Here is a 922746-nt window from a genome sequence, read left to right on the forward strand (position 1 = left end):
TGACACTCAGCTTCAGGTTGACACAGATGGTTTAGGTGGCGGCACCAACTTTGCGGCGATCGCAACCCTGCGAAATACGTCTGTCAGTGCGATTACCTCACAAAACTTTGTGATTAGTTAAGCAGGTAGCCTGAGCTAATCGCGTCATAGCCACAGCAATGTAGAAACCGGGGCACTCTCCCCGGTTTTTTTGATCCAATGACGTGGAAGCCTGCAATCGCCCCGTCTCCTTAACTCGGTAAAGGCTCCTGCTGCTGTAGCTTAAGTTGACCCAACGTTTTTGGAAGCTGTGTGCCCAGGATAATGGCGATCGTGGTGACATAGGCTACCAGCGACAGCCAGAGCAAATGATTATTTTGCCAGTATCCCGCAGACAGGGCGATCGGTAGAAACCCTACCCCAAACGCAACCAGTACTGCATTCCTCAGCATCGCACCCTCTTTCAAGCCAATGAAGTAACCCTCCAGCATAAAGGCGATCGCAGTCAGTTCCAGCAAGGGTAACAACCAGAGGGTGTAGTTAGAGATGTGCGCATTGACCTCTGTGTGATTGGTGAGCAAGCCAAAAATAGTATCTGGAAATAGAATAGCCACAACTGCAAAACTGAGGGCGATCGGTAAAGTCGTAAAAATGGAAACCAGCAGCACAGGAACTAACTGTTCGGTTGCACCTTTGCTCTTGAAATTCCCAGTGAGCGTTTGGGTCGTCATACCCACCCCCTGAATCGTGAACTGGCTGAGCAGGGCAATTTGCAACAGTAAGCCGTTCTGGGCCAGGGTGGCGGTTCCGAAAGTTGAACTCAGGTTTGTAAAAATAGCGTAGGTGGAAATGAGTACCAGAAAACGGATGAGAATATTTCCTTTCAACGCAACTGCATCCTTCAGTGCATTCGGTTCAAATACCTCTCGCAGAGCTGGCGTAACTTGATTCCAGGGGATCGTGAACCCCACGCCGATCAATCCAATCAACAAAGCCAGGTACTGACTGGCAGCCGTGGCCAACCCTGCCCCTGCACTGGCCCATCCCCATTGATAAATCATCAAGTAATCCAGCAGCACATTCGAGCCATTGCCCACGATCGACATAAACAACACCAGTCCATTGCGTTCTCGCCCCAGGAACCAGCCAATCAGAACAAAATTCAGCAACACCGCTGGAGCACCCCAAATTCGGCCATAGAAGTATTCCACCCCAGAAGCCTCTACTGCCTGAGTCCCGCTCAGAATAGCAAACCCCAATTTTTGGAGGGGATACTGTAGTGCCAGGATCACTAAACTGATCGCCAGCGCAATCAACCCACTCCGTAACCCTGCCAGCAAAACGCCTTTCGGATCATCCTGCCCTACAGCCTGCGCCGTGATGGCATTGGTGCTGGAGCGTAAAAACTTCAGTACTCGATACAAGTAGTCAAATAAAATAGAACCTAAAATTACACCAGCCAGATGGCGGATGTCTGTCAGATGCCCTAGAAATGCTGTGTCCACCAAGCCTGCCAGCGGCACCATCATGTTAGACAGCACACTCACTGACGACAGCCGATAAAACCGAGACAGAAAATTGTACTGACCAGGAAGGGTAAAAGCCATGAGCGAATCTACCGTTGAGCTTAATCAGAATTAATCTACTTCTCGCTACTATACCTGTCTAGTCAGAAATCGGCGATCGGCGATCGGCTGGTTACTCAGGCAAACCGCTTCATAAACGACTCACATACCGTTACCAGCTGAATTGGAATTTCCATCATCGGATAATGCCCGGCATTGGACATCACCTGTAGCTCAGCTTGCTTAAACCACTGAAGAATTGTTGCCTGAACGAACTCCGTCGGCACCCCCGCATCATGCTCTCCGGTGACAGCCAGAAACGGCACATTGCATCCCTGAACCTCTAACGCAAAGTCTTCATCTGCCCACATATGGAAGTAGTCTCGATAAGCTGCAACCGTGGTGGTTCGCAAAGATTCATCAATCATGTGTTGCTCCCAGATGGAAGTATGGCGATTCCCGGTTGTTACCCTACAAATCATGCCGCGATTCGCTGGAACTTCCCAGGCATTGGCAAACAGAGGACGACCCTCACCCAGATCAATTTTCATGGCAGGAACCGGAGAAATTCCAACAGCAGATTTAAGCCGTTCACTAAAGTGCGCACAGAGATACTGAGCCACTTTACCCATCATCGAATGCCCGATGTAGTGAAATTGCTGCCATCCCAAACTATCCGCCAGGGTAATCACATCCCTTGCGACTTCCGCATTCGTATGTTGCCCCTCCAAATGACGGGATTCGCCATACCCACGCGGATCGACAAAGCAGTACGTAAAGGTAGCCCGATCGAGCCAGGGATGCATCGGCTGAAACACGCTGCGATCCCCCAACCAACCGCCCATCACAATGACTTTTTCCGCACCATGACCCTGTATCTCGTGAGACAAAACCATAGATGTATTCATCAGAAAATCTACCACCATAAAACCGCTTCAAATCTAGCACTGGTTTTAAAGTACGTGGTAGATGATCGAGGCTACAAGTCAGATCTGAAAAGAGGTTGAGCAAATTTTGGGAATCAGCGCAGGCAAGATGCTCCCGCCACGGTTGGCTCAACCCGTTGCATCAACTTTTACATCCTTTACGAAACAGCATTATTACGAAACAGCATTATCCGCCGCCTTCGCGGACAAATATCCCAGGCCCAAACACAGCAAGGCATTCACCACCAGGAAACTGCGAGCGACTAGCCCATCTCCCAACCACATCATCGCTGGATCGATCGCCGCACTAATCGCCAAACAGGAGGCAACCCCCAGGGACGACCCCACCGCAAACCACTTCCAGGAGGGATGACCCAGCAGCAGGGCAACTAAGCAGAAAGGAATCAGGACGCTGGCAAAGAGGGGATTGAGCAACGGACTACCCTGAATCGCTCCGCCCAGTTCGGGAATGGAGCTACCCAGAATCCGGAAGGGGAATTGGGGAATGTCAAATCGGTATAGACCGCGCAGGAAGAAGAGTCCTGAACTTCCCGTGACCAATCCACTGGCTAAAGAAAAACTCCAGAACGGCAGATAGTTTTTCAGGAACCAGGCCAGCAGGTACGACCCCAGCACCATCGCAATCTTCGGTAACAGGGCCACCGCTCCGCCATCAAACCAGAATCTCAGGTTGAGGTAGCCATTGTCCCGCAGCCACCGGAAGAAATCTTTCACATCCAGATTGCCCCGTTGAGCCTCTTTGACAGCTTCTCCAGCATTCAATACCCCCGCGCCAAAATGATTCAGGGCATCATCGGGAATGGTCAGGGCAGATTCCTTCAGAATTTTGGCAATGGCATCGGGTTCTTCCACGCCAACGGATTTGATCATCGCTGCTACGCCTGCCACATGGGGAGCTGCCATACTGGTGCCCTGGAAGGAGAGAAAAGCGGGATTTCCCGTTTGCGGATCGATCGTCTCCTGCACAATGCCCCCTCCATCCCCATTCGCCTTGGAGCCACCGGGAGCCGCAATATCCACCCCTGCGCCAAAGTTGGAATAGGGAGCTTTCGCACCGCTGGAGTCTGTGGCAGAAACGGCAATCACATTAGGATAGCGAGCTGGGAAAGAAGCGGAACTGGTATTGGCATTTCCTGCCGCCGCCACAATCACCACACCCTTACTGTGGGCATAGTCGATCGCCGATCGCAGGATGATGCTGTCTCCCATCCCGCCCAGACTCATGTTGATCACATCGGCTCCATGATCGGCGGCAAAGCGAATTGCCTCAGCAATGTCAGTAATTTCTCCAGTTCCCGACGCACTCAACACCTTCAGGGGCATCAGTTTGGCTTCGTAGGCAATGCCTGCTACCCCGTAGTTATTGTTCGTAGATTGGGCGATCGTCCCTGCTACGTGGGTGCCGTGGCCATTGTCATCGGTCGCTTCGGTGCGGTTATTGACGAAATCGTATCCCTCGACAAATTTTGTATTCTTCAGATCGGGTACAGGACTAATTCCCGTGTCAATCACGGCGATCGTCACCCCTTCTCCCTTCGTCTGATCCCAGGCAGACTCGACGTTGATGGTCTTCAGGTTCCACTGCTTGTAGTAGTCTGGATCGTTGGGAACATCCAAAGCCCGATAGATGTAGTTAGGGTCGATCGCCTTGGTATACTGCCGCAGTTCAGACCGGCGCAGATCCCGGAGTAGATTTGCATCTCCCTCCACGACATAAACCTGCTGCTGTTCTGAAAATTCGCTGTTGAGCCGGGGAGTCACCCCAAAGGTTTGACTCAAGCTAGATAACTCGCTTTCAATCTGAGCGATCGTCAATTCCGGCTGAAAATCTAAAACGATCGATTCATAATTCCCCCGGTTTGCAGCTCCCGGATAGCTGATCAGTGCCCACAGTACCCCAACCACAAACAGACTTGTCAGCAGCAGTCTCTTCATCGCCCCGGCCCAACGTAGTGTGTTCATCCAAGATAGCTTATGGGAGTGAGGAGTGAGGAGTGAGGAGTGAGGAGTGAGGAGTGAGGAGTGAGGAGTGAGGAGCGAGGAGTGAGGAGTGAGGAGTGTTCGCGGAGCGTGGGCGCAGCCCGTAGGAGTAGCGCAGGCATCTTGCCTGCCAGTCAGATTGAGGGAGTGGGGAGTAGGGAGTTAGGAAGTGGGGAGTGGGGAAGAAAGGAGGGCAGGGATCTTGTCTGCCCGGAGGATTTGCCAGGAAGAAGAATTCAAATACACTGAAACTCTTGTGGGGTGGGCATCTTGCCTGCCCAAACTCTTGTGGAGTGGGCATCTTGCCCGCCCAGTCCACCCAGGGAAGCGGGATTATGGGTTGAGCTTCTCCAGAACGCCTGGTTTCCTCAGATCGGATAGGGTCGGACTCCCCGTACAGAACAACACGATCGCCATCTCTGCGATCAGAGCTTCGGTGAGGGCAGTCAGGGCGGATTCCGATTCGGCGGCTGCCTGAAGGAAGGGAAAAGCCAGTCCGGCTAAGTCGGCTCCCAGGGCGATCGTTTTGGCCGCTTCCAGTCCGTTGCGGAGTCCTCCAGAGGCGATGAGGGGAATCGTGGCAGCCATCGATCGTACCGCTGTGATGCAGTCAGCCGTGGGAATGCCCCAGTTGGCAAAGGTTTCTCCCAGACGACGTTGGAGGGGGTCTTTAGCCCGTTCACTTTCGACCTTCGCCCAGGAAGTCCCTCCGGCTCCAGCCACATCGATCGCCCTGACTCCCGCCTCAACTAACCGCTGGGCTACCGGCGCTGAAATGCCGTTCCCGACTTCCTTAGCAATCACGGGGACGGGAAGCTGACGACAAATTTGCTCAATTTTAGTTAGCAATCCTCGAAAATTCGTATCCCCATTGGTTTGAACGCTTTCCTGGAGCGGGTTGAGATGCAGAATCAGGGCATCGGCTTCCAGGCTATCCACGACACGCTGGCATTCCTCCAGACCGTACTGATAGTTGAGTTGCACTGCTCCCAGGTTGGCAAACAGCAGAATATCTGGCGCAACCGATCGCACCGCAAACGTCGCCATCACCTCTGGCTTTTCGATCGCCACTCGCTGGGAACCGACTCCCATTGCCAGTCCGTACTGCTGGGCCACTGCCGCCAACCGAAAATTAATCGTGCGGGCAAACTCTGTTCCTCCCGTCATGGAGGAAATCAGCAGGGGAGCCTTCAGTGGTTTGCCCAGAAACGTTGTGGATAAATCAATCTCACGGCGATCGAGTTCGGGGAGACAACAGTGGGTAAAGCGATACCGTTCCAAGCCGCTGGTCGTCTGAAACTGCACATCGTCTTCCAGGCAAACGCGCAAATGATCCGCCTTACGAGTTTGAGTCGCAGCAGCCTGTTCTGCTAAAGTCTGCGAGGCAGGTTCACCGATGGATGGATGGGTTTCTCCAAATCGCTCTAATCCAGTGGATTCGCTCAAAGCATTCGTGGGTAAATTCACAGGATGTCCAACAACTAAACTGCATGATGATTACCTTAATCGATCGCAGTCCCCTGTCTCTAGAGGCACCCATCACATTTTGGTAGTCCTAATCGAATTTTTCTTCCTCCTTTACGAAGGAGCACGACCAAATAGGGAAAATCCTCACAAATTCCTCAACTTCTTTTTCTACTATTAAACCTAGGAGTATGAGAGTTTCGCATTCAAGCTGTCAGCGTTCGTTTTGGTAAAAGATAAGTAGAAAACTTTACGTGTTTTAATTCTTGGTTAGTTTGAGTCAACTGAGTTCGAACAATTTGCAAACAATTTGCAATTAATTTGCGATTAATTTGCGATTAATTTGAGGTTAGCCAGTAAAAACCTGTGGCTTCTAGACCTCACAAGATGACGATGTGCATCTCCGGCTTTTCAAATTAGGATGCACTTCAATCAGCTTGGAATAATTAAATAAATGCATTTGAGTGAGAGGTAAGCATGAAACGATTTACTCTCAGTACAACGCTGATGGGAACAGTTTTAGACATTAAGCCAGACAATAAATTGTTCCAGGTAAAGTGTCGTAGCGGTGATGAATTTACGATTTCAGTGGGTAAGGAAACTCGATTTGAGTTGGTCAAGAATTTAGATGGAGCCAACCGCGATCGTTATCCCACACCACCGAATTTTTCGGGTAGCCCTTCAGATTTGATTAAAAAGTACCTCAGCCCGAATCGGTTAGTTGCCGTGCGGGGCGTGTACCAAGAGGATGACGACAACATTCACTTCAATGCCCGCATCATCTATTTACTGCAATCCCAACATGGCGATTTCTTATTTGAATCTCAAAATTGGTGGTTGAAACAAATTTCTCGGTTGGCTGATACCTGGCTCGGCTACATCTTTGAGGATAAGCAAACTTACATCATCGACGATTTCCGGCTATATCAGACCAATCTGAATATTACAGGATCCCCTTTCCTGAATAATATTCAGGAATGTGCCACCCTTTCCCGGCTAATCTATGGCTTGTCCTCTGCCTATCTTCTAACCGGCAACGAACGATTCTTGTCTGCGGCCCATGCGGGGGTGGAGTATCAGCGGGAAATCTTTCGCTGCTTAAGTAACGACGGCAGACGGTGTTTTTGGGCATTTGGCAAGCAAAAAACAGATTATGGTTATCGAGTGATCAACCATTCTTTGAATGATGATGACAGAGATACCCTGCCTCTGTACGAACAAATTTACGCCCTAGCAGGACTCGCTCAGTACTACCGCATTACCCTGGACTGGGAAGTCCTGGAAGACATTGAACGAACCATTCGGGCATTCAACGATTTTTACCTCGATCGAGAATCTGAATATGGCGAGAATGCCTTCGGAGATTACTTCTCCCATCTAGATTATGTGACGATGGACTGGAACAGTGAAGCCTTGGGGGACAACAGAGCACGGAAAAATTGGAACTCAATTGGGGATCACATCCCGGCTTATCTGGTGAATTTGATCCTGGCGATCGAACCTTTACCCGTTCATGCCTATAGTTACGAAGATTTGCATACCTTCATCAGTATTTGCAAGAAAATTCTCCATACAACGAGCAGCATTGTGCTGCAAAAATTCCCTGATCCCAATCCATCCGTTCCCTTTGTGAATGAACGTTTCTTCCGTAACTGGAAGCCGGATCACCACTGGCGCTGGCAGCAAGATCGGGCAGTGATCGGCCATAACTTGAAAATCTCCTGGAACCTGACTCGCGTTGCCAATTACTACTATTGCATGGTAGAGCGGGCAGAGAGCCAGAAAGAGGCGGCTGAGTATCAGCAATTCGCCAATCGGTTGATGAAGCTGGCCGATCAGTTGGCCATTAATATGTCCGAAGTTGGACTGGATCTTTTCCGCAGCGGTGTATTTGATGCAGTTGAACGCCATCCTGAGGATAGTACATTTCTGGAATTTCCCTGGAGCAATACAAAAGACTTTTGGCAACAGGAACAGGGCATTCTGGCTTATTTGATTCTTTACGGCTGCACCCACACCGAGCGCGATCAAAGGCAAGATTATTTGCAGTTAGCCCGTGAGCTGGAAGCATTCTGGAATTTGTTTTTCCTGGATCAGGAGAACAAAGGGATCTTTTTCCGCGTGACTGATATTGGCGATCCAGTTATTCAGGGCGACTACAGCAAAAAGGGTTCCCATTCTATCTCCGGCTATCATGCCTTTGAACTGAACTACCTGGCCCACATTTACAACAGCGTTTATGTCACCCACCATCCCTTCTGTCTTTACTTCAAACCAGGGACAAACTGCCGCAGACGATCGCTCAATGTGCTGCCCGACTTCTTCAAGCCGGGTGTGCTGGAAGTCACCCGAATCACTGTGGACGGAATTGAACGTAGCACGCTGGATCGAAGCAACTTCCGCATTGAACTGAACGAAGATGAGTCCCAATTCGGCTCAGAGGTAGAAGTTGTTGTAGAGTTTACGCCAGTTGGGGCGAAGGACAAAAAACATGAACACAGCAAGAATTCTGGACGGTAAAAAGATTGCCGTACTTCTAGAAACTGAATATATTTCGGAGGAAATTGCTGCCTACCAAACCCGCTTTCCTGAACTCGGAGCAACTGTTCACCTGATGTCAAGATTATGGGGGAATCCAACCGTTCGTTTTGTCAGTGATGTAGACCAGCCTGGAGAATCACCTCAACAACTGGATGTGACGATCGACTTTCAAGATATAGATATTAACGAGTATGCGGCTGTGATTATGGCAGCAAATTACACCAGCGTTCGCCTGCGCTACTTCCAGCCCCCTGCTGGGCAACTCATTCATCCAGAACAGGTTCGGTCAGCGCCTGCCGTACAATTCTTCGCCAGGGTAATGGCCAATCCCAAAATTATTAAGGGTTTTCTCTGTCATGGATTGTGGATTTTGACCCCTATGCCTGAACTGCTGCAAGGGCGACGAGTCATCTGCCATGAGGTGGTACTGGCCGACATTGTGAATGCAGGCGCGATCTACGTTCCTACCTCTGAAAACATTGTGGTGGACGGAGATATGGTGACAGGACGATCGGGACAGGATGTGTATGCCTTTATTGCAGCGATCGCCCAGCAAATTGTCCGTTGCGATCAGGGGGTATCCCTCTTTGACGAACAATCCCTCAGCCCAATTCAATCTACACAATTACAGTCTTTGCATACTTGATGGAGGTTAAACAGATGACTAAAAAAATTCTCACAGTGCTCTCTGAGTGGGGCTATTGGGGCGAAGAACTGGTCGGGCCGCTGGAAACCTTTGATACAGCAGGTTATGCAGTAGACTTTGCCACACCGACTGGAAAACGCCCGGTAGCACTCACTCCCAGCATGGATCCCACCTATATTGATCCCCCCCTGGGGCGACCTGTGGTTTCCGATGAAATGGCTCAAAAAGTCAAAGCCCTGGATGATCCCCAGAATCCCCGTCTCGATCACCCCATCAGCCTGAAGGACTGGTTACCAGAACGCCCGTATTGGAGTTCTCCTAAATTCATTCGGGAAATGGAGGCATATTACAGAGCGTTGGATGAGGTGCGCGATCGAGATTTGCCGCAGTATGATGCGCTATTAATTGTCGGCGGAAGTGGCCCGATTGTTGATCTAGTCAACAATCAGCGGGTACATGATTTGATTCTTTGTTTTCGGCAATTAGGAAAACCGATCGCAGCAGAATGTTACGGGGTTGCCTGCCTTGCCTTTGCCAGAGATATCGGCGATCGCAAGAGCATTCTTTGGGGCAAGCATGTCACCGGGCATTGTCTGGAATATGACTATAAAGATGGCACAGGATTTGCAGTCCAAGATATCAATATCGGCCCGCCGCCATATCCATTGGAGTATATTCTGCGGGATGCCACTGGGCCCGAGGGGCAGTTTCACGGCAACGTCGGTAAAGAAACCTCGGTGATTGTGGACTATCCATTCATTACAGGTCGTTCCACACCAGATTCCTATTTGACAGGACACAAAATGGTCGAAGTTTTAGACAAAGGGCTAACGCGCTACGGTTGGTAATTGGATTGAGAATTGGATAACTGATTGTATTCGCTGTAGACCACAACCTGAAAACAAAACTTACTCCAGTTCTCAACCTGATCATTGCGAGGATAGAGACTATGGTTGGTAAACCTGGGCGTTGTGTCATCCTTGAGCAATTTCTAGTCGATGGCATGCATTATATGTTTGGCAATCCCGGTACATCAGAAGAGGGATTTCTGGATGCACTGCGGAATTACCCTGCGCTCCAGTACATTCTGACGTTGCAGGAGTCGGTTGCGGTGATGATGGCGGATGGCTATGCCAGGGCAACGCAAACCCCTGCTCTGGTGCAACTTCACAGCACTCCAGGATTAGGCAATGGCATCGGAGCATTGTACCAGGCGAAACGGGGTCATTCCCCCCTGGTGGTGATTGGTGGAGATGCCGGCATCAAATATCAGGCAATGGAAGCTCAGATGGCGGGGGATCTGGTCGCCATGGCCGAACCGGTTACGAAGTGGTTCACGATGGTGATGGAGCCATCTTCGCTGCTGCGAGTCCTGCGTCGCGCCATCAAAATTGCCATGACTCCGCCAAGGGGGCCGGTGTACGTTTGCTTGCCCCTGGATATCCTGGAGGCTCCCAGCCCTGAAATCGTGCAACCCACCTCACTGCTGGACACCCGAGCATTACCCGATGAGGAACGGCTGAAAGCGGCGGCTCAAATGCTGGCATCCGCCCACAAGCCCATGATTTTCGTGGGAGATGGCATTGCTTTTTCCCAGGCGCAAGCTGAACTGACTCGCGTTGCGGAACTGTTGGGAGCGGAAGTGTGGGAGGCGGATACGGGAGAATTCAACATGGATTATACCCATCCCCTCTACCAGGGAACGACGGGCCATATGTTTGGGCATTACAGCTTTCCCATAACTTCCAAGGGAGATGTGAATCTGGTTTGCGGTACCTATCTCTTACCAGAAGTGTTTCCCAGATTAGGGAATATTTTTGCTGCGAATGCGAAGGTGATTCACATTGATTTAGATACTGATGCGATCGCCAAAAATTATCCGGTTGATCTGGGGCTGCTGGGCGATCCCAAGGTGTCTCTAGCCAGGCTAGCAACGATTCTGGATGAGATTTTGACCTCAGAGCAGCGATCAAATGCGGAAATGCGATTCATGAGAATGACACTAGAAAAATCTGCCAAACAGGAATCTGAACGAAAGACCGACCAGCAGGTTTGGAATCAGGCACCGCTCCACTTTGCTCATGTGGCTGAAGTCCTGGCAGACTACCTGCCGGAAGATACCATCCTGTTTGACGAAGCATTGACCTGCTCCCCAGCACTGACCCGCTATCTTCCCCCGACTCAACCCGGACACTATTTTCTGACCCGTGGTGGTTCGCTGGGAATGGGGATTCCAGGGGCGATCGGCGCTAAACTGGCCCATCCCAATCAACCCGTTGTGTCCGTGACCGGAGACGGAGCAGCCATGTATACGATTCAAGCCCTCTGGACAGCGGCTCGTTATGACATCAATGCCAAGTTCATCATCTGCAATAACCGTTCCTATCGATTGCTGCAACAAAATCTTTTAGCCTATTGGCAAGAACGCAGTATGCCGGGGCACGACTTTCCGCTGAGCTTTGATCTATCCCAACCGGAACTCCATTTTGATCAAATGGCGCGATCGATGGGCGTTGCAGGGATTCGTGTAGAACAAGCCCGTGAGATTGCACCAGCGATTCAAAAAGCACTGGCTTACGAGGGGCCTTTTTTGATTGATATGGTGCTGGAGGGAGATATTCAGCCGGGTTTGATTGGGATGGAAGCGAGACCGTCAGATAGACCTTGAGCAACATGATTTTTCCCAGTAGGACTGAGGAGATAAATTATGAATTTTGAACAGACATTTGATTATGTGATTATTGGGGCAGGATCAACGGGTTGTGTGTTAGCCAACCGCCTGAGTGCCCATCGATCGATGAATATCCTCCTCCTGGAAGCGGGTGGCCCAGACAGTAATCCTGATATTCACACGCTCAATACCGTGGTCGGACTGTGGGGCACTGAAGTAGACTGGCTGTTTTTCACTGAACCACAGCCAGGCTTGAATCAACGCCGGATCACTTTAAACCAGGGAAAAGTTCTGGGGGGTGGCAGCTCTATTCACGCCATGATGTATATGCGCGGGAATCGAAAAAACTTCGATCTCTGGAATGCACTGGGGAACGAAGGCTGGAATTATAGTAGCGTCTTACCTTACTTCAAGAAATCTGAAGATTATGAATTGGGAGAAGATGAGTTTCATGGGGTGGGTGAGCCAATGCCCGTTCGCAAATGTCCCAACCCCAGTCCAGTGGCGATCGCCTTCTTGAATGCAGCGATGGAATTGGGTTATGCCGGGCCAGACTGGGATTTTAACGGGGCTTCGCAGGAAAATGGGGCAGGTCTGGTGCAGTTTAATATGACGAAAGATGATCGGCGGGCAAGCTGTGCAACGGCATTCTTAACGCCGATCCTCGATCGCCCCAATTTGACCGTAGAAACCCATGCCCTGGCCACCCGACTGCTGTTTGAGGGCAAGCGAGTTGTGGGGGTGGAATATGTTCAACAGGGCCAAACCCATCAGGTGAAAGCGTCCCAGGAAGTGATTCTGAGCGCAGGTACGATTCTGTCACCTAAGCTGCTGATGCTGTCTGGAATTGGCCCAGCGGCAGCCTTACAATCCTTTGGCATTCCCGTTGTAGTGGATCTGCCGGGGGTTGGACAAAATCTGCACGATCACCTGCGGCTGCAAGTCATCTATCAGTCGAAGCAGGAAATGCCAGTGCTGGATTTGTTAGCGGAGGTCGCCCTGTTTACCCACTCCCGTGATGCAATGCCGGCTGCCCCACCGGATATTCAAATCAACTTCAGTGCGGGCTTACCGCAACTCACCCCACCCGGATTTACCGCCACTGGCCCCGTTTCCATTTTCGTTCCCGTGCTCGTCCAGCCCCAAAGTCGGGGTGAAGTGCGGCTGCGCTCAGCAAACCCCCAGGATCCTCCCGTGATTGATCCCCACTATCTTGAGATGCCAACGGATTTAGCAGCCTACGTGCGGGCGATCGAACTGTGTCGAGAAATGGCCAGTACCCAGTCCTTTGCCGACTTTAATGATGGTGAGATTGTGCCGGGTTTGGATGCTGATCTGGAGCAGTACATCCGCAACTATGCCGAAACCATCTGGCATCCGGTGGGAACCTGCAAAATGGGACGTGATGCCATGGCGGTTGTTGATCCGCAACTCCGGGTGTATGGCGTGGCAGGATTGCGGGTCGCTGATGCCTCAATTATGCCAACGGTTTCCAGCGGCAACACGAATGCCAGCTGCGTCATGATTGGCGAGAAGGCGGCCGATCTGGTGCTGCAATCGAGCAAACGTGCCGTTGCGGCCTCGGTCTAATGTCCTATCCTACCTTGCCTCTAAACCACAAATTCATTCCACATCAGTGTTCTGCGGGAAGCGGAGCAATCAGGAGTGCGGGAGTAAAATTATTATGAAACGATTTCCTAAATTGATTCGTCTGGCGAGCTTAGGGCTGGCGGCCAGCCTCAGTATTACCAGTCTTTCCAGTATCAGTTGTTCCCAAGATGCTGCCGATACGGCCCCGATCGAAGCAGATCCACAACAGTTGGTCAATGACTATGGGGCGGCATTATTCAATCCCCTGCTGGTGGAAGGTTTTACGGAACAACTCACCCGCAACGTTGAATGGCGCATGGATGGGGATCCCGATCGCCTTGGGTATGCGGGTAATTATCGGGGCAGGGATGCGGTGCAGGAGTTTTTTACCAATATGGCCCGCACCTTTCTCTGGACAGGGTTTACGCCCCTGGACATTTTGACGGAGGAACAGGAAACGCTTTGGGGAGGGCAAGAAACCCGGGTGGCCGTTCGGGTGGCGCAAACGGGAAAGGGCACCTTCACCGGGCAAAACTTTGAAGGAGATTTTGTCTATCTGTTGACGCTGGGTGAAGATGGACGCATTTCTTCCTTTGAAGGATTTTATAATACCTACCCTGCTGCTGCTGCTGCAACGGGGGTCGTTGCTCCCAATATTCCTGATACTGATCCACTGACTGGACAATCCGTAACCGTGGATCAGACCATTGATCGGGAAATGGCGCGTCAGGTGGCGATCGATACCTGGGAAGCCTTAATTGAAAATAACTTAGAACAAGCAGCGGCATTAAATACGCCGGATACACAATGGAGTTTTGCGATCGGTGGGCCAACTTTTTACCCTATGTGCGATCGGCGCAGGGATTTACCTCAGATGGCCAGCCGCTGAATCCAGACTTCAGTAACGCGGGAGAGATTATTACCCAAATTATGCTGCCTCGGATGAATGTGGTTGCACCAGGTAATCTCACCATTCAAGAAACCTTTGCGGATGGCAATCGGGTCATGGTTCACCTGCGGGAAACGAATGCCGCTGCCCTGGAAACTGGCAACCGCTATGACCTGGATATTTTTAGCTGGATGACCGTCAATGCTGAGGGCAGAGTTACCTCAAACCAGGTGATTGTCGATACCTATTCCACCGTCGAAGCCCTGCGTCCTGATGCCCTGTTTCCGCTCCCTGGCTCTCCGCAGCAAGCCCGACACTATCCCCCCTTCTTTGTCACGGGTAGTCGGGTGAATGGACTGGTCGTGGGGTTTGATCAGCAAGGCAATTACATCGGCGTTGTCGGACAGGCGAATCCAAACGACAGTCAATTGGCCCAGCCGAGTGCGATTACCTATGGCCCGAATGGCGATCTCTATGTTACTTCCAGCGATGCAGTCGATCGGACTCGCGGTAATGAAATTCTGGTCTATGACGGGGTTTCGGGAACATTTAAGGGGGTATTTGGGCAGGCGACTAATGCCGAAAGCGGCTTGCTGAATCCGACAGGAATTAAATTTGGGCCAGACGGCAATCTTTATGTTGCCAGTGCCTATACCTCTCAAGTTTTGCAGTATGACGGCCAAACGGGAGATTTCATGGGGGTGTATGCCACCCGCAATAACGGCTACCCTGACAATATTGTTCCAGAGGAGATGCCCATTCCTGATTTCACGGTGCTGGTCTTTGGCCCCGATGGCAATCTCTATGTCACCAGCCTGCTGGAAGGGGCTGTCCTGAGCTACGCTGGCCCGAATGCAGCCAACCCGGGTGAGTTTTTGGGTGTGTATGGCCAGGCCAACCGTGACGATAGTGAACTAACGGAACCACGGGCGATCGTCTTTTGCCCCGATGGCAATCTCTATGTCACCAGTGCGGCAATGGGACGAATCTTGCGCTACGCGGGGCCGGCTCAGGACAATCCGGGTGCCTTCCTGGGCGTTTATGCGGATATTACCAGCGAAGTCAGCACGGAAATGAATGTGCCAGATCTGGACTTCAACCAGGATGGTCGGCCCGATCGCGTGATTCAAAACGGTTTGGGATTCGGTTCCGATGGCAATCTCTATGTCAGCAGTTCGATCGAGTTGGCGGCTGACCCCATCCCCATGCCTACTGGCGGTAGTCAGATCCGACGCTATGCTGGCCCACTCCAGGACAACGCAGGGGCGTTTCTCGGGGTATTTGGTCAGGCGGATACTCCGAATGCTCGTCTGTTCCTGCCCACCACGCCCGAATTTGCCCACAGCGAGAATTCGTTCCCCTTGGCCCAACGGTTTAACTCGATCGCTTTTGTGGTGGGAATTAACACCGATCGGGCTGCCGATGCCGCCGGAACACCCGGCTTCTTCCAGAGCGATGACACGGATGCCCTGGCGGCCTATGACTCCAACATGCAGTTTTTGGGGTTCTTGAACCAGAATTTGCTGGGCCCAGACAATCCCCTCGACGGGATTGGGGGAGTCACCCTGGCCCCGAATGGTCATTTGTTGGTGTCCAGCCAACTGTCCAGCCAGGTACTTCAGTTTAACAGTTTGACTGGGGAGTATATGGGAGTCTTTGGTGATGCCAGTCCTGAGGGCACAGGGGACGACCCAGATACCGATGAGAACGAAGGACTTAATTTTGCGGCTGGCATTACCGTCGGGCCCGACAATAACGTCTATGTCACCGATCTGGGAAACAAACGCATTCTCCGATTTGATGGCTATACTGGGCGGTTTTTAGATGATCCCAATACTCGTGAGAATGAAGGTGTCGTCGTACAACTGACGGATGAAGCAGAGGTCCGCTTCACTGATCTGGCGTTTGGGCCGGATGGTCGGATTTACATTGGCTTGAATCCACCGTTAGAACAACCCGCCCTGGGGACAGCAGAAGTACGGGTTTATCGTCCCGATGGCACGCTGGAAGCCCAGCTCGTTGGCACCGATCGACGGCTCGACTTTGTGGCAGCCTTAGATATTGGCACTGACGGTCGGCTTTATGTGGGGGATGATCCCGCTTCCCTGGTTGATCCAGCAGTGGGTCAACCCATTGATCCCGATCGCCAGAGTCGTATTCTGGTCTACGATCTGCCTAATGTTCATCCTCTGTTTGTGAATCCTGAAACGGGACAGGGAGATCCAGACGGTGTTCGCCAACTGCCGCAGCTTGTGAATGAATTTGAGATTGGCATTGGAAATGCAGGCGGACTGACGGTAGACACAGACGGCACAATTTACGTGAGTCAACCGTGGTTCGGACAAGTTGCCCGATACAACAGCAATGGTGAATCGCTGGGTACATTACCCAATCTGCGCCTGCCGGATGTTGCCCTGCTGGAAAATGGGGGTGTGGATGCAGACGGTCGGCCTCGCCCCACGGGTTCAATTTTTGTTAAACCCATGCAGTAGCAGCCTTTGAGTTCATAGCAATTCAGTTCATAGCAATTCAGTTCATACAGGAGCAAAATTGATGAATCCAAAACTATCAACGGCTGGAACAGCTCCGATCACCGAGGCGGAAGTCCGTGAACTGGTGGCCACCTGGTATCAAAACCTGGATGTCCACGCACCCCTGCCAGAACTAACCCCGATGTTGATTGAAGATGGGCTAACAATGGTGTTTCCAGAAATGACCGTGGAGGGACTGGCAGGTTTTCAACAATGGTATGAGCGAGTCGTGAATATTTTCTTTGATGAAGTCCATACAATCAAAGACATTCAGCTCATTCCTCAGGACGATCGCACACAGGTAAAAGTCGTCGTGAAATGGGAAGCGAGTCGTTGGTTTCCACCCTCTCCTTACAGTGAACGAATCATTGCAGATGCTTATCAAACTTGGGAAGTAATGCGATCGCCCGTGAGTCATTGTCCTGTCATTTTCACATACACAGTCGATTCTCTGGAATATGACGACAATTCCGTCAGGTTGTAGCAACGACGAGGTAAGAACAGATGAAATATAAACTATTGGGCAGAAGCGGTCTACGGGTATCAGAGATTTGTTTAGGCTGTAGCACCTTTGGCACGAACTGGGGCACCGTCGGGGTCGGGAAGGAGGAGAGCCGCAAAATCTTTGATGCTTTTACGGAAGCAGGCGGCAACTTTTTAGATACGTCTAATCGTTATCAGGAAAGTCAGTCTGAGGTGTTTTTAGGGGAGTTTATTCACCCCAACCGCGATCGACTGGTTATTGCCACGAAATATTCATTGTTTGATGGATTTGCCGATTTTGATGACCCTAATGGCTGCGGGAATCACCGGAAGAACCTGGTGCGATCGGTAGAAAACTCGCTCAAACGGTTGAAAACCGACTACATTGATCTGCTCTGGGTGCATATCGAAGATTACACCACGCCAGCAGAGGAGATGCTAAGAGCCTTGGATGATCTGGTGCGGCAGGGGAAGCTTCTTTACATAGGGGTCTCCAATTTTCCTGCCTGGTGGATTGCCCGCGCCAATACTCTGGCGGACGTTCACGGCTGGTCGCCGTTTGTGGCCACTCAAATTGAGTGGAGCGTGGTGGAGCGATCCTGTGAACCGGAATTTCTGCCTATGGTGGATGAACTGGATATGGCGATGGTGGCCTGGTCGCCCCTGGGGGGAGGAATCGCTAGTGGCAAATACAACCGGGGCGCACTGAATCCGAAGGAAATTTATCGGCTGGCTCCTCAACTCGACCCCGATAAGCCAGTGATGTGGACGGATGCCACAACCCGTAACCTGGCGATCATGGATAAGTTTGTCAAGTTCGCAGATGAGATGGGTAGACCTCCGGCTCAGGTCGCCCTACGCTGGCTGATGCAGCAACCTGTGGTCACGATCCCCATTTCAGCCGTCAGAAGTGTGGGACAAATTCAGGAAAACCTGGGGGCTTGCAATTTTACCCTCACCGATGCGGAAATGCAGCAGATTGATTCCATCACTCGTCCCGCGATCGCCTCGGTGATGCCAGAAGTGGGGCCCTATCCCTATCCAATGCTGGAGTATGGTAGCCCAGCCATTCCTGGTTTCTACTCGCGCGCCCTCCTCTTTGGCAATGTTGAATACAAGATCGAAAACCATCGCCGTAAATTCCCTTACAAATTCCAACCCAGTACCTGAGATCAGGAGGTGTTGATATGGGGAACGCACCAGATACTCCCCTCGGAAAAATGTACGAATCACATATTCAAATGATTCTAGACAAAGACATCGAAGGACTATTGAATCAGTATACTGACGATGTCCTGCTGATCAGTAGCTTTACGAAGGAACCTGCTTATTACAAAGGGCGGGAACAGCTCAAAGAACACTTCCAGGGCATTCTAGGGATACAGGGATTGGAGGTTGATTTGACCTTTTGGGCGGAAACCGATGATCCCCAAACGTTAATGATTGTGGAAGCCATTAAGACGCAAACCGAGGCAGGTGAAGCCACCATGAGATTTGCCGATAGCTGGGTATTGCGGGATGGCAAGATTGCTATTCACTTTGCGGGTATGGTGCAGTATCCCGATGGTTCGATCGCCTGATACCTTCCCTGTTTTATCTGATTAAGGAGCAAGCTGTTATGACCACACCATCTTTTGCTCATGTCAGCATTAATTGCCGGAATCTAAACGCCTCGGAAGCCTTTTATACACAACATTTCGGCTTTCAGCGAGCCAGGGTCGTTCCCCTAGGCGATCGGCAAATTGTTTTCCTGAAATCGGGGACGGTGTACCTGGAGCTGTTCCAGGCGGAAGGAGAATCTCTCTTACCCACACCAACCCACGATGGTCATTCCTACCCCGGTTGGCGACATATTGCCTTTCAGGTGGACAACGTCGATGCCAAACTGGCGGAAATGGGAAAAGCAGCCCCCATTACCCTCGGGCCCCTGAGCTTCGATGACTTTATTCCAGGCTGGCGATCGGTGTGGATTGCTGATCCAGATGGCAACATTATTGAAATCAGTCAGGGATATGTCGATCAGGAGCATCCTCCTGAATTTCAGGGCGATTCCTCCCAGCAACGGGCAGAAGTTGCGATCCCATGACGGATTGATGTTTTTGGTAGGGGCGAAGCACTAAGAATGCGATTTCTCAACTCCTATATCGCAAGTTCGATTACGCCCCTACTTTCCTCCCTTGACCATTCATCCAAAGCGGCACACTATGACTACTATCCCTGTGCAATTTACCTATTTCACCGGATTAAGCCAAAAAATTTTTGATCGCGTCCGCTTATCCGGCAGTTGGGATCAGAACGGTCGTTACTCTGAACAGTGGACTACGGTGCCAATGCAGCCGTTCACTGCGCCAGATGGATGCCCTGGATTCACGACAACGGTTCAGTTCGATCCATCCCAGATGGGGTATCTCTTCCGCTGGGGAATTGTATTAGACAGTCCCCAGGGAAAGGATTTGTGGGGCATTCCGACGGAAATCAAAGACCGGCATTCCCGCGATCGGTTTCGCAGTTTTACCCTCCAGTCGCCGAACCATTCTGGGCCTCAACAGGAACGCTATTACCTGACCCACTGCCGCTGGCTCGGTGCCCAAAAGTCTTATCTACCGGGTCAAGCAACCCCTGCCGTCCAGTTTGCAGTCTGGGCCCCTCATGCACGCTCCGTCGAGGTGGTGCTGGGGAATTTACAGAGTGGCTATATTGCGGATGATGGATGCGGAATGGATGCCCATTTAGGCCCTTCCCAATGGTTCGGACTGAGGCAGGAATCTGGCAAACGGATGTCACGCTTTCTCCAGAATTGGTCAACTTTACAGACTTTGACCACAAGCCCTATATGTTCAGAGTGGTGAAAGACGATGGTCAGGTTGCTTACCGCACCGATTTATATTCTCGCTGTCAGATCGGGCAGGGCAATTTTGATCCCAAGGGACAGCATTACAGCGATAAATACACTGAATTGGACGGAACTAAAAGCTGTTCGGTTGTCGTCGATCCCGATACCGTCACAACCCATTTTCAGGCAGCCCATTTTCCTGAACTGGAGTTTGTGCCCCAAGAACTGTTCTGGCAGGCAGAGTTCCATCCCGATCGCCCAGTTCCCCAGCGAGTTGAGGATCTGGTGATTTATGAACTGCATTTGGGCGCACTGGGCTATGGCAAGAACCGTCCGGGAAATTTCCAGGATGCCATGGAATTACTGCCCTATCTGGTTGAATTGGGGGTGAATGCGATCGAACTGCTGCCCCTGGCTGAATTTCGCGACAAGGTGAACTGGGGCTATGAAACCTCCCATTACTTTGCCCTGGAATACAGTGCAGGCGGCCGCGATCAGCTCAAACACTTTGTCCGAGAATGTCACCGCAACGGGATCGCTGTGATTCTTGATGTGGTGTATAACCATTACAATCCCGATGGAGAAAGGGCGGAATGGAACTATGACTCCAATGTACCGGAACGAAATATCTATTACTGGTATGAAGGGCGTGCCTCCGACTATCCTGATCCCAGTGGTGGCTATTTAGATAACTGGTCTACAGGATATGCACCACGTTTCCATGAAGAGATGGTGCGTAAGTTGTTTATTAGCAGTGCGGCGACGTTAATGACCGAATTCCATATTGATGGATTTCGAGTAGATCAAACCACGTCTATGCATTCATACAACGTCCTTCATGCCGATGGTCGTTCGATCGCGGATGCCAATCTCTTCGGGGCCAAGTTTCTGCGGGAATGGACCCGTACCATGAAGCTGATCCAGCCCCATGCCATGCTGATGGCAGAAGACCACTCCGATTGGGATCTGGTCACAGAACCAACCGATGCAGGCGGATTAGGATTTGATGCCACCTGGCACGCTGATTTCTATCACCACCTTATTGGCGACACGCGACCCGGAACCGATTATGCCAAGCTGATTCCGACTGCTGGCACAGGCACGGATGAGCCGTTAGCGATGGATCGCTTTGCCGGGGTTCTGGCTCGGTCAGGGCATCGGAAGGTAGTCTATCACGAATCCCATGATGAAGCTGGGAATTCCTACTATGAAGCCGGAGGACAAAAAATCTCCTCGCAACGCACGATCGTCTCTGCTGTGAATGGTGCCCCATTGGTGGGTAAAACTCGTCACGTTGCGGAAGCTCGGTGTCATTTTGCGGTGGGGATGGCGATGCTTTCGGCGGGAACCCCGATGTTCTTGATGAGGGAAGAGATTGGTGCCCAAAAACCTTACCGCTACGAGGATTTTTCTGAATATAAGGAAGATTTACTGGGTGAGAAGACTGGAGATGGCGCAAAGCTATTTCAGTTCTACCGAGATCTGATTCAATTCCGCCATGCCCATTCAGCCATCCGATCGCACAACATCGATATTGTTCATGTTCACAATGACAACCGCGTTATTGCTTTTAGACGATGGGATGAGCAGGAGGAATTACTGATTGTCGCCAGCCTCAACAATTATCCATTTACCCACGAATACGTGATCCAAAATCCTCGAATTGGCGATCATCAATGGCACGAGATTTTTAATAGTGACGCGATCGTCTACGGAGGGTCTGACATCGGTAATTTTGGCGAAACGATGGTTTCTATGAATGGCTATGTCCACCTGGAAATTCCTGCCAATGGATTTGTTGTGTTTCAAAGACTTTGAAGTGATTCTCTTTCCTGTATGAATTTCCGAGGATAGAAATATTCCTAAGTCGCTTTAACCCACAGTTCAAAATTTTGCAAATCCAAGATTTAATCTTCAGAGCCTCAATCAGAGAAAATCAAACCTTTTTCGGATGCTCACTATCATTGGGGTATCGACTATGAATAGTATTACACGCTGCAAAGCTTTTTACATTTTTGCTATTACTCTGTTCAGCATTTTACCATTCACTGCTGAAAGAAACAGTTGGACACAACCTGGTGATGTCCATAGGTCTCTCCTGTTGAGTCAGCTAAGTGATAGAGATGCAAATGAAGAGGAAGATTTTGGTAACTTTAATACGTTGAGCCAAATTGCTGCAACTGATCCAGCTCATAGTAACGAAGCAATTCGCATTTTAATAGATGCACTCAACGATCCAAGCCCAGAAATTCGCAGAAGTGCTGCGATCGCCTTAAGAAACATTGGTTCAGGGGCAGAAGCCGCAATTCCAGCACTGGCAAGAGCACTTCAAGATCCAAATACTGACGTACGTAGAAGTGCTATTTTAGCCTTGAGAAGTATTGATGCGACACCAGCCATTAATGATATCATTCTTGCCCTAAACGATACCGATAATATTGTTCGAGCAAGTGCAGCAGAAGCTCTAAGAAGTACAGGAGCACAAGCCCAAAATGCGCTTCCTAAAATGATTGAGATGCTGCAATCTGATCCAGATGGTGATGTCCGTAGCAGTGTGGCAGTTGCGATCGCTTTGATTAACGAAGACATCCGCAGTAGTGCCGATCCCACTTCACCAGAGATTGTCTCTAGCAATAGAACTATTGTTCGTGCCTTGAATCAGGCATTGAATGATCCGTCTTGGCTTGTCCGCCGTGCATCTGCTGAGGGCATTAACAGCATGGCTCAAGGTGGTGTAGCTGTACAAGAGACTATACCAAACCTCCGTAAGGTACTGCATGACCAAAATGGAACTTTACGCACTTATGCTGCTCTGGCTCTGGGAAGTATTGGAGCAGACGCTAATGCTGCTGTTCCTGACCTGAAACAACTTCTGACGAATGATGAAAATCCCTACGTTCGTGGTATTGCAGCAAGTGCCTTAGGTCGCATACTGGCTAGTCAGGATAAACTTGATGTGGAGGATCAAGCTGCGATTGAACAACTCATTAACGCTCTTGAAAATCATGAGTCTATTGTTCGTAGGAATGCCTTGGCCGCTCTGAATGAACTAGCTGAAAGCCTAGAGGGGAAAGTTGAGGAAAAGGGAATCGAGCTAGACTTAGCAATTGCATATGTCCAGCAATCAGCAGCGAAACTGAGAGATCCTGAATTGGGCTATGAAGAAGCAGATATTAGGAAGTGGGAACTTTACCTTAGGCGGTTGACCAATAGAAGAATCGAATATGAAATCGTCAACGCAACGATTAAAAATCCTTGGGTTTGGATTTTCGGTGCTTACTTCATCTCTCACCTAGGACTTTTTTTACTTCGCCCCCTCTGGTTATTAAAAATTGACCAGATGTTGAAACCCCTTGGGTTTGTGATTACTCCGATCGGAATGGAAATATCACCACGACATTTAATAATTGGGAAATATCACCCCAGAGTTTTAGATGCATGGGTAGCAGCTCACTTTAAATCAGTGCAAGAAGAATTTCAGCAAAAAGACACCGTTCATAACCGAGAGATATACATTCCTACCTCCGTTGTTTTGAATGGTCGAACGATTGCTCAACTTACCAGCAAAGACTTGCGCACAACCTTCAAGAAACATTTGTTAATTTGGGGCGAAGGCGGATCAGGCAAGACGAGCCTCGCCTGCCAAATTGCAAGATGGGCTATGTCAGACGATCCTACAGAACGTCTTTATGAACATCAAGTGTTACCCATTCTAGTGGAAGAGGATTTGGAACACAACTCTGAAGCAGAGGAAGAACCCCTATTCGCAGCAATTAGAGGGCAATTAGAGGACTTAACGGATGAATCAGAATCTATTTCCGTGGAGTTATTAGAGCATTTACTACGGAAACGACGCATCCTTGTCATTATTGATCACCTTTCTGAAATGAGTGAGGAAACCCATCAACTCATCCGCCCAGACTTACCTGATTTTCCAATCAACGCTTTGATTGTTACATCACGCAGCGAAGAGAAACTAGGTCACGTCACTAAGGCAATTATTAGACCGCTTCGTATTGAAGGAAACCGACTTTCATCCTTCATGGAGGCGTATTTGATGCAGCGGGGTAAACGCGACCTGTTCACAGATGCAGAATTTTTTACTGCTTGTAGTCGGTTATCTTTGATGGTTGGTCAACGTAACATCACGCCATTACTCGCCAAACTATATGCTGAACAGCTAATTACGGCAAAGATTGGGGTGATTCAAGATAATCCTTTACAACTGCCCGACAATATTCCTGATCTAATGCTGAGTTACCTCAACGAACTAAATCGACACGTCCAAGAAGAGGATAAGCTAGACGATCGAACAATACATCACGATGCCAAAGCTGTGGCTTGGGAATGCTTAAAGCAAAACTATCGACCTATATCAGCAAAGCGAGAAGATGCACTTAATGCAATAGGCGGGGAGGACGCAGAAAAACGTCTCCTTTACTTGGAGAAGCGATTGCATTTAATCCAAACCATTAGTCCATCAGAAGATCAGGTGCGTTTTGCACTCGATCCGCTCGCTGAATACCTTGCGGCTCTGAATTTAGTGGAATCCCATAAAAATGACAAAGAGTTCTGGTTGGCATTTTTAGAGCAGTTAGGTAGCAAGTTGGCAACCCCCAATGGTATGACCGGTTTCTTGATGGCACTACAGGATTGTTGTCTTGCCAAAGAGAAAGACCTGAATGTGCCTGACTTTTTGATTGAGCATTTGAATGGACTACAAAGCAAAGAAGATAGAGAACCAAATTTCCTGGTAAATACAATTAGCCGAACAGTATCAACAATTCAATCAGAGAAAAGTTGATTGTGCGATCAATCAGGGGGCAATGATGCTAGATTTACACAAATTCTTTCAGGTGACTAATCCTGCCAAAACCCTTGTTGTGGAGCGGGGAGAGGATCGGAAATATTACATTGATTTCTCTTCAGTGCGTGGGGAAACCACTGTTGAAACGATCAGAGACAACATCTCCCTCTTCTATCCCGATCAGGAAACCTACGATCTATTTACCGGACACATTGGCTGCGGTAAATCCACAGAATTGTTGCGATTGAAAGCAGAGCTACAACAACAAGGTTTTCACGTCATTTATTTTGAGTCAGACCAGGATTTAGAGATGGGAGATATTGATGTTAGTGATATTTTGCTAACGATCGCCTATCGGGTGAGTCAGAGCCTCGAAGAAGCAGGGTTAATCCTCCAGCCTCGCTACGTTCAATCCTTACTCAAAGAATTGCAGGAATTTTTGCAATCAGTAGAAATTTCTGCGGTCAGTTGCCCTTTCGGAATTGCAGAAATTACAACTCGCTCCAAATTTAACCCCAAATTGCGCGATCGTTTACGCGGCTATTTAGAACCCCGAACGAACCAAATTATCGAATCCATCAACCGGGAGTTATTAGAACCTGCCATCGAAAAGTTACGACACTTGAATCAGCGCGGATTGGTCGTAATTATAGACAATCTCGATCGCATCGACTTTTCTCCTAAACCCTGGGGACGACCCCAACCCGAATATCTATTTATCGATCGAGCGACTCAGTTACGCAGTTTGCACTGTCATGTCGTCTATACGATTCCCCTGGCGCTATTGAGATTCTCAGACGACTACAAAGTGATTTCAGAACGATTTGTAGCAGATCCGCTGGTATTGCCGATGGTGCCCATCCGCTGGCGAGATGGCAAAACCCACGAAGCAGGTATGTCAAAATTGCGGCAAATGGTTTTGGCAAGGGCTTTTCCCGATTTAGATGAAGCCGAACGATTGCAGAAAATTACGGAGGTATTTGACACACCTGAAACCCTCGATCGCCTCTGTCAGGCGAGTGGTGGCCATGTGCGTAACCTGCTGCGCTTCCTGAACAAGTGGATTAAGGCTGAAAGACGGTTGCCCCTATGCCGCGATCGCCTGGAGATGATCATTCGAGATGAGCTAAACCAGGCGATGTTAGGCATCGTCAAGGAAGATTGGGCCTTACTGCGTCAAATTGCTCAGGAAAAGAAGGGGATCAGCGTTAACGATGAACAAAGGTTGCGCTATCAAAAACTGCTCCGCAATTTACTGGTGCTGGAATACCGTGATCAGGATGGGGCCTGGTTTGATGTGAACCCAATTTTGGCAGAAGCTGAAGGGATGAAATGATGACTACGATGAACCTGTCGGGAGATATTCTGGGATACAATGACCAGGCTTTACAGGAATTAGCCTGGGCGATCGAAGCCTCCTTGGGAGAGTTTTCCCTCACATTTGCCCATTGCAACTACACTCGGTTACGCCAACAGTTGATCGATCGGTTGCAAAACCTGTGTCCTGTGGAACTTCGCACCATCGTACTGAAGTCAGACACCACAACCCTTTACACCGCGATTCAGGAATCCCTACTACAGCATGAAAAACCCGATGCCTTAATGGTTTTGGGCTTAGAGTTTGTGGCTGATCTGCCGCAGGTCTTGAGTTCTGCAAACAAAGTGCGGGAAGAATTTCGTAAAAACTTTTGCTTTCCTATTGTGATTTGGGCTAGCGATACCGTACTGGAGCAGCTAATTCAATGGGCCCCTGACTTTAAAAGCTGGGCAACAACCACAGAATTTGTTGCCGCAACGGATGCTCTGCTGCAAGGAATGCAAGAAGGAACCGATGAACTGTTTGCCAGGCTCCTGACTCCACGGCATAGCCAGTCCTTCCCGAAAGAACCCCCCGCTCACACCAACGTCTACCGCTGGGAAGCTCACATTGCCCTGCAAGACCTGGATCGACGCGGAGAAGTGCTGGAGCCTGCCTTGAGCGCAAGTATGGACTTTGTCCTGGGGCGAGAGGCAGACGCAGAGGCGAAGCGGGAGTTTGAGGCGGCGCAGAACCTGAGTGCCAATCGCTATATGGAAGCGGCCCGTCAATACTACCAGCAAAGTCTGGAATATTGGCAACAAGTCAATCATTTAGAACGTCAAGGCGTTTTGCTTCACCATCTAGGACAAAACTACTGCCGTCAAGCGGAATATTATGAGTCCCGCCAGAGAATCCGTGACACCTCAGATCCTCAAAAGCTAGATTTTTGCTGGGGAAGAGCCAAATATTACCTGCACCAAAGCCTGCTGGCATTTTCCCAGGCGCACCGGACGGATCTGGTTGCCGAGTTTATCAGTGAATTAGGTAAAGTCCTGGAACACCGGAAGCACTGGGAGATTTTGCAAAAGCTGGCCGAAAAGTCCCTGGTTTTGCATCAAACGGATAGAAATTTCTGCAAACTCGCTCAAGATTATGGTTTTTTAGCCAACGTGGCCCTCAAGCAATCCCGCTGGCAGGATGCCTACGACAATGCTCAGCAAATGCTGGACGTGATTCGTATGAAGGTTGCCAATCGACCTCGGCTGTACCAAACGGGATTGTTTTACCTCGCGCAAGCCCAGCACCAACTGGGGCAAACAGCTAAGGCGATCGCCACCCTGGAAGAAGCATGGAAAATCAGTGAGCGCAGCCAGAAAATTGGCGTGGCCAATCCTCAACTGGATTTGCAGGTATTGGAGCTATTGCACACCCTTTACCTGGAGCAACAGCGTTATCTGGAAGCCTTTCAAGTCAAACACGCGCAGTACTCCGTCGAGCAACAGTACGGACTACGCGCCTTTATTGGCCCAGGACGGCTGAAGTCGCAACGGCAGGTTTACTTCACCACCAGCGAAACGGAACAACCGGCAACGATCGCTCAGGAAATCTTAGTATCCGGTCGGCAAAAGCATGTTCAGGAACTGGTGAACCGGCTCAAAGAATATCGCTTTAAACTAACGGTGCTCTATGGCCCATCGGGAGTTGGCAAAAGTTCCGTCATTGAAGCGGGATTAATTCCAGCGTTAAAACAGGAAACCGTCCGAGGACTGGTTTTTCTACCCATTTTGCAGAGAAACTATACGCACTGGGTTGAGGAATTAGGAACCCGCCTGGCTGAGGCATTGAAAGAAACTGATACTCCCTGTAGCCCAGACCTGGACTCGATACCAGTTCTTCTGGAACAACTGAAGCGCAATGAACAGCACCATCTTCTCACTGTGTTGATCTTTGATCAATTTGAGGAATTTTTCTTCACTTGTCGAGACCCCTCTGAACACAAACAATTTGCGGAATTCCTCTGTCAATGCCTCAACTTGAGCGAGGTAAAAGTGATTGTCTCCTTGCGGGAAGATTATCTACATCGATTGTTGCGGTACAGTCATGATGTGCAGCATGGAGATATTTCCAATGGACTTCTGAGCAACATTTTGCATCAAGATAACCTCTGCTATATCGGTAATTTGACCCCCGAAGATACGCAATCTTTGATTCAGGCACTCAGCGAGCGTTCGCAGGCTTGTGAACCTGATCTGATTGAGGCATTGGTGAACGATCTGGCGACTAATTCAGGAGAGGTGCGGCCGATCGAACTGCAAATTGTAGGATTCCAGCTAGAAGAAGAACGTATTACGACGCTGACTCAGTATCTAGAGAACGGCAAGCAGGAAATGGTGCAGCGTTATCTGGATGCGGTTGTAGCAGATTGCGGGGCAGAAAATCACCGGGTTGCTGAATTGGTTTTATACTTATTAACCGATGAAAATAATACTCGTCCCATTAAAACCCAGGCCCAGCTAGAAACCGATCTCCAAGCCATTGCCCAGGAACTACTCGAAGAAGCGGCAAAGCTAAACCTGGTGCTGCAAATTTTCGTCGAAGCAGGAATTGTCTTGCTGATGCGCGAAAGTCCGGCTGATCGTTATCAATTGGTGCATGATTACCTGGTGACGATCATTCGCCATCAACAGGAGACACGACTGCCCCAACTGAAGCTGGAACTTGAAAAGGAGAAAGATCAACGACAACAGGCTGAAGCAGAACGCGATCGTGCCTTACAAAACTTGCACGAACAAAATGATGAATTGAGAGATCTCAACAAAACCTTAGCCAAGCAAAAAGTAGGTTTAGAAAAAACTCGGCAAAATTTGATCGCCGCCGCAGCAGGTTTAATTGTGTTAACGGGAGTCCTCGGAGCGTTTGCGCTTCAAATTCGGAAAGGTGAGGTTGCCATTACGGCATCTCACTCTGAATCACTACTGACTTCCAACCAGGAATTAGATGCATTAGAGACAAGCTTACAGGCATTGGAAAGCCACAAACGCCTGGCATGGGCAGCCCCACTCCTGGGAGGAGCGCATAGAGGCAAAAATTCCAGCCTTGAAGATATCCGAAATAATATCAAACAGGTCTTACAGGAAGCCGTGCATACCGTTCAGGAAGACCATCGTTTGAAGGCTCACCGAGGAGCGGTTCGCAGCCTTAGCTTTAGTCCCGATGGCCAAACGATCGCCACTGCAAGTGAAGATAACACCCTGCAACTTTGGGATCTGGAAAACCCTCAAATGCCAACATCAAGGCGTGATCATCAGGGCGCTATATATGCTGTCAGTTTTAGTCCCGATGGGCAGATGTTAGCGACGGCCAGCGGTGATCATACGGTGAAACTCTGGTGGCGAAAATGTGACTGGCAATGTCCCTATACGCTGGAAGCACATCAAGCTGCTGTTTATAGTGTCAGTTTTAGTTCTGATGGGCAGATGTTAGCGACGGCCAGTGCGGATCACACCGTCAAATTGTGGCAAAAAAATGGACAATTCATCCGTACCCTAGAGGCTCATCAGGCTCCCATCCGCGCTGCTATCTTTCATCCCAGTGGAGAAACGATCGTCACAGCCAGTGAAGACCAGACGGTGAAACTCTGGAGTCTTGATGGTGAATTGCTCCAAACGTTGAGCGGACATCTGGGCTCTGTGTATGGACTGAGCTACAGCCCTGATGGTCAATTTCTAGCCACCGCCAGTGCCGATCACACGGTTCGCCTGTGGCGGCAAGATGGGCAATTCCTCCATACCCTGAGCGGACACCAGGCACCTGTGCGCAGCGTCAGCTTTAGCCCCGATGGTCAAACGATCGCCACTGCCGGAGAGGACAATACCGTGAAACTCTGGGGACTGGATGGACAATATCTACAAACCTTGACGGGACATGAAGAACCGATTTATCAGGTCAGCTACGCTCCGAATGGCATGTTGGCCACTGCTAGTGCTGATACGACGGTCAAGCTTTGGCAACTCAATCCACAGCTGAGGGAACATGCCCGGCGCATTACTGCGATCGCTTTTAGTCCAGTCGAACCGCACATCATCACCGCAGCAGAAGATCATACAGTGAAACTCTGGCATCAGAAGGGCCAGTATCTTCGTTCTTTAGGAGAGCATCAGACTCCCATTCGCCTGATCAGGTTTAGCCCCGATGGCCAAACGATCGCCACGACAGCAGAAGAGCCGACCGTAGAGCTTTGGAGTCCTAACGGAGAACAACTTCGTTTATTAACGGGACATTTAGGAAGAATCTCCAATATCAGCTTTAGTACTGATGGCCGCTTCATTGCCACTGCCAGTGCCGATGGAACTGTTAAACTGTGGGATCAGCAAGGAACAGAGCTAAAAACGCTGACTTTTGATCAAGCTGTTCTTGATGTTGCATTCAGTTCAGAGGGGCAGACGATTACAGTGCTCAGCCAGGACTATACCATTCATCGCTGGAGCGGCGAGGATTGGACAGCGCAAACCATGACGGCAAGCAAGGTTCATGACTTGAGCGATCGGGATATTGACTTTGCCGAAATTAGCCCCGATGGCCAAATTCTGGCGATCGCCAATCAACTGGATCATACGGTAACGCTCTGGGACATTGAAACACAAGTCAAACTTGCCTCTTTAATCCATGCTAAACCGTTGAAGGATCTCAATTTTAGCCCAGATGGTCAGTGGGTTGCCACCGCCAGTAAAGATAAAACAGTCAGGCTGTGGAACCTGCAAGGAGCAGAACAGGCGAAGTTCACCTGGCATCACCAGCAATTTGTTGAGAATGTGTCCTTCAGTCCTGATTCAGCTTCGATCGCCCTGGGGGGAACCAGTGGACGGATCGTTTTGTGGGATTGGCAGCAGGATATTCATGAGCTGGAACAGTTAGGACTCGAACGGGTGGAGCGGTATCGCCAACGAGAGCGACTGCTTGAACGAGAGCGACTCCCCAAAGTCGTCCATCTTCCGCTTTATAGATAGTGCTTTGTCAAACAAGATCGGATGGATAATGGGGGTGTGGAGGCAGCGCCCCCACCCAGGAGTCTTACCCCTGCACCCCGCAAAACAAAAATGACAGCCTAATAGGTTAAAACCGTCGATAGAAATTCAGGCAAGCTCTGTGGTTCAATGAGTCAAGAATTCGTGAAAGGGGTGTATCCCAGTTTTGCATTTGCATGACAAATTGCTCACTAGCAGGCAGGATGCCTGCGCTACGGTTTTATCCTCCACCTCCTCACTCCTCACTTCCCACTCCTCACTCCTCACTTGCTACTCACAACCCGCTATGCGCTCCATCACAAAACGGCGGATTCTGCGTATGCTTACACAAGCACAACGCCACCTTCTGCTTTTCCTCGATCGTAAACTTCATGGGGGTGAAATCCGTTCCCTTATGGCCACCATCACAGAAGGGTTGATTCTGGGACTGTCCGCAGGTACACCACCAGTAATCACCTGCTTCCAATTCCATGACAGTCGGCTTCTTGTCTGCGATCGTTGGTTCAGTCATTATTATGTTCTCCTCTACTGGTTCTATTTTGTGTGTTCTACTTGGTGTTCTTCAGTGTTCAAACAGACAAATCCATCAACAGACTGCGTGATTAGACTGCTGTAGATTCATCCAGATCGGACAAAAGTTGAGTCAGGGCGCGATCGAAGGATCGGGGAAAGTGTCGTGTTTCCCCGATCGCATTCATCAGGCAGCCATGTCAAAGATCAGAACTTCGGAAGCATCGGCTGTGCTGCTGAGGGTGAGGGTGTCTTCCTGGGCGATCGCTGCACCGTCTCCGGCATAGAGCGGGCGATCGTTGAGTTGAACCGCACCCCTGGCGACTTGCACCCATAAAGCTCGGTCTGGAGCGATGGCATGGGTCACCGTTTCCCCTTCTGACAAGACAGTGGCGTACAGGTTGACATCTTGATGAATCGTGACAGACCCATCCCGTCCCTCTGGAGAGCCGATCAGTTTGAGCTTGCCTTGCTTTTCGGCAATTGGAAAATGGGTTTGCTCATAGCTGGGCTTTAAGCCGTTTTGACCTGGCAGAAGCCAGATTTGCAGGAGATGGACGGGATCGGCATCGGACGGGTTAAATTCACTGTGTAAAATGCCCGTGCCCGCTGTCATCCGCTGCACATCTCCCGGACGCATGATGGAACCATTGCCAATGCTGTCCTTATGTTCCAATGCACCCTCCAAAACATAGGTGACGATTTCCATGTTTCGGTGTCCGTGGGTGGGGAACCCATGCCCTGGCGCAACCTTATCTTCGTTGATCACCCGCAGGCTGGCAAATCCCATATGGTCCGGATCGTAGTAGTTCCCAAAGGAGAAAGTGTGTCTACTATCCAACCAACCGAAGTTTGCCGTTCCCCGGGCTGTGGAAGGACGAATTGTAATCATCTTGGATACCTCCTGGGATTTCAGGATAAACAGAGCGATCCATGCGACTCCTTTATTGTAGATTGGCTCTATAAAAAAGACAATAACCTGTTTTGGATACAGATTGTCTCTTGAAAGTCTACAATGGAACTTATTCAGGAGCAGGGATTCAATAATTTGTGCAGTGGCTTACTCTGCTGACTGGGCGGGCAAGATGCCCACCCCACAGGAGATCAGGATAAGTAGTGGGCACTGCCCACCATTCTTCAAGCGGTAACTTGACCAATGGACAAATTTGAACAACTCAAAGCCTTTACCAGAGTAGTAGACACAGGCGGATTTGCGGCAGCCGCACGGCAGATGGGACTGTCTCGATCGGCGGTGAATAAGCTCGTGATTCAACTCGAAAATGACTTGGGGGTACAACTCCTGCATCGCAGCACTCGGCGGGTGATTCCCAGCGAAACGGGGTTAGCCTTTTATGAACGCTGTCAGGCAATTCTGGCGGATTTGGCAGAGGCGGAGCAGTCCGTTTCTCAACTCCAGGAAGAACCGAAGGGAACCCTGCGAGTCAATGCGCCAATGTCCTTTGGCACCCTGCATCTGGCTCCGGCGATCGTCGATTTTATGCTGAAGTACCCCGATGTCCGGGTGCAGCTTACCTTAGACGATCGCCTGGTTGATCCGATTCAGGAAGGATTTGATCTGCTGGTGCGAATTGCCGAACCGCCCGACTCTGCGGCATTAATCGTGCATTCGATCGCCCCAGCCCGCCGCTTTCTCTGTGCATCGCCTGAGTACCTGAACCGCTACGGCACCCCCACCCACCCCAATGACCTCCAACAGCACCATTGTCTGCACTATGGCTATCTGGGGACACGCGAACAGTGGAAGCTGGTGGGGCAAGAAGGAGAGTTTTGGGCGGCAATCAACTCCGTTCTGTGTTCCAACAATGGTGAAGTGCTGCGTGATGCGGCGTTGAAAGGACTGGGCATTGCGATTTTGCCCACTTTCATCATTGGCAGCGATTTACAACAGAACTTATTGCAGGTGGTTTTACCCGACTATGCCCCTCCCAGCATTACCATTTGCATCATTTACCCCGCGAATCGCCATCTTTCTACCAAGATCCAATTGTTCACCCAATTTATCAAAGAGCGATTTGGAGAAAAACCCTACTGGGATGATAAAAGCGGGTGAGGGATGAAATGGGATACTAAGGAATGATCCTGATACTACAGAGTAAAAACCAGTGAATCGATCGATTTCAGAACAGGTTGTGATTGTAACGGGTGCAGCGCAGGGAATTGGAGAATGTATTGCTCGCCACCTTTTTCAACAGGGGGCAACCCTGGCGTTGGCGGATATTCAGGCGGAAAAGGTGCAGGCGGTGCAGATGGATTTGGATGGTGATGGCAAGAGGGTGAAATCCTACTCGGTAGACATTGCCAATACAGGATTAGTCAAGGCATTAATTGAGCAAGTGCTTCAAGATTTTGGTCGGATTGATGCCCTGGTCAATGTGGCTGGGCTGGATGCGCCCCACGGACTCGCCTGGGAAATTACTGAGGCAGACTGGCGCAGGGTAATTGAGGTTAACCTGAATGGACAGTGGTGGATGATTCAGGCGGTTCTGCCCCACATGATGGAGCGGCGATCGGGTAAGGTAGTCACGATTAGCTCGATCTCGGCCCATCATGCCTTTCCAGAACATACCCCTGCCTACTCTGCGGCAAAAGCAGGCTTGATTGGCATGACCACCAGTTTGGCCACACAACTGGAAGCCTACGGAATTCTGCTCAACTGTATTCTCCCTGGCATGATTGGTACGGGCACAGATATCAACATGACCCAGGCAGAAAAGGATGCCTACCAACAGGAATTTCCCCTCGGTATTGTCGGCCCAACGCCAGTCGCCCATGCTGTGAGTTATCTGCTGGCGGAATCAGGAGATTGGATCAGTGGTACGGCAATGAATGTGACAGGGGGATTGTGGAAGGGGCTTTGATTGAACAGGGGACGCATTGCTCTGTACACCCTCACGATCGAATCAGTGTCACCATGATCAACCCGATCGCCAGAATGTATCCTGCCAGGGTAGGCAACATGGTCAGAACCATACCTAAGGCTCGTCCTTGTGCACCCGTTTGATCCTGACGATAACCGTTCAAAAATAACACTCGACCCACTGCAAAAAACAGGACTGCAATCACAATCAGGGAAAGCCACGCACCACTGAGCAACGTTGCCAGGGACAGGTAAACGCCAACCGCCAGCACAGCCTGTTCAAGAGTATTCTGAAGAAACGCCACCTGTACGGCAATTTGGGGACTAGGTGGCCCAGATGCAGCACCGCCTACATCTGAAACCGATCGCCTGCGCCCGATGGAAACCATCGTGACTCCAATCAGCACCCAGATTAAAACAAATACACTGGACTGAATCGCAAAGGAGAGACGATCGACTAATTCCGTTGGAAACTCAAAAAAGCGGGGTAAGGTGAAGTATCCGATCGCAAATCCCAGGGTACAAATCAGTAGGGCAACAATCCCAGCACGGCGAATCGCAAGTTCTTCTTTTCTCAGGTCTACTTGCTCTCTGCTTCGTGGATTCATGTTGTCCTCCTTTCGCTCGGTACGGGAGTAAAGGCTTGTACAATCGATTGATTCATCCCTGTGCAAGATTGACTCATCGTCAGAGCGATCGCCAAAGCCTCCCCGAAATCTATTTCGATCGTAACAATTTTGACTTGATTTCCAAAATCATTAGTGCTACTCTCAGCAACAGTCATCTTTTGGGTTGTAAAGCCAGAGAGGTGACCGATCACCTAGAGACGACTTCTCTAGCGGAGGTCAAGCGTGCCGTGACAAGCTTACGCCCAACCTCCTCACCACAGACTACGCAGACTAGTCCGGGCTAGGGTGTATGATAACACCCGATGCTCATGGCTTGCCCTGTCTGAAAAGCTGGGAGCCAGTCTCTAGGGTTTCTTCAAACCCTGGAATCAAGGAGTTCAATCCATCATGTCCAATAAATTTGTGAATCGTTCGACGGGAAATGCTCGCCCCGCCACTTCTTCGCGTCGATCGGTCAAAATCCTGCTGATTGGTCAACCCGATGATGTGGAGCTGACGATCGCTCGTCTTTACCAATGTGGTTTTTGCCGAGTTGAAGATTGGTCAAGGGCTTTACCCTACACCCAGATTCAAGAGGCAACTGCAAAAAAGCCAGGAGAGGTGATGCGGATTTACAAGCGATCGATGACCCTCTGATCGATGACCCTCTGATCGATGACCCTCTGATCAACGACTGAGGCTTTACCCATCCCAGCCCCTCTCTCAGGAGGGGCATTTTGCTTCAAACCATCGCTCCACTGATTGATTCACCTCTGCCATAAATCGATCGGTAGAGAATAAATCCTTTTGCTTGGATAGACGGTTTCTTAATTGGGTAGTCAAGTCAGATTGGCTCAACACAGCAACGATTCGTTCGACGGCTTCCTCTGGATTATTGAAAAATAATTCTTGATTTTGATCGCCAACAATTTCAATCTGTCCACCCTGACTTCTAACAAAGGGAATGGCTCCTGCTTTTACCATTTCTGCGATCGAAATCCCAAAGGGTTCTTGCTTAAAGTGAATGCCATAGCGACATCGAGCGATCACCTGTGCATAATCTTCATAGTTCAGGTTCTCGTGCAATGTCACCCATTCCGCATTCTCCTGCACCATTTTTTTAACCATGTTTTGATATTTCCAGGCATAGGAACCCCCACCACCGCCGGTCAAATGCAGCTTGATATCAAACCCTCGATCGCGGACTTGCTTCAGAATAGAAATCACCTTATGGGGTTGTTTGGCTTCCGTTAAACGTCCACTACAAATGAAGGCATCTTCCTTTTGTTCCCAGGTCATATCTGGAATTTGAAGCACAACGGGTGGATAAATAACAGTCGATTCAAATCCGTATTCTTTCTGGGCAAAATCAGCCACAGTATAGGAGTTGGCAACGGAAGTGTTGCTTTGCATTTGGGGAATCGAAAAGTTGGAGATTCGATTGTAAAAGGGATTGCTTTCTAAAACTTTAATCCAGTGGATATATTGCAAACCAGGCTTACCAAAGTCGATCGCATTATACGCAGAAATTAGCAGATCGTAGCGATCGTTATGTTGCTTTAAGTAGCGAATTAGCAGATGAAACAGGGTCATCCGTATGGGTTTCAGGTTGGCAATGAGACTATTGACGATGGCATTCAATCGGCGCGGAAAGAGGGATTTGACGGTGATTCGATCGCGGGAAAGATGCGTGCCGTACAGTGCATTTAATCGATCAAAATTAACATCTACGATGGTGTAAAGCGTGACATTATAGTTTGATTGGAGGGCTTCGATCATCCATAACCCAACTGACTCTGCCCCACCCCCCAGAAATGCGGGATAGTATACTGCGATCGATTTTTTTGCTGCAACTGACATTCGGTTTGCCTATTTGCCTACGAAGTATGCCATTCTTCAGGACAGATGAGTCAATGCACTGGCATCAACCTGCCAATCTGCTCAGAAAATGGTTGTCACTCGTAGAATTCCCAAACCGTTCCTGAAAGCAACAGCAGGGGCGATGCTATTGCAAGATGTATCCTGCCCGATTGGGATCATAGGCTCCAAACCTTGTGCCTGCCGCATTGTATAGCTCTATGGGAACCTGGGCCGTTTCTCCGGCTGCTGCCAGCGATCGCAAGAGTTGATTCAACTGGGGCGACACATTCGCCTGAGCCATATTGCCCCCATTGAGTTGGGCAGTCGTAAAGGCTCGCTGTAATTCCAGATCGTAGCCTGGGGCAATTTGTACCTGAATGGCGTTGGCCCTCAGTGTGTAACCGCAAAGCCGACTACCATTGCAAGCGCGATCGAGTTGGGACGTGGTTGTTTGGAGCAGGGTTGAGCGTTTGGCGTTCTCCTCTGCCTGATTAAATGAGTCGGTATAGGAATCAATCAATGCTTGAGCTTGACTGTAATTGACCGTTCCTTCTTGAATTTGCCTCAAGTTGGTGACGGCTTCTTGCCAGGAGGTCGCTGCTTGGGGCCATTGTTCCCTTTGTTCTGCCAGACGGGCCTGTTCTGCGGCATCAGTAGCTTGCTGGTAGGCATCCGCTGATTGAGTTTCCCGTTCGCGTCGGCGTTCAATTTCCTGAATATTGAGTTGATAAACCCTGATCAAGCGTTGCGCTTCGCCATAGGCCATCGTCCCCTGGGGAATTCCCTCCAGGTTCGCAATCAGGGTTTGCCAGGAGTTGAGGGCTTGTTGCCAGCTATCGCCTGTAGTGATCACACTCGATCGAGCGTTGATCACCTCGGAGGCTTGTTGTACGGCCGCAATGCGCTCCTGCGTTTCCTGCTCAATCCGAATTCGATGATTAATACTTTCTAAGTTTGTTGCGTATTCGTTCCGTTTGTTTTGTGCCAGCGCATACACTGGACTTGTTTCAGGAACCTGCTCCAGGGAATTGATGCTCTCCCGCCAGAGCCACTGTACCTCTCGCCAGATTTGTACGGGATGGGGAGGATTCAGGCTCTTTCTGGCTGCCGTATTAGCTTGGTTTAAGGCCGTCACGACCAACCCCAACTCGTCCAACTCGCCATTATATTCTGAGAGTAAAGTTCGGGCACTGCCATGATATCTTGACCAGAAAGGAATCGGTTCTAATAACTGCTTGGCCTGATTCAGTTGATCGTATGCATCTACCACTTCCAGGGCTGAAGGATTATCCAGGATAATGCCCGATGCTCGTTGACTTAACCGTTGAGCTTCTTGTATGGGCTGACATTCATTGTCCAAAACGCAGGGCCGCGTCAGAACGTAAACTCCACCAATTACCACAAACAAACCTACTGCGCCCGTGACCAATCCTCCCAGCAGCGTTACTCTCGATCGCAACCCCCTGGATTCATCGCTGACTTCAATCGGAAGCCGATCGAAGCTGGAAGACGACTCAGAATCAGTGTTGATCAGTAAGACAGCGGGTGCAGTGGGGGGGACTGGCGCGTGAAGGGATTGCCCATGAGTCGATTGCTGGGCGATCGGTTCTTCTAAATGGTCCCTACTGACAACGAAATCTGCAACCCGTTCCGTCGTTTTAGCTTCACTTTGTATGTCCTCCGAAGTATCATCCCACAAATCCAATCCACTGTTGTCTTTATTGGATTCCAGTTCTTCTTCAGCTAAAATTCCGTGATCGATCGAGGTTTCATCATCCTGGAGATTGCCATGCTCCTCCAAAGTATTTTTTGCATCCTCTACCCATTCTTGGACGAATCCTTGAGTCGCTACGGTAGAGTCTGCATCCTCGATCGGCTCTTGAGATTCCGCTTCAGGTTCCGATACAATCTCACTATCTACAATTTCGCTATCTAAAATTTCGCCATCTACGGCTTCACTCTCTGCAACGTCTTCATCTACAACTTCTGCATTCTCCTCTACATTCTCCAATGGAGTTGGGGATTCAAATACATCAACCGATGAAAGGGCAACTTCATCAAACTGAATTTCGATGGGTTCAAAGGCAACCGGCGGATCGAGTTCGAGCGGATCATCCGGTTGGACAAATTCAGGCAGTTCAGGTAATGGATTCTGAAGTGCGATCGGTTCTTCTGCCGTCAGCAGCTCATGATATGGATACTCAAGTATTGTAGGAGCACCCTGATCCATCGCTTCAGTTTCAGTCAGATCAGGCAATGCTTCATCCTGGGATGCTGTCGCTTGAGCCGCTGTTCTCTCAAGTTCGATCACATCCTGTTCTGGTGAAGCTTCTGACCCTTCTGCATCAATACTTACTTCGATCGATTGAGGGGAATCAGCTACAAGTGCCTCTGAGGGAGATAAATCGGATCGATCGGTGTGAGCGATTCGTTCTGACTCAGAAACTGGGCGATCGAAGGCTTCGGGTTCTGTTTCTTCGGGTTCCGCAATTTCTGGTTCTGCAATTTCTGGTTCTGCAATTTCTGGTTCTGCGACTTCCACTTCAGATTCCAGATTTGCGGCGACTGATTCCGCCTGTAGCTCTGTACCTTCTGATTCTGCAACCTCTATCTCAGAAATTTCCGATTCCGCACCCTCCAGTTCCGTCTGTAGCTCTGCGGTTTCTGATTCTGTGATTTCCAGCTCTTCAACGCCTGGTTCTGCAGCTTCTGCTTCCGCAACCTCTGGTTCTGCCTCCGATCGTATGTCCGATGCAGAGATTTCCAGCTCTTCAACTTCCAGCTCTTCGACTGCCCGCTCCGTTGCGACTGCGGCTTCTGACTCAGAAATCTCCGATTCTGCACTTTCTAGTTCTGCGTCTGGTTCCCTGACTTCCAATTGCAAAATTTCTAGTTCAGAATTCGATCGCTCAATATCAGGTACTACAACATCAGGTACTACAACGTCCAGGAACTCAAGATTTGATTCTGGAGTCTCTCTATCTAATTCTGAAATCTCTACAGCAGAACCATCCGATCGCGCATCATCCAGTTCCGCCTGCAATTCCGCAACTTCTAGCTGAGTGTCTTCGTCCGGTGCGATCGCTGACGGTGCGACTTCTGCTTTTGCGACTTCTGCTGCCGCACTTGCTAACGCTGGAATTTCTGGTTGCGCAATTTCTAGCTCTGGAATTTCTAGTTCTGGAATTTCTGGTTCCGCCACTTCCGGTACAGCATTTTGTAGCTCAACCGCTTCCGGCTCCGCCTCTACTGCAACTTCCGGTTCCGCAATGTCCAACCTTAAAACTTCCAGTTCTGCACCATCCCGATCAGAAACCGCATCAGCTTCCACCGGGGCAACCTCTGGCTCAGAGAATGCCTCAGCTTGCGGTAGATGGGGATCTGCTGCTGCTATCTCCGGATCAGAAGGTTCTGGTTCTTCCGGCTCAGAGATTTTTATCTCAGGCTTCTCCTCAGTCGGCAATTCTGGTGACAGTGACGATAAGGGTTCCACCAGCAGCGAATCGTAGGACGGTTGTAAGCTCGCATCCGGCAGGGCAACATTACTTAACGAATTGAACTGAGGCGCAGTCGTTGGGAGGGTCGATCGCGGCTCGGTCGATCGCGGTTCGATGGTGAAAGCATGGAAAGCATAGGGCTGTTGGTATCCAGCGACTCGAATGTAAATTCGTGACGGCAACGGACGGGCGTAGGCGGTGGGACTACACTCTGGGTCAGATGCCATCAAGCCAGGAGACCGATCGGTAACGATACGCTCCAGAACTGTAAAGGTTTTTTGCGGATCAGGTTCAACATGCAGCAAATGTTCCACCAGGATGAGCAAAACGCCATCCCGCACCGCACACCGAATCTGGAGACGATTGGGTTGAGCAACCTGTTCTTGGAGGAGCTGCTGCAAATTTTGGCCAGTGAACCTACATTGATTTGCTGGGATGGCGATTCGCTCGGTGGAGGGGTGGTTCGTGGACTGCGGTTGAAGAAAAACTTCCTGACCATACAACTGCACTGGGTTAAAATTCGGCAAAGTAAGCGGCGATCGGACGGGTTTAGTTAGGCTTGATTTGTTCAGACGTTTTGTTTGAACGTTTCAGGTTTTGTTGTTCTACTGCACCTCAGACCAGTATGAACGACTCAAATTACATCCAGTCAGCCCACGGACAACTTTTAGAGCTGGCTACTGCTCATTCTAAATTCTAGATTCTGGAACTCTGTTTGTAACTTTCAGTACTCACCTTCTAGTGCTCACCTTCTAAGGAACCTGAGTTTCAGGGAACAGGGAATCTGCTTTATTGTTCAAAGTTCCCCAGTTTCACCAGGATTTTGCAGCAAAAAAGCTAAATGGCTGGATCTGAATCTGAATTTGAATCAAGTGTTTCCCAAAAATCACTGTAAGCTAAAAAATAAGGTTGCAAATTTTTCAAGGTGTACGCATAGGGTAGTCTGCCAGGGCCATGAATCGAAGTTGGTTAGCACTAGCGATCCTTCTGGGAACAGTGGGGCATACGATCGAGGTGGCAGCCCGTCCGGCTGAAGTTTTTATGCCTCATTTAGAGCAAATTCGCCTGGGAATTCCCCCGGATGATGTGTTGCGGTTGCCTGCTGAAATTCTGCTGGGTGGCCCGGGTGGATTGAATCCCAACGACCTTATCGTTAAAGTGTTTCCCTCCAGTGCTCCCTCCCGGCTCACCATCAGTTTATTTACCTGCGAAAGTGGGCCATTTCCCTGTCTGGTAGGGAGTTTCACTGCTGAAAGTGCTACCTCTGCCAACGCCCAGCGGGAGCTGTCCCGCCACCGAGCGATGAATACTCCAATTACCCTGGTGCAGGGAGTGCGCGGCTATTTGCAAGAAGGCCCCAGCCTGAATCCCCCCTCAGACTTTTCTTCTGTGATGTGGGAACAGGAAGACATGATCTATAGCGTCAGCTTCCTGGCATCGGAGCGGCAAAACATTCTCTTTATGGCTCGCTCAATGGCAATCGAGCCTCCCATCTTCTCGATGCAATTGCCCGCAGCGCGATCGGTAGAACCTTCTGAATCCTCCGTTGAGCTTCTACAGGACAACTCACCGAGTAGGTAGAATTTCTCAGTAAAGAATTTTTTAAGGTGCTGATTCAGTGATAAGCTTTAGGGTGGCAATTTACAAATATTTAGGCTTTTTTTAAGTCCTTAGGAAGCTGATCACAACGATAGGCGCAAGCATGGTCACCACAGCAGAAACAACCAACGTCGGTTACATTACACAAATTATTGGTCCCGTTGTAGACGTAAAATTTTCCTCTGGGAAAATGCCACGGATCTATAACGCTCTCCGAATTCAAGGCACAAACTCCGCTGGACAAGAAGTCGCCGTTACCTGCGAGGTACAGCAGCTTCTAGGAGATGATCAGGTTCGTTCCGTTGCCATGAGTTCTACAGATGGACTGGTGCGCGGCATGGAAGCGGTTGATACCGGTGCTCCCATTAGTGTTCCAGTCGGTAAGTCCACCCTGGGTCGAATTTTTAACGTCCTGGGCGAACCCGTGGACAACAAGGGTCCCGTCAACATGGATGAGACTCTGCCGATTCACCGTCCGGCTCCCAAACTGACCGATCTCGAAGTGAAGCCTTCGGTGTTTGAAACGGGCATCAAGGTGATTGACCTGCTGACTCCCTATCGTCGTGGCGGCAAAATTGGACTATTCGGCGGTGCAGGGGTTGGCAAAACCGTGATCATGATGGAATTGATCAACAATATTGCCACTCAGCACGGTGGAGTATCCGTTTTTGGTGGTGTGGGCGAACGCACCCGTGAAGGAAACGACCTCTACAACGAAATGATCGAGTCTGGGGTAATTGACAAGGATGAGCCCGCCAACTCGAAAATTGCTCTAGTTTATGGTCAGATGAACGAACCCCCTGGTGCTCGGATGCGGGTGGGTCTGTCGGCTCTGACGATGGCAGAATATTTCCGTGATGTCAACAAGCAAGACGTGCTGCTGTTCATCGATAACATTTTCCGCTTCGTTCAAGCCGGTTCTGAGGTGTCAGCTCTGCTGGGACGGATGCCTTCTGCGGTGGGATATCAGCCCACGCTCGGTACAGACGTAGGCGATTTGCAAGAGCGGATTACTTCCACCAAGGAAGGGTCAATCACTTCCATTCAGGCGGTATACGTGCCTGCGGATGACTTGACAGATCCCGCCCCGGCTACCACGTTTGCTCACCTGGATGGAACCACTGTACTGGCGCGTGGTTTGGCAGCGAAGGGAATTTATCCTGCGGTTGATCCGTTGGATTCTGCCTCTACCATGTTGCAGGCGGGTATTGTAGGCGAAGACCATTACAGCACAGCGCGATCGGTACAATCCACGCTCCAACGCTACAAAGAGCTTCAGGACATCATCGCCATTCTGGGTCTGGATGAATTGTCTGAAGAAGACCGTCTGACCGTAGCCCGGGCGCGCAAGATTGAGAAGTTCTTGTCTCAGCCCTTCTTTGTGGCAGAGGTCTTTACAGGTTCCCCTGGGAAGTACGTGAAGCTAGAGGAAACCATTAAGGGCTTCAAGATGATCCTGTCGGGTGAACTGGATGCGCTTCCAGAGCAAGCTTTCTACATGGTCGGTAGCATCGACGAAGCGATCGCCAAGGGTGAGAAGCTGAAAGCTGAAGCGAAATAGAAGTGGTAGGGATTCAGGGTTCAGGGATCAGAGATTGGGAGGGTAGTCTCAGAAGCGAACCATCGCAAATCTTGACGTGAGCCTTGGTTCTACTCCTGATCCTGACCCCGGCCCCGACTCCCCATTCCCGACTCCCTACTCCTTACTCTTTGAAATACAACTATGGCATTAACTGTACGAGTCATTGCTCCCGACAAAACGGTCTGGGATTCTCCGGCTGAGGAAGTGATTCTACCCAGCACCACTGGGCAACTCGGTATCTTAACGGGTCACGCACCGCTCCTCAGTGCATTAGACATTGGGGTGATGCGAGTCCGAACCAACAAGGACTGGTCTACGATCGTCCTGCTGGGTGGCTTCGCAGAGGTCGAAAACGATGAAGTCACGATTCTGGTCAATGGGGCAGAACGGGGTGATGGAATCGATCGTGAAAAGCTCGCACGGCCTTTTCTGAAGCTGAAACGCGCCTGAGTCAGGCCCGGAGTGGTGGCAGCCGTCAGGAACTAATTCAAGCTGAAAAAGCCTACCGTCGTGCCCGGGCCCGTTTTCAAGCCGCTGGTGGCATGGTGCAGGTTTAGGTCGAGCAGATTGGGCTTGGGCTAAAAACTGAGCCCGATCGTGAATCCTAAGGAATACAAATGTAATAACCTGAACTTCTTGTGAGGTGGGCATCTTGCCCGCCCAGTCAGACAGGCAGAATGATTAACAGGTTATTGAATCCCCGAGCCTCAGGGTCAGGAGTTGGAGAATGGGTCAAAGGGCTGGCGATCGACCGTCAGCAAAAACCCACTCCCTCCGACCCTCATTTTTATGTCTAATTCCCTACTTTTCCCTACTGAACCACCTGACTCCCATGACTCCGAGGATCATCAGGACGTGAGCCAGGATTTGCCGCTTCAAGCCCAGAAACACGGCCTCTTGCCTGGACATAGGGTAAAGATTCCCCCGCCGTTAGCGCATCAAGGTTGGCCGCCATGATAGTCCGGGGCTGTTCGCCAATGGTGCTGGACAGGGTTTCTCCAGTGCGATCGAGGAAAACAAAATGGGGAATGCCATCGACGCGATAATGCAGCATTTCAGGCAGCCACTTGGTGTTGTCCACATTCAGCATGACGAAATTGACCCGATCGCTGTATTCCGCTTTCAAGTCGGTCATATCCTGCGCCATTGCCTGACAGGACGTACACCAGTCAGCGTAGAACTCCATGAGCGTGGGCTTACCATTACTCAACGCTTCTTCTAATGGCGTTGCAGTTTCCGCCATTGCTGCCAGGGAAGCTGTACTGGTACCCGTTTGCAATCCCAGAAAAATGGCTGCACTCAGCAATACTGCAACCATAACGATGACGAAATTTCGCAGGCGGGTTGCGAAGGCGGATTTGGAGGCATCAGCCAGTGGATGTTCGGAAGCTGATTTGGATTGATTCTCATTCATAGCAAACAAGCATTGAAACCATCGAAAAAAATTTCTCTAGAGTCTAAAAGCAAGCATTCCTCACTCCAGATCTGGATTATATAGCAGGACAGATTGAGGCATGGCAGCAGCAGGAAAGGGTAGAACAGCCAAAATTACTGTGTCCGAACCATAGATTAAAGTGAGCCAGGATGAGTCTCGTCCCAAAGCTCTCGTCGATCGCCACCATCCCTCGTTCAAGGAATATTCACAATCCTGAACCATACCGCTCCGGTAAATCCTTAAGAAACGATCGCTACTCTCAGAATTCCTGCTTTAAGTCGATTATGATTCGCTCAAGCTGGGGCGATGAATTGCCCTGAAATCAGGTATCAATATCATCTCCTACGAAAAGCGATCGTGCCTCGGTGTATCTATTTCAAGCAATGCTTCTCTTCACTATTCCAAATCCTGAATGTAATGTCATGACCCTTATGGCAACTCCCGCTCCATCCATGCTTCCCTTAACCGATCCGGTTTACGTTTTCTGTGTTTTGCTTTTAATGATTGGGCTGGCTCCCCTCTTAGGTGTCCGACTGCATCTTCCCACTCTGGTGGTCTTAATCCTGCTGGGCACCCTTCTGGGGACAAATGTTTCAGGCGTTCTAGCCCGCGATCAGCAACTGCAACTGCTCGAAAAAATTGGCTTACTCTACATCATGCTGTTGGCTGGAATGCAGATGGATTTAAGTAATCTCCGGCAGTTAGGTGCCCGCGCTCTAGGATTCGGACTACTCACCTTTGGGATTCCCTTTAGCGTTGGCATCCTTGCTGCAAAGCTGCTGGGCTATCCGCTGATCACGGGGCTACTCCTTGGCATTATGTTCTCGCCCCATACCCTGGTTTCCTACCCAATCGTAGCGCGGCTGGGCATTGTTCGACGAGAGGCGATCGGCGTAGCAGTTGGGGGTACGGTCGTGACCTCAATCTTGACCTTAGTGGGACTGTCGATCGTACAGGCCGTCGCTAGCGGTGGGGTGGGGTGGCTGCTTTGGATCAAACTATTGATTGTGTTACCGGCTCTGGTAGGTATCGCATTTTGGGTAATTCCCCGCATTGGACGGTGGGTGATTCAACCTGAATCCGAAGGAACGCCTCTAGAATTTATTTTTGTTCTGACTTGCCTGTTTGTGATTGCCTCCGCCACCTTGCTCCTGGGCATTGATTCGATCGTTGGAGCCTTCATTGCTGGACTGGCCCTCAACGCTTCCGTATCATCTGCCAGTTCCTTAATGCGGCAGGTGGAGTTTGTCGGCAATAGTCTGTTCATTCCCTGCTTCTTAATTTCAGTCGGAGTACTTTGTAACCCTACTGTATTAATCCAGTATCCCGAAAACCTGGGATTGGCAGCCCTGGTGATTGTGATAGCCGTTGGTGCAAAGTTTCTAGCCGCCTGGATCGCTGGAACCGCTTTTAAATATTCCCTGCCTGAAATAATGGTCATGCTGGGGCTAACCATGTCTCGCGCTGCCCTGGTTTTGGTGGTTGCCCTCTATGGCATGAGCACCATTATTCCTAACGGTACAGACTTTCTCCTCAGCGAAGGACTTTTTAATGCCATCATTGCTTACATCATTATTACCTGCCTGGTCGGCCCCATGATTACCAGCACCTTTGGCAAAAAAATGGCCCAGCAGGCGATCGAAGCTTTGCCGTCGTATCCGGATGTGGGCTGAGGGAGGGTTGAGGAATGACGACTCCCGATTCACCACGGGTGTATCCCACTTTTGCATTCGCATGATGGATAGTTCACTGGCAGGCAAGATGCCTGCGCTACGGAAATCGATCAATTTGCATAAACGGGATGCTCCCTACTTCCCACTCCCTACTCCCTGCTCCCTACTTCCTACTTCCTACTTCGTCGGATCATGTCCCCAATTCATCAAAGAATACCGCCAGGGAGTTTCTACGATGCTGCCTGAAGGTTTTTGGGCCGAGTGGCGATGAATGTAGGAAATTACCTTTTTCATATGGGACAGATCGGCTTCTGTATACTCTGACTCCGATTTGCGAAGAATTTTGACAATTTTTCGCCCAGATTGATGTCCTTTGGATTCATCCTCCTCGCTTTCTTTTTGTCCAACACTTTGGGATTCTTCTGTTTTTAACCAGTCTTCAATTTCCTTAGCAGTCATATTCACGGCTGCTTCAAAGTTCAGTACCGTATCCTTTTCTTTCTGGGATAACTCTGCCATTATTAATCCTCTTTAATTCTCTATTTTTGTTAATGCCTCAGGTTTGTGAGCTGCCTCTTTGCCCGATTTTTCGCTTTTGACCAAATACTCTGGGTTATCCTCGGAAGCCTTGACATGATGACCTTTGATGTCCGTTGGTTCCGTTAGCTTTTTAACAACTACGCCCTCTGTTTTCCCCTGGGAAGTATTCCACTGTACCCGATCGCCTTTCTTAAAAGATGCCGCCATTTTTACCTGCCTTATTCCTTACTTTACTCCTGGGTTGTAGGGTTAATCTCTGCCAACCCAGAGCGGTTTGATTTGCTCTTTTATACCTTGAACAAATTTACAGGTTCTTTCATCTAGCCAGAGAAGCAGGTTCATTCCACTGGCTTTTTTATTTTTCTATGACTTCTGAAAGATTTAAGACAATTTGATGTTCAATGAACATAAAAAATCTGAAATTTGAACTTAGACTAAACAATGTTGTAGTTGTAATTGAATCGATCGGTTGGAAATGACTCCCGAAGAAATAATGCAAGTGGCGATCGAAGCAGCAGAAAAAAGTGAAACTCCCTATGGTGCCGTGATTGCCCAGGGGAGTCAAATCATTGAAGTGGCTGGAAACAGCGTTTTTCCGGATAACGATCCAACTGCCCATGCCGAAGTGAACGTCATCCGCAAACTGGCAATGCGATCGGGGACAAAATCCCTGGAGGGCTATACCCTCTACACCACCTACGAACCCTGCCCCATGTGTGCGGCAGCTTGCCTTTGGGCTAATCTCTCTGAGATTGTCTATGGCGCATGTGTTGATGACTTTGTAGATTACAATCCCAATCTGATTGACCTGCGCTGTCAGGATGTGATTGAAAAATCGCCCTTTTCAGTTCAGTTGAAAGGAGGACTGCTCCTGGAGCAATGCAAAAACCTGCACAAGCTCTACCCGATCGAATAAAGATCAGAGAGCCATCGTCAGGGATCATCGTCAGGGATCACAAAGATCACAGAGATCATAGAAAGCTTGAAATGCCGTTTTATTGCCGCTCCCTAAAACCAATCCTTGAGTCTATATATCCGTACCCGCTATGCCTGCTCCCATATCTGGCGAACTCGATCGGGCAACCACCTGGCAACTTCCTCAACCCGCTCCTCAGACAGCTCATCCTTCGTAGCTGAGAATACCGCCTGAATCACCCGCTCAGGATCAAGGTTCCTGGGTACACTCGCCTCGTTCGCAACGCGGAAAACAAAGCGATCGGCATCAAACCGCCAGAAGCCTGAACCGTGTAAGGGGGGACGAATGCGGCTCAAAAAGCTAACCAGAGGGTTTGTATCTTGCCAGAGATCATCTACACCGATCTGTAAGGACTTGGCTTCAGCAGATTTCAGAACCTCTGCATTGGGCAGTTCATCTGCCACGCGATCGGACGCTTCAGTGGTCATCAAATCTCGCATGCAGCGAAAAACGACTTCTGTAATGTCTCTAGCATCGTAGGGATCAATCAGTCCAGCTTGTCGCATCACTTTCTCTAGAAACGATCGATCATCAGATGATTCGTGGTTGGCGATCGGGGGTTGGGAGCCAGTGTTTGCTGCCGCCATCAATGCATCCTCCTTTCTCTTCGCTAGGAACTTCAGGCTGCTTTAGTTCGGTTTTACCCTCGCACAAAGGAACCTGCCCTGCCTCGGTCTATGGTTTGAGATTGCTTTTGTTAAGATGGACGCACGATCGGACAGGCGGGTGGAATCTCAGCCGAACCGAAAATGGGTGTTGGATCCAATCCAGCGATCTGCTGAAATTGCTCAGGTGTGATGGTGCTGACGATCGGCTGCGTATCCCAGAGTTTGAGTTTATTGTGAGCCTGGGTAAGAAATTCAATTCCTCGAATGAGCGGAACCGACAGCCAGTTATCAATCAACGTTTCAACCAAAGCCAGTTCAATCAGGGGGCAGGGATAACGGTTCAGCAAATCCTCTAGATAGGACTCAAACTGACTCGCTTCATTCCCAGCGAGTTGATAACTACTTACAATATGCTTAACGCGCTGTCGGCTGAGTTGTTGCCAGATCTCCATTGAAACCTCTGTCAAACATCATTTCTGATCCATACTTGGCTATCTAAGAACAGCTTATTCTGTTACTCAGCAATTGAGTCAATGATTCATTTCCTTCTTAAAAGGAACCCGTTAAGCTAACGTTGAAAGGACATATTCTTGTAAAGAAGAATGAAGCATCTCGATGGCGAGGGGCAATGACCGGAGAAGAACTACACCAATTGTTATTGAAAAAGTGGGGACGGTCTTACGATGTGCAGCTCCGCCGAGGCACAGGTAAGGTGTTCCTGCAAGTGATGTGGAAATATTTGGAACAAGCTTCCTTTCCCCTCAGTGAGGCAGAATACCTGGCCCATTTAGACGAAATTGCAGGTTACATTAACGCTTGGGGTGGAACCGCCCAAGTGCAGCACTTTATTGCTCAAACCCGCGATCGACCTCGTCTGGGCAAAGCGGTGAGCATTCCAATCGATTTGGGAGAACGCGCTTCAGAATGGTTACTAGAGTTTTAGCTGCCTTAGAGCACCTACCGGTTCACTATCCCCCCAGGGCTTACCACAATGCTGGCGGGGGTTGTTGAGGCGCAGGCGGTTGCACGCCGGGAACCGGAGCCGTAGTAGGCGGGCCGGGCACAATCCGAGGAATGGCTGGGGGAGGCAACGGTTCTTCGACAAACAGCGGTGTGGTTGCCAATGAACCAGTAAATGGGTTGGGAAAATCGGCAACTCGAATCAGGGTGAATGGCTCAATTTGCTGTTCGAGCAGCTCTCGGTATAGTTCGTTGATGCGACGGCCATCCCCACCAATATCATTTTCCACAATGCCAAAAATAGGCCATAGGGTGCGGGGAAACCGCTGGTTGCGGTAAAAGTCCTGACTGTTGGTGAAATAGGTATCTTCAACCTGTTCCTGCACAGTGGGAATTTCTATGATCTCTCCATCTTCAACTCGGAAGGGAACGGTGGTCACCTGCGCCATCGCCTCACGACCGAGCAGCCCAACTATCACAATAGAAACGGGAAGGATGCTGAATCGATACCCCCATCGCTTCCAGCTTTTAGTGCTTGACCTTATGCCCATATCTCTGCCCTCACAAACCTCAAAAGTCCAATTGACTCAAGCCAAAATTCACAAAAGGTTGCTGAATTCTTAGGCTATTCGTAATGGCTCATTTTTTAAGCCTTTAGTTCATCATACGGTCTATGATCGAAGTTGGCACAAAAATTCTTTTTTCAAAATTTAGTAGCTGTCGATTTTTTTAATCTGTCCATAAAACTACGGAGAATCATTGATGCGATCGAGGTTAAAGCCCGTGTTTGTTATTAGAAGAGATGGGGCGTTTCAGGATGGAAAATATTTTCCTCCATCGCTGAAAACAGCCTGACCTATAAAATCTATCTGTATTTTCTGTTGTTGTTGTTCTTGAAAGATCTCTACCTCCCATGCCTGAACTCATTCCCGCTTCCACTGCCTCTCCCTCACCGATCGTTGAGGCGGACTTACCAACGGTACGCCAGTATTTGCTCGATTTATTTTGTACGGTTGCTTACCGCGAAGGAGATTTTGTTTTATCTTCAGGGCAACGCAGCACTTACTACATCAATGGCAAGCAGGTGACGTTACATCCCTTAGGCGGAGTCGCTGTAGGGCGAGTTTTGCTGTCCCTCCTGCCTCCTGGCACGCAAGCCGTTGCTGGACTGACCCTCGGGGCAGATCCGATCGTCACTGCCACCAGCATTGTCGCAGCCTATGCCGGACAGGCGATAACTCCCCTGATTGTGCGGAAGGAAGCCAAGGGGCATGGCACCCAAGCCTACATTGAAGGGCCCACCCTGCCTCCCCAGAGTTCAGTTGTCGTCCTGGAGGATGTGGTGACGACTGGACAATCTGCCCTGAAAGCGGTCGATCGCTTACGTCAGGCTGGCTATACCGTGACTCAGATTCTCTCGCTGGTCGATCGGCTGCAAGGTGGTGCTGAACTCTATGCACAACAGGGGATTGAGTTTCAGGCAGTCTTTTCGATTCAGGAGATTCAGGGGAGAGCGAGGGAGTTGGGGAGTGAGGAGTGAGGAGTGGGGAGTGGGGAGTGAGGAGTGGGGAGTGGGGAGTGTGCGGAGAAATAACGTGTGGTAGGGGACGCACTGCTGTGCGCCCTTACGGTAGATTTTCCGGGTAACGGCTCCGAAGGAGAATCTCCTACTTCCGACCCCCAACCTCTCTTATCACGTCAAATAATCCCTATCACGTCAAATAATCATCCCTGGTTCCCTTGGCTTCGATCGCTTCGGATAGTCGCTTGAGGGCATGGACATAGGCGGCCGTTCGCATGGAGCAGCTCAGTTCTTGAGCGATCGACCAGACACGCTCAGTTTCTTCAATCATTTTTTCACTGAGACGACGATTGACTTCTTCCAGGCTCCAGTACAGTCCACTGCGGTTTTGAACCCACTCAAAATAGCTGACGGTGACTCCACCAGCATTGACTAAAATATCGGGAAAAACTTGAATCCCGTTACTTTCCAGAATCGGGTCGGCGGTGGAGGTGATGGGGCCATTGGCGACCTCAAAAATATACTGCGATCGAATATGGTGGGCATTCAGTTCAGTAATCTGATTTTCTAGAGCCGCAGGCACCAGAATATCGACATCCAGTTCTAAAAGCTCTTCGTTGGTGATGGGGGTATGAGCCACCAGATTGCACAGTTTTCCTTCACAGTAAACCGCCTTCACGCCGCGAGTGGCTTCTTTGACCTGCCGAATGCTGGGAATGTCTAAGCCCTGTTCAGCATACACCCCTCCCTGGGAATCGCTGACCGCAACCACTTTATAACCCGCATGAAATAGCAGTTCAGCAATGACGGCTCCAGCATTCCCAAAGCCCTGGACGGCAACAGTGGTTTCCGCTGGACGTTGACCTAATTTGGGCATAATTGCCTGGATGGTAAAGAAGGCTCCCATCGCAGTGGCCGTTTCTCGACCCAGGCTGCCGCCCATCGTAATCGGCTTACCCGTGACGATCGCTGGGGTAATTTGCCGCCGAATGATGTTGTATTGATCCATCATCCAACCCATGATCATGGAATTGGTATAAACATCCGGGGCAGGGATATCGGTATCCGGGCCAATAAAATCAGCAACGGCATCAATGTACCCCCGGCTGAGTCGCTCTAACTCAAACTTAGAGAGTTCCTTGGGGTTCACCGTTACCCCTCCCTTTGCCCCTCCAAACGGAATGCTGAGGGCTGCACACTTAAATGTCATCCAGAATGCTAGCGACTGCACTTCATCTAGAGTGACACTGGGATGAAACCGAATGCCGCCCTTAGTGGGGCCACGGCTATCATCATAACGAACTCGATAGCCTTGAAAGACCCGCAGCGAACCATCATCCATCCGGACTGGAATGGAAACCGCCAGGCTGGCTTTGGGGGACTTCAGACGCTCGGCAACATCGTCGTGAATGGAAACGAATCGCAGGGCTTTTTCTAATCTTCGATTCGCATCTGACAAAAGTGTACCCAGCATAAATCCGACCCCCCGTGATGTTTTGGACTTTGGATTTTAGATTTTGGATTTTGGCGAGATTAAACCGTTGCAGCCTTTGCCACGACGATCGGCCATAATGATCAGCCAGATAATCGGTCGAATAATCAACAAAGCGATCGGCTAAAATAATCGACCTTCAAATCAGTACAGGCGAAGCGTACAGGTGAATCAGTACGGATTCGTTTTACCCTGTGCGATCGGTTGCGGCGCGATCGGTTCTGCGATCGGTTCTGCGATCGACGTGAGATCTTCCGATCAGCGATCGTTAATCCCACCCTGCAAAAGCAGTAAAAATAAATGATGCCAACCCGTCTTTAACCGAAGTGAATAAAGACTTCCTGGATCTGACTTCTTTTATCTTTCCTCAAAAACTGTAACTTTTGCTACATTTTTACAAAATGTATTGGTTTAGAAGATGATTTCAGATTTAAACCTTGGAGTCCTCATCCCCTGACTTTTCCTGGAAGCCCCGGACAATCCGCGAGAGTTCATTTTTCTCATCTACCGCGATCCTGGAAGGCGAACCGCTAATGATGCCTTCAAAGTTGCGGAAGGAGTCTTTGATTTCAGGGCCTTGATCGCTGATGACGTATTCTCGAATCCCCTTATCGTGCCAGGAACCCCGCATCTTGAAGACGTTGATGGCACGGGCCATTTCACCCCGAATCTCCACGTATTGCAGCAGCAGGATAGTATCGGTAATGGTGGAAATGTGCGAGTCGGTGATGGAGTTCGACCCCATGAACTGATCCGTGGTGTTGGTGAAAAATCCAGTGATTTCTTCCTGTTTGGCAAAGCCCGTGACTCCAATCACAAACTGCCGGAAGGCGTTGTTGCTTACCCCTCGCGCCAGAGCCGATAGGGAGTCGATCGCAATTCGGGAGGGTTTGAACTCAGCAATTTCGGATTTGATAATCTGCAAGTGATCTTCCAGTCCGGCGGATTCCGGGTAGGCGCAGATAATTTTCAGGAGTCCCTTCTGCTCCATATCCTCAAAGTCAATGCCCCAGGAGTAGGCATTGCGGGAGAGTTGGGCGCGAGATTCTTCGTAGGCAAACAGTAGGGCCCGTTCCTCGATCATGCAGCCATCCTGTAAGAACTTGCTGACCAACAGGGTTTTTCCAGTTCCAGTCGCTCCCGTGGCCAAAATGATTGAATCTTTGAAAAAACCGCCGCCGCACATTTCATCCAGCGTTTTCACCCCAGAAGACACGCGCACGTTAGACGATCGCTGGGTCAGGCGCATCGCTCCCAATGGGAAGATACTCACGCCTTGATTGGTGATGGTGAAGGGATATTCCCCCTTCATGTGGGTGGTGCCGCGCAGTTTGAGGATTTCGACAGTACGCCGTCGCCGTTCTCCCTCCAGAACGTTCCGTACAATCACCACATTATCGGAGACAAATTCCTCCACTCCAAACCGGGCAACCTGTCCGTATTCCTCCACCCGCTCCGTGGTCATGATCGTTGTAGCACCGACCTGTTTCAGGCGAGCCACTAGCCGAAAAATTTCCCGCCGCACGACCGATGCCGCATCATACTGCTGAAAGACGGCCGTAACAGAGTCGATCGACACACGCCGGGCCTTGTATTTGCGGATGGCGTACTGAATTCGCTCAATCAGGGCCGATAGGTCGAAGTTCCCAATCACATCCTGCCCCTCTGGATCGGGGGATGCATCCAGGATGAACAGCTTGCCCTCGTCCAGCAACTTTTGCAAATCCCAGCCAAAGCTGTAGGCATTCTTGATAATGTCTGCGGGGGATTCCTCAAAAGTGACAAAAATCCCAGGCTCATCGAATTGGGTAATGCCGTTGTAGAGAAACTGCACAGCGAATAATGTTTTGCCTGTCCCAGACGTGCCGCTAACCAGGGTTGTTCTGCCGATGGGTAAGCCGCCATGACTGATATCATCAAACCCTTCAATCATCGTGCGGATTTTTTGAACGCCTACCATCGTCAGGCTACGCTGTTGTCCATCCTGGTTTGTTTGGGTCATAACAGTGTTGTAATCGTTCCTAGATGATTAAAAGCGCGTATCCAAATCTTTCATTATACGCGGACAGGGATACAGGAGGGAAGTTTTCTAAAAATTTGAGGCCGAATATTCCTTGCAAACTATATAAATTAAACCAATAAATTGAGCGGCTCAGTTACTCAATCCATCAGTCACTCCATCCAGACGATCGCATTTGCTCAGGAACCGTATCAACTGCTTACAGGTGACATTACTAACGTTACTGCTGATCTTGCAGTTCTTCCATCTCGTCTTCCTGCAATTCATCGTAGAGCAGATCCAACCCGATCAAAACCCTTTCTCGATCGGACAAATCACCAATGATTTTGCGCACAGGCGGAGGCAAAATTTTAGCCAGGGTCGGAGTTGCCAGGATTTTATCTTCTTCGGCAAGCTGGGGGTTTTTCAGAACATCAATCACCTTGAGGGCATAAACCCCCTGAAACTCTTTTTCTAAGATATTGTTCAGCGTTTTGAGTGCCCGAACAGAATTGGGCGTATTGCCAGCCACGTAAAGCTTAAGAATGTAGGTTTTCTTTAGGGGACTCATGGATTCAGCGGGCGACACCTTCAAGGGTTAGAGATGCGGAGGACTGGAGGCATCATAGTACTGTTTGATGGAGATAGTTCTATCCTCACACCTTTGTAATATCTGCTAAAGGGGGGCTTTAACCAGAAGTGCAGAGAGTTTTAAGATTCTGGGCTCAAGATTCTCTGGGGATAGAACGACGATACATTTCACACAGATGGGCGATCGTATCAATTAAGGTGAGTCGGTAGTCCTGAAGGATGTCATCGCTGCGTCCTTCCAGCTTCAACTGCTTGGAGAATTCGTCCATCAAATCCATATGTATTTCTACAATCTGCGCCACTGGGATATCCGCGAAGAAAGCAACATTGACAAAATCGTCAATTTTCTGGTTCAAGTTATTTGCTTCATCGGAAAAATAGGTGAGGATGATCTCACGATATTCTGCTTGCAGTTGCCGCAATAGGGTGTCTTGCTGAGTCGAAGACATATGCCGGAGAAAGTTCTGCGGATTTCTCTTGTAGTACACACCTAGATAGCCCAGCCGCTCCTTGAGTTTTTCAGCCAATCGCAACTGCTGCGCCTTTAGAGATAAGGATCGCGCAGTCGGAAATGGTACGGAATCCGAGGAAGCCTGGTCAGCCTCCTGGGCAGGTTGATGGGGCGCGATTTGAATGAACTTGCTGATCGCCTGATCGATCGCTGACCGAATCTCACTGAGTCGATCGGTCTCCAGGGATAGCACGGTTGAGAAATAATCCGGGGCAGACACATCACGCCCGAGATCATTGAGGGCAACCTGGGACTGATCGGAAGCTTCCCCCGTCTGGAGTAGGACGATCGGGAAAAAGATTTCCAACTGCTTGAGTTGCTCCAGTAAGTCCGGTAAGACGGGATCATCCTGCAAAACCAGACAATCTACGTGGTGAGTCCGTTGGACAACGAAGTTGAGAAACCCCTGAGCTTCATTAAACTGCGTGACCGTGTAGCGACCCCCCACCTGCTCACCGGGGGGAGTCCCTCTGAGATACTGCAGGAGCGATCGGGCCAACGCATCAGACTGATAGAAGATGCAAATCGAAAGAGGGGAGCGCAAAACCTTGACACACGAAATATAGACTACTTTCTTGCCACAACCTCGACTGCAAGGTGCAGTCCCTTAGAAAAATTAACAATTTTAGAATACTTAACAACTATTGTAGTTGAAAACCTACAGTTTTCCTGTCAGGGTCGCCATAATTAGAGTGAGCCGTTCGGAAGGAGTGCAATCCTGCCCCGCGATCGAACCTGACTTCTGCTCAGAACCTACAACCGCCTGATTGACCTGAACTGTAACCGTTTTCTAGATGGGTGCAATGTTCAATGCAGGGATTGGTTTTGGAAGATTGAAATTGCTGAATTCAGCTACCAGACGGGTCGATCGGTCACAATCAGGTGGGGCATTGAAATCCTCTGCCTCTTCGGTAAGAAATCGCCCCCTATCTGCGAGAGCCAAGCCACGAGTTGTTAGTATTTACCTGTGCTTGCCCTAACCTGTGAACAATAAACTCGCAGGGCAACAGAACTTTGAAGTCTCGATTACAGTATTACAGTCCCTCGGAAGGGTTTCTTGGCTATAGCAATGGACACTGTCACTCTGCGAGAATTTACGATTGCTGTTCCAACCTGCGTTGGGGCTGACTCGCTAGTGTTCGTCTGGCAGATGTTTCAGGCTGGCCATGAGCGGACAGTGATTGTAGACTCTAATCATATGCCTCTGGGCACGTTCAGCCTGCAGCAATTTATTGGGTTTCTCTCGGATCAGACAGAGCAGGAGCCGTCCATTGTATCTGATTTATCTTTGTCTGATTCATCTAACCTGCTTTATGCCCGACGTGGTGTGCCAAACCTGGAAATTGACCTGTCGGGGGTGCAGCCCTGTCTGGGGCCTTCAGTGCAGACGATCGTTTCTCATCACCGGGTTTCAGCTATTCTGCCCCGCTTAGAACCTCTGATTCCTTTGCCCCTGGACTGGAGCGTGGAACAGTTTCACGCCGCGCTTCAGGCAGGTTTCCCGCAGCAAACCCTCTCACCGCCGCGCTCACCTCAGACTATCGCGCACACCCACCAGGCGATTCCCCTCCAGCAGTGGGTTCTGGTAAACCGGGATGGGCAGTACGTGGGAATCCTCGATCGATTGCGTTTGCTGCAAGTCTTAGCCAGCCAAACGATCGCTGCTCCCATGGGGCATGGGGTTGGGGCTGCTCGTGAAGTTAGCACGGCTCGTGAGCCTGGGGTTGATCCTGCAATAGGAAGATCGCCCTCTCCCCCGGCAGGATCGACAACGGCTCTGGACGAGGGCCATTCTGAACCAACCCTACCCGTCGTTGATCCGCTGATTGATTTGCTAGAGCGGATTCCTGTGCCGCTGATGCTCCAAACGGGGGCAGGGCAGATCATCACGCAAAATTTAGTCTGGCGACAACAGGTCAGTGGACTACGGGATCCTGGGCAGATCGGTCAAGCCGCTGCTGCCATTTTGGAAGCTGGAAATTGGGAAACACCGGATGCTGGTTCGCTGGCAGGAGATGGACTGTTTGCGTCTGGAACTGCGACTAGTCTTCCCTACACAAATTCATGTCACATCAGTGCTGAACCAGGGGGCTGTGTATGTCTCTGTCCCATGAAGAGTGGGCAAGATCGGGTTTGGAAATTTTTAAAAATTCCCATGGGGATTACCTCCAACCAGTTACGGTTTGAACCCGATCGCATCCCTGCGTTTCCAGGAGAACCCCCCGATCAACGCTCTAGCCCACCGCCCTTTAAGCTGGCAAACCTTGGATTTAGCCCCGATCCAGACTGGCGATCGATCGCCCAAACTGAGTTTCTCTGGTTAGTACTGGCTCAGGATATTACGGAGCAGCATCAGATTGCCAAGGAACTGGCAGCCAAAAACGCCGATCTGGTACAGCTCAATCGCCTGAAGGATGAGTTTCTGGCCTGCATCAGCCACGAACTCAAGACTCCCCTGACAGCGGTACTGGGACTGTCCAGCCTGCTGAAAAATCGGATGTTGGGGGAGTTAAACGATCGCCAATCTCGCTATGCCCATTTGATCTATCAGAGCGGTCGGCAATTGATTCTGATTGTGAACGACATTCTTGATCTGACGCGGATTGAGACCGGGCAACTGGAACTTTCTCCAGAATCAGTACAGATTGAATCCGTCTGCCGTGATGCCTATCAGCAAGCGCAACAGCTTCATGCGAATGAGCAAACCAACGATGAGACGGACTCTGAGGTACCCTCCTTGGACTTTAGCCTGACCGTTCAACCTGAGGTGGAAAGCTTAATTGCCGATAAAATGCGTCTGCGGCAAATGCTGTCTAATTTGCTCTCCAATGCCATCAAGTTCACTGCGCCGGGAGGGGCGATCGGGCTAACCGTAGAATCCTGGGAAGGTTGGATTGCGTTCAACGTCTGGGATACTGGAATTGGTATTCCCACAGATAAGCAACACCTGATTTTTCAAAAGTTTCAGCAGTTAGAAAATCCCCTGACTCGGCAATTTGAGGGAACAGGGCTGGGATTAGTGTTGACCCAACGATTGGCGCGGCTGCATGGTGGTGATGTCACCTTTACTTCAGTGGAAGGTGAAGGCAGTCAATTTACGCTACTCCTGCCGCCCCATCCGCCCCATGTTGCCCAGGATTTTAACTCAGGTCAAACCGTTGCTCATCCCCCCTCTGCTTCCATTACAGCGAATAATCGCTTGATGTTACTGGTTGAGTCCGATACGGCATTGATTGAGGAATTGTCGCAACCGCTCGTTCGGTTCGGATATCGAGTGGCGATCGCTCGAGCGGGCACCGAGGCTCTGGAAAAAATTCGCCGCCTGCAACCGGGAATTATCTTTTTGAATCCCATGTTGCCGTTGCTATCGGGTTGGGATGTCCTAACCCTGCTGAAAACTGATGAAGAAACCCGCCATATTCCAGTGGTGATAACTGCACCACGAGTCGATCGAGAACAAGCATTTCAAAATGGGGCAAATGCCTTTTTGAACTTACCCGTTCAGGTAGAAGATTTACGACGATGTCTGGATCGCCTGGTTAACCAAACGTCAACCCCTGGCTCCCCACAAAACACCTCACCCCTGACGATTCTGTATCTGCACAACGCAGTTCCTTTTACCCATACTGATTCCAGCCACACCATCTTCCCTTCACCACCGATATTTGCCAACCTGCAAGATTTGCATAATCTCCTTCATTCCCATCGTTGTCGCATCCTGGAAGTTGATGACCTGGATCAGGCTAACTTGCTGGCGCAGGTTTGGAAGCCAAACGTTGTGCTGCTGGATGGAGGGTTTGAGGAACCATCAGACTATCTCAAGCAGTTGAGTCTATCCCCGTCCCTGGCTGCCCTGCCGCTGGTCACGCTGACCGCAGAAATCACCTACGCTGCCAACCTGATTCCAGGGCTAGCAGTCTTTCCCTGCCTGGATTTGTCCCATCGTTCTCCGGGAGACTTGAGCAATCAGGATTCCTCTGCCCTGTGGCAGTCCATTCAAATGGCAGCTGGCATCCACTGGACACCGCACGTTCTGGTGGCTGATATTGCCACCCTGGAAGCAGAATGGGCCCTGGCCGTTCCCTCCGATTTACATCAGCACATTTCTTCTGCGGACGACACCCCTAAACATCCCAGTGCAACCCAGGCTCTGGTTCACTATATGCAAATTGCTGGATTTCGCAGTTCTGTTGGTCATTCCTGGACAGAAATTGTTCAACAGTTAGAGCATCATAGTGTTGATTTACTGCTGTTTTGCGCCCCTGCCGCCAGGCAAATGCATCCGCTGTTTCTGGAGATGTTTCAAACCCTGGAAGGGCTTTCTCCTAAACCAGCTATCCTTGTCTGGAACTGCCATACCGAATCCGTTGTTCCCAGTCCAGAAGAGATTCAAGAATTCATGGAGCGGTGGAGTCCGATCGCCACTACCGTCCTACCGACTCCCCTCTCAATGCCAGAACTACTGGCTCGGATTAATCAGACCCTAGCTAACCGTTGATGCGGAAAGATTTGAGTCAGTCTGGATGACAAATTGCTGATTTTTGGTAAAAATAACTATAACCAGACGATCTACTTTCTGAGGGCAGTTGAGTTTACACCATGAACACAGCCCTGCTGCTTCAACCCCAAGACTACAGCCTCTTGACCGATCTTTATCAGTTGACTATGTCCGCCTGCTATGTGGGCGAAGAACTGGAGCAGCGATCGGCCAGTTTTGAGTTGTTTGCTCGCAAGTTGCCCAAGGATTTTGGCTATCTGGTGGCGATGGGTTTAGAGCAAGCATTGGACTATTTGGCACAGCTCCACTTTACCTCTGACCAGGTTACTGCCCTGCAATCGACTGGCATCTTTGCCGATGCCCCAGCGCGATTTTGGGAAATGCTGACCGAGGCTCGGTTTAGTGGCGAAGTTTGGGCAGTTCCAGAAGGGACGATCGTTTTTGCGAATGAACCCTTGCTGCGGATCGAAGCTCCCCTCTGGCAGGCGCAGATTGTGGAAACCTATTTGCTCAATGCCCTGAACTATCAAACCCTGATTGCCACCAGAGCCGCCCGATTGCGAGATGTGGCAGGGGAATCAGCCGTCTTACTGGAATTTGGTACTCGTCGCGCCTTTAGTCCCCAGGCTTCCCTCTGGGCAGCTCGTGCAGCCCTGGCGGCCGGATTGAACTCAACGTCCAACGTGTTAGCCGCTTTGCAACTGGGGCAGGTTCCCAGTGGGACGATGGCCCATTCGCTGGTGATGGCCCTCTCGGCCCTGGAAGGGAGCGAAGATCAAGCCTTTACCGCCTTTCACCGCTATTTCCCCGGAGCAGCTCTGCTGATTGACACCTACGATACGATCGCCGCTGCCCAAAACCTGGCCGATCGGGTGAAGGCGGGCGAAATTCAGGTAAATGCGATACGGCTGGATTCAGGGGATTTGGTTACACTGTCCCAACAGGTACGGCAACGGCTGCCAGGAGTGAAGATTTTCGCCAGTGGCGATCTGGATGAGTTTGAGATTGACCGCCTTAAAGCCGCAGGAGCAGCGATTGATGGGTATGGATTGGGAACCAAGTTAGTGACCGGATCACCCGTGAATGGAGTCTATAAGCTGGTTGAAATTGACGGCATCCCCGTTATGAAAACCTCCAGCGGCAAAGTCACCTACCCCGGTCGCAAGCAAATCTTTCGTCGCCATCACCCAGAGCACCCCGAACAATGGGAAGCCGATCGCCTCGCCCTGATTACCGAATCCTCCCAACCTAACGAAACGCCCCTCCTCCAACCCGTCGTCCAACAAGGTCAACGCCTCTATCCCTCCGAAGATCTGGAAACGATCGCCCACCGTACCCGAACCGCCATCCGCACCCTGCCCGATACCATCCGCCGTATCCAATCGCCCACCTCCTACCATCCCGACATTTCCCCTCCCCTCCAAACCCTCACCGAAACCACCCAAACCAAACTTCACATCCCCACTCCCACACCCGCCCCCTAACCACTCCTCTCTCCTCCCTCCTCCTTCCTCTCTCCTCTCTTCTCACTTGTCTCACCCTATGCTTCACATTGCTCTCTTTGGAACCAGTGCTGATCCCCCAACCGCCGGACATCAGGCAATTTTGAAATGGTTGGCCGATCACTACGATCAGGTGGCCGTCTGGGCTTCCGATAATCCCTTTAAGACTCACCAGACTCCCCTGGATCATCGCGCGGCAATGCTGCAATTGCTGATTGATGATATTTATCCGCCTCGGCATAATATTCATTTGCATCTGGAACTGAGCAACCCCAGAGCGTTGATCACGGTCGAACAGGCCCGGCAACAGTGGAAAGATGCGGAGTTTACCCTGGTGATTGGCTCCGATCTGGTTCACCAACTTCCCCGCTGGTATCGCGTGGAGGAGTTACTGCGACAGGTTAAACTATTGGTCGTTCCGCGATCGGGCTATGGGATGACCGAAGCTGATATTCGATCGCTGCGACAAATGGGAGCGACGGTGTCGATCGCAGACTTAACGGTACCCGGAGTGTCTTCAACGTCCTATCGTGAAGAATGTGATCCAGAGATTGTTACCCCTCCGATTGAGGCTTATATTCACCGGGAGCAACTGTACGAATGCCAGGACGCACCCAAAAACCTGTTGACTCATCCACAAAACGCATCCTAGCGGATTTCAAAGTGGGCGTGGATAACGTGATTTTTTCCGTCGATACTGCCCAGAATCAACTCATGGTACTGCTGGTCATGCGCCACGAAGAACCCTTTATGGATCATTGGAGTTTGCCAGGGACATTGGTACGGCAGGGAGAGTCGCTAGAAGATGCAGCCTATCGGGTGTTATCTGAAAAAATTCACGTCGAGAATCTCTATTTGGAACAGCTTTATACCTTTGGTGGGCCAAACCGCGACCCCCGCGAGGCAGCAACCAGCTATGGAACGCGCTACCTGTCGGTCAGTTACTTTGCCCTGGTGCGCTATGCCGAAGCCAAATTGATTGCCGATGGCGGCACGGATATTGCCTGGTATCCCATGAAAGATTTACCGAAACTCGCCTTTGATCATGGGCAAATTCTAGAGTATGGCTATCGTCGCCTGCGGAACAAGCTGGAATACAGTCCGGTGGCCTTTGAGGTATTGCCAGAACACTTTACCCTGAACGACCTGTACCAGCTTTATGCCACTGTTCTGGGGGAAAACTTTTCCGATTACTCCAATTTTCGATCGCGCCTGCTGAAGCTGGGATTTTTGACCGATACCGGAGCCAAAGTCTCACGGGGGCCGGACAACCGGCCAGTTTGTATCGGTTTGATGCCGAAGCCTTTGCTCCGTTTAAAGACAAACCCCTCGTCTTCATCTAAGAATGCATCCAGGCAGTGCCACTCTGTTGAGTCAATCCCATTAATCCTGATAACGATCCCATTTATGAAACTTGCGATCGCTCAACTCAACCCCACGATCGGTGATTTAACCGGTAATATCCAGCAGATTCTAGATGCGGCCCAGCAAGCCACCGCTCAGGGAGTCCGACTTCTGCTCACCCCAGAACTCTCCCTCTGTGGCTATCCCCCCCGTGATCTGCTGATGCAGCAGGCCTTTATTAAGCAGATGGAGCAGGCTCTTAAGCAATTGGCGATCAATCTTCCACCAGGTCTGGCAGTTCTCGTGGGGATCGCTACCCCCAATCCCTCGGCATTTCAAACCGGCGGCAAACCCTTGTTTAATAGCAGTGCCCTCCTGGAAGGGGGTGCAGTCCAGCAGATTTTTCACAAGCGATTGCTTCCCACCTACGATGTGTTTGACGAGGATCGTTACTTTGAACCTGGGAAATCCAAAGACCCCCTGATGTTGGATGGGGTGCGCATTGGGGTGACGATTTGCGAAGATCTGTGGAATGACGAAAACTTTTGGGGCAAACGCAATTACGCCGTGAATCCGATCGCTGAATTAGCTGAAATTGGTGTTGATCTAATCGTTAATCTCTCAGCCTCTCCCTACAGCGTGGGCAAGCAGAAGTTGCGAGAAGCGATGCTGCGTCACGCTGCCCAAACTTACCAGATTCCCATTCTCTACGCCAATCAGGTCGGCGGTAATGATGATCTGATTTTTGATGGCAACAGTGTGGGGTTCGATCGCCAGGGGGAGATGGTGTGTCGCGGGCAGGCATTCGCCACCGATCTAGTCATTGTGGACTATGACTCCGATCACCAGGATTTAAGGATTCACCCAGAAACAATTGCGCCGCAACCGGAACTGGAGGATGCCGAAATCTGGCAGGCCCTCGTCCTGGGGGTCGGGGATTACGTCCGTAAATGCGGATTTGCCAAAGTGGTTCTCGGTTTGAGTGGCGGGATCGACTCCTCCCTGGTGGCCGCGATCGCAGCGGCGGCAGTCGGCCCAGAAAACGTTCTGGGTATTCTCATGCCCTCTCCCTACAGCTCCGATCACTCCGTCAAAGATGCTCTGGAACTGGCTGCCAATCTGGGAATTCAAACGGAAACCCTACCCATTGGCGAATTGATGACCGCCTACGATCGCACCTTCGCAAACTTATTTGCCAACACTGAATTTGGCATTGCCGAGGAAAATATCCAATCTCGGATTCGCGGCAACCTGCTGATGGCCGTCTCTAACAAATTTGGCCATCTGCTGATTTCCACCGGCAACAAATCCGAAATGGCCGTCGGCTACTGCACCCTTTACGGCGATATGAACGGCGGACTGGCAGCCATTGCCGATGTGCCCAAAACCAGAGTCTATTCCATTTGTCGGTGGTTGAATCAAGGCAATTGGGAAGCAGAAGTTAGAAGCCGGAAGCCAGAATTTGGAGATGGTGCGGTGGAGACAGTTCAGCAAAACGTTACCCCACTCCCCACTCCCCACTCCCCACTCCCCACTCCCCACTCCTCATCTCTCACCCCACTCCCCACTCCCCACTCCTCATCTCTCACCCCTCACCCCTCACCCCTCAGTCCTCAGTCCTCAGTCCCCACTCCCCACTCCTCATCTCTCACCCCTCAGTCCTCAGTCCTCAGTCCTCAGTCCTCAGTCCTCAGTCCTCAGTCCCCCATTCCTCCCAACATCCTCGCCAAACCCCCCAGTGCTGAACTGAAGCCAGGACAAATGGATCAGGATTCTTTGCCTTCCTACGAAGTGCTGGATGATATTTTGGAACAGTTGATTCTGGAACATCAATCACCGATCGAGATTGTGGCATCAGGACACGATCGGGACATCGTGGAAAAGGTGGTGAAGCTGGTGAATCGGGCTGAATTTAAGCGCAAGCAGGCTCCCCCTGGATTAAAAGTCACCGATCGCGCCTTTGGAACAGGCTGGCGAATGCCGATTGCGAAAAGGTGGCAGCCGGACTGCCTATCATCCGGTTCGTCATAAATCGTTGGGTCGTAACTTTGCACAACTGGGATTTTTTATGAAATAATAGGGATTTGTGTCTAATTGTTGCCAACTCATAAATTGATAAAGTTATGGCTAAGGGCGTTCGAGTCATCATCACGTTAGAGTGTACGGAATGTCGTACCAATTCCAATAAGCGATCTCCTGGGGTCTCTCGGTATACGACGACCAAAAATCGTCGGAACACCACCAATCGTCTGGAACTGAAAAAGTTCTGTACCCACTGCAATACCCACACTGTGCATAAGGAAATCAAGTAGGCTTCGTGCCATTGATTCACCAAACTGCTGCCCATCCTTTTTTTGCCGTTCATTTCTGACATTAGAATCATGAGCTATTTTCGTCGTCGCGTTTCTCCAATCAAGCCTGGAGAACCTATTGATTACAAAGACGTGGATCTCCTCCGTAAATACATCACTGAGCGAGGAAAAATTCTGCCTCGGCGGATCACAGGTTTAACAGCTAAACAGCAACGAGATTTAACCCAGTCCATCAAACGGGCGCGGATTCTTGCCTTATTACCCTTTGTTAATCGGGAAGGTTGATGCTGGCTAGAGTTAAGGGATAGGGAACCCTTAATATAGATAGGTGCTTAGGTAAAATTGGACTGTTGGCGATCGGGCATCGAACAGTTTCCAGCCTTACACGCCGAGCCTGCCGAGTAGCAAGCTTCTGTCAGTACGGCAAGCCTGTTCAATGGCAATCCAGCAATTAGATCGGTGTACCCCGATCGTTGCCAGCCGTGTTGGCTTTTACCTACGCATTTGCTCCAGATGCCCTAACCCTTACTTAGCTGCGTAATCTCAATGGAGAAGGGAACTTTAGTTGAATTTCGACTGCAAGGTGACAATGCCTCAGACAAGCTGCGCCCACGTCGGCTGGCAGTGGTCGATCGCCCAGAGGGAAAAAAGCACTGGGTTGTGATTGACGAACGAGGACAGTCCTATGTCTTGCATCCTCGGCAGATTAGCTACACCGTCACCGGAGAACCCTATAAGCCAAAGGATATTGACAGCTTTTGGCAGTCGATTCAACCCTACCTTGACCCTTCCAGCCTGGAAGTCGCCTGGGAGTTACTCGTAGAAGACGGCGAGTCCGTTGATCCGTCTGGAATGGCAATGCTGCTATTTTCAGAGCAAAGTCCATCGCTCTGTTACGCTGCTTACTACTTATTATCGGAAGATAAGTTTTACTTTAAGCAGAAAGGTGATCGCTATGAGCCGCGTTCCGCCGCCCAGGTAACGGAATTAAAGCACCAATCTGAGGTAGAAGCACAGCGGGTACAAGAGTGGCAAGGCTTTCTGGAGCGCGTCCAGGCAAGTCTGGCAGGTGAATCAGTAGAATGGCAGAGTAGTGACCGCTCACGCCTCGAAGCCTTGGAACGGTATGCTGTGTTTGCGGAGGAAGCCAACCATCGAACCCCTGCGTTGGAAACATTGACGGCTTTGGGGCGGCAAACTACGGCTCAAGCTGCATTTGAACTTTTGGTGGATCTCCAGCTTTGGACCCCCCACGAAAACTTAATCTTGCGGCGCAGTCAGATTCCCACGCAGTTCAGCAATAAGGTAATTGAAATGGCTCAAGGCCGGATTTCGTCTCCTCCTCCCGATCGTGACCTGAACCGGATTGATTTGACGCATCTCAAGCTTTATACGATCGATGACGAAAGTACCCGCGAAATCGACGATGGTGTGAGCATTGAATTTCTGGAAGATGGCAAGCAACGTCTCTGGATTCACATTGCTGACCCAACCCGATGGGTTTCACCTGGGGATGAGCTAGATCTGGAAGCCCGTCGTCGTTGTACCACTGTGTACCTGCCCACAGGGATGATTCCGATGTTCCCCACGGAACTGGCCACCGGGCCCATGAGCTTGAACCAGGGCACTATCTGCACGTCCCTGAGTTTTGGAGTCGTTTTAGATGAATCGGGCAGCGTTGAGGACTATCAAATCCGTCCCAGTATTGTGAAGCCAACCTATCGGTTAACGTACGAAGATGTAGATGAGATGCTGGAGTTGGGGGTACAGGCAGAACCGGAGCTAGAGGCGATCGCATTCTGGGCAAAGCGTCGCAGTACATGGCGGCAAGCTCAGGGCGCGATTAGCATTCATATCCCGGAGTCCACCATCAAGGTGTGCGATGACGAAATTGTGATCGAGGTTTTGGATGACTCCCTCTCGCGGATGCTGGTGGCGGAGATGATGATTCTGGCAGGAGAGGTAGCTGGACGATACGGGGAAGCTCACAGTCTCGCCTTACCGTTCCGAGGTCAACCCCAGCCGGAACTCCCTTCCGATGAAGAACTTTTACAGTTACCCGCTGGCCCAGTGCGGGATTGTGCCATCCGTCGCTGTATGCCCCGCAGTGAAATTAGTACAACCCCCTTTCGCCACGCCAGCTTAGGGTTAGATAGCTACACTCAGGTGACTTCCCCCATCCGCCGCTATACGGATTTGCTCGCCCATTTTCAAATTAAGGCCCATCTGCGGGGTGAACCCCTCCCCTTTTCTGCCAGTACCACCCAGGAACTGATTCAGTCCGTCAGTTCTACCGCTTACGAAGCCATTTTGGTAGAGCGACAAACCAACCGCTATTGGGGTCTGGAATACTTGCGTCGGCATGCTGATATGGTGTGGCCCTCACTGATGCTGCGGTGGCTGCGAGACTACGAAAACCTGGGGTTAGTCTTAATCGAAGATTTGGGATTGGAAATGGCCATGCGCTTTGCCCGCCCGATCGAAGTTGGCGATCGTCTCCACATCAAAGTGGCCTACGTTGATCCGCGTCAAGATATTATTCAGTTCACAGAAGTCACCCCGTCTACGGCAGAAATGGCGATCGGGTAGGGGAGGAAGAGGGAAGAGGGAAGAGGGAAGAGGGAAATCAGAAAAATGAAAAATGAAGAGGGGCAGAGTATGTTTTGAAGTCTGCTCAATTGCAGGCAGGATACCTTTCAGTTGCAGGCAGGATGCCTGCGCTACAAACAATCAACCTTTTCTCCTCACTCCTCACTCCTCACTCCTCACTCCTCACTCCTCACTCCTCACTCCTCACTCCTCTACCCAGCCAACGACTCTAACCGCTCAAGGGCAGGATGGGTGTACACCTGACAGTGCTGATGGCTTTCTCGGAGTAGATAATCCAGGAATGTCTGAGCTGCGATCGGCAGAGCTTTGTCCTTAAGGAACACAGCATACCACTGATGATGAATCGGAAATCCTTCTACATCCAGCGTCACGAGTTCGGGAGCAGAGCTAACCCGCGACAAACTGTGTAAGGAGAGAACGGATAAACCCAGACCTTCTGCGATCGATTGCTTGATGGCCTCATTATTGTCCAACTCCAACCGCACCTGGGGCACCAGTTCCCGTTCGGCAAACAGAGTTTCGATCGCTTCACGGGTGGCCGAACCTCGCTCGCGCAAAATCAGCGGTTCTTTGACCAGGGTTTCCAGGGAAATATTGCTTTGTTTAGCGAGGGGATGAGCAGCTGGAGCGACCACAGCCAGGGGATTGCAGAGAAACGATCGCGCCTGAATATCACTTCGCTCCGGGAGTTGGCTCAGAATATACAAATCATCTTCATTATCGTTTAGCCGTTCCAATATATTTTTATGCTTATCGATTTCCAGGAAAATATCGACACCTGGATAGGTATGGCAAAAGGGAGCGAGCAGTTTTGGCACAATGTACTGCGCGGTGGTGGTTGCGCCAATCCGCAGTTTACCTGAATCCATGCCTTGCAAATCCAGCAGCGAAGATTCTAGTTGAGCCAGGCGATCGAAGACTGCCTGACAGGTTTCAAACACTGCCTGTCCAGCATCCGTCATGTAGAGCCGCTTGCCGACTTTCTCGAACAAAGGCATTCCCACCGACTTGGAAAGCTGCTTCACCTGCATGGAGACCGTCGGTTGGGTGAGAAACAACTCCTCTGCGGCCCTTGTGAAGTTACAGTGCCGAGCCGTTGCTTCAAAAACCTGTAACTGATGCAAAGTTATCGATTGCCAAAGCAGATTTTTTGAACGATTCGATTGCTTGCTCATACACGCTCCATAACTCGGCATCACTTTGCATCACGCCATTCCCACCAGTAACCAGGAATGTCAGACCGGATGACATTACATTTCATAAGATTACTTTAACAACATTTATATTGCTAAAGTCAACTATTTGTTAGGAAATTATGCTTAGGTGGGAGTGAAGGTAGGCGTGAACGGGGAGCGACGAACCAGTGGCGAAGGGGTGGGCGAGTAAGAGCCTAGAACCTTACCCTTTCCATAATCTGGTCATATTTTTGGGTTAGAAATTGTTCAATTGAAATTGGCTCTACCGAGCCGTTTGGCGGGTGCATCGCTGATTTGTGCAGTAAAGAGCCTGGATAGATGATGCAATCAGCATTAGTCTCACAAAAAAATGCGATCGCATATCGAGCTTTTTGCAGTTGTTGAACATGAGTAATGCGAACCCGATGCGGTGCGCCATACAGCGTGTCACCACTCCAGAGCTGCATCACTTCACTCACAATTACGCCAATATGTCCGGGCGGAATGTCTACAGCAACCCATTCCTGATCAGGCGTTAGAATCTCTAATCCGCCGGTTGTATCGTGCCAGAGTAGGGTGATGCCAGAATAATCCTGATGGGTGCCCAAACGGATGGAGCCAGGAGCTAAGTGAGGAGCTGGAGGGTAGTGTAGTAGCCTCAGGGTACTATTTTTGCCATGTTTGGCAATCAGGCTGTTACTCGGTTGTTGATAGGCCCGTTCGATCGCAGCTAAAACATGATTGGCTTGCCCTTGAAACAGATCAAACACCTGAAACAGCGGTTGAACAACTTGCAGCAAGGCGGCTTGATCTGTCTTATTGGCTTCAGCGGACTGATTGCACTGCCGTGCTTTACGACGGGTTGCCCAGCGGGCATAGACTCCCTGTACAGAATTCAGATCAAAGGCCTCTTTGTAGTCATCTTGACCATTTGCCAACTGTTCTTCCCCCAGCGGCAGAAACACGCCTTGCCAGGGAGAAGGGAGTTGGTGTGCCAGGGCACGCTTTTGTAACTCATTCAGGGCAAAAAAAGCTTTTAAGCAGTCAAGTAACCGTTGTTCCTCCAGCACGGAAACTGTGGGGATATAGGCTGCCCCTACCGTTGTCAGGGCCTTGTGAAGTTGCAGCGCGAACTCAGTTTGATGAAGTGTGGGATCAGGTAGTTCGGGGATGTAAGTTGGCGTTTTCATAACAGATTTCATGAGGGAGGACTATTCTCGATTCTCCAACGATCGCGGCACCTGAAGCCCTAAGGTCAATGCCCTGGCCAGCATAAACAGACTCAACGCCAGCCAGAGCAGCTGAGTACTGCGAGCTTGCCACGCCAGGATCGCCATCGGCGCAAATCCGACCAGAGAAGCAATCAGGCTCGATCGACGTAAAATTTGCCCCCGGGTCAGCCCTAAAAAATAACCGTCCAGCATGTAGGCGATCGAACCAAATCCAAGAATCGGCAACAGCCAGACGACATCCTGAGTCAGGCGATCGAGAATTGCAGCATGATGGGTCAATAAGCCAAAGAGCGAAGTGGGGAGCAGAATCGTGGTGGTGGCAAACAACAATCCTAATCCCAGACTGGCTCCTCCCGAAACCTGCACCAGTCGGGTTAACTGGTGGGTGGCGCGTTGTCCCTGAAACAGTCCCGCTAAACTCTCGGTGGCGAAGGCCAGCCCGTCAATAAAGTAGGCGGCAAAGGTGATCACTTGCAGCATGATCGTATTGGCACTGAGTACCACCGTTCCCAGGATGGAACTGAGATTGGTAAACACTGAGAAAGTTGTAACCAGGGCAAAGGTGCGAATCAAAATATCTCGATTCAGGCTGAAGGCTGCCCGGAGGGTGAGGGGATCATAGAGTTTCGGTGCAACGGCCTGCACCTGTGGCCAGCGGACTTCCCATGCCACCAGCCCCAAACCCACAAACCCCATGAGGTATTGGCTTGCAGCCGTGGCCCAACCCGCCCCCGCACTGCCCCAACCCCATCGCACAATCAACCAGTAGTTCAATAGCACATTGCTACTGCTGGCAATCAAAGAGAGGAGCAAGACCTTGCTACTCTGACTCCGTCCCAAAAACCAGCCAATCAGAACAAACCCCAGCAAATTGACCGGAGCACCCCAAATCAAGGCATCGTAGTATTCCTGTCCTGCTGCCCGTACATCTGGTGCTGCGCTGAGGAGGGTAAACCCCACCCACCGTAACGGGGATTGTAATAACAGGATCAGTAACCCGATCGCCACTGCCAGAATGCCATGCCGCAAGCCAATCAGCAGTACGGTATCCGGTTCCCCTCGTCCTACCGCCTGAGCCGTCATGCCGGTGGTGCTCATCCGCAGGAAGCCAAACGTCCAATACACATAGTTAAAAATAATTGTGGCCAGGGCAACGCCAGCGAGATGGCGAATGTCGGTGAGATGTCCCAGGAACGACACATCAATCAAACCCGCGAGGGGCACCATCAGGTTAGACAGGATATTAACCAGCGACAGGCGGACAAAAAGGGGCAGGAAGGAAGGCGCAGGAGAAGTAGCCAAGCCAGTGGAAGTGAGACATCATTCGTCAACCCTAGCGCGGATTCCCCAAATCCAGATCCTCAATTCAGCCGCAAAGATCAAAATTCAGGTTGCAAGTCATAGTCATAACGAGTATGATTTATATATGCGCAGGAAATGGATTGCGATCGAAACCTGGTTCAGTCCCAGTTGAGTGATCAACCAGAAAACTGCTTCTCCCCTTGCCGAATTTGAGAGCTAAGAACCATTTCAAGGACAGATCTCTCGTAATCTGATTTCAATCATTCTATTCCCACCAAGGAGTAAGAAGGAGACACTATGACAGCTACTTTAGAAACTAAACAAACCGCCGTAATTTCTGCTCTCAACCGTCAGCAAGCGAATACCCTTGTTGCGTACTTGAACTACAAGAAGTACCACTGGTCAACCTACGGACCCTTGTTCCGTGACTTGCATTTGCTGTTTGAAGAGCAGGGCAATGAGGTGTTCGCCACGCTGGACGAGTTGGCAGAGCGCAGCTTGATGATGGACGGCACTCCCGTTGCTGACCCAGCGGATTATCTACCCGCCGCTTCCGTTAAGCCTTCGTCAGGCAAGCTTGCAGTGGATGCCATGATCAAAGAGGCGATCGCCACTCACGAGCTAATCATTGACGAAATGCACAAGGATACAGAAGTTGCCGATGAAGCGGGCGATATCGGTACGGCAGACCTGTTCACGCGGATTGTGCAAATTCACCAGAAACATCGCTGGTTCCTGAAGGAGTTGCTGCGGAAGGGCGATAATTTAGTCTCGTAATTTCAGCGGGCCTGAGGGTTCAGCTTTTATCCAGTGTTGATCTGAACCCTGAAAAATGCTTGGGCTTTAGAACTTGAGATACTGCGGGGGGTAATCCCTCCGCCCTTTTTTGTCTTTTTATTTCTGAACTGCTTATTCAGCGGGGACAGAAAACTGCTCAGTTGGGATTACCGTTACATTCAGCGTAATGGCCCGCTGCATTCGAGTTTGCAGAAAGTCACGCACCAAACCAACCTGTCGCTCAGAAATGGCACCAGCGGCCGCAGACACTTCCAAATCCACCAATAACTTTCCCCGTTGACGCTCCACGGTAAGACTGCGGATATCTTTGTCAGAAAAGGTTAGCGTTTGTTGACGAATCAGTTGGTTGATTTGGGTTCGGGTCTGTTCTCGTATCAATACATCCTGGAAGGATAAGCCTAAGGGAATGCCTAAAATTACCAGGGTGGTCACTGCAACCAGCAGTCCTTTTTGGCCCGATCGATCGAACCATAGCGTTGCAGCAAAAGCACCAGACCACCGCTAAAAACAATTCCGGTCAAGTTGGTCAGAAACAGCAGGAGTGAACCAAACGTAACCGATTGGAGATTCAGGGCAATCCCGATCCCGACCACGCTCAGGGGGGGAACCAGGGCAACGGCGATCGCTACCCCTGGTAGAGCATCAGCAATATCCCGACGAGAGAAAGCAAACGCCCCAGCACTACCCGCCGCCAAAGCCACACCCAGGTCAAGGAGATTAGGACTGGTGCGAGCAATAATTTCAGGAGTGAGCGTTTGAATCCCCACCAATCGGCAAATCACCGCACCGATCGCAATGGACATCAAAGTGCCTGTGATTAAAGATAAGGTCGATCGCCGTAATAGCCGACGATTGGACATGACCACGGAAAACGCCATTCCTAAAATCGGCCCCATTAACGGAGCCACAATCATCGCCCCAATAATAGTCGCAGCACTGTTGGCCAGCAATCCTAATGTGGCAATCACCACTGATAAAGCCAGCAAAACATAGTAAGTCAGAGCAGGTTCAGCAACTTTCCAGAGCTTGCGATTCAGAACGGCTAACGGCATCGGTTTTACGGTTAACCATGCCCAATCGCCGCTATTGCCCTTGCGAATCTCTTCAATGCGACGATTACTCCAGCCCAAAATCCGCTTGAACTTCGTCCTAATCACACCCTTACCTCGAACCAGGACACAGTCGAATATAAGGCGATCGGTTGAGTAAGAGCAAGGTTTGGGCAAGAAGTCCTACCTGAATGCATAGATTCACTCTCTTGCCAAAATCAACTCTTAGTAGTCCTATGTCATAAAGGGTAGAGAAACGTAGGGCAATCATCTCGACTACCAGCCCATGCAGGCAAGATGCCTGCGCTACGGTTGTGCAATTTGCTGCATCGAATTTTTCTTCATCCTTTGCAAAATAATTCGACCGAGTAGAGTGCTAACCACGCAAGACCCTATATCCTCAGCTTTTCACGAATCACAGCTTCTTGATCTCGAAACCCCACCAAAACGGCTTCCCCATTTCGCACAAACAGCGGTCGTTTGAGCAGCATTGCATCATTCGCAAAGGCATCAACCCACTGCGCATCCTGCCAATCGGTTTTCGTATCACCCAACGCCCGGTAGGACTGTCCAGAGGTATTCCGCATGGGCTTAAATCCAAGCGCATTCACCCATTCCTGAATCTGTTGGCGATCGGGTGGATGCTCTTTAGTATTGATGAATTCATATTCTACGCTGTTATCATCCAGCCACTTAAGAGCCTTTTTGCATGTCCCGCAGTTTGGGATGCCATAAACCTGAATCGTCATTCCGGATCATCCTGAAGCAATTCTGACCAGAGCTTATTATTACTGAATGTAGAGTTCGTGTCTAATCATTTAAGAATCCCATGCTACTTTGGGGGTATTCCCCCAGAATTTTTCCATGAGCTACATTCTCAACAATCCTGGTATCGTTTGGGGTTTGCTGCTGGATCATCTCCAAATGACCCTGCTCACCCTGATCATTGCCACTTTGATTGCCCTACCGATCGCCCTTTTAGTCACCCGCTTCCAGTGGCTCAGTGTGCCCGTTTTAGGGTCCTCGGTGTGCTCTACACAGTTCCCAGTTTGGCGTTGATTATTTTACTAATTCCAATTTTTGGACTCAATGCCAATTCGGTGATCGTGGCGATGGTGATTTATACTCAGGTGATTCTGGTGCGAAGTTTAGCCGTTGGATTGCAGTCCATCAAACCGTCCGTCCTGGAAGCGGCAAAGGGCATGGGCATGAATCCCTGGCAGCGATGGTGGCAGATCCAGGTTCCCCTGGTGCTACCCGTCTTCTTAGCAGGCTTGCGAGTTGCAGCGATCGTCGCCGTTGCGATCGCCACGATTGGCGCGAAGTTTGGGGCAGGAGGGGTGGGCACCCTGCTGTTCGATGGTATTGCTCAAGGGCGGTTTGACAAAATTTGGGCGGGGGCGATCGTGGTTTCCCTGCTGGCTTTTGCGATCAATGGCGCGATTCTCACCCTGGAATGGGCTACCAGTCCAGCTCGTCGCATCCAGAGCACCATTAAACAAAAGCAAAAGCTCGATCGAATTTCTCAGGCTGGCTGATGTCAGTCAGGTCAAAGGAGCATGAATTCAATCACCTGTGCAGCGGTTTACTTCGCTGACTGGGCGGGCAAGATGCCCACCCCACAAGAGTTCCAGTTATTAAGTTCGCAATCCCAGGCTTAGGACAAACTAACGCAAAGGTTCAGAACCGCGTTTGTGCTCCTCTGGGAAAAGGGTATCCACATCACAGGGATCATCATCGACAATTTCCTGACGAAGCCAGAGCTGAAACGCTTGGTAAGACCGCATTAGAGTACGATCTAACCACGAAAGTAGGTCTTTGATATCTGTTTGCATGGGGAATCTTGGGGGAGAACTACAAAGCGAGCATGAAATCAGCTACAAACTATCAACTCACAACTCAGTTCACAATGCTAGAAGGCAACGAAACTCAAGACGATGCACCTGGACTAGAAAGTTCCATCCATCGCTATGTTTAGATCGCTAGTACCTCAAACATCCCTGATATTGCATACACAGCACTAGTCTAAACCGCTTGAGCCGGGCAAAGCTCTACCTAATTCATTATTTCCACTGAATCGTTAACTCACTGTGACATACCGCACAAATATTGGGGTAATTGACTAAACCCCTACAAGGTAATATAACAAATCAAAAAGTCGTCATTCCTGAAAACTCGAGCCACTAATTGGGAGGCTGGAGGAACCGCTGGAGAGTTCCTAAACTAATCTCAGCCATCAACGCCAGCAATGCCACTGGAATGGCTCCCACCAGCAGCACCGTATTGTCGTACAGGGCAAATCCCCTCACAATAAAAGTGCCCAGCCCGCCTGCACCAATGAATGCCGCCAGCGTCGCACTGGCAATCACTTCAACGGTTGCGGTTTTGATCCCTGCAATCACGATCGGCAGTGCTAAGGGAATTTCGACTTGCCGGAGGATTTGCCCCGCATCCATCCCCATACCTCGTGCCGCTTCTCGAATCATAGGATCAATGCTGCGGAAGGCAACATCAGTATTGATCAAAATGGGGGGCATGACCAGCAGGGTGAGAGCCAGGACAGCAGACTGAAAGCTCAGACCGAAGTAGGGGATAGCGACAAAGAGCACCGCAATGCTAGGAATGACTCGCAGGGCATTGAAGCTGTTGATCAGCAAGGTTGAAGCAGCCCGCGATCGAGCACTCCAAAGTCCCAGGGGTAAACCCAGCCCCAGACCAATTCCCAGAGGAACCAGCACCAGCAAAAGATGCTGCCAGAAGGCTGAGGTGAGGGCAGACCAGTTATCGGCAGCGTAGGCGAAGGCCTGGGTAAAGATGTTCATGGGGGGAATGTGAAGATGAGGAAATGAGATTGCCAGACCGGGCACTCAAATCTTAGACTAACCAGCCCGTTTCATCGTCGTCATGGCGATGACGGTGTTGCTCGGCCCGATACTGAAGCCGTTGCTTGGACTGCTGCTCACACCATTTTTGAACGGCAGACTCGATCGCCTGAATCCGGTATTGTTCGATCGCTTCCTGACTCAGGTTTGAATCTTCAGCATAGCCCAGCAGTTCATCCACCCAGGCGATCAGCTCGGCATCTAGATCAACGGCAATGCGGGAATTGGGAGACGGAGAATAGGATTGCATCACAAGGTCATAACGTACTAAAAACACCCTATCACTCCTGAGGGATTTGCAATGAAATGGCATCCCAATCCTGCAAGGAATCTTGCGCCCCTGCTGGGTACGTTATTTTTCCACATCCCCCACATCCCCCTTAGCTACCGCTACGGTGTACACACAAGTCATCTGCTCTAGCCACGACTGGGTTTGATCCTCCCTAACCCTCCTTAAAAAGATTTAAAGCCCCCCTTGTTAAGGGGGATTTAGGGGGATCTATCAGGGTTTGAGCCTCTCAGTCAAGATCTGTGTACACGGTAGCTTAGCTACCGCCATCCTCAAATCGATATCCCACCCCAATCACCGTCTTCACAAAGGAGGGATTCGCTGGATCCGGTTCAATCTTTTTGCGCAGCCGGGCCACATGGGTATCTACCACCCGCTCATCGCCGTAAAAGTCACTGCCCCACAGCCGTTCAATCAGCTGAGTTCGGCTCCAGACTCGTCCTGGATAACTCATAAACGTGCTGAGAAGATCAAATTCCAGCGCAGTCAACTCCAGAGGTTCCACCCGATCGTCATCCGAATGGCGATTGGCAGTGCGCTGATCCAGATCAACTGAAAAGTGTCCCGTTTGGTACGTTCGGCTTTGCCCCCCCTGCCTCAGCGTCCGCCGTAACAAAGCCCGAACCCGGGCCACCAGTTCCCGGGGGCTGAAGGGTTTCACCATGTAATCATCTGCCCCAGTGGATAAACCAATGATGCGATCGATTTCTTCTCCCTTGGCCGTCAGCATGAGGATGTAGGGATCCTTACTGCCCGGTTTCTGGCGAATTCGCGCGCAGACCTCCAGTCCATCCAACCCAGGCAGCATTAGATCCAGAATGATCAGATCGGGCTGTTGCTCCTGAAAAACCTGCAATGCCGACAATCCATCCTGACAACTCCGGCAGGAAAACCCTTCTTTTTCCAGGTAAATCTGGATCAATTCAGCAATATCAGCCTCATCCTCAACAATTAAAATATCCATTTTTTGAACTGAATTTCAGGTAAAGTTTTTGCCAGAAGCGGTCTACCGGGGGGCTTTACAACGGCAGGGTTTCGCTCAAGATTGCTCGGTAGAAAGCTTTTACAGATACAAATTCACTACAGATCTTTCAAGAGAGCTAAACTCTCAGCATCCAGGGGCACATGAATTTCCAACCGTTGGGTTTCATCCTGCAACACCAAAACTTGCTGTCCCTTAAGGGTTTGCGTTGACCATTTCGGTTGCTTCAGCGTCACACGCTGGTAGGTCACCTGGGGCAACCCAACCTGGATGACGATCGCTTGTTGGGCTTGAGGATAAATATAAAGCTGCTGCTGAAGATGATCCAGTTCGAGCTTATGAACAGTGGTGTTCCGTTCGTCCTGGGAGTTGGGCTTATGCCAGTACAGCGTGATCCCGCGTACGCTGGGCTGGCTGATTAAAAAGACTTCATCAAAGCGTTGAGGTTCCCAGTTTAGATCGGCAACCTGCCCCGAAGGAGGAAGTAATCGCTGCCGCCAGGTTACTTCCTTGCCGTTCAGCTCTGTCCACCATTGACTAATTCTGGCAAAGTTGCTGGCATTTTCAGGGTGATTGCTGCCCTGTTGCCAGGCGGTTCTTACATGCATAGCTGGACTCCAAGCGAGGGGAGCAAGAATGCGAGGAAACCGTACGCTTTTAACCCAGCACTCTTCTTCTATCTTCGCGCGTTCTTCAGTCTGTGAGTAGGGATATTTCTTTAAAGTTTAAACGGAAGTTTAATCGGAATTGAAGTGAACCAAAGATTAAGCGGGTGGCAAAGCGCGGAGAAACCCACTGGCCTCGCTGGATTGAATAAAATCAGCGGCAGAAAGTGCATTGGGCGCAACATTCTGTAATACGGCGATCGGATTATTGCCCACCCCAATCCAGGTTGAACTGCCCTGGGCGCGTAGGGTCAGATTCCTAAACCGGACGTTATCCAGCAACGCAATTTTGTCAGAATTTTTCCCAGGTCGCCGCACCTGAAACCGCCGAATCTCACTGAAACCAGCCGACTCACCAATCACAAATACATCAACCCCCTTAGCACCCACCAGCGTATCGCTACCCCGTCCACCCTCCAGCAGGTTATTACCCGCCGAAGCCTGCAACAGATCTTGTCCTGCTCCACCCCGCAGCGTATCGTTGCCTTTGCCACCAATCAGGGTGTCGTTCCCCGCACCGCCGACCAGCAGATCATTGCCCACTCCACCCTCCAGGCGATCGTCCCCTCTACCGCCGCGTAGGGTGTCATTCCCCTGCCGTCCCAGCAGTGTATCATTGCCATCTAATCCCAAAATCAGATCATTTCCCTTTGTGCCCCGAAGCTGGTTATCTCTGTTATCGCCTTCGATGCGGTTAGAAGGTGCGGTGGGGAAAGTGGGCCGACCGCTAATTTGATACTGCTGGGCAAAAATGGTCTGTCGCTGACTGGATGAGCCTCCCGAATCCTGGCTGGCCCAGGAGACAACAAAAGTCCCATTATTCTGAACCGCAATGGCAGGTGCATCTTGATTACTGCGCGTCGTGGTGTTGATGCGAATTTCATCGCCAATGCGATCGCCCTCTGCATCAAACTGCTGGGCAAACACACCAAACCCATCGCCATCCCCTCGTCCCCGGTCATCGCTGGCCCAGACCACCGTGAAGTTGCCCTCTGCATCCATGCCAACCGCCGGACTGATTTGATCCCCCCTGGTATTACTGTTCACCCGAAACTCTGAGCCACGCGGATTCCCATTGGGTGCGAACCGTTGGGCATAGATCCCGCTTTTGTCTCCATCCTGGCGATCGCTCTCCCAGGCAACTACAAATGCCCCCGTTATATCCATTGCAAGGGTCGGATTGCGCTGATCGCGGGAGGTAAACGTATTCACCTGAAACTCTGAGCCAACTGAACTCCCGTTACTGAGATACCGTTGGGCGAACACTCCCTTACCACTGCCATCCTGCTGCACACTGTCCCAGGCGATCACAAAATCACCGCTGCGGTTAGTGGCAACCACTGGATTGCTTTGATCGCGGTTCGTGGTAGTGTTGACGCGAAATGGATTTCGTTGAGGACCACCATTGCGGTTGAACCGCTGGGCATAGACTCCCAGTCCACTATTATCCGCGCCAAAGGGATTATTGCGCTGCTGCGTTGCTGCCCAGGTCACAATAAAGGAACCATTTGGCGTGATTGCCACCGAGGGTCTGGTGTGGCTTCCCGTCGTCAAGGCAGCATTAACCCGAAATTCTGAGCCGATCGATTGCCCCTGGGCATCAAACCGTTGGCCATAAACGTTGCGATTGGTGCGATCGCCCACCCAGATCACGACAAAATTGCCATTGCCATCCATCGCCACAGAGGGAGTGTCCTGATCTCCTGCTGTCGTCAGGTTGACCTGAAACTCCGAACCGATCGCTCTGCCATCGTCGCGGTAGAGCCGTCCAAAAATGCCGCTGCCGTCGCCATCTTGCCCCAGACTTTCCCAAACTGTTGCAAAGGTTCCAAAAGAACTGGTGGCGATCGACGGATTGTTTCGATCGCCACTGCCCGCAGCGTTCACTTGAAACTCGGAGCCAACCGGATTCGCTTTCATGACGGTCATCCTAAAAGTTTCTTGGTATATCAAGGGTACTCTATATGTAGCGTTTTATTCTCTTTTTAAAGTTTTTCTACCCTTTATATAGATCATACTTGTCACCAACGCCCGGCCACTGAAGCCAGCAATGAATGTTATAAGTAAAGATAAGTTTAGAATCTGTAGAAAAACAAAACGATTTACGGAGAGGATAGATCTGTGGCAGTCGAAACGCTTGAGAAACGTTCTACAGCCCCTAAACACGCTCCCCGATATAAGGTGTTGCTGCACAATGACGACTTCAATGCCATGGAGTACGTGGTGCAAACGCTTGTGGAAACTGTTTCCAGTTTGACGATTCCACAAGCCGTCAACATTATGATGGAAGCCCATACGAATGGCGTTGCTCTGGTGATTACCTGTGAGCAGGAACACGCTGAGTTTTACTGTGAACGCCTGAAGAATCGCGGGCTGACAAGTACGATCGAGCCGGATGAGTAGGCGGGCTGAGGGCTTGACTAAAAGATGGGGTAGGGTGGCTCGGTGGGCGGCTCCGGTGCGAATCCTGGTGTTTCTTGGTCTGCTGGGAATGTGCTGGTTGCCGTTGGCCGCGCCGATCGCGCTTTTGGTGCCCGATGACAACACAGTCACAATTATCACGATGTCACTGCTGTTTGTGGCATTTCTGGTATTTGTGCCGATTTGGGGCCGATCGGTGCATGGAGAGGCTCGACCGTTGCGGCGGTATGGGTTGGTTGGATCTAAACAGAATGGACTGGAATTGCTGGCGGGGCTGGTTCTGGGAACAGTCAGTCTGCTGGCTATGTTTGGTGTGCAGGCTGGGTTAGGCTGGCTGGAATGGCGATCGGCTGCTCCTTCCTTACCAGGAGTCATTCTGGAAGGGTTGCTGGTGTCCCTGGGGGTGGGGCTGGCGGAGGAGTTGGTGTTTCGGGGTTGGATTTTGGATGAACTCGATCGAGACTATTCCCCGCGCACTGCCCTCTGGAGCAATAGCCTGCTGTTTGCAGCGCTGCATTTCCTGAAGCCGATTCCCGAAATGATTCGCACCTTCCCCCAGTTTCCTGGACTGGTGCTGTTAGGACTGGCCCTCGTTTGGGCCAGGCGATCGACGGTTTCCGCTGCTTCCGCTTCCACCCACAAAACTGCTCAACCTCCGACTGCGGGCCGCCTTGGTTTGCCGATCGGGTTACATGCAGGGCTGGTTTGGGGTTATTACATCATGCAGGTGGGAGAACTGATTCAGTACACAAATCGGGTTCCCGTATGGCTGACGGGGATTGATGGGAATCCTCTGGCAGGGGCGATCGGGCTGCTTTTCCTGGCGGGTATTACGCTCCTGATATATCTGATGTATCGCCGTTCTCATTCCAGAATTCCTGGCTAACTTTTTCCAAATCTCGTAGTGGGTCGTCTTGTTTGTTGACTGGGCAGGCAAGATGCCTACCCTACAAGAATTTCAGTCACCATCATTTTGCAATCGTTCTACTCCCTACTCCTTCCCTTTCTTGCTAGGCTAGAGTAATTGAACTACCCTAACGACCCTCCGCTACGGGTACGCATCCCCAAACCCTCAAGACTATGGCAAACCGCGCAGATGTATCGATGCCTCCTACCGTTAAACGAGTTGCTGGGGCCCTTCGTTGGATTGGCTGGATTAGCTTCTGGACGCAAGTTGCGCTGGGGGTTGTGTCGGCTGTGGTGTTATTGTTTGCGGGTTCAAACCTGAGTGCGCCAACGCAGAATCCCCTGAATCCTGCTGCACCGGCGGCGGCAAATCCGGGGACGGGAGCGGGGCTATTCTTTGCGGTTTTGGGATTAATTAGCTTATTTATTGCGGCGTACTGGGCATTTCGCTACACCCGTCTGGCGCGCCAGTTGAAGACTTCCAGTTCCCAGGCTCGCCCGCGTCGGGGGGATGCGGTGCAGGTGTTGCGGTTTGGGTTGTTGATCAGTCTGGTGGGGTTGGGGCTGACGATTTTGGGAATGCAGGCGATCGCTGGTTCTCTGGTGCTGAAGTCGTTTGAGCAGGGGTTTGCGATTTTCTCTGGAAATCCGCTGCGGTTTATCACGCCGCTTGATTTGTTTGTGGTGCAGGCTGCTGCGAATACGCTGATGGCCCATTTTGTTGGGTTGGTGGCGACGCTCTGGCTGACCCGGACGGTAAATCGGCAGTAGAGTATTAATCAGCAGCATTAGAACAAAATGGTTTAGACTCTGATGACAGTTTGAAACCTGAAGGGAAAACGTTAGTCTATTAGTGACTGGCAACTCTTAGACTGGTATTGAGGATTGATCTGAAATCTGGGAACTGACTCATTCAGCGCAATCCAAAATCCAAACTCTAAAATCCCCCAAGCCTGTATCCTTCATCGTCGTCCAGTAAGATTCCCATGACTGCTCCTTCAGATTTAGAGACTCCATCCAAACAACCGTCATCCATCGCAGGTGCAACTCCAGATGATGAGGATTACCTTGATCAGGCTCCGGGCGATATGGAAATGTCGCTGTTTGACCATTTAGAAGAACTGCGGCTTCGGATTTTCCTGTCGCTGATTGCGGCCTTTATTGGGGTGGTCATTTGCTTTATCTTTGTCAATCCGATCGTTGAACTTTTGGAAGTTCCAGCCCAGGGAGCAACGTTCCTTCAGCTTTCGCCAGGGGAATACTTTTTTGTATCTCTGAAGGTGGCAGGCTATAGTGGATTACTGATCGCCAGCCCATTTGTGCTGTACCAGATCATTCAGTTTGTGCTGCCAGGGCTAACTCGCCGCGAGCGTCGCCTGTTGGGGCCGATCGTCCTGGGGTCTACGGTGCTGTTTGTGGCGGGTTTGGTGTTTGCCTATATTGCCCTGATTCCTGCTGCCCTGAATTTCTTCATCAGCTATGGAGAAGGGGTGGTTGAACAGGCCTGGTCGATCGATCGCTATTTTGAGTTTATTTTGCTGCTGCTGTTCAGTACGGGGTTGGCGTTCCAGATTCCTATTATTCAATTACTGTTGGGGGCACTGGGTATTGTTTCTTCAAAGCAAATGCTCTCTGGCTGGCGATATGTGGTGCTGGGAGCGGCGGTTTTGGGGGCAGTGTTAACTCCTTCAACGGATCCGGTGACGCAAAGCCTTTTGGGAGGAGCGGTGTTAACCCTCTACTTTGGTGGGATTGGGATGGTAATGCTGACGGGTAAGTGAGGGGGCGATCAGAAAGGCTCCCCCAGCAATTTTTGTAAGGTTGTGTAAATGTCTTTTTTATCTCCTTCCTTGCTCTACTTGGACAATGCTTTGGCGCAATTTGGTGACGAACTCGGTATCGGTGAGAATATCGAGGGTTTCGAGTAGTTCAGTCAGTTGGGTATAGCTAAGGGCAGCGATGACAGGAACGCCATCCTGGGTAATGATGATGGGTTCGTCGGTTAGTTCGTCGGGCAGATTGGGGAGTGGTTGTTGCGCCTGGGCGATCGTGAGTTTTTTGGGCATGGATGGGAAGCGATTAGGGTTAGATTTACTATAACCAGCAAAGGAGGTGGGTGGGCATAAAGACGATCGCACCCATTTCGGAATTTCCATGCACCGGGATCGTCCTTCTTCATTGATATTCATCCAGGTTGAATTCTCTGAAAAGGGTCGATCGCCACTCCTGTGCATCTAGAGGAATCGATCGGGTCAGAAGCACTGCCCACCTGCTCGAAGGCTGAGAAATCCGGAAAGATTATCTATGAGGGCTTTGCGTTGTCGTTGAGAATGTCGAGGGATTCAGGCTGCCATGCACTGCGCGACCTATGACATTCTGGAGGACGATCGCAGTTTCTATGGTGAAATTCCAGAGTTGCCAGGGGTGTATGCTACGGCTGAAACGTTGGAGCAGTGCCGCGATCGGCTTCAAGAGGTGTTGGAAGGTTGGATCTTATTGGGTTTACATTTGCAGCACCCGATTCCTGTGCTGGATGAGAATCTGACATTACCGGGAGATGATCCAAGGATTGCTGGGGGACAGAGCCTGAGAATTGTAAATTGAATCATTTGTTTGGTGCTTCTACCTGGTTGACTGGGCGGGCAAGATGCCCACCCCACAAGAGATTAGGAGAACAGGAAGAAGAGATGGGTGAATCTGGTTTTAGGGTGAGGCAGAGGCGGTTGCCGCATTGGGAGTTGGATGGAGCGATTGACTTCATTGCCTTTAATACCTGGGAGAAGTTGGAACTTAGCCCGGAAGCAAGACAGATTGTTTTGGATGCTTGTTTGTTTTTCAATGGCCAGCGATATCAAATATTTGTGCTGGTGGTGATGCCGGATCATGTTCATTTGTTGATTCAGCCTTTGCCAAAATCAGAGCAATCCTTCTGGACTTTGAGCAGCATTATGAACAGTATCAAGGGTTATAGTGCCAAGCAGATTCCTCCTGTCATGAAGCATATTGGTATTGTCTGGCAGGATGAGCGGTTCGATCGCATCATTCGCAGTGAGGCAGAGTTCCAGGACACCTGGGAATACATCGGAACTGTAAATTTCACTGTGCCTGTTGATCCGATAGACTGCCCGCGAATGAATTGCGGGCTATAAAAGCAAGTCCATTGAAATGGACTCAAACTCCCTCTCAGTCTGATTGATCAGACTTTTTTGGGTAGCCCGCGATTCATCGGCGGGCGATCGGGACAACGAAGCTAAGAGCGGAGTGACAAAATCTGGACAGGTTCAATACATCCGGCAAAACCCAGTCACAGCAGGCTTATCCTGCACCCCAGAGTCCTACCCTTTCCTCTGGCAAACCTCCAAGCTGTCTTGATAACTTTCCTCTAGCAAATCTCTTTGTTTCTTGTGGGGTAAGCATCTCTCCCTTTCCTCTCACTCTTATGGGGTGGGCATCTTGCCCGCCCAGTCAACTAAGCCTACTCACCCCTGCAAAAGCTACCAAATCCACAATCCACAAAGTTTACTTCTCATCCATCTCATCCAATCGATGCCGATCGATCGTCTCCTGCTGTTCTGGCTGGTTTAACCATAATTCGATCGCCTCATTGATCAGGGCATTAATCGAGGAATCCCTCATTGCCGCAAGGGTTTTAATCAGACGGTCAACGTCTTCCTCTAAATAAACTCTGACTTCCGGCTTCTTCTTTCGGGGACTCATTTTATTATTTTCGGATAATTTCAATCCTTCTTGCGGTATTGCGGTAAATGCCGTACACTCAATATAAAGTCAAAACACCCTGAACCTTGATGGAATCTGGGCTAACTTTTATTGGAGTTTTCCAACCATGATCACCCTCACCGATGACGAGGTGGCTTTACTGCGAGCCATCCTCACCGCTCTGCGATCGATCAAAGTCCGCGATATCGACAAAGCCCTGGTCATCCTCTCCAAAGGAGAACGCCAACCATGATTGTCCTCACCGACCAACAAGCCCTCACCCTCCATCACCTCCTCACCGCCATCCTGCTCAACGAAACCTACCGCATCTCTGAACTCGAAGATGCGATCGTCTGGACAGCCCCCGAAAACCGACAGATTCTCTGCCCCTTTGACTCCCTCTGGTCAAAAAACCTGGCGCAGGAAATTGTCAGACTGATGAACCAGCCAGGCTAGGAATGCAAATTGAATCATCTAAAACTCTTGTGGGATAGGCAGCGTTTCGACTGAGCTCAAGCCGAAGTCTTACCTGCCCATTCCTCTAAAACTCTTGTGGGGTGGGCAGCGTTTCGACTGAGCTCAAGCCGAAGTCTTGCCCGCCCAGTCATCACAGTCAGGCTACTCTTTTGAGGCGATCGAAGGAGTAGCTTTTGGAGACAGTCAGTAGATCTAAAATGGGTTCGTTTCACAGTGAACCCTGGGGTTGATCCCCCTAAATCCCCCTTAAAAAGGGGGACTTCAACCCTCTTCGGTTTGTGCTGCGCACACGCTCCGCGAACGGTTCCCCCTTTTCAAGGGGGGCTAGGGGAGATCTAAACAAGGCTTGTGATCTACTGACAGTGGCTGATTGAATGGGTGGATCTGGAACAAGCTCCCTATTCCTGCCCGTGCATAGGAACGAAAAAAAGGCTCAAGCATCATTACTTGAACCCTGGAAAATTAATTGATTAACGAATCCTCAAAGGACTGGTTAAGGATAGCAACTGACTGAATCTCACTGTTCATGGGATTCAGCCAAAAGCTTAGGATTAGTAGCTCCGAGAGAAACTATCTCTGCGATTGCCACCCCCAAAAGAACCTCTGTTGTTTTCACGAGGCTTGGCTTTATTGACCTTCAGATCACGTCCCATCCATTCTGCTCCATCTAAAGCATCAATGGCAGACTGCTCTTCAGCGTCATTCTCCATTTCCACAAAACCAAAACCACGCATCCGACCCGTCTCACGGTCAGTTGGCAACTGGACACGCTTAACAGAGCCATATTCTGCGAATACAGCCGTGATATCCTCTTCGCTCACCTGATAGGACAGGTTACCAATGTAAATTGACATGAACTAATCTCCAAGATTTAGAAATGTATCGAGAGTGAGATTTCGGAGAGAAGCCTGCCAATACCAAACGTAGAAAAACTTTCAATACTTGAAACAAAAGCTGCAACCGATTACTTATTCTCAACCACCATACTAGCACTAGAAAAAAATAATGGGAGAATATTTTTCTGAGTCAATCGCTTTGCTCACCGATCGCCCGCCAAAACCCAAAACCTGAACCCTAAAACCCACCGTGACCTCGATCGCCCCTCCCCAACGCCGAACCCGTCGCCAAACCGGGCTATACGCCACCCTGCTGCCGCCCCTGCTTTGGATGACCTTGCTCTACTTTGTGCCGATCGTCCTGCTGATTTCCTACAGCGTTTGGCGGCTAGAGTCATTTGATATCGTCAAAGAGTTTAGTTTGACCAACTTTCAGACGATCGCCACCAATTCTGCCTATCGCACGGTAATTCTCCGTACCGTATTCACTGCCCTCAGCGTCACCGCGATCGACATTTTGATTGCCCTGCCGATCGGCTACTTTATCGGCTGCTATGGGGGACGGTTTCGATCGCTCCTCACCCTGCTGGTGCTGCTGCCCCTGTGGTCGAGCTATCTGGTGCGGGTGTTTGCCTGGAAAATCATTCTGGGCTACAACGGCGTGATCAACACGGCTCTGATCTCGCTGGGCATTCTCCAGGAGCCAAGCTCTGTATTTTTGTACAACCAGTTTTCCACCACCTTAACCTTTGTCCATGTCTGGCTACCGTTCATGATTTTGCCCCTGATTACCGCCTTTGAACGATTGCCGAAAAGCTTATTGGAAGCCTCCGCCGACCTCAACGCCCCTCCCTGGACAACCTTTCGCCGCATTACCCTGCCCCTGGTGACTCCCGGCATTCTGGCAGGCTCCATCAGCACCTTTGCCCTGACCATGGGAGATTTCATTACGCCCAGTCTGGTCGGCGGCCCCAGCGGCATCATGTTGGGCAATGTCATCTCCTCCCAGTTTGGCGTGGCATATAACTGGCCCCTCGGTGCCGCATTTGCCCTGGTGGTGATGCTGATTGTATTTGCAGGTTTGGCGATCGTCCTGAAGCAGGGAGCTTTGGAAAATTTATGAATGGCATGGTGAACCCAACAGAATCATCAGAAAACCGATCGCCCCGATCGCAGCCCAAGCCCTGGTTTTTAGGAAGCTGGACGATTCTGGTCTACGCCTTCCTGTATTTGCCCCTTGGCGTGTTGGTGCTGATGAGCCTGAATGACTCGACGATTCTGTCCCTGCCCTTCAAAGGGGTAACGCTGGACTGGTATCGGCTCACCTTTGGCGATCGGGCGATTCAGCAAACCTTGATCAATTCCCTCAAGGTAGCAAGTTCCGCCACCCTGCTGGCAACTGGATTTGGGCTGTTATCCGCCTTCGCCATTTATCGCTACCAGTTCTTCGGCAAAAACACCTTTCGGATTGCCCTCAACCTGCCCATTTTGCTGCCTGGAATTGTGACGGGTGTGGCAATGCTGGCTTACTTTTCTGATCTAGGATTGGAACTATCGTTGCTCACGGTCATTTTGGGTCATGCCGTCTTCGGAATTCCGGTGGCATTGGGGCCAATTTTGACCCGCTTAACGCAGTTTCCCCGCAGTTTAGAAGAAGCCGCCTATGATTTAGGAGCCAGACCCGGTGAAGTGTTCCGCGATGTGATTTTCCCCTACATCCGCAGTGCCGTGATTTCGGGAGCCTTGCTGGCATTCACCCTATCCTTCGATGAAGTCGTCGTTACCATCTTTCTCACCGGACGGGACAACACCTTACCCATGGAAATTTGGGGCAGACTCCGCACCAACATCACCCCCGAAATTGCCGCCATCGCCACCCTGATTTCCGCCGCCAGTGGAGCGATCGTAGTCATGAGCCAATTCATCACCCAGGAAAGATCGTAGGGGCGATAACTCCTTCGGAGTCGCTGCGCGAACGCGAATCGCCCTTGTAGAGGCGATCGTAAGAGCAATTCATGAATCACCTTCGTCATAATCAACGCACAATCAGGAACAACGGATGAAGGACAGCATTGTTTACTTAGATCAGGTCAGCAAAATTTATCCGTCCGCCACCGGGGAAGTCTATGCCGTCCGAGATGTGACGATCGCCGTACAGCCTGGAGAATTTTTCTCCCTGCTGGGGTCAAGCGGTTCCGGCAAAACGACTACTCTCAGACTAATCGGCGGTTTTGAAATTCCAGAGTATGGCGAAGTGTCCATCGGCGGAGAAACCGTCACCACCCTACCTCCCTACCGGCGCAATGTCCATACCGTATTCCAGAACTACGCCCTCTTTCCCCATCTCACCGTCGCCCAAAACATCGCCTATCCTCTGACGATCGCCAAAGTCCCCCCAAAAGTCCCTAAGAGCGAAATTGCCGATCGGGTGCAGGAAGCATTACGCATGGTACGGATTGAAGCCTTCGCCGATCGCAAACCCGCCCAACTTTCCGGCGGCCAACAGCAGCGAGTCGCCCTGGCCCGCGCCCTGATCAGCCGTCCCAAAGTCCTGCTGTTAGATGAACCCCTTTCGGCACTGGATGCCAAAATTCGGGAAGAAGTCCGGCAAGAATTGCGGCAGTTGCAACAGCAAATTGATCTCACCTTTATCTACGTCACCCACGATCAGGAAGAAGCCCTGGCCCTGAGCGATCGCATTGCCGTCATGTCCAACGGTCGCGTCGAGCAAATTGGCACTCCCCAGGAAATCTACAGCCGTCCCACTTCCCCCTTCGTGGCCCAATTCATCGGCAAAGCCAACTTCCTGACCGGACAAGTGATCGAATCCAACCCCGAATTCACCTGGGTCAACGTCAACGACACGACCATAAAAGCGATCGCCCCCACCCACAAACCCGCGATCGGCGAAACCGTCACTCTGATGATCCGCCCAGAGCAGTTGAAACAGGTTGATACTGAACATTCAACCTACGACAATCAAATCCCTGGCAAGCTCGAAACCATCACTTATATCGGGCAACTATTAGAATTTCAATTCAACACAGCGATCGGACAATTAAAAGTAACGCAACTCGGCAATACCAGAACCAATTCTGAGCAGGCGATCGGCTGGAATGCGGAGGATTGTGTTGTTGTGCCAAATGTTAAGGGTAATGGCTCAATAATTCGTCCCAGCTCCTGACTTTCCCCTCCTCCCTCCTCACTCCTGCCTCCTCACTCCTGCCTCCTCACTCCTGCCTCCTCCCTCCTCACTCCCCACTCCCCACTCCCCACTCCCCACTCCTCACTCCTCACTCCCCACTCCCCACTCCCCTCCCCCCTGTATCCTATTCTTATCAGTTCACCAGGTTACTCTTTTCATGACAGAATCGATCGGCGTTGCAGTAGTTGGCACCGGATTTGGTCAGAAGGTTCACATTCCGGGGTTTCAGGCTCACCATCGGACAGAAGTGGTTGCGGTGTATCATCGGGATTTGGACAAGGCGAAGACGATCGCCACAAAGTACTCCATTCCCCATGCCTGCACGAGTTTGGCGGAAGTTTTAGCTTTGCCTGAGGTGGAAGCGGTGAGCATTTCTACCCCACCGTTTCTACACTACGAAATGGCCAAAGCGACATTACAGGCAGGCAAACATTTGATGTTGGAAAAGCCGACGACGTTGAATGTAGATGAGGCGATCAAACTCTACCAACTGTCCCAGGCAAATCAGCTCAGCACCTCTCTGGATTTTGAGTTTCGCTTTGTTCCGGCATGGCAGCGGCTGGCTGAACTGCTGGCAGAGGGCTATGTCGGTCAAACTCGCCTAGTTAAAGTGGATTGGCTCGTATCCAGTCGGGCAGATGTCAGTCGATCGTGGAACTGGTATGCCCGCAAAGCTCAGGGAGGTGGCGCGTTGGGGGCGATCGGTTCCCACCTGTTTGATTATTTGGCATGGCTATTCCCACCTGTGAAGCGGCTCTGCGGTCGGCTCAGTACCACCATTCCGACCCGTCCCGATCCCACAACGGGCGAAATGAAGCCTGTAGATGCCGATGACACCTGTACATTGATGCTGGAACTGGTGGACGGAACACCCTGTCAGGCTAGCTTGAGTGCAGTCACCTACCAGGGACGGGGGCACTGGGTCGAAATCTACGGCGATCGGGGCACGATCGTCTTGGGCAGCAGTAACCAGAAAGACTATGTGCATGGCTTCCAACTTTGGCCAGCCAGGGTGGGGAGCCACTGGGAGAAATCGAAATTCCCGATCGCCTTCAGTTCCCCAGAACCTACGAAGATGGGCGCATTGCCCCCTTTGTGCGTGTGATCGATCGCTGGGTGCAGAGTATGGCACAAAAAGTATCCCTTACCCCTGCCCTACGGGAAGGAGTTTATTCGCAGCTCTTAATGGACTTAACCCATCGATCAAATCAGTCGGGGGCATGGGTGGATGTACCAGACCTGAACACAATACTGGAGCAGCGATAGAGCAGTCCCGTTTCTGGGCATTGCAGTAGTATCCGCCGATAGTGGTTCAGCGCATACCTGTCCTTCAGCTCATACCAGCATTTCGAGTTGCCTGAGCGAAGCCTCCAGCCGGATAGCCAGGTTGCCTAACCCCTCTCCCTGCTGTTGTCGAGAACGCTGTTCAACTTCTTCAGCAATCCGCTGGATGGCATCTGCCCCAAGGTTGGCACTGGCTCCTTTGAGGTGATGGGCAATCTGTTCAATTTGCAGAAAGTCTTGGCTGATAATCGCTAACTGCAATTGGTGCAAGTGCTGATAGCTGTCACTGATAAAGAGTTGCAGGAGTTCAGCCGCAAATTCTGGGGAACCATCCGCCAGACGATGGAGATGATGAAGATGGGAACTCAGATGCCTGAAACGGGTTTCATCCAGGGCGATCGAACCATTTTGAATAGTCGAATGGGTGGAAGCAGGCAGGTTAGGGGAGGGGCTGGATAACGAGGGGCTGGATTGGCGAGAAGCAGGGCTGGATGAAACACTAGATAGTGCACTGGATCGAATCGCTGTACGGTGCAGCGCAACATGACCCCATCGCTCTAGCAGCCGCCGCAGCCCTTCCTGGCGTATTGGCTTCACCAGGTAATCATCCATGCCAACCTCGATCGCCCGTTGCTGATCTTGCCTCAGGTCACTTGCAGTCATGGCAACAATCACGATGGGATGGGACTGTAGCCCCCTGGAACGTTCCCAGTCTCGAATGGCTTGTGTTGCAGCAAATCCGTCCAGTTCAGGCATCTGGCAGTCCATCAATACCAGATCATAAGTGAAGTCACTGGTTGCATGGGTCACCGCATCAACGGCAGCTTGTCCATTTGCCACCACCTCTGCCCAGAACCCCAGTCCAGACAACTGGCGGACGGTTAGCTTCTGGTTGAGCACATTGTCTTCTGCCAACAGAATTCTCAGGTTAGACAATTCATTGCCTGAACCTGGAGGAGTAGATGGTTGCGAGTGACTGAATGCATTTTGCATGGGTTTGGTCTGACTCGATGCTGCGTGACTGAATCTCAGTGGAATTCCCGCCTCTCATCCTAGAGTGCCCTTCTCCACCTTAAAACAATCTTCAGCCCAACCCAATCCGCCCCCATTCCCTGATCGAACCGGCAGTTTCTCATCCCACAAGAATTTTGAATGTAGTTGCCCTACAGGCTACTTGTGCCGGATATATTCAAAAATCTCCAGGTAGCTCGTGCCCGGATGATTCCAGGAATAGTCGTACTCCATACCCTGAAGCTGGAGTTGCCGGAACTCCTTGGGATAGTGATACCACAGCCCGATCGCCCGATCCATCGCCGATTCGATCGCGGGGAAATCCATTTGGTGAAAAACGTAGCCGTTGCGTTCTGCTGGAGGATGATAGGTATCGTAATCTCGATCGAACACCGTATTCACCAGACCGCCAACCCCCCGGACGATCGGCACTGTGCCATACTTCAAGCCAATCATCTGCGTCAGCCCACAGGGTTCAAAATTACTGGGCACAATGATCAGATCGGCCCCAGCGTAGATCAAATGGGAGAGTTCTTCGTTAAAGCCCAGTTCAATATGCACATCCGGGTTGTCATTCAGGAAACCCTTTTCGTGCCAGAACCAACTGTTAATCCCCGGTTCCGTCGCAGACCCCAACAGCACAAACTGAGCATTGCGGTTCAGGGCATAGTAGATGGCATGGTGTACCAACGGCACGCCCTTCTGCTCGTCTAAGCGACCAATATAAGCCACGATCGGTTTGTTGGCTTGTTTGAGCCAGAGCCGTTCCTGTAAAGCTTTCTTGTTTTTCAGCTTGCCGCTCATATCATCGGCGCTGTACTGATAGGGAGTGTAGCGATCGATTTCGGGATTCCAGACCTCATAATCAATTCCATTGAGGACACCGCCAAACTTATGTTGATGCATATGCAGCGTGTGCCCCAACCCGTAGCCAAACTCGCCATAGTGCGCTTCCCAGGCGTGGTGAGGGGAAACCGTGGTGACAAAGTTGGAGTAAATAATTCCCCCCTTCATCAGATTCAGCGCGAACGGATTGAAATTATCCCGCAGGCGATCGTATTCAAAGTAGTAATCGGGTCGGTTCAGCCCTGTTGCCGCTAAAATATCTTGACCCGCAACCCCCTGATGCTTGAAGTTGTGGATGGTGTAGCAAACCCGCTGATGGGCCATGCCGCCATACTGATAAATTTCGTATAGCAATACTGGAACCAGCCCCGTCTGCCAGTCGTGACAGTGCAATATATCAGGACGCTTGTTACTACGAAGCAAGAACTCCAGGGCTGCCTTACTAAAAAAAGCAAAGCGCATCTGATCATCTGAACAGCCGTAGTAGACTCCCCGGTTAAAGAACTCATCCTGCGACTGAGGATCAATAAAGAAACACAGCCGCCCATGCACCCAACCACAGTCCACATGGCAACGAATGGCTGCCCCATACCAGGGAACCATCAAATCCCGGTATGCCTCATGCAAGCCCCAAACATGGTCATACCGCATACAGTCGTACTTGGGCAAAATGATTTCTACGGTGTGACCCCGGATCTCTAGCTCGCGGCTGAGACCATAGACCACATCACCCAAGCCACCTGCTTTGATGACCGGGGCACATTCGGAAGCAATTTGCACAATGTACATGGGACTTATATCTAAATCAAAAATGTTATTGCACGGTTGACAAATGAAGCATTTACACTACCTACCCGATGCAGCAAACTCGCCGAACGAACAGGTACGATTTGCCCCTCGCTAGGCAGAATATTATACTTTACGTTCCGTAACAAGGGGTGGGGCGATCGTTCTGTGAATCAGCAGAGGGATCGATCGAGGAATCATCCCGGTGTACGCTCAGTTGGATGAAAGACTATATCAGAGCTGTAGGATACTCGTCCTCCGGAAATCTGCTGACATCGCCAGGAAAATTTTGCAGATTTCTCATTCATTTTTTTATAGTTCTGCGCCTGAATATGAAGCTTCGTTGAACCTATAGATGGCTCAATTGCAAGAAGCGTTCTAAATAACTCATAGTAATTGGCATGATTTTCACGGTTTGCGAAAGACTGGCAACGCTGGTCAAGTAGTTGTAACCGAGTAGTTCATATCGATTGGTCGAAGTTCATCTGAATTAAAAATTGGACAAGACTCATATTTGAATCGAACCTGATATGCCATTGCCCCCAGTCAATATAGGGTCTATTCAGATTGGAGCAGATCCAGACTTTAGGTCTTTATTAGCTTAATTAGGGAAATTCATCATGGATAATAGCGTTCGTGATAACGGTGCAGTTGAGCATTCAAATCAACAGGCATCTAAACCGATCGTCAGCTTTGGCATACCCGTTCGGAATGGGGAAAAGTTTTTGCCCCGCCTGTTTGAGTCCTTCCTCGCCCAGGACTTTGAAAACTTTGAAGTTGTCATTGGCGATAATCTCTCAGACGATCGAACGGAAGAAATTTGTCGGGAATATGCTCGTCGAGATGCCAGAATCAAATACTTTAGACATCCCAAAAACCTGGGGCAAAGCGGCAACTTTAACCGCGTTTTTGAATTATCTCAAGGAAAATACTTTCGCTGGATTGGTGATGATGACTGGTTAGAGCCAGCATACACTCGCAAATGCGTAGAATTTCTGGATAGCCATCCCAACTTCATGGCAGTCACCACCGAGCAGGATCATGAACTCCCCGATGGAACCCTATACTACCGTGAGTTCAAGGGCAAACGGCTCGATTCCCCTCATACCTATGAGCGGTTCTGCCGCATGGTCTGGTTCATGACAGCGGACTATGGATTTATCGATCCGATCTATACGATGTATCGCCGCGAAGCAATACTGTCAACGAGCGGAATGCGCCTCGTAGCAGCCCAGGATCATGTGCTAGCAGCCGAGCTTTGTTTAGCAGGCCCCTTTGGTCATATTCCAGAATTACTCGCCCATCGCTATAGACCGCAACGCGATGTCGCTGCCTGGGAGAAGACGCATAAGCATTACGAAATGGATAACTCCAACGTTTTAGCCAAAATTAACACTGAAGCGACTTTTGACATGTGGGAGATTATCAATGCTGTGCCCATGCCCGTTTGGCAGAAGTGGCTCTGCGCCTTCGCAATCCTGCGCTATGTTCGTTGTGTCGTCCTGTCCCAGGTTTACGGTCGTTTGAGAGCACGAGTAAGAATGCGGACTCGCCTTCGCCTTGCTTTAGGGAAAGCTTAGTTCACCAGGCTCAAAATTCATTGCTCAAAATCTATTGAGGTTGAATTTTAACTGGCACGAATCGAGGGGGCAGCGGCCAGGGCTTCTGCTCCCTTTTGCATTTGCTCAATTTCCCAATCCGTCCAGGGATGGGCCGATCGACAGTGATGGGCAATCAGTAATCCCCACAGTCCGCTTGCGGTGAGCACCGGCACCACGAGATTAGCTTTAATCTGTAAGCTTTGCAGAAATGCTCGATGGCATTCATGGATGGGTTCCCGGTTCACATCTGCGATCGCCCGGATCCGTCCCGTCAAATATAAGTCCGCGTATTCATCGTTAAAACAGTCATCTGCCCCGGTAGAGCCCAAAATCGAATAACGCCCATCACTCAATGCTTCGTAGGTCACTTGCCCCTTCCAGGGCCGATAGAAGTGATACAACACAATGCGATCGACCTGAAGCGACGTTTGTAACGGGTAAACTGTTTGCCGAACCAGCATATCTTGTTGCAGAGATTCAGTTAGATGGCTAATCACCCGATGTAAACCGGATTGCCTTGAAAGGGATTGTCTGGATGGTAATGCGTTGCCGGACGAATGAGGAGTCAATGGCGAAGTCATCTTTATCGGTAAATTCTACAGAAATAGAATGAAATAGTTCCAAAGAAAAACATTGTTTCTCATTGTATATAGGATTGAGATATATAGGAGTGAGTGGGGAGGGAGCGTGGGCTGCTCTCCAATGAATAATCACTCAATTGGGGGCATGGGACGGCAAGTTAGGCATTGCGTTGACGAATATTGAACTTGATAAATATTGTTCCCATTTCATCCCCCAAGTGAGCCACTCTCGATTCCTCCTTTGGGTGTTTAGCTCCTATTCTTTTGGGCGATCGAATATTCAAATATTTTTTTACTTGGGTAAAGAGGAGTAAAGGATTTGAGCTGGAAGACTGGAGGAATAAAAGCGCGAATCAGATACTGCATTACTGACCCACACAGCCCTAAATCAAGCAAATTTTGCGGATTGAGCCAGACTGTCTTTGTAAAGATAAGTAAGTCTGGGTCAAGTCTTGCCACCCAGACCCAGTTAGTTTGGACAGAATGCAAAATAGGAGGCATGATAGGGGAATCGTGGTTCAGGCATGATTGAGTCTCCAGATTGTCGCTTGAGTTCAAGCAATATCTCTGCAAAAGTTTCCCTGTTGAGTCTTCAGTCAAGCCGCCATCACCCTGCCTCCGATCGCTCGTTCCCAGCCCCTCGGTTTTTCATCTCCCTGTTTCTGCCAGGCTATTCCCCATCGCCCCACTGCCGATCGCCTCATTCCCGTGTGTCGAGTATCGATTATCGATGACCCTGATTTTGGTCAAAGGCAATGAAAGTGAAGAACGTCGCCCTGTCCGAGCAAACGATCGCCAACGAGATTCCAGCATTCTGCCAGAAGTGGAAAATCTGTCAGTTTTCCCTGTTTTGCCCTGCCTTACCCGTCGCCTGGGAAGCAGGGAACAGTGGGGTGAGTCAGTCAGCGGGCAGCAGTATAGGGGTTCTGGTCAACTTTGAACCTGATATTCATCCGACATCTTGCGATCTGGTTCAAATGAGGGATGAATTAACGTCGATCCTGGGGCAAACGGTTTGCTTACTCCCCAAGGAAGCGATCGAGCAAAGCGAAAACTACATTCGCCGCCAGCAAATTCTGGATGCTGCGATCGTGGTTTATGATTCGGGCTGCTGCCATCTCTCTGAACCCCCTGAGCTAACCAATCCCCTTACCGCTGCCGAACAGGAGCAAGCCCTACTGCTGGATGTTCTAATTGCCTGCCAACGCATTCAACGATACACATCAGACATTTGCTGGGAACAGTTTCAAACGTGCGACTGTACGCTCCTGCAAGATGCGACGGTGCGGCAACTGGAGTTAATTGGTGAGGCAATCAAGCAGATTTCCCAAACTACCAAAACCCAGCATCCCGAAATTCCCTGGTCGGTGATTATTGATGTGTGTGACTGTTTGACCTGTGAAGAACATCAAGCAGAGGCGGAGACAATTTGGCAGGCAGTAGAGCAGGGAATTCCCCGGTTAATTCGCTATATTGAGCCGTTGGTGTGGCCAGGAGTGCCCATTCCTCCCAGCAGCGATTATGTATCCAGCTCCCTGATTTCAGAACCTGCTTGAAAAGATTCGATCTCCCAGGTTTCCGTTACTGATTCATCTTCTACAATCTCAGGTTTAGCCGCTGATTCCCTCCCTTGAGCCGTAGTTCGTTCGTCATCGGGTTTTACAGCTTCATCTGTCCACGCTTCAGTCAGAGAATCCCCTGCTTCATCTGGTTCAGTCGCTCTGCTGTCTGGGAAATTACTCTCCGCACCATTCTGCTCAAATGCCTCTACCCGATCGATCGGTTCAATGAGTTCAATGGTTTCAGTCACACTTTCTTCCTCATCTAACTGAGGCACAGCAATCTCTGCGGTGGGTGGATCAGGAGGGGAGGGGGGAAGGGATGGCTCGATCGCAGGTTTTGTATCGATCGCGGCTGTCTCCTCAACAGTTAGAGTCTCTTCAACTGGGAGAGTCTCTTCAACAGGCGGAGTGCCTTCAACAGTCAGCGTCTCTTCAACAGGCGGAGCTTCTTCAACAGGCGGAGTGCCTTCAACAGGGGCAATCTCCTCAACCGGAGGAACATCCGCCATCGGAGCCGATCCTTCAACCGCCGCCGGGGGGGTCATCACCTCCTCGATCGCCGCCTCAGTAGAGACATCCGCCTCAGTCAAGCCAGCCTCCTCTTCATCCGGCACAATCTCTTGAGTCTCAAACTCTGGTTCAGAACTAAACTCAAACTCTGCTTCCGCACTCAGTTCAACGGCATCAAATTGAGCTTCAGGAGCATTAGAGCCATCGGCGATCGATGAGTCTGGAATGCCTTCCACCTCTTCTGTCACCGCCTCTTCCTCAAAATCGTCAGGGATAGCTGCTGCCTCAGTGATTTCAACAGCAGTCACCCCTGGATCTTCGAGACTCTGAGCTGCGGGCGGACGGGCACTGGGAGCCTTCGGTTCAGAAATGAGGGGAGGGAGCAAATGTAAGACGCGAATGCCCGGTAGCGTAAAGTCCCTGGAGATTTGCCCAACGGCATAGGGTTCGGTGGTGGCAAACTGGGCTTCAGTCGTTCCTAAAACGGCCAGGACGCTAATGGGAATTTGCACAAATAAGTTGCAAATCAAAAATGCGATCGCCGCAACCAGCACCCCCAGCCCCCGTGGAGCCGGAGAAAGGTAGGGACTGGGGGAGGCTAACGGCGCAATTTGATACAGTTGCCACAGCACCCATGCCATGACGATCGCCACAACCACTGCCAACCCGCGATTAATTGGGGACTTAAAGCGGTTTAAGATGCGACGCTGATCGTCTGTCAGCCGAGTTGGTTTGAGGACAATCAACGGCAAACTGAAGATGGAAAAGGGACGCTGCCACTGCATCCAAAGAATAGGCAAGATGCCAACACTACCCACGAATAGTAACTCCAACCAAACGGGTAGGAGCGGCTCACCCACCGCCAGACCTACCAGGCAGAGTTCCAGGAAAATCGGCAATGCAGCGATGCCTGCCAGATGAACCCAAAGATATGGATCAGACCAGAACGAGCGCATAGAACTCAACGTGACCGATCGGACAACACTGCCATACTACTACCGCAGTGCAGCCCCCTTGGGAGACAGGATTTGATCTGAAGCAACTAAACATAATTTGTAATAATTTTTTGCAGCTTGATGCGATCGCCGTAATCAGCCGTAAGCTGAATTAACAAGCCTCTCCCTCCAGAATTACCCCAACTCTAGAATGACAGGGGTATGATCGCTAGGCTTCTCCCAACCTCTGGGAACCTTGTCGATCACGCAGTCCACCAGCCGATCGCCCAACTGGGGGGAAATGTAGTGATGGTCAATTCGCCAACCCGCATCCCGGCGAAAAGCAGCCGTCCGATAATCCCACCAGGTAAATTGCCCTGCCTCTGGATGTAGTTGCCGAAATGCATCAACGAGTCCCAGATCTAACACAGTGGTCTGCAACGCCTGCCGTTCTGCGGGGGAAGCCATGATGTGATTTTCTTTGCCTTCAGGCTTGTAAATATCTCGATCGTCCGGTGCAATATTGAAATCGCCGCAGACGACCAATCCCTGATCTTCTAACAGGAGCGACTTTAGGTAATCCCGTAATGTCGCCAACCATCGCAGCTTATACTCATACTTCTCACTGCCCACCGCCGAGCCATTAGGGACATACAGATTCACAATCCGCACATTCCCCAGCACTCCCGTAATCACCCGCTTCTGCTCATCCAAATCGGCGATCGTCTCTGCCAAAGGAGATCCCAACACAGACGTAAATCCCATACTGACCGACTCCAGCGGTTCCCGACTCAGCAAAGCCACCCCGTTATACGACTTCTGACCTGAGATATAGGCTGTATAACCGATCGCCTCCAGATCTGCCTTCGGGAAATCTGCGTCTACCACCTTGGTTTCCTGAACACACAGGACATCCACCGGCTGGTTCTCCAGCCACTCCACCACGTGAGCCAACCGAGAGCGGATCGAATTCACATTCCAGGTCGCAATTTTCATAGAGTCTCAAACATCAAGCGTTGCAAAATTCAGCTCAAAATTAACCATGCTAAAGCCTACCAATCATACCGAATCCCTCTCCTAAAACCGCTAAAACCGACCGAAATTCCCCATCCTCAACTCCAATCGCACTACCTCCGGCTGCCCCCCCAACCTCTCTAAATTTGCAGTATCGTATTCCTGAAGGCTGAAAGGAGACTTCTGAACCAATGCATCGTTGGCGATTCCTGCAACTGTTGGCTGGATGTTTGATCGGACTTTGCCTGAGCCTGCTGATTTATGGCTGTCAGGAGCAGGGCGCAATTCAATTCTCCCCGCAATCTCAAGCCCCTGAGTTGCAGGAAGTGGAAATAGTGCCATCACCCCTACCGCCCGAAACCCAGGCGATCGTTAGCCGCGCGAATCCTCAAACCTTTGTCAATCCGCCTCACGGAGATGTGCGAATTGTCGTGATTAGCGATCTGAACAGTGCCTATGGTTCAACGGAATACGAGCCGGAAGTAGACAAAGGTATTGCCCTGATTCCCTTTTGGAAGCCAGACCTGGTTCTGTGTGGGGGAGATATGATCGCGGGGCAAAAGCTGGATCTCAGCGATGAACAGATCCGCGCCATGTGGGCTGCCTTTGATCAGCACGTCGCCGCTCCCCTTCGCCAGCAAAATATGCCCTTTGGCTTTACGATCGGCAATCACGATGCCTCTGCAGCATTGGGGACAGACGGAAACTTCATCTTCCAGCGCGAACGGGATCTAGCCGTTGAATACTGGCATAATCCAGCTCATGATCCAGGATTACGATTCATCGATCGCTTTGAGTTTCCCTACTACTACACCTTCGAGAGGCGAGGCATTTTCTTCATGGCCTGGGATGGCTCCTCCCACCACATTCCACCCGACAAACTCGCCTGGGTGGAACAAGCCCTATCTAGCGCAGCCGCTCGATCGGCCAGGATGCGAATTTTAGTTAGCCATCTACCGCTCTATGCTGTCGCCACCGGACGGGATTCTGCCTTTGAGGTCATGGAAAATGCCGATGCCCTGCGAGAGCTACTGGAGCGGTATAACGTGCACACCTACATTAGTGGTCATCACCACGCTTACTATCCGGGACACAAGGGTAAGCTACAGTTACTTCACACAGGAATTTTAGGGTCAGGGGCACGTCAACTGATTGCCAGCCAAACTCCTCCCCGCAAGACCATTACTGTCATGGATATTGCTCTGGATACGTCAGCCAGCACTACCTACACCACCTACGATATGCAGACCTTAGAGCCAATTCGGACAGACGAATTACCCCGCTTTCTGACAGGACACAATGGGGTAGTGCTCCGTCGAGATGTGGAACCCGAAGAGCTAACGGCCTCTGAACGTTCAGAGTGTGAAAATCGGTTAAACGCAACCCTCTGCCGTGCCTAGGGGAACGGGATCAGGATACGCTAACGCCCCTGATTTGCGAAGGCCAACATGGGTTCAACCAACAGCGTAATGCCTTGATGCCCAATCACCTTGACCTCCTCCCCAGGCTCAATAGTGACATCTGCTTGACACCGAGCAAACCACCAGCTTCCCTGAAACCGCACTCGCCCAGAATGGTTGGGTCGGATGGTTTCTTCTACAGTGGCTCGTTGATCAGAGGATTTCTGAAAAGTGAACACAATCTACCTCCTTATGCAGAGACAAGATCCTACCAGAGGTACAACAAATCGTTTGATGTATTGAACCTGTATAAAACCGATATAACTAACGTGAGTTTCCTTGCCTTGATCCTACAATGCGATTAGTTTTTGTTCACGAAAGCGAATTACAATTAGTTGCGAATTGTTAACAGGCTTAGAATTAATAGATACTCCCTCTCACTTTTTGATGATGGCTGCTCTAGATAAAGCATGACCTCCAAATCCGATCGTCAAACAGGTATTGAGGAAAGTCTGTCCGGCTCCAAATATGCCGCTACGGTTATGTTATCCGGTGGAAAAGTCTCTTATCCCTGAGGAATTTCAGCAGTTTGAGCAGGTTCTCAATCTCATCTTCATGCTCTACTTAATCAGTCTCAGGATAGATCGCTAGTTGCGACCAGTCATTCGCTACAATAGAAATTAGTAATGAGCTTTTCTGAGGAAAAACTGTTCTTTTTACTTGATCCATTTGATCTTTACAGCAGTATTCGATCGCTCAGTCAGCAAAACATCATTTCAGTACCGTTACTGGATGAACCCTACCGCAAGGTACTTCAACAGGAAGCTGAGCAGTGTATCTATCAGCCCGATATCAAGGTCATTGGAACGGGCGATCGCATTGTCCAGACGGAGTATAGTGCCTGCGAGGTTTTTCCAGATACTTCCCTGTATGTTCAACTCCAAGCAAACTTACAATGCCTGGTGGATGAGGCGATCGGGTTATTCCCGGTCAGTCCTTTTCGCACACCCCTCCGTTTCAACTCGATCGTGCTGCAACGCTATGAACTGGGGCAACTGGGGATTACACCTCACCGCGATAGTCTTAGAGCCGTTAATCTGATTTGTATTATCAACATTAGCGGCCAGGCCGATCTTTATCACTGCGCCGATCGCCAGGGAACCCACTCCGTGCAGATTGATACTACGCCAGGTCATCTAGTTTTAATGCAAGCACCCGGATTCAGGAGAATGAATGGTGCAGCTACGAATTCACTCACTCTAGAATCACCAGAATCACCAGAACCAGAATTTATTGAGGCATCCGATCGCCCGTTTCACTATGTTACAAATGTGCGATCGACTCGTTACAGCCTGGGGTTGCGTCAATATATCGATCGATAGTTTCGGATGGTGGATGAAACCATCTGTGGAGTTTTCTGCTTTGCGGACTGGGCGGGCAAGATGCCCACCCCACAAGAAGATAAAGCAATCTGTGGAGTTTTCTGCTTTGCGGACTGGGCGGGCAAGATGCCCACCCCACAAGAATTTGGCTGAAGGTGACGATCGAAGTTCATTACAAACCGTACCATTCCTGTCGCCACTGTTCCATCTGTGCGATTTCCTGTTCCTGGGCATCAATAATTGCCTGAGCTAATTCTCGAATTTCTGGACGATCGCTATTTTCCAGGGCTTCCTGCGCCATCTCTACTGCACCCACATGATGGGGAATCATCGCGTTAATAAAGCGTAAATCAAATTCAGCATCGGCTTCCCCCAGGTCTCCTGACATCATCATCGCCTGACGCATTTCCTCCGTCATTGGCATCGTATGTCCCATTGCTTCGTGATACATAACGGGCGTTCCCCCTGCATCGGGATACCATGCCTGCCGCCATTCCTGAAGCTGCTGAATCTCTTGCTCCTGGGCAGTAATGATCTCCTGAGATAAAGTCTGGATTTCAGGGCGATCGCTCTTATCCAGAGCCTCCTCTGCCATTTCCACTGCCCCTTGATGGTGGGGAATCATGGCATCAATAAACCGCAGGTCAAACAGTTCATCCTGAGGGCCAAGACTCATGTGCATATCGCCATGATCCATTTCCTCCGACAGAGGCATTTCTGAGCCATGATTTGAACCATGTCCACCCCCATGTCCGGCTGCCACCTCAGAATCCGTAGCCTCAGAGGAAGATGGCTCATTACCCGTTGAAGCACCTGTGCAAGCCACCAATCCCAGGGACAGGACGATCAAACTACTACTAAGGGTCAACTGAGTCAAAAGATTCCTATTCATGGGGTTATTCATTTACTCTGCAAAATCACTATGTCTGCCTCTGTTTTAAAGTCTCCAGTCGAGGGGAAAGTCAAGGGGGTGGAGGTGGGGATTGTTCTTGAGAGGCGATGCGGTGAACCGGGTTCTGATGTTCGTTCAGAATTTGATCGAGTTGAAAGGTTTGATTGCCATGAAGCTTCCAGAGGGCAATGGACTGATCTTGGCTGGCGGAGGCGATCGTCTGTCCATCGGGACTAAAGGCAATATCAAGTACTCGATCGCGGTGATGGTTGAGGGTTTGGAGCAGTTGACCGTCTGTAATGCGCCAGAGTTTGATAGTGCCATCCTGACCTGCTGAAGCGATTGTTTGATCATCAGGACTAAAGGCAATTGCCAATACCGCTCCCTGTCCAGTTTCCAGGGTTTGGATGAGTTGAGGATCCGTTTCAGCCTTCAGGTGCCAAAGTTTGACGCTGCCATCCTGACTGGCAGAAGCGATCGTTTGATCATCAGAACTGAAGGCAACTCGCCAAACTGTGGTGGCATGATCCAGGGTGTGTTGGGCGATTCCGGTTGAGTCCCAAAGCCGGACGGTGCGATCGGCGCTGGCAGAAGCAATCCAGTCTCCCTGAGGATGAACGGCAACATCCAAAATTGTGTCTGTATGACCATTGAAAGTTCTTAAGAGTGTGCCATCGATCGCCCAGTGTTGAACCACGCGACCCCCAGCCGCAAGGAATCCCTGTCCTGAAGGATGAAAAACTACCGCATTGACAGTACTCTCTTGCTGGAGGCGATCGAATTCTGTAATGCCACGGATTTGTTGTAGCGCAGACTCTACCTGTGGTTGAAGCTCAGGGGCAATTTGATGGGTGCGGCTCAACTCTTGCAGGCGTTGTTCCGCCCAGATGGCGTTCATTAACGTATCCAAATTGGGCGAGGACGCTGTCGCCAGTTCCACCGTCTGAGTCATGGCCCGTACTTCATTGGCAATGGCTCTTCGATACTGAGAGAGCGTAGATAGCCACAGCCACAGAAAAAAGCCAAACTTGAGGGTGACTCCCACCAGCAGCAGGGAAAGAATTGTGTTGGCTTGTCGTTGTTGCTTGAGGCGACGCTGTTCACTAGCTAACCGTCCTGCCATTTCCTTAGCGCGGGCTGCCTCCAGGGTACGCTCCATTTCCTGACGATCGAAGGTTTGGCTGGCTGCTAAAAATTGGTAGTCCACCTCGCTGAGGCTTTTTCCCTGTAACCAGTGCTGGGCATCCTTGAGGGCTTGTCCCCTGAGTAGGCGAGACTCATCCTGGCGATCGGAGATCAGCCATGCCTCCAGGGATTGGGAATAGGGACGAAGGGCGGCTAGCTGTTGGTTCACCCAGTTCAGGTTGAAGACTGCCTGGTAAATCGGATTTTTTACCCGTAGTCGATCGCCCTGCTTCACCACCAATCCAGACAGCAACAGTTCAATGTGCTCTCGGCTATCATCTACCCTCACCGGATGATTATTAAGAATCTGTTGGTAAATGCCTAGAATTTTGCCCGCTCGCTGTTCATTGCGTAAGAGGCGATCGCGGATGGTTCGCAAGTGTTCTGGTTCATCCTGGGACTCCCACTGATGGATAATGTGGGTTTGCACCAAATTTTCTACCCAGAACGAAATGGTTCCAGGCGGAATGATCAAGACTTCATCCGATCGCTCCTGGCTGATCTGCATTACCATCTGGCAGAGCTTCTGGGTTAAAAAGGGCTGTCCGTTGGTCCAGTGCAGAATTGCCTTCAGCACATCCTGCGGATTTCCCTGGTGTAGTTGGAGTCCTGCGGCGAGTGGCTGGGCTTCGTGCAGTTGGAATCCTGCTAAATGAATCGCTCGACCAATATTAAAGGGAGTCCGGTTGCGGTCTTGAATCAGATCCGAAGGAGTGGCCGCGCCAAAGATGGCAAAGGTGATTCGCTGGTAAATCGGGTTGATGGCCCGCTGGTTATAGCAGTAGCGAATCAGGGCAAAAAAGTCATCAACGGAAAAGCCCAGGCTCAGAATGCTATCAATTTCATCCACAAAGACAAACAGCCGATCGTCTGGCCAGCGGTGCAGTAGCTCCAAAATTAACCGATTCAGCCGTTGCAGCAGGGAAACTTCCTCATGCTCTTGCCACCAGGCTTTCAAGCTAAAGGCTTCCATCAGCCCAAACCCTGACCATAGCTCTGCGGCAATGCCCTTATACCACTGAGTTGGAGTCACCTGCTCACTGCCCACATTGGTCATGTCGATCGCCATACAGCGAAACCCTTCTTGCTCCAGACGATTCTTAGTGCGTACCAGCAGTGAAGATTTGCCCATCTGCCGCGAATTGAGGACATAGCAAAATTCCCCTTGCTTTAAGGCATCGTATAAGCTGCGATCGGCTTGTCGCTCTACATAGCTGGGGGCATTGCTGGTAAGGGTTCCTCCGACGTGGTAACGGTAGTGGGGCATGGGATGGGGAGTGGGGAGTGGGGAAGTGGGGAGTAGGGAAGTGGGGAGTTATGCTTTATGCAGACTGGTGTTCTTAGAAGTGCAAACTTAATAATCTAGAATTCTATTCTTGTGGGGTGGGCATCTTGCCCGCCCAGTCAGCGAGGTAAAACGTTTCACAGGTTATTTAATCCATGATCCTTAGCTTACCCTTTACGGGCTTCAGCGATCGGCATGGGTTTAACCGTCTTTTGTAATTTTGGTTGAAGGTACGGTAAAGCTATGGCGGATGGCGTTCAATACACAATTGCTGGATGATTCGCTCGCCAAACGTCGCTAGCAGGATGAGCAGATGTGTCAACACATCCTGGTTCGGTTGCTGCAATGGTTAGATGACCAGGGATGGCAGTATGGCATCGATCGAGCTTACATTTTTGGTTCCTTGAGTCAAGATCTCGATCGCTTTCTACAATCTTTCAAACAATCTCACCCACTCACCCCACTCCCTCACTCCCTCACTCCTCACTCCTCACTCCTCACTCCCTCACTCCCCTCCGTCCCTCCTGAGAAAGAATAATCAAAGTTGAAATCGTACAGACTGCCAGAATCACCAGCGATGCAGCGGCCGCCTGAGAGAAAGCGGCATCTTCAGCCGTCGCTAACCACACCTGAATTGCCAGCGTCCGAAATCCGATCGGAGCCAGCAGCAGGGTTGCGGGTAATTCCTTAATTGCAGTGAGGAAAATCAGCATCGCGCCGCTAATCATTCCGGGTCGCACGAGGGGAACCACCACATCCCGAACTGCTTGCCAGGGCGTTCTGCCCAGGCAGCGAGCCGATTCTTCTAACGTTGGGCTAACCTGCAACAGGGAATTGCGGATCATGCCTACTGCCTGCGGTAAAAACAGGATTAGGTAGGCAAAGATCAACATCGGCAGCTTCTGGTAGATGAAGGGTAAATAATTGGCTCCAAAAAAGACCAGGGATAGAGCGACAACGATTCCTGGCATGCCAAATCCCAGATAGGAAGACACCTCTAGAGAACTGCTGAAGCGGCTAGGAAACCGGACGGCCAAAATGGCGATCGGCAAAGCAAACAGCACAGAAGCGATCGCAGCTAAACTTGCTGCATAAACGGAATTAAAGGCATAGGTGAGCATTCCTGAAAACGGAGATAGCCCCGCCCCACCCAAGACGACTCCCCGATAAAGCCAGAAGCCAATCACTCCCACGGGCAACACCAGGGTCATCAAAGCGACCAGCGTACAAAACCCGATCGCCAACCCTTTCCACTTGCCCAGGGGGATAAGCCGTTGCTTTTGCTGAGAACCCGATCCTCGACTGTAATACTTAGCCTGAGTTCGAGCACGGTGCTCCAAAATCAAAATCACCAGAATCAGCAGCACTAGCATTAACGACAAAGCGGCTGCCAGGTGACGGTTAAAGCTGGCTCGATACTGCAAAAAAATCGCCCAGGTGAACGAGTCAAACCGCATCAATGCGGGCGTACCAAAATCTTGCAGGGTATAGAGGGCGACTAATAATCCTCCTGCGGCGATCGCCGGACGCAGATGGGGTAAAGTGACCCGAAAAAAAGTAGAAACAGGACTATGCCCCAAACTGCGCGAAGCTTCCTCTAAGGCAGGATCCATGCCTTGCAGGGCACTCCGGACGCTGAGTAATAAGTAGGGATAGGTGAACAGCGTAATGGCCAGGGTTGCCCCAACCCAACCGTGAATGGAGGGGAGTTGGGTGACCCCAAGGGGGCGAAGCCAAAGCTGCAAAATGCTCCCCCTTGGGCCGAAGGCTGCTAAAAGAGCAAAACTCCCCACATAGGTTGGAATTGCTAAAGGTAACGTGGTGGCGATCGTCCAAAACCGTCGCCAGGGTAAATCAGTTCGGACGGTTAAAAACGCCAGGGGAATAGCAATTAACGCTGATAGAGTGGTGGTGGCCAGGGCAAGACCAATACTATTCAGCGCAATTTCCGCTGTGCGCGGACGAGTGATGTATCGCCACAGGTCTTCCAGTCCTACCCCTGCCGTTCGAATTACCAGGTATGTCAATGGCAACAAAATCAGAATTGCTGCGAAGATACCGATCAACTGCAACATCCAGGGAGGGCGCACTTGGGGACGACTCCGGCTTTGTAGCCAACGCGATGATGCCGATCCAGGGGAAGTATTTTCAGCCACTAAAATCGTCCAAACATACTAAACAGGGAGGTGAACGGCGCGGAGGAGATACGATGAAGAGCGAACCAATTTATTAACCTACAAAACGCCCGCTTGTTCAAGTAGTTGCAGAGTTCCTTCTAGATCTGCCAGGTCGCTGAGGTCAATGCGCGGGGGATTGATCTCGTCGATCGGCAGCTGATCTTCGGGGGGTTCAATACCCACCACCAGAGGATACTCTTTGGTTTCCTGCGCGAAAAATTCCTGACCTTCCGGCGTGAGCAGATAGCGGACGAAGGCTTCCACCTCTTCCTGCTGATCAGTGGTGTTAATGATGGCCACCCCTGCGACGTTGATCATGGAACCCGCATCGTTGCGAGTGTAGTGCTGCGCCACAGGGAAGTTGGGATCTTCCGCCAGGAAGCGATAGAGGTAGTAATTGTTGGTTAAACCCAGATCAATCTCGCCGCGTCCCAGGGCTTCTACAATCGCCGTGTTGTTGTTGTAAACCACTGCCCCGTTATCCCGCATGGCTTCAAGCCACTCCAGAGCGCGATCGTCTCCTTCCGTTAAACGTAATGCTGTCACAAAGGACTGGAAGGAACCATTCGTGGGGGCCCAGGCCACCCGCCCCTGCCATTGGGGTTCCGTCAGTTCCCAGATGGAGTTGGGCAGTTCCGATGCCTCAACTAAATCGGTGTTGTAGTTGATCACCCGACTGCGGCCGAAATTCCAACCCACTGACCATCTGGAGAACGAAATCGCTCATCGACCAGAGCTAATAGATCTTCGGGAATATCGGCGGTACGGCCTTCCCGCGCCAAAGCTCCCAATGCTCCAGCATCCTGACCAAAAAACAAATCCGCAGGGCTGTTCCGGCCTTCCTCCAGAATGGTGGCCGCCAGTTCAGCGGTGTCTCCATAACGGACTTCGATCTCAATTCCCAGATCCTGTTCTGCCTGTTCAATCAGAGGCCCAATCAGGGCTTCATTTCGACCAGAGTAAATGGTGATCGTTTGGGCCAGGGCCTCACCGACTAACCCAATTCCCCAGGTCGTGAGCAGGGCAACTGCACCGATCGAAATTCGAGCAAGGTTGAACATCGCCAAGGTCAAGCTCCTTTTAGTTGAGAGTAGTTTGCAATTTCAAGGACAATATATAGCATTAACGCTAGTCACAAAACAAGAATTATTCTCAACTATTTTGGCGATCGGCACAGGCAACTGAGCTAAATGCCAGAGTTTCTGGCAAGCTATGTAGAATTCAGGGAGCTGTGAACGCCTGATCAGATCAGGATTTGACTGAATTGTCAACAGGGCAAGTATTTTGTTTGGTAATGACCAGAATCCCAATTGGCAAGATTGCCCAATGCGTATAGGATGGTCAAATAAGAATGGATCTACAATCCTAAAGGAATAAGCAGAAATCAGAATCTTTGGAGATAGTGTGCAACGTCGATTAGTCCGACCTACCGCAATGAAGTTTCCCAAGCGATCGCAAGAACGTACTAAGCCCAGCCTGACCAGAGCCGAATTGCAATCGCTAGACCGAGAAACCCTCGTCGATCTGGTTTTGCAGCAGCAAGTCCCGCAGCAGCAAGATGAGCTGAATTCGGTCGTTCAACCATCGCCCCACTCTTCCACTGCCCTTTCTCCCCAGCCCAGTGATTCTGTAGCTGATTCTGATCGATCGCCTCAGCCTGTCCCTTCAAAGTTATTCAACGCTGCAAAACCGAACGATTCAAAATCCTCTGTTTCATTGCTGGCCCTGATCGGAGCCTTGATTTTGCATGGATTGGTGTTGCTCTTTCCAATCGCCTCTCCTACGCCTGAGGTGGAAGCCGAAGCCGACGAGGAACTGATCATTCCGATGGCGGAGTTACCCCTGCGATCGCCTGAACCCCTGCCCCAGACCCCTGAGCCACCCGCCGCCGATCTCCCTCCAGAACCACCTCCACCGCAGCCCCAACCTCAACCCGAACCGCCGATCGTCGTAGTGCAACCGCCCCTGGAACCGGAACCGTCCCCACCCGCGCCTTCCCCCACTCCAGCTCCTTCCCCCTCCCCAGAACCGCAAGCCCAGGAGCCAGAGCCAGAAGAGCCAGAAGTACCGGAAGCACCCGAAGAACCGGAAACCACTACACCTTCTGATATTGCTGGCGTACCCTTAGGAGCAGCCTGGCAGGTGCTAGAACAACCCGTTACCCAGGGAGTTAATGATGCGGCATGGTATTCTGGCTCCGATGGACAAATGCGGGAAGGAATATTGGGACTGGTGGAAGTGCCGGAGTCCAACTTCGCTGAGTTTTTTGCAGGCTATCAACAGCAGTTAATCGATGCAGGGTTCACGATTCGGCCGGAAGGGGCGCATCGGGGAACGTCGATTTATCGCTTAACCTCTCCAGCGGTTGAGGGAAGGTTGTATATGACGTTGGAACCCCTGGAAGAGAACGACAGTATTCTGCTGGGAATTTGGAATCAATACCCCTGGTAGTTTTCATTGCAGACTCTTTTCACCGGGTTTGTTGGGATATAGCCCATGATGCAGGTGCAGGTGGTAACTCATAGCTTTGGCGATCGGGTGATTCTGAATCAAATTACCCTTACCCTGTCCGAGCAGCGGATTGGCATTGTCGGCAGTAATGGTTCTGGTAAAAGTACCTTTGCGCGGTTGCTGAATGGATTATTAATTCCTGATCAGGGTAATGTCTGGGTTGATCATCTGAATACGCGCCACCATACCAAAGCCGTTCGGCGTAAAGTCGGATTTGTGTTCCAGAATCCAGACAATCAGATTGTCTTTCCGATCGTAGAGGAAGATCTGGCCTTTGGTTTAAAAAATCTCAAACTGAGTCAGAGAGAAATCACCGATCGAATTCACACTATCCTTCAGCGGTATGATCTGGAGCATCTGCGCCATCAACCAACCCATCTCCTTAGCGGGGGAGAAAAACAACTGCTGGCGATCGCTTCAGTGTTGGTGATGTATCCGCAGTACATTATTTTTGATGAACCCACAACGTTACTCGATCTACGCAACCGCAATCGAATTCAGCGCACCCTCTGGCAGCTTGAACAGTCGATTATTGTGGTTTCCCATGATTTAGAGTTACTGAAAGACTTCGATCGCGTCATTGTGTTTGAAGCCGGAAAAGTGGTGATGGATGATCACCCTGCGATCGCGCTCCCCTACTATGTCCAACTCATGTCCTGAACCCCTATGAAGTCAGCCGCAACTCCCATGAGGTGGACATTGTGAGGGAACTGAAACAATTGCTACAATGGGCAGCAATTGGTGTGATGCAGCGACCTGAAATGCCCACTGCTACTCAACTAGCAAGTTTGTATCGTATTGGTTATCAACTGACGTTTACGATGCTTCAACCAATACATTTAATTTGCATTGATGCGCGAACTCAAAATCTGTATGTTCTCGCCGGATACGATGAGGAGATTGAGTTTCAAATTTTGCCCAATGGGGAGTTGTCCGATGAGTCAAACTAATTATGACGCAATGTCTGATGCGGAATTGAAGCAGTACTTTCTGAAGCATCGTGGCGATCAAGCTGCGTTTCAAGCTTATCTAGACAGAATTAATCAGCGTCCACGCAGGATTATTGCTCGTCCGGATGAGCCTGATTTTGATGAGAAGGTGCAAGCCGCAATTCGACAAAAGCTAGAAGCGATCAGAAGCAGCAACATACAGAGGACTAACATGAGGGTTGAGGGAGCCAGCGATAACAGGGATGACTAAAAAGGGATTTCGTGAAAGCCTGAAAGGTTACAGGAATGCGCTGTTGAAATGAAAGGCTTGAGCAACTGACTTCCCTCCTCGAATAAGAACTGCGATCGGTAATATCGAATATTGCCATTAAACTTTCATGACTCTTGGACTCTATATTCACCGCCGATCCCTAATTCATCGCCTTGCTGCCAGCACTAAACTCTTAATGTTGGCTGCAATGGGGATCTGGGTAGCTCTCATTCCTGATCTCCTGGGATTTGTTCCGCCCTTAACGATCGCAGGTTTGGGGTGTGTCCTATCCCGGTTACCCCTCCGTCCGCTTTGGGAGCAAATCCATCCCGTCTTCTGGCTGTTTGCAGGCATTCTGCTGATCTATGGCATTTCTGGAGATTGGACGACTGGAGCGATCGCCGTTCTGCGATTTTTGGTTCTAATCCTCTTTGCCAGCCTCATTACCCTCACCACCCGCGTGTCCGACATGGTGGAAGCGATCGAGCAAGCCCTCCAACCGTTCCAAAGATTCGGAATTCATCCGGGTAAAATTAGCCTGATGATTGCCCTGGCTCTTCGCTTAATTCCCGTTCTGCTGGATCAGGTGCGCCAAATTCAGGAAGCCCAGCAGGCTCGCGGCATCGATCGCCCGATTCTGGCTCTACTGGTTCCCCTATTCATTAAAACCTTGCGAATGGCCGATGAGTTAAGTGATGCGATCGAGGCAAGAGGATTTGAAGAATGATCGCCTACAATAAAACCATATCGTGTACGAAAATTTGATCTTCAGATCCTCTGAACTTATGGCAACTCCACATAGTGAAACCAGTAAAGTCGGGAAGCGTGGAACATTGGTTATTCCTGCCAAGTTACGGAGTCGGTTTGGGTTGAAGGAAGGATCACTGGTGATTGCAGAAGAGACACCAGAGGGCATTTTGCTGCGTCCGGCGATTGCTGTGCCCACCACGGAGCTAACTCAGGAACAGGTAGAAGAACTTTTGCTGGAAGGGATTAATAGTGGTGAATCGACGGATATGACTGAAGCGGACTGGAATAATCTGCGGCAGGTTGTGCAAACCGTTAGACAGGCTCAGTAGGTTGACCCGTGCCCAGAGTTAAGAGAACTGCTAAGGCAAAGCAGGATCTGCTAAAGCATGTTCTGTATCTTGCCCAAATTAATCCTGATATTGCGGAACGGTTTATTGAAGCCTCGGAGATGGCATTTGAAAAGCTGGCTCAGATGCCAAGGAAGGGGCAACGCCAGGAGTTCAAGTCTCCTAAATTGGTAGAGGTTCGCCGCTGGTTCATTCCTGGTTTTGACAAGTACCTGATTTTTTACCGCCCGATTACAGGCGGAATTGAGATTCTGCGAGTTTTACATGGAGTGCAGAACGTTAATACCATCATGGATGATGAAGGCTCCTGAGATCGCTTAATTCTGGATCTGAGCCACGGCGCGAAGTTTGGAGTAGAAGTCCGATGATTCTGGGGTGGGCGTAAATTGATGGATCGGTTCCCGATGGTGCGATCGCGCGACTCCAATTTCCAAAATGCCTAATTCAATGGAGGTGGCAGGCTTGAAGGTTTGAACCGGAGAACCCTTAGGTAACGTCAGCGCATCCTGGTCAGATTCACTATCTAACCCGTCATGCTCTTGACCTTCGATCGGTTGACCTTCAACATTTCCTGCAACACTGGTCAACTCAACCGGGTCAGAAGGCTCAGACACTGCTGGGGGTGCGGATGATTCGACTTCAGCAGACTGAGCTGGTGAGAACGCTGAGGTGGCAGGTGATTCGGCACGGGGTTCTTCAGCCGGACTGGTGGAAGAATGTAAATAATTGGGCTGAGGGGAAGACCCTGGCACAGGTGCAGGAGCATTAACGGGATAAAATGGCTGCGATCGAACCGAATTCAGGGCGGGTGAACGTCTGCCGTAGGTGGAAGTGGGAAAGCGACCGCAGACAATCCGTTCAAACTCGTGGTTGAAGCGATAGAGCGATCGACCTCTCCGCTTCCACAGATTCAAAATTTGCTCCACCGAAAAAGCTTTATAGCGTCCCTGGTAGAGGGCTTCAATCACCGCCAGTCGAAGCCATTGAGTTGGGTATTGGTGCAACCAGGAATTGACTAGCCGCTCTACTGTAGACCCGCCCAGATCAAAACTGTAGCGCGTCAGTAAATCCGTTACATCAATTGCCGCAGCATCCTTTGCCAGTTCGTTCATGGTTTTGGCAAATTAGGAGTTCATAATTCTAATGTAATCCTGCTATGCCATAGATGATCTACCTTTTGACAGAAAAAGGTCAAAAGTTTGAAAAGGTACTGCTTCCCTTCGTTATAATTTGCTGCCCGCTAATTGGCAAAAACTAATCTCCTGGGGTTCGGACTCCTCCCGACACCGTACCATTTAACCCAGAAAATCGACCTGGATCACCCGTCCAGTTAAAGTCATTCAAGCGGAAGTTTACTGCGCCAGCATCCCGGCTGGGACTGTAGCTCAAATTAATCGAGTAGGTACGCCTACTGTATTCCAGTGTAAAGGTGGTATCCGTATTGTTCACTCGATTCGCCTGACTTTCTAAGTAAATATTGGAACGAACTCCCAGACGGAAGGGGCCATAGATCTGCTGAACCAGACCCACCGACAACACCTGAATATCATTCACCCGATCGAAGTTGAACGGGGTTTCGCCACCCACCGCATTATAGGAGTAGGCGAGGTTAATCCCGGTGTAATCAAAAAATGGTCTGGAGAAGTTGCCGAACTGACCGAAAGTCCTACTGTTCCCGTCAAGACGGACTGAGTATCCCCATTTCCGTAAGCACTGACCGTTCCGCGTAGCCCCAGATTCAGCCGCAAAAATGGCACCACTGGGTTCGGCGTATAGCGTAGTCCCTGATCGGGTGTGGGCGGGAGTCCGGGCTGTGACCATAGCAGGAACGAACGATTCAGGGCAGCACTCGCCTGATACCGCGCCAGGCTAATCCGGTTGTTGGGCCGAATCCCAGTGACCGGATCCGGATCCGGCAATAACTCCCTCAAGCTGGCAGCGTCATCTGGATCAGCATCGACTCCAAACGCTCGTGCCACGTTGATATCTGAATTAATGGCTTGAATCCCACCCTGATAGCTCAAGGTAATGCCAGTATCTCCTAAGGGCACCACTGGGGAAGTCACCACAAAGCCAACGCTCGACTGAACATTCTGGAAGCCCAGGGAACCGTTGAATAACCGATCGCGGTAGCTATACTCCAGGGCAAGGTTATGGTTGAACAAACTCTGGTTCGCCCGCACACTGGCACGATAGGTATCACCAAAGTTATCCGCTCCAAAATCCAGCGAGGTAAAGGTGACGTTGGCATCAAAAGAGGTTCCACGACGGGGAGTAGCATCCAGTCGCACAATTAACCCATAGGATGAGGGATCAAAAAATCCTTCTTCATCGATCGCCCGTTGCACCAAAATTTGCGGAGTCAGGGTCAGCAAAGCGATGGGGCCAATATCATACTGAAACGATCGCTCAATAAACAGCCCGCCTCGATCGCGTTCATCAAACCCAACCGTCAACAATCCTGAATCCCGCTGGCGGTTGTCAATCACCAATCGCTCCCGGAACAGCGGCAAGTTAAGCCCCTGATCAAATACGAGCCGAGGATTACGGGCCGAATTTCCGTTTGAAATGGGGAAATCGGTCGCACCGTAACAAACCTCGATCGCAGCTCTAATTCTGGGGGCGAAAACGGATCGTTGGTAATCCGGACATTGGTGGCTTCCCACTCATCCCCCTCAAAGCGAATTTCGTCTGCCTCGTAGCGCAATCGAGAAATTTCACCCTCCGGGGCCGGCAAACCAGAGATTTGGTTCGGTGTATCCACCCCAAAAATAATGCCCCCCGGACTACCAAAGACTCGCAACGGTTGCTCACTGGCAAGGCGATCGCCCAGGGGACGGGTCACATCTCGATCGGCACTAATATCGGTGGGCAGACCCGTGGGGGCTGTATCCTGGCCAGTTCCGGTAAGAACAATTCTCCCCTGGCTTGCTGAACACTCCCCTGATCCAGCGTCAGGTTATAGGTAATACGCTCACCTCGCAAAACCTGGGCACCTCGAATCAAGGCTGCATCTCCATCCGCAACGGCAATTCGGTTGGGAATATTCACCTGCAAGCGATCGGAAAGCAAAACGGCCCCCTGGAACCGCAATTCCACATTGCCCTCTGCCAAAAAGACCTGCCGCACCTCATCGTATTCCTGGCGATCGGCAGTCAGTTCAATAATATTTTGAGTGGCGGGTTGAACGGGGGGCAATTGTCCATCGGGTACTGCATCCGGAGCTTCTTCAACCTCCGGACTTTCCTGCCCAGGAATAATTAAAATCTCTCCCGCAGGCGGCACCGGCACGGGTGGTAAGGGCGGTAAAGGTGGAATTTCTCCCTCAGGGACAGGACGCTCCCCCTCAGGAATGGGCGGCAATCCTCCCGGCAGTTGAGCAATAAACACCCACTCATGGTTCCAATCATAGGTGAGTTCAGGAACCTGTGTCGCTGGAATAGTAGACGCAGAAATGGGGCCAAAAACAGGAGCGATCGGCGGTAGCTCAACCCATAAAGGTAAGGATGAAGAGTTAGCATTTCCGCCCAGCTCAATCCCTCTAGAATTCACTGGAGATGTACTGCTCACCGAGCCAGCCCGATGAACAGCCTCAGTTATTTCAATCGTTTCAGCAGGGTCTTCATGATTCTCACGCGCAGCATTCCCTGAGCCAGCATTCCCTGAGCCAGCATTCCCTGAATCAGCATCCACTGTTGAAGGTGATTCCACTTCAACCTCCAGAACAGTTGCCCCAGACGGAGCAGGTTCAGGAAGCACTAAGTCGATGACGGGTTCAGTGATCGAACCATCGACCGAACCATTGATCAAATCACTAGCAGAACGACTGACCGTAGAAGGAACATGATTAGCCTCCGCAGATACATGAGATGTCGGCAGAGTAGACGATTCCTCGATCGCTTGAGTTGCTGGGTCTGAATTCCCAGTTTCCTGAGCATTGAAATTCTGGATGCTGAAATCCTGGGCGTTAAAATCCTGAACGCTGATTTCTAGAACATTCGTTTCCTGAACGTCAACGATCGCAGGTGGGGGAGGCGGCGAAACCGGATAGGGCATACTCTAACACACAATAAAAATAGACGGTTCGCCCAAAAAGCAGGACTGAAGCCGCCCTCGTAGAAGGAGTAAAACTTGGAATTCGGGTGTAGGGAGCCTGAAAGTAAATGCTGGAATAAAACTCCAAGACACCGATTCAGTCATTTTGTTCCCTACCCCAACTTCCAATCCCTAATACCGAATCGGTGCAGCTAATCTACAGTGCGATCGGTATATTACCTTATCAAAGTTGGTCTTATCAAAGTTGGTTGGGAAAACTATTCGAGATCCCGCCGCTTCGGATTACGAGCTGGGTCATTCGACAGGAATCCAAAGACAAACAATCCAACAAAGAAAGCAACAACGAGATAAACCACAATCTTAAGCGTCAGCATCGGGAAAACCTCCGGCAGCGAGTTTTCACATATAGATAAGCTTTATTATCTTAATCGAAAGCCTGCACCCTTTTGGAGTGGAGAGTTTTAAAAAGGTGGAAGGCAGGAGAAGGAGACAGGAGAGAGGCGAAAGTTAAGGATCGTGAATTGAATAACTTGCCAATCATTCTGCCTTGCTGACTGGGCGGGCAAGATGCCCACCCCACAAGAAGTTCAGGTTATTTAATTTGCATTCCTAAGAGACAGAAGGCGGAAGGCGGAAGGCGAGTGGAAGGTAGAGTTCATGCTTGCAGGTAGGATGCCTGCGCTACGGCATAATTTCCTGACTCCTCCCCCTCACTCCTCACTCCTCACTCCTCTCCCTCACTCCTCACTCCACAACTCCCCGTCTCACAACCATACTCCGATCGATAGATCGAGGAACGCTTGCCAAACAGGGTGTAACGGTTATCGCGGATTTGCTCGTAGGTGCGATCGCCCAGCCACTTGACTCCTGGGAAGGCGCGGTAAGCCTCCACAAAAATCGCTCCCATTGGTAATAGTCTGCCGATTTCTTCTGCGGCATCACTGCCCTGCCAGCGACGATCGGGTTGATTCGCATCAATTAAAATCATGCCCATTTCACAGTCTGCTGCCGTAATGTTGAACCGATCGAGGGTCGGTTGATCCTGCATCGGCGTATAGAAAAATTGTTGGCCGCGATCGAGGGTTTCTAAAAGTTTGACAAGGTTGACGCAAAGATTACAGTTTCCGTCATAAATCACATGATATTTCTGACTGGTCGCCATCGTTTTCAACAAATCCTTTGGTTCGATCGCATCAAGTTTTTATCGCACTCAACTCCATTAAAGCGTCTGAACATTTAAAGCGTCTGAACATTCATAGTGTCTGCCACGGTCAATCGTTGGAGGGCAGAATGAGTCCAAACCTTACCGAGACTCAGCGTTCCCCTCCCCTTCTTTAGCTTGACCCTGATCCCTTCTCTCCTCAAGCGCAGCAAATCAGAGAGAAATGATTAAGATTTTTTTCTCTAAAAAAAGATAAATTTTTCTTAACCGCAGCATTAACGTATTCTTCACCATTAAGCAGTAGGATGCTTCCGACACGTTGAAATCACGGTAGCCTCCGATCGGCTGCAATGCTTACACTCGTGTTAAAAGTCCGTTCAACAAGTAGGATGTTAGAGTAGCTGGATGCCAGAACATCCAGAAGGACGTTTGGTTTCCAAGAGGTTGCTTAAAAGTGCTGAATGCTACCCCGATCGCGCTCTTACCCCCTAACCCTGGTGGGGAATTGACCAAAGCTCTCCCCAATTATGAGGACTTAGGGATACGAATACAGCACGTTTGTTACTTTTCAAACAGCCTCTAAACATGACAATGCTGAACCATACCTGCCCCCTTCCATCACTCCGTAAGTAGGTGGATGAGTGCAGGCTACAGTAATGCTGATTCAGGTGTTTATGTTGAGAATTGGTATTCTTTGATCCACAAGAACTTATCGTCGTAGCCCCCGCTAATCAGGTTTATTTCAAGGTCTAACTGCACTGTATCGAAGTGGTAAATGAAAGTTGTACCCCTGCTGACTAAATCATGACTAATCCTTCTACTCAATCTAATTCTGTGATCAGTCCTTTAGGGGCTGAAGATGTTGTCATTCGTACTGAGAATGTCTCGATTTTCTATGGGACATTTCAGGCTGTACGGAATGTCTTCCTGGATGTTCCGAAAAATAAAGTCGTGGCGTTCATTGGCCCGTCAGGTTGCGGTAAAAGTACCCTGCTACGGTGCTACAACCGTTTGAACGACTTGATTCCCAGTGCACGAGTGGAAGGCAAAATTACCTATCAGGGTACTGACCTGTACGATCCAAAGGTTGATCCGGTTGAAGTCCGTCGTCGCGTTGGTATGGTGTTTCAGCGTCCCAACCCCTTTCCTAAGACGATCTACGACAATATTGCCTACGGAGCCAGAATCAACGGGTATAAGGGCGATATGGATGAATTGGTGGAGCGATCGCTGCGAGGAGCGGCTTTGTGGGATGAGGTGAAGGACAAGCTGAAGGCGAGTGGTCTGTCTCTGTCCGGTGGACAACAGCAACGGCTCTGTATTGCCCGGACGATCGCCATTGAGCCTGAGGTGATCTTGATGGATGAACCCTGCTCTGCCCTTGACCCCATTTCGACCCTGCGGGTTGAAGACCTGATCCATGAGCTGAAGCAGCAATTCACCATTATCATCGTGACCCACAACATGCAGCAGGCTTCGCGGGTGGCGGATTACACGGCGTTCTTCAATGCTGAGGCAGGGCCAGGCGGCAGCCGATTTGGTTATTTGGTGGAATACGACAGAACGGAGAGAATCTTTAACTCGCCGCAACAGCAAGCGACTCAAGACTATGTGAGCGGTCGTTTCGGTTAAGCTTTTATTTCTGAAATTAAACTACAACTCTTGTGGGGTAGGCATCTTGCCTGCCCCTCTGTTTTTTGATCTACTCCTTATCCATATCCATCCCAATTTGACCCACCTCTGTCCCCTCCCGGTTTAACCCACCCTCAGCCCCTCCCAGGAGGGGATTTTTTAGGAGTGCTACTTTGACAGGAGGGATTGACGGACGTTCCCCTCTTGGGAGGGGTCAGGGGCGGGTGAAGCTGTGCGTATGGCTACTATGGACTAAATGGACTAACCGAATCGTCCTGCCACGTAATCCTGGGTTCGCGTATCGATCGCAGCGTTGAAAATCTGTGGGGTTGAGCCGAACTCTACCATTTGCCCAATCTGGCTTTCATCTGTGCTGAAAAATGCCGTGTAGTCCGACACGCGAGCGGCTTGCTGCATGTTGTGGGTCACAATCACGATCGATAGCGTTTCGCGGAGGGTGGTGATCAAGGCTTCGATCTTCATGGTGGCGATCGGGTCAAGGGCAGAGCAGGGTTCATCCATCAGCAGTACCTTGGGTGCAACCGCCAGGGCCCGGGCAATGCACAATCGCTGTTGTTGACCACCGGATAAGCCCAGGGCTGACTTATGCAGATGATCCTTCACTTCATCCCATAACGCTGCGTTGACCAGGGCTGACTCCACCATTTGATCCAGTTCTACCGCCGATCGCCGTTCTGCAATCCGAATTCCGTAGGCCACATTGTCGTAAATGCTCATGGCAAACGGGTTGGGGCGTTGGGACACCATGCCAATTTGCCGCCGCAGCCGATTCAGGTTCACCTTTGGACTGTAGATATCTTGCCCCCAAAACTCAACTCGACCTTCGACCTTGACCTGCGCTTCCAGTTCACCGATCCGGTTAAGGGCTTTGATAAAGGTAGACTTACCACAGCCAGACGGGCCAATAATGGCCGTCACCTTCCGCTGAGGCATGGCCATTGTCACCCCTTCCAGCACCTTCCGAGAGCCGTAGTAAAACCCTAAATCAATCGCTTGCAGGGCCGGAATTTCACCGTTGAGGATATGGGAGGTGAAGGTGGGGGAATTTGAGGGTGAGGGGCGATCGACTTGGGTTGAGTCAGATGAATCAGCGTTAAACGTCATGGGTCTGTGGGAATACGGGTGAGCAAGCGAGAGCAAATATTAATCAGCAGCAAGACTCCCAGCAGCACCAGGGCAGCCGTCCAGGCCATGTCATTTTGCTCCTGGTAGGGAGAGAAGGCGTAGTTATAAATCAACACTGACATTGAGGACGACGGACTTTGCAAACTTCTCATCCAGTTGTCGCTGAAGAGGGCCGTAAAAATTAGAGGAGCCGTTTCACCCGCCGCCCGGGCGATCGACAGCAGGACTCCGGTAATGATTCCGGGAGTAGCAGCCCGCAGCACCACTTTGAGGATGGTTTGAAACCGGGTTCCCCCCAATGCGGCCGAAGCCAGCCGTTGTTCCTGGGGCACCAGGGTCAGTGCCGCCTCCGTGGCAAGAATGACAATTGGCAACATCAACACCGCCAGGGCAAAGCTCCCTGCGATCGCCGAGAATTGCCGGGTCGTTAGCACAATCACCCCATAGGCAAACACCCCGACCACGATCGAGGGGACTCCACTCAAGATCGTCACCAGAAATCGGACAAGATTGGCGGTTTGGGAATTGCGGCTAAACTCTGATAAATACACTGCCGCCATAATCCCCAGGGGCACGCTCACCAGAGCGGCTAACCCCACCATGACCACTGTACCGACGATCGCATTGGCAAATCCATTGGGAACGCCTTCTAATCCCACAGGGGCGGGTAAACTCGTCAATGCCTCCCAGCTCAGGTTGGGTAAACCCTGGTGCAGAATGGCAAACAACACTGCAAAGAGGGGCAGAATGGCAATTCCAGTCAGCAAAAAAGCGGTTCCCGCCATGCCATAGCTAAACAATTGTCGTTGCCAGGATAAAGGGCGATGCAGATCGATCGCTGCCCGGTTCTGGCTCAAGGATGATTTCATGGACACTTCACAGGAGCGGATGGGATTGACGGCCGAATCGTTGCACGATCAGCGTGGCTGCGATATTTACCAGCAGCGTCAGGACAAACAAAATCAGAGCCAGATACATTAGGGAGGCGATGTGTAAGGGGTCTAAGGCTTCGCCAAACTCATTCGCCAATACGGCCGGAATGGTGTAACCCAAATTCAGCAGAGAGGCACTAATCACCGGAGAGTTGCCGATCACCATCGTTACCGCCATTGTTTCTCCCAAGGCCCGTCCTAACGCCAGGGTAATCGCCCCCAAAATGCCAGGACTGGCAGTGGGTAAGGTGATGCGAAAGATGGTTTCCCATTGGGTTGCTCCCAGCGATCGAGAGGCAGTCCGCTGTTCCTTGGGTAGGGCGAGCAGCACATCCCGGCTGATGGCGGCTATGGTTGGCAGAATCATGATGGCTAGAACTACGCCTGCCACAAATAAGCCTGGGCCGTAGGGTGGCGTACTAAAGAGTGGAATCCAACTCAGATGATCGAACAACCAGAATTGCACTGGATCGAGGAATGGAATCAGGACAAAAATGCCCCATAGCCCAATGATCACACTGGGAATGGCGGCAATCAATTCCACCAGGAAAGCCAGGGGAAATCTGATCCACCGAGGCAGGAAATTTTCGCTGGTGAGTAAGGCAACTGCCAGACCGATCGGCACCGCCAGACCGATCGCCATCACCGAAGTCACCAGCGTCCCATAGACATAGGGCAACGCCCCAAAGGTCAACCCGCCAATGTCCCAGTCCTGACTCCACAGAAAAGCCAGACCATACTCCTGGAGAGCCGGTCGAGCTGCGTTTAAAATGACCCCCACCATCCAAAACAGCACGAAGACCACGCTGACCGCCAGGGTTCGCACCAGCCAGGTAAAGCCGCGATCGACCATCAATGGGGCTGTGTCGGTAGTGGTGATGTCTACCTCCAGCAGGGAAGAAGTTTGCCCGATTCTAGAGAATGGAGCGGCCGATTCAGAGGGTTGGGTCATATTGGTTTAGGGGCCGGTGACTTCGCGGTCTACAATTGCCAGTACCCGCTGTACCACTGGTTCCGGAATCCGAGTGTAGTCTAGCGAGTTGTTCAAAGTCTGGCCGTCCGTCAACACCCACCGCACCATTTGTTTCACAGCCTCTGCCATTTCAGCGGATTCATACTGCTTGTAGATCATGATCCAGGTAAGTCCAGCGATCGGATATCCCTCGGTTGGATCATCAACAAACACGCGGAAGTTATCTGGAAATTCCAGGGAAGACAGGGCCGCTTCAGTCGCTTCCAGGCTGGGCGTAATGTATTCTCCAGCCCGGTTTTCGATCGCCGCGTAGGTCAAATTGTTTTGTTCAGCAAAGGCTAACTCAACATAGCCAATCCCCCCGCGCGTCCGAGCCACCTGAGAGGCAACCCCCGGATTCCCCCGACCGCGAATTTCGTTAATCGACCAGTTGGGAGCGGTGCCAGTCCCCACCCGTCCCCGGAAGTAAGGATCGATCGCGCTCAGGTGATTGGTAAAAATGAAGGTTGTGCCACTGCCATCGGCTCGCACCACGGGACGGATCGGTAGATCCGGTAGAGAAACACCAGGATTGGCAGCAGCAATCACATCATCATTCCAGCGGGTAATTTGCCCGGAGAAAATCCCGGTCAGAGCCTCACGGGAAAGCCGCAGATCGTTTACCCCTGGCAAGTTGAAAACCACCGCCACCGCTCCTCCAGCAGTGGGAACCAGGATCACCCCTCGATCGCCCACATCGGCAATCTGAGCATCGGTCATGGCGGCATCACTGCCCCCAAAATCAACCGTGCCTGCAATGACTTGCCGGATTCCCGCACCACTGCCGACAGCCTGATAGTTAACTGTAATTCCAGATTGATTTCTAAATTCGGCAAAGTAACGTTGATAAAGCGGAGCCGGAAAAGTTGCTCCTGCCCCATTCAGTTCTTCAACTTGGGCGATCGCCGACAGAATTGGACTGAATGCAAAAGCCGTTGCCATTGCAGAGGTGACAACGGCTCGACGCAATGTACGGGTAGAAAGGATCATGACAGTTCTCCTCACGTTTTGAGGCTAAAAAAATAAGCAGTCTGAAGATAAGTGGCTGAAAATAATTGCTCATTTAGCCAACATTGATAAACGTACAACTAACCTGGTTAAGTCCATTTGATGGGCAGATTAATGTTTGGTTAAAAATACTTTGTTTAAGACTTGACGCATCAATTTAAGTTGATTTGCTTTCTGTCTAATAAATAAAAATCAAGGCAATATAACAAGAATTTTCAAAGTAGATTTTGATGAATTCAAATAGGTTAAGCCAAGTTTAATCCTGATTTAAGCCAAAGCTTTTCTATGTAAACCAGGGTATAACTATATAGAATCCTTGATGGAAGAGGGCTATTTCTTCTGATGGGCTAGTCTACGGTGCTTGCTGATTAAGGATTTCAAGTAAAGTTGTTATCTTTAAGAACAAGTGCAGCGGGATTTATGGATGTAAATAAATTGGTTTGAATCAGACTGCAAGATGGAGAAAATGTTCGATCGCTTTTTTGAATCAATCAGCTTTAAAGAGGGTTTTGATTTATCATGGATTGCAGGTTGAAACAGTGCTGTACTCGTCCATCATTTTTGTTATTTGAGTTACAAAATCAGGCTAAGTTTAGTTGGGTTTGAGTATTTGGTTGGGGACATCCCATTGATGCAAACTGATCGACTGCCGTAGGGCAGGCATCTTGCCTGCCGGTCAGATATTGGTCATGTAAATACAAGATTGGGATACGTCCTTTGGCTTGGCGCGAATTCTCCTCTTTCCTGTTTTGATTGGCTTCACCCCCTTCAGACTCATGGCTCAATCCCCCTTGCTCAAAAATTTTCCTGCCTCCTGGCAATCCTTTTTGCGTCCCATGCTGCTGCTCTCCCTGGGACTTCATGCCCTGGTTTTGTTGGTTCCCCTGCCGTCCAACCAACCATCGGAGATCGAAGAAGTCCCTGAGGAAGAGAGTATTAGCCTGACTCAGATTCCCTCCCAAGCTCAAACCGTTGAAGCCTCTCCTTCCCCGACTCCTGCCGTTGCTCCGCCCCCCAGCCCACCGCCTCCTTCCCCCATTGCCCCTCTCGCTCCAGCCATTGCGCCTCCAACGACTCCACCCCTCGCCATCGCTCCCCAACCTGCTCCGGAAGCGGCTTCAGCAGAAATTCCTGATCCCAGCCCCAATCCGCCTGCGCCCGATCCCTTCGCTGCTGATTTTCCCCGCTACCCCAATGCCCAACCCGGTTCATTCGGACTGCCCCAGGATTTTGAACCCTTCAGCTTTAGAACACCAGATGCCCTCTCCACGGTCGATCGCTGGTTTGAGGAACAGCTTTCAGCCCAGCAATTTCTAGCGCAACCGATCGAGGAATTCTCGGAAACGGGGCGATCGGTTTATCGAGTCTCTAGAGGGGATGCAGTGAAATACTTGACCTTGATTCCTAATGCAGAAGGGGCGGGAACCAGTTATCTCCTGAGCGATCAGCCCCTACCGGAGGATCTGGGAAGCCGTCGCGTCGTCAGCGTTGAAGAAGTGCAGTTTTACGGAGATCTGGCGGATATCATTCCAAATCCCAGTGGCGAAGCAGAAAGTCCCTGGCAGGAAATTGATCCAAACCGCCTGCCTGATCCCAATGCGTTCTATAGCAATCTGGCAGAAATTGATTTATTACAGGGAGATATTGCAGAGTGGCGATCGGGCATCCAAAGGGCCGTCCTCGCCGCACGGCAAAATAACCCCCAGGCTCTATTCTCTGAGCGGTTCCAAACTCCGTTAGAAATTGCTGATTACACCATCACCCCCCAGGGGCAATATGGCGGCGGCGAACTGTATCAAATCAGCCGAGATGGCGTGACGGGTTATATCAGTCTGGTTCCCACAACGGATAACGTCGCAACCGCAATCTTCATCTGGAACCGAACGCCCAACTAACTTCCCCCTATCCCCATACGATCGCATCCCCTTCGCCCAACAACGCCAAAGACGCGATCCTCCCAACTCCCGACTCCCGACTCCCCTAATATGTGAGACAGGCAGGCAAGATGCCTGCGCTACTCCTCACTCCTCACTCCTCACTCCCGACTCCCGACTCCCCTCAACCCTGCTACCATACGGGGATGAAGCAACAGGAGACGACGATGACCAAGGCATATGCAACTACTGCATTCTTAAAAGCGCAGGGCACTCAGTTAGAAACAGTATTTGGCTGGAGTCAGCGTCAACCCCATTCGATCGCTGCAAAATCATGGCTGGTCGCCTTAGAAATTTTCGTTCACGAGCATGATCTGGCTTCTGCTTACCAACGCTTTCAACTGGTTCGATCGACTCCCATCCCAGACTCTGTGATCAGCAAACTGGAGCAATATCAACCGTTCGATCGCCCGCAAGACTTACTGATATTGCTGCAAAATCAGACCCTCACCATTTTGGGGAATGGCTTCAAAAGCTACATTGATCAGGAGGGTTTGATTGATCTGAGTCCGCTCAGTCAGGAAAGCTCGCAGGTGCTCATCCAGCTATTCGCCCATCAAACCCTGGAGGACGATCTGGACACGATCGATTCCTTTGAATCCTTCCAGCAGCTTGTGGATACCCTGGAGCAAATTGGCTTACTGGCTCCGGTGGTTGGTTCAATTGACTGGGGTGATTTCAGACGACTGGCTCCCCTCTGCCATATCACCGGCTTTACGCGGGGCAATCCGATCGATCGCTACTATTTACAGAAGTTTGTGGATGAGATTCGGGAACAGGTGGTAGGAGATGTCCTGGAAGTGGGGGGCGTGCCGAAGGATCGGGAGTTTTACCAGTTCGATCGGGCAAATTCCTACCGCATTATGAACCTGGAAGCGGGGGCTGGGGTTGATCTGGTGGGGGATGTGCATGATCCCAATCTAGTGGAACCCGATTCTTTGGATAGCCTGGTGATTTTCAATGTGTTGGAGCATTGCTACGCCCCCTGGATTGCTGTGGAAAATATTCATCGCTGGCTCAAACCTGGTGGCAAATGCTTCTGTATGGTTCCCAATGCCCAACGCCTCCACGATCGCCCCGGTGACTTCTGGCGACCCCTGCCCGATGGAGTCAACTGGCTGTTTCGATCGTTTGCCCAAAAACAGCTTTATGTCTACGGTAATCCCCTGACAGTAATGGCCAGCTTTCATGGCATTGGCTACGAGGAATTAACGCCCGCTGAACTGGATGCCTTTCACCCCGATTACCCAGTTTCGACCTGCATCGTCGCCACTAAATAATTTCTGGAAGCAAAGTCTCCCTTCTATTCATCAGGAGGGACGACTTTCTCTAACTCTGAAATCAAAGCGGGAATACTGTTGGTTGCAGTCAGAGATTGAAGGTCGCGTTCCATAAATTACCCAGCTAGAAGACAGAATTGCTTTTCGACGTAGATAGTTGCGGCTCGTCTCGATTCCTTTGCGAGTGACCAAATCAACATCCCGCTGAAAAAGCAGTTTTAACTCATCCTCCATGTAAGCTAGGTCAAATAGAGTGGGATGAGCTTCTGAGTGAAATTGCACCATCACATCAATGTCACTATCCGATCGAAAATCATCTCGCAGAACGGAGCTAAACAGCGCAAACTCCACAACCTGCCATTTACGACAAAATTCAGCAATTTCTTCCATTGGGAGTTCGATCGCAGGAACGGTCATTCGCTCACTTCACAGACTTCATCTCAAGCTTAGAGCCATTTTAGAAAACCACAGTAGAAAACAGCAAAGGAAGCCAGGTAAGTAAATATGATCAATCGGTGGGTGGATTCAGTGCGCCATTGGGCGATCGGTTTTTGGGGGCTAGTATTCAGCTGTGTTTTATTGCTGACTGGTTGTCAATCTGCTCCCCCAGTAGACAATGGCGTGGTGCATCTCACCCTCTGGCACGGGATTAATCCCCCTTCCAACCGGGATGTGTTTGTCGAGTTAGTGGAGGAGTTTAACCGAACGCATTCTGATGTTCAGGTGGAACAACTTTATGTGGGACAAGCCGATCAACAGCTTCCCAAAATTCTGACAGCGGTGGTGGGAAATGCATCACCGGATATGCTCTGGTTTGACTCCTTGCTGACGGGGCAACTAGTGGAACTGGAAGCGATTCAACCGATCGAGGATTGGCTGGATCAATCACCCTTGAAGTCAGACATCGATCCCGCGCTGTTGGAAGGCATGGAGTTAGAAGATCATCTCTGGTCTGTACCCTTTACCACCAGCAATCTTGGCATTTTCTATCGTCCCAGTCTGCTCGAAGCCGCAGGTGTTACCGAACTGCCCGAAACCTGGGAGCAGTTCCGCGAGGTGGCGCAGCAGTTAACCCGCGATGCCAATGGCGATGGCAGACCGGATCAATTTGGCATGGTGCTGCCGTTGGGAAAAGGTGAATGGACGGTGTTTAGTTGGCTCCCCTTTCTATTCAGTGCAGGCGGTGAAATGATTCAAGACAACCAGCCAACTCTGGTGAACCCAGGGGCGATCGCAGCCCTGGAGTTTTGGAGCAATTTACTCCAGGATGGTTCCGCAATCCTTTCCCAGCCCGAACGCGGTTATGAGCAGGACGATTTCATTCGGGGACGAGTCGCCATGCAGATTACTGGCCCCTGGACACTTGGGTTTCTGGAGCAAACGGGCATTGATTTTGATGTGATGCCCATTCCCAAAGCTCAGACTGCCGCCACGATCGTCGGTGGAGCCAATTTATTCGTGATGAAAACCACACCAGAGCGGGAACAAGCTGCCCTGAAATTCCTGGAATACGTCCTCAGCGAACCCTTTCAGGTAAAGTGGGCGATCGACACGGGCGCACTCCCCATCAGCCTCAAAGCCAGAGAAAATCCCGACTACCAGGACTACATCGCCACCCAACCCCTCCTGAATGTATTTCTAGACCAGATGCCCACCGCCCGATCGCGTCCCAATATTCCTGGCTATGCTCGCCTATCGGAAAACCTGGGCAAGGCGATCGAAGAAACCCTCCTGACCCACTCGCCAGAATCAGCCCTTGAAAAAGCCCAGAGACGGTTGGATTTGATTTGGGAGTGAGGAGTGAGGAGTAAGGAGTGAGGGTGGAAAGTAGGGGCGCATTGCGATGCGTCTATGCAGGGAGTCAGGAGTCAGGAGAAACACCGTAGCGCAGGCATCTTGCCTGTCAGAGATATACGGACTTCTACCAATGAAATACTCCGCATGGTACTGAAATTCTTGTGGGGTGGGCATCTTGCCCGCCCAGTCAACAGAGTAAAACGCTTTACAGGTTATTTAATCCATGATCCTAAGGGATCTGCAACCAAATAGCATCCCAATTTTTGAAAAAATCGACTGTAAGGGCGCACTGCTGTGCGCCCCTAACGGGGTATGTTGTTTTGCCACATCCCCCTTAACCTACCCACCTCCTCTCCTGACTCCTGACTCCTGACTCCTGACTCCTCACGCCGGATAAATCCGAATCCGCCGATTGGGTTCCTCCCCAAAACTGGCCGACTTTAGGCGATAGTGTTCCACCAGCTCATGCTGCATCTTACGCACCTTGGCCGATCGCGGCAGTAGCTCAACGGGCTGTCCCTTCGGAATCACGATCTGCTCAACCGCTAACCGGGCTTCCTCCAGAGCTTCAATTTCATCCTCGTCAGCATCCCGGTAGAACAGGGTCAAATCCGCTACTTCTCCAGTACCACTGCTATCCAGACGGAGCATCCGCTGCAGGGCGCGAATCAGTTGGGGGAGGCTGTTCGATTTGACCGGATGAATCGGCAACTGTCGGTTTTTGGCCAGAAGCCGTAGCTTCGAGTGATTTTTGATGTGCGATCGCAAGGCCAGTACCGCATCTGCACTGTCAATATCCTTGGTCAGCACCACGGGCAGATTCATGGTTTGAATCACCTGTTCCAACTGATGTCGACTGATGGCATAGGGATACACATGCAACGGCAAATCTTCACCGTTGGGTCCAGTGACTGGGGGTTCTCCCATCTCCTCCATCGCATAGGAGTCTGCCATCGAATCATTCAAAAGTTGATCAAACTGCTGATGTTCTGATAGAGGTTCAGCATCAGGCACAGGCTCTAGTGGAACTGCTCCACCCAGGTCATTCCGCTTGTAGGACGGCAGCGCAGGTAAACGCCCGGAAGACCGCCAGCCCCCCCGTGAGCTACCTCTTGTTCCCGTGGTAGCCGTTCCAAAGGGGAGTTGTCCGGCTGCAGCAGGTTTGGCTTGAGGTTTTTCCTGCGTGATCACCACCTTGCCCTGTTCATCAACGGTACGCACCTGAGGACTAGGCTCTCGTCCTCGCAGCAGCGTATCCACCGTTTCAGACACATCCTGATGCACCACCCACTTTTGCCGTTCCAACATTTCCACCGCAATGTCAAAGGTGGGCGGAGCCTTGCGTTCTAACACGCTTTTCTGACTGCCTCGACGACGGGCTTCTTCATCCCCCAGGGTGACGGATTGAATACCGCCTACCAGGTCTGATAGGGTCGGGTTCTTAATTAGGTTCTCAATCCGATTGCCGTGGGCCGTTCCAACCAGTTGAACCCCTCGTTCGGCGATCGTCCGGGCGGCTAGAGCTTCCAGTTCAGTACCAATTTCATCAATTACAATCACTTCCGGCATGTGGTTTTCCACTGCTTCAATCATCACTTGATGTTGCAGTTCTGGACGTGCCACCTGCATTCGCCGGGCGCGACCGATCGCCGGGTGAGGAATATCGCCATCGCCCGCGATCTCGTTGGATGTGTCGATGATAACGACACGCTTATCTAGCTCATTCGCCAACACACGGGCAATTTCACGCAGGGCCGTGGTTTTTCCGACCCCCGGACGACCCAACATTAGGATCGATCGCCCTGTTTCCACCAAATCTCGAATCATGTCGATCGTGCCAAAGATAGCGCGACCCACCCGGCAGGTTAGCCCAATCACCTCACCAGAGCGGTTGCGAAGGGCACTAATTCGATGTAATGTACGTTCAATCCCAGCGCGGTTGTCGCCGCTAAAAATCCCAACCCGCTCAACGCAGTATTGCAGGTCTTCCTTAGAAACCGGAATTTCCGATAGGTATTTGGAACCATCGGGAAACCGCGCTTCTGGATATCGCCCCAGGTCGAGAACCACCTCAATCAGGCGATCGCGCTCTGAGTGGGTATCGAGAATCTTGCGAATGGATTCTGGCAAGATGTCTAATAGCAAATTCAGGTCATCAGTGCTTTGTAAAGCAAACATAGGAGAGGGTGTTTTAGATGCAGTAAACCCGGACGGTTCGGAGTCAAGCTGTGGCTGTTCAGACAGATTGTGATCAGACAGATTGTGATCAGACAGATTGAAAGGATGATTGGATGGGTTAATACCTTGCGATGTCATGGATGATGCAATGACTAAGAAGCAATCAAGCCAGGGAAACTAAATAAGGGAAACTAAATATTTGTCACAGGGTGAGTTGTGTAGCTGTTCCAGTTCAGAATCGATAAAACCTTGGCGGCGGGTAAATTTAACCCATTGTGCCAGAAATTTTTGGAATGTTTTTTTTGAATTTCATAGCGGGTTTCAGTTGCGATACAAGGGAATGGGCAAGATGCACAGCCTGCCAGAGCAAATCAGGCTCCTCCTCAAGGTGACGAGCCAGGAATCGAGCCTGCGGCATTGACCAGCAGCGATCCGCAAGCCCGGTCTTCAGAGTTGGGGATTCCCAGGCTTGATTTCTGATTTCCGCGTGCTCTAATTGTTCCAATACCGGAGCCAACAACGCGCGAGCATAACTGCCATAGGCGATGCCAGCAATCAAGCGATCTGAAGAGGATGCATCCTGCTGATGTAGTAACCCTAGAGCCTTAAGTTTCTCTGCCGTGTGGCTGTTGGTACCACCTGCGAGCTGTACATATCCGGGTGGTCCAGCCTGCAAAACTTTCTGACCTAGCTTGACGGCTGCACGGGTTGCTCCAGCCCCAATGTCTCCACTCATGGGTCTACCATCGGTTTGCCAGATTAAAGAGCAGGGAAGGGGACGAATGATGTCATACAGGGCCCAGAGATAATCGATCAGCCCTTCACCGTCCGGACAACTAATGGCAATCAGCTTGAGGTCAAACACGAAGGGACGAATGGCTGCCCACAATCGCTTGAAATCTTCCAGTCGCCCAACCTGAGTATGAATTTCAACGGCATCTACACCGGATAAAACCAATGGAGCGATCGAAGCTGGAGTAGATACGTAGGATCGCGTCGTGATCGTTTGGATTGGACAAATGGGGACACACCGCCCACAGCCATAGCAGCTCGCTTCGACTACGCCAGCATAGGAAGGATTAAAGACGATCGCTTGGGCTGGACAAATTGCCTCACAGGGACGCGCACAGTCTGGCGGACATTGCTCTGGATCGAAGGTCGCCTTACGGAAATGGGGATCTTCGCCATCGTTGAGGCTGACCATGAGCCAGGGCATAGCACCCGCCCGATTGAACCCTTTCTGCTCAGCCGCACCCTGCCAGTGAGAAGCAACCGCCAGAGCAGAACGAGCAGCATTGATTACAGCTGGGTCGGCTGCAACATCTACACAGTCTGCACCCGCCAGGGTATAGGCCAACACTAGATTCCGAATGGCAGGGAGGTGTTGGAAGCTGGCTCCACAAATCAATTTGAACCAGCTACCCTCCCTTAAGGATCGTAAGGGATGGTACAAATCAATCGCCCTTACACAATTAAGGGGTGTACAGAGGGGGCGACTATAGCAGCTATCAACTACAGTGCGTTGCTACAGTCTACTACAAGGATAACGAACTTCAATGTATCGCGCATATCCTTAAACAAAATGATCCCCATGATCCCCGTTGCTCTCTTTCCAGTCCCAACCCTGGTTTGAGTCAGAAAGAGCTTGTGGCGATCGGGGGAGCATCATCAGCACCCATATTTCTTGACCCAGCAAGACTCATGCAGCAGTCACAAACTCCCGGAGAGGTTTCCACTGAAAAACGCGCCCCCCTCCCATCTCTAAAACTATTTTGATTCGAGGCTCGACGGTTGGCAGTGTCGTTAAGTATTGTAGTTCTTGTTGGGAAAGGATAGCCCCTTCCATGATCCAAATCAGCAAGCCCTTCGCTTTGGCTGGCAGTGCATCCAGTTGGGTCTTTGCAATGGGAGCAGCATAGTAGACGTAACCAACTGCACCATCTCGCCCGGTCGTTTTCTTGCCCAGATGGGGTGGACGCACACCATGTACATCGAATAGATAGGCAGAGAGATCACCCAAGCCTCTGGCAGTGATGTTCAAAACTTCATATCCGGCTGCTCTGGCACGACGCTGATAACGGCCCTCAGCTCCACCCTCCAGGGGAACACAAACCCCCAGGGCCCCTGATGCTTCTAACTCTTTAATAAACTTTTTCCCGGTCGTGATGAGTGCCATAGGTTGTTGCCTCGTGTTAAAGCCTTGCTGGAATCCATTGCAGGATTGCATCTCAATCTTTCATCTCAATCAATGATTATAGAGAAGTGCCGATCGCCCATCAACTGCTTACAGCGGATTTTCTTTTCTGGTGCTGTTTAGCTTCATTCAGCATTCATTCCAGTTGAGGCTTCGTCGAACGTTGAGGACATGCGGAAAAACAACACCTGGCAAGGACATACAGCCTGACTGAACAAAGATAATCAAACAAAGACTAGACAATTAGGCAAAGTTTGTTTTATCATTAGTAGCTGTTGCCTAAATAAACCGAACGGGACTTCTTTGGTAAAGGGAAGCGACAGGTTTTTCTCAGTTGTTTGCCCAGCTTAATGGTGTTATGGGCTGAGGAGTGTTAACTGAGGTTAAGGCATGAAGGTCATTTACTCTGTAACCAGGTGAATGGCTTCGTCAGGAAGGGTCAATCTCCGACCTGTAGGGGGAAGAGATTTTAGGGCAGAGCCTCAAGGATACTGGACGGGTCAACTGTCTAAGTCTTGGCTTTAGCCAACGTCGCTAATGCAAAATAATGCGGCTTTTCATCCTTCAAGCCCTCTTGAAGATAGTGGGGATCATGAATTGCAGAAATTGCGCAGCCTTTTGGGGCTGGGTTTCTCTGTGATGTTGCCTCACGATAATTGATTCACAAGTTTGCTGGACTAGCGGATATCGCCAGTCCCGTTACTTTGCGGTGTTTAGAACAAGGGAGAACCCCTACTGTGTCTGTTGGTATTCTTGGCACAAAACTCGGCATGACCCAAATCTTTGACGAAGAGTCCGGGATTGCAATTCCTGTGACCGTCGTTCAAGCGGGCCCATGCACCATCACACAAATTAAGACCAAAGAAACGGACGGCTATTCTGCTGTTCAGGTTGGCTATGGTGAAGTCGCGGCTAAAGCCCTTAACAAGCCAGAGCTAGGTCATCTTGCAAAATCAGGCGCACCTCCGCTCCGTCACCTGGAGGAGTATCGCACCAATGGCTCGGATCAGTTTGAGTTAGGTCAGCAGCTCAAAGCAGATGCTTTCGAGGCGGGACAACTCGTTGATGTAACTGGGACAAGTATTGGTCGAGGGTTCGCAGGATATCAAAAACGACATAACTTCAAACGTGAACCAATGGGTCACGGTTCCAAGAACCATCGTTTGCCAGGTTCAACGGGTGCAGGGACAACTCCTGGTCGAGTTTATCCCGGTAAGCGGATGGCAGGTCAGATGGGCAATGTTCAAGTCACAATTCGCAAATTGACTGTTGCGAGGGTGGACGCTGAGCGGGACTTGATCTTAATCAAAGGTGCTGTACCCGGTAAGCCAGGTGCATTACTGAACATTAAGCCTGCAAAAACGATAGGAAAGAAGGGCTAAGGGTTGGGTCAGCGATGATCCCCAGCCTTCAGCGATTTAGCAGTCGCTAGGGAATAGAGACAGAGGTTATGGTTAACTGCGTAGTAAAAAACTGGCAGGGCGAAGAGGTCGGGCAGGCTTCTTTAGACCTGAAGGTGGCTAAAGACGAGTCCGCATCCCATATCGTGCATCGGGCTTTAGTGCGCCAAATGAACAATTCCCGCCAGGGAACCGCTTCAACGAAAACTCGTGCTGAAGTACGGGGGGGTGGACGCAAACCCTGGCGGCAAAAAGGGACGGGACGTGCCCGTGCAGGTTCCATTCGATCGCCTCTATGGCGAGGGGGCGGTGTCATCTTTGGCCCAAGCCTAGAGACTATTCCGTCAAGATGAACCGTAAGGAGCGTCGTTTGGCGTTGCGAACGGCTTTTCAAAATCGCACAGACGACTTGATTGTGGTTGAGGATTTTGCAGCAGAATTGCCTCGTCCAAAAACAAAGGATCTGGTGCAGGCCATGTCTCGCTGGGGAATTGAGCCGGATTCCAAAGTGCTGATTGTTGTAGCAGAACGGAATGAGAACGTTTACCTCTCTTCCCGTAATCTCAGCAAGGTGCGGTTGATTTCCGCTAACAACCTGAACGTGTTCGACCTTTTGGCAGCCGATCGCATTGTGGCAACTCAGTCTGCCCTTGACATGATTCAGGAGGTTTACGGTGATGACTAAGGCATTGGATTTTCGCAAACTCCCTGACCTGATTCGTCGTCCGATTGTGACGGAGAAGGCAACGCGGTTGCTAGAGGACAACAAGTACACCTTTGAGGTGTCTCCTAAGGCAACGAAGCCGGAAATTAAGGCAGCGATCGAAGATTTGTTTGATGTGTCTGTAATACAGATCAACACCACAAACCCTCCCCGCAAGAAACGCCGGGTTGGCCGGTTTGCTGGACATCGATCGCAGTACAAGCGGGCTGTTGTCACACTGGCTCCTGGGGATTCAATTACGCTGTTCCCCGAAGTCTAATTCGTGAAGTCTAGAAGTATTCCAGAGAATTTGAGCTATGGGCATTCGTTACTACCGACCCTATACCCCTGGAACCCGTGAACGGGTGGTTTCTGACTTCGCGGAGGTGACTCGTAGCGAACCAGAAAAATCCTTGACGGTTTCCATTCACCGTCCTAAAGGGCGGAATAATCGCGGTGTCATTACCTGCCGTCATCGGGGTGGCGGTCATAAGCGGCTTTACCGCATCATTGATTTCCATCGCAACAAGCACAACATTCCAGCAAAAGTGGCTTCGATCGAGTACGATCCCAACCGCAATGCTCGGATTGCCCTCTTGCATTATCAAGATGGCGAGAAGCGTTATATCCTGCACCCAGCAAACCTGGCTGTGGGCACAACTGTGATTTCTGGCCCCGATGCACCGTTTGAGGTGGGTAACGCATTACCGCTTGGCAATATGCCATTGGGAACTACGGTTCACAATGTTGAACTGGTGCCCGGTAAGGGTGGTCAGATTGTTCGGGCGGCTGGAACTTCAGCTCAGTTAGTTGCTAAAGAAGGTAACTTTGTCACCCTGAGGCTGCCTTCCACTGAAGTGCGGATGGTACGACGTGAGTGCTACGCCACCATTGGTCAAGTAGGTAACGCGGATGTCCGCAATACCAGCCTGGGCAAAGCCGGACGCAAACGGTGGAAAGGGCGTAGACCGGAAGTTCGCGGTAGTGTGATGAACCCGGTGGATCACCCACATGGTGGGGGGAAGGACGGGCTCCGATTGGTCGTTCTGGCCCAGTGACTCCCTGGGGTAAACCAGCTCTCGGCGCAAAAACTCGCAAGAAGAAAAAGCTGAGTAATGCCCTTATCGTTCGTCGTCGTCGTCGCACCTCGAAGCGGAGAAGAGGCGGACGTGAATCCTAATTCATTGGATTTTAGATGCCGATTTTAGATTGATCGCTTAACCTAGCCATCCAAAATCCACAATCCACAATCCAAAATCCAATTGCTTTAGAGGTTAATCAACGTCATGTCTCGATCGCTTAAAAAAGGTCCATTTGTTGCCGATCACCTACTTAAAAAGGTTGAGGTTCTCAACTCAAAGGGTGAGAAGCAAGTCATTAAAACCTGGTCCAGGGCATCCACCATTCTGCCCCAGATGATTGGTCATACGATCGCGGTTCACAACGGCCGTCAGCACGTTCCCGTCTACGTTACCGAACAAATGGTGGGCCACAAGCTCGGTGAATTTGCCCCGACTCGCACCTTCCGAGGTCACGCGAAGAGTGACAAGAAGGCTCGACGCTAAAAGGAGAAAGTTATGGCTGTCGCTCTTGGAGAAGTCAAAGCAGTTGCAAAGTACATCCGTATGTCGCCCCATAAGGTGCGTCGAGTTCTAGATCAAATTCGGGGTCGTTCCTATCGAGAGGCATTGATCATTCTAGAGTTCATGCCCTACCGTGCCTGTGAACCGATTCTGAAGGTCTTGCGATCGGCTGTAGCCAACGCAGAACACAACGAGGGGTATGACCCAGCTGATCTATTTGTCAGTCAGGCCTTTGCCGATCAAGGACCAGTGTTACGACGCTATCGTCCTCGTGCTCAAGGCCGGCCTATCAAATTCGTAAGCCGACCTGCCACATCACGATCGCTGTTGCTCCGGGTGTGGAAGACGAGGATTAATGATGCAGGTTATCGAATGCACTGTAGACAAATAGAGGATGCACCGTGGGACAAAAGATTCATCCAGTAGGCTTTCGCCTTGGTATTACACAGGAACACAAGTCGCGTTGGTTTGCCGACTTCGAGCGCTACCCCAAGCTGCTGCAAGAAGATCACATCATCCGCAATTTTCTTGAAAAGAATCCCATGCGGCTGAAAAGCTTAGAAAGTCCGGGTATTTCCCAAATTCGGATTGAGCGGAAGGCGGATCAAATCGACCTCGAAGTTCATACTGCTCGTCCTGGCGTGGTTGTTGGTCGAGGCGGACAGGGCATTGAAGAATTGCGGACAGGCTTACAGAAAGCGTTAGGGGATAGCAACCGTCAGATCCGGATCAATGTGGTCGAAGTAGCTCGGGTTGATGCAGATGCTGGACTGATTGCTGAGTATGTAGCACAGCAGCTTGAGCGACGGGTTTCCTTCCGGCGGGTTGTGCGTCAAGCCATCCAACGGGCCCAACGGGCGGGCGTTGAAGGCATCAAGATTCAGGTCAGCGGTCGTTTGAATGGAGCTGAAATTGCTCGAACCGAGTATACCCGTGAAGGGAAAGTTCCACTCCACACTCTACGGGCTGATATTGATTACGCCTATCGCACTGCACAAACCATTTACGGCATTTTGGGCATCAAAGTTTGGATCTTTAAGGGTGAAATCATCCCCGGACAAGAGGAAACTCCCCAGCCTGCCAATACCCAACCGCGTCGTCGTCAACAGCGTCGTCGCCAGCAGTACGAAGATCGATCGAATGAAGGTTAGAGGTCAACTCACGGTGAGTTCGCTCATCTGAAAGTTCCTCCCCCCTCATCCCCAGCAAGGTAAAAGCCATGTTAAGTCCTAGAAGAACTAAATTCCGCAAACAGCAGCGCGGACGCATGAAGGGAATGGCGACTGTCGGCAACAAAATCAACTTTGGTGATTTTGCATTGCAGGCTTTAGAGCCATCCTGGATTACCTCCCGCCAAATTGAAGCCAGCCGTCGAGCGATGACTCGGTACATCCGTCGGGGCGGTAAGATCTGGATTCGGATTTTCCCCGACAAGCCTGTAACCATGCGTCCCGCTGAAACCCGGATGGGTTCCGGTAAGGGAAACCCGGAGTATTGGGTAGCGGTCGTTAAGCCCGGTCGGATCTTGTTTGAAGTGGCTGGCGTACCAGAGCAAACCGCCCGTGAAGCCATGCGGCTGGCCCAGTACAAGTTGCCCATCAAAACGAAGTTCATTACGCGCGAAGCGGAGGAGTCGTAACCCATGCCTCTGCCTAAGATTGAGGAAGCTAGAGAACTGAACGATCAGGAACTCAGCGAACAAATTATTACAACGAAGAAAGAACTGTTTCAATTGCGCTTCCAGAAGGCAACTCGTCAATTGGAAAAGCCTCATCAGTTTAAGCAACTGCGGCACCGTTTAGCCCAGCTTATGACGGTGGAACGGGAACGCCAGTTGGCAACTGCTCAGGAAACTCTAGGCGCAGAATCGACAGATTCAACAAATATTGAAGAGAGTGCCGCAGAGGAGTAAGGCGTTATGGCAGTCAAGGAACGAGTTGGATTGGTCGTTAGCGACAAAATGGACAAGACGGTGGTGGTGGCGGTAGAAAACCGTGCGCCTCATCCTAAATATCGCAAGATTGTGGTGCAAACCAAGCGGTACAAAGTCCATGACGAAGAAAACAAGTGCCAGGTTGGCGATCGGGTGCGGATTCAAGAAACCCGGCCGCTCAGCCGCACCAAGCGATGGACTGTGATTGGAATTCTAGGAGGAAAGGAAGGATCCCAAGCAGCTGTTGCTCAACCTGCAGCGCAGGCAGCATCGTCTCCCCAGTCTCAAGCCAGCGAAGCACCTGAAGTGGACGAGCAGTCCGACGAATCGTCAGCAGTAGTAAACCAATCATCAGAACCGGATGAGCAGGGAGAGGAACAGTGATTCAGCAAGAAACCTATCTCAATGTGGCAGACAACAGCGGTGCCCGCAAGCTCATGTGTATTCGTGTTCTGGGCGGAAATCGTCGATATGCGAACGTGGGTGATGTGATCATTGCGGTGGTCAAAGATGCCATTCCTAACATGGCAGTGAAAAAGTCAGATGTGGTTCGAGCGGTGGTTGTACGAACCAAGAAGGGATTACGTCGGGATAGCGGTATGAGTATCCGCTTTGACGACAATGCAGCAGTCATCATCAATGCTGAAGGCAATCCCAGAGGCACACGGGTATTTGGCCCGGTCGCGCGCGAATTACGAGATAAGAACTTTATGAAGATTGTCTCTCTCGCTCCGGAGGTGCTGTAATGGCGCAAAAAACACGACAGAAAACACGGCATAAGATGCACGTTAAGAAGGGCGATACTGTCCAGATTGTTACCGGGGCAGAGAAAGGAAAGGTCGGCGAGATTCTGCGCGTTTTTCCTGAAACTAGCAAAGTGGTTGTCCAGGGGGTCAACGTTCGCACGAAGCACGTCAAGCCTCAGCAGGAAGGAGAATCGGGGCAAATTACCACTTTTGAAGCTCCGATTCACAGTTCCAACGTCATGCTTTATTCCACCAAGCAGAAAGTCGCCAGTCGAGTCTGCTATACCTTCAACGACGAAGGCCGTAAGGTGCGGATGCTCAAGAAGACTGGAGAAGTCATCGATTAGAGATGCGTCTCATCAATTCAATCATCCCTGACCAAGACCAGGGAAAACAGAGGTAAGCACTATGTCACAACGACTAAAGACCCTTTATCAAGAGACTATTGTTCCTAAGTTGATGGAGCAGTTTCAATATACGAACATCCATCAAGTTCCCAAGGTTGTGAAGGTAACCGTGAACCGGGGACTAGGGGAAGCAGCTCAGAACGCAAAGGCGTTGGAATCTTCTCTCAGTGAGATCGCTCTGGTGACAGGACAAAAGCCCGTTGTCACTCGCGCCAAGAAGGCGATCGCTGGGTTCAAAATCCGGAAGGGTATGCCTGTCGGAATTATGGTGACGTTGCGTTCCGATCGGATGTATGCCTTTCTAGATCGATTTATCAACTTGTCTCTGCCCAGAATTCGAGACTTTCGGGGTGTTAGCCCCAAGAGCTTTGATGGACGAGGCAACTACACCTTGGGCGTTCGGGAACAGTTAATTTTCCCAGAAGTGGAATATGACTCCATCGACCAGATTCGCGGCATGGACATCTCAATCATCACCACTGCTAATACCGATGAAGAGGGTCGCGCCTTATTAAAAGAATTAGGAATGCCCTTTCGGGATAACTGAGGCAGTTTCGCAAAGAGGAAACTATGGCGGCTAACGACACAATTGCAGATATGCTGACGCGCATTCGGAATGCGAATTTGGCGCGACATCAAACGACAGAAGTTCCATCCACCAAAATGACGCGAAGCATTGCGAAGGTGCTTCAGGAGGAGGGCTTTATCACCGAGTTTTCGGAACAGGAAGATGGCCCGAAGCGATCGCTGGTGATTTCTCTCAAATACAAGGGTAGAAATCGTCGTCCCATTATTACAGCACTCAAGCGGGTCAGCAAACCAGGGTTACGAGTTTACTCAAACCGAAAAGAGTTGCCCAGAGTTCTGGGAGGAATTGGTATTGCCATCATTTCAACATCGAGCGGCATCATGACCGATCGTGATGCTCGTCGGCAAGGATTGGGTGGAGAAGTCCTCTGTTATGTCTGGTAGGGCAGCATGGTCGTTAGTTTTTAGTGATGGATGTTTGTTGTCAAAGTCTGGGAGCAGGCAATTAGCAGCAAACCATTCACGATCAACAGCTAACCACTAACACGTATCTAGGAGAAGCGTATATGTCTCGTATTGGTAAACGCCCTATTCCGATTCCCCAAAAGGTGACGATTGCGATCGATGGTCAGCAGGTTGCGGTCAAAGGCCCGAAAGGAGAACTTTCTCGCGTCCTACCCCGGGAGGTAGAAATCGTTCAAGATAGTGACACAGTTTTGGTCAATCGGCGCAATGAATCACGGCTGGCTCGTCAGCAACACGGACTTTGCCGTACGCTGGTGGCCAACATGGTGGAAGGGGTGTCTCAAGGCTTCCAAAAGCGTCTGGAAATTCAAGGTGTGGGTTATCGGGCCCAGGTTCAAGGGCGAAACTTGGTTCTCAACGTGGGGTACAGCCATCAGATCCACATTGAGCCACCAGAAGGCATTCAACTCGCTGTTGAAAACAATACCAACGTCATTGTTACAGGGATCGACAAAGAAGCAGTGGGCAACATTGCTGCTCAAATTCGGGCAGTGCGTCCCCCAGAGCCTTACAAAGGTAAAGGAATCCGTTATGCAGGGGAAGCAGTCCGACGCAAGGCTGGTAAGGCAGGGAAGAAATAGATTATGAAACTCAGTCGCAAAGAAGCCACTCGACGGCGGCATAGTCGAATTCGTCGGAAGGTCACAGGAACATCAGAGCGTCCCAGGTTGGCCGTCTTTCGTTCTAATCAGCACATCTACGCTCAGGTGATTGATGATTCTCGTCATCACACTATTGTGTCTGCATCAACCTTAGAAGCTGATTTACGATCAGAATTGGAAACAGGGGCGAACTGTGATGCTTCTGCTAAGGTGGGTAAGTTGCTGGCGGAACGTGCTCTTGCCAAAGGAATCCAACAGGTTGTGTTCGATCGAGGTGGCAAACTCTATCACGGTCGGGTTAAGGCATTGGCAGATGCCGCTAGAGAAGGCGGATTAGACTTCTAAAACCAGTCGAAAGGGAGGGACTAAAAGATGGCGAATCGTCGCAAAAGTAACAAAGCAAAGGAAAAAGAAACCGATTGGCAGGAGCGAGTTGTTCAGATTCGTCGGGTCACGAAGGTGGTCAAAGGCGGTAAAAAACTGAGCTTCCGAGCGATCGTTGTGGTTGGCAACGAGCGCGGCCAGGTCGGTGTTGGAGTAGGCAAGGCCAGCGATGTGATTGGTGCCGTGCGTAAGGGTGTTGTGGACGGCAAAAAACATCTGGTCACAGTTCCCCTGACAAAAGCCAACTCAATTCCCCATCCGGTGAATGGGGCTGGGGGTGGAGCGAAGGTGATGATGCGTCCGGCGGCACCTGGAACGGGGGTAATTGCTGGAGGTGCTGTTCGTACAGTACTTGAGCTAGCGGGTGTTCGCAATATTCTGGCGAAACAGCTCGGTTCAGATAATCCCCTTAACAACGCCCGGGCTGCTGCCAATGCGCTTGCTTCACTGCGAACGCTCTCTGAGGTGGCAGAGGAACGAGATATTCCGCTCGAAAATCTTTATGCCTAGTTGCATAAGCTGGGACAGCCTTTAATCACTGATTGATTTGAACTTAATCTGATTTTGCTATGAGATTAGAAGACGCTTTACCCCAGAAGGGGTCAAAAAGACGCCGTCGCCGCATTGGTCGCGGTATTGCGGCTGGGCAGGGTGCAAGCGGTGGTTTTGGCATGCGGGGGCAAAAGTCTCGGTCGGGTCGTGGTACTCGTCCTGGCTTTGAAGGGGGACAGATGCCTTTGTATCGTCGCATCCCCAAGTTGAAGCACTTTACCGTGATCAACCCCAAAGAATACACCATTATTAACGTTAGTGCTCTGGCTGATTTAGATGCCAATACCGAAGTGAATCTAGCTACGCTGATTGAAGCCGGTATTATCACATCTGATGATGGTCCCCTGAAGGTACTGGGTGATGGTGAATTATCGGTTCCCTTGACCGTTCAGGCTGCAGCTTTCACGAAATCGGCTCAAGCTAAAATTGAGGCAGCTGGTGGAAGTTGTGAAGTGGTTGGCTAGATTTCTCCAGTGTCTACTCTACTAATCTGGGTGGAGGACGATTTACACTAAGAAATAATAAAGCTTGCACTTAAGTCCCTTATCCAAAAACCCGACAAAGCTTCTAGGGACTAAACCCTTTTCAGGTTTTGAGGATATTTGCTCAACAGTGCAGTGTGAATGCCACTACACACAGAGGTAGCCTTGTATGGTTGTCAGTCGAGATAAAACTCCGACGGCTCAAGAGACATTTATGCAGATGGCGCAGGCAGCAGGACTTCGTGGTCGCCTGCTTGTCACTGTCGGTATGTTGATCTTAGTTCGTTTGGGGATCTATATTCCCGTTCCAGGGATTAATCGTGTTGCCTTTCGAGAAGCCATCCAAGCGAGTGGATTTGGTAACTTGATTGGCTTTTTGGACGTGCTTGCGGGTGGCGGTATCTCGGCACTCGGAATTTTTGCATTGGGAATTTTGCCCTACATTAATGCCTCGATCATCATGCAGTTGATGGCGGCTGCAATTCCTAGCCTAGAAGATTTACAGAAAAATGAAGGCGAGGCGGGGCGACGAAAGATTTCTCAGATTACTCGCTATGTTGCCCTTGGTTGGGCGATTATTCAAAGCATTGGAATTGGATTGCTCGTGAATAATCTGCCTGGCGTAGTGGAGAATCCTGGGCCTTTATTTGTTATCAAAGTCATCCTTGCCCTGACTGCTGGCTCTATGTTTGTAATGTGGGTCGGCGAGTTAATTACAGAGCGCGGAATTGGTAATGGTGCCTCGCTACTGATTTTTGTCAGTATTGTTTCGACTTTACCGGCTTCGATTGGAGCGACGATCGATCAGGTACAGAGCAATGCTAGCCGTAACCTGGTAGCAGGTGTTGTGATCCTGGCTTTAGTCTTTTTGGCAATGATTGTAGGGATTGTCTTTGTCCAGGAAGGAACCCGGCAGATTCCGATTATTTCGGCTCGTCGTCAGGTGGGACGGCAGATGTATCTGGAGAAGAAAAGTTATTTGCCCCTACGCCTGAACCAGGGTGGTGTGATGCCGATTATCTTTGCGTCTGCCGTCCTGTTTTTGCCGCTGACGCTACTGAACCTGCCGTTCCTTCAGAACAATGAGTTCCTGGCGAGAGCAATTCAGTATCTGCAACCGGGTAGCTGGGCGTATGTAGTCCTGTACCTGTTACTGATTTTGTTCTTCAGCTATTTCTACGCTTCCCTGGTGATTAACCCAGTGGATATGGCTCAAAACTTGAAGAAGATGGGAGCCAGCATTCCTGGAATTCGTCCAGGTAAAGCGACTAGTGAGTATCTGGAGCGGGTTTTGAATCGTCTGACCTTCCTGGGAGCAGTTTTTCTGGGTCTGGTTGCCATTATTCCTACAGCGGTTGAGGGGGCAACGCGGGTGACCACGTTCCAGGGTTTGGGCGCAACCTCGCTACTGATTCTGGTAGGGGTTGCGATCGACACCGCTAAACAGATTCAAACTTATGTGATCTCTCAACGCTACGAAGGAATGGTGAAACAATAGTGACTCGATTGATTTTCCTGGGGCCCCAGGAGCAGGGAAGGGAACTCAAGCTCAGACGCTGGCTCATGCTGAGCATATTCCTCATATTTCGACAGGTGATATCTTGCGAAGTGCGGTTTCTCAGCAGACTGAGTTGGGAAAGAAAGCCCAGTCTTACATGGATGAGGGCGAGCTTGTGCCTGACCAACTGATTTTGGAAATGGTGCGCGATCGACTAGAGCAGCACGATGTAGATGCTGGGTGGATCTTAGATGGATTTCCCCGGACAGTTGCCCAGGCAACCTTTCTTGATCAGTTGCTTCAGGAAATGCATCAATCCTGTGACTGGGTCGTCAATTTTGATGTGCCCGATGAAACTTTAGTTCAGCGACTGTTAGGACGTGGGCGTAAGGATGACACGGAGGACGTGATCCGCCATCGGCTAGAAGTTTATCGCCAGCAAACGGCTCCCCTCATTGATTTCTATCGTGAGCGCAACCAGCTTGTTTCCGTAGATGGAGATCAATCCATTGATCAGGTAATGACTGAGCTACAGCAAGCTATTCACGCTTAAGCAAAACCAAAACCTTTGATTCAGAAGCGATAGGCAGGGAGAGCTAAGGTTAGCACGATGCTAGCTTCAATTGGCTCTCCTTTTGCCTGGAGATAGATCCCAACCTTTGTAAACATTTGTTAGGCTTTAGAAGGAATCAGGGGACGCAAACCACTCCTATGGACGACTTGTAATCGTCCGCTGGTCGATATTGTGGACTCTGGTTTATACACCAGGAAATAATGTTGAATAGGTCTTTGATTCTTTCAGACCCAGCTTGACTATAATTTTCACGTTGTTGAGTTTAAAGAGGAACGTAAATTGTCTAAACAAGATTTGATCGAAATGGAAGGAACGGTTACGGATTCACTGCCCAATGCCATGTTTCGGGTTGATTTGGACAACGGATTCAACGTGCTAGCCCATATTTCAGGCAAAATTCGCCGCAACTACATCAAAATTCTGCCGGGCGATCGCGTCAAAGTTGAGCTTACTCCCTATGACTTGACCAAGGGAAGGATCACCTATCGCTTACGCAAGAAGTAGAGTAGGGCCTGATGGGAACGGCGGGTGGGCAGCGAACAGGCGGGGAATGAACAACCGTCACCCGGCATAAATTGAAAAGCGGAAGTCGAAAAACTTCTTTATAGGTTTGTCAAAGGCATAAAAAACTGCTATCATATTACTTTTGTAGTCATTGTGTTTGTAGGACATGAAAGTCCGAGCATCTGTTCGTAGAATCTGTGAGAAATGCCGCGTCATCCGTCGTCGTGGCAGAGTAATGGTGATCTGTTCAAATCCTAAGCATAAGCAGCGTCAGGGATAAGGTTACATTAACGTACCATTGTCCCATCCTCGTTGTAGCATATGGTTTCTATGCTTTTGCTGGGTGTCTTGAGATAGAGAAGAGAAAAGCAAACTGGAGAGAGTTGAAGCGTGGCACGAATTGCCGGAGTTGACCTTCCACGAGACAAGCGTGTTGAGATAGGTCTGACATACATTTACGGAATTGGATTAACCCGATCCAAGCAAATTTTGGAGGCAACCAGCATCAATCCTGATACTCGTGTGAGGGATTTAAGCGATGCTGAAGTTGCTTCCCTAAGGGAAGAAATCGAAACCAACTACCAGGTTGAAGGGGACTTGCGTCGATGGGAATCGATGAACATCAAGCGATTGATGGACATTGGTACGTATCGAGGTCGTAGACATCGTATGGGGCTTCCAGTTCGGGGTCAGCGCACTCGAACCAATGCTCGTACACGGCGAGGGGTTCGTCGCACGGTAGCTGGTAAGAAGAAGGCAGCAGCTAAGAAGTAACGGCTTCAACTGGTTTTCAGCAGTCAACTTCTAGGGTTGGCTGCTGCGTTAGATTGTCTAGTTAACTATTTACCCTGGCGATCGGCGATCAAGTTGTTTCCCTCAGCAGATCGTTAATCAGAGCATTGGCTGTGCTTCAAGACTAAGCTCGTGACTCACGAGTGTCAACTTAGCAGAAATCTTTATTGAGATGTAAACCGAACTATGGCGCGACAACCTGCAAAAAAATCTGGATCGAAAAAGCAAAAACGGAACGTACCCAACGGAATGGCCCACATTCAGTCTACGTTCAACAACACGATCGTCACTATCACAGATGCCAACGGCGAAGCGATCTCGTGGGCCTCTGCTGGTTCCAGTGGCTTCAAGGGGGCAAAGAAAGGTACTCCCTTTGCAGCTCAAACGGCGGCTGAAAATGCGGCTCGTCGGGCGATTGATCAGGGGATGCGACAACTTGAAGTGATGGTCAGTGGCCCTGGTTCAGGGCGGGAAACCGCGATTCGAGCTTTGCAAGGGGCTGGATTAGAGATCACTCTGATTCGAGATGTTACCCCCATTCCGCACAATGGGTGTCGTCCTCCAAAGCGTCGTCGAGTCTAGAAGCTAATTTTGGCTTTTGGCTAGGTTTGAATAAAGCGCGATCGTGCAATCACAATGCAACTGCAGCGTGAAATTTGGAAGGCTAGGACATAATTTCCTGGGGCGAAGGAAGAGGGAGGCTGGACTGTGGCACAGTTTCAAGTTGAGTGCATAGAGTCTGATACCGGAGATGACCGGAGTTCGTATAGTAAGTTTGTTTTAGAGCCGCTGGAACGGGGGCAAGGGATTACGGTTGGCAATGCCCTCAGGCGGGTTTTGCTCTCCAATTTGGAGGGGGCAGCCATCACTGCGGTTCGGATCGCAGGCGTTACCCACGAGTTTATGACAATTCCTGGGGTTCGAGAAGATGTCCTGGACATTCTGCTCAACATGAAGGAGGTCGTACTCAAGAGCTATTCAAATCAACCCCAGATTGGTCGCTTGCGGGTTGAAGGCCGGCCACGGTAACGGCAGGCTACTTTGAATTGCCGTCGGAAGTAGAGGCAATTAACCCGGAGCAGTATATTGCCAGTTTATCTCCAGGTTCTACTTTGGAGATGGAGTTTCGGGTTGAAAAGGGCGTTGGCTATCGGGCGATCGAGCGGGGGCGGGATGAATCTTCCGCGTTGGACTTCCTGCAAATCGACTCGGTTTTCATGCCGGTTCGCAAGGTGAACTACACGATTGAGAATGCTCGAGTGGGCGGGTCGTTGGAAAAAGATCGCTTGATTATGGAGGTCTGGACCAATGGGAGTCTAACCCCACAGGAAGCTCTCAGTCAGGCTGCAAAAATTCTAGTCGATCTATTTGATCCACTGCGGGAAGTTGACTTCTCTGAAACGGAACTGCTTGAGGAAGGGTCTGATGATCCAACCAATCAAATTCCGATCGAAGAACTTCAGCTTTCAGTCCGGGCTTACAACTGCTTAAAACGGGCACAAATTAATTCCGTAGCAGACCTTTTGGACTATACCCAGGAAGATCTGTTGGAGATTAAGAACTTCGGAGCCAAGTCTGCTGAAGAAGTGATTCAAGCGTTGCAAGATCGGTTGGGGATTACATTACCCCATGACAAATCTTCGAGGTCAACTTAGTGACCTCACGGTTCTCGTCTTAGGACGATGTTGCCAGTTCTACTGTAGTTGATGATTAAGTTTGATTATTATGCGTCATCGTCGTCGTGTACCTCAACTTGGTAAGCCCGCAGATCAGCGCAAGGCCCTCCTCAGGGCTTTGACGACTGAACTGATTCGTAATGGCAGCATTACGACTACTAAAGTTCGAGCAAAAGCAGTTCGCTCTGAAGTAGAGCGGATGATTACCCTTGCCAAAGATGGTTCTTTGGCATCCCGGCGGGAAGCGTTGGGATATATCTACGACAAGCAGTTAGTTCATGTCCTGTTTGATCAGGTCAATGAACGCTACGGCGATCGAAACGGTGGATACACTCGGATCTACCGCACGGTCAACCGTCGTGGAGACAATGCTGAAATGGCGATCATCGAACTCACTTGAGTTTTATTGCAGGTCGTAGCAGCACATCTCATGAACGTAAGCTCATCTACCCATGACTTCTCAAACCAAAGTGAAGCTACTTCACTGGAGAAGCCGAACCGGATTGCCCTGGTCATTCAGTACTTGGGCACTTGCTTTCATGGTTGGCAGCGGCAACTCCACCAGCGAACCGTACAGGAGGAAATTGAGCAGGCGATCGAATCTGTATTGGGGTATCACGTCACGCTGCACGCAGCAGGACGAACCGATGCGGGCGTTCATGCCGCAGCTCAGGTCGCTCACTTTGATGCTTTGACTCAGATTCCAGCTCATCGCTGGGCTAACGTTCTGAATAGTCGGCTGTCCGATGATATTCACATCCGAGCATCAGCAGAAGTCAGTCCAACCTGGCATGCTCGATTTTCAGCATCATGGCGGCGCTATCGTTACACCATCTACACCGATGCGCGCCCTAATCTGTTCGTCCGACCCTTTGTTTGGCACTACTACCACTCTCCCCTGGACACATACTTGATCCAGGAGGCATTGAAACCGCTAGTGGGCCGCCATCATCTCGCAGCATTTCATCGAGCTGGTTCTAAGCGTCCCCACTCCTGGGTTGATGTTCAGGCAGCGGAATGTAATCGGCAGGGGACACTAGTTCACATTGAATTACAGGCGAGTGGCTTTCTGTATGGCATGGTGCGCTTGATGGTGGGAATGCTAGTTGAAGTCGGTAGTGGGGAACGCTCACCTGCATCTTTTACAGAGATATGGATGCAGCAACGACGAGATTTAGTCAAGTATGCAGCTCCACCCCAGGGACTCTGTTTGCTGCGGGTGGGATATCCTGACTTTCCCTTCGCTCCAGACATTTGGTACGATACGCAGCCCAAATTTACCTTTGCCTCCGCTCAACCGGCCTGCCATACAATGTGAGCTTTTTGTACGAACCCTTGAAGTGTTATTGAGAAGAATAAAGCACACCATGACTACCAAAACCTACCTTCCTCCCCAGGACTCAATCGATCGCAAGTGGTACGTTGTTGATGCCGAAAATCAACGATTGGGCCGATTAGCAACTGAGATTGCGATGATATTGCGCGGTAAAAACAAGCCAACCTATACTCCCCACATGGATACCGGAGATTTTGTCATTGTGGTTAACGCTGACAAGATTGCGGTGACGGGCAGAAAAAGTAGCCAAAAGCTTTATCGTCGCCATTCCGGTCGCCCTGGTGGGATGAAAACTGAAACTTACTCCCAGCTGCAAGCTCGGATTCCTGAGCGCATCATTGAGCAAGCAGTGAAGGGAATGTTGCCGAAGAACGCATTGGGTCGCCAGTTGTTCACCAAACTGAAGGTTTACGCTGGAACGAACCATCCCCACCAAGCTCAAAAACCAGAAGTTCTAGAGATTCAAACCATTCCTGGAGGAAATCGCTAATGCAAGCTACAGAAAACGATCGCGTCATGTATTGGGGCACGGGTCGTCGTAAGTCGGCCGTTGCTCGGGTTCGGTTGGTTCCGGGAAACGGTCAAATGACCATTAATGGCAAACCGGGAGATCTGTATCTTCAGTTCAATCCTGGATACTTGTCAGCCGCCAAGGCTCCCCTGGAAACGCTGGGACTGGAAAGTGAGTACGACATTCTAGTCAATGTTCGGGGCGGTGGATTGACTGGGCAGGCTGACTCTATCCGACTTGGTGTGGCTCGTGCCCTCTGCCAGCTTGATCCCGAAAATCGCAAACCTCTGAAAGTAGAAGGCTATCTGACCCGTGATCCCCGGGCTAAAGAGCGGAAGAAGTACGGTTTGCACAAAGCTCGTAAAGCTCCCCAGTACTCGAAGCGTTAAGGCAACGGACGGCGGGCTGCTTAATCCAGCCGCTAGAATAAGGGCAGGATTTCAACATTACGGATTCAAACATTACAGAGAAACACGGCAATCATGGCTAAATCTGATATTCATCCGGAATGGTATCCGGAAGCAAAAGTCTACTGTAACGGTGAAGTGGTAATGACGGTCGGTTCGACGAAGCCTGAACTTCATGTCGATGTCTGGTCTGGGAACCACCCCTTCTTCACGGGAACTCAGAAGATCATTGATACTGAAGGGCGGGTTGAACGGTTCTTGCGGAAGTATGGCATGGTGGATACCAGCAATGCCACTTCGTCTGACAACAAACCTCAGTCGAAGAAGAAGTAGCGTGAATCGACGGAAGTGGTATTTCAGCGGTCAGCTTTGACAAGGTTCACGAAGGCTGATTGCTGGAATTTTTGCTATCTACACCGACGATTCTTTATAGGATAGGGCTACTCCTATGGCTGAGGCATATTTACTAGAAAAACTGAAGTCTGTTGAACAAACCTTTGACGAACTGACTCGCCGATTGGCTGATCCAGACATTGCCACCAACCCGACTGAATTTCAACGGGTGGCAAAAGCGCGATCGGATCTCGAGGAAACTGTCATCGCCTATACAGACTGGAAGAAAACCCAGGAAGACCTTGAGGGAGCCAGGTTGATTCTCAAGGAAGCAGGTGGTGATGCTGAATTGCGGGAAATGGCATCGTTAGAAGTTGAGGAATTGCAAAACAAGATTGGGGTGTTAGAAGAGCGGCTGAAGATCTTACTACTCCCCCGCGATCCAAACGATGACAAGAACATCATGCTGGAAATCCGGGCAGGCACCGGAGGCGATGAAGCCAGCATTTGGGCCGGTGATCTGGTGCGAATGTACTCCCGTTATGCTGAGGGGCAGGGCTGGCGCGTCAAGTTGTTGAGTGAGTCGCTGGCGGATATGGGCGGCTTCAAGGAAGCGATTCTGGAAATCCAGGGCGATCAGGTCTACAGCAAGCTCAAGTTTGAGGCAGGGGTTCACCGTGTCCAGCGAGTTCCGGTGACGGAAGCGGGAGGGAGAGTGCATACCTCAACGGCAACAGTAGCGATCATGCCGGAAGTCGATGATGTGGAAGTGGAAATCGATCCTAAGGATATTGAGCTGACAACGGCTCGATCGGGTGGAGCCGGTGGACAAAACGTCAACAAGGTGGAAACGGCGGTTGATTTGTTCCACAAGCCGACAGGGATTCGGATCTTTTGTACCGAAGAACGATCGCAGCTTCAAAACCGGGAACGGGCGATGCAGATTCTGCGGGCTAAGCTTTATGAAATGAAACTACGCGAGCAGCAGGAAGCCGTTACTTCTATGCGGCGTTCTCAGGTGGGAACGGGGGCGCGATCGGAGAAAATCCGAACTTACAACTACAAAGACAATCGAGTGACTGATCACCGGCTTGGGCAGAACTTTACGCTGAACCCTGTCTTGGAGGGAGACATTGAAACGGTGATTCAATCTTGTATTTCCCAGGATCAACAGGAACGTTTAGAGGAAATTGCAGCCTCCACTTCATCTGTGCCGTCGGTTTAATCCATCATGCAGAATCATCAATCCCCACCAGAGACTCAATGATTCTGGATTGAAATGCTTTCAATAACCTTCAACTCTTTGACCCAGTCTCCAAGCTGAGGTCAATTTTTTTGCAGTTTTTTTGCAGGAACCTTGTCACCCTACGCTCCGCCGCCAAACACTTCCACATCGCTAAACACGCAGACCGGTGAACCATGGCCCACTCTAATGGCCTGATTGGGTTCCCCTTTACCGCAGTAAGGTGTACCGTACATTTGCCAGGTTGAATCGTTGCCGATTTGCGTCAGTCGATGCCAGAATTCCGTTGTAGTCGATCGATAGTTGGGGTTACGTAACGTTTTCGTAAACTTGCCATTTTCAATCAATCGGGCATACTCACAGCCAAACTGAAACTTATGACGTTGATCATCGATCGACCAGGACTGGTTAGACTCCATGTAGACTCCGTGTTCCACATTCTGAATCAACGCTTCAAAGGAGTCTGTACCAGGTTCCAGGTTAAGGTTTGCCATCCGATCGATCGGTGGACGGTTCCAGGAGGAGGCTCGGGCACAGGCAACCCCCGGTATCCCCAACCGGGTCTGGCTCTCCAGGCTTCCCAATCCCCGCAGCAGCAACCCTTCTTTAATTAAATATTCGTGGGTAGCGGCTGTCCCCGTGTCGTCGAATTGGTAGCTGGCCAGTTCACCGGGAACCGTTGGGTTAAAAGTAATATTCATTAATGGCGAACCATAGACCAACTGCCCAAAGTCGCTCGGCTTGACAAAGCTGCCGCCTGCATAATTGCGCTCATCACCCAGAATGCGATCGAGTTCTAGAGGATGTCCAACACTTTCATGGATTTGCAGCATCATCTGATCGGGAGCCAGGACGAGCGTGGTCACCGCAGTGGGACATTCCTCTGCCATCAACAGTTCGATCGCCTGTTCGCCGATGTGCTGGGCCTGCATCCAGAGGTTTTCATCTGGGAATCGTTCCCATCCACCCTGATAACAGTTTGCTAAGAATCCATTACTCGTGCGCTGTTGCACCACTGCGCCATCCTGAGCCGTTACCCCATAATGAGTTTCCAGAATTAAGAAGCGTTGGTAAACCTCAGAACCATTGCTGCTGACTAACCAGGACTCGATCTCGTTGGTGATGGCGATCGCATTCGTCTGCACAATTTGATCAGACACCTTCAAAGTTTTGCACAGGCGGATCAGCAAATCGTTGACTTCCCCTGGCGTTAAAGCATCCAATGGTTTCAGAAACGGTGAACTATATTGTCCAACCACTTTTGGCCGAACGGCTGTTGTGAGAGGGTGAACCGCCCACTGGCTGGCTGCGATGGCCTGCCGATAGGCCGCTTTTGCCGCTGCCTGAATATTTTCCAAATTCAGTGAGTTACTGGCAGCATAACCAATTTGCCCATTGGCCAGCACCTCCACCATAATTCCCTGATTGACAGAACGGCTGTTGTTTTGAGGGACTTCGTCGCGGACATGGCGATAGTGGGCGGTTTCTTTGACGGAACGCAAACCAACCCACTCCGCAGGGACATCTAAAGAGGCGATCGCTTTTGACAGTTCAGCCAGTGATAGTTCAGCCAGCATGGATTAGCTCTACTCAATTCAGTGAATCAATTTGCGCAAAAATCTCAAAAAGGCAGTGGTCTTTGCGTCTTGAACGGTAACGACAGAACGTTATCTGACCATTCTACCTATTCAGTAACGCAGAATCGTTGGGTGGATTACGCTAAATGCTGACATTTTCCTTCTGCAATTCATTCCCTTCTGCAATCCATTCTCCAATCTCCCGATCCACTGCATCTGACGGTATGGAATTTCATGGGAGATGAGTTAATCAACCGATCAAAACCGCTGCTTCAATCACAACTAACAATCCGCACTCAGTATATCCTTTTACTTAAATCCTTCGAGTTTTTACTCCTGATCCTTACTGAAGTAATTATCATGGCCAGCTTTCGATCGCCGAATGTAGCTACCGATTGGACCACACGGACGGTTCCAGCCGTAACGGGCTCGTCATCCATACAGCCGAAGTTGGAAGTGCGAAATCTCTCTAAAACCTTCACGGTGCAGGGAAAACCGTTGCTAGTCTTGCAGGATATTAACTTACAGCTCTACCCCAGAGAGTTTGTTTGCCTGGTAGGAGCGTCAGGATGTGGTAAATCAACGCTGCTGAATATTATTGCAGGATTAGCGCAGCCGTCGGTTGGTGCAGTTTTAGTAGATGGTGAAGTTGTACTGGGGCCAGGAGCCGATCGCGGTATGGTGTTTCAGGGGTATACCCTCTATCCCTGGCTAACGGTGGCTCAGAATATTGCGTTTGGGTTAAAGCTCCGTAAACTCTCGAAAGCTCAACAACGCGAAATCGTTTCCCATTATTTAAATGTAGTAGGCCTGTCTGCCTTTGCCCAGGCATACCCCAAGCAGCTTTCAGGCGGGATGAAGCAACGGGTGGCGATCGCCCGGGCCTGGCCAATGCTCCGGAAGTGCTGCTGATGGATGAACCGTTTGGCGCACTGGATGCCCAAACCAAGGAGCAGATGCAGCAGTTTTTACTGAACTTGTGGGAGGAAACGCATACCACGGTTCTGATGATTACCCATGATGTCGAGGAAGCCATTTTTCTCTCCCAACGATTGTATGTGATGAGCCGCCGTCCAGGTCAGTTGAAGGCGGAAGTCCCGATTTCACTACCAGAACATCGTGAGCTAGACATTAAGCTAACACCCAAATTTATTGACATTAAACGGGAGGTTTTGCACACCTTGCGCGAGTGAAGTGAAAGGCGCAATTCTGCCCAGCCTTTTTCTTTGAATCCCTTTTCAGAACAACGATCTATTTGTCCTGATTTAGTTTTTGGGCTGTACTAAAGCTCGCTGTAAAATCATCCCGTCATTGCGATTTGTTTAGCATGAGTCCCATTGCTATGTAAGTAATCGGGAACAGATCTACATCAAAAAAACGCAAAACCAGGTTTTAAGTTTATTTTTCTTTCACCCGCAACCCTCTAGAATCGATTCGTCATTGTTATGTTTTGTTGCACTAACCTGAGAATTAGTGATTTATGCCTATTACCCATAATCCAGTCCTCGTTATCGTCTCAGCTTGTATTGCGATCGCCTCATCCTACCTCGCCTTAGAAACGGCAAATCGCCTGATGGCATCCCAAAAATCCAATCAGCGGTTTTGGTTAGTTGGCGGAGCGATCGCCATGGGAACAGGAATTTGGTCCATGCATTTTGTAGCAATGCTAGCCTTTTCCATTCCTTTGTATGTCACCTATGACTTACCGATCGTGCTGCTCTCTTTGCTACTAGCCATACTGGCATCTTTGCAAGCTTTATTCGTTGTGAGTCGCCCCAGTGTCAGTACGTCTACGCTACTGGGAGGCAGTGTGAGCATGGGTATCGGCATTGCGATGATGCACTATTCTGGAATGGCAGCCATGCGAATGCCAGCAACCGTCGGCTACAATTCTGGACTGTTTGCCCTATCTATCCTCGTTGCAGTGGTCGTTTCCCTGGCAGCTTTGACATTGTCCGTCATTTTCCGCGACGAAAAATTTTCCAGGCGGTTCGGTCTGAAATCGCTGGTTGCCTGCGTGATGGGAGGAGCCATCCTGTCCATGCACTACACAGGAATGTCTGCCGCCAGCTTTACACATCAACCGGAAATTGTCGTTGCCCTGTCTGGAATCGATAATGCATGGTTAGCCGCGATCGTTTGTACGTTTACCCTGCTGGTTTTGGGAGCAATGGGGGCTATGCTCTACGGTGAAGCTGGAAGCATTCGGTTTGATTAAACCTTCCCGCTATAAGGGGCTGTATCTACCAGCCTTGTCATGGAGCAAATACCAGCTTTGCGATTAGTTATCAGCAGGTATTTTAAGAACCAGTAGCCAGTTGATTCAGCTATCCGTTCATTCCTGAGAGGGTAAAGGTGAACGATCCTGGTAGGGCAACGGAACATATTGCACCGACGGGCGGGCCGCCATCGGTTGGGGATAGAGATCCATAAGTCCGTAGATTTCTCTGGGTAGTCCAACGGTAACAGGAAGCCCCAGTTCCTTCGCTACAAGCTGACTGATTCCTGTCGATGAATCATTAGAATCACCCGACTACCGCGCTTGCGCTCAAAGGTTTGAATCGCTTTGATGCGTTGAGATTGAACCGCCCGTTTTTGCAGGATTGGTTGAATGGAGATAATGACCAAAAAGATCCAAAATAGGTCAGAAAAATTCATATGATTCACCTGAGCAAGTTACCCATTCAGGATGGTTGTCCCACAGTTCCTTTCCCAATCTCAATCAGCAGACATCAAAATCCTATCAATGCTGATTGTCAACGCTGAACGTCCCTAATAACGGTATCATGATTGCTTCTCAGGCATAACCTGCTTGCAGTTGTATCCCAGGTCAAAGATTTCTTAAATTCAGGTGGCTTCACTCCATGCTGTCCATTCAAACTCAACTGTTGCAACTCCTCGATCGCTCCCTTCCCTTCCGGTTAATCATTGCCCTGGTCGTTGGTTTTCTAGCATTGTTTTTGGTACAGGAAATTGAGTCTATTCATCGGGAAACTGCCTGCTGGGGGAAAGTTCCGTTCCTGGTGTGCCTCCTGGATGAAGGGGTCAATTTAATTGCAGTGGAGAATGTGGAAGGATTTAGCATCCTGGTTGTCGCCATCACCTATCTGATCGAAAGCCGCGATCGACGGAAGAAAAAACATTATGAGGCCTGGCAGGTGGTGGACAATGCGGCCGCTGCCAAAGTGCCCACCAGCAATGCTCGGATTAAAGCCCTGGAAGACTTAAATGAAGATGGTGTATCCCTTCAGGCGATCGATATGCCCGGAGCCGATTTGCGACGAATTCAATTAGCTGGAGCCGATCTACGAGAAGCGACCCTTTCGGCAACCGATCTGCGAGAAGCGAATCTGCGCGGTGCGAATCTGGCATTGGTGAATCTGGAGGGAGCCAATCTGCGGGGATCTGACCTGAGCTATACCAACCTGGCGAAAGCCCATCTCAAAGGAGCCGACCTGACCAAGGCAGTCCTTTACGGCACGAATTTGGCCTGCGCTGACCTCAGCCGCACCATTCTGGAGCAAGCCGATCTCCGAAAAGCGATGTTGGTGGAAGCTAACCTGGCTGCGGCTAATCTCCGTTCTGCTAACTTGCAACAGGCCAATCTAACCGATGCGCGGCTGAAGGAGTCTGATTTTCGGACGGCTGACCTGAAAGATGCCAAGCTGACTGGGGCAATCATGCCAAGCGGTACGATTCACCAGTAATTGACAATCAATGTGCACAGGCGGATCCAGACTGCGCAAGCGGGAGCCAGGCACCCAGAATATAACAGATTGTTAATTCTAAAAATCGTGGATTCAATGACCTGTGCCATCGTTCTGCTTCCTTGGCTGGGCAGGCAAAATGCCTACCCCACAAGAATTTTAAGTGATTCAATTTGCACTCCTGATCAGCAACCATGGGCAGGAAATTCCCGTCCTGATCCTAGGAAATCCACTCAGAAAAGTTAATCAGACGATGGGCAGTCCATTGGCAACTTTCGCTACCCTAGTCTTAGAATTTTTTGAGTGATACTTTTTTAGAATCAGCGTATGGCTCCTTCCACTTGGGCAAACGATTTTTCAGCAACCATGCGGCACACCCTGAAGCAACCCCTGGCGGTGTCTGCAATTTTGTCTTTGGGAGCACACATTGTTCTGTTTGCAACGTTGCCCTTTTTGTCGAATGCTGCTTTTTCCGATGCGGAGCCAGAAATCCGACGGGCGGTAGACTTGATTGAGTTGACCCCAGAGGAACAGAGTCGCCTCCCGGATATGTCAACGCCGATCACGCTTCCGCCACTATTCCAGGATTCCCTGCCTGATATGTCCCTGCTGCCAGTGCCGGATCCCACCATCCCCCCACCGCCACCCAGAGGGTTCCTGTCAGAGCCATTGTTTCCTCGATCGTTTTCTACACCCGGAACCTTTCAAATTCCTGCCGTGCCGCCTGTTCCCCCCCCTGCTCCAGCTACCCCGGTTCAACCCCAACCCCCTGCCCCACCAGTCAATGCCGAGGCTGAAGCGGAGACAAGCGGGGAGGACACCTTGCCTAACGTCAACCTGCGCCGAGGACGACCCCTGGAAGACTTGCTGAACGGTGAGATTGCGGTTGATTCAGAAACGGAAGCTTCAGAAAATCCCCAAGCCGCAGCCCCTGTAGAGCCACCCCCGGTGCGATCGGATGAAGAGATTATTGCAGCCCTCCAGCAAGATGTTCGAGCGCGGCAAGAGCGGATTCGGGCCCAGCAACTTCTGAGCTACAACCCTCAGGGCACTGCTCAAGACCCAAATTATGATGCCGGACTCAGTTGGTTTGCCTGGATGGAATCCTTGATCGATGAATTTGGAGTGGATTTATCCAGCGTCAACCCAGAGAGTAACCAGTTTGAGCAAACGACGATCGCAGCCCAGTTCCCGTCTGAAGCCTGTGGTTATATTAACCAAACCCTCAGTGCGGATTATGGCGTAGTGGTTGACCAGGCAGGAATGCCGATCGAGGAGAGTCTTGCGCTGCTGCGTAATTCTGGCTATGGACTGTTAGATGTTCGGGGCACGGCGGCTGTCCTCGACAGTACGTTTGAGAACCTAACGGGTGGAAATATGCCCTATCGCGTTACAGTAGAGTTTCCCTACACCGGGAATTCCTGCGCAAATCAGGAAACCCTATCTGAATCGGCTGCACCAGGGCAGTAGGGCCAGGTCAATGGAATTTGCGGAAGCTGCCCGTATCAGGGAAATGGGTAGCTGAATCTTCATTTCTACTCCCTAACATCTGACGATTTAGCTCCAGAACTGGGATCACTAGTTCTGCTTGATTGGGAGGCAGGTGTTGGCAGATGAGACTTTGCAAAATCTGATAGGTCATATCACAACTGCGTTCAGTTCCAAAAGCCTGCATCACGCTTCTAAACCACAATAGCAATCGTTCTTTGAGCGTGTCTGGATCGTTGAGCAGCACGGTGATCGCGGTGTAACGTAATACGCGAATTGTGTCTTGCTTCCACTTGGCACTCATATCAGCATTGTTGTATCTCAATAAGTCGGGAGCAACCAACTGGATTTTGCGGTAGGTTTGCTGTAGCAGCATCAGTTCCAGTTCTTGAAGTTTCAGGTAGGTTTGAAAACGGATCTGAAACGATCGGACGTAATCAGTAATGAATTGCAGTTCTGCATCGGTGGCATAGCGACCATCGATGACCCGTTCCAGATGTTCAAACTGACTTAGCATAAAAATCAATAGCAAAAAATCAGCAACACGAACTGTTGCTCCAATCTACTCAACAATGAACAATTGGACAATTGGACAAATCATTCATTGTGATATATTTTCCAATGTGATTGTTAGCGACGAAAAGCGATCAAAAATGATTGGGGCAATTTCGTATTGTCGGGCTTATCCGTCATTTTCTTTCCACTTGCTCTGATATTTAGAACGAAAGCGAATGGGCAAACTTTCGATCTGGACAGACCGCAGCAATGTATCAGTTTTCCTTACCTAAAAACATCCAAAACCTAAAATGGGAGCATCCCAGTTTCGCAGCAACCCCTTTCCCCATCAGGGCGATCGGATAGAAAGATCTGATGGAATCAGACGTTGGAACCCACCCCTAACCCCTCCCAGGAGGGGAAACTCTAGAGAAATCCCTACTCAACCAGGAGAATGTCCATCAAATCCCCTCTTGGGAGGGGCAGGGGTGGGTTAATCTTCACCCTATTACAAAGGTGGGATGCTCCCACCTAAAATCGCTATTGCTCATATAAACAAACATAGCGAATATCAGAAGTCCGGTGGGGATCAATCGCATTCATTGCTACCGGAGTCAGGTCAATAATATGACCATTAACCCAGGGGCCACGATCGTTAATCCGCACATTCACAGATAAACCTGTATCCTGATCGATAACAGTAACCCAACTGCCCAGGGGAAGCCAGGGATGGGCAGCAGTTAATCCGCCGGGATTATAAACTTCCCCATTCGCAGTTATTCCTGAGTGATCATAATAGGTTGCAGTTCCACATTCAGTCGCAGCACTCACTGGAGCCGCTATACCAAAGCAGCTAATACTCGACATCGTCAATACTTTTAGGAACGTTAAAGCTGGTTGCATAGGTAAACTTAACAATAATTTAGATGATAGATACTCCACCTAAACTGTCACAGCCGGGTGTCTTCTGCCTGAAACTTCAGCTCTGACATACCCAAAGTTCTTTGTCCATCTAAAATTTTGTAAAGATAGCTCCAAAATTATGAAGTTTTTCAATGAAATCTCCGCCTGGAGGTTACGATGATAAACCGGCAATTTGTTAATATTAGCCAGTTATAAGTCAATTTATCCCGTTTTAGAGGTTCGTTGTCCTGGCAGGAATTAAAACGAACTTTACCTCTGCTTAGGGGGGCTTGGATGAATCGAGAAAGTCAATACCGTTTCATCCACACCCTTGAGCTTCAGCGGACTGCACTTGGTAATGGCATCTTCCTCCAGTTCCAGGTAATCCGCAACTGCGGCTGAAACCAGGATGGTGCCTGCCTCGGCGGCCTCCTGAATCCGGGCTGCAATATTGACGCTGGGGCCGATCGCTGTATAGTCTGCCCGTTCCTCACCCCCAAACATTCCCACAACTGCTGTTCCCTGGTGAATGCCGCAGCGAAACTGGACGAGTTGCTCAATTCCCTGCGCCTGCCAGCGATCGTTCAGATTAGCCAGAGTGCGGTACATTTGCCGAGCCGCTGCAATCGCCCGTCTGACCTGCTCATTGGGGCTAATCTCCTCCGGTGCGCCAAAAATGGCCAGGATTGCATCACCCATAAACTTATCTACCGTGCCCCCATGCTCAAAAATGGCGTGGGTCATTTCTGTCAGGTATTCATTCAGCAGTTCAGCCACCTTGCGCGATCGAAGCGTATTAGATAGCTGAGTAAAACCAATAATGTCGCTAAATAACACCGTGATCATCCGAGGTTCAGGCCGTAAATCCAGCGTTAATTCACCCTGAGCCGCTTTTTCCACCAGAGGCGGTGGCAAAAATCGGCGTAGGACTGACTTCGTCAGGTAGGTATTGAGTTCAGCCACCTTCCGCTCATTTTCCTTCAGCGCCAGGAGATTACGCACTTCCGCCAGCAGTTCTCGATCGTTAAACGGTTTAGATAAATAGGCATCAGCCCCTTTTTCTGCCCCTTCAATTCGCGTATCTGCATCCGCTTTGGCGGTCAGCAGAATGATTGGCGTGCCTCGCAAAACTGTATCCTGGCGCACCTGCTGTATCATTTCCAATCCTGATACCATCGGCATCATTAGATCCGTCACAATCAAATGCGGCTGTAAAGTTTGGGCAACCTGCAAACCCTCACCCCCATGCCGGGCTGTATAGACTTCGTGCCCATCTCGCTGCAACACGCTACAGATGTAACTCCGCATATCCGCATTATCTTCGACGACCAGCACCTTCGCAGCAAAACAGGAGGATTCAGAGGATACGGCGAGGGAACGGTCTGGGGAATGGGGCAAAGGGACTTCGATCGCAGTCCCTGAACCTAAATTCAGCGCAGTGTGACCTGGCCGACTCTCTGCTTCATCCTGTAATTCTGTTTCAACATCGGCTAACTCCACCGTTGCCCGGGTTTGTTCCAATTCCGCTGGAATTTCAATCACCTGATGGGAGGGCAGATGGGCCATGCCTGCCGGTAGCCAGAGGGTAAAGGTTGTCCCCTGTCCATAAACGGAGTCCACCGTGACCTGCCCTCCATGCAGTTCTACCAGTTCTTTGACCAGAGCCAGTCCTAAGCCACTCCCTTCATGACTGCGGCTAGCAGAACCATCCGCCTGACGGAACCGCTCGAACAAATAGGGCAACTGATCCGGACGAATACCGACTCCGGTATCTCTCACCTGAACCTGACAATGCTGCCCTTCGGGACGGAGTAACACTTCAATCGTGCCACCCGCTTCAGTGAACTTGATCGCATTGGAAAGCAAGTTGTATAGCACCTTGTCAAATTTTTCCAGATCCAGGTAAACCATAGGACAGTCTTGCAAAACCGTCTGCAAACTAATTTGCTTTTTCTCGCAGTACGGACGAAAAGAATCTACAACTTGTGAGACGGTTTCTAAAAGCTGACAGGGACGGAACTGCGGCTGCATTCGCCCAGCATCCAATCGTTGCAGATCTAATAGTTGATTGACCAGGCGCAAGAGTCGCCGTGAATTTCGCAGAGCGATGACGGACTGATCTAAAGAGAGGCCTTGCTGCTGGGTGACGGCCGATTCTACAGGCCCGATCGTCAGCGTCAACGGAGTCCGAAATTCATGGGAAACATTTTGAAAAAATTCAGTTTTCTGGCGATCGAGTTCCAGGAGTTGCTCTGCCTGCTGGCGTGTGGTTTGATACAGCCGAGACTGCTGTACGGCGATGGCTGCCTGGGCTGCTACCGCCTGGGCTAACTCAATTTCAGCAGTTTGCCAGCGGCGAGGATGGCGCATCTGTCGTAGCGAAATACTGCCGATAATCTTACCGTTGTATAGCAATGGCACAACCAGCAACGCGCGAGCGGGCGATCGGAGCGGCAAGTCCAGAATATTCATCTCTGAATGCTGGCTCAAGTCGTCGATCACCACGGGAGCCTGGGTCTGCAATACCTGCTGAAGGACAGGATTGCCAGTGATCGGCACCAGGGATTGAGGTAAATGAGAAGACGGGCGATCGGCGATCGGTTGAGGGGATGCCCCTGTCCAGGGAGACTCCGGTGACGGTGGGGCAGGAAAGGCAGCATGGCTGGAGTTAGATTCCTCGACATCGCTCAGATTTGGCTGGAGCGATGTTTGCGTCGCATCATGTAATCCCACACATTGAACATATTGATCTTCTTCTGTCCATAAAGACAGGGCACAACCATCCGCATGAAGTGCTTGCCCCAGTTGTAATGTAATGGCGGCAAAAATTTCCTGTGGATCCAGACTCGATCGAATGGCGGCGGTAATGGTATTAACCAATGCCTCCCGCTTGGCCAGGGCCCTCACCTGCTCATAAGCGCGAGCCTGGGACAGGGCCAGCGCCGCCTGATCTGCCACCATGACCACAAGCTGCACCTCGTCATCCTGCCATGTCCGGGGGCGATCGCATTGATGGAGCGCAATCACTGCCATGAGTTCCTGCTGCAAAATGAGCGGAACCACCAGGCTAGAAGCAATCTGAGTCGCTTGAAAGGCTTGATGGCGTTGCAAACTGGCTTCCTGGCTCACCCGTTCATCTGTGCTGGCATCGTTGATCACCAGTACATCTTTAGTTTCCCAAACCGTCTGCGCCAGTTGGCTAAAGTCCCAGGCTTGGGCGGGCAACGGTGAATCGAGCGGCGGATCAGAACTCCCTGAAGGCTGCGATCGGGCGGTAAACACAAACCACTCATCCTCCAAGCGTCCTTCTTGAAATGGACGGAGGATGCAGCAGTCTACCTCAAACATATGCCCTAGCGTCTCCACGATCGTCTGTAAAATTTGACGGTAGCTGAGGGCACTGCGGATGGTATTGGTCACCGCATTCAGTAAAGACTCCTGCCGCAGCGTTCGACGCAGTTCCTGGGTACGAGCCTTCAAAACATTGTGGGTATCAACAGCCTGACGCACTACGCCCTTCAGTTCTTCATCATCCCAGGGCTTCGTGACGTACTTAAACACTTTTCCAGAATTGATTGCCTCAACCAAGTCCACCACATCGGTGTAGCCTGTGAGGATAATCCGAATCGTATCGGGATACTGAGTGGCCGTCAGGCTGAGGAACTCTGTCCCACTCATATAGGGCATCCGCTGGTCAGAAATAATAACTGCTACCTCACCCTGCTGGGCCAAAATATCTAATGCCGCAGGGCCACTTTCCGCCCTCAGTACCTTAAACTCTCGGTGAAAGGTGCGATAGAGCAGATCTAGGTTATCTGGTTCATCATCAACGACCAGAATTTTCGGCTTGCTGTGGTCTGGAGACTTCATGCACCGCGCTCCTCCTGTGAGGGCAGTCATATAGAAATAGCGTTCTGTCCAACACAAACTATCGTGAATGAGTTTGTCAGAGGATTGGGCAGAGAAAATAAAGTCTGGGCGAGGATCGTGTCCATTGCGTCAGTGAACAAGTGGGTTCAGTACAAAGCAGAATACCTGAGCATCCAATCGCCGGTTTTTCAAAGGGCCTGGCGTTCAAGATGCTGGAGAAATTAGCTCTGTTTGGTAGATCTGGCGATATTGTGATGCACCCAATTTAGTCTATTGCTTGGTCTTTGGGCAGTTTGTCTAGAGGATGGCAATCTATTTACATAAGTTAACCCGTATGGAACTCAAGTCCTGAGTTTAAGATGCCCATTTTGGGGAGAAGGCTAACTGGGAGTGAGGAGTGGGGAGGGGGGAGGGGGAAAGTGAGGAGTAGGGAGTAGGGAGTAGGGAGGGGGGAGGGGGGAAGTGGGGAGCGACTGCAGGTCAATTGGGTGTGAAGAGAGATTGAGTTGATTTGAATGGACTAGATTTTATAGCCTGCCATTCATTCGCAGGGGGTGTAGCGGGTCAACCAGCCCAGGGAAGTTTATAGTTCCTACATTTACTGTGTTCCCCAGGTCAAGTTCTCAAGATTAAAATAGGGGCATGCAGCGACCTGATCTTCCCTCTTCCTCCTCTGATGCACGTTCCCCCCTCCCACCAATCACATCGGGATGGGAATCTGAGACTGCAAATTCCGTACTCCTGGTTCGAACGGTGCGTCACCAGGATTTGCAAAGCATTGCCGATGTGCTGGCGAGTAGCTTTCACTCCCCAGAGGGACTGCTGGGTTGGCTTTACCCCCTTCTGCGAATTGGGATTTATGAAGACCTGCGCAGCCGCCTTTATAGCCAGACCCATCACTATGCTTGTTTGGTCGCAATTTTGCGGAATACAGATGAATCGTTAGCGGTAGAGCAACTCGATCGCCCGGTTGGAACGGTGGAGATATCAGTCCGCAGTCGATCGCTGAATCCCTTTTTGCAGTCCCGCTATCCCTATCTCTCTAATCTAGCTGTGTTGACCGAGTGTCGGCGGAAAGGAGTTGCCCTACAGCTATTGCATACCTGTGAACGGATTGTGTTGGACTGGGGCTTCCAGGAAATTTATCTGCATGTTTTAGAAAATAACCATCGGGCAAGACGGCTGTATTGGAAGGCAGGGTATAGACTGAAAGCAATCAATATCAACCCAATTGGGTTTGTTTTAGGACGACCGCGACAACTACTGTTGTATAAACGTTTGGCGAAATAGAACTATGTATTTAGTGACTGGAGCAACGGGAGGACTGGGCCGTCGAGTGGTACGGCTGCTGCGGGAACGGGAACTGCCAGTACGATCGTTTGTGCAACTCACGTCTCGCTATGGAGAATTAGAGCAGCGTGGGTCAGACCTGTTTATTGGTGATCTGCGGCAGGAACGCGATATTCAAAAAGCCTGTCAGGGGGTGGAATACATCATCAGCGCCCACGGAACGAATGCCTCGACCGAAGGGGGAGCACAAGCGATCGACTATCGCGCCAATATTGATTTGATTGACGCAGCAAAAGCAGCAGGTGTGAAGCATTTTGTGTTTATCTCGGTGCTGGGGGTCGATCGCGGCTACGAAGATGCGCCCGTGTTCAAGGCTAAATGGGCGGTAGAAAAATACCTCCAGTCCAGTGGATTAAGTTACACGATTTTGCGCCCCTCTGGGTTTGCCTCCAATTTACTCCCCCTGGCAGAACGCTTCCAGCAAACGGGGGTTTACCTGCTGATTGGCGATCCAAAAACTCGCACATCGATCGTCAGTACCGATGATTTAGCTCGAATTGCCGTTGAGTCAGCTACCACCCCAGCAGCCCAAAATCAGGTTTTTGCAGTCGGTGGGCCGAAATTCTGGAGCGTGGAGATATCGCTCAAATTTTTGGACGAGTGTTTAATCGAGAACCGATCGTCATCAATCCGCCCCTCTTCTTGCTAGATGGCGTGCGATCGGCACTAGGGTTGCTCAGTCCCGACACGCAGCGATCGCTTGGTACCCTGAGAACGCTCCTATCCAACGAATTCTTCATCACTCAGCCAGAAGTCGATCGGCTAGAAACCGCCTTTGGATTTAAGTTAGAAACGCTAGAGGGATTTCTGCGCCGATATTTGAGTGTTTAGGCGGCTGAGGCATCCGCCTATGCGAACGGTTTAAGCTTCCAGGATTTACGCAAAGCGCAGAGGCATACCCTTCCCTGCCCAACGGGATGTATCACCTCAGAAAATGCGTAAATCCCAATTTCCTCAGGATGTGGACACCAGGGCTGGATTCAGTGTTAACACTTCTACACCATCCTCAGTAACCGCGATCGTATGTTCAAACTGGGCAGACAGTTTGCGGTCTTTGGTGACCGCTGTCCACTTATCGGATAGAACCTCCACTTCCCAGGTTCCTTCGTTAATCATGGGTTCGATCGTGAACACCATCCCAGCCCTTAGCTTTCGCCCTTTTCCCCGTTTTCCGTAATGGGGAATTTGGGGAGCTGTGTGGAAAATTCGTCCCACCCCATGACCAACGAAATCCCGCACGACTGAAAAACCGTGAGACTCAGCATATTCTTGAATAGCCGCCCCGATATCGCCAATCTTTGCCCCTGGTTTGACCTCCCGAATCCCACGCCACAGACATTCTTCCGTCACTTCAACCAATTGTCGTGCTAGAGGAGAAGGTTCACCCACGAAGAACGTCCGAGAGGTATCGCCGTGATAGCCATCCAGCAGAGGAGTCACATCGATATTAATAATGTCGCCCGCCTTCAAAGTTTGTTTGGCGTTGGGAATGCCGTGACATACAACTTCATTAACGCTCGTACAGATCGACTTGGGAAAACCGTGATAGCCCAATGGCGCACTTTTAGCATCATGCTTTTGCGTCCATTCTTCCGCTGCATCATTTAGCTCAAGCGTACTGACCCCTGGCTGCACCATAGGTTCGAGGTAGCTTAACAGTTCGGCTGCCAAACGTCCAGCCTGACGCATTTTTTCCAGTTCTCGCTTCGACAACAAGACGATCGGTTCGTTATCCATGAAGGGTATATCAGAACGGCTACATTGCTTTACATCTCTCTACACTAGCTTTAAATGTAGACTTGGGCGATGGCCACAGGGAGGAGTGAAGCGTGTTCGCAGAGCGTGGACAAGCCAAAGAAGGGCATGATTTCCGTAGCGAAGTCATTTGCTGACCAAGGGAACGATCGCCTGATTGGCAAAGCCTGATGAGCAAAGGCTAGACCTGCTTTTTAACTTCATCTTCCTAACGTCTACCCATCCACGATCGCAACCGAATGCGATTCGTAATATAAAGCGGCAACTGATAATGTTCTGCCAGCAACCACCCGACCATCAAGACATGAACTCCCAGCGTACACCCCAGCCAAACCTGGGGGAACCAGGCCCAGGCACTTCCGGGTAAGGGGGGAAACAGATAGGACATGACCCAGACGATTGAGGCGGGTAGCGTTACTAAGACAATACTGACCAACCAGATCACGATCGTTAGACTGGGATCATCATGGTAGGATGCCTTCCAACTTCGCCCATTCCACCGCCACGACATCGGCTGAGAACTATCTACCACCTGAACAGACTGATTATTCAGGTTTGCGGTAAAAATGTGCCGACAGAAGTTGCAGGCAAAGGCATCCATTAATGCCAGGTTAGAAATATGACCGTGTCTACAAATTGGACAAATATAAGTTCCCTGATAACTCAGGGATTCAGATCCATTTGTCGAGCCAGAAGCGGATTTACCCCTGGGCGAATTGAGCTTGCCCTGATCGATCGGAGCTTGCGTTACACGATTGGGAACTGGCTTCATCGCATCAACCCCATAGTCTGAGAAATCTTGAGCCTGACAGTAGGCTAAAACAATCCTGCCAGAGAACTACTGCTCCCCACATACCGAATTGTTTCGACACCATCCTCCTCTAGGATAACTGTGGGTTCCGCTCCCATTTCAACCCGCTTAATTAAAACTTTGCCATTTGCCAGGTAATCTCCCACCGCTGCATAACGACTGCTGCGCTCATCGGGTACATGAATAATGACACTCATCTTGCCCCCAACCTCAACTACACCGCTAATTTCGATCGCCTCAGACAGGCGGGAGGGGGGAGCTACCGGGGGCGTGGCGATCAAAGGAAATGGCTCAGTTGCAATCAGGGGGGGAGCTTCCAGAGCAGGCAGTGCCGGTAGGGTTTGAGCTGAAGAGGGGGCAGGCAGAGGCGGCGGAGCCGCAGGGACAGAGAGCACCTGAGGGGCAGGACGGTTACGAACAGTTACATTGGGTGAAATTGCAATGCTGGCAAATGGATCATCTCGACCTGCGGCAACCTGCGGCAACCGCTCAGGCGTTGTTGTGGGTGGAATCAGGTTGGGAGCAGGCAACGGAGATGAGTTAACCGCCACTGGAGCACTTTGAAATGGAAATGTGCGATCGGGCGTTGAGGGGGAGGATTGAGAACCTGTTTCAGCTTCAGCTTCAGCAGCATCTACGGCGGCCTTCTCTAAATCCAACTCATCAGGGGACTCTGATGCAACCTCACGAGAACATCCTGCAACCAGCGAAAACCCAACCAGTACAACCAGCAATTTCTGCGCATTTGTCAGACTTTTCATATCAACTCCTCATCCATCCCTCACACAAGATTCTTATAAACCCTCGCAAACCGGATCTGGCTCCTGACGAGCATTCCAGAGTTCCACCAAAGCTCGATCGATTCAGGTTGGCGCTTAACCCATCCCGTCCAAACCCATCATGAGTAAACTCAACCAAAATCATAATCGGCTTCAACTGAAACGAGACACAAATTTAGCAGTTTGAGACAAATTAATTTTAATAGTAGAAAATTCAGAGCAGCCAGTGCAGTTTTCTAAAGGTTGCCTGAAGAATTGTTAAGAAACATGAATTACGTTAAGCTAATAACGAGAGGAATTCAGTTTAGATTCATGGTTAGTCCCCAGTTCAATTCTCCAGAGCCAGATTTTGTCAAGGAATTGCTAGAACCGTTGCTAGAGGACTTTCAGTACTGGTTCAGCCGATCGCGCTCTCTCCTGGAAAGTCAGGAAGTGAATTTTTTGGGTGAGGAAGGGCAATCTGATTTGCTGTGCCGGGTTACGCAAGCCCAGCAGGAAGTCGAAACGGCGAAGATGATGTTGAAAGTGACGAATGGGCAGGTGGGGCTGGACACCAACGTTTTAATGCCCTGGCATCATTTAGTAACAGAGTGCTGGCAGGTGGGAATGCGATTCCGGGCAGAACAGTCTGATTTCTAAAAAATTTGGGTTCAGATTCTCGCAGAAATCTGAGAGACTGATAACAGATCGTTTAAGAAAATGTTGCATACAATACAGGTAGGGTAGACCGTTGCTGAGAATAGTAGTTGGGTAAAGGTTTGTTGGTGTCAACCCACTAGCGATCGAAATATAAATTGAGGATGGGGATCTTAAAGACCTGGGTTATCGCACTCAAACCATTGATGCAAATCAGAATGCAGATCAAGCAGATACTCATCATCTTGCCTACCTGTCCTCAGCTTAGAGAGCAAAGATAACTATGCTGCACATAATTTACATTCTCGCTTTTACAATTCTGGCTTTTCTGGCGGTTGGGAACTTAATTCGGAACTTAATGCTGTTGGGAGTAGAGTCCCAGCGCTCCTACGGCAATCAGGGACGATTCAGTTCGCAGCCCTCTTCCCGACAATTTCAGGGGCGATCGATTCCTCATCCTGAGTTACTCGATGAGCAGGGAAATGTTGTGAATGAACCCTTCCTGGTCATGCGTTCTATGACCGTTGAAGATGCCAGGGAGCATTTAGACGAACTTTACAACGCTTCTCCGGGGTACACAGATGGTGCCCATGATGAGGCTCAGGGTTAGTGTAAGCAGTAGGTCAGTAGGTTTCTGAAAAGAGCCTTTTAGTTTAGCTGATTCTCTGGTAGAGCTGACTTGAGTGAATGGCTTCCCGTCAGAATTACGGTTATAAGTAGCGAAGACCCGGCTCATCCAGGCTTTCGATCCAACTGATTTTGCAGTTCAGCTACAGCCAGTAGGATAGTGGACGACGTTGGCGCAGATCCAGATTGTCTGCCACGCTTGGTTCATCCCAGTCGAGAGGGTGAGCTTCATCAGGTGGGAGGATTGCCACGGGAGCAGGGGTTGAGAAATGGCTGGTAACGGAATCTCCGGGTTTCGCGGGGGATAAATTGGGCTGGCGGCTAGAGAAGTCAACCCGCTTGCGATTACCAGAAGGGTTACGGGGTAATTGACGGTAGTTGGGCGAAGTGATCGATCGTCCTCCTATAGATTTTGATCTGGAGCGATGGGACATTAAGAAGCAGCCGATCGCGCAGCTAAAAGCCATCAGTCCTAGCGTTAAAAAGGGCAAATTGTCGGCTGCGGGGGTGACTTGAGCTTGGGGAGTTCTGGCTTGAATCGAATCTCGATCGTCTGCTCCAGGGAATTGCTCGATGGAGGGTTGAGATAAACTCTCCGATAGCGCAGGTGGGTGGGCCGACTCTTCCAGGGGTTCAATCTGCACAAGATGAACTGCTGCAATTCCAGCTACAAGCATCGAAATCCCCCAACCTAACCCAATCCAGACAAAAGGATGCAGCCAATTCCGCAGGGCACGCATGGTCAGGGGTGCGGAATCGGGTTGGTGCGATCGCGGGGAGTCTGGAGCAGAGGGAGGCAGATCAGGGAGAATTGAACGTCGAGCGTTGGTGCGTTCCTCAGACTTCAATGGATTAGATCCATACCGATCAGATGCTGAATGCTTGCTCATGGTTCCCCTACCCTTATTAACCCAAAGCACGCGAATACTAATGCTTCTATAAGCATTCTAAACACATATGGTGGGGGTGGCTATGGGTAGGGCAGATAAACACTAGCAGCATTGCGAATCGCAAAATATTTGCTCCGCTTCCCCGCTCTTGATTGCAGGATTGCAGTCCTCGCAGGCGATCGCCCCCTACCGCTGAGTTCGCTCCAGTCCCAATTGAATCAACCGATCGACGAGTTCAACAAAAGAAATGCCACTTTCAGCCCAGAGCATCGGATACATACTGGTAGCTGTAAAGCCTGGCATGGTATTAATCTCGTTAATCAAAACCTCGCCCGTTTGCTCTACGTAAAAGAAATCAACCCTGGCAATTCCCGCTCCATCGATCGCCAGAAATGCTCGTACCGCCATCTCCTGAATTTGGGCAGTGATGGCTTCAGGTAAGGGGGCAGGAATCGCTAAATCGGCTTTTCCCTCGGTATATTTCGTTTCGTAGTCGTAAAAATCGCTGGTATAGGTAATCTCGCCCACAACAGAGGCCTGCGGCTGATCATTGCCCAGCACAGCACATTCCACTTCTCGCGCTGTGACTCCCGCTTCAACAATAATCCGGCGATCGTAACTTGCAGCACTGTCTAGAGCGGCTTCTAGCTGCGATCGGGTTCGCACTTTAGCAATCCCGACAGAAGATCCCAGGTTTGCCGGTTTGACGAAGCAGGGATAGCCTAACTCCGCCTCAATTCGATCGCACAACTTTGGAAAGATACAGGGATTAGACCAGACTTCGTGACGATGAACCGTGAGATACTTCACCTGGGGCAAACCAGCCTGGGCAAAGGCAGTTTTCATCACAATTTTGTCCATTCCCAGGGCAGACGCGAGCACACCCGATCCAACAAACGGCGTTTGGGTCAGTTGTAGCAACCCCTGAATCGTCCCGTCTTCACCGTTGGGGCCATGCAGGATGGGGAACCACAGATCCACCTCCGCCACGTTAGCCGGAAACTGCCAGAGATGGGAGCGAGACACGCGATCGGGTTGCTCTGCAACTGCCAGGGGTTGACCCGATGCTAGAACTTGTTGGGCCACTTCACCAGACTGCCACTCGCCATTCTTCTGAATGTAGAAGGGCAGAATTTGATATCGATCAGCATTGGGAGGAGTCGTTAGGGCACGGCTAATCGCCCTCGCTGAACTGATGGACACCTCATGTTCGCCAGAGCAGCCGCCAAACAGCAGCCCGATCGTTTGCTTTGCCATCATCCATCCTCCCACCGACGAGTTTGATCGCAGATAGTAGCACAATCCTTCGCCAATTTGAGCACAACCATTGCCATCAATTGTTAGCAATGGTTGGACTGAGGATAGGAAGTAAGGAGTCTGGCAGAGAACAGGGTTAGGGAGTGGCGGAAAAATAAATGTACCCGGTAGGGGGCACACAGCAGTGCGCCCTTACAGCAGTTTTCTGCCAAAATTGGGATGCCGTTTTATTGCAGATCCCTTACTGCTCCAACAGGGGATCAGGCTCCGAGGTGGTTTCATCAACGAACGGTACATCCGTGGCAGGGGATTCGACTGACGGAGCTGCCGCCGGGGGTGGACAGTCGCAAAGCAAGCCTTCCAAAATTTCCTGGGCTGCAATGACGATCGGCTCTACCTGACCAATAAAGTTATTCACTGTGTTGGCAACTCGTGCTAATCGCACCCCATCCACGTAAACCCCTGGAGTTGGATAGTTCTCCAGAAATTCGATGAGCGAAATTCGATTTCCTTCACTGGCAGAAACAATCAAGGCTCCACGTAACGCCTGAATGTTGGCTTGCCGGGTGCGGGTATGAATCACTTCTCCAATCTGGAAGAGGGCAAACTGACCAGGAAGGGAATAGGTAATGCTGTCGATCGTCGTGACGTTAATGGGAACTTCCGTGGTTAATACCTGCTGGAGTACCTCTGGTTCTATCCCTGCAAAATTGAGATACCAGCGTAATTGAGAAGTTGTTTCTCCGGTTTCTGCAAAGGTACGCAGATCGCCAATGGAAATCGAACGCTGGATGGGGCCGTAGGTGAAATAGATGCGTTCAGCCGCGATCGAAGGTTGGGCCAGTCCGGTCGCCAGTACTCCCCATAAAATACCGCTGAAACCGATCCACTGAAGCGATCGCCGACCCAGCCACCGTCGGAATGGTTGCATAGATACATTCATTGTTTTTTGCCCTCAGCTCTTTAGTTCAGTTGTGCCGCAGTGGGTTCAGAGACAGTTTCAGCGGCAGATTCAATCACAGCTTCAGATAGAGCAGGCTCAGACAGGGCTGAAGGCTGACCTGTAGGTTGACCTGTAGGTTGACAATGGATTTGACTGGCTGCAACGGGGACGAACTCATCGGTTGGCAGCGTACTCTGGGGGGTATCGTCGTCCTCAGCAGCAGCAGGAGCAGTGACCTCCGTTACAGTAGGGCAATCACAGATGGCATCTTGCAAAAACTCTCTGGCAACTTCGATCGCGGGCAAAACTCGCTCCACAAACCCTCTCACATCCCGATAGACGACTCCCGCCTCCGTCAGATTAATCGTTACAAAATCGACATCAGGAGCGGTGTAGTTCTCAGCAATTTCCAGGATGGAAAGCCGATTGTTTTCTGTCAGAGAAGCTTGAATGGCATTCTCTAGTGCGGTTAATTCAGTTGAACCCTGAATGAACTGATTAATTTGTGTTAACAAAAACTGTCCCAGAGAACTCCGTCGTATATCGCGGCTAATCCGTTCTTGAAACGCGGGGGTTAAAGTAATCTCTTCAGTTAATATAGTACCGACAATGTCAGCAATTTCTTCACTACCATCAATGAAGGCTGACAATTCAGCATCTGCTTCTCCCGTTTCGGCAAAGGTTCTAACTTCTTCGAGAGTGACCGTTACACTTCTATCTTGAAATTGAAGCTGAATTGTTTCAACTGCAATAGCTGAATCAGCAAAAAGCAAGCTGCTGCCTATCCCCAGAGATAGAGATAAGCCCAGTAACTTGAAGTGCTGAAGTGAATGGGCGATCGTTTTTGGTAGAACTTTGCATCGAAAATCCTGAGGTTTGAAAGCCATATGCTTAACCTGAAATAAGTCATTCAACAGTACACAAATCTGAAGATGCATAATGCACCCTGCTTCATACATTCTCTAGTAAAAGCAGCACTTCAAGTTTTCCATGTTTAGCTAATTTTGTAAACATATCCCTCGAAGAAATGATTTCAAATTTCCAATCCTGACTTAAGGTTCAATCTTTACTCTGAGCGAATTTCATAGCTCACGCGATCGCAATTTTCATCTCTCTTATGAATGACTTTAATTCGTAAAATAACTTACCAAATAAGTCAGTTACAAAAAATACCTTGAAGCTATACATTGATTCAATTGCAAATAGCTATCAACAATAGGAGCAATTTAAGAGGGATGTCGGCATCCTAAGGAATACAAATTGAATAACCTGAAATTCTTGTGGGGTGGGCATCTTGCCCGCCCAGTCAAACAGGGAGGACGATTGACAGGTTATTTAATTCACGATTCTGAGAACGCAACACTGACGGGATCTTGACGGGATATCAACAGGGTATTAGCGGGATACTAGTAGACCTTGGCGTGAGTTTAGCTATCGCAGAGCAGGCATCCTGCCCGCGCAGGCTAGCAGCCTGCCCTACAGATGGTGGGCATATTCAAGCCGCCGTGTACTAGCGTGGGTGCATTCCCTGGCGAAGATCAATGGTCGATCGGTTCGCGTCTTGGTTCCCCTGTGTTGCATGACCTGAAGTTCTTTTACAGTTCGTAACTTACCGAGTGCGCTTTATGAACCCTTCAAGTCTTAGACTTTATTAAGAATCAGCACCGTTGCAATCCTCACAAACTTAGCAAATCTTAGTAAATCCTATGTTTCCAATCCAACGCCCTCGTCGTCTCCGCAGTCATCCTCAACTCCGGCGGATGGTTCAGGAAAACGTTTTAACCACCAGCGACCTGATCTATCCTCTGTTTGCTGTGCCTGGAGAGGGAATCGCTCAAGAAGTCAGGTCGATGCCAGGGGTTTACCAGCTTTCGGTGGACAAGATTGTTGAAGAGGCGAAGGAGGTTTATGACCTGGGGATTCCAGCCATCATTTTATTTGGCATTCCTGCTGATAAAGATGATGATGCGACGGGCGCCTGGCATGATCACGGCATTGTTCAGGTCGCTACCACAGCCGTTAAAGAAGCCGTTCCTGACCTGATCGTGATTGTGGATACTTGCCTCTGTGAATATACAGCGCACGGTCACTGTGGCTATTTAGAAGTGGGAGATTTGACTGGCCGGGTATTGAATGACCCAACGCTGGAGCTATTGAAGAAAACGGCGGTTTCCCAGGCCAAGTCCGGAGCTGATATTATCGCCCCCTCTGGGATGATGGATGGGTTTGTTCAGGCAATCCGGGCTGGATTAGATGAAGGGGGATTTCAGGATATTCCAATCCTTTCCTATGCTGCCAAATATGCCTCGTCCTACTACGGGCCGTTCCGCGATGCCGCAGAATCCGCTCCCCAATTTGGCGATCGTCGTACCTATCAGATGGATCCAGCCAATGGCCAGGAAGCGCTCAAAGAAATTGAGCTAGACATTGCAGAAGGGGCAGATATGCTGATGGTGAAGCCAGCCCTTGCCTATATGGACATCATCTGGCGAGTAAAGCAAGCAACAAACCTGCCCGTCGCTGCCTACAACGTTTCTGGCGAGTACTCCATGATCAAAGCCGCTGCGCTGAATGGTTGGGTCGATGAACAGCGCATTGTCCTGGAAACGCTATTGGGCTTCAAGCGATCGGGCGCAGATCTAATCCTCACCTACCACGCAAAAGATGCAGCTCGTTGGTTGAATGGGTAAAGCCTGGAGGTGAAATTAGGGATTGGAGAGGCGCGATCGGGAATCTTCGGGAATCTAAAGATCAGGAATCTTGAAGATCAGGGATCAGGGATCCATTGGGCTGGAGCACGGGTTACCAAGCCATTCCCCTTAACCAATGCTCCCTTCCCCCCGATCCCTGATACCTTCTTTCCTAGGAGAGAGCTGGAATACCTGTGGGTTGAATAGGAACCACCTGTTCTGCCTGCTCGATGACTGAGTGAATATGCGCCACCCGACGGTTGAACGTTTTCTCGAAGGTGTTTTGCCGAGCAAAGCTGAGTGCCTTCAAAGAAGCATCTTTTAACTCATCCAGGGAGGTGCTGAGTTCAGCAACTTTGTTGGCGAGTTGCTTATGGTGATTCATGGGCACCAGCCAGCCAGCCTTGGAATAATCGACAACGCCCTGAAACGCCTCGTTATCGTATCCAATGATTGGCACACCGCAGGCCATGGTTTCCAGGTATGTGCAGGACGGATCACCCTGACGGTGACAGCATACAAACAGGTCAATATTTTCTTTGATGAAGGGAACGAGTTCGGTCTTAAAGTCCAACACTCCCAGCATTTGTACACAATCTGACAGTCCCTGATCTGCAATCTGCCGCTGCATCATTGGCGTGAGATCGCCCTCTCCACAAATTGACAGTTTAAATGCAATTCCTAGCTGCTTTAACTGCTTTGCGACTTGCAGTAGATGATCGGCTCCCTTCATTTTGATCAGACGACCTGAGAAGAGAAGATGTAGCGGCCGATCGGGTTCTCGTTGAGCATAACGCCGTTTAACCTGATCTTCCGTGGTCGCCATTTCTTCGGTGATGCGCGTATCGAAGAAAAGCAGGGAGTTAGAGTTAATGGTGCGATAGTTCTCGTAGGTTGGCGTTCCATTGCATTGCAAGCCATTAGCCAGGGCGATCGATCGTCGTTGTTTCCTTTCCTGGGAGTCTTGCCACAGATTGCGCCGTAACCGAATTAAGGGATTTTTTGTATTAGTTGCAACAATTTGCTTTCTCGTACGTAAGCTGTATTCAACTAGATAGATGCAAGGAATATTAGCAGCACGGCAAACCTGACTAATGTGATTTTGTTGATGGACAGCCGAGGCTAGAACAACTGCATTAGGGTCAAAAGCATGACCGTCCTGGATTGTGGCAAAATCTACAACTTCTAACTTAAACGGCAAGTCATCCCGCGTGACCTGGATTTGCCCAATGTAATCATCCGGTGTCCGCTTACGCTCCATCATTAAGGTGATTGGATTAGACCAAAACCGACCATATTGGAGAATGCCTTCTAACGTCTTTTGCGTCATTGAAAATTGACCATTTGGCAAGATCGTTACGGCTTCGCTAGATAAAATAGTCAGATTTCGTTCTCTCGCCATTGGAATAATCTCTCTAAAAAGTGGGAAAGGTTGTCATTTCATTGGGCTTAAATTTGAATCAGTTCGCCGGAAGCCAGCCAACTTTGCCCAATCTCATCCGGGAATTCCATCCTTAAAGCAGCCCCCATCACGTCACTCAAACTTAAGCATCGCACTAAATATTTTGATCCTGAATCTACCTAATTAGAGAGATGAGGCTCAAACAATGCTTAAGGATTCGCATATCGGCAAATCTTAGAACGTTCAGGGTGTTCGGACTACTAATCAAGAACTGAATCAATGAACAACACGACAATGCAACAGGAGGAAGATCTGAAAAAACCAGTGGGTTTTTGGCTCAACTTGATTGAATGCCGCAGCATCAGAATAAGCAAAGCTTATGCAAAACATAACGTAACTTATTACACACTACGGTGAACCATCAGTTGGTATGTATCCATAGCCTCAAACCGTCTCAGGTAATGTTCCTGAGGGCGTTAAATCAACCGAGATGCTAACCGAAAATCGGAGTCTTTAGCAACCCTGTCTTTTTAATCACTCATTGGTTCTAACCGATCAAGAAAGGGGAATCGCTCTATCTTATGTCTGATTGTTTGGCTTTAGTGCCCCTGTTCTGGGTCAGAATTTACCGTTCGAGGCTGAATTTGGGAGAGGGTAAAAGCTGTGCTGTCGAGTTGAACAGATTGTGAGCGATCGCCATCGCTTGAGCTGGATCGATCGCAACCAACACTGGACTATCCGTGAGCTGCTGGAAAAAAGCTTGACTGACATCGCTGGCATTGAGCAGAATAACGGGTTTTTGCACCTTCAGAGCCAGGGCAACCTCAGATGCAGTACCACAGCCCATGCCGCAGACCATCACAATATCACTGCTAAGAACATTGATATTGTTTCGAGCATTGCCCATTCCCGTCAGAATTGGAATGTCAACGGCAGATGAAATGCCCACAGGGTCGGAGCCTGGAAGAATACCAATTATCAATCCTCCTGCATCTTTAGCGCCCTGGCTGGCAGCGTGCATCACCCCTTCATTTCGCCCTCCTGTCAGCAATAACCATCCCTGCTGAGCGATGCACTGTCCCAGTTCGTAGGCAACCGCAATGTCGGCATGAGTTGCGCCCCGTCCGGGGCCCATTATCCCTACGATCGGTTTTCTCATTTCCCTCATTTCTGATCACCTTCTCTGATTCCCTTGATCTCGAATCACCTTAGCTTTTAAGCCCTGGGTAGATTGAGCTGCCAAACGGGGAAATGTTGGAAACGGTTAAGGGAATCCACAGGCTGGGAAAACTGGGGCTAATGAAGCCCTACTCCGCTCCAGCATTTTTCTTTGGATTCTACATTGTTTTGATTATGATCCTTGAACCTTCTAAACCCCGATCGCCTCAATTCAGCCCGTTTTCTTTTTATCCTCATGTTTCCGTTATTATTCCGATCTATAACGGGGAGGCAGATGTTCCCGATTTGCTGGAATTGCTTCATGCCCAGACCTATCCGGCCGATCGCGTGGAGTATTTGCTGGTCGATAACAATAGTACCGATCGCACCTTTGAGCGGTTGCAAAGTCAGATCGCCCATTACCCCACGACAAATTTTCGAGTCTTACAAGAAACCGACATTCAAAGCTCCTACGCTGCACGCAATACGGGAATTCGGCAGGCAAAGGGCGAAATTCTGGCGTTTACGGATGCCGATTGTCGTCCTGAAGCGGATTGGCTTAAGCAACTGGTTCAACCCTTTAGTCAGGCTGCGATCGGTCTGGTTGCGGGCGAGGTTCTGGCCTTGCCGGGTAATACGCTGCTGGAGCGGTATGCTGAACGCCATCAAACCCTGTCCCAACGGCATACCCTGGCTCACCCCTTTTCACCCTATGGCCAGACGGCCAATTTAGCGATTCGGTGTTCTGTAGTAAAACAGGCCGGATTATTTCGGCCTATCTCACAACGGGTGGAGATGCGGATTTGTGCTGGCGGATTTTGAGCCAGGGTCATTGGCAAATTCAGCTTGCGGAACACGCGATCGTGCGTCATCGTCATCGATCCACCCTGGTAGAACTGCGGAGCCAATGGCGGCGGTATGGTCAATCTAACCGCTACCTGCACGACTTACATGGAATTAGCTTAACCAGGACTATGTCCTGGCGGGATGCCCTCCATCGTTGGGGTCGCTGGCTTTTGAAGGAAATTCCTTTAGCTGTCTTAGCGGGGCTGAGATCTCAATCCAGCGATTCCCTGCCGGAGCAGGTTCCGTTCTCTCCGACCGTGATCGATCGCCTGCTTGATACCCCCCTTGATTTGATGTGTCGTCATGCGCGCACTCAGGGGCAACTTCAAGCGCAATTGCCACCCCTGGCTCGACAAATTGTCTGGTTGCCGCAAACCCCTCCGGAGCAAGAATTCAAAGCTTCGGAGATTACATAGGGTGGGACAGCGCAGGCGGACTCCTGAACGAAATACCTCAGCTAATCGTTCGATGCCCCAGGCTACTCCAGATCATGCCGGTGCCAGGAGACGATCTTTAAGAGTTGTTACCGTTAGAGTGTCCCGACGGTTTACTGGAGCGAACCGCTATCTCTGCTACAGCGATCGATGAGCGTATCGTCAAAAGTTAAATCAGGGAACAATCACACATCCGAGCCTCATTGAGATTGGAATTGCTAAATGTTAGTAAACATCAAAGGATGGATTGATATGAAGCCTAAAATATAGGGAAAGATGATTGATATGCCCTAAGTTACGCCCCCTTCGATTGCTGAATTTTAAGCTTTCCCATCTAGATTGCTCTCAAGTTTGCCCTCACACAATGTCTGTCAAACACCCCCAGCCATTTCAGATTTCTCACCCTGTTGCGTCGTCCAGCGTTGGTTGTCGTGTTAACAGTCAATCACGGTATGCCCGTTCCCCAGAATCGCCCCATTTACAGCAGCACTCGGGTCGAAGATTTGGGCTAAAAACGGCTCTGATGAGTATAGCGGTTGCCATAGGGGTTAGTATCGCTGCACCCGTTTCTGCCGCAGAACGAGTTGTCATTCGCTTGGGGCCGTTTCGGCAGTCCATTCATGTCAGTGACCTGGAATATTTTGTTGAAACCGGTGAGGTGCCCCAACGGCTCCGGCTCTATTCTCCCCTGTTGACCCAGGATGTGCGTCGAGCACTGAGTACGCATATTCGGCTTGATCCAAATGTGGGTGACAAGCTAGTAGAAGATTTGCTCCATTCTTCGGGTGGAGAACGGTTTCTCAATACCTTGCAAGTTGCCATTCCCGGCACCGATTCCGAGCAACTCCAAATTGCCCTGACCGAAGCTGCCCTACAGCCGGATGGTATTAGCCTGCTGGGGTTTCTGAAAAGCTTTCCCCAAGACACAGTGACGATCGACACGATCGCTGCCATTGGGCTGGCTTCTCAGATGAACTTACCTTACTGGCAAAGTCAAACCTTGAGTTCAGTGCTCGATCGAGAGTTGACGGTCAAGGATCAGCCGATCGTCCACGCTGAATTTGATCCAACCCAATCTGGGCCCCATTGGGTGTGGAAAGATACGATGACCCTGCGGGACTATAAGCGCGATCGAACAATTCCGATTGATATCTACCGCAGTCGGCGCCGAACGAAAGGGCCCCTGGTGGTGATTTCCCACGGTTTTGGAGCCGATCGCCGTTTTTTGGGATATCTGGCCTACCATCTGGCTTCCCACGGGATCACGGTAGTTGCTATTGAGCATCCAGGCAGTAATGTGGCCTGGCTGACGGGAGAAACTGCCATTGCCCAAACGGGATTGAAAAGAGCCAGCAGCATCCTTCCGGCCAGTGAATTTGTTGATCGCCCCAAAGATGTCAGCTTTCTGCTCGATCGCCTCAGTTTGCTCGATCGCTACTCCGCTTCTCTAAGGGGAAAGTTCAATACAGAAGAAGTGGTTGTGGTTGGTCATTCCCTGGGGGGCTATACCGCCCTGGCCCTAGCAGGCACTCAGCTCAGCCTGGATCATTTGCAGCAGTTTTGCAGCGATCCAAATCCCGTGATGCTCACCCCCGCCGATTTGCTTCAGTGTAATGCGGCAGACCTGCCCGAAGTGCCCACGGATCTGGGAGATCAGCGAGTCTCTCAGGTGGTGTTGCTGAATCCAGTGATTGGGCGACTGTTTGACGAGGGCAGCCTGGCGGAGGTCGATATTCCTACCCTGATGTTGGCCGCGACCGATGACTCCATTACCCCTGCCGTGAGCCAGCAATTTTTGCCATTTACCCAACTCCATACGTCTAAATATTTATTAACTGCGATCGGGGCAACCCATCTGAGCGTGGGGGATCCAGCCAATCTCAATCGCGCTTTATCCCAGAGTTTCTTTGTGCGAGAACGGCAAGAGGAAACGGAATCGCTGCGCCAACTGTTGCGGGGTGTCACTCTAGCCTTTGTGCATCAACAAACGCCTGAAGCCGATCGCTACGCTTCTTTCCTGACTCCCGCCTACGCTCAGTCCTTTTCCACAACGGGTTTAAAACTGCGCCTCAATTCAGAGCTTCCCGCGAATTTTGCCAACTGGCTCAAGATGGCTGCCCTACCGATGGAGCAAGTGGTGGCCAGTACATTGACGAGTGGATGGGGGCAATCGCAACCGACTGGATTGTGTAGTCCTGACACAGGCTGCTTGCTGGATAGTCTGCCCATTGTGATGTTTATTTTGCCGGGAGGACTGCCCTTTGCAGGTAAAACGCTGCTACACCTCAGGCGCAAACGCCGACGCAACCAGCAGAAATCTTGAAAATATCCAGTTCTTAATGCTTTTTAACGGCTCTTAATGGCTGTTTCATGACAGTTTAATGACAGTTGACCCTGGATCTGGATTCTACGGAGGTTGTTCAGCCCATCCCTTCGCTAATCTAAGTCATACGGGGACATCTTTGTCATAATGAATGTCTCTAGTCGCTCTTTTATGGGTGGGGTCTGCTGTGGACTTAACTGAATTAATTGTGAACCAACCTTACACCCTATGGTTGGTGCTGGGTTTCCTATTTTTGATTTTGGGAATGTTAGTCGGGGAGCCAGTGGTTGCTTCTCTGGGGATTGCTGCCTTAATTACGGCAATGGCAGCCTTAACGGTGACTTCATTGCCAACACAGGTAGTGTTGTGGGGGATTTTGTCGATCGCCCTGGCGATCGTTTTGCGGGGCATGGTTCCCAAGCAAGCAAAAGATCTAAGCCCCAGTACAGCAGCGATCGTTTCTGAAACGATTCCGAAGGGAGGAGTGGGATTAGTTTCCTACGATGGGGCCCTCTGGAAAGCCCGCTGTCAGATTTCTGATGTGACCATTTCGCCTGGAGAAACCGTTGAGGTGGTCGGACGGCAGGGGCTAACCCTTTTAGTCTTGCCCACGTTTTTTCCTGAATCTGATTCAGAAGAATATTCCAATTACTGAAATAACAGCTACAACTAAGATAGCAGTGTCTTATTTTGACACGCGCAATGAATTGGCGCAGTAACTCATCTGATATCAATCTGACCTTGATAATCTACCTTGATAATTGCTGATCCTGTTATCCTCTCTCTATCTTGTTGTTTTTAACCTGTTGAATGATTTACAAATCTTCTTCAGGAGGGTCAGTTTGCCCCACTTCAATTACAATTAAGCCGCATCAGGCAGGAGAAACAGTACATGGGCAGTTTGGCGTGGCTATTTGCTTTCGTCTTGATGGTAATTGCTGGAACCGTCGGCTCAACTAAACGAATTCAGGAAGGAAATGAAGCGCTCGTTGAGCGGTTGGGGCGCTATCACCGGAAGCTCAAACCGGGCCTTAATTTTGGCATTATTCCCTTTGTGGATGAGGTGGTTGCCAGTGGTTCAATTAAGGAACAAATCCTGGATATTGACCCAAAGGAAGACACCAGTGAGGCAACTACTTCAGATAACGTACGGGTAACGGTTGATGCCGTCGTCTTCTGGCGGATTTTTGAGCTAGAAAAAGCTCACTATGCGATCGAAGATGTGGAAGAAGGGATTAAAAACCTGGTTATTACCACCCTGCGGTCAGAAGTCGGGCAAATGAGCCTGCAAGAAACCAACTCTGGGCGCGATCGAATCATTCGGGCCTTGCTGGAAAGTCTGGATGAAGCAACTGAACCCTGGGGAGTTAAAATTACTCGCGTTGAAATTCAAGACATTAAACCACCCGAAAGCGTAATTTTGGCGCTGGAACGTGAGCGAGAAGCAGAGAGCGATCGGCGGGCCGCAGTGGCCCGGGCTTTGGGTAAAAAGGAAGCCGCCCTTCAGGAAGCAGAAGCCATTTCAGAGTCCGTGAAGCGAATTGCTGAGGTAATGCCTGCGGGATCTAATCCGCAAGAGATTTTGCGCTACCTGGTGGCTCAACAATACGTTGAAGCCAATTATCAGTTAGGGCAGAGCAACAACTCGAAGATTGTGTTCATGAACCCCAGGGACTTAACCCATAGTTTGGCGGAACTGATTGAACCCGATGTTCCTGCAGCTCCTCCCTCGAAATCTCCCCGGTTGCCGAGCGGAAACCCTGGTGGGGGTGGGGCTAATTCATAACGTCACGGCTAATATGAGTTGCGCCAGATCGCATCTGCAACCTGGCAAACGTCTCGTAGTTCTGCGACATCGTGGACTCGGAGAACGTCAGCCCCCCCTGCGATCGCGGCACAACAGGTTGCTGCGGTTCCTAAAACTCGCTGCTTTGGGTCAGGTTGCTGAAGAATATGACCAATAAAGCTTTTGCGGGAAGTTCCGATCAAGACTGGATATCCTGAGCAACGGAATTGAGCGGTTTGGCGCAAAAGTTCTAGATTCTGCTCATAGGTTTTAGCAAAGCCAATCCCTGGATCTAGCATGATGCGATCGGGGCTAATTCCGGCGGCAATACACGCTTCCACCCGCTGCATCAGAAATTCGTACACTTCTTTTACCAGATCAGCATAATCCGTGAGTTGCTGCATGGTTTTGGGCGTACCCCGGATGTGCATCAACACGATCGGCACGTTGAGTTCCGCGACGGTGGGTAGCATTTCTGGATCATAGGTCGCCCCAGAAATATCATTCACCAGATCGGCCCCAGCCTGAATGGCAGCACGGGCCACCTCGGCGCGGGTAGTGTCAACGGAAATTGGGATGGAGTTAATTGCGGAGGAGGAGATAGAGTTCGATCGCAATGCCTGAATTACCGGTATCACGCGCTGTAATTCTGCCTCGATCGACACTGGATCGGACTGGGGGCGAGTGGATTGCCCACCAATATCCAGCAAATGCGCTCCAGACTGAATCAGGTGTTGGGCCTGGACAATGGCAGCATCCAGGGTATTAAACTGTCCTCCATCACTAAAACTATCGGGGGTAACGTTAAGAATTCCCATCAAGTAGGTTTGTTTGCCCCAGTCAAACCGCTGCCCCCGCACTGTCCAGGCTGCGATCGAGGGTAGATCCTTTTCAGATGTTGCTTCAGTCCCCTTTCCAGCCCCAATATTCTCTGACATTGCATTTCCCATTACATTTTTCATCGCACTTCCAGACGTAAGATTCTCAGAGCAGTATTTTTAGAAGCAATATTTTTAGAAGCAATATTCTTAGAAGCAAGACTCTGCGAAACTATATATTCTCCCAAACCACGCTTCCCAGAGCCAGTCCAGAGCCAGTCCAGAGACAGTCCAGAGCCAACATTATCCGCCCCAGCATTCCCAGTTCAGCCTTTGCAGTGACTCAGCGCACTGCAAGTTCCCTATAAACTTTGGGTACTCTGAATAGAACTATGTTCAATTCAGCTTGGCAAATCTATGATGTAACCAATGGAGAAATTGATGACAGGTTACTTCATTACGGGTTACTTTAGCAGACTCCAGGCTCAAGCTCTGTCCTACGGTTTAGCCCTCAACCTGATGCACTGCCAAAACGATGCTGATGTCCTCGTCCTGACGATGGGAAAAAAGGAAGTTCCAGATGCTTGTTTGTCCCCACTGCCAATTTGAAAATCCAGACACCAACAAGTTTTGCCAACAGTGTGGTGGTGTTTTAACGGGAGAAGTTTCCCCTACCCAGGAACAACCGTTACAGATGGCTGCTCCTGCCGAAAAGAATGAGTCAACTGGTGAATACGACTTTCCCAACGATCAAATTCGCCTGGGCATTGTTGCACGACAAATCAGTGCTGCACAGCAAATCAACCCACAGCCGGAGGAAGCCTCGCCAGGGGATCCTGCTGCTCCCCCGGTTGCACCAGCGGCAATGACGGCAGAAGCAGAAACAGAAGCCCTGGTAGAAGGCCCGATCGCAGGTGTGGATCAAATTACCGAGATGGGGGAATTGAACCAGGCGGTGGGACAACCTGATGCTGACTGCCCATCCCCAATCGCAGCTCAGGTTAAACCAGAGGAAGCGATAGAACCGGAGGAGCCAATGGAGAACGGCTACCTTGACCAGAAGGGTCGCTATCAACTGTTGAATCCTCTACCGGAATTGCGATCGGATGTCCAGGAATTTGAAATTCACGTTTTAGATCATCAGCCCCTACAGGCAACGGTATTCCAGAACCTTAATTACCAACAAGAACCGTCGGTAGATGCGATCGAGCCACCGATTCATCCCGCTGCCATTCCCCATCACGCCCGTCCCTACCTGGAGCTTCAACAAACCTATCCATCCCTGCGCCTGCCAGAACTCCACGATGCCTGGGAGCAGGATGGCTACAGCATAACGCTGCTTAAACATCCCGTAAACCTGCCCCTGCTGGTTGATATTTGCCAGGATGAAACCATTTTGCCCCTGCAAATTCTGTATTGGCTACACGAAATGGTGGAATACTGGGCTGTTTTGCAGCCATACCATCAATGCCAGAGTTTGTTAAAGCTGGATAACTTGCAGATTGATCCAGAGGATTGTGTCCTGTGCCTGCGACGGCTTTACACAGATGCCCCAGAGGCTTTGCCGACGCTCAGTCATTTAGGTTCAGTATGGCAAAAACTGTTTGAGCAGTCTCAGCGCACCCAACCCGGTGATTTATTTTTGCTCTGCCGCGATTTGGAAAGTGGCACTTTATCCTCTGTGGATGAATTACGGTTGCGCATTGAAAAAGTTGCTGAGCGTTTACAGCATCTCGTCGAGCCATCTACCCTTGAAACCAATTCATCGACCACTGCTTTCACGGCTGAAGAGCCGGATGCGGCATCCTCGATCGCCCTGGAAGAGATCGGGGAAAACGATGGACAATCAACCGATTTGAGTGAGTCCCTCATGGGTGATGGGGATGATCAACCGACGATCGTGTTGCCAATGCAGTTGATTAGCATTGACGATGCAGGACGAACCATCACTGGACGGCAACGAGATCACAACGAAGATTCCTTCTACATCCAGACGGAAGTGAAGCGGGTGGAAACCAAGAAGCTAGATGAATCCCAGGAGCGGGTCGTTCAGGCGAAGGGATTATATATTCTCTGTGATGGAATGGGAGGGCATGCAGGGGGCGAAGTTGCGAGTGCGTTGGCAGTGGAAACCCTGCGCAAATATTTTGAGGAACATTGGCAGGACTCGCTGCCTAATGAGCAAAGTATTCGAGAAGCAATTTACTTAGCGAACCAGGCAATTTACGACCAAAACCAAACGAATTCCCGGATGGGGAGTGGTCGGATGGGAACGACGCTCGTGCTGTTGCTGCTCCACAACGCAGATGTGGCCATAGCCCATGTGGGAGACAGCCGCCTGTATCGATTGAGCCGCAGACGAGGACTGGAACAACTCACGGTGGATCATGAAGTCGGACAACGGGAAATTCAGCGCGGCGTTGAACCGACGATCGCCTATGCGCGCCCCGATGCCTACCAACTCACCCAAGCCCTTGCCCCAGAGATGAAGGATTTATCAATCCTGATGTCAGCTTTTTTGAATTGAACGAGGATGCGCTGCTATTGCTGTGCTCCGATGGGGTAACGGATAACGATTTGTTGGAAGCTGACAAGCACAGAAGCTATTTAGACTCTATGCTAGATGTTCAAACCAACCTGGAACAGGGGATACATAATCTGATTGAGTTAGCCAATCAGTTTAATGGGCACGACAATATTACGGCGATCGGCATCCGCGTCAGGGTTCGACCCAATCTGAGTCAGGCTAACCCTCGCTAGGTTCTCTGGTGAGGGCACATTCAATTCATCAGCGGGACGGTGAGTCCCGGCGATCGCTTGCCGATGAATAGGAGAGTTGCCCTCCACACCAGGTGAACCTAGAGGGGGGCGAGAAGACCTCGCCCAATCCGAAAAGCTTTTACTTTGCTGACTGGGCGGGCAAGATGACCACCCCACAGGAATTCCAGATTATTCAGTTGACATTCTGAATGCAGGCAAGATACCTGCGCTACTCTAACTCACTAAACCATTAAAACTGGGGCACACAGACAAGATGCCTGCGATGGAAACTTTGAAGCAACCGTTAGCAGTTGCGTTACTCGTCATCCCAGGTTTCTACAGCAAGTAGATCGCCGATGGTATCTTGCATGGTGAACTCGAAATCTTCGAGTTCACGTTTCCAGTGCGACCAATCATCACCGTAGAGGAAAGCAATTTTCCAAATCCGATCGGAAGGCTTGAGAACTTTAGATTCGACAAGCGAATTCACTTGACGCTGAAGCTTTTCCATCGGATGAACAACCCGCTGGCTCATAACACTTTCAGTCATAAACAGGTATTCAAGTTTTACTAATTCTGCCAGATCTTGCACCTACGACCCTGATTGAAGAACCGCTTTCTGTGTGAGGCTTCTACACCGCTTCACCAAATCAGGGAAGAGATTTTTCACTTCTAGTTGCCTATGCTAACACATGAAGACAGTTCTGAACGGGTCATGTTTCCTGAACGGGCAGACTATTAAAAATACTGATAAAGGAACCGCTTGACCCGGGAATTCAGGTTATCAGCTATCTGCTCCCGGCAGTAAAGATTACCGTAATACAGGTACGGGTTTCCACATTTTCAAAGTTTAGCTATTGCGGAATCGGTTTACCATGACTTAAAATTGTGACTTTGGGTAAGTTTATTTTAGTTGAGGAAGCTAGATGTCTCGATATCGAGGTCCCCGCCTCAGAGTAGTGCGGCGTTTGGGTGAATTGCCCGGACTGTCTCGCAAAACTCCCAGACGGGCGTATCCACCCGGTCAACATGGTCAGGCTCGGAAAAAGCGGTCTGAGTATGCCATTCGACTTGAAGAAAAGCAAAAACTCCGCTTTAACTATGGTGTTTCGGAACGCCAATTGATTCGTTATGTGAGAAAGGCTCGTCGTGCCGCTGGTTCGACTGGGCAAGTTCTGCTTCAACTCCTGGAAATGCGCCTGGACAATACGGTTTTCCGGATGGGGATGGCTCCAACCATTCCAGGATCCAGGCAACTCGTGAATCATGGTCATATCACGGTGAATGGCCGCGTTGTGAACATTCCGAGCTATCAATGCAAACCCGGCGATGTGATCGGCGTTCGGCAAAGTGAAGATAACCGCTCTCGGAAGCTAGTTGAGACGAACCTACAATTTCCTGGACTAGCGCACCTACCGAGCCATCTGGAATTTGACAAAAACAAGCTGGAAGGCAAAGTGAATGGTGTCGTCGATCGAGAGTGGGTTGCACTCCAGGTCAACGAACTACTTGTGGTTGAGTATTACTCCCGCAAACTTTAAGTTTTTGGTTGCATCTGCGCGGCTGCGGTGCGATCTCGAAATCATCAAAGTTTTCTCATACTGTCCTCTGATTCCGTCAGTCAGGGGGCATATTTTTTGGCAACGGATGGGTTAAAACTGGCTAATCTCAAGGTTGATGAGTCCTCGAACTAACGGATAGGCGTTAACGGTTGTGCTTAACCGCCAATTTGAGACATGGTGCGGGAGTAGGCTCCGGTGGTGCCGGAATCTCGCATTTTGAAGTTGATTTCTGGTTTAAGGGCGAGGAGTTCCTGAACCTGGGTATGAATTGATGCAAGGGGCTTTCCACTTCGCAGGGCTGTTTTCAGGTCAATTTGTCCGGTTTCGTTCAGCAAACAGGGGCGCAGCCAACCGTCGGCGGAGAGTCGCATCCGGTTACACCGATCGCAAAAGCATTCTGACATTTGGCTAATGAAGCCGATCGTCCCTTTGGCTCCCGGAATTTGAAACACATCCGCCGGCCCATTGCCTCGGACTTGCCCTTCAGTCAACCCCCAACGATCGCGGATTTGTTGCCGCAGGGTTTCAGAATCCAGCCAACCTTTGTCGGTAAACAGTCCTGCATTGCCGATGGGCATGAATTCAATAAACCGAATATGCCATTCCCGCTCCAGGCTCAATGCAGCTAAGTTCAACACTTCATGATCATTGACACCCGGTATTACCACAACATTTAACTTCAAGGGATTAAAGCCCACCTGATACGCTGCCTGAATTCCCGCCCATACCTGTTCCCAGCGCGAACGACCCCGATTGCCGATGATTCGATCGAAGGTTTCTGGTTCCAGGGAATCCAGACTGATGTTGATCCGATTTAATCCCGCACTGTATAGATCCTCGGCTAAGTCAGCGAGCCGGAACCCGTTGGTGGTCATGGATAAGTCCTGAGTTTGGGGTAGGGAAGCGATCGATCGAACAATTTCCACTACATCAGGACGCAACAAAGGTTCACCCCCCGTCAGCCGAAATCGCGTAAAGCCACAGGGAATGAATACCTCTTGCAGCAGCACGAGCAGCTCATCGTGGGTCAGAATATCTTGCTGTAGAACATAGGCTAAATCCGCTCCTTCCGGCATACAGTACTGGCAGCGAAAGTTGCAGCGATCGATCAGGCTAATGCGGAGGTAGTCAATGGTGGGGGACACGGGCAAGGGGGGGGAATAGGGATCGGGGAGTGGGGAGTAGGGGCGAATCGAGATTCGCCCGCACAGGCAGAGCAGGAGTTGGTACTGATCTTATCGAACTGGGGTAAAGGTTGGTGGGTTAGAAGGATAGGAGATGGTCGGGGGGATGATCGGATTTCGCCAATGGTTTAGGGAGGTTAGGGGTATGCGGAAAAATAACGTATCCGGTAGGGGCGCACTGCTGTGCACCCTTACAGCCGATTTTGCAAAAATTGGGATGCGATTTGATTGCAGATCCCTGCACCTTTACAGCCGATTTTGCAAAAATTGGGATGCCGTTTTATTTCAGATCTCTTAGCAGTCCTATCATTGAAGAAATCGTTTCCTTTGATCTGTAACTTTGACGACATCAGATTTTCGCCCCCGTTCTGGATATACATTGCCTGTATTTGCCTGTGCTTCGGCGATCGCAGCGTTGCGGTGGCTGGCGGAGGATTTGTCGGCTTTGCCCTCTGTTGCGGTTGATTTGTTAAACCCGCCTGAAACGGTGGAGATTCCGATCGAACAGGTGGCTCGTCTGAGTTCCTCTTCCGCCCTGGCAATTACTCGCAGCGATCCGGGGGATAATCTGGATTTGACTCGCCATACGCCAATCTGGGCTGTGGTGGAATGGGCTGTAGCAGAAACTCAGAACGGGGGGTTGAATGATATTCAGCTTCAGGGTGGAGAAGGAGTTGGCCGATTGGTGAATGCGGCTGATCACCCCGCTGTCGATCACCCCGCTGTCGATCACCCCGCTATCTATGCCTATGCCCAGCGATTAATCACAGAGAATCTCCGTCGATGGTTGCCTGCCGGAAGGCGCATTCAGGTGAGCATCATCTTACCGGAAGGGCGATCGTTGGCAGAGCGGACTTCTAATGCGGCATTCGGTGTCGTGGAAGGACTCTCTTTGCTGGGGACATCGGGCATTGCCCAACCCTTGAGTGCGCCCGGACAGTTGGAACTCTATCGCCAAGAATTGCGCCAGCGACGAGACTGGTATGACGGGTTGGTGTTTTGTGTGGGTGAGAATGGGCTGGACTTGGCTCAACGGTTGGGGATTTCTCCCGATCGCTTGCTCAAAACGGCAAACTGGCTGGGTTCCATGCTGGTGGAGGCAGGCTTGCAGGGGGTCGAGTCTATCTTGCTGTTTGGTTATCATGGCAAGTTGATTAAACTCGCTGGGGGCATTTTTCATACCCATCATCATGTTGCGGATGGACGGCAGGAAATTTTAGCTGCCCACTGTGCCAAATTGGGATTACCCACGTCTGATATTCAGAAAATCTTGACCAGCCCAACGGCTGAAGCGGCATTAGGTCATTTACGAACATTGGATGCCAAAATAGATGGAAACTGGGTTGAGCAAATTTATAATTCGATCGCTCAACAGATTGACCAGCGCGCTCAGGGGTACATCCAGATCCATAGCGATCGTTCCGTTCGGGTCGGTTCTGTCCTGTTCGATCGCCATCGGCAAATCGTGATTCAAAGTGAAATAGCCACTCAGATGCTCTCTCAAATTTGCTAATCTGATTAGAATACCTTAGCAATTATTAAGTTTTTTATATTCGTTTAAGTTGGCTGTGCTTAAATTCGGCTACTTAAGCTATTTTGGTTCATTTACTTCCGTCTCAAACTAGGATGCAGCGGTGACTCTCCAAACTGAACAACCTCCCCACACCTCTTCCATGAGCCAACTGCAACGCCAGATGATCATCATTCTGGACTTTGGTTCCCAGTATTCAGAGTTGATTGCTCGGCGAATTCGTGAAACGCAAGTCTATTCTGAAGTGCTTTCCTACCGCACCACTGTTGAGCAATTGCGTCAACTGAATCCCCGGGGGATTATTCTATCGGGCGGCCCCAATTCCGTCTATGACACGAATGCGCCCCATTGTGACCCGGCGATCTGGGAGATGGGTATCCCAGTGTTGGGGGTCTGCTACGGGATGCAGCTCATGGTACAGCAATTAGGGGGAGAAGTAGAGCAGGCTGAACGCGGCGAGTATGGTAAAGCCTCTCTGCATATTGATGACCCCACGGATCTGCTGACGAATGTGGAGGACGGCACCACAATGTGGATGAGTCACGGCGATTCGGTGGCTCGTCTTCCGGTGGGGTTTGAATTGTTAGCCCATACCGAAAATACGCCCTGTGCTGCGATCGCCCATCATGATCACAAGCTATACGGTGTGCAGTTCCATCCTGAAGTGGTTCACTCCATCGGGGGGCAGGCTCTGATCCGCAATTTCGTCTACCATATCTGCGACTGTGAACCCACCTGGACGACGGATGCCTTTGTGGAAGAAACGATCCGGGAAATTCGAGCCAAGGTGGGGGAAAAGCGGGTGTTGCTGGCCCTGTCGGGTGGCGTAGACTCTTCAACGCTGGCTTTCCTACTGCATCGGGCGATCGGCGACCAACTCACCTGTATGTTCATCGATCAGGGCTTCATGCGGAAGGGAGAACCGGAGCGGTTGCTGAAGCTGTTTCGGGAACAGTTCCATATTCCAGTGGAGTACGTGGATGCGGAAGAACGATTCCTGAAGAAACTGGAGGGCGTGACGGATCCGGAGGAAAAGCGCAAGCGGATTGGGCACGAGTTTATTCAGGTCTTTGAGGAAGAATCGCGGCGGTTAGGGCCGTTTGATTATCTAGCCCAGGGAACGCTGTATCCAGATGTGATTGAATCGGCTGATACCAATGTTGATCCAAAAACCGGCGAGCGAGTGGCCGTGAAGATTAAGAGCCATCACAATGTGGGTGGGTTGCCCAAGGATTTGCGGTTTAAGCTGGTGGAACCCCTGCGAAAGCTATTCAAAGATGAAGTGCGGAAGGTCGGGCGATCGATCGGCTTACCAGAAGAAATTGTGCGACGGCATCCTTTTCCTGGCCCAGGTTTGGCGATTCGGATTTTAGGGGACGTGACCTCTGAACGGCTGGAAATCCTGCGGGATGCAGATTACATTGTCCGTCAGGAAATCAACCGTCGAGGCATCTACCACGACTTCTGGCAAGCATTTGCTGTCCTACTGCCGATTCGCAGTGTTGGAGTCATGGGTGATCAGCGCACCTATGCCTACCCGATCGTCCTTCGGCTCGTCACCAGTGAAGATGGCATGACTGCTGATTGGGCTAGAGTGCCCTACGATTTGCTGGAAACCATCTCCAACCGCATCGTCAATGAGGTGCGAGGGGTGAATCGCGTCGTCTACGATGTCACCTCTAAGCCGCCTGGAACGATCGAGTGGGAGTAAGAGTGTTCGCAGAGCGTGGGTGAAGTCTGTAGGAATCTGGGTTGAGCAGAGCAGGCGATGATCTCTAGTGCAGGCATTCTACCTGGTTGACGGGGCGGGCAAGATGCCCACCCCACAAGAGATGATTGGAATTTCCCACTCCCCACTCCCTACTCCCCATTTCCCTCTATGAGTTGGAGACTGGGCGGGCAAGATGCCCACCCCACAAGAGTTGTTGTTTGTTCTGGCTCTACGGACTCTTCTACAGGTTTCACCTTACACCTTGGGAGCAGTCCTCAGTCCTTCCTCCCCCCTATCCTGCTCTTTCGGGATAGGCATGAAGTAGGGTAAAAAACTGCTGGGCATCAAAACTGCGGGGATCCATACGAGAGCCAGACTGATCGACCGCTTCATGGGTGGTGATGCGATCGTCGGGAACGGGAGTTTTGGCGATCAACCAGGCGAGGGATTGGTACTGTTCTCTGGTGTAGCCGCCGTGGGTGTAGTTGTCGTTGTAGCCTGTGGGTGGGGTTTCCAGGGAAATGTGATAAGCAAAATTATTGACTGAAGGGGGAAATCGGGGATCGGTTCTGACCGTTTCTAAACCATTCGCCGTCATAAATGCAGAATTGCCCGCTCCGTAGGCTCGCTTTTCCGGAGGAACAATGTAGACGATCGTGCCATCCAGGCGAATCAGCGTGTGATAGCTTACCTGATCATCATCATTGGGATGGGGCGTTTGAAATGTCCGAATGGCTGCATCCGCCGTTCCTACGGTTTCATGCAGCACAATCAGCCAATCATTGTTGAGGGCGTTACCAAAAATGTCAGTGGCATAGCGATCGCCAAAGTTGGTGGGATCAGCGGGAGCAGCTTCCTGACGAGGGGTATAGTTCGCAACGGCCAGGGTTGCTTGCGGGTAGGCGGCAGGAGCCGTTGGATGAACGGTCGATGGGTCTGCACTAATGGTTGGAGCAGGGGAATCAGATTCAGTTGCGGAATTCGTTTCAGTCCGAGTTGATTTAGAGCCAGCATTGGGAGCTGAGATGTCCCACTCATTCATCGGCATGGCATCCGTCGATGCGGTTTCCTCTGATTGCACCTGGGCGGGTTCTGAATCGCTGACTGTATGGACTCTGGCGATCGCCCGAATTCCACCGATCGCCAGGATAGCCATCAGGGTTGCCAAGGCAAGTGCCAGCATTCGCAGGATGGTCGGTTGAACAGTTGGTCGAATGTTGAATTTCATACCCTCACACCAATTTGGACTATCGTCCCTTAGCACTGCACTTCCTATCAAGTCCGATTGGTTACAGACTCATCATTCTTCTTCTGTTTTAGCGATTTTTTTAGCGATTTATTTTTAATTATTTCCAGCCCTACGCCATCCTACCAGGGATTTCTTTGCCCAGAGATTCTAATGATTTTTCAGGAACGTGGAGCGGCGTAGCTCACTACCAGGGAACTGTGGGCTGTTTCAGCCAAAGGGCGGTTCAATAAAAAGAGTGACCATCTCTCAAGATCTTGTTCAACTCTTCATCAAATCACGCATTACTATCCGCCAGGTTTTGATTCAGAGAAGTTTTGATCGTGACCGCTTAACAGTTAATATACTTGATTGAACGATTCAATGATTTCTTAGACGCTACCCCTCGTTCTCTGGTTATCCATCAATGGCAGAAACCCTTTTATTTAACGCTCTCCGTGCTGCGATCGATGAAGAAATGCGCCGCGATCCCACTGTTTTCGTCCTGGGCGAAGACGTGGGGCATTATGGCGGTTCCTACAAGGTGACGAAGGATCTCTATAAAAAGTACGGGGATCTGCGCGTTCTGGATACCCCGATCGCCGAGAACAGCTTTACCGGGATGGCTGTGGGTGCAGCAATGACTGGACTTCGCCCCATTATTGAGGGTATGAACATGGGGTTTTTGCTGCTGGCGTTTAACCAAATTGCTAACAACGCTGGTATGCTGCGCTATACCTCTGGGGGAAACTATAAGATCCCGATGGTGATTCGTGGCCCTGGTGGTGTGGGACGGCAGCTTGGGGCAGAACATTCCCAGCGGTTAGAAGCCTACTTCCAGGGTGTGCCTGGATTGAAACTGGTGGCTTGCTCTACCCCTTACAATGCCAAGGGCTTGCTGAAGGCAGCAATTCGGGATGATAACCCAGTCTTGTTCTTTGAACACGTCTTGCTCTACAACCTGAAGGAAGACCTGCCGGATGAGGAGTACGTGCTGCCTCTCGACAAGGCGGAAATGGTACGGCGCGGAAAAGATGTCACGATTCTGACCTACTCGCGGATGCGTCATCACTGTTTAGCGGCCCTGAAGACTTTAACCCAGCAGGGATACGATCCAGAAATTATTGATCTGATCTCGCTCAAGCCCCTCGACTTTGACACGATCGGTGAGTCGATCGCCAAAACCCATAAGGTGATCATTGTCGAAGAATGTATGCGATCGGGGGGGATTGGTGCAGAATTGACGGCTTCTATTAACGATCGATTCTTTGATGAATTGGATGCACCTGTATTGCGGTTAGCCTCCCAGGATATTCCTACGCCCTACAACGGGATGTTGGAGAACCTGACGATCGTGCAGCCTCAGCAAATTGTGGAAGCGGTACAGAAAATGGTGGCGTTGCGGGTCTAGGGACAGTGGATTTAAGGATCGGTGTTGCCGATCTGGTTGAGTTCTGCCTGGTTGACTGGGCAGGCAGGATGCCCACCCCACAAGAGTTTTAGTCTATCTGCCTAATGGACTGGGCGGGCAAGATGCCCACCCCACAAGAGTTTTAGTCTATCTGCTTAGTTGATTGGGCGAGCAAGATGCTTACCCTGCAAGCGTTTCAGTTTGTTTGATTGAATTCTCCGGGTGAAATTTCTCTTGGCAGAATTCGATCGCAAAAAAACAGCGTTCCTGCCGCGACGCAGATTGGAATGGCCAGCAGATTAACAAAGGGAATGCTGGCGAGTCCCAGGCAGACTAACCCAAACGAACCACTGGCAGGCAGGTGGTTAAACACAGTGTTGAGTTTCTGACGAAAGCTGGGACGACGACGCTCTGCGGCTGCATCCAGGAAATCCATACAGGCGATCGTGCTGGCAAGGCTAATGCCACCGATCGTGCCGATGCCAGTGCCCACACCAACAATCAGCGTGATCAAAAATAGCGGAATCCCAATGACAATGGATAATCCTAGCTTTTTGAGTTCGTAGGAAACGGCTCTGCTAATTTCGATCGGCAGGGGCACTTCCACCAGAACCATTTGCCCCGTTTTGAGTTTTTCGATCTCCTCGGACAGCTTGCCGTACCAGGGAGAACCCAACAACACTCCGAACTGTAAAAAGATAAATCCGGTTATTAGAAGCAGAATCAACACAAGAACGACCCGCAACAGTCCAATCAGAACAGCAAATCCCCAATTCGGCAAGTTGTAGATCCAATTGGGGACTGTCAGCCGCCAGTTAGGAAACTGAATGTGCCAATCTGTCAGCCAGGTGGGGAGAGGGATTGACCAGTGGGTGAGCCAATCGGGAAGTGAGATGTGCCAACTGGGAAAGGACATCCAGTCGGGTAAGTGCCAGTGGGTGAACCCATCAGGTAAGCTCCAATCTGGGAAGTGCCAGTCCGGTAAAGCAAAGCTCCAAGCGGGTAAAGCAACCACTCCGTTTAGCAATGCCGCAGGTTCCGGTGATTCATGCAGTACCTTAGCAGTCCAGGCGGGCAAATTGGCCAATAGGGCATCGATCGCCCCAAACCCCAAATACAGCAACCCTGCGTAAAGGGTCACTCCCAAAATCAGGTTCACCAAAATTGGCATCAAAATATAACCCCGCAGTCGAGGGGTTTTCACCAGTAGCCATAACGCCCGCAAGGGATAGGTTGCTCCAGCGATCAAGCTCCCTAAACCACGATCGATCGGTTTCCCAAATTTAGAAATCGGTTGCTGGTTCATCTGTTGTCTATTTGCCTGTTTACTTTGCTGGCTGGGCGGGTAAGATGCCCACCCCACAAGAATTCCAGATTATTCAGTTCGCATTGCCGGAAGTTCTCTCGACGTTCTCGGCATTTCTGAAGATCGATCGTCATACTTCAAGCATATCCGTCCTTTGAAACTGCTCCTGAAACTGCTCCTAAACAGCTAAAGCTGTTGATTCTCTCTATCCTCACCATCAAGCCTTCCCAATTCTCACCCTAAAATATTAAGCTCTGTTTCAATTCTAGGGATTCTACCCGTCCTAAGTAAAAAAGGGCTGAATGTCCGTGATACGATGCGATCCGTAGCCTTAGGAGACTAGGAGAATACCTTGACACTACGGGTCGCTGTCGTTGGATCGGGTCCGGCTGGCTCTTCCGCAGCCGAGACATTAGCAAAAGCTGGAATTGAAACGTATTTATTCGAGCGGAAGTTGGACAACGCTAAACCTTGTGGTGGCGCGATTCCCCTCTGCATGGTGAGTGAGTTTGACCTTCCCCCTGAGATCATCGATCGCCGGGTGCGGAAGATGAAGATGATCTCTCCGTCGAACATCGAAGTCAATATTGGAAGCACTTTAAAAGAAGACGAATATATTGGCATGTGCCGTCGGGAAGTCCTGGATGGATTTCTTCGTAATCGGGCGGCTCAACTCGGTGCCAAGCTGATTAATGGAACCGTTCATAAGCTAGAGATTCCTTCTAGTTCTACTGCTCCCTATACCCTGCACTATGCCGATCATTCAGACGGCAGCCTGGAAGGGGAAGCCAAGACCCTGCAAGTGGATTTGGTGATTGGGGCAGATGGAGCCAACTCGCGGGTTGCCAAAGCGATCGATGCGGGAGATTATAACTACGCGATCGCCTTCCAGGAGCGGATTCGGCTACCGGAAGACAAGATGGCGTACTACGAAGATCTGGCGGAGATGTATGTGGGAGATGATGTTTCTCCTGACTTCTACGCCTGGGTTTTCCCCAAGTACGACCATGTGGCGGTTGGAACGGGCACAATGAAGGTGAACAAGTCGCTGATCAAGACTTTGCAAGCGGGGATTCGGACTCGTGCGGCGAAGCGATTGGAAGGGGGCGAAATCATCAAGGTGGAAGCCCATCCCATTCCTGAGCATCCCAGACCGCGTCGGGTTGTCGGTCGGGTGGCTCTGGTGGGTGATGCGGCTGGAACCGTGACCAAGTCTTCCGGCGAAGGGATTTACTTTGCGGCGAAGTCTGCCCGGATGTGTGCTGAGACGATCGTGGAGTTTTCCAATAACGGTCAACGGATTCCCACGGAGGATGACCTCAAGGTGTACCTGAAGCGGTGGGACAAGATGTACGGCATGACTTACAAGGTGCTGGATCTGCTGCAAACGGTGTTCTATCGTTCGGATGCGACCCGCGAAGCCTTTGTGGAAATGTGCTCGGACATTGATGTGCAAAAGCTGACGTTTGATAGCTACCTGTACAAGACGGTGGTTCCGGCGAATCCGCTGGTGCAGTTGAAGATTACGGCAAAGACGATCGGCAGTCTGCTGCGGGGCAATGCCCTTGCTCCGTAGGCTGCACAACTAACGAGTTTTAGAATTTTGTAGGTGGGCAATGCCCACCTTTTGTTTTATTGTCCCAAACATTTGCTCTCATGATTTCTTGATCTGATGGAGTACAATTGTTCTGAAAAATCGGTTTAGAATGGGAAGCCGAATCAGCCTGAAACAGAGAACGAGGAGATTAGAAAATAACTGATGCGACGGGATTCTATTTTCTATGCTCTGTTTCAGCAATCTCCCTCTCTGTTGTTCGAGCTGTTGGAGGAACCGCCGCCCAATGCTCAAAGGTATCGCTTTGATTCGGTTGCAGTGAAGGAACCTAAATTTGAAATCGATGGGGTATTTTTGCCACCGGAATCTGAAACGCCTGGAGTTGTGTATTTTTGTGAGGTGCAGTTCCAGAAAGATGATCAGCTTTATGAGCGGCTGTTTGGAGAATCGTTTCTGTATTTCTACCGCAACCGCAGTCGCTTCAATGATTGGCAATCGGTGATCATCTATTCCGATCGCGCCACCGAGCAAAGTGAGACTCATCCCTATCGAGCGTTGTTAACCAGTGAACAGGTGCATCGGATTTATTTGAGCGAGTTGGGCGAGATTGAACAGTTGCCGTTGGGGGTAGCGTTGATGAAGTTAACCACGATCGATGAGGTGGATACACCAGATTCAGCCAGATTACTGGTAGCGCGTTTCCGTCAAGAACCACCGCAGGAAAGACGCGCAATAATGGGGATGATTACCACCATCCTGGTGTATAAGTTCTCAAATCTGAGCCAAAGGGAGGCAGAAGAAATGTTAGGAATTTCGCTCAAGGAAACACGGTTGTATCAGGAACTTAAGGAAGAAGGTCGAGAAGAAGGTCGCCAAGAAGGTCGCCAAGAAGGTCGCCAAGAAGGTCGCCAAGAAGGTCGGCAAGAAGAAGGACGATCGCTGACTTGGCGGTTATTGAATCGTCGGTTTGGCGAGTCGGTGCAGCCCTTTGAAGCTCGGATTGCAGAACTTTCAATTGCTCAAGTTGAATCATTGGCAGAGGCATTGTTAGATTTTCAGTCGATCGCTGATTTAGAGTCCTGGTTAAACAACGTTTAGTTACCACTGACCCAGTAGGTGAATCCGTACCGCTACGACAAGCATTTGCCATTTGAGAATCAGATGGAACTCGGTAGAATTTGAGTGAAAAATAGATGCTTGCGATGGCTTTACCATTGGCTCTTTCTAGAGTCTCTGAAGGGCGATCGCTCAGAGCAACTTTATGATTAGCTTCATATAAAAGGAATTCAACCGATGAACCAGATTAAAACCGTTGCGTTGCTGGGATTACTCAGTGGCATCTTAGTTGGGATTGGGTATTGGCTGGGTGGATCAGGGGGTGCGCTCATTGGGTTGGCGATCGCCGCTGTAACCAACTTTGTTTCCTGGTTTTCTTCAGACAAAATTGCCCTGGCTGCCTACCGGGCCCAGCCCATTAGCCGAGAGCAAGCTCCCAAGATTTACGAAATGGTTGAGCGACTCTGTCAGCGGGCGAACCTACCGATGCCCAGGTTATATGTCGTTCCGAGCCAGGGGGCAAATGCCTTTGCAACAGGACGCAATCCTCAAAATGCAGCGGTTGCAGTGACTCAGGGAATTGTTGGTCTGTTGAATGAACAGGAATTAGAGGGAGTTTTAGCCCATGAACTCAGTCATGTCAAAAACCGGGATACGTTGACTCAGGCGGTTGCTGCCACGATCGCTGGGGCAATTACGTACTTTGCGCGAGTGATGCAGTACGGCATGATGTTTGGCGGTTCTCGCAATCGGCAGAACGGCGGCAATCCGATTGGACTATTACTGGCGATTTTTCTCGCACCTGTGGCAGCAACGGTTGTCCAGATGGCGATTTCTCGCACCCGTGAGTTTGCGGCCGATGCAGGGGCAGCCCGAATGACGGGTAATCCTCGGGCCTTAGCCAGTGCATTGCAAAAGCTTCAGGCGGGAGCACAACGAGCACCGTTGAATGCCAACCCATCCTTTGAGCCGTTGTTGATTATTAATTCTGTGTCTGGACAATTCATGGGCAGTTTGTTTTCAACCCATCCTCCGACACAGGCGCGAATTGAAAACTTGTTGCAGATTGAGCAGGAGTTGGGCAGAAAACCAATTATTCCTGGCTCTTCAGAGTTGTAATTGTATTCAGGTTAGTATTTTCAAGCCGGGATTCAGGCTGCTTGGGGGTGTCGTTCGTATCAATTTGGCTGAATTGAGAAAATTATGAGGATTGCTTTAACAACTGCAGGATTGTCCTATCCTAAAGCTTTCTGCAATCGGCGCATACTGGCAGCCCGTCCCGCGATCGTGACCTGGGTGCCTTCAAGCTGGATGTAGATCCTACCAGAGAGCACCTTGCGAACGCTCGATCGCTCATAGATTTGAATTCCGTCTACTTCCAAAGTTTGCCCATAGCCCAATTCGTTCAGGGATGCTTCCAACTCCTTGAGAAACTTTTTGCGATCGCGGAATTGAATGGAAAAGGTGGTGGTTTGGTTCAAGTAGGTTCCAACCCCTCCGGCAATTAAACCGCTCACAATACCAAGTTGAGTGGGAATTCCCGTATCTAGCCCTAGCCCTAATCCCTTGACTGCCAGCAGGGTGAAGATGATCGTTGCGCCAGTGAAGTAATAAAGGAAGGTGGGGAGAAATCCGGGGCCAAATTGCATAGGGCAACTCAAAAGAGAATCGATCGCAGGGAGATGGTGTTGAGTATACCGCCAATGGGGAACGGTTCGATCACAAGGCTTCCTATCAACACCTACTCTAAATCAACTCGCTCCAACAGTTTTCAGGGTGGATTATTCATGGATGGAACCATCCGGTAGGGTTGCGCCTTTCAGGTCAGCCTGATTCAGAATGGCTCCACTCAGATCGGCTCCACGAAGATTAGCTCGATGTAAAATCACGCCACTCAAATTGGCATAGCTCAGGTCGGCTCCTTGCAGGTTCGCTTCTGTTAAATCCGTTGCCCCAGGGGATTGACTCGATCGCAGAATCAACACCGCCCGACAGAGTTTAGCTCCCTCCAGGTTGGCGCGATAAAATAATGCACCGCCCAAATGGGCATAGGACAGGTTTGTGCCCCGCAGGCTGGCATAGCTGAGATTGGTGGGTTGATCCGAGCTGGAGCGCAAATCTGCTTCGATTAATAGCGCGCGATCGAGCCTGGCACCAGACAAATTTGATCCAGAGAAACTAGCCTTCACCAGATTCGCTTCAACGAATTGAGCATCAGTCAGGATTGCCCCACTCAAGTCTGCTTCCCGTAACGTGGCGTGGGATAAATCCGCTTTTGTTAAATTCGTTCCCCAAAGAATGGCTTCACTCAGATCAGCTTCTACAAAGTTGGACTGACTGAAGTTGGTTTTACCCAACCGGCTTTGGCGCAGATCAGCCCGACTCAGGTTCACCTCCGGTAATTGAACATTCAGCAGATCGCGTTCACGGAGGTTAATTCCCTTAAAGGCACGGATTCCTTGGATGTATTGCTCTAAAAGATCATCGACAACTTTGTGGCTCATATCAATCCAGTTTTTGATCTAATCAGAATTTTACAAGATTCCAGGAAAACTTCTTGACGACCATATAACTAAAAAGTTATAAATTGATATTGTCAGACTTTGCTGGTTTGACGTTGTTACACCTCCTATCGCCTCACAAACTGAGGATTGGAATTATGACCTCTTTATTAGAACGAAAATCCACAACGAATGCCTGGGAGCGGTTGTGCGATTGGATTACCAGCATCGAAAATCGGCTGTATGTCGGCTGGTTTGGAGTATTACTCATTCCTACCGCATTGACCGCAGCGATCGTCTTTGCTATTGCCTTTGTGGCTGCTCCTCCCGTAGACATTGATGGAATTCGAGAACCCGTTTACGGTTCCTTACTCGCTGGAAACAACATTATTACAGCAACCGTTGTTCCGCCTTCCGCCGCTATTGGCTTGCACTTTTATCCGATTTGGGAAGCTGCAACTCTAGATGAATGGCTTTACAACGGTGGCCCCTATGAACTCATCGTTTTGCATTTCTTAATTGCCGTCTATGCCTACATGGGTCGGCAATGGGAATTAAGCTATCGGCTGGGAATGCGGCCGTGGATTCCAGTGGCATTCTCTGCACCTGCGGCGGCAGCAACAGCAGTGTTGTTAATCTATCCGATCGGTCAAGGTAGCTTTTCCGATGGCATGATGCTGGGCATCTCTGGAACATTCAACTTCATGATCGTTTTTTCGCCCGAACATAATATCCTCATGCATCCGTTCCATATGCTAGGAGTTGCGGGCGTGTTTGGTGGAGCGTTATTCAGTGCCATGCATGGTTCTCTGGTGACTTCTTCCCTGGTCAGAGAAACCTCTGAAACGGAATCTCAAAATTATGGCTACAAGTTTGGGCAGGAAGAAGAAACCTACAACATTGTGGCAGCGCATGGATATTTTGGCCGCTTGATCTTCCAATACGCCAGCTTTAATAACTCCCGATCGCTACACTTCTTTCTTGCAGCCTGGCCCGTCATCGGAATTTGGTTTGCGGCATTGGGGATTAGTACGATGTCGTTTAACCTGAACGGGTTTAACTTCAACAGTTCCATTTTGGATAGCGCAGGACATACGATTCCCACCTGGGCAGATGTCCTGAATCGAGCCAATCTGGGAATTGAAGTGATGCACGAACGCAATGCCCACAACTTCCCTCTTGACTTAGCCTTTGGAGCAGATCAGTCGATCGCTTGGACAACTCCTGCGATCGCCAGCAAAGCTGCCTAACTTTGTTATAAACCTCCTTTCCTTATACGAATGCGCCTCTCCGGGGGCGCATTTCTTCATTCAATCTCAGTAGATCGCAAATTCTCTAGGAAAGGGGTAGGGTCAGGCTAAACGCATTAAAACAAAGCCATGACGATCTACCCAAGTTCATTATCGCCTGCTCCAGCTTTGACGGATGAAGCGACGTTGGAGGTAGCCCTCGACTGCCTATTGGAACACTTATCCCTGGACATGCAAGGTGGATACACACTCCAAGATCTGTTTGAGATTTTGCTACGGGCCGCCAGTCGCAGCGATAGCATTGAACACACAACACAACGATTGGAGGGCGTACCCAGTGGCAATAGCATTCGCTATCATCTCGATAAGTTAGACGATATCACAACTCTGGAATCTCAACTCAATGCCGCTCTGCAAAGCCGCATCCCCCCAAAAATTCGTAAGGGCAAGCATCGTATTGCCATTGACCTCCATCTGATTCCCTATTACGGCAGTGTGAACGTCGCCACTGAGCCTTACATCTACCGCTCTCAAGCTAAGGCAGGCACGACTTCGTTCTTTGCCTATGCCACCGTCTATGTGATTTGTCGTAACAAACGGGTTACTTTGGGTATTCATGCCGTGCATCGGCATGAAACATTGGTTGCAACCATCACTTATTTATTAGCCATGCTGACTCCCTTACGAGTCCGCGTCAAACGGCTTTATCTTGACCGTGGGTTCTATAGTGTACCAGTCATTCGTTGGCTCAAAGCTCTCAATATTCCGTTTCTCATGCCTGCGGTAATTCGAGGCAAACGTGGAGGTACTCGCCAGTTGTTGATTGGGCGCAAAAGTTATGCCACCCGTTATACCCTCAACAGCCCTCAATATGGTTCAGTTACCTGTCAGATGCGGGTGATTTGCAGCTATTACAAAGGGTTCAAAGGGAAACATGGTATCCAATACACCCTATACGTGCTGCATCGTGTGAGGGTTGCTTTGGAGCAGATGCATCAGCATTACAAAGACCGTTTCGGTATCGAGACCAGCTACAGGATGAAAAATGGGTGCCGTATCCGCACCACGAGCAAGAATCCAGTCACCCGTTTGCTGTTTGTGGCTCTGGCGTTTATTTTGGTCAATCTCTGGGTGTATTTGCTCTGGTTCTTTGTGAGCCGTACTCAACGAGGAGGACGGGTCGTTTACCGAGAACTCTTTAGTCTCAAGACCATGTTGGAGTTTCTCTCTCAGGCTGTCGAGCGACATTTCCCAGTCATCACAGCCATCTATTTACCCTCTCTAGAATGAATTTGCGATCTACTGAATCTGCTTTATCGCTTAATCAGAACAAAAATTGCTACTACTAGAATAAAGTATCCAAAGCCCTTCTCCAGTTGTTTTGCAGTAATAAACTGATTGAGATAAGTACCGATCAGGATACCGATACAGGATGCGATCGTGAAGGAAATGAGTAAGCCCCACTGAATAGTGACATGGCCCCAATAGCCAGCCAATCCGGTCGCTGACTTTAAGGTCAAAATCACCAGAGAAGTACCCACCGCTTCCTTCATCGGAATACCGCCCAGCAGCACCAGTGCAGGAATGACAAGAAATCCCCCACCAATGCCAACAAATCCAGTTAATGCACCCACTCCCAATCCTTCCAGAGGAATCAGTAAATGCTTGGGAAACCTCGTCTGGTGGGAAAGTTTATCTACTTGATCAAGACAAGCATTAGAGGGTTTGGAGCTTTTGCGAATCATGCTCATTGATGCCAGGAGCATCATTACACCAAAGGTCACGAGTTGCGCGGTAGGAGTGATAAACGGCAATGAGGCAAACCTGGCTCCTAAGTAAGCCCCCAGCATAGCGGCAGGTGAAAATAGGGCAACAATCCCCAGGTTAATATTCCCCTGTTGCCAGTGAGGAATTGCCCCAATCAGGCTGGCAAATCCGACAATCACCAATGTCATGGCAAAGGCTGACTTGGCAGGGACAGCCATGATATAGATTAAGACAGGAGCCGCCAGAACAGAGCCGCCACCCCCCACCAGCCCCAAACTAACACCAATACAAATTGCGAGCAAATGCCCCAGAATCGCAGTTACCATTAGTTTTTCTGGGCAATCAGCACGTTACCGCATCGCTCATTCGCAGGCACCGCTTCCATAATTTTCTGAGGATTGGGCAGGTTTAGATGATTCATCAGCTCAATGAACTGCTCCCGCGTGCGCCCGACCAGGCGAGGATTCCACTGCTTTTCTTCCCCAATCGTCGATACGGTATGCCCGCGATAATCGTGCCCAGGATAAACCAGCGTATCATCCAGCAGGGTAAACAGAGTTTGTGTGATCGAATCGTAAAGCACCCCCGCATCACCACTTTGGAAATCTGTTCGACCGCAGCCACGAATGAACAATGCATCGCCGGTGAGCACGCGATCGCCATTGACTAAGTACGCCATGTGGCTGTCGGTATGACCTGGAGTTGCGATCGCCCGGATTGCAATTGCCCCAACTTGTAAAACCTCACCATGCTGAATCAAATGATCAGCGCAAGCCACCTGAGCATTAACCGGAACAATTCCTTGACAGTGCGTGAGTTCGCGCAGTTTACCGGTACCCGTAACATGATCGGCGTGGACATGGGTTTCCAAACAGTATTTCAGCGTCAGTCCCAACTCATGCAACAGTTTGAAATCTCGTTCCACCTGTTCAATCACAGGGTCAATCAATGCAGCTTCTTTGGTATTCAGGTCAGCAACCAGGTAGGTATACGTCCAGGTTTCTTGATCAAACATTTGACGAAATAGCATTGTTTTTACCTCAAAAAAAGATCAGCCATGCGATCGTCCCGTTCTCTGCCATAACCCGTTCTCTGCCATAACCCGTTCTCTGCATCATGGAATGGCTGCAACCACCAGAACAGAGAACAATTTCAATAGCTGACAACCACAACATCAGAACCTCGCAGCATGGATAAAACTAAGCGTTCGCCTATAAACTAAATTACTATATAGTAATATGATGCACTATCAGAAATTAGTCAAGCGATGCAGTGGGTTTTTATCCTTTCTTTAAATAAGTTAACCATATTGCCAAATAGTAATATATTTGCATAAAAAAGCGGCGAGCCAATGCAATGGGTTTTACTCGCCGTTTACCTGAATCGGCTTGAGCGGGATGAAATACGCAAAATACGATCGAACGCACAGTTTCGATCGACAATCAATGGAAGTTTGAACAATTCCTGACGTAACGCCTATCGGTTCTGACGTAAGGTAGACAACTGCTGTAGTTGCTGGCTTTGCTGTTCAACCTGCACAGACAAGGCATCGCAAACTAAATCACACAGTTCAAACAAAAATGGATTAGCAATTTGATAGTAAACGCAGACACCCCGCTGTTCCCGCGCCACCACACCTGCCTGAGTCAGTATTTTCAGATGCTTCGAGACATTGGCTTGCCCCAGTCCAGTTTCTTCAATAATTTCAGTGACATTCTTTGCGCCTGTTTTTAGAGAACAGACAATTTGCAGCCGACTCACCTCTGATAAAACTTTGAAGAAGCTTGCCATTAACCCTAGGGCTTCAGGAGATAATTTGGAAATGCCACACTCGGATGAAGTTGGTTCCAGAACCGCAACAGACTTTTGGAGGGGTTTATTAGGCATATAGGGCATTCCATCCATCTAGCTGGTACGTCTATTATTATATTACCAAGTGGTAGTAGATTGCCATACAATCGCCTGGATGAGTCAATGAAAAGCTCCGGAATCAGGAGGTCGGATATGGGTTTAAGTGGTATAACCAGGAGAGATTTCACCAAGCATCAGCGTACAAAAACCTCCCGGCTTATCGATTTACCTGAACCCATTGCCCCTTGCACCATGCTCAAGTTTCAACCCCCAGGCTTCGGACAACGAGTGTTCCACACCTCTCTTGGCGTGATGGCCTACTACACTCCCATTTCGACTCCCTGGCGATCGTCCCCTTCCCCCAGCGAAAAGCCTGATACTGCGGAGTGGTTCGCTCAGGACAAAACAACCCTCCCTCCCCTCGTCTTTTTACACAGCCTGGGGGGCGGCTCCTCTGCCTACGAATGGTCAAAGGTATATCCTGCTTTTGCTGCCAGCTATGACGTGATTGCTCCCGATTTGATTGGCTGGGGACAGTCCACCCATCCAGAACGCAGCTACCGTCCCGATGACTATATGTTGACGTTGTTTGAACTGTTGGATTGGCTGGGGCAGCCTGCGGTGGTCGTAGCGTCCTCCCTGACGGCTGGATTAACCGTACGCTTGGCGATCCAGCGCCCAGAGTTATTCAAACAGTTATTCCTGGTTTGTCCGGCAGGTTATGGAGAATCTGAGGCAGATTACGGTCGGGGAATTGCGGCTCAGGTGGCTAGCATTCCCGGAGTCGATCGCCTCCTCTACAGTCTGGGGGCTGCCAATGAATTTGCCGTGCGGAACTTTCTGGAGAATTTTCTGTTTGCCGATCGATCGCGCCTTACCCCAGAAATCGTGGCGGCTTACCTGGCTTCTGCCCAGCAGTCTAATGCTGAATACGCTGCCCTCTCTTCCCTACGGGGCGATCTATGCTTTGACTTGGAACGATACGTTAGCCAATTACAAATTCCCACCTGGCTGGTGTGGGGTGCGAAGTCACGGTTTGGGCCGCCCCAGTTGGGTCAACGGCTAGCTAGCTTCAACCCGCAATTTATTAAACGCCTCTGGATCATTCCGGAGGTGGGAGTGTTGCCCCACCTGGAAACTCCTGGGGTTGTCGCAGGTTTGCTGCATCAGTGCCTTCAGGAAGGACAGGGAACAGTCAACTAGAGAGACATAAATCTAGAGAGACACAGATGAGGATAAAATCATAAAATTTAGCCCAAATTAACGATGCAAAGCGTGTTGCTCTAGCCATAACACTAGATCGTTAGGATCGGAGAAATCGAGTAGGGCTTCTCCGAGGGTTTCAATAGCTTCGATCGGCAAATCCAGAATTTTTTGAGTCAGATCAGGGGACAAGCTTCCTAAACGACGGGTGAGTTGACGCACCACCAAATCGCGTTCACGCTGCAAACCCTCTGCTCTGCCCTCTGCTCTGCCCTCTGCTCTGCCCTCTGCTCTGCCCTCTGCCAATGCTTCCGCCCGCCACTCTTGATAAATCACTGATTCCTGCATAATTTCTCTCCGTAGAACCCGTTGAATAAGGCTTCTTTCTAATACTAAACCGGCTAATACTGCTGTAGATGCAGCCACATTACTTTGAACTCTAGCATTCGCAATTTGGTCAATTTTTTGGGCAACTTGCTGAAGTAACAATGCCCGATCGCTAGTTCGGGACAAGGTCGCAAAAGGTAGAAGTCCTGGATTTTGCAGAAACTGATCAGCAGGCTGTTCCCAAAGCCGAATAACTTCAAACTCATGATGGGTTCCAGGGATGGAAAACCGATTTTGTAAAACCTGGGTAGATTGGGTTTCGCACAGGTAGACAACAACCTGATGCATTTGTTTTTGGGGAAATCGCCGATACACCCGCAAGCGGTAGTCAATCATCCGAAAAGGGATGTCAGCACTGGGCTGGGTTTGAAACTCGATGTGCAAGATGGTGTCATTGGATTCCAGTAAAATCAACGCATCGGCGCGGATGGGTTCCAGGGAGAGTTCGGAAGGACTGAGTTCTGTCAGAGTGATGGGTACACCCAGCAACCACTGGGCGAAATCGGCGGAAAAGGATTCCGCCAAAAACTTACAAACATTATCGAACATTAAACTTAAACAACTTCCTAAAAAATTGGTTCAAGGCAATCAATCAACCGATCGACTTCTGCCACTGTGTTGTAGTGCACCATGCTGACCCGTACTACGCCGTTTTGCTGGGTCAGGTCTAGATCCTGAATTAATCGCTTGGCATAAAAATCACCGTAGCGAATGGCGATGTGATGGGGATCGAGCTGGGGCGGGATTGTAGCACTGTCTACCCCATCGAGCACAAAAGAAATTGTGGGAACTCGCTGGATTCGATCGGACTCAGGAGAACCGATGATGCGAACCCTGGGTTGACTGTTCAGGTAGCACAGGAGGCGATCGCTCAGAACTTCTTCATGGGCACTGATCAGGCGAAAGGCTTGCTGTAACTGTCCACGCTGATCCGGAGCAAGCATCTCCCCGTAATGAAGTCTCGCCAATTCGTACAGGTAATCCTGTAATCCCAACATTCCATAGCTCAACTCATAATTCACATTTCCCGGTTGAAACTTGTAGGGAATTTCGGTTTCGCCAATAAAGTAATGGTTAATGCCAGGAATTGTTTGCCAGTGTTCCCGCTTACCGTAGAGCACTGCATAGTGAGGGCCATAGGTTTTGTAAAAGCTGTAGGCGTAGAAATCCACATCCAGGGCTTGTACATCCACCAGGCGATGAGCGGCGTAACCCACCCCATCGACACAAACCAGCGCACCATAGTTGTGAACCAAATCAGCGATCGGGCGGATTGGGTTAATGGTTCCCAGAATGTTGGAGGTATGGGTCAGGGCAACCAGTCGGGTGCGGGCGGTCAGCAAGGGTTCCAGATCTTCCAGATGCAGATTTAAGGTTTCAGGATTGACTTGCCAGATTTTGACCTGAATTCCCTGCCGGGTCCAATCCATCCAGGGGCTAATGTTAGCCTCGTGATCGGTATTGGTCACAATCACTTCATCTCCCGGACTCCAGAGACGGCTGAGGCAGAGGGAAAGAAGACGAAGTAGCAGAGAAGTTGATCCCCCCATCACCACTTCCGTTGAATCCGCTGCATTCATGAGCGTCGCAACGGTTTCCCTGGCTTGTAAAACCCGATCGCCCGCTAACTGCGACACGCCATAGGAAGCTCCCAGTTGCACATTTGAGGTGAAGAGATAATCACCCATGCGATCAACTACGGGTTTCAGGATTTGCGACCCACCTGCATTATCAAAAAACACCCAATCCCCTGCCAGTGCTGGGAACTGTTGGCGTACATAATCCAGTTGGAGGGGTTGAGTTGCAGCGATCGTCATTAATGCGAGTATCCTTAAACATTCTTGTGGGGTGGGCATCCTGCCCGCCCAGTCCACCCAGTTAAGTTGCGACTTAAACTGTCCCTAAACCAGCGCTTCCACTTCCACCAGCTCAAATCGATAGTTTTCGATCACCGGATTAGCCAGAAGTTGATCGCACATCCGATCGAGCTGTTGCTGGGCCGTCGCTTCATCATCCGCCTTCAGGTTCAACTCTATGTATTTACCAATACGTACCTGCTCCACATTGTCATAGCCCATGTGTTGCAAGCCAGACTGTACAGCAGTTCCAGCCGGATCAAGGACGGAAGGTCGTAGCGTTACATAAATGCGGGCTTGATAAATCCGGGTCACGGCGTTTAACGAGAATAAATTACCATCGTTATTTTAGAGGAGTTGACGGCCGATCGTTCATTAAAGCCTGGATTCCTTTGAGCGTGGGCAATCATACCCTCTGCATTGGGTTGTGTGAAGTCTGGCTCAGAATGAACATTTAAAACGAACATTCAGAATTGCAATATTTCCTTTTGTAACATTCGCTTTCATTAAATTTAAAGCAGATGAATGTAAAAAACAGCTCTAAAAATCGCTCGTTTTCGTCCTAAAATGACACATTTCTTCACTCGTTCACCCTTTGTAGCTACTCACTTTGGTTGATGATTTCTGATTGATATTTTCCTAAAGTTTTAGAGTCAGAAACATAGATTAACTTAGTTTTCAGTTTTAAGGATCATGACTCCGGGTTTATTGATTTTAATCGCGGTACTCGGTATCGCACTGTTGCTGTTTTTAGTGATTCGCCTTCGATTACAAGCTGTTTTAGCCCTACTCATTGCCAGTTACTTTGTAGCGATCTTAGGAGGAGTTCCCCTCAATGAAATTGCTCAAACGATTCAAGAAGGAATGGGCAATACATTAGGTTTCATTGCAGTCGTCGTGGGAGTCGGCACGATGATTGGTGAAATGCTGCGGGTGTCTGGCGGAGCTGAACAACTGGCTCAAACATTGGTACGAAAATTTGGAGATGATAAAGCTCCCTGGGCCTTAGGATTAACGGGACTTTTAGTATCAATTCCCGTATTTTTCGATGTGGGATTAATTATTTTGATTCCCCTCGTTTATGGGTTAGCTCAACGGACGGGACGATCGCTGCTGTACTATGCCATTCCCCTTGCGGCAGGTCTGGCGATCGGTCATGCTTATATTCCGCCAACCCCTGGCCCCGTTGCCGTTGCTTCCTTGCTGGGAGCAGATTTAGGTTGGGTGATTCTATTTGGGGCGATCGCAGGATTTGTGGCAATGGTGTGCGGTGGAATTTTCTTTGGAAAGTATATCTCTGATCGCATTCATGCCAAGGTTCCAGAGTATATGATTCTGGAAAATTATGCTGGTTCTGCCCTGGTGGATGATGAAGATGAACCTGCGGATCGAACTCAGTATCCAGACGCATCCCCATCCACTGAATATGAATCGAGAACTGTTGCCACCCAGGAGCGAGTTGATCCAGCCTACGACGATCGACCCGTTGAACCGGGTGTTCCCGCTACGCCCGATCGCGCTCCCAAAGCCCCCCATCCCGTCGCTAAAGAACCACCCAGCTTTGGTTTGGTGCTTGGGCTGATTGCGATTCCGCTGGTTTTAATTCTGCTCAACACCGTGTCGGGGGTACTGCTGGAAGAAGGGAATCCGATCCGAAATTTCTTAGCCTTCATTGGACATCCTTTCTTTGCCTTGATTCTGGCCGCCCTCATTACCTTCTACACCCTGGGAACTCGGCGGGGCTACAGTCGGCGAGAAATTCAGGAAATTGCGACAAAATCCCTCGAACCTGTTGGCCTGATCATTCTGGTGACAGGGGCAGGGGGGGTGTTTGGTCGGACGCTGGTGGCGACTGGGGTTGGTGAAGCCCTGGCAAATGCCATGACGGCTTTTAATATGCCCATCATGCTGCTGGCATTCCTGATTGCTACAGCAGTGCGAGTTTCCCAGGGGTCGGCTACTGTATCTATGGTGACGGCTGCGGGGTTGATGGCTCCGATCGTTGAACTGGGTAACTATTCGCCACCCATGATTGGACTCATTACCATTGCCATTTCTTCTGGAGCAACGGTACTTTCCCACGTGAATGACTCTGGGTTCTGGCTGGTGAGCCGTTACCTGGGCATTTCTGAGAAAAACACCCTCCGCTCCTGGACAATGCTAGCCACCATTCTGGGTGTTGTTGGATTCCTGGTGGTGTTCATTATTAGTTTCTTTGTCTAGTCGTTATTCACTGCAAGTTAAAATCCGAAAATGAGCCAGAGTTACTTTATCGGTGTTGATATTGGTACAACCAGTACCAAAGCGATCGTCTTTAGTGAGACGGGCGAGATGAAAGGAATCGGCAATCGGGGCTATCCCATTGCAGTTCCTCAAACGGGTTGGGCCGAGCAAGATCCAGAGGAAATTTTTGGCGAAATGATTCTGGCAATGCGCACGGCCATCAAGCAGGCAGAGGTGCCAAAGTCAGCGATCGCGGCGATCGGGTTCAGTGGAGCGATGCACAGTCTGATTGCCCTGGATGCGGAGGAACAAGCTCTGACCCCCGCCATCATTTGGGCAGATAACCGAAGTTTGGAACAAACCAAACAACTTAAGCAGGATGGAGATGGGCACGAGCTTTACCTGCGAACGGGAACGCCGATTCACACGATGTCTCCCCTGACAAAACTGCTGTGGATGCAGGAACAGGATGCAGAACGATTCCAAAAAACGAAAAAGTTTATCTCGATTAAAGAATACGTTTTCCTCAAACTGTTCGATCGCCTGCTGGTAGACTACTCGATTGCTTCTGCCACGGGCTTATTCAATCTAGAGCAGTGTCAGTGGGATGCCAAAGCCCTCAACCGGGTGGGGATTGGAGCCGATCGCCTGAGTGAGTTGGTGCCGACAACCTTTGTGGTGCGCGGGATGAAGCGGGAATATGCAGACACGATCGGCATTGACCCGGATACGCCCGTTGTAGTGGGAGCCAGCGATGGCGTTCTGGCAAACCTGGGGGTTGGAGCGATCAGTCCCCATCAAATTGCGATTACGATTGGCACCAGTGCAGCCGTGCGAGCGGTCGTCCCCAAACCCACTACAGATGAGGCGGGACGGACATTTTGCTATGCCCTAACTGAGGATCATTGGGTGATTGGCGGCCCGTCTAATAATGGTGGAATCGTGCTGCGTTGGCTCCGGGATGAATTCTGTCAGAACGAGGTGACTCAGGCTAAACAAAAAGATCTCGATCCCTATGAGGTGATGATTCGAGCCGCTTCAGATATTCCTCTGGGGGCAGAAGGGCTGATCTGCTTACCGTTTTTATCGGGGGAACGCGCCCCCTACTGGAATCCCGAAGCCCGAGGGGTGTTTTTTGGCGTGGCACTGCACCACCGTCGATCGCACTTTATTCGGGCGGTACTGGAAGGAATTTTGTTCAGCGTTTACAGCATTAATCTGGCGTTGCAGGAGTTAGTCGGCAAGGCGGAAGCGATTCATGCCTCTGGCGGGTATGCGCGATCGGACATCTGGCTCCAGATGACGGCTGATATGTTTGGCTATGAAGTGGTGGTTCCCAAAATTTTTGAGGGTAGTGGCTTCGGAGCAGCCGTGTTAGCCATGCATGCTGTTGGCCATCTCCCCAAACTGGAAGCGGTAAATCAACTGATTCAAATCGACGATCGCTACCAGCCAAACCTCTCCCACACGCGCCGCTATCACCGGATGTTCCAAATCTACGATCGGCTGTACCGGGATCATGTCCAGGATTTCGCTTTCCTGAGTCAATTGTGTCCGCCGGAAGGCTGTGGACTTTAGGGCGAGTGGGTGCCAGATTTCCCCTCCTGGGAGGGGTTAGGGATGGGTTGCAGCTTTCCCCTCTTGAAGGGGTTAGGGGTGGGTTCCATCCCCTCCTGGGAGGGGTTAGGGGTGGATTCTCAATGTCTGACATCACCACACCTTCTTAAAGAAGACCTGAAGAAGTTTCTGACAAGAGTTTAAAAAAGACAAGGTGGGCAAGGCCCACCCTCCGGTTAAGTATGACGAGATAGGACGAGCGATTCCTACATCATGCCCATGCCACCCATGCCCATGCCGCCCATGCCCATGCCGCCCATACCCATACCGCCCATGCCGCCCATGCCGCCCATGTCAGGCGCACCGCCAGCCGGTTGTTTCTCTGGTTTTTCTACAACCAGCACTTCCGTAGTGACCACCATTCCAGCGATCGATCCTGCATCCTGAAGGGCGGAACGAACCACTTTAGCGGGATCCACTACTCCGGCAGCCAGCAGATCTTCGTAGGCTCCCGTCAGAGCGTTATAGCCCTGGTTCATGTCCATGTCTTTAACTTTTTGGACTACAACAGAGCCTTCTGCACCGGCATTGTCTGCAATCTGGCGTAAGGGAGCTTCAACCGCCTTCACAACAATGTTGGCTCCGATCGCTTCATCCGGGTTCAGTCCCTGAATTACGCTGTCCACCCGTTTGGCTAGATGGAGCAAGGAAGCCCCTCCCCCAGGGATAATCCCTTCTTCAACCGCTGCACGGGTTGCATTCAGGGCATCCTCTAGGCGCAGTTTCCGATCCTTCAGTTCGGTTTCCGTTGCCGCACCCACCTTGATGACTGCCACACCGCCGACTAACCGAGCCAGCCGCTCTTGCAGTTTCTCAGTGTCGTAGTCTGAATCCGTTTCGGACAGTTCCCGGCGAATTTGGGCGATCCGCTTCTCCAGAGCTGCCTTATCGGGAGCTTCCGCCACGATCGTCGTTGAGTCTTTGGTGATTGTCACCTTACGGGCAGTGCCCAGCATATCCACGGTTAGGTTGTCAAAGCTCAAGCCGATGTCGGGCGAGATCACCTGCGCTCCTACCAGAACCGCAATATCCTGGAGAACCGCTTTCCGGCGTTCCCCAAAGGATGGAGCCTTCACCGCCACAGCACTGAGGACACCCCGCAAGCGGTTAACCACCAGGGTTGCCAGTGCTTCGCCTTCCACATCTTCTGCAATGATCAGCAGGGGTCTACCTTCGCGAGCAATTTTTTCCAGAACGGGCACTAAGTCCTGAATACTGCCAATCTTTTCATTGGTGAGCAGAATGACCGGATTTTCCAGTTCAGAAATCATCCGCTCTGGATCGGTGACAAAGTAGGGGGAGATGTAACCGCGATCGAACTGCATCCCTTCGACGAGTTCCATTTCCGTCGTGAGTGACTTCGATTCTTCAACCGAAATTACCCCATCTTTGCCGACTTTCTTCATCGCTTCGGAGATCAACCGTCCTACTTCTGGATCGCTTCCGGCTGCCGCCGCTGCAACCTGTTCGATCGCCGCTTCATCGATCGGTTGCGCAATTTCGGCAATGCCTTCAACAATTTTGGCGACCGCCTTTTCAATGCCTCGGCGCAGAGCCACCGGGTTGGTTCCGGCAGCCACATTCTTCAAGCCTTCCCGAATCATCGCCTGGGCCAATACCGTTGCGGTGGTGGTGCCATCTCCAGCCAGATCCTGAGTTCTGGATGCAACCTCCTGAATTAGCCTTGCCCCAGTGTTTTCTAGCGGATCTTCAAGTTCAATCTCTTTGGCGATCGTAATTCCATCATTGACAATCTGAGGCACGCCGAACTTCGATTCCAATACGACATTACGCCCCTTTGGGCCTAATGTAATTCGGACAGCATCAGCGAGCGCGTTAACACCCCGCTCCAAAGCCTGACGCGATTTTTCATCGAATACAACTATCTTGGGCATAATTTTTCGGTTTACATCTCTCCAGTCTAAAACTTTAGCACTCTGGAGGCTGGAGTGCTAATTCTGAAGTGGAGGGAATTCCGAACTTATGATGTTGAGGACAAGGAAGAATGAAAGGAATGAAGCCAGGAAGTAATCCTTTCTAAGGAATTAATTAAAAATTGGCATCATGCTCGCCATCCCAACACTTATCATCGCGCCAAACGCGCCCAGTGTGCCGGCACTCTGACTCAGTCTGCAACCAGGGAATCGCTGTAGGATGGAAGGAGGCATTCTGGGCAGCAGACAGGATTTTAGGGAGAAGTTTCATTACTCCCAGCGTGATTCCTCCGCTTAATAAAAAGATGAGCAGGATGAGATTGGTAGCAGTAAAGGGATAATTGTGCTGTTCAGTCTTCAAGCGTTTCAGCGATCGACGTTCCCGCCCAGCGAATAAAACCACGTAAAAACCGGGTTTTGGAAAAGGAACCGATAGCCGGAGATCAATGAGGTGATTGCCCTGGCTCATTCGCTGAAGTGCTTGACGGAGGGCATCTTTCTGAGATTCTGAAAAAGTTTCGGCCAGTCCGGACGGGAGGTGATTCATTAACCGTTTGAAAGCAGCATTGGCATTTTTATGCGACTTCATAGATCAGTTCTAGCTTTAGTAAATAATTGTTTGAATGAGGCGAATTAGTATCATGCACTGAGCGGTAAATTGAAGCTGATCGTCACCGCGGACTGATGGTTTTTTGATGTTAACTTTGCCTTAACCCTAAATTCTATGGTGAAGTGCGCCATCAGGAGATTCTTCAAAAATTGATAAAAAAACGATGAACTCCGTTGACAGCATTTCATTAATGCAAATTGATCTTAAACCGGCAATAAACCAGCAATAAAAAGAAGGGGATGCGGAAATGCACCCCCTACACAAGCCCACTGAATAAATTAAGAATTATCTGAAACCCACCGATGCTTGCCAGACAAACGCCAGTAGCAAAAAGAAAACGGGAATCACGGGCAGAACATCCACTAGGGGATCAAAGATTGAGTAAGCCTCTGGTAATTTTGCCAACAGCAATACCGCTTCCATGTGACCTCTACCTCTCCAACACAGATTTCATAATTGCTACGCATCTTAACATATCCAGGGGACGCATTTATCCTTCCCTATCAAGTCATGGTGCAGGTCATCGCAGGTTGTCTACGAAGTTAGCCGTCCCAGGTTGGCTTAATAAACCGTCAGGCGATAGCGTCCCCGTCCTTCTGCTGAAAACGAGTTGACGATCGCCGTGTAAGTGCCCGACTGCGGTAGTTCCATCACAATTCGGGCATTAAAATTACCGCCGCTATCATCATCTTCCGCCACAATGCTCCCGTCCGGGGCAATCAAGAAGAGGTACGGGTCAAAATCTGGACTGCTCAGGTCAACGTGAAGGGTTTGTCCCTGATTGGCCTGGAACTCAACAATTTCGTAAGGGCTATTATCCGATCGCAGTCGAGGACTCTGATCGGTCAGTTCCCCCGTGACATCCTGAATATAGCGGGTGCGATCGCGCAGTAGGGAGAGGGCAAACCGTCCCTCGGCTCCTGGATCGGTGTACACAACTACCCCATACTCCCCGGTGTCCGGCAGGCGCAAAAAGAGTTGATTGTCTACCGGAACCAGGGGATTATCCGACAGAATGCGAGATTCTCCAGGCAGGATTGTTCCGCCAATATATTGCTGACCTTCTGGGGCTGAAAGGTTGAATACCTGCATATACGGATTCAGACTTAATCCATTCGTCCGGGAATCATTACTGCCCGTCAGCGTCAAAATGATCGGTTCGTTTTGGCGACCCGAGAACTGATACACCCGCACCCGTCGGCCCTCGGCATCAGCGTAATCAGCTCGCCCCAACACCCCTGGCTCCAACGAACCCGTAGCGATGCGGGTCAATCTTGGCCGGAAAGCACTGGATCGGGCCGCGGGGGAGGGGGAGGAGGGGGAGGTGCGGCGGAACCTCCTGGGGCAACGGCTGGCTGGGCAGGTGCGCTGGCTGGAGGGGGTTCATAAATCCCTGGATCAACCTCAGGTGGGGGTGGGGCAACGGGGCGAGGTTCTTCTGCCGCCGCAGGTTCCTTCAAAATATCGCCTGCAAATCCCTGAGCTTCTGCCCGAGTCGCTAGAAAGCTCGTAATTGGCAGAGTAGAACCGACAAGATAGAGAAAGATAGACGCTAGATGATAGAAATTGGCTTTTTTCATGCTTTTTTAGGGCAGTAATATGTAATATCTTTACCACAATTAGCCTGAGGCTACCGATCGGCTAGTTCAGCCTGACTGGCCAGTTGACTCCGCTTTTCTTCAGATTGATCAGTGTTGACAAACATTTCCCACTGTTCAGCAGTTAGAGTTGCCTGTCGGTTGCGCTGCTCAGGGTAAACCACGATCTGGTCAAAATCAGTGTACTGAGTGGGAAACTCTTTGTTATTCCCCCGAATCACCTCCATAAAAAATGCCGCAAACTGACGGAGCACTTCATCTTGGGTAAATCGCGCATTGGATGAACCGTCATAGCGAATGGTTACTTCCGTCTCTGTAACGGCCACAACCGTTGGCTTCACCGCAGCAATTAACACAGCGACTTCTGCCCCAATCTGGGATGCTTCTTCATTCAGATACGCTTGCAAGACATTTGCCTGCCAATCGTAAATTTGCTTTTTCGCATCGTTGTAGATGGGGGAACCCGCTGAAATCGTTTGTGCTTTTTCGATCGCCCCCTCCAGATCGGGATTTGCCTGCGTTGCCAGCATTACCGCCGCTTCAAAGGTTTCCTCGTCTTGTGCTTCCGAGCAATTCGTTAAAATCATCCGCACCTGCTCCAGCAATTCGGGGAAATCTCTGGGAAACGTTCGCGCCCGGTTAATGCATTCCTGATGGTTGCCTTGCAGATGAAGCATCTGGATTTCCTCCAGTGATGCCTGGGCTTCCCGATACGGCGTTTGCTGTTGAACATAGACATAGCCCCCAGCCCCCAGTGCCGCCAGAATTCCAGCTGTGATACCAATTGCTATGAGGGAACGGACGGGTGGAACGAAGGAGAATTGCGTGGAGGGAATAGGGGAGTGGGGAGTGGGGAGTGGGGAGTGGGGAGTGGGTGAGGAGGTAGGAGGGGGTGGGGAGGTGGGAGTCGGAGGGAGGGAGGGAGGAAAGGCAGGGGAAGGAGGAGGAGTTAGCGGGTAGGGAAGATTAGAACCAGGAGCAGTGGGGGGAACGGGAGAACCCGAAACTGGAACAGTGGGGGGAATGGGAGGAAAATGTTGGACGGGTTGAGTGGGGGGAATCGGACTGGGCAGGGACGACTGGAGGGCGTTAAGCACCTCCTGGGCCGTGGTAAACCGATCGCGGGGATGATACTGAATGGTTTGATCCAGAATATTTGCCAGGGCATCACTCACGGTAGGAGCCAAGTCACGCCAGAGCAAGTCTCCCGTGCGGTGATCCGATGGGATATCCTGCGGCAATTTGCCCGTAAACAGGTAAATAATTGTCAAACCCAGGCTGTACAGATCGCTGGAAAAGACGGGCCGCCCAACTCCCTGTTCTGGAGACATATAGCCCGGAGTTCCAATTACGATCGAACTGACGGTTTGCCCCTGGGAATTGAGCAGCGTTCCCACCGATTCCTTCACTGCACCAAAGTCAATTAGAACAGGCTTTTTGTCCACCTGGCGCAGAATAATATTATCTGGTTTGATATCCCGGTGAATAATTCCGCGACTATGGATGGCTGACAGAACGGGTAATATCTCACCTAACAATTGCCGCGCAGTCGATTCATCAAACAATCCAGACTGACTCACCTGACTGGCCAGCGTTTTGCCTTCAATCCACTCCTGCACTAAATAGAACCGATCGGATTCTTCAAAGTAGGCGTATAGTTCAGGGATTTGACTGCTCGATCGCCCTAATTCTTCTAGAATGGCAGCTTCCCGATGAAACCGATCCTGCACGATTCGGTAAACCTGGGGATTGTCTGCCATCGTTTTGAGTTGTTTGATCACACAGGAGCGTTTGGACGGTAGAAAACTATCTTCTGCCAGAAAAGTTTCACCAAAACCTCCTTTAGCTAAGACTTGAAGCACCCGATAGCGATTGTTAAGAATTGTCGGTGTCATGTTACAGACATACCAATGCTCTAGTTTTAAGGCAAACTATCAGCTTATCCAAACAAACCAGCCAAACCGATCGACTCAACGTCAAGCTATACGGCTTTAATACCTTTAATATACAGTCGTTCCAAGCTATTAATCACCATAATACAAGCATTTTCCTCCCCTTACCGTATACAGATGTACCCAGTCGGTCACTGCACAAACTTGCCAACCATTTGCCGGAGTTGATCAGGCTCAAAGGGTTTCGTCAGATATTCTGTTGCACCTGCCAATCGTCCCTGGATGCGATCGAAGGGGCTATCTTTTGAAGTGATCATGATGACGGGTAAGGTTTGGAACTGAGGCAAGCGGCGCAAGGTTCGGCAAAATTCCAACCCATCCACCTCTGGCATCAGGACATCGAGTAGCAAAACGGCGATCGGCTCACGGTAAATCACAGATAAAGCTCCGACCACGTTACCCGTGACAATCACACGGTAGTCGGGTTCCAGCGTTTGTTTGACCAATTGCTGAATCGTTATGCTGTCATCCACGGTCAAGACGGTTGGCATAGATTGAGCAACATCCGACATACAATCCTTCTCCCAGGTCAAGATCCCAATTAGCTATCAATTTCTTCACCGCAGCAAACGCATCTAAGGTGCATCGTCGGTATAGATTTAGGCTGCCCAGAATCGGGAAGGCACTAATGATGGTTAGGAGCATCTCAACATTTCTTATCTCACTGCGATCGAAGGATCGTATTGCCCCATCCGGATTCGGGCACACTAAGTTCAACTTTCAACTTTCAACTTTCAACCTTCTGATTTCAACTTTCCGCGTTCTGTTCCTGTCTTAAACCGATTGGTGGTACATCTGATGTCTGCATTGAATGTTCAGAGCAATACTGTTCAAAGTAATATAGAGCACCCCCACCTCACCGCACTGCTGGCAGAATTGAGCCAAATTTTGACCCAGCCCAGTACGATTGCTGAAATGGTACAGCACGTTGCAGATGCCATTGTGCAGACTTTGAATGACATTGCGCTACTTAAGGTTTGGCTCTTGAACTCAGAGCAAACTCTCCTGGAACTCCAAGCTGCATCAGGCATTGTTAGTCATGGTTTGGATTTACCCGATCGAATTCCGGTGGGCATTTCCATTATTGGTTTAATTGCCCAAAATCGGACTCCTTACTTCACCAACGATTTGTCCCACGACATCTGCTTTAACTCCCATTGGATACAGCAAGAACAACTGTTATCCTTTGCTGGGTATCCCCTGGTTCTGGAAGACCGTCTGGTTGGGGTCATGGCATTGTTTAGCCGACAGCCCATTTCAGAAGCGACTGGAAGCCTGTTGCAGTGGGCGACCACCAGTCTGGCGATTTCGGTCGATCGGGTCTTAGCCCGTCAAGAGTTGCTGAGTCGGCGGGAAACGCTGCTCTTTCGTCTGGCAAATCAGATTCGTAATTCCCTCGATTTAGATAAGATTTTGGGAACGGCGGTGCGCGAAATCCGCCAACTCCTCCACATCGATCGCTGCCATTTCCTTTGGTGCTGGACATCACCCCATCCCTCCTCTGCCCAGGAAGAGGTGATGCAGCCGATTCTCTGTATTACTCACGAAGCTAGACAGCCAGAGCTACCCAGCCTTTTAGGGGAATGTTCTCCAGAGCAGGTTGCGGTGCTGGCCAACAAAATTCTCAGTCTCCAACCGATTCAAATTGCAGCGATCGATCGGGTACGCCTAGAACCGGAAATTGTTGATCTGATGCAGCAATGGGGAATGCAGTCTCAGTTGTTGATGCCTTTAGAAACTCGATCGGGACAACTGGGGGCGATCGTCTGTGGCCATTGCCAGGATACCCATCTGTGGAATGAATCCGATGTGGAGTTATTGCAAGCAGTGACCGATCAATTGGCCATTGCAATTGATCAGGCGGAACTGTATGCCCAGAGTCGAGCCGCCGCCCTGGCAGCCCAAACTCAGGCGGAGCAGTTGAGTGAAGCCCTTACCCACTTACGCCAGACCCAAACCCAGCTAATTCAAAGTGAAAAAATGTCGAGCCTGGGGCAACTGGTCGCTGGAATTGCCCATGAAATCAATAATCCTGTCACTTTTGTGAGCGGTAATTTGACCCACGCCAATCGTTACTTTCAGGATTTGGCCCATCTCCTCAAATTGTACGAACAGCATTACCCAGAGCCAGTGCCAGAAATTCAGGAATGTATCGAGTCAGTGGATTTTGATTTTGTCATTTCCGATTTCAAAAATGTGTTGAACTCAATGCGCATTGGAGCCGATCGCATTTACAAAATTGTGGTATCCTTGCGGAATTTTTCACGGCTGGACGAATCAGAAGTCAAGGCGGTCGATCTGCATGAAGGCATTGATAGCACACTGTTGATTCTGCAGAACCGCCTGAAAGCAAAGGGGCAATCTCCGGGCATTGAAGTCATCAAGCATTACGGTTCTCTGCCTCTGGTCAATTGCTATGCCAGCCAGCTCAACCAGGTCTTTATGAACTTAATCAGCAATGCCATTGATGCGCTAGAGAATGCTCCTCTCCCCCACATCATCACCATTCACACGGAGTTTCTTTCAGCCCAACCCACCACAGCGATCGGCTCCCCCAAACCATCCTGGATTGTCATCAAAATCGGGGACAACGGCACTGGCATGACGGAGGAAGTCAAACAGCGCATTTTTGATCCGTTCTACACCACCAAACCCGTCGGACACGGCACGGGGCTAGGTTTATCCATCAGCCATCAAATTATTGTTGAAAAGCACAAAGGACGGCTCAGTTGCCAGTCTTACCCCGGACAGGGCACAACGTTCATCATCGAAGTTCCATTTTATGAAACCGTTCTGGCTGAAGGGGTTGAAGTGAGCAAAGTGGAGGGCTAAGAAGAACCAGGGAGCAGTCTTCCGCCCTCTCCGATTCACCCTTCAATTTCAATCTCCGTCACCGTTGCCGGCATCTCTGTTGCCGCTGCTTGCTTAGTTTGATAGAACTGAGAGGCCAGATAGCCCAGCGAATACAGGAGGGCTGCGTTTCCAGTTGTACCCACTGCTGCACCAATCCCCGGAATAATTTCCACCAGGCTTAACCCCGATTTCAATACCCCAGAACCCCCTGTGGAGAGGAGCCAGATTGCTAAAACTTCGCCCCTGCGGGTGGGATCCTTGAGGGAGAAGCCGTAGATTGCAGCGATATGATAGATCATTTCTGCCTGGAGAGCTGTGATGGCCGCCAGGTCGATCGCCAGGAGAGAAACCGCTAGAGGCGGAATGAAGTTGGTCACTAAGCCAACCCCTGCGGCCTTCATGGCAGTGTCAACCATAACCCGGTGGGCTAACTGTTCCGGCGTATCCAGGGGGTTCTTTTGCCGCAGTTCTTCAACCTGTCGCTGTACCTTATCTGCATCTACCTGGCCCAGAGCCGCCATTACCCATCTCAGCCCTGGCAATTTTGTTGCCGTACGAACCACAGGATTTTCAGCGATCGGTGTGGCGATGCCCCCAACGGTTTCGGTACCCCGCTCCACCAGCATATGCAGCATATCGGAGATCGGCTTGGTTAGAGAGGCGATCGTTTCAGTGACTTGATGGGGAAATTCAGCCGAATTGCTTTGTGTTGGCATAGTAACTAACCGTAATAACGAACCAGGTCATCCTCTGGCTTGCTGCCTTTAGATCTTCAAATCTTCAGATCTATGGAAAAAGTCCAGATGAGGGTGAAATTGCATTACACCATTTCCACCGTTACAGTCCACTTTATAGAATAAGTGAGTTGATCATCTTCTATCTTTTGATAGCTTCTGTCAGTGCACTCGCATCAAAAGGGGGATGAATCAGGCAAAACGCTTTGAACCGACATTTTCCGCAGTGAAGGAAGTGAACCTCATGACCCAAGCTTTACGAGAGCTACAATCCGCAAACGGAGCAACGTTTACAACGGTGGCCGACCACACTGTGCCCGATCGCTTTGGCAATGAGGCAGAGGTTTGGCAAGCGATCGAAACTGGGGTAGTTTTGCACGATCGCTCCCACTGGGGACGAATTCGTGTGAGTGGAGACGATCGTTTGCGGTTTTTGCATAATCAAACCACTAATAGCATGCAAACCCTCCAGCCAGGCCAGGGCTGTGACACCGTGTTTGTCACTTCAACAGCCCGGACGATCGATTTGGTGAGTGCCTACACCCTGGAGGATGCAGTCTTGCTCCTGACTTCGCCAGGCTACAATCAGAAGCTGATTCAGTGGATGGATCGCTTTATTTTCTTTGCCGATAAAGTGGAGCTAGAAGATTTGACCGAAAGGACGATCACCTTCAGCATCATGGGGGCAGGCAGTGATGCCTTGCTGGAAAAAGTCGGAGCAGGTTCCCTGGTGGGTCAACCCTGTAACAATCATCTGCTCCTGAATATCAACGGCATTGAAACACGAATTGCAGTAGGATGCGGTTTAGCTCTATCGGGGCATACATTTTTTGTTGAAGCTGACCGTGCCGCTGATCTATGGAAACAATTGATTGCATCGGGGGCTGTACCGATGGGGGAGCAGATTTGGGAACAACTGCGGATTCAGCAAGGTCGCCCCTTACCCGATCGGGAATTGACTGAAGCAGTTAATCCTTTAGAGGCAGGACTGTGGTATACCATTTCACTCAATAAGGGCTGTTACATTGGACAGGAAACGATTGCGCGTTTACATACCTATCGTGGTGTCAAACAACAGCTCTGGGGGATCAAACTCAACCAATTCGCTGAACCTGGAAGTTCTATTGTGGCGAATGGGCAGGCGATCGGTAAGCTAACAAGCTGTACACAAAGTCAAAACGGCTACTTCGGACTAGCTTATATCCGTACCAAAGCCCTGCCTTCCGAATTAGCTATTACCGTTAATGAGCAACAGGGGGAGTTGGTGAATGTGCCTTTCCTCACCCATGAATATCCGTAAGGGATCTGCAATTAAATGGCATTCTCATCTGAGAAGAAATCTGCTGTAAGGGCACACAGCAGCATTCCCCCTGCCGGGTACGCTATTTTTCTGCATATCCCTCCTAACTGCAGGGCTAACCCATCCTGCAACCGTTTGCTATCCAGCTTGAGAAGATAATTTGGCTAACACATCCTGCACCATTGCAGGCAATCGACGCATGATTTTTCCTCGCTCTGAATCGACCCCTACCAGAGTGACCTGTGCTGTGACAAATAACTCCTGATCATCAGGCGACTGAATCCGATAATCCCAGTTGACCCGCACCCCCTTCATTTCAGCAATCCGAGCTTTGACGATGGCAGGCATTCCCAGTCGCACGGGCCGATGGTACCGAATGGACAAATTCACCACCTGTAACTCGCAGCCTACCGCCACCATATCCGCATAGTCCACGCCGAGCGATCGAAAACATTCAACACGAGCCTCTTCCATCCAGGCAATATATGAACCATGCCAGACAATGCCGCCATAATCCGTATGGTGGGGCTGTGCTCGTACCGGATACTCAAACCACTGCTCAATGGTTTGATCAGCTCCTTGCTCAAAGTGCGTCTGAATGGCGCGAGTTGGCTCCAGTTGCGGTTTCATGGGGGATTCCCTCAGTTGATCATCAAATTAAATATTTCTACATTGTTCTTTACATTATTTCAAACGGTTGAACGTCCCTGCAATGACTTTGAACTAATGTAAAACCGATTGAAACAATTCATCTTGAGCAGATAGATTGGTGAGCCAACTGACATAGACTGTAAATTGAACCATTTAAGTGAATTGTAACCGTTCAGTTTCAATCTTTAATTTACTTACGGTGAAGGCGCAACCATGATAGAAAAAATATTACTGGCAGACTCCGGCACAGGTCACACTGAAGAAATGCTCAAAGTCCTGATGGATATTCCCCTGATCCAGCGGGCCAAGGTCACGATTTTGCATGTTGTTTCGCCACAAATTACCTCTGAGTCGATGACCGAGAAATGGGAGGAAGGAGGCAGAATTTTAGCCAACGCCCTTCAAACGCTGAACCTGGATCCATCCCACACCAACACAGTGCTACGGGCAGGCGATCCGAAGGATATTGTTTGTCGGGTAGCTGAAGAGATTGATGCCGACCTGATTATTATGGGGTCGCGTGGGCTGAAGCGGATTCAATCCATTCTGGAAAATTCCGTCAGCCAATACGTGTTTCAACTCGCCTCTCGACCCATGCTGTTGGTGAAAGATGACATCTATGTCAAGAAAATCAATCGCATCATGGTTGCGTTGGACAAATCTGAGACTTCAGCTGCCTGTCTTAAAACCGCGATCGGCCTGATCCGAGATACCAAAAATGGTCAACTGATTCTGGTGCATACGAATCCTGACCTGAAGCTGAAACCCGGTGAAATCGCTGCCAATCCTAACGAAGATCCCGTTCTGCAACCCGCGATCGCCGAAGTGAAAAAGATGGGAATCAACTACAAGTGTATTGCCCCAGATGGAAAACCGGGTGAGCGGATTTGTCAGGTGGCTGAAGAAATGGCGGTAGATTTGCTCGTGCTGGGTTCCCCCGATCGCCGTCCTTCCATCGCTAAGGGACTGCCTGACCTCGATCGCCTGCTCGGACAATCCCTGTCCGACTACGTAAGAGTCTACGCCAACTGTCCGGTGCTGCTCGTACGCTCACCTGGATAACCTCAACCTGCTTTAGTTTGCTCAAACGGTTAAAACCAGAAGGGGCAGGACAAATAGCTTTCAAGCCAATTCGCTCCAGGCTTTGAACTCCCTAGTTTTCCTGCTCCTTTCCCACCATAAGACAAACAGAATTTTGCCCATAGCAGCGGCTTCTTCACCCTAGCTTGACAGAAAAACATCTAATCTTTCAGGAATTGTGTCAGGAATTAACGGTACAAGGGATGTAGTTTATCGTGTCACCTGACTAGGAGACAGCGGACTAACGCAGAGCAATTGTAAAGTCGTGCCAACAGCCTGGAGCTATGGCACATGGGCTGCTGAACCGTTTGCCTCCATCTCCAACCCTATCCAATACCTTCGTAGATGGTGAATTCCAAAAACTCAACCCGAGTTTTCGGATTAGCACCCTATGTCTAGAAATAAGGATAAAGACCCACGATCGTAGTCAGGACAGTGTATCTACTCGTTTATTGCAGCTATTTCCTGCGACCGGCAACTTTTAAGCCAGATGTCGAGTCTTAGTTAATTAATCCCGAATCGTGGGAACACTAGCAGTAAGCATTAGAAAGCCCCTTGTACCTGGAGCCATTGAAGCGAGCATTATGTCTGCAAAACCCTTCTATTCGGATGCTGACTATAACGAGTCCCCCAGTAACGTTGTTGATTTCCCCAAGAATAACGGCAGCGACGATGGGATGGACGTGGAGCAGATGGAAGCTGATTTAGCGAGTCTAGAAGCAGAATATTCTGGCTCTGGAATTGGCAGAGGTCTGAGTCGGCGTAGCACTGATCTGGTGCGGTTGTACCTACAGGAAATTGGTCGCGTTCGCCTGCTAGGGCGCGATGAAGAAGTTTCCGAAGCCCAGAAGGTGCAGCGTTATATGCGTCTGGTTGAACTTCGCAATGAGGCCGCAGAAAAGGGGGATGCTGAAATTCAACAGTACGTGCATCTCCTGGAAACCCACGATCGCCTGGTGGCAAACTTGAGCCATCGTCCTTCCCTGGAGCGGTGGGCGGCTGAGGCAAGCGTTGCGGTTGAGAACCTGAAGCCCATTCTGGGACAAGGTAAGCGGCGTTGGGCTGAGTCGGCAGAGCTGGCCGTTGAAGAACTGGAGCAAATCAAGTCCGAAGGGACTCGCGCCAAGGATCACATGATCAAAGCGAATCTGCGACTGGTGGTTTCAGTGGCGAAGAAATACCAAAATCGAGGCTTAGAACTGCTGGACTTAATTCAGGAAGGCACATTGGGGCTGGAACGAGCTGTCGAGAAGTTTGATCCCACTAAGGGCTATCGATTCAGTACCTACGCTTACTGGTGGATTCGCCAGGGGATTACGCGAGCCATTGCCACTCAGAGCCGCACCATTCGCCTCCCGGTTCACATTACTGAAAAGCTCAACAAAATCAAAAAGGCTCAACGTAAGATTTCCCAGGAGAAAGGACGGACTGCCACGATCGAGGATATTGCGTCTGAACTGGATATGTCCCCACCCCAGGTGCGAGAAGTGCTGCTGCGGGTTCCCCGTGCGGTTTCGCTGGAAACTAAAGTGGGTAAGGAGCGGGATACCGAACTGGGTGAACTGGTGGCTGAGGATAGTGCATCCCCTGAGGATCGATTGATGCGAGAATCTTTGCATCGTGACCTCCAGCAGTTGCTCACCGACCTGACCAGCCGCGAACGGGATGTGATTCTGATGCGGTTTGGCTTGGGAGATGGACAACCCTACTCCTTGGCGGAGATCGGTCGGGCCCTGGATCTGTCCCGTGAGCGAGTTCGCCAAATCGAAGCCAAAGCCCTCCAAAAGCTGCGGCAGCCAAAGCGGCGCAACCGTGTCCGGGATTATCTGGAAGCGTTGACTTAAGAGAATCTGCGGAAAAACAACGTATCTGATAGGGGCGCACAGCGGAGGCACACTGCTGTGCGCCCTTACAATAGCACCCAATCCCCTAAAACCAGTGGGCAAATTCCTGGGCAAAGGTATCCAGTCCAAGGAGATGAATCCTCGTATCTTGTGCAGCTTGTTGGCGATCGGACTCGGTGTTGTATCCCCAATCTGCCAGGAAGAGTTCGATCGAGTCTAAATCAGGCTGGGTTTGTATTCCCTGAAGCGTTTTCAGTCGATCCTCTACGAACCAGATCTGGACAGGCTGATGGGTTTCTTGCCTAAATTTATCCAACAAATCCCTCAAAGTCTGGGCTTTAGGCTGTTTTACTTCTTTGCCAAAAATTTGGGTTTCAGGGATACTTACCTGCTGCTGTTGCAGGAGTTGTTTGACAAACCGACCTTCCTTGGTGGTAATAATGACCGGCAGGATCGGACTATGGACTATAGACTGAAGCCGATCGATGATCCCCGGATAAAAGCGATGTTGAGCCAGCCAGTGATCCAGGTCAGACTGAATCCAGCGATCCCGAATCTGATCAACTGTGGCAGCGATCGTGCCTGATTCCAAATCAGCAGCGGTGGCCTGTTGGGGCGCGATCGTACTCCAGTGCGCCAGAATTTCACTATCGGCAACACCCTCAAGCATCGCATGGATTAGGACAGGCATCTCCCAACCCGTTTCCACCACAGGGCGGAGTCGGTAAAATCGATCGGCTAATCCATCCGGCGGAGTCGGATCAGTGGGTTGCCAGAGCTGACAATAGGCTCGCCAGGCGGTTTGGAAGTACTCAATTAATCCATCGCACACGACCCCGTCAAAATCTAGAGCCAGGATAGTCGGCTGCGGTTCGGTCATTAATTCTCCCTCCCTATCCATTTAGAAGGATTAGCCTATTATGGACTGACTCCGAAACTTTATCACAGTCTCTCCACGACAAACTCATACCAATTTAATTGGCAGAAATTGCACATCCTAGTAAGGACGCACTGCTGTGCGCCCCTACAGGCAATCTATCTGCCGTACAAACGATTTAAATCGATATAATCCTTTGTCTTGCTTAAATCAGCAGCCTGTTATATCAGGTGTTCAATCCATTGACTCAGCAGATTCATTCAACCGATTAACGGACGAGCGACTCGCGGACGGAATAGGGATAATTGTTGTACTCCCGCAGAACGTGCATGTTTGGCAAGTCTACGCTGGGTTGGCTCGGACGCTGGGCCACCTGTTCGCCATACCGCACGTCGATCGAACTGCGATCCTGCTCTTCAGGACGGCGCTCATCAAACGCTTCAATGTCTGGCGTTTCATTGGGTTGGGCTGCATCATCCGGGTTAACTTCTGGGTTAACTTCCACGTCCCCGGTGTTGTCTTCAGGACGACGCTCATCGAATGCCTCAATGTCTGGCAGGGTATTGGGCGCATCGGTGGTGTGAGTCTCTGCCTGTGCAACCGAGGTGATAGTGGTAGAAAGCAGTACGGCTGAAATTCCTGCAAAAAATAAGCGATTCATACGGATCTCCTAATGTGTAACCTCCTAACAGTGAGCCTGACCATTGCCTGTCTGTCGAATAAGTTCAGACTGGCTTGACCGAAGCTCATAAAGAAAGGTTACGAAAAATGTCGCGCTTGTTACATTGCCCGATAGATATATCCTTTCCAGGGCGGTTCACCATTTTCTGGCACCACAGATAGAGGCTAAAATTCCATCCACAGAGCGAACCACTCAATCTCTAGTAAACCTCGGCAGCAATACGCCCACCTTTCGTAGGGCAGGCTTCCAGCCTGCGCGGGCAAGATGCCCGCTCTACGGTTGCTCAATTCACGCTCGCTTCTACTAGTCGTTCAATCTACCGTTCAATCTACGATCGCCGAATGTTCAGACAGCACCAGTCCTGCCGTCGCCACAGGGTTGCCACCACCCAGCCATGCTGCTCTAACGTATCTGCGATCGGCTTTACCTGATCCAGCAGTAACCCGCTCAAAATTCCCCAGGTCGTCGGTTTGGCAATCTGGCTCATGGCTGGAATCAAATCAATAATTACTTCAGCCAGAATATTGCAAAGAATACCGTCTACCGGCTCATCAAGCCGTTCAATTAATCGATCGACACTGCCCTCTGCCGCAATCAGGCGATCGGCTTCCAGGGAATTTAATTCTCGGTTACTGTGAGTAGAGAGTACCGCTAAAGGATCTGTATCCACAGCGTAAACTTGCTTCGCCCCTAACAGCAATGCGCCAATAGACAATATGCCTGACCCACAGCCAATGTCCGCAATCACACTTTCAGATGGAGACTCACTCAGGCGCATTTCCAGGGATTCTAAGCACAGTTGCGTCGTTGCATGGGCTCCTGTGCCAAAGGCGACTCCTGGATCAAGCTGAATAATCAGGCGATCGGTCTGTTCTGGAACGGGTATCCAGGCTGGATTAACCAGGAACCGATCGCCAATTTCCTGGGGATGCCAGTGAGCTTTCCAACTGCTCGACCAATCTTCCTCATCAATCAAATTCCACTGCACGATCGGGCTAGAGAAACCGGCACACAGAGCATCCTGCCGCAGCCGTAATGCCAAAGCTGCCAGGTCTAGCTGATACACCTTGAACTGTGGCAAATAAGCCTTGATCAGGCTGCCGTAGGTTTGCACCTCGCTGGAAGTTCCTCGACAATCGAAGTCATCCAAACGCCAGAAGATTAGATCCTCCAGGGCTGGATCACACACAATCTGTATTTCCCACCAGCTAGTTGACATGGCGATCGGCAAAGAATTTACTCTGGCAGGGTAATGGTATAAGCATCTCGGATGCCGGGTTCCTTGGTAATTTCGTTCAAAATTCCTTCGGGAAGAGGATCATCCAGGCTCAGAACCATGACTGCATCCCCCCGAATAATTTTACGTCCCACCTGCATACTGGCGATGTTGACATTGAAACTGCCCAACAGAGAGCCAATCTTCCCAATGATGCCTGGCATATCCCGGTGGAGTGTAAATAGCATATAGCGGTTGGGGGGCACATTGATGGGGAACTCATCAATACTGGTAATCCGAATTTCATTATCGCCCAGCAAGGCTCCCGTAACAGAGTGGGTTCCCAGCGGCCCCGTTGCGGTCAACAGCAGCGAACCCGTGTAGTCTTTCACAGTGGCATCACGTGTTTCAACCACATGAATGCCCCGCTCCTTGGCTTCAATGCTGGCGTTGACATAGTTCACCCGTTCCTGCAGCGCATGGGACAGTAACCCTTTCAGGGCAGCAATGACAATCGGCTGACTTTCGTTAGTGGCCAGATCCCCCTGGAGGCGAATATTGAACTCTTCAATTCGTCCCCCAGCCAATTGGCTCACAAGATTGCCCAAAGTTTCCGCCAATTGCAGGTAAGGGCGCAGTTTTTCCATCACGTCTGGACGCAGCCCCGGAATGTTCACCGCCGATCGCGCGGGTAAGCCCAGCAACACATCCCGAATTTGCTCTGCTACGTCGATCGCCACGTTCACCTGCGCTTCCTCAGTGGAAGCCCCTAAGTGAGGCGTAAGAATTAACTCCTTACCCAGCGATCGTAAGGCTGAATCCTCCTGAAGGGGTTCCTGCTCGTAAACATCCAGCGCGGCCCCAGCAATTTTCCCCTGTTTCAAAGCATCAAATAAAGCTGCCTCATCAATAATTCCACCCCTGGCACAGTTAACAATCCGGGCCGTCGGCTTCATTTTGTCCAACGCTTCAGCATTGATTAGATGATAGGTTTCGGGCGTTTTGGGCATATGAAGCGTAATGTAGTCTGATTCCCTGAGTAAAAAATCTAACTCAACTAACTGACAACCCATTTGTTCCGCCCGCTCAGTAGACAGATAGGGATCAAAGGCCAACAGCCGCATTCCCATCGCGCGACCAATGCTGGATACATGGGAACCAATTTTACCCAGCCCAACAATTCCCAACGTCTTTTTGTAAACTTCAACCCCCGTAAAACTCTTGCGATCCCATTTACCCGCTTTAACCGATTGATTTGCGTCCGGCACATAGCGTGACAGAGACAGCATCATGGCCACCGCGTGTTCCGCTGCTGCGACCGTATTGCCTTCTGGCGAATTAACTACCAAAATACCGCGCCGAGTGGCTGCTGGTACATCAACGTTGTCTACCCCAACCCCCGCTCGTCCAATGATTTTAAGCTGGGTTCCCGCCTCAATGACCTCTGCTGTCACGCGCGTTCCGGATCGGATCATTAAGGCATCGTATTCTGGAATAATTTTGGTCAGTTCTTCAGGTGGTAGGTTCGTCTTGACATCTACCTGAGCGACTTGAGAGAGGATATCGATTCCAACCTGGTCGATGGAGTCAGAAACAAGAACCTTAGGCATGATTCAGCAGGTAATTTTAGGTGAAAAAACAACGTCAAACTTGAGGATGAGGAGCTTCAGCAGGAAATTCCACAAGACGTTATTCTACTGCAAAGGGGATGGCAACAAGCTGAAATCACCAAAAGTTTTCGGCTTTTAGTTCATCATGACTGTTGCCCATGCCATTGCCCCAGGCATGGTTGATCCCTTTTTCACCTCCACCGTTCCATAACATAGCCACCGATCGGCCAGAGTTTATAGAAAAACTTTAAAGTTTAGCCATATTGACAAGTCTTTACTTCTTTCAGCAATCTAGTAGCTAAATAGGCTGAGGATTAACCAGTTGGATGGTTTGCCAAGGCTGTTAATCAGTTAGTATTCTGCTAAAGGATTAATAATTTTATTGGTTACGAGTTTTTCTGGTGTGAGAGATTTAACGTATGCAATCCTCAAATCCTTTAATTGTTGTGGGAATCAGCGCAGCGATTGCGATTGGTTCTGCAACTACGGCGACTGCAAAACCTGAACCCCTGACTCATAAGCCATCTATTGGTTCACAGGAAAATAACGGCTCTAATGTCTCTAACGTTGATTCACTGCAACAAAAGCAAACCGAGCCATGGTTACTTGCCCAGGCAGACGAGGCAACCCAAGAAGAAGTTGATCTGGAATTAAACCTGACGAATGAGGAGTCCGAACCTGCGGAGGCTGAACTAGCTCAGGAAACAGAGCCAGGAGAATCCAGCCCAGAGGAGTCTAGCTCAGAGGAATCTAATTTAGCAGAGAGCGAAGAACCTGAGGTAGAGGGTGCGATCGAGGAGAATTTGCCTGTCTCACCAGAAAGTGAAGCAAATTTAGAGGAAGAAATTGAAGCGATTGAGGAGGCTTCACCGGAAAGCGAGGCTGAAGCTGAACCCGCTGCAGAGACAAGTGCTGAAGAAGCTGAATCCGCAGAAGAGGCACCTGTTGTAGAATCTCCGGTAGAAGGCGAAGCTGGGACTGAGTTGCAGGATGCGGTTGAAACTGATATTGAGGCGGATGTTGAAGATTCTGGTACAGAACAATCGCCGGAGGGAGCAGCCGGAACCGCCCCAGAGGACGATCAGGAGGTTGATACTGAACTGGAGCAAGAGACGATCGATCTGGAGGAAGAGATTACACCGCCAGCCCAGATTCTTGATGATGCGGCTCCTCCTGCCTCACCTGATACTGTGCCTCCCGATGCTGAGTCCCCTGAAACCGCTCCAACCCCCGGAGAAGCAGCACCTCCAACAGGGACTACAGTGTCTCCTGAATCTCTGGAATATCTTGATCCCGATCCCAATCCCCTCTCTTTCCCTACCGACCCCTCAGAGGTAGAGATTGTTGGGACTCAGCCCATCACGTTGGCTCAGGCGATCGAACTTGGCATCCGCAACAACGAAGAACTCCAACGGACTCGACTGGAACTGCAACGATCGCAGGCAGCCCTCCGAGAAGCGGAAGCAGCGAATTTCCCGACGGTTGATGTAGGAGCCGATCTGACGCTTCAGGGCAGCCAGCAACCAGACACCCAGTTCAATCCATTGACTGGACAACAGGAAGCCGATGGCACCCAGTTACAAACCAGTCTGGGCTTAGGGGGCGCAGTTCAGGCCAACTACGCAATTTTCACCTCTGGACGGCGATCGGCAATTATTCAGGCAGCGGAACGCGAGGTGCGACTCCAGGAACTTTCAGTGGAAAGTGCAACGGAAGATTTGATTTTGCAAATTAGCCAGGCTTACTACGATCTCCAGGCAGCCGATGAACAGGTGCAGATTTTCCAGGCAGCCCTGGATGAAGCCGATCGCAGCTTACGGGATGCGGAAGCACTAGAACGAGCCGGAGTTGGAACCCGGTTTGATGTGCTTCAGGCTCAGGTAGATGTGGCGAATGCCCAGCAGGATTTGCGGAACCAGCTAAGCCAACAGGAAATTTCTCGACGGCGGTTGGTCGAACGGTTAAACCTGTCTCAATCAGTAACATTAGCAGCGGCAGAACCCGTAGAAGTGGCCGGTGTTTGGGAGCTAACCCTGGAAGAAACGATCGTGCAGGCATTCAGAAATCGGGCAGAACTGGAGCAGCAATTGGTTCAACGGGAAATTGCTGAAAGAAATCGCCGGGCTTCCCTGGCGCAGCTTGGGCCACAGGTTAACCTCTCTGCTCAATACGGAGTCAACAACACCCTGGCCAGTGATCCTGATTCCATTGCTGAGGACTTTGGGTTCCTCTCCAGCTTCCAGGTGCAGCTTGGGGTGAGCCTGAGACTGTTTGATGGGGGACAAGCCCGGGCCCAGGCGCGCCAAGCCGAGGCCAATATTGCCATTGCGGAATCTCAGTTTGCCAATGTGCGGGATCAGATTCGGCTGGAGGTTGAGGAGGCTTACTCGCAGTTGGATGCCAACTTTGAGAATATTCAAACTACAGCGTTGGCAGTTCAACAAGCTGAAGAAGCCCTGCGTTTAGCCCGTCTCCGCTTTCAGGCAGGGGTTGGCACCCAAACGGATGTGCTGCGATCGCAAACGGAATTAACTCGATCGCGCTTCAACAACCTGCAAGCTATCCTCAACTACAACCGCGCCCTGGTTGCCCTGCAACGGGCAGTCAGCAACTTACCGGAAGGGTTCCTGAACGAAGCACCCTAAAATCAACGGACAGGGGAGTGGGTATTGGTTTAACCCAGATAAATGAATACCCATTCCTTGTTGCGATTTATGAAGCTGTGCGGTTTTCTGCCCTAATTCTGTCTGAAAGAGGAATGCTAGGATTGTAAACAGCCGTAGAATTAAAGTGCTTAGACTCTTAGGCACCGAAATTTCTATTTCTAAAATCTAATTCTGAAAGTTACACCTGGACTCCCTAACTTTTCTGATCTAAAGCCCCCAGCAAACCTCACAGCAAACTTCACAGCAAACTTCACAGCAATGATGACGGATCTATACGGCTCCGAAGATGCCCAACAAATTCTAAAAATAGCGATCGATCGCCAGGCTGAAGCAGGTGAACTGACTCGATCGCAGCTCTTTGAGATCGCCGCAGAGCTAAACATTTCACCGGATGACCTGATGGCAGCCGAGCAAGAATGGTTTGTTCGCCGAGGTGAGCTAGAGGAGCGGGAACAGTTCATTCGTCTCCGACGCAGCCGTTTTCATCGGCGGTTTGCTAAGTACTTAATTGTGAATACGTTCTTGCTGGTGCTGAATCTAATCACTGGCGGAACCTGGATTTTATACATAGCAATTCCCTGGGGGATTGGAGTTGCGCTGGATGCCTGGAGAACTTATCGCGTTGGTGATCCAGAATTTGATGAAGCATTTCAGCAGTGGCGGCAACGGCAGCAGTTAAAGCGATCGGTTTCTACCGTGCTCAATCGCTTCAATCAGTGGATTCTGGGCTAATGGCAGAGACTGCAACACCGCTACCGAAGCGTCGGTGTGTGTTGGTTTGCCAGTATCGCTCCTGTGCGCGAAACGGATCAGCAGAAGTGTTGGCAACGCTGCGGGCGGCCGTGCCAAACAATATCTTTGTCAATGGCAGTGACTGCATGGGGCAGTGTGCCTCTGGCCCCACGGTGCGAGTGATGCCAGATCAAACCTGGTATTGCCGAATTAAGCCCAGTCATATTCCTGAGATTGTGCAGCAGCATTTGTATGAAGACCAGCCGGTTGAGTCGCTGCTTCATCCTCGATTTCATCCCCGCCCAGATGCATACGGTTACGATATCAATCATCAGGTTTGACGGAAGGTGCCGGGATGGGATGGGTTATTGCAGGACTGGTGTTCATTGCGATCGGCGTGGTTCTGTTCTTTGTTCATCGAAATGAACGCCAAAAAGCTTTTTCGATTCGCTCAGCAGAACTGATGACAACGGCAGAGTTGAGTCACTTGTCGGGGGAAATCGCCAGGGAAATTGGGGGTGGCAGTTGGCGAGACTATGTGAAGGTGACAGGGGTGATTGAGTGCGATCGTCCCCTGATTTCAGAACTGCGGCAGGAACCTTGCGTCTATTACACCATGACGGTGAAGCGCGAGTATGAGGAGAGCGTGACCGAGAAAGACAGCAGCGGCAAGACCCGTACCGAAACCCGACGGGGTTCTGAAGTTGTTGCCAGTAATCAGCAGTCTGTTCCTTTCTGGCTGAGAGACCCGCAGGGCGCGATCGAAGTGAACCCCGATGGAGCCAATATTGAAACGGTTAAAGTACTGGATGAATTTCGTCCGGAACAGGCGATCGGTGGCACTATTTCCTTCGGGCAGTTTTCCCGGCAGGTGGGGTTTGGCGATCGTCGTCGGACGATCGGCTATCGCTACACCGAGTCCATTCTGCCTTTGCAGCGGCGGATTTTTGTGTTGGGGGCAGTATCTGACAGTGGACAGCAACTGACCCTCTTGAAACCAACGGAAGCAGGCAAGCGGTTCATCATCTCCCTGAAATCAGAGGAGGAACTCACCAGGTCTGCCGACCAGAGCGCTCAGAATGGGATGTATGCCATGATTGCTTGCGGGGCGATCGGAGTAATTTTGCTCGTTATTGGTATATTGCAATAGCTGCGGTACGGACTACGGCAAAAGTAGGCGTTGCTGAATGAAAGACTCTAATGATTAAACTTTTTCTCCTCCTCGGCTCGATTCTCGGTGGCTTGTCTGTAGCAGGCGGAGCCTTTGCCTCTCACGCTCTCCAGGAACGGTTAAGCGAACGATCGCTAGAAATTTTTGATCTGGCAGCGCGGTATCAGATGTATCATGCGCTGGCCCTGTTACTGGTGGGTATTCTGCTGAGTCAATCCGAAATTGCATCCCCCTTCTTCACCGCTTCAGGGATCGCATTTATCATTGGAGTCCTGCTCTTTTCCGGTAGCCTGTACGCCCTCAGTCTGTCTGGTATCAAGATTCTGGGAGCCATCACACCTCTGGGCGGAGTCGCCTTCATCGCCGGATGGATCTGTTTGGCGATCGGGGTTTGGGGAGTCAAGTAGGGGCGAATTGCCATTCGTCCGTCCAAGGAATAGGGAATTCCGTTTGCCATTCCCCCGTCCGTTCGTTAGCCTTAACCGTTCAAATTCGCCTGATGGTTACGGATAGCTTGATGAATTTGCAACGATGCCACCGCTGTGATGACCAGAATTCCGCCTGTCATTTGCAGGATGCTCAGGGTTTGTCCCAGCCAGAGCCAGGCCAACACTGCGGCAATCACGGGTTCCAGGGTAGCGGCGATCGCTCCTCTTTCAGCTCGAACTTGCTGAATCCCCCAACACATGAGGCAGAACGGAATGAGGGTGCCTCCGATGCCAACAAATAAAACGTCCACCCGATTTTCTGGCAAAAAGATTGCAGTGGGGAATCCCTGGGAGAACTGAAACGCGACCCAAAATAGACTAGAAATTAGAAAAGCGCGATACATGACCCCGATCGCCCCATAGGTGTCCACAACGGATTCGCTCAACAAGGTACAGCTACAAAAGAACAGGGCACTCAGTCCGGCTGCCATTAATCCCAGAGCGTCGATCTGAAGTTCATCGGTTCCCAGTCCAGATAACAAGATTACCCCGGCAATCGCTCCCATTACGGCGGTGATGGTAGTCAAGGGTGGAACCCGTCGTTGTTTCAAAGCTTCGATCGCTACGACGATAGCGGGAGCCGTATACTGAATCACGATCGCCACTGCAACGGACAACCGGGAAATTGCGATGTAATAGGTAGCCGTTACCATTGCCAGCGACAGGCCCAACAGCAACACCCGCCAATTCATTCGCCGAGGGGAAGACTGTACCACCCGGCTGACGATGGCCAGTCCACCTGCTGCAATGACCGCACGGGAGGTGGTTAATTCAAATGGAGATATGCCTCCCTGCAATAGGTTGCTGGCGACGATCGCTGCGATCGCCCATAACGTAGCGGCCAGAGCAATGGCTGCCAGGCCCAACCCGCTAGAGCGGCGATCGACGAGATGCCCTGATGTGTTGGATGACATGGCTAGGTAGCAGGTGAAAAACTCTTCCAGTCTCTTCCTTAACGAGAGAGCGGGGAATCATGCTATTGGGTGAAAGTTCTCAAACAGCTCCGTGTATTCTCCTATCCCCTTGTTCCGCAAACAGGCTTCAGCCTTGGAGTTGTGAATTTTGTGTGAAGGATCAGGCGTTAAAGAGGTTTTGCTTAAACGGCTCTGCTAGAATACACAGTTAAAATGAATACCTTACCTTCTACAGCTTTAAATATCTAAAGCTTTGCAAAACAAAGCCCTGGATACTGATTATTCACATTTGATCAATCCAGGTATTGATTATTGCTAATTTTAATATTAATTAGTGCAACAGGATTAATGCTGGCATGATTATTCTCCTGACGTGTAGTTGATATTCACTCCGTTCATGCATTGAACTGACAACCTGATTCAGGCCGTCTACCCAATAATTTCAATAAAAATAAAGTCGAATCTTTGCTTCAGAGAGCTTTCTTTGATGTGTCAGGTTTTGATTGGATCTTTTCTATATTGATCTAGAAGTTTGATTCCATTTGTTGCTTATTGGTCACTCCCACTCCTTAGTAAACTTGCCATTGGAGAAACTTTATGAAACTTCAATTCTCGACTTTGGGCGATCGAGAGCCTAATCAATATTTTCTATACATTAATAAACAACTGATTTCCTGGGACATTTACGAAACTGACTCTGGTAATCGAGGATTTGTAGGCTATTTCCGTAAGGTGATGCAGGCAGTGGAGGAAAACCTGCAAAAGGGCGGATTTACGTTCTACATCACGATGACTGAAATGGACGAGCTTCCTACCTATGGTGACAATGTTATCGTCCTGATTTTAGGAGATGAATTTTACCGAATTCCCAAATACCATAACAAAGTAGGCGCAATTTTTAAGTGCTACGGTATCCACCAAATTCGCCAGGAAGTTTTTAAATATAGACCAATATTAAAGATTTCTCGCTATAAAATACTGGTATTTGGGCAATCGCTTAAAAATCTGTTGATTCGCCTACCATTAAAGTTAAACTACTGGCTTCGGAAGGTAAAACGGTTATGTTTTACTACCGAGGATCTAGCCCCCATTTATGATATTCCGCCTGGATATTTTAACTCAGAAGATTTACCTATCAAAAATGTATACTCTCGGCGGTATGACGTTTTCTTTGATGGAAGCGTTGTGAACCACGTTTATCCAGTATGGTCACTGCGGTACTGGAGTAAAACTCCCAAAGCGGTGTCTAGAGAGCAAATGGTGTCGAACCTGGAGCAGTTCAAAGCAAAGTATCCACAATACAACATTCAACTGGCGTGCAATGCTTTTTTTGCAGATGCGTCTTCTGAGGTTGGATCAAACAGCTACGCACAGAACATGATGGACACAAAAGTGTGTCTGGTTCCGAGGGGCACTACATTAGAAACCTACCGATTTTTTGAAGCAATGCGGTATGGCTGCATCATTATTACTGAACTGCTACCACCTCGATGGTTCTATGATGGTGCGCCTGTGATTCAAATTGCTAACTGGAATAACCTTGAATTGGTCTTACAGAAATTATTAAACGATGAAGAACTCATGCAAATTCTTCATCAACAGACCCTGGAGTGGTGGGAGAATAGGTGTTCTGAAACTGCGATCGGTAAATACATTGCTGAACGGTTGAACGGAATTCTGGTGAAGCGGCACTTTGGTCAACTCCAGCCGCCAAAACAAGGTTCACCGGATAAGGTTGCCTGATCGAAGCAGCAGTATAGAGCTGTATAGCAGATTTTTGGAAGGAACGGAAAACAAAGTTTCACTGGTGGTCAATGAAGCGGCATTCTGTTACGACCTAACATCTGCATTATGCTCACTGATATATCCCCATCTGCTCCCGCCCGTGGGGTTCCAAAAGGTTGGTAATATCCGGCCCGTTGGGGATAATGCCCCCTGGATTAAGGGGAAACAAGTTGCCGTAGTAATCGCGTTTTACGGACTCCAGATCGCAGGTTTGGGCGACTCCAGGCAGTTGATACAAATCGCGCAGGTAAGCCCCCAGATGCTGATAATCCTGAATACGGCGACGATTGCATTTGAACAACCCGTAATACACAATGTCAAAGCGAAATAGGGTGGTGAATAATCGCACATCTGCCAGCGTCACCCGATCGCCACAAAGGTATCGATTTGTAGCTAATTTTTCATCCAGTTCATCCAAAGCAGCAAAGAGTTCCTGACAGGCAATATCATAGGCTTCCTGGGTTTGGGCAAAACCGCAGCGATAGACTCCATTATTCACTGCATGGTAGATCTTGTCATTCCAGCGATCGATACAATCCTGTAGATCTTCTGGGTATAGATCCAGTTCTGGATGCTCCGCAAACTCATTCATGGCAGAATTCAGCATCACGATGATTTCTGCGCTTTCATTATTCACGATCGTCTTCGTCTGGTTATCCCACAATACGGGAACCGTCGATCGTCCCTGATAGCCAGATTCCGCTAACTGATAAAGTTCTGGTAGCGATCGGCATCCTTCCTGCGCCTGCTCAAACACCCAAATACCCTGATCGGACGATGGAGCAGCAATCACGATCGGCATAGCCGCATCCAAACCTTTAAGGGCCCGCACCACCAGGGTTCGGTGGGCCCAGGGACAGCCAAGTCCAACGAAAAGGGTGTATCGTCCGCTCACAGGCGGATAGGGACTGCCAGGTTCAGGGCTAATCGACTGCCGGAACTGGCTGGCTGGACGAATGTACTCTCCCTTGGGGCTGCGGGGTGCAAGATTGGACATCATAATTTGCCAGAGCGTTGTCCAAACAAACTTCCCCGTGCGAACCACCAGTCCTGGAGGCAGCGATCGCCCCCGTTTCAGAGGTGAGGTAAGCTTTGGCATGATATTCACCCATCTACTCTGCTTCTAGCTTATCCGATCGAGATAGCAGCATAAGTTGTCGTGAATTGATGGTAATTTTTTGGGCGTTGCTGAATCAAGAGATGAACCTCGGAGGAACTGGAACATCGTCAAACCTGAGGTAGTGAAGTAACAACCGAATAGAGTGAGCCAGCATTTCTACGGCTTTGGAGTAGCACAGCGTTTTGCGATGCAGTCGAGCCAGATAGTGCCGCAAGCGAGTGTTCTCACTTTCAACTCGAGTCATATACGTTTTGCTGACAATCTGATCGCCATCGGGAATGAAGCCGGGATACACCGACCACCCATCAGTGACGTAGAAATAGCAGTTCCAGTCCGCCACAGTCTGCCAGAGCGGGACAAAGGTTTCAGCACTATGGTCACCCAGAACCCAGCCTAAAATTCCCTTTTTGAAGTGGTCAACGGCTGTCCATAGCCAAATCTTGTTTTTTTTGAGCCGACAAAGGTTTCCAATTCGTCGAGTTCTCCAACTTCGGGGGGCGTTTCCGGTGCATAGGCGTCCGGCAGGCGCGTTGCGACCTGCTGCACCCAGGTAATGACCGTGGTATGGTGTACTCCTTTGACCCGTTCGATCGCTCGAAACCCAGAGCCGTTGAGATACATCTTGATGCATTCGCGTCTGAACTCGTCTGAGTACCCTCGATGCGGGTCGTAGGTATCAATGAACTGACGACCACAAGCGACACAAATGTGATTTTGCTTACCTTTCCTCTTACCGTTTTTACGGATATGAGTAGCCCCACACTCTGGACATTGCATTGCAGATTACCCTAAATCATCTTTCAATTATGCAACGCCATTTTTTGTATTGCTGCATCCCAGATGGCATTTCCTGAATCGTGTGAAGCAAGTTCTTTGCCATGGTTGGGTATTGTTCCAGGATGGATAGAGGATAAATGTATGTCCGAACCGTGAACAAAATATGATTCGTTTTTGCCAATCTACGTAACGTTTGGCGTTCCACTCGAATCCATAAAGAATCTCCGATCGCATTCACAGAAAGTTCTGAATCCAGGGGTTTTGCCTGATGGTTTGCCAGACACAGATTAGGACTGTCTACTAATCCCCAGTTCAAGCGATAACCGGGATGATCAAGCTGGAGGCGATCGAAAAAGTTGTTCACCGGGCGATTCAATTTCGTATCGTATTCTGGTACAGGCGCGTGGATTTGAGCCAGGGGCAGTCCTAGTTTTTCAGGAAACCACCAGTGAAATGGAAAGCAAACCGATCCAGCCACCAGAACATACTCCTCTGAACGCGGTTGCATTAAACACAAATCTTCCTGCACCAATCGTCCTGCAAGTTCTAAGGGCCGGGCAGCAAAGTCAGAAATCCGCCATACCTGCTGAGTTTGCAAGTTGATCATGCGATCGGATTCAAGCTGATATACCTCCGGAAACCGTTGGGGGAGATGCTCCAGCAGCAAATCCAAAACTTCCCGTTGGGCGGCTTCACTGCCCGGCAAACCTCCCAACACTTCAGAACGGCGATCGTCCAGGAGTTCTGCCTTCAGCCTGAGATAATCTGACAACTCCTGATCAATTTCAATCCAATTCGCCAGGTTCAACGGCTGCAAACCCAGCTTGAGATGCCAGCGAGGACTGCTAAAGGGAAGATAGATCGGTTTCATACTGCCTCTAATGCACCTTCCCTCATACTTTATTCCTCATTCTGATTTTTTAGACGGGCGATCGCAATTCACCCCTACTTCATTCCCCACTCTTATGCCTTACGCGGGCGATCGCAATTCACCCCTACTTCACTCCCCACTCTTATGCCTTACGTGGGCGAATGCAATTCGCCCCTACATCACTCCTCACTCCTCACTCCTCACTCCTCACTCCTCATCCACACATCGAAACTCTTGCCAACTGCACCACAATCTGATCGATCGCCTGCAACAAAATCGCTCCAGACTGTCCGGGTTGATTCACGACGATGCTGAACGCAATTTCTCCATATTCGGGATGTTCCAGGTATCCCGATAAAGCCCTGACTCCATTCAAAGTTCCAGTTTTTGCGTGAACCTTACCTGCAACGGGAGTTCCCTGAAAGCGATTGCGTAGTGTGCCGGTGCTTCCTGCCACAGGGAGGGAGTTGTAAAAAATATCGTTACCGGCCGCCGATCGCATGGCTTTTAGCAAATTCACGAAGGTTTTGGGTTGAGCGATGTTATTTCGGGATAGTCCTGACCCATCCACCTGACGATAGCCGCCTGGATCGATGCCAAGTTGCAGCAGGGTGTCTTGAACGGAGCGAGTTCCACCGATCTGAGCCAGTAGGGCATCCGCCGATGGGTTGTCACTATTGCCATTGATAATTCGCATTCGGTATTCCAGGGACGATCGACTACTGGGCGTAGTCACATCCAGCAATTGCAGAGCAGCCGCTGTGGTCAGGAGCTTAATGTTGGATGCAGGAATCAAAAAATCCTCAGCATTACGGCTGTAGAGGGGTTCTGAGGAAAAGGGAGACTCAGCAACGATTCCCCAACGTCCCGCCGAAACGGTCGATTGATCAATAATATTGTCGATGAGCACACCCAAGCGGGCGGGGCAAATGACTGGGGCAGCTAAGGTATCGCGGACAAAATCACCCGTTGGAGCGATGGGGCGTTCGGTTGCCTGAGCCACTTCCATCCTAGGGCGAACGGCTTCGATCTCACTCCGAACCCTCTCACTTCCAGGGACGATCGATGGATTTGCCAAGCTGCTATTCGCTAATCCTCCAAACGTCACCACACAAAAACAAACGACAAACAGCAAGCCGTATCGCAGGCGTTTAACATGTTTCACAGGGTATAACTCCACAGCAAGTTCAATTGGAAAAACAGGGGAAACCGAAAAAACTAGGGAATGCTGCTTTGTTTTCAAGACTACAATTATGCAGATTTTTGTTTCACGAAATCAACCTGAGGGGAGTTGTGCTAACCTTAGCGATCGTCAGAAACCTCGTAGCATCATGCCCATACCGTCAAAATCTTCCAGGTGTTGCCCTATCTTGCGTCGATTTAGAACGTTGTCAGTAAAAACATGACCGTAGCCGAGCCGATAACCCAGACTGTAACCGAGAATTACCGTGACCAGAATTGAACAAACTTCCCTCTTTTCAGCCTCCGAGCTGTCCGCAACGTACAGCGTAAAACCGCGAGCTGAGTCGCTGCAAATGAGCCGTGAAGCCTTACAAACCTGGAAACAGCGGATTTTTGAATTTCAGCAGCAGGTTCAGGTCAATTCCCTGACTCAGCAGGGTACCTTGTTTGACCTTTCTACTTCGTCTGATCAAACTGCTCAAACCAATCCAGACTGCATCAATCCCTTCACCTTACCTCAACAAAACACGGAATTCTGGCGATCGAAATTCAGCGATACGGGGACAGCCGCCTTATATTTTGTGATTGATCATGAGCTACCAATTTTGCTGTACGTGGGGGAAACGGTAAAGTCTAATCAACGCTGGAAAGGCGAACATGACTGTAAACGGTATTTATTGAATTACGTGGCAGCCCATCGTCAACATCAACTTTCAGTCACGGTGAACATCGGTTTTTGGGCAGAGGCTCCGGCCAAACTCGGCCGCGTCAGCGATTAGAATCGGCTCTGATTAAAAAATGGCGATCGCCTTTTAATAAAGAAAATTGGGCTATTTGGGATACGCCCTTTATTGGGACAAAAGAAAAATAGTTCAGGGTCATATTTCGTTCATTGTTCAGAGATGGAACTAAATATCACCCACCTGGTCTAAAGACATATCAGCCATTCGATTCCATAATCAAGTCAGCTCCACAAAATTTTGGAATTGATGATGTCTGGTCTGCGGTTTTAGATGCGATCGAGCAGCGTCCGCAACGGCAGGCATTCCCTGGTTTCTTACATTAACTCAAGTCAACTTTTAGGAATTCATTTCAGGAGAAACCGTGTTGAACCCAACTGATGACTCCCTATTCCGAGGGACAAATTTGACCAGTATTATTTTGCCTCTACCCCTGCCCACCCCTCGTCGCCGAGCCACGAACCTGCTGGATCTCCTGTTCGGTGAGCCGACGGGTAATACTTTTTTGGGGGGGACAGTCAACAATGGTGTGAGCCGAGTCGGCACTGCAGGGGATGATACGCTGCGGGGGACTAACTTAAACGATCGCCTGGATGGACGCGGCGGCAACGATCGAATTGAAGGTCGAGATGGCAACGATACATTGCTGGGCGGCAGCGGCGATGACACAATCTTGGGAGGTCGGGGCCGTGACAGCATCCGAGGGGGAACGGGGGATGATGTCCTGCGGGGTGGGGATGGCAATGACACCATTCGGGGCGATAGCGGCGATGACGATATTAATGGCGAAAGTGGCGATGATTTAATTTTTGGCGGCAGTGGCAATGATCGGATTCGGGGCGATCGAGGTAACGATACCCTGCGCGGCGATGAAGGGAATGACACCATTTCCGGCGGTGAAGGGGATGATGACATTCAGGGGGGCAGTGGCAACGATGAGCTAAACGGGGATAACGGGAATGACACCATTTCCGGCGGGAGTGGCAATGACACGATCCGGGGTGGCAACGGCAATGATGTCCTGTTTGGTGATGACGGCAATGATTTGCTGATCGGCGGCAATGGCAATGACACCCTATCCGGTGGCCTCGGCAACGATGAATTGCAGGGTCAGAGCGGTAATGATGTGCTGTTTGGCAACGAGGGCAATGATACGCTGCTGGGAGGGCGGGGCAATGATGAACTCAATGGCGGCGATGGTCGAGATACGCTGGAGGGTCAGGCTGGCAATGATACGCTAATTGGCGGCAATGGCAATGATCTCCTGGTCGGGGGGCGCGGTCGAGATGTGTTGATCGGTGGTGCTGGCCGCGATCGAATGCTGGGGGCCGCGATCGAGATATTTTTGTGATCGAGCGGAGCAGAGGATTTGCCATCATTGGGGACTTCCGCAAAGGGGAAGACCGAATCGGACTGGCAGATGACCTCACCTTTGGCGCATTGACGATCGTACCCAGGGGTAACGATACCGTGATTCGGCTGGGATCGCAGCGACTAGCGATCGTGGAAAATGTCAGTCCGACGGTGTTCACCTTCAATGATTTTGTTTTTGTTTGATCAGGGTACTGGTTTGCTCAAGGGAGCATCCTACTTTTGTAACAGGGTTCCACTGTCTGATGCCACCCGATCTTTGCATATCCGATCGCCCTGATGGGGAAAGGGATTTAGGGTGAAGGCTGCTCAATTATAGGTTTGCTGTTTTGCACTTCAGACTCTAATTGTTGAACCGATTCAATTAACGATCGCACTTCTTCTGTGCCCTCCGATCGCTCAAAGGTCAGGGGGAATTTTCTTGTAGCGATCATTCGTAAACCCAGGGGTGCAAGACTCATCAGTCCTTTGAAGTCCCGGAAGGAGTTCCCCACGACTTTTACGCCAAATTGCCGCTCATCAATCCAGCCGCCTTGTTTCACCAGTTCAATCAAAACCTTCCGATGGCGTACCGAACGATTGGCCTGATCATCCTGGCGATCGAGAATTTGCTCCTTAATCTTGCCGATTTGATCCATCGGAGCCACATCCATCGGGCAGACCGCATTGCAGTAGTAACAGCGCGTACAGCCCCATACCCCCTGAGTGCCCTGACCGTATCGAGCCAGGCGGGCTTCAGTTTGGCTATCTCTAGAGTCAATCACCATCCGATTCGCTTTGGCCAGGGCATGGGGCCCAACAAAATCAGAATTGACCTCGCGGGCATTACATTCGGAGTAGCAGGCTCCACAGAGGATACAGTTGCCCATTTGGTCTAACCGATCGCGTTCTTCCGGCGTTTGCAAAAATTCGCGTTCTGGAATCTGTCTGGCTCCCGTCGCCACAAAGGGATCAACTGCCTGCAAGTTGTCCCAAAAGCTTTTCATGTCCACTACCAGGTCTTTAATCACAGGCATATTGCCCATGGGAGCGATCGTCATGACGGGAGTCGCCGGTTCTCCTGGAGGTGAGTCCTGGGTAGATGGATTGCTGATCGTGGATGAGGCGATCGCCTGAAGCCGTGCCAGTTCATCCCCCACATTTTCTTTGCAGGCAAGAGCCGATCGACCATTGATGCGCATCGCACAACTGCCGCAGATGGTATTCCGACAGTTTTTCCGAAACGCCAAACTACCGTCCTGCTCCCACTTAATCCGATTCAAACAGTCTAAAATTGTGTTCCCAGGTTCAACATCAAGTTCGTAGGTCTGGATCTGTAGCGCAGACTCAGGGGTTTTTTGTCGGACAACTTTAAAGAGAACTTGCATAAATGATTGTGGCAATGGGTGACTATCCTATTTCCCAGTCTAAATCCAAAGTTGAGGCGCAGTCCTGCATGACCAATGACTGGCCCATGCGGCTGAACCAGGAATCAAAAGGAATTACCCCGGTATGCCTCCGGCTCTGGCTCTGGATTGTTAGATAAATAACTTAGAGAAACTTAAATCTATGCGAAGATTCTACTGCTGTAATCGTTACAGGAACTCAGCATTAATCAATTTACCCTCTCTGAGGAATTTGAAGAATTTATAGCAATCAGCAAAATTGTTGAGGCTGAATCGAGATCCGTCGCCAGGAAAACAAAACCATCTTTGGCAGGAAAAGCCGGGGCAATTAAGGCAGACGAAGCTGATAACGGTCAACCTGGAAGATCAGATTTACCCTGATTCTCCACTTTACTGCTGTACCAGAGAATGTACAGGTTCTTTGCCAAAAAAATTCTCAATTGACAGTTGGCAAAAATCGTGTATGACATTTATTTAAGCTAGTTAATAATCAGATAGACCCAAACTAATCTGGGGCAGACTATTTGGGGCAGACTAATTTCGGAAAGACAAATCTGGGAACCCGTCTTCTCCAACAGAGAAATATCAATATCAAAATGTTGAACTTCAATTGTGTTGGGTGAAAGTTGGTGGAGTATTTTAATAAGTTTGTTTATTTTCAACATTGAATAGTGACAGCCTATGAAATGAGTGGGTTTAAAGTTATATTCTTAGAAATGTACAGGTAGGGACAATCTCACCCTCAATAATTACCCTTGGAAATTGCAAGGAATTTTTAGAAGCAATGACTGAATCTGCGCCGACTCCATTAACGGGAAAAGCCCTCCTTCAAAAGGTAAAAGAACTCTCCCACTTACCGCGCCGAGAAAAAGCAAGGCGTTGCGGGTACTACACGGTTGGAAAAAATAGCCAAACCCGTGTTAATCTGGCGGACTTCTTTGAGGCCCTGTTGGAGGCAAAAGGTACGACTCTGGATGCAGAAGGTTCAAAAGATGGGCGGGGGCGTGAACCAACCTATCGAGTTAGTGTACACAAGAACGGGCAGATCGTTATTGGTTCAACCTACACCGAGAAAATGGGCTTAAAGCCAGGGGATGAGTTTGAAATCAAGTTGGGCTACAAGCATATTCATCTGATTCAAGTGGATAATGACCGCGATGATTCTTTTGAATCTGATGAGGATTAGTTGTGCCGAAACATCTGTAAAACATTTGTATTTATTGCCTATCCGAACCCTTAGTCGAGTTTTTGGAATTGCCCCAATCTCCTATGGGGTTTTTGGATAGGGTTTTATTGAACTACTCTATTGAATGTGCTTATTTGACCGATCGTGTAAAAATAGTCACTAACGAACCCACACTGACGAACCCAGACCGTTTCGCGTTTCTGATTGAACTTGTTGATTGAGATCATTGGCTGTCACTTAGAATTTTGCCTGCCTTCATTGCCTTCGCCAACCTCCCTGCCCTCATTAAAATTGCTGCATTCTTCTTAGGTTGGCTGCTGCTCTGGTTACCGATCGCCATCCCGTTAGGAAGATTTTTGCAGTGGCACCCGTTTCGAGAGGGAACCTCTGCCTCCCAGAAGCTGCCACTGGTCGCTTCGCTTTATGTCTTAGCACCTGCGGTATTGTGGGGAGCAGCAAGATTAGAAAATCAATCTTTCTCGGTCTACGGTTTAGTTTGGAGTAGTGATACTTTACGATCGCTCTTCCTCGGCTGGGGTTTGGGAGTGCTGGGATTGCTGACGTTGTTTGGCATTCAGTGTGGGCTGGGCTGGCAGAAATTTCGATCGTCTATGCTTGCTCCGCTTCCGTCTTCCCCCAGTCCAAAACCTTTACCCGAACCTTCACCAGAGCCTGGATTGGAACCCTCAGACCATCAGATAGCTGAGAGCCTCGATCGCCCAACTTTCTCCCTCAAGTCGCTCTTGAATCTTGTCCTGACAACGCTGGTGCTGGCTCTGTGGATTAGTCTGACCGAGGAGTTGATTTTTCGGGGCTTTCTGCTGAATCAGCTAGGTCAGGATTATGCCCTCGTTTGGGCAGCAGCGATCGCTAGCCTGATCTTTGCCGTACTGCATTTAGTTTGGGAAGGCCGCGAGAATATTCCACAGTTACCAGGACTCTGGTTGATGGGGGTGGTACTGTGCCTGGCGCGATGGGCAAACGACGGCAGTTTAGGATTGGCTTCTGGGCTGCATGCAGGTTGGGTCTGGGTGATCGCCTGTTTAGACACGACTCGGGCATTGGAGATTACAGGCAAAGCTCCAGAGTGGCTGACAGGTATTGGTGGGAAACCTTTGGCCGGATTGATGGGGCTACTGTTTCTGCTGATAACCGCTTTAGTCCTTTGGGGAGTCGCGGGAGCAGGTGGAGCGTGAGTTGGCTCTTGCATTGCCCCATCAGGTGAACGGGGCGGATCAGGTATCTACCCCACAAGCGGTATCGGGGATCGAACCATCTAGAGCAATGGACGGACGATCGAATTAATGGGTCAGTGTTAAGAGGGTTACGGGATTCAGGGGTGCAAACCGGGTGAGAGAACCGACGGGGATCGATCGCGCCAGTTGAACTTGCAGTAAATGGTGCTGCCATTGCTCAGAGCTTGGTTCAGATAGGAGAGATGATTCTCGTTCAGACTGAAGCCAATCCAATGCCAGGGTGAGATGTTCCAGGGTGGCTAGCGCAATCACCAAAATCCCCTGAGGAGATAGCCGTTGACAGCAAAACTGGAGAATTTCCACCAAATTACCGCCACTGCCGCCAATAAAGATGCGATCGGGTGGAGGTAGGGTTTCCAGAACCAGGGGAGCCTTGCCGTGAACGGGAGTCACGTTGTGAACCTGAAATCGCTGGCTGTTTTGCTGAATCAGGGAAACTCCTGCCGCCGTTTGCTCGATCGCATAAATTTGAGAATTGGCGAATAATCGTGCCATTTCGATGGAAACCGATCCGGTTCCCGCTCCAATATCCCAAATCACCTGTTGGGGTTGCAGGGCCAGTTCGCCTAACGCCAGAATTCGGACTTCTCGCTTAGTCATCAAGCCAGGACGATCGCTGAAGCTGAGAAAGTGGTGATCGGGAACGCCTAACATCGGCAATTCCTGTAAGTTTAATTTCTCCTGAGGGGCATTTGCTTCTCGCAGCAAGATCACAACATTTAAGGTTGAAAAATTGCGATCGGGCAAATTCTCGGGTGCAAAGGACTCAATCTGTTCCTGCTCACTCCCCAGATTCTCACAGACCCAGAGTCGATACTGTCCGGGTAAATCCAACCCCAACAGCAGTCGGGCAATCACCTGGGGCGTATTGGTTCCGTCCGTTAAAACGGCGATCTTTTTCACCCCTTGCTGCAAAGCCTGAACTAATTCCTCCAACGATCGACCATGCACACTCACGAGGCGGGCATCTTGCCAGGGTTGTTTGATCCGGCTAAAGGCCAACTGAACTGAACTCAGGTGGGGATGAAAGGTCAGGCTTTCTGGGGGAAGTTCTGCCAGCAGTAAGCGTCCCAACCCAAAAAATAGCGGATCGCCGGAGGTGAGAACGACGATGTTTGAGGGTTGGTCTGGGGATTGGTCTGGGGATTGGTCTGGGGATTGGTCTGGGGATTGGTCTGGGGATTGGTTTGGGGATTGGTTTGGGGATTGGTTTAGGAGCTGATCTAGAGGCTGCTCTGGAGATCCTGAAGCTTCATCTGCCTGCATCCGCTGCCGAATTAAACGAATGGCGGCGTGGAAATCGCTCAGGGGATGACGATCGGCAGGATGATCAGGAAAATAGCTGAGATGGCGAGTGCTGCCAATCAGGAGAGTCGCGCGATCGATGATGGATTTGGCGGAATCAGTCAAGCCGGCTGTGCCGTCCAAACCAATACCAATCACATGAATGCCAATCATTACACGTTGGGCGTATCAAATAGCACGGTGGTCATATAGCGATCGGCCCACTCCACACCAAACGCCCTTTCCAAAACTCGTCGGGTTTTGTCGTTTTGCTGTTGTTGGGTGCAGTAGTGAAGCTGACCAGCCAGAATGGTAGAGCGGCGATCGGGGGTTGGAGGAGTAGCCACTGCCTGTTGACAGTGAATTTCCAGAAATGCCCTGACCCGATCTAAAAATTGCGTTTCTTCCTCTGGGCTGCCCGGGCGGATGAGGACACAGAACTCAGAGAAAATACTCCCCCAGTCGGGAAGGCTACGGGCCTGGGAAAACTCCAGGTGAGGGAGGGCATTGAGGGCAGATTGATAATTCTCTGGGAGCGATCGATCGGGCTGGATGGGAGATAGGTCGGCGATCGCCATGCTGATTTGCCCTCGGCCACCCACCAGATCACAGCCAAATATCGGTAGATTATATTCTGGGTTCGGAAACATGACGCAGTGCAGAATATCTAAACCAGCCCCCAGCTTTGCCAGTTCCAGATGCAGTTTGCGAAACTGAGGCGTTTGATAACAGCGGTTCTCAATCACGAGCTTTTCGCCTTCCAACCGCCCTTCCACATAACCCAGATCCTCCGGTAGCTGATAGTCCGACAACTCCAGGTGAGTTTGCCAGACCGTTTCGATCGTCTCTGCCAACTTGCGAATCAGGGGATGTTGTTGTTCTCGGATAGACGTAACGGGAGAAGATGTCATGACACTTGATATTCAAAGTTTTTAACTTTAAGCATTGGGGACAGCAGGTTAGAGAAACGAAGTTCTGCTGCTGATTCTATTCAGCCGATGATTCTGCATCGACGGCATACTGCTTCAATTCGCTCAACGACACATATTCTAGAGCCGAAGCGTGGGTCGCAGATAGTACCACAGGCGGAGCCATACCATCGTCCAGAGCTTGCTTCCAACGGGAGGCACACAAACACCAGCGATCGCCCGGTTTCAGTCCTGGAAAATCATACATGGGCATGGGCGTACTGAGATCATTGCCTTGGGCCTTGGTGAATACCAGGAATTCCTCAGTCATCTGGGCACAGACAACGTGCGCCCCCATGTCTCCTGCCCCGGTGTTGCATTTGCCATCCCGATAAAAGCCTGTCATCGGGGAAGTGCAACAGGTTTCCAGGGTGTGACCCAGTACATTTCTTGCTTCTGCCATAGAACCTCTTGACTAGATATTAAATTGCTGATCTGCCAGTCCCAACCATGACTGAATTTCCCCATTCACACAGTCCGCACATTCATCATAGGGACAGTGACCCGCATTGGGAATGATCACCAGCTTAATTTTCGGATTCAGGGGAGGAAGTTGCTGCCCCCAATCCAGCGGAATCACTCGATCGTCCTTCCCCCACAACAGCAGAATTGGGATTTGCACCTGGGATAATAAATCCTTAGTCCGAAAGCTGAAATCATTCTGGGTTCTGGCTTTCGTCAGGCGGTACAGAACATTGGCCGCCCCGCGATCGTAGCCTGGCAGCAGAAAGTTTTGCACCAGTTCTTCCGTCACCCGTTCTTGATTGATGTAGATCGATCGCAAGACAGCCCGAATCACTCTGGGACGGCGGATCAGATACAGCAATGGTGTAATCAACAGCGGGGTGGCAAACAAACTTTCCACTTCCCCCACCACTGCCTGAATGCGCTGCGGCAATAGCTCTTGCCGGGCCGCTGGAAGGGTCAACAATACCAGACGTTCCACCATGTCAGGATGCATCGCTGCTGCTGTGAGAGCCACCAATGCTCCCAGAGAATGACCCACCAGAACGATCGGACGCTGAATAAAGGTACGCCAGAACTCATACACCTGCTCCACCCAAAAGCCTACCTTATAGGGAGCTGCGGCCTTCTCCGATGCCCCAAACCCGACCAGATCCAGCGCATACACCGTATGGGATTGGCTCAAGGGCAGCAAATTCTCATGCCACTGCGTCAAAGCTGAACCAAACCCGTGCAAAAACAGCAAGGGGGGATGATCTGATCTGCCTGGCGACGTTGGCCGCAAAAAGGTATAGCGCACCTGCCACCCTCGCCATACCCAATCCCGCTGATTCCCCAACCGAGATAATCGATCGCCCACCACTATCCCATTACCCATTAGCACTCTACTTCGTCAACCCATGCTCCAAGGCATACCGCACCAACTCCGTCCGGCTATTGGTTCCTGTTTTGCTGAATAAGCGGCTGACGTACTTCTCCACATTACGGACACTTGTCTCTAAGCGGCGGGCAATTTCTTTGTTCATCAAGCCTTCTGCCACTAGTTCCAGCACGCTCTGCTCACGGGGGGTAAAGTCAATCTTGATCGGAGCAGGGGTTTGAGGAATGCCACCGCGTTGAGACAGCATGGCTTTGATTTCGGCAATCTGCCGAGCCATATCGGCAATATCGGGGGTTTCTCCATCTCCACTCGTCTGAGTTGCAGCAGCCCGTCGCTTCAAAATGCTGGACACGATCGCCACTAATTCATCGGGATCAAACGGCTTGGAAATATAAGCATCACACCCAGCATCGTAGCCCTGAATGCGATCGGAGGTCATGCCGCGTGCCGTGAGAAAAATCACAGGTAAGGCTTGATAGCGAGGGTCTTCCCGCATTTGCTTGAGGAACTCATACCCATCCACCTGCGGCATCATGATGTCGGAAATGACTAAGTCGGGGGCTGTTTGCTGCAACAAATCCCAACCCTCACGCGCATTACTGGCGACGTGTACGGTGAATCCTTCATCTTCCAGGTAGGCTTTGACGGCTTCCCGCAAACCTGGTTCATCATCAACTAACAATAGCTGCCCTGCCATTGCACTTCCTTCGTAAGGTTTACTTCAAACACAGGAAATTATAGGTTCAATTCTTTGCAAGCGTATTTTTCCCAAATATGCTGACGAGAGTTGAGATAATTCCCGATCGCCTCATCTCTCTCATACTAATCAATTATTGCTGCTTCAAGCTGGCGAGACTTCTGCCTCCAGGAACCATAGCTCGCAAGACTATCTTTGTAATACTGCACAGAATCCACCCCACCGCCTGCAGCTCTTCCCCTGATCAAGGGAAGGTTGGGAGGGGTCGCATAATGTACAACCTTATAGAGAGTTGGTGCAAGACGCTGGCTCAATTTCTTACCTGCAACAGCAATTGTTCGGCACTCCTGGCCCATTGCGAGTTTCCTTGCATTGCAAATAAATCTCTGGCGTGTTGTAAAACTCGTTGCGCCTCGCTGCCCTGCCCCTGGCTGATGAATACCAAACCTGCACCAAAGTAGGCATTGGGGTAATTGGGATTTGACTCTGCCGATCGCCGGAACGCATTTAATGCCTGATCCAGTCTGCCCTGTTCGTACAGGATGGTTCCCAGGCTATAGTGAGCTTCAGCGTAGTTAGGGTTGATTGTGACTGCTTGTAGAAGGGCTTGAGTTGCCTGATCAACATTTCCTAACTGGAGATAGGTCATGCCTAAATGGTAGGCAGATTCGGGAGCATTGCTGATCTGTAACGCCCGCTGGAGGGCTTCGATCGCCCCTTGAGCATTACCCTGCATGCGGCGAACCAGCCCCAGATTATAGTGACCCACTCCTAAATTCGGATCCAACAAAACCGATCGTTCTAGATATTGCAAAGCCAGATCAAGATTATTGCCCTCCATCAATGCGGCTCCCAGGTTGGCGTAGGCCAGGGCAAAATCAGGCTGTGCCTGGATGGCTTGATGGAAGGCATTGGCAGCGTTTTGTAGATCGCCTTTCTGCCGCAGAGCCAGCCCTAAATTGTAATGTGCCAAAGCCATACCAGGATTCAGTGCGATCGCCTGCCGAAACGCTTCAATCGCCGCATCAAGCTGTCCCTGCTGAATATGTTGGAGTCCCAGATTTAGCTGACCTTCAGCGGTTGAGGTTTCCGACTGAGCATCAATACTGAGGGTAGGGAGGGATTGGGCCAACCCCACCGAAGGAACCGCAGCGATGAGCAAAGCCAAGCCAACGTGACTTAAGTAGGCGATCGTCCATTTCCAACCTCGGCTCATATTCACTCTGCTCCTTCTGTACCTATCCCTCTCCATTCGCCAAGCAATTGTAGTGTGGAACAGCAGAAATGAATCACAGAATTGGGTTAGTTTACTAATTGCAATCTCGATTTTCGATCGTCTCGTCGGGCATCGTCGTCCGACAAAGGAGAGCCGTACTCAGATCAACCCCTTCAAGATTGGCCCCGGTTAAGTTGGCACGACGCAAATTTGCTTCTACTAAAATTGCTCTGGTCAGATCAGCTCCAGTCAGGTCTGCTCGCGCCAGGTTCGTCCCCACCAGATTGGTTCCACGTAGAGTTGCATTGCTCAAATTCGCTTCTGCCAGAAAGCTCTCTGCTAAATCCGATCGACTCAGATCAGCCCGGCTCAGATTAGCCCGACTCAAATTAGTTTCTCGCAGATTAATCACCGTAAGTCTGGCTCGGGTTAAATCCGCTCTGGGTAGCGTTGCTCTGGATAGGTTAGCTCCATCCAGATCGGCATTTCGCAGGTTGGCATCACCCAGATAGGCTCGACGCAGATCCGCCTCTACAAGATTGGCTCTACTGAGATTGACATTGCTGAAGTTTGCATCCCTTAAAACTGCACCCATCAAGTTCGCCCGGGTGAGATCCGCCCCCGTTAAGTCAGCATCTATCAGGTTGGCATCCTGTAAGGTACTGTCTCCCAGATACGCTTCACTTAAATTAGCTTCGCTGAGATTGGCTTCATTCAGCATCGCCCCATTCAAGATTGCTTCGCTAAGAGCCGCTCCATTCAGATTTGCTTTGTAAAAATTGGCTTCACTGAGGATAGCCCGATGTAAAAATGCGCCTTTCAAGTTCGCCTCTGAAATATTAGCTCCCCGCAGCGTTACATCTCCTAAGTTTGCCTGCTCCAGGTTTACTGTCCGCAAATCAGCCCCATCGAGTTCACATTTGGAACAGGCCTTTTCCGCTAAAAGACGACTGACGCGATTCACCTTTGCCGTCCGCCTGGAAACGGCCCATCCCGCCAAGGTCGCTAACAGGGCAAGATAAACGGACAGGATTAAGAAAGCCCTTAAATTACGCCGATCCAGGGTGACGGCAGCCATGATATTGCCTCGTTGAATACCCATTACAGGCTCCAGTTTAACTAGCCGCCCCAAACTTTAGCGAGAATGGTTTCTGGTTTAACATCGCCAATTTTTCCCGAGGGGGTATAAATTCCCTGAAATTTCTCGTTTTCCGGCAAAAACTTTTGAGGATTTTCGGCGCAAAGATTGCCAATGTGTAAACCTGGAGTGCCACCGCTAAATGCATGGGAACGCTATTGACGCACAGCATCAGGTTTGCTCCGGCAATGATGGCAGCCAACTTACCGATGTCATTGGGTTGGGTGACTTTCAAGTCTGGGCAAGCCGCCAGCAAGCTGGGCACAAATTCTACATCGTTGGGATCCTGGATGACCAACAGAGGTAGATCGGGCTGACGCTGCCGAAAATCTTGAACGATCGCCTGCCAGTGTTCGATCGGATAACGATCCCCAGCACTTTCCTCTCCCAGCAGTTGACCTCCGCCACCATAAATCAGCACGTAACTGCTAATTCCCAGCCGCTTTTGTTCAGCTTCTGCCCAATCCAGATCAGACTTAGGAATACTGATTGCCAGTTCAGGACTGGATTCAGAGATTCCCAACCCCTGCAACAAATCATGGTAGGTCTCTGCCAAATACTGATCTGACTTCAGAGGAACTGCGTCCGTGAGAAAGATCCCAGCCCCACCGCCGCCATAACCCACTCGCACCGGAACTCCAGATAACCAGAGCAGTAAACCTGTTCCCCACCCCTGCCCAACCATAATGGCAGCATCGTGGTAGCGATCGCGCATCACCCCGAGCAGGTTGGCCCAATCAGCCGGACTGTTTCGATCTTTATAATCAAAGGTGAGAACTTCATCGACCGACGGACACACTCGATACGCCGCCTTCGCTGCGGGTCTGACGACCACATTAATCTCAGCACCAGGGTACTTTTTCCTGAGACTATCCAGGGTTGGAAAGAACAGGATCTGGTCATCAACCCCACCGGGGACAAGAGCTACTACTCGCATATAGAAATATTTCGTTACGAGAATATCGCTCCTTATTTTAGGGGAATGCATCCCCAATCTGAAGCAGGTTTCACGTTATTGTATGATTTGCTGAAATTTGGGGCGTTAGGAGTCAGGAGCCGGAAGTCGAAAGTTGAAGGATGCAGTAGACGCAGGGTGGCCGTTGTTCGCTGTCTGGATGCCCATTTCAGAGGTTCGCTGGGAGGCGAAGGGAACGATCAAGACCAGTCCAGTCCCAACACCACAGGTGTAACCCAAAAATTAGAGTTTGCAATTTGAAGAATCTTAAAGTGACAGAATCCGAAACCCAGAATCCAAAATTCAAAACCCCAAATTCCGAATCAGAAGCCATCTGGCAGCAGGGGGCACTCCTCGAACTTGAAATTAGCGATCTGAACCATAATGGGGAGGGCGTAGGACGATCGAACGGACGAGTCGTGTTCGTCCCCGATACCGCACCAGGCGATCGGCTGCTCGTTCGTTTGATTCGGGTGAAACCCCAATATGCCCACGGCAAAATTCATGAATTGCTGCAAGCCTCTCCCCATCGCATCCGACCGGGCTGCATCGTGGCGGACAAGTGCGGCGGGTGTCAGTGGCAGCATATTGACTACGATTATCAAAAAACAGTCAAACAAAATTTAATCATTCAAGATCTAGAACGCATCGGCGGCTTCTCCCATCCCCCGGTCAACCCTCTTCTCCCACTCCCCACTCCCCACTCCCCACTCCCCACTCCCCACTCCCCACTCCTCACTCCTCACTCCTCACTCCTCACTCCTCACTCCCCCCACTCCCCCCACCTCCACTACCGCAACAAAGCCACCTATCCCCTATCTCGATCGACAACCACGGGACAGGTGCAGGCAGGCTACTACCAGAAAGGCAGCCATCAACTGATTAACCTGAACCAGTGTCCCATTCAGGATGAACGACTTAATCCTCTCCTGGCAGAAATCAAACAAGAGATTCAGCAACGGGGCTGGTCAATTTACAACGAAGCCAAACACCAGGGAAAGCTGCGCCATTTGGGGTTACGAATCGGGCGGCGATCGGGGGAAATGCTCCTCACCCTGGTTTCTAAAGAAAGCTCCCTGGAGGGTTTGGACGAGCAAGCTGAGGTGTGGCTGGAACGGTATCCCACTCTAGTGGGCGTTTGCTTAAACCTCAACCCCGATCGCACGAATGCAATTTTTGGACGGGAAACGCACTGCATTGCAGGTCAACCCTATCTCCATGAAGAATTTGCTGGACTGACCTTTCAAATTCAGCCCACCACCTTTTTTCAGGTCAATACAGAGCAAGCTGAATCCCTGCTCCGGTTCATTCAGACAGAACTATCGCTCCAGGGGCATGAGGTTCTGGTGGATGCCTACTGCGGTGTGGGAACATTGACCCTACCCCTGGCAAAGCAGGTGAAAAGGACGATCGGCATGGAAATTCAACCAGAGGCGATCGAGCAAGCCAAGGTCAATGCAGCTCTGAATCAAATTAACAATGTTGATTTTCAAGCGGGAAGCGTTGAACAACTCTTGCCCAGCCTATCTGTAACGCCAGATGTTGTGCTCCTGGATCCTCCCCGGAAGGGCTGCGATCGATCGGTCATTAATGCCCTGCACGCCATTCAACCCCATCGGATTGTTTACGTGAGTTGTAATCCTGCCACCCTGGCCCGCGACTTAAAGCTTCTGGGCAATACCTATACCCTCACCGTTGTTCAACCTGCCGATTTCTTCCCCCAGACGGCCCACGTTGAATGCGCTGCTTTTCTGACTCGCCAAGCTTCGGAGTCAATTTAACTCTAATGATTGGACTCTAGGATTGTTTGACAAATACGGCGCGATACACGGGTTCCCCCTTAGCCAGGGTCGATTGCTCTCGTTCCGTGGGAACCGGTAGGGGATTTGTGGGCAGCCAGTCTGTTCCTTGTTGCACAAAGGCTGGGTGTTCTCGAAAGCGATCGCACATTGCGATCGCCACCGCTTCAACATCTGATTGCAGCAGCACTACACCCTCAGGGCTTAAATAGGTTGCCAAATCCTGTACCAGCCTGGGCTGAACCACTCGCCGCTTTTGATGGCGTTTTTTAAACCAGGGATCGGGAAACTGAATCGTGACGCGCTGTAGGCACTGGGCAGGCAGCGTAATCAAAAGTGAATTCAATGACTGATTCGCATTGCAGAAAATAAAGTGGAGGTTGTCTAACCCTAATTCCTGCCGCCAGGTGTTAGCCTGCACCACCAGGGGTTCCCGAATTTCCAATCCCAAAAAGTTCCAATCGGGGTACTGCTGGGCCATGGCTACCAAGAAGTGTCCCCGACCGCAACCAACATCTAGATGCAAGGGGCGAGATAGATCAGCATAGGCTTCGTTCCAGGCGGGTGGAGTGACGGACTGTTGATATTTCTGACTGAGCGGATTAACGTGCTGGCGAACTCGAACGACTGCCAATTTGCCTCCTCTTAAAAACAAAAAACCAATGTAGGGTAGTAGAGTACGCAATCAATCTTCTGTTAATTTTTACAACCCTCAATTTTATTCTTACTTCCTCTTTGTCCCAATGCCGTCATCTTTCCGTTTTGCCGTTCTCAGTGATCCCCACATCGCCCTCCCTCATACTATTTGGGATCACCCCAGTCGCTTTCATCTCGTTGAAGTCAGCATTCCCGCGCTGGATCTGGTGCTGGAGCAAATCGCGCCACTGGAGATTGATTTTCTGCTGATCCCCGGCGATCTGACCCAACATGGTGAACCTGACAATCATCGTTGGTTGGCTGAACGGCTCGCCCAACTGCCCTATCCCGTCTGTGTCGTTCCGGGAAATCATGATGTGCCCATCCAATCCGCAACTGAGAAAACGATCGGCTTATCTGACTTTGCACTCTACTACGAGCCATTCGGCTATGGCGATCGAACTCAGCCCTACTACATCCGCGAGATTGTACCGGGGGTGCAGGTGATTGGACTAAACTCCATTTTCTTTGATCCCCACGGTCAACAAACCAACATGGGACGCATTGACGAGTGCCAAATGGAGTGGTTGAAGGAGGTTTTGACCAAAATTCAGGAAGATGATGTGGTGCTGGTCATGGTACACCACAATGTGATTGAACATCTCCCTGGCCAGTCCAGCAATCCTCTGGGGCAACGCTACATGCTGGAAAATGCCCCAGCATTACTCGATATTTTACAGGGGGCAGATGTCAAGCTTTTATTAACAGGACATTTGCATGTGCAGGACATCGCATATCAGCAGGGAATGTATGAAATCACCACCGGCTCATTAGTCAGCTACCCTCATCCCTATCGAGTTTTAGCCTTTCAGCAAGACTATCAGGGTAGACAACGAGTGCAGGTCGAGTCAGGTCGAGTCACTGAAGTTCCTGGATGGGATAACCTGGCGCACCATTCCAGAGAGTGGTTGGGCGATCGCTCCTTCGAGTACATGGTTCGTCTACTCACCCAGCCACCGCTCAATCTTCCTCGTAACGAAGCTGAAACCTTCGCACCAGCCCTCCGCTACTTTTGGGCTGATATCGCTGCCGGAGATGCCATGTTTCATTTTCCTGACTTTCCAGCTAAACTCAACCACTATTTCCAGCAGTTTGGTGCCATTAATCAAGATGGGAAACCCCATCCCATCGACAATTTCACACTGCTGACTCTCAAATAATGCCAAAATCAAATATCCTGAAAAGGTTGAATCCGTCAAGTCATTACGGGGCTTGTCGAGAAAACCGAACTTAGATGGAAAAAACAAATTGACAGAACCCCTGTAAAATCGATATAGTTAGAGACTGTGGAAACTTTAAGGACACATTTCGTAGGCAAGGTCTGCCATCGCTCATGCCAACAATTCAACAACTAATCAGTAAAGAACGACAACAAGCACAGAAGAAAAGCAAATCTCCGGCGTTGAAGAGTTGCCCCCAACGTCGTGGCGTTTGCACAAGGGTCTATACCCAAACACCTAAAAAGCCAAATTCGGCTTTGCGGAAAGTTGCCAGGGTGCGCTTAACCTCTGGCTTTGAAGTAACAGCCTACATTCCTGGGATTGGCCACAATTTACAGGAGCACTCCGTTGTAATGATTCGTGGCGGCCGGGTAAAAGATTTACCGGGTGTTCGCTACCACATCATTCGTGGAACATTGGATACGGCCGGAGTGAAGGATCGTAAGCAGGGACGCTCTAAGTACGGTGCTAAACGCCCGAAGAGTTAGGGATTGTTCAGGAGTTCTCTGAATGGTTCGTAGCTGCTTAAGGTATTTCAGTATTGGTAGGCAGTGCGTTTCTAATGTCTGGCAGAATTTGGCAGCCGTCTAAATCAACAGTTGCCCTTTAACGTGGTTCATGGGGCAGTGCTTTGAGAGCGATCGGGTTTGATACGTTTGGTGATGTGGGGCTGTTCTGCTGGGTTCGGTATTTGTGAAACGCGATAGATTGAGAAGCGGAGCGTCTGAAAGGTGCAAAGCGTTCGCGGTCTATCCTAATCATTTGCCTGCGTTCGTCAAAATCGAGATTGTGTGAGCGTTGGCGATTTGACGAAGTTTCTTGCTCCTAAATATTTCTTGTGAAGTTTACTCGTTAAGGTCTATCTATCCCTATGTCCCGTCGCACGGTTATTCAAAAGCGTCCGATCGAAGCTGATCCCACTTACAACAGTCGTCTGGTGACGATGATGGTCAGCCGTTTGATGCGGAGCGGCAAAAAATCTCTGGCTTACCGAATTGTCTACGATGCCTTCAAGATCATTGAGGAGCGGACTGGATCAGAACCGCTAGAAGTCTTCGAGCGGGCTGTGAAAAATGCTACGCCCCTGGTGGAGGTTAAAGCTCGTCGGGTTGGTGGAGCTACCTATCAGGTGCCAATGGAGGTGCGCTCCGATCGGGGAACTGCTCTCGCCCTTCGCTGGCTGACTCAGTTTTCCCGGAATCGGCCTGGGCGAACTATGGCAGGTCGTTTGGCCAATGAGCTGATGGATGCTTCCAATGAAACGGGTAGCACCATTCGGAAGCGGGAGGAAACGCATCGGATGGCTGAGGCGAACAAGGCGTTTGCTCACTATCGTTACTAAATTTCTGGAAGCTACACCCGACAACAGATAGAAAGTATAGAATCTTAACAGACGGACGCGATCGGCAGATTGCGTCAGAGAATAAGGAGGTGGCTGTGGCACGTAGTATCCCGCTCGAACGGGTCAGAAATATTGGAATTGCTGCACATATTGATGCAGGCAAGACAACAACAACCGAGCGCATCCTGTTTTATTCCGGTGTGGTTCACAAAATGGGCGAAGTCCATGAGGGAACCGCAGTTACAGACTGGATGGATCAGGAGCGGGAACGGGGCATCACCATTACCGCCGCAGCAATTAGCACCTCCTGGACTCATCGTGATCCTGGCGATCCGAATCAGGCCCTGGATGGGGCTTCGGAGCACCGGATTAATATTATTGACACGCCTGGACACGTAGACTTCACGATCGAAGTGGAGCGATCGATGCGGGTGCTAGACGGGGTGATCACGGTTCTCTGTTCTGTGGGTGGCGTACAGCCTCAAACTGAAACAGTCTGGCGACAAGCAGATCGCTACAGAGTTCCCCGAATCATCTTTGTCAACAAGATGGATCGAACGGGAGCAAACTTCTTCAAGGTTTACAATCAGGTACGCGATCGGCTTCGCACCAATGCTGTTCCGGTTCAGATTCCGATCGGCAGTGAAGATCAGTTCCTGGGAATTGTAGATTTGGTGAGGATGCAGGCCTATCGGTATACCAACGACTTAGGAACTGACATTCAGATCACAGACGTTCCTGAGGAGATGAGGGAAATCGTCCAAGAGCATCGCACCATTCTGCTGGAAGCGGTCGCTGAAACCAATGATCAGCTGATCGAGAAATATCTTGCAGGGGAAGAGCTTTCTGAACAAGAGATCACTACAGCCCTGCGGAAGGGAACGGTGGATGGGACAATTGTTCCCGTTTTGTGTGGCTCTGCCTTCAAGAATAAGGGAGTGCAACTGCTGCTAGATGCGGTTGTTGACTACTTACCTGCTCCAACCGAAGTTCCCCCTATTCAGGGTACTCTGACGGATGGCAGTACTGCGGTACGTCATGCCAGCGATGAGGAACCCCTCTCCGCCCTGGCCTTTAAGATCATGGCTGATCCTTACGGTCGTTTGACCTTTGTGCGCGTTTATTCGGGCGTGCTGACCAAGGGTAGCTACGTTTACAATGCCACCAAGGGTAAAAAAGAGCGCATTTCTCGCCTAATCGTCTTAAAGGCAGACGATCGCCAGGAAGTCGAAGAGTTGCGAGCGGGCGACTTGGGGGCTGCTCTGGGATTGAAGGATACCTTCACTGGAGACACGCTCTGCGATGAAGCTTCCCCCATCATTTTGGAATCTCTGTTTATTCCAGAACCGGTCATTTCGGTTGCAGTGGAGCCAAAAACAAAGCAGGATATGGAGAAGCTGTCAAAGGCACTTCAATCTCTGTCCGAAGAGGATCCCACCTTCCGAGTCAGTGTTGATTCGGAAACCAACCAGACCGTGATTGCCGGGATGGGTGAATTGCATCTGGATATCCTGGTCGATCGGATGAAGCGTGAATACAAGGTTGAGGCAAACATCGGCGCGCCGCAGGTTGCTTACCGAGAAACCATTCGCAAGGCGACTCAGGCTGAAGGCAAATTTGTCCGACAAAGCGGTGGCAAAGGCCAGTATGGTCATGTCGTAATCGAAGTAGAACCAGGGGAACCTGGCACAGGCTTCGAATTTGTCTCTAAAATTGTTGGCGGTACTATCCCCAAGGAGTATATTTCTCCTGCGGAACAGGGGATGAAAGAAGCTTGCGAATCCGGTATTGTTGCGGGCTATCCAGTCATCGACTTGAAGGTGACACTGGTGGATGGGTCGTACCACGACGTTGATTCTTCAGAAATGGCGTTCAAGATTGCAGGTTCAATGGCAATCAAATCGGCTGTGATGAAGGCATCACCTGTCCTCTTGGAGCCTATGATGAAGGTTGAGGTCGAAGTACCTGAAGACTTCATCGGCAACGTGATCGGCGATCTCAATTCCCGTCGAGGGCAAATTGAAGGTCAAGATACGGAGCAAGGAACTGCTAAGGTTACTTCTAAAGTGCCATTGGCAGAGATGTTTGGGTATGCTACAGACATTCGGTCTAAGACTCAAGGTCGTGGCATATTCACGATGGAGTTTAGCCACTACGACGAGGTTCCTCGCAACGTGGCTGAAACTATCATTGCAAAGAGTAAAGGGAACGCATAGTCAGTTAAAGAGGAACGGATAGATACATGGCACGCGCAAAGTTTGAACGGAATAAACCTCACGTCAACATTGGCACAATCGGTCACGTTGACCACGGTAAAACGACCCTGACAGCAGCGATCACAATGACCTTAGCGGCTGCCGGTGGTGCAACGGCTAAGAAGTATGAAGAGATCGATGCTGCACCCGAAGAAAAGGCGCGGGGTATTACGATCAACACCGCGCACGTTGAGTACGAGACAGATAATCGTCACTATGCTCACGTTGATTGCCCAGGACACGCTGACTATGTGAAGAACATGATCACGGGGGCAGCGCAGATGGACGGTGCAATCCTGGTGGTTGCAGCCACGGACGGTGCAATGCCACAGACCAAGGAGCACATTCTTTTGGCTCGTCAGGTGGGTGTCCCCAGCATTGTTGTCTTCATGAACAAAATCGATCAGGTAGACGATGAAGAGCTACTTGAACTTGTGGAACTCGAACTGCGCGAACTGTTGAGCGAATACGAGTTTCCAGGAGACGATTTGCCCGTGATTCAGGGATCCGGTCTGATGGCTTTGGAAGCGATGATTGCGAATCCCAAGGTTGGACGGGGTGATAATGAGTGGGTTGACAAAATCTACGCTCTCATGGATGCCGTAGATGAATATATTCCTACTCCTGAACGGGACGTGGACAAGCCTTTCCTCATGGCAGTGGAAGATGTCTTCTCGATTACAGGTCGGGGTACGGTAGCCACTGGTCGGATCGAGCGTGGCAAAATCAAGGTCAACGAAACGGTTGAGCTGGTTGGATTGCGCGATACTCGGACGACGACTGTAACCGGAATCGAGATGTTCAAGAAGAGCCTCGAAGAAGGGATGGCAGGAGATAACGCAGGACTGCTGCTGCGAGGTCTGAAGAAGGAAGATATTGAGCGGGGTATGGTGATTGCCAAGCCTGGTTCAATCACACCTCACACCCAGTTTGAGGGTGAAGTTTATGTGCTGACTGAGAAAGAAGGGGACGGAAAACGCCATTCTTCTCTGGCTACAAGCCTCAGTTCTACGTGCGGACAACCGACGTGACGGGCACGATCAAGACCTTCACAGCAGACGACGGCAGTGATGCTGACATGGTGATGCCGGGAGACCGGATTAAGATGACGGTAGAACTGATCAGCCCGATCGCCATTGAGCAGGGAATGCGGTTCGCAATCCGTGAGGGTGGACGCACGATCGGTGCAGGCGTTGTTTCCAAGATCGTCAAGTAGTCCATTGTCGTTACTTTGATCAAAGCCATTGACAACCGTTTGTGTTGTTGATGGCTTTGGTGCCGAGCAGTTCCAAAACCAGTTGAACCTAGACAATTTAGATAGCATTTGCAGGTGTAATTTCAAATGGCAGCCATCCAACAACAAAAGATTCGGATTCGTCTCAAAGCCTTCGATCGCCGTTTATTAGATACTTCATGCGACAAGATCGTCGATACGGCGAACCGTACCAATGCAACTGCGATCGGGCCAATTCCGTTACCCACAAAGCGGAGAATTTATTGCGTTCTGCGCTCACCTCACGTGGACAAAGATTCCCGCGAACATTTTGAAACCCGAACCCATCGCCGTATCATCGACATTTATCAGCCCTCTTCAAAAACGATTGATGCTTTGATGAAATTAGACCTCCCTGCTGGGGTTGACATCGAAGTGAAGCTGTAGGAAGAACTTTACGGCTAACTTTGCAGCCGTGGCTTTGGAGAACGGCAAACAATAAGATAGACTAAGTGTAGTTAAGTAAAGCTAACTACACTTAGTGCCTGGGTTTGGGTAGTGGGTGTTCGGTTTAGCATTACGTGCAGATGTGTTGAGTTCCCCACGGGAATTTGCTCTTACGATGACATCTTCTTCAGTCGCAGTTTGTGAACTTCCGCTTTTTCCCCTCCCTGAATTGGTTCTTTTCCCTGGTGTTAAGCTGCCACTTCACATTTTTGAGTTTCGCTACCGGATCATGATGAATACTATCCTTCAGGGCGATCGGCGGTTTGGAGTGTTGATGGTTGATCCGGCAGATGGTCGTGTTTGCCAGGTCGGTTGCTGCGCTGAGGTGGTTCACTATCACCGGATGCCTGACGATCGGATGAAGATTGCAACGGTAGGACAGCAGCGGTTTCGCGTGTTGGATTTTGTGCGTGAGAAGCCCTACTATGTTGGGTTGGTCGAATGGATCGAAGATCAGCCGCCCGAACAAGATTTGAGAGGACTGGCTACTGATGTTGATCACCTCCTGCGTGTTGTGATTCAACTTTCAGCGAAGCTAACTGGACAAAGCATTGAGCTACCGGACGATATTCCCAGTTTGCCAACTGAGCTATCCTATTGGATCGCAGGCAATCTGAAGGGGGCAGCGCAGGAACAGCAAGCTCTTTTAGAAATCCAGGATACGGCATTACGGTTGGAGCGCGAGATTGAGATTTTGACCTCTACTCGCAATCATCTGGCTGCCCGTTCGGCCCTTGAGGATGCCTTTAAGTCATAGGGCTCTAGTAGACCTCGGCAGCAATACGCCTACCTTTCGTAGTGCAGGCTTCCAGCCTGCGCGGGCAAGATGCCCGCTCTACGGTTGCTCAATTCACGCTCGCTTCTACTAGTTATATAGGGATCTAGTCATAGGGATCTACTGTAAGGGCGCACTGCTGCGCCTTCCTACTGAATGCATTTTTTGTTTGCGACCGATCCGCTCAGTTCCATCAGTTGCCAGTTCTATCAGTTGACGTGAAACTTCCCGTTTTGATCCAGAATGGTGATATCGTAGCTGCCATAGACTTTGAGGGTCTCGGTACAGTCCTGTAACTCGTGGAGAGCAGATTGCACAGTTTCAGTACTGGTTGAAGCTTCAAGGTCTACGAAAAACAGGTACTCTCCCAACGATCGTTTGGTTGGGCGGGACTCAATGCGGCTCATGTTAATGCCCCGACGAGCAAAAATTTGCAAGGGCTGAAGCAATGCTCCAGGAACGTTGGCAGGTAAACTGAATGCAACAGAGGTGTTGTTCCCAAGAGCCAGCGGTTCTAAGCTCAGTACCCAAAACCGGGTGCAGTTATCGGGGTGATCGTTGATGGGATGCGCCAGAACCGGCAATTGGTAAAGCTGGGCCGCTCGTTGCGAGGCGATCGCCCCCGTAGTGGGATTATCCTCTAAATGCTTCAGAGCTTCCGTTGTGGAATTAGTCGGAATCAATTGGGCAGTTGGGGAGAATGTCTCCAACCATTTTTGGCACTGAGCTAATGCCTGAGGGTGTGAATAAATCACCTGAATTTGAGAAATTTCTGGAGCACGAGAAATCAGGGCATGGGAGATGGGTAAAACCAACGCCTGCTGAACTCTGAGCACATCAATTTGCCAAAGCGTATCCAATGTAACGGTAACGCTGCCTTCGATCGAGTTTTCAACCGGGACAACAGCAAACTGAGTGTCACCATTAGCAACGGCTCGTAAAGTTTGAGGGATACTGGGAAAAGGTTGCAACTGAATATCTGCTGTCGTCCGTTGAGTTAGCCATTGTGCGCAAGCTAAGGCAGCACTTTCAGCATAGGTTCCAGTTGGTCCAAGGTGGGCGATCAAAACGGTCATAGGGTTCTTAAAAATGGAGATGAGACTTTGCCAGGCGAAACAGGAAATGCAATTAAAAGGAGGGCATGTTAATAGACATTAAGTAGACATTAAGTAAAGATATCAAGCTAATTAGTCCCTTTCTATTGAAACATTTGATGAAGCCAGCTCAGAAAGCGGGACAGTTAAAGTCTATACTCCGTAAGGTCAAGGTAGATTTCTTGGAAATTTTGTAAAATTTAGTTAACTAGCTGTCAAACCTTTACGACTGCTTCTATTTACTCATATGCCAACTCAATTTTATGCGTCTCAATCCATTGAGCTAGCTGTACCGGAGCAGCCCATTCCAATTCAGCATTATCTACGTCAACCTCAACGACTGATTCAGTCTCTGGTTGATCCTAGTCGAGTTGAGCCCCTGGAAAATAGGGATTGTTTTCGATTGAAAATGCGCCCTCTCAGCTTTCTAACGCTGAATATTCAGCCAACAGTGGATATGCGAGTCTGGGCAACGTCGGATGGTGTGATCCATCTGCGATCGTTGGCTTGTGAAATTCGCGGCGTTGAATACGTTAATCAGCGGTTCGCGCTTGACTTAGTGGGAAAACTTGCCCCCCGGCAGGTTGAGCGGAAAACCTATTTACAGGGACAGGCAGACTTGCAGGTGCAAGTAGACCTTCCTCCGCCTTTCCTGCTAACGCCGAAGCCAGTTTTAGAAACGGCGGGCAATGGCCTATTGCGCAGCGTTTTATTGACCATGAAGCAACGCCTGACCCACCAACTACTATCCGATTATCGGGCATGGGTGGCAATGCGCGTAGAAGAGGAAGGCAGGGTGAATAGCTCCTCCTCACTGTTATCCCCCAATCATTTATCTTCTAATCACTCAGCAATTTGAAGCATGATTCACTGAATCCATTAACCTGTTTAAGCTTACGATTGCCAGCCTTACTGCGACAGATTACTGCGATAGGTAAAGTTCCTCCTGGATTAGCTCTGTTTGAACGGGTACAGCTTGAGCTGGTTCTATTGGGTCTTGTTCCAGTTGGCATGGACTGAACGATCGACGGTGCTGTTTAGAAATTCCAATTTGCTTGAGGGCAAGCCGGTGCTTGACGGTGCCATAGCCCTTGTTCGTGTCCAGGTCATAGCCAGGATACTTCGCTGCGAGCCGAACGATCAATTCATCCCGCCAAACTTTGGCAATAATACTTGCAGCCGCAATCTCTAGACAGGACTGATCACCTTTAACGAGGGATTGTTGAGGCAAAGTCAAGCCTGGAATGCTTTGATTACCATCAATCAGGCAGAAATCAGGCGGAGGCATAAGCCGGACGATCGCCCGCTTCATGGCCAGCAAACTGGCTTGCAAAATATTAATGCGATCGATTTCCCGAACTGATGCCATGCCAACTCGACAATCCACTGCCACAGATTGAATGTGCCTGGCAAGGTGCTGCCGTGCCGCAGGCGATAGTCGTTTACTGTCCGTTACCCCTGCCGCAACCAAATCAGACTGTGCCGATCGCGGCAAAATGACAGCTGCAGCTACAACCGGGCCAAACAGTGCACCCCGTCCAACTTCGTCCACTCCGGCAATCCGTTCATACGCATCATCAAAGCTGCCATCAACGCTGCCATTCATCCTGAATTGGGAAAACAGCAAATCAGACGGTTGAGCCACAATGAGACTCCCCTTTAATACTGATATTTTTCTGAGTAGATTCTGGGATTACGACCCGCCAGTCATCCCAACCGAGGAACGACGGCGACGACGACGGCGAGTTGTGTCTACCTCAGTGTCATTGTTGGTGGACTCTTCACCATTGTCCCCATCATCACCGTTAACATCAGACTGACTCAAATTTTCAGCTTCCACGAAGCTTCCTGAAGCAGGTTCCCGATGGAATGGGGTATCCACGGGTTCATCCTCAGCGATTAATTCATCGGAATCGGCATCTACATCATCGGTGTCCCTTGTCAGCTCAGGCACTTTACTGGGCAGGGCAGACAGAATCTCGTGGGGTGTGACTTCAGACAGCGATCGACTGCTTTGTCCTGGTAAAGTCACTGCGATCAGGGCTGATTTGGCATCTTTTACCGTTTCAGTGGCTAATACCAGGGGAGAAATTCCCATCAAAGCATACACATCCTGCTCCTCTGGAGTCATCTCGACTGAAATGACCTGGGGTGGTTCAGCAGGGGCTTTTTCTCGACGGGGCGATCGACCTCGTTCAGGCTTATCAGGGCGACCTTCTCGTGCTCCCCGGCTTGGAACAGGGCTTGCCGAAATTTCTTCTGGTGCTGCATCCTCACCATCCAATTCGGGCAGAGGTTTGGTCGTTCCTCGCGTCACAGGCTCACCCACCTTGAGGCGGCTCCGACGACGACGGCGACTATCACCCTTACTCCGCTCTTGATAGTTGGGGTGGTTGATGATATCCAACTCTTGCAAATCTGCGGCAGGTTCCAGGTCGAAATCATCGTTGGGCTTTTCCCAGGTCTCCCGTGGTTGCGCAGGTCGAGGTTCAGGCGCAGTGAAGGCCCGTAGCGGTTCAACGGGTTCAGGTGTTTCGGACTCCGTTTCTCCAGGTAGGTGAACCAAATGACCTAAGCCACCACAGGAAGGACAGGTTCGTCCAAACAGTTCGTAAATGTTCTGTCCCTGTCGTTTCCGAGTCAGTTCCACCAGTCCCAACTCAGATAGTTGAGCAATTTGGGGTCTGGCTTTATCGGCTTTCAAGGCTTTATTAAACTGTTCCAACACCTGTAGCTGATCACGGCGAGAATCCATGTCAATGAAGTCTACAATGATTACCCCAGCAATGTTGCGCAGCCGCAGTTGACGGGCAATTTCAGTAGCTGCTTCACAGTTTGTCCAAAGTACTGTTTCCCGAGCTGTAGCGGAACGGGTAAAAGAACCTGAGTTTACGTCAATAACGGTCAGAGCTTCCGTACGTTCAATAATGATGTAACCGCCAGACGGCAAATCTACTCGTGGCTTGAGAGCTTCTCGAATAGCGGCATTGACCCGGAAGTACTCTAGAATCGGGATGCGATCGCGGTGATGGTCAATCAAAACTCCCTGGGGAGAGCGACCATTACTCCAATTCAGCAAATGTTGCTTGACCCGCTTCAGTCCCGTGTGGGAATCCACCACAATCCGGTTGACATCAGCACTATAAACGTCCCGCAAAACACGCTGAATAAAGTCATCATCCCGATTGAGCAAGCTGGGGGGACGGGTAGAGACGGCTTCTTGCTGGATGCTTTCCCACTGTTTCTGCAACAGTTCGAGATCTTCCAGAATGGCTTCTTCCGGCATCCCTTCCGCCTCGGTGCGAATCAATAAGCCCATCCCAGCCGGTTTAATCAAAATGCCTAATGCCCGCAAGCGGTTGCGCTCCGCCTCATTCCGAATCCGTCGAGACAGGTTTACTCCCCGCCCGAACGGCATCAGAACCAGATAGCGCCCCGGAAGCGTAATGTTACCCGTTAGCCGAGGGCCTTATTGCCCGTCGGCTCCTTCATAATTTGCACTAGCACCTTTTGCTGAGGTGCAAGCAATTCTGTAATCGAACCAGCAGCCCGACGCAGGCGTAATGGGCCCAGATCAGAAACGTGGATGAACCCATTGCGTTCACTGTCGCCAATGTTAACAAAGGCAGCGTCAATACCGGGCAAGACATTTTCAACAATGCCTAGATAAATATCACTAACCTGATGAGTTCCTTTGGCGACAATCAGTTCCTGAATCTGATCTTCTGAAAAGACAGCAGCAATGCGATGCTGTTCGGCAATAATAATCTGCTTCGTCATTCAATTTCCTCAAAAACGGGTTGTCGTAGTGAGGCTAGCGAGCAGTGTGCCGCCTCTGCTGCGACTCAAATCTACAGTACGTAACGTAAACAGTGTGAAGAATTCTGTCATGATGAGCGGGAGTTAAAGCACGTTTCTATCCTGGACAAGACCTGAGGCAGGATAAACTTTGCTCGATTGTGGGTAGCCAGAACAACCCAGATACCTGGATTTCAGGGCAGATGATTGAGTCAATGGCTGATAAACAACCTTTCGACAGATACCTTCTTACACAGACAGGCAACCGACAATCGAAGTTGAGTCAAAAACCTGGCAGAAGCGAACCTTGCTCCATGTCTGGTGCCGATTGAACCACTGGCAAGCCCAGAGAGAATTCAGTCCGCAACGGCTTCTCTTGCAATGCATTATAGCGTGGAGAAACTCTTCCGCCATGAGTATCAATAAACATTTTGTGAAGAATAGAGAATATCCGGGTTCACCTGAGTCGAAATTTAACTTAACTCCTGAGTTCGCTATTGCCCACGGTTTCATGCCGCTGCTACAAGAAACAGTTGGTTGCGGTGGGCGGCTAGTAGATGGAATGCTTTGCCTGTGACTAATTCCAGCATATGGATAATATGCTCTGGACGCAGCATCGTGCCATCATTGCGACAGCTTCCCACGAAACGCAAGACAACGGCTTCTGAATGGGCAGAAAGGGATTGCCTCTGACTGAGTTTTGAGGAATCTATCGGCACTACTTCCAGTTCCCAAAGCCGATCGCGGAGATTGACCCACTTTTGCTTCCCTGATTTTGTGGTGTGTTCCATCAGCAGTTCAGGCGTTGCCAGAATTTGACCCACCCAGTCCTGCCACTGAGCGACGGAGGGATCTGGATCCGGCGTTTCGTCTGCCAGACAAACCGCGATCTGATATTCGGCTTGTTCTAGCTGCTGAGTTGCAGAGGACGTGCCTGGAGCCAACTCTTCCACCCGATAAATTGGAACATCGGCAGGAAGCTGGGCTGCAAACTGATGGTGAAAGGTATTTACATCCATGGTCTGGGTCAGATCAAACTCAGCAATTTCAGCCGAACTTGTCACTCCCAGCGACAGGGCATTGGCAAAAGAGATCCGAGGGCCAGGGTGAAACCCTCCCGTAAAGGAGATGGGAATCGCAGCTCGACGGATAGCGCGATCGAATAGCCGCACCAGATCCAGATGGCTCACTAAGGACATATCTCCCTGCTTGCCAAACCAGACCCTTAACCGCTGTACCCGTTCTTGATGGGGAACAAAGTGTCCTGAGAATTTGGGAATGGGTAAGGGGGGAACCACGATGTTGTGCCCAAAGTCAGCTCCGCAGACACCACAGTGGGAACAACCTTCAAAGGAGCAATCAGGAACCGTGGCAGCTTCTAAGGCTCGATGCAAGTCAGCTTGCAGCCAGTCCTTATCAATCCCGGTATCGACATGATCCCAGGGCAACGGTAACGCCAGGAGGTTCTCCAGGAATGAGACTTCATGGGCCTGCGCTTCTCCTTTGAACTGTAGATTCCATTCGCCCGATTCTACTGCTCGATACTTGCAGTCCAGTCCAGCTTCCTCAATGGCTTCCGTCCAGGCACTGAAAGCGCGATCGAGGCTTTCCCACCAGGCATCCATACCCGCCCCCAATTCCCAGGCGCGACGGATCACCGCCGAGAGCCGCCGATCGCCCCGTCCCAGGAAGTCTTCCATAGCTGACAGGCGAATATCGGTGAAGTTAGCCTTTACCCCGCGAATAGTACGGAACTCCTGCCGCAGCAGGTCTTGCTTACGCCGGAATTCTGTAGTAGAAACCGAGTGCCATTGAAACGGCGTGTGAGGTTTGGGGGTGAAGTTAGAAATGGTGACGTTAAAACTAATGGGTTTTCTACCCTTGGTGCGACACTCCTGTTGCAACCAGCGCATGGTTTCCGCAATGCCCAACACATCGGCATCCGTTTCCCCTGGCAACCCAATCATGAAGTAGAGCTTTACCCTATCCCAGCCCTGCTCGTAGGCAGTTTTTACCCCTCGTAGCAGTTCTTCATTGGTTAATCCCTTGTTGATAATGTCCCGCATGCGCTGGGTTCCTGCTTCGGGCGCAAAGGTCAGGGAAGCTTGCCGGGTGCCGCCAATGATGTGAGCAATGTTCTCATCAAAGCGATCGACCCGTTGGCTGGGTAAGGACAGAGAGATATTTTCACCCTGAAGCCGGTTTTTTACCTCCAGACCCACTGCTGGTAGAGCCAGATAGTCCGAACAACTCAGAGAGAGCAGCGAAAACTCATTATATCCAGTGGCACGCATGCCCTGTTCGATCGCATCCACCACCTGATCGGGGGCAACATCCCTGGCTGGGCGGGTTAGCATCCCTGGTTGGCAGAATCGACACCCGCGGGTGCACCCCCGTCGGATTTCCACGGTCAGGCGATCGTGAACGGTTTCGACATAAGGTACTAAACCAATTGAGTAGGCAGGAATTGGATCAGCAACTCGGCGAAGAACCCGTTCTGGCACATCAGCCCGATTAGGATGCACCGAGCCATTTGAGTCCACATCATAAAACTGAGGCACATAAACCCCAGGCACCTGAGCCAAGTCGAGCAGCAATGCCTCCCGATCTAATCCGGCAGACTTGCCTTCCTCAATCACCAGAGCAATTTCGGGCAGTAACTCTTCCCCATCTCCCAGGGCAATGAAATCCAGGAAATCTGCGTAGGGTTCGGGGTTAGAAGTCGCAGTTTGTCCGCCTGCAAAAATGAGGGGATAGCAGCCCTGTTCAACATTCCACGCGCCACTCTGCATGCGCTCGCGCCAAGTTAGAGGAATCTGGGCTAAATCGAGCATCTCCAGGATGTTTGTCGCCCCTAGCTCGTAGCTAAGGCTGAATCCTAGAATATCGAAGGCTGTAAGCGATCGCTTTGACTCTACGGCAAACAGGGGAGTTTGGGTTGTCCGTAACTTCGTAGCCAAATCAGGAGCTGGAAGGTAAGCGCGATCGCATAGTTGGCGGGGCTGAGCATTGAGGATGCTGTAAAGGATGATGTGGCCTAAGTTAGAGGCTCCAACCTCATATACCTCTGGGTAAGTCAGTACCCAACGGACACTGGCGGTTTCCCAATCTTTGTGAACGGAACCCAACTCATTGCCCAGGTAACGGGCAGGGCGGGAGATTTCTGGGGTTAATAGCTGTTCAACTGCAACTGCCACAATGAATCGAATCCCAACGCAACGGACTAGAAGGCTATATAAAACAAGGCTATAGCCTTAACTATACCGAATGTAGATGAAACCCTGCTTGAACGGCTAAACGACTGCTGCGGAGATCCAGGCTGAACATTACCCTAAACAACCGACGCATAGTCACCTTAAATGTTCGATGACCATGCGTCCTAAAGCCTCAATGGATGAGACTTCAACTCAACTCGATATTCGCCGTTTGAACTAATTCCGCAAGCCAGTGCGATCGTTAGTCCAGCGTGGATCTTGATCTTAATGACTCAGATGATTCAGTCCAGTCTTGCCTCAGGTACAGCTACCATTCCAGAAACCTTTGCCCAGTTCAAATCCCATTGTTGCGTGAACTGTGTCCTCACAGAGGGGGAATAGCCTGGTTAGAATCAACGAACGACGGTAGTAAGGCAGAAATCTTATGCTGCCAAGGCATCAACACCAGGAAGGCTTTCAAAAATTTGAAATACGCGATCGAGCTGTGTTAGCTCTAATACAATGCGGACGGATGGTGAAATACCACACAGTCCAAATTGCTTATTTAAGCGTTGTGCTAGCGTCATCGTCGATATGAGTACCATTAACCCTTCGCTGTCCAAGGAGTCAACCTGGCTCATGTCAACGAGTAGGGACGCATTTTCTAACGAGGAAACCGTTTCCGCTAACTGCTGCTTCAATACGGCAGCATTCTCTGCATTAATATGACCGCTAGGCTGAAAGACTTTCATTTGAGCGCGGGCGAGAGAACCTTGCATCATTATCAATCCTGCCTGAACAAACAACCAATAGGTGAAAAGAAATTAGAAGCACCTTGTCCAAGATAGGGGCATCCGGGACAATGTAAACGACCATAACCCCAGATTTCCAGTAGAGACTACTGTAATGGTGAGATTTTGCTAAATCTTCACGATTCAGATTGACTTATTTAAGTTTTCTGCAAGCATCGTCATTTTTGTGTGTATCGCACTACAAAATTCTTTTGCTTACGCTCTAATCTCTGACTCTGGATAAGGATTGATTTTGGCATAGAACCCTTGATCGATCGTCTACCCAACGAAGGGCTTTCATCGCTTTTACAATGGGAAAGACAGAACATCCGCCTCAGATTTAAAATATTTAATATAAACAGACTCCTTTCAGCAACAGTAGGGTAGCTTTACTGAAGCTAAACCGTTAATATGCTCTGAAACCTGATCCCTGCTGATGATCCCTACTGATCCTGATCCACTGAGACTGGTTTATCCGAAATGCTAGCGAGCACTGTTGAAGTACGAAGTAGATTTATTGAAGAGAAGGCGTGACTAGGATCACTTGGGGCAGGAGGCTTAGATCATGGGCGTTACTCCTTCCATGACCGAGGATCTGGGTTAGGAAAGCCCCCCTATATCACCGTGGTGTTACTTGCTATGAAAACTACTCACGTTATCCGTCAACTAGTTGGAAAAGCTTTACAGCTTAAGCAACTTACCCCCGATATCGAAAATGAGATTAACTACGAGTTAACTCGCCTGGGATATATCTCCGATGTAGATTATGAAGCTCTGGAACTGCTGATGGCAGAGATGGATGCTGGACGGATTCGTTTAGTTCCGAGTCCATGACGAGCTTGCCATATGGGTCGTGTAGCCTTGGTGGGCCATCAGTACGTCATACCATCAGTACGTCATAAATGAGTCATAGGTAAGGAGTCATAGGTAAGGAGCCATAGGCATCGTCCGTTCAGCATAATCCATAGGAAAGTTAAAGTAACCAACCCGATTGAGTCAGCCAAGTTCGGTTAACAGGGACAATTCACTGCGTAAAAGCCAATCAGCGGATGTTTAGAGTAGTTTGAGATTATGGGGTGCAGCATCCGCTAGACGTGAAAAGCTTCTGGATAAGCTTGCCAAAGCTCCTGAATGAAGTTTTGCAGACGGGAGTGGCTGTGGGGATTAGCAGTAGTTGTAGCACTGCTGTCGGGTGCTGCTTTAAGGGCATTGAGCGTTGCCAGGATGGGCAATACATCGGTATCCAGGGCAGCAGTGAACAGGCTGGAAGGGCAGAGCAGATCTGCTCCTTGCCGCAGGTCATAGAAGCTAAACTCCAGTAGATCGGCTGGATCGGGTAGATCGATCGCCTCAGGAAGGGTTCCAGAATTCGGGCGAGAACTGGGCAAAGGTGAAGGATTGCTTCCCAACAACTCGCCCGGTATTGCCGTCAGGGCGATCGGGCGAACCCAACACATCCCCCTTTCCTCGATCACCTGGATCACTTCTGCATATAGCCGAGTATTTCGATGTTCCAGGTAGAGAATTTGTCCCGATCGAAAGTCTGCCATAGTTTAGGATGACTCAATACAGACTGTACAGCTTTTGGGCAACTTGACTGCAATGTTGCTCCGCCTTGAGGGAGCATGTCACTTTTGCAGCCCTCACCCTAAATCCCTCTCCCAAAGGGAGAGGGACTTCCGATCCCCTTCTCCCTGGGGAGAAGGGGCTGGGGGATGAGGGTAAACTTTCAAAGGTGACATGCTCCCCGCCTTGATGCGAAATCCAGAGGGATTCTGGTTAGTCCACTGATCCATAAACTGATGCATCAACACCAGTACCGATAGATGTACTTTCTTGTATATCAAATATCTTTCTGTTTTTGTCAGTGGTAAGAAGGCGGACACCAACAACCATGCTGTAGGGTGCTGTCAGGCAAAGCGGTTCCGTCCCGTCCCATGAGGCTTTGATGGGTTACGCAGTCGATAACGCCTCCTCCAACCAGATAGAGCTTTCTACTGGATGAATCATTCAATGGCAGTGGATCATTAGCCAGACGCACCCCAATTGCAATTTATTCCCTTCAGCTTTGAGGGAGTGGCTGGACGATCGCCCTGCGGTTTTTCTCTACCCTTTATGAAATGGGACTACCGGACGATGGATGGAACGGCAGGCTTTGCCAATTTTTATTTAATCAATCAATTTTTCCGATCGCTTTATTTTCAGAGCCAGATCCTTGATGATTAGAATAATGAGCAGCCCTGTCCCTTCTAGCCTGGATGATGATTCAAGATATGGCTATGAAACGACTTAAGTTCTTTAGTGGTCTGACATTAGGGATAGCAGCATCTATCCTGCTGAATATTGGTACACTGCGCTCGGTCAGGGCCAGTGAGGCGGTGTCAATTCAATTTGGCTCAGTAGTTACAGGTAGGCTGGAGTCAGGTAACAACCAGTTGCCTGCTGATGGGAGCTATTACAATGCCTATACTTTTGAAGGGCAAGCGGGTCAGCGAATCCAAGTCACCATGAGCAGTGATGAATTAGACTCCTATCTCATCCTGCTGGATGTCGCCGGTAATAGCCTCATTCAAAATGACGATGGTGGCGATGGTTTAGATGCTCAAATCGTTTACACACTGCCTGAGAGTGGACGCTATACGATCTATGCCAATGCCCATAGTTCTGGGCAAACCGGAGCGTATCGGCTGGAACTGCTGATGGTTGATGTCAGTACGTCTGCTGCTGTAGAGCCTCGATATTTCTGCGATGAGAGCGGTCGCAATCCAGTGATTCAGGCCAGACGGAAAGATGGTGTGGTGGGTTCGCTGATTGAATGGACATCGGACACTACGCCTGCCAACATTTCTCGATTGGAGCGATGCCGTCGAGTGGCCAGCAATCTCGAAACAAATCACAGCCGTCTAGGGCGCAGCTTTGCGATTACAGCAGGCACTTTACAGGGGCAACCCGTTGTGTGTGCAGGAACGGCTCCAGGGATTTGTGATCCGGAGGGACAAATTTTGTTGGCGGCAACCCGGGATGAAGCGCGCCGGATTGCGATTGAGCTGGGGACTGGAATCAATGCCCTGCAAAATGCTCCAACCCCGATCGATGAAAATGATACAACCCCGCTTGCAGTCGTTCCGCAGTTCAACTTTTTAGACATTCTATCCTATAGCAATTGCGTGGAGGATGTGATTCAGCTTTACCAAAACCCTGAACGGTTACGGATACAGGGTCGGCGTAGTGATTGTCTATCGGAAGTGTTTGCCCAATATCCTAACGGCATTTCTCGATCGCAAGCTCTGGAAATCCTGGCAGCGGCCGATCAGTTTGCCACTTCGGCTCGGCGGGATGCACTGTTATATCCTCCTAGAGGGCAAAGGGTTCGGATTCGAGAGATTTTTGGCTATACCTACAGTATTGATCAGCAATAAAATCAACCTCAATCGACTCCGGGGTGGACGGTTCGTCCACCCGTTCCCTGCTCCACTCACTTCATTCACCCTGCATTCATCACCTCTGGTGGAATCAGAACCCGATCGATCGCGTGAATGACTCCATGACTTGCTGTTACTTGCCGTTACTTGCTGTAATCTCTGCCGCACTGTGTGAACTATGTCTACCCCGTCCCCTTCGATCGTACCTTCCCCTGTTTCGCTCAGATGGTCTACGACCGACCGGAGGTCATCGCCAGAGCTACTGGCTCCAGCCGGAAACTGGGAGTGTGCCAAAGCTGCCGTTGAAAATGGGGCTGATGCAATTTATTTTGGGCTGGAACGGTTTAATGCTCGGATGCGAGCACAGAACTTTACGGAAGCTGATCTGCCCCAATTAATGGAGTTTTTGCACCGTCGCGGAGTTAAGGGTTACATTACGCTGAATACGTTGGTTTTTCCTGGCGAACTCCCCGAGGCTGAACAATATCTTCGCACCATGATCACAGCGGGTGTGGATGCAGTAATTGTGCAGGATATTGGCATTTGTCGCCTGATTCGCCATCTGTCTCCCGACTTTCCGATTCATGCTTCTACACAGATGACCATTACTAGCGCAGTTGGCGTTGAATTCGCTCAATCTCTGGGCTGCCAGTTAGTGGTTTTGGCGCGGGAATGTGCCCTGAAGGAAATTAACAAAATTCAGCAGCAGATGGTCGATCGCCAGATTGCCTTACCTCTGGAAGTTTTTGTGCATGGAGCGTTATGTGTTGCTTATTCTGGACAGTGCCTGACCAGCGAAGCTTTAGGCGGACGTTCTGCCAATCGAGGGGAATGTGCTCAGGCCTGCCGGATGCCCTATGAGCTGATTGCAGATGGAGAACGAGTGGAACTGGGCGATCGCAGCTATCTTCTCAGTCCTCAAGACTTATCTGGCTTAGCGGTTCTACCGGATCTGATCCGAGCAGGAGTCCACTGTCTCAAAATCGAAGGTCGCCTCAAGTCCCCCGAATACGTAGCCAATGTCACCCGCGTCTACCGACAGGCGATCGATCGAGCCTGCCACCTCACCCCTGCTCACCCCTCATCGCCTACGCCGCCGCCCTCAGCCCTACGGACTACCACCCACGCTCCCGCAAACAGTCCTCAGTCCTCCGATCGCTACAACCTGGAAATGGCCTTCTCTCGCGGACTTTACACCGGATGGTTTCGCGGTATTAATAATCAGGAATTGGTTCATGCTCGCTTTGGCAAAAAGCGGGGAGTGTATTTAGGGGAAGTGAAGCGCGTTCAGAAGGAGCACATTACCATTCACCTGCAAGCTCCTGTGAAACCTGGAGATGGCGTGGTGTTTGACAACGGGCATCCAGAAGCGAAGGAGGAAGGCGGACGGATTTTTGCGGTAGACACACACGGAGCAGAGGCGGTTTTATCCTTTGGGCGCGGCAGTTTAAACCTGAAGCGGATTCACCCTGGCGATAAGGTTTGGAAGACCAGTGATCCAGAACTCGGTCGCCAATTGCGGCAAAGCTACGCTGGAGATACGCCTCACTTCCAGCAGTCCATTGATTTAGAAGTTTACGGGGAGCTGGATCAGCCACTTATGGTGATTGCCCGCGACCCACAGGGTCATGTGGTGCAGGTGGAGTCTGCCATGCCTCTGGTGGTTGCCCATAGTCAGCCATTGACTGTCGATCGCCTTTCCGATCAACTCAGTCGCCTGGGGAACACTCCTTTTCGCCTGGGAACCCTGTCTGCGCAGCTCAACGGCTCCCTGATGCTGCCTATCAGCGAACTCAACCGCCTCCGCCGCGAAGTCGTTAGCCAACTGGAAGCCCAACGGATTCAGCCCAAACGCTGGCAACTTTACCCCGATCGTACCCTCTCCGATCTGCTACCCACTTCCTCTGCTGCTCCGTCCAGCCCGGCTCAACTGATCGTCCTCGTCCGTACCCTGCCCCAGATCCAAGCCGCCCTCCAGGCTGGAATGCCTACCCTCTACTGCGAACTGGAAGATCCACGCCAGTATCAAGAAGCGGTGAGAGTGGTTAGAACATACCGACAGGGATCAAGCGTCCGGGAGCCGGCAGCCTCCCTGTCCTCTACTCTCCCGCCTCCTGAACTTTTCGTTGCCCCTCCCCGCATTACTAAACCTAATGAGAACTGGATCTTGCAACAGGTGCGATCGGCAGATGCAGACGGATATTTGATTCGTAATTACGATCAGTTGGAGTATTTTAGGAACGATCGCTGTATTGGGGATTTTTCGCTGAATGTGGCCAATCCCCTCACAGCAAGTTATTTTAAGCAGGAATTTAATCTGGAACGCTTAACGGTATCCTATGACCTCAACATCGATCAACTACAGGATTTTATGAAAACCTGTCCAGCGCATTGGTTTGAAGTCACAATTCACCAGCATATGCCCATGTTTCATATGGAGCATTGTGTCTTTTGTGCATTCCTGTCGGAAGGAACTGATTTTACCAACTGTGGTCGCCCCTGCGAAACCCATGAGGTAAAATTACGCGATCGCACGGGTACGGAACATATTCTCCAGGCAGATGCCGGATGCCGGAATACGGTTTTTAACGGTGTAGCTCAAACCGGAGCCGAATATGTTCACCGCTTAATGGAATTGGGTGTGAATCAGTTCAGGATTGAATTTGTCAACGAAACGCCTGAGCAGGTCACTCAAATTATTCGTCGATACCAACAATTGCTGCGATTTGAGATCAAGGGTTCTCAGCTTTGGCGAGCGTTGAAACTTCAGAATCAATTAGGGGTGACTCGTGGAGCAATGGTGGATTAAGCCAACCTTTAGGATGGTTTGCAAACGCCCCTAACCCTATCCGCTGCTTCTAAATGTTCTTATTGAAACCCAAACCGGATGATTGCCTCCAGGTATTCATCGAATGTCACCTGACCATCATTGTCTCGATCGATCAATTCCATCAACTTTTGCAGTTGCTCTGAATCAATGGGGAACTCTAGCTTTTCAGCAATATGTCTGGCTTCCTCAAACGACAGCAACCCGTTTCCATCGGTATCAAATTGCTTAAACTTTTTGAGCATTAAATAGTGAGGCTCTGCGGCGATCAGAAATTCCTCAAATTCAATCACACCATCCTGATCGGTATCTAGATATTTAAACTTTCTCAAGAAGTTTTCTTGCTCCCGATTCAGCAGGTAGCTCATGTACTCTTCTAACTCGATCTTGCCGTCATGATTGCGATCGATTTGAGCAAAGGCTTGCTTAATCTCCTCTAATTTCTGGGGAGAAAGTAGTTGCCTGGCTTCCTCTGGCACCTCAAACCCAAAATTCTCGCTCATGCTATAACTCTCGCCAACGTTTGTGTCGTTTGTCCCAAACGCTGAAGAGCACAGCCCCGAACCGTTCAGGATGTTCCTACCTTACCTCAAAAGTTCTGCTCGTTTTGTATCAGCTCGTTCTTATAAAACTGCCTCATCTCAAATCACTTGAATAAAAACCAGGCTGTGTCAGAAGCATTGCCAGGAGAAAATTACCTTTTACCCGAACCATAGCACTGGTTAAATAGCACTGGTCAATCAGTTCAAGTATCTGCGAATTGCCCGGTGCGATCGACCGAAGTAAGCCATATAGTTTAGAAGGGAAGAAAGCATTTTAGGAAAGAACGAATGGAATCATTGGGATTAGAAGCCAGCATTTTTGGAGCCGGAGTTGGAATTGGCTTGCTGATTGCCTTGTATAGCTGGGTCAATCAACGGGGAGCGCGATCGGCTCTGCGACAGGAAATTGAAGACCTGAAGAAGCACCTGCACCTACAGATGAGTATTAATTCTAAGGGCTACGAAGAGCTAAAACAGGAACTCGATCGGCTGAAAAAAGAAAATGAAAACTTGCGGGTCACTGTCGGCACTTTGTCCAGTAAACCTGGTCGGGCAGAGCTGAAAACCTTGTACACCTGGGACAAGGCGATTCGAGCCATGACGCTAAAATCCCCCATTTTTGCTCCTGCCTGGGAAATGTCACTGGCAGAAGCCCAGAAAGAAATGGAAGAAATGGATTCTGGGATGAAAGCCCTCGTGCGCAAGGTGTTTTCCATACTGCCAGAAGCGGGGCATCCCTCTGGCGAAGGAACGATCGCATCGGATAACTAGTAGGGGCGGTTCGCGACCGCCCCTACCCAACCCCCAACCGAACCATCCCTCCCGAACCAAAACCCGATCGGAACCGCCCCGACCCAAAACCCAACCGAACCGCCCCGACCCAAAACCCAACCGAACTATCCCTCCCGAACCAAAACCCGATCGGAACCGCCTCACTCTGGAAGACGATCCACCACCTGATAATCCTGAATGTTTGCCCAACCCAACACCAGCTTGAGGGTATTCAGGCAGGCTTCCCGTGCTTTAGCATCACGGGCTACCGATCGCTTCAACTCAATTTGTAAGACCCGCCGCCCTTGCTGATGATCAACCACCGTTCGTTGTACACCATCATGAAAACTGGCTGCCACTTCTACCGCAAAGGGATAGAGAACTCCCTGCTCGTCCACAATGCGTGTGTCACACTGTCCCATTAACCACAGGTAACCCTGTTCATCCAGATATCCGACCTCTCCTGTGCTGTACCAGGATACGCCATCAACTTGAAAGCTAGATGGAGAGGGGATTTTGGGCAAAGTGTCCGATCGCACCTCACCCTTGACTACAATTTTGCCAATGCTACGACTTGGTAAACATTGAGCTACAAAGGCTTGATTTGTTAAAGCAGAAACGAATGGGTCTGACCGCTCACGGATAATTTTCAAAGAAAGATCTGGGTTGGGATACCCAACCAATAGCCCTTTCCCTGCCGACATCGCAGCGATCTCAGTCATTTGGATTTGCCGATAGGTAACCTGGGCGATCGAATTCGGAGCAGTTAATCCATAAACGCTGATGACTTCCGCCTGGGGAGCGATCGTTTGCAGGCGATCGAGCAAACGCGGCACCATGGGTGCGCCATCGCTGGAAATGCGGCGAAAGCTCGATAATTTCAGGGCATGTTGCTCGCTGTAGGTGGCTAACTGCTCCAGAAAGACAGGGGCTGCGGTGAGGGTTTGGGGTTGGTATTGCTGGATTTGGCGAATGACCTTGGCGGGTTTCATGGTTCCAGAGGATTGCCCTGACCATCGATCGGCTGGCTTACCTAAAATCAAGCTGGTTATTCCGGAGGACAGGTTGGCGAGCACAGCAGTTGGCTGAGTCACCAGGTCGATTTCACGCTCAGTACTTGAGGGAGCAGGGCGCACTCCACCTGTCCAGCCTTGAATAGTCAAACGGTTTGTACCAGGCAATGGAAAGCCAATGGTGAACTGCATTGGAATCTGACGCAGAATGGGCGATCGAACCTTCAAAAAGTGCGTTTTCCAGGAGGTAATCAGGACATCGGCTGGAGGGAAGGTACAGTTGTGTTCTGAGGGGGAAAGGACAACCGCAGGATCAACCCAGTGGGGCGTTGCGCCAATTTTCAGCAAGCCGATGCACATGATCCAGTACTCGATCGATCGCTGGACGGATGTGGGCAACACGATCAAAACTGTTGCAGTTGTCCGAATCCCAAAGGCTTGAAATTGCGTTGCAAATTGTGTTGCGGCCATAGCCACCGCATCATTCAACTGCGCAAAGCTGATGGATTGGTGGCGACAGGCATCAATGATGGCAAGGCGATCGGACTGACTGGAGGCTTGAATCTGTAAACGCTCGACCATCTCAACAGGGTTGACCATCCACATACAGGGTTTGGGTTTAGGGATTTAGAGATTCAGGAGTGGGGAGTGGGGAGTAGTTAACATTTGCTACTTGATTAGCGATCTACGGTTTAATTCTCTACTCACCCTACTCCCATTCGCTCCCGATCGCCAAATTCGATCGTGTCATCCTCATCCTCATCCTCATCTTCAAAATCTGATTCTTGAATTGGCAGATTGGTATCGTTGATGATTGCACCCAAAAACTTGATATCGTCTGACTCAATGAATTCTTGAGTGGTTTCGTTGAGTAAGCCTTCTTCGGTAAAGCCAGGGCGCGTTACTAGGGCCAGTCCGTCAGTATAGGGTTCTAGCAGCAATGCATCGTTATAGCGGCTCAGGGTGGGGGTATCTAAAATGACCAGATCAAATCGGCTACGGGCATCTTCTAACAGTCGTCGCATTTCGCTCGATTCCAGAATAGCAGCAGCATGACGTTGAGATCCGGCACTGGGAACGATATAAAGATTTTCAATGGACGATAGGCGAATACACTCGCTCAAATTACCGTAGTAGCGCAGGGGTTCCATCCCGCTGGCAGGATTGGGAGACAGTCCCAAGGCGTGGGCATGGGAAGGCGATCGCAAGTCTGCTTCAATCAATAAGGTTCGTTTGCCAGCACGGGCAGAGGCAATGCTCAAGTTATAAGCGGTTGTGGTCTTCCCTTCGCCGATCGCCGTACTGGTGAGCAGGACTAACTTCAATGCCTTACCACCACCTGCCCGCCGCACGTTCCCCCGCAACCGCTCGTAGGGTTCAAGGTAGGAAGATCCAGCCTGTTCAATCATCGTCACTTCGTCTGGATCGTCTGCCCAGGGGAGCGAAGGGAGTAACCCCAAAATGGGAACGTCTTGCTGCCGCAGGGCAGACTGTACATCCTCTAGCGTATGGAAGGTAGAATCCAAAGACCCCAGCAGCATGACTAACCCACCGCTGACAAACACTCCAATGAATCCACCTACCAGCAAAATCACGACACTCGTTGGCCCAGTGGCAGGCTGCAACTCTGACTGCGGAGCCTGGGCTACCACCAAACTGCCTACCGTTTCTTCCTGGGCTAGCCGGACATCGGCTAATCGCGCTTGAATCTGGTCATAGAAGGTTCGTTTGAGGGCAACCTGCTGTTCTAATCGCTGCTGTTCTAGCTGTTTGTTGGGAATGCTGGAGTATTCCTGACGCAGTTGCTCTTCCGTTCGCATCAGGTTCGTGAGCTGTTGTTGCAGCATTTCTCGTTCGGTTTGCAGATTCACCAGGGTTCCAGCCAACTGTTGCCGGGCTGGATCAAGGCTGCTGGCTTGCCGAATTGCGCTACTGACTGAAAGAGGAGCTGCCTGCCCGCCACCAATGACCTCACTAACTCGCGCTTGCAGCAGTTGATTGAAGGTATCCAACTGGCTCTGTAATTCCACCATTGAAGGATGTTCAGGACGCAGGGTTTTGGACAAAAACTCTTGCTGCATCTCCGCCTGGTAAATTTGCGATCGCAAGTCCGCGATAATGGGATCGGCACTCAGGGCAGAGGAGGCATAGGCTTCATCAGGAGTCAGTCCTAACCGCGACTGGAGGCTGCGAAGTTGGGCATCAATTCCAGCCAGGGAGAGTCGGATTTCTCGCTGCTGCTGCTGACTGCCTGTAATCGCCCCCAACAAATTGCCGCTTTGCGCCGCCTGTAGAGCCGTTCCTTCCACTCGCACAAATTCTTCTAAATTACGCTCCGCTTCCCGGAGTTCCTGAGTCACGTTCGGCAGGAGTTGGTTTAAGTTATCCAAAATCCGATCGAGTTGCTGGGTGTTGAACTGACGGCTCTGTTCTACCATTCCATTCATCAAAGCTTCGACAACGGCCTTCGCTATTTCCTCATTGATATCAGGGAAAGCCACAGACACTCTCAGAACGGGGGGAGCTGCTCCTGCGGGAGCTTCTGTTCCCTGATTGGTATTAACCCGTGCCAACTGCCGTAAGTCTCTGGGAGAAGCCTGAATTTGTTGTTTAGCAAGCTGATCTGAAGCAAATTCTAATACGGCTCCCGACAGCAGGGATTCTTTCGTCACTGCCTGTGCCTGTTGTTGAATTGCCGCTCCTGTTGCTGAGAAAGTTTCGGGGGGAGTACTGTAGGCTAAAATCCCTTGGGCAACATAGGTGTCTTCTGGGGGCGGTTGTAGGGCTGCTACAACTCCCGATAGTCCAGTAATCACAAGAAAGCTGGCAATACCCGCCCACTTATGGCGATCGAGGGCAATCAGGTATCGCTTGAGGAGGGGAGGAGTCATGGGGGAAGGAAAAGGGTTACTAATCTGAAAGTTACCCGGTTTGATGGGGTTTCTATCAAGGATGAAGGGATTTTTTGGGGAGTGAGGAGTGAGGAGTAAGGAGAGGGGAGTGAGGAGTGAGGAGTGAGGAGAGGGGAAGTCGGGAGTGAGGAGTGAGGAGTGAGGAGTGAGGAGAGGGGAAGTCGGGAGTGGAGAGGGGGGAAGGGGGAAGGGGGAGATTAGTCGTCGGAACTGCCGCCGGGGCGGAAGAGATTATCTGCGCTGGTGGCGAGGGAATCGAAGAAGAGCAGGAAGCCTAACACATCTCGGAAGGGTTGGGTGAAGGTGTTGAGGGCGTAGGTGATTCGAGCAATTAGATTTCGTCCGACAATAATCACATCATTGTGTTCCAGCATAGGATCCTGGGAAAAATCACCTCGCAGGGCATTCCGTCCATTAATTTCCTGCGTAACAGCCCGTCCCTGCTCCACATCAAATCGGATCAGGGCAATTTTTCTTAAGTCGGCGGAGTCTAAGCTGGGGGAAATGGTGGTTAGGGCATCGACAAAGCTGCTGCCATTGGGTAAGGTCAGATTCCCAATTACGCCGCCTCTGGTTCCGGCGTAGTTCACTACTCGGATGTTGATCTGCTGTTGAGCCAGAGTCGATCGTGCGATTAAAGCCCGGTCATAATCCTGGCGATCGGCTTCTGTCAGAGTGGGCACAACAATAATATCGCCATCCGTGAGCTGAATGTCTGGAACTGTTGCTGCATCCCGCAGGGGAGAAAACAGGTCAAACTCCTGCTCCAGGGTTTCTCCATTGGCAAAGGATCGGCGAATTCGCACGGTTCGTAAATCAGCCAATCCCGTAGTGCCTCCCGCTGAAACCAGGGCAGTCGAAAGTTGGGGAGCTTGTAGGGGATACAGTCCTGGACGCACCACCTCACCCAGGATTGTCACCTGTACTGGACGTTGGGCAATCAGAATCACATCTACCTGAGGGTCAATCACAAAGCGATCGAGGGCGACGCGAATCTGCTCCCGTGCTTGCTCCACAGTCAATCCTTCTAACGGTAAAGCACCCACCAGCGGCACAATCACATTCCCCTGCAAGTCCAGCGTTCCCTGAAACGACAGGTCGGCAAACCGCAGCACATTGACAAAAATCGAGTCACCCGGCCCCAGTCGATATGCCTCAAACTCCTGCCCATTGGGTATGAACGGTTGCTCAAACTCTTCCTGCCCTGGAAACTCTCCCCGCTCAATCAATCGTCGTCGGGCATCTTCTAACACCCTCTGGCTGGGAGGCACTGAGGAATCAACCGCAGTTTGTCCCATCGCTGATGAGCTAAACAATCCTGCCTGAGCGAACCATAGTAACAGGGTTACTGGCAGAATCGTCCAGGCGGTATAGAAACCTGCCAGGGAAAGGGCGATCGGCGATCGGTGGGAGGTAGGCATGGGGAGTGGGGAGTGGGGGGTGAAAAGATTTAGTTCATCCTTATCAACGAAGGATCAGGGCTTAAATGACCTGTGCAACGTTTTACTTCGCTGACTGGGCGGGCAAGATGCCCACCCCACAAGAAGTTCAAGTGATTGAATTTGCATTCCTAAGGGAGCTGCGATCGAATGGCATCCCGCTCTTTGAAGTCAGGACGTACAGCAGTGTGCCCCTACCGGATTCGTTATTTTTCCGTATGCTCCTCACCCCCCACTCCTCACTCCTCACCCCCCACTCCTCACTCCTCAGTCCTCACTCCTAAAACCTCCTCCATCAAAGCCGTCTGCACTAACTGTCCTAACTCTTGCGCTTGCGATCGCACGGTTTCAATATCGCCGAGGGGTTTGATGGGAATCAGGAGACTGACGGCAATCCAGGCAGTGCGGGTGCGGTGGAAAAGCTGCGAGCGTTGATCGACCCAAAACCATCGAGCTGGAGCCGGATGCCCCCCATTCGCCCAGGCGTACCACTGGAGGACAGCGTAGGTGCGCTGTTGATTCCAGCCGCGTAGAAAACGGGTGTTGATAGGGATGGGTTGTTGGGTGAATGGATCGGGAACCGTGAACTGGAGCGATCGATTGGAATCTGCGGTCCACTGCTGTACCCCGTTAATGTCCATCCAGTCTACCTGGGGCATATCTCGATGCCAGGTTTGCGGACGTAGCAATAACCAAACGGTGTTTTGGGAGGTGGGTTCACTGGTTGAAGTCGGAACGATGCCCTGGATTGACCATTTACGTCCGCCGATTTCCCCCGTTTGTTGGGTCACGGTCTGCCACCCTGGTAGGGACAAGCCCTGTTGTTGAAGCAATCGCAACTCCTGAATATTGGACAGTTCCCGTTCAGCATTCCACGTCCATTGTCCTGTCCGATAATTCGGGAGGCTCAGAAATACGACGATTGCCAGCACAAATATAACGAGCAGGAACTTGTGGAGGAGAATACGTTTAGGCGACTCGGTTGGGGAAAGCATGGCGATGGATGAGGAAATGAAGCAATAAGGGTTCAACTTGCATTGATGACCTGTACCTACGTCATAATTTCTCGCGGCACTCCCTCCAGGGCTTCAGTTTCGGTTTCAAAGATCTCGAAGACCGAATCCATCATTGTGACTTCAAAGACCAGTCTGGCCTCTGGATGCACATTACAAATGCGGAAGCTCCCGTTTACCTTATCTGCATCCCGCATTCCTGCCACTAGCGAGGTTAAGCCAGAGCTATCAATAAAGTTCACATGGCTCAGGTTAACGACGATATGGGAACTAATTTTGGAAATGCACTCCTGCAACTTGAGGCGAAATTGCCATGCGGTTGTGATGTCTAGCCGTCCTGTAGGAGTAAGAACGATGACCGTTTTACCATCCTGAGTGTTGTGCGTTGTCAGATCCATGTGGACTGCTATCCTCCCCTAGGACTTATCAGAATGAATACACCAATAAAAGCAGTCAAACCACGAGATAACTGCTTATCTGTTGCATTGATAGGGTTCCCAGAAAGAAGGCAGATCGTTACAGGCAGGATAAAAAGGTCAGCCTGAATCTTGATGTTCTTGAAGTGATTGCAGAGCGGAGGGGTTTTCTGGTTTAAAACGTTTGTAGGGACCTGGCAGTGCCAACTCCCTACTGCTGGGATCAGGATTGATTCCACTCACATATCTTGGGATTGTGGATCAAATAACTTGTGCAAATAACCTGTGCGATCGTTCTGCTTCATTAAATGGGCAGGCAAGACTTCGGCTTGAGCTCAGACGTTCGGCGAAGCTCAGTCGAGCCGTCGAAACGCTGCCCACCCCAAAAATATTGTCAGGTTATTAAATTCGCATTCCTTAGCGTCCATGAGGGGTGAATCAAGAGGCGATATCAAGCACCTCATCTGAACCCCGATGCACTGTTTTAACCCATTTCAACCGCTTCGGGCGGACTGCCATTCGGGCGGTTGTGCTGGCCATGACGGGAAGCCAATGGAACATATAAGCAGTTCCCAGTAAGGAATGTCCCAGGCGGTTGGTTGGCAACCTGGGAATCCTGCGATGCTGGTTGATTCCCAGGCTGGAAGGCTTAGACGATCGCAGTCCCATAAACATTCCCAGCAGCGAGAACAGGAACATCAGGCTGGTGAGGGGGGCAAATAGGGGCGGACAACTGCGGGAGATGGCCATCAAAAAGTCAGGGATGGATGCAGTCGGCAGGACATACTGAATCAGCCAGAAGAAAAACAGATCGGCCGTTTTTTGAGTTCCCATCCGGTTACGAAGGATCAACCGCCAGTAGTCCAGATATCGCTGATAGCCGCCTTCCGCCCAACGATTGCGCTGATGCCAAAGCCCGATCGCATTGGTTACACCCTCCTCCGCCACCGCAGGCAACATCAGGAAGTCAATATCCCAGTGATCCAGATGGAGCCGAATCGTCAGATCCAGATCATCCGTAATGGTTTCCTCATTCCAGCCGCCACAGCTTTCCAGAGCCGCCCGCCGCACGAACTGACCATTGCCCCGCAGCTCTCCGACTCCACCCACGGCAATCCGCTGTCGTTGCAGGTGGCTGTCCATCGCCATTTCAGCAACCTGGGCCCGTGTCCAGAAATTCGTTCCTGCATTGGCAACCGCTTTCTGTACCTGAACCGCTCCGACTTCCTGACGCTGGAACAGGGGCATGACTCGCCGCAGCAGATCATTGGGAACCTGGGCATCCGCATCAAAGACCACAATGATGTCGCCTTTTGCCTGCGACCACACCTGGTTTAATGCCCCAGATTTGCCCCCAATCGCATTGGCTGGACGACGCACCACGTTGAGTTGCACGTATTCCTGCTGCAATCGCTCCAGAACCAGTGGAGTTCGATCGCTGCTGTTGTCATCAATCACCCACAGGTCATAGCGATCGGCTGGATAGTCGAGTTGGCACAGGTCTTTCACCAGGGAGGCGATTACAGCTTCTTCATTTTTGGCCGCTACCAGCAGAGAAACGTAAGGGTAATCCTCTGGGTTATCACTGTTTAGAGGCTCCGGAACCGGAATCGGGCGTGCGAGCAAAACCCGGAGAAAGTGAACCCCCATTAAAGTGGTCAACCCCAGGACAAACCAACTGCCCCAGGACACCAAATGCAGGGCGATCGTGCCACTCCAGATTGCAGTCAGGGCGATCGCAGCCTTCCGACGGCGACCCGGAAAGCCTCGACGATAGGGAATGACTTCATCGGGGTCAAGTTCTAGCTCTGCCTCTAAATCGGGCAAAGCCTCAGACAGAGAGCCAGATAGATCAGACAGGAGTGAGTTGATTGGCAGTTGTTCGTTGTAGGAATCGCTTTCGCGCCAGGAATTCTCCGGCATAGGTCATTTGATTGAGGAACCAGTACTTGTCAACACCCTTGAAGAAGCTGGGGATGAGGTAACACCACACCGTACAGCCTTCACACACAGGTAGCTTACCCTGCGATTGCCGATATTCTTCGACTTTCTCAGATTCGCGGTACAAATCGTACAGCTTTCCATTAATTGGAACGGCTGCCTGAGAAAAGTGATAACAGGGAAGCAATATCTCATCATGGGGCGAGATGGCGATGACGGCATCCACGGCTTTACAGCGAGGATTTTTCGTATCGTTCCCACCGGCTTCAATGAATGCGAGGGCAGCCCTATTGTAGCCAACATTGCGGTACTGTTTGGCGGTAGCTTCAATGGCAGCCGCAATTTCTGGGGTGGGGTTTTTCTTGCTGTTGTAGTGGCTATGGGCAGTGAAAGCAGGATTGAGCCACACCCGCGCTCCAACCTTTTGACCGAATTCTGCGACTTCACCAATGCGTTCGTAGTTCTGAGCTGTGACGGTGTGATTCAGAACGGGATACTCACCCAGCGATAAAGCTAGCTCAACGGATTCCACGAGGGTATCGAAGATTTGAGTTCCCCGCGAGTGATCATGGGTTTCCGCATCTGCTCCATCCAGGGAGAAATTCAGAAAATCGACTAGCCCTTGCAGCTCTTTAGCCCGTTTAGGATACAGAATCGTGTTGGTGGTGAGGCTGGTCATGAAGCCTTGCTGCTTTGCTTCTGCGTAAATCTGAACGACATCCTGACGCAGGAGAGGTTCACCGCCGGTAAAGTCGATGTACTTTACACCCAAACGCTTTAGATCCCGCAGGTTATGCTGAATCGTTTCAAAGCTGGCTTCCTGCTTAGGTTCCAACGCCCAAATGTCGCAGAAGTGGCAACGGGCATTGCACCGATAGGTTAGATAGTAGTTTGCAACTAGGGGCATCGCGTCTCCAACAGGTCTTCTTTAAAGAATTGTAAACAATTGGCTGAGATAGGTGAAGCTTAAGCGATCGATTCTGAAACTCTAAACTCGGAAGACTGGGACAAAAATCCCTGAGCTTGGTTGTGTCGGAGCTAACTGACAATAGACTGACGATAGATGGAGTTTGAATTAGTTTACCAATCTTCGGTTAACTTCATGGAACAGATTAAAAAAATGATGAACCAGGGTACTTCTCTATGGTTGGGCCGATGGAGTCTCGGACGGCAGGCGGACGGGCAAAGGTGGGGTTGGGGGAATGAGATAGGTTGGACTACTGCGAGATAACTCTTTCCAATATTTCGTCTATTCGTTCATCTTCTCTCGTTCGTCTTCTACTCATCCGTCTACAGATAGCCGATCGATCGCAGAAGCTTAATGTTCAGTTAACAGTTGATTGGTCTGATGATGCCATACTCATCATGAATATTTGAATCTCGTTGTTGCATTTTCTGTCTATCTGGGAATTCTATTTAGATTGACTTAAATAATAACGAAGCGACAATCACTCAGATTTCAGCGATCCTGATCAGTGGTCTACTGATTGTGTCTTATTCAAGGGATTGATCCACTCCAAATCCTCAATTCGATCGCAGAGAAATCAAGGCTTTATTGATTAAGAAAAGTAATTTTTTCGAGTGATCCAGGTTGACTAGATTAGACTGGATGGTCATAACGCGATTGAATCAAACCTGAGAAGTTTCTCTGCTTGTTTACAGATAAAAGCGTTGTTATGGCCATTCTTATTCACTATCTACACTGACACTCGAAGCACAATGCTATACACCATTGGAATATTGTTGAACTCGACATCAATGCTGCTTCCTTTCGTCCTGGCTCAACAAACGGCTCAACCCGAAATTACCGCAGCAGATATTCTCCTTTATATTGTTATCTATGTAGTTTTTGCTTTTCTCCTACAGCGGATCCTCACAAAGCTGAATTTTGCGAATCCCTGGTATGCCTGGATTCCATTTCTCAATGCCTATGCCATCTTTAAAGCGGGTGATGAACCGAACGCGGTGTTGTGGACAATTTTAAGCATCATTCCTTGTATCAACATCGTTGCTGTCATTATGCAAATCATCGCCTGGACTAGAATCTGCCGCAAACTCGGCAAGTCTCCCTGGTTGCTGTTACTGTGGCTCATTCCTCTATTGGGTGCGTTTGGTTTCCTGGGGTATCTTGCATACGGCTAATTAGGCACAATGCTGAAACTAAAGTATCGAAGAATCGTTTTTCTGATCCTGATTGCATTACTGGCAGGTGGATCAATGTCGGTGTATTCCCAATCGGAAGCCAATTTCTGGATAAAGACGATCGAACTGGTTGCTTTTCAACAAATAGCTACAGTGGTGATTTATTTAAGTTGCTTTGGATGGGATTTAATCCGCGATCGGAATGGGTAATAGGTGATGGGTAATAGGTGATGAATCATCAAAATTGTTTATTAGAGTAATAATGAATGGTGGGAACAATTTCCCTCTCTCCCAATTACCTATCCCAATTGCCGATTACCCATTACCCATTACCCATTACCTAAATCAACAATGTCCCGCATCATCAGCCAACGCACCCGTCCTTCCCGCTCTCCACCAGCTCGATCGCAACGATGGATCAATCTACTGTTGGTCATGGCTCCGATCGTCGGGAGTTTTGTTTATAACCAGGGAATACGGCTGCCGTTTTTGGATGGTTGCCCGTTAATGCGCGCCATCGGCATTCCCTGTCCAGCCTGGGGACTGACGCGATCGTTTATGGCGGTTGCCAGGGGAGAGTTTACCCAAGCCTTTGCTTACCATTGGTTTGGGCCAATTTTGTTTGGTGGGTTTGCCTTAGCCTGCCTGCATTTTTTGCTGGAACTGCTTCAGCAACGGCGGATCAGAGCGTTTTATGTTCCCCTGGTACGGAATCCAAAGCTACAAATCTCGGCATTTTTGTTATTGATGATTTATCACGGATTTCGGCTCCACCACCTTGCTCATTCTGGAGAGCTTTATACCTGGTTTATGCAATCTCCGATCGGTCAGTGGTGGTACTGAATCGGACTGATGACTCGGTGGGAACCATGCAATTGGGGTTCTTCCATGTCTCTGGCAACCTGTAGCTGCGGGGCGAGGAACTGGCTGCTGACCTGCTTCAGCGTATCCAAAAAAGCATAGACCGCAGGTGGGTAAAGGGCTTCTGCAACGATCGCCGCTCGAATTACCCGCACGAGGGGATCCGGCAGGGAATGAACTTGAATATTGGACGGTAGGGGTTCAGCCGCAAGTCGAGCCATGATCGTTGCCCCCAGCCCCTGCATCACCATGTTGACGATCGTCGAGTCTTCCTGAATTTCGTAGGCAGCCTTAATCGGTCGTTTTGCCTGCTTCAAAATGCCCCGAATCAAGATAGAGCAATAATCCGATTGGGGCGGCATGATCAGGGGGTAAGTTTCCAGATAGTCCCAGGTCAGTTGATTGTCGGGAACCTTTGCATTGGGCGGCAGCAGCACCACATACTCATCGCGCATCAATTCCCAGGTCTGAAAATCAGTGGGTGGCGGCAGGCAAATCAAGCCAATATCGGCTCGTCCCTCCCGAACGCACTGCTCCACCTGATCATCCCCTCGATGTTCAATCAACGTCACATCAATACTGGGAAACCGCTGGCGGAATTGGGCAATCACGATCGGCAACAAATGAGTCGCCGCACTGCGAAAAGACACGACTCGCACGTGCCCCGTCTGCAACCCATTCGACAATTTTGCCTCCTTACCCATCACCTCGATCAGGTTCAAAATTTCCTGGGCATGGCTAACAATCTGCTCTCCGATCGGTGTGAGGGTTGCCCCGTGTCGTCCCCGCGACAAAAGAACTACCCCCAACTCATTTTCCAACGTGGCGATCGAATGGCTCACCGCAGATTGAGAGATGTCCAGATGTAATGCAGCCTCACTGAAATTACCGTGTTTGGCAATGGCGAGGAGAGCACGAAGTTGGGAGAGTTTGATGGCTTCGAGGTTCATTGGGGAGTGAGGAGTCGGGAGTGGGGAGTGAGGAGTAGGGGCGATAACTCCTTTGGAGACGCTGCGCGAACGCGAATCGCCCGTACAGGAGTGGGGAGTCGGGAGTGGGGAGTCGGGGTTCTTATATTCAAGATCTCAAACATCCCACCGATCGCCTCTTTTGGAGGGGGTTTTGGGGACGCAACCGTCCTCCAATGGGGGTTTGGGGATTTCCCCCAAGGCTCGGTTCGCTAAACCTAGAACTGGGAGAGCTTAAAAATTCTAATACAAATACTACAAATAATACAAACACTACAAATACTAAAGCAGGACACCACAACTACGTCTCTTGTATCCCATGCAGTTTATCCTACGCATTCTCACCCCAACCCACAAGCCATCTCGATCGCCCCCCGATTACAATAGGGGCTAGTCTTTCATAAAGTTCAGCAATCAGACACCATGAGCCTTCGCCGTATTGTAGACCTCCTGAGAACCGGACAACCCGACGAATCCGTCACCATTCAAGGTTGGGTTCGCACGAAGCGAGAACTGAAGGAGTTTTCCTTTGTTGAAGTCAACGATGGTTCCTCAATGGCGGGACTTCAGGTGGTTTTGAACCAGGATTTGCCGGATTACGCAGAAGTGGTGAAACGGCTGAATACGGGAGCTTCGATCGAAGTGGCTGGTGTACTGGTTCCCTCTCCCGGTAAAGGACAGCGGATTGAACTTCAGGCAAATACAGTCAAAGTTTATGGAGAAGCCGACCCCGAAACCTATCCTCTCCAGAAAAGCGGCACTCCTTCGAGTTTCTCCGAACGATCGGCCATTTGCGATCGCGCACCAATACTCTGGGAGCGGTGTTCCGGGTTCGAAATGCTTGCGCCACAGCGATTCACAATTTCTTTCAGGAGCGGGGCTTTCTGTGGGTACATACGCCCGTAATTACGGCCAGCGACTGTGAAGGGGCAGGGGAACTATTTACCGTGACGACCCTGGATTTGAAGAAAGTGCCGTTGACCAGCGAAAAGGCGATCGATTTTAGTCAGGACTTTTTTGGTAAGCCCGCTTATTTGACGGTGAGTGGGCAACTGGAAGCCGAGATCATGGCCCTGGCTTTCACTAACGTCTACACCTTTGGCCCACTTTTCGAGCGGAAAACTCCAACACCTCCCGCCACCTGGCAGAGTTCTGGATGGTGGAACCGGAGATGGCTTTCTGCGACCTGGAGGGCAACATGGATCTGGCTGAGGCTTTCCTGAAGTACGTCTTTAGCTATGTCTTGAAGCACTGCCCGGAAGACATGGAGTTTTTCAACCAGCGGATTGATAAATCGGTACTGGCAACGGCGGACAATATTATTAATAACGAATTTGCCCGGCTCTCCTACACTGAGGCAGTTTCCCTGCTGGAAAAATCCGATCGCACCTTCGAGTTTCCCGTGTCCTGGGGGTTGGATCTGCAATCCGAGCATGAACGGTATCTGGCGGAAGAACACTTTAAAAAGCCCGTAATTGTCACCGATTATCCGGCGCAGATCAAAGCCTTCTATATGCGGATGAACGACGACGGCAAGACGGTACGGGCGATGGATATTCTGGCTCCTAAAATTGGCGAAATTGTCGGTGGTTCCCAACGGGAGGAGCGGTTGGATGCCCTGGAACGCCGAATTGACGAACTGGGAATGCCAAAGGATGAACTCTGGTGGTATTTAGACCTGCGGCGATTTGGGACAGTGCCCCATGCCGGGTTTGGGCTGGGCTTTGAACGGTTGGTGCAGTTTATGACCGGAATGACCAATATCCGTGATGTCATCCCCTTCCCTCGTGCTCCCCTCAGTGCCGATTTTTAGTCTTGATTACTATGGCTTCCCAATCTACCCTGCCATCCCCTCCACCGCATTCCTCGGCAACTTCTTTAGGCAATCCCCTCAGCGTTGCGCCGATGATGGATCGCACCGATCGCCATTTTCGTTACTTCATGCGGCAAATCACCCGTCGGACGTTGCTGTATACCGAAATGGTGACGAGCCAGGCGATTCTGCACGGCGATCGAGCACACCTGCTGGGTTTTTCCCTGGAGGAAAAACCCTTGTCCCTGCAAGTCGGAGGGGATGTGCCGGCGGATCTGGCACTGTGCGCTCAGGTGGCAGAGGACATGGGCTACGACGAAATTAATTTAAATGTGGGCTGTCCCAGTAGTCGAGTGCAGGATGGCAACTTTGGAGCCTGCTTAATGGCCCAGCCCGATCGAGTCGCAGCCTGTATCGAGGCGATGATCAAAGCGACGGCTCTGCCTGTGACGGTCAAGCACCGGATTGGGATTGATGACCTCGATCGCTACGAGGACATGGTAAATTTTGTCAAAATTGTCTCCGAGGCAGGCTGTCAGCGGTTTACGGTTCACGCTCGCAAGGCCTGGCTTCAGGGCCTCAGCCCCAAGGAAAATCGGGATGTGCCGCCCCTGCGCTATGGAGATGTGCATCGGCTCAAGCAAGAATTTCCCCACTTGTTCATTGAAATCAATGGGGGTTTGACTACCCTGGAACAGATGCAGGAACAACTGCAATTTGTAGATGCCGTGATGGTTGGGCGAGCTGCCTATGATCACCCCTACCTCTTTGCCAGCGTCGATCGCGCCCTATACGGTGAAGACACACCGATTCCCAGTCGCCATGCCGTTACAGAAGCGATGCTGCCCTATATCGACTTCTGGATTGCTAAAGGCTTGAAGCTGAACAAAATCAGCCGCCATATGCTGCAACTGTTTTCGGGACAGCCCGGAAGCCGGATCTGGAAGCGAATTTTGACGGAGCGATCGTGTCAGTTGGGGGCGGGTTCCGAGGTGATTCGAGAAGCCCTGGCTCAGGTGCCAGACTCTTTAGAATGAGAGGATGACACGGGATCAGGAAAATGCTTATCCAACAAGGACGGAACTTCGTGGGAGCGAATCCGGCTATAGCGAGTTTTATCGGGCATCACCAGGTTGGGGCCCGCCTTGCACTGCTTCATGCAGCCCGTGGGTTTGATCGTGACTTGATCCGTCAAACCGCGATCGTCAATTTCCGTACGTAGTGCCTCAACCAACGCTCGGCCGCCCCGCTTGCAGCAATCCGACTTCTGGCACACCATAATCGCCGCTTTCTTAGCAGACTTCTCCGACTTCTCTGACTTCTGAGGGGCGATCGGCTTCACCTCAGAACCCGTCACCCTGGAGAACTGTTCAGTTGAACCGAAGGGCAATCCATCCACCGATCGAATTTGATCTGCTTTGAACTTCGTCGTTCCCTTCTTCAGGCAAAACTCACAGTATCCCAACACCTGAATCTGGGTTCCGGGTTGCAGGGTGCGATAGAGGGTAGACCGCAAGTCCTTGGGAATTTTGATGCAGTATTCCCCTGCATTCGTCGAGAGCCGCAGATACTTCAGCTTGTAGCCATCTTTAGCCGCAAAGCCCAGGAAGCAGCCATCGAGTGCAAATTCTGAAACCTGTTTGTACTTACTCATGGGGGGATATGAGGGGTGTGAGGGTGAACGGTGCGAATAGGGTTTTTGACTAATGGAAGAGTTTTATTCAGATTAAGATAACTAGCCTTAAAAAAAGGATCCTCTTGAACCTGAGCGACCTGTAGTTCTTGATGGGTTAACCAACATCATTAATGAACATCGACCCAATGTCAGGACAATGCCCAGCACCGCTCCAGCCAGTTCGCAAGTTGTGAACGGGAAGCGGTAATGTGGCGAGCAACGCTCCATAGCTGGATTGCTGCGATCGGATAATCGACTTCAACTTGCAAACGGCCATCGCTCAAACAAGTACAGGAAATGTCCAATTCCTGTAGTCGATGATGAACCTGCCAACGATCGCAACGGTCGATCGCCACGATCTGAGCGACTGGAGTGGAAGAGGGTACAGAGCTGAAAGAGGGATAATCCATAGGAGGGGTTCAGTCACCAACTAATTGCAAAAGTTTCCTGTTAATTTTCTACGAGAATGTAAAAGTTAGCTGTGATACAGAGCTTTTATTTGAGGGGATTTCCGAATAGGAAAATCTTTACTCATTGATCAGAATTTATCAACTTGCTTTATATCATGTGCCACCAAATCTCTTGAAGACACTATTTAAGTAGATACATCAGCCAGAACTCTGATTTCGTTATTGAGAATGATGTTCAATAATTACTGTAATCTACTCTAAAGCATAGAGTACCCGTTTGCAAACTTTTTCCATTAAAGGGACGTATAGATTTTAGGGTGGCACATGAAGGGATAGGCAAGGAGCGATCGGGCTGTAGCGCAGGCAGCTTGCCGCCCTGTCAGGTTATCCCCCTTCCGCCTCCTACCTTTACACCTTTCGCCCTTCGCCTGCTCAAATTACTGAATTTGCTTGTGTTCTACGCCGAACCCGACCAGATCAATGACAGAAGGGGGAGACTGATCCGTAGGGCGTTCATAGGTCACGATTGTTCTGAGGCGCAAATCAGGCTTGACAAACCGCATCTGGTCAACGGCGATCGATCGGCTGTAGTAAGTGGTCATTTCCAGGGTTTGGCGCGTTGCCTGGTAGGTGAAGCGTCCAGCAATCGCTCCAGACTCAGAGTAGCCTCGATCGCGCAGATAAAACCCTTGAATGATGTCTCTTGTCGGTTCGCTGGGAACCTGGGCAGCAGCGGGCAGGGGCATCGGAGGCAGGGTTGATTCGATCGTGACGTAGATATCCGGGATAAACAGGGCATTTAACTGCATCGCCACTTCTTCTCCGGTTTCCGATCGAGTCTCGAAGGAGATGGCAAAGCCTGGAGTATTGAGCGGTTCCTGAAATACCTGCTCAAGGGCGATCGTAATCCCAGAAAAAGCACTGTTTGCTCCCGGTGAACCTGACAAAATGCGTTGTTTTTCAGCTAAATCCAGAGTAGTTGCTTGAAACTCAGTGTAAGAACGTTCAACTTCTCCTTTAAGAACAGAATGATAGGTTCTTTCGGTTTTCCATCGTCCGGCACAGGCTGTAAAAAAGTCTTGAAAGTTCAACATCTGTGAGGGTCAATTCCAATCTGAAAACGGTTCCCCTTTTTTAAGGGGGATAGGGGGGATCTAAACGCCCTCATTATAATTTCTTACGAAAGGCAAATGTTCACACAACAGAATATTTGTGGGGCGGGGCGGTTAGCAGCAAGGGATTTTCCGATTGCTCCTACTTTCAAGCGATCGCCCGCCCATGGTCTACAGAAAGTTTTTGCAACGAACACTTAAGGATAAATGAGCCACTGCTATTGAGGGCTTTACAAGCTTCGAGCATAGGGTCATTGTTCTAAAAGATGAATTGGTAAAAGGCTCTTTTGGATTTCCGTTTTTTCCTTGAAACCCTTGCCAGACAAGGTTTTTAGCGGTTTCGGATTTCATTTGACCAATAAAATTTCTTTTCTTTGCCTAAGTAGGAATTCTCCAAATATTGGTGTTTAAATTTGCATCAGAATGCTTCCATCCCACTCAGCTTAAACTTTCTTAAGATTGCCCGAATTGCGATCGCAGTGTTCCTTGAGCAATCGTAAGTTTTTGGTTTAAAAGTTAAATGATTCAGGAATAATCCGTCGATTAGATATTGTCTCTCTAATATGGGAAAGGATCTAAATAGAGAAGTAGAGCGTCAGATGGATTTACTCCAAGAACAAGTGTCGGTTTTGAACGTTAAAGTTGACGCACTGCAACAAACTGTTGAGGAGTTGAAAAGTCAAACTGCGGTCATGTTGTCCGAAGTTCGATCGGCCCATAGCGATCGAACTCCAAATTCGTCCGTCGTTCAGCCAGGCCGGCATTTTCTCCATCACCGTGCCTTTGAAGAAGAGATGGAACATAAGGATGTTCTGTCTGATTTTTCTTACCTGGAATCTGAGTCTCACAGCGGTGAGCGGACTCTCTCTCCAGAAGTTCAGATTCAGCGTCTAACAGCTCAATTAACTGCTGCGTACAATCGCATCGCCGCCTTAGAAGAGCAATTACTTTCTAAGCGGATTCACTAACTCAACTCGGTTCGCTCTCCCCCACTTTCACCTGTTCGTACACCTCTGCCAATGTTTCAATGGCTTGTAGCAGTTGTCCTGAGTTCCATCCCTGGTATAGGTTGGCCGCGATCGCACAGCCCCCAGCCCCTACACCTTCCTTAACATAACCCTGCTCATAGGCACGAAGTTGACGATAGCGAGAAGGAGCGAAACTCAACGGTGCGGCCATCAGTGGGGTTTTTAGCAATTTTGCTAATCCGATCGTGTCTCCGGTTGGATCTTCTACAACCCAGCGTGTAGTGCCGACGACGATTTGCTCAGGGTTCCAGGGCAGATTGTGGCATTGCACCAGACGTTGAGCCAGGGCATAAACGGCCAACATTTGAGTTCCTCCTGCCAGCAAAACGCCACCCGAACGGCTGGCAGCGATCGCCATTCCGGCTACCACAATTTGCATTGGATCTCCAACGGCTGCTACCAGGTGAAGCGGAACGTGGGCGTAGGATGTCAGGTTGGGAACAATGGAGTGATGAGCGGTTTGAACTCCCGCGTCGATTGGCGATCGGCGATTCTGCCATTGATGGATATCCTGCTGGATCGCGTTCTTTAGCCCTGCCTGCACCACCTCCCACTTTTGCAGATGGTTGCATTTGGGATGACTACTATTGACCTTACCCGCTGCATCCCAACCTAGGCCTGTCAGCACCGCCAAAGCGGTTGTTGTCCCCCCCACTACGCATTCGGCAGGATGACGTATCCTCCAGCCGCTTTCTGTGCCAGTCGATCGCCCCACCGTAAACCCTGCTGAAATAAATGCTGGACAACGGACATATCCATTGCTTGACCAGAACGCAGGCACCGAGCTGGCATTCCACCCAGATCAACATGGGGAACGCTGGGAGGCTGAAGTAAACCGGCATTGAAAATGGCGATCGGAATTCTCTGTCCTGCCAATACTGCGCGACTGATGAACACGGGAGAAATGCCCGCATCTAACGGTGGGAGAGGATAGCGGGGCTGCGGAGTGGCTCCTTGATACAGATATTCCGCATCAGCCAGGGCCGTGTAGCGACGGTCTTCTGGTGTGGCTCCTGCCGCCGAAATTCCTGGAATTAATCCCGTCTCTGTAAAGCCCAAGACGCAGGCAAAGAGGGGGGCGCGTCCTCGATGCTGTTCTAACCAGGCCTGTCCCTGAACGATTTCTGTATAGACTCGAACCATTCGCTGTATGTAAAGTGCTTATTCTTCCTCTAACAACACTTTGACCCATTCTGGGGGTTCAGGAATGGAATTGCCCAGCCGATCGAGCAGGAGCCACGCCGCCAGGTGAACGGTGAAGATATAGACTACATCGCTCAACAGAATGGCTCCAACCGTGACAATCTGTACTGTTGCGAGGTTCGTTTGCCCCAGAACTTCTATGCCTAACCAGCCCCAATCGACCAGTCTACCCAGTCCCCATTGCAAGAAGTCAGTAATCCGGCTAGTGAGATAAGTCCACAGATCTTCTCCCAGAAAAATCGAGACGATCCAGATGCGAAAGAAAAATCCAAATGTGCTGAGTAAAGTCCCTGCCAAAATGGAGGGAAACCAGGGCGATCGACGGTTCCACATTGCACCCAACTGCACACCCAATAAGCCGTAGGGGATACAGAACAGCAGGCTCAGATAGGGGCCCATCAGTACCGAGAGCAGTAAGCCCGTCACCACAGCCGCCATCCACGAGGCTCGATTTCCCCATCGTAGGTAGACGAGGGCGATCGGCAGAGGAAACAGAATCCGCATCCAGGGGCCAATGTTGAGGTAATAGCTGACTAACCACAATAACCCCGTTGTGCTGGCTAAAAAGGCGGTCTCTACCATCACCAGGGCAGGTGTTCCTGTCCGTTTGCCTGGATTAGCGGGATGGGATGAATCAGTGGTTGGCTCCGGCATACTCAGGCTAGCCTCTACTGCCGCTAATTCTTCTGCCAGGTCTGCGCCACTCAGATCCTCTGCATTTTGACGAGGGCCAGATGCCGAGTTATTTGCGCCCGGATTTTTCCGATTGGGATCAGCTTGTCTGCCCTCGAACGAATCACTCATGCCAGATAGTACGTTTTATCGCTGATCTACTTTATCGCTATATTCAGGCGATCAACATCAACATTCGGGGATTCTAGAGGTTTACAGGTAGGCAAGATGCCTGCGCTAAGGATCGTGGATTAAATAACCTGTGCAGTGATTCTGCCTCATTGACTGGGCGGGCAAGACTTCGGCTTGAGCTCAGACGTTCGGCGAAGCTCAGTCGAGCCGTCGAAACGCTGCCCACCCCACAAGAATTCTAGATTATTAAATTCGCATTCCTAAGGGAATTTTAGATCTGGGCGCGTTGGACGATGCCAATAAAGCAATCTTCCAGGGTAAAGGGGACGGGACGGAGGGACTGAAGTTCTAATCGATCGCCATTGGGCTGGGTATAGGACTGGAATAGGCGTTTGATTTTGGGAATGTCGTTGTCTGGATCGTCTACGACCACATGGAGCCGATCGCCAAAAATGGAAACGCGCCAGGGTGACATCTGGGTTTTGAGGAGATCGGATGCCGCTTGAGGAGAATTGATCCCCATCTCAAGCAATTGCCCAGGCTGTTCGGCTTTGATTTGACTGGGGGAACCCTGGGCCACCACCTCGCCAGCCACCATAAAGCCCAGACAATTACAGTGTTCTGCCTCCTCCAGGTAGTGGGTCGTCACCAAAACCGCCGTTCCCTGACGGGCGAAGGCTTCAATCAACCGCCAAAACTGCCGTCGTGCCAGCGGATCCACCCCAGAAGTGGGTTCATCCAGAAACAAAATTTCGGGTTCATGCATCACCGATGCCCCAAACGCGACCCGCTGCTTCCAGCCCCCCGGCAATTTTCCCGTCAGTAGATTCTCTTGATCGGTCAATCCACAGGTGGCCAACACCCATTCAATCTTCTGTCGTCGCTGCGATCGAGGTACACCATACACCCCGCAGTAAAACTCCAGATTTTGCCGTACCGACAGGTCATCATACAGGGTAAACTTCTGGCTCATGTAACCAATCCGCTGGCGCAGGGCAGGGTCGCGCAAATCCTGCGATCGTCCAGCCAGGACAATCTCACCCCCACTCGGTTCTAGCAAACCACAGAGCATCTTAATTGTGGTCGTTTTCCCAGCTCCATTGGCCCCCAGCAATCCATAAATTTCGCCATAGTTTATGTTCAAGGTGACGTTGCTAACTGCTTTGAAGGAGCCGAAGGTTTTGTAGAGCTGGCGGGTTTGGATGGCGGGAGGGAGGGAGTAGGGGCGATTTGCAAATCGCCCGTACAAGGGTGAGGAGTGGGGGAAGGGGAGGAAGGGGGGTTCAGCTCCTTGTTGGCGGAGATGGGTGACAAACACATTTTCCAACGTCGCCTCTGCCCGTTGTAATTCTTTGAGATCCAGGTGATGCGCCTGAAACCGATCGCGGACTTCGGCCTCCCCCGCTTCACAGGACGACACCAAAATATCCAGCCGATCGCCAAAGCTCTGCACATCCACAATGCTGGAGCGATCGGAACTGGTGCGATTAGAACTGGTGCGATTAGAACTGGTGCGATTAGAACTGGTGCGATTAGAACTGGTGCGATCGAAATCAGCCGTCTGACCACCCGAACTCCCACGCCCCCCGCCTACCATCGGCACATCCACCCCCACCTTCTGACTCCCGCCTCCTGACTCCCGTACGGGCGATTCGCGTTCGCGCAGCGTCTCCAAAGGAGTTATCGCCCCTACTCCTCTCTCCTCTCTCCTCCCTCCACTCTTTCCTCCCTCCTCTCTCCTCCCTTCCACCAACACCCTCTCCGCCTCCGCCAGCCGATCGGTTCTCACCTCCAAACGCTGTAATCCCAGATTTCGCCGCAGTTCGGGTAATGTGCCCGTTTGTTGAATCTCTCCTTCATACATCAGGGCAATCCGGTTACAGCGTTCTGCTTCATCCAGGTAGGGGGTGGCAACGACGATCGTGACTCCCTGATGGGCTAGAGTCGCCAAAATATCCCAAAATTCTCGTCGGGAAACGGGATCAACGCCGGTCGTCGGTTCATCCAGCAACAGCACCTCTGGTTCAGCAATCAGGGCACAGCAGAGGGCCAGCTTTTGCTTCATCCCACCCGAAAGCTGCCCCGCCAACCGCTCGCCAAACGGATCCAGATTCATCAGCTTCAGGTATCGATCGCGCCGTTCAGCCAGGCGGTGGAGTGGAACCTGCCGCAATCCCGCACTATAGCGGATATTTTCATCAATGCTTAAGTCCAGATACAGAGAAAATTGCTGAGACAAATAACCAATTCCCAACCGGGCATCCCTCGGTCGTCGTCCCAAAACCGTAATTTTCCCGTCACTGGACTCCATCACCCCCGCCAAAATTTGAAACGTCGTTGTTTTTCCCGCCCCATCTGGGCCAATCAAGCCAAAAATTTCGCCCCGCTGCACTTCAAAGCGAATCCCCCGAACCGCCGAAACCTTACCATAGCGTTTGTGAAGATTCTCAACCTGAACGATCGCCAACTCCCTCTTCCCTCCTGACTCCTGTACGGGCGATTCACAAATCTCCCACTCCCCACTCCTCACTCCTGTACGGGCGATTCACAAATCGCCCCTACTCCCCACTCCCCACTCCTGTAGGGGCGATTCGCGTTCGCGCAGCGTCTCCAAAGGAGTTATCGCCCCTACTCCTCACTCCTCACTCCTCACTCCTCACTCCTCACTCCCCAAAACAATCTCCCCATCCGCAGGCATCCCCGGTTTCGCAAACCCGGCTGGATTCTCGATCGCCAGCCGCACGCCAAACACCTGCTGTACCCGATCTTCCCGGAAGTAGATATTCTCAGGGGTAAAGGAAGCCTCAGCATCGATCGCGGTAACGCTGGCGGCAAGGGGGCGATCGGGGTCAGAATCGAGATAAACCCTGGCAGCCTGACCCACCCGAACTCTGCCGATCTCTCCGGCGGGAATGAAGCCTCGCAGGTAAACGGTATCCAGATCTAAGACGGACAGTAATGTTCTCCCTGGACTGACGACCACGCCTGGCTCAACCGTTCGTACCGTCACCACTCCAGCGATCGGGCTGGTAATGGTCAGATTATTGAATTGGGACTGGATGCGCTGGCGATCGGCTGCGGCATTGGAGACTTCAGCCTGGGCGGCCGCCAGTTGGGTCTGGGCTTGCTCTCGCTGGGTGTTGAGGCGATCGAGCTGGGTCAGGGTAATGTCGGGGTTGAGGCGGGTGGTTTGGGATTGGGTCAAAATCCCTGTGGCAGCCGTGACGCGACGTTGGGCAGCTTCTACTGTGGCAATCCGGCTGGTGAGTAAAGCCTGGGCGGTTTGCAGGGTGGCTTCAGCCTGGTCTAACTGCTGCTGTGCGATGGCTCCATCCTGAACCAGTTGGGCAAAGCGATCGCGTTCCACCTGAGCCAGATTCAATTGAGCTTCCGCTTCAGTCACCTGGGCTTCCGCCTGACGGAGTTGGGCTTCGGCGGCGGCAACTTCTGCTTCTGCCTGGGCAACCCGACCACTGGTGTCTCCTTCCGACTGCTGGAGGCGAAATTGGGTTTCTGCAATCTGACTTTCTACCACGGAAAGTTGTAGACGGGCATTTTCAGCTTGCTGACGGGCGGCCTGAAGTCGGGCTTCCGCACCATCTACCTGGGCTTGAATTTCTGCATCATCCAGCCGCGCCAAAATTTGTCCCACCTGAACCGATGCCCCTTCCCGGACGGTGACTTCTTCGATTCGTCCCGCCACTTTAGTTCCAATCTCGGTTTCATAGCCTTCAATGCGACCGCTCAACATTAATTCAGTCGCCGGAGAGCGGGGGGATAGTTGCCAGATCGCTAACCCACCGGCAATCAGCACGATTCCAGGAATCAGGAGCAACGCTTTTCGAGGCATTCGTCCTCGCTTGAAGGATCCCCTGGGTTGAGCTTGAGGTTCAGAGACAGACTGCGCCATATGGTTTCCCCTGACTGCGCGCTTGAGTAGAGAACTGATATCAGCTATGCCACGAGTCATCAAAATGTCACCAGTAATCAAACTAGACCGTCTAGTATGATTTGTATAATTATCCTAGATCGAAGTACTCCCTTCGATCAAGCTCCACTGGTAATTGTTTACAGGAACGACAAGGTGAAGACATCCAGCCAAGCAGCATCCAGCCAAGAAATATCCAGCCAAGAACCCATCGCTCATCCCTCGAACGCCAAGCGAGAGCAAATTTTGCAGGGGGCAATGCAGGTGTTCCTGGAACAGGGCTATGCCAACACCAGCATGGATCGGGTGGCAGCGGCGGCGGGGGTATCCAAGCAAACGATCTACAGCCACTTTCAAGATAAAGAAGGTTTATTCACGGCTCTGATTCAGCGGGTAACGATCGAGCGAATTCAGCCAGAGTTGAGGGCTGATGTGTTGCAGGGTGAACCAGAAGTCGTGCTGCGGCGGTTGGCAAATGTGTATTTTGACCAATTAACCAGTGCCGAATATCTGGCTCTGATTCGGGTGGTGATTGCAGAGTCGAATCGGTTTCCTGAGTTAGCCCAACTCTATACACGAACTGTGATTCAACGCGGACGACAAATTCTCAGCGATTTCTTTCGATCGCATCCTGAGCTGGAAATTGCCGATCCAGAGGCAACGGCCCACATCTTTTTTGGATCCTTAGTTTCGTTTTTAATCTCGCAGGAAATTTTGTATGGTAAGCAAATTATGCCGCTGGCTCCCGAACAGTTGATTGATACCCTGGTGCCGATGGTGTTGAATCGTGGGTCACACTATTAAATAGTGGCAACCAGTCAAGAAATAGTGACAACCAGTCAAGTCAGCCGCGAGGAGCAACCCGACGATGACACGCCCCCCAATTTTGCAACCCGGACAGAGCTACACCTTTCGCTAATATAATGATGACCTGGCGCGAGGCTTTACCCAACTGGGGGCAGAGTTAGTTGCTTTGGATCAGTGGTCAAACACAGAGCAATCGATCCTCTATGGAGCCGTCACTACGGGTGATATCTGGAAGTTTGGACAACTTCACCGCTCCGAAAAACGCATTGTCCAGGATCTCAACCTCTACCGAGTCCCCGCTGACTTCGAGGATCTGATGCGAATTCTGGTGGCGATCCTGGCATAACTTCCAGAGGAATGCCGAAAAATAACGATCCCGTGGGGCAAACTGCTGTACGCTCTTACAATCGTTCCTGACTCCCGACTCCCGACTCCCGACTCCCGACTCCCGACTCCTGATTCCCCAGACAATTTCCGCTGAGGAGATGATTACCTCCCCGATCGCCATCCACATCCAGCCGTCGCAACCGGAGCCGATTTTCCTCCAATAGTCTGCGGTTTGCCGCTAGCAGATCGGCAATTAGCCCAAACATCCAGAGTTGAAAGCCGATCAGCACTAAGACTGCGGCCAGGATCAGGCTGGGGCCCGCGATCGCAGGGGATCGACGAACCAGAAGAGGAACAGCCACCGGACTCCCAGCAAGGTGCCCAGGAAGAAGGGAATGCTGCCCAACAGTGCGAAGAACCGCAACGGCTTATACAGCATGAAAATCCGCAGAATCGTGAAGGCGGACTTGAAAACATAGGAAGGAATGCTTTTAACCAGGCGCGATCGGCGGAGGTTTGGGTTAGTGCGAATGGGAACGGAAACCACCGTCATGCCCTTTTGCCCTGCCTGGATAATCGTTTCCAGGGTGTAGGTGTAATTGTTGAAGACGTTCAACTGCATGGCCGCTTCCCGACTGAAGGCCCGAAAGCCGCTGGGTGCATCAGGAATATTGGTATTACTGGCCAGCCGTACCATCGAGCTACCAAAGTTTTGCAAGACTTTCTTCAGGGTAGAAAAATGGCGCGTTTTCCAGATGGGCCTGGCTCCCACCACCATTTCTGCCTGCCCTAGCAAAATTGGTTGGATCAGGGTTGGAATATCGGCGGCGCAGTACTGATTATCCGCATCAGTGTTAACAATAATATCGGCTCCGGCCTTGAGGCTGGCCTCTAACCCGGCCATGAACCCTTTGGCCAACCCCTGATTCGTCGCAAAGTGGACAATGTGATCGACCCCATACGCCTTGGCCACTTCAACCGTTCGATCGCGGCTGCCATCGTTAATGATCAACCATTCCACCTGATCTATACCAGGAAGATGCCGAGGTAATTCGGAAAGGGTCATCCCCAGAGTGTTTTCCTCGTTATAGCAAGGGATTTGGATAATCAGTTTTGTCATAGTGACACAATGGTGCGTAAGGGCAGAGCATAAGCCAGATTTTTACCACAAAGTTGCCCTAGATCCAAGCCCACATTATCCTGAATCTGCCCTGGAGTGACTGAAAAAGACATTATCTGGGCTAAGGCTTCAGACTATCTACGTCGTTAGAATCCAGGGAATTGCCCCCTGTATGGTTTTTGGTTCTGTGACAAACGTTCCTCTGAGTACGATCGGGCTAAATCAGCAGATCTATCAACAGCTCAAGCTGTCGTTAGGTTTAAATTTGCGTCGCCAAATTTTTATTGCTGTTTGTGATGATCTGAACTTGCGCGATCGACTGGCGGTACAACTGCAAAACGAAATTGGTCAGTCGGCAAACCATTCCCCAGGTCAATCCTACCCTCGCCTGGTGAGTCTCCAACTCAGTTTGGATGACCCGAACCCATTGATGCAAATTGCTCAGTGGTTGACTCAATTTCCGCCTCCCTATGCTGAAGGGCAACGGCTGCCCATGCCTGCGTTTCAAATTGTGGGCGTAGAGCATCTCACCCGGCAATCTCCAGCCGTTCAACGACTGTTCTTTACCCATTTACAAACGATCGAGCGGAATCTGCCCCTTCTGGATTTCAGCTTGCTGATCTGGATGACGCAGCCCTGGTTCCACGCAATCTCTCACTCGGCTCCAGAGTTTTGGCGATGCCGAACGGGAGTTTTTGAGTTTGCAGGTGATCCAACTCCAGCGATCGTCACCCTGCCGGAACGGTTTCAAACGAAGATATCTAGCAATGGGTCTGGAAATAGTTCTGGAAATGGGTCTGGAAAGGACTTTGAAAACAGACCTGAAAACGGCGTAACCCAAAAGGGTACATCGGGAGATGCAGCTCATCGACGCTTTTCAGAACAGCCTCAGGCAGGGGGGAATGGCACCAGTTCAGTCCAGAAGGGAGAAGCAGATCTTTCATTCCATGAGCTGCATGAACTGACTGAGCAGGCGATCGATCTTTCCCTGGCTGACTTGCTGCTGGAAGACTCTGCCCTGGAAGACTCTGCCCAGACCGACTTCACACTGACTGACTCCACGCTGACCCCCTTCACACTGACTGATTTCATACCCATTGATTCTGCAACGACGGATTCTAGACTCGCTGACTTTACCTTTGCCGAGCCCGCCTCTGCCCCCGTTGATCCATCCCTTGAACCAACATTAGATCCAGCCACAGAAGCTCTGATTGATGAGAATCCCTGGATGCTGCTGGAGGATGAATTGGAGCAGCTTTATGAACCAGAGCAGCCCTCGATCGCGGCAAATTCAGCTTTAACTTCAGCCGGTTCGCTGGTAGATCATCGCGCAGATGAATTAGAGGATGAACGACAGACTGAGGATGGAAAGGCGAGGGAGTTCCAGGCTGAGGATCGAGCAGCTTTCAATCAGGCTCAGCAGGAAAGTCTGATCCATGCCTCCGAAGCAGCGGTGCCGATCGCCCCGATCGCCATCCATCTCCCCGATGCGCTCTCCCATCAGCCTCAGATTCAGCTCCTCCTGCAACAGATTGAACGCCTGCATGAACAGCAGGCCGCTGCTCCAGTTTTGGGTGAAGCCTATCGTGCGCTGGGCAACTTTTTCCGCGATCGAATTGAGCAAGGAGAAGCCACACCGCAGAATTTAATCGTTGCGATTCAGGTGTATGAACAAACCCTGCTGCTCTTGCCTGAGCCTTCGCCACTCTGCGTCGATGTGCTGAATGATCTGGGGAATTTGTACTGGATGCTGTCGCGCACTTTGCCTGGTTCTACCGAAGCATTGGCTTGTCTGCAACAGGGTGTTCAGTCCTACCAGAAAGCTTTAACACGCATTGACCCGGCCAACAAGGCGCAGACTTACCCGATGGTGCAAAACAATCTGGGGGCAGCCTATGCCGATCTGGCCCGGTATCAAGAGCCAGTGGACAACCTGGAGCGATCGGTGCAGTCCTATCAGCAGGCTTTACGCTATCGCAAACCCGAAACTGATCCGTCGCGCTATGCTTCCACCCAAAATAACCTGGGAACAACCTACTGGAATCTGGCTCAACACAAAGAGCCTACAACTAATCTCAAACAGGCGATCGTGGCTTACTCAGAAGCTTTGCGCTACTACAGCCCCGATCAGGAGCCGATGAACTATGCCATGATTCAAAACAACCTGGGAACCGCTTACTGGAATATGTCCCAGCATGAGCGACCCCAGAATTGGTTGAAGCTGGCTGTTGCTGCCTATACCGCTGCCCTTCAATACCGCACGATGGCCACAGCTCCCTCTGCCTATGCGGCTACGCAAAACAATCTGGGAACCGCTTACTGGCATATTGCGAACCAAACGGAAGACCTGGCGGAGTTAAATGAGTGTTTGTCCCAGGCGATCGTAGCCTACGAAGCCGCTTTACAGGCAGCCGAAACGCTCCAACAGCAACAGCCTGATGTACCGCTGGTTTTGAACTTCGATCGGTTTGCCACGCACAATAACCTGGGAATTGCCCACTATCAGGTAGCTACCGAGTCAGTCGATGCCCTGGATACGACTGCTCAGGCTCAGCACCTCCAGGCAGCCCTCTACCATCATGTTCAGGCGGAGCAAGGTTGGCAGGGTAGGGAGAATCTACGACAGACCGCCGTGAGTTGCATTATTCAAACCGTGCGAACGACGTATCATCTGTTGGGAATGGCTGGACAGAATGAGGCATTGTCAGGTATCCCAGGGCACTTGCTATCGGAAGTCTTACCGAAACTATAAAGGCATGACCGGCTGATTGCGATCGGTTCTTAATCTACGCCCAACACTTCTCTACTCTTCCTGAGTTGCTGATAAAGTTGATGAATTTGCTCATACGCTGCATCGGCAGTTATTTTTCCGCCCGCTTGTAACCCACAGATCATTTCTACCCGTCTTGCAAACTCCTGGAGACTGGTGTTGAAAATAACATGTGCCGGGACAAATTCATCTCGACAGTGGTTATGAAGGTACAGAAGACGGTCTTTATTAACTTGATCAAAGCCATTCATAAAAGTCTTCCAGAATCCACATTCTATCCGCCGATTGTAGCCTTGATGAATCTGTTCCCTCTCTAGCTTAAGACAGAATGCTAATCTAAAAATTGGGCGATCGCTTCAATCAGTGAATCGAAATCAATGGGCTTAGGAAAAAAAGCTTGAGCACCGGATTGTATCACTTTTTGCTGTGTTGAGGCACGAACATCACCCGAACAAATAATGATGGGCATTGACGAATTAACGGTGCGGACTCTTTCCAGTAGATCAAGTCCTTTACCATCTCTCAAGAAATGGTCAAATAAGCACAAATCAAACGTTTTTTGCTCAATCAATTGCACAGCCACCGTGAACGATCGAGCCGACTCTACTTCATATCCTTCTTCCGTCAAAATTAGATGAAACAACAGACAATCATCCTCAGAATCATCAACACATAGGATCCTTTTTTTCTTAAAGGCGCTCATTAATGTACCTGATACCTTTACATCGTCACGACCTCTCGACAACGTAACTTAACTGGCTCAATGGACAAAACTCAGTTCGATGTCGAACAAAGGAACGCAAATGCAAAATTCTAATGAAGACAAAGCTTTAGAAAATTTTATTCTGGCATCGTTACCGCCATCCGAGTACGCGTGGTTGCGGCCAAAGCTGAGGGAAGTGGAATTGCCACAGGGAAAAATTCTCTGTCGTGCCAGGGATCCCGTTCCGGCTGTATATTTTCCCATCTCTTGTCTGCTGTCCTGGACAAATTCGACTGAGATGGGTGAGGTGGTTGAGGTGGGAATTACAGGCAATGAAGGTCTAACCGGCATGATCTTGCTGCTGGATGAAAACCTTTCACCCTGGCAAGTTGAAGTTCAACTACCGGGTAGAGCCTTTGAGTTATCAGTCAATGACTTTATCGCTGCGCTGGATCGATCGCCAACCCTACGGCAAAGAGTGACCGCGTTTGCCTACCTGAAGCTATTGCAAATCAACCAGTCTGCCCTGTGTAATCGTTTCCATAGTATAGAAGAACGACTGTGCCGTTGGTTATTGGCTGCCCAGGATTACAGTCAGACCTCAGAGTTTTCACTGACGCGAGGGATTTTGGCAGAGATGATTGGAGCAGGTCGTCCTAGCGTCAGCCTTGCCACAGGGACTTTGCAAACAGCCGGATTAATTCATGCCAAACGAGGACACATTACCATCCTCGATCGGGAAGGCATGGAGGATACAGCTTGTGAGTGTTATCAGATTGTCAGGGAAGCGTACGATCGATATCGGGCAAAGAAGATCAGGCTTGATTAAGACGATTCATCGAATCAGTCTTGCTGGTGCTGCAAATCTGCCACCAACGTTCTAACGGCCCAGGCGATCGCTTCCCCTGCGGCTTCTCCACTGACACCAAATTCATCCCGCAGATGCTTCCAAGTTTCCGCCGTCACAAGATGTCCAATCACCGCCTGGGCGGCCTGAGCTGCCTCTGGGCTGAGGGTATCCATCACTGGACTGAGGGCTGCAACGATCGCCTGTCGTCTTTTCTGTCGGAGTCGTGAGCGCACATTCTGCCCTAACTCTGAGAGCAACAAAGCTTTAATGATTGTGGCTTGCTGTTCAAACCGGGGAAACGCTAGCTTGGCTAACTCAGCAACCTCATCGGGTGTGGACGGATAGGGTAGATCTCCAAGTTGTTGATCGACCCATTCTCCCAGAGCTTCCAGAATGGCTTCCCGGTTCGGAAAGTAGCGATAAATGGTGCGAGCCGCGACCCCGGCCCGTTTGGCCGCATCGGCGATGGAAAAGTCCTGTAACCCATCTGAGACAAGCTGTTCGGCGAGGGCTTCCAGAATGAGTTGCCGAGTTGCTTCGGACTGCTTTTGGCGGAGAGAACTACGGTATGGGCGGGTTGCAGTTCCCGAATCAGTAGACGCATCGGTGATATTTTTCATGTCATACATTTTGATCTCATGACATTTATTGTGACTTAAATGTTGCAGTTTTTTGGAGTTCCAGGCATGGTTTTGTTGGGGGAATGGGCGGGCAGGATGCCCACCCCACAAGAGAGTTGAGGGATTAGGCGGGCAGGATGCCCACCCCACAAGAGAGTTGGGGGATTAGGCGGGCAGCATATCTACTCCACCAGAAGAACTCTGGATGCTTTAATTCCTCTGCTCAAGCCATTGGAGTTGCCAGAACAAGTTGTTCCCAGTTCTGTGGTGTGGAGAAAGCCGTGTACTGAGCTGCCATTCTGGGAGTCAGCAATTCTAGAAGAACCGTGTTTTCAACCCAAAATTCCACCACCTGAAAGAATGGCCCCCGATCGCCGACAAAACATTGCCATCCCTCTCGTGCTGCAATCTGCTGAATTTGTTCCAGTTCTAAAGGAACCGAAATTGCTGCATGGGTGGCAGTGTAGCGAGTTACAGCCTGTCCCGATTTGAGATCAGGCAGTTCAGGATTACCAGGAACGATTTCATAGCCTAGTGGGTAAACTTCGATCACGGTTCCGTGGTCATCGCCTGCAAAAGCAATGTAGCTATTGGGATAAAAGGGAAACGGTAAAGCCTGACTTTGCCAGAGTTCTGCTAAGACCTCAGCAACCTGTTTGGGATTTTCAGCCGCGATCGACATGTGATGTAGCATGAGCCAATTTCCTTGAAGCGAATGGGAAAATTATTTCGTATTCATGTCATAGATGCTGACATAAATGCAAATACAGTGTCAATAATATTACTGGATTGTTACAATGGCTACGCTGTCCTCTGTCCTATCCCCCTGAAGTCACCGTAGTAGAAGCGAGGTAGAAGCGAGCGTGAATTGAGCAACCGTAAAGCGGGCATCTTGCCCGCGCAGGCTGGAAGCCTGCACTACGAAAGGTGGGCGTATTGCTGCCGAGGTCTAGTAGTCAAACGCACCGATCGCAGTACACTGAATATGACTGCGTGGGATGGAGTAAACGGCATGGCACTCTGGTTAGGATATGGCTTGATGGTATTGCTGGTTGCGTATTTGTTGGGGGCAACACCGACAGGATATTGGGCAGGCAAGATTCTTAAGGGCATTGACATCCGAGAGCATGGTTCCAGATCCACAGGCGCGACGAATGTACTGCGGACACTGGGAAAAGTTCCGGCGTTGGTGGTGCTGCTGGTGGATATTTTTAAGGGAGTTGCTGCCGTTGGGTTGGCTCGCTGGTTTTATACCCTGCCTGCGATCGCCAATGCCGTTCCAGAAGGCGTGAATTTGCAAACCTGGACGGATTGGATCGTCACCCTGGCAGGATTACTCGCCATTTTGGGTCACAGCCGATCGATCTGGATTAATTTTACGGGGGGCAAATCGGCTGCGACGGGATTGGGGGTGCTCTGCGCCATGGCCTGGCAGGTGGGGCTGGGAACCGCTCTGGTCTTTGGGTTGGTGCTGGCAACGTTTCGGATTGTTTCCCTTAGCTCCATTGCGGCGGCCGTCGCTGCGATCGCGCTGATGGGGATTTTCCAGCAACCACTGGCATATCAACTGATGGTGATCGCGGGAGGGCTGTATGTGATCTGGCGACATCAGGCAAATATTCAGCGGTTACTGGCGGGAACTGAACCGAAAATTGGGCAGAAACATCAGGAGTCGGAACCCGCGAATTAACGAATTCGCCTTCAGGACAGGTAGGTATAGCGGCTGAGACTGCGCTCATAGTTTTGCAGCAATAGTTGCGATTCCTGAAGGGTAATTTGTTTCTCCTGCAGGGCCTGCTCTGAGCGTCGTCGAATATTTTCGATTAAATCCTCAGAATCATATTGCACATATCCCAGAACTTCTGTCATCGTATCTCCCTTCACCACGTGCTCAATCTGATAGCCCTTGGGAGAGAGCTTGATGTGAACTGCGTTGGTGTCACCAAACAAATTGTGCAGGTTGCCCATGATTTCCTGGTACGCGCCGTTGAGGAACATCGCCAGGTAGTAGGGTTCGTGGGTAGCCGGGGAGCTTGATTCCTGCTGACGCAGGGGATGGAGTTCCAGGACAGATTTGACATCCCGGAGGTCAATGAACTGATGGATTTTGCCGTCGCTGTCACAGGTCAGGTCAGCCAGAGTGGCCCGATGGGTCGGTTCCTCATCCAGGCGGTGAATGGGCATAATCGGGAAAAGTTGATCGATCGCCCAACTGTCGGGAGCGGATTGAAACACAGAGAGATTGACATAGTAAATGGAAGCCATGATTTTCTCCAGGTCTTCCAGATCGTCCGGCACATACTCCTGCTGACGGGCAATGCTGAGAATTTTGTGACAACATGACCAGTAAAGCCGCTCTGCGGTAGCGCGATCGGTCAGGCTGAGGTAGCCAAACCCAAACATGCTGACGGCTTCTTCCTTGAACTGGGTTGCGTCGTGATAGGCTTCCTGGTAATTCTCTACTGTAATGGATTGGTAAGTTTCGTGGAGGTTGCGAATCACTAAGGGGGTTTTGTCCTCTGGCGGAGGTGGGTTGTCGGTAATGACATCACTCGTTCCCAGTACGTCAAAGACCAGTACCGATTGGTGAGAAGCGATCGCCCGTCCACTTTCGCTGACCAGGGTAGGAACTGGGACTTCCCGCTCATGGCAAATGTCCCGCACCTGCGCCACTACATCGTTTGCATAGTTTTGCATACTGTAGTTTTTGGACGCATAGAAGTTGGTCTTGGATCCGTCATAATCTACCCCTAAGCCGCCGCCCACATCCAGATATTGCATATTGGCTCCCAGCTTAGACAATTCCACATAAATCTGGCTGGCTTCCCGGATGGCATCTTTGATCACACTAATCGCCGAAATTTGGGAACCGACATGGAAATGCAGCAGTTGCAGTGCGTTCAACATTTTTGCGTCCCGCAGCTTTTCAACGGACTGGAGGATTTCCGGGATCGTTAAACCAAACTTAGCCCGATCGCCTGCCGAGGTTCCCCATCGCCCAATCCCTTTGGCACTCAGCTTGGCCCGTACACCCAGAATTGGCTCAACTTGCAGCTTACGGCTGGCTTCAATCACCAGATCGACTTCCTCAAACTGCTCCAATACAATGATGGGTGTATGCCCCAGCCGCCGCGCCAGCATCGCGGTTTCAATATATTCCCGATCTTTGTAGCCGTTGCAGATCAGTAATGCTCCAGGAGTGTCCAGCGTTGCCAGGGCAATTAGCAATTCTGGCTTAGACCCTGCTTCCAAGCCAAACTGATGGGGTTTACCAAACCGCACCAGATCTTCAATCAAGTGTCGCTGCTGATTGCACTTGACCGGGAAAACCCCCCGATAGCTTCCGGCATAGCTATAACGAGCGATCGCTTTGGCAAAGCAGGCATTCAGCCGTTCAATCCGGTCTTCTAGAATATCTGAGAAGCGAATCAGCAACGGCAATCCCACATTCCTCAGCTTCAGCGCATTGACCAATTCGTACAAATCGAGCGATCCCCCCCGATCGCCTTTAGGAGAAACCGTCACATGACCAGCTGCATTGATGGAAAAATATGGCTCTCCCCAGCCTTTAATGCGATACAGTTCCTCGCTGTCTTCAATCGTCCAGGGGGTTTTGGCAGAGGTTTCATTGGGAAGCGACTGAGGCGATCGCTCGGTAGATGAATGGGATGCTGAGGGGGTGTCGTGAGCATTGGCTTGGTTTGATTCAAACGCGATCGATTGTCTTTTCCCCATGCTGGCTCCTTATCTTGAATCAAGGGTGTAATTGTTGATTGAATAGGCTGATGGTTTGTAAAACAATACAGCTCAATTGCGAATCAGTCTGCCAGTCTAGCGTATTCCTTCTCCTACTGTACGTGATGGAGCAAACGCTGCCCAGAATTGCCGCGATCGCAATTCTGCGCTTCTAAAGTGGTAAGTGGTCACCCGTCTGTTGCTTGAACCAGTCCTGATCCAAGTCCTAAAACCATCCAAGTCCCAAAACCTACCCCTGAAGCACGATCGCGCCACTCAGTAGGATCAAAGACCCACCCAGCAGCGTTGACCATTGCATGGGTGCTTCCTGGTAGAGCACGGCTGCAACCACGTAGCTCGCTGCCAGGGAAAAACTATAGGCCAATGTATTATAGTGCTACGCACTGAGATTAGGAAGGTAAAAGCCCCGCGCTGCGGGGCTTTTACCTCTAAATTTGTCCTAACTACTGTGACTACAGCTATAAACAGGGGAACTGGAACTGTTTTCAAAAGTTGTTCCATGGTTGCATCAGGGCTCACTGCTGTGCACCCCTGGCGGGTATTTCAGTGCATCTCGACCGGGTGCTCCAGGGATAGTGTTGGCGTAGATGATCAAGCGAAAGCCCAAAACATTCGATCAGCACAATGGACGATCGTTAGCCTGAAGCCGTTCGATCGCCCATTATGAATCTACTGAAGATATGAACCAGATGAACCAAGGATTAACTGATGTCCAGCTCTAATATCCAGCTCTAATATCCAGCTCTAACATCCAGCTCTAACCTGCTGCTAGAACTTCTCCTCCCGCAGCAAGACCTCCTGAATTGTCAGGGCAGGTTCGGGTTTGCCATCGTATACTGTGCCCACTTTCCCCTGATACAGTCGCCGATAACCGATCTCATAGGTATCTTCCGGTAAGGGGATGTAGCCCACTGATTCGATCAGGTCGATCGCATTTTGCAAATAGAAATCCATGAACTCACGAACATGTTCGTTGTGTTGAGCTGACTGAATGTTGACATAAACAAATAGCGGTCGGGATAGGGGTTGATAGGAGGCAGTCTCCACATTTTCCCGATCGGGGAGGACTGGTCCATTGCCACTGTCGATCGCCAGAGCTTTGAGCTGATCCTGGTTTTGCTCGTAGTAGGAAAGCCCAAAGTAGCCCAATGCATTCGGGTCATTGGCTACGCCGCGCACCAGAATATCGTCATCTTCACTGCCGGTAAAGTCGCTGCGAGTCCGGTTTTCGCCCACAATTGCTTCGGCAAAATAATCGTAGGTGCCGGAGTCTGCACCAGGGCCATAGAGCGTGAGGGGACGATCGGGAAAATCAGGACGAATCTGATTCCAGTTGGTCACTTGCCCTTGCGCCGTAGCTGACCAGATGGACTTCAGTTCATCCACCGTCAGACTATCCACCCAGTCATTCCCAGGGTGAACCACCACGGTCAGCGCGTCAAAGGCGATCGGCAATTCCACAAACCGAATTTCAGAGTCCCGGCAGGCAGCCAGTTCCTGGGTCGAAATCGGGCGAGATGCCCCTGTAATATCTGTCTCTCCCGCACAAAACTTTCTGAACCCACCCCCCGTACCCGAAAAGGCTGCCGTTACCTGTACATCTGGATCCCGCTGCTGGTATTGCTGAACGGCTGCTTCAGTAATGGGATACACGGTGCTGGAACCGTCAATTTCAATGATGTCATTGGTAATGGCTGCGGGAAGTTGAACCTGGCTGGTCGTGGTTTGAACCTGGGGCGTGCTACAGGCCGAAACCAGCAGCGCAGTGGTGAGCAGGGCCGCAGAGAACGAAGCGGATGGGTGAATAGACTTTTTAATGGTAGACATGATGAATCCTAAATGCAATATTGCGGGTCACACAGGTGGCAGATTGCAGCTCACAAAAGCTTCCTTTTACCAAAACGCGATCGAAGGTTTGGAAGAAGATTAAAAAAAGTTGTAGCGAGCCGTCGATTTTCTGACGCTCCCAAGATCTCAATTCTCCTAAAGAGTAGTCAAAATGGGAGATTTCATTTAAAATGAATACATCAATTAAATTTGATATGTCAAGCAATCATGCAGGGGTTACACAAAAGTTAGCAAATGCATATTTTGAGCGAAAGGGTTCTTTTCTCCGAATCAAATAAATGGTTAAATGATGCTAATTAACGGTTAGTTTCTATTCCTATAGTGATTCAGTTATCGATCGATATCGTGTTTAATTGGTGTGGTGTTTTGGTTTCGTTGTAGCGATCGAAATTAAACAGTCGGTTAAGACAAGGTTTAGAGAAGATGATCCAGGTCAAGCATCATACCCGCATTCAACAGTTCACTCATTCCATCTAACTGCGCACCATTCTCCACGTACTCGCGCATTTTGGCTGGCAATGTTTCCAGCGCATCTGACTGCGATCGAATTTCAATCACAAAATCCGGGGCAAGGGGTAAAAAGCGATCGTTCTCAGAAAGCTGCTCAGTTTGGTTATGTTCCTGGTTTTCCTGGGGCGCACTCTCAAGGCGAGACATTAGATGAGCTACAAGAAAACCTGCGTGAAGTAATTGAGATGCTCCTGGAAGATGAGAAACTTGTTGCTTTGTCCCTCCTGTGAACCTTGGAGCGTTTGGTTAAAAATCATTGCGTGCTGATCCGAGTTGGAAAAATTACGCTATTGATCAAACCGATCGCCTCATAATGGAAGTACGTCAACTTCGTGGCGAGTCGTCATCACAACCATTGCATCCATGAAACTTTCACGGAAAAACCTGGCAGAACGTCAAGAGCATTTATATGATGCCATCATCGTTGGGGGAGGGGCTGGCGGATTGTCTGCGGCGATTTACCTGCAGCGTTACGGCTTGTCCTGTTTAGTCATTGAGAAGGGCAAAGGGCGATCGTTCTGGATGCAGGACTTGCGGAATTATCTGGGATTGCCACCGACCACCCCCGGACGAGACTTAATCCAACAGGGGCAGAATCACGCCCTGGAGTTAGGAGCCGATCACCTGCGGGGCTTTGTAGAAGAAGTGACAGACGAGGGTGATACCTTTACGGTCAAGGTCAAGGTGGGTAAACAAAACAGCGAGTATCCCATCTTTCGCTCAAAATACATTGTGGCAGCCAGCGGCATTATTGATACCCTGCCTCAGCTAGAGGATATGCAGAATGTGTTTGACTATGCCGGGTATAACCTGCACGTCTGTATGATTTGCGATGGTTATGAAATGATGGATCGGCTGTGTGGGCTGTTTGTCGGTACAGAGGGAGCGATTAATACAGCCTTTGTCCTGAACTGGTTTACGCCCTACATTACGGTGTTCACCAACGGCAAAGTGGAAGTGGGGGCAGAAATGCGTCAAAAATTGCAGGATCACGGCTATCCTTTGGTGGAAACCCCGATTCGACGCTTTTTAGGCGAAAACCACGAAATGAATGGTGTGGAATTAATCGATGGTTCGACGGTGAAGCTGGAAACGGGACTCGTGGCGATGGGTTCGCACTATCATAACGAGTATCTCAAGGGCATTGAGCTGGAGCGCAGCGGGCAGAACATTGTGACAGATTCCATGTGTCGCAGTTCGCATCCCCGAATTTTTGCCGTGGGCGACCTTAAAGAAGGAATAAATCAAGTGTCGATCGCGGTTGCAGATGGTACACTGGCGGCTACTGCAATTTGGCGGGATATCCGTCGTGCTTCACCGCCTCGTCGTTGGGAACAAAATCTTATTGGAGCAGTGTCGTGACTCAGATTGAATCGCTTACTATACCAGAGCTTCAGGCAGAAGTAGCTCATTTGCGCGGAGAGTTGACCCTACGGGATCAGTTGGTTCAGCAACTTTCCCAGGAGCTATTTCGCCTGGTTAAAAGCAATACCAACCTTGCCCCTACCCCCGCTCTGTCCGAACGGCAGCAAGCTGAAATGCGAGCCTTGCGCGAACAGCTTCAGGGCGTAGAACAGCAGGTGGGCTTTTACCAGGAACAGTTGACCACTAAGGATCAGGAAATCTATCAACTGCGTCAGTCGGTGCAGGAACTCACCGATCGCTCCCGGATGTTGGAGCAAGTGGTGCAGGAGTTGCCTCAGGTGTATAAACAAAAGTTTGAACAGCGATTGGCCCCCCTGAAGGAGAAGATTGCTCAGATTCAGCGAGAAAATCGTCAGCTTCATGCCGAATTGCAAAGCGTCAGCTATCGTTTAGCGGTTCGCAGCCGTCGGACTTCTCATCTAGATCTGCCCAGCTTCCCGCGTTTAGGTTCCTCCCCGATTCCTTCCTTTGGGTCTTAGGCTTGTAGATGCAATAACCTGTACAATTCCGCTACTTTGTTGACTGGGCAGGCAAGATGCCCACTCCATAAGAATTTCAGGTTCTTTAATTTACATTCTTTAGCCCAACTTTTAGCTCTTAAGCCAGCAAAATTGACACTCTGACTGAATTTGCGTCAAGATTATGAGAGGATTCCTAAAACTTTGTAACGGCGACACTGCATGACCCTCGAACTGATATCTCTTGAAGTAATCCAGGAAATTGCCCGCGAGTATGGCTACTGGACAGTTTTTCTTGGCATCATGCTGGAGAATGCCGGAATTCCCATCCCTGGAGAAACGATTACCCTGGTGGGCGGTTTTCTAGCGGGAAGTGGAGAGTTAGATTACTGGTTGGTTTTAGGATGTGCGATCGCTGGCGCAGTGCTGGGCGATAATTTTGGCTACTGGATTGGCTACTTCGGCGGCTGGATGGTGCTGACCCGTTTGGGGCGGCTGTTTCGCATTCAGGAAACGCAGCTCATTGGGGTACGCGATCGGTTTGCGGAAAATGCGGCCAGGGCGGTTTTTCTAGGACGGTTTGTAGCACTCCTCCGGATTTTCGCTGGGCCCCTCGCCGGAACTGCTAAAATGCCCTACCTGAAGTTTTTGGCTTGCAATCTGGCAGGGGCGACGGTCTGGGCTTCGGTGATGGTGAGCCTGGCCTACTTTGTCGGTCGTATCGTTCCTTTAGATCAATTGATTCGCTGGGTAGCTCAGTTTGCGGTCGTGGCCCTTCTGCTGGTCATCGCCTGGATTTTGTTCTCTTTCTGGACGGAGCGTCGGCAGATCGATCGGGCGATCGAATCCACGACTCCGGACGAGAAGGAAACCAGCGAAGCTCCAACGGGCTAAACTCCAAGCTCTACAACTCCTATCAACTCTTGTGGGGTGGGCATCTTGTCCGCCCTATTCTATTTATTATTAGATAGGACTTTGGTAGGTAGGACTCTGGTTGGCTAACAATCAGGCGATCGCGCAAACGGTGCTGGGTTCAGGCAAGGGATCTCCAGACGTTTCGTATGCCATAACCAAAGACTCAAGGGCTTCGATACCGTGAGTTACGGCTTCCTCATAGGTTTCGCCGTGGGTACGCCACTGCTGTCCCGGAAAGTCAGGAAAACCGACCAGAAAACAATCATCCTCTTCCGACCACTGAATCACCATCTGATACTTCAGTCTATTCATCATCTTGGTTTGCCTCCACTTGCCGAATTGCTCTTATGATCTCTTATAAATAATTCATCGGATCAGTGGGTTCTCCCTGTACCCGCACCTCAAAATGCAGATGAGGGCCCGTCGAAAGTCCCGTAGAACCGATCGCGGCGATCGGCTGGCCCTTTTGAACCGTTTGTCCTTCGTAAACATATAAATCGCTGGCGTGGGCATAGAGGGTTGTAACTCCGCCCCCGTGATCAATAATCACCGTTTGACCATAGCCGCCATACCAACCCGCAAAAATCACGAGTCCCGTGTGGGCGGGCCAGATCGGTCGGCCATAATCTGCACCAAAGTCGATCCCTGCATGGAAGCGGGTGTAGCCCAAAATCGGATGGACTCGATTACCAAACATACTGGTTAAGACCCCATCACTGGGAATGCCCATTAATCCCGTTCCCAGGGGAGCCGATCGCCCCAACTTCCCCTGTTCGGCTAACCGCTGTTGAATTAGAGCCGTAATATCCAGAGAATCCTTAGCAAGCTGTTCCTCGGCGGCGTGCAGGGCACGGTTGTCGTTTTGCAGTCGGCGAATTAAATTCTGCTGGGTGGAAGCTTGAGCCTGGTAATCGGCTTGCTGGGCCTGAAGTGATTGGGTCAACAACGCCACCTGATTTTTCTGGGATTCCACCTCGCGCCGACGGGCTTCTAAGACCTCTGCATCCTGCCGCAGTTCAGCCAGGATAGCGCGATCGGCTTGATACACCAGACTGAGTTGGTAGCGGCGATCGAGAAATTCATTCAGATTGGTACTTTGCAGCAACAATGCCCAACCTCGACCAATCTTCTGCCGTTGCAGGTAACGTAACCGAGCCACCGTCGCAAACTGCTTATCTCGATAGCTGGATTCTGCTTTGGTTAATTGCAGTTGTAGTGATTTAAGCTGCTCATTTGCCGCTTTAAGTTTCTGCTCATTTGCCGCAATTTGTTCAGCGGTCGCCTGAATGTTGGTTTGCAATCCGCTCAACCGTTCCTGGGCAGACTGTTCTTGATTTTGGAGCCGATCGCGCTGTTGCAGAATTTCATTGCGCTGGCGATCGAGTTGCTGCTGTTGTTGCTGTAAATCTTCCAGGGGAGTAGATGCTTGAGCGAAATAGATTGGATTGGCATGGGGTAAGGCAGGGCGAATGGCGAGTACCAGCCCCAATACCACACAGCAAACACTCAAAAGAATCCTCACAACCACAGGCAAATGCTTAATTTAAAAACCTAAAACTGACACACTCAATTAACGAATTGAAACCAATTCATCCAACCGGACTGAGGGCAATTATGCCAAATCCCAGCAAGATTGCACCAGAAATTCGGTTCAGCCACTTTAAATGTTTGGGAGTCAGCCGCGATCGAAATAGCCCCACCCCACTACTCAGCAGCAGCCACCATAGCGCAGAACCCAGAAATACGCCACTCACTAGCAAAACTGCTGCCCCATAGTTCCCACCTGCCGTCGCTAATCCTAACCCAGCAAACACGGCAATAAAGGACAAAATCGTGGCTGGATTGGTCAAAGTTAGAAAGAGGGTAGATAAATACGCTCCCAGCCATCCCCGACCCTGGGCCGTTGCGGCTGTCTCGGAGGGTTTCGCCAGCGCGGTTCTAACTCCCAGGTAGCAAAGAAACAGTCCACCGATGACGCGAAACCATCCCACATGGCTCGTCAATAGTCCTGAAACAAAGGTCAGTCCAAACCCAGCAATACAGCCATAGATCGCATCTGCGGTCGCAGCTCCTAAGCCGGACAACAAACCAATGAATTGCCCATCACTTAAAGTGCGACGAATACACAGAATCCCAATCGGGCCAACTGGAACGGCGATCGAAAAGCCGATGATGAGGCCTTGGAGGAAGAAGGGGAGGGACATGGGAGGGAGGAGGGGGGAGGGGGGAGGGAGGACTGAGGACTGAGGACTGAGGACTGAGGACTGAGGACTGAGGAGGGGGGAGGGGGGAGGGAGGGAGGGGCGCATCGCAATGCGCCCGTACAAGGATTGAAGATCCGGAGCGCAGGCATCTTGCCTGCCCAGTCAGCAGAGTAAAAATCAGCAAATCAAGTATGCTTGCCTGCCCAGTCAGCAGAGTAGAAATCAGCAAATCAAGTATGCTTCATGCTTCATGCTTCATGCTTCATGCTTCATGCTTCCTCCTTCCTCGCTCCGCCTTTCTCGATCGGCAGTATTACCGTCTCCTTCACTGTGGAAAGGGCGATCGTGGTGCGGGTTTTGAGATAGCCGAGGCAGCCTTTGAGTTCGTCGCTGATCAGGCGTTCTAAATCTTTGGTATTGCGGCAGCGGACTTTCATCCAGTAGTCATCTTCACCTGTAACGTGATGACATTCCTGGATTTCGGGTAGGGACTGGATTTTTTCTAGAAAGTCCGATCGTTGATCGGGGTGAGCAAGACTGACAGTAATGAAAGCAGTCAGGTCGCAACCGACGGATTCGGCATCAATCAACGCCGCATAGCCCTGAATCACACCCCGTTCTTCTAATCGCCGGACCCGATCGGCTGTGGCAGGAGCCGACAGTCCTAAAGTAGATGCCAGCTCAGACCAGGTCATCCGCCCCTGCGTCATGAGAACTTGCATTACCTTAATATCTATCTCGTCAAGGGACATAAACTTTATTTTGAAAGCCTATGCCAACCTTAGCTTATTTTTATTAAGCAGACAAGCCATTATTCCAATTAAAGTAAGCCAGATTCGATCTGGCTCAATGGAATGAAACACTCCTTGGGTAACAGGATTGGTTTTTGCCCGAAAATTAGCTTGCCGCGATAGCTATACCGATCGATGGCAATGCCGATCGGCCGCTGCACTTCGTCTGGATGGACTTCAAAGTAGGTGCGGTAAATATGGCGGGCCGCCTGCAAGATGGCGGGATCAAGCAGGGCGGAAAAATGCATGGGTTCAACAGGGGTTGATTCGGTCGCAGGTCTAGCTTCAGTTTTAGAGGAATATACCATATGTGGTTTTTTCAAGTTCTCACTGCTAGACTCTAGACCATTTATTTTCCTACGACAAGAGATAAAAGAATTTTTACAAGAATTTACCGATTTCTAGCCTAATGCCGCTAAAAGTGCTTCGCCCATCGCCTGACAACCCACTGCCTTCATGCCAGGAGACATAATATCGCCCGTACGGTAGCCCTCATCCAACACCTGCATTACGGCTTGCTCCAGGCGATCGGCCGCTTCCGGTTCGTCTAACCCGTACTTCAGCATCATGGCGGCACTCAGCACCTGGGCGAGCGGGTTGGCTTTGTCCTGTCCAGCGATATCTGGGGCAGAGCCATGCACGGGTTCAAATACGCCGGGGCCCGATGCGCCTAAACTGGCGGAGGGCAACATGCCGATACTACCGGTCAACATGGCGGCTTCGTCGGAAAGAATGTCTCCAAACAAGTTTCCGGTGACGATCGTGTCGAATTGTTTGGGATAGCGCACCAGTTGCATGGCAGCATTATCGACATAGAGATGGGACAGTTCCACGTCGGCGTATTCTTCGGACAGCCGCGTCATGCGATCGCGCCAGAGTTGCGAAACGTCCAGGACGTTGGACTTATCAACGGAGCAAAGCCGTTTGCCGCGCTTCCGGGCAATGTCGAAGGCGACTCGTCCAATCCGCTCTACTTCGCTTTCGGCGTACACCATCGTGTTAACCCCGCGTTTTTCGCCGTTCTCTCCAGCAAAAATGCCTTTGGGTTGCCCAAAGTAAATCCCCCCTGTGAGTTCGCGCACGACCATAATATCTACGCCTTCCACCACTTCCCGCTTCAGGGTCGAGGCATCAATCAGTTGGGGCAAAATCTTGGCGGGACGCAAATTCGCAAATAGTCCCAGGCCTGCCCGTAACCCCAGCAAACCCTGCTCTGGACGCTGGTGGCTGGGCAAGGTATCCCACTTGTACCCACCGATCGCAGCGAGCAACACAGCATCGCTATCTTTACAGGTGTCCAGGGTGGCATCGGGTAGGGGATTGCCGGTAGCATCGATCGCGGCTCCACCCACCAGTGCCTCTTTAAATTCAAACTGGATATCCAACTGTTCCCCTACCCGCTTCAGCACTGAAACGGCAACGGTGATGATTTCTGGGCCAATGCCATCGCCGGGTAATAATGTGATGCGGTAGTGCTTTGTCATGGTTCAGGGGAGTTATGTTGAGAAAAATAATCAGCAACTCACTATCTTATGGGAAAAAGGGGCCATCTTGAATCAGCGAGCAAGATGTCATTCAAAGACGATCGGCAGTTCCCGTCGATCGAAGTCTATGAATAACTTTTATTCTTCTGCTGGTGGACTGGAAGCATCAAAGATAATCTCATAGGCGATCGCGGGATTCATGTGTTGCAAGACGCGCAGGTGGGCTTCTGCATCGTTGCGACGACGGAAGCGTTGGATGATTAGGGTTTGGGCGTTGGGTAGGCAGCAGATGATGCACCAGGGATGCAGGCGATCGTGGTAATTGGATGAGATTGGGCTAATTTTGGGCATGGCAAATTGAGGCGATCGGGTTTCGTCGCGGCAAAGTGAGCATGGAAAATTTGACCCGATGGGGACGCAAAACAGGCGATCGAGGTTAACCTGATGGCGCGATCGGGTTTAGGTAGCTGTAATGGGGTGGAATAGTGAGAAACTAAATAAGAACAAATGACTCTCAGGGCAGTTTAGCGGCTGCTCTCAGGGCAATTTCGTTCTATATCCTATAACTCTTATATAAGCAGACTTGAAATCGATCGTCAAGCCTAATTGTATAAGCTTGCTTGTAATTGATGGTGGAAAAACGGCAGCAGGAAGGGGAATCCCTACTTAAGCAACGAAGGGAAGCGTTGGGTTTGACCCAGCGAGATGTTGCGTTGGCTCTTAATAAGACCGTGCAGACGATCAGCAATTGGGAAACGGGAATCTATGAGCCAAAGATGACTCCCCGTGAGGTGAAGGCGTTATGTCGGTTATTGCAGTGGAATCTGGATGATATGCCGGATGATTTTGCGCCACCTAAAGCTTGAGTGACGAGGCGAAGTGGCGATCGATCCCTAACAAATTCTGCGTCGAGCATTAGGGGTGACGCTGGATGAGTTGCTAGATGATGTGCGATCGGCTGACAGCGGAGTGTAAGTAGTGAAGCGTAATACTGAAGATCTATTACGAAGTCAGAAAAGCGTTAGTTAAAGACTTCGTTTAGCCAAATACTTATATTTTTCTAAGTATTTTTTATACAATAAGTCATTTTTTCCTCTTACCATGCCAAGAAAATTGATTCTTCCTAAAACCACTTGTTTATAAGACGGAGTGTCCTTGCCTGGAAAGTTAGCTTCTTCGGATGAGTAATAAGCTTCATAATAACTTTCAGCATTATCCAGTCCATACTTCTCCCACGAATGCAACATAGCTCGAATTTGTCTTACATAACGTCGATCGACATTAGGAAACTTATTAACTGTTAAGCCTGTAACTCTTTGACGATTTTTTGAATCTTGCAACCTAATTTTTTCATAATTTACTTCAAAGCCATTACTCTCAATAACTGCTGCTAGTGCCTCGCCTATGACAAGTTGGTCTTTATCTTCGTCTGAAATAGTTGATGCTAGCTGATGAGGAAATTTAGGAAGAGTAGTAGAGAAAGTGATGTCATCAGCATACCTTGTGTATGTACAACTATACTTTTTGGCGAGTTGCTGTAATTGGCTATCTAGCTTCGCACAAAGCATATTGGATACAATAGGTGAAGTTGGAGCACCTTGAGGTAGTTGATTGTTGTGGCAACAAATTTGTGCCAGAACAGTCGCAACTTCAGCATTTAAGTTGTACGGCTTTGCCATGAACATTCCTCGAACACGTCCAAAGTTGATTGATCCGAAGAAATTTTTTAGATCTAAATTGAGTACATAACGTTTATTGGAGTGAACATGTGCATTTGTGACTATATTTTTCTGGGGAGCATAACCATGAACTGAAGGTTTAACTCTATAAACACAATATAGAACTTGGCTCAACTTTCTTTGCAAAATTTTTAGAGTGGAAGAAGGAGCAAGTATTGTTCTACTACCGCCATTTTTTTTGGGGATATCAAATGAAGTATACTGATCAGTATGTGGAATCTTATACAATCGATAAATGAAATAATCGTAGCGGACAGCCAATAGCCTTGCTACATCCCTTGAATTTTGAAGAGAATAAAACTGTTTATGTAGACTTTCACAGCTACTATCAAGGATTTGATTAGAGTAATCTCCCCCTACATCAACGCGTTTTCTCTTAGGTATTAAGAGAGATCTAGTGCTGAAAAGCTGAAAATTCCATAGCTTCTCTAAGAAGATGAATAAAAGGTCACGTAATCTACTTGCCCAAACCCTTATAAAAAAGCGCAAATTACTACACCAAATCTTTATTATCTGAGATCTATGACTTAAAAAGCAACCGTAGAAGTATTCTCGCTTACTGCACACACAGCAGCAACACAACTGCTGAGAAGGCATAAAGTAACCTTTGATGTACACCGTCGCAGTATCAACAACGGAAATCAATACACATATCTACGGTTGCTCAATTTAATATCATGACTAATCTGAAGTCTAAATGTCAACTCTCAGCACAGCAATTATTCACCTTCTGAAATATTCGTCTGCGATGATATGCTGCAGCTCTGTAAGCGGGATTGATTTGAAGTGCGTTTTTATAGGAATCCAGTGCTGCCTGATACAAACCCAGCTTTTCTAAGATTCCGCCCCTTTTGCTCCAGAGAATATAATCGTTTGATTTATACTTAATTGCTTGATTGTAGGAAGCTAAAGCCTTTCTATAGGAACCCACCTCATCTAAAACATCGCCATATTGACTCCAAGTTATGTAGTCATCCCTTTTCAAGCGAAGTGATTCCTGATAAAGAAGTAATGCTGCCTTTGGGTTTCCTATCCGCTTCAGTAATGCTGCTTTTCTGTTTAATTCGATGTACTTAAATTGACTTACCTGACCTAGCGCTGACTTCTGCTTAACTTTGACAACTTTGCGAAATTGATTTAACTGCTCATAACTCAACTTTGCATTTTCTAACCTTGCTCCATCAATCTTTGCACATGTGAGATCTGCACCACGTAAATCAGCGTAACGTAAATCAGCATTTACAAGGTTTGCATTGATGAGTTTGCTGCCTCTCAAGTCAGCATTTCGTAGGTTAGCGTCTCTAAGATTGGCATCAGTAAAGTTGACGTTACGAAGATCAGCTCTACTGAAATTGGCGTTACTTAAATCATCACCGCTTAAATCTTCATTGCTGAGATCAACACCTGCAAAATCTCGTAGGCTTAGTCCAGAAATCTTTGCAAGTTCGGAGAAGCTGTCCGTTTCCGCTTCCATAATCTCTGTAATTAAATTAGCAAATTCTTCTGGATCAAATTGCTTATTCATATTTTTTAATATTTAGCTTCAAGTGGCTTAAATAGGGGTTTAGCTTAGGCTCTAAAATACATTGCAAAATACGTCTCTCAATATGTGCAAATTTTTTCTTGTCAATTTCGTCTATGCCGGCAAGAAGTAAGCCCTTTATTAATCCTTTAATATCAGTTATACATACTCCACGAAGAACATCTTCCACACAAAAAAAAGCTTCTATATAAATATTCTCATCCTCCGAGGTTATGTTACACAACTTAGTGTTTTTCATCATTCCTTTCAGAGGGCTTGAATTAAAAGAATCCGTATCTTCAAAAGACCAGAATGGAGCATAATCTTCTCCGCCACCAGTCACTCTGTGCTGAACAACTTCAGACTTTTCTCTAAAGAGTTTTGTTGAATTTGTTTCCGAACTTAACTCCCCGACAGAATTATCTTTAGACATAGAAAAGGGGATAGATAAGCTAAATCCTTTACTTAATCCGGCACTGCTTTGGTTTTCTATTTCTTTTCTAGTTTGAATTGATAAACTACCCATTAGTTCACGACAGTCAATTGGAGCTTTGCACCTTTCTAGTTTGAGCTTTAGCTTTCCTTGCTTTATGCCAAATTTAATTTGGCCGCTAAATGGGCCAAATTTCACTTCTTCCCATTTTTCATTAAAATTAATAGTCAAATATAACTCAAAGTCTTTTAGTTCGTTTTTGTTGATTGGAAGACCAATAAGTGATAAAATTTTTTGCAAAGGGTTTTTTTCGTAAACTGGCTTTAGTCTTAATCTAACGTTTACGCAATCGGGAAATTTCTCATCAACTTCAAACTGCTGATCAAAAGAGAAAGAGGTAGGATGAAACATTCTCAAAACAAAGGGATTGGCTCTCAATGCAAAATATATCCAATTATAAGCGGAAACTTCTCTCGCTCAACGATCTCATCCTAGACTACGACGAGGAAGGCAAAGTCGTCGCCATCACGATCGATAATTGGAAGAAAGCCATTCATCCACCTCAGCCCCCTCAACCCATACTGCCCGATCGCTCTCTGCCAATGCCACCGCTTCTTCAATTTGCTGAATCTGCCAGGAATGCTCTTCAACATAGGCAGCGATCGCCTGCGCTGCCAGCCAAGACTTACTGCGGTTAGTGCTAACCGCCAGTGCCTCCAGCTTTGCTTTGATCGCGGCAGGAAGGCGGATAGTGACAGTTTCGCTTTGCGCCATAAAAGCCTCTGAATCGTTAGCAAACAGATGTTCTGGATGAATTCATTGTACACAATGTACACATTTCAGGCAGCAAGCCAGGGGGACAGCACTAAGATGAGAATTCAAGATTCCTCTAGTACCGACACACTAACGATCGAACTCACCTCTAAACCGATCGCCGCCACCGATGCCATTACCGACGATCTCATTTTGGACTACGACAGCGAAGGAAAAGTCATCGCCATAAAAACACAGCCCATACAGAGAACGATAGAGTATCTTTTGTCACCAACCAAGCCAGGAGAAAACCTTGAGGCAGTAAAATTTAAGTAACCCACTGCCAATTTGTTAGAGCCAAGCCACATCATGTCAGAAACAGCACTGGATACCAACCAACTCAAAGACCTGCTCAAAACCGCGATCGTAGAAATTCTACAAGAGCAAAAAGAGGTCTTCACTGAAATAATTGTTGAAGCAATGGAAGATATCGCTTTGGTAAAGGCGATCGAAGAGGGAGAAGACACAGAACCCGTTAGCCGAGAGGCAATCTTCAGAATTTTGCAAGAAAAGCATGAAGGTTGAATTCAGAAAGAGTTTTGAAAAGACCTAATTGCCAGTAGCTAGAAGCATTGAACATCAACTACCCCTGGAGGATCTTGCACCATGAACACCGCCAAAATTAGCACTGATGGCAATCACCAAATTGTGATACTACCTGAGGACTTCAAAATGGCGGGCACTGAAGTTTACATTAAAAAAGTCGGGAATGCGATCGTCCTTATTGCCAAGGACAATCCCTGGCAATCGCTCTTTGAGAGCTTAGAGCAATTCTCTAACGATTTTATGGCAACTAGAGAACAACCACCCCTGGACAGCCAAATGAACTACGGCTCTAATTTAGGCTGATACTGCATAAGGGCGATCGGCAATCGAAACAGCGTTGCAGCTACCTGAGTCAAGCCAAACTTCCATTTCAACGATCGGGGTAAGGCTTGCCATTCCACCGGGGTAAACCCCAAACGCCGATAAAACTGCACAAGGGAATCCCCCAAACATTCCAGGTACAGCGGTTTTTCCGCCTGCTGAATCAAATGTAAAGACAGATAGGTTCCCAAACCCCGGTTTCGCCAGGCAGAATTCACCACCAAACTGCCCAATTCCTGTGCCTCTGCATAATTCCGAAGTTGCCCACAGGCCACCACCTCCCCATCACACTCAATCACCCAAAACTGATGCCAGAGAATCTGAGTCGGATCAAGCCTGGCTCCAAACACCATTTTCCGAAGCCTCCAGCGATCGGTGGGTTGGGCTGGACGCACAGTGCAGTTATCCGGTAGAGCAGGGTGAGGAGACATGATCGCTGAGGTGTTACCCCATTGTCTAGACAATTTTCGTGGGTATTCTCCTGCATCTTACGAAATCTTGCAGCGGTGAGGGCCGTACTTTAGAGAATCTCAATGAATTTGCAGTAAACTTTGAGTGACTATACTGGGATACTCCCCACTGTAGTTGAGGGAATGCTCAGGACATGACCAATCTGTGATGTCTATTCGCTTTAGCCCTGACGGAAAATTACTTGCTAGCGGCAGCAGAGACTACACTATAAGGATATGGCAACGAGCCAGGTAAAAATGAAGTAGTATGCTAGCCCTGAGTTACCCACATATCGAGAAACCAGAGAATCAACCTGCAAGATTACAGCGATTACCACGGGTTCGAGTCGCACAGATTGTCATGGATTATCTTGCCTATGGTTGGTCTGTGGAGGAAATATGCCGACAGCACCTTTACTTAAAACCAGCCGAAGCTCATGCGGCAATGGGCTACTACTTTGACCATCAGGAAGAAATCGACCAGGAAATTAATCAGGAATGGGAGCAAGTGCAAGCAGGGATGACGCAAGCAGCTCAGTCACCTTTCTACACGCGAATGAAAGCTAAAGGGCTGCTGTAAGTGGCTATTGCTTTGTATATGGATGTTCACATTCCTCAAGCTATTACTGATCAGTTGCGTCGTCGGGGTGTAGATGTATTGTCAGCGTTTGATGATGAAGCCCAAGAACTCCCTGACGATCAGCTTTTGTTAAGGGTGACTCAGCTTAATCGGGTTCTTTTTACCCAAGACATTCGATTTCGTGTTTTAGCTGAAACCTGGCAGGTAGAAGGAAAACAGTTTTCTGGACTGATCTTCGGTCATCAACTTGGAGGCACAATTGGTCAGTTCGTCAGAGACTTGGAACTGATTGCCAAAGCTTCAGAACCTGATGAATGGATGAATACAGTGGAGTACGTCCCTTTCAAGTGAAGGTAAAGCAATAACAGTCCCCCTTGCAGCGGTGAGGGCCGTACTTTAGAGAATCTCAATGAATTTGCAGTAAACTTCAGCTCGATCGCCCCTAAATTTGTAGTTTTACTGACGTTAGTTTCCATTGCACCTGGGCATCCTAGCCATAGACCCATAGGATGGTGCCTTTGCAATGAGTGAATATACTGGGATGACCCCTACCGTAATCGTGGGATTAGGGGGCACAGGGAAAGAGGTTTTGCTGAAAGTTCGCCGCATGATTGTCGAGCAGTACGGCTCCTTAGATGCATTACCAATTGTTTCATTTCTTCACATTGATACAGAACAGAACGCGAAAACCTCGGAACCAGAAGTAGTACTCAAGCAGGATATTTCTCTTCATCCGGTGGAACAGGTTTGGGCAAAGGTAGAAGATGCCAAAGCGATATTAAACCGATTATCTTCCTACGAGTATCTGGAAGAATGGTTTCCTAAAGACTTAAAGGGAACCGATTCGATTTTGGCAGGAGCAGGGCAAATTCGAGCGTTAGGTAAACTGGCATTTACGATCAATTACCAGGACGTAAAAAGTAAATTTAACCTTGCTAAGGGTCGCATTGTTGGTCACGAAAAGTTGATGCTGGACAAGTGGAAAGTTCAGCTTGATAAGGGAATTAACATTTTTGTGATCTGCTCCCTATCCGGCGGTACAGGCTCAGGCATGGTTTTAGACCTGGCTTACAACCTGCGGGACTGGGTTCCTCCGGCGGAAATGCCTCAAACCTCAGCCTTCTTAGTTCTGCCGGGAGCCTTTTCTGGGTTGGGCGATCGCGTCATTGCCAATGCCTATTCTGCCTTAATGGAACTGAACCACTATTCTCGTAACGATACGCAATTTGAAAGCCAGTATAGCGGCAGTGCCTCCGATCGAATTACCACTCAGAGTGGGCGAGATGTTCCCTTTAACTTCTGCTATCTGGTCGGGAATAGTAACGATAAAGTCACATTCCCGACGCTGAATTCCGTTCTGGAAATGGTAGCGCAGAACGTCTTTTTAGACTTCAGTTCAGGATTCAGCCAGTATAAAAAATTGGTACGGGATAATGTGCAGAAACATTGGTCGAGTCCCGATGGGTTGGGCTATCCCCAGAACTTTATGAGTTTTGGTCTGTCCAGCATTCAGTTTCCGATCGAACGGGTGTTGAATGCCTGTTCAGCCCGGTTAGCCGGTAGCCTGGTGAACTGGTGGGGCAATTCGACTCCGGCTCCTTCCGCAATGTCGGATTTGATCAAGACCGAAATTTTGCCGGGGTTATTTTTGGCGGAGTCTGAGCATGATCACCAGATCATCGACGGCATCAGCATGGGCGACAACAAAAAGCCCTACAGCAAGGAAGTGGCTGACTGGGTAGCGGGAATTCGCAAACGCCGCAATGATCTGAATATTCCCTTCGAGAATCTGCAACGGTTCATCTCCAACGAACAGGAGAAATTTGCGCCTCACTTTAACGACAACGGCACGGATCCAAAGCGGTGGAGTGATTACTTCCAGAAAATGTGGGATAACCTGCAATGGCTGATTCCCCAGAAGCGGCAGGAGCTACGAGAAACCGTCTACAAGATGGTAGAAGATCGGTTCCGGGGCCGAAGTTCACGCGGCAATTTCTGGAAGTGTTGCTGGATGTGTTTGCCGACTACCGCAGTCGGTTTGATCAAGACCGTCAGAAGTACTGGTTGCCCAGGGAGCGATCGGCGCAAAACACGCTGCAATCTCAACTTAAACAAATCGATGACCATGCCAAGCAGTTCCTGCTGGTGAATCGTAAGAACGTGATTGAGGAAGATTTCCTGAAAACTATGCAGGCGTTGGAGTCAATCTATATCTCTAAGGTGGAAGTCAAGGCGCGGACGCTGGGGGTAATGCTGCTGGATGGGCTGCGGGAAGAAATCGATCAACTGCTGGTGGATTTGACGGGATTCGATCGCGTTTTGGAAACCCTGCAAGCTCAACTGAACGACAAAGAACAAACCTTTGTTCGAGAAACGGGCACCCTGTCTGTGAATGGCATTATGCTCTATGACGAGAAAGAGATCAGCCAAATCTACAGCCGCACCCTGGACGGGAAAGAAGATATTGTTTGTCAAACTCTCAGCCAGAAAATATTGGATGAGTTGGACGTGAGACTGTTCGATTTCTATCGGTTCGATACGCTGCGAATTCGAGACTTATACGATCGCCTACTGAACCAGACGATCGACACCTTTCAGAACGGCGCGCAGATGGACATTTCCACCGCCCGGAAATTCCTGGAGCAGTATCCCACCCTGGAACAGCAAGAAGCGCAGATTAAAACCACCTTTGAAAAGAGCGAGCCCTTCCTGCGGTTCAGTCCCGATCAAAAGAATCTGGGCTGGTCAGATAAGCCAGAGAAGTATCAAAAGCTGGTGGGCATTCAGGGGGGGTCTAGCCCGACCGATCCGGCAGTTAAAGTGATTTTGCCGATGTTGCGGAAAACCAGCACCATCACTGACAAGGAAATTCGTCCCCTCAACGATCCCCATCACATCTACTTTGTCCAGGAAGTTGGAGCATTTCCCCTGCGGCTAATTGAAGGGATGGCAAAGATGCGAACGATCTACCGTTCGATCACCCAAAAACAAAAGGAGAACTCCCTCCACACCCACCGCAATTCGCGTCAATTCAAAGACCTGATGCCGCCTACTCACACGGAAGTAAAAACTCGCCACAATCTGATTCTGGCCAAAGCGATGAACCTGGTGAAGCAGGAAGAAAACCGGATGGATGGGTTCCATGAGGTGAAATTCTTCTACCAGGATAAGCAGACCGGTCTGGACAAAACTCAGGTGATGGGAGCAGACTGGTACGAAGCGGCAGAATTTTTGCTGATGGATCAAAATCGCAAGATCAACGACATCCTGGATGATGCGATTCGGGCGATCGGTGAAAAAGCAGTCTCTAAGGCAGACAAACAAGCTCTTTACCAGATGTTGATGGGCTACCGCAGCCATGTGGAAGCAGCGACTCCTGGCGGTAAGGATAATCCAGAGTACCAGAAAGTGGAAGCGGCGATCGCGGATTACGTGAAGACCCACGGGCTGTATATTTCAGGGACAAACGGTTCAGGGATAAACGGTTCAGGGACAAACGGTTCCAGTCCTGCCCCAGTCGGAATGCCAACCAGCCCTGCGGTTTCATCTTCGACGATCGGACTCAGCGACAACTTTGAAAAGTTCGCCAAGCTGGTGGAAACCTGCTACCGTCACGGCACCCCCTCCAAAACCGAACTGGAATTGTTAGAAAAATTCCGTCAGAAATACGGCATTTCCCAGGAACAACTCACTCAACTGACTGCGAAATATGCCTCAACCCAGAATTCACAGGATTCCGTGTACGAGTTTGGCTTAATGTATCGCGCTTTCCTGGAAAACGATGGAGAGATCGATCTGCATGAGCAATCCCAATTACTCGAACTACAAGAAGAACTGGGATTGTCCAACGAACAGGTCGCCACGATCGAAGCCAATGTCCGAGAAGAATTAGCCGTCAAATAACCCGTGATTGAACACCCGCCAGGGGTACAGAGGTTTCTATGGTCAATGAATTTAACTATGTCACTTGCCCCAAATGTGGGCACGATCGCAATCCCATTACCGCCAAAAAGTGTGAGATTTGCGCCAAAAAGTTAGGCAAAGGTGGCAGTCCTCTGCCCCTCATCGCAGCCGGATTAGCCACCCTGGCCATCTTCGGAGGGGGAGGCTACTTTTTCCTGAAGGGATCGCAATCGATTACCGCAAGTTCAGACCCCGTTCCTGCCGCCACAACTGCCAACGCTGGCGAATCCGCACCCGTTTTGGCAGAAAGTCAGGCGATTGCTGCGACGGTTAGCGATGTCACGAACTACCTGAGTCAGGGCGATCGTATCCTGATTAGCGATGCCTCCAATCCAGATAAACAGGCTGGCGTTCAAGCTTTTGCCTCTGGTGATTTTCAGACGGCTGTAACCCGATTTCAAGCAGCTCGTCAGGCATTACGCAATGATCCAGAAACGCTGATCTATCTGAACAATGCCCGGTTGGGGAGTTCCCCCACGCTAACGATCGCCGCAGTGGTTCCCATTGGCACAGATAGTCCCGTGGGCGGGAATCTCAACGCTGCCCGTGAACTGCTGCGAGGCATTGCCCAGGCTCAGGATGAAGCCGTTCAAGCCGGAGTTCCCTTCAAAGTTCTGATTGCCGATGATGCCAATGATCCCAGCCGTGCCGAAGCGATCGCCAATGTCCTGGTACAGGATCAGCATGTACTTGCTGTAGTGGGTCATGGCACCAGCCGCACTTCTCTCGCCGCAGCTCCGATTTACCAGCAGAATCAACTGCTGATGATTGCCCCCACCAGCACCAGCACTGAACTCGCCCAGGTTCCCAGAGGTGCAGGCGGCAACTTTGTGTTTCGGACGATTCCCAGCGATCAATTCACCGGAACGACCCTGGCACGTCACGCTCTAGCAGAAGGGAAAAATCGGGCGATCGTCTTTTTCAACTCCCAAAGTTCCTACAGCAAATCCCTGATGGAGGCTTTCTCCACCACCCTGGGTTTAGAAGGGGGACAAATCGTTCAACAGGTGGATTTGTCTGAAGGCAATGCGGCCAGTCAGCTCGCCAATAATGCCGATGTGATAGTGCTACTTCCCGATTCCGAAACATTGACCCAGGCAATCGCAGTTGCTAGCGCGAACCAAAACCGTTTACCGATCCTGGCAGGAGATGCCTTTTACACGATCGAGAGTCTCCGTCAGGGTGGCTCTGCCCTCAACAATGCGGTGCTGTCCGTTCCCTGGCATCCATTAGCCAGCGCCAATCCCAACTTTATCCAGGCTAGCAGCAGCCTATGGGGAGGGGATGTCAACTGGCGAACTGCTTTTGCCTACGATGCCATGCAAACCCTGCGATCGGCTCGTTCCAGTGCCAGCGTTACGCCACAAGTAGGCGTTGAGGGACGAACCAAGCTCAATAGTGCTTTGACTGGCTCAGGCTTCAGTGCGAATGGGACAACGGGCGTAATCAGCTTTTTGCCATCGGGCGATCGCAACAGTAAGGTTCTGCTGGTCAGAGTCCAACCCGGCAATCGATCGGGCACTGGGTTCGACTTCGTTCCGATTCAATAGCCTCATTGATTCAACTTCCTCTTTCTTGTGGGGTGGGCATCTTGCCTGCCCTTTCTTATAACCCTCAGAATTTCTCCTTGTTGAAGGTGATGAGGGACGCTTACCTCGCCTTGCTCTAGAGATAGCTAAAAACGTGGATCAAGTCGCTTAAGCCATGGCTTGCTCCTGACAAAATGGCCATACCGTGAACTTTTTTTACTATCCTGGCTCCCTCACAACTTTCTTACACTTATCTTTGATAATAACAATGATGAGTTGCTGTTATAGGTTTAGAACTGTAGCTGCAAATGCATCGCTCTTAATGAAGAAAAATCCACAATTTGTCCCTTGAATGTTGCCTGTAGTTTTAGAAACACTTATTTGAACACCTGAGAGGATTAATTAAGTCTAAGAATTGATGAGAGTAGCAATTGGATAACAGGAACTTGAAAAGCTACCAACAGCCATATTCACCTCGATATGGGGAATATTATTGTGGCATGGTATGGAGTGCGTTCTAATACACTGCGGCTTGAATATGCCTACCATCTGTAGGGCAGGCTTCTAGCCTGCGCGGGCAGGATGCCCGCTCTACGGTCGCTAAACTCACGCCAAGGTCTACTAGTCTCAAACGGTTTGTTATCTACTTTTTAGCTTAGTAAAGAATATTTCACCGGTGCAGATTGAGTCTGTTATGCAGCTAAATCTATCTGCATACAAGGCTCTATTACTGCAAAACTTACAATCTTCAAAAGCCCCTGGAGAACCAACGTGATACAAAACAGTTTTGATTCCAAACAATCTTGTCAAGATACCGTTAAGGTGATGGATCTTGAGCAGTTTGATTGCATTGTTAAAGCAATTGTAGAAGGAAAATATTCCTGGGCTTGCGTTTTGATCCTTCGCTTCGCCGGATATAATCCAGCCCACTACATTCCCTATCGAACGTACAAACGTTTGATTAAAGAGAATCGGCGGAGCAAAACGATCGAGCCGAAAAGCCAAGAAACCATTTCACAACAACCTTCTGAAAACATCAGCATCCCGTCCTCAACCCCATCCACCTTTCCTCAGGGAATGTACAGGATGTCCAGGATGGAGGCAAGCCAGAAATAGGAGGAGCAGTATCAGAATATTGCGCGCCAAAAAGCAAGCAAATCAGGGGCTCAGCTACCTTAAGCCGAATGAATGGCGTGGTATGAAAGGGGGTGGTAATACTCTGTAATGCATCAGGACTGCCAACTTGAGCTACACCCAATCTCGTAGACCTGCACCCGTACGCCCAGTTAAAACCCAAACCATCGATCGCACACAGTCACGGAAAATCCTCACCAGAGACTCGGATGAGGATTGCCCAGACGTTACAGAGATGGGGGTCACGAAAATGCCTCGACTGCCCAACACGATCGCAGCAATTGCCAGGGATCTCGGCATATGATAGTCAGAAGTAATGACGTAAATATGCTGGATCCCTTGCGCTGCCAGGGTATCGGCATTACACGTAAAGTTAGTCACTGTATCAGTCGCACAAAAATCATAGTGAACTTGTTGTTCTGGAATGCCAACCTGCTCAAAGAGAGCCTGGTTAAAGGTGAGCGCACCAGGATTGCCCGAAATCCAAACGGGTAGAGTGGGATAGGCTTGCGAGAATTGAGCTGCAAACTTGACCCGCTCCGGACTGCCTTCTAAAACCAGAACAGCTTGCGGTTCAGGTGCTTGATGTTGCGCGATCGCCAAGCGAATTGGAATGATACTGCCCAGGGCAAACAGAACGAACAACAGTGCGATCTGAGGCTTGCAAAACTTTGCGCGTTGAGTTGGCTTCATTTAGGAACGCTCAGTATCTTGTGATGGACGAAGGCTGGATATATAAATATCTAGCCTATTTTCTATCCATTCTTGAAACATCTGGTTCAGAAGGCTTTCATACAGTGTAGAAGTTAGAGTGGGAGGAAAAATTTCATCAACCAGAAATAGTTCATAGGTATTGTCAGCATTTTTAAATGGTCCAAGCACTTCCCCAATCTGAGCATTAAACAATCTTTCAGCAATTTCTGGACTAATTTCTCCTCGCTGCTGTTTTCCAGCATAACCGCACTGGAGCCTGCGGCTTTCATTTGCATCGTAAAGATGAGCTGCTTCAAAAAAGTTAAGTTCTTCTTCCTCAATCTGGTAGAAAACCTCGTAAGCCAGGCTTTCATACGGTATTTTTATCCGATAAATCAATGCCTGCTCAAACTCGCTTCTATGCTGAGAAAAAAAATTTTGAGCCGCTTCAGAAAATAGATGCCGGGCGAGCTTTTGAGACAGCAATCGTTCATAGATTCTCTGCTGTAGATCGCTCAAGGTTGACATTTGTTCTGCCAACCATGCCAATAACTGTGCAGGATGTTCAAAATAGTTCTCATAACGAATTTTATCTAGCTCCGCCTGTACTTCTTCTGCGGTAACGCTGAGAGCTTGTTCCTGAGCAACTTGACTAACAATTTTTTGAGAAATTATCTCTTGATAAATTGACTTCAAGCGCAAATCTCGCCTTAGAAAATCAATCACCTCCTGGTTTTCAAGAGATATGGCCGAGAAGTCTACCATAAGACAAATCTCTTTAAACGCTGTATTTAGCTTGGATGCACCTCAAAGAGACTTACGCCTCTTAGGCAGGAGCATCTCTATAAGAAACATGGAATAGAAGTATTATGCATCTCTTCTCAAATGAATTAAGGCCAATCGCAGTATCATAAAAAATACTGATAGTCTTATCCATTTTCTTTAGCGTTTGAACTATGTTCAATCATTGAGAAATATTACTAAGTGAGGTGAAATCTCATCCTTACCTTGCATATTTTAATATGAGGCAAACTTAACAAACACGCTACTTAAGGAGTAACTTTGAGTGTATTCATGTTTACCCCTTTAACAGTACAAAAATAACTAAAGGTCATCTCAGACAGGTGAACTAAAGTCCTAGGGACAGGAAAATATAGGATTTACCGAAATATTATCATACTTCTCTCTATTTAAAGAAAAGATGAAGTTATGGCTGGCTTAACCTGTATTTCCCGCACTAAAAGATAGGCTTTTAGTAAAGGCTAGAAATTTTATCCAAACATAAAATTTTTTAACGGGCTTCAAGGATTTTTATTGGTTCAGGTTTGAGGTGTTCAAGTTGTTCTAGCCTGTTCTAGCCTGTTCTAGTCTGTTCTAGCCCTTTGCCAGTAACCTCCACCTTCTTAGACCCTATCCGAAAAGCCCGTCAGGGGTTTTGGATTCCAAAAACTCTAGCGAGCTTTCAGATAGGCACTCCATGCAGCACGGATGAAATAACTTTCTAAATTAGATTTTTAATCCAAGGGGCTACAATAATGAAAGCAGAGCAAAATTGTTTAGGACGCATGCAACCTCCACCCTTCGGTCGCAGTTCCAAAAACTCGGACATTCTCAGCGCATTTAAATCAGCCCAAATTGCTAACGTTCTCGTTGCCAAAACTCAGCCTGCTTCGATCAAAGATTTTCAGTTAGGAAACGAAATTTTCTCTTATCTTACTCCTTCATCAACGGAAAATTCCCTCAGCGATCGCTCATCTGCATCAGGTTGCTATCTTGTTTTTGAAGGACAGGTGCGTTTACTTTGCCAAAACCTTGCTCTTCAGCGTCCCGTTTCAGCCGACTTACTGGAGGCGGGGGCTGTATTTGGGGCGGATCATCTGTTTTGTGAGCAGCCCTTGCCCTATTGGGTGATTGCAACCAGCTCTTGTCGTCTTGTCCACATTCCTTACCGCCAGTTGAGCGTTCAATTAGAACAGGTTCCGCAACTGCAAACCTATTTAAGCCAGGGGGTACAACAGCGGGAACGCCTAATTTTTTTCAAACGCTTTACCCAACAGCGATCGCTTCCCATTCACACCCTGAAACATGCACTCCTACCTGAGTTGGTGGAACAACGAGTTGAAGCGGGAGCAAATTTATCCCAGGTTCTACCCAATACTGGATATTTCTGGCTACGAGCTGGGCAAATTCTCAATCGATCGAATCCTGCTCCTGCTCCTGAGGTTGGGGATGGTTGGGGATATCCCGATGCAATTCCTGAGGGTTGGGTCGCCCAAACAGACTTAATCATTTACACCCTCCCCCTCGGCTCCTGGAAAACTCTGAATTTGCTTCAACGCTGATTTTCATCTTTCATCACTTCAATCCCTTCAAAAGTGTATACTGTTCGCCCAGATGTCTTTCAGCTATCTTCATCAGGTCATTTAACCAGAACAAAACCTGTTCTTCCGTTGCGGCCTCCACCATGATTCGGAGCACGGGTTCTGTTCCCGATGCCCGCACCAGAATGCGACCTTGATCTCCTAAGCTGGTTTCTGCCCGATCGATCGCCTGTTGTAAAACATCGCAATCTTGCCAGTTCATGCGTTTGCGTTCATCGGCGATAATGACGTTGCGTAGCTGTTGGGGATAGGTTTGAAAACTTTGATTCACCAGTGTTGCTAGCGGTAAACCAGACTGCTGTACCAGAGCTGCCAGGTGCAGAGCCGTTGTCAGTCCATCACCTGTTACGCCGTAGTGACGGCAGAGAAGATGCCCCGACTGTTCTCCTCCCAGCATGGCCCCCGATCGCACCATTTCAGCATAAACCTGTTGATCCCCCACGGCAGTCCGAATCAGGTTTCCCCCCAGCCGCTGCCATGCCTGTTCAAACCCCAGGTTAGACATAACGGTAGAGACAATTAGATTGCCCGGAAGTAGTCCCTGCTGCTGTAACTGTTGCCCCCAGAAGTAGAGGAGATAGTCACCATCGACTGGGCGACCCTGATGATCGACCGCCAGGACGCGATCGGCATCCCCATCGAAGGCAAAGCCCAAATCTGCCCCTGCCGCAACAACGGCTGCTTGTAACGGTGCGAGATGGGTTGAACCGCAGTTTACGTTGATCTGATTGCCATCTGCCTGGGCATGAAGGCAGGTGACTTGGGCCCCAGGCTGCGAAAGGCGCGAGGTGCGAGGTGAACGGCTGCCCCCCAGGCGAGATCCAGAACAATGTGCATTCCGGCTAGCGGGAGAACACTCGTGGCTTCTGCCTGTAGTGGTTTTTGCAGGGCTAATAGATAATCCTCCAGTAATTCTGGGCGGAAATAGGCACAACTGCGGGGTGTATAGGCAATTTCCGTTAAGCCGATCGGCTGTCGCAGGGCGGTTTCAATTTGAGCCTGAATCGGTTGGGAGAGCTTGCTGCCATCCTGACCAAACAATTTAATCCCGTTGTCCTCCGGTGGGTTGTGGCTGGCGGAAATCATCACTCCCCCCATTGCCTGGGAAATGCGGGTCAGGTAAGCCACCGCAGGGGTGGGGCAAAGCCCTAAATCCCACACTTCCACGCCGGCCGCCGTGAACCCCTTCAGCAAAGCGGCAGCTAGAAGATCACTTGAATTCCTGGAATCTTGCCCCATCACGATTGGCCCAGGTTGCAGGGAATTTGCCTGTAGAACCTGCCCGGCCCAATAACCCACTTGCATTGCCAGGGAGGCCGTCAGCAGTTCTCCCACTTTGCCCCGAATGCCATCGGTGCCAAATAGGGGGGATTGGGGTAAAGCAATGCTGACTCCGATCGGGGGGGAGAGGAGAGGCTCAATGCTGACAACCGATCGATTCAAAGGCGAAACGTCCGCAAGTGTTTTTTCCATTGCTGTAGTTAATTAATTTAATGAATTGCCAGATGATCTCAATGCCATGCGATCGCCTGGTTCGGCGTTTGAGAGGGATGAAAATGTGAAGTGTATTGGATGGAGTTAGGACCTGAGCAAAACCGATGGAATTGGCCATCAAGGAACGCGGCTTGCCTTGATGGAGGTTAACCCAACACAAACCTCTAAACTTTCAGCATTGATTTAGTTGAACTGTAGGGAATTAGAAGATTTCTTTAAACCATAGAATAGGGCAATAGAGTCAGTGTGGTGTGCCAAAACGCCTATTGATCAAAAGCAACTATATTCACTATTAGCCGTGTTCAGGTGCAAAAACTCGTTCAGATTTGCCTTACGCCAATCTGTGACACTCAGATGAACCGATTCTTCGCATTTGCTGTTCTCACTCGTTCCTCTTTGTCTCTCTTTCCCATGCTGACGAGAAATCCAGTTTTTAGCTCCGTTTGTCTGGATAAACGTACAGGTGCATTGATTTCAGGTTGGACTTTAAAGAAAATTTCATGGGAGGAAAGAAATAGACTTAAAAACTCAGGCGGTAGCGATACGTCTGCATCAGGGGCTAAAGCTTCCCATTGAGAGCGGTAAGCTTTCAGAGCCAGTCTTTTCTTTGCGATTCCTTCCTTGATCGGTAGGCGGTAACAACTGGGGGACTTCGCCAGAGATTTAATTCTCCAGGGAGCCCACATTGCCCAGATTGGATATTGAAATAATTCAATCTTCTGCTCGGTTTTTGTAACGGCTGCTCTAACTAGTTCAAACGTAGCTTCATGGTCAGGATGAAGATCAAACTGATGGGTAACATAAACCTCATCGGGTTTGAATCGCTCTAACAATTGCACCAATTGTTTGACTAAACTCCGGCGTTGTTCTTGGGAGAGATAGCGTAAACCCTGATCAGGCTGATCTAAGAAATGAATCTCTTTGCTTGCGACTCCTAAGATATCCAGAGCTGCGATCGCTTCTTGTTTACGCATTCGAGTAATTTCATGGGAGTTAAGCTGAGAACTAGCGGGGGAGGCATGCCCATCGGTTAAAAATACTACCGAAACGGGAACTCCCCACTGGCGTTTGAGGGCAATCAAACCACCACAACCCAATGTCTCATCGTCCTGATGGGGCGCAAATACCATAACAGTTTTTGGGTTAAGCCGCATGGGCTGGCATACAACCCAGCGTATATACAGGCTGTAGATGTAAGTTAGAACATTGTTACGAAAGAATCGTTTCAGGGAGTGAAAGAATAACATATCCTTCTACGGTTGGTTTGACTGGAATTTCTTACCAAGAGTGAAGAGACGAAGTTTAAAAGGGAGCATCCCATTTATGCAAATTGATCGATTTCCGTAGCGCAGGCATCTTGCCGCCAGTGAACTATCCATCATGCAAATGCAAAAGTGGGATACACCCTTCAAAAACTGCGGAATGCAGTAACCACCAAGCATCCAGCAGTTCCATAGACGAACCCCTATAAATACAGAGTGTAGCGCAAGAACTGGCTCATTTCAGCACGAGAGGCATTTTGGCAATCCATTCATTCCTGGACTGAATATAGTGTTAATTAGCGCAGGCAGCTTGCCTGCCCGTCAGAGATGGGTCATGCAAATGCAAAATTGGAATGCATCCGAAATAGGGAATTTTTTCTAACTACTTTCTCAATTCCGATCGCACTGATGGCAGTCAATCATTCAATCATTCAATCGGCGAACATCAATCAACGGTACTGTCAAGCGAAGAATTCAGTCTGAAAACAAGTTGCGATCGTCCTTTGGCAGGCAAGCTGCCTGCGCTACAGATTCGTTCGTTTGCTTCTTAGCTTTCATTAGTGCCATGAGCTTGGTTGACTGATAAAACTCCTGAAACCATGATTCTCTCGTAGGTTGGGTTGAGGGACGAAACCCAACGCAAACTATCTCCCTTGTTGGGTTTCGCTATGCTCAACCCAACCTACAAAAAAGATTTGTCAGTCAATCAGTCCATGAGCTGTCAATCGATTTTCCTGCAATCTAAGTATTAAACAACGGTTGGTTCTCTAAAAATTAGAACCAGATTTTTGAAACTCTGTTTTGAGGTTAACTTCAATGAAACGGAAATTTTGGAGAGGGCTAATTAGACTAAAAAACTATTTAATTCGATTAAGAAATCGCCATTTTCTAATGATTGATACCCTTCTCCTGTTAGTCTCTCCGCTCATTGCTTTGGAATTGCGCCTGGATGGACAGGTAGACTGGCAAGAGTATGGCTTGGGTCTAATCCAGATTACGTTTCTATTCTTGATCGTAAAGCTAGCGATCTTATTTGCCTTTGGTTTCTATAAGCGTTGCTGGCGTTATGCCGATGCGGATGAATTACAGCAAGTGGCGGGTTTGGCTTTGTCGATCGTCGTGCTGCAAACGCTGTTATTTACGGGACTGTACCTGGGGCAGGTGGGGGCGATCGCTAACCTGCCGCGCTCATTACCGATCCTGGATGGCATTCTCAGCGTACTGCTGGTGAGTTCGCTGCACTTTAGTGTCAGAATCATCGAGCGATCGTGTCAGAAGCGCAGTCGTAGCTTTAATCGGCGCGATCGGGTTCTGGTGGTGGGAGCTGGTGATGCGGGTGTGTCTCTGGTGAGGGAAATGCAGCGCCATCCCCACCTTCAGTTTCATCCTGTTGCGTTTATTGACGATGATCCCGCCAAGTTAAACCTCCAGATCTGCCAGACTCCCGTTGTGGGCGATCGGTATACCATTCCCAAATACGTCCGCTCCCTCCACATCCGCAAAGTAGTGATTGCGATCCCTTCCCTGCCAGGTCAGGTGCTGCGAGAAATCCTGGAAATTTGTAATGCAGTTGGGGTGCCCACCAGTACGCTACCCGGAATCGACCACATTCTGAACGGACAAATTCGCTTAAGTGATGTGCGCGATATTCAGATTGAGGATCTTTTGCGGCGAGAACCGATTCAGATGGATGTGCAGCAAGTCCTGTCATTCCTCAAGGGTAAACGGGTTTTAGTGACTGGCGCAGGCGGATCGATCGGCAGCGAGCTTTGTCGTCAGATTTTGAAATGTTGTCCGGCTGAGATTGCCCTGGTGGGCCATGGTGAAAATTCGGTATTTCTGATTCAACAAGAGTTGGAGAGAACGATTCAACTGTTTCAGGAAAGTGATCATTTTCTGGAACAGCCCTTGCTGGGACAGCCTCTACCAGAACAGACTCCCCGGCTTTCTGCTTACATTGCCGATATCCGGTTTTGCGATCGTCTGGAGTATGTGTTTGATCAGTTTAGACCGAATATTGTGTTTCATGCAGCCGCCCACAAACATGTTCCCATGATGGAACTGAATTCTCCTGAAGCCATTACCAATAACATTCAGGGAACAAAGAATTTAGTAGATCTGGCTTTACGATTCAATGTAGAAGCCTTTGTGATGATATCGACCGACAAGGCAGTGAATCCCACAAACATCATGGGAGCCAGCAAACGAGTAGCGGAAATGCTGGTGTTACAGGCAGCAAGGGTGAGCCAGCGGCGGTTTGTAGTGGTTCGCTTTGGTAATGTCTTAGGGAGCCGGGGCAGCGTGATCCCAACCTTTAAGCAACAAATTGCGGCAGGAGGCCCTGTCACCGTCACCCATCCCGAAATTACCCGTTACTTTATGACGATTCCAGAAGCCGTGCAGCTCGTGCTTCAGGCAGCCGTAGTGAGTAAAGGCGGCGAAGTGCTGATGTTGAATATGGGACAATGCGTCAAGATCGTTGATTTAGCGAAAGAAATCATTCGGCTTTCGGGCTATGAAGTGGGGAAAGATATTGAGATTGTGTTTACGGGATTGCGACCTGGCGAAAAACTGTTTGAGGAATTATTGATTCCGGGTGAACAGTATGAACCGACTGAGCATGACAAGTTGGTGATTGTCAAAAACGCAAGTCGCTTTATTCCTGGACACCTCAATCCCACGGTGAAGGCCCTCTGCGAAGCGGCAGTTCGGAATGAGCCAGATTTGATCCGCTTTTTCCTGAAGCAATTAGTGCCTGGTTATCATTCTCAATCTCCGGTTCCTTTTACGTTGCCTGAAAGCATCAAGCTTCCGGCTGAAAGTTCCAGGGCAGCAGCCGAAACAAGTCCAACGATTTTGCAGGCTGCAAGTCCCCACTTGTCCAGTGCTCCACCCCCCCGACTGGCAAACGGTTAAGCTCGGCAAAATGGCATGACAGCCTGGATTGGCGATCGATACACTATTGCACACGCTCCATCAATCCATTGCTATTCTGCTCGCTCTGTTCGCCGCTGATTGTTCATAAAAATCGTTGGTTCCATCCTCTTGGTTCTATGATGAATACACCTAAATTGAAAGGGTCGATTCAATCTACAGCATCCCTGGCGATATTAATGGTTGGGCTGATGGCAGGTGTCCCCCCGGTGGGACTTGCCCAAACATCTGCTGAACCTGGCACCTCAGAAGTTTCCCCAGACAGTCTCCCCACTGCCATCAACGCAGACACCCCTACGCCATCGCTTCAGATGGTTGAAGCCTATACGTTAGGAGCAGGCGATCGCATTTACCTCGACTTCTTTAACGTGCCAGAGTACACCGGGGAAACTCAAATCCTCACGGATGGTACCCTGAATCTGCCGCTGATTGGCTCCCTTGCTGTCCAGGGGATGTCGCTACGGGAAACATCGGATGCGATTACGGCGGCCTATGGTCAGCTCTTGCGTAACCCAATTGTCACGGTTCGTTTAGTTAGCCCCCGGCCACTACGGGTGAGTATTGCTGGGGAAGTCAATCGTCCGGGTTCCTATGCGATGTCATTAGGGGCCGAAGCTGGGGGAACTGGAGAGCCCCAATGGCCAACGGTGACGCAGGTGATTCAAACCGCAGGGGGCATTACCCAGCAGGCAGATATCAGCAACATTCGGATTCAACGAGCGCAGCGATCGGGTGTACCCCAGGAAATCACTGTCAACCTGTGGGAATTGCTCCAGCAGGCGGATTTGAGTCAGGATCTTCCCCTGCGGGATGGAGACACCATTCTGATTGCAACGGCAACCTCCCTGCAACCGGCCGAAGCAACCCAGCTTTCCACTGCCAGCTTTTCCCCCAATACCATTCAGGTCGGTGTAGTTGGGGAAGTGGTGACCCCTGGTATGGTCGAAGTGCCACCGAATACTCCCTTGAATCAAGCATTGATGGCAGCAGGTGGGTTTGACCATCGACGGGCGCGCACCAGCCGGGTTGATCTGATTCGCCTCAACCCTGACGGGAGTGCGACCCAGCGGACAGTTGAGATCGACTTTTCCCAGGGTATTAATGAAGCCTCGAATCCGGCCCTCCGCAACAATGATGTGATTGTGGTGGGGCGATCGGGTTCAGCCAGTTTCTCTGATACGATCGACAGCATTTTTGGAACGATAGGACGGTTTATTCCATTCTTCGGACTGTTTTAACTCCCTTTCATTTCTTTTTTTAATTGAATTGCCAGTCGAACCGTTGATCTATTTCAGGTTTAATTTATTTCTTTAATTCTCTTCAAAACTCCCTTGAACCATGAGTACAGACAATGCTGTATCTTCCATTAGCCTTCAGCAGTACTTGCGTATCCTAAAGCGACGCTGGTTTCCTGCCCTAACGGTTTTTGCTTTAGTGGTTGCAGGTTCTTCATTCTTCACTTACTCGACTAGACCAGTTTATCAAGCGGAAGGAAAATTACGGTTTAGAGGGCGTAGTCTGGCCTCTTCTCTGACCGATTTAGGGGGGAGTACCAGAAGTCCTGAGCCGGTAGTGAGAGAAGGCAATCCTTTAGATACTGAAATTGGCGTTATTCGCTCGGTTCCCACCCTGGAACGAACGATCGATCGTTTAACTCTAAAAGATGAGGCAGGGAATCCGCTCCAGCGATCCAAACTCCTGGAAAACTTGACCATTGCCAACGATGCGGGGACTGATCTTTTGACCATTGCCTACCGGGACGCAGATCCGGAACAGGCAAAAGCGATCGTTAATACGCTGATTGAAACCTATCTGGAGGAAAACCTGCAATCCAGCCGGGCAGAGGTGGCAGCCGCCCGATCGTTTCTTTCGGAACAACTGCCTGCAGCGGAGGCCCGAGTCTATGAGTTAGAGCTGGAGTTACGTCACTTTAAAGAGCAATATCAGGTGACTTCGATTGAGGAAGAAGGGCGATCGGCGATTACAGCTCTGGCGGACTTGCACCGGCGGATGAGTGAAACCCAATCTGCCCTGGCTAGCACAGCAGCGGAGTCGGCGGAGTTCCACAATCAGCTAGGGATGGATGTGCAGCAGGCGGCAGCACTCACCACCTTGAGCCAGTCGGAGGGCGTGCAGGAAGTTTTAAGGGAATTACAGGGAGTCGAATCTGAGCTGGCAGCCGAGCGGGTGCGGTTTCAGGATGGCCATCCTGCCGTAATCGCCCTGCTGGATAAGAAGACGAATCTGGAAGCGTTACTAGATCAGCGGGTGACTCAAACCCTGGGCGGGCAGCAATCTGTGCCGATCGGGGCTTACAATCAGGCGATTTTCGATCGAGTTTAGCGGGAGAGTTTGTTCGCACTCAGGTCAGGCAAGCTGGACTGGAAAATGAAGTCCGAACCCTGTCGAGCTATGAACAGGTCTATCGTCAACGGATCAGTGCGTTGCCCCGAATTGAACAAGAGTTGCGAGAGTTGGAGCGCAAGCTGGATGCAGCCCAAACGACCTACTCTTTGTTGTTACAGCGATTTCAAGAGGCCCAGGTTGCTGAAAATCAAAACATTGGGAATGCCCACGTGATTCAAACTGCGGCACTCCTGGAAAATCCGGTTGCCCCCAATATTCCGCTTAATCTGGCAGTCGGAGGACTGTTAGGAACACTGCTGGCTATTACAACAGCACTTTTATTGGAAGGTCAGGACAAAACCATTCGATCGGTGCGCGAAGCCAAGGATTTACTGGGCGATGTTTTACTGGGAATTGTGCCGTTGCATCGGCATAGTCGGGGTGCCTTGTCGTTCCAGAACCATGCAGACCCGATCGCCCCTGAAATTATCCTGCACCATGCAGCGGGTTCACCGTCCAGTGAAGCCTACCGCAGGCTGCAATCCCATCTGCGATCGCTCTGTGCCGAGAAGGAATTGAAAACCATTCTGGTGACCAGTTCGATTCCCAGGGAAGGCAAGAGTACGGTGTCCGCCAATTTATCCCTGGCGTTAGCTCAAACGGGACGCAAGGTGTTGCTGATTGATGCGGATCTCCGCTGCCCGAAACAGCACAAGCTCTGGCATTTGCCAAATGTGATGGGTTTAAATCAAATTCTGACGGAGCAATGTGAGATGGAATCTGCGATTCAATCGGTTCATCCGTTAGATGTTTTAACGGCAGGGGCAACTGCGGGGCATCCCTCCACATTACTAGATTCCGATCGCATGACTGAATTCCTGCAAGAATGCTCAACTCGCTATGATTTTGTCATTGTCGATACACCGGCATGGAACGTTGCTGCGGATGTGGCGATTCTGAACCAGAAGGCAGATGGAATGCTGTTTGTCGTTCGTCCGGGAGTAGTTGATCCCGCCAGCGCGACATTTGCCAAGGAATCACTTAAGCAAGCCAATCAGAACATTTTGGGCTTAATTATCAACGGTATTACCCCTGCCGCTGACAGTTACTACTACGACAAAAAATACAGCAAGCAATACTACCCCAGTGTCAGTGCTCCGGAGCAGATCCCGGTAGTCTCCAAATCGAATGGGAGCCGAGCCAGTGTCTAGAGTTGAGGTCAGCCCCATCAGCAATCCCCTGTCGTTACGCCGTAACTTTTCCTGGACGTTAATGGGCAACGTCGTGTACACCGCTTGCCAGTGGGGCATGTTGGTGGTGATTGCCAGGTTGGGTAGCCCGGAGAAAGTGGGACAGTTTACGTTGGGTTTGGCCGTTACGGCTCCAGTGATTTTGTTGACCAATTTGCAACTGCGAGATGTTCAGGCTACGGATGCAAACCGCCAGTATGAATTTGGGGATTATTTGAGCCTGAGAATGATTTCGACGATCATTTCTCTGCTGATTATCCTGGGCATCATTGCGCTGGCAGACTACAGCCGAGAAGCGGCATGGGTCATCTTTTTTCTGGGAATGAGTCGAGCGTTGGATGCCCTCAGTGACATCTTCTATGGGTTTATTCAACTGCATGAGCGCATGGCTCGGATTGCCATCTCCATGATGCTTAAAGGCGGGTTATCGCTGCTGCTGTTGGGGGTGGGTATGTATGTCTCCCACAGTGTTGTCGGGGGGGCGATCGGATTGATGATAGCTTCGCTGCTGGTGTTGATCGGCTATGACTTCTACAGCATTCTTCTGGTGTCACGGCAGGCAGTCCCCCCTGAAAAACGCAACTTTTCCGCTTCCAACCGCTCAGAGCTCCGATCGCTCCGTCCCCAATGGCAGTGGAAGAAGCTCCGCAAACTGACGGCATATGCTCTACCCCTGGGGCTGGTGATGCTGCTGTTTTCCCTGAATGTGAATATCCCACGCTATCTGGTGGAGTGGCATCTGGGTGAACATACACTCGGCATCTTCGCTGCGATCGCCTCTCTACCCCTGGCTGGAAATATGGTGATGAGTGCGTTGGGGCAGGCGGCCATTCCGCGTTTAGCGAAATATTATGCAGCCGGAAATCGAGCGGCGTTTCGCACCCTTCTGCTGAAGTCAGTGGGAGTTGGCGGATTGCTGGGTGGCATTGGGGTAGGAATTGTATTGCTCAAAGGTCAGGAACTACTGACGCTACTGTTTGGTGAAGAATATGGACAGCAGGCGGATTTGCTGGTGTGGCTGATGATTCCAGCGGCGATCGGCTATGCAGGTTCATTCTTAGGCAATGGCATGACGGCTGCCCACTATTTCCGAGCCCAGATTCCCTTATTCGTCACCGTTACCACCGTTACAACCGTTGCAAGTTTGTGGTTGCTGCCCATCATGGGTCTGTATGGCATTGCGATCGCCCTCCTGCTTGCAGTTTTTGTTCAGGTTGCTATCAGTTCCGGAGTTATTATTCATGCCTTACACAAAGTGGGTCGTCAAGTCTAATACAAACCGTCCGATCAAAGTTCTGCATGTTGGCGTAGGAATGATTAAGGGCGGTATTGAAGCTTGGATGATGCAAGTTCTATCTCGCAATAATCCTGAACAGATTCAGATGGATTTTGTTGTGCATACGACTGATCCCTGTCCCTATGATGATGAAGTTCGAGCTTTGGGCAGCCGCCTTATTCCCTGTCCCTATACTTCTAATTTCTGGCTCTACGGTCGTCACTTTCAGCGGATTTTAGAGAATTATGGCCCCTATGACATCGTTCACAGTCATGTTCATTACTTTAATGGTTATGTTCTGCGGTTGGCAAAGCAAGCAGGTATCCCAATTCGGATTGCCCATAGCCATTGCGACTTTACGCCTATTGAAGTTCAAGCTAGCCTGTCCCGACGGTTATATCTAGCTTTAACTAGAAGATGGATTCAGCAATACGCCACCCTGGGGTTAGGAGGAAGCCAGCGATCGATGGTGGATTTGTTTGGTGCAGGATGGGAATCGGATGCGCGTTGGCAGATGCTTCCCTACGGTGTTGATTTAAAGCCATTTCGAGAATCCGTCGATCCAGGCACGGTGCGGAGGGAGTTGGGGATTCCGCAAGGTGCATGGGTGATGGGTCATGTGGGGCGATTTGTTGAGCAAAAAAATCATTCGTTTTTAATCGATGTGGCGGCGGAGGTAATCCGGCGAGAACCTAAAGCCCATCTGTTGCTGATTGGAGATGGCAAGCTTCAACCCGCCATGCGACAAAAGGTGCAGCGTCTGGGGATTACCGATCGAGTCACATTCACAGGCATTCGATCGGATGTGCCGCGATTGATGCTGGGGGCAATGAATGGTTTCCTGTTTCCCTCTCTAGGTGAAGGTTTGGGATTTGTCTTGTTAGAAGCCCAGGCGGCTGGATTGCCCTGTGTGTTCACTGAAGATATTCCAACCGAAGTAGATGTCATACCCGCGCTGGTGCATCGCCTTTCCCTCTCCCAATCTCCTGCTCAATGGGCTGAGGTGTTGCTATCCCACTGGCAGCAGAAACCCCTATCTCAGCCAGAAGCATTATCGATTCTGGAATCTAGCTCATTTAATGATGAACGATCGTTTCGGCAGTTGCAAACCATTTACCAAACAGAATATGTGCGAGTCACCGCGAAGGACGGAACTAATGACCCACTGCGCCAAACACCCAATTTGGTCAATTTTTAGCCATCAGGGGCATCATGCTTTATATTCACTCAACAAACCGATCGCCAACCCAGAAGCCCATTAGAGCACTGCACGTTTTGGGGCAAATGTCAGAGGGGGGCATAGAAGCCTGGCTTCTCCAGCTCGTTCGTCGGTTTCATCCCGATCGAATTCAGATGGATTTTTTGGTTGAAACGAATCGCACCTGTCCCCCCTGCCCCTATGAGGATGAACTGCGGGCGCGAGGTAGCCAAATTTTTGTTTACCCCCATACGCGCAATCCCTGGCTTTATAACCAACGGATTCAGCAGGTGTTGCACGATTTTGGCCCCTATGATGTGGTGCATAGCCACGATAATTTCATTGGGAGTGTGATGCGATCGGCTTACTGGGCGGGTGTTCCAGTCCGCATTGCCCATAGCCATACCGACCTGTTTGCCATGCAAACGTTGTTCAAAACCCAAGCCTCCCTCCAGCGACGTTTAGCCTTCCAACTGTTTTCTAGCTTGAATCGCAGGTGGATTCACCAGTATGCCACGGTAGGATTCGGATGCAGCCAAAACGCTGCGGCCAGTCTGTTTGGGTCATCCTGGGGCATCGATCAACGGTGGCAAATTCTTTATTGTGGAATTGATCTGGCTCCCTTTCAAACCCGTCCTGATCCAGTTTGCGTTCGGGCTGAACTGGGTATTCCTGGCGATCGATTTGTGATCGGTCATGTGGGCAGGCTCGCAACCGCTAAAAATCATGCATTTTTGGTTAACGTCTTTGCCGCAGTACTTCAAAAACAGCCCAACACCCATCTTTTGCTGGTTGGCGAGGGCGACCTGCAATCTAGCATTCAGCAGCAGGTGGCGCGAATGGGGTTGGTCGATCATGTCACCTTTACCGGCTTTCGATCGGATGTGCCCCACCTGATGCTGGGAGCGATGGATGCATTTGTGTTTCCTTCCTTGTTTGAGGGCTTAGGGTTGGCGCTGGTTGAGGCGCAAGCGGCTGGGCTACCTTGTCTTTTTTCAGATGTGATTCCGGCAGAAGCCGATATAGTGCATCCCCTGATTCATCGCCTTTCCCTGGAAAAATCGCCGTTTGAGTGGGCAGAGGCGTTATTGGCGTTACAAAGGGCGCATCCAGCAATCAGTCCCACCGATGCGCTGGATCGTGTGACGGCGAGTCCCTTCAATCTAGAGCGATCGCTCCAACAAATCGCCACGCTTTACCAAACTGAATATGCCCGATCGACGTTGCAGAGGGCAGATCAAGACTTGCGGAAAATACCACAACAGGCTCAATCAACTTATGGAAGTTAAGAAAATAATTAGCTAATGGTCTTGTGGGGTGGGCATCTTGCCCGCCCATTTAGAGGATAGGCATCATTACCGAATCTAATTTTTAATATCCATAAGTTGATCTCAAGGAGGTATCAATGGTGGACAGTAATGAATGGGCAGTTCCAGTTACAGTTCCGGACACAATTCCAGTCACAGCTTCAGTAACAGTGATCATTCCCTGCTACCGCTGTACCGATACGATCGATCGCGCAGTAGACTCTGTGGTAAATCAAACGGTGAAGCCTGCCGAAGTGATTCTGGTGGATGATGGCAGCAATGACGATACACCCGCCAGTCTACGACGATTGCAACGGGAACAGGGCGCAGACTGGATTAAGGTAATTGAGCTGGATCAGAATAGTGGAGTGTCCGTGGCCCGGAATACGGGATGGAATGCTGCCTCCTGTGATTATGTTGCCTTTCTGGATGCGGATGATGCCTGGCACCGGGATAAAATTGCTGTGCAGTATGACTGGATGAATGCCCATCCCAATGTGATGTTATCGGGGCATCCAGTTGTGATTAAGCCAAAGGGACTGAATACGGAAAAACCACCTCCTGAGATCACAGCCACAGTCATTCCCAAGCACCGTTTACTGCTCTCCAATGCGTTTGCCCTGTCTTCCTTAATGGTGAAGCGCGACTGTTCGATCCGCTTTGATCCTTCGTTGCGCTATTCTCAGGATTATTACTTTTGCCTGGAAGCGGTTCTTCAAGGCAACACGGCCGTGAACATGAATTACCCAATTCTGTATCGGTTCAATGCTCCCTACGGTGAAAGCGGCTTAACCAAGCGAATGAAGGCACTGGAGGCAGATGAACTGTCCATCTATCGTAAAATCTGGCAATCTGGACACATTCATCTCACCCTGTATTCTATGCTCTGCTTATGGTCGTTCGTTCGCTACGTCAAGCGGCTTTGTGTTTCCTCTGTTCATCAACTTGCTCGCAATTTTTCTCAAAGATGGCAGTTTAAACCGGAACGATCGCAAAACATTTACAGCACTCATCGTCAGCATTGATATTTGAATTTTGTATCGCCATTTAACATCCGCTGATTTGCTCACGTTAATTGCTCACGTTAATTGCTCACACACCTGTTTCACCGCATCTACCTTGCTGCTTTAAGCCGATCGTACTGATTATTACTTGATCCAATCGCAGCAAATTAAAACAACTTACACGAATCAAGGAACCATTCATGTTAGAAAACCCTGCAACGCAAGCTCCAGTTACCGTCATTATTCCCTGCTACCGCTGTACTGATACGATCGCTCGGACGGTGGCATCGGTGGCGAATCAAACCGTGAAGCCTGCCGAAGTGATTCTGGTGGATGATGGCAGCAATGATGATACACCCGCCGCCCTGCGACGATTGCAGCGGGAATATGGCGCAGACTGGATTAAGGTGATTGAGTTGGACGATGATTACGGTGTTTCCGTGGCTCGGAATACGGGATGGGAAGCTGCTTCCTACGATTATGTTGCCTTTCTCGATTCGGATGATGCCTGGCACCGGGATAAAATTGCCGTGCAGTATGGCTGGATGAACGCCCATCCCGATGTCATGCTGACGGGACACTCCGTTGTGTTCAAACCCAAAGCACTGAATACCGAATTGCCCCCGCGATTGTTAACCGCCACTCTGACCTCCAAAACACGATTGCTGATTTCTAATCACTTCATCATGTCTTCGGTCATGGTGAAACGCAATTGTCCGATTCGCTTTCACCCCGTCTTGCGCTGCTCCCAGGATTATTACTTCTGCTTAGAAGTGATTGGACAGGGGGAAAAGGCGGTACTCATGAACTACCCGATCGTGTATCGCTTCAATGCTCCCTATGGTGAAAGGGGATTGACTAAAAAACTGTGGACATTAGAGGCAGATGAGTTAGCCGTCTATCGGATGGTGTGGCAATCTGGTCAGATTTCTTCGATCGGATATTTCATACTCTATTTATGGTCTTGGATTCGCTATTTCCGGCGAATTTGTATTTACACCATTCAACAAACGATTCGCAGATTGACTCAAGCAAGTCCGTTCAAACCGAGACGATCGCAGAGGGCTTATGATGACACGTTGGGATATTGTTTGGCTAGCGATAGGAATTCCCCTCACGACAGCAACACAACTCAGAGTGGGCGGTGGAGCGATCGGGCCGGGGGAAGCCATGTTGGCGATCTGGTTACTGTGGATGGGCAGCCGAATTCTGATCATGCAGGCTCACGGGATCTCACCGATCGTTAAAGCCGTTCTGCGGTTTTGGATCGTCAGTTGTGTGGCGTTGGCTTGTGGGACGGTGGTTGCCAGTTCACGGGGGGTGATTGCAGCGGATTTACAGCATACAACCATGGCATTCACCCTATCGCTGTTGTTTTCGGTTGCGTTTACCATCCTGATTTCATCTTCTCGTGATCTCAAACTCCTACTTGCCTGGTTCACAACCTTTACCACCGTTGCGTTAACCCTATCGTACTTTGTGCCGCTTCCCTTCATTGCCCCTCAAATGGATGGTGCTCGGTTTACGGGATGGTTCCGTCAATCCCAATCAGACGGCTTTAGCGTTGTTGTTTATTCCCTTCTTCACGCTATACCTGCTTCAGCACAGTCGGAGCCCCGTTGGAAAAGTTTGGTATGCCGGTCTAACGGCTGCTGCTATTTTTGTCGGAATTGCGACTAGCTCAGATGCGCTGATGGTGGGCTGGCTTTTAGGGTGCCTATGGCTTGTGGTGTGTGGAACCGATCGCGCCGTGGTGAATAGTCTGGTGGAAGCGGATGACTCTCCTCAGCGCGTTGCAGTTCAGCAAGCCCTGGCCCGACTCCTGTTACTGTTTGCGGTAATCGTGACGATCGTGATCCTCTACTATGCGTTTCATTCTCTAGCAATGGAGGTGTATGACGACGGTGGGCAGGGGAGCGATCGGCTGCGGTTGTGGACGAATGGACTGGCAGCAATTTCCCAATCTCCGCTGGTGGGGTTTGGCCAGGTTCCTATTCTGGTTCCACTGCCCCCTTTCTCAACTTTGAAGCCCATAGCACGTTCATTGACTGGACGATGAGTTCTGGCATGGTGGGGTTAAGCTGCTATCTTGTGTTTGTGAGCTGGATTGGCTGGAACACCTGGCGCAAGGGTTCTCCCATTCTGTTTGCGGCATTCATTGCGATGCTTGGATTTAGTAGCTTTCACTATGTCCTGCGGCAACCGCTGTTTTGGTTCTCGATCTTGGCAATCGCTGAGTCCACGCTATTGACATCAAAGCAGAATGCAGTTTTACAGGAAGTCCAGCAGCAGCAAACCCGATCGATTCACCCATTGAAGGCGATCGAGTAGGGGCGAAGCATTTGTGGCAAGATGCATTGCTTGAAACAAAAGTTTTCTACGCAAATGCTTCGCCCCTACTTTTATATCGATTGACTTAAAACGAACTTATTCATTACTTGCTTTATGTGTGGAATCACTGGTTTTCTAACAGGTTCTCAGCAGCGATCGGTTGATGCAATGGTGAATATTGTGCGCCCCATGACCACGACCTTACACCATCGGGGGCCAGACGATCAGGGGATTTGGATTGACCCACAGTACGACCTGGCTCTGGGGCATCGACGGCTCTCCATTTTGGATCTCTCAACGGAAGGACATCAACCGATGGTGTCGGCGGATGGACGCTATGTGGTGGCGTTTAATGGAGAGATTTATAATTTTCTGGCTTTAAAGCAAGAATTAGGACAACTGGGGCATCGGTTTCGAGGACATTCCGACACGGAGGTGATGCTGGCTAGCTTTAGTCGGTGGGGCGTTCAGCGAGCGGTACAACAGTTTAACGGGATGTTTGCCTTTGCCCTCTGGGATCGCCAGGAGCGGTTGCTACACCTGGGGCGCGATCGCCTGGGGGAAAAGCCCCTTTACTACGGCTGGATGGGGCAGACGCTGCTGTTTGGTTCGGAGTTAAAGGCACTGAAGGCACATCCAGACTTTCAGGCTGAAATCGATCGCAATGCCCTGACGGCGTTTCTTCGCTATAACCATGTGCCTGCGCCTTACTCGATTTACCAGGGGGTATACAAACTGCTGCCTGGAACTCTCCTGACCTGGGATGGGAGTGCCGATCGCCCGCAACCCGTGCCCTATTGGTCGGCGAAGGCAATGGCGGAACTGGGGGCGGCTGAACCCTTTACTGGAACAGAATCAGAGGCTTTATCCCATCTAGAATTTTTGTTAAAAGATGCCGTTCAGCTTCGGATGATTGCTGATGTTCCCCTGGGTGCCTTTCTTTCGGGTGGAATTGATTCCTCAACGATCGTGGCTTTGATGCAGGCCCAAAGTCATCGACCCGTTAAAACCTTTACGATCGGCTTTCATGAGTCTGCCTATAATGAAGCTCCCTACGCCAGGCGAGTGGCCCAGCATCTTGGAACGGAGCACACAGAGCTATACGTGACTCCTCAGCAGACATTAGATGTTATTCCCAAACTCCCAACCTTATACGATGAACCATTCGCAGATGCATCGCAAATCCCAACGTTTTTAGTTTCACAGTTGGTGCGGCAGTATGTTACGGTTTGTCTCTCCGGGGATGGCGGGGATGAGCTATTTGGCGGATATAACCGTCACGTTTGGGCGCGGAATATCTGGCAGAAGATGGGATGGATGCCGTTTCCCTTGCGAAAACTGGCGGGGCAGATGCTGACGGCTCGTTCTCCCCAAGCCTGGAATGATGGATTTGAGCAATTTCGTCCTTTCCTGCCCCAGGTGCTCAAACAGCCGCTCGCTGGCAATAAGCTCCATAAATTAGCGGAAATTTTAACCGTGCCCAATGCGAAAGCAATGCACCTTCAGCTTGTCTCCCACTGGAAACAGCCGGAGTCCGTCACCCTGCAAGGAACTGAACCCACCACCCAATTACTCGATCGCCACAATTGGGCTGATCTGCCTGACTTTACGCAGCGAATCATGTACATGGATACAGTGACAACGCTCCCGGATGACATGTTAGTGAAAGTCGATCGCGCCAGTATGGGGGTGGCTCTGGAGGTGCGGGTTCCCTTCCTGGATCATCGCGTGGCAGAGTTTTCCTGGCGATTGCCTATAGACTTTCAAATTCGCGGCATTCAGGGGAAATGGCTGCTGCGGCAACTGCTCGATCAGTATGTGCCCAAGACGCTGATTGAGCGACCCAAGATGGGGTTTGGCATTCCCCTCGATCGCTGGCTGCGAGGCTCGTTGCAGGAATGGGCGGAGGCATTACTGGACGAAGCGCGGTTACAGCAGGAAGGCTTTTTTGATCCGCAACCGATTCGGCAGAAGTGGACAGAGCATCTGGCGGGCGATCGCAACTGGGAATATCTGCTGTGGGATGTGCTGATGTTTCAGGCATGGCTGGAGGAACAGCATCGAGAATTAGCTAAACCTCCCATTGATCAATCCTCTGCCACTGTACTGATTGCTGCGGAAAGGTGAAGATTATGCTGCGAAGAACGCGATCGAGAAGCAACAGCCAACGTGACAATCGCCTGCGACGGGCGGGCAAGGTCAAACTTCGCACGATGGGAATTTATCGGTTTTGGATTAAGCTCCTGGTGCTATTGGGACTATTTGGACTATCGCTGTTGTTTTACTTACACAGCATCACGGCACTTTGGCATTCCCCAGAAATTTTGATCAGCGATACTGACAGTTACAGCACGAATCACCATTTGAGTGAGCAAAATACCCCTGTGGTCATCAGTTCACTCGTACCGATCGCGGAATCGGCACCAGAGATGGATGAATCCACTGTCGATGTGATGCGTGATTTTGGTGCGAAGGGAGATGGAATTACCGATGATACTCAAGCGATTCAACAGGCGATCGACACGGTATATCAGAGGGGCGGCGGGACAATCGTTTTTCCACCCGGAACTTACCTGGTCACGTCCGTGACGCTGAAGGAAAACATGACCTATTACGGATACGGAGCCACCATCAAACGTCCCCCGCACCAAGACAAGTGGACAAGAACGTTCACCACTCACTATGCCGGCAGCAGGGATTCTCAACCCCTGATCATTAAAGGATTTACCTTCGATGGCAATCAATCCCAGCAAGGTGCTTACCAGAACTATGAATTGGAACAGGCTCACCTGCTGTTTCTGATGGGAGATCCCCAATTCCCTGGACGCTTAAAAGTGGTGGTTGAAGATTGTGTATTTCAAAATGCGGTGGCAGATGGTATTTCGGTTTATACCAATGTTGATATTCAGGTAAAAAATTGTGAGGCGATCGATGTGTTTCGGGGTGGGTTTGTTTTAACGGGTGGAAATACAAGGGCTGAAGTGTCGAATCTAACGACGAGGGGCGATCGAAATCCGGGTGGGCTGGATATTGAAGTGGATGGTAGGGGGTATGGCAACACCCTGAAAACCGAGATCAAATTAGAGAACATTCATTTAATCGATGGCGATTTTGATATTGGTGTGGCGGAGGGATCAACCGTCGTCGGAACCCATATTGCTTCAGAGGCTCCATTTACTTTATATGGCTTAGATTCCACCATGCAGTTTACCCACTCTAGCTTCAAAGTGGGTGCCGCAGATGGTTATATCAATCGCATTGTTTTTCCCCACGACATTCGTTTTGAAGATTGTGAATTAACTGTCACCCATCAACCCATCAGCGAATCCTACGAATTTTTTGCCGCAGCAGATGTTTGGTGGCAGCATCCCAGCCAGCCTCCCCAATCTAATCAAAAATTAGCGTTTAAGGATTGTACGTTTCAGGTAGACTCTACCATTCAACCCAACGATTTAACCTACGCCGTTTATTTACGCTCCGATGCTGAATCCAATAACAATCAACTCGTGATCGAAGGGGGAAGCATCTCCGATCGATTTAGTGCCCCAGTTATGCAAGAATCTTTGACATAAGTGATTAGCTATGAATGAATCTATTGCAGTCATTGGTCTGGGCTACGTTGGTCTACCCGTTGCCTTAGCATTTGCCCAAAAATATCCGCATACCATTGGGTTTGATATTAATCCAGAACGAGTGGAAGCTCTACGCCAGGGCATCGATCGCACGGGTGAAGTGTCCGCAGAAGCCCTACTGAATTCCCGTCTCCAAATCACTGCCGATCTGTCCGATCTGGTAGATAGCAGCTTTTTTGTCGTGGCGGTTCCTACGCCCATCGATCGCAGCCATCGCCCGGATCTCACCCTGCTCGCTAAAGCCTCGGAGCTGGTGGGTAAGGTGCTCAAACCGGGAGCCGTGGTGGTGTATGAGTCAACGGTTTATCCAGGCGTGACGGAAGAGTTTTGTGGCCCCATTCTGGCGAACGTCTCTGGATTGCGCCAGGGGGTGGACTTTAAGTTGGGCTATTCTCCCGAACGAATCAATCCAGGCGACAAAGAACACACCCTGGAAAAGATTGTCAAAGTGGTGGCAGGAGAAAACGAAGCGACGTTGGAACGGGTGGCTCAAGTTTACGGCAGGATTATTGCAGCGGGCATTCACCGAGCTACATCGATTCGAGTCGCGGAAATGGCAAAGGCGATCGAGAATACGCAGCGTGACCTGAACATTGCCCTGATGAACGAAGTCGCGTTGATTTGCGATCGGCTGAATATCCGAACCTACGATGTACTCCAGGCAGCCCGCACGAAATGGAACTTTCTACCGTTTACACCTGGATTGGTGGGAGGACACTGCATTGGGGTTGATCCCTATTACTTGACTGCGAAGGCGGAGGAGTTAGGATTACACCCAGAAGTAATTTTAGCCGGTCGTCGGATTAACGATGGAATGGGGGAATATATTGCCCAACGCCTGGTGAAGCTGTTGATTTCTGCCAATTTAGCGATTCGAGGGGCAAGGGTGGGTGTACTGGGACTCACCTTTAAGGAGAATGTTCCTGACATCCGCAATAGTCGCGTGCCGGATATTATTCGGGAATTGCAGCAGTTTGGAATTCAGACGATCGTACATGATCCCTTAGCCGACCCAGATGAAGTTCAGCGAGAATACCAGATTCAACTGGCAGATTGGCAGGACTTGACGGCTTTAGATGCGATAGTACTGGCTGTAGGTCACCAATATTATCTGAACAAATCTCAGACGCGGTTGCTCAATTGTCTGCGCTCCAATGGTGTCGTGATTGATGTGAAATCTATCCTATCGCCGACCGCCCTACCTGCCAATGTCGGTTACTGGAGTGTATAGGAATCACTTGATGATTCAGGGTTTGTATGCCATTGATCAGGTTCTCCGTTACGGAGGTGTCATTTTTTGCAATGAAATCTTTAACTCAATCCTTACAAAAAGCATTCAAAGGAGGAATGGATCGAATCGTGGCAGCGATCGCTTTACTGATACTTGCGCCAGTTTGCCTGATCGTTGCCCTTGCCATTTATTTGCAGATGGGATCACCCATCCTCTTTATCCAACCTCGATGTGGCAAAAACGGCCGCATTTTCAACTTTTATAAGTTCCGCACCCTCACAGACGATCGGGATGCCGCTGGAAACCCACTCCCCGACGAACAGCGATCGACCCCCCTGGGAGAATTTCTCCGCCGTTCCAGCCTGGATGAACTCCCCCAACTGTGGAATGTCCTCAAGGGGGACATGAGCCTGGTGGGGCCTCGTCCCCTGGTGGTGCGCTATCTGCCGCGCTATACGCCAGAACAAGCCCGTCGCCATGAGGTGAAACCGGGCATTACCGGCTGGGCCCAGGTTAACGGTCGGAATGGGATCAGTTGGGAGACCAAGTTCAAGCTGGATGTCTGGTACGTTGAGCATTGGAATTTGGGGTTGGATCTCAAAATTTTGCTGCTGACCCTTTGGATCGTGATGCAAAAGGAGGGCACGCTCCAGCAGGAAGAATTTAGAGGTCGCTCTGACGGTACGGTTTAATCCTGGATTCTAACCTTCGTCCAGTGCAGTTCATTGGAATTGAGAAACCATGTCTATTCAAATTATTGGTTTATCAGATCCGTTGTGGAAACAGACGCTTCAAATGTTGCGCCATGATGTTTATCATCTGCCTGAATATTTGAAGTTAGAAGCCAGGAGACATCGATCGCGTCCAGAAGCAGCCCTGATTGTGGATGGCGACAAAGTATTTTTTCTCCCTTACCTGCTACGTCACTGTGGTCATTTGACTGAACCCCATACTGCTGAATCTGTTTTTGATCTCACTTCTGCCTATGGTTATCCAGGAATTTTACTCAGTGAAGCCGCTGTTCATTCCCCCCATTTTTTACAAACTGCGCTCAATCAATTACTCTCCCTGTGGCGTGAACGGCACATTTGTTCTGCTTTTTTTCGGCTCCATCCCATCCTCAACGCTCACCTGAATCAGGTCTATTCGCCCGCAATTTGTCAGATCACCGGAGAAACGATCGGCGTTAACCTGCACCTTTCTAAAGAAGAGATTTGGCGGCAAACGCGATCGGATCATCGGAAAGATATCAATCGAGGTAAACGCAACGGATTTGTCGCAAAAATGGTTTCCTTTAAAGAGTATATTGATGAATTTGTTGCAATTTATAAGGAAACAATGAACCGGGTTAAAGCCAGGCAAAGTTATTATTTTACCTATGACTTTTTCCTGGATTTACTGTCTTTGGATGAGAAACTCCATCTGGGCATTGTTGAGATCGAAGGACAAATGGCCTGTGGGTGTCTGATCACAGAATGCTGTGGAATTGTTCAGACCTATTTAGGGGGAACTAAACAACAATATTTGTCCCAGGCTCCAGACAAAATCCTGTTTGATTATGTTCGGTTTTGGGCGAAGGAACGGGGGAATGAAGTATTTCACCTGGGGGGAGGAGTGGGCAGTTCAAAGGATGGCGTTTATCAGTTTAAAGCGGGTTTTTCTAAACAAAGATATCCATTTCTGACGTTGCGTCTAATTGTCGATCAACAAAAATATGGTCATTTAGTGGATTGCCGTGCAAAGTCTTTACAAGTTGATATAGATACGTTGCTGAATACCAAATTTTTCCCTGCCTATCGTGATTTGGCACTCCCAGGAGGTTCTCTATGACTGCGGACAATATGACTGCGGACAATATAACTGCGGGCAATATGACTGTGGGCAAACTTTTCACTCAGCGGTTTGGTTTTATCCTGCCCAGGTTTCTACGGGAAGATTATTCTCCATACCAATGCAAGGTTTCTGTCAATGGAATCAACTATGATGCCCGCACCCAGAGAATTCACTGGCAGAACCAGATCAAGACCTGGATCAATACGGGTAAGAATCCGTTTGTCCAGCCCGTTGAATGCCGGGAATGTCTGTTTGATACCCGCATTCCTAACATTTACATTGGTGCAGATGGGGTCTGCAATATGTGCATGACCTACAAGAAGAACTTTAAGCAGGAGATTCTGGATAGTGAACTGCAAACCTTCTTGAATACACCCAGAGAGGCGGGAGCAAAAGTGGATGCCGTCGTTGGTTTTTCGGGGGGAAAAGATAGTGCAGTTTCTCTGATTACGGCTCGTAAAAAATTGGGTTTGGCGGTCACGGCTGTCCTGGTGCAGAACGGATTTATTCCGAAGCAGGTCGTAGAAAATGGACAGAAACTCTGTGACCTGCTGGGGGTAGAGCTGGTGGTCTTAAATATTGACCTGGCTCCCTACGTCAAAGACATGATGGACAACGATTTCAAGACAGGATATCCCTGCTATCAGTGCACCGGCATGTTCCACAAGGCGATCCAGGATTATTGCATCCAAAACCACATCAACCGGATCATTATGGGACGAAATTGGTGGCACTGGATCGAACCAGAGGTGCGATCGACGCGCTGGGTCACGGATGAAGCAAGCGGGAAGAAGCTGCAACTGTTTTCCCTGCCCTTTGTCCTGCAATTAACTGAGAAAGATGTTTACCGCATTCTGGAGGAAACGGGCTGGTCAACGGTGAAAATTCACGGCAACAGCACCAACTGTGTTTTGCCGGGGTTAGTGGAGCATCAGGTGCATCGGAATCTGGGATACCATCCAGAATTACAACTGCTGTCGCGGGAAGTGATTACGGGCTTCCTGGATAAGGAGGAAGCAAAACATCAGCTTTCTGAAGTTCGGGACAATACCGAGGCACTGCGAAGGTTGGTGAATCAAAAACTGGCAGAACGCCAAAATGCCCAAACTGAGAAGCAATAATTAAACCTATGTTGAAGATTTTAGTCACTGGTGCAGCAGGTTTTATCGGGTTTCATCTCAGCCAACGCCTATTGTCACGGGGCGATCGCGTGGTGGGTTTGGATAACTTAAATCACTACTACGATATGCGGTTGAAAAACGATCGACTCAATCAACTGCGGGAACATCCTCATTTTCAATTTTATCAACTTGATTTGGCTGATCGAGAAGGTATTGCCCATCTGTTTAGCAAGCGATCGTTTGATGGGGTGGTCAACTTAGCGGCACAGGCAGGTGTACGGTATTCCTTAACCCATCCCCATACCTACGTAGACAGTAACTTAGTTGGGTTTGTCAACATTCTGGAAGGTTGTCGCACAACCAGGGTAAACCACCTGGTATTTGCCTCTTCTAGCTCCGTCTATGGTGCAAATACCAGGCTTCCGTTTTCAGTTCACGATAATGTCGATCATCCCTTAAGCCTGTATGCTGCAACGAAGAAAGCGAATGAGTTAATGGCACATACCTACAGCCATCTTTATCGCTTACCAACTACAGGTCTCCGTTTCTTCACGGTCTATGGCCCCTGGGGGCGACCAGATATGGCTCTGTTCCTGTTCACAAAAGCAATCTTAGCAGGGCAACCGATCGAAGTCTTTAATTATGGCAAAATGCGCCGCGATTTTACCTACATTGACGATATTGTAGAAGGAATCGTTCGTGTCATCGATCGTCCTCCCACGCCGAACCTTGAATGGTCAGGCGATACGCCCGATCCGGGCACCAGCTCAGCCCCCTACAAACTCTACAATATTGGCAATCATCAACCCGTGGAGCTGATGTACCTGATAGAAGTGCTGGAATCCTGTTTGGGGATCAAAGCGCAGAAAAATTTTCAACCGATGCAACTGGGGGATGTGCCAGCTACCTACGCTGATGTGGAGGATTTAGTTCAGGCTGTGGACTTTAAACCCAGCACTCCGATCGAAGTGGGCGTGGAACGATTTGTCGATTGGTATCGCACCTACTATCCAGACGCGGTTAGCGGACAACTGGATACAAGACTGGTTGTGAAGTAACTGACTGTAAAGTAACTGGTCGTTGCAGCGGTGAAGGCGATCTTTGTTAAATTCAGATCTTGCAGCTTTCCCAATCCGCCGCCCTCGAATCAATTCGGGGCTAATCGCTGAAGTCCGTTTAAACGGACTAAAACCCTTAACACAGAAGGCTTTCAACCCATTTCAATGGGTTTGAGCTACTAGCCCGCAATTCATTGCAGGGCGGGTGGGATAACCCGGTGCAAGATCTGAGTCAAGGGACATTAAAGCATCCTTCAAGCATTCATTCAATCAACCCATTAATATCCTGATTCAAGCCTATTAAACGTCCTATGTTATCCTCCCATGATTCAATAAAGCTGCTCTACATTACCACCGTTCCCGAAACCCTGGGGTTTCTGCGGGGACAAGTTCAGTATATGCAGCAAAGAGGATTCAAAATTCATGCCCTGTCCTCATCAGGTGATTTTCTCCAGGAATTTGCAGCACAGGAACAGATCACCCCCCACGTCGTTGAAATGCCCCGTCGCATTACGCCCTTTCAGGATCTCATCGCCATCCTGGAAATCTGGCGTTGTCTGCGGCAGATTCAGCCTCACATTGTCCATACCAACACACCCAAAGGGGGCTTACTGGGCACGATCGCCGCCTGGTTCGCTGCAACGCCTGTCCGGATTTATCATATGCGGGGCTTACCCTTCATGACCGCAACGGGTTGGAAACGCAGGCTATTACGCTGGAGTGAAAAAATCTCCTGTTTGCTGGCGGATCAGGTAATCTGTGTCAGTCATTCCCTGCGGGAGGTGGCCATTGCCGAGGGATTGTGCGCACCAGAGAAGATTAAAGTGTTACTGGGCGGTAGCAGTAATGGGGTGAATCCGACGCGATTTGATCCTGAAACGATCAATCGGTCGATCGGATTACAAACGCGCCAGGCTTTAAACATTCCGGCGGATGCTCTGGTTGTGGGCTTTGTCGGACGAATTGTGAAAGATAAAGGCATCACGGAACTGGCAGGAGCCTGGAAACTGCTGCGGGAAGCGTTTCCGATGCTGCATTTATTACTGGTTGGGCCATTTGAAGCCCAAGATCCACTGCCTCCTGAAGTCGAAAAAGACCTGGTGCAGGACGATCGGGTGCATTTGGCAGGCTTGGATTGGAACACGCCCCCATTCTATGCCGCAATGGATATCCTCACCCTACCCACCTACCGGGAAGGTTTCCCCAATACCTTGCTGGAAGCAGCGGCAATGCAGTTACCCGTTGTGGCAACGCGGGTGGCGGGCTGTGTGGATGCCGTTGAAGAAGGCGTGACTGGGTTGCTGGTTCCCTCCCACTCGGCTGAAGCTCTGGCAGATGCAATGGGGCTTTACCTGTCCCATCCAGAACTGCGCGATCGTCATGGTCGGGCTGGACGGGCGAGAGTTCTCCGAGACTACTGCCAGTCAGCAATTTGGGATGCCGTGTACCAGGAATATCTGCGCTTGCTCACGGAGAAGGGATTATCAGTTCCTAATCCTGTATTCAGTCCAGAACCATCTCTTTTGTCCCATCAAGGGTGATCGAAAATGAATCCATTCAACTTACTCAAACAGTTCTCTATTTTTGTTAAAAATGCGGTTGATAGAGTAATTGCTGCGGTTCTGCTGTTCTTTCTGCTGCCTGTACTCATCGGCGTTGCGATCGCCATTCGGCTGACGATGGGTAAACCAATCCTGTTTGCTCAACCTCGTCCGGGTCAGAATGGGCGAATTTTCATCTTCTACAAGTTTCGCAGCATGAAGGATGAGCGCGATCGAGCGGGCAAATTATTACCAGATGCCCAACGATTAACCCCCTTAGGAAAATTTCTGCGTAAAACCAGCCTGGATGAACTGCCCCAACTGTTGAACATCCTCAAAGGCGACATGAGCTTTGTCGGGCCTCGTCCTCTCCTGGTGGAGTATCTGGATTACTACACGCCAGAGCAAGCCCGTCGTCATGCGGTGAAACCCGGCATTACTGGCTGGGCCCAGGTTAATGGTCGCAATACGGTTTCCTGGATGGAGAAATGTGCCTTAGATGTCTGGTATGTGGATCATCAGTCCCTTGGTCTGGACTTAAAAATTTTAGCGATGACGGTTTGGAAAGTTCTGGGGCAAAAGGATGTCAGTTTGCAGGAATGTCCTGAAGCATCCAAGCGGCAGATTGAAGCCATTCAACAGGCAAAATACAGCAGTTCCGTCAGGCAGGCTCCATGAAACTTCCTATGAAACTCCCTCAGAAAACCAGTTACATTCAGTAGATCACAAACCTTGTTTAGATCCCCCCTAGCCCCCCTTGAAAAAGGGGGAACCGAGCCGAAGAGGGGTTGAAGTCCCCCTTTTTAAGGGGGATTTAGGGGGATCAACCCCAGGGTTCACTGTGAAACGAACCCAGTTTAGATCTACTGACATTATGAAACCCTTTACGAAACCCGTTACCCTATGAAATCAGTTACAGTGGTCGTGACCGGAGTGGGCGCACCCATCGGGGTGGGAATAATTAAATCGCTACGCGCTTCTCATTTACCCGTCAAAATTGTGGGAGTGGATTCTGAGCCACTAGCCCAGGGGTTGTTTCGAGTGGATCGATCGCACCAGGTTCCTTCCGCTCGCAGTGATCCGGATGCTTACTTTGAGGGCTTGGTGAACGTTAGCCAACGGGAAGGGGCAGATATCCTGTTTTCGGGGTGGGAAGGTGAATTACCGATGCTGGCTCAGCGCAAGCCGGAGTTTGAGGAGCGGACGGGAACGATTTTACCCCTCGCACCCGATGCCACCCTCAAAGCTCTGGATAAGTGGCTGACGGTCAAGGTGTTGCGCGCCTTTTCAGTGCCCGTACCGGATACCGTGCTGCCCGACGATCGAGAGCAACTGGATGATTTCTGCCGCAATCATGCCTATCCCTACATCATGAAACCCCGGCGCAGTTCTGGCGGTAAAGGTCTGGTGCTGGTTCACAACGATCGAGAGTTGGCGTTTTTTAGCCAGTACATGCCCGATCCGGTGATTCAAGAGCAACTATTACCCGATGATCAGGAATATACCGTTGGCGTGTTTATTCAAGCGGATGGCGCGCCCGGAGGAACCCTGGTGCTGAAACGCAGTCTATCAGGGGGCTTGAGTTACCGCATGGAGAGTCTGGACAATCCTGAGGCTGCTGCGATCGCCCTTCAAGCGGCTCAAGCCATGGGATTAATTGGCGGCGTGAATGTGCAAATGCGCTGCACTGCGACGGGTTTTAAGGTGTTTGAAATTAATCCCCGGTTTAGTAGTGCGACCTGCGTGAGAGCGAATTTTGGCTTCAATGAACCCGAACTTGCCATTCGTCACTTTGTTCTGGGTGAAGAAATCAATCCTCCTGAAGTAAAAGCCGGAATTTGTTTACGATTTTGGGAAGAACTGTATTTTCCCCCTGAGGTCAAACAATCGGCTCAACGGGGAGAATACACCGATCCGGGGCGGGTTTTGAACCAGTTTTAAATCTTATTTTGAATGGATTTTACACTCCATGAAACTACAAATTATTGATACGTCAGATTCGTTGTGGGCAGACACGCTACAATCCCTGCGTCATGACTTTTATCACTTACCCGCTTACGTTGCCCTCGAAGCCCAACGAATGCAAGCGATCGCCAAAGCAGTTTTAATTCAGCAAGGAGAGAAGCAATTATTTTTACCCTATTTATTACGCCGCTGCGATGATATTTTTCAAGATGATCTGCAAGCATCAGAAATATTTGATTTAGTGTCTCCCTATGGTTATCCGGGATTTTTATTCAATGCCGCCGCCACGGAAAGCCCAGAGTTTATCCAACTGGCGATCGATCACCTGATGCAAACCTTAAAGGCAGAAGGCGTTTGTTCGGTTGTTCTCCGTTCCCATCCCATCCTCAATCAGCAGTTTAATTCAACTGATCACTCTCAGTTTTGCAGCATTCAAACAGAAACGGTTGCGGTTGATTTAAGCCTGACTGAAGTTGAAATTTGGCAGCAAACTCGATCGGAACATCGCAACAAAATCAACAAATGTAAGCGGGCTGGTTTAGTTGCCAGCGTTGTGCCCTGGCGCGATCATCTGGATACTTTTATTGATATTTATACCGAAACCATGAATCGGGTTGGAGCTTCCTCTGCCTACTATTTCACTGGCGATTACTTTCTCCAGTTTGCGGAGGTGCTCCAGGAAAAATTACACCTATGTATTGTTGAACTCGATCGTCAGGTGGTTTGTGCGGGACTATTCACTGAATGTTGCGGTATTGTGCAATATCATCTGGGTGGAACCCGGCAAGCATTCCTCAAACAATCGCCCAGTACACTGATGTTTGATTATGTGCGCTATTGGGCAAAAGATCGAGGCAATCAAGTGTTTCATTTAGGAGGAGGTGTGGGAGGGGCAAACGATAGTCTTCATCACTTCAAAGCTGGATTCTCTCACCAGCGTTATTCCTTTTCTTTGTTGTGTGCAACCCTGGATGAGGAGAAATATCAATATTTGGTCTCACTCCAGGCGAAACGGTTGGCGGTGCAGGCAGAGCAACTGCTACAAACGAAGTTCTTTCCTGTTTATCGTTCCTCCGTAGTGCATTCCTGATCCCTGGCTGACTGACAAAACTCCTGAAATCCTGATTCTCTCGTAGGTTGGGTTGAGGGACGAAACCCAACGCAAACCGTTTCTCTTGTTGGGTTTCACTATGCTCAACCCAAACCTACAAATAAGATTTGTTAGTCTATTCCAGTTAAATTCCGTGGTGCAGGCATCTTGCCTGCCAGAAAGGCTCTTTCTTCAAGGCATTCTCAATGTGTTCTCAATCTGATTGGCTGACAAAAGTTGTGTGCCCTCACCCCCAACCCCTCTCCCAGAGGGCGATGGGAGCCAATCTGTTTCTTCAGTTCCCTCTTCCGAGGGGAGAGGGCTAGGGTGAGGGCTTCCGGGGTTTTGGCGGAGAAGTTTTGCCAGTCAACCAGGTTCTCAATATGTTCTCAATATATTCTCAACGATGCTTAAAGTTCTAGTATTTGATCTGGATGATACCCTCTTCCCTGAACATCAATTTGTTTGGGGAGGACTGCAAGCCGTGGGTGAATGGTTGGAGCATCGGTATCAAGTGGCTGACTTTTTTGAAATTGCCTGGCAGTTGTTTAAAGCAGGAGAACGCAAAACAATTTTCAACCAAACCTTAGATGATCTGGGTGTTGACCATTCCCCCGAACTGATTCAAATACTCTTAAAGATCTATCGCCATCATCACCCAAAGCTCTCCCTTCATGAAGATGCTAAATGGGCTTTTGATTACTTTAAAACCGACAAAAAAATTGGCTTAATTACGAATGGCGCATTAACCATTCAGCAGAATAAGGTAAAGGCTTTAGAAATTGCTTCTCGCTTCGATGCGATCGTCTACTGTGGCGCGTTTGAACCGGAGTGTTGGAAGCCCAGTCCGTATCCCTATTTAAGGATGATGGAGTTAACAGGTCATAGGGGTTGCGAGCATCTATACGTGGGAGATCATCCAGTTAAAGACTTTATCGCTGCGAAACAACTGGGTTGGACAACGATAAGAATTTGTCGTCCCGATGGGGAGTTTACCCATTTAACTGCTGATGCAGCTTACGAGGCTGAATATCAAATCACTTCTTTGTATGAACTCAAACAGATCTGTTAACCGGAGAAGATCATCATGCTAAAACCAATTCTCCTCTCAACTCCCCACATGGGCGATCGTGAACTGGAATTCATTCAGGAAGCTTTTACGACGAACTGGATCGCTCCGGTTGGCCCCCATGTGGATGCCTTTGAGCAGGAGTTTTGTCAGGCGGTGGGGGCAGAGCATGCAGCGGCAGTCAGTTCTGGGACGGCAGCATTACATCTAGCCCTGCGGTTAATTGGCGTGAGTCCAGGGGATGATGTGTTTTGCTCTACGCTCACCTTTGTGGCCACTGCCAACCCGATCGTCTATCTGGGTGCCAATCCGGTGTTTATTGATAGCGATCGCACCTCCTGGAACATGGATCCTGATCTGTTAGAGGCTGCCCTTCAACAGCGCGATCGCCAGGGCAAATTACCCAAAGCGGTGGTTCTGGTGCATCTATATGGGCAAAGTGCGGATCTCGATCCCATCCTCCAACTTTGTCGGCATTATGATATTCCGCTAGTGGAAGATGCGGCGGAATCTTTGGGGGCAACCTATAAAGGGCGATCGCCCGGCACCTTTGGGCAGGTGGGCATTTACTCCTTCAATGGCAACAAAATTATCACCACATCCGGGGGGGGAATGCTGGTATCCGATGATCCTGCCCTCGTCAGTCAGGCTCGCTTTTTGGCGACTCAGGCTCGTGATCCCGCACCACACTACCAGCATTCGCAAATCGGTTACAACTATCGTCTCAGCAATGTTTTGTCCGGCATTGGTCGCGGTCAACTGCAAGTCTTGAACGATCGGGTGGCGGCGCGGCGGCGCAACTTTGAGTTTTATCACCAGGCTTTAGGGGATTTGCCCGGCATCACCTTTATGCCAGAGGCGGACTACGGACAATCCACGCGCTGGCTCACCTGCCTTACGATTCAGCCCGATCGGTTTGGCTGCGATCGAGAACAGGTGCGTTTAATGCTGGCAGAACAGCAAATTGAATCCCGCCCCGTTTGGAAACCGCTGCATCTCCAGCCCATTTTTGCAAACTGTGAATCTAGGGGGGGAGAGGTGGCAGAAGCTTTGTTTAAGCAGGGACTTTGCCTACCATCGGGATCTAACTTACAGGAAGCAGATCTGCATCGCGTGGTTCAGGCGATCATCAGGCTTTATGATCGAACGGGGGTTAACCAACTGCGCGTTTAACAGATATAGCCTGTCTTTGAGGGTAGAAACGGTATTCTTATCGTAACGGTCAATCTCCCAGGCGTTGGAGATTTGGAATTCCTATCACTCTACAGGCAGTATTCTATGGAAACCGTGCTCATTTCGCTTCTACCCTATATCATCGGCAGTGCCGTTGTACCTCTGCAAATCATCATCGGTTTATTGCTGCTGAAAAGCCCCAATCAAGGGCTATTCAAAGCTATAGCTTATGTCGTCGGCATGACGATCGCCCGTCTATTCCAAGGATTAGTTTTCGGTTTCGTTCTATCCGGTTCTTCGGCACTGACTGCGGATAGCGGTAAGAACCCGATCGTCTCAACATTGCTCCTGGTGCTTGGCATTCTTTTACTGATCACAGCCTATAAGAAATGGCGTAGGGAGGAGGATCCAGATGATTTACCGCCCAAAGGGTTCACCATGATTGGTAGCTTAACTCCACTCAGGGCTTTTGGCTTTGGACTTGGACTCCCATTGCTTGCAGCGAAGTTATGGGTTTTTACCCTCAGCGCACTGGCCACGATCGCAGCGGCCCAGTTGGGTTGGCTATCCAGCACGATCGTATACCTACTCTTCGTTTTGCTAGCTGAATCTTTGCTGCTGCTCCCGATCTTGCTGCGTATCGTCATCCCCGAACGCTCGAAACATTTACTCGCCAAGCTTTCAGCCTGGTTAACCCAAAATAGCCGTCCCGTCACCATTATGGTTTCGCTGATTTTCGGCTTGTTTTTCCTACAGTCTGGTATTACGGGGTTACTTGGGTAATTCGGTTCTCAAGGTTCACCGTGTTGCCTCAAAAAACGCCTGAGCCCGTCCAACCTTGAGGAGGCTGACCCAACCATGACTACCCAACCACCGATCCCGGCTGATCCCCAAAAACTTTTTTGAATCTCCTCGAAATCCCCACCCAAAGGCATTAATGACTTTTAGAGTAGAGGTATGTAAGAAAGTTTTAAGAGGCGGGGTTCAGTGACAGACGATCTGAAACTCAAAATATACCCTGCGGTGATCGGAGTGCTGGGGGCATTTCTGGTGGCATCACTGCTATTGAATGTGGAAATTCAAGTCGATCGCGGTATTCCAACCGACGGAATTGCACCAACCGATCGACCTATCGATCGTGCATCTCCCACTGAATCAGACCTGTCAACCCCAGTTCCAGAACTACCCGCCCTGGCCGACCCGGAACCCAACCTATCCATTGGTATTGATGCCCAGGGGGGACTGCGGGTTAGCAATCAAACGGATTACCCCTTGCGGGTAGCCCTCCTGCCCCAACAAACTAACGAAGCCGTTCCAGAAGTTGCGCTGGAAGGAATTCCAGCCTTTAACCAACCCGTCCACTGGGATTTTGCTCCCCAGGAAGGAAGGGCGCGAGGACTGATTCTTTCCCTACCCAACGAAGATTTGCAACTTCAGCCAGGGGATGTACTGGTGGCCTTCGCCCAGGACGGTTCTCGGCGCTACTGGGGGCCGTTCGTGGTAGGAGAAACCGCTCTCCCTGCCTGGAATAGTGCTACCCGTGAGTGGCAGTTGATCCTGCGACCCTAATGCTAGAATGGCTGGGTTTACCCTCTGATTGTTCCTTCAGTTCCTTGTTCAGGGTTTTCCCCTTACGCTCCCCACCTGGCACCACTCTGTATCTATCCCATTGCTACCGTAATCCCTATGCAAGCTCGTCGAATCGCTCGTGAACTGGCTATCCTTAGCCTTGCCCAGCTTCCGAATAAGCCAGACCGCCTTCAAGCCCAGCAATTGCAAGATGTGGTGCTGGCAGCAGTTAGAACCCTGACCACGGAAGTGCATGACACGCTGGAAACGGCAGCGGCAGAACTGAGTCGAGGCAACGATCGTCTCCTCCGCAGTGAAACCAGGGCGGTAGATCTGCAAAGTTCCAGGGTGATGTTGCAAGAAGCGATCGACCTGGCCCAGTCGGCCATTAATCGAATTGGCTCAGCCCTGGAGATCCCTGAGTTTATTCAGTTGGCGAACCAAAAAGAGGTACGAGCTTACACAATGGAGTTGCTGACCCAGGTGAAGGCAAATCAGACAGAAACCGATCGCCTGATCGAACGATCCCTCGTGGACTGGCAGATGGCGCGGCTGGCGCGGATCGATCAAGATATTCTCCGATTAGCCGTGACGGAGTTCTGGTTTTTGGGCGTACCGGAACAGGTGGCCATCAATGAGGCAATCGAGCTAGCCAAGCGTTACAGCACTGAAGATGGCCATCGGTTTATCAATGGGGTATTGCGCCGCGTGACGGAACAACTGAAATCGGAACAGAAGGTCGGGCGATCGCCATCGGTACAGGATCTCCAGTAAAGTTGAAACAGTGGACGACTGATTAAATCAATCCATTCTGAGCAATTTGGGCAGCAGGTTCGACAATTATGGCTCCTTTTAACTGGTTCAACCGCCAATTCGATAAATCCAAAAAAGAGGGCACTGAGGCATCACCAGAGGAACGCAAAACCCAGGAGGCTCCTCCGAGTCAGCCTGCTTCTGAGGAAACACAACCCTCTGGAGATGCCCCGTCTGAGGATTATCTAAATTGGGCTAAGGCAGCTTACGAGAACATTCGTAAACGTCAGCAGGTAGAAGAAGCACCAGAGGCGATCGAGGCAGAATCGGTTGAGCCTGAATCGGTTGAGCCTGAACCTGAAGGGGAACCGGTCGCTGCAACCGTTTCTGCCCCAGAGGGTTCGATCGCTGAATCATCAACCGTGACAGCACCGACCCCTGAGCCGGAGTCTACCCTACCTGAAGCATCGGAACCGGCGGCGGTGCAGCAGTCAGAACCTTCCGAGCCAGAACCTCCCATCGCTGAATCCATCCCCGTTGAGCATAAAGATGGGGATTCTGAGCCAGTGACCGTTACAGAACCGGAACCTGCGGCTGAATCGACTGCCCCCGAACCTGTGCCGGAACCTGCGGCGGCCCTTCCCTTCTGGCCAAGGCCGAGGCCGAACGCCTGGAACGCCTGGAACGCTTGCGGTTGGAAGCGGAAACTCGAGCAGCGGCCGAAGCGGAAGCGGTGGCTCAAACGGCTCAACCCTCACCGCAAACGGCTCAGACGACTGCTCCACCAGAGTCTGCACCATTCCCTGATTTTGTCCTGGATGAAGGCTTCCTCTGGTCAGCGGAGGTTCTGGCCTCTCAGGGTCGTCGTCCTGAAGATGTCTCGATCGAAGAAATTACCTGGCTGAAGCGATTGCGGCAGGGATTGGATAAAACCCGCCGGGGACTGGTGAACCAACTGCGATCGATCGTGGGGCAGGGCCCGCTGAATCAGGATGCAGTGATGGAGATTGAATCGTTGCTGCTGCAAGCGGATGTGGGCATTGAAGCCACAGACTATATTATTGAATCGCTGCAAGATAAATTGCGGGAAGAGGCATTACCCCCAGCGGAAGCCATTGCCTACCTGAAGTCCATTCTGCGGGAAATGCTGGACAAACCCCTGGGGCAATCCCACAGCATTACCTTTGCTCCCGAAAAAGACAAGCTGAATATCTGGCTGATTACGGGAGTGAACGGAGCTGGCAAAACCACGACGATCGGCAAAATCGCTCACATTGCTCAAAAATCGGGCTTTAAGTGCTTGATTGCAGCCGGAGACACCTTCCGGGCAGCGGCAGTCCAGCAGGTGAAGGTGTGGGGAGAGCGCAGCAATGTAGAAGTGATTGCCAACCCCGGCAAAAATACCGATCCAGCAGCAGTGGTGTTTGATGCCATTACAGCAGCCCAGTCTCGCGGCACTGAATTATTGCTGGTAGACACCGCTGGACGGTTGCAGAATAAGAAAAACCTGATGGATGAACTGGCCAAAATTCGCCGCATCATTGACAAGAAAGCCCCCGATGCTAATGTGGAATCGCTACTGGTGCTGGACTCAACCCTGGGACAGAATGGACTGCGGCAGGCGGAGGTTTTCTCGGAAGTAGCGAAGTTAAATGGGGTAGTGCTGACCAAACTGGATGGAACAGCCCGAGGTGGGATTGCTCTGGCGGTGGTGCAGCAGTTGGGACTTCCGATCCGCTTCATTGGAGCCGGGGAAGGGATTGAAGACCTCAGACCTTTCTCCAGCTTTGAGTTTATAGAAGCATTACTGAGCGGTTAAGGCAGAGTCTTGCTGGTTTGATCATTTGAACTGATACAAACCTGGGAAGCCCGGATTGAGGAAAATCGCATCGAAGAAGAGCGATCGCATTTCATGATCCTCCTCCTTCACAGTCCAGGCAGAGCTTGGGCAAACAGAGCGGCAAAGTCTTGGGTGACTGAAGCGGAGGGGTCTTCGACGGGTTTGGAGATCAGGTCAAATGCTTTGTTTCTGGCTCCAGGCTCTCGCAGGGACTGTACCGCAACTTCTGCCACATCGGCCCTGGGAATGGCCGGCGGAATACCGTTGGGAGTCTGGCTCAAAAATACATCGTCCTTACCGACCAGCAATTCCCGCTCTCCACCTGGCTGATCCAGTAATCCCCCGGCGCGAATGATGGTGTAGTCAATCCCAGAATCGATCAGGTATTCCTCTGCTCGTCGCTTCCACACCAGAATGTTACCCTGTCCAAGCTGGTTGAGGGGGTGATTCAACTGGGTGCCGCCCATCGAGCCAACCAGCACAATCTGCTCCACCCCGGCGGCGATCGCAGCATCAATCTGGTTGCGCTGACCTTCGTAGTCGATCGCCTCTGGCATCCCCCCTGGCTCAAACTCAAAGGTGGGACGTTCTCCGGGTTGGGGCGGAGCGGTCATCCGGGGAGTCGCACTGGTGAGAATGATCAGTGCCTGACATCCTTCGATCGCTTGCTCCAGGGCAGCTTTGTCCTTGATATCCCCCAGAAAAAATCCCTCTGTTGAGCCGAATAATTCTTTAACCTTAGCCTCGGAACGGGCAAACCCGATCGCCTCAAACTCCTCTGGGTGTTGCCGCAACCTTTGCAGCGTCAGAGAACCCGTTCTGCCAGTAGCACCCGTGACTAAAACCCGTTTCGATCCCATGAGCTTGCCTTCACCCTAAACGACGATGACTGTTCCGTCCTTACTTAGTGTAGAACGGGGATGGAGCTTAAACGCTGTTGCTGTAATAAGTAAAGCTTTAGCACGCAGTGGGTTGCAGGGCAGAGGTGATAACTGGTGCGAGATCTGAGTTAACGTTCTTGTTTGAGCTAATTCTAGTAGGAGACAGGTCTCCTGAGATAGAGATAAACGCTATTACAGAAACTTTGACTAGCATAGGATCTAGTCCAACATTCATTCATTTCTCGCAGCTTATCCTCAATTTTATTGATATTTTCTGTGTAGAGGCTGATGCGCTCAGTGATATGACGATAGGCATCACTGGTAGGAGGTACAGTTTTGGTATAGTCGATGGCTTTTTCCCAGAGATTCTTAGCGTTGGTTAATTCTGCTGCCGTAAACCTGGACTTGCCATTAGTATAGTCATATGCCTGTCGAGCTAGTTGGTCGGCGACATTGAGAGTTTGCACAGCTTTTTGCTCATTGGTAATCTCTTGCTCTATCCAATCCAGTTTCTGTTTATACTCCGCCAATACTATTTTTGCTTGCTCAGCATAGGAACTTTCTGTTGGAATGGATTCGGTGATGGCGATTGCTTGGCTGAGCTCCTCTTTAGCTTTCTGCCATTCATTTAAGGGATAGGGAGGTGTGTTGACGTACTGGATAGCCTTCTGTGCCATATCTCTACCTCGCTCCAGGATAGAAGTGGCTGACTTTTCAGCATCAATACGCTGTTTAACGGTATCTAGTGCCGTACGAACTTGCCCTAGTTCCTCCTGAGCAGACGCATACAGAGATCCCCAAGAATTCTCAATGCCCCTAAGAATGTTTCGGGCGTTGGTCAGTTTCTCAGAGGCTGTTGTTAACTCGTCTAAAGTGGAGGCTTCAGAAGTATTGGCTTCCGACACCAAAACTTTAGCTTCTGCAATTGCCTTCCCTTGGGTTATTCGGACGTGCATCACACTCACACCAGCTATGCCACTTATAATTAGCAGTGCAGTGAGTACAACTCCTGCTGAACTGATGATGAAGCGTTTGTTGGTGACAAGGTTTCGCCCGTGAGCAAGCATTTGTCGAGCCATATGTTGAGTGAATTGACGGAATGTATGCCAGTTAAATGCTGAAGCTCTTGGATGAGATATGGGCAATTTAACTGTAGTTGTAGGAGCATCTTTCAGAAAAATCTCGTCAATCCATCCCTTGTTAGAAGTGTTGGTCTTTTTGCCATAGACTTTGATACTGACCAAGGTATCAATTCCTAAATCTTTGACACCTCGTTTAATGATGCCAATCAAAGACTGTTGATTTGGGATTTCATCCCCTTCAGCAAAGATTGTCAGATGCTGCTGAACTAATTTAGCCCTAATTTTTATCTGCTTTGACTCTAATGCCCGATTGAGCAAATCTGAAAGAGCTTTTGGATTTCCTCGTTGAGCTTGGGAAATAATATCGAGTTTGTGAGCCGACATAGAATTATCTCTTTGCAATGAAATTATGATTCAGAAGATCTAGAGGCACACTGTAGTTCCCCCGTTCTAGATGCCTTAGGTAAACCTGGAGCTGTCCGGGATGGCCTACTACTTTGGCAAAGAATAGCTTTTGTTACGGCGTAGTTTGACGACGAATCCTCAACGAGAAATACTGCTCCAATGAAGCTTTTAAGTCCTCTTTTCTGAGCTGTTGCAGTAACCGCCGTCATGTCATCTTCCGCAAGAGTTATCTCATATGTGTAGTTATTGTTTTCTGCTTTAATGCTGAGATCAAGCTGATTTAGAGAACTAGCAAAATGAGCATCGGTCAGGAAGAATGATTGTTGACTTCTGTTGATAGAACTAACATAGCTTCTTGCTTCTGACTCTCTTGCCTTATTAGCTTCTCCTGGTGCTGTAAACGCATGATGTACAAGCATGCTCATGCTTAACGCAACTATTACAACTACAGGTAGGGATAGGGCCAAAAAAACTTGCTTATCCAAATTACGTTTTCGGAGATATGCATGAGCCACAACTAGCCCGGTGCCTAAGAATAGAAAAATCCATCCCCAGGACAGTCCAGTTCCAGCCATCGCCATATCCGCGATTCCTCGAAAGGGGTTTCCTACCAGGTCACGGTCTATAGAAGCTTTCATATCCGAGATAACGGATTGGTAATGCAAAAACGTACCACCAACTAGAAATAAGGCCCATATGCTTGATCCATAGAGCCATGAATAATACCTTTTAACCAAGAAAACAGCTGAGAAAGCGGTTAATAAGAGGAGGACGATCGCTTCTGTAGTTCCATTGCGAAAATAAGTTAATGTACCTACAATAGGAGCAGTCATAACTGGGGAGAAGATTCCCAATATAGTTATTGCAATTCCAGCAAATCCAAGAGCTTGAGCAAGATCTAAGTTGATTACTTTACCGTTGACATCAGAGAGCTTAATTGTGAAACTGCTGGAAGAATTTTCGGTTATCTGATGACGGATTGATGAATTGACTGGTTCAAACGGACGTAGTTTTAGTTCATGGTCATAACACCAGGTTGCAAACGGTTCTCCTGTTTTTCGTCCATAAATATGAATGGTGTAGGCTGGTTCGATATTGAGTTTTTGAATACCTTTAAAGATAAATTCAGCCACACTTTCTGGAGGCACTTGCTTGGCATCAAGCATAACAGTGAGATCACCATGGTCAAGCTCGACAGATGCGGAGATTCCCCTTTTCTGGATGGATCGATTGATTAAGGCTGTAATTGCTTTTACATTTCCGTATCTTGCTTCCTCAAGTGCAGTAGATGTCATATTTTTTTTGGTGTGGTTGCTAGAATTGACTTGTATCATCTTTAGCGTTATATCTTGAAGTCCTTAAATTAACGCTGATATGCTTCTCTAATCCAATACAATGTTCTTGTATGAACAGGGAACAAAAACCGCTCAATATCATTCGCAATTTCATTTACCTCATCCCGTACCATTGAAGTTTCTGCTAGTACCTGGTATCGGGCCTCACGTTGCTGTTGAGTTTCAACGTAATACGGGTTCAGTTCTAATTCCACGTTTGCATTAAACATCCTTTGAAATGTTGCGTTGGCGATCGCATTGTTGTGTCTCGATTGTCCTAGTATCGTCAAATAGGACATATCCACACAGTTGCCATCGGGCAAAAGCATATAACTTTACCCACAAGCATCCTGGGCAATTGCACGTCCCGGAAACATTAAGCTAGCGAGACTGATGGCTACTAATAGTCGTTTCTTCATACCAGAACTCCATAGGTATTCATCTTATAGAGTTCCCATATTGTTTATCCTTTCAACACTAAAGACATATTGATTAAAAAAACTTTAGCCAACTCGAGTTAACTATCACAACTTTTGCGCCACTCTGGAACAAGCTAAAACTCCAGGACGAATCAAAGGTTAGAGTGTCTCGTTCGCCTACATATTGAGAAGAGCCAATCAGGGGATCGATCGCTCATCAATTTTAAGGCTCCCATAGGCAGATAGTCGATCGGCAAACTTTCAGAGCCAATGTTTGGTCGATCGCTCATCGATTTCAGGTGCAGCGCATATCAATAAACTCTGCCCAACTTCTAATTTCAGGTTCATTGGGTAACTCATTTGCTTCAGCGGCAACCGATCGCAGATAAAGTTCACCGAAGCGATCGCAGATAAATACACCGACTAGTGCGGAGTTTGGTTTTCCTTGCAGGTAAATACCACTGACCTGTCCCTGCTGGTCCCAAAGAATCGGGAAGGGAATAGTATGCTGATCGACAAATCCTTGCAGAGGCTCAATGCCATTTGCAGGCTGATCGGTTGCAATGGCCAGGATCTCTGTGTCAAGCGCACGATAGGTTTGATAATGCTGAGAGAGGTCGAGGAGCAATTCACAGCAAGCGTGACAGGTTGCGTGGTGGAACAGGAAGATCACCAAATTGTAACGCTGTTTGTAATGCCAGGGGCTGATAGCCATGTTGCGGTTAACCGCCTGCAATTGGAAGGATGGGATGACCTCCCCCACCGTTAAGATCGGGTCGTGCATAACTGTTTGATGCTTCTACATCCACTTGATGCTTCTACATCCACCCAACCTATCATATTGAATTGGGTTTCTTCATCCAGCATGATTGGGTTGGCTCACGGCCCAAACTTTTCCATCCTCGATTTCGCCCACTGCAAAAAAGCGATTCTCCTGCCATTAGGTAGTTGTTGGGCAATCCATCCAGTCGTTAAAAGTAGAGAGAGTTGCTCTGAAAATCAGGAGATTGAACCGTGAGTTCACAGCAGGAATCCTCAGATAAAGGCACCCTCACTTCCCCTCAGGAAAATCAGCAAGATGCCAGGATGCTGAAGATAGATGGCGATCGCCCCATTGATGAGAGTGATCTTCAGGTACAGAAGGTGTTGTCCGTGGATGGCGATCGTCCGGTGGTTGCGGATGGAGTTCAGGTGCGCGACACCATCGAAGTAGATGGACATCGGCCCGTTGCAGCCAGTTCCCTGGAGGCGAACCAAACGCTGGGAATAGATGGTAACCGCCCCATTACGCCTGGTGATTTGGATGTAGAAGAAGTGATCTATGAGGATGGGAAACGACCCATTGCAGCAGACAAAGCTCAAACTCACAAAACGCTTCCCGTGGATGGCGATCGCCCGATCACCTCAGAGCAGCCAAAACCTTCAGATATGATTCGAGACTACATTGATTAAGCTGACCCTTGATCAGGCTGCCCCCGATAAAGCGTTCGAGAGTGAAGAAGGGGCGCACTGCTGTGCGCCCTTACCGTTGTGCACCCTGACCGTAGATAAAAATTTTTGTTTCTTTGTTGCCAACCCACCTTGGAGCATGACAATCTGGGTGAAATAGCAATCTAGGTGAAAACCGATATATCATAAACAGAATAGCAGTGGTTTCCCTGACATCACCGCCTGGAGTAATTTTGTGCAACACCAACCCTCTCCTTCGCCAACACTGGCCCGGAACGCGATTCGCTTAGGTATATTGACGATCGAACTCGTTGCATTACGGAATCAAACTGGCGTAGTGAATATCGCCCTGTTCGACAGCCCAGACGGATATCCCAGCAATGCAGTTAAAGCCGTGCGATCGGGGCAATTCCCGATCATTGATGTACCGCTCATTATCCAGATCAGTGATTTACCCTATGGGGAATATGCGGTTGCCATCCACCACGATGAAACGATGGATGCCAAGCTCACCTGCAATGCCTTAGGGATTCCCAAGGAGGGTATTGGTTTTTCTGGTAATCCCAAAATTTGGAAGGGGATTCCGGCATTCCACCGATCGGCGTTTCAATTTGCGCCAGGGGATGAAACCATTTCCATCACCATGAAATACCTCTTGCCGTAGCCTCCGCCAGCATATCCAGATTAGTTTGCACCGTTTGCTGAAGCTGCTGCACGACGGTCGTGATTGTGGCAGCTCGATCTCGGTGATAGGACTCCACGTAGTCCTTCAGGTTCATCGGTCGGCCAATCCGCAGAAAGGCCTGACGATGCCCCTTGGGATCGGGTTTGTCAATGCCGAAGACTTCCCGCTCTAATCGGGTCAGTGTATCTAGAAACCGCTCTGGTGTGGGCTTTTCCGCCACATAACCATCGTAGATTGCATCAAAGTTGAGAACCCGCATCAGGGCTTTGGAGGTTGCAGCCCAATCATCTGCACCATCTTCCAGAACGATCGTCCGCTGTTGTTCCAGGGCATGGCGGATCCGGTAAACCCGCTCTCGATCGGGGTCTTCTGAAGCATGGGGCAATTTCAGTTTATTTTCACACTGGTAGAGGACTGCTGCTTTGAGATTAGCAATCCGTTGATTCCAGCTTGCCCCTGGTTCAGGCACAACCCGATGTTCTTGTTCGCAACGAGCCAACACTTTAGCTGCCGCTTGACGCAGGCGTTGATAATCATCCCCGGTGGGCGGAATGCCAAGGGCGTGTTCTAACTGTCGCAGGGCTTGATGAATGACGGGCCGCATTTTGCCGGTGTAGCGATATTTGAGGCTGAGGGGCACCGCATAGAGATCGGGAATGGGCTGGTTCCGCTTGGCACAACGCGCCAGGGCTTGTAGTCCTAATTGAACCGCTCCAGGACGAAACGGCATCACCGTATCATTCTGGAAAGAACAGCCTCCCTCTGGAAAAATTACCAGTTTGCACTGGGGTTCCAGCAATAGCTCCAGGGTTTGCACAATGCTGTGGCGATCGGCCGAATCCCCGCTGCACCGAATACGCCCCCATCTGCTGATAAAACCAGCCCTTCCAACTATCAAACTGCTCACGGGCCGCCATGTAGTAAAACGGCTGATTCAAATACCCCGACAGCAAAAATAGGGCGATCGGATCATCAAAGGTGGGATGGTTGCAGAGCAACAGGCAGCGTTCCGCACTCAAATGATCCAGCGCCACATCCGGTTCCACACTCACCATCAGATCCAGCCGATACACCACATGGGCTACATAAGGTGCAATTTGCTGGGCAGCCCACACCAGGGAGGAATTGAGTTGAGGTGGATAAAAGGAACGCGATCGAGACTTCATTAAAGGGTGACGCACTCAAAAAATGACCAGTGAATCGGAGCAGGGAGCAGATAGTCCATTAGACTCAGATAGATCAGATAGATCAAGACTGTAGCTGCGATTGTACTGGACGAAGGGGGAATCTGCGGCTGCGATCATGCCAGTTTTGAGTGCGGCAATGGTGCAAATCGGCAAACGATCGTTAGCTTTTAGCTCCCATGTGGTCGGGTTTTAGAAGTCCCTTCCGGGAACAACTGCTTCGAGACAATGCCATGCACGCCCCAGTTGCCATCCACCACCTGAGTAATGGCGAAATCCGTGCCAACGGTGATCAGGGAATAGGCCTCATCCTCGCTGATGTTCATCCCATTCATCAGGAAATTCCGCATCTTGGTAGAGCTATCCTTCAGGGCTGGATCGATCGAAGACAGTTCATAAATTTCCGTCTGGGCATCTTCTCCCAATTCAGCCAGGTAGTTAGGGAAGGTGAAGCCGTGAACAATCCAGGAGTCTGGCGTTTCCAGAAGAGGATAGTCCACACCCGCCAAAATGCTGCCTTCTAAATCCGCCTGCTTGTGGAGCACGAACTGAAACACACCAGTCATTGAGGTTTCGATTGCCGTGCCATTCAGCTCTGAATCCCCTTGAGAAGCATGGGCATCTCCAGCAGAAAACAGGGCCCCTGGAACCGCTACCGGATAATACATCGACGTGCCAATTCCCACATGGCGATCGTCAATATTGCCACCAAAATAGCTGGGAGGAATGGAATCGACAATATCCGCCTCGCTGGGAGCCACCCCCATCGCTCCAATATGTAACCGCAGCGGCAGTTTTACCCCTTCTAAGGTTTCGTCCAGTTGCACCACCTGATCTTGATCCACGATGATGCCAGGATAGTCGATGCGTTCATGCATTTCGCCATCGGGCGTTGCTTGAGGAACCCAACGGTAGCGATGAACGGCCTCAGCCCAACTGGTTTCGCCATCGGTTTCGATCGCATAAATGGTGATCACTTCGCGGGGAGAAGGATCTTCACTGAGGTTGTTGTAATGAAAGCCCCACCAGGCTCCGGCATTGGAACCGAAGGCTTTCCCTTCATAAATAGGATTACCACTCGGTCTGGGCGTGAGATCCAGAATCCGCACCTCTAATAAGTCCCCAGGTTCTGCACCACAGACGTAAACCGGGCCCGTCATAATGTGAACCCCAGCCCCCGGTTCTCCACCGTTTTTTCGTCTGCCGTCCAATGGTAAATACTTTCGATCGCCGGATCGCCCGCAATCATGCGATCATAATCATCCCCTGCATGGTGGGTAATCATTTCCAGGGTCACGTAGTCGCCAGAATTGACGTTGACAAGGGGCGACAGGTTTTTACTGAAGAATCCCCAATTCACGGTTTCGGGACTGGCTGGCAAGTTAAAGTGACGGGGATTATTGGAACTAGAACAACGGGTGGATAGGGCCGGTTCGATCGCAGGCAATCCATCCCTGGCATAGATTGGACTGTGGGGCAAAAAGCTGAATGCTGCACACAGGAACACAGCAATAGTAAATAGGGCGGGCCAGGACTTTAGCCGCCGCAAGTTTCGTGGATTGAACATATGAATTCAGTAATCGATCAAGGATTTGACTGATACTTCATCCTTTCGTGGGAGGAATACAAGTTCTGTATCCTAGACAACAAACCCAGCTTGATTTCGTTGTCTTCGTTTGCATCAATCCTTCTCAGACGCTCAGACCGTTCTCATCCTACGGCAGTGGAAAGAGAAAATTGCCCGCTTCATTGAGGGATGACAACGTTGCATCATTTAAGACCGCTTTTCTTCTAGCGATCGCCAGCTCATACAACCGCTGTAATTCAGCTTGCCTCATGGCAGGATTACTCCGATCGAGATTATTTTCTAATCTGGAACGATAGTCCTTGACCCGACTTTCCAGGATGGCTCTTGGATCGCTACTTTGAAGGATTTCCAGGAATGCGCCCTCAGGGGAGTTATTCGAGGGGTTAAGGCTCTCCAACCTACTAATCACCTGTTGAGTCAATTCATCAGGATGACGCTTCGTGGTCAGGAAATCTGCTCCATTGTCGAGTGGTTTGAACTGAAACTGGTCAGGGATTAGATCCAACAACTGCTGTCGCTGCTCCGACAAAACTGGGTTTTCCAGGTCGATCGCCATCACAGCCGCAACAAATTCCGGTGTCACAATTCCCTGCCGCATGAGTCGATCAACCCAATCGTTATCAATATGACTGGGTTCTGGAACCAGCCAGGCAAAAACTGCATCCCCAGTCCGTCCACCTAACTTGACTTCTGATTGAATAATCAGGTCTTTGTATTCATCGGGGGTTAGCTCCGTTATACCCGTAAAAGTTTGACCATCAGAAATTCCTAACCCTCGATACCCCAGTCCCCTATGACCACTGATCAAGTTTGCATTTAAGAAAAAGCTATTGGGAATTTTGACATTCTCAGTTGGGCCATCTGTCGTAATCGCAGGCAAAGGATGCAAACCTGAAAGAATGCGATCGGCACTAATGAGGTTAAATTCAGTTGTGGCAAACAGCGGTTTCAGCAGGGTTTTTCCATCAATTACTGTTTGGAATCCCTCCTCGTCCGTGACAGGGTTTTGACTATCATCCAGTTGCAGGTTTTGTGAAACCCTTGTCTGGTTAAAATTCTTAATTGATGCAGCAACGAGTCTTTCCAGATTCTCAGCACCATCAAGTCTGCTATTCGTAGCACCATCGGGTCTGCCGTCTAGCTTAGGATCTTGAGCCACTAACCAGGGTGTAACTGCACTAGCTTGCAAATAGGGCACTTGGAAATCTAGCGAATGCCAATTATTCCAGGGCCGCAATAGTTCCTTCATGACCGGAGCACCATTAATATGGCACTGCATACAGGTTCCACGACGCTGGGCAACGGTCAACTGAGCCGCATTGTCCGATGAACCCCGGAACTTCCACGACAGACTGCCTGTACCCCGTCTATCAAGCTTGTAGTAGTTGTATCGTCCCCGTTGACTGTCCCAACCCCAGGCTTCTATATCCTGCTGGTCAGGAAATTCATTGGAGTTAAACGCAACAGAGAGCATCACGTTCGCATCAAGCTGTTCCGTTCCATTGCGCCCGGCATAAGTCAGCACAGCCCTTCTCGATTGTCCGGGGGTTGGATCTGCAATCCTTTCGCTGACCACAAATGTTTTGCGCCGGGATTTGTCGGGCTGAATCAAGTCTTCAACCGCAGACAAGCTGGTTACATCGGCATGATCTTTCAAGACTAAATTAAAAAATGGATCGCCCAGGGACTCCCGTTCCTCAGGAGTCATCTCAACTGGGTTGGAGTTGGATTGTTGATCTAATAAACCTGTAGTGGACATCTGAGCGAACGCAGGTTTGGATGCCAGAGTCAGCAACAACAGTAGACTCAACAGCAATTGGAAGAACTTCTTCATGGCTCAATCTCCTAACCTTGTGACAGTGTCCGCATCAGTTCCTGCCCGGTGAGGGCCCAATCGGGTAGGCTGCTTTCAGGAGCTGAGATTACATCGGCTGCGACTTGCAGATCGTTTGCCACCTCTGCGCCACTCGTGATTCGATCGCCTCCAAGGGTAACCTCCGCTTTTGTCAGATCCAGTACGGCACGCCGACCCTTGCGGCTAATCACCCAGACCCCCTGATTCTGCGTCGAGTCATTGATATCAACCACATCGCCATCAATCCTCCAGAGACCCGTTAACTCTTTAATCCAGATGCCAGCCGGATCAACTAAGCTCAGAGCCCGCGAGGCCCGGACTGTATTTTGAGCCGCCTGGCAAATCACTGGGTCGGAATTCCGGCCTGCGCCACAAGCACCACCCACGGCCCCACAGACTGAACCTGAAGGAATACCTGCTCTGGCGATCGCGCATTGATCAACCAGGTGAAAAAGCGCATTCACGGTATTAAATCTCTGCGTTAAACAAAGAATTCCCTTTTCGCCATTGTTCCAGGGATTATTCGGTAAATGTCTTCTAAACTGCTGGGCCCGCGCCTCTCCGTTGGCAATTTCAGGATTAAAGCCAGAACCAAATAATTCCTCTAACGTTGGCTCCGCTTCAGGAATAGTATCTTGAATGCCCGCAATCAGGGCATCAACGCTGATCCTGGCCAGGGCTTGATAATACTCTGGAAACTCGGTTGTAAAGGTGACTTTGGTGACTTGGCCCGTTGCCGATTTTTCAACCCGCCATTCAACGTACTCATCCTGCCAGCGCAGTCGATCCTGATCAATCTCATCATCGGAGGCTGAAGCAGTAATCGGAAAAGCTCTCCAGGGAAGCGAATCTATCCTGCTGGTGCCAGTCGGGAGATTTTCAAACGCATCCAATAGCGTAAAACCTGAATTTAAAACTCGATTTGAGTTTCTATAAAAGCGATCGATGATGACTCGATATTCTTCTAAAGCACCCTGGCTCTCCAGAAAATCAGTTCCTGTTGGATCTGTATATGTAAACATTGTGATAACCTATCTAACGTCGTTAAAAGCTTTAATTTACAAACTCAAAAAAGCAAGCGAACCCCTTAGAATCAGAAGCATTTCATTGAAGAAATTTCCATCTGATCACGATTCGACTAGTAAATCTGGTAGCGTTTTCAATACTCCAGGCAGGCAGAATCAATCTACTTTACCTGGAAGGATAGGCAGATCTAAAAGGTTTTCAAAAACACGCTAAGTTTCGTCACCGTAGACGGACAAATAGTGATTAGTGAAGCGTAGACCGCCTTTCCTGACTCAGTTTCTCCAAAGATGCACTTTTGTATGGACTTCTATTTACTTATTAAAGTGTATCTTTCTTAGCTCTGTCACCTAACGTTCATTAGGAGTGACAACTAAACATATTTTCAATGAATTTTTTCAAATAAATACTCCACGAAATATTAAAAGCTTTGGAGTAGTAGAACCTGAAACAGAACCGTGCAGTACAGTGAAGGAAAAGTGAGGACTGTCCATGAAAGAACTCTATCCAGCGATCGAACCCTATGCCACCGGGATGCTACAGGTATCGGATTTGCATACCATTTACTTTGAGCAGGTGGGCAACCCAGAGGGGAAGCCTGTGGTGTTTCTGCACGGTGGGCCAGGAGGTGGGATTGATCCGATCTATCGGCAGTATTTTGATCCCGATCGCTGGCGGGTGGTTCTGCTGGATCAGCGGGGCTGTGGGCGCAGTACGCCCCATGCAGAGTTGCGGGAAAACACGACCTGGAATCTGGTGAGTGATATCGAACAGCTTCGTCGTCACTTACAGATTGAACAGTGGGTGGTATTTGGCGGGAGTTGGGGCAGTACCCTCTCCCTAGCCTATAGCCAAACCCATCCTGAGTCCTGCGTCGGGCTGATTTTGCGGGGCATCTTTCTGTTGCGGCAGAAAGAACTGCGGTGGTTTTATCAGGAAGGTGCCAGCTACATTTTCCCGGATGCCTGGGAAGCCTACCTGAAACCGATCCCGATCGAGGAGCGGGGGGATCTGATCGCTGCCTATTATCGCCGCCTCACCGATCCCAATCCCCAGGTGCGACTGGAGGCTGCACGGGCCTGGTCGATTTGGGAAGCCAGTACGAGTAAGCTATTCCCGGATGTGAGCTTGCAGGAGAAATTTGGCGAAAACCAGTTTGCCGATGCCTTTGCCCGCATTGAATGTCATTATTTTGTGAACAAGGGCTTCATGGAGACAGAAGATCAGCTATTGCGTAACTGCGATCGCATTCGTCATCTACCCACAGTGATTGTGCAGGGACGATACGATGTGGTGTGTCCTGCGGTGTCCGCCTGGGAGTTGCATCAAGCTTTTCCAGAAGCTACTTTGACCATCGTTCCCGATGCGGGGCATTCCATGACAGAACCCGGAATTCGCAGTGCCTTAATCGAAGCAACCGATCGATTTGCTGAATTGTAGACTTTAGTGATGATGTTCTTCCTGCTTCCTATAAAGATGGAGCAGTTCCCAGTAAACCAACGACACCAAAGAGCATCCCCAGACGTTCCCAAAACACGAGTTGCTGATAGTTTGCTTCATTGATCTGGCGTTGATAGGGAATCAGAGCTGTGATTAAAGTAAGCAACATAATTGCAGCACAACCCGCAAACCAGAGGGGATGGCCCATGGGTAATAAAGTGGTTGCGATCGGAATAGAAACTAACATTACTCCGATTAGCCCCCAGATCATTGAAAATGCCGCCTGACTCCCCCAGACATTGGCTAGAGTAACCACTCCCTGCACCCGATCGCCTTCGGCATCATGCACATCCCACAAAACCTCACGGGCTAACGCATAGCAAAACAAGAAGCCGATCGGATACAGCAATGCAAAGGGGCGATCGGCCGCCAAACTACTGAGCAAGAGTAAAAAAGCGACAATGGTTGCAACTAAAAAATTACCGAGGATACCGCTATAGTTCAGCAACAATGAGTAGTACCAGAGTAAAACTGTACTGATCGCCACCAGGAGGAAAGCATATCCTCCCAGAGGAATGGCAGCAATGAGTGCGCTGGCAAACAAGAGGGCGGCCGCCCACCAGGCTTGGGGAAGGGAAAGGCGATCGGAGGGCAGCGGTCTTTCGGGATGATTAATTCGATCTTTATGAATATCCCAGTAATCGTTAATGGCACAGGCCGCAGCGGTCATGCTGGTCAGGATAAAACCCGTTAGCAGATAGTTCGATAGCGGCAAAGCAGGATTCAGAGCATAAACAGCGGCACAACCTGCGGCGGCGGCGATGCCTGCGAAGGAGAGTCGAAACAGTTGACCATAGGCATGAACGACATGAACCCAGTGGATTGGTTTGGGAGAGGAAATTGGATGTGTCATAATTCGTCTCCAGATTTTTAACAGCGTAACCGGAACTCAGAACGAAGAGAGGATTGTTGGACTTACCCATTGTGTCCAGAAAATAATGGTAGTTAAGAATCGAATGCGATGATCCGTCTATTAATAGCAAAATGCGGCACCACAAGAATTGAGCAATTTTGGCAATTGCATCTAAATTCAGTAATTCGGATGAACCACCTGAAGGATCACAACGATCTTTTGTGAAGTCTTTTGTGAAACCAGGTTCCCACCTTTAAGGTAAATCTGGAGAGGGCAATGCGGCATCCCTCCAAGCGATGATCTTGGATTGTAGTAACGGATATAAAGGTCTGAAACAAATCAGCCCGTGTGAATTATTGCCCTGGAATGGTAATGATAAATTTGGTTCCCTGGTTCAGGGTAGATTGGCATTCTAACGTTCCCTGATGCTTCTCGGTCACAATCTGATAGCTAATGGATAGCCCCATGCCGGTTCCTTTGCCAATGGCTTTGGTCGTAAAGAAAGGATCAAACAGGCGGTGGCGGATGGCTTCAGGAATACCTGATCCGTTGTCAGCGATCGCAATTTGTACCTGACCTGGATTCAATCGCCGGGTTTGAATTGTAATGGTCGGTAAATCTGTTGCAAACTCCTCTGAAGCTTTGTCTGAAGCAGAGGATTCGTGGAATTGCATCTTTTCTTCCAGGGCATCGATCGCATTACTGAGAATATTCATAAACACTTGATTGAGTTGACCTGGATAGCATTCTACGTCAGGTAAATCTCCATAGTTTTTAATGATGTTGATACTGCGACGATTGCCTTTCGGTTTAAGCCGATTTTGCAGGATCATTAACGTGCTATCAATGCCTTCGTGCAAATTAACTGCTTTCATCTCCGCTTCATCCATTCGAGAGAAATTCCGCAGAGATAAAACAATTTTTTGAATGCGATCGGCTCCCACTTTCATAGAGCTTAGAAGTTGAGGCAAATCCTGAGTCAGAAATGTCAGATCGATTGATTCTAATTCCTCTTGAATCACTGGATGAGGTTGAGGATAATGTTGCTGATAGAGTTGCACCAGGCGCAGCAAATCCTGAGTGTATTCATCTGCATGGATAAGGTTGCCATAGATAAAATTCACTGGATTGTTGATTTCATGCGCGACCCCGGCAACAAGTTGTCCCAGGCTAGACATTTTCTCACTCTGGACTAATTGCATCTGAGTCTGTTGAAGTTCCTGCAAGGTTTGAGATAAATCATAGGCCTGCTGCCGCAAACTTTGCTGAGAAGCTTGCAGTTCAGCCGTACGTTGTGCGACCCTCGCTTCCAGTTGATCATTTAATTGCTGTAAGGCTTCTTTTGTTTGCTTACAGGCTGTAATGTCATTGCGAATCGCCACGTATTGATAGGGCTTACCGCGATGATCTAGAAACGGAACGATGGTTGTGTCCACCCAATAGTAGGAGCCATCCTTAGCACGGTTTTTAATCTCACCCTGCCAGACTTGCCCCTGTTGAATGGTGTTCCACATCTCCACAAAAAATTCCCTGGGATGATACCCCGAATTAACCATTCGGTGAGTTTTTCCAACAACTTCCCAGGGTTCATACTTTGAAACTTCACAAAACTTGTCGTTGACATAGGTGATCACACCCGAACGATCGGTGATTGCCACAATGGACGATCGATCCAGCGCAAATTTAACATCTGCCAGATCTTTCAGCGATCGTTGTAATGAGTGCTCTGTATGTTCTAATTCTGCCACTCGTTTGCGGAGGGCAATTACCTCTTCATAAAACAATTCACAACCGTCTGGAACGAGTGCCGAGGAGTATCTAACCATAGAGTTGAAGCGGGGATGAGGAAGGTATTGGCTTAGAATTCCCTGCCGTAAATTACCGGTGCCAAAGTGTTACGCTTCGACATAAGGGTTTAAATTTATACAAGTCGATGAAAGCAAGACTTCCATTGGGTGTAATCCCACTGTGGCGTTGACGGGATGGAGAGTTTATTGGCAGGCAAGACTTCGGATCTCGACGTAAGCTCAGTCGAACGCTTGAGCGCTCAGTCGAAACGCTGCCCACCCCACAAGAATTCCAGATTTTACTTCGCTGACTGGGCGGGCAAGACTTCGGCTTGAGCTCAGTCGAAACGCTGCCCACCCCACAAGAATTCCAGGTTTTACTTCGCTGACTGGGCGGGCAAGATGCTCACCCCACAAAAATTCCAGATGATTAAATTCGCATTCTTACGAAAAGGCAAGATGCCTGCGCTGCGGACGATCGATTTGCATAATTTGCATAACCTGCATAAATGGGAGTCTCCCTGCCACTCCAGCCATAAAAGCTAGTTATAGAAACGATACAAGCTAGTTTTTGTAACTTTCGCTACAGATTTGTAGGCTGAAATAGTAGCAAGAACGGAGGATTTTATGAAACCGTCCATCACCTGGCAAGAATATCAAAAACTAGAGCTGATTCCCGTACAATCTCGCCCGATTCAAGTCAAACTCAATGATCTCTGGCAATCGATTAAAGCGCGTTTAGAACCTTCCGCAGAACCCCACGTGTGGCAAACTCAGGATGAAATTGGTCAGCCTGCCTGGAGTGCCTACGATCCAAAATCGGGACAAACCCTCCGTCAAGTTTCTGAAGCTGTGATGCGATCGTGGTTAGAAAGTTTGCATAGTCAACCTCCGATCGCGTATCGTTAAAGAAAATTGCCGATTAGACCGATGGGGAGTAAATCCATTGGCTACGTTACAAATCACCTCCTTCCCCGCCCAGGTTAGCCGAGAAGAATTTCTCAGCATCAGCGGTGTTTCTCAAGAACTGGCAGGCAGACCCCTGACGCTGACGGTAGATAACCAATTCCAGACGGGGGCAGGAGTTGTTCCCAGTAATGGGTTGTGGAGCTTTCGGTTCCGATTTACCACGGCGGGTAATCGCAGTGTTGTGGTTTCAGCCCAGGATAATGCTGGGAACACGGTGCGGAGCCAGGCGGTGACGATCGCTGTCAGCAACACTACTCCACCGCTCCTACAGATCACGACCCTGCCCGCCCAGGTGCGGCTGAATGAGGAACTGACGGTGCGGGGCATCGCACAGGGCTTAGATGGTAGACCTTTAACGTTGACGGTGGACGATCGGTTCCAGTTTGCTCTGGGTACGATCCCAACCGGCGGCAATTGGGGGATTCAGTTTCGCTTCAATACGCCAGGGAATCGTCGGCTCACGGTTTCTGCCACCAATGCTCAGGGCAATACTTTCAGCAGTCCACCGGCGAACATTTTGGTGTTGGATGGGGCCCCTCCCACCATCGAAATCACCAGTTTTCCCGATCGCGTTGCGGCCCGGCAGGCTTTTACCATTTCTGGACGATCCAGCGGGCTGATTGGGCAACCCGTCACCCTGGCGATCGACAATCAGTTCAGAACGGCAGCAGGGCTGGTTGCCGATGATGGTTCCTGGCAGACCACTTCTCAATTTTTGCAAACTGGAACCCGTCGATTAACCGCTTCAGTCGATACCCTCTCCACCCCCATTATCAGCAACACCGTCACCATCACCGTCATCGCTGCGGCACCCCGTCTGCTCATCGTTCCTCCCACCCAGCCGATTATGGCCCAGATGGGGTTTGTGTTGACGGGGGAAGCCAGAGGGTTTGCCAATGGTGAGCAGTTGGTGATCCGGGTTGATGGCCAGTTTGTTGTGGCTCGGCCGATCGTGCAAAATCAGCGGTGGCAGGCAACGCTACTGTTTAATCAGCCGGGTCAGCGGGTGGTGGAGGTGATTGCCTCGGATCAGGAAAGGGCGCAGATTGTCCTGAATGTGCAACCGTCCCCGATGGCGATCAATCTATTCCCCAGAAACATCTGGACGGCCAATCCCACGCCAGAAAGTCTCCCCAATTTACTGAATCCCGGTCGCATCACTCTGCATCATACCGTCATTGTCAATCTACCCAGCACCGCAACGCAATCCCAGGAGATTCAGAGAATGCGCCAGGTGCGGGACATTCACCTCAACAGTAGCGGCTATTCAGATATTGGCTATCACTACATTGTTATGCCCAGTGGTCGGGTCTATGAGGGGCGATCGAGCCGTAAGCGGGGGGCCCATGATGTGATCAATGATGGGATTGGGGTGGCGGTAGATGGAGATTTTCAAGGTTCGTTGCGGGTGGGGCCCCAGCAGTATGAGGCCGTGGTGGCAATTTGCACGATGCTCTGCCGACAGTTAGGAATTAGCGATCCGGTGAATCCGGTGAGTACCGTGACAGCGGATTTTGGCACCCGCTCCCTGCCTCGAATTTTGGGACACCGCGATCGAGTGGCAACGATTTGTCCAGGAACGCTGTACGCCCGGCTGGGGGAAATTCGGCGGGATGTCAGGCAAAATCTTTAGGATTGATACCTGTATTTTGTATTGACATAATTCAAAACCGACGCAGGTTACGCAACCGACAACCTTAAAAGGGGATCTGGGCTGAAACAGTACCCGCGTGGGTCATGTCAATATCCCTAAACATTGTTTTGATGTAGATAGAGCAGAAGGACAAAATCCTTCGATTAAAAGGAACAATTTCTCTACCGTCCCGTAGAGGGTTTTTATCCTGCGAAAAATTGTTGATCTACAGCATTGGAGAACTTGATGCAGACTTTATTTGAACCCAAAATCCGCCTTAAAAAGGATAGTTTAGGGAACCTGATTTTGCAAGCCACAACGCCTACCCCAAATAGTTGCTACGTGGCAGGAGAAACTGAAATTTTACCTCCGCTCCCACCCTTTAACCCAGATCCAGCGGGAGATGCAGTCAGTCCTCTACCGGGGCCACGAGTCCTGGGCGTAAAGCTATTAATTGAGGAAACGGATAGCGATATTTGTCTTCCCTTTATCCGACCCGTTCATCACTGTGTCAAACTCTCTCCTCCATCCCATACAACCGATATTCAGGTGACTGTTGTACGCAATGGCGAGACACTTAAGGAGAAGATATTTGCTCTAAATTCCTTCGATGAAGTACCGGAAGAACCCAATCCCATCATTGACATAGAAGATTTTAGAGCCTGGCTTAACACCATGCCTTCCGGGCAAACCACATTACATGTACAGGGGAATGTTACCCTGCCGGATCCCGGTTATCAGGTCAGGCTTGTCCAGGCGGAAAATGCCAAACAGTGCGACACGCTGGTGTTGCACCTAAATGTAAAGCGGCTTGATGGTTTCTTTCCTGCGGTGGTGACCACTCGATCGGTTGAATATGAGCAGATCGGTGACGATCTGGAACAATTCAATCAAGTCAAGATTATGCTGGCTGGCGATCGATCGATTCACCTGAAAGTCCATCGCGTCATCTCAGACCCACCCAACCCAGATCAGCCGCCAGTCTCAGTCTGCCGACCCAAATCTGAAGATGATATCGAAGAATTCACCGCATTCCTTGATCTGATGCCGGGTGATGATCCGACTCTGCGGGTGGAAGGAATGGTTCAGGTGCCCCATCCGGGACATACCCTTAGTCTCATGTGTGTTGTACCAGAGGAAAATGCAGAACCGTCTAACACGCTGGTTCTAGAGCTGCAGCAGACATCCCTGGATGGATTTTTCCCATCCGTCATTTCACTCTGTCCTGTAAAGTATGTGACATCTGGCGCAATCTTGAGATGCTTTCGACCTGAAAAAGTGAAGATTTTACGATCTGAACAAGAACCAATCGAGATTCCTATTCAGATTGTGCATTAACGGATATAGGCATTAATTGATATGGGCATTAACTGATAGTTGAATGGCACTGAATGAAGGCTGGTGGGTGCTGCCTACCCTAAGAGCAATCAAGGTTCTCAGCGATTCAAAATTGCTGATGTCAGTGCCATTTGACCTGGAAGGAGAATTCAGCGAGAGGTCAGGCAAAAGCTCTTTAAGGGCAATCACTTTATGCCCAATCCCTTCAAGTTCAATCACTTTGCATCCATGAAGCCTTTAAGCATTGCGACTACTGGCTTAATAGCAGGATGATCGATCGCGGTTTCCAATGCGGTCGTTCCCCCTTCTTTCAAAGCATTGATGACCCGCGCTTTGAGGGTGGGGTTGTTTTCGATCGCCTCGATCGTCTTGGCACTAATCATGGCTTGCCCGGTGGGCGTGGTGCGATCGTAGTCTCGATCGAGTTGATCCAGCAGGTTTTTGATGTCTTTTGCGGCTTGGGCTAAGTTCTGGCTGTTGTTAATTTGGGTGCCGATCTTGTCGCCCATAACTTTGTCGCCTGCGATGTTATCGCCAAAGCCATGTTGATGAATGGTGTTGGACATGGGTTGATCCTTTTCCTGAGCAGCTTCAAATCTATTTTCTAAAATTTCTTCGGAAGCGAAGTACAACTTCAGCAATTGACTACTGTGGAGGGGCAGCATGGCGTAGGTTTGACCGTCATCATCACTGAAATCAATTTCGTAGACATCTGGAGCAAGAATCTCTACGATCGTTCCCACTTGCCCAGCACAGAGATGATGCTGAGGTAAAGGCTCTTTGAGCGCAACGACATCCAACAGTTGCAGATGGTTTAAAGTGCTGACCATGAACGTTACCTCAAAATGTAGCAGCTTGTTAGCCGAGGAAAGGTTTCAACAACTTCATTGACCGATGATTTTATTTCCTTGTACCCGATCGCCTGCAACATTGTCGCCTTTGCCGTGTTGATGGGTTCTGGAGCGGTGATCGTTAAAGGTTAGGTGAACGTTGTAAGGGCTATCTTCTCCATACTCTAGCTCAAAGGCTCGATCGCCCATCTGCCGTCGGTGGCGTAGTTCTACTGGCTCATAGCCGTCTAGGAGTTGGCGGAGGTTGACTTTAATTCGCAGTTTGCCGATCGGGTATTCCCGTTCTCCCATTGCTTCCAGTCCCAGCAATTCCTGGTAGTCCAGGGGGGGATGATCGGGATAGCCAGGAACCGGAACCCATTCGCTGACTTCCAGGTTGCCGAAGCTGTTGTGGATTTTGTTGAACACATCTCGGATGATGAGCAGGAACGATCGCCGGGTGCTTTCCCGTCCGTTGATGGCGATGAAAATCTTTCTGTCTTCTGGATCGGCTTTGATGCGGGCAATATTGTAGGTTTCGTTCTGTTCGGCGTATGCCAGCATGACTCCGCTGCGCCAGTAGGTGTGATTGTGAATTTTATCGTGGATGAGGACAATGAAGCGGGAGATGATGCTTTCGGGCAGAATCCGATAATGATACTGGAATTCCAGGGTATCTCCTGCTAAATCCGTGGCTTCTGGTTCTTCTTTGGGTAAAAGTCCGGGAATCAGAAATTGTGGGGTGGGGGTGTCGAGCGGGAAGCAAAGCTGAAATTCTTTCATTAACTCAGTGAGGTAATGATGCCGATTGGCGGGATAGCGTTGGGGATCAAGAATCCGGCTGAGGTCGTTTGGGCTGAGAATGCCTTTGGTTTCGGTTTTGAGGCGATCGTCGCTGAGGAGGGTATAGATTCCTTGTGTCACCCAGTCGGGGTTCAGGACGTTGGTGTTTTGCAGGATGGGATGGTTGCGAAAGCTGAGGACTAAACCCAGGTTGTGTAGCAGGTCAATCAGTTGTTCTTGATTGTGTTCTTCGGTAATGGTTTTGCTTTCACAAATGCAGGCATATTTGCTGTAGGTGATGAAGTCTTGATCGATCGCCTCTAACTGTTCTTTGACTTCAAACCAGGAGAGGGGCAGCAGGTTATAGACATCGCTGAGGTGTCCGACTTCTTGAATGATGGCGTTCCGTAAAGTGTCGATACCTTCGTTGGTTTGGCAGGAGGTTTCGATGATGGCTTTGATGTTGGGATATTTGCTGCGGAGGGCTTTGCGGTTAATGTCCAGGGGTTGTTCGTCGCTCTTATTGCCGATGATGATTACGGGAGATTTGTCGCCAAAACTTTCGATCAGTTTTAGCCAGTATTCAATCCGGTTTTCGTCTTCGCTGGTGCGGCAGTTGCAGACTAACAGATAAAGGCTGCGTTTGGTCAGGAAAAACTGATGGGTGGCATGGTAAATTTCTTGTCCGCCAAAATCCCAAACGTTGAGGCGCACGTCTTTGCTGTTGATGTGAACAGTCCAGGTGGAGATGCAAAGCCCGTCGGTCTGGGCTTCCTGGGGGTTGAAGCGATCGTGTATCAGGCGTTTGATTAGAGAGCTTTTGCCGACGCTACCCTGCCCGACGAGGAGGAGTTTGGCTTCGTTGAGGGGACGGACTTCTCCACTGCGGAGTTGACGGCAGTAGTTGAAAATTCCTTCTACAGAATCAGAATCTTCTAGAACTTCGGGGGATATAGGTAACGGATTTCCACGTAGATCCAATTTTTTAAGTGCAGGAAGATTTTCCAACCATTCAGGACATCCCGAAATTCGATTGTTAGCGAGATCAAGCACTTCTAAATTGCTCAGTTGGGCGATCGAATTTGGAATCTCGCTGATTTGGTTGCTACTGAGGACAAGCTCCGTCAAGTTGGTCAGTTGGGCGATCGACTCTGAAATCTCTCTGATTTGATTACTACTGAGGTAAAGCTCGGTCAAGTGGGTCAGTTGGGCGATCGAATCGGGTATCTCTCTGATTTGATTACTACTGAGGTAAAGCTCGGTCAAGTGGGTCAGTTGGGCGATCGAATCGGGTATCTCTCTGATTTGATTACTACTGAGGTAAAGCTCGGTCAAGTGGGTCAGTTGGGCGATCGAATCGGGTATCTCGCTGATTTGGTTGCTCCAGAGGTAAAGCTCCGTCAAGTTGGTCAGTTGGGCGATCGAATCGGGTATCTCGCTGATTCGGTTGCTACTGAGGTAAAGCTTAGTCAGATTGGTCAGTTGGGCGATCGAATCGGGTATCTCGCTGATTTGGTTGCTACTGAGGTAAAGCTCGGTCAAGTGGGTCAGTTGAGCGATCGAATTTGGAATCTCGCTGATTTGGTTGCTACTGAGGACAAGCTCCGTCAAGTGGGTCAGTTGGGCGATCGACTCTGAAATCTCTCTGATTTGATTACTACTGAGGTAAAGCTCGGTCAAGTGGGTCAGTTGGGCGATCGAATCGGGTATCTCGCTGATTTGGTTGCTCCAGAGGTAAAGCTCCGTCAAGTTGGTCAGTTGGGCGATCGAATCGGGTATCTCGCTGATTCGGTTGCTCCAGAGGTAAAGCTCCGTCAAGTTGGTCAGTTGAGCGATCGAATCGGGTATCTCGCTGATTCGGTTGCTACTGAGGTAAAGCTTAGTCAGATTGGTCAGTTGGGCGATCGAATCGGGTATCTCGCTGATTTGGTTGTGACTGAGGACAAGCACCGTCAAGTTGGTCAGTTGGGCGATCGAATCGGGAATCTCGCTGATTTGGTTGCTACCGAGGACAAGCTCCGTCAAGTTGGTCAGTTGGGCGATCGAATCGGGAATCTCGGACAAACTAATACTGGTCAACCTCAAAGACTTCAACTGCTGCATCCCAAGTACAACAACTGGAATAGCTTTTAGAGAATTACCACTCAAGTCAAGCGTTTTCAAATTTTTCAGAGTTGCCAATTCTTGAGGCAGATTTGTGAGTGTATTCGTTACCAGCACTGGAACCAATTGCTCATCTTCCCATTCCCACTTCTCCACCTTGCCCAAAATCAACGTCTCAAGCTGGGTGAGTTTACCAATTTCCGCAGGCAATTCCGTCACCCCCTGCCCCGACAAATCCAGCTCTGTCCATCCCTCATCGGCAGCCTGGTCAATCAGTGCCAGCAATTCCTCCCTTGTCATGCCTCACCTCGCCTTGTGGTGACTCCATTTTGGCAGAGGTTTAGTGAAAGGTAGGATAATTAGAGGAACCAACGCTGATAGGGAATCAACCGATGAACGCGAAAGAACAACTGATCCGAGAGATTGAACAAGCTTCAGATGCCGTAGTTGCGGAAGTCCTCGACTTTTTCCTGTTTGTCAAACAACGTCATCAAACTAAAACAGACCTATCCGAGAAAAAAGTCTGAGTAGACCCGATCGACCGTCCGCGAATCAATTGCGGACTATAAAATGAAGTCCATTCAAATGGACTCAACCCTTTGCCAGTCTGATTGATCAGACTTTCTTGGGTAGCCCGCGATTCATCTGCGGGTGATTGGCATAACGAAGCCGATCGAGATTTGACCCAACAATCTGAACATACCCACAACCGATCGCTTGTTTCTAGATACCGCATTCATTCAAGCAGGCTTTCGTGCCCTCATGCTGAATCGTTAGACGCTCTGACTTAACGGCGCGATCGTATCAAATTTGACTTGATTTAGAAAACGAATAATGCTAGTCTCAGCAACAGTCATCTTTCAGGTTGCAAAGCCAGAGCGGTGATGGACGACCTAGAGGCGAATTCTCTAGCGGAGGCCAAGCGTCTGCCGACCAAGCTAAAACGCCCAACCTCCTAACCACAGACTACGAACACTAGTCCACGGCTAGGGTGTATGATACCACCCGACGCTCTTAGCTTGTGCTGTCTGTAAAAGCTGGGAGCTAGTCTCTAGGGTTTCTTCAACCCTAGATTTAAGGAAAATTAATCCTATGACCAACGAATTTGTGCATCCTCCAACCGGAGACATCCGCCCCGTCACCACGACCCATCGATCGGTAAAAATCCTGATGATCGGTCAACCCGAAGATGTGGAAATCACGATCGCCCGTCTGTATCAATGTGGATTCTGCCGCGTCGAAGATTGGTCACGCCCCCTACCCTTCTCCCAGATTCAAGAAGCCACCACTAAAGAACCCGGCGAAGTCATGCGAATCTACAAGCGATCGATGACCCTCTAACCTAACCTTCTTGTGGGGTGGGCATCTTGCCCGCCCAGTCCCTCTAACCTTCTTGTGGGGTGGGCATCTTGCCCGCCCAGTCCCTCTAACCCAACCTCTTGTGGGGTGGGCATCTTGCCCGCCCAGTCCTTACAAAAGTCTGACTTTAGCCAAAACTGGAACCCACCCCTAACCCCTCCCAAGAGGGGAAATTTTGGAGAATCCCTGCTCAACAAAAAGATCCTCTCTCATCGATCCCCTCCTGGGAGGGGCTGGGGTGGGTTTCTTCCTGGGAGGGGCTGGGGTGGGTTTCTTCCTGGAAGGGGATTTTCTCAAAAGCAGGGGCGCACAGCAGTACGCCCTTACCGGGTATGTTGTACACCTTCACCAGGACTCCCCCTTACCCCTGATCCAACCGAGCCTTCGCCTCAGCCAAAGCCCGCCTCACCTGCTCAAAACCCGTTCCCCCATAGCTATTACGAGCAGCAACCACCCGATGGGGCGCGATCGCCTCATAAATATCCGCCTCAAACGCAGGATGCAACGCCTTCCATTCCTCCATCGTTAACTCCTTCAGCAACTTGCCCACCGCTAAAGAAGTTTTAACCACCTTACCCACCAGATTGTATGCCTCGCGGAACGGCACTCCTTTAGCGGCCAAATAATCCGCCACATCGGTAGCATTGGCAAAGTCTTCATTCACCGCTTCATTCAGGCGCACCGTTCGGAATTCCAGCCCTTCCTGCATCAAAATCGTCATCGCCTCCAGACAGCCCCGCACCGTCTTCACCCCATCAAACAGAGCCTCTTTGTCGTCCTGCAAGTCCTTGTTGTACGCCAGCGGTAGCCCCTTCATCAACACCAACAACGCCTGCAAATGACCAAACACCCGCCCCGTCTTACCCCGGACTAACTCCGGCACATCAGGATTTTTTTTCTGCGGCATGATGCTAGATCCAGTCGAGCAACTGTCCTTGAGCAGCACAAACCGAAACTCCTCCGAAGCCCAGAGGATCACCTCCTCCGCCAACCGCGACAGATGCACCATGATCAGGCTTGCCGCACAGAGAAATTCGATCGCAAAATCTCGATCGCTCACCCCATCCAGGCTATTGGAGTAGACCCGCTCGAACTGGAGCAATTCAGCCGAATAGTGGCGATCGATCGGAAAAGTCGTTCCCGCCAACGCACCACAGCCCAGAGGCGAAATGTTCACCCGTTTATACACATCCCCCAACCGCTCCCAGTCACGCTGAGTCATTTCCACATAGGCCAGAAGATGATGGGCCAAACTGAGGGGCTGGGCCCGTTGCAGGTGAGTATAGCCAGGGATCAGGGTTTCCACATGCTGTTCCGCCAGGGCAATCATCACCGCCTGAAACGATCGCAATTGCTGCCGGAGTTGGGTAATTTGATCCCGCAAATACAGCCGGGTATCCGTTCCCACCTGATCATTCCGCGATCGAGCCGTATGGAGCTTTTTGCCCGTATCGCCCACCAGTTCCGTCAACCGCCGTTCCACCGCAAAGTGAACATCTTCCGCATCAACTCCCGGATTAAACTCACCCCGCCGATACTCCTGCCGGATTTGTTCCAGTCCTTCAACTAGCTGAGTGCCCTCCTCCGGGGAAATAATGCCCGTCTGCGCCAACATTTGAGCATGAGCCTGCGACCCCGTAATGTCATACTCAATCAATTCAATATCAAAGCCAATGCTGGCATTAAACCGGGCGATCGCCGGATGCAACGCCGATTCAAACCGTTGACTCCAGGTTTGCTGTGCCTGAGAAGATGTATCAACCATGCCTGAGTTTGTGTTGAGTGATAAAGGGAAGGTTTGAGTTTTAAGTTTCAAGCTTTGGGGCAGAAATTGCAAGGCCATGACAAGCCCATGACAAGCCCATTGCAAGTCCAGAGACTCTGTAACACTTTGTGAAACTTCCATAGCGCAGTATCCAAAAGGGCTGGGCACTCTAAGAGCAAAGGATGGAAGGGTTGGGATAGGTTAACCCCGATCGCTTTCCTGCCCATGCCAGAGTCTCACATCCAAAATCCAAAATCCAAAATTCAAAATTCAAATGCGACACGAAGCCCCAGAAGGTAGATCAACGTTCCTGACCGTGAGTAGTGTAGGGGATATTGCCCTCCAGGTGCCCCAACTTGATCTGAAGGATCAGGGCGATCGATCGGCTCACCCGCTTGTCCCCTGGTCTGATGAGGTGGTAACGGCAGTCGATCGTTTAATGAACCTGATCCAGCAACTCCAGGCATCAGCAAAAGAGTGGTTCAATCAGCGCACACCCACCCCAGAGGTGTTATTGCCCTACGTTTTGGATGAAGCTCAGGATGTTTGGGATGCGGTCATGGCATCGAAACCGCTCATACTCCCACCGGCTTCTGGACAGGAGGCAAGGAACAACGGACAAATTTACTGGCTCAAAACCCTGTCCCCCTGGTTATTGTGGACGATCGCCCGCTGTAGCCACAACACCATGCGGTTGCTGGAAGGCCAGATCGAGCAAGTTGCCTTACCGAAGCAGGCATGGCAAACCGGAATTCTCAGGTTGGTTCCCGTTTTAACCCTCCACACCGCCCAGTCTTCCTGTTGCATTGATTTAGCCACCTATCAACAAGTTTCAGAATCCTTACCCTCCGATCGCCTGATTCGCTTCAAGGGCGATTTTTGTCCTAAACCCACCCTGGTTTCAGACTTCGTTGCCCAACTCACTCAGGAAATCCAGCAGACTACCCCTGCCGTCACGCCCTTCTTTCAGGGCATCTCCCTCCCCCTCCTGATCCCCGGACAACCCTGGCAAAACGGCTTGCTTCAGTTTGATTTCGCCTTCGAGTTCATCCCCATGTCCCATGCCCCATCTCCCTCCGCCGACACCCCATGCCTCCAGTTCACCCAGCCCCAGTGGATCAAATCCTACACCCAACGCATCACCCAGCCCTATCAGCAAAGCCGCTTCAACCGATTCCTCCTCGCCAGGGACAGTGCCAGGGGCAGTGCCAGGGACAGTTCAACCGATCCTGAAACCGGACTGGCTTTATTAGTTGAGCAAGCCTGCTGGATTGCCGATCGCCTCCGTCACAGTTGGACGATCGCCAGCCGCCAGATTACCCACCAACCCTGGCCCATCGAGCAATTTACCGCACGGCTCATGTGGTGTTTGATGCACAGTGCCTATGAAGTGATGCAAATCATGACGGGGATCGATGCGATCGTCTTGCAGCCCCAGGCAGAAGTGTGCGCCGGAACCCTGCGATGGATTGTGGCTCTCGTTCTGCAAACCCCTGAAATGGATCAAGCGTGGAATCTGATGACGGGTCAACCGATCGCCAGCAGCGGAATTGCCTCGGAACTCACATTAAGTCCAGAGGCTCTGATTCAAACTCCCTTTCTCAACCCAGATCAGCAGCTCGTTTGGGTCAAAGATCTGGAACAGAAAATTTGGCAGCTCATTGAGGAGAGGGTTCCAGAGTTATTACTGCTGGTGCAAGGAGCAGAAATTGATATGCAGCTAGGTACAGAAGTTCAGCCTGCGATCGTCCGACTGCACGGACAAATGATCTTGATCCCCAACGAATCCAGATAAGGAACGCGGATTAAATAAAATTGAAAATTTAATCTCCAGAAGGGGTGCCCTGCTGTGCGCCCGTACAGAAAAGATCGGAGTTATTTAATTTGCGTCCCTCAGTCAGGGCACACGGATATATCCCCACGGGGTACGTTAGGTTTCCGTATCTCCCGAATCTCAGAATCTCCAACTGACAGACAAAAGATTGGGCATTGGGCGATCCATACAAAAAAGCAGGGGCAATAATGCCCCCTCATGACCAAAGCACGGGTTTCGTTCAGGTCAACGCCCTACTAGGTCAATGGCCCTACTCAGAAGCCTCAGCCCCACTGGACTCTTGATCGTTGTCATCATCCTGGGCTCCCGTTGGGCTACCCTGGCGACGGTTATTGCGGAAACGCCCTGAGTTGGTGCGCTTGCGGAACTTGCGGGCATAAGCCAAATTACGGAGTGCTTTTTCTTTTTTCAGGTTTCGGCGTTTAGCCATTCTCAACCTCTTTACGCGACAGGTCTAAATAAATACAATTTTCGGCAAAACTCGATCGGTCTAAGCATTCACCCCGGTGCACTAGAGATAACGACATCTTGAAAACTAGTGAACTACAGGCGACTCATTCCCCATCGTAACTAAAACAAATGAGTTGGCAGGAAATATCTTTGGGAAATATCCCCACAGAAGGCCTACTTTATCATAATTTATTGATTTTCCGCATCGAATAATCGTTGAGCAAAATCAAGGGCCTGTTTGCGCGTTTGAATCTTTCCTTCTGCCAGAGCCAGTTGAATCGCTTCTAAAAGCTGCCCAATCTGTGGCCCCGGCGGCAGGTGCAACGCTGCCATCAAATCCCTTCCCGTCAAAGGAGGGTTGGGGTGAGCCACGGGATCATTGGGGGTCAAAAATCGCTGAATCAGGGGAGCAACTGCCTCCATAGGGGTTCCAGTTGCCACGGCCAGTACTGCCAAAGCTGGAAAGGCTGCACCGATCTGACGAAACAAGTTGTACTGTTGTTCTACGGACAGGACAGGCAAGGTTTGAGGCTGAACCAGCGGTAAACATTTGATCACAGCAAAGACCGCCTGCATTTCAGCTCGACTGTACTTCAGTCGCCACAGTTCCAGTTCGATCGACTGGGGATCATGGGATACCAGGGCAGATAACTTGGCAATCTTGAGCCAACTCCGCCCCGTACCAGAAACACGCTGCTGATCCCGCATCCATCCCGACAAATTCAGCCCCGTCAGAGTGGACTCTAGATCGATCGCCACCTGATCAATACAGCGCACCCAGTCCAGCCGAGTTGCCGTGGCATGGGGCAGCCAGTGGGTCAGCAGTCCGTCCTCCCAGGACATGCGCAGAAAGGGCGTTCCCTTAGCCGTGCTGAGGAGATAACTCAGTTCTGCCTGCACCCGTTCCGCTGCGATAAATTGCAGCAGGTCAGCCAACTGCTGAATCATGGTACGAGTCTCTGCCTCCAGTTGAAAACCAAGCTGGGCAGCCTGACGATACGCCCGCAACAGCCGCAGGGGATCTTCCTTTAAGTTTTCAGGAGCGATCATCCGAATTAAGTGCTGCTGAAGATCCGCATATCCCTGGAGAGGATCAATAATTTCCTCGGTGTGGGGACTGTAGGCGATCGCATTCACCGTGAAGTCTCGCCGCTGCAAATCTTCCTCCAGGCTATCTCCGACCTGCTGGGCAAAATCTGCGGTTGCTTTCTCAAACACAACTCGCGCAATTTGCCGTTCCGCATCCAGCAGCACAAAGCCTGCCTGGTAGTAATTGGCAATCCGTTTGGCGGTTTTAACAGCCCCTTCCGGCAACACAAAATCCAGATCCAGATACTCTGCCCGCCGCCCCAGGAGCGCGTCCCGAACATTCCCCCCCACCAAATAAGTGGCTGGCGGCAACAGCTCTAGCCCGATGGGCCAGGTTTGGGGAGATAAAACGGACACAAATCGTTCCTGCGATCGAGTCCATTCTGAGGATAGGGGGAGGTGGGGTAGTAACAACGCTTGCGATCGGTTTTTGAGACAATTAATTCATTTTGCAACATTCCCCACCGTTCCTGCGTGTTTTAGAAAAATTGAGCTACAGTAGCAGAAAGGACAGGGTTGCCCCCTAGTCTCGCTGCTGAACCGTGGAGGAAGCCCAAATGTGCATTTGCGTTAACTGCCACTACGTCGATCGCTGTACAACCTATCATGCGGTAGAACACCAACATCAGCAGCCCCACTTGACCGAAACACCAACCTTTGAGGCGGTGGAACCAACTATCAACGTTAATATTCGCCACCAGGATGATATTATCGAGATGGAATGGGATGTGGTGGGCTGCTTGAGCTTTAAAGAAGAAGCGGGCAAGTGGTCTCGGCTTCGTCCCGGAGAATTGGTTCCGACTTAAAGCTTAAAAGAACTTAATATATGATCGATCGCATTCCCGACTCGTTCCAGGAAAGCTATGCTGACCTGTCTAGCTTGCGTTTGCATTTTGTCGAAGGGGGTACTGGCTACCCGCTCGTTTTTTTGCCGGCATACCTCGATACCTGGCAGACTTTCCGGTTGGTTCTGCCCTTACTCGCCCCCCATTTCCGTTGCCTGGTGCTGGATCAGCGGGGGCATGGCAAGTCCCACTACGCGGGTGAGGATTGGTCGCTGGATGCCTACGCTCAGGATGTCATTGAGTTCCTGGATCAGCAGGGAATAGAGCGAACCACCCTGGTCGGTAGTTCTATGGGCAGCTTTGTGGCCCGGAAGGTGGCTTTACGCTGTCCTGATCGAATCGATCGCCTGGTGCTGGTGGGGTCTGGAATGCGCACGGATAACCACGAGCAACTGCAAGGGTTGAGGGTAGCTCTGGAGCAATTTTCAGAGGCAATCCCGCGCGAACTGGCGGAGGCAATCCTCTCTCCTAATGCCAAACGGGGAAAGATTCCCGATTGGTTCTTCAATGCCTGTGTGGATGCCAGTTCCCAAATCCCTGGCAAGACGTGGCGGGGTGCGCTGGATGGACTGCTGGCAGATAATCACAGCGATCGACTGGAGGCGATCATGCAACCCACCCTGCTGATTGCGGGGAACCAGGATGAAGTGTTCCTCTGGGAAGATCAGGCGCAGGTGGCCCAAAAGCTGCCCCAGGCTGACCTAAAGCTGTACGAAGCGGTAGGACATTATCCCCACTGGGAGGAGCCAACTCAGTTCGCGGCAGACCTCAGGGAGTTTCTGCAAAAAGAGCATAGTTTGGCCAAGTCGTGATGGACAGATTGATTCGAGACATCCCCAAAGCAGAACTGCACATCCACATCGAAGGGTCCCTTGAACCCGAACTGATGTTTGCCCTGGCAGAACGAAACGGCATTTCGCTACCCTACCGATCGGTTGCAGAAATTCGTCAGGCTTACCAATTTGAAAACCTCCAGTCTTTTCTAGACCTGTACTACGCTGGAGCCAACGTTCTGCAAACTGAGCAGGATTTTTACGACCTGACCTGGGCCTATCTGCAACGGGCCGCAGAGGATCGAGTCCATCACACTGAAATCTTTTTTGACCCCCAATCCCATACCGATCGCGGCATTGCCTTTGAGACGGCTTATTCCGGCATCCAACAAGCACTACAGGATGGTAAAACTCGGCTGGGAATTTCTTCCTACCTGATCCTTTGTTTCCTGCGTCACCTCAGTGCTGAATCGGCTATGGCCACCCTGGAGCAAGCCCTACCCTATCGAGATCAGATTCCTGCGGTCGGCTTAGATTCCTCTGAACTGGGCCATCCTCCCGCCAAATTCAAAGCAGTATTCGATCGCGCTAGAGCTGAAGGATTTCGTACCGTTGCCCATGCTGGGGAAGAAGCTGCCGAGTATATCTGGGAGGCGATCGAACTGTTGCAGGTGTCGCGCATTGATCATGGCGTTCGCTGCATTGATGATCCCAGATTAGTGGAATACCTGATAGAACACCAAATTCCCTTAACGGTTTGTCCGTTGTCGAATACTAAACTTCGTGTGTTTGACACAATGGAACAACATAACATCAAACAGCTTTTAGATATGGGATTGTGCGTCACTGTGAATTCAGATGATCCGTCCTACTTCGGCGGCTATGTCGTAGATAATTTCCGGGCAATTCAAACCGCATTGCATTTAGATGAACAAGATATCTACCAACTGGCGAAAAATTCCTTCCAGGCAACTTTCCTGGAGCAAGAGGAGAAGCAGGCGTTGTTGGATCAGTTGGAAAGGTTTGTAAGCAAGGCAGGCTAAAGGGGTGTGGCTTCACTCTAACCCTGGAGAGAAGATTCATAAGCCACTGCCCAGTTAAACGAATTTCGCATTAATCTAAGGCAAGAGACGCTTCGTTCACTGCCCCTTAGCGGAGGATCAATTGCCTTGGTTCAGTCTCCCATCTCTCAAGAAACTTCCTCCTTAGGCTCGCTACAACGAGTCCTCAAGAGCCTATCTGCCTATCGCTGGCTTGCCATTGGGGCTTTGGTTAGCTCTTTGCTGCTGACTGCGGCCTATGCCCTGACCCCCCAACTCTTTCGCTGGGGGATTGACCAGGGAATCACTCAACAAAACCTGGAAATCGTGCTGCTCAGTGCAGGTTGGATGGTGGTCGCTGCGATCGCCCGGGGTTTGTTTAACTTTGGGCAAAGCTTCTGGGCTGAGGCGACTTCCCAAAATGTGGCCTATGATCTGCGGAACAAGATTTTTAGTAAGATTCAAAACCTCAGCTTTAGCTACCACGATCAGGCACAGACCTCCCAACTCCTCACCCGCGTCACCAGCGATATCGAGCAGATCCGCACCTTCCTCAGCACCAGCCTGATGCAGGTGATTAGTGCCGTTGTCACCCTAGTTAGCATTGCTGTGATTCTGCTAATTATGAATTGGGAACTGGCATTGATTACGCTAACCGTGATTCCCCTCTCTAGCTGGTTGATGGTGCGGTTTCTACGGCAGACGAGCCATTTGTTTCGCTTGGTGCAGGAACAGTTGGGAGATTTGAATGCAGTCCTCCAGGAGAATCTGTTTGGGGTGCGGGTGGTGAAGGCATTCGTGCGGGAAGGTGCGGAAACAGAACGATACACTCAGCTCAATCATGTGCTGATCGACACCAACATGGCCACGATTCGATCGATCCGCAACACTTTTCCGTTCATGTTTTTGCTGAGCAATGTAGTCACGGTTGTCGTGGTGGGCTATGGCGGGGCAGCAGTGATTGCCGATCGCTTTTCCATTGGGCAACTGGTGGCGTTTAACTCCTACCTGCTGTTGATTTTGCAGCCGATTTTGCTGATTGGGTTTGCTGCTCCGGCCATCGCCCAGGCAGCCGCCTGTGCCGATCGAGTCTACGAAGTGGTGGATGCCAAAATCGAAATCCGCGATCGCCCCCAGGCCGTACCGTTCAAAACCTGTGGTGGACGCATTACCTTTGAAAACGTTTGCTTTCGCTATCCGGGAGCTGCCACAGAGGCGATCAGAAATATTTCCTTTGAGACGAAACCGAAAGAGTTAATTGCGATTTTGGGCATGACTGGCTCCGGCAAAAGCACGATTATGAACCTGATTCCCCGCTTTTATGATGTGACATCGGGAGCCGTGCGGATTGATGGGCGAGATGTGCGGGATTTTACCCTACACAGTCTGCGATCGCATATTGGGATTGTGTTTCAGGAGACGACTTTGTTTTCTGGCACACTGCGAGAAAATATTGCCTACGCTAAACCGAATGCTCCCCTGGAGGAGGTGATTGAAGTGGCTAAAATGGCGCAGATTCATGAGTTTATCGCCAACCTGCCGGAGGGCTACGACACCCATGTGGGAGAGCGGGGGGTGGGACTATCGGGCGGACAGAAACAGCGGGTGGCCATTGCCCGGACGTTGCTCACCGATTACAGCATTTTGATTCTGGATGACAGTACCTCTGCGGTCGATGCCAGAACCGCAGCTCAAATTCATGCTGCATTGGATGATTTAATGCGTCAGAAAACCTGTACCGCCTTTGTGATTGCCCAACGGATCAGTACCGTACAAAACGCCGATCGCATTTTCCTCATGGACAAAGGGCGGCTGGTGGCGCAGGGAACCCATGAGCAATTAATGGAAACCAGTCCCCTATACAGCGTGATTTTAGAATCTCAGGTCAAGGCACCCGTTCAGGCACCCATTCAGGCACAGCCAAAGGAGCAGCGATGAGAGGAGCAGGGCCCGTTGTGGCATCAGAGCAAAAAGCCGGACGACAGCTTTCGACGCTACAACGATTCTTAAAGTATTTCCAGGCTTATAGTGAAGAAATTCCGATCGCCCTGCTGCTGGTGGCAACGGGAGCGGCCACTCAATCGATCGGGCCGTTTTTGATTGGTTGGGCGATCGACAATCTGATTGTGCCCGGAAATCTGCCAGGTCTGATCCTGATGCTGGGCGGACTCGTGCTAATTTATCTGCTCGGCGTGTGGGCAATTCGGGGACAAATTTTGCGTGTAGGGGGCATCATGCAGCGCACCCTGGCGCAACTCCGACAGGATATTTTTACGAAAATTCAAAGCCTGCCGATTAGCTTTTTCGATCGCAGTGAAGCGGGCGATTTAATGAGCCGTTTGCTGAATGATGTTAATACCGTTAATCAGGCATTCGGACTCACCGTGGCGCAAATGCTGGGCAACCTGTTCAGCCTGGTAGGGATTATCATTGCCATGTTCTCGATTAACCTGCAACTGGGACTCCTCAGTAATCTAGCCGTACCGCTGATGATTTTCACCACCGGCTTATTTTCTCGCTGGCCAGAGCCAGATTTCGTGTCACCAGAGAGACGATCGGTGAACTTTCCACCAAACTGGAAGAAGGCATTACCAGCGTTCGGGAAGCGCAGGCCTTTAACCGGGTGCAGATGAACATTGAAGAATTTGATTTGGTCAATGCCGCGAATCGAGATGCGAATGTGCAGGCAGTCGCCATTACGGCCGCTTTCTTACCATCGATCGACTTTCTCAATACATTAGCAACAGCAGCCGTTTTAGCCTATGGCGGTTATCTTGCGGTAACGGGAGCTGCAACGATCGGAGTTGTCACCTCTTTCCTGATCTACGTCCAGCTTTTCTTTCGTCCGATCCAGATCCTCAGCCAGTTTTACACTCAGGCGCAGTCCGCTCTGGCAGGATTGGAACGCATCTTTTTGTTGTTGGATGAACCCTCCCAACTGAACGATGCACCCCATGCCTTTGAAATGCCCTCCATGCAGGGAAAAGTCACCTTTGAGCAGGTGTCCTTTGGTTACACGCCGAATCAATTAGTCTTGCAGAACGTCAATCTGGAGGCGAACCCTGGACAAATGGTGGCGCTGGTGGGGCCAACGGGGGCTGGCAAAAGTACAATTATTAACCTGATTCTGCGGTTTTATGATGCGACGGATGGAGCGGTGAAAATCGATGGAATTGATGTCCGGGATGTGACCCAGGCGAGTTTACGGCGACAGATGGGAATTGTGCTGCAAGATAATATTTTGTTTGGTGGGACGGTCGCTGAAAACATTGCCTTTGGCGTGCCCGATGCCAACCAGTCCGATATTGAAGCCGCTGCCCAGCTGGCCAATGTGCATGAATTTATTCGATCGCTGCCCCAGGGGTATGCCACCCAACTGGGAGAGCGCGGCGCACCCCTGAGCCAGGGTCAACGGCAACTGGTTAGCATTGCCCGGGCCGTATTAATTAATCCCCGAATTCTGATTTTGGATGAAGCGACGAGCAGTATTGACACGCGCACCGAAGCCTTAGTCCAGGAAGCGATCGGACGTTTGTTAAAGGGACGTACCAGTTTTGTGATTGCGCACCGTCTCAGTACCGTGACTCAGGCAGATCAGGTACTAGTGATTCAGCAAGGACAAATTGTGGAACGGGGAACCCACGATGAACTGATTGCCAGAGGAGGAGTTTATGCCAATCTGTATGCCCTGCAACTGGGTGATGCCACTGCTTCAGTTGTTTAAGACGGAAGAAATCACATGGACTGACCAGGATTTGGGGGCGGTAGAGTGGCGATCGTCCCTGTTATCCATTGCTATCTTGCTTTTATCACGACTTCTGGTACATTAAGCTTTAAGACATCCTTATCAACCACGGCGTTTCCCCTCCCATGAACATCCTTCACGGAACCTGGATTCCGCAAGCAGGCGAGGACTTTGTCCAGAGTGGCGCATTTTACCTCTGGGTGGAAACGACTGAGCGCAAACGGTTTCGTGGAGTCACACAGCGGCATCCCCGGCAGCTCGTTGCAGCGGAACTGATGGAAACGCTGATGGGCGAACTGGGGATTCGTCCCGTGACTTACAAACCAGAGGATGCCGTTTCCCAGCAGTATTTCCTGCTCCCCAGTGACGATCGGCAACCATTGCCCTCCCTAGAACTTTCTCGCTATTTAGAGGAGGAAGTCCCAGAATCCTTTGAACTACAATACTGGCAGGTGGACTGTTACCAAACCCTGGCTGAGGTGAAAACGGGCAGTTACGGCTCTGGGCGAGTGAACAATGTCATTTATTTGCTGAATGAGCTGCACTTTATTGCGTTACATAACTTAGCAGATATTCAGTTGGGGTCAGACTTACTGTTCTGGTATCACTACACGCAAGCCCTGAAGCGAATTATCTGGAAGGAGCACTATATTCCTGCTCTGAAATATCGGGAGATTGCCCCCGCGGATCGCACTGCCCCTGAACCACAGCCCCGTGCCAATGGTAAAACTAGCTCCAATGGTAAGACTAGCTCCAATGGCAAAACGGCTGCAAAACGATCGCCTGCCTCAAGCTCCAAATCAGCGGCTAAAAGACGATCGAGTGCCAGAAAAACCGATCCTGCCCGGACAATCAAAGCCACCGCTTTAAATTCCAGTCGTCCCGAAATTTACCCTGGATGGGAATACATTGGGGAAGAGTATGCAACCCTGATCGAGCAGTACGTTGAGTATATGCCGTTGATTTGCGTCGCTGGATTTGCTGAACCGCCAGAGACACCCCAATTTCACGATCGAGCGACGTTAATCCGCCACTTTTCCGAATGTTTGCTGGATGATATTGTCACCCATACTTATACCACTCAGGCCTTTGCCAAACTCATTGATGGTTCACTGATTGAACGCTGTCTGCAACCCCGAAAAGCCGCTAGTATTCATCTGGAACAGTACACCCAATGGCAAGCCTGGCGCGATCGAATTGTCCGAACTCAGACGGATCTGCCGTTTCACCTGTGCTTTCAACTGCAAGATCCTGCGAAACCCGAAGATACCTGGGAGCTTCAGTTTCAGGTTGCCCCCAAAAATGATCCATCCCTGCGGGTGTCGCTGTTGGATTACTGGCGGATGCGACCGCAGCAGCAGGCCAAGCTGGTCAAACAATTGGGGCAAGACTTTGAACAGCATTTGTTAATGAACCTGGGCTATGCCGCCCGGATCTATCCCGATCTCTGGCGGGGGTTAGAAACGGATCAGCCCGTGGGGATTTTTCTGAGCCTGGATGCTGCCTTTGCCTTTCTCAAAGAGTCGGCCTGGGTACTGGAAAACGCGGGCTACAAGGTGATTGTTCCGGCATGGTGGACTCCCCAGGGACGGCAGCGGGCTAAGGTGAAGCTGAAGGCGAAGGGCAAGTCGCTCACGGGCGGTGAAGATAAGGCTAAGTCTTACTTTTCCTTTGATCAGTTGGTGGAATACCAGTATGAACTGGCGATCGGCGGTGAACAGGTTAGCGAACAGGAATGGCAACAACTGGTACAGGTCAAAACACCCCTGGTGAGGTTCCGGGGCCAGTGGATGGAACTGGATCAGGATAAAATGCGGCAGATGCTGGAATTCTGGAAAACCCAACATCAGGAAAACCCCGAACTGAGCCTGCTGGACTTTCTGAAGCTCTCTGCCAAAAACGATGAGGATGTGGAACTGGAGGTCGATCGCCACGATGCGCTGTCCGGCATGTTATCCACTCTGAACGACAAGAGCCAGCTAGAACCCGTCGAAAATCCTAAACTGCTCCAGGGCAATTTGCGGGAGTACCAGAAGCGGGGAGTGTCGTGGTTGCATTACCTGGAGCGATTGGGACTGAACGGTTGCCTGGCGGACGACATGGGCCTGGGCAAAACGGTACAGGTGATTGCTCGACTGGCTCAGGAGCGGGAACTGGCGGAGGAAAACGGCCAAAAGCGGATTCCGCCCACCCTTTTAATTGCCCCAACTTCGGTGGTGGGAAACTGGTATCACGAAATTCAGAAATTCGCGCCGCACCTACAGGCAGTGGTGCATCATGGCAGTCAGCGATCGAAGGATGCCAAGGAATTTAAGCAGATTTGCCGACAGCACGATATTTTGATCACATCCTTTACCCTGACCCGGCGGGATGAAAAATTGTTGGGTGGAGTCAAATGGCACCGGATTGTCCTGGATGAGGCGCAGAACATTAAAAACCCCAAGGCCAATTTAACTAAGTCGATCCTGAAACTGTCTGCCCCCCATCGCTTAGCGTTGACGGGAACCCCGATCGAAAATCGTTTGCTGGATCTATGGTCAATTTTTAACTTCCTGAATCCCGGTTATCTGGGCAATCAAACCCAATTCCGGCGCAACTTTGAACTCCCGATTCAGAAAGACAATGATCCACGCCAATCGGTAACGCTGAAGAAGCTGGTTGAACCCTTCATTCTGCGGCGGGTGAAAACCGATCAGTCCATCATCAAAGACCTGCCCGATAAGGTGGAGCAGAAACTGTACTGTAACCTGACGAAGGAGCAAGCTTCCCTGTACGAGGCGATCGTCAAAGATGCAGAGGAGCAGCTACAAACCCTGGAGGGAATTCACCGCAAGGGCTTAATTCTGGCAACGCTGACCAAGCTCAAGCAGGTTTGCAATCATCCCATGCAGTTTCTCCAGGATGGCAGTGAGTTTACCGCTGAGCGATCGCACAAGTTGAGCCGATTAACGGAAATGATCGAAGAGGTGATGCAGGAAGGGGAAAGCCTGCTGGTGTTTACCCAATTTACCGAAATTGGCGAAGCTCTGGAGAAATATTTGCGTCAGACTTTTCATAGCAATACCTATTATCTCCACGGCGGTACCACTCGCAAAAAGCGGGAGCAGATGATCAGTGAATTTCAAGATCCCGAAACGGAGCCGTCAATCTTTGTCCTGTCCCTAAAGGCTGGTGGGGTTGGTATTACCCTGACCAAAGCCAATCATGTTTTTCACTTCGATCGCTGGTGGAATCCCTCTGTGGAGGATCAGGCGACCGATCGCGCTTTTCGGATTGGCCAGAAGAAGAATGTATTTGTCCACAAATTTGTTGCGATGGGAACGCTGGAGGAACGAATTGATGAAATGATTGAGGATAAGAAAAAACTGGCAGGGGCGATCGTGGGGGCGGATGAGTCCTGGCTAACGGAATTAGATAATGATGCGTTTAGGAAGCTGATTGCATTGAATAAGAGTGCGATTTTGGAATAGGTGGTGGGACTGGGCGGGCAAGACTTCGGCTTGAGCTCAGTCGAAACGCTGCCCACCCCACAAGAGGGGAAATGAGGAGATTGGGCGGGTAAGATGTCCACCCCACAAGAGGGAAGTTGAGGAGTTTGGGCGGGTAAGATGTCCACCCCACAAGAGGGGAAATGAAGAGATTGGGCGGGCAAGATGCCCACCCCACAAGAGGAGAGAACAGTTAGTTTTGGTAATTGGGAGCAGGGAATGTCTAAGTTTAGTCGAACCTGGTGGGGACAAAAATTTATTACGGCAGTGGAGCAAGTGACCGATACGGGGCGGTTAAGTCGGGGGCGTTCCTATGCCAGTGGCGGGAAGATTAAAACCTTCATGATTGAGGACAGTACGGTGTTGGCCCATGTGCGGGGATCGGTGAATCCCTATTTTGGGGTGTATGAGGAACCGTTGTACACCACCGTGATTGAGTTCCAGCCGATTAGTGCGGCAAAGTGGGCGGCGGCCATTGCGGTCATTGCCTCTAAAGCCAGTCTCATTTCCAGACTCCTGCTGAACGAAATTCCAGAAAACATTGAAGATGCGATCGCGCCTTTACACTTAACCCTGCTGCCCCACAGTAAAAAGGACTTTAATACGGAATGCAGTTGCCCTGATTGGAGTAATCCCTGTAAACATATTGCCGGAGTCTTTTATCGATTGGCAACGGAACTGGATCAAGACCCCTTTTTGCTGTTTGAGTTGCGCGGTCTATCACGGGATAAACTGCTTCAGGAGTTGGCTAAATCGCCATTGGGACAGGCTTTGGCGGCGGAAATGCAGCTAGAACAGCGTTCCCCCCAAACGACCTCGACCTATTACACTCAACCCGAAACCACTCCAGCAGCGGTCACGAACCTGCGCGATTTCTGGCATGGCACAAAGCGACTCCCCCAAGCGATCGAGCCGTTACCAGAGGCCGTCGTGCCGGGAATTCCGATCAAGAAGCAGGGGGATTTTCCAGCTTTCTGGGATCGGGATAATTCGTTTATTGAAGCGATGGAAACCCTCTATGAGCAGGTACGAACTAAAAATCGGAATGTGCTGTGATCAGGATGTGCTGCGATCGCTAACGGCAGCAGAGATGCCTGCGCTACGAACATGCATCAAAATCTCCACACATCCAGCCATCATTGCAAAGAATTGTTTCTAAACTTAACGTTTCAACCTTAGGATGGAAGACAGACAGGGTTGGGATAGGAGACGCTATAGATGTCCTGGTGAGCTGAAAGCTGTGAACCGTCATCTTTTGCGCCTTTTGCGCCTTGCGTTCCTGTTTGCAGTTGCACTGATGCTTGCAGTTGGCTGGGACTTTTGGATGAACCAGCCCCATCAGCAGCAAACGGGTGCAACGGAACTCGAAACTACCGAACTTAATCGCACCATTTCCCTGTCCCCTGATTCTGCAAGCGATCGCCTGCTGATCTACGGCGACACCAACCGGGATGGCGTAATCACTTCAGAAGATGTAGAAGGACGAGACACCTGGTCTTGGACAACGGGCGGTTTGCTGCTGGCGAATGTGGATGATGATGACTGGAAAGGATATCCTGACTGGCAGGATCAGGTTGTCAACGGCTCTCAGGATGCGGAAGATCTGGCAAGGGTTAAGGTGAATTTGCCGGAGGAGATGCAGCGAAATGGGAACCAAGTCTTCATCAAGGTTGAAGGAGCAGCCCGGAGTTTTGTCCACATTTTTCAGCTTTTGCCAGATGCGATCGCCTTGATTGATGTCATCCATCCAACGTCACTGGTTCATCTAGCGGATGTACTGGAATTGGGAATTGAAGCCAAGCATTTTGCCCATCAAAACTGGGATGGGTTTGTCGATATTCGTGTCATCGTGCGAGATACCGCAGGCACAGAGGTTGCAACCGACCAGACTCGGCTGCGGGTCGCCCCCTGGGTGATGCTGCCCAATTCTGCCTCCACCACGGATGTCTACGTCAGTGCGGGAGCCTACGAAAACGAAACGATGCGCACCCAACTCCAGGAACAGCTTCAGCACCTGGGAGCCACCCTTCACGAATACACAACCGACTGGTGGGAAGAAATGTGGATGCAGGACACGATGGAGATTGGCTATCAGGAAATTCCGGGACATCCCAGAATGCATGTCGTGTTACGGGCCAACCGAGATGCCGATCGCTATCCACCAACCCTCCTGGCTCCAGGAATGGGCTATATCACCGTTGGAGAATCCCGCGATTTAGCCGAAGGAGATCATCTGGTGGACTGGCTGGGGAACCTGGAAGTGTCCCATCCCGTGCCTGAGTTTCCGTTGGGACGCATCTATTACGGCAGAAATGGCGCAACGGGCGTTGAGTTGCAGTCTGAGATCGTCAGATTTCTGGAGATGCAGCAGGTGCAATCGCCTGTTTGGGTGGATACCTCCTGGCTGGCGATTAAGCACGTCGATGAGATTTTTAATTTTGTACCAGGGCCGAACGGGGAAGCGTACTTGCTCATCAACAATGCAGCAATGGGAATTGAACAAGTTGAAAATTTAGACGCACTGGGAGCCGGAAATCTCGACATTGGCTATCCACCTTTTCCCGTCAGTGAAGCTCTGAATTACATAGAAATCAATCAGCAAATTCAGCAGGAACGCCTTGATCCCATTCTAGAGAAAGCCAAACAGGACTTTCATTTGACGGGCGATCGGATTATTCAATTGCCACTGTTGTACAGTGATGTACGGGAAGCGTACGGCCTGTGGTCTAATTCGGTCAACTCGATTTATGTGAATGGCACAGTGATTGCGGGTGATCCCCTGGCTCCTCCGATCGAGGGTCAGGATTCCATTCAGCGAACCATTCAACAACAGTTTGATACCGTTCAGATTCCGGTGCAGTTTGTGGATGATTGGTCGTACCAGGAAAATAAGGGAAACGTTCATTGTGCAACTAATACGAGGAAGGAACCTGTTGTTGCCGATGTCTGGCAAAATATCCCAGCTGGGTGATTGTCGAAAGTGAAAAACGTCGGGATGCCGACCTCAAAGGGATCAAAAAACGAGTGCAGCAAGCCGAGCAACGCCAGCAACAGCAACTCAACCAACTGATGCAGCAGGAGTTTGCCTGTGAGGCGGATGCCCTCAGTGCCATCGAGAAATTCCAAAAGAGCTTGCGCTACCATCGTCTCAGCTCGGTCAATGTTGAGCACAGAGCCCATCACGGCAAACGGGGGCATCCCAAGCAAGGGAGTTCACCCCAATCGTACAGCTATCACATTGACGCGACGTTGATCCCTGACACCGAGGTCATTGAGGAACACCAGCGCATTACTGGACGGTTCATCCTGGCAACCACTGTGCTCAAGTGTAAGGAACTCGATGCCCTCCCAGACGAGTCCCTCACCGCGCTAGAGGGAAAACCGCTCACCGCAGTCGAGGTGTTAAGCGAATACAAGCAGCAACAGTCCAGCGAACGCGGGTTTCGCTTCCTCAAAGACCCGCTGTTCTTCACCTCCCGGGTCTTTCTCAAATCCTCTCGGCGCATTATGGCATTGGCTATGGTGATGGCGTTGTCTCTGTTAGTCTATACCCTGGCTCAACGTCAACTCCGGCAAGCCTTAGGTGCCGCCAAAACCACCATCCTCAATCAACCGGGAAAGCTCACCGATAAGCCGACCATGCGATGGGTCTTTCAGTGTTTTCAAGCCGTTCATCTCGTCACGGTAGCCGGTCGCCAACAGATTAGTAATCTCACAACCCAACGTCAAAAGATTCTGCAATTGTTAGGAGCAGCCTGTCGTCACTACTATCTCTTGGAATAATGAGGAAAATACATAGCATCGAAGGTAGACATGCGGAATGTGGGCTGGATTGCCCGACGGGATGAAATTACCCAGTTTTGGCGATCGACTTTGGGGTAAGTTTCTTATCTTCTATCGGTTTTCGCTGCCAATCTCCAGCAGTAATTGCTCGATCTCTTGTGCACTCTGAGCTAGATCTAAATCATGGTAAGTTTGCATACTTGCTTCCAAGAACTGCTCTGCTGAAGTGCTCGACCCTGCTATTCCTTTGCTGGCATATTTGAGAAAGATTTCTCCTAGCAGTTTGAGGGCAGAGGCTTGTAACTTGCGTCGATTAAAATCCTGAAAGGTTTGTAGGGACTGACGGACCATTGCTTCAGCTCGATCGAGGTTTTCCAGGGCAGGAACTTCTAAATAAGCGCGGGCAATATCCAGGGCTTCTTCTGCTTGGTTGATGGTTTGCCCTAATTGGGTGAGTTGGGTGAGTCCAGTTGGGTAGGTTTGCTCAAATTGGGTGAGGTATTCTGGCGCAGTAGCATTGTCCTCAGGTAGGTGACGTAGGTATTCAGCAGCAAGCAGGGCAAGGGAGATGTGATCATAAGCCAGATTTTTGGAGTAGCGACCTGCAGTATCCAGTTGGAAGGCGTGCTGTAAGTGCTGGTCTGCCTGGTGAAGCAGGTTGAATGCTTCGTCGTTGGAGCAGGTTTTTGCCCACTGGAGTTGGGTGTTACCGAGTTGTCTCAATCGTCGGGCAGCACTTGCTTTGTGATCTAGCAATTGATGACGCTCAAAGCTCTTTTGATAATATTCAACTGCGGTGGGATAGTCTTTCAATGCTCGATAACAACTTGCTAACCAGGAGAGTTGATTTGCGGCATCCTGCTGTAAGTCAAAAGCTTCGTAGCGATCGTAACTTTGTTGGTAATAGTCGATCGCCTCTTGGTATTTGCTCCAGGATTGGTAAATGCGTCCTAGTTGGTGGTAGGTAACTGCAATTGAAGCAGGATTATCCAAAGTTTGACAAATTTTAAGACACTGTTGTTGTGCCTCCAATGCCTGTTCGTACTTGCCCCACTCTCGATAGCAACTTGCTATCCAAGCCCACAGGTTTGCAGCATCACTATCCTTCCCCAGTTGCTGATAAAGCTCACAACTTTGTTGGTAGTAGTCGATCGCCTCTGGGTATTTACCCCAGGACTGATAGATGCGTCCTAGCTGGTAGTAAGCGTTTGCAATTAAAGCAGGATCATCCAGAGTTTGACGAATCTCAAGACACTGCTGTTGGCACTCCAATGCCTGCTCATACTTGCCCCACTCTCGATAGCAACCTGCTACCCAATACCAGAGGCTAGTAACATTGATATCTTTGCCAAGCTGTAGATTGATGTCACGGCTTTTTTGATGATAATCGATCGCCTCTGGGTACTTGCCCCAGGCTTGATAGATGCGTCCTAGCTGGTAGTAGGTAACTGCAATTGAAGCAGGGTTATCCAAAGTTTGACGAATCTCAAGACACTGCTGTTGGCACTCCAATGCCTGCTCATACTTGCCCCAATCTCGATAGCAATCTGCTATCCAATACCAGAGGTTTGCAACATCCTTATCCTTCCCCAGTTGTTGATAAAGGACACGGCTTTGCTGATGATGGTCGATCGCCTCTGGGTACTTGCCCCAGGCTTGATAGATGCGTCCTAGCTGGTAGTAGGTAACTGCAATTGAAGCAGGGTTATCCAAAGTTTGACGAATCTCAAGACACTGCTGTTGGCACTCCAATGCCTGCTCATACTTGCCCCAATCTCGATAGCAATCCGCTATCCAATACCACTGATTTGCAACATTGATATCTTTGCCAAGCTGTAGATTGATGTCACGACTTTGTTGATGATAGTCGATCGCCTCTTGATATTTGCCCCAGGACTGATAAATGCGTCCTAGCTGGTAGTAGGTAACTGCAATCAAAACAGGATCATCTAAAGTTTGGCGAATCTCAAGACACTGCTGTTGACACTCTAATGCCTGCTCATACTTACCCCACTCTCGATAGCAATCTGCTATCCAATACCAGAGGTTTGCAACATCCTTATCCTTCCCCAGTTGTTGATAAAGGACACGGCTTTGCTGATGATGGTCGATCGCCTCTGGGTACTTGCCCCAGGCTTGATAGATGCGTCCTAGCTGGTGATAGGTAACTGCAATTGAAGCAGGGTCATCTAAAGTTTGATGAATCTCAAGACACTGCTGTTGGCACTCCAATGCCTGCTCATACTTGCCCCACTCTCGATAGCAATTTGCCAAGTTGCTCCATTGATTAACAACATTACTATCTTTTCCCAGTCGTTGATAAAGGACACGACTTTGTTGATGATGGCCGATTGCCTCTGGGTACTTGCCCCAGGCTTGATAGATGCATCCTAGCTGGTAGTAGGTAACTGCAATTGAAGCAGGGTCATCTAAAGTTTGACAAATTTCAAGACACTGCTGTTGGCACTCCAATGCCTGCTCATACTTACCCCACTCTCGATAGCAATTTGCCAAGTTGCTCCATTGATTAACAACATTACTATCTTTTCCCAGTCGTTGATAAAGGACACGACTTTGTTGATGATAGTCGATTGCCTCTGGGTACTTACCCCAGGATTGATAGATGCGTCCTAGCTGGTGGTAGGTAACTGCAATTGAAGCAGGATTATCCAAAGTTTGACGAATCTCAAGACACTGTTGTTGGCACTCCAATGCCTGTTCATACTTACCCCACTCTCGATAGCAATCTGCTATCCAATACCACTGGTTTGCAACATCCTTATCCTTACCCAGTTGTTGATAAAGGACACGACTCTGTTGATGATAGTCGATCGCCTCTGGGTACTTGCCCCAGGCTTGATAGATGCATCCTAGCTGGTGATAGGTAACTGCAATTGAAGCAGGGTCATCTAAAGTTTGACGAATTTCAAGACACTGCTGTTGACACGCCAATGCCTGCTCATACTTGCCCCACTCTCGATAGCAATCCGCTATCCAATACCACTGATTTGCAACCTTAGCTTCCTTACCCAGTTGCTGATAAAGCTCACGACTTTGTTGGTAACAGTCGATCGCTTCTTTGTACTTGCTCCAGCTCTGATAACTTCTGCCAATATTCCAAAAGATATTAGCTTCTGCTTTTTGATCCTTTGCTTGCTGGATAATTGCTAATGCGTGCTGAAAACATTCCAAAGATGGCTCATACTGTTGATACGATCGGTAACATACTCCCCAACTACGCCACAAAATCCAGGATTGCAGCTTTTCTGAACATTCCTGATAGTATTGCAATCCTTGCTCGTAATTTTTCTGTTTCTCATGGGCAATGGCAATTACCCACTCAACATAACCCTCCAGTTCACAACTGACCTGCTGGAGGAGGGGTTCTAACCGAGTAATGACGCAATCGTAGTTATCTGCTCGCAAGTAAGACAACCCAGTCATAAATGCCACCTGTGGGCGTTCTACACTGAGATTCGAATCTTCCAGCGATCGTTCCAGGGCAGAGGACATCTCCTCACCCAATTCAGCAACTAAACGGCGAATTTCGTTAAACAAAGCAGGTGTTAATCGATCAGAAATTTGAATCACTTGATCAGTTAATGCTGCCCCTGCCTCACCAGAAGCTACATACAGCATTGCTGCCCACGCTCGGTTGCGTTGTTCTTGCGAGAGAGACTCATCTTCAGCCACCTGCTGTAACTGCTCCAACACCTGATGATTAAACGCCTCAACCCCTCGCAATAGACGCAACAATTGTTGAGTTGGCCCATCCTCATAGCCTGTATCCAATCCAACGTAGGTCAGCACCAGTTTCTCTACCTGCTGCCGACAAAACCTATGGGAAACATTGACCTCTGCTAAAACCTGCCCTACAAACAGCAAATCCTGCCAGATCGCATCTGATTTCTGTACCTCGTCCTCTGACTGCGAATACCACACCAGCACTGGGTTTGCCGCCGAGACATTTTGCAACTGAATCTCGTGACCGATAATACTGGGTTGATAGGTGGCTAAATTACTAAACAACCGCTCCACCAACCGATTGACTCGCTTCCGATCCCGGCTCAAGTATCCCAACGCCAACAAAATGGGTTCATTCCATCGGGCCTGATTACGATAGGGGCTAATGATCTGCAAAATGTCATCGATCTCGTTATCGGCAATGTGCCGGGCTGCAAAATACTCCTCAAACGTGAGATGCATAAACCCATAAGTCGCTGGGGCGCGCTCCACAAATAGCCCCGTTGTTTCCCGTACCTTTCGCAAAAACTGCCGTACTAGTTCCAGAGCCGCAGCCTCATCCACCCCATGTAGCTCTACCATTTTGGGCGTTAACCATGCTTCAACCTGCGCTTGCTCCACCAGTCCAGAAGGTTTCTCTTCATGCATCCGAAACGCCAGAGGAGCCAGCAGCGCGGTGACTTCCTCCTCCACTATTACGAATTTCCGTTTCTGGGTCCGTAGGGAATATTGCGCCCCGACTGCCAATCTTCAATCAGCGTCTTCGCTGCCAGGTCGTATAACTCCACCCGCCGCTGGGGTAATTTAGTTCCATTGCGATGAATCAACGCCAGAATTGTTAATAGCAGCGGATTTGTCGCAAAGCGTTTGACTCCCGGTTGGGTAGCGATCGCCTGCACAATCCCCTGGGCTTCTCGTTCCGCATCTCGCTGCTGCAAACTACGATCCGCCTCAGGACGCTGTGCCACCTCGATCGCCAAACACCAGCGTTGCAAAAATCGCTCGATCTGAGCATCTCCCATCGGCGTAATCGTCAACTCCCGAAACCGACTGCCCAAAGCCGCTTCCTGGTAGCCAGCGATCCGACTGGTAATCACAAATTTGTTGGTAGGGTAGGCATTGACTAACTGATTAATCTGTTGCACAACCTGTACCCGGTTGGCTTGGTCAAATACCTCATCTAAGCCATCCAGCAGTATCAGGCAGTTCCCTGTCGCCATTTTGGTTAACAGTAAATTGGCGATCGCTGCACCCTTCGACGATTCACCACTCTGCTGTTCCCACTGGCGATAAAACTGTTTTAGATATTCCACCAGGCTCAAGTCTGGCTGTTTAACCAGCCGTTCAGCATAGTCAGCAATCCGAAACAAAATCGGTAGACGAGTTCGCCCTAACCCTTCTTGCTTACCGCCCAAAACTTCTGGAGCATTGTCTCGATTGGCGATAGCAAAATGCCGGGCTAAATACCGAAGCAGCGTGGTTTTACCTGCCCCTGGATCACCTAAGATCACGATATATTCATGCTTTTGGACTGCCTCTGCCAAATCCACCGTTTTCGTAACATGCTGACGGCTCACAGTCTCCAGACTCATTTCCAGGATTGGCTCATCCCCTGGCTCACTCGCTAGCGCATCGGGTTCTTCCAACTGACTGACACTCATACGTCCACGTCGAAGGCGCATCCCCCCATCTACAACCCTTTCCTGAACGGACTGGCTTCGTTCTTCAACTGATTCTGCCTGCAACGATACATAGATCTGATCCAGAAAAATATCTACCTGGCGGTTCACCTGCATAACTCCACCCATCTTCAGGTAAGAGTTTTCAGCAATCATCCACTCCAGGTAAGGGTAGAACAACGGATTCAGCGGTGGGCGGGTTTGGAACGTTAACACCTTACCGCGCCAGTCCCAAAAATCAGGCGCACGGCTGCGAAATTCATCCAGAAAACTAGTCCTATTCAGCCAAAAGATCAGCACCAGCTTCCGTTTAGCAATCACCTCCCGTCCTCGATTCAGTTGATCCATTTCCCGAACCAGGCGATCGGTTGGTAACTGATCCAACCCGTAGATCATGATCAATCTTCGTCCCAACTCGGCTGCTGTTTCCTCTGGCTCTGAGCTATAAAGAAATTCGTAGAAGGCACGATCGCTGTAATGAAACGGCTCAAGTCGAAAGGGTTCTGAGAGCGTTTTCACCCTTTGCTTAAACCGTTGCACGATAGGATGCTCTGGCCCAGGTTCAGGCACGATTGCAAAAACTGTGACTGTGCCCTCACTCAACTCCAGGGTGTGGATTAACCGGATCAGTTCTTCCTCATCTTGTTGACTTAGCTGAGTTAAAGGTTCAATCGTGCCAGGATTCATAGCCAGAGTCCTATGTTGCTGATGAATTTGCAGCTTGCCAGCGTTCTAAATCTTCAAACAGGATTGGGTTTACATCAAACCAACGTCCCAGGTGGGGGTCTTCGTACCCCAATATCAACTTATATTGCAGTAGCTCGTCAAAAATGACCACCTTGCCGTTTGCACCCTCATGGGTAGCACTGGTTGGTTGGCCCGTTCGATGCACCGTTTGCAAAACTGGAAAGTGATAGTCCCGAATGCTATAAATTTTCCGCTCTTCCCGAACTGCTGCCCTGGCAATGTCTAGAGAAATGGTCGCTAACTTTTGGGCCAATGCAATTTCACAAGCCGTTCGTGCCAGCCGAATGAGTTCTCGCATCACACCACCACTTTTCTCACAAAGCAAGGTTAAGGCTTCTGGTTGAAATAGGGTTTGGTAAGAGTCACCTAACTTCGCCAATCGTTTCTGAACCACGCTCTGCAACACATGCCGCCCCACTTTATCGGGCTGGGTTGTTGGGCAACCTTGTTCATTACACTTAAACACGGGTGGATTGTCCAAGTCCAGACATTTATCAAAAATCTCCAGTGCGGCCTTGCCCTCGGTGGAATATCGAAAGGCGATCGGAATCGAGTAGATAATGTGACAATTTAACTCAGTTAATAACGGGCTGCAAAACATTTCTTTGGCTGTACCTTGATCGCGGCGATCTAGTCCATCCACAATCACTAAGAGTTTTTGCTGCTTTTCTGCCTCAGCCGCCTCAATGATGGCATTGACTCTACTAATAATCTCAGTCAACGCGGGACGAATGTTCAAAGTTTTGGTGGTATCTCGTTGCAACCCCACGCTCAAGGCAATTCCTGCATCCTGAAAAAACTTTGGTAGCCCAATTTGACCGCTCCGAGAGCCTTGATCCTGGTAAATCACCGTCTTCAAGCTTTCCAACAAGTCCTGTTGCAGGTTTTCAGGTAGCCTCCAGCCCGCTTGAGTGACTGTCTCAAAAATTTTTAACCCAATCAAAACGATCACTTCAGCATAGCCAACGTTGTAGCGATCTAATGCGGTATCTGCATCCACCCAGATAACGGTATAGTCTACTTCAAACCGTTGTTGTAGCTTACGTAGCTCCGTTGTTTTACCACCCCCTCGATGTCCTGCCAGGAGAAATTTCTCAGGTACATCACTCAGTTCCAGGGAACTAACGAGACTTCTGACTGGACTGCCATCTCGTTCTACATAAAAATTTCTCAATTCCTCAGGCTTGCTCAGTGGTTCATCCGGTTTAAATAACTGATAAACAGGCCGCCAAAACCGGATATCACTCATAGGAATAGGTCATTTTCAGATAACACTCAGGATAAGAGAAGGCTGAACTAGCAGCTAGAACTCTTTGCAAAATGCAATCCGTTCCACTGATGACGGAAGTTAAGCTGTTCCTGTAAGAAAAAGGCAAATTGCAGTAAAGCTGCCTCACTGTGGGTTTACCCACCAACTGAAGACCGATCGGATCGATCGCCCGAAGCTGGTGTAGTTCTGTCATCCTTTTCTGTCTCCACGGTTGATTACTCATTATGCTCAATCTTGCCATCCGAAAAATGTTGGACAGAGAGCAAACGGCGATCGCTAAGTTGTGTAAATACCGAGGTAGAACTGTTGTTCAAAACAGATTAGGGGAACTATAGAGTTGCCCATTCGCCGTTCCTGATATGAGTTCACAGCCTCCTCGGAACCAGTGTTCACAACCGCCAAAGCCGCACACTGCGCCAGAATCCCATGCCACCAGGAGATTACATCTTCGGGCTGCGCTGGTTGTTCCGTTTACTTTACAGATTTTTGTGGCGGTTGGGTTGGTGGGTTATCTTTCTTTCAAGAATGGGCAAGAGGCTGTCAATCATCTCAATGATCAACTGCAAAGTCAGGTGCAGTCTCGGATCAGGCAACGGTTGGACACCTATCTCTCGGTTCCTTCCCAGGTGAATCAGATGAACCTGGAGGCTGTGCAGCTCGGACAGTTGGATGCCCAAGAGCATAGCAATACCAGTCGCTTTTCTGGCGGCAGATGCAAATATTCGACAATCTGAGCTACATCAACATCGGCACGGAAGCAGGCGATTTTTTGGGGATTGGTCGTGAAGATGATGGTGATTTATACCTGGAGTTGCTCCAGGCGAATGATAACCGATTGACACGGTATGAGTTAGATCCCCAGGGAAACCCCACCCAGGCGATCGAGGGTGCAGAGTATCCCTTTCAGGCGGATTTTTGGTACGCCAATGCGGTAGCAGCAGGACGGCCAGTTTGGAGTTCCATCTATCAGTGGGTCGATCGCCCAGATGTTATTTCAATTTCCTGTAGCTATCCTATTTTGGACTCCAATCATCGCCTGGTGGGGGTAATTGGCATTGATTTTTTGCTTTCCCAGATCAGTATTTTCCTGCAAGAACTCAAGATTAGTGAATCTGGCAAAATTTTTATTATTGAAAGAAATGGGCAGATTGTGGCCAGTTCCAGCTCTGAAAGATCTTACGTTGAGGTCAATGGTCAGGCTCAACGCTTAAATGCCCTCCAAAGCCAGGATCATTTGATTCAAGCTACAGCTCGCCATTTAGAAAAGCAGTTTGGCGGAATGGAGCGGATTCACCACCGTCAACAGTTCACCTTCAAAGATGAGAATGGCGATCGGCTTTTGACCTGGGTTGAGCCTTGGCAAGATGAACTGGGGCTGGATTGGTTGGTGGTTGCCACCGTACCGGAGTCTGACTTTATGGGACAAATTAATGACAACACCCGCAATACCGTTTTGCTCTGCCTGTTTGCCCTGACAGGATCAATTCTGCTGGGAATTTATAACTCGCGCTGGGTTGTGCGTCCGGTGTTAAAGCTCAATCATGCTGCCAATCAAATCGCCGTTGGTCAGCTTGATCAACATATTGATTTAGATGAACCCATTCAAATTATTGAAATCAGCAATTTGGCAAACACATTTAACAGTATGTCCAGCCAGCTCAAATCAGCCTTTGATTCCCTGGAAGCGCAGAAGAATGCTTTTGCTCGCTTTTTTCCACCAGAGTATTTGTTGTTTCTAAATAAGCAAGGGATTACTGATATTGAATTGGGCGATCACATCAGCAAAGAAATGGCCATCATGTTCTCTGATATTCGATCGTTTACCACTCTGTCGGAAAAGATGTCGCCCAAAGAAAATTTTGATTTTGTCAATGCCTATCTGCAAAGCGTTTCTCCCGAAATTCATTCTCACAATGGCTTTGTAGTGAAGTTTTTGGGGGATGGCATGATGGCGATTTTTCCCGATAGTGTGGATGATGCGGTTGCGGCCGGAATCGCTAAATTCAAGCAGGTGCAAATGTTCAATCAGTCCCGCCAAAGTAACGGACTATCACCGATTGCGATCGGCATGGGCATTCACGTGGGGTACATGATGGTGGGCATGGTGGGTGAACACAACCGAATTCAAGGGGATGCCTTTTCAGATCATGTGAATTTGACGGCTCGGTTAGAGGGATTAACCAAGTATTATGGCGTTTCGCTCCTGATTTCTGAGGATGGGTGGACGCGATTAAGCCATCCAGAACAGTACAAAATTCGCTTTCTAGACCGGGCGATCGTTAAGGGACGGAATGAACCGATCGGAGTCTATGAAATTCTGGATGCAGAAGTAGAAGCGGTGCAAACCCTCAAACTCCTGACTCAACCTAAATTTGAGCAAGGTATCCAGCATTATCAAGCGGGAGATTTAGCAGGGGCAAAGGCTTATTTTGAACAGGTGCTTCAGGTGAACGCTGCCGACAAAACGGCAAAATTGTACCTGGAACGAATTGAACTATTAGCCGAGCGAGGCATTCCTGCCCATTGGGATGGCATATGGGCCTTTAGCGAAAAATAGATTTAAGACTTACGCATTTGAAACCTGAAACCTTGATCCCCCCTAGCCCCCCTTGAAAAGGGGGGAACTCCGGAAGCCCCCTTTTTAAGGGGGTTGGGGGGATCTGGCTGCGTAAGTCCTGAGATTAATCCTATTCCTGCTCCACCCGCAGTTCGTACAAATTCCAGAAGGCTCCACCCAACGCCGTGAACTGAATGCCCTCCACCCGATCGCGCACCGCATTCAGGGAAAGGGGATTGACCAGGTGAATAAATGGTAACTGTTCCTGCACAATTTGCTGGAAGCGACCGTAAATTTCCTTGCGTCTTTCCTCATCCAGTTCCTGTACCCCCTCCGTAAAGAGGCGATCGATTTCCCGTTCCCAGTCCGTCACTTCCCAACCGACGATCGGTGGTTCTCCTGGAACGGGCCCCTGGTTAAACTGGTGCAACGACCCCTGACTCGACCAGATGTTGTAGCCACTGTGGGGTTCCAGTCCGCCGCCGCCAAATCCGCCGACATAGCATTCCCAATCGCGGGCCTGGAGTTTTTGAATCACGGAATTGAAGCTGAGGGTTTGCACATCCACCCGGATTCCGATCGCCTCCAGATCCTGCCGTGTCTGAGTGGCAACTCGTACCCGCGCCACATCTTCCGATCGCACCAGCAGCGTAAACCGCACCGGATTCCCATCCCAATCCTGCAAACGGCCCAGGGCATCGTACTCGAACCCAGCCGACTCTAGAAGCTGTCTGGCGCGATCGGGGTCGTACTCATACACGGGCAATCCCCTTTCCGGCGGCAGGTAGAAGGGGTTCTGGCTATCCAGGGGCGAGTTTTGCAGTTCCCCTAAGCCCTGGTAAATCGTGTCTCGCATCCGTTCCCGGTTGAGGGCATGGGCAACCGCCTGACGGAATTCCAGCGTATTGAACCAGCGAGATTTGATTGGATCAACAAAGGGACGACCAGCCTCCGTTGAGGCTTTGTTGAGATTAAAGCCAATAAACCGGGAACCGGACTGCGGCCCACCGTTGTAGATCGTGTAATTTCCTTGATTTTCTGACAGTTTCAGGAGTTGAAACTGTTCTGGCTCCACCGAGATTTCGTCTAAATCGCCCGATCGAAAGCTGATTAATTGAGAATCCGCCGAACTAATAATCTGTAGAATAATCCGCTCAATATAGGGCTGGGGATTGCCCTGTTCATCTTCCCGCCAGTAGTAAGGATTGCGCACCATGACCACCCGCTGTCCGGGGGTATAGCTTTCCATGCGGTATAGCCCATTACCCACTACTGACTGAGGATCGGCATCCGTCCCCCAGGTGGTTAAAAATCTCAGATTGCCATTGGGATCTCTCGTTTCGATCGTTTCCCGCAGAATGTGGGCCGGCAGGATTGGAATGCCGCCGCTATAGCGCAGGAAGGGGGCGAAGGGTTCCGGAGTCGTGAATTCCACCCGGCGATCGTCAATTTGACGCACCGAAGGAAAACTGCCCGTATCCCCAATCCGCAAAATATCTCGCGTTCCAGTGGGGATATCTTCATTTAAGTAAACATCCTGGAAGGTAAACACCACATCCTCTGCCGTCAGCGGTTCCCCATCCGACCATTGCAGCCCTTCCCGCAGGGTAAAGACAATGCGCTGGCTATCGGGGGAAATTTCCCAGGATTCAGCCAGGGCGGGTTCCAGATCACCCGTGATGCCATTGGTGGTAAGCAGTCCGGTATAAAGCAACCCCAGGACAGCGTTGGTATAGAGGGACGTGTTGAGCGGATAGTTAAATGTAGAGGGATCGCTTTGGGTTGCCGTCACCAGTTGGGGCACCTGGGCTGCCTGAGTTCTAAATTGGGATGGATTACAGCCGCCCAGCCCGATCGCCAGCATCCCGATCCAGACCAGACCGAGAACGGCTGCCCGCGATCGTCGGCTCAAACCTGAAACCTGGAAAAGTTGAGATAAGAAACCCATCATCCCCTTGTCCTCACTCAATCGTTCCTGCCTGAAACACTTTGCCGATCACCTCTTCGATCGGCGGATCGGTCACAGTCAGATCAACCACCTCGAAATCCGTCAGTAACCGTGACAGGGTTTGCGTCAGCTTCTCCTGTGGCACGATAAACCGCGCCATTCTCCCCTCTACCTTACCAAGTTCACCATAGGATTGCAGCACCGCAGGCGATCGCACCTCCGCCAGTTCAACGGTGACCTCTCGACAGGGGGCGAATCGTTCCAATAGCCCATCCAGGCTGCCATCGTAAATCAGTTGTCCGGCAAAGATCAGCAGTACCCGTTTGCACAAAGCCGTGATATCCGCCATGTAGTGACTGGTGAGCAGCACCGTCGCCTGATACCGCTGATTATATTCCCGCAAAAATTCCCGCACACTCACCTGAGCATTGACATCCAGCCCCAGGGTTGGTTCGTCTAAAAACAACACCTGGGGACGGTGGATCAGAGCCGCCAGCAGTTCTGCCTTCATGCGCTCTCCCAAAGACAGCTTCCGCACCGGCTGATTCAACTTATCCTGAAGCGCCAGCATCTCACTCAGTTCCCCCACCCGCTGCCGCAGTTCTCGATCGTCAATCCCGTAGACCGCGCCATTAATCCGCAGGGAATCCAGGGTCGGCAAATCCCAGATCAACTGCTGCTTTTGCCCCATTACCAGGGTAATGTTCTGCAAAAACTTCTCTTCCCGGCGAAACGGATTGTGGCCTGCTACGGTAACGCGCCCTGTCGAGGGATGAATTAATCCTGTCAACATTTTCAGCGTGGTGGTTTTGCCTGCCCCATTCGCCCCAAAAATCCCACCACCTCTCCCGCTTCAATTTGAAACGACACCGACTGCACCGCCGGAACCGATCGATAGGTTCGCCGAAAGAAGTGGGCCAGCGTTCCCCGCAGTCCAGGATCCTTCACCGCAACGGGATACACCTTCGTTAAATTCTCAACGGAGATCATCTGCATCAATCCCATATCCTCCTCATCCCCGTTTGCATCGCATCCCCGATCCTCAACTTGCTTAATCCCTCACCTCTATTTTTGCTCAGGATGCTTCGTCTCGGGGGCACCCTGACCCAGTTGATTGATCAGCCGAATCATTTCGTACAGCCGTCCATGATCCCGCTGATTAAAGTGCATCACTAACCGGGGTAAATGGGACGCTTCCCCACCAAATTCTTCGGGTAGAGCTTTCGTTTGCTCAATCCGCCCAGACAGCAGCAGATCACTAAAGTTTTGATTCAAGGACTCGACATCTTCATCCCTCAGCTCCGAGTTAAGGCGCAGTACCAGCAGTTCCCCCACATAGCGGCTGGAGTGAAAGACCCGATAGAAGCTGGCGATCGCCTCACAGGCCACATCCACACGATCGGTGATGGTGTATAAATGCAAGTCATCTGGGCTAATCAGTCCGGATTCCATCAAATTCTTGCGCAGATGGGCATCCCAGTTGTACCAGTAGTCTCCGCCCGGTTTATCAATCAGCACCAGGGGTAAGAGATCAGACTTCCCGGTTTGCATCAGGGTCAGGCATTCAAACGCTTCATCCTGAGTCCCAAAACCGCCAGGGAACAGAACCAGCGCATCGGTTTCCTTAAGAAAAAAGAGTTTGCGGGTGAAAAAATATTTGAAGTTAATCAGCTTAGAATCGCCTTCAATGAACGGGTTTGAGCCTTGCTCAAAGGGAAGCTGAATGTTCAGTCCAAAGGATTTTTCAATACCGGCTCCCTCGTTCCCCGCCTGCATGATGCCCGGGCCACCTCCAGTCATGACCATGAAGCCCATTTCCGTCACCGCACGGGCAAAGTCCACCGTCAGTTGATAATTTGGATCTCCCGGTGGAATGCGGGCAGAGCCAAAAATCGTTACTTTCCGCACATGGCGATAGGGGTAAAACACCCGAAAGGCCCGCTCCATATCCTGGATCGAAGCATTCAAGATTTTCCAATCCAGGCGATCGGCTTCAACCTCAGCCATCCGAATCAGTGTCGTCAGAGCTTGTTGAATCAGACTGCCGTGCTTCATTTTTGGCAGTTGACTGAGCAGTTCGCAAACTTCTAGTTGCAGGGCTTCCAAACTGGAAGAGGAGGAAGAGGAATTCATGCGCTTATCCGAACGGGCGGCATTCTATTCTACCGAGATTTGAGGGGCATCTGGCGAAGAACCCAGGAACAAAATACCCCAGCTTGAGATGCCAGGGCATTTAGCTCGATTGCCATTGAAGCTGCATGAAGTGGAAGCCGAAAAGAGACAGAGCGGCTTAGATATGCTTCTCTAGCGTACTGGCTAGCGTTGTTTTCGGAACTGCCCCAACAACCATATCTACCCGCTGCCCTTCCTTGAAGATCATGAGGGTAGGAATGCTGCGGATACCATAGCGGCTGGCAACGTTGGGATTCTCGTCTGTATTGACCTTGACGACTTTTACCTGCCCATCATACTGCTCGGCAATTTCGTCAACGACAGGGGCAACCATCCGGCAGGGACCACACCAGGGAGCCCAAAAATCGACAAGAACGGGAATATTGCTTTCAAGGACTTCTTGATCAAACGTTGAATCTGTAACTTGTGCGGCTGCTGACATGCCTCAAACCCTTGCCTATATTATTTGACAAAATCTTACCATAGCGAAAACCGATGTCTCAGGCCATAACCTCGACACAATCAGACACAATTCCTTTTTCTACTCCATACGGTATAGAATTTTCAAGAAATTTAAGATTTATCGGCGATCGCAAGTTGGAATCAACAGTCTTAGGGTAACTCTGTAAGGCTATTGCCGTATGGCTCTTAGACGATCGAATGGCTGGTAAAACTCTACTCGTGGTGTTCAATTAGCAAGCTGACGCTATGGATGGAAGTTCAGCGTTAAAAGCGGGCAGTGGAGGGTATTTAAATGACTAGAAATCACCAGAAATCACCAGGATTTCACAAGTGCGGTCAATTGGGTGACTGATAATTTTGCGATCGCAATGAATGATTCCCAACAGCTTGAAATTGCTGTATTCAAGTTTATTTAAAAGGGAACCGCCTGAGCAAAAAGCCCAGGCGGAGTGTGGTGTGAGGAGTGAACGGAAACATGCGTCTCCGCTATTCTCTATTGTAAGCGACAGTTATGATTTTTCACGTAACATTCCAGACAGAATGCCGCTACATAAAAGGACACAAAGTAGCTGTTACAAAATTCTGTCGCTGGTTAGATATTTTGTAACGAAGATATTTTGTCAGAGATGCCGCAGCCTATTTGCCCATGCCTAGTTGTTGAGCCTTCTGGTAAACTTTACCCTCGGTCAGCAAAGAGGGAGCAATTACCACTTCCACCTGCTGCATTTCCCGAATATTTTTGGCCCCCAGCGTGCCCATACTCGTTTGCAGTGCGCCCAGCAAGTTATGAGTCCCATCATCTAACTGAGCGGGACCCCGCAGAATTTGTTCCAGGGTTCCCGTCGTTCCTACCCGGATCCGGGTTCCCCTCGGCAAAACCGGACTGGGGGTTGCCATGCCCCAATGGTAGCCCCGTCCCGGAGCTTCGGCTGCCCGGGCAAATGGAGAACCGATCATCACTCCATCGGCACCGCAGGCAATACATTTACAGATGTCACCCCCTGTAATTAACCCACCATCGGCAATCACAGGCACATAGGTTCCTGTTTCACGGTAAAAGTCGTCCCGCGCCCCCGCACAGTCGGCCACTGCCGTTGCCTGGGGAACGCCAACGCCCAATACCCCCCGCGAGGTGCAAGCCGCCCCTGGGCCAATGCCAACCAGAATCGCCGCCGCTCCGGCTTTCATCAAATTTAGAGCCACTTCATAGGTGACACAGTTCCCTAAAATCACCGGGATCGGCATGTCCTGGCAGAACTGAGCCAGATCGAGCGGTGTAATGGCTTCAGGCGATAGGTGAGCCGTAGAAACAACAGTGGCTTGAATAAAGAACAAATCTGCGCCTGCCCTGGCAACGGTTTCACCATACTTAGCTGCTCCTGCTGGGGTAGCACTCACCGCCGCAATGCCACCCTGTTGCTTAATCTCTTGAATCCGCCGTTCAATCAACTCTGGCTTAATCGGTTCTGAGTAGAGTTGCTGCATCAACGGCACAAATTCAGTCTTGTCCACTGAAGCAATGCGATCGAGAATGGGGTTGGGATCATCGTAACGAGTTTGGATCCCTTCCAGGTTCAAAACCCCCAATGCTCCTAAAGCCGACAGTTGGACTGCCATTTTGACATCCACCACGCCATCCATCGCACTGGCAATGATGGGAATGTCTCGCTCCACTCCCCCAATCGACCAGCGCGTATCTGCCAACGAAGGATCAAGCGTTCGCTGTCCGGGCACTAACGCAATCTCATCAAACCCATAGGCCCGACGGGCCGTTTTGCCCTTGCCAATTTGAATATCCACTGTCTTCCTTCCTAGGACTCAATAAAGCTAGACTATCAAATCTAGAGGAGAAGGTGATTTCAGTCCAGAGGAAGAGGGTGGATGGATGTGCTACCTCAGTTATTTTCGTTTGGCAATTTTCATTTGCCTACCACTCCCTCAAAGCCACCTCAACGCCTTGGCGGAGATCTTGATCTAACTCAGGCTGCTCCAGTAAAGACTGCAAACGCTTGAGGGACAGGGCAGCATCCAATTGTTTCAGGGCCGCGATCGTGTGGAGGCGAACGCTGATGTTGGGGTCTGCGAGTTGTTGAATCAGCGGACTGATAGCGGTGGGCTGTCCAAGCTGTCCGAGGCTGAGGGCGATCGTTTGTTTGCTACGGAGGTCTTGCATCGCAGGAGGGTTGGATTGCAGTTGCTCCAGCAAAATTTCTGTGGCCGTTGACCGGGATGCTTCAGATTCAATTCGTCCTAACGCGGCCAGGATTTCGTGGTGCAGGGTTGAAGTCGCGGCTGGGATAGCGGCTGCGGTTTGGTGTAATTGGTGCTGGAGGGGCTGAAGCGCAGTGGGGGTGCCAATCCAACTGAGGGCGCGAACGATCTCTATCTGTAAGGGAAAAGGTGTGTGGGGTGCGTGCAACACGTCTGCCAGGGCCTCGATCGCAGCATCCGTGCCAATCCGGCTTAAGCTGACTGCGGTTTGATGACAAACATCCAGATTAAAGTCGCGCAGGTAGGGTTTGAGGTGTTCTACCAGTTCCGGTTGCTGGAATTGTTCGGCTTGAATGCCGAGTCCAAGGATGCTGGCCTTGCGAACGATCGGATTGGCATCGGATAGGGACGACAGCAGGATCGCGGAAACAGCAGGTTCATGGAAATGGCTGAGACTTTCGATCGCCGCTGCCCGCACCGTGGGATGGGCATCATGAGCAGCCCGGCATAGGGGAGCCATCACATCAGGATGACGAATTTGCGCTAAAGCCTGTACTGCCAGCAGTCGTGTCGGTTCCTGATCAAGAAGATGGGTCAGGGCGAGAATGGCCGTTGCTCCCTGCTGGGCAAGGGCAGTGGCAGCCATTTCTGCTACATCGATGTGATCCGTTGTGGCGCATAGATGACTCAAAGCATGAATTGCATCAGGATGCTTCAAGTTCCCTAAAATTCGAGCAATAAACCAGAGCAGTTCCCAATCTGCATCCGCCTCTTGCAGCAGCTCAATCAACGGATCGATCGCCGTGACCCCCAGGTTGGGGAACGTTTTGGCAACATCCCATCGAGCTTGAAAGTCACCATTTTTTAAAAGATGCAGGGCGGACTGCAATTCAAATTCCAATGTTGAACTATCCTGCAAGGGCATATTATCTAAGGCTATGCGAAGGCTACAAAGGCTACATCTGTTTCGAGGATAACAGGACTGCGGCAGTAGGAACCTCAGACCACCGTAAAAGTTGCGATCGGCAAATGTAGAAATTGCATAACAGGAATGCGAAACAAACATAAATCAGAACAAAATGTGCTCAAAGTTACGAAACACCTTCTGTTTTTTCCATAACGTAAGCATTAAAGCAAACCTATCTTTTTGAATACAAAGTTAGTCAAGAAACAGATAGATTTGCTACAAACTGTAGATATAGATCGGGGTTAGTTTAGTATCAAAATTTGCTTAGAGGATACTTCAGGATTGATTTTGAGCGTCGTGAAATAGAGTGAGGCAAACAGTGCAAAAACCTCGATCAAAGCTCTCTTGTCAGCATTTATTCTACGGTTAAATAAGGGATAAACAGGGGATGAGAATCTGATTACTCCAGGGTTTGTGGTGTGGGAACGAGGGAAGAGAGGAGATGGGTTAATCTCAGGTTTACCCCGAAGAATTATTAAACGCTTTTTGGGATGAATTGATGTGAATTTTGAATGGATCGAGCAGTGAAGAAGAGTGAATATCGCTTACTTTCTCTTGGCAGTTTCAACGTTTGCAGTTTCAACGTTTATCGGCGTTTGTTCATCTCCAGTATTCATCCTTCCCGCGATCGATTACCAGAATCACCAGAATCACCAGCATCACCAGCATCACCAGTGCTCATTAAAGCTCCTTCGAGCTTTCCCTACTGCAACTCTCCATTCATCCAGTCCTCCATGCATTCAGTGCCCCATTTCCTTAGTCATGCACTAATTGCATACTCCCGATGCGGAAGCAACATAATTCATGAAGTTTTGTAACAGTCGTTACGAAATCGCCGGTTTGATTTCATTACCTTAATTCGTACGTTGCCTTAGTCCACACGTTTAGATAGGACATTCAGAACCGAATTCCAACGAGGACATACCCGTGACCAGTGTTATCAGCAACCAGTCCAGCAGTAAAAACAAATTTGAAAAATTCAAGGCCGAGAAAGACGGTTTGATGGTCAAAAATGAGCTCGATCGCTTTGCCCAAGTTGGCTGGGAAGCAATGGATGAAACCGATCGCGATCATCGGCTTAAGTGGGTCGGCGTATTCTTTCGGCCCGTCACTCCGGGTAAGTTCATGCTGCGGATGCGGATGCCCAGCGGCGTTCTGAATAGCCATCAGATGCGTGTACTGGCTGAGATCGTGCAGCGATACGGTGAAGATGGTAATGCCGATATCACCACGCGGCAAAATTTACAGCTTCGGGGCATTCGCATTGAAGATATTCCTGATATCTTCGATCGCCTCAAAGCGGCAGACATGACCAGTGTACAGTCCGGAATGGATAATGTTCGCAATATCACCGCCTCACCGATTGCCGGGCTAGATGCCGATGAGTTAATTGATGCGCGGGAACTGGTTCAGCAGGTGCAGGATATGATCACCAATAGCGGTGAAGGCAATCCTGAGTTTACGAATCTGCCTCGCAAGTTCAACATTGCGATCGAGGGAGGCCGCGATAATTCAGTTCACGCTGAAATTAATGATATTGCCTTTGTTCCGGCCTTTAAGGATGAAGTCCTGGGTTTCAACGTCCTGGTGGGCGGATTTTTCTCAGCCAAACGATGTGCCGCAGCGATCCCACTCAACGCCTGGGTTTCTCCTGAAGAGGTTGTGGCTCTGTGTCGCGCCATTTTAGAGGTCTACCGCGATCATGGGCTGCGGGCCAATCGCCAGAAAGCTCGGCTGATGTGGCTGATCGATGAATGGGGCATGGACAAGTTTCGGGCGGCAGTGGTCGAACAAATGGGCTGCACCTTGCAACCTGCGGCTCCTGAGGATGAGATTGATTGGGACAAGCGGGATCACATTGGTGTGTATCCCCAAAAGCAGGCAGGCTTGAACTATGTAGGATTACACGTTCCCATCGGGCGGCTGTATGCCCCGGATATGTTTGAAATTGCTCGACTGGCGGAGGTCTACGGTAATGGTGAAATTCGCCTGACGGTAGAACAAAACCTGATTATCCCTAACATCCCTGATTCTCGCCTGGATGCATTTCTTCAGGAACCGATTCTGGAGAAGTTTTCGATCGCCCCGACACCGCTAGTTCGATCGCTGGTTTCCTGTACCGGATCACAGTTTTGCAACTTTGCTTTGATTGAGACTAAGAATCGGGCTCTGTCCTTAATTAAAGAACTAGAAGCGGAATTGGAATTATCTCGACCGATCCGGGTGCATTGGACGGGATGCCCCAACTCCTGCGGACAGCCCCAAGTAGCAGATATTGGCCTGATGGGAACCAAGGTGCGCAAGGACGGTAAGGCGGCCGAGGGAGTTGATATCTACATGGGGGGCAAGGTGGGCAAAGATGCAGTCCTGGGTTCCTGTGTGCAGAAAGGGATTGCTTGTGATGATCTCAAGCCCGTTCTGCGAGAGTTAATGATTGCACACTTTGATGCCAAACCCAAGGAGGAAACGATGGTTTGAGCGTAAGTGAATGGTTTCATCCCTTCACGCAATCCTTGCGTTCGAGTGCGACCTCACAGTTTTGATTATTTTCCACATCTTCCAAACATCCATTCGTAATCTGGGTAAACGGCAATGACAAGACTTTTCAGACGACAATTTCTGATCACCGCTGGTGCAGCCACCGCAGCATCGCTTCTGGCTCACGGATGCGCAAATTCTTCCACTTCTGGATCAGCCGATGTTGAGGCGGTGGAACTCTCTCCGGATGAAGTGCCTGAAGTCACGACGGCAAAGCTGGGATTTATCGCCCTCACGGACTCCGCTCCTTTGATTATTGCTAAGGAAAAGGGATTCTTTGCCAAGTACGGGATGCCCGATGTGGAAGTGGCAAAGCAGGCTTCCTGGGGCACGACGCGCGATAACCTGGTGTTGGGTTCAGGGGGCGGCGGGATTGACGGAGCCCACATTCTCACGCCCATGCCCTATCTGATGACGACAGGTGCAGTCACCGACGGACGTGAAGTGCCGATGTACATTCTGGCTCGCCTGAATGTGAATGGACAGGGGATTTCCGTTGCCAACGCCCACAAAGAGTTGGATGTACAGCTCGACAGTACCGCATGGATGACGAATGTGCAGCAGGCCAAGTCCACGGGCGATCGCCTCGTCTGTGCGGTCACTTTCCCTGGTGGCACCCATGATTTGTGGATGCGCTACTGGTTGGCTGCGGGTGGAATCGATCCGGATAACGATGTCAGCACGATCGTGGTGCCGCCGCCGCAGATGGTGGCCAACATGCGGACGGGAACGGTGGATGCTTTCTGCGTGGGTGAACCTTGGAACGCGCAGTTGATTAACCAGGATATCGGCTACTCTGCCCTGACGACGGGACAACTCTGGAATAACCACCCTGAGAAAGCACTGTCCATGCGGGCAGATTGGGTTGATGCCCACCCGAATGCAGCCCTGGCCATTCTCAAAGCAGTACAGGAAGCGCAAATCTGGTGCGATGCAGCTGAAAACAAGGACGAAATGGCGCAAATCGTTTCGGGACGGAACTGGTTTAATGTGCCTGCCACCGACATTGCTGACCGCGCCAAGGGTACGTTTGACTTTGGAGACGATCGCGTTGAAGAAAACAGCGAACACGTGATGAAGTTCTGGGTGGAGGATGCCTCCTATCCCTTCAAGAGTCATGACCTGTGGTTCCTGACGGAAGACATTCGCTGGGGATATTTGCCGCCGGATACTGATATTCAGGCATTGGTCGATCGGGTGAACCGGGAAGACCTCTGGCAAGAAGCAGCAAGGGCGATCGGACAGGAATCCGCCATTCCCAGCAGCACCTCTCGCGGCATTGAAACCTTCTTTGATGGCACTCAGTTTGATCCAGAGAATCCCCAAGCCTACTTAGACAGTCTGGCTATTAAGCGAATTTAAGTTTGCGTTAACCAACGCGGCTCCTCAAGAGATTCACCTGGTTCGTCATCCGTAGTTCGCAATACTTGATCCGCACTACTCTCCTCCAGTAATTCGCAGGACACTCATCACAAGGACATTCACATGACTGTGCAGGTAACCCAACGTTCTCGTTTCAATTCCCAGGCTATTACCACCTATCTCAAAACTCTGATTCCACCTGTCATTGCGATCGCCGTCTTCCTGGTGTTATGGCAAGTGTTAACCATGACGACTGGAACGCTGCTCCCCAGTCCGGTGCGAACGGTTCAGGAAGCGGGAGATCTGATCTTCGATCCGTTCTTTGACAATGGTGGTACGGCAAAAGGGCTATTTTGGCAGGTGTTGACTAGCTTGCGTCGCGTGGCGATCGGCTTCACCCTGGCAGCCATTGTGGGCGTTGCGGTGGGCGTGTTGATTGGCACCAGCCAGCTCATGTTCCGGGCCCTTGACCCAATCTTTCAGGTATTGCGAACCGTTCCTCCCCTGGCCTGGTTGCCCCTTTCCCTGGCGGCCTTCCAGCAGGCAAACCCCTCCGCCATCTTCGTGATTTTCATTACTGCCATCTGGCCGATTATCCTGAACACTGCTGAAGGCGTGCGCCGCATTCCCCAGGATTACAACAACGTGGCCCGCGTCCTGAAGCTTTCCAAGCAAAAGTACTTCTTCAAAATTTTGTTCCCCGCAACGGTTCCCTACATCTTCACTGGATTACGGATTGGCATTGGCTTGTCCTGGTTGGCGATCGTGGCGGCAGAGATGTTGATTGGTGGTGTGGGCATTGGCTTCTTCATCTGGGATGCCTGGAATAGTTCCCGCGTCAGCGACATTATCGTGGCGATCGTCTATGTCGGCATTGTGGGTCTTTTGCTCGATCGCCTCGTTGCTTACATTGGCAGCAAAGTTGTGCCTGAAGAGCAGAAAGTTGGATAGGTAGAGTCAAGGATAGGGGATGAAAGCAGGGAACCGCGAGATCGAACGCGCTCAAGGCAGATCCTCTCACGTCAATTCCATCTGACTTTTATCCTCCGTCCTTTTTTTATCCTTCATCTTCCTCAATCCTTAGCAAACCTATTTCTCTCCTCCTGCCATGTCTGTCTTTGTTGAAGTTGACCACGTCGATCGCGTTTTTTCCCTCCCCGATGGCGGGCAGTACGTTGCCCTGAAGAACATTGACCTGAAGATTCAAAAGGGAGAATTCGTCTCCCTGGTGGGTCACTCGGGCTGCGGTAAGTCTACCCTGCTGAATATCCTGTCTGGACTCGATCGCCCCACGACTGGCGGCGTGATCCTGGAGGGGCGCGAAGTCAAAGGCCCAGACCGATCGGATGGTAGTATTTCAAAATTACTCCCTCCTGCCCTGGTTAACGGTACGGGAAAACATTTCATTGGCCGTTGATGAAGTCCTGGGAACGACCCCTGAATCAGAACGAAAAGAGATCATTGAGCAGCACATCAACATGGTGGGATTACGCCATGCTGCGGATAAGCTACCTGGACAAATTTCGGGCGGTATGAAACAGCGGGTGGCGATCGCGCGGGCCCAGCGATTCGTCCCAAGTTGTTATTGCTGGATGAACCCTTTGGGGCGCTGGATGCCCTGACGCGAGGCGGGTTGCAAGAACAACTGATGCGGATTTGTGAAGAGAGTCATGTCACCTGCGTGATGGTGACGCATGATGTGGATGAGGCCCTCCTGCTGTCCGATCGGATTGTCCTGCTGACAAACGGCCCCGAAGCTCACGTGGGTCAGATTGTGGATGTACCGTTCCCTCGCCCCCGACATCGGATGGAGGTGGTCAACCATCCCAACTACTACGGCCTGCGCGGTGAAATTGTCTACTTCCTGAATCAGCAGAAGCGGGCCAAGAAGCGGAAGGCAGACCCCGTGGTGGCGGTGGCTCGCAATGGACTGGAAAAGGTCAACCTCGATTTGGGCTTTATCCCCCTGACCGACTGTGCGCCCTTAGTCATTGCCAAGGAAAAGGGCTTCTTTGAGCAGCATGGACTGACGGATGTGACGCTGAACCGGGAGCCAAGCTGGAAGGCGATCGCTGAAGGGGTATCCAGCAAGCGGTTAGATGGAGCGGTGATGCTGGCAGGTTTGCCGATCGGCTTGACGCTGGGAATGGGAAATCAGCCTCCCCTGCCGATGGTCAGTTCGATCGTCTTGAGCCGCAATGGGAACGCCATTACCTTCAGCAAGCAACTGTACGATGAAGGGGTACGCAACCTGGCGGACTTCAAGGGATTGATTGCTCGGACACCAGACAAGATTCATACGCTGGGCATGGTGCATCCTGCATCCATGCATAACCTGATGTTGCGCTACTGGCTGGCTTCGGGCGATATTGATCCCGATCGAGATGTCAGCCTGACCATGATTCCCCCTGCCCAGATGGTGTCTAATTTGAAGGCAGGCAACATTGATGGGTATTGTGTCGGTGAACCCTGGAACTCGCGGGCGATCCATGAAGGACTGGGCTTTGTGGTTGCTACCGACATGGATTTGTGGCAGGGTCACGTTGAGAAAGTATTAGGGGTTCGGGAAGACTGGGCGAATCAGTATCCCCAGACCCACCTTGCCCTGATCAAAGCCCTGCTGGAAGCCTGCGAATTCTGCGACGATCGCCGCAACCGGGAAGAAGTCCTGGAAATCCTCTGTCGTCCAGAGTATGTAGGTTCAGACCCAATCTATACCCGTCCAGGACTGATTGATCCCTACGAATTTGGCGGTGGTGTCGCTCCCCAGCAATTACTGCGGTTTAACCAGTTCTACGTCGATCACACCAACTGTCCGAATCGGAGTGAATCCCTGTGGATTATGACCCAGTTTGCGCGATGGGGCATTACGGCATTTCCCAAGAACTGGATCGAAGTGCTGGAGCGGGTCAATCGGTTGGATCTTTACTGGGAAGCGACGCGCCAACTGGGAATGCCCCAAATTGAACCCAGTCGCCATCCCTTTGCCCTATTTGATGGGGTGACGTTTGATCCCGATGAGCCGATCGAGTATCTCAACAGCCTGCCAATTCGCCGCGACATCCAGATTGCCGAAATTTCCCTGGATGCCCTGATCGCTGCTTAGTTGCTTGATCCTGGGCGGAAGCAATTCTGCCCCCTGCAACGCCACGGTTTTTCCTGATTACCCTACCTAGTTCCAACTCCAACCCACTGGTATCTTCATGCAAATGCTTAACGAAGCAGTCCTTTCTGCCCAATCCACCATTACACAGGATCCGTATCTTGTGATTGAGAATGTCTCTAAGGTTTACCCTACGCCAACCGGAAGCTACACCGTGTTGGAAAACATTAACCTGACCGTTCAAGAAGGTGAGTTTATCTGCGTGATTGGTCACTCTGGCTGCGGTAAATCCACCCTGTTAGATATGGTGGCCGGTTTTCGGAAACCGACGGAGGGGGAAGTGCGGTTACAGGAACAGCCGATTCAGGAACCCGGGCCCGATCGCATGGTGGTGTTTCAAAATTATTCCCTCCTCCCCTGGATGACGGCCTTCGAGAATGTGTACCTGGGGGTGAATTCTGTTTATCCCGACAAGTCGCAAGCGGAAAAAGAAGCGATCGTCCACGAGCATCTGGCAATGGTCGGACTGACGGAAGCCGCAGACAAACAGCCCGGTGCGCTGTCTGGCGGGATGAAGCAGCGGGTATCGATCGCCAGGGCTTTGTCGTTACGCCCCAAGGTGTTGATTCTAGATGAACCGTTTGGAGCACTGGATCCCATTACCCGGGAAGAACTACAAGAAGAACTGCTGAAGATTTGGCGCGATCATCGCATTACCGTATTGATGATTACCCACGACATTGATGAAGCTCTATTCCTTGCCGATCGGGTGGTCATGATGACGAATGGGCCAGCGGCAAACATTGGTGAAGTGTTGGACATTCCATTTGATCGTCCCCGCGATCGATCGCGCGTGATGGAAGATCCCCGCTATTATGAAATTCGGAACTATGCCCTTGACTTCCTCTATCGTCGTTTTGCCCATGATGAGGAGTAAGTTGCGAAACAAGAACCATACAGATTATTGCAGTTGATGCATTTGTCCCTTCCATTCCTCCTTCCTCATGACTACACCCATCAAAACGCTTTGCCCTTATTGTGGTGTTGGCTGCGGCTTGGAAGTGTTGCCGGATAAGCCCTGTGGGTCTACTGATTCAGCGGTGGATCTAGACCCAATCCAAAATCCAGAATCCAAAAGCCAAAACTGGAAAGTGCGAGGCGATCGCTCCCATCCTTCTAGCAAGGGAATGGTTTGTGTGAAAGGGGCAACGGTGGCAGAGCCGCTCACTGCTGATCGGTTGCTCTATCCCATGCTGCGAGAGTCGTTGGATCAGCCCTTTCAGCGGGTCAGTTGGGATCAGGCGTTTGATCGCATCGTCTGGCAAATTCGATCAGCGGTGGCCAATCAAGGGGCGGATGCGGTGTGTCTGTACGGGTCTGGACAGTTTCAGACAGAGGATTACTACGTTGCCCAAAAGCTAATGAAGGGTGGCCTGGGCACGAACAACTTTGATGCCAATTCGCGTCTCTGCATGTCGTCTGCTGTAGCGGGCTATGTTCAGAGTTTGGGAGCCGATGGCCCACCCTGCTGCTATGACGATCTGGAGCAGACGGATTGTGCCTTTATCATTGGTTCCAACACGGCGGAGTGCCATCCAATTGCGTTCAATCGGTTGCGGAAATACCACAAGCAGAACAGTTCCGTGAAAATGATTGTGGTTGATCCCCGACGGACTCCCACCGCCGAAGCAGCTGATCTGCACTTGGCGATTAAGCCTGGAACGGATATTGATTTGCTGAATGGGATGGCGCATCTGCTGTTACAGTGGGGGGCGATCGATGCGCTATTTATTGATGAATGCACCACGGGATTTCCTGGCTACGCTGAGGTGGTGCGTCATTATCCTCCCGATGTGGTTGCCGATCGCTGTGGCATTTCGGTGGCAGATCTGGAAACGGCAGCCCGGTTCTGGCAAGAGTCGCAACGGATTCTTTCCCTCTGGTCAATGGGAATTAACCAATCCTCGGAGGGGACGGCTAAAGTCAGGGCCATCATCAATCTACATTTAATGACGGGCACGATCGGCAAACCCGGTTCTGGCCCATTTTCCCTCACTGGACAGCCCAATGCTATGGGCGGACGGGAAGCAGGCGGATTGGCACATTTACTACCCGGCTATCGATCGGTGAAAAATCCTCAGCATCGGGCAGAAGTCGAGCAAGCCTGGGGTTTGCCGTCTGGACGAATTTCCCCCCATCCCGGTCGATCGGCCTGGGAAATGATCACTGGAGTGGAAGCCGGAGCAGTGGAATTTCTCTGGATTGCCGCAACCAATCCAATGGTCAGTATGCCGGACTTAGAGCGCACCAGGCAGTCCCTCCGGCGATCGCCCTTCACGGTCTATCAGGATGTGTATCATCCCACTGAAACCGCTGCCTACGCCCACCTCCTCCTGCCCGCTGCCCAGTGGAGCGAAAAAACGGGTACCATGACCAACTCAGAGCGAGTGATCACCTACTGCCCTGCCTTCCGCCAACCGCCAGGGGAAGCCAAACCCGACTGGGAAATTTTTGCAGAAGTCGGTCGTCGGTTGGGCCATAGCGACCTGTTTCACTTTGCCGATGTCGCAGCCGTGCGATCGGAATTCGTCCAACTCACCCAGAACCGTCCCTGCGATCAAAGCGGCATCACCCACGCATCCTTACAGGCAAACGGCCCCCTCCAGTGGCCCTGTCCCGCCTCAGAGACTTTTCCCACTCCCTCCACTCCAGACACCCCACACCCCACACCCCACACCCCACACCCCACACCCCACTCCAAACGCCTCTACACCAACCACCATTTCCCCACCCCCGACGGACGGGCCCGGTTTGCGGCTTATCACTCTAAAGGACTGGCGGAACCTCCTGATCCCGACTATCCAATGGTGCTGACGACAGGGCGGCTGTATGGTCACTGGCATACGCAGTCACGAACCGGCAGAATTGACAAGATTCGCCAAATGCACCCGAATCCATTTATCGAAATTCATCCCCGTGATGCAGAACGTTTGGAGGTGCAGGAGGGAGATTGGGTTGAAGTTCGATCGCGGCGAGGGATGGCAAGATTTCCGGCAACGATCACCAAAGGTATTGCCCCTGGAACAGTATTTGTGCCGATGCACTGGGGCGAACTGTGGGCCAGTCAGGCTGAAGCCAACGCGCTGACCCACCCGATCGCCTGCCCCGATTCCCTGCAACCCGAACTGAAAGCTTGCGCCGTTCAACTGACGAAAATTAGCCCTCCGGGACAAATGACCCAATCTCAAGCGATCGATCGGCCGTCTCTGGATGAGCAGCCCGCAATGCAAAGTGTGAGCTAGGGCGAAGTCAGGTTCCATAGCAGTGGTGCACTCCTGCGGGTAGATTGGGTTTTCCGTGTCCTCCTTGACTAGGACGGGGAGGATGTCAAGTAAAAATTGTTCTCTTGAGCAATCCATCTCGCGGCAAATGTTGTGCCCCTACCGTTCCTCCCTTGCCCCATCTGCTCAATCTCGACGCTGCAAGGTACACTGTTGAAGTTGACAGATACAGCGCGTTACGAGAACAGTAGATACAGCACAAGGTTGAAACGGTGAGTATGGCGACGTTTTTATTGGAAGTTGGGACAGAGGAATTACCGGCAAGCTTTGTCAGTAGTGCGCTGGAGCAGTGGAGAACGCGCATTCCTGCCAGCCTGGCTGAAGCCTTTCTTTCCGTCGAAGCGGTTGAGCTATATGGAACGCCACGCCGTTTGGCGGTACTGATTGATGGACTGCCAGACAAACAGCCCGATCGCCAGGAAGAAATTAAGGGCCCTTCAGCCCAGGCTGCCTTCAAAAACGGGAAGCCCACCAAGGCAGCGGAAGGATTTGCCCGATCGCGGGGGGTTAGCCTAGAGGATTTTGAGATCCGCCCCACCGATAAAGGCGAGTTTGTCTTTGTGCAGCAGAACATTCCCGGTCGTCCCGTAACAGAGTTGCTGACGGAACTGGTGCCGCAGTGGATTTTTAGTCTGGAGGGTAAGCGGTTCATGCGCTGGGGCAATGGGGACTTGCGGTTTCCCCGACCGATTCGCTGGTTGGTGACGCTGCTAAATGATGCGGTGTTGCCCATGACGATCGAAAATGGCTCTGAAAAAATTACGAGCAATCGCTATACGCAGGCCCATCGAGTGCTTCATCCTGACCCGATCGCCATTCCCACCGCCTCGGATTATGTAGCTTGCCTGAAACAGGGGAACATTGAAGTTGATCCAGCCCAGCGACGGCAGCAGATTCAGACCCAGGCAGAGGCGATCGCCCAATCAGTTAATGGAGTGGCATCTATTTCTCCCAGCCTGTTAGAGGAAGTTACTGATTTAGTAGAATCGCCCAATGCTGTGATCGGTAAGTTTGACTCGGAATTTTTGGAGCTTCCCCCTGAGGTGATTATCACTGAAATGGAGAGCCATCAGCGGTACTTCCCGGTGTTAAAGGAAGCCAATTCAACGGAACTTTTACCCTATTTCATTACTATCTCCAACGGTGATCCGGCGAAGGCAAAGATTATTGCTGCCGGGAATGAGCGGGTGATTCGAGCGCGGCTGTCTGACGGGAAATATTTCTTTGATGTCGATCGCAAGCAAGGATTAGAAGATTACCTGCCCCGCCTGGAAACCGTCACCTTTCAGGAAGATCTGGGTTCGGTGCGGCAAAAGGCCGATCGCATTGTCAGCATTGCTAACCTGATCGCCGATCAACTCCAGGTGAATGAAGCCGATCGCACTACAATTCAACGGGCTGCTTTACTCTGTAAAGCTGATCTGGTGACGCAGATGGTGGGCGAGTTCCCGGAACTACAAGGGGTGATGGGAGAAAAGTACGCCCGTAGTGCGGGAGAATCTCCTGCGGTGGCCACTGCGATTTTTGAACATTATCTGCCACGCGGGGCCCATGACCAGTTTCCAGAGACTTTAGCCGGTCAGGTCGTGGGACTTGCCGATCGCCTGGATACGCTGGTGGGAATCTTTAGCCTGGGGATGTTGCCCTCTGGGTCTTCCGATCCCTTTGCCCTGCGCCGCGCTGCCAATGCGATCGTCAATATTACCTGGATTGCCAATCTGCCCTTGAATCTGGATGCCCTGTTGCAGCAAGTCGTTGCTGATTTTGTTGCTACCCATCCCAAGGTGAAAAATCCTGACCTGTTGGGACAACTCCAAGCCTTCTTCTTACAGCGGATTCGCACTCTGCTCCAGGAAGACCGGGAAATTGATTACGATCTGGTCAATGCGGTTCTGGGGGCAGAAACCGATGGAGCCTTGAGCGATCGAGAGTATGCAGAACGGGCGTTGCAGGACTTGCTGGATGTCCGCGATCGGGCGATTTTCCTCCAGTCGATTCGGGAAAATCAAACCCTGGATCGGATTTATGAAACAGTGAATCGATCGGCGCGGCTGGCAGCGCAGGGAAATCTGGAGACGGCTCCCTTAGATCCAGGATTGGTGATTGAACCTAATCTGTTTCAAAGTTCCTCAGAGCAAGCCTTCTACGATGCGCTGGTGCAAATCGTGCCTAAAACTCAGGCAGCTCAGGCTGAACGCAACTATCAAAAATTGGTGGATGCGCTGGCTGAGATTGCGCCCGTGGTCAGCGAGTTCTTTGATGGGAAAAATAGTGTTCTGGTCATGGATGAAGATCCAAAGATTCGGAAAAATCGACTCAATCTACTCGGACTGCTGCGAAACCATGCCCGCGTTCTGGCAGATTTTGGGGCGATCGTTAAAAGCTAGATTACACTGGGATACTGTCAGGAATGGACGGGCAAGATGCCCATCCCACAAAAGCTGGAGTTGATTGGTTGGATGGCAAGCTATTTCATAGATGGACGGGCAAGATGCTCATCCCACAAAGGCTGGAGTTGATTGGTTGTTCCTGACTTGGAAGGACAAAGGATATCATCCAAAATCTAAAATCCAAAATCTAAAATCCAAAATCTTTCAGTATGCCGAACGCTTACGTCATTGGTCTAGGAAAATCGGGGATTGCTGCGGCCCAACTCCTCCACCGTCAGGGATGGCAGGTGACAGTAAGCGATCGCGGCAGGTCAGAAGCTCTTCAGCAAATTCAGCAAACTCTTGCGGCAGAAGGGATTCAGGTGAAGCTGGGGCATACCCTGGAACCCAATCCTCAGGAAGTCCAGCGGATTGTTGTCAGTCCGGGCGTACCCTGGGATAGTCCTGCCCTGCGCAGAGCCAGAGAGCTAGGAATTGAAACGATCGGTGAAACCGAGCTAGCCTGGCAAACCCTTCAGCATCTCCCCTGGGTGGGTATCACTGGCACCAACGGTAAAACCACCACCACCGCTCTAATCGCCGCCATTTTCCAAACCGCTGGACTTCAGGCCCCCGCCTGTGGCAACATCGGCCATGCCGTCTGTGACCTCGCCCTCCAAACCCTCCCTCCTTCCTCCATTCCTCCTCAGTCCACTGCTTCGCAGAAGCAAGCTACAGTCCTCTCTCCCCCTCCCCCGACTGGATTATCGCCGAACTCAGCAGCTACCAGATCGAAGCGTCCCCCACGATCGCCCCGAAAATCGCCGTCTGGACAACCTTTACCCCCGATCACCTCAGCCGCCACTACACGCTAGAAAACTACTACAACATCAAGGCATACCTGTTAAAGCAGGCTCAGTATCAGGTGATGAACGGGGATGATCCCTACCTGCGGCAAACCATCGATCGCTGGCCCGATGCCTACTGGACGAGTGTGACGGGTCAAGCCAACTTGCCAGGAAAACCAGAACGGGGAGCATACATCGAAAACGGGTGGGCGGTCTTTCAGGATGAGGCGATCGTTCCAGTCTCAGACTTACGGATGGTGGGGGCCCACAACCAGCAGAATCTATTAATGGCCGTGTTGGTGGCACGACTGGCAAGGATTGAGAAAGCGGCGATCGCGGAAGCTATCCGCACCTTCCCTGGGGTTCCCCATCGACTGGAGCACATCTGCACCTGGAACGGCATTGACTTCATCAACGACAGTAAAGCCACCAATTACGATGCGGCGCAGGTGGGCTTATCTTCTGTAGAGGCTCCTGTAATTTTGATTGCGGGAGGAGATGCCAAAGCGGGGGATGATTCTGCCTGGATTGAAACGATTCACGCCAGGGCAGTGAAGGTATTGCTGATCGGCGATGCTGCTCTGAAGTTTGCCCAACGATTGCAGGAATCGGGTTATACCGATACGGAAATTGTCGAAACGATGGATCGCGCCATCACCAGAGCGGCAGAATGGCAATCCACGCTGAATCCCAAAGTCGTTCTCCTCTCGCCAGCCTGCGCCAGCTTTGATCAATACGCCAACTTCGAGCAGCGGGGTGATCATTTTCGGCAGCTTTGCCAGGAGCTTTTGTCATAGGGTTGGGCTATCCTACCCGCTCCAATACCGACTTATCTCTTTAGTACGAAGAAGAGAGACGGACATTCAAGCTATGGTCAATACACTGATGAGCCGATCGAGACGAATCAGATATTGACCTTTTAGGGTGAATGAAGGCGGAAATTGACACGAACAGGAGATAGCCATAATGCGTTATTTAGTGATTATTGGATTGATGTTTTGCTTTTTACTGACGGGATGCGAATACTTTATCCCTCATACCAGTAAGGCCCTGTCTGACAGCAGCCAATTAGAAGAACTGCGGAAACAAACCAGACAAATTGAAAAGCAAACGGAAGCCTTAGAAGAACTGGCAGACTCCGCTGAAAAGTTAGCTGCCCCTCGTATCCAGGCGCGATAGAAGATCAAACTGCAAGGGCATACGCACCACTTTTGTAAAAGGATGAAGCAAAATTCGATACATCGGGTCGAGTCAACCATAGCATAGGCATTCGGGAGCATCCATTGAGGCAAATAGACTCATTTCCGTCGCACAGGCATCTTGCCTGCCGGTGAACGATTTGTCATGCAAATGCAAAACTGGGATACACCCCAGGCATCTTGCCTGCGTAGACTGGCAGCCGAAAGGACTGACCTACGGTTTTTCTTGACCCTTTATGAATAGCACTAACAAAGAATCTACCTTTCGTGTCATGTAATTTTGCTGAGTAAAGCTCAAAATAGCTCTGAATTGCTAATCATCACGAGTTGTACTGATCATGGCATTGAAACTGAACGTTCCAACCCTGGATAGCCCAAAAGCGGCAGAAGAACTGAAAAAGGTTTTGCTAACCTCTGAACCCGATGCGCAAATTGATGTGAATGCGGAAACGAAAATTGTAACGGTTGAGTCCGAAGCCTCCGAAGAAACCTTTAAGCAATTAATTACAGCTTCAGGTCACAAGATTGGTTAAAACCAGGGCTACAACCGGAGCGATCGCCCATTCTGGAAGCATGGCTGGGTTTCTTACGGATGTCGTCTGGTAGTAAAGTCGGCAGAGGATGGTGTTGATTTGAAACTGGACTCAGAACCAGTCGGTGCTTGTCCTGCGATTGCTCATCTCAAGATCATCTAAGCTCCGTTTAGCCGATCGCAGAATGTTCGCAGATGAATCACAGTCTACATTCATTAGAGCTGAATCTGGACTACCCTGGTCATCCACGAAATCTTGTCTAAACTGTTGTCCCAAACTGAGAAAATAATGGAAATTTTAGTTGTCTACTATTCGATGTATGGTCATACACTGCAATTGGCACAAGCCGTTGCGGAAGGAGCTAGCAAAGTTTCTGGTGTGAATGCTAAACTTTGCCGCGTTCAAGAATTTGAAGTGGTAGATAAAGTTATCGATGAAAATGAAGCCGCTCGTCAGGTGCGAGAGCAGCAAAAGGATATTCCCGTTTGCACATTGGATGATTTGCGATCGGCGGATGGCGTGATTTTTGGTTCTCCCACTCGTTACGGCAATATGACTGCGCAGATGAAGCAGTTGATTGATTCCACTGCCAGTATCTGGTTAAAAGGTGAGATGGAGGGCAAACCTGCGGGCGTTTTTACGTCTACCGCTTCAACCCACGGCGGACAGGAAACGACACTGCTAACCATGATGGTGCCCTTACTTCACCTGGGAATGTTAATTGTGGGAACGCCCTACTCCATCCCTGGGTTGAATCATACTGAAGCGCGCGGCGGTACTCCCTATGGCGCAACCACGATCGCAGGGGGTAAGGGAGAATTGTCGCCCGCACCTGAGGATTTAGACATTGCCCGAGCCCTTGGACAGCGAGTTGCAGAGGTGGCAACCAAAGTTCGTTAATATGCCGCAGTTAGGAATGCGAACTGAATAATTTGGAATTCTTGTGGGGTGAGCATCTTGCCCGCCCTGTCAGCAAAGAAGAACGCTGTACAGATGATTCAATTCATGATCCTTAATATGTCGCAGTTAGTACGTTGCAGCGAATTTGCTTTGTAGGTAAGCATCATAGCGAATTGGTGAGTAGCGGGGTCGATCCGCAGCACAGCACGTTTCCAAACAGGTGATCATGACCTCCGGATTGGGATCACAGAATAGGGCCGCTGAATAGCGCGATCGTTCTCTGGTGACTCCCACGGGGTTGACGACTCGATGGGCAGTGGAACGTAGCTGATCATTCGTCCATCGCTGCATCGCATCCCCAATGTTGACCAGTACCGTCTGGGGAATGGTTGGAGCCGCGATCCATTCTTTTCCTGTCCAGATTTCCAACCCACCCACGTCATCTTGAAAGAGCAGGGTAATGCTGCCGTAATCTGTGTGTTCCCCCGCCCGAATTTGCTGTGCCGCGATCGATTCATCCAAGGGCGGATAGTGTAGCAGTCGCAAAAACAAATTTTGCCCATGCTGATTGGTAAAGAAGAATTCTGGTAGATCAAAGGCTAATGCAAAAGCTTTTAGGACTGCAAAGGCTAACTGCGTTGTGTCTCGATAAAAGCTAGAAACGACCTGCTGAAACTCCGATTGCCCTGGCAGCCAGGTTGATTGCAGTCCCACATTGAGTGCTTCTTTCCAATCGCCCGGACGCTCCGGGTTCAGCCGCTCTCCTGCCACGGGAACATACCCGCAATTGGTTTCCGGCGATCGCATCAGTTGCGCTTTTACAGACTCCGGCAAACTGAAAAAGCCCTGCATTTGCTCAAACAGTTGTTCCATCTGAGCGGACGGTAAATTATGTTGCAAGTAGACAAAGCCAGACTGCTGACAGGCCTGGTAGAGCTGCTTTGCCACCGTAGTTTGAACCGCTCGATCGCCCTGAAGGAATGGGCGAAAGTCAATGACTGGAATGGTTTCTGGAATGGGTTGGCGATCGGTTTGATTCATTTGAAACGTTTTGCAATCACTAAAGCAGGACGATATCCCGGTTCAAAACCGACTGGATTGGGGAGGTTCGCCCACCAGATTTCTCCCCGGTACACTACCCATCCTCAAGTTATACCCTGGTTATATTCAGATTATATTCAGACAACAAGCGCAACTAACCTCAGGGCAGGGCGATCGGATATACAGAGGTGTGGGTTCATCTCTGGGGAGGGGCAGGGGTGGGTTAATTTTTACCCGTTCCATAAAATGGGATGCTTCTCAACAAACGGTATCCCATTTAACATTTCACCTTGTACCCTTACCATCACAATGTATACCGTATGCAGCAAAGATTGGTCATCATCTCATGACTCAAATTGTTGCAATTTCATCCGTTTGTAATACTAATTTGAAAGGATAAGGACGAACGGTGTGCTGGCAGATGAAGCTGTGACCCAGGAAATAGAACGACAGGCATCATTGACCATTGACGGTAAGCAAACCCGCTTGCAGGAAGTTTCCCCCACCTTAACGCTGCTGGAGTACCTGCGGCTGAAGGGATATGTGGGCACGAAGGAGGGCTGCGCGGATGGAGACTGCGGTGCGTGTACCGTTGCGCTGGTGGGGAAGAACCCCAATGGTCAGCCCCATTATCAGGCGGTAAATAGCTGTTTGATTCCCCTGGGAGCGGTGGTAGGACGAGAAATCATTACCGTGGAAGGCGTGGCGAACGGTTCTTTGCATCCAGTACAGGCGGCTATGGTAGAAACCGGCGGTTCCCAGTGCGGCTACTGTACACCGGGTTTCATTATGAGTTTGTTTGCAGCCTACTACGATCGCAAAGTAGATGATGCTTGCGTGGAGGGCAATCTCTGTCGCTGTACGGGATACCTGCCGATTCGTAGAGCCGCTCAACAGGTTGCTCAGGAATTACCCGGTGAGGATCACTTCAGTCAGCAATTGGCGCAAAGTACACCTGACCTGGCTCCCCTGTCCTATCAGGGTAATCAGCAGCAGTTCCATCGTCCTACGAGTCTCCCACAGGTGTTGGAGTTGTTTCAGCAGTATCCTGATGCAGAACTGATCGCAGGTGGTACGGATTTGGGGCTGGAATTCAGTCACCACCGCAAGCACATTTCAGTTTTAATCTCCCTGGAAGCCGTCACAGAGTTGCAGCAACTTCAGCAAATGCCAGAATGGGTGGAAATTGGGGCAGCCGTTCCCCTTAGCCATATTGAGGAGACACTGCGCGGTACATTCCCTGCCCTTGATGAAATGCTGTACTGGTTCGCAGCCCGTCAGGTTCGTAACCGAGCCACGATCGGCGGCAACATTGGCACAGCTTCCCCGATCGGCGATTTGCCCCCCGTTTTGCTGGCTCTGGATGCAGAAGTGCGGTTGGCTAGTGCGAATGGGGAGCGGGTTCTGCCCCTGGCAAACTTTTTCAAGGGCTATCGCCAAACGGAACGGCAGCCGAATGAGGTGATTGTCTCCGTCAAAATTCCTAAAACCTGGACTCCGGGATCGGCTGTGCGATTGAGTCAGTCTTATAAAGTCGGTAAGCGCGGCACGGATGACATCAGCATTGTGGCAGCTACTTTTACGATTGACCTGGACGATCGGCAGCACATCCTCCATGCTCGGCTTGCCTATGGTGGAGTGGCCGCGACCCCAGCGAGGGCGATCGCAGTTGAAGAAATGCTTGTGGGCAAACCCTGGAATCTGGCAACGGTACAGCAGGTCAAGCCGATCCTGCGCACTACTTTTACGCCGCTAACGGATTTGCGGGGCAGTGCGGAATATCGCCAGTTGTTGGTCGCTAATTTGTTTGAAAAGTTTTTTGTGGAAATGGCAGATGCGATGTCCGATCTAGCAGAGGTGAGTCAATGAGTACCGGAAAACCCAACAGTCATGAAAGTGCGATCGGTCATGTTACGGGCAAAGCGATTTACACCGACGACCAGCGGCAGCCCTCAGGTATGCTGTCCCTCTATCCCGTCGTTTCTCCCCACACCAGAGCCAGGATTAAATCGATCGATGTGTCCCCAGCCTACGAGGTAGAGGGATTGGTGACGGTTCTCACCGCAGAGGATGTCCCTGGCGAAAATAACACGGGCGTGATTATCCAGGATGAAATTCTGTTTCCCACAGAGGAAGTCAGCTATTGGGGGCAGGCGATCGTCTGGACGGTGGGCGAAACGGAGGAAGTCGCCCGGATTGCAGCAGAAAAGGTGGTGGTTGAGTACGAACCCCTGGAGCCGATTCTGTCGATTAAAGCGGCCATCCAGGCGGGTAGTTTGCAGGGGGGTGCCCAAACCGTTCGTCGAGGCGAGCCGGAGACTGCCCTGGCGCGATCGGAGCATCGGCTGGAGGGTGAGGTGGAAATGAACGGGCAAGATCACTTCTACCTGGAAACCCACGCCAGTTGGGTGATTCCCGATATGGAGGGCAATTATCAAATCTATGCTTCAACCCAGCATCCCTCGGAAACTCAGGGGGTTGTGGCTGGCATTTTAGGCATTCCCAAAAATCGAGTCGTCGTCACCTGCCTGCGAATGGGGGGTGGGTTCGGCGGCAAGGAAACCCAGGCAAATCCCTATGCAGGAGTAGCAGCGGTAGCGGCTTACAAAACCGGATCTCCAGTGCGGGTCAAGCTGAAGCGATGGCATGATATGACCCTATCCGGCAAGCGGCATGGGTTCTTGGGGCAATACAAAGTCGGCTTTAGGTCTACTGGAGAGATGACTGCCCTGGAGGTCGATCTCTATTCCGATGGCGGCTGGAGTTTGGATTTGTCGCCTCCGGTTCTATCGCGGGCGTTACTGCACATTGATAATGCTTACTACATTCCTGATTTAGAGGTGCGCGGTCATATTGCTCGTACCCACAAGGTCTCCAATACAGCATTCCGGGGCTTTGGTGGCCCCAGGGCATGGTAGTGATTGAGGATATTATCGATCGCATTGCCCGCACGCTGAATCTACCACCGGAAACCGTCCGCGAGCGCAACTTTTATCACGGTGAAGGGGAAACGAATACCACCCATTACGGCCAGGAAATTTTCGACAATCGGACGCTGCAAGTTTGGAATCAAGTCAAAGCCAATGCCAACTTTGCGGAACGAAAAATGACCGTCGAACAGTTCAATCAATCCCATCCCTACCAGAAGCGGGGACTGGCCATTACGCCCGTTAAATTCGGCATTTCGTTTAACAAAGTGCAATACAATCAGGCCGGCGCACTGATTCTAATTTACCTGGATGGCAGCATTCAACTGAATCATGGCGGAACTGAGATGGGGCAGGGGTTACACACCAAAATGCTGCAAGTGGCGGCCCGTTCCCTGGGCGTGAGTCTCGATCGCTTTCGGATGATGCCCACCAGCACCGATAAAGTGCCCAACACTTCGGCAACGGCGGCTTCTAGCGGATCAGACTTGAACGGACAAGCGGTGAAAAACGCCTGCGAAATTTTGAAGGCCCGATTAGCTCCCCTGGCGGCCCAACTGCTGAACCTGGATGCCCCTGAAGCATTAGTGTTTGAAGACGACTGGATTTACTGCAAAACCTATCCCCGCGATCGCATTTCCTTCACAGAAGTCGTAGAACATGCCTATTCCGCTCGTGTCAGTCTCTCTGCTACAGGGTATTACCGCACGCCAAACCTGAGTTGGGATGGCAAAGCCGGGAAGGGCAGACCGTTCTATTATTTTGCCTATGGAGCGGCGGTGAGTGAAGTGGAAGTGGACGGCTTTACGGGAGCCTTCAAACTGCGGCAGGTGGATATTGTCCATGATGTGGGGGAATCCCTCAACCCTCTGGTCGATCGCGGTCAAATTGAAGGGGGGTTTGTCCAGGGGATGGGCTGGCTGACGATGGAGGAGCTAGTCTGGGATGAACAGGGTCAACTCCGCACCGCTGCCCCCAGTACCTATAAGATTCCCACCATCAGCGAAGTGCCGGAACAGTTCAATATTCACCTGCTGGAACGGGCTGCCCAGGATGGGGTGATCTATGGCAGTAAAGCGGTGGGGGAACCGCCCCTGATGCTGGCCATTTCCGTGCGGGAAGCCATCCGCGATGCGATCGCCGCCTTTGGTGCCGCTTCCCATATTCCCCTGCCTTCCCCTGCCACTCCAGAAGCCGTCCTCTGGGCGATCGAACGAGTGCGGCAGCAGGCTGATCCGGAGTCTGCCCCCAGCCCAGCCCAGCCCATCGAGTCCAACAACGGAGACATTCCCCACATCGAGCCAGTGGCAGCCCCCCAGGCAGAAGAAGCTAGGGCGTAACGTTGGGCAGCAAGCGATAGGTATTGGAATCCTGAACGTATCTGCGTCCTGGAATTTCATCCGCCAACTGACCGCGCAACACCTGCCGCAGGTCGATCGCCACCCGCTCTACGTTGAGATGGTAGCTGTGGGAAGTCGGATCATTGCGGCGAGACACCACATCCGTACAGTCGATCGGAAATACATGGCGCGGAAGCTGGAGCGGTTGCAGCGGTCCATCCGTTCCCAGGCGGGCGGGATTGCCTTTGATCCGATCGCTGGCCCACAAAGCCAGATCATTACGATTGAAGTAAATGCTGGTATGACGGGTGATCCGGGGCAATAACCGCAGTTTGTGATCATAATCAAAGGCATCATCATCTTCATCCGACGCAATCAGCAAAATCTGATCAAAGATTCGCGGCAGTCGGTTCGGAACAAATAGACGAACTTCCTGTAAAGCATTGCGTAACACGTAGGTTCCCATGCTGTGGGTGAGCAAATGCAGGCGTTGAAGACAGGCTTCACCCCGACAGGAATCGATAAAGTCTGCCACCTTCAAAAATCCCCTGGCAAAAGCAGCCCCCGATGCAGCAGCATCCAGGCGATCGTTTCGATAGGCCACTACATCCTGCGCTCTGGGATTGGTGAGCAGGAGAGAGCCATCCGACGGCCAGGAAAACACGCACATATTCAGCCGCAACGGTTCAGGATTGAGGACATCAGGTTGGGTGAGAATTTGATGGATCTGGGCAGCCTGACGCAGGGCACTGTGAAAGGGCGTATTGAAACCATGAATAAAAATCAGGGTATCTTCTGCCTGCTGCTGCATCTCCTGCCGAACTTCTTCAAAAATGATTTCGCTACCGAGCAGGGGCGGATCTTGAAACAGGTTTTCTGGGGCAACGGTAATTTGGGGGGGAGTGTTGGCGTTGGGGGAAACCTCTGCCTTACCAAAGCGCAGATTCGCTAATCCATCGGCACTGAAGCTACTACCAAAATCCGTAGGAGCCTCAGGGGGTAAAGGATTGCGGTTTGTAGCAAAGTAAATCGTAGTCATGGTTTGTTACCGATAAAAGTCTAATAATGCGGGTTTCGCTGAGTGCTCCCTATGTACAAACAAGGGTCAAAAAGTAACTCTCGATACAAAAAATTCATACAACTCTAACTTTGTTCCCGCTCTTGTGTAAAGAGCTTGTGTAGTCCTGTACAAGTCAGTAAATATCCCATACTGTAATAGCAGATACCGAAATTGCTTTTGTTGCCTGAGTTAAATTTCTAAATCTTGTGGGGTAGATACTCGAACTGCATCCATCAGGTTTAGAAGGGGTATCGATAATCAAACGTCCAATTGTTAAGTGGTGCAGTATCGTTTGACGCAGCTTTGGTTTGGTTGGGATATGCTCTACGGATTTGAGTCTCTCCATTCGACATAGAAGCACTTGGCTCCTTTCTATACAATTTATTTCTGATTTTTGAATGGCATGAAGTAGTAACCCGAAAGCAACATTGGGTTGAACTGATTCCCATTTAAGAATTACAAGGGTGTAGGGCCAGAACACTAGTAATCGCGCTAGTGGATGATTGGGTTGAACCAGAATATTGCGATCGTCAGTTTCATCTTTTTAAAAAATTTCATCAAAATACCGATCTTTTGATGGGTTAGTTTGATGTGCAAATTTTTCACCGGCTGTTTCAACTTATCCAGTGGTTCAAAGATTCAATTTGTTCCAGACATTTAGTGACTTGTAATCCGGTTAATTAAGATATTTGGCACTTTAACTATGATGTATCCAACAGACTTTAAAGGACGTAAAGTCCTCATTACTGGCGGTTTGGGCTTCATTGGCAGTAACTTAGCAAAGCGGCTGATTCAATTGGGTGCAAAAGTTTTAGTGGTTGATAGCCTCATCCCAGAGTATGGCGGAAATCTTATTAATATTGCTGATGTTCAGGATCAGTTAACCGTTAACATTTCCGACGTTCGAGATGAACATAGTTTGATGTATCTGGTTCGCGATCAGGATTTCTTGTTTAATCTGGCTGGACAAACGAGCCATCTGGATTCCATGCACGATCCTTATATCGATTTAGAAATTAACTGCCGCGCTCAATTATCAATTTTGGAAGCTTGCCGCAAATATAATCCCGATGTTCAGATTGTGTTTACCAGCACACGACAACTTTACGGTAAGCCCGATTATCTGCCCGTAGATGAAAAGCATTTACTGCGGCCCGTCGATGTGAATGGAATTAATAAAATGGCGGGAGAATGGTATCACATTCTCTATAACAATGTGTATAACATTCGATCGACGGCCCTACGCCTGACCAATACCTATGGGCCAGGAATGCGCATTAAGGACGCACGGCAAACCTTTTTAGGAATATGGATTCGTTTGTTGCTGGAAGGCAAACCCTTTGAAGTCTGGGGGGGCGAGCAACTTCGGGATTATACCTATATCGATGATGTTGTGAATGCCATTTTGCTTTCAGCTACTTCTGATGCAGCCGTTGGACAAATCTTTAACCTGGGGGGTGATTGCATTATTAGCCTCAAAGACACCGCAGAACTGATGGTCAAAGCGAACGGTGGCGGTGAATATATCATTCGAGAGTTTCCCCCTGAACGGAAACGTATTGATATTGGAGATTACTACAGTGATTACAGCTATATCTCTAATGTTTTGGAATGGCAGCCGCGAGTTTCTTTAGAAGATGGACTGCGGAAAACGATCGAATTTTACAAGCAAAATCTGGAGAACTATTTATGATCGCCACCCCTAAGAAAGCAATTTTACAAACGAATCCTAAAGCCAGCTATTTAGCCTATAAGTCCGAAATTGATGCTGCCATTCAGCGGGTTTTGGATAGTGGTTTCTATATTCTGGGCGAAGAAGTTGCCGCCTTTGAGCAGGAATTTGCAGACTTTATTGGCGTTCCCTACGGGGTCAGCGTTGCTAACGGTACCGATGCCTTAGAAATTGCTTTGCGGGCCTGCAATGTTGGTGCAGGAGATGTGGTTTTAACGGTCTCCCATACGGCAGTGGCAACCGTAGCGGCGATCGAACTGGTGGGTGCAAAACCCATCTGCATCGACATTGATCCGGTGACGTTCACGATCGATATTGACCATCTGGAAGCGGAAATTCAATATCTGCAACAGTCCTCAGAGTTGGGAACGCTGAAGGCAATCATTCCCGTGCATTTGTATGGTTATCCCGCCAATATGCCCGCCATTATGGAACTAGCACAACGGTATGGGCTGTATGTGATTGAGGATTGTGCTCAGGCGCATGGTGCAATGCTCGATCATCGCAAAATTGGCACCTGGGGAGATATTGCTGCCTTCAGTCTCTACCCCACTAAAAATTTAGGGGCGATCGGCGATGCTGGGATTGTGGTAACGCAACGGGAAGACCTGGCTGATCGGCTCAAGAGCTTGCGCCAATACGGCTGGCGGGAACGGTATATTAGCGATATTCCAGGGATGAATTCTCGCTTAGATGTGCTCCAGGCTGCGATTTTGCGCGTGAAGCTGAAGTATCTCAATCGGGATAATCAAAGCCGTCAAACTATCGCCCAAACCTATACCACCCAGTTGGCCCACTTACCCGTGCAGTTACCCCAGGTCGCTGAGAATGTCAGTCATGTCTACCATCAGTATGTGATTCAAGTGGAACAGCGGGATAACCTGTTTAATTTCCTGAAACAGCAGGGAGTTGGCGTTGCCATTCACTACCCACTACCCGTTCATCTCCAGCGAGCATATCAGGGTAGAGTCTCACCCCACACAGGAGATCTGAAAACCACTGAACAGCTTTGCCAGAAAATTCTCAGTCTGCCGATGCATCCGTTCTTAACTACTGAGGAAGTTCAAACGACGATCGCTGAACTCTCCAAATGGTTTAAGGATTGAAGACACTGAAGTAAGGTGGGTGGGCAATGCCCACCCTGCGAAAAACCAAGGATCTGAACCATTGACGTTTCGCCCCCCGAACCAGGCTTGCATCTTTTGCTGAAACTGATGAGGAAACAAAATCATGAGAATATTGATTGCGGCTGAGAATGCCTCCTTGCAAATGAGTGGAGAAGCAGCACTCGCACTCTATTACTTCGATCGACTACGCGAACGGCATCTTGATGTCTGGATGGTTTGCCATAATCGGGTGCGCGATGAACTGCGGCAACGGTACGATGATGAAACCTTCAACCGGATCTACTTTGTCAAAGATACGTCACTCCAGTCGAAGTTGTGTGTTTGGACAAACGAAGGTCCGCTCAAAAACTATGAGCGGATTGTGGGTCAGATCGTTCGGTTGATCACCCAAATCAACACGCGCCCGATCGTCCAACGATTGGTGAAAACCCTAAACATCGATCTGGTGTTTGATCCATCGATTATTTCCCCCAAATCATTGAGCTGTTTGTATGATCTGGACGTTCCAGTCGTGATTGGCCCCATGTGCGGCGGGATTGAATTTCCCCCCAATTTTCGCTACCTGGAACCATTCTCCAAGCGGTTTTCCACCCAACTGGGCCGCTGGTTCTCCCAAATTACGCACCGAATGTTCCCCGGTAAGCTAAAGGCCGCAGCCCTGCTGGTTGCCAACGATCGCACAGCCAGAGCACTGCCCAAAGGATATCAAGGTAAGGTGCATACGGTCGTGGAAAGTGGCGTTGATCTGACCCTATGGCAACCCATCGCGCGCCCCCCAGTTTCCGCCGATCGCCCGGTACGCTTTGTTTACATGGCACGGTTTGTGGAGCAAAAAGGAATTCCGTTTTTAATTCGAGCCTTCAAAACAGTTGCAGAACAAACTGATGCCGTTTTGGAGTTAATCGGCAGCGGAGAACTCTATGACGAAATCAAAGCGCAGGTGGCTGAATTCAACATTCAGGATCAGGTGAATTTCTATGGCTGGATGCAGTTGAAGGATGCGGCGGCTCTAATTCGGGAATGTGATGTTTATCTGGTTCCCGCGATCGGTGACTGTGGTGGTTGTGCCATGCTAGAGGCAATGGCGATGGGGCTGCCTGTGATTGCCGCTAACTGGGCCGGCCGGGAGATTATGCTGACGACACCTGTGGCATTCGTGTGGATGTCACCTCAGCAGATGAATTTGTGAAAGGACTATCAGAGGCGATGTTGCGGTTGGTTCAGTCCCCTGAGTTACGGCAACAGCTTGGAGAAGGCAGTCAGCAGCGAGTCAGAAGCAACTACTTTGACTGGGATAGCAAGGTCGATCGCACCGTGGAAATTTTCCGCGAAGTGTTGGGACTGCCTGCCACCACCGACGAGTCCCAGGTGCAACTCCCAGAAAAGCAACCTGAGTTAAGTGGCATGAACCCGTAGGATTCAAGCATTTATGGCGTTAATCGGTCGCGCAGGCAAGATGCCTGCGCTGACTCAACCTGGTTCAACCCTCCTTGTGCTCATTAAACACAAGCTGCAAAGAAGGAGCCAGTTCTTCATTCAGCCGACCCGATCGCACAAATTCAGCATAGGTATTTGCCTCGATCGCCATCAATTCCGATCGCAGTTGTTCCGCCGTGAATTCTCGCAGATTGGGATGTTCATTCATCAAAGTATCCAGTTCGGATTCTAAATTTTGTAATTCTCCTTTCACCAACACCTTCTGAAGATTGTAAAAATCAGCTTCTACTTCAGGTCGTTCTTTCATCTGAGTTAAGTGTTGTAAGACCCGTTCCAGGGCAGCGCGGCGGGCCACCAGTTCAGAATACTCCTGACGCACTGGCTGATCACCCAAGAGCTTGAGGGTTTTCAGTAAGGGCTGAATCGTCAATCCCTGTACCAGCAACGTGAACAACACTACACCAAAAACAGTGGCAATCAACTCATCCCGGCCTGCCAATGCTGCGGGAACGCTTAACGCCAGAGCGATCGACACGGAACCTCGCAAGCCGCCCCACCAGAGGATCGTTTGATCGGAAATGGGAATCTCGGATTGCACGGTTCGGTTGGCAAAGAAAGTTAACCCATAGATGGCAATGGCGCGGGTCAAGATCATCAACCCAATCGTAATGGCGATCGTCGGCAGGTTTTCCAGCAGCGATCGAAACAGGATTTGGTCGCCGATTAGCAAAAACATGATGGAATTGACGAAAAAGGCAATAAATTCCCAGAATTCTGTGACGATAATCCGGGTGCGTGGATTCATGCCAATCCGGGAGCCAAAATTGCCGAGCACCAATCCCGTCACAACCACCCCAATCACCCCAGAGCCACCCAACTGCTCCGTAATAATGTAGCAACCGTAGGCAGACACCAGGGTCAGGGATTGTTCCACCAGGGGCAGATCAAATCGCTGGGTCAGATAAGAAATGCCGAATCCAATCAGCAGTCCCATGCCCAGTCCCAACCCCACTACAACAAAAAACTCCACCAGAATCGGGCTAAGTCCTAACTGCGACTCTCCCAGCGATAGTCCAACGAGAAAGCTAAAGACCACGACCGCCATGCCATCGTTGAACAGGCTTTCCCCCTCCATCAACACCGACAATCGTTTGGCGACCCCCAGTTCCCGAAACAGGGCTGTGACCGATACTGGATCAGTGGCTGCCAGACTGGCCCCAATTAAAGCGGCGATCGCAATTGGTACGCCTGCCAGTTGATTCAGTCCCAGCGTAATGCCTACGGTGGATATGACAACCCCAAAAACGGCAAACAGGATAATGGGCACTAAATCCCGTTTCAGGTTTGACCATTTTAAATTCCATGCAGCTTCAAATAAGAGTGGTGGTAGAAAAATAAATAGAATTAAGCCTGGTGAGAGGTTAATGAGTCGGACATCCGCTATGGCCAATGCCAACCCGACGATTACCAGCAACAGTGTATAGGGAATTCGTCTAAACCAACTGACGATTTGCGGTAGGGTCGCAACGCTTAGAGAAACGGACAAGACTAGAAGAAATCGCTCCAGGTTTTGCTCGATCGCCACCTCAGCCATTGATGTCTCAATTGCCATCCAGCTCCCTCAACTCAACTTTTTCAATGGTCTATCGCAGAGATCATAGTCCAAATTTTGTTCCCAGGTTATGGTTTTTGTCACCCAAATCAATGAGCGGAAGCTGAATTCCATCCAACTTCCGCATCCTGTCTTTATAAAATTAACGGTTTTTACAGACTCAGAGTCCATCCACGCGCTTTACTTTACTGCCGCCTATCTGCTGCGTGAATCTGGATCAAGCTCATACCGCTTTTGATCGCGTCGCTCTAGCTTGTCCTTCATGGCGATGGGTTCTCGATCGCGCATCTCTACCCCGATCGCATCTGCCATATCATCCACCAGGTTATTTGAAGGAGTGGTGCTGCCTTCAACTTCTTCGCCAATGGGCTGATAGCCTGAGGGCATCCCCTGCCCATCGGGGGACACATCTTCCTGGGAAAGGCTGGTTTCTACAACGGGATCTTTGGCTAGGGCGGCATCTGGATTTTGGGCCGTCTGCTCGTGGGTCTTGTTCTGCATGAATTCAACTCCTATACGCGCTTGGCTATTAATATCGTTGTGTTCGCATTAATCTGCTATTCGCTATTCATCATCGGTGCAAGACAGTAACAGGCGAGGCATGAGCAGATCAGCATCTTGGCTCATATCAGTTGATGTACCAGGCATTGACCAATCCATCGTTAAGGCGATCGATAAAATCACTCCAGCCGCATCGGCTGAGGGAGACGGCATTGGAACAGGCTTCATTGGGTGCAATTCTTGGGATCGAGGCACCGCCTGGGTTTGCTGGGTTGCTTGCATGGTCATTCGTACCTCCCTGTCTCGTCTAAGCTCGTTACTATGCACCATTAAATATGTCAGTGATCAGAGAAATATGAATCGATCGAAAGGGATAAATGGATCTCATCAATCAGCATAACTTTGATTGACTTCTCCCCCGGTTCCTGGAGGGGCAAGATAGAATCCTACTTAGGGGGGAACTCATCTTCTAAACTTGAGGTCTATGTTGAACGAGTTTTACAAAGGTTAACTGAATTAGGACTCTAAACGTCAGATGGTTAGACTGCGATACCCCAGACTCACCGACAGGCAAGGCATCCGGCCCGCCCGCCCGCCCGCTTCACCCTGGACGTGGCCCTGGCGATCGAGTAGCGGTTTTCGACGGCTCCGGGTAGTTCTCCTGGGGCTGCTCCTGGTCGGTACCCTGGTTCTGGCTGTATCCCCGGCCTGGAGTCAGGTACCATCTGAATTACTACCTGGCGTACCGAACGCTACCACCGAACCGGAAACCACCGAACTAGAAACCACCGAACCGGGCACTACCGAACTGGAAACCACAGAGCCAGTCACGCTTGCGGAACGGTTGGAACTACCGGAAATCAATGGTTTTCTAACGCCAGTCGGGCGATTTATCAACTCAGCCCCCGTGCGCTTAGACGGACGGACCCTGTTTCGAGTTGCTCCGACAGAAAACCTTACCGCTTCCCTGAGGGCTGCGGAAATCCAGCAACGCCTCACCAACGCAGCTCAAGAAGCGGATGATCCCAGCACACTACGAGTCTATTGGGAAGCTGATGAGCAGGGAAATCTGCCGATCGTCTATATTGATACGGGCAACGAACGGTTTTTCGTGTTCACGGTTACGGAGTTAGATGCGCGGCTGGCGGGAGCCTCCGATCCTGTAGTTGGGGCAGATGAATTACGGCGGGTCATCCGTGAAGGCATTCTGACCTACGATGAGGAACGGCAACCCGGTTTTCTGTGGCAGCAGGCTCAGATCGCTGGATTCACCCTATTCATCATTCTGCTTCTAAGCTGGAGTTTAGCCCGGCTCCAGTCCTGGTTAACCCGTCGCAAAGCTCAGATCAAACAGCAGATCGCTAATGCACCGTCGGATGAAACCCAGGCTCGGGTCACTTCCCCTGATGCGGATCCGCCCTCAGCTCAAACCGTATATGCCCTGAGGCAAAAAATTGTCGATCGGCAAAAGTTGGGCATTATTTCTCTGCAACGCTGGCTTTGCTGGATTGGTCAATGGGTGGTTTGGATTGGCGGGGTTTATATCCTACTGGGGCTATTTCCCTACACGCGCGGTTTGCAACCCCTGATCATGAGTGCGATCGAAGTGCCTCTCACGATCGTCATCATTATTTCCGTTACCTACGGATTGCTGCGGTTGAGTGGCATGGCCATTGATCGATCGGTTTTGATCCTTCAGGAACGAGCCGTGATTCCTTCGGCCGCTCCCAGCGTTTAGCCCTGCGCTTCTCCACTTTTTCCCAGGTGATTAAAGGAATCGCTGGATCGGTGATTGTAGCGATCGGTGCCCTCACAGCATTGTCAGTCCTGGGATTGGATCTGGCTCCACTCCTGGCCGGGGCAGGGATTGTCGGTTTGGCGATTACCCTGGCCTCCCAGGGGGTACTGGGGGATATTATCAATGGTTTTTTGATTTTGCTGGAAGATCAGTACGGCGTGGGGGATGTAATTATTGTGGGTGAAGTCGCGGGATTTGTGGAATCCATGAACCTGCGCATTACCCAACTGCGAAACGAAGAAGGACGACTGATTACCATCCCAAATCGTGAAATTACGATTGTCCAGAACCTATCGAAGGAATGGTCGCGGGTTGATATTATGATTCCGATTTCCCATACTTCTGACCTGGATCAAGCCCTGAGTTTGGTCAAACAAACTGCCGATGATATGCGAAGTGAACCGAGTTGGAGAGACTTCATTCTGGAACCGCCTTCCCTGCTGGGTGTGGATCAGCTTGATCACGTTGGAGCAACGGTGCGGATCTGGATTAAGACCTTGCCGCTGAAGCAGTGGGAGGTGGCGCGGGAATATCGTCGTCGCTTAAAATTCGCCTTTGATAAAGCTGGCATTAACATTGGCGTGCCCCAGCAATCTCTACAAGTTCAGTCGGCTCTGCCGATCGTCAATATGTCTAGGAATAATGCTACGTCCCGACACAGTTTTAGAGATGAAACGGACGGCAGCTCGAATGATAAAATCCCCCATCAAAAACCTTAAATCGTTTAAATTTCTCCCCCAATCCTCATGGCTTACCAACCGATCGAAAACTACGGCATTATTGGCAATATGTACACGACCGCGCTGGTCGGACTGGATGGCTCGATCGATTGGTTTTGCTTTCCCACCCACGATTCCCCCAGCGTCTTTGCGGCAATTTTAGATGAGCAAAAGGGCGGGCGGTTTAAGATCAGTCCTCTGGTGAATGGTGGCGATCCGAATCGGCTGTCCTGCAAGCAGTTGTACTGGCCCGGCACCAATGTGTTAATCACCCGCTTCCTGATGCCAGAGGGCATTGGCGAAATTATTGACTTTATGCCGGTGGGGATTTCAACTGAAAATCCGACCTATCACGGCTTAATTCGTCAGGTGAAGGTGGAGCGGGGCAGCATGACCTTTAGCGTCGAATGTCAACCTGCATTTAACTATGCCAGGGACGACCATGAAATTAGCGTAACGGAGACAGGAGCCTGTTTCCATGCCCCATCGATCAGTCTGGGACTGGTGACGAATGTACCGCTTCAGCAGCAGGATAATGGTGTCTTTACCAAGGTGACGCTAGAGGAAGGGCAGACGGCCACGTTTGTTCTGCGAGAATTGGAGGCGGGAACCTGCGGATTACCGTTGGGACATCTGGAAACAACGGGATTATTCCGCCATACGATCGACTACTGGCATCGCTGGCTGTCGCAGTGTACCTACAAGGGCCGCTGGCGGGAAATGGTGGAGCGATCGGCTCTGGTGTTGAAACTCTTGACCTACGAGCCTACGGGGGCGATCGTGGCGGCTCCGACCTGCGCCCTGCCGGAAAACCTGGGAGGAGAGCGCAATTGGGACTACCGCTATACCTGGGTGCGGGATGCAGCATTTACCCTCTATGCTCTGCTGCGGATTGGTTTCACCAGTGAGGCGGCCCGGTTTATGCACTGGATTGAGTCGCGTTGCCATGAGTGCAGTACGGGTTCCTGTGGGGCGAGTGGGCCGTTGCAGATTGTCTATGGGATTGATGGTCGAGATTTGCTGACAGAAACGACGCTGAATCATCTGGAAGGCTACAAGCAGTCCAGTCCGGTGCGAATTGGCAATGCGGCCTACGATCAGCTTCAGCTGGATATCTATGGGGAGTTGATGGATGCGGTCTATCTCTATAACAAGTACGGAGTGGCGATTTCCTACGATTTTTGGATTTATTTGCGGCAAATTCTCAACTGGCTTTGCGACAACTGGCAGCGACCGGATCAAAGTATCTGGGAGGTTCGCAGTCAAGCCCAACACTACGTTTACTCGAAGCTGATGTGCTGGGTGGCCTTCGATCGCGGGATTCGTTTAGCCGACAAGCGATCGTTTCCTGCCGATCGGGCCAAATGGATTGCGGCGCGGGATCAAATCTATGAAGAAATTATGGAAAAGGGCTGGGATGCTGAGAAAAACGCCTTTGTTCAGTCCTACTCCAGTACGGCCCTGGATGCGGGAACGCTGTTGATGCCACTGGTCTTTTTTGTTTCCCCCAACGATCCACGGATGCTGAAAACCCTGGATGCCATCTATCGATCGCCGAAGGATGGTGGGTTGGTTTCGGGCGGATTGGTCTATCGCTATGATGTGAACGAGTCGGCGGATGGTTTGGAAGGGGATGAGGGCACGTTCAGTATGTGTTCGTTCTGGCTGGTGGAAGCGATCACCCGCGCTGGGTACGATGATCCGGCCCGGTTGGAGGAGGCGAGGCTGTTGTTTGAAAAAATGTTGGGCTATGCCAATCACGTCGGACTGTATGCCGAAGAAACGGGACTCAGCGGTGAAGCCCTCGGCAATTTCCCACAGGCATTTACCCACATTGCCTTAATCAGTGCGGCCTGGAATTTGGATAAAGCTCTGAACCAAAAGCATCGCGTCTGAGAAAACACCCCACGCTAAACCATCACCCAGTCATCCGTAGTTGACTGACCAATCTTTTTGGTAGGTTGGGTTGAGCATAGCGAAACCCAACAAGATGGTTTGCGTTGGGTTTCGTCCCTCAACCCAACCTACGAGTTTTCCAGAGTTTTGTCGTCTGATCATCCGTAGCGCAGACATCTTGCCTGCAAGAGAGCTTTGGCTGTAATCAATGTCTGCAATCAGTAAATTTGTACAACAGAACACTTGACTGAGGCGATCGATCTGGTATCTTCTTAACTTATGGCTACTCAGTGCGTGTTTGCCGTAGCCTGGCTCCCAACAACCTGGCGAGGTATGAAGTAGCTCCACACTACAACATACCTCTAACCCCACAGACGACCGTAGCTGTCCGTCGGGCTTGGACTAGTTTAGCGTTTTTGTTGAACACATCCTATCCCTGGCTTTGCGATGGTTGAATGCGGGGGAAAACCGGGTTGGTGGGTTTCTTCTGATTCCACAATCCCTAATCCATACAAGGAGAATTCTCATGACAGGTGATTTTAACCTGTTCGATCATCCTGCCTTTGGAGATGATGCTGATCCGAATGCCGGACGAGAGCGGGTTCGCATCATTATCTTTGGCTCGAAAGAAGTGGTTCGCGCTACGATTCACGATCTCTATCTCAAGAACTTCCGCCGCATAGAAAGCTGGAGTCCGCTTTTACCGACTCCCGATCCCACCGTGTTCATGTCCATCAGTACGGAGTATCGCATCATGCGTTAAAAACTGCGAATTGAATCATCTAAAAATTCTTGTGGGGTGGGCATCTTGCCATAGGTGACAAGTTAAAGGCTAATCGATTTTGTCAAGTCCTATATTTGGCGTTTCTATTAGAGCAACCAACCAAATGTGCAGTTCTCTAACAGTTTGGCGGAATCAGCATGAAAACTACTGAATTGCCGGAAGGCCTTACCGACAGAGCAATCTGTTAGATTCTGTAATTTGCTTGACAACAGTGCCTTTTGCTTAACTTGACACCAATGGCATCTTGCCCGCCCAGTCAAACAGGCAGAATGATTGACAGGTTATTTAACGCTCGATCCTAAGAGAAATTGCACCTGGAAACGGCAATGGGTGGGCATTGCCCACCCTACAGAAGCACCAACAAACTCCTACAGACTAGCGAATGTAATATTCTGAGATCTGGCAGAGGTTCACCTGACGAGCATCCAGTTCGGCACCATTGGCAGCGATCGCTCGAATATCATAGAGGCAGGAATTGGAATAGTCATCAAAGTAGATGAAGAGGGAATTTCCAGACGGAAGGACACTGGAGCCTAAAACATCATCGCCCCAGTAATTGCTGTTGGAGTCTGATACATAGAGGTAGTAAATATCCTGATTGGTCTGGTTGTAGACCGTGAAATCTCGCTGGTCTGCGAGGGCTTCCGAGGCAGTTCCCAAAACAACAGGCAAAGAACAAACGGCAGTGGCCACGAGGGTACGAAGTGAATGCTTTAACATACAGGTTCCTGAATTGGTAATAGGTGTAGAAAAGTCCACATAGAATGAAGCTAACTTTGTAGTAGCTTGCTTTAACATTCCCATTAAAGACACGCGACTCAACAGGTTAGCTCGTTCGGTTGTGATATTTGTTACTTCAACCAGACGATCGGGTTTACGGAAACCTACCCACATTTTTACAAAAGTTCGTCTATCTTTTGATACACCAGACTACGGCTGTCGTTTGCGGGTAACGGAGCAGGGTTTGAGCGGTATGATGAAGGCGATCGGCTATGGTACGACGTTCACCCGATCGTGGTGGATTTACTGCGACAGGAGGAGTTGATTGAGTGAGCCGATCGCTGCCTACGGATCAGCATGACCGGGAATGGGAACAGGAAAATCTGCGGAATTTCCGAAAGTTGCTGCTGTCGGTGCAGGCGAGCCTGAAGCAGTTGAATTTGCTGATTGCGATTTGCGATCATCCCACCTATCGGGAGGAGTTGATTCGGGACTATGAGGCGCAGCTCACGGCAAAGGGCATCACCTGTTTGCGGGTACAACTCGATCGGCATCAGACGAGCTTGAAGCAGGCGTTGCTGGCACTGGCGGCAGAGGAACCAGCTTTGTATGAAGATCAGCCTGTGATGGTGACGGTCTGCGGGGCAGATCAAATGTTGAGTGTGCGGCTGGATCAGGAACAGTCGGCGCGGGAGCAGTTTTTCTTTTCGCTGCAATGGACGAGGGAAGCTTTGCGCCAGTTTCAGTTTCCGATCGTGATTTGGCTGACGGAGCAAATTACACGAGAGTTAACCCAGCAAGCCCCGGATTTTTGGAGTTGGCGAGGGGGGGTGTTTCAGTTTGTGCGTCCAATAGGGCGATCGGACAATCGATCGAGTGGAGAGTTTCAGGACTTCCAGTTGGAGGCAAAACCTAAGAAACCTATTTCACTGGCTGAATCTAGACAAAAAATCCAGGAGTTACAAAAGCAAATTGCCACCCTGGAAGTTCAAGACCCAGAATCACCCTTACTGCCAAGTTTGTATAGCAGTTTGGGAGAAGCCTATGAAGAACGGTTGGACAATGGCTTGGTGGCTGCACATGCTAAAGAACAACAGCTAGCTATTCAAGCTTATGAAAAGGCGATCGCCCTTCAAACTGAGGAGGATTCAGTCGAGCTAGCGAGGACTCTCAAAAATCTGGCAAATCTGTACCGATCGATGGGACGCTACAGTGAAGCCGAACCGCTCTTTGTCCGATCGCTTGCTATCTATGAGCAGCAGTTAGGGGCAGATCATCCACATACCGCCACCAGTCTGAACAATCTGGCAGGACTGTACCGATCGATGGGACGCTACAGTGAAGCTGAACCGCTCTTTGTCCGATCGCTTGCTATCTATGAGCAGCAGTTAGGGGCAGATCATCCACATACCGCCACCAGTCTGAACAATCTGGCAGGACTGTACCGATCGATGGGACGCTACAGTGAAGCTGAACCGCTCTTTGTCCGATCGCTTGACATCTATGAGCAGCAGTTAGGGGCAGATCATCCACATACCGCCACCAGTCTGAACAATCTGGCAGGACTGTACGACTCGATGGGACGCTACAGTGAAGCTGAACCGCTCTTTGTCCGATCGCTTGCCATCTGTGAGCAGCAGTTAGGGGCAGACCATCCCGATACCGCCACCAGTCTGAACAATCTGGCAGGACTGTACGACTCGATGGGACGCTACAGTGAAGCTGAACCGCTCTTTGTCCGGGGATTAGGTATTCTGTTCAACAGCCTTGGAGAAACTCACCCCAAGATCCAAACTGGTTGGGCAAATTTCCTCTCCTTCTTGCAGCAGGTCATAGAGGCAGGGCAAACCGATCGGCTTTCAGATCATCCAACGACACAGCGGGCGATCGAGCAACTGCGGCAATCATCAGGGGAAATGGCGGAATGAAGAGGGGCGATCGGTTGAAGTAAATTTTAAATTAGCGAATACTGACACGACTCAGTAAAAACCAACCATGAACACTCAACGGGTAGACTCGATCGTCCAGGCGATTAGCCCTCTCTTCCGAAGAACGACTTTTGCTAGAGGAAAAACTGTTTGCAAATTCACCCTATCCCTCCAATCAAGAATTTCTCCATCTAGCCGAACAATGATTCCCATAGCCTTCTATCCCAAAACTCGCAAATCGTTCGCCTGAAACCCACGAACGCCCAAAATCTAAAATCCACAATCTACAATCCAAAATTCAGATCGCCTCCAAGAGCACCCCGTCTCTTGATATGCTGAATCTTTAGACTGTTGCGATCGAACTGATATTTGCACCATCATGCCTGCACTCACCGAGACTCCCACCTTAACGGCTTTTCCCCTCACCGCTGTTGTCGGGCAAGAAGCGATTAAACTGGCTCTTTTACTGGCTGCGGTTGACCCTGGCTTGGGCGGTGTGGTGATCGCAGGTCGGCGGGGCACGGCAAAATCAGTCATGGCGCGGGCGATTCATGCCCTCTTACCCCCGATCGAAATTATTGAAGGTTCCCTCAACGCCAATCCCGATCGCCCGGATGAGTGGGATGATGACACCGTTGAACAGTTTGCAGACTTCTCTAATCCTGAGCGAGTCAATCGATCGATTGCCCTGCCCAATCCAGAGGAAGCCCCATCCACCTTCAGCCCGATCGATTCCGAGTCCTCCTTACCCACCCAAATTGTCCCGGCTCCCTTCATTCAGGTTCCTCTGGGCGTAACGGAGGATCGGTTGCTGGGATCGGTGGATGTGGCCCAGTCGATTAAGCGGGGGGAAACCGTCTTTCAACCGGGACTGCTGGCAGAAGCCCATCGGGGTGTACTGTACATCGACGAGCTAAACCTGCTGGACGATCAGATTGCTAACCTGCTGCTGGCTGCCATCACCGAAGGGCGGAACCAGATTGAGCGGGAGGGCATTAGCTTTCAGCATCCCTGTAAGCCGTTGCTGATTGCTACCTACAACCCGGAAGAAGGGGATCTGCGCGAACACTTACTCGATCGAATTGCGATCGCCCTTTCTGCGGATGCCGTGTTGGGACTGGATGAGCGGGTGGAAGCCGTGGATCAGGCCACGTCCTATGCGGAATCTCCCCAGGTGTTTCTCCAGCAATACACCGAAGAAATCGACAACCTGAAAACCCAGATCATTCTGGCGCGGGAATGGCTCAAGGATGTGCAGATTAGTCACGATCAGATTGCCTATCTGGTGAATGAAGCCCTGCGGGGTGGGGTGCAAGGACACCGAGCCGAACTGTTTGCCCTGCGCGTGGCCAAGGCTCATGCGGCCCTAAATGGTCGAACCGAAGTCACGGCCGAAGATCTGCGTCGGGCCGTAGAACTGGTGATTGTGCCGCGTTCCACGATCGTCCAGACACCGCCCGAAGAACAGCAACCGCCACCCCCACCTCCGCCACCCCCTGAAAGCCAGGAAGAATCTCCCCAAGATCAGGATGAGCAGGAAGAGGAGCAGGAGGAAGATGAAGAACAGGATCAAACCCCGCCGGATATCCCCGAAGAATTTGTCTTTGACCCCGAAGGCGTGATTCTAGACCCAACGGTGCTGTACTTTGCCCAGATGGCGCAACGACGGGGCAAATCCGGTGCCCGTAGTATTATTTTCTCGGACGATCGCGGTCGCTACATCAAACCCGTTTTACCCAGAGGTAAAGTTCGCCGCATTGCCGTAGATGCCACCCTGCGATCGGCGGCTCCCTACCAGAAAGCCAGACGGCAACGGTTTGACCAGCGGGATCAGTCCCCATCCCCCACTCCCCACTCCCCACTCCCCACTCCCCGCAAAAAAGTCTTCGTCGAAGAAAGCGACATTCGTGCCAAACGGCTGGCTCGTAAAGCAGGAGCCTTAATTGTGTTTGTCGTGGATGCTTCAGGTTCGATGGCACTGAACCGAATGAATTCAGCCAAGGGAGCGGTGATGCGCTTATTGACCGAGGCTTACCAGAACCGCGATCAGGTGGCTCTGATTCCCTTCCGAGGGGAACAGGCGGAGGTCTTACTGCCCCCCACGCGATCGATCACCTCTGCCCGTCGTCGATTGGAACGGATGCCCTGTGGTGGGGGTTCTCCGCTGGCGCATGGACTCACCCAAGCCGTACGAGTTGGGATGAATGCCAAGCAGTCTGGCGATATTGGGCAGGTGGTAATTGTCGCCATTACAGACGGACGGGGCAATATTCCCCTATCTCGATCGCTGGGTGAGCCAAAATTGGATGACGAAAAGCCCGACATTAAGGCAGAACTGCTGGACATTGCCGGAAAGATTCGCGCCCTCGGCATTCAGCTCTTGGTAATTGACACGGAAAACAAATTTGTCTCCACCGGATTTGCCAAGGAACTGGCTAAACAGGCAGGCGGCAAATACTATCACCTGCCTAAAGCCACTGATCAGGCGATCGCCGCGATGACGAAAGGAGCCATTTCAGATTTGAAGGGACGGTAGACCAAGTCTTGGCTTCATTTGTCACTCTACGGAAGAGTCTTACATTCTGCGAACACACTTACTCCAGTCCTAATTTCCACCGTAGCAAAGCGATCGCCCACGGTTGGAAGTAATGAGTGAATGGACTGTGCAGCATTTGCTGAGCAAAAGGTAGAAACTTTAACGCATAGGGAACACTTCAATCAGGACTAACGCAGCTCGCTTTGAATTGGTTTCAGGCAAACCCGAAGTTGAGGTACGCATTAGTTCTAGCCCACAGCAACAGTTAACTCAACATTGAGCTATGAATGGTGAAACGTTAAGATTTACTGCTCTAGGAGCAGCGGTTTTCTTTGGAATAATGGGAGTATCTGGCTGGACTTCGGGAATATTACTTGCTGGACTTTGCTTCTTTTTTTGGTGCTATACCGCAACGTCAGCAGGACAAGCATTTTTAAAGGAATACTCTAAAAGAACTGAAGAACGCAGAAGAGAGTTCGAGAAGCTACATGCAGAGCGAAATAAAATTAATCCTCAGTATATGAGCCAGCTTTTCAACCAACTTGATGCTGCTCCAGGTGATTCTGACTTATGTGAAGAAATTATCAGGCTTTTACACCTTTCTCATCCTATGATCTTCCCAAAGGAAAGAACGAGGGAAGTGTATGATCGAGCATTGAAGGTTCTTGAGGAAAATTCGGAGATAACAAACTTAAAAGCATTTTGTCTTAATGTCGGGCGTTGGCATTGCGGCAGGGTTCGAGCTAGCGGTCATGTCACCATATACGATGAGCAAGCTATCCAGAATGATATCAGCGTCAGAGTAAAGTAGAGAAGAAACAAACATACGTAAAGACGCAAAACAGTTTTCTAGTTGTAGAAAATGCTACAAGTTAGTTTACCGTCTTGAACCGTTTTGAATGTTCATCTGGGGCAGAGGTAGCGCAGGCATCTTGCCTGCCAGTGAGATACTTGCTGTGTGCATACAAGATTAGAATACACCCGATCGAAATCTGCTAATTTTGCAAAACTTTCAAAGCACAACAGTTGTCGCTTATCAAGATTTTCTTTGAAGAGCAAATCTTGCAAAACAAGAGAAGAGAACTGAATCATGAGCCAAATTGAACTCGATCGCTTACTAGACGGAGTTGCTTAGTTAGAGACGGCTGATTTAGAAAGATTTGCCGAGCAAGTCAACCGCCTCCTGGCACAGCGCAAAGTGTCCAGCCTTCCCCAACCTGAAGCCGAACTGCTGCAACAGATTAACCAGGGACTCCCCGCAGACAGTCAACACCGCTACGACCAACTGAGAACCAAACTAAACGCCAAGACCATCACCCCTGAAGAACATCAGGAACTCCTTGCCCTGGTAGATATCTTTGAGCAAGCCGATGCCGAACGACTCCAGCACTTGATCGAACTCTCCCAATTGCGCCAAGTGCCCCTCCCCGACCTGATGCACCAGCTTGGTATTCATCCCCCAGCCGTTCATGCCTAGACGCTACATCACCGTCGCGGAACAGCAGCAAGTCATTGAGCGAGCAAACCGACGCTGCGAATACTGCAAAAGTGCAATGGACTACAGTTCCCAGCCCTTCGAGATTGAACACATTGTCCCCATTGCTGAAGCAGGCGAAACCTCCCTGGATAACCTGGCGCTGGCCTGTGGTGGCTGCAACGGACATAAATACACGAAGGTGGAAGCTATTTGATAGCGTCCTGGCTTCAGGCTTGTAGGATGAAGAAATCGCTTTGTCTAACGATCGTATGACTTCGACTCACGATAGTGCTCATTCCTCGACTCCGCTGATTTCCCCCGCTCACCCCTTAGAACCCCTGACCGCTGAAGAAGTTGCTGCTGCCGTGGCGATCGTCCGTGCCGAGAAGCAGGTGGGCGATACATTTCGGTTTCCCTGCGTCACCCTTCAGGAGCCATCCAAGGCGGTAGTGTTAAACTTCCAGCCCGGAGATGCGGTTCCCAGGGAAGCCTTTTTGATTCTGCTGGACAACGCCAATGGCCAGACCTACGAGGCGATCGTCTCTCTGACGGAAGCAACGGTGAAATCCTGGATTCATGTTCCCAACGTGCAGCCCAACATCATGGCGGATGAGCTGGCGGAATGTGAAGCGGCAGTCAAACAGCATCCCGAATTCGTTGCAGCTCTGGCGAAGCGGGGAATTACGGATCTGGATGCCGTGGTGGTTGATCCCTGGGCGATCGGCAATTTTGGCTTTACCGATGAAGTGAATTTGCGGCTCTCCCGCTGTATTTGCTATCTGCGAACCACCCCTTACAGCAATTTCTATTCCCGCCCGATTGATGGTCTGGTTCCAGTGGTGAATCTCAACACGATGGAAGTGCTGAAAATCGAAGATATGGGGGTGGTGCCCGTGCCGCCTGAACCGGGAGAATATGCCTCGCGCTTTATGCCGGAGTTTCGTCAGGATATCAAACCTCTACACATTACCCAGCCAGAGGGCACCAGTTTTCAGGTGGAGGGGCACTGCATTCGCTGGCAAAAGTGGCAGATGCGGATTGGCTTTACCCCGCGAGAAGGACTGGTGCTGTACACCGTCGGCTATGAGGAGCAACCCGGTCAGGTGCGATCGATTCTCTATCGGGCTTCGATGGCGGAAATGGTTGTCCCCTATGGCGATCCCCGACCGCAGCACTTTCGTAAAAACGCCTTTGACTTGGGGGAACACGGCATTGGGATGCTGGCCAATTCCCTGAAGCTGGGGTGCGATTGCGTTGGCGAAATCCATTACTTTGATGCAGTGCTGACGGATAGTCGAGGCAATGTGGCGATGACTGAAAATGCGATTTGTCTGCATGAAGAGGACTTTGGCACCCTCTGGAAGCATACCGACTGGCGGCTGGAGGAAGTGGAGGTGAGGCGATCGCGGCGGCTGGTGCTGTCCTTTGTGGCGACGGTGGATAACTATGAATACGGATTATTCTGGTATTTCTATCAGGACGGTACGATTCAGTATGAAGTCAAGCTGACGGGATTATTGCTGTGTGGTGCGCTGGCAGATTTTCCCAAGTATGGAACGGTGGTGGCTCCTGAACTGAATGCCCTGAACCATCAGCACTTTTTCTGTATGCGGCTGGATTTTGACCTGGACGGCACTGAAAATGCAGTTTATGAGGTGAATACAGAGGCGGAACCGATGGGTGAGCAGAATCCCTACGGCAATGCTTTCTACGCCAAATCAACTCTACTGGAAACGGAGCAGGCAGCCCAGCGGATTATTGATCCCCTGGCAGGACGCTACTGGAAAGTGGTGAATCCCAATGTCACCAATCGATTAGGACAACCCGTTGGTTTCAAAATCATTCCCGGTGAGAATGTGCTGCCCTTTGCCCATCCCGATTCCCCCATCCTGAAGCGGGCCGGCTTTATGAAAAAGCATCTCTGGGTGACACCCTACCATCCAGCCGAAAAATATCCCACTGGCAGCTATCCCAACCAGCATCCTGGAGACGCAGGCTTACCCCAATGGACGCAGGCCGATCGATCGATCGCCAATACGGATGTAGTGGTCTGGTATGTCTTTGGGCATCACCACATTCCCCGTCCCGAAGATTATCCGGTCATGCCCACTGCCTATTCTGGCTTCACCCTCAAACCCGTCAGCTTTTTTGATGCCAATCCAGCATTAGATGTGCCGCCCTCCAGGCAGTCCTCCTGCCACTCGGAGTAGTGAGACTCTGTGAGTCAGTCCAGCCTTCTTGTGGGGTAGGCAGCGTTTCGACTGAGCGTTCGACCTGAGCTCACGCCGAAGGGCTCAAGCCGAAGTCTTGCCTGCCCAGTCCATCTTCTCTGGGATCTGGGATCTGGGATTTAGGATCTGCCTTAACCTGAACCCATCCATCCATCAAAATCAGCTAATCAAAATCAGCGTTCCATTCGGGATGATAGTAATGCTCAAACATCCGATCGACCTGAGAGGGCACGACGCGAACCAGCGATAGTTCAGGAATTTCATCCCTGGCAAAAAAGCTGGCTTCCCCCGTTTCATAGCTGTCCGTTGGAGTCCCCCCCAGCAACTCACACAGGAAAAACATCTTATAGGTGTGATGCAAAGAGGGGGGATGACCGTGGCGGGGATGGCTGCGATCGTATAGGGCAATTAACTTTAAGGCGCGAGTTTGATAGCCCGTTTCCTCCAACACTTCCCGCTCCACCGCCTGACTCGGCGATTCCCCCACATCAATCCATCCCCCTGGCAAGGTCCAGCGTCCAGCATCCAGTACCGTTTCGCGCACCAACAAAATCCTGTCATCCTGAAAAACGGCCGCTCTGGCATCTACCTTCGGTGTTGCATATCCGGCTTCCCGCTGGAACAAGTCCAGGATTTTGCTGGGTTCTGCCTCCGTCAGTTCGGCCAACATATCCGCCGCAATGCGCTGGACTTGCTGATACCGTTCCACGTCAAAAGGATTTTCCGTAAATGTCAAACCATTCTGGGCGATCGCCTGCAATTGCTGTGCCCACTTCAACCACTGACTCATTACCGTTTTCCTCTATAAGCAGAAATCTTCAAGCCAGTTATAGCAGGAGTCGGAAGTCGGGAGTCGGAAGTCGAGAATGGGGAGTTAGAAATTCAATTTCACTACAACATGGATAGCTGTGTTCCATCTTGCTGCTCGTAAAACACCCGCTCCACATCGCCCCGTTGATACATCCACGTTCCACGACTGCCCTTCCCCACAAAACGGGATGGAATTCCTGCGGCACTGAGGCGGGTTTGGGCTTCCTGGGCCGGACAACCCAGGAGTTTGGCAGCATATTTTAAGGGCATCCGCTGCCGGGCAAATTTTGCCAGGAGCACTTCGTCTGATTCATTGAGGATTTCGGTAAAGAGTCGTTCTGCGACCAACCAGCAGGCGATCGTATCTGCTTCGGCCCGATGGGATTTGCCAACTTTAAGCTGGAAGTGTTTGACCAGGTTGGGCAGGCTGCGGGAGGGCAGATCGGGCAACATCAGCCGAGAAAGCTGGACGGTGCAGAGCTGTTCTGGTTCAGGGCGATCGAACTTGATCCCTAGCCGCGCATACTCCGCTCGAATAAAGGGATAGTCAAACTCAATATTGTGGGCAGTAAGAATCCCCGTGTTCAACAGATCGCTGTACTGCGGCAACACTTCAGCGGCGATCGGGGCAGCATCGGCCATTTTTTGAGTGATCCCCGTGAAGCGAATAATATTGAACGGAATTCTGGTCTGGGGATTGATCAAGTCGGTCTGTTGTTGCTGAATCCCGTCCGCCAGGGTTGCGTGAAGGACAGATAGTTCCGTCACCCGGTTTTCTGTCGGAGAGTGCCCTGTCGTTTCTACATCCACTACGGTGAATTGGTTCTGACTGATCTGACGATAGTAAGTGAGTAAATCGGTTGATAGCACGCGATCGATCTCCGGGCGACAGTGAAAGAACTTAGCCTATTTTGGCAAATTAAGCGAGATGCGCTACTACTAGCTCACACGCCGATCGATCGTTCCAGGTCATCTACCTCCAGCACCACATCCAGCACTATCGCTGATTCTTACACCGTCCTGAATCAGGGCATTAATGGATTGCTCACCCAGCCGAAAACTATTGACGATGAGCGTGACCCGACCCGATGAGCGTTGGATCGATTGAATCGCACTCGCAGAAAAATCGGTTGCGGCAATATCAATCAATAACTGAGTACCGTCACCCGCAAGATTTTGAATCGGTTTGAAAAAAAAGCAGGATAAGTATGACTCACCCTGCTACCGATTTCAGAGCTGATTAGCTCCTATTTGCTAGCTCCTATTGTTGAGGAACAGCCTTCCGCTTAATCGGCTTCTTGGAACCAGATGTCCGCGGTTTGGAACTCCGATCGCGGTAATTGGAATCACGACGAGAGTGAGTGATGGGTTCCTCTGCCATAGGCTCATCGTAGTTTGGCTCCAGACGCATCCAGGTCGGACGAATCTGGTCATAGGCCATCTGGAGAGCAGCCGCTGCGATCGTATGGGGTTCGTACTCTTCGCTGAGCTGGGAAACGATCGGCAGGAAGGAAGCAATCCGTTCGCTGGACAGAGTTTCCCGCAGACGCTCTTGCAGCTTATCAATGTGACGGGCTTCGATTTGAGCGCGGGTTGGGATCGTCCCAATTTCAAGCTTCTGGCGAATGTGCCGTTCAATGTCCCGCAGTTTGCGCTTGTCTAAAGGATGGACGATCGAAATCGCGGTTCCTTCCTTACCCGCCCGTCCGGTGCGACCAATCCGGTGCACATAGCTTTCCACGCTATCCGGCAGGTCGTAGTTGATCACATGGGTCAGATCTTCCACATGCAACCCTCTCGCTGCAATGTCGGTGGCTACCACCCAGCGCACTTGCCGTTGCCGGAAGCGGAGCAGTAGCCGTTCCCGTTGAGACTGGCTCAAATCGCCGTGATACTCATCCACACTATGGCCAGCAGCTTGCAGTTGGCGAGTCAATTCTGCGGCAGATTTCCGGGTGCGAACGAAGATCAGGGCAGATTCCGGATCTTCCATCTCCAGGATAGGCTGGAGCGATCGGGCTTTAGTCCAACCCCGTGGAACAATATAAGCCACTTGATTGATTCGGGCTGGAGCAGCTTTGGGTTGTTCGACCGTAACGGTGACCGGCGATCGCAGAAACTTGGCTGCCAATTCCCGAATCGAGGGTTCCATCGTGGCAGAGAAGAAAGCTGTTTGTCGTTCGCCGGGAGCCTGACTCAGGATTCTTTCTACATCCTGAATAAAGCCCATATTCAGCATTTCATCGGCTTCGTCCAAAACCAACCAGTTGAGTTGCTTGAGAGATAAATCGCCCCGGCTCAACAAGTCTAGAACTCGTCCAGGAGTTCCCACGACAACTTGTACACCACGCTGTAACCGCTTAATTTGAGCATCGATCGATTGCCCACCATAAATCGGCAAAACGTGGAGCCGCTTATCGTGGTTAAACGATCGGATGGACTGGTAAACCTGAAGAGCCAGTTCACGGGTCGGAGTCAGGATGAGTGCCTGAACGGCATTATTTTTGAGGTCAATCCGCTCCAGGATCGGTAGCGAAAAGGCCGCAGTTTTCCCAGTCCCGGTCTGGGCCTGTCCCACCACATCGCGTCCAGACAGCAAATGGGGAATGGCCTGCGCCTGAATCGCAGTGGGAGTAGTAAATTCGGCTTTCTCTAAATGACGAACTCGCGCTTCAGATAAACCAAGACTATGAAATGAAAGAGTCATTGAGGCTCCTTAATGGGTGTTAACAGCGACGCGGTTAAGCGCACCATGCAGTTGGGTTGTGGTATCCGCGACGTGCCCATAGAGGTCATAGACATCCGCATCTTCAATGGCAACTGCCACCATTGATCCCAGGCTGGCTTCTCCCTGAACGTAAACTAAACCGTCTACTTCAGGGGCAAAGCGGGTAGAGCGACCCACCAATTCTCCGGTAGCTGGATTCTCCTGTTCAATCAGGACATCCACCACCTTGCCAATCTCCGCCTGGTTTTTCTTGAGAGAGATGGGCTGTTGGGCTTGCATCAAGCGATCCCGGCGATCGTCCATGACTTCCTGGGGGAGTTGATTCGGTAAGTCATAGGCGGGCGTTCCTTCTTCAGGGGAAAAAGTGAAGACACCCACATGATCGAATTCATGACGTTGAACAAACTGAAGCAGATGTTCAAAATGTTCATCCGTTTCGCCCGGAAATCCGACAATAAATGTGGTTCGCAGCACCGCATTTGGCAAAGCGGTTTTGATGCGATCGATAATCCCATCGTTGACGCGCCCCTGCCAGGGACGATTCATCGCTCGGAGGATTTCAGGATGGGAATGTTGAAGCGGTAAATCCAGGTAGGGCAACACATTAGGCGTTTCCCGAATTGCTTCAATCACCTTTGGCGTTAACCCGGTCGGATAGGCATAATGCATCCGAATCCAGGGAACTTCCACCTGACCCAATGCCCGTAGCAACTCCGCGAGCTTGGGTTCGCCGTACAAATCAACCCCGTAATTGGTGGTGATCTGCGAAATCAAAATGATCTCCTGTACGCCCTCTGAGGCAAGCTGTTCCGCCTCCGCCACGATCGACTCAATCGAGCGCGATCGCTGATTGCCCCGCAGGTGAGGGATGATGCAAAAGGCACAGCGGTAATCACAGCCTTCCGCCACCCGCAGGTAGGCAACTCCTTCTGTAGTCGTGCGATAGCGAGGAGTGGTTTCATCTGCAATATAAACAGGTTCTTCGGAAATTTCCTTCACCCGTTCCCCAGATTCCGCCCGCTGCACGATGTCTACAATCTTGTGATAATCCCCAGTTCCTACCACCGCTACCGCTTCGGGGATCGCATCCAGAAGTTCCTGCTGGAAATGCTGGGCCATGCAGCCCGTAATCACAATTTTTTTATTGGCTTCTGCCAGTTCCACCAGCGTCCGCACTGACTCTTCCCGCGCCGCCTGAATGAAACTGCACGTATTGACAATAACGTAATCTGCTAATTCTTCGTTGGAATCGACCTGATAACCTGCCTGCACCAGCAGTCCCAGCATATGCTCTGTATCGATTCGGTTTTTTTCGCAGCCAAGATGAGATATGGCAAGAGTTGGCTTGTTGCCCATGCAATTCTTTGCTCAAAAATATGACAGTTGATAGTAGGTGTGATGAAGACTTCCCAAAAGGTGGAATCAATTCGGCGATAGAATCGTAGTCAATTTGCGAAATCGAAGCGATCGCATCATTAACGGACTAGACTGATGTGCCCTATCACCCGCTTTGATCGAACGTCTGGATCCTTGATCGATGGTTGGATCAATATTTACCCGACCAATCCCTAACGGATACCGTCAAACGCAATCGCACTTTATTAAGCTGACAACAATCTTAACACAAGTTTGGGGACTGGTTGTAACATAAGTACATAATTTGGGGCAATTTGCGAAATGGGTTCTGGGCGTGGCGCAGGCATTTCGGCTGTAACGCTGGCATAGTGAGGGATTTGCAGAAAAACAACATATTCGGTGGGGCACACTGCCATACGCCCTTCACAGAACATTTGGCGTAAAAGGGTTGGGAAAGCGATTTAAGCAGAACATTTATCCTAGTACCAAATGTGGGCTGAAGACAGATTTCTTCAGAGTTGCTTCTGAATTGGCAAAGGTTAACGAGGTTAACAAGGGATTAGGCGTACATCATTTTATCATTGCCCCGTTCAGAGCATAGAGCCATAGACCTGCTCACCCACCCACCTACTCACCCACTCCCTCACCCACCCACTCCCTCACTTCAAAAACCGCTCCAGCAATAGGGTACATTTATAAAAGTGAGGAGACAAAGCTTCCTTAAAATGTGATAGAACACTTTGCTGTGGCTGAGTCCGAAAAATTAAGCGATTAGAAACGTGGACTTAAATCAAATTTTCGCAACCGCTAATCCCATCATCGGTGTAGTTCATTTGCTGCCGTTACCCACTTCACCACGCTGGGGAGGCAGTCTCAAAGCAGTGATCGATCGCGCAGAACGGGAAGCAACCGCCCTGGCATCCGGCGGAGTGAATGGCATTATCGTTGAAAATTTCTTTGATGCTCCCTTTCCTAAGGATTGTGTTGATCCAGCGGTGGTGAGTGCGATGAGTATTGTGGTGCAGCGCTTACAAAATTTGGTGACGCTACCGATCGGGATCAATGTTTTAAGGAACGATGCCCAGAGTGCCATGGCGATCGCTACCTGTGCTCAAGCCCAATTTATTCGAGTGAATGTCTTAACGGGGGTAATGGCCACCGATCAGGGGTTGATTGAAGGGCAGGCCCATCAGCTTCTCCGGTATCGGCGGGAGCTAGGGAGCGATGTCAAGATTTTGGCGGATGTTCTGGTGAAACACGCCCGGCCGCTGGGATCACCAAACCTGACGACCGCTGTACAGGAAACGATCGATCGGGGATTGGCGGATGGGGTGATTTTATCGGGTTGGGCGACGGGAAGTCCGCCGAGCCTGGAAGATTTGGAACTGGCGAGTGCCGCAGCGAACGGAACGCCAGTCTTTATTGGTAGTGGAGCAAATTGGGAAAATATTCCCCAACTGATTCAGGCCGCGGATGGGGTGATCGTGTCCAGCTCCCTCAAACGGCATGGCAACATTGAACAGCCGATCGATCCCATTCGGGTCAGTCAGTTTGTGGAGGCGATGCAGCGCAGTATTTCTTCACGCGATCAAATTCAGGGAAAGTCCGTTTCTCCAACGGTTTCCCAGACTCCGGATCTCAAAAAATCTAAAATCTGACCTCAAAATTCACAAACTTGGGCATCATAGAACAGAATAGATACGTCAAGATTATAGAAGTCGATCTAGGTAGGATTCTATGAGAAGCCGTCGCCGTCAGGTTCCTTGGATGCATCGTCGATCGCGCTATTTGATCGCTGCGGTCGGGATTCTGGGAGCGATTAATACGGGATACATTACTGCCACAAAGCTGATTGGCACAGAAGCCGCTTGTCCCACGACAGGATGTCAGCAGGTACTGTCGGGCCCTTACGCCTACGTGTTTGGCTTGCCCCTCTCACTGTTTGGCTTGCTGGCCTATCTTGCCATCACTGGTTTTGCTCTGGGTCCCCTGCTAGTTAACCCTGATACCAGTAAGCAACTCCGCCATAATCTGGAGAACTGGACATGGCTGCTGCTATTCATGGGATCAACTGCCATGATGGTATTTAGTGCCTATTTGATGTACATCATGTACACCCAGTACGTGGTGCCCTTTGGCGCGGGAGGCATTTGCTTCTTCTGTATTCTCTCAGCGATTTTTGCCCTGACTTTGTTTGTCCTGACCTTGATGGGTCGAGATTGGGAGGACAAGGGGCAACTGATTTTCACGGGCGTAATTGTGGCAATGGTGACGATCGTGGGTACGTTGGGAGTCTATGCTGTTCCAGGCTCGAACGGAACTACCACGGCTGAAACGGCTGGAGCCACCGGGCCGGCGATTACCACGACTTCAGGCGAATCTGAAATTGCTTTGGCCCAGCACCTCAGGGCGATCGGAGCCAAAATGTACAGTGCCTATTGGTGCCCTCATTGTCACAGTCAGAAGCAATTGTTTGGTCAGGAAGCCTTTGCGTATGTTGATTACGTTGAATGTACAGAGGATGGCTTAAATTCCCAGGCAGCCCTTTGTCAGGAGGTTGCACCTGATGTGGAAGCGGCAACCGGACGTAATTTTGGCTTCCCAACCTGGGAAATCAATGGTCGTTTTTTAGTTGGTGCTCAACCCCTGAATCAACTGGCAGATGCATCAGGCTATCAAGGGCCACGCAACTTTGTGAACTGAGCACCGTGACCTGACCAACAGAGTCGTCAAAATTTAATCATCCAACTCCTGGGGGTGGGCATCTTGCCTGCCCCTTCAGCGTTCGTTATAAAGTAGAACCACTTGATGCCATGCTGCCCTTACCAAAGGGTTTGGGGGGCGATTGCAGGGTGTAGATTTCGGTTTCAGCCTCGATCGCCTGACGAATGTGGAGAGGAATCTGCAACAGCCCCTGCAGGCTCACGCCATCGATCAAACGGAATCCACCTGTGGTCGTTTGGGCTAACAGGCGATCGACTGCCTTGGGATCAAGATGAATCGCAATCTCCTGCTGGCTGACCAGGGCAAAGGCGATCGGCACGCCATAACTGGTGGCAGGACAGAGGCAAGAACGGACTGCGGGAAAGACCGATTGCAGGGTTTTGACCACACGGGCATGGAGATAGAGTTCCGGGAGGCTGATGGGGCCCGCCTGAAGGGCAAAAACGCCATCTGAAGCCAGAACCCGCTGAATTTGTTGATAGTGTTCCTGCGTAAAAAGTTGAAAGGCTGGGCCAGATTCGATCGGATCAGTTAAATCGGAAATAATCACATCCCATTGTTGGGTCGTTTGATCTAGAAAGTTGAGGGCATCATCGATCACTAGCTCGACTCTGGGATCCTCGAAGGCATTCTGATGCATCTCCGGTAGATGAGTCCGACAAGCCTCCACCACTTCCCCATCAATGTCCACCATTACCACCCGCTCTACCGTCTGCCATCGCAAGACTTCCCGCACGGTCGCTCCTTCTGCTCCTCCCAGGATCAGGACTCGGCGGGGCGATCGATGGGCAATCATGGCTGGATGCACCAGGGCTTCGTGGTATAGAAACTCGTCAACTGTAGAGGACTGCCACTTGCCATCTAAAATCAATGCCTTGCCATAGGAACCTGTTTCAGCCACATACATTTCCTGATAGGGCGTTTGGCAGGATGCCAGAATGCGGGTGATGCCGTGGGCATATACATCCCAGGGCGTGAGATATTCACTTAGCCAAAAATCAGTGCGCAGTTCGGCTCCTGCCATGCACCTGTCCTCCTGTATTTGTGATAATGGATATCCGTCACGATTGGGATTCGTCCTGATCGATCATCTGAGTCTTTGCAATCTTGAGGAATCCAAATTGAATAACCTGAAATTCTTGTGGGGTGGGCATCTTGCCCGCCCAGTCAAACAGGTAGGACGATTGACAGGTTCAGTAGATCGCAAATTCATTCTAGAGAGGGTAAATAGATGGCTGTGATGACTGGGAAATGTCGCTCGACAGCCTGAGAGAGAAACTCCAACATGGTCTTGAGACTAAAGAGTTCTCGGTAAACGACCCGTCCTCCTCGTTGAGTACGGCTCACAAAGAACCAGAGCAAATACACCCAGAGATTGACCAAAATAAACGCCAGAGCCACAAACAGCAAACGGGTGACTGGATTCTTGCTCGTGGTGCGGATACGGCACCCATTTTTCATCCTGTAGCTGGTCTCGATACCGAAACGGTCTTTGTAATGCTGATGCATCTGCTCCAAAGCAACCCTCACACGATGCAGCACGTATAGGGTGTATTGGATACCATGTTTCCCTTTGAACCCTTTGTAATAGCTGCAAATCACCCGCATCTGACAGGTAACTGAACCATATTGAGGGCTGTTGAGGGTATAACGGGTGGCATAACTTTTGCGCCCAATCAACAACTGGCGAGTACCTCCACGTTTGCCTCGAATTACCGCAGGCATGAGAAACGGAATATTGAGAGCTTTGAGCCAACGAATGACTGGTACACTATAGAACCCACGGTCAAGATAAAGCCGTTTGACGCGGACTCGTAAGGGAGTCAGCATGGCTAATAAATAAGTGATGGTTGCAACCAATGTTTCATGCCGATGCACGGCATGAATACCCAAAGTAACCCGTTTGTTACGACAAATCACATAGACGGTGGCATAGGCAAAGAACGAAGTCGTGCCTGCCTTAGCTTGAGAGCGGTAGATGTAAGGCTCAGTGGCGACGTTCACACTGCCGTAATAGGGAATCAGATGGAGGTCAATGGCAATACGATGCTTGCCCTTACGAATTTTTGGGGGGATGCGGCTTTGCAGAGCGGCATTGAGTTGAGATTCCAGAGTTGTGATATCGTCTAACTTATCGAGATGATAGCGAATGCCATTGCCACTGGGTACGCCCTCCAATCGTTGTGTTGTGTGTTCAATGCTATCGCTGCGACTGGCGGCCCGTAGCAAAATCTCAAACAGATCTTGGAGTGTGTATCCACCTTGCATGTCCAGGGATAAGTGTTCCAATAGGCAGTCGAGGGCTACCTCCAACGTCGCTTCATCCGTCAAAGCTGGAGCAGGCGATAATGAACTTGGGTAGATCGTCATGGCTTTGTTTTAATGCGTTTAGCCTGACCCTACCCCTTTCCTAGAGAATTTGCGATCTACTGAGGTTATTTAATTCATGATCCTGAGGATCGTAAATTTGCAAGTTTGAGGATCGTACATCATACCGATTCAAATCGTTTGCACGGCAGATAGATTGCCTGTAGAGGCGTACAGCAGTGCGCCCTTACCGGGATGTGCAACTTCTGCTTGCCGTCCTCAAGATCGTGGATTTAACAACCTGTGCAATGATTCTGCCTCATGGACTGGCAGGCAAGACTTCGGCTTGAGCACTCAGTCAAAACGCTGCTTACCCCACCCGAATTTCAGTGATCGAATTAGCAATCCTCAGGATCGTTTGGTGGGAACGGTTCGATCGGTTCGGTTCATGGAATTTAACACAGCGATCGGTGGCTTCCGAGGGAGTTTACAGAGTGACTGCTCCCTTGCCTGAAAGGTATCCGCTAAGTAGGTACAGGCCTTTTCAGGCTCAGTATGTTGACCACAGGTGAACACATCCACAGCCGCATACCCCTGTTCCGGCCAGGTGTGAATCGAAATATGAGATTCGGCTAGCAAAACGAGAGCAGTTACCCCCTGGGGTTCAAACTCATGCAAAACTTCATTCAACAGCGTTGACTTCGCCTGCTTGGCAGCTTCTTGTAAAGATTTTCGGACGAAGAATGGGTCATCTAGCAATGACGAAGGACAGCCGTACAACTCAAGAATACAGTGGATTCCAACGGGAGCCAAAGACTTATCCCCCAATTGGCCAGATAGCGATTGCAGCATCTTTTCTATCCCCTAATTGGCCAGACAGCACACAAAAGTACACGAACATCGATAATACCTGATTATGCGCAGCGATGTTCTGGCGATGCGAGCATTTGCCTAAAAGCGTGATACCTTTCCTATAGGATGAGGTTTTTCAGGGTGATTGCCGCTGAAAATCATTCCTGGGTTGTATTAAGAACTATAGTTAGCTTTGGTACTATCAAACTTAACAGCTTTGAAAACTTCTAAAGCGTAATTCAATTTTTTGGAGATATGGCGAAGTATTTCGCTGCTCTATTGAAGGCTCACGAACACTACTTACAACTGAGAAGACTATGAACATTCTTGCGTGGATTATTTTAGGACTTTTGGCAGGAGCGATCGCTAAAGCAATCTATCCAGGTCGCCAGGGTGGTGGTATTTTAACCACGATGCTGCTAGGAATCATTGGTGCATTCATTGGTGGGACGATTATGACCGTCTTGCAGACAGGCAGCTTGCAGCTAACAGCAGCCTCTCTGAGTATTCCTGGTCTGATCGTGGCAATTCTTGGCGCAATGGTTGCCATCTTTATCTGGGAATCCTTTGCCCGTCGTCGCGTCTAGTGCTCGATTAGTGAGCGACTGGTGATTGACTGGTAATCAATTCAACATCAAAATATTTTGGGCAAACGTTTGTTTGCCCAATTTTTGTTAACTTCTATTCCTGACTTCTAGCTCCTGACTCCCTGTTGAATGGTGGGTTAAATGGTGGTCAAACTTACCCCAGGAGTTGCTAGAACTGCGGATCATTTTCGTCAGAATCGAACGGTAAATCATCCATCGCTTTTGCTTCCCAGTCTCCACACTGAGCATTTTCCGTGCCATAGGGATGCATTGCACAAATGAGCAGATTTCCGCCGTAAACCCGCCCATGATAGTGCATACATCCTTTACAAACTTCTGGTTGCTGGAAAGCATTCGATCGAGGTACATTCACCTGTCTCAGCATTTCCAGGTAGGCATCGGTATGCAGTTCTCTACTTTTACGCTCTCGATGTTGCCTTAGCACCAGAGTCGTTGCAGTAAAGCCGAACAAGCTGGAACTTGCTATTGCAGCGGCAGCCTGTACCTTTTCATCCTCTGTGCGTACCGCAACGTACAGCGCAATGCCTGCACATATGCCGCTCAGTGCCACTCTGCCCATCATTGTTGCCATCGAAGTACTGTACCTATCGAAGGAATTCTACTGACTGCTGCCGTTTGAGCCTCCTCCCGAGTGACTGAGTGCTGCTTAGAACGCGATCGAACCAATGTAAAACCTCAAAGGGGAGGGAGGCACCCTGTCCTCTAGCCTATTCTAAGAGCAAGCCCAAGGGGAACGCATCAGATTCCTGGTTACAGATTGCAACAATATACAAGACAACGCTTTGAGATCCGATTGAGATCCCGTCTGGGTTCCTGGAAGATTACCCTTGCTGATGGGACGTAAACAACCAAACCAGGGTAGGAGAAACCAGGCAACTGAACACAGTAACTATAAAAGCAACCGTAAGCGCATCCATTAAATCTGAACTCATATCAACCTCGAAGTAATGATTAAACTTGAACTGATCTTGACTTTGAACGGTCAAACCTTTGAACTGCCAGTCTTCTAGTAGTGTGCCCACTTCCTGGCTTCCGTAACCTTCTGGCTTCCGCAACCTTCTGGCTTCCGTAACCTTCTGGCTTCTAAAACCCTGTGGACGCACGAAGCGAGATAGATTACAAGTCAGTCCAAGTCAAAATTTGTGTCTGTATTCTATTTTACGATTTGCGATCGAATAACGTCAGCTTTTTATCAAGGCTTCATCACTTTCTCAGCATCTCTATATATATTCGGCGACTATCTATAGGGGCATGGCCCTGCACTCAGGGGAATGGGCAATCCTGCCCTGCGAGAGATCAAAATTCTCAGCGATCCAAAATTGCTGATGGCAGCACCATTCATCGGTAGGGACGGATACTGCTTAAGCAACTGACGGAGTGACTTGCAGCATCCCTGATGGAACGGCTGAATAGGTGCATGGAATGGGGAGGGTGGAAATAGCAAAGGCAAAAAAACAAAAAAGTCAGCCCACAGGCATAACTTTTGTGAAGATCGGGCCGTAACCAGCACAATTCGTTAGAATTGCCTACTGTTTCTGTTATTTCTCAGAAAACCTCATGCAACTCTCATTTTCTTTTCATGCTCCGATCGGATGATGTGAACTCATCTGGAATTGGAGGTGGAAGAGGTGAAGAACGTCCTATCGCCCTAAACACTGGAATACAAGCTGCGATCGTAAAGTTTCAACATTCCACACATTTGTGTTCACACCGGATAAATTCTCGCTATAATGCCTTCAACTAATCTGAAAAGCTGTTACAAAACTTTACTTAAGACCACATTACTTATACCTGGAGTAAATTAATGTCTCAAGATTCCACGACTCAAACGCGACTGATTCAGTTTCTCCGAGAAGAGCTGGCAGTTCCCTCATCAGCCATTGCTTTAGCCCTGCGGCAACAAGAGCAAAGTGCCAATTTGATCCCTATGGTGCTGTGGCAGTATGGTCTAATTACCCTGGAGCAGCTCGATCGGGTCTTCGAGTGGATGGAAACCGCATGAGACAACTACTAGGCAAAGATACTGGGCAAAGATCAATCCCCGGCTGAGGCAAATTTTAACTTTGTGTAGGAAAAGTCTCATGAATTGTTCTAATATACTCTTTTAGGGGCGAACATATGTTCGCCCCTCGCTTTTGTTTAGTTGTACATCAGACTTAATCCATAGGATTGACTGTTTGTTCCTTCATTCCTCGCATTCCTCGCATTCCTCGCATTCCTGCCTCCCCCCTGAGGATGAATCGCCTTCATCCCCACCCTTACTGCCGGTTCCTTACCCAGCTAACCGAACCTGATCGCAATTCTGAGCGTTAAGTTAACAAACTAAAATAAATGTGTAGAAGTTTAAGTTTTGTCCGTCCATCAGGGGTGAGCTGCTATCTCAGTCCAAAACCGGATCGGGGTTTCGGATCAACCCTGAAGTAGGTCTTAACGTTTCATAGAAAGAGGATGCTGGATGTATGGCGATTAAAAAACAACCGCAAACCCCTCGATCGCGGCAAATTGGCAATATTTTATTAATTGTTTCGGGGTTGCTGCTGCTGGTGAATCTGGTCTTGCCGAGTATCATTGGCCCGCCGATTCCTCGCGTGCCCTATAGCCTGTTCATCGATCAAGTACAGGATGGCGAAGTGGCAAAGGCTTCCGTTGGGCAAAATGAAATTCGCTATCAGCTGAAGGCAGAAGGGGAAGAAGCGGGACAGGTATTTTCCACAGCACCGATTTTTGATCTGGAATTGCCCAAACGCCTTGAAGCAAATGGTGTTGAGTTTGCTGCAACACCTCCGTCTAAGAATGGATGGTTTACGAATATTTTAAGCTGGGTGATTCCGCCACTCATCTTTGTGGGGATCTGGCAGTTTTTCCTGGGTCGTGGCCGAGGTGGGCAGCAGAGCGTCCTGTCGATCGGTAAGAGTCGAGCCAAGGTCTATGTGGAAGGGGAAGATGACAAGATTACCTTTGCAGACGTGGCTGGAGTGGAAGAAGCCAAGACAGAACTGGTAGAAATTGTGGATTTCCTCAAGAATCCGCAGCGATTCATTCAAATTGGAGCCCGCATTCCTAAGGGGGTGCTGCTGGTTGGCCCGCCCGGAACTGGCAAAACGTTAATGGCTAGAGCGGTGGCGGGTGAGGCAGGTGTGCCCTTTTTCAGCATCTCTGGTTCAGAATTTGTTGAGCTATTTGTGGGGGTTGGTTCCTCACGGGTGCGGGACTTGTTTGAACAGGCGAAGAAGCAGGCGCCCTGCATTATCTTTATTGATGAGCTGGATGCGATCGGGAAATCGCGGGCATCGGGCGGATTTTACGGCGGGAATGATGAGCGAGAGCAAACCCTGAATCAGCTTCTAACCGAGATGGATGGCTTCGCGGCAGGGGAGCAAACTGTGATTGTGCTGGCTGCAACCAACCGTCCTGAATCCCTGGATCCGGCGCTGCTGCGTCCCGGTCGTTTTGATCGCCAGGTGTTGGTCGATCGGCCTGACTTGCAGGGACGGATGGAAATTTTGGAAATCCATGCCAAGGGAGTCAAGTTGGGGGATGATATTGACCTGAGAGCCATTGCCACACGTACCCCTGGGTTTGCTGGAGCTGATTTAGCCAACCTGGTAAATGAGGCGGCCCTGCTTGCAGCTCGGAATAACCGAACGACCGTTTCTCAGGCTGACTTTAATGAGGCGATCGAGCGACTGGTCGCTGGATTGGAGAAGAAGAGCCGCGTTTTGAACGACAAAGAGAAAAAGATTGTGGCTTATCACGAGGTGGGACACGCGATGGTGGGCGCAGCCATGCCTGGAACTAGCCGAGTTGAGAAAATTTCGATCGTGCCTCGTGGGATGGCGGCTTTGGGCTACACGTTGCAGTTGCCAACGGAAGACCGCTTTTTGATGAGCGAAAATGAACTGCATGGGCAAATTGCCACCTTGCTAGGCGGACGATCGGCAGAAGAAATTGTCTTCGGCAGCATCACCACTGGTGCAGCTAACGACCTGCAACGCGCCACTGATTTAGCAGAACGCATGGTCACGACCTATGGCATGAGTAAAGTGCTGGGGCCGTTAGCCTATCAGCAGGGGCAGCAAAATAATTTCCTGGGCAATGATATGAACCCACGCCGCCTGGTCAGCCCTCAAACCGCAGAGGCGATCGATCAGGAAGTGAAGGGAATTGTGGAAAATGCTCACCAGCAAGCCCTGGGAATTCTGCATGAACATCGAGATCTGTTGGAGACGATCGCTACGCAACTGCTAGAAACCGAGGTGATTGAAGGGGAAGCCCTCAACCAGCTTTTGAGCCAGGTCAAGTCCGTAGAACCGAACTATCAAGTCGAGGTTGCCACTCTATAAAGTGTCCTACTCTGACGGAATCATCCCAGAGGCAAGCTCTATAGTAATTGTTGTGTGAGGATGAACTGAAACTAGTCCAAAAGCCCCCGGAGTCGAAACACGGAAAGACGTCTGGGGGCTTTTGTCATGGGCATGTTTTATGACAGGACTTTTTTGTCGTGGAACGGATTGCCCTAAACCTCTTCCCGCAAAACCATCGGCAGAATACCCGGTTGCACCGTCAGCTCTAACTCTCGACGCAAAAGTGGGCTGAGGGTTCCGGCCGGAACGGGTTGAAATCCCAGACGACGATAGAAGTTCACCTTTTCAGGACGACAGGCTAGATAGACTGGCTTCGGTGCCGCTTGCGTGACTTGTCGAACCAGATGACTTCCGATGCCCCGACCTCGCCAACCAGATGCCACCAGCACGTTGTAGAGGGTGGAGTAATGCTTGTGGACACACAACTTTGCACATCCAATGAGCTGTCCGCTGTGTTCTACGACCCAAAATTTCTGCCAATCCTCTGATACGGTGAAGGAACTGGATTCGAGCATGACTGCCACAATCACGCCTATCCCCAGCAGCAGGATCAGCCCGATCGCCCATACGCTCGTTAAAGCCTGCATCATGTGAAGCCCCAGCGCGATCAGCACTCCTACCCCAAACCATCTTCCCCCAGACCCTCTACCATGTCGGGACGGGGCACGAAATATAGGCGATCGCTCCTGATGAAAGTGATGGAGGAGGTTTCTCAGAGAGCGTTGATCGGAGTAAATAGCTGGACGAAGCACACAGTCGCTGGGAAGCCGTTCGCCGGAACGTTTTTGGGGGGAGAGAAAATCGTGAGTGGGTTGAGAATCGGTCATCGGGTGGAGAAGAGGAGAAGAATGGAGAAGGTTCAGCCGGGAAGCCTGACAATCCGCTACTTTAGAAGAAGTCCAATCAAAATGTTGAACGTTTAAAAATACAAAATACAGCGAAAAAAGCATCAAATAAAGCAATGGTTTCTACTCCTCTGGCTTCGGCTGCTTCAACAACCTCTATTCGCCCTGAAATTCAGGCAATGCAATCTCAGCTTGTGGAATGGCGCAGAAAGCTACACCAACGGCCAGAATTAGGGTTTCGAGAGCGAATTACCTCTGAGTTTGTGGCCCAAAAGCTGACGGAATGGCAAATTCCCCACGAAACCGGGATTGCCCAAACGGGGATTGTGGCGATCGTCTCTAGTCATCAGCCTGGTCCGGTGCTGGCCATCCGGGCGGATATGGATGCCTTGCCGATTCAGGAAGAAAACGAAGTTCCCTATCGATCGCAGCATGATGGGATTATGCATGCCTGTGGTCATGATGGCCATACGGCGATCGCGTTAGGCATCGCCTACTACCTCTCTCAACATCCAGAGCGATTTACCGGAACCGTAAAGCTGATTTTTCAACCGGCAGAGGAAGGCCCAGGCGGAGCCAAACCCATGATTGAAGCCGGGGTTCTTCGTAACCCGGATGTGGATGCGATTATCGGGCTGCACCTCTGGAATAATTTGCCCGTAGGAACGGTGGGCGTACGGGAAGGGGCGTTGATGGCTGCGACAGAGCTATTTCGCTGTAAGGTACAGGGGAAAGGTGGCCATGGAGCCATGCCCCATCAAACGGTGGATTCGATCGTCGTCAGTGCCCAAATCGTCAATGCGCTGCAAACGATCGTGTCTCGCAATGTTGACCCCCTGAAGTCAGCAGTGGTGACCATTGGCTCCCTCCATGCCGGTCATGCCCATAACGTCATCGCCGCTTCGGCTGAACTGAAGGGCACGGTGCGGTATTTTGATCCAAACCTGTCCAACTTTTTTGATCAGCGACTGGAGCAGGTGATTGCGGGAGTTTGTCAGAGCTATGGAGCCAGCTACGACTTCGAGTACCGCAAGCTCTATCCTCCGGTGATCAATGATGCTCAGATTGCTGAGCTGGTGCGATCGGTGGCGGAATCCGTGATTGAAACCCCGGCGGGAGTAGTTCCCGAATGTCAGACGATGGGCGGTGAAGATATGTCATTCTTCCTGCAAGAAGTGCCTGGATGCTACTTCTTCCTGGGTTCTGCGAATGCCGATAAGGGACTGGCTTTCCCCCACCATCATCCCCGCTTTGACTTTGATGAAACGGTGCTCAGCACAGGGGTTGAAATTTTTGCTCGCTGTGTTGAAGCCTATTGTCAGTAAATTTTCGCCGCTCCGCCCTATAGTGAGAGAGAGCATGAAGTGCTTATCCGAAAACTCGCTGAAGTTTTGGAAATCGCAAACCCCTGACGGGGTTTGCGAATAGGTTCTAAACAGGAATCTGCCATAGGAGGCAACTATGTTTGGTTTGGGCTGGCCTGAAGTGTTAATTATTTTGCTTGCTGCTGTGATTATTTTTGGCCCAAAAAAGATTCCAGAAATGGGAAGTGCATTGGGGAAAACGCTGCGAGGCTTCAAAGATGAAATGAATGCTCCTTCAGAGGAAGAGGAAGCAGATTACGAGCAAGAATACGATCGAGAGGCTTAAGGGCTCCGAATTCTGAATGGAACAGTTTGGAGAACTGAATCGGATCGTCCCAGTTCCCCTTTTTTGAGGGGGCTGAGGGATCTAACAGGGTTTGCGATCGACTGAGGTTAACCGGCAGCATCGCCAGAAAATCACGCTAGAAAATTACGCCAGCAAGTCGTACCAGAAAATCACGCAGGCAAGACTTTGGCTTGAGTGCTCAGTCGAAACGCTGCCTGCGCTACGGAATTTTTAAAAAATCGGCTGTAAGGGCGCACAGCAGTGCGCCCTTAACGGATATGTTATTTTGCCGCATCCCTCTAAATCAGTCGGACGCTCTTCAGATCAACCACTCGACTGCACGAATTCCCCTGAGGATTCTGCATGAACTGGACTGCTATTAGCAAGATGCTCTGGCGCATTTGACAGTATGGGTTCCGACGTAGTTTCAATCCGGGTGGGTAAAGCTAGATTAGGCTTCGGATTGCGCGCTTCAATTAACCCGATCGCCCGACTGACACTCTCCGGCAGGATCACCACCAGGCTTCCCCTGGGGGCTTCATCCAGGGCGGTATTGATCGCCTCGGTTTCATGCAAAATTGTTTCATAATCCACAGCAGAATTCGCAGATTGAATCCCCTGCCGGATTAGCTCTGCCGCATCTCCCCTGGGACGACCCCGGTTATCATCATCCTCCTTCACATAGATCCGATCGAACATTTCGGCGGAAAGTTTGCCCAGCGCCACAAAATCTTCATCCCGTCGATCGCCCGGGCCGCCAATCACGCCAATTTTCTCCCCATCCCAGTTCCGCACGAATCCAGCCAGTGCTTCGTAGCTGTGGGGGTTGTGGGCATAGTCGATCATGGCGTGGAAATCCCCCAGGTTGAACAGGTTCATCCGTCCAGGGGTTTGTCCGGCAGAGGGTTGGAAGGATGCCAGAGCGGTGCGAATGTCCTCCAGGCTAATCCCGTGGGCAAAAGCAGCCAGACTTGCCGCTAAGGCATTGGCAATCATGAAGGGGGCCCGTCCTCCCATCGTCAGGGGCACATTAGCAGCCTGCTCAATCCGCAGCGTCCAATCTCCTTTCAAAATTGACAGGTAGCCATGCTCGTACACGGCCGCCAACCCCCCCTGCTGAGTATGAGTCCGCACCAGTTCATTGTCTGGGTGCATAGAGAAGTAAGCCACCTGAGCCTTAACACGCTCTGCCATGGCGGACACCAGCGGATCGTCTGCATTCAAGATGGCATAACCGTTGGGACGAGCTGTTTCTGCTACGACACTCTTAAGGTGCGCCAGATCCTCCACCGTATTAATATCGCCAATGCCCAGGTGATCCGCTGCCACATTCAAGACGATCGCAATATCCGATTCATTAAACCCAACCCCCGATCGCAGAATTCCACCCCGTGCCGTTTCCAGCACCGCCACTTCAACCGTTGGGTCTTGCAAAATCACCTGGGCACTTTGCGGGCCAGTGGTGTCTCCCTGTTCGACTAAGTAGCCACCCAGATAAATCCCATCCGTGGTCGTGTAGCCCACCGTTTGTCCTGTCTGTTTGACGATGTGGGCCAGGAGGCGCGTCGTTGTCGTTTTACCGTTCGTACCCGTGATGGACAGAATGGGAATTCGAGAGGGTGTACCAGGGGGAAACAGCATATCCAGGACGGGTTCTGCCACGTTGCGGGGAATGCCTTCGCTGGGGCAAAAGTGCATTCGGAAGCCTGGAGCAGCATTCACCTCTACAATTACGCCATCCACCTCGCGCAGGGGACGGGAAATATCCGAAGTGACCACATCAATACCAGCAATATCCAGTCCAATAATTTTGGCGACTCGCTGACAGAGCCAGACATTTTCCGGGTGAATTTCATCGGTGCGATCGATTGCCACCCCACCCGTACTCAGGTTTGCCGTGGCCCGCAGGTAGCAAACTTCCCCCCTTTCTAAAATCGTGTCGAGATCATAACCCTGACGTTCCAGCAGTTCCCAGGAAGTCCGATCCAACTCGATCCGGGTCAGGATATTGGCATGGCCATCTCCCCGTCGGGGATCCCGATTGGTTTCCTCAATCAATTCTGCGATCGTGGCATGGCCATCCCCCACCACATGGGCTGGAACCCGCTCTGCCACCGCCACCACCTTACCGCCAACCACCAGCACCCGATGATCTCGGCCGGTGTAGTAGCGTTCCACAATTACGCCCTTTGATACCGCCTTGGCCGCATCGTAGGCATCTTCTGCCAGATCCCAGGAGTCAATGTTGATCGTAATGCCCCGGCCATGATTGCCGTCCAGGGGTTTAATCACGATCGGGTAACCACCTACATCCTCGATCGCCTGTTCCAATTCATCCAGATAGTAAATCACTGTTCCACGGGGCACGGGAACCCCAGAATCGCGCAGAACTCGCTTCGTCCCCTCCTTATCGCAGGCCAGCTCTACCCCTAAGATCCCCGTCTGACTGCTGAGGGTGGCCTGAATCCGCTTTTGATACACACCATAGCCCAGTTGAATCAGCGATCGGGCTCCTAACTGCATCCAGGGAATTCCCCGGGTTTCGGCTTCACGGACAATGTTTTCGGTGCTGGGGCCCAGGGAGGATTGGAGAGCAAAATCCCGCAAATCCTTCAAATCCTGTTCTAATTCCACCTGAGGATAAATACCCGTTTCAACCAGGCTTTGACAGAGGCGCACCGCTGCTCTGGCGGCATATCGCCCAGCTTGCTCATCCACGTACTCAAACACCACCTGATAAACTCCCGGATCGGCAGTTTTGCGGGTACGCCCAAAGCCGACAGGCATTCCTGCTAGTGTTTGCAACTCCAGCGCAACATGCTCAATAATGTGTCCCATTGTTGTGCCAGTTCGCACCCGATCGAGAAACCCGCCTCGATGCCCTGAAGAACAATGGTGCTCCACAAGGCTGGGCAATACTTCCACTAATCCATCGTAAAAGCCGAATATTTCATTGGAGGGGGTATCGGCCAGGGATTCTAGATTCAGGCGAACCACAATCAGCTTCTTGTATCGAATGCTCCAGTAGTTAGGACCACGCAGGGTTTGAGTTTTAAGGATTTTCATAATCGCGGAATCAGGAAGTCGTTGTGACAGAAGTCTTTGTGACAATGGAGCAGCAATGGCAACAGTAAACTAGTCTCGAACTTGGGAAAGCGATAAAACTGTTCACCGTGAACAGTTTCTCAACTCAAAGTCAGGATTGTACCTTTTGGGTCAACAACAATCAGCCAGCAATAACTTGTCCCTCTCGGTGCAGAGATTCGCCTAGCTAGAGTCGCGGGATACTTCATTCAGATGCCTCATCGATCGTTCTTCTTACCTGGACTAGAATCGGCTGAGTGAACAGGTTACAGCTAAATTGGGCATGAACTTGAGTGTCAAAAAGAACAGGAACACAGCCACTTAATGAGCGTAATAAAGCATTGTCTGTCAAATCCTAGCGTTTTTGACAGGTTGATGCAGTCATTGCTGTGTCAAAATGCAGCGTAATTATTTAATTTAAGGGGTTTATCACTCCAGAATAGAAATGTAACAAAACTGTTATTTCGCAGTTACAGTTATCCTATCGGAAACTGAAAGTCGTCACGAGAACCGTTCGGGTGAGAATCAAAACCCGTTCGGGTGGATGAACGCCGATTGCGACAAATCTCACTGTGGGCAGAAGAAACTCCTGCCTCTGAATCTTTACTCTGACAGATGTAGCGATCGTCATGCTCACCGTTGGTTCACCGTTGCCCATTACTGACCTGTCCATTGCTAAAGTGTTCCAAAACCACAGCCTGGTCTCCCACTGAACTCCTAAAGGTGGGAAGAAGGGAGCGCAATGATGAAAGTGCAATCTTTGAAGGCAAGACCGATCGCTACGGTGGTTCATTCGGTAAAGCAAAATGCAATTAGCAGGTAAGGTAGCGTTAGTTACCGGGACAGGATCTGGCATTGGACAGGCAGCAGCCCTGTGTTTGTCCGATGCGGGGGCAAAAGTGGTAGCGATCGATCGCAGCCCGGAATCGAGTCAGGAGACAATCGATAAAATCCGGCAGGCGGGCGGTGAAGCCATGTCCGCGATCGCAGATGTATCCCAGGCAGCACAGGTGAAGCAGGCAATTCAGACCGCTATAGACCAATTTGGGCGAATTGATATTGTGTTTGCCAATGCTGGCATCAATGGCACCTGGGCCCCCTGGATGATCTAACGCCTGAAGAATGGGAACAAACCCTTGACGTGAACTTAACCGGAACCTTTCTCACGGTTAAATACGCCATGCCCTACCTGAAGCAGCAGGGCGGTTCCGTCATTATTAATTCATCGGTGAACGGCACCCGAATTTTTAGCAACACGGGAGCGACTGCCTATGCCTGTTCCAAAGCAGCCCAGGTTGCCTTTGCCAAAATGGTCGCGCTGGAAGTGGCACCGGATGGCGTGCGGGTAAATGTGATTTGTCCAGGGGCGATCGATACCAGCATTAATGCTTCGACGGAGCAGCGTAACTTAGACAGCGTGAGTCAACCCGTTGAGTTTCCCCAGGGTCGAGTCCCTCTGACGGGGGGCGCACCGGGTAAACCGGAGCAGGTGGCCCAACTGGTTCTGTTCCTGGCATCGGATCTATCCGATCACATCACGGGCACGGAGATCTGGATTGATGGAGCGGAGTCGTTGTTGCAGGGGTGAGTGAGGAGTGAGGAGTGAGGAGTGAGGAGTGAGGAGTCGGGTAGGGGCGAATTGAATTCGCCCACACAAGGAATCGGGTAGGGGCGTTTCGTGAAACGCCCTTCACACAAGGAGTCGGGTAGGGGCGTTTCGTGAAACGCCCTTTAAAATTTGCAGTTCAATTCGGGTGAAACCATGCCGCAATACTTTGGAAAGTTGCCTACCGCAGGACAGGAATGGACAACATTAGGGAACGTACAGTCGGCCCAGTGGGATGAGCCTAGCTTGGTTTGTCAATGTGGCGAGGCGACGTTGCTGCTTACTGTGTTGGATCACAACTTGATTCGAGTTCAGGTTGCCCCAACGGGAGCCTTTGCGGCACAGCGATCGTGGGCAGTCACCAAACCGGATCAGGAGTGGGCGATCGTTCCGGTGCAATTCCAGGAGGACAGCGAGACCATTACCCTCAAAACCGAGGTGATGCGGGTGCAGATCCAGCGATCGCCCTGTCGGATTTCCTGTTTTGACCATGCGGGCAATCCCTTCGCCCAGGATGCGGAGATGGGAGTGGGTTGGTCGGCCAGTGGGATCGCTGCCTGGAAGCAGATCGAATCCGATGAACACTTTTATGGATTTGGGGAACGCACCGGATTACTGGACAAGCGATCGGAAGAGATGACCAACTGGACAGTGGATTCGGTGGACTACAGTTCCCAAACCGATGAAATGTATCAAGCCATTCCCTTTTTTACCGCCTTGCGTCCAGGATTAAGCTACGGCATTTTTCTGCATTCCACCTACTGGAGCCGATTTAATATGGGTGCAGAACAGCCGGGAGTCTGGCAGATGCACACCCGCGCTCCGGAACTGGACTACTACATTCTCTATGGTTCAGAACCCGCCCAAATTTTAAAGACCTATACCGAACTAACCGGACGGATGCCCCTGCCGCCGAAGTGGGCCCTGGGGTATCATCAGTGCCGCTGGAGTTACGAATCGGAGGAAGTGGTGGAGGCTCTGGCCCAGGAATTTCGCAACCGCCGCATTCCCTGTGATGTAATTCACCTGGATATTGACTATATGCAGGGCTATCGGGTTTTTACCTGGCACGAAAAGCGATTTCCTGATCCCAAAGCTCTGGGACGGCATTTAAACCAGAATGGTTTTCAACTAGTGACGATCGTGGATCCGGGGGTGAAGCACGATCCAGAAGCGGGCTACGCTATCTATGATGAAGGCTGCCAGAAGGATTACTTTGTCCGCAAGCCCGATGGCAAACTGTTTCATGGCTATGTCTGGCCAGATAAGTCAGTGTTTCCAGACTTCATGCGTCCAGAGGTGCGGGAGTGGTGGAGTGATTGCCATACGGCCCTGACGGATGCAGGCGTGGCGGGCATCTGGAACGATATGAATGAGCCGTCCATCAGCGATCGACCCTTTGGCGATGGTGGCAATAAGATTCCCTTTCCCCTGGATGCGACTCAAGGCCCCGCCGATGAGCCAGCCACCCATGCGGAAACTCATAACCTCTATGGCTATATGATGGCCCGAGCGGCGCGGGAGGCGATGGAGAAACACCGTCCTCACCAGCGATCGTTCGTGTTGACGCGATCGGGGTTTGCTGGAATTCAACGCTGGTCGTCTGTCTGGTTAGGGGATAACACATCGCTGTGGGATCAGCTAGAAATGTCCCTGCCGATGCTCTGCAATATGGGACTGTCGGGAGTGGCGTTTGTTGGATGTGATATTGGTGGTTTTGCGGGAAATGCCACAGCAGAAATGTTTGCTCGCTGGATGCAGGTGGGACTGCTCTATCCCCTGATGCGGGCCCATTCAGCCATGACCACCAATCAGCACGAACCCTGGTGCTTTGGCGATCGGATAGAACAAATTTGCCGGGAATATATTGAACTCCGCTATCAACTGTTACCCTACTTCTACTCTTTATTCTGGGAAGCAACTCAGACGGGTGCGCCGATTCTGCGGCCGTTGCTGTACCACTATCCCAACGATCCCAAAACCTACTCCCTACACGATCAGGTTTTACTGGGGGAATGGCTGATGGCCGCCCCTATTTACCATCCGGGGCAAGAATATCGAGCGGTGTATCTGCCAGAGGGCACCTGGTACGACTGGTGGAGCAATGAACGGTTTGAGGGGCCAACTCACATCCTGACCCATGCCCCCCTGGAACGAATGCCCCTTTACGCTAAAGCCGGGGCGATTATTCCGATGCAGTTAGTGATGCAGTATGTCAACCAGCATCCGGTGGAGGAACTGACCCTGCGAGTCTACCCCGGTGAAGGGCAGAACATCCTTTATGAAGACGATGGCGACAGTTTTGATTACCAATCTGGGGCATGGCGCACCACCACCTATCAAGTCCGTCAGGAAGGCGATCGCGTAATTGTAGAGGCGATCGATCGGCAGGGCAACTGGAATCCCGGCGATCGAACGGTGCGGGTGGACTTACAGGGGCGATCGGATTTGGAGGTGGATTTTAGGGATTAAAGTCCGTCACCACTTTTATCTTCAACCTGCCTCCTGTGCTACAGATTTTTTAAAGAATTTAGGTAATTGTTGTAAACTTTTGTCTCCAAAATGAACCGTCTCGCCGTACAATAATATCCCATAGGTAAAAACACTCATTTGGGGGGTTCCAGTGTCAAAGAAAACCGTAGCAAGTCTATCGGCAGCAGATTTGACGGGTAAGAGAGTGCTTGTCCGGGCGGATTTCAACGTGCCTCTGGACGACCAGGGCAACATCACGGATGACACCAGGATTCGGGCGGCATTGCCAACGATTCAATACCTGACCTCGAACGGGGCAAAGGTGATCCTCTCCAGCCACTTTGGTCGTCCCAAAGGGAAGGTTGTTGAGGGAATGCGTCTGACTCCAGTGGCAACGCGGCTATCGGAACTGCTGGGGCAGGATGTGATTAAGTGTGATGACTGTATTGGGGATGCCGTGGCTGGCGCGATCGCCGGAATGCAAAACGGTCAGGTAGCCCTGCTGGAGAACGTTCGTTTCTATGCAGAGGAAGAAAAGAACGACTCAGAATTTGCCAAAAAGCTGGCAGCTAATGCCGATCTGTATGTCAATGATGCCTTTGGAACGGCTCACCGGGCCCATGCTTCAACGGAAGGCGTAACGCATTATCTGAGTCCCTCGGTTGCGGGTTATTTGATCGAAAAAGAATTACAGTATCTCCAAAGTGCGATCGAAAATCCCCAACGTCCTCTGGCGGCGATCATCGGCGGTTCTAAAGTTTCCAGCAAAATCACCGTGATTGAAACGCTGCTCGATAAAGTAGACAAACTGTTGATTGGTGGAGGGATGATCTTCACCTTCTACAAGGCGCGTGGTCTGAGTGTCGGTAAATCGTTGGTGGAGGATGACTTCGTTGAACTGGCCAAGAAACTGGAAGCAAAGGCAAAGGAAAAAGGGGTTTCCCTCCTCCTGCCCTCCGATGTCGTCGTTGCCGATAACTTTGCCCCTGATGCCAACGCCCAAACCGTCAGCATTGAAAGCATTCCCGATGGCTGGATGGGTCTGGACATTGGACCGGAATCCGTGAAGCTATTCCAGGAAGCCCTGGCAGATTGTAAGTCGGTGATCTGGAATGGCCCAATGGGTGTGTTTGAGTTTGATCAGTTTGCCAAGGGCACAGAAGCGATCGCTCGCACCTTAGCAGATCTGACCAAGACGGGCACAACCACTATCATCGGTGGGGGTGACTCGGTCGCTGCGGTGGAGAAAGTAGGCGTAGCGGAGCAGATGAGCCACATCTCTACTGGGGGTGGAGCCAGCCTGGAACTGCTGGAAGGTAAAGTGCTGCCTGGAATTGCGGCATTGAATGACGCATAGGTTGGGTGATGCACCCTTCAGTCTAACCACTGAAGAACTCAATCAGGAGTAGGCAGCTTGAGCCAGTTTAGTGGCAAGATGTCTACTCCATTTTGATCAAGGGAGGCTTGGGCAATGCAGGCAAGATGCCTGCGCTACGGAAATCGGTTGGCATGGGTTGGAGTGCTTCCGCCTGCAATTCGATGTTGAAATTGCCAATCCTAGAGCCGTTGAAACTCCCGTGCGGTTTCTGGATCGGTGGCGCGTAGACCGCGATAGGTCATCTTCGACACCACAATGAATACAATCAGTCCAATAATTGGGCTAATCATTGTCGGCAAACCATCGAAATCCTCGGTAAAAATACCATTGGGAATATACAGTAAGGTATTCTCAATCCCAAAGGTGGTAGGCATCATGACGAAAAAGAACAGCCGGACGATCGCCCCCACAATAATGCAAGCCAGGGCCCCTTCGCTGGTGGATTTTGACCAGAACAGTCCGCCCGTCAACGGAATCAGCAAGCTGGCAAATCCCAAGTCGAAGGCCAGCAAGAGCAAAATGCCTGTTTGAGGTACTCGCAGAGCAAAGAAGATTCCCAGTAAGGTGATCACAACTGCCATGGTTCGCGTCAGAGCCAGCAGTCGATCGCCCCCTGCCCCATGATCGGTATGACGAATCCCGATGATATTGTGGGCAATCACAGAGGATGTACCGAGAATCGCTCCATCTGCGGTGGAAAGGGAAGCGGAGAGGATGGCTGCAATCACCAGTAATCCAATTACGGGCGGAACGACATCTCGGATCATGGCAAACAGCAGCGGCCCATCGGCCACCACCCCTGCCTGAGTCAAGATATCCGATGCAGAAAGGGCGACGATGGAAAAAGGAACGCCAATCAGCACGGTTCCCAAAGAGCCGATCAGGCAAGCCCGTTGTGCCGTTTCGGGACTATCCGCCGCAAAGACTCGCGCCATAAAGTCGATCGCCACAATATCGCCTAACCCCAGAGCCAACAGCGTCGCCCAGTTGATCAATGCTCCTTCTTCGGGATTAGAAAGTTGTCCCAGCGCCATTGGCCCCGTTTCCGCCGGAATCTCTAAACCAAATTGAGTAGCCACAAAGCCAATCAGCAGCACAGAACCGAGGAAGGCGATCGCCACCTGAATCGCATCAGTATAGGCCACAGCAAACAATCCACCACTGGCCGTGTAGATGAAGACAATCAGGGCAATGAACAAAACCCCTGCCGTGTAGCTCGTCCCCAGAAAGGTTTGGAACAAATAGCCACCCGCCACCAGGTTTCCAGCCAGCAGAAACGAAAAGCTCAAGACCATGACGATCGAAGCGACAAACTCCGTGATTCGTCCATACTTGACCCGATAAAAATCCGGTAGCGTGATCAAGTTCATGCGGTTAAGGGGTTTGGCGTAGAACAGGGCCGTGAGAAATAAACAGAGGGCTAACCCAAGGGGTAAGGAAGCCCCAGCCCAAAAGCCGAACTCTGCAACTAAATCAGTGTTTCCTAAAGTGGCATTGGAATCGACTGATTGGGCCATTAGCGTGGCCGCTGCCAGGGGGAGAAGTAAGCCCCGACCCGCAACCAGATAATTCACACTATCGCCTTTAATTTGTTTGGAGGCATAGACTCCAACACCAAGAGTAGCAAGGAGGAACAGGATAATTCCCCAGAAAAGAATAGAATGTGACATGGGAAAAAACTCTTAAATATAACCTCGCAAGTGCATTAAGATCGCAAGGATGGTTCTACTTAGACTAGAAAATACAATTGAGTTAAGCTGTATCATGAACTACTTATTCTAATTCTTGGAACATTTGTTGACATTTATAATTAAACAAATTCTTGATCGATCTCAACCAACCAAAAGACAAAATTTAGAATAGAAAATTTCCATAAGATCAACAAAATCAGATCTTACGGCGGTTGCTTCGATCGTTGATCATTTAATTAAGTAGTATCAGTAGATCGCAAATCAGGTTGGGATCCCCCCTAACCCCCCTTACGGAAAGGGGGGAACTGAGCCAAGAAGGTTTGAAGTCCCCCTTTTTAAGGAGGATTTAGGGGGAGCGAAACAAGCTTTGCGAATGAAAATAGATTCATTTTCGATCTACTGAGCATTCGTACTGGGCAGGCAGGATGTCCACCCCACAAGAGAGAAGAGGGAAGAGGGAAGAGGGAAACGAAACAAGCCATTTTCTTCTTCCTTTTCCTTCTTTTTCATCCTTCATTCTTCCTATTTCCAATTTTCTTCTTTCTCCTCACTCCTCACTCCAACTAAACGATCGCCGATAGCCGTTGAGGTTCTGCCTGAGTTTTGAGAGTCGATCGCACCCAATTAAACCAATCTTCTAACCCTTCGCCGGTTTTGGCGGAGATGGGAATGATGGTGACGTGAGCATTCATTTGCCGCACATTCTCCACAATTTGATTGATATTGACTTCTAAATGGGGCGCTAAATCCATTTTGGTAATCAGCAGGCAATCTGCTTCCTGGAACATGAAGGGATACTTCAAAGGTTTATCTTCTCCCTCCGTGACGCTCAATAGGGCAACTTTAGCGTGTTCCCCTACTTCAAATTCGGCTGGACAAACCAGATTTCCTACGTTTTCTACCAAGACCAGATCAAATTCCGGTGGATGGTAATCATGGCTGAAACGATGAATTCCACCTGCCACCATTTTGGAATCAAGATGGCAGGAACGCCCCGTGTTAATTGCGATCACAGGCACATTGTATTGACGCAGGCGATCGGCATCCAGTTCAGTGGTCATGTCGCCTTCAATCACGGCAATCTTACATTCATCGCTCAGGGCTGCCAGAGTCCGTTCCAGTAATGCAGTCTTTCCAGCTCCCGGACTACTCATCACATTCAGACAGGTAATGCCCCATTCATCAAAATGGGCCCGGTTGTGATCGGCTCCTTCCTGGTTGGCATGGAGCAGGTTAATTTCCAGAGCGGCATCAAAGGTTTGGTGCATGGTTAGTACAGGTAATGGGTAATGGGTAATTGAACTTGTAGAACTTGTAGGGTGGGCACTGCCCACCAATCCCCCAGGTAACTACACTTCAGGTTTTGCATTCAATCCGATCGATTTTGAGTTCTCGACCAGAGCGAATATCATCCATTGGCGATCGGCAGGTGGGGCAGGCATATTGGATGCCGATTTCGGGACGATACTCTTGCTGGCAGGAATGGCAAAAGGCGATCAGGGGGGTTTCCTGAATATCCAGGATCGCGCCATCCAGAAAGGTATTGCGAGTTTGAACGTCGAAGGCAAACTGAAGTCCAGTGGGTTCCACACAGGTAAATTGCCCCACGATCAGGTGAACTTTAGAAATGCTCGGTCGTTCCGGCTGGGATTCCCACCAGTCTTTGACGGTGAGGATCAGGGCTTTGGTCATATCGGTTTCGTGCATGGGCGGGAAATGAGGGAGTAGGGAGTAGGGAGTAGGGAATAGGGAATAGGGAGCTTGTTCTGCTCTTTGCCTTCTGACTGCTGACTGCTGACTGCTGACTGCTGACTGCTGACTGCTGACTGCTGACTGCTGACTTCCCTCTTCCGCCTTTTCATGTCCAGGCTACGTCTACTTGCATGTTGGCTTCTGCATGGATGTAATCTGGCTTTTGTTTGCGGGGGAGTTGTCCGGAGAGCACCAGATGCGCCATTGTGTCACAAATTACGCGAGTGGCCATGAGGGCAGTCATGTCGCTGACATCGTAGGGAGGAGACACTTCCACAACTTCAATGCCGCAAACGGGGGCACGCTGGATGATTTTGCCCAGGAGATAGAGGGCTTCGCGGGGTAGGAGTCCGCCCGGTTCCGGCCAGCCAGTGCCAGGGACAAAGCCAGCGTCGATGCAGTCAATGTCGAAACTGATCCAGACGCAATCGGTGCCATCCAGGGCTTTGTCCAGGGCAAAATCCACCGCAGCATCTAAGCCCATTTCTGTAATGTCGGTGACGGTGAGAATATTGGTGGCCCGTTCTCGACAGACTTTGACCCCCTGACGCGGAACTTGCCAACCGCCGATGCCAAGCTGTACCAGGTTCTTGGCTGGAGCATTGGCCATATTTGTCGCGTGGAACCAGGGGCAGGTGTGCATCCGTTCATCCAGGTCAGTTTCCTGCGTATCAACATGACGATCGAAGTGAATGATGCCGACTTTCTTATCGCCCAGGTGCCGACATACGCCCCGGACGGTTGGGAACCCAATGGAATGATCGCCCCCAAGAATGATCGGGAACGCACCCGAACTAAAGATATGGGCAATGCCTTTGGAAATTTGATCGAATGACTTTTCGTTGTTGCCGGGAATGGTAAAAATATCGCCAACATCACAGAGGGTGATCTGTTCGCGCAGGTCAACGCCCAACTCAAAGTTGTAGGGGGTATACAGTGCTGAAATCCGACGAATACCCTGGGGGCCAAAGCGAGTTCCCGGACGATAGGTAGTGCCTGAATCATGGGGAACACCGACGATCGCCACATCATATTCCCCGACTTTCCGTACGTCTTCCAGGTAGGGAGCCTTCAGGAAGGTGTTAATTCCGGCATAGTGGGGCAGTTCTCCGCGAGAGAAAGTGGAAATGGAGCGATCGCGGATGCTTTCTGCGGCTTCCAATCCGTAGGTGAGTCCCTGGGAAACTTCCTGCTGCCATCCGGTCAGGGGTAAACGACTCTCCATCTCCAGGGCACGTTCGGCTTCGGAGGGAGCGTGTCCGTTTGCATCTGGACTTTGAAATACTGGATTTTCAGAAGGATCGGTGGTCATGGAACAGCCTCAATCGTTGAATCATGCAAAAACGAAACATGAAAAAAACCCGACGAAAAGTATTCAGTTATCAGTCAACTGAAACTTCTCCCGGGCTTTTTTCCCGCCGTGTGGCTAGCAAATTCTGAAATGGGTAAAAGCTGATCGTAATGCTAGCTGCTTCTCTTGACCAGGCACTCCACTTCGAGCAATGGCAACTGGCTCAGCTGCGATCGCCCCCGAGGGAGCCGGAACCCTAGAAGCTTCCTTTTATAGATCTATGTAAGGAATACCAATAGATTGGAACTCAAAAAGTATCCTGGGCTACAAAAACTCAATCCCTCACTCCAAATCAAACCAGGGAGATCTTCGTGGGTGGTATTCTACTTTTCCGGCATTGCTGCTGCTGCTAGCAAAATTTCTGTCAATTTACACTTCGGTTACAGTTCAGCTCCCGTTCAGCTCCCGTTCAGCCGACCGCATCCGCTGCAACCGCCCCATGAAACCGCCGCAACACCTCAAATAATTGCTCCACTTTGCGCAAATCCTTATTCCCCGGTGCAACTTCCACCCCGCTCGACAGGTCAATCCCATCCGGACTGAATCGCTCCAGGGCATCGCCAATATTCTCTGGGGTCAAGCCCCCCGCCAGCAGCCAGGCGCAGTCCGATCGAAACCCTTGCAGCAGCGACCAGTCGATCGTATGCCCCGTCCCCCCCAGCAGATTGGGATCATACGCATCCAGCAGCAGCGTATCCACCAACCCCTCATACTGCCGCACCGATTCCAACGTTTCTGCACTCCGCACCCGAAACGCTTTAATCATCTCCACCGTGGGCAACATCGATCGCAACTGTTGGCAAAATTCAGGCGACTCACTGCCATGAAGCTGAACCGCATTCAGCAATCCCATTTCCACCACGCGGCAAATTTCCGCCATCTCCGCATCCGCAAACACCCCCACCCGATCGCACCCATAGCCCTCAGCCAACAACCCATCAACAATTTCCCGAATCTGCTCCGGACGCACATATCGAGGCGATCGTTCCACACAAATAAACCCCAACGCCGATGCACCCAACTGCGCGATCGATCGACCCTGCGCCCCCCGCGTAATGCCACAAATCTTCACCCGCATACTTTCCCCATCCTTCCCTATTCCTTCTCCATCCTCCAGCCCAATCCTCAAATTCTCCTCACTCCCCACTCCTCACCGTACGAGCGATTCGCGTTCGCGCAGCGACTCCCCACTCCCCACTCCCCACTCCCCTCACTCCTCACTCCCCACTCCCCACTCCTTGTAAGGGCGAACGCAATTCGCCCCTACTCCCTCCCAATTAACTTTTGTATCAACTCCCCGCCCAACTCTGTTAACTCTTCAAACAAAATCTTATTCCTTTACAATCGCTCTTTATAATTCTTGGTATTTCAAGCTGTTTGAGATTCAGGAGATAACGTTTTGAGTTACTTAACAACTCTACTGGCAACCGTTCCTCACACTCCGTCGTGGTCGCCTAGCGTCGGATTGGTTATGATTGCGAGTAATTTGTTTGCGATCGCCATTGGGTACTATGCCATCCAAAAGCGTGGAGTCGGGCCTAATCTGCCCATGGAAATGCCCGCAATGTTCACTGGGTTTGGCATTCCAGAACTACTAGCAACCGCTAGCTTCGGACACCTGCTGGGAGCCGGATTCATCTTAGGCTTGGGTAACGCCGGATTGCTGTAGGTAGCAAAGGAGCTGAAACTCCAAAACTACGACGTTCGTGGAGGGGGATACCCCAACTTCTTGTGGGGTGGGCATCTTGCCCGCCCAATCAATAATCTTGGGGTTGATGCTTGCAGAGGCAAGGCGATCGATGGTCGAGTGGGCATCTTGCCCACCCAATCAAACCGCCCTACTTCCCGCCATAGTAAAAAGCGATCTCCTTCTCCTTCAACGGCGCAAAATCAGCATCAATCAACATCTGATTCAGTTCTGCCTGGGAAATGTGCTTCGCTCCAATCCGCACAATCCGCGATCGCATCGTATTGCTAACCCCACTGCGCTGCCGTCCCGCTTCCAACCCCATCACCTGCTTGTACAAGTCAAGCTTGGCCGCAGGAATGGGGGAACCATCGAGATCAATGCCCTGCTCGATCGCCACGTCTACTGCATCAGCCCCTTTCGTCGAATCCATCCCTTTTGCCTCAGAATTTGCATCCACCGTCATAACCTTCCCCTTCTCAGTCAAGATCCAATTACCAATCATCCATTACCGATTACTGATTACCGATTACTGATTACCCATCAGCAATTCAATCAGTATCCAACGTTACCGCTAACTGATTCATCAGCATTCTACCAGCGATCGGACTGTTGCCTTGCCGTAACACAAACCCGTATTCAAGACTACAAAATTTGAGAAAAATTCCCCTCATCTTGACGATCAAATAAAAAAAACCTTTCAGTGTGCCTATCTTTCAGGAACCTTTGTTTACTCTGGTAGGTGCAAGCCTAACTGGAATTTTGCGATTCTAAATGGTGTGCAGTGTGCTGAGTAAATCCCGTCGGGTAAATCTATCCCGTCGGATGAATCCACAAAGTTCCACAACAGCCCTGGGAAACCCGCTGGTAAAAGTGATGCGGTATTGAAAGCCGATCGTTGCAGTAACCAGAGTTTCCCCTTGTCCAGAGTAAGCGGAGAATAGCAGAGTCCTATGGCACAGAGTTTTGGTTTGATTGGTCTAGCCGTTATGGGGGAGAATTTGGCGCTGAACGTCGAGCGCAACGGCTTCCCGATTACCGTGTATAACCGCACGTCTACAAAGACAGACGAATTCATGTCTACGCGAGCGCAGGGCAAAAACGTTAAGGCTGCCTATTCGCTCGAAGAATTTGTGCAATCCCTGGAGCGTCCCCGCAAGATTTTAATCATGGTGAAGGCGGGTGCACCCGTAGATTATGTCATTAACGATCTCAAGCCCCTGTTGCAAGAAGGGGACATGATCATTGATGGGGGTAACTCTCTCTACACCGACACCGAACGACGCACTCAGGAACTGGAATCCACCGGACTCCGCTACATTGGCATGGGGGTCAGTGGGGGCGAAGAGGGAGCCTTAAACGGCCCCAGTCTAATGCCCGGTGGCACTAAAGAAGCCTACGATGCGATCGAGCCGATCGTCACTAAAATTGCGGCTCAGGTGGATGATGGCCCCTGCGTTACGTTTGTGGGGCCAGGTGGAGCAGGGCACTACGTCAAGATGGTGCATAACGGCATTGAATACGGCGATATGCAGTTGATTGCTGAAGCCTACGATATGCTGAAAAATGCCCTGGGATTGAACCACGAGCAATTGCATGAAGTGTTTGCTGAGTGGAACACCACCGAAGAACTCGACTCTTTCTTGATCGAGATCACCGCGAACATCTTCAAGAAAATGGATGACGAAACGGATTTACCGTTGGTGGATGTGATCCTGGATGCAGCCGGACAGAAGGGAACGGGTCGCTGGACGGTGGAAACTGCCCTGGATCTGGGTGTTGCCATCCCCACGATCGTCGCTGCCGTGAATGCTCGCATCATGTCCTCCATCAAAGAGGAGCGGGTCGCTGCCTCCAAGGAACTGACGGGCCCCTCTGGTAAGTACGAGGGTGACGCGAAAGAATTCATCAACAAAGTGCGCGATGCCCTCTACTGCTCCAAAATTTGCTCCTATGCGCAAGGGATGGCTCTGATCGGCAAAGCTTCCAAGCAATTCTTTAACTCGGAAGTGGATCTGGGTGAATGTGCCCGGATTTGGAAAGGCGGCTGCATTATCCGCGCTCGTTTCTTAGGCAAAATTAAAAAAGCCTTTGATGAAAATCCCAACCTGCCGAACCTGCTGCTAGCTCCAGAGTTCAAGCAAACCATCCTCGATCGCCAGGATGCATGGCGGGAAGTGATCATAACAGCTGCCAGGCTAGGAATTCCGGTTCCTGCCTTCAGTGCCTCCCTCGACTACTTCGACAGCTACCGCCGCGATCGACTGCCCCAAAACCTCACCCAAGCCCAGCGAGACTATTTTGGGGCCCACACCTACGAACGGACAGATAAGTCCAGAGGGGAATTCTTCCACGCAGAGTGGTTTTAGAGGACTGAGGACTGAGGGCTGAGGGCTGAGGACTGAGGACTGAGGACTGAGGACTGAGGACTGAGGACTGAGGACTGAGGACTGAGGGTGGGCGTAGCCTGTAGAAGGGGTGCGGCGTAGGGAAGAAGGTTTGTGATTTCTTTCTACCTCTGTGTTTCCCCCTCTAGCAGGAAAAACATCCATGCCAGGAATGCGAATTAAATAAACTGAAATTCTTGTGGGGTGGGCATCTTGCCCGCCCAGTCAACAAAGTAAAACGCTTTACAGGTTATTTAATCCATGATCCTACCTTTTCTCTTCCCAGTCCTCATAAAGGTGAAAGACGGAAGCAAAGAACCCCCTATTTTCTCCTCCCTCTTTACCTAAACTTACTCCTCGCTCCTCGCTCCTCACTCCTCACCCGGCTTCACCCGCAGCACGATCAGCGTCATATCGTCATCATTACTGCGATCGCCACCAATAAACTGTTTGACCTGATTGAATAAATAATCCAGGATTTCCTGAGGGCTGTTGCAGTTGCGGCAGGCCCATTTGAAGTGTTGTTCCAGCCTTTCCTCATCAAACCGATCGCCGTGATGGCTGGCGGCTTCGGTAAAACCATCTGTGTAGTAGATGATCGTGTCACCGGGGTAAAGCTTGATCTTCGCTTCGTGGTACTTGCTGTCCATATCCAGCCCAATCAGCATTCCCAGGGTATCGAGCCGTTTGATCGTGCCTGTGGCAGCCCGCCAGAGCAGGGGAGGGTTATGGGCTGCGTTACTGTAGGATAACGTCCGCGTGTCGGCATCATATTCGGAATAGAACAGCGTCACGAAGCGATTGGAGTTCTCCAGGTCGGCATACATGACATGGTTGAGGTGTTGCAAAATTCGAGACGGAGAGTGGGCGTTTAGGACTTCAGCCCGCAGCATTCCCCGCAGCATGGTCATAATCAGCCCTGCCGGAACCCCTTTCCCCATGACATCGCCGATCGCCAAACTCCAGCGTTTCGATTCCAGCTTGCCAATCTTTTTCCGAATCTGATCGTAGTTGGCAGGAATGAAGTCATAGTAATCGCCTCCCACCCGGTTAGCGGTTTTACAGAGGGCTGCCAGTTCAATGCCGTCAATGCTGGGACATTGGCGAGGTAAGAGTTGCAGTTGGATCTCAGCCCCAATTTCTAGCTCCCGATCCAGACGCTCTTTTTTGCGAAGTTCAACCGTCAGCTCATCATTTTCGATCGCCACTGCGGTTTGATCGGCCACCAATCGCACTAACTTCTGCCGGGTTTCTGTCCAGGTGTACTCTGGATCACGGCTAAAGACATAGAGCCGTCCCCGTTCCACATTCTTAGTCAGAATCGCAGTCCCAAAGAGCTGCACCGTCGAGCCAAGGGAATGGCTGATATGATAATCCAGCGCAGCCGTGCGATTGGCGGATGTCACCAGTTTCCCGCCATAGGTGGACTTGTCCAGAATCAGTTGTCGAGCTGCCTTCTCGATCGCCGATTTCACATCCTGACACTGATTATCCTGACAGTGCAGCCGCTCCAGCCGCATCTGACCATTGGGCTTAAATAGAACCAAGGCTCCCCCGTCTGCATCGGTGACTCGGCTGGCAATCAGGGGGGTTAGCTCTAGAAACTGGTTTAAGTTCTTGAAGCTCCGCAGCGCGAACCCCAGGGAACTCAGCAAATCCTGAATTTTATTTTGTTCTCGATGCAGGCGAGAAACAAGTTCCTTCAACGCAAATACAGGTGTGATGTCGGCGGGCGAATTGCCACCAACATCAGAGGGTTGAGAGGGCTGTCTAGGGGCGGGCACAGCAGTCATCTGGTCAAGGCTCAAGGAAGCAATAACGATAAAGAATTAGGCCGCTATCCAGCAAGCTGGCAGCGCAGGGAAAACAGGGAAAACCGTGGACAGCAAAAGTAGATCAGCTAGGGTTTAGATGCCGATGGAACGATCGCATTGGGTTAAATTCTAACGAATGCCTCAACGATCGCCGTATCAATTTCTGAAACCTCATTTAAGAATTTAGGATTAGAAGAAAAAATGCGAGCTGCCAGCCGGAAAAATTGAAAAATATTCAGATTTCTCACCCTGAATGCTCATGGAATTCAAATCTTATAACTTAAAACTTGAAGTTTATACTCAATCTTTATGGTTTATCTCTACATCTGCCCAAAGTTAACTTCCCTAAAATACCCGTCAAAGTGCATAGTGCCCCAAAGTTTTTCCAGAAAGCATAAAGTTTTACTGCGACCACAGTAAAGTTCTGTACAATTTCGCTGTCCCTTGCCAAAAATGGATCCATTCTCTTCTCCTGACCTCCATGCACCTGCATTTCTCCCATCAATTTGATCGATTTGATCAATATTGATCTATAAAAATGCTCCAAATGATCCAACGAATGCTCCAAGTGATCCAATGACTGTAAATACTCCAAGTGATCCCACTCAACCCCTGGAACCGATCGATCGCCCTATGATGCAGCGATGTCTGGAACTGGCGAAACAAGCGCGAGGATGTACGGCCCCAATCCTATGGTTGGCTCCGTTGTGGTTCAAGATGGAGCAATTGTCGGGGAAGGGTTCCATCCCAAAGCCGGAGAACCCCATGCTGAAGTGTTTGCCCTCCGAGCAGCCGGCGATCGAGCTAAAGGGGCAACGATTTACGTCAATTTAGAACCCTGTAGCCACTATGGGCGCACGCCTCCCTGTGCCGATGCCCTGATTGCCGCCGGAGTCCGTCGAGTGGTGGTTGGCATGGTGGATCCCAATCCCCAGGTTGCGGGACGGGGAATCGATCGCCTCAGAGCTGCTGGCATTGAGGTGTGTGTAGGCGTAGAAGCGGCAGCCTGCCAGAAGTTAAATGAAGCCTTTGTCTATCGCATTCTGCACCAGCGTCCGTTCGGCATCTTGAAATACGCCATGACCCTGGACGGTAAGATTGCAGCGACCACGGGGCATAGTGCCTGGGTGACTGCTCCCGAAGCGCGAGCAATAGTACACGATCTGCGGGCGGGCTGTGATGCAATCATCATCGGCGGCAATACCGTCCGGCGCGACAATCCCCTCCTGACCAGTCGCGGTTATGGCCCAAACCCTCTCCGAGTCATCATGAGCCGATCGCTGGATCTCCCGCCCGTAGCGAACCTCTGGCACACCCAAACTGCCCCCACCCTTGTATTCACCACACCCGGAGCCAATCCCCCCCTCCAGGAACAGCTCCAGCAGCAGGGAGTCGAGGTAATGGAACTGGCGCAACTCACCCCCGCCGCAGTCATGGGACAACTCTACGATCGCGGTGCTATGTCCGTGCTCTGGGAATGCGGTGGTACCCTGGCAGCCGAAGCAATCCACGATAAAACGGTTCAAAAAATTCTTGCCTTTATCGCGCCCAAAATCATCGGGGGTTCAACCGCCCCCTCCCCCGTCGGCGATCTGGGATTGACTCAAATGACCCAGGCTCTAACCCTGAAGCAAACCACCTGGCGATCGGTTGGTGTGGATTGGCTGGTGGAGGGCTACCTGGACTGAGGGTTCCGCTGCGTTTAGAACTAATTCACATTCTTTTCGTGATCCTCTATGCAGGCAAACACCTGATTGACCGTCAGAGTCAGGTTGGGAAATGTGGGAGAAATCACACGCTGTTCTCCCCGATAGCATCCCACTGTACGATAGTGACCTTGCTCCAATCCCAGAACGGTGACGGTCTGTTCTTCAGGGTCAACAATGACATATTCAGGAATACCAGCGGCAGCGTACTGTGCCCGTTTGCGAACATAATCTCGCTGGCGGTTTGCTTCCCCTGGGCTGACAACCGCCAGGACAAACCGAGGAGGGGGCATTTTCAGGGTAATCGTCATCCGCCTTTGAGTGAGCGATCGATGTTCTGCCCGAATCACCACCACGTCTGGAAATCGGTTCGCTGCATCCCCAGGGGCTAACACGGGCGTTTGAATTTCACAGTTCCCCATCTTCAAGTGCAGCAAATTTACACCGCTGGAGAGCAAGGCCGCAAACCAAATGGCAGCAATTTCGGTATTGATTCCTGACTCTGGCGGCAATTCAACCAGTTCTCCGTCAACTAATTCCATCCGTCCTTCATATCCGGTGTCTTCCAAGCCCAGATAGTCATCAAACGAGAGTTTGCGGGTGTATGTCATTACAAGCTATCCATACCAGCCAGAATCCTGAGTAATTTAATTTTATGCGATCGCCCTATGCGCTTGTCTATCACTCCTAGCCCAACTGCCGCCGAAACTGTCGCGTACTCAAAATCAGCAGTAGCACCGCAAACACTCCCAGAGCCAGGATATGATGCCAGAGTTCTGCCACCCCAATCCCCTTAAGCAGAAAGCCACGGGAAATCGCAACATAGTGCCGTAAAGGATTCACCAGCGAGAGATAGCGGAAAAACGCAGGCATACTTTCAATCGGGGCGATCGCGCCAGAGGTTTGAATCAACGGCAGGTTAATAAAAAACGAGGTCAGAACCACCTGTCTCTGGTTTTTGGAAATGGTGGCCAGGAAAATGCCGATCCCAATGCCAATGCTGACGTAGAGGGCTGAGATGAGCATGAACATCGGGAAATTGCCGCGAAAGGGCAGGTTAAAGACCAGCCGACCCACCCCCAATGCCAGCAGCACATCGCCCATCAGCAGGACAAACAACGGCACAATCTTGGCCAGCAGGATCTCCCAGGCGGCAGAGGGAGTCATCAGCAGTTGTTCCAGGGTTCCAGTATCCTTTTCCCGGACGACGGTGGCAGAAGAGACCAGCGAACTGGTTAAGGTTAAAACCACCCCCAACACCCCTGGCACAAAGAACCAACTGCTGAGGAGTCCTGGATTGTAGAGAAAAGTCACTTCTGGTTCGATCGGATTCACCACAGGAACAGGGGAAACCCGTCGAGAAAACTGGGCAATGATTTGACTAATGTATCCCCTGGCAATTCCCGCTGTATTGGCATCTACCCCATCAATCAGCACTTGCACCTCGGCAGTCTCCCCATTCACCAGACGACGATCGAACTCTGGCGGAATCACCAGTCCCGTCGTCACATTACCCTGCCGCACCGCTTCCCCCAGTTCCCGTTCACTGAACAGATACAGCTCCGGCACAAAGATTTGATTTTCCGTCATCGCTGCCACCAACTCCCGACTGGTTTGGCTCTTGGCATAATCCACAACGCCCAGCTTCAAAAACTGCACCTCTGGATTCAGAGCTGCCCCGTAGATCAGGAGCTGCACCGTCGGCGGAAAAATTAACAGAAAAATTAGCTGCTTGTTCCGCAGAATTTGATTAATTTCCTTAATCGTCAAGGCCCAGAAGCGGCTATCAAATAGGCGATGGTTTGCAACCTGTCGGAGGCGATCGAAGAGGGTTGTCAACATGAGGAATCCCGCTATCCCGCTAGAAAATTTGGAATTTAACCTGCGATTCTTGTGGAGTGAGCATCTTGCCCGTCCTGTTAACCAGTCTATCCACTTCACGCGCGCCTTCAGCCCTCCTTCTATCCCTCCAGCCAGATTTCAAAATCCCAAATCTAAAATCCAAAATCTCTTATGCTGGGTAATGCACAAAAACAGAATGGTTTAGGGTCATGTCACGTTTAGCACTGTTGAGTACCTCTGATAAAACAGGAATTGTTGAATTCGCCCGCAGTTTGGTGGAATTTGGGTTTGAATTACTCAGCAGTGGTGGAACTGCCAAAACGCTACAGTCTGCTGGAATTCCGGTGATGAAGGTATCCGACTATACCGGTTCACCCGAAATTCTAGGCGGACGGGTCAAAACCCTGCATCCTCGCATCCACGGCGGTATTCTGGCGCGACAAAATTTACCCGAAGATCTGGCCGACTTGGAAGCCAATCAAATTCGCCCGTTTTCCCTCGTTGTCGTCAATCTCTATCCCTTTGAGCAAACGATCGCCCAACCCAACGTCACCCTTTCCGAGGCGATCGAGCAAATTGATATTGGTGGGCCCGCTATGTTGCGAGCGGCAGCCAAGAATTTTGCCCATCTGACGGTGCTCTGTCAGCCTAGCCAGTATGAAGCCTATCTAAATGAACTGCGTCAGGGAGAACCCTCCTTCAACTTTCGGCAGGCTTGTGCTCTGAAAGCATTTCAGCATACCGGAGCCTACGATCGCGCCATTTCTACCTATCTGGAAAGCCTGGAGCACCAGGAAACTGCCCCAATCGCCTCAGACGCAACCCCATCCTCCCTACCTGCCTCCTTCCATCTAGCGGGTTCCCAGATTCAGTCCCTTCGCTATGGCGAGAATCCCCATCAACCTGCCGCATGGTATCAAACGGGGGCTGCACCTACCGGATGGGCTGCCGCTCAAAAGCTGCAAGGCAAGGAGTTGAGCTATAACAATCTGGTGGATCTGGAAGCAGCACGGCGAATTGTAGCAGAGTTTGCTGAGGGTTCCCCAGCGGCCGTCATCATCAAACATACGAATCCCTGTGGTGTGGCCCTGGGCGATCGGTTAGTGGAGGCTTACCAGAAAGCATTTCAGGCGGATTCGGTTTCTGCCTTTGGTGGGATTGTGGCTCTGAACCAGCCGATCGATGCAGAAACGGCCACGGAACTGACGAAAACCTTCCTGGAATGTGTAGTAGCACCCGGTTGTGAACCAGAGGCTCAGGAAATCCTGGCGGCAAAGTCCAAAGTTCGAGTGTTGGTTCTGCCCGATCTGGTGAGCGGTTCCCCGAATTTAGTTAAGCAAATTGCGGGTGGGTTTCTGGTGCAAGCCGCCGATGAACAAATCGCTGATCCAACGCAATGGCAGGTGGTGACAGAACGTCAGCCCACGACGGCCCAAATTGAGGAAATGCTGTTTGCCTGGAAGGTTTGTAAGCACGTCAAGTCGAATGCGATCGTGGTGACAAACGATCGCACCACACGCGGAGTTGGAGCGGGGCAAATGAATCGGGTGGGTTCAGTCAAAATTGCCCTGGAGCAGGCGGGTGAGTTGGCAACGGGAGCGGTTCTAGCCAGTGATGGATTTTTCCCCTTTGATGATTCGGTGCGGACGGCGGCCGCGGCTGGAATTACGGCAATCATTCAACCGGGGGGCAGCTTGCGGGATAAAGACTCGATCGATGCTGCCAATCAGCTAGGACTGGTGATGGCCCTGACTGGAATGCGTCATTTCTTGCATTGATTTGCATTCAATCGGAAATTTGCATCTAATCAGATCTTGGGCAATATAGAGACTGAGGTGTAGGTTGGGTAAGGGTATATCTGATCTGCACAAACAGCTCCCCCAGGTATATTTCCTATGGCAAGATCCCGTTCTAAAGTCAAACCCGCCAGGCGTTCAGCCTTTCCTGCCCATTCTGAGGCATCTCTGCCCGATTCTCCCCATACTCCCCCAGAGGTGATTCAACTCACCCTGCTGCTATCGGGTGGGCAGGATGTGACGCTGGCAGTCGAGCCAGATGATCCCTTAATTCAACAGTTTTATGAAGTTTTGCTGGATTGGGAAGGGAAACGCACCCGCCGCCTGTTTCAAATTCCCCTGGATCAAGGCCAAGCAATGCTGGCGTTCCCCTGCGATCGGTTGATTGGATTGGTGACAGACCCACCCCTGATCGTACAAACAACGGAAACTACCTCACCGCGATCGGTTAGGGTTCCAACCGCCCATGCCGCATTCCCCAATCCCGTCTCCACCGATCGGGATCCGCTGCGTTCCCGCTATATTCAACTGGAAAACTTCTTCACCCCTGACGAACATCGTCACCTGCTGGAGTACGTTTTGGCCCATCAAGCCGACTTTGTTTCCACCACTACCTCAACGGGAGCAGACAACTACCGAAAATCGGTGGTGCTCTATTCCTTCCCCGAATTTGCAGAACTGATCCAGCAGCGGATTCAGTCTGTATTTCCAGATGTGATTGCTAAGTTAGGGATTCCGCCCTTTTCCCTGGGCCAGATTGAATCGCAACTGACGGGGCACAACGACGGCAACTTCTACAAGATTCACAACGATAACGGTAGCCCAGACACCGCTACCCGCGAACTCACCTACGTCTACTACTTTCACCAGGAACCCAAGGCATTCTCTGGCGGTGAGCTAGTCATCTACGATAGCCAAATTCGTAACAATTACTATGTCAAGGCCGATACCTATCACACCGTAGAGCCGATCAACAACAGTATTGTCTTCTTTCTCAGCCGCTATATGCACGAAGTCCTGCCCATTCAATGTCCCTCCAGAGACTTTGCAGACAGTCGGTTTACTATCAACGGCTGGGTTCGTCGAGCCTAAAAAAACAGGGACGTAGACCCTACATCCCTGCAACTCCTCAAGTTTGATCCCATTAATCGGAAGAGGTTCACAATTCCCCCGATCTGGAAGGTTTGACCGTTATGCCGTAATCAGGTTGTTTGCTCCGATGCTATCCGCCTGAACCCCTAATAGCGTGATGAAGTTAATAAATCCATCTGCCTGATTGCCGTTGGTGTCCACCTGGATAATCGTATCTGCCCCTGCCTGCACGGCTTGAACGTAGGCAAACGGATTGGCGCGCTGGGCAAATTGGGCTCCAGCGAAGAGCGGTCTGAGGAACAGGTCATCCAGATCCACATCAAAGTCAGTGATCACATCACCGCCATGATTGAAGTTCCGGTAGACAAAGCGGTTGCTGCCGCCGCCACCCGATAGCACATCGTTTCCAGGTCCGCTGGTGATAGTGTCATTGCCGATCCCTCCGACGATCGTGTCATTGCCCGCACCGCCACTTAATCGGTTTCTGCCGCGAATGCCGTAGAGCACATCATCGCCTGCTCCACCTCGGAGGGTATCTCGACCCGCCCCAGCATACAGGATATCGTTGCCTGTGCCACCCACTAGCAAATCATTACCGATGCCCCCGAAGAGAACATTAGAACCCGCCGTTCCTCGCAGGGTATCGTTGCCCTGGTTGCCATAGAGCACATCGTTGTTGGCTCCACCCTCAATCAGGTCATTGCCTCGACCGCCAAAAATGGTGTCATTACCGGCCCGACCTCGCAGGGTATCATCGCCACGTCCCCCGGTAATCAGATCGTTCCCAGCACCGCCATCAATCCGATCGCGGCCTAAGCCACCATTGATCGTGTCATCACCAGAGTCACCAAACAGGCGATCGTTGCCCCGGTTGCCGTTGATCAGGTCATTCCCCGGACCGCCTCGAATCGTGTCATTACCAAGGCCACCCGCCAGGACATCATCGCCGGGGCCACCGCGAATCCGATCGTTGCCGCGACCTCCATTGATGGTGTCATTGCCCGTACCGCCATTGAGGCGATCGTTGCCCAAGCCACCCAGAATGAAGTCGTCGCCGCCATCACCGAAAATCCGATCGTTTCCTGAGCCACCCCGCAAAACATCGCCACACTCCAGACCGCGAATGGTGTCATTCCCGCGCCCGCCAATCAGAGTGTCACTGGCCGCAGTACCGATCAGCTCATTGTCGCCATCATCTCCCCGCTCAAAAATCCCCGGTGGACAAATTCCCGGATCGTCGGGATCCACTTCAATTCCCAATCCCACTGTGGCCACATTGGAAAGAACCCCGAAGTTGTCGGTGGCAAAGTAGGTAAAGGTGGCACCCGCGAAGTCACCGGCAGGCGGTACAAAGATCAGCTGATTGGCATCTTCGACACTGAGTTGTTCACCCAGGGTCACTAATCGTCCACCCTGCTCTGGATCACCGACAAACAGTTGCCCCTCAGCAGGCAAGGTCGCAATTACGATCGAGGTGATAAAGCCATCCGGATCCGAAGCCGGAATCACGCCCAGGGGCGCGTTCACGCCAGGAGTGACTGGAACGGTAAAGTTGGTGGCGATCGGCGGCAGGTTGTCCGTATCGCTGAGCGTCACCGTTGCCACATTGGAGAGAACCCCCAGATCATCCGTAGCAAAGTAGGTAAAGGTGGCTCCAGTGAATGCTGGCCCAGGCACGAAAAAGAGCTGATTGGCCTGATCCACGCTGAGTTGTTCACCCAGGGTCACCAGTCGTCCACCCTGGGCTGGATCTCCCAGGAATAGCTGCCCCTGATCGTCGGGGGGTAAGGTGGCAATGATGATCGAAGTGATAAATCCATCCGGATCGGCAGCCGGAATCGTTCCCAGAGGCGTGGTGATTCCAGGGAGCACCTGCACCGCCAAATCACTGGCAACGGGCGGTAGATTTTCATCGGAGAGCGTCACCGTTCCCACGTTAGACAGCAACCCATCGTCATCCGTGGCAAAGAAGGTGAAAGTTCCCCCCGTGAACCCAGCAATGGGCAGGAAGAAGAGTTGATTCGCATCGGCCACACTGAGCTGTTCACCCAGAATGACAGGTCGCCCACCCTGATTGGGATCGCCCACAAAAAGCTGTCCCTGATCGGGGGGTGGCAACGTGGCAATCACAATTGAAGTAATGACCCCATCGGCATCGGTGGCCGGAATTACCCCCAGAGGTGTTGCTTCAATAGCTGGGACTCTCACCGTCAGGTTATCGACAGCGGGTGGAATCAGCCCGTCGATGAGCAAAAATGAGATGTCCCCAACGTTGGATAAAACCCCCAGGTTATCCGTGGCAAAGTAAGAAACATTCGCTCCCGTAAAGCCTGCTGCGGGAACAAACACAAGTTGATTGGCATCGGCGGGGGAGAGTTGTTCACCCAATGTCACCGGGCGACCCCCCTGGGTTGGATCCCCCACAAACAGTTGACCCTGGGCAGCAGGTGGCAGGGTGGCAATCACGATCGTCGAAACCGTGCCATCGGGGTCAGCGACCGGAAGCGTTCCCAGAGCAGTACTCGTACCGGGAGCCACATTCACGCTCAGGTCATTGGCAAAGGGCGGCAGGTTGGGAGGACGGACTAAGCCGACTGAAGCAACATTGGACAACAGCCCGTCATTGTCCGTGGCAAAGTAGGTGAACCCACCCCCTGTAAAGTTGGGGCCAGCCACAAAGAAAAGCTGATCGCCCTGGGCAGCGGTTAATTGTTCCCCTAGAACGGCTGGACGACCCCCCGCCGTGGGATTCCCGACAAATAACTGACCCTCCCCAGGAGCAGGCAGGGTGGCAATCACGATCGAGGTGATAATGCCGTCCGGGTCAGAAACCGGAAGATCTCCAATAGGGATCGTCGCGCCCGGTTGCAGCGTTACGGTGACATCACCCGCGATCGGGTTGAGCGGTTCATCGACAAAGGTTTGAACGATCAGGTTCCGAATTTCATGGACGTTGGTTTGATCGCCGGTGCTGGCAGCAAAACCAAAGGTCACCGTTTCTGGAACAGCATCGATCAGGTCAACCAGGTTGACATTCTGTAACGCTGCTGGGGTCTCACCTGGCCCATCAAAATTGCCGTCCTGGTTCGCATCGATTTTGACCGATAGCATCCCACTGGGGGTGATTTCAATGACTACCGTGCGGAGAGCCGCCTCTCGATCGGTTGCGCCCGGGGCATCCAGCGAAAAGGGTAGCGAAGGGGTTCCCGTCAGATACTCATAGTTATTGGCTTCACTCCCTCGAATGGCGATCGCATTTGGCGTGAAGCCAGGCCCCCCACCCGACCCTCCGTTGGGTTGGAGAAGTTTCCAAAGGCATCAAAGCCAATGCCAAGGAAACCGCCTTGCAGTCCCGGAACGTTGGTAGGAGCAGTTCTTTGCGCGTATCCCAGCGATCCACCGAATGCCCCTGCTTCCGTGGGTGCATTCGCGCCGTCAGCCAGGAAGAAGCTGATTCCATCTGCCCCAGTCCCGCCGTACATGAAGAAATCAAAGGAGATGATCAGACCCCGATTCGATTGAATCGGCTGATCGTACAGGACGTAGGCAGCTTGATCGTTCAGGACGTTTGTGAGCCGCAGTACCCCCTGACCAGGCTGATCAACGGCAGGGAAGGGAGGAGTGCCTGGATTGCCCCGTAGCCCACCCTCAGGAGGAGTGATCGTTTCCCGTGCCGTCAAGAAAGGGTTCAGTCGATCCGGGTTTTCAGGATCATCGACACCAAAAATCCACTCCTTCGGCGTAACATCCGCTCCCGTGAAGGTTTCCCGCAAGAACACGACCGCTTCTTGCAAGACATGGGGATAAGCCTCCATCGCTGCCTGGGGAAAGGCATAGGGAGTCTTTAGTACTCCTGTCGTAAATCCTAAATTCCAGCTTCCACCTAACTTTTTACTCCCGACCAGGTTGGTGGATGCTGCGATCGTTGCGCCGGTTAGTTGACTTAACTGTTCTACAAAGGCTTGCCCCGTAGCTCCCGCAGCGACTTTACAGCTATACAGCAAAATATCTGCCTGCCGAGCGATCGAATGCGTCCACTGCTGAATTTGAGCCGCGTACGTCTTCAGGTTTGCCAGGTTCAGTTGAACTTTTCCAAGTTTCAGCCCTCCCGGCTCACCGTGAGCAAGAATGTGAAGACTTGTTAAACCAGACTGTGTGGCAAGCGCATCCGTGATCTGTTGTACCCCGTCTTGTTCGGTGTCAAGAATTAACACCTCGTAGCTGACTGAGATGCAATCAATCAGGCTCCGGTAGTCATTGACCCTTGGATCAACGACGACCAGCTCTTTGGGAGGGTAGAAGGCATTCATGGCTAGGTATCCCTATGCGTGCAAATACTTAGTAGTTAGAAGATTCGGTCAAGTGCAGATTTCAAGATGCAAAAACGGTTTGCGAAGCCGTTGAAAAGGTTTTTTAGGCGGAGCGACTTAACCAGTAGAAAACCGTATATTCCCTGACGCTAAAAACTTTAAAGTCAAATTTATCACGAAAACACTGAGATTTATCAGTAGCTTCAGTATTCTTACATAGAGCTTATTAGGATCAGCCCAAACTGTAAGCAAAAACTGATCGGAATGCAAGGGGCTATTGACAGATTTCAGGAAGTAGTCTTAAGTATTTATGCAGCTATCTTGATTAATCGCCGCACAATAGAGAGCTATTAGACAATAGAAAAAGCTTTTCTAGAATTCAAGTCATAATGGGTTCCAATTCCCTGGTTTTTGCCAAAAATGTAGCAGATTCTCTAAATTTTCCTTTCGTTAATAATATACGAAGTTTTACTGAGAACGCATTAGTTTATTTGTACTATATCGAATTGAGAGGGATTGAAGTCAGGGGCTCAGTCGAAGGATTCCAGGAATTGACACAGGAATTGACACAGGAATCTATGCGGAACTTTGGATCAAACCGTAGATTGGATCGTCAATTTCAAACTTTGCCATTTTATTGAGCGGTATGATCTAGAAACATTCCCGCCTCTGTTTAGTGCATTCCTGTTTAGTCCATTTAGATCCTCCTAGAGATAGTAGACAAGAGAGCATTCATCCTCTATCTCCTGATAAAGCCCCTGATCCTTCTCAGTTTTCCGAGCCAACTTCTATGCCAGACATGATCCCACTGGACACCTGGAACTTCTTTTTCGCTGCAAGTCCATTTATTCCCCACGGCCACTGTTACCTTTGGAAACCAGATTTAGTCTGGCTGCATCTTGTATCCGATGCGTTGACCGCTCTGGCCTACTATTCGATTCCGGTTACACTCTTCTACTTTGTCAAGAAGCGAGCTGATCTCCCGTTCAACTGGATTTTTCTGATGTTCTGCGCGTTCATTGTGGCGTGTGGTACAACCCACCTGATGTCTATCTGGACTCTCTGGCATCCCAGCTATTGGCTATCTGGAACCATCAAAGCTGGGACGGCAGCCGTTTCCCTGTTTACGGCGATCGAGCTGGTTGTGATTATGCCAGGGGCACTGGCGTTGCCGAGTCCGGCTCAGTTAGAGCAGGCCAATCAGGAGTTGCAAGCTCAAATTGCCGAACGAATCAAAGCTGAGGCAACGTTAAAAACTTACCAAACTCAGCTAGAACAGCGGGTTGCCGAACGAACGGCTCAACTGGAAGCCTCGAATCAGTGCATGGAAGAGTTACTGGTGCGAGAGCAGGAAGCCCGGCAGCAAGCTGAAACCGCCAAACAGGAAATTCAGCACTACACCGATCGCCTGACACTAGCTCTCGATGCCGCCAAGATGGGGTCATGGGATTGGGATTTGCAGACGGATACCCTGTTTTGGACACCTATCCATGAAGCAATCTTTGGGTATGAACCGGGAAAGCCAGAGCGGAGTTATGAGGATTGGGCCAGTCGCATTCACCCGGATGACTTACCCAGGGTAGAGGCTACCATTCAATCAGCCCTGACTAACCGCGAAGACTTTGATTGTAACTATCGACTGCTGCTACCAGACGACACCCTGCGATGGGTTGATGCCCTGGGACGGGGTTATTACGATGCCACAGGAAAGGCAGTGCGCATGACTGGCATGATTCAGGACATTACGAGTCGCAAACTGTTTGAAGAATCTCTGAAACGCAGTGAGGAAACCGCACGACAACAGCTTGTAGAAATTGAAGCAATCTACGCCAGTGCGCCGATCGGGCTTTGCGTGTTGGATCGAGAATTTCGGTTTATTCGTATCAATGACGCTCTTGCACAAATTAATGGTTTGCCCGCATCCGCCCATTTGGGTAAGCGGGTTCATGAGATTCTGCCAGAATTGGGGCAAGTTCAACAACCGCATTTTGAAGCGGTGATTACTACTGGCGAACCTGTACTGAATGTTGAGGTGAAGGGTATGACTCCGAGTCAGCCTGAGGTGGAACGCCATTGGCTGGTGAGCTATTACCCGTTAAAGAAATCGAGTGGAGAAGTACTGGGGATCAACATTACAACCCAAGAAATTACCGATCGAAAGATTGCTGAACAATCATTACAGGAACGAGCAAATGAACTCACACAGGTAAATGCGATCCTGGCTCGAACTACTACACTACTGAAAAATCGTAACCAGGAATTGGATCAATTTGCCTATGTTGTTTCCCATGACTTAAAAGCACCTCTGCGGGCGATCGCCAATCTTTCAGAATGGATGGAGGAAGATTTAGGACAGCAACTGCCTGAGGAAAACAAACATCAATTACAACTGATGCGAAAACGAGTTTACCGCATGGAGGATTTAATCAACGGACTCCTGGACTACTCCAGAATCGGTAGACGTGAGGTTAGTATTGAATTCGTCAGTGTTCAGGAGTTGCTCAATGAGGTGATTGATTCCCTGGCACCCCCTTCAACTGTGGCGATCGACATCGTATCAGAACTGCCCACTTTCCCAGCTCGACGGTTGCTGCTAAATCAGGTATTTTCCAACTTAATCAGCAATGCCGTCAAACATCACGACAGCCCCAATGCCCATATCTGGATTGGCTGTAAAGAGCAGAATGAATTTTACGAATTCACAGTTACTGATGATGGGCCGGGCATTGACCCGCAGTTTCACATGAAAGTGTTTACGATTTTCCAGACCTTGCGCTCCCGCGATGACCAGGAAAACACAGGGGTTGGGCTGTCGATCGTCCAGAAGATTATCGACACTGAAGGCGGTACCATTCAAATTGAATCTGCTTTAGGAGAGGGAACCACCTTTCGGTTTACCTGGCGAAAGCATCCCAGGAGCGCAATTACGGACATAGACTAACCCCCTTCTGACTCACAGCCTGCTGGTTTGTATCGGTTGCACGGGTTGCACGGGTTGCACGGGTTGCACAGGCTGCACAGGAATTTCAATGATGAATTCTGCCCCTTGTCCCGGAGCTGAAATGCACCGTAACTGACCACCATGCTTTTCTGTAATAATCTGATGGCTGATGGATAACCCCAACCCTGTTCCCTTGCCTACTGCTTTCGTAGTAAAGAAAGGATCAAATAAATGGCGGCGCGTTTCTTCCGTCATCCCTGAACCATTATCCTGAATCCGAATGGTGACCCATTCTGAGTTTAGTTGTTCGGTTTGAATCCGAATGGTGGGCGGTTCCGATCGCCCCAAACTGGACTGGGCAAAGTGCTGATCTTCCAGAGCATCGATCGCATTCCCAATCAGATTCATAAACACCTGATTGAGCTGTCCCACGTAGCATTCAATCAGCGGAATATCACCGTAGTCTTTGATCAGGTCAATCTCCAAACTCGTAGACTTATTTTTCAGGCGATGCTGCAAAATGAGGACTGTACTGTCTAGCCCTTCATGAATATCAATTAACTTTACCTCCGCCTGATCAACCCGCGAGAAATTGCGCAGGGACAACACAATCTGACGAATGCGATCGGCTCCTACCCGCATCGAAGCCAGGGTTTTAGGAAAGTCTTCTTCCAGAAAATCCAGATCAATTTCTTCTGCCTTAGACTGTACCTGTATTCCCGGATTGGGGCAATACCGTTGATAGAGCTGCACCAGTTCCAATAAATCCCTGGCATAACTGGTAACGTGCGTCAGATTCCCGTAGATAAAGTTCACAGGATTATTAATTTCATGGGCTACTCCCGCCACCAACTGCCCCAGACTCGACATCTTTTCGGTTTGAATCAGTTGTGCCTGGGCTTTCTGCAAATTCTCTAAGGTTTGGGACAATTCTGCCGTCCGTTCTGCCACCTGACGCTCCAGATCCAGATTGAAGCGTTGTACCTGCCGATACAGTCGATGTTGCTCGATCGCCAGGGAAAATTGCCGTCCCACTGCTTTCGCCAAGCTGATTTCACTCTTTGTCCACAGACGCGCCTGCCCACTTTTCGACTCACACCAGGCCGCAAAAGACGATCGTGGGTAAAGCTGTCGGTCATCTGAGTCAAATTGGCCTGCCCAGAGCGTGGTGGTTTCAATTTCATCCCGAAACACGCTCAGGTAGCCAGTCAACTGCTGCCGAATTTGCAACGGTACAATCAATACACTGCGGATTGGGGTAGCGCGAAAGGCCGCCTGAAATGGTTGAAACGCCGGAATTTGATACAGGTCAGAAATAGCCCAGGGACGCAGGGTTGTCTGGGTTTGAAACGGCTCTGACCAGGCAGAATATTGCTCCAGGTACTTCGGAGTCTGCGATTCCAGGAAAACAGGTTGAGTTCCCCAGGTATATAGCTCACTGTCTACCTCGATCGGACAAGCGATGTCTTCAGTCCGCATTGAAAAGGTGTTGGAGATGATAAAAAGCCGTCCCCCTGACCCATGAAAAGCCGCGATCGTCGCCTCCAGAGCGGACTGTAATTCGATTGATGGCGAAGAATGGAGTAGCGCAGTAATGTGGTTGATTGTGCTTTGGCGATCGGCTCGCTCACAGGTCTGACGCAGCAATTCAGCCTGAGTAATGGCAACCGATAATTGCTCAACGACCAACTGAACCGCGTACAGCAATTCCGCAGAAAAAGCCTTCGTCTCCGCATGGTGGGAAACTAACAATCCCCAAAGCCGCTCCTGGTGAATAATTGGCACTACTAGGGAAGATTGAACTCCCATTGCCGTCAAATATTCAGCATGGCAAGGGTCAAGCGGCCGATAGTGAATGCCGTCTGAGTCTGCCTTGGGGTCTAGAGGATAGGGCAAACTTTGACCAATCCGCCCCGCAACTACATCGACCACCGATCGCACCTGAGACTTGACAAAGACTTCGCGGGCGTGGGGAGGAATGTCATCGGCAGGAAAACTAAGTCCCATCAACGACGGCAGGCGATCGGCTTGAATCGATTCTGCAATCACTCGGCCGCTCTCATCGGGATGAAACTGATAAATCATCACCCGATCGGTTCCCAATACTGAGCGAACTTCGGTAGCAGTGGTATCTAAAATTTCTTGTAAATCCAGGGATTGCCGAATGCGATTAGTAATCCGACGCAACAAACTTTCTCGATCAAGGCTGGGATGATTTGGAGACGACGAACAGGTCATACGCGCAACAAGGAGTCTTTGATTTAGTTAGTTTTCCCAGTATTTAAATGTAATCTACACTACTCAAGGAAAATTAATGTCTGGTTGCAATTCGTAGAAAAGTGACGCAATTCCTGAAGGAAAGGGTATCTTGAAACCAGAATAGGCTGTGTCTTAGGGACACGGTTCTCCTTTCTCTCGCTCAAGCTCTCCCCATAAGCCCTCTGTCAAGCAAATCTGTCAAGCAAATCTGTCAAGCAAACAAGTTCATGTCTATTCCAATCGAAGTGCTCGATGTGCTCATGCCCTGGCTGATTGCGATCGGCTTGAATTCGCTCCTGTTCGCCGTTGCCTGGTTTGTCCCCAAAAAGCTGCTGACTCCGTCGGGGCTGCTGCACGCCTGGGTGCTGGGCATCATCATTTGGGGCACGCTGGGCTGGCGCGGCTATACGGTGATGATGTTCTACTTCCTGGTGGGATCGGCGGTCACGCGGTTGGGTCAGGCAGAAAAAGAAGCAGCTGGCATTGCAGAAAAGCGATCGGGAGCCAGGGGCCCGGAGAATGTTTGGGGATCGGCGCTCACTGCGACCATCTGCGCTCTGGTCGCTTACGTGGCTGCCACCCTTGGCTCGGTCTGGACACCAGAATTGATCATTCTTGCGCTGGTAGGCTACGTCGCCAGTCTCAGCACCAAACTCTCGGATACCTGCGCCAGTGAAGTGGGTAAAGCCTACGGCAAACGCACCTTCCTGATCACGACGTTTCAACCGGTTGAGCGGGGCACTGAGGGAGCGGTGAGTCTGGAAGGGACTCTGGCTGGCGTGGTTGGTTCTGCGGCGATCGCTTCAGTCGGTTGGGGGGTAGGTCTGATTGGTACGATCGGTGTGGCAGTTTGCCTGGTTGCAGCATTTATTGCCACGAACCTGGAAAGTGTCATTGGTGCAACGTTACAGGGCAAATATGAGTGGTTGACGAACGAAATGGTTAATGTCGTCAATACCCTTATTGGAGCTGGGGTGGCGATCGGCTTATCTTTACTGATTCAAGTCCTGGCCTATCAATCCTTCCTGGCGCATTCAGTCAGTTAAACTTTATTTTCTGGATCCATGTCTCTGCAAGCGATTTCTACCCTACCCAAAAGCGAAACGGTTCAAGGGCTGATTGTCATCCTTCACGGTTGGGGAGCCAATGCCCAGGATGTGGCAGCCCTGGCTTCCTTTCTGGATCTGCCAAACTACCAGTTTCTGTTTCCTGATGCGCCCTTTCCCTTTCCCCACGCCCCCGCCGGACGCATGTGGTACAACTTTCCCGAAAGCGATGGAGCGATGGGGAGTCCTGCATTTTATGAACAACCGGAACTGGTCGAAAGCCGAAATCAACTAACGAAATGGCTCCTATCCCTGGAGCAATCTACCGGCATCCCATTAGAACGGACTATCCTGGGTGGCTTTTCTCAGGGAGGGGCGATGACGCTGGATGTGGGACTGACCTTGCCTCTGGCGGCTCTTATGGTTCTGAGCGGCTACCTTCATGCCCCTTCCCGGATTCTTGAGCAGTCCAGCACTTCCTCTCCCATTTTGATAGTGCACGGTCGCCAGGATCAGGTGGTTCCCCTGGCCGCTTCGCATCAAGCGCGGGACGGCTTACTGGCCCTGAAGCGATCGGTGCAGTACCACGAATTGGACATGGGACATGAAATTCCGCCGATCGTATTAGGTCTGATGCAAAGTTTTATAGAAGAAAGCAGATTTTTGCCCGATTCATCGGCATGACCACTATAGGATAGAGGTAGGCAGAATCTACCGTGCTGTGTCGATCGGCACGATACAGGTAGTCCAATCCAGATGTGCCGAAGGAGGGGGAACTGATGAAGACATTGCACTTTTCTGAGCTAGATGTGGCTAAAGTCACTGAAAAGGAAGTGGCTGACCTGGCCCAACGGCTGGAGCGAGATGACTACACCAGTCCGTTTGAAGGACTGGAAGACTGGCATTTTTTGCGGGCGATCGCCTTTCAGCGCCCAGAAATGGTAGAACCCTATGTTTATCTGCTGGATCTTGAAGCGTACGATGAAGCCTAGCATTAAAACCGCCAGAACCTGAAGCCAAAGCCCGAACGAGTCATACCCTGCCCCAACCCAACGTATGCTTCACTCCAAGCGCATTCTGATTGGCATTAGCGGCGGGATTGCCTCCTATAAGGTCTGCGAAGTGGTTTCAACCCTGGCAAAGGCTGGGGCAGACGTGCGAGTGATTTTGACTGAGGGCGCAACACAGTTTATTTCACCCCTGACTTTTGCTACCCTGAGTCGTCATCCCGCCTATACCGATCGCAGTTTTTGGCAGCCGGATCACCACCGTCCGCTCCATATTGAACTGGGAGAATGGGCGGAGGTTTTTCTGATTGCCCCACTCACCGCAAATACGCTGGCCAAGTTAACCTACGGTCTGGCGGATAATTTATTGACCAATACGGTATTAGCCTCTGCCTGTCCTGTCTTGCTGGCTCCAGCCATGAACACTGAAATGTGGCAGCAATCCACCGTTCAGCGCAACTGGCAGCAGATCAAGACCGATTCCCGTTACCACATTCTGAGTCCCGGAGCAGGCATTCTGGCGTGCGATCGAGTCGGCACCGGTCGGATGGCAGAACCCCCAGAAATCCTGGCCTATTTGCAGTCCCTCCTCTACACAAACGGCAAGCGGGACTTACAGGGCAAACGAATCCTCATTAGCACGGGGGGAACCCGCGAACATTTTGATCCAGTGCGGTTTATCGGCAATCCATCCACCGGAAAAATGGGGATCGCCCTGGCCCAGGCGGCGATTCATCGAGGCGCAACGGTGACGCTGGTTCATGCTCCCGTCCAGGCAGAATTGCTGGCAGTCCTACCATCTGTACAACTGATTCCCACCATCACTGCCGATGAAATGCACCAGGCGATGTTGTCCTACAGCCCGGAAGCCGATTGGATCATCATGGCCGCTGCTGTCGCAGATGTCCGTCCCGCTAAGGTTCATCCAGAAAAATTACCCAAACGATCGCTACCCGACTCCCTGCCCCTCGCCCCGGTTCCCGATATCGTGGCAGACCTGAGCCAGCGCAAACAGCCTCATCAACGCCTGATCGGGTTTGCAGCTCAAACGGGTGATATCTTACCCCCCGCCCAGGAAAAACTGCAACGCAAAAGATTAGATGCGATCGTGGCAAATCCGATCGATCAGCCCAACAGTGGTTTTGGCAGTGACCAGAATCAGGCGATTTTCCTGAATGCCCAGGGGCATCAAGTTCGCATTCCCCCTTGCAGTAAGCTGCACTTAGCCCATCAGCTTTTTGAGTTTGTTCAGGCTGAGTCCATTCACAGAGGAGCGTGAAAGAGGAGCGTGGATTCAATGACCTGTCAATCATTCTGACTGTCTGACTGGGCGGGCAAGACTTCGGCTTGAGCTCAGTCGAAACGCTGCCCACCCCACAAGAATTTCAGATGATTCACCTTGCATTCCTGAGTCAGTTTTGAGCCAATGGAGATGGGTTTATGCTTCAGTCGCAAATGCCTGACCCAGTGAAGCTGCATCATCTGGAGTGGGTAACTGCAACTTGTGATCTGGATCTCGATCGGTAATAATTCTTGGACCGTACTCAATTCCATGAACATATTGCTTTTGGAACTGTTTGTGCGCCCTGATTTTCCAGAAATACTGAAGCGGACGAACCACCTGCTTTTGTAAGGGGGACTGTTTGAGCCACTGTTCGTATCCTTCAGCGATGGGGCCCGCCAGTAAATTACGCCACCTCAAGGTACTGAGATCAGGGGTGAACTCCTGGGCGCGACGGAAACCGTTTTCAATCATGGCCAAATACAGCTTCGGATTTTCCTTGAGATGACGCAACGCTGCGATCGCCTCTTCCGGTGTACAAACTTCGATGTAGTCTAAGCTGGAACGGCGTAATCTTTGGTAGGAAGGCTCAGGACTGAGTAATGCTGGACATCCAGCCATCCAGGCGTTGATCAACTTAATGGCAGGCTTAAGGTTAATGTCATACTTCGTCGAGTTCCGAACGGCCAGCACCGCATCCGCCGTCTCAAAATTAGCCCAATTTTCAAAGGCTTTAGGAGATTCTCCGGTATTCATCACCAACTGAATCCCCATTGCCTGAAGTTCTGCTAAAAACTCAGGCGATCGGAACGGTTCCAGAAGGTTATAGTCCTCACCTTTGAAGACCAAATTTTGTAGTGTAGTTCCTCTAGATTGGTTTCTAGGTTGCAGGTTGGGTTGAGGTCGGTGAGGCATAAAGTGGTTTTCTTTACCGTCAGCCTTGGAACGGTTTAACACCACCCGCTGATTGCATAAGGCAGGACGTGGCGAATCGTGATAACAGGCCACTACATAGCTCTTATATAACCAATCCTTGGGCTGCAAAAAGTAGTATGGGATGAAGCAAATTTGTCCGGGAACCGGGGCCGAGACTAAATGAACATTCAACCCACACCGTTTCAGGTCAATATAAGTTTGAGCAGACCAGATATCGTTGGTATGGTCACATCGGGCATAGAGAGACTCAATGGGAAACGCCTCAGGATCATTCAGGAACTTTGGATGATCGATTAAGTCCTGCCACTTCGGGTTTTTACTGACGAAGTAAACGGGATAGGGCAAAGGCTCCAGGGGTTGGAGGGTTGCTGTCAGATAAGGGCTTTGGCTAAAAGACATGAGCGTTTCGCTAACTTGATTCATAACGATTAAACCGTCCAACGAAATAGTGAATTAGGGGCAGTCCTTGTCAATAGGAACTGTCTGTTGTATCCGGGAATATTAAGAAAACAGTGGCAATGCAACAGGGTAATCAGCCAGGAAATTTTAAAGTTCCCAACCTCAAATAGAGCTTCTAGCTGATGGCAGCCAAGGCAAAATATCAGGTGAAGTGACCGGATGAATGCTGCTGAAGATGACTGGGTAGACGAAGCAGGTTTAGACCAATCAGCGGAGTGTATTCCAGTTTTTCATTTGCACGACAAATGGCCCACTGGCAGGCAAGATACCTGCACTATAGCAATCGATCCATTTGCATCAGTGGGATACTCCCAATCAGCGGTTCTAATTACTGATCGTTTAAACAATTGGCAGAGAAGCCATATTTGAAAGTTCGGTTGGAGCATCAGAGCGGGATTGAATCAGTTGTTCGATCTTACGAACAAACTGATTTTGCTTAAAGTAGTTCATATATGCTTGACGAGCATTACGAACAATCTCATTTGCCTCATCTGGATGCTGCAAATAATAGCGGCACTTCTCTTCCAGGTCAGAATAGTCCCATCTTACCGGAACATAGGTTTCGCCAGGACTAAAGATATTGGGTTCAACCTCGATATGCTCCACAGAGGGTTTAATCAGTAAGCAACCGTAACAAACTGCTTCGTAGTCTCGCCAGGTAATTTCGCCCCAGCCAAAGGGACTGACAGCAATCCGGCTGCGCTTGATGTCACGGAAATACTGACGGGAGGAAACCTTCTTCCGCTCTCCAGTGTAATCGCCACTAACAGAAAGCTGATAGTCCGGAGCCAACTGGTTCAGAATGTCGATCGCCACTTTTCGGTGCTGACCGTACCATTCCAGATTATTTCTTGGGCCGTAAGAAACATGACAGAACACGTCAATATCGCGCTTTCTCCAACGTTCCCAGGGCATTGCTGGACGGAACAGGGAGTCTTTAAATTTTTTAGTAACAGTGAGAAACCACCCCGTTTCAATCCGGTGCTCATATCCCTCAGGCACCTTAGAGCCAACGTGCCAGTCCTTTAAGTCGTATCCTTGCTCGCGGGCGAGGGTATCAGTCAGCACTGTTCCACCCAGGAGCGAGGCTTTGTACTGGGTGACATCCTTGAGGCACTGGTACTTTAAGAAGCGATCGACATAGGGTAAAACTCCGAAAAAGCGGCTACTGGTTTGGTCAAACGGATCAATAAAAATGACTAAAGCATTTGGGTGCTTTATCCTTAATTCTTTCATCACCCGCTCAACGTCGCCAGCATCCTCTTGCCAGGCAGGACGCACGAAAAATATATCAGCCTCAGCCCGTTGATAGGCGGCTTCAATTTCTGCTAATGTACTGGCTTCGATAAATTGTAATTTTAGACCTAACTGATACTGCAATTGCTGACGATTATCCGAAAACGGATAAAGCTGTGCAGGGGGAATGTTGTCAGCGTGCTTACAGAATTTTGCGTTTCCAATAACAACTGCCTTCATACGCTGTCCTAGACAAATGACAAAAAGTGAACCGACTCCTACCGATGATCAACAGGTTACGCTGGTTTGGGGGCAATACTTCATCAGCGAAAACTGCCAGGACTGCCCAGTTTGAAGGAAATACCAGGTTGAACACTTCAAAGAGTGGGCATTAACCCAGTAGCCCCCTTTCCTGGTCAATAGAACCGTCTTTCAACAGCCTGGCTCAAACAAACGTTCGATCGGTTTCCCTGATCAGGAGATGCAGATGCTGCCTGGACGCAGATAAACCTGATTTCGTTTTAGAGCATCCATCCAGGTGAGAAGTGCGGAATAGCGATTTCTTGATCCAGCACTGCAAAATGTTACCCAGATACTGATTGCGCCTTTGGTTTGGCTTCAGGAGCAGAAGACTTCAAACTCGCAATCTGGATGATCACCTTGGTAGAACCGCAACTTTAGGGCTTACTGTTATTTCTACTGCTTTCGGTATAGGGATTTCAAGGGGCTAGAGCATAGAGTTGATAAAGATAAGAAAGGTTTGATTAAGTACGGATGAAGCATTCATCTGCCAGTCCGGCAGCAGATTCCAATGAGCTACGATCGCGTGATTGGGGCTGGGTTTGTAGTCTCCTGCATCCAACCCTCTAATTCGCCAATGCTGAGGAATGACGCATTTCAAAGCTCCTCAGGTTTTGGGAGTTAAGGGTTGAGGGAAATACAGGGAATGGAACTCCCAAACCATTGGAACCTGATATTGTAAAGCTTTATTCAGTCAAGAATGGGTGTTGTGTTTAATCATTATTTCGTTAAACAGAAGATCCAGCAGGTACTAACGGGGCGACAAAGTTATCAACAGGTCAGCGATCGATCGTGGATACTGCATCCTGAGACAAGACGTACTCATCCGCCTGCCATCTACCTGGAGGGTGATCTGGACAAGATTAAGGGACTGGCTCCTTTTGGTTCCTACGAAATTATATTCAGCCAGATTCAGGGCGGATCGCAAGTCCATGATGCCACGATCGCCTATTGTCTTCGGAATGCACGGTTGATTCAGGGACATCTGTATAAGGGCGGTTATCATCATTCCTTAGCTGAAGCCCCGCATAAACTCTGGGTAAATGAACCCGAACAGCATTTTCTCCAGGCTTCCCTGGCTTGCACCTGGGTGGGGAATAAATGGTTTGGGGATTGGATGCTTTGTGATGTACCGCTCACTCTGGTAGCGCAGACGGTTGCTCCCCCCGTCAGAACGGTGCGTCCTCCTTACCGGGATGAGCCAGGATATCGCCAGCTCTTTCAGCTCCACAGTACCCCCGTTTCCCACGCCCATTTTGATGAAATTTTTATCATTGACGATCGCGGTCAAAATGACTATATGCGGGAACGCCATGCTTCATTGCGATCGCTCCTGCGTTCTGCCTATCCCCTCTCTCCCCACTCCAAAGTCATGCTGAAGCGAGGCAGCGATGGGGAGACCCGCCCAATCAAAAATGCAGCGGCGGTTGAAGCTTTTCTGATGCGTCAGGGTTTTGCGATTGTTGAACCCGCTAAACTTGCGCCAGAGGAAATTGTGCAGCAGGTTTTGGGGGCGCAGTTAGTTCTGGGAGTGGAGGGCAGCCAGCTCACCCATGCCCTGTACACGATCGCTGATGGAGGCACACTTTTAACCCTTCAGCCGCCTCGTCGGTTTAATAGTGTTTTGAAGATTTTCACCGACTGCATGGATCTTAACTTCGCGCTTTTCCTGGGAGATATCGCCGATAATGGCTTCACGATTGACATTGAACGACTGGCAAAATTGCTGGATAAAATTGAATCAGTCACAGGGCGTTGATGCAAAGACTATCCTCCAAGATAGGACTCGCTGCACCTCTCCCTTCACATCACCTTTAATCTTAACTTGTGATTTCCCTACCTGTTTCACTCCAATCCCTGACGATCGCTCAAGTTCGCCCCCTACTGGGCCAAGTCTGGATTGATGTAAGTGTGTTGCTTCTGATGCTCTCTCTGTCCGCTTTTTTTTCTGGCTCAGAAACCGCCATCACTGCACTGGATAACCTGAAGCTCAGGGCCTTAATTAAAGAACAGGGCGATCGGGGACGGCTCTTTTCCCTGGTTTTAGAAAAACGAGCCAGATTTATTACAACCCTGCTGGTTGGGAATAACCTGGTCAATAACTTCTCCGCGATTTTAACCAGCAATCTATTTGCTCTGTGGCTGGGTACCAACGAAGGAGTTTTCTTGGCCACCCTGTTCATTACGGTTCTAGTCCTGATCTTTGGTGAGATCACGCCCAAATCCCTGGCCATCAATAACGTTCTGCCATTTTTTCAGTTCTCGGTACGTCCGATCTACTGGCTATCGCGCCTGTTTTCCTGGTTCGGCATCACCTATTTTCTGGAGATGATCGCCCAAACTGCGATTCGGCTGTTTCAGGCAGGGGCTGTACAGCAAGGCGAGTCCGTGCAGGATCTTCAGTTGATGATTGAGGTCTTGAGTGGTAAAGGCCAGCTTGATCTCGACAAACGCCAACTGCTAAACAAAGCCCTGATGCTGGATAGCCTTCAGGCCCACGATGTGGTGAAGCCAAGGGTGGACATGCGAACGATCTCCCATGAAGCATCATTACAGGATTTAGTTGATTTATGCCTGCAAACGGGCTATTCCCGGATTCCGGTGCAGGAGGAGTCCAAAGATGAAATTATCGGCATTGTCCACCTGAAACGGGTTCTCCAGGAGTTAAAAGTCTTGCGAGAGGCAGGTGATACTGATGCGCGGGTGACGCGGGCGATGGAACCTCCCGTCTTTGTTCCAGAAGTCAAGCGGGTTGCCGACTTACTCAAAGAAATGCTGCAACAGCGATTACATTTGGCGATCGTTGTGGATGAATACGGCGGCACTGTGGGGTTAGTGACTCTGGAAGACATCCTGGAGGAGTTGGTGGGAGAGATCTACGATGAAAGCGATTTTCCCTCTCGAATGCGCTTAAACCGGGGGCGTACCTTAGGAAATTTTCGCCAGTTGGGACGCAGCTAAAAAAAATCCTGGAAAAACTTCCCAGGTTGTCACCTCGTTATGCTACTATCAATATCCGTGGGAAGGGCGGGTCGGTGCCCGAGTGGTTAATGGGGGTGGACTGTAAATCCACTGGCTATGCCTACGCTGGTTCGAATCCAGCCCGGCCCATCCACGCAGATGTTTTAGATTGCGGATTTTGGATTTTAGAATGGAACTAATTTTAGAATCCAAAATCGCAACTCTAAAGCCCGAAATTATACTGCCCGTGTGGCTCAGTGGTAGAGCACACCCTTGGTAAGGGTGAGGTCGCGAGTTCAATCCTCGCCACGGGCTTTTTGTTCGTATGTTTTGTCCATTGTCAGGTAGATTGGCTCAATGTTACCGAGCGTTGTGTCTCCGTCCAAATCGATCGTCTGACCGCTGGAGTCTCAGGCAAGGTTGCCCTATCGATCGCGGGTGTTGCACCAGGCCTCAAGTCAGTCCTGACCGCGCTGTTCTTGGTTGCTAACTTTGAGGGGAATGATGACTGGAAGCGACATCATGATTCGTGACGTTGTTCCAACCGATCGACCTGTACTGATGCAATTAATGCGGCGATCGTTTCCCTGGTTGATTCATCCCTGTTTGCGGGGCGATGAGGAGCATCATTACTTAATCAAACTCCGGGGCCAGATGCTAGAGACTTCCATTTCCCAGCCAGGTAAGAGTTCGGGCACGGTGAAGCGATCGCCATTGTGCAAAATGGTGGGGTCTGTCTGGTTGCGGTGAACTTCGATCGTCTGGGTGCGATAATCCACCAGTGCGCCCACCGTCGTACCCAGGTCTAGAAACTGCCGAATTTTGGCTCTGAGTTGGTTCAGGTCATCAGTTTTGCAGCGTACCTCGAAGATGAGTTCGGGAACCAGGTTGGCATAATCTTCAGTGGTGCGTTTGAGCCGTTCTGCTTTGACAAAGGAAGCATCTGGAGCGCGAACGTCTTCCTCCCGATTGGGCAGTTTGAAGCCTGCACTGGATGCCGTCACCCGTCCAAGCTTGCGCGGTCGTACCCAATTCCGCAGTTGGGCAACAATCTCAGCGGCAATTTCATCGGATTCAAAACCAGATGGACTCATGACAATAATGGCTCCATCCACCAGTTCTAAGCGGTAATCGGGGTGTTGTTGCTGAAACCGTTTCAGGTCTTCGACGGTGAGGGGCATGGGATTCTCCTACATGGTCTTGGGCATGGTCTTGGGCATGGTCACCTTTGGCGGTATGGGTAGAAGCGATCGTTCACATTCGAGTTTACTTCGAGTTCGCACTTGTGTTCACGTCTGCGGTTGTATTTGCGGTGAATCTGCCAACAGTCCTGTAAACCGTAAAGGAACTTTAGAGGTAATTTAAAAGTCTTACTATGGACAACAAGATGATTTAGATCCCCCTAAATCCCTCTTAATCAGGGGAACTTTGAGTCCGGTTCCCCCTTTTTTAAGCTACCGTGCACACAGATCTTGGCTGAGAGGCTCAAACCCTGATAGATCCCCCTAAATCCCCCTTAAAAAGGGGGACTTCTAATCCGGTTCCCTTCTTTTTAAGGAGGGTTAGGGAGGATCAAACCCAGTCGTGGCTAGAGCAGATGACTTGTGTGTACACCGTAGCTTTTTTAAGGGGGATTAGGGGGGATCAACAGATGCTTAAAATCAACACAGACCACTGTTCAAACATCCTCTCAGCCTATAGCGTAACTCAGCAACCCTTAGCTGGTGCAAGATCCCTTTCGAGAACAGAAGTCATTGAGGCGATCGTCGTCTGCTTCGTGTCTATTTTGTTGACTGGGCGGGCAAGACTTCGGCTTGAGCTCAGTCGAAACGCTGCCCACCCCACAAGAAGTTGGGGTTTTAATCTTGTCGAATTCTTTTTCGTTAACCGATCGCCCCTACTTCTGATCCGATCGATCGGGCGTGTATTCAATCAAGTCAGAGGGTGTGCATTCCAAGTATTTGCAAAGAGAATCGAGAGTATCTCCATTAATTCGAGGCATCTTATCCTGGTTTTTAAGATATGAGATTGCATTGGGGTGAAGTCCCATAAGCTCTGCTAGACGTATATTTTTCATACGTTGTCTAGCCATAACCTCTCTCAATCGCCAACGAATCACCAAGTTTAATCCCTAACATCACAACACGTCTCTCTTCTTGCCAAAATTTCCAGGATCATGATCTCCAAGGGAAAATACTCAAGCTGATCATGATTTCACACGATTAGATTGTGTGATATATTCAAAATCAATACACCAGCGCAGAGGAATGATAGCCGCAACGCACTGGTGAAGATTTAATTTGCAATGGAGACAGAATAATTATGACCTATGGCGATCGTCTTAGGCGATGGGTTGTTGTGCGATTGTTGCCCAAAATGCAGCGTGTCGATGTTGCCCGGTTCTATCATTGCTCCGATGCAGAAGGCTATGTTCAGGTTTTACGACAACTCGATCCAGAGCATCAATATGAAGTGATGTTTGATCCAGGTGAACCAGAGGGCGATCGAAGTGAGGAGTGAGGAGTCAGAAGTCAGAAGTCAGAAGTCAGGAGTGAGAACTCTTGTGGGGTGGGCATCTTGCCCGCCCAGTTAACAAATCGGCTAACACAAGAGAATTCGATAATATTAAAACCCTAACTTCTTGTGGGGTGGGCAGCGTTTCGACTGAGCTCAAGCCGAAGTCTTGCCCGCCCAGTCTGGCTGGAGGCAGCATCTCCTCAAATTCCACCCGTAAACTGAATCGGCAATCCCCCAAACTTAGAGAAGCATCAAGTCCTCTAAATTCAGGGGATGCAGGGGTAGTTAATCTCAAATGGTTGACGGCAGTTCAGACTTGATTGCAGAAAAGGCGATCGTCTGTTGATTGCCAGGGCAGGTCAGAGGCAAACCAGATGCCTGCGCTACGGATGACCTCAATCAAAATTAAACTGCATTTTGTTCAGGAACTGCGATCGGCTCCAGGTTGAAGGCGCGGCGAATCCGTTCTGCCATTTGATCGGGGGTTAACTCTAGGCCACCTTCGACTCATCCGGTTTGGCATGATCCACCAGCACATCGGGAATTCCAATCCGAGTGACTGGAATCATCATCCCATGCTCCATCAAGGATTCCATCACCGCTGTACCAAAGCCGCCGATGACACAACCTTCTTCCAGCGTCACCACCCGCTTGATTCGCTGCGCCAGAGGTAGAATTAACTCCGTATCCAACGGCTTGGCAAATCGAGCATTCACCACCGTTGCCTCAATGCCATGCTCACTGAGGATTTCTGCCGTTTGCATCGCTGGATGCACCATCGAGCCATAGCCCAACAGCAGCACATCATCCCCATTTCGCAGAATCTCTGCCTTCCCAATCGGCAACGGTTCCCAGCCTTCCTCCATCAACGGCACACCATAGCCATTGCCGCGCGGATAACGCATAGCGATCGCCCCATCGGTGTACTCAATGCCCGTCACCAGCATCCGTTGCAGTTCGCCTTCATCCTTCGGAGCCATCAGCACCATGTTGGGAACGCAGCGTAGATAGGCAATATCGTACATCCCCTGGTGAGTTGGGCCGTCCGCTCCTACAATACCGGCGCGATCGAGGCAGAAGAACACAGGGAGGTTCTGAATACAAACATCGTGAATAATCTGGTCGTAGGCCCGTTGCAGGAAGGTGGAGTAGATCGCCACGACGGGACGCATGCCTTCACAGGCAAGTCCGGCAGCCAAAGTGACCGCGTGTTGTTCGGCAATCCCCACATCAACATACTGCTTGGGTAACTTCTGCTGAAGCTTATCTAACCCAGTTCCCGTGGACATGGCCGCCGTAATACCAACAATTTTGGGATTGTTCTCCGCCAGTTTAGTCAGGGTGTGCCCAAAAACCTTGGAATAGCCCGGAGGTTTGGGGGTGCTGGAGGGCTTAGGTTTACCCGTTGCCAGATTGAAGGGGGATTGAGCATGATAGCCCACCTGATCCGCCTCAGCGATCGCATAGCCCTTCCCTTTCACCGTAGAGACATGAACCAGCACGGGCCGGGAATCTTGTGCGCCTGAGTGAACGTGGCAATCAATTCTTCCAAACTGTGGCCATCGACGGGCCCCATGTAAGTGAAGCCCAACTCTTCAAACACTGCGCCCACTTTAGAAACTGCCAGCCGCTTCATCCCCTCCTTAATCCGCTGGAGTTCGGGAGGTAACGTCCCGCCGACAAAGGGCAAATGCTTGAACTGCTCCTCCAGGTTATCGCTGAGGAATTGCATCGGTGGGCTGAGCCGCATTTTGTTCAAATGGCGCGACAAGGCTCCCACGTTTGGCGAGATCGACATTTCATTGTCATTCAGCACCACCAGCAGATTAGTCTTCGGCAAATGTCCGGCATGGTTGATCGCTTCCAGGGCCATTCCTCCCGTCAGGGCCCCATCCCCAATCACCGAAACCACTTTGTACTTTTCACCCTGCAAATCCCGCGCCAAGGCCATACCCAGCCCCGCCGAAATACTGGTGGATGCATGACCCGCCCCAAAGTGATCAAACTTGCTTTCGCATCGCTTCAAATATCCCGCCACACCATCCTTCTGCCGCAGGGTATGAAACTGGTTGTAGCGTCCGGTAATCAGCTTGTGGGGATAGGCCTGATGGCCCACGTCCCAGATCACCTTGTCATGATCCAGATCGAGGGTCTGATACAACCCCAAGGTCAGTTCAACAACTCCCAAGCCTGGCCCCAGATGCCCACCACTGGCTGCAACGGTTTCTAGATGCTTTTCCCGAATCTGTCGCGCAATTTGCTTCAGTTGATGAACCGTTAGCCCGTGCAGTTGGTTGGGATGGGTAATTTCACTCAGATGCATATAGAGCAGATACCTCTCAAATCTTAAATCGGCTATATCTTATTTTTTCACTGTAAGTCAATCCGGGTAGTAGATTAACGTTACTTGTGGGAATGATAAGGAATTCTTTTAGTCTCAACTGGTGATGGTTTACGTCAGTTTACTCTGTGTTTAAGGGCCTGGATAGAGCCACGGAGCAAATAACCGAGCCACCTGGGGCATCACAAGGTAGGTCAGCAAACCAACCATAAGGCCACAAATAATGAGTGAGGCGATCCACACCGGAAAAGCTTGTAGGAAGGGAGTAATGAATCGGTTTAGTAGGTTAATTAATCCGTACACTGCCCCCCAAGTGAGGAGTGCCATCTTATGTCGGGGGGGTGGTTTTACTGCTTGCCCAGGAAGGGAGAACCATGCCTCAACCCCATCAAGCTGCTGAATTTGCGGTGCGGAGAGCACCATAGAACTGGCTTGAGTGAGCCAATATTGCCGATCGCAGGAGGTCATCCAGATTTTCAGGTTTTCATAACTATCAAACCGAAACACGATTACATATTCTGGGCGAACCCCTGCCTGAGGGCGAATAATATGGGTGCCCAGGTAGCCAGGATAGGTGCTGGCCACCTGAGTGATATTGCTAATCCAGGTTTCGTAGTCAGATGTTCGCGCTGGTTTGACCCGTTGAGCCACAACGACAGTGACCGGTTCCTTCGGGCTTCCCATTCCTAGACCTCGCTAAAAAGATATCCAGGCTTGCCCACCTCCAACCGAACGATGTTGGCCGGAACCACTCCGCCTTCAGGTGGTAAAAACATACCGCCATTGGTAACAACGTAAATACTCGTTGTGTCATTCGGTAGCCGTCCAAATCCTACCGCCGTACTGCCAATCACCCCCTGATCCGCCTGGGCAATGGTTGTCGTGGTTCCATCGGGCGTGATCAGGAGAACGCTGTTGTAAATATGGGTCGCTGCATAGAGATTGCCCTCAGTGTCAAACGCGAAATCGTCAATATTGGTTGGTGACAGAAAAACAGTCGGTTCTCCAGGTTGTTCCTCAGCCTCGATCGGAATTTGGAGGAGCAACATTTTCTCGGTGTTGGAAACGTAGAGGGTATCACCAAATCGCTTAATCCCATTGGCGGCAGGAAAGGGCGTTTCTGGGTTGCTGCGTGCCAGCAGGGGATGTTCCAGCCATAGGGAAACCTGACGAGTTGCCCAATCAAACTGCCAGATGCATCCGCGATAGGAATCTGCGGTCAGGTATCGCTGGGAAGTCAGGGGTGTAATGCCATTGAGGAAGATTGCATCCGGTAAGGTTGCCAAAAGTTCAACGGAACCATCCAGATCAATGTGCATCAGGATAGATTCCCCGATCGCGTTCCAGCCCGTTACGATCAATCCACCGTCTGGGGCAAAGGTAATCCCCGTGACCTTACCCGTTATGCTGACAAACACAGACGCTTCCCCTGCTGGGGTAACTCGCAAAATTTGTCCGACTTCGTGGCTGGTGACAAATAATGTGCCATCTGGGGCAATCGCCAGGTTCTCTAAGAAAGTGTTGGCGGGAAAGGAAGCAACGATTTGATGGGGGGATAGGGCGATCGGGGTCTCTGCGTAGATTGGGGGTAGTTCGGTCACTTGACTCATGGATGAATTTACTCTCTAACAGGCCACTTCTCAAGCACTAGACTTCTTCGCTAATAGACCACTTCCACTTCGGACTGGGGCATGGCATGAAACGTCCAGTATTGTTCAGCGATCGCGGTTGGATTATATTTCGCATCGGACTCATCCACTGTGCCAGAAATGGTGATAGTGCCCACTTTGATTCCCTGCGGTTCCAGGGCTGCCCCCAGGATATAGGCCAAACTGCGAATTCCAGCTTTACCAATCGACAGGGAGGCAAAATCAGGGTGAGGATAGAGGGCAAACCCGCCACCCGTAAATAGGATCGTGCCTGTTTTCTGATCTGTCTGCATTCCAGATAACACTGCTTGGGTTGCAACCAGCGCGCCTGCCACATTCGCCTGAAAATCACTAACTAAATTGTCAAACGAAGTCTCCAACACATTCTGCATCCGAGGGATGGCTGCGTTATACACCAAAACATCGGGACTGCCTAACTGGGCTTCGATCGCCGCAAACGCTTCCTCCAGTGAGGCTTTGTCTCCCGCATCGGCAACAAAGTAATGGGCGGTTATCCCTTCATCTTGCAGGGCCGCCTGATAGGACTGCAACTTTGCTGGATTCCGAGCCATCATGGCAACGGCAAACCCTTCCCTGGCAAATCGGCGGGCGATCGCCATTCCATTCCCTTCACCCATTCCAACAATGGCAATTAGTTGAGTCATAGCCCTCTGTTGCGACTTTAATCTTTTGATCTTTTCTTCTGGTCTATGGAGTGTGCGCTTGATCTAAACCATAGTATGGAAAAATGGATTAATCAAATTGATAATTTAGATATATAAAATCAATGAAATCGATTGATATTACTGCCATTGATCTTAACCTGCTGGTGGCGTTTGAAGCCGTTTTTGAAGAACAAAGTGTGACGGCTGCTGCCCAACGTCTGCACCTGGGTCAGCCTGCGATGAGTGCCGCCTTAGGTCGGTTGCGGCTCCTGTTTCAGGATGAATTGTTCATTCGCATGGGGCGAGACATGAAGCCAACCGCCAAAGCCCTCGAAATTGCACCTGGAATTTTAATGGCGCTTCAGCAAATTCGTCTGACCTTGCAAGCTAGCCAGGAGTTTGAACCCGCGACAGCCCAACAAACCTTCGTCATTGGCATCTCAGATTACGGAAGTACGGTGATTGTCCCCAGACTGTTAAATTTGTGCCGCCAAACTGCTCCAGGTATTGACTTGAGGTTAATTAGCTACGAAAAGGATCAGGTGGATGAGTTATTAAAACAACCCTCAACTACGGTGATTGTGGGGAGTAACTTTCCAGATCTGACGCGGCTGACCTTTCAGCAGCCATTAATGGAAGAACGATTTGTGGGGATTTGTCGGAAAGGGCATCCGGCTCTGTCCCAGGGGGCAATGTTGCTGGAACAGTTTGCTGAACTGCCCCACGCGCTGGTGACACTCCGTCGGGATGAAGTGGGGGTGATCGATCGAGCATTGGCAGCCCGAAATTTACAGCGGCGAATTGTACTGACCACCCCCTACTTTCTGACCCTACCGGCGATCGTGTCCAGTAGCGATACGATCGCAGCGATTCCCTTGCGTCTGGCCCGAAAATTTGCGGAACAGGGGTGGGTGGAGTGGTTTGAGTTGCCCCTGGAAATCGCGCCCTGGATGATTTCAATGGTCTGGAGTCAGTTATCGGATCAAGCGTTGGCCTGTCGCTGGCTCAGACAAACGATTCAGCAAATTTGTCAGGAGATTTAAGTGGGAGGTGAGCCTTAAATTCTCTAATTGCCGCACGGTCGGTTTGCACCCTTGCAGCTTTGTAAAGAATTTGTTACCTTTGTTTACAAAGCTTATTAAGTATGGCTTGATAAGCAGTTGCCTCATTCAATGGAGGATGGGTTATGGAAAGCGATCGTCAACTCTCGTTAGAGCAGGAATTCGATCTGCGGCTGTTTTCGGAGCAAGTGAAGGGAATGTCCCTGGAGCAGACCCAGGAATGCCTTCTGAAGCTGCACGAAAACATGATGCTTCGAGAAAATATGTATCGAGAAATCCTGAAGGATGCTTGGGGAATCGGCAAAGGCCCCTTTGCAGGCTCCGATCCGTTTTACGCTTAGGAATGTGGATTCAACAATCTGAAACTCTTGGGGGGTAGGCAGCTTGCCCACCTGTGCGATCGGGATAGCTCGATCAGCGCGGGTAGGAAGCCCCATTAACATCGATCGTACTGCCAGTCATATGGGTAGCCAGACCAGAGGATAGGAAAGCAACGATATTTGCAACTTCCTGGGGAGGGACAGCTTCACCCATCGGGATATCGCGGGTCATGGAATCTGCTCCCTTCTCCTGCATCTGTTCTGCAATGCGATCGGTGTGGACAAAGCCCGGTGCGATCGTATAGGCCAGGATTCCCTCTTGAGCGAATCCTCTGGCAATGCTGCGGGTGAGGGCCACGACTCCTCCCTTTGAGGCAGCGTAGTGCATGAAGTCTGGTGAATCTCCCCGGAAGGCAGCTCGACTGGCGATATTCACGATCGCCCCACCACCACGGGATTTGAAGTGGAGAATCGCGGCTCGGCACAAATCAGCGACTGCGATTAAGTTCACTTGCAAAGTCGTTTGCCATACCTCCGACCAGGTTTCCCAGTCCGCCTCGATTCCGGCATAGGGCATGGCTGCGGCATTATTTACCAGCACATCAATGCTGCCGTTCCAGGCGAGGGCTTGTTGCCAGAGGTCGATCGCTGCACCGGGAAGGGATAGGTCGGCTTGAATGCAAGTGTGTTCACCGGCGATCGTGGCTGCGACTTTTTCGATCTCAGCTTTGCCCTGACTATAGTGCAAGATGACCTTCGCTCCTGCCTGGCTCAGGGTGAGGGCTGTAGCAGCACCAATCCCCCGCGATGCTCCGGTGACTAAAATTGTTTTTCCAGTTAAATCAATCATTGGATGGCTGTATTGCGAGTGATGAATTTTGAGTGAGGTGGTTGCACTTCAGGTGAGGATTCAGAAAGAATTTCGCCAACACTATAGCGGTTCTGCAATCACAATCGGCGCACCCACATGGAGTTGCGGAGCTGAGGCATCTTCGATCGTCACGGCCACGTTAGTCACGACACCATCAAAACGGTAAACCTCTGGGACAGCAATAATACGGGAAAAATTGCCCTGCTCGTCCACCTGGAATACTTCCGTCAGGATGGCATCTTTGTCATCGGTCGTGAAAGGGGCATTGGGTTCCAAAACTGTCCACACCACGTAAACCTGACCGGGAGGAAGGGGAGGCAGATTTTCTACGATCAGGTTGGCTTCTAAGGTGTTGGGGTTGACGGCAACTCTGGCCGATGCCTCACTGTTTGCTTGAGTGGGCTGAAGCGAATAGGTCAGAATGGTGTACTGAGGCGAGTCAGGCTGGGTGGCTTGGAGTGCTTGTTGTAACCGATAATTGCTCAGTCCCAGGGCCAGAATCAGGGCCGCAGCGGCCACATCGACGGCTCTGCGCCAGGGAAATCGGGAACGGCGGTCGGCCAGTCTGACGGGAGAAGCGGGTGGGAGGCGATCGGGTTGAGGGGTGGTTCCAGAAATTGCATCTGGTGTGAGATGGGCTTGCTCAAGGATTGCGGTACGGAGATGGGCTGGAGGCTGAACCTCTGGTGGCGTATAGGTCAGTTCTAGAGCGGTTTGCATCTGGGCAACTTCTGCCGCGATCGCTGGATCATCTGCCAGAAGTTGCGCCAATTCGGCTGCCTCCTCTGGGGATAAGTCTCCCAGGACATACCCCGCAATCAGTAGCTCTAATTGTTCTGAAGGCGTTGACATAGCCGTACTATCGAATGGATGGTGTAAGGGTTTGGCGGAGTTTCAGTAGCCCTCTTCTGGCTCTGGCTTTAACGGTGCCAAGGGGAATATCCAATTGTGCAGCAATTTCCGACTGACTGAGACCATCGTAGTAAGCCATCCGCAGAATTTGCTGTTGGCTGTCAGACAGTTGGGATAGGGCTTCCCGTACCTCCTGAGACTGCTCATGGCGAAAGAGATGCTCAAGCGGTGCATTGGCAGAAAGTTCCTCCTGGGGGGCTGGATTCCAGCGATCGACCAGTTTCTGTCTACTGTTGCGCGACCGAATCCGATCAATGGCCCGCGATCGGGTCAGGATGGCCAAAAAAGTGCGGAGTGATCCACGACTGGGATCATAGGATGAGCTGCGCGTCAGGGAGAGGAAGATATCTTGGGTTAAGTCTTCTGCTTCCTGTGGATTACCCAACAGTTGCAAGGCCAGACCGTAGACCAACCCGGCATGGCGATCGTAAATGACACCCAACGCCGCCGCCTCACCCTCCCTCAATGCGAGGAACAATTCAGCATCGGTCTGACTGGATGGCAGGCTGGATGACGAGACTTCTGGATTCCCAGGTTGCTCAGAATGCATTGTGGACACGTTACAGAACGTCGTTTGGGAACACTCCCCATAACAGAGAGTATCCCCCTCTAAATCTAAAGGATATTATCCTCTACCGCTCAAAAAACTGAGGTTGGAAGGATGCGGCAAGATCACATACCCGTTAGAAGGGGCGCACAGCTGTGCGCCCTTACAGCCGATTTTTTCAAAAATTGGGATGCCATTGAATTGCAGATTCCTTAGAAATGCGAATTCAATAACCTGAAATTCTTGTGAGGTGGGCATCTTGCCCGCCCAGTCAGCGAAGTAAAACGTTGCACAGGGTATATAATCCCTGATCTTTAGTAAGGCTGGAAAATTCCCCGTAGCTCTCCACCCCGGTTGCGGGTTGTGTGAATATCCACATATAACTCGCCATTCGCCAGAGCCTGAAGCTGCTCAGGGGTGAGGGTGTAGTCTCCGGAAAACCGTCCCGCTCGTCCCGTGCTGTCGGGGCTGACGGTGAGCGCGTACTGAAATGGCCCGTTCACATCCGGCGCACCCTGATGGATATGGACGGCTGAGGTAATGTTAGGATTTGGTGGATCCAGCGGATCCGTGGCATAGTCCCGCAATTCACCCGCCAGGTTGCTGAAGTCTCCCCGCACCACCAGGCGATCGCCCACTAAAATTGCTCCGGCGGCACCAAAGGCGGAGGTGGATGCAGGAGTAGGGACAATATCCGATCGCGTCAGGGCTGCAACGTAACGAGTGATTTGAGGGGGTGTTTCCTGAGCGGCGGCCGGAGATAGGGGCAAAGAAAAGGGGAAATTTGAACTCGCAATCAGCAGTAAGCCAGTCAACGTACCTAACAGGATATAGAATAAATTCCGCTTGACCTTGTTCATAGGGGATCCAAACCTTCAAAAATCACGGGTTGTCAATAGTGTTCAGCTAATGTACGAACCTGTGATTGATTTGGATGCAGGGAGAGCACTGCAATTTACAGCAGTTTTCAGATTGAGACTATTCACAGAGATCATAGAGACGGGAGATTCCTGATCCTATTCAATGAACCGCACCACCCGCACCATCGGCTCCGGCAAATCCTGATACTGGCTCACCTTAGATTCGATCGCCTTGAGTTGCCCCAACGCTAACCCACAGGGCATCCCGTACTTCTCCTTCACCCGATCGCTGGCAATGTGTAGGGCCGTGCGCGATCGATCGAGAAAGTCATCCAGAGCATAGGACTGATCGGGCGTGAAATACTTTTTGACCACCAGTGAAGGGGAATAGCAGGCTTCCTGGGAACCATCGGGCCATTCAACTTGAAAGCGAATTTCTGGCATAAAGCGTTTTGTACTCCTTAATATGCATTTTAGCGGACGCTGCCCAGGTGTAGGTGTCACAGAGCGATCGGCTGTGTTTAACCAGGGATGTTCTAACCGCAGGCTGAATCACGTTTAGCATGGACTGGGCAATGGCATTGGGGGAAGCGGGATCGATCAGGAGGGCTTGATCGGGGGAAAGAAATTCGGTGAAGGGGGGCTGATCGGCGGTAATCACCGGCAGTCCAGAGGCGATCGCTTCCATCACGACTAATCCCCAACCTTCTTTGACCGAGGGAAAGACAAAGGCATCGGCCAGGCGGTAGAGGGCAGGCAGTTGTGCATCGGGAATCACGCCAGGTAATAGTAGGGATTTGCCGACTGAAATCCCCATTGTCTCCACTTCAGCAAAAAACTGATCTCGATAGTCCTGATAGTCAAACAGGGTTGCGCCCCCTGCAATCATCAGTTGGGCATGCGGATACTGTGCTAAAACCTGAGCAAAGGCATGGAGGAGGGCGATCGAATTTTTGCGGGGTTCAATGCCGCCAACGGTGAGGTAGACCGGATCTCCAGTGATCTGAAACTGTTGCTTTACGATCTGATCCTGCTCCATTGGATGAACAGAAAAGCGATCGAGGTTGACACCATTGATGACTCGTGGCGCGGCAATGCCATACTGCTGTTTCAGAGCCGATTGCCAATACTGACTGACACACAAACATAAATCAGGATTGAGAATCGATCGATCCTGGCATTGTCTCAGGTAGGGACTGTTGTAGGTCTCGATGTGGTGAACCGTGCGAATAAAGTGGGGAATTTTTTGGCGATCGCGTAAGGCTAATAACGCATTGGCACTGATGCAATCCTGAGCGTGGAAATAATCATAGGCGCGAGCTTGCAGATGGGAATCAGATAAATAATCGACAAACTCCTGAATCCGCTGCCGAATTAAATTATCAACCCCACCAGATACTGGATAGGCTGGAACTAGCTCATAGTCACAACTCAATGCGCGATGAAATCCAGACCCATCTTTATCCAGCGCATAGACACAAACATGATGCTCCAACGCCTGCAACGCTTCGGCTAATTCCAGGGTATGGATCACGCTCCCCCTGGGCTTGGTGGAGTAGGTCAGTAGGGCAATCCGAAGGTTCTCAGGCATGGGTGGGTTTGAATCCAGTCAGAGGATCTTGATCTAAATCCCAAAATTCGATCGATTCTGAGTTCGATTCTGAGTTCGATCGCAACACCAATTTTGAGCCGGGCTGTACTGTACCAATGGCTTCACAGAGGAGATGGCGATCGTGAAACAACCTCTGAATGGAGGCAACTTGCTCCGGGCGAACGCTCAACAAAAAGCCGTAGCTGGGAAAGCAGGTCAACCACTTTTCCAGGGGACAGTCCGCCACCTGGGGAATGGATTCTATCTCCAGCACTGCCCCACAGCCAGAGGTTTCCAGCAGCATTAAGGTCGTTCCCACCACACCCCCCATGCTGATGTCCTTCCCCGCATCACATAACCCCCGCTCCGCTAAGTCAGGTAAAATCGCCAGATCTTGCCGCAGTCGTACCGGATCAGCCTCCGTCGCTGCATTCCAGAAAGGATATTGGGGATGCATTTTGCCATCCGGATTCAGCACCATCAGCAAGCGATCGCCCGGTTGCGCGTTAAAACTGGTAATCAATCGATTCGCCCGTCCCAAAATTGCTACCGACAAAGCATTGTACGGACTATGCCCATTCGTATGTCCCCCCACGATCGGCACCTGATACACCTGCGCCGCTGCCCGCATTCCCGCCAGCAATGCCTGACTCTGCGCTGCCGACTGACTCCAGATCGTATCCACCACGGCGATCGGTCGTCCCCCCATCGCATAAATATCGCTAACATTGACCATCACCGCACTCCATCCCGCAAACCAGGGATCGGCATCCACAAAAAACGGCATCATACCTTCAGCCGCTAGAAGTAAATAGCTGTCACCATCGGGGATGGCCGCGCAGTCGTCGCCGAGGAGGAGTGAGGAGTGAGGAGTGAGGAGTGAGGAGTGAGGGAGGGGTGAGGGGTGAGGGGTGAGGGGTGAGCGAGGAGTAGGGTGGGCACTGCCCACCGAATGATGGGATGGAGGGGCAAGGTGCTGAAGTTGAAGTGCGGATGAGTTTTGTACACCAGAAAAAGGAGCAAGTTGAGCGATCATCTGGATATCTTGCTTGTGCAAAATTCCGATCGACTGTTTTAATTGATGGGCGAGTTCAGCTAACAACTTGATTTGTCCTTCTACAGGTCAGAAAAAGCTTACCCTACGACTTCTACTCGGTGGGCAGTGCCCACCCTACTTCCTACTCCTCACTCCTCACTCCCCACTCCTCACTCTCTACGATGCTCTGACCTCGATCGCCTCAGTCGGACGAACTTCTGTACCAGCAGGATAGTAGTTCAAATCGGCTTCCATTAAATGGTGAGGTCGATCGCAGATGGAGATTTCCTCCAGGGATTGCCAGTGGAGCCGTTGGAAGAAGCGCACGTTTTGTAATTGGACGGTGGCCAGAAATTGATCGCAGCCCCAGGTATTCGCGGTGGTAACGGCTTTATGGATTAATCCTTTGCCGATTTGCCATCCTCGGCGAAAGTCTGGGTGGGTTCCTAATCTGCCGCCATACCAGATTCCAGGTTTCGGTTCATAAATTCTCACAACACCGATAATTTGATCGGTATCAGGTTCGATCGCCACAATGGGATAAGCAATGCAATCAATTTCATCTCGATCGTGGTCTTGAAATAATCCTTGTTCCTGGCAAAAGATCAGTTGTCTTAGATTAAAATAGGCTTCAATTTCGGCGGGCGATCGAGCCAGTTGAAACCGGTAGGAGGATTTTGACATGATGACTGCCTGGGGGTAACTTCTCAGACTTACTTCTCAAAATTGGACAGGGCAGAACAGGCTCCGCATTTGGCACATCCCGCATTCATCTGATCAGAAGCCATTCCTGATTTTTTCAACAATGCACCGACCTGCTGATACAGGGTAAACATAAAGTCGCTGTTGGGGGAAGGATGATTGGCCAGGGGCGTTCCGGTAATGGGAACAAAGGGAACCACAAAGGGATAAACGCCAAGCTGAATCAACCGATCGCACATCTCGACCATATCGGATAACTCATCCCCCAGACCCGCCAGCAGATAGGTACTCACCTGACCCCAGCCAAACACCTGCACCGCTGACTCAAACGCTCGGAAATAATGGGAGAGGGGAACCTCGGCTTTACCTGGCATAATTTTTTGCCGCACAGCCGGAGTCACTGCCTCCAAATGCATTCCCAGACTATCCACCCCCGCTGCCTGCATTCGCTCAAACCAGACAAAATCATCCGGCGGTTCACACTGGGCCTGAATCGGTAAATCCACCCGCTGTTTGATTGCACTGGCACATTCCGTTAAATAAGCTGCACCGCGATCGCTTGTGTTGGGTGTACCCGTGGTCATAATCATGTGCTGTACGCCATCCAACCGGACAGCGGCTTCAGCTACCTCCGCTAACTGGGCTGGGGTCTTGCGGGCAATGGTGCGATCGGCCGCCAGGGATTGCTCAATGGCGCAAAACTGACAGGCGGTAGCTGAATCCCGATAGCGCATGCAAGTCTGTAGAACCGTTGTCGCCAGGACATTCTGACTGTGAAGTAACGCAATTTTCCAGTAGGGAATGCCATCCGCCGTTGTGAGACTGTAAAACTTGGGCTGATGGGGAAAGCTGATCGGGGCGATCGGCTCCTGATGCCGCTGCAAAGTGCCCTGCCCCTTTCCTGAATCGGTGATCACGGTATAGGGCGATTGGGTTGCCGACTCGGTGTACACCGGAACCATCACCGTTGTACCGTCGATCGTCACTGCCTTATGATCTGACGGCCCAGCCCCTCCCTTGCGTCCCGATGAACCCACCTCATCAATCATTCTGAGTCCGTAGGACTGAAGCTCCGTAATTAGCTGCTGTTTGTTCATTGCTTTGTATTTCTGCCTGATTTGGAATGGAATTTTCCATAGGAGTATTCCCATTCCCATGTGCGTTCTGTCCCTGCCCAATTGCAGATGGCATTGAGCTGGTTGTGGATGGGTTGAGGGAATTCCAGGACTGAGGATTTAGGGTGAGCTGTAACAGGTCAGGACGAGCGTAGTGTCCGACGCTATCCATCATCCGCTTACGCTTCGTAATCAGGGAAAAATCCAGGTCAGCAATCACCATCCCTTCCCCCTCCGTGATCGGCGTTCCCAACAACGTTCCCTCTGGATTGACGATCGCCGTAAAGCAACCTCCATTCAAGACGCGATGCAGCTTCTCATCGGGAGTAATCTGCTGAACCTGATCCGGCGACAGCCATCCCGTTGAATTCACCACAAAACACCCCGACTCCAGCGCGTGATGCCGAATCGTTACTTCAATCTGCTCAGTGAAAATTTGCCCCACCATCGAACCGGGAAACTGCGAACAGTGAATCTGCTCATGCTGCGCCATTAACGCAAATCGAGCCATCGGGTTGTAATGTTCCCAGCAGGCCAACGCGCCGATCGTTCCCGCTGCGGTCTCCACCGTGGTCAAACCCGCCCCATCCCCCTGCCCCCACACCATGCGCTCATGGTAGGTGGGCGTAATTTTGCGCCGTTTCAGCCGTAAAGCCCCATCGGCATCAAACACCAGTTGGGTGTTATACAGCGAGCCATGATCTCGCTCATTCACGCCCAGCACCACTACCATGCCATAGGAACGCGCCGCTCGACTCACCGCATCCGTGACAGGACTGGGCACTTCTACTGCCTCCTCATACAGCCGCAGATGCTCCTTCCCCATCAAAACCGGAGGCTGGACAAAGGAAAAATAGGGATAGTACGGCACAAACGTCTCTGGAAAAACGATGAGTTCCACCCCTTCCTTTGCTGCATCAGCGATCGCCTGCAACACTTTTTCCGTCGTACCATCCCGACTGAACAGAACCGGACTCAACTGTACGGCCGCTGCTCGAATCGATCGTGAGTAGTTCATAGTTTTCTCCGAGGACTGAGGACTGAGGACTGAGTGCTGAGGACTGAGTGCTGAGGACTGAGTGCTGAGGACTGAGGACTGAGGACTGAGAGGGGAGGGGGGAGTGAGGTGAGAAAAGTAGTAGGGTGGGCAGTGCCCACCAAACAAAGTAGTAGGCAGTGCCCACCAAACAAAGAGGGCGAGGAGAGGAAAGGATGAAGTTGGAAAAAGGATGCAATGAGAAGAGTTTCAGTTCCGCTCTCTGTCTTTCCGCCTGTGGGGTGAGCATTGCCCGCCCAATTCAGCAAACCTGAACCATTCCACAAAGCCACAGTTCAAGGCTTCAGCCCTCATAAAGGCAGAAGATAGAAAACCGAAAAAAGTAAAGAAACTCCGACTTCCTACTCCATCCTTTCCTTTACCCAGTCCTCAGTCCTCAGTCCTCAGTCCTCAGTCCTCTCTTACAACGTCCACGTATCCAAAATAAACGCCCCATCCTTACGGTGCATCAGAATAATATCCAGAACGTCTAACGGACTGATAGGACGAATACCAGGAACTAGCGACGGTTCACCATGGCCGTACAGAGCCTGCAATGCGAAACGACAGGCATACACCTTACCGCCTTCCGACATAAATTTAGTCAATTGGTTGGCAAAGTTCTGGTGTCCGGGGAATGCTTCATCCCCCAGCGTGGGAAAGCCGCGCTGAATGCCCAGAGTCACACCAGGGCCGTAGAGCAGGATCGAGGTTTCAAACCCTTTCCGCAGGAGCCGCAATCCTTGCAGCATGTTCACCAGACCGATCGAACCTTCAAACGCGACGGTGTGGAAGGTAATCAGTGCTTTTTCTCCTGGATCAGCCTGCACATCTGGAAATACTTTTTCTTCGTAATCGACAAAGAAATCACCGCTTTTGTAAGCAGGAACGGTTACTTCTGGCATTGCTTTCTCCTAGATTCAGTTATACGTTCGGACAGGAGTTTAGGTACAGGAGCAAAGGCATGGGAAAAGCACTCGAAATGTCGAGGACAATGCCCATCTGGATTGTTCTTGAGTGAACTAAAGCTCAACAAAACTCAAATTTGTCTTAGCCTTGCTGCTTCTACAACCTGAAAACTTAACTTGCTTAGCCGATCGATCAAGGCAACTCAGGTAGAGATATCCGTTAAATAGGTTGGATAAGATCTCCAAGTGAGTCAGGGAAACAGACAACCTGATGGCTCAGGGGCATCAGAGTTAAACGCAGCTTACGAGTCCCTTCCGTTTTGTCTTGTGCTTTTCGTCACAAATTGGCAAACTCTGGTGCTAAGGACAGGGATATTGTATCAAGGAAAGCTCAAAAAATTAATTTGAAGTCCAGTCAACCTGTTTAAAAAGACAGTAGGGACATAGCCAAATCCCTCCCATTAGAAACTGGCACTTCCCTAAAACTTGGATGCGGGTGTGCTTTGGGCGATGTCCTGATCTCACGAGAAATTTGCCAGCCAATCCGAGTAAATCGCTGCGATCGATACATTTTTAACCAGGGAAAACAGTTAGGTTCATGTTCGTGCCAAATGCCACCGCTTCGTTTCCTTGAGCGATGTGGATTGTACTGCTATTCGTGTGGGGCATCATGAATCGTCGAACATTATTGAGATTGGTAGGTCGGGCGGGTGGAGCAGCAGCGGTTTTCACCAACATGAAAGCTCTGGGGCTGTTGCCAGGGGCGGCTAGAGGGGTAGAGCGTCCTCAGTTAGTGGCTCAGTCGGGGGAAGGAGTCAAGATTGCGATTCTGGGAGCAGGGATGGCTGGACTGACGGCAGCCTATGAGCTGTCTAAAGCGGGATACGATTGCACGGTGCTGGAAGCCCTCGATCGCCCTGGCGGACGGAACTGGACGGTGCGGGGGGGCGATGTGATCGGTGAAATGGAGAGTACTCAAACCTGTCCCTTCGATCGCAATGAATCGCTGTATTTCAATGTCGGCCCGGCTCGAATTCCCTATCACCATGTCAACCTCCTGAGCTACTGCAAGGAACTGGGGGTGCCCCTGGAGGTGATTGTCAATGACAACCGGGCTGCCTTTTTCCAGGATGATAATGCCTTTGAGGGCAAGCCGGTACTCAACCGTCGGGTTGCCAATGATACGAGGGGATTTGTGGCTGAACTGTTAGCCAAAGCCATGAATGGCAATGCCCTGGATGCCGAAATTTCCCCTGAGGATCGAGAGAGCTTACTGGAAATGGTACGGAGCTTTGGGGATCTGGATCCGGATCTGCTGACCTATCAGGGATCCGGACGGGCTGGATACGTTGTGCCGCCGGGGGCTGGAACGGTCGTAGGTACGCGAAATGAGCCTATTGATTTATCGGAATTGCTGCGGTCAGACTTTTGGCGATTCAAGCTGCAATTCGCGGAAGGCTTTAATCAGGCGGCCACGATGCTGCAACCCGTAGGTGGGATGGATCAGATCGCCAGAGGATTTGAACGGCAAATCGGGGATTTAATCACCTACAACGCTGCGGTATCCCAAATTCGCAAAACGCCAGCCGGAGTTCAGATTGTCTATACCGATAAAACCAGTGGCTCGGAACAATCCCTGGAGGCAGACTACGCCATCTGCACCTTCCCCCTGTCCGTCTTGTCCCAAATCGATGCCGACTTTTCCCCTGCTTACCAACAGGCGATCGCCGCCGGGAGTCAGAGCTACGTCAACGCTATGAAGGTGGCTTTCCAAGCTCGCCGCTTTTGGGAGGAAGATTACCAGATCTATGGCGGCATTTCCTGGACGACGCGGGATATTACCCAGATCTGGTATCCCTCTGGCGGCTTCCATAGTACCCAGGGCATTGTCGTTGGAGCCTACATTTGGAGTAACGACATTGCCTCCCGCTGGGAACCGATGTCCCCTGAAGAACGGTTGATGCAGGCGATCGAAGAGGGTGAAGCGATCCATCCGGGCTACGGTAACGAAGTCTCTCCCACCACGGGGTGCAGCATTGCCTGGGGCAAAGTTCCCTACAGCGAGGGCGGCTGGATGGGCTGGAACAGTGAAGACCTGGAATCAGCCTATCTCACCCTCCTGGAACCCGACGATCGCATTTTCCTGGCTGGAGAACACCTCAGCTATCTCACGGGCTGGCAGGAAGGCTCGGTACTCTCGGCATTTGAGGCGATCGAGGGGATTGCCAGTCGGGTGCAGGGGGTGGGGTGAGGAGTAAGAAATATCCGTAGCGCAGGCATCTTGCCTGCAAGAAAGGCTTAAAACATAACCTTCCACCTTCTCTCTTCTGCCTTCTCTCTTGTGGGGTGGGCATCTTGCCCGCCCAGTGAACTAAATCAACCTTCTTGTGGGGTGGGCATCCTGCCCGCCCAGTCTCCCAATCATCACCGCAGCATCAGAACTCAATTCGGTCTATCCCCAGTTCGATCGATCTCCAATTCAATCGATCCCCGATTCAATCATTCTCCCCAAACATATCCAATTGTGCGGGAGAATCTGATTCCTCTTGATTACTCCTATCCAGATATTTCCCATTCTTACCCTTTGCCTTTTGCTGACTTCGCTGCAATCCCACCGCAATTCGGGAATGCCTCTCGATCTGAGTCATTACCTGCTTCGCCCGATCGATCACCGTTGCGGGTAGTCCGGCTAACCGTCCGGCTTCGATGCCATAGGATCGATCGGCTCCTCCCGGTTGGACTTGATGCAGGAAAATAATTTGATCCGGTAATTCCTTCACCGTCACCTGATAATTCGCTACATTGTCCAGAATCGAGGCCAGTTCGTTTAGTTCGTGATAGTGGGTGGCAAAAATGGTGCGGGCCCAATTTCACTGGCCAGATGTTCTGCAACGGCCCAGGCGATCGACAGTCCATCAAAGGTGGCCGTGCCGCGACCGATTTCATCCAGCAGCACCAGGGATTTCGGTGTGGCATGGTTGAGGATGTTCGCTGTTTCGTTCATTTCCACCATGAAGGTGGATTGTCCCGTCGCCAGATCATCCACTGCCCCCACCCGCGTAAAGATCCGATCGCACACCCCCAACCGGGCTGCCTTAGCCGGGACAAAACTGCCCATCTGCGCCATTAATTGAATTAATCCCACCTGCCGCAAATAGCAGCTTTTACCGCTGGCATTGGGGCCCGTCAGAATAATTAGATCGGGGAGTGGGGAGTGGGGAGTGGGGAGTGGGGAAGAGGTGGAGGCGTTGGAGTCAGGAGGTTTAGTGGACTTGCTTGCTTCTGGTTTGGCTTTCTCCTGAATCCCGATTCCCGACTCCTGATTCCCTAACCCTGTTGAATTGGGGACAAAGAACCCTGCCGGTAAGGACTGTTCTACGACTGGATGGCGACCGTCGGTAATCTGAATCTCGCGGGTGGGGACAATGTCTGGACGGCAATAATCCTGGTAGATGGCCACCTCCGTCAGGGCACAGAGGACATCCAGGGAAGCGATCGCATGGGCAACGGTGCGGATAGCATCGGCGTATTCGCTCACCTCCGATCGCAAGTTGATGAACAGGTCATACTCCAGCTTATTCAGATCCGTACGGGCATTCAGGATGGCGGTTTCCTTGTCCTTCAGTTCGATCGTGATGTAGCGTTCTTCATTAGTTAAGGTCTGCTTGCGGATATAGCCATCGGGAGGGGTGTCCTTGGATTTGGTGCGAGAGACGCTGATGTAGTAGCCAAAGGTTTTGTTGTAGCCCACCTTCAGGTTAGAAATCCCCGTGCGCTGCCGTTCGGTGGCTTCCAGTTGGGCGATCCACTGTTGATCGGACTCAATTTGCTGGCGCAGGTTGTCCAGTTGGAGATTAATCCCACTGCGAATCAGGTTGCCCTCGGTCAAGTAGAGCGGTGGGTCATCCACCAGATGATCCTTGAGACGATAGCCCAGTTGTTCTAAATCCGGTGGAACGGTTTGCAGGGCCGTGAAGTAATCCGATCGCCCCAACGCCACCAGAGCCGCTAATTCCGGCAATTTACATAAGGAATCGGCTAAAGCCACCAAATCCCGCGCATTGGCTGTGCCTGTCCCGGCTCGTCCGGTTAACCGCTCCAGGTCGTAGATTTTTTTGAGCAACTGCTGAAGCGACTGCCGTAAGCTGCCATCTTCCACTAACTCCTGGATTGTGTCCTGCCGGGCCCGAATCGTGGCAATGTTCAGCAAGGGCTGCAACAACCATCGCCGCAGCATCCGTCCACCCATGGCCGTCACCGTGCGATCGAGGGCCCACAGCAGCGATCCGTGGTAGGTGCCATCCCTGGCGGTTTGGGTAATTTCTAAATTGCGGCGGGTTTGGTGATCAATCACCAGATACTCGCTCAGGGTATAGGTGCAGAGGGGTTGCAGCAGGACTGAGCTAGTCGTTTTCTCACCCTCTAACCGCCGATCGCGCTTCAGGGTATCATCCAGATATTCCAGCAATCCTCCAGCAGCCCGTACCGCCAGGGGCAAATGCTCACAGCCCATCCCTTCCAGCGATCGCACCCGAAATTTCTCCAACAATCGCTGTTTGGCTTCTACCAGAGTGAAGGAAGCCTGGGAGCGATAGGTGTAGCAGAACTGAGATGGCAAACAATCCGGTAAGCCAGCTTTAGAGTCATTCCGACTCGGACGGAGAAGACTACCCAGATCCGGTAAATCCGTGGGAAACAGAATCTCGGAGGGTTGCAGCCGCATCAACTCCTGGGTCAACTGCTCCAGATCGCTGGATTGAGTCGTGAGAAATTCTCCGGTAGAAACATCGGCGATCGCCAGGCCCCAATGGTTTCCAGCCATCACCACAGCCGCCAGGTAATTATTGCGCCGAGCATTCAGCATCCCCTCCTCTAAGACCGTTCCAGGGGTGATCACACGGGTGACTTCTCGCTGCACTAATCGACCCTGAGCATCTGCGGCATCTTCGGTCTGATCGCAGATTGCCACCGCATAGCCCCGTTCAACGAGTAAGGCACAGTAGCGATCGAGGGCATGGTGCGGAATCCCGGCTAACGGCACTCGGCCAATCTTCTGTCCAGCATCCTTACTGGTCAACACCAGCTCCAACTCCCGCGCCACTGTAATTGCATCCTGGAAGAAGGTTTCAAAGAAATCCCCCACCCGGTACAGTAGCAGGGCATGGGGATACTGATCCTTCATCTCGGCATAGTGCCGCATCATCGGGGACAGATCGTCTCGATTCACCACCGATCGATGGTCGGCATAGCGCACCGTATGTTTTACCAGGCGTTCCGGTAGATCACCCAGAAGATCGGGGGAGGCTTGAGGAGAAGGGGCTTGGTCAGGCATGGCTTGGACAAACGAACCGTTGCTTTGTTGAATTGTATCGTTATAAATTCCTTGCACTTTGCCCTATAAAACATAAAATCCCCGAACTCCCTAAGAATTCGAGGATTGGAGATGCAAATCAAAATGACTAGCTCAGGCTCTTGGTGCCCAAAACTTGTGCTTTGAGCGAATTGAAATCATTGACCAGTTCCTGGCGGTTTTCTGCCTTCCAGACATACCGATAGACAAACCAGGCAGTGTAGCCCATACCCACCAATTCAAACAAGGGTGAGAGCAAGGGGATATCGTTAATTGCATCCAGAACGGCTAACAGTAGCTTAACGGCGATCAATGCGCCAATCACTAAGCTGACAGTGATAATGGGTCGTCTGTACTCCCCAAAAAACTCAGCCAGATATTCTGGTAAATCTGCCAAAAACTCCGAAATGCGCTCCCCAATCCTTTTCCATTGTTCATTGGTGGGAGTAGAGACTTTTGTTAAAGAGCCGGGGTCTTCGTTGTTCATCGTCACGTTCATCTTCTCCGTTGTATACTCTGGGGAGTTGGTATCTTGAGTTACTTCAGGATCCATAGTGATACCTTGAAATGAGACAGCTACCTTTAATTATGTGCGAGGATATCCCAGTCTAGAATAGAACTAAATGGGTATTCTAAAGCAACCATTGTGATCTACAACAAGGGTTGAGTTTAAGATTTTACGAACATAATAGACACTAAAGCAGAGTGCCAAGAATTGCAATAGGGATTGCCGGAATCTGTTTTAGATCGAGTCTGGATCGGGTCTGGTTATGGGAAATTACTCTCTCGATTTGAGAACGGCAATCAGATCCAGGCGATCGAGGTGACGGCCAATCATCAGTCCCGATGCCAGGGCTGCTATCAGGGTAACAACCAGGGCAAAGCCGTAGGTGGTGCGGCTAATCACCAGGGGCAGGCGATAGAGTTCCGTATCAAAGGCCAGGGACATCAAACCGGCCAGTCCATAGCCCAGCAGTAAACCCAGGGGAATCGCCACGATCGTCAGGGCAGCTTGCTCTCCCAGGAGGACGACGGCAATTTGCAACCGGGAAAAACCGATGATGCGGAGGGTTGCCAGTTCCCGCCCCCGTTCCGACAGGGCAATTCGAGCGGCATTATAGATCACGCCAAAGGTGATGACGCTGGCAAAGACCACCAGGATTGATGTAATCGCGCCACGGGTTTCGGTGATGGTTTCTCGAAAGCGGCGAATCGTACTCTCGCGCAATAACACACTGGTGACGGTGGGGGTTTGTTTGAGCTGATCGTAAAGGCGATCGAGTTCCAGGGCATCCACCGCTAAATACGCACCTGAAATCGTCCCCCCTTCCCGCATCAACTGATTCAGGGCATGGATATCCATATAGGCAGACAGCCCCACCATCTCATCCACCACGCCGATCAGGGGAATCTGGCGCACGGGTTTTGCCCCTTCCAGGACATTGACCGTTAGGATCTGACCGGGTTGAATGCCCAACATTTCAGCGAGTTTACTGGTGAGCAAAACCCCATCCAGGGGCAGATCGATCGGGTTCAGGTGGCGATCGAACAGGTTACGCAGTTCTCCGGTCGGCTCTAATCCGGTAATGGCTAATTTATAGGTGCGATGCTCAAACTGAAGTTCCGCTGCAACGGTGCGGAATGGCTCTGCATACAAAACCCCCGGAAGCTGGGCGATCTCGTAGCGCGCCTGGGCAGGACGAGGCTCATTAAACACGATCGTCACATCCTCCCGCTGGGCCCGATCGAACTGGACATCCATCAGATAATCCATCACATCGGACACATAGCGACCCGCCACCAGCACCGCCACCGCCACCGCAATCCCAGCGATGGACAGCATTGCCTTAATCGGTTTGCGCTCTAGATTGCGTAAAATAATTCGTCCCACTGGAGAAAGGAACTGTTGAAAGCCCAACTGCTCCATGATGGTGCGGCGAAAGGTGGCGGGTGGTTCAGGACGCATCGCTTCGGCGGGAGGCAGGGCAACGGCTTTTTTAACGGCACCGAAGGCTCCCAAAACGGCGGCTCCAGTACTAATGGCGATCGTCCCTAGCAGCATCCCCACACTGACTTGATATTCCAGCAGAGGAAACTGGAAAAACTGCATATAAAGCTGATTCAACGCCTGACCCAGCCACAATCCTGCCCCAGTGCCGATCGCCGCTCCCAATAGGGAAATCAGCAGCACAAACTTGAGGAAATGGATGCCGATCGCCCCGTTGCCATAACCAAAGGCTTTCAAGACGGCAATCTGATCCCGTTGGGTAATGACTAAGCGAGACAGGAGAATGTTTAGCAGAAAGGCGGCAATGGCCAGAAAAATCGTAGGAATAATCACCGCCTGGGTGCGAAGCTGGCTAATTTCATCGTCCAGGAAGCGATGGGACAGTTGATCCTCTCGATCGTAGGCTCCCAATCCGCCATAGGGTTCCAGGATTTGATCCAGCCGGAAAATCACCTCATCGGGATTGGCTCCCGGTGCCAGAGTCAGGGTGATGTCATTGAAGGCTCCATCCAGGTTAAAAGCCGTTGCCAGGGCATCTCGCCCCATCCACATCACGCCGAATTGCTCATTATCCGGCAGAAAGTCCCCTGCCCGAATCTCATAGACATACTCCGGCGACAGGGCGTATCCCACCACTCGTAACCGCTGCCAGCGTCGGTTGATCACTGCCGCGATCGTATCCCCTAGCTCTAGATGGTTCGCCTCTGCAAACGCCTGACTCACCAGCACCTCATCCGATCGCCCCGCTTCAATGTATCGTCCCTGGCTGATGTGAATATCATTCAGGATCGGCATTTGCTGTTCGGGAATAGAGATCAACCGTCCCGTGACTGGCTCCGGGCGATCGGGCACATCCAGCGTCACATCCACCACCACCCGCGTTTGTACCTGCGCCACCCCCGGAATCGCTTCGATCGGCTGCGCCAGCCCATTGGGGGCCGGGTCAATTGCCCAAACACATCGGCAAATCGATATTGGTTGTAATAAGTAGACTGCGACAGCTCCAGCGACTCATAGGAAGTCTGCATCGACACAAAGCTGGCAATCCCACAGGCCACAATCAGGGCGATCGCCAAAATTTGTCCCTTCAGGTGGGTTAAGTCCCGGAGTAGTTTGCGATCGAGGGGTTTCATGGGAAATGGCTTAATGAATGCAATTTAGCGTGAAACGAATCTGCCATTCGGTGACAGTCTATTACTCATCCCGTCCCCTCACCCGACTACCATCCTCGATCGCCCGCGTTGGATGCAGAATCACCACTTCCCCGTCCTGTAATCCATCCAGAACTTCCGCCTCCAGGTGGCTGCGCTGCCCAATTTCCACTTGCCGTTGCTGCGATCGATCGCCCTCCACCACGAACGTACACCAGGCAGATTGCTCACAGCGAAATAGGGCACTGAGGGGAACCTTCAGCACATCCTCACTTTCCCAAACCACGATTTGAGCATCGACGCGATAGGCATCCCCAAAGCCTGCATCATTTGGATTGACTGCATCAACAAAATCGCCAATCACATTGACGCGCTGTTCTTCTACGCCGAGGGCAGATTCTCGGGTAAAGGCGGATGGTTCAACCAATCGCACCCTGGCTGCAATGGGTTCTGAATTCCCCGCTGCAATCCAGATCGGGTTTCCTGGTCGAATTCGCATCGCATCCGCTGAAAGAACATCAATCACCAGTTCGAGCTGCGACACATTACCAATCTCCAGTAGAGGCGTTCCCTCACTGACAAACTGGGCACTGCGCTGTTGAATTCTCAGTACCCGTCCAGACACCGGAGCATAGATATTGGTTCTGGCCGCTCGATCGCGTAGTCGAGATAATTCTGCTTCCGTACTGGCAATTCGGGCATCGTATACCCTGAGCAGATAATCCGGATCAGTCTGTTCCTGCTGCAATACCGCCAGTTCCGCCCGGGCCACTTCCACCGCAGAGGCTTCTGCATTGGCCGCTAATATTGCTGCATCCAATTCCCTGGCTCTGGTGGTTTCGTTCAGTTCCGCTGCCTCCCGATCCTGTCGAGGAATCACCCCCGCTGTTTCCAGTTCCCTTGCCCGTTGAGCATCCCGTTGAGCCTGTTCCAGAGCAGCCTGGGACTGAGCCACCCGTGCCTCAGCCTGCCGTTGGTTAGCTTCTGCCGCCTGAATTCGGACTCGTGCCTGATCGATCGCCTCCGGTTTCGGTCGTTGCGTATCCACCCCCTGCCGTTCCGATCGCCATTCCGCCAGTCGTCCCAATGCTTCTTGAACCTGAGTGTTCATGGGGAGTGGATCAATTTGAGCGACCACTTGCCCCTGTTCGATTGGATCGCCTTCGTTCAGGTTAATGCGTTCCAGATGACCATTGACTCCAGCCGCAACGGTGTATCGATCGCGGACTCGGGTTCTCCCTTCCTCATCCACCGTCACCTGTAATTCTCCTCGCTGGACGGGATGGGTATCCACCAAAATGGGCGACGGTCGAAACAAAGTAACCAGCAGCACGACTGCCCCAAAGCCCAAGGCACCATACAGCAGCCATTTCTTCCAGTGTTTTGGTAGCCGCTGCCAGGGAGGACGCGATCGCAGTTTGCGGTGATGGTTCGTCTCCGCTGGCGTTTCTTGAGGGGAATGATCGGGCAAGGGGGTAGGACGTTGCTTCATGACAACCGCTCCCTGGGGTTGTGCGACTGCTGGTTTATTCAAGCGGGCCAGGTTTCAAGTGAACGATTTACCACTCCAACTCCGAAGGCGATACTTTCGTTTCGTTGCGATCGATGTGGGTCACTTCCCCACTCCGCATCGTCACGACGCGATCGGCCATGGCGGCAATTCCGGCATTGTGGGTAATGACTGCGGTGGTAGAACCCAGTTCACGGTTCACATTGGCCAGAGCATCCAAAACCAGTTTTCCGGTGCTGTAATCTAATGCCCCCGTCGGTTCATCGCAGAGTAAGACCTCTGGCCGTTTGGCAATGGCTCTGGCAATGGCCACCCGCTGCTGCTCCCCACCGGATAGTTGGGCGGGAAAGTGATCGAGCCGATCGCTGAGATGCACCAGTTCTAACGCTGCCTCTGGACGCATGGGGGCACGGGCAATTTCCGTCACCAGGGCTACATTTTCCCGCGCCGTTAAGCTGGGAATCAGGTTATAGAACTGGAAAATAAAACCCACACAATCTCGCCGAAAGCGCGTCAGTTGGGCATCGTTGGCGTGGGTTAAATCGTGGTGGTGAAAGAAGATCTGCCCGTGGGTTGGCACATCTAATCCACCCAGAATATTCAGCAGAGTAGACTTACCGCTCCCCGATGGGCCCAGAATCACGACAAATTCACCATCGTATAGATCCAGATCCACCGATCGCAGGGCATGAACTTCCACTTCCCCCATGCGGTAAACCTTGGAGAGATCTTGCACATGAAAGCTGACTCCGGGTGGGGCCAGGTTGGAGGAGGATATTGATTCCTGCCGATTCCGCACCATAAAGTCTGGTCTGGCAGCCAAAGCTGCAAGCTGTGAAACCTGATGCTACCAGCTTAAATAAGAAATCTGGGGTTTCTGTGAAGTGATCACATTCCTTAAGATCGCAAAGATCGCAGCTGCATTCACCCATCCTGGGCAGCGGCATCCAATCCTAAGACCTGCACCAAAAACGCCCAACGATCGCTAATTTCCTCAATAATTTTGGCCGTCGGTTTTCCAGCACCATGACCCGCTTTGGTTTCAATCCGAATCAGAACTGGGGCATCTCCAGCATGGGCTGCTTGCAGGGCAGCGGCAAACTTAAAGCTGTGGGCGGGAACCACGCGATCGTCGTGATCGGCGGTTGTAATCAGCGTTGCGGGGTAAGCCGTGCCAGGTTTGAGGTTGTGGAGGGGAGAGTAGGAATAGAGAACCTTGAATTCCTCTGGCTGATCGGGGGAACCGTATTCCGGACACCAGGCCCAGCCGATCGTAAACTTGTGAAACCGCAGCATATCCATCACTCCCACGGCGGGTAACGCTGCGCCAAATAGCTCTGGACGCTGGGTCATACAGGCTCCCACTAACAGACCACCATTACTGCCTCCGGCGATCGCCAGGTGTTTTGGAGCGGTGTATTGATTGGCAATCAGCCATTCCGCTGCCGCAATGAAATCATCAAACACATTCTGCTTCTTCAGCTTCATGCCCGCCTGATGCCACTCTTCGCCGTACTCACCGCCGCCCCGCAGGTTTGCCACTGCGTATACGCCACCCAATTCCATCCATACCAGATTGCTGGGCGAGAAGGAGGGAGTCAGGGACACATTGAAGCCGCCGTAACCATAGAGATAGGTGGGATTAGTACCGTTCAAGGTCAAGCCCTTTTTGTGGGTAATGAACATGGGCACCTGAGTCCCATCCTTGCTGGCGTAAAACACCTGCCGCGTTTCGTAATCCTCCGGGTTAAAGTCCACGTTCGGCTGACGAAAGATCGTACTTTCATCGGTCGCCAGGTTATAGCGGTAGATGGTGGTGGGGGTAGTGAATCCGGTGAAGCTATAGAAGGTTTCTGTGTCGTATCGCTTGCCGCCGAATCCGCCTGCGGAACCCAGTCCAGGCAGCGTCACATTCCGAACGAACGAGCCATCCAGGTTAAAAATTTTCACCTGAGTATGGGCATCCTTCAGGTAAGAGGCGATGAACTGATTGTTGAGCAGCCCTACGCCCTCCAGGGTTTCGTCTGATTGGGGAATCAATTCTTGCCAGTTAGCGGGATCAGGATTGGTCAGATCGATCGCCAGCACCCGACCGCGCGGAGCCTCTCGATCGGTTTGAATCCAGAACGTAGAGCCATCGTTGTCCACAAAGCTGTAGCTGGCTTCAAAGGTGTTGATCAATTCCACCATCGGACTTTTGGGATCGCTCAGATCTTTGTAGAACAGAAGGTTTTTGGAATCCGTGCCTTTCCAGATCGTCACGATTAAATACCGCCCATCTTCCGTCACTGATCCACTAAAGCCCCACTCCTTCTCATCAGGGCGTTCGTAGACCAGGACATCATCCAGTTGGGACGTACCCAAACGGTGGTAGTAAAGCTTCTGAAAATAATTGACCTGCTCTAATTTGCTGGACTCATCTGGCTCATCGTAGCGGGAATAGAAAAATCCTGCGTGGTCATCCGTCCAACTGGCTCCAGAGAACTTGATCCACTTCAGGTGATCCTCCAGGTCTTCCCCCGTTTCCACATCCCGAACTTTCCATTCCTGCCAATCGGAACCCGCCGTGGATAATCCGTAGGCTAAATATCGGGCATTTTCGCTAATCGCTAATCCTGATAAGGCGATCGTCCCATCCTCCGAGAGGGTATTGGGATTCAGTAATTCCCTGGGTTCTGCCTCCAGGCTGGGCAGGGTGTACAGCACACTCTGGTTTTGCAGCCCATCGTTTTTGAAGTAGAAGTAGCTGCTTTCTTTTTTGAAGGGCGTACCGTACTTCTCGTAATTCCAGAGGGTGGTAATCCGCTGCCGGATCGCTTCTCGCACCGGAATGGTGTTCAGGTAGGCAAAGGTCACCTGATTTTGCGCCTCAATCCACTCCCTGGTTTCAGGAGAATTGGGATCTTCCAGCCAGCGGTAGGGGTCAGCCACTGAAATGCCGTGATATTGATCGACTTGTTCTGCCTGATGGGTAGCGGGGTAGGAATGAAGAGGCATAATTGACAATTTTGCGCAACAGTTTTTATCTTATCGATCGAACCAGTTCCCTGGGGCAAACGGATCTGCCGGATGCAGGAGATCTCCCTTTAGACAAATTGTGTTTTTAATCTCTGCCGGAAATTATAGATAGAAACACCATGAGCAGCAGTATGATGATTTAGGTTAAGAAAAGGTTATGATCCGTTCTTATCTCAGTCCGTTTTATTTCAAAATTAGTGTGAATGATCCAGACCGTATTCAAATAGGGGCAAGAGTCAGGGTTCTCCAGCCCGATTATGCTGCCGGAGAAATTGGGATTGTGATTAGTCAGGAAGAACTCCTGGACGGGCAACCGACCGGGAGATGGATTATTCAAATTGAACCGGGTGACGTGCTGCTATCTCTGCCACCCCAAGATTTTGAATTGCTAGATTAGGCTCCTCACTTCTCTTCCGGAGGCGGTTGACCAATGCCGAGTTCTTTCTTGCTGTTCTTGAGATCCTTATATATCTTCTTGATTTCCTCGTAAGCATCGTGGGGAGAGAGTTTACCGTTGGTTTCCAGCCCACAAATAATCGAAACGCGCTGGGCAAATTCCTGCAAGTTGGAATCAAACACCAGGTTCTCCGGCGTAAATTCCCCGCGAAATTTACTGCGAGGATATAAGAAACTATCCTTGTCGGGGTTGTTGGAATCACTCATGGTTGGTGTGGGAATGCTCTTATTAAGAAATTTTGCAGTTAATCCTACATTACCTTAACAGCCCTTGAGTGAAAAACCCTAATGGAAGGAATTTAGGGGCTTTGACTGCCATTTTTTGACCAATAGCCGCCGCTTTTTAACCCTCGATCGCCCCTGATGCTTCCACCTTTTATTCCGTCCTTTATGGCTGTTCGCTGGTGGTTGGAACGACCCGCTTCATGTATTCCTGTTCAGTGATTACATCCTGAATACTTTCCAGGCGATCGAGGAACACCAGACCATTCAAGTGATCCAGTTCGTGTTGAAAAATCCGGGCAACAAAATCGGTCAGGTACTGTCGTTTGTGTTTCCCCTTCGCTGTCGTATACTCAATCTCAATCTCGGTGTAGCGGGGCACCAGTCCCCGAATGCCTGGAATACTGAGACAGCCTTCCCAATCCTTCACGGTTTCGTCCGAGTGGGCCAGGATTTGGGGATCTATCATCACCGTTGGCTTCATCTCAGGCGCGTTAGGATAGCGAAGATTAGGACGAGAAGCTACGATCAGCAAGCGGTGAAGCTGTCCCACCTGGGGGGCTGCAATGCCCACACCATTGGACTGCCTCAGCGTTGTGAGCAGATGATTGCTCAGGGTTTGGATTGAGTCATCCCCTGGAGAGGCAACGGGCTGGGAAATCTGTCGTAGGATAGGATCTCCCAGTTGCAAAATCGGTAGCTGCTTTGCCATAATTCACAGTTCCTGCAAGTCTTTCAGAAATCTCGTTCGGCTCGGTTCCCCTTTTTTAAGGGCTACGGTGTACACAGATCTTGGCTGAGAGGCTCAAACCCTGATAGATCCCCCTAAATCCCCCTTAAAAAGGGGGACTTCTAATCCGGTTCCCTCCTTTTTAAGGAGGGTTAGGGAGGATCAAACCCAGTCGTGGCTAGAGCCGATAACTTGTGTGTACACCGTAGCTTTTTTAAAGGAGGCTAAGGGGGATCTAAACAGGTTTTGCGATCTAGTGAATCTAGCTTATCGAAATTCAGGCATGATTTCAGGTATGGAAACTTTCCCATCGGCAATGCGATCGAACGACTCTTCCCCCGAAGCCACCCGAACCTGGCTCAGTGCCCTGATTTTAGCGGGAGGGCAAAGTTCGCGGATGGGGCAGGATAAAGCATTACTTCAGGTGGGGCAGGTGCCGATGTTGCAGCACGTCTGTCAGGTGGCGCAACAATGCACTGATGCGGTGTACGTCATCACTCCCTGGGTCGATCGCTATCGGGCGATCGTTGGAGATGGTATTGAGTTAATCGAAGAACAAACCTCCTCCGATCCGCTGTTCGCCCAGCATGGCCCCCTGGTGGGATTTGCCCAGGGACTCACCCATTTGCAAACAGTCCAGCCGCGATCGGAGTGGGTCTTACTGTTAGCCTGCGATCTACCCTATCTCCAGCCTGAGATTTTGCAGGATTGGATCGCCCAACTGCCCCTGGCAAACGCGGACACAATCGCCCTCCTGCCTCGACATCCTAACGGGTGGTGGGAAGCTCTCTGTGGCTTTTACCGCTGTCGGTGTTTAGAGTCGCTAGAAGCCTTCATTCCAGAAGGAGGGCGATCGTTTCAACGCTGGCTCTCCCACCAGTCCGTGCAGGAGCTTTCCCTACCTGAGCCGCAAATGCTGTTTAACTGCAACACGCCGGAGGATGTCAAAAAGGCTGAAGCGCAGAGAATGAACTAATTGAAATCATCTGGATGATCAAAAAAGTCCCTGGAGGGCAGTGACCAGACGATCGGCTCTTTATCGGGGCAGGTTTCCGACTCATCGACAATCCCGTAGGGATGCATCGCACAAACCAGCATGACCCCGTTGTAGGACTGGCCGTGGTAGTGGCGACAGCCCACGCAGACCGGATGCTGATTCAACATCGGTTCAACGGTATGGGTAACGGGTTCTATGGCGTGATCGATCGAACTGCCTAATCCCGCCAGTGCATACAAAATTGGATCGATCCATTCATCCATGTGGCGATCGATCCGCTCAAACCCCGGCGACACAGCCCGCTCCATCTCCTCAGCCATCTCATCTGTTAACTCAATCAGGGCATCTACCGTTTCCCCTACACCCTGACCAATGTCCTGAAAAAATTGCCCGACATCATTGGCAACGGTTTCCAGGGTCTTCATCCATTCGTCTTGCCAGTCATCCATGATTCAAGTTCTTCTTCAAAGTTTGCTTCATCATTCCCGCTTCAGCCGCCGCAATTCTTCCTGCAACTGCGAAATTTGTTCCCGCATGTTTTCCACTGCCTGGGCTTCCGGGTCGGAAATGGGTTCATCCTCTTCCAGGATTTCAATCCGGCGAGGTTGGGTCGGCTGTTGGGGACTGGTGGGAGCGTTGGTTGGTTCCTGGCCCGGGCGACCATCTCATCGACCATGCGACGGGCATCCTCAGCGGTCATCTCCCCCCGCGCCACCATTTCATCAGCTAGTTTTTGCGCCTGTCCCCGTAGGTCAGCCAGGGTTGTACCCGCCCGCTCTGCTGCGTAGGACGCGACTCCAACCCCTAAATAAAATGCTTTTTGCACTAAATCGTTAAAACCAGCCATTCTTTCTATAACTCCTTATGCTCCAACACCGGAACCGTCTTTCATCCCTGAGGAAAAGACCATTGCTTTTAGCATAGGAGCAAATTCATCAAACTGCCTATGGCAGATTTACATCTATTTAAGTGGGGAAAACTGAACCCGCAGCAACGGCAACATCAGGCGCATCCAGAGAGATTCTAGAGACCAAAAAAAGCGACCCGGAGTTCACGCCTATTACAAGCATCCCGTATTGCTGCTACCTTCCGGTCCTGACAAGATTTGGGCGTTGTAATCGCATGAATCCGAGTCTGCCTCAGCATAACACAATTGGGAGTTAATTGGGGCTGGGAGTTAATCGGGGAGAACATAGCTGGGAGCGTCGATCGGCTTTACCACCTCTTCAGGGTGAAGTTGGCGGACTTTCAGGTCTTGATAGAAAGTTTCCTGGTTCAGCTCAACTTTGGATTGGGCAGAAAGGAAAAGCAGCGCCCAAAATACGCCGACGCGATCGTGAACATCGGATGCCCCTGAAGCTTCCCCATCGGGTACAGGCTGCGCTAGTTTCTTAGATTTGGCACTCTGTTGAGATTGGGTGGAGATCCAGAGGGTGAGGAGTTCTTCAAAGTCGAGCCAGCTTTCCTCCGCTTCGGCTTGCCAATAATCGGCGAGAAACTGCTCCAGAATGGTGGCAATCTCCGACAAATTTTCATGGTGCGCCAGTTGGGCGATCGTCCGCATGGCTTGACTGCGCGTCTGGGGGCGCGGCCGACGGGCACTGAGCCGACGGGGGGTATGCTCGGCAATCGCAGCGGCCATGACGTTGAGCTGACCAATTAGCTCTTGCAGGGTGACTCTGCGGTTGGGGGTGGGCGGAGAAACGGCACGGCGACGGAGGGTACGCTCCAGGTTAGGCGGTAGGGGCGCATCGAACCCTGGCATTTCGCCAAATTCCATCTCCGCTTCTTCAGCTGGTTCCGCTTCTAACTCCTGACGCACCAAACTATCCGCCTTCAGGAGCAGCAGCATTGAGGCATACAAAAATGCCTGCCCCGATTCAGTTAAATCAGACTCGTAGGGAGAACGCCCATCACTTTCGACAGTGGCAACTTTCCCCGGTTGTAGCTTACTGAGAAAGCGATCGATCACCTCGATCACCTTCACGTTCCAGGGGTCAATCTCTCCCCGCTCTGCCAAATCGATCAGCAGGGCGATCGCATTCTGAGCCAGGGAGGTCGCCATAGGTCAAATTTCTGGTAGGTTGGGTTCGTATCCGGGCTAGGTTCGTTTCTTCACCATTGCCTGTAACCGCTCTAGCGGATATTCCGCCATAAAGCTATCCCAGGATTTCGCGTGTCCTGCTGAATTATACACATATAAGACACCGCCCACTGTGCGACTAGATGTAATCAGGTCAAGTGCCCTGGCTAAATTGAGGCATTGGGTAATCTCGTTCGGATTGATCATTGCTGCGAGTTCAGTATTAAATATCCTAAAGAGCAAAAGCGGTTTCAAAGAGAACACCAAAGAGAATAATGGGTAGACAGCACAACGACTACAAACACAAATCTCAAAACTAGTAGACCTCGGCAGCAATACGTCCACCTTTCATAGTGCAGGCTTCCAGCCTGCGCGGACAAGATGCCCGCTCTACGGTTGCTCAATTTACGCTCGCTTCTACTAGCGGTAGCGATAACTAGCTTCCCGGCTACCACAAACGCCCAAGAAATGCACTAGAAATGCACAAAATGCACAGACTACAGATGCACACTGAAACTACCGACAGCACTCACCCAACGTTACAGGACTGATGAGAGCTGCCCGATTAAACCTATTTCTAAAGTAATCTAAATTTCAGCAAGTTTCATTGATCTGAACCATTGGTCTCCCAGGCTGATACATTTCTTCACACTTAAAATACGTCACCGTTCAGATCAAGTTCTTGTGCGTTTTCGATCGCTTTGGGCAATTTTGGGTCAATTGGGTCAATTGGGTCAATTTGGGGCTAATCCCAGGTTAATTTTTAATTCCCGTAGCGGCAATCCCCCGAATAAATTGTCGTTGCGCCAGTAAAAACAGCACGATCACGGGAACCGTTGCGATTACCACTGCTGCCATGAGCAAGGCCCAGCTACTGGTAAATTGTTCCTGAAACTCAGCCAGGGCAAGCTGGACGGTTCTGAGTTCGGGGCGTGTGGTGAAGATGAGGGGCTTAAACAGATCGTTCCACTCGCCAATAAAGGCAAAGAGAGCTAGAGTGACGATCGCCGGACGGGCCAGGGGCAGGATAATCTGCCAGAGAATTTGCAGCCGGGTGGCTCCATCCAGGGCTGCGGCTTCCTCCAGTTCCACCGGAATGGTTTGAAAGTATTGCCGCATTAGAAAAATTCCAAAGCCGCTGGCCGCCGTGGGCAGAATCAATGCCCAGTAAGTGTTGATTAAATGTCCCCACTTCAACACCAAAAAGATCGGAATCACCAGAATTTGAAATGGAATCACCAGCGTGGCCAGGATAATCAGCAAAATTGTCTGTCTTCCCTGAAACCGCAGCCGAGCCAGGGCATAACCTGCCAGGGCCGAAGTCACAATTTGAAAGGCTGTCACTGCCAGGGCAACGAATGCGGTATTGGCGAAAGCTAGCAAAAACTGCCCCCTCTGCCAGGCTTCCTGATAATTCTCCAGGGTGAACCCGCCCGCAGCAGACTCAGGGTTCAGTTCCGGCGTGCTGAAGGAGGTGAGCAACACGACACCAAGCGGCAACAAAACGAAAATCGCCCCAACCAGCAGCAGCACAGGTGTCACCCACAGGGGCAGGCGATCGAGGAAACCTGTATCTTGCGATAGAGTTGGCGGATTGGGGTTGGAATTAGAATGGGCAGAACTGACAGATTCCATAAATCACGTTGCGACTAGGACGGTTGAAACAATGGGGCTGGCGATCGAATTCTAAACGGTAGATTTGAGCATTGCCATCAATGGTTTCTGAAGTTTTTGATCTATATGTAGTGGCACATCTATAAGCAAGGATGCTGGATAGGGCGTTTGTCATAGACAATATTCCTATCAGTGATTGAAACATCTTGTAAAGTGACACCCTAAGCCAGTAGGTTGGATCTTGGGTTTTTATAACCAACCCCTTCAGGGGGAAGTTTGGACTCTAACTTACACCATGCAGGTTCGCATGCAGGTGAAGATTTGCTTGCAGACTCATTCGCTTGCAGACCAGCTCGCTTGCGGGGCTGACTCTGATGGACTAAAGGAACCAACAATAGAATCAAACGGTTTGGCAGATTTTTATCTAGGAGACAACAGAGATTATGCAGCAGCTTGAAATCAACCCAGCTATTGATTTTCATAGCGATGCCTACAAGGATGCCTACAGCCGCATCAATGCGATCGTCATTGAAGGGGAGCAGGAAGCCTTTGAAAATTATCAACAGCTTGCAGAACTGCTGCCCGATGCCAAGGAGCAACTGCTGAGTCTCTCCAAGATGGAAAATCGCCACAAGAAGGGATTCCAGGCTTGCGGGAAGAACCTGCAAGTGACTCCTGATATGGACTTTGCCCGTGAGTTTTTCTCAGGTCTACACGGCAATTTTCAGAAAGCGGCGGCGGAAGGTCGAATCGTCACCTGCCTGCTGATTCAATCCCTGGTGATTGAGTGTTTCGCCATCTCGGCGTACAACATCTACATTCCGGTGGCAGATGACTTTGCGCGGAAAATCACGGAGGGTGTGGTCAAAGACGAATATATGCACCTCAACTTCGGTGAAGAGTGGCTCAAGGTAAACTTTGAGGCATCGAAGGAAGAACTGGAGGAAGCCAACCGCGAGAATTTGCCTATCGTATGGCGGATGCTGAACGAGGTCGCTGATGATGCGGCGGTTCTGGGCATGGAGAAGGAAGCCCTGGTGGAAGACTTCATGATCAGCTACGGTGAGGCTTTGAGCAATATCGGCTTCACCACCCGCGATATCATGCGGATGTCAGCGTACGGGTTGGCGGCTTAGGGAGGACTGAGGACTGAGGGCTGAGGACTGAGATACAACTCTTGTGGGGCAGGCAAGATGCCTGCCCTTTGAATGAGGTAGGGGCGGTTTGCGAACCGCCCTTACGTTTTTTATGTGCGTCGGTTGATGAGAAAAGTCACGACCTTCCAGGGTTCGATCGCATAATTACTCTGATTGGCAGCAGGCGATCGCTCCAATAAATTCACCAACTGGGTGGAGTCTGGATTCAATCGTTGCCCCACAATGCCGGAGCCAAATCCACTTCTGGCAAGTTGAGCCGATCGCCCCTGGGACTCGTAGCAGCGGATCACCCACTGGTTGGCGTTGCGCTCCGACTGTTTGAAGGCACTGAGAATCAGGTTATCGCTGGATAGATTCAGGAATTGTCCCTGGGCAGATAGATTGGTGTTGCCTGAATTGCGGCTGCCCTGGCGGATGGGATGGACGATCGCCAGCAGGGGTTGACAGAGTTCGTAGCCGCGTTGCACGGTTTGAGCCGATCGCCAATCTCGATCGTGGGGGTAGATGGCGTAGGTGAACTGATGTAAGCCGCGATCGGCGTTGGGGTTGGGCCATTCCGGGCCGCGCAGCAGAGAAAGCCGGATCTGGTTAGGATGGCAGTCGTAACCGTGTTTGGTGTCGCTGAGGACGCTGAAGCCGTAGGAGTTGTTGCTGGCGGTATCGCTGAGGTCTGCCCACCGCAGGGCAGGCACTTCCCACTGGGCTTTTTCTCGATCGGTGACGCGGCGAGTCGGACGCTGAATTGCGCCGTAGGGAATTTCGCAGGTGAGATGGCTGGAATTCATGTTGAGCGGGAAGTTGGCTTTGACTAAAGTCCGTCGTTCCTGCCAATTCACCTGGGTTTGAATTTTCAGCAGAGGCGATCGTTTCTCCAGAACATAAACCTGATTAAAAGTAGACTGGCCAATCCGGCGGATCGCCCGGATGCGGTGGGAAATGGGGCCACGGGCTTCCACCTGAATGCTGACCACCTGGGGCGCGGGTAAGGGTTGCTGGAGATAGTTGGGGGAAATGTTCCAGGCATCCCAGTATTCTCCCTGGTCGCGGAAGGCCTGAAGTTGGTTGCCCCCCTGGCTGATCAACTCTCGACGATGGACGCGATCGAACACGCTGGATAAATTCCCGGCAGCATCGATGCTGACCCTCAAAAATTCATTTTCTAGCGTCAGAGGGCTATTGTTGACCGCAGGGACACGCATTCCGGTTTCGGAGGGACAGAGCCAGAAGCTACGGTAGCCCAGGGCGGGAATGTTCTCCGCCAAAAAGGAAAGCTGCCAGTGGTAGGTGCCGTTCTGATTCTGGAAGGCTAATTGGGATTCGATCGTCCTTCCTTCCAGATCGCAGATTTTCCAGTAGCAGGCTTGTCCCGCAAATCCGGTATGCTCCACCGTCACCGTCACCACTTCCGATCGCTGCCAGTTGAGGGAATTGAAAACCGTGATGGCTCTGGCGTTGGGGTCGGGGGGTTGGGGGAGGGTGATTTGCTCCGAAAGCGATCGCAGGGCAGTATCGCGGAGGGTGCGTCCGGTACGCTCCGCCGTTTCCCATTCTTGATTTGCAGTGACAAACACTTCGGGAATTGAGGTGCCCGGCAAAATGTCGTGAAATTGGTTGAACAAAACCTGTTTCCAGGCGGTTTCCAGGGCGGCTTGGGGATAGGTTGTGCCTAATAGAAGAGTGGCGATCGAGCTAAACAGTTCCGCCTCATACAGAACCTCCTGACAGCGATTGTTCCACCATTTTTGATCGCCGTGGGTCGTGTAGCAGCCGCGATGGAATTCCAGGTAGAGATCGCTGTTCCAGGTGGGGAGGGAGGGAGCGGGGGAGGGGGCGAGGGTCGGATTCAGTTGGTTGAGGTACTCCAGAGCGGTGGTGAATTCCAGTTGCGGGAAGAAGGGGGATTGCTGCCAGCGCCGAGCAATTTCCAACATATCGCGGGTGGGCCCACCCCCATGATCGCCGACTCCGGGGAGCCAGAGGGAAACGGGAATCTGCGTTTTTTGCTCCCAGGTCACGGCATAGTTCGCTATTCTCACCGGATCAACCCCTTCCCCGATCGGCGCTGAATTGAGGCTGAGGGTACGGCTACCGTCCGGAGCTTGCCACCAGTACAGTTCGTGGGGAAATTGGGTCGTGTCATTCCAGCGCAGTTTTTGGGTGACAAAATACTCGACTTCACCCAGTTTCAACAGTTGAGGCACTTGCCAGGAAAACCCAAAGGTATCCGGCAACCAGGCAATTTTGTTGACCTGACCAAATTTTGCTTCCTCATACCGCTGACCGTAGAGAATCTGCCGGGCGATCGACTCTCCGCTGACCAGATTCAGATCCGGCTCGATCCACATGCCCGACACCACTTCCCAGCGTCCTTCCGCCATCCGCTGTTGAATTGCGGCAAATAAGTCGGGGCGATTGGCTTCAATCCAGGCATAGAGGGCAGGAGTTGAGTGGGCAAAGGTCAGTTCGGGAAAATCCTGCTTTAGGCTCAGAACCGATTCAAACGTATTTTGCGCCACTTCCCAGGTTTCCTCGACGGCCAGAGCCAGCCAGATCGAGATGGGCATGACCCACCATTTGAACTCGTCGCTGCTTCAAAATCTCCGATAGGGGAGCCAACTCCTGCCGCAGAGCCGTTAACCCTCGATCGAAACTATTGCGATCGGTCACAGTCAATACCGACCAGGGCAGCCGATCCACCGCATTTGCCACCAGTCCTAACTGATTCGGCGCAAACGCTGTCAGGAATTCCTGCAACACCGTTAGCTCATCCGCCACAAACCCCGGCTCCGGTGGATTCAAGCTCTGATCAGCCCTTTCATAAATACAAACCGATCGCACCATAGCCCCATTGGCATGATCCGGACTCACCAGCCGAATCGCCACATTAATCCCATCCTGAAACGTCACCGACGGACGGAGCAATACCCGCGCCGATGGATCAAACAAATCCCCTTCCTGCACCAATTGACCATTGACATAGACCTGCGCCAGATCTGCCCACCAGGTCAACGCCAACCGTAGGGACAGTCCCTGCAAGAAATAGCCCTGGAGATTGTGGGGAACCGTAATTCGCTGTCCCAACCACATCACCCTGCGTCCCCGTTGCCACGTCACCTGCCGTTGCGCGTTGAGGGAAACGGGTTGCCAGCTTTGCCAGGTATTGGGCTGCGTGGCCTGGGCGATCGGCACATCCGACAGGGTAAATCGCCACTGGGACTGCACATCCAGTTGAGAGAGCGATCGCAGTCTACGGGCAGCCTCGGCAATCCGGTTGATTTGGGACGGTGTTTGCGAAGCAGAAGGGGTAGCGGAGTGGGTCATACTTATAGGTAAGATCGAATCACTACATTCTCAAGGATGGGCAATAACTTCCATCCCGATCCACGAACGTTTCAGTTCTTATAGAAACGCCTTAAAAATATTCGCCTCCAGCTTTCCTGCCTGTAAGGGCGATTCGCGTTCGCGCAGCGACTCCACAGGAGTAATCGCCCCTACGCCTTCGGTGAATCCCGATTTGCCCCAACCCCATTCCCTGTACGGGCGATTCGCAAATCGCCCCTACCCCATTCCCTACTCCCTACTCCCCCTCTCTCATGGCTACATCTGGACGCTACCAAAGCAAACTCTTCAGCTTCTTCTCCGAGCAATCTCTTCGCCTGCGTGATCAGACGACCGAAACCTGGCGACGGGTGAAGATTGCTGCCACATGGAGTGCCCAGATTGTCCTTTACCCCATTTACCTTGCCTTCCAGTCCACCCGACTCGTCGGCAAACAACTCCGGCAAACTGCCCGTCAGGTCTTTCCCCAACTTCGGGCTGCCAGGCAGTCCATTCAAAACCCTGATCTATCTTTCTCATCTCCAGAAGCGATCGCCCCTGCCAGCGACACCCCGATCCAAAACGTCCTCCAGGCGGCTATCCACCTCACCCAAACCCTCCCTGCCTCAGCCCTACTTGAGCCATTGGGCGGGCAAGATGCCCACCCCACAAGAGCTTTATCTCCCGATTCCCTCCCTGAGCCACTGGGCGAGCAAGATGCCCACCCCACAAGAGCTTCATCTCCCTCCTCCCTCCCTGAGCCACTGGGCGGGCAAGATGCCCACCCCACAAGAGCTTTATCTCCCGATTCCCTCCCGACTCCCGACTCCTCCTTCCTGCCTCCTCCCTCCTCCCTCAGTCCTCAGTCCTCAGTCCTCAGTCCTATCCAAAGCATCGCCTCCCTCCTGGACACCCGATCGCTCGTCCTAGTTTCGACCGACAATCAACTGCTGGACATTCTCACTCCCGATCAGCAAACCCAACTGTATCGCCGCATGATTTGGGAACTCGCCGACTATTACCATCAGCAGAAAGCCCTGGGATTGCAGCAACCAGTCGCCCTTAAATCTCCAGTCGTTAACAACTTCCTGCCCCTTCCTGCCGATCGCCCCAATGCGCTTTTGCCGATTCGGGTGTTTCATGGACTGATGGCGTGGATGCAGACCAGCCCCGTGGCGATCGCGGCGAATTTGTTTCAGGAGTCTCAATTGGTATCCCTGCATCCGGCTGAGATTTCCGGTAGTCGATCGGTTCAAGAGCGACCTCAACTTCCCGCTGCATCAGGAAACTCATTGCGATCGGCGGAACTCCCCTGGCTCTCGTTGAAAGAGATTTTTCAGGGCTTGGGCGATCGAGTTTCATCCCAGCAGGTTTCATCCCAGCAGGCTTTGTCTCAGCAGGCTTCCCCACAAACGCCATCCCAACCATTGCTAACTCGGTTTATCAATTGGTTGAAACCAGGTGCGATCGCGCCTTCGACGGCAGGGAGTCCTTCTGGAACGATTGCTGATTCATTGGCACACACCCAGCCCGATCGCAATGCTCCTGCCCAACCATCCCCCTGGCTGACCGTAGAAGATCTGTTTGGCAAAATCCGGACGTTCCAGACTCAATCCAACCCTTCAGAAGATTGGGAGTTGCATGACACTGCTCAATCCAACCGTCTGATTAAACATCAGGCTGCCACGCTAAAAACGGCTGACCCATCCCAACCCCTTTCTGTTGCCCCTACCACCTCTGCCGCCACGCTGTCCAAAGTAGACAATACCGCTTCAGCCGAGACTGATCTCGCGCTGTCTATCACGACGATCGAAGCAGAGGTCAGTCTTGTCACCTACGTGAAACACCCCCTGGAACAGGTGCTGGAATGGCTCGATCGGGGGATGGTGTGGATTGAGGAGCGCGTTGCCAAAGTTTTAGGATGGTGGCGCGATCGATTGAAGGGGGGATAGAGGGCGATGAACTGCCAGGTGGAAACAACGGGACATCCGGTCGGTATTGAATTCACTTGAATACTGCGACAGTGTTTCCACGGTTGGAGATGGAAAAAATTGATCGTTAAGATTTGACTGCGTATTTTGGAATTTTAAAAAATGTATAGCATGTTCAAGGGTACAGCTTCGTCTCTGCCCTTCCGAATGTCCTCCTCTCTAATGCAGGGATTGCGGGTAGGAGCGATCGCTACCCTTTTCGGATTAATGGCCTGTGGACAGTCGGATGCGCCCAATGCCAGTGGCTCCAGTGCTCCAGCGGATGCAGTTCCAATGGCTACAGTTCCAACGGCTACAGCGGTGCGTAGTTCCGAGTCCTCCGCATCCACGCCTGCCCCCGTCACCCTAAGCGCAGGTCTGACAGCGGATCGCATTGACCGCGAAATAGAACGGATGCTGTCTCGAGATTGCGACTTTTCTCAGAAAGAAGAGGGTGGTGTCGAGTACACCCTTTGCAAAACCTTAGATGAGCTGGACTTCCCCTTCGTCCTTATGGCCTCTTCCATCTTGGTACCCGAAGGTTCAGGCTTCCGGTATTGGTTCCAAGATAATGGGGATCTATACATTATTGAGCGGATTGAACCCGCTGCGGCTAATGGGCGGACGGTACTAGTGGACGATCGGCAGACGGTGATTTATTTTGAGGGGCAGGGTGAGCCTGAGGTTTTTGTTGATTCAGCCCAGTGGCAACAGTTGTCGGAAGAGTCTTGGATCGCAATGTCCGCAATTCGAGAGCGGTTTGATTCGGAGTTGATGGACTTTTCCAATATCAGCATGACTGGAACGCAGTTGCCCATGGCGACTGTAACGTTGGCGCGAACGGGGGGTGATTTCAACCATCGCTGGGCAACCTTTGTGGTGCCCCAGTCCGATACCTCTGAATCGGCTTATGGCGGGGCACTGCGGTGGTACGATGCCCACATTGCCACCATGGTAGCGATGACCGCCGACCAATTCTGCGGCCGCCCTTCGGATCGGGGAGCCTACTTTAACTATGAAGCCGATGATAGTGCGGTTTTCATGGGGCAGATTTTTGTCAGCTGTGCAACGGCTCGCTCCGTAATGGAGACTTATGGCCGGGGTCGCCATACCTGGGTTGTCCTGGATGAGGGGGGCATGGAATCCGAGGTGTTCGATGTGTGGATTCCTGAGCTGCCGGATGGGGTGGTTTCTCAGTTTCAGCAAACGGTTTTGCCGGAATTCACCCCTGAATGTATTGAACCCGGAGGTACCCGAATTTGCCCTGGCGATCGCTTGCTATAGGCGATCGCTCCGCCGCAGAAATCAACCTTGATTTCCTCTCTCTCCCCAAATGCCCATTTCTCCACTACTGATTTTTCCCAAGGAACTACTGCCAGTATCTCAAAATAAAGTTAGAGAAGCATTCGTCCCATGGCATCAAAGGCTTCGATCGTTGCCTCAGCTGCTCGACTGGTTACAAAATCTTCTGCAAACAGTGTCCAGATCATCGCGTCTCGTTTTTTGCCTTCGTGACCTTCTACTCGCTTTCGCAGAGTTGCTTCGTGGATAAACCCTAATTTGCGCGGGACGGCTGCACTCCTAAAGTTATCAGGATTACAGTGAATTTCCACTCGTTCAACCTGATGCACTGCAAATGCAACGTTCGTCAGGGCCGCTGCCGCTTCTGTCGCTAAACCCTGATTGATGTGGTCAGCGTGGATCCAATAGCCAATCTCCAGCGCATCGTCACCGACTCTTGGATGCAGCCCAATTCCACCTAATACCTGAGTTTCATCAGAATTGAAGATGCCATACAAAAAACTTTGGTTAAGGTCAAACTTGCCCCGTGCTTTACGGAGCCAACCCATTCGCTGTTGTAAATCCTTGGGTTCTTCATGGTGGGCCCACGGCATCCAAACGCGCAAGTGATCCAGGCTTTCAACGATCGCATTAGACAGGAGAGTAGCGTCAGTGGGTTGCCAGCAGCGCAAAACTAACCGCTGAGTATGAATTCGGTAGGCTGGCTCTGGAAGGTTGGTTGGCATAATGTTTGGAGTTCTTATAAAGTAAGACCTATCCCTGAGCAGGTTTCTGAGTAAGGGGTTCTACATCAAACGCTGCCTCAGTTCCGGCTAAATTCGCACTTTTTTACTTCAAAGTGGATGGTATCCAATGAGCTTGTATCCGCTCCTGAGCCAAACCGATCGCCAACGGGTGAGTGATGGCATCACTGCGCCGATTTTGAGCGGTTGTGAATCTGCCCCGCTGCAACTGGTGCTGCTCCTGCCGCAATTGGGAGACTTTGACAGTCTGGAGTATGTCTGGTGGTTACAGCGATCGTCTGAACAACTTCAGGCAAAAGGTGTAGCAATCCGGGCAGTGGGAATTGGCGATCGAGGTGCGGGTCAGCAATTTTGTGCATATACCGGATTTCCGCCTGACTGGTTGTTTGTCGATCCGATCGCAGACCTGCATCAACAGCTTGATCTCTATGCTGGGTTGTCCCTTAAGTTGCCGGGTTTGTCGGTAGCGCAAAATGCCTGGCTGAATTTAATGCTGATGTGTGCTGGAATTGGTAGTCCTGGAACATTGGCGGAAGTCTTTCGAGGCTACCGAGGCGATCGTCAGGCTCCTCAGTTAATTGCCGATGAGGAAACTATTCATGCCGCACCGCTGCCTCCCCTCAAAGGCTCCTTCTTCCAGTGGGCAGGAGGGAAAGGCTTTCAGCGTCCCTTTGAGCTGGCAACCCTACGGCTGCGAAATATGGGAGAAGTGTTGAGCCACTGGAAAACCTACGTGCCTGATGCGGCTTACCTGACGCAAAGAGGTGCAACGTTTCTGTTTAACAATCAGGGAGAATTGCTTTATGAACACCGCGATCGCGCCATTCTCGGTTTCGCTGAGAAGATGAGCAATCCACTGTCGTTTCTCTCGGATCTGGCAACTGAGGAGGAAGTCGTCAAGCCGTCAAACTTTTAACCCAATTGGCTAATCAGCTTGATAATCTTGGTAAGAATACATCCTTAATCAGAGCATCGTTCGAGAACATCGCACATCATGATTTAAGTCTGTGCTGCTGCACGTATACCGGAGATGTATGGGATATCATCTGGAATAATTTCGTGAAATGTAACGAGAGCGATCGTAACAGCTTTCGGTGAATGACCTGAGAAGGTATTTTTAGTGAGACGCGATCGGCAACATAATGGCTAAAGTGAACAGCGACAGACATAACTTCAGCGAAGTGCAAAGACTTTGCCCCGTTCGGCTTAGAGGTTATGTCAGGTAGTTTATTCGGCAAACATCTCAGCTAAGGTGTCAAGAACTACTCTTTGCTCATCTTGACTGATTTGACCAAGCTTTTTGACCAATCGAGATTTATCTATTGTGCGGATTTGATCCAGAACAATTTGCCCATCTTTGCCCTGAAACTGACAAACAACGCGAGTAGGATATGCTTTTCCTTTCGTCATCATTGGAGCAATGATAACCGTAGCAATATAACGGTTCATCTCATTGGGTGAAATGACAACACAGGGTCGTGTCTTCTGAATTTCACTTCCAACCGTGGGGTCAAGATTAACTAAAAAAACATCGAAACGCTTGATTACCACTCCCATTCAACTTGATCCCAATCGGTAGTATCGCCTTCATCCAGAAGAACATCATCGTGTTGCTTCGCCATTGCAGCAAAGGCTTCATCCCATCCCGCTCGTGAGCGTGGTGCTGTGCGAATCGTGAGATGATCGCCCTGCACTTCGATTTCAACTTCTGTATGAATACCGCTTTGCTCCAGGAGTAGTTTGGGAATGCGAACACCTTGAGAATTGCCGATTTTAACGATTCTGGTTCTAATAACTGCGCCCATGTTTGGATGATTTCAAAAGCAAAGTGTAATTACATTGTAGTCACGGGTAAAGAAGCCGTCAAGATTCAGAACCTCGCCGAGAGAGTGGAACAATATGCTCCACCTCAAACGGAAAATTGAAAACAACTTCAGGCGCCTTACAGTATTCACAACGATGGTTTGCTCGTTGAGCGACCGCCGTGTAGTAAGGATTCATAAATTTCCTTGCTGCATCAAAGCTGCAGTACGGGCTGTTGCCGCTTGCAGTTCCATTTCCACTAAGCCATTCAACTCTGCTTGTTGTTCTGGTGCCAGTTCTTGTCCCTGATCCCTTGCTGATCGCCAGAGGTTCATTAACTCTGACAGCCGCTCCTGTTGTTCAGCACTAAAAAATGGGTCAGGACGAAAGCTTTGGATAACCAGCAGTGTACTCAGTTCTATCTCATCCAACTGAGCGGTTAAGGCATCCAGAGCCTGCCCTGCGGTTTTACCGACAGAACACTTGTCCCCTGCGATCGCTCGATAGGCTCTTTCGCCATTACTGTCAGAGATCGGCAAGATAGCTACTGTAGTCATGATTTCTGCCCAAATCACTTGACCCAAATTACAGCTTCATCTAATCTCCCGTGAACTGTTGCAGCAGTTGCCTCAGCAACAATACTAAGCAATTTAGCCTAACTTCTAACAGATAGCTTGGCTGTACCGTCATCACCGGAAGATCAAGCAGTACAACGGCTTAGCTGAGCGGCGGTAGATAACCTTTGCATCAACACCCAGGTCTTTCGCCCGTCCGCTCCAGTGCGTTGTTTGTGCTGCGCTGCTTACCGACAAGCTTGTGGTTCCTTCAAGATTGCGCCCTGTACTAATCGCCAAATTGATTCAACCCCGCTATGGAACAAAAAGGCGACCAACTCCCATCCAGGTTTCGATATCTAACACGATTTCGAGAATGCGGTCAACACAACGGTTTCGATAAACTCGATCAGCCAAAAATCGATCCGCGTCTCCAATTGTCATGACAGGAAAGGAATCTACTTTATTTTCTTCTCGAAGAACTTGTTCCAGTGAGTCTTCACCCTTCATACTTCGGTTAGCAGTCAGCAAAATCATCTGATTTGCCTGAGCAATTTGCCAAACAATTCGATCGCTACTGTCGATCGATAGATTCATCTCCTTGAAGGTGACAAAACGAATTGAGAGAAGCTCCAACCAACCTTGACTCGCAATATTGCCTAACAAAATCTCTGCATGTCCTCCCAAGTTGTGATCAATCAAGAAGTTCATGCTTCTAGCTCATGCCTAGCTTTCTGCTCTTGGAGTTTTGCCCACAGAACCTCTCGACCTGGTTTGGGTGACATTGCTGCAACACGAGCAAAATGCTCACGATTACGTTCCTCCCAATACTGCCGATTTTCCTCAGATTGCTTTAGAACAAGCTGATATTCTTCTTCAACTTCAGAACGATTTGCTTCAATGTAGGATAAAGCAGCCTTAATCTGTTCCTCTGTTAGGTCAAACAAGGAGCGGATGAATTTTGGGGGGTACTGAGCCGTCACATAGTCCATCACGTCGTAGAGAGTGATACGTGTACCAGAAATTGTCAGCCCTCGTTCTGTACGGATGATAGCTGGTTGGTTGTGGAATACGGAAGTCATATTCATAGCCTCCGAAGCCGCGTAGGAAATAGTACTATCGTAACTCACAAATCTGCATGGGTTGGACTTGATAACCATCAGCGGATCTCATCTACTCCACTACGTTCCTCTTCGAGGGCGCGTTTGAAACGCTCTAAGTAGTCTCGAACTGCGACAGGTCGGACAATCATGTCAGCTGTTCCTCATTATTACCCAGCGCCTCATCAATGTACCTCCACCGATCGCTTCTGGTACTTCCCGTTTCCAGTTGATCGCCCTCATCTACAAGTGCAAGCGCTTTGTGCGGAGCCAGCTAACGGTGCCCATCACGCGCCGCAGATCACCTTTGCATCATAACCGATCAACTTTCGGCGGTCGGTATGTATGGGCGTTGTTAGGTTTTGTTGCTTTGCTCCACAGTAATGACTACATTTCCTTTCTTGTGTCCTTGTTCGACGTACCTGTGAGCCTCGGCAGTCTGTTCTAGTGGATAACGCCTGTCTATGACCGACTTCATTCTCCCCAATTCAATCAACTCTTTGAGGAAAATCAGATCTTCTTTACGCTCGATCGCAGTCACACTAATTACTTTTTTGCTGCTTGTGATTGAAGTCCATAACCCTCGGAGAATGGGGGATAAATTAATGTGAACCGCCCTGAGATAAACTCCATTGTGCTTCAGTGAGCTTAGACAACCAGAAAACGGACTTTTGCCACTTGTGTCAAAAATAATATCGTAAGTCTTACTGCTTTGAGTAAAGTCCTCTTTGGTGTAGTCAATAACGTTGTCAGCTCCCAGAGACTTCACTAATTCCAACTTCGCTGTGCTACATACCCCAGTCACTTGTGCTCCAAAGAACTTGGCAAGCTGCACGGCAGCCATACCTAACGCTCCAGAAGCCCCATAGATCAAAACTTCCTGTCCGCGCTGAATCTTTCCCTTATCTCTCAGGAAAATCAATGAGGTTGTTGCCCCAAAAGGAATGGTAGCAGCTTCCTCATAGGTCATATTAGTAGGCTTGATCGCAACCGCTCCTTCTTCAGGCAGACAGATATACTCGGCATTGGCACCAAGACTTATTCCTGCACCAGCAAATACTGTGTCACCTGCTTTGAATTGTTTTACATTTTTACCAACTGCTTCAATTTCTCCGGCTAGCTCCGACCCTAGTATCGTGTGGTTTTTAGGTTTTGTGAAACCGTAGAAAAATCTTATCGGGAATGGGTCAGCCTTTCGGATACGTATATCTGCTGACGTTACTGTTGTCGCATATATTTTAATCAGCACTTCGTTTTCTTTGGGAGTAGGTTTCTCTACCTCCTTAAGCTGCATGACATCAGGAGATCCATACTCTGTACATACGACTGCTTTCATAAATTCTTCTCAAAGACAGCTTTAGTGTAGTTTGCCGCAATCTTCTATCCAATGAGTTTGAAACCTAACGGCAAAAAGCAGCGGCGGCAAATAACCTCGGCAACCCCACAAGCGGCTTTCATCTGTCCGCTGCCTTGAAGTGTTGGGGTGCTGGTGCTTACGACCTAGTTGAAGCAGTTTGAAGTTGTTTTTCAATCGCATCACAGGCTACACCAACCCCATTTTCTGATTGGATGATACCGCTAACTTCTGAAGCTTTAGTTGCATAACTTGGATTTTCTAACAACTGACGTAATTGCTTGACTACTCGGTCGGCTGTGTACTGATTTCGAAGAATTGTCCGTGATGTTCCCAAGCGTTCAACTCTGGCTGCATTATCCGGTTGATCATGGCTATAAGGCATGACAAGAGTTGGGCGACCTGCCCGTAATGCCTGAGCTGTTGTGCCAATGCCACCTTGATGCACGATCGCACAAGCACGCGGAAAAACTTGAGAGTAGGGAACATAAGTTATGGAAAAAATGTTCTCTGGCAGATCCTTTGGAGGAGCATTTTTACCCATTAGCAAAACAGCACGGCAATTCAGTTGCATTGCAGCTTCAATACTTTCCTGGTAAAAACGACCAGGAGCCATCACTGCGGCTGAACCTAAAGTAAAAACAATTGGGGGATCGCCCTTATCCAAAAACTGTTGAAGTTCCGGTGCAAGTTCTGTCTCACCTTCGTTGCCATCATAAAATGCAAACCCAGTGAGTACCGTATTTCTTGCCCAATCAGGTTGAGGCTTTGCGAATACTGAAGAGAATAATGCTAGTACAAGGTAAGGTGAATATTTATCATCAATGAATGGATTTCCCTTCAAAGGTGGCAAGCCAAGCTCGCGTCGTAATTCATGGATCGGCTCTGCCCAGGATTTAGACAACACTTTTGATAATTGAATGATGCTTCGGTTAGCAAGCGAACCTAGCCCCCGTAACTTGGCAAGAAACGGCAGTATAGGCAAGACGGATGGATCATAAACCGAAAGAAATGAGGCAGGCTGTAGGACAGCGAACGCCCACGGAATTCCTAACTTTTCTGCGACCAATCGAGCCGCTACAACTCCTTCACCTGTAATGATGAAGTCTGCATCTTCAGCACTAGCCATTAAATCGGTGTAGGTTTCACGTAAATTCGCACAAACCCAATTTTTGATGACGTACTCAGTGCCCGTTTTCAGATCCATCATCCGCGCCATTTCTTGAGGATCATGAAGCGCAGTGTTGTCAGGACGCATTCGACGAAACGCGAAACCGAGAGCCTCAACTTTATCCTGATATTCCTTGTGAGTTGCAAACACGACATCATGACCACGCTTTCGTAACTCAAGCGCGATCGCAATTTTAGGGTGCAAATCACCAAAAGACCCCATGGTGGTTAAAACAATTCGGCTCACTACTGCGCCTCTCAGCTAATGACACCGTATAGAATACTTGCTTGATTTTAAAGCCTCACTGCCCCAACAGTGAAACTGGAGTACCGCCCTTACCAAGATATAAAGCAGCCCAACGGTTCGCTTGAGCGGCTGCAAACAATATTGAATGAACACTAGAGACTCCCGTCAGTCCGCTCCAAGCGGATTGTTATGCGGCTGCATGAGTCATGAATGCTGCCAAATCTCAGTCCTTTGTATCAATCAAACTATTAACTTGATCTAGTTTTTTACGGTTGAAAGCGTAAGGAATATGCATTTTGATTGGAAAAGCTCCTACATTCATACAAGAGTCTTTGTTGTAGTACAAAGTTAATTCAGCATTATACTCAGCATACTCCAAATGATCTTGACTACCTACTATGACTATGAATCTATCAACATCATTTGGTTTAACCAGTTGTGATATTTTTACTACATTTTCTTCTTTGTCATCGCGCCAGTTCTTGCCAAGCAAAATATGATACGCACAAGTAGGGGGTATCATCATGAAACTGACTGTCCATGGAATAGCTTGTGTACGAGATGCGTTGACTGTGATTTCTTTGAGAAAAACGGACTGAGCAGAAGTATTCCTTAGCTTTATGTCTATTAAAGGGAAGCGAGACAATTCTTCTTCTTTCCCTTCTGAACTTTTGAACAAAATTCGCCAAAATGGTGTTTTAAGCCAAGTTTGCCAAAAGGCTTTAAGCTCATCTCGATCATCTATAACGTATGCATCTACAATCTCAAGATCTTTGTTTGAATCTCGATTGATTAATTCTTGCTGAGCTGATAATTCTAAAGAGTCTTTAGCTTGCTCTCTATGCAAAAGAACAGGAGTCATATATTCTGGAATATTCTCCAAATCAATTGCACTACAACCAAATTCATAAGCAGCTTGATAAGTTCTCCCTGCTCCTAAAGCTCCATAAAATCCACTAGAGAATTTGACAGCAGCTTTATCGCCAATTGCTTGACTCATACCAATAACACAAGAAATATGCTGGTGGATTGTTGTTGCTTGAATCTTGGAGAAACAGGCATTGAGTACAACACATTCGATCTGATCTGTAAACAATTTGAAGAGACGTGCTAATGATTCCGTATTAACTAATTGGATTTGTCCTAGCTCATTCTCCAATGCTAAGCCGTCATCGCCTTCCCCATGACCTGAAAAATGAACGATTTGCGGTTCGTAATCTAACAAAGCACGGCGCAAATCTTCGGGACGTACCGCCCAACAAGAAATAACTTCAAATTGTTCGCGATGCCTAGCTCGTCGCAACTCTTCCTGAATTTCTCTAACTTCCTCATCCAACCGCAACTTTTGTGTATTTTTTGGATTTGCTGCCAAAATAAGAATCTTCTTTAAATTGCTCATATAGAGAAACCACTGCTATTACCGAGTTTTAGTTGTTATAGCTCATTGGTCTAACTTAATCCGCTTCTGCGGAAAGCACGCTGAAAAGACGAAACCTTAAAGAAGAGGGACAGGAACGATATCGCTGCTAGCCATAAGGAAACCCTGAATACCAACAGATAAACCTCAGGCTACCATCCTCGCCAAGGACTTGCCGCATAACAATTAATAGACTGAATTTTTCTGTCTAAGATCCCAATTTGGGGTAGATAGGCAGAATGATTCGGCATAACACCCAAAATTTGCTGCATAGCCAGATTATTTCTGCATAAGATCCCAAATTAGGTGGATAGGCAGAATAATTCAGCCTAAGATCCCAAATTGCTACTTATGCCGATTATTTCCACATAATACGCCGTCTAAGCTGATTCGCCAGAATCTTTCCGCATAATTTCAGATTCCTTACGGAGATGATTGGATGTATCATTTAATACACAGTACATCTGCTTATCTCTATGCAGCCACCTCCTAAAAAATTGCTGGATCAGGTGCGCGATGTGATTCGGCTCAAGCACTACGCCTACCGTACTGAAGAAACCTACGCACGATCGCAACTTCAATAGCCAGTACGATCGCCCTACTTCATAGGCTGTGCAAGCAAGAATCCCGCCTCACAAGAGTTTCAGCAAGGGTCACTCATCATTGTTATCGTTTACTTCAGCTTCCAGATTGTAGAGATCGATCACCTGCTGAATATCCTCTCTAACAAAATAATCCTGTAGAGCCTCACCTACCAGACTGCTGATCGATCGCCCAGTCACCCCACTCAATCGCCTCAATAGAGTGATATCAGTAGTATCGATAGTGATTCTCAGGTTAGATTTTCCGACCGGGTTAGGCGACATTCGAGCAAGGTATGGACAGACCGATTGATCATGCCATACTATTTACTTACTTACTGCCGCACTGCGCAACTGCACCACTGCCAGAAAGTAAATGTTTTATCTAATGTTTTATCTATGGAGTTTGCACCTATGGTTACATTGTCCGATGATGAAGTTGCCTTAATTCGATCGCTCCTCACCGCACTGAGAGCCATCAAAGTTCGAGACATCGATAAAGCCCTCGTCCTCCTCAGCAAAGGAGATCGCCGCCCATGATTATCCTCACCGATGACCAGGCAAGAACCCTCCACCAACTCCTGACCCGCATCCTCCTCAGCGAGTCCTATCGCCTTGCCGATGTCGAAGATGCCCTGGTGTGGACAAGTCCCGAAAATCGCCAGATCCTTTGTCCCTTTGATTCCGTGTGGTCAAGGAACCTGGCGCAGGAGATTGTCCGAGAACTGCGAAACCAGCCATAGAGGAGGTGATTCCTGGGAATGCGAATTAAATAAACTGCAATTCTTGTGGGGTGGGCAGCGTTTCGACTGAGCTCAAGCCGAAGTCTTGCCCACCCAGTCACCCGCCCAGTCAACAAAGTAAAACGCTTTACAGGTTTATTTAATCCCTGATCCTAAGCCTCTCCAGGGAATGCCTGCTCGATAGCTGAAGCGTCTGGATTGCCGTAGTAGGCGATCGACTTATACAGGCGACTGAGTTGGATTTGAACCGTTGGCGGCAGGGATGTGAAGTGAATGTAGAAGCTCCCCTGATCGTTCTGATGTTTCGTGACCTTGGCATACGAATCTTCGCTCGCTTCAATAAACTGGCGAGATGCAACGAAGTTTAATTTGAGATTGGTGAGTTCCGGGGGCAAGCTTGTATCCGTAGACCCATCTGGGCGAATTTCAGCACCTCTGGCCGATAACTTCACCAAAGCACCGGTAAATTGCATATCTCCAATGTGCTTTCCGTCCAGGTAAGCATACTGCACTGGAATCGGGTTAGGAATCGGAAAAAACTCTTCTGCCTCCTTCGGTAAGTAAATGTTGTAAAAGCCGCTGACACCGTACACCTCGTAGATCGTGATTGGTTCCTTGATCCCTTTTGGCTTCACCTGCCGCTTTCCAGTAATTTTCACGTTAGCTCCCGCCGCCCGCAGAGTCTCTTCCGAGATTAAAATCTGCCCACCCTGCGTGTAGGACTCAATGCGGTAGGTCAGGTTCACCTGGTTGCCCACCACACCATACTTGGTGCGCTTTTCAGAGCCAATGTTACCGACCACCACCTCACCCGTGTTGATCCCAATCCCCATTTCCAGGAGGGGTAAGCTCATCTGCTGCATTTTTTCATTAACCGCTCCCATCGCCAACTGCATGGCACAGGCACAGGCGATCGCCCTCAGCGCATCATCCATTCTGGGAGTTGGCGCGCCAAACAACACCAGAATGCCATCGCCCATGAACTCGTCGATCGTGCCCTGGTACTGATCAATCACATCCGCCATCCGTTCCAGGTAGAGATTGAGGATATCAATCACCTCTTCCGGCGGCAGACGTTCCGATAACGTGGTAAAGCCTCGCAGATCGGAAGTCAGAATCGTAATTTTGCGGCGTTCTCCGCCCAGTTTTAACCCTTCCGGATGTTCCAACAAATTTGCCACAATGCCATCACTGAGATAGCGACCAAATACCTGCCGAATCAACTGGTTGCGCTTCTCCAGATCGACATTCATGTGGGCTAAATCTGCGGTGCGTTCCTCCACTTTCCCTTCCAGCTCCCTGGCCGTCTGCCGGAGTTTCCCAATCACCAGAGACAGTCCCGACACCCCCAGCAGCGACATCCCGCCCAGCACAAAAAACATACCCCGCAGATCCCGATTAATCCGATTCACCAGGCTATCCAGCGGCTGAGTGATTTCCCAAACTCCCGCCACATCCCCCACCGTCCAATCCGTTTTGGGGCTATTGGGATGGGTGTTGTGGCACGCGACGCAGGTTTGCTTCATGATGCTGGCTTCCCCGTAGCGCATAGCCGTCCTCCCATCGTGCGTTTCCATGCGTGAGAAGGAACGACGCGGATTGCGGCGCAAAAATTCCAGGGCATCCTGCTCAAATTCATCCTGGGGCCCCCCGTATCCTGCCGCCAGGGAAAAGGGTAATCGCTGTAAAACCGCACGATCAAATCCCGTTCGAGGTTGCTCACCCGCTCCCCCAGTTCGATCGCAAAGGTGGAGGGCAGAGGAATCCCACCGGGCTGGGAAAGATAGGCATGGGTGACTTCCACCCCTTCGATCATCCGGGCGCGATCGGCTGCGGCATCACTATAGAGATTAATGGACTGGTCAAAGGTTTGAATGTAGAGAGCTGCGTTTTGGATCGCCTGAGATTCGAGCAAGTTAGAAGAAAGCCGCGACATATTGGACAGGGCCAGACCCATAGCGACGCAAAATAGCAACGTCAGCACCAGCGTAATCCGGTTCAGCAAAAACCGAAAAAACCAGTTCCAGGTTTGAGAAATGATCTGGTTCATCTTACGATTGGGGGCAGGGGAATGAATAACAATAAATCATAAGTACTCAGTGCCTATCCGAAAACTCACTCAAGTTTTTGGAATCCAAAATCCCTGATGGGGTTTTCAGATCGGTTCTAACGGGCAGTCTATATCGCCGTTCCTATAGGCGTTGAATGATCCCAACGTGGCCTTTATTATTTTTATTTCAGCAGGGCATTGCATACCCCGCATCTAGCACCTTTGTAAATACAAATGATGAGTATCAGATTCCAATCGGCTTTCTGCATTCCCGCTACACCCATCATTGCACGACCCAGCTTAGTTCTCATACTACTGGCTCTGGTTTGATATATCCTCCTTTATAAACCCTATTTTTAAAAGTTTTGTAGGGGGTTTGCAGTGCCAGGTATTTACACTGGCGATCGCATTCTGTTGGATCTACGCATTCTGTTGGATCTATTGGACTTATGTTGGATCTATTGGATTTATTGGATTTATTGGATCGATATCCCTTCAAGCAACCCAACGTTAAGAGATGGACTTAGAAGACGCACTCAACTTCACCGATGCCTTAGTCTTTGCCGAATCAGGGACTCACCTGAGCGACCTCCAGCAGATTTTGCTACGAGAATCCTGGTCGTTGCAGCGGCAGAGCTATGACCAGATTGCGGATACCTACGGCTACTCGGCGACTTACCTCAAGCATGATGTGGGGCAAAACTCTGGAAGCTCCTTTCCGACGTTTTAGGCGAGCGAGTGACGAAGACCAGTTTCCGAACCGCGATCGAACGACGGTTTCAGAAAGCCGGTGGTGTTTTGGTCGCGCAGGCTACTGTAGAGGAAATAGCACCAGTTCCTTCGCCAGAGAATTTTTCCCAACCATTAACCGGGGTTCCCTACCAGGATTGGGGCGATGCGATCGATGTCAGTTTTTTCTGTGGCCGAGAGACTGAACGAGAACAGCTCAAACGATGGATTCTCAACGATCGCTGTCGGTTGATTGCCGTGTTGGGCATGGGTGGAATTGGCAAAACCTCCCTGGTAGTAAAGGTGGTGCAGGAGATCGTCAGAAGGGGGGAAGGCGAGTCAGAAGGGGGGTTCGAGTTTATCATTTGGCGATCGTTTCGGAATGCGCCACCGTTGGATGAGGTGTTGACGGATTTGCTGAATCGGTTGTCTGCTCCATCGGAACCATCCCCTGAATCTGAACCAGCGGATCTCACCCATCATCTCAGAGATCCAAGCGACCTGGAAAATTCGCCCCGTTCGACTGACCCCCAATCTCCAGAATCGGTCATGGGCAAACTGTCGCGGTTTCTGAGCATTGTGCGATCGCGCCGGTGTTTGATTGTGTTTGACAATGTGGAAACGCTGTTTCAAGCAAACAGTTCCGGGGATGCCAGGCTCCAGCTTCGTAGTCAACCCTATCGAGCTGGGTATGAGCCCTATGGTGAGCTGTTTAAGCAACTGGGGGAAACGGTTCATGCCAGTTGTTTTCTCTTAACCAGTCGTGAGAAGCCGCAATCGGTGGCGCTGCTGGAAGGAGAAAGATTACCCGTACGATCGATCGCGCTGAAGGGATTACCTCAAAGGGCGGGACAGGAAATTATCAAACTCAAAGGCAGCTTTGAAGGCACGGAGATTGAATGGGAAGAGCTGATATCAGGATACTCTGGAAATCCCCTGGCTTTAAAAATCATCTCCACCACGATTCAAACCCTATTTAATGGCCGACTTTCTGTCTTTCTCCAGCAGAATACCTTTGTTTTTGGCGATATTCACCGTCTGATTGCCCAACAATTTTCGAGTTTATCTAACATTGAAAAAATTATTCTATACTGGCTGGCGATTTACCGTGAGCCTGAAACCTTTACAACCCTGCAAGCCGATCTGTTTCCAACCATTTCACCGCAGGTGCTCATGGAAACTCTGGAAATTTTGGAACGTCGATCGCTGATTGAAAAAAATAGCTCTGCCTTCTCGCTTCAGCCTGTAGTCCTGGAATACATTACCAATGAATTCACAGAGCAGGTTTGTCGGGAAATTACAACCGCCTTAACCAGCAGCAGTTCAATCAATTCTCTACAAAATCCTTTACTCAAAAGCCATGCTTTATTGAAAACTCAGTCCGCAGATTACATTCTGGAAAGCCAGTCTCGCTTCATTCTTCAACCCATTCTCGATCGGCTCCGAAAAGACTTCATCCATCCAGCCCAACTCGAAGAAAAATTACTGCAACTCTTGACGGAACTACGCCACAAACCTGCGCTGGAAGTGGGATACGGGGCAGGAAATTTACTGAATTTACGTTGTCATCTTCATCCCCATCTCCAGGGTTACGACTTCTCAGGCTTATCTTTCTGGCAAGCTAATCTGCAAAATGTCACCCTGCGGGATATCAACTTTGAGGCAGCTGATCTGCGGCACTCCACGTTTGCTGAAACGTTGGGAATTGTCTTTTGCGTTGCCTTTAGTCCGGATGGACATTATTTAGCAACAGGGGATGCTGAGGGCGGACTGCGGCTGTGGCAGGTGGATCAGGGACAGCTCCTGCTGGATTTTGCAGGGCACAGGGGATGGGTCTGGTCGATCGCCTTCAGTGCCGATGGCCAGCGATTGGCAAGCTGTAGCAGTGATAAAACGATTCGGATTTGGGAGGTTCAAACGGGGCAGTGCTTGCAGACGCTGCGCGGACACCAAAGTTCAGTTTGGTCGATCGCCTTTAGCGCAGATGGCGAGATTTTGGCCAGCGGCGGAGATGAACCCATGATTCGCCTGTGGAATACACACACGGGAGAATACCTGAAATCCTTGAATGGGCATCATGGACGAGTTCTTACTTTAAAGTTCGATCGAGCCTCTCAGCAGCTCGCTAGCGGCAGTGATGATCACACGATTAAGCTCTGGAACATTGACACAGGTGAATGGATTCAAACCCTGGTAGGACATACCAATCGGATCTGGTCAGTGGATTTTTGTGCCGATGGTCAAACATTGGCAAGCGGTAGCGCGGATCATTCCATTAAACTCTGGAATACAAAATCCGGCGAATGTATTCGTACCCTCCAGGAACATACCAGCCGAGTTCGATCGGTTGTAATTGGTGCAGATCCATTCACCCTGATTAGCGGCAGTGATGATCACACGATTAGAATCTGGAATATTGCGACGGGAGAATGCTTAAATACCCTGCGCGGACATACTAACTCAATATTTTCTGTCTCGTTTAATGCAAACCAACATCTCATTGCTAGCGGCAGTGCGGATCAAACCGTGCGATTTTGGCATGCCACCACTGCACAACGATTGAAGACTTTGAAGGGATACACGAATTCCATATTCTCAGTCCAGATCAGCGTGGATGGTCAAACCCTGGCCAGTGGTAGCACCGATCAAACCATTCGACTCTGGAACCTTGATTCTGGACAGTGCGATCGAATCTTACAGGGCCACACGGGTTGGGTCACCTCGGTCGCCTTTCATCCCCAGGAAATGCTGCTCGCTAGCAGTAGTGTCGATCAAACCGTGCGGATCTGGTCTACCCGGTCGGGGCATTGCCTGAATGTGCTTCGGGGTCACTCAAACTGGGTGCAGTCGGTTTGCTTTAGTCCAGAGGGGCAATGGTTAGCCAGTGCCGGGGACGATCGCACTATCCGCCTTTGGGCGACAGATACGGGAAAATTGCTGAAGACCCTGGAGGGACATGCGGGATGGATCTGGTCGATCGCCTTTCACCCCAACCGGGAATACCTGGCAAGCAGCAGCGAAGATCAAACGATTCGGCTCTGGTCGGTTCAGGATGGCCGTTGCCTGCAAATCCTGGAAGGACATACAGGACGGGTTCAGTCGATCGCCTTTAGCTCTGATGGACAGTGGTTAGCCAGTGCCAGTAATGATGAAACCGTTCGCCTCTGGAACATAGAAACCGGGGAATGCGATCGCATTTTGCTGGGCCATGAGAACAATGTCTGGGCGGTGGCCTTTAGTCCGGATGGCACCCAGTTAGCCAGTGGGAGCCTCGATCAAACGGTGCGGCTGTGGGATATTCCTACCGGGCAATGCATTCGGATTCTTCCTGTATTAAACCACTCGGTTCGATCGTCGATCGCCTTCAGTCCAGCCTCCCATCCAGCCACCATCCTGGCCACGGGTAGCCACAACGGCGTAATTCAGCTATGGAATTCTGACGGAGAATGCTTGACCCAACTGATTCCCGATCGCCCCTACACCGGAACCAATATTACTCACGTGACTGGAATTACTGCGGCTCAAAAAGCGGCCCTCAAGGCCTTAGGAGCAGTTGAAGCATAGCAGCATCCCGTTGATTCCAATCACCCCGTCCACACAAAAGCGGCTCCCTGGTGGAAGCCGCCTGACTCAAGCATTTCAGCCCACAAGTCCTATAAACCCTAGAGAACTGCTCCAGTTTGAGTGGTCATATCAATGGGTTTCATCAGATAAAGGCGCAACAGGTTAACGGCGATCGTCGCAACGTGCGGTAACTTCTGGATCGACTTCAACCAGCCTGGTGCATTAGAGCTACTGATCGCACTAATCTTCAGGTTTGCTTCGGCCGACTTGTCCATCAGTTCCACGAACTTGGGATGATCGACGTTGAGGATGACAGGGAACACACGACCCGCCGTTTCATTGGTCTTCTGAATCACATGGAGATCGTATTCCCGTGCGTCTAACCCGATCGACTGGTAAAAGCCCGATCGCTGAATGTCGTTGAGATACATCGTGGCAAAGACCGACAGCAGGAAGAACCGACTCCATAACCTTGCCTTCCAGTCATTTAAGAACTGCGGCTGAGACTGCATAATGGCATCAAAGAAATCACCGTGACGGTTTTCGTCCTGACACCAATTCTCAAAGAACCGGAAGATGGGGTAGATGCGATTTTCAGGATGGGACTCTAGATGGCGATAGATGGTGATGTATCGCCAGTAGCCAATCTTCTCAGAGAGATAGGTAGCGTAAAAGATAAACTTGGGTGCGAAGTAAGTGTAGCTCTTGCTTTCAGTGAGGAAACCCAGGTCAAGCTGAAGCCCAAAATCGGACATCGCCTTGTTCAGGAACCCCGCATGACGCGCCTCATCCCGCGACATCAGAGCAAAACATTCTGCCAAAACAGGACTTTTGCCCTTTAGCTTGCGGGACAGCTCCTTGTAAAGCAGGAACCCAGAGAATTCTGCCGTACAAGACCGCTCCAGGAATTCAATAAACAGCCGCCGCGTTTCACCGTCAATGTGATCCCAGGACTGCTTAAATTCATCAGTTCGGACGAAATGATGACGGTTATAGTCAGCCCGAAACTCCTCCAGAATTGCCTGTAGCTCATCCTCATTGACGGAGATGTCCATTTTGGCCATCTCTTCAAAATTTGTTGTATAAAACCGGGGAGTCAAGATGGTGTCCTGCGAAGGAGCCTTGATCCCAGGACGAAGCTCATCAACCGTTGGTTTTTTCAGCGAATCTACCATGTGTACGTTTACTCTTGCTTCTAGTGTTCCAAACCCCAGGAATCGACAAAGTGGACTCCGATCGAGGCTATAGGCTGGAGGCTTGGCTAATCCTGAAAATACAGTGTTTTTACGTCCCTTAGTCTACCAAGCTCAGGCGGGCCAACGATAGTCTGTAAAGTTAAGACTTGCAACAGAAGGTTATGTTTTGTGACAGACTAATTCGGGTTTTGATCAGGGGCGTTAAACTCTCGGTTCTTTAGAGGAGGTCTTTCGTTTGACGCGGAAGTAAGGTGAGGCGGCTTTGAAGATTCAGAAGATGCAATGGGTTTGGTCAGGTCTGTTATCCGGTCTAGTCTCCGGTTTAGTGACTGTACTGGGGTCGATCGCGCCGGTTTGGGCAGGGGAATTAGCCTCCTGGCGGTTTGATGCTGGGCAAAATTTTTTAGAGTTCACAACTGATGCTGATGTGCAACCTCGGGCCCAACTGGTGCCTGAACCGACTCGCCTGGTGATTGATCTGCCTGGAACCACGATCGGCGGTAATGTCCAACCTTCTCAGATCTACGGGGGAGCCATTCAGCAGGTGCGGGTGACGCAGCTAGACTCCAACACAGCGCGAATTATCCTGGAACTGGCTCCTGGTTACATGATCAACCCCCAGCAAATCCAGTTTCGCGGCTTAACCTCCAACCACTGGACGGTTCAGCTCCCTAATCCCGAATATTCCAGTACGGCTACGGCTCCCTTCGCCAATCCACCTGCCAGCCCCCCCCCGACTTCTCCTGCACCCCCAGCCGCTTTACCGGCTCCCAGCCCAATCGCCCCTGCACCCGCTCCAGCCCCGGCTCCAGCTCCGAGCGTTGCTCCGCCCGTTGATAGTTCAATCACGCAGGTGGAAGGGCTACGAATTACCGATGATGGCATCTTTGTTAGAACCCAGGGAGTCTCGCCCTCGGTCAATCTAAGCCGTAGCCGCGATCGCCGTTCCATTACCATCACCGTGGACAATGCGGTCTTGTCACCCCAATTCACAGAGCGATTGTCCTCGGTGGAGCAATTTGGCATTGATCAACTGGAATTCACGCAAACCGATAATACTCCGCCGCGAGTTCGCATCACCCTCAGCGTCGATCGAGATAGCCCCAACTGGCAAGCATCGGCGAGTGGACTGGGAGGGATTGTCCTGCTGCCAACGGGACAGATCAACGTATCCAGCCGTCGTTCCCGTACTCCAGCTCGTACTCCAGAGCCATCCCGCCCTGCTGCGAACCCCGTTCCCCCGCCCCCATCTCAACCGCCCCAGGCTGCGGCGACCCCTCCCCCAACTCCCGCTGCACCGCCCACCGAATCTACTGCGGCTGCCCTACCGATCGCCACCATTGAGGGGGTGGAACTGGATCCGAATGGACGGCAGTTGTTGATTCGTTCCGATCGAGCGGTGACGCACCTGGGACGATGGCGCAGTGGATTGTATGAAGTCCGTTTGTCTCCGGCTCGATTAGCCGATCGGGTGGCTGGGCCCCAGCTAGAATCCAACAGTCCGCTCCTGCGAGTCAGGCTGCGACAAGAGGAGGAGGATACGGTGCTTGTAATTATCCAACCCGCTTCAGGAGTCAGGTTTGGGGCAATTAATGCCGTTAGCTCCCAACTGCTATCCCTGGAAATGGAGCGTTCTCAACCCACGATCGCTGCTCCAGCACCCACCTCTCCTCTCCCCGGAACGTCTCCCATTTCTGCTAACGCCCCGCTTCCCCGCATTCCTGCCGGACGGCTGGTTGTCGTGATTGATCCCGGTCATGGAGGAGCTGATGTGGGAGCAGTCGGCATTGGCGGTATCCGTGAGGCTGATATTGTCTTACCCATTTCCCATCAAGTGGCAGCTCTCCTTCAGCAGCAGGGAGTCTATGTGGTCATGACCCGCAGTGACGATCGGGAAGTGGATTTAGAACCCAGAGTCCAACTGGCAGAACAGTCAAACGCCACCCTATTTGTCAGTATTCACGCCAACGCCATCAGCATGGATCGTCCTGATGTAAACGGGGCTGAAACCTACTACTATTCCAGCGGTCAGGGGCTGGCGCAGGTGATCCAAAACAGCATTGTCAGCAACCTTGGCATGAACGATCGCGGCGCACGACAAGCCCGATTCTATGTGTTACGACGCACCTCCATGCCAGCCGTATTAGTAGAAATAGGCTTTGTCACTGGCAACGAAGACGCACCCCGTTTGGCTGACACGAACTTTCAGAATCAAATGGCACGGGCGATCGCTCAGGGCATTCTGATCTACATTCAGCAGCAGGCTGCGGTGAGGGAGTAAAGCCAGGTTCGTACACCCTGAACCCGCTTCGATCGGAGCTCTGCTGAACAGCGGTTCTTCTTCAGGATTAACCTGGAATTCCTGCAAACTCGCCGTATAAAGTGATGGAGTCAAGGGTCTATTAGTTGATTGTTATTCGTTGATTGTCTATTGGAGGGGGATAGTTCGTTCCCTTCGTAGAACTCATTATTTTTTGCAAGGGGTGCAGAGCGCGGTTCTCAAAAACAGCCTGTCCTCACTCTGACCTCATTGAGGTGGAGAGCACAACAGGAATGAACATTCAAGTCAGGTTTATGCAATAAACTGCATAGGGATTCTATATGGTTCAGAAAAATTACAAATACAACTATCAACCCGGCATCAATCGCCGTCAGTTTATGCAGTACGGAGCAATGGCACTGGGTTCCAGTTTTTTAGCGGCCTGTTCTCAAACTAGCCCGACAGCACGTCAGGTTACTTCTGCAACGGCAGGTGATCTAGACCCAGTCACCCTGAGTACCGAGTGGGTTGCCCAAGCAGAACATGGCGGGTTTTATCAGGCGATCGCCACGGGCATTTACAACGATCATGGGTTGGATGTCACGATTAAGCCCGGCGGCCCACGAGTCAACAATAACTTGCTGCTGATGTTGGGCGCGGTCGATTTTATCATTGGGTATGCAGCAGATGCCATCAACTCTGTGGCGACTGGCATTCCCAAAATTACGGTGGCGGCTCCTTTTCAGAAAACGCCGCAAGTGTTGATCGCTCACCCAAATACTGGGAATGATTCGCTGGAAGACCTGCGCGGCAAACCGATCCTGGTATCTTCCGCTGGCACCGTCAGCTACTGGCCCTTCCTGAAGGCAAAGTATGGGTTTACAGACGAGCAACGTCGTCCCTACAACTTTGATCTGGAACCATTTCTAGCGGATGAAAACCTGATTCAACAGGGATATCTCACGTCTGAGCCATTTGAAATTGAACGACTGGGGGGAGCTGAACCGGTGATCCTGCTCCTCGCTGATTCGGGCTATAACCCCTACACCAACACGATCGAAGCGAGAACTCAACTGGTGGAAACGAATCCTGACCTGGTGCAGCGGTTTGTGGATGCTTCGATTAAAGGTTGGTATAGCTATCTGGACGATCCGGCTCCGGGCAACGCTTTGATTAAACAAGACAACCCTGCCATGACGGATGAACAAATTGCCTACAGCGTGGAGAAACTGAAGGAATACGGAATCGTGGTTTCAGGGGATGCTGAAAGTCTTGGGATTGGTGCAATGACGGACGAGAAATGGCAGGAGTTTTTTGATAGTACCGTGGAGGCAGAGGTGTTCAACGCTGACATCAACTATCGGAGTGCCTATACCCTCCAATTCGTCAATAAAGGGGTCGCCTACTACCAGGGTTAAACCTTACCACTGCCAGTCAAAACCTGGGGGTAGAGCAGTACTAAACCCCCAGGACTTCACTCAGTTAACCTGCCAAAGGGTGATACTGGAGTCCGCACTACCACTGGCGAGCCGTTGTCCGTCTGGGCTGAAGGCCAATGAAGAAACCGCCTTGGTATGCATACCGGAAACAGTGGCTAGCCGTTGAGCGGTGGCTAAATCCCAGAGCCGGATCTCACCATCCAACCCACCACTCGCCAGCAATTTTCCATCTGGACTGATGGCGACCGATGAAACGGAGTAGGAATGGGCCCGAAGGGTGCGCTGCTGTTGTCCAGTGTTCAAGTCCCACAGGCGAATTGTGGTATCAATGCTGCCACTCACTAACGTCTGACCGTCTGGGCTGATGGCCAGTGTCGTCACCCATCCTTTGTGCCCCTCCAGGGAGCGAATCAGGCGATCGGTGGCTAAATCCCAGATCTGGATAGTGTTATCTGACCCACCACTGGCCAGCAATTGTCCATCTGGACTGATAGCAACCGACAGCACAGGCAGCGTAATTCCTTCCTTGAGGCTATGGGTGGGTTGCTCAGATTGCATATCCCACAGATGGATCAAATTTCCGGTTCGACCACTGACCAGGGTTTGTCCATCCGGGCTAACCGTCAGGGAAGTCACCCAGCCACCCTCATGGGAGAGGGTACGGACAGACTGCCCCGTTGCTGGATTCCACAGGTCGATCGCATTGTCCAGACCGCCACTGGCAAGAGTTTGTCCATCCGGGCGAATAGCCACAGACAATACCGCTTCTTTATATCCCTCCAAAGTGTGCAGGAGTGTTCCGGTTTCCAGGTTCCACACTTTCACTGTTTTATCGTGACTGCCGCTCGCCAGCATCTTGCCATCGGTACTAATCGCAATCGATGCAACGGCATCTGTGTGTCCGGTTAATTTCCGGATCAGGGTAAGCCGGGAATTCTCTCCTCCCGATGCCACCCCACTTTGAAACCCTGGATTATTCAGTTGTCCTACTAAGCGAACGATCACGACGATCGCCAGTATTGCGATCGCCAGTGAGAGAAACCGCTTTAAACTTACCCTTACCATTTTATTTATTACCCTTAATCAATAAATCATCAATCCACTGGGAGAGCAAAATTAAAATAAATGCAAACAGCCCCGCAGCAACTGCCAGGAGTAGCACCTGGGGAAAGAACTGGACGATATCCAGTTGTTCCAACAGTTGGGGAACTAATAAGAACGTGGCTCCAACCGCGACAAGTGCCACCGTCAGGAAGCGAGTTTGTTCCAAAACCGGTTGCTGCCTCGCCAAAAATCCAAAAACCACAACCACCAGGAGCAACAGCCATAACCCAGAGGCCAGCAGCGTGCCCACAAAGCTGATCAGGGTCGCAGCAACCAACCAACTCCCTGAACCCAGGAGCAAGGACTGACGCAATAATTTAGGGGGTAGGAGCAGTTGTTCCGTTGAGGGTTGAGTCTGCTCAGGCTGAACTCTTGCTGCTGCGTCTGGATCTGCTGTATCCGTTAGCCATTCAAGTCCGATAGCCGGAATCTCAGGAGAGTTATCTGGCGGAAGCACACGGGAACTTTCGGCAGCAGGGGTAACGGTTTGAGCGTCTGCGATCGGATCTGCGATCGGATCTGCGATCGGCTCCGTCAGCCGATCAACGGCAGGGAATGGTAGTCCATCTGCGATCGGTTCATCAGTCAGTTCATCAGTCAGTTCATCAATCGGTTCATCGATCGAGTTAAACGACTTCTCTGCTGTTTCTCCGGTCAGAGGTTGAACGGCCCATGTTTCTGGAGGTGCTTCTGGAGGTGCTTTTGGGGTTGCGATCGGAATTTCCAGGGCTGCCGTCGCCGTTCCTGAAGTCAGCGTTCCTGAAGATGCAGTTCCTGAAGTCAGCGTTCCTGAAGATGCAGTTCCTGAAGATGTAGCCGAGATTTCAGACCCGACCAATTTCCCGTCACCCGATACCAGCGGAGCCAGGGCAGCGAGAACCTCTGCCGCCGACTGATAGCGTTGGGCGGGTACAGGCTGAAGCATTTTGTCCAAAATCTGAGCCAGGAGGGGGGCACAGACCGGCACATGAGAACTCCAGTCCCAACGATAGCTCTCCAGATCCAGCATCGACTCCAGGTTTTGGGCAGTCAGGAGTGCCACCAGGGTGACTCCGAGGGAGTACAAATCTGAGCAAGGGGAAACGGATTGCCCTGCCTGTTGTTCGGGAGAAACAAACCAGAATGGACTGGATCCTGAAGCTGCCTGGACAGCAAGCCGATCCATCAGAGTTTGGATGCACCCAAAATTCACTAGATAGAGATACCCCTGGCGATCGCGCAGGATCGTTTCGGGAGTAATGTTCTGATGAACAATTCGATGGGGATGTTCATGCATGAACTGTAAGAGTGGCAGCAATTGCAGCATCACCCCAATGATCTCTGCTGCAGAAAATTGCCCCCGCTGTTGCAGTTCTTCCGCTAAACTGACTCCCTCAATGTTTTGTTGTACCAGATAGAGAAACTCATCCTTGGCAGAAGACAACCGTAACCCATCAAACGCCGTGACGTTGAAGTGAAAGCACGGATAAACAGCAGGGATTTGCTCATGCTCAATACCGAAGATGCCTAGCGTTCTTACTTCCTGATTAATCTGTTGAGTTATAGCCTCCAGTTGCCCAGAGAGTTGCCGCTGAACTCTAACCTGCTGAATGACGTATCTCTGCTCCTCAGATCTCTGCTCCTCAGATCTCTGCTCCTCAGAATACAGATCTTTGCCAGAAACGTCGCTCCTGAAGTTTTTGTCCTGAGCAACTCGATCGGCAAATAGCGGTGATTCAAAATCAACGGCATTGCACAGGCTCTACAAAAGTGCTGCCGGGAGGTCTTTGACGTTGGGGATTGAAAAGAGCGAATTGAATTACGGGGTTTGGGGCAACCGGGGCGCGTACAGTAAATATCCATTGAGACAACCGCTTGAAGTATTGAGATCACCCGTAGAGGGAATCTCAGGAGTTTGTGAGTTGGAATCACAACCCTCTACCTAACGAGATCAGCGATAATCCAAACGGAGAATCCGGAAAGAAACCATATTTTTTACGTGAACCATCGCGCCAGGCTGATCACTGCAAACAAAAGAAATAGCCCACCCCCGATCGCCGTAATTTTGCGCTCTGAGAGTCGGCCACAGATCATCCGGCCACACACCACCGCAATCATTGAACAGATGGCATGACCTAACACGGCCCCTGCGGTTACACCTAGAGGATGATTTGCTGCGGCCAGAGCAATCGTAGCGAACTGAGTGCGATCGCCCCACTCTGCCACCATCGTTAACCCGAAGGTTTGCGTGATGATGGCAAACCCATTGGGGCGATGAAGCGTTGCCTCTAGTTTCTCCACTGCCTCGATCGCTTCACATTCCTCTTCTTTGTTGAGCTTGTCAGACATAAATCTGGAATCTGCCAGCAGCTTAATGCCAAACCCTAAAAAGAGTAAAATCTCTGCCCACCGAACATAGGTTTCGGGCAGCAACCCAGCAACCTGACCCATTAACACTGATAAGACTGTCATTGTGGCTAAAGCGGCGATCGACCCAATAAACACCCACCGACGGGAATGGCGCATCGCCATAATGGCCGCAATTAAAAACGTTTTATCTCCTAACTCCGAAATCGAAATCAGTAACAGTCCCGCAGTGAATCCAGCCAGCATTAATTCAGCTCCTCTCAAGTAGAACAGTTTGAACCTGAGTGAGCTTAATGAAATGAAAACACTTCACTCAGCTCACTCCGATGTGAACTCAGTGAAGGTCTCGCTGACAGAAGTTAAATCTTTTCTGCACCTAAGCCAGGCTCATCGCCAGTATGTTGACTCAGGTGAGCTGATCCAGAATTACCTTGCTAACTCTGTGAACCAGCAGCTACTCCCCTTCTTGTTCCATGAATGTATCGATTTTTTGCGATCCTGTCAATCATTTACTTCAAGCGTTTCAGGCGGGATGACTAAAAATCAGGTACCTCGAAGAAGGGGACATCCTCTGCCGGTGCGGGTGCGGGTGCGGGTGCGGGTGCGGGTGCGGGTTCTGATGGATAAAACGGCTCTGATTCAGGAATGTAGGGTTCCGGTTCGGGGGCGGGAGGGGGAATATATGCCTCTGGTTCGGGGGCTGGAATATAGGGTTCCGGTTCGGGGGCGGGAGCCGGAGCCGGAACCGGAGCGGGGACAGCCTGTTCGGGTTCTGACGGTGGACGCGCATCGGGAGCTGGACTGGGAGCTGGGCTGGGAACTGGGTCGGGATCAGTCAGGCGTAGATTTGGTTCCGTTGGGACTGGCTCAGGATCATCAGCAGGGCTGGGAGAGGTTTCGGGCGTTGGCGGCTCTATGATGGCTGGAACGGGTTGGGACGGTTGTTCCCCACGAAACAGAACTGCATAAACGATTCCGCCAAATACCAGCAGTAGGGCAATTCCACCGCCAACGATTAGCAATTTGGGGGCAGGCTTTACACCAGGATTAGTTTGCGGTTGAGTCTGGGGTTTGAGACCCGGCTGAGGAGGAGACTGGAGTGCGATCGCGCCTTGGTGTGGCTGTGATGCTGTCTGTGAATCTTCGTGGGTCAATGCTTGATGGGTCGAGTACAGGGGACTACCGGGACGAAAGGCCTGTCCGTTATGCTGACCGTTCAACTGCTGACCGTTCAACTGCTGACCGTTCAACTGCTGACCAGACAGACTTTGAGGCGTAACTCGATTGCCTGAAGCAGATACGACGTGGGTTGCCGAAATTTCCGAGATAGGCTGAGTCGGCGGAACGCTGGGAACAACTGGAATACCGGGAGACACAGCCTGTGTAGGGGGAACGCTTGGAACGGCGGGAACGGGAGGGGAGGCAGAGGCAGAGGGCACGCCAGAGGGCACGCCAGAGGGAATACCAGAGGAAGCAGTTCCACCTGCGGCAGGAACAGCAGGATTTCCAGAAACGGGAGGGCTGGAAGGATGGGGAGTGGAGAATGGGGCAGGAACCGTGGGAAAGGGAGTGGTGGGGAACGGTGTAGGCAACACAGGAGAACGGGAAGGAGCCGGCCATCCTGAAGCCACCTGGGTCGATGTCACGGCACTCGTGAGCGGCAGGGAACCTGCATTTGTTAGTTGCTGGAGTGCCTGGAGTGCCTCCGTTGCAGACTGGTAGCGGTGCTTAAAATAGTGCCGTACCATCTTGTTAATCACCTGAGCAAAGCCATCACTCACCTGCGTCAGGTGTTGCCAGACCACCTCGCCATCATCATCTTCGTGCAGGTAGGTCGGCAGCATTCCAGTCAACGCCTGAATACCAATCATCCCGACTGCATAAATATCGCTACTGGGACGCGGTTTACCACTGGACTGTTCCGTTGGCATGTAGCCCGGAGTACCGATCGCCACCGTCACACTGGCCTGTCCCACGATCGTCGGCTGCTGTAAGCGCACCTGTTTCACTGCACCAAAGTCAATCAGCACCAGCTTGTTATCTCGTTTGCGCCGAATGATGTTATCTGGCTTGATATCTCGGTGAATCACGTTTTGTTCGTGAATAAATGCCAGAACGCTCAAAATTTCTTGCAGCAGCACAATCACCCGTTCTTCAGTCCAGAGTTGATCCTGAGCCAACTCGAAACTTAAAGGATGGCCGTCAATATACTCCTGGACGAGGTAAAATTCCTGCTCCTGTTCAAAGTAGGCCAATAATCTGGGGAGCTGATCGTGGTTCCCCAACCACTCTAAAATTTCTGCCTCTGTCGCAAAGAGCCGTCTGGCAATTTCCAGAACACCTGGATCTTCACTTGCAGGCCTTAACTGCTTCACCACACAGGTGGGATGACCCGGACGCAGCATATCCTGCGCCACATACGTCCGCCCCATGCCGCCTGTACCTAAAACTGTTGAAACTTTGTAGCGACCACTTAATGTAGAACCAATCATGATGCAGATGGCATCCTGTGTGACGAAATGTTTGCCGATAAATTAGACGTACCCCAAGGTTAAAAGCTGTGCAACTTTGAACCTACGGTCACAACAAAAGCAGAGGACGACTCCATGCCGTCTGACACTCCAAAAAGCCTTTGAGAAATATTCGAGATAGAAGGAACTAAAGGGCGCATCAACAGGGACTACATCTCGCATCTACCCAATTCCGGTAGATCGTTCAGTATTTTCATCCTTTACTCTGACATAAGAAGACTGTGTAGGCAAAGCCTGCTCATCTTAACTTCATCTTTCAGCCTCCCTTGAGTCATTTCAGTCCGTAGAATTTCCGATCGCCGCCTTCCCGTCAAAGGCAGAACAGCAGGGAGATTACAGGCTGTTGAATGAAAACAATCATTGGTAAATGGCACAGAGTTGGCTTTAGATCTGGCATTACACCCAGTTCCCGATAATAAGCTTGTACAACAGTTGAGGGGGCTCTGGCTGTTTGTATAGGACACTAGTTCAATCTGGTTATGGATTGGATCAGGGTTAGAATCCTCTCTGGGATCGGGATCAGTTTCAGAATTGATCTCAGGTTTTGTTTTGTCATTTCTCTCTAGATCATCTTTTGAATTGATTAGGTTCTTTTGTAGATCAATTGCATCAATGGGGAGATTTGTTCTGGGATCAGATTCGGGATCAGATCTGGAGACTATTCTCGGATCGGTTCTGAGATCGAGTTTGGGATCAGTTTTAGAATCAAGTTCTTGATCCCTTTTGGTATGCTCTCCAGGATCATTGCTTTTGAGGTGCGTTCGATCGAGTTCTAGATCCTGAGTTTGATTGATTTGATGCTCGGAACCAGTTAGAAGATTTGCTGGATCTCTCAGATCTTTTATGTCTCTTAGATCCTTTAGATGATTGGGATGATTGGGATGCCACAGATCTCGATGACGGTAGAGCGAACTACCACTGATACCAAACTGAGTCAGTGCCTGAAACCGATCGGTGATCCCAGTTGGTAGCGTATTTGATCCCAGTAAAGAATCGATCGCAGCCTTGATCCTGTCTCTGGTTGCATTGGACTGTTTTTGGTTCCAGGTGATTTCGTTGGTTCGATCGCTGGTTTGCTCAGTTGAACGCAATGATTCTGTTCGTTTAGATCCGTAGGGAAAGTAATGGCTATTTTCCACACATCTGGCCCACTCCCTGCCCGGTCAGCGATCTCGTGCTGATGGCCACACCACTCGCTGTAACCTGGTAGCGATCGGGCAATTTCCACTACTTGCTTCACCAGGGCTTCACCAGTCAAGGGAACTCCCCCCGTGATCACTGGATGAAACACGTAGGTACGGAGGGCAATTCTTCCCAGCAGGCGATTGGTTTGTCCCTGCCCTGTCCAGCCCAGTTCAATTTCTGCATTCAGGTCATTGAGAAACTTCTCCGCTCGATTGGAAACCCGATAGGACTGTCGCTTGACCTGTTTTAAAACTCGCTCCAGGGCAATTTCAGTTAAATCATTTTTCGTTTCAGCAAACTGCCACCGTTGGATGAAAGTGAGGCGATCGCTCCAGATGGGTTCAAATTCCGAGTTCAATAACCAGAACCCTGGTTGCAACGGCAATCGATGGGCATTGAAGCGCGTGGGATGGCCATCTACAACATAGGGTTTGGGATTAGGGAACACTTCAAGCTGCCCTGGACTCAGCTTAAACCCGTGATTGCTCAGGAGGGCTGTCACGGTCGCCGCCAGTTTCCAGGAGGCCTGGGCCGACTCAAACGGAAAATAAAGATGGAGTCCACCACTGCTGCTTGACCGACAGGCCACATAACTGGTCAGTCCCAGAGGCTCCAACGCGGAGACTAAGCGGGAAACCGCCAGGGGATCGTGGTTGGGGTGATACTGGCTGTGACAATCAATATCAATCAGGCAATATCGAGTTTGTTTGCCAAACCGCACACCATATAAATAGGCTCCTTGCTGAATCAGGCGATCGGACAGGGGATAACGAGTTTCTGTTTTCCAGTCTGGCTTTTCTCCAGGTTCTGGATGGTGCGCATAAATATAGTCGAACCGATGGGGGAAGAGGGACAGAAATGGATCCTCTCTCTCCGCAATATAGTGCAATGCTGCCGCAGATGTAGCGATACTACACCTCCTCTGACGCTACCTGTAGCGGTTAATTCTGTCAGACCCTAAAAAACAGCACAGGAAAACTGATCGATCTGATCGATCTGATCAGGTTGTCTTATCAGGGGTGGATGGCTTGCCTCATCAGGGGTTGCCGGAACCACAGGTGAGCCGATCCGGATGGGAAAGTGAGTGGACTCGGACAAAAGGTGAAGCGATACAGAGAAAGCTGTCTCTTTCTCAAAGCCTTGTTCTGTAAGGAATTGGACTAAAATTATGCAATTAATTGCTGTAAGACAAGCCGTCTTGAAAGACAAACTGAGACAAAAAAATAAAACAGGTGTTCTCAAAAAACGATCGGCTGTACCATTGATTCCATCAAGCTTTTACCCAGATCAGGCGATCGAACCCCTAGCTCTCCGGTGCAGCGATGCGGAGAACGTTGTCTCAATTAGTCTCACTTTCCCCATCCCCGCCCGAATAAGCTATCCTGTTTATTTAATTGACACAGTATTTCTCCCAATCGAACCAGAAACGCAACGCTCATAAAACTTGTTCATACTTCAGGAATAGGCGACCTTGGTTGTACTTCTAACAGATCCCCACGCTAACGCTTTGCCAGTTGGCGGGTTTTTGGCACATCGGTTTCAGCTAGACAACGGGCTAACGCTAATTCATCAGCAGGTTCCAACGGCTCCTGTGGTGACCGTCGATGTTTGGGTTAAAGCAGGGGCGATCGTGGAACCAGAACCCTGGGCTGGGATGGCGCATTTTTTGGAACACATGGTCTTCAAGGGAACCGATCAGCTTCCGCCCGGCAGCTTTGACTATGTAATTGAAAGCCGAGGGGGAATGACCAATGCGGCCACCAGCCATGACTATGCTCATTTCTTTATTAATACAGCAGCGGCAGATCTGCCCGATACCCTTCCCTATTTGGCTGAATTGCTGCTCAATGCGGCGATTCCCGATGATGAATTTGAACTAGAGCGGGGTGTGGTTTTAGAAGAAATTCGCCAGTCTTTAGACGATCCCGATATGCTCGGCTTTCAGGCATTGGTGGAGTCAGCCTATCTGCGCCATCCCTATGGTCGTCCTATCCTGGGTCATGCGGCGGATTTGCTGGAACGATCGCCGGAGGAGATGCGTCAGTTTCACCGGGCCCATTATCAGCCAGAAAACATGACCGTGGTGATTGTGGGGAATGTGGATTGGGAGCTAACCCTGGATCTGGTACATCGCTATTTCAGTGCGTTCTCACCCCGTGTTGAGTGTCCTGCGCCGAGGATTGAACCCGAACATCCTTTGACGGAAATTCGCCGCCAGGAGTTTGAACTGCCAGACTTAGGACTGGCTCGGCTAATGATGGCCTGGGTTTGTCCAGGGGTGGATGCCTTGCGATCGGCCTACGGACTGGATTTGCTATCGGTTATTCTGGCGGGGGGACGGACTTCTCGGCTCGTGCGGGAACTGCGGGAAGAGCGGCAACTGGTGCAAGATATTGGCGGTGGGTTTTCCCTTCAGCGAGACTCCAGCCTGTTTACCCTGACGGCCTGGCTTGACCCTGCCCATTTAGATGTGGTTGAGGCCATCATTGGCGATCGTCTGTCGGAACTGACTCACACCCCTATTGTTCCGGCTGAATTGGCTCGCTACAAGCGGCTGTTGCAGAACGATTACGCTTTTTCGACGGAAACCACGAATCAGTTAGCGGGACTCTACGGCTACTACAACACGATCGCCCAGGCAGAACTCTCGGCTCAGTATCCTGCGGTCATTCGCTCGTTTGAGACGAATGAACTACAAAACCTGGCACAGCAGTATCTATCGCCCTTACGCTACGCTGTTACTGTAATGAAACCCTGCTAAATTCTACTTATCTCAGCCACCGTACAAATTCTTTCATGCCAATTCATCAAACCTCTCTCCATGCGCTGCAAAACCGAACGATTCATCGTGCTGTTTTAAGCAACGGACTGGTCGTTTTAGTCACAGATAATCCAACGGCCGATATCATTGCCACCCGCATCTTTATTCAGGCGGGAAGTCGTTACGAACCCCCAGGGCAGGCTGGATTGTCTCACCTGTGGGCCGCAGTGTTGACGAAAGGGACGGAACAGCTCACGTCTCAGCAAATTGCCGAGCGGGTTGAGTCGATGGGGGCTAGCTTAGGGGCAGATTCCGCCGCCGATTATTGTCTTCTCAGTTTCAAAACCGTCTCAGCTGACTATGTTGAAATGCTGGATTTGGCGGCTCAACTGTTGCGATCGCCCGCTTTCCCAGATGCGGAAGTGGAACTGGAACGTCGTTTGGCACTGCAAGGTATTCGTTCCATGAAGGAACAGCCCTTTGCAGTGGCGAACAGTCAGCTGCGGCGAGCTATGTACCAGTCCCATCCCTACGCCCTGCCCAGTTTGGGGACGGAAGAAACGGTCATGCAGCTCGATCGAACCCTGCTCCAGACCTATCACCAAACCTATCTGCGTCCTGACAATATGGTGGTTAGCATCACTGGACGCATTGCGCCTGAAGCGGCCATCAATTTAGTCGAGCAGCACTTTGGAGATTGGCGGCCGCCTCACCATGAGGGTCAGGTGTTGCCCCTGCCGACGCTCCACCATCCCCCCTTCACTCCCCGTCCCGAACGAGTTGTGACCCAGCGTAATACCCAGCAGGCGATCGTCATGTTGGGCTATCTCACGGGGGCGGTGAAGCAGGAGGGCCATATTGCCCTGAAATTGCTCAATACCTACCTGGGCAATGGGCTATCCAGTCGGCTATTCGTGGAACTGCGGGAGAAGCGGGGCCTGGCCTACGAAGTGTCTGCCTTTTACCCCACACGCATCGATCCTTCCCATTTTGTGGTGTATATGGGAACCGCTCCTGAAAATACGGCGACTGCCCAGGAAGGTCTGCGCCATGAGGTCGATCGACTGCGCCACACCCCGCTAACCGCTGATGAACTCCAGACGGCTAAGAATAAGCTGCTGGGACAATATGCCCTGGGCAAACAAACCAATGCGCAGATTGCTCAGGTCTACGGCTGGTATGAGTTGATGGGGCTGGGGATTGAATATGATGAAGCGTTCCCTCGCTTGGTTGACAGCGTTACCGTTGAAGACATTCAGTATGCCGCCGAGCAATACTTCATCGAACCCTATATTTCCCTGGTGGGGCCAGAAGTTGCAGTAAATCTGCTGGAGACAGCTTGCTGAGAAAGAAATCTGTAGAGATGGGGCTCACCTCTGGCCCCACCTCTACAGATCAACCCTAGGTGTTCATCACCGCCAACCAATCCATTGACCTGCCATCCGATCGATTTCGACTGATTTCGACCATGCTCGGGCTGGTAAAGTCAATTAAATTTATTGATTCGATGTCAGTGAAAGGAACTTCGCCAAGGCTAACGCTGTTAACCCCCATCAATCTCCCATGCTGAGTTTAAGGTTGTTTTATTCTCAGGATTAAAATCGATTAAATCTGGATTAAACTCTGGCTCTAAGGATTGTGCAATAAATAATTTGTTAATCATTAATTTGTCAATCATTCTACTTGGTTGACTGGGCGGGCAAGATGCCCACCCCACAAGAATTTGAGATTATCAATTTGCATTCCTAAGGGAAATTTATGTTGATTGGGCGGGCAAGATGCCCACCCCACAAGAGTTGTAGTGGGTGGACTGGGCGGGGCAAGATGTCCATCCACAAGAATTTGAGATTATCAATTTGCATGGTTTCTCCAAAAACTCCTCCTGAACCTATCCCCCAGCCTTTGGTCATTCAGTCCGTTAGAATGTAGCTATATCAATCCTTTTGGGTGACTGCTAAGAACATTGATTCAAGCCGAAACATTAAATCTTCTGGAATGGTCGCGCCTTTGTCAACACCTGGCGACCTTTGCTGCCACCAAGCTGGGGGCAGTTGCTGCTCGTAACGTTCCGATCCCCACTTCGATCGCCACCAGTCAGGAACTTCTGGCTCAAACCCAGGAAGCGTATCGGCTAGAGACTGATTTGCCCACCGGACTCTCCTTTGATGGGATTCAGGATATTGGTGAGGCTCTGGAGCGGGCGGCGCGGCACGGTATCTTATCCGGGCACGAACTGTTGGACATTGCTACGACCCTGGCGGGAGCCAGACACCTCCGACGGGTGATCGATGCTCAGGAGGATTTGCCTGTTCTCACCAACTTAGTGGCTGAACTGCGCACCTATCCTGAACTGGAGCAGGAAATTCATCGCTGCATTGACGATCGCGGTAAAGTCACCGATCGAGCCAATCCTAAGCTGGAAAGCGTTCGGGAGCAAATTCGGCAAGTCCGCGATCGGATCTACAGTGCGCTGCAACGGCTGATCCAGCGTCATGGTAATGCAGTCCAGGAAACGGTGATTACCCAACGGGGCGATCGCTTCGTGATTCCAGTCAAGGCCACCCACAAGGATGTGATTCCGGGGATTGTCCACGATGCTTCTTCTAGCGGGGCTACCCTCTACGTTGAACCCAGTGCGGTGGTCAACTCTGGCAATCAGTTTCGGCAGCTCATTCGCCAGGAGCAGCGAGAAGAAGAAGAAGTGCGGCGAAAACTGACGGAGCTGGTTGCGGAAGTGCATCCTGATCTGGAACGACTACTGATCATTGCCACTACCCTTGATCTGTCCACTGCCCGTGCCCGCTATTCCCTCTGGCTGGAGGCCAACCCGCCCCGGTTTATCGCCTTTGCCCCAGATTCTGACTCCCCCTTGCAGTACCACGCCGATGGAGAACGCCCAGCGGATCCATCTTCTGAATCGATCGTCCTCCGCCAATTGCGTCATCCCCTCCTGGTCTGGCAACAGCACCATGAACAGGGAGCAGCCGTCGTTCCGATCGATCTGGTGATTCAACCTCACATTCGCGTTGTGGCGATTACGGGCCCTAACACGGGGGGTAAAACCGTCACCCTCAAAACCCTGGGACTCGCTGTGCTCATGGCTAAGATCGGGCTATTTGTTCCCGCCCGCGAACCTGTGGAAATTCCCTGGTTTGATCAGGTGTTGGCGGACATTGGCGATGAGCAATCCCTCCAGCAAAGCCTTTCTACTTTTTCGGGGCACATTCGCCGGATTAGCCGGATTCTGGAGGCGATCGAGGGGAGGGGGAAATCGGAGAGCGGAAATCAGGAGTCAGGAGTCAGGAGTCAGGAGTCGGGAGGGAAGGAAGATTCAGCTCAGGCAGAATTATCTAACCCAGAATCCATCACCTCACCCTTCACTCCTCACTCCTCACCCCTCACTCCTCACTCTTCTCTCATCCTCCTCGATGAAGTTGGCGCAGGAACCGATCCCTCTGAGGGTAGTGCCCTGGCAATTTCACTGCTGAAATACCTGGCGGATCATGCCACCTTGACGATCGCCACGACCCACTTTGGTGAGCTGAAAGCCTTGAAGTATCAAGATCAGCGGTTTGAGAATGCCTCGGTGGAGTTTGATGATGTGTCCCTGTCGCCGACCTATCGGTTGCTGTGGGGAATTCCGGGGCGATCGAACGCGCTGACCATTGCCCGTCGGCTGGGGTTAAAGGAGTCCATTATTGAAACGGCGCAAACTCAGGTGGGAGCCAGTGCTTCAGCCGAGGTGAATGACATGATTGCCGGACTGGAGTCCCAGCGAAAACAGCAGGAGGAGAAGGCTGCCGCCGCCGCTGAGTTGGTGAAACAGGCAGAACGCTTGCATGAAGAGGTATCCCGGAAGGCGAACCTGTTGAAGGAACGGGAGCGGGATCTCAAACAGCAGCAGGAGCAAACGATTCAGCAGGCGATCGCGGATGCCAAAGCGGAAATTGCCCAGGTGATCCGCAAGCTGCAACAGGGAACCCCCACCGCCCAGGAGGCCCAACAGTCTACCGATGCAATTAATCAAATTGCTGAAAATCGGCTCCCCTCCCGGCGACAACCGCCAAAACCCAAACCGGGATTTCGACCCCAGGTGGGCGATCGCGTTCGCATTCCGCGACTGGGGCAAACGGCAGAGGTGTTGTCGGCTCCTGATGAAGATGGGGAACTGACAGTGCGCTTCGGCTTGATGAAAATGACCGTTTCCTTAGCCGATGTGGAATCCCTTCAAGGTGAAAAGGCAGACTTACCCGAAAAAAGGCAACCCAAACCCCAGGCGGTCAGCAGCAAGGAGCGACAGCCGGAACCGGAACCCGCACCGACCGCGCCCAACGTTCGGACTTCCCGCAATACGATCGATCTTCGGGGCAGTCGGGTTGCCGATGCGGAAGTGGTGCTGGAACGAGAAATTGCCAGGGCTGAACCAGGGCCGCTGTGGATTATTCATGGCCACGGCACCGGCAAGCTGAAGCACGGTGTTCAGGAATTCTTGAAGCGACACCCCCAAATTTCCCGCTATGAATTTGCTGCCCAAGCAGATGGCGGTACGGGGGTGACGGTTGCCTATGTTCAGTAAGGGCAGAAGGGGAAAGTTAATCCTCAGCTGGTTCTTCAATCAGCCCAATGCCTGAAAGCGGGCGGTAGGTGTACCCTGGCTGACGGGGGGTTTTCATAATGTCTTCCTTGATGGAATCCAGGTCAATATATCGATCGGCGACATTGATTAAACTATCGCTGGTCATCGATCGCAAACTCACCACCTCGACCCGCACCCCACGGTAGCTCACAGCATCGACTGCATAGGCCAGATCGCCATCCCCACTGACCAGGATTGCCGTATCGTAAGACCCGACCAGAGCCATCATATCCACCGCAATTTCCACATCTAAATTGGCTTTCTTCGAGCCATCCGGCAACTGCACCAGATCCTTAGAAATGACTCGATAGCCATTGCGGCGCATCCAGAGCAAAAATCCCTGCTGCTTTTCATTGGTGCGATCGACCCCCGTGTAAAAGAACGATCGCAACAGTCGAGAGCCGGCGGTTAAGCGACAAAGCAACTTTGTATAATCGATTTCAATCCCCAGTTGCAACGCAGCATAAAACAGATTTGATCCATCAATAAAAATGGCAACGCGCCCCCGATTCTCCAGAACCTGATCAGGTGTAAAAACAGGAGAATCTCCTTCGTTGTGAGTGTTGAACATGATTTTTTCATACCTCGGTTTTTTAATATGGATTAAACAAGCAGAGTTGATATTAAGCGTTCTAAGCTTAGGTAGAGAAAAACGATGAGTGTTATCTCCACGGAGAGAGTTCCTTCATCACACGGACATCATATGGATGAAGCAGAGTCTAGGCGTTGAAAAACGGGCTGAGGTTCGCCTAGCGGTTGACCCAACGGCAATACTCCCCATTGTGCATGTTCTTCATAGGAATAGGCCGTGCCAACCTCTTTTGAGTTAAAGTCAACGGAGAATCCCAGCTGCTGATAGACTGCGTTGCTGATCGTGGGAATGATCGGTGAAAGCAGATAAGCAGCTAGCCGTACAGACTCCAGCACAGTGTAAAGTACATGCTCTACAGCCGTTTGATGGCCTTGTTTGTAAAGTGACCAGGGGGCTTGTTCATCTACAAACTTATTGCTAGCTCTGACGAGGGCTAAGACGGTTTCGCAAGCCTGGCTGAAGGACAAAGACTCGTACGCCTCAGCCACCTGGGAGCCGAGTCCTTTGCCCTTAGAAACCAGAATCTCATCTGCCAGGGGCTTATCGGGGCTAAATTCAGGAACTTTGCCATCGCAGTATTTATAAGCCATCTTGAGGGTACGATTTAGAAGGTTCCCCAGATCGTTTGCTAAGTCTGCATTCAAGATGTTAACAAAGCGAGTTTCATTGAAGTCGCCATCTCGGCCAAACTCAATTTCTTTCAAAAAATAGTAACGCACGGCATCTGAACCATAGCGATCGACCAGAGCATAGGGATCAACGACATTACCCAGGCTTTTGCCCATCTTTTGCCCATCTTTGGTTAAGAAGCCATGCCCAAAGACGCGATCGGGTAAGGGTAGTCCAGCAGACATGAGCATTGCCGGCCAGTACACTGCATGAAATCGGAGAATATCTTTACCAATGAGATGCACATTGATAGGCCACCATTGGGCCAGGGCATTGCTTAAGGTAGGCTCCTGATCCGGCTCTAGCAAAGCGGTTACATATCCCAACAATGCATCAAACCAAACGTAGAGCACGTGATTTGGATCAGAGGGAACGGGAAACCCCCAACTGACATTGACGCGGGAAATAGAAAAGTCTTGTAGTCCCCGATTGACAAAACTCAGGACTTCATTGCGACGGATTTCAGGTTGAATGAACTCAGGATGGTCAGCATAAAGCTGTTGAAGCTGCGACTGGTACTTGGATAAGCGAAAGAAATAGTTTTGCTCATCTCGCCATTCTGCTGCTTTATTGGTGTGAATTGGGCAACGGTGTCCTTCTAAGAGTTCCCTTTCTTCTTTAAATTCTTCACAGGAGACGCAGTACCATCCTTGCTGCTGCCCCAGATAAATGTCACCGTTCTCCCACACCCGCTGAAAAAATTCGCGGACGATCGCTTCATGGCGGGGAGACGTGGTGCGGATAAAGCTATCGAAGTGAATGTTCAGCTTTTCCCACAGTTGTTCAAACCCTTTGACCACTTGATCACAATGTTCCTGGGGAGATAACCCCTGTTCCTCAGCCGTACGCTGAATTTTTTGCCCATGTTCATCGGTCCCAGTAATCAAGCGAACCGATTTTTTTTGTAGTCTATAATACCTTGCTGTTACGTCCGCTGCGATCGTCGTATACGCGCTACCAATATGCGGTAAAGCATTAACGTAATAAAGCGGTGTTGTAATTGCAAATGTATCTTGATCAGCGGCTCTAAAACTCATGGATTTGCTAAAAACTACCTTATCAGGCTAAGAACAACTATACTCGACGGGCGAAAGAAGTAAACGGGTGACACCTAATGTCCCGGTTTTACTGATGCAATCCCAGCAGTATTCACAAGATGTTTTATGGGTTGTTTTCGGGGGGATTTAAAAAGTTTGCATCGGTGGATCAAAATCCTGGGGATTAAAATTCTGACCCAGACCCTCAGCTTTGAGAAAGCTGACACAGCCGATGTTCTGCCTCCTCCGATTGAGTTTTGTCAAAGAATTTTCCCATGAACAAGGGTTTCATTTTTCAAAGTTATCAAAGCGATTAATGTTATTAATCTCAGCATCTCCCTGAAAGTAAGCCCAGTACGATTCTAGCGTTGGAGAATCGATCGCACAGACTAATCGGCTCCACTGCCCAAAAAATATTGCTGGAGTGGACGTAAAACAAGTCAGTTAAACAGGTTGAACCGGGCTTTTATTAAGAACTTTGGATGTTTTGTATTTTATGTGTCATTTTTTCTAAATCCTTTACGAACGACGCTCTATATCGACTTCACCCTATCACAACTCCAGATGAGATTTCAGGTTTGCTGTAATGATTTAAGCTTCCTGGATAATTCCCGCCACTAATACCTTTGAGGGCAGTCCTGGCTCTTCTTAATATGGACACGCTGTAGATTGGGTTCAGTTTTTCCAGCCGATTGGGGGGAAGCACGGCGCAACACAGAAACGCGATGCTGCAAGCTGAAAAAAACGCTGAAAAAGCAATGGTTTCCGGTAATAGTTTTAAGAGCAGGTCAAAGCGATCGCCTCAGACGCTTTCGGGCGAGGGAGCGGTGAGGTAGTACAAAAGAACAATTTCTTGCTTGAGATGGAGGGCATCGGTACGGTATCACTCTTAGAATGGTTATTAAGAAATATTAAAATAGGAAGGGGTTAGGGTAGAGCGTGTCCATGTCAAGTCCGTTGCTCATTTCTCAGCAAATGTTGTCCCTTTTGGGGACTCGCACTTTTATCTACCATCAGGATCGAGTGCCCCAGGAGAGTGCTGTTGTCGTTATTAGTAATCACCGGAGCTTTATGGATGCTCCGCTCCTGATGGCTGCCCTCGATCGCACCATTCGGTTTGCTTGCCATCACTACATGGGACAGGTTCCGGTTTTGCGGGAGTTTGTGACTCGGATGGGGTGTTTCCCGTTGGATGAACCCGATCATCGGCAACGAAGTTTTTTCCATCAGGCGACTCAATTACTGCAATCCAGGCAGGTCGTTGGGATTTTCCCAGAGGGGGCAGAACCGATGGTGCAGTTGACCAATCCCAGCGAAATGGGTGAGTTTCAACGGGGATTTGCCCACCTGGCTCTGCGTGCGCCTGTGCGGGATCTGGCGATTCTTCCCGTTGCGATCGCCCCTCAGACGGAGTTCAGTACCTCTCCGTTTCCGCTCAAACTTTTAAGCTGGGTGGATCCCTCCGAACCGTTGTTCAATCAGTCGGGGTGGCATCCAATGGTGCTGTACCGCCGGGTGAACGTGGCGATCGGGCATCCTATCTGGCTGACGGATGCGCAACGTCAACGCTATTCTGGCAAGCACGCGAAAACAGTAGTGACAGACCTGACCACCCAGTGTCAAGCTGAAATTCAAACACTACTGCACGACTGCTTGAAATAACCTCTGGTGGCGTTCTGTTCTCCTGTCAATTTGAAATCCTTTACTAAATTAGTCAACTCCCATGATTGGTAAACCCCATAGTCAATCAATTCCATAGTCAATTGATTCCCATAGTCAATTGATGCCTATAGTCAATCAATTCCATAACCCGTCAAAAACAGTCCATTGTTGATCTCGATTTGCCAATATCGTCAATGTATCCCCATTTCCTTACGCCCAGACCTACCAACCCTGAAGCACCTCTGTTTATCTATTTACCCGGCATGGACGGCACAGGAGAGTTGTTGTCTCGGCAGCTAGAAGGATTGGAGCGCGGGTTTGATATTCGTTGTTTGACGATCGCTCTGGATGATTTGAGTAGCTGGGAGGAATTGACGCAGCAGGTCGTGGGCTTAATTGAACAGGCTCTGGAGCATCGGCCAGAGCGATCGGTTTACTTGTGTGGTGAATCCTTCGGAAGCTGCTTGTCGCTGAAAGTTGCCCTCCATGCACCTCATCTGGTGCATCACCTAATTTTGATCAATTCTGCAACGGCCTTTAAGCGGCATCCCTGGATCTACTGGGGTTCCTATCTGGTGCGACCCTTCCCAGAACCCTTGAGCCAGTGGTCACGCTTAGGATTTCTGCCGTTTCTGGCAGCCTTGAATCGGATCGAGGCAGACGATCGACAAGCCTTGCTCAAAGCCATGCAGTCTGTGTCCCAAGAGTCTTCAATCTGGCGAATTTCCTTGCTGCGGAGTTTAGAGTTAATGCCGCAGGAGTTACAGCAAATCGTGCAACCCACCCTACTGATTGCAGGTCAGCGAGATTGTTTGTTCCCTTCGGTGGCAGAAGCAACACATTTGGCTGATCAAATTCCAGGAGCCAGGGTTCATGTCTTACCCCATAGCGGTCATGCTTGCTTGCTGGAGACTGATGTGGACTTATTCGACATCATGAAAACGAACGGTTTTGCACCACGGTTTGTTGAAACTCCTGCTTCCCCTTTACCAGACGGTGAACCCAGCCCAGACAGTGAAAATGTTTCAATACAGACCCGTTAAGGGCGCACAGCTGTGCGCCCTACTGCTCAGAGGGATCCCAGAAAAGGGGCAGTTCTGTCAGGTTGAGCCGCGATCGCCCCTATTTTTGGACGGGTTCCGTGGCATGGGTGCCAATAATTTGGGCTAATCCGGGAACTGCTTCCTCCACATCTCCCTTTACGGATTTACGTAGCTTATTGTAAGAAGCGCGCACAATACCGTTGTCTGTTTTTTCAATTTTGGTATCCGTGACACTGAGCAGAACGTCGGCTGTTCGAGTGCGATTTTGGGTGAGGTGGGCTACGGGATCCCCCGCCTGCTTTCCTTCATCCCACATTGGCTCAAGGGCAGCAAACACCTCCGGCAGCAGCCGATCGATCGCCCCTGGAATATAACCTGCTCCAACACCTTTAACGACACCGTAGGTTGCTTTCAGGGCCAATCCAGAAATTCCATTCTTTGCAGCCACTTGCTCATCGATTAATTTGACGCAATCAGCGACCAAACTAGCCCGTAAATCCTGGTTTCCAAGGGTTTCGTAAAGTGCCATATGGATTTCACACCATCGAATGAAGATATACGATTCCCGATTATTAACGATTTTTGACCAAAGGCAATATTTTTCCACTTGCTTTCGATGTTACTTAACAGAACTATAAATCTTTGAAGAGAAAACAGCCTGTTATCGGATATTGGGCAGCGTTGGATTGTTGCAATCTGGAATTTTTCCGGTTGAGTTCCTGTAGTGGTGAATACTGAAGTGGTAGATGCACCCTGATTCAAATCCCTGGCTTCACGTTGGGGATTTTTTGTTTGTCTGATGTTGGGGTGACAACTCCTCAAACTCTAGTACACTGCGGCTTGAATATGCCTACCATCTGTAGGGCAGGCTTCTAGCCTGCGCGGGCAGGATGCCCGCTCTACGGTAGCTAAACTCACGAAGGTCTACTAGTGAGTTTTCAGACAGATGCAAAAAAAGGTTGACACATCTCTCCAATTCTGACACTATAGGAATTGCGCGATTTTCGCGGGTGTAGCTCAGTGGTAGAGCGCAACCTTGCCAAGGTTGATGTCGTGGGTTCGAATCCCATCACCCGCTTTAGATTACAAATAAATAAACACAGAGTAAATAAATGGTGTGTTTCCCTTGAAAAGAGTGTTAACAATCACCGATAAGCGTGGGGTTTAGGCTACATTGAGAAGTATCCGGTCGTTCCTTGATCCGATATCTATCTCAGGTAGTTGGCATTGGTTAATCCTGATTTGATACGGTCTAAGCCGAAGGGTTGTAGACCCGATCGGAGAAATTGGTTTTTGCTAGATTACAAACGACATCACTATATTTATTGCTGGCTGTGCAGTCTCAGAAGCCTCACAAAATTGACTTAACAACTGACTATCCGTGCCCGTGCCGCCGTCGGGGACGTTTAACGCCGATTGCCCTAACGGAAGCCTTTGGCTGTAATCGATGTCAACAGATTTTTGTGGTTCAGGAAAATGGCTACGTCATTGAGCAGCTTTCCACCAATTATCCCTACAAGCGGGCATGGCGATGGACGGGAAATCAATGGAATGTTGCTCATGCTAGCCTGGGCAGGGGCTATCTACCCCTCACCCTCGTCACGATTTTCGTGCTGGTTTTTTTGCTCCTGTTAACAACGTTACAATCTCCCCTCAGTGCGAGTGTTACGTTCCGCGTCATTGCAGCACTGGTATTATCCATGATGCTAGTCTTAATGCTATGGCTAGTTTGTAGACGTTATTAGGCAATTGTGAACCCTCCTTGAGTTCTCTAACTGATTTAGTTGCTATTGTTCAACGCGCCCAGCAATCTGCTCTGGCACTGTCTGCGATGAAGGGAACCGATCGGAGTCGTGCCCTTCAACTCATGGCGGAGGTGCTGGCAGAACAGCAGGATGACATTCTGGAAGCCAATACGCTCGATCTGGAAATCAGCCGCGAGATGGCGGTTCCAGAGCTGATTTTGGAGTGGTTAAAACTGACTCCAGAACGACTTCAGATGGCTGGAAAAACTTTACAACGGCTGGCAGAACTCTCTGATCCAATTCAGCAAATTCTGAATGTGCCCTCCTATCAGGTAGATGAATGTCAAACTTACAGCCAACTGACTCCCCTGGGCGTGATTGCTTTTATTTACGAATCGTTCCCAGAATTGGGGGTGATTGCGGCGGGGCTTTGTATTCGATCGGGGAATAGCCTGGTTCTGCGAGGTGGGCCCGAAGCCAGCCATTCCAATCAGGCGATCGCTCAGGCACTACGCCTTGCCATTGACGATGCGGGACTACCCGTGGACTGTCTCCAGTTTTTGCCGACGGATCATGGCGACTTGATCCGGGAATTGGTGACGCAGGATCAGTATGTGAATCTGGTGATTCCCTACGGACGATCGAGCCTGGTACAGCAGGTCGTGCGGCAGGCGACCGCTCCCGTGCTAAAAACGGCGATCGGCAATTGTTATCTGTACTGGTCGCTTTCTGGCAGTCTGGATATGGCCCGCTGGATGATTCTGGAAAGTCACCGCAGTGAGCCGGATCCAGTGAATGCGATCGAAAAGGTTTTGATTCACCGAGAGCACAGTTCGACGGCTCTCAATATGTTAGCGAGCAGCCTTAAGGAAAAGGGGTTTAAGCTGCGGGGTGATGCCAGTTTAGTGGAAAACTATCCAGAGCTATTTGCAACGGGCGTTGAGTTTTCTGAGTGGGGACAGGCATACCTTGACAACACGATCGCCTTCAAAACCGTGAACGGACTGGAAGCAGCGATCCACTGGATTAATCAATACAGCAGTGGTCATGCCGACTGTCTGGCGACGGAATCCTACCAGGAAAGCCGTTTATTTGCCCTGGGGGTGAACAGCGCGATGACCTACATCAATGCCTCTCCCCGCTTCTATCGCAATCCGAAACGCGGTAGCTCGATCGCCCTGGGAATGTCCAATCAAAAGGGACACCGTCGAGGGCTAATCGGATTGGAAACCCTGACGACGCTGAGGCATATTGTGCAGGGTAATGGCATGGTCTAATTAACTACTTCCTGGTTCTATCCCTGGGATTAGGGATCAAATAACCTGTGCAACGTTTTACTTGGCTGACTGGGCGGCATCCCCGTCAACAAACTGCCGACTTAAGACGGTAAGCAGTTCAGCCCCAGTTTTTGCGCCATCTAACAGGAAAATTTGGTTGCGTCCAGTTTGCAAAATCGCTGCCAGTTCAGTCCGAATCTGGGTATGGGGCGATCGAATCGCGGTGGCAATTTCATCAGCCAGGCGACCTGTTCCGAGCAGGACAAACGTTGGGCGGTTTTCGGTAAGGCTGGCCTGGACATCGAGCAGGGACACAGAACCTCCGTTGATCAGCAGGGTAATCGACGGTTGATTGTTTGCCAGCAGGGTCGCCGTTTGGGCGATCCAGGGAGATTCGCTACCCCAGTCGGAGCCAGGAGTGAGGATGAAGTGGGTGTGGTGAGGTTCGAGGGGATAGGTGCCTGGTAAAGGGGGCGTTCGAGGGAGATGGATTTTGCTGGCAGGGGCAATTCCCACCAATGGAAAAGTAGCGCGATGGCGCGATCGCCCTCGTCCCATCAGACGCATCACTCCAGAGTCTGTACCACCATCAATGACCGTCAGTTGTAGCGTTTCAGCCAGGGGCACCAGGCAATGCTTGAAGAATTGCTGCAAGCGACGGGCCGCTCGTCGGTCTAAATGATTTGCCCCTCCGGTCAGTACCAGGGTCGGACGCGATCGAGCTAAACCCAGTTCATCGAGTGCCGCGGCCAGTTGGTGCTCAACATAAATAACCTGGGCGGTTTGTCGTCGGGGGAACGTGACGCGAAAACTGCGAAGCCGATGGGAAAGAACCTGCATAATACTGAATATTTGATTTTGCAGAGATACCGGGCAGGGGGGTGCTAAAATCTTATCCTGCTTTTGCCCGTGCTGGGTTCAGTATTCTGAGAATATTAAGGTTGAATATAAGGTTCTTCTGGGAATCTGTAACTTGCTCCACCCTCTTTAACTATGATTACTGTAGCACTGCCAAAAGGCGGACTCTTAAAAGACAGCATTCAGCTATTGCAGTCTGTTGGACTAGACTTCAGCGCATTTCTGGATCCGGCTAATCGTCAGCTAGAGATTTGGGATGCTAGCCGAACGGCAAAGGGATTGTTAGTGCGGAATTACGACGTGCCGGTGTATGTGGAATATGGTCAGGCGCAGTTGGGAGTGGTGGGTTATGACATTTTGCGAGAAAAACAACCCCAGGTGGCCCATTTAGCCGATCTCCAGTTTGGCCATTGTCGTATGTCAGTTGCGGTGCGGGCCTCCAGTCCCTACCGATCGGCCCTGGAACTGCCCCCCCACTGCCGGGTTGCCTCCAAGTTTGTCAACTGTGCCAGCGAGTTTTTCAACCATCTGGACTTACCCGTTGACATTGTGCCGCTGTATGGCTCGGTGGAATTGGGGCCGATTACCGGGATGTCTGAGGCGATCGTGGATTTGGTGGCAACTGGACGCACGTTGAAGGACAATCACCTGATTGAGCTAGATCAACTGTTTGAAAGCACCGCCAGACTGATTGCCCATCCCTTAAGCTATCGACTGAATTCAGACGGTCTACGCGATCGGATTGAGCAAATTAGGGCGGTGCAATAAAATGGCATCCCAATCTTTGACAAACCTGCTGTAAGGGAGCACTGCTGTGCACCCCTACCGGGTTCGTTCATTACGCTAAATCTTGAAAGAGATAAACCACTGCCCCGGTGCGTGGATCGTTTTGAATATCGGCCCGGCCTTGTCTGACCATATCCATCAGCATTGCCTCGACTTCATCAAAATCTGCTTCCGTATCCAGAACGGCCTGCGTTAGCGAGATTTTGCCGCCGCGTGCTTCAACGGCTCGTAATAGCTGAAGCTTCAGTTGGGCTTCGATGGATTTTGGCTTTGCGGCTTCCAGGGGTTGAGTCACCGCGATGGGAACCGGATCGTAGAGTAGGCGATATTTTGCCCGTTGTAGGGCATTGTGGTCTTCCACCATGTTGGGAATCAAGAACAGGTCGATAAACTGACCAAGGCCGAAGACTCCCCCGGTAAACAACCAGATCATCCCTGTGACAATCTTGCCGTTGTAAAAACGGTGCAATCCGCCCACACCAAGGAGAATTGCTAACCAAAGCAAGTAAGATGTTCCCTTGCTGTTCATTGCTCTACCTCAGTCAAATGTTGTGTGTCGCCAACTGAACTCGTTCGATCGCAGCCCATTGATTCGATTCGTCCTGATCCAGGTTATTGGAGGTTCTAACATTCCAGTCCTGACGGAATCCTGGATCGGGTTTTAACTACATGAAGACGCGCCGGTGTTTTAAAAAGTTCGCGATCGGATATCCGAACTGAAATTTTAGTGATTTGCCGTATTGATTTGCGTACAAACGTATGGGTAATGAAAGAAGTGCAGATGAATGCCTAGACACGAGTTTAACTAAAATCAACCCTGAGTGGCAGCCGAGCCAGTCCAGTGAATCCTCTTAATCGCTCAGAGAGATTGATTGACTCCCACCCCCATTCTTCACGATCTTTGCAGCATGTCAGGAGGGTGAGGGGGTTAAACCCCTATCCTGGTTGAATCGGCCTGTGCTAGCCTCTGGGCTATGGTTGAGGCATTTAGTCGAAGTCAAGCAGGGTGTCGGGCTTTACTGATTATCCTGTGGTTGACGCTCATGATTTTGGCAGTGAAGGGATGGGCGGGTTGGGCAACTCGATCGCTCAGTCTGCTGGCGGATTCACTTCACGTATTAGTTGATAGTTTCAGTACTTTACTCAGCTTGCATACAGTTGCTTGCTTAAGACACACATCCGGGCGGGAAGTGTGGGGGCATCGTAAGCGGGAAACGGCGGCAGTGTTGATGCTGGTTGCCATTCTCGGCTTTTTAGGGTTCAGCTTAATGAGTGTGTCAGTCTACCAGTTTCAGGCGTTGATTCAGGATGCTTCCCTTTTGCCAGCAATTCAAGTTGATTTACCCTTAATTTTGCTACTCACGATCGTCATTTCAATTCATATTTGTCTGGTGCTGTTCGAGCGGTATGAAGCCAACATTTTGGATATGGCAGTGCTTCGCCTCAACGCCAACCACGTTCTGACGGACATCTGGCTGACGATCGCCATGTTGCTGGGGCTAATTGGGGTGTGGCTGGGCTATGTCTGGCTGGATTCCCTGATGGCGATCGTTTTACTGTTCATGCTGATTCCCAGTCTGTGGCGCGTTCTCAATCAACAACTCCCTTCGATGATGCACCATATGGCGATTGCGCCTGAAGTCCTGGCCCAACTGGCCCTTCAGGTGGAGGGCGTGGTGGCGTGTCAGGATGTGCGATCGAGGGGGTTGCTGGGTCGTCCTCTGGTGATCCAAATGCACCTGAGTTTGCATCCTGAATTTGCAGTCGCAGCGCATTTAGTCACTGAACGGCTAGAGAAGCTGCTCCGCGAACGCTATGGCTCTGTCCAAACCCGGTTTTATGTGCGGAAGGTGGAGGGAAAAGCAGGAAAGTAAGCCAGGTAAGGGGTATGCGACAGAGTAACGTACCCCGTAGGGGCGCACTGCTGTGCGCCCTCATATTAGTGCACCCTCACATTACAGACCCCTAAAGTCGATCGCCCCATTCAGATCAAAGACACAGTTCCCCAGTCCATTCCTCAGAGCCTCGTCCAGCGTGGCACTTATGCTGCTGCGTCACCTGCACCACTTCCCAAAGGGGTTGTTCCACACCCGATCCTTCAACTTTTCTAAACTCATAGCGGGTTCGCGTGGACTGAACCGAATCATCCAACAATCCTCGCTGTACCCAGACGACTACCGCCTGATCGATAGTGGGATAGCTGACGCGAATTTGCTCTGAGCCGATCGGTTCGCCAGGCTGACGCAGTTCCAGGATCATTTCCAATGGATCTGTTCCAGGATCGGGAAGGGCAGCATTTTCCAGCACGCGATATTCAGTAGCGGTCGTGGTGTTCGTCCCGTCTGCATCGGATTCTTCTACTTCCTCGATCGCCACTGAATCGTCAACTGAGCCTGGAGCGGTCGAACGTTCTGATTCACCCTGACTGCACCCGGCTGAAATAACGAGTGTGGCGGCGATTAAACTACTAACAACAAAACGAAATCCCTTCATAAATTTTGTTACCGCTAGAGCGATACTCCTGCACTGTTGATTCTATAAAGATGAGAGCTATTGACAGATAAACGGAGCGATTGGTTCCCGTTCAAATCTGCACTACTCTTTAAATCATGTTTAAGGGTATTTGTCATCGGTAGGGGCAAACGACAGAAATACCAAAAAGGACTGAGAATCATCCCAGTCCCAGATTTCGATCGGTGATTAAGTTCTATGGGCTATGCCTGGGTGCGAGCAGGTAAGATGCTCACTCCACAAGGGTTCCAATCAGTCCTCGCCGACTAGCTTCACCTTCTTCGCCAGTCCTAAGAACTGTAAAAGCTGAATCGTCATCCAGGTCATATCAATTTCCCACCATTTCATGCCGTGGCGGGCGGAGTACTGATAAGCATGATGATTGTTGTGCCAGCCTTCGCCATAGGTGAGAAGTGCTGCCCACCAGCAGTTTGTGGAGCGATCGCCAGAATCTTCGTAGGTGCGGTAGCCGAATTTGTGAGTCGCACTATTCACCAACCAGGTGCAGTGGTACACCACCACCAGGCGCAGAAACACACCCCAAAACACAAACGGCCAGCCGCCAATGAAGTAGAGGAGTACTGCAAAGGCAACCTGAATCGGAAAGAAGTAATTGTCTAAAAATTGGTAGAACGGGTCATCGCCAATATCTTTTGTAAATCGCTCTACTTCCTTTTCTGCCGGAACTTCGTACAGCATCCAGCCCATATGGCTCCACCAGAAGCCTTTATTGGAGTCGTGGTGATCCACATTCTGATCAGAGTACAGGTGATGATGGCGATGGAGGCCGACCCACCAAATCACTCCGCCCTCCATGGCCAGCGATCCGCAGAAAGCCAGGAAATACTCCAGCCATTTGGGAGTTTGAAAACTGCGGTGGGTGAGCAGCCGATGCCAGCCTAGCGTAATCCCCAGTCCACCTGTTACCCAATGCAAAAATACCAATAAGCCCACGGCTGACCAGCTAAAGTTGCCAGGGAGGAAAGCAAACAGCGCGCCGACATGGAGGAATACCATGATTGCGATCACTGCCCAATCGTAGGAGAGTTTTTCTGAGGTTGCGATAGTCATGCAGTCGTCTCTTTTGTGAACAGTTGTGAACAGTTGCAAACAGTTTACAATGAACAGATTTTACAAAAGTGGTTTGTAATGTTCAGAAGCCTGGTTCCAGGACAAAACCTTGACTGAGCACGAGAATTCGGAGCCGTTGGAATTCAGAATGCTAGCGAGGGTATTCCGAGAGGAACTAAGCTTTAGCTTTATCCTCCAACAGCCGCACTTTTCGCGCCAGACCCAAAATTTGCAGCAGCCGAATGGTCATCCAGGTCATGTCAATTTCCCACCATTTCATCCCGTGACGCGCCGAGTACTGGTAGGCATGATGATTATTGTGCCAGCCTTCACCGTAGCTAATTAGGGCAACCCACCAGCAATTCGTAGATAAGTCGTCAGAATCGTAGGTGCGATAGCCGAAGGTGTGGGTCGCGCTGTTCACGAACCAGGTGGTGTGATAGACCAGCACTAGGCGCAGAAAGACAGCCCAAACCACATAGGACCAACCCGCCACTAGATAAATTAAAATGGCGAAAGCGACCTGAATTAAGAAAAAGTTCTTATCTAAAAACTGATAGAATCGATCGCCGGCAATGTCTTTTGTGAATCGTGGAATTTCCTTGTCAGCAGGGACTTTGTGGAACATCCAGCCCATATGGCTCCACCAGAACCCTTTATTGGCATCATGGTGATCGGCATCTTGATCAGAGTAAAGATGGTGATGGCGGTGTAACCCAACCCACCAGATCGGGCCACCTTGCATGGCCAATGTGCCGCAGAATACAAAAAAATACTCCAACCACTTTGGAGTTTGGAAACTGCGGTGGGTTAATAGCCGATGCCATCCGAGGGTAATTCCGAGTCCAGCCGTTAGCCAGTGCAGGAAAATCGTCAAGGCTACAGCACCCCAGCTAAAGTTGCTGGGTAGAAGGGCAAGTAATGCAGCAGCATGAAGCGCTGGCATAAAAAAAGCATTTGCCCACTCTATGGGAGGTTTTTTAGTTGTTGCAATCGTCATTCGGTCATCTCAATGGAAACAAGCAGCCCGATCTGCGAGACAATGAGGTTCCGCATATAGGAAGTACGGATTAGTAATGAGCAGCTCTCAGCAGCTTCAGCAGGCAGAACAAGCACTATTTCAGATTTTTTCTGGTATTGACTCGCAGGTCAAGAAAAATTTAGCACGAGTTCTTTCTGCCTTTCATCACCACCAGGTAGGAGTCCACCACTTCGCAAGTGTCACAGGCTACGGACATGATGATCTGGGTCGTCAAACCCTCGATCGGGTGTTTGCCGAAATTATGCAAGCAGAAGCGGCGATCGTCCGAGTGCAATTTGTCTCTGGAACCCATGCAATTGCTTGTGCGTTGTACGGCGTACTTCGTCCGGGAGACGAAATGCTGGCAGTGGCGGGAGCACCCTACGACACATTAGAGGAAGTTGTTGGACTACGAGGCCAAAATCAAGGTTCCCTTAAGGATTTCGGGATTCGGTATCGACAGATTGAGTTAACAAAAGCGGGCGAGATCGATTGGCAAACCTTGACCCATGCCATTCACCCTGAAACGCGATTAGTCCATATCCAACGGTCGTGCGGTTATTCCTGGCGACCCAGCCTCTCCATTGTAGACATTGAAAAAATTGTTTACATTGTCAAGCAGCAAAATCCTGATGCTATTTGCTTTGTGGATAATTGCTATGGGGAATTCGTGGAAGATCGGGAACCGACGGCGGTTGGTGCGGATTTAATCGCGGGTTCGCTCATCAAAAATCCAGGAGGGACGATCGCACCTGCAGGGGGATATGTGGCGGGACGGGCAGATTTGGTGGAACAGGTGTCCTATCGACTAACGGCTCCAGGGATTGGCAGTGAAGGAGGCGCAACGTTTGATCAAAATCGGCTGCTGTTTCAGGGATTATTTCTGGCTCCGCAGATGGTAGGCGAAGCAATGAAGGGAAATCACCTGACGGCCTATGTGTTTGATGCGTTGGGCTATCCGGTGAATCCAATGCCCCTGGCCCCCCGTCGAGATGTGATTCAGGCGATCAAGCTGGGGTCGGCGGAAAAGGTAATTGCTTTTTGCCGGGCGATTCAAAAATATTCTCCCATCAGCTCTTATCTAACTCCTGTTCCCGCCCAAATGCCGGGATATGAAAGCGATCTGGTGATGGCAGGGGGCACGTTCATTGATGGCAGCACCTCAGAATTTTCGGCGGATGGGCCGCTACGGGAACCCTATGTGGTGTTCTGTCAGGGAGGAACCCACTGGACCCATGTGGCGATCGCTCTGGAAGCGGCGATCGAGGCGGTAGGGAGTGAGGAGTGAGGAGTGAGGAGGGGAAAGTAGGGGCGCATTGCAATGCGCCCATATAGGGAGCCAGGAGTGAGGAGGAGAAAGTAGGGGTGGATTGCGACGCACCTACCATGCAGGGAGTCAGGAGTCAGGAGTCAGGAGTCAGGAAGGAGATAATAAATGGGCTGATGAGTCAAATAGTTAGATGAGATAATACGTTTAAGAAACAAGGTAAGTTCTGTGACACTCCCACAACTTCGCTACGGCAAAGAAGAATTTGCTCGACGTGGTAATGAGATTTACGAAAACCAAATCCGCCCTCACGTGGAGGAAGGCAGTTGTGGCAAGATTGTTGCGATCGATATTGAGACAGGAGCCTTTGAGCTTGCAAACGATACGATTACTGCTTCAGATCGATTGCTTGAACGGTTCCCAGACGCTCAAATCTGGTGCGTTCGGGTTGGGCACAAAGGGGTTCATCGTTTTGGCGTAGGTCGTCTGCTGTAGCTTTATGATGCAGGGAATTGTTGATCAGAACTGCGAGGCGACAGTACGACTGGTTATAGGTAACACAGACTCTCGGAGGCAAATGATTGATGCTGTAATTGATACAGGCTTCACAGGCTTCACAGGCTTTCTGACTTTGCCTTTGTCGGTGCTGACAAACCTTAATCTACAGGCGTATAGGCGTGAAGCAGGCACACTAGGGGATGGAAGCACCTGTATTCTTGATGTGTATCGTGGTTCGGTCATCTGGGACGGAGAGTTCCGGCGTATTGACATCAACGCATCGGAGACATCTCCCTTAGTTGGAATGAGTTTGCTCTATGGCTATCGAGTCCAGTTTGATGCGATCGAAGGTGGCACAGTGATAATCCAGTTATTGACCAGCTTGAATTGAACGGTGAGAACTCTATGCTTCAGGTTCGATCGACTTTTCCCAATACAGGCGGGTAAATTCGACTGCGGCTTCAGGGTTAATCTTGTGCAAAGCATCCCGAACGGCAAGAATCGAGTCTCCAGCCGGATCAACCACTTCATAGATCCAGCGATGAATATTTGAACGGGAAACTTGCATGGTTGTTGCTAGTAGGACTCGGCAGCAATACGCCCACCTTTCGTAGTGCAGGCTTCCAGCCTGCGCGGGCAAGATGCCCGATCTACGGTTGCTCAATTCACGCTCGCTTCTACTAGCTTGTACTGCGTAATGCTGTAGGTTTCGATGACTTGCTTTAGGGCTACACCCGCTTTTCCCATATTGAACTAACAAAATTCACTGTCGGTAGAATGTGCTGAAATGATTCAGAATAACCAGAACAAACAGCCATACGCCACAATAAAAGCACAACACGAAAGCACAATTTCTCGCGCTGGAGCGGCAGATTTGGCGAAAGGATTTACCCAACTGGCGGTGGAATTAATTGCGATCGATCAATGGGCTGTACCAGAACAGATGATCTTATTGGGTGCTGTGACAACGGGAGATATCTGGCAATTTAGTACGCTTGATCGCATGGCAAAAATGATGACTTAAGGGACAAAACTCTACGGGTTCCCGATGAGCTGGAGGCGATCGTGCAAATTTTAGTGGCGGCTCTGGAAGGGTAGCAATTTTGTTACTGTCCGTATCAATGTTTTGCGTTTTGAAAAATCCGTCAGGGAGAGCAAGCTAGAATTGGGCAGTCTAGGGATAGATGTTGCTGTGAAGGGTCGCATTGGGCGACTGAGACAAGTTTTGTATGAAAGCTGTTGAATTAAAATTTTTGCTGAAATTGCTGGGCGAATCTGGCTATCGGGCCCCGATTTCAAAACTCAATCCGAATAAACAAACCCGTGCGGCTGAACGAGATAATCTTTGCCGGGAGTTAACAAAACGAGGCATTGTTGATCATGTCCGTGAGGTGAAGCAGTTCAAAATTGAGGCGGCCGGGAAGGCGTTACTGAAGCAAGATGTGTCCCAACTGCCGCTGACGGAATCGCAGTGGATGGCCCTCAAGGCGTGTGAAACAAAAACGGCTAGACCGGGAGATTTGAGCAAGATTTTGGCGAGCGATCGCCAGTCTGTGATTCAGGATGTGGAAACCAAAGGGCTGATCAAGGCGGAAAAAGTTCAAATTGGAGAAGTCTGGTTAACGGATCTAGGGCAGGAATACCTGGCGCGAGAATACGAACCGACGGGTACACCCACCATTAGCTTGAGCTTGTTGGGCAATTATCTTCAGTTCATGCGGAAGCGGTTGCAGGGTGGGGGAGAATATCGACCATCTGAGCAACTCTCTCCCCAAAAGAAAACGATGCAGCTTTTAGATGATGAAGCGGTTCTGCAAAAAGTACGGGAACTGGATCAGGAACTCAATACGGATAATTACTTGCCGATTTTTTACCTGCGTCAGGCTTTACAACCTCCTTTCTCCAGAGATGAACTGGATCAGGTTTTGTATCGGTTACAGTCAGCCGATCGCATTGAACTGAGTACGCTGCAAGAGGGCCGTCAATATACGGCTGAACAAATCGATGCGGGGATTCCTCAGCCCCTTGGTGGTGCCCTATTTTTCATTGAAGTGATAGATTGAGCAATTGCTGATCAATCGTAATTATTGTAAGTTTGATTCGTTGAATATGGCTTCCCTGGAACACGTTCTTTGTCAGGAGATCAATCCGTTTGATCCCACTACCCACAAGATTTTCAACTTTTGGGATGAACCTTACAAACAAATCCCGATCGTTGAAACGATTCACCAGACTGTAATAGAAAAGTTTGAGGAAATCCTTGATCAAATTGCTCAGGATCATGTGACTCGTAGTGTGATTCTGGCGGGCGATAGCGGTTCTGGGAAAAGTATTACTCTAGGGCGGTTAAGGGATCGGTTTAATGCCAAAGCTTTTTTTGTTTATGTTAGCCATTGGGAAGAGAATTCCTATGTTTGGCGACATACGCTGCGCTGTACCGTAGATAGCTTGCTCCAGATTCCGCCGGATTGCTCAGAGTCACAATTATTGCTCTGGTTAAAAAACTTACCGATTTTCAAGGAAAAAGGCATCGGGAAATGGATTCTGGGTGAGCGACGATCGTTCATTGCGGATATGAGAGCTTCTTTCCCAGTTGGAATACATAATCCGAACAAGTTTTTCGGCGTATTATACGATCTGACTAATCCTGAGCTATATCCGATCGCTGCTAGTTGGCTCAGAGGGGATGATTTAGACGAAGAAGATCTGGCAAAAATTAAAATTCAAAGATCAATCGATGGTGAAACAGGTGCCAGGGAAATCATCGTTAATTTTGGTAAGATTTCGCGTTCTATCTATCCGATCGTATTGTGTTTTGATAATTTGGATAATGTGCCGCAGTTGCCCGATGGTTCTTTAGACTTACAGCCATTATTTAATATAAACACAACGATCCATAGCAACGGATTGAAGAATTTTTTAGTGATCATTAGCCTGGTGACAAATAATTGGAAAAAGGCATTTGATCATATCCAACAGGCAGATAAGGCAAGTTTGTATAAACAACTCGTCTTGCGATCGATCAACCTGGAACAGGCAGAATCCCTTTGGGCAGCCCGGCTGGCTCCTCTCCACGAAAAGGCAAATCCCACTCCTGATTCACCCATTGCCCCCCTAACCCGCAAGCTATTGGAAGATACCTTTCCAGCAGGCAGAGCCAATCCGCGATCGGTTTTGATGGTTGGATATCGTGAAATTGAGCGAGTGCGGCTGTTAAAGTTGCCACCAATCGCAACTCAACCACCTGAACCTGAATCAACTACTCAGGAAGTAGCGAAAGACGAGCCAACTTTAAAGAAAGTTGCTAAACCAGAAAAAACAGTTGCTCCACTGGAAACTAATCAAGCCGATCGCCTGATTGCAGCCTTCAAGCTACTTTGGCAGCAGGAGTTCAAGCAAACGCAGCAAAATATATCGCGCTTGCGCCAGTTTTCTTCTCTGGAACTCGGTTCGTTTCTACGCAATGCTTTAACCGGGCTTGGGATTTCAGTTAAACCGAGGCTTTTGCCCAGTTCAACCTATCGAGATTTGTCCTTTTCCTTTGTTGATCCCGATCATCAGCAGGCGATCGGCGTGATCTGGACAGAAGAACCTAACCTGACCAGCTTTTTCAATGTGATGCGATCGGCTCTCAGGGTTGAAGAAAACCAAACGTGTGAAGTCCTCTATCTCATTCGAGCGGGAAATATCGGCAATACCAGAAATCGAGGACACCAGCTCTGCAAGCAAATTTTCTACCGGGCCCCAAATCGTCATTTGAAACCCGATATCATCTCTCTTTGCTACCTAGTGACCTACGATCGCCTGGCTCGTTCTGCCAAAACCAGTGATCTGCTGCTGTTAGATCAAGAGATTAAGCTAGACCAACTGCGATCGATGGTGCGAGAAACAGGAGTTTTGCGAGATTGCGCTTTGCTGCAAGAATTAGGAATTTTCCAAAAAATAGATCCAGATCCAGATCCAAATCTAGATCCAGATCCTGTTGCGAGTGAACTCAAGCAGTTCATTCTGGATTTTATGATTCATCACCAACTTGCTTCCCAGGGCACGATCGTCAATCATGCTCGCAATCAGTTTATGGGGATTACAGAAGAGCAAGTTCTAAAACTAATTCAGCAACTCTGTCAGGAAAATCGATTTAACGTTGTTGATCCAAGTCAACCTGTTTTGGATCAAATTGTATGCCGAATTCCATCCCATGCTGCAACAAAATGATTGATGAGTTTTGTTTTCAGGACTTGAAGACTGTCCTAACTATTATCAATCAGGAAAGAGCATCATTTCTAACTATAAATTGACAATTGCGACACTTGACGAGTAATTCCAGGAGGGCATCCCAGTTTTGCAGCCCTCACCTGCTAGGGTAGCAAAAATTACGGTTTTAAAGTTCTAAGGCAATCCCGCTACCGTGTCTGGCAAATCGATTTAAGATATTGATCTCATCCTGATCAACGATCGGGATTGATTGTGGCTCAGATGCTTGCTGTATTCCATCTAATGCTGCAATGCAGTGTTTTGATTTGCTGAATGACTTACCTATCCCATCCCGCCGATATTCGATCGCTGATTACGCAACTCACAACCTATTCAATTCTCTGGCTAGACACTGAAGTTGCCGACTGGCAGACCCCAAACCCCCGAATTTCTTTGATCCAGGTGTTATCCGATCCCACCGATCGCACGGGAGATTTGACCTATCTTCTGGATGTGTTGGATCAGCCCGATGTGGTGCAATTTTTTGTTGAACAAATCATGGTGAATGGGGCGATCGAAAAAGTATTTCATAATGCCGCGTACGATCTGAAATATTTGGGAGGGAACCAGGCTCAGAATGTCACTTGTACGCTGAAAATAGCGCGACGGATTTCTAAGAAAAAGCTGGGAACTACGAATCGTAAATTAAAAACTTTAGCCAGTGAACTATGCCAATTTACGGCAGTTGATGCTTCTGAACAGCAAAGCGACTGGGGGAAACGTCCACTCAGTCCAAAGCAACTGTTATATGCCAGGATGGATACAGTCTACCTGGCGCATGTTCATCACTACCTACTTAAGCTGAAGCAGCCTCCTGCATCTATGCCAACCCCTTCGCCAACGCCCTCCCCAGCGCGATCGTTTAGTGTGACCCAGGTACGGGTTGCCTTCGAGTGTCCGCGTTTGTTCTACCTGGCGCATCACTTTGGCGGTATGACCCTGTTTTTTCCCAATGGGAAGACCCTGGGCATTGGCAGTGCATTTCATGATTTGTCGCATCAGTTTATCAAAGTTGCCCTGAATGATTTCCGCTTCAGCCAACTGTTTCAACGACCAGCCGAACAGCTTGACTCAGCCGATATTGCCACGCAACTGCAAACCCTGTTCTACGATTCGGTTTTCTTTCCTCATCTTCAACAAACTGCCCAAACCGATCCCAGCAAAGCACCTGCTCTGCTGCAACTTTGGGAGGGACTCAAGAGTTTAATTCAACGCTGGGCCCTGCTACTGGTGGGAAATCGTCGCTATTGCAGTCCCGATCAGCTCTTGAGCAAAACCTTTCTGGCTCAGGAGTTGAATGTTCAGCATCAATTTCCTTTACCCAACGGTACCTCCCAATGGGTTAAGGGCAGATTTGATAGTTTAATCTATGACTTCGAGCATCATCGCCTCTGTGTGGTGGAATATAAGACCTATCAATCTCCGGATCAATCTGCCCAACTGGCTCAGGTCGCCCTCTACAGCTATATGCTGCGCGAAAGAATTGGTGTGCCCATTAACTCAGCCGTGTATGCTGTTTTACCCGATTGGCAAGAGTCTTTGTTTAGTTGGGACGATCTGGAAAAAACGGTGCATCAGCTAATTCCCCACAAGCTTCAGCAGATGCAGTCCTGGGTGAATTGGCAGCAGGGAGAGCCGAACCCACCCCCGCAAACGGCGCAACTGCATCTCTGCGAAATTTGTCCCCAGCGTACCAGGTGTCAGACTTTCTTTAACTCTGCCAGTAACCCTGCCAGTCAGGACGCGGATTCTGCCATCTCCCCTCTTTCAGAACGCGATAGTTCCCCTCAATCGATCGCCCCAACTCCATCAAGCGAGATTCCCGTCCAGCCCACTCCACCTTCGCCCATTGCTGCTTCCCCTCTGGGCAAGCCGATCGCCCCGGTTCATCAACAGCCAATTTCCCCGCAATCCCCTGCAAATCCTGCGCCTAAAACGCTTTCTCCCAATCCTGTGGCTGTTCCTGATGCCCAGTCGATCGGCTCTAATCTAATTGACATTTTGGATTCGTTTGGGATTGGCGCGACCTATCAGGGCAGTATTCTGGCTCCTGCCTTTATTCGGGTGAAGCTGAAGCCGAATCTGGGGGTGAAGGTCAATAGTCTGCTGAAGTTGTCCGATGATTTGCGAGTCCAGCTTGGCTTAACCTATCCGCCCCTGATTGCACCGCAGGCAGGCTATGTCAGCGTGGATTTACCCCGCACCGATCGCCAAACGGCTTTGTTTGACCAATACCTGTCTCCCCAATTGACTGCTCCCGCAGAGCCAGTGCGAATTGCGATCGGCATTAATTTAGAAGGGCAGTTGGTGGAAGCAGATTTATCTGACCCCAATACCTGCCATTTTTTGGTGGGGGGAACGACCGGGAGCGGGAAGAGTGAATTTTTGCGATCGCTGCTGCTCAGTCTGCTAGTGCGCCATTCGCCAGAGCAACTTCAGATTGTGTTGGTTGACCCTAAGCGCGTCACCTTTCCGGAATTTGAGCAAATTCCCTGGTTGCATCGGCCAATCGTCAAAGATAGTGAAGGGGCGATCGAGTTAATGGATGCGTTGGTGGCGGAAATGGATAGTCGCTATCAGCAATTCGAGCAAACCGGATGTGCTGATCTGTCTGGCTACAACCAGCGTCAAGGCAAGCCACTGCCCCGGATTGTCTGCATTTTTGATGAGTATGCAGACTTTATGGCGGAAAAGGAAACTCGGAATGCCCTGGAGTCCAGCATTAAACGGTTAGGCGCAATGGCGAGAGCGGCCGGAATTCATCTGATCATTGCCACACAGCGTCCTGAAGCCAGGGTTGTGACTCCCCTGATTCGATCGAATTTACCAGGGCGGGTGGCCCTGCGTACGGCGAGCGAAGCGGATTCTGCGATTATTTTGGGTGGCAAACAAACTGAAGCCGCTTATCTACTGGGTAAAGGAGATTTGTTGTATTACGCTGGGGCAACTCGATCGCGTTTACAAAGCTTATTTGCCCCTGAAATTAATTTGCTTCAATAAAGAAAAATCACTGCAAAGAAAACCGATCTTGAGCAGCAACTTTAAGGGATGTTTGCCAAAATGTGTATTTCTTAATATTTTGATTTTTGCAGCTATTTTGTATTAGGCTAACCACTGATGGAAACGACCGAATTGCTGACCCCTTGTTCACTTTCAAGGGGGAACACCGCTGTGTTGAGTCAATTTCAACTTGAGACTATGTGACGCAATTGAGTGTGTAAACCCAGACAATTTCTGTACTGCCTATGAAACTTTTCTAGTTTATTGTTGTCTGAGTTAGAGTTACGATCGCTTCCCATTGCCTGTGATCCAACCATGAGTCAACGTTGAGCAAATCTTGAGCAAATCTTGAGCAAACATTTATGTAAAAGATGGCAATGGATGGTTATAAATGGGTTGTGATCTGGGCAAGATAGTCCATAACCTCCAGCTTTTAGACATGCATTGAGTTTCGCCTGTAATCTACTCATCTTTTCTACTCGTCTACTCTCACAGAACTTAGAGCATCAATATGCGAAAACGGTTTCTTAACATGGCCGGCTTGTCTCTGGTCATCGGTTTGGCTGCTTTTATTCCAAGCCAGGTTCGTTCCGGGCAAGTTGGGAATCTCGCCCATCTCCAGCCTGCTCTGGTAAATATTGTGGAGGTGGAAACGCCTGATGTTTCGCCTTCAGAATCCGTTACGGCAAGTGATATTTCCACCAACCCGTCTGTCTATCCCGATGCTCCTTCCGGCGTTGAAGTGGTTCATTCTACGCTTGCTGCTAACCCCCCAGCGGCTCAGTCCCAATTCGCTGAAGTTCACCTGGAAATCAGCTTGAGCAACCGGGAGGTCAGGTTGTTTCAGGGGGATACCCGGATCAAGAGCTATCCGATCGGAATTGGGCGGGCCGGTTGGGAAACGCCGGTTGGATCGTTTCAGGTTAGACAGATGCGAGAAAATCCGACCTGGATCAGTCCATTTACCGGGGAACGGATTCCCGGTGGCGATCCACGCAATCCGATGGGAAGACATTGGATTGGTTTTTGGACGGACGGACATCTGTGGGTGGGATTTCATGGTACGCCGAACGCTGCAACGGTTGGCAATGCTGCATCCCACGGCTGTATTCACATGCATGCTCAGGATTTAGAAGAGTTGTACTCTCAAGTGCAGCTTGGTACGCTTGTCACTGTGACACAGTAATTCCGTTCTTGAATCCCGTTCTTGAATCCCGTTCTTGCTCTGTTACGCGAATGTACGGGGAAAGCATTTTTGTTCGGGACATTTTAATAGTTAGTGGTAGTTTGCAGCCCTGATCATGCTCAATGATCAGGGCTGTTCTGATTCAAGCTCTAACAGAAGTAGGATGCTGCGATGATTAAATCTGCTCAATTTGGTCGTTTTGAGGAAACAACTCACTTTAATATTGCACCCCTTTAAAGACTCGATCGACCGATGGGATGAGGACACAAAAAAGCCAGCTAAAGCTGAAAATCCTTGCTGTGTATGGATTCTAGAAGGATTGTATGGTCGTATTTTTAAATATTAAGTAATACTAAACTATAGGTAGAGAGGTTTATCAGCTAAAGTCTCTAAACTTTCAAGTAAAGGTACTGAGTTGTCTAACCCTCAATCAGCAATTGAATCAAATCTATTTCTCGTTTGCTTGAGTTCTGATTGCTCTTGAGTATGCTTACTGCTGGAGTAGATGACAGTCCATCTGTTCTAGTTTGTATTCATCAAAGTGAACGTTATCTAAATCTGATTCATTTCTGCATTGTGTGTTGGTTTTTACCAAAGTTTGGATTTCTCGTAGCAGTTATCCAGTTTTTAATCTAATCAAGGAGGTTTCTATGAACTCTCGAAATCGATTTTTCTTAGGTCTGACGGGTACCTTCGGAGCGATCGCAGCTGGCGTTGTTCTGGGTGTTCCTGGCGTGGTAGCTCAAGTGGGTGAACCCGATAACAACCAGCCGGGTACGGTTCAACAGCAGGATGAAACTCCGACGGGTCAGGATAGTGTGCAGCAGCAACAGCAGGAGGATGGACTGACTCAGCAGCAAGATAATGATAATGATCAGTTCGCTGAGGAAGATGATGGTGTGCGCGCCCTCTGGTAATTTCTAAACGGCTGCAATCTGTCTGAAGCTCTCCCTGGTTCGACTTTTGATGAGTCGAATCAGGGAGTCTTTTGGCGTATGGATGGGTAGACCTTATTCACCCTTAGGAACGCGGATTAAATAAAATCGAAAATTTAATCTCCAGAAGGGGCGCATAGCAGTGCGCCCGTACAGAAAAAATCGGAGTTATTTAATTGAGTTGTTGGAAGAATCTCGGTAGATCACAAACTTTGATTAGATCCCCCTAAATCCCCCTTAAAAAGGGGGACTTCAACCCTCTTCAGCTCGGTTCCTCCCTTTTTCAAGGGGGCCAGGGGGATCTAATCAAGGTTTGTGATCTACTGAATCTATTTGAAGACCCTCTCAGTCACTACTGCACCACTCTTACAGGGGTGCCCAGCTCAATTTGGGTATACAATTCCTCGACATCAGCATTATGCATCCGAATACAGCCATGAGAGGCAGCCGTTCCAACCGAACTGGGATCAGATGTGCCGTGAAACCCAACCCAGAGACGACCATCAGTCCAAAATCCAATCCAGCGGGTTCCGAGGGGATTTCGGGCATCGCCACTGGGAATCCGTTCATCGGTGAAGGGATGAATCCATACGGGATCTTCTCGCATTTGCTGAACTTCAAAGGTTCCTAAAGGAGTTTCCCAGCCTGCCCGTCCAATCCCGATCGGATAGCTCTTAACAGCGGTATTTCCCCGATAAAGAGTTACTTCACGGCGGCCGAGACTAATTTCTAAACTGGTTTCCTGAGCATTTAATTCTGATGCAGTGGTAGAAGAAGGGCTGGAATGGCTGCTCGCAACGGTAGGGCGATCGAGGCGGCTGGTCAGGGGATGATCAAGGGTCGGACTCTCCTGGGTTTGGAGAGATGGGCCAGGACTGGAGAATCGATCGGAACGGGGAGTGGAAGGAGTCGTTTGGGGAAGTGGGGAGGCGGAAGGATGCTCGCTGAGGGGAGTTGATGTTTCGGCCGGAGCGGCATCAGCCCGATACGAAGGGTATTGAGGATTGACCACTTCACTACAGGCGGAAGCAGTTAATCCGAGGAGGAAGGCGAGTCCAAAACGTTGAATTGCCCGGTTTCGCATACTGTCTCTTAATTCCCCTAAACAACAAGTTGAAGCCAGTTTGACAGCTCAATTTATCCTTTACTTTAAAAATAAGGATGGGAGGCTGCAAACTTCCTTTAGTTAGAGGAGACAGAGGCGTAGGACTGATTGTCTGGCAAACGATTCTGCCTTGGCGAGAGAACGAGACTCTAAAATGAAGCGGTATTATTCACTCTCAAATAAGTCAACTATCTTTTCGTAGGTTAATCCTTTAACCCTCGTTACCACATCTCTCAGGGACTCAAACAGGCGATACTGCCGCTCATACTCGATCGTTTCCACAATCTTTTCAGCATTTTTTCCTGCAATTCCGGCTCGCTTGACTCGGTGCAGTAATTCTGCGTGATCTGCAATATTAAACAGATCCAGTAAGTTAGTTCTTGGGCAAATTTGCTTTTTTAGATCATCAACCTGCTGCTTTAATTCCTGGAGGTGTTGCTGTTCAAGAGTAAGCTGACGCGCTTCGAGATGAACCTGACGCGCCTCAAGTTCACTCAATCGAGCTGTAGTATCTGATTCTATCTCTGGTTCATATTGGTTTCCGTTGGTAGGCGATCGATGGTCGCGGAACAGGTGAATTTGCTGCCGGACAGCATCTGCCTCATTTGCATTTTCTATGACAAAAGCAGGAACAGCTTCGCAGCTTCGTGGTTCTAGCTCACTGGCTTTGACCGCAGCATAGTACTCGAAGTCGCCTTCAATTACAACGTAGGATTCAAACTCACCTTCCCGAAGTAAAACGATCGGTTGAACTATTCCCTCCGCCTGAGCGATGAGTTGGGCGGCTTCATCAATCTGCTCGTCGGCAAAATTCCAGCGAGAGGCACCGGGTTTAATTTTACGAACTGGAACAAACGTTACAGATAGTTTCATGTCATCTTCCCTCTTTTATGCACTCACCTGAAGAGTTAGGGCAACCAGGGATATTGGCGAAAATCGGGTTTGCGTTTTTCCAAAAAGGCTTGTTTGCCCTCGGCTCCCTCTTCAGTCATGTAGTACAGCAGTGTTGCATTGCCTGCGAGTTCCTGTAGACCGGCTTGCCCATCACAGTCGGCATTGAAGGCAGCTTTGAGACAGCGAATGGCGATCGGACTTTTTTCTAAAATTTCCTGCGCCCATTGAATTCCTTCTGCCTCTAGTTGATCCACTGGAACCACACAGTTTACCAGTCCCATCTCTAAGGCTTGCTGGGCATCATACTGACGGCAAAGAAACCAGATTTCCCGCGCTTTTTTCTGCCCCACAATTCGCGCCAAGTAGCTGGCTCCAAACCCGCCATCAAAGCTACCGACTTTTGGCCCGGTTTGTCCAAAAATGGCATTGTCTGCGGCGATCGTTAGATCACACACCACATGGAGGACATGACCTCCCCCGATGGCATAACCTGCCACCAGGGCAATCACGACCTTGGGCATCGAGCGGATCAACCGTTGCAAGTCCAGCACATTGAGCCGAGGTACGCCATCCTCTCCCACATACCCTGCTTCACCCCGGACGCTCTGATCACCGCCGGAACAGAAGGCATACTTCCCGTCGGTGTGGGGCCTACGCCGGTCAGTAGCACAACCCCAATCCGGGTATCTTCCCGCGCATCCACAAATGCATCGTACAGTTCAAAAATCGTCTTGGGGCGAAAGGCATTCCGCTTATGGGGACGGTTGATCGTGATTTTGGCAATCCCATCAGTCTTGTGGTACAGGATGTCTTCGTAGGGTTTGGCAACTTGCCACTCAATGTGCATAAAGTCTGTAGATTAATACGTCAGAGCTAACACGGTCTGACTTATACCGTACACCGGAATTAGCCTCCTGAAGGGCAGAGTTTTATGGCAATTCGTTAAGCCCTGCACCGGATCTTGAGCAGGTGGAGATCAATGGTGAAGATCAATGGTGGAGATCAATAAACGGTGTTGTAGGGGGCTGACGAGTCCGTAACGCATTGTCCTATGAGGCTTTGAGGCATTCCGCGATCGCTGATGCATCTGACCCATAGATAGGACTTTCTACTGGTTTTATCTAGACTGAGTTAAGGTTGAAACTTTAAGCTCCGATGTATTCTAGCCATCACTGTTGAGCAACATAAGTTCCCCCTTCGGGTAAATCAGCATTTCTGCTTTTGATAGAAGCAAATAACTGTGAATGAAAGTTAAGCTGCACACAGTTAGAACGTTCTTGCTGTAAGAAATCCATTAAAAGTTGCATGAGGAATTTCAACATGAATTTCTTTAGTCTTATGAATCTTAAACGATTGTTCCAAAAATTAACGGCGATCGCTTTGGGGTTTGTACTGATCAGTATTGTGGCCCTCAGCTACGGTAGTGCGGCCCAGGCAGGTATTCATACGCCCTCCGAAAATTCGCGCCTTGAAACATCGCAGATTGATCGCACCTCGAAGAATGCGCCTCAATATTTGTCTGAGAATGAACAACCCAAGCAGCTTGATTCCTACATGGTGGATTCAAGAGAGAGCTCCATCAGGAATGGTAGCCTGAACGATAGAGCCGTTTCCGCCGATCCGGATGCTGAAGATTTAGGGGAACGTATTAACGAACGGTTAGAGCGCGCCAAGGATGCGTTTGGGACGGCTACTGATGCAGTTGTTAATCAGTAATCAGCCTGTACTTTTTCAGGTCTTACTTTTTAGATCTTAAATGATTGCTTTTTGGTACGATGCGTTTGTGCCAAAAAGCAATTTTTAGCTTAATTGAATCTTTCACGCTTTCACAATGACCTATCCTCAACCCCCCTGGCTGCTCCGAGGCTACGCCATCCAAACCCTACAACTGGTGGAGATCGATCGCATTCGTCCGCATATTCCTTCTGAGCTTGAGATTATTTCTGTGTTCCCCGGCAAAACGATCGGTGGTATTTATTTAGCTGCCTATGGGGATGGATCAACACTAACCTACAACGAACTCATTGTGGTGGGGGCAATGGTTCACAAAGGCACAAATTTTGGTGGATGGATCTCCCATATCTATGTGGATCATCCGGATTCGATCGCAGGTGGTCGGCAGATTTGGGGATTGCCCAAGGAGCAAGCAGACTTTACCTGGAACCATCAAGGGCCCCTTTCGGTAACGGTTCAGCAGGGGAATCAGACCCTCTGTAGGTTAGAAAGCCGGTGGCAAATCCCAGGCTGGAGCCAGCCTTTAACGGTTCCAGTGATTAGTACCAAAGCATCTCATTTAGCCTGCTTTAATGGCCAGGCAAACTTCAAAGTTCACCTGGCCAATGCTGCATTGTTCATTCCGCCGGAGAGTCCTTTTGCTCCACTGAAGTTAGACAAGCCAATGCTCAGTTTCTATTGCAATCCCCTGGAACTGGTTGCTAACCCCCCAAGCTTGATTTCATAGGGCGATCGATCGGTGGATCGGGCTATCTTGCAGTTGGTAGATCGGTTGCTTCAGGATCGGAGCTGCTAGGAATATGTTCTTCAGCATCGCTCGAACCAGCACTTCCTGAGGCATTCGGCCCTTTGCCTTCGTTGGCGTTTCGGGCTTCTTCCAGGGAAATTTTTGGGTTCTCGTTAATTTCAGCTAGACGTTGCCCAGGGGATTGTTCAGCCTGTTCAGAGGGTTGATTTTTAGAATTTTTGGCGAAATCGGCGTTTTCTTTGGATGCCATTTTATTTCCTCCGTTATTTTTTAGAGTTATTACAAAAAAGTTTAATTTCAGGCGAAACTGGAATCTATCTCAGCCCCTCCCAGGAGGGGAGCTATAGGAGGATTACGGTTTTGACAAGGGTTTTAGTTTTCTAAAACTTCCCCTCTTGGGAGGGGTTAGGGGTGGGTTAAATTTTACCTCATTACCCAACTGGGATATTTTTGTTCTTTTTTGACTAAATCTTTTTTAACTGGTTAGAAGCTTATTCAGAGTATATAAATACCTTGATCAAATGACATCAGTCTATTAACAGATAGGCAGTTTGATGAACCTAATATATTAGTGAATCAGTCCCTTTATTGGAGTGAATCTATTATGTATCTCACCCCTGTAGAGTCTTTAACTCGAAAGACTGCAATTAATGCGATCGATCTGTACCAACAGCATCTTTCTCCGAAGAAAGGATTCTCTTGTCCCCATCGGTTGCTGAATGGTGAAGCGTCCTGCTCGGAATACGTTAAGCATTTATTAGGTAAGCAAGACTTAGCCACCACAATTCGGTTTTCTGTTCAACGTTTTCGGGATTGTGCTTCTGCCAGTCAAACCTTGAGAACTCGGCGATCGCAGGGAGGTTGTATTGTGATTCCTTGCTGTATTCCAATATAGTTCCCTGTGCTGCTAGTTCTTCAAACCAGGTTTCAAAATAATCAGTGAGTAGGAAATGATTGGTTCCCTACTCACTTTTTACTCACGCCTCTCTGCTATGGTTGCTTGGTGACTACTTCGGCAACTTCCTCATGGTTGCAGTCGCCTGAAGGAATATCTTAGTCGGACGAACATCAATTCTTTGAAGTTTCAGGGCATTTCCGCCTAAATCAAAGTTTCTTAGATCGAGCAACTCGACGATTTGTTCAAACAACACTGTCAAAAACTCCAGGGATAATCCTTCTCCCTCAGCCGAAATAATTTCAAGCTGAATTTTGTTGCCGTCTTCTTTAATCGATGGAACCAGGGTGGATGTCAGCCGTTTACGCTCATTAGTTTCAATTAAGAAGAGGGACGCATCTGAGCGGATTTGTCCGTTTTCTTGCAAATGAACGGTTGCTGCTTCGATATTTATGGGGATTACCTTATCTTCATGCCTGATTTCTAAGCCCTGCATTTTGGGTCGAAGATAGTCAGACTTTAAAGCCCGATTCAGGTCAGTCTCCGTGAGCAAAATGCGAGTTTTGGCATTGAGGGGTTTGGTCAGCTCCAGTTCACCCGTCATGGACTTCAAGGGGTCGATCGCCACTGCATCGGTTTCCATCTGTACGGCTTCAACCCGCAGATCCCGCTTCATGGTCATGCCTTCACCAGAAACACCAACTGAGTTGAGCTTGCCCTGGATCAGGTTGCCAGGATCGGTGCGGATATCAACATCCACTTCCTCTGCTTCATCTAATTGGCTTGAAATGGCAATCTCTGCCACCTTATCCAGTGCTTGTTCTCCCAAATCGGGTTTGTCGTTCATGGCTGATAAACTCCGTTAAATTGATTGATAAACGCACAGCACTGACATCAGCAATTGTCAGTAGATCTAAAATGGGTTCATTTCACAGTGAACCCTGGGGTTGATCCCCCTAAATCCCCCTTAAAAAGGGAGACTTCAACCCCTCTTCGGCTCGGTTCCCCTCTTTTCAAGGGGGGCTAGGGGGGATCCAAACAAGGTTTGTGATCTACTGATTGTGAATCGCTGAGAGCCTTGTTTCGTAGGTTGGGCATTGCCCACCAGCCTTAACTGAATGCCATTCGATTGATAAACGAACGTTGCAAGCTTGATCACTGTCAACCTTTTCCAAGATTGGTAAGGGGTTTAACGATGCTGTTAAGCCCTATCTAGCCTTCTTGCCACTGCACAGGGAACCAATCGCCGTTCTCCTGAATAAACGGATCGAGCTGTTCCAGGGTGAGAGGGCGCGGTAAGGAATAGCGTGATGGAATTACTGATACCGCTAGCTTCGGTTACTGCAATAACAGGGTCTTGAATGGGTCGGACATCTGAGTATCATCTGGGAATTAGTTTTCTCTATGTTCTCGATCGGTCTAATCATTCGTGAGTCAAGTATGCTTGTGGGTATAATTTCAGGTGAATTATCGTTCGCCGGTTGAGTCATTCTGTAAACTGTTTTAGACTCACCTGTTTCGATCGATCAGTCATAACCCTGGGCTGGTAAAGCTTTGCTGGCATCTAAATTCAGTTCAGACTTATTCTGATCTGCTTCGCTTATCCTAGCCACGATCAACATCGATCAACGTCTATCAAGGGACAAAAGATCCTGTGAAGCGATTTTGTATTTAGAAAAACATTGGAACAACGTACAAATTAACTTACGACTGTGTCGCTAATGTATTTCGCTCCCAAAAAACACCATCGGTGAATCCCTGAATACTTTTGTTTGCTTCAGCTAGCTCTAGGCGGCGTTCCGCCAGAAGACAATACTCTTCATTGCGATCGATTCCCAGATATAACCGTCCCAGCTTTTTCGCAACCACAGAAGTTGTACCACTGCCCAAAAACGGATCAAATACAATATCCCCTGGCTGAGAGCTGGACAGAATCAGCTTTGCGATTAACTTTTCGCTTTTTTGAGTGGGATGGTCGGTGTTTTCCGGCATTGACCAGAAGGGAATGGTGATATCCGTCCAGAGGTTAGAAGGATGGGTATCGCGGAAATTCCCCTGGTGGGTGGTTTGCCAATCTTTCGGTGTGCCATCCTTCTGGCGATAGGGAGCCAGCACGCGCCGCCGCAATTTAACTGCATCTACGTTAAAGGTATAAGTTTCTGAAACGGTGCAAAACCAGATATCCTCGCTGGCATTCTTCCAGTTACTCTTCGCCCCTCTCCCTTTTTCCCGCTCCCAGGTGATGCGATTGCGAACCACAAAATGCTCAGAAGCAACCGTGAAAATGGAAGCAGAGGTGAGCCATTCTCCACAAATATAAATAGAGGCCGTTGGTTTAAGTAAAGGCTTAAAGGCACATAGCGCACGATCGAGCCATTCAGTATAGTCGGCAACGGTGCGTTTAGTGAAGCGATACCCGTTGAAGTTTTTGTTGAGGTTATAGGGCGGATCAAGAATTAATAGATCAACCGAGGCGATGGGCAAGTGGGAGGCAAAGGCGATCGAATCTGCATGGATGGTTCCCATAGGAAACTCAGTGAAACCTGCTGGGGGAACCGCACAAATTAAGCGGGATTGGAGCCGCGATCGATCGTTGTCTGTCAGTTCCAGCGTTCGGTTCCTGGGTGCCCGTTGCTTATTATTCGGCCGATCCTGATCCAGTCGATCCTGATCCAGTCGATCCTGATCCAGCCGATCATTATTCAACTTATCATCACCAACCTGCGCCACGCCCTACCTTCACTCCTCGCCTCTCAAATCCTGGTTCAAACTATCGGAATGTAAAACAATGATTTGCAGATTGTATCGCAAATACTCCAACCCGTCTCTAACTTCTGACTCTCTCTCATCTCAAACCTGTGGGTGATGCAAACTATTTTCGATTAGTGCAAAGTGTCCAAAGAGATCATTGATTCATTCATCAATCGATTGATACAAAGATTGTTAGGAGGTACGAAGAAGCAATGGCAGACGAAAGTATACGTACTAATATTCCAGAAGTTGACCCGACCGAGGTTGAGGATTCTAGAAATGTAATTGCGGATGAGCATCGCTCTTTTCTAGAAAAGGTGATGGTTCAAGGTGGACTGGCGGATTTATATGATGCGCGGGACTTAACGGAGATTGTGTTCCGCGTCATGCGTGACCTGATGACCACTGAAGCCGCCGATCGCGTTGAAGGTGAATTGCACGAAGAGGCTGTGCAGACAGACGAAAAAATGCTGCAAATGGAAGTGGCCGATCTGTGGCGAGATACGAATCCGATCGTGGGCTTCTTGAGTCGGGTACGTCCACCCTGGCAGGGCCCTGGTATTTTCAAAATTGACTCCGATCGCTTCCTGTTCCGGGTGGCCAATGAAGGCGGCTTTTCGAAGCAGGTCGATCGAGAGCGACTAGTCAAAGCAGTTTTCTCAGCGACGAAGGATGAGCTTTCGGAAGCGCGAATTCAGGAAATTGCTGGCTGGCTACCGGAAGCCGGTGTCCGCGAACTCTGGGCTGAAGCTTAGGATTGGGAAGTTATAACCTGGAACTCTTGTGGGGTGGGCATCTTGCCTGCCCAATCCACAAAACAGGAAAATCGCCCAGAGCGCGATCACCGTTCCCGAAGGAGAGCCTTCAGAAAATTAATTCAGAAAATCAGAAAAAATTTGACACAACCAGGGAAAACTAGGTTATACTTGAAAAGTTGCAACGCGGGGTAGAGCAGTCTGGTAGCTCGTCGGGCTCATAACCCGAAGGTCAGTGGTTCAAATCCGCTCCCCGCCACCAAATCAGACTAAATGGCAAATTGCTAAAGGCTCAGAGGTTAATCTCTGAGTTTTTTAGCTTTAAATCTAAGGAACGCGGATTAAATAAAATTGAAAATTTAATCTCCAGAAGGGGCGCACAGCTGTGCGCCCGTACAGAAAAAATCGGAGTTATTTAATTTGCGTCCCTAACGGCTTGAAATCTAACGGGTGTATCCCCATCTTGCAGCTCTCAAAGTTTCCCCTCCTGGGAAGGGCGCAGGGATAGCTTCCCCTCCTGGGAAGGTCGAGGATGGGTAAATTCATTCCAAAGCAAGCTAAAACCGATCGACATTCGGGAACTGTTCCTGGGCCTTCGCCCTTGCTGCCTCACCACAGGTTCTGGGAGTTGGGAAAATTTTATCCGGATTGGCTAACCCCTTCGGATTAAACACCTGCCGCACCCACAGCATTGTCTCCAGATCCGCCTCGCTGAACATCTGCGGCATATAGCAACGTTTGTCCGCCCCAATGCCATGTTCCCCAGAGATACTGCCCCCCACCTGTACACACAGCTTCAGGATATCGCCGCCCAGTTCCTCAACCGCTTCGAGTTGTCCCGGAACTGAGTTATCGTACAGAATCAGCGGATGCAAATTGCCATCTCCAGCATGGAACACGTTGGCCACTCGATAGCCATGCTTCTGGCTCAGGTTCTCAATTTCCTGCAACACATAGGGCAACTTCGTTCGGGGAATCACCCCATCCTGCACATAGTAGTCTGGGCTAATTTGTCCGACTGCCGCGAAGGCTGCCTTGCGTCCCTTCCACAGGGTGAGCCGTTCCGCCGGATCGGTTGCGCCTGTAACGTTCCGCGCCCCATTCTTGTAGCAAATTGCTTCCACCTGCTGGCTATACTCCGCCACTTCCACATCCAGCCCATCCAGCTCAATCAGCAAGATCGCTGCCGCATCACGGGGATAGCAGTTCGTCGCCACCACATTCTCCACCGCATTGATGCTGAAGTTGTCCATAATCTCCATCCCGCCTGGAATGATGCCTGCGCCAATGATGTCCGACACGGTCTGCCCCGCCGCTTCGACATTCGTAAAATCTGCCAGCAACACCTTGATCGCTTCCGGAGCTTTGAGAATCCGCAGGGTAATTTCCGTGGCGATACCCAGCGTCCCCTCCGATCCAACAAAAATTCCCGTCAGGTCATAGCCTGGCGGTTCGGGAATCTTGCTGCCCACATCCACGATCGCCCCGTCCGGCAACACCAGCTTCAGCCCCAACACGTGATTCGTCGTTACCCCATACTTGAGGCAGTGAACGCCGCCGGAATTCTCCGCCACATTCCCGCCGATCGAACAAATAATTTGGCTGGAGGGATCGGGCGCATAGTAAAATCCAGACCCACTCACCGTTTGCGTCACCCAGTTGTTGATGACCCCCGGCTGCACCACCACCCGTTGATTCGCCAGATCCACATCCAGAATCTGATTCATGCGGGCCGTCACGATCAGCACACAATCCTCGATCGGCAAGGCTCCACCTGATAAACCTGTCCCCGCTCCCCTGGCTATAAACGGCACATTGTATTGATTACAGACCTGGACGACAGCCGCCACTTCCTCCGTCGTTTTGGGCAGAACCACCAGATCCGGACGCTGGCGATAGCTCGTTAAGCCATCACACTCATACACCAACAACTCTTCCTGCCGCTGCACCACATAGGCTTTCCCCACGATTGCCTCAAACGCCTTGGCGATCGGTTTCCAGTTGCGAGAAGGATTGGTTCGGGGTTGGTTCAGGGTAATCATGTGCTCGCATCCATTCAACAACGGCTATAGGACGATCGTAATACTGAATCTGGATCGAAATCAGCATTCTCCTCACCGCATCCGAAACAGTCGCCCCTCCCGCAGCTGCAACACTGGATGGTTAGACTGCCGCACCAGATGTTCATCGTGGGTCGTGACAACCACGGTGATCCCGATCGAATTGAGCTTTTGCAAAATTTTGATCACCTGCCACGAATTATCAGGGTCGAGGTTTCCGGTTGGTTCATCGGCCAGCAGTAACGGCGGAGTGCTAACAATGGCACGGGCAATACTGACCCGCTGCTGTTCTCCACCCGACAATTCTTCAGGGAAACAGTTCACCTTGTCCTGTAAACCGACGAGCTTCAGGGTGGGTAGTAGGCGACGATGGATCTCCTTACGGGTAAAGCCCTGGGCCCAGAGCACAAAAGCCACATTTTCTGACACCGTGCGGCGAGGAATCAGCTTGTAATCTTGAAAGACCACACCAATTTGGCGGCGCAGCATGGACAGCCGATCGCCCCGCAAGCCAGCCAGATTTACCGAGTTAACGGTCACTTCTCCCTGGGTTGGACGTTCTTCCGCATACAACAGCTTCAGCAACGTAGACTTTCCCGACCCTGACGGCCCGGTGACAAAAAGAAAATCCCCCCGCCGGATTTGTAAACTAAGGTTAAGCAAGGCCGCGCAACCGTTTGCATAGATTTTAGTGACGTGATCCAGGCTGACGATTATATTAGTGGCAGACCGATCGCCTGGAGATGTTTCGCCTGGAGATGCTGAAGAGGGATGGCTGGAAGATTGAGGAGCGGCAGCGGGAGCTTGGGCGGATGCAGATGGCGATGCAGGTTTGGCAGGGGTGGATCCTGAAGCAGCCGATCGCGGTTTGCTGGGGGTAGTAGTCATACGGCAAGCGGTAAACGGAATCACGAAATCAAATCACGAAATCATTCGCCTGAGGCCTACCCATCATAGGGGGTAACTCCTGGAAGTTCACTTTTTAGAAGGTATATTGTAACGATCGCTGCTTTAGACTGGTCAGGGTGCATCTAGTTCAGTCCGCATTTATCTACAAGCGTAGTTATTTAAGCCCATTATCCTAAGGACATGACTAAACCTGCAAACCGTACCCTGAGGCTGCGTCTAGAACGAGTGGCTGTCTTCCTGAGCATCGGCTTGCTCATGACGGCTTGTCAGCTATCAGACCGTATCCTGGTGAACATCAATGGTGAGAATGATACTGAGCTGGATCAGGACGAACTGCTGGATGATCTAGAGAATCTGGATGAGCCGTTAACCATCGACAGCTTTCTTGAGGATGATCCACCCGAAGGATTGAAGATTGGGGCTGTAATGTCCTACACAGGTGAGTTTGCCAGAACGGGGCAGCCGATGATTGAGGCCCTGCCCTTACTGGTCGATCAAGTAAATGCCTGCGGGGGCGTGAATGGTAACAGTGTCAGCTTAGTTGTTGAAGATGACCAATCCCAACCCCAACTGGTTGCGCCTGCCCTGGATAAGCTGATTCAGGTTGATCAGGTTGACGTGGCGGTTGTGGGATTTGTGCACAGTTCTTCGCCAGAGGTATTGGACAACGCGGTGCAAAATCAGATTCCCGTCATTTCACCCGGAACTACAAGCCCCGCCTTCACTGAATGGTCAAGCCAGGGACGGTTTAATGGATTCTGGTTCCGCACATCCCCTTCCAGCACCCATCAAGCGGCTGCCCTAGCCAGAATGGCGATCGATCGCCGATATCGCAATGTTTCTCTGGTGGTGGTGGATAGTGAGGACGGAATCCGCTTTGAGCAAGCCTTTATCAGTCACTTTGAGAAACTGGGTGGAACGGTTCTCAACCAGGAAAACCCGAATCGCTACGATCCTCAAGCTCAGTTTTTTAATGCACCAGCCCTGAATGCTTTTTACCCTTTCGGTGGTACGCCCGATGCCGTGATTGCGGCCATTGATCCCCAGGGTGGGGCCTGCCTCCTCCGCACGGCCTATGATTTGGGGGCAACTGGAGGCACCCAACTGATTCTGGCCAATAGTTTCCAACCCCGATCGTTAGTCGAACGAGTGGGCGTAACGTTTGATGGTAAACATGTGCTGGCGGGCAGCATGGGCACTTCTCCCGGAGCCTCTGGGCTGGCTCTGGATACCTTTACCAATCTCTGGAAACAGCGGGAAGGGCGATCGAATCCCGGTGTTTTCGTACCCCATACCTGGGATGCCGTTGCCCTGTTTGTTTTGGCCGCACAGGCAGCGGGTTCAAATGATGGGGCCGCCATTCGAGATCAACTGCGCCTGGTGGCCAATCCGCCTGGCGTTGAAGTCACCAATATTTGCACCGGACTGAAACTCTTGGAATCAGGTCAGGATATTGACTTTCAGGGCGCAAGTGGCAGTGTCAATCTGGATGAAAATGGTGATGTCGTTGGCAGCTATGATATCTGGTCTGTGAATGATCAGGGCAAAGTCGAGGTCATTCATCAGTTGCGGTTGGAGCGATGAGAAGAAATCTGCTGTGCGTGTGCCCCGATCCTGTATTGGATTGAGTCAGTGTGCCTGGTGCGATCGCTTAATTTCAGGGAATTATGAGGGGGACTTTATTACTCCAGGATAATTCACTCATTTAAGATCTATGGCACGCCCAACTACCGCACTTCCCTCGGCACCTGAAATTTCTGGTTATACCGTCGTTGAGCAGCTATATTCGGGTTCTCGAACGGCTGTTTATCGAGCAGTACAAACAGATTCCCAGCGTTCGGTAGTAGTGATTAAGGTGTTGCAGCGTGACTATCCCAGCTTTGGAGAACTGGTGCAGTTTCGTAATCAGTTCACCATTGCTAGAACTCTCTCTATCCCTGGAATTGTCCATCCCCTGAGTCTCGAACCCGTGGGGAGTAGCTATGCTTTGGTGATGGAAGATGTTGAGGGCATTTCTCTCGGGCAATACATTCAGCAACGGCCCTTAGACCTGACCGATGTATTGACGATCGCACTCCAACTTGCCGACATTCTCCATGACCTGGGCCAACATCGGGTGGTGCATAAGGACATCAAACCCGCCAACATTTTGATTCATCCAGAATCGAAACAGGTGAAGCTGATCGACTTTAGTATCGCTTCACTCCTGCCCAAGGAAACCCAGGAGATCCAGAGTCTTAACGTTATGGAAGGGACGCTGTCTTACCTGGCTCCAGAGCAAACGGGCCGGATGAATCGCGGCATTGATTACCGGGCTGACTTTTACGCCCTGGGGGTGACGCTGTACCAACTGTTGAGTGGAACCTTGCCCTTTGTCTCAAATGATCCCCTGGAGTTAATGCATTGTCACATTGCCAAAGTCCCTGTGCCGGTCAATCAGGTGAAGCCTGGCATACCTGCAATGGTGGCAGCGATCGTTAACAAACTGATGGCAAAGAATGCTGAACACCGCTACCAGAGTGCGATGGGACTCAAACACGATTTGGAACAGTGTTTGACGCAGTGGAAGATCACGGGTGAAATTCCAGAGTTTGAACTGGGACAGCGAGACTTGAGCGATCGCTTCCTAATTCCTGAAAAGCTCTATGGTCGGCATTTTGAAGTTGAAACGCTCCTAAACGCCTTCGATCGGGTTGCAGCGGGTGCATCGGAGTTAATGCTGGTGGCTGGCTTCTCTGGGATTGGCAAAACGGCAGTTGTAAATGAAGTGCATAAGCCCATCGTGCGGCAACGCGGTTACTTCATCAAAGGTAAGTTTGATCAGTTCAATCGCAATATTCCCCTTTCAGCCTTTGTCCAGGCATTACGCGACTTAATGCGGCAACTGCTTGCGGAATCTGATGCGCAACTGGCCCACTGGCAAGCCAAAATTCTGGCGGCGGTGGGAGAACATGGGCAAATTCTGATGGATGTGATTCCCGAACTGGAGCAAATTATCGGTCAACAGCCTGCTGTCGAAGAATTATCGGGCAATGCCGCCCAGAATCGCTTCAATTTACTGTTCCAAAAGTTTGTTGAGGTGTTTACGATGGCAGAACATCCACTGGTGATCTTTGTGGATGACTTGCAGTGGGCAGACCTGGCTTCGCTGCAGTTGATCAAACTATTGATGGCGGACAATGGTTATCTGCTGGTATTGGGAGCCTATCGAGACAATGAAGTCACCCCAGCGCACCCCTTGACGGTGACCATCGAAGAACTCAAGCAATCCCAGGCGATCGTCCACACGATAAGGCTGTCTCCGCTCACATTGGATGACACCAATCATCTGATTGCCGATACATTAAAGTGTTCAAGAGAACTGGCCCAACCACTGACTGAATTAGTCGATCGCAAGACGCAAGGAAATCCTTTTTTCACGACGCAGTTTCTCAAAGCGTTGCACGAGAATGGGCAGATTTTCTTCGACCATACATACTGCCACTGGAACTGTGATATTGCCCAGGTTAAGGCACTGGCACTCACCGATGATGTGGTGGAGTTTATGGCGTTGCAGTTGCAGAAACTATCCCTCGAAACGCAACAGGTGCTCAAATTAGCGGCTTGTGTGGGAAATCAATTTGATCTGGCAACCCTGGCGATCGTCTCTGAACAATCTCAAACGGATACAGCAAACGCATTGTGGAAAGCATTGCAGGAAGGATTGATTCTGCCAACAAGCCAGGACTATAAGTTTTTTCAAGGTATAGAACCGTCTAAAACCGAGGAGACTGTTAACTCAACCTATCGATTTTTGCACGATCGCGTTCAACAATCGGCCTATTCCTTGATTCCCGAAACGGACAAAGCATCGATTCATTACCGCATTGGTCAGTTACTCCTGAACAACTGTTCCACCTTCACTCAAAAAGAACGAATTTTTGAAATTGTTGGTCAATTAAATCTAGGCAGTCACCTGATGACTGACTGGAATGAACGGATCGATCTAGCGCGATTGAATTTGTTAGCAGGGCAAAAAGCCATTCAGGCAACCGCCTACAGTGCGGCTCTGGTGTACTTAAATCAGGGCATAGGCTTGCTGCCAGATCATGCCTGGAGCCATCACTATGCCATAACGCTGGAACTGCATCACCATCGCCTGGATGCAGCATACTTGAATGGTAAATTTGAGGAGCTTGAAGTCTGGGAAGAATGCATTTTACAACAGGCAACCTCTGTTCTCGATTGCGTTAAAGTTTACGAAACCCGAATCATGGCCCTGCGGCCCAGGGACAGTTTCTCAAAGTCCTGGAAACGGGATTACAAGTACTCCAGCAATTGGGAACTGAGTTGCCGCTTCAGCCTACTTCTGCCGATGTGATGGCTGCCTACGCTCACCTACAGCAGGTTTTGCAAGGAAGTGCTCCTGAAGTGTTTTTGGAACTACCTGCGATGGAGGATCCAAAGCTTCTGGCTACTATGCAAATCCTGACTAAACTTGTTGCCTCTGCTTACATTGCAACACCGCAATTGGTTCCCTTATTGATCTTTAAGCAGGTAGAACTTTCAATTCAGCATGGAAATTCTCCAACTTCAATTTTTTCCTACGCTGATTATGGTTTTATTCTATGCGGAATCATGGGTGATATTCCGACAGGCTATGAATTCGGCAAACTCTCCCTGGCATTATTGGAAAAACTGCAAATTCATTCATTCAAAAGCAGAGCATACCTGATTGTTAATAGTTTTATTCGTCATTGGCGGCAGCCGCTGCAACAGTCCATTCCACTTTTGCTAGAAGGATATCGCAGTGGTTTAGAAAGTGGCGATTGGGAATGTGTGGCACTGAATTTGCTAACCTATATCCAGTATCAGTATTGTGCCGGTCGAGAACTCAAAGGTTTGGCCGAGGAGCTAGAAACTTATCGGCCGGTAATTGAGCAGGTGAAACAGCAAGCGACTTTAAAATCCTTTGACAGTTACTTACAAGCCATTCTCAATTTATTGGGTCATGCCGAAATTCCGCACCGCTTGCAAGGCAAAGTGTTTGATTTGGATCAGTCTATTCCTGCTTTCCAGGCTAGCAATGATCAAACGGGACTGTTTCACACTTATCTGAATCAAACATTACTCTACTATCTGTTTGATCAAACGGCACAAGCTGCCCAGTCATCGGCCCTTTTAGATCAATATACCAATGCGGCCTGTGATTTCTTTTTGGTGCCAATCTATAGTTTCTATGATGCGCTAATTCAAATTAGATGCTACCCAGAGGCACCGATCGATCAACAAAAGCTGATTCTAGAGCGTGTTTCAGCCCATCAAGCACAACTGCGGAATTGGGCAACTTATGCCCCCTTTAACCACCAGCAGCGCTGGCAATTGGTGGCTGCCGAGCAATATCGGGTGTTGCAGCAAAAGGCTGAGGCGATCGAACACTATGATTTGGCGATCGCCACTGCGACAGACAATGGTTTTGTCCAGGAAGCAGCCCTCGCCAATGAACTGGCTGCCAGGTTTTATCTGGAGTGGGGTAAAAAGCGACTGGCTCAGGAATATATGCTCGAAGCTTACTACGGTTATGCGCGCTGGGGGGCAAAGGCAAAAGCTCAAGATCTGGAATCCCGCTACGCTGCTCTACTCGCACCCATTTTGGAGCAGCAACGCCCAACCCTGTCGGTGACTGAAACCGTTTTTGCCTCCACCTCCCTGGTGACGACTCAGGCTTCTAACACTCATTCCTCCAGTTCGGGTAGCACCAGCATCTCAGATACCCTCGACCTGGCCACCGTCCTGAAAGCTTCACAATCGCTGTCTAGCGAAATTCAACGCGATAAATTGCTGGCAACTATCCTGTCCACCGTGCTGGAAAATGCTGGAGCAGACAAGGGCGTATTGCTAATGCCTCGTGAAACCCAATGGTTTGTGGAAGCTGTGGCTAACCTCGAGCAGCCCACCCAGGTACAGTCGATCGCGCTACCCGATAGCTCAGACCTTCCCCACTGCTTGATTAACACCGTCCGGCGGAGTCGGCGACCTGTGGTGATCATGGATGCGGCTGTTCATCCTACCCTGACTGCTAATGCCTATGTTCGGCAACAGCAACCCAAGAGCGTCCTATGCACACCGATTCTTCACCAGGGTAAACTCGTGGCGATTTTGTACCTGGAGAACCATGCTGCAACAGGGGTTTTTACCCACGATCGCGTGGAATTGTTGAATGTCCTTTGCGCTCAGGTTGCCATCTCCCTGGAAAATGCGCGTCTCTATCAGCGATCTCAAGAGGCTCAGCAACTGCTCCAACTTGTATTTAACACCTTACCCCAGAGGGTGTTCTGGAAAGATCGAGATTCCCGATTTTTGGGCTGCAACAGCCAATTTCTTGAGGATGTTGGTTTCGCTGACCTCGACCAGTTGGTGGGCAAGAGCGATTTTGAGCTGCCGTGGAAAGCCAGTGCAGAACAGTATCGTGCTGATGATTTAAATGTGATGGAGAATGAAATTTCTCGCGTCAATTTTGAAGAATCGATGGTGAAAGACGATAGCACCCTTCTGTGGTTGAGAACCAGTAAAATTCCCCTGCGCAATTCCCAGGGAGAGGTGATTGGGGTGTTTGGTTCCTACGAAGATATCACGCCTCTAAAGGCAGTAGAGGAACAGTTGAGGCAACAAAAGCAAGATTTGGAAATTGCCCTGAGTCAACTCCAGAAAACTCAACTGCAAATGGTGCAAAGCGAAAAGATGGCCTCGCTGGGCAACCTGGTGGCTGGGGTCGCTCATGAAATCAATAATCCCGTCGGCTTCCTCAATGGCAGTATCGACAATGCCAGAACCTATGTGGAGGATCTCCTCAGCCATCTGACGCTTTATCAGCAATACTGTCCTGATGTGCCGCCGGTTCAGGATCATGCTGAAGACATTGACCTGGAATTTTTGAACGAAGACCTGCCCAAGTTGTTGAACTCCATGCAACGGGCAACCGATCGCATTAAATCGATCAGTAATAGCCTCCGGATTTTCTCCCGTGCTGATACAGAATACAAAGTGAGTGCTGACCTACACGAAGGGATTGGCAGTGCTCTGCTGATTCTCAAATATCGACTCAAAGCAAATCAACATCGTCCTGCCATTGAGGTCATCCAGGACTATGGTGAACTGCCCGCGATCCAATGCTTCCCAGGGCAGCTCAACCAGGTCTTTATGAACATTCTGGCGAATGCAATTGATATGTTTGATGAAATGACGCAACAGACCTCCTTTGCTGACCTGGAAGCGCATCCTCAGATCATTACGATTCAAACAATACTGTTACCTGAGCAAAATCGGGTGGAAATTCGCATTCGAGACAATGGCAAGGGGATGACAGAAGAGGTGAAGTCCAGGATTTTTGACCACTTATTTACCACGAAAGGGGTCGGCAGAGGAACAGGATTAGGACTGGCGATCGCCCGTCAAATTGTCGCTGAGAAACATAGTGGAGATCTGGAAGTCCGATCGGAACTGGAACAGGGAACTGAATTCTGTATTCGATTACCGCTCTAGTCAGAACCTCTTCTATCGAGTGGTAGTGTCACGTCGGTGGGCGATTTTCCCTGGTCGTCCCAAATGCGATCGTCGGTAATGGCATCGGTAATGGCATTGTCCTGTGACTGCCCAATCCTTCCAAGCTTTAACCCATCTGGCTGCAACGGCTGTAACTACTCCAGCTGCACGAAAGTATCTACACATTAAAAAAGCTGGTGACAGGACTCGAACCTGCGACCGGCTGATTACAAATCAGCTACTCTTGTTTACCAGAAGTATTGGCTATAATGCTTTTCAGAGATCGTCTCAAGTTGGGGTTCAAGATTTTATCTCAAACTTTATCTCAATCACGAAAAATTGGGTAAGTTTCGGTATTGTCAAGGAACTTTGACAACTCTTGTTGCTATCTCCAGCCAACTCAATCTTCAACTGTCCTAAATTCCTCTAGCTCAGATTGACCCCTTTTGAGGCGATCGCCCAATCCGTGCTTGTTTTGCTTTGTAAATCTAGACTGAAAAATTTTGATCGGCTCGCTCCGCTCGCCAGAAGAGGGAAAGAGGGAAAAAAAGAAGAGGGATACTTAGAGTCCTCGAACCTCGCAAACAACTCGGAAACCAATAATGTTGTAGCGGCTGCCGGGATAGTAGTAGCGACACGCGGAACGGCAATTCCTCGGCCTGTAGTTCCAGGAACCGCCGCGATGAACTCGGCTCGCTTCATCCTCCTCCGTTAACCAGGCACTTCCATCCGTAGGTGCTCCTTCATAGTTGTCGTGCCAGTGATCCTGGCACCATTCCCACACATTGCCGTGCATGTCACACAGTCCGAAGGAGTTTGCCAGGGGATCGAAGTAATTCACTGGAGTCGTCGTTTCTCTATACTCCCCTTTTGGTCCTCTACCATAGTTGCCAGGATACTCACCAGGGTCATCTTCATCATCCTGACCTCGATAGTTAGCCAGAGCAGTCGTAGTGGTTTCGCCGAAGTGGAAAGGGGTTTCAGTTCCAGCGCGGCAGGCATATTCCCATTCCGCTTCAGTGGGGAGGCGATAGGTGTGTCCAGTTAGACGAGAAAGCCGATCGCAAAACTCTACTGCCTCATACCAGGACACATTTTCAACAGGGCGATTCTCGTTCCGAGAGGCTTCGCCAGCGTCTCCCTTAAAGTCAGAGGGATCAGGATCGAGGTCTTGTTTCACCTTCAGGTCTGTGCGAGTGGCAATGGTACGCCACTGGGCCTGGGTAATGGGATATCGTCCCATTAGAAAAGTAGAGACAGTGACTTGGTGCTGCGGTCCCTCGTCGTCCCAGCGTCCCAGTTCGTCCTCTGGGGAACCCATTGTGAAGGTATCGCCAGGAATCAACATCAGGTCGAGTTGAATCGCAGGTTCGGTAAAGCACTGCGATCGACGCGGCTTTCGTATAATGCGAATGGTTTCCTGGGTGGCTGCCTCTGTCGTTGGAGTGAATTCTGCCATAAACAACTAAGAATCAGGTGAGCCAGACGACGGTTCGAGCAGTTGCCTACTAAGCCCTCTGGCTCTGTTTGCTTTTTGGATGCCGAAGCATCGCCGGAACAGGTCTGGACTCTTCCCTAGTGCAACTTCAGGAGACCTTTTTTGCAAGGGGTTCTAGCAAGGGACATTCAAACCAGTCACACACTCTGGTCTTTAATTCCTGTACACTCAATTTCTGTTGCGGTTCTACAATTGCTCGTTTTGCATGTATCCACTTCGGTTCAATCGCATTCAACCAGGGACTCTTTACTGGTAACTGACACACGATCAATCGCACTCCCTTTCCAGTTTGTTTGACTTGTGCATTATGTTGTTTAATCCATTGCTGGACTTGTTTAGAGACATGCCAGCTCGCATTGTCCCAGACCAACGGCATGACTCGTTTTCCCATCTCGCTCACTTGAGCCGTGACCCACTCTAAAAATTGACAGGTGATCTCACTGACCGGGCGCTGCTCGACAAAACGCAATAACATTTGTGCCTCTGCTCTCAAGTAAATGCCATAACAAGCAATTGCCTTCGGCTCAGTTTCAGCTTTGTCAGCTGTCTTCTCCACCAACTGCAATGGCTGACCCTCCTCACTCCAACTGTGCATCATTGGATCACGCAGCCGACTCCACCACACCTCGTCGAGAAATCCTACCACCCAATCTCAGTAGATCGCAAATTCTCTAGGAAAGGGGTAGGGTCAGGCTAAACGCATTAAAACAAAGCCATGACGATCTACCCAAGTTCATTATCGCCTGCTCCAGCTTTGACGGATGAAGCGACGTTGGAGGTAGCCCTCGACTGCCTATTGGAACACTTATCCCTGGACATGCAAGGTGGATACACACTCCAAGATCTGTTTGAGATTTTGCTACGGGCCGCCAGTCGCAGCGATAGCATTGAACACACAACACAACGATTGGAGGGCGTACCCAGTGGCAATGGCATTCGCTATCATCTCGATAAGTTAGACGATATCACAACTCTGGAATCTCAACTCAATGCCGCTCTGCAAAGCCGCATCCCCCCAAAAATTCGTAAGGGCAAGCATCGTATTGCCATTGACCTCCATCTGATTCCCTATTACGGCAGTGTGAACGTCGCCACTGAGCCTTACATCTACCGCTCTCAAGCTAAGGCAGGCACGACTTCGTTCTTTGCCTATGCCACCGTCTATGTGATTTGTCGTAACAAACGGGTTACTTTGGGTATTCATGCCGTGCATCGGCATGAAACATTGGTTGCAACCATCACTTATTTATTAGCCATGCTGACTCCCTTACGAGTCCGCGTCAAACGGCTTTATCTTGACCGTGGGTTCTATAGTGTACCAGTCATTCGTTGGCTCAAAGCTCTCAATATTCCGTTTCTCATGCCTGCGGTAATTCGAGGCAAACGTGGAGGTACTCGCCAGTTGTTGATTGGGCGCAAAAGTTATGCCACCCGTTATACCCTCAACAGCCCTCAATATGGTTCAGTTACCTGTCAGATGCGGGTGATTTGCAGCTATTACAAAGGGTTCAAAGGGAAACATGGTATCCAATACACCCTATACGTGCTGCATCGTGTGAGGGTTGCTTTGGAGCAGATGCATCAGCATTACAAAGACCGTTTCGGTATCGAGACCAGCTACAGGATGAAAAATGGGTGCCGTATCCGCACCACGAGCAAGAATCCAGTCACCCGTTTGCTGTTTGTGGCTCTGGCGTTTATTTTGGTCAATCTCTGGGTGTATTTGCTCTGGTTCTTTGTGAGCCGTACTCAACGAGGAGGACGGGTCGTTTACCGAGAACTCTTTAGTCTCAAGACCATGTTGGAGTTTCTCTCTCAGGCTGTCGAGCGACATTTCCCAGTCATCACAGCCATCTATTTACCCTCTCTAGAATGAATTTGCGATCTACTGAATCTGGGTTTTGCTCACTCATCTGGATCAAGCGGTCGCGTTGCCGCTTTTTTAGCTCATACTGCTCATCGGGAGAAACAATCCAGGCTTTAGCTCGACGCCAGCTAATCCCCATTGCTTTGAGTGCTTCCTCAATCGTGGTACGGCTCACCTGATGCTCGGTGAGACCTTGCTCATGAGCCACCTCTGCTAGCAAGTCCAACGTCCAGGTGGAACGAGATTTGCCATAGTGCCGAGGATTGGCATGCAGCAACTGATGTAACTGAGCACGCTTGTCCTGATCAAAGATGGGTTTGACCGTTTTAGGGCGACTCGATTGGGCTTGCAAACAAGCTAATCCCTGCTGATGGAAGGCACGTATGGTATTGCGAACAGTCTGAACACTGCAACCGACCGCAGCAGCAATTTCTCTGGCTTGAGTTCCTCGGGCACTGGCAAGCAGAATTTGGCAACGGCGTAGGGTAAAGGCATTTTTAGATCGCAATCCCTGTTCGAGGGCTGTTTGCTCAGTCTCACTCAAGGGACGCACGTATAGGGGGGGAAGCATCAGGACAATCAGCAAATTAAAAGTTGTTAATCCTAGCGTAACTTCTGCTCTCACCAATTGCACAATAGCTTCGGTGAAGTCACACTAGTCAGCAAAGTGACGGATGTGACGGGACAATTCCACCCCTTCCAAGTAAAAAAGTTGTTCAAACAGACAATCTCACTTTGCAATCCGAAGAATATGGGAGCGATGCAGATTCAACCGTCACATTAGTAAAAGTGCCACAATTCGGGGGTTCGGAGAGTGAAGGAGAATCATTCATGACGAATGATTTATCCGTCACCTCCATCGCATCGCAATCAATTCAAGTTGGCTCGTTGGTGCGTAAACGGGGTAAGCGGGGCTGGAAGGGAACTGTATTGGATATTCAGGAGGAATGGGTTTCCGTGCGATGGGTTCTTGACAAACACCCAGAGCGCCTTCAAATAGCTAGTTTAGAGCTTTTTGAATAGTTAAAAGATGTTTGGAGATCGCTCATGCTCGTGAAAGCCGTCCGAATTGTCCCACCTGTGCCTACAGACAGTATCCCCGAACCTTGGGCAATGGTAGTGCGATCGCTCGACCAATCTCCCCCATTGTTACCACTCCTCGTATTCCTTCCTTGTCTACCTCAATCTGCCTCGCCCATCAATCCAGACTTGTTGCACTTATTGCAAATGCGATTAGATATGTCGGAGGCAGATTGGCGAATTGCTCTGTACTGGGTTGTCAAGAAGAAATGGAACCCTCGATTAAAAGTTCCAATCGTTCGTACGTTAGTGGCTCTATTCGAGCCTTGGGCTGAGTTGCTGTTTCGGCAGCTAGAGTTATGTGAGGCTTGCTATGATGCTCTGCCATCTGTAAACACCCGCTATCACCACGCCGCTCATTGGTATGGGCAGATCATTCAAGAGGCAAAACGGTTGGAGGCGAAGATCATTCTAGATAACGAAGGAGGTGGCAAAACTCCAATCGTCAAAGAACGATATGCCATTATCGCTGCCTTCAAGGATCTGCAAAATCCAGTCAGCTTATCAACCTCACCACATTTACATTGTCTGATCGAAACTGCTTTGAGGTTGGAGCGGTGCGATCGATTCCATCAGCAGTATTGGAAGCCTTTCCTGAGTGCCTGTAGCCGCTGGACACAGGCAACTGACCAAAAGACTTGCCAGGAGATCTATATTGAAGGCGATCGCATTGTTTGCCAGTCAGGACAGGGTAGAGCGAAGTTAGTTTTATTTAGGCTTACATAAAACCATTTTTCTGTAACTCAGATAGGGCAAGCCTTTCAAGCTTTAATCCGAAAAACAGTAATGACAGCTAAATCATGCCAGTTTGGATACAGATAGTTCATGCCGTAAACCCGAATCAAACCAAACTAATTTGCTCAATTAATGTGAGTGAATTCAGCAGTTCTGATCTAAACTGGAAGCCAATCTTTCTAATTTATTTTTTCTTGAATTCTCATATTTCTGTCAAGAAGAAAACCAATTTTGAGTAGATTTGTGCATAGGCTTTCCAGGTTGCGTATGCACAAAATTGTGATAATATTTTAGATATTATTCAATGTTTTTGTGCAAATCTCTGGTTTATGAAATGAACTATTTAAAACTCAATGAATCAGAGAAAGGTTGCTAAAAATGAGTTCAGAGAAGAAAATAGTTGGCTATGCCAGAGTTCAGAAGACGGCAGATTCAAATGATCTGAGTCAGCAGGTCAAGCTGCTCAAGGAAGCAGGTGCAACTGAGATCATGTTTGACATTACTTCAGCAGGACAGCCTGATCGTCCTCAGTTCAACAAGCTTTTAGAAATGCTTAAACAATCTGAGGTGAAAGAGATTATTGTCACCGACACTAGCCGATTGAGCCGTTCCTTGAGCGTTTTGAAGAATTTTCTGAATTACCTTGAATCATCCAAAACAAGCTTTCGAGTATTGGGGCAAGGTAAACGTATGACTGTACATCAAACTAAGTTTTTGATGAATGTACTGGAAGTTCTTCTGGCTTGCTAGTGTGACTTCACCGAAGCTATTGTGCAATTGGTGAGAGCAGAAGTTACGCTAGGATTAACAACTTTTAATTTGCTGATTGTCCTGATGCTTCCCCCCCTATACGTGCGTCCCTTGAGTGAGACTGAGCAAACAGCCCTCGAACAGGGATTGCGATCTAAAAATGCCTTTACCCTACGCCGTTGCCAAATTCTGCTTGCCAGTGCCCGAGGAACTCAAGCCAGAGAAATTGCTGCTGCGGTCGGTTGCAGTGTTCAGACTGTTCGCAATACCATACGTGCCTTCCATCAGCAGGGATTAGCTTGTTTGCAAGCCCAATCGAGTCGCCCTAAAACGGTCAAACCCATCTTTGATCAGGACAAGCGTGCTCAGTTACATCAGTTGCTGCATGCCAATCCTCGGCACTATGGCAAATCTCGTTCCACCTGGACGTTGGACTTGCTAGCAGAGGTGGCTCATGAGCAAGGTCTCACCGAGCATCAGGTGAGCCGTACCACGATTGAGGAAGCACTCAAAGCAATGGGGATTAGCTGGCGTCGAGCTAAAGCCTGGATTGTTTCTCCCGATGAGCAGTATGAGCTAAAAAAGCGGCAACGCGACCGCTTGATCCAGATGAGTGAGCAAAACCCAGATTGGGTGGTAGGATTTCTCGACGAGGTGTGGTGGAGTCGGCTGCGTGATCCAATGATGCACAGTTGGAGTGAGGAGGGTCAGCCATTGCAGTTGGTGGAGAAGACAGCTGACAAAGCTGAAACTGAGCCGAAGGCAATTGCTTGTTATGGCATTTACTTGAGAGCAGAGGCACAAATGTTATTGCGTTTTGTCGAGCAGCGCCCGGTCAGTGAGATCACCTGTCAATTTTTAGAGTGGGTCACGGCTCAAGTGAGCGAGATGGGAAAACGAGTCATGCCGTTGGTCTGGGACAATGCGAGCTGGCATGTCTCTAAACAAGTCCAGCAATGGATTAAACAACATAATGCACAAGTCAAACAAACTGGAAAGGGAGTGCGATTGATCGTGTGTCAGTTACCAGTAAAGAGTCCCTGGTTGAATGCGATTGAACCGAAGTGGATACATGCAAAACGAGCAATTGTAGAACCGCAACAGAAATTGAGTGTACAGGAATTAAAGACCAGAGTGTGTGGCTGGTTTGAATGTCCCTTGCTAGAACCCCTTGCAAAAAAGGTCTCCTGAAGTTGCACTAGGAATCTTTAGATTTGCCATTCGCATACGTGGAAAATTAGGTTGATCCAGTATAGAGCCGAAACGAATCATTGGTTATTCAAGAGTTTCTTCAAGAGAACAAGTGCTTAATTCTTGCGAACCAGAATGGCAAGTTGATTCTCTACAGACTGATGCAAAGAAAACTGATTCCTTGCTTGGCTGCGACGTGAGTACAAAAACAATCACTCCAATTTTTAAGCACGAAAGGGCGTGATGAATAGAGAAGAACGTACAAGGTTTATCAAGTATGAAGCTAAACAGAATTATTGGTTACGCAAGAGTCTCTACAAGAGAGCAGGCGATCGACTCTCGCGCATTGGAACAACAAATTGATCGCCTGAAAGCTGCTGGAGCTACTGACATTTTGTACGATGTTGACTCTGGCACAAAAGACAATCGCCCTAATTTCCAAAAGTTGAAGGGCATGATTGAACGGGTAGAGATCGACGAAGTAATTGTCACTCGAATCGATCGCCCTACCCGATCTCTCATCACATTGCGAGACTTCATCCGACATTTTGAAGGATCTGGGGTTAACTTTCGGATTCTTGATCAGCAAATTGACCTCAGCACTGCTCAAGGTAAGCTCATGGTCAATATTCTCGGCTCTCTAGCTGAGTGGGAAGTTGATCTGTTGTCTGAACGGGTTCGACATGGTAAAGAGCACAGTCGTAAGAATTTAGAAGCTCCCCAATCTTACCCGTGGGGATACTTACCCGTGGATCACAAGTTTAAGCTTGATCAGACCCCTTTCCTTTGCCTGTTAAGCGATCGCCCTGATAACTATCAACAACTTTCTGCTGAAGAAGATATCTCTCAGTTACCCAGCATTACTGTTGCTGACCTTGCGAAAGACTGTATTTTGATCTTCTTTGAGCAGAAAGGAGTCACCAGGGCGTTGAAGGCGATCTTTGCTAAATACGGCATTGCTAAAACACAGGCGAAACGCAACAGCTTTGATCGCATATTTCACTGGACAACGAGGGGGTTTGCCTTATGGTTGACCAATCCGGTTCTGGCAGGTCATACCGCTTACTGCAAGGATGACCGGGCTAACAAGAAAACGACGCTGAAAGATCCAAAAGATTGGCGAATGGCGTACAACACTCATCCTGATGAGCGGTTGGTCACGGATGAGGAGCAGGCGGAAATCAAGCAGATTATTGCCTCGAACATGAGAATGGGAAGCGGAGCATTTGGCGTTACCTCTCCCACAACAACACAGTCCGAAACTTACCGAAAATACGCCTATCAATCCGGGCTGGTTTACTGTGCTGAATGTGGTTCTCGATGTACTACTAAAGCGAGTACCAACGCTGGAGAGCTAGCGTACTATGGCTGCCGTTACGCCAAGATGGGGTGTGGGAATCATCGAGGCATTAGAAAGCAGAAAATTGAGCAGGGGTTAATCAGAAATCTGGTTGAGCAGGCTCAGATTCTTACCCAACAAGGTACGAAGATTGATCAGACTGAAGCGCAAACTCCACCTAAATCCCTTCGCTTGATCGAATTGGAGCAACAGCTAGAGGCTATCAGCCAGTTTCCTGGCTTTCGGATTGAGGTAGAGCAGTTGAAGGAGTCTCTATATCGCCAGATTGAGGAAGAGAAGAACCCCTTTGCTGCTGGTTCATTTGATGATCGCACCGTAGAAGAACTGATTTGTGCTGGTAACAATCTAGCAATTTGGCAGCACCTATCGAACGATGACAAGGTTCAGATTTACCAGAAGCTAATCCGCAAAGTTTTCATTCGGAATGGTGAAGTTGAATCTGTTCTGTTTAACCTATCCAATTCAACCCCAAACTAACAATCATGGACATCCGGGAAGTCTTCTCACTCTACAAATTGCGGCATGAAATTGCAACGCAAGCTGTATTGAAAATATGGCAGCCAGAACCACCAGAGCCAATGCAGTGCCCTCGCTGTAAATGCCAGCAATTTTCAACCCGTCGAGTTGTTCGGGGAGTTCAGTATTATCGCTGTCACCAGTGTAATTACAGCGGATTCGGGGTTTATGAGGTACAGTAGCAGCAATGTGTAAACCAATTTTTGAGGTGTTCAGGATTCATTAACTCAAGTGCTATTCCGATTAAACCATCCACACCAGATGCAGTAGTTGGAGAAAATAGTCTCAGGAATGCTTTCAATTGTGACCACCAATGCTCAATGGGATTAAATTCAGGAGAATAGGGCGACAAATACAAAACACTGGCACCTACTGATTCAATTAAAGGCTCGATTGCTTCAACTTTATGAGCAGGCAAATTATCCATCACCACTACTGCACCCTCCCATAACTGCGGCAGCAGGAAATGCTCGATAAAAACTTTGAAGGCATCGCCATTGACTGAACCATCTAGTGTCATGAGAGCCAACACCTGCTTGCAACTGATGCCCCCAATCACACTCACCTTTTCACCTCGATAGTAGGGCTTAAAGTCATACGCTCTATCGCCTCGATTGCTTCTAGCATGGGTACGGGTCAACCCGAGTAGAACTCCCATCTCGTCTAGAAACACCAGGTTCTCTACCTCGATGGGTTTGACCTTCTCCCAATACTCTACTCTCAGCTTTTGCACCCGCTCTGTGTTCGCTTGAGTGCTGCGTAAGGTCTTTTTTTTCGCGTGAGTTGTTGTTTTTGCAAGGCACAGCACATGACACTGCGACAGACCCAAACGTTGTATTGCTCTCCAAAATACTCGCAATATTCTGCTAAAGTTGCGTCAGGATGGCTTTGTACCATTGCAGTTAATTCGCTACCGTACTCATCTAACTGTCCCTTCATTGTTCCACCTTGCTTCTTGGGTGCCAAGTGTCCCTGAGTTTTCTTAAGGAGGAGCAGCTTTTGGACATAGCTTTTCGCAACGCCAAACTGAGTGGCTACTTTTCTAATTGAAGTATCGCCTCTCTCATAAGCATTAACTATTTTTTCTCTCAAATCAACGGAGTAGGCTTTCATCGGGATTCTTGATACCTCTAATCTCCTTTTAAGTGTACCTCATATACCTCGAAAGTGCTGTATCACTTCAAGGAGCCGCTTGCAGTTGACTGCAACTGCCCTATGCCTGGTAGTCAACCTAAATGCCAGACTTGCCCCAGTTACAACGCATTCATGGTACAACTCACGAAGCAATTGGATGCCCTGAAGGGACTAGATCTAGAGGAGCTACAATCTCTCCTGGCAAACGGGAGTTCGATATTTCTTGGATAAATCTGGCGGTGTAATTAAGTTTGGAGAGGGCGATCGCTTTTGGTGTTGCGGCATTAGGGGCGATCGCCTCTCTCACATTTTCCTTCCTGCTAAAAGCAATCTTCGGGAACGGCAAAAACTACGCCTAGTTCGCTCCCAATCAGGTTAGTTTGAGCTTCAAGTTTGACGTGGACGACCTTCATGGGTACGTCACCATCAGGATTACGCACAGTGATGCTAGTGCCCATTGGGGGCAAATTAGGGAGAGTGAGGATTGATTGATCCAACCCACAGTAGGATCGAACATCCCGCTTATACTCTTCAACCCCTTGTTCTGCCTGTTCAAGCACCCAGCAGGGAATTAGGGCGTTGCATAATTGAAAGATGATTTAGGGTAATCTGCAATGCAATGTCCAGAGTGTGGGGCTACTCATATCCGTAAAAACGGTAAGAGGAAAGGTAAGCAAAATCACATTTGTGTCGCTTGTGGTCGTCAGTTCATTGATACCTACGACCCGCATCGAGGGTACTCAGACGAGTTCAGACGCGAATGCATCAAGATGTATCTCAACGGCTCTGGGTTTCGAGCGATCGAACGGGTCAAAGGAGTACACCATACCACGGTCATTACCTGGGTGCAGCAGGTCGCAATGCGCCTGCCGGACGCCTATGCACCGGAAACGCCCCCCGAAGTTGGAGAACTCGACGAATTGGAAACCTTTGTCGGCTCAAAAAAAACAAGATTTGGCTATGGACAGCCGTTGACCACTTCAAAAAGGGAATTTTAGGCTGGGTTCTGGGTGACCATAGTGCTGAAACCTTTGTCCCACTCTGGCAGACTGTGGCGGACTGGAACTGCTATTTCTACGTCACTGATGGGTGGTCGGTGTATCCCGGCTTCATTCCCGATGGCGATCAGATTGTCAGCAAAACGTATATGACTCGAGTTGAAAGTGAGAACACTCGCTTGCGGCACTATCTGGCTCGACTGCATCGCAAAACGCTGTGCTACTCCAAAGCCGTAGAAATGCTGGCTCACTCTATTCGGTTGTTACTTCACTACCTCAGGTTTGACGATGTTCCAGTTCCTCCGAGGTTCATCTCTTGATTCAGCAACGCCGGAATTAGAACACGAAGATAAACTGGAATCATATTTTCCTCTTGCGAATTAATTAACTTAGATGGTGATACGGGTACGGTTGCTCAAATTTTATTGGCTGTGGGTACGTGAAGTATTATACAGTACGTACCATTATCAGATTCATGCCGCTATTAGCGTTAATGACGTACCTCTGGGGGTAAGATGACTACGTGGAGTAAGCGATCGTTGCGTCCTGTGCCAACTCGAAAGAAAAAATACACAACCTCAGTAGATCGCAAATTCTCTAGGAAAGGGGTAGGGTCAGGCTAAACGCATTAAAACAAAGCCATGACGATCTACCCAAGTTCATTATCGCCTGCTCCAGCTTTGACGGATGAAGCGACGTTGGAGGTAGCCCTCGACTGCCTATTGGAACACTTATCCCTGGACATGCAAGGTGGATACACACTCCAAGATCTGTTTGAGATTTTGCTACGGGCCGCCAGTCGCAGCGATAGCATTGAACACACAACACAACGATTGGAGGGCGTACCCAGTGGCAATGGCATTCGCTATCATCTCGATAAGTTAGACGATATCACAACTCTGGAATCTCAACTCAATGCCGCTCTGCAAAGCCGCATCCCCCCAAAAATTCGTAAGGGCAAGCATCGTATTGCCATTGACCTCCATCTGATTCCCTATTACGGCAGTGTGAACGTCGCCACTGAGCCTTACATCTACCGCTCTCAAGCTAAGGCAGGCACGACTTCGTTCTTTGCCTATGCCACCGTCTATGTGATTTGTCGTAACAAACGGGTTACTTTGGGTATTCATGCCGTGCATCGGCATGAAACATTGGTTGCAACCATCACTTATTTATTAGCCATGCTGACTCCCTTACGAGTCCGCGTCAAACGGCTTTATCTTGACCGTGGGTTCTATAGTGTACCAGTCATTCGTTGGCTCAAAGCTCTCAATATTCCGTTTCTCATGCCTGCGGTAATTCGAGGCAAACGTGGAGGTACTCGCCAGTTGTTGATTGGGCGCAAAAGTTATGCCACCCGTTATACCCTCAACAGCCCTCAATATGGTTCAGTTACCTGTCAGATGCGGGTGATTTGCAGCTATTACAAAGGGTTCAAAGGGAAACATGGTATCCAATACACCCTATACGTGCTGCATCGTGTGAGGGTTGCTTTGGAGCAGATGCATCAGCATTACAAAGACCGTTTCGGTATCGAGACCAGCTACAGGATGAAAAATGGGTGCCGTATCCGCACCACGAGCAAGAATCCAGTCACCCGTTTGCTGTTTGTGGCTCTGGCGTTTATTTTGGTCAATCTCTGGGTGTATTTGCTCTGGTTCTTTGTGAGCCGTACTCAACGAGGAGGACGGGTCGTTTACCGAGAACTCTTTAGTCTCAAGACCATGTTGGAGTTTCTCTCTCAGGCTGTCGAGCGACATTTCCCAGTCATCACAGCCATCTATTTACCCTCTCTAGAATGAATTTGCGATCTACTGAACCTACATCATTCCGGCTTTGGCAGAGAAGATTAGTCAGTTGGCCAAGGCTGAGAGGCGGACAGACTCTCAGATGATCGCTAATTTGGTTGAGGATGGGTTAATTGCTCGTGGTTTAGTGACCCGTGAGGAGATAGAGCGATTAACTGAGGAATTCAAACAGGGAGATGAGGAGGACTGATCCTGGGGTGGATAGATGGATTCGTATGGCAATCTTTAATCCTTACCCTTGAATTTGGTGATGATTTACAAATATTCCTTGGTTCCACAGGTCAAAAGGGCGAACTAAAATAGAGTCAACAAATAATAAAAACCTTTTAATCTGAACAATTATGGAACTGACGACGCTAACCGCAGGGGCGATCGCCACTCTCGCTTTTCAGAAGTTCCTGGATGCAGGAGCAGGCAAGTTGGCTGAGAAGTTTACCGAGGCTGCGATCGTCAAGATGGATGACCTTCGTAAGCAGATTTGGGCAAAGCTCCGAGGTAGACCGCGCGTGGAAGAGGTGAAGGCGATCGTCGAACAAAAATCTCAGATAACGCAGGAGCAGGTCAATCAGCTTGCAGCATATTTACAAGTGGCGATGGATGATGACCCTCAGTTTGCCAGGGAGATTCAGATGATTGCCCACGAAATTACGTTAATGCAGGTTGAAGACAACAGCAATATGACACAGATCAACTATGGGGGAACGAACTACCAGACGAGAACGGGTGCTGTCAATACCAATTTCTTTGGTGGCAGCCACTATCACGGTCAGAAATAGTCGTCAAATTAGCTCTTACTAGCTCCTATGAGCCAAATCAACTACGACGGCACAAACTATCAGGTCAATCCTGGCGAGAATAATACCAACATCTTCTATCCTGAACCGGACGTGCCAACAGTTGGCATTCCACAGAATTTACCACGTACCCACGTCAAAGCATTTGTGGGTCGATCGCAGGAACTCACTCAACTACATGAACAGTTGCAGCAGTCGAATTGTTTAGCGATCGCATCGATTGCCGGAATGGGGGGAATTGGCAAGACAGAACTAGCATTGCAGTATGCACTGCACCATTTGCAGCAGGCGACTTATCCGGGTGGGTTTTGCTGGTTGCGGGCGCGTGAGTCGGAGGTAGGAACTCAGATTGTCAATTTTGCCCGTAGTCGATTGGGGTTAAAGTTGCCAGAGGACTTGGATTTGGATAATCAGATCGGCTTTTGCTGGCAGCACTGGCGAGAGGGGGAGGTGCTGCTGATTTTAGATGACGTTACTGATTACTCTTTGGTCAAACCCTATTTGCCTTCAGATTCGCGCTTCAAGATTTTGCTTACGACACGCTTACAGTTGGGGCAGTCATTCCAGCAGATGGAAATCAAAGTTTTAGATGAAGCGGCTGCATTAGAACTGTTGAAATCCCTCACCGATGCAGACCGAATTGAGGGGCAACTTGAAGCTACGAAGTATTTATGTCAATGGTTAGGGTATTTGCCGCTAGCATTAGAACTGGTAGGGCGGTATCTAGCACAGAAGCCTGACCTTACTCTGGCAGAAATGCAGCGTCGCTTGGAGGCAAAACGATTAGATGCCAATGCGTTGCGGCAGATAGAAGATAGCATGACTGCTCAGTTGGGAGTTGCAGCCGCATTTGAGTTAAGTTGGCAAGAGTTAGATGCAGTGGCTCAGGAAGCCTGCTATTTGCTCAGTTTGTTTGCATTAGCTCCTATTCAATGGCAATGGGTCGAACAGTGTTTTCCCGAACGCGACCCTGAAGATTTGGAAGACCTCCGTGATCGACAGCTAATCCGGTTGAGCCTGCTGCAACGATCAGACGAACAAACCTATCTGCTACATCAACTAATTCGTGAGTTCTTTCGGGCAAAATCGATTACCGAACCTAATACCAAACAGATTAATTTATTGAAGCAATCCGTTTGCCATACTGTATCCAAAATTGCACGGTCGATTCCTCTTACTTCAACTCGGAAGGGAATTGAAATTCTTGATTCAATCATGCATCATTTAGAGAACGTAGCGCACAACCTAACTGATTTTATTGATAATAATAATTTAATTGAGTTGTTTGAGGCAATTACCCGTTTCTATGAGGGGCAGCTAGCTTACCCGAAGGCGAGGCTTTGGTTGATTAAATGCTTAAAAGTAGTTGCCAGTCGCTTTGGTCATAGAACTTCTTATGTAGCCACTACTCTCAACAGCCTGGCTTTTGTTTATCGTAGTCAGGGGAAATATAGAAAAGCTGAAATACTTTATCTACGAGCATTATCTATTTGGCAGGAAAAATTAGATATCAGCAGTCCATATATTGCCATCGGTTTTAACAATTTAGCGGTTATCTACCGTGACCAGGGATATTACGACAAAGCAGAGTTTTTTTACTTAAAGGCTTTGTCTAGTTGGGAGAAGCAATTAGAGCCAGATGATCCACAAATTGCTATTTGTTTAAGAAATATAGCAACACTCTACTGTGACCAAAAACGTTATATCGAGGTAGAACCTTTATATCAACGGGCAATTACGATTTGGAGAGAACATTTAGGACAAGATGGTCAAGCCACGATAGATATTCTTAATGACGTAGCAAATTTATACAGCAATCAAGGACGCTATGAGGAAGCAGAACAACTTTTAGACTATTGCTGCTACCTGATAGTTGAGGTTTTAGGAGTAGAAAATATTAACGGAACTCGAATCTTTGATAGTTTGGGACAACTATATGAACGGCAAGAACGATACGAAGAGGCAGAAGATTCTTATCAGAAAGCACTGCATGTTAAAAAGATGCTTTTAGTAGGCGATCACCCTGAACTCTCAAAATCTCTTAACAATCTTGCAGTTTTATATATGAAGCAAGAACGCTACGAGGAGGCAGAGCCTCTCCTAAAAGAGTCAATATCAATCCATGAGCGAATCTTTCTAAACGGCAATCCAGATATAACCGTTCCTCTAATCAATTTGGCTTCAATCTATTGCCTTCAAAATCGCTACTGCGAAGCAGAAATGCTTTTGATGCAAGCCTTGAAGGTTTGTGAGCATCAATTGAACACAGATCATCCTAAAATAATCCTGACGCGATCAAAGTTGCAAGCATTGCGGAAGACTATAGAAGAACATGGGGAGTAATAGGATGAGAAGGGGCAAGCACCAGAATAGTGGTTAAGCATTATTCCAAACAATTTATATTCATAAGGCTCAATAGGTGTTTCAGGGAGATGGAGGTGTAGGGGAAGCTGCTGTTAGGATAGCAGAAGCATTGTAGGGGTTAGGTGCGATGAGTATCAACTTGAGTACTCTGATTGACGATGCCAAATGCTATCAACTGATTCGCCAAACTCGTTGGACTGAAGGGGTGAGATGCCCTCGCTGTCAGAGTGAGCAGGTGGTCAAAAATGGCCGCGATGAAACTCAACCTCAGCGACAACGTTACTGCTGCAAATCCTGTAAAGCCCATTTCGACGACCTGAGCGATACGATTTTTGCAGGGCATCATCAACCCTTGCAAAAGTGGATTGGCTGCTTGTATTTGATGGGACTGAACCTATCGAGTGAACAAATTGCCACCGAGTTAGCCCTGGACAAGGACGATATTTACCAGATGACGATGCAACTGCGTCAAGGCATTGTGGACAACAAGCCGGAGGTGCACTTAAGTGGAGAGGTCGAATTCGACGAAGTGTATCTGACAGCGGGGCATAAAGGCCAACCCCATGAAGTCAAAAAAAGGGGCGCAAAGGACGGCGCCATAAGCTCAAAGGGATTCGGGGACGGGGGACGCTTGCCCAAGAAAAGCCGCCGATTTTCGGCATGATCCAACGTCACGGCTTGGTGGTGATTCGGATGCTGGAAAATGTCCAGCAAGAGACGATTAAACCCCTCATCCAAGCAACGGTCGCTCCTGGAAGCCAGATTTATACAGATGAGTATGGCATTTACAATGGGTTGACATGCTGGGGCTATGAGCATAAAACCGTGTGTCATGGGAGTGGGGAGTATGCCCGCGATGAGGATGGCGATGGATTCTATGAAATCCATGTCAACACAATGGAAGGGTTTTGGTCGTTGCTGCGTTCATGGTTACGACCTCATCGAGGGATTTCTCAAGAGAAGTTGCCGGTGTACCTGGGCTTTTTTGAAGTGGTTCACAATGCACGTAAAAGAGGCAGAGCTTTAATTTCCACTCTCCTGGAAATCCTGCTGCCTATCTCCCCGAAACAGCTATAGAGCCATTCATAAAACATCTGGAATAATGTCAAATCAATAATTGAAGGCTCAAAAATTGTTGGTGAGGTTTTGGCTCACCAGCCTTGTAGAAGATGTTGTCGGCGATCGCTCGCACTCAACACAGTCGCGCAAGATTCCCACGGCACCTTTTTGACCTGGTGATATTTGAACTCGAAGGGGTGCTTTTGCGGGACAGCGTTGATGGTTTGCTTCGCTTCCTCAATTTTGCCCAGTGCGACCTGAACCCATACATCCTCTAGAACATCGGGGATTTGTCCGAAGAGTTGGTGGATGGCTTCGAGGCGATCGCTCAGTAAATCATGTACCCGGTCTTCCACTGACCCTTTGTAGCGCATGTTGTAGATGCGGACGACATCTCGAAGTTGTCCAATCCGTTGAATTCGCCCTTTGCGCTGTTCCAGGCGGGTTGGGTTCCAGGGAAGGTCAAGGTTGATCAGGGTGCCTAGACGTTGAAGGTTGAGTCCTTCACTAGCGGCATCGGTACCTAAGAGCAAGCGAATTTCACCGTCTCGAACACTCTTCTTCAGGCTTTCGCGCTCCTTTTTAACGAAAACGCCGTCCGTGAGGGTGCCTGACTTTTGCCCACCCGCATAAATGGCAATCACCTCCCCTTTTGGTAAATCACGAGAGAGTTGATCTGCTAGCCATCGGATGGAATCGAAATACTGGGAGAAGATAATACAGCCCTCGTTAAGCCAGCCCTCCTCCACCAATAACCGTCGAACGACCTCATATTTAGGGTCATCTTCCTGGTTTGCTTCTAACCTGTCTAAAAATTGCTCCAACAAATCACGCTCGGACGGGGTTAGAGACTTGGGCTTTTCTTCTGGTGTCGCCTCGTCGTCTTCCTCCTCAATGTCTTCCCATGCTCCCAGCATATTTTTGGCAGTGTTCATGCCTGCACAGATGGTGCTACCAACACGACGAAGCAGCAGGGTTTTGAGGAAGCCCGACCCTTTTATGCGTTGTCCCAGAAGTTCGCAGAATTCCTCAGCGACCTCGTATGCATCCTTCAGGTAAGGTGGTAGTTGAACCGCGTCGCGATCGCTCTCTCCATACAGGTCTACCTTGACGGGCTTCAGATACCGTTCCCCGGTTTCGGGGTCAATCTCGTTCTCAAGAAATTCACGGGTACGACGAACGATGTGGCGGATGAAGGGGTTATGGTGCTGAGCAAAATCTGGCGTTGCTGAATCAAGAGATGAACCTCGGAGGAACTGGAACATCGTCAAACCTGAGGTAGTGAAGTAACAACCGAATAGAGTGAGCCAGCATTTCTACGGCTTTGGAGTAGCACAGCGTTTTGCGATGCAGTCGAGCCAGATAGTGCCGCAAGCGAGTGTTCTCACTTTCAACTCGAGTCATATACGTTTTGCTGACAATCTGATCGCCATCGGGAATGAAGCCGGGATACACCGACCACCCATCAGTGACGTAGAAATAGCAGTTCCAGTCCGCCACAGTCTGCCAGAGTGGGACAAAGGTTTCAGCACTATGGTCACCCAGAACCCAGCCTAAAATTCCCTTTTTGAAGTGGTCAACGGCTGTCCATAGCCAAATCTTGTTTTTTTTGAGCCGACAAAGGTTTCCAATTCGTCGAGTTCTCCAACTTCGGGGGGCGTTTCCGGTGCATAGGCGTCCGGCAGGCGCGTTGCGACCTGCTGCACCCAGGTAATGACCGTGGTATGGTGTACTCCTTTGACCCGTTCGATCGCTCGAAACCCAGAGCCGTTGAGATACATCTTGATGCATTCGCGTCTGAACTCGTCTGAGTACCCTCGATGCGGGTCGTAGGTATCAATGAACTGACGACCACAAGCGACACAAATGTGATTTTGCTTACCTTTCCTCTTACCGTTTTTACGGATATGAGTAGCCCCACACTCTGGACATTGCATTGCAGATTACCCTAAATCATCTTTCAATTATGCAACGCCCAAAATCTTTTGCTAAACGGCGGATTCTGGCTTTATCGGGTTCCCTAAGCTTGTCCCAAGCATCACCTGGTGCAACTGCCACTTCATCGGATAGTTTGAGCGATCGCCGGATATTTTTGAAATCGGGACTCTCTGAGGCTGGAGGAAGGGGATTGCGAATCCACCGCCAACGATCCTGATCGTCTTCGGGCAAGTCTCCCTGTCCCATTGTTAGTGCTAACGCTTCTTCTGCCCGCCGCCAATTGCTCCAAGTCGTTCCCAAAACGGCTTCATTATTGATAGAGAGTACATTGAGCAGATCCCATGCCTCGATCGGGTACATCTGGACTGGGGTTGCGGTTGCTAACAGCAGGCTTTTGGTACAGGGCGCAATTTGCCAGAGGAAGGCAAGGAGGTTATTGGGGTCAGCTTTTTCTGCTTCGCGATCGGCTCCCAGGTTTTTTCGACGTGCTCGGTGTGCTTCATCGACAATGACACACTCATAGTTCATCAGCTTGAGGTACTCGGAAGCCTCTGATTTGCTGGTGATTAACCCTTGAGAGACGATACCCACCCGACGTGGACATTTTTTAATGCCGATCGCCCCCGCTACTGGATACTCCAGCCCGTTTTCATCGATCCACTGCTTCCCGTTCCACACTGCACTGGGCATCTCTAGCAGGTTCAGCATCTCCTCCTGCCACTGCCAGAGCAGGGGTTTGGGAACGAGGATCAGAACGGGCTGATCCCCATAGAGAGCCATCAGCATAGCGGAGAGGGCAAGCTGCATGGTTTTACCCAGACCTACCATGTCTGCCAGAACAAATCTGGCTCCGTGAGGTCCTTTGTGTGCTTCAAATGCCAGGTTGACGAAATACTTTTGATGCGCCCACAGCCCATACTCTTGGCGATAAACCGGGGTTTCAATGATTGGCGCACCGGGATCAGCTTCTTCACGCCAAACTTCAACGCTGGGGAAAACGTTGCGTTGGGAGAGCCGTCCCACGTCATCAATAACAAATTCGGCGAGGGAAACGGCAAGCGGATGATGCCAGAGGGCATCGAATTCTTCCTGCACCCATTGCACTGCTTCGGGGGAATTATCTTCCCAGACGAGTTCGTAGTGCAATTTCCAGGCATCAAAGGTTTCGTTGGTGCTGCCCATGAAGGCGGTTTTGTTTCCGTTTGCCAGGGTGATTACTCCGGCTTTGCCATGTACCAGTCCAAACCTCTCACGGGGCAGCACTTTGACCTGCATCTTACCCGATCGCAGGAAATTGTAGAGACGGGCAAACCGAGGTTTAGCCTTTTCGCCATAGTTTTCGGGTTCTGCGTCACACCATTCCCGTCGCATCGCATAGTTTGCAGCTTTGGCGGTTTCGACATCCCCTACGTTCAGATCAGAGTTGCAGATCATCCGAATTTGTCCAGTGATGCTCTCCAAGGCTTCCCCAGCGACTTCCAGAATGGACGATCGAAAATAGCCAGCGATGCGATCGTAGGACTGTGCTCCCTGAAGGCGTTGGTTCAGGAAGGTTTGGTCGAGTCTAGTGCGGCGAGAGGAAAAGCGGTTGATCATTGCAAACGCAGATAAATGCGGATGAACGCAGATAGAAATACGGTCAGGGTTGGGAGTCGCAGACTAATCGTTTGAATTGGGACACCGAAATGATGGTTGTGTTGAGCAGCTTTTGGGCTTCTGTAAAGTCTTTGTCGCCTGTGATGAAAAAGTCAGCGTCGGCGGCAAGGGCACAGGCAAGGAATTTTGCGTCTTTTTGATCGCGAGGAAAATCGATTTCGATACTAACCTCAACCAATTCTGTCAGGGTATCCAGTAAGTAAAACCAGCGTTGTTTCATCTCTTCTAGTAAACCCAATCGTTTGCGGCTGAGAACGTCTTTGTACTCTGACAGAATTTCAGGTGAGACAACCCACTGATAATCGTCCTGTTCTAAAACGAACAAAATTACGGTTTCAGGATCACGATCGCGCAGTGCCGCAGAAACAAGAACATTGGTGTCAATAACAACGTTCACCGACCAGACCTATAAGCATCAATTTCAGCCACAATTTCTTCTTCTGTAATTGTTTGAGCTTGAGGAAGTGCCTGCGTTTCCTTGAATAACGTCTTAAGGGCTTCAATATGTTCGTGACGTTGTGGTTTCAAAACAACAACCTTAACCTCTATCCCCTCAGACAAGGTAGCTTGATAGGCTTTAGGAATTTCAATCACTCCATTTTTTATCTTTGTTTGAAACTCAACCGCCTCCATGATTCCAACCTCTCGATTTAGATTTATCTGCGTTTATCTGTGCTTGCAACGTTTTACCTATACGTTATCGTTCTCTAATGCTCCAGCAAGGAGTTCGGCGGCTTTAGCGTCGATCGCCCACTGTCCCATCTTGAAACCCATCGTGGAGAGGTAGCGAAGGATTTCGATCAGGTTTTTGCGTTGGTTCCAGTAGTCGCGGACTTCGGCGCGGAGCCAGGATTTGCCTTGCTGGGTGGATTCATGGCGAACGGTTTCGCGGATGGCGAAGAGGGCATTCCGTACTAAGGATGCCCCAAACCCTATGTCGCCTAACGTTTTGGTGCCAAATTCGGTAGCGGTTTTGAGGCGGGTTTGGTTGGCTTTGCCGCTTTCGAGGAAGGGTTTGTAGTCTTTTAAGCCAAAGCCGCGAGCGAGTTCCTGGTATGCCCCGGTGCGGTATTCGCCGTGGCTTTCGATGTCGAGTCCTTTGAGGTAGAATCGTTCTTCGGGAGTGAGGTTTTTCCAGACGAAGGTATCGAAGCCTTTGGGAACGAGGTAGTCGCAGGCAATTTTTACTGCTTCGTCGATGACCTTTTCGATCTCAGATTTGTCGCCGCCTTTCTTGCGGGGTTTAGAGAGTTCGTAGGCTACGTCGATGTCTTCGATGTTTTTGTATTGAGTCAGGACGCGGAGGGCAGCGGCGTAGGCGGCAAGCTGGTAGTCGGTGTCGCCAAAGTTAGGATCTTCCTCGTCTTCAAGTGCCAGCATGGAGTCGAGTTGGCGTTTGACTTCCAGTTCGACTTTGGGGTAAATCTCATCGAGGAAGGCGGTATTGTCGGAGGTTTGCTTTCGCAGAACGAGCAGGACAGTTCCTTGTACATAGTTGCCTTCCTTCAGGGCGGAATCGGTTTCAGTGGCAATACACCAGGCGGTTGTGACTCGTAAGCCAGATGCCCAAAGGATAAGGGCAAGGTCTGCCCAGACTCCGGCATCTTGATGGGTAAACATGACAACTTGGCACCCATTAGTTGGCATTTGGTTCGCCAAGTTATGGTAGCAATCTGCCATGCTCTTGCGGAAGCTCTCATCTCTTCCTCTAATGGCAAGGGCACGCTTACTATCGATGTACCAATGAGGAAAAAGCTTCTGAAGAGGCTTGTCATACCAAGCTAGAAAAAATTCAGAAAGTTCATGGTAATTAATTGCGTCTGCATAAGGCGGATCAGTTAATCCAATATCTGGCTTGATAGGAGTAGTTCGTGAATCAGATGGTAGAACCTTACCCTGATTATGTATCAACCTTTGATTGACTTTGAAAAACCAGCTTGTATCTAGTGCAAGTAACCCTCTAGACCCATAATTTAGAAAAGTATTAAATGCTTGATTAGCAAACGTATGAACAACCATCTCCTTACTAGGAGTAGGGTCCCATTGAGACAACTTCGCATTGTAATCAGCACATTTCCAAAGGCTGAGTAGGCATGAAACTTGCTCGATTGGAACATCCAGATCAGTAATTCTTTCTGCCAAAGTTCCTAAGATGAGTAGCTGCCTTGGATTAAAAAGATGATGCCAATGCGTCCAACCCCGTTCTCTCTGTAGGCGAGTTGTTTCGTCCCCTGGTTCAATTTGACGACTAGGAATGTATCCCTTTTCTTGCCAATCATCAAAACGTTCCTGTAGTAGCCCCAACACTTTTGCTTCACGGTCAAAGTCCTGTTGGTTAGGAGCACGATAGTAACGTTCTGTTCGTTCTTTGCCTTTGGCATCTACATAAGTTTTGACCCAACGAATACAATAGAGTCGCTCTTGCAGCACGTCATCTTTGCGGGGTATTAGATCGTCGTTCTCCCACAGGCGTAACCCTTCGCGACCTCGGATCAGTACCATTGGAGTTTCTTGAGGACGCTGATTCCCCTCGTTATCCATAGGATGAGGGTTGGGACACACTAATTTAGAATCCCTGACCGTTCCTGCGGCTTTCGCTGCTGCCATTTCAGAGGCGGAAACATCTGATTCGATAAGGATGTCAAACCGTTGATTGATTGGATCTGGTTTTAACTTACCGATGCACCGTGTTCTTTGCCCTATCACCCAACTAGGAGCTAAGGGAATCATCCAACCGCATTCAGGGCATCTTGTCTCGTTACAGTACAGGTAAGCATCAGCCCGGCAGCCTTTCTCGTTATGTTCAATGCCCCATTCAGTAATCTGGCGATCGACTGCTTCATAAACCTTTTCTTGAGCCTGTCGTACTTGTTCAGCAACTTCCTCGCCTCCCCCCACAATATTAAGGGCTGCCCAAGTGAGCAAAGAAGCAACAGGATTGAGGTCAGAACCATACGCCTCACAGCCAATTCGAGCCGCTTCAAAGGGAACGCTGCCACCACCACAAAAGGCATCACCTACGCTGGGAGTATGACCAAATTGCGTCTCACCCAACTGCTTCACTAGCTCTGGTAGGCTATTGGCTGTTGTTCCCAGATGAGCATTGATCTCGACCCAAGCTTCTTCGGACGGTCCCTCAATATGTTCCGGGCGATCGCAGTAGGTCAATTTATCGTCATAGGACAAACGGTTAAAAGCAATTTTTTGAAGGATTTGGCGATCCTCCGCCGTTGTCCCTACCTTTAACTTTGGCGTTGTTTCGCTCCCCGTTGGTTCAAACCACTCCTTGCGCTCTAACGTGCTTAATAGTCCATAAACATCTTTGAGTGCGATCGGTTTGGATTTGCGTTGATAAAGCCCATCCTCGTCCATTGTCAAGATTTTGAGAAAAATCTCTCGGTCCTTTTTGGCATCGTTTGAGGCTGGCATTAATAGCCCGATGATAGTTGCCCTTACCAAAATCAAAGGCTTACGCCCCCACCACTTACCAAGACTGGTGAGAGTTTGTGTATTGCCTGCTTTACGCTCCTTATAGCTCTCCTTCGACAGCTTTGAAACCGGGAACTGAGTTTCGATAAAGGATGCCATACTGCTACGCCCTCTCATAGAAGATTAACGAACCCAGCTTGCTCAAAGTGGCGATCGCTCGTGAATGTCTGACTTAGGTTTGCCATAGAGGTAATGGTCATGCTGGTGTGCCAGATCCTCAACGCCTGTATCGACAACGTTTTGCTCAATGATCTGCATGAGTTGATCCCACCCAGAGTCATCATCACTGGCAGGCACAGCCGCCGCATCTTCTAAGAAGGTAATGATCACCGTCTGACCTTCCCGCCCTGAAACGGCTTCGACAGGTTGAGCCACCCCGTTTTGAAATGTACCTTTAACGGAAATCATCATGCCTAAAACTCCAGTTCTGCAAACAACTCCGCGACAGGCAAAGTAAATTCAGGAACCACATCCTCCCCATCCAGGCGATCGCCAATTCTCAAAAATCCATCTGGTCTAGGGTTGTGATACACCAGTACATACTGCTCATCAGGGTGGATCACCCAAACCAGGCGTGTCCCATTCTCGAAATACTCCACGATTTTGTCGTGAATTTCTTCCACCGTATTCGTTGGGGAAAGAATTTCAACTGCCAAATCGGGCGACCCCTGAAAATAGCCCTTTGGCAACCGCTTCACTCCCTGAAGCCGCTCTTTAGCAATGAAGGAGAGATCAGGCGATCGTTTATTGCCCGATTTCATTGTGAATGCTGTACTGGAGTCGCAAATCACTCCCAACTTGCGAGGCTGGACGAAGCTAAACATGGCTCCATTCAAAATACTGGCAATCCAGCCATGCTCCATCCCCGAATTGCCCATGTTCACCAGTTCCCCATTCACCAATTCATAGCGTCCGCCTTCCGGCAACGCCATGAACTCCTCATCCGTCCAAATTTTCTTCTCTGAAGCGACTGTCATGCTCGACTGCCTCCATTCACCGCCTTAGCTGAGGTCAGCTTCCACTCGGCTGTCTCTTCCCCTAACCTAAACAATGGTAAGTCAACCGATTCAGGATGATAATCCGAGACAGGATTTTCAGTCAGCGCAAACCGAACCGCCTTTCGCCATCCCCTCCCCCGTCCGGCAATGGCATGACCCGTCGCCGCATTGGTCATTGTAAACAACCACCACCGCTCCTCTGGTGCTAACCCCAACCAGTTCTTGATTGCGATCGGAATCAAAGCCGGATCAGCCTCCTCGATCGCCCATGCCAGTAGTACCATTTCCTTACCAAACAAGCGAGATACCGGGATTTGCCCCACCTTCCACTGCCCAGACTTATACCCCATCTGCCGCAGCCGTTGGTTAAACTCAGCTTTGATGTGGTCGGCGATCGCGTCCCACTTAGAGCGAGGCAAAATCACTCGCATCTTATTGTCCTCCTGACCCAGAGCAAAACTCAATTCCCGTCGGGCTTCACTGTCGTCCCAGGTGAAATGCTCACTGATCAAGACATCTGCCTTCTTATTCGATGGCAGCGTCACCAAAAAGTGATGCTCCGACTCCGTTGGGACGAAGCCAAACCCTTCTGTTTTTTCTGCTCGGCTTTTGGACATGAGGTTGGTACAAACGAACTGAAGTGGCTCAGGTAATGACTATCATATCGAGCTTCACCTGGTTTTATTGCTTCACTTCATCAGATTTGATTTCAGTTTTGACCTCTGCTACCCAATCCAACAGCAGTTGCCCATTTAAGAATTCTAGTGATTCAGCTTCGATCTCGACTTCGCCCTCCGATAGCAGCCCTCGCAAATGGTTGATTGTGCCTTCCAACTTCTCCCCATCCAATTTCAGGCGATCGTCCACCGATAGTTCCAACCAGTTCTGCCCACTAATCGTGACTCGTACCCCCTCAGCCTCAGCCTGAAACTTCTTTAACCGTGCCAAAAATTCATAGGAATCTTTCGTTGTGCTGGGGTGGTGCGATCGCCTCCAAACGGCTGGCTCTTCTGGATTGATCTCCACCGTCGTTTTACCAGGGGCATCCCACTTAATATCCCGACGGTGCTGCTCTGAAGTAACACCATCCTTCTCCGCCACAGCCAAGACACAGACGGTTCCTGGCTCTACGACAAATGGTGCATCGTAGCTGATCCCTGAAATTTTAGGATCAGACCCATCCAACGTATAGCGAATGGGGGCAGTTGGAGCCGCCTGTAACTCCACCATCTTGTCTCCACCATCCTGATAACAGACCGACTTTAAGGTAATTCGATTTCGCCAAGTTCGTTGCCCCCCGCTCTGGTGTTCCCCTTGAGAGTCAACACACAAGAAGGAAACCTCTAATCCCTGAGTCTTGAAATTTTTAGGGTCGGGCACCTGCTGCGAGTCCATCGTCGCTGGGGCACCCACTTCGTAATAGATCAGGTCGCCATGCACAGCCGTCAGTTTTAGCGTCACCTCTCCGGTTTCGTCATCTCGCTGAGACTCATACCAACGAATATCGGTGTCGGGTTTTGGGAATGGTGGCTTTTCCACATAGCCCCCCTCCTCGCGCCATTGATCCTTAAGCAACAAGCTCGATCTCAGATCCTCTAACGCAGTGGGGTGGTGCCATTGCCACTGAGGATTCATAGCCGCCCGTTTCTTTACCTCCGTCCAAGGCATTTGCTTCTGGGTAAACAGACGAGCCTCGCACTTTTTCCGGAACGAATCGCTAGCAACATCTTCCGTAAATTTCTGCTTCGCTTTCAGCGTCTCCCGGATCTGCTTCTCGCCGTTGTAATCGTTATCCGTGTAGTTCATTAAGAAATCGGCTGTGAGCAATCCAGGGGCAGATGGGTAAGTCAATGTTGTAAAGGTTTCCCGCATGGCACTCAGTAGCCGAAGCTGGACGTTATCTCGAATATCCCTGGCAGCCACTAACTGAGGATCGTTATCTGGCACTTTCTCAGTTTCCATTTCTCCGATGATGGCAGTAATCGCCTTCAACTCAGCCGCATTCTCCAGCAGCGATTCCATCGTATTTCGAGAGCCAGAGAGGAACAGGATGCGGTTCTTGTAGTCCAGGTCGTTATAGAAGTTCAGCAGGTCATCCGATAAGCTGCTTCCAGTGTCGGGTTCACAAATGACCAACGTAACCTTGTCTGATTTGATCTGAATTTCGTCGATCGCCGGGAAGACCAGCACCTCCTGATAGCAATCCTTCAACGAGAGGGGCTTAAAGGTCCCTTCCAAAAACGTTCTAAGCTGCTTCAGTGAAGACTCACGGTTATACCCCTCAGCCGTCGTCTTCAGCTTGGCTACCAAATTCTGGATATTCTTGAAGTAGAGCTTGCCTTCCCGATTCGAGTGTAGATACCAGGCTTTCGTCGTCAGAACCCCCAAAATATCCTTTGGCAGCTTAGAAACATCTCGCCCCGGCGTACACAGGTAGGAAACCACCTCTGATAGAGATAGCCCTAGAACACCGTTTGGCACATTTGCCAATGACGACACCAAAAGCAGCGTTGCAGCATCCTGAGCATCCGCACCGCCAAGATGCGAGTCCATAATTTCGGCAATCGCTTGCCCACTTGCAGCAATGTCATGGCTGATGGCATTGTCCAGGGTGGGGTTAACACTAATCACCTCTCCCCGCGTGTCCGGATCATTCAAGTCTAAGTTATGGGCATGGATCATGTAGAGGCGATCAGCCCGCCCCTCTTCAGGGTCAAATAGACGGGCAACAACTGTTCGCATCAGGCGAATTAAGCCCCGCGTTTGCTGAAATCCTGGATTCTCACGGAATCGGGCATAGAGATTGCGAATCGCAAAATGGAATGGGTAAGACTCTTTCAATTGAGCCGCAAACTTCTCAGGTGAAGCGTTGGTGATATCCATTTGCTTAGCATTTTTGACTGCCTCTGCATAGGCGCGGGCAATCTCCCAAACTTCCGTTTCTTCTGGCAATTCCTCAAATAGCCGTTTTCTAAGGATGTGGTAGACCTCATCTGTATTTAGAGCCACTGGCTCCAGGGTCAACGCAGCGCGTCCCACTTCCCCCTTAAAGTTTTCCAAGGTACGGCTAATCTGTTGGCTCCCTCCTTCATAAGTCGCCTTCAGGTCTGATATGACGACACAAACGTTGGATAATTCATCCTTACCTACAGCAACCAGCAGGTTTGATAGGGCAGTAGTTGTCACCTTCGCCAAATTGGAATCACCGATCGCCCTAGCCTCGGCATTTTCCAGATAAGGTGGTAACTCGTCCAACAGGATCAGCAACGGCTCCCCTTTGAGCAGATTCACCCAGGCAGACTGTCCAGGTGCAGCCAATGGGGAGTAATAATCCTTAAAAGCTTCTTTTTTACCCAATTGCTCGGCGATCGCCCCCCACACTCCCAAGGGCGCATCGCTTTCCCGCCCCGTAAAGGCAACCACTCTGAGTGTTCCTAAGTCTCTTGATTCGTAGAGATCACCCATTACAGCTTCACGCAGTTCTGGATATTTCGCCAAAAGCCCAAGAACGACCATGTTGTGAGTTTTGCCACCACCCATCGCCTGACTCAAAACGAACACGCCTTGGTTAGACTGCCTGCTGAACCGCCGAAACGCCTCCCTCAAAAGCCGTTTCATGCCATCCGTCAGGTAGTTCTCTGCAAAGAACTCACCCGGCTTTATTTTGTCCTCAATCAGATCAGTGAGATCGAGAACAACATCGCGACGAGAGCGATCGAATACGCTAGAACGGGGTTTGCAAAGTTGGCTTAGGGGTTTCATGGATAAGAGTTGCTATTGGAGATTAGGTTGATGCAGCATTCCGCGCACTATGTCTAGGCTACCCATTGCTTCTACTCCAAGTAATCACAAAAACTTGAACTCCTCGGTAGAGATCTTCAGAATTTCATGAAGATATTAAAGTTTAGTAGAGTCCCTCAGCCATCGACTGCTCGTTGAAGCGGTTCCAAAACCTGGACAGGTAGCTAAACTCCAAACCAAGATTTAGTGGTTAATAATATGGAGGCGATTGTTACTCTACTTCACATACCGCTTACCTCACTATGTCTCCAAAATCATCAAGAGTACGACAAACTCGACCAGCAAAACCAAGCCTTCCAGATGACTATCGCCAACTTCTAGTCACAGGAGACTATCATCTGAATGTCAAGGTCAGTCTTGATGCTGATTACGATGATGAAGATGCTCGGAGGGTAGCTCAACACCTCAATGGCAGTATCCAAATTAAATTTACTAATCCTGAAACAGAAGAATCTGATTCTATAGAGATCGGCTACATCTGGGGGTGGCGAACAACCAGCTTTGAACCAGAGGAAATTATTTATTGGGCTGATTCGGTTGATCAAGACGTTTACAATGCCTTTGATTGGCTGATTTATCAGCAAAAGCAACTCGACCTAGAAGAGGTACTAATTTCCCCTACGTTGTTACTTGATCGCGTATTCATTGAACCAGAGTGGCGTGGCAACAAGTTCGCTTTACCAGCCGTCGTAACCTATCTTGACCTCGTTGCCTATAAATTTGTCTTCCTTTTTCCATCTCCACCAGATAAATCAGAATCCTCTAGCCAAGAATGTAAGCGCAGACAGAAATTACTCAAGCAGTATTGGCAAAAACTAGGATTTGACAACTATGATAGAAAACATAATGTATTGTGGACTGATGAGTGGAATTGCCCAACTTGGTTAAGAGGATAAACTCCTACAAGTAAAGTAGATTATTAGTTCCCATACTCAAGAAATACCATGTCCATACAACTTTCTTGAACAGAAAATTTACAAAATAGGGACTGAAATTCGATTGACAGGTTTAGCGTAAACTCGATCGATCATTTCAGCCGAATTACCCACCCATTTAGCAAGCTGAATACTAGCAATATCTCCTTCTCGACAAAGACTACAGAAGGTATGCCGCATTTGATAAGGATTACGGTATTCAATACCGGGCAGTATTTCCCCATTGGAAAGCACTGTATCTTGTGCGAGTGACGCTAGAATTTTTGCCCAAGCACGAGTAGTGAAATTGCTCCAATCAATGAACTTCCCTTTCGGACTAGGAAATACTAGGGATTCTGGGTCACTATTCTCCGGCTTGATTGCAGCAATAATTTCTGCAAGTTGAGGATTAATGGAAAATTTTCTTAACGCCTGGGTTTTCAATTTATCCTGAATCACCAGTTTCTTACCGTCGTAAATAAGAACACGTCGGAAAGTGATGACCTGTTGCTTAACATTTTTCCACTGTAAGGCAAGAGCCTCAGAGGGTCTGCATCCTGTAAAAAATAAAAACTCGACAAGCGGGGCATATCCTTTGTAGTAGCGATTAGCTTGGAAGGCTGCAATGATGCGATCGCGCTCCTCCCTAGTAAAAGGATTAATCTCTTCTTCCTCTTCGCCATCAGGTTTTTCTAGCTTAATTTCTGACTGGAGTTTAGACTAATTGGGAAAGAAAAGCAGCCAAACCCGACGGTTTGGCTGCTTAATGGTCATGTTGCATCAATAATGATTGACCATGACTAATTTTGACCGCTTGAGGGCGTTTCGACATAAATCCTACATGCTGATTGGCAACGGCAAGGATGCTCTCTTCGACCTGATGGATGCCGTGCTAGTGAGCCGCAGTGTGTACTCCTTTGCCGAACTGTCGGTTGCCCCTGTCTTTCGACGCCAATGGCCGAGTTTGTATGAAGCCCTACAGGATAGCAACCCGCCTCGACTGGAGTGGATGGGGTTGTACCTGGAGCAAATGCCCCAGGACGAACGGGTTGTCTTAGCGGGAGACCACACGGCATGGTCAAGGTTACAGGCACAAACCCTGCGAGAACGGACGTATGAACATCAAGCAACTCCGATGAGTGGAGCCAAACCGGTGACGTTGGGACAAGGATATAGTACGATTGCGTGGATTCCAGAGGAGCAGGGCAGTTGGGCATTACCGTTGCTGCATGAACGCATCACTAGCGCAGAGAGCCCCATTAGCAAGGCAATAGTGCAATTGCGTCAGGTGTGTGAGCAGTTCCAGGTTCGTCCCTTATCTTTGTGGGATGCCGAATATGGCTGTGCCCCATTCCTCAATGGTACGGCGGATATTGCTTGTGACAAGTTGATTCGGTTGCGTTCCAATCGAGTACTGTATGGACCACCGCCTGTTTATAGCGGAACGGGTCGTCCTCGGCAGTATGGGGAGAAGTTCAAACTTAACGATGCCACCACCTGGTGGTCATCTGATGCCGAACTCCAGGTAGAAGAGTCCCGGTGGGGACGATTACACGTGCGGATGTGGTCATCAATGCGACTGCGACGCGTTGCCAACCAGACGATCTGGTTAATTCAACTGCAACGCCTCCATGACTCTGCCCTCCACCCCGCCAAACCTTTGTGGCTAATTTGGGTGGGACAAGCACCACCCGACTTAGAGACGGTGTGGCAACAGTATTTCCGTCGCTTTGCCATTGACCACTGGTATCGCTTCGCTAAGCAACGATTGCACTGGACGTTACCCCAGTTGGCAACGCCCGAACAATCCGAACGCTGGAGCGATCTGATGCCCTTGCTCACCTGGCAGTTGTGGTTGGCTCGTTGCCACGTCCAGGACTCCCCCCTGCCCTGGCAAAAGTCATCTGCTAAGCTATCTCCGGGACGAACCGCAAATGCCTTTGCCTCTGTTTTAGCGTTGATTGGCACACCTGCCCCCCCGCCCAAACCACGCGGAAAGTCACCGGGGTGGACTCCAGGGCAACCCCGTTCCCGCCGTATTCGCTATCCAACGGTCAAAAAGCGCTTCACCAGACCCAAGAAGGTGGCGAACAAGACCGCTTAACCACTAAATTTTTCCCAATCTTCAGTCTCGCTCAATCCAGATAAGGGGGTTGGGCTATTTCTGCTGTGATTAGTCTAAACTCCAGTTCTGATGCCATTCCTTGAAACGGATTGTCATCTATTAAGCCGGACTTCTTTGCCCACTTACAGCTTGCTGATAGCTGGGTTAAAACTCGCTTCGTGGAATCTTTAGGTACATTGGCGCTAAGCCAGTCAAAGATAGCTTGAGCTTCAGTTAGCAGTTTATGAGGGCACCGGCTGATGTGATTCGCTACCCATCCGTACATCCTGATGGTGGATGCTGATTTTTCGGGCGATCGCACCTCCCTATAACGGTTCCAGATCTCAGGCAGATCCAATGTTTCAGCGGAACTGACAGGAATTGGATCATCAACAGTCGCCAGTGTAGCTCGGACTTTGTACTTTTCGAGATTGCTAGGGTCAAACTCTCCATACGCAATATCCCGTTCGACCTCTAGGGCTTTATCCTGAGCTTGCTTACGGTTGTAGGGGCTATCTCGTAAGCCAGTAGATACAAAATATCGCTTTCCATGAAAGGTAAAAACCAGTTGGAGTCTACTGTTGCTATTTTTGATTTGGACGCTACCCGTTCTAGCTTTTCCACGGGACTTAGAAGAATACATACGGCAGAGGGAGATTAGGTGAAATACCAGTACTAGCGTACCCAGTATTCCCCCAGCTTTTATCTCAATCTTTATCTCAATTTCTGCCCCAAACTACCCTAACCAACCCCTAAAATCCTCAACACAAAAATAGCATCAGTCAGCAACCGATGCTCAAACCCTATGTATGACAAGGGAAACGCTTATTTCACTAGGAAGCTGGTGACAGGACTCGAACCTGCGACCGGCTGATTACAAATCAGCAGCTCTACCAACTGAGCTACACCAGCACTACCCCGCTAGTATAGCAAAATAAGGTAAGTGTCAGGCCGATCGATTTGAGATTTTGAGTTCGCCCTGCGATCGACTCAAGGGTTTACTGATCCAGGACTGGATCCTGATGCCTATCCTCAACGTCGGCCCGTCGTAGATAACCCCTCCACAATCACCGAAGGGGTATAGCAGGAACCATTCCAATCAGCATCATCCCCAATCTCCACCAGGTTTTTCAGAGCGGTGTACACACTACCTGCCACCATCGTGTCCTTCACCCGCCCAACCACTTCGCCCTGCTCCACCCGGTAGCCCAGATCGACGTTGACTGAAAACTCTCCCGAAATGCCAGCAACTCCGCCCAGCATTTGATCCACAATGATTCCGCTTTCCATAGAGGCAATCAGTTCAGCCAGGGGCTTGAATCCAGGTTGAACGACCAGGTTAAACAAACCAGGGGTGGGATAACTGCCTAAACTGGGGCGAAATCCGTTACCCGTCGTACCGCAACCCAGGGCCCGACCGATCGTGCGATCGGTATAAAACAACTGCAATACACCATCCTTTATAAAGGTGATGGGTTGGGTAGGGGTGCCTTCATCATCAAAGGGACAGCTATAGGGGCCCATATCAGGTTGTTGGGCAATAGTGAGGCGGGAAGAAACCACAGGTTCACCAAGCCGATCGCTCCAGGGAGAAGCCTTTTCGACAACGTGCTTGCCGTTCATAGCTGCCTGAACCGTATCCCAGAGCATATCCGCAGCCTTGGCAGTGAACAGGACGGGGGCCCGTCCCGCAGGAGGCGGCACATTTGACTGAGACCATTCCAGCCGTTGAATAATTTGCTGGGCAGGGCCACAGGGTCAAGGCTCCCCCGATGGGTTTGACCATCGGAAACGCTGAGGAAATCATCTCCCCGCACCCACTCCGCCGATAGATAGCAGCTTAGGGTGGTATCTGTGTAGCCGCAGTCCAGCCCCTGGGAATTGATCAGGCGGGTGGTTTCCGCATCACATTCCCACTCAGCAGTACAAAGAATTTCGGGATAGGGTTCTCGGATCAAGGCGATCGCCTCCTTCCCCCACTCCACCAATTGTTCTACAGGGATCGATTCCCCTAAATCGGGATACTGCTTTTGAGAGGGAGGAGAGAGTTCGATCGTTTCTGGTTCATTAAGCTGGCTGAGGGCGAGGGCGCGATTGACCAGGATCTGGGCTTCGATGAGGCCATAGGCTACGGCCAATCCTGGACGACCATTTTGCCAGAGACGCAAAGCAATTCCTTCCGACTGAGAACTTTCTAGCTGCTTTAAACGATTGGCTTCAAAGAAGACCGGACGGGAAAGCGATTGCGACTGAAAGACCTCGGCTGCGTCTGCTCCCGATCGCATTGCCAATTCCAGCAGTTCCTCGGCTAGGGCTGCTTGTTGTGAGTTACGCAAATCCATAGGGTTCGTGAGTCATGCCGGGGGAAAGTGAGCAAGCGATCAGCAAGCGGGGCGAAATCAAGCTAGTCAAAATCATGCTTAGTAAAACAAGACACAGGAACACACAAAATCAGTATCAATTGAGCCAAGCCAGTCAATCAAAATGCACAGAACTCGCTCGTTCATCCATTTTGTTCAATGGCTGATCGCTAAAAGAGTCAATAGTAAATGACCAATCATCAATGGCCAGTACCAGACGGTGAATGGCCGATCGCTAAAAACTAAGTATTATCTTCCGGGATTACGGTACTTTACGCTAGATTTAATTCTTGCAATAGCCAAAATCCAGCAAACGACTCTGCATTTGGATCCGACTGAATCGCCAGAAAATGGACACCGTTCGCCTTTGCTTTTGCTGCTTCAAAGTTTTTCGCTTCGGTTTGGAGAGTTAATTTAGGCAGGTTGGCTAAACTCCAGGCATCATCTGCTCCAGCTTCCAATACCAGGCGTGGGGGGCTATCTATATACTTCAGAAAAGCCAGTTCAATACCCGACATCCAGGCCGCCATCGGTAGGGCGCGCGTCGAGAACAGGATCAATCCTGGCACCGGGGTTTCAGGGGATAGATCCGCCAACTCCAGGGGAAAGGCCTCACTGAAGGCAATCTCCCACTCTGGCATCTCGTTCAGCACAGATGCTTCCAGGGTGGCAAACATCCATTTTTCTCCCACCAGGGCATCGGGTAAAGGCCGGGGGGCGGGGGGTGGTAAGGCGACGGATGGATTTTTGCTTTCCTGGTAATTGGGCATCGTAGGATACACCGTCTCCATGCGCTGCTCAATCCATCGATCGAGCGTCAGGGTACGGCGGCTGGGATAAACAGGAATATCGGCATCCTCACAGGCCTTGGTGATCATATTGGTCATCTGGCGACGGAAGAAGCGAATCTTGTCGGGCGGTTTCGGAGCCTGTTCGATCGCATGGTTCAGGGCATCTCGGAGCCGAACTGAATTGACTTCTGTACTGGGACAAAACTCCGAATAGCGAAACAGGGAATCGATCGGCGTTTGGACATCCAGAGGACTTTCACATACCAGGACTTCCCAGAGCTTTTTGTTATTCTCATCCAGCACCGGGCGCGAATAAAAATCTAGCTCCCAAATCGTTGTCATAACTCCTACTGCGGTTTAATCTTCGCTGTATCCTGATCATACGTGGGAAGGGGACAGCGTGCTGGAAATTAAGCAGAAGTGTCGTCTTTAGAATTGGGGCTTGGGGTGAATGTCGAAAGGGGGCAGGAGCGAGTAAGCTAGCTGGTGGGCCCTTTACGATTCCTCATGAGCTTCAATATTCTGCTGATCCAATTGGTTCTGTTTTCCTGTGTATTTTCATTGGTCAGACGACCCCGTTTGCCGCAGGGATGGATCGCGGTTTCAAGCGGTATCCTGGCAGTTTTGGGCATCACGGTTTTACTGATTCCCGATCTGGCAGGCTGGATCAGTGGAGGGCTGTGGGGGCTGCTGGTGTTACTGCCCTTGCTGGGGTTTACCCAGGTCAATCGGCTGTTTTATCAAGAGCGATATCAGGCAGCACGGCGACTTTCTCTGGGATTGCGGTGGCTGCATCCGGCGGATGGTTGGTGGGAATATCCCGACATTCTGCGGGGGTTGGAGTTGGGCCAGCAGGGCAGAATGGCAGAAGCTGAAACAATTCTTAATCACTATGGGGCTTCTTCGAGACCAACCGGCCGCATTGCCACCGCCCTCCTCTATCGCCTGGGGGCCCGCTGGGATGAGTTGTTATTCTGGATCCGGCGAAACTGGTCTGAGGAATTAATCGTGCAGGATGCGGTACTGGGAATGTACTACCTGCGATCGCTGGGAGAAACGGGAGACTTAAATGGGTTGATTCAGGGTCTGGAACAGTTTGAGCATCGTCTGGAAAAAAGCAATGATGGCATTAGCCTCAATCTGGTGCGGATGATTGCCTTCGCTTTTTCAGGGCATCCGGATCAGGTGCGGCAGTTTTTTCACAGTAGCTCACTGGGCATCTATTCCCGCGACGTGCGCCAATTCTGGATCGCTACGGCCGAACTGGCCGCTGGCCATGAAGCAGCCCGTGAACAATTGCAGACCTTACAGCATCGGTGTGAACCAGCTACCCGCAATGCGATCGAGTGGCGATTGACCCATCCCCTACCCAATCCGCGCCGAGAATTAACCCCGCTCTCCCGGCAAATTCTAGCCCAACTGGAAACCACAATTCAGCAGGAAACCCGCTACGGTGGGCACATGACGGGAGCTAGCCCCAAACCCTATGCCACCTATGCCCTGATTGGCCTGAATCTGGTGGTTTTTGGACTGGAAATTGCCCTGGGGGGAAGTGAAAATCTAGATACGCTGTATCGGATGGGAGCTTTGGTTCCCGAAGATGTGTTAGCCGGAGAATGGTGGCGGCTGATTGCGGCAACCTTTTTGCACTATGGCGTGGTGCATTTACTGGCAAATATGTTGGGGCTATGGATTCTGGGTGGTTTTGTGGAACGGACGCTGGGCATCGGCAAGTTTCTCCTCTGCTATTTTTTCAGTGGCATCGGTTCAATGGTAGCGATTACGATTCTGGGGATTTTAGCCAATGTCCCCGATCTAATTGGAGTCGGTGCGTCAGGGGCAATTATGGGATTGCTGGGAGTAATGGCTGCAATTTTGCTCAAGGGCTGGCGGCGCGAAAAGGCAAGATTGCGGCCAAACGACTGCGACTGGTGGTGTTGATCGTGGTGTTGCAGGTACTTTCCGATATTTTTACGCCCCAGGTGAGTTTGGTGGGCCACGCATCAGGGTTGATTCTGGGATTTGTGTCTGGGGTAATGCTCTTTCAAGTTGAGCCATTACAGTCCATGAAGACGCACTGAAACTATTGAAACTATTGAAATAAATCTCACAACCCCTGCTGTTTGGCCAACTGTCCTAAAATCGCCAATGCCTGCTCAATTTCGCTTGACCAGGGATAGCCACAGTTAATCCGAATGCAGTGCTGATACTGGGTGGTCATGGAAAATAGATGACCCGGCATGATGCTGATGTTGTGCTGGACAGCCTGACGGTACAGTTGCAATGCATCTACAGTTTTGGGCAACTCCACCCACAGGATCATCCCGCCGGTAGGTCGAGTCACTTTTGTCCCCTCTGGAAAGAACTCACCGATCGCGTGGAACATTTGCTGGACTTGAATCGCCAGCGCTTTGCGTAATCGTCTCAGGTGGCGATCGTAGCTGCCACTTTGCAAAAATTCGGCAACGGCCAGTTGGGGTAGGGTACAGTTGGCGATCGTACTGAGATGTTTCATATATTCCACCTGCGTTCGGAAGCGACCCGGAGCCGTCCAGCCGACGCGATAGCCCGGAGCCAGATCCTTAGAGAAGGAAGAACACAGCATGACCATGCCTTCAGTATCAAAGGCTTTGGCCGGTTTGGGGCGATGATCCCCAAAGTACAGTTCGCCCAAGGCATCATCTTCGATCAGGGGGATCTGTACCTGGGTCAGCATTTCCACCAGTTGCCGTTTGTTGTCTTCCGGCATACAGCTACCGATCGGATTGCTAAAGGTAGGAATAATCAGCACGGCCTTAATGTCGTGGGTTTGAATCGCTGCCTCCAATGCCTCCAGGCTAATCCCGTCCCTAGGATGGGTCGGAATCTCCAACACCTTCATGCCCAAACTTTCAAAGGATTGTAAGAAAGCGTAGGAAACGGGTGATTCTACCGCGATCGTATCTCCTGGTTTGGCCACAGCTCGCAGGCATAGATTAATGGATTCCATGCAGCCCCAGGTTGTGACAATATCCTCCGCACTGAGACTGCCCCCCCAGTTCAACGATCGCTTGGCAATTCGTCGTCGCAAAAACTCATTCCCTGGCGGAAAGTCATAACAGTTGGTGCTGATATCCGCATGGCGAGCCACTTTGGATAAGAACTGATTCAGGCGCAGTGTGGGCAGGAGGGCGGGACTGGTTTCTGAAATTCCCAGCGAGACAACCCCCGGACGACGGGCCGTAGCCAGCACCTCCAGGAGCAGCGTACTGATTCCCACATCCATCACCACCGGCGCAGGGGCGGAAATAGAGGGTTCTGGGGGAAGGATCGGAGCAGTCGATCGCACATAGTATCCTGACTGGGGACGGGCTTCTACCCATCCTTCACTTTCCAGCAGTCGATAGGCTTCCAGAACGGTAGACATACTCACGCCCAGGTCAGACCGGAGCTGCCGAACCGAGGGGATGCGATCGCCCGAGCGTAGCGTACCTCGCTGAATCAGGGCGGCAATTTGGTGCGCAACCTGTTCGTAGAGCAGAGTGGGTTTAAGGGAGGTGCTGTTTTCCATAGCCCTATGGTGGCAGAGGAAGCTCCAGACGGACAGGGGCAATTAACCCCGAAAAACAGCAGAACAGTTTGCAGTACAGAACCAAAATTATTTAACTGTTCTGGTCAAATTGAGTTGAATTGCCTCTGTGCGATCGGGGTACCCTGCTTGACGATCATTGGCGATCGCTGGGTGGGCAGACTATCACCCAAGGTTTGCCTGTCAGTTTAGCCATGGGAATTTAACCATCTAAAATTCTTGTGGGGTGGGCAGCGTTTCGACTGAGCTTTTGACCTGAGCTCAAGCCGAAGTCTTGCCCGCCTAGTCAACGAAGCAGAATCATGGCAGTGATTGAATCTACGATCCTTAAACCGTAGATCCTTAAACCGTAGATCCTTAAACCGTAGAAGCTGCAATCGATCGCTTATAAGCCAGCCAGCCGCCATGCTCGGAAACATCTGGCCAGTTATATTGTTCGATCAACTCTTTTGGATAGAGAAATGCGATCGCAGTCGTATCATCCTCCAGGATCACATCAGCAGGATACATATGAGGAGGTTCATTCGTCGCCAAATACTCAAACTGTGCGGGAGACATTTCATAAATTTCTCCGGGAATGGAGATTCCACCCTCACCAAGCTGGTAAATGGCCGGATGCCAGCCATTCTCGGCCGCATGGAGGCGATAGATCGGTTTAGTTTTCGTTTCCTGGAGAAACTTTGCTCCTTGAAGATTCTGGTTGTCGGGTTGTCCGCGCAGGGCAGAACCGCAGATGAAGACACGATGCATGGTGTTGACTCCTCAATGGGTAATGGGTAATGGGTAATCGGGATCGGGAAGGGAAAGCACTTATTCTGCTGCTTCGGATTGCAGGCTTTCGACCTCTTGAACCACCCTGGCTTTGCTGGCGACGAGATGATCCTGGATGGACTGAATGGCCCGATCGCTATCTCGCTGGGCGATCGATTCAAAAATCTGCCGATGTTCACTCCGTATTTCCAGGACTCTGGGATTATGGCGTGTGGTTTGTACCCGCAGCATGGACATTTTGTCGAACACTTGATCTAAAAATGTGCTCAACCAACGGTTGCCCGAACTCTCAGCAATGAATTGATGAAACTTGTAGTCAATTTCCAGCATCCGGATGCTGTCTGCCCTCAGCTCAGGCTGCTCCATCAGTTGTTCCGCCTGAATCACTAAACTTTCCAAAGTTTCAAGCTGCCCTGCCGTTGCATTCTGGCACGCTTCCTGTACTGACAGCTTTTCCAGGGCAATCCGACAGTCATAAAGCTGCATGGCATCCGCAACGGAAATGATGGTGACGCGCAATCCACCGCCCCTATCAGTTGTCACCAGGTTGTCTCGCTGGAGTTGCCGCATGGCCTCCCGAATTGGGGTACGACTCACCTGAAGCTGTTCCGCGAGCTGGGTTTCGACCAAACGCTCTCCGGGCAGCAGTTCCCCCGATAAAATGCTGGTTCGTAACGCCTGATAGGTTTGTTCGTACAACGATTTACTGCGCTGCACAGATGGCAGGGATAAGGTCAATGCGTCTCCTCCTTTATCAGCGACACAGTCGGGTTAATGGGATCAATTTGTTGATGGGATCAATTTAGAGATGGAACGTGATGGATTGAGATCTATTCGAGATTTAATTCGATCGTCCTGACTTATTAACTTCAGGTTGATAATTTGGGTCAAAAATTAACTAAACTTAAATGAAATGCTGTAGAAGATGACTCCTCGTCCGTCTGAGCAGGTACACTGCTGTCCCTTCAGAGGCTTTTCTGCTTCGTCTCACCCGTTGCGTTTTGCTGGGAATGGGATTTGGGCAGACTGGGAGGAAAGGAAACTGTGACCCGCGATACAACGATCGCCCTTTTCAATGTATACAGTATACATTGGTGCGCTTTCAGGTTCAAGTCAACACTGACAGATTCCACTTCCGGTTTCCATGCACTGCGATACCGTTTGCAATTTTTCCGGTGTACCAGGTTTTTCTGGCGGGTGAGGGGCTGAGCGATCGTCCCAGCGTTTAAAACCAGATCGTTACAAACAACCTATTTGAAAACCCGTTGGGGGGTTTGGATGCCAAAAACTCCTAGTGAGTTTTCAGATAGGCACAAAACTGTTCACTTAATCAAAAGGGGGGTTCTCATGGCTGTTCTAACTCGGTTGGCGGTAAATGGCGATCGGCTGAATGCCAACATCGATCGATTGGCCAAGGTTGGTCGCCGCGACAATGGAGATATTTGCCGTCTAGCCTTCACCCCAGAGGATTTGCAAGCCCGTTACCTGGTGCAGCAGTGGATGATGGAAGCCGGAATGACGGTGCGCACGGATGCTGCTGGCAACCTGATTGGGCGATATCCCGGCAAGATAGACAGCCTGCCCGTCTTGGCAACTGGCTCCCACATTGACACCGTTCCATCTGGTGGCCCCTACGATGGGGTTCTCGGCGTGTTGGCGGGGATTGAAGCCGTCCGGACGTTACGGGATGCCCAGCAGCAGTTGACCCATCCGATCGAAGTGATTGTCTTTACCGATGAAGAGAGCAGCATGATTGGTTGTCAGGCAATTGCTGGAACGGTGTTGTTTGATCAACCTGAAAAGTATCAACCGAAAATTGGCGGCTCAATCCAAGCCCATCTGGAAACGATCGGCGGCAGTTGGGAAAATCTGGCAACGGCAAAACGAACCCGGCAAGATATAGCGGCCTTTGTGGAACTGCATGTGGAGCAGGGTGCAGTGCTGGAACAGTCTGGCAAGGCGATCGGTGTGGTTCAGGGGGTTGTGGGCATGTGCCGTCGATCCATCACCATTACCGGACAACCTAACCATGCCGGAACCACGCCAATGAACATGCGCCAGGATGCGTTGGTGGCAGCCGCTCAGGTCGTACTGGCCGTACGGGAGATTGCCCTCAGCTTACCCAGTCAGCCTGTTGCCACGGTGGGCTATCTCAAGGTTGCGCCGAATGCGGTGAATATTGTGCCGGGAACGGTGGAACTGGAAGTGGATATGCGGGATCTCTCGAACCAGTGTCTGGACGAGATGGTGGATCGCTTGGATCAGGAACTGAAGACGATCGCCTTCTCCACCCATACCCACATCGATCAGGCGATCGGACTCTGTGTAGAACCCACGCCAGCGGCCCATCTGATCCAACAGACGATCGCCGAAGTCTGTCAGGAGCTAGGACTTAGCCATTGCTCAATGCCCAGCCGGGCCGGACACGATGCCATGGAAATGGGTCGGTTCACCGACATGGGCATGATCTTTGTTCCCAGCCAAAACGGACTCAGCCATTCGGGACAAGAATATACCTCCCCCGAACAATGCACCCAGGGAGCCGATGCCCTGCTGCATACCCTGATGCGGCTAGACACGCTTTACTAATTGCCGATGCTGGATCTACCAACCGAAGAAGCCGTCTATTGCAATTGATCACAGCAATTGATCGCAGCAATTGATCGCAGTTTGCTCCCAGCTTCTTAAACTGCATGCATGTTACTGGGCGCATAGCAGTTGCCCCTGCCGGGCACGTTGTTTTTCCCCATCCCCCAAACCTCGATCGACTCAGTCTACTCTTTGAGGCTGGGTCATTTTTTGACTCGCCTGAATCGAACCTGATCAATGGGTGCTCAGTTCACACCTCAGGGCACTTATTTCCGCCATTTGCGTCAAAATCTCCAGATTTAGATCTTTAGATTTGAATTTCAGTCCCTCTGATCGGATTCGATCGGCATTGCTGGCGCACGCTCTCCTGAGAGAGTATGAATCTAGCTGAACAATCTGCATCAATACGCAATCTCGCCTCACTAGGATGGAGTTATGGTTCGTCGGACTTTGAATCTACCTATGGATACTGTGTTCCCCCAATCAACGGCCCTTTCTACCTTGAAAAAACTGAGAGTGTTCCCTCGTCGGACGGTATCGATCGCCGCAGGGACAATGCTTTTCACCCTGGGCAGCCCACTACAGTCACCGTTGTCCCAGGCTGCGGATGCCTCCCTTCCCACTGCCCCTGCCCCATCGGTGCAGTTCCAACTTGCGCAATACCGACCTCGCAATCCAGTTCCAACCCAGCGATTGCCCCGTCAGGTTGGCGATCGGGTTCGCCAAGATGTGATCCAACGGACTGGGTTATCGCCTCAGTTTGTCAGGATTTCTCGCTATGAACGCCATACCTGGCCCGATGGTTGCCTGGGGTTGGCAGGGTCAAATGAGTTTTGCACCCAGGCCCTGGTGTCCGGTTGGCGTGTGCAAGTTTCTGACGGTTCTCACTGCTGGATCTATCGCACCGATCTGAGCGGGCAGAATATTCGCCTGGAGGGAGATCAAATTGTTGGCGATGAACCGATTTCCGATGAGTTACCCCGTGCGCTGAGCGATCGCATCCTGCGGGTGGCCGCCGCCGACACCGGCATTTCGACCTCCCGCCTGCGCATCAGCGAAGCCCAACCTCGGGTCTGGAATGGCTGTTTGGGGCTTGATCCAGGGGATGGAGCCTGCACCCTGATTGCGATTTCTGGCTGGCAGGTGGTGGTATCCAGCAGCCAGGGAAGTTGGATCTACCATACGGACGGCAATGGAAATGACATTCGCCTCAACGAAACGGCCAGTATCAGGAGCCAAACTCTCGTCCCCCAATTGATCCGCGAGGATGCATTGCCCGCCGTTCCCAGCCAAAATGTTGTATTTCGATCGATTCAGCAGGGTGGAATTGGCGGTTCAGTCAACGAAATCCGCTTGCTCAGGGATGGCCGGGTGGTGCAAATCATCAACGATCGCGGTAGCTTCACTCAGATTGAAATCAACCGGGTATCCCAACGACAAATTGCTGAATTTGAACAACTCCTGGAAGATGTGCGCTTTGGTAGCCTCGATCGCCTTGACTATGCAACCGCTCAAGGGGCAGATGGTTTTACGGTAACCCTCACCGGCCGCGCCAGTACCACGCGATACGCTGACATCACGCAGGATCAGTTACCATCGGCATTGCGACAAGTGATTCAAGCCTGGGATCAAATTGCCATCACAGGTTAGAGTCACCGTCCCGACCTTACCCCAAGCTGACTCCACGCCGATGTTAACAGACCATCAAGAACAGTTTGTCCAAGAACAGTTTGTCAGTGACAACAGCTCCGGCATTTGCCCGGAGGCTCTGGACTATTTGCTCAAGGCGAATCAGGGAAGTGCACCTGCCTATGGAAATGATATCTGGACTCAAAAAGCCGCTGACCATTTCCGAGAACTGTTTGAGATTGACTGCGAAATTTTCTTCGTGTTTAACGGCACGGCAGCTAATTCTCTCGCGTTAGCCTCGCTGTGCCAGTCCTATCACAGCGTCATTTGCCATGAAACTGCCCATGTAGAAACCGATGAATGCGGTGCGCCGGAATTTGCCTCAAACGGCTCTAAATTGCTATTGGGTAAAGGGGAAAATGGCAAGTTGAGTGCAGAGTCTATTGAGGCGATCGTCACTAAGCGCAATGATATTCACTACCCCAAACCGAAGGTCATCAGCCTCACCCAGGCCACGGAGGTGGGAACCCTGTATTCGATCGAAGAACTACTGGCGATTCAAGCAGTTGCTGAACAATATCACCTGAAAATTCACATGGATGGGGCCCGGTTTGCCAATGCGGTCGTTGCCATGAACAAAAGTCCAGCGGAACTGACCTGGAAAAGCGGGGTAGATGTGCTGTGCTTCTGCGGCACTAAAAATGGGATGGCCATGGGCGAAGCGATCATTTTCTTTAATCGTCAACTCGCTGAAGATTTCGACTATCGCTGCAAGCAAGCCGGACAGTTAGCTTCAAAAATGCGGTTTGTTTCCGCCCCCTGGCTGGGACTCCTGGAAACTGGAGCCTGGTTCAAAAATGCTGAACACGCTAACCGCTGTGCGGCTTATCTGGAGTCTCAACTGCTTGCCATCGACGGGATTGAGGTCATGTTTCCCAGACAAGCCAATGCGGTCTTCGTCAAGCTCCCCCCGGCGGCTATCCAAACCCTCTATGAGAAACAGTGGCAGTTTTATACCTTCATCGGAGCTGAAGGGGTACGGTTCATGTGTTCCTGGAACTCCACTCAGGCGCGAATTGATCAACTGGTGGCAGATGTGCGATCGGCGGTGCAAGGGCAATAGTGCGCGATTCCTGACCATTCCGGTCATCACAATCCCGGTTTCATCTCCCTCAACGCCTCCAGATCCAACTGCATCAACTGCTCGTAGGCCCGATCGACCTTTCGTTGTCCTCGTAGAAAACCTGTGTTGGCACCCGGACAAATGGACTGGAGCGTTTCAGCAGAGAAGCGATCGCGCAGTTTTCCTATGCTCTCAAGCTGTCTGCGCCAGTGGAAGGTTTTGGCAATGCGGAGGGGAACGGGTTCTCCCTGCTGATTGGGTAAAAGATGTCGTCCGGTGAACAAAATTCCACCCTGCTCCCGGTGATATAAACAGGCTGAACCCGGAGTATGGCCAGGAGTCCAGATCGCCTGGCTGGAAGGACTCAGGATAAACTCAAACTGAAAAGAAGTTACCGCTAATCCCGGCAAAAGATAGGCTTCCTGCTCCTGGATCAGCACCTCACAACCAAAGGCAGCCTGAATTTCCTTCACCCGGCCGATCGCCCCGCGATGGGTGAGAAACAGCCAGCGAATTCCGCCCTTTTCCTGCAAAAACTCCTGATTTTCAGCATCCCAGGCAGGACAGTCTACCAGGATATTCCCAGAGTTTTCTAAAATAAAGTAGGACGTACCTCCCATCGTGTCTCGATTGGGTGGAAAGGCAAATACAGTGTCAGAAACGGGACGAGGGGATTTGGTAGAGCGATGCTGCATTTCGTTCGTGTTCAAGAAGTTCAGCAGAGGAATGAGGCGGTATCCTGGAGATCTGCGATCGAGTCGCCTGCCTATATTAATGATTTTTAATGATTTTTAATTACGACCCTTTAATCACTGCCCGTCCAATGTTGGTTAGCTAACCTGATGAGATCCACCGCATGAATTGGTTTATTCTCCTGATACTGGGAATCCTAACCTACTTCTTCTACTTAATCGTGGAACGAAGTGTAGCACACATTACGAAGACTCCTGTCTGGATGCTCTGGTTAGCGACAACACTACCGGCCTTTGTCTGGGCTGGCTGGATTGTGGTGAACGGCGATGCCCGAATTCCACTGTTGCTGTTGGCAGGTTCCTTCCTGGTCAGTTCCATCCTGTACTGGTTTCTCGTCCAACGCGGGCGGGTGACTCAACCCAACTCTACTAACAACTCTCAACCTAAACAAGATGTTGTAAACGCCGTGACTGAACGACAACGGACGCTTCGCTCGCTCAATCAAGAGGAAGAAGCGAATTTACAAAACTGTTTTCCCTGGTCTGTTTTTTACTTACAAAATATAGAACACCGTTCCCAAGCCCTGATTTGTCGGGGGCAGCTCAGAACCTCGCCGGACGTGGCCTACAACACGATCCGAGACAACATTGAGTCCCACTTCAGCGATCGATTCCTGGTGGTTTTTCAAGAAGGGTTGAACGGTAAACCTTTTTTTGTCTTAGTCCCAAATCCGCGTTCCAACGGGGTGAATGCCCATCGCGCCGAGCAACGGACATTGAATCCTGCCCTGGCGATCGGATTGTTGGTGCTCACCCTGCTCACAACTACCCTGGCTGGGGCAATGCTGCTCAGTGAGGGGGGGCGAGAATTGCCTCAGGACATTTCAACCCTGTTGACTGGCTTACCCTACGCGCTAGCCCTGATGGCCGTGCTGGGAACCCACGAACTGGCCCACTTCCTGGCTGCCTGTCGCTATCGGGTGCGGGCGACTTTGCCCTACTTCATTCCTGTTCCCCCGGCGGGCATCTTCCCCTTTGGGACGTTCGGAGCCTTTATTCAGTTGCGGTCTCCCCTTCCTAACCGTAAGGCCTTATTTGATGTCGGCATTGCAGGCCCGCTGGCAGGGTTTATTGTCACCGTACCTGTGCTGTTTTGGGGGTTGTCTAACTCTGAGGTGGTGAGTTTAACTGAACAATCAGGTATTCTCAATTTTGATTCGTTTCAGCCGACGGCCTCCCTACTGATTGCGGTGCTGAGTAAGTTGGCCCTGGGGAGCACGTTGACCGTCAATCAGGCCCTCCGGCTCCATCCAGTGGCGATCGCAGGCTGTCTGGGGTTAATCATTACTGCGCTGAACCTGATGCCCGTTGGTCAATTAGATGGTGGGCATATTGTTCATGCCATGTTTGGCCAGCGTACCGGGGCCCTGATCGGTCAGGTGGCTCGTCTGTTAGTCCTGGCGTTGTCCTTTGTCCAGCGAGAGCTTTTACTGTGGGCCTTACTGCTGTTCATTATGCCCTTAGCCGATGAGCCAGCCCTCAACGATGTGACTGAGTTAGACAACGGGCGGGATTTTCTGGGGCTACTGGCCCTTGGGATATTGGTGGCCATCATTCTCCCTGCACCGCCCCCCTTGACACAGGCTTTCTTTTAATTTTGGATTTTTGCTGTTCAGTTGAACCCATTCCCCATTCCTCTGATAACATCAAGTTTTGCTACGCAGGGCTTGATTTGTTTGTTTTTCCCCTAGCATCATGCCAAACGGTATTTAGCAAACCCGTACTCAGCAAACCCGTACTCAGCAAGAACTAGCAATGACCCAGGACGTTAAACAATGGTTGACGGAAATTAAGCTGTTGCAGCAAAAGGTGGCCGATGCCCAGCAGGAACGGGAGGAAGCCTATGCCAGTGCAGCGAATTGGCGAAACCTTTATGAAACCGAAGCAAAACAGCGACGGGCTGAGGTTAATTTAGCCCAACAAACGATCGAATCCCTCACTGCTAAACTGCAAGAGCTGCAAACCTTGCCCAGTTCCGAACCTCAGGGGGAAGTTGTCGAAACGATCCAGGCAGAGGTGGAACAGTTGCAGGATGTAGAGGCATTAAAGGAATTCCTGATCCGGGCCCTGTCCGAATGCGATCGGCTGACCCGTGCCCTCACCGCAGAGCAGTTGTCCCATGCTCAGACACGGAAGGAGTTGACCTCTGCCCTCGGAGACACCATGGATTTGCTGACCAGGGAACGGGGAGGACGACAGGCAAACGGTAATGGAATGGGTAACGGCAATTCTGGTCAGGCGAAGGGCAACGCTGTTCTGTCTGCAAGCGTACCAACTCCATCCGCCATGAGCCAGTCCACTTCGATAGAAGCGACAGATGGTTCAGCCTTACCCTCCCTATCCAATTCCTCGGAGGTTAGAATCCCATCACTTGAGCTACCGCAGTTTGATTAGGCTCAATCCCCGTCTTGAATTGATTCTGGCAGTGGTTGATGGCGGTATCCGGATCCTTCAAGCCATTGCCCGTCAACACGCAGACAATCTTTGCTCCGACCGGAACCCGATCCTTCACTTTCAACAGCCCGGCAACGGAGGCCGCGCTCGCGGGTTCGCAAAAAATCCCCTCTTGGGATGCCAACAGTCGATAGGCATCTAAAATTTCTGTATCCGTGACCGCATTAAATTCCCCCTGACTAGCATCCCTGACGGCAACCGCCTGATGCCAGCTAGCAGGATTGCCAATCCGAATCGCGGTCGCGATCGTATCTGGATGCTCCACGGGCTGTCCCGATACCAGCGGAGAGGCTCCCAACGCCTGAAAGCCCATCATTTTAGGCAGGCGCGTACTCCGTCCTTCCTGGTGATATTGGCAAAAGCCCATCCAGTACGCCGTGATATTGCCCGCATTGCCCACCGGAATACATAACCAGTCTGGGGCATCTCCCAGGACATCCACCACCTCAAAGGCAGCCGTTTTCTGTCCCTCCAAGCGATAGGGATTGACTGAATTCACCAGCGTCACGGGGTAATGATCGGCCATTTCGCGGACGATCGCCAGTGCCCGGTCAAAATTTCCCTTAATTGCCAGCACTTCTGCACCATAAAGCAACGCCTGAGCCAGCTTACCCAGGGCCACGTAGCCATCCGGAATTAGCACATAGGACTGCATTCCAGCCCGGCGGGCATAGGCCGCAGCCGCAGCCGAGGTATTGCCTGTACTGGCACAAATTACCACCTCTGCGCCGTCTTCCTTCGCTTTGGACACGGCCATCGTCATACCCCGGTCTTTGAAGCTTCCGGTCGGATTCAACCCATCGTACTTGACCCAAACCTGGACTTGCTTCCCAATGACCGCAGCGATCGACGGAACCGGAATCAACGGCGTGTTGCCTTCGTGGAGGGTGATCACGGGGGTGCGATCGGTAACGGGCAGATAGGGGCGATAGGCTTCAATCAGTCCTCGCCATCCATTTTGGTGAGGCACGTCTGAGGCTGGGCGATTGGTGGATGAAAGGCTAAGTGTCACAGTAATTTGAACCGTCGGTCAATAAAGGAGGTCTATCAATCCAGTCAAATGAACCGAACATGCAAAATTGACTGGCCTTTTTCAGTTTATCTTGATGCTAGCGTCCATGAACTAACAAAACGGACTTCACCGGACGCACAATTCGATCGCCTTCCGCGTTAACTCGCCCGTAGAAGATTTCTCCCTGGACTGCCTGCCCACGGTAGTACAAGCCAGAAGAGCTACCTCCATCTAAATTCATGGCGGCCGTTGCTCCTAAGATACCCATAAAGTTGGCTAATTCTGGCAACGTCATGCCGGAGTCCGTCGGGGATTCTGACTGTTGGGCCGCCATCACCAGCAAAATTTCTCCAGAATCGGTCAAGCCGATCGCAGTTCTGGCGTTGGGTTGACGGCTGCCAATCGCATCGCGCACAAATTCCCCCTCCACAATTTCAGCGAAGGCTTCTTCCACCAGGGTTAGCTGGGGCAACAGGCGCGGCCCGGCTCCCAGGCTAGAAATCAGCTGACATCCCTCAGGTATGGGATCCTGATGGGCTGTAATGTCGTATTGAATCAAGGCACCACACTGATACTGGCGGAACTCACTGCGATTCAGGATGCGATCGAGGTAGGTCGTTAAGTCCGGGTTGGTGATCAGGCGATCGTTTTCTGTTGGATCGGCAACCCATTCGCCCTGGATCACGACATGAGAAGTGGTGAGTTGATTGGCTGGATCAAAGAAACCGCCATTCACCCCCGCGATCGCCCCAGTAGACTGAGCAAACCCCTCCAACGGCTGTAACTCTTCGGAAACCGCAGGGGTGACAACAAAATGCTCCGTGGGCACCCGCAATACGTGCACCGTACTCCGCGCCAGTTCATAGGTTTCATACGCTACGGATGGAGTCAGCGGTTGGGACAGCAGTTCTGAGGCAGACAGTCCTGTAGCAAGGGGAGGGAAGAATTCTGTTGGTTCTGATTTGCTCAGCTCTGGTTTCGTCAGTTCTAATACTGTTGAAACAGCGGTAAAGGGCTGGGTTGGGGCGGGAACGATCGCCAGCAGCACTCCAACGCAAAAAATCAAACCCATCAAACGAAAGCGATTCACGGTTTTGCCAGTTCTTGTAGGAGATCAGCAAGCCTGGGACTTCGCAGGCTAACCCACATACTATACTCGGTTCGGGAAACCGTGACGAGCACACTATCGTATCGCGCCACTATACAGGCCGAGCGGTAGAGCGGCATCCGGTCAGAGGCGGAGACGGTTTTGAGTCGATAAAATAGCTCATTTTGGTATAGCAACCCATCCTGAATTTGATGGTTAAACCAAAACTTAAAAGAATGATAGTTTCCTTCGGTAAGAAGAGTGGGTAACACGGGAGGAATTATAGAAAGCAAAGGGGTAGTAACAAAAGTAACGATCGAGTCTGAACCGTTGGCGGGACAAACAGAGATACAACTTGAAGCAGAAGGGAAATTTCAGCCTACTCTCTATTCAGGTTTCATGCTGAGCAAAAGGGTTGCATCAGGTCTCTATTTTCCCAGTATAACCACGGAAGTTCGGAATGCCAGCCTCTCCGGCGTGCTTTCAGCAATTCGGCGGAAATGATCTACGATGAATCCGCTGTTTTATAGCTGTAGTCACAGTAGTTAGGACAAATTTAGAGGTAAAAGCCCCGCAGCGCGGGGCTTTTACCTTCCTAATCTCAGTGCGTAGCACTATAACGTTGGCTGACTGGCTCGATCGAGAGGGTTCAAACAAAAAAAGGTTCAGCGACTTAGCTGAACCAAGGTGAGGATTATTTCAGGTTTTTGCATATACCGGAACTTTTTTAAGGGGGATTCGGGGGAATCTAAACAGATTTGCGATCGACTGCGCCTAGATAAACGAGTCCAGATCCAGTGCCTTTGAACCGCCCTTTTCCAACTGAATCAAAATCTTACCCAACTGAGACCAGACCAATAGAGCCGTCAAAAGCGTTAAAGGGATAGCAATGACATAGGCAATCTTGGGAGGAAACCCAAAAATCTGCACTCCGGATGCCAGAAAGACGCAGACTCCAGCACAGATGCCCAGAAACGGTAACCGTAGGGTCAGACCATGCAAATTAGCCAGGGTGCGAGTCGATCGATTGTTTGACCATTCCTGCACCGCCTGCCTGAGGGTGGCATCAAATGCAAGTCCAGACGTAATACCAGCGAGTAGACCAGCAATCAGTAAAAAATACGGTGGATTATAGTAGTAGGGCACTTATCGCTCCTTGAGTAAGGGGTGAGTCAGGGGGACAACTAAAATCAATTCCTTGGTTTCAACCCTCTGCCTTCAACCCTAATTCCGAATCTCTGAACCGGGTTCAACCCCTCGAAATGGCATCAACGCAACGACAGACGGCAGCAAGGCAGCTGTTCGTTCACCAGAGAATCCTGCTAATGCGCCCCAGGCTGCATTAAATAGACGATCGGGCTTGATGTCGTCCTTAATCAGGTTCCACAGGCGTTGCACTTCTTGGGTATGAAGGCGATCGTCTTCCACCAAAGCCAGAATCAGCTGGCGGCGGAGGTACTGCCCTTCCTCTGACAACAGGTATTGTAAGCTAAGTTGGGCGGTCGGCAGAATGTCAAATTTGGTATCAGATCGGGCGATTACAATCAGGTTTTCCAATCGTTCCCACTGGAATCGTCCATCTTTGAATAGCACTTCAATCAACCGCCTTCTGAGTTCTGGAGACTCACCCGCCAGCAAGCGTCGTGCCACATAGGGGTAAGCCAGATCAATAATCTTGAACTCTGGGTTGAGGCTGAGGGCCAGACCTTCCTGGGTAATCAGCGATCGAATAATGAGAGCAAATTTCGCTGGAAGCCGGAAGGGATATTCGTACATCAATCCAGCAAACTGATCGGTGACTGTCTTGAAGTTGAACTCTCTGACACTTTCCCCCATTGCATCGGCAAAAACCAGCTCCAACGCTGGAATGATGGGTTCTATATCAGTATCAGGAGTCAAAAAGCCCAGGTTGACAAAATCGTGGGCCAGGGCTTCATACTCTCTATTGATCAGGTGTACAACCGAATTCACCAGCGTTTCCTTCATCAACTGGGACAGTTGATCCATCATGCCAAAATCGATGAAGGCCATTTTGCCGTCTGGGGTGGCAAATAAGTTGCCCGGATGGGGGTCTGCGTGGAAAAAGCCAAACTCTAAAAGCTGACGCAAACCAGAGGTGACTCCGATTTCGATCAGCGCGTCAATATCCAGGTTAGACTCGCGAATCTTTTCGGTGTCGGTCAGCTTAAAGCCATGAATCCATTCCAGGGTCAATACCTTGTGGCTGCTGTACCGCCAGTAGATCGAAGGGACTTTAATCGTCGGATCGTCCTGGAAATTGTCCGCGAACTTTTCGGCATTTCGCCCTTCGTTGACGTAATCAATTTCCTCGAATAATTTTGTGCCAAACTCATCGACAACCAACCGCAAATCATGGCCCAGGTTGAGCGGCAGCCAGGGAGCCATCCATCCAGCCGCCCAGCGCAGCAAAAAGAGGTCTAACGTCAAGGTTGGCAACAGGTTTGGACGTTGCACCTTAACAGCGACCTCCTCACCATTGTGGAGCCGTGCATGATAAACCTGCCCTAAACTAGCGGCTGCAACGGGCTGAGGGGAAATTTCGCTATAGACTTCGCTGATACTGCGATCGAGTTCTCGTTCAACAATATTGAAGGCGATCGACGTGGGAAAGGGTGGCAGTTGGTCTTGCAGTTTGGCAAGTTCTTCTAAAAAGTCTTTCCGAACCAGGTCAGGACGGGTGGAAAGAGCCTGCCCAATCTTAATGTAGGTTGGCCCTAGCTGAGTCAGAATTGTTCGCAGTTGCACTGCCCGCCTGATCCTTTTCGCCTCAGTTTGACCTACCCAGTCGTCCCATTTCAGTCCCAGGAAAAGTCCTGAAAACTGCCAAACAATCATAAAAGTTCGCCATAGGGCCCGCCAGGGGCGACTGCGGTAATGACGGGCAATTGCTTCAGGGTCATAGCGTCGTATTTGTCCGAACTGATCTTGACTCACGCCTCTCTGTGCCTCTCTACCAGGATCCAAACTACTCGTTCCAACGGGTACAAACTAGATATACCCTCTGCACGTTCAAGGTAAAAGTACCTATTGACAGAACCTACCCGTTTTTACATCTGTCTTGCGGGCAGTCTGTCCGGTGTTTGGAGCCAACCCAGCTAGAGTGCCCGATCGTTTTCAGAGGTTAACTATAGTATAAGAAACTACAAGTTTCTATGACTTTAAATGTCAATAAAGTTAATTTTTACTTCATTGACTTCTTGGTCAACTGCCTTGCTCTGATGTCATGATCCCATAAAAAATGCGGCTTTGTGGCCTGGCGAACAATAGGATTTGTTGAACCCTAACAATAAAGTAATCTTAAGATTCATCGCCAAAGTTTAAAAATGCCGGAATCCCTTGAAGAAATATAGAGCGACTGCCAGCAGGCTCCCGCTTCCTCGCCCCTTACTCCTCTAACATCTGCAAACGATACAAACCTGCATACAAACCGTTCAGTGCCAGCAATTCATCATGACTGCCCGACTCAATCAAACGGCCTTGCTTCAATACCAAAATGCGATCGACACTGCGGATTGTAGACAATCGATGGGCAATGATGATGGCAGTTCGCTCCTCCAGCAGGGTTTCCAGAGCCTCTTGAATCAGGGCTTCCGTGCGGACATCCAGATTCGCCGTTGCTTCATCCAGAACCAGAATTCCAGGATTGCGAATCGCTGCCCGGGCAAAGGCCAGAAGTTGCTTTTCACCCCCTGAAAGGTTGGTGCCTCGCTGGCGCAATTCGGTGTCGTAGCCCTGAGGCAGTCGAGTGATGAACTGATCCACATTCGTTTGCTGGGCGGCTCGCTGGATTTGCGCCAAAGAATAGGATTCCCCCAGGGCAATATTGCTTTTCACATCCCCCGCAAACAAAAAGCCATCCTGTAAGATCACTGCCATCCGTCGCCGCAGTTCTGCTTGAGGGAGATCCCGAATATCTTGACCGTCCAGCAAAATTCGGCCTTGAGTCACGTCATACAACCGACAGAGTAGACGAATAATCGAACTCTTGCCCGCGCCTGTTGGCCCTACCAGTGCCACCTTCTCACCGGGACGAATCGTAAAGTCTAAATCGCGCAGAACATATTCATCGGGTTTATAGCCAAACCAAACGTGCTCAAAGCGGATCTCACTCGGTAGGGGCGATCGTCCATCCAGATCCCGTTCGCCTTGAACCACCAGATTTCCAACTGTCTGCACTTCCCCCTGCTCCGGATCTCGAATCTCGATCGGTTCATTCAAAATATCGCTGACCCGTTCCAGAGCCGTCAGTCCTGCCTGGATTGCAGTAAATCGTTCTGCGAATTGGCGCAGGGGATCAAACAACCGTTGGGCAAACAAAATGAAGGAGGTTAGAATCCCAAAATCCAGAGTTTGCCCCATCACCAGCAAACTCCCCAACCACAGCACACCGCCGATCGCGGCCAGAGCCACCCATTCCAGCGTGGCAGAAACCGCTGAGTCATAAAAGATGGTGCGATCGACTTCTGCAACGTAGCCCTGGTTAATTCTGCGAAAGAGTTCGGAATTAAACTGTTCTCGTCGGAAAAGCTGAACGACATTAATCCCGACAATATTTTCTTGCAGGGCTGAATTGAGGCTGGAAAGTTCTTCCCTGGCACGATAGTTAGACTGACGATACTGCTGCTGAAAGTAAACAATCAATGCTGTAATGGGCAACAGCAACATCAGCAACATCAACGCCAATTGCCACTGCAGCGTAAACATCACCACCAGCAACACCACCATCGTCAGCAGATCGCTCACTACGCCGATCGCTCCTGTAGAAAACACATCCCCCAGCGCATCTACATCACTGGTCAGGCGAGTAATCAACCGACCGACAGGAGTACGATCGAAAAACCGAGTTGCTAAAGACGTAACGTGAACAAACAGATCCTTGCGAATGCTGGCCGTGATGCGTTGCCCGACTTTCTGAATCAAGTATCCCTGCACGCCACTGAGGGAAAGCTGAATCACCAATGTCAACACCAGCAGCAGGATCAAGATTCTGATCCCTTCAACCAGCGATTGCCCTTCCAGAAACCACATGACCGGTTCCCCCCGCGCCAGGGACACGGCTTGTCCAACGACGATCGGCTGGGCTGAGTTAGCCAGAGCCAGGGGAATTAAAAGGGTAAGCGCGGTCAGCAAGAGCTGCCAGTTTTTTTTGGCATAGGGAACCAGAATCCGAAATAGTCCCAGATCCGTTTGGTGAGAACTACGTCCAGCTTTGGCTGAAGAGGCAGAGGTCATTACAGTTGCATCCGATGGGCACGATACCCACTGTAACGGATGAATGCAGCAAGCTGCGGGGGTAGGCGGTTCAAACCATCCCCCATTCCGTTAGGAACGCGGATTAAATAAAATCGAAAATTTAATCTCCAGAAGGGGCGCACTGCTGTGCGCCCGTACAGAAAAAATCGGAGTTATTTGATTTGCGTCCCTTAGCGGGGAAAACACCGAATTGGGCCGATCGCCAGTCGATTGACGGCCTCGTATGCCCAGTCCTCTGGAGGCACATCTGAAAAAGCAGAGGCGAACTGTCCAGGCGGGCAAGAAGGAACAGTCAGGGTGTTAGAGGGCAATCCCTGAGCATCCAACTCTGGTTCCAGTTGGGGTGAAGGCGGGGAGGGCTGGGAGTTGTCTAGTTGAGGTGGGTTACCGGCGGGAGGAAAACGATCTGGCGATGAGAGGTTATTTCCCTGAGAGAGGTTGTATTCCTGGGAGATGGCGGGAGCCGTGAGCCAATGGAGCACGAGTACTGAGGCAAAAATCAGTCCGCCACGAATTGCATTCATCATGAGGTTTCTTGATGCTTCTTGGGGGTTTTTAGGGTTGAAACTGAGACTTTCTGTACCTCGATCGCAGGTTGAAATGCTGCTTTGTCCTTCGATCGCAGGCATGCTGCCTGTACTGCGGATATGGGTTGAAGTCACCCATTCAGTGATGGTTCATTTCAGAGCAATCCACCTACTTCAGTCTAATTAATTTCCTTAATGTGTTGGAGATATCAGAGCGATTCAAGTGAAGTGCTATAGGCTAAGGGCGAATCTTCTGTTTAAGAGACGCAGGTGGATACACCCATGAGCCAGACTCCCATGAGCACTAAGCAGGTTGCCCAACTCATCAAAAAACATACCAAGAAGGTGATTGCAGAAAGCGGGATTCATCCATCAACGCGCAGTGGCAACAAAGAGCTAGACCATCTGGTGAACCGATTGGCCAAACAACCCTTTTCCAGCCTGGAAGCGGCTGAAGCCTTTGGGGAAGCTCTGGGACAAAAGATCGTCGCCCTTTCTCAACAGCTTGGCAAAAAAAACCTCGATCGCGGTGTGATCTGGCAACTCTCTGTCCAAAACGATTTTCCGACAACTGAAGATTCTGCTCCGTCCCAATCTGCAACCACGCAACCCACAAAAACCGTCCAATCTGCGCCCGCAAAACCAGCATCCGCCGTGGAAGCAGCCCCGATCGCTGAAGTTGAGCCAGAAGCTGAAGTAGCGGCAGCCGAGGTGGAAGAAGAGGAACCCGCAGCGGAGACTGAACCCGAAACAGTTGCAGCCGAGGAGGAAGAGCCGATCGCTGAAGTTGAAGCTGTCGAGGAGGAAGAAGCGGAGGACGTAGAGGAGGAAGAGGAAGAAGTTGAGGAGGAGGAAGAGGAAGAGGTTGTAGCCGAAGCGGAAGCCATTGATGAGGAAGAAGCGGAGGATGTAGAGGATGAGGATGAGGTTGATGAGGAAGAGGAAGAGGAAGAGGTTGTAGCCGAAGCGGAAGCCATTGATGAGGAAGAAGCGGAGGATGTAGAGGATGAGGATGAGGTTGATGGGGACGAGGATGAGGATGAGGATGAGGAAGAACCTGTCGCCGAAGCGGAACCTGTAATCGAGGCTGAATTAGAGGACGAGGAAGAGGACGAGGAAGAGGACGAGGAAGAGGACGAGGACGAAGTTGAAGAAGATGCAATGGACGATTTAGAAGCAGCCGAATTGAGCCAGAAAGCAAAATAAAAAAGCTTGAGCGGATCGCCTGGGTCAAGAATGCCGGATTTATTCAGACCGCTTTCGATCGATACAATGTGAGAACTCGGCAGGGAGGACGATCCATCATGGCACTGACAGCTCAGGAATTGGCGGATTTAATGCCCGATGCGACCCAACTGGAAAGTAATGAACCGGAAATGGAAAGCTCGCTGCATTACGCCCAGTTGGCCCTGCTGGTGTCCTGTTTGGAGTGGTTGTGGCGCGATCGAACGGATTTCTTCATTGGGGCGAGTCTGACTATCTACTTCAGTCGGGAACAGTTGAAAAATCGGGAGTTTCGGGGCCAGACTTCTTTCTGGTCAATCGCACTCAAAAACGTCCGCGCCGATCGTGGGTCGTTTGGGAGGAGGACGGACAGTATCCCGATTTGATCATTGAGTTGCTGTCGGATTCCACCGCACGGACGGATAAAAACTTGAAAAAGACCCTCTATCAAGATCGGTTTCGGACACCGGAGTACTTCTGGTTCGCGCCAGAAACCCTTGATTTTGCTGGGTTTCGGTTGGTGAATCAGCACTATGAATCGATCGCACCGGATAGGGAAGGACGGATCTGGAGTGAGGTCCTCGGTCTATCCCTGGGCATGCCGGAGGGCGTACTGCGATATTTTTCACCCACCGGAGAATTGATCCCACGCCAGAGGAAGCTGCGGCCCAGGCAGAGGCACGGGCGAGTCAATTAGCGGAACAGTTACGGGCTTTGGGAGTTGAGCCAGAAGCGTAATTGCCAGAAGCATGATTAGTTGTCTCTCTAATGCTCAGCCAGCGAGGGAGCATGTCACTTTTGTTGCCCTCACCCTAAATCCCTCTCCCTTTGGGCTGTCCTTTAGGCAAAAGTTGCTCAAAAGCTTACATAGCCTAAGTTTTAGAAGCGAGTTGCGCTCCCTCCATCAGGTTATGGAGCTTAGTGAGCCCGCGCCACAACGTTTTCACCCCAGGCTCTCCATCCCCTTTACGCGCCAAAAATCCCCCTAGTTGGGCAATCCAAACCATCGCTTGGCGCAAAGTGGGCGGCTTGTTTGAGCGACTTTTGGGGACGAATTTCCGGCGCAACAGTCGCCACTCGGCAGGTTGCAGCACGACTTGACAAGAGGCATCTGGGGTCAGCCGAGCCTGGTAGGTTAGCCACATCAATCGCCAGGCGACGATGCTATAGGTCGCAAGCGCCTTTCGCTTACGCAAGGCGCTCTCAAGTTGCAACTCTTCTATGCCACAGCCACTCTTGAGCGTGTAATGAAACCGCTCGATTAACCACCGATAGCTGTACCACTCAACGCACTGACTCACCTGCTCAAAGCTCTCAATGGGCAAGCTCGTTAACAGCAACCACCGGATCGGCTTACCCCCGTCGGACGGCGGGACGGCTTCCTCCACGAAGACGGCATTGAGAGTGACCGGCTCCAGCTTGTGAGGGGTCGGATGGTTCCGGGGCACTTCCACTGTGACCGGCATAGTGAAATGGACCCAGTCAGTTAGACAACTATGAGGGATCTCTAAGCTCGTCCAATTTTTTATGGTAGTGTTGACTCCACTGTGACTATCTACGCTACAGTCTCTCTCACCTAGTCCCTGGAATCTACTGCCAGTAATGGTTCTACAAACTTCTGCCTAAAGGACAGCCTTAACAAGGGGGACTTTGAGTTCGGTTCCCCCTTTTCAAGGGGGGTTAGGGGGGATCTAATGTGTCCAAAAGCACAACAGACCATTTTTCAAACACCCTCTAACTTAATCCAGCCATCCGTAGCGCAAGCATCCCCCCCAAACCCGATCGCAATCACCCATCTTTTTGCCTCGATCGCGGGATTGAGATCAGTGATCGGGAAAAACTTGCCTATAATCTTGAGAGTTGAAATTCAAAGGGACTGAAACCATGAAGTCCGGTGTGGTATTGAGGAGAATAGCCTGGAATCGTCATTCTGACCAAAGCGTTAAGCCAATCAAACAGAAACTAATCAAACAAAAAATTCGATCGCTGCTGCTGCTGGCCCTGGGGTTAATCATGGCTCTGGTGGCTCACTGGCCCTCGATCGCAGTGGCTCAGTCTACGCCAGCCATATCTGATTTGCCTCCCAGGGCGGAATTGCGTGGGGTCTGGTTGACCAACGTGGATAGCGATGTCCTGTTTTCCCGCCGAAATTTGGAAGATGGCATTGCCCAACTGAAGCGGCTGAATTTTAACACCGTCTATCCGACGGTCTGGAATGGGGGTTATACGCTCTATCCCAGCGAAGTGGCCGAAAAATCCTTTGGAGCAGCCATTGATCCAATCCCGGAGCTTGAAGGGCGGGATATGCTGGCAGAGGCGATCGAAATTGGGCATGAGCAGGGATTAGCCGTGATTCCCTGGTACGAATTCGGCTTGATGGCCATGGAAGATTCAGAAATTGCCCAGCAGCATCCCGAATGGATTATGGCCCGCCAGGATGGCAGTCAGATTTTTGTCCAGGGCGATCGGGGTCAGTATCACTTTGTTTGGCTCAACCCAGCCCACCCAGAAGTTCAGGAACTGATGACCGATTTGATGGTGGAGGTCGTTGACAAGTACGACATCGACGGCATTCAGTTCGACGATCATTTTGGCACTCCCGTAGAACTGGGCTATGACGACTACACCGTCAATCTGTACAAACAGCAGCACAACGGCAACGCTCCCCCCGATAATCCCCGCGATCCAGACTGGATGCGCTGGCGGGCCCGCAATGTCACAACGATGATGGTGAAGATTTTCTCTGCCATCAAAACCCGCCGACCCGACTGCCTGATTTCCCTTTCCCCCAATCCCAAGCAGTTTTCCTATGAGAACTACCTGCAAGACTGGGCCCCCTGGGTGCGGCTGGGGTTTCTGGATGAGTTGATCATTCAGGTCTATCGCAGTGACATCAACGGCTTTCAGGCGGAGTTAGATCGACCGGAATTACGAACGATTCGCAATCAGGTTCCTACCAGCATTGGCATTTTGACGGGATTACGAGTGCTCAATGTCGAGACGGCTCTGGTGGAAGAAAAGGTGAGAATGACCCGCGATCGAGAGTTTGCTGGATTCTCTTTCTTCTTCTACGGCACGCTAAATAACCACCGGGAGCCTGTCCTGCAATCCCTTTTACCTCAACCGGCCACCCGTCCCAGCCCGCGCAGGGTCGCCACCCGCAGTTAGCCCATCGTAGGGGCACACTGCTGTGTGCCCACCGTCATAAAAGTGAGATGCTCCCCAAAATGTGCCATTCCATTGAAATTTCACGAATTCAGTGGTTCAGGATTTAAATCCTAAATTAGTATAAAACTTGTGTTCTAGAAAAATGAGGTGAATCAACCGAGTCACGCCACATTTAGCGTAAAGGCTCAACACCCGTCCTTGCAGAACGCCATGTATTCAGTTCTGCCCTATTTGTCTGAAGTCGTGTTTGGTGAGTTTTGGCTGTGAATCGACCGTTATCTCCCCGTCAGATTACGCAATTAGCGATCGTCAGTTTTCTGGTTCCCGGTAGTGCCAGTGTGCTTTTAGGGACGTTGCAATACTTCTCCTGGGGAGGGACGATTACCCCCATGTCCTTCGAGCAGCCGGACATTCAACAACCCCAGGAAATCTGGACTTCGCAATCGGTGGATAACATGATTGGGCAGATGAGCGGCAGACCGCAGCTTTCTCCCCTGCCAGAACCCGAGGAAGTGTGGGAATGTGAGGTGGCGGTGGTCAGTGGCTCCCTGGGGGGCGTTGCAGCAGCATCCAAAGCCATGCAGGCAGGGGCAAAAACCTGCTTGATTGAATTAACCCCCTGGTTAGGGGGACAGGTGAGTTCTCAGGGAGTGTCTGCGCTGGATGAGTCGATCGTGATGCGATCGATGGGGAACTTTGCGCCGAGTTGGGTCGCGTTTCGGCAACTGATTAAAGATCAGTGGGTCACGATGCCCAGTTGGACGGGATTGCCCGCCTCGGTTCAGGTGCCCGATGTGAATAGCTGCTGGGTGGCAACGCTGTGTTTTCCGCCCGTCGCCGGAGCCAGTGCCTCGGAACAGTTATTGGATTCCCTGGTTCCCTCAGCCCCCGGTAGCCAATGGGCCACCTCTACGGCCTTCAAAGGGGCAGAATTTGATGTCACTGGGCAGGAAGTAACTGCCATCTACGGGGTCAAGCGAATTCCCCGCGATCCGGACTATATGCCCCTGGGGACTGCCTCCTCTGAATTGCCCGTCTGGTATTCCTGGGAGTCCGATGACACCTTCGAGAAAGTGCCGATTCGGCTGCAACCCCCTCCTGGTGAGCGGATGATCGTGATTGATGCCACGGATACTGGAGAGGTCGTTGGCTGGGCCAGAATTCCCTATCGTTTAGGTTCAGAGTCGCGGGATACTTTGGGCGAAGTCCATGCTCCATTGAAAGACAATCCCCAATGTACCCAGGGGTTCACCTATCCCTTTGCCCTGGCTCTGGCAGATGATGGAGGCAACAGCCTGGCGAAACTCTCTCAGCTCGAACCTGACTATTCGCGACGGGAGCATGAGAACGACTTCAATCTGGGACGATTCTCCATGTTTGAAGGCGGCAGCTTCTTCCACTATCGGCGAATTGTTAGTACCAAGCTGAATGATCCTCGCGCTGGCTATCCAATGCTGGGCGATGTTGCCATGATTAACTGGAACCGGGGCAATGATTGGGTCTGGATGGATCCGCCGCTGCTTCTGACCGATGAAGAATTGGCTGCCACCGGACAGTTTCAGAACTGGATGGGCGGTTTATCCTTCCGGGCGTTGAAGCATGCGGAAGACCATGCCCAACTCTTTGCGGAATGGTTGATTAAAAATAAATCTGAACCGGGTTTTCCCCTGGCTTATCTGTATGGAGCGGATTCGCCAATGGGCACCCGATCGGGTCTGAGTATGTTCCCCTACATCCGAGAAGGACGACGGATTCTGGGGCGATCGGCCTACGGGCAGGATGAGTTCATGATGGTGGAGATGGACATCCGGGCGGATATTGGTGGCGCAAGGGATTTCGGTTTGACCTCAGTGGGGGTAACTCACTACCGGGTTGATATTCACGGTTGCCGCTACCGCGATCATCGCCCTTCCCATGAAGCCAGCAGTGCTCCCACAGAATACGATGACCTGGTGCTACCCACGGTGATTCCCCTGGAAAGCCTGATTCCCCAGGGTGTGGATAATGTCCTGATCGGCGGCAAGGGGATTGCTGCTTCCCATATTGTGAATGCTTCAACCCGGATTCACTACGGTGAATGGGTGATTGGTTCAGCGGCAGGGGCAACGGCGGGATGGTTGGTGGCGCAGGGGGAACCGGAACTGATGCCGACGGATATTATTCCCTACCAGTTGTTGCCAGAGTTGCAGGATTTTATGGTGGAGCAAGGGTTACGGCTGCATTGGTAAGGACAACAAATGGCGGAATCTGGGCAACCTCGAAGGGATGATGTGGTGCTGGGCGGGCAGAGCAGTGTGCCGATCGGCGGGGTGGTGCTGGGTGGGTTGGAGGGCGTTCGTCGCGGCTTAAGTAGTCCGATCGAAGCAGAGCGACTGGCCGCCTTAACCGCAGCATTGCAGCATGGGCGACGGGGGTTGTACCTGGTGGTGCAGGCCTTGCAGGATCGATCGGTGGCGGTGCGAGAGGAAGCCTATCAGCTATTGCACGATCGCCCGGAAGCCATTGCCCAGCAGGCAGTCCAGAAATTCTACACCCAACAGCACTACGGACGGTTGCAGAGTGCCCTGGCGGGAAAACGCTGGAAGGAGGCGGATCAGGAAACGCGCATTGCCCTGTTTCGGGCGATCGGGCTAGATCCCTTTGGCGAACCTGCCCCCAATCCCTACCGGATTACCGAGTGTCCCTGCCGCGATCTGCAAATTGTTGATCAGCTCTGGGTGCAATATAGTCGGGGTCGCTATGGCTTCAGTGTGCAGCGATCGATCTGGCAACCGCTTCATCAGCTGTACTGGGATAAGGCAGATGTCTGGGCCGGGTTTGGCGATCGGGTGGGCTGGCGGAGTGGTTTAATCTTTACCGACAAACACTGGAAACGCTACAGCGAAATCAACTTTAGCCACAATGCACCGCCGGGTCATCTGCCCTTTCTCGGTGACGGTTTTGGTATTTTCACCCTGGAGCGATTGATCGATCGGCTGACGAAATGCGATCGGGAACGGGCTGAGGTTGAGTCTGATGGAGATTAAGTCTGAATCAAGTGACTCTTTAAGGATGGCTGACTGGGCGGGCAAGATGCCCACCCCACAAGAGTGTAGGGGGATTTGGGTAGGTAAGCTGACTCTATCAGCAGTCAAGTCACCCTGATACTGGCCAACCGCCGGAGTAAAGCCGATCGATTGGAATAATCTGCCTTGAGCCGTTCAATCCGTCGGGCAAATTCTGGCAATCTTCCCTGATGTTCAGCCAGATCCCGGAGATCATGCAACAGCACTGTGGCTTCATCGTAGGCTTTGGACTGCTTGAGCGCAATCAGATCCATGACTCTGTCCCAGGTTTGCGCTTCCTTGGGGGAAAGTGCCTGTAATTCTTTGATGCGTTGTTTCTGCGCGGCTGTTTCCTCTGCCTGTTGCCGCTGGGTTGCCGTGGTGTCGGCGATCGCTGCCAGTTCCGACAGTCGCCGTTGTCCGGGAGCAGTTTGTACAGTGGACTTGGCTGTACCTGCTAATTCCTGTAGTCGCTGGATCAGTTGTAGGTCAACATGGGGTTCGCGGCGTACCAGCTTCAGCAAAAATTCCTGTTGTTCAGCCTGGGATAATTCAGGGAGCCTAGGTTTCCAGGGGCGGTTGGGATGCTGGGGTTTGACGGGGACTGGATTGGGCAGCAACTTTGACCAGATCGGGATCAAGCTCTACTAACTCCATAAATGCCTTGAGGGGGGCGGAAAGTTGATTTAAATTGGGCGGAATCGGGGGTTCGATCGGATCTTCCTCCAGGTTATAACCTCTTAGAAACGGCGCAACCCGTAACCAGACCAGATAAAGCAGGCGGACATCTCCCCGCATCAAATCATCCCGCAACGGCAACAAGCGAGGCAGCCAACCCTCACCTTCCACCCAACCGCGAATGCCCTCTTCCTCGTGGATGACAATTTCCAGAACAGTATATTTGCCGCTGGTGGAAACAGAAAGCATATCGGGTAGTTCATAGGGTTGAAACCAGGCAGGATCAACCATTGCCTTGGGAAACCGGAAGATTAACTGCCAGGTGCCCCAATTGGCGATGTAGAACATCATGTCAAAGTATTGGGTCAATACCTGTTCAGGATCGCCGCGAAAATCACCGTAGTTGTAGACAAAAATGGCTCGATGCGGGGTCAGTTGCACCCGACTGGATAGTTTGGCAATCTCCGCTTGCTCTTTGGCAGTTAAAGGACGATCGATCGCCTGGAATTCGTAATATTGATATTCACTCATGGTGGCTAATTCCAATGAGGGCGTTTGATCATTCATGATAGATTAAAGAGTCTGAAAGAATGCGATCGTTCGATCGTCTAACGGTTTTTGCTGATCTCCTTACCCTTCAACCTCCTATGTCGTTCTACATTGCACCTCGCTTCCTCAACAAACTAGCCATCCACATCACCAAGAATTTTCTCGATCTGTCCAATGTTCGGGTGCCATTAATTCTGGGAATTCATGGTCATAAAGGTGAAGGAAAATCCTTTCAGTGTGAATTAGTCTTTCAACGGATGGGAATTGAAGCGGTGCATATGTCGGCGGGCGAGTTGGAAAGCCCTGATGCGGGCGATCCGTCCCGATTGGTGCGATTGCGCTACCGGGAAGCGGCGGAGATTATTCGCAAACGCGGCAGAATGGCGGTGTTGATAATCAATGATATTGATGCGGGGGCTGGGCGCGTCGATGGCGGAACGCAGTATACCGTTAACACGCAGTTGGTCAATGCGACGTTGATGAACATTGCCGATAATCCGACGAACGTGCAGCTTCCTGGCAGCTACGATGAGGAACCTCTGCCCCGCGTACCCATCATCGTCACCGGAAATGACTTTGGCACACTCTACGCGCCGTTAGTCCGGGATGGGCGGATGGAGAAATTCTACTGGGAACCGAATCGAGACGATCGCCTGAAGATTGCTCAGGGCATTTTTGAGACGGATGGGCTATCTAGTTCTGATGTTGAACAACTGGTGAATCACTTTGATGGGCAGTCGATCGACTTTTTTGGGGCCTTGCGTTCCCGAATTTACGATGAACAAGTCCTGGCATTTATTCAGTCGATCGGCTTTGATCAGGTGGGGGCTAAGCTGGTCAATGCGAAGGAGAAGGTCAACTTCCAGAAACCGAACTTCAATCTCAATCACTTAATTGAAGAAGGGGAGTTGATGGTGATCGAACAGGGGCGACTGCACGAGCTACGGCTGGCTTCTGCCTACAACCGGGCGATTTCAGAATCCCAGTCCAGTTCCTCTCAACCGTCCAACTCTGCGTCCTATGCTGGGTCTGGTTTCGGTGGAGATAGAACGGGAGGATATCGATCGGATGGACATCCATCGAGCGGATATCAATCCGGGGAAGACAGAACAGAATATCGATCGGGGAATGGTAAGGCTACAGCTCAAGCGGCTCCCACTTCACGGCGATCGGAATTCAAGTCAACTCCGGCTCCTGCCAATGGGGCGCACTTGCAGCCAGAGGTTCTGCAACAGGTTCGCAGCCTCCTCTCCCAGGGCTATCACATTGGACTGGAACACGTTGATCAGCGGCGATTCCGATCTGGATCCTGGCAAAGCTGTGCTGCGATCGATACCCATAACGAAACCAAGGCGATCGAGGCTTTAGAGTCATGTTTAATGAACCACGAAGGGGAATACGTGCGGCTGTTTGGGATTGAACCAGGGGCCAAACGGCGGGTGATGGAGAATATCATTCAGCGACCCTAACGCTCTGGCTAAGGATCATGGATTCAATCACCTGTGCGACGTTTTACTTCGCGGACTGGGCGGGCAGGACTTCGGCTTGAGCCCTTCGGCTTGAGCTCAGGTCGAAAGCTCAGTCGAAACGCTGCCCACCCCACAAGAGTTTCAGATGATTAAATTCGTATTCCTTAGAATTTTACTGGAGTCGTAATCCGTACTGGCAACCACCTCAGAGTATCTGATGAGTCATCATACTCTCTTCATAAAAGCAGCCATATCTTTTTGAAATCCCCCCGAAATTCCCCCTATCGGGTTGTTAGCCTGATTTTAGTTCAGGATCTTTTCAGTGCAAATCCTTAGTGATGCAGGCTGGTTTGTCTCTTTGGGCACACCTGATTTTCTGTAGCTATCAGGGCAAATTTGGGCTGGCAGACGGAACTGATCGCGGTGCAATGTTCAGAGCAAAATCTGGCAGGCGATCGCAGTATTTATGGGAACTAATTAAGAATCTATGAGTAGACAATCTGGAAACTCCATTAGCACGGCTCGCAATCTCAGACGCTTGAATGGAGTCAGAACGGTGCGTGATTCACTGAGTCAATCCGATCGATTTGATTTCTACCGCTTTACCCTGGGGCCCGCAGCAGCTTCTCTGTTGCAGTGAACGGTTTACGTGCAGCCGTCAATGTCCGTATCCTCAACGATCGGGGGCGGGCCATTACGCGATTCAACCAGCCCAGGGCAGCCAGAGGCAGAACCATTACGCGAGAATTAGCAGCCGGACGATATTTCCTGCAAATCGGTCGTCGGAATGGGGATACCCGCTACAGGCTTAGACTGGCAGCCTCTCCGGCTCCCCTCCCCGCACCCGTTCCGATTCCTGCCCCGATTCCTGCTCCTGCTCCTGCTCCTGCTCCTGCTCCCGTTCCCCCTGCCGCTGGCAACAGTCTCAATACCGCTTTTGACATCGGCGCTCTATCTGGAACTGCCACTCGCCAGGGAGTAGTGAATCCCGCTAACAGCGCAGACTTTTATCGGTTTACGTTAAACCAAATTTCTAATCTGGAAGTCCGGATTAACAGCCCTTCAGGTGCAACCCGGACAGAACTGATCTTCGATGCGAACGGCAATGGATTGGTTGACCAGGGCGAGGTGCTTCGGTCAGGCTCCAGCAATTTGTCGTCCCGCAGCTTTACCCAGGCTCTCCCATCGGGAACCTATTTTGTCCGAGTCAGCCCTAGCAGTAGCAGTACGTTCACCAGCTATGATCTAGCCCTGGTGTCTACCCCCACCCCTGGCAATCTTTCCCCTGCTCCGGGAAACACCCTGCCGACAGCATTTAATCTGGGAACGCTGAATCAACGGCCGTCCAGTACCTTCCAGGGCAGAGATTATGTAGGACTCCTGGATACGCAAGACCTTTATCGGTTCACGCTCAATCAGGATAGTAATGTGGAAGTCCGAATCAGCAGTCCATCCGGCACCACGAAGACCGATTTGATCTTTGATGCCAATGGCAATGGATTGATTGATCAGGGTGAAATTCTGAGAACTGGCTTTAGTAATCTGTCATCCCGCAGCTTTACCCGGGCCCTATCAACTGGAACTTACTATGTCCGCGTTAGCCCAGCCAGCACCCTTAACTCCAGTAGCTACGAATTGACGCTGATTGCAAACCCGACCTAGGGTCTAAGGCTGCATGATGGAGGGCGATCGTTGAACTCTGCCAATCGATCGTTTCTCCTATCCAACCCGGATGGTTCTGACTCCTGGTACAGCAACACTGCTCCTGATTTCCCCCTCCGCTGGGCTAGACTAATAGACAGCACATCTCAGCCAAGAGGAACAAGCGTGTGGTTACAGCTACTTCGTTGCAGGATCGGTTGCTAGAAACGATCGCCCCCTACCGCGATCGAGTCGATTACCTGGAGGTGCGCTTGGAGCAAGGCGAATCCACCTCGATTTCCTACCGGGGGGAACGGCTGGATGGAGTCGATCGCAGCTTTGGTCTGGCTGGGGGCATTCGTGCCTGTCATAAGGGGGGCTGGAGCTTTGTCACCTTCAACGGGTTGGCGGATCTGGGCAATCGAGTGGAAGAAGCGATTTCCCAGGCCAAACTGATTGGCAATGAAACCACCCAACTGGCAGAGATTGAACCCGTTCAGGATTATGTTGCTGTGGAGTTGGGTCATGATCCGCGCGGGATTGGGCTGGATACGAAGCGGCAGTTGGTTGAGGACTACAATAAGCTGCTGCTGGAATTTGACCCCCGGATTCAAACCACCATGTCGGGGTATAGCGATCGGTTTCGTACGATTTACTTTGTCAATTCCCTCGGCACTTGTATCGCCCAGGAACGGCTGGATGTGTCGGGCCGGTTTGGCGTGATTGCCAGAGGGGAAGGGGGTGTGGTGCGCCAGGGCTTTGAATCAGTGCATTCCCGATCGGATTATGACGTGCTACAGGGGATTGGCGATCGGGTGAAGCAGGCAGCCGAGAGAGCGGTGCGCCAATTAGATGCCAAATCCGTCAAAGGCGGACAGTACACCGTTGTCCTCGATCCCTATCTGGCGGGAGTCTTTATTCATGAAGCCTTTGGCCACCTGTCGGAAGCTGATTTTGTTTACGAGAACCCCCGGATGCAGGAGTTGCTGACCCTGGGCAAGCCGATCGCCATTCCGCAGTTGAATGTCATTGACGATGGTACAATGCCCGATCTACCCGGTTCCCTCAAGTACGACGATGAGGGCGTTCCCACCCAGCGCAAGTCTTTAATCAAAGACGGGGTTCTTACCCAACGACTCCACAGTCGGGAAACCGCAGGCAAGATGCAGGAAGCCCCAACGGGCAATGCGCGGGCAATTAGCGCCATGCATCCTCCGATCGTGCGGATGACGAATACGGGCATTGAACCCGGTGATGCCTCCTTTGAGGAGATGATTGGCGACATTGAGGAAGGGGTTTACGCGGTGCAAATGCTGGGGGGACAGACGAATGGCGAAATGTTCACCTTCTCTGCGGCCGAGGGCTACATGATCCGCGATGGCAAAATTGCTGAACCTGTCAGCGATGTCACGTTGACCGGGAATGTGTTCCAGACGTTGAAGGATATAGAGGCGATCGGTAATGACACGGTGTATCGCAATGGCGGGTGCGGTAAAGGCGGTCAGATGCCACTTCCGGTCAGCACGGGTGGACCCCATGTCCGGATCAAAAATGTGATTGTCGGTGGACGATAATCACAAGACGTACTGTTACGACGATCGCGGAGCGTTGATATGTCCATCGCCCCATCCCAAACCAAACTAACGCTTCCGGATCACACCCAGCTCCCGGAAACCGACGGTACATTTGTGAAAAAATTCCAGGAGCATCCCCAAAGTCTCCTCCTGACGGATTCAATTCGTCCAACTCTCGATGCCTTGCATCCAACCGGGCGATATACCATCGGACAGGATAGCGGAATTTACTGGCAGTTGACCGAGCCGCCGGAACGCGGTGCAGAGGCTCCAGACTGGTTTTATGTGCCGAACGTGCCCTCCTTGCTAAACGGGGAAATGCGGCGTTCCTATGTAATGTGGCAAGAGATCGTCGCGCCCCTGATCGTGATTGAATTTGTTTCAGGCAACGGTTCTGAAGAGAGGGACACCACCTCTCCCCTGGATGGCGATAGAGCCAAAGCCGGAAAATTCTGGGTTTACGAACAGGCGATTCGGGTGCCGTTCTATGCCATTTATGAAGTCAAAAAAGCCTCCGTTGAAGTCTACGAACTGAGCGCGAACCACTATCAACGCTGTGAACCTAACGATCGCGGCCACTTTCCGATTCCACCAATGGGGGTAGAACTGGGGATTTGGCAAGGATCATACATGAACCAGACCTTACCCTGGTTGCGCTGGTGGGATGATCAAGGCAATTTACTGTTGAGTGGGGATGAACGAGCCGAGCAGGAAAAACAACGAGCGGAGCAGGAAAAGCAACGGGCCGATCGCCTGGCCGCAAAGCTGCGAGAATTGGGCGTTGACCCGGAGGAGTTGTAAAAGTCTATCTTTAGGGGACTGTTGAACTTCTCCTATTCTGTCCTGAGCCAGTTGAGTTAAGGGTGGCAGAGGCAGGTATACTACTTTCCAACGATTTGTACTGTTTTTATTATGGAACAGGTTAATTTTAAGCGTCCCCATCGGGCGATCGTCCGTTGTCAGGCAAAGATGCATTTGCTAGAAATTAGCTTCAATCAATCTGAGGAAACTGAGCCAATTGATGATGCGCTCTTGAAGGATCTAACCACAACCCTCTTTCAGTCCAACCCGCACAGCATCATGGATGAACCATTGTCCTCTCATCCTAATGTGACTTCAGAGCAGCAGCTTGTGGATGAACTGGTGCAGACCTATCAGCATATTTCCCAGCGGCAACAGGAACCGATCGTGCAACGGCTAAATGCCTTGCTCTAGGGGTTGAAAAGGACTAGTAGAAGCGAGCGTGAATTGAGCAACCGTAGAGCGGGCATCTTGCCCGCGCAGGCTTGCAGCCTGAACTACAAAAGGTGGGCGTATTGCTGCCGAGGTCTACTAGGGGCTGAAAAGGGAAGGTTAAAAGATGAGTTTAGAATCTTGGATTAAATAACCTGTTTACCGCTCTGCTGCTTTGACTGGGCAGGCAAGATGCCCACCCCACAAAATTTCAGGTTATTAAATTTGCATTTCTGATTATTCTCGTCGAGCTGCTTCCATTAACCAATCCAGGAGTGGATAAAGGGGAGGGGGTACAGCAGATTCTCCCACCCTGACGGTATGCTGTCGATCGCCCTGCCAGACGGTCACTTTATAGTAAAACCGATCGGGCTGGGGAAGGTCATTCATTTGCGCGGGCAAATCAAAAAAGCGAGCCGCTTCCACCAGGCGGTGCAGTTGGGCTGTCTCTTCAGGAGAGAGCGCAGCCGTATTCACTGTCACCTCAATTGGAATGCCTGTAAAACCACCCCTGCGTTCAAAGGAAACCTGCATGTTGCTGCCTCGATCGCTACTGTTATTTCTAAATTATGATCTTTAGATTACGCCAACCTGCTGCCAGGCCTGATCAATCGCCCGATGCTCTCGGCTATTCTCTCCGTATCGGTTGCTAGCGATCGAGATTGTGGCGCGAGCTGCATCCTGAAAATTAGAGCGGGGGCGTAATTCTTCTCTCAGAGCCTGATACCAAATTTGTCCAGTGGTTTCCCAGGCAAAACCGCCGATCGCCATTGAGGCAAGATAAAAGGCATGGTTAGGAATTCCGGAATTAATATGCATCCCGCCATCGTTCACCGTTCCCTGATAGCGTTGGGAGTAATGGCTGGGCTGGGGATCTTTGCCTAAAACTCGATCGTTATAGGCGGTTCCAGGTGCTTTTAGAGAACGAATAGCGATACCGTTAACGTTATCAGTGAGAATGCCAGCCCCAATCAACCAGTCTGCCTGATCGACGGTTTGGTTCAGCGCATGTTGTTTAACCAGGGAACCAAAGATATCAGAGAAAGATTCATTTAATGCTCCCGATTCATCTCGATACAGTAACCCTGCTTCGTACTGAATAATGCCATGCATTAGCTCATGGCCAATTACATCTAGCGCGATAGTAAAACGATTAAATAATCTTTCATCTCCATCCCCGTAAACCAACTGTACACCGTCCCAAAAAGCGTTATCGTAGCGCACATCGAAATGAACGGTGGAATCTATCCGTAATCCGCGATCGTCAATGGAATTGCGATTGTAAACATCACGGAATAGTTTATAGGTTTGACCTGCTCCATCATAGGCTTCATTCACCGCAACATCTCTGCTGGGAGGATCACCTTCACTACGTACTAAAACACCTGGCAAGGATTTACTATTTTTGGCATCATAAACGGCGCGCTGTAACCGATCTGATGCCGTATCAGGTGAAACGCTGCCCATGATTTTACGTTTACCCCGAAGTTGCTCTGAGGCTCTCAAGGTTTCAAGGGCCCAATCATGGTTTTGGTCGTCTCCATATCGGATAATGTGATCCAACATATGGGGCGGTACAATACAGCAAATTGGACATCTTTGAGAAATTAATTGAGAATGTAATTGAGGTTGTGATTCAGGATACAAACAACGTTTTGCAAACTGATTGATTTGATTGAGTAAATGATTAATCATGACAAATGCTTTGATCGGAATAAACAGCGGTAATTGAATAAAGTGTGATAACGTTTTAGGATTTTGAATCTAATACCTGGGCAGGATAGCTACAACACTTGCAGCATAGGAACTTTAAAGTAACCGGGTGATGCAGCAAAATTTTGCGGTGTGACCCACACCTTGAGGCGGTAAATTCCAGGTTGCTGGAGTTTGAGATTGGTGAACCGGGCGATGCGATCGGTTGGATTAGTTGGTTCAGTTGGTTCAGTTGGTTCAGTTGAAAGATCGATCACCATCTCTCCCAGGTCAATTTCGGAACAGGTCGTGACTTCGTGAGCGATGCCCTGAATCCGACAAGCAAAGGTTGGTTCCAGGGAAATGACTGTTGAATTTTTGATATTCATTATCACTTCCAGGGTGAAGGGTTGTCCGTGCTGAATTGGAACTGGAAACACAGGATGAGCCAGATCCACCATCATGCTTGGCTCTGTTTCAGAGATAACCCGTAGCTGTGTAATTTCCAGGGTTACGGTTTCTGCTGGAGGAACAGGAGGCTGTTTTAGAGAGGCAGGAGGTTGGCTGTTCTCAGGTGGGGACGTTGGTTCAATAACAGTCTCTAGCTGCTCCACCATCCACTCTTGAACCGTTTGAGGATCATTACCTGGAATGGTTTTAACGGTGTCCGTTTCTACATGACGGCTCATCATGGTGCGCTGCTCCGGCTGTCCTTCTATCTGGCGGGTCTGGAACTTAATGATGAAAGAAGCCAGCGTCTGCCAGTCGTCTGGGGGCACGGCAGTAGGAGAGCCATGCGGTTGCTTCGAGCTTGACCGGACAGACCGTTGGGGGGGTTCCCTGAGTTCAAGAAAACTCTCATACTCAGCCTGCATCATCGCTTGAAACGATCGATAGCGATCGGCTCCCGGTAGCCAGTCTCCTAAAAACCAGGCTTCCCACTCTCCTTCCTCTGTAATGACCTGGGGATTCAGTAAATAAATCGCTGCCTCCCCACGTTTGCTGATTTCCAGAGCCGTTTGTAAATACTCAGCCCGAATCTTGCTGCAATCCTGCTCACTGCCGTACACAAAATACTCTTTGTCCTCTACGGAGAGGGGCAATCCTTCCTGTGCTGGTGACTCCAAGTGCTCAGATTTTTCTAGCCAGGTATTGAGCCATTTCGGGTGTCTATCGGCAAACCACAAAATTTCTTCAACCGACCACAGATGATGAATAAACGGAGTCGTTTGTCGCCAGCCATTCGTCACCTTTAGAAACGCTCGATAGGATGGCGGGAGAGTGGTTCCTAAACGGACTTCAGCCTGAGCAATCTGGGCTTCAGTTGCCCCTGGATAGCCGAGCCAGCCTCTTTCAATCACTTCCGGTGGTAGTTGTTCCTGCGCGTAATCAAGGGTCTCTAAGATTTCCTGGCTCCACCGTCTCAGAAAACGTTCCCAATCGAAGCTACTCATGGTAGTCATCCTTGATCATGATTAAATAAAAACCTGGTAGGCACAATGTCCTACCAGGCTAAATCCCTGGTTTCAGATCATCGCTACCCTTCGAGGTGTTGACCGTCGATTAGCATGAACCGATTCAAGGGGGAGAACTACGGAGCGGGAAGAACTATTCCAATCCAGCCGGATAAACCTGGAGCAGCACTCTTTCAATGTATCCATGACCCCAAATCTTGGTCGTGCAAGGATTTTCAACGGGGCCAACGGTTGCAACTGCACCGATCGCATATAGCCCATAGGGCATTTTTTGGTCGATGGGCCGAGTTGGCTCAGTCTTGACATGGTAGATATACTTGCCCTTTTCAGATACGATTGATGCCTGCAAATCCAGTTCTGCTGCCTTCAGACCATATCCTTCCAGACCAAAGTTAATCTTGATTCGGGTTCCCAGACACATCAGTAGCTCAGTCAGAGGAGTTTTGTTGAACTCAACTTTTACGCCAACAACAAATTCTTCATCCTCAGCAATAATGTACTGAGAGTTTGCTGGCTCAGCCGGATTTGCACCCAATCCTTTTACATCCAGATCAAACAATCTGAAAGTGACAGGGCCCACGATCGTTTGAGAACGAGTTTCCGTTAAAGTTAGTTCATCCGGTTGTCCTGGAACACCAATTACACGCTGCTGGGGACGAGATGCTTTTGCGGCCATTTCTTGCATTACGTTAGACATGATCTGTATCCTTGTAGTTTTTTGTTTTTCCGATTGATTGACCAACCTTCAGTAAATATGTGTTCAGCTTTATGCTCTTTTTCAATTCCGTCTGGCTTGTCAACTGAATCCATAATTACAGCTCCGATCGGTATTGTCAGTACCCAAACAGGGTACTCTTACGTGAGTTCCCCTTAGGGGGTAAGAAGTGTATGGACAAATATTTCCTCGTTGACAGTTGATGTATTTCAGGCTTTCATAGAGAAGAGCCATACTGTGAAGCGTTACATTTGTAATGCTCACCTTTACTCTGGAATACTGGAGCAACCGGCTAAACTGAGTAACTAAGTGAGTTTTTATCCACATCAACTCAATACTTCAATCAAACTACACAGAGAATTCTGCGGTGGTTTTAAGCTGTGTGGATTTTGACAACTCAACTCAGGATTTTTCTTGCGATCGATCATTTGATTCAGAGAAATAATCCTGGCTGGCAGATAGAACACAACCTGGCTCTTCATGCTTTGGCAGGCAGAAAGTTTAGAATTCGGGTCAAACCTCGGTTTCCTTGCCGCTGAAGGGTCAGACTAATTACTACATCTTGAGGGAAAGGAGAGTCCTTGCCAGCTTCTAAGGTCAGATTAATGCTCTGGAGGCAATTTAATGACGATTATTATGCCCGGTTTAGACAATAGCAATATTAATACTCAGAAAGAATTTAGAACCGCATCCAAAACCTACGCTTCCCAAAGCTCCTGTAGTCAAACTTTTTTGCCAGAAAAAATCATTGAGGATTTAGTGGATGGAATTTTGATTTTAACTGAACAAAAAGAATTGATCTATGCAAACGATTGTGCCCAGCGCATTCTCCGTCAACTCAACCGCGATGGACTCACCCATTCGGTAACTGACATCATACCGGGGGAAATCTGGCATATTTGTCAAACATTGATTGAAAGCCGATATCGGTTTCCCCGCCAGCACTGGCTAATTGAATCAAAAGTGTTTGTAGATAGCTCGATCGTCTTTAATGCGCGAGCCAGATGGCTGAAGCTGGAAGATAGGAATCAACCTTGTCTGTTACTGAGTATTCATGATTACTATCAATACATTAAAAATGTTGCGATCGAAGAATCCGAAAAGTATGGTTTAACATCCCGCGAACGGGAAACCTGGTTACTCCATAGGGCAAATTATACCTACAAACAAATTGCTTCAGAGCTTTGTATTACCCCGAATACAGTCAAGAAGCACATGAAGAACATTTACTTGAAGAAAAAAGCGATCGATGTGTCTCAAGAGGATTGATACAGGACGAACCGTGCATCAGGTGCGATCGGATAACTTAGATGGATGAGAACTCCGAACTGAGTCGATCAACTGTTCGTAATCACTCCCAGTCAGAATGGTTTCCAGCGTTTCTAACCGCGACTCGATCTGCTGCATCTTTTCGGACTGTTCAGGAATTCGCTTGCGCTGCTCGTCGGCATTTATGATAAACATAGACGTTACGGCAGCCGCTATGGGAGGAACCGCGATCGCCCCTGGATTACCACGGCCAAAAATTGCCGCGAGAGCGACCATTCCCACTGTCGCACTCCAGATAGAGGCAACCAGTTTTTCTCTCGCAGATAGGCATTTGTCTGATTTCGCCATGATCATCCAGGAACTCAGCTTCTTTATCAAGTGTAGGAAGACTAATCGGGCTTTGCCTTCCTCCAGGCGGGCGATCCTGGTTCAAGGCAGAGGTGGGGTGGGGTTTGGTTTCAACGATCGCCCACGCCAGGTTCCAACCCCACCCGGTTTCTGTTTTGATTATAGAGGCAAGGGTGATAGCTGAAATTACCCCACCCCCTACACCCGACAACCACCAATATCGCAGCGGAAAATGACTGGCTTCTAGCATAATCTTTCGCATCACAAAATGGATGCCAATCGTAATCAACGAGAGGGCGATCGACAGTTGCTCGTAAACAGTCAAAGGATAAAAGAAAGCCCTGGTGAGTAAAGTCAGAGAGACAATCCAGGGAACTGTAAAAATCAAAGGCATTAATGCGGCAAAGAGGAGTGATTTGATCAAGTTACGACCTGAGGCAAGGAACAGGTTTTTTGTCCAGCCTTCCCATAAAGCTGACCCCGATCGATACATTCGTACAGACACCAGTTTGATGCCGGACAGCAACCGCAGGGTTAATCCTCTTTGCTTGACCAAATGCGCCAGGGCGACATCTTCTACAACCTGATCTCCTACAGCTCGATGCCCCCCAATTTGCTCATAGGCACTACGGCGAAACAGCATAAATGGCCCGGCAGCAAAGGCTGTATCTGATTGAGGATCGTTCACTGCATCAGCATTAAACCCAATCAAAATAGTGCTGAACATCAGCGGTTGCACTAACCACTCTGCCAAACAGCCACAGACGATCGCTGGCCCGCAGGTCAACAAGTCAATCTTTTCTCGCTCTGCGGTACGGACAGCCGCTTCGATCGCCCCTGGTTCCAACCGAACATCGGCATCAATGAACAACAAAAAATCACCCCGGACTTTCTCAGCTCCCTGCACACAGGCCAGCTTTTCCCCACCCAGATTTCCCCGTCCGGACGCGGTTGCCCCATCAGCAAATGCAGACGAGGATCATTCCGGGTGGATTGAAGTAATTGGACGATCGTTGCAGTGTCATCCGTGGATTGATCATCAACCACCCAAACCTGAAGGCAATCTGCGGCAACTGTGCTTTCCAGGACTGACGTAACGCACTCTTCGATATTTTCGGCTTCGTTGTAGGCAGGAATAATGATCGCAGTGGTAGGAAAGGGAACCGGAGTTGGAGATGGGGGATTGGGTTGGAGAAAGGGCGTTTGGCGAAGGGAATTCCAGAGCCTGAAGGTGAAAATGGCGGCACCAGTAAGGGATAGAGCAAGGAGAACAAGCAGGATCAAGGTAAAAGCAATAACTCAGCACTTACTTCCCAGCTTACCGTTGGTTGTGTCCCGATTGCTTATTCATTGTCGTTTAGCTCAACGCCGAGTTCCCGCAGTTTGGCGGCTAATCGCTGATTCCGTCGCCGTTCGGTTTCAGCCCGTTGCCGTTCGGTTTCAGCCCGCTGGCGTTCGGTTTCAGCCCTTGCCTCTGCCTGTTCTGCCGATTCTTCTGGGGTAGGGACGAGTTGTCCCTCTGGGGTGAAATAGCGGAGTTGCTGATCTTGCACTCCCAGATACAGCCCCAACTGTTGACTCCATAGCCAGCCCTGCTGATTTGGCTGTAAGTCGTGATACTGTCCATCCACGAGATGAAACCCTCGGAATTCCAGGCTATCTGGATCAAACCAGAAGTAGTCCGGGGTGCGAAAAGTATCCTGGTAAATTTGCTTTTTTAAGCCTCTGTCTGTCTTCGCTGTAGAGTCAGAGAGGAGTTCAATGATTATGTTGGGATACTTGCCTGCTTCTTCCCACACGACCCAACTTTTGCGCGGTTTGCGATCGGCGTTGAGTACCACAAAGAAATCGGGCCCCCTAAAATCCTCTGACTTGCGCTGATGGGGGCTGTAGTAAATCGTGAGATTGCCTGCGGCGAAGTAGTCGTTTCGGTCTCTCCAGAGCCAGTCAAGACACTTCATCAACAGGAGGATTTGTTGCAGGTGCAGGGAGGATTCCAAGGGTGGTTCGTCGCTGTACAGATCTCCGGGGGGAAAGATAATTCGTTCCTCGGAGGATTGAGGGGTGGCTGTATCTCGGTCTTTGGCGAGAGACATGGCGATCGATGGAGTTAGGACAGTGTCTTTCAGTTTAAAGGCAGAAGCATGATGTTGAAAAGGGCAGACCGGGGTTCAGCCGCTGCAACCACCACAGCCACCACCACCGCCACAGCTAGAACCCGAATCATTGTAGGAGGTGGAACTATCGCTCTGACGAGGGGTTATCAGTTCATGAAAAGGGTTCAGGGAACTCCCGATTAAAGCTGAACTACCAAACAGGGCAAATGCCAGGATTAGCTGCTGTTCTGAAGGATTGGATCGAGATGATTTAAGTGAGTGGTGTCGGCCCCTCATGGTTTGCAGCAGCCGATCGCCATAGGCAGTGCAGTGGGGAACGGAGAGCATGAAAAAACCAATTGCTAATACCACGAAGCAGAGAAAAGTCAGATTTCCAGTCGGACGATTTCGAGAGATCCCAACCAATATTTTGGCTACTCCCAATAGAAACACGAGAACCATAATTGAGAACGGTAGCCACCGGACTTTGTCGGTCTTTTGAGGATCGTAGAGTAAACCGAATCGAGTTAACCGATGGGCAATGGCCTTCGTTCTGGATGCAGCGGTTAAACAGATCTGGTGAGCCGATGATTCAGATCGAGGGGAATGGTGGATGGCTTGCAATACTTCCTGTTCGATCGGTTGTCCTTGCTCCAGAGGTAGGTGGGTGGCTTGAATTTGATTGAGGGGGGAAAGTTGGAGATGCCCCCGGTGCAGCAGGCTGGCCAAAACGGCATGGATCGCTTGATTGGCTCCGCCCGCTAAGTAGGCCAATTCGTACTCATTCAGGTTGGGGTAGTTTTGGGCGGGATCAGGTTCGATCTGGGAGAGTAAAACTCGACGCAATCCAAATGCGATCAGGCTGGCCAGAATAATTAGCCCAATATAGAATCCCAGGAAGGTCGGGCCGTTGTAATTGAGCGGATTTTTATCGCCTCCTGCAACCAGAATTTGACATCCTGTAATGACCACGGAAAGACTAAAGCAAATGATGAGGAGAGCGATTCTGGTGGAGAGGATCTGAGGATAGGAGTGTAGCCTACTAAAGGATGGAATTTGCCATTGAGGAAGGACGGGTTTTGGCAGTATCCAATTCTGACTCAGGTTGAGCCGTTGGAAGTGAAGATCTCGCCCAAAACGAAGGGAATGGGTTGGCCAGAGGTCGGTGGGCGGTTGTCCGAAAAAGTGCGTGTAGCTTTCCAGAGTTTTGCTGTACCAGCGGTTGAATTTATCCTGCTCGGTGTCACCGCCAAGGGTGGGGCAATGGTGCAGCGGGGCTTGCAATACGTTAGGACAAAATTCGTTCCAGTAGGATTGGGTGTAGGTCAGATGCAAATGCCAGACTTGATCAACCTGATCGGAAGGGGTGACGGGATGCCCTGCCACGATCGCCAGAAAGGTGAATCTACGGTATTCCTGAATGGCCCGATTGGCAAAGTCGATCGTCCAGCCGTTGTCGCGGGCAAGTCGTTGACTGAAGGGAAGGGTGGCGTTGGGTTGATCAAAGGAGAAGGCTTGAATGCGATCGTACAGTTGGGTTTGCTGAAGATTCATGGCGCAATGCTGTCTGAGCGGTGAATGGGTGGTGAATGGGTAGTGAATCTAATGTGCCCCATCGGCTGTGTAGATGAACAGTCAGCATGGGTGGGGATTTGGCAATAGATGGGCTATAAATGAGGAAAATCTTCTTTTATTCCTGCTTTTGCCATGATTGAACAACTCCCTTTGTTTCTGGCAACGCCGATCGCTAAAGCGGTTCTGGATAAGTTTTATGAAAGCCTGGGTTCAAAGCTGGGGGAAAGGGCGGTGGAGGTGCTGCCGGAGAAGGTGAAGCAGTTGGGGCAGTTGGTGTGGGAGAAGTGTCTGCGGGGTAAGCCGGGAACGGAGGAGATGTTGCAGAAGGCGGCGGATGGGGCGGCGGCGGATCAGAAAAAGCTGGCGGACTATTTGCATCAGGTGTTGGAACGGGATGTCACGCTGCGGCAAGAGGCACAGAAGATTGCAGAGGAAATTCATCTGGAAGTGACGCAACACAATATCCAGGCGAAGAATGTCATGAATGTGTCAGGGCAGGCACAGGGTTTACAGGTCAACGATCCAAATCAACCTGTGATTCAAGTGCAGGGCAACCCAGTCTTTAATTTTGGTGCATCCCCTAAAGCTGATTGACTGGAGTCGGCGGGACGGGAACCGCCAGAGATTAGCACCCCTTACTTTTATCCTCCAGACTTTGGCTCGGCAAACTTTGTGGGTCGATCGACTGAACTGGAACAATTACACGCCTTCTTGCAGGAGTCCGATCGCGTGGCCATTGCGGCGGCGGCAGGGATGGGCGGCATTGGGAAAACGGAACTGGCGTGGCAGTATGCCCATCAGCATCGATCGGACTTTTCAGGGGGGATTTGGTGGATTGCGGCGGGGGTCGATCGGGTTTCGCAGATTTTGGTGTATGCCCAGAGAATGGGGTTACTGGAGCCACCGGAAACCTATGACACCGATCGCGCCAAGGTGCAGTGGTGTTATGAGCAATGGCTGAAGCAGTTGCCGGAGGGAAGGCGGCTGTTGGTTTTTGATGATGTGGCGGCGTATGGGGCGATTTGGGAGGTGTTGCCCCAGGATGGACGGTTTCGGGTGTTGTTGACGACGCGGGAAAAACTGGGTCAGCCCGTGAGACGGTTGGATTTGGGGGTGTTGAAGCGATCGGCGGCGTTTCGGCTGTTGCGGAAGCTGGTGGGGGATGACGATCGGATTGGGGCGGAGGTGGGGGCGGCAAAGGCGTTGTGTGCCTGGATGGGGCAGTTGCCGTTGGGAATTGAGCTAGTGGGGCGGTATTTGGCGAATCGATCGGCGTTGCGGTTGGAGACGTTGCTGGAGCGGTTGGAGGCACAAAGGCTGGAGGCAAGGGCAGTTCGGGAGGTTCCGGCGGAGATGCCCTACCAGGCGAATTTGGCGGCAGCGTTTGAGTTGAGTTGGCAAGGGCTGAGTTTGGATGCTCAACAGGTGGGTGGGTTGCTGGGTGGGTTTGCGCTGGCTCCGGTGGCGCATGGGTGGGTGGTGGCGAGTTTGCCGGAATGGGATGAGGAGCGAGTGGAGGATGGACTGGCGGAGTTGGAGCGGGGATCGCTGTTGACGGTGGAGCGGTTGTTGAGTGGGGAGAACAGGACGGGATATTTGCTCCATGCCCTGATTCGAGCCTTTTTTGCGGCGAAGCTGGAGACGGAACTGGCGGCAGGAGCGGAGGGGTTGCGGCGAGGGATGGCGCAGGCGATGACGGAGGTGGCGATGACGATTCCAGAAACAGTAGTGACGCTAAGGGATTTGGCGCGGGTGGAGGGTGCGATTCCTCATTTAGCGGTGGTGGCGGAACGCTGGACTCCTTTGTTACCCGATAGTGATGCACTTTGGACACTCACCGGACTGGCACGGGTGGCAGCAGGGCAGAGTCGCTGGCAAGATGCGGAATATTGGAACACCCAATATCTTTCGGTGAGTGAACACTGCTTTGGAGCCGACCATCCCTCTACCGCCACCAGTCTGAACAATCTGGCATTACTGTACCGATCGATGGGACGCTACAGTGAAGCTGAACCGCTTTATGTCCGTTCGCTTGCCATCCGAGAGCAGCAGTTAGGGGCAGACCATCCCTCTACCGCCCTCAGTATGAACAATCTGGCATTACTGTACCGATCGATGGGACGCTACAGTGAAGCTGAACCGCTCTACGTGCGATCGCTTGCCATCACTGAGCAGCAGTTAGGGACAGACCATCCACATACCGCCACCAGTCTGAACAATCTGGCATTACTGTACGAATCGATGGGACGCTACAGAGAAGCCGAACCGCTCTATGTCCGATCGCTTGCCATCCGAGAGCAGCAGTTAGGGGCAGACCATCCCGATACCGCCCTCAGTTTATGGAATTTGGCTGCGCTGTACTACAACACGAGTCGAGTTTTAGAAGCAAAACCTCTGATTACACGCGCCGTAGATATTTTGGAACGAACGCTGGGCGATCAGCATCCCCATACCGTTAATGCCCGTACATGGTGGCAAATGATTCATGCCCGCGACATCACCCGCGAATGAATGGCGGGCTATAAGGGGAAACCCATTCAAATGGGTTGAAAGGCAGAAGGGTGAGGGGTTTAGCGGTTGGGATAGGGTGGGTGATTTTGGGTTAGGCGGGTTGGATGGGGTGAATGCAGGAAGGTGGGACGATCGAGGGTTTCCGGTTCCAATCCGAGAATGAGATTTCCCGTGGCGTGGTGGTGTTTTTGGTCATTCACATAGGCGATCGCCCGATCGAGTTGTTTGCCGCCCAATGAAAACACCCCATATTCCCGTTGCCAGGCAAAGGTTTGTTGGGGAAAGGTGCGATTCAAATGGTGAGAGCTGCTGCCCTTGATGCGTTTGACGAAATCTGCGATCGATTGGCTCGGCGGAATCGAAACCACCAGATGCAAATGATCTGCCACCCCACCGATCGCATGCATCGGACAATGGAGCGATCGAATTTTTGCCTGAATATAGGAATACAATTCCGCCTCCACAGCTTCGGTAATCAACGGAGCGCGATCGTGGGTTGCCCAAACCAGATGATAATACGTCCGCCAAACCGTCATTCCCGCTATCCTCGATTCATCAACCACCCCCCTAGAATGCTCATTTTCCCCACCGTCCTAACATCCCTCAACCACCCAGTCCACTTCAGTGGACTTCATTCCTATAGCCCGCCATTCATTCGCGGGCGATCGCGATGGGGCGATAAAATAGAAAAATCCTCTGAGGTTTGGTTGTGATGAATATTGTCCTGACTCCCGAACAAGAAGCTATCCTTCAAACGCAACTGCAAACTGGACGGTTTCAAAGCCGTGAAGAAGTGATTCAGGCAGCATTTCAACTCCTGGTCAGCACCCATCAGCCAACCCCACCGCAAAGACCATTCCGAATCACTCCGATCGCCCCAGGCAGCGGCTACACCAGCACGGCGATCGAACATGATCAGGTTCTTGCCGAAAATGAAACCGAACCTCTGGTATGAATGGGGTCTTAGTGGATACAGGCCCACTCTATGCTGCTTATGATTTAAGCGATCGGTATCACCTTCAAGCGCAAACAGAAATTCAAGCAGTTAATCAACAAAATCTTGCCGTCTTTTTGTCGTATCCAGTTTTTCTAGAAAGTCATAACCTGATCCTCAAACGCCTTGGCATTGTGGCTGGACTCCGTTTCATTCAGGAAATGACTGAGGGAACAATGCTGATTCAACCGATCGCAGAAGATTATCAGGCTGCCAGTCAACTCCTTCGGCAGTACCCTGATCAAGCAATCACACTTTGTGATGCCACAACAGCAGCAATATCCAAACGTTTAAGCTTACCTGTCTGGACTTACGATTTTCACTTTGACGTAATGGGCAGCCAGGTTTGGCGTTGACTATCTTCTGTTCATTCCAGGGCGATCGGGCTTATTTGTCACCTATTGCCAAACTTAAAAGGAGGCTAAACCGATGACCATTGGATTAGAAAACACCCTCACCAGCCTGCATCGCCATATTGCAGATTATCGTCCTCAACTGGAACGCGCGATCGCTGCCCCAAAGCAAAAAGCCCGACGATTGCCGCCGGGCTGTCTTTTGGTGTGAGGAGTGTGAAGTGAAAGTAATTTAAATATAATCACTCCTTATGACGATGGTGGATCGATCGTGTGTCAGTTCTGTCACAGACTGATTAAAAACACTGAATCAACCAGCCACAGACGATCGCGGGTGCTGCTGCATCAGCTCTCTCACCTGTTCCGCATGGTAAGAACTGCGGGTGAGGGGAGAGGAAACCACCTGCAAAAATCCGATCGTTTCGCCAAACTCACGCCAGGCATCAAATTGTTCTGGAGTCACGAAATCCTGCACCGCCAAGTGCTTCTGGCTGGGCTGGAGGTATTGCCCGATCGTCAAAATATCGCAACCGACCGATCGCAAATCCTGCATCACCTGACGCACCTCCGCATCCGATTCCCCCAACCCCACCATAATGCCCGACTTGGTATAGACCTGGGGAGCCAGTTGCCGCGATCGCTGCAATAGTTCCAGGGTGCGATCGTAATTCCCTTGAGGACGAACCCGGCGATACAGACGAGGAATGGTTTCCGTATTGTGGTTCATCACCTCGGGACTGGCAGCCAGAATTGTTTCCAAAGCAGCCCAATTACCGCAGAGATCAGGGATCAGCACCTCGATCGTGGTTTGGGGCGAGAGATGACGAATCGCAGTGATACACTTCACGAACTGAGAAGCTCCCCCATCCGGCAAATCATCCCGGTTCACCGACGTAATCACCACATGGTTCAGCCGCATTCGCCGTACTGCTTCCGCCAGGCGATCGGGTTCAGTTGGATCAAGGGCTTTCGGCTTTTTCTCAAAATCAATATCGCAATAGGGACAGGCTCTCGTACAGGCGGGCCCCATGATCAAAAAAGTTGCCGTTCCGGCATGAAAGCACTCGCCAATGTTGGGACAGGAAGCCTCTTCGCAAACCGTGTTCAGCCCCAAATCGCGCAATACTTCCTTAACACCGCCCACCCGCTCCCACTGAGGAGCCTTGACCCGCAGCCACTCTGGTTTTACTGTCACGGCGATCGCTCGTTAAATCAAAATAATCAATCATCCAGTTTATCTTAACAAGCGAGTTCATCGCTCGCATACTCATCCCGAACTCGTTCTGGACTGATCCCAGACTGATTCAGCCTGAATAGGGGTTGCTCTAGTACACTGCGGCTTGAATATGCCGACCATCTGTAGGACAGGCTTCTAGCCTGCGCGGGCAGGATGCCCGTTCTACGGTAGCTAAACTCACGCCAAGGTCTACTAGTTAGTGCCTCCCCTAGCTTCCACCAACCGAAACCGATTGCGCCCTCTCCGTTTGGCATGATCCAGGGCTTCATCTGCCTGTTGAAGTAAAAAATAACTGTCTACATGCTCCATGAAGTGGGCGATCGCCCCACCAATGCTGACCACAACGGGTAGGGTCGAGCCATCATCCAACTGGAGGGATTCTTCCGCCAGGGATGCCCGCAACGCTTCACCGTACTCCGAAGCCGACTTGGTGGTTAGCCCCGGAATCACGCAGACAAACCGCCCGCGCCCATCGTGGTAAAGCCAACTGTCTGGCAAAATCGTCTGCTGAAGTCGAGCTGCAACCGCCTGGAGCCACTGGGATTGTACCGTTGGGTTCACAAATAGTTCTTCGGTTTCCGGGTAAGGGTCAATTTCGTAGACGCTGACCGAGTTATAGCGTGGATCATGGACATTATCGGCCATCCGCTGCAATAGGTAGGTGACGGAAGGAATAACCAGATCCGATCGCAGTAAACCCGTTTTGGGTTCAAAATTGCCCAATGCCCTTAACAGTTCAGCATTTTGTTGCCGAACGAGATGAGTAGACTGCTGGTGAGAGGCAATTTCCTTATCTTTTTCCTGAAACCGCCAGCCTAACTCCTCCAATTCCCGTCGCACTCCCGAAACCCGCATACTCCGGCGAATCAGGGCGGGGATAGACACCAATAACCCAATCAAAACCCCAGCCGCCAACGTCAGCAGCAGCACCAGGGCCAACCTTTCTTCAAAGGTGAGGTTAAACAGGTTAATCGTAACAACATCAGTGTTTTGGATCGCAAACAGGACGGCGAACAGGGCGATCACCAGAGCGAGAATGACTAAAAACTGCATGAGTCGATGGGAATGGATAGAGAGGATGGATGAATGCACCCGTCATTCATACTATCTCCATCTTACTCACCGGATGAATCGGGTCAGAATTTCTCTGAGTTGATCCATAATGGTGCAGGTGTTCTATCTTAGAGCCAGAACTGCGCAGTTTGACTTATGGAAATCCTCTCAGTCACGTTGAAAAACTTTAAGTCCCATAGCGATCGTGCCTTTCAGTTTCAGCCCGGTACGAATGCAATCTGCGGTGAGAATGGGGCCGGTAAAACCAGTATTCTAGAGGCGATCGCCTGGACACTATTTAACTATCGTGGCGCGTATAAGGTAGAGGATCTGATTCGGAATGGGATGAGTAATGCGCAGGCGATCGTGGAGTTCGTCTCGAAGCGCGATGGGCGAACCTATGCAGTGAAACGCTGTACGACTTCAGGATATACCATTTTTGATCCGCAGTTAGGTGAAAATTTAGATTATAAGCGGATTGATGATGAGATCATGCCCTGGCTGCGGCAGCATTTGGGTGTGGCTCCTGGCACCGACCTGGGGCGTTTGTTTGCCAATACCATTGGCGTTCCCCAGGGTACTTTCACGGCTGACTTTCTGCAAGCTCCCGAAAATCGCAAGAAAATTTTTGACAGCATCCTCAAGGTAGAGGAATATCGCCAAACCAATCAGCAAATGTTGTCGCTGGAAAAATATGCCAAAGCTCAAGTTGAGGCTCTGGATCGAATGATCGCCCAGTACAGCGAAATTTTGGAGGAACAGGAACCCCTCCAGCAAAAACGGCAAATCCTCAGCCAGGAGATGACCCAGGCAAAATCTACCCTGGATGAACTGCAAACCCAACTGGCTCAACTTCAAACCCAGAAAGAACAGCTCACTGCCCAGTCCAAACAGGTGCAACAGCTTGCGGTTCAAATTCAGCAACTCACTACTCAAATGGAGGGACGGCAGCAGACGATCGGTTTGTTGGAGCAGTCCAGGCAGCGCGCCAGGCTGGCCGTGCAAACTTGCGAAACCCACCGTTCTACCTATCAAACCTACCTACAGGTGCAAAATACCCTGAAGCAACTGGATCAACAAATCCGGCAGCGGCAAACTTTGCTCAAACAGCGAGACACCCATCTCAAGGTTCGAGCTGATCAGCAAACGGAACGGGCTCGCCTGAGTGTGCAACTGGATGCCCTTTCCCATGCGGCAGCGGAAATTGAACAGCTTCAACCGGCCATTCAGCAACAGGAAGCCCTGGAACAGCGACAGGCCGCGATCGTGGAGCACCTGAACCAGATTCAGTCCCACAAGTCAGAGCAGCAAAATCTCTCTCGCCAGTTCACCAAGCTTCAGAACCAGCAGACTGCTTTAGTTCAAGAAATGGAGCGAATTCAAACCTTCCAAACGGCAGTGAACCAGATTGCAGACCTGGAGCAAAAACGCGATCGGCTTCAGGAAAAGCTGAGTCGAGTGGAGGCGGCAAAACAGTTTGAAGCAGAATTGCGGCAGTTAGTGACCGCCGGGGAAGAACAGCGCGATCGCCATCAGCTCAATGCAGAAACCGCCCTCACGACCCTGCGAGAAATGCAGCAACTGGTTCCTCTGCTGGCAACGGATTCCGTTGAGGCGGCCCTGGCTGCGATTCAGGCGGGCGTTGATTTAAATACAGACCTATTGAACACTCTCTGGCGGATTTTGGCCGACTTATCAGAACAAGTTTCTGTCCCGAAGCTCCAGCAGCAGCACGAGCAAATCAAATCGCAGCTAGAAACGAGCTACCATCAACGGGCAGAACTGGCCACACTGAAGACCAAACAAACTCAACACACTCATCTCACCGAGGAAGTGGCCCAACTGCAAACCCGCCTGACTCAGCTCAAGGAGATCCTGTCCGCCGAATCCGATTGGCAACAACAGCGACAGCAGGTCATGGCCGAACTGAAGCAACTGGGCGATCCGCGTGGCCGAACGCAATTTCTGAAACAGCAACTCCAGCAGCGTGATACTCTCAACACTCAGTTTGCCGCCCTCAGCACTCAGTCTGCCTCAACTCAGGCAGCGATCGTCGCTCTGGATGCGGAACTGGAAGCGTTTGCCGAACTGGATGAGCAAATTGAATACCAGAAAGAATTGCTGCAATCCCAACAGATGGGCTACCTGATCTACTTGCAACATCAAAATGATGCGAATCAACTGCCCCAGATCGAAGCAGAGGTACAAGCGGCGATCGAACAGCTTCAGCGGCTCAAAACCGAGCAACACACCCTGCAAACCCACTATGAGCAACTCAGCCAAACCTTTGATCCGCAACAACTCCAGCAGATTGAAACCGCTTACACCGCAGCTCGCAGCCAGGCAGACCAAATTCAGGGCGGCTTACCCCAGCAGCGGAAGTTGCTTGATGAACTGGATCAACGGTTGCTGAGTTTACAGGGAACCGCCGAAAAGTGCGATCGCGCGAAACAGGAGTTAATCCACAAAAAGCAGGTGCAAAAATTTATTACCTTTGCCCGTAAAGCCTACAAAGAAGCTGGGCCGCGCATCACCGAACGCTATGTTCAGACGATTTCCAGAGAAGCCGATCGCCTCTTCCGCGAACTTTTAAACCGACCTAACGTGGCCCTAGAGTGGACTCGTGATTATGAAATCCTGGTTCAGGAAGGCTCCCACAACCGCCGCTTTATTAACCTTTCTGGGGGAGAACAAATGTGTGCTGCCCTGGCGGTTCGCCTTGCCCTGCTGCGAATTTTAGCCGATATTGACATTGCCTTTTTTGATGAACCAACCACGAATATGGATCGTCCCCGCCGGGAAAGTCTGGCAGAGGCAATTTCTCATATTAAAACTTTCCGTCAACTGTTTGTGATCAGCCACGATGATACCTTTGAAAAGGTAACTGAGAATATTATCTTCGTGGAGCGAGAAGGTTAGGGCATGGTTTCAAAGACTTGCCGGTTGTCAACCTACGGCTTAGAGTCAGTCATTCACAAATCAGTTCGCAGTTGTTTAATTCGCAGTGGTTCAATATAGTGTCGATTATTTTCCCCTGACTCATTCCAGCGAATGAGTATCCTAATTCACAACGAAATGAAACACGTCCTCATCCCTTCTGATGGAGGAAGAATTGGCTGACCAGACGCTAGGTTGTAAAGAACCTTTTAGCCTGGTTTTGCATTCAGTTTTTTGTCATTGAAGAATTAGGAGGGTTGTTATGCAGGCAAAGAGAACGGGTACACAAAACTTTGCTCTAATTATCGGCATCATGTATTTGCTCGTGGGCTTGATGGGATTTATCCCAGCCTTTGTGAGAGCGCCGATCGTTTCCCCAGAAGCAGCGGGTCTTGGCTTTACGGGTGGATACGGATACCTCATGGGTTTGTTCCCGATTAATGCTTTACACAATATCATTCATGTTCTGGTAGGCATTTTGGGAATCGCTGCATCCATATCATTAGATAGTTCGCGCCTATTTAGTGGTGTCCTGGCTCTGTTCTATGGGGCCTTAACCCTGATGGGCCTTTTCCCACCCACTCAATCTACCTTAGGGTTGGTTCCCATCTTCGGAAATGATGTCTGGCTTCATGCTGGAACTGCGGCGATCGCTGCTTACTTTGGTTTTATTGCCACTCCCAATTTGTTGGAGCTAGGTGGCGAAACATCGCAAAGCCCAACGGGTAGCGAAAGTTAAGGGTATACGGAAAAATAGCGAATCCGTAGGGCGCACTGCTGTGTGCCCTTATTGTGTGCCCTTACTTCAAAGATGGAAATACCATTTTATTGCAGATCCCTTAAATCCTTTGGTGGCATGATCCATTGCAGATTGATCGGTGACGCTTGACCAGGAAGCCGTTGACGAGCGGCTTCTTAATGATGTTAGGAAATTATAAACAGTATTGTCTTACTCAAGGTGATGGCTGGTCAGTTGGTTCAGATAAAACTTTTGATATACAATGCAGAAGGAATTTTAAAGGGTATCAGTGTTCTTTGATACTGCTGAGTTAAGTCAGAAAAAGATATCAGAATGAGGGGCATCTACCCAGTACTTTCAAATGTTTCCCTGACCTCGTGCTAGATTCTCAATCACAATCGGCTTAATCTATCGACATCTCAATCTGTCGATTCTGTCGATATATCGACCGCCTGACTCAAGGAATGAATCAATTCATCCCCGATAGTTTGAAGGTGAATCCATTTAGCGATTTGTCCCCAATCATATTTCTTGAACACATCGTATGGTGCTAATTGACTAATTGCATAACGAAGTGCATAAAAACGTGCATATAAATGTGCAAACGAACCTATCGCACAGACGGTTTTGTGTGTTTGTGCATCATAGCGTCAACTCTTCCAGTGTAATTTGCCACTCACACACTAAAGAATAAAAATTGAATAACTTGAAGTCCTTGTGGGGTGGGCATCTTGTCCGCTCAGTCAACAAGGCAGAATGATTGCTCAAGTGATTGAACCATTTCGGGTTCATTCCTCGCCCCTTGGGGCAAAATACCTGCTGGGGCTTACCCTGTGGGTGCATACCCTTGATTCCATGATCCTAACCACGTAGATAGGGACTACCAAATGAACGTTTCAACATCATACCGCTGGACCCGTCGCCAGACCCTTTGGATGCTCTCTGGCGCGATGGCAGGTGTGGCACTGCACGGTTGCCAAAACCCAACGGCGAGAACCTCTGGTGGATCAGATGAGGCGATCGCTGCGGATAGTTCTGAACTTGTTTCAGTTGCGGTCGGCGTGACACCCTGGATTGGCAACACGCCCCTGTTTATCGCTCAGGAAAAGGGCTTTTTTAGAGAGTTGGGTTTGGACTTAAACATCAACGTGTTTCAGTCGATGGCGCAAGGCTTTCCAGCTTTCACGGTGGGGCAGTTGGATGCAGTCACCCCCGTCACCTCAGAGGTGGTTTCGTTAGCGGAACGAGGAGTTGATTTTCGGGTTGTCATGGTGCTGGATGTTTCTTCGGGTGGAGATGTGATCCTGGCACGCAACAACATTCAAACGATTGAAGACTTCCGAGGCAAGCAAATTGCGGTGGAACTGGGAGGCGTGGGGCACTTCTTCGTGCTGCAAGTTCTGGCGGAAGCAGGGCTAACGGAGCAGGATGTGGAACTGATTAACACTCCTCCCGATGCCGGGGCCGCGGCCTATCAGGCGGGCAATGTTGAGATTGCCTATTCCTACTCCCCTTTCAGCGATAAAGCCAACGAAGTGCAACCCGATGGCCGTACAATTTTCAGCACGCAGGAAATGCCCACGGCGATTGCCGATTTCTTCGCGTTCCGAACGGACTTCATTGAGGCGAATCCCCAGGCTGTGTCTGCCTTTGTGGAAGGGAATATGAGGGCGATCGCATTCCTGGAAACCAATCGGCAGGAAGGGTTGGAGATTATGGCAGCAGAGTTGGAAATTACGCCCGAAGAGTTGGATGAGCAGCTTGCAGGCATTGAACTACCGAATCTCGAAAGAAATGCAGAGATGCTGGCCAACCCCAACAGCGATCTTTACATGATGGATTCCCTGAACAACATGGCCCAATTCTTGCAGGATCAGGGCCAAATTGATTCAATTCCGGATTTATCTAATGTGATCGATCCACAGTTTGTCCAAGCACTGCAAGAGCGAGCGTAGGATTCGGAGTCAACCGATCGGCTCCCGTAGCGCAGGCATCTGGCTTGCCTATCCTCGATCGCACCAGACTCGATCGTACTGGACTCGATCGTACTGGGCAGTCTCATCAGGGGCTGCCCTTAACTTTATTCTTGATCCAGTAATTGTTAAATTTTATTACACTAAAAGCAGCATCGAAATCAACCAGAGCCAAGTTTAATCTGATTGCGTGTTACCTGAATTAGTGTCACCTGATTTATATGTCCTCATCCAAGTCGTTGTCCAACCCTCCATCTGATCTCAGTCCTCCCGCTGCTGCTGAACCCACCTGGAAAATTAAGCTGCTTTATGACGGAGAGTGTCCCCTCTGCCTGCGCGAAGTGAACTTTCTCAGGCGACGGGATGCGGGCCGTGGGCTGGTGTCCTTCGTGGATATTGCCGATGATGCCTATATGCCAGAGGCAAACGGCGGGGTAGATTTTGCTACGGCAATGGGACGAATTCATGCAGTGCTCCCCGATGACACTGTTATCAAAGATGTTGAAGTTTTTCGTCGGGTTTATGAGATCCTGGGCATGGGCTGGATCTACGCCATTACCAAACTTCCAGTGATTGGTTCACTTGCGGACTGGCTCTATGGAATTTGGCCGATCGTCGCCTGTCCTTAACTGGACGACCTGATCTGGAAACGATCATTGCCGATCGCCACAGTCGCCTTAGCTGCGAGAATGAGGGACGCTGCCGACTTCCTGAATAGATTGGCAGAATAGAGGATGCACGAATAGAAATGCTGGGTTGAAAGACTACGCTAAAGCTGGGTAGAATCTAGCAGCAGTGGGCGTTTCTGCCGTTTTTGAGAGATTTGAGAGAGAAGACTATGCCGCATACGATCGTAACGAATACCTGTGAAGGAGTAGCCGACTGCGTAGATGCCTGCCCGGTGGCCTGCATCCATGAGGGGCCCGGTAAGAACACTAAAGGAACCGACTGGTACTGGATTGACTTTGCCACCTGCATCGACTGTGGGATCTGTCTGCAAGTCTGTCCAGTGGAAGGGGCAATCCTGCCTGAGGAGCGATCGGACTTACAAAACACACCGTAATTGAGAAGCCCACTATGACGACTCCCCTGCTCCGCGTTGAGGATGTCTACGCTGGATATGTATCAGACCTGGATATTTTGCAAGGTGTCAATTTCCAACTCTACCCAGGGGAACTGGTGGTGGTCATTGGCCCGAATGGAGCAGGGAAGTCTACCCTGGCAAAAACGATTTTTGGGCTACTCACTCCCCGTCAGGGGCAGATCTGGTTTAAGGATAAGCCGATCGCTGGCTTAAAATCTAACCAAATTGTGAAGCGGGGTATGTGCTATGTGCCGCAGGTAGCCAATGTGTTTCCATCTCTGACGGTGGAAGAAAATTTAGAGATGGGCGCGTTCATTCACAGTGGTTCCCTACGATCGCTCAAAGCTGAAATTTTTGACCTGTTCCCTCGCCTGGTGGAACGACGACAGCAACGGGCTGGAACCCTGTCTGGGGGGGAACGACAGCAGTTAGCAATGGGACGTGCGCTGATGCTGCAACCCACGGTATTGATTCTGGATGAACCGTCAGCGGCCTTATCTCCCGTACTCGTCAACAGCGTATTTGAGTTAATTCAACGGATTCATCAAAACGGCACTTCGATTATTTTGGTGGAGCAAAACGCCCGCAAGGCTCTGGCCATGGCCGATCGCGGTTATGTCCTGGAAGCAGGCCGCGATCGGTTTGAAGGAAGGGGAATTGACTTATTAAATGATCCTAAGGTAGGCGAGTTGTATCTGGGGGCAACCCGTCCGCAAGGATAAGATTCTGATTAAAACTCTGATTAAAAGAGCAATGAGACACTCCAACTCTTGTGGGGTGGGCATCTTGCCCGCCCTGTCACCCAACTGCTCAACCCCACCATTGCTGTCCTTCCCTTTCCAGGATGAATAATTTAGATAGCAGCCGTGAATTAAGCGGATAGATTCCAGGCAACACTCCCTTTACGCTGAAAGCAGAAATTATCCGGGGACTCCCTATGGCTCCATTCACCCTGATTATTGGCAACAAAAACTATTCCTCCTGGTCACTGCGGGCCTGGCTAACCCTGAAGCAATCCGGCATTCCCTTTGAAGAAATTCGGATTCCATTAGACCAGCCCAACACCCGATCGCAGCTTCTCCAACATTCTCCCTCTGGATTGGTTCCCGTCCTGAAACACGGCTCTCTTACCCTCTGGGAATCGCTGGCCATTTGTGAATATATCGCAGAACAGGCTCCCGATCGCTTGCTGTATCCGGCGGGAATGGAGGAGCGGGCAGTGGCGCGATCGGTCAGTGCGGAAATGCACGCTGGATTTGCAGCTCTACGGCAATATCTGCCAATGGACTGTCGATCGCGGATCTCAAAGCACCCGATTCCTGACAACGTGCAAGCAGAAATCGATCGAGTTCTGGAACTCTGGCGAATGTGTCGGCAGGAGTTTGGTGAGGGGGGTGAGTTTTTGTTTGGGCAATTTTCCATCCCCGATGCCATGTTCGCGCCAGTAGTGACTCGGTTTATCACCTACGATGTGGCGATGGACGACGTTTCCCAGGCTTATGCAGCGTCCATCCTATCCCTACCCGCGATGCAGGAATGGCTGACCGCAGCCGCAGCCGAGGTTGAGGTGATTGATGATCCTTAGAAAGGGGAAGGGGGAATACCAACCGCAGGTAAGGAATGCAAATTTAATCAGCTGAAATTCTTGTGGGGTGGGCATCTTGCCCGCCCATTCAACCAAGCAGAACGGTGGACAAGTTATTTAATCCACGATCCTAAGATCTCGGCGCGACGGAATAACCTCCTAAAATTCAATTCCCGGTTGAGCCTTTACCCCCTGCTCTCGGAAAGGATGTTTCACCAGCGTCATTTCCGTCACCAGATCAGCCCGATCGATTAAGGCAGAGGGAGCACCCCGTCCGGTCAGGATGATATGGGAATCTTCTGGCTTTTGAGATAAGCCCGTCAGGATATCTTCCACTGCGAGATAGCCCAGTTTTAACGCGACATTCACCTCATCCAGCAGAACTAACTTAAACTCAGGATTGTGAATATAGGTGGCGGCAGTGTTCCAGGCTTCCTGCGCTTTTTGGATATCTCGATCGCGGTCTTGGGTTTCCCAGGTAAAGCCTTCTCCCATCGCATGAAACGCCAGTTGTGGTTCAGTGCCTTCTGTCCAGTGAGATAACACCGCTTTCTCTGCCGGTTCCCAGGCTCCTTTAATGAACTGCACGATCGCCACCCGGTAGCCATGCCCCAGCGATCGCATCACCATTCCCAAGGCGGCTGTCGTTTTTCCCTTACCATTGCCCGTATGGACGATGATCAATCCCTTCTGGCGATCGCGTTCTGCCAATCGCTGTTCCTGCACTTCCTTGCGTCGCTGCATTTTACGCCGATATTGCTCTGTGGTTAATCCAGTGGCGGTGGCTTCTTCATCCAGGCGAATGGCTTCCTGGTCGATAGTGGAATTGAGGGTGCGATCGGTTGGTTCAGAATGAATAGAACTCATGGTGAGGGAGGTTCAGTATCAGTGTCGTTGCGATTCCTCAGCGTAGCACGATATTTTGATTGACCCTGGGCTAATTGTAGAACTGGGACGCTTGGGATTATGGATTAAACAATCTGTGTGCAATGATTCTACTTTGTTGACTGGGCGGGCAAGATGCCCACCCCACAAGAGTTTTGGATGGCTGGGCGGGCAAGATGTCCACTCCACAAGAGTTTTGGATAACTGGGCGGACAAGATGCCCACCCCACAAGAGTTTCAGGTTATTAAATTTGTATTTCTGGGCGGACAAGATGCCCACCCCACAAGAGTTTTAGAATTTCATCGCATGGTGCGGTATTCGGTGCTGATGGACATGAACACGGTGGGATCGGGTGTCGGTAGGAGGGGACTCCAGCTTTCGATGCGGCGGAAGTTTTTCAGATAGAGATCGTGAATGGTGGCACGAACCACTTCTTTCGAGCCGAAGATGATAATCCGAACGCGCTCTCGCCCGGCACTCGGATCAGAATCATCTCCAAAGGCAGGATGATCGAACAGGTTAAAATCACCTGTCATAGGAATACTCCTTGTATGGGTTAGGGTTTATTGATCAGAAGAAACCCACCAACCCGGTTGTCCCCCGCGTTCAACCATCGCAAAGCCAGGGATAGGAGGTGTTCAACAAAAACGCTAAACTAGTCCAAGCCCGACGGACAGCTACGGTCGTCTGTGGGGTTAGAGGTATGTTGTAGTGGCTGCTACTTCATACCTCGTCAGGTTGTTGGGAGCCAGGCTACTGCGACACGCATTAATCACGCATTTATGTAGCCATAAATTAAGAAGATACCAGATCGATCGCCTCAGTCAAGTGTTCTGTTGTACAAATTTACTGGAGAGAGGAGGAGAGGGGCGATCGAGGTTGCGCCGTGGGATGCTACTGGATTGATACTGTTGTGGGGAGCGTTGTCCAGCAAAGATGACGGATCATACCCCTGATTTCCACGAATCTGGTTAAATCAATATTATTTAATGTTATTCCTATTTAAGGAAGAAGAAATATGTTTTTATTTCCATTTGGTGTTGTACTTCTCAGCGGTTTTATTGGAATTCTTTGGTCATTTTTTCTTCCTCAGTTAGAGGATTCTGATTCAGGATCCGTCTGCACCACAGCAGATCTATACCAGGCGTGCCCCTCCACCAACGTATGCACCTGCCAGGCTGGATCGGTTTGGGGATAGTCCGATCGATAGTGTCCGCCCCGGCTCTCAGTGCGCAGGGCTGCGCTTTTCAGAATTAAGTAGGCAACATCTAATAAGTTGCGCGTTTCACTCCACAGACGCAGTTGAGATGCTTCAGGGTGCTGAACCTGGATCGATCGCCCCGGATCAGTCTTCAATTGCTCCAATAGCGATCGACTGATGGGTAACGCTGCAAATACCTCCCGCCATTGTTCCACCTGAGTGATAGCTGGTTCTAAGACCTGCTGCTCTCGACAAATTCCCGCACTCTGCCACATCAAGCGGGGTAACGCCTGTCGCCACTCCGCAATCTGAGCGAATTGTTCCTGCCAGCCTTCTAAATCTTGGATTTTGGATTTTGGATTTTGGATTGGTTCTTGCTGTGGGCTGTGAGCTAGGTGTCGGTCTGCTATATCTCGCAACTGCGCTCCAAACACCAGACATTCCAGCAGGGAATTACTGGCCAGGCGATTTGCGCCATGCACGCCGGTACTGGCAGTTTCACCCACTGCATATAAATCTGGGAGAGTGGTGCGGCTCAGGGTATCGGTGGTGATGCCCCCCATCCAGTAGTGAGCCGCTGGAGCAACGGGAATCGGTTCCTGAAATACGTCTACTCCATAGGTCTGGCAAACCTGAATGATATTGGGAAACCGTCGCCGAATCGTGTCGGGTGGAATGGGACGGAGATCCAGCCAGACGTGGGCCGTAGACGGATCAGCAGTGGTGCGTTGCAGATGGTTAAAAATGGCGCGGCTGACCACATCCCTGGGGGCCAGTTCCCCCGCCGAATGGTACTCAAAGGCAAATCGATCGCCCTGGTCATCCACTAAATGGGCCCCTTCCCCCCGGACGGCTTCACTGATTAAAAAGCGGGGTGCGCCTGGTTTCGTTAGAGCCGTGGGATGAAATTGGAAAAACTCCACATCTCGGATTTGCGCGCCGGCCCGCCAGGCCATCGCCACCCCATCCCCCGTACTCAAATCCGGATTCGTGGTTTGGGCAAACACCTGACCGCCCCCTCCCGTCGCCAGGACAACAGCTCCCGCTTTTAACCCCACGATCGCCCCTTCATAGAGCAAGCTGACTCCGCGACAGTGTCCCTCTTCCATCCACAAATCCAGCACGAATGCCTGGGAGAAAACGTGGATATTGGGACGGTGCAGCACCTGCCCTTGCAGCGTTGAAACCATGGCCCGCCCGGTGGTATCCGCTGCATGAAGGACGCGACGACGGGAATGGGCTGCCTCCAGGGTTAAGGCTAAATTTCCCTCATGGCGATCGAAGGCCACCCCCATTTCCACCAGGGACTTGACGCACTGCGAGGCATTTTCCACGAGGAGTTGCACCGCCTCTAACTCACACAAACCCGCTCCCGCTTTTAGGGTGTCCTGAATGTGGAGCCTGGGGGAATCATCAGGAGAAATGGCCGCGGCAATCCCGCCCTGGGCCCAGTCACTGGCAGACAGACTTAACGTGTCTTTGGTAATCAGACCCACCCGCAGCGACTCAGGAATACAAAGGGCAGAATACAATCCCGCCGCTCCACCACCCACAATCAAGACATCCAACCAATCGGGCAAAGGGCTATGAGGCACAGGCTAAACCGCTCGATCGCTACAGAACAAAAAAATAGAGATAAAAACAAAGTCCGCTAGTGCGGACTCTTAACGTTGATGGTATTACAGCAACCTTTGGACAATTGCTCTACATGAGCTAACCGAACCTCCAGTGGCAGAGGCTTGGCAGTGCCAAACCCCTACTTTCTAGCGGTAAATTCCATTATTGAAGCGATCGCCCCCTTCCGTCAGGGCTGCTTCAGGTGGAGTCACCGTGAAGTTGCTCAGGTTCGCCTGCAAAACTTCCTTTTGGCGCGAAGTTAAGCCAGGCATATCCAACACATCTTCTACGCTGTCAAAGGGAGCATTTTTCAAAATCGTGCGGGCCAAGGTGGGGTATAGACCGGGATAGTCCATAAAAGCCCGAACGTTAGTATTGTTCAAATCGATTTTTTGCGCAAACTCTGTAGCGAGTTTGTCATCCATCACATTGCGAACTTCCACTGCGACGATCGGAGACGCATTGAAAGACAAACTGTTCAAATTAGCTGCCATTGCGGCTTGGGTTTGCCCCAACCATCCTAGACAACCCATCATCAGTCCCAATGCCATGACCATGCCAACCAAGCGTTTCATCAGTAAGATCCCTCCCAATCTTGACAAATCGAACTTCATATAAAGTCCAAAAACACAGCATTTATATAGAGCCTACCACTGAATCGGACGGTATAGAAGGAGTTACTCTGCGCTGTAGATACTCAGCAGGGATTTGGGGCGAAGGGAAGTGATCAGATAGCCTGCATAGATCAGCAGGGCTGCCACAAACGCGATCGGCAGGGCGAACGGTAAATCCAGCCAAAACCCAGGATGATTTTGTCTCAGCTTAGAGAGTCGATCGCCAAACACCCCCAGCTTACTCCTCACCCCCGTCGGTGTCGGATCAGCCTCCAAACTCTCCTTCTGAGCTTCCCCACTCCTGGCTCCTGACTCCTGCCTCCCCACTCCTCTCTCCTCTCTCCCCACTCCTCTCTCCTCTCTCCTCTCTCCTCTCTCCTCTCTCCTCTCTCCCACCCCTTCCCCCCCAATCAACCGCTTCTGCCAATAATAATCATGTCCAATCAGCAAAAATCGCCAGAAGAAGTGAGAGAGTCCATTGGGGGGAGCATGGACGACTTTAGCTTTGGGATGTTGCCAGATGGTATAGCCCTGAGTGGTCAGTTGGTGGGCGTGGACGACGCAGTTGCCCCGGTAAAGGGGTAAATCAGTGGGAATGGGATGTTGCAGTAAGAAGGTACGGCGGAACGCAACGTTGTTGAGAAAATACTGATTTGTGGGGGTAGGTTGGGTGCGCTGGGAGAACTGCGGGAAGATGTACGCCAGGGCCATTGCGGTTCCGTAGGCTCCCTGTCCGCCTGTGGTGGTTTCTCCTGCCACGGTTTGAATGGACTCATCTTGAAAGCAGGTCAGGATGGTTTGTAGCCAGTCGGGGGAATACAGACAATCCGAATCGTAATAGACGACGATCGCCCCGGTGGAAAGGCTAGCTCCCAGCATTTTGGCCTGATAGTAGGTGGTTTCAGGGGGGGCATGGTGAACCTTAATCCAGGGATAGCAATCGCAGAGTTGCTGAAGTAAGTCGGGAGGAATATCGCCGCTTTCAATTAACCAGACCTCGTTTGCAGCAGTTGGCTTGGGTTCCTGAGCTGCCAGGGAATCCAGCGATCGGGCTAATCCACGAACATCGGCAGTCGCTAAATTTTCAGTTTCCAGAACAATCGAAAAACTGGGCAACAGCGTTTCCATAGCTGTTCCTCCTATCTCTCACCACACCTCAATCTTATCTGGAAGGAATGGGAAAATCTGTATCTTTAGCCCAGAAACCGCAAGATTTGCCACCTATCCCCCTTTAGTCAGGGCATTGCTATGCGCCCGCACCGGGTACGTTATTGTTCCGCATACCCCTGGCTCAAACTCGATCGCACCTGCTGGGACTTTTGAATTAGCCGCGCATAGGTTTCTGAGGGTCGATCGCCCAGATGATCGGCCACCAGGCGATCGGTTCCTGCCTCAAAGTTGATCGTGAACAACCCAAACCGAGGGGTATAGGAACCCCATTCATAGTTGTCCGTTAGCGACCAGTGCATATAGCCGATGACCGGAACCCCTTCTTCTAACAGGCGGTTGACCTGCTGGAGGTGGGCTTCCAGGAACTCACTGCGCTGCATCTGGTCAGGGCGATGGGTGGCAATACTGTTATCTGGTTTGCGACGGAGTGCCATGCCATTTTCGGCAATCAGAACTGGACGATCGCCGTATTCCCGCGAGTAATACTGACAGAAAAAATGCAGTCCTTCCGGCAAGCTGCGCCAGTCCCACCATTTGCTGGTAATCCCACTCATCAACCAACCCCGGAAGTCTTTAATTTCAAACTCAAAGTCCGAAAAGGCAGGAATCCGCAAAATATGGGCGATGAAGGGGTCATAGTAATCGATCGCCACATAATCAAACACCTCTGGGCGATCGGATGCTGCTAATGCCTGGAGATAGGTCTGGAGCGATCGAACTTTAAACCTCCGATGACCAAACCAGTTCGCAGCATGACCCACGAATCGTCCGAGGCGATAGGGAAGGTCGCGGCGAAAATTCAGGTTAGCATCCTTCAGGGTTTGGCTGAACTGTTTGGCATTCGCAAAAATGTAGTTGTCTAATTCGTCAGGATCGATCTGCCGCCGTCGCAAATCCAGCAAATCCCAGATCACTTTTTCTGACCAGTAGAGGTCACTACAGTAGGTATTGAGGGATACTTGAGGAGTCGTCCAACCTTCCACGACATACAGATCGTGAATGCAGTTGTAGGCCTGAACATGGGCAGCCAATAGATGATCATAGGCTTTCAGCACTGAGCCAAATCCCCGCACCTTTGCTGGAAATTGGCCACTCAGGTAGGCACTCGTCACCAGCATATTCGGCTCATTGATGGTAATGTACCAGTGAATCGGAGCCTGCTGATACTGCTCTGTGAGTCGATGGTTGATATGGGTAACTGAAACTCGCACATATTCCACAAATGCCTCGATCGTCTCTTCCTCCAGCCAGGCATCTATGCCTAACCAGGCGGGATGGGTAAAGTGGTGCAGGGTGACGAGCGGTTCCAATCCATAGCGACGGCAGGCAGCAATGCGATCGGCATAGGCATCGAGAGCATTTCGATCAAAGGGGGGAGCTGAAGTGGGAGTGGTGCTCGTAGAGGGCTGAATCCGGGCCCATTCCAGCCCAATCCGAAAGGAGTTTAGCCCCATTTGCTGGCAACGCTGAAAGTCTTCCTCGTAGCGAGTCCAGAACTCGGCTGCTTTGCCCGTTTTCATCACAGCTCCCCTGGCTTCCGCGATCGACCAATTGTTCTGAGGTTGACCGGGCGCATTGTAACCGCCTTCACTTTGATAGCCGGAGGTTGCCACACCCCAAAGGAAGGAATCCGTTGAAGTTGGCGTAGTTTCTAAATTAGTTTGCATGGGTTTCGGTTAAATCACTTGAAGCCTGAGATACCGCCTTTGCTTTCTGTTGATCTTTTCTATTGCGATCCGCTTGCCAGTGGTTCAAAATAAAATCCGCAATATTCAGAGCTGCGCGAGGCTGCCCCAGTTCTAAGGCAGATTCCCGCATTTCATTGAGCCGATCGGGATGTTTGAGTAGATATTGCACCGCAGGTGTCACCATTTCCAGCAAGCGCAGCTGAATGCCCGCCCCAGCCGCCGCAATCACATCGGCATTTTGCTCTTCCTGCCCAGGAATCGGATCAACAATCAGCATTGGGGTTCCCCGCGCCAGAATTTCGCTGGTAATTAATCCTCCAGCCTTGGTGATGATCAGATCGCTGGACACAATCAAATCATCTACATAGTCAATCATGCCGACCTTACGCAACTTCACAGTGGGACTGTCGGTTAAATCTGCCAGATCATCTAACAGTTCCTTGTTTCGTCCCGCTGCCACAATCAGCGTTCCCGATTCCAGATGCTCCAAAAGATTGGACACCATAAAATGCACCCGTTTGGGATTCAGCCCGCCACCAAATAGGGTAACGACGGGGATATCCAGCGGCAGGTCATGCTGCTTTCGCATTTCAGGTTTAGACTTGGGCTGCATGATCTCCAGTTTGACGGGAATTCCCGTGACCTGCAACATCGATCGATCGACTCCCCGCTGGACTAGAAAGTTAACGCTAAGATCATTCGGCAAGAAATAGCGGCTGACTCCGTAGTTAATCCAGGTGCTATGGGCGATCGTGTCTGTAATCACTACATACTGCGGACAGGAAACCTCATCCTCTTGTTCCAGTAACTGCAAAAACCGACTGGGAATTTGCTGCACACAGACGATCGCATCGGGGCTAGCATCCTTTACCATTTTGCCCAATCGGCGAAAGAAGGGACGCTCAATTTTGGCCCAGGCTAAGTTATTATCCAGTGACTTTTCCAGATCATCGACATCACTCCCTTCGTAAAAGGCTTTGTACAGTTGGGGAACTTTAACGCTCAACTGCTCGTAAATCTGGGTGACAGCATTGCGGTAGATCGAACTGGTATACTTCAGGGCATCTTCACTCAACACTTCCACGTTCGGTTCATGCAGGAACGCATCATGCAAGGCTTTGGCGGCACTCACATGACCTGAGCCAAGAGAAGAATAAAGGATGAGAATCCGCGTCATATTTACTCACCCAGAGATTGGGATAACAGGTTCATTATTGCAGGTTGGTCAAGCGTCTTGGCGAAACTTGAGAAGGATCTACCGCAGCGATCGTGGGTGGGAGTATGTCACGTTTGCAAGTCTGACCTTCATCCCCCAACCCCTTTTCCCACAGGGAAAAGCTACCGTGTACACAGATCTTGGCTGAGAGGCTCAAACCCTGATAGATCCGCCTAAATCCCCCTTAACAAGGGTAGGGAAGATTCTTTAAGAAGAGAAAAACTGCTTGAATCCTGTAACACCGTTAGGCATCAGAGTAGGCGCAACGTAAAAATGCGGGTCTTGAGTTTTTTCTCTATCTAACAAATCAACCCTGCCTTATTAAGGGGGATTTAGGGGGATCCAAACCGTTTTGCTACCAACAGCAGGACTTTAAAAACATCCCCTCTCAACCCAATTCATCCATTGCCCTCTTTCGTCACCAGCATCCAGCCCTCTGCGGTGCCCTTCACCTGAGCGGCTTCCAGGTTTAAATTGGTGAAAGTTGGTTCATCCAACAGGAAAAAAGGCCGATCGTCTCTTTCCCAGCGGCGATTCAACTGTTGGTTAGAAGCGGGTAGGACGGGGCGATCGCTATAAAAGTTCAGGGAAGGCCGGTTGTGGGGATAGGATGTGTAGATGCTTTGCCCGTCTGGTGCGTGTTGCTGAATCAAAGCGGCAACGGGTTTGACGGGGTAGGATTCTGCTAGCTCCCAGACCCAATGGCTGGACATGACGAACAGCACGAAGGTGAGGTAAGTACCCCAGAGTAAAATCACAACAAACTGCCGATCCTGGGAGAGCACCAGCATTGTGGCCAGGGTCATGGTAATTCCCACGGCTGCCAGCACCATTGCCAGACCCAGATCGCGGGGTGATTGCATCCAGCCGAAGTAGACCATACCAGCCCAGGCGGCGATCGACAATACGCCAAACCAACTGGCCCAACCGAGGGAATAGGGCAGGGGAGGTTGATAGCGAATCCCAACCCGCTGGCCTCGATTCCAGAGTTCGGTCAACTGGGCCCCAATCAGTAGGGCAAAGGCGGGATAGAACGGCAACACGTACCAGGGCAGTTTGGTTGTCATCAGAGAAATAACGATCAGGTAGATCACGCCCCAGACGATCGCCAATTTAGCCCAACTCAGGGTGCGATTGTCCCAGGCTAATTTTCCAGCCAGGGGTAAAAACAGCAGCCAGGGAGCGGTGTATTTCAGAATTTCCAGCAGGTAATACCAGGGTGGGCCGGCATTTCCCTCTACTCCTGTCCAGATGCGCTGGAGGGACTGATCTACCAGATTGGTTCCCAAGAACGATGCCCCGTAATGCTGCCACTGGGCATAGTACCAGAGGGCCACCGGAGCGACACCAAACATTAGCCCAATCCACAGGTAGGGCAGTCTGAGCAGGCGGGGAGTATCCCAGGCAATAAAGCCGATCGCAATCGCCACCAGCAAGATGCCCACCATTACGCCCTTCGTCAGGCAAATCAGCCCAAAGCCAATGCCCACCCCCAGGCTATAGCGGTAGTCCCGACGGGCCCGCAGCAAGCACCAGACCATCAGCAGCATGAAGCAGAGGATTGCCCCATCCAGCATGGCCAGCCGTCCTTGCCGCACCACGGGCAGCAGGGTGAGATAAACCAGGGCTGAAAACAGGGCAGACGATCGGGGATAGAACACTTCCCGCCCAATGCCGTAGAGGAAGGGCACCGACAGGGCCGTTAGCATGGCTCCAGGCAACCGGGCCGTCCATTCACTCACGCCACCGATCGCATAGGTGAGGGCAATCAGGCTGTGCACCAGGGTTGGTTTATTAAAATACGGTTCGCCCCATTGGGTGGGATAGAGCCAGGTTAAGGATTCAAACGGAGCCTGCCAAATTTCGCGGGCCACTTGCGCCACCAAGCCTTCATCCCAATCGCGGAGCGGCAATTCCCCAAGCTGCACGGTGAAAAGAATCAGGGCGGCAATCCCTAACCCCAGACAAAAGAGCCAATCTTCTCGATAATTGCCTCGTTGCAGCCGCATTTCTAGCCCGCTAATAATTTGAAATTTCTCGTCATTCATACACCGAATTTCTGCCCTCCAGCAAGGGTAAGGGTAAAGCGATCGACGAATTCCTTAAGAATTTTCCCCAGAGTTTTCTCCAGAGATTTTAAGCTGTACGTACACCAGTACCAGGGTTACAGCCAGTAAAACAGTCGTTACGGCTGCGGCATAGCCAAAGTCGAACTGAGAAAAGGCCTGGTTGTAGATGTAGAACACCAGTAAGTTGGTTGAATTTAACGGCCCACCCCCTGTCATTACGTACGGTTGCTCGAAGCTCCGCAGGGTAAAAATCAGGGTGGTAATCAGGGCAAAGATAAAGGTGGGGCGCAGTCCAGGTAACGTGATATGCCAGAAGGTTTGCCATCCCCCTGCCCCATCTAATTCTGCGGCCTCATAGCGGCTCACCGGGATGGTTTGCAGTCCTGCCAGAAACACGACTAAGTTGAAGCCAATTTGCTTCCAGGTACTGAGTAAAATCAAAACGGGCATTGCCCAGACGGTACTGCCCAGCCAGGGAATCGCCTCAATTCCCAATCCAGCCAATACTGCATTTACCGGGCCATCCGTTTGAAACAGCCAGCGAAACCCTAACCCCACTGCCACCAAGGAAGTAATTGACGGAATAAAATAAGCTGTCCGCAACAAGCCTCGTAATGCCACCGATCGATTTAACAGCACGGCTAATCCCAGGGGAATCAGAATGCTGGGAATGACTGTGGCGATCGTAAAGTACACGGTATTTCCTAATACTTGCCAAAAATCCAGGTCGAGCAGTAGCCGCAAATAGTTCCTGAACCCTACCCCGGTGACTCCGGCACGAGTAAAGCTACCAGTGGTAAAGCTGAGGTAAACCAAATAGGCGATCGGGTACAGCACAAACACGCCCAACAAAAGTAAAGCCGGAGCCAAAAACAACCAGGCTTCCAGGGTTTCTCGTTGGGTGTCGTTTAAGGACTTGGTTGGCATAGCAAAAAGAGGGCATTAACGGACAAGGATACGCGATCGAGATGGGCGATCTGGAACAGTGAGATTACGGAGGTTGAGGGTAGGGGTGGGTGGATCGGAAGGGAGTATGTCACGTTTGCAAGTCTGACCCTCATCCCCCAACCCCTTCTCCCACAGGGAGAAGGGGAGCCGGATTGAAGTCCCTCTCCCTTTGGGAGAGGGATTTAGGGTGAGGGCGACACAAGTGACATGTTCCCGTGCCTCATTGATCAGAGTGCCTTGAGCGATCGCAAAACTGTAAACCAGAACACCCTTTGCCCAAAAATCATCTTGCCCAAACAACATCTTGTCCAAAAAATCATTTTGCGTTTTGAATCGTTTAGGTGATACCGTGATCGATCGCAATCTGTTTCTGAGCTGCCATGTCTCCTGATGTCTCTTCCCCTGAAACCGCCAGCCTGATGTCGCCCAGGGTGTCGTTGCCCGTATCAACCCACCAAAATTCAGCACCCCTCAAGTTAGGCATTATGGCCTCTGGAAGCGGCAGCAACTTTGAATGTATTGCCCAGGCGATCGCCAGTGGTGAATTGAATGCGCAAATTCAGGTGATGGTGTATAACCGACCGGAGGCAAAGGCGGCAGACAGAGCCGATCGTCTGGGAATTTCCAGGGTGTTGTTAAACCACAGGGATTATCCCAGCCGCGAGGCCCTGGATGGGGCGATCGTTTCGGTCATGCAGGAGCATCAGGTGGACTGGATCATTATGGCAGGTTGGATGCGCGTCGTCACGCAGGTCTTAATCCAGGCATTTCCTAGACGAATGCTGAATATTCATCCCAGCCTTTTACCCAGTTTTCCGGGAGTCAGAGCGGTGGAGCAGGCCCTGGCGGCAGGCGTGAAGGTGGCAGGCTGTACGGTGCATTATGTGGAACTGGAGGTGGACAGCGGCCCAATCATTATTCAGGCGGCGGTTCCGGTATTGCCCGATGATACGGCGGAAACGCTCCATGCTCGGATTCAGGTGCAGGAACATTTGATTTATCCCAGGGGAATTGCGTTGGCGGCGGGGGGATAGGGCGATCGGGTTTTGGGGTGGGGTTGGGGTTCCAATGCCAACATCGGTGTCGGGGTTTTGGGTTGGGTATGGGCGATCGGGTTTTGGGTTGGGGTTTCAATGCCAATATCGGTGTCGGGGTTTCGCGTTGGGTAGGGGCGATCGGGTTGGGCGATCGGGTTGGGGTTTCAATGCCAATATCGGTGTTGGGGTTTCGCGTTGGGTTGGGCGATCGGGTTTTGGGTTGGGTTGGTTAGGGCGATCGGGTTAGGCGATCGGGTTTTGGGTTGGGGTTTCAATGCCAATATCGGTGTCGGGGTTTCGCGTGGGGTAGGGGCGAAGCATTTGCGGCAAGCGTATGGGACAACACCCCAATTTTTTACGCAAATGCTTCGCCCCTACGGGTGGGAATTGGACGACAATGGTTCGTGGGTTCATGGGTTCATGGTTCAAATGATTGATGTCAAAAAAAATACCAGGCAGGAAACCCCACCTGGCAATTGAAAATTGGATTGTATCAGTCAGACGAAACTACTCAGGCGAGGCTGGTTACAGCTTCTTCCAACCACCACCGCAAGTTTCTCCATCAGTGGGCTGAACCACAGTATCGCCTACACCAGGAGCTTCGCAAGTGACTGCACGGGTTTGACCATCAGTATTGATGAATACACCACCAGAGTAGGAGCGCAGGCCTTTCGCGTCTAGGGACTTAGCAGCAACAATGCCCTTTTCTGCATCAGAAACTGGGATAGTGTATTCATAGCTGTTGGTTGTATCGGGTAAACCTACTTCCAGGTTGTCGAAGGTATTTGCAAACACGTTGCTCTCAATCCGGTAAGCCTGTTGAGCACGGTTGACGGAACCCACATAGCTCTTCGCTTCAGATTGCTTCGCTTTTGCAGCCTGGTTTAAGAAGGAAGGAAGCGCGATCGCAGCCAGAATACCGATGATGATGATTACAACCAACAGTTCAATCAGCGTGAAGCCCTTCTCGGACTTGTTGCGGCGGATCATGTGCTGAAGGAACTTTGCTTTAAATTCAGATTTCATGGGATGTACTCCTTGAGTTGCGGGATTTGTGTGTGGATTTCTAACTCCTGAAGATAACTTACCCACCGTTTTCAACTTTCATATCACCCCCCCAAATTTTTTTTTGCGATTCCTACCCAGGAGCATTTGTATCATTTGAGGCAGGCTGAAGGGTGGGAGTGTCAGTGAATGTAAGCAAAGCAGTTCAGGTCAATCCGTTTCACCAAATGACTCAATATGAAATTTGAGAGCCGATCGAACATCTGCCAGGGCTGCTTCATAGGTGTCTCCCTCGCCTACGACCACGCCTTCCACTCCCAGAGGATAAGCAACATAATTGAAAAGGTTAGACTGATTACCTACAGACTGGTCGGAGGTGCAGCATGGTGCAAACGGTTTCAGCCGATCGAGTCACACTTTATCAGCTAGAAGAAAAGTTTGGCTTACAGGCGATCGAGTCGGATGCAGCATTTCCAGAATGGCGGCAGGATCTACCAGAGCTAACGCTTTCTGAGCAACAACGGCTCGATCGGGTACGAGAAGCATTCAATAATCTGGCACGGCGATCGGTTTTAGAAAACACAGTTAAACTGGCGGTTATTGCACCCCTACTGGATCTGGCAACATTCTTTTTGCCTCCCTTCTATGTCAGCATCGAGGATGAAGTGGAGGTAGTGGCTCAGGCAGGGGAGTTCACTGTACGGGGACGGATGGATGTGCTGGTGCTGGCGGAGCTGGTAGCGATCGGATGAATTGTCGAAGCTTTTTAGCCCAATGCTATGCACCTCCTGATCATGCATCCAGTGAAGGAACATTGGGAAAGTCAAACAATCGGCTGATGGGAACCGTGAAACCTGGAATGACTGCTTCTCCCGACAATTCATCTCCTGGTAATAGCCGTTGCAGCTTCAGGCCATCCTGCAATCGATACACATCAACCGCTTGAATTGCTGGATGAACCACCCACACCAGCCGCACGCCCGATCGCTGGTATTGCAGAATTTTCTTGTCTACTTCTGACGCATCATCCCCTTTAGACAAAACCTCTACCGCCAAATCCGGGGCAAAGTTAGCATTTTGATCAATTCGATCGGGCAGTCGATCGCGGCTGACAAAGGATAAGTCAGGGAAGCGAGTCGGTCGCTCTCCCACAAACTGATAGGTGGTTTGGGAGTTACAAACCAGTCCCAGACGGTGTTCTTCCACGTAAGTATCCAAATACCGCCCCAAGCGAATGCCGATCGCGCCATGTTCCAGGCTGGGTTCTAGACTGGGCATTTCTACCAGTTCCTCATCCTCAAATCCCGGCTCCAGGAAATTAGAGACCTCTTGCGCCTGAGTCATCGATCGTCCCTCGTGGAGTAATGGTCGCCTGCTAACTTTATTCTAGTTTTGCCAAATTCTAGTTTTGCAAAAATCCCGTTGTCAGCTTTCGATCGCCGCTCTAATCAAGTTTCCACCCGCTGCAATTAATTGAGGAGGTTCTTATAGATTGTCCCATCCTTCATAATCACCACAAAATTATTGCTTGGGTCTGCAACTAACTGAATATTTTCCAACGGGTTGCCGTTGACCAGCAGCAAATCTGCCAAGGCTCCTTCTTCCACTACCCCCAACTTTCCAGGATAGGGATTGCGGGGGCCAGACAACGCCAGTAATTCAGCATTGGTACTCGTTGCCATCCTCAGCACCTCCGCCGGAGTATACCAGCGCACCATCTTTGCCAGTTTTGCCCCCTGACGCGCCGCTCCCTGAGCACTGTACAGGTTATCCGTTCCCCAGGCCGTTTTGATGTTGTATCTTTTCGCCAGTTCATAAGCGTTATCCGTTCCGGCTGCCACCTGCAATTGACTCGCCCGATTGCTGGAACCTTCCGGGTAGGGGTTGGCATCTTCATCATCCAGGAACGGCTGCATACTCAGCCAGACATCATTTGCCGCGATCAACTGAGCGGTTTCCTCATCCATCAGTTGCCCATGTTCAATGCTTTTCACCCCCGCCCGAATTGCCGTCTGAATCGCTCTGGGTGTATAGGCATGGACGGCAACGTAGGTATTCCAATTTTCAGCCGCCTCTACAGCCGCTCTAAACTCAGCTTCGGTGTACTGGCTGACATCAATCGGGTCATAGTCCGACGCGACACCTCCCCCTGCCGCCAGCTTAATTTGGGTCGCCCCCCGCATCAGTTGCTCACGGGTACTGCGAAGCACTTCATCGACTCCATCGGCGATCGCACTCACACCAAACCTTTCTGCCGGGCTGAGTTCCGAAGTGGGGGTTCTGGGTAATTCATCCAGTCCCCGAAAATCCCCATGACCGCCCGTTTGCGAAATCATTGCCCCAGCGGGCGAGATGCGGGGCCCGATCACATCCCCCCGATCGATCGATCGCTTGAGCTGAAACACCGGCCCAGCCAGATCACGGGCACTGGTAAACCCCCGCATTAGCATCGCTGTTGCATTCTCTCCTGCCTGGCGAAACAGGATCTCTGGGGAGGCACTGCCCGCTAATAGCTCCTCAGGGGAACTCGTCTCCATAAACAGGTGAACATGGGCATCAATCAGTCCGGGCATCAGCACCCGCCCGTCGCCGTTAATCCGGGTGACGTTCCCTTGGGCAGGAATCGACTCAGTAGAAATGGTTTGAATTTCGTTGCCAACGACTAATACATTGGAGGGGGCAGACAGTTGCTCAGAAGTGCCGTCAAAAATTCGCACATTTTCAAATAGGACGCTAGATGCCTGATTTGAGATGCCGGGGGATACTTGACCTTGAGCAAATCCCGTTTGGGTAAATAATCCCATTAGTAGTACTAGCAGAGTCCCGAAAACGATCGAGTAACGTAATCGCATATGCAAATTTCCACGGTAGCAATGAACAAAAAGGGCGATCGGAACTATCAAACGGAACTATCAAACGGCAATGTCTTTGAAGATCTTAATCAGCCGATCGCAGGTTTTAGGATTACGAGATCGAACCATGTCATCTCCAATAATTCTTACCTGAAATTCTTGATCTTCTATGAAGATCTGGATAGCTATCCAGGCAGTTCGTTCAACATAGTTATTTCAGCGATGAACAATTGATCGCTGAGCAGTGAAAATCAGTACACAACGCCAACCTGATCCGATGTCGATCGCCTTATTTTGCTCACAGTCCAACCCGCATTGGCAAGCAAACTTTCCTTAGAGACAGGATTCCACAACTGCTTCAGGATGCTCTCCACTGGACTGTTTGTAATGGTTCATTAAAAAACTTGTTAAAGAAAAAATTATAAGCAAAATCATAACTCAAGGTCAGTATAAGCCAGCCCTGTAGCGCAGTTGAGGGACAAAACGTTTTTTAATCATTTTTTAATGAAAAAATCAGCGTACTTTGATGCAGGACTTGAAAACAAATGAAAGTTTGTGGTAAGGTTTCCGTGACTTCAGGGATTGATCAGCCTCAGTAATCAACGGCAACTTGAGCGGCTCTTTAAAGTTTTTTTGCTATTTGTATCGATTGGTTCGGTGCTAAAGTTTGGTGTCAGGCAAAATGAGAAGATGCAAGGCGAGTTTTGGAAACTATGCTTGAGGCAGGAATCAGAGCTTGAGGCAGGAATCAGAGAAAGTAGGAATAAAAAATATTTGACATGATGTAAATTCAATTATGAGAAACAAGCAAACTCAGCTTTCTACTAGAAATTATTCGAGATTTGATAATTTTTTGTTAGTAAAATCATTTTGGCTGTATGCTAGCAGCATTCTGTCGATAGCGATCGTCCTTTCAGGTTTGCCTGTACGTGCAGAAGGTCAATCCCCTGCGTTTCGGACTCAAAGCAACAGTTCTGAACTCAATTCTGAATCTTCTCTTGAGAATCCGACGATTGAGAACCCGACGATTGAGAACCCGACGATTGAGAACCCGACGATTGAGAATCCGACGATCGCCAATTCCAACAAACTTACTGCCAATACAGAACCCCATCCTGCCTCTGGAGAAAGCTGGTTTGCTCCAGCGGAAAAGTCCGTTGCTCCAGCCCCCATTCTGCCCCAAACTGACGGCTCAGATACTTTATCGATCGAACCCATTGATGAGGTGGCTCCTGCTGCTGAGTTAGCTCCTACTAATTTTGCAATTCAGCCTGTTGATGTTGAAGCTACGGGTAATGAGGCTGCAAGTATTGAAGCTACGGGTAATGAGGCTACGGGTAATGAGGCTACGGGTGATGAGGCTACAAGTATTGAAGCTCTGGGTATTGAAGCTCTAGAGCTGTCCTTTCCCGCAGATCCCATTGCTCAAGGCATTCCCACACCTCCCCCTGCCGAAGAATTGACCACCCCTGAACTAGCCGATCGCTGGCGATTTTCAGTGGAACCCTATTTCTTCGTTCCCTTCGACATTGAGGCAGATGTCACGGTTGCTGGACGGACAACTTCCGTTGATCTAGGGTTAGGCGACATTTTGAACTTCGATCGGGCCTTTAATTCAGGCTTGCGGTTGGAAGCACAGCGGAATCGGTTAGGTTTGATTGTCGATGGTTTCTATATTTACGGGAGTGACAGCGGCAGGTTGGGAAGAACCTTTACTGGTGGCAGCCTGATTCAGTTTGTCCGACGCGCTGCCCCCGGAAGAGTTGAACAGTTTGCCCAACAATTTGATCCGGCCCGGTTGCAACCCATCGTTCAACAACTTAGCCCTGAACGGTTACAACAGCTTGGACAACTGGGACAGATTGCATTAAACACCCCCCTTCAAGTTACTGCGGATGGGAGTGTATCCTTTCGTCAAATTACGGCAGATGCAGCGGTCTCCTATCGAGTCGTTGATACATCCTTAAATGATTCACCAGAAGAGGCAAACTTCTATCCACGTCTGGTAGTGGCTCCTATCGTGGGAATCCGTACCAACTCTTTAAGACAAACGATTGAAGTGGATACAGTCCGCATTGATAACATTCCAATTCCAGATGACAGAGTCCCTGCGATCGATCGAGAACTTCGCTTCTCCAGAACCCTGGTTGAACCCATGATCGGTGCCCAGTTTGGGTTAGGCCTATCCGATCGCGTTGCCCTGGGACTGCGGGGAGATGTGTCGGGATTTAATATTGGAGCCGATCGGAATTTAACCTGGAATTTGCTGGCGGGTGCTCAATATCGTCTGTCGTCTCTCGTGTCGCTTCAACTGGGCTATCGGTTCAACAGTTTTGAGTTTGAAGATGGAGAGGGACTCAGACGAGCCAGGTTAAATCTGCGGCAGAATGGGTTGTGGCTGAGTGCAAAGTTCCATTTCTGATCGGTTTTGATGCGTCACCGTTTGTAGACTGGGCGGGCAAGATGCCCACCCCACAAGAAGTAAGGGCGCACAGCAGTGCGCCCCAACCGGGTAAGCCCCAACCGGGTACATTATTTTGCCGCATACCCCTGCTCCCCACTCCTCACTCCCCACTCCTCACTCCCCACTCCCCACTCCCCACTCCCCACTCCCCACTCCCCACTCCCCTACCCCACCTCATCCCAATAAATACAAACCATCCGAATATCGGAGATATTTTTAGGGTCGATCGCATCCATTCCGGCGGGGGTCAGGTCGATGATATGTTCATCCACCCAGGGCCCGCGATCGTTGATGCGAACCTGGACAAAGGCTCCGGTGTGTTGATCAATGACCGTGACCCAGGCGTTGAAAGGGATAGAGGGATGGGCTGCCGTTAATTCCTGGGGATTAAAGTTTTCACCGTTTGCGGTGAGATGACCATAATCGTAGTAGGTAGCAATGCCGCATTGTTCATTCTGCAAGCGTTCCAGGCTGACGGGTTCAATGAGATGCATTTGTTCTACGTTTAGAACCTCTGGCTGTACGCTAGCAGGGGTCGTCAGCGAAACAGTCAGTAAGCAAAGAATCAGTGCAGGATTTCGCATGAATTCAGTAGAAACACGGCGATTAATACCTCTCTTACATAAAAATACCTCAAGTCGATAGGGTTAAGGTGTATGCTGTGTTATCAAATTTGGCATAGGATAAAACTTCAATGAAGTAAGTGCCTGGGGCGATCGATCGGAGAATCGGCTCATTCCAGGTAGGTGAGGCTGATCCATAGGCAAGTCGTTCATTGCCATCAATGACACCATTTCCATTGAAGTCGCGGATTAAGCTGAGGTAGACAGCATCTGACGTACCGCTGAGGCTTGCTCTCAAGGCTGTAGATTGTTGGACTGTGAATTTGTAGTAGTCCAGTTTGTCAATGCCGCCAACTAAATCATGGGCAACCAGGGAAGAGGTCAGCGTGCCCAGGTTGTGGGATTTTGCCAGCGTATCGCCCGGATCGATGAGCATATTGCTGGGTTTGGGGGTTGTGGTCAGGGTCAGGTTATAGAGCGTATTGTTAAACTTGTGGGAGGATTTGACCTCAATAAAATAGGTTCCCTGGGGCAGGGTTTTGGTGAGGGGAATCCCGCCATAGATTGAGCCATTGCCGTAGGCCAGGCGTTCTCCCTCATCGATCAGTCCATTGTTATTGGCATCAAAAATCAGGGCCATATCCACAGAATGGGATAAGCCACTCAGTGTTGCTTTGACCTCGCTGACTTTATTAAGCGTGAATTTGTAATAGTCTGTGGGATCGGTGATGCCGATTAGCTCCCTGGCTGTGTAGCTGCCCGTTGCGATGCCTGCATTATGGGCTGTTTTGAGGCTGCTACCTGGATCAACAGGAATATTGCTGGACTGAGGGGTGGCAGACAGGGTGAGTTCGTAGGGAGATACGCGATCGCTCAAGGTTCGCACTTCCACAAAGTAAGTCCCCTGCGCCAGCGTCATGGTGACGGGATTACTGCCCAAAGGAGAGGCATATCCAGTCATCAGGCGTTCATTGTCATCAATTAAACCATTCCCGTTTTTATCCCAGATCAGGTTCAGATCCGTTGCAACAGTCAGTTCACTGAGGGATGCGTTGAACTCACTAATCTGATTCAGGCTGAATTTATAAAGATCTACCGGATTGCTCTCCCCGATCGTCTCTTGCTGTGTCCGAGTTGCCGTCAATATCCCCAGATTCAGGGCAGTGGGTAAGGTGTCTCCAGGGATAGCTCCATCAGGAGGGGTTGGGATCGGTTCCGGTGAAGGGGTTGCCGTGAGTCTTAACCGATATCGAGTATCTCCTTTGCGCTGATTCACCCGAATATAGTAAACCCCTGCCTCCAGTCCTGCAGAAATGGTTTCAGGGGTACGTCCTTTCCGGTTTGAAGTACCGAGAATTTGTCCCCCTGCGTTCAGCAATGCTAGATTCGCATTCGCTTTTAATCGGTCGAGGGAAACATTCAAATCGCTCGATCGCTGGAGACTGAATCTGTAGAAATCCCGGCGATCGGCTTTTCCCACAAACCCTCTGACGGTTCTGCTTCCATCAATGACCTGAAGGTCACGTGCTCCCCGCAGCGTATTATCGGCAGTGCTGATAGACATAGTGGTAGGTGATGCTTGATACGACTGAGATAGAAGTTCCCTCACCTAAGCTATTCAGTCGTTCCACCGATCGCCATCCGCAGGAATACGATGGTTTTAAGGGTTAGGAGATTCTACTGAGAGGGGAGGCGAGTTCGGGTTGAAGGAGGTTTGCGATCGAGGTCAATCAAATCCGGAACGGGTAAGCTGGGGAATATAGAACCTGTCAGCAACACTGATGCAAGTGTATGGAAATCTCCACCGTTTCACAACCCATTAGCAGTTTGAGTCTGAGCGACTTAAGAGAAACGTTTGGACTGAACCGCGATCGTTCAGCTCCATTCTTTGAAGAGTGGCTGAGGGAAGTTGAGCCGTTAACGGATTTTGAACAACAGTCCCTCGATCGCCTGAAACGCAACTACGAGAATATCATTGAAACCAATCCGCTAGAGGAAGTTGTGAAGCTGGTTGTCGTTGCGCCTTTGCTGGATTTAGCAGGGTTCTACCAACCCCCGTTTTCCATTCGGACTGAAGTTTCAACCAGGCTAGTGGTCATCGATGCAAATCAGACCTTTACAGGTAGTATTGATGTCCTGGTGGTCAAACAGCAATTGTGGGTATTAGTCATTGAGTCGAAGCAATCTCGATTTGATGTGACGACTGGCATTCCCCAGGCGTTAAGTTATATGCTGAGTCAGCCTGCTGCATCGGCGACTGCATCTACTGGAGAGGGCGATCGGTTTGGCATGGTGACCAATGGCCGAGAAGTTGTTTTTCTGAAGTTAAACCCTCAACAACCGCCAGTCTACAGCCAGTCAAAAGTGTATCAGGTGATTGAAACGGTTGGAGATTTGTCTGAGATTCTTCAGGGGCTAAAGGCGATCGGCAAACAACTTGTATGATTTAGAACTCGGAGTTGGATCATCTGGCATGAAGAAACTTTTGATTACGGGAGCAAGTGGATTTTTGGGATGGCATTTGTGCCAAATTGCTCAAGCTGAGTGGGATGTGTACGGTATCTATAGCTCCCATGAAGTAGAGATTCCTAATACAACCCTTTTGAAGCTAAATTTAACTAATTTTGACCAGCTAAAATCAGTATTTCAGACCTTGCAACCCGATGCAGTAATCCATACTGCGGCGATGTCCCAACCTAATGAATGCCAGAATCATCCAGAACGATCGCATCTGATCAATGTGATTGCATCCTGGAATTTAGCTGGATTGTGTGCAGACCTGAATCTTCCCTTTGGGTTTACCTCCTCTGAACTGGTTTTTGATGGGAATAATCCACCCTATCGTGAATCTGATCCAGTCTGTCCAATTAACCTGTACGGTGAACAGAAAGCTGCCGCAGAACTTGGCATTTTAGCACGGCATCCGGAGGCAGTGGTTTGTCGAATGCCGCTCATGTTTGGGGCAGTTCCCCACGCCCAAAGCTTTATTCAGCCTTTTATCGAACGAATTCGGACAGGACAAGTGCTGAATCTCTTCACCGATGAAATTCGCACACCTGTCAGCGGCACTTCAGCAGCAGCAGGCATTTTGTTGGCTCTGGAAAAAGCCAGGGGATTGATTCACTTAGGGGGATGCGATCGCCTGTCTCGCTACGAAATGGGTTTAATGCTGGTGGACATCCTGCAAATTACCAACGCAAACTTGAATCCCTGCAAACAGGCAGATGTGCCCATGGCTGCCCCCAGGGCCAAAGATGTATCAATGGATAGTTCCCTGGCGTTCAGCCTGGGCTATCAACCGGGAGGAATGCGGCAGGAATTGGAGGAGATACGCGATCGGTTGTAGTGTCCTCATGGAGTAGTGTCCTGATGAGTAGTGTTCTGAACTGTGGAAAGGGACAAGGAGCATCAACGCTCTACATTTCTAAACTCGTCCCCTTTGCCCTCTTTGCCCCTCCTCATGAATAATGCAAGTTAGTGTGTCCTGAGATACAGTTTGCTGTTACCACTCCCCGTAGTATGCCGTTGTATGAACTACTGAAGAAGCATGCGGGCAAATGGTTTTAGCAGCAATTACCGTCGATCTGAGTGCTGCTGTCCCTCCCTTCATTTGCCAATCGGATAGTTATCGGAATGCTTGTGAGAGCATGTTTTTGTCGTTCATGTACGAAAGCTAGGGCGTTTAAAGCTATGGTTGCTGAAGTGCGATCGCCTGTACCGGTCAGCGTCATCACGGGTTATTTAGGAGCAGGAAAAACCACCCTGCTGAATCGCCTGCTCACTCAAGAGCATGGTAAAAAAGTGGCTGTTATCGTCAATGAATTTGGAGAAGTTGGCATTGATAGCCAGTTGATCATTGATGCTGATGAAGAAATTCTAGAAATGAATAATGGGTGCATTTGTTGCACCGTTCGCAGTGATCTCATTCGGATCTTTAACTCCTTAATAGAGAAGCAGGACAAGTTTGATTATCTCGTGATTGAAACCACCGGACTGGCTGATCCGGCTCCTGTGATTCAATCCTTCTTCATGGATGAGGTGATGCGCTCCAAAACGCAACTGGATGCCGTTATCACCGTTGTTGATGCCAAACACATCTGGGGACACTGGGACAGCGACGAAGTTCAAGAACAGATTGCCTTTGCAGATGTCATTCTGTTGAACAAAACAGATTTAGTATCTCCTGAACAGTTGGACGAGCTAGAGCAGCGCATTCGCAGCATGACGGGCTTCGCCAAAATTTATCGCACCCAGAACAGCGATGTGTCGATGGATGCAATTCTGGGCATCAAAGCATTTGACCTGAAGCAAGCCCTCCATATTGACCCGGAGTTTCTCAATGAAACGGCCCATGACCACGATGAATCGGTGTTTTCGGTTGCCATTGTTCAACCGGGAGCAGTGGATGGAGACCAATTCAACCGCTGGATTTATCAACTCCTGCAAGAGAAAGGCACCGATATCTTCCGCATGAAAGGCATTTTGGATATCGACTCAGAGGATCGCCGGTTTGTGTTTCAGGGGGTGCATATGCTGCTGGATGGTCGTCCAGGGCGGATGTGGAAGCCGGACGAACTGCGGCGAAATGAACTCGTCTTCATTGGGAGGAATCTGTCAGAGTCTGAATTGACAGCAGGATTTCAGTCTTGTTTAGCTCAGACGGATTGAACATCTATGATTCAGAGTCTTTACAATACCGTTACTCAGAATCATGTCTTTCTGTCAGGCAAGATGCCTGCGCTACTGTTCCTCAGATCATGTTTGACCGGCAGGCAAGATGCCTGCGCTACAGAACTCAACAAACAATTTTCTTGTGGGGTGGGCATCTTGTCCGCCCAGTCATAAACAAGATTCAAGGTGATCCGTCCCATACTGAGAGGAGAAAATTAGATGAAAAAGCTAGATGCCTACAGCGTCAGCATTGGCGTTCTAGGCGCGATCGACACTTACCTGACCGCAACGGTGATTCTTGTTCCGGTTTGGGTTACTTTTATTGCCTGGGCATCTTTTTTCATCCTGGGCGGTGGAAAAGCTGGGTTGGTTCAGAGCATTGTGTCTAACTTAACGGGCATTCTCATTGCTTCGCTGACCCTGCTGGCGATCGCCCTGATCGGTGACAACGTTGTGGTTGCTGCGATCTGCGTCGGGCTTGGCAGTGCTGCAATGGTGCAGGTTTCCAAAATCCCGATTCTCACCGCGATTCCGGCGATCGTCTGGGGATTTGCCTCTACGGTTGGCACCAGCGTGGCTACGGGAATGCCGATTACAACGGCTGGATTAACCAATCCGGGGATTGTTGCAGCCGCCGCCATGATTTTGGGGGGATTGTTTGGCTACCTATCAGAGCTTTGGGGCAATGCGATGACCCGTGAACCCGTTATGGAACGCGATCGTACCCGGATTTGAATCACCTCCTACACATTACAGAAAGTCTCTACAAACAACTCATATGAAGCTACAACACTACATCGGCGGATTGGAAGGATTAGAACCCTCCAGCTTTGAAAAGCGGGTCTTTGTCCAACCCTGGGAACAGCGAATCTTCGGCATTCACGTTGCCATGATGGCACTAAGTAACCATCTGGAAGCGGTGAAGAATGTACCGACGACCTTCAAAAGTTTCTGGACGTGGGGACATCTGCGAACGGGCGCAGAGGGACTGAATCCCTTTGACTACTTCAAGTATCGGTACTACGAGAAATGGTTGGGGGGAATTTCGGGATTCTTTGTGGATTCCGGTTATGTCAGCAAAGAAGAACTGGATGCCAAAACGACTGAGTATCTGGAGAATCTGGAAGCACCTCTCCCTGCCGGGGGCGAACCTGCGATCGATGAACAGGTGATTGAATATCTCCGGGTGGGGGACTCGCCCAAATGTGAGGTAGACGTTCAACCCAAGTTCAAGGTTGGGGATGTTGTCACCGTCAAAAATCCGCCTCCAGTAGCTCACTGTAAACTGCCGGGCTATCTGCGAACTAAACAGGGGGTTGTGGATGAAGTCTATGAAGGTGCTTACAATTACTACTTTCCTACGGGGGACGGAGTTGGCGATCCAATGCCCATCTACAACGTCAAGTTCAACTCCCATGAGATTTGGGACAACCTAACCGAACCGAATACGGAAATTTACGTTCAGATCTTCGAAGCCTATCTCGAAGATCCTGCGTAATCTACTAGTTGGGACAATTGAGGAGTTTGGATGCATGAGTGAAAATGTTGAGCGGGAAACCTACAGCGCAGCGCGAGTGCGTGCCCTGGAGTCTTTGCTGATCGAAAAGGGAATTATCACCGGGGAAACCGTTGATCAGGTGATTGAGTTTTTTGAAAAGGACATGGGGCCGTTCAACGGTGCCAAAATTGTTGCCAAAGCCTGGGTTGATCCAGAGTACAAGCAACGGTTGCTAGAGGATACCCCTGCGGCGATCGCAGAACTGAACTTTCCGCGTGGCATGGCGGGAGCAGAGGGGGAAAACATGAAAGCAGTTGCTAACACCCCTGAAGTCCATAACTTAATCGTTTGTACGATGTGTTCCTGCTATCCCTGGCCCGTTCTAGGATTGCCGCCCTACTGGTTCAAAGATCCTACGTTCCGCGCCAGAGCCATCCGGGAACCGCGAAAGGTCTTGAAAGAGTTTGGTCTGGATATTCCTGAATCCGTTGATGTGCGGGTCTGGGATACCAGTGCTCAAATCCGCTGGTTTGTTGTCCCGGAACGTCCTGAAGGCACAGAAGATTGGACAGAAGCACAGCTTGCAGACATCATCACTCCAGAATCAATGCAAGGGGCCGCAAAAGTCGTCATCCCCGCTTAAACCAAAGACTCCAATCCACTAAAACTCTTGTGGGGTGGGCATCTTGTCCGCCCAGCCAACTAAACCATTAACTAGATACTAAATCACTAAAACTCTTGTGGGGTGGGCATCTTGCCTGCCCAGTCAACCAAACAAGACTATAACCAAACCTTCAATCCACATCCTTAATGCAAACCCAGTAGGGACAGGAAGAAAACACCATGCAAATTAAGTTCGAGCAATTTGCAACCGCCAGCATGATTGGCAGCGAAGATGCTCCCCCTCGGAGTAATGGCGAGCTTTTGTTTCAAAGACCCTGGGAAGGTCGAGCGTTTGGCATGGCGATCGCCCTTTCCAAGAAAGGCCACTACGAATGGGAAGACTTTCGCCAACAGTTAATTGCAGCCATCGCGGAATGGGAAGCAGAACACTGTAAAGACGATCCCGATTGGGACTACTATCAACGCTGGCTTCTTTCCCTGGAACGGCTGGTGCTGGAGTCTAACCTCATTAGTGAGGAGGAACTGGAGCAACGGACACATCAACTGATGACTGAAACAGCGGCAACAACCGAATCTCCCATCTCTGCTGAGTAAGTCAAACCGCCATAGTTTCAGTAGATCGAAAATGAATTTGCATTTATGACAACACCTGCGTTCGTCACATTGCACTGGATTGCATCATTGCCCTGAAGCCCTTGTCCAACGTCCATTGAATCGCGCCATCCCGTCCAGTCAGGTAAGTCGTAACACCGTGAGCGTCAAGCCACTCTTGCGTTTGAAGAGAAAGCGATCGCGCATTGGCAATCACCACCTCAGGCTGAACTGCCTCCAGAACCTCTAAATCCATGAAAGAACCTGACCACCCAAGCACCGAAGCCGGGGGCAATCGGTGGATCAAATGCGCATCCTCTGCGATCGCCTCTGCTTGGGTTTGAGTTATTTCATTGAAAGAACGATCCAGCAGCAACCAGGTTTGGCCACTCACCTGAAGCGACAGGACTGGGGTAACCATAGGGAGTAACTGGGCCGTCACCGAGCCGATCGCAATCGGGTGTTGGGGGGAAAGTAACGACACCTCGCCGTCCTCCCTCGTCATCCTGACCGTTCGCGCATTTTCTCCAGGCATATTTTCCTCAGGCATGTTTTCCCCAGGCGCACGACCCGCCTCCAGCGCATCAAACCGCTGAATGGGTAGCGTTGCTGCAATCCTTCGCCAGCCTTCAGATGCAGTTACGTCGATCGCCTGATCAATTTGATTAATTCCCTGACTTTGCAAGAACGGTAAGAGAGTGAACTGAGCATCCGATTCCTGCCCTGCATTGATCAATCCCACCGTACCCCGTGCTTGAATCACTAAGACTGGCTCCCTGGAGGTTGCCAACACCGTCACTTGAAATCGATTCAGAACCCCATACCCCACTGGAATCACGACTAAACCGATTCCCATGACGACCGCAATCCACCAGTACCGTTGCGATCGTTTCCACTGCCAAACTCCGACCATTAAGCCATAGAGCAGCACCAGTTGCAGCACCGTAATCCGTCCTACCGCAAACGAACTACCCGGTAGCCGACTGCCCCACTCCGCCAATGCAATGAGACTATGCGCCGGATAGTACAACCCAGAAGCGACCAGCCGTCCCAGCTCCGGATGAATCAAAGCGGCCAAACCGCTGGCCATTCCCCCTAGACTGACGATCGTAAACAATGGGCTGGCGAGAACATTAATCAAGACGCTGAATCCAGAAACCACGCCAAACGCATAGAGCAGAATCGGCAACGTCCAGCAATAGGCTGCGATCGGCACGGCAAACGAGGGAATCAACCCCTTCGGCAACCAATCCAGCCACTGGCTGAGAGTCGGAACGGTGACTAACAATCCAAGGGTGGCCAGAAAACTGAGTTGAAAACCAACATCCCAGATCCACAACGGGTTAATGACCAACAAAATCACCGCAGTGACTAATAAGGCCCCCAAAGGTTTCACCTTGCGTTCTTTCAGCAGCGCGAGCAGGGCTGTCCCTCCCATAATGGCGGCGCGCAGAACCGAAGGCTGAAAGCCAGCCAATCCCACAAAAATCACGAGGGTTCCCAGTCCCAAGCCCACCTGCCATTTCACCGAACTGCGTCGTGCCAGGGCCATCACGACCCCCAGCAAAACCGCAACATGCGCCCCGGAAGCCGCCAGCGTGTGGGACAGTCCAGCCAGCCGAAACGACTCCCGCACTGCATAGGGGACATCCACCGATCGCCCCCCCATGACCATGGCACTGAGCAGCACACCCTCCGGTACGCCTGCCCCCTTCACTTGAGCGCGAATCATCCGTTGTCGGATTTGCCAGAGGATGGGAGGTGCAGCCCGATTTTGCGTTTGGCCAATCTTTGTTCGATCGATCGTTTCTCCGCTTAGACCCGCAAAAATCCCCCGTTGTCTCAGGTACTGGGCAAAGTCAAATCCACCTGGATGGGTTGCAGGCTTGGGAGAATACAGCGATCCAGTGATGGTGATGGTTTGCCCCGGATAAAGTCCTGTGCCCTGGAGTAGGGGAACCGTAACGTACACCTTGCCCGTCACAGCGGGTTCATTCGTCCCGGTATTTGATGCTGGCTGATCTCGGGAGTGCGTCTGTGCCTGGGTTGCTTTCAGTTCAAACTGAATTCGCTGGCTTTGGGTCAAACGGGGCGATATTTCAATTTTTCCCGTCACGACCACCGCCAGAGATGAAGTGGGTTCTGTCAGCAAACGGCTGATATCCATCACCCCCGGATGGGGCAGTCGCCATTGGAAATATAGCCCTGCTAGGAATGCAATTGCGCCAGCGATCGCCCAAACCCAGGACTGAATTCCAACACGCCAAAATCGAGGTATTAAGAATGATGCCAGGATGCTGAATAGTAAGAGAGCGATCGATCCGACGGGAATTTCTCGAACCGTTCCGGAAACCCCAGTGAAGAGTAAACCCAGAATGAAAGCAGAACAAAAAATGATACCCCTGATGGCAACCATAAAACCATTCCTATGAAAGAAATTGCCCCTGCCCTTTCTTCCACCAGAACAGCCAGGATTCAAGCATGATGACCTCAAGTGAGTGCAAGCACATCAGGTGATCGCATCAGAAGAGCACACCAGAGAGCACACCAGGGAGCACATCAGGGAGTACATCAGGCTTCTACAGAAACAATCAGACCGGCAAACTCTAACGTTCCTAGATTGACAGTCCCAGTTTCAGCCCCAGCAGGGCGTGGAGAAAAAGCAGGCATAATGCTGTACTGCCCAGATAGGCATGGGTCGTTCGCAGCATGGCCTTATTTTTCCCAAATCCAGTCCCTGCAATCACGGCATTCATCCCCAGCAGCAAAATTACCGCCGACCCCGTCCAAAAGTGCGAACTCTCAAAAATTGGCTGTTGCTGCATGACTAGCGACAAAACGCCACCCGTGTAGCCCAACACAATGAACAAATACATCAAGGGAGCCAGTTTTCGATGATCGGCACGACTCTTAATCGCCGTATCCTTATCTGCTGCCACTCGTCCTCGCCAACCAGCTAACCCCACAAAGCTTCCCATCACAAACACTACGATCGCCATCATCAAAGGATGGCCCCAATGCACGATCGGTTCTGGCACACCCAAACTGCCAAACCAGGCGGCGATCGGCTCTAAATAGGTGCGTATGGTCGATACCATTGTGTTCTCCTTCATTCTCCCTAACGACTCTCTTTAAGAATTGTTAAGAATATTTTAGGCGAAGTTATTTACCAATTCCTACTAGGTCATCTAACTCGGAGTAATCGGGCAGGGTTGTGTCGATCGGTTGTCCCTTGCGGAGAACCACGCGATCGTGTTGAGAACGGGAAAGTAGCTCACTGAAGTATCGCGCCCGAAACAGAATCAGATCAGCAGGAAGCCCCACCCCAATTCGTCCAGCCTGAGACAGTCCCAGCAAGTTCGCTGGAGTTCGAGACACCGTACAGCACCAATCACCGTAGGGAGCATCCAGTTGGGCAATCCGCGTAGACTGATTCAGCACCTCCAGGACATCATGATCCCCAAAGCCAAAGAACGGATCGCGGCAATTATCGCTAGCCACCGCAACAGGAACACCAGCGTATTTCAATTCGTGCAACAGCGTAACACCACGCCACCGGGGAGTCAGGGCGTAGGGGCGATTCTCGAATCGCCCATCCAGGGTTGAGGATTGAGAACCAGTTCGAGCATCAGGTCGAGGTTGATTAATAGAATTCCAGTCCTGAGAGGCGATCTGATTGCGATCCTGAAGAAACAGGTTACACATCGGCAGGCTAACAATCCCAATATTGGCTTGCTTAACCAGTTCCAATGTTTTTGTGACCTCATCGATCGCCTGCACGGCCAAACTACAGCAGTGTCCACAGACAATTGTTCCAGTCCATTCATGACGTAAAGCTGCCAGTGCCACCTGGCGTAGGGTGATTTCGTTGGGATCACCACTCTCATCCGTATGCAAATCTAAATCCAGGTTGCGTTCCTGTGCCAGGGTAAACAGGCGATCGAGTTGTGGATCAATTTCCGGGTTCATCAGGGCAAAGCCGCCCAGAATCCCACCTATTTCTGCAACGCGATCGGCTAATTTCTCCGCTGCTGGAGTCATCCCATAGTCCAGGGGCATGAGGCTAACAAACTGGAGCGTGATCCGATCGGCCCAGGCTTGCCGCAGAGCTTGAAACACTTCTAAGCTCACCTCTGTCCACTCACCAAACAAATCCAGATGGGTGCGAATAGCCGTCGTGCCGTGGGCATAACTACACTTCAAGCCAAACTCCATCCGCCGATACAGATCTTCAGGATCCCAATGGGTATTGCTGTCGGACTTCACCAGGTTCAGAGCATCTTCAAACGTTCCAGCAGTATTGGGCGATCGTTCCCAGACATGCCCCTTATCCAGGTGGGTATGCATATCAATAAAGCCAGGAAAAACGATCCCTCGCCGCAAGTCAATTTCAGGGACAGTTTCAGAGCTAGATTCAGAGCTAGATTCAGAATCCTCCTCCCCAGCCGCTCGCAGTTTTGTGATGGCCCCTGCCTGCACTTCAATATCTACACAAACTAAACCGTCACGGGTTTGGGCTGCCGTTATCACCGGATCTGGATCAACAACTAGCGCGATCGGCACATGGGCATTTTTGAGCCAATAGCGATCAGCAGGAGCGGGAATAGCACATCGATCGGTTATGAAATCAGCCATGAGATCAAAAAACAGAGGATAGAGAACTTTCAGTCAGTTCGTGCAACAGTTAGGACATCCTAGAACCTGCATTCTAACCAACTTCAGCTCTCGATCCTCACAGCTTGCCTTGAGGCTGCGGTAGCCTGGCTCCCTCTACTGAAGCAACCACTCCAGGGCAGCTTCCTCCTTCGTATTGGTATGACGTTCAGGGGTTTCGCGCGTAAATTTCATGTGAACTGCGCGGGTTTGTTCCCCATCAGCCGCCACCGCCATGATCGGGAAATCAATTAATCCGTCTGGAAACGTCATGCGGAACCGGAAGGTACCATCGGGGTTCAACTTTACCGGACGACCGGCGATCGTCACCGTTGCATCAGGCTCCGTCGCACCGTAAACAATTAATTCCGCATCCGCAATCAGCCAGAACTTACGCGGCCGAATGGGTGGCATGGAAGCAGACATGCCGATGCCGGACATACCCACACCCGACATGCTGTACATGCCGATGCCGGACATACCCACACCGGACATACCAGCCGCGCCGACTCCCGACATGCCTACCCCAGACATACTGTAACCAGGAACCGACATGCCCACGCCGGACATCCCGACTCCCGACATGCCCGCAACACTAGACATGCCGATGCCGGACATACCCACACCGGACATTCCTGCTGCACCAACTCCGGACATCCCGACACCGGACATGCCCGCGACACTGGAGATCCCCACACCGGACATACCCACACCGGACATGCCAGCCGCACCGACTCCTGACATCCCGACTCCAGACATACTGTAACCAGGAACCGACATACCCACACCGGACATTCCGACTCCCGACATGCCAGCCGCGCCTACACCGGACATACCAGTGACCGCCGCCCCGGACATGCCCGTGACTCCTGCTCCGGACATGCCCGTGACACCGACACCCGACATGCCAGTGATTGCTGCCCCAGACATGCCCGTGACTCCTGCTCCGGACATGCCCGTGACTCCTGCTCCGGACATGCCCGTGACTCCTACTCCGGACATGCCCGTGACTCCTACTCCGGACATGCCTGTGACACCGACACCCGACATGCCAGTGATCGCTGCCCCAGACATACCAGTGACTCCTGCCCCAGACATACCAGTGACTCCTGCTCCAGACATGCCCGTGGCTCCTGCTCCGGACATGCCCGTGACACCGACACCCGACATGCCGCTCACAGCTGCGCCAGACATGCCCGTGACTCCTGCACCAGACATGCCAGCGGCTCCTGCTCCGGACATTCCTGTGACACCGACCCCGGACATGCCGCTCACAGCTGCGCCAGACATGCCAGTGACTCCTGCCCCAGATTCCGTCGGCACAGCCCATTTACCCACTCCCGACGGTGGGAACACGTAGGAACTGATTGCCTCCTCTGGAACCTGATGCATAGAGCCAAATATAGAACCAGCCACCCGTTGAGACTGGCTCACTTCAGCCATTTCAAACACTTGATCGTAGATTGAACTGGAAATGGCTGCTAATCGCCGAGTTGGATGGGACAACTCCAGGAAGGTTTTGGACTGCAATTCTTCATCCCAGGAGATGGTCACAAACTGATCGTCAATCCAGTCAGATGGATAAATCGGAGGAATCCGCACTGCTGCCGATCGCGCCAGCAGGAGCCATCGTCCATCAAACCCGACGTAGCCAATCTCAACAATATAATCTCGATCGCTGACCGGTACGGGGAGATACCATTCCCGCGCCAGTTCATCGCACTCGTACTGCTGCAAGCTGTGAGGACGCTGCAAGTCAATATTGATATCGGTGACATCATAGAAGCGCAGGGCCAGACGAATCGCCCCTTGTTGACGCAGAGCTTCCTTATTTTCGTTGGGAACATCCCAGTAGGCATAGGCCCATTGGGGATCCCGGGGCATCAGCACAATCCGGCTCTCGCCATAACCATCTGGCAGGTCAGCTAGACCTTCATCAACGATCGCCAGCGGTTCAGCCATCCGCTCTACTTGCTCATTCTGCCCAACATCAAACTTTGCTGCTTCCACTTCTTCTTGCGCCTCCAATGAACGAGATAACGGTTGGCTGGGAGCGAACCGTGTGCGTTCAATCTCCTGAATGGCTTGCAGGAGTTGATCTTTACGCATCCGGCTATAGCGGGAAACACCGTATTCGCTAGCCACTCGGCGGAGCTGCCGGAGGGTCATTTCTTCTAAGGGTGGACGGTTGGGTGAAGCCATAGCTAAACGTACTACCTCCAGTAATTTCAACGATCGTTCGGACAATACCGAAACCTGCAAGCTTGACCGAAAAGTGTGCTGACCATTAACCCTACCGAATTGCCTCAGCCCAGCATCCCTGCCAGACAGTGACAGAGGGTGGACTCACAGCAATCAGCAGCGGCAGCAGATTCTTTTTGGGATCAGGGGATCAACTGCTTGCCCTGATCCTGCAAAAAATCGTCTCAAAAAGCAAGGGGACAAAGTGCCTGTTTTTGGGCAGTTTGACGAAATCACGGGACAAATGGGGATCATAAAGTCATGAAACCATGACTTTAAAGCCAGGTCAATGATCTGGGGATCACTTATGTGATGAAATCATGACATTTACTTACATCAAATCTATAGAAGCAAACAGATGAAATTAATACCAATTCAAATCATTTGCACGGCAGATAGATTGCCTGTAGGGGCGCACTGCTGTGCGCCCCTACTTAATCAGGGTGATCCACCCAGAACAGAGGGATCCCTGCTCCCGAACCTGGCTAATCCTGAAATCATGGTGCAGACTCCCCCTAGCTGGCTTAAAAAGTGGTAGTGTTTTTCAGCAGTTACCCGCTTTTCCGGACAAGTCCCCCTGCGGAAATGCTGATTTTGATCATTGAGAGCCAGGTTTATGAGTAATCCCTCCCCATCTCCCGCTCCTTCAACTCCCTTAAACGAAGATTGGTCGTCTCTCCTGCAACAGCTCCTGGACGGTCGATCGCTTGAAGTGGAGCAAGCTGCAACGCTGATGCAAGGGTGGCTCGCAGAATCTATTTCTCCCGTACTTTCTGGGGCAATCCTGGCGGCAATTCAGGCTAAAGGGGTATCGGCAAGTGAACTCGCCGGAATGGCAAACGTCCTTCAGTCCCAATCTTTAGGTAGCGCAGATACCACTCCAGTCCCCTCGCCCTTGATTGATACGTGTGGCACCGGAGGGGATGGCGCATCCACATTTAATATCTCTACGACCGTTGCCTTTGTGGTAGCAGCGGCAGGGGTGGCAGTGGCAAAACATGGTAACCGGGCGGCTTCCAGTAAAGTTGGGTCAGCGGATGTTTTGGAAGCTCTGGGCATTAACCTGAGTGCTTCTCCCGAAGCCATTCGCGCTGCCCTCTCGGAGGTGGGAATTACCTTTCTGTTTGCGCCTGGCTGGCATCCAGCCATGAAGTCGGTTGTGCCCATCCGCAAGGCATTGAAGGTGCGCACGGTGTTCAACCTCCTGGGCCCCCTGGTGAATCCGCTGCCCTTAACCGGGCAAGTCATGGGAGTCTTTGATCCAGGCATGATTGAACCGATCGCCCAGGCCCTGCTGCATCTGGGTCGTCCCGAAGCGATCGTCCTCCACGGGCAGGAAAAATTGGATGAAGCCGGACTTGCCGATGTCACTCACCTGGCAGTGGTATCCGGTGGACAGGTTCATACCCTGACCCTCAACCCCGAAGAATTGGGTCTAACCTCGGCTCCTACCAGTGCCCTACGGGGGGGGGAAATCAGTGAGAATGCTGAAATTCTCCGCACGATCCTGCAAGGTGGCGGAACCCAGGCTCAAAAAGATGTCGTTGCGTTAAACGCAGCTCTGGCTCTCAAGGTGGGACAGGCAACAGAAGCCAGCACTGATGCCGATCCGATCGCCTCTTATCGTCAGGGGATCACCCTTGCTAGAGAGATTCTCGCCAGTGGAGCCGCCTGGACAAAGCTCGAACAGCTTGTTGCCTTCTTGAAATAGCCGGTAGCGCAGGCATCTTGCCTGCCAGTCAGCAATATCTATCTGCAATATCTACAGCAATATCTAACCGGATCGCTCATACGCCCGCTCGCTCCCGGAACACCACCTCATGCTCCCGAACCGTGATGTCAAAATTGCCAAAAAAGTCATGGCCGAGTAGCCCCGTACCCAGTTGTGCCCCTGCGATCGCCACCAAGACATTCTGCGCGATCGCCCCATTCACTTCCATCGAACTCACATAGCCTAACGGCACAACAACCCCACTTTCGCTGGCGGTATCAACCCTGGCAGCTCCCACCGGAACAACCCCTAAAGCTTGTGCCATGCGGGCTGTGATCAGGGTTCCACTGGCCCCTGTATCAACAATCATGTCGAACGTCTGATTACCATTAAACGTCACTTGAATGACGGGAGTATTGCCTTCTCGTCGGACGATCGGCGCGTAGAAAGCTCGTGTATCTCTACTTCCAGTCGTTGGGGAAGCCGGCGTAAGCGGTGGAAGAGATGCGACGGCCACAGGAGGAGAGGCAGAATTCACCGGGGGAGGAGCCGCCGCCTGCGATCGACGAACCGTGATATTCCCATCCGCCGATGCGATTGTGGATCGAGTTGCTTGCTGCTGCGCATAACTGAGATTAGTTCGGTATTCTGCCACTTTGCTTTGAGCCTGGGCATGATTTGGGTCAGCGGCTGGAACTGCTGCCATCAAATCAACCGCCTGCTGCCAGCGTCGTGCGACCAATGACCAATCATCCTGAGACTGGGCAGAACGGCTGAGGGTAAAGGCACTGGAAGCGCGATCGATCCCCTGACGATAAAGATCAGATGGGGCAGAATGCTCGGAATCAATTCCTGGTTCGGAGGGTGGCTCAGACGTTAACCGAACCTCCTGCATATTTTGGAGCGGAACGGACGGGTGTGAAATTTCCTCGTCTCTTGCTTCTTGACGACTGACACTCTCACTGCAACCTGTACTCGTGAAGGACAATACGCCCGCTAGCATAATCAAAGGGATAAAACGGATCGACAAAATGCGGATCGACAAAATGGACATAGCTATGGGTGATCGCTATCTGCAAAGGGTGTGCGATGGCAGGATATCCTCTATCGGCAAAGATATCGGCAAAGATATCGGCAACGAATCTGGCAAGGATATCGGCAAGGATAAGTCTTTGTTAGTAGCCTGCCCATAGGAAACACAGCCGTCGATCAAACCATGGACCACTAACCTAAATGACTCTTCTCTGGTAGATGCTAGGGTTCCCCTAGAGGTTGATCTTCGTTACAGCTATGTTACCGGAAAAACATACTGTAACATCTGAACCTGGATCACTGACACGATCGCCGTATTTACCGACATACTGCAAATGATCACCCTCCACCCGATAATCCACTGGAAGGGGCTGAGTGCAGAGGGGGCAAAACACAATCTTAGGTTCTGGGTCATCCGGTGCCAAATGGGGCAAGTTCACATTCCAAAACGCGCCTGGTTCAAGAGGCTGCGCCATTAACTTATCCAGAACGCGACCCGCCATTCGTGCGGCTAGATCCCAATCAATCGGTCGTTTCTGGCGAATGTAGTGGGAAAGAGCAATTCCCGAAATCCGATGTAAAGCTGCCTCTCGTACCGCAGCCACCGTTCCCGAAATATAAACATCCGCCCCCAGATTTCCCCCTGCATTAATCCCAGACAGTACCCATTCGGTATTGGGATAAAGATAGCTCAGGGCAATCCGTGCACAGTCCGCTGGAGTTCCATCCACCGCAATCTCCTGGTCAGAACGGCGTTCCAGATGGATCGGACGATGGGTCGTCACCTGATGCCCACAGCCAGAGTGTGGCCGTTGAGGCGCAACCACTGCAACCGCTTCCCCCGAACCCGCTTCCCCTATCGCCTGCTGGAGCGATCGCAATCCTGGCGCATCAATTCCATCATCATTGGTCAAGATTATTGGCATAGGACAACGGATAAATGAATTAAGACAGTACCGATACCGATTCTACCGATCGCCATACCGGCGGGGGGCAACCGGGATGGCGGATAGGTTGGTGGTGGACTGGTAATGGGTTGATTGATTTGAAGTTGCTGACGACCATTCCGGACAATCCGCAGCATGTCCGCAAACTGCTGTTCCATATCTTGCAGCACCCCATCCGCGTACTCATCCGCTCCCCGCTGGATCTGCTCACACTCTGCGATCGCCAACTGCTGCATCTCCTGAAGCTCTTGCTGAGCCTGTCGCCGCATCTGATCAATATCCACCAACACCTGCTGCTGCATCTCCTCGCAGTCCATTTGCACCTGCTGGCGAATCCGTTGCGCCTCCATCTCGGCCTGCCGCACTAAGCCCATCTCATCCACAATCTGGGCTGCTCGTCGTTCCGCATCTGCAATAATCTCCTGGGCGTACTGCTCAGCCTCCAGTAGCACCTCCTCCCGATGCAGAATAATTTCCGTCGCCTCCTGGAATGCCCCAGGCAAATTCAGCCGCACCAAATCCAGCTGATCCAACAACTGCTCTTCATCCACCAACGTTCGCCGACTCAAGGGGATTCGAGGACTATCGAGGATGATTTCCTCCAGCTTATTCAACTCTTGCTGGATATCAAATCCCCCTACTCGATTTGTCTCTCCATGAAGCGTTCGGTCTTGGGATCCACCGTTGGTGTTGGGTTTTCTCCGGCTAGGGTCTTGGCGTAGCATTTGTGAATATCCAGAGCAACAGGTTGAGGGACGAGATGACCAACAGAACCGCCAAATCTGGCAATTTCCTTGACCACGCTACTGCTGAGGAAACTGTGTTCAGTTGAAGTGGCCAAAAAAACAGTTTCAATATCATCTGAAAGCGTTTTATTGGTATGCGCCATTTGCAGTTCCATTTCAAAATCAGATACTGCGCGGAGTCCCCTCAGTAAGACTTTCGCTTGACGCATGTGAGCATAGGTAACGGTTAACCCGTCAAAACAGTCTACTTCCACATTGGGTAGATGCTGGGTAGACTGACGAATTTGCTCGGTTCGCTGCTGCAAGGTGAACAGAGGCTTTTTGTTCGGATTGCGAAATACGACCACGATCACCTGCTCAAAAAGCTGACAGCCCCGCTCAATGATGTCGAGATGACCAAGGGTAATTGGATCAAAACTACCAGGGTAAATTGCAATCACAGCCCAAGCATAATAAGAGAATTAATTGCGGACAGAGAGAAGTCGCTAAACGATGCGTCGCTGGCCGATAATGAGGCGATTATATCGGATATATTGGGCATGCTCCCGATCGCAGCCCCGAGATTTCACAAATCTGCCTGAACCTGTTTCCACCAGACGATTTGAACTAAACTATCTGACGACGAAGAAACGTTAAGAGAGTATCATTCACCTTTTCGTGCCAGTCTTCCTGGGGATAGTGCCCTACTTCTTCTAGCTGAGCCAGTTCTGCCCCCGGAATTTGCTGTGTAAACGCCTGAGCCAGACTGAACGGCAACCAGGGATCACGCATTCCCCACGCCACCAGCACTGGGGAATTCCAGTGGGCGAAACCGCTCTGAATCTCCGCCGTTACTTTAGAAAGCTGTAAATTCTTAATGACTGCCAGCAAGGCTCGCCCCGCATCCGAGCTTTTCAAGAAGGGACGACGGTACACATCCAGATCGGCATCTTCGACGCGATAGCCGCCGCCGCCCTCCAGGGTGCGATCGACCAGTAGCGGATCCTGGGTCAGCATATCACCCACTAAAGGGATCCCCATCTGCTTGATCTTCCAGGGCAGCTTCGCTTCTGGCATAATCGGCGCATTCAAAATCGCCAGTCGCTCAATTCGATCGGGATGCCGCAGGGCATACTGGAGCCCCACTGAACCTAAGAATCCCTGAACGACTAACGAGCAGCGATCGATCCCCAGTTTTTCCAAAAATTCTGCCAGAGCCTCGACATAGGCATCGGGGGTATAGGCAAAATCACGGCGATCGGGCTGGGACGAAAAGCCAAAGCCAATCCAATCGGGCGCAACGGCGCGAAATCCGTACTCCGCCAGGGCAGGCAGCACATTTCGCCAACTGTAGCTTTGGGAGGGCAAACCGTGCAGCAAAACCACAGGTGGTTTATCGGTAGGGTTAACGGGTTCAGCATTGCGGTAAAACCACTTCAGCGAACCGACTTCAATCAGTTCTTCCGTAATAGTCATTCTAAAAGAATAGAGGATCAGGGAACCGAATCTATCCAGCATGAATCTAACCGTTGACCCAACTCGTGTCTAATATCGCCACAACCCATTTCCCAGACCGCAATAAATAAAAATCGTGTAAAGATTTGTAAATAACCCCTATTTTGTAACACATGATACAGAAAGCTCTGTTATAGTAAAGATGTGACGAGAAGATAATCTTGTCTTATCTCCTCCTGTTATTCCTTACGCATTCAGTTAAGAGGTTTTGATTATGTCTACTAGAGAACAAGCACGGGCTTTAATGATTCGCCATCACCAGTCCGTTAAAAATCGCCATCAGTCCATGCTGACTCGGGCGGCAGCAGAAGTGGGTCTAGATAATGTTGATTACTGGAATCATATTCAGGGCAAGCCTCTCCACGGTGAAGACTACGATCGCAGTGGTGCTTCCCTCAGCTAGAAATCTGAGAAATCATTAAGTTTTGCTAACTCAGGTTAAAATGATCTAGCTTTTGTAGAGCTTCTTGGCTTCAGGTGTTCCCGTTTCAGGTTTAGCGCAACGAATGCCTGCCTGTATCACCCGATTGGTTTGCCCAATTGGTTCGATCGATCGTTTGACCTGAATTTCAGTCCAAGCCTTTATCTTCACAGAACTCGTTTCAGTATCCCCATCCAGATTTGGGTTTTCTCAAAATTAAATCGCTTTGTGAGCAATCACTCTATCACCAGAACGCTCTCCTAACGGGGGGCGTTCGTTTTGCTGCACAGAACGTCAAAGTTTGGCGTACACTAGGCTTCACGTCAGACAACACATCAGCTAAAAGGAAACATGCTATGACTCACGCCATCATGGAAACAGAAAAAGGCACCATTAACCTGGAGTTGTTTGAAAATGAAGCTCCCAACACCGTAAAAAACTTTGTTGATTTGTCCAATAAAGGGTTTTACGACGGGTTAACCTTTCATCGAGTCATTCCTGACTTCGTGATTCAGGGTGGCTGTCCCAACGGTGATGGCCGGGCGGCCCAGGCTATACCATTAAGTGTGAAATTAACCCAAACAAGCATTTGGCAGGCAGCCTATCGATGGCCCATGCGGGCAAAGATACAGGCGGCAGCCAGTTTTTCATTTGTCATTCCCCCCAGCCTCATCTCGACGGCAAACATACCGTATTTGGTCGCACGGATGATATGGATGTAGTGAATGCGATTCGTCCAGGGGACAAGATTTTGTCGGTGAAGGTGGAGGAGTAAGGAGGGGAAGGGGTGAATTGCGATTCGCCCCTCCAGGGATTTGATTTGCACATTCTGAATCATAAGGAATAGGGGAGAGCAAGATGGCTGATTGGCAAATCATTTCGGGGGGAATAACGGCTCCGAAGGGGTTTAGGGCAGGGGGAATTACGGCCGGTTTGAAACCTTCAGGTGCACCGGATCTGGCGTTGATTGTGTCCGATGTGGATGCGATCGGCGCGGGGGTGTTTACCACCAGTCAGGTGAAGGCCGCCTGCGTGGATTACTGTCGGCAACGGCTCCAGGCAAAGCCCACCGCACGAGCCATCCTGTGTAATGCGGGTCAGGCGAATGCGGCGACGGGATCCCAGGGATGGGCAGATGCCGTAGAAAGTGCCCAGTTAACCGCGCAGGCATTGGGTATTTCCCATGAGCAGGTGCTGGTCGCTTCCACGGGGGTCATCGGTCAGCGGATCAAAATGGATCAAATGCGATCGGGGATTCCCAAACTCGTTGAAACCCTTTCCCCAGAAGGTTCAGACCCGGCTGCCAGAGCGATTATGACGACGGATTTAGTCCCCAAGACCATTGCCCTGGAATTGACCCTGGATCATCGTCCCGTCCGGATTGGCGGCATCTGTAAAGGGTCTGGCATGATCCACCCCAATATGGCCACCATGCTGGCCTTCGTCACTTGCGATGCGGCCATCTCTCCCCACCTCTGGCAGGAAATGGTGAGTCGGGCAGCCAACAAGAGCTTTAACCAGGTGACTGTCGATGGCGACACCAGCACCAACGACTCACTGATTGCCCTGGCCAATGGTGAATCCCGCACGCCAGCCATTACTGAACCGGGAGCCAATGCCGACAAGCTGGAAGCTGCCCTCACGGAAGTTTGCATGTATCTGGCCAAATCGATCGCCCGCGATGGCGAAGGAGCCACCTGTCTGATTGAGGTGCAGGTTTCTGGAGCCGCCGATGATGAATCTGCCCGGAAAATTGCCCGGACGATCGCCGGTTCCTCCCTGTTCAAAGCCGCCGTTTATGGACGAGATCCCAACTGGGGGCGAATTGCCGCTGCCGCTGGACGGGCCGGAGTCCTGTTTGAGCAGAATGAGCTACGAATTCAACTGGGCGATTTCTTGCTGATGGAAAACGGGCAACCCCTGGCATTCGATCGCGCCGCAGCCAGCAACTACATGAAGCAAGCGGCAGACGGAGCCTACCTGAAACAAGACACCGTTTTAGTTGCGATCCGGGTGGGGCATGGTGACGGAGTGGGTACTGCCTGGGGTTGTGATCTGAGTTACGATTACGTCAAAATCAACGCAGATTACACGACGTAGGGAGGGAATCCAGATGCTGACATATTTACTGGCGATCGTCGTTGCCCTGGCCAGTTTCGCGCTGTATATGTCGGCGTTTTTCCTGCCAGAGCTTTACCGCAAATACGATCTGATCTGGAGCGGGGTCGGCGTGTTCTATGCCTATGAAGTCTGGCACAATGCGGCCCAAATTCGCGGAGCCGTGCTGCTAGGACAGATTGCAGTCTCATTTCTCTTGGGCTGGTTCGCCTGGCAAACCTTCTCGATGCGCTGGGAGCAAACCCCGATCGACCAACGCACCCAGGTGCCTCAGGTGGAAGGAAGTTTGGGAGAGGTGGTGCAATACCAGTCTGCTCGACTATGGGACTATCTACAATCGGATGAATTTCGATCGCGCTTACCCCAAAACTTAGATCAAATACCTCAGAAAGCCTCGAAACTTCTAGAACAGTCCAAACAATGGATCACCTCCACCCTCACCAACCTCCAGTCCTCCACCAAACCGCCCGATTCTCCACCCCCCAACTCGACCGATCGCCTCCATCCTCCTCCGTCTAACCCCCCTTCCGATTAACCCTGATGGTTTTAGCTGATTTTCATGCCCCGTCCCCGTAAACGATTTGCCCAACATTGGCTCCGCAGTGAAGCAGCCCTGACCAAAATTGTCAGTGCGGCGGATTTAAAGCCCACCGATCGCCTGCTGGAAATTGGCCCTGGCACCGGAATTCTGACCCGCAAATTACTTCCCCTCGCCCAATCCGTCGTCGCCGTAGAAGTCGATCAGGATCTGTGCTTGCTGCTGACAAAGCAGTTGGGTGAAAAACCGAACTTTTTGCTGTTAGGCGGAGACTTTCTCACCCTCGATCTGGAGGCTCACCTGACAAATTTCCCTGACTTCCAGAACCCCAACAAAGTCGTCGCCAACATTCCCTATAACATCACCGGCCCCATCCTGGAAAAACTCCTGGGTACGATCGCCACCCCCAATCCGCAACCCTTTGAATCGATCGTCCTGCTGGTGCAAAAAGAAGTCGCCGATCGCCTCTGCGCCAAACCCGGCACCAAAGCCTTCGGGGCGTTAACCGTCCGAGTTCAGTATTTAGCCGATTGCCAGTGGGTCTGCCTCGTTCCCGCCAAAGCCTTCCAACCTCCCCCCAAGGTCGATTCTGCCGTTGTCAAAATCATCCCCCGTGCGATCGATCCTCCCGCCCCCGATCCGCGCCACCTGGATACCCTGGTCAAACTGGGATTCGCCACCCGCCGCAAAATGTTACGCAACAATCTGCAAAGCGTAGTAGACCGCGATCGGCTCAGTCAGGTATTGGAATCGCTGAATTTAAATCCCCAGGCGCGTGCCGAAGATTTGGGTGTGGCAGATTGGGTGGCGTTGAGTCGGCAGATAGGGAGGAGTGAGGAGTGAGGAGTAGGGGCGATTTGGGTGGCGTTGAGTCGGCAGATAGGGAGGAGTGAGGAGTGAGGAGTAGGGGCGATTCGCGAATCGCCCGTACAGGAGCCGGGAGTCGGGGCGTAAGTTGTGATTATCATCCAATCCCTAGACGGGCTATAGTTTTATAGGTTTTCCCGCAACGTTGGTGGGCACTGCCCACCCTACAGCTCGCTCAGTCCTCAGTCCTCCCTCCTCCCTCCTCAGTCCTCAGTCCTCCCTCCTCAGTCCTCAGTCCTCAGTCCTCACCTCCCCATGCACTCCTACTCCCTCATCGCTCCCGCCAAAATCAACCTCTACCTGGAAATCATTGGCGATCGCCCCGATGGTTATCATGAACTCGCTATGATTCTGCAAAGCATTGGGCTGACGGATCAGGTGGATTTGCGGGCGAATGGAACGGAGCAAATTCGAGTCCATTGTGATGATCCCGATGTGCCAGTGGATGAAAGTAATCTGGCTTACAAAGCGGCTGCGTTAATGGCCCAACAATTTCCAGAGTCGTTTAATCAGTTTGGTGGGGTAGATATTTCTATTCAAAAGCGGATTCCGATGGGAGCAGGTTTGGCTGGGGGATCGGCTAACGCGGCTGCGGTGTTGGTGGGCATCGATTTACTTTGGGATTTAGGCTTAACCCAATCTGAAATTCAAGAACTGGCGGCGATGCTCGGCTCTGATATTCCTTTCTGCGTCACGGGCGGAACGGCGATCGCTACTCGTCGGGGAGAATTCCTGGCACCCCTGCCCAGCCTGGATCACCTGTATGTGGTTCTGGCTAAATATCGCAGCATTAGCGTATCAACCCCCTGGGCCTACAAGACCTACCGCCAGCAGTTTCATCCCTCCTATGCCAGGGACTCTGAAGATTTAGCCGAGCGCCGCCAGCGAGTGCATTCCGGGCCGATGGTGGAAGCGATTGCTAAACGGGACGGTAAACGGATTGGTGAATTGCTGCATAACGACCTGGAAAAGGTGGTGTTGCCCGCCCATCCGCTAGTAGACGCACTCAAACGAGAAATGGCGCAGTTCGATACACTGGGAGTGATGATGTCCGGTTCTGGCTCGACGGTGTTTGCCTTAGTGGACTCCCAAGCCCAGGCGGAGGCTGTAGCGCAGCAACTTCGTCAGCACATCTCCGATCCCGATCTGGGCATCTGGACCGCTCCGCTGATCGCCAGCGGCATTCAACTGGTTCGTCCCACTCCCTCCCAATAGCCAAAATTGTTTTTTTAGAGAATTTGAAATTTGCTTGCAATTCTTCACAGGTTTGATTTGCAAATATTAATTTCCAATTTCATTTGAGGCACTATAACTACGTACACAGGTGATGGCTATGTCCAATTCCACACCATCTCAAGATCCATCTCAAGATTCATCAACCCAGTCTCCAACGGTTCAGCCAACTGAGACTGCATCTGCCAAAGGGAGTCGTACCCCTCAGCCCCCTACACCACTACGGTGTTTTACCGGAGCGATGATTGCGGGCGGGTTGACCTACGCCATGTACTCCCTCACCATGTCGATCGCCGAAACCTTTGCCAATAAGCCCTTACCCTCTGGCAACTATCTGGCAACTAACATTGCCGTAGCGGTACGAACCTTAGTGACTGGCATGAGTGCCTTAGGAACCGGGATTTTTGGCATCGCGGCATTGGGCTTGATGGCCTTAGGGATTCAACTGTTGGTGCAGCAACTGAGACAGCCTACCGCCTGAGTTCTGTCGTTTGCTCCAACCTATGTTTAAGGCTGTTTGTACCCTCATTGCAGGGCTAATTTCAGTTGCTCCAGCACTTGCATCCGCTCAACCGGCTCTCAATGCCTCTGTTTCCGGCGTTTGTGGGCTGAACAATCGATCGGGATATTTGATCGTTGATGAAGCAGGGAATTTAGTGGATTTGGTCGATTATTGTCGAAGACATCAAAATCAACTTGAATCCCGAATATTACCCTCTACCCCAGGCTCATCGGCCTTCTGGCAAGCCTTTGAAGCCAGTGCCAGCCCGGAAGCGATCGTCGTAGCCGATTCCCTTGGCGCTGAAGAAGTGGTTGCCTATGCCTCCACGATTTGTCCTTTTTTAGAACAGGGGGGATCTCTCCCTGAACTCCGACAAATTCAGGGAGATGGCCATTTACCCACCAGCTTTGAAGTCGCGGTGACCTATGCCGCAATCAATACCTACTGTCCCGCTTTTCGATCGGAGATTGGCAGGAGGGGCCGGTAGTGAGGGTTCTGCGGAAAAATAAATAATGCGGAAAAATAATAAGGGCGCACTGCTGTACGCCCCTGGTTTTCTAACCGCTTTCAGGTTTTCCGCTGGTTTGCGTCGCCTCGATCTTAATGATCACTGATGATCTGTTTATGATCACCGACGATCGGTTGAAGGTACGCTTAGAAACCCCTCGCAGAGCTTGTCGCCTGAACTGTGCGCAGGTCATAGCGATCGAGGTTCATCACCTTGTTCCATGCCGCCACAAAGTCATTCACGAATTTTTGCTGCGAGTCCACACATCCGTAGACTTCCGCAAGGGCACGAAGCTGAGAGTTTGAGCCGAAGATAAGGTCAACCCGGGTAGCCGTCCACTTCAGGTCGCCGGTTTTGCGATCGCTTCCCTCGAATTCATATTCATCTTCCGAAGTTGCTTTCCAGGTTGTGCCCAGGTCGAGCAGGTTCACGAAGAAGTCATTGGTCAACGTCTCTGGACGCTGGGTGAAGACACCGTGTTTGTGCCCTCCATAGTTGGCACCCAGGACACGCAAGCCGCCCAGGAGAACCGTCATCTCAGGGGCGGACAGGCTCAACAATTGCGCCCGATCCACCAGCATCTCCTCCACCGACTCGCTGTGTTTACCGCTGGTGTAGTTGCGGAACCCGTCTGCTTTCGGCTCAAGCACCGCGAAGGACTCGACATCCGTTTTCTCCTGCAACGCATCCGTGCGTCCTGGCGTGAAGGGCACTGTCACATCGTGACCTGCATTTTTCGCCGCTTGCTCAATCGCCGCACAGCCGCCTAGAACAATCAGGTCAGCGATCGAAACCCGCTTACCGCCAGACTGGGAGTTGTTAAACTCCTGTTGGATGCCCTCCAGGGTTTGCAGCACGGTTGCCAACTGCTCTGGCTGGTTGACTTCCCAATCCTTCTGGGGTGCCAGACGAATGCGCCCTCCGTTCGCGCCACCGCGCATATCGGAACAGCGGAAGGTTGACGCTGATGCCCAGGCAGTTGAAACCAGTTGAGAAACAGACAGTCCCGAATTGAGGATCTTGCCTTTGAGAGTGGCGATGTCCTGCTCATCAATCAACTCATGGTCAACGGCGGGAATGGGATCTTGCCACAGGAACTCTTCTTCGGGAACCTCTGAACCGAGATAGCGCGATCGTGGCCCCATGTCGCGGTGGGTCAGCTTAAACCACGCCTTGGCAAATGCATCGGCAAACTCATCTGGGTGTTCGAGGTAATGCCGCGCGATCGGGTTGTAGATGGGATCCATCTTCATCGACATGTCCGCTGTCGTCATCATAGGGGCGTGCCGTTTCGATGGATCGTGGGCATCAGGTACCGTACCCGCACCCGCATCCCCCTTGGGCTTCCATTGCCACGCGCCAGCCGGACTCTTCGTCAGCTCCCAATCATATTTGAACAGGGTTTCGAGATAGCTATTGTCCCACTGCGTCGGTGTGGGAGTCCAGGCACCTTCGATCCCGCTGGTGATGGCATCAACGCCAACCCCCGTGTTGAAGGTACTCTTCCAGCCCAGACCCTGCTCCACAATGGTGGCACCTCCAGGGTCAGCACCAACGTGGGTTGCTTCGCCCGCACCATGACATTTGCCGAACGTGTGCCCACCGGCAGTGAGCGCGACCGTTTCTGCATCATTCATTGCCATCCGCGCAAAGGTCTCACGAATATCGCGTCCTGAGCCGAGTGGATCAGGCTCGCCATCTGGCCCTTCCGGGTTCACGTAAATTAGCCCCATTTGAACGGCGGCGAGGGGATTCATCAGCACCCGATCGCCTTCGTAACGCTCATTGCCAAGCCAGGATTTCTCAGAACCCCAGTAGATGTCTTCCTCTGGTTCCCAGACATCCACCCGCCCACCGGCAAAGCCGAGTGTCTTGAAGCCCATCGACTCCAGGGCACAGTTGCCTGCGAAGATCATCAGGTCAGCCCAGGAGATTTTCTTGCCGTATTTTTGCTTAACGGGCCAGAGTAACATGCGCGCCTTGTCGAGGTTGGCGTTGTCGGGCCAACTGTTCAGTGGCTCAAACCGCTGACTGCCGGAGCCTGCGCCACCGCGACCGTCACCAATCCGATAGGTGCCTGCGCTGTGCCACGCCATGCGGATGAAGAGCGGTCCATAGTGCCCGTAGTCGGCTGGCCACCAGTCCTGAGAGGTGGTCATCAGCTCGTAGATATCTGCCCTCAGGGCCGCTAAGTCGAGGCTCTTGAACTCCTCAGCATAGTTAAATGCTTCCCCCATAGGATTGGATTGGGAAGAGTGCTGGTGGAGGACACTCAAATTCAGATAATTCGGCCACCAGTCTCGGTTCGATGTCACATGACGAGCCGTAAGTTTCTGCCCTCCGCCCGTAAACGGGCATCCGCTTTCGCTGCTCATAGTGTCTCCTATGTGTGAGGTTTTTGATGTAGTACAGGTAATGCGAACAAATAACACATTGTGATTATTAACGTACGTGATTATTAACGTAATAGATGAGAAATATAATCGACGAGAAGTATAATCAACGATACGATTTGAAACATTCGATCATACCGGCGATCGCATCTCAGAAGAGAAGCCTGCGAAGGGATGACTAGAGAGTAATATCTGTGTCAGGGTGTCAGGTTAGAACGGGAAAATATTTGTTGGAGAAGGGCGATCGCATCCGCATCTTGAATCTCAACCACGGAGAAAGTAAAAATCAGCAGCGTAAGGCTGAAACGCAGTCATAGAGACATAGCAACAACAGCACCCAGAACAGTTTCGCTGAGTTATTTCCTCAATTATCACAAGTCTTTTTAGAGATACCATGAGTCATGATGTAGTTCAATCAATGACCTATGCATTGCTCTCTGTTAAACCAGTGAGGAAATATCAACCACCTGTTTGAGTGCTGTTAGAATTGAACCAAACAAATTCACGTAGGAACTAATTTTACCCTCCTATTATCATGAATTGGACTGTTTAGTTGTGGTCGGAAGCTCTTTCACTTCCATGAATCTAATCTAATACAAATTGGCGGACGATCGCCCGAATGAGACTAAAATTTACGATATATACAATCGCCCAAAATCCTTAATCGTAGCTTTTGGTTTCTTCGTATCTCTTTACGGAATTGCCAATTCTAACCTTTGTGCCTGGGCGTTGGGTTGCCTGGATGCAAGCCTGCATCCCGCGCTTTTTTGCTTGTCTGTGAGTTGCTCGTCTATGAATTGCTCATCTGTGAAAGGCCATGCCCATTTCCCCAATCGCCCTTCCCCAATTGCTCCTTTTAATCACTGTGTTCTTCGGAACCAGCATTATCAGCGTCGTCACAGGCAGTACATCGCTCATTACTGTACCAGTGATGTTGCAGGTGGGTATTGAACCGCGCACAGTGCTTGCTACCAATATGTTTGCTTTACTGCTGCTGAGTATTGGGGGCACCCTCCCTTTTCTGAAAAGTCAGCGCATCGATCGTAGACGCTTACCCGGCTTAATTAGCCTGACATTAGCGGGTTCCACCCTGGGAGCCCTACTGGTTTTAGTGGTTCCTGCTACCTCGATCGCTCCCTTGATCTCAGTGTTCATGCTGGTCATCGCATTATTTTCTGTGGTGAACTGGAATGCTGGAATTAAACCTGTGAGCGGTGAACCCTCGCGGATTGCTGAATTGACAGGTTATGCAGTTACCTTCGGGTTAGGAATCTACAGCGGTTTTTTCATCGGGGGTTATGTCACGATGCTAACGGTGGCATACATTAATCTCTTCCGTATGTCATTTGTGGAGGCGATCGGTATTACTAAACTGGTTAATATCTTCTCCTGTTTAGTGGCGGTGATCATTTTTGCATCGCAGGGAATTCTGGACTATCAGCTTGGGTTAATTCTGGGTATCACCATGTTCGTGGGTGGGTTGATTGGGGGACAGTTTGCGCTGAGATCGAATGATGTTTGGTTAAAGTGCATTTTCATTGTGACGGTGATGGGATTGGCACTTAAGCTAATTTTGGTTCAGATCAACGCTTCCAGGCAAAGTAACTGACTGTATTTTGTTCATGTTTTGCTTTGTTACAGAAATTGTTCTACTCATTCTCTTTTGATCATCTTGTTCGTGTCAGTTCTTTGGATTTAGGTTATTACCGAGAATCTGCTGCTTGCCTGCCTCGTTAAGCGGAGGCAATCGACGGAGAGGGCGACTCATACTCCCTTTATTTTGGAGAGAATCTAGAAACTCACTGACCAGAGGAAGCTGATCGGGAGGCAATTGAGCCAGTTGCTGTTCGATTTTTTGGCGCAGTTCTAAATCAGGCATAAGCGCCCCCCTGGAACAATCTCACAGTAACAATTCTCAACTGCTCCCGTAGAGCCAGGATTAAAACGCTCCTTCCAGTGCCGGAACACAACGCTCACAGAGCAGCGGATGCTCTGCCGATTCCCCCACATGGGTGGAATAATTCCAGCACCGATCGCACTTTTTCCCTTCGGCATCCACCACGCCAATGCCCAGAGCATCAGATTGGGACTGATATTTCAAGCCTTCTAGCTTGGCAGGGGAGTCCAGCAGTTCCACTTGCGAAGTCAGGAACAGGTAGCGCAGTTCATCCACCCGATTACTGCTCAAACTATCAGACGGATTCATGGAAGCCAGGGTTTGCCGCAGTTCCAAATCTGCCACATAAAGCAGGAGTTTTGCCTCCAGGGAAGAACCGATCGCCTTAGCGTTGCGAGCCTGTTCCAGCACCCGGTTCACCTCCTGCCGGACTTTGCGGATTTGTTCCCAGGTGGCAGCCAGTTCCGGCTGTTGCCATTCTGCCTCCAGCTTGACCCAGCCCGACTCAAACACTGACTGGTGCGGGACGGAGTAGGGCAAATATTGCCAGATGTCTTCTGCTAAGTGGGACAGAACTGGAGCGATCGCCCGTGCCAAATTTTCGATCGCCACTGCCAATACGGTTTGACAACTGCGCCGACGGGGGGAATCCTCCGCGCTGATGTAGAGCCGATCCTTGGCAATATCCAGATAGAAGTTGGACAGATCCACCACGCAGAAATTCTGCACCGTCTGGAAGAAGCGGAAGAACTGGAAGGTTTCAAAGGCATCGGTGACTTCGGCAAAGACCTCGGTGATCCGATGCAGCATATAGCGATCGAGTTCAGGTAATTCAGCGTAGGGAACGGTGTGTTTTGCCGGATCAAAATCGTGTAAGTTCCCCAGCAAAAATCGGGATGTGTTACGAATCTTGCGGTAAACATCAGCAAGCTGCTTCAGGATGTTTTTACCCAGCGGCACATCCGAGGAATAATCCACCGACGACACCCATAGCCGCATTACATCGGCTCCGTAGGGCGGTTCTTCCTTCTGGTTCTTGCCCCCTTCAATCACGATCGCCGGATCGACCACATTCCCCAGGGATTTACTCATCTTCCGTCCCTGCTCATCCAACACAAAGCCGTGGGTGAGGACGGTTTTGTAGGGAGCCACACCATTGGTCGCCACACTGGTCAACAGGCTGGACTGAAACCATCCCCGATGCTGGTCTGAGCCTTCCAGGTACATATCCACCGGATAGGTTAAGCCGTCCCGCTGTTTGGCAACTGCTGCCCAGGAGGAGCCAGAGTCAAACCAGACATCCATTGTGTCGGTGCCCTTGCGGTAGGTGTGCCCATCGTTGCGGTAGGCTTCTGGCAAAAGTTCCTCCACCGACAGTTCCCACCAGGCATCTGACCCGTGTTTGGCGATGATCTGCTGCACATGGGCGATCGTCTCTTCGTTCAGGAGTGGCTCATCGGTGGCTTCATCGTAGAACACCGGGATCGGCACGCCCCAACTGCGCTGCCGCGAGATGCACCAGTCCGATCGCTCCGACACCATTGCGGTGATCCGGTTTTCCCCCTGAGCCGGAATCCACCGGACTTCAGAGATGGCTTTCATTGCCTGCTCCCGGAAGCCATCCACGGAGGCAAACCACTGTTCCGTCGCCCGATAGATCACGGGTTTCTTCGTCCGCCAGTCGTAGGGATAGCGATGCACATAATCCTCTTCCTTCAGGAGCGACCCCGCTTCTTTCAAAGCTTCGATCACCGCCGGATTGGCATTCTTCAGGACATTCAATCCCTCGAACTGTCCGGCTTCTGCGGTAAAGTTGCCCAAATCATCGACCGGAGACAGAACGGGCAAGCCGTATCGCTGCCCCACGGCAAAGTCATCCATCCCGTGTCCCGGAGCCGTATGCACCAGTCCTGTACCGGATTCTGTAGTGACGTAATCACCACCAATTACGATCGGACTTTGGCGATCGAACAGGGGATGCTGGTAGGTGGAATGCTCCAGATCTTTGCCAGATAAAGTGGCTTTCACGACTAATTTTGTCCCGAACAGCTCAGACAGCCGCTCCACCAATTCCGTCGCCACGATTAGATAACGGTAGGGCAGACCGTCCTTGGCTTCCACCACAGAGTACTTCAGGTCAGGATTCACCGCCACCGCCAGGTTCGCCGGAATCGTCCAGGGAGTCGTCGTCCAGATCGCCACACCCAATTCATTCAGGTAGGGCGCAAACGCTTTTGCCGTATCGGAGAGGTTCAGCACCTTGAAAGCAGCATACAAACTGCGGGAGGTGTGCCCATCGGGATATTCCAGTTCTGCTTCTGCCAGAGCCGTTTGGGAACTGGGGCTCCAATACACCGGCTTTAAGCCTCGGTAGATGTAGCCCTTCAGCACCATTTGCCCAAATACGCCAATCTGAGCCGCCTCATACTCCGGCAATAGCGTCAGGTAGGGCTGATCCCAATCGCCCCAAACCCCATAGCGCATAAAGCTTTGACACTGCTGCTGCTGCTGCTCCAATGCCCAGGCTTTCGCCCGTCGCCGCAATTCGATCGGCGTTAAGCCCTTCCGCTCCTCTGGCTTCATGGCTTGCAGCACCTTTAGCTCGATCGGCAGTCCATGACAATCCCAGCCTGGGATGTAGCGCACCTTCCGCCCCTGAAGCAGTTGATACTTGTTGATCACATCCTTCAGGGTTTTGTTCATCGCATGACCAATGTGCAATGCCCCATTCGCATAGGGCGAACCATCATGCAGAATAAAGGGTTCTCCCGGATTATTTTGTGAGAGCTTCTGATAAATCTGATTCTCCGCCCAAAATTTTTGCAGTTCAGGTTCGCGTTTGATTGCATTCGCCCGCATATCAAACTTGGTTTTGGGCAGATTGACTGTATCTTTGTAGCTTCCGGGTTCAGTTAGAGTCACGGGAAATACCAGAGGGATATAGGCGTGGACATTCAAAAATTGTATCGAACCATTGTGGATCAAGCGATCGTTTGGCGACAAGTTGGGGGATTTAGGGAGTGAGGAGTAGGTAGGGGCGATAACTCCTGCGGAGTCGCTGCGCGAACGCGATTCGCCCGTACAAGGAATAGGGAGTGGGGTTCTAAATTAAAACTCTTGTGGGGTGGGCATCTTGTCCGCCCAGTCAGCTAGTAGCCCTTCTACTAATACACAAGTCCGATCGTGTTTTTTGAGGTTTGACCCACCCCAGCCCCTCCCAGGAGGGGAAGTTTGACCTACCCCAGCCCCTTCCAGGAGGGAAGTTGAACCCACCGCTACTGTTCGTACGAGGGGAGTTTTGGGAGTGTTGCTTGGGCAGGATGAGGTTGACCTACCATTCCCCTCTTGGGAGCTACCGTGTACACAGATCTTGACTGAGAGGCTCAAACCCTGATAGATCCCCCTAAATCCCCCTTAAAAAGGGGGACTTCTAATCCGGTTCCCTCCTTTTTAAGGAGGGTTAGGGAGGATCAAACCCAGTCGTGGCTAGAGCAGATGACTTGTGTGTACACCGTAGTCTTGGGAGGGGGCAGGGGTGGGTAAAGCCCCACTCTCATAAGCAGTTGTGTATGCTCGGTAGCTCCTCCTAAGGATAGAACTTAACGTTAATCCTCACTTTTCTCCTACTCCATTTCGGCATCTTCCCAGACAATAGGGGGGCAAGTTCCCTTGAACCGTTTTTCAGATCTGACTCATGCCACGCTTTTCGTTTCGCCGATCGCCTGATTCGGCTCAATCCATCCATTCCCCTGAGGGAAAGACCCAAAGTGCCAAGCTGGGCACCTTTGGCGGTGTTTATACCCCCTCCCTCCTCACCATCTTAGGCGTGATTATGTATCTCCGCTTTGGCTGGGTGGTGGGCAATGTAGGGTTGATCGGGACATTAATCATTGTCACCTTGGCAACTTCAATCACTTTCCTCACGTCCCTGTCGATCTGCGCGATCGCCACAGATCAGGTAGTGCGGGCGGGGGGAGCTTATTACATGATCAGCCGATCGCTGGGAATTGAAACGGGCGGTGCGGTGGGGTTGCCGCTGTACTTTGCCCAGGCTTTTTCCGTTGCCCTCTACACGCTGGGCTTTGCTGAAAGTATTACCGAAACCTTTCCCGAACTGAATCAGCAGACGATTGCAGTGGTGACGACGATCGCCGTAGCAGCTCTGGCATTGCAGTCGGCTCAAATTGCCATCCGGGCCCAGTACTTCATCATGGCCGCGATCGCCCTATCCCTCCTGTCCCTTGTGTTTGGCTCCTCCATTGAACCCACCGCGATTGAACCCTTTGGCGCGTCTCCCGCTCGATCGGAAAGCTTTTGGGTGGTGTTTGCGGTGTTTTTCCCGGCGGTGACGGGGATTATGGCGGGAGTCAATATGTCCGGGGATTTGAAAGATCCCTCTCGATCGCTGCCCATTGGCACTCTGGCGGCTGTGGGAACGGGATACATCATCTATATGCTGCTGCCGATTATCCTGGCGGGTCGGGCGGATGCCCTTACCCTGATCGAAGATCCCCTGATCATGCGGCGGATGGCGTTGTGGGGGGATGCGATTCTGTTAGGAGTCTGGGGAGCGACCCTATCCAGTGCGATCGGCAGTATTTTGGGTGCGCCGAGGGTGTTGCAAGCTTTAGCCAGAGATGGCATTTTACCCAATCAACTACGCTGGCTGGGCAAGGGAAGCGGTTTAACCGATGAACCTCGTTTGGGCACCTGGTTTACCCTGGGGATCGCTCTGGCGGTGGTTTCCTTAGGCAGTTTGAATCTAATTGCCCCCATCCTCACCATGTTTTTCCTCACCACCTACCTGGTGTTAAACCTGGCCGCAGGCATAGAAGGGTTTCTGCAAAGTCCCTCATTCCGTCCGTCCTTCAAGGTGCATTGGGGATTCTCACTGCTGGGGGCGGTGGGCTGCTTGGCGGTAATGTTTTTGATTAATGCGATCGCCACAATCGTTGCAGCCATTATCGTGGTGAGCGTTTATGTTTGGCTGGAACGGCGCGAGTTGGAAGCGACCTGGGGAGATGTGCGACGTGGCTTGTGGATGAATTTGGTACGAACCGGAATTTATCAGCTAGACAGTACGCCCGATGCCCGGAACTGGCGACCTCACATTCTGGTGTTATCTGGTGCGCCGACTCGCCGATGGTATTTGATTCAGATGGCCACTGCCTTTACCCATAATCGAGGTCTGGTAACGGTTGCCAGCGTCCTGCCGTCGGGATCGCGCAATCCAGCCCAGCAGGGAACTTTAGAGAAAGCGATCCAGGATTATCTGCAACGGCAGGGCATTCAGGCACTGGTGCGAGTGGTTACGGCTCCTGAACCCTTTGAAGGGGCAGAACGACTGGTGGAACTGTATGGCTTGGGTTACCTGAGTCCCAATACCATTTTGTTGGGCGATACGGAAGAACCGACCCATCGGGAACGCTATTGCCAGATGATCACCACCTTTCACCAGTCCCAGCGCAATATTGTGATTTTACGCGGCATTCCCTCCCAACCCGATGAACACTCCCACAAGCGAAAAATTGATGTGTGGTGGGGCGGTCTTCAGGAGAATGGCGGACTGATGCTGATTCTGGCTTATTTACTGCGTACCAGCCTGGATTGGCAAAACGCAGAAATTCGTCTGAAGCTTGTTGTCCCTGATCCCACTGCCGCTGAAGCCGCTCAGAACAACCTGGATCACCTGGTGCGATCGCTCCGCATTGGAGCCACTCCCCAAATTTTGGTTGCCCAGGGACGCTCTTTCACCGACATTCTGCATGAGTCGTCCAGTACCGCAGATCTGGTGTTTCTGGGCATGGCACCCCCTGGTGAACAGTTCAGCTCCTACTATGGCACTCTCCAGGAACGAACAGCGGGACTCCCCCCAGTGGCTTTCGTGCTGGCTGCCCAGGATATTTCCTTTGTTGAAGTGCTTCAGCGGCAGTGAGGCGGGATTGAGAATCGATCAGGACAGACTGAGCAGGCAAGATGCCCGCCCCACAAGAGTTTAATCTATAACCCTACTCCCTACTCCCTACTCCCCATTCCCTCCCTGCGGCTCAAACTCCAGCGACACCCCATTCATGCAGTAGCGTTGCCCGGTGGGTGCAGGGCCATCATTGAAGACATGACCTAAGTGACCACCACACTTAGCGCAGTGAACTTCTACGCGAGTCATGAAGAAAGAGCGATCGACTGTTGTTTCCACTGCCCCTTCGATCGGCTGGAAGAAGCTGGGCCAGCCCGTGCCGCTATTAAACTTTGTGGCGGATTGGAACAGGGGATTGCCACAAGCTGCACAACGGTACGTCCCATCGGCATAGTTTTTGTCTAACGGACTGGTGCCCGCCCGCTCAGTGCCATGCTTGCGGAGAACATAAAACTGTTCGGGAGACAGGGTTTCCTGCCATTCCTGCTCCGTCTTCGTCACTTCAAACTGTTTGTCTTTTGCGCTTGTCATAGGTTTCAAAAATTCGATCGGCGTTCTCCTTCATTATAAAATTTACAAAACTTTTCATTCGCCTGGGATCGAAAATGATTGAACGGAAAATCAGAATGATGTTTGAATAGCAATCTTAAAGTTGGCTTAAATTCAGCTTTACCTGAGTACTAACCTAAAGGCGGTATCGTAGCTCCTGTGCTTTGAGTCTATTGTGAGGAGCAGGTATCGATGCTGAGAACAGTTGTTCGCAGATTAGGAAACCTTAAACAAAACATCATGTCGCTTCGTCGGCATCCATTAATGTGGCTGGTGATCGCCCTGATGAGTTTGGGCTTGACGGTCATCACAGCGCAAATCAGTTTAGCTCAGGCTGCTGCGATTCAAGCTGAAGTGGTCTTTACACTAACAGATTTGGGTGGGGCTGAAATGCTGGATGTGTCTTCCGATGGTAGTTTGGCAGTCGTTGCCGGAGGTGAGACAGCTACGGTTGTCAATATTTTGAGCGATCGGCTGACCGTAGCGCAAACCTGGACGTTAACTGAAGAGTACTTCCCGGAAGGATCAGCTGCTGCTGAAATTACAGGGGTGTCCGTCAGTCCTGATGATTCCTATGCCCTGGTCGGAGTCAAGGATAACGATGAAGCCAACCTGGCGACCTTTGATGAAGTACCAGGAAAGGTAGTTGCATTGTCTATCCCTGACCTCACGGTGTTGGGGCAAGTGACGGTAGGACGCGGCCCGGATTCAGTGGCCATTGCGCCTAATGGCTTGTTTGCAGCGGTTGCGAACGAAGATGAGGAAAACGAGGAGGATTTGACCAATCCGGCAAATCGTCCGGGAACGGTTTCAATCATTGATTTGAGCAACGGCCCAAGTAGCATGACCCAGGTGGAAATTCCGCTGCCGCCGGACGGTATTCCTTTTTTTCCAAACGATCCCCAGCCCGAAACGATTCGCATTGCTGCGGATAACTCCTTCCTGCTGGCCACCCTACAGGAAAATAATGCTGTTGCCCGCATTGAGGTTCCCAGCCCACTCCCCTCACCATTGGATGCCAGCGCATTCACTGTGACTAATTTCGACATGGGCATTCGCACCGGGTTGGGGCTAACTGAAGATCGGGCGGGCGAAGGAATTTGTCGTTCCAGCAGTTATGACCCGTCTCTGCGGCAGGAATACACCGCGGCACGCGAGCCAGATGGAATTGCCCTGTCCCCTGATCTCAGTTTCTTTGTCACAGCGGATGAAGACAATTTAACTGGAGTCAATGAACAAAGTTATGAAGGCATTCTCATGAGCCTGCATGGAACCCGCAGCGTGAGCGTATTTGATGCCCAGACTGGCGCATTACTTAGCGACAGTGGTGACACGATCGAAGACAGTGTGATCGCGTTGCAGCTCCCCCAGCGGTGTAGTAGCAAGGGACCTGAGCCTGAAGTGGTTTCGATCGGAGAAGTAGGTGGACGGGTGTTGGCATTCGTGGCGATCGAGCGATCGGATGCGGTCACGATTCATGATGTGACTGATCCTCGAAACATTGAGTTACTCGATACTGTAATTCTCAATCCCAACGTAGTTGCCGCTGATATTGCTGCCGAGTTGGAGCCTGAGGGGATTGAGTTTATTCCGCAGACGAATCAGGTGGTCGTCTCTAATCCTGAAGGAGGTTCCATGAGTTTGATCAACCTCACTGTACAGTAATTGTCAGGAATAAACTCACACCAGCCCATCATGCCCTCCCATCTCCAATCCCAAGGGAACACAAACACCCTCAGAATTGAAGGTTTGGGAGGGCAAGGTTTAACCAATTTTTCTGCTTACCCCACCTGCTTCTCATGAAACTGGATTAGATCAGCAGGCTGAATCGCGCCAAACTCCGTAATGATGGCGGTGATCAAATGAGCGGGGGTCACGTCAAAGGCGGGATTGTAGAACTCAACGCCGGGAGGACAAATGCGGGTTTCGCCCACTTGATAAACCTCCACGGAATCGCGTTCCTCGATCGGAATTTGACTGCCTTCGCTCAGGGAAAAATCCACCGTAGACAGGGGAGCGGCAACGAAGAAAGGAACATTGTGAGCCTGAGCCACGATCGCCAGACTGTAAGTGCCAATCTTATTCGCCGCATCTCCGTTTGCTGCAATCCGATCGGCTCCAACCACGACTGCATCAATCAAACCCTGCTTCATGCAGTGGGCAGCCATGTTATCCGTAATCAACGTTACGGGGATGCCATCCTGCACACACTCCCAGGTGGTGAGCTTGGCTCCCTGTAACCGGGGCCGGGTTTCATCGGCGTAGAGTCTTTCCAAACGACCTTCGCGCCAGGCCGATCGTACGACTCCCAGGGCCGTGCCGTATCCTGCTGTGGCCAACGCGCCAGCATTGCAGTGGGTGAGTAGCCGGAGTGGTTCCGGAGTCTGCGGTAAAACGCTCAACCCATGATCCCCGATCGCCTCACAGGTGGCGATATCCTCCGCATTGATGGATTTGGCCGTTTCCAGCAGAGACTCTTTGAGAAATGCGACATTTCCCACCGTTTGCCGTGCCGTTTTCACCATCCGATCGATCGCCCAGAACAGGTTCACGGCTGTCGGTCGAGTTGCTCGCAGCTTAACGGCAACTTTTTCCAGTTCGGTTAAAAATTTTTCTCGATCGTCGGTTTGAATTTCCCGCGCGCCCAGATACATTCCATAGGCCGCCGCTACGCCGATCGCCGGAGCACCCCGGACAATCATGGTTTTGATCGCCAGAGCCATATCATCACTACGACTGATTTCAACCACTCCAAATTCATTAGGGAGTCGAGTCTGGTCAATTAACCGAACGTGGTCTTCGTACCAGTAAACGGGAAAAACCTGGTTGGGGAAATGAGTGCTCATGGGGTCTTATCTCTCAGCAATAGGTAACTGACGATATCGGGTGGAACTCCAAATTGATCTCAATATACTCTTTAGGTGGTATTACAGACCAAGGGAATCCCTATCCGCACAACTCATGAATCAACCTCCTGAAACAATTCCGCTCCATAGCCAGAACCCCCTGGGGCGATTTTCCGATCGAGCTGAAGACTACGCCAACTACCGACCCAGCTATCCCTCAGCGGCGATCGACTGGATTTTAGAGGGAATGGGTTTGCCCTCTGAGCTAACCATTGCTGATGTGGGAGCCGGAACCGGAATCTCTGCCCGCCTGATGGCAGACCGGGGAATTCGCGTTTGGGCGATCGAACCTAACGCCGCCATGCGTAATGCTGCTGTCCCCCATCCTTTAATTGAATTTTGTAACGCCACGGCTGAACAGACCCAACTCCCCAATCAATCCGTTGATCTAGTCCTGTGCGGTCAGTCCTTTCACTGGTTCAACAAACCCATTGCCCTGGAGGAATTTCACCGCATCCTCAAACCTTCAGGACGACTGATCCTCATGTGGAACGATCGCAACCTGGAGGATCCCTTCACCCTGGCATTCTCCCAGATTGTGAGCCAGGCTGCCGATCGCCAAATTTTTGACCAGACCGATCGCAAATCTGGTTCAGTCCTGAAGCACAGTCCCTTCTTCACCCACTTCCGCACCCATACCCTGTTTCACACCCATCCGCTGAATTTAGCTGGACTGACTGGACTCGTCCTCAGTTCGTCGTATATCCCCAAATCCGGCGCAGCCCACAAACAACTGCTCCAGGAGCTAACCGCCCTCCATCATCACTGGAGCCAATCTTCCCCCGATCGCACCGTTCCCCTCTCCTACCGCGTCAATCTCTACCTGGCCGATCGGGCAAATGAGGCGATCGCCTGAGCAATTCCACCCTGGGCTTTAAATCCAGGCGCGGACTTTACACTGGACATAGTCAACGCGATGAGCAACGCTTATGTCTTCCCCAACGATCGACTCTAACCCCACGCTGCTGGAGGAAGCGCAACAGAACGGCGTGTACTTCCCTCCAGGTGACCTTTATAGTGATGAACCGCCCTTGGAAACTGACCTGCATCGGGATCAAATTGATTTGCTGATTCGACTGCTGCGATGGTATTGGCAAGATCGTCAAGACTTTTATGTGTCAGGCAATATCACGATCTACTACAGTCCCCATCAACGCAAGTCAGAGGACTTCCGAGGACCAGACTTCTTTGTGGTGCTGGGTACGAAGCGCAAACCCCGCAAGAGTTGGGTGGTGTGGGAAGAAGAGGGGAAGTATCCCCATGTGATTGTGGAACTGCTCTCAGATTCGACTGCTAAAACCGACCGGGGGTTGAAGAAGCAGATTTATCAAGACATTTTCCGCACACCAGACTATTTCTGGTTTGACCCTGCCACGCTGGAATTTAAGGGCTTTCACTTGCTGGATGGGGAGTATCAGGAGCTACAGCCGAATGCTCAAGGGCAGTTGTGGAGCCGCCAGCTTGGTCTTTACCTGGGTACCTACAACAGACAATTGCGATTCTTTACTGCGGAAGGAGATTTGATTCCAACTCCAGAAGAATCGGCCCAAGCGGCGGAGGGGGTTGCTGAAGCGGAACGGCAACGGGCTGAAACGGAACGACAGCAGGCTGAAACGGAACGACAACGGGCTGAATCTGAACGACAACGGGCTGAATCTGAACGACAACGCAGTGAAAAGCTAGCTGCAAAGCTACGGGAATTGGGTATTGACCCCGATGCTTGAGGTTTTGATTCGTCACCCTCGCTCAAAGCTGATTCACCTGTTCAGTTGATAGTCCCAAAAGCTCTGCCACTTGGGCGATCGTCATTCCAGTCGCCAGCAGATTTCGGGCTGCATCCAACAGTTGGGCCTGCGCTTGCTCTTTTGCCTGTCGTTCCTGCTCTGTATCCGTCAAGTACCAATGACCCTCTGCGTCACACCACCGCAGCCAGCAGCTTGAGATGCCTTCAAAGGTGCCTTCCCATAGCCCCAATCCAATCTGCAAATCTGTCAGCCAGACCTGAGGATTGGTCTGATTCACGGGTTGCTCCTGGTAGCAATCTCCTATCCACTGAAAATAGCGCAGTTGCCGTTTCTGACGGCTATAGGTCAGGTAGTGGGGCACTCGGAGGTGCTGCTCGTACACATTAAACTTCGCTGGAGGAGAGCCTTCCGGATTGGGGATCGTATCCGTTGGAGACAGATCATCTCCTTCAATCCCCTCGATCGCATCTTCCTGGCGATAAAAGCGTCCCAAATCTTCTGACTCCGTTCCTGGGGACAAAAACTCAATCACCACATGGGGATTTTTCCCCTCTTGCCAGGTGACGTAACTCCGGCGAAAGTCACGTCCATCATAGAGACGAGGAATGCCTACAGCCAAAAACCAGTCTGGACGCTTGTACCAGAGGGGATGATGGACATCGTAATACAAGTTAAGGTCGGATCCAGTAAACCACTGGTTGCGGGTATAGTCTGCCAGCGATAAGGTGCGGCTCAACAACTGGGGCTGGAGGTCATGAAATTCGTCAGGCAATCCGGGCTCCCCAATGACTTCACTGGGCAAATCATACATGGTGGGCAGGGTCTCGCGGGGCGGGCGAGGCGGTTCGGTTTGAGGAACGGCATGGCCGGTGGTTGGGGGCATGGTGGCACTCAGGAATCGCTGCTTTCCATTGTATCCGGTGTAACCAGACTGCTCTAGTGTTTGAAGTAGGGAGAGCTAGATTTAGGCCCAGGTTGCCATTCCCTGCGTGCTCTGAATTAAAACTGAATTAAAACGGTATAAAATGCATCGGTGCCCATCCCCAACACTAGACAAAACTCATGCCATTCTTCTGCCCCTCCCCCCTCTCGCTCCCCTTCTCCCTTCCCCTGCTAACCCTTACCGCCTTGAGTCTGCCTTTCCTCACCCTCCCCACCCAAGCCACCCCCAATCCTCAACTCTCCCCTCCCCACTTCCAACCCCCAACCTCCAACTCCCAACCCCCAACCTCCAACTCCCAACTCCCGACTCCTGACTCCCTCCCAACTCCTGACTCCCTCCCAACTCCCGACTCCCGACTTCTGACTTCTGACTCCTTCCCCACTCCCCACTCCCCACTCCCCACTCCCCACTCCTTCCCCACTCCCCACTCCCCACTCCTCACTCCCCACTCCTCACTCCTTACCCAAACCCCTCCCGTTCTCGACCCCACCCTGATCGAATCCAGCCCCACCCTGCAACGTTGGCTAGAATCAATCCCCGACGTTCGATCGGACATCCGCAACGATCCCAGCTTCCGCACCCGCCTCCGGATTGGTTATTCCCAGTTTCCCTCCACCGATCAAGCTGCCGGACTCAACATTGGTGTGGAAGATATTTTCATTGGGCGATCGGGATTGACCGTCAGTGCCGATTATCAAACCGCCTTTGATGCCGATCGGGAAGCCTATGGAGCCGATGTGCGTTACTATGTGTTGCCCCTGGGAAGTTACGTGAATCTGGCCCCCGTGGTGGGCTATCGATCGGTGCAGGGTGAAGAATACGATACCGATGGTGTCAACCTGGGTTTCCGGGTCTTGCTTGTACCGTCCCGCACTGGAGCCGCTGATCTGTCCTTTACTCAAACCTGGGTCGCTCCCGGCAGCAGCGAAGAAGTCGGCATCTCCACCCTATCCTTTGGCTATGCCGTCACAGACCAACTTCGCCTGGCCACCGATTTACAAAAACAAAACGCTCCCCAGGAGAAAGATAGTCGTGTGGCGATCGTCTTAGAGTGGATGTTTTGAGAGTAGATGTTTTGAGAACAGGAATTGCAGACAGGCATTTCTCCCGACTCCCGACTCCCGACTCCCGACTCCCGACTCCCGACTCCCAACTCCCGACTCCTGACTCCCAACTCCCGACTCCCGACTCCTCACTCTTCACTTCCCCTCCAACCCTAACCAATCCCCAATTTCATGCACCAACCACTGCCGTTCTGAGACGACTAGCGAGGGCGCAAATCCGCCAAACTTATACTCCTGTGCTCCCGCCTGGATCGCTACTGTGGTAACGGGCTGTTCGTTCACCTTCATGTTTTCCTGGCTTTGAAACACACTCTGAATCGCGGCTGTGGGCCCCTGCTGCTGTCGATAGCGATAACCAAAGAGTCGCCACTCCATCAAAAACGTATCTCGATCGAACCGAAGATAGGTTTCGCCGAAGGCTGGAAAAACCAGAATTCCCAGGGGAAATAGTCCTGCGATCCAGAAAATCAGGATAAAGGGAAAGGCGAATATACCAAAGGGGATCGTGATGCCGTACCAGATGGTCAACCACATGATGATAAACGCATCCCCACCCCGAATGCCTCGTCCCGGCACCCGAATTTCCAACTCACTCCGCGATCGCCGTACTTCCACCCGACTGCCATGCGGTTTGCGGGTGTCCAGGGTTCCCCCGACTGCCTGGGGGCGTAATAATGCTTCGATCGCCTCTTTGGCAGTGCGAAATCGCTGATCTAAATCGGGTTCGACGAGCTGTTCAATCCACCGCAGAAAAGCAGGGCTGATATTGACATAATCCCGAAATTGCAGTTTCAGGTTGCGCTGGGGTAAATCAGCGGGAGCAATTCCCGTCAACAAATGCGCCAGGGACGCTCCCAGAGCATACAAATCGGAAGCCTCCACAGCCCGTCCGCCAAACTGCTCGATCGGCGTATAACCGTAGGTTCCAACTACCGTAAAAGTGGACCCTTCTTTGATGGCCCGATCCTGCACGGCTCCAAAGTCAATTAGATAAATCTGGTCATCATCTCCCAGGATCAGGTTGCTGGGCTTAATGTCTCGGTGGAGGACAGGCGGATTCAGTTCATGCAGGTAGGCGAGAATTTGCAACACCTTACCGGCGATCGTCTGGGTTTCCGCTTCTGAGAATCTGCGTCCCTCACCCATCAACTCCCGCAGCGATCGTCCAGGAATGTAATCCTGTACCAGACCAAACCACAGCACCCGATCGTCGATGGTGAAATAATCCCGACATTTGGGAATCCGAGGATGATCCAACTGCTTCAGGATTGCTGCTTCCCGCTCAAACAGCTTCAGGCTATCCCACTGCACCTGACCACCCAACTCCAGCACTTTAACCACCACCAATTCCGATGGCTGAATGCCCAAATCCTCTGCCAGCCAGGTTTGCCGTCCTGCATTTTGTCCCAATTGCCGCTTCAGCAGATACCGCCCCTGTAGCTGTTGCCCCGCCTCTAACATTGGGTGACTCCGTCCTATTGCGAAAATACCTTATGTGTCGATGGTACTCTACGGTTCTGGGGAAGGCATCCCTTGGGGAAGTGAGGAGTGAGGAGTGAGGAGTGAGGAGTGGGGAGTGAGGAGTCGGGAGTCGGGAGTCGGGAGGGATGAATGCTAGTTTTTGTAGGGTAGGCATCTTGCCTGCCCAGTCAGCAAAGCAGAACCGATCGCAGAATTTGCTCGATCTGGATTCATCAACGCGATTTTTCTACCGATAGTGCCCGCAATAAATCATCGGCTGTGTAGGGTTTGGGTAAAAAGGTTTTAATCAGCGGACTGATCTCGCTGTTTTTGTGGGTACTCAGTAGACCGCTAACCGCAATAATTTGGACTTCAGGATCAATCTTTTGTAGCATTTGGATCGTCGTCGCCCCATCCATAGCAGGCATCATCATGTCGAGAATGACGGTGTTAATTTCTAGCTGGTGTTGAGTATAAAGGGCGATCGCTTCAATGCCATCTTCTGCTGTGAGGACGCGATAACCGTAAGTTTCCAGCACCGCTTCCGTCACACTGCGAATCGGCTCCTCATCATCCACGACCAGGATCAGTTCTCCCTGCCCAGTGGTGGGGGAGTCTGACTCCGGTAAGCTTGATTGAACAGAGGGTGATTCGATCGCAGATAGATGGACGTTGAATTGCGTTCCTTTGCCGAGCTGACTGATGACGGTAATAAATCCTCCGTGTCCCTTAATGATTCCCAGAACGGTGGAAAGCCCCAAGCCCGTGCCGCGACCAATTTCTTTCGTGGTAAAAAACGGTTCAAAGATGCGATCTAACATTGCTGATGGAATTCCGCAGCCCGTGTCGGAAACAGTGATTTTGACATAGGCACCCACCTGAGCATCCAGATTCAACCGAGCATCCGTTTCGCTGACCCAAACATTCTCTGCTGAAAGTTTTATAGTTCCTCCTTCTGGCATCGCATCGCGGGCATTAATGCAGAGATTCATCAACACCTGATGTAATTGAGTATGGTTTCCAGAAATCGTCCAGACTGCCTGTTGGGGTAGGTTGGTGTAGAGTTCAATATTCTTCGGAAAAGTCTCTCGAATGATATAGGCAAGCTCTTGAATCAGGGAAACAGCAGATAAAGGTGTTCGATCGCTCTCTGTTCCTCTGGCAAATAATAAAACTTGTTTAACGAGTTCAATGCTCCGCCACGTATTTTGTTCCAGGGTGTTGAGCAAACGTTGATTGGATTCATCCTGAAGTTTGGCTTGCAGTAGATGGACAGACATGAGAATTGGATTCAGCGAATTGTTCAGATCATGGGCAATACCGCTGGCCAGGGTGCCAATACTTTCCATCCGCTGGGCTCGCAAAAATTGGGCTTCTAGTTGCTGTTTCTCTGTGATGTCTGTGTTCACGATCAAGGTTGAAGTGATCTGCCCCTGCGAATCACAAACCTGTGTACAGCAGCTAGAAACGACGATCGCCTTTCCCGACTTTGTAGTTTGCTGGAGTTCACCACTCCACTCTCCCTGACTCAGGACGATCGGCTGCTTTTCCAGTAGAGCCGCTGTCGTTTTGTCGTCAAAAAGCTGACTGATGGGCTGCCCAATGGCTTCTGCTGCCGTCCAGCCATAGAGCCGTTCAGCCCCTCTATTCCAGAACAAAATTCTGTGATCCAGCGATTGCACGAAGATGGCATCTCTGGTAATGTTCAGCAGGGCCGCTTGCTCCTGAATCTTTTCCTCTGCGCGTTGCCGCTCCTGAATTTGTTGCGCCAGCACCCGATTCTGCTGCTGCAATTGCTGGGTGAGCCGACGCAGGTTGAGATGGGTTTTGATGCGAGCCAGCACTTCTTCATGCTGAAAGGGTTTAGTAATGTAATCTACTGCTCCCAGCGTCAGTCCCTGCACCTTGTCCACTGTCTCCGTCAGGGCAGTCATAAAGATAATCGGAATATCGCTAGTGGCTGGATTGGACTTTAGCCGACGACAGGTTTCAAATCCATCAATTCCAGGCATCAAAACATCCAGCAAAATTAATTCTGGAGCTGCGTAGTGGAGGCGATCGATCGCACTTTCCCCATCTTCAGCGACTAAAACCTTGAACCCAGCTTCCGCTAGAAAGTCAAACAAGACCTCTAAGTTGCTGGGTATGTCATCTACGATTAAAATTACCCCTTCGGTAGAATTCGTACTCATTCCTGCCTCTGATGGTATCTGATAAATTCTATAACTTGTTTGCTTTTGAAGCTTCTGGCCATCTGCCGTAACTGCGTGGCAAAGGGAATCCACTGGCGATCGACCTGTTCCCAGTGGTGAGTTTGCTCAATAATGGCCCTGAGATCACCCATTAAAGCCAGCTTGAGTATGGTGTCTAGTTCTGGAGGTGGAGGAACCACCAGGGGGAGTGGGTTAAGGGAAGCAAGGGAGGGCATAGGCTCTAAATTCTCTGCACTCTCTAAATCCTCTGCGGTTCGATATTCCTGTTCCTCAATCCATTCTAGTCCCAGGTAAATTTGTAATTTGTCTAGCAGCTCGGCTTCCTGAATCGGTTTCGAGATAAAGTCATCGCAATACGCTTCCCGGCTCATCTGCTGGTCAAACTCAAAGACGCTCGCTGAAATGGCAATCACAATCACATCTTGCAATTCTGGAGTAGCCCTGAGCTGGCGAGTGGTTTCAAACCCATCCATGACGGGCATCACCAGATCCATCAAAATCGCGTGAGGCTTGAACTCCAAAGCCTTGCGTAAACCATCCTGACCGTTTGCCGCTTCCGTGACAATAAAGCCCAAAGGCTCTAAAAGATGCACCACTACCGATCGATTAAAGTCTTTATCGTCAACCACCAGGATCCGGCGTGGCTCCCCTTTGAAGCCCACGATCGACCGTAGCCCAACCTCCACCGATTGACTAGGCTGAGATTCAGAAAGTTCAATATCAAGCCAAAAGATGCTTCCCTGTCCTGGCTGGCTCCTGACCTGAATTTCACCTCCCATGAGATGGACGAGCTGCCGAGAAATCGCTAATCCTAACCCCGTTCCCTCAAGCTGGCTGCTGTATTCCCCCACCCGATGGAAGGGCAGAAAGATCTCCTGTAGCTGCTCCGATGCAATGCCAATTCCGGTATCTTCAATCTGAAACCGCATCTGCTCGCCGATGCCTCGATCGCTTCCAGGGGGTTGGGCGTAATGGCGACCGTAGCCCACTTTAAAGGTGACACGACCCACTTCTGTAAACTTGATGGCATTGTTCAGTAAGTTCAACAACACCTGCCGCAGTCGCTTTTCATCGGCATAGACTGAAATGGGTAAAGGAGAAAGGACTTCGTAATGCAGTGTAATTCCCTTTTGCTCCGCTCGAATTCGACAGATTTGCAGAATATCATTAAGAAAATCAGGGAAATGAAAGTTTTTGGGGTGAAGCTCCATTTTTCGAGCTTCGATTTTCGACAAATCCAAAATATCGTCAATTAGAGCCAGGAGATGTTTCCCACACTGATAAATTACGTTCAACCCATTTTTCTGCTGCTCCGTCAGGCTTCTCGCCTTTTTAAGAATTTGACTATATCCCAAAATGCCGTTGAGCGGAGTCCGCAGTTCATGGCTCATGTTGGCTAAGAATTCACTCTTCGCTCGGTTTGCGACCTGGGCTGCTTCTTGAGCACGTTGGCGTTGATGGATTTCCTGCTCCAGACGTAAATTCTTTTCCTGTAATTCCAGCGTCCGTCGGGCAACTTTGGCTTCCAGGGTGCGGTTGATTTCCTCTAAGTCAGTATACAGACGAGCGTTTTCAATTGAGATTGCGACCTGGGCGGAAAGGAGCTGCAAGACTTCCAGGCGATCGGGGGTAAAGGCTCCCGTCGTCAGATTGTTTTCCAGGTAAAGCATTCCCGTGAGCTTACCCTGGTGCAAAATAGGCGCGCATAAAACGGATTTGGGTTGCTGCTGAATGACATACGGATCGATCGCAAAAATTTCCTCGCGGGTGGCATCACTCAACACGACAGGGGTTTGAGTTCGGCCACATAGTGAATAATGGAGTGGGGCAGGAGTAGGCGATCGTCGGTGGCATCAAAGGGAATGGCTTGCTGGACAGCGATCGATTCTGCATTAATGGTGCCCGATGCTTCAACTAACCATTGCCCCGCCTGTTCCAACAGCAAAAACCCCTTTTCGCCCCCTGCACTTTCCAGCACAATTTGCATCAGCTTCGTCAACAAATTGCCCAATACGATTTCGCCAGACAGTGCCTGCGAGGCTTTCATAACGGTTGCTAAGTCCAGGGTAAAGCCTGATGAGTGAGAGCTTCCATCGGTAGTTGCAGCAGGCGTTTCTCTGCTTCTATCTGACTGTAATCCTTGAGGCAGCAGTTGACCATACTGCGCTTCCAATGCGTTAACCTTCACCGTGGCTCCCCAACGCAGGTAGCCATAGTAGGCCTCTACCAGGTAAAGTTGGGCAATCTTGTCTCGGTTCTGGGAAAAATAAAAGGCAGCAGCCAGTTCATTGGCCAGGGCAGCTTCCTGGATAAAGCGATACTTATTGGCTCCTGCAATAGCGCGATCGTACAACTCGGTTGCTTGCCAATAAGCCCCTAAGATGCGAGCCTTCTCTGCCTCAACTAAATCAAACTTATGCTGAAAATTCATGGGTGCATGATCGGCCCAATCTCGCATTCTGGCTTGATTTTGATTCACGCGCTCCAACCAGTTTTCTTGTTGAGTGTGTGAAGCCTGGGGATAGGAGGCCAGGTGGGCCAGGGAATCATAGAAATAAAATATCGGAACAACCAAAAAAGCCTTAACACCATCCAAATATTGCTCTGCCTGCAGGGCATTTTCTACGGCAATTTGATATTCTCCAAACAAACAGCAGAGGATTAATTTATTGAGATACAGGTAGTGAAGTGCTGTACGATCGTTTGCTTTTTGCAAAATCGGCAGAGCGGCTGTTTCGTGATAAGCTTCACCCAGCAAACAGCATGGATTTTGCGAAGGCTGGAGTAGGTTTAAAACAGCCTGTTGAAAAATTTGATTCCAGCTCAGAGTATTTTCCTGTTTCAGTTGAGCTAAAGACTCACCGATCGCCGCCAGATCTTGTTCTAAATCAGACAATTCTTCTCCAGCGAAATAGGAATGCTGTCCCTTTTGTTGAAGGGCATAGCTACCGTATTCAAACTGACCATTTTCCAAGCCGCTAGCATAACCTGCCTGCAATAGGGGCAACGTTTCCCGAACGTGAACCTTGCCGTGCATCGTACAGGAACCTGCAACAAAACAGATACTGGCCTTCAGTTCTAAAACATCAAATTGTTCAACCAACCTGAGAGCCAACTGACCAAATTTGTAAGCTGATTCAATGTCTGCAAGAATGCCATTTAAGATCACTCCATAACACACATAGCCATAGGCAGAAAATGGAGCGTTACCATAGCGTACCGATAGATTAACCTGTTCGCAAACCACCAGGGGGAACAGGGCTGGAGCCGCCTGATAGGTGGGAGAACCCAAACGGGTGAGCATTCGCAGGGCAGTTAGCTTCTCTGTATCGGTCATTAAGGGCAAATGAATCAAGTCATCGATATTTTGATCGCCCAGGTAAGTCGCAGTTTGAGTCAACGTTTGCTGAATATCCTCAATGCTGGGCGATTCAGGTAGCCTAATATTCAGTAATTCCAGGGCTTGTAAACCAATCTTAACTGCTTCCAATTGTTTCACTTGCGCCATACAAGCCTGGGTCTTCACCTCATAAACTTTTAGCTGATCGATCGTTGTTTTTGCTTGTTCTAAAATGATCGCAGCCCACCGTTCCATTTGCTCAAATTCACCATTCAAATAGGCGGTTTCTACTCCTAATTCATAGAGGGCTAGAGTCAGGTCGTATTGCTTTTGCCAGCAATCCTGATCCAACAGCTCTATGCCCACCTTGAGATACCGAATCGCCGATTCGTAGGCCGCCGCCGATTTTGCTTTCTGACCGGCAATCAAATTGAGTTCAGTCAGTTCTTGTTTTTGAGTAGCTGAAGTGAGTAAGTCGGTTCCGTAATTCAGTTGATTGACCAGGGCAAAGATATGCTCTTTTTGGTCTTCAACCGGGGTATTGTGCAGAAGCAACTGTCCGATTCTAAAGTGCGTCTCTTTTCGCTGTGAATCTGGAATCAAAGAGTAGGCTGCTTGCTGAACCCGATCGTGTAAAAATCGATAGCTGACCGTAATCCAATCCACTTGCAGAATTGGGGACTCAAGATCCAAAACAAGCGGCGTTTTATAAGCGTCCGAGAGGGGCACAATTAAACCAGCTTGTAGGGCTTCCCATAGTTCCTGAGCTGTTTCCGGCTGCGACTTTTGATTGACGATCGCCAACACCTCCAGGGTGAATTTATCCCCGATACAGGATGCTAATTTCAGAACCGTCTGCGTGGTTGCAGAGAGTTTCTGCATCTGCTGAATCATCAACTCAACCACATTATCCGTCATGTCTGTGGTTTGAAGGCGATCGATATCCCACTGCCAGTGGCCTGTAGTAAAGTTAAACTCCAGCAAGCGTTTCTGATACAGCGATTTGAGAAACTGAGTCAGGAAAAACGGATTGCCCTGGGTTTTACGAAATACCAGTTCAGCCAGGGGTTGAGTTTGCCTGCGATCGCTATGGAGCGTGTCGCTAATCAGGTGATTCACATGATCTAAAGTCAACGGCTGAAGCACGATCGTTTTGATCAGGGCACCTGTTTGCTGAAGGTCTGTCACGCTTGCCATCAGGGGATGAGCCGAACTCACTTCGTTATCCCGATACGCACCGATCAGCAATAAATACTGACGATTGGATTCACGCATGAGTAACTGAATCAGCTTCAGGGAGGCCAGTTGGCCCACTGCAGGTCGTCTAGAAAGAGCACCAGTGGATGTTCAGGCTGAGTGAAGACGGCAATAAACTGCTGAAAGATGCGATTGAAGCGATTTTGGGATTCCGCCGATCCAAGCTGAGGGACAGGCGGCTGGGGCCCAATCAGTTGCTCAACTTCGGGAATCACTTCTATAATTACTTGCCCACTCACCCCCAACGCCGCCAGAAGTTGCGATCGCCAGTGCTGCAACACCTCTGTACGTTCAGTCAAAAGTTGGCGAATCAATTCCTGAAAAGCCTGAATCAGTGCTGCATAGGGAATGTTGCGCTTCAATTGATCAAATTTACCCGAAATAAAATAGCCTTGCTGTGGCAAAGCGGCATGGTTCGCATTGCGGGCAATGGACTGATGAATTTCGTTCACCAACGAGGACTTGCCAATGCCAGAGTAACCGCTCACCAGGATCATCTCGGCTGCCCCCTGACTGACGCGATCGAAGGCTGCCATCAGGGTGGCCACTTCCGGCTGTCGGCCGTACAGCTTTTGGGGAATGGAAAACTGGCTAAACAAATCGAGTTGTCCGACCTGGAACTGGGAAAAGTCTCCAGAGGATTCGACTAGCCGCAGCACTGCTTCCAGGTCTGCCTTTAACCCCAGCGCACTTTGGTAACGTTCTTCTGCCGTTTTAGCAAGCAGCTTCATCACAATGGCATCCACAGCGGGCGGCAGGGCGGGATTGAAGTGGCTGGGTGGAGGTGGAATTCTGGCAATATGACAGTGGATTAACTCCAGGGGATCGGTTGCGGTGAAGGGTAATTGTCCTGTCAAGAGTTCATAGCAGGTGACACCCAAACTATAAAAGTCGCTGCGGTAATCGATCGATCGGTTCATTCTACCCGTTTGCTCTGGAGACATATACTCCAGCGTGCCTTCCAACAGGCGAGGAGGGTTGACTGTCTGACTTTCACTAGACAGGCAGGAACATAGACTGAGATCAATCAAAAGCAGCGACTGATGACGATTGATCAGAATCGTGTCGGGTTTGATATCCTTGTGAATGATGGGGTGGCGATGCAGTTCGGCTAAGGTTGCAGAGAGTTGAATCGCAATGGGCAAAAATTGATGCAGCGTCAGGGGTTGAGTCTGAATCAGCCGCTTGAGGGGGATACCCGCAAAGTCAGATAAAACCAGGATCAGCGCATTCTGACTGTCCAGGCTGAGGGGTTGGGCAATACCCTGAATCGTTAAACCTTGTAAGACCTGATATTCATGCTTGAGACGAGTTAAGTCTTCGATCGAGGGATAGTCCGCCTTCAGGGACTTAATGATCACAGGTTGGCGATCCGCATTCCGCAGGGCCCGGTGAACCACCGCGCCAGTGCTCTCATATAGCAATTCAACTAAGGTGTATCCAGCGATCGGGCGCATTGCTTGCTTCTCTTGCCGAAGACATCAGTATATCAAATCGAATTTTGGGCGACCTGTTTCAGCTTTCTCTCCAGCAGCATGATCAGCCAGGTGTATGGCAGCTCCAGGAGGGCAGGGTTGAGCAATTTGTTTCAATTCCATTCCCACAGACTATAGTGGTGAAGGCGGTAGACGCATCCCGATCGCAGCAGTCAGTCGTCAGGACTGATGCAGTAACCGCCCATCTAACCTCTGACTCTTCTCCTCTCATGCGCGATTTCATTAAATATACGCTGGCTACTTTTGTCGGACTGGTTGCCTTTGCTACCTTCAGTGCCGCTGGGCTGTTCACGCTGCTGGTGATTTTGATTGCCTCTGCATCCCAGGAAACGTCCACCAGAGTGGAAGATGACTCAATCCTGACCTTTGATTTGTCTCAACCGATTACGGATTCAGCGGCTCCCATGCGTCCAGAGGATTTGTTAGGCGCGAGTTTGGCGGATAGTAGTTTGCGGCGGCCCCTGTCTTTACGATCGGTGCTGAATGGGATTGAACAAGCTGCGACAGACGATCGAATTATTGGGTTGTATTTGCAGGGTAGCCTGAGCCAGGCAGGCATTGACTCTGGGTTTGGCACCTTGCGCGAGGTGCGGGAAGCTCTGGAAACCTTCCGTGAAAGTGGTAAACCGATCTACGCCTATCTAGGAGAGGGTTGGCAGGAGCAAGATTACTACCTGACCTCGGTGGCGGATACGATCGTGCAGCATCCTAGCGGTTTACTGGAACTGAATGGCTTTAGCTCAGAAGGAATCTTTTTTGCAGATGCCCTCGATCGGTTTGGCGTGGGGATGCAAGTGTTGCGGGTGGGAGAGTATAAGTCTGCCGTTGAACCCTTTATCCAAAACGATCGCAGTCCAGAAGACCAGGAGCAAACCCAGCAACTGTTGACGGATTTGTGGAATGAATTTCTGAATGTGGCCTCAGAAAATCGAGAAATTACGCCCCAGCAGCTACAAACCATAGCCGATCAGCAAGCCATTTTGCTTTCCGATCAGGCGGAAGCAGCCGGTTTGGTCGATCGCATTGCCTACGAAGACGAAATCACTACGGAACTGCGGGAATTGACGGGGGATGTAGACGACTCAGATTCCTTCCGCCAAATTAGCCTATCCCGCTATGCCGATGCCAACCAGAGCCAGCAACGGTCTTCCAGCAACCGAATTGCGGTGGTTTATGCCCAGGGAGATATCGTTTCTGGTTCTGGAACCGGTCAGTCGATCGGCGGGACTTCACTGACAGAAACCCTGCGAACCGTGCGTCAGGATGATGAAATTCAGGCGGTGGTGTTGCGGATCAACAGTCCAGGAGGCAGTGCGACGGCCTCTGAACAGATTGCGCGGGAAGTGCAGCTGATCGCCCAGGAAAAACCGTTGATTGTTTCCATGGGCAACTATGCTGCATCGGGAGGTTATCAAATTGCTGCCTACGGGAATCAAATTTTTGCATCTCCCGGAACGGTGACCGGATCCATTGGCGTATACGGTTTGCTTCCCAATTTTCAAGACATTGCGAATGAAAACGGAATTACCTGGGATAGTGTTAACACCGCAGAATACGCTGATATCGGCACCATCTCCCGTCCCAAAACTCCTGAGGAATTGGCGATCGTCCAGCGAGTAGTAGACCAGATTTACGATCGATTTCTGACTATGGTTTCAGATTCCCGCGATCTACCCAGGGCAGAGGTGAGTGAAATTGCTCAGGGTCGGGTCTGGTCGGGGATCACGGCGCAACAGCTTGGACTGGTAGACGAACTGGGGGGGCTGGAGGATGCAATTCAGGCAGCAGCAGTGGCAGCGGATTTAGGCGATGATTGGCAGGTGGATGAGTACCCGAAATCAACGGGACTCTGGTTTGAGTCACTCTTCAGCAGCCGGTTTGCCACAACCCACGATCCGATCGATCCGCTCAGTCAAGAATTGTTTAACCTGCAAGCCGATCTGGAGGCATTGCAATTGTTGAATGATCCCCTGGGGGTCTATGCCCGATTGCCCTTCGGCTCACGTATTCGCTAGATTCAGACTGTAAAATCCTCCTTTGTCAATAAGCATTGGTGTAAGATGAAGAGTGGCAGGAGCCGATAGAAACGTTTTGTACTTCCTTCGCCCTCATGAACATCGTCGAGTTTTTTGAACAAAGTTCCGGTAAGTGGTTTTCTCAGCGCACCAGCCATCATCTGGCATTTAAGCAGACGGAAGGCGGCAAGTCTGACCTCACCATTGAAATGCTGCCCAAGGATGATCCAGCAGTGATTCAACTTTGCCAGCAGTACGAAATCGATCCATCCCTGGCCCTCTGCGGTGCACGGGTTAGTTGGGACGGCACGATGGAGTGGGATGAGGAGAAGCATAACGGCTCTACCGTGCTGGTTCCTGTTGCCGATCCCAATAACCCAAATGAAGGCAAACTGCTGCGGGAAACGGGATATGCCGAAAAAGCTCCGGTGGCAGGGCGGTACGTTATGGGTGGGGATGATGCCCTGACATTGATTACCGAATACGAAACCATGTACTCCGAGGAGCGGCTCTGGTTTGCCAGCCCGAATCTCCGCCTGCGAACCAGCATTCTCAAGCGGTTTGGTGGGTTCAGTATGGCTTCTTTCTGCTCCGAAATTCGCATGGGCGGTGGGCAACCTGCCAAGGCTGCTAGTGAAGCCAGTGCTCAACCCCAGGCGTAGGATTGTGAATTAAATCACCTGTCCATCATGCTGCTTTGTTGACTGGGCAGGCAAGATGCCTACCTCACAAGAGTTTCTGCTTGGATGACTGGGCGGGCAAGATGCCTACCCCACAAGAGTTTCAGATGATTCAATTTGCATTCCTTAGAGTTGTGAATTAAATCGCAGCAGAATAGGCTTCATCTACCTTCAGGGTCGTTCCTGTAATCACCCTGGCATCGTCTGAAAGCAAAAATGCTACCGCTTTGGCCAATTCAGCATAGCGGACAGGGCGACCCAGCATCAGTTCCGGAACTTCCCAACCCTCCAACTCATCCATGCTATCTGCGACAAAGAATGGCGCGATCGATACCATCCGAATCCGATCGCCTCGATATCGTTTGGCATAGAGCTTGGTGAATCCTTCCATCGCAGCGCGGAGGGTGCCGCTGAAGGGCGTGCCCAAGCTGGGCTCCTGGGAATCGCAGGCAGAAATATTGACGATCGCCCCACCCCCTTGTTTTTGCATCGGTTCGGTCACCCATCGCGCCAACCGCACCACGCTGAGAAACAGCATCTCAAACTGTTCCAGCCACTGATCATCAGAAATCGACAGCAAGTCTGGCCGAGGCGGATCGGCAAAACTATTCACCACTGCATCAATCCGCCCCCAGCGATCGAGGGTCATAGTCACTAATTGCTGCAAATCATCGGGGTTCGTCATGGAACCTTGCATGGCAATTCCGTTCAGCTCCGTCGCCAGATCAAGAATGCTGGACGATCGAGCGATTAAAGCCACCCGATAACCCTGGGCCGCTAATTCCCTGGCACAACCTCGACCGATTCCCTGGCTGGCAGCAGTGACGATCGCCACCTTTTCCTGGCTTGTCATGATCTTGCCCTACTTTATAAAATAAAATCTTTAGAAAGTATCATAGGGGGAAGGATTGACTTTGTAAAGGTTTTTCTTTACTTTATAAGCATGGCCACTCCATCCAAAAAAACGCCCCGGACTCGTCAGTCCATCCTCAATCTCCTCAAGCAGGAAGGTGCGATGGCTTCCCAGGATCTCGCCGATCGCCTGGGAGTGTCTGCCATGGCCGTTCGTCAGCATTTGTATGGACTGCAAGAGAAACAGCTCGTCACCTACGAAGAAGAAGCGCGATCGATGGGTCGTCCGGCTAAACTGTGGCGACTGACTCCTGCTGCCGATCGATTTTTCCCCCACGGCTACGCAGAACTCACCCTGGGATTGATTCAGTCAGCGATCGAAGCCTTTGGTGAAGCGGGTTTGGAGAAACTCCTGGATGTCAGAACCCGGCAGCAGATTGCCGATTATCAATCTCAGGTGCCGATGCAGGACTCCCTGGAGGACAAACTTAACCAACTGGCAAGCCTCCGTACTGAAGAGGGCTATATGGCAGAGGTACAGTCAATGGCGGATGGTTCCTATTTGCTGATTGAAAATCACTGTCCAATCTGCGCGGCGGCAACAACCTGCACAGGGTTATGCGATCGAGAGCAAGAGGTTTTTCAGGCGGTATTGGGTCAAGTGGCGATCGAGCGTACAGAGCATATGATTGCGGGGGCCCGACGCTGTGCCTATCGCGTTTCACCCCTGGATTGAATTACTTGAGGGGTATACGGGAAAATCGCGCATCCGGTTGGGGCGCACAGCAGTGCGCCCTTACAGCAGATCCCTAACCCCAATCTCCCACTCAACCCAGCCAATCTCCCATTCAATTAGCCTTGCCTATTGGACAGACTGCCAAATTCCCTTACAATTCTGGCAATTACCCTTTCACCCTATCAACCTTACAGGGCAACGCCGATGATTCCTGGAGAGCTACTGGTCGATGCTGGCGAGATCGAACTGAACGCGGGACGAGATACCGTAACGCTGATGGTTGCCAATACGGGCGATCGACCGATTCAGGTGGGTTCCCATTTCCATTTTTATGAGGTCAATCAAGCTCTGTCGTTCGATCGGGAACAAGCGAGGGGGACGCGACTGGATATTCCGGCGGGAACGGCGGTTCGGTTTGAACCTGGGGATGAACGGGAAGTGACTCTGGTGCCGTTTGTGGGCAAGCGGGAAGTGTATGGGTTGAATGGGTTGGTGAATGGCGCGTTGGATAAGAAGGAGAAAAAGAAGAAGAAGAAATAGGAAGGCGATCGGGCTTTGGGGTGTTGTCCAGGTAGGGTAATAAAATCGAGAGAGTACAATACCGATCATTCCTGCAAGTCTGCCATGTCATTGCTCTCCAATACACCCGATCGCCATTTAGGTAAATTTCCTAATATTCCGGATTTTAGTGAAGCCTTTATGAACTAATCTATAGAAACTTTCTGGAACAAGCTGCTTTCAATGGCTGCTTTCAATTAGAGTTGCATCGGCTAACTTGTGATGATTCCATGTGCATCAGGATGACTCGATGATTCAGGACATGAAGCTATCCGTTCCACCCTTCCCCGTTTCCCTGGGGATCAATCAGCTCAAACGCATCTTCCAGCGGTAAGTATCAGGCTCGATTAGATTTTAGAGTCATGTTTCCAAACTGTTTTTTGTGATCTCATGCCGTTCCAGGTTGCGATCGCACTCCCTTCGCTGTGTCCCTGTTCAGATCTAATGTACTACTTGCCAGATGTTTCACAGTTTATCTGTGAATCGCAAGTTGTAATCAATGGAGATAGTCGAAGGAGCATTTCAGAAGCAACATGCAAGAGATCTTGTTTGACCCTTTGCTCTTACCCGTCATTCTGCTGACATCCCTGGTTTACCTGGTCTTTTTGTTTAACCTGCTGACCAAAAACAAATCAGCCTCTACGACTGCCGAGAAAATTATTTCATCCTCAGTAATTTTTATTTTACCGGGAGTCACAGTCTTTCCATTTGACAAAATTCATCCCAGTGCCTTAGCCGGACATGATAAAACAGCGATATCCGCTATGGCACAACTCGGTCTGTATTTCGTCCTGGCGTTCATGGTCAGCAGCAGGATTCCCTCATTCATCAAATCATTCCCTAACACGTTAAAATTCGTCCTTTTACGCAACCCATTCCTGCTATTTCTGATTCTCCTCACCCCCCTTTCTGCCGCCTGGTCTCATACCCCTTTTTTGTCTCTGAAGGCGAGTCTAGTATTACTGGGGCTGTCCCTGGTGGCAACCTACATGGGTAGCCAATATAGCTGGGATGAACTCTGGAGCCGCCTCCGATTGAGCAGTGGGATGTGGATGGTGCTGAGTACCGTGTTTGCCATTGCGGTTCCTTCCATTGGTCGGCATGGGAAGGGTTGGGGAGGGGTCGTCGGGCACCCAACCAATCTGGGGCCTATAGCCGCGATGAGTGCGGTGCTGTGGGGGGTGCAACTGGCCAGCCAAAAGAAGCCTTCCTGGCAGACGTTTGGCATCACGGGCCTGTCACTATTAGTGGTTGTGATGACGGATTCTGCGGGTGCGCTGGTCATTTTTGCGTTACTGGCAAGTACAGCGATCGCCTTTCGAGTCTTAAAGAAAACCAGTTTACGCTGGAAATTGGTCATGGGGTTTCTGCTGATTGTCTTACCCATCGTTGCATCAGCAGTGGTCGCGTTAAATCTGGAATTTCTACTCGGTTTGTTGGGTAAGGATCTAACTTTTACAGGACGGGCAGAGTTTTGGCCGCAATTAATTAATGAACTGCAAAAGCGGTATCTCCTGGGGTATGGCTATCACAGCTTTTGGCAACCCTGGCTGGGTGCAGCAAATCCGGCGGCTCATATTGTCAACGCGAATGAGTATCGTCCTCCCCATGCCCATAATGGTTTTTTGGATCTGGCTTTGAGTCTGGGAATTGTAGGACTTTCATTCTTTGTAATTTCGCTGGTGGCGAATACAATTCTTGCCGTCAAGCACTTTGCCACCTATCGCAACATCGAATCTGTGTTGCCGATGATCATGCTTGCTTTTTTGATCTTCAAGAATATGACTGAGACGGGGACGTGGGGATTGCGGCTGGATGCATTTCTCTACATCTTACTTTCGGTTCGACTGTGTACTGATATCCGGCGGCGGGTATATGGATAAAAAGTGGGACTGTGATGGCGTTTTCTGTAGACTGTTGCTGATTTTAACCACTGCTGATTTTAACTGTTGTTGAGTTTGAATGAGTATCCCAATCGTCTTAATCCATCGTTCAGATAGCGATTACCTGCTATACAGCTTAATGCAGGCAAAGATCAGGAATCCTGATTCCAGGATATACCTGTTAGGCGACTTCAGTAATAACCATTATCAGTTCTCGGAGCATTACCAGATTGATGATTACTTTAAAGGAGCAAATGATTTTGCCAAGTCATACCAACACTTCAGCACAAACCCATTTCAGTTTGAGCTGTTTTGCTTTCAAAGATGGTTTGTGTTAAGGGATTTTATGAGAAATAATGCCATTTCTCAATGCTTTCATATGGATTCAGATGTCATGCTTTTTGCAGAAATAACGTCAGAATATAGAAATTTCTCACAGTTTGACTTTACCCTATCACGATCGCAAAGCAGTGATTCTCTTAGCCCCCATTGCAGTTTTATTAATTCCCTAGAAGCATTGGACTCATTTTGTGATTTTCTGATGCGTTTATATCGAGAACCGCAGTTGACTCAGTTGATGGAACAGCAATTTTTAAAGCGATGTCGCTCAGGTTTGCCGGGAGGTGCTTGTGATATGACTGCCTTTCGAGAATATGTTGCCTCTAGTTCAGTCCGTGTCGGATACACCTCAGATATTATCAATGATTCTGTATATGATCATCGCATTCGATCGTCTGATGGCTTTGTGATGAATCCGCTTGGGCTGAAGCAGATTCAGTGGATTGATAATCAACCCTTTGGTAAGACTTCTGAGGGTGATTTAATCAAGTTTAATGCCCTACATTTTCAAGGAAACTCGAAAAAGTTCATGAAGCAATTTCTAAGGCTGGAAAACCATCATTTTAATTACTCCATTTTCCGGAGGCAATTTAGTATCAGTAAAAATTATTTTGTTTCTACGTCAAAAAAGGTTTTAAAGCGATTAAGAATGTCGCCCGCCCAACACTGATTCATAAAGTCATAAAGTCAAGGTGTCGCAGATGTTTGATCTCACTATAAGTTCATTACAAGTTCACCAAAACAATGAGTCTCAGATATTACGCCTGAACGCAGCAGTTTCTCGTCTTGCTCAAATTTCCTGACCTTCTCTGCCCCTCATTTATGATTAAGCAACTTCATCAACTTGGCACGAAACTGAGCTTTAGTCAAAGGCGGGTGTTGGGTAACATCGCGTGGCTCTTTACCGATCGTTTTTTGCAGATGGGGTTAGCTCTGTTTGTTGGGTTGTGGGTTGCTCGGTATTTAGGGCCCGATCGGTTTGGCAGTTTAAACTATGCGATGTCCTTCGTCAGTTTGTTTGGCATTATTGCCAGTCTTGGGCTGGATAGTATTGTCGTTCGAGATGTTGTCCGCTATCCCGATGCAAAACATGAAATTCTGGGTACTGCTTTTCTGCTAAAGCTCATTGGTGGATTGGTCAGTATTCCTGCTGTGATCTGGGTCAATAGCCTGCTGCGTCCCGATGAGCCAATGATGCAGTGGTTAGTCGCAATCGTTGCCGTAGGTGGCATCTTTAATGCGTTTAACATCATTTCATTCTGGTTTCAAGCCCAGGTTAATTCAAAATACAGCGTGATTGTTCGCAATACGGCCTACATCATGACCTGTGGGATTCGGATTGCTTTAATCAGTTTTGAGGCTCCTTTAATCGCCTTTGCTGTTGCGCTCTTGATTGAGATGATTCTGGGTGGGCTGGGATTGCTGATCTCCTATCAATGGAAAGAGCGAGATTTTCATCGCTGGTCTCAGAGTATGCAGCGGGCCCGATCGCTGCTGCGAGATAGCTTTCCCATGATTATCACCGGAGCAGTAACGGTAATTTATATGCGAACCGACAGCGTCATGTTGGGACAGATGGCAAACGATCGCCTGGTTGGTTTATATGCAGCCGTGATGAAACTGGCGGAGATGTGGTATTTCGTACCGGGTGCAATCACAGGCACGGTGTTTCCCCTGGTCATTAAGCTGAAGGAACAAAACGAAACCCTCTACTATGAACGGGCCCAGCAGTTGTTTACGCTCATGGCCGGATTATCCTACTTAGTGGCCATTCCAATCAGCCTTTTTAGTAGTCAACTGATGTTTATTTTCTATGGTGAAGACTATGTGGAGGGTGGAAATGTCCTGGCGATCTACGTTTGGGCAGGATTATTTGTCTCCCTGGGGGTGGCGCGAGGGCCCTGGATGGTGGCAGGAGACCTACTCAACTTTCGGGCAACGGCGGCGGCGGCTGGAGCTGTGATCAATGTTGCCCTGAACTGGGTTCTCATTCCCCGAATTGGCATTATGGGTGCGACGATCGCCACTCTTATTTCCCAGTGCATCTCTTGCTATCTAGCTAATGCATTTCACCCGAAAGCGAGGGAACTGTTCATCCGCCAAACGAAAGGAATTTTTCTCTTCGGTCTTCCCCAACTCATGCACCGCTTTTGGCGCAAAGGCAAGCTCATTTAACTGCGATACTCTCTTTTTCATCCTATGCCGAGCCTTCTTTCATTTCGTCCTGGTGTCATTGGCAATAACACTGCCTTTGAAGCAATGGCTGCCATCTATAAGTACCTGCAAGATCATTATGGGTATAATTTCACCTTAGTCTTTTCAGAAACGGATACTTACCATGATCCAGCCTTCAAAACCATCCCAATTCCCAAACAGGATTGGCGATCGCTCTTTTCGTCTCCTTACCTCCCTCCCCGTGACCAATTGCCAAACACCTTAAAGACTGAATTCGCCAAAGCTGATGGAATTTTGACCGTTGATCCGACGATTTTTGGTCAAGCCCGAATGGCGATCGCCGCTGCCCATAGGTTGCAAAAGCCAGTCTGGTTTGACACTTCCCGCACCATTCAAAATGACTATTCCACGATGGTCTGGAGCTACAAACGGCGGCTCTGGTTACAATCTGCGCTTCAGCAAACCACGGGAATTATTGCAACGGTTCCTAAATGCCTTGAGCGGTTTCAGGAGTTGGGTTTATTGAGTTCGTCGATCGCAGATAAGTTCACAATCATGGGTCATCCGGTAGATACCGATGTGTTTCAACCCAGGTCTAAGCTATCCGAAATGGATGGAATTTTGCGTATTCTGGTTGTATCCAGACTGATTCCTGAAAAGGGATTATTTTACATTCTGGAAGCTTTAACGCCTCTGTTATCCCAGCGATCGGATGTGCAACTGCATCTAATCGGTGATGGGGTGCTCCGCCATCTATTAGAACGAGAAGTCACAGAACGGCAGCTAACCGATCGAGTGATTTTTTTAGATACTTTACCCCACGAAAAATTATCCTCTACGATTGCTCAGTACGATCTATTCGTGAATCATGCGATCGGTATCGCCACCTGGGAAGAGTTTTTTGGAGTAGCAAATTTAGAGGCCATGGCCTGTGAATTGCCCTGTGTTGTAACCAGTAATGGAGGAATTTCCTATGCCATTCGAGAGGATGTGGCATCGTTTGTGCCGGAGCGTAATATTCTGCAATTGCGAAATGCAGTCACTCAACTCCTGGATTCAGAGTCCCTGAGAAAAACAATGGGACAAAAAGCCCGACAATACGTTGAAGCTCATTATTCCATCCGCGTGATTGCAGAACGCTATCACCAGATGTTAAACAGTCCCTCAAGCAAACCTTCAATGAACGCCATAACGCAATGAAGACTTTATTGTTAAGCCAGAGTGATGGGGGTGGAGCCGGAAGAGCGGCCCGTCGCCTTCACCTGGGGCTGCAAAAGATCGCTGTAGAGAGCCAAATGCTGGTACAGGTGAAAACCTCTGGAGTACCAGGGATTGTTCCCAGGGGTCATCAGTGGCAAAAGCTAGCCAACAGCCTGAACTTACTCGATCGCGTGGATAAGGTGCCTCTAAGCTTTTATCGACAGCGAGAGCGCACCGAGTTTTCGCCGCAGTGGTTGCCAAATGCCTTAGCGACCCAAATACACTCCCTCAACCCAGCAGTGATTAACCTGCACTGGACGGGGCATGGCTTCTTGCCGATTGAAACATTATCTCGGTTGAAATTGCCTTTAGTCTGGACGCTCCATGATATGTGGGCATTTACGGGAGGATGCCACTATGCCGGAACCTGCGATCGCTATACGAAACAGTGTGGAGCCTGCCCTCAACTCCATAGCAATCGGGAAGCTGATCTGTCCCGATGGATCTGGCGACGCAAGGAACGCGCCTGGCGATCGATTGACCTGACGATTGTGACACCAAGTCGTTGGCTGGCTGAATGCGCTCGCAGTAGCACGTTGTTGCAAGAACACCGCATCGAAGTCATCCCCAATGGATTAGATCTACAAATCTATAAGCCAGTCGATCGCGCATTTGCCCGTCATGTGTTGAATCTGCCCCAGGATCGCAAGCTCATCCTATTTGGAGCGATGTTTGGCACCAGCGATCGACGTAAGGGATTTCATCTGTTACAGCCTGCCCTGGATCAAATCCGGCAAACTGCATGGGGCAATCAGGTGGACTTAGTTGTATTCGGTGGAATCTCATCTCAGAATTCCGCTGAACTGGGATTTAAGGTTCATGCCTTAGGTCGTTTGAATGATGAGTTTTCTTTGGCTCTGGCTTACGCAGCCGCTGATGTATTTGTTGCTCCCTCGATCGAAGATAATTTGCCGAATACTATCCTGGAAGCATCCGCCTGTGGTACACCCTGCGTGGGATTTCAAATTGGCGGAATTGCCGATTTAATTGATCATTTGCAGACAGGTTATCTTTGTCGTCCCTTTGAAGTGGCTGATCTGGTACAGGGTATGGCCTGGATTTTGGAAGATCACGATCGTCGCTGTCAATTAGGAAACGCTGCACGACTGAAGATGGAAAATCAGTTTTCTGATGTGCTACAAGCGGAACGATACACCAATCTCTTTCTAGAGCGAATAGAGGATTCTCATCTGAGCAAAAAGATTTCATGAAAACCGATCTTAATTATACGGATTTTGATGAAATCTCTCTGTAAAAGGAATCGTTTGGTTGGGGAAATTAAAGGATTTAGCTCATTCAGCATTGCAGCGATTTCAAATCTGAGAAATGAACGAAGGACACTGCTTTCAGGAGCATAGTCATGGTAAAAAATTTACGCATTACTGACTCTAGTGATATTCAAATAGCAGTGTTGTTGACTTGTTTCAATCGTAAGCAAAACACGATCGACTGCTTAACGGCACTGCATAATCAAATTCTGCCAGAAGGGGTGAAATTTTCGGTTTATCTGGTCGATGATGGCAGCACGGATGGCACTGCATCCGCCGTTCAGGAAGCGTTCCCGTCGGTGAATATCATCTCAGGGGATGGTTGTTTGTTCTGGAATGGGGGAATGCGGCGGGCCTTTACGGCGGCAGCACAACACGCCTACGATTATCACCTCTGGCTGAATGATGATACGCTGCTGGCACCTACGGCCCTATCAACCCTGCTGGCCACCTCTCAAGTGCTGTGGGAGCAAGAGGATGCCTCAACAACACCATCTTTGCGACACGCCATCATCGTTGGCGCGATTCAGGATCCCGATACGGGCAAACACACCTATGGCGGACATCTTCGGACCCATCGCCTGCATCCCTTCAAATATCGCATGGTAATTCCCAACGGCAAACCCCAACGCTGCCAGATGATGAATGGGAACTGTGTGTTAATTCCCCAGTCGGTGTTTCGTCAGGTGGGCAACCTGGATCCGGCTTTTTCCCATAGCTATGGTGATTTTGACTATGCCCTGAGGGCTGAACGGCAGGGATGCTCCGTCTGGACGACTCCTGGCTATGTGGGCACCTGTAAGCGCAATCCTCCCCAAAGCACCGTCTGGACGAATCCCAATCTGACGCTAAAAGAGCGGTTCAAACGAGTCAATCAACCGAAAGGACTGCCCTTCCGCGAGCAGTTGGTCTTTACCCGCCGCCATGCCGGTTGGCTCTGGCCGTTCTTCTGGCTGTTGCCCTATGCACGCCTGTGCCTGTCTGCCCTTCAGCTTTCCTCCCAGAAGCGTACCGTTCAAGGAACTTAAAACTCTCCTATGATGCACCAACCTACAGAGTCTGCTCAAACTTCTGCCAGCAACCTGGTGGGCGATCGACCCACTGAAACGGCTACCTCTGTCGCTCCGTCCGGTGACAACAAACCAGCGAATGCCAAAAAGTCTCTAAAAGACATTCGTTTAGCCTGGTTAAATCCTGACATGAAGCTGAGTTTTTATATTCAGCCGGTTCTGCGGGAGTTATTCAAAATATTTCCCGAAAGTGTAGTCTATACAGGCAGATGGTCAGGATACGTTCCGGGCTGTGAGGATACCTTCAAACTGGAACTGGTGGGTAAGGATCGGAGCATTCGCCTGCGGAAGACGGAGGGCTATAGCCGCATCCTGCAACTGCCGTCTCTGGGAATTGTTCCTCGGTTATGGCAGCAAAAGCCTCATGTTGTTTTTGTGGTGGGCTTTTCGCTCTGGGCACTGCTGGTATTACTGCTAAAGCCGTTGTGTCGGTGGCGGGTGGTCATTGTATATAGCGGCAGTTCTCCCAATATTGACATGAGCGATTCCAAACCACGGCTCTGGTCACGTCAGTTTATGGCGAAACTAACCGATGCGTTTGTGACCAATTCCCAGGGAGGAAAGAATTATCTGGTTAAAGACTTGCACGTTTCTGAGGATCAGGTATTTGCGCGACCGTACCAGATTCCTGACAAACGGGCACTCCTCGATCCGTCTGAAGTCACCTCGGTGGATCTGTCCGATCAGCAACAGCCCGTTTTCCTCTATATCGGCCAAACGACCCATCGTAAGGGATTGACCTATCTGCTGCAAGCCTGTGCGCGGTTGGAAGCCCAAAACTGTCGAGACTATAGCTTAGTGATTGTGGGGGATGGGCCGCAGCGAACAGAGTTTGAGAACTGGAGCCGTGAACATGGGCTGGAAAACCGGGTGAAGTGGATGGGATGGGGTAGCTATGGTCAGCTAGGGGCTTACTATCAGCAGTCGAGCGTGTTTGTATTCCCCACCCTGGAGGACATCTGGGGCATGGTGGTTCTGGAAGCAATGCTGTTTGGCAAGCCGATTTTATGTTCCAAAGATGCGGGGGTGGCGGAAATGATTGCCGAGGGTGAAAACGGCCATGTGTTTGATCCGCAGGAGCCAGAGAAATTAGCGGCGTTAATGCAGCGTTTGATTGAGAACCCGGAACTGATTCAGCAGATGGGAGCCACTTCTCTGAACATTATTGAACAACAGGATACGCCGGAAATCTCTGCCCAAAACTTTGCTAAGGTCATTACTTCCGTTCTGAATTCCCGCCCATAGGAGCTAAAACTGACATGATACTCTCTTCAGAGCCGATCAGCGCAAGCAGATCTTCTCAACGTCCGCGAGTGGCTGCCTTTGGCGAGTGGGACACTACCAATCTAGGCGATCGCGCCATTTATGAGGGAGTGAAGCACTTTTTCCAGGAAATCGATTGGGAAGTAGTCGGTTATGGGTTAGGAACCCTTTCCCCGGTTGAGCAGAGAGCAGACTCGCCGATGCGGATTCCGTTCGATCGAGGGGCGATCGATACCCGTTCCAGCCTGACGGATTCGATGACTCACCTCAAAAAGCGAGTTAAGCGTCCCATCCGCGCTATCCGCCAGCAGCTTAAGATTCGAGCTTTGATGCCAGAATTGAGAACCGTTGATGCAATTTCGGTGGGGGGAGGCGCGCTGCTTGCCGATCAGGATTTGCATTTTCCCCAATCCCTGGAGGCAATCACCTGGGCTGCAAAGCGGCTGCAAATTCCCCTATTTTGTTTGGGATGCGGTTCGGTGCAAGACTGGTCTGCGGAAGGGAGGGCCATGATTCAGCAGTTTGCAGAAACCTGTCAGTTTATTGCAGTGCGAGATGCGGTCACATCGGAGCGGCTAACGGCACTGCTGGGAAGACCGATTCCGATCTTTGGTGATTTTGCGTTAACCCTCAAAGAGCCGATACCAGACGAAGCTAATGACGAGAACCGGAAAGCCGTTGCACTGAATGTCATGGAATTGTTCGGTGAGGATCAACTGAGTCAGAAGCAATATGAATCGGCTCTGGTGAATGCAATCAAACACTGGTTATCTCAAGCTCAGAACAGTGAAAATACCCGGTTCATCATTTTTACAACTGGTAATCCAGAGGATATAAAACCTGCAAGACGAGTCTTCCAAGAACTTTCCACTCACCCCAATGTCGAACTTCATCTCCCAATCTGTATGAACGATATTCATAATATTTTGACGCAGGTTAGAGTGGTCATTTCTGCCAGGCTACACGCCGCAATTCTAGCCATTTCTGAGACTGTACCCGTGATCAGTTTTGCGCCAGGAGAGGTCTATCGCAAAAACCATAATTTCTTCAAGTCCATTGGCATAGCAGAGTACGCCATTTCTACCTTCGCTGAAGATGCCAGGGATCAATTAATGCATTTACTGAATCAACCTCAGCCACAATTGCTATCGGCCCAAAGATCGAAGCTGGATTTATCTAGCATTTTGAAAACCCGATCGGACACCTGTTTGCAGTTTAGAAATCTGGCTGCTTTAAGGCACTAAAGAATATAAATTGACTAATCTAAAATTCCTGTGGGGTGGGCATCTTGCCCGCCCAGTCAACACAGCAGAATGATTGACAGGTTATTTAATTTACAATCCCAAGTTCAGTTATTGTAGCATTCAAGCCAGCTCAATTTCATTCTGTCCCAAAGTTATGGAGATCGAGCTTTGCAATCCAGTTCAGCGTTAACCGTACGAAGCCTGATATGTCATCGTGATGTCGAGATGGCATTACTTTGTTTGGGATCTTTGCTTCAGTATTCCACTGAACCTTTAAACTTGATTCTGCATGATGATGGCACTTTGATGGCAGACGATCGGGAACGCTTAAAGCTAAACCTGCATGGCGTTTCCTTTGTTTCTCGATCGGAGGCAGATGAATTGACTCAACAGCAGCTCAAGGGCTATCCAAACTGTTTTCAGTATCGGCATGGTTCAGCTCATCAGACGCAACATATTTTGAGTTTGAAACTATTTGATGTGGCTTTACTGAGTCATGATACGATTGCCTACTGCGATAGTGACATTCTTTTCTTGAAGCCATTTTGTCAGTTGTTTAATTTTCCTGATTCTTCCACCTCGGCATTGTTCATGAAGGATTTTCGAGAATCCTATTCAATTCATTTTCTGAAATTACTCAAATCAAATGAGATTCAGTTGCCCAGCAAAGTGAATGCCGGGTTGATTTTTTTCAAAAAGCGTAATTTTGACCTGGATTTTGTGGAATGGCTCTTAAAGCAGGAAGAGTTCAAGTATATTTTTGCGTTCACTGAACAAACCTGTTGGGCTGCCCTTGGGTATCGGGCCCACTGTCGGTTCTGGGATCCTCAGCAGATCCAAATGATCCACCAAAAGGCTCCGGTGACTCAGCAGACGATCGCAGGACATTTTACAACTCCCTATCGATACTTATTAAGACAATATTTTGCTAGAGATCCTGCCCATAATCCAGTTGAGCCAGCATCCGTTTCCCCAGAATCTCCAACTGTAATAAACACCATACCCGCCGTGGACTGTCACCCCATAAGTTTGGCAAAAGAGCATTCCAGAATTCATTTAGGTGGGGTCAAACAAAAGATTGTGGGAAAACGCAAATCGTTCTGAACAGTCCGATTCAGGGGAAGCTTCAAAGTTGAGTCAAACGTTGTCAATACTGTGATGTATGAATATCTATCTCTACTTAAAACATTTCCCGCCCCTGGGCGACGACCTGAATGAGGGAACCCGCAAAGCAGTGCATGGGCTGGCGATCGGATTGGCCCATCAGGGTGCCTCCGTGACGGTGCTTTGTGAGGGAGTGCAAGACAGCTTGACCCAGACGGACTATGGTTACTCGATTCAGTGCTTTGCAAATCCCCGTAGCGGTTCCTATCGCTCTGTCGCTGAAAGTGCCTCTTTCAACATTGCCCCTGGCTTAGAGCCATTTATCCGCGATCGCCAGCAGGATAGCCTGTTTATTCTCAATGGCATCTTTCATCGCAGTCTCTATTCCTTCGGCAAACTCCTCAGGAAATACGCTGTTCCCTACATCGTCGCTCCCCACGATCCCTATCATCCTGCCATTTTTAAGAAGAATGCCCATCTAAAACTGCCCTACTGGCACTTGATTGAAAAACCGCTACTGAATCGGGCGATCGCCATTCAAGTTTTAGATAAACGGCATGGTCAGTGGCTGCAACGGCTCCAGGTAAACCCTCCCGTAATTGAAGTACCAAATGGTTTTTCACCCACCGATGTCATGGCAGAGGCAGCGTTAGATTGGCGAACCGAAGGACGTTGCAAACTGATTTTTTTGGGGCGATTAGATGCCTACAACAAAGGATTGGATTTGCTGCTGGAGGCGTTTGCCCAGGTGGTGAAAACGAATGATGTGGAATTGGTGCTTCAAGGGCCAGACTGGGGCGATCGCTCAGTTCTAAAAGTCCAGGCGACTCAACTGGGGATTGCCGATCGAGTCACGTTCCTCCAACCGGATTACGATCGTTCTCCCTCTGACATCATTGCGAACCATGATATTTTCTGTGTTCCTTCCCGGTTTGAAGGCTTCAGTCTGTCTGGTTTAGAAGCGATGCTGGCGGGACGAGTCATTTTAATTTCAGAAATTGCAGGATTGGCTCCCCACATTACAGCCAGTTGTTGCGGTGTGGTGGTGCAACCGGATGTGCAGGCGATCGCCAGGGGTTTAGAAACCCTGCTCAACCAGCGTTCGGCATGGCAAGAGATGGGGCTGAATGGTCGTGCCTATGCCCTAAAGCATTTGGACTGGAATCAAATTGGCGCGCAGGCATTACAGGATTATGCGCGTTTGATGCCCTAGCGAAATAGTTTCCTCAACGTAATCACAGGATGATTCACCACCATGAAAATTTTGATGTCCGCCTATGCTTGTGAACCAAATCGTGGCTCAGAAGAAGGTGTAGGCTGGAATATTGTGGTTCAAGCTGCTAAACAGCACGAAGTTTGGGTACTGACGCGCACTTTCTATCGTTCGGCGATCGAAGCAGAATTAGAAAAACAGCATCTCTCAAATCTTCACTTTATCTACTTTGATCCATTCAACTGGTCATCCGATTGGCGTGATACGCAAGGCCCCGTCCAATTCCATTACTATCTCTGGCAAATTCAGGCGTACTTTGTCGGGCGATCGCTCCACCAACAGGTCGATTTTGATCTGATACAGCATGTCACCTACGGCAAATATTGGTCGCCCAGCTTTCTTTCCCTGCTACCGGCTCCCTTCATTTGGGGGCCGATCGGCGGTGGAGATGCTGCCCCAAAACCGTTCTGGAAGGACTTTAGTTTCCGGGGAAAGCTGTATGAAACGGTTCGCAGTCTGGCTCAAGGACTGGGGGCACTGGATCCATTTACGCAGATGACGGCCCGCCGCAGTCAGTTTACCCTGGCCGCAACCCACGGCACGGCCGAACGGGCCCACAAATTGGGGAGTCATACGGTCAAGGTGATCTCCCAGGTCGGCTTGTCTGATCAAGAAATTCAGCTTTTACAAAATCTAGACATTGCGGAACAGCCCGTCGTTCGTTTTGTCAGTATTGGTCGCTTGCTGCATTGGAAAGGGTTTCATCTGGGATTACGAGCCTTTGCCCAGGCCAATATCCCCAATGCTGAATACTGGTTTTTTGGGGATGGAGCTGAAAAGTCTCGCCTGGAAGCTCTTGCCGCTTCTCTCGGTATTGAATCGAAAGTCCGGTTCTGGGGCAGAATGGCGCGAGAAAGTATGTTCACGCAACTGGAACAATGTCATGTTTTAGTTCATCCCAGCCTGCATGAAGCGGGGGGCTTTGTTTGTGCTGAAATGATGGCAGCAGGTCGTCCGGTGATCTGTCTGGATTTAGGTGGCCCTGCCATTCAGGTGACGGAAGCAACCGGCATGAAAATTCCTGCCCATGACCCAGACCAAACCGTTCAAGATATGGCTGAAGCTATGCAACGTCTGGCGATCGATTCAGATTTACGGCTGCGGTTGGGTAAGGCGGCTCAACAACGGGTTAAGGACACCTTCAGGTGGGATGCAGTGGGACAGACCTTTGCCCATATCTATGAGCAGGTTATGTGACGGAACCGGATGGCAAGTCTCTTGAAGTCCCCTACAACCTGGCCTACAAAAAAGATTTGTCAGTCCACCCGCGTTTAACTGTGGCAGGGAGCATCCCACTTTTGTAATGGGAATTAACCCACCCCAGCCCCTCCCAAGAGGGGATTTTTATGGACATTCTCCTGGTTTAGGAATGCGGATTAAATAAAATCGAAAATTTAATCTCCAGAAGGGGCGCACAGCTGTGCGCCCGTACAGAAAAAATCGGAGTTATTTAATTTGCGTCCCTTAGAGGGGGACTTCCAGAGTTTCCCCTCCTGGGAGGGGTTAGGGGTGGGTTCCCATGTCTGTTGCCACCAGTCCAATTAAGCCTTCACCTTTTGGGATACCACCCCTAAAACTGGAATCTTAGCAACCTTCGTCTGTTCCATCGCCTGTTCCAACGAGGAGCTTTTCAGCTTACCCATTTCCGCCACCAGCACCAAGCCATCTGCATGGGCAGACGTGATGTAAGCATCCGCAAACCCAACCAGAGGCGGAGCATCATAAATGACCAGTTCAAAGTTGTCCTGAAATTGCTCCATCAACCGCTGCATTTTTTTCGATGAAAGCAACCGCGTCGGATCAGGTGGCACAACTCCGGCGGGTAGGATGAACAAGTTTGTCTCAAAGTTTGCTTGCCGTACCGCTTCTCGGAGTAACAGATCTCCCGACATCACATCAGTCAAGCCGCCTGTGTTTCGCAGATCCAGGTACTCATGCAGGCTGGGATTCCGCAAATCGGTATCGACTAACAGCACTCGCTGAGACATGGCAGCAGCAGCTTTGGCTAAATGAATCGCCGTTGTGGATTTGCCTTCTCCGGGTTGAGTCGAGGTGATCACGATTGACTGAATTGGGTCATCGGAATTGAGCAGGCGAATGTTGGTATAGAGCGATCGGAATGCCTCGGCAAAGGGATCGCGTTCATAGCCAGAGCGTTGGGTCGGTACTATGGCTGAACCAGCGGGACTGAGTTGATCCGCCTGGGATGTTTCAGAAAATTGAGTTGCAGCCGATCGATTGGCCGGGATAGATCCCAGTACGGGCAGGCGAGTAATGCGCTTCAGGTCGTTGGGATTATGCACCACATCAGTTAACGCTTCGATCGCCAGGGCCAGACCAATACCCAGCATTACCCCCAAAATGCCACCGATCGCCAGATTTCGCGGCAGGCTGGATACGATGGGTTCGGGGTCAGTGGTGGGGGTGAGTAAAAGCCAGGGAATTTCCCGTTGGGCCGCATCAATTTGTAAGACCTCCCGTTTGGCGAGGAATTGGTTCAAGGTTTCCGTTGCAATGGTCAACTCCCGATCGATATCGGTATAGATGCGCGTAATCACTGCCAGATCATCCACATCCGATCGCAAGGTTCCCAGGGTGGACTGTAAGGCTTGATCGCGCACCTCCAGTTCCCGCAATTGCCCACTGGCTTCCCCCTGCACAATTTGCCCCTCCCGCGACAGCAAGCCCAAGATGCTCTGTCGGCGTTCCAGCAATACCTCCATTTCGGGGGTTGTATCCAGGTACAGCGTTGAAGCCTGGGCGATTTCAGCATCCAGATCCAGTAACTCTCCCACGAGCCTCTGATATCGAGCATTTTGACTTAACCTGCCGGATGCAGCTACTTCGGGTGAAGTGCCAGACAGTTCCCCTTGCAAATTAGAAACCGATTCTCTCGTTTGCTCCAATTCAACCTGGGATTGTAAAAACTGCTCTCGGAAGCTTCTCACCTGCAAGGAAAGCTCTTCTCCCCTGGCATCTGGCGTGATCAAATTGTATCGCTGCCGCAGTTGTTGCAGTTGATCTTGCAGGAGAGCCACATTCTCACGTAAATCCGGCAGTTTTCCCTCAACAAATTGAATGCCTCGCTGAATCTCGTTCAGTCGGTATTCCAGACTGTATTCCAGGTACTCATCGGCTGCCAGATCTAAAATGGCTCTGACCTCATCCGGATCCATTCCTTTGTAGGTGACTCGAATGATGTCAGATTCTTCCTCAATAATTTCCGCATTTAAGTTTGACAGAATGATGCCACGACAGCGATCGACCTGTTCTACCGCAGTGAGACTGGCCAGATCAAGGGTTTCATCATCTGACGAAATGATTTGCTCACACATGCCTGGATATTGCTGCTGAAGCTTTTCCACCACAGGAGTCATCAGGCTGTTGCTGGTCAGAACTCGCAGTAAATCTGGATTGCTGATGCCAGTATCAGTCTGTTCTCGTCGAATGGCATCGGGTAGGGAAGAGGTAACTTCCTGTTCAGCAGAGGTGCGCTGAATTAAGATTTCTACCTTCGATTCAAAAACAGGATCTTCAAACGAAGTTTGTACCCCTGCGCCAATGGTGACAGCCGATGCGACTGCGATAATCAGTAACGCTCTGCGCCGCAAAGTGGAAAAGATTTTACCCAGATCAATTTCATCTTCATTCAAATCACCAGGAGCTAATGGGGCGGCGGTTTGGCTGTGTAAACGTTCCTCGGTTGTCATCCTGAAAATCACCTGTATTAGTCAAAGCGTTTAAGAAATTGAAAAGGTAGTTCAACCAAAGAGAACACACTGCCGAAGGAATTCAAGAGATCGCCTGATGAATCTGTTGGACTGGCTGTACTTGCCGGAGCGAAGCCAAAACGATTTGTAAATCGCTGCTACAGGCGGAAATGGTTACTCGATTAAAGCAAAGGTCGGCATGGATGACGGACTACCTCCAAATTACTCTCCTTGACAAAAAACTGGCTGTCAAGGGGACAGCTCTGAGTTACTTTGCAAAGCTTTGAAGGGGGCATCCGATGAAAACATTAAAGTTCAGTCAAAACTTTACGAAAATTTCATTTTGTTCTTACATAGGGGTCACTCAGTTCTTTCCCGCCCCTCCGGGATTTTCCGGATAGTTGCCACTTAGGGGATGCGACGGATATGGTAGATATACCGATCGCAATTCACTCATTTCTCGGCATTGACTTGCTTCAGGGGCTTCATCACCGTATGTTTACGCTTCCCCGTCACGCTTCCCATCGATCTGAATCATCTACCCATCCTGCATCCGAGCTTTTACTCCCTTCGCTAAAGCCGCGATCGCCCCTGAATGGGTTCCGTCTGACCCGATCGCTACAGGGCCGATCGGGAAAATCTACGGTTGCAATTCCAACCGTGGGGCTGGAAACGAGCAGCGAGTTTTATGGCACTCCCTACGTAGGAGAATGGAACGGTCGTAAATCTCACATCTTTGGGCGATCGTGGCGATCGATCCAGGGAAAGGTTGCCAAAAGTATCCTGCGAGTGGGGCAGCGCATTCGAGGACAGTTGAGCCAAACCGACGGACAGGATCTCAACCTGAATTCCTACGTGGACGACTATGTGTTGCGCAGAGTTCGCCCAGGACAGCGCATTGAGATTAACCTGCGGGCAAAGTTCGATGGCTATTTGCAGCTTTTGAACGGGCGAACGGGGCGAGAACTCCTGTACGGCGATGACACCTCAAAAAACCTGAATGCTCGGATGGTCTTCACAGCTCAAAAAGGGGTTCAGTACAGGATTCGCGTCAGCAGTGCCCGTCCCAACAAAACGGGGCAATATACCCTGCGCAGCAGGGTACACCAACCCACAACCCCAGGATTCGACTTTTTCTATGGCTATGGTCTGGTGGATGCGGCAGCAGCAGTGGCTCAGGCGATCGGGCAGCCCCGGTTTTCCAGCCTGGATCCTCTGGGGGGAGAGAATTGGAGTTTAGATCTGGTCAATGCGCCCGCAGCCTGGGCCCAGGGGTTTACCGGACAGGGAGTGACGATCGCCGTGATCGACTCTGGCATTGACTATAACCATCCCGACCTGTTTGGCAACCTCTGGAGCAATTCCAGGGAAATTCCCGACAACGGCATCGATGATGATGGCAACGGCTATGTAGACGATCGGCTGGGCTGGAATTTTGTCAGTAACACGAACAACCCAGCGGACGATGACCGGGATGGCCATGGTACTCATGTGGCAGGAATTATTGCCGGACAAAAGGGGTCGGGCAAACTGGGAGTCGCCTATGATGCCAAAATCATGCCGCTCAAGGTGCTGAATCGGCGCGGGGAAGCCGATGGAGATGCGGTGATTGCTGAAGCGATTCGCTATGCCGTGAATCAGGGAGCCAGGGTGGTCAACCTGAGCTTGGGGGGTGATCCGGGGTCGGGGGTGGCTCCTGAACTGGAATCAGCCCTGCGCTTTGCCCGTGACTCTGGGGTGGTGGTGGTGATGGCATCGGGGAATGAACGACAGCAGTTGGGCGCGTTGAGGTCGGGTGATCCCGCCTTCTTTGGGGCAGTGCGAGATCTGGGCATTTCCGTCGGTGCGATCGGAGCCGATCGTCGGATGTATCTTGACTCTAACCCGGCTGGAAAAATTCCCCACAGCTTTGTAGTGGCTCCTGGGGTACAGGTTCAATCCACAGTTCCAGGCGGATTCTACGATCGCTATGATGGCACTTCGATGGCGACTCCCCATGTCGCTGGAGTGGTGGCTTTAATGCTAAGTGCGAATCCAACCCTGACTCCTGCCCAGGTGGAAGCAATTTTAGTAGCAACGGCCGATCGTCAGGGATTAACCTTAGCCCCGTAGAGCGTCACCTGAACTTAGGAGCATCCCATTCCAGAACGATTCGTCATGCAAATGCAATGGGATACCCCCTGAACTTCAACCCTTCAACCCTTCAACCCTTCAGTTTGACCCTTTAAAAAAGTCTAATCAGTTACAAAAGTCTGACCAGTTGTGAAAGTCCAGACCCAAGAAATCCGGCGTTAGTAGGATGCAAACGGTGATCCTAAACTTTGTATACTTAAAGTCAAGTGGGAGCATATCACTTTTGTCGCCCTCACCCTAAATCCCTCTCCCCAAGGGCGAGGGACTTCGATCCGGCTCCCCTTCTCCCACAGGGAGGAGGGGTTGGGGGATGAGGGTCGGACTTGCAAACGTGACATACTCCCAAGTCAAGCCTTGTTCCCTGGAGCAAGCGATCGATGCCATCCGTACTTTGTTATTCAAAATGTCAGCCATAGACCCGGATCAGCTAGAGCAAAAAACGCTTGAAGATGAGCGCATGCATGACGTTTTCTTGATGTTGCAGCATCTATCAAGAAACGAAGAAGTGACTATTAAAATCATTATTGATTGCCTTTATGAAGTTGGCTCAATTAATTTAATTAATCAAAAGTTGCCCTATCCACCTGCCAATGGCATTGTCAAACAAATTGCCAGACTTTCTAAACCTGTGTTTCGGATTGTGGCCTTTCACTGGTTCAGGAAAAATGGCCCTCCCTTGATTACCCGGTGGTTGCGCAATAAAATCTCGTTCAAAAAGCCCGTTGCCCGCCAAGTGAGTAGAACTGCAAAACAGGTAGAGGCAACCCTGGACGGCAAAGACATTGAACTCTATTCTCAGTCCAAGATCGATTTACTCAGTGGAGAAGTTCAACGACTCCGATCGCAAGTTCGGCTCATTAGCGGCATCTCCATTGGGGCGATCGCGGCTCTGGGGGGAGTCATTTTGTGGATGAACTATAGTCAGGCTGAGCGATCGGCCCAGCAGCCTGCTAATCTGCTGCAAACCATTATCCTTGAGCAGGATTAGGGGATTAACTGAAGCGAGCTTTATCCTGCTCCCTGCGATCCAACGCAGATCCATCCTCAAGTCTATCCTCAACTCGAGAACTTAAATCCGGTAATTCGCACGCCTCCCCCGTTTTGACCAACAGCTTGCCGCATACCTTACAAAAGCGAGCATCTGCATCGTGGGAGCTGAGTCCACAATTGACACAGAGAATTTCCTGCACCATGTGGTTAGAAGTTTTAAGCAGTTGTTTGACCAACTCACCAATCTGCCAGGGAATCAGAGTTACTCCGGTCATAATCATGGATACGGTCAGTAGCCGTCCCAGTTCTGAAACAGGGGTCATATCACCGTAACCCACCGTCGTCATTGTCACGACTGCGAAGTAAATTGCATCTAAAAAGGTGGCAAAAATCTCTGAATTAACGGGATGCTCGACCTGATAAATTAATCCTGAAAAGACAAAGATAATCGTCACCAACGTGAACAGAATCCGGACAAAAATCGCACTGTCTTCGCGGGTGACATAACCAAAAATTGTTTTTCCTTCTACATAGCGAATAAGCCGCAAAATCCGAAACCAGCGGAAGACTCGAAGGAACTGAATATCGACTGATGTTAGGAAGAAGGGAAGGATGACCGCCAGATCAATCAATGAATAGAGATTGAAAAAGTGGCGGATCCGATTCTCAGCACTCCAGAACCGCAGGGCATATTCGATCGCAAAAATGAGTAGAATCCCCTGATTCAGCCGATTGAGCTGAAACCGCATTACAGATGGGATCTCATAGGTTTCTGCAACGAAAATGGCGACGGATACTAGTACCAACCCAGCGATCGACCAGTTAACAATCTTGCCCGTTAGGGTTTCAGTATCCTCTAGATAAAATCTAAGCCGCTGCCGTATTATCGCTTGATTCATTGCCCTGATGGGAGTTCTAGACCCGATCGCCGACTTGCGTGTACGCTAGTTCACCAAATACAGCATTCGGATTCACATAATACTTAAACTCCATCAAATTGCCAAAGGGATCGGCCAGGAAAAAGGTACGGTGCTCCAGCGGAGATCCTTCAAACCGATGTTTGGGTTTAACATAAAAATCTAAGTGGTGGCGCAGCGATCGTTCCAGTAGGGCTTCCCAATCTGCTTCAGCCGTAAAAATCAGACCAAAATGGCGGGGATAAATTCCCTTCTGCGGAGCGAGGGGGTCATGGCTGAGATGAGCGACGAGCTGATGTCCGTACAGATTAAGGATGACTGAATTGTCATTCTCCCGACCTACCGCACATCCTAAACGAACACCGTAAAACTCTTTAGCCTGAGCAATATCAGTCACCGGAAAGGCAAGATGAAATAAAACTTGGCTCATATGGTTTGCAAGGGAATTCAACAAAAATCAAATAAGAGTAAATCAGTCATAACAGCGATCGATTCAGCTATACTATACCGATTCTCTAGTATGTCAGAAAGCTCCCCAAGATGGATAAATTAGATCCATCTATGAGGGGAGCCATTTGAACGCTTGGTTTGGAACGCCTGACTGTGTGGGTGAGCGATCGCTCCGCCGGTCTAACTAGTTTGACAACATCTGCTGAACTTGCTGTAAAAGGGTCGGATCTTGGCGGACGGCAGCCAGGATTTCGCTGAACCGTTGAGGTTCCAGTCCCTCAGACTCGATCGCCTGTACCTGTTCTGCCTGAACGCCCTGTAGGATGGACTCAATTTGAGTCACCGCCTGGTCAAATGATTGCTGCTCTTCGGGGGTTGCTTCCGTCGTTACCTCAGCCTCTGGAGACTGTTGAGCCTGATAGAGTTCGCCAAACCGCTCACGACTAAAGCCATTCTGCTCTAGAACCTGATTGATTTCCTGTTGAGCCGTTTGTTCGATCGTCTGGATCTGTTCAACCGCATTAGCGAATCGCTGTAGTTCGTCCTGGTCAACCTGTAGGTCAACTTGCTGCTCTTGGGGGGTAGCAGGAGCGGGATTGACCTGCTCTTGGGACATATCTTGCTCTTGAGTTTGAAGCTCAGACGCTCCTTGAGCCGATACGCTACCTGCAAACAGCAGCATCAACGCCGAACTGCCAACCAAAAATTGCTTTAGCATATGACCTCCTTATGACTGCCCGCTTCCGGAAATGGGAAGAGGCGAATTGTTAGAGTTTACTTCAAATGGGCCAGGCTGATCTGTGAATTGGAGATTCACGGATCATTTAATCGATTTTTCAAACAAAGCTCCTCACAGGATAGGTTAGGATCCTTTTCCTCAGACTGCACACAAGCATCTACCCAGACTAGTACAAGACAGGCTTCTAACAGTTCCTCCTAAAGAGGGTTACTGGGAGCATCCACTGGGGTAGCCCAATGAGAAAGCTTTGCCTGTGGTGATCCTCAAAAATTGCCAAAAAAAAGGGATGCTGCGTCACATCCCAACAATTTTAATAGATTGAATAGAACAAGCAGATCAAAATAGATCCAGATCAACACAGATCAAATCAATCAGATTGCCCTAACCCACCAATGGGCGGAAGATGTCGCGTTTGCAAGTCTAACCCTCATCCCCCAACCCCTTCTCCCACGGGGAGAAGGGGAGGCGGAGCGAAGTCCCTCTCCCTTGGGGAGAGGGATTTAGGGTGAGGGCGGCAAAAGTGACGTGTTCCCCTAACGGGCTTCGGTTCCTTGATTCGGATCGCCTTCCTTCTGTGGGTTATCTGTTCCCGGTGCCTCTGGAGCTGCCCCTTCTCTAACATCCGTCTGGGCACCCTGCCCAGTCCTACGAATTGCTGGATCAATGGGGGTTTGCTTACCACCTGAAGCGGTAGGCGTTGATTTTTTCTTGCCAGCCGCACCTTGCACTTCTTCTAGTTCGTGCATCCCAAAGTTGTTGGTATTTACGCCAGCATAGTTCACTTTATTAAACCGTACGATCACAGGGTAACGAATACCGCTTTGATCCACCGATGCGACTGTGCCCGTGTCTTGATACCAGTAAGATTCTTTGCGAAGAACCCGAACCGTAGAGCCACGTTGAACCATAATAACTTCCTTCGTAAATATCGATAATCTTGCAGCATTCTAAAGACGATCGCCCTGCTCAATCAATGCTGTGCTACGAAACTTAGCTTGTCTAACTGAACAAAGGTAGTGAACTTTGCTGCAATGTCTATAGTAAAAGAAGTACTCTGCAACGGGGACGGATGTAATCTGCCCTGGGAGGGATCATCCTCGGAAGATGCAATCCCTAATAAAATTCCTGCATCTGGAGAGCCTTGAACAGACTGACCCAATGCAGGAACAAACGAAAGTTTAATTCCTATTAACAACTAACCCTGTGCAACCCTCCATGCACTAAGCAATCATTCATGCACTAAAAAAACGGAAGGATAAATTACCAACTACCAGCAAGGAGAGTAGGAGTAGTACTTGGGAGAGTAGTAGTAGTAGGTGGGGTAGTAGTAGTAGGTGGGGTAGTAGTAGCAGGAGGTGTAGCAGTGAGAGTAGGAATAGGAATAGTACTTGTAACCGTAAGCTTCAGCCGATTCAGCTGTTCCTAACACTCCAACGACTGCGGCAGTAGCACCCAACAGACCCAATGCGGCTTTGTTTGATACACCGCTGAAATCAAAATTCTTGACCTCAGAATTTTCGTAGTCTTCGGTCAGGTGGAGGTATGCAAGAGTTTCCATAGAAATCTTTTCCTTAATGTTTGAGGGAGCTTTTACGACTGAAAGTGCAATGCATCAAGCGTAATCACTTCACTACATCAGCACTCAAAGTTTCACACACTAATCAAAGGACAAATAAGCTGAGTCAAACCGAATTAAACGGCTGGCTAGCTTTGCCCAGGTGTGAAAAACTCGAATCACATTAGAGAGAAATACCTTTGGAAGGTCTTCCCTTTGTACGGTTAAAGCTAACATAACTCCAGCTTCAAGTATATAGTTTTTTTGTACTAAAATCAGCGAAAATAATTTGCTTCTAGATCCTTTTAGAGAAGGAAAAATACTAGATATAGGGTTTTTAACTGATCAGCTTCAATGGCAAACTCTAGGGGTATGGATTTAAACAGTTTGACTCGATCACTTAAAAAATAATTATTTTTTACACCCCTTTTCTGTTCTCAAGGCAGATCTCAATAATTCCTCAGCCTGTCTCTAGAGACGATCGCTGCCCCATCTTTTCTTGTACTTCTCCATACTGAATCCGAGATGAAACGATCGGGGTAACGATCGGAGTAAGGCTGGGTTTTTGCACAATCTCTAATGTTTGAAATCGATCGAACCGCAAAAATATCAGCTGAGGCTGGAGTTCTTGCGAGATTAAATTCTATTGCTTTGTTTAATGTCATTGTCCTGCCAGCAAACAACTGCCGTTGAGGAAGAACGCTCTCTGCTTTCTGCAAGTCTGCACAGTCCTCCTGATAGACTTTACACTGTTTAATATTCAAGCGATTTCATTTCACTGCCCGGACTGTTCATTGTCCTGAGTCTATTGTCCTACCGTCCTATTCTCCTCGCATGGTTGAACAACTGAAGCCCCGCTATTCTGTGAACTGGATCAGCAAGATTGCTGAAATTCCTCAAGCTGAATGGGATGCCCTCGCTTTACCACTCAAGACTCCCTTTTTGGAGTGGGAATGGCTGAACAACATGGAAACCTCTGGCAGCGCGACGGCTAAGGCAGGCTGGTTGCCGCACCACTTGACCGTTTGGCGCGATCGATCCCTGGTGGCGGCGGCTCCGCTTTACCTGAAGGGCCATAGCTACGGCGAATTTGTCTTCGATCACCAATGGGCCGAGCTATCGGAACGGCTGGGCGTGCGGTATTATCCCAAGTTGCTGGGTATGTCTCCCTTTACACCGGCAGAGGGTTATCGGTTTCTGATTGCCCCCGGTGAAGATGAGGATGACCTGACGGAATTAATGGTGGGGGCGATCGATCATTTTTGTATTAAGAACCGCATCTCTGGCTGTAACTTTTTGTACGCGGATCCAGACTGGCAGGAAGTGATGCTGCGGCATGGATTTGTCCGGTGGCTGCATCACAGTTTTGTTTGGGCAAATCGAGGTTTCCAGAGCTTCGATGATTATCTGGCGATGTTCAATGCCAATCAACGCCGCAATATTAAGCGTGAACGAAAAGCGGTCGGTCAGGCAGGGTTACGTGTGCAACCAATTACAGGAGAGGCAATCTCCCGCTCCTTACTGTCCCAGGTCTATGACTTCTATGGCGATACCTGCGATAAGTTTGGCTGGTGGGGCAGCAAGTATCTCACCCGCAAGTTTTTTGAGCAGCTTTACCCAAACTACCTGCATCGCATTGTCATCTTTGCGGTTTACCACGAAGCGGATGATCACCATCCCGTTGGCATGTCCTTTTGCCTCACCAAAGCCGATCAGCTCTATGGTCGCTACTGGGGAGCCTTCCGGGATTTCGATAATCTTCACTTCGATACCTGCTACTACAGCCCCATTGCCTGGGCGATCGACCACAATATCCAGACCTTTGATCCAGGGGCAGGAGGTCGCCACAAAAAACGGCGCGGCTTCCCGGCAACCCCCAACCATTCCCTCCATCGTTTCTACGACGATCGGCTCTCCCAAATTCTGCACACTTATATCGACCAGGTGAATGCGATGGAGCAACAGGAGATCGAGCTAATTAACCAGGACTTACCGTTCAAGCAGGGGTAGGAGCAAACTGAAATTCTTGTGGGGTGGGCAGCGTTTCGACTGAGCTTTCGACCTGAGCTCAAGCCGAAGGGCTCAAGCCGAAGTCTTGCTCGCCCAGCCAACAAAGTTCAACGGGTAGGGGCTTGCGTAGAACACGTCTGTTTCAAGCAATGCATCTTGCCGCAAATACTTGGGAGTATGTCACGTTTGCAAGTCTGACCCTCATTCCCCAACCCCTTCTCCCACAGGGAGAAGAGCCGGATTGAAGTCCCTCGCCCTTTGGGAGAGGGATTTAGGGTGAGGGCGACAAAAGTGACATGCTCCCAAATACTTCACCCCTACAAGCTCACCTCTGCGGTTGCTCATACTGCTCATAGGCCTCCACAATCCGCTGTACCAGGGGATGACGCACCACATCCGATTTGGAGAGCTTGCAGAAGGCAATACCTTCAACGTTGTGGAGAATTTTGTGGGCACTTGCCAGTCCAGATTGCTGATACGTTGGCAGATCCGTCTGGGTGATGTCTCCGGTGACAACCATACGCGATCGAAATCCCAGGCGCGTCAGCACCATTTTCATCTGGGCAGGAGTGGTGTTCTGGGCTTCATCTAGAATCACAAAGGCTTTGTTCAGCGTCCGTCCACGCATATAGGCCAGGGGAGCCACTTCAATCACCCCCCGCTCCATCAGTCCGGCAATTTTCTCCGGGTCTGCCATTTCATAGAGGGCATCGTAGAGCGGTCGCAGGTAGGGATTCACCTTTTGCTGTAAATCTCCAGGCAGGAAACCCAGCTTTTCCCCCGCTTCGACGGCCGGACGGGTGAGGATTAGCCGTTCGTACTGGCCATCCAGCAATGCCTGAGCCCCCAGCACGGCTGCCAAAAAGGTTTTCCCGGTTCCCGCCGGGCCGATGCAGAAGACGAGATCGTGGGACTGAATTGCTTTAATGTATTTGCGCTGGGGAAAGGTTCTGGCTCGAATCTCTTCACCCCGACGGGTTCGCACCAATACGTCCCGTTGCATTTCCTGGAGTTCATCGACGCGATCGGCATCCAGGGCATAGCACACGGCTGAAATATCAACGTTGGTGACACTAATTCCCTGACTCCACAGCGGTTCCAGCAGTCGCACCAGTTGTTCTGCCAGGGCTGCCTGCTTTTCGGAGCCGGAAATCACAATGGATTGCCCACGCAAGGCGACTTTTGTGCCCGTCTGGTGAGCAATCTGCTTCAAATTAGATTCTTGAGAGCCTGCCAATGCCATCGCACTAGCAGGATTGGGTAAATCGATCGTATGGGGATTTGTCATCTAGCGAGGACGAGGACGAGAGGGGCGACGGGAACCAGAACGAGGCGAAGAGGGTTTGTCATCTGAGTGACCCTCCCGCCCGTTGGACTGACTGCCGAAAATTTCCAGATGGGCCACCTGCCCGGCAGACTGAGCCACCGCCTGAAGCACCGTCCGAATTGCCTGGATGTTGCGTCCACCCCGACCAAAAATTCGCCCCTTGTCTTCTCCTTCGATCGCTAACCGCACCAACACTCTGGAGGTGCGCGGGGAAACCTCGCTATCGACTCGAATTGAATCAGAAGATTCGAGAAAAGGAGTCACGAGAAATTTAACCAGCCCGTTGTAATCCGGGCTAGAAGCCGATCGAGGAGAAGAGGGCGTGTCTGAATTAGGTACTGTATGCATCCGATACGTCAAACCAATTCCAACGAAGACCCTATCCGAATGTCCTGACAAGATACCCTGACGGAATACCCTGAAAGGATGCTGATTCTGAAAAATTCCAGTCAAGTTCTCAGATCTTTTTCAGAAATCATCTTCAGATAGGTACTAAGCACCAAGCTGTTCGTAAACTTTTTGCTTGACTAAAATATCGCGAACCGTTCTAGTCGGCTGTGCCCCTTGCTGTAGCCGCTTGACTATCGCAGGAACATCCAGTCTGACCTCATCGGTTCTGGGGTTGTAGTAACCCAATTCCTCTAGAGGGCGACCGTCACGACGAGAGGTGCTCTGTGTCGCCACGATGCGGTAGCTTGCCTCGAATTTTTTCCCAAATCGCTTTAAGCGCAGCTTGACCATGCTTAACAGTTCTTCTCCTAGAAAGAGTTGACTCCAAAATCTATATCTTACCACGGGGTTGCATAGGGTTGGATGGAGAATTTTTAATGCTTCAACGGCGGGGAGGTGTGATCTTGAACCTGTTGAGTTCCTGCTCGATCGCACGGAGTAGCTCAAAGTCTTGATCGGGGAGGCGCAGATCGTAGGTTGGGAATTCTCTCGGTTCCTCTGTGGACATTTCCAGGAAGCGAAAGGCTTGGCGGAACTGATCTGGCGTTGCCTCGATCGGAGCGGAGAAGTGGCAGGGAATCACTCGCTGGAAGTCCCATTGGGCGACCTGATTGGCCCAGTCGATCGTCTCTTTGGAAGCGCGATTCAGGATCAGAGTTTGCAAAATTGGGGCAACAAACAGTCGGCCATTTCCCCGCAGAGCAGCAAACGATCGCTGCCAACTCTCTTTCCAATGGAAGGGAAACAATCCAAAATAGGATTTTTTCGAGCGATCGGGGGACTTGAGTGCATTCTGAAGAGTGCTTCTCCAGTTCACCGTATCCAGGGCACTGGGACGGAAGTAGAAAGAAAATAGGGCGATGCGTTGCCAACCCTTGCGTCGATTGGCTTCGGTGTCTTCTACTACCTCTAAGGCACTGTCCCTGGCGTGGAACAGGAGGGGGAATGGATCAAGCTGGACGATCGCGGGTGGAGTTTCGGGGACGGAGAGTACCGTATCGGCTACCAGCAGGGTGCGCGATCGGCGATGGAAAAATACGACCTCTTCAAAGGGGCCAATTCCCAGGTCGATCGGGCCTAACTGGGCATAGTCAAATTCATCGGCAAAGGGGGTTTGGCGACTGTCAGCCGGGAGTCGGTGCGTCCGGTTCATGGGAAAACCGAGCCAGCTTAGGGGTAAGTTGACGGGAAAACTCCACTGATCCGGCGCGATGTAAACCTGGGCGGTAGGAAACTGCCTGGCAAACGGCCCCACAAATACCTTATGTTCCAATCCAGATACCGTGGGCAGAACGATGTACTTCACCTCACCATGCGCGGCGACGAGTTCCTGCATCAGCCCGAGACATTCAAGGGTAGGCGCAACCGGGGCATAGACCAATAATCCGCCAGTCTCCAGCTTGACGACCGTCATCCGAATTGGGACGGTGACATACAAAATGCCCTGAATCTGATCAAAGGTCCAGATCGTGTCCTTCAAGACTTCCCGCCGCAGGGTCTGCCGTCTGCCGTACGGATAGAGCGGAACGGTAAACCAGAACCGCCATGCTAAATTTCGATCGTTATTTTTAACGTTTTTGTCTTTATGCTGTTGCCCCTGCATCCGCTACCTGCTCACCTACGTACCTGGATTCAATTCTTTGAGGTTTGGGGAAGATGGGAATTTTGTCCTTCCTTTAGATTGTCTTAATCCCTGAAGGATTCTGCCCAGATTTTCTAATATACAAATTAATGATGAGCTGAAGCCCCCTACCATGACCATTGATCTGCATCAAATCGACGCGATTCAGGACTACGACCAGGCGATCGAAGCATTGGAGAGCTTTGTCGAGGAATTGGTCAAAGAATTCGTGGAATCCCCGGAAGCGGAGGCCTACCTGCAAGAATATCCTGAAATGGAGGATATGATCGGCAGTTGGATCGACAATCTGCTGTACTTTGGATATGCCTACGAGTCTGTCACCCTCCCCCGGATGACCAAGCAAACGGTGAATGTGATTCTGACGGAGCTATTCCCCCGCAAAATCTCGCTGATGATGCCAGAGGATGCGAACACCACTATTCCCGAACTCATCGCCTTCTGGCAATACCTCAAGCGGCAGTACAAGCTGCGCAGTGCGGATGGGATTCTCAAGCTCCTGAAGCAGCTTCAGCCAAACTATCCGAATATCATGAACGATTCCAGCAAATTTGGGATGGCCAAGTCGTTCTTTATGGAGGGAATTGGGTCGGGTTTTGATATGAGCACTCCGGAGGGACTACAAGCCTTTCAGGAGCATTACAACCAGCAGCTTGCCAATCCACCGTCACCCTCATTCCAGCAGGCGGCAACTCCCGACGCAGCATCTTTAATCCAATCGGATTACTCTGCCTTTCTGGGTGGTTCTGAGCTTTCATTGGATCCTGCCTCTGATGCTTTAGGAGACGTTGAGATGATGCCAGGGCAGGTGATTAATCTGGCTGAGGTGGCTAAAATGCTGGACAGTTTGCCAGAGGAGTTAGCAAACACCCCTGAAGCGCTAGAACTCCGTAGTGCATTGAATTTTCTCTCGACCGGACAGCTATTCCGTCAACCAGACGATTCGGGCCCCGATGATTTCTGGCAGGAAATGCGATCGAACCTCTGGACACGGTTCGTAATCGGGACAGAACCCCCGTCGGAAGAGGCGATCGCCCTGTTACAGCAGCAGCAGATTACCGAAACCGAACCCGGCCCGATCCTCAAGGATTTCCAGACGATTCTGGAGTTTGTCGGCGAGGGCATTCCGGTAAGTGGGGTGAATCATCTGTTTCCCCTGAAAGCTTTGCCCGAACTGAATGAGCGACTCAGCACTCCAATTCCCCTGGATCTCAAACGGCCGCAGATGAAATCCTACCCCACGATTCAAGGACTCTATTTGCTGGTGCGATCGACCGGATTGGCGCAGATTACCGCCAAGGGCAAAAAACCCTACATGGTACTGAATCCTGAAGCCCTTCAGTCCTGGAACTCCCTGAATCCCACTGAACGCTACTTCACCCTACTGGAAGCCTGGTTGCTTCATGCCCATGAAGAAATGCTGGGAGGACGCGGCAGTCCCTACGACGAGGGCAGCAAATGTATTCAGTTCTTCTCCAACCCAGGGAACACCAAGCAAACCCTCAAGGATTACAACGCCCAGGACATCTACAACTACTACCCTGAATATCACAACCTGGCTTTGATGCACCTGTTTGGGATGTTGGATTGGGAAGTCGGTAAACCGGGTAAAGGCAAAGGGTTTCGGCTGAAATCCTTCGAGCAACGGCCGTTAGGTCAGGCGTTGATCCGGGTGATGTTACAGGGGGTAAAGGATGAGTTGTTGGAACCGCAGGGGAGCATGACACCGGGCTTCGGAACCCTACAACCCGTCTTTCAGCCCTACTTTCCAGAGTGGCAAAATAATCTGACCCTCCCCCAGAGTGAAGTGCAGTCGGGGGTCTATACCTTCAAAGTCTCTCTGGGCAAAATCTGGCGACGGTTGGCGATTTCCAGTCAAATGTCCCTGTTTGCCCTCAGCCGTCTGATTCTGGAGTCGGTTGATTTTGACACTGATCATCTGGATGAATTTTCCTGCAAGGATGCATTTGGTCGCACCATGCGCATTTCCCATCCCTACGCCGATGGTTCACCTTCTACCGATCAGGTTCTGATTGAAGAATTACAACTTCCGGTGGGTGCCATGCTGACCTATGTGTTTGATTTTGGAGATTGGTGGGAGTTTACGGTGCAGTTGGAAAAAATTGACCCAGAAGACACGCGACCTGACTATGCCGCTATCCTGGAGCAGCATGGTGAACCACCAGAACAGTATCCAGACTTCTGGGATGAGGATGGAGACGAAGAGGACTGGGATGAGGATGAAGATTAGGACGAGGAGCCTGAGTGCTATGGGGTTGAGCGGAATCTGGTGCTAAAACGTATTCCTGTTCTGTTGCTGATTTTTGTGCCGATCGCCTTTGCGGCAGACTACTTGCAGTGGGATGATACGCTGGTGTTTCTCACCTCTGCGCTGGCCATTGTTCCGGTATCCATCTGGCTGAGTACGGCAGTGGAAAAGGTAGCGGTGGTAACGGGGCCGACGATCGGCGGATTACTGACAGCGGTTTTTGGCAATGCCACAGCGTTAATTATTGCCCTCACGGCATTGCGGCAGGGATTAGTAGACATTGTAGAAGCCAGCATTACGGGTAGCATTATCAGCGCGTTGCTATTGCTGATGGGTCTGGCCATGTTTGTCGGTGGGGTTCGCTACAAGGAGCAATCCTTTGAGCCGATCGTCGCTAAAGTGAATGGTTCCTCCATGACGCTGGCTGTAATCGCCCTGGCCCTGCCCACTGCGGTGATTACGACTTCAAACATTGTGGATGCGATCGCCATTCGCAACCTTTCGGTGATTGTTTCAGCCATCTTGATCCTGGTGTATGGTCTGACGCTACTGTTTTCCCTGAAAACCCATAGCTATCTCTACGAAATTGGGTTGAAGGATGCCGCAGAATTCAATGAGGACAAAAAATCATCCCCTCGAAAATTGTGGATTTGGGTGATGGTCTTACTGATTTCAACCGTGACGATCGCCTTGCTATCTGAGCTATTTGTCAGCGTGATTGAACCCGAAACCCGACAGTTGGGATTAACGCCATTGTTCACTGGGGTAATTTTGCTGCCCCTGATTAGCGACATGGCAGGCTATGTAATTGTCGTGCGACTGGCCCTCAGAAATGAGATGGATTTGATGGTTTCAACGGTGACGGGAGACAGTTTGCTGGTTGCGCTCTTCGTGGCTCCAGTGCTGATCTGGGTGGGGCAAATTATTGGTCAGCCGATTACTTTAAACTTCAACCCGTTTGAAGTGGTAGCCATCGCCATTAGTGTCATTGTGGCCAATTTGGTCAGCTTTGGGGGGCGATCGAACTGGTTGGACGGGGTATTGCTGTTAGCGACTTACCTGGTGCTCAGTACCGCGTTTTACTACCATCCGGCTTGAGGTTGGGGGAGTCGGGAGTCGGGAGTCGGGAGATAGACGATTTGACCTACTGTCAGTCAATCATTTGTACCATTCAGGTTTACGCTTAAGGAATACTTTTGTATTCCCCAGCCTGACTCCAGACTATGCTTGACCTCACGAAACTGGCTCGGCAGATGCAGGGCATCGGTCAACACCTGAACCAGGAAGCGATCGCCGCTCGGCAACGGCTGGACCTGGCCAAAATCTCCTTACCCAGGCCAGCATCCGGCAGCCAGAACTGGTGATGCAGCAACAAACCTGGCGCGATCGGTTGGGTTTCACGGCGGCCCAACCCCTGGAACCCCTGGATACGCGGATTGATCTCACTGCTGCGCCTGCCTGCCATACGGTGATTGCCACGGACGGTTCCCAGATTGCCCCCAGCCATCACGAAATTGCCTACTGCTACCTGATCAACGTCGGGCGGGTGGTGTTGCATTACGGTCAAAATCGCCATCCTCTCCTCGATAGTCTCCCTGAAGTTGTTTACCGCCCAGAGGATCTCTATATCTCGCGGCAGTGGGGCATTCGCACGGAAGAGTGGATGGGCTATCGGCGGACGGTCTCAGAAGCGGTGATGTTGGCGGAGTTGGGAGCGGCGGGAGTTGGGAGTGGGGAGTGGGGAGTGGGGAGTCGGGAGTCGGGAGTGGGGAAGAGGGAGTCGGGAGTCGGGAGTCGGGACGACTTCTCCCTGGCCGACCCACCCACCCACTCACCCACTCACCCACCCACCCTCGCAATGGTCGATGGCTCCCTGATTCACTGGTTCCTGGAACCCCTGCCCGCAGAAGCCCGCGATCGGATTTTGCCGCCGATGTTAGAGGCCTGGGAACAGTTGCGAGTTCATCGGATTCCTTTAGTGGGGTACTTGAGTGCAGCCCGGAGTGGGGAGGCTCTTAACTTTTTGCGGTTTCACACCTGTCCCTATATCGCTCCAGATTGCGCCACTCACTGTACTGGTCAAACTGATCAGGCTCCCTGTCAGGTGTTTGCGCCGCTACGGGATACTGCCCTTTGGGGCTTACTGCTGGAACCCGGACAGCGGGGAGCAATCTGGCGCAGTTCGGCCAAAATTCTGGAAACCTACGGAGACCATACGGTTTGCTTTTGCTATGTCCACATGGGTGCGGAAATCGCCAGAGTAGAGTTTCCCCTGTGGGTGGCGGAGGATGAGACGCTGCTGAACATTGCCCTCAGCCTGACCTTGACCCAGGTACAGAAAGGGTACGGATATCCGGTGGCTCTAGCAGAAGCCCACAATCAGGCGGTTGTACGAGGGGGCGATCGGGCTCGGTTTTTTGCCCTGTTGGAACAGCAGATGATTCGAGCTGGCTTGAAGAATATCGGTACGTCTTACAAGGAGGCGCGGAAGCGAGGCAGTATTGCTTAGGAGTGAGGAGTGAGGAGTAGGGAGAGTGGGGAGTGGGGAGTGAGGAGTGAGGAGTGGGGAGTGGGGAGTGGGGAAGAGGGAAGAGGGAAGAGGGAGTGGGAAGGGGGAAGTGGTAGTGGGATTTTAAGAACTGTTGACTGGGCGGGCAAGATGCCCACCCCACAAGACAAGATGCCCACCCCACAAGAGCAGGGGCAAAAGACACGATACAAAATGATTCCTTTACTTCGCTCCCGGCTTCTGGCTCCTGACTCCTGACTCCTGGCTCCTGACTCCTGGCTCCTGACTCCTGACTCCTGGCTCCTGACTCCTCCCCCCTCACTCCTGACTCCTCCCCCCTCACTCCTGACTCCTCCCCCCTCACTCCTCCCCCCTACAAATCCATAAGGTATAAGATAGAAAAAGGTATAGCTCGATCGCTATACTGCTTTAATTAATCGTTCTATTCAGTGTTCCGAGGCTGGATTCATGACCTCATACGCCACAACTGCCAGAGCTGACCTAAGTGAGTTGCGACGGCTTAAAACCCTTTTACCGCCCGAGTTAAAAAGCTGGGTGACGATCGAAGCGGCGACTGCCGTTAATCCGCCCCTGGTGACGAGTGAAGAAATTGGCAAGGATCAAGTAGAAGTCCAAGTGGATCTTGCGAAGTGGGATCAATTTGCCCTGGATCAACGTAACTTGCTGTTTTGGCATGAAGTCGCTCGGATTCAAAACGATACCATCCCAAAAGACGGTTGGGAAATGGCTGCTCTGGCGATCGGTCTGGGGGGTGCAGTCGGTGAACTATGGGTGCAGGATGGACTGTTGTTGATTCTTGCCTTATCCCTCTGCGGTGTGTCGGGCTGGCGGTTGTACCAGCGCAACAACGGGATGAAGACGTTACAGGAAGCGATCGAAGCTGATGAGAAGGCGATCGCCCTGGCCACGCGCTTTGGCTATACGCTCCCCAATGCCTATAAGAGTTTAGGGAGTGCCCTGAAGCTTTTGATTGAACAAACTCCCAAGAAGCGGAATCGCCGCCGGTTTGAGTCGCGGTTGGATGCCTTGAAAAAGAGTGCCGCTAAAGCCAAGGCCCGGCCAAGTCTGGAGGGGAGGCGGATTCCTACTCGTATTAAAGGGCTACTGACTTGCGCTTGTGGATTACCACTTTGAGTTCCGCCCCTATCGTCGCTTATTCAAACAACCCCTTCGCACCCGGTATGGGTTCTGGAATGTCCGCGAGGGGTTAATTTTGCGGTTGACGGATGCTGAAGGGCGGATTGGTTGGGGGGAAGTTGCGCCGATCGCCGACTTTGGCACGGAAAGTTTTGCTCAGGCTCTGAGCTTTTGTCAGTTTCTTGCTACAGAAATTAGTGAAGGGACGATCGCCCAAATTCCTGCCACTTTTCCTGCCTGTCAGTTTGGCTTTGGAGCAGCCCTGGAAAATTTGTCGGTTGTGCCATCGGGCAATGCTCAAACTGCCCTCAATTCCCTATGGACAGTTCATGAACAATCCTATTTGCTCCCCACTGGTAGGGATGCTTTGAGGGGATGGCAAGACCCCTGGCAGCAGGGTTTTCGCACCTTTAAGTGGAAGATTGGCGTGGTGGATTCCGCAGAAGAATTGCGGCACTTTGAAACGCTGATGCAATGTTTGCCGGAAAAGGCTTGCCTGCGCCTCGATGCGAACGGGGGCTTGAACTGGGATACCGCTTCTCGATGGTTGGCAACCTGCGATCGGCTCACCTCCAGCTACGCTGCGAAGGTAGAATTTTTAGAGCAACCATTGCCCATTGAACAGTTTGATCAGCTCTTGAATCTCCACCAGCAATTTCGCACGCCGATCGCCCTGGATGAATCGGTCAGCACGTTGACGCAGATCCAGTCCTGTTATCAGAAGGGGTGGCGAGGGATTTTTGTGATCAAGGCAGCATTGGCGGGTTCTCCAGAAAAACTGCGATCGTTTTGTCAAACCCATGCGATCGAGGTGGTCTGGTCCTCCGCTCTGGAAACCTCCGTGGCCCAGCACTTTATCCGCCATCGTCTGATTCCAGCGGTGCCTGCCTCCGATCGAGCCGTTGGCTTTGGGGTAGACCATTGGTTCCTGGATACGACCCTGAATCAGCTCGATTTTGAACAACTATGGCAGAGCCTCTAGCCCTTCTTCACCAACGCGCTCAGGAAAATTGGCTAATTGGGCTGGATCAGATCGGGTTAATGGAACTGGCCGACCAACGCCTGCAAGCCCTGCAATCGTTACAGTCCAAACAGTCCAGCGATCGTCCCCTTACCCTCTTTCTCTCGGAAACCGAGCCCACTTACTTCCTCGCCAGCCTGATTGCCGCCTGTACCCTGTCCAACAGTCACCTGTTCCTCTGTAACCCGCGCTGGAGCCATCACGAATGGCAGCAGGTGAAGGCGATCGAGGTGCCGGATGTGGTGTGGGGAGTGGGGAGTGGAGAGTGGGGAGTGGGGAGTGGAGAGTGGCAGCAGGAGCGAGGTCGTCCAAAATCCAAAATCCAAAATCCAAAATCCAAAATTCTGATTCCCACCGGGGGTTCCTCTGGGCAAGTCCGGTTTGCAACCCACACCTGGGAAACATTGGCGGCTTCAGTGAACGGGTTTTGTGCTTACTTTGAGGTCGATCGCGTCCATTCTTGCTGTATGCTGCCGCTTTACCATGTCAGTGGATTGATGCAGTTTTTGCGATCGTTTTTGACGGGGGGGCAGTTTGCCCTGCCGGAGCGGTTGGCGGATTCCTCGATCGATTTTCAAAATTTTTTCCTTTCCCTGGTGCCCACTCAACTGCATCGGCTGTTGCAGGAGCCAGTAGCCTGCGATCGCCTGTCCCAGTTTCATGCCGTGTTACTGGGGGGTGCGCCAGCCTGGGAGGAGTTGTTGGAGCAAGCAAAACAGCGATCGATTCGGTTGGCTCCGACCTACGGGATGACGGAAACTGCCTCGCAGGTGGCCACGCTGAAACCAGAGGATTTCCTGGCTGGGCGATCGGGGGTTGGGCGAGTATTGCCCCATGCGCAAATTCAGATTCAGGATGGAGCGGGACAGGCGTTAGACCCTGGTGAAATCGGTATTGTGGCGATTCAGGCAGCCTCTCTGCCCAGGGATACTACCCCGATCGGTTTACTAATCCCTGGTTTCAGACGGATGACCTGGGCTATTTTGACGCGGATGGAATGTTGCATATTGTTGGACGGAATAGCCAAAAAATCATTACGGGGGGTGAAAATGTCTTTCCCCAGGAAGTGGAATCCGCCATTCGCGCAACTGGACTGGTCAAAGATGTTTATGTGCTGGGCCTGCCCGATGCCGATTGGGGAGAAGTGGTGACCGCCGTGTATGTGCCGATCGCCCAACTGGATGCCACTGAATTGCAGACTGCCCTCAAACCCCACCTCACAGCCTTTAAACAACCCAAACGCTGGATCGACCTGGAACAACTGCCGCGCAATGCTCAGGGTAAGATCGATCGGGAGCAACTGAAGCAACTGATCGGCTAATGGGTCTTTATAACCCGCTCATGGTTCAGCAACCACTGTTTCCGCTCAACTCCGCCTCCATAGCCCGTTAGCTTGCCGTTGGCTCCAATGACGCGATGACAGGGGACGATGATTGACACCGGGTTTCGACCGTTGGCGAGGCCTACAGCGCGAGATGCTTTGGGTTGTCCAATTTTTTGCGCCAATTCACCATAGGATAGGGTGCTGCCGTAGGGAATGGTTTGGAGTGCTGCCCAGACCCGTTGCTGAAAGGGGGTGCCTTGCAGTTGTAGCGGTAGATCAAACTCGGTTAAAGTGCCTGCAAAATACGCCGATAGCTGCTGTTTTGCCGCTGGGAAAGGAACCACAGCGTCATCTTCCAACCAATCGGGTTGAGGCGTAAACGGATGGTTTTCAGACATCATGTACAGTCCAATGAGCGATCGGCCATCGGAAACCAACCGCAGGGATTGAAGGGGACTGTCGTAAACGGTGAAGTAGATCATCAGAAGGAGAGAAGGATGAACATTTGGCAAGCAGACTTTTATCGTCGTCCGCTTCAGGATGAAACGGGTAAGCCCCTGTGGGAGTTAGTAGTGTGTAACGCCGATCGCACCTTTACGGCTAGCGCGTTCTGTTCCCAACGGGAGGCTAATTCCACCTGGCTGACCCAACAAATCGAGAAGATGGCTCCCGATCCCGCCGATCGTCCCACCATCCTCCAGGTATTTCGGCCCCAGTCCGTTAGCTTACTGCAAGCAGCCAGTCAGCCCCTGGGCATCACCGTGCAACCAACGCGGCGCACCCCTACCCTCAAGCAAGTGTTGCAGTCCAGGGTAAATGACTATCGGACCATGCCGAATTATACAGGACAACCCTATGAACCGATCGCCCTCGATCGTCCACCCCCCGTACCCCTTCCCGAAAACCTCTGGGGGGATCAGTGGCGATTTGCGTCCCTGCCCGCCCAGGATTTGCTGCCGGCCTTTCAAAACCGGCCGATTCCAATTATTGATTTACCTGAACCCCTCTTCCCGGTCAATCTCCAACTCCCGTCTACCCTGCCCATTCCCGGCGTTGTGATCGATGGTGGGCGATCGTCCATGCCCCTCGCCCGCTGGATGCAGCGATCGAATCCCGTTTCGCTGAATTACATTCCTGGAGAGCCGGATGGATTGATTCTGGAGGCTGGACTGGTGGAACGATGGGTGCTAACCACATTTGACGATCTGGATGTGATTAGAGCGGCTCGAATCTTTCGGGAACGGCAGCAGGCGGCAAAGGGATTGCACTTTGTTCTGATTCAGCCAGACGATTCGGGCATGACCTACACTGGGGTTTGGCTGCTACAACTTGAGCAATGATCAATTCTGGAGCTAGCAGTATCCCTGGGCATCCAGGATTTTAGCGTCGGGTGGTGCGGTTAAATGGGTGCCAATTTCAATAATTTACTGGTTCTCAATCAAAAGATCGGTGTGGGGCAGTGGGGGATTATCCGCAGAGGGGAGAATCGAACCGTCACGAATCAGCAGACTTGAATGGGGCATTGCTTCACCCTAGAATTGACGCATTAAAGTTTTCTAATCCTACTTAGTTTTTCTCTGCAATGCGCACTGAAAAGAATGATTTGAGAATAGAGTCTCACCGTTCTTTCACCCATTCATCACTCCATTTATCACTCCATTTGTGAATCCATGCCCATTACCTGGACAGCCCAACAAATTCGATCGGCCCTCCTGAAACGGGAACTTTCAGCCACAGAATTCACCCAGGACTGTCTCGATCGGATTCAGCAGCGAGAACCGATCGTCGGTGCGTGGGAATCTCTCAATCCCGATCGGGCACTTCACCAGGCAAAAGAGGCAGATGTTGCGCTCACTCAATCTCAATCCGGTTTACTCCAGGGTATCCCCATTGCCATTAAAGATATTTTTGCTACGGTGGATTATCCTACGGGCTGGGGCACTCCGATCCATGCTGGGAAGTGGTTGGGTTACGATGCAGCCGTTGTCGAACGATTGCGATCGGCTGGAGCCATCATTATGGGCAAAACCGTGACCACGGAATACGCCACAGCCAAGGCAGGCAAAACGCGCAATCCCCATCATCCCGACCATACTCCGGGCGGTAGCTCCAGTGGATCAGCAGCGGCAGTGGCAGACGGGATGGTGCCCGTGGCGATCGGTTCGCAAACCCTACATTACTGGCGATTGCGGGCTGGGTGGCTGAGGTCATGAAGGTGGAACCGAAAATGGCTATTGATTAAATATTTCATTTGGAAGAAGATTGGCAAGGGCAAGCGAATTCTTAATCCATGATTAACTCCCAGTTCCAAAACTGATTAAGTGCTCGGTCGAGAGTCCATCAGGAAAAAGTAGCGAACAAGTTCGGTGGTGGTTTGGAAGGCGTTAATCCTGGCGAGCGTTGACCCCACGCGAGTGCAAGACTGGGGACGCTTGTGCCGCGTCGGAGTACAGAATTAACCCCGGTGTAGGGGGGCAAAGGGAGAGGGAGATGGAATTAGATTGCGTCATTCGGAATGGGACGGTGGTGACGGCGGCTGATATTACGCCTTGCGATGTGGGTATTAAGGACGGAACGATCGCCGTTTTGGCCAGAAATTTGCCGACTGCCCCCCAGGAAATTGATGCGGCTAACCAGTGGGTTCTGCCGGGTGGCATTGATGCCCATTGCCATATGGATCAGCCTATGCCCGAAGGGGTGGTGATGGCAGATGATTTCTACACGGGAACGCGCTCGGCGGCCTGTGGCGGCACCACAACCGTGATTCCCTTTGCCTGTCAGATCAAGGGGCGATCGTTGAAGGAAGCAGTTGCAGACTATCACCAGAAGGCAGATGGGAACGCCGTAATTGATTATGCCTTTCATTTGATTGTGACGGATCCCACGCCAGAGGTGATGGAACAGGAACTTCCCAGTCTGATTCAGGCAGGGTATACGTCCTTCAAAATCTACATGACCTATGATGATCTGAAGCTGAATGATTATCAGATTTTAGATCTGCTGGCCCTGGCCGCGCGGAAGGGGCGATGGCAATGATCCATGCAGAAAATACCGACTGTATTGAGTGGATGGTCAAGCGGCTAGAGTTAGCGGGTAAGTTCGCCCCCTTTTACCATGCGGTCTCTCGCCCCATGCTGGTGGAACGGGAAGCCACCCATCGGACGATCGCCCTGGCGGAATTGGTGGATGTGCCGATCCTGATTGTCCATGTTTCTGGACGGGAAGCCGTTGAGCAAATTCAGTGGGCCCAGAATCGCGGCATTCGCATCTATGCAGAAACCTGTCCCCAATACCTATTCCTGACTGAGGATGATCTGGCGGTTCCAGGGTTTGAAGGAGCCAAGTGCATTTGCAGTCCGCCGCCGCGCAACAAAGAGAATCAACAGGTGATTTGGGATGGGTTAACCAGCGGTGTCTTTCAGGTGTTTTCCTCCGATCATGCTCCCTTTCGCTATCACGATCCTCAGGGTAAGCAATCTGCCGGAACAGCGGCATCTTTTCGCTATGTCCCCAATGGTGTTCCTGGCATTGAAACTCGTTTGCCTTTACTGTTCTCAGAAGGAGTGCAGAAGGGGCGCATGGACATTACAACTTTCGTTGCCTTAACAGCGACCAATCCGGCCAAGCTGTATGGACTGTATCCCCGTAAAGGCACGATCGCAGTTGGTTCTGATGCCGATCTGGTGATTTGGAATCCCGATCGAGAAGTGGTTCTCACCAATGATTTACTGCATCACAATGTAGACTACACGCCCTACGAAGGGATGTCCCTCAAAGGCTGGATGGAAATGGTGCTATCGCGGGGTGAAGTGGTGTTTGATCGGGGACAAGTGCTCATGGAGCGAGGACGCGGCCAGTTTTTACCCTGCGATCGACCTGCACCGATTCGCAACTATGGGCACCGGGTTTAGCTCATACGGACTGAAAGATTACCCTAACCCGTTGAGTCTTTACTTTGAGGCGAAACGGCTTGGCGCACAGAACCTAGTTTCCAACCTGTAATCCTTTGTAGATAAATTCCGCCCACCGTCAACAGAAACGCTCCGTAACCGATTGCCTGCACCAGGTACAGCCGTTGGGTGTATCCAAAGAACGCCTTGAGCAAAATACCGGGAAATTGGCGATCGGGTAATGTGTCGCTCAGATCCCAAACCATCGGCCCCAACAGGCACGACCCACCCAGATCAGGACAGAGTCCAGCCAGGTCAGGATTGAGTTGGGATAGGAGAAAAACGGCCTTGTCAAAATGGCGCAGGGCACTCACCACCAGTCCCGAAACAATCAGGAGCAGCAAAACGCCCATCACCTGGAAAAACTGCCGCAGGTTGATCTTGACTCCAAACTGAAACAGCAGAAAGCCAATCCCCGTTGCTCCCACCAATCCCGCCAGCGCCCCGATCGCCGGAACCCATCCCTGCTGAATCTGGGCTGCAATAAACACAACGGTTTCAAACCCTTCCCGCAGTACTGCGATCGTAATCAGCCCAAAAATCCCCCAACCGGCCCATTCTCCTGCTGGAGAGCCGTTGCCATTGCCCCCTCAATCTCCGCCTTCATCGATCGCGCCTGCTGAGTCATCCAGATCAGCATCCAGCTCAATAAACCGATCGCAACGACCCCAAAGCCGCCCTCCAGGAATTGCTTAATCACAGGAGCACTGGCGCGATCGGAAGTCTCTAATGCCACCAGTAAGCCACTGAACACCACCCCCACCAGAATACTGGCCGCAATCCCCACCCCAATTCCCCCATAGACCCAACGATTCAGCTGAGATTGCCCAGCCTTCTGCAAGTAAGCCAGCACAATGCCAACGACAAGAGCCGCTTCGACCCCCTCACGGAGGGTAACCACAAAGGTAGGGAGGGCTGGGGTGAGGTCAAGCATGGAGGGGGAGTAGGGAGTGGGGAGTGGGGAGTGGGGAGTGGGGAACTATCCGTAGCGCAGGCATCTTGCCTGCCATGAAATTCTCACCATTGAGAAACTGTACCGTAACGCAAACGTCTTGCCTGCCATGAAATTCTCACCATTGAGAAACTGTACGCAAACATCTTGCCTGTCAGCAAAGCCTTAATTGGGTTACTACCCCTCCAGGGAATGGCTGATCGCCTCCGAGATATAGTTCGCCGCAGCTTCTACCATAGCGATCGCATCTTCATAGACCATGCGAGTCGGGCCGAGCATCCCAACACTGCCTACGGGTACGGAACCCCGGTGATAGGTGGCGGACACCAGGGCACAACTGCGGATCGGCTCCAGGGGATTCTCGGAACCAATCCGAACGGTCACCCGTCGCCCGGTTTCACCCGCATCCACGGACTCAAAAATCAGCGACCAGAGCTGATCTTGCTCAGACTCTAGCAACTGCATGATGGTCTGTACCTGCTGAAGCTCCGAGAATTCTGGTTGTCGGCGCAGGACTTCAGCAATCCCATTAATCAGGATTTGGGAGGAAATGGAAAGCTGACTCCGCCGATTAATTTCCGCCAGAGACAGACGCAGGGAATCCGCATAGCGTTCAAACTGACGACCCAGATCACTCCAATCCAACGAAGCAATCTCCTGAATGGATCGTCCCTTGAGCTGCTCATTCAAAAAATTAGACAGAATTTGCAGTTCCCGGTCTAAATGTTCTGGATCGGGGCGATCGTCTGGATCTGATTGGGGCAGCGGCATCAGGGTGGACTGGGTTTCGTAGGAGTCCAGCACCACGATCAGCATGGCCCGTCCTGTATCAATCTGCACCAGTTGCAGGTGGCGTAATTGAGCTGTGCTGGCCTGGGGCATTGTCACCAGGGCAATATATCCACTCAGGGTAGAGAGAATCTGCGCCGCTCCCCGCAGCAGGGCTTCAATACTGAGGGCTTCCCGGTTCAAATGCTCAGACAAAGCCTGATCAACCTGATGAAATAAGGCTTCTGAAGGGGTAACCAGTTGATCGACATAGACCCGGTAGCCCGAATCCGAGGGCACTCGCCCCGCCGAAGTATGGGGCTGATACAACAGCCCGGCCTTTTCCAGATAACCCATTGTATTGCGAATGGTGGCAGAGCTGACTCTGGGCGTGAATTCATCTAAAAGAGCTTCAGAGCCTACAGGACGGGCGGTAGCAACATAATAGCGAACGGTCGCTCCAAGCACCTGCTGCTGTCTGGGACTAAGCTTCATGGGCGTACAAGGGGTTGCATCAACGACAGAAGATAGGAATTCAGGTGACTGAGCTTGGTCAGTACTGCCAGATGCGACGATAACCCGATGGGCTGATCAGGGGCAAGGGCAGAGGCAGGGGCAAATGTACTGGGATTTGTACTGATAATTGTACTGGTAACTGTACCTAGCATAGCTGAATCAAGCTGGGTTTTGCTAAGTAACTTTTGCTACTAGGTGGCTTGCTTGTGGAGCAAATCGGTTGGGGCAGGGATAAAAATACCGCAAACCGATCGCAGCCCATCAAGCAACTCAATCATTGCAGTCAGATCTTCAGTAATGAGGAATGGTGGAATCAACTCGCGCCGAATAGGCATCAATTCCGCCTGTGACATTCCTAACCTGAGTGAAGCCCTGTTGACGTAGCCAATGACACATTTGCGTTGAGCGAACCCCGTGATGGCAGAGAACGATCGTTTCAACATTCGGATCAAAGCGAGTTTGAATATCGTCTGACCATGCAGCGAACTGGCTCAACGGCAGGTTAACAAAGGGTTTTAACTGGGCAATCGCTAGCTCTTCCGGTTCTCGCACATCAATGAGCTGCAAGGCGTTTCCGTCTGCCGCGATACGCTGCGCGAGTTCTTCAACCTGAATTTGCGGGATTGGCTGTTGAAAAGCGTCAGTAGGCATTTTTAAGGTTTTAGATTTTAGATTTTGGATTTTAGATTTGGCTTAGATCTTAACCGAAAACGCTGTAGGCTTCTGGATTTCAAAAATTCTGAAAAGACCGGGAACCCACTCTCCAAGTTATCTGGGGAACTGTCAGGGTGCAACTCTGATTAGAGCCGCTTTGAAGGCGGACAATCGCAATACCCCATACAGGACAGGAAAATCGCCAGAATTCCGACAATTTCGATCGCCATCTGAAAGGGGAGGGGGGCGATCGCAAATCCCCAAATCAGGCAGATTGCCCCACCAACAGCAGTCGCAATCACCGGAATGTCTTCTTTGGTTTTTCGACTCAGCCCAATTATCACTAACCCGATCGCCAGAAACACGAGAAACGCCATAGATTTCCGTCCACTGTGATTTTTCGTACCGCGTTATTAGTTATTAACAGCAGAATCTAAAATGTAGTTGCAATCGATCGACCCAATTCGCTACGATTATAGACTGGCTCACAAGCAGATTTAATGTTATCCAAAGAACGATAGGCAAGGCTCATGGCGAAACGGGTTCAACTAGTCTTAACACAAGATATTAACAAGCTGGGTCGGAATGGTGATCTCGTCGAGGTTGCTCCTGGCTACGCACGAAATTATCTTCTGCCCCAGGGCATGGCAGTCCGCACCACTCCTGGCATTTTGAAGCAGGTCGAACGTCGTCGGGAAGCAGAACGGCAGCGGTTGCTGGAACTGAAGAAAGAGGCTGAAACCCAAAAGGCAGCCCTGGAAAAGGTGGGTCGGTTGTCCATTTCTAAGCAAGTGGGCGAAAACGAAGCCATCTTTGGTACGGTGACAAACCAGGATGTAGCAGACGCGATCCAATCCGCCACTGGGCTAGAACTGGATCGTCGAGGCATTACCGTTCCCGAAATTCACAAGCTGGGATCATACCGAATCGATCTCAAACTGCATCCAGAAGTGACCGCAACGGTAGAAATTCAGGTTGTGCCCCTGAATTAGTTTCCCGTAGCGCAGGCATCTTGCCCACCAATTTCCTGTAGCGCAGGCATCCTGCCCGTTGATTTTCCGTAGCGCAGGCAGCGTTCGACTGAGCTCACACCGAAGTCTTGCCTGCCCGTGAGATCAGGCTCAAACATAGGCTTTAACCCCCTGAAACGATTGGGTTTCATGCTTCAATTTAACCTGCGAAAATCAGGCAAGGGGCGATCGACTCAGACCGATCGCCTTATTTTGTTGGGTTGGTTTGTTGGGTTATTGGGTTGGGTCTATCATTCTGCCTGGTTGACTGGGCGGGCAAGACTTCGGCGTGAGCTCAGTCGAAACGCTGCCCACCCCACAAGTAAGGGCGCACAGCAGTGTGCCCCTACCGGGTGTGTTATTTTGCCGCATCCCCCTTACCCCACAAGATGCTTACCCCACAAGAATTTCAGGTTGTTCAATTTCCTTTCCTGAGAATCTAAAACATTCCCTCTCAAACCTCAAAACCGATCGATTCCCAAGTTACAATACACAGCACGACTTGCTTTAATAGTACAATAGTACTAAAATCTAATCCCCTTCCTATTCCCGCCTCTCTGGTGGGCGATGCCCACCCTACTCTGACTTCTTCTAACTCCTGACTCCCGACTCCCCTACTCAGCACTCTCCCATGCAAGAACTCAGCTTCCAGGGCTATAACGATCGTCTCCCCCCCAAAAATATTGACGCGGAAGAAGCCATATTGGGCGGTATTTTGCTTGATCCTGAGGCGATCGGGCGGGTGATGGAGATTCTGAACCCGGAAGCGTTTTATATCAGTGCCCATAGGGAGATTTTTCGGGCGGCTCTGACGCTGCAAACTCAGGGACGGCCGACGGACTTAATGAGTGTGACGACCTGGCTGCATGACAATGGGCTGCTGGAAAAGGTGGGAGGACAGGGGCAGTTGGCCCAGTTGGTCGATCGCACCATTAGCGCGGTGAATATCGATCAGTATGCGCAGTTGGTGATGGAAAAGTACCTGCGGCGCAAGTTGATTCAGGCAGGAACGGAAGTCGCGCAATTGGGTTATGACACGACGACTCCCCTGGAACGGATTCTGGATCAGTCGGAACAAAAGATTTTCAATATTACCCAGGTACGCCCAACCCAGGGATTGACTGCAACTTCCGATATTCTGACTCAAACTTTCTCGGATATTGAACAGCGGCACCTGGGTCTGGTGACTCCGGGGATTGCCTGCGGATTTTATGATCTGGATGCGATGACCCAGGGCTTCCAGCGATCGGATTTGATTATTGCAGCGGGTTGGCCGTCTATGGGTAAGTGTTTGGCCTATGATGCCAGAATTGCTCTGTCTGATGGGTCGGTTGCAACCATTCAAGAAATTTACCGTCGTCAAACAGCACAATTGCTCACCCTCAAATCGAACTGGCAATTCGGCATCACAGAGCCTTCAGCCTTTGTCGATGATGGAATAAAACCTGTTTTTCAGGTCACGACTCGATTAGGGCGATCGATCGAAACAACCTTAACCCACCCCTTTCTGACGTTGCAGGGTTGGCAACCGCTCTCGGAGTTGAGCACAGGTGACAAAATTGCGGTTCCTCGACGTATTGACATTTTTGGTACAGAAACGCTGCGATCGTGTGAGGTTAAGCTGCTTGCTTACTTGATTGGTGATGGCTGTTTAACGGGAAGAACTCCTAGCTTTACTAACACGAATCCGCAAATTCAACAGGACTTTTGTGAGTCGGTTGAGCAGTTTGGCCAGCTTCAGGTACGAATTGAAACTTCCAATGGACAGCGTGCGCCCAGTTTTTATGTGAAGACCAACCTGAAAACCATTACTCAAGCGCGGCAACAATTTGGCAAACGTTTAAAGTCACTGATTGCAGATCGGGGCATACCAGCTCGGCAAGTTGCTCAACATCTGGGCGTGAGTCCTTCTTTGATTTGCTGCTGGAACAATGGAGATGCTGCACCTAATCGAGAGACGTTTGTTCAGCTTTGTGAAATACTGAATGTTCAACCTGATGAGTTAGTGCCTGAAGGCTATTCAGATATTGAGTTTCAAAATCCATTAACTCTACGACTTAAAACATTAAAGCTATGGGGGAAAAATGCCCATACTAAAACAATTCCTGAAATCATATTTAAACTAGAGCGATCGCAACTTGCACTGTTCTTAAATCGGTTGTTCGCTACCGATGGCTGGGCAACGGTTTTAGGCAGTGGACAGTCCCAATTGGGCTTTGCCTCAGTTAGCAAAACTTTGGTTCAGCAAGTACAACATTTGCTACTCCGTTTTGGAGTAATTGCAACGTTGAAACATCGTTCGGTTCGATATCAGGACGAAAGACGAACCGCCTGGCAGCTTGATATTACAGATGCTTTGTCAATTCAAAATTTCATTTCAGAAATTGGAATTTTTGGTAAAGAAGCAGCTTTAGACAGGGTTCGCAATGCTTTACAACAACGACGATATCAAACCAATCGGGATTTAATTCCAATTGAAATTTGGGAGAACTTGAAAACGGCAAAAGGGGAAGAAAGCTGGCAATCTCTAGCATTGCGATCGGGAATTCAAGGATATACGAATATGCATGTGGGTAAGCGTTCCCTGACCCGCGAACGTTTGCTAACCCTGGCAAATGCATTAAATCACCAGGAGTTAAAAGATCTGGCGATGGGTGATGTGTATTGGGATGAGATTGTGTCCATTGAGTTGACAGGTTACAAACAGGTATACGACTTGACAATTCCTGAAACGCACAATTTTGTAGCCAATGATATTTGTGTCCACAACACAAGCTTCGTTCTCAATATTGCTCGTAATATTGCTGCTTTTCAAAAACTCCCGATCGCCATCTTTAGCCTGGAAATGTCGAAGGAACAGTTGGTGTATCGGATGCTGGCCGGGGAATCTCGGATTGAAAGTGGACGATTGCGCGCCGGACGCATCAGCCCCCATGAATGGGAAGCATTGGGTTCTGCGATCGATTTTCTATCTCGACTCCCCGTTTTTATTGACGATACGCCGAATATTGCCATTGCTGAAATGCGATCGAAGGCTCGCCGCTTGCAATCAGAAAATGGGGGCGTTTTGGGACTGGTTTTAATTGATTACTTGCAGCTAATGGAAGGCGGCAGTGATAATCGGGTGCAGGAATTGTCGAAAATTACGCGATCGTTGAAGGGATTAGCCCGCGAATTAAATGTGCCGATCATTGCCCTATCGCAGTTGAGCCGGGGGGTGGAATCGCGGAATAATAAACGGCCAATGATGTCGGATTTACGTGAAAGCGGCTGTTTGACAGGAGATACACTGATTACGCTGGCAGATAGCGGTCGTCTAGTTCCGATCCGGGAACTGGTAGGGCAATCAGGGTTTGCGGTTTGGGCAGTCGATCCAGTGACCTTGAAGCTAAAACGAGCTTTAGTCAGCCACGCTTTTTGTACTGGCACAAAACCAGTGTATTGTCTCAAAACGCGCCTTGGACGAACGATTCGAGCAACTGGAAATCATCAATTTCTGACGCTAGATGGTTGGGTAAGGCTAGATCAACTTCAAGTTGGCGGTTGTTTAGCTTTACCTCGGCAGATTCCCAACTCTGAGCAACAAACCATGAGTCATGCAGAGCTTGCATTGCTAGGTCATTTGATTGGAGATGGTTGTACCTTACCCCGTCATGCCATTCAACACACGACAAGGGAAAATGACTTAGCTCAAACGGTTGCCACTCTAGCAATTGAGCAGTTTGGTGAGCAAATTAAACCTGTGATTAAACGAGAACGAGAGTGGTATCAAGTTTACCTGGCTGCAAGCTATCGACTGACTCATAAAACTAGAAATCCGATCGCTGCCTGGTTAGATCGCTTGGGTGTGTTTGGTTTGCGCTCTCACGAAAAATTTGTGCCCAATTGCGTATTTGAGCAACCTCAAGCAGCGATCGCTCTCTTCCTGCGCCATCTTTGGAGTACGGATGGTTGCATCTTGCCTGGTCGCAATCAAGGCCATCCAGCCGTATACTATGCTACTAGCAGTCTGAAACTTGCTGTTGGTGTTCAAACCCTTCTCCTGCGTTTAGGAATCAACGGGCGGCTGTCCACTCATTCTCAAACGGGCAAGGGGCGCGACCAATACCACGTCACCGTCAGTGGCAAACCCGACCTGGAACGTTTTGTAGCAATTGTTCAGGCGGTTGGTGCATACAAGTGTGAAGCACTGGCAGCGATTCAGCGTCATTTAGATACGGTTGTTTCTAATACAAATCGAGACATTATTCCTCGTGCAGTATGGCGGAAGTATGCAGTTCCAGCAATGCAAGAAGGCGGAATTACCAGCCGACAGATGCAAGCTCAGTTAGGAAACCAGTATTGCGGTACAACCTTGTACAAATCAAATCTAAGCCGCGATCGAGCCGAACGTTTGGCGCATATTGTCCACTCTGACGTAATGCATCATCTGGCAACCAGTGATATTTACTGGGACACGATCGAATCTATTACTCCTGATGGCGAAGCAGCAGTCTTTGATTTGACCGTGCCCGTACTGCATAACTTCGTTGCTAATAATATTGTTGTTCACAACAGTATTGAGCAAGATGCGGATTTAATTATGATGCTTTATCGGGAAGAGTACTACGATCCTGATACCCCCGATCGCGGTTTAGCTGAAGTCATTATTGCCAAGCACCGGAATGGCCCTGTGGGAACAGTCAAGCTATTGTTCGATCCGCAGTTTACCCAGTTTCGGAATCTGGCGGCTCCAAATCATTGAGCATTTTCCGGCAATCAGTAAACTTGTACAACAGAACACTTGACTGAGGCGATCGATCTGGTATCTTCTTAATTCATGGCTACATAGTGCGTGTTTGCCGTAGCCTGGCTCCCAGCAACCTGGCGAGGTATGAAGTAGTGAGCACCTACAACATACCTCTAACCCCACAGACGACCGTAGCTGTCCGTCGGGCTTGGACTAGTTTAGCGTTTTTGTTGAACACCTCCTATCCCTGGCTTTGCGATGGTTGAATGCGGGGGAAAACCGGGTTGGTGGGTTTCTTCTGATTCCACAATCCCTAATCCATACAAGGAGAATTCCCATGACAGGTGATTTTAACCTGTTCGATCGTCCTGCCTTCGGTGATGATTCCGATCCGAGTGCTGGACAAGAGCGTGTTCGCGTTATCATCTTTGGCTCGAAAGAAGTAGTTCGCGCCACGATTCACGATCTCTATCTCAAAAACTTCCGCAGAATCGAAAGCTGGAGTCCTCTCCTACCCACCCCCGATCCCACTGTATTCATGTCCATCAGCACCGAATACCGCATCATGCATTAACCAAAAATTAGAATAACCCAACCTCTTGTGGGGTAGGCATTTTGCCTGCCCATTCCACCTATCCCTAACTGCCACCAACCTCTTGTGGGGTGGGCATCTTGCCTGCCCATTCCACCTACAAAACGATATAAAAGAAAATAGCGTATACCTCAAAAGGATACGCTACTATGTTCAGCTATTGGCTAACTCTCGTTATCAAACCTAGTGTTCGTGCAACAGGCTAGATTACCGGACTTATCATCACTACCATCTAATCCGCCAACACATCATTAGTAAGCGACTTCACTTGGCGCACCGCGATAAATTAGGTGCAGCACATGATGAATTTTGGGTAATCGCATCGCCCGATGCAACCTAAACGACGAACCACGATAGGTTCCCACAACGGGAGCATCAATCACTTCAGCCTGAGCAGGTGCAGAATTGTAACGGACACCGCGATAAATCATTTCCATGGGTTTCGCCTCCAAAGCGACTATTCACTGAGGCGCGTTCCTTCAAGGATTTTCCTTTACTTCCGTCCCTTAATCAGCCGCTCACTCAGTAATTCACTACGAGCAATTCACTGACTTCGAGATGAACGTTTCTATGTTTCTAATATACCAAGATAACCCGATCGCCTCATCCCTCTTTCGGGTCATTCCAATGGGCGATGCCCCCTGCCATCTGGAAGAAAATCCTGCTCTATTCGGGTGTTAAAAAATGTTAACTTTAGAATCGACGTGGTTCAGGCGTGTAGTGATTATGAGACTCGTGCGGCATATTGTTTGTATCTTGCTTGTTTTGTTTGTTTCCGTATTGAATATTCCCCTATCAGCCCAGGCAGCCAGCTCTGCGGCCGTCCGCTCCTACGATGGCGTGAATGCCACCTCGAAAGACTTTGCAGGACAAACCCTGACTCAGGCGGAATTCAGCAATGCCAAGCTGGAGGGCGCAAATTTCAGCGGTGCCGATCTGCGGGGAGCTGTGTTTAACGGTGTGAACCTAAAGGAAGCCAGCTTTCAGGGAGCCGATCTGACGGACAGTATTGCTTACCTCAGCAACTTAGCCGGAGCCGATTTGAGTAATGCCATTTTGACCTCTGCCATGCTGCTCAAGTCCAACTTCAAAGGCGCAACGGTGACAGGAGCCGACTTTAGCTATGCCATGCTCGATCGAGATCAGGTGATCCATCTTTGCGAGTCTGCCAGTGGCACGAATCCCACCACCGGGGCAGATACCCGTGAATCCCTCGGCTGTCGTTAATTGAGTCGATTAATTGAGTCGATCACTTTAGATGTGATTAGTCCAGCAAAACCCGCCCCCGAATTTCCTGTCCCAACCAGGGGGTATTCTGCGATCGAGACTTGAGCGTTTCAGGAGATACTATCCAGGTGGATTGGGGATCAAACAGGATGAATTCGGCGGGCTGCCCCGGAGCGATCGCAGCAGGAGACTGATTCAGACAACGGGCGGGATGACTGCTGAGACTGCGCCAGAGCGATAGGGCAGACCATTGCCCCGATTCCACAAAGGTTTGCCACAGTAAGGGCAGTGCCAATTCTAAACCGATCGCGCCGGGCGGAGATTCGGAAAACGCGACGGTTTTTTCTTCGTAGGTCAGGGGCGTGTGATCCACAGCGATCGCATCTAATGTGCCATCCTGGATGCCCTGAATTAAAGCTGTTTGATCCTCTGGATTTCCCAGGGGTGGATCTAAATGCAGGCTGGGATCATAACTTTGGGCCGCAGTCACATCCAACAGTAGATGCATCCAGGTAGTGCTGGCTGTAATCGGTAAACCTTGAGCCTTCGCCGCACGAATCAACTCCACTCCCCGTTGAGTAGACACTCGCATGACATGGACGGGAGTCTTCAGCTCCGCCACACATTCCAGCAAAGCTGCCAGGGGAGCCGTTTCCGCCATCACGGGGCTGTCCGGTAATCCCAGGCGCAATGCCGCCAATCCCTCTCGCACCGAACCATTCCCTGCTAACCCTCGATCGCAGCAATACAGAGCGATCGGTTTCTGAAGCATCTGTCCATACTCCAGCAATCGACGCAGCAAAATATTAGAGGCGATCGGCTGTCCATCGGCAAAGCCTACCACGCCCGCCTCCGACAGCTCCATCAACTCCACCATCTGCTCACCCTTCACCCCCAGGGTCAACGCCCCCCAGGGATACAGCCTCAGCCCCCGACTCCCGACTCCCGACTCCCGACTCCCGACTCCCGACTCCCGACTTCGCAACCACTCCACCCCCGCCGGACTATCCACCGCTGGCTTCGTATCCGGCAGTATCGCCAAACGGGTAAATCCACCGGCCATTGCCGCCGCCATCAAAGAGTCCAGTGTCTCCCGGTCTTCAAACCCCGGTTCCCCAGAATGGCTATACAAATCCACCAGACCTGGCCCCAGAACCAATCCTGTGCAGTCTCGTACCTTCGTATCACTGGGATCATCCGCGATCGTCTCCTCCACTGCTTGAATCACGCCATCCCTGATCAGGACATCGGCCGGGCGATCGGTATCAGAGGTCGGATCAATCAAGCGAGCGTGACGAAGCAGTAGGGAAGACATGGACGTTACAACGCTCCTGCGGCTGTTTTATCCAGTACACCCCCTAAATGGCTGGTGATGTTGAGGGCATGGATCAGGGGTCTACCAGAAACGCCATAGGGATAGTCGATCACCGTGACGGAACCATTTCCCTGCTTGTATGCCCAGAAATGGTGCGGCGTTTGTCCGGCGAGATAGCAGAGGAGGGCTTTGTTGACCGCATCGTGGGCAACGACAAGGGTGGTAAACGGACGACCGTGGGGACTATCGGCAGTATCCGCTGCGCCCGTATCCGGGGTGGCTGCCAGGATCACATTCCAGGCTGTGACGGTGCGATCCCAAACCTGCTGCAAATTTTCACCTTCCGGCATCTGGACGGTTTCTGGATTCATTTTCCACTGTTCCAGTTTCCCCGGAAACCCCTGCTCAATTTCCTCTTCCAGCTTGCCTTCCCACAGCCCATGACTAATTTCCTTCAGGTTGTCCTCTAGTTCCAGGGTGACGCTGGGATGGTGCTGGAGAATAATTTCCGCCGTTTCCTTCGGGCGCAACATTGGACTACTGACGGCGCGATCGATCGCCACCGACTCCAAAAATTTCGCAGCCTGCCCCGACTGGGCCTGTCCCTGCTCATTCAGCGGCACATCGATCTGCCCCTGGAAGCGTTTTTCCCGGTTCCATTGGGTTTCCCCATGCCGTACCAGCAGGAATCGTGCCCCTTGAGCCGTTCGGGGTTTCGGTAAGGGTTGACCGAGATGAGCTGTCAGGTTGATGGATTCTAGCTGCACCGGATCGCCCAAACCGCCCGAAAAATTGAGGATACTGATGCCGCAGTTGGACTGGTGAAACACCTGATAGCCCCCTGCCCCTAAACCGATCGCCGCACTGATCAGGGCACGGTTAATGCCACTGTGAGCCACTAGCAGAATCGTCTCGCTCCCGTGGTTCAAGATTGTATCTTTCCAGAACCGCTGGGCCTGCTCGTACAGGGCGATCACAGGGTAGAAAACGCTAACGCTGCCATCCTCAGCGGGCACATTCATCTTCAGCTCCGTTGGAGACTCGCGCCACATCCGGTATTCCTCCGGATACTGATCCTCCACGTCCTGGAAGGATAATCCCTCCCACAGCGGCAGGCTAATTTCCCGCAGGTCATCCGAAAATTTGAGAGCTGGGGCAGAAAACCCATTTTGGCCGAGCATGGAGCTAATCAACTCCGCCGTTTCCTTGGCCCGCTTCAACGGACTGCTATAAATCGTCGTGATCGGCAATCCCTGGAGAGCCGTTCCCACCTGGCCAGCCCCAACGCGACCGGCTTCGGTCAAACTAGAGGCATCGCAAAGCCCCTGCACGCGACGCTCCACGTTGTAGGTGCTTTCTCCGTGACGAACCAGAATAACGCGAGTAGCCAGGATGTTACCCTCCTTAATTAGAGCCAAAAGAGCAAAATACGATAAACCAACAGCATTCTAACCCGTTTAGAGACGGCTCTACCCTAGAATGTGAGAATCACCCAAATGAAGCAGGGAATGACAGGACAACAACTGAAACGGCTGATCTTGGTGGCCATCACCCTGGTGATGGTGGCATTGCTGGGTAGCTCGCTCCTGGGAAGCCTGGGCGAACCGCAAGTTAACGATCGCCTCCAACTGTACCAAACGGATCTGGCCTCCGGGCCCTGGAACTGGTTGATTCACCGGAGGATGCTGCACCAGAAGAGGATTTCTCGGCGGCACGGAATGCCCTATTGGGGGAGAAACCGCTGGAAACGGCATTGAAGCAGTATCAGACGGTGCGCACCTCGGCGGAGGCAAACCTGAATCAGTTTCAGGCGCAACTCCAAACCCCCGGCGATGCCAATGAAACTAACCTTGCAGTTCCCACGGAACCCTCCGCTGCGCCAGTGGACATGAGCCGTCTGAGCACATCCATCCAACAACAGCAGGAGTTGGTCAATCAACTGGATCTGCGAATCGGCATTCTTCAGGCAGAACAGGGGAATACAGCCGAGGCCCAAACCGCCTGGAATGGGATTCTCGATCGCCCCACTTTGCTGCCAACCGGAAAGGATTTGACCCGAACGGCTGAGGTATTAGTTGGACTATGGAGTGAACCGCCTCGCCTCTTGCCCGATGCTGAACCCGTTCTTAAACAACTGGATGGCTGGTTCCGCTACCGTTCCCTGACTCGGCTCTATGAACTGCAACAGCGATCGGATCGGCTGGCGGCACTGCAAGCAACGGAACGACAGGTGGCCCAACGGACGATCGTTAAGTTAGCCCTGGTCAATGTGATTCCGGTGATTGGGGGCACCATTGGGCTGATCCTGCTGATCGGGACGGCCGTACGACAACTGTTCCGCAAAGACACGCCAAAAGTCGATGCAGCGGGAGTAACGACCGCAGAAACCAGCCTGTCCTGGAGTGTGCCCTGGGAATGGGATACGACGTTGCAGGTAATCGTTCTGGGTTTTTTCTTTGTTGGGCAAATTATCCTGCCGTTTTTCCTACAGATTGTGGGCTTAAACTTTGCCGCGTTGGGCAATCAGGCGAAGGCGGCTTACACCCTGACCTACTATCTCCTCATGGCAGGGGGCGGGCTGACTGTTCTCTACCTTTCGATTCGCCCCTTCTTTCCCCTACCGGAAGATTGGTTTCAGATTCAGGGAAAACGCAACTGGTTTTTGTGGGGTTTGGGGGGATACCTGGCCGCGTTACCGTTAATGGTAGGCGTGTCTATTATTAATCAGCAGATCTGGCAGGGGCAGGGGGGCAGCAATCCCCTGTTGCAAACGGTGCTAGAGGAGGGCGATCGCGTTGCCATTTCCCTCTTCTTCTTCACGGCAGCGGTGGCGGCTCCCGTGTTTGAGGAAATTCTGTTCCGGGGGTTTTTGCTGCCTTCCTTAACGCGCTATGTCCCAGTTTGGAGTGCGATCGGGTTGAGTGCGTTGCTGTTTGCCCTGGCTCACTTAAGTCTATCGGAAGTATTACCGCTGGCGGTGTTGGGAATGGTGCTGGGCTATGTCTACACGCGATCGCGGGGATTGCTGGCTCCGATCCTGCTGCACAGTTTGTGGAATAGTGCCACGATGGTTGGGCTGCTGGTGTTGGGAAGTGGATCGCGGTAGGGTTTGTTAGCTGGTCTGGAAAATGTTCTGCACCATGCGCTTGTCTGTCTTCTGGGCTGCCCGATCGAGTTCCAGCACTTCCCCTGGATCGAGCTGCCAGCCTAGGGCACCGATGTTTTGCTGGGCTTGTTCGACGGATTTTGCCCCTGGAATCGGAATTGTCCCTTTGCAGATACACCAGTTCAGCGCCACTTGAGCCGGAGTTTTGGCGCGGGATCGGGCGATCGCCTCCACACAGTCCAGCACGGGACGAATTCCGGGTAGCAGTTGTCGAAACAGGAAACCCCGCAGTCCTTTGGGGAGTTTTTCGCCTTCAGCATACTTTCCGGTGAGCAATCCCAAAGCCAATGGACTGTAGGCGATGAGCTGAATGCCCAACTCATCACAGACTTCCTTGATGCCCAGTTCCGTTACGGGATAGGTGGACAGCAGCGAATACTGTACCTGAAGAGAGGTGATGGGAATACCGCGTTCCGCAAACTTTTGATGCACTCGTCGCAATCGTTTAGAGCCATAGTTGGATAATCCCACCCCTTTCACCTGTCCCTGCTCGTACAGATCCATCAATCCATCCAGCAAGGCCCATTCCTGCCAGGGGGCATAATTCGCCGTAGACCAGTGCATTTGCACCAGATCCACCGATCGTCCCAGCCGTTTTGCCGAAGCCTGACCCGCCGATCGCATGGCTCCTCGCGTCAGCCGCCAGGGATAGGGAGCCAGTTTGGTGGCAATGCAGATCTGCTCCTTGTTCGCACCAACGTAAGCTTCGCTAAATTGTCCTAACAGTTTCTCACTTTGACCGTTGAGCCGTCCGGTGCCGTAGGAATCCCCCGTGTCAAACAATGTCACGCCACTATTCACACAGAGATTAAAAACAGCCTGTAGCTGCTCATCCATACTCTGGTCATAGCCCCACAACAAGCGATTGCCCCAGGCCCAGGTGCCACAGCCCATAGGGGGTAAAGAAAGGGATGGTTGAGTCGGCATGGCTTTAGTCCGTCAGGTTAATCCACGATCCTTAGCAACTCTAAAATTAAGCCTTACCGCTGTCAACCAATCCCATCGCTCCTGCCTTCAGTCCGGTTCATCTCCCCCATCACAATCCACCGATCGTCTACCTGCGCGATCATTCCCCCTGGAAAAGGATCGGTCTGACTCCGATTTGGGGCAGCAATTAAGCCCACCAGCTTTTCAATTTGGTCAAAGGTGGGGGCGATCGGCAGAATCCTGACTAAAAATTGCCGCATGACTCGACGCTGAAGGGCCAGGGGAACGGTTTTGAGAAACGATCGATCGAGTCGAGGCGGAAAATCTGTTTCAACAGAACACTGGTGCAAGAGTTCGATCGCCACCGCCTCCAGGTATTCCACCTCCGCCCGCAACAGTTCTGCCGTCTGATTCAGGGTTTGCTCCACCTGCGGATTAAAGTGGGTTTGCAAATAGGGGATTAATTCCTGGCGAATCCGGTTGCGGGCATAGTGCCAGTCCTGATTGGTTGAGTCTTCCCAAACCTGGAGCTGGGCAGTTTCACAGAACATTCCCGTTTCAGCCCGAGTCACCTCCAGTAAGGGACGCACCAGCATCACCCCCGGAACCAGTGGCCGTTGCCAGGTTAAAGCTTGCAACCCATCGGCTCCACTCCCCCGCACCAGATTATAGAGCAGCGTTTCCGCCCGATCGCTGGCCGTATGTCCCGTGACTAGAGATGAGTAGCCAGACTGACAAGCAAACTCCGCCATCACCTGATATCGCCACTGCCGCGCCGCTGCTTCACTGGTGAGTTTCTCCTCTGACGTTGCGATGAAGCAAGGTACCCCCCAATCCTTCGCCAACTGTTCCACATAGTCTGCATTTGCGGTTGCATCCTGCCGCCATTGATGATTGCAATGGACGATCGCCAGTTGCCATTGCCACTTCGGCTGCAAATTCAGTAACAACTGCACCAGACACAGCGAATCCTGTCCCCCGGACACCGCCACCAGCGATCGGCTGCCCTTCGGTAAAAGTTGCCGTTGCCGCAGGGTGCGATGGAGTTGAGCATGGAGCGGTGTCCAACCAGCGGTATTCATGGGCACAGACTTACAGCATCACGGGCAATTCGATCGTGAAGGTTGTCTTTTCTCCAGGAAGCATAGTGCATGTTAAACGCCCCTGATGTTTTTCCGTCACAATTTTATAACTGGTGGAAAGCCCCAATCCAACTCCTTTGCCAACGGGTTTTGTGGTGAAAAATGGCTCAAATAAGCGGGGCTTTACTGTCTCAGAAATACCGCAACCGTTGTCGGTAATTGAGATGCTGATAGATTGCGTTGAAATTTGTCGCGTCTCAATCCAGATGGTTGGACAGTGTTCCTTCCCTGCTTCAGCTTTTTTAAATCGAGTTTCCAGGGCATCGATCGCATTATTCAGCAGGTTGAAAAACACCTGATTAAGTTGCTTAGGATAGCAGGTGAGTGCAGGTAAATCTTTGTCATACTGTTTGATCACTTTCACCTTAAAATCGCTGTCCTCAACCTGTAACCGATGTTGCAAGAGTGATAATGCACTATCAATCGCCTGGTTTAAATCAACAGCTTTGATTTCCGATTCATCTAAATGGGAAAAAATCCGCAATGCCAGAATAATCGAACGAACGCGATCGACTCCGCGCTGCATGGAATTCATTAGCTTTCTCAGGTCAGTAAGCAGAAAGGGTAACTCGATTTTTTCGATCGCCTGTTGAATTGCAGTAGGTGGATTGGGATATTCCTGTTGATATAAATCAATTAGCATTAGTAAATCTTTTATATAACCTAAAGCGGGAGCAATATTGCCAGAAATAAAGTTAACGGGATTGTTTAGCTCATGGGAAATCCCCGCCACCATTTGCCCTAAACCAACCAGCTTTTCATGGTGAATGAGTTGGGCTTGAGTCGATTTTAAAGTAACGATCGTGTGCTGTAGTTCCAGGTTTTTTGCCTGTAATTGAGCCTGAAGCGTTTGAATTTTTAGTTGATGCTGAACCCGTGCTAAAACTTCTTCAACCTGAAAGGGCTTGGTAATGTAATCGGCTCCCCCAACTTGAAATGCAGTGACCTTATCCGTAGCTTGATCTAACGCGCTTAAAAAAATGACTGGAATCCCAGCCGTTTCCTGATTTGATTTCAATCTTCGGCAGACTTCATAACCATTGAGTTTCGGCATATTAACATCTAACAGGATCAAATCGGGCAGCATTGTTTGCACTGCCGTTAGGGCTATTTGTCCATTAATTGCCTTACGCACGGTATATCCCTGCTCCGCTAGCATAGTGGACAGAAGGCGTACATTATCCACTACATCGTCCACAACCAGAATATCGGCCGTCCTGCGATCGAGGAGAGGAACAGAATCAAGCTCAGTGTTCATCATGTCTTACCATTGAGGGTTTGAAGTGAGTAGGTGAGTGATCTTTTGAGCGGGCAACGGTTGAGAAAAGAAATAACCCTGACCAAAGTCACAGTTCAGTCGCCGTAATTGGTGAAGCTGTTGCAATGTTTCAATACCTTCTGCTACTACGGGCATATTCAAAGTACTGGCAATGCTGATGATCGCTGGGATCAATCCCAACTCACCAGGACGATCCTCTAACCGTTGAATGAACGATCGATCGATCTTCAAACTATGAACCGGGAAAGCGTGTAAATAGCTGAGAGAAGAATAGCCCGTACCAAAGTCATCAATGCTTAAACGAATTTGGCGATCGTGCAACTGCTGGAGAATTTGGAAAATATTATTAGTGCTTTCCATAATTACGCTTTCAGTAATCTCTAATTGCAGATTGCTTGGATTGATTTGAGTCGCTGTTAAGACTCGATCAATTTGTTGAATTAAATCGGTTTGAGTAAACTGCCGTACCGACAGATTAATGCTCATCGTAAAGGTATTATCAACAATGCAATTTTGTTGCCAATGCTTTAATTGTTGGCAGGCTTCTTGCAGCACCCAGGCTCCGATGGGTAAAATTAACCCGGTTTCCTCCGCCACTGGAATGAACTCAAACGGCATGATCATCCCCCGGTTTGGATGCTGCCAGCGTAGTAGTGCCTCAACCCCAGTAATTCGCCCTGCCTGCAAAGAGACGATCGGCTGATAATAGAGCGTTAACTTTCGCTGTTCCACAGCCCGACGCAAATCAGTTTCCAACTGCAACAAATGCAGGGCTGCATTGTGCATTTCAGTATCAAAAATTTGGTAGCGGGCTTTACCCAAAGCTTTAGCTCGATACATTGCGGTATCAGCATCTCGTAACAGATGTTCTGGCTGTTCATACCCCAGATTGCTGAGGGCAATTCCAATACTGGTGCTGATAAACACCTCTCGTTTATCGCTCAAATGAAATGGATCTGTAAATGCTGTCAGCAAGCAGGTTGCAACTTGAATGGCGCGATCGGCATCTACCTGAGGTAGTAGAATGGCAAACTCATCTCCTCCTAACCGAGCCAGGGTATCTTCTTCCCTGAGGCGATTCCGCAATCGTTGAGCGACAGCCAGCAAAACTTCATCCCCTACCAGATGCCCCAATGAATCATTAATTACTTTGAACCGATCGCAATCTAAAAATAAAACTGCAAACTGATAGGATAGGTTAACTTTAGCCTGATTGAGTTGCTGATTCAACTGCTCCATAAAAAATACCCGATTAGGGAGTTGGGTCAGCGCATCGTGGAGCGTCATTTTTATCAGTTGTGATTCAATGCGTTTGCGCTCTTCAATTTCATGAATCAACTCTCTGTTGCTAGCTTCAAGCTGCTGTGTCCGTTTTCTGACTCGCTCCTCTAGTTGGAGATTTAGTTGATGGATTTTGTCATTTTTCTCCTTCAAATCAAGCTGATTGCGAACACGAATCAGCACCTCATCAAAATGGAAGGGCTTGGTGATGTAGTCCACTCCACCGATCTGAAAGGCTTTAATTTTGTCCAATGATTCATTCAGCGCGCTTAAAAAAATGATTGGAATACTCGCTGTTTCAGGTGAGGATTTCAGGTGTTGACAGACTTCAAATCCATTCATATGGGGCATCATAATATCCAACAGAATGAGATCCGGCATTGTAGTTTGAACAGCCCGAATAGCAGACTGTCCGTTCAATGATTTCCGAACGTGATAACCCTTTTTATTCAGCAAATCGGACAATAATCGCAGATTTTCTGGCGTGTCATCAACAATTAAGATGTCATAGGTGATGGCTTTATATGAGCTGTTTCCATCCATTTTCGTCCTGGAGGACGCAGCTTCAGAAATGGTATTCTTTGCTGATTCAAGCCCTACTGATTCAAGCTCTACTGATTCAAGAGACTCACTCTGATGCGATACAGTATGCTCAGAACGAACATCCATGACAAGTTTCTCCTGATCCGTTAATCGTTTTGAGTGAGATCAATAATTTGCTCAAACTGAAAGTCTGATACAAGCTTTGTGAGGCGATCGGCCAGTACAAAATGTTGCTCAGGAATTTGTTGAATGAGTTCAAGCACCAGGCGATCGCTACCCTGCAACGCTGCCCGTTCTAGCTGTTGAACCCACTCCGAAGGCATATCCTGCAAGCTATTGGATAGATCGATGCTGCGATGGACAAAAGCCTTTTTACTCAGGTGTTCTGGGTTATGGACGCTTGGAGAATTCCGGTTCAACTGATGCGGGTCTTCATCCGAAGTTTCATAAATATACTCGATTCCCAGGTGATAACCGATCTTTTCAAATATTTCTTGCTCTTGAAACGGCTTACGTACAAAATCATCACAACCTGCTGCCAGGATCATTTGCCGCTGCTCTTCAAATACGCTGGCCGTGAGGGCAATAATTCGAGTGGAGGAATGGTCTGCGCCGGGGACTGATGCAGTGATGGGATGGGGCGATGCGGTATTGCCAGTCTGTTGCTGCCTGATTTGTTGCTCTCGCGCTCGGATCTGCCGGGTTGCCTCATATCCATCCATCACCGGCATTCGCATATCCATCCAGATCAGATCCGGTTGCCAGGATGCCCAGAGGTCAAGGGCCTGCTCACCATTTTTTGCTTCTTTGACTTCTAGCCCGATTGCAGTCAGAATTTTGACCAGCAGCAAGCAATTGGCAGGATGATCTTCAACCACTAAAATTCGGGGAGATGCCTGATTCGGCTTCAAACCCTTCACTTTTTGCGGCAAAGGCTGAAGGATTGGAGGTTGCCCAAAATCATGGGACTGTACCCAAATTTCAAACGTCAGGGTAGAACCGCGATCGATCTCACTAGAAACCGTAATTTCTCCCCCCATCAACTGCACAAACTTCTGGCTGATGGTCAGTCCCAATCCGGTTCCTTGATGAGACTTGAAGCCGGAATGGGTTTGACCAAACGCTTGAAATAGACAATCCAATTCATTTGCTGCTATCCCCGGGCCCGTATCTTCTACCTCAAATGCAATGAGAAACCGGCACGATGACCGATCGACCCCTTGATCAACCGCTTTGATCTGCCAGTCCTTGGCCCATACCCGTAAGCGAACCCATCCTTGTTCAGTGAACTTAATGGCATTTCCCAATAGGTTAATGATCACCTGCCGCAGTTTCCCCTCATCTGCCTGGATAAACTGAGGTAGGGTGGGGTCACATTCAACGATCAGAGTCAACCCCTTTTTGATTGCAGTGAGTTGAAACATTTCCTCTACATGATTGAGCAGCCGATACAGGTCGAAAACGTTTTCGTTCATCTGAGTCCGTCCTGCTTCAATTTTTGACATTTCTAAGATGTCATTAATGAGTCTCAGGAGATGTTCTCCACTGCGATTAATGATGGTCGTGTATTCGCGGTGTTCAGGAGATAGCTCTTGATCATCACTCATTAACTGGGCAAAGCCTAGAATCGCATTAAGGGGGGTGCGGAGTTCGTGGCTCATGTTCGCTAAAAATTCACTTTTAGACCGATTCGCTGCATCGGCTGCTTCCTTGGCCTGTTCCAGTTCCTGGGCTTGCTGCTGGGTACGGGCAAGCAATTCCGCCTGTTGAACTGCTACACCAAGTTGAGAACTCACCTGAAGCAAAAGTTGGATCTCTTCGGTTCGCCACTGACGCGGCGCAGAATTTTGATAGGCTGCCAACAGCCCCCACAAAACCTTGCCACAAAAAATTGGCACAATCACATAAGCCTGGGCTTGGAGGCGGTTGATTAAGTTCAGATAACAGTCTGAAAAACCTGCTTCAAATACATTGTTGACGCAGCGATAACTGTTTCCCCAGCGATACGCTCCGCCTTCAGTATCTTTCAGGTAAGTATCTTCCAACTGAATGCTGTATTGCTCAATCGTTTTGAGAATACATTCTTCCTGATTAACGGTCACCTGATTCAACTCTGGCTCAGGTTGGGATGGCAGTAAGGGCAACCAACCATCCGCTACGGATTCTGCGACAAAGTGACCGCTCCAGTCGGGTTCAAATTGATAAACGACGACGCGATCGCACTGAATTGCCTGCCGCATTTCATCCGTCGTTGCACTGAAAATAGCTTCTAAATCCAGGGTTTGGTGCATCCGCTGAATCACCTGAAGCAACGTTCTTTCTCGGCTGGCCATTTGGCACAGGGAAAATTCATTTTGCTTTTGCTGAGTAATGTCACTGACCGTACAAACGACACGCTCATCCTGTTCTGCTTCCAGGGTGTAGAGCGCGGTATTAACCACGAGCCACCGCCGCTCCTGAGTCAGGGGAGATTCGATGGCTATTACCACATCATGAATCGATCGATGCTGCTGAATGGCTTGTTGTACCGGTAGATCAGCCAACTCAAACGGAGTACCATCTTCGCGGAACAAACGCCAGGATTCTCCGAAAACTTTACGTCCGCAATATTCATCCCCGTGTTCAGAAGAAACTGCATGATCTAGAAATAGCAAATCAATGCCCGCCTGATTACTCGCCAGGATTTCAGCCTGCGTGTTCAAGAGAAATACCCCAACCTGCATCTCACGGATGAGGGAGCGAAAATTCTGCTCCCTGGCTTGGAGCATTTTCCGGTTTAACGTTTGAGCCATCAGCCATTGGCTCACCAGCGAAGTCACCAGCATGAGACTCAAGATGCAAAACGCCCCAAACCCAACTCCAGTCGCTATCACAGCTGGATCTAAAGTCTGTGCTGAAACGGATACAGGATGCTCCACGGGAAAAAAATGAGTAGCAGCCATACCTGAGTAATGCATGCCGCTAATGGCCAGTCCCATCACCAGCGCGCTAATCACCATCTGCCACGACCCTTTGGGATACGATTGCTCCTGAAGCTGCGAAGCCAACCATAGAGCCGCGATCGATACCCCGATCGCCACACCTAACGACACAGCCACCCAACTCCAACGATACTGAATCACTGCCTGTAGCTGCATTGCCGCCATTCCGGTATAGTGCATCCAGGTAATGGCAATCCCCATACAGAACCCACTCCCCAGCAGCAACCTCCCATTGGTCGCAGAACGACTCAAGAGCCATAATCCGATTCCAGAGGCCATAACACCATACAGCAGCGATAGCAACGTCAGCAGCAAATCATAACTGACAGCAGTGGACAAATCAAACGCCAGCATGGCGAGAAAATGGGTAGCCCAAATACCAGTACCCATCGAGAGGATTCCACCCAGTAGCCAGAGCCACCGGGCTTTCTGAAGCCAGGATTTGACTCGAATTGCTAAATCGAGAGCTGTGTAGGAGGATAAAACAGCAATCACGAACGATAATCCAACCAGGCTCAGATGATAGGTGCCAGCAATCTCAGAATTCATCAACCACGCAGGAAAGTGAAGTAGAACGAGCTAAGTTCTCTATAGAGTTCCCGAAACAGCCGCCTCACACAACATGGGGAAAATGGGCAAATTCACTTCTCTGCCAGGGATTTGGAGTTAGGAAAATACATAAGATTGAGAAAAACCATAAATTATTAATAAATTACTGAGAAGAAATATTAAGTTTCAATAAGTTTAATTTTGATATCAACTGAGAGCTGAGAGGCAAAATTTCGGCATAGGCTTTTGCTAAAGACCTGACCAACGGTTGACTATCCTGAGCTGGCTCATCTGCTGATTCATAGTGCAAACACTCTAAACAGTGTGAAGTTTCAGTCTTCAGATTTTCTTTAGTTTTCCTCGATACAGTAGAAGAACGGTTGGTTCATCAATCCGTATTTAGAACCTATCAGAAAACCCCGTCAGGGGTTTTGGATTCCCAACACTCAAGCGAGTTTTCAGATAGACACTTAGAGAACGCTGAAAGGAAAACTGCAAATGACCTTTTTCATTGCCTCCGAGGACGAAGAAGCTCGGCTGCAAGCCCTGTACCATTACCGCATTTTAGACACCGAAACGGAAACAGTTTTCGATGACTTAACTCAACTTGCTGCCCAGATTTGTGATACCCCGATCGCCCTGATTAGCCTCGTTGATGCCCATCGACTCTGGTTCAAAGCCAGGGTTGGTCTGGATGTTTCCGAGATCGGACGGGATTTGACCCTCTGCAACTATGCGGTTCAGCAAGCCCATCCTCTGATCGTGCAAAATGCCTCAGTGGATCAACGGTTTGCTGCTGCGCCCCTCGTACTTGGAGAACCCTACATTCGCTTTTATGCAGGTATTCCCCTGGTCACGCCAGAAGGATACGGAATTGGCACCCTGTGTGTGATCGATCGGATTCCGCGTCAGTTGTGTTCAGACCAAATCAAGGCATTGGAGGCTCTCAGCCGACAAGTGATCAGCCAACTGGAGATGCGGCGGCATCTGACGTGGTTGCAGGAGCGAGAACAGCAGTTACAGTCGATCCTGAATGCTGCACCAGAGGGCATTGAATCGATCCCAGCGGATGGTCGTTTACTGGGAACGAACCCGGCAGGGTTACCCATCATTCAGCAAACGGAAAATGCCCTGCATCAGTCGCTCAAGGAATTAGCCGAGATTAAGGTTGCCCTTGATCAATTCTCCATTGTCGCCATTACGGATGCGCAGGGAAACATTACCTCTGTGAACGATCGATTCTGCGAAATTTCTCAATACTCCAGAGAAGAATTGATTGGGCAGAGCCATCGGATTGTAAACCCAAATCACTATCCCCCATCTTTCTTTCAGGATATGTGTCAAACGAGTGCCCAGGGAAAAGTTTGGCGCGGTGAAATCAAAAATCGTGCGAAAGATGGCAGCTTTTATTGGGTGGATACGACCATTGTTCCCTTTCTGGACGACCACCATCAACCCTACCAGTACATTGCCTTACAAACTGACGTTACAGCCCGCAAACAAGCTGAAACCGCACTACAGAAACAAACCGAACGAGAACGACTGGTGGCAGGCATTGCGAATCGGATTCGGCAATCGTTAGACCTGAATCAAATTTTGAATACAACGGTTTCTGAAGTGCAGCAATTGCTCCAATCCGATCGCGTTTTAACCTACCGTGTCACTCCGTACGGCACAGGGCGGGTGACGAATGAAGCGGTTGCTCCCGATTATGCCCCTATTCTGGGGCAATCCCTGCCGGAAGTGATCTTTCCCAAAGAATGCCATGAGCTGTACCGCCAGGGGCGCGTTCGGGCCATTACCAATATTGAACAGGACGAAGTTGCTCCCTGCCTGGTCGAAACATTACGCAAACTGGGGGTACAGTCAAAACTGGTCGTTCCGATTCTCCATAAAGAGCAACTGTGGGGGTTACTGATTGTGCATCACTGCCGTCAGCCCCGGCAATGGCAAACCTGGGAAATTGAACTGTTGACCCACCTATCCACTCAGGTGGCGATCGCCATTCACCAGTCAGAACTCTATCAACAAACCCAGGCAGAGCTACTAGAACGCAAGCAAGCCGAGCAAAAAATCCGCGACCAGGCTGCCCTCCTCGATGTGGCAACGGATGCCATTGTGGTGCAGGGATTAAATCGACAGATCACTTACTGGAATAAGGGCGCTGAACGGTTATATGGCTGGGCTGCCAGGGAAGCCATGGGCCAACTGGAAGATAAACTGCTCTACCGAGAGGCTCCTGGGAACATTGAAGCTATCTACCAGGCCGTTCTATCGAAAGGAGAGTGGCAGGGAGAATTGTACCAATGGACAAAGGCGGAACGGGAGGTCATTGTTCAAAGTCGTTGGACATTGGTGCGGGATTCAAACGGTCAACCCCAGGCGATTCTAATGGTGAATACCAACATTACTCAGAAGAAACAACTGGAACGACAGTTTCTCCGGGCCCAGCGGATGGAGAGTATTGGTACGCTGGCAGGAGGAATTGCCCATGACCTCAATAATCTTCTGGCTCCCATATTGATGGCAGTGTCGCTGTTGGAAATGCAGCTTGCTGATCCAGAGGATCCGAAAGGGCGACAGTGGATTGATATTATTGACAGCAGTGCGCGGCGAGGGGCCAGTTTAGTCAAGCAGGTGTTGTCGTTTGCGCGGGGTGTGGAAGGGGAGCGATCGCTGCTGGAGGTCAAGCATTTGATCTGGGAAATCAAGCAAATTGCTGAAGAAACCTTTCCCAAATCGATTACCCTATCCACCAACATTCCCCGCGATCTCTGGATCGTTTGCGGTGATGCCACTCAACTACACCAGATTTTAATGAACCTTTGCCTCAATGCTCGGGATGCGATGTCCAATGGAGGAATGATCAAGATTTCGGCTGAAAATGTCGAACTCACTGAAGAATTTGCCCAATTCCATCTAGAAGCTCACGCAGGCTCCTATGTCAAGATTACGGTTTCTGATACTGGAGAAGGCATTACGCCAGATGTAATCGATCGCATTTTTGATCCATTTTTCACCACAAAGGAAATGGGAAAAGGAACGGGATTAGGATTATCGACTGTTATGACGATCATCAAAAGCCACAACGGATTTATTACTGTATCGAGCCAGATTCATAAAGGCACAGAGTTTCAGGTTTACTTACCTGCCATTCACCAAACCGAAGTTCAGGTGACTGAAGCGCAAAATATATTAATAGGACATGGTGAGTTAATCCTGTTGGTTGATGATGAAACGTTTATCCGTGAAGTCACAAAGGATTTATTGGAAACCTACGGCTATGAGGTTTTGACCGCTCAAGATGGGATTGAAGCAGTCACTTTGTTTGCCCGACATAAGGCGGATGTTCGTCTCGTTTTAATCGACATGATGATGCCGTCAATGGATGGAAAAGCAACGATTCAAACCCTGCGTACCATGAATCCCCAAATTCAAATTGTTGCAATGAGTGGCTTGAGTACGAGTGGGGTCAATGAGCCAAAAACTGAAGTGAACGCTTCCTTATCTAAACCATTCACCACTCAGGAATTGCTCTCAACCTTGCAGCAGGTACTCCAGATTTGAATTGGCGGTTATTTTATCTAATGGCTTAAAAAACTCCATCTTCGGAAGGATCGTCCTGCCTCAGGGTAATGCTATAATTTCCAGAAATTAAGCAAGTCAGCCTAATTCGATCGCAATGGTGTTCATTACAGACACAGCGTTGTGGTTGGAGCGGAGGAACCTTTTTCTGGGGCTTATCTTGGAAAGGCGAGGGGGGTGAAATTGCACCTGCCATCGTGATTCAAGAGGGACATCTCTCAGTCCTAGCCCGTCAGCTAACTTCGTCGGCATTGGGAGGAGACTGGGTTTCAAGCATTTTCACAATGGGTTGAACCACCGGTGTCCTTGGCGGGTATCGCTACGGCTTGCTGACTGTACCTGCTAGACTCTGGAGATCGTTCAATGACATCGTTTCATGGAATTTTGGCGGCTTTAGGCCGTGATAATTTTGCAGACGCAATATTCGATCGCTCTCTGACCCTGGCCCAGCAGTACCACAGCCGTTTGATCTTGACCCACTGTACCAGACTCAAAATCGCGGAACACATGGGCACCTTTATTGATGCGGGGTTTGGTTTAGTCAGTCCTGGAAAACTGCAACAGCTAGACGAAGAGCATCGAGATCAGGTCGATGCAGACTATCAGTGGCTTTGTGATTATGCTGCGATCGCCCACGCCCTCGGCGTTCCTGCAAAAGCGGTTCACCAAGTTGGAGATGTGGGGGTGCAGATTTGTCGTCTGGCAAACCACTCCCATGCAGATTTGATCGTCATGGGGCGCAGTCTCAAGCCTGGTTTGAAGCGACGGTTCTTTGGCAGTACACCCGATTATGTGATGCGCCATGCATCTTGCCCCGTGCTGGTTGTACAGAATGAGTTCCACACTCAACCCCTGCCGCCAGGGGCTGTCAAGCCATCCACGGAGGGAGCCCATCAGTCCCCTCTTCATTTAGTGGACTGGAAACCCACCCATCTTCCCACCACCATAAGGAGTCATACATGGAATTAATCCTGGGGCTAACCCTTCCGGTTGAAGATCCAATTTTGATCTTTGGAATTTGTATGGTCGTGATTTTGGCAACTCCGCTAATCTTTGAGCGGTTTCGGCTTCCAGGGATCATTGGGCCGATCATCGCAGGGGTGATCTTAGGCTCTAGTGTCCTGAACGTGCTGGAGCGAGGTCAGGCGATCGAGCTATTGGGAAATGTCGGGTTGCTCTACATCATGTTTTTGTCGGGGCTGGAGATCAATATGTCTCAGTTCCGCAAAAACCGCGATCGCAGTCTGGTCTTCGGCATCATTACATTCACCATTCCTCAATTCATCGGTACCGTACTGTTTCGGTATGTTTTGGGATTTGGGTGGGCTGCTGCCATCTTGATTGCCAGTATGTTTGCCTCCCATACCCTGGTGCCCTACCCGATCATTAGCCGATTGGGCATCACGAAGAACGATGCCGTAGTCACCACTGTCGGCGGCACGATTCTAACAGATACGGTGGCCCTGTTGGTGCTGGTGGTCGTCGCCCGGGGCTTTGAAGGAGAGTTAACCACGACTTTCTGGATTACCCTCGCTCTGGCAATGGTGATTTATGTGGCGGCGGTGGTCTACCTGCTGCCGCTATTAGCCCGCTGGTTCTTCCGGAATGTGGAAGACGGTGGCAAGAGCGAGTTTATCTTTGTTCTGGCAGTTGTATTTATTGGTGCCTATTTAGCTCGTGCCGTGGGGACAGAGGCCATTCTGGGGGCGTTTTTAGTCGGACTAACGCTGAATCGACTGATTCCAGAACGCAGTCGGTTAATGACCCGAATTCAGTTCTTCGGTGAAGCCTTTATCATTCCGTTTTTTCTGATCTTTATCGGTCTGCTGGTGGATGTGTCAGTCCTGGCCAGCGGATGGACAGCCTGGGTCGTGATGATTGCCATGCTATCCACCAACGTTGGAACAAAATGGATCGCGGCTGGATTAACCCGGCGAATCTACAACTATTCCGATGCCCAGGGTTGGGTGATTTTTGGCTTATCTACCTGCGAGGCAGCAGCAACTTTGGCGGCCACCCTGGTGGGCTATGAACTTGGCATTATTGGGGATGATGTGCTGAATGGCGTGGTGCTGATGATCTTTGCGACCTGCATCCTTGCGCCTGGGTGGTCGATCGCTTTGGTCGTAAGGTAGCCCAGGAGCAAGAGGAAGACCAGATCTACGAACCGCGTCAGGCTCCCCAACGGATTTTGGTACCTCTGGCGAATCCATCCACTAGTGAAACTCTGATGAATATTGCCTCGATGCTGCGGGATAGTAAGTCTGAAGAAACGATCTTCCCCTTGACCGTGGTGGCTGAGGAACTGGAGGCAGACAACACGGAAAGCAATGTGGCGGCAGCGGAACGACTACTTGCCCATGCGGTGGTTCATGCGGCTGAAATTGATGTGCCTGTGAACCCGGTCACCCGCGTTGCCCGCAATCCGGCCTCTGGTATTGTGGAGGCAGCAACGGAACGACGGGTCAGCGATATTGTGATTGGCTGGAATGGAGCCCGATCGGCCCAACAGCGAATTTTTGGCACCGTGATTGACCAGATGTTGGAGCAGTCCAGCCAGCAGGTCTGGGTCTGTAAGCTGGAACATTCCGTTAACACATTTCAACGGCTCGTGGTGGTAATGCCGCCGTTAGTCGATCACAATCCAGGCTTCTATGAAGCGGTTCGATCGCTCAAACAGTTAGCGTCACAGTTAGGGGCAACGATTCAAGCACTCGTGGTTGGAGATAACGCCGATCGCTTCCGCCAGCACTTTAGTGAGGTTGCCATTGAGGTAGATGCTGCCTTCATGGAAGTTTCAACCTGGCAAGCCCTGGAAACGACGCTCCACGATACAGTCAATGACAAAAATTTGATGGTGCTCCTCAGTGCCCGGGAAGGGACGATCGCCTATGAACGCTCCCTATCGCGCCTACCGCAAATGTTAGCAGACTTACACGCCAGCTTCCTGGTGCTGTACCCGTCGGAGAAAGAACTGCGGAGTGTGAGCATTCAGCCCCAGGGATTACCCGATATTCTGACTGAGAATCGCGTTGTACTGGATTTAGCGACTCCTTCCTACGAGAAAACTGTTGATGTGCTGCTCAGCACGGCGATCGACACCCATGATCCACGCCATAACTCGGTTCTCAAAGCCCTGGTTTACGATGATGTGGGATACGCTAGTGAGGTCTTACCGGGAGTCATTATTTCCCACGCCCGAGTCCGGGAACTGAAAGAAACCAAGATGTTTTTGGGAATTCACCGGGAAGGCGTAAAACACGATCGGATCCAGCAGCCTGTTCATGTTGTGATTCTCCTCCTTAGTCCGGCCCAGCGCACCACACAGGAACACCTGAGCCAACTAGCTGAGATCGCCCGCTACTTTAGCCATGTAGACGATCTGGACAGGCTAACTCTGTGTCGGAACCTGGAGGAACTGCGCGCCTGGTTTGAACAAAACGGAGGAGTGCGATCGCGTTAACAAGAACCACTGTGGCTTAAAGCTTTGACCCGCTGAATCGCATTATCTATGTCAGGCAAGGTTCGCCCGTGCTTGATTGCGGTTTCAATCCAAAGATTTGCAACAATTTCTAGTTCTTCTAGTGTTTCAGGCAGCGTTTCACCCTGGGCAATACAACCTTTAAGTGCAGGAATTTCTGCTACATAACCCTCTCCATCACAGGGATAAATCACAATTGGATATTTCATCATGAACTTTCCTCATCTTCTGGATTGTCTAGCTGTTCGATCAGTTCGATCACTCGTTTGACATAAATTTCTTTGACCTTGTTGTTGTGGACTGGAATAGCAAATGTTATTTCTCCCTTTGTGAAAACATGATGGCTTCCTGTAATGCGATCGAGAGAAAAATCTTCCTGCTCCAAAAGCTTTCGGATATCCGAAAACGTTGCATCTTTAGGGTTATTTTTAGCTTTTTGCGGAGTTTTTCTCGTTTACTCATTAACTTGTGAATGAATTAGCCTTCTGCAACGCCAACCTGGCAGCCCCCACCACTCCCGCCTGTCCCCCTAATTCTGCCCTCAAAAGCTGAAGCCCGGAACGAGAACTTGGTAAAACCCGCCGCTCCATCTCTGCCTGGGCGGTGGGTAGAAAAAATTCAGCACTGGCACTGATGCCGCCACCAATAATCACAGCTTCAGGGGTTAGCACATAGATCAAACTGGCTAATCCTGCCCCCAGGTCTCGACCATAGGTGTGCCAAAATTCGATCGCCTCTGGTTCCCCTGCCTTCGCCCGTTCGCCCAGTTCGTGGGGTTCCAGTCCGGTGCGTCGTCGAATCGCTTGAATCGAGACATACTGCTCCAGGGAACCCTTGTTGCCGCTGTTGCAGTCTGGCCCCTCTGGACGCAGCGTAATTAATCCCAGTTCTCCGGCTGCTCCATCCCGTCCCACAAACAGCTGACCATTTAAAATCACGGCTCCACCCACCCCCGTTCCCAGGGTCAGCAAAATCAGGTCTTGATAGGCTCGCCCCGCTCCCAGCCAGTATTCCCCCATTCCAGCACAGTTGGCATCGTTGGCCAGCACCGTTGGTCGATTCGTTTTTGCCTCCAGCCAATCGGCCAGGGGAATGTCCTTCCAGCCCTTCAGATTAATGGCAACCCTGGCAATTCGACCCTCAGCATCCGCCGGGCAGGAGTACCCACCCCGATCGCCACGGTATGATGCGCTGGATCAAGCTGCTCGATCGCGGCCACCATCGTTTGCAGGACGGACTCCGGGTCAGCAGGCTGCGGGGTGGGAATCGTCAGAGCCGCCAGGCAGGTTCCCTGACTATCAAAACGACCGAGTTTAATGGCAGTACCGCCCAGGTCGATACCAATGACTTCTACTAGCTCTGAACTCCCCATCCCCGTTTCCTCGTCCTCTGCGTTTGAACTCTGTTTGAACTCTGTTTGAACTCTGTTTGAACTCTGCGCCTGAACTCTACATCTGAAATCTGCGATCGCTGCGAACGATCATAATCCAAGCTGACACTGAATTCGTCTGTTACACTTTGTTACGTAAGGGCAAGTTACATAGGGGCGATCGATAGGAGAAAAGGGAATGTTAAAAGCACTGCTATTTGATTTAGATGGAACGCTGGCCAATACTGACCCGATTCACTTTCAAACCTGGAAAGATTTATTGCAAGGATACGGTCTGGATATTGACCCAGAATTTTATCAGGCAAATTTCAGCGGTAGACGCAATCAAGAAATTATTAGCGATTTACTACCCCAACTTTCTCCAGAGGATAGCAATCAATTAAGCTTGCAGAAAGAAGCGGATTTTCGGGTTCGGGCTGAAATGCTCTTGACTCCTACTGAAGGCTTACTCGATGTGCTGGAGTGGATGGAGAGACAATACTTGAAACGGGCGATCGTCACCAATGCTCCGACGGAAAATGCGGCATTTATGTTGCGAGTACTCAACCTGAAGGAAACCTTTGAAACCGTCATTTTAGGGGATGAACTGCCAGTCGGAAAGCCCGATCCATTGCCCTATCAAATGGCGTTAGAACAGTTAGAAATTACCCCAGAGGAAGCGATCGTCTTTGAGGATTCGGCTTCCGGAATTCGATCGGCAGTTGGAGCTGGAATCATGACCATTGGGGTTGCCTCGACCCATTCCCATGCAGAGCTTTATGGGTTGGGTTGTAAGCTTGTTATTAATGACTTCTCCGATCAGCAATTGTGGGAATTATTGGGCGATCGAGTGGCTCCGGCTCCGGTCTGATTGGAGTGTATCCCAATTTTGCATTTCCGCGACAACTATCCCACTGGCAGGCAAGACTTCGGCGCGAGCTTAGGTCGAACGCTCAGTCGAACGCTGCCTGCGCTACGGAAGAATGTATTCCTGTAGGGTGGGCATTGCCCACCAAAACTACTATCATCCAACACACTATAGCTATCCTCCGTAGGATTTGAACGGGGTGCAGGGGTAAAACCCTGGCGTGGGGGCGTTGCCCCTACCCCCTTGTTCACAAACAATTTGTGAACGCTATATAAAAAGCAAAAAATAGAAAGCAAAAAGGCTGGTTGACTGACAAAACTTCTCAGTCAAGACCCTGAAAGCCCTCACCCTAGCCCTCTCCCAATGGGAGAGGGAACTGGAAAAGTGAATCGCTCCCCTCGCCCCGTGGGAGAGGGGTTGGGGGTGAGGGCACACAACTTTTGTCAGTCAATCAGGCAAAAAGGTCAGGCGATTCACCTGACCCATTGAGTCCTCTTGATGGAATTAGCGATTTCTAACTCTAATCGGCTCTAGAGAAATAGTTTCGAGCCTTACCAACTTCTGTCCTATTTCTTGCCAGTTGCTCGCTCTAGAACATTTTGCAGTTGATCCTTACCCGTTGTTGCCTGAGGAGCATCTTCAGGACGATACATCTGGTTGACATCTGCCGCACCCTGAACTTCGTTAAGTCCTTCGTTAGCCCGACGCTGAGTTTCTTCCATGGAGAGCGGATCTGCTTTCGTCACCTCTTCAGACTTCCGGAAGATTTCGTCTAACCGAGTGTCACCTTCAGTAGGGTTAGACTGAGAACTGCCGATCGCTGCGGCTGGAAAAGCGTTGGAAACGACTAGCAAAGTACAGATAAAAACAACCAGTACTGCACGAATTGCATTAGAGATAATACGAGAAAAATTCATAACTTCCTCCCAAAATTTGATTGAATCTAAACGGATGGTGGTACAAGTTAACTACGGTTTAGTCGAAGAAATCCTTCACACTATCAA

The 922746-nt window shown here is 50.5% G+C and carries 794 protein-coding genes, 6 tRNA genes, 1 other RNA gene, 49 pseudogenes and 2 riboswitches (2 of these 852 running past the window's edge); of the genes and pseudogenes, 441 read left to right on the top strand and 409 right to left on the bottom strand.

Going from position 1 to position 922746, the window contains the following annotated elements:
- A protein-coding gene (locus ACM1PF_RS16375) for a putative Ig domain-containing protein (RefSeq protein ID WP_416676347.1) crosses the window boundary here: on the top strand, positions 1-121 show its 3' portion. 2807 nt of this gene lie to the left of the window's left edge; the window shows 121 of its 2928 coding nt (coding positions 2808-2928); the start codon falls outside the window, past its left edge; its stop codon occupies positions 119-121.
- Positions 122-230: 109 nt separating this feature from the next.
- Here ACM1PF_RS16375 and gntT (ACM1PF_RS16380) read toward each other — a convergent pair whose 3' ends face one another.
- The 5 genes from gntT (ACM1PF_RS16380) to fni all read right to left on the bottom strand — a co-directional run bounded on the left by gntT (ACM1PF_RS16380) (position 231) and on the right by fni (position 5869).
- Positions 231-1586, bottom strand: a complete 1356-nt coding sequence (gene gntT / locus ACM1PF_RS16380; protein WP_416676348.1) for a guanitoxin biosynthesis MATE family efflux transporter GntT — start codon at positions 1584-1586, stop codon at positions 231-233.
- Between the two features lie 95 nt (positions 1587-1681).
- Positions 1682-2452 carry an alpha/beta fold hydrolase gene (locus ACM1PF_RS16385; RefSeq protein WP_416676349.1) on the bottom strand — a complete coding sequence of 257 codons (771 nt, stop codon included), beginning with the start codon at positions 2450-2452 and terminating at the stop codon, positions 1682-1684.
- A gap of 192 nt (positions 2453-2644) precedes the next feature.
- The gene (locus ACM1PF_RS16390; protein ID WP_416676685.1) at positions 2645-4426 is read right to left on the bottom strand and encodes a S8 family peptidase; all 1782 of its coding nucleotides are present in this window, start codon (positions 4424-4426) and stop codon (positions 2645-2647) included.
- A 37-nt stretch (positions 4427-4463) separates the two neighbouring features.
- Positions 4464-4772 (bottom strand): hypothetical protein, encoded by a 309-nt coding sequence (locus ACM1PF_RS16395; RefSeq protein ID WP_416676350.1) that lies wholly within the window; start codon positions 4770-4772, stop codon positions 4464-4466.
- Positions 4773-4804: 32 nt separating this feature from the next.
- Positions 4805-5869: a type 2 isopentenyl-diphosphate Delta-isomerase gene (gene fni / locus ACM1PF_RS16400; protein ID WP_416676686.1), complete on the bottom strand. Its 1065-nt coding sequence runs from the start codon at positions 5867-5869 to the stop codon at positions 4805-4807.
- 543 nt (positions 5870-6412) lie between these two features.
- Between fni and ACM1PF_RS16405 the strand changes: the two genes are divergently transcribed.
- The 16 genes from ACM1PF_RS16405 (at position 6413) to ACM1PF_RS16480 (ending at position 31232) form a co-directional block, all read left to right on the top strand.
- Positions 6413-8455: an AGE family epimerase/isomerase gene (locus tag ACM1PF_RS16405; protein ID WP_416676351.1), complete on the top strand. Its 2043-nt coding sequence runs from the start codon at positions 6413-6415 to the stop codon at positions 8453-8455.
- Entirely contained in the window at positions 8427-9122 is a 696-nt protein-coding gene (locus ACM1PF_RS16410) for a DJ-1/PfpI family protein (protein ID WP_416676352.1), read from the top strand. Before ACM1PF_RS16405 ends, ACM1PF_RS16410 begins: the two co-directional genes overlap by 29 nt.
- A 14-nt stretch (positions 9123-9136) precedes the next feature.
- Entirely contained in the window at positions 9137-9970 is an 834-nt protein-coding gene (locus ACM1PF_RS16415) for a type 1 glutamine amidotransferase domain-containing protein (protein ID WP_416676353.1), read from the top strand.
- A 101-nt stretch (positions 9971-10071) separates the two neighbouring features.
- Complete coding sequence (locus tag ACM1PF_RS16420) at positions 10072-11790, top strand: thiamine pyrophosphate-binding protein (protein ID WP_416676354.1); 1719 nt, start codon at positions 10072-10074, stop codon at positions 11788-11790.
- Positions 11791-11829: 39 nt separating this feature from the next.
- Positions 11830-13383: a GMC family oxidoreductase gene (locus ACM1PF_RS16425; protein ID WP_416676355.1), complete on the top strand. Its 1554-nt coding sequence runs from the start codon at positions 11830-11832 to the stop codon at positions 13381-13383.
- Between the two features lie 94 nt (positions 13384-13477).
- Positions 13478-14272: a nuclear transport factor 2 family protein gene (locus ACM1PF_RS16430; protein ID WP_416676356.1), complete on the top strand. Its 795-nt coding sequence runs from the start codon at positions 13478-13480 to the stop codon at positions 14270-14272.
- A complete protein-coding gene (locus ACM1PF_RS16435) occupies positions 14191-16764 on the top strand; it encodes a hypothetical protein (protein WP_416676357.1) in 2574 nt (857 codons plus the stop codon). The genes ACM1PF_RS16430 and ACM1PF_RS16435 overlap by 82 nt, the downstream gene beginning before the upstream one ends.
- 61 nt (positions 16765-16825) lie before the next feature.
- The gene (locus tag ACM1PF_RS16440; protein WP_416676358.1) at positions 16826-17287 is read left to right on the top strand and encodes a hypothetical protein; all 462 of its coding nucleotides are present in this window, start codon (positions 16826-16828) and stop codon (positions 17285-17287) included.
- A gap of 20 nt (positions 17288-17307) precedes the next feature.
- The gene (locus ACM1PF_RS16445) at positions 17308-18456 is read left to right on the top strand and encodes an aldo/keto reductase (RefSeq protein WP_416676359.1); all 1149 of its coding nucleotides are present in this window, start codon (positions 17308-17310) and stop codon (positions 18454-18456) included.
- A 17-nt stretch (positions 18457-18473) separates the two neighbouring features.
- A complete protein-coding gene (locus ACM1PF_RS16450; RefSeq protein WP_416676360.1) occupies positions 18474-18866 on the top strand; it encodes a nuclear transport factor 2 family protein in 393 nt (130 codons plus the stop codon).
- A 38-nt stretch (positions 18867-18904) separates the two neighbouring features.
- A complete protein-coding gene (locus ACM1PF_RS16455; RefSeq protein WP_416676361.1) occupies positions 18905-19372 on the top strand; it encodes a VOC family protein in 468 nt (155 codons plus the stop codon).
- A gap of 118 nt (positions 19373-19490) precedes the next feature.
- Complete coding sequence (locus ACM1PF_RS16460; protein ID WP_416676362.1) at positions 19491-20135, top strand: hypothetical protein; 645 nt, start codon at positions 19491-19493, stop codon at positions 20133-20135.
- The gene (locus ACM1PF_RS16465) at positions 20030-21937 is read left to right on the top strand and encodes an alpha-amylase family glycosyl hydrolase (RefSeq protein WP_416676363.1); all 1908 of its coding nucleotides are present in this window, start codon (positions 20030-20032) and stop codon (positions 21935-21937) included. Before ACM1PF_RS16460 ends, ACM1PF_RS16465 begins: the two co-directional genes overlap by 106 nt.
- Positions 21938-22097: 160 nt before the next feature.
- On the top strand, positions 22098-24923 hold the full coding sequence (locus tag ACM1PF_RS16470) for a HEAT repeat domain-containing protein (RefSeq protein WP_416676364.1): 2826 nt from the start codon (positions 22098-22100) through the stop codon (positions 24921-24923).
- A 22-nt stretch (positions 24924-24945) separates the two neighbouring features.
- Positions 24946-26262, top strand: coding sequence for an ATP-binding protein (locus tag ACM1PF_RS16475; protein ID WP_416676365.1), 1317 nt, complete (start codon positions 24946-24948; stop codon positions 26260-26262).
- On the top strand, positions 26259-31232 hold the full coding sequence (locus ACM1PF_RS16480) for a WD40 domain-containing protein (protein WP_416676366.1): 4974 nt from the start codon (positions 26259-26261) through the stop codon (positions 31230-31232). The genes ACM1PF_RS16475 and ACM1PF_RS16480 overlap by 4 nt, the downstream gene beginning before the upstream one ends.
- Positions 31233-31524: 292 nt before the next feature.
- On the opposite strand, the gene ACM1PF_RS16485 is transcribed toward ACM1PF_RS16480, so the two are convergent.
- Positions 31525-31761, bottom strand: a complete 237-nt coding sequence (locus ACM1PF_RS16485) for a CDGSH iron-sulfur domain-containing protein (protein WP_416676367.1) — start codon at positions 31759-31761, stop codon at positions 31525-31527.
- Positions 31762-31947: 186 nt separating this feature from the next.
- Entirely contained in the window at positions 31948-32652 is a 705-nt protein-coding gene (locus ACM1PF_RS16490) for a pirin family protein (protein WP_416676368.1), read from the bottom strand.
- Positions 32653-32916: 264 nt separating this feature from the next.
- Here ACM1PF_RS16490 and ACM1PF_RS16495 point away from each other — a divergent pair, with 264 nt between their 5' ends.
- Both ACM1PF_RS16495 and ACM1PF_RS16500 read left to right on the top strand, forming a co-directional pair.
- A complete protein-coding gene (locus tag ACM1PF_RS16495; RefSeq protein WP_416676369.1) occupies positions 32917-33831 on the top strand; it encodes a LysR family transcriptional regulator in 915 nt (304 codons plus the stop codon).
- Between the two features lie 52 nt (positions 33832-33883).
- The gene (locus tag ACM1PF_RS16500; RefSeq protein WP_416676370.1) at positions 33884-34639 is read left to right on the top strand and encodes an SDR family NAD(P)-dependent oxidoreductase; all 756 of its coding nucleotides are present in this window, start codon (positions 33884-33886) and stop codon (positions 34637-34639) included.
- Positions 34640-34670: 31 nt separating this feature from the next.
- Here the strand turns inward: ACM1PF_RS16500 and ACM1PF_RS16505 are convergent, their stop codons facing one another.
- The gene (locus ACM1PF_RS16505; RefSeq protein ID WP_416676371.1) at positions 34671-35246 is read right to left on the bottom strand and encodes an MAPEG family protein; all 576 of its coding nucleotides are present in this window, start codon (positions 35244-35246) and stop codon (positions 34671-34673) included.
- A gap of 408 nt (positions 35247-35654) precedes the next feature.
- Here ACM1PF_RS16505 and ACM1PF_RS16510 point away from each other — a divergent pair, with 408 nt between their 5' ends.
- On the top strand, positions 35655-35903 hold the full coding sequence (locus ACM1PF_RS16510; protein WP_416676372.1) for a hypothetical protein: 249 nt from the start codon (positions 35655-35657) through the stop codon (positions 35901-35903).
- A gap of 66 nt (positions 35904-35969) precedes the next feature.
- Here ACM1PF_RS16510 and ACM1PF_RS16515 read toward each other — a convergent pair whose 3' ends face one another.
- Together ACM1PF_RS16515 and ACM1PF_RS16520 are read right to left on the bottom strand one after the other, a co-directional pair.
- Entirely contained in the window at positions 35970-37106 is a 1137-nt protein-coding gene (locus ACM1PF_RS16515) for a glycosyltransferase family 4 protein (protein WP_416676373.1), read from the bottom strand.
- Between the two features lie 145 nt (positions 37107-37251).
- Positions 37252-41004: a hypothetical protein gene (locus tag ACM1PF_RS16520; protein ID WP_416676374.1), complete on the bottom strand. Its 3753-nt coding sequence runs from the start codon at positions 41002-41004 to the stop codon at positions 37252-37254.
- A gap of 3 nt (positions 41005-41007) precedes the next feature.
- Between ACM1PF_RS16520 and ACM1PF_RS16525 the strand changes: the two genes are divergently transcribed.
- From ACM1PF_RS16525 to atpC, 4 genes and pseudogenes are all read left to right on the top strand, one after another.
- Entirely contained in the window at positions 41008-41160 is a 153-nt protein-coding gene (locus ACM1PF_RS16525) for a hypothetical protein (RefSeq protein WP_416676375.1), read from the top strand.
- A 397-nt stretch (positions 41161-41557) separates the two neighbouring features.
- Complete coding sequence (locus tag ACM1PF_RS16530; protein ID WP_416676376.1) at positions 41558-42184, top strand: hypothetical protein; 627 nt, start codon at positions 41558-41560, stop codon at positions 42182-42184.
- 121 nt (positions 42185-42305) lie between these two features.
- Positions 42306-43763, top strand: coding sequence for a F0F1 ATP synthase subunit beta (atpD, locus tag ACM1PF_RS16535; protein ID WP_416676377.1), 1458 nt, complete (start codon positions 42306-42308; stop codon positions 43761-43763).
- Positions 43764-43925: 162 nt separating this feature from the next.
- A pseudogene (gene atpC, locus ACM1PF_RS16540) lies at positions 43926-44341 on the top strand (ATP synthase F1 subunit epsilon).
- A 254-nt stretch (positions 44342-44595) separates the two neighbouring features.
- On the opposite strand, the gene ACM1PF_RS16545 reads toward atpC, so the two are convergent.
- Both ACM1PF_RS16545 and ACM1PF_RS16550 read right to left on the bottom strand, forming a co-directional pair.
- Positions 44596-45198, bottom strand: a complete 603-nt coding sequence (locus ACM1PF_RS16545; RefSeq protein ID WP_416676378.1) for a thioredoxin family protein — start codon at positions 45196-45198, stop codon at positions 44596-44598.
- A 60-nt stretch (positions 45199-45258) separates the two neighbouring features.
- On the bottom strand, positions 45259-45441 hold the full coding sequence (locus ACM1PF_RS16550; RefSeq protein WP_416676379.1) for a hypothetical protein: 183 nt from the start codon (positions 45439-45441) through the stop codon (positions 45259-45261).
- Between the two features lie 200 nt (positions 45442-45641).
- Here ACM1PF_RS16550 and ACM1PF_RS16555 point away from each other — a divergent pair, with 200 nt between their 5' ends.
- A complete protein-coding gene (locus tag ACM1PF_RS16555) occupies positions 45642-46892 on the top strand; it encodes a cation:proton antiporter (protein WP_416676380.1) in 1251 nt (416 codons plus the stop codon).
- A gap of 177 nt (positions 46893-47069) precedes the next feature.
- Here ACM1PF_RS16555 and ACM1PF_RS16560 read toward each other — a convergent pair whose 3' ends face one another.
- Both ACM1PF_RS16560 and ACM1PF_RS16565 read right to left on the bottom strand, forming a co-directional pair.
- Positions 47070-47411, bottom strand: a complete 342-nt coding sequence (locus ACM1PF_RS16560) for a DUF3140 domain-containing protein (protein WP_416676381.1) — start codon at positions 47409-47411, stop codon at positions 47070-47072.
- Positions 47412-47423: 12 nt separating this feature from the next.
- Positions 47424-47639: a hypervirulence associated TUDOR domain-containing protein gene (locus ACM1PF_RS16565; RefSeq protein WP_416676382.1), complete on the bottom strand. Its 216-nt coding sequence runs from the start codon at positions 47637-47639 to the stop codon at positions 47424-47426.
- Between the two features lie 268 nt (positions 47640-47907).
- Here ACM1PF_RS16565 and ACM1PF_RS16570 point away from each other — a divergent pair, with 268 nt between their 5' ends.
- Entirely contained in the window at positions 47908-48348 is a 441-nt protein-coding gene (locus ACM1PF_RS16570) for a nucleoside deaminase (RefSeq protein WP_416676383.1), read from the top strand.
- A 128-nt stretch (positions 48349-48476) separates the two neighbouring features.
- On the opposite strand, the gene ACM1PF_RS16575 is transcribed toward ACM1PF_RS16570, so the two are convergent.
- A complete protein-coding gene (locus tag ACM1PF_RS16575) occupies positions 48477-48995 on the bottom strand; it encodes a DUF2267 domain-containing protein (protein WP_416676384.1) in 519 nt (172 codons plus the stop codon).
- A 110-nt stretch (positions 48996-49105) separates the two neighbouring features.
- The gene (locus ACM1PF_RS16580; protein WP_416676385.1) at positions 49106-49483 is read right to left on the bottom strand and encodes a hypothetical protein; all 378 of its coding nucleotides are present in this window, start codon (positions 49481-49483) and stop codon (positions 49106-49108) included.
- 161 nt (positions 49484-49644) lie between these two features.
- On the opposite strand from ACM1PF_RS16580, the gene ACM1PF_RS16585 reads away from it, so the two are divergent.
- Positions 49645-49959, top strand: coding sequence for a DUF3067 family protein (locus ACM1PF_RS16585; RefSeq protein WP_416676386.1), 315 nt, complete (start codon positions 49645-49647; stop codon positions 49957-49959).
- Between the two features lie 40 nt (positions 49960-49999).
- Here the strand turns inward: ACM1PF_RS16585 and ACM1PF_RS16590 are convergent, their stop codons facing one another.
- On the bottom strand, positions 50000-50455 hold the full coding sequence (locus tag ACM1PF_RS16590) for a hypothetical protein (protein ID WP_416676387.1): 456 nt from the start codon (positions 50453-50455) through the stop codon (positions 50000-50002).
- Positions 50456-50889: 434 nt separating this feature from the next.
- Between ACM1PF_RS16590 and pyrE the strand changes: the two genes are divergently transcribed.
- Positions 50890-51516 carry an orotate phosphoribosyltransferase gene (pyrE, locus tag ACM1PF_RS16595; RefSeq protein WP_416676388.1) on the top strand — a complete coding sequence of 209 codons (627 nt, stop codon included), beginning with the start codon at positions 50890-50892 and terminating at the stop codon, positions 51514-51516.
- Between the two features lie 172 nt (positions 51517-51688).
- On the opposite strand, the gene ACM1PF_RS16600 is transcribed toward pyrE, so the two are convergent.
- Positions 51689-52972, bottom strand: coding sequence for a Glu/Leu/Phe/Val family dehydrogenase (locus tag ACM1PF_RS16600; protein ID WP_416676389.1), 1284 nt, complete (start codon positions 52970-52972; stop codon positions 51689-51691).
- A 184-nt stretch (positions 52973-53156) separates the two neighbouring features.
- Here ACM1PF_RS16600 and ACM1PF_RS16605 point away from each other — a divergent pair, with 184 nt between their 5' ends.
- Positions 53157-53294, top strand: coding sequence for a hypothetical protein (locus ACM1PF_RS16605; RefSeq protein WP_416676390.1), 138 nt, complete (start codon positions 53157-53159; stop codon positions 53292-53294).
- Between the two features lie 126 nt (positions 53295-53420).
- On the opposite strand, the gene kaiC is transcribed toward ACM1PF_RS16605, so the two are convergent.
- From kaiC to ACM1PF_RS16620, 3 genes are all read right to left on the bottom strand, one after another.
- Positions 53421-54992: a circadian clock protein KaiC gene (gene kaiC, locus ACM1PF_RS16610; protein ID WP_416676391.1), complete on the bottom strand. Its 1572-nt coding sequence runs from the start codon at positions 54990-54992 to the stop codon at positions 53421-53423.
- Between the two features lie 238 nt (positions 54993-55230).
- Positions 55231-55560, bottom strand: a complete 330-nt coding sequence (kaiB, locus tag ACM1PF_RS16615) for a circadian clock protein KaiB (RefSeq protein ID WP_416676392.1) — start codon at positions 55558-55560, stop codon at positions 55231-55233.
- A 154-nt stretch (positions 55561-55714) separates the two neighbouring features.
- Positions 55715-56635, bottom strand: coding sequence for a circadian clock protein KaiA (locus ACM1PF_RS16620; protein WP_416676393.1), 921 nt, complete (start codon positions 56633-56635; stop codon positions 55715-55717).
- Between the two features lie 525 nt (positions 56636-57160).
- Here ACM1PF_RS16620 and ACM1PF_RS16625 point away from each other — a divergent pair.
- From ACM1PF_RS16625 to ACM1PF_RS16660, 8 genes and pseudogenes are all read left to right on the top strand, one after another.
- A complete protein-coding gene (locus ACM1PF_RS16625) occupies positions 57161-60589 on the top strand; it encodes an ATP-binding response regulator (RefSeq protein WP_416676394.1) in 3429 nt (1142 codons plus the stop codon).
- Positions 60590-60690: 101 nt separating this feature from the next.
- Positions 60691-62073, top strand: a complete 1383-nt coding sequence (locus tag ACM1PF_RS16630; protein WP_416676395.1) for a nicotinate phosphoribosyltransferase — start codon at positions 60691-60693, stop codon at positions 62071-62073.
- A 58-nt stretch (positions 62074-62131) separates the two neighbouring features.
- On the top strand, positions 62132-62743 hold the full coding sequence (locus tag ACM1PF_RS16635; protein ID WP_416676396.1) for a nicotinate-nucleotide adenylyltransferase: 612 nt from the start codon (positions 62132-62134) through the stop codon (positions 62741-62743).
- Between the two features lie 98 nt (positions 62744-62841).
- Positions 62842-63434, top strand: a pseudogene (locus tag ACM1PF_RS16640) (NUDIX hydrolase).
- A gap of 64 nt (positions 63435-63498) precedes the next feature.
- Positions 63499-65466: an NAD+ synthase gene (locus ACM1PF_RS16645; protein ID WP_416676397.1), complete on the top strand. Its 1968-nt coding sequence runs from the start codon at positions 63499-63501 to the stop codon at positions 65464-65466.
- Positions 65467-65558: 92 nt separating this feature from the next.
- On the top strand, positions 65559-65747 hold the full coding sequence (gene rpmG / locus ACM1PF_RS16650) for a 50S ribosomal protein L33 (RefSeq protein WP_416676398.1): 189 nt from the start codon (positions 65559-65561) through the stop codon (positions 65745-65747).
- Positions 65748-65816: 69 nt separating this feature from the next.
- On the top strand, positions 65817-66032 hold the full coding sequence (rpsR, locus tag ACM1PF_RS16655; RefSeq protein WP_416676399.1) for a 30S ribosomal protein S18: 216 nt from the start codon (positions 65817-65819) through the stop codon (positions 66030-66032).
- Between the two features lie 261 nt (positions 66033-66293).
- Positions 66294-68336, top strand: a complete 2043-nt coding sequence (locus tag ACM1PF_RS16660) for a ribonuclease catalytic domain-containing protein (protein WP_416676400.1) — start codon at positions 66294-66296, stop codon at positions 68334-68336.
- 212 nt (positions 68337-68548) lie between these two features.
- Here the strand turns inward: ACM1PF_RS16660 and ACM1PF_RS16665 are convergent, their stop codons facing one another.
- From ACM1PF_RS16665 to gntT (ACM1PF_RS16675), 3 genes are all read right to left on the bottom strand, one after another.
- The gene (locus tag ACM1PF_RS16665; RefSeq protein WP_416676401.1) at positions 68549-69481 is read right to left on the bottom strand and encodes a LysR substrate-binding domain-containing protein; all 933 of its coding nucleotides are present in this window, start codon (positions 69479-69481) and stop codon (positions 68549-68551) included.
- 266 nt (positions 69482-69747) lie between these two features.
- Positions 69748-70722 carry a 2OG-Fe(II) oxygenase family protein gene (locus tag ACM1PF_RS16670; RefSeq protein ID WP_416676402.1) on the bottom strand — a complete coding sequence of 325 codons (975 nt, stop codon included), beginning with the start codon at positions 70720-70722 and terminating at the stop codon, positions 69748-69750.
- 21 nt (positions 70723-70743) lie between these two features.
- Positions 70744-72066: a guanitoxin biosynthesis MATE family efflux transporter GntT gene (gntT, locus tag ACM1PF_RS16675; protein WP_416676403.1), complete on the bottom strand. Its 1323-nt coding sequence runs from the start codon at positions 72064-72066 to the stop codon at positions 70744-70746.
- A 297-nt stretch (positions 72067-72363) separates the two neighbouring features.
- On the opposite strand from gntT (ACM1PF_RS16675), the gene ACM1PF_RS16680 reads away from it, so the two are divergent.
- A complete protein-coding gene (locus ACM1PF_RS16680) occupies positions 72364-72843 on the top strand; it encodes a Dps family protein (RefSeq protein WP_416676404.1) in 480 nt (159 codons plus the stop codon).
- Positions 72844-72975: 132 nt separating this feature from the next.
- On the opposite strand, the gene ACM1PF_RS16685 is transcribed toward ACM1PF_RS16680, so the two are convergent.
- From ACM1PF_RS16685 to ACM1PF_RS16695, 3 genes are all read right to left on the bottom strand, one after another.
- Entirely contained in the window at positions 72976-73296 is a 321-nt protein-coding gene (locus ACM1PF_RS16685) for a hypothetical protein (protein ID WP_416676405.1), read from the bottom strand.
- The gene (locus tag ACM1PF_RS16690) at positions 73293-74021 is read right to left on the bottom strand and encodes a TIGR00341 family protein (protein ID WP_416676406.1); all 729 of its coding nucleotides are present in this window, start codon (positions 74019-74021) and stop codon (positions 73293-73295) included. The genes ACM1PF_RS16685 and ACM1PF_RS16690 overlap by 4 nt, the downstream gene beginning before the upstream one ends.
- A gap of 284 nt (positions 74022-74305) precedes the next feature.
- Positions 74306-74662 carry a Spx/MgsR family RNA polymerase-binding regulatory protein gene (locus ACM1PF_RS16695; RefSeq protein WP_416676407.1) on the bottom strand — a complete coding sequence of 119 codons (357 nt, stop codon included), beginning with the start codon at positions 74660-74662 and terminating at the stop codon, positions 74306-74308.
- Between the two features lie 115 nt (positions 74663-74777).
- Between ACM1PF_RS16695 and ACM1PF_RS16700 the strand changes: the two genes are divergently transcribed.
- Both ACM1PF_RS16700 and ACM1PF_RS16705 read left to right on the top strand, forming a co-directional pair.
- Positions 74778-74972, top strand: a complete 195-nt coding sequence (locus ACM1PF_RS16700) for a hypothetical protein (RefSeq protein WP_416676408.1) — start codon at positions 74778-74780, stop codon at positions 74970-74972.
- Entirely contained in the window at positions 74942-75451 is a 510-nt protein-coding gene (locus ACM1PF_RS16705; RefSeq protein WP_416676409.1) for an ABC transporter permease, read from the top strand. The genes ACM1PF_RS16700 and ACM1PF_RS16705 overlap by 31 nt, the downstream gene beginning before the upstream one ends.
- Before the next feature lie 645 nt (positions 75452-76096).
- Here the strand turns inward: ACM1PF_RS16705 and ACM1PF_RS16710 are convergent.
- The 5 genes from ACM1PF_RS16710 to ACM1PF_RS16730 all read right to left on the bottom strand — a co-directional run bounded on the left by ACM1PF_RS16710 (position 76097) and on the right by ACM1PF_RS16730 (position 80660).
- The gene (locus tag ACM1PF_RS16710; protein ID WP_416676410.1) at positions 76097-76735 is read right to left on the bottom strand and encodes an ABC transporter permease; all 639 of its coding nucleotides are present in this window, start codon (positions 76733-76735) and stop codon (positions 76097-76099) included.
- A 52-nt stretch (positions 76736-76787) separates the two neighbouring features.
- A complete protein-coding gene (locus tag ACM1PF_RS16715) occupies positions 76788-77045 on the bottom strand; it encodes a hypothetical protein (RefSeq protein WP_416676411.1) in 258 nt (85 codons plus the stop codon).
- A gap of 295 nt (positions 77046-77340) precedes the next feature.
- Positions 77341-78048, bottom strand: coding sequence for a response regulator (locus ACM1PF_RS16720; protein WP_416676412.1), 708 nt, complete (start codon positions 78046-78048; stop codon positions 77341-77343).
- Between the two features lie 116 nt (positions 78049-78164).
- Positions 78165-78674, bottom strand: a complete 510-nt coding sequence (locus tag ACM1PF_RS16725; protein WP_416676413.1) for a hypothetical protein — start codon at positions 78672-78674, stop codon at positions 78165-78167.
- A gap of 156 nt (positions 78675-78830) precedes the next feature.
- Complete coding sequence (locus tag ACM1PF_RS16730; protein WP_416676414.1) at positions 78831-80660, bottom strand: calcium-binding protein; 1830 nt, start codon at positions 80658-80660, stop codon at positions 78831-78833.
- Between the two features lie 192 nt (positions 80661-80852).
- Between ACM1PF_RS16730 and clpS the strand changes: the two genes are divergently transcribed.
- From clpS to tatC, 4 genes are all read left to right on the top strand, one after another.
- Positions 80853-81134: an ATP-dependent Clp protease adapter ClpS gene (gene clpS, locus ACM1PF_RS16735; protein WP_416676415.1), complete on the top strand. Its 282-nt coding sequence runs from the start codon at positions 80853-80855 to the stop codon at positions 81132-81134.
- Positions 81135-81147: 13 nt separating this feature from the next.
- Positions 81148-82038: a CPBP family intramembrane glutamic endopeptidase gene (locus tag ACM1PF_RS16740; RefSeq protein ID WP_416676416.1), complete on the top strand. Its 891-nt coding sequence runs from the start codon at positions 81148-81150 to the stop codon at positions 82036-82038.
- Between the two features lie 194 nt (positions 82039-82232).
- A complete protein-coding gene (locus ACM1PF_RS16745) occupies positions 82233-82829 on the top strand; it encodes a DUF3611 family protein (RefSeq protein WP_416676417.1) in 597 nt (198 codons plus the stop codon).
- A 215-nt stretch (positions 82830-83044) separates the two neighbouring features.
- A complete protein-coding gene (gene tatC / locus ACM1PF_RS16750) occupies positions 83045-83839 on the top strand; it encodes a twin-arginine translocase subunit TatC (protein WP_416676418.1) in 795 nt (264 codons plus the stop codon).
- Positions 83840-83896: 57 nt separating this feature from the next.
- On the opposite strand, the gene ACM1PF_RS16755 is transcribed toward tatC, so the two are convergent.
- Positions 83897-84214: a type II toxin-antitoxin system Phd/YefM family antitoxin gene (locus ACM1PF_RS16755; RefSeq protein WP_416676419.1), complete on the bottom strand. Its 318-nt coding sequence runs from the start codon at positions 84212-84214 to the stop codon at positions 83897-83899.
- 196 nt (positions 84215-84410) lie between these two features.
- Here ACM1PF_RS16755 and ACM1PF_RS16760 point away from each other — a divergent pair, with 196 nt between their 5' ends.
- From ACM1PF_RS16760 to ACM1PF_RS16770, 3 genes are all read left to right on the top strand, one after another.
- Positions 84411-84662, top strand: coding sequence for a type II toxin-antitoxin system HicB family antitoxin (locus tag ACM1PF_RS16760; protein WP_416676420.1), 252 nt, complete (start codon positions 84411-84413; stop codon positions 84660-84662).
- Positions 84663-84745: 83 nt separating this feature from the next.
- On the top strand, positions 84746-85207 hold the full coding sequence (locus ACM1PF_RS16765; protein WP_416676687.1) for a transposase: 462 nt from the start codon (positions 84746-84748) through the stop codon (positions 85205-85207).
- Between the two features lie 43 nt (positions 85208-85250).
- Positions 85251-85430: a hypothetical protein gene (locus ACM1PF_RS16770; RefSeq protein ID WP_416676421.1), complete on the top strand. Its 180-nt coding sequence runs from the start codon at positions 85251-85253 to the stop codon at positions 85428-85430.
- 147 nt (positions 85431-85577) lie between these two features.
- Here the strand turns inward: ACM1PF_RS16770 and ACM1PF_RS16775 are convergent, their stop codons facing one another.
- Positions 85578-85775 carry a ribbon-helix-helix protein, CopG family gene (locus ACM1PF_RS16775; RefSeq protein ID WP_416676422.1) on the bottom strand — a complete coding sequence of 66 codons (198 nt, stop codon included), beginning with the start codon at positions 85773-85775 and terminating at the stop codon, positions 85578-85580.
- 127 nt (positions 85776-85902) lie between these two features.
- Between ACM1PF_RS16775 and ACM1PF_RS16780 the strand changes: the two genes are divergently transcribed.
- Together ACM1PF_RS16780 and ACM1PF_RS16785 are read left to right on the top strand one after the other, a co-directional pair.
- The gene (locus ACM1PF_RS16780; RefSeq protein WP_416672337.1) at positions 85903-86028 is read left to right on the top strand and encodes a hypothetical protein; all 126 of its coding nucleotides are present in this window, start codon (positions 85903-85905) and stop codon (positions 86026-86028) included.
- Entirely contained in the window at positions 86025-86231 is a 207-nt protein-coding gene (locus ACM1PF_RS16785; protein WP_106175589.1) for a hypothetical protein, read from the top strand. Before ACM1PF_RS16780 ends, ACM1PF_RS16785 begins: the two co-directional genes overlap by 4 nt.
- Before the next feature lie 572 nt (positions 86232-86803).
- Here the strand turns inward: ACM1PF_RS16785 and ACM1PF_RS16790 are convergent.
- The gene (locus tag ACM1PF_RS16790) at positions 86804-87106 is read right to left on the bottom strand and encodes an RNA recognition motif domain-containing protein (RefSeq protein ID WP_416676423.1); all 303 of its coding nucleotides are present in this window, start codon (positions 87104-87106) and stop codon (positions 86804-86806) included.
- 232 nt (positions 87107-87338) lie between these two features.
- Between ACM1PF_RS16790 and ACM1PF_RS16795 the strand changes: the two genes are divergently transcribed.
- The 4 genes and pseudogenes from ACM1PF_RS16795 to ACM1PF_RS16810 all read left to right on the top strand — a co-directional run bounded on the left by ACM1PF_RS16795 (position 87339) and on the right by ACM1PF_RS16810 (position 91559).
- Positions 87339-88211 (top strand): ABC transporter permease, encoded by an 873-nt coding sequence (locus ACM1PF_RS16795; RefSeq protein WP_416676424.1) that lies wholly within the window; start codon positions 87339-87341, stop codon positions 88209-88211.
- Positions 88208-89032, top strand: coding sequence for an ABC transporter permease (locus tag ACM1PF_RS16800; RefSeq protein WP_416676425.1), 825 nt, complete (start codon positions 88208-88210; stop codon positions 89030-89032). The genes ACM1PF_RS16795 and ACM1PF_RS16800 overlap by 4 nt, the downstream gene beginning before the upstream one ends.
- A gap of 115 nt (positions 89033-89147) precedes the next feature.
- Positions 89148-90272, top strand: coding sequence for an ABC transporter ATP-binding protein (locus ACM1PF_RS16805; protein WP_416676426.1), 1125 nt, complete (start codon positions 89148-89150; stop codon positions 90270-90272).
- A gap of 178 nt (positions 90273-90450) precedes the next feature.
- Positions 90451-91559: pseudogene (locus ACM1PF_RS16810) on the top strand (Gfo/Idh/MocA family protein).
- Between the two features lie 69 nt (positions 91560-91628).
- Here ACM1PF_RS16810 and ACM1PF_RS16815 read toward each other — a convergent pair.
- Positions 91629-92570 (bottom strand): response regulator, encoded by a 942-nt coding sequence (locus ACM1PF_RS16815; protein WP_416676427.1) that lies wholly within the window; start codon positions 92568-92570, stop codon positions 91629-91631.
- A gap of 177 nt (positions 92571-92747) precedes the next feature.
- Entirely contained in the window at positions 92748-94223 is a 1476-nt protein-coding gene (glgA, locus tag ACM1PF_RS16820) for a glycogen synthase GlgA (protein WP_416676428.1), read from the bottom strand.
- A 617-nt stretch (positions 94224-94840) separates the two neighbouring features.
- Here glgA and ACM1PF_RS16825 point away from each other — a divergent pair.
- A complete protein-coding gene (locus ACM1PF_RS16825; protein ID WP_416676429.1) occupies positions 94841-95800 on the top strand; it encodes a glycosyltransferase family 2 protein in 960 nt (319 codons plus the stop codon).
- A gap of 47 nt (positions 95801-95847) precedes the next feature.
- Here ACM1PF_RS16825 and ACM1PF_RS16830 read toward each other — a convergent pair whose 3' ends face one another.
- Positions 95848-96402: a GAF domain-containing protein gene (locus ACM1PF_RS16830; protein WP_416676430.1), complete on the bottom strand. Its 555-nt coding sequence runs from the start codon at positions 96400-96402 to the stop codon at positions 95848-95850.
- A 755-nt stretch (positions 96403-97157) separates the two neighbouring features.
- Here ACM1PF_RS16830 and ACM1PF_RS16835 point away from each other — a divergent pair.
- Entirely contained in the window at positions 97158-97958 is an 801-nt protein-coding gene (locus tag ACM1PF_RS16835; protein WP_416676431.1) for a HepT-like ribonuclease domain-containing protein, read from the top strand.
- On the opposite strand, the gene ACM1PF_RS16840 is transcribed toward ACM1PF_RS16835, so the two are convergent.
- Entirely contained in the window at positions 97922-99430 is a 1509-nt protein-coding gene (locus tag ACM1PF_RS16840) for a low-complexity tail membrane protein (protein ID WP_416676432.1), read from the bottom strand. The two genes, ACM1PF_RS16835 and ACM1PF_RS16840, sit on opposite strands and share 37 nt — an antisense overlap.
- Before the next feature lie 174 nt (positions 99431-99604).
- Positions 99605-100405 (bottom strand): exodeoxyribonuclease III, encoded by an 801-nt coding sequence (xth, locus tag ACM1PF_RS16845; protein ID WP_416676433.1) that lies wholly within the window; start codon positions 100403-100405, stop codon positions 99605-99607.
- Between the two features lie 209 nt (positions 100406-100614).
- Here xth and ACM1PF_RS16850 point away from each other — a divergent pair, with 209 nt between their 5' ends.
- Positions 100615-101823 (top strand): metallophosphoesterase family protein, encoded by a 1209-nt coding sequence (locus ACM1PF_RS16850; protein WP_416676434.1) that lies wholly within the window; start codon positions 100615-100617, stop codon positions 101821-101823.
- A 20-nt stretch (positions 101824-101843) separates the two neighbouring features.
- On the opposite strand, the gene ACM1PF_RS16855 is transcribed toward ACM1PF_RS16850, so the two are convergent.
- Positions 101844-102062 (bottom strand): NfeD family protein, encoded by a 219-nt coding sequence (locus ACM1PF_RS16855; RefSeq protein WP_416676435.1) that lies wholly within the window; start codon positions 102060-102062, stop codon positions 101844-101846.
- 447 nt (positions 102063-102509) lie between these two features.
- On the opposite strand from ACM1PF_RS16855, the gene ACM1PF_RS16860 reads away from it, so the two are divergent.
- The gene (locus tag ACM1PF_RS16860) at positions 102510-103205 is read left to right on the top strand and encodes a hypothetical protein (RefSeq protein WP_416676436.1); all 696 of its coding nucleotides are present in this window, start codon (positions 102510-102512) and stop codon (positions 103203-103205) included.
- 172 nt (positions 103206-103377) lie between these two features.
- On the opposite strand, the gene ACM1PF_RS16865 is transcribed toward ACM1PF_RS16860, so the two are convergent.
- Positions 103378-104097 carry a DUF305 domain-containing protein gene (locus tag ACM1PF_RS16865; RefSeq protein ID WP_416676437.1) on the bottom strand — a complete coding sequence of 240 codons (720 nt, stop codon included), beginning with the start codon at positions 104095-104097 and terminating at the stop codon, positions 103378-103380.
- A gap of 70 nt (positions 104098-104167) precedes the next feature.
- Positions 104168-106549, bottom strand: coding sequence for an AAA-like domain-containing protein (locus ACM1PF_RS16870; RefSeq protein WP_416676438.1), 2382 nt, complete (start codon positions 106547-106549; stop codon positions 104168-104170).
- A gap of 331 nt (positions 106550-106880) precedes the next feature.
- Between ACM1PF_RS16870 and ACM1PF_RS16875 the strand changes: the two genes are divergently transcribed.
- Positions 106881-107105, top strand: coding sequence for a hypothetical protein (locus tag ACM1PF_RS16875; RefSeq protein WP_416676439.1), 225 nt, complete (start codon positions 106881-106883; stop codon positions 107103-107105).
- Here the strand turns inward: ACM1PF_RS16875 and ACM1PF_RS16880 are convergent.
- Both ACM1PF_RS16880 and ACM1PF_RS16885 read right to left on the bottom strand, forming a co-directional pair.
- A complete protein-coding gene (locus ACM1PF_RS16880) occupies positions 107065-108642 on the bottom strand; it encodes an ABC transporter permease (RefSeq protein WP_416676689.1) in 1578 nt (525 codons plus the stop codon). The genes ACM1PF_RS16875 and ACM1PF_RS16880 overlap by 41 nt on opposite strands.
- A 159-nt stretch (positions 108643-108801) precedes the next feature.
- Positions 108802-109805, bottom strand: a pseudogene (locus tag ACM1PF_RS16885) (iron ABC transporter substrate-binding protein).
- 343 nt (positions 109806-110148) lie between these two features.
- Here ACM1PF_RS16885 and ACM1PF_RS16890 point away from each other — a divergent pair.
- The 7 genes from ACM1PF_RS16890 to ACM1PF_RS16920 all read left to right on the top strand — a co-directional run bounded on the left by ACM1PF_RS16890 (position 110149) and on the right by ACM1PF_RS16920 (position 113863).
- The gene (locus tag ACM1PF_RS16890; RefSeq protein ID WP_416676440.1) at positions 110149-111195 is read left to right on the top strand and encodes a hypothetical protein; all 1047 of its coding nucleotides are present in this window, start codon (positions 110149-110151) and stop codon (positions 111193-111195) included.
- Between the two features lie 45 nt (positions 111196-111240).
- A complete protein-coding gene (locus tag ACM1PF_RS16895; RefSeq protein ID WP_416676441.1) occupies positions 111241-111915 on the top strand; it encodes an energy-coupling factor ABC transporter ATP-binding protein in 675 nt (224 codons plus the stop codon).
- Between the two features lie 101 nt (positions 111916-112016).
- Positions 112017-112205, top strand: coding sequence for a DUF6888 family protein (locus ACM1PF_RS16900; RefSeq protein ID WP_416676690.1), 189 nt, complete (start codon positions 112017-112019; stop codon positions 112203-112205).
- Positions 112192-112455: a DUF6887 family protein gene (locus tag ACM1PF_RS16905; RefSeq protein ID WP_416676442.1), complete on the top strand. Its 264-nt coding sequence runs from the start codon at positions 112192-112194 to the stop codon at positions 112453-112455. Before ACM1PF_RS16900 ends, ACM1PF_RS16905 begins: the two co-directional genes overlap by 14 nt.
- A gap of 127 nt (positions 112456-112582) precedes the next feature.
- A complete protein-coding gene (locus tag ACM1PF_RS16910; RefSeq protein WP_416676443.1) occupies positions 112583-113182 on the top strand; it encodes an energy-coupling factor transporter transmembrane component T family protein in 600 nt (199 codons plus the stop codon).
- A 58-nt stretch (positions 113183-113240) separates the two neighbouring features.
- A complete protein-coding gene (locus ACM1PF_RS16915; RefSeq protein ID WP_416676444.1) occupies positions 113241-113534 on the top strand; it encodes an AbrB/MazE/SpoVT family DNA-binding domain-containing protein in 294 nt (97 codons plus the stop codon).
- Positions 113535-113542: 8 nt separating this feature from the next.
- The gene (locus ACM1PF_RS16920) at positions 113543-113863 is read left to right on the top strand and encodes a type II toxin-antitoxin system RelE/ParE family toxin (RefSeq protein ID WP_416676445.1); all 321 of its coding nucleotides are present in this window, start codon (positions 113543-113545) and stop codon (positions 113861-113863) included.
- Positions 113864-113869: 6 nt separating this feature from the next.
- Here the strand turns inward: ACM1PF_RS16920 and ACM1PF_RS16925 are convergent, their stop codons facing one another.
- The 5 genes and pseudogenes from ACM1PF_RS16925 to ACM1PF_RS16945 form a co-directional block, all read right to left on the bottom strand.
- Positions 113870-114664, bottom strand: a complete 795-nt coding sequence (locus ACM1PF_RS16925; protein ID WP_416676446.1) for a hypothetical protein — start codon at positions 114662-114664, stop codon at positions 113870-113872.
- Positions 114665-114806: 142 nt separating this feature from the next.
- A pseudogene (locus ACM1PF_RS16930) lies at positions 114807-116397 on the bottom strand (DUF3769 domain-containing protein).
- Entirely contained in the window at positions 116394-117608 is a 1215-nt protein-coding gene (locus tag ACM1PF_RS16935; protein WP_416676447.1) for a hypothetical protein, read from the bottom strand. The pseudogene ACM1PF_RS16930 and the gene ACM1PF_RS16935 overlap by 4 nt, the downstream one beginning before the upstream one ends.
- A 257-nt stretch (positions 117609-117865) precedes the next feature.
- Entirely contained in the window at positions 117866-117982 is a 117-nt protein-coding gene (locus ACM1PF_RS16940; RefSeq protein WP_416676448.1) for a photosystem II reaction center protein I, read from the bottom strand.
- Between the two features lie 350 nt (positions 117983-118332).
- Complete coding sequence (locus tag ACM1PF_RS16945; RefSeq protein WP_416676449.1) at positions 118333-118770, bottom strand: thiol-disulfide oxidoreductase DCC family protein; 438 nt, start codon at positions 118768-118770, stop codon at positions 118333-118335.
- A gap of 801 nt (positions 118771-119571) precedes the next feature.
- Between ACM1PF_RS16945 and pstB (ACM1PF_RS16950) the strand changes: the two genes are divergently transcribed.
- Positions 119572-120402, top strand: a complete 831-nt coding sequence (gene pstB, locus ACM1PF_RS16950) for a phosphate ABC transporter ATP-binding protein PstB (protein ID WP_416676692.1) — start codon at positions 119572-119574, stop codon at positions 120400-120402.
- A gap of 261 nt (positions 120403-120663) precedes the next feature.
- Here the strand turns inward: pstB (ACM1PF_RS16950) and pstB (ACM1PF_RS16955) are convergent, their stop codons facing one another.
- From pstB (ACM1PF_RS16955) to pstS, 4 genes are read right to left on the bottom strand one after another with little or no spacing between them, the layout of a single operon-like run.
- Positions 120664-121527, bottom strand: coding sequence for a phosphate ABC transporter ATP-binding protein PstB (gene pstB / locus ACM1PF_RS16955; RefSeq protein WP_416676450.1), 864 nt, complete (start codon positions 121525-121527; stop codon positions 120664-120666).
- A complete protein-coding gene (gene pstA, locus ACM1PF_RS16960; RefSeq protein ID WP_416676451.1) occupies positions 121524-122417 on the bottom strand; it encodes a phosphate ABC transporter permease PstA in 894 nt (297 codons plus the stop codon). Before pstA ends, pstB (ACM1PF_RS16955) begins: the two co-directional genes overlap by 4 nt.
- Positions 122418-122424: 7 nt before the next feature.
- Positions 122425-123432 carry a phosphate ABC transporter permease subunit PstC gene (gene pstC / locus ACM1PF_RS16965; RefSeq protein WP_416676452.1) on the bottom strand — a complete coding sequence of 336 codons (1008 nt, stop codon included), beginning with the start codon at positions 123430-123432 and terminating at the stop codon, positions 122425-122427.
- A gap of 6 nt (positions 123433-123438) precedes the next feature.
- Complete coding sequence (gene pstS, locus ACM1PF_RS16970) at positions 123439-124482, bottom strand: phosphate ABC transporter substrate-binding protein PstS (protein ID WP_416676453.1); 1044 nt, start codon at positions 124480-124482, stop codon at positions 123439-123441.
- Between the two features lie 794 nt (positions 124483-125276).
- Between pstS and ACM1PF_RS16975 the strand changes: the two genes are divergently transcribed.
- Together ACM1PF_RS16975 and ACM1PF_RS16980 are read left to right on the top strand one after the other, a co-directional pair.
- The gene (locus ACM1PF_RS16975; protein WP_416676454.1) at positions 125277-126395 is read left to right on the top strand and encodes a hypothetical protein; all 1119 of its coding nucleotides are present in this window, start codon (positions 125277-125279) and stop codon (positions 126393-126395) included.
- A 110-nt stretch (positions 126396-126505) separates the two neighbouring features.
- Positions 126506-127714, top strand: a complete 1209-nt coding sequence (locus tag ACM1PF_RS16980) for a methyltransferase domain-containing protein (protein ID WP_416676455.1) — start codon at positions 126506-126508, stop codon at positions 127712-127714.
- Positions 127715-127744: 30 nt separating this feature from the next.
- Here the strand turns inward: ACM1PF_RS16980 and ACM1PF_RS16985 are convergent, their stop codons facing one another.
- Entirely contained in the window at positions 127745-128131 is a 387-nt protein-coding gene (locus tag ACM1PF_RS16985; RefSeq protein ID WP_416676456.1) for a nucleotidyltransferase family protein, read from the bottom strand.
- Positions 128132-128218: 87 nt separating this feature from the next.
- Between ACM1PF_RS16985 and ACM1PF_RS16990 the strand changes: the two genes are divergently transcribed.
- Positions 128219-129511 carry an ABC transporter substrate-binding protein gene (locus ACM1PF_RS16990; protein WP_416676457.1) on the top strand — a complete coding sequence of 431 codons (1293 nt, stop codon included), beginning with the start codon at positions 128219-128221 and terminating at the stop codon, positions 129509-129511.
- Positions 129512-129895: 384 nt separating this feature from the next.
- Here the strand turns inward: ACM1PF_RS16990 and ACM1PF_RS16995 are convergent, their stop codons facing one another.
- From ACM1PF_RS16995 to ndhN, 3 genes are all read right to left on the bottom strand, one after another.
- A complete protein-coding gene (locus ACM1PF_RS16995) occupies positions 129896-131689 on the bottom strand; it encodes a R3H domain-containing nucleic acid-binding protein (protein ID WP_416676694.1) in 1794 nt (597 codons plus the stop codon).
- A gap of 265 nt (positions 131690-131954) precedes the next feature.
- The gene (gene ldpA / locus ACM1PF_RS17000) at positions 131955-133148 is read right to left on the bottom strand and encodes a circadian clock protein LdpA (RefSeq protein ID WP_416676695.1); all 1194 of its coding nucleotides are present in this window, start codon (positions 133146-133148) and stop codon (positions 131955-131957) included.
- A gap of 240 nt (positions 133149-133388) precedes the next feature.
- Positions 133389-133865 (bottom strand): NAD(P)H-quinone oxidoreductase subunit N, encoded by a 477-nt coding sequence (ndhN, locus tag ACM1PF_RS17005; RefSeq protein WP_416676458.1) that lies wholly within the window; start codon positions 133863-133865, stop codon positions 133389-133391.
- Between the two features lie 755 nt (positions 133866-134620).
- Here ndhN and rplC point away from each other — a divergent pair.
- The 31 genes and pseudogenes from rplC to prfA all read left to right on the top strand — a co-directional run bounded on the left by rplC (position 134621) and on the right by prfA (position 152584).
- Positions 134621-135265 carry a 50S ribosomal protein L3 gene (gene rplC / locus ACM1PF_RS17010; protein ID WP_416676459.1) on the top strand — a complete coding sequence of 215 codons (645 nt, stop codon included), beginning with the start codon at positions 134621-134623 and terminating at the stop codon, positions 135263-135265.
- A 68-nt stretch (positions 135266-135333) separates the two neighbouring features.
- Positions 135334-135968, top strand: a pseudogene (rplD, locus tag ACM1PF_RS17015) (50S ribosomal protein L4).
- A complete protein-coding gene (locus ACM1PF_RS17020; protein ID WP_416676460.1) occupies positions 135961-136266 on the top strand; it encodes a 50S ribosomal protein L23 in 306 nt (101 codons plus the stop codon). Before rplD ends, ACM1PF_RS17020 begins: the two are co-directional and overlap by 8 nt.
- A gap of 37 nt (positions 136267-136303) precedes the next feature.
- A pseudogene (rplB, locus tag ACM1PF_RS17025) lies at positions 136304-137166 on the top strand (50S ribosomal protein L2).
- Between the two features lie 106 nt (positions 137167-137272).
- Positions 137273-137551 carry a 30S ribosomal protein S19 gene (rpsS, locus tag ACM1PF_RS17030; protein WP_416676461.1) on the top strand — a complete coding sequence of 93 codons (279 nt, stop codon included), beginning with the start codon at positions 137273-137275 and terminating at the stop codon, positions 137549-137551.
- Positions 137552-137563: 12 nt separating this feature from the next.
- Positions 137564-137925, top strand: a pseudogene (gene rplV / locus ACM1PF_RS17035) (50S ribosomal protein L22).
- 45 nt (positions 137926-137970) lie between these two features.
- On the top strand, positions 137971-138720 hold the full coding sequence (gene rpsC / locus ACM1PF_RS17040; protein ID WP_416676462.1) for a 30S ribosomal protein S3: 750 nt from the start codon (positions 137971-137973) through the stop codon (positions 138718-138720).
- A gap of 68 nt (positions 138721-138788) precedes the next feature.
- Positions 138789-139208 carry a 50S ribosomal protein L16 gene (gene rplP / locus ACM1PF_RS17045; protein WP_416676463.1) on the top strand — a complete coding sequence of 140 codons (420 nt, stop codon included), beginning with the start codon at positions 138789-138791 and terminating at the stop codon, positions 139206-139208.
- Between the two features lie 3 nt (positions 139209-139211).
- A complete protein-coding gene (gene rpmC / locus ACM1PF_RS17050; RefSeq protein ID WP_416676464.1) occupies positions 139212-139481 on the top strand; it encodes a 50S ribosomal protein L29 in 270 nt (89 codons plus the stop codon).
- Between the two features lie 6 nt (positions 139482-139487).
- Positions 139488-139727: pseudogene (gene rpsQ, locus ACM1PF_RS17055) on the top strand (30S ribosomal protein S17); the annotation flags it as partial.
- 155 nt (positions 139728-139882) lie between these two features.
- Positions 139883-140248 carry a 50S ribosomal protein L14 gene (rplN, locus tag ACM1PF_RS17060; protein WP_416676465.1) on the top strand — a complete coding sequence of 122 codons (366 nt, stop codon included), beginning with the start codon at positions 139883-139885 and terminating at the stop codon, positions 140246-140248.
- Positions 140248-140595: a 50S ribosomal protein L24 gene (gene rplX / locus ACM1PF_RS17065; protein WP_416676466.1), complete on the top strand. Its 348-nt coding sequence runs from the start codon at positions 140248-140250 to the stop codon at positions 140593-140595. The genes rplN and rplX overlap by 1 nt, the downstream gene beginning before the upstream one ends.
- A 61-nt stretch (positions 140596-140656) precedes the next feature.
- A complete protein-coding gene (rplE, locus tag ACM1PF_RS17070) occupies positions 140657-141202 on the top strand; it encodes a 50S ribosomal protein L5 (protein WP_416676467.1) in 546 nt (181 codons plus the stop codon).
- Between the two features lie 23 nt (positions 141203-141225).
- Positions 141226-141627, top strand: coding sequence for a 30S ribosomal protein S8 (rpsH, locus tag ACM1PF_RS17075; RefSeq protein WP_416676468.1), 402 nt, complete (start codon positions 141226-141228; stop codon positions 141625-141627).
- 122 nt (positions 141628-141749) lie between these two features.
- Positions 141750-142289, top strand: a complete 540-nt coding sequence (gene rplF, locus ACM1PF_RS17080; protein ID WP_416676469.1) for a 50S ribosomal protein L6 — start codon at positions 141750-141752, stop codon at positions 142287-142289.
- A 3-nt stretch (positions 142290-142292) separates the two neighbouring features.
- Positions 142293-142655: a 50S ribosomal protein L18 gene (gene rplR / locus ACM1PF_RS17085; protein WP_416676470.1), complete on the top strand. Its 363-nt coding sequence runs from the start codon at positions 142293-142295 to the stop codon at positions 142653-142655.
- A 27-nt stretch (positions 142656-142682) separates the two neighbouring features.
- Positions 142683-143204 (top strand): 30S ribosomal protein S5, encoded by a 522-nt coding sequence (gene rpsE / locus ACM1PF_RS17090; RefSeq protein WP_416676471.1) that lies wholly within the window; start codon positions 142683-142685, stop codon positions 143202-143204.
- Positions 143205-143263: 59 nt separating this feature from the next.
- Entirely contained in the window at positions 143264-143710 is a 447-nt protein-coding gene (rplO, locus tag ACM1PF_RS17095) for a 50S ribosomal protein L15 (RefSeq protein ID WP_416676472.1), read from the top strand.
- A 187-nt stretch (positions 143711-143897) separates the two neighbouring features.
- Positions 143898-145226, top strand: coding sequence for a preprotein translocase subunit SecY (gene secY / locus ACM1PF_RS17100; RefSeq protein ID WP_416676473.1), 1329 nt, complete (start codon positions 143898-143900; stop codon positions 145224-145226).
- A 58-nt stretch (positions 145227-145284) separates the two neighbouring features.
- On the top strand, positions 145285-145779 hold the full coding sequence (locus ACM1PF_RS17105) for an adenylate kinase (protein ID WP_416676697.1): 495 nt from the start codon (positions 145285-145287) through the stop codon (positions 145777-145779).
- Between the two features lie 300 nt (positions 145780-146079).
- Positions 146080-146304 (top strand): translation initiation factor IF-1, encoded by a 225-nt coding sequence (infA, locus tag ACM1PF_RS17110; protein ID WP_036002386.1) that lies wholly within the window; start codon positions 146080-146082, stop codon positions 146302-146304.
- A 166-nt stretch (positions 146305-146470) separates the two neighbouring features.
- Positions 146471-146584, top strand: a complete 114-nt coding sequence (gene rpmJ / locus ACM1PF_RS17115; RefSeq protein WP_190342481.1) for a 50S ribosomal protein L36 — start codon at positions 146471-146473, stop codon at positions 146582-146584.
- A 110-nt stretch (positions 146585-146694) separates the two neighbouring features.
- On the top strand, positions 146695-147078 hold the full coding sequence (gene rpsM, locus ACM1PF_RS17120) for a 30S ribosomal protein S13 (RefSeq protein WP_416676474.1): 384 nt from the start codon (positions 146695-146697) through the stop codon (positions 147076-147078).
- A gap of 204 nt (positions 147079-147282) precedes the next feature.
- Positions 147283-147678, top strand: coding sequence for a 30S ribosomal protein S11 (gene rpsK / locus ACM1PF_RS17125; RefSeq protein WP_416676475.1), 396 nt, complete (start codon positions 147283-147285; stop codon positions 147676-147678).
- Positions 147679-147804: 126 nt separating this feature from the next.
- Positions 147805-148751: pseudogene (locus ACM1PF_RS17130) on the top strand (DNA-directed RNA polymerase subunit alpha).
- Positions 148752-148821: 70 nt separating this feature from the next.
- Positions 148822-149172 (top strand): 50S ribosomal protein L17, encoded by a 351-nt coding sequence (rplQ, locus tag ACM1PF_RS17135; RefSeq protein WP_416676476.1) that lies wholly within the window; start codon positions 148822-148824, stop codon positions 149170-149172.
- A gap of 30 nt (positions 149173-149202) precedes the next feature.
- Positions 149203-150090: a tRNA pseudouridine(38-40) synthase TruA gene (gene truA / locus ACM1PF_RS17140; protein ID WP_416676477.1), complete on the top strand. Its 888-nt coding sequence runs from the start codon at positions 149203-149205 to the stop codon at positions 150088-150090.
- A 49-nt stretch (positions 150091-150139) separates the two neighbouring features.
- On the top strand, positions 150140-150598 hold the full coding sequence (rplM, locus tag ACM1PF_RS17145; protein WP_416676478.1) for a 50S ribosomal protein L13: 459 nt from the start codon (positions 150140-150142) through the stop codon (positions 150596-150598).
- Entirely contained in the window at positions 150598-151008 is a 411-nt protein-coding gene (rpsI, locus tag ACM1PF_RS17150; protein ID WP_416676479.1) for a 30S ribosomal protein S9, read from the top strand. Before rplM ends, rpsI begins: the two co-directional genes overlap by 1 nt.
- A 93-nt stretch (positions 151009-151101) precedes the next feature.
- Positions 151102-151359, top strand: a complete 258-nt coding sequence (gene rpmE / locus ACM1PF_RS17155; protein ID WP_416676480.1) for a 50S ribosomal protein L31 — start codon at positions 151102-151104, stop codon at positions 151357-151359.
- A gap of 115 nt (positions 151360-151474) precedes the next feature.
- A complete protein-coding gene (gene prfA, locus ACM1PF_RS17160; RefSeq protein WP_416676481.1) occupies positions 151475-152584 on the top strand; it encodes a peptide chain release factor 1 in 1110 nt (369 codons plus the stop codon).
- A 140-nt stretch (positions 152585-152724) separates the two neighbouring features.
- On the opposite strand, the gene ACM1PF_RS17165 is transcribed toward prfA, so the two are convergent.
- Entirely contained in the window at positions 152725-154179 is a 1455-nt protein-coding gene (locus ACM1PF_RS17165) for a TldD/PmbA family protein (RefSeq protein WP_416676482.1), read from the bottom strand.
- A gap of 360 nt (positions 154180-154539) precedes the next feature.
- Between ACM1PF_RS17165 and ACM1PF_RS17170 the strand changes: the two are divergent.
- Both ACM1PF_RS17170 and ACM1PF_RS17175 read left to right on the top strand, forming a co-directional pair.
- Positions 154540-155372 (top strand): annotated as a pseudogene (locus tag ACM1PF_RS17170) (ABC transporter ATP-binding protein).
- A gap of 287 nt (positions 155373-155659) precedes the next feature.
- Positions 155660-156397 carry an MHYT domain-containing protein gene (locus ACM1PF_RS17175; protein WP_416676483.1) on the top strand — a complete coding sequence of 246 codons (738 nt, stop codon included), beginning with the start codon at positions 155660-155662 and terminating at the stop codon, positions 156395-156397.
- A gap of 117 nt (positions 156398-156514) precedes the next feature.
- Here ACM1PF_RS17175 and ACM1PF_RS17180 read toward each other — a convergent pair.
- Both ACM1PF_RS17180 and ACM1PF_RS17185 read right to left on the bottom strand, forming a co-directional pair.
- Positions 156515-156667 (bottom strand): annotated as a pseudogene (locus ACM1PF_RS17180) (SDH family Clp fold serine proteinase); the annotation flags it as partial.
- Positions 156667-156837: an SDH family Clp fold serine proteinase gene (locus ACM1PF_RS17185; RefSeq protein ID WP_416676484.1), complete on the bottom strand. Its 171-nt coding sequence runs from the start codon at positions 156835-156837 to the stop codon at positions 156667-156669. The pseudogene ACM1PF_RS17180 and the gene ACM1PF_RS17185, both read right to left, overlap by 1 nt.
- Before the next feature lie 206 nt (positions 156838-157043).
- On the opposite strand from ACM1PF_RS17185, the gene ACM1PF_RS17190 reads away from it, so the two are divergent.
- Both ACM1PF_RS17190 and ACM1PF_RS17195 read left to right on the top strand, forming a co-directional pair.
- Positions 157044-157886, top strand: coding sequence for a pentapeptide repeat-containing protein (locus tag ACM1PF_RS17190; protein WP_416676485.1), 843 nt, complete (start codon positions 157044-157046; stop codon positions 157884-157886).
- A 327-nt stretch (positions 157887-158213) separates the two neighbouring features.
- The gene (locus tag ACM1PF_RS17195) at positions 158214-159356 is read left to right on the top strand and encodes a hypothetical protein (protein WP_416676486.1); all 1143 of its coding nucleotides are present in this window, start codon (positions 158214-158216) and stop codon (positions 159354-159356) included.
- A gap of 7 nt (positions 159357-159363) precedes the next feature.
- Here the strand turns inward: ACM1PF_RS17195 and ACM1PF_RS17200 are convergent, their stop codons facing one another.
- The 3 genes from ACM1PF_RS17200 to ACM1PF_RS17210 form a co-directional block, all read right to left on the bottom strand.
- On the bottom strand, positions 159364-159891 hold the full coding sequence (locus tag ACM1PF_RS17200; protein ID WP_416676487.1) for a phycobilisome protein: 528 nt from the start codon (positions 159889-159891) through the stop codon (positions 159364-159366).
- A 518-nt stretch (positions 159892-160409) separates the two neighbouring features.
- A complete protein-coding gene (locus ACM1PF_RS17205) occupies positions 160410-160772 on the bottom strand; it encodes a septal ring lytic transglycosylase RlpA family protein (protein WP_416676488.1) in 363 nt (120 codons plus the stop codon).
- 270 nt (positions 160773-161042) lie between these two features.
- Positions 161043-164642: a response regulator gene (locus ACM1PF_RS17210; RefSeq protein ID WP_416676489.1), complete on the bottom strand. Its 3600-nt coding sequence runs from the start codon at positions 164640-164642 to the stop codon at positions 161043-161045.
- A gap of 642 nt (positions 164643-165284) precedes the next feature.
- Here ACM1PF_RS17210 and ACM1PF_RS17215 point away from each other — a divergent pair.
- On the top strand, positions 165285-165932 hold the full coding sequence (locus ACM1PF_RS17215; protein WP_416676490.1) for a GNAT family N-acetyltransferase: 648 nt from the start codon (positions 165285-165287) through the stop codon (positions 165930-165932).
- A gap of 4 nt (positions 165933-165936) precedes the next feature.
- Positions 165937-166823, top strand: a pseudogene (locus tag ACM1PF_RS17220) (SDR family oxidoreductase).
- Between the two features lie 123 nt (positions 166824-166946).
- Here the strand turns inward: ACM1PF_RS17220 and map are convergent.
- The 3 genes from map to ACM1PF_RS17235 all read right to left on the bottom strand — a co-directional run bounded on the left by map (position 166947) and on the right by ACM1PF_RS17235 (position 169319).
- Positions 166947-167729, bottom strand: coding sequence for a type I methionyl aminopeptidase (gene map / locus ACM1PF_RS17225; RefSeq protein WP_416676491.1), 783 nt, complete (start codon positions 167727-167729; stop codon positions 166947-166949).
- Between the two features lie 226 nt (positions 167730-167955).
- Positions 167956-168519, bottom strand: coding sequence for a hypothetical protein (locus tag ACM1PF_RS17230; RefSeq protein ID WP_416676492.1), 564 nt, complete (start codon positions 168517-168519; stop codon positions 167956-167958).
- 44 nt (positions 168520-168563) lie between these two features.
- Positions 168564-169319, bottom strand: a complete 756-nt coding sequence (locus tag ACM1PF_RS17235; protein WP_416676493.1) for a hypothetical protein — start codon at positions 169317-169319, stop codon at positions 168564-168566.
- 330 nt (positions 169320-169649) lie between these two features.
- Between ACM1PF_RS17235 and ACM1PF_RS17240 the strand changes: the two genes are divergently transcribed.
- Together ACM1PF_RS17240 and ACM1PF_RS17245 are read left to right on the top strand one after the other, a co-directional pair.
- Positions 169650-169976: a DUF2605 domain-containing protein gene (locus ACM1PF_RS17240; RefSeq protein ID WP_416676494.1), complete on the top strand. Its 327-nt coding sequence runs from the start codon at positions 169650-169652 to the stop codon at positions 169974-169976.
- A 280-nt stretch (positions 169977-170256) separates the two neighbouring features.
- Positions 170257-170583, top strand: coding sequence for a DUF2973 domain-containing protein (locus tag ACM1PF_RS17245; RefSeq protein ID WP_416676495.1), 327 nt, complete (start codon positions 170257-170259; stop codon positions 170581-170583).
- Between the two features lie 160 nt (positions 170584-170743).
- On the opposite strand, the gene ACM1PF_RS17250 is transcribed toward ACM1PF_RS17245, so the two are convergent.
- From ACM1PF_RS17250 to ACM1PF_RS17265, 4 genes are all read right to left on the bottom strand, one after another.
- Positions 170744-171490 (bottom strand): hypothetical protein, encoded by a 747-nt coding sequence (locus ACM1PF_RS17250; RefSeq protein WP_416676496.1) that lies wholly within the window; start codon positions 171488-171490, stop codon positions 170744-170746.
- 186 nt (positions 171491-171676) lie between these two features.
- Complete coding sequence (locus ACM1PF_RS17255; protein ID WP_416676699.1) at positions 171677-172747, bottom strand: D-alanine--D-alanine ligase family protein; 1071 nt, start codon at positions 172745-172747, stop codon at positions 171677-171679.
- A 241-nt stretch (positions 172748-172988) separates the two neighbouring features.
- A complete protein-coding gene (locus ACM1PF_RS17260; protein WP_416676497.1) occupies positions 172989-173690 on the bottom strand; it encodes an alpha/beta hydrolase in 702 nt (233 codons plus the stop codon).
- Positions 173691-173710: 20 nt separating this feature from the next.
- Positions 173711-174577 (bottom strand): alpha/beta hydrolase, encoded by an 867-nt coding sequence (locus ACM1PF_RS17265; protein ID WP_416676498.1) that lies wholly within the window; start codon positions 174575-174577, stop codon positions 173711-173713.
- Positions 174578-175396: 819 nt separating this feature from the next.
- Between ACM1PF_RS17265 and hemB the strand changes: the two genes are divergently transcribed.
- The gene (gene hemB, locus ACM1PF_RS17270; protein ID WP_416676499.1) at positions 175397-176380 is read left to right on the top strand and encodes a porphobilinogen synthase; all 984 of its coding nucleotides are present in this window, start codon (positions 175397-175399) and stop codon (positions 176378-176380) included.
- A 172-nt stretch (positions 176381-176552) separates the two neighbouring features.
- Here hemB and ACM1PF_RS17275 read toward each other — a convergent pair whose 3' ends face one another.
- Positions 176553-177782, bottom strand: a complete 1230-nt coding sequence (locus ACM1PF_RS17275) for a glycosyltransferase (protein ID WP_416676500.1) — start codon at positions 177780-177782, stop codon at positions 176553-176555.
- 625 nt (positions 177783-178407) lie between these two features.
- The gene (locus ACM1PF_RS17280) at positions 178408-178941 is read right to left on the bottom strand and encodes a TIGR00725 family protein (RefSeq protein WP_416676501.1); all 534 of its coding nucleotides are present in this window, start codon (positions 178939-178941) and stop codon (positions 178408-178410) included.
- 194 nt (positions 178942-179135) lie between these two features.
- On the opposite strand from ACM1PF_RS17280, the pseudogene ACM1PF_RS17285 reads away from it, so the two are divergent.
- The 4 genes and pseudogenes from ACM1PF_RS17285 (at position 179136) to ACM1PF_RS17300 (ending at position 184329) form a co-directional block, all read left to right on the top strand.
- Positions 179136-180202: pseudogene (locus tag ACM1PF_RS17285) on the top strand (glycosyltransferase).
- A 382-nt stretch (positions 180203-180584) separates the two neighbouring features.
- Positions 180585-182543, top strand: a complete 1959-nt coding sequence (locus ACM1PF_RS17290; RefSeq protein WP_416676502.1) for an alpha/beta hydrolase — start codon at positions 180585-180587, stop codon at positions 182541-182543.
- 187 nt (positions 182544-182730) lie between these two features.
- Positions 182731-183198, top strand: coding sequence for an NfeD family protein (locus tag ACM1PF_RS17295; protein WP_416676503.1), 468 nt, complete (start codon positions 182731-182733; stop codon positions 183196-183198).
- Between the two features lie 237 nt (positions 183199-183435).
- On the top strand, positions 183436-184329 hold the full coding sequence (locus ACM1PF_RS17300) for an SPFH domain-containing protein (RefSeq protein ID WP_416676504.1): 894 nt from the start codon (positions 183436-183438) through the stop codon (positions 184327-184329).
- Between the two features lie 8 nt (positions 184330-184337).
- Here the strand turns inward: ACM1PF_RS17300 and folP are convergent, their stop codons facing one another.
- Positions 184338-185267 carry a dihydropteroate synthase gene (gene folP, locus ACM1PF_RS17305; RefSeq protein ID WP_416676505.1) on the bottom strand — a complete coding sequence of 310 codons (930 nt, stop codon included), beginning with the start codon at positions 185265-185267 and terminating at the stop codon, positions 184338-184340.
- A gap of 321 nt (positions 185268-185588) precedes the next feature.
- On the opposite strand from folP, the gene ACM1PF_RS17310 reads away from it, so the two are divergent.
- From ACM1PF_RS17310 to ACM1PF_RS17320, 3 genes are all read left to right on the top strand, one after another.
- Positions 185589-185756, top strand: a complete 168-nt coding sequence (locus tag ACM1PF_RS17310; RefSeq protein ID WP_416676506.1) for a hypothetical protein — start codon at positions 185589-185591, stop codon at positions 185754-185756.
- On the top strand, positions 185728-187674 hold the full coding sequence (locus ACM1PF_RS17315) for a serine/threonine phosphatase (protein ID WP_416676507.1): 1947 nt from the start codon (positions 185728-185730) through the stop codon (positions 187672-187674). Before ACM1PF_RS17310 ends, ACM1PF_RS17315 begins: the two co-directional genes overlap by 29 nt.
- A gap of 89 nt (positions 187675-187763) precedes the next feature.
- Positions 187764-187907, top strand: coding sequence for a hypothetical protein (locus tag ACM1PF_RS17320; protein ID WP_416676508.1), 144 nt, complete (start codon positions 187764-187766; stop codon positions 187905-187907).
- 316 nt (positions 187908-188223) lie between these two features.
- Here the strand turns inward: ACM1PF_RS17320 and ACM1PF_RS17325 are convergent, their stop codons facing one another.
- Complete coding sequence (locus ACM1PF_RS17325) at positions 188224-188442, bottom strand: DUF4327 family protein (protein WP_416676701.1); 219 nt, start codon at positions 188440-188442, stop codon at positions 188224-188226.
- 391 nt (positions 188443-188833) lie between these two features.
- On the opposite strand from ACM1PF_RS17325, the gene rpsD reads away from it, so the two are divergent.
- The gene (gene rpsD, locus ACM1PF_RS17330; RefSeq protein WP_416676509.1) at positions 188834-189448 is read left to right on the top strand and encodes a 30S ribosomal protein S4; all 615 of its coding nucleotides are present in this window, start codon (positions 188834-188836) and stop codon (positions 189446-189448) included.
- A 176-nt stretch (positions 189449-189624) separates the two neighbouring features.
- Here rpsD and moaA read toward each other — a convergent pair whose 3' ends face one another.
- On the bottom strand, positions 189625-190614 hold the full coding sequence (gene moaA, locus ACM1PF_RS17335) for a GTP 3',8-cyclase MoaA (RefSeq protein WP_416676510.1): 990 nt from the start codon (positions 190612-190614) through the stop codon (positions 189625-189627).
- 379 nt (positions 190615-190993) lie between these two features.
- Between moaA and cbiD the strand changes: the two genes are divergently transcribed.
- Both cbiD and guaA read left to right on the top strand, forming a co-directional pair.
- Positions 190994-192166 (top strand): cobalt-precorrin-5B (C(1))-methyltransferase CbiD, encoded by a 1173-nt coding sequence (cbiD, locus tag ACM1PF_RS17340; protein ID WP_416676511.1) that lies wholly within the window; start codon positions 190994-190996, stop codon positions 192164-192166.
- A 160-nt stretch (positions 192167-192326) separates the two neighbouring features.
- Positions 192327-193895 carry a glutamine-hydrolyzing GMP synthase gene (gene guaA / locus ACM1PF_RS17345; protein ID WP_416676704.1) on the top strand — a complete coding sequence of 523 codons (1569 nt, stop codon included), beginning with the start codon at positions 192327-192329 and terminating at the stop codon, positions 193893-193895.
- Between the two features lie 292 nt (positions 193896-194187).
- Here guaA and ACM1PF_RS17350 read toward each other — a convergent pair whose 3' ends face one another.
- Positions 194188-195123, bottom strand: coding sequence for a peptidoglycan recognition protein family protein (locus ACM1PF_RS17350; RefSeq protein WP_416676512.1), 936 nt, complete (start codon positions 195121-195123; stop codon positions 194188-194190).
- A 424-nt stretch (positions 195124-195547) separates the two neighbouring features.
- On the opposite strand from ACM1PF_RS17350, the gene ACM1PF_RS17355 reads away from it, so the two are divergent.
- Complete coding sequence (locus ACM1PF_RS17355) at positions 195548-196531, top strand: alpha-ketoacid dehydrogenase subunit beta (RefSeq protein WP_416676513.1); 984 nt, start codon at positions 195548-195550, stop codon at positions 196529-196531.
- A gap of 196 nt (positions 196532-196727) precedes the next feature.
- Here ACM1PF_RS17355 and ACM1PF_RS17360 read toward each other — a convergent pair whose 3' ends face one another.
- Positions 196728-197837, bottom strand: a complete 1110-nt coding sequence (locus tag ACM1PF_RS17360) for an EI24 domain-containing protein (RefSeq protein WP_416676514.1) — start codon at positions 197835-197837, stop codon at positions 196728-196730.
- Positions 197838-198189: 352 nt separating this feature from the next.
- Here ACM1PF_RS17360 and chlP point away from each other — a divergent pair, with 352 nt between their 5' ends.
- The 3 genes from chlP (at position 198190) to ACM1PF_RS17375 (ending at position 201567) form a co-directional block, all read left to right on the top strand.
- Positions 198190-199413 carry a geranylgeranyl reductase gene (gene chlP / locus ACM1PF_RS17365; RefSeq protein ID WP_416676515.1) on the top strand — a complete coding sequence of 408 codons (1224 nt, stop codon included), beginning with the start codon at positions 198190-198192 and terminating at the stop codon, positions 199411-199413.
- Between the two features lie 183 nt (positions 199414-199596).
- On the top strand, positions 199597-200490 hold the full coding sequence (locus tag ACM1PF_RS17370) for an Rpn family recombination-promoting nuclease/putative transposase (protein ID WP_416676516.1): 894 nt from the start codon (positions 199597-199599) through the stop codon (positions 200488-200490).
- 195 nt (positions 200491-200685) lie between these two features.
- Positions 200686-201567: a zinc metalloprotease HtpX gene (locus ACM1PF_RS17375; RefSeq protein ID WP_416676517.1), complete on the top strand. Its 882-nt coding sequence runs from the start codon at positions 200686-200688 to the stop codon at positions 201565-201567.
- Positions 201568-201683: 116 nt separating this feature from the next.
- On the opposite strand, the gene ACM1PF_RS17380 is transcribed toward ACM1PF_RS17375, so the two are convergent.
- Both ACM1PF_RS17380 and hetL read right to left on the bottom strand, forming a co-directional pair.
- The gene (locus ACM1PF_RS17380; protein ID WP_416676518.1) at positions 201684-202097 is read right to left on the bottom strand and encodes a hypothetical protein; all 414 of its coding nucleotides are present in this window, start codon (positions 202095-202097) and stop codon (positions 201684-201686) included.
- A 132-nt stretch (positions 202098-202229) separates the two neighbouring features.
- The gene (gene hetL / locus ACM1PF_RS17385) at positions 202230-202952 is read right to left on the bottom strand and encodes a heterocyst differentiation pentapeptide repeat protein HetL (RefSeq protein WP_416676519.1); all 723 of its coding nucleotides are present in this window, start codon (positions 202950-202952) and stop codon (positions 202230-202232) included.
- A 155-nt stretch (positions 202953-203107) separates the two neighbouring features.
- On the opposite strand from hetL, the gene psbA reads away from it, so the two are divergent.
- Together psbA and ACM1PF_RS17395 are read left to right on the top strand one after the other, a co-directional pair.
- On the top strand, positions 203108-204199 hold the full coding sequence (gene psbA, locus ACM1PF_RS17390; protein WP_416676520.1) for a photosystem II q(b) protein: 1092 nt from the start codon (positions 203108-203110) through the stop codon (positions 204197-204199).
- A gap of 129 nt (positions 204200-204328) precedes the next feature.
- Entirely contained in the window at positions 204329-205489 is a 1161-nt protein-coding gene (locus tag ACM1PF_RS17395; RefSeq protein ID WP_416668968.1) for an ISH3 family transposase, read from the top strand.
- A 23-nt stretch (positions 205490-205512) separates the two neighbouring features.
- Here ACM1PF_RS17395 and ACM1PF_RS17400 read toward each other — a convergent pair whose 3' ends face one another.
- The 3 genes from ACM1PF_RS17400 to ACM1PF_RS17410 form a co-directional block, all read right to left on the bottom strand.
- Entirely contained in the window at positions 205513-206292 is a 780-nt protein-coding gene (locus ACM1PF_RS17400; protein WP_416676521.1) for a sulfite exporter TauE/SafE family protein, read from the bottom strand.
- Entirely contained in the window at positions 206292-206996 is a 705-nt protein-coding gene (locus tag ACM1PF_RS17405; RefSeq protein ID WP_416676522.1) for an MBL fold metallo-hydrolase, read from the bottom strand. The genes ACM1PF_RS17400 and ACM1PF_RS17405 overlap by 1 nt, the downstream gene beginning before the upstream one ends.
- A 446-nt stretch (positions 206997-207442) precedes the next feature.
- Entirely contained in the window at positions 207443-207853 is a 411-nt protein-coding gene (locus tag ACM1PF_RS17410; RefSeq protein WP_416676523.1) for an ArsR/SmtB family transcription factor, read from the bottom strand.
- A gap of 216 nt (positions 207854-208069) precedes the next feature.
- On the opposite strand from ACM1PF_RS17410, the gene ACM1PF_RS17415 reads away from it, so the two are divergent.
- Complete coding sequence (locus ACM1PF_RS17415) at positions 208070-209020, top strand: alpha/beta fold hydrolase (RefSeq protein WP_416676524.1); 951 nt, start codon at positions 208070-208072, stop codon at positions 209018-209020.
- Positions 209021-209077: 57 nt separating this feature from the next.
- On the opposite strand, the gene ACM1PF_RS17420 is transcribed toward ACM1PF_RS17415, so the two are convergent.
- The 3 genes from ACM1PF_RS17420 to purS all read right to left on the bottom strand — a co-directional run bounded on the left by ACM1PF_RS17420 (position 209078) and on the right by purS (position 211578).
- Positions 209078-209956: an Rpn family recombination-promoting nuclease/putative transposase gene (locus ACM1PF_RS17420; RefSeq protein WP_416676525.1), complete on the bottom strand. Its 879-nt coding sequence runs from the start codon at positions 209954-209956 to the stop codon at positions 209078-209080.
- Positions 209957-209973: 17 nt separating this feature from the next.
- The gene (locus tag ACM1PF_RS17425; RefSeq protein ID WP_416676706.1) at positions 209974-211224 is read right to left on the bottom strand and encodes a cysteine desulfurase-like protein; all 1251 of its coding nucleotides are present in this window, start codon (positions 211222-211224) and stop codon (positions 209974-209976) included.
- Between the two features lie 84 nt (positions 211225-211308).
- Positions 211309-211578 carry a phosphoribosylformylglycinamidine synthase subunit PurS gene (gene purS / locus ACM1PF_RS17430; RefSeq protein ID WP_416665675.1) on the bottom strand — a complete coding sequence of 90 codons (270 nt, stop codon included), beginning with the start codon at positions 211576-211578 and terminating at the stop codon, positions 211309-211311.
- A gap of 378 nt (positions 211579-211956) precedes the next feature.
- Between purS and ACM1PF_RS17435 the strand changes: the two genes are divergently transcribed.
- Both ACM1PF_RS17435 and ACM1PF_RS17440 read left to right on the top strand, forming a co-directional pair.
- On the top strand, positions 211957-213486 hold the full coding sequence (locus ACM1PF_RS17435) for a GntP family permease (protein WP_416665677.1): 1530 nt from the start codon (positions 211957-211959) through the stop codon (positions 213484-213486).
- A 30-nt stretch (positions 213487-213516) separates the two neighbouring features.
- A complete protein-coding gene (locus ACM1PF_RS17440) occupies positions 213517-215064 on the top strand; it encodes a gluconokinase (RefSeq protein ID WP_416665678.1) in 1548 nt (515 codons plus the stop codon).
- A 245-nt stretch (positions 215065-215309) separates the two neighbouring features.
- Here the strand turns inward: ACM1PF_RS17440 and groL are convergent, their stop codons facing one another.
- From groL to ACM1PF_RS17475, 7 genes are all read right to left on the bottom strand, one after another.
- On the bottom strand, positions 215310-216998 hold the full coding sequence (gene groL, locus ACM1PF_RS17445; protein WP_416665680.1) for a chaperonin GroEL: 1689 nt from the start codon (positions 216996-216998) through the stop codon (positions 215310-215312).
- 154 nt (positions 216999-217152) lie between these two features.
- Positions 217153-217626 carry a hypothetical protein gene (locus ACM1PF_RS17450; RefSeq protein WP_416665682.1) on the bottom strand — a complete coding sequence of 158 codons (474 nt, stop codon included), beginning with the start codon at positions 217624-217626 and terminating at the stop codon, positions 217153-217155.
- A 306-nt stretch (positions 217627-217932) separates the two neighbouring features.
- A complete protein-coding gene (locus ACM1PF_RS17455) occupies positions 217933-218070 on the bottom strand; it encodes a photosystem II reaction center protein K (protein WP_106171827.1) in 138 nt (45 codons plus the stop codon).
- Between the two features lie 138 nt (positions 218071-218208).
- On the bottom strand, positions 218209-218919 hold the full coding sequence (locus ACM1PF_RS17460; RefSeq protein ID WP_416665684.1) for a PPC domain-containing protein: 711 nt from the start codon (positions 218917-218919) through the stop codon (positions 218209-218211).
- Positions 218916-219227 carry a hypothetical protein gene (locus tag ACM1PF_RS17465; RefSeq protein ID WP_416665685.1) on the bottom strand — a complete coding sequence of 104 codons (312 nt, stop codon included), beginning with the start codon at positions 219225-219227 and terminating at the stop codon, positions 218916-218918. The genes ACM1PF_RS17460 and ACM1PF_RS17465 overlap by 4 nt, the downstream gene beginning before the upstream one ends.
- Before the next feature lie 50 nt (positions 219228-219277).
- Complete coding sequence (locus ACM1PF_RS17470; protein ID WP_416665687.1) at positions 219278-221140, bottom strand: protein kinase domain-containing protein; 1863 nt, start codon at positions 221138-221140, stop codon at positions 219278-219280.
- A 188-nt stretch (positions 221141-221328) separates the two neighbouring features.
- Positions 221329-221709, bottom strand: coding sequence for a response regulator (locus tag ACM1PF_RS17475; RefSeq protein WP_416665689.1), 381 nt, complete (start codon positions 221707-221709; stop codon positions 221329-221331).
- A gap of 286 nt (positions 221710-221995) precedes the next feature.
- On the opposite strand from ACM1PF_RS17475, the gene ACM1PF_RS17480 reads away from it, so the two are divergent.
- Positions 221996-224029, top strand: coding sequence for a GAF domain-containing protein (locus ACM1PF_RS17480; protein ID WP_416665691.1), 2034 nt, complete (start codon positions 221996-221998; stop codon positions 224027-224029).
- Between the two features lie 35 nt (positions 224030-224064).
- Here ACM1PF_RS17480 and ACM1PF_RS17485 read toward each other — a convergent pair whose 3' ends face one another.
- Complete coding sequence (locus ACM1PF_RS17485; RefSeq protein ID WP_416665694.1) at positions 224065-224766, bottom strand: EcsC family protein; 702 nt, start codon at positions 224764-224766, stop codon at positions 224065-224067.
- 262 nt (positions 224767-225028) lie between these two features.
- Here ACM1PF_RS17485 and ACM1PF_RS17490 point away from each other — a divergent pair, with 262 nt between their 5' ends.
- Complete coding sequence (locus ACM1PF_RS17490; protein WP_416665696.1) at positions 225029-226084, top strand: CAF17-like 4Fe-4S cluster assembly/insertion protein YgfZ; 1056 nt, start codon at positions 225029-225031, stop codon at positions 226082-226084.
- A gap of 138 nt (positions 226085-226222) precedes the next feature.
- On the opposite strand, the gene ACM1PF_RS17495 is transcribed toward ACM1PF_RS17490, so the two are convergent.
- The gene (locus ACM1PF_RS17495; RefSeq protein WP_416665698.1) at positions 226223-226714 is read right to left on the bottom strand and encodes an acyl-CoA thioesterase; all 492 of its coding nucleotides are present in this window, start codon (positions 226712-226714) and stop codon (positions 226223-226225) included.
- A gap of 234 nt (positions 226715-226948) precedes the next feature.
- Between ACM1PF_RS17495 and ACM1PF_RS17500 the strand changes: the two genes are divergently transcribed.
- Together ACM1PF_RS17500 and sigC are read left to right on the top strand one after the other, a co-directional pair.
- Positions 226949-227797, top strand: a complete 849-nt coding sequence (locus ACM1PF_RS17500) for a universal stress protein (protein WP_416665700.1) — start codon at positions 226949-226951, stop codon at positions 227795-227797.
- Positions 227798-228399: 602 nt separating this feature from the next.
- The gene (gene sigC / locus ACM1PF_RS17505; protein ID WP_416665702.1) at positions 228400-229659 is read left to right on the top strand and encodes an RNA polymerase sigma factor SigC; all 1260 of its coding nucleotides are present in this window, start codon (positions 228400-228402) and stop codon (positions 229657-229659) included.
- A gap of 85 nt (positions 229660-229744) precedes the next feature.
- Here the strand turns inward: sigC and ACM1PF_RS17510 are convergent, their stop codons facing one another.
- The 4 genes from ACM1PF_RS17510 to serA all read right to left on the bottom strand — a co-directional run bounded on the left by ACM1PF_RS17510 (position 229745) and on the right by serA (position 234044).
- Positions 229745-230539 carry an HAD family hydrolase gene (locus tag ACM1PF_RS17510; protein WP_416665705.1) on the bottom strand — a complete coding sequence of 265 codons (795 nt, stop codon included), beginning with the start codon at positions 230537-230539 and terminating at the stop codon, positions 229745-229747.
- Positions 230540-230804: 265 nt separating this feature from the next.
- The gene (locus ACM1PF_RS17515; protein WP_416665707.1) at positions 230805-231197 is read right to left on the bottom strand and encodes a hypothetical protein; all 393 of its coding nucleotides are present in this window, start codon (positions 231195-231197) and stop codon (positions 230805-230807) included.
- Positions 231198-231546: 349 nt separating this feature from the next.
- Entirely contained in the window at positions 231547-232437 is an 891-nt protein-coding gene (gene prmA / locus ACM1PF_RS17520) for a 50S ribosomal protein L11 methyltransferase (RefSeq protein WP_416665709.1), read from the bottom strand.
- Between the two features lie 17 nt (positions 232438-232454).
- Entirely contained in the window at positions 232455-234044 is a 1590-nt protein-coding gene (gene serA, locus ACM1PF_RS17525) for a phosphoglycerate dehydrogenase (RefSeq protein ID WP_416665711.1), read from the bottom strand.
- 419 nt (positions 234045-234463) lie between these two features.
- Between serA and ACM1PF_RS17530 the strand changes: the two genes are divergently transcribed.
- The 5 genes from ACM1PF_RS17530 to ACM1PF_RS17550 all read left to right on the top strand — a co-directional run bounded on the left by ACM1PF_RS17530 (position 234464) and on the right by ACM1PF_RS17550 (position 239020).
- Positions 234464-236689, top strand: a complete 2226-nt coding sequence (locus ACM1PF_RS17530) for a TolC family protein (protein WP_416665713.1) — start codon at positions 234464-234466, stop codon at positions 236687-236689.
- A gap of 279 nt (positions 236690-236968) precedes the next feature.
- Positions 236969-237442 (top strand): 2TM domain-containing protein, encoded by a 474-nt coding sequence (locus ACM1PF_RS17535; RefSeq protein WP_416665715.1) that lies wholly within the window; start codon positions 236969-236971, stop codon positions 237440-237442.
- On the top strand, positions 237442-237783 hold the full coding sequence (locus tag ACM1PF_RS17540; RefSeq protein WP_416665717.1) for a (2Fe-2S) ferredoxin domain-containing protein: 342 nt from the start codon (positions 237442-237444) through the stop codon (positions 237781-237783). The genes ACM1PF_RS17535 and ACM1PF_RS17540 overlap by 1 nt, the downstream gene beginning before the upstream one ends.
- Before the next feature lie 14 nt (positions 237784-237797).
- Positions 237798-238592 carry an E3 ubiquitin ligase family protein gene (locus tag ACM1PF_RS17545; RefSeq protein ID WP_416665719.1) on the top strand — a complete coding sequence of 265 codons (795 nt, stop codon included), beginning with the start codon at positions 237798-237800 and terminating at the stop codon, positions 238590-238592.
- 50 nt (positions 238593-238642) lie between these two features.
- The gene (locus tag ACM1PF_RS17550; RefSeq protein WP_416665721.1) at positions 238643-239020 is read left to right on the top strand and encodes a DUF423 domain-containing protein; all 378 of its coding nucleotides are present in this window, start codon (positions 238643-238645) and stop codon (positions 239018-239020) included.
- Positions 239021-239091: 71 nt separating this feature from the next.
- On the opposite strand, the gene ACM1PF_RS17555 is transcribed toward ACM1PF_RS17550, so the two are convergent.
- The gene (locus ACM1PF_RS17555) at positions 239092-240015 is read right to left on the bottom strand and encodes an EamA family transporter (RefSeq protein WP_416665723.1); all 924 of its coding nucleotides are present in this window, start codon (positions 240013-240015) and stop codon (positions 239092-239094) included.
- 597 nt (positions 240016-240612) lie between these two features.
- On the opposite strand from ACM1PF_RS17555, the gene ACM1PF_RS17560 reads away from it, so the two are divergent.
- On the top strand, positions 240613-241758 hold the full coding sequence (locus ACM1PF_RS17560; RefSeq protein ID WP_416665726.1) for a glycosyltransferase family 1 protein: 1146 nt from the start codon (positions 240613-240615) through the stop codon (positions 241756-241758).
- Between the two features lie 112 nt (positions 241759-241870).
- Here the strand turns inward: ACM1PF_RS17560 and ACM1PF_RS17565 are convergent, their stop codons facing one another.
- From ACM1PF_RS17565 to ACM1PF_RS17580, 4 genes are all read right to left on the bottom strand, one after another.
- Positions 241871-242899, bottom strand: a complete 1029-nt coding sequence (locus ACM1PF_RS17565; RefSeq protein ID WP_416665729.1) for a glutathione S-transferase family protein — start codon at positions 242897-242899, stop codon at positions 241871-241873.
- A 94-nt stretch (positions 242900-242993) separates the two neighbouring features.
- Positions 242994-243697, bottom strand: a protein-coding gene (locus ACM1PF_RS17570) for an IS1 family transposase (protein ID WP_416665731.1) whose coding sequence is annotated in 2 segments (ribosomal slippage) — positions 242994-243359 and positions 243362-243697 — 702 coding nt in all. Because the reading frame shifts where the segments join, the coding sequence is not laid out codon by codon here.
- A 16-nt stretch (positions 243698-243713) separates the two neighbouring features.
- Positions 243714-244568 carry a heme-dependent oxidative N-demethylase family protein gene (locus tag ACM1PF_RS17575; RefSeq protein WP_416665733.1) on the bottom strand — a complete coding sequence of 285 codons (855 nt, stop codon included), beginning with the start codon at positions 244566-244568 and terminating at the stop codon, positions 243714-243716.
- A gap of 214 nt (positions 244569-244782) precedes the next feature.
- A complete protein-coding gene (locus tag ACM1PF_RS17580; RefSeq protein WP_416665735.1) occupies positions 244783-245733 on the bottom strand; it encodes a D-alanyl-D-alanine carboxypeptidase in 951 nt (316 codons plus the stop codon).
- Positions 245734-246016: 283 nt separating this feature from the next.
- On the opposite strand from ACM1PF_RS17580, the gene ACM1PF_RS17585 reads away from it, so the two are divergent.
- The 3 genes from ACM1PF_RS17585 (at position 246017) to ACM1PF_RS17595 (ending at position 248047) form a co-directional block, all read left to right on the top strand.
- Positions 246017-246529: a GIY-YIG nuclease family protein gene (locus tag ACM1PF_RS17585; RefSeq protein ID WP_416665737.1), complete on the top strand. Its 513-nt coding sequence runs from the start codon at positions 246017-246019 to the stop codon at positions 246527-246529.
- Positions 246530-246854: 325 nt separating this feature from the next.
- Positions 246855-247841, top strand: a complete 987-nt coding sequence (locus tag ACM1PF_RS17590) for a calcium-binding protein (protein ID WP_416665739.1) — start codon at positions 246855-246857, stop codon at positions 247839-247841.
- Positions 247838-248047, top strand: coding sequence for a hypothetical protein (locus ACM1PF_RS17595; protein WP_416665742.1), 210 nt, complete (start codon positions 247838-247840; stop codon positions 248045-248047). The genes ACM1PF_RS17590 and ACM1PF_RS17595 overlap by 4 nt, the downstream gene beginning before the upstream one ends.
- 107 nt (positions 248048-248154) lie before the next feature.
- Here ACM1PF_RS17595 and ACM1PF_RS17600 read toward each other — a convergent pair whose 3' ends face one another.
- Entirely contained in the window at positions 248155-249228 is a 1074-nt protein-coding gene (locus ACM1PF_RS17600; protein ID WP_416665744.1) for a succinate dehydrogenase/fumarate reductase iron-sulfur subunit, read from the bottom strand.
- A gap of 14 nt (positions 249229-249242) precedes the next feature.
- Between ACM1PF_RS17600 and ACM1PF_RS17605 the strand changes: the two genes are divergently transcribed.
- From ACM1PF_RS17605 to ACM1PF_RS17615, 3 genes are all read left to right on the top strand, one after another.
- A complete protein-coding gene (locus ACM1PF_RS17605) occupies positions 249243-249386 on the top strand; it encodes a hypothetical protein (RefSeq protein WP_416665746.1) in 144 nt (47 codons plus the stop codon).
- Positions 249387-250030: 644 nt separating this feature from the next.
- Positions 250031-250432, top strand: a complete 402-nt coding sequence (locus ACM1PF_RS17610; protein WP_416665748.1) for an AbrB family transcriptional regulator — start codon at positions 250031-250033, stop codon at positions 250430-250432.
- A gap of 245 nt (positions 250433-250677) precedes the next feature.
- Positions 250678-251628 carry a CPBP family intramembrane glutamic endopeptidase gene (locus ACM1PF_RS17615; protein ID WP_416665750.1) on the top strand — a complete coding sequence of 317 codons (951 nt, stop codon included), beginning with the start codon at positions 250678-250680 and terminating at the stop codon, positions 251626-251628.
- Between the two features lie 105 nt (positions 251629-251733).
- Here the strand turns inward: ACM1PF_RS17615 and cbiE are convergent, their stop codons facing one another.
- The 8 genes and pseudogenes from cbiE to ACM1PF_RS17655 all read right to left on the bottom strand — a co-directional run bounded on the left by cbiE (position 251734) and on the right by ACM1PF_RS17655 (position 259273).
- Entirely contained in the window at positions 251734-253146 is a 1413-nt protein-coding gene (gene cbiE / locus ACM1PF_RS17620) for a precorrin-6y C5,15-methyltransferase (decarboxylating) subunit CbiE (RefSeq protein ID WP_416665752.1), read from the bottom strand.
- Entirely contained in the window at positions 253146-253883 is a 738-nt protein-coding gene (locus tag ACM1PF_RS17625) for a phycocyanobilin:ferredoxin oxidoreductase (protein ID WP_416665754.1), read from the bottom strand. Before ACM1PF_RS17625 ends, cbiE begins: the two co-directional genes overlap by 1 nt.
- Before the next feature lie 76 nt (positions 253884-253959).
- Positions 253960-254343 carry a DUF2237 family protein gene (locus ACM1PF_RS17630; RefSeq protein ID WP_416665757.1) on the bottom strand — a complete coding sequence of 128 codons (384 nt, stop codon included), beginning with the start codon at positions 254341-254343 and terminating at the stop codon, positions 253960-253962.
- 12 nt (positions 254344-254355) lie between these two features.
- The gene (locus ACM1PF_RS17635) at positions 254356-255282 is read right to left on the bottom strand and encodes an alpha/beta fold hydrolase (RefSeq protein ID WP_416665759.1); all 927 of its coding nucleotides are present in this window, start codon (positions 255280-255282) and stop codon (positions 254356-254358) included.
- A 7-nt stretch (positions 255283-255289) separates the two neighbouring features.
- Positions 255290-255982 (bottom strand): response regulator transcription factor, encoded by a 693-nt coding sequence (locus ACM1PF_RS17640; RefSeq protein WP_416665761.1) that lies wholly within the window; start codon positions 255980-255982, stop codon positions 255290-255292.
- A 310-nt stretch (positions 255983-256292) separates the two neighbouring features.
- Positions 256293-257198 carry a tetratricopeptide repeat protein gene (locus ACM1PF_RS17645; RefSeq protein WP_416665763.1) on the bottom strand — a complete coding sequence of 302 codons (906 nt, stop codon included), beginning with the start codon at positions 257196-257198 and terminating at the stop codon, positions 256293-256295.
- 94 nt (positions 257199-257292) lie between these two features.
- The gene (locus ACM1PF_RS17650; protein ID WP_416665765.1) at positions 257293-258300 is read right to left on the bottom strand and encodes a pentapeptide repeat-containing protein; all 1008 of its coding nucleotides are present in this window, start codon (positions 258298-258300) and stop codon (positions 257293-257295) included.
- A gap of 17 nt (positions 258301-258317) precedes the next feature.
- Positions 258318-259273, bottom strand: a pseudogene (locus tag ACM1PF_RS17655) (glycosyltransferase family 9 protein).
- 290 nt (positions 259274-259563) lie between these two features.
- Between ACM1PF_RS17655 and rlmD the strand changes: the two are divergent.
- Positions 259564-261072, top strand: a complete 1509-nt coding sequence (rlmD, locus tag ACM1PF_RS17660) for a 23S rRNA (uracil(1939)-C(5))-methyltransferase RlmD (RefSeq protein ID WP_416665768.1) — start codon at positions 259564-259566, stop codon at positions 261070-261072.
- Between the two features lie 16 nt (positions 261073-261088).
- On the opposite strand, the gene trmB is transcribed toward rlmD, so the two are convergent.
- Complete coding sequence (trmB, locus tag ACM1PF_RS17665; RefSeq protein ID WP_416665770.1) at positions 261089-261724, bottom strand: tRNA (guanosine(46)-N7)-methyltransferase TrmB; 636 nt, start codon at positions 261722-261724, stop codon at positions 261089-261091.
- 109 nt (positions 261725-261833) lie between these two features.
- On the opposite strand from trmB, the gene ACM1PF_RS17670 reads away from it, so the two are divergent.
- The 7 genes and pseudogenes from ACM1PF_RS17670 (at position 261834) to ACM1PF_RS17700 (ending at position 269080) form a co-directional block, all read left to right on the top strand.
- The gene (locus tag ACM1PF_RS17670; protein WP_416665772.1) at positions 261834-262946 is read left to right on the top strand and encodes a metallophosphoesterase family protein; all 1113 of its coding nucleotides are present in this window, start codon (positions 261834-261836) and stop codon (positions 262944-262946) included.
- A gap of 173 nt (positions 262947-263119) precedes the next feature.
- Positions 263120-263494, top strand: a complete 375-nt coding sequence (gene rpsL / locus ACM1PF_RS17675) for a 30S ribosomal protein S12 (RefSeq protein ID WP_416665774.1) — start codon at positions 263120-263122, stop codon at positions 263492-263494.
- A gap of 383 nt (positions 263495-263877) precedes the next feature.
- Positions 263878-264348 carry a 30S ribosomal protein S7 gene (gene rpsG, locus ACM1PF_RS17680; RefSeq protein ID WP_416665776.1) on the top strand — a complete coding sequence of 157 codons (471 nt, stop codon included), beginning with the start codon at positions 263878-263880 and terminating at the stop codon, positions 264346-264348.
- A 95-nt stretch (positions 264349-264443) separates the two neighbouring features.
- Positions 264444-266564: an elongation factor G gene (gene fusA, locus ACM1PF_RS17685; RefSeq protein ID WP_416665778.1), complete on the top strand. Its 2121-nt coding sequence runs from the start codon at positions 264444-264446 to the stop codon at positions 266562-266564.
- Between the two features lie 26 nt (positions 266565-266590).
- A pseudogene (tuf, locus tag ACM1PF_RS17690) lies at positions 266591-267819 on the top strand (elongation factor Tu).
- A 126-nt stretch (positions 267820-267945) separates the two neighbouring features.
- A complete protein-coding gene (gene rpsJ / locus ACM1PF_RS17695; protein ID WP_416665780.1) occupies positions 267946-268263 on the top strand; it encodes a 30S ribosomal protein S10 in 318 nt (105 codons plus the stop codon).
- 175 nt (positions 268264-268438) lie between these two features.
- Positions 268439-269080 carry an LON peptidase substrate-binding domain-containing protein gene (locus tag ACM1PF_RS17700; protein WP_416665782.1) on the top strand — a complete coding sequence of 214 codons (642 nt, stop codon included), beginning with the start codon at positions 268439-268441 and terminating at the stop codon, positions 269078-269080.
- Positions 269081-269307: 227 nt separating this feature from the next.
- On the opposite strand, the gene pheA is transcribed toward ACM1PF_RS17700, so the two are convergent.
- Entirely contained in the window at positions 269308-270174 is an 867-nt protein-coding gene (pheA, locus tag ACM1PF_RS17705; RefSeq protein ID WP_416665785.1) for a prephenate dehydratase, read from the bottom strand.
- Positions 270175-270439: 265 nt separating this feature from the next.
- Between pheA and ACM1PF_RS17710 the strand changes: the two genes are divergently transcribed.
- Positions 270440-271051, top strand: a complete 612-nt coding sequence (locus ACM1PF_RS17710) for a DUF1997 domain-containing protein (RefSeq protein ID WP_416665787.1) — start codon at positions 270440-270442, stop codon at positions 271049-271051.
- 63 nt (positions 271052-271114) lie between these two features.
- Here the strand turns inward: ACM1PF_RS17710 and ACM1PF_RS17715 are convergent, their stop codons facing one another.
- From ACM1PF_RS17715 to ACM1PF_RS17730, 4 genes and pseudogenes are all read right to left on the bottom strand, one after another.
- Entirely contained in the window at positions 271115-271798 is a 684-nt protein-coding gene (locus ACM1PF_RS17715; RefSeq protein WP_416676707.1) for a ribonuclease HII, read from the bottom strand.
- Between the two features lie 87 nt (positions 271799-271885).
- Positions 271886-273972, bottom strand: a pseudogene (locus ACM1PF_RS17720) (Rne/Rng family ribonuclease).
- 527 nt (positions 273973-274499) lie between these two features.
- Positions 274500-277187 (bottom strand): TIGR03960 family B12-binding radical SAM protein, encoded by a 2688-nt coding sequence (locus ACM1PF_RS17725; RefSeq protein ID WP_416665789.1) that lies wholly within the window; start codon positions 277185-277187, stop codon positions 274500-274502.
- Between the two features lie 440 nt (positions 277188-277627).
- Positions 277628-277963: an STAS domain-containing protein gene (locus tag ACM1PF_RS17730; RefSeq protein ID WP_416665790.1), complete on the bottom strand. Its 336-nt coding sequence runs from the start codon at positions 277961-277963 to the stop codon at positions 277628-277630.
- A 651-nt stretch (positions 277964-278614) separates the two neighbouring features.
- Between ACM1PF_RS17730 and ACM1PF_RS17735 the strand changes: the two genes are divergently transcribed.
- Positions 278615-278809, top strand: coding sequence for a hypothetical protein (locus ACM1PF_RS17735; protein ID WP_416665791.1), 195 nt, complete (start codon positions 278615-278617; stop codon positions 278807-278809).
- A gap of 254 nt (positions 278810-279063) precedes the next feature.
- Here ACM1PF_RS17735 and ACM1PF_RS17740 read toward each other — a convergent pair whose 3' ends face one another.
- On the bottom strand, positions 279064-279525 hold the full coding sequence (locus tag ACM1PF_RS17740) for a hypothetical protein (RefSeq protein WP_416665793.1): 462 nt from the start codon (positions 279523-279525) through the stop codon (positions 279064-279066).
- A 496-nt stretch (positions 279526-280021) separates the two neighbouring features.
- On the opposite strand from ACM1PF_RS17740, the gene ACM1PF_RS17745 reads away from it, so the two are divergent.
- From ACM1PF_RS17745 to ACM1PF_RS17755, 3 genes are all read left to right on the top strand, one after another.
- The gene (locus ACM1PF_RS17745) at positions 280022-280201 is read left to right on the top strand and encodes a hypothetical protein (RefSeq protein ID WP_416665795.1); all 180 of its coding nucleotides are present in this window, start codon (positions 280022-280024) and stop codon (positions 280199-280201) included.
- A 53-nt stretch (positions 280202-280254) separates the two neighbouring features.
- The gene (locus ACM1PF_RS17750; RefSeq protein WP_416665797.1) at positions 280255-281394 is read left to right on the top strand and encodes a COP23 domain-containing protein; all 1140 of its coding nucleotides are present in this window, start codon (positions 280255-280257) and stop codon (positions 281392-281394) included.
- Between the two features lie 181 nt (positions 281395-281575).
- Positions 281576-284206 (top strand): U32 family peptidase, encoded by a 2631-nt coding sequence (locus ACM1PF_RS17755; protein ID WP_416665799.1) that lies wholly within the window; start codon positions 281576-281578, stop codon positions 284204-284206.
- 59 nt (positions 284207-284265) lie between these two features.
- Here the strand turns inward: ACM1PF_RS17755 and ACM1PF_RS17760 are convergent, their stop codons facing one another.
- Complete coding sequence (locus ACM1PF_RS17760; RefSeq protein ID WP_416665801.1) at positions 284266-284727, bottom strand: EF-hand domain-containing protein; 462 nt, start codon at positions 284725-284727, stop codon at positions 284266-284268.
- 327 nt (positions 284728-285054) lie between these two features.
- Between ACM1PF_RS17760 and ACM1PF_RS17765 the strand changes: the two genes are divergently transcribed.
- Positions 285055-285537: a hypothetical protein gene (locus tag ACM1PF_RS17765; RefSeq protein WP_416665802.1), complete on the top strand. Its 483-nt coding sequence runs from the start codon at positions 285055-285057 to the stop codon at positions 285535-285537.
- A gap of 161 nt (positions 285538-285698) precedes the next feature.
- Here the strand turns inward: ACM1PF_RS17765 and ACM1PF_RS17770 are convergent, their stop codons facing one another.
- From ACM1PF_RS17770 to ACM1PF_RS17780, 3 genes are all read right to left on the bottom strand, one after another.
- Positions 285699-287150, bottom strand: coding sequence for an AMP-binding protein (locus ACM1PF_RS17770; protein WP_416665804.1), 1452 nt, complete (start codon positions 287148-287150; stop codon positions 285699-285701).
- Between the two features lie 104 nt (positions 287151-287254).
- Positions 287255-289441: a GumC family protein gene (locus tag ACM1PF_RS17775; RefSeq protein ID WP_416665805.1), complete on the bottom strand. Its 2187-nt coding sequence runs from the start codon at positions 289439-289441 to the stop codon at positions 287255-287257.
- A gap of 218 nt (positions 289442-289659) precedes the next feature.
- Positions 289660-290883, bottom strand: coding sequence for a polysaccharide biosynthesis/export family protein (locus ACM1PF_RS17780; protein ID WP_416665807.1), 1224 nt, complete (start codon positions 290881-290883; stop codon positions 289660-289662).
- A 107-nt stretch (positions 290884-290990) separates the two neighbouring features.
- On the opposite strand from ACM1PF_RS17780, the gene ACM1PF_RS17785 reads away from it, so the two are divergent.
- A complete protein-coding gene (locus ACM1PF_RS17785; protein WP_416665808.1) occupies positions 290991-291185 on the top strand; it encodes a hypothetical protein in 195 nt (64 codons plus the stop codon).
- Here the strand turns inward: ACM1PF_RS17785 and ACM1PF_RS17790 are convergent.
- The 4 genes from ACM1PF_RS17790 to ACM1PF_RS17805 form a co-directional block, all read right to left on the bottom strand.
- Positions 291162-291896: a cyanoexosortase B system-associated protein gene (locus ACM1PF_RS17790; protein WP_416665810.1), complete on the bottom strand. Its 735-nt coding sequence runs from the start codon at positions 291894-291896 to the stop codon at positions 291162-291164. The genes ACM1PF_RS17785 and ACM1PF_RS17790 overlap by 24 nt on opposite strands.
- Before the next feature lie 56 nt (positions 291897-291952).
- Positions 291953-292312 (bottom strand): STAS domain-containing protein, encoded by a 360-nt coding sequence (locus ACM1PF_RS17795; RefSeq protein ID WP_416665813.1) that lies wholly within the window; start codon positions 292310-292312, stop codon positions 291953-291955.
- 456 nt (positions 292313-292768) lie between these two features.
- On the bottom strand, positions 292769-294253 hold the full coding sequence (locus ACM1PF_RS17800) for a glycosyltransferase (protein ID WP_416665815.1): 1485 nt from the start codon (positions 294251-294253) through the stop codon (positions 292769-292771).
- Positions 294183-295178, bottom strand: coding sequence for a radical SAM protein (locus tag ACM1PF_RS17805; RefSeq protein ID WP_416665817.1), 996 nt, complete (start codon positions 295176-295178; stop codon positions 294183-294185). The genes ACM1PF_RS17800 and ACM1PF_RS17805 overlap by 71 nt, the downstream gene beginning before the upstream one ends.
- A gap of 851 nt (positions 295179-296029) precedes the next feature.
- Here ACM1PF_RS17805 and ACM1PF_RS17810 point away from each other — a divergent pair.
- From ACM1PF_RS17810 to ACM1PF_RS17820, 3 genes are all read left to right on the top strand, one after another.
- On the top strand, positions 296030-296413 hold the full coding sequence (locus ACM1PF_RS17810) for a DUF5684 domain-containing protein (RefSeq protein WP_416665820.1): 384 nt from the start codon (positions 296030-296032) through the stop codon (positions 296411-296413).
- Between the two features lie 9 nt (positions 296414-296422).
- Positions 296423-296623: a hypothetical protein gene (locus tag ACM1PF_RS17815; protein WP_416665822.1), complete on the top strand. Its 201-nt coding sequence runs from the start codon at positions 296423-296425 to the stop codon at positions 296621-296623.
- A 141-nt stretch (positions 296624-296764) separates the two neighbouring features.
- Entirely contained in the window at positions 296765-297256 is a 492-nt protein-coding gene (locus tag ACM1PF_RS17820; protein ID WP_416665825.1) for a DUF2752 domain-containing protein, read from the top strand.
- On the opposite strand, the gene ACM1PF_RS17825 is transcribed toward ACM1PF_RS17820, so the two are convergent.
- Positions 297241-298224, bottom strand: coding sequence for a LysR family transcriptional regulator (locus ACM1PF_RS17825; RefSeq protein ID WP_416665828.1), 984 nt, complete (start codon positions 298222-298224; stop codon positions 297241-297243). The two genes, ACM1PF_RS17820 and ACM1PF_RS17825, sit on opposite strands and share 16 nt — an antisense overlap.
- Positions 298221-298355 (bottom strand): hypothetical protein, encoded by a 135-nt coding sequence (locus tag ACM1PF_RS17830; protein WP_416665831.1) that lies wholly within the window; start codon positions 298353-298355, stop codon positions 298221-298223. Before ACM1PF_RS17830 ends, ACM1PF_RS17825 begins: the two co-directional genes overlap by 4 nt.
- 310 nt (positions 298356-298665) lie before the next feature.
- Between ACM1PF_RS17830 and asnS the strand changes: the two are divergent.
- Positions 298666-300055 (top strand): annotated as a pseudogene (gene asnS / locus ACM1PF_RS17835) (asparagine--tRNA ligase).
- A gap of 11 nt (positions 300056-300066) precedes the next feature.
- Positions 300067-301092, top strand: coding sequence for a tRNA dihydrouridine(20/20a) synthase DusA (gene dusA, locus ACM1PF_RS17840; protein ID WP_416665833.1), 1026 nt, complete (start codon positions 300067-300069; stop codon positions 301090-301092).
- Here dusA and ACM1PF_RS17845 read toward each other — a convergent pair.
- From ACM1PF_RS17845 to ACM1PF_RS17855, 3 genes are all read right to left on the bottom strand, one after another.
- Positions 301068-301709, bottom strand: coding sequence for a (2Fe-2S) ferredoxin domain-containing protein (locus ACM1PF_RS17845; protein WP_416665836.1), 642 nt, complete (start codon positions 301707-301709; stop codon positions 301068-301070). The genes dusA and ACM1PF_RS17845 overlap by 25 nt on opposite strands.
- Before the next feature lie 170 nt (positions 301710-301879).
- A complete protein-coding gene (locus ACM1PF_RS17850) occupies positions 301880-302140 on the bottom strand; it encodes an Asr1405/Asl0597 family protein (RefSeq protein ID WP_416665839.1) in 261 nt (86 codons plus the stop codon).
- A 437-nt stretch (positions 302141-302577) separates the two neighbouring features.
- Positions 302578-303234: a phycobiliprotein lyase gene (locus ACM1PF_RS17855; protein WP_416665841.1), complete on the bottom strand. Its 657-nt coding sequence runs from the start codon at positions 303232-303234 to the stop codon at positions 302578-302580.
- A 581-nt stretch (positions 303235-303815) separates the two neighbouring features.
- On the opposite strand from ACM1PF_RS17855, the gene ACM1PF_RS17860 reads away from it, so the two are divergent.
- Positions 303816-304220: a hypothetical protein gene (locus ACM1PF_RS17860; protein WP_416665843.1), complete on the top strand. Its 405-nt coding sequence runs from the start codon at positions 303816-303818 to the stop codon at positions 304218-304220.
- A 1-nt stretch (position 304221) separates the two neighbouring features.
- On the opposite strand, the pseudogene ACM1PF_RS17865 reads toward ACM1PF_RS17860, so the two are convergent.
- From ACM1PF_RS17865 to ACM1PF_RS17880, 4 genes and pseudogenes are all read right to left on the bottom strand, one after another.
- Positions 304222-305423, bottom strand: a pseudogene (locus ACM1PF_RS17865) (nicotinate-nucleotide--dimethylbenzimidazole phosphoribosyltransferase).
- Positions 305424-305441: 18 nt separating this feature from the next.
- Positions 305442-306287, bottom strand: coding sequence for a DUF2232 domain-containing protein (locus tag ACM1PF_RS17870; RefSeq protein ID WP_416665846.1), 846 nt, complete (start codon positions 306285-306287; stop codon positions 305442-305444).
- 271 nt (positions 306288-306558) lie between these two features.
- Positions 306559-308754 carry an ATP-binding cassette domain-containing protein gene (locus ACM1PF_RS17875; RefSeq protein ID WP_416665849.1) on the bottom strand — a complete coding sequence of 732 codons (2196 nt, stop codon included), beginning with the start codon at positions 308752-308754 and terminating at the stop codon, positions 306559-306561.
- A 189-nt stretch (positions 308755-308943) separates the two neighbouring features.
- On the bottom strand, positions 308944-310197 hold the full coding sequence (locus tag ACM1PF_RS17880; RefSeq protein ID WP_416665851.1) for an HlyD family secretion protein: 1254 nt from the start codon (positions 310195-310197) through the stop codon (positions 308944-308946).
- A 174-nt stretch (positions 310198-310371) separates the two neighbouring features.
- Between ACM1PF_RS17880 and ACM1PF_RS17885 the strand changes: the two genes are divergently transcribed.
- Both ACM1PF_RS17885 and ACM1PF_RS17890 read left to right on the top strand, forming a co-directional pair.
- Complete coding sequence (locus ACM1PF_RS17885; RefSeq protein WP_416665853.1) at positions 310372-311019, top strand: TetR/AcrR family transcriptional regulator; 648 nt, start codon at positions 310372-310374, stop codon at positions 311017-311019.
- A gap of 169 nt (positions 311020-311188) precedes the next feature.
- Complete coding sequence (locus ACM1PF_RS17890; RefSeq protein WP_416665855.1) at positions 311189-311368, top strand: hypothetical protein; 180 nt, start codon at positions 311189-311191, stop codon at positions 311366-311368.
- A 55-nt stretch (positions 311369-311423) separates the two neighbouring features.
- Here the strand turns inward: ACM1PF_RS17890 and ACM1PF_RS17895 are convergent.
- Positions 311424-312469: pseudogene (locus ACM1PF_RS17895) on the bottom strand (glycosyltransferase family 2 protein).
- A gap of 187 nt (positions 312470-312656) precedes the next feature.
- Between ACM1PF_RS17895 and ACM1PF_RS17900 the strand changes: the two are divergent.
- Positions 312657-315221: a tetratricopeptide repeat protein gene (locus ACM1PF_RS17900; protein ID WP_416665857.1), complete on the top strand. Its 2565-nt coding sequence runs from the start codon at positions 312657-312659 to the stop codon at positions 315219-315221.
- Positions 315222-315250: 29 nt separating this feature from the next.
- On the opposite strand, the gene ACM1PF_RS17905 is transcribed toward ACM1PF_RS17900, so the two are convergent.
- Both ACM1PF_RS17905 and ACM1PF_RS17910 read right to left on the bottom strand, forming a co-directional pair.
- Positions 315251-315490: a DUF7219 family protein gene (locus ACM1PF_RS17905; protein ID WP_416665860.1), complete on the bottom strand. Its 240-nt coding sequence runs from the start codon at positions 315488-315490 to the stop codon at positions 315251-315253.
- Positions 315491-315570: 80 nt separating this feature from the next.
- Positions 315571-315942, bottom strand: coding sequence for a response regulator (locus ACM1PF_RS17910; RefSeq protein WP_416676709.1), 372 nt, complete (start codon positions 315940-315942; stop codon positions 315571-315573).
- A gap of 100 nt (positions 315943-316042) precedes the next feature.
- On the opposite strand from ACM1PF_RS17910, the gene ACM1PF_RS17915 reads away from it, so the two are divergent.
- The gene (locus ACM1PF_RS17915; RefSeq protein ID WP_416665863.1) at positions 316043-316771 is read left to right on the top strand and encodes a Crp/Fnr family transcriptional regulator; all 729 of its coding nucleotides are present in this window, start codon (positions 316043-316045) and stop codon (positions 316769-316771) included.
- Positions 316772-316785: 14 nt separating this feature from the next.
- Here ACM1PF_RS17915 and ACM1PF_RS17920 read toward each other — a convergent pair whose 3' ends face one another.
- Entirely contained in the window at positions 316786-317421 is a 636-nt protein-coding gene (locus ACM1PF_RS17920) for a TetR/AcrR family transcriptional regulator (RefSeq protein ID WP_416665865.1), read from the bottom strand.
- Positions 317422-317635: 214 nt separating this feature from the next.
- Entirely contained in the window at positions 317636-318106 is a 471-nt protein-coding gene (locus ACM1PF_RS17925; protein ID WP_416665868.1) for a hypothetical protein, read from the bottom strand.
- Positions 318107-318424: 318 nt separating this feature from the next.
- On the opposite strand from ACM1PF_RS17925, the gene plsY reads away from it, so the two are divergent.
- Complete coding sequence (gene plsY, locus ACM1PF_RS17930; protein ID WP_416676711.1) at positions 318425-319102, top strand: glycerol-3-phosphate 1-O-acyltransferase PlsY; 678 nt, start codon at positions 318425-318427, stop codon at positions 319100-319102.
- 11 nt (positions 319103-319113) lie between these two features.
- Here the strand turns inward: plsY and speA are convergent, their stop codons facing one another.
- The 4 genes from speA to ACM1PF_RS17950 form a co-directional block, all read right to left on the bottom strand.
- A complete protein-coding gene (speA, locus tag ACM1PF_RS17935; RefSeq protein ID WP_416665871.1) occupies positions 319114-321147 on the bottom strand; it encodes a biosynthetic arginine decarboxylase in 2034 nt (677 codons plus the stop codon).
- 250 nt (positions 321148-321397) lie between these two features.
- Positions 321398-321532 carry a hypothetical protein gene (locus tag ACM1PF_RS17940; RefSeq protein WP_416665874.1) on the bottom strand — a complete coding sequence of 45 codons (135 nt, stop codon included), beginning with the start codon at positions 321530-321532 and terminating at the stop codon, positions 321398-321400.
- A 404-nt stretch (positions 321533-321936) separates the two neighbouring features.
- The gene (locus ACM1PF_RS17945) at positions 321937-322995 is read right to left on the bottom strand and encodes a PstS family phosphate ABC transporter substrate-binding protein (RefSeq protein ID WP_416665876.1); all 1059 of its coding nucleotides are present in this window, start codon (positions 322993-322995) and stop codon (positions 321937-321939) included.
- A gap of 435 nt (positions 322996-323430) precedes the next feature.
- Positions 323431-323673, bottom strand: a complete 243-nt coding sequence (locus ACM1PF_RS17950) for a Uma2 family endonuclease (RefSeq protein ID WP_416665878.1) — start codon at positions 323671-323673, stop codon at positions 323431-323433.
- Between ACM1PF_RS17950 and ACM1PF_RS17955 the strand changes: the two are divergent.
- From ACM1PF_RS17955 to ACM1PF_RS17970, 4 genes and pseudogenes are all read left to right on the top strand, one after another.
- A pseudogene (locus ACM1PF_RS17955) lies at positions 323628-323756 on the top strand (type II toxin-antitoxin system HicB family antitoxin); the annotation flags it as partial. The gene ACM1PF_RS17950 and the pseudogene ACM1PF_RS17955 overlap by 46 nt on opposite strands.
- 133 nt (positions 323757-323889) lie before the next feature.
- Complete coding sequence (locus ACM1PF_RS17960; protein ID WP_416665880.1) at positions 323890-324888, top strand: NAD(P)/FAD-dependent oxidoreductase; 999 nt, start codon at positions 323890-323892, stop codon at positions 324886-324888.
- Complete coding sequence (locus ACM1PF_RS17965; protein ID WP_416665882.1) at positions 324885-325430, top strand: Npun_F5560 family protein; 546 nt, start codon at positions 324885-324887, stop codon at positions 325428-325430. The genes ACM1PF_RS17960 and ACM1PF_RS17965 overlap by 4 nt, the downstream gene beginning before the upstream one ends.
- Positions 325431-325631: 201 nt before the next feature.
- Positions 325632-326303 carry a DedA family protein gene (locus ACM1PF_RS17970; RefSeq protein ID WP_416665885.1) on the top strand — a complete coding sequence of 224 codons (672 nt, stop codon included), beginning with the start codon at positions 325632-325634 and terminating at the stop codon, positions 326301-326303.
- A gap of 111 nt (positions 326304-326414) precedes the next feature.
- Here ACM1PF_RS17970 and ACM1PF_RS17975 read toward each other — a convergent pair whose 3' ends face one another.
- The 7 genes from ACM1PF_RS17975 to ACM1PF_RS18005 all read right to left on the bottom strand — a co-directional run bounded on the left by ACM1PF_RS17975 (position 326415) and on the right by ACM1PF_RS18005 (position 331154).
- Entirely contained in the window at positions 326415-326636 is a 222-nt protein-coding gene (locus ACM1PF_RS17975; protein WP_416676713.1) for a type II toxin-antitoxin system HicB family antitoxin, read from the bottom strand.
- 43 nt (positions 326637-326679) lie between these two features.
- Positions 326680-327846 (bottom strand): murein hydrolase activator EnvC family protein, encoded by a 1167-nt coding sequence (locus ACM1PF_RS17980; RefSeq protein ID WP_416665887.1) that lies wholly within the window; start codon positions 327844-327846, stop codon positions 326680-326682.
- 67 nt (positions 327847-327913) lie between these two features.
- Complete coding sequence (locus ACM1PF_RS17985; RefSeq protein WP_416676715.1) at positions 327914-328528, bottom strand: LysE/ArgO family amino acid transporter; 615 nt, start codon at positions 328526-328528, stop codon at positions 327914-327916.
- Between the two features lie 269 nt (positions 328529-328797).
- Positions 328798-329280: an Lrp/AsnC family transcriptional regulator gene (locus tag ACM1PF_RS17990; RefSeq protein ID WP_416665890.1), complete on the bottom strand. Its 483-nt coding sequence runs from the start codon at positions 329278-329280 to the stop codon at positions 328798-328800.
- Between the two features lie 68 nt (positions 329281-329348).
- Positions 329349-329627, bottom strand: a complete 279-nt coding sequence (locus ACM1PF_RS17995) for a hypothetical protein (RefSeq protein WP_416665892.1) — start codon at positions 329625-329627, stop codon at positions 329349-329351.
- A gap of 93 nt (positions 329628-329720) precedes the next feature.
- Positions 329721-330803, bottom strand: a complete 1083-nt coding sequence (leuB, locus tag ACM1PF_RS18000; RefSeq protein ID WP_416665894.1) for a 3-isopropylmalate dehydrogenase — start codon at positions 330801-330803, stop codon at positions 329721-329723.
- Between the two features lie 138 nt (positions 330804-330941).
- On the bottom strand, positions 330942-331154 hold the full coding sequence (locus ACM1PF_RS18005) for a hypothetical protein (RefSeq protein WP_416665896.1): 213 nt from the start codon (positions 331152-331154) through the stop codon (positions 330942-330944).
- Between the two features lie 278 nt (positions 331155-331432).
- Between ACM1PF_RS18005 and ACM1PF_RS18010 the strand changes: the two genes are divergently transcribed.
- Positions 331433-331669 carry a helix-turn-helix transcriptional regulator gene (locus ACM1PF_RS18010; protein WP_416665898.1) on the top strand — a complete coding sequence of 79 codons (237 nt, stop codon included), beginning with the start codon at positions 331433-331435 and terminating at the stop codon, positions 331667-331669.
- 159 nt (positions 331670-331828) lie between these two features.
- Here the strand turns inward: ACM1PF_RS18010 and ACM1PF_RS18015 are convergent, their stop codons facing one another.
- From ACM1PF_RS18015 to ACM1PF_RS18030, 4 genes are all read right to left on the bottom strand, one after another.
- The gene (locus ACM1PF_RS18015) at positions 331829-332803 is read right to left on the bottom strand and encodes a reverse transcriptase domain-containing protein (RefSeq protein WP_416665901.1); all 975 of its coding nucleotides are present in this window, start codon (positions 332801-332803) and stop codon (positions 331829-331831) included.
- Positions 332804-333242: 439 nt separating this feature from the next.
- The gene (locus ACM1PF_RS18020) at positions 333243-334067 is read right to left on the bottom strand and encodes a pentapeptide repeat-containing protein (RefSeq protein ID WP_416665903.1); all 825 of its coding nucleotides are present in this window, start codon (positions 334065-334067) and stop codon (positions 333243-333245) included.
- A complete protein-coding gene (locus ACM1PF_RS18025; RefSeq protein WP_416665905.1) occupies positions 334060-334908 on the bottom strand; it encodes a hypothetical protein in 849 nt (282 codons plus the stop codon). The genes ACM1PF_RS18020 and ACM1PF_RS18025 overlap by 8 nt, the downstream gene beginning before the upstream one ends.
- A 114-nt stretch (positions 334909-335022) precedes the next feature.
- On the bottom strand, positions 335023-335271 hold the full coding sequence (locus ACM1PF_RS18030; RefSeq protein WP_416665906.1) for a CopG family ribbon-helix-helix protein: 249 nt from the start codon (positions 335269-335271) through the stop codon (positions 335023-335025).
- A gap of 54 nt (positions 335272-335325) precedes the next feature.
- On the opposite strand from ACM1PF_RS18030, the gene ACM1PF_RS18035 reads away from it, so the two are divergent.
- The 3 genes from ACM1PF_RS18035 to ACM1PF_RS18045 all read left to right on the top strand — a co-directional run bounded on the left by ACM1PF_RS18035 (position 335326) and on the right by ACM1PF_RS18045 (position 336159).
- A complete protein-coding gene (locus ACM1PF_RS18035; protein WP_416665908.1) occupies positions 335326-335586 on the top strand; it encodes a DUF2283 domain-containing protein in 261 nt (86 codons plus the stop codon).
- Positions 335587-335619: 33 nt separating this feature from the next.
- On the top strand, positions 335620-335835 hold the full coding sequence (locus tag ACM1PF_RS18040; protein WP_416665909.1) for a hypothetical protein: 216 nt from the start codon (positions 335620-335622) through the stop codon (positions 335833-335835).
- Between the two features lie 81 nt (positions 335836-335916).
- Positions 335917-336159 carry an antitoxin gene (locus ACM1PF_RS18045; RefSeq protein WP_416665911.1) on the top strand — a complete coding sequence of 81 codons (243 nt, stop codon included), beginning with the start codon at positions 335917-335919 and terminating at the stop codon, positions 336157-336159.
- Here the strand turns inward: ACM1PF_RS18045 and ACM1PF_RS18050 are convergent.
- Positions 336138-336608, bottom strand: a complete 471-nt coding sequence (locus ACM1PF_RS18050) for a GNAT family N-acetyltransferase (RefSeq protein ID WP_416665913.1) — start codon at positions 336606-336608, stop codon at positions 336138-336140. The genes ACM1PF_RS18045 and ACM1PF_RS18050 overlap by 22 nt on opposite strands.
- Before the next feature lie 154 nt (positions 336609-336762).
- Between ACM1PF_RS18050 and ACM1PF_RS18055 the strand changes: the two genes are divergently transcribed.
- The 6 genes from ACM1PF_RS18055 (at position 336763) to ACM1PF_RS18080 (ending at position 343814) form a co-directional block, all read left to right on the top strand.
- On the top strand, positions 336763-336882 hold the full coding sequence (locus ACM1PF_RS18055; RefSeq protein ID WP_416665915.1) for a WD40 repeat domain-containing protein: 120 nt from the start codon (positions 336763-336765) through the stop codon (positions 336880-336882).
- Positions 336883-336894: 12 nt separating this feature from the next.
- A complete protein-coding gene (locus ACM1PF_RS18060) occupies positions 336895-337206 on the top strand; it encodes a DUF433 domain-containing protein (RefSeq protein ID WP_416665917.1) in 312 nt (103 codons plus the stop codon).
- Positions 337207-337557: a DUF5615 family PIN-like protein gene (locus ACM1PF_RS18065; protein WP_416665919.1), complete on the top strand. Its 351-nt coding sequence runs from the start codon at positions 337207-337209 to the stop codon at positions 337555-337557.
- Positions 337558-337729: 172 nt separating this feature from the next.
- The gene (locus tag ACM1PF_RS18070) at positions 337730-339355 is read left to right on the top strand and encodes a tubulin-like doman-containing protein (protein ID WP_416665920.1); all 1626 of its coding nucleotides are present in this window, start codon (positions 337730-337732) and stop codon (positions 339353-339355) included.
- A 1792-nt stretch (positions 339356-341147) separates the two neighbouring features.
- Positions 341148-342719, top strand: a complete 1572-nt coding sequence (locus ACM1PF_RS18075; RefSeq protein ID WP_416665922.1) for an ABC transporter substrate-binding protein — start codon at positions 341148-341150, stop codon at positions 342717-342719.
- A gap of 804 nt (positions 342720-343523) precedes the next feature.
- Positions 343524-343814 carry a HetP family heterocyst commitment protein gene (locus ACM1PF_RS18080; protein ID WP_416665923.1) on the top strand — a complete coding sequence of 97 codons (291 nt, stop codon included), beginning with the start codon at positions 343524-343526 and terminating at the stop codon, positions 343812-343814.
- Positions 343815-343946: 132 nt separating this feature from the next.
- Here ACM1PF_RS18080 and ACM1PF_RS18085 read toward each other — a convergent pair whose 3' ends face one another.
- A complete protein-coding gene (locus ACM1PF_RS18085) occupies positions 343947-344525 on the bottom strand; it encodes a YdcF family protein (RefSeq protein ID WP_416665925.1) in 579 nt (192 codons plus the stop codon).
- On the bottom strand, positions 344526-345290 hold the full coding sequence (locus tag ACM1PF_RS18090) for a peptidylprolyl isomerase (protein ID WP_416665927.1): 765 nt from the start codon (positions 345288-345290) through the stop codon (positions 344526-344528).
- 800 nt (positions 345291-346090) lie between these two features.
- On the opposite strand from ACM1PF_RS18090, the gene ACM1PF_RS18095 reads away from it, so the two are divergent.
- Positions 346091-346867 carry a cyclic nucleotide-binding domain-containing protein gene (locus ACM1PF_RS18095; protein WP_416665929.1) on the top strand — a complete coding sequence of 259 codons (777 nt, stop codon included), beginning with the start codon at positions 346091-346093 and terminating at the stop codon, positions 346865-346867.
- 13 nt (positions 346868-346880) lie between these two features.
- On the opposite strand, the pseudogene glmM reads toward ACM1PF_RS18095, so the two are convergent.
- Together glmM and ACM1PF_RS18105 are read right to left on the bottom strand one after the other, a co-directional pair.
- Positions 346881-348379 (bottom strand): annotated as a pseudogene (gene glmM / locus ACM1PF_RS18100) (phosphoglucosamine mutase).
- Between the two features lie 371 nt (positions 348380-348750).
- Positions 348751-349530 (bottom strand): PIG-L deacetylase family protein, encoded by a 780-nt coding sequence (locus ACM1PF_RS18105; RefSeq protein WP_416665930.1) that lies wholly within the window; start codon positions 349528-349530, stop codon positions 348751-348753.
- Positions 349531-350553: 1023 nt separating this feature from the next.
- Here ACM1PF_RS18105 and ACM1PF_RS18110 point away from each other — a divergent pair.
- The 9 genes from ACM1PF_RS18110 (at position 350554) to ACM1PF_RS18150 (ending at position 362224) form a co-directional block, all read left to right on the top strand.
- Entirely contained in the window at positions 350554-352578 is a 2025-nt protein-coding gene (locus tag ACM1PF_RS18110; RefSeq protein WP_416665933.1) for a polysaccharide biosynthesis protein, read from the top strand.
- A 137-nt stretch (positions 352579-352715) separates the two neighbouring features.
- Positions 352716-353834, top strand: coding sequence for an SLBB domain-containing protein (locus ACM1PF_RS18115; RefSeq protein ID WP_416665934.1), 1119 nt, complete (start codon positions 352716-352718; stop codon positions 353832-353834).
- Positions 353835-353934: 100 nt separating this feature from the next.
- The gene (locus ACM1PF_RS18120) at positions 353935-354939 is read left to right on the top strand and encodes a GumC family protein (RefSeq protein WP_416665936.1); all 1005 of its coding nucleotides are present in this window, start codon (positions 353935-353937) and stop codon (positions 354937-354939) included.
- 101 nt (positions 354940-355040) lie between these two features.
- Positions 355041-356153, top strand: a complete 1113-nt coding sequence (locus ACM1PF_RS18125; RefSeq protein ID WP_416665938.1) for a polysaccharide biosynthesis tyrosine autokinase — start codon at positions 355041-355043, stop codon at positions 356151-356153.
- Entirely contained in the window at positions 356146-357465 is a 1320-nt protein-coding gene (locus tag ACM1PF_RS18130; RefSeq protein ID WP_416665940.1) for a lipopolysaccharide biosynthesis protein, read from the top strand. The genes ACM1PF_RS18125 and ACM1PF_RS18130 overlap by 8 nt, the downstream gene beginning before the upstream one ends.
- Positions 357434-358666, top strand: a complete 1233-nt coding sequence (locus tag ACM1PF_RS18135; RefSeq protein ID WP_416665942.1) for a glycosyltransferase — start codon at positions 357434-357436, stop codon at positions 358664-358666. The genes ACM1PF_RS18130 and ACM1PF_RS18135 overlap by 32 nt, the downstream gene beginning before the upstream one ends.
- A 14-nt stretch (positions 358667-358680) precedes the next feature.
- Positions 358681-359955 carry a glycosyltransferase gene (locus ACM1PF_RS18140; protein WP_416665944.1) on the top strand — a complete coding sequence of 425 codons (1275 nt, stop codon included), beginning with the start codon at positions 358681-358683 and terminating at the stop codon, positions 359953-359955.
- Between the two features lie 116 nt (positions 359956-360071).
- Positions 360072-360998, top strand: a complete 927-nt coding sequence (locus ACM1PF_RS18145) for a glycosyltransferase family 2 protein (protein ID WP_416665947.1) — start codon at positions 360072-360074, stop codon at positions 360996-360998.
- Positions 360999-361177: 179 nt separating this feature from the next.
- On the top strand, positions 361178-362224 hold the full coding sequence (locus tag ACM1PF_RS18150; protein WP_416665950.1) for a glycosyltransferase family 2 protein: 1047 nt from the start codon (positions 361178-361180) through the stop codon (positions 362222-362224).
- Here ACM1PF_RS18150 and ACM1PF_RS18155 read toward each other — a convergent pair.
- Positions 362201-362371 (bottom strand): hypothetical protein, encoded by a 171-nt coding sequence (locus ACM1PF_RS18155; RefSeq protein ID WP_416665952.1) that lies wholly within the window; start codon positions 362369-362371, stop codon positions 362201-362203. The two genes, ACM1PF_RS18150 and ACM1PF_RS18155, sit on opposite strands and share 24 nt — an antisense overlap.
- Before the next feature lie 116 nt (positions 362372-362487).
- Here ACM1PF_RS18155 and ACM1PF_RS18160 point away from each other — a divergent pair, with 116 nt between their 5' ends.
- The 19 genes and pseudogenes from ACM1PF_RS18160 (at position 362488) to ftsY (ending at position 383162) form a co-directional block, all read left to right on the top strand.
- Complete coding sequence (locus ACM1PF_RS18160; RefSeq protein ID WP_416665953.1) at positions 362488-363036, top strand: O-antigen ligase family protein; 549 nt, start codon at positions 362488-362490, stop codon at positions 363034-363036.
- Positions 363033-363308 (top strand): hypothetical protein, encoded by a 276-nt coding sequence (locus ACM1PF_RS18165; RefSeq protein ID WP_416665955.1) that lies wholly within the window; start codon positions 363033-363035, stop codon positions 363306-363308. The genes ACM1PF_RS18160 and ACM1PF_RS18165 overlap by 4 nt, the downstream gene beginning before the upstream one ends.
- A 114-nt stretch (positions 363309-363422) precedes the next feature.
- Entirely contained in the window at positions 363423-365435 is a 2013-nt protein-coding gene (asnB, locus tag ACM1PF_RS18170; protein WP_416665957.1) for an asparagine synthase (glutamine-hydrolyzing), read from the top strand.
- A 5-nt stretch (positions 365436-365440) separates the two neighbouring features.
- Positions 365441-366880 carry a glycosyl hydrolase family 28-related protein gene (locus tag ACM1PF_RS18175; protein WP_416665959.1) on the top strand — a complete coding sequence of 480 codons (1440 nt, stop codon included), beginning with the start codon at positions 365441-365443 and terminating at the stop codon, positions 366878-366880.
- A 10-nt stretch (positions 366881-366890) separates the two neighbouring features.
- Positions 366891-368171 carry a nucleotide sugar dehydrogenase gene (locus tag ACM1PF_RS18180; RefSeq protein WP_416665961.1) on the top strand — a complete coding sequence of 427 codons (1281 nt, stop codon included), beginning with the start codon at positions 366891-366893 and terminating at the stop codon, positions 368169-368171.
- Positions 368172-368242: 71 nt separating this feature from the next.
- Entirely contained in the window at positions 368243-368863 is a 621-nt protein-coding gene (locus ACM1PF_RS18185) for a sugar transferase (RefSeq protein ID WP_416665964.1), read from the top strand.
- 49 nt (positions 368864-368912) lie between these two features.
- Complete coding sequence (locus ACM1PF_RS18190; RefSeq protein ID WP_416665966.1) at positions 368913-370001, top strand: GNAT family N-acetyltransferase; 1089 nt, start codon at positions 368913-368915, stop codon at positions 369999-370001.
- Complete coding sequence (locus tag ACM1PF_RS18195) at positions 369998-371125, top strand: hypothetical protein (protein WP_416665968.1); 1128 nt, start codon at positions 369998-370000, stop codon at positions 371123-371125. The genes ACM1PF_RS18190 and ACM1PF_RS18195 overlap by 4 nt, the downstream gene beginning before the upstream one ends.
- 8 nt (positions 371126-371133) lie before the next feature.
- Positions 371134-372183: an NAD-dependent epimerase gene (locus ACM1PF_RS18200; RefSeq protein ID WP_416665970.1), complete on the top strand. Its 1050-nt coding sequence runs from the start codon at positions 371134-371136 to the stop codon at positions 372181-372183.
- Positions 372184-372494: 311 nt separating this feature from the next.
- Positions 372495-373724, top strand: a complete 1230-nt coding sequence (locus ACM1PF_RS18205; protein WP_416665973.1) for a glycosyltransferase family 4 protein — start codon at positions 372495-372497, stop codon at positions 373722-373724.
- Between the two features lie 6 nt (positions 373725-373730).
- Entirely contained in the window at positions 373731-374402 is a 672-nt protein-coding gene (locus ACM1PF_RS18210) for a sugar transferase (RefSeq protein WP_416665975.1), read from the top strand.
- Positions 374403-374627: 225 nt separating this feature from the next.
- Positions 374628-375665 carry an ATP-grasp domain-containing protein gene (locus ACM1PF_RS18215; RefSeq protein WP_416665977.1) on the top strand — a complete coding sequence of 346 codons (1038 nt, stop codon included), beginning with the start codon at positions 374628-374630 and terminating at the stop codon, positions 375663-375665.
- Between the two features lie 28 nt (positions 375666-375693).
- Positions 375694-376779, top strand: coding sequence for a GNAT family N-acetyltransferase (locus ACM1PF_RS18220; protein ID WP_416665979.1), 1086 nt, complete (start codon positions 375694-375696; stop codon positions 376777-376779).
- A gap of 406 nt (positions 376780-377185) precedes the next feature.
- Positions 377186-377851, top strand: coding sequence for an HAD family hydrolase (locus ACM1PF_RS18225; protein WP_416665981.1), 666 nt, complete (start codon positions 377186-377188; stop codon positions 377849-377851).
- A 15-nt stretch (positions 377852-377866) separates the two neighbouring features.
- Positions 377867-379021 carry a DegT/DnrJ/EryC1/StrS family aminotransferase gene (locus ACM1PF_RS18230; RefSeq protein WP_416665984.1) on the top strand — a complete coding sequence of 385 codons (1155 nt, stop codon included), beginning with the start codon at positions 377867-377869 and terminating at the stop codon, positions 379019-379021.
- A 105-nt stretch (positions 379022-379126) separates the two neighbouring features.
- Positions 379127-379804, top strand: a complete 678-nt coding sequence (locus tag ACM1PF_RS18235; RefSeq protein WP_416665987.1) for a GAP family protein — start codon at positions 379127-379129, stop codon at positions 379802-379804.
- 204 nt (positions 379805-380008) lie between these two features.
- The gene (locus ACM1PF_RS18240; protein ID WP_416665989.1) at positions 380009-380590 is read left to right on the top strand and encodes a hypothetical protein; all 582 of its coding nucleotides are present in this window, start codon (positions 380009-380011) and stop codon (positions 380588-380590) included.
- A 117-nt stretch (positions 380591-380707) separates the two neighbouring features.
- A complete protein-coding gene (gene nusB, locus ACM1PF_RS18245) occupies positions 380708-381364 on the top strand; it encodes a transcription antitermination factor NusB (RefSeq protein WP_416665991.1) in 657 nt (218 codons plus the stop codon).
- Positions 381365-381432: 68 nt separating this feature from the next.
- Positions 381433-383162, top strand: a pseudogene (gene ftsY, locus ACM1PF_RS18250) (signal recognition particle-docking protein FtsY).
- A gap of 107 nt (positions 383163-383269) precedes the next feature.
- Here the strand turns inward: ftsY and ACM1PF_RS18255 are convergent.
- From ACM1PF_RS18255 to ACM1PF_RS18270, 4 genes are all read right to left on the bottom strand, one after another.
- Positions 383270-384043 carry an SDR family oxidoreductase gene (locus tag ACM1PF_RS18255; protein ID WP_416665993.1) on the bottom strand — a complete coding sequence of 258 codons (774 nt, stop codon included), beginning with the start codon at positions 384041-384043 and terminating at the stop codon, positions 383270-383272.
- Positions 384044-384216: 173 nt separating this feature from the next.
- Entirely contained in the window at positions 384217-385530 is a 1314-nt protein-coding gene (locus tag ACM1PF_RS18260; protein WP_416665995.1) for a hypothetical protein, read from the bottom strand.
- Between the two features lie 23 nt (positions 385531-385553).
- Positions 385554-386846, bottom strand: a complete 1293-nt coding sequence (locus ACM1PF_RS18265; RefSeq protein WP_416665997.1) for a type IV pilin-like G/H family protein — start codon at positions 386844-386846, stop codon at positions 385554-385556.
- Positions 386847-387599: 753 nt separating this feature from the next.
- Positions 387600-388088 (bottom strand): redoxin domain-containing protein, encoded by a 489-nt coding sequence (locus tag ACM1PF_RS18270; protein WP_416665999.1) that lies wholly within the window; start codon positions 388086-388088, stop codon positions 387600-387602.
- 230 nt (positions 388089-388318) lie between these two features.
- Between ACM1PF_RS18270 and ACM1PF_RS18275 the strand changes: the two genes are divergently transcribed.
- Both ACM1PF_RS18275 and ACM1PF_RS18280 read left to right on the top strand, forming a co-directional pair.
- Positions 388319-388756, top strand: coding sequence for a hypothetical protein (locus ACM1PF_RS18275; RefSeq protein WP_416666000.1), 438 nt, complete (start codon positions 388319-388321; stop codon positions 388754-388756).
- Positions 388757-388988: 232 nt separating this feature from the next.
- Positions 388989-389417, top strand: coding sequence for a DUF2141 domain-containing protein (locus ACM1PF_RS18280; protein ID WP_416666002.1), 429 nt, complete (start codon positions 388989-388991; stop codon positions 389415-389417).
- On the opposite strand, the gene ACM1PF_RS18285 is transcribed toward ACM1PF_RS18280, so the two are convergent.
- The 6 genes from ACM1PF_RS18285 to ACM1PF_RS18310 all read right to left on the bottom strand — a co-directional run bounded on the left by ACM1PF_RS18285 (position 389392) and on the right by ACM1PF_RS18310 (position 395087).
- Entirely contained in the window at positions 389392-390255 is an 864-nt protein-coding gene (locus tag ACM1PF_RS18285; RefSeq protein ID WP_416666004.1) for a 1-acyl-sn-glycerol-3-phosphate acyltransferase, read from the bottom strand. The two genes, ACM1PF_RS18280 and ACM1PF_RS18285, sit on opposite strands and share 26 nt — an antisense overlap.
- Complete coding sequence (locus tag ACM1PF_RS18290) at positions 390176-390619, bottom strand: hypothetical protein (protein ID WP_416666006.1); 444 nt, start codon at positions 390617-390619, stop codon at positions 390176-390178. The genes ACM1PF_RS18285 and ACM1PF_RS18290 overlap by 80 nt, the downstream gene beginning before the upstream one ends.
- A 173-nt stretch (positions 390620-390792) precedes the next feature.
- A complete protein-coding gene (locus ACM1PF_RS18295; protein ID WP_416666008.1) occupies positions 390793-391782 on the bottom strand; it encodes an acetamidase/formamidase family protein in 990 nt (329 codons plus the stop codon).
- A complete protein-coding gene (locus tag ACM1PF_RS18300) occupies positions 391779-392189 on the bottom strand; it encodes a hypothetical protein (RefSeq protein WP_416666009.1) in 411 nt (136 codons plus the stop codon). The genes ACM1PF_RS18295 and ACM1PF_RS18300 overlap by 4 nt, the downstream gene beginning before the upstream one ends.
- Before the next feature lie 148 nt (positions 392190-392337).
- On the bottom strand, positions 392338-394044 hold the full coding sequence (locus ACM1PF_RS18305; protein WP_416666010.1) for a hypothetical protein: 1707 nt from the start codon (positions 394042-394044) through the stop codon (positions 392338-392340).
- Positions 394045-394055: 11 nt separating this feature from the next.
- Positions 394056-395087: a hypothetical protein gene (locus tag ACM1PF_RS18310; RefSeq protein WP_416666012.1), complete on the bottom strand. Its 1032-nt coding sequence runs from the start codon at positions 395085-395087 to the stop codon at positions 394056-394058.
- 493 nt (positions 395088-395580) lie between these two features.
- Between ACM1PF_RS18310 and pip the strand changes: the two genes are divergently transcribed.
- Positions 395581-396528 carry a prolyl aminopeptidase gene (gene pip, locus ACM1PF_RS18315; RefSeq protein ID WP_416666013.1) on the top strand — a complete coding sequence of 316 codons (948 nt, stop codon included), beginning with the start codon at positions 395581-395583 and terminating at the stop codon, positions 396526-396528.
- A gap of 28 nt (positions 396529-396556) precedes the next feature.
- On the opposite strand, the gene ACM1PF_RS18320 is transcribed toward pip, so the two are convergent.
- Both ACM1PF_RS18320 and ACM1PF_RS18325 read right to left on the bottom strand, forming a co-directional pair.
- Positions 396557-397441 carry a UbiA family prenyltransferase gene (locus tag ACM1PF_RS18320; RefSeq protein ID WP_416666014.1) on the bottom strand — a complete coding sequence of 295 codons (885 nt, stop codon included), beginning with the start codon at positions 397439-397441 and terminating at the stop codon, positions 396557-396559.
- 353 nt (positions 397442-397794) lie between these two features.
- Entirely contained in the window at positions 397795-399267 is a 1473-nt protein-coding gene (locus tag ACM1PF_RS18325) for a PAS domain-containing sensor histidine kinase (RefSeq protein WP_416666016.1), read from the bottom strand.
- A 588-nt stretch (positions 399268-399855) separates the two neighbouring features.
- Here ACM1PF_RS18325 and ACM1PF_RS18330 point away from each other — a divergent pair.
- The 3 genes from ACM1PF_RS18330 to ACM1PF_RS18340 all read left to right on the top strand — a co-directional run bounded on the left by ACM1PF_RS18330 (position 399856) and on the right by ACM1PF_RS18340 (position 403168).
- Positions 399856-400137, top strand: a complete 282-nt coding sequence (locus tag ACM1PF_RS18330) for a hypothetical protein (protein ID WP_416666018.1) — start codon at positions 399856-399858, stop codon at positions 400135-400137.
- Positions 400138-400174: 37 nt separating this feature from the next.
- The gene (locus tag ACM1PF_RS18335) at positions 400175-401830 is read left to right on the top strand and encodes an N-acetylmuramoyl-L-alanine amidase (protein WP_416666020.1); all 1656 of its coding nucleotides are present in this window, start codon (positions 400175-400177) and stop codon (positions 401828-401830) included.
- 246 nt (positions 401831-402076) lie between these two features.
- Positions 402077-403168, top strand: coding sequence for a hypothetical protein (locus ACM1PF_RS18340; protein WP_416666022.1), 1092 nt, complete (start codon positions 402077-402079; stop codon positions 403166-403168).
- A gap of 215 nt (positions 403169-403383) precedes the next feature.
- Here ACM1PF_RS18340 and ACM1PF_RS18345 read toward each other — a convergent pair whose 3' ends face one another.
- Both ACM1PF_RS18345 and ACM1PF_RS18350 read right to left on the bottom strand, forming a co-directional pair.
- Complete coding sequence (locus tag ACM1PF_RS18345) at positions 403384-403998, bottom strand: DUF4926 domain-containing protein (RefSeq protein WP_416666024.1); 615 nt, start codon at positions 403996-403998, stop codon at positions 403384-403386.
- A 54-nt stretch (positions 403999-404052) separates the two neighbouring features.
- Complete coding sequence (locus ACM1PF_RS18350) at positions 404053-407184, bottom strand: leucine-rich repeat domain-containing protein (RefSeq protein WP_416666026.1); 3132 nt, start codon at positions 407182-407184, stop codon at positions 404053-404055.
- 92 nt (positions 407185-407276) lie between these two features.
- Here ACM1PF_RS18350 and ACM1PF_RS18355 point away from each other — a divergent pair, with 92 nt between their 5' ends.
- Positions 407277-407411, top strand: a complete 135-nt coding sequence (locus ACM1PF_RS18355) for a hypothetical protein (protein ID WP_416666028.1) — start codon at positions 407277-407279, stop codon at positions 407409-407411.
- Positions 407412-407976: 565 nt separating this feature from the next.
- On the top strand, positions 407977-408225 hold the full coding sequence (locus tag ACM1PF_RS18360) for a hypothetical protein (protein ID WP_416666030.1): 249 nt from the start codon (positions 407977-407979) through the stop codon (positions 408223-408225).
- 379 nt (positions 408226-408604) lie between these two features.
- Here the strand turns inward: ACM1PF_RS18360 and argH are convergent, their stop codons facing one another.
- The gene (gene argH, locus ACM1PF_RS18365) at positions 408605-410008 is read right to left on the bottom strand and encodes an argininosuccinate lyase (protein ID WP_416676717.1); all 1404 of its coding nucleotides are present in this window, start codon (positions 410006-410008) and stop codon (positions 408605-408607) included.
- 274 nt (positions 410009-410282) lie between these two features.
- Here argH and ACM1PF_RS18370 point away from each other — a divergent pair, with 274 nt between their 5' ends.
- On the top strand, positions 410283-411803 hold the full coding sequence (locus ACM1PF_RS18370) for a hypothetical protein (RefSeq protein WP_416666032.1): 1521 nt from the start codon (positions 410283-410285) through the stop codon (positions 411801-411803).
- 289 nt (positions 411804-412092) lie between these two features.
- Here ACM1PF_RS18370 and ACM1PF_RS18375 read toward each other — a convergent pair whose 3' ends face one another.
- The 3 genes from ACM1PF_RS18375 to ACM1PF_RS18385 all read right to left on the bottom strand — a co-directional run bounded on the left by ACM1PF_RS18375 (position 412093) and on the right by ACM1PF_RS18385 (position 413839).
- Positions 412093-412272 (bottom strand): hypothetical protein, encoded by a 180-nt coding sequence (locus ACM1PF_RS18375; protein WP_416666034.1) that lies wholly within the window; start codon positions 412270-412272, stop codon positions 412093-412095.
- A gap of 209 nt (positions 412273-412481) precedes the next feature.
- Entirely contained in the window at positions 412482-413738 is a 1257-nt protein-coding gene (locus ACM1PF_RS18380) for a CCA tRNA nucleotidyltransferase (protein ID WP_416666036.1), read from the bottom strand.
- Positions 413699-413839, bottom strand: a complete 141-nt coding sequence (locus ACM1PF_RS18385; protein WP_416666038.1) for a hypothetical protein — start codon at positions 413837-413839, stop codon at positions 413699-413701. The genes ACM1PF_RS18380 and ACM1PF_RS18385 overlap by 40 nt, the downstream gene beginning before the upstream one ends.
- A 99-nt stretch (positions 413840-413938) precedes the next feature.
- On the opposite strand from ACM1PF_RS18385, the gene ACM1PF_RS18390 reads away from it, so the two are divergent.
- The 9 genes and pseudogenes from ACM1PF_RS18390 to ACM1PF_RS18430 all read left to right on the top strand — a co-directional run bounded on the left by ACM1PF_RS18390 (position 413939) and on the right by ACM1PF_RS18430 (position 427055).
- Positions 413939-414187, top strand: coding sequence for a Ycf34 family protein (locus ACM1PF_RS18390; protein ID WP_416666040.1), 249 nt, complete (start codon positions 413939-413941; stop codon positions 414185-414187).
- A gap of 20 nt (positions 414188-414207) precedes the next feature.
- Positions 414208-415038, top strand: coding sequence for an alpha/beta fold hydrolase (locus ACM1PF_RS18395; protein WP_416666042.1), 831 nt, complete (start codon positions 414208-414210; stop codon positions 415036-415038).
- The gene (locus ACM1PF_RS18400; RefSeq protein ID WP_416666044.1) at positions 415038-416042 is read left to right on the top strand and encodes an adenosine deaminase; all 1005 of its coding nucleotides are present in this window, start codon (positions 415038-415040) and stop codon (positions 416040-416042) included. The genes ACM1PF_RS18395 and ACM1PF_RS18400 overlap by 1 nt, the downstream gene beginning before the upstream one ends.
- Before the next feature lie 126 nt (positions 416043-416168).
- Entirely contained in the window at positions 416169-417977 is a 1809-nt protein-coding gene (locus ACM1PF_RS18405; RefSeq protein WP_416666046.1) for an ABC transporter ATP-binding protein, read from the top strand.
- Positions 417974-419763 (top strand): annotated as a pseudogene (locus ACM1PF_RS18410) (ABC transporter ATP-binding protein). Before ACM1PF_RS18405 ends, ACM1PF_RS18410 begins: the two are co-directional and overlap by 4 nt.
- A 146-nt stretch (positions 419764-419909) precedes the next feature.
- Positions 419910-423254: a DEAD/DEAH box helicase gene (locus ACM1PF_RS18415; RefSeq protein ID WP_416666048.1), complete on the top strand. Its 3345-nt coding sequence runs from the start codon at positions 419910-419912 to the stop codon at positions 423252-423254.
- 237 nt (positions 423255-423491) lie between these two features.
- Positions 423492-424328, top strand: coding sequence for an SWIM zinc finger family protein (locus tag ACM1PF_RS18420; protein ID WP_416666049.1), 837 nt, complete (start codon positions 423492-423494; stop codon positions 424326-424328).
- Positions 424329-424512: 184 nt separating this feature from the next.
- Positions 424513-426243, top strand: a complete 1731-nt coding sequence (locus ACM1PF_RS18425) for a protein-arginine deiminase family protein (protein WP_416666051.1) — start codon at positions 424513-424515, stop codon at positions 426241-426243.
- Complete coding sequence (locus ACM1PF_RS18430; RefSeq protein WP_416666053.1) at positions 426240-427055, top strand: IS1634 family transposase; 816 nt, start codon at positions 426240-426242, stop codon at positions 427053-427055. Before ACM1PF_RS18425 ends, ACM1PF_RS18430 begins: the two co-directional genes overlap by 4 nt.
- A gap of 111 nt (positions 427056-427166) precedes the next feature.
- Here the strand turns inward: ACM1PF_RS18430 and ACM1PF_RS18435 are convergent, their stop codons facing one another.
- Genes ACM1PF_RS18435 through ACM1PF_RS18450 form a run of 4 tightly spaced genes read right to left on the bottom strand, consistent with a single transcriptional unit; the run spans position 427167 to position 434688 of the window.
- On the bottom strand, positions 427167-431492 hold the full coding sequence (locus tag ACM1PF_RS18435) for a tetratricopeptide repeat protein (RefSeq protein WP_416666055.1): 4326 nt from the start codon (positions 431490-431492) through the stop codon (positions 427167-427169).
- Between the two features lie 2 nt (positions 431493-431494).
- Positions 431495-433165, bottom strand: coding sequence for an NACHT domain-containing protein (locus ACM1PF_RS18440; protein WP_416666057.1), 1671 nt, complete (start codon positions 433163-433165; stop codon positions 431495-431497).
- A gap of 10 nt (positions 433166-433175) precedes the next feature.
- Entirely contained in the window at positions 433176-434474 is a 1299-nt protein-coding gene (locus tag ACM1PF_RS18445) for a hypothetical protein (protein WP_416666059.1), read from the bottom strand.
- Complete coding sequence (locus ACM1PF_RS18450) at positions 434467-434688, bottom strand: hypothetical protein (protein WP_416666061.1); 222 nt, start codon at positions 434686-434688, stop codon at positions 434467-434469. Before ACM1PF_RS18450 ends, ACM1PF_RS18445 begins: the two co-directional genes overlap by 8 nt.
- Positions 434689-434854: 166 nt before the next feature.
- Here ACM1PF_RS18450 and ACM1PF_RS18455 point away from each other — a divergent pair, with 166 nt between their 5' ends.
- A complete protein-coding gene (locus tag ACM1PF_RS18455) occupies positions 434855-435229 on the top strand; it encodes a hypothetical protein (protein WP_416666062.1) in 375 nt (124 codons plus the stop codon).
- Positions 435208-437052 (top strand): adenylate/guanylate cyclase domain-containing protein, encoded by a 1845-nt coding sequence (locus ACM1PF_RS18460; RefSeq protein ID WP_416666064.1) that lies wholly within the window; start codon positions 435208-435210, stop codon positions 437050-437052. The genes ACM1PF_RS18455 and ACM1PF_RS18460 overlap by 22 nt, the downstream gene beginning before the upstream one ends.
- A gap of 130 nt (positions 437053-437182) precedes the next feature.
- Here ACM1PF_RS18460 and ACM1PF_RS18465 read toward each other — a convergent pair whose 3' ends face one another.
- The 6 genes and pseudogenes from ACM1PF_RS18465 to ACM1PF_RS18490 form a co-directional block, all read right to left on the bottom strand.
- Positions 437183-439003, bottom strand: coding sequence for an ABC transporter substrate-binding protein (locus ACM1PF_RS18465; RefSeq protein ID WP_416666066.1), 1821 nt, complete (start codon positions 439001-439003; stop codon positions 437183-437185).
- Positions 439004-439013: 10 nt separating this feature from the next.
- A pseudogene (locus tag ACM1PF_RS18470) lies at positions 439014-439996 on the bottom strand (ABC transporter ATP-binding protein).
- Between the two features lie 69 nt (positions 439997-440065).
- A complete protein-coding gene (locus ACM1PF_RS18475; protein WP_416666068.1) occupies positions 440066-441133 on the bottom strand; it encodes an LOG family protein in 1068 nt (355 codons plus the stop codon).
- Between the two features lie 157 nt (positions 441134-441290).
- Entirely contained in the window at positions 441291-441614 is a 324-nt protein-coding gene (gene trxA, locus ACM1PF_RS18480) for a thioredoxin (protein WP_416666070.1), read from the bottom strand.
- Positions 441615-442270: 656 nt separating this feature from the next.
- Entirely contained in the window at positions 442271-443434 is a 1164-nt protein-coding gene (locus ACM1PF_RS18485) for a GuaB3 family IMP dehydrogenase-related protein (RefSeq protein ID WP_416666072.1), read from the bottom strand.
- Positions 443435-443561: 127 nt separating this feature from the next.
- A complete protein-coding gene (locus tag ACM1PF_RS18490; RefSeq protein WP_416666074.1) occupies positions 443562-444746 on the bottom strand; it encodes a HEAT repeat domain-containing protein in 1185 nt (394 codons plus the stop codon).
- 993 nt (positions 444747-445739) lie between these two features.
- Between ACM1PF_RS18490 and ACM1PF_RS18495 the strand changes: the two genes are divergently transcribed.
- The 11 genes and pseudogenes from ACM1PF_RS18495 to wrbA all read left to right on the top strand — a co-directional run bounded on the left by ACM1PF_RS18495 (position 445740) and on the right by wrbA (position 461005).
- On the top strand, positions 445740-447290 hold the full coding sequence (locus ACM1PF_RS18495) for a ferredoxin--nitrite reductase (protein WP_416666076.1): 1551 nt from the start codon (positions 445740-445742) through the stop codon (positions 447288-447290).
- Between the two features lie 114 nt (positions 447291-447404).
- A complete protein-coding gene (locus ACM1PF_RS18500; protein ID WP_416666078.1) occupies positions 447405-448712 on the top strand; it encodes a CmpA/NrtA family ABC transporter substrate-binding protein in 1308 nt (435 codons plus the stop codon).
- Between the two features lie 123 nt (positions 448713-448835).
- Positions 448836-449663, top strand: coding sequence for a nitrate ABC transporter permease (gene ntrB / locus ACM1PF_RS18505; RefSeq protein ID WP_416666080.1), 828 nt, complete (start codon positions 448836-448838; stop codon positions 449661-449663).
- 157 nt (positions 449664-449820) lie between these two features.
- Positions 449821-451818: pseudogene (locus tag ACM1PF_RS18510) on the top strand (nitrate ABC transporter ATP-binding protein).
- Between the two features lie 97 nt (positions 451819-451915).
- Positions 451916-452752 (top strand): nitrate ABC transporter ATP-binding protein, encoded by an 837-nt coding sequence (locus ACM1PF_RS18515; protein WP_416666081.1) that lies wholly within the window; start codon positions 451916-451918, stop codon positions 452750-452752.
- 67 nt (positions 452753-452819) lie between these two features.
- The gene (locus ACM1PF_RS18520) at positions 452820-455117 is read left to right on the top strand and encodes a molybdopterin oxidoreductase family protein (protein ID WP_416666083.1); all 2298 of its coding nucleotides are present in this window, start codon (positions 452820-452822) and stop codon (positions 455115-455117) included.
- A gap of 257 nt (positions 455118-455374) precedes the next feature.
- Positions 455375-457543: a glycine--tRNA ligase subunit beta gene (glyS, locus tag ACM1PF_RS18525; protein ID WP_416666084.1), complete on the top strand. Its 2169-nt coding sequence runs from the start codon at positions 455375-455377 to the stop codon at positions 457541-457543.
- 212 nt (positions 457544-457755) lie between these two features.
- Positions 457756-459170, top strand: a pseudogene (murD, locus tag ACM1PF_RS18530) (UDP-N-acetylmuramoyl-L-alanine--D-glutamate ligase).
- Positions 459171-459339: 169 nt separating this feature from the next.
- Positions 459340-459552: a hypothetical protein gene (locus ACM1PF_RS18535; protein ID WP_416666086.1), complete on the top strand. Its 213-nt coding sequence runs from the start codon at positions 459340-459342 to the stop codon at positions 459550-459552.
- Positions 459553-459910: 358 nt separating this feature from the next.
- Positions 459911-460105 (top strand): heavy metal transport/detoxification protein, encoded by a 195-nt coding sequence (locus ACM1PF_RS18540; protein WP_416666087.1) that lies wholly within the window; start codon positions 459911-459913, stop codon positions 460103-460105.
- A gap of 288 nt (positions 460106-460393) precedes the next feature.
- Positions 460394-461005, top strand: a complete 612-nt coding sequence (gene wrbA, locus ACM1PF_RS18545; protein ID WP_416666089.1) for an NAD(P)H:quinone oxidoreductase — start codon at positions 460394-460396, stop codon at positions 461003-461005.
- A 126-nt stretch (positions 461006-461131) separates the two neighbouring features.
- Here the strand turns inward: wrbA and ACM1PF_RS18550 are convergent, their stop codons facing one another.
- Complete coding sequence (locus ACM1PF_RS18550) at positions 461132-462046, bottom strand: isopenicillin N synthase family dioxygenase (RefSeq protein ID WP_416666091.1); 915 nt, start codon at positions 462044-462046, stop codon at positions 461132-461134.
- A gap of 14 nt (positions 462047-462060) precedes the next feature.
- A pseudogene (locus ACM1PF_RS18555) lies at positions 462061-462141 on the bottom strand (type II toxin-antitoxin system PemK/MazF family toxin); the annotation flags it as partial.
- Between the two features lie 316 nt (positions 462142-462457).
- On the opposite strand from ACM1PF_RS18555, the gene xdhA reads away from it, so the two are divergent.
- A complete protein-coding gene (xdhA, locus tag ACM1PF_RS18560; RefSeq protein WP_416666093.1) occupies positions 462458-463915 on the top strand; it encodes a xanthine dehydrogenase small subunit in 1458 nt (485 codons plus the stop codon).
- A pseudogene (xdhB, locus tag ACM1PF_RS18565) lies at positions 463912-466313 on the top strand (xanthine dehydrogenase molybdopterin binding subunit). Before xdhA ends, xdhB begins: the two are co-directional and overlap by 4 nt.
- Here the strand turns inward: xdhB and ACM1PF_RS18570 are convergent.
- Positions 466303-467352 carry an alpha/beta hydrolase gene (locus ACM1PF_RS18570; protein ID WP_416666094.1) on the bottom strand — a complete coding sequence of 350 codons (1050 nt, stop codon included), beginning with the start codon at positions 467350-467352 and terminating at the stop codon, positions 466303-466305. The pseudogene xdhB and the gene ACM1PF_RS18570 sit on opposite strands and share 11 nt — an antisense overlap.
- 724 nt (positions 467353-468076) lie before the next feature.
- Between ACM1PF_RS18570 and ACM1PF_RS18575 the strand changes: the two genes are divergently transcribed.
- The 4 genes from ACM1PF_RS18575 (at position 468077) to ACM1PF_RS18590 (ending at position 471648) form a co-directional block, all read left to right on the top strand.
- Positions 468077-469066 (top strand): NAD-dependent epimerase/dehydratase family protein, encoded by a 990-nt coding sequence (locus ACM1PF_RS18575; RefSeq protein ID WP_416666095.1) that lies wholly within the window; start codon positions 468077-468079, stop codon positions 469064-469066.
- Positions 468985-470211, top strand: a complete 1227-nt coding sequence (locus ACM1PF_RS18580; RefSeq protein WP_416666096.1) for a DegT/DnrJ/EryC1/StrS family aminotransferase — start codon at positions 468985-468987, stop codon at positions 470209-470211. The genes ACM1PF_RS18575 and ACM1PF_RS18580 overlap by 82 nt, the downstream gene beginning before the upstream one ends.
- A 124-nt stretch (positions 470212-470335) precedes the next feature.
- Complete coding sequence (locus ACM1PF_RS18585; RefSeq protein WP_416666098.1) at positions 470336-471421, top strand: glycosyltransferase family 4 protein; 1086 nt, start codon at positions 470336-470338, stop codon at positions 471419-471421.
- Complete coding sequence (locus ACM1PF_RS18590; protein ID WP_416666099.1) at positions 471418-471648, top strand: glycosyltransferase; 231 nt, start codon at positions 471418-471420, stop codon at positions 471646-471648. The genes ACM1PF_RS18585 and ACM1PF_RS18590 overlap by 4 nt, the downstream gene beginning before the upstream one ends.
- 64 nt (positions 471649-471712) lie before the next feature.
- Here the strand turns inward: ACM1PF_RS18590 and ACM1PF_RS18595 are convergent, their stop codons facing one another.
- The 3 genes from ACM1PF_RS18595 to ACM1PF_RS18605 all read right to left on the bottom strand — a co-directional run bounded on the left by ACM1PF_RS18595 (position 471713) and on the right by ACM1PF_RS18605 (position 474070).
- A complete protein-coding gene (locus ACM1PF_RS18595; RefSeq protein ID WP_416666101.1) occupies positions 471713-473281 on the bottom strand; it encodes a Na+/H+ antiporter in 1569 nt (522 codons plus the stop codon).
- A gap of 195 nt (positions 473282-473476) precedes the next feature.
- On the bottom strand, positions 473477-473782 hold the full coding sequence (locus tag ACM1PF_RS18600) for a DUF6335 family protein (RefSeq protein WP_416666103.1): 306 nt from the start codon (positions 473780-473782) through the stop codon (positions 473477-473479).
- 63 nt (positions 473783-473845) lie between these two features.
- Positions 473846-474070: a hypothetical protein gene (locus tag ACM1PF_RS18605; protein WP_416666105.1), complete on the bottom strand. Its 225-nt coding sequence runs from the start codon at positions 474068-474070 to the stop codon at positions 473846-473848.
- Positions 474071-474317: 247 nt separating this feature from the next.
- On the opposite strand from ACM1PF_RS18605, the gene ACM1PF_RS18610 reads away from it, so the two are divergent.
- From ACM1PF_RS18610 to ACM1PF_RS18625, 4 genes are all read left to right on the top strand, one after another.
- Positions 474318-475520: a hypothetical protein gene (locus tag ACM1PF_RS18610; protein ID WP_416666107.1), complete on the top strand. Its 1203-nt coding sequence runs from the start codon at positions 474318-474320 to the stop codon at positions 475518-475520.
- A 26-nt stretch (positions 475521-475546) separates the two neighbouring features.
- Positions 475547-476299 (top strand): mechanosensitive ion channel family protein, encoded by a 753-nt coding sequence (locus tag ACM1PF_RS18615; protein ID WP_416666108.1) that lies wholly within the window; start codon positions 475547-475549, stop codon positions 476297-476299.
- Between the two features lie 27 nt (positions 476300-476326).
- On the top strand, positions 476327-478195 hold the full coding sequence (locus ACM1PF_RS18620) for a glycoside hydrolase family 15 protein (RefSeq protein WP_416666109.1): 1869 nt from the start codon (positions 476327-476329) through the stop codon (positions 478193-478195).
- Positions 478196-478721: 526 nt separating this feature from the next.
- The gene (locus tag ACM1PF_RS18625) at positions 478722-478958 is read left to right on the top strand and encodes a hypothetical protein (protein WP_416666111.1); all 237 of its coding nucleotides are present in this window, start codon (positions 478722-478724) and stop codon (positions 478956-478958) included.
- Between the two features lie 396 nt (positions 478959-479354).
- Here the strand turns inward: ACM1PF_RS18625 and ACM1PF_RS18630 are convergent, their stop codons facing one another.
- Positions 479355-479699 carry a hypothetical protein gene (locus ACM1PF_RS18630; RefSeq protein ID WP_416666113.1) on the bottom strand — a complete coding sequence of 115 codons (345 nt, stop codon included), beginning with the start codon at positions 479697-479699 and terminating at the stop codon, positions 479355-479357.
- Between the two features lie 121 nt (positions 479700-479820).
- Here ACM1PF_RS18630 and ACM1PF_RS18635 point away from each other — a divergent pair, with 121 nt between their 5' ends.
- The 7 genes from ACM1PF_RS18635 (at position 479821) to ACM1PF_RS18665 (ending at position 487850) form a co-directional block, all read left to right on the top strand.
- A complete protein-coding gene (locus tag ACM1PF_RS18635; protein ID WP_416666114.1) occupies positions 479821-480024 on the top strand; it encodes a hypothetical protein in 204 nt (67 codons plus the stop codon).
- A 4-nt stretch (positions 480025-480028) separates the two neighbouring features.
- The gene (locus ACM1PF_RS18640) at positions 480029-481627 is read left to right on the top strand and encodes a tetratricopeptide repeat protein (protein WP_416666116.1); all 1599 of its coding nucleotides are present in this window, start codon (positions 480029-480031) and stop codon (positions 481625-481627) included.
- 379 nt (positions 481628-482006) lie between these two features.
- Positions 482007-484163 (top strand): magnesium chelatase ATPase subunit D, encoded by a 2157-nt coding sequence (gene bchD, locus ACM1PF_RS18645; RefSeq protein WP_416666118.1) that lies wholly within the window; start codon positions 482007-482009, stop codon positions 484161-484163.
- Between the two features lie 283 nt (positions 484164-484446).
- The gene (locus ACM1PF_RS18650; protein WP_416666120.1) at positions 484447-484974 is read left to right on the top strand and encodes a hypothetical protein; all 528 of its coding nucleotides are present in this window, start codon (positions 484447-484449) and stop codon (positions 484972-484974) included.
- 387 nt (positions 484975-485361) lie between these two features.
- Positions 485362-485640 (top strand): hypothetical protein, encoded by a 279-nt coding sequence (locus ACM1PF_RS18655; protein ID WP_416666121.1) that lies wholly within the window; start codon positions 485362-485364, stop codon positions 485638-485640.
- Positions 485633-485854: an HNH endonuclease gene (locus ACM1PF_RS18660; protein ID WP_416666122.1), complete on the top strand. Its 222-nt coding sequence runs from the start codon at positions 485633-485635 to the stop codon at positions 485852-485854. Before ACM1PF_RS18655 ends, ACM1PF_RS18660 begins: the two co-directional genes overlap by 8 nt.
- A gap of 55 nt (positions 485855-485909) precedes the next feature.
- Complete coding sequence (locus ACM1PF_RS18665) at positions 485910-487850, top strand: primary-amine oxidase (RefSeq protein WP_416676719.1); 1941 nt, start codon at positions 485910-485912, stop codon at positions 487848-487850.
- 184 nt (positions 487851-488034) lie between these two features.
- Here ACM1PF_RS18665 and ACM1PF_RS18670 read toward each other — a convergent pair whose 3' ends face one another.
- Both ACM1PF_RS18670 and ACM1PF_RS18675 read right to left on the bottom strand, forming a co-directional pair.
- Positions 488035-488661, bottom strand: coding sequence for an NUDIX hydrolase (locus ACM1PF_RS18670; protein WP_416666124.1), 627 nt, complete (start codon positions 488659-488661; stop codon positions 488035-488037).
- A 101-nt stretch (positions 488662-488762) separates the two neighbouring features.
- Positions 488763-489551 (bottom strand): 3'-5' exonuclease, encoded by a 789-nt coding sequence (locus tag ACM1PF_RS18675; RefSeq protein WP_416666126.1) that lies wholly within the window; start codon positions 489549-489551, stop codon positions 488763-488765.
- A gap of 21 nt (positions 489552-489572) precedes the next feature.
- Here ACM1PF_RS18675 and ACM1PF_RS18680 point away from each other — a divergent pair, with 21 nt between their 5' ends.
- Positions 489573-489773, top strand: a complete 201-nt coding sequence (locus ACM1PF_RS18680; protein WP_416666127.1) for a hypothetical protein — start codon at positions 489573-489575, stop codon at positions 489771-489773.
- Between the two features lie 169 nt (positions 489774-489942).
- Here ACM1PF_RS18680 and ACM1PF_RS18685 read toward each other — a convergent pair whose 3' ends face one another.
- A complete protein-coding gene (locus ACM1PF_RS18685; protein WP_416666128.1) occupies positions 489943-491388 on the bottom strand; it encodes a DEAD/DEAH box helicase in 1446 nt (481 codons plus the stop codon).
- Between the two features lie 9 nt (positions 491389-491397).
- Positions 491398-492765: a 30S ribosomal protein S12 methylthiotransferase RimO gene (gene rimO / locus ACM1PF_RS18690; RefSeq protein ID WP_416666130.1), complete on the bottom strand. Its 1368-nt coding sequence runs from the start codon at positions 492763-492765 to the stop codon at positions 491398-491400.
- 779 nt (positions 492766-493544) lie between these two features.
- On the opposite strand from rimO, the gene btpA reads away from it, so the two are divergent.
- Together btpA and ACM1PF_RS18700 are read left to right on the top strand one after the other, a co-directional pair.
- Complete coding sequence (btpA, locus tag ACM1PF_RS18695; protein WP_416666131.1) at positions 493545-494423, top strand: photosystem I biogenesis protein BtpA; 879 nt, start codon at positions 493545-493547, stop codon at positions 494421-494423.
- A 79-nt stretch (positions 494424-494502) separates the two neighbouring features.
- Positions 494503-495468: a vitamin K epoxide reductase family protein gene (locus tag ACM1PF_RS18700; protein WP_416666133.1), complete on the top strand. Its 966-nt coding sequence runs from the start codon at positions 494503-494505 to the stop codon at positions 495466-495468.
- An 85-nt stretch (positions 495469-495553) separates the two neighbouring features.
- Here the strand turns inward: ACM1PF_RS18700 and ACM1PF_RS18705 are convergent, their stop codons facing one another.
- The 3 genes from ACM1PF_RS18705 to speD all read right to left on the bottom strand — a co-directional run bounded on the left by ACM1PF_RS18705 (position 495554) and on the right by speD (position 498648).
- The gene (locus tag ACM1PF_RS18705; RefSeq protein ID WP_416666135.1) at positions 495554-496513 is read right to left on the bottom strand and encodes a spermine/spermidine synthase domain-containing protein; all 960 of its coding nucleotides are present in this window, start codon (positions 496511-496513) and stop codon (positions 495554-495556) included.
- 185 nt (positions 496514-496698) lie between these two features.
- Positions 496699-497859, bottom strand: coding sequence for a transposase (locus ACM1PF_RS18710; RefSeq protein ID WP_416666136.1), 1161 nt, complete (start codon positions 497857-497859; stop codon positions 496699-496701).
- Between the two features lie 345 nt (positions 497860-498204).
- Positions 498205-498648, bottom strand: a complete 444-nt coding sequence (gene speD / locus ACM1PF_RS18715) for an adenosylmethionine decarboxylase (protein ID WP_416666138.1) — start codon at positions 498646-498648, stop codon at positions 498205-498207.
- A gap of 317 nt (positions 498649-498965) precedes the next feature.
- Here speD and ACM1PF_RS18720 point away from each other — a divergent pair, with 317 nt between their 5' ends.
- A complete protein-coding gene (locus ACM1PF_RS18720) occupies positions 498966-499235 on the top strand; it encodes a GlsB/YeaQ/YmgE family stress response membrane protein (RefSeq protein WP_416666140.1) in 270 nt (89 codons plus the stop codon).
- Positions 499236-499404: 169 nt separating this feature from the next.
- Here the strand turns inward: ACM1PF_RS18720 and ACM1PF_RS18725 are convergent, their stop codons facing one another.
- Positions 499405-499827: a hypothetical protein gene (locus ACM1PF_RS18725; RefSeq protein ID WP_416666142.1), complete on the bottom strand. Its 423-nt coding sequence runs from the start codon at positions 499825-499827 to the stop codon at positions 499405-499407.
- Between the two features lie 1233 nt (positions 499828-501060).
- Here ACM1PF_RS18725 and ACM1PF_RS18730 point away from each other — a divergent pair.
- Together ACM1PF_RS18730 and ftsH4 are read left to right on the top strand one after the other, a co-directional pair.
- Positions 501061-501258, top strand: a complete 198-nt coding sequence (locus ACM1PF_RS18730) for a DUF2949 domain-containing protein (protein ID WP_416666144.1) — start codon at positions 501061-501063, stop codon at positions 501256-501258.
- A gap of 457 nt (positions 501259-501715) precedes the next feature.
- A complete protein-coding gene (gene ftsH4, locus ACM1PF_RS18735) occupies positions 501716-503599 on the top strand; it encodes an ATP-dependent zinc metalloprotease FtsH4 (RefSeq protein WP_416666146.1) in 1884 nt (627 codons plus the stop codon).
- Between the two features lie 173 nt (positions 503600-503772).
- Here the strand turns inward: ftsH4 and ACM1PF_RS18740 are convergent, their stop codons facing one another.
- Positions 503773-504447 (bottom strand): GNAT family N-acetyltransferase, encoded by a 675-nt coding sequence (locus tag ACM1PF_RS18740; RefSeq protein ID WP_416666148.1) that lies wholly within the window; start codon positions 504445-504447, stop codon positions 503773-503775.
- A gap of 134 nt (positions 504448-504581) precedes the next feature.
- On the opposite strand from ACM1PF_RS18740, the gene ACM1PF_RS18745 reads away from it, so the two are divergent.
- The gene (locus ACM1PF_RS18745) at positions 504582-505790 is read left to right on the top strand and encodes a M20 metallopeptidase family protein (RefSeq protein WP_416666150.1); all 1209 of its coding nucleotides are present in this window, start codon (positions 504582-504584) and stop codon (positions 505788-505790) included.
- Positions 505791-505926: 136 nt separating this feature from the next.
- On the top strand, positions 505927-506115 hold the full coding sequence (gene tatA / locus ACM1PF_RS18750) for a twin-arginine translocase TatA/TatE family subunit (protein WP_416666152.1): 189 nt from the start codon (positions 505927-505929) through the stop codon (positions 506113-506115).
- Positions 506116-506439: 324 nt separating this feature from the next.
- Here the strand turns inward: tatA and cphA are convergent, their stop codons facing one another.
- Entirely contained in the window at positions 506440-509181 is a 2742-nt protein-coding gene (gene cphA / locus ACM1PF_RS18755) for a cyanophycin synthetase (RefSeq protein ID WP_416666154.1), read from the bottom strand.
- Between the two features lie 499 nt (positions 509182-509680).
- Entirely contained in the window at positions 509681-509872 is a 192-nt protein-coding gene (locus ACM1PF_RS18760) for a hypothetical protein (protein WP_416666156.1), read from the bottom strand.
- Between the two features lie 133 nt (positions 509873-510005).
- Between ACM1PF_RS18760 and ACM1PF_RS18765 the strand changes: the two are divergent.
- From ACM1PF_RS18765 to ACM1PF_RS18775, 3 genes and pseudogenes are all read left to right on the top strand, one after another.
- Positions 510006-510787, top strand: a pseudogene (locus ACM1PF_RS18765) (SDR family oxidoreductase).
- A gap of 174 nt (positions 510788-510961) precedes the next feature.
- Entirely contained in the window at positions 510962-513277 is a 2316-nt protein-coding gene (locus tag ACM1PF_RS18770) for a glycoside hydrolase family 31 protein (RefSeq protein ID WP_416666158.1), read from the top strand.
- A 151-nt stretch (positions 513278-513428) separates the two neighbouring features.
- Complete coding sequence (locus tag ACM1PF_RS18775; protein ID WP_416666160.1) at positions 513429-514634, top strand: phosphoglycerate kinase; 1206 nt, start codon at positions 513429-513431, stop codon at positions 514632-514634.
- A gap of 200 nt (positions 514635-514834) precedes the next feature.
- On the opposite strand, the gene ACM1PF_RS18780 is transcribed toward ACM1PF_RS18775, so the two are convergent.
- The 5 genes from ACM1PF_RS18780 to ACM1PF_RS18800 all read right to left on the bottom strand — a co-directional run bounded on the left by ACM1PF_RS18780 (position 514835) and on the right by ACM1PF_RS18800 (position 520527).
- A complete protein-coding gene (locus tag ACM1PF_RS18780) occupies positions 514835-516325 on the bottom strand; it encodes a sodium:solute symporter family protein (RefSeq protein ID WP_416666162.1) in 1491 nt (496 codons plus the stop codon).
- Between the two features lie 584 nt (positions 516326-516909).
- The gene (gene hypB, locus ACM1PF_RS18785; RefSeq protein ID WP_416666163.1) at positions 516910-517614 is read right to left on the bottom strand and encodes a hydrogenase nickel incorporation protein HypB; all 705 of its coding nucleotides are present in this window, start codon (positions 517612-517614) and stop codon (positions 516910-516912) included.
- Positions 517615-517702: 88 nt separating this feature from the next.
- Positions 517703-518053 carry a hydrogenase maturation nickel metallochaperone HypA gene (gene hypA, locus ACM1PF_RS18790; protein WP_416666165.1) on the bottom strand — a complete coding sequence of 117 codons (351 nt, stop codon included), beginning with the start codon at positions 518051-518053 and terminating at the stop codon, positions 517703-517705.
- A 151-nt stretch (positions 518054-518204) separates the two neighbouring features.
- The gene (gene speB, locus ACM1PF_RS18795) at positions 518205-519410 is read right to left on the bottom strand and encodes an agmatinase (RefSeq protein ID WP_416666167.1); all 1206 of its coding nucleotides are present in this window, start codon (positions 519408-519410) and stop codon (positions 518205-518207) included.
- Positions 519411-519858: 448 nt separating this feature from the next.
- Positions 519859-520527: a phosphoribosylanthranilate isomerase gene (locus ACM1PF_RS18800; RefSeq protein WP_416676720.1), complete on the bottom strand. Its 669-nt coding sequence runs from the start codon at positions 520525-520527 to the stop codon at positions 519859-519861.
- A gap of 321 nt (positions 520528-520848) precedes the next feature.
- Here ACM1PF_RS18800 and psaK point away from each other — a divergent pair, with 321 nt between their 5' ends.
- On the top strand, positions 520849-521118 hold the full coding sequence (gene psaK / locus ACM1PF_RS18805) for a photosystem I reaction center subunit PsaK (protein ID WP_416666169.1): 270 nt from the start codon (positions 520849-520851) through the stop codon (positions 521116-521118).
- 169 nt (positions 521119-521287) lie between these two features.
- Here psaK and ACM1PF_RS18810 read toward each other — a convergent pair whose 3' ends face one another.
- Positions 521288-521602 (bottom strand): small RNA NsiR4-regulated ssr1528 family protein, encoded by a 315-nt coding sequence (locus ACM1PF_RS18810; RefSeq protein WP_416666171.1) that lies wholly within the window; start codon positions 521600-521602, stop codon positions 521288-521290.
- A gap of 487 nt (positions 521603-522089) precedes the next feature.
- On the opposite strand from ACM1PF_RS18810, the gene gnd reads away from it, so the two are divergent.
- Positions 522090-523505: a decarboxylating NADP(+)-dependent phosphogluconate dehydrogenase gene (gene gnd / locus ACM1PF_RS18815; RefSeq protein WP_416666172.1), complete on the top strand. Its 1416-nt coding sequence runs from the start codon at positions 522090-522092 to the stop codon at positions 523503-523505.
- A 389-nt stretch (positions 523506-523894) separates the two neighbouring features.
- On the opposite strand, the gene ACM1PF_RS18820 is transcribed toward gnd, so the two are convergent.
- The gene (locus ACM1PF_RS18820; RefSeq protein ID WP_416666174.1) at positions 523895-525316 is read right to left on the bottom strand and encodes a PP2C family protein-serine/threonine phosphatase; all 1422 of its coding nucleotides are present in this window, start codon (positions 525314-525316) and stop codon (positions 523895-523897) included.
- 597 nt (positions 525317-525913) lie between these two features.
- Between ACM1PF_RS18820 and ribD the strand changes: the two are divergent.
- Positions 525914-527025 (top strand): annotated as a pseudogene (ribD, locus tag ACM1PF_RS18825) (bifunctional diaminohydroxyphosphoribosylaminopyrimidine deaminase/5-amino-6-(5-phosphoribosylamino)uracil reductase RibD).
- 20 nt (positions 527026-527045) lie between these two features.
- Here ribD and ACM1PF_RS18830 read toward each other — a convergent pair.
- The gene (locus ACM1PF_RS18830) at positions 527046-527654 is read right to left on the bottom strand and encodes a Uma2 family endonuclease (RefSeq protein WP_416666176.1); all 609 of its coding nucleotides are present in this window, start codon (positions 527652-527654) and stop codon (positions 527046-527048) included.
- Between the two features lie 76 nt (positions 527655-527730).
- Complete coding sequence (locus ACM1PF_RS18835) at positions 527731-528885, bottom strand: ABC transporter permease (protein ID WP_416666178.1); 1155 nt, start codon at positions 528883-528885, stop codon at positions 527731-527733.
- Positions 528886-529094: 209 nt separating this feature from the next.
- On the opposite strand from ACM1PF_RS18835, the gene purH reads away from it, so the two are divergent.
- Both purH and ACM1PF_RS18845 read left to right on the top strand, forming a co-directional pair.
- Entirely contained in the window at positions 529095-530663 is a 1569-nt protein-coding gene (gene purH / locus ACM1PF_RS18840; protein WP_416666180.1) for a bifunctional phosphoribosylaminoimidazolecarboxamide formyltransferase/IMP cyclohydrolase, read from the top strand.
- Between the two features lie 117 nt (positions 530664-530780).
- Positions 530781-531773 carry a 2OG-Fe(II) oxygenase gene (locus ACM1PF_RS18845; protein WP_416666182.1) on the top strand — a complete coding sequence of 331 codons (993 nt, stop codon included), beginning with the start codon at positions 530781-530783 and terminating at the stop codon, positions 531771-531773.
- 99 nt (positions 531774-531872) lie between these two features.
- Here ACM1PF_RS18845 and ACM1PF_RS18850 read toward each other — a convergent pair whose 3' ends face one another.
- Both ACM1PF_RS18850 and ACM1PF_RS18855 read right to left on the bottom strand, forming a co-directional pair.
- Positions 531873-534884: a type I secretion C-terminal target domain-containing protein gene (locus ACM1PF_RS18850; protein WP_416666184.1), complete on the bottom strand. Its 3012-nt coding sequence runs from the start codon at positions 534882-534884 to the stop codon at positions 531873-531875.
- 98 nt (positions 534885-534982) lie between these two features.
- Positions 534983-536083 carry a DUF4347 domain-containing protein gene (locus ACM1PF_RS18855; RefSeq protein ID WP_416666186.1) on the bottom strand — a complete coding sequence of 367 codons (1101 nt, stop codon included), beginning with the start codon at positions 536081-536083 and terminating at the stop codon, positions 534983-534985.
- 790 nt (positions 536084-536873) lie between these two features.
- Between ACM1PF_RS18855 and ACM1PF_RS18860 the strand changes: the two genes are divergently transcribed.
- The gene (locus ACM1PF_RS18860; RefSeq protein WP_416666188.1) at positions 536874-539024 is read left to right on the top strand and encodes an ATP-binding protein; all 2151 of its coding nucleotides are present in this window, start codon (positions 536874-536876) and stop codon (positions 539022-539024) included.
- Between the two features lie 12 nt (positions 539025-539036).
- On the opposite strand, the gene ACM1PF_RS18865 is transcribed toward ACM1PF_RS18860, so the two are convergent.
- Positions 539037-541262, bottom strand: a complete 2226-nt coding sequence (locus tag ACM1PF_RS18865; RefSeq protein WP_416666190.1) for a GAF domain-containing sensor histidine kinase — start codon at positions 541260-541262, stop codon at positions 539037-539039.
- A gap of 248 nt (positions 541263-541510) precedes the next feature.
- On the opposite strand from ACM1PF_RS18865, the gene ACM1PF_RS18870 reads away from it, so the two are divergent.
- The 4 genes from ACM1PF_RS18870 to coaBC all read left to right on the top strand — a co-directional run bounded on the left by ACM1PF_RS18870 (position 541511) and on the right by coaBC (position 544615).
- Positions 541511-542329 carry a TIGR00297 family protein gene (locus ACM1PF_RS18870; RefSeq protein WP_416666192.1) on the top strand — a complete coding sequence of 273 codons (819 nt, stop codon included), beginning with the start codon at positions 541511-541513 and terminating at the stop codon, positions 542327-542329.
- 18 nt (positions 542330-542347) lie between these two features.
- Positions 542348-543013 (top strand): alpha/beta hydrolase, encoded by a 666-nt coding sequence (locus ACM1PF_RS18875; protein WP_416666193.1) that lies wholly within the window; start codon positions 542348-542350, stop codon positions 543011-543013.
- Between the two features lie 95 nt (positions 543014-543108).
- Positions 543109-543321 carry a protein IsiD gene (locus ACM1PF_RS18880; protein WP_416666194.1) on the top strand — a complete coding sequence of 71 codons (213 nt, stop codon included), beginning with the start codon at positions 543109-543111 and terminating at the stop codon, positions 543319-543321.
- Between the two features lie 64 nt (positions 543322-543385).
- Complete coding sequence (coaBC, locus tag ACM1PF_RS18885) at positions 543386-544615, top strand: bifunctional phosphopantothenoylcysteine decarboxylase/phosphopantothenate--cysteine ligase CoaBC (RefSeq protein ID WP_416666195.1); 1230 nt, start codon at positions 543386-543388, stop codon at positions 544613-544615.
- 159 nt (positions 544616-544774) lie between these two features.
- On the opposite strand, the gene ACM1PF_RS18890 is transcribed toward coaBC, so the two are convergent.
- Together ACM1PF_RS18890 and ACM1PF_RS18895 are read right to left on the bottom strand one after the other, a co-directional pair.
- Entirely contained in the window at positions 544775-545977 is a 1203-nt protein-coding gene (locus tag ACM1PF_RS18890; RefSeq protein WP_416666197.1) for a glycosyltransferase, read from the bottom strand.
- 375 nt (positions 545978-546352) lie between these two features.
- A complete protein-coding gene (locus tag ACM1PF_RS18895) occupies positions 546353-547489 on the bottom strand; it encodes a glycosyltransferase (RefSeq protein ID WP_416666199.1) in 1137 nt (378 codons plus the stop codon).
- Positions 547490-548249: 760 nt separating this feature from the next.
- Between ACM1PF_RS18895 and ACM1PF_RS18900 the strand changes: the two genes are divergently transcribed.
- The 4 genes from ACM1PF_RS18900 to ACM1PF_RS18915 all read left to right on the top strand — a co-directional run bounded on the left by ACM1PF_RS18900 (position 548250) and on the right by ACM1PF_RS18915 (position 550825).
- Positions 548250-549308: a glycosyltransferase 61 family protein gene (locus tag ACM1PF_RS18900; RefSeq protein ID WP_416666201.1), complete on the top strand. Its 1059-nt coding sequence runs from the start codon at positions 548250-548252 to the stop codon at positions 549306-549308.
- A gap of 68 nt (positions 549309-549376) precedes the next feature.
- Positions 549377-550510, top strand: a complete 1134-nt coding sequence (locus ACM1PF_RS18905; protein ID WP_416666202.1) for a hemolysin family protein — start codon at positions 549377-549379, stop codon at positions 550508-550510.
- A 68-nt stretch (positions 550511-550578) separates the two neighbouring features.
- Positions 550579-550660: transfer RNA gene (locus ACM1PF_RS18910), tRNA-Tyr, on the top strand.
- Positions 550661-550753: 93 nt separating this feature from the next.
- Positions 550754-550825 (top strand) — tRNA-Thr (locus ACM1PF_RS18915).
- A gap of 314 nt (positions 550826-551139) precedes the next feature.
- On the opposite strand, the gene ACM1PF_RS18920 is transcribed toward ACM1PF_RS18915, so the two are convergent.
- Complete coding sequence (locus ACM1PF_RS18920; RefSeq protein ID WP_416666204.1) at positions 551140-551691, bottom strand: Uma2 family endonuclease; 552 nt, start codon at positions 551689-551691, stop codon at positions 551140-551142.
- 716 nt (positions 551692-552407) lie between these two features.
- The gene (locus tag ACM1PF_RS18925; protein WP_416666205.1) at positions 552408-552629 is read right to left on the bottom strand and encodes a helix-turn-helix domain-containing protein; all 222 of its coding nucleotides are present in this window, start codon (positions 552627-552629) and stop codon (positions 552408-552410) included.
- A 203-nt stretch (positions 552630-552832) separates the two neighbouring features.
- Here ACM1PF_RS18925 and ACM1PF_RS18930 point away from each other — a divergent pair, with 203 nt between their 5' ends.
- Positions 552833-553030, top strand: coding sequence for a hypothetical protein (locus tag ACM1PF_RS18930; protein ID WP_416666207.1), 198 nt, complete (start codon positions 552833-552835; stop codon positions 553028-553030).
- A gap of 402 nt (positions 553031-553432) precedes the next feature.
- Here the strand turns inward: ACM1PF_RS18930 and dxs are convergent.
- The 4 genes and pseudogenes from dxs to ACM1PF_RS18950 form a co-directional block, all read right to left on the bottom strand.
- A pseudogene (dxs, locus tag ACM1PF_RS18935) lies at positions 553433-555350 on the bottom strand (1-deoxy-D-xylulose-5-phosphate synthase).
- A gap of 150 nt (positions 555351-555500) precedes the next feature.
- Entirely contained in the window at positions 555501-556052 is a 552-nt protein-coding gene (locus ACM1PF_RS18940; RefSeq protein ID WP_416666209.1) for an antibiotic biosynthesis monooxygenase, read from the bottom strand.
- A 2-nt stretch (positions 556053-556054) separates the two neighbouring features.
- Positions 556055-556978, bottom strand: coding sequence for an SMP-30/gluconolactonase/LRE family protein (locus ACM1PF_RS18945; protein ID WP_416666211.1), 924 nt, complete (start codon positions 556976-556978; stop codon positions 556055-556057).
- Positions 556979-557028: 50 nt separating this feature from the next.
- Positions 557029-557682 carry an SDR family NAD(P)-dependent oxidoreductase gene (locus tag ACM1PF_RS18950; protein ID WP_416666213.1) on the bottom strand — a complete coding sequence of 218 codons (654 nt, stop codon included), beginning with the start codon at positions 557680-557682 and terminating at the stop codon, positions 557029-557031.
- Between the two features lie 122 nt (positions 557683-557804).
- Between ACM1PF_RS18950 and ACM1PF_RS18955 the strand changes: the two genes are divergently transcribed.
- Entirely contained in the window at positions 557805-558725 is a 921-nt protein-coding gene (locus ACM1PF_RS18955) for a LysR family transcriptional regulator (RefSeq protein ID WP_416666215.1), read from the top strand.
- Between the two features lie 143 nt (positions 558726-558868).
- A complete protein-coding gene (locus tag ACM1PF_RS18960; RefSeq protein WP_416666216.1) occupies positions 558869-559084 on the top strand; it encodes an NblA/ycf18 family protein in 216 nt (71 codons plus the stop codon).
- Positions 559085-559157: 73 nt separating this feature from the next.
- Here the strand turns inward: ACM1PF_RS18960 and ACM1PF_RS18965 are convergent, their stop codons facing one another.
- From ACM1PF_RS18965 to ACM1PF_RS19015, 11 genes are all read right to left on the bottom strand, one after another.
- Complete coding sequence (locus tag ACM1PF_RS18965) at positions 559158-559913, bottom strand: SDR family NAD(P)-dependent oxidoreductase (RefSeq protein ID WP_416666218.1); 756 nt, start codon at positions 559911-559913, stop codon at positions 559158-559160.
- A gap of 81 nt (positions 559914-559994) precedes the next feature.
- On the bottom strand, positions 559995-560786 hold the full coding sequence (locus ACM1PF_RS18970) for an anti-sigma factor (protein WP_416666220.1): 792 nt from the start codon (positions 560784-560786) through the stop codon (positions 559995-559997).
- Positions 560787-560793: 7 nt separating this feature from the next.
- A complete protein-coding gene (locus tag ACM1PF_RS18975; protein ID WP_416666222.1) occupies positions 560794-561396 on the bottom strand; it encodes a sigma-70 family RNA polymerase sigma factor in 603 nt (200 codons plus the stop codon).
- A gap of 311 nt (positions 561397-561707) precedes the next feature.
- Positions 561708-562253 (bottom strand): CHRD domain-containing protein, encoded by a 546-nt coding sequence (locus tag ACM1PF_RS18980; protein WP_416666224.1) that lies wholly within the window; start codon positions 562251-562253, stop codon positions 561708-561710.
- A gap of 156 nt (positions 562254-562409) precedes the next feature.
- On the bottom strand, positions 562410-562697 hold the full coding sequence (locus ACM1PF_RS18985; RefSeq protein WP_416666226.1) for an MSMEG_0570 family nitrogen starvation response protein: 288 nt from the start codon (positions 562695-562697) through the stop codon (positions 562410-562412).
- Positions 562672-563844 (bottom strand): MSMEG_0565 family glycosyltransferase, encoded by a 1173-nt coding sequence (locus tag ACM1PF_RS18990; protein ID WP_416666228.1) that lies wholly within the window; start codon positions 563842-563844, stop codon positions 562672-562674. The genes ACM1PF_RS18985 and ACM1PF_RS18990 overlap by 26 nt, the downstream gene beginning before the upstream one ends.
- Positions 563837-564946, bottom strand: a complete 1110-nt coding sequence (locus ACM1PF_RS18995; RefSeq protein WP_416666230.1) for a sll0787 family AIR synthase-like protein — start codon at positions 564944-564946, stop codon at positions 563837-563839. The genes ACM1PF_RS18990 and ACM1PF_RS18995 overlap by 8 nt, the downstream gene beginning before the upstream one ends.
- A gap of 111 nt (positions 564947-565057) precedes the next feature.
- Positions 565058-565564, bottom strand: a complete 507-nt coding sequence (locus ACM1PF_RS19000) for an MSMEG_0567/Sll0786 family nitrogen starvation N-acetyltransferase (RefSeq protein ID WP_416666231.1) — start codon at positions 565562-565564, stop codon at positions 565058-565060.
- Positions 565565-565593: 29 nt separating this feature from the next.
- Complete coding sequence (locus tag ACM1PF_RS19005) at positions 565594-566679, bottom strand: MSMEG_0568 family radical SAM protein (RefSeq protein WP_416666232.1); 1086 nt, start codon at positions 566677-566679, stop codon at positions 565594-565596.
- Complete coding sequence (locus ACM1PF_RS19010; RefSeq protein ID WP_416666233.1) at positions 566624-567715, bottom strand: Nit6803 family nitrilase; 1092 nt, start codon at positions 567713-567715, stop codon at positions 566624-566626. Before ACM1PF_RS19010 ends, ACM1PF_RS19005 begins: the two co-directional genes overlap by 56 nt.
- A gap of 440 nt (positions 567716-568155) precedes the next feature.
- Positions 568156-568638: an MSMEG_0572/Sll0783 family nitrogen starvation response protein gene (locus tag ACM1PF_RS19015; RefSeq protein WP_416666234.1), complete on the bottom strand. Its 483-nt coding sequence runs from the start codon at positions 568636-568638 to the stop codon at positions 568156-568158.
- A 673-nt stretch (positions 568639-569311) separates the two neighbouring features.
- Between ACM1PF_RS19015 and ACM1PF_RS19020 the strand changes: the two genes are divergently transcribed.
- On the top strand, positions 569312-570892 hold the full coding sequence (locus ACM1PF_RS19020; RefSeq protein ID WP_416666235.1) for a flavin monoamine oxidase family protein: 1581 nt from the start codon (positions 569312-569314) through the stop codon (positions 570890-570892).
- Between the two features lie 244 nt (positions 570893-571136).
- On the opposite strand, the pseudogene mutS reads toward ACM1PF_RS19020, so the two are convergent.
- From mutS to ACM1PF_RS19055, 7 genes and pseudogenes are all read right to left on the bottom strand, one after another.
- Positions 571137-573973: pseudogene (mutS, locus tag ACM1PF_RS19025) on the bottom strand (DNA mismatch repair protein MutS).
- A 127-nt stretch (positions 573974-574100) separates the two neighbouring features.
- Positions 574101-574544 (bottom strand): CAAD domain-containing protein, encoded by a 444-nt coding sequence (locus tag ACM1PF_RS19030; RefSeq protein ID WP_416666236.1) that lies wholly within the window; start codon positions 574542-574544, stop codon positions 574101-574103.
- A 225-nt stretch (positions 574545-574769) separates the two neighbouring features.
- Positions 574770-576896, bottom strand: a complete 2127-nt coding sequence (locus tag ACM1PF_RS19035) for an ABC transporter permease (protein WP_416666237.1) — start codon at positions 576894-576896, stop codon at positions 574770-574772.
- On the bottom strand, positions 576860-577132 hold the full coding sequence (locus ACM1PF_RS19040) for a hypothetical protein (protein ID WP_416666238.1): 273 nt from the start codon (positions 577130-577132) through the stop codon (positions 576860-576862). The genes ACM1PF_RS19035 and ACM1PF_RS19040 overlap by 37 nt, the downstream gene beginning before the upstream one ends.
- A gap of 61 nt (positions 577133-577193) precedes the next feature.
- Positions 577194-578642, bottom strand: coding sequence for an HlyD family efflux transporter periplasmic adaptor subunit (locus tag ACM1PF_RS19045; protein ID WP_416666239.1), 1449 nt, complete (start codon positions 578640-578642; stop codon positions 577194-577196).
- Positions 578643-578709: 67 nt separating this feature from the next.
- Complete coding sequence (locus ACM1PF_RS19050) at positions 578710-579369, bottom strand: ABC transporter ATP-binding protein (RefSeq protein ID WP_416676722.1); 660 nt, start codon at positions 579367-579369, stop codon at positions 578710-578712.
- A gap of 215 nt (positions 579370-579584) precedes the next feature.
- Entirely contained in the window at positions 579585-581657 is a 2073-nt protein-coding gene (locus ACM1PF_RS19055; protein ID WP_416666240.1) for a prolyl oligopeptidase family serine peptidase, read from the bottom strand.
- Positions 581658-581835: 178 nt separating this feature from the next.
- Here ACM1PF_RS19055 and ACM1PF_RS19060 point away from each other — a divergent pair, with 178 nt between their 5' ends.
- Entirely contained in the window at positions 581836-582075 is a 240-nt protein-coding gene (locus ACM1PF_RS19060) for a hypothetical protein (RefSeq protein ID WP_416666241.1), read from the top strand.
- Positions 582076-582080: 5 nt separating this feature from the next.
- Here ACM1PF_RS19060 and ACM1PF_RS19065 read toward each other — a convergent pair whose 3' ends face one another.
- Positions 582081-582341, bottom strand: a complete 261-nt coding sequence (locus tag ACM1PF_RS19065; protein ID WP_416666242.1) for a DUF7219 family protein — start codon at positions 582339-582341, stop codon at positions 582081-582083.
- A gap of 181 nt (positions 582342-582522) precedes the next feature.
- Positions 582523-583068 (bottom strand): peptide deformylase, encoded by a 546-nt coding sequence (def, locus tag ACM1PF_RS19070; RefSeq protein ID WP_416666243.1) that lies wholly within the window; start codon positions 583066-583068, stop codon positions 582523-582525.
- Between the two features lie 334 nt (positions 583069-583402).
- On the opposite strand from def, the gene ACM1PF_RS19075 reads away from it, so the two are divergent.
- Complete coding sequence (locus ACM1PF_RS19075) at positions 583403-584062, top strand: molybdenum cofactor guanylyltransferase (protein WP_416676724.1); 660 nt, start codon at positions 583403-583405, stop codon at positions 584060-584062.
- Here ACM1PF_RS19075 and ACM1PF_RS19080 read toward each other — a convergent pair.
- From ACM1PF_RS19080 to ACM1PF_RS19105, 6 genes and pseudogenes are all read right to left on the bottom strand, one after another.
- Positions 584059-584532, bottom strand: coding sequence for a hypothetical protein (locus ACM1PF_RS19080; protein ID WP_416666244.1), 474 nt, complete (start codon positions 584530-584532; stop codon positions 584059-584061). The two genes, ACM1PF_RS19075 and ACM1PF_RS19080, sit on opposite strands and share 4 nt — an antisense overlap.
- Positions 584533-584562: 30 nt before the next feature.
- Positions 584563-584930, bottom strand: a pseudogene (locus ACM1PF_RS19085) (phasin family protein).
- A 191-nt stretch (positions 584931-585121) separates the two neighbouring features.
- Positions 585122-585218, bottom strand: an RNA gene (ffs, locus tag ACM1PF_RS19090) — signal recognition particle sRNA small type.
- 42 nt (positions 585219-585260) lie between these two features.
- Positions 585261-586148 (bottom strand): segregation/condensation protein A, encoded by an 888-nt coding sequence (locus ACM1PF_RS19095; protein ID WP_416666245.1) that lies wholly within the window; start codon positions 586146-586148, stop codon positions 585261-585263.
- 36 nt (positions 586149-586184) lie between these two features.
- Positions 586185-586373, bottom strand: coding sequence for a hypothetical protein (locus tag ACM1PF_RS19100; protein ID WP_416666246.1), 189 nt, complete (start codon positions 586371-586373; stop codon positions 586185-586187).
- 549 nt (positions 586374-586922) lie between these two features.
- The gene (locus tag ACM1PF_RS19105) at positions 586923-587801 is read right to left on the bottom strand and encodes a carbohydrate ABC transporter permease (RefSeq protein WP_416666247.1); all 879 of its coding nucleotides are present in this window, start codon (positions 587799-587801) and stop codon (positions 586923-586925) included.
- Positions 587802-588223: 422 nt separating this feature from the next.
- Between ACM1PF_RS19105 and ACM1PF_RS19110 the strand changes: the two genes are divergently transcribed.
- Entirely contained in the window at positions 588224-588916 is a 693-nt protein-coding gene (locus ACM1PF_RS19110; RefSeq protein WP_416666248.1) for an aldehyde oxygenase (deformylating), read from the top strand.
- 110 nt (positions 588917-589026) lie between these two features.
- Here the strand turns inward: ACM1PF_RS19110 and ACM1PF_RS19115 are convergent, their stop codons facing one another.
- A complete protein-coding gene (locus ACM1PF_RS19115) occupies positions 589027-591501 on the bottom strand; it encodes an alpha-mannosidase (protein WP_416666249.1) in 2475 nt (824 codons plus the stop codon).
- Complete coding sequence (locus tag ACM1PF_RS19120; RefSeq protein WP_416666250.1) at positions 591434-592258, bottom strand: hypothetical protein; 825 nt, start codon at positions 592256-592258, stop codon at positions 591434-591436. Before ACM1PF_RS19120 ends, ACM1PF_RS19115 begins: the two co-directional genes overlap by 68 nt.
- A 272-nt stretch (positions 592259-592530) precedes the next feature.
- Between ACM1PF_RS19120 and ACM1PF_RS19125 the strand changes: the two genes are divergently transcribed.
- Positions 592531-594207, top strand: coding sequence for a hypothetical protein (locus ACM1PF_RS19125; RefSeq protein WP_416666251.1), 1677 nt, complete (start codon positions 592531-592533; stop codon positions 594205-594207).
- A 186-nt stretch (positions 594208-594393) separates the two neighbouring features.
- Positions 594394-595509: a hypothetical protein gene (locus ACM1PF_RS19130; RefSeq protein WP_416666252.1), complete on the top strand. Its 1116-nt coding sequence runs from the start codon at positions 594394-594396 to the stop codon at positions 595507-595509.
- 110 nt (positions 595510-595619) lie between these two features.
- On the opposite strand, the gene ACM1PF_RS19135 is transcribed toward ACM1PF_RS19130, so the two are convergent.
- Positions 595620-596252 (bottom strand): GNAT family N-acetyltransferase, encoded by a 633-nt coding sequence (locus tag ACM1PF_RS19135; protein WP_416666253.1) that lies wholly within the window; start codon positions 596250-596252, stop codon positions 595620-595622.
- Positions 596253-596379: 127 nt separating this feature from the next.
- Here ACM1PF_RS19135 and ACM1PF_RS19140 point away from each other — a divergent pair, with 127 nt between their 5' ends.
- Positions 596380-597186 carry a peroxiredoxin-like family protein gene (locus tag ACM1PF_RS19140; RefSeq protein ID WP_416666254.1) on the top strand — a complete coding sequence of 269 codons (807 nt, stop codon included), beginning with the start codon at positions 596380-596382 and terminating at the stop codon, positions 597184-597186.
- Between the two features lie 311 nt (positions 597187-597497).
- On the opposite strand, the gene ACM1PF_RS19145 is transcribed toward ACM1PF_RS19140, so the two are convergent.
- The 9 genes from ACM1PF_RS19145 to ACM1PF_RS19185 form a co-directional block, all read right to left on the bottom strand.
- The gene (locus ACM1PF_RS19145; RefSeq protein ID WP_416666255.1) at positions 597498-597827 is read right to left on the bottom strand and encodes a type II toxin-antitoxin system PemK/MazF family toxin; all 330 of its coding nucleotides are present in this window, start codon (positions 597825-597827) and stop codon (positions 597498-597500) included.
- Positions 597815-598075, bottom strand: coding sequence for an AbrB/MazE/SpoVT family DNA-binding domain-containing protein (locus tag ACM1PF_RS19150; protein ID WP_416666256.1), 261 nt, complete (start codon positions 598073-598075; stop codon positions 597815-597817). The genes ACM1PF_RS19145 and ACM1PF_RS19150 overlap by 13 nt, the downstream gene beginning before the upstream one ends.
- A 192-nt stretch (positions 598076-598267) precedes the next feature.
- Complete coding sequence (locus tag ACM1PF_RS19155; protein ID WP_416666257.1) at positions 598268-598630, bottom strand: hypothetical protein; 363 nt, start codon at positions 598628-598630, stop codon at positions 598268-598270.
- Between the two features lie 312 nt (positions 598631-598942).
- Positions 598943-599338 (bottom strand): ACP S-malonyltransferase, encoded by a 396-nt coding sequence (locus ACM1PF_RS19160; RefSeq protein ID WP_416666258.1) that lies wholly within the window; start codon positions 599336-599338, stop codon positions 598943-598945.
- Positions 599335-599709 (bottom strand): DUF433 domain-containing protein, encoded by a 375-nt coding sequence (locus tag ACM1PF_RS19165; protein WP_416676725.1) that lies wholly within the window; start codon positions 599707-599709, stop codon positions 599335-599337. Before ACM1PF_RS19165 ends, ACM1PF_RS19160 begins: the two co-directional genes overlap by 4 nt.
- A 373-nt stretch (positions 599710-600082) precedes the next feature.
- A complete protein-coding gene (locus ACM1PF_RS19170; RefSeq protein WP_416666259.1) occupies positions 600083-601063 on the bottom strand; it encodes an NAD(P)-dependent alcohol dehydrogenase in 981 nt (326 codons plus the stop codon).
- Positions 601064-601220: 157 nt separating this feature from the next.
- Positions 601221-602498 carry a glycosyltransferase gene (locus tag ACM1PF_RS19175; RefSeq protein WP_416666260.1) on the bottom strand — a complete coding sequence of 426 codons (1278 nt, stop codon included), beginning with the start codon at positions 602496-602498 and terminating at the stop codon, positions 601221-601223.
- 223 nt (positions 602499-602721) lie between these two features.
- Positions 602722-603897, bottom strand: coding sequence for a CHAT domain-containing protein (locus ACM1PF_RS19180; RefSeq protein WP_416666261.1), 1176 nt, complete (start codon positions 603895-603897; stop codon positions 602722-602724).
- Between the two features lie 671 nt (positions 603898-604568).
- Positions 604569-604781 carry a hypothetical protein gene (locus ACM1PF_RS19185; RefSeq protein ID WP_416666262.1) on the bottom strand — a complete coding sequence of 71 codons (213 nt, stop codon included), beginning with the start codon at positions 604779-604781 and terminating at the stop codon, positions 604569-604571.
- Positions 604782-604910: 129 nt separating this feature from the next.
- Here ACM1PF_RS19185 and ACM1PF_RS19190 point away from each other — a divergent pair, with 129 nt between their 5' ends.
- Both ACM1PF_RS19190 and ACM1PF_RS19195 read left to right on the top strand, forming a co-directional pair.
- Positions 604911-605036, top strand: a complete 126-nt coding sequence (locus ACM1PF_RS19190) for a hypothetical protein (RefSeq protein ID WP_416666263.1) — start codon at positions 604911-604913, stop codon at positions 605034-605036.
- Entirely contained in the window at positions 605033-605239 is a 207-nt protein-coding gene (locus ACM1PF_RS19195) for a hypothetical protein (protein WP_416666264.1), read from the top strand. The genes ACM1PF_RS19190 and ACM1PF_RS19195 overlap by 4 nt, the downstream gene beginning before the upstream one ends.
- A gap of 152 nt (positions 605240-605391) precedes the next feature.
- Here the strand turns inward: ACM1PF_RS19195 and ACM1PF_RS19200 are convergent, their stop codons facing one another.
- Together ACM1PF_RS19200 and ACM1PF_RS19205 are read right to left on the bottom strand one after the other, a co-directional pair.
- On the bottom strand, positions 605392-606849 hold the full coding sequence (locus ACM1PF_RS19200) for an adenylate/guanylate cyclase domain-containing protein (RefSeq protein WP_416666265.1): 1458 nt from the start codon (positions 606847-606849) through the stop codon (positions 605392-605394).
- Complete coding sequence (locus ACM1PF_RS19205) at positions 606762-607289, bottom strand: hypothetical protein (RefSeq protein ID WP_416666266.1); 528 nt, start codon at positions 607287-607289, stop codon at positions 606762-606764. Before ACM1PF_RS19205 ends, ACM1PF_RS19200 begins: the two co-directional genes overlap by 88 nt.
- Positions 607290-607806: 517 nt before the next feature.
- Here ACM1PF_RS19205 and ACM1PF_RS19210 point away from each other — a divergent pair.
- Together ACM1PF_RS19210 and ACM1PF_RS19215 are read left to right on the top strand one after the other, a co-directional pair.
- Positions 607807-608019 (top strand): hypothetical protein, encoded by a 213-nt coding sequence (locus ACM1PF_RS19210; RefSeq protein WP_416666267.1) that lies wholly within the window; start codon positions 607807-607809, stop codon positions 608017-608019.
- An 8-nt stretch (positions 608020-608027) separates the two neighbouring features.
- The gene (locus ACM1PF_RS19215) at positions 608028-611582 is read left to right on the top strand and encodes a WD40 domain-containing protein (RefSeq protein WP_416666268.1); all 3555 of its coding nucleotides are present in this window, start codon (positions 608028-608030) and stop codon (positions 611580-611582) included.
- A 98-nt stretch (positions 611583-611680) separates the two neighbouring features.
- On the opposite strand, the gene acsF is transcribed toward ACM1PF_RS19215, so the two are convergent.
- Positions 611681-612757 carry a magnesium-protoporphyrin IX monomethyl ester (oxidative) cyclase gene (gene acsF / locus ACM1PF_RS19220; protein ID WP_416666269.1) on the bottom strand — a complete coding sequence of 359 codons (1077 nt, stop codon included), beginning with the start codon at positions 612755-612757 and terminating at the stop codon, positions 611681-611683.
- Between the two features lie 298 nt (positions 612758-613055).
- Here acsF and ACM1PF_RS19225 point away from each other — a divergent pair, with 298 nt between their 5' ends.
- Complete coding sequence (locus tag ACM1PF_RS19225) at positions 613056-615059, top strand: N-acetylmuramoyl-L-alanine amidase (RefSeq protein ID WP_416666270.1); 2004 nt, start codon at positions 613056-613058, stop codon at positions 615057-615059.
- A gap of 320 nt (positions 615060-615379) precedes the next feature.
- Entirely contained in the window at positions 615380-616456 is a 1077-nt protein-coding gene (locus ACM1PF_RS19230; RefSeq protein WP_416666271.1) for an ABC transporter substrate-binding protein, read from the top strand.
- 60 nt (positions 616457-616516) lie between these two features.
- Here ACM1PF_RS19230 and ACM1PF_RS19235 read toward each other — a convergent pair whose 3' ends face one another.
- The 7 genes and pseudogenes from ACM1PF_RS19235 to ACM1PF_RS19265 form a co-directional block, all read right to left on the bottom strand.
- A complete protein-coding gene (locus ACM1PF_RS19235; RefSeq protein ID WP_416666272.1) occupies positions 616517-617542 on the bottom strand; it encodes a WD40 repeat domain-containing protein in 1026 nt (341 codons plus the stop codon).
- A gap of 665 nt (positions 617543-618207) precedes the next feature.
- Complete coding sequence (locus ACM1PF_RS19240; RefSeq protein ID WP_416676727.1) at positions 618208-618393, bottom strand: pentapeptide repeat-containing protein; 186 nt, start codon at positions 618391-618393, stop codon at positions 618208-618210.
- Positions 618394-618485: 92 nt separating this feature from the next.
- Positions 618486-619229, bottom strand: a pseudogene (locus ACM1PF_RS19245) (serine/threonine protein kinase); the annotation flags it as partial.
- A complete protein-coding gene (locus tag ACM1PF_RS19250; protein WP_416666273.1) occupies positions 619121-619423 on the bottom strand; it encodes a 4-Cys prefix domain-containing protein in 303 nt (100 codons plus the stop codon). The pseudogene ACM1PF_RS19245 and the gene ACM1PF_RS19250, both read right to left, overlap by 109 nt.
- 132 nt (positions 619424-619555) lie before the next feature.
- Positions 619556-620173, bottom strand: a complete 618-nt coding sequence (locus ACM1PF_RS19255) for a TMEM165/GDT1 family protein (RefSeq protein ID WP_416666274.1) — start codon at positions 620171-620173, stop codon at positions 619556-619558.
- Positions 620174-620463: 290 nt separating this feature from the next.
- Entirely contained in the window at positions 620464-622419 is a 1956-nt protein-coding gene (locus ACM1PF_RS19260; RefSeq protein WP_416666275.1) for a protein kinase domain-containing protein, read from the bottom strand.
- A gap of 973 nt (positions 622420-623392) precedes the next feature.
- Positions 623393-624532 (bottom strand): hypothetical protein, encoded by a 1140-nt coding sequence (locus tag ACM1PF_RS19265; protein ID WP_416666276.1) that lies wholly within the window; start codon positions 624530-624532, stop codon positions 623393-623395.
- Positions 624533-625114: 582 nt separating this feature from the next.
- Between ACM1PF_RS19265 and ACM1PF_RS19270 the strand changes: the two genes are divergently transcribed.
- The 3 genes from ACM1PF_RS19270 to ACM1PF_RS19280 all read left to right on the top strand — a co-directional run bounded on the left by ACM1PF_RS19270 (position 625115) and on the right by ACM1PF_RS19280 (position 630980).
- Positions 625115-626404, top strand: coding sequence for a M16 family metallopeptidase (locus ACM1PF_RS19270; protein ID WP_416666277.1), 1290 nt, complete (start codon positions 625115-625117; stop codon positions 626402-626404).
- A gap of 35 nt (positions 626405-626439) precedes the next feature.
- Positions 626440-627750 carry a M16 family metallopeptidase gene (locus ACM1PF_RS19275; RefSeq protein WP_416666278.1) on the top strand — a complete coding sequence of 437 codons (1311 nt, stop codon included), beginning with the start codon at positions 626440-626442 and terminating at the stop codon, positions 627748-627750.
- 617 nt (positions 627751-628367) lie between these two features.
- On the top strand, positions 628368-630980 hold the full coding sequence (locus ACM1PF_RS19280) for an endonuclease MutS2 (RefSeq protein WP_416666279.1): 2613 nt from the start codon (positions 628368-628370) through the stop codon (positions 630978-630980).
- 16 nt (positions 630981-630996) lie between these two features.
- Here ACM1PF_RS19280 and ACM1PF_RS19285 read toward each other — a convergent pair whose 3' ends face one another.
- Positions 630997-631611: a LabA-like NYN domain-containing protein gene (locus ACM1PF_RS19285; protein ID WP_416666280.1), complete on the bottom strand. Its 615-nt coding sequence runs from the start codon at positions 631609-631611 to the stop codon at positions 630997-630999.
- A 128-nt stretch (positions 631612-631739) separates the two neighbouring features.
- Positions 631740-633341: pseudogene (metG, locus tag ACM1PF_RS19290) on the bottom strand (methionine--tRNA ligase); the annotation flags it as partial.
- Positions 633342-634277: 936 nt separating this feature from the next.
- Between metG and ACM1PF_RS19295 the strand changes: the two are divergent.
- Both ACM1PF_RS19295 and ACM1PF_RS19300 read left to right on the top strand, forming a co-directional pair.
- Complete coding sequence (locus ACM1PF_RS19295) at positions 634278-635000, top strand: lysophospholipid acyltransferase family protein (RefSeq protein ID WP_416666281.1); 723 nt, start codon at positions 634278-634280, stop codon at positions 634998-635000.
- Positions 635001-635194: 194 nt separating this feature from the next.
- Positions 635195-636043 carry an alpha/beta fold hydrolase gene (locus tag ACM1PF_RS19300; protein WP_416666282.1) on the top strand — a complete coding sequence of 283 codons (849 nt, stop codon included), beginning with the start codon at positions 635195-635197 and terminating at the stop codon, positions 636041-636043.
- Between the two features lie 79 nt (positions 636044-636122).
- On the opposite strand, the gene ACM1PF_RS19305 is transcribed toward ACM1PF_RS19300, so the two are convergent.
- On the bottom strand, positions 636123-636572 hold the full coding sequence (locus tag ACM1PF_RS19305; RefSeq protein ID WP_416666283.1) for a DUF6918 family protein: 450 nt from the start codon (positions 636570-636572) through the stop codon (positions 636123-636125).
- Positions 636573-637049: 477 nt separating this feature from the next.
- Here ACM1PF_RS19305 and ACM1PF_RS19310 point away from each other — a divergent pair.
- The 3 genes from ACM1PF_RS19310 to ACM1PF_RS19320 all read left to right on the top strand — a co-directional run bounded on the left by ACM1PF_RS19310 (position 637050) and on the right by ACM1PF_RS19320 (position 639065).
- Positions 637050-637121, top strand: a tRNA-Gly gene (locus tag ACM1PF_RS19310).
- A gap of 256 nt (positions 637122-637377) precedes the next feature.
- A complete protein-coding gene (locus tag ACM1PF_RS19315; protein ID WP_416666284.1) occupies positions 637378-637788 on the top strand; it encodes a hypothetical protein in 411 nt (136 codons plus the stop codon).
- A 17-nt stretch (positions 637789-637805) separates the two neighbouring features.
- Positions 637806-639065, top strand: coding sequence for a glutamate-5-semialdehyde dehydrogenase (locus tag ACM1PF_RS19320; protein ID WP_416666285.1), 1260 nt, complete (start codon positions 637806-637808; stop codon positions 639063-639065).
- Positions 639066-639122: 57 nt separating this feature from the next.
- On the opposite strand, the gene ACM1PF_RS19325 is transcribed toward ACM1PF_RS19320, so the two are convergent.
- Positions 639123-639905: a hypothetical protein gene (locus ACM1PF_RS19325; RefSeq protein ID WP_416666286.1), complete on the bottom strand. Its 783-nt coding sequence runs from the start codon at positions 639903-639905 to the stop codon at positions 639123-639125.
- Between the two features lie 153 nt (positions 639906-640058).
- Between ACM1PF_RS19325 and hisG the strand changes: the two genes are divergently transcribed.
- Positions 640059-640691 (top strand): ATP phosphoribosyltransferase, encoded by a 633-nt coding sequence (hisG, locus tag ACM1PF_RS19330; protein ID WP_416666287.1) that lies wholly within the window; start codon positions 640059-640061, stop codon positions 640689-640691.
- Positions 640692-640761: 70 nt separating this feature from the next.
- Here hisG and ACM1PF_RS19335 read toward each other — a convergent pair whose 3' ends face one another.
- The gene (locus tag ACM1PF_RS19335) at positions 640762-641238 is read right to left on the bottom strand and encodes an NINE protein (RefSeq protein ID WP_416666288.1); all 477 of its coding nucleotides are present in this window, start codon (positions 641236-641238) and stop codon (positions 640762-640764) included.
- A gap of 445 nt (positions 641239-641683) precedes the next feature.
- Between ACM1PF_RS19335 and ACM1PF_RS19340 the strand changes: the two genes are divergently transcribed.
- A complete protein-coding gene (locus ACM1PF_RS19340) occupies positions 641684-642583 on the top strand; it encodes a cation diffusion facilitator family transporter (protein WP_416666289.1) in 900 nt (299 codons plus the stop codon).
- Between the two features lie 115 nt (positions 642584-642698).
- Here the strand turns inward: ACM1PF_RS19340 and ACM1PF_RS19345 are convergent, their stop codons facing one another.
- The 3 genes from ACM1PF_RS19345 to ACM1PF_RS19355 form a co-directional block, all read right to left on the bottom strand.
- A complete protein-coding gene (locus ACM1PF_RS19345; RefSeq protein ID WP_416666290.1) occupies positions 642699-643202 on the bottom strand; it encodes a hypothetical protein in 504 nt (167 codons plus the stop codon).
- A 270-nt stretch (positions 643203-643472) separates the two neighbouring features.
- Complete coding sequence (locus ACM1PF_RS19350) at positions 643473-644291, bottom strand: acyl-CoA desaturase (protein WP_416666291.1); 819 nt, start codon at positions 644289-644291, stop codon at positions 643473-643475.
- Positions 644292-644466: 175 nt separating this feature from the next.
- Positions 644467-645291: an acyl-CoA desaturase gene (locus ACM1PF_RS19355; protein ID WP_416666292.1), complete on the bottom strand. Its 825-nt coding sequence runs from the start codon at positions 645289-645291 to the stop codon at positions 644467-644469.
- 76 nt (positions 645292-645367) lie between these two features.
- On the opposite strand from ACM1PF_RS19355, the gene ACM1PF_RS19360 reads away from it, so the two are divergent.
- The 3 genes from ACM1PF_RS19360 (at position 645368) to ACM1PF_RS19370 (ending at position 647468) form a co-directional block, all read left to right on the top strand.
- Entirely contained in the window at positions 645368-646600 is a 1233-nt protein-coding gene (locus ACM1PF_RS19360) for a methionine gamma-lyase family protein (RefSeq protein ID WP_416666293.1), read from the top strand.
- 207 nt (positions 646601-646807) lie between these two features.
- On the top strand, positions 646808-647074 hold the full coding sequence (locus ACM1PF_RS19365; protein WP_416666294.1) for a hypothetical protein: 267 nt from the start codon (positions 646808-646810) through the stop codon (positions 647072-647074).
- Positions 647075-647078: 4 nt separating this feature from the next.
- Entirely contained in the window at positions 647079-647468 is a 390-nt protein-coding gene (locus ACM1PF_RS19370; protein ID WP_416666295.1) for a clan AA aspartic protease, read from the top strand.
- Between the two features lie 12 nt (positions 647469-647480).
- Here ACM1PF_RS19370 and ACM1PF_RS19375 read toward each other — a convergent pair whose 3' ends face one another.
- The gene (locus ACM1PF_RS19375) at positions 647481-647645 is read right to left on the bottom strand and encodes a hypothetical protein (RefSeq protein WP_416666296.1); all 165 of its coding nucleotides are present in this window, start codon (positions 647643-647645) and stop codon (positions 647481-647483) included.
- Positions 647646-647864: 219 nt separating this feature from the next.
- Between ACM1PF_RS19375 and ACM1PF_RS19380 the strand changes: the two genes are divergently transcribed.
- The 6 genes from ACM1PF_RS19380 to ACM1PF_RS19405 all read left to right on the top strand — a co-directional run bounded on the left by ACM1PF_RS19380 (position 647865) and on the right by ACM1PF_RS19405 (position 656434).
- Entirely contained in the window at positions 647865-648101 is a 237-nt protein-coding gene (locus tag ACM1PF_RS19380; protein ID WP_416666297.1) for a hypothetical protein, read from the top strand.
- A gap of 205 nt (positions 648102-648306) precedes the next feature.
- Positions 648307-649140, top strand: coding sequence for a hypothetical protein (locus ACM1PF_RS19385; protein ID WP_416666298.1), 834 nt, complete (start codon positions 648307-648309; stop codon positions 649138-649140).
- A 46-nt stretch (positions 649141-649186) separates the two neighbouring features.
- The gene (locus ACM1PF_RS19390; RefSeq protein ID WP_416666299.1) at positions 649187-651292 is read left to right on the top strand and encodes an ATP-binding protein; all 2106 of its coding nucleotides are present in this window, start codon (positions 649187-649189) and stop codon (positions 651290-651292) included.
- A gap of 312 nt (positions 651293-651604) precedes the next feature.
- The gene (locus ACM1PF_RS19395) at positions 651605-654331 is read left to right on the top strand and encodes a DNA translocase FtsK (RefSeq protein WP_416666300.1); all 2727 of its coding nucleotides are present in this window, start codon (positions 651605-651607) and stop codon (positions 654329-654331) included.
- A gap of 511 nt (positions 654332-654842) precedes the next feature.
- Positions 654843-655517, top strand: coding sequence for a L,D-transpeptidase (locus ACM1PF_RS19400; protein WP_416666301.1), 675 nt, complete (start codon positions 654843-654845; stop codon positions 655515-655517).
- A gap of 650 nt (positions 655518-656167) precedes the next feature.
- Positions 656168-656434 (top strand): hypothetical protein, encoded by a 267-nt coding sequence (locus ACM1PF_RS19405; protein ID WP_416666302.1) that lies wholly within the window; start codon positions 656168-656170, stop codon positions 656432-656434.
- A gap of 370 nt (positions 656435-656804) precedes the next feature.
- Here the strand turns inward: ACM1PF_RS19405 and ACM1PF_RS19410 are convergent, their stop codons facing one another.
- The 3 genes and pseudogenes from ACM1PF_RS19410 to menB all read right to left on the bottom strand — a co-directional run bounded on the left by ACM1PF_RS19410 (position 656805) and on the right by menB (position 659298).
- The gene (locus tag ACM1PF_RS19410; RefSeq protein WP_416666303.1) at positions 656805-657536 is read right to left on the bottom strand and encodes a L,D-transpeptidase; all 732 of its coding nucleotides are present in this window, start codon (positions 657534-657536) and stop codon (positions 656805-656807) included.
- A 186-nt stretch (positions 657537-657722) separates the two neighbouring features.
- Complete coding sequence (locus tag ACM1PF_RS19415; protein WP_416666304.1) at positions 657723-658430, bottom strand: ParB N-terminal domain-containing protein; 708 nt, start codon at positions 658428-658430, stop codon at positions 657723-657725.
- A gap of 35 nt (positions 658431-658465) precedes the next feature.
- Positions 658466-659298, bottom strand: a pseudogene (menB, locus tag ACM1PF_RS19420) (1,4-dihydroxy-2-naphthoyl-CoA synthase).
- Positions 659299-659789: 491 nt separating this feature from the next.
- Here menB and ACM1PF_RS19425 point away from each other — a divergent pair.
- The gene (locus ACM1PF_RS19425) at positions 659790-660167 is read left to right on the top strand and encodes a hypothetical protein (RefSeq protein ID WP_416666305.1); all 378 of its coding nucleotides are present in this window, start codon (positions 659790-659792) and stop codon (positions 660165-660167) included.
- 115 nt (positions 660168-660282) lie between these two features.
- Positions 660283-660912, top strand: coding sequence for an acetoacetate decarboxylase family protein (locus ACM1PF_RS19430; RefSeq protein ID WP_416666306.1), 630 nt, complete (start codon positions 660283-660285; stop codon positions 660910-660912).
- Between the two features lie 22 nt (positions 660913-660934).
- Here the strand turns inward: ACM1PF_RS19430 and ACM1PF_RS19435 are convergent, their stop codons facing one another.
- Positions 660935-661183 carry a hypothetical protein gene (locus tag ACM1PF_RS19435; RefSeq protein WP_416666307.1) on the bottom strand — a complete coding sequence of 83 codons (249 nt, stop codon included), beginning with the start codon at positions 661181-661183 and terminating at the stop codon, positions 660935-660937.
- A gap of 354 nt (positions 661184-661537) precedes the next feature.
- Between ACM1PF_RS19435 and yidD the strand changes: the two genes are divergently transcribed.
- Complete coding sequence (gene yidD / locus ACM1PF_RS19440) at positions 661538-661828, top strand: membrane protein insertion efficiency factor YidD (RefSeq protein ID WP_416666308.1); 291 nt, start codon at positions 661538-661540, stop codon at positions 661826-661828.
- A 112-nt stretch (positions 661829-661940) separates the two neighbouring features.
- On the opposite strand, the gene ACM1PF_RS19445 is transcribed toward yidD, so the two are convergent.
- Together ACM1PF_RS19445 and ACM1PF_RS19450 are read right to left on the bottom strand one after the other, a co-directional pair.
- Positions 661941-662675: an LmeA family phospholipid-binding protein gene (locus tag ACM1PF_RS19445; RefSeq protein ID WP_416666309.1), complete on the bottom strand. Its 735-nt coding sequence runs from the start codon at positions 662673-662675 to the stop codon at positions 661941-661943.
- An 857-nt stretch (positions 662676-663532) separates the two neighbouring features.
- The gene (locus ACM1PF_RS19450; RefSeq protein WP_416666310.1) at positions 663533-664558 is read right to left on the bottom strand and encodes a DNA-methyltransferase; all 1026 of its coding nucleotides are present in this window, start codon (positions 664556-664558) and stop codon (positions 663533-663535) included.
- A 233-nt stretch (positions 664559-664791) separates the two neighbouring features.
- Here ACM1PF_RS19450 and ACM1PF_RS19455 point away from each other — a divergent pair, with 233 nt between their 5' ends.
- Together ACM1PF_RS19455 and ACM1PF_RS19460 are read left to right on the top strand one after the other, a co-directional pair.
- The gene (locus tag ACM1PF_RS19455) at positions 664792-665334 is read left to right on the top strand and encodes a DUF2267 domain-containing protein (protein ID WP_416666311.1); all 543 of its coding nucleotides are present in this window, start codon (positions 664792-664794) and stop codon (positions 665332-665334) included.
- Between the two features lie 185 nt (positions 665335-665519).
- A tRNA-Met gene (locus ACM1PF_RS19460) sits at positions 665520-665596 on the top strand.
- A gap of 295 nt (positions 665597-665891) precedes the next feature.
- Here ACM1PF_RS19460 and glcD read toward each other — a convergent pair.
- Both glcD and ftsE read right to left on the bottom strand, forming a co-directional pair.
- The gene (gene glcD / locus ACM1PF_RS19465; protein ID WP_416666312.1) at positions 665892-667376 is read right to left on the bottom strand and encodes a glycolate oxidase subunit GlcD; all 1485 of its coding nucleotides are present in this window, start codon (positions 667374-667376) and stop codon (positions 665892-665894) included.
- Positions 667377-667448: 72 nt separating this feature from the next.
- The gene (ftsE, locus tag ACM1PF_RS19470; protein WP_416666313.1) at positions 667449-668282 is read right to left on the bottom strand and encodes a cell division ATP-binding protein FtsE; all 834 of its coding nucleotides are present in this window, start codon (positions 668280-668282) and stop codon (positions 667449-667451) included.
- Between the two features lie 201 nt (positions 668283-668483).
- Between ftsE and ACM1PF_RS19475 the strand changes: the two genes are divergently transcribed.
- Together ACM1PF_RS19475 and ACM1PF_RS19480 are read left to right on the top strand one after the other, a co-directional pair.
- Complete coding sequence (locus tag ACM1PF_RS19475) at positions 668484-669887, top strand: ABC transporter substrate-binding protein (RefSeq protein ID WP_416666314.1); 1404 nt, start codon at positions 668484-668486, stop codon at positions 669885-669887.
- A gap of 130 nt (positions 669888-670017) precedes the next feature.
- A pseudogene (locus ACM1PF_RS19480) lies at positions 670018-675824 on the top strand (AAA family ATPase).
- A gap of 195 nt (positions 675825-676019) precedes the next feature.
- Here the strand turns inward: ACM1PF_RS19480 and ACM1PF_RS19485 are convergent.
- The 3 genes from ACM1PF_RS19485 to ACM1PF_RS19495 all read right to left on the bottom strand — a co-directional run bounded on the left by ACM1PF_RS19485 (position 676020) and on the right by ACM1PF_RS19495 (position 677968).
- Positions 676020-676084: transfer RNA gene (locus ACM1PF_RS19485), tRNA-Thr, on the bottom strand.
- A 302-nt stretch (positions 676085-676386) separates the two neighbouring features.
- Positions 676387-677283 (bottom strand): formylglycine-generating enzyme family protein, encoded by an 897-nt coding sequence (locus tag ACM1PF_RS19490; RefSeq protein WP_416666315.1) that lies wholly within the window; start codon positions 677281-677283, stop codon positions 676387-676389.
- A gap of 127 nt (positions 677284-677410) precedes the next feature.
- Entirely contained in the window at positions 677411-677968 is a 558-nt protein-coding gene (locus tag ACM1PF_RS19495) for a transposase (RefSeq protein ID WP_416666316.1), read from the bottom strand.
- A 69-nt stretch (positions 677969-678037) separates the two neighbouring features.
- Here ACM1PF_RS19495 and ACM1PF_RS19500 point away from each other — a divergent pair, with 69 nt between their 5' ends.
- On the top strand, positions 678038-679198 hold the full coding sequence (locus tag ACM1PF_RS19500) for a transposase (protein WP_416666136.1): 1161 nt from the start codon (positions 678038-678040) through the stop codon (positions 679196-679198).
- On the opposite strand, the gene ACM1PF_RS19505 is transcribed toward ACM1PF_RS19500, so the two are convergent.
- On the bottom strand, positions 679167-679823 hold the full coding sequence (locus tag ACM1PF_RS19505) for a helix-turn-helix domain-containing protein (RefSeq protein ID WP_416666317.1): 657 nt from the start codon (positions 679821-679823) through the stop codon (positions 679167-679169). The genes ACM1PF_RS19500 and ACM1PF_RS19505 overlap by 32 nt on opposite strands.
- 197 nt (positions 679824-680020) lie before the next feature.
- Here ACM1PF_RS19505 and ACM1PF_RS19510 point away from each other — a divergent pair, with 197 nt between their 5' ends.
- The 5 genes from ACM1PF_RS19510 to xisF all read left to right on the top strand — a co-directional run bounded on the left by ACM1PF_RS19510 (position 680021) and on the right by xisF (position 684782).
- Positions 680021-680212, top strand: a complete 192-nt coding sequence (locus ACM1PF_RS19510; protein WP_416666318.1) for a hypothetical protein — start codon at positions 680021-680023, stop codon at positions 680210-680212.
- A gap of 24 nt (positions 680213-680236) precedes the next feature.
- Entirely contained in the window at positions 680237-680995 is a 759-nt protein-coding gene (locus ACM1PF_RS19515) for a hypothetical protein (RefSeq protein ID WP_416666319.1), read from the top strand.
- A 387-nt stretch (positions 680996-681382) separates the two neighbouring features.
- Positions 681383-681754, top strand: a complete 372-nt coding sequence (locus ACM1PF_RS19520) for a recombinase family protein (protein WP_416666320.1) — start codon at positions 681383-681385, stop codon at positions 681752-681754.
- Positions 681755-681775: 21 nt separating this feature from the next.
- Entirely contained in the window at positions 681776-682945 is a 1170-nt protein-coding gene (locus ACM1PF_RS19525; protein WP_416666321.1) for an IS630 family transposase, read from the top strand.
- A 277-nt stretch (positions 682946-683222) separates the two neighbouring features.
- A complete protein-coding gene (gene xisF / locus ACM1PF_RS19530) occupies positions 683223-684782 on the top strand; it encodes a fdxN element excision recombinase XisF (protein ID WP_416666322.1) in 1560 nt (519 codons plus the stop codon).
- 205 nt (positions 684783-684987) lie between these two features.
- Here xisF and ACM1PF_RS19535 read toward each other — a convergent pair whose 3' ends face one another.
- Entirely contained in the window at positions 684988-685554 is a 567-nt protein-coding gene (locus tag ACM1PF_RS19535; protein WP_416666323.1) for an IS630 family transposase, read from the bottom strand.
- The gene (locus ACM1PF_RS19540) at positions 685542-685934 is read right to left on the bottom strand and encodes a helix-turn-helix domain-containing protein (RefSeq protein WP_416666324.1); all 393 of its coding nucleotides are present in this window, start codon (positions 685932-685934) and stop codon (positions 685542-685544) included. The genes ACM1PF_RS19535 and ACM1PF_RS19540 overlap by 13 nt, the downstream gene beginning before the upstream one ends.
- Positions 685935-686569: 635 nt before the next feature.
- Here ACM1PF_RS19540 and ACM1PF_RS19545 point away from each other — a divergent pair.
- The 6 genes and pseudogenes from ACM1PF_RS19545 (at position 686570) to ACM1PF_RS19570 (ending at position 692996) form a co-directional block, all read left to right on the top strand.
- Positions 686570-687273, top strand: a protein-coding gene (locus ACM1PF_RS19545) for an IS1 family transposase (protein WP_416666325.1) whose coding sequence is annotated in 2 segments (ribosomal slippage) — positions 686570-686905 and positions 686908-687273 — 702 coding nt in all. Because the reading frame shifts where the segments join, the coding sequence is not laid out codon by codon here.
- Positions 687274-687594: 321 nt separating this feature from the next.
- Positions 687595-688755, top strand: coding sequence for a transposase (locus tag ACM1PF_RS19550; protein WP_416666136.1), 1161 nt, complete (start codon positions 687595-687597; stop codon positions 688753-688755).
- A gap of 34 nt (positions 688756-688789) precedes the next feature.
- The gene (locus ACM1PF_RS19555; protein WP_416666326.1) at positions 688790-688951 is read left to right on the top strand and encodes a hypothetical protein; all 162 of its coding nucleotides are present in this window, start codon (positions 688790-688792) and stop codon (positions 688949-688951) included.
- A 151-nt stretch (positions 688952-689102) separates the two neighbouring features.
- Complete coding sequence (locus ACM1PF_RS19560; RefSeq protein ID WP_416666327.1) at positions 689103-689537, top strand: hypothetical protein; 435 nt, start codon at positions 689103-689105, stop codon at positions 689535-689537.
- A gap of 27 nt (positions 689538-689564) precedes the next feature.
- The gene (locus tag ACM1PF_RS19565; protein WP_416666328.1) at positions 689565-691898 is read left to right on the top strand and encodes a tetratricopeptide repeat protein; all 2334 of its coding nucleotides are present in this window, start codon (positions 689565-689567) and stop codon (positions 691896-691898) included.
- A gap of 148 nt (positions 691899-692046) precedes the next feature.
- Positions 692047-692996: pseudogene (locus tag ACM1PF_RS19570) on the top strand (IS1595 family transposase).
- Between the two features lie 74 nt (positions 692997-693070).
- On the opposite strand, the gene ACM1PF_RS19575 reads toward ACM1PF_RS19570, so the two are convergent.
- The 10 genes from ACM1PF_RS19575 to ACM1PF_RS19620 form a co-directional block, all read right to left on the bottom strand.
- On the bottom strand, positions 693071-694243 hold the full coding sequence (locus ACM1PF_RS19575) for a helicase-related protein (protein WP_416666329.1): 1173 nt from the start codon (positions 694241-694243) through the stop codon (positions 693071-693073).
- A protein-coding gene (locus ACM1PF_RS19580) for an IS1 family transposase (protein ID WP_416665731.1) occupies positions 694212-694915 on the bottom strand; the annotation gives its coding sequence in 2 pieces (ribosomal slippage) (positions 694212-694577 and positions 694580-694915; 702 coding nt in all). The genes ACM1PF_RS19575 and ACM1PF_RS19580 overlap by 32 nt, the downstream gene beginning before the upstream one ends.
- Positions 694916-694931: 16 nt before the next feature.
- The gene (locus ACM1PF_RS19585) at positions 694932-696512 is read right to left on the bottom strand and encodes a phospholipase D-like domain-containing protein (protein ID WP_416666330.1); all 1581 of its coding nucleotides are present in this window, start codon (positions 696510-696512) and stop codon (positions 694932-694934) included.
- A 43-nt stretch (positions 696513-696555) separates the two neighbouring features.
- Complete coding sequence (locus tag ACM1PF_RS19590) at positions 696556-696969, bottom strand: putative toxin-antitoxin system toxin component, PIN family (protein WP_416666331.1); 414 nt, start codon at positions 696967-696969, stop codon at positions 696556-696558.
- A complete protein-coding gene (locus ACM1PF_RS19595; RefSeq protein WP_416666332.1) occupies positions 696966-697205 on the bottom strand; it encodes a hypothetical protein in 240 nt (79 codons plus the stop codon). The genes ACM1PF_RS19590 and ACM1PF_RS19595 overlap by 4 nt, the downstream gene beginning before the upstream one ends.
- Positions 697206-697262: 57 nt before the next feature.
- Positions 697263-700160, bottom strand: coding sequence for an anti-phage-associated DUF1156 domain-containing protein (locus ACM1PF_RS19600; RefSeq protein WP_416666333.1), 2898 nt, complete (start codon positions 700158-700160; stop codon positions 697263-697265).
- Positions 700161-700202: 42 nt separating this feature from the next.
- Positions 700203-700472, bottom strand: a complete 270-nt coding sequence (locus ACM1PF_RS19605; RefSeq protein WP_416666334.1) for a hypothetical protein — start codon at positions 700470-700472, stop codon at positions 700203-700205.
- Between the two features lie 2 nt (positions 700473-700474).
- A complete protein-coding gene (locus ACM1PF_RS19610) occupies positions 700475-701038 on the bottom strand; it encodes a Uma2 family endonuclease (RefSeq protein WP_416666335.1) in 564 nt (187 codons plus the stop codon).
- A complete protein-coding gene (locus ACM1PF_RS19615) occupies positions 701035-701676 on the bottom strand; it encodes a DUF3780 domain-containing protein (protein WP_416666336.1) in 642 nt (213 codons plus the stop codon). The genes ACM1PF_RS19610 and ACM1PF_RS19615 overlap by 4 nt, the downstream gene beginning before the upstream one ends.
- Before the next feature lie 64 nt (positions 701677-701740).
- Positions 701741-704821 (bottom strand): DUF499 domain-containing protein, encoded by a 3081-nt coding sequence (locus ACM1PF_RS19620; protein WP_416666337.1) that lies wholly within the window; start codon positions 704819-704821, stop codon positions 701741-701743.
- 281 nt (positions 704822-705102) lie between these two features.
- Here ACM1PF_RS19620 and ACM1PF_RS19625 point away from each other — a divergent pair, with 281 nt between their 5' ends.
- Positions 705103-705756: a hypothetical protein gene (locus ACM1PF_RS19625; protein ID WP_416666338.1), complete on the top strand. Its 654-nt coding sequence runs from the start codon at positions 705103-705105 to the stop codon at positions 705754-705756.
- Between the two features lie 78 nt (positions 705757-705834).
- Here ACM1PF_RS19625 and ACM1PF_RS19630 read toward each other — a convergent pair whose 3' ends face one another.
- The gene (locus tag ACM1PF_RS19630) at positions 705835-706476 is read right to left on the bottom strand and encodes a site-specific integrase (protein ID WP_416676729.1); all 642 of its coding nucleotides are present in this window, start codon (positions 706474-706476) and stop codon (positions 705835-705837) included.
- A gap of 94 nt (positions 706477-706570) precedes the next feature.
- Between ACM1PF_RS19630 and ACM1PF_RS19635 the strand changes: the two genes are divergently transcribed.
- Positions 706571-707878, top strand: a complete 1308-nt coding sequence (locus ACM1PF_RS19635; protein ID WP_416666339.1) for an NF041680 family putative transposase — start codon at positions 706571-706573, stop codon at positions 707876-707878.
- 31 nt (positions 707879-707909) lie between these two features.
- Here the strand turns inward: ACM1PF_RS19635 and ACM1PF_RS19640 are convergent, their stop codons facing one another.
- The 4 genes and pseudogenes from ACM1PF_RS19640 to ACM1PF_RS19655 form a co-directional block, all read right to left on the bottom strand.
- Complete coding sequence (locus ACM1PF_RS19640) at positions 707910-708521, bottom strand: Arm DNA-binding domain-containing protein (protein WP_416666340.1); 612 nt, start codon at positions 708519-708521, stop codon at positions 707910-707912.
- Positions 708522-708717: 196 nt separating this feature from the next.
- A tRNA-Thr gene (locus ACM1PF_RS19645) sits at positions 708718-708790 on the bottom strand.
- Between the two features lie 120 nt (positions 708791-708910).
- Positions 708911-710220: pseudogene (locus tag ACM1PF_RS19650) on the bottom strand (TldD/PmbA family protein).
- A 290-nt stretch (positions 710221-710510) separates the two neighbouring features.
- Positions 710511-711371 carry a Tab2/Atab2 family RNA-binding protein gene (locus ACM1PF_RS19655; protein WP_416666341.1) on the bottom strand — a complete coding sequence of 287 codons (861 nt, stop codon included), beginning with the start codon at positions 711369-711371 and terminating at the stop codon, positions 710511-710513.
- Positions 711372-711536: 165 nt separating this feature from the next.
- Between ACM1PF_RS19655 and ACM1PF_RS19660 the strand changes: the two genes are divergently transcribed.
- The gene (locus tag ACM1PF_RS19660; protein ID WP_416666342.1) at positions 711537-712970 is read left to right on the top strand and encodes a rhomboid family intramembrane serine protease; all 1434 of its coding nucleotides are present in this window, start codon (positions 711537-711539) and stop codon (positions 712968-712970) included.
- 166 nt (positions 712971-713136) lie between these two features.
- Here ACM1PF_RS19660 and ACM1PF_RS19665 read toward each other — a convergent pair whose 3' ends face one another.
- From ACM1PF_RS19665 to ACM1PF_RS19675, 3 genes are all read right to left on the bottom strand, one after another.
- Positions 713137-714579, bottom strand: a complete 1443-nt coding sequence (locus ACM1PF_RS19665; RefSeq protein ID WP_416666343.1) for an aminotransferase-like domain-containing protein — start codon at positions 714577-714579, stop codon at positions 713137-713139.
- 375 nt (positions 714580-714954) lie between these two features.
- On the bottom strand, positions 714955-715347 hold the full coding sequence (locus ACM1PF_RS19670) for an allophanate hydrolase-related protein (RefSeq protein WP_416666344.1): 393 nt from the start codon (positions 715345-715347) through the stop codon (positions 714955-714957).
- Positions 715348-715407: 60 nt separating this feature from the next.
- On the bottom strand, positions 715408-716106 hold the full coding sequence (locus ACM1PF_RS19675) for a GntR family transcriptional regulator (protein ID WP_416666345.1): 699 nt from the start codon (positions 716104-716106) through the stop codon (positions 715408-715410).
- 609 nt (positions 716107-716715) lie between these two features.
- On the opposite strand from ACM1PF_RS19675, the gene ACM1PF_RS19680 reads away from it, so the two are divergent.
- The 3 genes from ACM1PF_RS19680 (at position 716716) to ACM1PF_RS19690 (ending at position 720709) form a co-directional block, all read left to right on the top strand.
- Positions 716716-717957: a Zn-dependent hydrolase gene (locus ACM1PF_RS19680; protein WP_416666346.1), complete on the top strand. Its 1242-nt coding sequence runs from the start codon at positions 716716-716718 to the stop codon at positions 717955-717957.
- A 435-nt stretch (positions 717958-718392) separates the two neighbouring features.
- Positions 718393-719607, top strand: coding sequence for a hypothetical protein (locus tag ACM1PF_RS19685; protein WP_416666347.1), 1215 nt, complete (start codon positions 718393-718395; stop codon positions 719605-719607).
- A 40-nt stretch (positions 719608-719647) separates the two neighbouring features.
- The gene (locus ACM1PF_RS19690; RefSeq protein WP_416666348.1) at positions 719648-720709 is read left to right on the top strand and encodes a threonine aldolase family protein; all 1062 of its coding nucleotides are present in this window, start codon (positions 719648-719650) and stop codon (positions 720707-720709) included.
- Between the two features lie 26 nt (positions 720710-720735).
- Here the strand turns inward: ACM1PF_RS19690 and ACM1PF_RS19695 are convergent, their stop codons facing one another.
- Complete coding sequence (locus tag ACM1PF_RS19695; RefSeq protein ID WP_416676731.1) at positions 720736-721404, bottom strand: MBL fold metallo-hydrolase; 669 nt, start codon at positions 721402-721404, stop codon at positions 720736-720738.
- Positions 721405-721565: 161 nt separating this feature from the next.
- Here ACM1PF_RS19695 and ACM1PF_RS19700 point away from each other — a divergent pair, with 161 nt between their 5' ends.
- Together ACM1PF_RS19700 and ACM1PF_RS19705 are read left to right on the top strand one after the other, a co-directional pair.
- Complete coding sequence (locus tag ACM1PF_RS19700) at positions 721566-723056, top strand: site-2 protease family protein (RefSeq protein ID WP_416666349.1); 1491 nt, start codon at positions 721566-721568, stop codon at positions 723054-723056.
- Between the two features lie 160 nt (positions 723057-723216).
- On the top strand, positions 723217-723855 hold the full coding sequence (locus tag ACM1PF_RS19705; protein WP_416666350.1) for a hypothetical protein: 639 nt from the start codon (positions 723217-723219) through the stop codon (positions 723853-723855).
- On the opposite strand, the gene thrC is transcribed toward ACM1PF_RS19705, so the two are convergent.
- The 7 genes from thrC to ACM1PF_RS19740 form a co-directional block, all read right to left on the bottom strand.
- Positions 723818-724927, bottom strand: coding sequence for a threonine synthase (gene thrC, locus ACM1PF_RS19710; protein ID WP_416666351.1), 1110 nt, complete (start codon positions 724925-724927; stop codon positions 723818-723820). The two genes, ACM1PF_RS19705 and thrC, sit on opposite strands and share 38 nt — an antisense overlap.
- Positions 724928-725024: 97 nt before the next feature.
- The gene (locus ACM1PF_RS19715) at positions 725025-726017 is read right to left on the bottom strand and encodes a phosphodiester glycosidase family protein (protein WP_416666352.1); all 993 of its coding nucleotides are present in this window, start codon (positions 726015-726017) and stop codon (positions 725025-725027) included.
- Entirely contained in the window at positions 726014-726286 is a 273-nt protein-coding gene (locus tag ACM1PF_RS19720) for a hypothetical protein (protein ID WP_416666353.1), read from the bottom strand. The genes ACM1PF_RS19715 and ACM1PF_RS19720 overlap by 4 nt, the downstream gene beginning before the upstream one ends.
- A 502-nt stretch (positions 726287-726788) precedes the next feature.
- Complete coding sequence (locus ACM1PF_RS19725; RefSeq protein WP_416666354.1) at positions 726789-727160, bottom strand: hypothetical protein; 372 nt, start codon at positions 727158-727160, stop codon at positions 726789-726791.
- 78 nt (positions 727161-727238) lie between these two features.
- Positions 727239-728969 carry an ABC1 kinase family protein gene (locus tag ACM1PF_RS19730; protein ID WP_416666355.1) on the bottom strand — a complete coding sequence of 577 codons (1731 nt, stop codon included), beginning with the start codon at positions 728967-728969 and terminating at the stop codon, positions 727239-727241.
- Between the two features lie 450 nt (positions 728970-729419).
- Positions 729420-731267 (bottom strand): ABC transporter ATP-binding protein, encoded by a 1848-nt coding sequence (locus ACM1PF_RS19735; RefSeq protein ID WP_416666356.1) that lies wholly within the window; start codon positions 731265-731267, stop codon positions 729420-729422.
- Between the two features lie 191 nt (positions 731268-731458).
- The gene (locus ACM1PF_RS19740; RefSeq protein ID WP_416666357.1) at positions 731459-731950 is read right to left on the bottom strand and encodes a hypothetical protein; all 492 of its coding nucleotides are present in this window, start codon (positions 731948-731950) and stop codon (positions 731459-731461) included.
- Between the two features lie 147 nt (positions 731951-732097).
- Between ACM1PF_RS19740 and ACM1PF_RS19745 the strand changes: the two genes are divergently transcribed.
- Both ACM1PF_RS19745 and ACM1PF_RS19750 read left to right on the top strand, forming a co-directional pair.
- A complete protein-coding gene (locus ACM1PF_RS19745; protein ID WP_416666358.1) occupies positions 732098-733021 on the top strand; it encodes a hypothetical protein in 924 nt (307 codons plus the stop codon).
- A gap of 98 nt (positions 733022-733119) precedes the next feature.
- A pseudogene (locus ACM1PF_RS19750) lies at positions 733120-733777 on the top strand (Uma2 family endonuclease).
- Between the two features lie 134 nt (positions 733778-733911).
- Here ACM1PF_RS19750 and ACM1PF_RS19755 read toward each other — a convergent pair.
- On the bottom strand, positions 733912-734505 hold the full coding sequence (locus tag ACM1PF_RS19755; protein ID WP_416666359.1) for an IS4 family transposase: 594 nt from the start codon (positions 734503-734505) through the stop codon (positions 733912-733914).
- Between the two features lie 418 nt (positions 734506-734923).
- Here ACM1PF_RS19755 and ACM1PF_RS19760 point away from each other — a divergent pair, with 418 nt between their 5' ends.
- The 3 genes from ACM1PF_RS19760 to ACM1PF_RS19770 all read left to right on the top strand — a co-directional run bounded on the left by ACM1PF_RS19760 (position 734924) and on the right by ACM1PF_RS19770 (position 739233).
- The gene (locus ACM1PF_RS19760) at positions 734924-736207 is read left to right on the top strand and encodes a glycoside hydrolase family 10 protein (RefSeq protein ID WP_416666360.1); all 1284 of its coding nucleotides are present in this window, start codon (positions 734924-734926) and stop codon (positions 736205-736207) included.
- A 263-nt stretch (positions 736208-736470) separates the two neighbouring features.
- Positions 736471-738435 (top strand): FAD-dependent oxidoreductase, encoded by a 1965-nt coding sequence (locus ACM1PF_RS19765; RefSeq protein ID WP_416666361.1) that lies wholly within the window; start codon positions 736471-736473, stop codon positions 738433-738435.
- Positions 738436-738444: 9 nt separating this feature from the next.
- Positions 738445-739233, top strand: coding sequence for a GUN4 domain-containing protein (locus ACM1PF_RS19770; RefSeq protein WP_416666362.1), 789 nt, complete (start codon positions 738445-738447; stop codon positions 739231-739233).
- Positions 739234-739337: 104 nt separating this feature from the next.
- Here ACM1PF_RS19770 and ACM1PF_RS19775 read toward each other — a convergent pair whose 3' ends face one another.
- Both ACM1PF_RS19775 and ACM1PF_RS19780 read right to left on the bottom strand, forming a co-directional pair.
- Entirely contained in the window at positions 739338-739775 is a 438-nt protein-coding gene (locus tag ACM1PF_RS19775; RefSeq protein ID WP_416666363.1) for a hypothetical protein, read from the bottom strand.
- Positions 739776-739812: 37 nt separating this feature from the next.
- A complete protein-coding gene (locus ACM1PF_RS19780) occupies positions 739813-740496 on the bottom strand; it encodes a hypothetical protein (RefSeq protein ID WP_416666364.1) in 684 nt (227 codons plus the stop codon).
- An 80-nt stretch (positions 740497-740576) separates the two neighbouring features.
- Here ACM1PF_RS19780 and ACM1PF_RS19785 point away from each other — a divergent pair, with 80 nt between their 5' ends.
- The 6 genes from ACM1PF_RS19785 (at position 740577) to ACM1PF_RS19810 (ending at position 746377) form a co-directional block, all read left to right on the top strand.
- Positions 740577-741947, top strand: a complete 1371-nt coding sequence (locus ACM1PF_RS19785) for a ribulose bisphosphate carboxylase small subunit (RefSeq protein WP_416666365.1) — start codon at positions 740577-740579, stop codon at positions 741945-741947.
- Positions 741948-742434: 487 nt separating this feature from the next.
- A complete protein-coding gene (locus ACM1PF_RS19790) occupies positions 742435-742587 on the top strand; it encodes a hypothetical protein (protein WP_416666366.1) in 153 nt (50 codons plus the stop codon).
- The gene (locus tag ACM1PF_RS19795) at positions 742584-743609 is read left to right on the top strand and encodes a PPC domain-containing protein (protein WP_416666367.1); all 1026 of its coding nucleotides are present in this window, start codon (positions 742584-742586) and stop codon (positions 743607-743609) included. Before ACM1PF_RS19790 ends, ACM1PF_RS19795 begins: the two co-directional genes overlap by 4 nt.
- Before the next feature lie 185 nt (positions 743610-743794).
- Entirely contained in the window at positions 743795-745162 is a 1368-nt protein-coding gene (locus tag ACM1PF_RS19800; RefSeq protein WP_416676732.1) for a TldD/PmbA family protein, read from the top strand.
- A 39-nt stretch (positions 745163-745201) separates the two neighbouring features.
- Entirely contained in the window at positions 745202-745963 is a 762-nt protein-coding gene (locus tag ACM1PF_RS19805; protein ID WP_416666368.1) for a Uma2 family endonuclease, read from the top strand.
- Between the two features lie 111 nt (positions 745964-746074).
- Positions 746075-746377: a hypothetical protein gene (locus ACM1PF_RS19810; RefSeq protein ID WP_416666369.1), complete on the top strand. Its 303-nt coding sequence runs from the start codon at positions 746075-746077 to the stop codon at positions 746375-746377.
- A gap of 255 nt (positions 746378-746632) precedes the next feature.
- On the opposite strand, the gene ACM1PF_RS19815 is transcribed toward ACM1PF_RS19810, so the two are convergent.
- The 4 genes from ACM1PF_RS19815 to ACM1PF_RS19830 all read right to left on the bottom strand — a co-directional run bounded on the left by ACM1PF_RS19815 (position 746633) and on the right by ACM1PF_RS19830 (position 750259).
- Positions 746633-746929 (bottom strand): protealysin inhibitor emfourin, encoded by a 297-nt coding sequence (locus ACM1PF_RS19815; RefSeq protein ID WP_416666370.1) that lies wholly within the window; start codon positions 746927-746929, stop codon positions 746633-746635.
- A 42-nt stretch (positions 746930-746971) separates the two neighbouring features.
- Positions 746972-747961 (bottom strand): M4 family metallopeptidase, encoded by a 990-nt coding sequence (locus ACM1PF_RS19820; protein WP_416666371.1) that lies wholly within the window; start codon positions 747959-747961, stop codon positions 746972-746974.
- A gap of 218 nt (positions 747962-748179) precedes the next feature.
- Positions 748180-749541 carry an SMI1/KNR4 family protein gene (locus tag ACM1PF_RS19825; protein ID WP_416666372.1) on the bottom strand — a complete coding sequence of 454 codons (1362 nt, stop codon included), beginning with the start codon at positions 749539-749541 and terminating at the stop codon, positions 748180-748182.
- Between the two features lie 154 nt (positions 749542-749695).
- On the bottom strand, positions 749696-750259 hold the full coding sequence (locus tag ACM1PF_RS19830; RefSeq protein WP_416666373.1) for a hypothetical protein: 564 nt from the start codon (positions 750257-750259) through the stop codon (positions 749696-749698).
- 642 nt (positions 750260-750901) lie between these two features.
- On the opposite strand from ACM1PF_RS19830, the gene ACM1PF_RS19835 reads away from it, so the two are divergent.
- The gene (locus ACM1PF_RS19835; protein WP_416666374.1) at positions 750902-751546 is read left to right on the top strand and encodes a helix-turn-helix transcriptional regulator; all 645 of its coding nucleotides are present in this window, start codon (positions 750902-750904) and stop codon (positions 751544-751546) included.
- An 18-nt stretch (positions 751547-751564) separates the two neighbouring features.
- Here ACM1PF_RS19835 and ACM1PF_RS19840 read toward each other — a convergent pair whose 3' ends face one another.
- The 5 genes from ACM1PF_RS19840 to ACM1PF_RS19860 form a co-directional block, all read right to left on the bottom strand.
- The gene (locus ACM1PF_RS19840) at positions 751565-751822 is read right to left on the bottom strand and encodes a hypothetical protein (RefSeq protein WP_416666375.1); all 258 of its coding nucleotides are present in this window, start codon (positions 751820-751822) and stop codon (positions 751565-751567) included.
- Positions 751788-752768, bottom strand: a complete 981-nt coding sequence (locus tag ACM1PF_RS19845) for a glycosyltransferase family 2 protein (RefSeq protein WP_416666376.1) — start codon at positions 752766-752768, stop codon at positions 751788-751790. The genes ACM1PF_RS19840 and ACM1PF_RS19845 overlap by 35 nt, the downstream gene beginning before the upstream one ends.
- The gene (locus ACM1PF_RS19850) at positions 752678-753178 is read right to left on the bottom strand and encodes a glycosyltransferase (RefSeq protein WP_416666377.1); all 501 of its coding nucleotides are present in this window, start codon (positions 753176-753178) and stop codon (positions 752678-752680) included. Before ACM1PF_RS19850 ends, ACM1PF_RS19845 begins: the two co-directional genes overlap by 91 nt.
- Before the next feature lie 59 nt (positions 753179-753237).
- Positions 753238-753990 (bottom strand): Uma2 family endonuclease, encoded by a 753-nt coding sequence (locus tag ACM1PF_RS19855; RefSeq protein WP_416666378.1) that lies wholly within the window; start codon positions 753988-753990, stop codon positions 753238-753240.
- A 75-nt stretch (positions 753991-754065) separates the two neighbouring features.
- A complete protein-coding gene (locus ACM1PF_RS19860; RefSeq protein WP_416666379.1) occupies positions 754066-755544 on the bottom strand; it encodes a TIGR04222 domain-containing membrane protein in 1479 nt (492 codons plus the stop codon).
- 153 nt (positions 755545-755697) lie between these two features.
- Here ACM1PF_RS19860 and ACM1PF_RS19865 point away from each other — a divergent pair, with 153 nt between their 5' ends.
- Both ACM1PF_RS19865 and ACM1PF_RS19870 read left to right on the top strand, forming a co-directional pair.
- Complete coding sequence (locus tag ACM1PF_RS19865; protein ID WP_416666380.1) at positions 755698-756159, top strand: hypothetical protein; 462 nt, start codon at positions 755698-755700, stop codon at positions 756157-756159.
- A 78-nt stretch (positions 756160-756237) separates the two neighbouring features.
- On the top strand, positions 756238-758076 hold the full coding sequence (locus tag ACM1PF_RS19870) for a tetratricopeptide repeat protein (RefSeq protein WP_416666381.1): 1839 nt from the start codon (positions 756238-756240) through the stop codon (positions 758074-758076).
- A 59-nt stretch (positions 758077-758135) separates the two neighbouring features.
- On the opposite strand, the gene tnpA is transcribed toward ACM1PF_RS19870, so the two are convergent.
- Positions 758136-758612, bottom strand: a complete 477-nt coding sequence (tnpA, locus tag ACM1PF_RS19875) for an IS200/IS605 family transposase (protein WP_416666382.1) — start codon at positions 758610-758612, stop codon at positions 758136-758138.
- 176 nt (positions 758613-758788) lie between these two features.
- Here tnpA and ACM1PF_RS19880 point away from each other — a divergent pair, with 176 nt between their 5' ends.
- The 3 genes from ACM1PF_RS19880 to ACM1PF_RS19890 all read left to right on the top strand — a co-directional run bounded on the left by ACM1PF_RS19880 (position 758789) and on the right by ACM1PF_RS19890 (position 759634).
- Positions 758789-759031, top strand: a complete 243-nt coding sequence (locus tag ACM1PF_RS19880) for a ribbon-helix-helix domain-containing protein (protein WP_416676733.1) — start codon at positions 758789-758791, stop codon at positions 759029-759031.
- Positions 759028-759426, top strand: coding sequence for a type II toxin-antitoxin system VapC family toxin (locus tag ACM1PF_RS19885; protein WP_416666383.1), 399 nt, complete (start codon positions 759028-759030; stop codon positions 759424-759426). Before ACM1PF_RS19880 ends, ACM1PF_RS19885 begins: the two co-directional genes overlap by 4 nt.
- Positions 759427-759499: 73 nt before the next feature.
- Positions 759500-759634 (top strand): hypothetical protein, encoded by a 135-nt coding sequence (locus ACM1PF_RS19890; protein ID WP_416666384.1) that lies wholly within the window; start codon positions 759500-759502, stop codon positions 759632-759634.
- A gap of 99 nt (positions 759635-759733) precedes the next feature.
- Here ACM1PF_RS19890 and lipA read toward each other — a convergent pair whose 3' ends face one another.
- Positions 759734-760618 (bottom strand): lipoyl synthase, encoded by an 885-nt coding sequence (lipA, locus tag ACM1PF_RS19895; protein ID WP_416666385.1) that lies wholly within the window; start codon positions 760616-760618, stop codon positions 759734-759736.
- Between the two features lie 234 nt (positions 760619-760852).
- Positions 760853-761752, bottom strand: a complete 900-nt coding sequence (locus ACM1PF_RS19900) for a lipopolysaccharide assembly protein LapA domain-containing protein (protein ID WP_416666386.1) — start codon at positions 761750-761752, stop codon at positions 760853-760855.
- 117 nt (positions 761753-761869) lie between these two features.
- Between ACM1PF_RS19900 and ACM1PF_RS19905 the strand changes: the two genes are divergently transcribed.
- The 7 genes and pseudogenes from ACM1PF_RS19905 to ACM1PF_RS19935 all read left to right on the top strand — a co-directional run bounded on the left by ACM1PF_RS19905 (position 761870) and on the right by ACM1PF_RS19935 (position 770031).
- Positions 761870-764632 carry an AAA family ATPase gene (locus ACM1PF_RS19905; protein ID WP_416666387.1) on the top strand — a complete coding sequence of 921 codons (2763 nt, stop codon included), beginning with the start codon at positions 761870-761872 and terminating at the stop codon, positions 764630-764632.
- A gap of 280 nt (positions 764633-764912) precedes the next feature.
- Positions 764913-765389 carry a DUF4383 domain-containing protein gene (locus ACM1PF_RS19910; RefSeq protein WP_416666388.1) on the top strand — a complete coding sequence of 159 codons (477 nt, stop codon included), beginning with the start codon at positions 764913-764915 and terminating at the stop codon, positions 765387-765389.
- A gap of 887 nt (positions 765390-766276) precedes the next feature.
- Positions 766277-767344 (top strand): ABC transporter substrate-binding protein, encoded by a 1068-nt coding sequence (locus ACM1PF_RS19915; RefSeq protein ID WP_416666389.1) that lies wholly within the window; start codon positions 766277-766279, stop codon positions 767342-767344.
- 239 nt (positions 767345-767583) lie between these two features.
- A pseudogene (locus ACM1PF_RS19920) lies at positions 767584-768080 on the top strand (thiol-disulfide oxidoreductase DCC family protein).
- A 120-nt stretch (positions 768081-768200) separates the two neighbouring features.
- Positions 768201-768425, top strand: a complete 225-nt coding sequence (locus ACM1PF_RS19925) for an indolepyruvate ferredoxin oxidoreductase subunit alpha (RefSeq protein WP_416666390.1) — start codon at positions 768201-768203, stop codon at positions 768423-768425.
- A gap of 14 nt (positions 768426-768439) precedes the next feature.
- Positions 768440-769168 carry an ABC transporter ATP-binding protein gene (locus ACM1PF_RS19930; RefSeq protein WP_416666391.1) on the top strand — a complete coding sequence of 243 codons (729 nt, stop codon included), beginning with the start codon at positions 768440-768442 and terminating at the stop codon, positions 769166-769168.
- 215 nt (positions 769169-769383) lie between these two features.
- On the top strand, positions 769384-770031 hold the full coding sequence (locus ACM1PF_RS19935) for a glutathione S-transferase family protein (protein ID WP_416666392.1): 648 nt from the start codon (positions 769384-769386) through the stop codon (positions 770029-770031).
- A gap of 159 nt (positions 770032-770190) precedes the next feature.
- Here the strand turns inward: ACM1PF_RS19935 and cobO are convergent, their stop codons facing one another.
- The 11 genes from cobO to ACM1PF_RS19990 form a co-directional block, all read right to left on the bottom strand.
- Complete coding sequence (gene cobO, locus ACM1PF_RS19940) at positions 770191-770898, bottom strand: cob(I)yrinic acid a,c-diamide adenosyltransferase (RefSeq protein WP_416666393.1); 708 nt, start codon at positions 770896-770898, stop codon at positions 770191-770193.
- A 318-nt stretch (positions 770899-771216) separates the two neighbouring features.
- The gene (locus tag ACM1PF_RS19945) at positions 771217-771453 is read right to left on the bottom strand and encodes a hypothetical protein (protein WP_416666394.1); all 237 of its coding nucleotides are present in this window, start codon (positions 771451-771453) and stop codon (positions 771217-771219) included.
- A 553-nt stretch (positions 771454-772006) separates the two neighbouring features.
- Positions 772007-773713 carry an L-aspartate oxidase gene (nadB, locus tag ACM1PF_RS19950; RefSeq protein ID WP_416666395.1) on the bottom strand — a complete coding sequence of 569 codons (1707 nt, stop codon included), beginning with the start codon at positions 773711-773713 and terminating at the stop codon, positions 772007-772009.
- Between the two features lie 168 nt (positions 773714-773881).
- Entirely contained in the window at positions 773882-774310 is a 429-nt protein-coding gene (psbU, locus tag ACM1PF_RS19955; protein ID WP_416666396.1) for a photosystem II complex extrinsic protein PsbU, read from the bottom strand.
- A gap of 102 nt (positions 774311-774412) precedes the next feature.
- Entirely contained in the window at positions 774413-775477 is a 1065-nt protein-coding gene (locus tag ACM1PF_RS19960; protein WP_416666397.1) for a glycosyltransferase, read from the bottom strand.
- A gap of 140 nt (positions 775478-775617) precedes the next feature.
- Entirely contained in the window at positions 775618-777186 is a 1569-nt protein-coding gene (locus ACM1PF_RS19965) for a glycoside hydrolase family 1 protein (protein ID WP_416666398.1), read from the bottom strand.
- Entirely contained in the window at positions 777176-778384 is a 1209-nt protein-coding gene (locus ACM1PF_RS19970) for an MGDG synthase family glycosyltransferase (RefSeq protein ID WP_416666399.1), read from the bottom strand. The genes ACM1PF_RS19965 and ACM1PF_RS19970 overlap by 11 nt, the downstream gene beginning before the upstream one ends.
- Before the next feature lie 437 nt (positions 778385-778821).
- Positions 778822-780471 (bottom strand): ArnT family glycosyltransferase, encoded by a 1650-nt coding sequence (locus ACM1PF_RS19975; RefSeq protein WP_416666400.1) that lies wholly within the window; start codon positions 780469-780471, stop codon positions 778822-778824.
- Positions 780472-780525: 54 nt separating this feature from the next.
- Positions 780526-781419, bottom strand: coding sequence for a carbohydrate ABC transporter permease (locus tag ACM1PF_RS19980; protein WP_416666401.1), 894 nt, complete (start codon positions 781417-781419; stop codon positions 780526-780528).
- Between the two features lie 15 nt (positions 781420-781434).
- Positions 781435-781743: a hypothetical protein gene (locus ACM1PF_RS19985; RefSeq protein ID WP_416666402.1), complete on the bottom strand. Its 309-nt coding sequence runs from the start codon at positions 781741-781743 to the stop codon at positions 781435-781437.
- Positions 781744-781777: 34 nt separating this feature from the next.
- Positions 781778-781924, bottom strand: coding sequence for a hypothetical protein (locus tag ACM1PF_RS19990; protein WP_416676938.1), 147 nt, complete (start codon positions 781922-781924; stop codon positions 781778-781780).
- Between ACM1PF_RS19990 and purN the strand changes: the two genes are divergently transcribed.
- Both purN and ACM1PF_RS20000 read left to right on the top strand, forming a co-directional pair.
- Positions 781860-782474 carry a phosphoribosylglycinamide formyltransferase gene (purN, locus tag ACM1PF_RS19995; protein WP_416676735.1) on the top strand — a complete coding sequence of 205 codons (615 nt, stop codon included), beginning with the start codon at positions 781860-781862 and terminating at the stop codon, positions 782472-782474. The genes ACM1PF_RS19990 and purN overlap by 65 nt on opposite strands.
- Before the next feature lie 34 nt (positions 782475-782508).
- Positions 782509-782724, top strand: a complete 216-nt coding sequence (locus ACM1PF_RS20000; protein WP_416666403.1) for a hypothetical protein — start codon at positions 782509-782511, stop codon at positions 782722-782724.
- Here the strand turns inward: ACM1PF_RS20000 and ACM1PF_RS20005 are convergent.
- The gene (locus ACM1PF_RS20005) at positions 782721-782891 is read right to left on the bottom strand and encodes a hypothetical protein (RefSeq protein WP_416666404.1); all 171 of its coding nucleotides are present in this window, start codon (positions 782889-782891) and stop codon (positions 782721-782723) included. The genes ACM1PF_RS20000 and ACM1PF_RS20005 overlap by 4 nt on opposite strands.
- Before the next feature lie 111 nt (positions 782892-783002).
- Positions 783003-783503: a type IV pilin-like G/H family protein gene (locus ACM1PF_RS20010; protein ID WP_416666405.1), complete on the bottom strand. Its 501-nt coding sequence runs from the start codon at positions 783501-783503 to the stop codon at positions 783003-783005.
- Between the two features lie 362 nt (positions 783504-783865).
- Between ACM1PF_RS20010 and ACM1PF_RS20015 the strand changes: the two genes are divergently transcribed.
- Positions 783866-784234, top strand: coding sequence for a hypothetical protein (locus ACM1PF_RS20015; RefSeq protein ID WP_416666406.1), 369 nt, complete (start codon positions 783866-783868; stop codon positions 784232-784234).
- A gap of 40 nt (positions 784235-784274) precedes the next feature.
- Here ACM1PF_RS20015 and ACM1PF_RS20020 read toward each other — a convergent pair whose 3' ends face one another.
- Both ACM1PF_RS20020 and ACM1PF_RS20025 read right to left on the bottom strand, forming a co-directional pair.
- The gene (locus tag ACM1PF_RS20020) at positions 784275-784826 is read right to left on the bottom strand and encodes a Uma2 family endonuclease (protein ID WP_416666407.1); all 552 of its coding nucleotides are present in this window, start codon (positions 784824-784826) and stop codon (positions 784275-784277) included.
- Between the two features lie 125 nt (positions 784827-784951).
- Positions 784952-786334 carry a metal-dependent hydrolase family protein gene (locus tag ACM1PF_RS20025; RefSeq protein ID WP_416666408.1) on the bottom strand — a complete coding sequence of 461 codons (1383 nt, stop codon included), beginning with the start codon at positions 786332-786334 and terminating at the stop codon, positions 784952-784954.
- On the opposite strand from ACM1PF_RS20025, the gene ACM1PF_RS20030 reads away from it, so the two are divergent.
- A complete protein-coding gene (locus ACM1PF_RS20030; RefSeq protein ID WP_416666409.1) occupies positions 786335-786568 on the top strand; it encodes a hypothetical protein in 234 nt (77 codons plus the stop codon).
- Positions 786569-787187: 619 nt separating this feature from the next.
- A complete protein-coding gene (locus ACM1PF_RS20035) occupies positions 787188-788756 on the top strand; it encodes a hypothetical protein (RefSeq protein WP_416666410.1) in 1569 nt (522 codons plus the stop codon).
- Between the two features lie 206 nt (positions 788757-788962).
- Here the strand turns inward: ACM1PF_RS20035 and ACM1PF_RS20040 are convergent, their stop codons facing one another.
- A complete protein-coding gene (locus ACM1PF_RS20040) occupies positions 788963-789382 on the bottom strand; it encodes a septal ring lytic transglycosylase RlpA family protein (protein ID WP_416666411.1) in 420 nt (139 codons plus the stop codon).
- 49 nt (positions 789383-789431) lie between these two features.
- Positions 789432-790925 (bottom strand): PPC domain-containing protein, encoded by a 1494-nt coding sequence (locus tag ACM1PF_RS20045; RefSeq protein WP_416666412.1) that lies wholly within the window; start codon positions 790923-790925, stop codon positions 789432-789434.
- Between the two features lie 227 nt (positions 790926-791152).
- Between ACM1PF_RS20045 and ACM1PF_RS20050 the strand changes: the two genes are divergently transcribed.
- The 7 genes from ACM1PF_RS20050 (at position 791153) to ACM1PF_RS20080 (ending at position 796748) form a co-directional block, all read left to right on the top strand.
- Complete coding sequence (locus ACM1PF_RS20050) at positions 791153-791806, top strand: type I restriction endonuclease (protein WP_416666413.1); 654 nt, start codon at positions 791153-791155, stop codon at positions 791804-791806.
- Positions 791807-791834: 28 nt separating this feature from the next.
- The gene (locus ACM1PF_RS20055) at positions 791835-792707 is read left to right on the top strand and encodes an SDR family oxidoreductase (RefSeq protein WP_416666414.1); all 873 of its coding nucleotides are present in this window, start codon (positions 791835-791837) and stop codon (positions 792705-792707) included.
- Between the two features lie 344 nt (positions 792708-793051).
- A complete protein-coding gene (locus ACM1PF_RS20060; protein WP_416666415.1) occupies positions 793052-794029 on the top strand; it encodes a CobW family GTP-binding protein in 978 nt (325 codons plus the stop codon).
- Positions 794030-794251: 222 nt separating this feature from the next.
- Positions 794252-794767, top strand: a complete 516-nt coding sequence (locus ACM1PF_RS20065; RefSeq protein WP_416666416.1) for a DUF1097 domain-containing protein — start codon at positions 794252-794254, stop codon at positions 794765-794767.
- 43 nt (positions 794768-794810) lie between these two features.
- Positions 794811-795530, top strand: coding sequence for a nitrile hydratase subunit beta (gene nthB, locus ACM1PF_RS20070; RefSeq protein ID WP_416666417.1), 720 nt, complete (start codon positions 794811-794813; stop codon positions 795528-795530).
- Between the two features lie 34 nt (positions 795531-795564).
- On the top strand, positions 795565-796173 hold the full coding sequence (gene nthA, locus ACM1PF_RS20075) for a nitrile hydratase subunit alpha (RefSeq protein WP_416666418.1): 609 nt from the start codon (positions 795565-795567) through the stop codon (positions 796171-796173).
- Positions 796174-796373: 200 nt separating this feature from the next.
- Entirely contained in the window at positions 796374-796748 is a 375-nt protein-coding gene (locus tag ACM1PF_RS20080) for a nitrile hydratase accessory protein (protein ID WP_416666419.1), read from the top strand.
- Positions 796749-796812: 64 nt separating this feature from the next.
- Here the strand turns inward: ACM1PF_RS20080 and ACM1PF_RS20085 are convergent, their stop codons facing one another.
- From ACM1PF_RS20085 to ACM1PF_RS20105, 5 genes and pseudogenes are all read right to left on the bottom strand, one after another.
- On the bottom strand, positions 796813-799161 hold the full coding sequence (locus ACM1PF_RS20085) for a ComEC/Rec2 family competence protein (RefSeq protein ID WP_416666420.1): 2349 nt from the start codon (positions 799159-799161) through the stop codon (positions 796813-796815).
- A 199-nt stretch (positions 799162-799360) separates the two neighbouring features.
- Positions 799361-799843: a DUF4079 domain-containing protein gene (locus ACM1PF_RS20090; RefSeq protein ID WP_416666421.1), complete on the bottom strand. Its 483-nt coding sequence runs from the start codon at positions 799841-799843 to the stop codon at positions 799361-799363.
- A gap of 64 nt (positions 799844-799907) precedes the next feature.
- Complete coding sequence (locus ACM1PF_RS20095; protein ID WP_416666422.1) at positions 799908-801380, bottom strand: cytosine deaminase; 1473 nt, start codon at positions 801378-801380, stop codon at positions 799908-799910.
- Between the two features lie 135 nt (positions 801381-801515).
- A pseudogene (locus ACM1PF_RS20100) lies at positions 801516-801890 on the bottom strand (hypothetical protein); the annotation flags it as partial.
- A 759-nt stretch (positions 801891-802649) separates the two neighbouring features.
- Positions 802650-803600, bottom strand: a pseudogene (locus ACM1PF_RS20105) (DUF4912 domain-containing protein); the annotation flags it as partial.
- Positions 803601-804255: 655 nt separating this feature from the next.
- Between ACM1PF_RS20105 and trpD the strand changes: the two are divergent.
- Positions 804256-805350 carry an anthranilate phosphoribosyltransferase gene (gene trpD, locus ACM1PF_RS20110; protein WP_416666423.1) on the top strand — a complete coding sequence of 365 codons (1095 nt, stop codon included), beginning with the start codon at positions 804256-804258 and terminating at the stop codon, positions 805348-805350.
- 76 nt (positions 805351-805426) lie between these two features.
- Here the strand turns inward: trpD and ACM1PF_RS20115 are convergent, their stop codons facing one another.
- A complete protein-coding gene (locus tag ACM1PF_RS20115; protein WP_416666424.1) occupies positions 805427-806245 on the bottom strand; it encodes a retropepsin-like aspartic protease family protein in 819 nt (272 codons plus the stop codon).
- 82 nt (positions 806246-806327) lie between these two features.
- Here ACM1PF_RS20115 and ACM1PF_RS20120 point away from each other — a divergent pair, with 82 nt between their 5' ends.
- On the top strand, positions 806328-806543 hold the full coding sequence (locus ACM1PF_RS20120) for a hypothetical protein (RefSeq protein ID WP_416666425.1): 216 nt from the start codon (positions 806328-806330) through the stop codon (positions 806541-806543).
- 72 nt (positions 806544-806615) lie between these two features.
- On the opposite strand, the gene surE is transcribed toward ACM1PF_RS20120, so the two are convergent.
- The 4 genes from surE to ACM1PF_RS20140 form a co-directional block, all read right to left on the bottom strand.
- On the bottom strand, positions 806616-807308 hold the full coding sequence (gene surE, locus ACM1PF_RS20125) for a 5'/3'-nucleotidase SurE (RefSeq protein ID WP_416666426.1): 693 nt from the start codon (positions 807306-807308) through the stop codon (positions 806616-806618).
- Positions 807299-808054, bottom strand: coding sequence for an ATP synthase F0 subunit B (locus ACM1PF_RS20130; RefSeq protein ID WP_416666427.1), 756 nt, complete (start codon positions 808052-808054; stop codon positions 807299-807301). The genes surE and ACM1PF_RS20130 overlap by 10 nt, the downstream gene beginning before the upstream one ends.
- On the bottom strand, positions 807967-808515 hold the full coding sequence (gene coaD / locus ACM1PF_RS20135) for a pantetheine-phosphate adenylyltransferase (protein WP_416666428.1): 549 nt from the start codon (positions 808513-808515) through the stop codon (positions 807967-807969). The genes ACM1PF_RS20130 and coaD overlap by 88 nt, the downstream gene beginning before the upstream one ends.
- 166 nt (positions 808516-808681) lie before the next feature.
- Positions 808682-809530, bottom strand: coding sequence for an alpha/beta fold hydrolase (locus tag ACM1PF_RS20140; protein ID WP_416666429.1), 849 nt, complete (start codon positions 809528-809530; stop codon positions 808682-808684).
- 253 nt (positions 809531-809783) lie between these two features.
- Here ACM1PF_RS20140 and ACM1PF_RS20145 point away from each other — a divergent pair, with 253 nt between their 5' ends.
- Positions 809784-809972 (top strand): hypothetical protein, encoded by a 189-nt coding sequence (locus tag ACM1PF_RS20145; RefSeq protein WP_416666430.1) that lies wholly within the window; start codon positions 809784-809786, stop codon positions 809970-809972.
- 45 nt (positions 809973-810017) lie between these two features.
- Here the strand turns inward: ACM1PF_RS20145 and ACM1PF_RS20150 are convergent, their stop codons facing one another.
- Positions 810018-810161, bottom strand: a complete 144-nt coding sequence (locus tag ACM1PF_RS20150) for a hypothetical protein (RefSeq protein ID WP_416666431.1) — start codon at positions 810159-810161, stop codon at positions 810018-810020.
- A 185-nt stretch (positions 810162-810346) separates the two neighbouring features.
- Between ACM1PF_RS20150 and ACM1PF_RS20155 the strand changes: the two are divergent.
- From ACM1PF_RS20155 to ACM1PF_RS20185, 7 genes and pseudogenes are all read left to right on the top strand, one after another.
- A pseudogene (locus tag ACM1PF_RS20155) lies at positions 810347-810765 on the top strand (peptidylprolyl isomerase).
- Between the two features lie 83 nt (positions 810766-810848).
- Positions 810849-812090, top strand: coding sequence for a bifunctional ornithine acetyltransferase/N-acetylglutamate synthase (argJ, locus tag ACM1PF_RS20160; RefSeq protein WP_416666432.1), 1242 nt, complete (start codon positions 810849-810851; stop codon positions 812088-812090).
- Positions 812091-812103: 13 nt separating this feature from the next.
- The gene (locus ACM1PF_RS20165; protein ID WP_416666433.1) at positions 812104-812643 is read left to right on the top strand and encodes a Ycf66 family protein; all 540 of its coding nucleotides are present in this window, start codon (positions 812104-812106) and stop codon (positions 812641-812643) included.
- 24 nt (positions 812644-812667) lie between these two features.
- Positions 812668-813489 (top strand): 16S rRNA (adenine(1518)-N(6)/adenine(1519)-N(6))-dimethyltransferase RsmA, encoded by an 822-nt coding sequence (gene rsmA / locus ACM1PF_RS20170; RefSeq protein WP_416666434.1) that lies wholly within the window; start codon positions 812668-812670, stop codon positions 813487-813489.
- 279 nt (positions 813490-813768) lie between these two features.
- Positions 813769-814728 carry a 4-(cytidine 5'-diphospho)-2-C-methyl-D-erythritol kinase gene (ispE, locus tag ACM1PF_RS20175; protein ID WP_416666435.1) on the top strand — a complete coding sequence of 320 codons (960 nt, stop codon included), beginning with the start codon at positions 813769-813771 and terminating at the stop codon, positions 814726-814728.
- A 118-nt stretch (positions 814729-814846) separates the two neighbouring features.
- Positions 814847-815227 (top strand): DUF3082 domain-containing protein, encoded by a 381-nt coding sequence (locus ACM1PF_RS20180; protein ID WP_416666436.1) that lies wholly within the window; start codon positions 814847-814849, stop codon positions 815225-815227.
- A 22-nt stretch (positions 815228-815249) separates the two neighbouring features.
- On the top strand, positions 815250-815735 hold the full coding sequence (locus ACM1PF_RS20185) for a hypothetical protein (RefSeq protein ID WP_416666437.1): 486 nt from the start codon (positions 815250-815252) through the stop codon (positions 815733-815735).
- 167 nt (positions 815736-815902) lie between these two features.
- Here ACM1PF_RS20185 and katG read toward each other — a convergent pair whose 3' ends face one another.
- Positions 815903-818131: a catalase/peroxidase HPI gene (gene katG / locus ACM1PF_RS20190; RefSeq protein WP_416666438.1), complete on the bottom strand. Its 2229-nt coding sequence runs from the start codon at positions 818129-818131 to the stop codon at positions 815903-815905.
- A gap of 212 nt (positions 818132-818343) precedes the next feature.
- Here katG and ACM1PF_RS20195 point away from each other — a divergent pair, with 212 nt between their 5' ends.
- Together ACM1PF_RS20195 and ACM1PF_RS20200 are read left to right on the top strand one after the other, a co-directional pair.
- Positions 818344-818466, top strand: a complete 123-nt coding sequence (locus ACM1PF_RS20195; RefSeq protein WP_416666439.1) for a hypothetical protein — start codon at positions 818344-818346, stop codon at positions 818464-818466.
- A 500-nt stretch (positions 818467-818966) separates the two neighbouring features.
- Positions 818967-819758 (top strand): sulfite exporter TauE/SafE family protein, encoded by a 792-nt coding sequence (locus ACM1PF_RS20200; protein WP_416666440.1) that lies wholly within the window; start codon positions 818967-818969, stop codon positions 819756-819758.
- A 72-nt stretch (positions 819759-819830) separates the two neighbouring features.
- On the opposite strand, the gene ACM1PF_RS20205 is transcribed toward ACM1PF_RS20200, so the two are convergent.
- Positions 819831-820028, bottom strand: a complete 198-nt coding sequence (locus ACM1PF_RS20205) for a hypothetical protein (protein WP_416666441.1) — start codon at positions 820026-820028, stop codon at positions 819831-819833.
- Positions 820029-820088: 60 nt separating this feature from the next.
- On the bottom strand, positions 820089-822905 hold the full coding sequence (gene ileS / locus ACM1PF_RS20210; RefSeq protein WP_416676736.1) for an isoleucine--tRNA ligase: 2817 nt from the start codon (positions 822903-822905) through the stop codon (positions 820089-820091).
- Between the two features lie 835 nt (positions 822906-823740).
- On the opposite strand from ileS, the gene ACM1PF_RS20215 reads away from it, so the two are divergent.
- Positions 823741-825981, top strand: coding sequence for a Na-K-Cl cotransporter (locus ACM1PF_RS20215; protein ID WP_416666442.1), 2241 nt, complete (start codon positions 823741-823743; stop codon positions 825979-825981).
- Positions 825982-826068: 87 nt separating this feature from the next.
- Here ACM1PF_RS20215 and msrB read toward each other — a convergent pair whose 3' ends face one another.
- Positions 826069-826494 carry a peptide-methionine (R)-S-oxide reductase MsrB gene (gene msrB, locus ACM1PF_RS20220; protein ID WP_416666443.1) on the bottom strand — a complete coding sequence of 142 codons (426 nt, stop codon included), beginning with the start codon at positions 826492-826494 and terminating at the stop codon, positions 826069-826071.
- Positions 826495-826752: 258 nt separating this feature from the next.
- Here msrB and ACM1PF_RS20225 point away from each other — a divergent pair, with 258 nt between their 5' ends.
- On the top strand, positions 826753-828177 hold the full coding sequence (locus ACM1PF_RS20225) for a choice-of-anchor I domain-containing protein (RefSeq protein WP_416666444.1): 1425 nt from the start codon (positions 826753-826755) through the stop codon (positions 828175-828177).
- Between the two features lie 116 nt (positions 828178-828293).
- Here the strand turns inward: ACM1PF_RS20225 and mtnA are convergent, their stop codons facing one another.
- Positions 828294-829358, bottom strand: a complete 1065-nt coding sequence (mtnA, locus tag ACM1PF_RS20230; protein ID WP_416666445.1) for an S-methyl-5-thioribose-1-phosphate isomerase — start codon at positions 829356-829358, stop codon at positions 828294-828296.
- A 115-nt stretch (positions 829359-829473) separates the two neighbouring features.
- On the opposite strand from mtnA, the gene ACM1PF_RS20235 reads away from it, so the two are divergent.
- Both ACM1PF_RS20235 and ACM1PF_RS20240 read left to right on the top strand, forming a co-directional pair.
- Positions 829474-830274 (top strand): class I SAM-dependent methyltransferase, encoded by an 801-nt coding sequence (locus ACM1PF_RS20235; protein WP_416666446.1) that lies wholly within the window; start codon positions 829474-829476, stop codon positions 830272-830274.
- A 73-nt stretch (positions 830275-830347) separates the two neighbouring features.
- Positions 830348-831142, top strand: coding sequence for a Uma2 family endonuclease (locus tag ACM1PF_RS20240; RefSeq protein WP_416666447.1), 795 nt, complete (start codon positions 830348-830350; stop codon positions 831140-831142).
- 22 nt (positions 831143-831164) lie between these two features.
- Here ACM1PF_RS20240 and ACM1PF_RS20245 read toward each other — a convergent pair whose 3' ends face one another.
- Complete coding sequence (locus ACM1PF_RS20245; RefSeq protein ID WP_416666448.1) at positions 831165-832046, bottom strand: Uma2 family endonuclease; 882 nt, start codon at positions 832044-832046, stop codon at positions 831165-831167.
- 179 nt (positions 832047-832225) lie between these two features.
- On the opposite strand from ACM1PF_RS20245, the gene ACM1PF_RS20250 reads away from it, so the two are divergent.
- Positions 832226-833170, top strand: coding sequence for a hypothetical protein (locus ACM1PF_RS20250; protein WP_416666449.1), 945 nt, complete (start codon positions 832226-832228; stop codon positions 833168-833170).
- Positions 833171-833305: 135 nt separating this feature from the next.
- On the opposite strand, the gene ACM1PF_RS20255 is transcribed toward ACM1PF_RS20250, so the two are convergent.
- The 3 genes and pseudogenes from ACM1PF_RS20255 to ACM1PF_RS20265 form a co-directional block, all read right to left on the bottom strand.
- Positions 833306-834631, bottom strand: a complete 1326-nt coding sequence (locus ACM1PF_RS20255; protein ID WP_416666450.1) for a serine/threonine protein kinase — start codon at positions 834629-834631, stop codon at positions 833306-833308.
- Positions 834632-834864: 233 nt separating this feature from the next.
- On the bottom strand, positions 834865-836823 hold the full coding sequence (locus ACM1PF_RS20260) for an ATP-binding response regulator (RefSeq protein ID WP_416666451.1): 1959 nt from the start codon (positions 836821-836823) through the stop codon (positions 834865-834867).
- Positions 836820-842898, bottom strand: a pseudogene (locus ACM1PF_RS20265) (AAA family ATPase). The gene ACM1PF_RS20260 and the pseudogene ACM1PF_RS20265 overlap by 4 nt, the downstream one beginning before the upstream one ends.
- Between ACM1PF_RS20265 and sppA the strand changes: the two are divergent.
- Together sppA and ACM1PF_RS20275 are read left to right on the top strand one after the other, a co-directional pair.
- A complete protein-coding gene (gene sppA, locus ACM1PF_RS20270) occupies positions 842898-844952 on the top strand; it encodes a signal peptide peptidase SppA (RefSeq protein WP_416666452.1) in 2055 nt (684 codons plus the stop codon). The pseudogene ACM1PF_RS20265 and the gene sppA overlap by 1 nt on opposite strands.
- A 95-nt stretch (positions 844953-845047) precedes the next feature.
- Positions 845048-845614 (top strand): phycobiliprotein lyase, encoded by a 567-nt coding sequence (locus ACM1PF_RS20275; protein ID WP_416666453.1) that lies wholly within the window; start codon positions 845048-845050, stop codon positions 845612-845614.
- 157 nt (positions 845615-845771) lie between these two features.
- Here ACM1PF_RS20275 and ACM1PF_RS20280 read toward each other — a convergent pair whose 3' ends face one another.
- Positions 845772-846485: an SDR family NAD(P)-dependent oxidoreductase gene (locus tag ACM1PF_RS20280; protein WP_416666454.1), complete on the bottom strand. Its 714-nt coding sequence runs from the start codon at positions 846483-846485 to the stop codon at positions 845772-845774.
- A 90-nt stretch (positions 846486-846575) separates the two neighbouring features.
- Here ACM1PF_RS20280 and ACM1PF_RS20285 point away from each other — a divergent pair, with 90 nt between their 5' ends.
- The 13 genes from ACM1PF_RS20285 to ACM1PF_RS20345 all read left to right on the top strand — a co-directional run bounded on the left by ACM1PF_RS20285 (position 846576) and on the right by ACM1PF_RS20345 (position 861854).
- Positions 846576-847220 carry a helix-turn-helix transcriptional regulator gene (locus tag ACM1PF_RS20285; protein WP_416666455.1) on the top strand — a complete coding sequence of 215 codons (645 nt, stop codon included), beginning with the start codon at positions 846576-846578 and terminating at the stop codon, positions 847218-847220.
- A 204-nt stretch (positions 847221-847424) separates the two neighbouring features.
- Positions 847425-847760, top strand: coding sequence for an urease subunit beta (locus ACM1PF_RS20290; protein WP_416676738.1), 336 nt, complete (start codon positions 847425-847427; stop codon positions 847758-847760).
- Between the two features lie 551 nt (positions 847761-848311).
- Entirely contained in the window at positions 848312-849661 is a 1350-nt protein-coding gene (locus tag ACM1PF_RS20295) for an O-antigen ligase family protein (protein ID WP_416666456.1), read from the top strand.
- A gap of 79 nt (positions 849662-849740) precedes the next feature.
- Complete coding sequence (locus tag ACM1PF_RS20300; RefSeq protein ID WP_416666457.1) at positions 849741-850670, top strand: hypothetical protein; 930 nt, start codon at positions 849741-849743, stop codon at positions 850668-850670.
- Positions 850671-850822: 152 nt separating this feature from the next.
- Complete coding sequence (locus tag ACM1PF_RS20305; protein ID WP_416666458.1) at positions 850823-852175, top strand: flippase; 1353 nt, start codon at positions 850823-850825, stop codon at positions 852173-852175.
- A 24-nt stretch (positions 852176-852199) separates the two neighbouring features.
- On the top strand, positions 852200-853375 hold the full coding sequence (locus ACM1PF_RS20310; RefSeq protein ID WP_416666459.1) for a glycosyltransferase: 1176 nt from the start codon (positions 852200-852202) through the stop codon (positions 853373-853375).
- Positions 853372-854646 carry a glycosyltransferase family 4 protein gene (locus ACM1PF_RS20315; protein WP_416666460.1) on the top strand — a complete coding sequence of 425 codons (1275 nt, stop codon included), beginning with the start codon at positions 853372-853374 and terminating at the stop codon, positions 854644-854646. The genes ACM1PF_RS20310 and ACM1PF_RS20315 overlap by 4 nt, the downstream gene beginning before the upstream one ends.
- Before the next feature lie 149 nt (positions 854647-854795).
- Positions 854796-855731, top strand: a complete 936-nt coding sequence (locus tag ACM1PF_RS20320; RefSeq protein WP_416666461.1) for a glycosyltransferase family 2 protein — start codon at positions 854796-854798, stop codon at positions 855729-855731.
- 9 nt (positions 855732-855740) lie between these two features.
- The gene (locus ACM1PF_RS20325; RefSeq protein WP_416666462.1) at positions 855741-857018 is read left to right on the top strand and encodes a glycosyltransferase family 4 protein; all 1278 of its coding nucleotides are present in this window, start codon (positions 855741-855743) and stop codon (positions 857016-857018) included.
- Between the two features lie 14 nt (positions 857019-857032).
- Positions 857033-858280 (top strand): polysaccharide pyruvyl transferase family protein, encoded by a 1248-nt coding sequence (locus ACM1PF_RS20330; RefSeq protein WP_416666463.1) that lies wholly within the window; start codon positions 857033-857035, stop codon positions 858278-858280.
- Between the two features lie 225 nt (positions 858281-858505).
- Complete coding sequence (locus ACM1PF_RS20335; protein ID WP_416666464.1) at positions 858506-859384, top strand: hypothetical protein; 879 nt, start codon at positions 858506-858508, stop codon at positions 859382-859384.
- A 58-nt stretch (positions 859385-859442) separates the two neighbouring features.
- Positions 859443-860597: a glycosyltransferase gene (locus ACM1PF_RS20340; RefSeq protein WP_416666465.1), complete on the top strand. Its 1155-nt coding sequence runs from the start codon at positions 859443-859445 to the stop codon at positions 860595-860597.
- 42 nt (positions 860598-860639) lie between these two features.
- Positions 860640-861854, top strand: coding sequence for a glycosyltransferase family 4 protein (locus tag ACM1PF_RS20345; protein ID WP_416666466.1), 1215 nt, complete (start codon positions 860640-860642; stop codon positions 861852-861854).
- 344 nt (positions 861855-862198) lie between these two features.
- Here the strand turns inward: ACM1PF_RS20345 and ACM1PF_RS20350 are convergent, their stop codons facing one another.
- Complete coding sequence (locus ACM1PF_RS20350; protein ID WP_416666467.1) at positions 862199-864367, bottom strand: GumC family protein; 2169 nt, start codon at positions 864365-864367, stop codon at positions 862199-862201.
- 426 nt (positions 864368-864793) lie between these two features.
- Between ACM1PF_RS20350 and ACM1PF_RS20355 the strand changes: the two genes are divergently transcribed.
- Positions 864794-866479 (top strand): S8 family peptidase, encoded by a 1686-nt coding sequence (locus tag ACM1PF_RS20355; protein ID WP_416666468.1) that lies wholly within the window; start codon positions 864794-864796, stop codon positions 866477-866479.
- Between the two features lie 352 nt (positions 866480-866831).
- On the top strand, positions 866832-867488 hold the full coding sequence (locus tag ACM1PF_RS20360) for a hypothetical protein (protein ID WP_416666469.1): 657 nt from the start codon (positions 866832-866834) through the stop codon (positions 867486-867488).
- Between the two features lie 4 nt (positions 867489-867492).
- Here ACM1PF_RS20360 and ACM1PF_RS20365 read toward each other — a convergent pair whose 3' ends face one another.
- From ACM1PF_RS20365 to ACM1PF_RS20395, 7 genes are all read right to left on the bottom strand, one after another.
- Positions 867493-868389, bottom strand: a complete 897-nt coding sequence (locus tag ACM1PF_RS20365) for an ion transporter (protein WP_416666470.1) — start codon at positions 868387-868389, stop codon at positions 867493-867495.
- A gap of 16 nt (positions 868390-868405) precedes the next feature.
- Complete coding sequence (locus ACM1PF_RS20370; RefSeq protein ID WP_416666471.1) at positions 868406-868837, bottom strand: VOC family protein; 432 nt, start codon at positions 868835-868837, stop codon at positions 868406-868408.
- Between the two features lie 204 nt (positions 868838-869041).
- Complete coding sequence (locus tag ACM1PF_RS20375) at positions 869042-869575, bottom strand: DUF4168 domain-containing protein (RefSeq protein ID WP_416666472.1); 534 nt, start codon at positions 869573-869575, stop codon at positions 869042-869044.
- 554 nt (positions 869576-870129) lie between these two features.
- Entirely contained in the window at positions 870130-870504 is a 375-nt protein-coding gene (locus ACM1PF_RS20380) for a photosystem I reaction center subunit IV (protein WP_416666473.1), read from the bottom strand.
- Between the two features lie 359 nt (positions 870505-870863).
- On the bottom strand, positions 870864-871154 hold the full coding sequence (locus ACM1PF_RS20385; protein WP_416666474.1) for a hypothetical protein: 291 nt from the start codon (positions 871152-871154) through the stop codon (positions 870864-870866).
- 99 nt (positions 871155-871253) lie between these two features.
- Positions 871254-871388, bottom strand: coding sequence for a hypothetical protein (locus tag ACM1PF_RS20390; protein WP_416666475.1), 135 nt, complete (start codon positions 871386-871388; stop codon positions 871254-871256).
- A 223-nt stretch (positions 871389-871611) separates the two neighbouring features.
- The gene (locus ACM1PF_RS20395) at positions 871612-871755 is read right to left on the bottom strand and encodes a hypothetical protein (protein ID WP_416666476.1); all 144 of its coding nucleotides are present in this window, start codon (positions 871753-871755) and stop codon (positions 871612-871614) included.
- A 230-nt stretch (positions 871756-871985) separates the two neighbouring features.
- On the opposite strand from ACM1PF_RS20395, the gene ACM1PF_RS20400 reads away from it, so the two are divergent.
- Positions 871986-873161 (top strand): GNAT family N-acetyltransferase, encoded by a 1176-nt coding sequence (locus tag ACM1PF_RS20400; protein ID WP_416666477.1) that lies wholly within the window; start codon positions 871986-871988, stop codon positions 873159-873161.
- Positions 873162-873486: 325 nt separating this feature from the next.
- Here the strand turns inward: ACM1PF_RS20400 and ACM1PF_RS20405 are convergent, their stop codons facing one another.
- From ACM1PF_RS20405 to ACM1PF_RS20420, 4 genes are all read right to left on the bottom strand, one after another.
- The gene (locus ACM1PF_RS20405; protein WP_416666478.1) at positions 873487-874449 is read right to left on the bottom strand and encodes a PhoH family protein; all 963 of its coding nucleotides are present in this window, start codon (positions 874447-874449) and stop codon (positions 873487-873489) included.
- Positions 874450-874836, bottom strand: a complete 387-nt coding sequence (locus tag ACM1PF_RS20410) for a KH domain-containing protein (RefSeq protein ID WP_416666479.1) — start codon at positions 874834-874836, stop codon at positions 874450-874452.
- Positions 874837-874980: 144 nt separating this feature from the next.
- Positions 874981-875229 carry a 30S ribosomal protein S16 gene (gene rpsP / locus ACM1PF_RS20415; RefSeq protein WP_416666480.1) on the bottom strand — a complete coding sequence of 83 codons (249 nt, stop codon included), beginning with the start codon at positions 875227-875229 and terminating at the stop codon, positions 874981-874983.
- Positions 875230-875320: 91 nt separating this feature from the next.
- Positions 875321-876541: a DUF4336 domain-containing protein gene (locus tag ACM1PF_RS20420; protein ID WP_416666481.1), complete on the bottom strand. Its 1221-nt coding sequence runs from the start codon at positions 876539-876541 to the stop codon at positions 875321-875323.
- Between the two features lie 151 nt (positions 876542-876692).
- Here ACM1PF_RS20420 and ACM1PF_RS20425 point away from each other — a divergent pair, with 151 nt between their 5' ends.
- The 8 genes from ACM1PF_RS20425 (at position 876693) to ACM1PF_RS20460 (ending at position 884855) form a co-directional block, all read left to right on the top strand.
- Complete coding sequence (locus ACM1PF_RS20425) at positions 876693-878828, top strand: IS1096 element passenger TnpR family protein (protein WP_416666482.1); 2136 nt, start codon at positions 876693-876695, stop codon at positions 878826-878828.
- Positions 878829-878867: 39 nt separating this feature from the next.
- Positions 878868-879944, top strand: a complete 1077-nt coding sequence (cax, locus tag ACM1PF_RS20430; RefSeq protein WP_416666483.1) for a calcium/proton exchanger — start codon at positions 878868-878870, stop codon at positions 879942-879944.
- A gap of 125 nt (positions 879945-880069) precedes the next feature.
- Positions 880070-880210: a hypothetical protein gene (locus ACM1PF_RS20435; protein WP_416666484.1), complete on the top strand. Its 141-nt coding sequence runs from the start codon at positions 880070-880072 to the stop codon at positions 880208-880210.
- Positions 880210-881355 carry a DNA double-strand break repair nuclease NurA gene (locus tag ACM1PF_RS20440; RefSeq protein WP_416666485.1) on the top strand — a complete coding sequence of 382 codons (1146 nt, stop codon included), beginning with the start codon at positions 880210-880212 and terminating at the stop codon, positions 881353-881355. The genes ACM1PF_RS20435 and ACM1PF_RS20440 overlap by 1 nt, the downstream gene beginning before the upstream one ends.
- 468 nt (positions 881356-881823) lie before the next feature.
- Complete coding sequence (locus ACM1PF_RS20445; protein ID WP_416666486.1) at positions 881824-882510, top strand: DUF3318 domain-containing protein; 687 nt, start codon at positions 881824-881826, stop codon at positions 882508-882510.
- The gene (locus tag ACM1PF_RS20450; protein WP_416666487.1) at positions 882494-883495 is read left to right on the top strand and encodes an o-succinylbenzoate synthase; all 1002 of its coding nucleotides are present in this window, start codon (positions 882494-882496) and stop codon (positions 883493-883495) included. Before ACM1PF_RS20445 ends, ACM1PF_RS20450 begins: the two co-directional genes overlap by 17 nt.
- Entirely contained in the window at positions 883480-884685 is a 1206-nt protein-coding gene (locus ACM1PF_RS20455; RefSeq protein ID WP_416666488.1) for an AMP-binding protein, read from the top strand. Before ACM1PF_RS20450 ends, ACM1PF_RS20455 begins: the two co-directional genes overlap by 16 nt.
- Complete coding sequence (locus tag ACM1PF_RS20460; RefSeq protein ID WP_416666489.1) at positions 884646-884855, top strand: AMP-binding enzyme; 210 nt, start codon at positions 884646-884648, stop codon at positions 884853-884855. Before ACM1PF_RS20455 ends, ACM1PF_RS20460 begins: the two co-directional genes overlap by 40 nt.
- On the opposite strand, the gene ACM1PF_RS20465 is transcribed toward ACM1PF_RS20460, so the two are convergent.
- Complete coding sequence (locus tag ACM1PF_RS20465; protein WP_416666490.1) at positions 884852-885340, bottom strand: methylated-DNA--[protein]-cysteine S-methyltransferase; 489 nt, start codon at positions 885338-885340, stop codon at positions 884852-884854. The two genes, ACM1PF_RS20460 and ACM1PF_RS20465, sit on opposite strands and share 4 nt — an antisense overlap.
- 15 nt (positions 885341-885355) lie before the next feature.
- Between ACM1PF_RS20465 and ACM1PF_RS20470 the strand changes: the two genes are divergently transcribed.
- The 3 genes and pseudogenes from ACM1PF_RS20470 to hydA all read left to right on the top strand — a co-directional run bounded on the left by ACM1PF_RS20470 (position 885356) and on the right by hydA (position 888769).
- Positions 885356-886198: a Tab2/Atab2 family RNA-binding protein gene (locus ACM1PF_RS20470; RefSeq protein WP_416666491.1), complete on the top strand. Its 843-nt coding sequence runs from the start codon at positions 885356-885358 to the stop codon at positions 886196-886198.
- 330 nt (positions 886199-886528) lie between these two features.
- Positions 886529-887071, top strand: coding sequence for an amidase family protein (locus ACM1PF_RS20475; RefSeq protein WP_416666492.1), 543 nt, complete (start codon positions 886529-886531; stop codon positions 887069-887071).
- 277 nt (positions 887072-887348) lie between these two features.
- Positions 887349-888769: pseudogene (gene hydA, locus ACM1PF_RS20480) on the top strand (dihydropyrimidinase).
- Positions 888770-888792: 23 nt separating this feature from the next.
- Here the strand turns inward: hydA and ACM1PF_RS20485 are convergent.
- From ACM1PF_RS20485 to ACM1PF_RS20500, 4 genes and pseudogenes are all read right to left on the bottom strand, one after another.
- Positions 888793-889742 (bottom strand): annotated as a pseudogene (locus ACM1PF_RS20485) (FTR1 family iron permease).
- 195 nt (positions 889743-889937) lie between these two features.
- A complete protein-coding gene (hrcA, locus tag ACM1PF_RS20490; protein ID WP_416666493.1) occupies positions 889938-891023 on the bottom strand; it encodes a heat-inducible transcriptional repressor HrcA in 1086 nt (361 codons plus the stop codon).
- Positions 891024-891335: 312 nt separating this feature from the next.
- On the bottom strand, positions 891336-891695 hold the full coding sequence (locus ACM1PF_RS20495) for a rhodanese-like domain-containing protein (protein WP_416666494.1): 360 nt from the start codon (positions 891693-891695) through the stop codon (positions 891336-891338).
- A gap of 149 nt (positions 891696-891844) precedes the next feature.
- Positions 891845-892075 (bottom strand): hypothetical protein, encoded by a 231-nt coding sequence (locus ACM1PF_RS20500; protein ID WP_416666495.1) that lies wholly within the window; start codon positions 892073-892075, stop codon positions 891845-891847.
- Positions 892076-892228: 153 nt separating this feature from the next.
- Between ACM1PF_RS20500 and rplI the strand changes: the two genes are divergently transcribed.
- From rplI to ACM1PF_RS20515, 3 genes are all read left to right on the top strand, one after another.
- Complete coding sequence (gene rplI / locus ACM1PF_RS20505) at positions 892229-892690, top strand: 50S ribosomal protein L9 (RefSeq protein WP_416666496.1); 462 nt, start codon at positions 892229-892231, stop codon at positions 892688-892690.
- 649 nt (positions 892691-893339) lie between these two features.
- Entirely contained in the window at positions 893340-897452 is a 4113-nt protein-coding gene (locus tag ACM1PF_RS20510; protein ID WP_416666497.1) for a replicative DNA helicase, read from the top strand.
- A gap of 322 nt (positions 897453-897774) precedes the next feature.
- Positions 897775-898011 carry a hypothetical protein gene (locus ACM1PF_RS20515; RefSeq protein WP_416666498.1) on the top strand — a complete coding sequence of 79 codons (237 nt, stop codon included), beginning with the start codon at positions 897775-897777 and terminating at the stop codon, positions 898009-898011.
- Between the two features lie 269 nt (positions 898012-898280).
- Here ACM1PF_RS20515 and ACM1PF_RS20520 read toward each other — a convergent pair whose 3' ends face one another.
- Positions 898281-898466: a DUF4278 domain-containing protein gene (locus ACM1PF_RS20520; RefSeq protein ID WP_416666499.1), complete on the bottom strand. Its 186-nt coding sequence runs from the start codon at positions 898464-898466 to the stop codon at positions 898281-898283.
- A 31-nt stretch (positions 898467-898497) separates the two neighbouring features.
- Positions 898498-898596: riboswitch (Glutamine riboswitch) on the bottom strand.
- Positions 898597-898755: 159 nt separating this feature from the next.
- Between ACM1PF_RS20520 and ACM1PF_RS20525 the strand changes: the two genes are divergently transcribed.
- On the top strand, positions 898756-899256 hold the full coding sequence (locus tag ACM1PF_RS20525; RefSeq protein ID WP_416666500.1) for a pentapeptide repeat-containing protein: 501 nt from the start codon (positions 898756-898758) through the stop codon (positions 899254-899256).
- Positions 899257-899293: 37 nt separating this feature from the next.
- On the opposite strand, the gene ACM1PF_RS20530 is transcribed toward ACM1PF_RS20525, so the two are convergent.
- Both ACM1PF_RS20530 and ACM1PF_RS20535 read right to left on the bottom strand, forming a co-directional pair.
- Complete coding sequence (locus tag ACM1PF_RS20530; protein ID WP_416666501.1) at positions 899294-900571, bottom strand: dihydroorotase; 1278 nt, start codon at positions 900569-900571, stop codon at positions 899294-899296.
- Positions 900572-900576: 5 nt separating this feature from the next.
- Positions 900577-901989, bottom strand: coding sequence for a 2-carboxy-D-arabinitol-1-phosphatase (locus ACM1PF_RS20535; RefSeq protein ID WP_416666502.1), 1413 nt, complete (start codon positions 901987-901989; stop codon positions 900577-900579).
- Positions 901990-902079: 90 nt separating this feature from the next.
- Here ACM1PF_RS20535 and ACM1PF_RS20540 point away from each other — a divergent pair, with 90 nt between their 5' ends.
- Positions 902080-902328, top strand: a complete 249-nt coding sequence (locus ACM1PF_RS20540; protein WP_416666503.1) for a hypothetical protein — start codon at positions 902080-902082, stop codon at positions 902326-902328.
- Positions 902298-903677 (top strand): CPBP family intramembrane glutamic endopeptidase, encoded by a 1380-nt coding sequence (locus ACM1PF_RS20545; RefSeq protein WP_416666504.1) that lies wholly within the window; start codon positions 902298-902300, stop codon positions 903675-903677. The genes ACM1PF_RS20540 and ACM1PF_RS20545 overlap by 31 nt, the downstream gene beginning before the upstream one ends.
- A gap of 6 nt (positions 903678-903683) precedes the next feature.
- On the opposite strand, the gene ACM1PF_RS20550 is transcribed toward ACM1PF_RS20545, so the two are convergent.
- From ACM1PF_RS20550 to ACM1PF_RS20570, 5 genes are all read right to left on the bottom strand, one after another.
- Positions 903684-904664 (bottom strand): aldo/keto reductase, encoded by a 981-nt coding sequence (locus ACM1PF_RS20550; protein ID WP_416666505.1) that lies wholly within the window; start codon positions 904662-904664, stop codon positions 903684-903686.
- 62 nt (positions 904665-904726) lie between these two features.
- The gene (gene tilS, locus ACM1PF_RS20555; protein WP_416666506.1) at positions 904727-905746 is read right to left on the bottom strand and encodes a tRNA lysidine(34) synthetase TilS; all 1020 of its coding nucleotides are present in this window, start codon (positions 905744-905746) and stop codon (positions 904727-904729) included.
- A gap of 10 nt (positions 905747-905756) precedes the next feature.
- Entirely contained in the window at positions 905757-907067 is a 1311-nt protein-coding gene (locus ACM1PF_RS20560; protein WP_416666507.1) for a sensor histidine kinase, read from the bottom strand.
- A 3-nt stretch (positions 907068-907070) separates the two neighbouring features.
- Positions 907071-908909 carry a two-component system response regulator gene (locus tag ACM1PF_RS20565; protein ID WP_416666508.1) on the bottom strand — a complete coding sequence of 613 codons (1839 nt, stop codon included), beginning with the start codon at positions 908907-908909 and terminating at the stop codon, positions 907071-907073.
- A 146-nt stretch (positions 908910-909055) separates the two neighbouring features.
- Positions 909056-912439 carry an MHYT domain-containing protein gene (locus ACM1PF_RS20570; protein WP_416666509.1) on the bottom strand — a complete coding sequence of 1128 codons (3384 nt, stop codon included), beginning with the start codon at positions 912437-912439 and terminating at the stop codon, positions 909056-909058.
- A 498-nt stretch (positions 912440-912937) separates the two neighbouring features.
- Between ACM1PF_RS20570 and ACM1PF_RS20575 the strand changes: the two genes are divergently transcribed.
- The 4 genes from ACM1PF_RS20575 (at position 912938) to ACM1PF_RS20590 (ending at position 919487) form a co-directional block, all read left to right on the top strand.
- Positions 912938-916006 carry a GAF domain-containing protein gene (locus ACM1PF_RS20575; RefSeq protein ID WP_416666510.1) on the top strand — a complete coding sequence of 1023 codons (3069 nt, stop codon included), beginning with the start codon at positions 912938-912940 and terminating at the stop codon, positions 916004-916006.
- A gap of 88 nt (positions 916007-916094) precedes the next feature.
- Positions 916095-916290, top strand: a riboswitch (cyclic di-AMP (ydaO/yuaA leader).
- A 97-nt stretch (positions 916291-916387) separates the two neighbouring features.
- Entirely contained in the window at positions 916388-916993 is a 606-nt protein-coding gene (locus tag ACM1PF_RS20580; protein ID WP_416666511.1) for a universal stress protein, read from the top strand.
- Positions 916984-918159, top strand: a complete 1176-nt coding sequence (locus ACM1PF_RS20585) for a cation:proton antiporter (protein ID WP_416666512.1) — start codon at positions 916984-916986, stop codon at positions 918157-918159. The genes ACM1PF_RS20580 and ACM1PF_RS20585 overlap by 10 nt, the downstream gene beginning before the upstream one ends.
- A complete protein-coding gene (locus ACM1PF_RS20590) occupies positions 918132-919487 on the top strand; it encodes a PTS sugar transporter subunit IIA (RefSeq protein ID WP_416666513.1) in 1356 nt (451 codons plus the stop codon). The genes ACM1PF_RS20585 and ACM1PF_RS20590 overlap by 28 nt, the downstream gene beginning before the upstream one ends.
- Here ACM1PF_RS20590 and ACM1PF_RS20595 read toward each other — a convergent pair.
- The 3 genes and pseudogenes from ACM1PF_RS20595 to ACM1PF_RS20605 all read right to left on the bottom strand — a co-directional run bounded on the left by ACM1PF_RS20595 (position 919484) and on the right by ACM1PF_RS20605 (position 920877).
- Complete coding sequence (locus ACM1PF_RS20595) at positions 919484-919714, bottom strand: type II toxin-antitoxin system HicB family antitoxin (protein WP_416676739.1); 231 nt, start codon at positions 919712-919714, stop codon at positions 919484-919486. The genes ACM1PF_RS20590 and ACM1PF_RS20595 overlap by 4 nt on opposite strands.
- Entirely contained in the window at positions 919714-919890 is a 177-nt protein-coding gene (locus ACM1PF_RS20600) for a type II toxin-antitoxin system HicA family toxin (RefSeq protein ID WP_416666514.1), read from the bottom strand. The genes ACM1PF_RS20595 and ACM1PF_RS20600 overlap by 1 nt, the downstream gene beginning before the upstream one ends.
- Positions 919891-919966: 76 nt before the next feature.
- Positions 919967-920877: pseudogene (locus ACM1PF_RS20605) on the bottom strand (ROK family protein).
- A 196-nt stretch (positions 920878-921073) separates the two neighbouring features.
- Between ACM1PF_RS20605 and ACM1PF_RS20610 the strand changes: the two are divergent.
- Complete coding sequence (locus tag ACM1PF_RS20610) at positions 921074-921745, top strand: HAD family hydrolase (RefSeq protein WP_416666515.1); 672 nt, start codon at positions 921074-921076, stop codon at positions 921743-921745.
- 563 nt (positions 921746-922308) lie between these two features.
- Here the strand turns inward: ACM1PF_RS20610 and ACM1PF_RS20615 are convergent.
- A complete protein-coding gene (locus ACM1PF_RS20615) occupies positions 922309-922659 on the bottom strand; it encodes a hypothetical protein (RefSeq protein WP_416666516.1) in 351 nt (116 codons plus the stop codon).
- Between the two features lie 58 nt (positions 922660-922717).
- Positions 922718-922746 carry the 3' portion of a CsbD family protein gene (locus ACM1PF_RS20620; RefSeq protein WP_416666517.1) on the bottom strand. The gene runs 391 nt beyond the window's last position, so the window shows 29 of its 420 coding nt (coding positions 392-420); the start codon falls outside the window, past its right edge; it ends in the stop codon at positions 922718-922720.

It is taken from the genome of Egbenema bharatensis FJBBOT/2019 (assembly GCF_048077055.1).
GTDB classification, from domain to species: Bacteria; Cyanobacteriota; Cyanobacteriia; order Elainellales; family Elainellaceae; genus Egbenema; species Egbenema bharatensis.

Excerpts from the sequence above, each read along its gene's own strand:
- rpsH (WP_416676468.1), top strand. The coding sequence starts at position 141,226 with ATGGCGGCTAACGACACAATTGCAGATATGCTGACGCGCATTCGGAAT.
- rpmE (WP_416676480.1), top strand. The coding sequence starts at position 151,102 with ATGGCTAAATCTGATATTCATCCGGAATGGTATCCGGAAGCAAAAGTC.
- ACM1PF_RS20205 (WP_416666441.1), bottom strand. The coding sequence starts at position 820,028 with ATGCCTGATTTAGAACTGCGCCAAAAAATCGAACAGCAACTGGCTCAA.
- ACM1PF_RS19250 (WP_416666273.1), bottom strand. The coding sequence starts at position 619,423 with ATGGATATTTACTGTACGCGCCCCGGTTGCCCCAAACCCCGTAATTCA.
- ACM1PF_RS16410 (WP_416676352.1), top strand. The coding sequence starts at position 8,427 with ATGAACACAGCAAGAATTCTGGACGGTAAAAAGATTGCCGTACTTCTA.
- ACM1PF_RS20045 (WP_416666412.1), bottom strand. The coding sequence starts at position 790,925 with ATGTCTATCAGCACTGCCGATAATACGCTGCGGGGAGCACGTGACCTT.
- ACM1PF_RS17545 (WP_416665719.1), top strand. The coding sequence starts at position 237,798 with ATGGGATGGGTTATTGCAGGACTGGTGTTCATTGCGATCGGCGTGGTT.
- rpmG (WP_416676398.1), top strand. The coding sequence starts at position 65,559 with ATGGCTAAGGGCGTTCGAGTCATCATCACGTTAGAGTGTACGGAATGT.
- ACM1PF_RS19975 (WP_416666400.1), bottom strand. The coding sequence starts at position 780,471 with ATGAATGACGAGAAATTTCAAATTATTAGCGGGCTAGAAATGCGGCTG.
- ACM1PF_RS20355 (WP_416666468.1), top strand. The coding sequence starts at position 864,794 with ATGGTAGATATACCGATCGCAATTCACTCATTTCTCGGCATTGACTTG.
- ACM1PF_RS19835 (WP_416666374.1), top strand. The coding sequence starts at position 750,902 with ATGACGATTATTATGCCCGGTTTAGACAATAGCAATATTAATACTCAG.
- ACM1PF_RS16670 (WP_416676402.1), bottom strand. The coding sequence starts at position 70,722 with ATGAAAACGCCAACTTACATCCCCGAACTACCTGATCCCACACTTCAT.
- ACM1PF_RS17715 (WP_416676707.1), bottom strand. The coding sequence starts at position 271,798 with ATGAATGGCAGCGTTGATGGCAGCTTTGATGATGCGTATGAACGGATT.
- ACM1PF_RS18185 (WP_416665964.1), top strand. The coding sequence starts at position 368,243 with ATGAAATCTTTAACTCAATCCTTACAAAAAGCATTCAAAGGAGGAATG.
- ACM1PF_RS18595 (WP_416666101.1), bottom strand. The coding sequence starts at position 473,281 with ATGGCAATTGAGACATCAATGGCTGAGGTGGCGATCGAGCAAAACCTG.
- ACM1PF_RS20365 (WP_416666470.1), bottom strand. The coding sequence starts at position 868,389 with ATGAATCAAGCGATAATACGGCAGCGGCTTAGATTTTATCTAGAGGAT.
- ACM1PF_RS20290 (WP_416676738.1), top strand. The coding sequence starts at position 847,425 with ATGATTCCTGGAGAGCTACTGGTCGATGCTGGCGAGATCGAACTGAAC.
- ACM1PF_RS19370 (WP_416666295.1), top strand. The coding sequence starts at position 647,079 with ATGATGCAGGGAATTGTTGATCAGAACTGCGAGGCGACAGTACGACTG.
- ACM1PF_RS17310 (WP_416676506.1), top strand. The coding sequence starts at position 185,589 with ATGACAGGTTACTTCATTACGGGTTACTTTAGCAGACTCCAGGCTCAA.
- ACM1PF_RS17565 (WP_416665729.1), bottom strand. The coding sequence starts at position 242,899 with ATGCCAAAGCTTACCTCACCTCTGAAACGGGGGCGATCGCTGCCTCCA.
- ACM1PF_RS17215 (WP_416676490.1), top strand. The coding sequence starts at position 165,285 with ATGCAGCGACCTGATCTTCCCTCTTCCTCCTCTGATGCACGTTCCCCC.
- rpsE (WP_416676471.1), top strand. The coding sequence starts at position 142,683 with ATGGCGAATCGTCGCAAAAGTAACAAAGCAAAGGAAAAAGAAACCGAT.
- ACM1PF_RS20345 (WP_416666466.1), top strand. The coding sequence starts at position 860,640 with ATGAAAATTTTGATGTCCGCCTATGCTTGTGAACCAAATCGTGGCTCA.
- ACM1PF_RS19125 (WP_416666251.1), top strand. The coding sequence starts at position 592,531 with ATGGCTACATCTGGACGCTACCAAAGCAAACTCTTCAGCTTCTTCTCC.
- sigC (WP_416665702.1), top strand. The coding sequence starts at position 228,400 with ATGTCTGCAAAACCCTTCTATTCGGATGCTGACTATAACGAGTCCCCC.
- ACM1PF_RS19910 (WP_416666388.1), top strand. The coding sequence starts at position 764,913 with ATGCAGGCAAAGAGAACGGGTACACAAAACTTTGCTCTAATTATCGGC.
- ACM1PF_RS18575 (WP_416666095.1), top strand. The coding sequence starts at position 468,077 with ATGATGTATCCAACAGACTTTAAAGGACGTAAAGTCCTCATTACTGGC.
- ACM1PF_RS16730 (WP_416676414.1), bottom strand. The coding sequence starts at position 80,660 with ATGACCGTCATGAAAGCGAATCCGGTTGGCTCCGAGTTTCAAGTGAAC.
- ACM1PF_RS16660 (WP_416676400.1), top strand. The coding sequence starts at position 66,294 with ATGGAGAAGGGAACTTTAGTTGAATTTCGACTGCAAGGTGACAATGCC.
- ACM1PF_RS18450 (WP_416666061.1), bottom strand. The coding sequence starts at position 434,688 with ATGACAGAACTACACCAGCTTCGGGCGATCGATCCGATCGGTCTTCAG.
- groL (WP_416665680.1), bottom strand. The coding sequence starts at position 216,998 with ATGCCCAAGATAGTTGTATTCGATGAAAAATCGCGTCAGGCTTTGGAG.
- ACM1PF_RS18030 (WP_416665906.1), bottom strand. The coding sequence starts at position 335,271 with ATGGCGCAAAGCGAAACTGTCACTATCCGCCTTCCTGCCGCGATCAAA.
- ACM1PF_RS18670 (WP_416666124.1), bottom strand. The coding sequence starts at position 488,661 with ATGAGTCAGTGGTTGAAGTGGGCACAGCAATTGCAGGCGATCGCCCAG.
- ACM1PF_RS19575 (WP_416666329.1), bottom strand. The coding sequence starts at position 694,243 with ATGTTCCAGTTCCTCCGAGGTTCATCTCTTGATTCAGCAACGCCAGAT.
- ACM1PF_RS16565 (WP_416676382.1), bottom strand. The coding sequence starts at position 47,639 with ATGGCGGCATCTTTTAAGAAAGGCGATCGGGTACAGTGGAATACTTCC.
- ACM1PF_RS17970 (WP_416665885.1), top strand. The coding sequence starts at position 325,632 with ATGACCCTCGAACTGATATCTCTTGAAGTAATCCAGGAAATTGCCCGC.
- pheA (WP_416665785.1), bottom strand. The coding sequence starts at position 270,174 with ATGACCGTTTTGATCGCCCACCTTGGACCAACTGGAACCTATGCTGAA.
- ACM1PF_RS18220 (WP_416665979.1), top strand. The coding sequence starts at position 375,694 with ATGAAACTACAAATTATTGATACGTCAGATTCGTTGTGGGCAGACACG.
- ACM1PF_RS18085 (WP_416665925.1), bottom strand. The coding sequence starts at position 344,525 with ATGAAGCCAACTCAACGCGCAAAGTTTTGCAAGCCTCAGATCGCACTG.
- ACM1PF_RS17925 (WP_416665868.1), bottom strand. The coding sequence starts at position 318,106 with ATGCTACATCACATGTCGATCGCGGCTGAAAATCCCAAACAGGTTGCT.
- rpsL (WP_416665774.1), top strand. The coding sequence starts at position 263,120 with ATGCCAACAATTCAACAACTAATCAGTAAAGAACGACAACAAGCACAG.
- ACM1PF_RS19260 (WP_416666275.1), bottom strand. The coding sequence starts at position 622,419 with ATGATTGGTTCTACATTAAGTGGTCGCTACAAAGTTTCAACAGTTTTA.
- asnB (WP_416665957.1), top strand. The coding sequence starts at position 363,423 with ATGTGTGGAATCACTGGTTTTCTAACAGGTTCTCAGCAGCGATCGGTT.
- ACM1PF_RS18155 (WP_416665952.1), bottom strand. The coding sequence starts at position 362,371 with ATGGTAAACGCAACCGAAAACAACAGCGATAGGGTGAATGCCATGGTT.
- ACM1PF_RS18375 (WP_416666034.1), bottom strand. The coding sequence starts at position 412,272 with ATGGCTAAACGCCGAAACCTGAAAAAAGAAAAAGCACTCCGTAATTTG.
- coaBC (WP_416666195.1), top strand. The coding sequence starts at position 543,386 with ATGCTTCACTCCAAGCGCATTCTGATTGGCATTAGCGGCGGGATTGCC.
- ACM1PF_RS18820 (WP_416666174.1), bottom strand. The coding sequence starts at position 525,316 with ATGACTGCTGTGCCCGCCCCTAGACAGCCCTCTCAACCCTCTGATGTT.
- ACM1PF_RS20235 (WP_416666446.1), top strand. The coding sequence starts at position 829,474 with ATGAATCAACCTCCTGAAACAATTCCGCTCCATAGCCAGAACCCCCTG.
- map (WP_416676491.1), bottom strand. The coding sequence starts at position 167,729 with ATGGATAACGAACCGATCGTCTTGTTGTCGAAGCGAGAACTGGAAAAA.
- ACM1PF_RS18760 (WP_416666156.1), bottom strand. The coding sequence starts at position 509,872 with ATGGACAGGTCAGTAATGGGCAACGGTGAACCAACGGTGAGCATGACG.
- ACM1PF_RS19540 (WP_416666324.1), bottom strand. The coding sequence starts at position 685,934 with ATGAAAGCCTACTCCGTTGATTTGAGAGAAAAAATAGTTAATGCTTAT.
- ACM1PF_RS16395 (WP_416676350.1), bottom strand. The coding sequence starts at position 4,772 with ATGCCCACTCCACAAGAGTTTGGGCAGGCAAGATGCCCACCCCACAAG.
- ntrB (WP_416666080.1), top strand. The coding sequence starts at position 448,836 with ATGACTGTGCAGGTAACCCAACGTTCTCGTTTCAATTCCCAGGCTATT.
- nusB (WP_416665991.1), top strand. The coding sequence starts at position 380,708 with ATGCAAGCTCGTCGAATCGCTCGTGAACTGGCTATCCTTAGCCTTGCC.
- ACM1PF_RS19050 (WP_416676722.1), bottom strand. The coding sequence starts at position 579,369 with ATGGGGGAAGTGGAAGTTCATGCCCTGCGATCGGTGGATCTGGATCTA.
- ACM1PF_RS19780 (WP_416666364.1), bottom strand. The coding sequence starts at position 740,496 with ATGAATGATCAAACGCCCTCATTGGAATTAGCCACCATGAGTGAATAT.
- ACM1PF_RS20165 (WP_416666433.1), top strand. The coding sequence starts at position 812,104 with ATGCTGACATATTTACTGGCGATCGTCGTTGCCCTGGCCAGTTTCGCG.
- ACM1PF_RS18075 (WP_416665922.1), top strand. The coding sequence starts at position 341,148 with ATGGTCAATGAATTTAACTATGTCACTTGCCCCAAATGTGGGCACGAT.
- ACM1PF_RS17550 (WP_416665721.1), top strand. The coding sequence starts at position 238,643 with ATGATTAAACTTTTTCTCCTCCTCGGCTCGATTCTCGGTGGCTTGTCT.
- ACM1PF_RS18960 (WP_416666216.1), top strand. The coding sequence starts at position 558,869 with ATGGAAAGCGATCGTCAACTCTCGTTAGAGCAGGAATTCGATCTGCGG.
- ACM1PF_RS18665 (WP_416676719.1), top strand. The coding sequence starts at position 485,910 with ATGACTTCGACTCACGATAGTGCTCATTCCTCGACTCCGCTGATTTCC.
- rimO (WP_416666130.1), bottom strand. The coding sequence starts at position 492,765 with ATGGGCAACAAGCCAACTCTTGCCATATCTCATCTTGGCTGCGAAAAA.
- ACM1PF_RS20015 (WP_416666406.1), top strand. The coding sequence starts at position 783,866 with ATGGTGCAAACGGTTTCAGCCGATCGAGTCACACTTTATCAGCTAGAA.
- ACM1PF_RS17775 (WP_416665805.1), bottom strand. The coding sequence starts at position 289,441 with ATGACTCCTCCCCTCCTCAAGCGATACCTGATTGCCCTCGATCGCCAT.
- ACM1PF_RS19585 (WP_416666330.1), bottom strand. The coding sequence starts at position 696,512 with ATGATCAACCGCTTTTCCTCTCGCCGCACTAGACTCGACCAAACCTTC.
- ACM1PF_RS18520 (WP_416666083.1), top strand. The coding sequence starts at position 452,820 with ATGACTACACCCATCAAAACGCTTTGCCCTTATTGTGGTGTTGGCTGC.
- ACM1PF_RS19060 (WP_416666241.1), top strand. The coding sequence starts at position 581,836 with ATGATCCGTTCTTATCTCAGTCCGTTTTATTTCAAAATTAGTGTGAAT.
- ACM1PF_RS19410 (WP_416666303.1), bottom strand. The coding sequence starts at position 657,536 with ATGCGAAACCGGGCAATTCAACGTTTTGGACTCGCCTTCCTCCTCGGA.
- ACM1PF_RS16645 (WP_416676397.1), top strand. The coding sequence starts at position 63,499 with ATGAAACTTGCGATCGCTCAACTCAACCCCACGATCGGTGATTTAACC.
- serA (WP_416665711.1), bottom strand. The coding sequence starts at position 234,044 with ATGCCTAAGGTTCTTGTTTCTGACTCCATCGACCAGGTTGGAATCGAT.
- ACM1PF_RS16695 (WP_416676407.1), bottom strand. The coding sequence starts at position 74,662 with ATGACGATTCAGGTTTATGGCATCCCAAACTGCGGGACATGCAAAAAG.
- ACM1PF_RS16405 (WP_416676351.1), top strand. The coding sequence starts at position 6,413 with ATGAAACGATTTACTCTCAGTACAACGCTGATGGGAACAGTTTTAGAC.
- ACM1PF_RS18080 (WP_416665923.1), top strand. The coding sequence starts at position 343,524 with ATGGATCTTGAGCAGTTTGATTGCATTGTTAAAGCAATTGTAGAAGGA.
- ACM1PF_RS17540 (WP_416665717.1), top strand. The coding sequence starts at position 237,442 with ATGGCAGAGACTGCAACACCGCTACCGAAGCGTCGGTGTGTGTTGGTT.
- ACM1PF_RS19415 (WP_416666304.1), bottom strand. The coding sequence starts at position 658,430 with ATGAAACTATCTGTAACGTTTGTTCCAGTTCGTAAAATTAAACCCGGT.
- ACM1PF_RS19145 (WP_416666255.1), bottom strand. The coding sequence starts at position 597,827 with ATGGGAGTGGTAATCAAGCGTTTCGATGTTTTTTTAGTTAATCTTGAC.
- xisF (WP_416666322.1), top strand. The coding sequence starts at position 683,223 with ATGAAGCTAAACAGAATTATTGGTTACGCAAGAGTCTCTACAAGAGAG.
- tnpA (WP_416666382.1), bottom strand. The coding sequence starts at position 758,612 with ATGACGGTTTGGCGGACGTATTATCATCTGGTTTGGGCAACCCACGAT.
- ACM1PF_RS19285 (WP_416666280.1), bottom strand. The coding sequence starts at position 631,611 with ATGTTCAACACTCACAACGAAGGAGATTCTCCTGTTTTTACACCTGAT.
- argJ (WP_416666432.1), top strand. The coding sequence starts at position 810,849 with ATGGCTGATTGGCAAATCATTTCGGGGGGAATAACGGCTCCGAAGGGG.
- mtnA (WP_416666445.1), bottom strand. The coding sequence starts at position 829,358 with ATGAGCACTCATTTCCCCAACCAGGTTTTTCCCGTTTACTGGTACGAA.
- wrbA (WP_416666089.1), top strand. The coding sequence starts at position 460,394 with ATGGAAATTTTAGTTGTCTACTATTCGATGTATGGTCATACACTGCAA.
- ACM1PF_RS17785 (WP_416665808.1), top strand. The coding sequence starts at position 290,991 with ATGCCCACCCCACAAGAAGTTCAAGTGATTGAATTTGCATTCCTAAGG.
- ACM1PF_RS19130 (WP_416666252.1), top strand. The coding sequence starts at position 594,394 with ATGTCCTCCTCTCTAATGCAGGGATTGCGGGTAGGAGCGATCGCTACC.
- ACM1PF_RS20080 (WP_416666419.1), top strand. The coding sequence starts at position 796,374 with ATGCAAATTAAGTTCGAGCAATTTGCAACCGCCAGCATGATTGGCAGC.
- ACM1PF_RS18420 (WP_416666049.1), top strand. The coding sequence starts at position 423,492 with ATGTCTAAGTTTAGTCGAACCTGGTGGGGACAAAAATTTATTACGGCA.
- ACM1PF_RS16445 (WP_416676359.1), top strand. The coding sequence starts at position 17,308 with ATGAAATATAAACTATTGGGCAGAAGCGGTCTACGGGTATCAGAGATT.
- plsY (WP_416676711.1), top strand. The coding sequence starts at position 318,425 with ATGGCACTCTGGTTAGGATATGGCTTGATGGTATTGCTGGTTGCGTAT.
- ACM1PF_RS18210 (WP_416665975.1), top strand. The coding sequence starts at position 373,731 with ATGAATCCATTCAACTTACTCAAACAGTTCTCTATTTTTGTTAAAAAT.
- ACM1PF_RS19820 (WP_416666371.1), bottom strand. The coding sequence starts at position 747,961 with ATGTTGGATCACATTATCCGATATGGAGACGACCAAAACCATGATTGG.
- ACM1PF_RS18190 (WP_416665966.1), top strand. The coding sequence starts at position 368,913 with ATGTCTATTCAAATTATTGGTTTATCAGATCCGTTGTGGAAACAGACG.
- ACM1PF_RS18350 (WP_416666026.1), bottom strand. The coding sequence starts at position 407,184 with ATGACAAGGGAGGAATTGCTGGCACTGATTGACCAGGCTGCCGATGAG.
- ACM1PF_RS16995 (WP_416676694.1), bottom strand. The coding sequence starts at position 131,689 with ATGTTTGCTTTACAAAGCACTGATGACCTGAATTTGCTATTAGACATC.
- ACM1PF_RS16485 (WP_416676367.1), bottom strand. The coding sequence starts at position 31,761 with ATGACTGAACCAACGATCGCAGACAAGAAGCCGACTGTCATGGAATTG.
- ACM1PF_RS20090 (WP_416666421.1), bottom strand. The coding sequence starts at position 799,843 with ATGGTATCGACCATACGCACCTATTTAGAGCCGATCGCCGCCTGGTTT.
- ACM1PF_RS18445 (WP_416666059.1), bottom strand. The coding sequence starts at position 434,474 with ATGAGTGATATCCGGTTTTGGCGGCCTGTTTATCAGTTATTTAAACCG.
- ACM1PF_RS18345 (WP_416666024.1), bottom strand. The coding sequence starts at position 403,998 with ATGGTCAGCACTTTAAACCATCTGCAACTGTTGGATGTCGTTGCGCTC.
- ACM1PF_RS16600 (WP_416676389.1), bottom strand. The coding sequence starts at position 52,972 with ATGCTGGGTACACTTTTGTCAGATGCGAATCGAAGATTAGAAAAAGCC.
- ACM1PF_RS16470 (WP_416676364.1), top strand. The coding sequence starts at position 22,098 with ATGAATAGTATTACACGCTGCAAAGCTTTTTACATTTTTGCTATTACT.
- ACM1PF_RS20440 (WP_416666485.1), top strand. The coding sequence starts at position 880,210 with ATGCAGCAACAAACCTGGCGCGATCGGTTGGGTTTCACGGCGGCCCAA.
- ACM1PF_RS19640 (WP_416666340.1), bottom strand. The coding sequence starts at position 708,521 with ATGTATTCTTCTAAGTCCCGTGGAAAAGCTAGAACGGGTAGCGTCCAA.
- ACM1PF_RS18585 (WP_416666098.1), top strand. The coding sequence starts at position 470,336 with ATGAGAATATTGATTGCGGCTGAGAATGCCTCCTTGCAAATGAGTGGA.
- ACM1PF_RS20130 (WP_416666427.1), bottom strand. The coding sequence starts at position 808,054 with ATGCTACGCCAAGACCCTAGCCGGAGAAAACCCAACACCAACGGTGGA.
- ACM1PF_RS18265 (WP_416665997.1), bottom strand. The coding sequence starts at position 386,846 with ATGACATCTACTGCACTTGAGGAAGCAAGATACGGAAATGTAAAAGCA.
- ACM1PF_RS20115 (WP_416666424.1), bottom strand. The coding sequence starts at position 806,245 with ATGCAGGAGGTTCGGTTAACGTCTGAGCCACCCTCCGAACCAGGAATT.
- speD (WP_416666138.1), bottom strand. The coding sequence starts at position 498,648 with ATGCTGCAATCGCTATCTGGCCAATTGGGGGATAAGTCTTTGGCTCCC.
- ACM1PF_RS18850 (WP_416666184.1), bottom strand. The coding sequence starts at position 534,884 with ATGCTATCGGTCAAAATCGATGCGAACCAGGACGGCAATTTTGATGGG.
- ACM1PF_RS20040 (WP_416666411.1), bottom strand. The coding sequence starts at position 789,382 with ATGCGAAATCCTGCACTGATTCTTTGCTTACTGACTGTTTCGCTGACG.
- ACM1PF_RS18295 (WP_416666008.1), bottom strand. The coding sequence starts at position 391,782 with ATGACGGGCCCGGTTTACGTCTGTGGTGCAGAACCTGGGGACTTATTA.
- ACM1PF_RS19055 (WP_416666240.1), bottom strand. The coding sequence starts at position 581,657 with ATGCCTCTTCATTCCTACCCCGCTACCCATCAGGCAGAACAAGTCGAT.
- speA (WP_416665871.1), bottom strand. The coding sequence starts at position 321,147 with ATGGGGAAAAGACAATCGATCGCGTTTGAATCAAACCAAGCCAATGCT.
- purH (WP_416666180.1), top strand. The coding sequence starts at position 529,095 with ATGTCACGTTTAGCACTGTTGAGTACCTCTGATAAAACAGGAATTGTT.
- ACM1PF_RS20295 (WP_416666456.1), top strand. The coding sequence starts at position 848,312 with ATGCAAGAGATCTTGTTTGACCCTTTGCTCTTACCCGTCATTCTGCTG.
- ACM1PF_RS20310 (WP_416666459.1), top strand. The coding sequence starts at position 852,200 with ATGCCGAGCCTTCTTTCATTTCGTCCTGGTGTCATTGGCAATAACACT.
- glgA (WP_416676428.1), bottom strand. The coding sequence starts at position 94,223 with ATGTACATTGTGCAAATTGCTTCCGAATGTGCCCCGGTCATCAAAGCA.
- ACM1PF_RS19785 (WP_416666365.1), top strand. The coding sequence starts at position 740,577 with ATGTCGTTCTACATTGCACCTCGCTTCCTCAACAAACTAGCCATCCAC.
- ACM1PF_RS19150 (WP_416666256.1), bottom strand. The coding sequence starts at position 598,075 with ATGGGCGCAGTTATTAGAACCAGAATCGTTAAAATCGGCAATTCTCAA.
- ACM1PF_RS20245 (WP_416666448.1), bottom strand. The coding sequence starts at position 832,046 with ATGCCCCCAACCACCGGCCATGCCGTTCCTCAAACCGAACCGCCTCGC.
- hrcA (WP_416666493.1), bottom strand. The coding sequence starts at position 891,023 with ATGAAGCTTAGTCCCAGACAGCAGCAGGTGCTTGGAGCGACCGTTCGC.
- ACM1PF_RS18255 (WP_416665993.1), bottom strand. The coding sequence starts at position 384,043 with ATGGGATCGAAACGGGTTTTAGTCACGGGTGCTACTGGCAGAACGGGT.
- rsmA (WP_416666434.1), top strand. The coding sequence starts at position 812,668 with ATGCCCCGTCCCCGTAAACGATTTGCCCAACATTGGCTCCGCAGTGAA.
- ACM1PF_RS17910 (WP_416676709.1), bottom strand. The coding sequence starts at position 315,942 with ATGAGCGCCTTTAAGAAAAAAAGGATCCTATGTGTTGATGATTCTGAG.
- secY (WP_416676473.1), top strand. The coding sequence starts at position 143,898 with ATGGTTGTCAGTCGAGATAAAACTCCGACGGCTCAAGAGACATTTATG.
- ACM1PF_RS17395 (WP_416668968.1), top strand. The coding sequence starts at position 204,329 with ATGACGATCTACCCAAGTTCATTATCGCCTGCTCCAGCTTTGACGGAT.
- ACM1PF_RS19745 (WP_416666358.1), top strand. The coding sequence starts at position 732,098 with ATGAGCCAGACTCCCATGAGCACTAAGCAGGTTGCCCAACTCATCAAA.
- ACM1PF_RS18160 (WP_416665953.1), top strand. The coding sequence starts at position 362,488 with ATGGTGCTCGGTTTACGGGATGGTTCCGTCAATCCCAATCAGACGGCT.
- ACM1PF_RS18045 (WP_416665911.1), top strand. The coding sequence starts at position 335,917 with ATGAACACCGCCAAAATTAGCACTGATGGCAATCACCAAATTGTGATA.
- cphA (WP_416666154.1), bottom strand. The coding sequence starts at position 509,181 with ATGAAAATCCTTAAAACTCAAACCCTGCGTGGTCCTAACTACTGGAGC.
- tilS (WP_416666506.1), bottom strand. The coding sequence starts at position 905,746 with ATGAATACCGCTGGTTGGACACCGCTCCATGCTCAACTCCATCGCACC.
- ACM1PF_RS16935 (WP_416676447.1), bottom strand. The coding sequence starts at position 117,608 with ATGCCCTATCCGGTTTCGCCGCCTCCCCCACCTGCGATCGTTGACGTT.
- ACM1PF_RS19100 (WP_416666246.1), bottom strand. The coding sequence starts at position 586,373 with ATGATCAATCCGAACGAGATTACCCAATGCCTCAATTTAGCCAGGGCA.
- ACM1PF_RS16905 (WP_416676442.1), top strand. The coding sequence starts at position 112,192 with ATGAGTCAAACTAATTATGACGCAATGTCTGATGCGGAATTGAAGCAG.
- ACM1PF_RS17740 (WP_416665793.1), bottom strand. The coding sequence starts at position 279,525 with ATGGCAGACTTTCGATCGGGACAAATTCTCTACCTGGAACATCGAAAT.
- ACM1PF_RS19040 (WP_416666238.1), bottom strand. The coding sequence starts at position 577,132 with ATGAAACCCCTCGATCGCAAACTACTCCGGGACTTAACCCACCTGAAG.
- ACM1PF_RS16430 (WP_416676356.1), top strand. The coding sequence starts at position 13,478 with ATGAAACGATTTCCTAAATTGATTCGTCTGGCGAGCTTAGGGCTGGCG.
- ACM1PF_RS19625 (WP_416666338.1), top strand. The coding sequence starts at position 705,103 with ATGTCTCCAAAATCATCAAGAGTACGACAAACTCGACCAGCAAAACCA.
- ACM1PF_RS18390 (WP_416666040.1), top strand. The coding sequence starts at position 413,939 with ATGTGCATTTGCGTTAACTGCCACTACGTCGATCGCTGTACAACCTAT.
- ACM1PF_RS18325 (WP_416666016.1), bottom strand. The coding sequence starts at position 399,267 with ATGGTTAGATACTCCTCGGCACTCGTTCCAGACGGTTGTGAATTGTTT.
- ACM1PF_RS20615 (WP_416666516.1), bottom strand. The coding sequence starts at position 922,659 with ATGAATTTTTCTCGTATTATCTCTAATGCAATTCGTGCAGTACTGGTT.
- ACM1PF_RS19405 (WP_416666302.1), top strand. The coding sequence starts at position 656,168 with ATGAACTCTCGAAATCGATTTTTCTTAGGTCTGACGGGTACCTTCGGA.
- ACM1PF_RS17730 (WP_416665790.1), bottom strand. The coding sequence starts at position 277,963 with ATGCAAGGTTCTCTCGCCCGCGCTCAAATGAAAGTCTTTCAGCCTAGC.
- speB (WP_416666167.1), bottom strand. The coding sequence starts at position 519,410 with ATGACCACCGATCCTTCTGAAAATCCAGTATTTCAAAGTCCAGATGCA.
- ACM1PF_RS18730 (WP_416666144.1), top strand. The coding sequence starts at position 501,061 with ATGTCTCAAGATTCCACGACTCAAACGCGACTGATTCAGTTTCTCCGA.
- ACM1PF_RS18705 (WP_416666135.1), bottom strand. The coding sequence starts at position 496,513 with ATGGCAGGAGCCGAACTGCGCACTGATTTTTGGCTAAGTGAATATCTC.
- ACM1PF_RS19275 (WP_416666278.1), top strand. The coding sequence starts at position 626,440 with ATGCCAATTCATCAAACCTCTCTCCATGCGCTGCAAAACCGAACGATT.
- ACM1PF_RS19045 (WP_416666239.1), bottom strand. The coding sequence starts at position 578,642 with ATGAAGCAACGTCCTACCCCCTTGCCCGATCATTCCCCTCAAGAAACG.
- kaiB (WP_416676392.1), bottom strand. The coding sequence starts at position 55,560 with ATGAGTCCCCTAAAGAAAACCTACATTCTTAAGCTTTACGTGGCTGGC.
- ACM1PF_RS18660 (WP_416666122.1), top strand. The coding sequence starts at position 485,633 with ATGCCTAGACGCTACATCACCGTCGCGGAACAGCAGCAAGTCATTGAG.
- tatA (WP_416666152.1), top strand. The coding sequence starts at position 505,927 with ATGTTTGGTTTGGGCTGGCCTGAAGTGTTAATTATTTTGCTTGCTGCT.
- ACM1PF_RS18140 (WP_416665944.1), top strand. The coding sequence starts at position 358,681 with ATGCTTTATATTCACTCAACAAACCGATCGCCAACCCAGAAGCCCATT.
- ACM1PF_RS18270 (WP_416665999.1), bottom strand. The coding sequence starts at position 388,088 with ATGCACGACCCGATCTTAACGGTGGGGGAGGTCATCCCATCCTTCCAA.
- ACM1PF_RS19225 (WP_416666270.1), top strand. The coding sequence starts at position 613,056 with ATGCAATGGGTTTGGTCAGGTCTGTTATCCGGTCTAGTCTCCGGTTTA.
- msrB (WP_416666443.1), bottom strand. The coding sequence starts at position 826,494 with ATGACAAGCGCAAAAGACAAACAGTTTGAAGTGACGAAGACGGAGCAG.
- ACM1PF_RS20060 (WP_416666415.1), top strand. The coding sequence starts at position 793,052 with ATGGTTGCTGAAGTGCGATCGCCTGTACCGGTCAGCGTCATCACGGGT.
- ispE (WP_416666435.1), top strand. The coding sequence starts at position 813,769 with ATGCACTCCTACTCCCTCATCGCTCCCGCCAAAATCAACCTCTACCTG.
- ACM1PF_RS18535 (WP_416666086.1), top strand. The coding sequence starts at position 459,340 with ATGCGTTATTTAGTGATTATTGGATTGATGTTTTGCTTTTTACTGACG.
- ACM1PF_RS17355 (WP_416676513.1), top strand. The coding sequence starts at position 195,548 with ATGGCAGAAACCCTTTTATTTAACGCTCTCCGTGCTGCGATCGATGAA.
- ACM1PF_RS16450 (WP_416676360.1), top strand. The coding sequence starts at position 18,474 with ATGGGGAACGCACCAGATACTCCCCTCGGAAAAATGTACGAATCACAT.
- ACM1PF_RS19915 (WP_416666389.1), top strand. The coding sequence starts at position 766,277 with ATGAACGTTTCAACATCATACCGCTGGACCCGTCGCCAGACCCTTTGG.
- ACM1PF_RS17600 (WP_416665744.1), bottom strand. The coding sequence starts at position 249,228 with ATGCAAGTTCTCTTTAAAGTTGTCCGACAAAAAACCCCTGAGTCTGCG.
- ACM1PF_RS17855 (WP_416665841.1), bottom strand. The coding sequence starts at position 303,234 with ATGTTGAACTTTCAAGACTTTTTTACAGCCTGTGCCGGACGATGGAAA.
- pstB (WP_416676450.1), bottom strand. The coding sequence starts at position 121,527 with ATGACGTTTAACGCTGATTCATCTGACTCAACCCAAGTCGATCGCCCC.
- ACM1PF_RS18620 (WP_416666109.1), top strand. The coding sequence starts at position 476,327 with ATGGCTTACCAACCGATCGAAAACTACGGCATTATTGGCAATATGTAC.
- ACM1PF_RS20050 (WP_416666413.1), top strand. The coding sequence starts at position 791,153 with ATGGAAATCTCCACCGTTTCACAACCCATTAGCAGTTTGAGTCTGAGC.
- ACM1PF_RS17360 (WP_416676514.1), bottom strand. The coding sequence starts at position 197,837 with ATGAACCAGCAACCGATTTCTAAATTTGGGAAACCGATCGATCGTGGT.
- ACM1PF_RS19020 (WP_416666235.1), top strand. The coding sequence starts at position 569,312 with ATGAATCGTCGAACATTATTGAGATTGGTAGGTCGGGCGGGTGGAGCA.
- ACM1PF_RS18810 (WP_416666171.1), bottom strand. The coding sequence starts at position 521,602 with ATGACGGTGGATGCAAATTCTGAGGCAAAAGGGATGGATTCGACGAAA.
- ACM1PF_RS16825 (WP_416676429.1), top strand. The coding sequence starts at position 94,841 with ATGGATAATAGCGTTCGTGATAACGGTGCAGTTGAGCATTCAAATCAA.
- ACM1PF_RS20250 (WP_416666449.1), top strand. The coding sequence starts at position 832,226 with ATGCCATTCTTCTGCCCCTCCCCCCTCTCGCTCCCCTTCTCCCTTCCC.
- ACM1PF_RS16805 (WP_416676426.1), top strand. The coding sequence starts at position 89,148 with ATGAAGGACAGCATTGTTTACTTAGATCAGGTCAGCAAAATTTATCCG.
- ACM1PF_RS18900 (WP_416666201.1), top strand. The coding sequence starts at position 548,250 with ATGGGTGTTGTGTTTAATCATTATTTCGTTAAACAGAAGATCCAGCAG.
- ACM1PF_RS17795 (WP_416665813.1), bottom strand. The coding sequence starts at position 292,312 with ATGGATCTGACAACGCACAACACTCAGGATGGTAAAACGGTCATCGTT.
- ACM1PF_RS18940 (WP_416666209.1), bottom strand. The coding sequence starts at position 556,052 with ATGGGAAGCCCGAAGGAACCGGTCACTGTCGTTGTGGCTCAACGGGTC.
- ACM1PF_RS17755 (WP_416665799.1), top strand. The coding sequence starts at position 281,576 with ATGTCTACCCCGTCCCCTTCGATCGTACCTTCCCCTGTTTCGCTCAGA.
- ACM1PF_RS20315 (WP_416666460.1), top strand. The coding sequence starts at position 853,372 with ATGAAGACTTTATTGTTAAGCCAGAGTGATGGGGGTGGAGCCGGAAGA.
- glcD (WP_416666312.1), bottom strand. The coding sequence starts at position 667,376 with ATGATTACCCTGAACCAACCCCGAACCAATCCTTCTCGCAACTGGAAA.
- ACM1PF_RS19690 (WP_416666348.1), top strand. The coding sequence starts at position 719,648 with ATGTTAACAGACCATCAAGAACAGTTTGTCCAAGAACAGTTTGTCAGT.
- prfA (WP_416676481.1), top strand. The coding sequence starts at position 151,475 with ATGGCTGAGGCATATTTACTAGAAAAACTGAAGTCTGTTGAACAAACC.
- ACM1PF_RS16980 (WP_416676455.1), top strand. The coding sequence starts at position 126,506 with ATGCCTGCGCTACTCCTCACTCCTCACTCCTCACTCCCGACTCCCGAC.
- nthB (WP_416666417.1), top strand. The coding sequence starts at position 794,811 with ATGAAGCTACAACACTACATCGGCGGATTGGAAGGATTAGAACCCTCC.
- ACM1PF_RS18330 (WP_416666018.1), top strand. The coding sequence starts at position 399,856 with ATGAAACCGTCCATCACCTGGCAAGAATATCAAAAACTAGAGCTGATT.
- ACM1PF_RS18700 (WP_416666133.1), top strand. The coding sequence starts at position 494,503 with ATGAGAAGCCGTCGCCGTCAGGTTCCTTGGATGCATCGTCGATCGCGC.
- ACM1PF_RS19565 (WP_416666328.1), top strand. The coding sequence starts at position 689,565 with ATGAGCCAAATCAACTACGACGGCACAAACTATCAGGTCAATCCTGGC.
- ACM1PF_RS18965 (WP_416666218.1), bottom strand. The coding sequence starts at position 559,913 with ATGATTGATTTAACTGGAAAAACAATTTTAGTCACCGGAGCATCGCGG.
- rplQ (WP_416676476.1), top strand. The coding sequence starts at position 148,822 with ATGCGTCATCGTCGTCGTGTACCTCAACTTGGTAAGCCCGCAGATCAG.
- ACM1PF_RS17770 (WP_416665804.1), bottom strand. The coding sequence starts at position 287,150 with ATGGTCAACCCTGTTGAGATGGTCGAGCGTTTACAGATTCAAGCCTCC.
- trxA (WP_416666070.1), bottom strand. The coding sequence starts at position 441,614 with ATGTCAGCAGCCGCACAAGTTACAGATTCAACGTTTGATCAAGAAGTC.
- ACM1PF_RS16860 (WP_416676436.1), top strand. The coding sequence starts at position 102,510 with ATGAGCTTTTCTGAGGAAAAACTGTTCTTTTTACTTGATCCATTTGAT.
- ACM1PF_RS17375 (WP_416676517.1), top strand. The coding sequence starts at position 200,686 with ATGAACCAGATTAAAACCGTTGCGTTGCTGGGATTACTCAGTGGCATC.
- ACM1PF_RS16940 (WP_416676448.1), bottom strand. The coding sequence starts at position 117,982 with ATGCTGACGCTTAAGATTGTGGTTTATCTCGTTGTTGCTTTCTTTGTT.
- ACM1PF_RS20300 (WP_416666457.1), top strand. The coding sequence starts at position 849,741 with ATGAGTATCCCAATCGTCTTAATCCATCGTTCAGATAGCGATTACCTG.
- psbA (WP_416676520.1), top strand. The coding sequence starts at position 203,108 with ATGACCTCTTTATTAGAACGAAAATCCACAACGAATGCCTGGGAGCGG.
- ACM1PF_RS19490 (WP_416666315.1), bottom strand. The coding sequence starts at position 677,283 with ATGGCAGAATTCACTCCAACGACAGAGGCAGCCACCCAGGAAACCATT.
- ACM1PF_RS20525 (WP_416666500.1), top strand. The coding sequence starts at position 898,756 with ATGAGACTCGTGCGGCATATTGTTTGTATCTTGCTTGTTTTGTTTGTT.
- ACM1PF_RS18395 (WP_416666042.1), top strand. The coding sequence starts at position 414,208 with ATGATCGATCGCATTCCCGACTCGTTCCAGGAAAGCTATGCTGACCTG.
- ACM1PF_RS16985 (WP_416676456.1), bottom strand. The coding sequence starts at position 128,131 with ATGACCGTTCCTGCGATCGAACTCCCAATGGAAGAAATTGCTGAATTT.
- ACM1PF_RS16455 (WP_416676361.1), top strand. The coding sequence starts at position 18,905 with ATGACCACACCATCTTTTGCTCATGTCAGCATTAATTGCCGGAATCTA.
- ACM1PF_RS18180 (WP_416665961.1), top strand. The coding sequence starts at position 366,891 with ATGAATGAATCTATTGCAGTCATTGGTCTGGGCTACGTTGGTCTACCC.
- ACM1PF_RS19400 (WP_416666301.1), top strand. The coding sequence starts at position 654,843 with ATGCGAAAACGGTTTCTTAACATGGCCGGCTTGTCTCTGGTCATCGGT.
- trpD (WP_416666423.1), top strand. The coding sequence starts at position 804,256 with ATGAGTAATCCCTCCCCATCTCCCGCTCCTTCAACTCCCTTAAACGAA.
- ftsE (WP_416666313.1), bottom strand. The coding sequence starts at position 668,282 with ATGACTACTACCCCCAGCAAACCGCGATCGGCTGCTTCAGGATCCACC.
- ACM1PF_RS19170 (WP_416666259.1), bottom strand. The coding sequence starts at position 601,063 with ATGAAAGCAGTCGTATGTACAGAGTATGGATCTCCTGATGTCATGCAG.
- ACM1PF_RS17280 (WP_416676501.1), bottom strand. The coding sequence starts at position 178,941 with ATGAGAAAACCGATCGTAGGGATAATGGGCCCCGGACGGGGCGCAACT.
- ACM1PF_RS16475 (WP_416676365.1), top strand. The coding sequence starts at position 24,946 with ATGATGCTAGATTTACACAAATTCTTTCAGGTGACTAATCCTGCCAAA.
- ACM1PF_RS19080 (WP_416666244.1), bottom strand. The coding sequence starts at position 584,532 with ATGGATGACTGGCAAGACGAATGGATGAAGACCCTGGAAACCGTTGCC.
- ACM1PF_RS18740 (WP_416666148.1), bottom strand. The coding sequence starts at position 504,447 with ATGACCGATTCTCAACCCACTCACGATTTTCTCTCCCCCCAAAAACGT.
- ACM1PF_RS17425 (WP_416676706.1), bottom strand. The coding sequence starts at position 211,224 with ATGACGATCGCTGCAACTCAACCCCTCCAACTGGATTATGTACGCCAA.
- ACM1PF_RS16715 (WP_416676411.1), bottom strand. The coding sequence starts at position 77,045 with ATGCAATCCTATTCTCCGTCTCCCAATTCCCGCATTGCCGTTGATCTA.
- ACM1PF_RS18955 (WP_416666215.1), top strand. The coding sequence starts at position 557,805 with ATGAAATCGATTGATATTACTGCCATTGATCTTAACCTGCTGGTGGCG.
- ACM1PF_RS19755 (WP_416666359.1), bottom strand. The coding sequence starts at position 734,505 with ATGCCGGTCACAGTGGAAGTGCCCCGGAACCATCCGACCCCTCACAAG.
- ACM1PF_RS18005 (WP_416665896.1), bottom strand. The coding sequence starts at position 331,154 with ATGCCCAAAATTAGCCCAATCTCATCCAATTACCACGATCGCCTGCAT.
- ACM1PF_RS17630 (WP_416665757.1), bottom strand. The coding sequence starts at position 254,343 with ATGGCAGAAGCAAGAAATGTACTGGGTCACACCCTGGAAACCTGTTGC.
- ACM1PF_RS20420 (WP_416666481.1), bottom strand. The coding sequence starts at position 876,541 with ATGCAGGGGCAACAGCATAAAGACAAAAACGTTAAAAATAACGATCGA.
- nthA (WP_416666418.1), top strand. The coding sequence starts at position 795,565 with ATGAGTGAAAATGTTGAGCGGGAAACCTACAGCGCAGCGCGAGTGCGT.
- ACM1PF_RS20390 (WP_416666475.1), bottom strand. The coding sequence starts at position 871,388 with ATGTTAGCTTTAACCGTACAAAGGGAAGACCTTCCAAAGGTATTTCTC.
- rpsS (WP_416676461.1), top strand. The coding sequence starts at position 137,273 with ATGTCTCGATCGCTTAAAAAAGGTCCATTTGTTGCCGATCACCTACTT.
- ACM1PF_RS19160 (WP_416666258.1), bottom strand. The coding sequence starts at position 599,338 with ATGAACTTCTTGATTGATCACAACTTGGGAGGACATGCAGAGATTTTG.
- ACM1PF_RS17820 (WP_416665825.1), top strand. The coding sequence starts at position 296,765 with ATGTCCCGCATCATCAGCCAACGCACCCGTCCTTCCCGCTCTCCACCA.
- ACM1PF_RS16895 (WP_416676441.1), top strand. The coding sequence starts at position 111,241 with ATGATGCAGGTGCAGGTGGTAACTCATAGCTTTGGCGATCGGGTGATT.
- ACM1PF_RS16505 (WP_416676371.1), bottom strand. The coding sequence starts at position 35,246 with ATGAATCCACGAAGCAGAGAGCAAGTAGACCTGAGAAAAGAAGAACTT.
- ACM1PF_RS19890 (WP_416666384.1), top strand. The coding sequence starts at position 759,500 with ATGACCATTGGATTAGAAAACACCCTCACCAGCCTGCATCGCCATATT.
- ACM1PF_RS20400 (WP_416666477.1), top strand. The coding sequence starts at position 871,986 with ATGGTTGAACAACTGAAGCCCCGCTATTCTGTGAACTGGATCAGCAAG.
- ACM1PF_RS18500 (WP_416666078.1), top strand. The coding sequence starts at position 447,405 with ATGACAAGACTTTTCAGACGACAATTTCTGATCACCGCTGGTGCAGCC.
- ACM1PF_RS18875 (WP_416666193.1), top strand. The coding sequence starts at position 542,348 with ATGTCTCTGCAAGCGATTTCTACCCTACCCAAAAGCGAAACGGTTCAA.
- ACM1PF_RS18370 (WP_416666032.1), top strand. The coding sequence starts at position 410,283 with ATGCGACACGAAGCCCCAGAAGGTAGATCAACGTTCCTGACCGTGAGT.
- ACM1PF_RS18920 (WP_416666204.1), bottom strand. The coding sequence starts at position 551,691 with ATGCCCCTCACCGTCGAAGACCTGAAACGGTTTCAGCAACAACACCCC.
- ACM1PF_RS19985 (WP_416666402.1), bottom strand. The coding sequence starts at position 781,743 with ATGTTGTTTGGGCAAGATGATTTTTGGGCAAAGGGTGTTCTGGTTTAC.
- ACM1PF_RS18720 (WP_416666140.1), top strand. The coding sequence starts at position 498,966 with ATGAACATTCTTGCGTGGATTATTTTAGGACTTTTGGCAGGAGCGATC.
- ACM1PF_RS16910 (WP_416676443.1), top strand. The coding sequence starts at position 112,583 with ATGACTCTTGGACTCTATATTCACCGCCGATCCCTAATTCATCGCCTT.
- rplR (WP_416676470.1), top strand. The coding sequence starts at position 142,293 with ATGAAACTCAGTCGCAAAGAAGCCACTCGACGGCGGCATAGTCGAATT.
- ACM1PF_RS17760 (WP_416665801.1), bottom strand. The coding sequence starts at position 284,727 with ATGAGCGAGAATTTTGGGTTTGAGGTGCCAGAGGAAGCCAGGCAACTA.
- ACM1PF_RS20065 (WP_416666416.1), top strand. The coding sequence starts at position 794,252 with ATGAAAAAGCTAGATGCCTACAGCGTCAGCATTGGCGTTCTAGGCGCG.
- ACM1PF_RS18110 (WP_416665933.1), top strand. The coding sequence starts at position 350,554 with ATGATTGATACCCTTCTCCTGTTAGTCTCTCCGCTCATTGCTTTGGAA.
- def (WP_416666243.1), bottom strand. The coding sequence starts at position 583,068 with ATGGCAAAGCAGCTACCGATTTTGCAACTGGGAGATCCTATCCTACGA.
- ACM1PF_RS17915 (WP_416665863.1), top strand. The coding sequence starts at position 316,043 with ATGCAAAATTCTAATGAAGACAAAGCTTTAGAAAATTTTATTCTGGCA.
- ACM1PF_RS17645 (WP_416665763.1), bottom strand. The coding sequence starts at position 257,198 with ATGAGCCGAGGTTGGAAATGGACGATCGCCTACTTAAGTCACGTTGGC.
- ACM1PF_RS17470 (WP_416665687.1), bottom strand. The coding sequence starts at position 221,140 with ATGACACCGACAATTCTTAACAATCGCTATCGGGTGCTTCAAGTCTTA.
- ACM1PF_RS19140 (WP_416666254.1), top strand. The coding sequence starts at position 596,380 with ATGAGCTTGTATCCGCTCCTGAGCCAAACCGATCGCCAACGGGTGAGT.
- ACM1PF_RS18135 (WP_416665942.1), top strand. The coding sequence starts at position 357,434 with ATGCCTTACACAAAGTGGGTCGTCAAGTCTAATACAAACCGTCCGATC.
- dusA (WP_416665833.1), top strand. The coding sequence starts at position 300,067 with ATGGCTTCCCAATCTACCCTGCCATCCCCTCCACCGCATTCCTCGGCA.
- ACM1PF_RS18355 (WP_416666028.1), top strand. The coding sequence starts at position 407,277 with ATGAACGCGAAAGAACAACTGATCCGAGAGATTGAACAAGCTTCAGAT.
- ACM1PF_RS19615 (WP_416666336.1), bottom strand. The coding sequence starts at position 701,676 with ATGTCCAAAAGCCGAGCAGAAAAAACAGAAGGGTTTGGCTTCGTCCCA.
- ACM1PF_RS18605 (WP_416666105.1), bottom strand. The coding sequence starts at position 474,070 with ATGACCATGCAAGCAACCCAGCAAACCCAGGCGGTGCCTCGATCCCAA.
- ACM1PF_RS19015 (WP_416666234.1), bottom strand. The coding sequence starts at position 568,638 with ATGCCAGAAGTAACCGTTCCTGCTTACAAAAGCGGTGATTTCTTTGTC.
- ACM1PF_RS19935 (WP_416666392.1), top strand. The coding sequence starts at position 769,384 with ATGGCTCCATTCACCCTGATTATTGGCAACAAAAACTATTCCTCCTGG.
- ACM1PF_RS18625 (WP_416666111.1), top strand. The coding sequence starts at position 478,722 with ATGACAGGTGATTTTAACCTGTTCGATCATCCTGCCTTTGGAGATGAT.
- ACM1PF_RS17530 (WP_416665713.1), top strand. The coding sequence starts at position 234,464 with ATGCAATCCTCAAATCCTTTAATTGTTGTGGGAATCAGCGCAGCGATT.
- ACM1PF_RS18610 (WP_416666107.1), top strand. The coding sequence starts at position 474,318 with ATGGTTAGACTGCGATACCCCAGACTCACCGACAGGCAAGGCATCCGG.
- hypB (WP_416666163.1), bottom strand. The coding sequence starts at position 517,614 with ATGCACCAAACCTTTGATGCCGCTCTGGAAATTAACCTGCTCCATGCC.
- ACM1PF_RS16835 (WP_416676431.1), top strand. The coding sequence starts at position 97,158 with ATGAAAGTGAAGAACGTCGCCCTGTCCGAGCAAACGATCGCCAACGAG.
- purN (WP_416676735.1), top strand. The coding sequence starts at position 781,860 with ATGTCGCCCAGGGTGTCGTTGCCCGTATCAACCCACCAAAATTCAGCA.
- ACM1PF_RS18880 (WP_416666194.1), top strand. The coding sequence starts at position 543,109 with ATGAAGACATTGCACTTTTCTGAGCTAGATGTGGCTAAAGTCACTGAA.
- ACM1PF_RS16990 (WP_416676457.1), top strand. The coding sequence starts at position 128,219 with ATGATCAATCGGTGGGTGGATTCAGTGCGCCATTGGGCGATCGGTTTT.
- ACM1PF_RS17990 (WP_416665890.1), bottom strand. The coding sequence starts at position 329,280 with ATGTCCCTTGACGAGATAGATATTAAGGTAATGCAAGTTCTCATGACG.
- ACM1PF_RS19660 (WP_416666342.1), top strand. The coding sequence starts at position 711,537 with ATGAGCTTCAATATTCTGCTGATCCAATTGGTTCTGTTTTCCTGTGTA.
- ACM1PF_RS16570 (WP_416676383.1), top strand. The coding sequence starts at position 47,908 with ATGACTCCCGAAGAAATAATGCAAGTGGCGATCGAAGCAGCAGAAAAA.
- acsF (WP_416666269.1), bottom strand. The coding sequence starts at position 612,757 with ATGGTAGATTCGCTGAAAAAACCAACGGTTGATGAGCTTCGTCCTGGG.
- ACM1PF_RS17380 (WP_416676518.1), bottom strand. The coding sequence starts at position 202,097 with ATGCAATTTGGCCCCGGATTTCTCCCCACCTTCCTTTATTACTTCACT.
- ACM1PF_RS20020 (WP_416666407.1), bottom strand. The coding sequence starts at position 784,826 with ATGACTCAGGCGCAAGAGGTCTCTAATTTCCTGGAGCCGGGATTTGAG.
- ACM1PF_RS18895 (WP_416666199.1), bottom strand. The coding sequence starts at position 547,489 with ATGAAGGCAGTTGTTATTGGAAACGCAAAATTCTGTAAGCACGCTGAC.
- ACM1PF_RS20455 (WP_416666488.1), top strand. The coding sequence starts at position 883,480 with ATGGCAGAGCCTCTAGCCCTTCTTCACCAACGCGCTCAGGAAAATTGG.
- kaiC (WP_416676391.1), bottom strand. The coding sequence starts at position 54,992 with ATGACCCAAACAAACCAGGATGGACAACAGCGTAGCCTGACGATGGTA.
- ACM1PF_RS18540 (WP_416666087.1), top strand. The coding sequence starts at position 459,911 with ATGGCATTGAAACTGAACGTTCCAACCCTGGATAGCCCAAAAGCGGCA.
- ACM1PF_RS19075 (WP_416676724.1), top strand. The coding sequence starts at position 583,403 with ATGCGATCGAACGACTCTTCCCCCGAAGCCACCCGAACCTGGCTCAGT.
- ACM1PF_RS19695 (WP_416676731.1), bottom strand. The coding sequence starts at position 721,404 with ATGCAGCATCGCTCTACCAAATCCCCTCGTCCCGTTTCTGACACTGTA.
- ACM1PF_RS18800 (WP_416676720.1), bottom strand. The coding sequence starts at position 520,527 with ATGCGGGTGAAGATTTGTGGCATTACGCGGGGGGCGCAGGGTCGATCG.
- ACM1PF_RS17825 (WP_416665828.1), bottom strand. The coding sequence starts at position 298,224 with ATGAACCTCGAAGCCATCAAACTCTCCCAACTTCGTGCTCTCCTCGCC.
- ACM1PF_RS20275 (WP_416666453.1), top strand. The coding sequence starts at position 845,048 with ATGAACATCGTCGAGTTTTTTGAACAAAGTTCCGGTAAGTGGTTTTCT.
- ACM1PF_RS20225 (WP_416666444.1), top strand. The coding sequence starts at position 826,753 with ATGTCGCTTCGTCGGCATCCATTAATGTGGCTGGTGATCGCCCTGATG.
- prmA (WP_416665709.1), bottom strand. The coding sequence starts at position 232,437 with ATGTCAACTAGCTGGTGGGAAATACAGATTGTGTGTGATCCAGCCCTG.
- ACM1PF_RS20260 (WP_416666451.1), bottom strand. The coding sequence starts at position 836,823 with ATGAGTACGAATTCTACCGAAGGGGTAATTTTAATCGTAGATGACATA.
- ACM1PF_RS19510 (WP_416666318.1), top strand. The coding sequence starts at position 680,021 with ATGACGAATGATTTATCCGTCACCTCCATCGCATCGCAATCAATTCAA.
- ACM1PF_RS20305 (WP_416666458.1), top strand. The coding sequence starts at position 850,823 with ATGATTAAGCAACTTCATCAACTTGGCACGAAACTGAGCTTTAGTCAA.
- ACM1PF_RS19110 (WP_416666248.1), top strand. The coding sequence starts at position 588,224 with ATGCAGCAGCTTGAAATCAACCCAGCTATTGATTTTCATAGCGATGCC.
- ACM1PF_RS17870 (WP_416665846.1), bottom strand. The coding sequence starts at position 306,287 with ATGAGTGATTCGTTCGAGGGCAGACAAGCTGATCCCAATCGGAAAAAT.
- ACM1PF_RS19005 (WP_416666232.1), bottom strand. The coding sequence starts at position 566,679 with ATGAACAAACAGCAGCTAATTACGGAGCTTCAGTCCTACGGACTCAGA.
- ACM1PF_RS17410 (WP_416676523.1), bottom strand. The coding sequence starts at position 207,853 with ATGCCTAATAAACCCCTCCAAAAGTCTGTTGCGGTTCTGGAACCAACT.
- ACM1PF_RS16415 (WP_416676353.1), top strand. The coding sequence starts at position 9,137 with ATGACTAAAAAAATTCTCACAGTGCTCTCTGAGTGGGGCTATTGGGGC.
- ACM1PF_RS17475 (WP_416665689.1), bottom strand. The coding sequence starts at position 221,709 with ATGTCGGATGTTGCTCAATCTATGCCAACCGTCTTGACCGTGGATGAC.
- ACM1PF_RS19345 (WP_416666290.1), bottom strand. The coding sequence starts at position 643,202 with ATGAAGGGATTTCGTTTTGTTGTTAGTAGTTTAATCGCCGCCACACTC.
- ACM1PF_RS18095 (WP_416665929.1), top strand. The coding sequence starts at position 346,091 with ATGCAACCTCCACCCTTCGGTCGCAGTTCCAAAAACTCGGACATTCTC.
- ACM1PF_RS18780 (WP_416666162.1), bottom strand. The coding sequence starts at position 516,325 with ATGTCACATTCTATTCTTTTCTGGGGAATTATCCTGTTCCTCCTTGCT.
- ACM1PF_RS16765 (WP_416676687.1), top strand. The coding sequence starts at position 84,746 with ATGGGTGAATCTGGTTTTAGGGTGAGGCAGAGGCGGTTGCCGCATTGG.
- ACM1PF_RS17485 (WP_416665694.1), bottom strand. The coding sequence starts at position 224,766 with ATGCCAACACAAAGCAATTCGGCTGAATTTCCCCATCAAGTCACTGAA.
- ACM1PF_RS18475 (WP_416666068.1), bottom strand. The coding sequence starts at position 441,133 with ATGAATTCCTCTTCCTCCTCTTCCAGTTTGGAAGCCCTGCAACTAGAA.
- ACM1PF_RS18515 (WP_416666081.1), top strand. The coding sequence starts at position 451,916 with ATGCAAATGCTTAACGAAGCAGTCCTTTCTGCCCAATCCACCATTACA.
- ACM1PF_RS17235 (WP_416676493.1), bottom strand. The coding sequence starts at position 169,319 with ATGAAAAGTCTGACAAATGCGCAGAAATTGCTGGTTGTACTGGTTGGG.
- ACM1PF_RS20215 (WP_416666442.1), top strand. The coding sequence starts at position 823,741 with ATGCCACGCTTTTCGTTTCGCCGATCGCCTGATTCGGCTCAATCCATC.
- ACM1PF_RS16915 (WP_416676444.1), top strand. The coding sequence starts at position 113,241 with ATGGCAACTCCACATAGTGAAACCAGTAAAGTCGGGAAGCGTGGAACA.
- ACM1PF_RS18650 (WP_416666120.1), top strand. The coding sequence starts at position 484,447 with ATGAATGGTGAAACGTTAAGATTTACTGCTCTAGGAGCAGCGGTTTTC.
- ACM1PF_RS17710 (WP_416665787.1), top strand. The coding sequence starts at position 270,440 with ATGCCAACTCAATTTTATGCGTCTCAATCCATTGAGCTAGCTGTACCG.
- ACM1PF_RS19735 (WP_416666356.1), bottom strand. The coding sequence starts at position 731,267 with ATGACCTCTGCCTCTTCAGCCAAAGCTGGACGTAGTTCTCACCAAACG.
- ACM1PF_RS17205 (WP_416676488.1), bottom strand. The coding sequence starts at position 160,772 with ATGCAACCAGCTTTAACGTTCCTAAAAGTATTGACGATGTCGAGTATT.
- ACM1PF_RS18985 (WP_416666226.1), bottom strand. The coding sequence starts at position 562,697 with ATGCCAGAAATTCGCTTTCAAGTTGAATGGCCCGATGGTTCCCAGGAA.
- rpsI (WP_416676479.1), top strand. The coding sequence starts at position 150,598 with ATGCAAGCTACAGAAAACGATCGCGTCATGTATTGGGGCACGGGTCGT.
- ACM1PF_RS17175 (WP_416676483.1), top strand. The coding sequence starts at position 155,660 with ATGCCTATTACCCATAATCCAGTCCTCGTTATCGTCTCAGCTTGTATT.
- ACM1PF_RS17275 (WP_416676500.1), bottom strand. The coding sequence starts at position 177,782 with ATGGCGAGAGAACGAAATCTGACTATTTTATCTAGCGAAGCCGTAACG.
- ACM1PF_RS16530 (WP_416676376.1), top strand. The coding sequence starts at position 41,558 with ATGAATCGAAGTTGGTTAGCACTAGCGATCCTTCTGGGAACAGTGGGG.
- ACM1PF_RS18225 (WP_416665981.1), top strand. The coding sequence starts at position 377,186 with ATGCTTAAAGTTCTAGTATTTGATCTGGATGATACCCTCTTCCCTGAA.
- ACM1PF_RS18975 (WP_416666222.1), bottom strand. The coding sequence starts at position 561,396 with ATGCATTCTGAGCAACCTGGGAATCCAGAAGTCTCGTCATCCAGCCTG.
- ACM1PF_RS17250 (WP_416676496.1), bottom strand. The coding sequence starts at position 171,490 with ATGAGCAAGCATTCAGCATCTGATCGGTATGGATCTAATCCATTGAAG.
- ACM1PF_RS16745 (WP_416676417.1), top strand. The coding sequence starts at position 82,233 with ATGGCAAACCGCGCAGATGTATCGATGCCTCCTACCGTTAAACGAGTT.
- ACM1PF_RS20470 (WP_416666491.1), top strand. The coding sequence starts at position 885,356 with ATGAACATTTGGCAAGCAGACTTTTATCGTCGTCCGCTTCAGGATGAA.
- ACM1PF_RS18990 (WP_416666228.1), bottom strand. The coding sequence starts at position 563,844 with ATGCCTGAGAACCTTCGGATTGCCCTACTGACCTACTCCACCAAGCCC.
- ACM1PF_RS16465 (WP_416676363.1), top strand. The coding sequence starts at position 20,030 with ATGGTTCGGACTGAGGCAGGAATCTGGCAAACGGATGTCACGCTTTCT.
- hypA (WP_416666165.1), bottom strand. The coding sequence starts at position 518,053 with ATGCACGAAACCGATATGACCAAAGCCCTGATCCTCACCGTCAAAGAC.
- ACM1PF_RS19705 (WP_416666350.1), top strand. The coding sequence starts at position 723,217 with ATGACCCAGGACGTTAAACAATGGTTGACGGAAATTAAGCTGTTGCAG.
- ACM1PF_RS16420 (WP_416676354.1), top strand. The coding sequence starts at position 10,072 with ATGGTTGGTAAACCTGGGCGTTGTGTCATCCTTGAGCAATTTCTAGTC.
- ACM1PF_RS17260 (WP_416676497.1), bottom strand. The coding sequence starts at position 173,690 with ATGAATGTATCTATGCAACCATTCCGACGGTGGCTGGGTCGGCGATCG.
- ACM1PF_RS18200 (WP_416665970.1), top strand. The coding sequence starts at position 371,134 with ATGTTGAAGATTTTAGTCACTGGTGCAGCAGGTTTTATCGGGTTTCAT.
- ACM1PF_RS20200 (WP_416666440.1), top strand. The coding sequence starts at position 818,967 with ATGCCCATTTCCCCAATCGCCCTTCCCCAATTGCTCCTTTTAATCACT.
- ACM1PF_RS20240 (WP_416666447.1), top strand. The coding sequence starts at position 830,348 with ATGTCTTCCCCAACGATCGACTCTAACCCCACGCTGCTGGAGGAAGCG.
- ACM1PF_RS19105 (WP_416666247.1), bottom strand. The coding sequence starts at position 587,801 with ATGGAATCTGTCAGTTCTGCCCATTCTAATTCCAACCCCAATCCGCCA.
- ACM1PF_RS16710 (WP_416676410.1), bottom strand. The coding sequence starts at position 76,735 with ATGAACATCTTTACCCAGGCCTTCGCCTACGCTGCCGATAACTGGTCT.
- ACM1PF_RS17905 (WP_416665860.1), bottom strand. The coding sequence starts at position 315,490 with ATGAATGGCTTTGATCAAGTTAATAAAGACCGTCTTCTGTACCTTCAT.
- glyS (WP_416666084.1), top strand. The coding sequence starts at position 455,375 with ATGGCGACGTTTTTATTGGAAGTTGGGACAGAGGAATTACCGGCAAGC.
- ACM1PF_RS16780 (WP_416672337.1), top strand. The coding sequence starts at position 85,903 with ATGATCACCCTCACCGATGACGAGGTGGCTTTACTGCGAGCCATCCTC.
- ACM1PF_RS16680 (WP_416676404.1), top strand. The coding sequence starts at position 72,364 with ATGACAGCTACTTTAGAAACTAAACAAACCGCCGTAATTTCTGCTCTC.
- surE (WP_416666426.1), bottom strand. The coding sequence starts at position 807,308 with ATGCCAATAATCTTGACCAATGATGATGGAATTGATGCGCCAGGATTG.
- ACM1PF_RS20380 (WP_416666473.1), bottom strand. The coding sequence starts at position 870,504 with ATGGTTCAACGTGGCTCTACGGTTCGGGTTCTTCGCAAAGAATCTTAC.
- rpsK (WP_416676475.1), top strand. The coding sequence starts at position 147,283 with ATGGCGCGACAACCTGCAAAAAAATCTGGATCGAAAAAGCAAAAACGG.
- ACM1PF_RS19670 (WP_416666344.1), bottom strand. The coding sequence starts at position 715,347 with ATGCATCGTGTCTTCATCTGCGGTTCTGCCCTGCGCGGACAACCCGAC.
- ACM1PF_RS19960 (WP_416666397.1), bottom strand. The coding sequence starts at position 775,477 with ATGGAAACGCTGTTGCCCAGTTTTTCGATTGTTCTGGAAACTGAAAAT.
- ACM1PF_RS20330 (WP_416666463.1), top strand. The coding sequence starts at position 857,033 with ATGATACTCTCTTCAGAGCCGATCAGCGCAAGCAGATCTTCTCAACGT.
- ACM1PF_RS18945 (WP_416666211.1), bottom strand. The coding sequence starts at position 556,978 with ATGAGTCAAGTGACCGAACTACCCCCAATCTACGCAGAGACCCCGATC.
- ACM1PF_RS20095 (WP_416666422.1), bottom strand. The coding sequence starts at position 801,380 with ATGGCTGATTTCATAACCGATCGATGTGCTATTCCCGCTCCTGCTGAT.
- ACM1PF_RS20425 (WP_416666482.1), top strand. The coding sequence starts at position 876,693 with ATGACCATTGATCTGCATCAAATCGACGCGATTCAGGACTACGACCAG.
- ACM1PF_RS18855 (WP_416666186.1), bottom strand. The coding sequence starts at position 536,083 with ATGAATGCCTTCTACCCTCCCAAAGAGCTGGTCGTCGTTGATCCAAGG.
- ACM1PF_RS19860 (WP_416666379.1), bottom strand. The coding sequence starts at position 755,544 with ATGAATCTTCAGCAAACCCAACTGTACGATCGCATTCAAGCCTTCTCC.
- ACM1PF_RS20280 (WP_416666454.1), bottom strand. The coding sequence starts at position 846,485 with ATGACAAGCCAGGAAAAGGTGGCGATCGTCACTGCTGCCAGCCAGGGA.
- ACM1PF_RS18865 (WP_416666190.1), bottom strand. The coding sequence starts at position 541,262 with ATGACCTGTTCGTCGTCTCCAAATCATCCCAGCCTTGATCGAGAAAGT.
- ACM1PF_RS19135 (WP_416666253.1), bottom strand. The coding sequence starts at position 596,252 with ATGCCAACCAACCTTCCAGAGCCAGCCTACCGAATTCATACTCAGCGG.
- ACM1PF_RS19455 (WP_416666311.1), top strand. The coding sequence starts at position 664,792 with ATGGCAGACGAAAGTATACGTACTAATATTCCAGAAGTTGACCCGACC.
- ACM1PF_RS19990 (WP_416676938.1), bottom strand. The coding sequence starts at position 781,924 with ATGCCTAACTTGAGGGGTGCTGAATTTTGGTGGGTTGATACGGGCAAC.
- ACM1PF_RS20495 (WP_416666494.1), bottom strand. The coding sequence starts at position 891,695 with ATGCCTACTGACGCTTTTCAACAGCCAATCCCGCAAATTCAGGTTGAA.
- ACM1PF_RS17165 (WP_416676482.1), bottom strand. The coding sequence starts at position 154,179 with ATGCTGGCTGAACTATCACTGGCTGAACTGTCAAAAGCGATCGCCTCT.
- ACM1PF_RS18835 (WP_416666178.1), bottom strand. The coding sequence starts at position 528,885 with ATGTTGACAACCCTCTTCGATCGCCTCCGACAGGTTGCAAACCATCGC.
- ACM1PF_RS17640 (WP_416665761.1), bottom strand. The coding sequence starts at position 255,982 with ATGGCAGGGCAGCTATTGTTAGTTGATGATGAACCAGGTTTGCGGGAA.
- ACM1PF_RS19425 (WP_416666305.1), top strand. The coding sequence starts at position 659,790 with ATGAATCTTAAACGATTGTTCCAAAAATTAACGGCGATCGCTTTGGGG.
- ACM1PF_RS20340 (WP_416666465.1), top strand. The coding sequence starts at position 859,443 with ATGAATATCTATCTCTACTTAAAACATTTCCCGCCCCTGGGCGACGAC.
- rpmC (WP_416676464.1), top strand. The coding sequence starts at position 139,212 with ATGCCTCTGCCTAAGATTGAGGAAGCTAGAGAACTGAACGATCAGGAA.
- ACM1PF_RS17510 (WP_416665705.1), bottom strand. The coding sequence starts at position 230,539 with ATGACCGAACCGCAGCCGACTATCCTGGCTCTAGATTTTGACGGGGTC.
- ACM1PF_RS18745 (WP_416666150.1), top strand. The coding sequence starts at position 504,582 with ATGGTTTCTACTCCTCTGGCTTCGGCTGCTTCAACAACCTCTATTCGC.
- ACM1PF_RS17370 (WP_416676516.1), top strand. The coding sequence starts at position 199,597 with ATGCGACGGGATTCTATTTTCTATGCTCTGTTTCAGCAATCTCCCTCT.
- ACM1PF_RS19210 (WP_416666267.1), top strand. The coding sequence starts at position 607,807 with ATGGACTTAGAAGACGCACTCAACTTCACCGATGCCTTAGTCTTTGCC.
- ftsH4 (WP_416666146.1), top strand. The coding sequence starts at position 501,716 with ATGGCGATTAAAAAACAACCGCAAACCCCTCGATCGCGGCAAATTGGC.
- ACM1PF_RS19515 (WP_416666319.1), top strand. The coding sequence starts at position 680,237 with ATGCTCGTGAAAGCCGTCCGAATTGTCCCACCTGTGCCTACAGACAGT.
- atpD (WP_416676377.1), top strand. The coding sequence starts at position 42,306 with ATGGTCACCACAGCAGAAACAACCAACGTCGGTTACATTACACAAATT.
- ACM1PF_RS18860 (WP_416666188.1), top strand. The coding sequence starts at position 536,874 with ATGCCAGACATGATCCCACTGGACACCTGGAACTTCTTTTTCGCTGCA.
- ACM1PF_RS17440 (WP_416665678.1), top strand. The coding sequence starts at position 213,517 with ATGAGCCAGAGTTACTTTATCGGTGTTGATATTGGTACAACCAGTACC.
- ACM1PF_RS18010 (WP_416665898.1), top strand. The coding sequence starts at position 331,433 with ATGGTGGAAAAACGGCAGCAGGAAGGGGAATCCCTACTTAAGCAACGA.
- ACM1PF_RS19390 (WP_416666299.1), top strand. The coding sequence starts at position 649,187 with ATGGCTTCCCTGGAACACGTTCTTTGTCAGGAGATCAATCCGTTTGAT.
- rpsJ (WP_416665780.1), top strand. The coding sequence starts at position 267,946 with ATGGCAGCCATCCAACAACAAAAGATTCGGATTCGTCTCAAAGCCTTC.
- ACM1PF_RS16510 (WP_416676372.1), top strand. The coding sequence starts at position 35,655 with ATGTCCAATAAATTTGTGAATCGTTCGACGGGAAATGCTCGCCCCGCC.
- ACM1PF_RS16755 (WP_416676419.1), bottom strand. The coding sequence starts at position 84,214 with ATGGAAATTCCGAAATGGGTGCGATCGTCTTTATGCCCACCCACCTCC.
- ACM1PF_RS16975 (WP_416676454.1), top strand. The coding sequence starts at position 125,277 with ATGGCTCAATCCCCCTTGCTCAAAAATTTTCCTGCCTCCTGGCAATCC.
- ACM1PF_RS19065 (WP_416666242.1), bottom strand. The coding sequence starts at position 582,341 with ATGAGTGATTCCAACAACCCCGACAAGGATAGTTTCTTATATCCTCGC.
- rplP (WP_416676463.1), top strand. The coding sequence starts at position 138,789 with ATGTTAAGTCCTAGAAGAACTAAATTCCGCAAACAGCAGCGCGGACGC.
- ACM1PF_RS17555 (WP_416665723.1), bottom strand. The coding sequence starts at position 240,015 with ATGTCATCCAACACATCAGGGCATCTCGTCGATCGCCGCTCTAGCGGG.
- ACM1PF_RS17920 (WP_416665865.1), bottom strand. The coding sequence starts at position 317,421 with ATGTATGACATGAAAAATATCACCGATGCGTCTACTGATTCGGGAACT.
- ACM1PF_RS19840 (WP_416666375.1), bottom strand. The coding sequence starts at position 751,822 with ATGGTCGCTCTCGCGGCAATTTTTGGCCGTGGTAATCCAGGGGCGATC.
- ACM1PF_RS18150 (WP_416665950.1), top strand. The coding sequence starts at position 361,178 with ATGTTAGAAAACCCTGCAACGCAAGCTCCAGTTACCGTCATTATTCCC.
- hemB (WP_416676499.1), top strand. The coding sequence starts at position 175,397 with ATGTTTCCAATCCAACGCCCTCGTCGTCTCCGCAGTCATCCTCAACTC.
- rplO (WP_416676472.1), top strand. The coding sequence starts at position 143,264 with ATGAGATTAGAAGACGCTTTACCCCAGAAGGGGTCAAAAAGACGCCGT.
- ACM1PF_RS19825 (WP_416666372.1), bottom strand. The coding sequence starts at position 749,541 with ATGAGTAGCTTCGATTGGGAACGTTTTCTGAGACGGTGGAGCCAGGAA.
- ACM1PF_RS18970 (WP_416666220.1), bottom strand. The coding sequence starts at position 560,786 with ATGTCAACGCCTTCAGAACAATTAGAGCTACTGATTGCGGGGTATGTC.
- argH (WP_416676717.1), bottom strand. The coding sequence starts at position 410,008 with ATGGTTGATACATCTTCTCAGGCACAGCAAACCTGGAGTCAACGGTTT.
- ACM1PF_RS17240 (WP_416676494.1), top strand. The coding sequence starts at position 169,650 with ATGGTTAGTCCCCAGTTCAATTCTCCAGAGCCAGATTTTGTCAAGGAA.
- ACM1PF_RS20575 (WP_416666510.1), top strand. The coding sequence starts at position 912,938 with ATGACCTTTTTCATTGCCTCCGAGGACGAAGAAGCTCGGCTGCAAGCC.
- ACM1PF_RS20025 (WP_416666408.1), bottom strand. The coding sequence starts at position 786,334 with ATGCGATTACGTTACTCGATCGTTTTCGGGACTCTGCTAGTACTACTA.
- ACM1PF_RS16490 (WP_416676368.1), bottom strand. The coding sequence starts at position 32,652 with ATGATTACAATTCGTCCTTCCACAGCCCGGGGAACGGCAAACTTCGGT.
- rpsG (WP_416665776.1), top strand. The coding sequence starts at position 263,878 with ATGTCCCGTCGCACGGTTATTCAAAAGCGTCCGATCGAAGCTGATCCC.
- ACM1PF_RS18440 (WP_416666057.1), bottom strand. The coding sequence starts at position 433,165 with ATGAATCCTGGCACGATTGAACCTTTAACTCAGCTAAGTCAACAAGAT.
- ACM1PF_RS17420 (WP_416676525.1), bottom strand. The coding sequence starts at position 209,956 with ATGTTCGATAATGTTTGTAAGTTTTTGGCGGAATCCTTTTCCGCCGAT.
- ACM1PF_RS20085 (WP_416666420.1), bottom strand. The coding sequence starts at position 799,161 with ATGGTTGCCATCAGGGGTATCATTTTTTGTTCTGCTTTCATTCTGGGT.
- tatC (WP_416676418.1), top strand. The coding sequence starts at position 83,045 with ATGACTGCTCCTTCAGATTTAGAGACTCCATCCAAACAACCGTCATCC.
- ACM1PF_RS19970 (WP_416666399.1), bottom strand. The coding sequence starts at position 778,384 with ATGACGCGGATTCTCATCCTTTATTCTTCTCTTGGCTCAGGTCATGTG.
- ACM1PF_RS19180 (WP_416666261.1), bottom strand. The coding sequence starts at position 603,897 with ATGAGCAATTTAAAGAAGATTCTTATTTTGGCAGCAAATCCAAAAAAT.
- ACM1PF_RS19155 (WP_416666257.1), bottom strand. The coding sequence starts at position 598,630 with ATGACTACAGTAGCTATCTTGCCGATCTCTGACAGTAATGGCGAAAGA.
- ACM1PF_RS20350 (WP_416666467.1), bottom strand. The coding sequence starts at position 864,367 with ATGACAACCGAGGAACGTTTACACAGCCAAACCGCCGCCCCATTAGCT.
- ACM1PF_RS17320 (WP_416676508.1), top strand. The coding sequence starts at position 187,764 with ATGCTAGATGTTCAAACCAACCTGGAACAGGGGATACATAATCTGATT.
- ACM1PF_RS16555 (WP_416676380.1), top strand. The coding sequence starts at position 45,642 with ATGACCCTTATGGCAACTCCCGCTCCATCCATGCTTCCCTTAACCGAT.
- ACM1PF_RS20325 (WP_416666462.1), top strand. The coding sequence starts at position 855,741 with ATGATGCACCAACCTACAGAGTCTGCTCAAACTTCTGCCAGCAACCTG.
- ACM1PF_RS18580 (WP_416666096.1), top strand. The coding sequence starts at position 468,985 with ATGGCAGCCGCGAGTTTCTTTAGAAGATGGACTGCGGAAAACGATCGA.
- ACM1PF_RS16875 (WP_416676439.1), top strand. The coding sequence starts at position 106,881 with ATGTGTCAACACATCCTGGTTCGGTTGCTGCAATGGTTAGATGACCAG.
- ACM1PF_RS18890 (WP_416666197.1), bottom strand. The coding sequence starts at position 545,977 with ATGAATCAAGTTAGCGAAACGCTCATGTCTTTTAGCCAAAGCCCTTAT.
- ACM1PF_RS17700 (WP_416665782.1), top strand. The coding sequence starts at position 268,439 with ATGACATCTTCTTCAGTCGCAGTTTGTGAACTTCCGCTTTTTCCCCTC.
- ACM1PF_RS17945 (WP_416665876.1), bottom strand. The coding sequence starts at position 322,995 with ATGTCTACCATTAAAAAGTCTATTCACCCATCCGCTTCGTTCTCTGCG.
- ACM1PF_RS18235 (WP_416665987.1), top strand. The coding sequence starts at position 379,127 with ATGGAAACCGTGCTCATTTCGCTTCTACCCTATATCATCGGCAGTGCC.
- ACM1PF_RS17560 (WP_416665726.1), top strand. The coding sequence starts at position 240,613 with ATGAAACTTCAATTCTCGACTTTGGGCGATCGAGAGCCTAATCAATAT.
- ACM1PF_RS18980 (WP_416666224.1), bottom strand. The coding sequence starts at position 562,253 with ATGAACAAGGTCAAGCGGAATTTATTCTATATCCTGTTAGGTACGTTG.
- ACM1PF_RS17995 (WP_416665892.1), bottom strand. The coding sequence starts at position 329,627 with ATGGTATATTCCTCTAAAACTGAAGCTAGACCTGCGACCGAATCAACC.
- ACM1PF_RS16865 (WP_416676437.1), bottom strand. The coding sequence starts at position 104,097 with ATGAATAGGAATCTTTTGACTCAGTTGACCCTTAGTAGTAGTTTGATC.
- ACM1PF_RS19610 (WP_416666335.1), bottom strand. The coding sequence starts at position 701,038 with ATGACAGTCGCTTCAGAGAAGAAAATTTGGACGGATGAGGAGTTCATG.
- ACM1PF_RS19620 (WP_416666337.1), bottom strand. The coding sequence starts at position 704,821 with ATGAAACCCCTAAGCCAACTTTGCAAACCCCGTTCTAGCGTATTCGAT.
- xth (WP_416676433.1), bottom strand. The coding sequence starts at position 100,405 with ATGAAAATTGCGACCTGGAATGTGAATTCGATCCGCTCTCGGTTGGCT.
- ACM1PF_RS16515 (WP_416676373.1), bottom strand. The coding sequence starts at position 37,106 with ATGTCAGTTGCAGCAAAAAAATCGATCGCAGTATACTATCCCGCATTT.
- ACM1PF_RS17195 (WP_416676486.1), top strand. The coding sequence starts at position 158,214 with ATGGCTCCTTCCACTTGGGCAAACGATTTTTCAGCAACCATGCGGCAC.
- ACM1PF_RS19885 (WP_416666383.1), top strand. The coding sequence starts at position 759,028 with ATGAATGGGGTCTTAGTGGATACAGGCCCACTCTATGCTGCTTATGAT.
- ACM1PF_RS17455 (WP_106171827.1), bottom strand. The coding sequence starts at position 218,070 with ATGGAAGCGGTATTGCTGTTGGCAAAATTACCAGAGGCTTACTCAATC.
- ACM1PF_RS17300 (WP_416676504.1), top strand. The coding sequence starts at position 183,436 with ATGGGCAGTTTGGCGTGGCTATTTGCTTTCGTCTTGATGGTAATTGCT.
- guaA (WP_416676704.1), top strand. The coding sequence starts at position 192,327 with ATGAGCCAACTGCAACGCCAGATGATCATCATTCTGGACTTTGGTTCC.
- ACM1PF_RS20255 (WP_416666450.1), bottom strand. The coding sequence starts at position 834,631 with ATGTTAGAGGCGGGGCAACAGCTACAGGGGCGGTATCTGCTGAAGCGG.
- ACM1PF_RS20055 (WP_416666414.1), top strand. The coding sequence starts at position 791,835 with ATGAAGAAACTTTTGATTACGGGAGCAAGTGGATTTTTGGGATGGCAT.
- ACM1PF_RS17190 (WP_416676485.1), top strand. The coding sequence starts at position 157,044 with ATGCTGTCCATTCAAACTCAACTGTTGCAACTCCTCGATCGCTCCCTT.
- ACM1PF_RS16775 (WP_416676422.1), bottom strand. The coding sequence starts at position 85,775 with ATGAGTCCCCGAAAGAAGAAGCCGGAAGTCAGAGTTTATTTAGAGGAA.
- rpsD (WP_416676509.1), top strand. The coding sequence starts at position 188,834 with ATGTCTCGATATCGAGGTCCCCGCCTCAGAGTAGTGCGGCGTTTGGGT.
- ACM1PF_RS19235 (WP_416666272.1), bottom strand. The coding sequence starts at position 617,542 with ATGGTAAGGGTAAGTTTAAAGCGGTTTCTCTCACTGGCGATCGCAATA.
- ACM1PF_RS17790 (WP_416665810.1), bottom strand. The coding sequence starts at position 291,896 with ATGCTTTCCCCAACCGAGTCGCCTAAACGTATTCTCCTCCACAAGTTC.
- ACM1PF_RS20000 (WP_416666403.1), top strand. The coding sequence starts at position 782,509 with ATGCCAACATCGGTGTCGGGGTTTTGGGTTGGGTATGGGCGATCGGGT.
- ACM1PF_RS17290 (WP_416676502.1), top strand. The coding sequence starts at position 180,585 with ATGTCTGTCAAACACCCCCAGCCATTTCAGATTTCTCACCCTGTTGCG.
- ACM1PF_RS16700 (WP_416676408.1), top strand. The coding sequence starts at position 74,778 with ATGAGCTACATTCTCAACAATCCTGGTATCGTTTGGGGTTTGCTGCTG.
- ACM1PF_RS20145 (WP_416666430.1), top strand. The coding sequence starts at position 809,784 with ATGTCTACTAGAGAACAAGCACGGGCTTTAATGATTCGCCATCACCAG.
- ACM1PF_RS19815 (WP_416666370.1), bottom strand. The coding sequence starts at position 746,929 with ATGCAGGTTTCCTTTGAACGCAGGGGTGGTTTTACAGGCATTCCAATT.
- ACM1PF_RS16945 (WP_416676449.1), bottom strand. The coding sequence starts at position 118,770 with ATGGCGACCAGTCAGAAATATCATGTGATTTATGACGGAAACTGTAAT.
- ACM1PF_RS16480 (WP_416676366.1), top strand. The coding sequence starts at position 26,259 with ATGATGACTACGATGAACCTGTCGGGAGATATTCTGGGATACAATGAC.
- rpsR (WP_416676399.1), top strand. The coding sequence starts at position 65,817 with ATGAGCTATTTTCGTCGTCGCGTTTCTCCAATCAAGCCTGGAGAACCT.
- ACM1PF_RS17480 (WP_416665691.1), top strand. The coding sequence starts at position 221,996 with ATGTCTGCATTGAATGTTCAGAGCAATACTGTTCAAAGTAATATAGAG.
- ACM1PF_RS17860 (WP_416665843.1), top strand. The coding sequence starts at position 303,816 with ATGGGAAAGGATCTAAATAGAGAAGTAGAGCGTCAGATGGATTTACTC.
- katG (WP_416666438.1), bottom strand. The coding sequence starts at position 818,131 with ATGAGCAGCGAAAGCGGATGCCCGTTTACGGGCGGAGGGCAGAAACTT.
- ACM1PF_RS19925 (WP_416666390.1), top strand. The coding sequence starts at position 768,201 with ATGCCGCATACGATCGTAACGAATACCTGTGAAGGAGTAGCCGACTGC.
- ACM1PF_RS16790 (WP_416676423.1), bottom strand. The coding sequence starts at position 87,106 with ATGTCAATTTACATTGGTAACCTGTCCTATCAGGTGAGCGAAGAGGAT.
- ACM1PF_RS16850 (WP_416676434.1), top strand. The coding sequence starts at position 100,615 with ATGCATCGTTGGCGATTCCTGCAACTGTTGGCTGGATGTTTGATCGGA.
- ACM1PF_RS18770 (WP_416666158.1), top strand. The coding sequence starts at position 510,962 with ATGCCGCAATACTTTGGAAAGTTGCCTACCGCAGGACAGGAATGGACA.
- ACM1PF_RS19520 (WP_416666320.1), top strand. The coding sequence starts at position 681,383 with ATGAGTTCAGAGAAGAAAATAGTTGGCTATGCCAGAGTTCAGAAGACG.
- ACM1PF_RS17800 (WP_416665815.1), bottom strand. The coding sequence starts at position 294,253 with ATGCCGGAGAATTCCTGGCGCGAAAGCGATTCCTACAACGAACAACTG.
- ACM1PF_RS16630 (WP_416676395.1), top strand. The coding sequence starts at position 60,691 with ATGAACACAGCCCTGCTGCTTCAACCCCAAGACTACAGCCTCTTGACC.
- ACM1PF_RS20140 (WP_416666429.1), bottom strand. The coding sequence starts at position 809,530 with ATGACTATTACGGAAGAACTGATTGAAGTCGGTTCGCTGAAGTGGTTT.
- ACM1PF_RS19360 (WP_416666293.1), top strand. The coding sequence starts at position 645,368 with ATGAGCAGCTCTCAGCAGCTTCAGCAGGCAGAACAAGCACTATTTCAG.
- ACM1PF_RS18320 (WP_416666014.1), bottom strand. The coding sequence starts at position 397,441 with ATGACACATCCAATTTCCTCTCCCAAACCAATCCACTGGGTTCATGTC.
- ACM1PF_RS17230 (WP_416676492.1), bottom strand. The coding sequence starts at position 168,519 with ATGAAGCCAGTTCCCAATCGTGTAACGCAAGCTCCGATCGATCAGGGC.
- ACM1PF_RS19115 (WP_416666249.1), bottom strand. The coding sequence starts at position 591,501 with ATGCCCATCTCGATCTGGCTGGCTCTGGCCGTCGAGGAAACCTGGGAA.
- ACM1PF_RS19680 (WP_416666346.1), top strand. The coding sequence starts at position 716,716 with ATGGCTGTTCTAACTCGGTTGGCGGTAAATGGCGATCGGCTGAATGCC.
- ACM1PF_RS17575 (WP_416665733.1), bottom strand. The coding sequence starts at position 244,568 with ATGAAACCGATCTATCTTCCCTTTAGCAGTCCTCGCTGGCATCTCAAG.
- ACM1PF_RS18930 (WP_416666207.1), top strand. The coding sequence starts at position 552,833 with ATGACCTATGGCGATCGTCTTAGGCGATGGGTTGTTGTGCGATTGTTG.
- ACM1PF_RS20540 (WP_416666503.1), top strand. The coding sequence starts at position 902,080 with ATGACAGGACAACAACTGAAACGGCTGATCTTGGTGGCCATCACCCTG.
- pip (WP_416666013.1), top strand. The coding sequence starts at position 395,581 with ATGAAAGAACTCTATCCAGCGATCGAACCCTATGCCACCGGGATGCTA.
- ACM1PF_RS16440 (WP_416676358.1), top strand. The coding sequence starts at position 16,826 with ATGAATCCAAAACTATCAACGGCTGGAACAGCTCCGATCACCGAGGCG.
- ACM1PF_RS17750 (WP_416665797.1), top strand. The coding sequence starts at position 280,255 with ATGAAACGACTTAAGTTCTTTAGTGGTCTGACATTAGGGATAGCAGCA.
- ACM1PF_RS19010 (WP_416666233.1), bottom strand. The coding sequence starts at position 567,715 with ATGAACTACTCACGATCGATTCGAGCAGCGGCCGTACAGTTGAGTCCG.
- ACM1PF_RS16425 (WP_416676355.1), top strand. The coding sequence starts at position 11,830 with ATGAATTTTGAACAGACATTTGATTATGTGATTATTGGGGCAGGATCA.
- ACM1PF_RS20515 (WP_416666498.1), top strand. The coding sequence starts at position 897,775 with ATGACAGGTGATTTTAACCTGTTCGATCGTCCTGCCTTCGGTGATGAT.
- ACM1PF_RS16385 (WP_416676349.1), bottom strand. The coding sequence starts at position 2,452 with ATGAATACATCTATGGTTTTGTCTCACGAGATACAGGGTCATGGTGCG.
- ACM1PF_RS19430 (WP_416666306.1), top strand. The coding sequence starts at position 660,283 with ATGACCTATCCTCAACCCCCCTGGCTGCTCCGAGGCTACGCCATCCAA.
- ACM1PF_RS20405 (WP_416666478.1), bottom strand. The coding sequence starts at position 874,449 with ATGACAAATCCCCATACGATCGATTTACCCAATCCTGCTAGTGCGATG.
- ACM1PF_RS19000 (WP_416666231.1), bottom strand. The coding sequence starts at position 565,564 with ATGTCAAAATCCTCCTACCGGTTTCAACTGGCTCGATCGCCCGCCGAA.
- ACM1PF_RS19030 (WP_416666236.1), bottom strand. The coding sequence starts at position 574,544 with ATGGATCCTGAAGTAACTCAAGATACCAACTCCCCAGAGTATACAACG.
- rpsP (WP_416666480.1), bottom strand. The coding sequence starts at position 875,229 with ATGGTCAAGCTGCGCTTAAAGCGATTTGGGAAAAAATTCGAGGCAAGC.
- ACM1PF_RS20445 (WP_416666486.1), top strand. The coding sequence starts at position 881,824 with ATGACCTCATACGCCACAACTGCCAGAGCTGACCTAAGTGAGTTGCGA.
- ACM1PF_RS18230 (WP_416665984.1), top strand. The coding sequence starts at position 377,867 with ATGCTAAAACCAATTCTCCTCTCAACTCCCCACATGGGCGATCGTGAA.
- ACM1PF_RS20570 (WP_416666509.1), bottom strand. The coding sequence starts at position 912,439 with ATGAATTCTGAGATTGCTGGCACCTATCATCTGAGCCTGGTTGGATTA.
- ACM1PF_RS16495 (WP_416676369.1), top strand. The coding sequence starts at position 32,917 with ATGGACAAATTTGAACAACTCAAAGCCTTTACCAGAGTAGTAGACACA.
- ACM1PF_RS16815 (WP_416676427.1), bottom strand. The coding sequence starts at position 92,570 with ATGCAAAATGCATTCAGTCACTCGCAACCATCTACTCCTCCAGGTTCA.
- ACM1PF_RS20435 (WP_416666484.1), top strand. The coding sequence starts at position 880,070 with ATGCTTGACCTCACGAAACTGGCTCGGCAGATGCAGGGCATCGGTCAA.
- ACM1PF_RS18455 (WP_416666062.1), top strand. The coding sequence starts at position 434,855 with ATGAGTTCACAGCCTCCTCGGAACCAGTGTTCACAACCGCCAAAGCCG.
- ACM1PF_RS16720 (WP_416676412.1), bottom strand. The coding sequence starts at position 78,048 with ATGGATATTTTAATTGTTGAGGATGAGGCTGATATTGCTGAATTGATC.
- ACM1PF_RS19335 (WP_416666288.1), bottom strand. The coding sequence starts at position 641,238 with ATGAACAGCAAGGGAACATCTTACTTGCTTTGGTTAGCAATTCTCCTT.
- ACM1PF_RS19165 (WP_416676725.1), bottom strand. The coding sequence starts at position 599,709 with ATGACTTCCGTATTCCACAACCAACCAGCTATCATCCGTACAGAACGA.
- ACM1PF_RS17735 (WP_416665791.1), top strand. The coding sequence starts at position 278,615 with ATGAAAACTACTCACGTTATCCGTCAACTAGTTGGAAAAGCTTTACAG.
- ACM1PF_RS20610 (WP_416666515.1), top strand. The coding sequence starts at position 921,074 with ATGTTAAAAGCACTGCTATTTGATTTAGATGGAACGCTGGCCAATACT.
- ACM1PF_RS20030 (WP_416666409.1), top strand. The coding sequence starts at position 786,335 with ATGCAAATTTCCACGGTAGCAATGAACAAAAAGGGCGATCGGAACTAT.
- ACM1PF_RS18040 (WP_416665909.1), top strand. The coding sequence starts at position 335,620 with ATGTCAGAAACAGCACTGGATACCAACCAACTCAAAGACCTGCTCAAA.
- ACM1PF_RS19760 (WP_416666360.1), top strand. The coding sequence starts at position 734,924 with ATGAAGTCCGGTGTGGTATTGAGGAGAATAGCCTGGAATCGTCATTCT.
- ACM1PF_RS17975 (WP_416676713.1), bottom strand. The coding sequence starts at position 326,636 with ATGAATAGACTGAAGTATCAGATGGTGATTCAGTGGTCGGAAGAGGAT.
- ACM1PF_RS20475 (WP_416666492.1), top strand. The coding sequence starts at position 886,529 with ATGCCCATTACCTGGACAGCCCAACAAATTCGATCGGCCCTCCTGAAA.
- ACM1PF_RS17350 (WP_416676512.1), bottom strand. The coding sequence starts at position 195,123 with ATGAAATTCAACATTCGACCAACTGTTCAACCGACCATCCTGCGAATG.
- ACM1PF_RS18115 (WP_416665934.1), top strand. The coding sequence starts at position 352,716 with ATGATGAATACACCTAAATTGAAAGGGTCGATTCAATCTACAGCATCC.
- ACM1PF_RS18845 (WP_416666182.1), top strand. The coding sequence starts at position 530,781 with ATGGCAAGATCCCGTTCTAAAGTCAAACCCGCCAGGCGTTCAGCCTTT.
- ACM1PF_RS20180 (WP_416666436.1), top strand. The coding sequence starts at position 814,847 with ATGTCCAATTCCACACCATCTCAAGATCCATCTCAAGATTCATCAACC.
- ACM1PF_RS17500 (WP_416665700.1), top strand. The coding sequence starts at position 226,949 with ATGATAGAAAAAATATTACTGGCAGACTCCGGCACAGGTCACACTGAA.
- ACM1PF_RS18400 (WP_416666044.1), top strand. The coding sequence starts at position 415,038 with ATGGACAGATTGATTCGAGACATCCCCAAAGCAGAACTGCACATCCAC.
- ACM1PF_RS17625 (WP_416665754.1), bottom strand. The coding sequence starts at position 253,883 with ATGACATCTTCTCCCGTTACGTCTATCCGAGAACAACAACATCCCCTG.
- ACM1PF_RS19605 (WP_416666334.1), bottom strand. The coding sequence starts at position 700,472 with ATGATGATTTCCGTTAAAGGTACATTTCAAAACGGGGTGGCTCAACCT.
- ACM1PF_RS19980 (WP_416666401.1), bottom strand. The coding sequence starts at position 781,419 with ATGCCAACCAAGTCCTTAAACGACACCCAACGAGAAACCCTGGAAGCC.
- ACM1PF_RS17450 (WP_416665682.1), bottom strand. The coding sequence starts at position 217,626 with ATGAAGTCGCATAAAAATGCCAATGCTGCTTTCAAACGGTTAATGAAT.
- ACM1PF_RS17400 (WP_416676521.1), bottom strand. The coding sequence starts at position 206,292 with ATGGTAACTGCGATTCTGGGGCATTTGCTCGCAATTTGTATTGGTGTT.
- ACM1PF_RS20550 (WP_416666505.1), bottom strand. The coding sequence starts at position 904,664 with ATGCCGACTCAACCATCCCTTTCTTTACCCCCTATGGGCTGTGGCACC.
- ACM1PF_RS19945 (WP_416666394.1), bottom strand. The coding sequence starts at position 771,453 with ATGACAGGTGATTTTAACCTGTTCGATCATCCTGCCTTTGGAGATGAT.
- ACM1PF_RS19435 (WP_416666307.1), bottom strand. The coding sequence starts at position 661,183 with ATGGCATCCAAAGAAAACGCCGATTTCGCCAAAAATTCTAAAAATCAA.
- ACM1PF_RS18175 (WP_416665959.1), top strand. The coding sequence starts at position 365,441 with ATGCTGCGAAGAACGCGATCGAGAAGCAACAGCCAACGTGACAATCGC.
- ACM1PF_RS18060 (WP_416665917.1), top strand. The coding sequence starts at position 336,895 with ATGCTAGCCCTGAGTTACCCACATATCGAGAAACCAGAGAATCAACCT.
- ACM1PF_RS16560 (WP_416676381.1), bottom strand. The coding sequence starts at position 47,411 with ATGGCAGAGTTATCCCAGAAAGAAAAGGATACGGTACTGAACTTTGAA.
- ACM1PF_RS18120 (WP_416665936.1), top strand. The coding sequence starts at position 353,935 with ATGAGTACAGACAATGCTGTATCTTCCATTAGCCTTCAGCAGTACTTG.
- ACM1PF_RS17265 (WP_416676498.1), bottom strand. The coding sequence starts at position 174,577 with ATGGCTTTCAAACCTCAGGATTTTCGATGCAAAGTTCTACCAAAAACG.
- ACM1PF_RS19880 (WP_416676733.1), top strand. The coding sequence starts at position 758,789 with ATGAATATTGTCCTGACTCCCGAACAAGAAGCTATCCTTCAAACGCAA.
- ACM1PF_RS18165 (WP_416665955.1), top strand. The coding sequence starts at position 363,033 with ATGAGTTCTGGCATGGTGGGGTTAAGCTGCTATCTTGTGTTTGTGAGC.
- ACM1PF_RS18950 (WP_416666213.1), bottom strand. The coding sequence starts at position 557,682 with ATGACTCAACTAATTGCCATTGTTGGAATGGGTGAAGGGAATGGAATG.
- ACM1PF_RS20285 (WP_416666455.1), top strand. The coding sequence starts at position 846,576 with ATGGCCACTCCATCCAAAAAAACGCCCCGGACTCGTCAGTCCATCCTC.
- ACM1PF_RS19445 (WP_416666309.1), bottom strand. The coding sequence starts at position 662,675 with ATGAACGACAAACCCGATTTGGGAGAACAAGCACTGGATAAGGTGGCA.
- ACM1PF_RS18465 (WP_416666066.1), bottom strand. The coding sequence starts at position 439,003 with ATGATGGGTTTCTTATCTCAACTTTTCCAGGTTTCAGGTTTGAGCCGA.
- ACM1PF_RS20595 (WP_416676739.1), bottom strand. The coding sequence starts at position 919,714 with ATGAAATATCCAATTGTGATTTATCCCTGTGATGGAGAGGGTTATGTA.
- ACM1PF_RS16435 (WP_416676357.1), top strand. The coding sequence starts at position 14,191 with ATGGAGTTTTGCGATCGGTGGGCCAACTTTTTACCCTATGTGCGATCG.
- ACM1PF_RS19095 (WP_416666245.1), bottom strand. The coding sequence starts at position 586,148 with ATGGCGACCTCCCTGGCTCAGAATGCGATCGCCCTGCTGATCGATTTG.
- ACM1PF_RS18020 (WP_416665903.1), bottom strand. The coding sequence starts at position 334,067 with ATGAATAAGCAATTTGATCCAGAAGAATTTGCTAATTTAATTACAGAG.
- ACM1PF_RS19195 (WP_416666264.1), top strand. The coding sequence starts at position 605,033 with ATGATTATCCTCACCGATGACCAGGCAAGAACCCTCCACCAACTCCTG.
- ACM1PF_RS18550 (WP_416666091.1), bottom strand. The coding sequence starts at position 462,046 with ATGAATCAAACCGATCGCCAACCCATTCCAGAAACCATTCCAGTCATT.
- ACM1PF_RS18205 (WP_416665973.1), top strand. The coding sequence starts at position 372,495 with ATGTTATCCTCCCATGATTCAATAAAGCTGCTCTACATTACCACCGTT.
- ACM1PF_RS20560 (WP_416666507.1), bottom strand. The coding sequence starts at position 907,067 with ATGATGAACACTGAGCTTGATTCTGTTCCTCTCCTCGATCGCAGGACG.
- ACM1PF_RS18195 (WP_416665968.1), top strand. The coding sequence starts at position 369,998 with ATGACTGCGGACAATATGACTGCGGACAATATAACTGCGGGCAATATG.
- ACM1PF_RS18415 (WP_416666048.1), top strand. The coding sequence starts at position 419,910 with ATGAACATCCTTCACGGAACCTGGATTCCGCAAGCAGGCGAGGACTTT.
- ACM1PF_RS16545 (WP_416676378.1), bottom strand. The coding sequence starts at position 45,198 with ATGAATGAGAATCAATCCAAATCAGCTTCCGAACATCCACTGGCTGAT.
- ACM1PF_RS16460 (WP_416676362.1), top strand. The coding sequence starts at position 19,491 with ATGACTACTATCCCTGTGCAATTTACCTATTTCACCGGATTAAGCCAA.
- ACM1PF_RS17200 (WP_416676487.1), bottom strand. The coding sequence starts at position 159,891 with ATGCTAAGTCAGTTTGAACATCTGGAACGGGTCATCGATGGTCGCTAT.
- ACM1PF_RS17610 (WP_416665748.1), top strand. The coding sequence starts at position 250,031 with ATGACTGAATCTGCGCCGACTCCATTAACGGGAAAAGCCCTCCTTCAA.
- ACM1PF_RS17185 (WP_416676484.1), bottom strand. The coding sequence starts at position 156,837 with ATGAATTTTTCTGACCTATTTTGGATCTTTTTGGTCATTATCTCCATT.
- ileS (WP_416676736.1), bottom strand. The coding sequence starts at position 822,905 with ATGCGGGCGAATGCAATCAAACGCGAACCTGAACTGCAAAAATTTTGG.
- ACM1PF_RS19395 (WP_416666300.1), top strand. The coding sequence starts at position 651,605 with ATGACTTACCTATCCCATCCCGCCGATATTCGATCGCTGATTACGCAA.
- ACM1PF_RS17650 (WP_416665765.1), bottom strand. The coding sequence starts at position 258,300 with ATGGGTATTCAACGAGGCAATATCATGGCTGCCGTCACCCTGGATCGG.
- ACM1PF_RS20410 (WP_416666479.1), bottom strand. The coding sequence starts at position 874,836 with ATGCATACAGTACCTAATTCAGACACGCCCTCTTCTCCTCGATCGGCT.
- ACM1PF_RS17245 (WP_416676495.1), top strand. The coding sequence starts at position 170,257 with ATGCTGCACATAATTTACATTCTCGCTTTTACAATTCTGGCTTTTCTG.
- ACM1PF_RS17765 (WP_416665802.1), top strand. The coding sequence starts at position 285,055 with ATGGAATCATTGGGATTAGAAGCCAGCATTTTTGGAGCCGGAGTTGGA.
- ACM1PF_RS19385 (WP_416666298.1), top strand. The coding sequence starts at position 648,307 with ATGAAAGCTGTTGAATTAAAATTTTTGCTGAAATTGCTGGGCGAATCT.
- ACM1PF_RS17465 (WP_416665685.1), bottom strand. The coding sequence starts at position 219,227 with ATGAAAAAAGCCAATTTCTATCATCTAGCGTCTATCTTTCTCTATCTT.
- rplI (WP_416666496.1), top strand. The coding sequence starts at position 892,229 with ATGGCGAAACGGGTTCAACTAGTCTTAACACAAGATATTAACAAGCTG.
- ndhN (WP_416676458.1), bottom strand. The coding sequence starts at position 133,865 with ATGGCACTCATCACGACCGGGAAAAAGTTTATTAAAGAGTTAGAAGCA.
- ACM1PF_RS16550 (WP_416676379.1), bottom strand. The coding sequence starts at position 45,441 with ATGGTTCAGGATTGTGAATATTCCTTGAACGAGGGATGGTGGCGATCG.
- ACM1PF_RS20320 (WP_416666461.1), top strand. The coding sequence starts at position 854,796 with ATGGTAAAAAATTTACGCATTACTGACTCTAGTGATATTCAAATAGCA.
- ACM1PF_RS20385 (WP_416666474.1), bottom strand. The coding sequence starts at position 871,154 with ATGGAAACTCTTGCATACCTCCACCTGACCGAAGACTACGAAAATTCT.
- bchD (WP_416666118.1), top strand. The coding sequence starts at position 482,007 with ATGCCTGCACTCACCGAGACTCCCACCTTAACGGCTTTTCCCCTCACC.
- ACM1PF_RS20370 (WP_416666471.1), bottom strand. The coding sequence starts at position 868,837 with ATGAGCCAAGTTTTATTTCATCTTGCCTTTCCGGTGACTGATATTGCT.
- ACM1PF_RS18215 (WP_416665977.1), top strand. The coding sequence starts at position 374,628 with ATGAAATCAGTTACAGTGGTCGTGACCGGAGTGGGCGCACCCATCGGG.
- ACM1PF_RS19600 (WP_416666333.1), bottom strand. The coding sequence starts at position 700,160 with ATGGCATCCTTTATCGAAACTCAGTTCCCGGTTTCAAAGCTGTCGAAG.
- ACM1PF_RS19205 (WP_416666266.1), bottom strand. The coding sequence starts at position 607,289 with ATGAACCAGATCATTTCTCAAACCTGGAACTGGTTTTTTCGGTTTTTG.
- ACM1PF_RS16870 (WP_416676438.1), bottom strand. The coding sequence starts at position 106,549 with ATGCCCCACTACCGTTACCACGTCGGAGGAACCCTTACCAGCAATGCC.
- ACM1PF_RS17670 (WP_416665772.1), top strand. The coding sequence starts at position 261,834 with ATGCCGTCATCTTTCCGTTTTGCCGTTCTCAGTGATCCCCACATCGCC.
- ACM1PF_RS17515 (WP_416665707.1), bottom strand. The coding sequence starts at position 231,197 with ATGAATCGCTTATTTTTTGCAGGAATTTCAGCCGTACTGCTTTCTACC.
- ACM1PF_RS20500 (WP_416666495.1), bottom strand. The coding sequence starts at position 892,075 with ATGGCGTTTCTCGTGTTTCTGGCGATCGGGTTAGTGATAATTGGGCTG.
- ACM1PF_RS19965 (WP_416666398.1), bottom strand. The coding sequence starts at position 777,186 with ATGCAAACTAATTTAGAAACTACGCCAACTTCAACGGATTCCTTCCTT.
- ACM1PF_RS19475 (WP_416666314.1), top strand. The coding sequence starts at position 668,484 with ATGACTAAACCTGCAAACCGTACCCTGAGGCTGCGTCTAGAACGAGTG.
- ACM1PF_RS17535 (WP_416665715.1), top strand. The coding sequence starts at position 236,969 with ATGATGACGGATCTATACGGCTCCGAAGATGCCCAACAAATTCTAAAA.
- ACM1PF_RS19300 (WP_416666282.1), top strand. The coding sequence starts at position 635,195 with ATGTATCCCCATTTCCTTACGCCCAGACCTACCAACCCTGAAGCACCT.
- ACM1PF_RS19185 (WP_416666262.1), bottom strand. The coding sequence starts at position 604,781 with ATGTCGCCTAACCCGGTCGGAAAATCTAACCTGAGAATCACTATCGAT.
- ACM1PF_RS16840 (WP_416676432.1), bottom strand. The coding sequence starts at position 99,430 with ATGCGCTCGTTCTGGTCTGATCCATATCTTTGGGTTCATCTGGCAGGC.
- ACM1PF_RS19120 (WP_416666250.1), bottom strand. The coding sequence starts at position 592,258 with ATGACCCACTCCGCTACCCCTTCTGCTTCGCAAACACCGTCCCAAATC.
- ACM1PF_RS19595 (WP_416666332.1), bottom strand. The coding sequence starts at position 697,205 with ATGGAGGCGGTTGAGTTTCAAACAAAGATAAAAAATGGAGTGATTGAA.
- ACM1PF_RS19550 (WP_416666136.1), top strand. The coding sequence starts at position 687,595 with ATGACGATCTACCCAAGTTCATTATCGCCTGCTCCAGCTTTGACGGAT.
- yidD (WP_416666308.1), top strand. The coding sequence starts at position 661,538 with ATGTATCTCACCCCTGTAGAGTCTTTAACTCGAAAGACTGCAATTAAT.
- truA (WP_416676477.1), top strand. The coding sequence starts at position 149,203 with ATGAACGTAAGCTCATCTACCCATGACTTCTCAAACCAAAGTGAAGCT.
- ACM1PF_RS16800 (WP_416676425.1), top strand. The coding sequence starts at position 88,208 with ATGAATGGCATGGTGAACCCAACAGAATCATCAGAAAACCGATCGCCC.
- ACM1PF_RS18300 (WP_416666009.1), bottom strand. The coding sequence starts at position 392,189 with ATGTTCAATCCACGAAACTTGCGGCGGCTAAAGTCCTGGCCCGCCCTA.
- ACM1PF_RS19665 (WP_416666343.1), bottom strand. The coding sequence starts at position 714,579 with ATGGAAAACAGCACCTCCCTTAAACCCACTCTGCTCTACGAACAGGTT.
- ACM1PF_RS17880 (WP_416665851.1), bottom strand. The coding sequence starts at position 310,197 with ATGGCGCAGTCTGTCTCTGAACCTCAAGCTCAACCCAGGGGATCCTTC.
- ACM1PF_RS20465 (WP_416666490.1), bottom strand. The coding sequence starts at position 885,340 with ATGATCTACTTCACCGTTTACGACAGTCCCCTTCAATCCCTGCGGTTG.
- ACM1PF_RS19685 (WP_416666347.1), top strand. The coding sequence starts at position 718,393 with ATGGTTCGTCGGACTTTGAATCTACCTATGGATACTGTGTTCCCCCAA.
- leuB (WP_416665894.1), bottom strand. The coding sequence starts at position 330,803 with ATGACAAAGCACTACCGCATCACATTATTACCCGGCGATGGCATTGGC.
- ACM1PF_RS16900 (WP_416676690.1), top strand. The coding sequence starts at position 112,017 with ATGCCCACTGCTACTCAACTAGCAAGTTTGTATCGTATTGGTTATCAA.
- ACM1PF_RS16785 (WP_106175589.1), top strand. The coding sequence starts at position 86,025 with ATGATTGTCCTCACCGACCAACAAGCCCTCACCCTCCATCACCTCCTC.
- ACM1PF_RS19340 (WP_416666289.1), top strand. The coding sequence starts at position 641,684 with ATGGTTGAGGCATTTAGTCGAAGTCAAGCAGGGTGTCGGGCTTTACTG.
- ACM1PF_RS18600 (WP_416666103.1), bottom strand. The coding sequence starts at position 473,782 with ATGCAGAACAAGACCCACGAGCAGACGGCCCAAAATCCAGATGCCGCC.
- ACM1PF_RS19830 (WP_416666373.1), bottom strand. The coding sequence starts at position 750,259 with ATGTCTAACGTAATGCAAGAAATGGCCGCAAAAGCATCTCGTCCCCAG.
- ACM1PF_RS16575 (WP_416676384.1), bottom strand. The coding sequence starts at position 48,995 with ATGGCGGCAGCAAACACTGGCTCCCAACCCCCGATCGCCAACCACGAA.
- ACM1PF_RS16880 (WP_416676689.1), bottom strand. The coding sequence starts at position 108,642 with ATGTTGCAGTTGATCGGTATCTTCGCAGCAATTCTGATTTTGTTGCCA.
- ACM1PF_RS17435 (WP_416665677.1), top strand. The coding sequence starts at position 211,957 with ATGACTCCGGGTTTATTGATTTTAATCGCGGTACTCGGTATCGCACTG.
- ACM1PF_RS18685 (WP_416666128.1), bottom strand. The coding sequence starts at position 491,388 with ATGACTCTTTCATTTCATAGTCTTGGTTTATCTGAAGCGCGAGTTCGT.
- ACM1PF_RS17495 (WP_416665698.1), bottom strand. The coding sequence starts at position 226,714 with ATGAAACCGCAACTGGAGCCAACTCGCGCCATTCAGACGCACTTTGAG.
- ACM1PF_RS18725 (WP_416666142.1), bottom strand. The coding sequence starts at position 499,827 with ATGGCAACAATGATGGGCAGAGTGGCACTGAGCGGCATATGTGCAGGC.
- cobO (WP_416666393.1), bottom strand. The coding sequence starts at position 770,898 with ATGAGTTCTATTCATTCTGAACCAACCGATCGCACCCTCAATTCCACT.
- ACM1PF_RS17490 (WP_416665696.1), top strand. The coding sequence starts at position 225,029 with ATGACCCAAGCTTTACGAGAGCTACAATCCGCAAACGGAGCAACGTTT.
- ACM1PF_RS19655 (WP_416666341.1), bottom strand. The coding sequence starts at position 711,371 with ATGACAACGATTTGGGAGCTAGATTTTTATTCGCGCCCGGTGCTGGAT.
- ACM1PF_RS19790 (WP_416666366.1), top strand. The coding sequence starts at position 742,435 with ATGAGTAGACAATCTGGAAACTCCATTAGCACGGCTCGCAATCTCAGA.
- ACM1PF_RS20585 (WP_416666512.1), top strand. The coding sequence starts at position 916,984 with ATGGAATTAATCCTGGGGCTAACCCTTCCGGTTGAAGATCCAATTTTG.
- pstA (WP_416676451.1), bottom strand. The coding sequence starts at position 122,417 with ATGAAATCATCCTTGAGCCAGAACCGGGCAGCGATCGATCTGCATCGC.
- ACM1PF_RS19805 (WP_416666368.1), top strand. The coding sequence starts at position 745,202 with ATGTCCATCGCCCCATCCCAAACCAAACTAACGCTTCCGGATCACACC.
- ACM1PF_RS18360 (WP_416666030.1), top strand. The coding sequence starts at position 407,977 with ATGACCAACGAATTTGTGCATCCTCCAACCGGAGACATCCGCCCCGTC.
- pstC (WP_416676452.1), bottom strand. The coding sequence starts at position 123,432 with ATGACCCAACCCTCTGAATCGGCCGCTCCATTCTCTAGAATCGGGCAA.
- ACM1PF_RS19230 (WP_416666271.1), top strand. The coding sequence starts at position 615,380 with ATGGTTCAGAAAAATTACAAATACAACTATCAACCCGGCATCAATCGC.
- ACM1PF_RS19930 (WP_416666391.1), top strand. The coding sequence starts at position 768,440 with ATGACGACTCCCCTGCTCCGCGTTGAGGATGTCTACGCTGGATATGTA.
- ACM1PF_RS16635 (WP_416676396.1), top strand. The coding sequence starts at position 62,132 with ATGCTTCACATTGCTCTCTTTGGAACCAGTGCTGATCCCCCAACCGCC.
- ACM1PF_RS17985 (WP_416676715.1), bottom strand. The coding sequence starts at position 328,528 with ATGTCCCTCCCCTTCTTCCTCCAAGGCCTCATCATCGGCTTTTCGATC.
- ACM1PF_RS18570 (WP_416666094.1), bottom strand. The coding sequence starts at position 467,352 with ATGACTACGATTTACTTTGCTACAAACCGCAATCCTTTACCCCCTGAG.
- rplM (WP_416676478.1), top strand. The coding sequence starts at position 150,140 with ATGACTACCAAAACCTACCTTCCTCCCCAGGACTCAATCGATCGCAAG.
- ACM1PF_RS18070 (WP_416665920.1), top strand. The coding sequence starts at position 337,730 with ATGAGTGAATATACTGGGATGACCCCTACCGTAATCGTGGGATTAGGG.
- ACM1PF_RS20510 (WP_416666497.1), top strand. The coding sequence starts at position 893,340 with ATGCAAGAACTCAGCTTCCAGGGCTATAACGATCGTCTCCCCCCCAAA.
- ACM1PF_RS19560 (WP_416666327.1), top strand. The coding sequence starts at position 689,103 with ATGGAACTGACGACGCTAACCGCAGGGGCGATCGCCACTCTCGCTTTT.
- ACM1PF_RS19770 (WP_416666362.1), top strand. The coding sequence starts at position 738,445 with ATGGCGGAATCTGGGCAACCTCGAAGGGATGATGTGGTGCTGGGCGGG.
- rplX (WP_416676466.1), top strand. The coding sequence starts at position 140,248 with ATGGCGCAAAAAACACGACAGAAAACACGGCATAAGATGCACGTTAAG.
- ACM1PF_RS17960 (WP_416665880.1), top strand. The coding sequence starts at position 323,890 with ATGAAACTTTCACGGAAAAACCTGGCAGAACGTCAAGAGCATTTATAT.
- ACM1PF_RS17405 (WP_416676522.1), bottom strand. The coding sequence starts at position 206,996 with ATGCTATTTCGTCAAATGTTTGATCAAGAAACCTGGACGTATACCTAC.
- ACM1PF_RS18145 (WP_416665947.1), top strand. The coding sequence starts at position 360,072 with ATGGTGGACAGTAATGAATGGGCAGTTCCAGTTACAGTTCCGGACACA.
- folP (WP_416676505.1), bottom strand. The coding sequence starts at position 185,267 with ATGTCAGAGAATATTGGGGCTGGAAAGGGGACTGAAGCAACATCTGAA.
- ACM1PF_RS17805 (WP_416665817.1), bottom strand. The coding sequence starts at position 295,178 with ATGCCCCTAGTTGCAAACTACTATCTAACCTATCGGTGCAATGCCCGT.
- ACM1PF_RS16760 (WP_416676420.1), top strand. The coding sequence starts at position 84,411 with ATGCACTGCGCGACCTATGACATTCTGGAGGACGATCGCAGTTTCTAT.
- ACM1PF_RS17325 (WP_416676701.1), bottom strand. The coding sequence starts at position 188,442 with ATGAGCCAGCGGGTTGTTCATCCGATGGAAAAGCTTCAGCGTCAAGTG.
- ACM1PF_RS20580 (WP_416666511.1), top strand. The coding sequence starts at position 916,388 with ATGACATCGTTTCATGGAATTTTGGCGGCTTTAGGCCGTGATAATTTT.
- ACM1PF_RS17950 (WP_416665878.1), bottom strand. The coding sequence starts at position 323,673 with ATGTCTCGCCTTGAGAGTGCGCCCCAGGAAAACCAGGAACATAACCAA.
- ACM1PF_RS18305 (WP_416666010.1), bottom strand. The coding sequence starts at position 394,044 with ATGAAGAAGTTCTTCCAATTGCTGTTGAGTCTACTGTTGTTGCTGACT.
- ACM1PF_RS19905 (WP_416666387.1), top strand. The coding sequence starts at position 761,870 with ATGGAAATCCTCTCAGTCACGTTGAAAAACTTTAAGTCCCATAGCGAT.
- ACM1PF_RS16925 (WP_416676446.1), bottom strand. The coding sequence starts at position 114,664 with ATGAACGAACTGGCAAAGGATGCTGCGGCAATTGATGTAACGGATTTA.
- rplE (WP_416676467.1), top strand. The coding sequence starts at position 140,657 with ATGTCACAACGACTAAAGACCCTTTATCAAGAGACTATTGTTCCTAAG.
- ACM1PF_RS17810 (WP_416665820.1), top strand. The coding sequence starts at position 296,030 with ATGCTGCTTCCTTTCGTCCTGGCTCAACAAACGGCTCAACCCGAAATT.
- ACM1PF_RS18340 (WP_416666022.1), top strand. The coding sequence starts at position 402,077 with ATGCAGACTTTATTTGAACCCAAAATCCGCCTTAAAAAGGATAGTTTA.
- ACM1PF_RS19380 (WP_416666297.1), top strand. The coding sequence starts at position 647,865 with ATGATTCAGAATAACCAGAACAAACAGCCATACGCCACAATAAAAGCA.
- ACM1PF_RS18090 (WP_416665927.1), bottom strand. The coding sequence starts at position 345,290 with ATGGTAGACTTCTCGGCCATATCTCTTGAAAACCAGGAGGTGATTGAT.
- ACM1PF_RS19350 (WP_416666291.1), bottom strand. The coding sequence starts at position 644,291 with ATGACTATCGCAACCTCAGAAAAACTCTCCTACGATTGGGCAGTGATC.
- ACM1PF_RS20010 (WP_416666405.1), bottom strand. The coding sequence starts at position 783,503 with ATGAAATCTGAATTTAAAGCAAAGTTCCTTCAGCACATGATCCGCCGC.
- cbiE (WP_416665752.1), bottom strand. The coding sequence starts at position 253,146 with ATGATTGGCATTCATGTGATTGGTATTGGTTTGGACGGCACAGCCGGC.
- ACM1PF_RS18105 (WP_416665930.1), bottom strand. The coding sequence starts at position 349,530 with ATGGTATTTGCGCCCCATCAGGACGATGAGACATTGGGTTGTGGTGGT.
- ACM1PF_RS20185 (WP_416666437.1), top strand. The coding sequence starts at position 815,250 with ATGTTTAAGGCTGTTTGTACCCTCATTGCAGGGCTAATTTCAGTTGCT.
- ACM1PF_RS20530 (WP_416666501.1), bottom strand. The coding sequence starts at position 900,571 with ATGTCTTCCCTACTGCTTCGTCACGCTCGCTTGATTGATCCGACCTCT.
- ACM1PF_RS16585 (WP_416676386.1), top strand. The coding sequence starts at position 49,645 with ATGACCGGAGAAGAACTACACCAATTGTTATTGAAAAAGTGGGGACGG.
- hisG (WP_416666287.1), top strand. The coding sequence starts at position 640,059 with ATGATTACTGTAGCACTGCCAAAAGGCGGACTCTTAAAAGACAGCATT.
- ACM1PF_RS19635 (WP_416666339.1), top strand. The coding sequence starts at position 706,571 with ATGACTAATTTTGACCGCTTGAGGGCGTTTCGACATAAATCCTACATG.
- ACM1PF_RS18630 (WP_416666113.1), bottom strand. The coding sequence starts at position 479,699 with ATGTTAAAGCATTCACTTCGTACCCTCGTGGCCACTGCCGTTTGTTCT.
- ACM1PF_RS17635 (WP_416665759.1), bottom strand. The coding sequence starts at position 255,282 with ATGGGTAATGGGATAGTGGTGGGCGATCGATTATCTCGGTTGGGGAAT.
- ACM1PF_RS20520 (WP_416666499.1), bottom strand. The coding sequence starts at position 898,466 with ATGGAAATGATTTATCGCGGTGTCCGTTACAATTCTGCACCTGCTCAG.
- ACM1PF_RS17815 (WP_416665822.1), top strand. The coding sequence starts at position 296,423 with ATGCTGAAACTAAAGTATCGAAGAATCGTTTTTCTGATCCTGATTGCA.
- ACM1PF_RS19255 (WP_416666274.1), bottom strand. The coding sequence starts at position 620,173 with ATGCTGGCTGGATTCACTGCGGGACTGTTACTGATTTCGATTTCGGAG.
- ACM1PF_RS17850 (WP_416665839.1), bottom strand. The coding sequence starts at position 302,140 with ATGGATTATCCCTCTTTCAGCTCTGTACCCTCTTCCACTCCAGTCGCT.
- ACM1PF_RS17845 (WP_416665836.1), bottom strand. The coding sequence starts at position 301,709 with ATGAGTAAGTACAAACAGGTTTCAGAATTTGCACTCGATGGCTGCTTC.
- ACM1PF_RS19375 (WP_416666296.1), bottom strand. The coding sequence starts at position 647,645 with ATGCAAGTTTCCCGTTCAAATATTCATCGCTGGATCTATGAAGTGGTT.
- ACM1PF_RS17255 (WP_416676699.1), bottom strand. The coding sequence starts at position 172,747 with ATGGCAAAGCAAACGATCGGGCTGCTGTTTGGCGGCTGCTCTGGCGAA.
- ACM1PF_RS18710 (WP_416666136.1), bottom strand. The coding sequence starts at position 497,859 with ATGACGATCTACCCAAGTTCATTATCGCCTGCTCCAGCTTTGACGGAT.
- ACM1PF_RS19810 (WP_416666369.1), top strand. The coding sequence starts at position 746,075 with ATGGAACAGGTTAATTTTAAGCGTCCCCATCGGGCGATCGTCCGTTGT.
- ACM1PF_RS19305 (WP_416666283.1), bottom strand. The coding sequence starts at position 636,572 with ATGGCACTTTACGAAACCCTTGGAAACCAGGATTTACGGGCTAGTTTG.
- ACM1PF_RS17020 (WP_416676460.1), top strand. The coding sequence starts at position 135,961 with ATGACTAAGGCATTGGATTTTCGCAAACTCCCTGACCTGATTCGTCGT.
- ACM1PF_RS20565 (WP_416666508.1), bottom strand. The coding sequence starts at position 908,909 with ATGGATGGAAACAGCTCATATAAAGCCATCACCTATGACATCTTAATT.
- rpmJ (WP_190342481.1), top strand. The coding sequence starts at position 146,471 with ATGAAAGTCCGAGCATCTGTTCGTAGAATCTGTGAGAAATGCCGCGTC.
- ACM1PF_RS20375 (WP_416666472.1), bottom strand. The coding sequence starts at position 869,575 with ATGCTAAAGCAATTTTTGGTTGGCAGTTCGGCGTTGATGCTGCTGTTT.
- pstS (WP_416676453.1), bottom strand. The coding sequence starts at position 124,482 with ATGATCCTTTCTACCCGTACATTGCGTCGAGCCGTTGTCACCTCTGCA.
- ACM1PF_RS19700 (WP_416666349.1), top strand. The coding sequence starts at position 721,566 with ATGAATTGGTTTATTCTCCTGATACTGGGAATCCTAACCTACTTCTTC.
- ACM1PF_RS19865 (WP_416666380.1), top strand. The coding sequence starts at position 755,698 with ATGATTGAACAACTCCCTTTGTTTCTGGCAACGCCGATCGCTAAAGCG.
- ACM1PF_RS17415 (WP_416676524.1), top strand. The coding sequence starts at position 208,070 with ATGCTCAAGTTTCAACCCCCAGGCTTCGGACAACGAGTGTTCCACACC.
- ACM1PF_RS18050 (WP_416665913.1), bottom strand. The coding sequence starts at position 336,608 with ATGTCTCCTCACCCTGCTCTACCGGATAACTGCACTGTGCGTCCAGCC.
- ACM1PF_RS18260 (WP_416665995.1), bottom strand. The coding sequence starts at position 385,530 with ATGTCGGCTCACAAACTCGATATTATTTCCCAAGCTCAACGAGGAAAT.
- ACM1PF_RS18870 (WP_416666192.1), top strand. The coding sequence starts at position 541,511 with ATGTCTATTCCAATCGAAGTGCTCGATGTGCTCATGCCCTGGCTGATT.
- pyrE (WP_416676388.1), top strand. The coding sequence starts at position 50,890 with ATGCCTGAACTCATTCCCGCTTCCACTGCCTCTCCCTCACCGATCGTT.
- ACM1PF_RS19190 (WP_416666263.1), top strand. The coding sequence starts at position 604,911 with ATGGTTACATTGTCCGATGATGAAGTTGCCTTAATTCGATCGCTCCTC.
- ACM1PF_RS18310 (WP_416666012.1), bottom strand. The coding sequence starts at position 395,087 with ATGTTTACATATACAGATCCAACAGGAACTGATTTTCTGGAGAGCCAG.
- ACM1PF_RS17780 (WP_416665807.1), bottom strand. The coding sequence starts at position 290,883 with ATGCCTACCTCCCACCGATCGCCGATCGCCCTTTCCCTGGCAGGTTTC.
- ACM1PF_RS17210 (WP_416676489.1), bottom strand. The coding sequence starts at position 164,642 with ATGAAGTCTCCAGACCACAGCAAGCCGAAAATTCTGGTCGTTGATGAT.
- ACM1PF_RS16625 (WP_416676394.1), top strand. The coding sequence starts at position 57,161 with ATGGACACTGTCACTCTGCGAGAATTTACGATTGCTGTTCCAACCTGC.
- ACM1PF_RS18460 (WP_416666064.1), top strand. The coding sequence starts at position 435,208 with ATGCAAATATTCGACAATCTGAGCTACATCAACATCGGCACGGAAGCA.
- ACM1PF_RS19355 (WP_416666292.1), bottom strand. The coding sequence starts at position 645,291 with ATGACGATTGCAACAACTAAAAAACCTCCCATAGAGTGGGCAAATGCT.
- ACM1PF_RS16830 (WP_416676430.1), bottom strand. The coding sequence starts at position 96,402 with ATGACTTCGCCATTGACTCCTCATTCGTCCGGCAACGCATTACCATCC.
- ACM1PF_RS19325 (WP_416666286.1), bottom strand. The coding sequence starts at position 639,905 with ATGCAGGTTCTTTCCCATCGGCTTCGCAGTTTTCGCGTCACGTTCCCC.
- gnd (WP_416666172.1), top strand. The coding sequence starts at position 522,090 with ATGGCACAGAGTTTTGGTTTGATTGGTCTAGCCGTTATGGGGGAGAAT.
- ACM1PF_RS16725 (WP_416676413.1), bottom strand. The coding sequence starts at position 78,674 with ATGCATGTAAGAACCGCCTGGCAACAGGGCAGCAATCACCCTGAAAAT.
- ACM1PF_RS19855 (WP_416666378.1), bottom strand. The coding sequence starts at position 753,990 with ATGTCTCTCGCCAAAGACCGAGATACAGCCACCCCTCAATCCTCCGAG.
- hetL (WP_416676519.1), bottom strand. The coding sequence starts at position 202,952 with ATGAGCCACAAAGTTGTCGATGATCTTTTAGAGCAATACATCCAAGGA.
- gntT (WP_416676348.1), bottom strand. The coding sequence starts at position 1,586 with ATGGCTTTTACCCTTCCTGGTCAGTACAATTTTCTGTCTCGGTTTTAT.
- ACM1PF_RS18035 (WP_416665908.1), top strand. The coding sequence starts at position 335,326 with ATGTACACATTTCAGGCAGCAAGCCAGGGGGACAGCACTAAGATGAGA.
- ACM1PF_RS16390 (WP_416676685.1), bottom strand. The coding sequence starts at position 4,426 with ATGAAGAGACTGCTGCTGACAAGTCTGTTTGTGGTTGGGGTACTGTGG.
- ACM1PF_RS18385 (WP_416666038.1), bottom strand. The coding sequence starts at position 413,839 with ATGTTGCAAAATGAATTAATTGTCTCAAAAACCGATCGCAAGCGTTGT.
- ACM1PF_RS20005 (WP_416666404.1), bottom strand. The coding sequence starts at position 782,891 with ATGAACCCACGAACCATTGTCGTCCAATTCCCACCCGTAGGGGCGAAG.
- rplF (WP_416676469.1), top strand. The coding sequence starts at position 141,750 with ATGTCTCGTATTGGTAAACGCCCTATTCCGATTCCCCAAAAGGTGACG.
- ACM1PF_RS18830 (WP_416666176.1), bottom strand. The coding sequence starts at position 527,654 with ATGACATACACCCGCAAACTCTCGTTTGATGACTATCTGGGCTTGGAA.
- psbU (WP_416666396.1), bottom strand. The coding sequence starts at position 774,310 with ATGAAACGCTTGGTTGGCATGGTCATGGCATTGGGACTGATGATGGGT.
- ACM1PF_RS17605 (WP_416665746.1), top strand. The coding sequence starts at position 249,243 with ATGGGTGACTATCCTATTTCCCAGTCTAAATCCAAAGTTGAGGCGCAG.
- ACM1PF_RS17315 (WP_416676507.1), top strand. The coding sequence starts at position 185,728 with ATGCTTGTTTGTCCCCACTGCCAATTTGAAAATCCAGACACCAACAAG.
- ACM1PF_RS20335 (WP_416666464.1), top strand. The coding sequence starts at position 858,506 with ATGGCATTACTTTGTTTGGGATCTTTGCTTCAGTATTCCACTGAACCT.
- ACM1PF_RS19500 (WP_416666136.1), top strand. The coding sequence starts at position 678,038 with ATGACGATCTACCCAAGTTCATTATCGCCTGCTCCAGCTTTGACGGAT.
- ACM1PF_RS18025 (WP_416665905.1), bottom strand. The coding sequence starts at position 334,908 with ATGTTTCATCCTACCTCTTTCTCTTTTGATCAGCAGTTTGAAGTTGAT.